733 protein-coding genes, 8 tRNA genes, 28 pseudogenes, 2 CRISPR repeat arrays and 3 riboswitches (2 of these 774 cut by a window edge) are annotated in these 922,746 nt (G+C 72.1%); of the genes and pseudogenes, 296 read left to right on the top strand and 473 right to left on the bottom strand.

The genetic code is table 11. The features are described 5' to 3' along the window. Together QFZ71_RS23535 and QFZ71_RS23530 are read right to left on the bottom strand one after the other, a co-directional pair. Window positions 1–90, bottom strand: the beginning of a protein-coding gene (locus tag QFZ71_RS23535) for a PucR family transcriptional regulator (RefSeq protein ID WP_307670146.1). It extends 1,485 nt beyond the left edge of the window; the window shows 90 of its 1,575 coding nt (coding positions 1–90); its start codon is at window positions 88–90; its stop codon lies off the left edge, out of view. Between the two features lie 211 nt (window positions 91–301). After that, window positions 302–2,737 carry an ATP/GTP-binding protein gene (locus QFZ71_RS23530; RefSeq protein ID WP_307670145.1) on the bottom strand — a complete coding sequence of 812 codons (2,436 nt, stop codon included), beginning with the start codon at window positions 2,735–2,737 and terminating at the stop codon, window positions 302–304. Between the two features lie 265 nt (window positions 2,738–3,002). Here QFZ71_RS23530 and gabT point away from each other — a divergent pair, with 265 nt between their 5' ends. Both gabT and QFZ71_RS23520 read left to right on the top strand, forming a co-directional pair. After that, a complete protein-coding gene (gabT, locus tag QFZ71_RS23525) occupies window positions 3,003–4,343 on the top strand; it encodes a 4-aminobutyrate--2-oxoglutarate transaminase (protein ID WP_307670144.1) in 1,341 nt (446 codons plus the stop codon). 169 nt (window positions 4,344–4,512) lie between these two features. Beyond that, complete coding sequence (locus QFZ71_RS23520) at window positions 4,513–5,346, top strand: phosphatase PAP2 family protein (protein ID WP_307670143.1); 834 nt, start codon at window positions 4,513–4,515, stop codon at window positions 5,344–5,346. Here the strand turns inward: QFZ71_RS23520 and QFZ71_RS23515 are convergent. From QFZ71_RS23515 to QFZ71_RS23480, 8 genes are all read right to left on the bottom strand, one after another. Then, window positions 5,312–7,135, bottom strand: coding sequence for a chitinase (locus tag QFZ71_RS23515; protein ID WP_307670142.1), 1,824 nt, complete (start codon window positions 7,133–7,135; stop codon window positions 5,312–5,314). The two genes, QFZ71_RS23520 and QFZ71_RS23515, sit on opposite strands and share 35 nt — an antisense overlap. Before the next feature lie 90 nt (window positions 7,136–7,225). Further along, window positions 7,226–7,699: a bifunctional DNA primase/polymerase gene (locus tag QFZ71_RS23510; RefSeq protein ID WP_307670141.1), complete on the bottom strand. Its 474-nt coding sequence runs from the start codon at window positions 7,697–7,699 to the stop codon at window positions 7,226–7,228. 145 nt (window positions 7,700–7,844) lie between these two features. Further along, on the bottom strand, window positions 7,845–9,260 hold the full coding sequence (locus tag QFZ71_RS23505) for an FAD-binding oxidoreductase (protein WP_307670140.1): 1,416 nt from the start codon (window positions 9,258–9,260) through the stop codon (window positions 7,845–7,847). 23 nt (window positions 9,261–9,283) lie between these two features. Further along, a complete protein-coding gene (locus QFZ71_RS23500; protein ID WP_307670139.1) occupies window positions 9,284–10,087 on the bottom strand; it encodes an ABC transporter permease in 804 nt (267 codons plus the stop codon). After that, window positions 10,087–11,028, bottom strand: coding sequence for an ABC transporter permease (locus QFZ71_RS23495; protein ID WP_307670138.1), 942 nt, complete (start codon window positions 11,026–11,028; stop codon window positions 10,087–10,089). Before QFZ71_RS23495 ends, QFZ71_RS23500 begins: the two co-directional genes overlap by 1 nt. Beyond that, the gene (locus QFZ71_RS23490; RefSeq protein ID WP_307670137.1) at window positions 11,025–12,176 is read right to left on the bottom strand and encodes an ABC transporter ATP-binding protein; all 1,152 of its coding nucleotides are present in this window, start codon (window positions 12,174–12,176) and stop codon (window positions 11,025–11,027) included. The genes QFZ71_RS23495 and QFZ71_RS23490 overlap by 4 nt, the downstream gene beginning before the upstream one ends. 74 nt (window positions 12,177–12,250) lie before the next feature. Then, the gene (locus QFZ71_RS23485; RefSeq protein WP_307670136.1) at window positions 12,251–13,498 is read right to left on the bottom strand and encodes a PotD/PotF family extracellular solute-binding protein; all 1,248 of its coding nucleotides are present in this window, start codon (window positions 13,496–13,498) and stop codon (window positions 12,251–12,253) included. A 73-nt stretch (window positions 13,499–13,571) separates the two neighbouring features. Further along, window positions 13,572–15,086 (bottom strand): gamma-aminobutyraldehyde dehydrogenase, encoded by a 1,515-nt coding sequence (locus QFZ71_RS23480; protein WP_307670135.1) that lies wholly within the window; start codon window positions 15,084–15,086, stop codon window positions 13,572–13,574. Between the two features lie 212 nt (window positions 15,087–15,298). On the opposite strand from QFZ71_RS23480, the gene QFZ71_RS23475 reads away from it, so the two are divergent. Next, window positions 15,299–15,856: an NADAR family protein gene (locus QFZ71_RS23475; RefSeq protein ID WP_307670134.1), complete on the top strand. Its 558-nt coding sequence runs from the start codon at window positions 15,299–15,301 to the stop codon at window positions 15,854–15,856. A 100-nt stretch (window positions 15,857–15,956) separates the two neighbouring features. Here the strand turns inward: QFZ71_RS23475 and QFZ71_RS23470 are convergent, their stop codons facing one another. After that, complete coding sequence (locus QFZ71_RS23470; RefSeq protein WP_307670133.1) at window positions 15,957–16,673, bottom strand: DUF4190 domain-containing protein; 717 nt, start codon at window positions 16,671–16,673, stop codon at window positions 15,957–15,959. Between the two features lie 121 nt (window positions 16,674–16,794). On the opposite strand from QFZ71_RS23470, the gene QFZ71_RS23465 reads away from it, so the two are divergent. The 3 genes from QFZ71_RS23465 to QFZ71_RS23455 all read left to right on the top strand — a co-directional run bounded on the left by QFZ71_RS23465 (window position 16,795) and on the right by QFZ71_RS23455 (window position 19,463). After that, window positions 16,795–17,829, top strand: a complete 1,035-nt coding sequence (locus tag QFZ71_RS23465; protein WP_307670132.1) for an adenosine deaminase — start codon at window positions 16,795–16,797, stop codon at window positions 17,827–17,829. 22 nt (window positions 17,830–17,851) lie between these two features. After that, a complete protein-coding gene (locus QFZ71_RS23460) occupies window positions 17,852–18,574 on the top strand; it encodes a glycerophosphodiester phosphodiesterase (RefSeq protein WP_307670131.1) in 723 nt (240 codons plus the stop codon). Window positions 18,575–18,665: 91 nt separating this feature from the next. Then, window positions 18,666–19,463 carry an SAM-dependent methyltransferase gene (locus tag QFZ71_RS23455; protein WP_307670130.1) on the top strand — a complete coding sequence of 266 codons (798 nt, stop codon included), beginning with the start codon at window positions 18,666–18,668 and terminating at the stop codon, window positions 19,461–19,463. A gap of 140 nt (window positions 19,464–19,603) precedes the next feature. Here QFZ71_RS23455 and QFZ71_RS23450 read toward each other — a convergent pair whose 3' ends face one another. The 3 genes from QFZ71_RS23450 to QFZ71_RS23440 all read right to left on the bottom strand — a co-directional run bounded on the left by QFZ71_RS23450 (window position 19,604) and on the right by QFZ71_RS23440 (window position 23,005). Next, a complete protein-coding gene (locus QFZ71_RS23450) occupies window positions 19,604–20,146 on the bottom strand; it encodes a hypothetical protein (RefSeq protein WP_307670129.1) in 543 nt (180 codons plus the stop codon). A gap of 54 nt (window positions 20,147–20,200) precedes the next feature. Then, complete coding sequence (locus QFZ71_RS23445) at window positions 20,201–21,364, bottom strand: spermidine/putrescine ABC transporter substrate-binding protein (protein ID WP_307670128.1); 1,164 nt, start codon at window positions 21,362–21,364, stop codon at window positions 20,201–20,203. A gap of 201 nt (window positions 21,365–21,565) precedes the next feature. Next, window positions 21,566–23,005 carry a gamma-aminobutyraldehyde dehydrogenase gene (locus QFZ71_RS23440; RefSeq protein ID WP_307670127.1) on the bottom strand — a complete coding sequence of 480 codons (1,440 nt, stop codon included), beginning with the start codon at window positions 23,003–23,005 and terminating at the stop codon, window positions 21,566–21,568. A 176-nt stretch (window positions 23,006–23,181) separates the two neighbouring features. Here QFZ71_RS23440 and QFZ71_RS23435 point away from each other — a divergent pair, with 176 nt between their 5' ends. From QFZ71_RS23435 to QFZ71_RS23420, 4 genes are all read left to right on the top strand, one after another. Further along, entirely contained in the window at window positions 23,182–23,673 is a 492-nt protein-coding gene (locus QFZ71_RS23435) for an Lrp/AsnC family transcriptional regulator (RefSeq protein ID WP_307670126.1), read from the top strand. Beyond that, entirely contained in the window at window positions 23,658–25,037 is a 1,380-nt protein-coding gene (locus tag QFZ71_RS23430; protein WP_307670125.1) for an aspartate aminotransferase family protein, read from the top strand. Before QFZ71_RS23435 ends, QFZ71_RS23430 begins: the two co-directional genes overlap by 16 nt. 215 nt (window positions 25,038–25,252) lie before the next feature. Continuing rightward, window positions 25,253–25,990, top strand: coding sequence for an ABC transporter ATP-binding protein (locus QFZ71_RS23425; protein ID WP_307670124.1), 738 nt, complete (start codon window positions 25,253–25,255; stop codon window positions 25,988–25,990). Continuing rightward, window positions 25,972–27,132, top strand: coding sequence for a hypothetical protein (locus QFZ71_RS23420; protein ID WP_307670123.1), 1,161 nt, complete (start codon window positions 25,972–25,974; stop codon window positions 27,130–27,132). Before QFZ71_RS23425 ends, QFZ71_RS23420 begins: the two co-directional genes overlap by 19 nt. A 150-nt stretch (window positions 27,133–27,282) precedes the next feature. Here QFZ71_RS23420 and QFZ71_RS23415 read toward each other — a convergent pair whose 3' ends face one another. The 10 genes from QFZ71_RS23415 to rpsB form a co-directional block, all read right to left on the bottom strand. Beyond that, complete coding sequence (locus tag QFZ71_RS23415) at window positions 27,283–27,777, bottom strand: SRPBCC domain-containing protein (RefSeq protein ID WP_307670122.1); 495 nt, start codon at window positions 27,775–27,777, stop codon at window positions 27,283–27,285. Between the two features lie 188 nt (window positions 27,778–27,965). Continuing rightward, window positions 27,966–28,994 (bottom strand): ABC transporter ATP-binding protein, encoded by a 1,029-nt coding sequence (locus QFZ71_RS23410; protein ID WP_307670121.1) that lies wholly within the window; start codon window positions 28,992–28,994, stop codon window positions 27,966–27,968. Between the two features lie 5 nt (window positions 28,995–28,999). Further along, the gene (locus QFZ71_RS23405; protein WP_307671558.1) at window positions 29,000–30,625 is read right to left on the bottom strand and encodes an iron ABC transporter permease; all 1,626 of its coding nucleotides are present in this window, start codon (window positions 30,623–30,625) and stop codon (window positions 29,000–29,002) included. Window positions 30,626–30,705: 80 nt separating this feature from the next. Continuing rightward, window positions 30,706–31,803, bottom strand: coding sequence for a thiamine ABC transporter substrate binding subunit (locus tag QFZ71_RS23400; RefSeq protein WP_307670120.1), 1,098 nt, complete (start codon window positions 31,801–31,803; stop codon window positions 30,706–30,708). An 81-nt stretch (window positions 31,804–31,884) separates the two neighbouring features. After that, window positions 31,885–32,001, bottom strand: a riboswitch (TPP riboswitch). Window positions 32,002–32,123: 122 nt separating this feature from the next. Beyond that, complete coding sequence (gene rlmN / locus QFZ71_RS23395; protein ID WP_307670119.1) at window positions 32,124–33,230, bottom strand: 23S rRNA (adenine(2503)-C(2))-methyltransferase RlmN; 1,107 nt, start codon at window positions 33,228–33,230, stop codon at window positions 32,124–32,126. A gap of 109 nt (window positions 33,231–33,339) precedes the next feature. Beyond that, the gene (locus tag QFZ71_RS23390) at window positions 33,340–34,437 is read right to left on the bottom strand and encodes a phosphatidate cytidylyltransferase (protein WP_307670118.1); all 1,098 of its coding nucleotides are present in this window, start codon (window positions 34,435–34,437) and stop codon (window positions 33,340–33,342) included. Further along, entirely contained in the window at window positions 34,437–34,994 is a 558-nt protein-coding gene (frr, locus tag QFZ71_RS23385) for a ribosome recycling factor (protein WP_307670117.1), read from the bottom strand. The genes QFZ71_RS23390 and frr overlap by 1 nt, the downstream gene beginning before the upstream one ends. Window positions 34,995–35,117: 123 nt before the next feature. Continuing rightward, window positions 35,118–35,894, bottom strand: coding sequence for a UMP kinase (gene pyrH, locus QFZ71_RS23380; RefSeq protein ID WP_307670116.1), 777 nt, complete (start codon window positions 35,892–35,894; stop codon window positions 35,118–35,120). Window positions 35,895–36,055: 161 nt separating this feature from the next. Then, a complete protein-coding gene (gene tsf / locus QFZ71_RS23375; RefSeq protein ID WP_307670115.1) occupies window positions 36,056–36,892 on the bottom strand; it encodes a translation elongation factor Ts in 837 nt (278 codons plus the stop codon). A gap of 99 nt (window positions 36,893–36,991) precedes the next feature. After that, window positions 36,992–37,939 carry a 30S ribosomal protein S2 gene (gene rpsB, locus QFZ71_RS23370; protein WP_307670114.1) on the bottom strand — a complete coding sequence of 316 codons (948 nt, stop codon included), beginning with the start codon at window positions 37,937–37,939 and terminating at the stop codon, window positions 36,992–36,994. A gap of 410 nt (window positions 37,940–38,349) precedes the next feature. Here rpsB and QFZ71_RS23365 point away from each other — a divergent pair, with 410 nt between their 5' ends. Beyond that, window positions 38,350–39,276, top strand: a complete 927-nt coding sequence (locus QFZ71_RS23365; protein ID WP_307670113.1) for a M23 family metallopeptidase — start codon at window positions 38,350–38,352, stop codon at window positions 39,274–39,276. Here the strand turns inward: QFZ71_RS23365 and QFZ71_RS23360 are convergent. The 17 genes from QFZ71_RS23360 to QFZ71_RS23280 all read right to left on the bottom strand — a co-directional run bounded on the left by QFZ71_RS23360 (window position 39,227) and on the right by QFZ71_RS23280 (window position 52,543). Beyond that, window positions 39,227–39,784, bottom strand: coding sequence for a TetR/AcrR family transcriptional regulator (locus tag QFZ71_RS23360; protein WP_307671557.1), 558 nt, complete (start codon window positions 39,782–39,784; stop codon window positions 39,227–39,229). The genes QFZ71_RS23365 and QFZ71_RS23360 overlap by 50 nt on opposite strands. Before the next feature lie 156 nt (window positions 39,785–39,940). Continuing rightward, the gene (gene whiG / locus QFZ71_RS23355; RefSeq protein WP_307670112.1) at window positions 39,941–40,777 is read right to left on the bottom strand and encodes an RNA polymerase sigma factor WhiG; all 837 of its coding nucleotides are present in this window, start codon (window positions 40,775–40,777) and stop codon (window positions 39,941–39,943) included. A gap of 254 nt (window positions 40,778–41,031) precedes the next feature. Then, window positions 41,032–42,144, bottom strand: coding sequence for a DNA-processing protein DprA (dprA, locus tag QFZ71_RS23350; RefSeq protein WP_373465206.1), 1,113 nt, complete (start codon window positions 42,142–42,144; stop codon window positions 41,032–41,034). A 407-nt stretch (window positions 42,145–42,551) separates the two neighbouring features. Next, window positions 42,552–44,165, bottom strand: a complete 1,614-nt coding sequence (locus QFZ71_RS23345) for a YifB family Mg chelatase-like AAA ATPase (RefSeq protein ID WP_307670111.1) — start codon at window positions 44,163–44,165, stop codon at window positions 42,552–42,554. Next, a complete protein-coding gene (locus QFZ71_RS23340; protein ID WP_307670110.1) occupies window positions 44,165–44,524 on the bottom strand; it encodes a YraN family protein in 360 nt (119 codons plus the stop codon). The genes QFZ71_RS23345 and QFZ71_RS23340 overlap by 1 nt, the downstream gene beginning before the upstream one ends. A 175-nt stretch (window positions 44,525–44,699) precedes the next feature. After that, entirely contained in the window at window positions 44,700–45,008 is a 309-nt protein-coding gene (locus QFZ71_RS23335) for a DUF2469 domain-containing protein (protein ID WP_003965949.1), read from the bottom strand. A 64-nt stretch (window positions 45,009–45,072) separates the two neighbouring features. Continuing rightward, a complete protein-coding gene (locus QFZ71_RS23330; RefSeq protein ID WP_307670109.1) occupies window positions 45,073–45,567 on the bottom strand; it encodes an NUDIX hydrolase in 495 nt (164 codons plus the stop codon). Continuing rightward, the gene (gene lepB / locus QFZ71_RS23325; protein WP_307670108.1) at window positions 45,564–46,322 is read right to left on the bottom strand and encodes a signal peptidase I; all 759 of its coding nucleotides are present in this window, start codon (window positions 46,320–46,322) and stop codon (window positions 45,564–45,566) included. The genes QFZ71_RS23330 and lepB (QFZ71_RS23325) overlap by 4 nt, the downstream gene beginning before the upstream one ends. 50 nt (window positions 46,323–46,372) lie before the next feature. Continuing rightward, complete coding sequence (gene lepB, locus QFZ71_RS23320; protein ID WP_307671555.1) at window positions 46,373–47,263, bottom strand: signal peptidase I; 891 nt, start codon at window positions 47,261–47,263, stop codon at window positions 46,373–46,375. Then, entirely contained in the window at window positions 47,166–48,242 is a 1,077-nt protein-coding gene (gene lepB, locus QFZ71_RS23315; RefSeq protein WP_307670107.1) for a signal peptidase I, read from the bottom strand. The genes lepB (QFZ71_RS23320) and lepB (QFZ71_RS23315) overlap by 98 nt, the downstream gene beginning before the upstream one ends. Then, window positions 48,235–49,005 (bottom strand): signal peptidase I, encoded by a 771-nt coding sequence (lepB, locus tag QFZ71_RS23310; protein ID WP_307670106.1) that lies wholly within the window; start codon window positions 49,003–49,005, stop codon window positions 48,235–48,237. Before lepB (QFZ71_RS23310) ends, lepB (QFZ71_RS23315) begins: the two co-directional genes overlap by 8 nt. 66 nt (window positions 49,006–49,071) lie before the next feature. After that, window positions 49,072–49,422: a 50S ribosomal protein L19 gene (rplS, locus tag QFZ71_RS23305; RefSeq protein WP_307670105.1), complete on the bottom strand. Its 351-nt coding sequence runs from the start codon at window positions 49,420–49,422 to the stop codon at window positions 49,072–49,074. A 129-nt stretch (window positions 49,423–49,551) separates the two neighbouring features. Continuing rightward, the gene (gene trmD, locus QFZ71_RS23300) at window positions 49,552–50,373 is read right to left on the bottom strand and encodes a tRNA (guanosine(37)-N1)-methyltransferase TrmD (protein WP_307670104.1); all 822 of its coding nucleotides are present in this window, start codon (window positions 50,371–50,373) and stop codon (window positions 49,552–49,554) included. Further along, window positions 50,373–50,984, bottom strand: a complete 612-nt coding sequence (gene rimM, locus QFZ71_RS23295) for a ribosome maturation factor RimM (RefSeq protein WP_307670103.1) — start codon at window positions 50,982–50,984, stop codon at window positions 50,373–50,375. The genes trmD and rimM overlap by 1 nt, the downstream gene beginning before the upstream one ends. 125 nt (window positions 50,985–51,109) lie before the next feature. Next, on the bottom strand, window positions 51,110–51,349 hold the full coding sequence (locus QFZ71_RS23290; RefSeq protein ID WP_003965959.1) for an RNA-binding protein: 240 nt from the start codon (window positions 51,347–51,349) through the stop codon (window positions 51,110–51,112). Between the two features lie 2 nt (window positions 51,350–51,351). Next, window positions 51,352–51,792 (bottom strand): 30S ribosomal protein S16, encoded by a 441-nt coding sequence (rpsP, locus tag QFZ71_RS23285; protein ID WP_018488710.1) that lies wholly within the window; start codon window positions 51,790–51,792, stop codon window positions 51,352–51,354. Between the two features lie 157 nt (window positions 51,793–51,949). Beyond that, a complete protein-coding gene (locus QFZ71_RS23280) occupies window positions 51,950–52,543 on the bottom strand; it encodes a hypothetical protein (protein WP_030197522.1) in 594 nt (197 codons plus the stop codon). A gap of 450 nt (window positions 52,544–52,993) precedes the next feature. Between QFZ71_RS23280 and QFZ71_RS23275 the strand changes: the two genes are divergently transcribed. After that, the gene (locus QFZ71_RS23275; protein WP_307670102.1) at window positions 52,994–53,872 is read left to right on the top strand and encodes a methyltransferase domain-containing protein; all 879 of its coding nucleotides are present in this window, start codon (window positions 52,994–52,996) and stop codon (window positions 53,870–53,872) included. A 132-nt stretch (window positions 53,873–54,004) separates the two neighbouring features. Here the strand turns inward: QFZ71_RS23275 and ffh are convergent, their stop codons facing one another. The 5 genes from ffh to QFZ71_RS23250 all read right to left on the bottom strand — a co-directional run bounded on the left by ffh (window position 54,005) and on the right by QFZ71_RS23250 (window position 61,749). Further along, window positions 54,005–55,558, bottom strand: coding sequence for a signal recognition particle protein (gene ffh, locus QFZ71_RS23270; protein ID WP_307670101.1), 1,554 nt, complete (start codon window positions 55,556–55,558; stop codon window positions 54,005–54,007). 122 nt (window positions 55,559–55,680) lie between these two features. Continuing rightward, window positions 55,681–58,140: a [protein-PII] uridylyltransferase gene (locus tag QFZ71_RS23265; RefSeq protein WP_307670100.1), complete on the bottom strand. Its 2,460-nt coding sequence runs from the start codon at window positions 58,138–58,140 to the stop codon at window positions 55,681–55,683. Between the two features lie 29 nt (window positions 58,141–58,169). Next, window positions 58,170–58,508 (bottom strand): P-II family nitrogen regulator, encoded by a 339-nt coding sequence (locus QFZ71_RS23260; protein WP_006127894.1) that lies wholly within the window; start codon window positions 58,506–58,508, stop codon window positions 58,170–58,172. Continuing rightward, on the bottom strand, window positions 58,505–59,857 hold the full coding sequence (locus tag QFZ71_RS23255) for an ammonium transporter (RefSeq protein ID WP_307670099.1): 1,353 nt from the start codon (window positions 59,855–59,857) through the stop codon (window positions 58,505–58,507). The genes QFZ71_RS23260 and QFZ71_RS23255 overlap by 4 nt, the downstream gene beginning before the upstream one ends. Window positions 59,858–60,273: 416 nt before the next feature. Continuing rightward, complete coding sequence (locus QFZ71_RS23250; RefSeq protein WP_307670098.1) at window positions 60,274–61,749, bottom strand: hypothetical protein; 1,476 nt, start codon at window positions 61,747–61,749, stop codon at window positions 60,274–60,276. Between the two features lie 426 nt (window positions 61,750–62,175). On the opposite strand from QFZ71_RS23250, the gene QFZ71_RS23245 reads away from it, so the two are divergent. Next, a complete protein-coding gene (locus QFZ71_RS23245) occupies window positions 62,176–62,823 on the top strand; it encodes a bifunctional DNA primase/polymerase (RefSeq protein WP_307670097.1) in 648 nt (215 codons plus the stop codon). Window positions 62,824–62,991: 168 nt separating this feature from the next. Here QFZ71_RS23245 and ftsY read toward each other — a convergent pair whose 3' ends face one another. The 5 genes from ftsY to QFZ71_RS23220 all read right to left on the bottom strand — a co-directional run bounded on the left by ftsY (window position 62,992) and on the right by QFZ71_RS23220 (window position 71,088). Continuing rightward, window positions 62,992–64,194, bottom strand: coding sequence for a signal recognition particle-docking protein FtsY (gene ftsY, locus QFZ71_RS23240; protein WP_307670096.1), 1,203 nt, complete (start codon window positions 64,192–64,194; stop codon window positions 62,992–62,994). A 301-nt stretch (window positions 64,195–64,495) separates the two neighbouring features. Next, the gene (locus tag QFZ71_RS23235) at window positions 64,496–65,914 is read right to left on the bottom strand and encodes a sugar porter family MFS transporter (protein WP_307670095.1); all 1,419 of its coding nucleotides are present in this window, start codon (window positions 65,912–65,914) and stop codon (window positions 64,496–64,498) included. 237 nt (window positions 65,915–66,151) lie between these two features. After that, window positions 66,152–69,835, bottom strand: a complete 3,684-nt coding sequence (locus tag QFZ71_RS23230; protein WP_307670094.1) for an AAA family ATPase — start codon at window positions 69,833–69,835, stop codon at window positions 66,152–66,154. A 321-nt stretch (window positions 69,836–70,156) separates the two neighbouring features. Beyond that, entirely contained in the window at window positions 70,157–70,369 is a 213-nt protein-coding gene (locus tag QFZ71_RS23225) for a hypothetical protein (protein WP_030117724.1), read from the bottom strand. Window positions 70,370–70,806: 437 nt separating this feature from the next. Further along, the gene (locus tag QFZ71_RS23220) at window positions 70,807–71,088 is read right to left on the bottom strand and encodes an acylphosphatase (protein WP_307670093.1); all 282 of its coding nucleotides are present in this window, start codon (window positions 71,086–71,088) and stop codon (window positions 70,807–70,809) included. Between the two features lie 230 nt (window positions 71,089–71,318). Between QFZ71_RS23220 and QFZ71_RS23215 the strand changes: the two genes are divergently transcribed. Continuing rightward, window positions 71,319–72,272 carry a CAP domain-containing protein gene (locus tag QFZ71_RS23215; protein ID WP_307670092.1) on the top strand — a complete coding sequence of 318 codons (954 nt, stop codon included), beginning with the start codon at window positions 71,319–71,321 and terminating at the stop codon, window positions 72,270–72,272. Between the two features lie 64 nt (window positions 72,273–72,336). On the opposite strand, the gene mutM is transcribed toward QFZ71_RS23215, so the two are convergent. The 9 genes from mutM to QFZ71_RS23170 all read right to left on the bottom strand — a co-directional run bounded on the left by mutM (window position 72,337) and on the right by QFZ71_RS23170 (window position 81,646). Further along, the gene (gene mutM / locus QFZ71_RS23210; protein WP_307670091.1) at window positions 72,337–73,197 is read right to left on the bottom strand and encodes a bifunctional DNA-formamidopyrimidine glycosylase/DNA-(apurinic or apyrimidinic site) lyase; all 861 of its coding nucleotides are present in this window, start codon (window positions 73,195–73,197) and stop codon (window positions 72,337–72,339) included. Between the two features lie 131 nt (window positions 73,198–73,328). Then, complete coding sequence (rnc, locus tag QFZ71_RS23205; RefSeq protein WP_307670090.1) at window positions 73,329–74,153, bottom strand: ribonuclease III; 825 nt, start codon at window positions 74,151–74,153, stop codon at window positions 73,329–73,331. A 19-nt stretch (window positions 74,154–74,172) separates the two neighbouring features. After that, the gene (rpmF, locus tag QFZ71_RS23200) at window positions 74,173–74,346 is read right to left on the bottom strand and encodes a 50S ribosomal protein L32 (RefSeq protein WP_003965982.1); all 174 of its coding nucleotides are present in this window, start codon (window positions 74,344–74,346) and stop codon (window positions 74,173–74,175) included. Between the two features lie 2 nt (window positions 74,347–74,348). Continuing rightward, window positions 74,349–74,921 carry a DUF177 domain-containing protein gene (locus QFZ71_RS23195; protein WP_307670089.1) on the bottom strand — a complete coding sequence of 191 codons (573 nt, stop codon included), beginning with the start codon at window positions 74,919–74,921 and terminating at the stop codon, window positions 74,349–74,351. A gap of 256 nt (window positions 74,922–75,177) precedes the next feature. Further along, the gene (locus tag QFZ71_RS23190) at window positions 75,178–76,290 is read right to left on the bottom strand and encodes an ATP synthase F0 subunit B (protein WP_307670088.1); all 1,113 of its coding nucleotides are present in this window, start codon (window positions 76,288–76,290) and stop codon (window positions 75,178–75,180) included. 116 nt (window positions 76,291–76,406) lie between these two features. Further along, window positions 76,407–76,886, bottom strand: a complete 480-nt coding sequence (gene coaD, locus QFZ71_RS23185; protein ID WP_176968165.1) for a pantetheine-phosphate adenylyltransferase — start codon at window positions 76,884–76,886, stop codon at window positions 76,407–76,409. Between the two features lie 26 nt (window positions 76,887–76,912). Next, the gene (gene rsmD, locus QFZ71_RS23180) at window positions 76,913–77,497 is read right to left on the bottom strand and encodes a 16S rRNA (guanine(966)-N(2))-methyltransferase RsmD (RefSeq protein WP_307670087.1); all 585 of its coding nucleotides are present in this window, start codon (window positions 77,495–77,497) and stop codon (window positions 76,913–76,915) included. A 130-nt stretch (window positions 77,498–77,627) separates the two neighbouring features. Beyond that, window positions 77,628–79,850 carry an ATP-dependent DNA helicase RecG gene (gene recG, locus QFZ71_RS23175; RefSeq protein WP_307670086.1) on the bottom strand — a complete coding sequence of 741 codons (2,223 nt, stop codon included), beginning with the start codon at window positions 79,848–79,850 and terminating at the stop codon, window positions 77,628–77,630. A gap of 86 nt (window positions 79,851–79,936) precedes the next feature. Beyond that, window positions 79,937–81,646: a DAK2 domain-containing protein gene (locus tag QFZ71_RS23170; protein WP_307670085.1), complete on the bottom strand. Its 1,710-nt coding sequence runs from the start codon at window positions 81,644–81,646 to the stop codon at window positions 79,937–79,939. Window positions 81,647–81,900: 254 nt separating this feature from the next. On the opposite strand from QFZ71_RS23170, the gene rpmB reads away from it, so the two are divergent. Next, window positions 81,901–82,086, top strand: coding sequence for a 50S ribosomal protein L28 (rpmB, locus tag QFZ71_RS23165; protein WP_003965989.1), 186 nt, complete (start codon window positions 81,901–81,903; stop codon window positions 82,084–82,086). 97 nt (window positions 82,087–82,183) lie between these two features. On the opposite strand, the gene thiD is transcribed toward rpmB, so the two are convergent. Together thiD and QFZ71_RS23155 are read right to left on the bottom strand one after the other, a co-directional pair. Further along, the gene (gene thiD, locus QFZ71_RS23160) at window positions 82,184–82,993 is read right to left on the bottom strand and encodes a bifunctional hydroxymethylpyrimidine kinase/phosphomethylpyrimidine kinase (RefSeq protein ID WP_307670084.1); all 810 of its coding nucleotides are present in this window, start codon (window positions 82,991–82,993) and stop codon (window positions 82,184–82,186) included. Window positions 82,994–83,035: 42 nt separating this feature from the next. Beyond that, the gene (locus QFZ71_RS23155) at window positions 83,036–84,016 is read right to left on the bottom strand and encodes a thiamine-phosphate kinase (RefSeq protein ID WP_307670083.1); all 981 of its coding nucleotides are present in this window, start codon (window positions 84,014–84,016) and stop codon (window positions 83,036–83,038) included. A gap of 219 nt (window positions 84,017–84,235) precedes the next feature. On the opposite strand from QFZ71_RS23155, the gene QFZ71_RS23150 reads away from it, so the two are divergent. Both QFZ71_RS23150 and QFZ71_RS23145 read left to right on the top strand, forming a co-directional pair. Continuing rightward, window positions 84,236–84,469, top strand: coding sequence for an Lrp/AsnC family transcriptional regulator (locus QFZ71_RS23150; RefSeq protein WP_307670082.1), 234 nt, complete (start codon window positions 84,236–84,238; stop codon window positions 84,467–84,469). A gap of 20 nt (window positions 84,470–84,489) precedes the next feature. Further along, the gene (locus QFZ71_RS23145) at window positions 84,490–84,978 is read left to right on the top strand and encodes a DUF3515 domain-containing protein (protein ID WP_307670081.1); all 489 of its coding nucleotides are present in this window, start codon (window positions 84,490–84,492) and stop codon (window positions 84,976–84,978) included. 31 nt (window positions 84,979–85,009) lie between these two features. Here QFZ71_RS23145 and QFZ71_RS23140 read toward each other — a convergent pair whose 3' ends face one another. Genes QFZ71_RS23140 through QFZ71_RS23130 form a run of 3 tightly spaced genes read right to left on the bottom strand, consistent with a single transcriptional unit; the run spans window position 85,010 to window position 87,979 of the window. After that, complete coding sequence (locus tag QFZ71_RS23140) at window positions 85,010–86,185, bottom strand: D-alanine--D-alanine ligase family protein (RefSeq protein ID WP_307670080.1); 1,176 nt, start codon at window positions 86,183–86,185, stop codon at window positions 85,010–85,012. A 34-nt stretch (window positions 86,186–86,219) separates the two neighbouring features. After that, a complete protein-coding gene (locus tag QFZ71_RS23135) occupies window positions 86,220–87,230 on the bottom strand; it encodes an NAD(P)H-dependent glycerol-3-phosphate dehydrogenase (protein WP_307670079.1) in 1,011 nt (336 codons plus the stop codon). Continuing rightward, a complete protein-coding gene (locus QFZ71_RS23130) occupies window positions 87,227–87,979 on the bottom strand; it encodes a 1-acyl-sn-glycerol-3-phosphate acyltransferase (RefSeq protein ID WP_307670078.1) in 753 nt (250 codons plus the stop codon). Before QFZ71_RS23130 ends, QFZ71_RS23135 begins: the two co-directional genes overlap by 4 nt. 150 nt (window positions 87,980–88,129) lie before the next feature. Here QFZ71_RS23130 and cofC point away from each other — a divergent pair, with 150 nt between their 5' ends. Together cofC and QFZ71_RS23120 are read left to right on the top strand one after the other, a co-directional pair. Continuing rightward, a complete protein-coding gene (gene cofC / locus QFZ71_RS23125; protein ID WP_307670077.1) occupies window positions 88,130–88,813 on the top strand; it encodes a 2-phospho-L-lactate guanylyltransferase in 684 nt (227 codons plus the stop codon). A 10-nt stretch (window positions 88,814–88,823) separates the two neighbouring features. Beyond that, entirely contained in the window at window positions 88,824–89,027 is a 204-nt protein-coding gene (locus QFZ71_RS23120; RefSeq protein ID WP_307670076.1) for a hypothetical protein, read from the top strand. Between the two features lie 123 nt (window positions 89,028–89,150). Here QFZ71_RS23120 and QFZ71_RS23115 read toward each other — a convergent pair whose 3' ends face one another. The 4 genes from QFZ71_RS23115 to leuC all read right to left on the bottom strand — a co-directional run bounded on the left by QFZ71_RS23115 (window position 89,151) and on the right by leuC (window position 92,308). After that, on the bottom strand, window positions 89,151–89,810 hold the full coding sequence (locus QFZ71_RS23115) for an HU family DNA-binding protein (RefSeq protein ID WP_307670075.1): 660 nt from the start codon (window positions 89,808–89,810) through the stop codon (window positions 89,151–89,153). 142 nt (window positions 89,811–89,952) lie between these two features. Next, the gene (locus QFZ71_RS23110) at window positions 89,953–90,180 is read right to left on the bottom strand and encodes a hypothetical protein (protein WP_307670074.1); all 228 of its coding nucleotides are present in this window, start codon (window positions 90,178–90,180) and stop codon (window positions 89,953–89,955) included. A gap of 104 nt (window positions 90,181–90,284) precedes the next feature. Further along, the gene (gene leuD, locus QFZ71_RS23105; protein WP_307670073.1) at window positions 90,285–90,878 is read right to left on the bottom strand and encodes a 3-isopropylmalate dehydratase small subunit; all 594 of its coding nucleotides are present in this window, start codon (window positions 90,876–90,878) and stop codon (window positions 90,285–90,287) included. Window positions 90,879–90,880: 2 nt separating this feature from the next. Next, a complete protein-coding gene (gene leuC, locus QFZ71_RS23100; RefSeq protein WP_307670072.1) occupies window positions 90,881–92,308 on the bottom strand; it encodes a 3-isopropylmalate dehydratase large subunit in 1,428 nt (475 codons plus the stop codon). A 174-nt stretch (window positions 92,309–92,482) separates the two neighbouring features. Here leuC and ndgR point away from each other — a divergent pair, with 174 nt between their 5' ends. Both ndgR and QFZ71_RS23090 read left to right on the top strand, forming a co-directional pair. Then, a complete protein-coding gene (gene ndgR, locus QFZ71_RS23095) occupies window positions 92,483–93,199 on the top strand; it encodes an IclR family transcriptional regulator NdgR (RefSeq protein WP_026237628.1) in 717 nt (238 codons plus the stop codon). 287 nt (window positions 93,200–93,486) lie between these two features. Then, complete coding sequence (locus QFZ71_RS23090) at window positions 93,487–93,615, top strand: hypothetical protein (RefSeq protein WP_307670071.1); 129 nt, start codon at window positions 93,487–93,489, stop codon at window positions 93,613–93,615. Window positions 93,616–93,738: 123 nt separating this feature from the next. Here the strand turns inward: QFZ71_RS23090 and QFZ71_RS23085 are convergent. The 9 genes from QFZ71_RS23085 to QFZ71_RS23045 form a co-directional block, all read right to left on the bottom strand. Beyond that, window positions 93,739–93,811, bottom strand: a tRNA-Glu gene (locus QFZ71_RS23085). Between the two features lie 20 nt (window positions 93,812–93,831). After that, window positions 93,832–93,903: transfer RNA gene (locus tag QFZ71_RS23080), tRNA-Gln, on the bottom strand. A gap of 12 nt (window positions 93,904–93,915) precedes the next feature. Continuing rightward, window positions 93,916–93,988, bottom strand: a tRNA-Glu gene (locus QFZ71_RS23075). Window positions 93,989–94,048: 60 nt separating this feature from the next. Continuing rightward, window positions 94,049–94,121: transfer RNA gene (locus QFZ71_RS23070), tRNA-Glu, on the bottom strand. 28 nt (window positions 94,122–94,149) lie between these two features. After that, window positions 94,150–94,221: transfer RNA gene (locus QFZ71_RS23065), tRNA-Gln, on the bottom strand. Window positions 94,222–94,309: 88 nt separating this feature from the next. After that, on the bottom strand, window positions 94,310–95,029 hold the full coding sequence (locus tag QFZ71_RS23060; RefSeq protein WP_307670070.1) for an HAD family hydrolase: 720 nt from the start codon (window positions 95,027–95,029) through the stop codon (window positions 94,310–94,312). Between the two features lie 98 nt (window positions 95,030–95,127). Then, a complete protein-coding gene (gene gltX, locus QFZ71_RS23055) occupies window positions 95,128–96,597 on the bottom strand; it encodes a glutamate--tRNA ligase (RefSeq protein ID WP_307671554.1) in 1,470 nt (489 codons plus the stop codon). A 7-nt stretch (window positions 96,598–96,604) separates the two neighbouring features. Beyond that, window positions 96,605–97,390 carry a fumarylacetoacetate hydrolase family protein gene (locus QFZ71_RS23050; protein ID WP_307670069.1) on the bottom strand — a complete coding sequence of 262 codons (786 nt, stop codon included), beginning with the start codon at window positions 97,388–97,390 and terminating at the stop codon, window positions 96,605–96,607. Between the two features lie 90 nt (window positions 97,391–97,480). Then, window positions 97,481–97,663, bottom strand: a complete 183-nt coding sequence (locus tag QFZ71_RS23045) for a hypothetical protein (protein WP_307670068.1) — start codon at window positions 97,661–97,663, stop codon at window positions 97,481–97,483. 585 nt (window positions 97,664–98,248) lie between these two features. On the opposite strand from QFZ71_RS23045, the gene QFZ71_RS23040 reads away from it, so the two are divergent. From QFZ71_RS23040 to QFZ71_RS23005, 8 genes are all read left to right on the top strand, one after another. Beyond that, the gene (locus tag QFZ71_RS23040) at window positions 98,249–102,025 is read left to right on the top strand and encodes a nitrate- and nitrite sensing domain-containing protein (RefSeq protein ID WP_307670067.1); all 3,777 of its coding nucleotides are present in this window, start codon (window positions 98,249–98,251) and stop codon (window positions 102,023–102,025) included. Between the two features lie 9 nt (window positions 102,026–102,034). Continuing rightward, window positions 102,035–102,448, top strand: coding sequence for a roadblock/LC7 domain-containing protein (locus QFZ71_RS23035; protein WP_006127850.1), 414 nt, complete (start codon window positions 102,035–102,037; stop codon window positions 102,446–102,448). A 134-nt stretch (window positions 102,449–102,582) separates the two neighbouring features. Next, a complete protein-coding gene (locus tag QFZ71_RS23030; protein ID WP_003966010.1) occupies window positions 102,583–102,990 on the top strand; it encodes a DUF742 domain-containing protein in 408 nt (135 codons plus the stop codon). Then, window positions 102,971–103,552: an ATP/GTP-binding protein gene (locus tag QFZ71_RS23025; protein ID WP_307670066.1), complete on the top strand. Its 582-nt coding sequence runs from the start codon at window positions 102,971–102,973 to the stop codon at window positions 103,550–103,552. Before QFZ71_RS23030 ends, QFZ71_RS23025 begins: the two co-directional genes overlap by 20 nt. Window positions 103,553–103,913: 361 nt before the next feature. Next, on the top strand, window positions 103,914–107,141 hold the full coding sequence (locus tag QFZ71_RS23020) for a nitrate- and nitrite sensing domain-containing protein (RefSeq protein WP_307670065.1): 3,228 nt from the start codon (window positions 103,914–103,916) through the stop codon (window positions 107,139–107,141). Window positions 107,142–107,151: 10 nt separating this feature from the next. Further along, entirely contained in the window at window positions 107,152–107,565 is a 414-nt protein-coding gene (locus QFZ71_RS23015; protein WP_006127847.1) for a roadblock/LC7 domain-containing protein, read from the top strand. 90 nt (window positions 107,566–107,655) lie between these two features. After that, complete coding sequence (locus QFZ71_RS23010) at window positions 107,656–108,282, top strand: DUF742 domain-containing protein (RefSeq protein ID WP_307670064.1); 627 nt, start codon at window positions 107,656–107,658, stop codon at window positions 108,280–108,282. Further along, a complete protein-coding gene (locus QFZ71_RS23005; RefSeq protein WP_014048542.1) occupies window positions 108,263–108,844 on the top strand; it encodes an ATP/GTP-binding protein in 582 nt (193 codons plus the stop codon). Before QFZ71_RS23010 ends, QFZ71_RS23005 begins: the two co-directional genes overlap by 20 nt. Window positions 108,845–108,935: 91 nt before the next feature. Here QFZ71_RS23005 and QFZ71_RS23000 read toward each other — a convergent pair whose 3' ends face one another. The 3 genes from QFZ71_RS23000 to QFZ71_RS22990 all read right to left on the bottom strand — a co-directional run bounded on the left by QFZ71_RS23000 (window position 108,936) and on the right by QFZ71_RS22990 (window position 114,982). Beyond that, complete coding sequence (locus QFZ71_RS23000; RefSeq protein ID WP_307670063.1) at window positions 108,936–109,139, bottom strand: acyl-CoA carboxylase subunit epsilon; 204 nt, start codon at window positions 109,137–109,139, stop codon at window positions 108,936–108,938. A gap of 68 nt (window positions 109,140–109,207) precedes the next feature. After that, window positions 109,208–110,791, bottom strand: a complete 1,584-nt coding sequence (locus tag QFZ71_RS22995; protein WP_307670062.1) for an acyl-CoA carboxylase subunit beta — start codon at window positions 110,789–110,791, stop codon at window positions 109,208–109,210. Between the two features lie 321 nt (window positions 110,792–111,112). After that, window positions 111,113–114,982 carry an endo-alpha-N-acetylgalactosaminidase family protein gene (locus QFZ71_RS22990; RefSeq protein ID WP_307670061.1) on the bottom strand — a complete coding sequence of 1,290 codons (3,870 nt, stop codon included), beginning with the start codon at window positions 114,980–114,982 and terminating at the stop codon, window positions 111,113–111,115. A gap of 417 nt (window positions 114,983–115,399) precedes the next feature. Between QFZ71_RS22990 and QFZ71_RS22985 the strand changes: the two genes are divergently transcribed. Together QFZ71_RS22985 and QFZ71_RS22980 are read left to right on the top strand one after the other, a co-directional pair. Continuing rightward, complete coding sequence (locus tag QFZ71_RS22985; protein ID WP_307670060.1) at window positions 115,400–116,626, top strand: glycoside hydrolase family 64 protein; 1,227 nt, start codon at window positions 115,400–115,402, stop codon at window positions 116,624–116,626. Window positions 116,627–116,794: 168 nt separating this feature from the next. Then, window positions 116,795–117,505 carry a peptidoglycan-binding domain-containing protein gene (locus tag QFZ71_RS22980; protein WP_307670059.1) on the top strand — a complete coding sequence of 237 codons (711 nt, stop codon included), beginning with the start codon at window positions 116,795–116,797 and terminating at the stop codon, window positions 117,503–117,505. A 70-nt stretch (window positions 117,506–117,575) separates the two neighbouring features. Here the strand turns inward: QFZ71_RS22980 and QFZ71_RS22975 are convergent, their stop codons facing one another. Further along, window positions 117,576–118,100, bottom strand: a complete 525-nt coding sequence (locus QFZ71_RS22975) for a hypothetical protein (RefSeq protein ID WP_307670058.1) — start codon at window positions 118,098–118,100, stop codon at window positions 117,576–117,578. 315 nt (window positions 118,101–118,415) lie between these two features. On the opposite strand from QFZ71_RS22975, the gene QFZ71_RS22970 reads away from it, so the two are divergent. From QFZ71_RS22970 to QFZ71_RS22960, 3 genes are all read left to right on the top strand, one after another. Further along, window positions 118,416–119,030: a YceI family protein gene (locus QFZ71_RS22970; RefSeq protein WP_307670057.1), complete on the top strand. Its 615-nt coding sequence runs from the start codon at window positions 118,416–118,418 to the stop codon at window positions 119,028–119,030. Window positions 119,031–119,188: 158 nt separating this feature from the next. Further along, a complete protein-coding gene (locus QFZ71_RS22965) occupies window positions 119,189–119,374 on the top strand; it encodes a hypothetical protein (RefSeq protein WP_307670056.1) in 186 nt (61 codons plus the stop codon). Further along, window positions 119,364–120,104, top strand: a complete 741-nt coding sequence (locus tag QFZ71_RS22960; protein ID WP_307670055.1) for a hypothetical protein — start codon at window positions 119,364–119,366, stop codon at window positions 120,102–120,104. The genes QFZ71_RS22965 and QFZ71_RS22960 overlap by 11 nt, the downstream gene beginning before the upstream one ends. 122 nt (window positions 120,105–120,226) lie before the next feature. Here the strand turns inward: QFZ71_RS22960 and QFZ71_RS22955 are convergent, their stop codons facing one another. From QFZ71_RS22955 to QFZ71_RS22940, 4 genes are all read right to left on the bottom strand, one after another. Continuing rightward, on the bottom strand, window positions 120,227–121,255 hold the full coding sequence (locus QFZ71_RS22955; protein ID WP_307670054.1) for an iron-siderophore ABC transporter substrate-binding protein: 1,029 nt from the start codon (window positions 121,253–121,255) through the stop codon (window positions 120,227–120,229). Window positions 121,256–121,332: 77 nt separating this feature from the next. Continuing rightward, entirely contained in the window at window positions 121,333–122,142 is an 810-nt protein-coding gene (locus tag QFZ71_RS22950; RefSeq protein WP_307670053.1) for an ABC transporter ATP-binding protein, read from the bottom strand. A gap of 49 nt (window positions 122,143–122,191) precedes the next feature. Then, window positions 122,192–123,280, bottom strand: a complete 1,089-nt coding sequence (locus tag QFZ71_RS22945; RefSeq protein WP_307670052.1) for an iron chelate uptake ABC transporter family permease subunit — start codon at window positions 123,278–123,280, stop codon at window positions 122,192–122,194. Next, window positions 123,277–124,341 (bottom strand): iron ABC transporter permease, encoded by a 1,065-nt coding sequence (locus QFZ71_RS22940; RefSeq protein WP_307670051.1) that lies wholly within the window; start codon window positions 124,339–124,341, stop codon window positions 123,277–123,279. Before QFZ71_RS22940 ends, QFZ71_RS22945 begins: the two co-directional genes overlap by 4 nt. A 234-nt stretch (window positions 124,342–124,575) precedes the next feature. On the opposite strand from QFZ71_RS22940, the gene QFZ71_RS22935 reads away from it, so the two are divergent. Both QFZ71_RS22935 and QFZ71_RS22930 read left to right on the top strand, forming a co-directional pair. Beyond that, window positions 124,576–125,181 (top strand): MSMEG_1061 family FMN-dependent PPOX-type flavoprotein, encoded by a 606-nt coding sequence (locus tag QFZ71_RS22935; protein WP_307670050.1) that lies wholly within the window; start codon window positions 124,576–124,578, stop codon window positions 125,179–125,181. 846 nt (window positions 125,182–126,027) lie between these two features. After that, window positions 126,028–126,840, top strand: coding sequence for a hypothetical protein (locus QFZ71_RS22930; protein ID WP_307670049.1), 813 nt, complete (start codon window positions 126,028–126,030; stop codon window positions 126,838–126,840). Between the two features lie 178 nt (window positions 126,841–127,018). Here QFZ71_RS22930 and QFZ71_RS22925 read toward each other — a convergent pair whose 3' ends face one another. After that, a complete protein-coding gene (locus QFZ71_RS22925) occupies window positions 127,019–127,579 on the bottom strand; it encodes a transposase (RefSeq protein WP_307670048.1) in 561 nt (186 codons plus the stop codon). Between the two features lie 369 nt (window positions 127,580–127,948). On the opposite strand from QFZ71_RS22925, the gene QFZ71_RS22920 reads away from it, so the two are divergent. Next, on the top strand, window positions 127,949–129,424 hold the full coding sequence (locus QFZ71_RS22920; protein ID WP_373465141.1) for an NF041680 family putative transposase: 1,476 nt from the start codon (window positions 127,949–127,951) through the stop codon (window positions 129,422–129,424). Between the two features lie 58 nt (window positions 129,425–129,482). Continuing rightward, on the top strand, window positions 129,483–129,959 hold the full coding sequence (locus QFZ71_RS22915; protein WP_307670046.1) for a hypothetical protein: 477 nt from the start codon (window positions 129,483–129,485) through the stop codon (window positions 129,957–129,959). A 590-nt stretch (window positions 129,960–130,549) separates the two neighbouring features. Here the strand turns inward: QFZ71_RS22915 and QFZ71_RS22910 are convergent. From QFZ71_RS22910 to QFZ71_RS22900, 3 genes are all read right to left on the bottom strand, one after another. Beyond that, window positions 130,550–130,966, bottom strand: coding sequence for a VOC family protein (locus QFZ71_RS22910; RefSeq protein ID WP_307670045.1), 417 nt, complete (start codon window positions 130,964–130,966; stop codon window positions 130,550–130,552). A gap of 343 nt (window positions 130,967–131,309) precedes the next feature. Further along, window positions 131,310–131,924 (bottom strand): GNAT family N-acetyltransferase, encoded by a 615-nt coding sequence (locus QFZ71_RS22905; RefSeq protein WP_307670044.1) that lies wholly within the window; start codon window positions 131,922–131,924, stop codon window positions 131,310–131,312. 91 nt (window positions 131,925–132,015) lie between these two features. Next, entirely contained in the window at window positions 132,016–132,510 is a 495-nt protein-coding gene (locus tag QFZ71_RS22900) for a hypothetical protein (protein WP_307670043.1), read from the bottom strand. A gap of 143 nt (window positions 132,511–132,653) precedes the next feature. Between QFZ71_RS22900 and QFZ71_RS22895 the strand changes: the two genes are divergently transcribed. Next, the gene (locus QFZ71_RS22895; RefSeq protein ID WP_307670042.1) at window positions 132,654–133,127 is read left to right on the top strand and encodes an NUDIX hydrolase; all 474 of its coding nucleotides are present in this window, start codon (window positions 132,654–132,656) and stop codon (window positions 133,125–133,127) included. Between the two features lie 324 nt (window positions 133,128–133,451). Here the strand turns inward: QFZ71_RS22895 and QFZ71_RS22890 are convergent, their stop codons facing one another. Beyond that, complete coding sequence (locus QFZ71_RS22890) at window positions 133,452–136,139, bottom strand: VCBS repeat-containing protein (protein WP_307670041.1); 2,688 nt, start codon at window positions 136,137–136,139, stop codon at window positions 133,452–133,454. A 537-nt stretch (window positions 136,140–136,676) separates the two neighbouring features. Here QFZ71_RS22890 and QFZ71_RS22885 point away from each other — a divergent pair. From QFZ71_RS22885 to QFZ71_RS22865, 5 genes are all read left to right on the top strand, one after another. Continuing rightward, on the top strand, window positions 136,677–143,519 hold the full coding sequence (locus QFZ71_RS22885) for an RHS repeat-associated core domain-containing protein (protein WP_307670040.1): 6,843 nt from the start codon (window positions 136,677–136,679) through the stop codon (window positions 143,517–143,519). Next, window positions 143,492–143,935 (top strand): Imm10 family immunity protein, encoded by a 444-nt coding sequence (locus QFZ71_RS22880; protein ID WP_307670039.1) that lies wholly within the window; start codon window positions 143,492–143,494, stop codon window positions 143,933–143,935. The genes QFZ71_RS22885 and QFZ71_RS22880 overlap by 28 nt, the downstream gene beginning before the upstream one ends. Window positions 143,936–144,091: 156 nt before the next feature. Further along, complete coding sequence (locus tag QFZ71_RS22875) at window positions 144,092–144,568, top strand: hypothetical protein (protein ID WP_307670038.1); 477 nt, start codon at window positions 144,092–144,094, stop codon at window positions 144,566–144,568. Window positions 144,569–144,762: 194 nt separating this feature from the next. Beyond that, the gene (locus QFZ71_RS22870) at window positions 144,763–145,467 is read left to right on the top strand and encodes a hypothetical protein (protein ID WP_307670037.1); all 705 of its coding nucleotides are present in this window, start codon (window positions 144,763–144,765) and stop codon (window positions 145,465–145,467) included. Between the two features lie 383 nt (window positions 145,468–145,850). Further along, window positions 145,851–146,039, top strand: a complete 189-nt coding sequence (locus QFZ71_RS22865; RefSeq protein WP_307670036.1) for a DUF6191 domain-containing protein — start codon at window positions 145,851–145,853, stop codon at window positions 146,037–146,039. Window positions 146,040–146,121: 82 nt separating this feature from the next. On the opposite strand, the gene QFZ71_RS22860 is transcribed toward QFZ71_RS22865, so the two are convergent. From QFZ71_RS22860 to QFZ71_RS22845, 4 genes are all read right to left on the bottom strand, one after another. After that, window positions 146,122–147,645 (bottom strand): catalase, encoded by a 1,524-nt coding sequence (locus tag QFZ71_RS22860; protein ID WP_307670035.1) that lies wholly within the window; start codon window positions 147,643–147,645, stop codon window positions 146,122–146,124. Window positions 147,646–147,815: 170 nt separating this feature from the next. Then, window positions 147,816–148,082 (bottom strand): GlsB/YeaQ/YmgE family stress response membrane protein, encoded by a 267-nt coding sequence (locus tag QFZ71_RS22855; RefSeq protein ID WP_307670034.1) that lies wholly within the window; start codon window positions 148,080–148,082, stop codon window positions 147,816–147,818. Window positions 148,083–148,293: 211 nt separating this feature from the next. Next, a complete protein-coding gene (locus QFZ71_RS22850) occupies window positions 148,294–149,259 on the bottom strand; it encodes an NAD(P)/FAD-dependent oxidoreductase (protein WP_307670033.1) in 966 nt (321 codons plus the stop codon). A 122-nt stretch (window positions 149,260–149,381) separates the two neighbouring features. Beyond that, the gene (locus QFZ71_RS22845; protein ID WP_307670032.1) at window positions 149,382–149,795 is read right to left on the bottom strand and encodes an ATP-binding protein; all 414 of its coding nucleotides are present in this window, start codon (window positions 149,793–149,795) and stop codon (window positions 149,382–149,384) included. Here QFZ71_RS22845 and QFZ71_RS22840 point away from each other — a divergent pair. Both QFZ71_RS22840 and QFZ71_RS22835 read left to right on the top strand, forming a co-directional pair. Next, window positions 149,794–150,702, top strand: a pseudogene (locus QFZ71_RS22840) (helix-turn-helix domain-containing protein); the annotation flags it as partial. The gene QFZ71_RS22845 and the pseudogene QFZ71_RS22840 overlap by 2 nt on opposite strands. Window positions 150,703–150,743: 41 nt before the next feature. Further along, window positions 150,744–151,016, top strand: a complete 273-nt coding sequence (locus QFZ71_RS22835) for a DUF397 domain-containing protein (RefSeq protein ID WP_307670031.1) — start codon at window positions 150,744–150,746, stop codon at window positions 151,014–151,016. 72 nt (window positions 151,017–151,088) lie between these two features. Here QFZ71_RS22835 and QFZ71_RS22830 read toward each other — a convergent pair whose 3' ends face one another. From QFZ71_RS22830 to QFZ71_RS22820, 3 genes are all read right to left on the bottom strand, one after another. Next, a complete protein-coding gene (locus QFZ71_RS22830) occupies window positions 151,089–151,331 on the bottom strand; it encodes a hypothetical protein (RefSeq protein ID WP_307670030.1) in 243 nt (80 codons plus the stop codon). Between the two features lie 212 nt (window positions 151,332–151,543). After that, window positions 151,544–152,416 (bottom strand): AraC family transcriptional regulator, encoded by an 873-nt coding sequence (locus QFZ71_RS22825; protein WP_307670029.1) that lies wholly within the window; start codon window positions 152,414–152,416, stop codon window positions 151,544–151,546. Window positions 152,417–152,537: 121 nt separating this feature from the next. Continuing rightward, on the bottom strand, window positions 152,538–153,299 hold the full coding sequence (locus tag QFZ71_RS22820) for an isocitrate lyase/phosphoenolpyruvate mutase family protein (protein ID WP_307670028.1): 762 nt from the start codon (window positions 153,297–153,299) through the stop codon (window positions 152,538–152,540). Between the two features lie 186 nt (window positions 153,300–153,485). Between QFZ71_RS22820 and QFZ71_RS22815 the strand changes: the two genes are divergently transcribed. Then, window positions 153,486–154,442 (top strand): ornithine cyclodeaminase family protein, encoded by a 957-nt coding sequence (locus tag QFZ71_RS22815; RefSeq protein WP_307670027.1) that lies wholly within the window; start codon window positions 153,486–153,488, stop codon window positions 154,440–154,442. An 84-nt stretch (window positions 154,443–154,526) separates the two neighbouring features. Here the strand turns inward: QFZ71_RS22815 and QFZ71_RS22810 are convergent, their stop codons facing one another. Next, complete coding sequence (locus QFZ71_RS22810; RefSeq protein WP_307670026.1) at window positions 154,527–154,760, bottom strand: hypothetical protein; 234 nt, start codon at window positions 154,758–154,760, stop codon at window positions 154,527–154,529. Window positions 154,761–154,916: 156 nt separating this feature from the next. Here QFZ71_RS22810 and QFZ71_RS22805 point away from each other — a divergent pair, with 156 nt between their 5' ends. Together QFZ71_RS22805 and QFZ71_RS22800 are read left to right on the top strand one after the other, a co-directional pair. Further along, complete coding sequence (locus QFZ71_RS22805; RefSeq protein ID WP_307670025.1) at window positions 154,917–155,927, top strand: YdcF family protein; 1,011 nt, start codon at window positions 154,917–154,919, stop codon at window positions 155,925–155,927. A gap of 120 nt (window positions 155,928–156,047) precedes the next feature. Further along, window positions 156,048–158,351, top strand: a complete 2,304-nt coding sequence (locus QFZ71_RS22800; protein WP_307670024.1) for a FlgD immunoglobulin-like domain containing protein — start codon at window positions 156,048–156,050, stop codon at window positions 158,349–158,351. A 172-nt stretch (window positions 158,352–158,523) separates the two neighbouring features. Here QFZ71_RS22800 and QFZ71_RS22795 read toward each other — a convergent pair whose 3' ends face one another. The 8 genes and pseudogenes from QFZ71_RS22795 to QFZ71_RS22760 all read right to left on the bottom strand — a co-directional run bounded on the left by QFZ71_RS22795 (window position 158,524) and on the right by QFZ71_RS22760 (window position 170,549). Continuing rightward, window positions 158,524–159,972 carry a hypothetical protein gene (locus tag QFZ71_RS22795; protein ID WP_307670023.1) on the bottom strand — a complete coding sequence of 483 codons (1,449 nt, stop codon included), beginning with the start codon at window positions 159,970–159,972 and terminating at the stop codon, window positions 158,524–158,526. Between the two features lie 65 nt (window positions 159,973–160,037). Next, window positions 160,038–163,154, bottom strand: a complete 3,117-nt coding sequence (locus QFZ71_RS22790) for a glycoside hydrolase family 3 N-terminal domain-containing protein (RefSeq protein WP_307670022.1) — start codon at window positions 163,152–163,154, stop codon at window positions 160,038–160,040. 477 nt (window positions 163,155–163,631) lie between these two features. After that, window positions 163,632–165,239 carry a citramalate synthase gene (cimA, locus tag QFZ71_RS22785; RefSeq protein ID WP_307670021.1) on the bottom strand — a complete coding sequence of 536 codons (1,608 nt, stop codon included), beginning with the start codon at window positions 165,237–165,239 and terminating at the stop codon, window positions 163,632–163,634. A 405-nt stretch (window positions 165,240–165,644) separates the two neighbouring features. Further along, a pseudogene (locus QFZ71_RS22780) lies at window positions 165,645–166,749 on the bottom strand (branched-chain amino acid aminotransferase). 255 nt (window positions 166,750–167,004) lie between these two features. Continuing rightward, window positions 167,005–168,048, bottom strand: a complete 1,044-nt coding sequence (locus QFZ71_RS22775; protein ID WP_307670020.1) for a 3-isopropylmalate dehydrogenase — start codon at window positions 168,046–168,048, stop codon at window positions 167,005–167,007. Between the two features lie 224 nt (window positions 168,049–168,272). Further along, the gene (locus QFZ71_RS22770) at window positions 168,273–168,401 is read right to left on the bottom strand and encodes a hypothetical protein (RefSeq protein WP_307670019.1); all 129 of its coding nucleotides are present in this window, start codon (window positions 168,399–168,401) and stop codon (window positions 168,273–168,275) included. Window positions 168,402–168,774: 373 nt separating this feature from the next. Then, a complete protein-coding gene (locus QFZ71_RS22765) occupies window positions 168,775–169,326 on the bottom strand; it encodes a GNAT family N-acetyltransferase (RefSeq protein WP_307670018.1) in 552 nt (183 codons plus the stop codon). A 140-nt stretch (window positions 169,327–169,466) separates the two neighbouring features. Next, window positions 169,467–170,549, bottom strand: coding sequence for a S1 family peptidase (locus QFZ71_RS22760; RefSeq protein WP_307670017.1), 1,083 nt, complete (start codon window positions 170,547–170,549; stop codon window positions 169,467–169,469). Between the two features lie 355 nt (window positions 170,550–170,904). Between QFZ71_RS22760 and QFZ71_RS22755 the strand changes: the two genes are divergently transcribed. Next, window positions 170,905–171,648, top strand: coding sequence for a nitroreductase family protein (locus tag QFZ71_RS22755; protein WP_307670016.1), 744 nt, complete (start codon window positions 170,905–170,907; stop codon window positions 171,646–171,648). Between the two features lie 264 nt (window positions 171,649–171,912). Here the strand turns inward: QFZ71_RS22755 and pruA are convergent, their stop codons facing one another. Both pruA and QFZ71_RS22745 read right to left on the bottom strand, forming a co-directional pair. After that, complete coding sequence (pruA, locus tag QFZ71_RS22750; RefSeq protein ID WP_307670015.1) at window positions 171,913–173,544, bottom strand: L-glutamate gamma-semialdehyde dehydrogenase; 1,632 nt, start codon at window positions 173,542–173,544, stop codon at window positions 171,913–171,915. 54 nt (window positions 173,545–173,598) lie between these two features. Then, window positions 173,599–174,525: a proline dehydrogenase family protein gene (locus QFZ71_RS22745; protein ID WP_307670014.1), complete on the bottom strand. Its 927-nt coding sequence runs from the start codon at window positions 174,523–174,525 to the stop codon at window positions 173,599–173,601. 191 nt (window positions 174,526–174,716) lie between these two features. On the opposite strand from QFZ71_RS22745, the pseudogene QFZ71_RS22740 reads away from it, so the two are divergent. Beyond that, window positions 174,717–175,863 (top strand): annotated as a pseudogene (locus QFZ71_RS22740) (PucR family transcriptional regulator). 72 nt (window positions 175,864–175,935) lie between these two features. On the opposite strand, the gene QFZ71_RS22735 reads toward QFZ71_RS22740, so the two are convergent. The 9 genes from QFZ71_RS22735 to QFZ71_RS22695 form a co-directional block, all read right to left on the bottom strand. After that, on the bottom strand, window positions 175,936–176,466 hold the full coding sequence (locus QFZ71_RS22735) for a hypothetical protein (protein ID WP_307670013.1): 531 nt from the start codon (window positions 176,464–176,466) through the stop codon (window positions 175,936–175,938). Then, window positions 176,463–177,161 carry a hypothetical protein gene (locus tag QFZ71_RS22730; RefSeq protein WP_307670012.1) on the bottom strand — a complete coding sequence of 233 codons (699 nt, stop codon included), beginning with the start codon at window positions 177,159–177,161 and terminating at the stop codon, window positions 176,463–176,465. Before QFZ71_RS22730 ends, QFZ71_RS22735 begins: the two co-directional genes overlap by 4 nt. 114 nt (window positions 177,162–177,275) lie before the next feature. Then, complete coding sequence (locus QFZ71_RS22725) at window positions 177,276–179,774, bottom strand: Tox-REase-5 domain-containing protein (RefSeq protein WP_307670011.1); 2,499 nt, start codon at window positions 179,772–179,774, stop codon at window positions 177,276–177,278. A 253-nt stretch (window positions 179,775–180,027) separates the two neighbouring features. Beyond that, the gene (gene serA, locus QFZ71_RS22720) at window positions 180,028–181,620 is read right to left on the bottom strand and encodes a phosphoglycerate dehydrogenase (RefSeq protein WP_307670010.1); all 1,593 of its coding nucleotides are present in this window, start codon (window positions 181,618–181,620) and stop codon (window positions 180,028–180,030) included. A gap of 294 nt (window positions 181,621–181,914) precedes the next feature. Further along, window positions 181,915–182,913 (bottom strand): ketol-acid reductoisomerase, encoded by a 999-nt coding sequence (ilvC, locus tag QFZ71_RS22715; protein ID WP_307670009.1) that lies wholly within the window; start codon window positions 182,911–182,913, stop codon window positions 181,915–181,917. Window positions 182,914–183,029: 116 nt separating this feature from the next. Next, a complete protein-coding gene (gene ilvN, locus QFZ71_RS22710) occupies window positions 183,030–183,557 on the bottom strand; it encodes an acetolactate synthase small subunit (RefSeq protein WP_006127785.1) in 528 nt (175 codons plus the stop codon). A 23-nt stretch (window positions 183,558–183,580) separates the two neighbouring features. After that, on the bottom strand, window positions 183,581–185,431 hold the full coding sequence (locus QFZ71_RS22705; RefSeq protein WP_307670008.1) for an acetolactate synthase large subunit: 1,851 nt from the start codon (window positions 185,429–185,431) through the stop codon (window positions 183,581–183,583). A gap of 224 nt (window positions 185,432–185,655) precedes the next feature. Further along, window positions 185,656–188,478: a bifunctional diguanylate cyclase/phosphodiesterase gene (locus tag QFZ71_RS22700; protein ID WP_307670007.1), complete on the bottom strand. Its 2,823-nt coding sequence runs from the start codon at window positions 188,476–188,478 to the stop codon at window positions 185,656–185,658. A gap of 410 nt (window positions 188,479–188,888) precedes the next feature. Beyond that, on the bottom strand, window positions 188,889–189,836 hold the full coding sequence (locus QFZ71_RS22695) for a 2-hydroxyacid dehydrogenase (RefSeq protein WP_307670006.1): 948 nt from the start codon (window positions 189,834–189,836) through the stop codon (window positions 188,889–188,891). A gap of 163 nt (window positions 189,837–189,999) precedes the next feature. Here QFZ71_RS22695 and QFZ71_RS22690 point away from each other — a divergent pair, with 163 nt between their 5' ends. The 3 genes from QFZ71_RS22690 (at window position 190,000) to QFZ71_RS22680 (ending at window position 192,726) form a co-directional block, all read left to right on the top strand. Further along, a complete protein-coding gene (locus QFZ71_RS22690; protein WP_307671553.1) occupies window positions 190,000–190,968 on the top strand; it encodes an aldo/keto reductase in 969 nt (322 codons plus the stop codon). Between the two features lie 199 nt (window positions 190,969–191,167). Continuing rightward, entirely contained in the window at window positions 191,168–192,379 is a 1,212-nt protein-coding gene (locus QFZ71_RS22685) for a sorbosone dehydrogenase family protein (protein ID WP_307670005.1), read from the top strand. Between the two features lie 38 nt (window positions 192,380–192,417). After that, window positions 192,418–192,726, top strand: a complete 309-nt coding sequence (locus tag QFZ71_RS22680) for a DUF6191 domain-containing protein (protein ID WP_307670004.1) — start codon at window positions 192,418–192,420, stop codon at window positions 192,724–192,726. 93 nt (window positions 192,727–192,819) lie between these two features. Here the strand turns inward: QFZ71_RS22680 and QFZ71_RS22675 are convergent, their stop codons facing one another. The 15 genes and pseudogenes from QFZ71_RS22675 to QFZ71_RS22605 form a co-directional block, all read right to left on the bottom strand. Next, on the bottom strand, window positions 192,820–195,966 hold the full coding sequence (locus tag QFZ71_RS22675) for a helix-turn-helix transcriptional regulator (RefSeq protein ID WP_307670003.1): 3,147 nt from the start codon (window positions 195,964–195,966) through the stop codon (window positions 192,820–192,822). 155 nt (window positions 195,967–196,121) lie between these two features. Further along, window positions 196,122–196,298 carry a hypothetical protein gene (locus QFZ71_RS22670; protein ID WP_307670002.1) on the bottom strand — a complete coding sequence of 59 codons (177 nt, stop codon included), beginning with the start codon at window positions 196,296–196,298 and terminating at the stop codon, window positions 196,122–196,124. 265 nt (window positions 196,299–196,563) lie between these two features. Next, a complete protein-coding gene (locus tag QFZ71_RS22665; protein ID WP_307670001.1) occupies window positions 196,564–197,145 on the bottom strand; it encodes a GNAT family N-acetyltransferase in 582 nt (193 codons plus the stop codon). Then, window positions 197,123–199,363 carry an MMPL family transporter gene (locus tag QFZ71_RS22660; RefSeq protein ID WP_307670000.1) on the bottom strand — a complete coding sequence of 747 codons (2,241 nt, stop codon included), beginning with the start codon at window positions 199,361–199,363 and terminating at the stop codon, window positions 197,123–197,125. Before QFZ71_RS22660 ends, QFZ71_RS22665 begins: the two co-directional genes overlap by 23 nt. A 208-nt stretch (window positions 199,364–199,571) precedes the next feature. Beyond that, a complete protein-coding gene (locus QFZ71_RS22655; protein WP_307669999.1) occupies window positions 199,572–201,674 on the bottom strand; it encodes a phosphocholine-specific phospholipase C in 2,103 nt (700 codons plus the stop codon). 147 nt (window positions 201,675–201,821) lie between these two features. Further along, the gene (locus QFZ71_RS22650; RefSeq protein ID WP_307671552.1) at window positions 201,822–203,081 is read right to left on the bottom strand and encodes an SLC13 family permease; all 1,260 of its coding nucleotides are present in this window, start codon (window positions 203,079–203,081) and stop codon (window positions 201,822–201,824) included. A 162-nt stretch (window positions 203,082–203,243) separates the two neighbouring features. Continuing rightward, window positions 203,244–204,753 (bottom strand): annotated as a pseudogene (gatB, locus tag QFZ71_RS22645) (Asp-tRNA(Asn)/Glu-tRNA(Gln) amidotransferase subunit GatB). A gap of 16 nt (window positions 204,754–204,769) precedes the next feature. Beyond that, a complete protein-coding gene (locus QFZ71_RS22640; RefSeq protein WP_018492329.1) occupies window positions 204,770–205,003 on the bottom strand; it encodes a hypothetical protein in 234 nt (77 codons plus the stop codon). A 5-nt stretch (window positions 205,004–205,008) separates the two neighbouring features. Beyond that, window positions 205,009–206,502, bottom strand: a complete 1,494-nt coding sequence (gene gatA / locus QFZ71_RS22635) for an Asp-tRNA(Asn)/Glu-tRNA(Gln) amidotransferase subunit GatA (protein ID WP_307669998.1) — start codon at window positions 206,500–206,502, stop codon at window positions 205,009–205,011. Window positions 206,503–206,507: 5 nt separating this feature from the next. Further along, a complete protein-coding gene (gene gatC / locus QFZ71_RS22630) occupies window positions 206,508–206,804 on the bottom strand; it encodes an Asp-tRNA(Asn)/Glu-tRNA(Gln) amidotransferase subunit GatC (RefSeq protein ID WP_003966094.1) in 297 nt (98 codons plus the stop codon). 114 nt (window positions 206,805–206,918) lie between these two features. Further along, a complete protein-coding gene (locus QFZ71_RS22625; RefSeq protein WP_307669997.1) occupies window positions 206,919–209,138 on the bottom strand; it encodes a bifunctional diguanylate cyclase/phosphodiesterase in 2,220 nt (739 codons plus the stop codon). Window positions 209,139–209,534: 396 nt separating this feature from the next. Next, a complete protein-coding gene (gene ligA, locus QFZ71_RS22620; RefSeq protein WP_307669996.1) occupies window positions 209,535–211,754 on the bottom strand; it encodes an NAD-dependent DNA ligase LigA in 2,220 nt (739 codons plus the stop codon). Window positions 211,755–211,786: 32 nt separating this feature from the next. Beyond that, the gene (locus tag QFZ71_RS22615) at window positions 211,787–212,815 is read right to left on the bottom strand and encodes a methionine synthase (RefSeq protein ID WP_307669995.1); all 1,029 of its coding nucleotides are present in this window, start codon (window positions 212,813–212,815) and stop codon (window positions 211,787–211,789) included. A 97-nt stretch (window positions 212,816–212,912) separates the two neighbouring features. Next, complete coding sequence (locus QFZ71_RS22610; RefSeq protein ID WP_307669994.1) at window positions 212,913–213,602, bottom strand: SDR family oxidoreductase; 690 nt, start codon at window positions 213,600–213,602, stop codon at window positions 212,913–212,915. 84 nt (window positions 213,603–213,686) lie between these two features. Next, on the bottom strand, window positions 213,687–214,226 hold the full coding sequence (locus QFZ71_RS22605) for a TIGR00730 family Rossman fold protein (RefSeq protein WP_307669993.1): 540 nt from the start codon (window positions 214,224–214,226) through the stop codon (window positions 213,687–213,689). A 103-nt stretch (window positions 214,227–214,329) separates the two neighbouring features. On the opposite strand from QFZ71_RS22605, the gene QFZ71_RS22600 reads away from it, so the two are divergent. Both QFZ71_RS22600 and QFZ71_RS22595 read left to right on the top strand, forming a co-directional pair. Continuing rightward, window positions 214,330–214,665: a DUF427 domain-containing protein gene (locus tag QFZ71_RS22600; RefSeq protein WP_307669992.1), complete on the top strand. Its 336-nt coding sequence runs from the start codon at window positions 214,330–214,332 to the stop codon at window positions 214,663–214,665. 73 nt (window positions 214,666–214,738) lie between these two features. After that, the gene (locus QFZ71_RS22595) at window positions 214,739–215,539 is read left to right on the top strand and encodes an alpha/beta fold hydrolase (protein ID WP_307669991.1); all 801 of its coding nucleotides are present in this window, start codon (window positions 214,739–214,741) and stop codon (window positions 215,537–215,539) included. 122 nt (window positions 215,540–215,661) lie between these two features. On the opposite strand, the gene mnmA is transcribed toward QFZ71_RS22595, so the two are convergent. Further along, window positions 215,662–216,798, bottom strand: coding sequence for a tRNA 2-thiouridine(34) synthase MnmA (gene mnmA / locus QFZ71_RS22590; protein ID WP_307669990.1), 1,137 nt, complete (start codon window positions 216,796–216,798; stop codon window positions 215,662–215,664). Window positions 216,799–216,859: 61 nt separating this feature from the next. On the opposite strand from mnmA, the gene QFZ71_RS22585 reads away from it, so the two are divergent. Continuing rightward, on the top strand, window positions 216,860–217,597 hold the full coding sequence (locus QFZ71_RS22585; protein ID WP_307669989.1) for an N-acetylmuramoyl-L-alanine amidase: 738 nt from the start codon (window positions 216,860–216,862) through the stop codon (window positions 217,595–217,597). A gap of 12 nt (window positions 217,598–217,609) precedes the next feature. On the opposite strand, the gene QFZ71_RS22580 is transcribed toward QFZ71_RS22585, so the two are convergent. The 3 genes from QFZ71_RS22580 to QFZ71_RS22570 form a co-directional block, all read right to left on the bottom strand. After that, window positions 217,610–218,779, bottom strand: a complete 1,170-nt coding sequence (locus QFZ71_RS22580; RefSeq protein ID WP_307669988.1) for a cysteine desulfurase family protein — start codon at window positions 218,777–218,779, stop codon at window positions 217,610–217,612. A 174-nt stretch (window positions 218,780–218,953) separates the two neighbouring features. Continuing rightward, on the bottom strand, window positions 218,954–219,391 hold the full coding sequence (locus tag QFZ71_RS22575) for a hypothetical protein (RefSeq protein WP_307669987.1): 438 nt from the start codon (window positions 219,389–219,391) through the stop codon (window positions 218,954–218,956). A 69-nt stretch (window positions 219,392–219,460) separates the two neighbouring features. Beyond that, window positions 219,461–219,616, bottom strand: coding sequence for a hypothetical protein (locus QFZ71_RS22570; RefSeq protein ID WP_307669986.1), 156 nt, complete (start codon window positions 219,614–219,616; stop codon window positions 219,461–219,463). A 116-nt stretch (window positions 219,617–219,732) separates the two neighbouring features. Between QFZ71_RS22570 and QFZ71_RS22565 the strand changes: the two genes are divergently transcribed. After that, window positions 219,733–220,356 carry a TetR family transcriptional regulator gene (locus QFZ71_RS22565; protein ID WP_307669985.1) on the top strand — a complete coding sequence of 208 codons (624 nt, stop codon included), beginning with the start codon at window positions 219,733–219,735 and terminating at the stop codon, window positions 220,354–220,356. Between the two features lie 41 nt (window positions 220,357–220,397). Here the strand turns inward: QFZ71_RS22565 and QFZ71_RS22560 are convergent, their stop codons facing one another. The 11 genes from QFZ71_RS22560 to QFZ71_RS22510 form a co-directional block, all read right to left on the bottom strand. Further along, window positions 220,398–221,393 carry a YafY family protein gene (locus QFZ71_RS22560; protein ID WP_307669984.1) on the bottom strand — a complete coding sequence of 332 codons (996 nt, stop codon included), beginning with the start codon at window positions 221,391–221,393 and terminating at the stop codon, window positions 220,398–220,400. A 61-nt stretch (window positions 221,394–221,454) separates the two neighbouring features. After that, the gene (locus QFZ71_RS22555; RefSeq protein WP_307669983.1) at window positions 221,455–222,336 is read right to left on the bottom strand and encodes a thioesterase family protein; all 882 of its coding nucleotides are present in this window, start codon (window positions 222,334–222,336) and stop codon (window positions 221,455–221,457) included. A gap of 53 nt (window positions 222,337–222,389) precedes the next feature. Then, on the bottom strand, window positions 222,390–223,058 hold the full coding sequence (locus tag QFZ71_RS22550; protein WP_307669982.1) for a trimeric intracellular cation channel family protein: 669 nt from the start codon (window positions 223,056–223,058) through the stop codon (window positions 222,390–222,392). Window positions 223,059–223,087: 29 nt separating this feature from the next. Further along, window positions 223,088–224,368, bottom strand: a complete 1,281-nt coding sequence (locus QFZ71_RS22545; RefSeq protein WP_307669981.1) for an ABC transporter ATP-binding protein — start codon at window positions 224,366–224,368, stop codon at window positions 223,088–223,090. Beyond that, window positions 224,365–225,357 (bottom strand): ABC transporter ATP-binding protein, encoded by a 993-nt coding sequence (locus QFZ71_RS22540; RefSeq protein ID WP_307669980.1) that lies wholly within the window; start codon window positions 225,355–225,357, stop codon window positions 224,365–224,367. Before QFZ71_RS22540 ends, QFZ71_RS22545 begins: the two co-directional genes overlap by 4 nt. Before the next feature lie 6 nt (window positions 225,358–225,363). After that, entirely contained in the window at window positions 225,364–226,326 is a 963-nt protein-coding gene (locus QFZ71_RS22535; protein ID WP_307669979.1) for an ABC transporter permease, read from the bottom strand. A 1-nt stretch (window position 226,327) separates the two neighbouring features. Then, the gene (locus tag QFZ71_RS22530; protein WP_307669978.1) at window positions 226,328–227,332 is read right to left on the bottom strand and encodes an ABC transporter permease; all 1,005 of its coding nucleotides are present in this window, start codon (window positions 227,330–227,332) and stop codon (window positions 226,328–226,330) included. A gap of 85 nt (window positions 227,333–227,417) precedes the next feature. After that, window positions 227,418–229,088, bottom strand: coding sequence for an ABC transporter substrate-binding protein (locus tag QFZ71_RS22525; RefSeq protein ID WP_307669977.1), 1,671 nt, complete (start codon window positions 229,086–229,088; stop codon window positions 227,418–227,420). 285 nt (window positions 229,089–229,373) lie between these two features. Then, entirely contained in the window at window positions 229,374–230,156 is a 783-nt protein-coding gene (locus QFZ71_RS22520) for an enhanced serine sensitivity protein SseB C-terminal domain-containing protein (protein ID WP_373465205.1), read from the bottom strand. Between the two features lie 199 nt (window positions 230,157–230,355). Next, window positions 230,356–231,126 carry an enhanced serine sensitivity protein SseB gene (locus tag QFZ71_RS22515; RefSeq protein WP_307669976.1) on the bottom strand — a complete coding sequence of 257 codons (771 nt, stop codon included), beginning with the start codon at window positions 231,124–231,126 and terminating at the stop codon, window positions 230,356–230,358. A 70-nt stretch (window positions 231,127–231,196) separates the two neighbouring features. Next, window positions 231,197–231,889, bottom strand: coding sequence for an AAA family ATPase (locus tag QFZ71_RS22510; RefSeq protein WP_307669975.1), 693 nt, complete (start codon window positions 231,887–231,889; stop codon window positions 231,197–231,199). Between the two features lie 163 nt (window positions 231,890–232,052). Further along, a riboswitch (glycine riboswitch) is annotated at window positions 232,053–232,150 on the top strand. Window positions 232,151–232,326: 176 nt separating this feature from the next. Between QFZ71_RS22510 and gcvT the strand changes: the two genes are divergently transcribed. The 4 genes from gcvT (at window position 232,327) to QFZ71_RS22490 (ending at window position 236,768) form a co-directional block, all read left to right on the top strand. Beyond that, the gene (gene gcvT / locus QFZ71_RS22505) at window positions 232,327–233,442 is read left to right on the top strand and encodes a glycine cleavage system aminomethyltransferase GcvT (RefSeq protein WP_307669974.1); all 1,116 of its coding nucleotides are present in this window, start codon (window positions 232,327–232,329) and stop codon (window positions 233,440–233,442) included. Window positions 233,443–233,564: 122 nt separating this feature from the next. Then, entirely contained in the window at window positions 233,565–233,942 is a 378-nt protein-coding gene (gene gcvH, locus QFZ71_RS22500; protein WP_006127740.1) for a glycine cleavage system protein GcvH, read from the top strand. An 18-nt stretch (window positions 233,943–233,960) separates the two neighbouring features. Further along, window positions 233,961–235,220 carry a serine hydroxymethyltransferase gene (gene glyA / locus QFZ71_RS22495; RefSeq protein ID WP_307669973.1) on the top strand — a complete coding sequence of 420 codons (1,260 nt, stop codon included), beginning with the start codon at window positions 233,961–233,963 and terminating at the stop codon, window positions 235,218–235,220. 162 nt (window positions 235,221–235,382) lie between these two features. Beyond that, on the top strand, window positions 235,383–236,768 hold the full coding sequence (locus QFZ71_RS22490) for an L-serine ammonia-lyase (protein ID WP_307669972.1): 1,386 nt from the start codon (window positions 235,383–235,385) through the stop codon (window positions 236,766–236,768). Between the two features lie 159 nt (window positions 236,769–236,927). On the opposite strand, the gene QFZ71_RS22485 is transcribed toward QFZ71_RS22490, so the two are convergent. The 3 genes from QFZ71_RS22485 to QFZ71_RS22475 form a co-directional block, all read right to left on the bottom strand. Continuing rightward, window positions 236,928–237,239 carry an SCO5918 family protein gene (locus QFZ71_RS22485; protein WP_307669971.1) on the bottom strand — a complete coding sequence of 104 codons (312 nt, stop codon included), beginning with the start codon at window positions 237,237–237,239 and terminating at the stop codon, window positions 236,928–236,930. Between the two features lie 237 nt (window positions 237,240–237,476). Beyond that, on the bottom strand, window positions 237,477–238,988 hold the full coding sequence (locus QFZ71_RS22480) for a DEAD/DEAH box helicase (protein ID WP_307669970.1): 1,512 nt from the start codon (window positions 238,986–238,988) through the stop codon (window positions 237,477–237,479). Between the two features lie 317 nt (window positions 238,989–239,305). After that, window positions 239,306–239,509 (bottom strand): cold-shock protein, encoded by a 204-nt coding sequence (locus QFZ71_RS22475; RefSeq protein ID WP_076967088.1) that lies wholly within the window; start codon window positions 239,507–239,509, stop codon window positions 239,306–239,308. A gap of 981 nt (window positions 239,510–240,490) precedes the next feature. On the opposite strand from QFZ71_RS22475, the gene katG reads away from it, so the two are divergent. From katG to QFZ71_RS22450, 5 genes are all read left to right on the top strand, one after another. Beyond that, a complete protein-coding gene (gene katG, locus QFZ71_RS22470) occupies window positions 240,491–242,713 on the top strand; it encodes a catalase/peroxidase HPI (protein WP_307671550.1) in 2,223 nt (740 codons plus the stop codon). A 692-nt stretch (window positions 242,714–243,405) separates the two neighbouring features. Then, window positions 243,406–244,383, top strand: coding sequence for a terpene synthase family protein (locus QFZ71_RS22465; protein WP_307669969.1), 978 nt, complete (start codon window positions 243,406–243,408; stop codon window positions 244,381–244,383). Between the two features lie 231 nt (window positions 244,384–244,614). Further along, window positions 244,615–246,915 carry an N-acetylmuramoyl-L-alanine amidase gene (locus QFZ71_RS22460; RefSeq protein WP_307669968.1) on the top strand — a complete coding sequence of 767 codons (2,301 nt, stop codon included), beginning with the start codon at window positions 244,615–244,617 and terminating at the stop codon, window positions 246,913–246,915. A gap of 240 nt (window positions 246,916–247,155) precedes the next feature. After that, on the top strand, window positions 247,156–248,349 hold the full coding sequence (locus QFZ71_RS22455) for a right-handed parallel beta-helix repeat-containing protein (protein WP_307669967.1): 1,194 nt from the start codon (window positions 247,156–247,158) through the stop codon (window positions 248,347–248,349). 92 nt (window positions 248,350–248,441) lie between these two features. Next, window positions 248,442–249,974, top strand: coding sequence for a glycoside hydrolase family 6 protein (locus QFZ71_RS22450; RefSeq protein ID WP_307669966.1), 1,533 nt, complete (start codon window positions 248,442–248,444; stop codon window positions 249,972–249,974). Window positions 249,975–250,133: 159 nt separating this feature from the next. Here QFZ71_RS22450 and QFZ71_RS22445 read toward each other — a convergent pair whose 3' ends face one another. The 7 genes from QFZ71_RS22445 to QFZ71_RS22415 form a co-directional block, all read right to left on the bottom strand. Beyond that, the gene (locus tag QFZ71_RS22445; RefSeq protein WP_307669965.1) at window positions 250,134–251,198 is read right to left on the bottom strand and encodes a CopD family protein; all 1,065 of its coding nucleotides are present in this window, start codon (window positions 251,196–251,198) and stop codon (window positions 250,134–250,136) included. Between the two features lie 147 nt (window positions 251,199–251,345). Then, entirely contained in the window at window positions 251,346–251,561 is a 216-nt protein-coding gene (locus QFZ71_RS22440) for an EF-hand domain-containing protein (RefSeq protein WP_307669964.1), read from the bottom strand. A gap of 39 nt (window positions 251,562–251,600) precedes the next feature. Further along, window positions 251,601–252,512, bottom strand: coding sequence for a polysaccharide deacetylase family protein (locus tag QFZ71_RS22435; protein WP_307669963.1), 912 nt, complete (start codon window positions 252,510–252,512; stop codon window positions 251,601–251,603). Between the two features lie 490 nt (window positions 252,513–253,002). Further along, complete coding sequence (locus tag QFZ71_RS22430; RefSeq protein ID WP_307669962.1) at window positions 253,003–253,518, bottom strand: ATP-binding protein; 516 nt, start codon at window positions 253,516–253,518, stop codon at window positions 253,003–253,005. 275 nt (window positions 253,519–253,793) lie between these two features. Further along, window positions 253,794–254,564, bottom strand: a complete 771-nt coding sequence (locus QFZ71_RS22425) for an enoyl-CoA hydratase/isomerase family protein (protein WP_307669961.1) — start codon at window positions 254,562–254,564, stop codon at window positions 253,794–253,796. Between the two features lie 91 nt (window positions 254,565–254,655). Further along, on the bottom strand, window positions 254,656–255,900 hold the full coding sequence (locus QFZ71_RS22420; RefSeq protein ID WP_307669960.1) for an Ig-like domain-containing protein: 1,245 nt from the start codon (window positions 255,898–255,900) through the stop codon (window positions 254,656–254,658). Between the two features lie 231 nt (window positions 255,901–256,131). Then, window positions 256,132–257,373 (bottom strand): Ig-like domain-containing protein, encoded by a 1,242-nt coding sequence (locus tag QFZ71_RS22415; protein WP_307669959.1) that lies wholly within the window; start codon window positions 257,371–257,373, stop codon window positions 256,132–256,134. A gap of 155 nt (window positions 257,374–257,528) precedes the next feature. On the opposite strand from QFZ71_RS22415, the gene glgX reads away from it, so the two are divergent. Continuing rightward, on the top strand, window positions 257,529–259,904 hold the full coding sequence (gene glgX, locus QFZ71_RS22410; RefSeq protein WP_307669958.1) for a glycogen debranching protein GlgX: 2,376 nt from the start codon (window positions 257,529–257,531) through the stop codon (window positions 259,902–259,904). Here the strand turns inward: glgX and QFZ71_RS22405 are convergent. Continuing rightward, a complete protein-coding gene (locus QFZ71_RS22405) occupies window positions 259,880–260,533 on the bottom strand; it encodes a response regulator transcription factor (RefSeq protein WP_307669957.1) in 654 nt (217 codons plus the stop codon). The two genes, glgX and QFZ71_RS22405, sit on opposite strands and share 25 nt — an antisense overlap. 293 nt (window positions 260,534–260,826) lie before the next feature. On the opposite strand from QFZ71_RS22405, the gene QFZ71_RS22400 reads away from it, so the two are divergent. Then, window positions 260,827–262,752 (top strand): ABC transporter ATP-binding protein, encoded by a 1,926-nt coding sequence (locus QFZ71_RS22400; RefSeq protein ID WP_307669956.1) that lies wholly within the window; start codon window positions 260,827–260,829, stop codon window positions 262,750–262,752. Next, window positions 262,749–264,647: an ABC transporter ATP-binding protein gene (locus QFZ71_RS22395; RefSeq protein WP_307669955.1), complete on the top strand. Its 1,899-nt coding sequence runs from the start codon at window positions 262,749–262,751 to the stop codon at window positions 264,645–264,647. The genes QFZ71_RS22400 and QFZ71_RS22395 overlap by 4 nt, the downstream gene beginning before the upstream one ends. A gap of 99 nt (window positions 264,648–264,746) precedes the next feature. Here the strand turns inward: QFZ71_RS22395 and QFZ71_RS22390 are convergent, their stop codons facing one another. The 5 genes from QFZ71_RS22390 to QFZ71_RS22370 form a co-directional block, all read right to left on the bottom strand. Beyond that, window positions 264,747–265,247, bottom strand: coding sequence for a GNAT family N-acetyltransferase (locus tag QFZ71_RS22390; RefSeq protein WP_307671549.1), 501 nt, complete (start codon window positions 265,245–265,247; stop codon window positions 264,747–264,749). A 266-nt stretch (window positions 265,248–265,513) separates the two neighbouring features. Beyond that, the gene (locus QFZ71_RS22385) at window positions 265,514–266,116 is read right to left on the bottom strand and encodes a hypothetical protein (RefSeq protein ID WP_307669954.1); all 603 of its coding nucleotides are present in this window, start codon (window positions 266,114–266,116) and stop codon (window positions 265,514–265,516) included. After that, complete coding sequence (locus QFZ71_RS22380; RefSeq protein WP_307669953.1) at window positions 266,113–267,054, bottom strand: serine/threonine-protein kinase; 942 nt, start codon at window positions 267,052–267,054, stop codon at window positions 266,113–266,115. The genes QFZ71_RS22385 and QFZ71_RS22380 overlap by 4 nt, the downstream gene beginning before the upstream one ends. Next, on the bottom strand, window positions 267,051–270,668 hold the full coding sequence (locus tag QFZ71_RS22375; RefSeq protein ID WP_307669952.1) for a WD40 repeat domain-containing serine/threonine protein kinase: 3,618 nt from the start codon (window positions 270,666–270,668) through the stop codon (window positions 267,051–267,053). Before QFZ71_RS22375 ends, QFZ71_RS22380 begins: the two co-directional genes overlap by 4 nt. Next, window positions 270,658–271,653, bottom strand: coding sequence for a hypothetical protein (locus QFZ71_RS22370; protein ID WP_307669951.1), 996 nt, complete (start codon window positions 271,651–271,653; stop codon window positions 270,658–270,660). Before QFZ71_RS22370 ends, QFZ71_RS22375 begins: the two co-directional genes overlap by 11 nt. A gap of 279 nt (window positions 271,654–271,932) precedes the next feature. On the opposite strand from QFZ71_RS22370, the pseudogene QFZ71_RS22365 reads away from it, so the two are divergent. Continuing rightward, a pseudogene (locus tag QFZ71_RS22365) lies at window positions 271,933–273,330 on the top strand (SMI1/KNR4 family protein); the annotation flags it as partial. A 205-nt stretch (window positions 273,331–273,535) separates the two neighbouring features. On the opposite strand, the gene QFZ71_RS22360 reads toward QFZ71_RS22365, so the two are convergent. Continuing rightward, window positions 273,536–274,648: an NAD(P)/FAD-dependent oxidoreductase gene (locus QFZ71_RS22360; RefSeq protein WP_307669950.1), complete on the bottom strand. Its 1,113-nt coding sequence runs from the start codon at window positions 274,646–274,648 to the stop codon at window positions 273,536–273,538. Window positions 274,649–274,796: 148 nt separating this feature from the next. Here QFZ71_RS22360 and QFZ71_RS22355 point away from each other — a divergent pair, with 148 nt between their 5' ends. Together QFZ71_RS22355 and QFZ71_RS22350 are read left to right on the top strand one after the other, a co-directional pair. After that, window positions 274,797–275,387 (top strand): TetR/AcrR family transcriptional regulator, encoded by a 591-nt coding sequence (locus tag QFZ71_RS22355; RefSeq protein WP_307669949.1) that lies wholly within the window; start codon window positions 274,797–274,799, stop codon window positions 275,385–275,387. Window positions 275,388–275,780: 393 nt separating this feature from the next. Further along, window positions 275,781–277,826, top strand: a complete 2,046-nt coding sequence (locus QFZ71_RS22350) for a M4 family metallopeptidase (RefSeq protein WP_307669948.1) — start codon at window positions 275,781–275,783, stop codon at window positions 277,824–277,826. A gap of 235 nt (window positions 277,827–278,061) precedes the next feature. Here QFZ71_RS22350 and glgP read toward each other — a convergent pair whose 3' ends face one another. After that, window positions 278,062–280,731, bottom strand: a complete 2,670-nt coding sequence (gene glgP / locus QFZ71_RS22345) for an alpha-glucan family phosphorylase (RefSeq protein WP_307669947.1) — start codon at window positions 280,729–280,731, stop codon at window positions 278,062–278,064. 741 nt (window positions 280,732–281,472) lie between these two features. Here glgP and QFZ71_RS22340 point away from each other — a divergent pair. The 4 genes from QFZ71_RS22340 to glgB all read left to right on the top strand — a co-directional run bounded on the left by QFZ71_RS22340 (window position 281,473) and on the right by glgB (window position 289,381). Further along, complete coding sequence (locus QFZ71_RS22340; protein ID WP_307669946.1) at window positions 281,473–283,491, top strand: alpha-1,4-glucan--maltose-1-phosphate maltosyltransferase; 2,019 nt, start codon at window positions 281,473–281,475, stop codon at window positions 283,489–283,491. Beyond that, window positions 283,488–285,194: a maltose alpha-D-glucosyltransferase gene (gene treS / locus QFZ71_RS22335; protein WP_307669945.1), complete on the top strand. Its 1,707-nt coding sequence runs from the start codon at window positions 283,488–283,490 to the stop codon at window positions 285,192–285,194. The genes QFZ71_RS22340 and treS overlap by 4 nt, the downstream gene beginning before the upstream one ends. A gap of 254 nt (window positions 285,195–285,448) precedes the next feature. Beyond that, entirely contained in the window at window positions 285,449–286,870 is a 1,422-nt protein-coding gene (locus QFZ71_RS22330) for a maltokinase (RefSeq protein ID WP_307669944.1), read from the top strand. Between the two features lie 72 nt (window positions 286,871–286,942). Further along, complete coding sequence (glgB, locus tag QFZ71_RS22325; RefSeq protein WP_307669943.1) at window positions 286,943–289,381, top strand: 1,4-alpha-glucan branching enzyme; 2,439 nt, start codon at window positions 286,943–286,945, stop codon at window positions 289,379–289,381. A 78-nt stretch (window positions 289,382–289,459) separates the two neighbouring features. Here glgB and QFZ71_RS22320 read toward each other — a convergent pair whose 3' ends face one another. From QFZ71_RS22320 to QFZ71_RS22310, 3 genes are all read right to left on the bottom strand, one after another. Continuing rightward, the gene (locus tag QFZ71_RS22320; protein WP_307669942.1) at window positions 289,460–290,353 is read right to left on the bottom strand and encodes an NAD(P)-dependent oxidoreductase; all 894 of its coding nucleotides are present in this window, start codon (window positions 290,351–290,353) and stop codon (window positions 289,460–289,462) included. A gap of 209 nt (window positions 290,354–290,562) precedes the next feature. After that, window positions 290,563–291,876, bottom strand: coding sequence for a peptidase (locus QFZ71_RS22315; RefSeq protein WP_307669941.1), 1,314 nt, complete (start codon window positions 291,874–291,876; stop codon window positions 290,563–290,565). A gap of 275 nt (window positions 291,877–292,151) precedes the next feature. Then, window positions 292,152–293,519 (bottom strand): cation:dicarboxylate symporter family transporter, encoded by a 1,368-nt coding sequence (locus QFZ71_RS22310; RefSeq protein WP_307669940.1) that lies wholly within the window; start codon window positions 293,517–293,519, stop codon window positions 292,152–292,154. A 155-nt stretch (window positions 293,520–293,674) separates the two neighbouring features. Between QFZ71_RS22310 and QFZ71_RS22305 the strand changes: the two genes are divergently transcribed. The 3 genes from QFZ71_RS22305 to QFZ71_RS22295 all read left to right on the top strand — a co-directional run bounded on the left by QFZ71_RS22305 (window position 293,675) and on the right by QFZ71_RS22295 (window position 296,980). Then, entirely contained in the window at window positions 293,675–295,411 is a 1,737-nt protein-coding gene (locus QFZ71_RS22305; RefSeq protein ID WP_307669939.1) for a sensor histidine kinase, read from the top strand. Next, on the top strand, window positions 295,408–296,082 hold the full coding sequence (locus QFZ71_RS22300; RefSeq protein WP_307669938.1) for a response regulator: 675 nt from the start codon (window positions 295,408–295,410) through the stop codon (window positions 296,080–296,082). Before QFZ71_RS22305 ends, QFZ71_RS22300 begins: the two co-directional genes overlap by 4 nt. A gap of 193 nt (window positions 296,083–296,275) precedes the next feature. Beyond that, the gene (locus tag QFZ71_RS22295; protein ID WP_307669937.1) at window positions 296,276–296,980 is read left to right on the top strand and encodes a helix-turn-helix transcriptional regulator; all 705 of its coding nucleotides are present in this window, start codon (window positions 296,276–296,278) and stop codon (window positions 296,978–296,980) included. Window positions 296,981–297,089: 109 nt separating this feature from the next. Here QFZ71_RS22295 and QFZ71_RS22290 read toward each other — a convergent pair whose 3' ends face one another. After that, a complete protein-coding gene (locus QFZ71_RS22290) occupies window positions 297,090–298,115 on the bottom strand; it encodes an ATP-dependent 6-phosphofructokinase (protein WP_307669936.1) in 1,026 nt (341 codons plus the stop codon). Window positions 298,116–298,467: 352 nt separating this feature from the next. On the opposite strand from QFZ71_RS22290, the gene pta reads away from it, so the two are divergent. From pta to pyk, 3 genes are all read left to right on the top strand, one after another. Continuing rightward, window positions 298,468–300,549, top strand: a complete 2,082-nt coding sequence (gene pta / locus QFZ71_RS22285) for a phosphate acetyltransferase (protein ID WP_307669935.1) — start codon at window positions 298,468–298,470, stop codon at window positions 300,547–300,549. Then, on the top strand, window positions 300,546–301,799 hold the full coding sequence (locus tag QFZ71_RS22280; protein WP_307669934.1) for an acetate kinase: 1,254 nt from the start codon (window positions 300,546–300,548) through the stop codon (window positions 301,797–301,799). Before pta ends, QFZ71_RS22280 begins: the two co-directional genes overlap by 4 nt. A 102-nt stretch (window positions 301,800–301,901) precedes the next feature. Beyond that, entirely contained in the window at window positions 301,902–303,332 is a 1,431-nt protein-coding gene (gene pyk, locus QFZ71_RS22275) for a pyruvate kinase (RefSeq protein WP_307669933.1), read from the top strand. A gap of 165 nt (window positions 303,333–303,497) precedes the next feature. Here pyk and QFZ71_RS22270 read toward each other — a convergent pair whose 3' ends face one another. The 4 genes from QFZ71_RS22270 to QFZ71_RS22255 form a co-directional block, all read right to left on the bottom strand. Further along, on the bottom strand, window positions 303,498–304,805 hold the full coding sequence (locus QFZ71_RS22270; RefSeq protein ID WP_307669932.1) for a hypothetical protein: 1,308 nt from the start codon (window positions 304,803–304,805) through the stop codon (window positions 303,498–303,500). Continuing rightward, the gene (locus QFZ71_RS22265; RefSeq protein ID WP_307669931.1) at window positions 304,795–305,382 is read right to left on the bottom strand and encodes a DUF6114 domain-containing protein; all 588 of its coding nucleotides are present in this window, start codon (window positions 305,380–305,382) and stop codon (window positions 304,795–304,797) included. Before QFZ71_RS22265 ends, QFZ71_RS22270 begins: the two co-directional genes overlap by 11 nt. Window positions 305,383–305,481: 99 nt before the next feature. Next, window positions 305,482–306,135, bottom strand: coding sequence for a DUF6230 family protein (locus tag QFZ71_RS22260; RefSeq protein ID WP_307669930.1), 654 nt, complete (start codon window positions 306,133–306,135; stop codon window positions 305,482–305,484). Window positions 306,136–306,788: 653 nt separating this feature from the next. After that, window positions 306,789–307,760, bottom strand: a complete 972-nt coding sequence (locus tag QFZ71_RS22255) for a tetratricopeptide repeat protein (RefSeq protein ID WP_307669929.1) — start codon at window positions 307,758–307,760, stop codon at window positions 306,789–306,791. A 450-nt stretch (window positions 307,761–308,210) separates the two neighbouring features. Between QFZ71_RS22255 and QFZ71_RS22250 the strand changes: the two genes are divergently transcribed. Next, complete coding sequence (locus QFZ71_RS22250) at window positions 308,211–308,852, top strand: TetR/AcrR family transcriptional regulator (protein ID WP_307669928.1); 642 nt, start codon at window positions 308,211–308,213, stop codon at window positions 308,850–308,852. Between the two features lie 45 nt (window positions 308,853–308,897). Here the strand turns inward: QFZ71_RS22250 and QFZ71_RS22245 are convergent, their stop codons facing one another. The 7 genes and pseudogenes from QFZ71_RS22245 to QFZ71_RS22215 all read right to left on the bottom strand — a co-directional run bounded on the left by QFZ71_RS22245 (window position 308,898) and on the right by QFZ71_RS22215 (window position 318,967). Next, the gene (locus QFZ71_RS22245) at window positions 308,898–309,563 is read right to left on the bottom strand and encodes a hypothetical protein (RefSeq protein ID WP_307669927.1); all 666 of its coding nucleotides are present in this window, start codon (window positions 309,561–309,563) and stop codon (window positions 308,898–308,900) included. Window positions 309,564–309,573: 10 nt separating this feature from the next. After that, on the bottom strand, window positions 309,574–309,936 hold the full coding sequence (locus QFZ71_RS22240) for an RNase A-like domain-containing protein (RefSeq protein WP_307669926.1): 363 nt from the start codon (window positions 309,934–309,936) through the stop codon (window positions 309,574–309,576). 196 nt (window positions 309,937–310,132) lie between these two features. Next, window positions 310,133–314,590, bottom strand: a pseudogene (locus QFZ71_RS22235) (LamG-like jellyroll fold domain-containing protein); the annotation flags it as partial. 235 nt (window positions 314,591–314,825) lie between these two features. Beyond that, a complete protein-coding gene (locus QFZ71_RS22230) occupies window positions 314,826–316,526 on the bottom strand; it encodes a methylmalonyl-CoA mutase (RefSeq protein ID WP_307669924.1) in 1,701 nt (566 codons plus the stop codon). Between the two features lie 94 nt (window positions 316,527–316,620). Beyond that, window positions 316,621–316,947, bottom strand: coding sequence for a DUF3817 domain-containing protein (locus QFZ71_RS22225; RefSeq protein ID WP_030118670.1), 327 nt, complete (start codon window positions 316,945–316,947; stop codon window positions 316,621–316,623). 147 nt (window positions 316,948–317,094) lie between these two features. Continuing rightward, window positions 317,095–317,604 (bottom strand): MarR family winged helix-turn-helix transcriptional regulator, encoded by a 510-nt coding sequence (locus QFZ71_RS22220; RefSeq protein WP_307669923.1) that lies wholly within the window; start codon window positions 317,602–317,604, stop codon window positions 317,095–317,097. 10 nt (window positions 317,605–317,614) lie between these two features. Then, the gene (locus QFZ71_RS22215; protein WP_307669922.1) at window positions 317,615–318,967 is read right to left on the bottom strand and encodes an MFS transporter; all 1,353 of its coding nucleotides are present in this window, start codon (window positions 318,965–318,967) and stop codon (window positions 317,615–317,617) included. An 80-nt stretch (window positions 318,968–319,047) separates the two neighbouring features. Between QFZ71_RS22215 and QFZ71_RS22210 the strand changes: the two genes are divergently transcribed. Together QFZ71_RS22210 and QFZ71_RS22205 are read left to right on the top strand one after the other, a co-directional pair. Beyond that, window positions 319,048–320,031, top strand: coding sequence for a DUF5937 family protein (locus QFZ71_RS22210; RefSeq protein ID WP_307669921.1), 984 nt, complete (start codon window positions 319,048–319,050; stop codon window positions 320,029–320,031). A gap of 148 nt (window positions 320,032–320,179) precedes the next feature. Continuing rightward, complete coding sequence (locus tag QFZ71_RS22205; protein WP_307669920.1) at window positions 320,180–321,232, top strand: glycoside hydrolase family 6 protein; 1,053 nt, start codon at window positions 320,180–320,182, stop codon at window positions 321,230–321,232. A 74-nt stretch (window positions 321,233–321,306) separates the two neighbouring features. Here QFZ71_RS22205 and QFZ71_RS22200 read toward each other — a convergent pair whose 3' ends face one another. The 4 genes from QFZ71_RS22200 to QFZ71_RS22185 form a co-directional block, all read right to left on the bottom strand. Continuing rightward, window positions 321,307–323,262: a galactose oxidase-like domain-containing protein gene (locus tag QFZ71_RS22200; protein ID WP_307669919.1), complete on the bottom strand. Its 1,956-nt coding sequence runs from the start codon at window positions 323,260–323,262 to the stop codon at window positions 321,307–321,309. A gap of 3 nt (window positions 323,263–323,265) precedes the next feature. Further along, window positions 323,266–325,077: a cellulose synthase catalytic subunit gene (locus QFZ71_RS22195; protein WP_307669918.1), complete on the bottom strand. Its 1,812-nt coding sequence runs from the start codon at window positions 325,075–325,077 to the stop codon at window positions 323,266–323,268. A 172-nt stretch (window positions 325,078–325,249) separates the two neighbouring features. Continuing rightward, window positions 325,250–325,543, bottom strand: coding sequence for an MTH1187 family thiamine-binding protein (locus QFZ71_RS22190; protein ID WP_307669917.1), 294 nt, complete (start codon window positions 325,541–325,543; stop codon window positions 325,250–325,252). Further along, entirely contained in the window at window positions 325,540–325,890 is a 351-nt protein-coding gene (locus QFZ71_RS22185) for a DUF3817 domain-containing protein (protein ID WP_307669916.1), read from the bottom strand. The genes QFZ71_RS22190 and QFZ71_RS22185 overlap by 4 nt, the downstream gene beginning before the upstream one ends. 236 nt (window positions 325,891–326,126) lie before the next feature. On the opposite strand from QFZ71_RS22185, the gene QFZ71_RS22180 reads away from it, so the two are divergent. The 4 genes from QFZ71_RS22180 (at window position 326,127) to QFZ71_RS22165 (ending at window position 328,794) form a co-directional block, all read left to right on the top strand. After that, window positions 326,127–326,759: an AIM24 family protein gene (locus tag QFZ71_RS22180; RefSeq protein WP_307671548.1), complete on the top strand. Its 633-nt coding sequence runs from the start codon at window positions 326,127–326,129 to the stop codon at window positions 326,757–326,759. After that, window positions 326,759–327,409 (top strand): AIM24 family protein, encoded by a 651-nt coding sequence (locus QFZ71_RS22175; RefSeq protein WP_307669915.1) that lies wholly within the window; start codon window positions 326,759–326,761, stop codon window positions 327,407–327,409. Before QFZ71_RS22180 ends, QFZ71_RS22175 begins: the two co-directional genes overlap by 1 nt. Then, complete coding sequence (locus QFZ71_RS22170) at window positions 327,406–328,170, top strand: AIM24 family protein (RefSeq protein WP_307669914.1); 765 nt, start codon at window positions 327,406–327,408, stop codon at window positions 328,168–328,170. The genes QFZ71_RS22175 and QFZ71_RS22170 overlap by 4 nt, the downstream gene beginning before the upstream one ends. A 147-nt stretch (window positions 328,171–328,317) precedes the next feature. Beyond that, on the top strand, window positions 328,318–328,794 hold the full coding sequence (locus tag QFZ71_RS22165; protein ID WP_307669913.1) for a MarR family winged helix-turn-helix transcriptional regulator: 477 nt from the start codon (window positions 328,318–328,320) through the stop codon (window positions 328,792–328,794). Window positions 328,795–328,901: 107 nt separating this feature from the next. Here QFZ71_RS22165 and QFZ71_RS22160 read toward each other — a convergent pair whose 3' ends face one another. Further along, window positions 328,902–330,347, bottom strand: coding sequence for a cell wall metabolism sensor histidine kinase WalK (locus QFZ71_RS22160; protein ID WP_307669912.1), 1,446 nt, complete (start codon window positions 330,345–330,347; stop codon window positions 328,902–328,904). After that, window positions 330,344–331,006: a response regulator transcription factor gene (locus QFZ71_RS22155; protein ID WP_307669911.1), complete on the bottom strand. Its 663-nt coding sequence runs from the start codon at window positions 331,004–331,006 to the stop codon at window positions 330,344–330,346. The genes QFZ71_RS22160 and QFZ71_RS22155 overlap by 4 nt, the downstream gene beginning before the upstream one ends. A gap of 117 nt (window positions 331,007–331,123) precedes the next feature. On the opposite strand from QFZ71_RS22155, the gene QFZ71_RS22150 reads away from it, so the two are divergent. Then, complete coding sequence (locus tag QFZ71_RS22150) at window positions 331,124–331,846, top strand: PepSY domain-containing protein (RefSeq protein WP_307669910.1); 723 nt, start codon at window positions 331,124–331,126, stop codon at window positions 331,844–331,846. Between the two features lie 91 nt (window positions 331,847–331,937). Here QFZ71_RS22150 and meaB read toward each other — a convergent pair whose 3' ends face one another. Together meaB and QFZ71_RS22140 are read right to left on the bottom strand one after the other, a co-directional pair. Then, window positions 331,938–332,906, bottom strand: a complete 969-nt coding sequence (meaB, locus tag QFZ71_RS22145; RefSeq protein WP_307669909.1) for a methylmalonyl Co-A mutase-associated GTPase MeaB — start codon at window positions 332,904–332,906, stop codon at window positions 331,938–331,940. A 58-nt stretch (window positions 332,907–332,964) separates the two neighbouring features. After that, entirely contained in the window at window positions 332,965–334,170 is a 1,206-nt protein-coding gene (locus QFZ71_RS22140) for an acetyl-CoA C-acetyltransferase (RefSeq protein WP_307669908.1), read from the bottom strand. Window positions 334,171–334,315: 145 nt separating this feature from the next. Between QFZ71_RS22140 and mce the strand changes: the two genes are divergently transcribed. The 7 genes from mce to QFZ71_RS22105 all read left to right on the top strand — a co-directional run bounded on the left by mce (window position 334,316) and on the right by QFZ71_RS22105 (window position 344,099). After that, a complete protein-coding gene (mce, locus tag QFZ71_RS22135; protein ID WP_307669907.1) occupies window positions 334,316–334,744 on the top strand; it encodes a methylmalonyl-CoA epimerase in 429 nt (142 codons plus the stop codon). A gap of 242 nt (window positions 334,745–334,986) precedes the next feature. Continuing rightward, complete coding sequence (scy, locus tag QFZ71_RS22130) at window positions 334,987–338,880, top strand: polarized growth protein Scy (RefSeq protein ID WP_307669906.1); 3,894 nt, start codon at window positions 334,987–334,989, stop codon at window positions 338,878–338,880. Between the two features lie 182 nt (window positions 338,881–339,062). Continuing rightward, on the top strand, window positions 339,063–340,001 hold the full coding sequence (locus QFZ71_RS22125) for a cellulose-binding protein (protein ID WP_307669905.1): 939 nt from the start codon (window positions 339,063–339,065) through the stop codon (window positions 339,999–340,001). Between the two features lie 83 nt (window positions 340,002–340,084). Continuing rightward, window positions 340,085–341,080, top strand: coding sequence for an ABC transporter ATP-binding protein (locus QFZ71_RS22120; RefSeq protein ID WP_307669904.1), 996 nt, complete (start codon window positions 340,085–340,087; stop codon window positions 341,078–341,080). A 5-nt stretch (window positions 341,081–341,085) separates the two neighbouring features. Beyond that, window positions 341,086–341,865, top strand: coding sequence for an ABC transporter permease (locus QFZ71_RS22115; RefSeq protein WP_307669903.1), 780 nt, complete (start codon window positions 341,086–341,088; stop codon window positions 341,863–341,865). 162 nt (window positions 341,866–342,027) lie between these two features. Continuing rightward, window positions 342,028–343,263 (top strand): ABC transporter ATP-binding protein, encoded by a 1,236-nt coding sequence (locus QFZ71_RS22110; RefSeq protein WP_307669902.1) that lies wholly within the window; start codon window positions 342,028–342,030, stop codon window positions 343,261–343,263. Continuing rightward, the gene (locus tag QFZ71_RS22105; protein WP_307669901.1) at window positions 343,260–344,099 is read left to right on the top strand and encodes an ABC transporter permease subunit; all 840 of its coding nucleotides are present in this window, start codon (window positions 343,260–343,262) and stop codon (window positions 344,097–344,099) included. The genes QFZ71_RS22110 and QFZ71_RS22105 overlap by 4 nt, the downstream gene beginning before the upstream one ends. Before the next feature lie 16 nt (window positions 344,100–344,115). On the opposite strand, the gene QFZ71_RS22100 is transcribed toward QFZ71_RS22105, so the two are convergent. Then, window positions 344,116–344,445 carry an ATP/GTP-binding protein gene (locus QFZ71_RS22100; protein ID WP_307669900.1) on the bottom strand — a complete coding sequence of 110 codons (330 nt, stop codon included), beginning with the start codon at window positions 344,443–344,445 and terminating at the stop codon, window positions 344,116–344,118. A 211-nt stretch (window positions 344,446–344,656) separates the two neighbouring features. Between QFZ71_RS22100 and QFZ71_RS22095 the strand changes: the two genes are divergently transcribed. Continuing rightward, window positions 344,657–345,730 (top strand): LLM class flavin-dependent oxidoreductase, encoded by a 1,074-nt coding sequence (locus QFZ71_RS22095; RefSeq protein ID WP_307669899.1) that lies wholly within the window; start codon window positions 344,657–344,659, stop codon window positions 345,728–345,730. Window positions 345,731–345,860: 130 nt separating this feature from the next. Here QFZ71_RS22095 and QFZ71_RS22090 read toward each other — a convergent pair whose 3' ends face one another. Continuing rightward, the gene (locus tag QFZ71_RS22090; protein WP_003966234.1) at window positions 345,861–346,253 is read right to left on the bottom strand and encodes an SCO5389 family protein; all 393 of its coding nucleotides are present in this window, start codon (window positions 346,251–346,253) and stop codon (window positions 345,861–345,863) included. A gap of 272 nt (window positions 346,254–346,525) precedes the next feature. On the opposite strand from QFZ71_RS22090, the gene nucS reads away from it, so the two are divergent. Further along, entirely contained in the window at window positions 346,526–347,197 is a 672-nt protein-coding gene (gene nucS, locus QFZ71_RS22085; RefSeq protein WP_307669898.1) for an endonuclease NucS, read from the top strand. A gap of 61 nt (window positions 347,198–347,258) precedes the next feature. Here the strand turns inward: nucS and QFZ71_RS22080 are convergent, their stop codons facing one another. From QFZ71_RS22080 to QFZ71_RS22070, 3 genes are all read right to left on the bottom strand, one after another. Further along, entirely contained in the window at window positions 347,259–349,772 is a 2,514-nt protein-coding gene (locus QFZ71_RS22080; protein ID WP_307669897.1) for an ATP-binding protein, read from the bottom strand. A 327-nt stretch (window positions 349,773–350,099) separates the two neighbouring features. Then, window positions 350,100–350,423: an STAS domain-containing protein gene (locus tag QFZ71_RS22075; protein ID WP_003966237.1), complete on the bottom strand. Its 324-nt coding sequence runs from the start codon at window positions 350,421–350,423 to the stop codon at window positions 350,100–350,102. Between the two features lie 284 nt (window positions 350,424–350,707). Further along, entirely contained in the window at window positions 350,708–351,556 is an 849-nt protein-coding gene (locus tag QFZ71_RS22070) for a 3-hydroxyacyl-CoA dehydrogenase family protein (protein WP_307669896.1), read from the bottom strand. A 332-nt stretch (window positions 351,557–351,888) separates the two neighbouring features. Here QFZ71_RS22070 and QFZ71_RS22065 point away from each other — a divergent pair, with 332 nt between their 5' ends. After that, the gene (locus QFZ71_RS22065; protein WP_307669895.1) at window positions 351,889–352,461 is read left to right on the top strand and encodes a cob(I)yrinic acid a,c-diamide adenosyltransferase; all 573 of its coding nucleotides are present in this window, start codon (window positions 351,889–351,891) and stop codon (window positions 352,459–352,461) included. Window positions 352,462–352,483: 22 nt separating this feature from the next. On the opposite strand, the gene QFZ71_RS22060 is transcribed toward QFZ71_RS22065, so the two are convergent. Then, window positions 352,484–353,083 carry a hypothetical protein gene (locus tag QFZ71_RS22060; RefSeq protein ID WP_307669894.1) on the bottom strand — a complete coding sequence of 200 codons (600 nt, stop codon included), beginning with the start codon at window positions 353,081–353,083 and terminating at the stop codon, window positions 352,484–352,486. A 151-nt stretch (window positions 353,084–353,234) separates the two neighbouring features. Between QFZ71_RS22060 and QFZ71_RS22055 the strand changes: the two genes are divergently transcribed. From QFZ71_RS22055 to QFZ71_RS22045, 3 genes are all read left to right on the top strand, one after another. Further along, window positions 353,235–354,431 (top strand): sensor histidine kinase, encoded by a 1,197-nt coding sequence (locus QFZ71_RS22055; protein ID WP_307669893.1) that lies wholly within the window; start codon window positions 353,235–353,237, stop codon window positions 354,429–354,431. Beyond that, window positions 354,428–355,132 (top strand): response regulator transcription factor, encoded by a 705-nt coding sequence (locus tag QFZ71_RS22050; protein ID WP_307669892.1) that lies wholly within the window; start codon window positions 354,428–354,430, stop codon window positions 355,130–355,132. The genes QFZ71_RS22055 and QFZ71_RS22050 overlap by 4 nt, the downstream gene beginning before the upstream one ends. 165 nt (window positions 355,133–355,297) lie before the next feature. Further along, window positions 355,298–357,172 carry a glycoside hydrolase family 18 chitinase gene (locus QFZ71_RS22045; protein WP_307669891.1) on the top strand — a complete coding sequence of 625 codons (1,875 nt, stop codon included), beginning with the start codon at window positions 355,298–355,300 and terminating at the stop codon, window positions 357,170–357,172. 300 nt (window positions 357,173–357,472) lie between these two features. On the opposite strand, the gene QFZ71_RS22040 is transcribed toward QFZ71_RS22045, so the two are convergent. From QFZ71_RS22040 to QFZ71_RS21915, 26 genes and pseudogenes are all read right to left on the bottom strand, one after another. After that, window positions 357,473–357,919, bottom strand: a complete 447-nt coding sequence (locus QFZ71_RS22040; protein WP_307669890.1) for a DUF2550 domain-containing protein — start codon at window positions 357,917–357,919, stop codon at window positions 357,473–357,475. 133 nt (window positions 357,920–358,052) lie between these two features. Further along, window positions 358,053–358,427, bottom strand: a complete 375-nt coding sequence (locus QFZ71_RS22035) for a F0F1 ATP synthase subunit epsilon (protein WP_073763772.1) — start codon at window positions 358,425–358,427, stop codon at window positions 358,053–358,055. A 109-nt stretch (window positions 358,428–358,536) separates the two neighbouring features. Next, window positions 358,537–359,979, bottom strand: a complete 1,443-nt coding sequence (gene atpD, locus QFZ71_RS22030) for a F0F1 ATP synthase subunit beta (RefSeq protein WP_307669889.1) — start codon at window positions 359,977–359,979, stop codon at window positions 358,537–358,539. Continuing rightward, entirely contained in the window at window positions 359,979–360,896 is a 918-nt protein-coding gene (locus QFZ71_RS22025; RefSeq protein WP_307669888.1) for a F0F1 ATP synthase subunit gamma, read from the bottom strand. The genes atpD and QFZ71_RS22025 overlap by 1 nt, the downstream gene beginning before the upstream one ends. A gap of 3 nt (window positions 360,897–360,899) precedes the next feature. After that, window positions 360,900–362,471, bottom strand: a complete 1,572-nt coding sequence (gene atpA / locus QFZ71_RS22020) for a F0F1 ATP synthase subunit alpha (RefSeq protein WP_030580920.1) — start codon at window positions 362,469–362,471, stop codon at window positions 360,900–360,902. Window positions 362,472–362,601: 130 nt separating this feature from the next. Further along, window positions 362,602–363,418: pseudogene (locus tag QFZ71_RS22015) on the bottom strand (F0F1 ATP synthase subunit delta). Then, window positions 363,415–363,951 (bottom strand): F0F1 ATP synthase subunit B, encoded by a 537-nt coding sequence (locus QFZ71_RS22010; protein WP_006127589.1) that lies wholly within the window; start codon window positions 363,949–363,951, stop codon window positions 363,415–363,417. Before QFZ71_RS22010 ends, QFZ71_RS22015 begins: the two are co-directional and overlap by 4 nt. A gap of 41 nt (window positions 363,952–363,992) precedes the next feature. Beyond that, window positions 363,993–364,223 carry an ATP synthase F0 subunit C gene (gene atpE, locus QFZ71_RS22005; RefSeq protein ID WP_006127588.1) on the bottom strand — a complete coding sequence of 77 codons (231 nt, stop codon included), beginning with the start codon at window positions 364,221–364,223 and terminating at the stop codon, window positions 363,993–363,995. A gap of 88 nt (window positions 364,224–364,311) precedes the next feature. Beyond that, complete coding sequence (atpB, locus tag QFZ71_RS22000) at window positions 364,312–365,145, bottom strand: F0F1 ATP synthase subunit A (protein ID WP_307669887.1); 834 nt, start codon at window positions 365,143–365,145, stop codon at window positions 364,312–364,314. A 200-nt stretch (window positions 365,146–365,345) separates the two neighbouring features. Next, window positions 365,346–365,786, bottom strand: coding sequence for a hypothetical protein (locus tag QFZ71_RS21995; RefSeq protein ID WP_307669886.1), 441 nt, complete (start codon window positions 365,784–365,786; stop codon window positions 365,346–365,348). Between the two features lie 265 nt (window positions 365,787–366,051). Then, entirely contained in the window at window positions 366,052–367,425 is a 1,374-nt protein-coding gene (locus QFZ71_RS21990; RefSeq protein WP_307669885.1) for an MraY family glycosyltransferase, read from the bottom strand. 169 nt (window positions 367,426–367,594) lie between these two features. After that, window positions 367,595–368,875, bottom strand: a complete 1,281-nt coding sequence (gene glyA / locus QFZ71_RS21985) for a serine hydroxymethyltransferase (RefSeq protein ID WP_307669884.1) — start codon at window positions 368,873–368,875, stop codon at window positions 367,595–367,597. 150 nt (window positions 368,876–369,025) lie between these two features. Next, complete coding sequence (locus QFZ71_RS21980) at window positions 369,026–369,667, bottom strand: protein-tyrosine-phosphatase (RefSeq protein ID WP_307669883.1); 642 nt, start codon at window positions 369,665–369,667, stop codon at window positions 369,026–369,028. Continuing rightward, the gene (locus tag QFZ71_RS21975; protein ID WP_307669882.1) at window positions 369,664–370,311 is read right to left on the bottom strand and encodes an L-threonylcarbamoyladenylate synthase; all 648 of its coding nucleotides are present in this window, start codon (window positions 370,309–370,311) and stop codon (window positions 369,664–369,666) included. Before QFZ71_RS21975 ends, QFZ71_RS21980 begins: the two co-directional genes overlap by 4 nt. A gap of 52 nt (window positions 370,312–370,363) precedes the next feature. Then, window positions 370,364–371,209 (bottom strand): peptide chain release factor N(5)-glutamine methyltransferase, encoded by an 846-nt coding sequence (gene prmC / locus QFZ71_RS21970; protein WP_307669881.1) that lies wholly within the window; start codon window positions 371,207–371,209, stop codon window positions 370,364–370,366. A gap of 45 nt (window positions 371,210–371,254) precedes the next feature. Next, complete coding sequence (gene prfA / locus QFZ71_RS21965) at window positions 371,255–372,331, bottom strand: peptide chain release factor 1 (protein WP_307669880.1); 1,077 nt, start codon at window positions 372,329–372,331, stop codon at window positions 371,255–371,257. A gap of 159 nt (window positions 372,332–372,490) precedes the next feature. Next, window positions 372,491–372,715 (bottom strand): 50S ribosomal protein L31, encoded by a 225-nt coding sequence (rpmE, locus tag QFZ71_RS21960; protein ID WP_003966263.1) that lies wholly within the window; start codon window positions 372,713–372,715, stop codon window positions 372,491–372,493. 163 nt (window positions 372,716–372,878) lie between these two features. Beyond that, entirely contained in the window at window positions 372,879–373,982 is a 1,104-nt protein-coding gene (locus QFZ71_RS21955; RefSeq protein WP_307669879.1) for an LCP family protein, read from the bottom strand. Between the two features lie 188 nt (window positions 373,983–374,170). After that, complete coding sequence (locus QFZ71_RS21950) at window positions 374,171–375,892, bottom strand: trypsin-like serine protease (RefSeq protein ID WP_307669878.1); 1,722 nt, start codon at window positions 375,890–375,892, stop codon at window positions 374,171–374,173. A gap of 151 nt (window positions 375,893–376,043) precedes the next feature. Further along, entirely contained in the window at window positions 376,044–378,059 is a 2,016-nt protein-coding gene (gene rho / locus QFZ71_RS21945) for a transcription termination factor Rho (RefSeq protein WP_307669877.1), read from the bottom strand. Between the two features lie 389 nt (window positions 378,060–378,448). Then, window positions 378,449–379,366, bottom strand: coding sequence for a homoserine kinase (gene thrB / locus QFZ71_RS21940; protein ID WP_307669876.1), 918 nt, complete (start codon window positions 379,364–379,366; stop codon window positions 378,449–378,451). Between the two features lie 360 nt (window positions 379,367–379,726). Then, window positions 379,727–380,797 carry a threonine synthase gene (thrC, locus tag QFZ71_RS21935; protein ID WP_307669875.1) on the bottom strand — a complete coding sequence of 357 codons (1,071 nt, stop codon included), beginning with the start codon at window positions 380,795–380,797 and terminating at the stop codon, window positions 379,727–379,729. A gap of 7 nt (window positions 380,798–380,804) precedes the next feature. Further along, window positions 380,805–382,106, bottom strand: a complete 1,302-nt coding sequence (locus tag QFZ71_RS21930; protein ID WP_307669874.1) for a homoserine dehydrogenase — start codon at window positions 382,104–382,106, stop codon at window positions 380,805–380,807. Between the two features lie 186 nt (window positions 382,107–382,292). Then, the gene (gene lysA / locus QFZ71_RS21925) at window positions 382,293–383,684 is read right to left on the bottom strand and encodes a diaminopimelate decarboxylase (RefSeq protein WP_307669873.1); all 1,392 of its coding nucleotides are present in this window, start codon (window positions 383,682–383,684) and stop codon (window positions 382,293–382,295) included. A 32-nt stretch (window positions 383,685–383,716) separates the two neighbouring features. Further along, window positions 383,717–384,817 carry an ArgS-related anticodon-binding protein NrtL gene (gene nrtL / locus QFZ71_RS21920; RefSeq protein WP_307669872.1) on the bottom strand — a complete coding sequence of 367 codons (1,101 nt, stop codon included), beginning with the start codon at window positions 384,815–384,817 and terminating at the stop codon, window positions 383,717–383,719. Window positions 384,818–384,996: 179 nt separating this feature from the next. Further along, the gene (locus QFZ71_RS21915; RefSeq protein ID WP_307669871.1) at window positions 384,997–385,410 is read right to left on the bottom strand and encodes a response regulator; all 414 of its coding nucleotides are present in this window, start codon (window positions 385,408–385,410) and stop codon (window positions 384,997–384,999) included. 211 nt (window positions 385,411–385,621) lie between these two features. Here QFZ71_RS21915 and QFZ71_RS21910 point away from each other — a divergent pair. After that, window positions 385,622–385,693 (top strand) — tRNA-Arg (locus tag QFZ71_RS21910). A 641-nt stretch (window positions 385,694–386,334) separates the two neighbouring features. Here QFZ71_RS21910 and QFZ71_RS21905 read toward each other — a convergent pair. From QFZ71_RS21905 to QFZ71_RS21895, 3 genes are all read right to left on the bottom strand, one after another. After that, window positions 386,335–387,363 carry an NlpC/P60 family protein gene (locus QFZ71_RS21905; RefSeq protein ID WP_307669870.1) on the bottom strand — a complete coding sequence of 343 codons (1,029 nt, stop codon included), beginning with the start codon at window positions 387,361–387,363 and terminating at the stop codon, window positions 386,335–386,337. 222 nt (window positions 387,364–387,585) lie between these two features. Continuing rightward, on the bottom strand, window positions 387,586–390,474 hold the full coding sequence (locus QFZ71_RS21900) for a BTAD domain-containing putative transcriptional regulator (RefSeq protein ID WP_307669869.1): 2,889 nt from the start codon (window positions 390,472–390,474) through the stop codon (window positions 387,586–387,588). Between the two features lie 221 nt (window positions 390,475–390,695). After that, a complete protein-coding gene (locus QFZ71_RS21895) occupies window positions 390,696–391,541 on the bottom strand; it encodes a hypothetical protein (RefSeq protein WP_307669868.1) in 846 nt (281 codons plus the stop codon). 214 nt (window positions 391,542–391,755) lie between these two features. Here QFZ71_RS21895 and QFZ71_RS21890 point away from each other — a divergent pair, with 214 nt between their 5' ends. Further along, window positions 391,756–392,262, top strand: coding sequence for a hypothetical protein (locus QFZ71_RS21890; protein ID WP_307669867.1), 507 nt, complete (start codon window positions 391,756–391,758; stop codon window positions 392,260–392,262). A 9-nt stretch (window positions 392,263–392,271) separates the two neighbouring features. Continuing rightward, complete coding sequence (locus QFZ71_RS21885; protein WP_307669866.1) at window positions 392,272–393,453, top strand: DUF418 domain-containing protein; 1,182 nt, start codon at window positions 392,272–392,274, stop codon at window positions 393,451–393,453. A gap of 11 nt (window positions 393,454–393,464) precedes the next feature. On the opposite strand, the gene QFZ71_RS21880 is transcribed toward QFZ71_RS21885, so the two are convergent. Beyond that, window positions 393,465–393,872, bottom strand: a complete 408-nt coding sequence (locus QFZ71_RS21880) for a DUF4913 domain-containing protein (protein ID WP_307669865.1) — start codon at window positions 393,870–393,872, stop codon at window positions 393,465–393,467. Window positions 393,873–394,140: 268 nt separating this feature from the next. Here QFZ71_RS21880 and QFZ71_RS21875 point away from each other — a divergent pair, with 268 nt between their 5' ends. Continuing rightward, window positions 394,141–395,145 carry a hypothetical protein gene (locus QFZ71_RS21875; RefSeq protein ID WP_307669864.1) on the top strand — a complete coding sequence of 335 codons (1,005 nt, stop codon included), beginning with the start codon at window positions 394,141–394,143 and terminating at the stop codon, window positions 395,143–395,145. Between the two features lie 77 nt (window positions 395,146–395,222). On the opposite strand, the gene QFZ71_RS21870 is transcribed toward QFZ71_RS21875, so the two are convergent. The 8 genes from QFZ71_RS21870 to QFZ71_RS21835 form a co-directional block, all read right to left on the bottom strand. Further along, a complete protein-coding gene (locus QFZ71_RS21870) occupies window positions 395,223–397,019 on the bottom strand; it encodes a type IV secretory system conjugative DNA transfer family protein (RefSeq protein WP_307669863.1) in 1,797 nt (598 codons plus the stop codon). Then, entirely contained in the window at window positions 397,016–398,593 is a 1,578-nt protein-coding gene (locus tag QFZ71_RS21865) for an ATP/GTP-binding protein (protein WP_307671547.1), read from the bottom strand. The genes QFZ71_RS21870 and QFZ71_RS21865 overlap by 4 nt, the downstream gene beginning before the upstream one ends. Before the next feature lie 272 nt (window positions 398,594–398,865). Continuing rightward, window positions 398,866–400,359, bottom strand: a complete 1,494-nt coding sequence (locus QFZ71_RS21860; protein ID WP_307669862.1) for an SCO6880 family protein — start codon at window positions 400,357–400,359, stop codon at window positions 398,866–398,868. Window positions 400,360–400,543: 184 nt separating this feature from the next. Further along, the gene (locus tag QFZ71_RS21855) at window positions 400,544–401,812 is read right to left on the bottom strand and encodes a hypothetical protein (protein WP_307669861.1); all 1,269 of its coding nucleotides are present in this window, start codon (window positions 401,810–401,812) and stop codon (window positions 400,544–400,546) included. A gap of 1 nt (window position 401,813) precedes the next feature. Continuing rightward, the gene (locus tag QFZ71_RS21850; RefSeq protein ID WP_307669860.1) at window positions 401,814–402,593 is read right to left on the bottom strand and encodes a hypothetical protein; all 780 of its coding nucleotides are present in this window, start codon (window positions 402,591–402,593) and stop codon (window positions 401,814–401,816) included. A gap of 22 nt (window positions 402,594–402,615) precedes the next feature. Beyond that, complete coding sequence (locus tag QFZ71_RS21845) at window positions 402,616–402,900, bottom strand: hypothetical protein (protein ID WP_307669859.1); 285 nt, start codon at window positions 402,898–402,900, stop codon at window positions 402,616–402,618. A gap of 152 nt (window positions 402,901–403,052) precedes the next feature. Beyond that, window positions 403,053–403,328 (bottom strand): hypothetical protein, encoded by a 276-nt coding sequence (locus QFZ71_RS21840; protein WP_307669858.1) that lies wholly within the window; start codon window positions 403,326–403,328, stop codon window positions 403,053–403,055. Further along, window positions 403,325–403,924 (bottom strand): DUF6668 family protein, encoded by a 600-nt coding sequence (locus QFZ71_RS21835; protein WP_307671546.1) that lies wholly within the window; start codon window positions 403,922–403,924, stop codon window positions 403,325–403,327. The genes QFZ71_RS21840 and QFZ71_RS21835 overlap by 4 nt, the downstream gene beginning before the upstream one ends. A gap of 241 nt (window positions 403,925–404,165) precedes the next feature. On the opposite strand from QFZ71_RS21835, the gene QFZ71_RS21830 reads away from it, so the two are divergent. Beyond that, entirely contained in the window at window positions 404,166–404,987 is an 822-nt protein-coding gene (locus tag QFZ71_RS21830) for a lytic transglycosylase domain-containing protein (RefSeq protein ID WP_307669857.1), read from the top strand. 111 nt (window positions 404,988–405,098) lie between these two features. Beyond that, complete coding sequence (locus QFZ71_RS21825) at window positions 405,099–405,686, top strand: sigma-70 family RNA polymerase sigma factor (RefSeq protein ID WP_307669856.1); 588 nt, start codon at window positions 405,099–405,101, stop codon at window positions 405,684–405,686. Window positions 405,687–407,053: 1,367 nt separating this feature from the next. On the opposite strand, the gene QFZ71_RS21820 is transcribed toward QFZ71_RS21825, so the two are convergent. Beyond that, window positions 407,054–407,635 (bottom strand): hypothetical protein, encoded by a 582-nt coding sequence (locus QFZ71_RS21820; RefSeq protein WP_307669855.1) that lies wholly within the window; start codon window positions 407,633–407,635, stop codon window positions 407,054–407,056. 265 nt (window positions 407,636–407,900) lie between these two features. Continuing rightward, window positions 407,901–408,221: a hypothetical protein gene (locus QFZ71_RS21815; protein ID WP_307669854.1), complete on the bottom strand. Its 321-nt coding sequence runs from the start codon at window positions 408,219–408,221 to the stop codon at window positions 407,901–407,903. A 496-nt stretch (window positions 408,222–408,717) separates the two neighbouring features. Here QFZ71_RS21815 and QFZ71_RS21810 point away from each other — a divergent pair, with 496 nt between their 5' ends. Then, window positions 408,718–410,958, top strand: coding sequence for an NB-ARC domain-containing protein (locus QFZ71_RS21810; protein WP_307669853.1), 2,241 nt, complete (start codon window positions 408,718–408,720; stop codon window positions 410,956–410,958). 538 nt (window positions 410,959–411,496) lie between these two features. Here QFZ71_RS21810 and QFZ71_RS21805 read toward each other — a convergent pair. Further along, window positions 411,497–412,744, bottom strand: coding sequence for a hypothetical protein (locus QFZ71_RS21805; RefSeq protein ID WP_307669852.1), 1,248 nt, complete (start codon window positions 412,742–412,744; stop codon window positions 411,497–411,499). Between the two features lie 278 nt (window positions 412,745–413,022). Here QFZ71_RS21805 and QFZ71_RS21800 point away from each other — a divergent pair, with 278 nt between their 5' ends. Both QFZ71_RS21800 and QFZ71_RS21795 read left to right on the top strand, forming a co-directional pair. Then, complete coding sequence (locus QFZ71_RS21800) at window positions 413,023–416,247, top strand: BTAD domain-containing putative transcriptional regulator (RefSeq protein WP_307669851.1); 3,225 nt, start codon at window positions 413,023–413,025, stop codon at window positions 416,245–416,247. Between the two features lie 400 nt (window positions 416,248–416,647). Beyond that, entirely contained in the window at window positions 416,648–418,336 is a 1,689-nt protein-coding gene (locus QFZ71_RS21795) for a hypothetical protein (protein WP_307669850.1), read from the top strand. On the opposite strand, the gene QFZ71_RS21790 is transcribed toward QFZ71_RS21795, so the two are convergent. Together QFZ71_RS21790 and QFZ71_RS21785 are read right to left on the bottom strand one after the other, a co-directional pair. Next, on the bottom strand, window positions 418,305–420,185 hold the full coding sequence (locus QFZ71_RS21790) for a serine/threonine-protein kinase (RefSeq protein ID WP_307669849.1): 1,881 nt from the start codon (window positions 420,183–420,185) through the stop codon (window positions 418,305–418,307). The two genes, QFZ71_RS21795 and QFZ71_RS21790, sit on opposite strands and share 32 nt — an antisense overlap. 230 nt (window positions 420,186–420,415) lie before the next feature. Beyond that, window positions 420,416–421,603 carry a Ku protein gene (locus QFZ71_RS21785; RefSeq protein WP_307669848.1) on the bottom strand — a complete coding sequence of 396 codons (1,188 nt, stop codon included), beginning with the start codon at window positions 421,601–421,603 and terminating at the stop codon, window positions 420,416–420,418. Window positions 421,604–421,662: 59 nt separating this feature from the next. Here QFZ71_RS21785 and ligD point away from each other — a divergent pair, with 59 nt between their 5' ends. The 9 genes from ligD (at window position 421,663) to QFZ71_RS21740 (ending at window position 432,819) form a co-directional block, all read left to right on the top strand. Next, complete coding sequence (ligD, locus tag QFZ71_RS21780; protein WP_307669847.1) at window positions 421,663–422,553, top strand: non-homologous end-joining DNA ligase; 891 nt, start codon at window positions 421,663–421,665, stop codon at window positions 422,551–422,553. 440 nt (window positions 422,554–422,993) lie between these two features. Further along, window positions 422,994–425,330: a HEAT repeat domain-containing protein gene (locus tag QFZ71_RS21775; protein WP_307669846.1), complete on the top strand. Its 2,337-nt coding sequence runs from the start codon at window positions 422,994–422,996 to the stop codon at window positions 425,328–425,330. Beyond that, complete coding sequence (locus tag QFZ71_RS21770; protein WP_307669845.1) at window positions 425,327–425,644, top strand: zinc-ribbon domain-containing protein; 318 nt, start codon at window positions 425,327–425,329, stop codon at window positions 425,642–425,644. The genes QFZ71_RS21775 and QFZ71_RS21770 overlap by 4 nt, the downstream gene beginning before the upstream one ends. A gap of 133 nt (window positions 425,645–425,777) precedes the next feature. Further along, window positions 425,778–426,554: a hypothetical protein gene (locus tag QFZ71_RS21765; RefSeq protein ID WP_307669844.1), complete on the top strand. Its 777-nt coding sequence runs from the start codon at window positions 425,778–425,780 to the stop codon at window positions 426,552–426,554. Then, a complete protein-coding gene (locus QFZ71_RS21760; protein ID WP_307669843.1) occupies window positions 426,551–427,930 on the top strand; it encodes a HAMP domain-containing sensor histidine kinase in 1,380 nt (459 codons plus the stop codon). The genes QFZ71_RS21765 and QFZ71_RS21760 overlap by 4 nt, the downstream gene beginning before the upstream one ends. Window positions 427,931–428,024: 94 nt before the next feature. Continuing rightward, window positions 428,025–428,525, top strand: a complete 501-nt coding sequence (locus tag QFZ71_RS21755; RefSeq protein ID WP_307669842.1) for an SH3 domain-containing protein — start codon at window positions 428,025–428,027, stop codon at window positions 428,523–428,525. A 227-nt stretch (window positions 428,526–428,752) separates the two neighbouring features. Continuing rightward, the gene (locus QFZ71_RS21750) at window positions 428,753–430,132 is read left to right on the top strand and encodes an FtsW/RodA/SpoVE family cell cycle protein (protein WP_307669841.1); all 1,380 of its coding nucleotides are present in this window, start codon (window positions 428,753–428,755) and stop codon (window positions 430,130–430,132) included. Continuing rightward, window positions 430,129–431,604, top strand: coding sequence for a penicillin-binding transpeptidase domain-containing protein (locus QFZ71_RS21745; protein WP_307669840.1), 1,476 nt, complete (start codon window positions 430,129–430,131; stop codon window positions 431,602–431,604). The genes QFZ71_RS21750 and QFZ71_RS21745 overlap by 4 nt, the downstream gene beginning before the upstream one ends. 72 nt (window positions 431,605–431,676) lie before the next feature. Then, window positions 431,677–432,819, top strand: coding sequence for an amidase family protein (locus QFZ71_RS21740; RefSeq protein WP_307669839.1), 1,143 nt, complete (start codon window positions 431,677–431,679; stop codon window positions 432,817–432,819). Between the two features lie 205 nt (window positions 432,820–433,024). Here QFZ71_RS21740 and QFZ71_RS21735 read toward each other — a convergent pair whose 3' ends face one another. From QFZ71_RS21735 to QFZ71_RS21725, 3 genes are all read right to left on the bottom strand, one after another. Next, window positions 433,025–433,867 carry a hypothetical protein gene (locus QFZ71_RS21735; protein WP_307669838.1) on the bottom strand — a complete coding sequence of 281 codons (843 nt, stop codon included), beginning with the start codon at window positions 433,865–433,867 and terminating at the stop codon, window positions 433,025–433,027. 136 nt (window positions 433,868–434,003) lie between these two features. Next, complete coding sequence (locus QFZ71_RS21730; RefSeq protein ID WP_307669837.1) at window positions 434,004–434,903, bottom strand: ADP-ribosylglycohydrolase family protein; 900 nt, start codon at window positions 434,901–434,903, stop codon at window positions 434,004–434,006. Between the two features lie 70 nt (window positions 434,904–434,973). Beyond that, on the bottom strand, window positions 434,974–436,086 hold the full coding sequence (locus QFZ71_RS21725; RefSeq protein ID WP_307669836.1) for a ferritin-like domain-containing protein: 1,113 nt from the start codon (window positions 436,084–436,086) through the stop codon (window positions 434,974–434,976). A gap of 236 nt (window positions 436,087–436,322) precedes the next feature. Here QFZ71_RS21725 and QFZ71_RS21720 point away from each other — a divergent pair, with 236 nt between their 5' ends. From QFZ71_RS21720 to QFZ71_RS21700, 5 genes are all read left to right on the top strand, one after another. Continuing rightward, window positions 436,323–437,261: a diiron oxygenase gene (locus QFZ71_RS21720; protein ID WP_307669835.1), complete on the top strand. Its 939-nt coding sequence runs from the start codon at window positions 436,323–436,325 to the stop codon at window positions 437,259–437,261. Window positions 437,262–437,311: 50 nt separating this feature from the next. Next, window positions 437,312–438,088: a TetR/AcrR family transcriptional regulator gene (locus tag QFZ71_RS21715; RefSeq protein ID WP_307669834.1), complete on the top strand. Its 777-nt coding sequence runs from the start codon at window positions 437,312–437,314 to the stop codon at window positions 438,086–438,088. 4 nt (window positions 438,089–438,092) lie between these two features. Then, window positions 438,093–438,368, top strand: coding sequence for a hypothetical protein (locus tag QFZ71_RS21710; protein WP_307669833.1), 276 nt, complete (start codon window positions 438,093–438,095; stop codon window positions 438,366–438,368). 103 nt (window positions 438,369–438,471) lie between these two features. Continuing rightward, window positions 438,472–441,261 (top strand): PQQ-binding-like beta-propeller repeat protein, encoded by a 2,790-nt coding sequence (locus QFZ71_RS21705; RefSeq protein ID WP_307669832.1) that lies wholly within the window; start codon window positions 438,472–438,474, stop codon window positions 441,259–441,261. 163 nt (window positions 441,262–441,424) lie between these two features. Next, the gene (locus tag QFZ71_RS21700) at window positions 441,425–442,681 is read left to right on the top strand and encodes a C40 family peptidase (protein ID WP_307669831.1); all 1,257 of its coding nucleotides are present in this window, start codon (window positions 441,425–441,427) and stop codon (window positions 442,679–442,681) included. A 145-nt stretch (window positions 442,682–442,826) separates the two neighbouring features. Here the strand turns inward: QFZ71_RS21700 and QFZ71_RS21695 are convergent, their stop codons facing one another. Genes QFZ71_RS21695 through QFZ71_RS21675 form a run of 5 tightly spaced genes read right to left on the bottom strand, consistent with a single transcriptional unit; the run spans window position 442,827 to window position 448,936 of the window. Continuing rightward, window positions 442,827–444,062: a styrene monooxygenase/indole monooxygenase family protein gene (locus QFZ71_RS21695; RefSeq protein ID WP_307669830.1), complete on the bottom strand. Its 1,236-nt coding sequence runs from the start codon at window positions 444,060–444,062 to the stop codon at window positions 442,827–442,829. Between the two features lie 39 nt (window positions 444,063–444,101). Beyond that, on the bottom strand, window positions 444,102–444,752 hold the full coding sequence (locus tag QFZ71_RS21690; protein WP_307669829.1) for an ATP/GTP-binding protein: 651 nt from the start codon (window positions 444,750–444,752) through the stop codon (window positions 444,102–444,104). After that, window positions 444,733–445,149 (bottom strand): DUF742 domain-containing protein, encoded by a 417-nt coding sequence (locus QFZ71_RS21685; RefSeq protein WP_307669828.1) that lies wholly within the window; start codon window positions 445,147–445,149, stop codon window positions 444,733–444,735. Before QFZ71_RS21685 ends, QFZ71_RS21690 begins: the two co-directional genes overlap by 20 nt. Then, complete coding sequence (locus QFZ71_RS21680; RefSeq protein ID WP_307669827.1) at window positions 445,146–445,631, bottom strand: roadblock/LC7 domain-containing protein; 486 nt, start codon at window positions 445,629–445,631, stop codon at window positions 445,146–445,148. Before QFZ71_RS21680 ends, QFZ71_RS21685 begins: the two co-directional genes overlap by 4 nt. Further along, window positions 445,628–448,936, bottom strand: coding sequence for a nitrate- and nitrite sensing domain-containing protein (locus tag QFZ71_RS21675; RefSeq protein WP_307671545.1), 3,309 nt, complete (start codon window positions 448,934–448,936; stop codon window positions 445,628–445,630). Before QFZ71_RS21675 ends, QFZ71_RS21680 begins: the two co-directional genes overlap by 4 nt. Before the next feature lie 363 nt (window positions 448,937–449,299). On the opposite strand from QFZ71_RS21675, the gene QFZ71_RS21670 reads away from it, so the two are divergent. Next, entirely contained in the window at window positions 449,300–450,094 is a 795-nt protein-coding gene (locus QFZ71_RS21670) for a hypothetical protein (RefSeq protein ID WP_307669826.1), read from the top strand. A gap of 97 nt (window positions 450,095–450,191) precedes the next feature. Here the strand turns inward: QFZ71_RS21670 and QFZ71_RS21665 are convergent. Further along, window positions 450,192–450,672 (bottom strand): annotated as a pseudogene (locus tag QFZ71_RS21665) (MarR family winged helix-turn-helix transcriptional regulator). Window positions 450,673–451,019: 347 nt separating this feature from the next. On the opposite strand from QFZ71_RS21665, the gene QFZ71_RS21660 reads away from it, so the two are divergent. Then, the gene (locus QFZ71_RS21660; RefSeq protein WP_373465204.1) at window positions 451,020–451,772 is read left to right on the top strand and encodes a polysaccharide deacetylase family protein; all 753 of its coding nucleotides are present in this window, start codon (window positions 451,020–451,022) and stop codon (window positions 451,770–451,772) included. An 89-nt stretch (window positions 451,773–451,861) separates the two neighbouring features. Here the strand turns inward: QFZ71_RS21660 and lon are convergent, their stop codons facing one another. Beyond that, a complete protein-coding gene (lon, locus tag QFZ71_RS21655) occupies window positions 451,862–454,282 on the bottom strand; it encodes an endopeptidase La (RefSeq protein ID WP_307669823.1) in 2,421 nt (806 codons plus the stop codon). Between the two features lie 311 nt (window positions 454,283–454,593). On the opposite strand from lon, the gene QFZ71_RS21650 reads away from it, so the two are divergent. The 5 genes from QFZ71_RS21650 to QFZ71_RS21630 all read left to right on the top strand — a co-directional run bounded on the left by QFZ71_RS21650 (window position 454,594) and on the right by QFZ71_RS21630 (window position 461,773). Continuing rightward, window positions 454,594–455,313, top strand: a complete 720-nt coding sequence (locus QFZ71_RS21650; protein WP_373465140.1) for a spermidine synthase — start codon at window positions 454,594–454,596, stop codon at window positions 455,311–455,313. 232 nt (window positions 455,314–455,545) lie between these two features. Further along, on the top strand, window positions 455,546–456,283 hold the full coding sequence (locus QFZ71_RS21645; protein ID WP_073763901.1) for a response regulator transcription factor: 738 nt from the start codon (window positions 455,546–455,548) through the stop codon (window positions 456,281–456,283). After that, window positions 456,280–457,356, top strand: coding sequence for a HAMP domain-containing sensor histidine kinase (locus QFZ71_RS21640; protein ID WP_307669822.1), 1,077 nt, complete (start codon window positions 456,280–456,282; stop codon window positions 457,354–457,356). Before QFZ71_RS21645 ends, QFZ71_RS21640 begins: the two co-directional genes overlap by 4 nt. Window positions 457,357–457,637: 281 nt before the next feature. Continuing rightward, the gene (locus tag QFZ71_RS21635; protein WP_307669821.1) at window positions 457,638–461,447 is read left to right on the top strand and encodes a multifunctional oxoglutarate decarboxylase/oxoglutarate dehydrogenase thiamine pyrophosphate-binding subunit/dihydrolipoyllysine-residue succinyltransferase subunit; all 3,810 of its coding nucleotides are present in this window, start codon (window positions 457,638–457,640) and stop codon (window positions 461,445–461,447) included. 140 nt (window positions 461,448–461,587) lie between these two features. Next, window positions 461,588–461,773: a DUF6104 family protein gene (locus tag QFZ71_RS21630; protein ID WP_003966321.1), complete on the top strand. Its 186-nt coding sequence runs from the start codon at window positions 461,588–461,590 to the stop codon at window positions 461,771–461,773. 167 nt (window positions 461,774–461,940) lie between these two features. On the opposite strand, the gene QFZ71_RS21625 is transcribed toward QFZ71_RS21630, so the two are convergent. Next, window positions 461,941–462,771, bottom strand: a complete 831-nt coding sequence (locus tag QFZ71_RS21625; RefSeq protein WP_307669820.1) for a hypothetical protein — start codon at window positions 462,769–462,771, stop codon at window positions 461,941–461,943. Between the two features lie 194 nt (window positions 462,772–462,965). On the opposite strand from QFZ71_RS21625, the gene QFZ71_RS21620 reads away from it, so the two are divergent. Continuing rightward, on the top strand, window positions 462,966–463,823 hold the full coding sequence (locus QFZ71_RS21620) for a DUF4097 family beta strand repeat-containing protein (RefSeq protein ID WP_307669819.1): 858 nt from the start codon (window positions 462,966–462,968) through the stop codon (window positions 463,821–463,823). 1 nt (window position 463,824) lies between these two features. Then, a complete protein-coding gene (locus QFZ71_RS21615) occupies window positions 463,825–464,901 on the top strand; it encodes a PadR family transcriptional regulator (protein WP_307669818.1) in 1,077 nt (358 codons plus the stop codon). A gap of 130 nt (window positions 464,902–465,031) precedes the next feature. Here the strand turns inward: QFZ71_RS21615 and QFZ71_RS21610 are convergent, their stop codons facing one another. The 5 genes and pseudogenes from QFZ71_RS21610 to QFZ71_RS21590 all read right to left on the bottom strand — a co-directional run bounded on the left by QFZ71_RS21610 (window position 465,032) and on the right by QFZ71_RS21590 (window position 470,384). Then, entirely contained in the window at window positions 465,032–465,610 is a 579-nt protein-coding gene (locus QFZ71_RS21610; RefSeq protein WP_307671543.1) for a Clp protease N-terminal domain-containing protein, read from the bottom strand. A 241-nt stretch (window positions 465,611–465,851) separates the two neighbouring features. Further along, a complete protein-coding gene (locus QFZ71_RS21605) occupies window positions 465,852–466,391 on the bottom strand; it encodes a GNAT family N-acetyltransferase (protein WP_307669817.1) in 540 nt (179 codons plus the stop codon). Continuing rightward, window positions 466,369–467,817, bottom strand: a complete 1,449-nt coding sequence (locus tag QFZ71_RS21600; protein ID WP_307669816.1) for a cellulase family glycosylhydrolase — start codon at window positions 467,815–467,817, stop codon at window positions 466,369–466,371. Before QFZ71_RS21600 ends, QFZ71_RS21605 begins: the two co-directional genes overlap by 23 nt. Before the next feature lie 163 nt (window positions 467,818–467,980). Beyond that, entirely contained in the window at window positions 467,981–468,949 is a 969-nt protein-coding gene (locus tag QFZ71_RS21595) for a zinc-binding dehydrogenase (RefSeq protein WP_307669815.1), read from the bottom strand. Between the two features lie 186 nt (window positions 468,950–469,135). Next, window positions 469,136–470,384 (bottom strand): annotated as a pseudogene (locus tag QFZ71_RS21590) (NADP-dependent malic enzyme). 524 nt (window positions 470,385–470,908) lie between these two features. On the opposite strand from QFZ71_RS21590, the gene QFZ71_RS21585 reads away from it, so the two are divergent. Genes QFZ71_RS21585 through QFZ71_RS21575 form a run of 3 tightly spaced genes read left to right on the top strand, consistent with a single transcriptional unit; the run spans window position 470,909 to window position 473,629 of the window. After that, entirely contained in the window at window positions 470,909–471,871 is a 963-nt protein-coding gene (locus QFZ71_RS21585) for an ABC transporter substrate-binding protein (protein ID WP_307669814.1), read from the top strand. Window positions 471,872–471,899: 28 nt separating this feature from the next. Continuing rightward, on the top strand, window positions 471,900–472,868 hold the full coding sequence (locus QFZ71_RS21580) for an amino acid ABC transporter permease (RefSeq protein ID WP_307669813.1): 969 nt from the start codon (window positions 471,900–471,902) through the stop codon (window positions 472,866–472,868). Further along, on the top strand, window positions 472,865–473,629 hold the full coding sequence (locus QFZ71_RS21575) for an amino acid ABC transporter ATP-binding protein (protein WP_073763927.1): 765 nt from the start codon (window positions 472,865–472,867) through the stop codon (window positions 473,627–473,629). The genes QFZ71_RS21580 and QFZ71_RS21575 overlap by 4 nt, the downstream gene beginning before the upstream one ends. 59 nt (window positions 473,630–473,688) lie before the next feature. Here the strand turns inward: QFZ71_RS21575 and QFZ71_RS21570 are convergent, their stop codons facing one another. The 3 genes from QFZ71_RS21570 to QFZ71_RS21560 form a co-directional block, all read right to left on the bottom strand. Then, window positions 473,689–474,453 carry a hypothetical protein gene (locus QFZ71_RS21570; protein ID WP_307669812.1) on the bottom strand — a complete coding sequence of 255 codons (765 nt, stop codon included), beginning with the start codon at window positions 474,451–474,453 and terminating at the stop codon, window positions 473,689–473,691. After that, window positions 474,450–474,935 carry a SigE family RNA polymerase sigma factor gene (locus QFZ71_RS21565; protein ID WP_307669811.1) on the bottom strand — a complete coding sequence of 162 codons (486 nt, stop codon included), beginning with the start codon at window positions 474,933–474,935 and terminating at the stop codon, window positions 474,450–474,452. The genes QFZ71_RS21570 and QFZ71_RS21565 overlap by 4 nt, the downstream gene beginning before the upstream one ends. 149 nt (window positions 474,936–475,084) lie before the next feature. Further along, entirely contained in the window at window positions 475,085–475,846 is a 762-nt protein-coding gene (locus QFZ71_RS21560; RefSeq protein ID WP_307669810.1) for a trans-aconitate 2-methyltransferase, read from the bottom strand. Window positions 475,847–475,934: 88 nt separating this feature from the next. Here QFZ71_RS21560 and QFZ71_RS21555 point away from each other — a divergent pair, with 88 nt between their 5' ends. After that, the gene (locus tag QFZ71_RS21555) at window positions 475,935–476,555 is read left to right on the top strand and encodes a CGNR zinc finger domain-containing protein (protein WP_307669809.1); all 621 of its coding nucleotides are present in this window, start codon (window positions 475,935–475,937) and stop codon (window positions 476,553–476,555) included. On the opposite strand, the gene sodX is transcribed toward QFZ71_RS21555, so the two are convergent. After that, a complete protein-coding gene (gene sodX, locus QFZ71_RS21550; RefSeq protein ID WP_307671542.1) occupies window positions 476,468–476,896 on the bottom strand; it encodes a nickel-type superoxide dismutase maturation protease in 429 nt (142 codons plus the stop codon). The genes QFZ71_RS21555 and sodX overlap by 88 nt on opposite strands. 212 nt (window positions 476,897–477,108) lie before the next feature. On the opposite strand from sodX, the gene sodN reads away from it, so the two are divergent. Next, complete coding sequence (gene sodN / locus QFZ71_RS21545; protein WP_307669807.1) at window positions 477,109–477,504, top strand: superoxide dismutase, Ni; 396 nt, start codon at window positions 477,109–477,111, stop codon at window positions 477,502–477,504. Here the strand turns inward: sodN and QFZ71_RS21540 are convergent. Next, window positions 477,458–477,882 (bottom strand): annotated as a pseudogene (locus QFZ71_RS21540) (hypothetical protein); the annotation flags it as partial. The gene sodN and the pseudogene QFZ71_RS21540 sit on opposite strands and share 47 nt — an antisense overlap. A 333-nt stretch (window positions 477,883–478,215) precedes the next feature. On the opposite strand from QFZ71_RS21540, the gene QFZ71_RS21535 reads away from it, so the two are divergent. Continuing rightward, window positions 478,216–478,755: an NUDIX hydrolase gene (locus QFZ71_RS21535; protein ID WP_307669806.1), complete on the top strand. Its 540-nt coding sequence runs from the start codon at window positions 478,216–478,218 to the stop codon at window positions 478,753–478,755. A 4-nt stretch (window positions 478,756–478,759) separates the two neighbouring features. Here QFZ71_RS21535 and QFZ71_RS21530 read toward each other — a convergent pair whose 3' ends face one another. Further along, window positions 478,760–480,070: a helix-turn-helix domain-containing protein gene (locus QFZ71_RS21530; protein WP_307669805.1), complete on the bottom strand. Its 1,311-nt coding sequence runs from the start codon at window positions 480,068–480,070 to the stop codon at window positions 478,760–478,762. A 149-nt stretch (window positions 480,071–480,219) separates the two neighbouring features. Between QFZ71_RS21530 and QFZ71_RS21525 the strand changes: the two are divergent. From QFZ71_RS21525 to QFZ71_RS21500, 6 genes and pseudogenes are all read left to right on the top strand, one after another. Beyond that, a pseudogene (locus QFZ71_RS21525) lies at window positions 480,220–480,453 on the top strand (ATP-binding protein); the annotation flags it as partial. 1 nt (window position 480,454) lies between these two features. Further along, a complete protein-coding gene (locus QFZ71_RS21520) occupies window positions 480,455–480,667 on the top strand; it encodes a hypothetical protein (protein WP_307671641.1) in 213 nt (70 codons plus the stop codon). Next, a complete protein-coding gene (locus tag QFZ71_RS21515; protein ID WP_307669804.1) occupies window positions 480,655–481,767 on the top strand; it encodes a radical SAM protein in 1,113 nt (370 codons plus the stop codon). Before QFZ71_RS21520 ends, QFZ71_RS21515 begins: the two co-directional genes overlap by 13 nt. Window positions 481,768–481,770: 3 nt before the next feature. Next, window positions 481,771–481,908: a hypothetical protein gene (locus tag QFZ71_RS21510; protein WP_266640844.1), complete on the top strand. Its 138-nt coding sequence runs from the start codon at window positions 481,771–481,773 to the stop codon at window positions 481,906–481,908. Between the two features lie 77 nt (window positions 481,909–481,985). Beyond that, the gene (locus QFZ71_RS21505) at window positions 481,986–482,795 is read left to right on the top strand and encodes an aminoglycoside phosphotransferase (RefSeq protein WP_307669803.1); all 810 of its coding nucleotides are present in this window, start codon (window positions 481,986–481,988) and stop codon (window positions 482,793–482,795) included. 171 nt (window positions 482,796–482,966) lie between these two features. After that, complete coding sequence (locus QFZ71_RS21500) at window positions 482,967–483,470, top strand: NUDIX domain-containing protein (RefSeq protein WP_307669802.1); 504 nt, start codon at window positions 482,967–482,969, stop codon at window positions 483,468–483,470. 84 nt (window positions 483,471–483,554) lie between these two features. Here QFZ71_RS21500 and QFZ71_RS21495 read toward each other — a convergent pair whose 3' ends face one another. After that, window positions 483,555–483,911, bottom strand: a complete 357-nt coding sequence (locus QFZ71_RS21495) for a hypothetical protein (protein ID WP_307669801.1) — start codon at window positions 483,909–483,911, stop codon at window positions 483,555–483,557. After that, a complete protein-coding gene (locus QFZ71_RS21490; protein WP_307669800.1) occupies window positions 483,908–486,430 on the bottom strand; it encodes an ATP-binding protein in 2,523 nt (840 codons plus the stop codon). The genes QFZ71_RS21495 and QFZ71_RS21490 overlap by 4 nt, the downstream gene beginning before the upstream one ends. 622 nt (window positions 486,431–487,052) lie before the next feature. On the opposite strand from QFZ71_RS21490, the gene QFZ71_RS21485 reads away from it, so the two are divergent. Together QFZ71_RS21485 and QFZ71_RS21480 are read left to right on the top strand one after the other, a co-directional pair. After that, window positions 487,053–487,616 carry a MarR family winged helix-turn-helix transcriptional regulator gene (locus QFZ71_RS21485; protein ID WP_307669799.1) on the top strand — a complete coding sequence of 188 codons (564 nt, stop codon included), beginning with the start codon at window positions 487,053–487,055 and terminating at the stop codon, window positions 487,614–487,616. Between the two features lie 192 nt (window positions 487,617–487,808). Continuing rightward, complete coding sequence (locus tag QFZ71_RS21480) at window positions 487,809–490,841, top strand: AfsR/SARP family transcriptional regulator (protein ID WP_307669798.1); 3,033 nt, start codon at window positions 487,809–487,811, stop codon at window positions 490,839–490,841. 125 nt (window positions 490,842–490,966) lie between these two features. Here QFZ71_RS21480 and QFZ71_RS21475 read toward each other — a convergent pair whose 3' ends face one another. Beyond that, on the bottom strand, window positions 490,967–491,143 hold the full coding sequence (locus tag QFZ71_RS21475) for a hypothetical protein (RefSeq protein WP_307669797.1): 177 nt from the start codon (window positions 491,141–491,143) through the stop codon (window positions 490,967–490,969). A 212-nt stretch (window positions 491,144–491,355) separates the two neighbouring features. Here QFZ71_RS21475 and QFZ71_RS21470 point away from each other — a divergent pair, with 212 nt between their 5' ends. From QFZ71_RS21470 to QFZ71_RS21445, 6 genes are all read left to right on the top strand, one after another. Beyond that, window positions 491,356–493,230: a BTAD domain-containing putative transcriptional regulator gene (locus tag QFZ71_RS21470; RefSeq protein ID WP_307669796.1), complete on the top strand. Its 1,875-nt coding sequence runs from the start codon at window positions 491,356–491,358 to the stop codon at window positions 493,228–493,230. 111 nt (window positions 493,231–493,341) lie between these two features. Beyond that, the gene (locus QFZ71_RS21465; RefSeq protein ID WP_307669795.1) at window positions 493,342–496,713 is read left to right on the top strand and encodes an amino acid adenylation domain-containing protein; all 3,372 of its coding nucleotides are present in this window, start codon (window positions 493,342–493,344) and stop codon (window positions 496,711–496,713) included. Further along, window positions 496,710–498,110, top strand: coding sequence for a serine hydroxymethyltransferase (gene glyA, locus QFZ71_RS21460; RefSeq protein WP_307669794.1), 1,401 nt, complete (start codon window positions 496,710–496,712; stop codon window positions 498,108–498,110). Before QFZ71_RS21465 ends, glyA (QFZ71_RS21460) begins: the two co-directional genes overlap by 4 nt. Further along, window positions 498,107–498,832 carry a DUF2461 family protein gene (locus tag QFZ71_RS21455; RefSeq protein WP_307669793.1) on the top strand — a complete coding sequence of 242 codons (726 nt, stop codon included), beginning with the start codon at window positions 498,107–498,109 and terminating at the stop codon, window positions 498,830–498,832. The genes glyA (QFZ71_RS21460) and QFZ71_RS21455 overlap by 4 nt, the downstream gene beginning before the upstream one ends. Further along, the gene (locus QFZ71_RS21450) at window positions 498,829–499,902 is read left to right on the top strand and encodes a low specificity L-threonine aldolase (protein WP_307669792.1); all 1,074 of its coding nucleotides are present in this window, start codon (window positions 498,829–498,831) and stop codon (window positions 499,900–499,902) included. The genes QFZ71_RS21455 and QFZ71_RS21450 overlap by 4 nt, the downstream gene beginning before the upstream one ends. Beyond that, window positions 499,899–500,480 (top strand): GNAT family N-acetyltransferase, encoded by a 582-nt coding sequence (locus tag QFZ71_RS21445; RefSeq protein WP_307669791.1) that lies wholly within the window; start codon window positions 499,899–499,901, stop codon window positions 500,478–500,480. Before QFZ71_RS21450 ends, QFZ71_RS21445 begins: the two co-directional genes overlap by 4 nt. Window positions 500,481–500,572: 92 nt before the next feature. On the opposite strand, the gene QFZ71_RS21440 is transcribed toward QFZ71_RS21445, so the two are convergent. From QFZ71_RS21440 to QFZ71_RS21375, 15 genes and pseudogenes are all read right to left on the bottom strand, one after another. Continuing rightward, window positions 500,573–501,712, bottom strand: a complete 1,140-nt coding sequence (locus QFZ71_RS21440) for an acyl-CoA dehydrogenase family protein (protein WP_307669790.1) — start codon at window positions 501,710–501,712, stop codon at window positions 500,573–500,575. A gap of 64 nt (window positions 501,713–501,776) precedes the next feature. Next, the gene (locus tag QFZ71_RS21435) at window positions 501,777–502,967 is read right to left on the bottom strand and encodes an acyl-CoA dehydrogenase family protein (RefSeq protein WP_307669789.1); all 1,191 of its coding nucleotides are present in this window, start codon (window positions 502,965–502,967) and stop codon (window positions 501,777–501,779) included. Window positions 502,968–503,050: 83 nt separating this feature from the next. After that, on the bottom strand, window positions 503,051–503,854 hold the full coding sequence (locus tag QFZ71_RS21430; protein ID WP_307669788.1) for a condensation domain-containing protein: 804 nt from the start codon (window positions 503,852–503,854) through the stop codon (window positions 503,051–503,053). Further along, a pseudogene (locus QFZ71_RS30500) lies at window positions 503,784–504,443 on the bottom strand (condensation domain-containing protein); the annotation flags it as partial. The pseudogene QFZ71_RS30500 and the gene QFZ71_RS21430, both read right to left, overlap by 71 nt. Continuing rightward, on the bottom strand, window positions 504,443–507,799 hold the full coding sequence (locus QFZ71_RS21425; protein WP_307669787.1) for an amino acid adenylation domain-containing protein: 3,357 nt from the start codon (window positions 507,797–507,799) through the stop codon (window positions 504,443–504,445). The pseudogene QFZ71_RS30500 and the gene QFZ71_RS21425, both read right to left, overlap by 1 nt. Next, window positions 507,792–511,877 carry an amino acid adenylation domain-containing protein gene (locus QFZ71_RS21420; protein ID WP_307669786.1) on the bottom strand — a complete coding sequence of 1,362 codons (4,086 nt, stop codon included), beginning with the start codon at window positions 511,875–511,877 and terminating at the stop codon, window positions 507,792–507,794. Before QFZ71_RS21420 ends, QFZ71_RS21425 begins: the two co-directional genes overlap by 8 nt. Before the next feature lie 315 nt (window positions 511,878–512,192). Next, window positions 512,193–513,497, bottom strand: coding sequence for an MFS transporter (locus QFZ71_RS21415; RefSeq protein WP_307669785.1), 1,305 nt, complete (start codon window positions 513,495–513,497; stop codon window positions 512,193–512,195). Window positions 513,498–513,596: 99 nt separating this feature from the next. Continuing rightward, complete coding sequence (locus tag QFZ71_RS21410; protein WP_307669784.1) at window positions 513,597–514,667, bottom strand: winged helix DNA-binding domain-containing protein; 1,071 nt, start codon at window positions 514,665–514,667, stop codon at window positions 513,597–513,599. Window positions 514,668–514,916: 249 nt separating this feature from the next. Beyond that, window positions 514,917–518,852, bottom strand: coding sequence for an amino acid adenylation domain-containing protein (locus QFZ71_RS21405; RefSeq protein ID WP_307669783.1), 3,936 nt, complete (start codon window positions 518,850–518,852; stop codon window positions 514,917–514,919). Between the two features lie 15 nt (window positions 518,853–518,867). Continuing rightward, window positions 518,868–520,082, bottom strand: coding sequence for a cytochrome P450 (locus tag QFZ71_RS21400; RefSeq protein ID WP_307669782.1), 1,215 nt, complete (start codon window positions 520,080–520,082; stop codon window positions 518,868–518,870). Window position 520,083: 1 nt separating this feature from the next. Further along, a pseudogene (locus QFZ71_RS21395) lies at window positions 520,084–520,266 on the bottom strand (MbtH family protein); the annotation flags it as partial. 81 nt (window positions 520,267–520,347) lie between these two features. Next, window positions 520,348–521,094 (bottom strand): thioesterase II family protein, encoded by a 747-nt coding sequence (locus tag QFZ71_RS21390; protein ID WP_307669781.1) that lies wholly within the window; start codon window positions 521,092–521,094, stop codon window positions 520,348–520,350. 2 nt (window positions 521,095–521,096) lie between these two features. Further along, the gene (locus tag QFZ71_RS21385) at window positions 521,097–522,917 is read right to left on the bottom strand and encodes a non-ribosomal peptide synthetase (protein WP_307669780.1); all 1,821 of its coding nucleotides are present in this window, start codon (window positions 522,915–522,917) and stop codon (window positions 521,097–521,099) included. Further along, a complete protein-coding gene (locus QFZ71_RS21380; RefSeq protein WP_307671541.1) occupies window positions 522,914–524,533 on the bottom strand; it encodes an aldehyde dehydrogenase family protein in 1,620 nt (539 codons plus the stop codon). The genes QFZ71_RS21385 and QFZ71_RS21380 overlap by 4 nt, the downstream gene beginning before the upstream one ends. Before the next feature lie 172 nt (window positions 524,534–524,705). Continuing rightward, a complete protein-coding gene (locus QFZ71_RS21375; RefSeq protein ID WP_307669779.1) occupies window positions 524,706–525,722 on the bottom strand; it encodes a BTAD domain-containing putative transcriptional regulator in 1,017 nt (338 codons plus the stop codon). A gap of 182 nt (window positions 525,723–525,904) precedes the next feature. Here QFZ71_RS21375 and QFZ71_RS21370 point away from each other — a divergent pair, with 182 nt between their 5' ends. The 10 genes and pseudogenes from QFZ71_RS21370 to QFZ71_RS21325 all read left to right on the top strand — a co-directional run bounded on the left by QFZ71_RS21370 (window position 525,905) and on the right by QFZ71_RS21325 (window position 537,868). Further along, window positions 525,905–527,506 (top strand): tryptophan halogenase family protein, encoded by a 1,602-nt coding sequence (locus QFZ71_RS21370; protein WP_307669778.1) that lies wholly within the window; start codon window positions 525,905–525,907, stop codon window positions 527,504–527,506. Window positions 527,507–527,644: 138 nt separating this feature from the next. After that, on the top strand, window positions 527,645–528,307 hold the full coding sequence (locus QFZ71_RS21365; protein WP_307669777.1) for a flavin reductase family protein: 663 nt from the start codon (window positions 527,645–527,647) through the stop codon (window positions 528,305–528,307). Then, entirely contained in the window at window positions 528,294–529,571 is a 1,278-nt protein-coding gene (locus QFZ71_RS21360) for a cation:proton antiporter (protein WP_307669776.1), read from the top strand. The genes QFZ71_RS21365 and QFZ71_RS21360 overlap by 14 nt, the downstream gene beginning before the upstream one ends. A gap of 351 nt (window positions 529,572–529,922) precedes the next feature. Beyond that, entirely contained in the window at window positions 529,923–530,795 is an 873-nt protein-coding gene (locus tag QFZ71_RS21355; protein WP_307669775.1) for an alpha/beta fold hydrolase, read from the top strand. 276 nt (window positions 530,796–531,071) lie between these two features. Continuing rightward, window positions 531,072–532,037 (top strand): alpha/beta hydrolase, encoded by a 966-nt coding sequence (locus QFZ71_RS21350; protein WP_307669774.1) that lies wholly within the window; start codon window positions 531,072–531,074, stop codon window positions 532,035–532,037. Next, window positions 532,034–533,285 (top strand): annotated as a pseudogene (locus tag QFZ71_RS21345) (acyltransferase). The gene QFZ71_RS21350 and the pseudogene QFZ71_RS21345 overlap by 4 nt, the downstream one beginning before the upstream one ends. A gap of 73 nt (window positions 533,286–533,358) precedes the next feature. Beyond that, window positions 533,359–534,685: pseudogene (locus tag QFZ71_RS21340) on the top strand (sensor histidine kinase). Continuing rightward, window positions 534,682–535,356 (top strand): response regulator transcription factor, encoded by a 675-nt coding sequence (locus tag QFZ71_RS21335; protein WP_307669773.1) that lies wholly within the window; start codon window positions 534,682–534,684, stop codon window positions 535,354–535,356. The pseudogene QFZ71_RS21340 and the gene QFZ71_RS21335 overlap by 4 nt, the downstream one beginning before the upstream one ends. A 41-nt stretch (window positions 535,357–535,397) precedes the next feature. Next, entirely contained in the window at window positions 535,398–536,669 is a 1,272-nt protein-coding gene (locus tag QFZ71_RS21330) for a DUF1266 domain-containing protein (RefSeq protein WP_307669772.1), read from the top strand. Further along, entirely contained in the window at window positions 536,666–537,868 is a 1,203-nt protein-coding gene (locus tag QFZ71_RS21325; protein WP_307669771.1) for a DUF1266 domain-containing protein, read from the top strand. The genes QFZ71_RS21330 and QFZ71_RS21325 overlap by 4 nt, the downstream gene beginning before the upstream one ends. A 66-nt stretch (window positions 537,869–537,934) precedes the next feature. On the opposite strand, the gene QFZ71_RS21320 is transcribed toward QFZ71_RS21325, so the two are convergent. The 5 genes from QFZ71_RS21320 to QFZ71_RS21300 all read right to left on the bottom strand — a co-directional run bounded on the left by QFZ71_RS21320 (window position 537,935) and on the right by QFZ71_RS21300 (window position 542,595). Then, complete coding sequence (locus tag QFZ71_RS21320) at window positions 537,935–538,816, bottom strand: SDR family oxidoreductase (RefSeq protein WP_307669770.1); 882 nt, start codon at window positions 538,814–538,816, stop codon at window positions 537,935–537,937. Beyond that, entirely contained in the window at window positions 538,813–539,190 is a 378-nt protein-coding gene (locus QFZ71_RS21315; protein WP_307669769.1) for a DUF952 domain-containing protein, read from the bottom strand. Before QFZ71_RS21315 ends, QFZ71_RS21320 begins: the two co-directional genes overlap by 4 nt. Next, entirely contained in the window at window positions 539,187–539,756 is a 570-nt protein-coding gene (locus tag QFZ71_RS21310) for a hypothetical protein (protein ID WP_307669768.1), read from the bottom strand. Before QFZ71_RS21310 ends, QFZ71_RS21315 begins: the two co-directional genes overlap by 4 nt. Window positions 539,757–540,533: 777 nt before the next feature. Then, window positions 540,534–541,520, bottom strand: coding sequence for an NAD-dependent epimerase/dehydratase family protein (locus QFZ71_RS21305; protein ID WP_307671540.1), 987 nt, complete (start codon window positions 541,518–541,520; stop codon window positions 540,534–540,536). 121 nt (window positions 541,521–541,641) lie between these two features. Then, window positions 541,642–542,595 carry a LysR family transcriptional regulator gene (locus tag QFZ71_RS21300; protein WP_307669767.1) on the bottom strand — a complete coding sequence of 318 codons (954 nt, stop codon included), beginning with the start codon at window positions 542,593–542,595 and terminating at the stop codon, window positions 541,642–541,644. Window positions 542,596–542,907: 312 nt separating this feature from the next. Between QFZ71_RS21300 and snpA the strand changes: the two genes are divergently transcribed. Continuing rightward, a complete protein-coding gene (gene snpA / locus QFZ71_RS21295) occupies window positions 542,908–543,564 on the top strand; it encodes a snapalysin (RefSeq protein ID WP_307669766.1) in 657 nt (218 codons plus the stop codon). Between the two features lie 228 nt (window positions 543,565–543,792). Here the strand turns inward: snpA and QFZ71_RS21290 are convergent. The 5 genes and pseudogenes from QFZ71_RS21290 to QFZ71_RS21265 all read right to left on the bottom strand — a co-directional run. Beyond that, window positions 543,793–544,139: pseudogene (locus QFZ71_RS21290) on the bottom strand (GntR family transcriptional regulator); the annotation flags it as partial. Window positions 544,140–544,615: 476 nt separating this feature from the next. Further along, a complete protein-coding gene (locus tag QFZ71_RS21280; protein ID WP_307669765.1) occupies window positions 544,616–545,287 on the bottom strand; it encodes a DUF6304 family protein in 672 nt (223 codons plus the stop codon). Window positions 545,288–545,375: 88 nt separating this feature from the next. After that, the gene (locus tag QFZ71_RS21275) at window positions 545,376–545,972 is read right to left on the bottom strand and encodes an N-acetyltransferase (protein ID WP_307671539.1); all 597 of its coding nucleotides are present in this window, start codon (window positions 545,970–545,972) and stop codon (window positions 545,376–545,378) included. Window positions 545,973–546,059: 87 nt separating this feature from the next. After that, window positions 546,060–546,980 (bottom strand): recombinase family protein, encoded by a 921-nt coding sequence (locus tag QFZ71_RS21270; RefSeq protein WP_307669764.1) that lies wholly within the window; start codon window positions 546,978–546,980, stop codon window positions 546,060–546,062. Window positions 546,981–547,404: 424 nt separating this feature from the next. After that, the gene (locus QFZ71_RS21265; RefSeq protein ID WP_307669763.1) at window positions 547,405–548,745 is read right to left on the bottom strand and encodes an erythromycin esterase family protein; all 1,341 of its coding nucleotides are present in this window, start codon (window positions 548,743–548,745) and stop codon (window positions 547,405–547,407) included. Window positions 548,746–548,867: 122 nt separating this feature from the next. Between QFZ71_RS21265 and QFZ71_RS21260 the strand changes: the two genes are divergently transcribed. Then, complete coding sequence (locus tag QFZ71_RS21260; protein ID WP_307669762.1) at window positions 548,868–549,458, top strand: TetR/AcrR family transcriptional regulator; 591 nt, start codon at window positions 548,868–548,870, stop codon at window positions 549,456–549,458. A gap of 166 nt (window positions 549,459–549,624) precedes the next feature. Here QFZ71_RS21260 and QFZ71_RS21255 read toward each other — a convergent pair. From QFZ71_RS21255 to QFZ71_RS21240, 4 genes and pseudogenes are all read right to left on the bottom strand, one after another. Next, a pseudogene (locus QFZ71_RS21255) lies at window positions 549,625–550,505 on the bottom strand (Tn3 family transposase). After that, entirely contained in the window at window positions 550,505–551,119 is a 615-nt protein-coding gene (locus QFZ71_RS21250) for a DUF4158 domain-containing protein (protein ID WP_307669761.1), read from the bottom strand. The pseudogene QFZ71_RS21255 and the gene QFZ71_RS21250 overlap by 1 nt, the downstream one beginning before the upstream one ends. Before the next feature lie 308 nt (window positions 551,120–551,427). Continuing rightward, a complete protein-coding gene (locus QFZ71_RS21245; protein WP_307669760.1) occupies window positions 551,428–552,471 on the bottom strand; it encodes a family 2 encapsulin nanocompartment cargo protein polyprenyl transferase in 1,044 nt (347 codons plus the stop codon). Window positions 552,472–552,564: 93 nt separating this feature from the next. Then, window positions 552,565–553,972, bottom strand: a pseudogene (locus tag QFZ71_RS21240) (family 2B encapsulin nanocompartment shell protein). Window positions 553,973–554,148: 176 nt separating this feature from the next. Here QFZ71_RS21240 and QFZ71_RS21235 point away from each other — a divergent pair. The 3 genes and pseudogenes from QFZ71_RS21235 to QFZ71_RS21225 form a co-directional block, all read left to right on the top strand. Then, window positions 554,149–554,592: pseudogene (locus tag QFZ71_RS21235) on the top strand (Rrf2 family transcriptional regulator); the annotation flags it as partial. Window positions 554,593–554,649: 57 nt separating this feature from the next. Further along, window positions 554,650–555,278 (top strand): annotated as a pseudogene (locus tag QFZ71_RS21230) (FAD-binding oxidoreductase); the annotation flags it as partial. Window positions 555,279–555,339: 61 nt separating this feature from the next. Then, window positions 555,340–556,266: a 1-aminocyclopropane-1-carboxylate deaminase/D-cysteine desulfhydrase gene (locus QFZ71_RS21225; RefSeq protein WP_307669759.1), complete on the top strand. Its 927-nt coding sequence runs from the start codon at window positions 555,340–555,342 to the stop codon at window positions 556,264–556,266. Between the two features lie 77 nt (window positions 556,267–556,343). Here the strand turns inward: QFZ71_RS21225 and QFZ71_RS21220 are convergent. After that, window positions 556,344–557,946, bottom strand: a pseudogene (locus QFZ71_RS21220) (Na+/H+ antiporter). A 35-nt stretch (window positions 557,947–557,981) separates the two neighbouring features. On the opposite strand from QFZ71_RS21220, the gene QFZ71_RS21215 reads away from it, so the two are divergent. The 3 genes from QFZ71_RS21215 to QFZ71_RS21205 all read left to right on the top strand — a co-directional run bounded on the left by QFZ71_RS21215 (window position 557,982) and on the right by QFZ71_RS21205 (window position 559,839). Continuing rightward, the gene (locus QFZ71_RS21215; protein WP_307669758.1) at window positions 557,982–558,242 is read left to right on the top strand and encodes a UBP-type zinc finger domain-containing protein; all 261 of its coding nucleotides are present in this window, start codon (window positions 557,982–557,984) and stop codon (window positions 558,240–558,242) included. A 230-nt stretch (window positions 558,243–558,472) separates the two neighbouring features. After that, a complete protein-coding gene (locus QFZ71_RS21210; RefSeq protein ID WP_030113604.1) occupies window positions 558,473–558,886 on the top strand; it encodes an anti-sigma regulatory factor in 414 nt (137 codons plus the stop codon). Window positions 558,887–558,909: 23 nt separating this feature from the next. Further along, window positions 558,910–559,839, top strand: coding sequence for an RNA polymerase sigma factor SigF (locus QFZ71_RS21205; RefSeq protein WP_307669757.1), 930 nt, complete (start codon window positions 558,910–558,912; stop codon window positions 559,837–559,839). A 12-nt stretch (window positions 559,840–559,851) separates the two neighbouring features. Here the strand turns inward: QFZ71_RS21205 and QFZ71_RS21200 are convergent, their stop codons facing one another. Continuing rightward, window positions 559,852–560,301 carry a hypothetical protein gene (locus QFZ71_RS21200; protein ID WP_307669756.1) on the bottom strand — a complete coding sequence of 150 codons (450 nt, stop codon included), beginning with the start codon at window positions 560,299–560,301 and terminating at the stop codon, window positions 559,852–559,854. A gap of 162 nt (window positions 560,302–560,463) precedes the next feature. Between QFZ71_RS21200 and QFZ71_RS21195 the strand changes: the two genes are divergently transcribed. Continuing rightward, window positions 560,464–561,432: a diacylglycerol kinase family protein gene (locus QFZ71_RS21195; RefSeq protein ID WP_307669755.1), complete on the top strand. Its 969-nt coding sequence runs from the start codon at window positions 560,464–560,466 to the stop codon at window positions 561,430–561,432. Window positions 561,433–561,753: 321 nt separating this feature from the next. Further along, window positions 561,754–562,011 carry a WhiB family transcriptional regulator gene (locus QFZ71_RS21190; protein WP_003953983.1) on the top strand — a complete coding sequence of 86 codons (258 nt, stop codon included), beginning with the start codon at window positions 561,754–561,756 and terminating at the stop codon, window positions 562,009–562,011. Window positions 562,012–562,205: 194 nt separating this feature from the next. On the opposite strand, the gene QFZ71_RS21185 is transcribed toward QFZ71_RS21190, so the two are convergent. Together QFZ71_RS21185 and QFZ71_RS21180 are read right to left on the bottom strand one after the other, a co-directional pair. After that, complete coding sequence (locus QFZ71_RS21185; protein WP_307671538.1) at window positions 562,206–563,672, bottom strand: sensor histidine kinase; 1,467 nt, start codon at window positions 563,670–563,672, stop codon at window positions 562,206–562,208. 404 nt (window positions 563,673–564,076) lie between these two features. Then, window positions 564,077–565,159 (bottom strand): SIS domain-containing protein, encoded by a 1,083-nt coding sequence (locus tag QFZ71_RS21180; RefSeq protein ID WP_307669754.1) that lies wholly within the window; start codon window positions 565,157–565,159, stop codon window positions 564,077–564,079. A 215-nt stretch (window positions 565,160–565,374) separates the two neighbouring features. Here QFZ71_RS21180 and nagB point away from each other — a divergent pair, with 215 nt between their 5' ends. Then, window positions 565,375–566,160, top strand: coding sequence for a glucosamine-6-phosphate deaminase (gene nagB, locus QFZ71_RS21175; RefSeq protein ID WP_307669753.1), 786 nt, complete (start codon window positions 565,375–565,377; stop codon window positions 566,158–566,160). A gap of 142 nt (window positions 566,161–566,302) precedes the next feature. Here the strand turns inward: nagB and QFZ71_RS21170 are convergent, their stop codons facing one another. The 4 genes from QFZ71_RS21170 to QFZ71_RS21155 all read right to left on the bottom strand — a co-directional run bounded on the left by QFZ71_RS21170 (window position 566,303) and on the right by QFZ71_RS21155 (window position 571,123). Continuing rightward, entirely contained in the window at window positions 566,303–567,832 is a 1,530-nt protein-coding gene (locus QFZ71_RS21170) for a glycoside hydrolase family 3 protein (protein WP_307669752.1), read from the bottom strand. Window positions 567,833–567,841: 9 nt separating this feature from the next. After that, complete coding sequence (locus QFZ71_RS21165; protein ID WP_228990243.1) at window positions 567,842–568,705, bottom strand: carbohydrate ABC transporter permease; 864 nt, start codon at window positions 568,703–568,705, stop codon at window positions 567,842–567,844. Then, window positions 568,702–569,709, bottom strand: coding sequence for a carbohydrate ABC transporter permease (locus QFZ71_RS21160; RefSeq protein WP_307669751.1), 1,008 nt, complete (start codon window positions 569,707–569,709; stop codon window positions 568,702–568,704). The genes QFZ71_RS21165 and QFZ71_RS21160 overlap by 4 nt, the downstream gene beginning before the upstream one ends. Window positions 569,710–569,824: 115 nt before the next feature. Further along, complete coding sequence (locus QFZ71_RS21155) at window positions 569,825–571,123, bottom strand: sugar ABC transporter substrate-binding protein (RefSeq protein WP_307669750.1); 1,299 nt, start codon at window positions 571,121–571,123, stop codon at window positions 569,825–569,827. Between the two features lie 279 nt (window positions 571,124–571,402). Between QFZ71_RS21155 and QFZ71_RS21150 the strand changes: the two genes are divergently transcribed. Beyond that, window positions 571,403–572,167 carry a GntR family transcriptional regulator gene (locus tag QFZ71_RS21150; protein WP_307669749.1) on the top strand — a complete coding sequence of 255 codons (765 nt, stop codon included), beginning with the start codon at window positions 571,403–571,405 and terminating at the stop codon, window positions 572,165–572,167. An 83-nt stretch (window positions 572,168–572,250) separates the two neighbouring features. Here the strand turns inward: QFZ71_RS21150 and QFZ71_RS21145 are convergent, their stop codons facing one another. The 11 genes from QFZ71_RS21145 to QFZ71_RS21095 all read right to left on the bottom strand — a co-directional run bounded on the left by QFZ71_RS21145 (window position 572,251) and on the right by QFZ71_RS21095 (window position 583,918). Beyond that, window positions 572,251–573,261, bottom strand: coding sequence for an aldo/keto reductase (locus QFZ71_RS21145; RefSeq protein WP_307669748.1), 1,011 nt, complete (start codon window positions 573,259–573,261; stop codon window positions 572,251–572,253). Further along, the gene (locus QFZ71_RS21140) at window positions 573,218–574,363 is read right to left on the bottom strand and encodes an endonuclease/exonuclease/phosphatase family protein (RefSeq protein ID WP_307669747.1); all 1,146 of its coding nucleotides are present in this window, start codon (window positions 574,361–574,363) and stop codon (window positions 573,218–573,220) included. The genes QFZ71_RS21145 and QFZ71_RS21140 overlap by 44 nt, the downstream gene beginning before the upstream one ends. Beyond that, the gene (locus QFZ71_RS21135; protein WP_307669746.1) at window positions 574,360–575,526 is read right to left on the bottom strand and encodes a glycosyltransferase family 4 protein; all 1,167 of its coding nucleotides are present in this window, start codon (window positions 575,524–575,526) and stop codon (window positions 574,360–574,362) included. The genes QFZ71_RS21140 and QFZ71_RS21135 overlap by 4 nt, the downstream gene beginning before the upstream one ends. Next, entirely contained in the window at window positions 575,523–576,689 is a 1,167-nt protein-coding gene (locus QFZ71_RS21130; protein ID WP_307669745.1) for an endonuclease/exonuclease/phosphatase family protein, read from the bottom strand. The genes QFZ71_RS21135 and QFZ71_RS21130 overlap by 4 nt, the downstream gene beginning before the upstream one ends. Continuing rightward, entirely contained in the window at window positions 576,686–577,717 is a 1,032-nt protein-coding gene (locus QFZ71_RS21125) for a glycosyltransferase family 2 protein (protein ID WP_307669744.1), read from the bottom strand. The genes QFZ71_RS21130 and QFZ71_RS21125 overlap by 4 nt, the downstream gene beginning before the upstream one ends. Window positions 577,718–577,836: 119 nt before the next feature. Continuing rightward, window positions 577,837–578,901: a UbiA family prenyltransferase gene (locus QFZ71_RS21120; protein ID WP_307669743.1), complete on the bottom strand. Its 1,065-nt coding sequence runs from the start codon at window positions 578,899–578,901 to the stop codon at window positions 577,837–577,839. A gap of 17 nt (window positions 578,902–578,918) precedes the next feature. Next, window positions 578,919–579,965 (bottom strand): NAD(P)-dependent oxidoreductase, encoded by a 1,047-nt coding sequence (locus QFZ71_RS21115; RefSeq protein WP_307669742.1) that lies wholly within the window; start codon window positions 579,963–579,965, stop codon window positions 578,919–578,921. After that, entirely contained in the window at window positions 579,953–581,401 is a 1,449-nt protein-coding gene (locus QFZ71_RS21110) for an aspartate aminotransferase family protein (RefSeq protein WP_307669741.1), read from the bottom strand. The genes QFZ71_RS21115 and QFZ71_RS21110 overlap by 13 nt, the downstream gene beginning before the upstream one ends. Beyond that, window positions 581,398–582,543, bottom strand: a complete 1,146-nt coding sequence (locus QFZ71_RS21105) for a lysylphosphatidylglycerol synthase domain-containing protein (RefSeq protein WP_307669740.1) — start codon at window positions 582,541–582,543, stop codon at window positions 581,398–581,400. Before QFZ71_RS21105 ends, QFZ71_RS21110 begins: the two co-directional genes overlap by 4 nt. Beyond that, the gene (locus tag QFZ71_RS21100) at window positions 582,540–583,541 is read right to left on the bottom strand and encodes a glycosyltransferase family A protein (RefSeq protein WP_307671537.1); all 1,002 of its coding nucleotides are present in this window, start codon (window positions 583,539–583,541) and stop codon (window positions 582,540–582,542) included. Before QFZ71_RS21100 ends, QFZ71_RS21105 begins: the two co-directional genes overlap by 4 nt. Then, window positions 583,538–583,918: a hypothetical protein gene (locus QFZ71_RS21095; RefSeq protein ID WP_307669739.1), complete on the bottom strand. Its 381-nt coding sequence runs from the start codon at window positions 583,916–583,918 to the stop codon at window positions 583,538–583,540. Before QFZ71_RS21095 ends, QFZ71_RS21100 begins: the two co-directional genes overlap by 4 nt. 529 nt (window positions 583,919–584,447) lie before the next feature. Here QFZ71_RS21095 and QFZ71_RS21090 point away from each other — a divergent pair. The 7 genes from QFZ71_RS21090 to QFZ71_RS21060 all read left to right on the top strand — a co-directional run bounded on the left by QFZ71_RS21090 (window position 584,448) and on the right by QFZ71_RS21060 (window position 593,340). Further along, entirely contained in the window at window positions 584,448–585,443 is a 996-nt protein-coding gene (locus QFZ71_RS21090) for a LuxR C-terminal-related transcriptional regulator (RefSeq protein ID WP_307669738.1), read from the top strand. A gap of 281 nt (window positions 585,444–585,724) precedes the next feature. Next, the gene (locus QFZ71_RS21085) at window positions 585,725–587,950 is read left to right on the top strand and encodes a carbon starvation CstA family protein (protein WP_307669737.1); all 2,226 of its coding nucleotides are present in this window, start codon (window positions 585,725–585,727) and stop codon (window positions 587,948–587,950) included. After that, entirely contained in the window at window positions 587,947–588,150 is a 204-nt protein-coding gene (locus QFZ71_RS21080; protein ID WP_307669736.1) for a YbdD/YjiX family protein, read from the top strand. Before QFZ71_RS21085 ends, QFZ71_RS21080 begins: the two co-directional genes overlap by 4 nt. Before the next feature lie 227 nt (window positions 588,151–588,377). Next, window positions 588,378–589,064: a hypothetical protein gene (locus QFZ71_RS21075; protein ID WP_307669735.1), complete on the top strand. Its 687-nt coding sequence runs from the start codon at window positions 588,378–588,380 to the stop codon at window positions 589,062–589,064. Next, window positions 589,064–589,573 (top strand): GNAT family N-acetyltransferase, encoded by a 510-nt coding sequence (locus tag QFZ71_RS21070; RefSeq protein WP_307669734.1) that lies wholly within the window; start codon window positions 589,064–589,066, stop codon window positions 589,571–589,573. Before QFZ71_RS21075 ends, QFZ71_RS21070 begins: the two co-directional genes overlap by 1 nt. 51 nt (window positions 589,574–589,624) lie before the next feature. Then, a riboswitch (cobalamin riboswitch) is annotated at window positions 589,625–589,761 on the top strand. A gap of 136 nt (window positions 589,762–589,897) precedes the next feature. Beyond that, complete coding sequence (locus tag QFZ71_RS21065; RefSeq protein ID WP_307669733.1) at window positions 589,898–592,321, top strand: ribonucleoside-diphosphate reductase subunit alpha; 2,424 nt, start codon at window positions 589,898–589,900, stop codon at window positions 592,319–592,321. Beyond that, entirely contained in the window at window positions 592,321–593,340 is a 1,020-nt protein-coding gene (locus tag QFZ71_RS21060) for a ribonucleotide-diphosphate reductase subunit beta (RefSeq protein WP_307669732.1), read from the top strand. Before QFZ71_RS21065 ends, QFZ71_RS21060 begins: the two co-directional genes overlap by 1 nt. Window positions 593,341–593,354: 14 nt before the next feature. Here QFZ71_RS21060 and QFZ71_RS21055 read toward each other — a convergent pair whose 3' ends face one another. Next, window positions 593,355–593,570, bottom strand: coding sequence for a hypothetical protein (locus QFZ71_RS21055; RefSeq protein ID WP_307669731.1), 216 nt, complete (start codon window positions 593,568–593,570; stop codon window positions 593,355–593,357). Between the two features lie 81 nt (window positions 593,571–593,651). Here QFZ71_RS21055 and QFZ71_RS21050 point away from each other — a divergent pair, with 81 nt between their 5' ends. Next, window positions 593,652–594,722, top strand: a complete 1,071-nt coding sequence (locus QFZ71_RS21050; RefSeq protein ID WP_373465139.1) for a helix-turn-helix domain-containing protein — start codon at window positions 593,652–593,654, stop codon at window positions 594,720–594,722. Here QFZ71_RS21050 and def read toward each other — a convergent pair. The 6 genes from def to QFZ71_RS21020 all read right to left on the bottom strand — a co-directional run bounded on the left by def (window position 594,698) and on the right by QFZ71_RS21020 (window position 599,912). After that, complete coding sequence (gene def, locus QFZ71_RS21045; RefSeq protein ID WP_307669730.1) at window positions 594,698–595,336, bottom strand: peptide deformylase; 639 nt, start codon at window positions 595,334–595,336, stop codon at window positions 594,698–594,700. The genes QFZ71_RS21050 and def overlap by 25 nt on opposite strands. Window positions 595,337–595,455: 119 nt before the next feature. Then, window positions 595,456–596,451: a hypothetical protein gene (locus tag QFZ71_RS21040; protein WP_307669729.1), complete on the bottom strand. Its 996-nt coding sequence runs from the start codon at window positions 596,449–596,451 to the stop codon at window positions 595,456–595,458. Window positions 596,452–597,095: 644 nt separating this feature from the next. After that, window positions 597,096–597,416 (bottom strand): mycothiol system anti-sigma-R factor, encoded by a 321-nt coding sequence (gene rsrA, locus QFZ71_RS21035; RefSeq protein WP_307669728.1) that lies wholly within the window; start codon window positions 597,414–597,416, stop codon window positions 597,096–597,098. After that, window positions 597,413–598,069, bottom strand: coding sequence for a sigma-70 family RNA polymerase sigma factor (locus QFZ71_RS21030; protein WP_201790463.1), 657 nt, complete (start codon window positions 598,067–598,069; stop codon window positions 597,413–597,415). The genes rsrA and QFZ71_RS21030 overlap by 4 nt, the downstream gene beginning before the upstream one ends. A gap of 302 nt (window positions 598,070–598,371) precedes the next feature. After that, window positions 598,372–599,013: an alpha/beta family hydrolase gene (locus tag QFZ71_RS21025; RefSeq protein WP_307669727.1), complete on the bottom strand. Its 642-nt coding sequence runs from the start codon at window positions 599,011–599,013 to the stop codon at window positions 598,372–598,374. Window positions 599,014–599,096: 83 nt separating this feature from the next. Then, window positions 599,097–599,912: an SOS response-associated peptidase gene (locus QFZ71_RS21020; protein ID WP_307669726.1), complete on the bottom strand. Its 816-nt coding sequence runs from the start codon at window positions 599,910–599,912 to the stop codon at window positions 599,097–599,099. 53 nt (window positions 599,913–599,965) lie between these two features. Here QFZ71_RS21020 and QFZ71_RS21015 point away from each other — a divergent pair, with 53 nt between their 5' ends. From QFZ71_RS21015 to QFZ71_RS21000, 4 genes are all read left to right on the top strand, one after another. Further along, window positions 599,966–600,679, top strand: a complete 714-nt coding sequence (locus QFZ71_RS21015) for a M50 family metallopeptidase (RefSeq protein WP_307669725.1) — start codon at window positions 599,966–599,968, stop codon at window positions 600,677–600,679. 92 nt (window positions 600,680–600,771) lie between these two features. Continuing rightward, a complete protein-coding gene (aroA, locus tag QFZ71_RS21010) occupies window positions 600,772–602,124 on the top strand; it encodes a 3-phosphoshikimate 1-carboxyvinyltransferase (protein WP_307669724.1) in 1,353 nt (450 codons plus the stop codon). A 3-nt stretch (window positions 602,125–602,127) separates the two neighbouring features. Further along, window positions 602,128–603,144, top strand: a complete 1,017-nt coding sequence (gene rsgA / locus QFZ71_RS21005) for a ribosome small subunit-dependent GTPase A (RefSeq protein ID WP_307669723.1) — start codon at window positions 602,128–602,130, stop codon at window positions 603,142–603,144. A 121-nt stretch (window positions 603,145–603,265) separates the two neighbouring features. Next, window positions 603,266–603,589, top strand: coding sequence for a multidrug efflux SMR transporter (locus QFZ71_RS21000; RefSeq protein ID WP_179181526.1), 324 nt, complete (start codon window positions 603,266–603,268; stop codon window positions 603,587–603,589). A gap of 85 nt (window positions 603,590–603,674) precedes the next feature. Here QFZ71_RS21000 and QFZ71_RS20995 read toward each other — a convergent pair whose 3' ends face one another. Next, window positions 603,675–604,241 carry a TetR/AcrR family transcriptional regulator gene (locus tag QFZ71_RS20995; protein ID WP_307669722.1) on the bottom strand — a complete coding sequence of 189 codons (567 nt, stop codon included), beginning with the start codon at window positions 604,239–604,241 and terminating at the stop codon, window positions 603,675–603,677. A 125-nt stretch (window positions 604,242–604,366) separates the two neighbouring features. Between QFZ71_RS20995 and hisN the strand changes: the two genes are divergently transcribed. Further along, window positions 604,367–605,167: a histidinol-phosphatase gene (gene hisN, locus QFZ71_RS20990; protein ID WP_307669721.1), complete on the top strand. Its 801-nt coding sequence runs from the start codon at window positions 604,367–604,369 to the stop codon at window positions 605,165–605,167. Between the two features lie 247 nt (window positions 605,168–605,414). Continuing rightward, window positions 605,415–605,819 (top strand): cyclic nucleotide-binding/CBS domain-containing protein, encoded by a 405-nt coding sequence (locus QFZ71_RS20985; RefSeq protein ID WP_307669720.1) that lies wholly within the window; start codon window positions 605,415–605,417, stop codon window positions 605,817–605,819. Window positions 605,820–605,906: 87 nt separating this feature from the next. Here the strand turns inward: QFZ71_RS20985 and QFZ71_RS20980 are convergent, their stop codons facing one another. Beyond that, window positions 605,907–607,358, bottom strand: coding sequence for a catalase (locus QFZ71_RS20980; RefSeq protein ID WP_307669719.1), 1,452 nt, complete (start codon window positions 607,356–607,358; stop codon window positions 605,907–605,909). Between the two features lie 256 nt (window positions 607,359–607,614). Here QFZ71_RS20980 and QFZ71_RS20975 point away from each other — a divergent pair, with 256 nt between their 5' ends. After that, window positions 607,615–608,034 (top strand): Fur family transcriptional regulator, encoded by a 420-nt coding sequence (locus tag QFZ71_RS20975; RefSeq protein WP_307669718.1) that lies wholly within the window; start codon window positions 607,615–607,617, stop codon window positions 608,032–608,034. Between the two features lie 171 nt (window positions 608,035–608,205). On the opposite strand, the gene QFZ71_RS20970 is transcribed toward QFZ71_RS20975, so the two are convergent. From QFZ71_RS20970 to QFZ71_RS20955, 3 genes are all read right to left on the bottom strand, one after another. Further along, a tRNA-Met gene (locus QFZ71_RS20970) sits at window positions 608,206–608,279 on the bottom strand. A 2,410-nt stretch (window positions 608,280–610,689) separates the two neighbouring features. Next, window positions 610,690–610,763, bottom strand: a tRNA-Met gene (locus QFZ71_RS20960). Window positions 610,764–610,805: 42 nt separating this feature from the next. Continuing rightward, complete coding sequence (locus tag QFZ71_RS20955; RefSeq protein WP_307671536.1) at window positions 610,806–613,817, bottom strand: UPF0182 family protein; 3,012 nt, start codon at window positions 613,815–613,817, stop codon at window positions 610,806–610,808. Window positions 613,818–613,953: 136 nt separating this feature from the next. On the opposite strand from QFZ71_RS20955, the gene QFZ71_RS20950 reads away from it, so the two are divergent. After that, window positions 613,954–614,514 (top strand): PPA1309 family protein, encoded by a 561-nt coding sequence (locus tag QFZ71_RS20950; protein ID WP_307669716.1) that lies wholly within the window; start codon window positions 613,954–613,956, stop codon window positions 614,512–614,514. Window positions 614,515–614,562: 48 nt separating this feature from the next. On the opposite strand, the gene QFZ71_RS20945 is transcribed toward QFZ71_RS20950, so the two are convergent. From QFZ71_RS20945 to QFZ71_RS20930, 4 genes are all read right to left on the bottom strand, one after another. After that, on the bottom strand, window positions 614,563–615,678 hold the full coding sequence (locus tag QFZ71_RS20945; protein ID WP_307669715.1) for a PDZ domain-containing protein: 1,116 nt from the start codon (window positions 615,676–615,678) through the stop codon (window positions 614,563–614,565). Between the two features lie 101 nt (window positions 615,679–615,779). Further along, a complete protein-coding gene (locus tag QFZ71_RS20940; protein WP_199876344.1) occupies window positions 615,780–615,950 on the bottom strand; it encodes a hypothetical protein in 171 nt (56 codons plus the stop codon). A 126-nt stretch (window positions 615,951–616,076) separates the two neighbouring features. After that, on the bottom strand, window positions 616,077–616,538 hold the full coding sequence (locus tag QFZ71_RS20935) for a molybdenum cofactor biosynthesis protein MoaE (protein ID WP_307669714.1): 462 nt from the start codon (window positions 616,536–616,538) through the stop codon (window positions 616,077–616,079). Between the two features lie 98 nt (window positions 616,539–616,636). Then, window positions 616,637–617,788, bottom strand: a complete 1,152-nt coding sequence (locus QFZ71_RS20930) for an SDR family oxidoreductase (protein ID WP_307669713.1) — start codon at window positions 617,786–617,788, stop codon at window positions 616,637–616,639. A 191-nt stretch (window positions 617,789–617,979) separates the two neighbouring features. Here QFZ71_RS20930 and QFZ71_RS20925 point away from each other — a divergent pair, with 191 nt between their 5' ends. Next, complete coding sequence (locus tag QFZ71_RS20925; RefSeq protein WP_307669712.1) at window positions 617,980–619,443, top strand: zinc-dependent metalloprotease; 1,464 nt, start codon at window positions 617,980–617,982, stop codon at window positions 619,441–619,443. Then, complete coding sequence (locus QFZ71_RS20920; RefSeq protein ID WP_307669711.1) at window positions 619,440–619,979, top strand: NUDIX hydrolase; 540 nt, start codon at window positions 619,440–619,442, stop codon at window positions 619,977–619,979. Before QFZ71_RS20925 ends, QFZ71_RS20920 begins: the two co-directional genes overlap by 4 nt. A gap of 77 nt (window positions 619,980–620,056) precedes the next feature. Here the strand turns inward: QFZ71_RS20920 and QFZ71_RS20915 are convergent, their stop codons facing one another. The 4 genes from QFZ71_RS20915 to QFZ71_RS20900 form a co-directional block, all read right to left on the bottom strand. Further along, a complete protein-coding gene (locus QFZ71_RS20915; protein WP_307669710.1) occupies window positions 620,057–620,812 on the bottom strand; it encodes an AIM24 family protein in 756 nt (251 codons plus the stop codon). 19 nt (window positions 620,813–620,831) lie between these two features. Then, window positions 620,832–621,512 (bottom strand): AIM24 family protein, encoded by a 681-nt coding sequence (locus tag QFZ71_RS20910; protein WP_073764092.1) that lies wholly within the window; start codon window positions 621,510–621,512, stop codon window positions 620,832–620,834. A gap of 11 nt (window positions 621,513–621,523) precedes the next feature. After that, on the bottom strand, window positions 621,524–623,182 hold the full coding sequence (locus QFZ71_RS20905) for a TerD family protein (protein WP_307669709.1): 1,659 nt from the start codon (window positions 623,180–623,182) through the stop codon (window positions 621,524–621,526). A 120-nt stretch (window positions 623,183–623,302) separates the two neighbouring features. After that, the gene (locus QFZ71_RS20900) at window positions 623,303–623,932 is read right to left on the bottom strand and encodes a M48 family metallopeptidase (RefSeq protein ID WP_307669708.1); all 630 of its coding nucleotides are present in this window, start codon (window positions 623,930–623,932) and stop codon (window positions 623,303–623,305) included. 300 nt (window positions 623,933–624,232) lie between these two features. Here QFZ71_RS20900 and QFZ71_RS20895 point away from each other — a divergent pair, with 300 nt between their 5' ends. Together QFZ71_RS20895 and QFZ71_RS20890 are read left to right on the top strand one after the other, a co-directional pair. Further along, on the top strand, window positions 624,233–625,585 hold the full coding sequence (locus tag QFZ71_RS20895; protein ID WP_307669707.1) for a ThiF family adenylyltransferase: 1,353 nt from the start codon (window positions 624,233–624,235) through the stop codon (window positions 625,583–625,585). A 65-nt stretch (window positions 625,586–625,650) separates the two neighbouring features. Beyond that, window positions 625,651–627,069, top strand: coding sequence for an AarF/ABC1/UbiB kinase family protein (locus QFZ71_RS20890; RefSeq protein ID WP_307669706.1), 1,419 nt, complete (start codon window positions 625,651–625,653; stop codon window positions 627,067–627,069). Window positions 627,070–627,180: 111 nt separating this feature from the next. Here QFZ71_RS20890 and QFZ71_RS20885 read toward each other — a convergent pair whose 3' ends face one another. From QFZ71_RS20885 to QFZ71_RS20865, 5 genes are all read right to left on the bottom strand, one after another. Beyond that, the gene (locus QFZ71_RS20885; RefSeq protein ID WP_307671640.1) at window positions 627,181–627,483 is read right to left on the bottom strand and encodes a hypothetical protein; all 303 of its coding nucleotides are present in this window, start codon (window positions 627,481–627,483) and stop codon (window positions 627,181–627,183) included. Between the two features lie 96 nt (window positions 627,484–627,579). Further along, complete coding sequence (locus tag QFZ71_RS20880; RefSeq protein WP_307669705.1) at window positions 627,580–627,939, bottom strand: hypothetical protein; 360 nt, start codon at window positions 627,937–627,939, stop codon at window positions 627,580–627,582. Next, window positions 627,936–628,304, bottom strand: a complete 369-nt coding sequence (locus QFZ71_RS20875; RefSeq protein WP_228990562.1) for a WhiB family transcriptional regulator — start codon at window positions 628,302–628,304, stop codon at window positions 627,936–627,938. The genes QFZ71_RS20880 and QFZ71_RS20875 overlap by 4 nt, the downstream gene beginning before the upstream one ends. Window positions 628,305–628,480: 176 nt before the next feature. Continuing rightward, window positions 628,481–628,810 carry a hypothetical protein gene (locus tag QFZ71_RS20870; protein ID WP_307669704.1) on the bottom strand — a complete coding sequence of 110 codons (330 nt, stop codon included), beginning with the start codon at window positions 628,808–628,810 and terminating at the stop codon, window positions 628,481–628,483. Between the two features lie 176 nt (window positions 628,811–628,986). Beyond that, window positions 628,987–631,263 carry an ATP-dependent DNA helicase UvrD2 gene (locus QFZ71_RS20865; protein ID WP_307669703.1) on the bottom strand — a complete coding sequence of 759 codons (2,277 nt, stop codon included), beginning with the start codon at window positions 631,261–631,263 and terminating at the stop codon, window positions 628,987–628,989. A 224-nt stretch (window positions 631,264–631,487) separates the two neighbouring features. Here QFZ71_RS20865 and QFZ71_RS20860 point away from each other — a divergent pair, with 224 nt between their 5' ends. Continuing rightward, window positions 631,488–631,742, top strand: a complete 255-nt coding sequence (locus tag QFZ71_RS20860) for a glutaredoxin domain-containing protein (RefSeq protein WP_030113660.1) — start codon at window positions 631,488–631,490, stop codon at window positions 631,740–631,742. Between the two features lie 132 nt (window positions 631,743–631,874). Here the strand turns inward: QFZ71_RS20860 and nudC are convergent, their stop codons facing one another. From nudC to QFZ71_RS20835, 5 genes are all read right to left on the bottom strand, one after another. Beyond that, complete coding sequence (gene nudC, locus QFZ71_RS20855) at window positions 631,875–632,831, bottom strand: NAD(+) diphosphatase (RefSeq protein WP_307669702.1); 957 nt, start codon at window positions 632,829–632,831, stop codon at window positions 631,875–631,877. 65 nt (window positions 632,832–632,896) lie between these two features. After that, window positions 632,897–634,291: a dipeptidase gene (locus QFZ71_RS20850; RefSeq protein ID WP_307669701.1), complete on the bottom strand. Its 1,395-nt coding sequence runs from the start codon at window positions 634,289–634,291 to the stop codon at window positions 632,897–632,899. 10 nt (window positions 634,292–634,301) lie between these two features. Further along, entirely contained in the window at window positions 634,302–637,733 is a 3,432-nt protein-coding gene (locus QFZ71_RS20845) for an ATP-dependent DNA helicase (RefSeq protein ID WP_307669700.1), read from the bottom strand. Between the two features lie 161 nt (window positions 637,734–637,894). Beyond that, entirely contained in the window at window positions 637,895–641,581 is a 3,687-nt protein-coding gene (locus tag QFZ71_RS20840) for an ATP-dependent DNA helicase (RefSeq protein WP_307669699.1), read from the bottom strand. 357 nt (window positions 641,582–641,938) lie between these two features. Next, window positions 641,939–642,433, bottom strand: a complete 495-nt coding sequence (locus tag QFZ71_RS20835; RefSeq protein WP_307669698.1) for an MGMT family protein — start codon at window positions 642,431–642,433, stop codon at window positions 641,939–641,941. A 221-nt stretch (window positions 642,434–642,654) separates the two neighbouring features. Here QFZ71_RS20835 and QFZ71_RS20830 point away from each other — a divergent pair, with 221 nt between their 5' ends. Both QFZ71_RS20830 and QFZ71_RS20825 read left to right on the top strand, forming a co-directional pair. Continuing rightward, window positions 642,655–645,606 (top strand): lysylphosphatidylglycerol synthase transmembrane domain-containing protein, encoded by a 2,952-nt coding sequence (locus QFZ71_RS20830; protein WP_307669697.1) that lies wholly within the window; start codon window positions 642,655–642,657, stop codon window positions 645,604–645,606. A 262-nt stretch (window positions 645,607–645,868) separates the two neighbouring features. Further along, a complete protein-coding gene (locus QFZ71_RS20825; protein WP_307669696.1) occupies window positions 645,869–647,461 on the top strand; it encodes an alpha/beta hydrolase in 1,593 nt (530 codons plus the stop codon). Window positions 647,462–647,555: 94 nt separating this feature from the next. Here the strand turns inward: QFZ71_RS20825 and moeZ are convergent, their stop codons facing one another. From moeZ to QFZ71_RS20770, 12 genes are all read right to left on the bottom strand, one after another. Then, window positions 647,556–648,734, bottom strand: coding sequence for an adenylyltransferase/sulfurtransferase MoeZ (moeZ, locus tag QFZ71_RS20820; protein ID WP_307669695.1), 1,179 nt, complete (start codon window positions 648,732–648,734; stop codon window positions 647,556–647,558). 99 nt (window positions 648,735–648,833) lie between these two features. After that, complete coding sequence (locus tag QFZ71_RS20815) at window positions 648,834–649,658, bottom strand: spherulation-specific family 4 protein (protein ID WP_307669694.1); 825 nt, start codon at window positions 649,656–649,658, stop codon at window positions 648,834–648,836. Beyond that, complete coding sequence (locus QFZ71_RS20810; RefSeq protein ID WP_030277704.1) at window positions 649,646–650,611, bottom strand: NAD(P)-dependent oxidoreductase; 966 nt, start codon at window positions 650,609–650,611, stop codon at window positions 649,646–649,648. The genes QFZ71_RS20815 and QFZ71_RS20810 overlap by 13 nt, the downstream gene beginning before the upstream one ends. A 237-nt stretch (window positions 650,612–650,848) precedes the next feature. Next, a complete protein-coding gene (locus QFZ71_RS20805; protein ID WP_307669693.1) occupies window positions 650,849–652,051 on the bottom strand; it encodes a hypothetical protein in 1,203 nt (400 codons plus the stop codon). Window positions 652,052–652,294: 243 nt separating this feature from the next. Beyond that, complete coding sequence (locus tag QFZ71_RS20800) at window positions 652,295–654,268, bottom strand: DUF3492 domain-containing protein (RefSeq protein WP_307669692.1); 1,974 nt, start codon at window positions 654,266–654,268, stop codon at window positions 652,295–652,297. Between the two features lie 190 nt (window positions 654,269–654,458). Beyond that, window positions 654,459–656,192: an ABC transporter ATP-binding protein gene (locus QFZ71_RS20795; protein WP_307669691.1), complete on the bottom strand. Its 1,734-nt coding sequence runs from the start codon at window positions 656,190–656,192 to the stop codon at window positions 654,459–654,461. Then, the gene (locus QFZ71_RS20790) at window positions 656,189–657,178 is read right to left on the bottom strand and encodes an ABC transporter permease (protein ID WP_307669690.1); all 990 of its coding nucleotides are present in this window, start codon (window positions 657,176–657,178) and stop codon (window positions 656,189–656,191) included. The genes QFZ71_RS20795 and QFZ71_RS20790 overlap by 4 nt, the downstream gene beginning before the upstream one ends. Next, window positions 657,175–658,167, bottom strand: coding sequence for an ABC transporter permease (locus QFZ71_RS20785; protein WP_307669689.1), 993 nt, complete (start codon window positions 658,165–658,167; stop codon window positions 657,175–657,177). Before QFZ71_RS20785 ends, QFZ71_RS20790 begins: the two co-directional genes overlap by 4 nt. A 2-nt stretch (window positions 658,168–658,169) precedes the next feature. Continuing rightward, window positions 658,170–659,894 (bottom strand): ABC transporter substrate-binding protein, encoded by a 1,725-nt coding sequence (locus QFZ71_RS20780; RefSeq protein ID WP_307669688.1) that lies wholly within the window; start codon window positions 659,892–659,894, stop codon window positions 658,170–658,172. Between the two features lie 252 nt (window positions 659,895–660,146). After that, window positions 660,147–660,242 (bottom strand): Ms4533A family Cys-rich leader peptide, encoded by a 96-nt coding sequence (locus QFZ71_RS30495; protein WP_317992276.1) that lies wholly within the window; start codon window positions 660,240–660,242, stop codon window positions 660,147–660,149. 79 nt (window positions 660,243–660,321) lie between these two features. After that, window positions 660,322–661,836 carry a DUF3152 domain-containing protein gene (locus QFZ71_RS20775; RefSeq protein WP_307669687.1) on the bottom strand — a complete coding sequence of 505 codons (1,515 nt, stop codon included), beginning with the start codon at window positions 661,834–661,836 and terminating at the stop codon, window positions 660,322–660,324. An 8-nt stretch (window positions 661,837–661,844) separates the two neighbouring features. Continuing rightward, window positions 661,845–662,810, bottom strand: coding sequence for an alpha/beta fold hydrolase (locus QFZ71_RS20770; RefSeq protein WP_307669686.1), 966 nt, complete (start codon window positions 662,808–662,810; stop codon window positions 661,845–661,847). Between the two features lie 118 nt (window positions 662,811–662,928). On the opposite strand from QFZ71_RS20770, the gene QFZ71_RS20765 reads away from it, so the two are divergent. The 4 genes from QFZ71_RS20765 (at window position 662,929) to QFZ71_RS20750 (ending at window position 664,864) form a co-directional block, all read left to right on the top strand. Further along, entirely contained in the window at window positions 662,929–663,144 is a 216-nt protein-coding gene (locus QFZ71_RS20765; RefSeq protein ID WP_307669685.1) for a hypothetical protein, read from the top strand. A gap of 168 nt (window positions 663,145–663,312) precedes the next feature. Then, window positions 663,313–663,954 carry a TetR/AcrR family transcriptional regulator gene (locus tag QFZ71_RS20760; protein ID WP_307669684.1) on the top strand — a complete coding sequence of 214 codons (642 nt, stop codon included), beginning with the start codon at window positions 663,313–663,315 and terminating at the stop codon, window positions 663,952–663,954. A 139-nt stretch (window positions 663,955–664,093) separates the two neighbouring features. Further along, window positions 664,094–664,321: a DUF3107 domain-containing protein gene (locus tag QFZ71_RS20755; RefSeq protein ID WP_307669683.1), complete on the top strand. Its 228-nt coding sequence runs from the start codon at window positions 664,094–664,096 to the stop codon at window positions 664,319–664,321. A gap of 270 nt (window positions 664,322–664,591) precedes the next feature. Next, on the top strand, window positions 664,592–664,864 hold the full coding sequence (locus QFZ71_RS20750) for a hypothetical protein (RefSeq protein WP_307669682.1): 273 nt from the start codon (window positions 664,592–664,594) through the stop codon (window positions 664,862–664,864). A 46-nt stretch (window positions 664,865–664,910) separates the two neighbouring features. On the opposite strand, the gene QFZ71_RS20745 is transcribed toward QFZ71_RS20750, so the two are convergent. Then, window positions 664,911–665,657, bottom strand: a complete 747-nt coding sequence (locus QFZ71_RS20745) for a ferritin-like fold-containing protein (RefSeq protein WP_307669681.1) — start codon at window positions 665,655–665,657, stop codon at window positions 664,911–664,913. Between the two features lie 314 nt (window positions 665,658–665,971). Here QFZ71_RS20745 and QFZ71_RS20740 point away from each other — a divergent pair, with 314 nt between their 5' ends. Beyond that, window positions 665,972–668,419, top strand: a complete 2,448-nt coding sequence (locus QFZ71_RS20740) for a DEAD/DEAH box helicase (RefSeq protein WP_307669680.1) — start codon at window positions 665,972–665,974, stop codon at window positions 668,417–668,419. Between the two features lie 183 nt (window positions 668,420–668,602). On the opposite strand, the gene QFZ71_RS20735 is transcribed toward QFZ71_RS20740, so the two are convergent. Continuing rightward, complete coding sequence (locus QFZ71_RS20735) at window positions 668,603–668,866, bottom strand: TM2 domain-containing protein (protein WP_307669679.1); 264 nt, start codon at window positions 668,864–668,866, stop codon at window positions 668,603–668,605. A 495-nt stretch (window positions 668,867–669,361) separates the two neighbouring features. Between QFZ71_RS20735 and QFZ71_RS20730 the strand changes: the two genes are divergently transcribed. Further along, a complete protein-coding gene (locus tag QFZ71_RS20730; protein ID WP_307669678.1) occupies window positions 669,362–670,219 on the top strand; it encodes an alpha/beta fold hydrolase in 858 nt (285 codons plus the stop codon). 52 nt (window positions 670,220–670,271) lie between these two features. Here QFZ71_RS20730 and QFZ71_RS20725 read toward each other — a convergent pair whose 3' ends face one another. Beyond that, window positions 670,272–671,183, bottom strand: coding sequence for an NYN domain-containing protein (locus QFZ71_RS20725; protein ID WP_307669677.1), 912 nt, complete (start codon window positions 671,181–671,183; stop codon window positions 670,272–670,274). Window positions 671,184–671,390: 207 nt separating this feature from the next. Between QFZ71_RS20725 and QFZ71_RS20720 the strand changes: the two genes are divergently transcribed. Then, entirely contained in the window at window positions 671,391–671,543 is a 153-nt protein-coding gene (locus tag QFZ71_RS20720; RefSeq protein WP_307669676.1) for a hypothetical protein, read from the top strand. Window positions 671,544–671,677: 134 nt separating this feature from the next. Here the strand turns inward: QFZ71_RS20720 and QFZ71_RS20715 are convergent, their stop codons facing one another. The 3 genes from QFZ71_RS20715 to QFZ71_RS20705 all read right to left on the bottom strand — a co-directional run bounded on the left by QFZ71_RS20715 (window position 671,678) and on the right by QFZ71_RS20705 (window position 674,124). Further along, entirely contained in the window at window positions 671,678–672,283 is a 606-nt protein-coding gene (locus QFZ71_RS20715) for a MarC family protein (protein ID WP_307669675.1), read from the bottom strand. Window positions 672,284–672,413: 130 nt separating this feature from the next. Beyond that, window positions 672,414–673,280 carry a PHP domain-containing protein gene (locus QFZ71_RS20710; RefSeq protein WP_307669674.1) on the bottom strand — a complete coding sequence of 289 codons (867 nt, stop codon included), beginning with the start codon at window positions 673,278–673,280 and terminating at the stop codon, window positions 672,414–672,416. Between the two features lie 166 nt (window positions 673,281–673,446). Then, complete coding sequence (locus tag QFZ71_RS20705; RefSeq protein ID WP_307669673.1) at window positions 673,447–674,124, bottom strand: DUF6758 family protein; 678 nt, start codon at window positions 674,122–674,124, stop codon at window positions 673,447–673,449. A gap of 166 nt (window positions 674,125–674,290) precedes the next feature. Here QFZ71_RS20705 and QFZ71_RS20700 point away from each other — a divergent pair, with 166 nt between their 5' ends. Beyond that, window positions 674,291–675,529 (top strand): MFS transporter, encoded by a 1,239-nt coding sequence (locus tag QFZ71_RS20700; RefSeq protein ID WP_307669672.1) that lies wholly within the window; start codon window positions 674,291–674,293, stop codon window positions 675,527–675,529. Between the two features lie 144 nt (window positions 675,530–675,673). On the opposite strand, the gene QFZ71_RS20695 is transcribed toward QFZ71_RS20700, so the two are convergent. Continuing rightward, window positions 675,674–676,258: a suppressor of fused domain protein gene (locus QFZ71_RS20695; protein ID WP_307669671.1), complete on the bottom strand. Its 585-nt coding sequence runs from the start codon at window positions 676,256–676,258 to the stop codon at window positions 675,674–675,676. A 465-nt stretch (window positions 676,259–676,723) separates the two neighbouring features. Between QFZ71_RS20695 and QFZ71_RS20690 the strand changes: the two genes are divergently transcribed. Next, the gene (locus QFZ71_RS20690) at window positions 676,724–677,854 is read left to right on the top strand and encodes a magnesium and cobalt transport protein CorA (RefSeq protein WP_307669670.1); all 1,131 of its coding nucleotides are present in this window, start codon (window positions 676,724–676,726) and stop codon (window positions 677,852–677,854) included. A gap of 83 nt (window positions 677,855–677,937) precedes the next feature. Continuing rightward, complete coding sequence (locus QFZ71_RS20685) at window positions 677,938–678,456, top strand: hypothetical protein (protein WP_307669669.1); 519 nt, start codon at window positions 677,938–677,940, stop codon at window positions 678,454–678,456. A gap of 107 nt (window positions 678,457–678,563) precedes the next feature. Here the strand turns inward: QFZ71_RS20685 and QFZ71_RS20680 are convergent, their stop codons facing one another. Continuing rightward, window positions 678,564–679,331, bottom strand: coding sequence for a hypothetical protein (locus QFZ71_RS20680; protein ID WP_307669668.1), 768 nt, complete (start codon window positions 679,329–679,331; stop codon window positions 678,564–678,566). 258 nt (window positions 679,332–679,589) lie between these two features. On the opposite strand from QFZ71_RS20680, the gene QFZ71_RS20675 reads away from it, so the two are divergent. From QFZ71_RS20675 to QFZ71_RS20665, 3 genes are read left to right on the top strand one after another with little or no spacing between them, the layout of a single operon-like run. Beyond that, complete coding sequence (locus QFZ71_RS20675; RefSeq protein WP_307669667.1) at window positions 679,590–680,879, top strand: magnesium transporter MgtE N-terminal domain-containing protein; 1,290 nt, start codon at window positions 679,590–679,592, stop codon at window positions 680,877–680,879. Continuing rightward, on the top strand, window positions 680,866–681,426 hold the full coding sequence (locus QFZ71_RS20670; protein WP_307669666.1) for a DUF1003 domain-containing protein: 561 nt from the start codon (window positions 680,866–680,868) through the stop codon (window positions 681,424–681,426). Before QFZ71_RS20675 ends, QFZ71_RS20670 begins: the two co-directional genes overlap by 14 nt. A 43-nt stretch (window positions 681,427–681,469) precedes the next feature. After that, window positions 681,470–682,603: an Mrp/NBP35 family ATP-binding protein gene (locus QFZ71_RS20665; protein WP_307669665.1), complete on the top strand. Its 1,134-nt coding sequence runs from the start codon at window positions 681,470–681,472 to the stop codon at window positions 682,601–682,603. A 146-nt stretch (window positions 682,604–682,749) separates the two neighbouring features. Here the strand turns inward: QFZ71_RS20665 and QFZ71_RS20660 are convergent, their stop codons facing one another. From QFZ71_RS20660 to sigE, 5 genes are all read right to left on the bottom strand, one after another. Continuing rightward, window positions 682,750–683,424: a hypothetical protein gene (locus QFZ71_RS20660; protein WP_307669664.1), complete on the bottom strand. Its 675-nt coding sequence runs from the start codon at window positions 683,422–683,424 to the stop codon at window positions 682,750–682,752. 125 nt (window positions 683,425–683,549) lie between these two features. Continuing rightward, window positions 683,550–684,041, bottom strand: a complete 492-nt coding sequence (locus QFZ71_RS20655; RefSeq protein WP_307669663.1) for a sec-independent translocase — start codon at window positions 684,039–684,041, stop codon at window positions 683,550–683,552. A gap of 205 nt (window positions 684,042–684,246) precedes the next feature. Continuing rightward, window positions 684,247–686,037 carry a trypsin-like peptidase domain-containing protein gene (locus QFZ71_RS20650; RefSeq protein ID WP_307669662.1) on the bottom strand — a complete coding sequence of 597 codons (1,791 nt, stop codon included), beginning with the start codon at window positions 686,035–686,037 and terminating at the stop codon, window positions 684,247–684,249. Window positions 686,038–686,125: 88 nt separating this feature from the next. After that, window positions 686,126–687,181, bottom strand: a complete 1,056-nt coding sequence (locus QFZ71_RS20645) for an anti-sigma factor (protein ID WP_307669661.1) — start codon at window positions 687,179–687,181, stop codon at window positions 686,126–686,128. Then, on the bottom strand, window positions 687,178–687,867 hold the full coding sequence (gene sigE, locus QFZ71_RS20640) for an RNA polymerase sigma factor SigE (RefSeq protein ID WP_228990526.1): 690 nt from the start codon (window positions 687,865–687,867) through the stop codon (window positions 687,178–687,180). The genes QFZ71_RS20645 and sigE overlap by 4 nt, the downstream gene beginning before the upstream one ends. Before the next feature lie 249 nt (window positions 687,868–688,116). On the opposite strand from sigE, the gene QFZ71_RS20635 reads away from it, so the two are divergent. After that, window positions 688,117–688,782: an O-methyltransferase gene (locus tag QFZ71_RS20635; RefSeq protein ID WP_307669660.1), complete on the top strand. Its 666-nt coding sequence runs from the start codon at window positions 688,117–688,119 to the stop codon at window positions 688,780–688,782. 136 nt (window positions 688,783–688,918) lie between these two features. Here QFZ71_RS20635 and QFZ71_RS20630 read toward each other — a convergent pair whose 3' ends face one another. Then, window positions 688,919–689,086, bottom strand: coding sequence for a DUF3117 domain-containing protein (locus QFZ71_RS20630; protein ID WP_003966491.1), 168 nt, complete (start codon window positions 689,084–689,086; stop codon window positions 688,919–688,921). Between the two features lie 316 nt (window positions 689,087–689,402). Here QFZ71_RS20630 and QFZ71_RS20625 point away from each other — a divergent pair, with 316 nt between their 5' ends. Beyond that, window positions 689,403–690,215: an enoyl-CoA hydratase/isomerase family protein gene (locus QFZ71_RS20625; protein ID WP_307669659.1), complete on the top strand. Its 813-nt coding sequence runs from the start codon at window positions 689,403–689,405 to the stop codon at window positions 690,213–690,215. A 4-nt stretch (window positions 690,216–690,219) separates the two neighbouring features. Here QFZ71_RS20625 and QFZ71_RS20620 read toward each other — a convergent pair whose 3' ends face one another. Together QFZ71_RS20620 and QFZ71_RS20615 are read right to left on the bottom strand one after the other, a co-directional pair. Then, on the bottom strand, window positions 690,220–690,816 hold the full coding sequence (locus tag QFZ71_RS20620) for a DNA-3-methyladenine glycosylase I (RefSeq protein WP_307669658.1): 597 nt from the start codon (window positions 690,814–690,816) through the stop codon (window positions 690,220–690,222). Next, window positions 690,813–691,355 carry a DivIVA domain-containing protein gene (locus QFZ71_RS20615; protein ID WP_373465138.1) on the bottom strand — a complete coding sequence of 181 codons (543 nt, stop codon included), beginning with the start codon at window positions 691,353–691,355 and terminating at the stop codon, window positions 690,813–690,815. The genes QFZ71_RS20620 and QFZ71_RS20615 overlap by 4 nt, the downstream gene beginning before the upstream one ends. Window positions 691,356–691,479: 124 nt before the next feature. Between QFZ71_RS20615 and folP the strand changes: the two genes are divergently transcribed. Further along, complete coding sequence (gene folP / locus QFZ71_RS20610; protein WP_307669656.1) at window positions 691,480–692,352, top strand: dihydropteroate synthase; 873 nt, start codon at window positions 691,480–691,482, stop codon at window positions 692,350–692,352. A gap of 54 nt (window positions 692,353–692,406) precedes the next feature. Here folP and QFZ71_RS20605 read toward each other — a convergent pair whose 3' ends face one another. Both QFZ71_RS20605 and dapE read right to left on the bottom strand, forming a co-directional pair. Beyond that, window positions 692,407–693,192: a TIGR00730 family Rossman fold protein gene (locus QFZ71_RS20605; protein ID WP_307669655.1), complete on the bottom strand. Its 786-nt coding sequence runs from the start codon at window positions 693,190–693,192 to the stop codon at window positions 692,407–692,409. A 103-nt stretch (window positions 693,193–693,295) separates the two neighbouring features. Then, window positions 693,296–694,375, bottom strand: a complete 1,080-nt coding sequence (dapE, locus tag QFZ71_RS20600) for a succinyl-diaminopimelate desuccinylase (protein WP_307669654.1) — start codon at window positions 694,373–694,375, stop codon at window positions 693,296–693,298. A 173-nt stretch (window positions 694,376–694,548) separates the two neighbouring features. Here dapE and QFZ71_RS20595 point away from each other — a divergent pair, with 173 nt between their 5' ends. Then, window positions 694,549–695,475, top strand: a complete 927-nt coding sequence (locus QFZ71_RS20595) for a hypothetical protein (RefSeq protein WP_307669653.1) — start codon at window positions 694,549–694,551, stop codon at window positions 695,473–695,475. A gap of 291 nt (window positions 695,476–695,766) precedes the next feature. Continuing rightward, on the top strand, window positions 695,767–696,207 hold the full coding sequence (locus QFZ71_RS20590; RefSeq protein WP_307669652.1) for an ATP-binding protein: 441 nt from the start codon (window positions 695,767–695,769) through the stop codon (window positions 696,205–696,207). A 95-nt stretch (window positions 696,208–696,302) separates the two neighbouring features. Here the strand turns inward: QFZ71_RS20590 and dapC are convergent, their stop codons facing one another. Then, window positions 696,303–697,397 carry a succinyldiaminopimelate transaminase gene (dapC, locus tag QFZ71_RS20585; RefSeq protein WP_307669651.1) on the bottom strand — a complete coding sequence of 365 codons (1,095 nt, stop codon included), beginning with the start codon at window positions 697,395–697,397 and terminating at the stop codon, window positions 696,303–696,305. 149 nt (window positions 697,398–697,546) lie between these two features. Then, window positions 697,547–697,867 carry a ferredoxin gene (gene fdxA, locus QFZ71_RS20580; RefSeq protein WP_307669650.1) on the bottom strand — a complete coding sequence of 107 codons (321 nt, stop codon included), beginning with the start codon at window positions 697,865–697,867 and terminating at the stop codon, window positions 697,547–697,549. Between the two features lie 117 nt (window positions 697,868–697,984). Here fdxA and QFZ71_RS20575 point away from each other — a divergent pair, with 117 nt between their 5' ends. The 3 genes from QFZ71_RS20575 (at window position 697,985) to QFZ71_RS20565 (ending at window position 700,896) form a co-directional block, all read left to right on the top strand. Beyond that, a complete protein-coding gene (locus tag QFZ71_RS20575) occupies window positions 697,985–698,980 on the top strand; it encodes a GNAT family N-acetyltransferase (RefSeq protein WP_307669649.1) in 996 nt (331 codons plus the stop codon). A gap of 138 nt (window positions 698,981–699,118) precedes the next feature. Next, window positions 699,119–700,000 carry a transglutaminase-like domain-containing protein gene (locus tag QFZ71_RS20570; protein ID WP_307669648.1) on the top strand — a complete coding sequence of 294 codons (882 nt, stop codon included), beginning with the start codon at window positions 699,119–699,121 and terminating at the stop codon, window positions 699,998–700,000. A gap of 290 nt (window positions 700,001–700,290) precedes the next feature. Continuing rightward, the gene (locus tag QFZ71_RS20565; RefSeq protein ID WP_307669647.1) at window positions 700,291–700,896 is read left to right on the top strand and encodes a response regulator transcription factor; all 606 of its coding nucleotides are present in this window, start codon (window positions 700,291–700,293) and stop codon (window positions 700,894–700,896) included. On the opposite strand, the pseudogene QFZ71_RS30490 reads toward QFZ71_RS20565, so the two are convergent. From QFZ71_RS30490 to QFZ71_RS20540, 4 genes and pseudogenes are all read right to left on the bottom strand, one after another. Next, window positions 700,865–704,706 (bottom strand): annotated as a pseudogene (locus QFZ71_RS30490) (ATP-binding cassette domain-containing protein); the annotation flags it as partial. The gene QFZ71_RS20565 and the pseudogene QFZ71_RS30490 sit on opposite strands and share 32 nt — an antisense overlap. Window positions 704,707–704,911: 205 nt before the next feature. Beyond that, window positions 704,912–705,043, bottom strand: a complete 132-nt coding sequence (locus QFZ71_RS20550; protein WP_003966507.1) for a SapB/AmfS family lanthipeptide — start codon at window positions 705,041–705,043, stop codon at window positions 704,912–704,914. A gap of 43 nt (window positions 705,044–705,086) precedes the next feature. Then, window positions 705,087–707,807 carry a class III lanthionine synthetase LanKC gene (gene lanKC, locus QFZ71_RS20545; RefSeq protein ID WP_307669645.1) on the bottom strand — a complete coding sequence of 907 codons (2,721 nt, stop codon included), beginning with the start codon at window positions 707,805–707,807 and terminating at the stop codon, window positions 705,087–705,089. A gap of 218 nt (window positions 707,808–708,025) precedes the next feature. Next, window positions 708,026–709,003 carry a helix-turn-helix transcriptional regulator gene (locus QFZ71_RS20540; RefSeq protein WP_307669644.1) on the bottom strand — a complete coding sequence of 326 codons (978 nt, stop codon included), beginning with the start codon at window positions 709,001–709,003 and terminating at the stop codon, window positions 708,026–708,028. Between the two features lie 225 nt (window positions 709,004–709,228). Here QFZ71_RS20540 and QFZ71_RS20535 point away from each other — a divergent pair, with 225 nt between their 5' ends. Together QFZ71_RS20535 and QFZ71_RS20530 are read left to right on the top strand one after the other, a co-directional pair. Further along, entirely contained in the window at window positions 709,229–710,566 is a 1,338-nt protein-coding gene (locus tag QFZ71_RS20535; protein WP_307669643.1) for an MFS transporter, read from the top strand. Between the two features lie 53 nt (window positions 710,567–710,619). Continuing rightward, window positions 710,620–711,174 (top strand): sugar O-acetyltransferase, encoded by a 555-nt coding sequence (locus tag QFZ71_RS20530; RefSeq protein ID WP_307671534.1) that lies wholly within the window; start codon window positions 710,620–710,622, stop codon window positions 711,172–711,174. A gap of 203 nt (window positions 711,175–711,377) precedes the next feature. Here QFZ71_RS20530 and QFZ71_RS20525 read toward each other — a convergent pair whose 3' ends face one another. The 4 genes from QFZ71_RS20525 to QFZ71_RS20510 form a co-directional block, all read right to left on the bottom strand. Continuing rightward, entirely contained in the window at window positions 711,378–713,564 is a 2,187-nt protein-coding gene (locus tag QFZ71_RS20525) for a hypothetical protein (protein ID WP_307669642.1), read from the bottom strand. 175 nt (window positions 713,565–713,739) lie between these two features. Further along, window positions 713,740–714,339: a DUF6113 family protein gene (locus QFZ71_RS20520; RefSeq protein ID WP_373465136.1), complete on the bottom strand. Its 600-nt coding sequence runs from the start codon at window positions 714,337–714,339 to the stop codon at window positions 713,740–713,742. Beyond that, window positions 714,336–715,247 carry an N-acetyl-1-D-myo-inositol-2-amino-2-deoxy-alpha-D-glucopyranoside deacetylase gene (gene mshB / locus QFZ71_RS20515; protein WP_307669641.1) on the bottom strand — a complete coding sequence of 304 codons (912 nt, stop codon included), beginning with the start codon at window positions 715,245–715,247 and terminating at the stop codon, window positions 714,336–714,338. The genes QFZ71_RS20520 and mshB overlap by 4 nt, the downstream gene beginning before the upstream one ends. A gap of 129 nt (window positions 715,248–715,376) precedes the next feature. Then, window positions 715,377–715,571, bottom strand: a complete 195-nt coding sequence (locus tag QFZ71_RS20510) for a hypothetical protein (RefSeq protein ID WP_026290246.1) — start codon at window positions 715,569–715,571, stop codon at window positions 715,377–715,379. 171 nt (window positions 715,572–715,742) lie between these two features. On the opposite strand from QFZ71_RS20510, the pseudogene QFZ71_RS20505 reads away from it, so the two are divergent. Further along, window positions 715,743–717,870: pseudogene (locus tag QFZ71_RS20505) on the top strand (prolyl oligopeptidase family serine peptidase). 65 nt (window positions 717,871–717,935) lie between these two features. On the opposite strand, the gene QFZ71_RS20500 reads toward QFZ71_RS20505, so the two are convergent. The 19 genes from QFZ71_RS20500 to QFZ71_RS20410 all read right to left on the bottom strand — a co-directional run bounded on the left by QFZ71_RS20500 (window position 717,936) and on the right by QFZ71_RS20410 (window position 742,704). Further along, complete coding sequence (locus QFZ71_RS20500; protein WP_307669640.1) at window positions 717,936–719,018, bottom strand: hypothetical protein; 1,083 nt, start codon at window positions 719,016–719,018, stop codon at window positions 717,936–717,938. Between the two features lie 238 nt (window positions 719,019–719,256). Then, a complete protein-coding gene (locus QFZ71_RS20495; protein WP_307669639.1) occupies window positions 719,257–720,519 on the bottom strand; it encodes an ABC transporter ATP-binding protein in 1,263 nt (420 codons plus the stop codon). Next, entirely contained in the window at window positions 720,509–721,486 is a 978-nt protein-coding gene (locus QFZ71_RS20490; protein WP_307669638.1) for an ABC transporter ATP-binding protein, read from the bottom strand. Before QFZ71_RS20490 ends, QFZ71_RS20495 begins: the two co-directional genes overlap by 11 nt. A gap of 13 nt (window positions 721,487–721,499) precedes the next feature. Continuing rightward, the gene (locus QFZ71_RS20485; protein WP_307669637.1) at window positions 721,500–722,477 is read right to left on the bottom strand and encodes an ABC transporter permease; all 978 of its coding nucleotides are present in this window, start codon (window positions 722,475–722,477) and stop codon (window positions 721,500–721,502) included. Then, window positions 722,470–723,393, bottom strand: coding sequence for an ABC transporter permease (locus QFZ71_RS20480; RefSeq protein WP_307669636.1), 924 nt, complete (start codon window positions 723,391–723,393; stop codon window positions 722,470–722,472). Before QFZ71_RS20480 ends, QFZ71_RS20485 begins: the two co-directional genes overlap by 8 nt. A gap of 104 nt (window positions 723,394–723,497) precedes the next feature. Then, the gene (locus tag QFZ71_RS20475; RefSeq protein WP_307669635.1) at window positions 723,498–725,129 is read right to left on the bottom strand and encodes an ABC transporter substrate-binding protein; all 1,632 of its coding nucleotides are present in this window, start codon (window positions 725,127–725,129) and stop codon (window positions 723,498–723,500) included. Between the two features lie 164 nt (window positions 725,130–725,293). Then, window positions 725,294–726,436 carry an ABC transporter ATP-binding protein gene (locus QFZ71_RS20470; protein ID WP_307669634.1) on the bottom strand — a complete coding sequence of 381 codons (1,143 nt, stop codon included), beginning with the start codon at window positions 726,434–726,436 and terminating at the stop codon, window positions 725,294–725,296. After that, window positions 726,429–727,487, bottom strand: coding sequence for an ABC transporter ATP-binding protein (locus QFZ71_RS20465; RefSeq protein ID WP_307669633.1), 1,059 nt, complete (start codon window positions 727,485–727,487; stop codon window positions 726,429–726,431). The genes QFZ71_RS20470 and QFZ71_RS20465 overlap by 8 nt, the downstream gene beginning before the upstream one ends. An 11-nt stretch (window positions 727,488–727,498) precedes the next feature. Then, window positions 727,499–728,452 (bottom strand): ABC transporter permease, encoded by a 954-nt coding sequence (locus QFZ71_RS20460; RefSeq protein WP_307669632.1) that lies wholly within the window; start codon window positions 728,450–728,452, stop codon window positions 727,499–727,501. Next, window positions 728,445–729,374: an ABC transporter permease gene (locus QFZ71_RS20455; protein WP_307669631.1), complete on the bottom strand. Its 930-nt coding sequence runs from the start codon at window positions 729,372–729,374 to the stop codon at window positions 728,445–728,447. Before QFZ71_RS20455 ends, QFZ71_RS20460 begins: the two co-directional genes overlap by 8 nt. A 128-nt stretch (window positions 729,375–729,502) precedes the next feature. Then, window positions 729,503–731,119 (bottom strand): ABC transporter substrate-binding protein, encoded by a 1,617-nt coding sequence (locus QFZ71_RS20450; RefSeq protein ID WP_307669630.1) that lies wholly within the window; start codon window positions 731,117–731,119, stop codon window positions 729,503–729,505. 658 nt (window positions 731,120–731,777) lie between these two features. Then, entirely contained in the window at window positions 731,778–733,652 is a 1,875-nt protein-coding gene (gene typA / locus QFZ71_RS20445; protein ID WP_307669629.1) for a translational GTPase TypA, read from the bottom strand. Between the two features lie 387 nt (window positions 733,653–734,039). Continuing rightward, window positions 734,040–736,502: an ABC transporter family substrate-binding protein gene (locus tag QFZ71_RS20440; RefSeq protein ID WP_307669628.1), complete on the bottom strand. Its 2,463-nt coding sequence runs from the start codon at window positions 736,500–736,502 to the stop codon at window positions 734,040–734,042. A gap of 261 nt (window positions 736,503–736,763) precedes the next feature. Continuing rightward, entirely contained in the window at window positions 736,764–737,927 is a 1,164-nt protein-coding gene (locus QFZ71_RS20435; RefSeq protein WP_307669627.1) for an oxygenase MpaB family protein, read from the bottom strand. Between the two features lie 148 nt (window positions 737,928–738,075). Beyond that, window positions 738,076–739,131: a polyprenyl synthetase family protein gene (locus tag QFZ71_RS20430; protein ID WP_307669626.1), complete on the bottom strand. Its 1,056-nt coding sequence runs from the start codon at window positions 739,129–739,131 to the stop codon at window positions 738,076–738,078. Further along, window positions 739,121–739,399: a polyprenyl synthetase gene (locus tag QFZ71_RS20425; protein WP_307669625.1), complete on the bottom strand. Its 279-nt coding sequence runs from the start codon at window positions 739,397–739,399 to the stop codon at window positions 739,121–739,123. The genes QFZ71_RS20430 and QFZ71_RS20425 overlap by 11 nt, the downstream gene beginning before the upstream one ends. 215 nt (window positions 739,400–739,614) lie before the next feature. Beyond that, the gene (locus tag QFZ71_RS20420) at window positions 739,615–740,436 is read right to left on the bottom strand and encodes a trypsin-like serine protease (protein WP_373465135.1); all 822 of its coding nucleotides are present in this window, start codon (window positions 740,434–740,436) and stop codon (window positions 739,615–739,617) included. 238 nt (window positions 740,437–740,674) lie between these two features. Beyond that, complete coding sequence (locus QFZ71_RS20415) at window positions 740,675–741,505, bottom strand: response regulator transcription factor (RefSeq protein WP_307669624.1); 831 nt, start codon at window positions 741,503–741,505, stop codon at window positions 740,675–740,677. After that, the gene (locus QFZ71_RS20410) at window positions 741,502–742,704 is read right to left on the bottom strand and encodes a sensor histidine kinase (RefSeq protein ID WP_307669623.1); all 1,203 of its coding nucleotides are present in this window, start codon (window positions 742,702–742,704) and stop codon (window positions 741,502–741,504) included. Before QFZ71_RS20410 ends, QFZ71_RS20415 begins: the two co-directional genes overlap by 4 nt. Window positions 742,705–742,950: 246 nt before the next feature. Between QFZ71_RS20410 and QFZ71_RS20405 the strand changes: the two genes are divergently transcribed. Continuing rightward, on the top strand, window positions 742,951–745,290 hold the full coding sequence (locus tag QFZ71_RS20405) for an MMPL family transporter (protein WP_307669622.1): 2,340 nt from the start codon (window positions 742,951–742,953) through the stop codon (window positions 745,288–745,290). A gap of 187 nt (window positions 745,291–745,477) precedes the next feature. Further along, window positions 745,478–746,641: a serine hydrolase gene (locus tag QFZ71_RS20400; protein WP_307669621.1), complete on the top strand. Its 1,164-nt coding sequence runs from the start codon at window positions 745,478–745,480 to the stop codon at window positions 746,639–746,641. An 84-nt stretch (window positions 746,642–746,725) separates the two neighbouring features. On the opposite strand, the gene QFZ71_RS20395 is transcribed toward QFZ71_RS20400, so the two are convergent. Further along, a complete protein-coding gene (locus tag QFZ71_RS20395) occupies window positions 746,726–747,202 on the bottom strand; it encodes an RICIN domain-containing protein (RefSeq protein ID WP_307669620.1) in 477 nt (158 codons plus the stop codon). Window positions 747,203–747,792: 590 nt separating this feature from the next. Between QFZ71_RS20395 and QFZ71_RS20390 the strand changes: the two genes are divergently transcribed. Further along, entirely contained in the window at window positions 747,793–748,983 is a 1,191-nt protein-coding gene (locus tag QFZ71_RS20390; protein ID WP_373465134.1) for a PP2C family protein-serine/threonine phosphatase, read from the top strand. A 99-nt stretch (window positions 748,984–749,082) separates the two neighbouring features. Here QFZ71_RS20390 and QFZ71_RS20385 read toward each other — a convergent pair. Next, window positions 749,083–749,403, bottom strand: a pseudogene (locus QFZ71_RS20385) (hypothetical protein); the annotation flags it as partial. A gap of 120 nt (window positions 749,404–749,523) precedes the next feature. On the opposite strand from QFZ71_RS20385, the gene QFZ71_RS20380 reads away from it, so the two are divergent. Continuing rightward, window positions 749,524–750,048 (top strand): DUF6879 family protein, encoded by a 525-nt coding sequence (locus QFZ71_RS20380; protein ID WP_307669618.1) that lies wholly within the window; start codon window positions 749,524–749,526, stop codon window positions 750,046–750,048. An 869-nt stretch (window positions 750,049–750,917) separates the two neighbouring features. On the opposite strand, the gene QFZ71_RS20370 is transcribed toward QFZ71_RS20380, so the two are convergent. The 4 genes from QFZ71_RS20370 to QFZ71_RS20350 all read right to left on the bottom strand — a co-directional run bounded on the left by QFZ71_RS20370 (window position 750,918) and on the right by QFZ71_RS20350 (window position 753,705). Continuing rightward, the gene (locus tag QFZ71_RS20370; RefSeq protein ID WP_373465133.1) at window positions 750,918–751,694 is read right to left on the bottom strand and encodes a Scr1 family TA system antitoxin-like transcriptional regulator; all 777 of its coding nucleotides are present in this window, start codon (window positions 751,692–751,694) and stop codon (window positions 750,918–750,920) included. A gap of 765 nt (window positions 751,695–752,459) precedes the next feature. Continuing rightward, window positions 752,460–752,837: a hypothetical protein gene (locus QFZ71_RS20360; RefSeq protein WP_307669615.1), complete on the bottom strand. Its 378-nt coding sequence runs from the start codon at window positions 752,835–752,837 to the stop codon at window positions 752,460–752,462. Window positions 752,838–752,860: 23 nt separating this feature from the next. Next, on the bottom strand, window positions 752,861–753,295 hold the full coding sequence (locus QFZ71_RS20355) for a hypothetical protein (RefSeq protein WP_307669614.1): 435 nt from the start codon (window positions 753,293–753,295) through the stop codon (window positions 752,861–752,863). Between the two features lie 86 nt (window positions 753,296–753,381). Continuing rightward, a complete protein-coding gene (locus QFZ71_RS20350; RefSeq protein ID WP_307669613.1) occupies window positions 753,382–753,705 on the bottom strand; it encodes a hypothetical protein in 324 nt (107 codons plus the stop codon). 94 nt (window positions 753,706–753,799) lie between these two features. On the opposite strand from QFZ71_RS20350, the gene QFZ71_RS20345 reads away from it, so the two are divergent. The 3 genes from QFZ71_RS20345 (at window position 753,800) to QFZ71_RS20335 (ending at window position 755,284) form a co-directional block, all read left to right on the top strand. Next, entirely contained in the window at window positions 753,800–754,639 is an 840-nt protein-coding gene (locus QFZ71_RS20345) for a Scr1 family TA system antitoxin-like transcriptional regulator (protein ID WP_307671531.1), read from the top strand. Further along, on the top strand, window positions 754,636–754,854 hold the full coding sequence (locus tag QFZ71_RS20340; RefSeq protein WP_307669612.1) for a DUF397 domain-containing protein: 219 nt from the start codon (window positions 754,636–754,638) through the stop codon (window positions 754,852–754,854). Before QFZ71_RS20345 ends, QFZ71_RS20340 begins: the two co-directional genes overlap by 4 nt. 109 nt (window positions 754,855–754,963) lie before the next feature. After that, complete coding sequence (locus tag QFZ71_RS20335) at window positions 754,964–755,284, top strand: hypothetical protein (protein ID WP_307669611.1); 321 nt, start codon at window positions 754,964–754,966, stop codon at window positions 755,282–755,284. A 70-nt stretch (window positions 755,285–755,354) separates the two neighbouring features. Here QFZ71_RS20335 and QFZ71_RS20330 read toward each other — a convergent pair whose 3' ends face one another. After that, window positions 755,355–757,526 carry an alpha/beta fold hydrolase gene (locus QFZ71_RS20330; protein WP_307669610.1) on the bottom strand — a complete coding sequence of 724 codons (2,172 nt, stop codon included), beginning with the start codon at window positions 757,524–757,526 and terminating at the stop codon, window positions 755,355–755,357. 216 nt (window positions 757,527–757,742) lie between these two features. Between QFZ71_RS20330 and QFZ71_RS20325 the strand changes: the two are divergent. Further along, a pseudogene (locus QFZ71_RS20325) lies at window positions 757,743–757,928 on the top strand (hypothetical protein); the annotation flags it as partial. A gap of 112 nt (window positions 757,929–758,040) precedes the next feature. Here the strand turns inward: QFZ71_RS20325 and QFZ71_RS20320 are convergent. From QFZ71_RS20320 to QFZ71_RS20310, 3 genes are all read right to left on the bottom strand, one after another. Next, on the bottom strand, window positions 758,041–758,856 hold the full coding sequence (locus QFZ71_RS20320) for a MerR family transcriptional regulator (protein ID WP_307669609.1): 816 nt from the start codon (window positions 758,854–758,856) through the stop codon (window positions 758,041–758,043). After that, the gene (locus QFZ71_RS20315) at window positions 758,849–759,385 is read right to left on the bottom strand and encodes a VOC family protein (RefSeq protein ID WP_307669608.1); all 537 of its coding nucleotides are present in this window, start codon (window positions 759,383–759,385) and stop codon (window positions 758,849–758,851) included. Before QFZ71_RS20315 ends, QFZ71_RS20320 begins: the two co-directional genes overlap by 8 nt. 179 nt (window positions 759,386–759,564) lie before the next feature. Beyond that, window positions 759,565–760,416 (bottom strand): alpha/beta fold hydrolase, encoded by an 852-nt coding sequence (locus QFZ71_RS20310; RefSeq protein ID WP_307669607.1) that lies wholly within the window; start codon window positions 760,414–760,416, stop codon window positions 759,565–759,567. Between the two features lie 277 nt (window positions 760,417–760,693). On the opposite strand from QFZ71_RS20310, the gene QFZ71_RS20305 reads away from it, so the two are divergent. Continuing rightward, window positions 760,694–761,482, top strand: coding sequence for a D-Ala-D-Ala carboxypeptidase family metallohydrolase (locus tag QFZ71_RS20305; protein ID WP_307669606.1), 789 nt, complete (start codon window positions 760,694–760,696; stop codon window positions 761,480–761,482). A 122-nt stretch (window positions 761,483–761,604) separates the two neighbouring features. Then, window positions 761,605–762,651, top strand: coding sequence for a hypothetical protein (locus QFZ71_RS20300; RefSeq protein ID WP_307669605.1), 1,047 nt, complete (start codon window positions 761,605–761,607; stop codon window positions 762,649–762,651). A 41-nt stretch (window positions 762,652–762,692) separates the two neighbouring features. Here the strand turns inward: QFZ71_RS20300 and QFZ71_RS20295 are convergent, their stop codons facing one another. The 3 genes from QFZ71_RS20295 to QFZ71_RS20285 all read right to left on the bottom strand — a co-directional run bounded on the left by QFZ71_RS20295 (window position 762,693) and on the right by QFZ71_RS20285 (window position 766,330). Continuing rightward, window positions 762,693–763,133 (bottom strand): hypothetical protein, encoded by a 441-nt coding sequence (locus QFZ71_RS20295; protein ID WP_307669604.1) that lies wholly within the window; start codon window positions 763,131–763,133, stop codon window positions 762,693–762,695. Window positions 763,134–763,250: 117 nt separating this feature from the next. Then, window positions 763,251–764,795: a DUF6056 family protein gene (locus tag QFZ71_RS20290; protein WP_307669603.1), complete on the bottom strand. Its 1,545-nt coding sequence runs from the start codon at window positions 764,793–764,795 to the stop codon at window positions 763,251–763,253. 8 nt (window positions 764,796–764,803) lie between these two features. Then, window positions 764,804–766,330 carry a glycosyltransferase gene (locus tag QFZ71_RS20285; RefSeq protein WP_307669602.1) on the bottom strand — a complete coding sequence of 509 codons (1,527 nt, stop codon included), beginning with the start codon at window positions 766,328–766,330 and terminating at the stop codon, window positions 764,804–764,806. A 352-nt stretch (window positions 766,331–766,682) separates the two neighbouring features. Between QFZ71_RS20285 and QFZ71_RS20280 the strand changes: the two genes are divergently transcribed. Together QFZ71_RS20280 and QFZ71_RS20275 are read left to right on the top strand one after the other, a co-directional pair. Continuing rightward, window positions 766,683–768,737 carry a TPM domain-containing protein gene (locus tag QFZ71_RS20280; RefSeq protein ID WP_307671530.1) on the top strand — a complete coding sequence of 685 codons (2,055 nt, stop codon included), beginning with the start codon at window positions 766,683–766,685 and terminating at the stop codon, window positions 768,735–768,737. A 116-nt stretch (window positions 768,738–768,853) separates the two neighbouring features. Then, a complete protein-coding gene (locus QFZ71_RS20275) occupies window positions 768,854–769,567 on the top strand; it encodes a PspA/IM30 family protein (protein WP_307669601.1) in 714 nt (237 codons plus the stop codon). Between the two features lie 43 nt (window positions 769,568–769,610). On the opposite strand, the gene QFZ71_RS20270 is transcribed toward QFZ71_RS20275, so the two are convergent. The 5 genes from QFZ71_RS20270 to QFZ71_RS20250 all read right to left on the bottom strand — a co-directional run bounded on the left by QFZ71_RS20270 (window position 769,611) and on the right by QFZ71_RS20250 (window position 774,985). Next, a complete protein-coding gene (locus tag QFZ71_RS20270; RefSeq protein WP_307671529.1) occupies window positions 769,611–772,178 on the bottom strand; it encodes a SpoIIE family protein phosphatase in 2,568 nt (855 codons plus the stop codon). Between the two features lie 214 nt (window positions 772,179–772,392). Continuing rightward, window positions 772,393–772,992, bottom strand: coding sequence for an ATP-binding protein (locus QFZ71_RS20265; RefSeq protein WP_307669600.1), 600 nt, complete (start codon window positions 772,990–772,992; stop codon window positions 772,393–772,395). A gap of 181 nt (window positions 772,993–773,173) precedes the next feature. Next, window positions 773,174–773,578, bottom strand: coding sequence for an NUDIX domain-containing protein (locus QFZ71_RS20260; RefSeq protein ID WP_307671528.1), 405 nt, complete (start codon window positions 773,576–773,578; stop codon window positions 773,174–773,176). A 211-nt stretch (window positions 773,579–773,789) separates the two neighbouring features. Beyond that, window positions 773,790–773,990 (bottom strand): SPOR domain-containing protein, encoded by a 201-nt coding sequence (locus tag QFZ71_RS20255; protein ID WP_307669599.1) that lies wholly within the window; start codon window positions 773,988–773,990, stop codon window positions 773,790–773,792. A 242-nt stretch (window positions 773,991–774,232) separates the two neighbouring features. Then, the gene (locus QFZ71_RS20250) at window positions 774,233–774,985 is read right to left on the bottom strand and encodes a GntR family transcriptional regulator (RefSeq protein ID WP_307669598.1); all 753 of its coding nucleotides are present in this window, start codon (window positions 774,983–774,985) and stop codon (window positions 774,233–774,235) included. Window positions 774,986–775,382: 397 nt separating this feature from the next. Between QFZ71_RS20250 and QFZ71_RS20245 the strand changes: the two genes are divergently transcribed. After that, on the top strand, window positions 775,383–776,786 hold the full coding sequence (locus QFZ71_RS20245; RefSeq protein ID WP_307669597.1) for a glycoside hydrolase family 18 protein: 1,404 nt from the start codon (window positions 775,383–775,385) through the stop codon (window positions 776,784–776,786). A gap of 95 nt (window positions 776,787–776,881) precedes the next feature. Here QFZ71_RS20245 and QFZ71_RS20240 read toward each other — a convergent pair whose 3' ends face one another. Continuing rightward, window positions 776,882–778,465 (bottom strand): S8 family peptidase, encoded by a 1,584-nt coding sequence (locus tag QFZ71_RS20240; protein WP_307669596.1) that lies wholly within the window; start codon window positions 778,463–778,465, stop codon window positions 776,882–776,884. Window positions 778,466–778,713: 248 nt separating this feature from the next. Between QFZ71_RS20240 and QFZ71_RS20235 the strand changes: the two genes are divergently transcribed. After that, window positions 778,714–779,838: a threonine synthase gene (locus QFZ71_RS20235; protein WP_307669595.1), complete on the top strand. Its 1,125-nt coding sequence runs from the start codon at window positions 778,714–778,716 to the stop codon at window positions 779,836–779,838. Window positions 779,839–780,250: 412 nt separating this feature from the next. Beyond that, on the top strand, window positions 780,251–782,896 hold the full coding sequence (locus QFZ71_RS20230) for a glycosyl hydrolase family 65 protein (protein ID WP_307669594.1): 2,646 nt from the start codon (window positions 780,251–780,253) through the stop codon (window positions 782,894–782,896). Between the two features lie 125 nt (window positions 782,897–783,021). Here the strand turns inward: QFZ71_RS20230 and QFZ71_RS20225 are convergent, their stop codons facing one another. The 6 genes and pseudogenes from QFZ71_RS20225 to QFZ71_RS20200 all read right to left on the bottom strand — a co-directional run bounded on the left by QFZ71_RS20225 (window position 783,022) and on the right by QFZ71_RS20200 (window position 788,802). Continuing rightward, window positions 783,022–784,011, bottom strand: a complete 990-nt coding sequence (locus QFZ71_RS20225) for a hypothetical protein (protein ID WP_307669593.1) — start codon at window positions 784,009–784,011, stop codon at window positions 783,022–783,024. Then, window positions 784,001–785,536 (bottom strand): hypothetical protein, encoded by a 1,536-nt coding sequence (locus QFZ71_RS20220; protein WP_307669592.1) that lies wholly within the window; start codon window positions 785,534–785,536, stop codon window positions 784,001–784,003. The genes QFZ71_RS20225 and QFZ71_RS20220 overlap by 11 nt, the downstream gene beginning before the upstream one ends. A 166-nt stretch (window positions 785,537–785,702) precedes the next feature. Continuing rightward, on the bottom strand, window positions 785,703–786,842 hold the full coding sequence (locus QFZ71_RS20215) for an SPFH domain-containing protein (protein ID WP_307669591.1): 1,140 nt from the start codon (window positions 786,840–786,842) through the stop codon (window positions 785,703–785,705). Window positions 786,843–786,989: 147 nt separating this feature from the next. Then, window positions 786,990–787,427 carry an NfeD family protein gene (locus tag QFZ71_RS20210; protein WP_307669590.1) on the bottom strand — a complete coding sequence of 146 codons (438 nt, stop codon included), beginning with the start codon at window positions 787,425–787,427 and terminating at the stop codon, window positions 786,990–786,992. 109 nt (window positions 787,428–787,536) lie between these two features. Further along, window positions 787,537–787,860: pseudogene (locus tag QFZ71_RS20205) on the bottom strand (transposase); the annotation flags it as partial. A 39-nt stretch (window positions 787,861–787,899) separates the two neighbouring features. Then, a complete protein-coding gene (locus tag QFZ71_RS20200; protein WP_307669589.1) occupies window positions 787,900–788,802 on the bottom strand; it encodes a DUF3626 domain-containing protein in 903 nt (300 codons plus the stop codon). 194 nt (window positions 788,803–788,996) lie between these two features. Between QFZ71_RS20200 and QFZ71_RS20195 the strand changes: the two genes are divergently transcribed. Further along, on the top strand, window positions 788,997–789,449 hold the full coding sequence (locus QFZ71_RS20195) for a carboxymuconolactone decarboxylase family protein (RefSeq protein WP_307669588.1): 453 nt from the start codon (window positions 788,997–788,999) through the stop codon (window positions 789,447–789,449). 103 nt (window positions 789,450–789,552) lie between these two features. Here the strand turns inward: QFZ71_RS20195 and QFZ71_RS20190 are convergent, their stop codons facing one another. Further along, window positions 789,553–791,202, bottom strand: coding sequence for a DHA2 family efflux MFS transporter permease subunit (locus QFZ71_RS20190; RefSeq protein ID WP_307669587.1), 1,650 nt, complete (start codon window positions 791,200–791,202; stop codon window positions 789,553–789,555). A 120-nt stretch (window positions 791,203–791,322) separates the two neighbouring features. Between QFZ71_RS20190 and QFZ71_RS20185 the strand changes: the two genes are divergently transcribed. Beyond that, window positions 791,323–791,814: a MarR family winged helix-turn-helix transcriptional regulator gene (locus tag QFZ71_RS20185; protein WP_307669586.1), complete on the top strand. Its 492-nt coding sequence runs from the start codon at window positions 791,323–791,325 to the stop codon at window positions 791,812–791,814. Window positions 791,815–791,890: 76 nt separating this feature from the next. On the opposite strand, the gene QFZ71_RS20180 is transcribed toward QFZ71_RS20185, so the two are convergent. After that, window positions 791,891–792,769: an alpha/beta fold hydrolase gene (locus QFZ71_RS20180; RefSeq protein WP_307669585.1), complete on the bottom strand. Its 879-nt coding sequence runs from the start codon at window positions 792,767–792,769 to the stop codon at window positions 791,891–791,893. 228 nt (window positions 792,770–792,997) lie between these two features. On the opposite strand from QFZ71_RS20180, the gene QFZ71_RS20175 reads away from it, so the two are divergent. Continuing rightward, on the top strand, window positions 792,998–794,221 hold the full coding sequence (locus QFZ71_RS20175; RefSeq protein ID WP_307669584.1) for a CdaR family transcriptional regulator: 1,224 nt from the start codon (window positions 792,998–793,000) through the stop codon (window positions 794,219–794,221). Between the two features lie 521 nt (window positions 794,222–794,742). On the opposite strand, the gene QFZ71_RS20170 is transcribed toward QFZ71_RS20175, so the two are convergent. From QFZ71_RS20170 to ychF, 6 genes and pseudogenes are all read right to left on the bottom strand, one after another. Further along, window positions 794,743–795,759 carry a hypothetical protein gene (locus tag QFZ71_RS20170; RefSeq protein ID WP_307669583.1) on the bottom strand — a complete coding sequence of 339 codons (1,017 nt, stop codon included), beginning with the start codon at window positions 795,757–795,759 and terminating at the stop codon, window positions 794,743–794,745. Window positions 795,760–796,071: 312 nt separating this feature from the next. Next, window positions 796,072–796,488 carry a PIN domain nuclease gene (locus QFZ71_RS20165; protein WP_307669582.1) on the bottom strand — a complete coding sequence of 139 codons (417 nt, stop codon included), beginning with the start codon at window positions 796,486–796,488 and terminating at the stop codon, window positions 796,072–796,074. Continuing rightward, entirely contained in the window at window positions 796,439–796,597 is a 159-nt protein-coding gene (locus QFZ71_RS30485) for a hypothetical protein (RefSeq protein WP_373465132.1), read from the bottom strand. The genes QFZ71_RS20165 and QFZ71_RS30485 overlap by 50 nt, the downstream gene beginning before the upstream one ends. Window positions 796,598–796,649: 52 nt before the next feature. Next, window positions 796,650–796,742: pseudogene (locus QFZ71_RS30480) on the bottom strand (type II toxin-antitoxin system VapB family antitoxin); the annotation flags it as partial. A 92-nt stretch (window positions 796,743–796,834) separates the two neighbouring features. After that, complete coding sequence (locus QFZ71_RS20155; protein WP_307669580.1) at window positions 796,835–796,978, bottom strand: hypothetical protein; 144 nt, start codon at window positions 796,976–796,978, stop codon at window positions 796,835–796,837. A gap of 270 nt (window positions 796,979–797,248) precedes the next feature. Continuing rightward, a complete protein-coding gene (gene ychF / locus QFZ71_RS20150) occupies window positions 797,249–798,337 on the bottom strand; it encodes a redox-regulated ATPase YchF (RefSeq protein ID WP_307669579.1) in 1,089 nt (362 codons plus the stop codon). A 592-nt stretch (window positions 798,338–798,929) separates the two neighbouring features. Here ychF and QFZ71_RS20145 point away from each other — a divergent pair. Continuing rightward, complete coding sequence (locus tag QFZ71_RS20145) at window positions 798,930–799,499, top strand: DUF6542 domain-containing protein (protein ID WP_307671527.1); 570 nt, start codon at window positions 798,930–798,932, stop codon at window positions 799,497–799,499. Window positions 799,500–799,689: 190 nt separating this feature from the next. Here the strand turns inward: QFZ71_RS20145 and ppgK are convergent, their stop codons facing one another. Together ppgK and QFZ71_RS20135 are read right to left on the bottom strand one after the other, a co-directional pair. After that, window positions 799,690–800,439 (bottom strand): polyphosphate--glucose phosphotransferase, encoded by a 750-nt coding sequence (gene ppgK / locus QFZ71_RS20140; protein WP_307669578.1) that lies wholly within the window; start codon window positions 800,437–800,439, stop codon window positions 799,690–799,692. 61 nt (window positions 800,440–800,500) lie between these two features. After that, window positions 800,501–801,490 carry a 4-hydroxy-3-methylbut-2-enyl diphosphate reductase gene (locus QFZ71_RS20135; RefSeq protein WP_307669577.1) on the bottom strand — a complete coding sequence of 330 codons (990 nt, stop codon included), beginning with the start codon at window positions 801,488–801,490 and terminating at the stop codon, window positions 800,501–800,503. Between the two features lie 93 nt (window positions 801,491–801,583). Here QFZ71_RS20135 and QFZ71_RS20130 point away from each other — a divergent pair, with 93 nt between their 5' ends. From QFZ71_RS20130 to QFZ71_RS20115, 4 genes are all read left to right on the top strand, one after another. After that, entirely contained in the window at window positions 801,584–803,134 is a 1,551-nt protein-coding gene (locus QFZ71_RS20130) for an APC family permease (RefSeq protein WP_373465131.1), read from the top strand. Window positions 803,135–803,436: 302 nt separating this feature from the next. Further along, on the top strand, window positions 803,437–804,648 hold the full coding sequence (gene xseA, locus QFZ71_RS20125) for an exodeoxyribonuclease VII large subunit (protein ID WP_307669576.1): 1,212 nt from the start codon (window positions 803,437–803,439) through the stop codon (window positions 804,646–804,648). Window positions 804,649–804,842: 194 nt separating this feature from the next. Then, window positions 804,843–805,088: an exodeoxyribonuclease VII small subunit gene (locus QFZ71_RS20120; protein ID WP_307669575.1), complete on the top strand. Its 246-nt coding sequence runs from the start codon at window positions 804,843–804,845 to the stop codon at window positions 805,086–805,088. 279 nt (window positions 805,089–805,367) lie between these two features. Further along, a complete protein-coding gene (locus tag QFZ71_RS20115; RefSeq protein ID WP_307669574.1) occupies window positions 805,368–805,958 on the top strand; it encodes a malonic semialdehyde reductase in 591 nt (196 codons plus the stop codon). Between the two features lie 79 nt (window positions 805,959–806,037). Here the strand turns inward: QFZ71_RS20115 and QFZ71_RS20110 are convergent, their stop codons facing one another. Continuing rightward, window positions 806,038–806,541: a DUF4245 domain-containing protein gene (locus QFZ71_RS20110; RefSeq protein ID WP_307671525.1), complete on the bottom strand. Its 504-nt coding sequence runs from the start codon at window positions 806,539–806,541 to the stop codon at window positions 806,038–806,040. Between the two features lie 225 nt (window positions 806,542–806,766). Here QFZ71_RS20110 and glpX point away from each other — a divergent pair, with 225 nt between their 5' ends. Beyond that, the gene (glpX, locus tag QFZ71_RS20105; RefSeq protein WP_307669573.1) at window positions 806,767–807,798 is read left to right on the top strand and encodes a class II fructose-bisphosphatase; all 1,032 of its coding nucleotides are present in this window, start codon (window positions 806,767–806,769) and stop codon (window positions 807,796–807,798) included. Between the two features lie 142 nt (window positions 807,799–807,940). Here the strand turns inward: glpX and QFZ71_RS20100 are convergent, their stop codons facing one another. Together QFZ71_RS20100 and QFZ71_RS20095 are read right to left on the bottom strand one after the other, a co-directional pair. Continuing rightward, a complete protein-coding gene (locus tag QFZ71_RS20100) occupies window positions 807,941–808,312 on the bottom strand; it encodes a WhiB family transcriptional regulator (protein WP_307669572.1) in 372 nt (123 codons plus the stop codon). Window positions 808,313–808,477: 165 nt separating this feature from the next. Then, complete coding sequence (locus tag QFZ71_RS20095) at window positions 808,478–809,173, bottom strand: DUF1707 domain-containing protein (protein WP_307669571.1); 696 nt, start codon at window positions 809,171–809,173, stop codon at window positions 808,478–808,480. Between the two features lie 217 nt (window positions 809,174–809,390). Between QFZ71_RS20095 and QFZ71_RS20090 the strand changes: the two genes are divergently transcribed. Next, complete coding sequence (locus QFZ71_RS20090) at window positions 809,391–811,058, top strand: fumarate hydratase (protein ID WP_307669570.1); 1,668 nt, start codon at window positions 809,391–809,393, stop codon at window positions 811,056–811,058. Between the two features lie 59 nt (window positions 811,059–811,117). Here QFZ71_RS20090 and QFZ71_RS20085 read toward each other — a convergent pair whose 3' ends face one another. Further along, window positions 811,118–812,119 carry a LuxR C-terminal-related transcriptional regulator gene (locus tag QFZ71_RS20085; RefSeq protein WP_307669569.1) on the bottom strand — a complete coding sequence of 334 codons (1,002 nt, stop codon included), beginning with the start codon at window positions 812,117–812,119 and terminating at the stop codon, window positions 811,118–811,120. A 220-nt stretch (window positions 812,120–812,339) separates the two neighbouring features. Between QFZ71_RS20085 and QFZ71_RS20080 the strand changes: the two genes are divergently transcribed. The 7 genes from QFZ71_RS20080 to QFZ71_RS20050 all read left to right on the top strand — a co-directional run bounded on the left by QFZ71_RS20080 (window position 812,340) and on the right by QFZ71_RS20050 (window position 828,613). Next, window positions 812,340–813,635: an MFS transporter gene (locus QFZ71_RS20080; RefSeq protein ID WP_373465203.1), complete on the top strand. Its 1,296-nt coding sequence runs from the start codon at window positions 812,340–812,342 to the stop codon at window positions 813,633–813,635. Then, window positions 813,580–817,026, top strand: a complete 3,447-nt coding sequence (locus QFZ71_RS20075) for a type I polyketide synthase (RefSeq protein WP_307669568.1) — start codon at window positions 813,580–813,582, stop codon at window positions 817,024–817,026. The genes QFZ71_RS20080 and QFZ71_RS20075 overlap by 56 nt, the downstream gene beginning before the upstream one ends. Next, a complete protein-coding gene (locus QFZ71_RS20070) occupies window positions 817,023–822,758 on the top strand; it encodes a MupA/Atu3671 family FMN-dependent luciferase-like monooxygenase (protein WP_307669567.1) in 5,736 nt (1,911 codons plus the stop codon). Before QFZ71_RS20075 ends, QFZ71_RS20070 begins: the two co-directional genes overlap by 4 nt. Then, window positions 822,755–824,056: a M18 family aminopeptidase gene (locus tag QFZ71_RS20065; RefSeq protein WP_307669566.1), complete on the top strand. Its 1,302-nt coding sequence runs from the start codon at window positions 822,755–822,757 to the stop codon at window positions 824,054–824,056. The genes QFZ71_RS20070 and QFZ71_RS20065 overlap by 4 nt, the downstream gene beginning before the upstream one ends. 200 nt (window positions 824,057–824,256) lie before the next feature. Then, complete coding sequence (locus QFZ71_RS20060) at window positions 824,257–824,991, top strand: thioesterase II family protein (RefSeq protein ID WP_307669565.1); 735 nt, start codon at window positions 824,257–824,259, stop codon at window positions 824,989–824,991. Continuing rightward, window positions 824,988–825,863 (top strand): SDR family oxidoreductase, encoded by an 876-nt coding sequence (locus QFZ71_RS20055; RefSeq protein ID WP_307669564.1) that lies wholly within the window; start codon window positions 824,988–824,990, stop codon window positions 825,861–825,863. The genes QFZ71_RS20060 and QFZ71_RS20055 overlap by 4 nt, the downstream gene beginning before the upstream one ends. Before the next feature lie 101 nt (window positions 825,864–825,964). Next, the gene (locus QFZ71_RS20050) at window positions 825,965–828,613 is read left to right on the top strand and encodes an amino acid adenylation domain-containing protein (protein ID WP_307669562.1); all 2,649 of its coding nucleotides are present in this window, start codon (window positions 825,965–825,967) and stop codon (window positions 828,611–828,613) included. Between the two features lie 97 nt (window positions 828,614–828,710). Here the strand turns inward: QFZ71_RS20050 and QFZ71_RS20045 are convergent, their stop codons facing one another. Then, window positions 828,711–830,264: a ricin-type beta-trefoil lectin domain protein gene (locus tag QFZ71_RS20045; RefSeq protein ID WP_307669561.1), complete on the bottom strand. Its 1,554-nt coding sequence runs from the start codon at window positions 830,262–830,264 to the stop codon at window positions 828,711–828,713. A gap of 139 nt (window positions 830,265–830,403) precedes the next feature. Between QFZ71_RS20045 and QFZ71_RS20040 the strand changes: the two genes are divergently transcribed. The 3 genes from QFZ71_RS20040 to QFZ71_RS20030 all read left to right on the top strand — a co-directional run bounded on the left by QFZ71_RS20040 (window position 830,404) and on the right by QFZ71_RS20030 (window position 834,938). Then, entirely contained in the window at window positions 830,404–831,810 is a 1,407-nt protein-coding gene (locus QFZ71_RS20040) for an aspartate ammonia-lyase (RefSeq protein ID WP_307671523.1), read from the top strand. Window positions 831,811–831,956: 146 nt separating this feature from the next. Further along, the gene (locus tag QFZ71_RS20035) at window positions 831,957–832,643 is read left to right on the top strand and encodes a DUF402 domain-containing protein (RefSeq protein WP_307669560.1); all 687 of its coding nucleotides are present in this window, start codon (window positions 831,957–831,959) and stop codon (window positions 832,641–832,643) included. A 384-nt stretch (window positions 832,644–833,027) separates the two neighbouring features. Further along, the gene (locus QFZ71_RS20030; RefSeq protein ID WP_307669559.1) at window positions 833,028–834,938 is read left to right on the top strand and encodes an ATP-binding SpoIIE family protein phosphatase; all 1,911 of its coding nucleotides are present in this window, start codon (window positions 833,028–833,030) and stop codon (window positions 834,936–834,938) included. A gap of 66 nt (window positions 834,939–835,004) precedes the next feature. Here the strand turns inward: QFZ71_RS20030 and QFZ71_RS20025 are convergent, their stop codons facing one another. Further along, the gene (locus tag QFZ71_RS20025; protein WP_307669558.1) at window positions 835,005–837,236 is read right to left on the bottom strand and encodes a transglycosylase domain-containing protein; all 2,232 of its coding nucleotides are present in this window, start codon (window positions 837,234–837,236) and stop codon (window positions 835,005–835,007) included. 240 nt (window positions 837,237–837,476) lie between these two features. On the opposite strand from QFZ71_RS20025, the gene QFZ71_RS20020 reads away from it, so the two are divergent. The 5 genes from QFZ71_RS20020 (at window position 837,477) to QFZ71_RS20000 (ending at window position 842,460) form a co-directional block, all read left to right on the top strand. Beyond that, window positions 837,477–838,448, top strand: a complete 972-nt coding sequence (locus QFZ71_RS20020; RefSeq protein ID WP_307669557.1) for an SPFH domain-containing protein — start codon at window positions 837,477–837,479, stop codon at window positions 838,446–838,448. Then, window positions 838,445–838,741, top strand: a complete 297-nt coding sequence (locus QFZ71_RS20015; protein WP_307669556.1) for a hypothetical protein — start codon at window positions 838,445–838,447, stop codon at window positions 838,739–838,741. Before QFZ71_RS20020 ends, QFZ71_RS20015 begins: the two co-directional genes overlap by 4 nt. A gap of 121 nt (window positions 838,742–838,862) precedes the next feature. Continuing rightward, a complete protein-coding gene (locus QFZ71_RS20010; RefSeq protein WP_307669555.1) occupies window positions 838,863–839,387 on the top strand; it encodes a PadR family transcriptional regulator in 525 nt (174 codons plus the stop codon). Next, window positions 839,384–840,070 (top strand): ABC transporter ATP-binding protein, encoded by a 687-nt coding sequence (locus QFZ71_RS20005; protein ID WP_307669554.1) that lies wholly within the window; start codon window positions 839,384–839,386, stop codon window positions 840,068–840,070. The genes QFZ71_RS20010 and QFZ71_RS20005 overlap by 4 nt, the downstream gene beginning before the upstream one ends. Further along, a complete protein-coding gene (locus QFZ71_RS20000; RefSeq protein WP_307669553.1) occupies window positions 840,067–842,460 on the top strand; it encodes an ABC transporter permease in 2,394 nt (797 codons plus the stop codon). The genes QFZ71_RS20005 and QFZ71_RS20000 overlap by 4 nt, the downstream gene beginning before the upstream one ends. A gap of 139 nt (window positions 842,461–842,599) precedes the next feature. Here the strand turns inward: QFZ71_RS20000 and QFZ71_RS19995 are convergent, their stop codons facing one another. After that, window positions 842,600–843,574 carry a hydrogen peroxide-inducible genes activator gene (locus QFZ71_RS19995; protein WP_307669552.1) on the bottom strand — a complete coding sequence of 325 codons (975 nt, stop codon included), beginning with the start codon at window positions 843,572–843,574 and terminating at the stop codon, window positions 842,600–842,602. Window positions 843,575–843,707: 133 nt separating this feature from the next. Between QFZ71_RS19995 and QFZ71_RS19990 the strand changes: the two genes are divergently transcribed. Together QFZ71_RS19990 and QFZ71_RS19985 are read left to right on the top strand one after the other, a co-directional pair. Beyond that, a complete protein-coding gene (locus QFZ71_RS19990; protein ID WP_003966619.1) occupies window positions 843,708–844,262 on the top strand; it encodes a peroxiredoxin in 555 nt (184 codons plus the stop codon). A 12-nt stretch (window positions 844,263–844,274) separates the two neighbouring features. Continuing rightward, the gene (locus tag QFZ71_RS19985; protein WP_228990416.1) at window positions 844,275–844,811 is read left to right on the top strand and encodes an alkyl hydroperoxide reductase; all 537 of its coding nucleotides are present in this window, start codon (window positions 844,275–844,277) and stop codon (window positions 844,809–844,811) included. A gap of 87 nt (window positions 844,812–844,898) precedes the next feature. On the opposite strand, the gene QFZ71_RS19980 is transcribed toward QFZ71_RS19985, so the two are convergent. The 4 genes from QFZ71_RS19980 to QFZ71_RS19965 all read right to left on the bottom strand — a co-directional run bounded on the left by QFZ71_RS19980 (window position 844,899) and on the right by QFZ71_RS19965 (window position 850,156). Continuing rightward, complete coding sequence (locus tag QFZ71_RS19980; RefSeq protein ID WP_307669551.1) at window positions 844,899–846,368, bottom strand: AI-2E family transporter; 1,470 nt, start codon at window positions 846,366–846,368, stop codon at window positions 844,899–844,901. A 186-nt stretch (window positions 846,369–846,554) separates the two neighbouring features. After that, window positions 846,555–847,268 carry a transglycosylase SLT domain-containing protein gene (locus QFZ71_RS19975; RefSeq protein ID WP_307669550.1) on the bottom strand — a complete coding sequence of 238 codons (714 nt, stop codon included), beginning with the start codon at window positions 847,266–847,268 and terminating at the stop codon, window positions 846,555–846,557. A 389-nt stretch (window positions 847,269–847,657) separates the two neighbouring features. After that, the gene (locus tag QFZ71_RS19970) at window positions 847,658–848,980 is read right to left on the bottom strand and encodes a PhoH family protein (RefSeq protein WP_307669549.1); all 1,323 of its coding nucleotides are present in this window, start codon (window positions 848,978–848,980) and stop codon (window positions 847,658–847,660) included. A gap of 414 nt (window positions 848,981–849,394) precedes the next feature. After that, window positions 849,395–850,156, bottom strand: coding sequence for an isoprenyl transferase (locus QFZ71_RS19965; protein WP_307671522.1), 762 nt, complete (start codon window positions 850,154–850,156; stop codon window positions 849,395–849,397). Window positions 850,157–850,418: 262 nt separating this feature from the next. On the opposite strand from QFZ71_RS19965, the pseudogene mgrA reads away from it, so the two are divergent. Continuing rightward, window positions 850,419–851,469: pseudogene (mgrA, locus tag QFZ71_RS19960) on the top strand (L-glyceraldehyde 3-phosphate reductase). 363 nt (window positions 851,470–851,832) lie between these two features. Then, window positions 851,833–853,032, top strand: a complete 1,200-nt coding sequence (locus tag QFZ71_RS19955) for a winged helix DNA-binding domain-containing protein (protein ID WP_307669548.1) — start codon at window positions 851,833–851,835, stop codon at window positions 853,030–853,032. Between the two features lie 168 nt (window positions 853,033–853,200). Here QFZ71_RS19955 and QFZ71_RS19950 read toward each other — a convergent pair whose 3' ends face one another. From QFZ71_RS19950 to QFZ71_RS19940, 3 genes are all read right to left on the bottom strand, one after another. Then, window positions 853,201–853,665, bottom strand: coding sequence for a hypothetical protein (locus QFZ71_RS19950; protein WP_307669547.1), 465 nt, complete (start codon window positions 853,663–853,665; stop codon window positions 853,201–853,203). 137 nt (window positions 853,666–853,802) lie between these two features. After that, window positions 853,803–854,693, bottom strand: coding sequence for a class I SAM-dependent methyltransferase (locus QFZ71_RS19945; protein ID WP_307669546.1), 891 nt, complete (start codon window positions 854,691–854,693; stop codon window positions 853,803–853,805). Between the two features lie 224 nt (window positions 854,694–854,917). Next, window positions 854,918–855,892 carry an A24 family peptidase gene (locus tag QFZ71_RS19940; RefSeq protein WP_307669545.1) on the bottom strand — a complete coding sequence of 325 codons (975 nt, stop codon included), beginning with the start codon at window positions 855,890–855,892 and terminating at the stop codon, window positions 854,918–854,920. Window positions 855,893–856,016: 124 nt separating this feature from the next. Here QFZ71_RS19940 and QFZ71_RS19935 point away from each other — a divergent pair, with 124 nt between their 5' ends. Further along, window positions 856,017–856,409: a DUF192 domain-containing protein gene (locus QFZ71_RS19935; RefSeq protein WP_307669544.1), complete on the top strand. Its 393-nt coding sequence runs from the start codon at window positions 856,017–856,019 to the stop codon at window positions 856,407–856,409. 285 nt (window positions 856,410–856,694) lie between these two features. Here QFZ71_RS19935 and QFZ71_RS19930 read toward each other — a convergent pair whose 3' ends face one another. Both QFZ71_RS19930 and QFZ71_RS19925 read right to left on the bottom strand, forming a co-directional pair. After that, window positions 856,695–857,984: a glycosyltransferase family 39 protein gene (locus tag QFZ71_RS19930; RefSeq protein ID WP_307669543.1), complete on the bottom strand. Its 1,290-nt coding sequence runs from the start codon at window positions 857,982–857,984 to the stop codon at window positions 856,695–856,697. 289 nt (window positions 857,985–858,273) lie between these two features. Next, window positions 858,274–858,867 carry a hypothetical protein gene (locus QFZ71_RS19925; protein ID WP_307669542.1) on the bottom strand — a complete coding sequence of 198 codons (594 nt, stop codon included), beginning with the start codon at window positions 858,865–858,867 and terminating at the stop codon, window positions 858,274–858,276. Window positions 858,868–859,142: 275 nt separating this feature from the next. Between QFZ71_RS19925 and QFZ71_RS19920 the strand changes: the two genes are divergently transcribed. The 11 genes from QFZ71_RS19920 to QFZ71_RS19870 all read left to right on the top strand — a co-directional run bounded on the left by QFZ71_RS19920 (window position 859,143) and on the right by QFZ71_RS19870 (window position 879,606). Continuing rightward, window positions 859,143–861,164: a hypothetical protein gene (locus QFZ71_RS19920; RefSeq protein ID WP_307669541.1), complete on the top strand. Its 2,022-nt coding sequence runs from the start codon at window positions 859,143–859,145 to the stop codon at window positions 861,162–861,164. Window positions 861,165–861,199: 35 nt separating this feature from the next. Then, window positions 861,200–861,835, top strand: coding sequence for a hypothetical protein (locus tag QFZ71_RS19915; RefSeq protein ID WP_307669540.1), 636 nt, complete (start codon window positions 861,200–861,202; stop codon window positions 861,833–861,835). A 139-nt stretch (window positions 861,836–861,974) separates the two neighbouring features. Further along, window positions 861,975–865,175: direct repeats of the CRISPR family, unit length 29 nt; unit sequence CGGCTCACCTCCGCTCGCGCGGAGAGCAC. 171 nt (window positions 865,176–865,346) lie between these two features. After that, entirely contained in the window at window positions 865,347–868,214 is a 2,868-nt protein-coding gene (gene cas3 / locus QFZ71_RS19910) for a CRISPR-associated helicase Cas3' (protein WP_307671521.1), read from the top strand. A 154-nt stretch (window positions 868,215–868,368) separates the two neighbouring features. Further along, window positions 868,369–869,982, top strand: coding sequence for a type I-E CRISPR-associated protein Cse1/CasA (gene casA / locus QFZ71_RS19905; RefSeq protein WP_307669539.1), 1,614 nt, complete (start codon window positions 868,369–868,371; stop codon window positions 869,980–869,982). Then, window positions 869,979–870,731: a type I-E CRISPR-associated protein Cse2/CasB gene (casB, locus tag QFZ71_RS19900; RefSeq protein WP_307669538.1), complete on the top strand. Its 753-nt coding sequence runs from the start codon at window positions 869,979–869,981 to the stop codon at window positions 870,729–870,731. The genes casA and casB overlap by 4 nt, the downstream gene beginning before the upstream one ends. Window positions 870,732–870,869: 138 nt before the next feature. Then, window positions 870,870–872,045 carry a type I-E CRISPR-associated protein Cas7/Cse4/CasC gene (gene cas7e / locus QFZ71_RS19895; protein WP_307669537.1) on the top strand — a complete coding sequence of 392 codons (1,176 nt, stop codon included), beginning with the start codon at window positions 870,870–870,872 and terminating at the stop codon, window positions 872,043–872,045. Then, a complete protein-coding gene (cas5e, locus tag QFZ71_RS19890; RefSeq protein WP_307669536.1) occupies window positions 872,042–872,905 on the top strand; it encodes a type I-E CRISPR-associated protein Cas5/CasD in 864 nt (287 codons plus the stop codon). Before cas7e ends, cas5e begins: the two co-directional genes overlap by 4 nt. Next, the gene (gene cas6e / locus QFZ71_RS19885; protein ID WP_307669535.1) at window positions 872,902–873,564 is read left to right on the top strand and encodes a type I-E CRISPR-associated protein Cas6/Cse3/CasE; all 663 of its coding nucleotides are present in this window, start codon (window positions 872,902–872,904) and stop codon (window positions 873,562–873,564) included. The genes cas5e and cas6e overlap by 4 nt, the downstream gene beginning before the upstream one ends. Beyond that, window positions 873,561–874,553: a type I-E CRISPR-associated endonuclease Cas1e gene (cas1e, locus tag QFZ71_RS19880; RefSeq protein ID WP_307669534.1), complete on the top strand. Its 993-nt coding sequence runs from the start codon at window positions 873,561–873,563 to the stop codon at window positions 874,551–874,553. The genes cas6e and cas1e overlap by 4 nt, the downstream gene beginning before the upstream one ends. A gap of 25 nt (window positions 874,554–874,578) precedes the next feature. Further along, on the top strand, window positions 874,579–874,890 hold the full coding sequence (gene cas2e / locus QFZ71_RS19875) for a type I-E CRISPR-associated endoribonuclease Cas2e (RefSeq protein WP_307669533.1): 312 nt from the start codon (window positions 874,579–874,581) through the stop codon (window positions 874,888–874,890). Between the two features lie 17 nt (window positions 874,891–874,907). Further along, window positions 874,908–878,928: direct repeats of the CRISPR family, unit length 29 nt; unit sequence GTGCTCTCCGCGCGAGCGGAGGTGAGCCG. A gap of 144 nt (window positions 878,929–879,072) precedes the next feature. Continuing rightward, window positions 879,073–879,606 (top strand): SMI1/KNR4 family protein, encoded by a 534-nt coding sequence (locus QFZ71_RS19870; RefSeq protein WP_307669532.1) that lies wholly within the window; start codon window positions 879,073–879,075, stop codon window positions 879,604–879,606. A gap of 537 nt (window positions 879,607–880,143) precedes the next feature. Here the strand turns inward: QFZ71_RS19870 and QFZ71_RS19865 are convergent. After that, entirely contained in the window at window positions 880,144–881,793 is a 1,650-nt protein-coding gene (locus QFZ71_RS19865) for a hypothetical protein (RefSeq protein WP_307669531.1), read from the bottom strand. A 592-nt stretch (window positions 881,794–882,385) separates the two neighbouring features. On the opposite strand from QFZ71_RS19865, the gene QFZ71_RS19860 reads away from it, so the two are divergent. Together QFZ71_RS19860 and QFZ71_RS19855 are read left to right on the top strand one after the other, a co-directional pair. Beyond that, complete coding sequence (locus QFZ71_RS19860; RefSeq protein ID WP_307669530.1) at window positions 882,386–883,114, top strand: DUF4232 domain-containing protein; 729 nt, start codon at window positions 882,386–882,388, stop codon at window positions 883,112–883,114. 572 nt (window positions 883,115–883,686) lie between these two features. Further along, window positions 883,687–885,045, top strand: coding sequence for a MarR family transcriptional regulator (locus tag QFZ71_RS19855; RefSeq protein ID WP_307669529.1), 1,359 nt, complete (start codon window positions 883,687–883,689; stop codon window positions 885,043–885,045). Between the two features lie 108 nt (window positions 885,046–885,153). Here the strand turns inward: QFZ71_RS19855 and QFZ71_RS19850 are convergent, their stop codons facing one another. The 14 genes from QFZ71_RS19850 to QFZ71_RS19785 form a co-directional block, all read right to left on the bottom strand. Then, window positions 885,154–885,768 carry an OmpA family protein gene (locus QFZ71_RS19850; protein WP_373465202.1) on the bottom strand — a complete coding sequence of 205 codons (615 nt, stop codon included), beginning with the start codon at window positions 885,766–885,768 and terminating at the stop codon, window positions 885,154–885,156. 22 nt (window positions 885,769–885,790) lie between these two features. Beyond that, window positions 885,791–886,408 carry a hypothetical protein gene (locus QFZ71_RS19845; protein ID WP_307669527.1) on the bottom strand — a complete coding sequence of 206 codons (618 nt, stop codon included), beginning with the start codon at window positions 886,406–886,408 and terminating at the stop codon, window positions 885,791–885,793. Window positions 886,409–886,437: 29 nt separating this feature from the next. Further along, the gene (locus tag QFZ71_RS19840; RefSeq protein WP_307669526.1) at window positions 886,438–887,046 is read right to left on the bottom strand and encodes a pilus assembly protein TadG-related protein; all 609 of its coding nucleotides are present in this window, start codon (window positions 887,044–887,046) and stop codon (window positions 886,438–886,440) included. Next, window positions 887,046–887,276, bottom strand: coding sequence for a hypothetical protein (locus QFZ71_RS19835; RefSeq protein ID WP_307669525.1), 231 nt, complete (start codon window positions 887,274–887,276; stop codon window positions 887,046–887,048). Before QFZ71_RS19835 ends, QFZ71_RS19840 begins: the two co-directional genes overlap by 1 nt. 204 nt (window positions 887,277–887,480) lie before the next feature. Beyond that, window positions 887,481–888,563: a response regulator transcription factor gene (locus QFZ71_RS19830; protein WP_307669524.1), complete on the bottom strand. Its 1,083-nt coding sequence runs from the start codon at window positions 888,561–888,563 to the stop codon at window positions 887,481–887,483. A 14-nt stretch (window positions 888,564–888,577) separates the two neighbouring features. Beyond that, on the bottom strand, window positions 888,578–890,119 hold the full coding sequence (locus QFZ71_RS19825) for a sensor histidine kinase (protein WP_307669523.1): 1,542 nt from the start codon (window positions 890,117–890,119) through the stop codon (window positions 888,578–888,580). A gap of 104 nt (window positions 890,120–890,223) precedes the next feature. Continuing rightward, window positions 890,224–891,111 carry a DUF5936 domain-containing protein gene (locus QFZ71_RS19820; protein WP_307669522.1) on the bottom strand — a complete coding sequence of 296 codons (888 nt, stop codon included), beginning with the start codon at window positions 891,109–891,111 and terminating at the stop codon, window positions 890,224–890,226. Between the two features lie 21 nt (window positions 891,112–891,132). Further along, complete coding sequence (locus QFZ71_RS19815; RefSeq protein WP_307669521.1) at window positions 891,133–892,077, bottom strand: type II secretion system F family protein; 945 nt, start codon at window positions 892,075–892,077, stop codon at window positions 891,133–891,135. Window positions 892,078–892,087: 10 nt separating this feature from the next. Beyond that, window positions 892,088–893,425: a CpaF family protein gene (locus QFZ71_RS19810; RefSeq protein WP_307669520.1), complete on the bottom strand. Its 1,338-nt coding sequence runs from the start codon at window positions 893,423–893,425 to the stop codon at window positions 892,088–892,090. Window positions 893,426–893,524: 99 nt separating this feature from the next. Next, entirely contained in the window at window positions 893,525–893,932 is a 408-nt protein-coding gene (locus QFZ71_RS19805; protein WP_307669519.1) for a TadE/TadG family type IV pilus assembly protein, read from the bottom strand. After that, on the bottom strand, window positions 893,926–894,360 hold the full coding sequence (locus QFZ71_RS19800) for a TadE family protein (protein ID WP_307669518.1): 435 nt from the start codon (window positions 894,358–894,360) through the stop codon (window positions 893,926–893,928). The genes QFZ71_RS19805 and QFZ71_RS19800 overlap by 7 nt, the downstream gene beginning before the upstream one ends. 3 nt (window positions 894,361–894,363) lie before the next feature. Continuing rightward, window positions 894,364–895,677 (bottom strand): AAA family ATPase, encoded by a 1,314-nt coding sequence (locus QFZ71_RS19795; protein ID WP_307669517.1) that lies wholly within the window; start codon window positions 895,675–895,677, stop codon window positions 894,364–894,366. Between the two features lie 7 nt (window positions 895,678–895,684). After that, a complete protein-coding gene (locus QFZ71_RS19790; protein ID WP_307669516.1) occupies window positions 895,685–896,392 on the bottom strand; it encodes a Flp pilus assembly protein CpaB in 708 nt (235 codons plus the stop codon). Between the two features lie 273 nt (window positions 896,393–896,665). After that, window positions 896,666–897,532 (bottom strand): hypothetical protein, encoded by an 867-nt coding sequence (locus QFZ71_RS19785; protein ID WP_307669515.1) that lies wholly within the window; start codon window positions 897,530–897,532, stop codon window positions 896,666–896,668. Between the two features lie 837 nt (window positions 897,533–898,369). Here QFZ71_RS19785 and QFZ71_RS19780 point away from each other — a divergent pair. Then, window positions 898,370–900,094, top strand: a complete 1,725-nt coding sequence (locus tag QFZ71_RS19780) for a chitinase (protein ID WP_307669514.1) — start codon at window positions 898,370–898,372, stop codon at window positions 900,092–900,094. A gap of 104 nt (window positions 900,095–900,198) precedes the next feature. Here the strand turns inward: QFZ71_RS19780 and QFZ71_RS19775 are convergent, their stop codons facing one another. The 4 genes from QFZ71_RS19775 to QFZ71_RS19760 all read right to left on the bottom strand — a co-directional run bounded on the left by QFZ71_RS19775 (window position 900,199) and on the right by QFZ71_RS19760 (window position 904,012). Further along, entirely contained in the window at window positions 900,199–901,500 is a 1,302-nt protein-coding gene (locus tag QFZ71_RS19775) for an Nramp family divalent metal transporter (protein ID WP_307669513.1), read from the bottom strand. A 254-nt stretch (window positions 901,501–901,754) separates the two neighbouring features. Further along, window positions 901,755–902,165 carry a RidA family protein gene (locus QFZ71_RS19770; RefSeq protein ID WP_307669512.1) on the bottom strand — a complete coding sequence of 137 codons (411 nt, stop codon included), beginning with the start codon at window positions 902,163–902,165 and terminating at the stop codon, window positions 901,755–901,757. A gap of 6 nt (window positions 902,166–902,171) precedes the next feature. After that, on the bottom strand, window positions 902,172–902,930 hold the full coding sequence (locus QFZ71_RS19765; RefSeq protein ID WP_307669511.1) for an IclR family transcriptional regulator: 759 nt from the start codon (window positions 902,928–902,930) through the stop codon (window positions 902,172–902,174). Continuing rightward, window positions 902,927–904,012 (bottom strand): sugar kinase, encoded by a 1,086-nt coding sequence (locus tag QFZ71_RS19760; protein ID WP_307669510.1) that lies wholly within the window; start codon window positions 904,010–904,012, stop codon window positions 902,927–902,929. Before QFZ71_RS19760 ends, QFZ71_RS19765 begins: the two co-directional genes overlap by 4 nt. A 134-nt stretch (window positions 904,013–904,146) precedes the next feature. Between QFZ71_RS19760 and QFZ71_RS19755 the strand changes: the two genes are divergently transcribed. Together QFZ71_RS19755 and QFZ71_RS19750 are read left to right on the top strand one after the other, a co-directional pair. Next, the gene (locus QFZ71_RS19755; protein ID WP_307669509.1) at window positions 904,147–905,463 is read left to right on the top strand and encodes an alanine racemase; all 1,317 of its coding nucleotides are present in this window, start codon (window positions 904,147–904,149) and stop codon (window positions 905,461–905,463) included. A gap of 67 nt (window positions 905,464–905,530) precedes the next feature. After that, window positions 905,531–907,171, top strand: a complete 1,641-nt coding sequence (locus QFZ71_RS19750) for an amidohydrolase family protein (protein WP_307669508.1) — start codon at window positions 905,531–905,533, stop codon at window positions 907,169–907,171. 169 nt (window positions 907,172–907,340) lie between these two features. Here QFZ71_RS19750 and QFZ71_RS19745 read toward each other — a convergent pair whose 3' ends face one another. Beyond that, window positions 907,341–907,745 carry a helix-turn-helix domain-containing protein gene (locus QFZ71_RS19745; RefSeq protein WP_307671520.1) on the bottom strand — a complete coding sequence of 135 codons (405 nt, stop codon included), beginning with the start codon at window positions 907,743–907,745 and terminating at the stop codon, window positions 907,341–907,343. Window positions 907,746–907,840: 95 nt separating this feature from the next. Here QFZ71_RS19745 and QFZ71_RS19740 point away from each other — a divergent pair, with 95 nt between their 5' ends. The 8 genes from QFZ71_RS19740 (at window position 907,841) to QFZ71_RS19705 (ending at window position 917,091) form a co-directional block, all read left to right on the top strand. After that, complete coding sequence (locus QFZ71_RS19740; protein WP_307669507.1) at window positions 907,841–908,659, top strand: NAD(P)-dependent oxidoreductase; 819 nt, start codon at window positions 907,841–907,843, stop codon at window positions 908,657–908,659. A gap of 187 nt (window positions 908,660–908,846) precedes the next feature. Then, the gene (locus QFZ71_RS19735; protein WP_307669506.1) at window positions 908,847–909,659 is read left to right on the top strand and encodes an arylamine N-acetyltransferase; all 813 of its coding nucleotides are present in this window, start codon (window positions 908,847–908,849) and stop codon (window positions 909,657–909,659) included. A gap of 286 nt (window positions 909,660–909,945) precedes the next feature. After that, window positions 909,946–911,157, top strand: coding sequence for a pyridoxal phosphate-dependent aminotransferase (locus QFZ71_RS19730; RefSeq protein WP_307669505.1), 1,212 nt, complete (start codon window positions 909,946–909,948; stop codon window positions 911,155–911,157). A 128-nt stretch (window positions 911,158–911,285) separates the two neighbouring features. After that, complete coding sequence (locus QFZ71_RS19725; protein WP_307669504.1) at window positions 911,286–911,684, top strand: hypothetical protein; 399 nt, start codon at window positions 911,286–911,288, stop codon at window positions 911,682–911,684. A 318-nt stretch (window positions 911,685–912,002) separates the two neighbouring features. Further along, window positions 912,003–913,094: a hypothetical protein gene (locus tag QFZ71_RS19720; RefSeq protein ID WP_373465201.1), complete on the top strand. Its 1,092-nt coding sequence runs from the start codon at window positions 912,003–912,005 to the stop codon at window positions 913,092–913,094. Window positions 913,095–913,335: 241 nt separating this feature from the next. Then, window positions 913,336–914,616, top strand: coding sequence for a toxic anion resistance protein (locus QFZ71_RS19715; protein WP_307669502.1), 1,281 nt, complete (start codon window positions 913,336–913,338; stop codon window positions 914,614–914,616). Next, complete coding sequence (locus QFZ71_RS19710) at window positions 914,613–916,379, top strand: VWA domain-containing protein (protein ID WP_307669501.1); 1,767 nt, start codon at window positions 914,613–914,615, stop codon at window positions 916,377–916,379. Before QFZ71_RS19715 ends, QFZ71_RS19710 begins: the two co-directional genes overlap by 4 nt. 37 nt (window positions 916,380–916,416) lie before the next feature. Then, complete coding sequence (locus QFZ71_RS19705) at window positions 916,417–917,091, top strand: hypothetical protein (RefSeq protein WP_307671519.1); 675 nt, start codon at window positions 916,417–916,419, stop codon at window positions 917,089–917,091. 237 nt (window positions 917,092–917,328) lie between these two features. Here QFZ71_RS19705 and QFZ71_RS19700 read toward each other — a convergent pair whose 3' ends face one another. Further along, a complete protein-coding gene (locus tag QFZ71_RS19700) occupies window positions 917,329–919,152 on the bottom strand; it encodes a phosphoenolpyruvate carboxykinase (GTP) (RefSeq protein WP_307669500.1) in 1,824 nt (607 codons plus the stop codon). A gap of 221 nt (window positions 919,153–919,373) precedes the next feature. Between QFZ71_RS19700 and QFZ71_RS19695 the strand changes: the two genes are divergently transcribed. Further along, on the top strand, window positions 919,374–920,066 hold the full coding sequence (locus tag QFZ71_RS19695; RefSeq protein ID WP_307669499.1) for a hemolysin III family protein: 693 nt from the start codon (window positions 919,374–919,376) through the stop codon (window positions 920,064–920,066). A gap of 107 nt (window positions 920,067–920,173) precedes the next feature. Here QFZ71_RS19695 and QFZ71_RS19690 read toward each other — a convergent pair whose 3' ends face one another. Continuing rightward, a complete protein-coding gene (locus QFZ71_RS19690) occupies window positions 920,174–922,192 on the bottom strand; it encodes a thioredoxin domain-containing protein (protein WP_307669498.1) in 2,019 nt (672 codons plus the stop codon). 196 nt (window positions 922,193–922,388) lie between these two features. Here QFZ71_RS19690 and QFZ71_RS19685 point away from each other — a divergent pair, with 196 nt between their 5' ends. Continuing rightward, window positions 922,389–922,746 carry the 5' portion of a Uma2 family endonuclease gene (locus QFZ71_RS19685; RefSeq protein WP_307669497.1) on the top strand. Its footprint extends 209 nt past the window's final position, so only the first 358 of its 567 coding nucleotides appear in the window; it begins with the start codon at window positions 922,389–922,391; its stop codon lies beyond the right edge, outside the window.

The following is a 922,746-nucleotide window of genomic DNA, read 5'->3' as shown; positions in this document are numbered from 1 at the left end:
CCGCACGGGCGTACCGAGCCGGTCAGCACCCGCCCGCACGACGAGCTTGAGTGCCGGGTGCTGGACGAGCGAGGCGAGCGTGGGGGGCATGGGCGGGGAACCCTCGGGGTCGGGGACGGGAGCGCCGCGATCCGGCCGCCCGGATCACCGGCCGGTCGCGGGCGGGTGATCCGGGCGAGCGGATCGGTGACACCGGATTTCGCCGTCGCGTATGAACGGCCGCCTCCGATTCTGCCAGGGCGGCAGAGTGCCGGAAACCGCGCCCGGCGGACCGCCCCGCCGCCCTCCGGTACGCCGCCGCTCAGCCGTCGAGGTGGACGAGGAGCGGGGGGGCGTGTTCGCCGTGGACGGTGGCCACCCGGATGACGGCATGCCCCGCCGGGACCGCGTAGGCGAGTTCGGACGCCGACCACCGCTCCTTCTCCACCTGCCGCACGGTCACCGCGTCCGTGGTCACGGCCTTCCCGGTGACGAGCTTGCGCAGGGCGTGCAGGGCGCGGGTGAACGGCTGGTCGGCGAAGACGGTGTGCTGGGCGACCTCGCGGGTCTCGACCCACTCCTTGCCCCAGGCTTCGGCGAAACGCTTGCCGTCCCAGGTGGTGATGCCGGAGAAGGCCGCCGTGCAGCCGACCGCGCCGAGCAGCGGGGTGTGCAGGTTCTCCGGGACGTCGTCGACGGTACGGAGGGCGAGAACGGCCCCCGCGTTGACCGAGCGCAGACGGCGGATGCCCCGGACGGTCTCGGCGGTCACCGCATGGGTGGCGTCGTCCAGGACGAGGCAGGCGAAGAGCGTGGTGTCGGCGCGGGCGGCGGTGATCGCGGTGAACTGGGCGAGGAGCAGCCGGGTGAGCAGCCGGGACGCCTCCGCGTGGCCGCGCTCCGGCAGGTCCACGCGGACCCTCAGCGGGTACTGGCCGAGGGCCCGCAGTGCGAAGGGGCGGGCGTCCGGGCCGGTGGCGAAGAAGTCGGCGAACGCGGGCCGGTCGAGCAGGGCGACCCGGTCGGCGAGGACGGGTGCGGGGTCGCCGGGGCCGCCCGCCTGCCGGGCCCGCGCGTCCAGCTCGCGGAGCATCGCCTGATGGCCGCCGGCTTCGAGGGTGGCGCGGAGGCCGGTGAGCGCGGCCGGGGTGCCGTCGAGGAGTTCGCGTAGTTCGGGCACGGAGGGGAAGTAGCCGTGGGCGGCGCGGTACGGGCCGAGCAACTGGGCCAGGACCGTGGCGGCGCGGCGGCTGTCGAGGCTGCCCACGTCGCCGACGAGCCCTTCGGCGAGGACGGCCGCCGCCTCGTCGGGGTCGGTGGTGCCGCCGTACAGGTCGATGTCGTGGGCCGAGCCCGGGTGGCCGACGCGGACGACGACGTCGAAGGCATCGTCCGGGCCGAGCGGGGTGCCCGCACCGCCGACGGCGAGGACCGCCGCCTGTCCGGCCAGCGCCCTCAGCGTGAGGGCCTCGACGACGGGGCGGATCAGCCGGGCCGACTTCCCTGCTCCGGGCGGCCCGACCGCGAGAAGGGAGGTACCGAGCAGGGCGGGATCCAGCGCGAGGCCCGTGCCCCGGCGGACGTAGGGGTTGTGCGGGTCGTCGGCGCACCGGCCGATCCTGACCTGGCCGGTGAGCACGTCGTGGCGGGCGGTGCGGCGGGAGAGGTCGCGGCGGCCGGAGGGGTGCGGGGCGGCGGCACCGCCGGTGCGCAGTACGGCCTCCGCGAGGGGGGCGAGCCGGTCGGGCCGCTGGGCGGCGAGCGTCCACGCGTGGCGCAGCCGGGCCACGTCCACGTCGTTCATGCGTCCGGTGCGGACCTCGGCGGTGAGCGTGTCGGCAGCGTCGCTCCAGCCCGCGGCGCGCAGCTCGGGCCACTGGTCGGCGAAGGCCGCGGTGGCGGGGGTCGCGGTGGCGGCAGGCGGCGGGGAGCCGCCCCGGCTACGGGCGGCGATCAGTTCGCGCCAGCGGCCGAGCCGGGCGAAGGGCCAGAGGACGAGGGCGGCGATCAGGGCGTAGACCACATTGACGACGGTCTGGCTCTGGTAGATCTCGCCGCCCGCGACGGAGGCGACGAGGACGAGGATCGGGCGGACGACCGGAATCGTCTCCTTCCAGACGAGCAGCTGGGTCAGCCCCGCGGCGGCGGCAGCGGCGAGGGCGAGGAAGGGCTGCCCGCGCTCGGCGACATGGCGTCGGAACAGCTCGGAGAAGTTGCCGATCCGGCCGCACCCGTAGGCCAGCAGGCCGAAGAGGATCGCCTCGTACACGGTGAGCGCGTCACTGCCCTCGATGGTGCGGGGGCCGCCGGAGGTGCCTGGATTCCACCACTCCCCCGGAGTGAAGAGCTTGAGGGGAACGAGCCGGTAGGGAAGGTAGCCGTTGCGCCACAGGGACCACAGCAGCAGAGCCGAGAGCAGCGAGATCAGCGCGCCGACCAGCAGCGACCGGTCCGAGACGGCCTCGGATTCCTCGGGTGGGGGCGGGGTGTACCCGTACCGCCAGACGCCGGGCTCCTGGGCGGGACGGGGTGTGCGCAGCCAGGCGTCGACCGGGGCGCCGCCGAGCGGCTGCCCGGCCGGCGAGGGGGTCGTGGTCCGGGTCGGCCGGTCTTCGGCCGGTGCGTCCCGGTGGCGGGGCGCCTCGTGCGCGGCGGTGGGCGGAGGTACCCGCGGCCGGGTCGTGGGCGGTGGCGGAACGGCAGGTCCGGGGACCTTGTCCGCGTTCGATCCCCGTACGCCCCGTGTTCCGTCGTCCATGAACCACTGCCCCCTGACCTGCCGGTCCGTATCGCTGCCCCGGTCAATCTAGTGCGCGCGCACGGGCAGTTCGGCGAAGCGCCGGAATGATGACCCGCCGGGCGGTGCGCCGACTCGTGTCACCCCGGAAGTCCACCGCCTAGGCCACCTGTCCGCCAAGGACAAGGACACGCCCCCACCACTCCCGATCGGAGCATGCCCGCACCCCTCCCCCGCCCCTAGCCTGCAGAAAGAACAGCGTCCGAAACACCCCCAGGAGCCCCTCATGACCGCAATCCCGCAGGAGCGCCGCGTCGTCACCGCCATCCCCGGACCGAAGTCCGTCGAGCTGCAGGCTCGTCGTACGGCGGCCGTCGCCGCAGGTGTGGGCTCCACGCTGCCGGTGTTCACCGCCCGTGCGGGCGGCGGGATCATCGAGGACGTGGACGGCAACCGCCTGATCGACTTCGGGTCCGGGATCGCCGTGACCTCGGTGGGCGCGTCCGCCGAGGCCGTCGTGCGGCGGGCCTCCGCGCAGCTCGCGGACTTCACCCACACCTGTTTCATGGTCACGCCGTACGAGGGGTACGTCGAGGTCTGCGAGCAGCTCGCGGAGCTGACACCGGGCGACCACGCGAAGAAGTCCGCGCTGTTCAACTCGGGTGCCGAGGCCGTCGAGAACGCCGTGAAGATCGCCCGCGCCTACACCGGGCGCACCGCCGTCGTCGTCTTCGACCACGGCTACCACGGCCGCACCAACCTCACCATGGGCATGACGGCGAAGAACATGCCGTACAAGCAGGGCTTCGGTCCGTTCGCGCCCGAGGTGTACCGCGTCCCGGTCGCCTACGGCTACCGCTGGCCGACCGGTGCCGAGAACGCCGGGGCCGAGGCGTCCGCGCAGGCCATCGACGAGATCACCAAGCAGATCGGGGCGGAGAACGTCGCCGCGATCGTCATCGAGCCGCTGCTCGGCGAGGGCGGCTTCATCGAGCCCGCCAAGGGCTTCCTCCCGGCGATCGCGCAGTTCGCCAAGGACCACGGCATCGTGTTCGTCGCGGACGAGATCCAGTCCGGCTTCTGCCGTACCGGCCAGTGGTTCGCCTGCGAGGACGAGGGCATCGTCCCGGACCTGATCACCACCGCCAAGGGCATCGCGGGCGGTCTGCCGCTCTCCGCCGTCACCGGCCGCGCCGAGATCATGGACGCCGCGCACGCGGGCGGCCTGGGCGGCACCTACGGCGGCAACCCGGTCGCCTGCGCCGGCGCCCTCGGGGCCATCGAGACGATGCGTGAGCTGGACCTGAACGCGAAGGCCAGGCGGATCGAGGAGGTCATGAAGGGCCGCCTCGCCGAGATGCGGGCCAAGCTGCCCAACGGCGACATCATCGGCGACATCCGCGGGCGCGGCGCGATGATCGCGATCGAGTTGGTGAAGTCCGGCACGAAGGACCCGAACCCGGAGGCGGCGGGCGCGCTCGCGAAGGCCTGCCACGCCGAGGGGCTGCTCGTCCTGACCTGCGGCACGTACGGCAACGTCCTGCGTTTCCTGCCGCCGCTGGTGATCGGCGAGGACCTGCTGAACGAGGGCCTGGACCTGATCGAGCAGGCGTTCGGCCAGCTCTGATCACCCGCACACACGGTCGACAATTCTGTCGAACGATGGGCGGGCGGAGCGGTCTTCCGCCGCTTCCGCCCGCCGTCCGGGTGAGCCCTGTGAAGAACGTGTGCGGGGGCGATGGCGGGTCGCGGTGGCGACTGTCGGCCGCTTGCTCACTGCCGTACGGTTTCTGCAGATGAGAGAAACACCTCGGCCGGGGGAGACCTCGGCCGACTCCGGGACGGGGCTTCCCCGGCACCGCCCGGAGCATGCGTTCGCGCATGCCGGAGCCGACGGCTCCGGGACTCCTCACCGATCGGACGGCCGCCCGCCCCACACCCCCCGGGGCGCGCGGCGAACCGATCCCGCCGGCCATCCCGGAACAACCCCCCCTGTTCCCGGGTGGCCGGCCCCTCTCGTTTCCGGCGTCCTCGGCCTGCTCGCCGTCCTCTTCGCGCTGATCACCTGGCAGGTCGCCGTCGGGGGCCCGCTCCTGCGGCTGGACGAACGTGTGGGCGCGAGGCTGTTCGAGCACGGGCCCGCCGCCCTGACCCAGCTCCTCTCCGACCTCGGCGGGATGCCGGTGGCGCTCCCCGTGCTGGCCTGTGTGCTCGGGTACGCCCTGTGGCGCCGCGCCCTCGGCCTCGCCGTCTGCGCGGCCCTGACCATGGCGGCGGTGCCCGCGCTGGTGATCCCGCTGAAGGTGGCGACCGCCCGGCAGGGGCCGCTGACCGAGGCGGTGAACTACTACCCGTCCGGTCATACGGCGACGGCGGCGGTGGCGTACGGGGCTTCGGCCCTGGTGCTGCTGGCCCTCCCCCGCCCGGCGTGGCTGCGCGACGCCTCCTGGCCCCGGACGTGGATGATGCCCGTCGCCGCGATCCTGCTGACCACGGCGACGGGCATCGGTCTGGTGCTGCACGGCTACCACTGGCCGCTGGACGTGCTGGCCAGTTGGTGCCTGGGGCCGTTGGTGCTGGCGCCCCTGGGGTGGGTCAGTTGCCGAAGTAGGCGTCGAAGTTCCGGCTGAACTCCCCGTTGTTGAAGCGGTCCCAGTTGATGGACCAGGTCATCAGGCCGCGCAGGTCCGACCAGGTCCCGTGAGTCCGGTAGGAACCGCAATTCGTCTTCTTGATCAGGCAGTCGAGCGCCTTGTCGACCTCGGCCGGAGCGGTGTGGCCGTTGCCCGCCTGGGGGGAGGCCGGCAGGCCGATGGCGACCTGGCCGGGGCGCAGGCCGGGGAAGACCTTGGTGGTGTCGCCCGCCACCGGGAAGCCCGCCAGCAGCATGTCGGTCATCGCTATGTGGAAGTCCGCGCCGCCCATGGTGTGGTACTGGTTGTCCAGCCCCATGATCGGACCCGAGTTGTAGTCCTGTACGTGCAGCAGGGTCAGGTCGTCGCGCAGCGCGTGGATGACCGGCAGATACGCCCCGGCGCGCGGATCCTGGCCGCCCCAGGGGCCCGAGCCGTAGAACTGGTAGCCGAGCTGGACGAAGAAGGTCTCCGGCGCCATCGTGAGGACGAAGTCGGAGCCGTACTTCGCCTTGAGTGTCTTCAGCGCGGAGATCAGGTTGACGATCACCGGCGAGGTCGGGTTGCGGAAGTCGGTGTCGCCGGTGTTCAGCGAGAGGGAGTGGCCCTCGAAGTCGATGTCGAGGCCGTCGAGCCCGTAGGTGTCGATGATCTTCGATACCGAGGCGACGAAGGCGTCGCGGGCGGCGGTGGAGTTGAGCTGGACCTGGCCGTTCTGGCCGCCGATCGAGATCAGCACCTTCTTGCCCGCGGCCTGCTTGGCCTTGATCGCGGCCTTGAACTCGGCCTCGGACTCCACGTTCGGGCACTCGGCGGCCGGGCAGAGTGAGAAGCGGATGTCGCCGGAGGTGACGGAAGTGGGTTCGCCGAAGGCGAGGTTGATGACGTCCCAGGAGTCGGGCACGTCCGCCATCCGCGTGTAGCCGGAGCCGTTGGCGAAGCTGGCGTGCAGGTAGCCCACGAGCGCGCGGGCCGGGAGCTCGGCCCCGCCGCCTCCGCCGCCCGCGCCGGTGGTCACGCTGAGCGCCGCCGACTTCGCGGACTCGCCGGCCGCGTTGGCGGCGGTGACCTGGAAGCTGTACGCGGTGGAGGGCGTCAGGCCCGTCACGGTGGCGGAGGGCCCGGTGACCGAGGCGACCTTCGTACCGCCGCGGTAGACGTGGTAGCCGCTCGCGCCGGAGACCGCGTTCCAGGAGAGGGCGACGGAGGTGGACGTGGTCGCGGTCTGCTTGAGGCCGGCGGGGACGGCCGGGACCACCACGGGGTCGCCGCCGGGGCCGACGAGGGTGAGGTCGTCGGCGTAGTACGCGGGGGTGCCGTACCAGCCGTGGGTGTACACGCTCACGGAGGTGGTGGACGGGCCGGTCCTGAACGTGGTGGTGAGCTGTTTCCACGCGCCCGGCGACTGGGTCCAGGTGGAGACGTCGGTGGTGCCGGTGCCGGACGCGCCGAGGTAGACGTAGCCGCCCTGGACCCAGGCGCTCAGCGTGTACGTGGAGTTGGGCTTCACGGTGACGCTCTGGGAGCACTTGGCGTGGTCGTTGCCGGCCGGGGTGGCCTGGAGTGCGGAAGCTCCGGTGCGCTTGGGTGTGGTGACCGCAGTCCCGCTGGAGTTGGCGCAGGTCCAGCCGTCCAGGCCCGCCTCGAAGCCGCCGTTGCGTGCCAGGTCGGTGTCGGCGGCGCCGGCCGCCGGGGCCGTGGCGACCAGGGCGCCGGCGGCGATCAGGCCGGCCGAGCAGGCGGCCAGGAGTCCGGAAAATCTCACGGTTGGTCCGGTGCGTTCCACAACAGCCTCCGCGCGGGGGGAATTTCGGGGTGTGGCGTGCGCACAACATGGTCCAGACCAATGAGGTTGTCAAGACCTCTGGCAGCCGGCTCAGCTCTCCGGCCGCCACTCACGGGCGGCCTGGGCGGCGGCGCCCGCCGCCTCGTGCATCGCGCGTTCGAGGAGTGCCGCGTCGGTGAGCGTCCCCGAACCGTCCGGCCGGATCAGCCAGCGCACACCTCCGGTGGCCCGGCCCGGATACGGGACGACGATCCAGGAACCCCGGCCGCAGCCCCGGACGCCGCCGCCGATCCAGCGGGAGGCGGTGCCCGGCGGGACGAAGAAACCCATGCGCCCGCCTCCGGAGTCGGCGAGCACCGGGCCGGGGCGGTCGACGAGGCGGGTGAGGACATCGAGCGTCGGACAGCCCAACTCCCCCGGCAGGATCAGGACGTCCCAGCGCCTGCCGGCGGGAAGGAGCACGGTCCCGTGCGGATTGCGCTCCCATTCCCACCGGCAGGCGCCGGGGTCCGGTGCCACCGATGCGAGCCACGCGACCGCGGCTTTCGTTTCCGGCCCTGCCATGGCCTGCCTCCCGTGAACGCGGGCACCGGCGGGGTTCCGCCGGTGCGTCTACGTACGAGAGAGGGCTCGGGGTCGGCTATGACGCGGATCGGGGCTACGCATGAACGTGATGTAGGTCACAGTGCTCGGTCGAGGTGGGGACGGGTCAGCTGTCGAAACCGAGGCCCAGCTTGTCCATGGCCCTCAGCCACAGGTCGCGGCGCCCGCCGTTGTCGTCGGCGCGGGCGAGGGACCGCCGGGTCATCTCGATGCCGGCCCAGGCGAACGGTTCCGGCGGGAACGGCATCGGCTTGGAGCGGACCATCTCCAGCCGGGTCCGCTCGGTCTCCTCGCCGGAGAGCAGATCGAGCATCACCTCGGCCCCGAACCGGGTGGAACCGACGCCGAGACCGGTGAATCCGGCGGCGTAGGCGACCCGCCCCCGGTGCGCCGTGCCGAAGAACGCGGTGAAGCGCGAACAGGTGTCGATCGCTCCTCCCCAGGCGTGCGAGAAACGCACTCCGGAAAGCTGCGGAAAACACGTGAAGAACTGTTCCGCGAGTTTCAGGAACGTCTCGGGGCGCTGATCGAGATCGGCGTTCAGCTTTCCCCCGTACGGATAGATCGCGTCGTATCCGCCCCACAGGATCCGGTGGTCCGCGGAGAGCCGGAAGTAATGGAATTGATTGGCACTGTCACCGAGTCCCTGGCGCCCCTTCCAGCCGATGGATTCCCGCTGCTGCGGGGTGAGCGGTTCGGTCATCAGCGCGTAGTCGTAGACCGGCACGGTGTACGGCCTCACGCGCTTCACCAGCGAGGGGAAGATGTTGGTGCCGAGCGCGACGCGCCGGGCGAAGACCCGGCCGTACGGGGTGCGGACCGCCATCCCGGCGCCGGAGCGGACGAGGTCCAGGCCGCGGGTGTGCTCGTAGATCCGTACGCCCAGTTCCCGGCAGGCCCGCTTCAGACCCCAGGCGAGCTTCGCCGGGTGCAGCAGCGCGACCCCGCGACGGTCCCAGAGGCCGCCGAGGAAGGTCGGCGAGTCGACCTCGGCACGCAGGGCGTCGCGGTCCAGGAAGTCCACGCCCGTGATGCCGAGGCTCACGATCTTCTCGTGCCATTCCCGCAGCTCCTGGAGCTGGTGGGGCTCGGTGGCGACGTCGATCTCGCCGGTGCGTTCGAACTCGCAGTCGATGCCGTAACGGGCGACGGCGGCCTCGATGGCGTCGAGGTTCCGCTCCCCCAGCTCCTCCAGCTTCCCGATCTCCCCGGGCCACCGCTCCACACCGTTGGCCAGCCCGTGGGTGAGGGACGCGGCGCAGAAGCCGCCGTTGCGGCCCGAGGCGGCCCAGCCCACCTCGTGCCCCTCGATGAGGACGACGTCCCGGTCCGGGTCGCGCTCCTTGGCGATGAGCGCGGTCCACAGGCCGCTGTAGCCGCCGCCGACGACCAGCAGGTCGGTGCGCTCGTCGCCGGTGAGGGCGGGGAGCGCGTCGGGCTTGTCCGGATCGTCGAGCCAGTACGGGACCGGCTTGGCGCCGGAAAGGGATGATGCAGCGGTACGCATGGCAGCTGGGGCCATGGTTTCCAACTCCTTCGGGAATTTCAGTTTCGTGCGGTGCTCTTACGACGACTCGTGATGAGCTGGCCGATGAGCACCATCAGTACCGCAAGGACGAACATCGCGGTGCCGATGACATTGATCTGCACGGGCGTGCCGCGCTGTGCCGAGCCCCAGACGAACATGGGGAACGTGACGGTGGAGCCCGCGTTGAAATTCGTGATGATGAAATCGTCGAACGAGAGCGCGAAAGCGAGCAGCGCTCCCGCCGCGATGCCGGGGGCGGCGATGGGGAGGGTCACCCGTACGAAGGTCTGCACGGGGCCCGCGTACAGGTCGCGGGCGGCTTCCTCCAGTCGCGGGTCCATCGACATCACGCGCGCCTTGACGGCGGTCACCACGAAGCTGAGGCAGAACATGATGTGCGCGATCAGCACGGTCCAGAAGCCGAGCGGGGCGCCCATGTTCAGGAAGAGGGTGAGCAGGGAAGCGGCCATGACGACCTCGGGCATCGCCATCGGCAGGAAGATCAGCGAGTTGATCGCGCCGCGCGCCCGGAAGCGGTAGCGGACCAGGGCGAAGGCGATCATCGTGCCGAGCGCGGTCGCCCCGAGCGTCGCCCAGAAGGCGATCCGGAGCGAGAGGGAGAGCGAGCCGCACAGGTCGGCGACGCCGCACGGGTCCTTCCAGGCGTCCAGGGAGAACTCCTGCCAGGCGTAGTTGAACCGCCCCTTGGGCTTGTTGAGCGAGAACACCATCACGACGATGTTCGGCAGGATCATGTACGCGAGGGTCAGCAGACCCGCGATGACGACCAGGTTCCGGCGTATCCAGCGCAGTGCGGGCATCAGACCAGGTCCTCCGTCCCGGAGCGGCGGATGTAGACGGTGACCGCCAGCAGGACGATCGCCATGAGGATGAACGAGAGCGCGGCGGCCGTCGGGTAGTCCAGGACCCGCAGGAACTGGCTCTGGATGACGCTGCCGACCATCTTGGTGTCGGTGGAGCCGAGCAGTTCGGCGTTGACGTAGTCACCGCTGGCCGGGATGAAGGTCAGCAGGGTGCCGGAGACGACGCCGGGCATGGAGAGCGGGAAGGTCACCTTGCGGAAGGTGGTGGCGGGGGTGGCGTAGAGGTCGCCCGCCGCCTCGTGCAGCCGGCCGTCGATCCGCTCCAGCGAGGTGTAGAGCGGCAGGATCATGAACGGCAGGAAGTTGTACGTGAGGCCGCAGACGACGGCCATCGGGGTGGCCAGGACCCGGCCGGGCTCGGTCCAGCCGAGCCAGCTGGTGACGTCCAGGACGTGCAGCGTGTCGAGCACGTCCACGACCGCGCCGCCGTCGGCGAGGATCGTCTTCCACGCCAGGGTGCGGATGAGGAAGCTGGTGAAGAACGGGGCGATGACCAGCACCAGGACGAGGTTGCGCCAGCGGCCCGCCTTGAAGGCGATGAGGTAGGCGAGCGGGTAGCCCAGGAGCAGGCACAGGAGCGTGGCGGTGCCCGCGTACAGCAGGGACCGGATGAACTGCGGCCAGTACTCGCGCAGCGCGTCCACGTACGTCTGGAAGTGCCAGGTGACCTCGAAGCCCTGCTCCAGCGATCCGGTCTGGACGGAGGTGGACGCCTGGTAGACGAGCGGCAGGGCGAAGAAGACGAGCAGCCAGAGGATGCCGGGGAGCAGCAGCCAGTAGGGGACGAGCCGTTTGCGGGTGGAGGGCTTGCGGAGCACGGGCTCCCGTGGCTCCTGCGGTTCGGCGGGGGGCGCGGGCGGCGCCGCGGTGGCGCTCATTCCCCGTCCTCCACGCTGGTCGCGCCCGCGTCGATGTCCTGGGCGGCGTCGAGCCCGAAGGTGTGGTCCGGGTTCCAGTGCAGGACGACCTCGGCGCCGGGGACCAGGCGCGTGTCGCGTTCGATGTTCTGCTCGTACACCTGGAGGGCCGTACCGGCCGGGCTCTCGACGACGTACTGCGTCGAGACGCCGATGAAGCTGGAGTCGGTGATGCGTCCGGTGACGCGGTTGCGGCCGGCCGCGAGGGTGTCCGCGTCGTCCGCGTGGGCCAGGGATATCTTCTCGGGCCTGATGCCGAGGAGGAGGCGGCCGCCGCTCGCGGTGGGGGCCGAACATCGCGTGCGGGGCAGGGTGAGCTTCCCGCCGCCGGCGCTCACCGTCAGCTGCTCGCCGGTGGAGACGATCTCGCCCTCGATGAGGTTGGAGGTGCCGAGGAAGTTGGCGACGAAGGTGGTGCGCGGGTTCTCGTAGAGGTCGGCGGGGGCGCCGAGCTGCTCGACGCGGCCGCCGTTCATCACCGCGACGGTGTCGGCCATGGTCATGGCCTCCTCCTGGTCGTGGGTGACGTGCACGAAGGTGATGCCGACCTCGGTCTGGATGCGCTTGAGCTCCAGCTGCATCTGGCGGCGGAGCTTGAGGTCGAGCGCGCCGAGGGGTTCGTCGAGCAGCAGGACCTGCGGGTGGTTGATGAGCGCGCGGGCGACGGCGACGCGCTGCTGCTGGCCGCCGGAGAGCTGGTGGGGCTTGCGGCGGGCGAAGTCGCCGAGCTGGACCAGCTCCAGCATGTCCTCGACCTGCTTCTTCACCGACTTGATGCCGCGCCGCCGCAGCCCGAAGGCGATGTTCTCGGTGATGTCGAGGTGCGGGAAGAGCGCGTAGCTCTGGAAGACGGTGTTGACGGGGCGCTTGTACGGGGGCAGGTCGGTGATGTCCCGGTCCCCGAGGAAGACCGTGCCGGTGGTGGCCTCCTCCAGGCCGGCAATCATCCGCAGCGTGGTGGTCTTGCCGCAGCCGGACGCGCCGAGCAGGGCGAAGAAGGAGCCCCGGGGCACGGTCAGGTCGAGCGGGTGCACGGCGGTGAAGGAGCCGTAGGTCTTGCTGATCCCGGAGAGGCGGACATCGCCGCCCGTGGTCTGCTGCTGTGTCATGGGTCGCGGTCCCAGTGTGTTCGGGGGAGTGACGGGGAGGGGGCGGCCCCGGCCGGGGGCGCGCCGGGGCCGGGTCAGGCGCCGATGAGCTTGGCGAACTTCTCCTCGTACGCCGTCTCTTCCTTCGAGCTCAGGGAGCGGAAGGAACGGGACTTCACCGCCATCTCCCGGTCGGGGAGGATGAGGGTGTTGGAGGCCATCGACGGGTCGATCTTCGCGAGTTCTTCGCGTACGCCGTCGACCGGGCAGACGTAGTTGATGTACGCGGCGAGCTGGGCGGCGACCGGCGGCTCGAAGTAGTGGTCGATGAGCTTCTCGGCGTTGGTCTTGTGCCGGGCCCGGGCGGGGACCAGGAGGTTGTCGCTGGAGGTGATGTAACCGGCGGCCGGGATCGCGAACTTGATGTCCGGGTTGTCGGCCTGGAGCTGGATGATGTCCCCGGCCCAGCCGACGCAGGCGGCGATGTCGCCCTTGCTCAGGTCGGCGGTGTAGTCGTTGCCGGTGAAGCGGCGTATCTGCTTCTTGTCGACGGCCTTCTGGAGCCGGCCGATCGCCTCGTCGTAGTCGGCGTCGGTGAACTTCCCCGGATCCTTGCCCAGGTCGAGCAGGGTCATGCCGACGGTGTCGCGCATCTCGGAGAGGAAGGAGACGCGGCCCTTGAGCTTCGGGTCGTCGAGGAGCTGGGTGACGGAGTCGACCTTGCGTCCGCCGGTCGCCTTCGCGTTGTAGGCGATGACGGCCGGGATGCCGGTCCAGGGGTAGGAGTAGGCACGTCCGGGGTCCCAGTCGGGGGTGCGGAACTGGGCCGAGACGTTGGCGAAGGCGTGCGGGAGGTTCGAGGCGTCGAGCTTCTGCGCCCAGCCGAGCCGGATGATGCGGGCGGCGAGCCAGTCGGTGACGCAGATGAGGTCGCGCCCGGTGTCCTGGCCGGCCGCGAGCTGCGGTTTGATCTTCCCGAAGAACTCGACGTTGTCGTTGATGTCCTCGGTGTACTTGACCCTGATCCCGGTGCGCTCGGTGAAGGCCTCCAGGGTGGGGCGGCTCTTCTCGTCCTCGGAGACGTCCATGTACTCGGTCCAGTTGGAGAAGTTCACCACCTTCTCCTTCGCCGAGTGGTCGTCGGAGGCGGCGCTGCCCTCGGCGCGTCCGGCGGGCGGGATGCCGCACGCGCCGAGGGTGGCCGCACCGCCCAGCGCGAGCGCGCCCATGCCGGAGGCGCGCAGCAGCGACCTGCGGGTGAGCGCACCCCGGCCGCTGCTCAACGATCGCCTCATCGCCGCCAGTTGCGCGGACGAGAGGGTCTCGGTCTCGTAACTCTCCATACGCTGTTGCCCTTTCGGGTGGGAGGCCGCCGGGGCCCGCCGCCGTGGGCGGGTCCCGATCGTGCGGCAGCTGCTATCGGTCCCCGAAGATCGTGCGGTGCCAGTCCTTGCGGGCGACCGCCGTGTTGTCGTACATGACGTGCTTGACCTGCGTGTACTCCTCGAAGGAGTACGCCGACATGTCCTTGCCGAAGCCGCTGGCCTTGTATCCGCCGTGCGGCATCTCGGAAAGGATCGGGATGTGGTCGTTCACCCACACGCAGCCCGCCTGGATCTCGCGGGTGGCGCGGTTCGCGCGGTACAGGTCGCGGGTCCAGGCGGAGGCGGCCAGTCCGTACGGGGTGTCGTTGGCGAGCGCGATGCCCTCGTCGTCGGTGTCGAAGGGCAGCACGACCAGGACCGGGCCGAAGATCTCCGCCTGGACCACCTCGCTGTCCTGGGCGGCGTCCGCGATGAGGGTCGGCCGGTAGTACGCGCCGGCCGCCAGGTCGCCGCCGGGGGCCTCGCCGCCGGTGACGATCCGGGCGTAGCCGCGGGCCCGCTCGACGAAGGCGGCGACCCGGTCGCGCTGGGCGTGGCTGATCAGCGGGCCGAGGTCGGTGGAGGCGTCGAAGGGGTCGCCGAGCCGGACGGTCTCCATGAGCGCGGCGACGTCCCGGACGAAGGCGTCGTAGAGGGGGCGCTGGACGTAGGCGCGGGTGGCGGCGGTGCAGTCCTGGCCGGTGTTGATGAGGGAGCCGGCGACCGCGCCGTGCACGGCGGCCTCCAGGTCGGCGTCGTCGAAGACCACGAAGGGGGCCTTGCCGCCCAGCTCCAGGTGGAGGCGCTTGACGGTGGCGGTGGCGATCTCCGCGACCCGCTTGCCGACGGCGGTGGAGCCGGTGAAGGAGGTCATCACCACGTCCGGGTGGCCGACGAGGTGTTCGCCGGCGTCCTTGCCCGCGCCGGTGACGATGTTGATGACGCCGTCGGGGATGCCGGCCTCGGTGGCCGCCCGGGCGAACATCAGCGAGGTGAGCGGCGTCAGCTCGGCGGGCTTGAGGACGATGGTGTTGCCCGCGGCGACGGCCGGGAGGATCTTCCAGGCGGCCATCTGGAGCGGGTAGTTCCAGGGGGCGATGGAGCCGACGACACCGATCGCCTCGCGGCGTACGTAGGAGGTGTGGTCGCCGTCGTACTCGGCGGCGGCCTTGCCCTCCAGGTGGCGGGCCGCGCCCGCGAAGAAGGCCGCGTTGTCGACGGTGCCGGGGACGTCGAACTCGGTGGAGAGCTTGACCGGCTTGCCGCACTGGAGCGATTCGGCGTACGCGAAGTCGTCGGCCTGCTCGGCGAGGACGGCGGCGAAGCGGTGCATCAGGTCGGAGCGTTCGCCGGGTGTCGCCCCGGACCAGCCGGGGAAGGCGGCGCGGGCCGCGGCGACGGCCGCGTCCACGTCGTCGGCACCGGCCAGCTCGTAGCGGAGCACGCTTTCGCCGGTCGCGGGGTTGACGATGTCGTGGTGGTCGCCGGACGTGCCGGGGAGCAGCCTGCCGCCGATGTACTGCGCACCGTCCGCGAAGCGGTCCTGGACGTGGAAGCCGTTGCTCATGACGCTCTCCTGAGCCGCGGTGCCCGCGCTGTGCGGCGGGGGCGGCGTAGCTTCTTCCTGAATTGAGTGCCGATCCTGACAGAGGGGTTCACGACCAACAAGTGATTCCGTTGTTTCCTTTTGGTTACGCGACGGAATCTGTCGACCATCTGTCGTGTCGGTGCGGAAATCCCCGTACGGAGTGTCAGTGGCGGATGCCACACTCACATGCCATGGGACCGATCGATGAGCTTCTGGCGGCCGTGGCGCGGGGCACGCGGGTGAAGTATCTGCCGTTCTGGGGGCACCGCCCGCGCCCGGACGGCCGGCTGGGGGCCGGTTGTCTGAGCCAGTGGTGGCCGTCGCCGTTCACGGTGGAGGGGGTGGTGTACGCGAGCGCCGAGCACTGGATGATGGCCGGCAAGGCGCGGCTCTTCGGCGATCCGGAGGCGGAGCGGGCGGCGGTGTCGGCGAAGAGCCCGGCGGCGGCGAAGAAGGCGGGGCGGCTGGTGCGCGGCTTCGACGAGGACGTGTGGATACGGGAGCGGTTCGCCCTGGTGGTGGAGGGCAGCGTCCACAAGTTCGGGCAGGATCCGGAGCTGGCCGGCTATCTGCTGTCCACCGGTGACCGGGTGCTGGTGGAGGCGTCCCCGCTGGACCGGATCTGGGGCATCGGGCTCGCGCCGGACGACGAGCGGGTGGAGCGGCCGCAGGAGTGGCGGGGGCTGAACCTGCTGGGCTTCGCGCTGATGGAGGCACGGGAGAAGCTGCGGGCGGGCGCGGCCGGCTGACGGGCGGCGGCGCGCACGGCCGTGCCGGCGGTGCCCCGCAGGAGGCCGGCCGGGCGGGGAGTGCCCCCTGCCCGGCCGGCCCTGATCCGCCGGACGCTTCCTAGCGGCGGTCCTCGACGACCAGCGACGTCGGGAACGGGTCGTCGTAGGGGTCGTTGTAGTCCGAGTCGCGGTCCGCGGTCGTGGCGGCCCAGATGATCAGGCCGAGGATCGTCGCGCCGACGACGATGCCGACGGAGCCGAGGATGACGCCGGCCAGCGCCATGCCCCGGTTGGTGGCCTCGCCGCGCTTCGCCCGGCCGAGGCCGATGATGCCGAAGATCAGCGCCAGGATGCCGAGGATGATGTTGAGGCCGTAGAGGCAGAACCCGACCACCGAGACGATACCGATCACCATCGCGGCCGTGCCGAGGCCGTTGTTGGGCGCGGGGGCCCAGCCGGCCGGGCCGACACCGTAGGCGCCGTAGCCCGGATAGCCGCCGTACGGCTGCGCGGGCGGGGCCGGGTAGCCGTAGTGCGCGGCGGGGGGCGGGGCCGCGTGGCCGGGGCCGTTCGGACCCACCGGCGGCGGCGGTACGTCCGAGGGTGCGGGCCCGAAGGCTCCGGGTCCGGGCTGGGGTATCGGCCCGGTGCCGCTTCCCGGCCCCGCGCTCGGCATCGACGTCACGGTCGGCTGGTCGTGGACGGCGGGCGGCGTGTGCGCGGCGGGCGGCGGGGTCTGCGCACCCGACTTGCCCAGGTCCACCCTGCTGTCCGGCGGTGCCCACGGATCGCGCGGCGCTGCCCCGCCCCCGGGCTGCTGTGTGTTGTCTGACATGGGCCTCCCCCATCGTGGTCCCGTCATGCTACGGCCAAGGCTGACGGCGCCGGACCCCGCCTGCGATGATCGGTGCGGCCGGTGCGCCCGGCCGCTGTCACGCCGAACCGGGAGATTTCCGATGACCGACCCGCATCCCTTCATCGCCGGGCTGCCCAAGGCCGAGCTGCACGTCCACCACGTCGGGTCGGCCTCGCCCCGGATCGTCGCGGAGCTGGCCGCCCGCCACCCGGACTCCCGGGTCCCCACGGATCCGGAGGCCCTGGCCGACTACTTCACCTTCACCGACTTCGCCCACTTCATCGAGGTCTACCTCTCGGTGGTGGACCTGGTCCGCACCCCCGAGGACGTCCGGCTGCTCACCTTCGAGGTGGCGCGGGACATGGCCCGGCAGAACATCCGGTACGCGGAACTGACCGTGACCCCGTACAGCTCGACCCGCCGGGGCATCCCCGAGGCGGGGTTCATGGAGGCCATCGAGGACGCGCGCAAGGCCGCCGAGGCCGAGCTGGGCGTCGTCCTGCGCTGGTGCTTCGACATTCCGGGCGAGGCCGGGCTCCAGGCGGCCGAGGAGACCGCCCGGCTCGCGGTGGAGCGGCGGCCCGACGGGCTGGTCTCCTTCGGTCTCGGCGGGCCCGAGATCGGGGTGGAGCGGCCGCAGTTCAAGCCCTACTTCGACCGGGCCATCGCCGAGGGCCTGCACTCGGTGCCGCACGCCGGGGAGACCACCGGGCCGCAGACGGTCTGGGACGCGCTGACCGCGCTGCGCGCCGAGCGCATCGGCCACGGCACCAGTTCCGTACGGGACCCGAAGCTGCTGGAGCACCTCGCCGAGCACCGGATCGCCCTGGAGGTGTGCCCGACGTCGAACATCGCCACCCGCGCGGTCACCGACATCGAGCAGCACCCCATCCGGGAGATGGTCCGGGCCGGCGTGCAGGTCACGGTCAACAGCGACGACCCGCCGATGTTCGGCACCGACCTCAACAACGAGTACGCGGTGGCGGCCCGGCTGCTGGAGCTGGACGAGCGGGGCATCGCGGACCTCGCGAAGAACGCCGTGGAGGCGTCGTTCCTCGACCCGGCGGGCAAGCGGAAGCTGGCCGAGGAGATCGACACGTACACGGCGAACTGGCTCCGGGCGCCCGGCCGCTGACCCGGTCGTCGACAATGGCCCCATGGCCGACACCGTCACCCCGCTCCCCCGCGTCACCGCCGTAGCCCATCGCGGCGACCCGTACCTCGCCCGCGAGAACACCCTGCCCTCGATCCGCTCCGCCCTCGAACGGGGGGCGGACGCGGTCGAGATCGACGTACGGGTGACCCGCGACGGGGTGCCCGTGCTGCTGCACGACGCGACGCTGGAACGACTGTGGGGCCACGACCGGCGCCTCGACCGCATCGACCACGCGGAGCTGGAGGAACTGACCGGCGGCGGGGTGCCCACGCTCCGCGAGGCGCTCCTCACGGCCGGGGCACACCGGGTGATGGTGGACCTGCCCGGCTCCACGGACGCCTCGGTGCGAAAGATCGTCGGGGCGGTCCGGGAGTGCGGGGCGGACGACCGGGTGTACTACTGCGCGAACGCCGGGGCGATGCTGCGGGTGCGCGCCGCCGACCCGTCCGCCGAGATCGCCCTGACCTGGAGCACGCCGGCCCCGCCGCGCCCGGAACTGCTGGCGGCGGTCAGGCCGCGCTGGCTGAACTACCGCTTCGGCCTGGTGAGCCGGGAGCTGACGGACCGGGCGCACCGGGACGGCCTGCTCGTCTCCGCGTGGACGGCCGACACGAAGCGCACGATGCGCAGGCTGATCGGCCGGGGGGTCGACTCGATCACCACCAACCGGATCGACGCGCTCCGCCAGGTGCTGGCCAACTCGCCCGGACACGGGGCTTCTTGATCGATCCGGCATGATGGAGGGACCCGTATCGGCCCGCCGCCGCGCCACCCTCGCGGCAGGCGGAGCCCTCCGTCGCCGAGGAGCAGATGCCATGGACCCCCGCCCGCAGACAGCCGCCGCCCGGATACGCTCCGACGTCGCGCACAACGCCCGTGTGTGGAACTACTGGCTGGGCGGCAAGGACAACTACCCGGTGGACCGGGCGGTGGGCGACCAGGTGACCGGGATGTACCCGAGCATCGGCGAAGTGGCCCGTGCGGACCGGGCGTTCCTCGGACGGGTGGTGCGTCATCTGGCCGGGGACGTGGGCGTGGACCAGTTCCTCGACATCGGCACCGGGCTGCCGACCGTGAACAACACCCATGAGATCGCCCAGCACACCGCGCCGCACGCGCGGATCGTGTACGTGGACAACGACCCGATCGTGCTGGCCCACGCCCGCGCCCTGCTGAGCAGTTCGCTGGAGGGCGCGACCGAGTACATCGACGCCGACGCGCACCGCCCGGAGGAGATCCTGCGGGCCGCCGAGCCCACCCTGGACCTGGGGCGGCCGGTCGCGGTGATGATGCTCGGCATTCTGAACTTCGTGCTGGACACGGACGAGGCCCGGTCGATCGTGCGGACGCTGATGGCGGCGGTGCCCTCGGGCAGCCACCTGGTGCTGACCCACCCGACGCTGGAGCTCGGCGGCGAGGGCAACGAGGCGGCGATGCGCTTCTGGAACGAGAACGCCACCCCGCCGATCACCGCCCGCAGCCGGGAGGAGGTCGCCTCGTTCCTGGACGGGCTGGAGATCCTGGAGCCGGGGATCGTCTCCTGCTCCCGCTGGCGGACGAACCCGCGGGAGCCGGAGGTCGCCCAGTTCGGCGTGGTGGCCCGGAAGCCCTGACGCCCTCACGAGCCGGGGCGCGGGCCCGGAGGCTCCGGTCCGGAAGCCCTGACGCCTCACGAGCCGGGGCCCGCGCCCGGAGGCTCCGGTCCGGAAGCCCTGGCCCGGAATCGCGGGCCCGTACGTTCGCCGGACGGGCCTCAGGCGCTCGCCGGAACGGGCACGGGACGCTCGGTGGCCGCCCGCTCCAGCGCCTCCAGGCGCTTGATCATGCGGCGGACGATCAGCAGCGGGATGATGCCGAAGACGCCGAACGACATGTCGATGACGCTCCACCAGAACGGGATGCCGCGGATCGGCCCGCAGATCAGGGCGAGCGGGATGATCCCGGCGCAGGCGATCATGCCGAACTCGACGACCCAGATGTTGCGGACCGGGTCGCGGTAGGGGCCGTGGAAGGCGACCGCGATGACCAGGTGGGCGAAGGCCAGCCAGTCGGTGCCGTACAGCATGAAGGGCTGCTCGCGGTCGACGGTGTCGAGCCCATCGCGGACCCGGCTGATCCACTCCATCAGACCGGGAAGATGCTCGGGGACCGGAGAGGCGGAGGCGCCCAGCAGCTCCTCGGCCCAGCGGAGCTCGGTGACGAGCGGGAAGGCCGTGAGCCCGCTCAGCACCAGACAGACGATGAAGAAGACCAGCCACCTGCGGATGCGCCGGGTGAGGGCGTGTCTCTCGCTCATATCCGCAGCGTACGCCCGTGTTTACCGCCCCTTTACGGCACCCCGGTCAGCACTTCACAGGCCGACGATGGAGTTCCACTTCTTGGCGAAGCCCATGCGTTCCTCGGAGGTGATGTCGCGCGCGATGGCGAGCCGTTCGCGCATCGTGTCGTCGGGGAAGATGAGCGGGTCCTCGGCGAGCGCGGCCGTCTCCTCGTCCTTGGAGGAGGCCAGGACGTCGCGGGCGGCGGGCACGGGGCAGACGTAGTTGACCCAGGCGGCGAGTTCGGCGGCGACCTCGGGATCGTAGTAGTGGTCCACCAGGCGCTCCGCGTTGCGCTTGTGCCGGGCGAGGTTGGGGATCATCAGCGACTCGGCCCACAGCTCGGCGCCCTCCTCCGGGACCACGAAGGCGATGTCGGGGTTGTCGGCCTGGAGTTGGATGACGTCGCCGGAGTACGCCTGGCAGGCGAGCACGTCGCCGGTGGCGAGGTCCTTGATGTAGTCGTTGCCGGTGAAGCGGCGGATGTGCTTCGAGCGGACCCGCTTCTCGACCTGCTCGCACATCGTGTGGAAGTCGTCGGCCGTCCAGCGGGTGATGTCGACCCCGTCGCCCTGCATCAGCAGCGCGAACGACTCGTCGAGCCCGGAGAGCAGGGTGACCCGCCCGCGCAGGTCGTCGGCCCACAGTTCTCCCGTGGAGCGGATCTCGCGGCCGAGCTTCCTGCGGTTGTAGGCGATGCCGGTGATCCCGGACTGCCACGGGACGCTGTGGCGCCGTCCCTCGTCGAAGGCGGGGGTGCGCAGCTGGGGGTCGAGGTGCTTGGCGACGTTGGGCTGCTTCGCGCGGTCCATCTCCTGGACCCAGCCGAGCCGGACGAAGCGGGCGGCCATCCAGTCGCTGATGACGATCAGGTCCCGGCCGGTCTGCCGGCGGTTCATCAGCGCGGGGCTGATCTTGCCGAAGAATTCGTCGTTGTCGTTGATCTCCTCGGTGTACGTGACGGAGATCCCGGTCCGCTCGGTGAAGGCGTCCAGCGTGGGGCGCTTCGACTCGTCGTCGTCATCGGTGTCGATGTAGAGCGGCCAGTTGGCGAAGTGGAGCGTGCGGTCGGCGGCGGAGCTGTCGTGTCCGGCCCGCTCGCCGGGCTCGACGAAGGCCGCCGGCACCCCGCAGCCGGCCAGGGCGGCGCCGGCCGCTCCCGCCCCGAGGGCGCGCAGCAGGGAACGGCGGGACATGGGGTTCTTCCTGATCGCTCGCACCAGCGCAGGATGCCGGTCGGCGACGGCACGGGCAATGGACCAAGCGTCCAGCGGCGCGGGCCAGCCCCGCACACGTTGTCCAGCCGGGGGGATGTGTGCGGGGCGGACTCGCCGGAGGGCCGCACGTGAACGGCCCCGGACCGAAGTCCGGGGCCGTTCAGGGTCGTTGGGGGCGCGTCAGTCCTCGATGGACGTCATGACGTGCTTGATGCGGGTGTAGTCCTCGAAGCCGTAGGCGGAGAGGTCCTTGCCGTAGCCGGACTTCTTGAACCCGCCGTGCGGCATCTCGGCGACCAGCGGGATGTGGGTGTTGATCCACACGCAGCCGAAGTCGAGGTTCTTGGACATGCGCATGGCGCGGGAGTGGTTCTGCGTCCACACCGAGGAGGCCAGCGCGTACTCGACGCCGTTGGCGTACTCGACGGCCTGCTTCTCGTCGCTGAAGGACTGGACGGTGATGACGGGGCCGAAGACCTCGTTCTGGATGATCTCGTCGTCCTGCTTCAGGCCGGAGACGACGGTCGGGGCGTAGAAGTAGCCCTTGTCACCGACCCGGTGGCCGCCCGCCTCGACCTTGGCGTGGGCGGGGAGCCGCTCGATGAAGCCGCTGACCTGCTTGAGCTGGTTGGCGTTGTTGAGCGGGCCGTACGCCACGTCCTCGTCGTCCGGCTGCCCGGTCTTCGTGTCGGCGGCGGCCTTGGCGAGCGCCGTGACGAAGTCGTCGTGGATCGACTCGTGGACCAGGACGCGGGTGGCGGCCGTACAGTCCTGGCCGGCGTTGAAGAAGCCCGCCTCGGAGACGCCCGCGACCGTCTTGGCGATGTCGGCGTCCTCGAAGACCACGACGGGCGCCTTGCCGCCCAGCTCCAGGTGGACGCGCTTGACGTCCTTGGCGGCGGACTCGGCGACCTGCATGCCGGCCCGGACCGAACCGGTGATGGAGGCCATCGCGGGGGTCGGGTGCTCGACCATGGCGCGGCCGGTGTCCCGGTCGCCGCACAGGACGTTGAAGACGCCCTTGGGGAGGATCTGGCCCATGATCTCGGCCATCAGCACGGTCGACGCCGGGGTGGTGTCGGACGGCTTGATGACGACCGTGTTGCCCGCGGCGAGGGCCGGGGCGAACTTCCAGACGGCCATCATCAGCGGATAGTTCCACGGCGCGACCTGGGCGCAGACGCCGACCGGCTCGCGGCGGACGATGGAGGTCAGGCCCTCCATGTACTCGCCGGCCGAACGGCCCTCCAGCAGCCGGGCGGCCCCCGCGAAGAAGCGGATCTGGTCCACCGCCGGCGGGATCTCCTCGCTGCGGGTCAGCCCGATCGGCTTGCCGGTGTTCTCCGACTCGGCGGCGATCAGGTCCTCGGCCCGCTCCTCGAAGGCGTCCGCGATCTTCAGCAGAGCCTTCTGGCGCTCGGCGGGCGTGGTGTCGCGCCAGGCGGGGAAGGCCGCGGCGGCGGCCTCCATGGCGGCGTCGACGTCGGCCTGGCCGGAGAGCGGCGAGGTCGCGTAGACCTCTTCCGTCACCGGGTTGACCACGTCGATGGTCCGCCCGTCCGCGGCGTCCCGGAACTCTCCGTTGATGTAGTTGCGCAGACGGCGCACCTCGGTGGTCACAACCACCCCTCCTGTCGGCTGTCCGATGGGTGAGACGCCCACCTTAATCGGTCCGGTGACGCTTTCGACATACCCACCCGCCGCCACCTTCGGATTCAGTCAGATCGAAGCGTCTGGACAACGAATTTCATCGATCTGGGGTTGCGAGACAGACGAGGGCGGTGCATGGTGGGTGCGTGGCCAGTCGCAGCGCAGACTCCAGGACCGGGAACGGATCGCCGCAGGCGGTCGATGCCGTCTCCCTCGCCATCATCGAACAGCTCCAGGAGGACGGCCGGCGGCCTTACGCCGCGATCGGCAAGGCCGTCGGCCTCTCCGAAGCGGCCGTGCGCCAGCGCGTCCAGAAGCTGCTCGACCAGGGCGTGATGCAGATCGTCGCCGTCACGGACCCGCTCACCGTCGGGTTCCGACGCCAGGCGATGGTCGGCATCAACGTCGAGGGCGACCTCGACCCGGTGGCCGAGGCCCTGTCGGCCATGGACGAGTGCGAGTACGTGGTCATGACCGCGGGCTCCTTCGACCTGATGGTGGAGATCGTCTGCGAGGACGACGACCACCTGCTGGAGATGATCAACAAACGCATCCGGACCCTTCCCGGCGTGCGCTCCACCGAGAGCTTTGTTTACCTCAAGCTCAAGAAGCAGACCTATATGTGGGGAACCCGATAGCCGTGAGCAAGGACCTCAGCCGAACCGCGTACGACCACCTGTGGATGCACTTCACCCGCATGTCGGACTACGAGAACGCGCCCGTTCCCACCATCGTGCGCGGCGAGGGGACGTACATCTTCGACGACAAGGGCAAGCGGTACCTGGACGGCCTCTCCGGCCTGTTCGTGGTCAACGCCGGTCACGGTCGTCACGAGCTCGCCGAGACGGCGTACAAGCAGGCTCAGGAACTGGCCTTCTTCCCGGTCTGGTCCTACGCCCACCCGAAGGCCGTCGAGCTGGCCGAGCGGCTCGCCGACTACGCTCCGGGCGACCTCAACAAGGTCTTCTTCACCACCGGTGGCGGCGAGGCCGTCGAGACCGCCTGGAAGCTGGCCAAGCAGTACTTCAAGCTCCAGGGCAAGCCGACCAAGTACAAGGTCATCTCGCGTGCGGTCGCCTATCACGGCACCCCGCAGGGCGCACTCTCCATCACCGGCCTCCCGGCCCTGAAGGCCCCCTTCGAACCGCTGGTCCCCGGTGCGCACAAGGTGCCGAACACCAACATCTACCGCGCCCCGCTCTTCGGCGACGACCCGGAGGCCTTCGGCCGCTGGGCCGCCGACCAGATCGAGCAGGAGATCCTCTTCGAGGGTCCCGAGACCGTCGCGGCCGTCTTCCTGGAGCCCGTGCAGAACGCGGGCGGCTGCTTCCCGCCGCCGCCCGGCTACTTCCAGCGGGTCCGCGAGATCTGCGACCGGTACGACGTGCTGCTCGTCTCCGACGAGGTCATCTGCGCCTTCGGCCGGCTCGGCACGATCTTCGCCTGCGACAAGTTCGGCTACGTACCGGACATGATCACCTGCGCGAAGGGCATGACCTCGGGCTACTCCCCGATCGGCGCCTGCATCGTCTCGGACAGGGTCGCCGAACCGTTCTACCAGGGCGGCAACACCTTCCTGCACGGCTACACCTTCGGCGGTCACCCGGTCTCCGCCGCAGTGGGCCTCGCCAACCTCGACATCTTCGAGCGCGAGAACCTCACCCAGCACGTCCTCGACAACGAGAACGCCTTCCTGACCACGCTCCAGAAGCTGCACGACCTGCCGATCGTCGGCGACGTCCGCGGCAACGGGTACTTCTACGGCATCGAGCTGGTGAAGGACAAGGCCACCAAGGAGACGTTCACCGAGGAGGAGACCGAGCGCGTCCTGTACGGCTTCCTCTCCAAGGCGCTGTACGAGAACGGCCTGTACTGCCGGGCCGACGACCGCGGCGACCCGGTCGTCCAGCTGGCACCGCCGCTGATCTCCGACCAGTCCACGTTCGATGAGATCGAGGGCATCCTGCGGAACGTCCTCACGGAGGCGTGGGCCAAGCTCTGACCTCCACCAGGTCCCCCGGCCGATAGCCGCCGGGCGGTCATTTCATCGGTCCACGCGGCCCGGATACGCCCCTTCGAGTGAGAAGGGGGTATCCGGGCCGCGTGCTGTACGCCTGCCCCGCTCCGACTCCCTACGGTGCCCAGTGACCGATCGGCCGCGTCTTCGTTCCCCCGTACGGGGGAACGGGAAATCTGACCTGAACCGAGGTGTACGCCATGGTGGCCCCGCCGGACAACGACGTGATCTGGGCGCGCTCCCTGCACCACTCCCACAACGGATCGCCCGGTCTCGGCGGTGTCTCCATCGGCGTCCGGGACGCCGAGATCCTCGCCGTGACCGGGCCGCGCGGAAGCGGCAAGACGACGCTGCTGCACTGCCTCTCGGGCCGCCTGGTGCCCCAGGAGGGCGAGGTCTGGTTCAACAGCGTGCCCGTCCACACCATGGCCCCACGGGTCCGCGAACAGCTGCGCCGCGAGCGTTTCGGCTGGATCGGCGCGGACCCGGAGCTGGTCCCCGAGCTGACCGTCCGGGAGAACGTCGCGCTGCCGCTGCTGCTGCGCGGCGTCTCGCACCGGGCCGCCCGGAAGGCGGCCGCGGAGTGGATGGAGCGCCTGGACATCGCCGCCTTCGCCAAGAAGCGGCCGTACGCCCTGCTCCAGGCGCAGCGCCAGCGGATCTCGGTGGCCCGCGCCCTGTGCGGCTCGCCGACGGTGATCTTCGCGGACGAGCCCACGGCCACCCTGCACCGCACCGACCGCACGCAGGTGCTGCGCACGCTGACCACGGCGGCCCGCTCGCACGGCATCACCATCGTGCTGGCCACGCACGACGCGGAGGTCGCCGCGCTCGCCGACCGGGCGGTCCCGATGCTGGACGGCCGCTGCGTCGCCACCGTCACCCTGCCCGCGAAACCGGAAGCGGAGGGCCGCGCGGCGTGCTCGCTCTCCGTCTAGCCCGCGGTTCCCACCCTCTCGTCCTGGTCCGGCGGCTGCTGGTCGCCGCCGCCTCGGCCGGCGTCGGGTTCCTCCTCCTGTGCGCCCTCGGGTACGCCGTGGCGCACCCCGCCTCCGCCGGTTCCGTGCTGCGGCTGCTCTGGTGCTTCGTCCCGTTGGCCGCCACGGTGCAGTTCGCCGTGGCGGTGGCCCGCGCGGACCCGAGCACCCGGCCCCGGCCGGGCCTCTCCGCCCTGGGCCTGGGCCCGGTACGGCTCTCGGTGCTGGCCGCGGTCTCCACGGCGGTCTCCACCACCCTCGGCTCGCTGGTGGCGCTGCTCTTCTTCCTGCACCTGCGCGGCGATCTGACCGGGATGCCGTTCGACGGCGGCGCGGCGGAGTTCCTCGGCGCGGGCACCCCGCTGCCGCTCGCCGCCGCGCTGACGCTGCTGGCGCTGGTGCCGGTGGCCGCCTCGACGGCGAGCGCGCTGGCGCTGCGGTCGCGGCCCGACCCCGCACGGGACGCCTTCGGCTCCGAGGAGCTCGTGGAGCCCGCCCCGGCCCCGGCCGGGCTCCCCTGGGGCGTGGCCCTGGTGGCCGCCGGGCTGGCGGTCGAGGCGATCGCCTCCCGCGGGTCGGGCGGCAACGCGTTCCCGCTGCCCGGACGGTACGACTCCACCCCGGTCGCGGTCCTGATCGGGTGGACGCTCACCGCGGTCGGCCTGGCGACGGCGGGCCCGAGCCTGACGTATCTGTGCGGGCGGGCACTGCAGGCGGTGCGCCCCGGTGCCGTACGGCTGCTGGCGGGCCGGGTCCTGATGGACGAGGCCCGCCGGATCGGCCGCCCGCTCGGCGTCGTCTGCGCGGTGGTGTCCGCCGCGATCGCCGCGTCCGCGCTCTACGGAGGCGGTGAGCGCCCCTACGGCCCGCTCACCGCACTCGGCGCGGTGCTGGTCATCGGCTGTACGACGGCGACGCTGCTGACCTCGGCACTGGAAGCCAAGCACGCCCGCGCCCACACGGTCGGGGTGCTGCTGAGGATGGGCACCCCGGCCACCGCCCTGCGTCGCGCGACGGCGCTGCGGGCGGTCGCGCTGCTGACCCTGTTCGCCCCGCTGACCTGGTTGATCGCGCAGCTGGCGGCGCTCCCGCTGACGAAGTGACGCGCAGGGGGCTCCCGCGGCACGAGGCCCGCCGGGAGCCCCTTTCGCATGCCCCGGCGTACGAGGGCCGGCGGGAGCTCCGGCGCGGGACAACAGGGGTACGGCGGCCGCCGGGGGCTCCCGGGGGTACGGCGGGAGCCCCCGGCGGGCTCAGGGGTGGGTGGCGAGACGTGCGGCCAGGGCGTCGAAGAACGCCTCCCAGCCGTCCTCGGCCGCCGCGTACTGCTCGGGGGTGAGGTTGCCGCCGCGCTGCTGGAAGGCCAGCTCCGTGGTGCCGTCACCCAGGTCGCTGAAGGTGACGGTGACGGTCTCGCCCTCGGTGACCTCGGAACCCCCGGAACCTTCAGAACCATCGGGTGCGCCCTCGGGCGCGGAGGAGTCCAGCAGCGTGAACACCAGCCCGTCGGGCTCGCTCTCCTCCCGGTAGACCCCGCGGAAGGGCAGCTCCACCCCCGGCATCACGATGACCAGACTCCACCCGCCACCAGGACGTACGTCCATCGCCACCCGGTCCAGCGGAACCTCCGCCTCGCCCCCGTACCAGGCGGCGAAGTCCTCCGGCGAGGTCCAGGCGGCGAAGACACGCTGCTGCGGGGCGTGCAGGACGCGGGTGAGGTCGATGCCCTCGCGGGTGCCACCGGTCATGGTCACGGTCCTTGTCGGTTCGGCCGTCCCCGCCGGGGCGGGTGCGCGGCCGGCGGGGTCTCCCCCTCCAGCTTGCCCGGCCCCGCACCCCCTTGTCGCGTCGATGGGGGACGCGACGGCCCCACCCGGTCGCTCGGGACGGTCCTCCCGGCCGCGCGACGGCCCCACCCGGTCGCTCGGGGGCCTTGTCAGCGGCCCTCGCCCGCCAGCACCACCGTCTCCGCCGCGTCGAACCGGACGCCCACGACGGCGCCCTCGTCCGGGGTGTCCCGCAGAGCGCACTCGGCCTCCAGCACGGGCGCGTTCTCGGGCACCAGGCGTACGGTCACGTGGTTGCCCCGGAAGGTGCGGACGCCCACCGTGCAGCGCAGGCCCTCCTCGGGAGCGCCGATCAGGACCCCGGCGGGCCGGACCAGCAGAGCGGCGTCGCCCTGCGGGGAGCCCTCGGGCACAGGGACCTTCCCCCAGGCGGTGGCGGCGGCCCGCCCGGTCACGGTCGCCCCGGTGACGTTGTCGAAGCCCAGGAACCGGGCGACGAACGCGGAGGTCGGCCGCTGCCAGACCTCCAGCGGGCTGCCCTCCTGCGCGATCCGGCCGTCCCGCATCACGACGACCCGGTCGGCGAGCGCGAACGCCTCGCCCTGGTCATGGGTGACGGCCAGCACAGTGGTGCCCAACTCCCGGAAGAGCGTGCGCAGTTCGATGACGATCCGCTCACGCAGACTCCGGTCGAGCTGGCCGAGCGGTTCGTCCAGCATCAGCAGCTTCGGGCGCGGGGCCAGCGCGCGGGCCAGGGCGACGCGCTGCTGCTCACCGCCGGAGAGCGCGGCGACCGCACGCCGTTCGGCCCCCGGCAGCCCCACCAGTTCCAGCAGCTCCCGCACCCGGTTCCCGGCCTCGGCCCGCCCGACGCCGTGCATCCGCAGCCCGAAGGCGATGTTCGCGCCGACGTCCCGGTGCGGGAAGAGCTGGTGGTCCTGGAACATCAGGCCGAGGCCGCGCCGGTGCACCGGGACGCCCGCCTGGTCCCGGCCGTCCAGCACGACCCGGCCGCCGTCCATCGGCTGGAGTCCGGCGACAGCCCTCAGCAGGGTGGACTTGCCGCTGCCGCTGGGGCCGAGCAGGCAGACGACCCGGTGGTCGGCGACCTCCAGGTCCACCGCGTCCAGCGCCGTCCGCTTCCCGAACCGTACGGTGGCTTCCCGCAAGCTCAGCATGTCGTTCAGAACTCCCCTGATCGGTCGGTGCGGATGCGTTCCAGGAGCAGCAGCGACACCGCGCACACCAGCATGAGGATCGTGCTCAGGGCCATCGCCTGCCCGTAGTTGAGCTCCCCGGAGCGGCCGAGCAGCCGGGCCACGGCGACCGGCAGGGTCGGGTTGTCGGGCCGCGCGATGAAGACCGTGGCGCCGAACTCCCCGAGCGAGACGGCGAAGGCGAAGCCCGCCGCCACCAGCACCGCCCGCCGTACCAGCGGCAGATCGACCTCCCGCCAGGCCCGCCACGGGGAGGCCCCGAGCACGGCGGCGGCCTCCCGCAGCCGCTCGTCGACCGCGCGCAGCACCGGCAGCATGGTCCGGACGACGAAGGGGACGCCGACCAGTGCCTGCGCGAGCGGGACCAGGATCCAGGAGGTCCGCAGATCGAGCGGCGGCTCGTCCAGGGTGATCAGGAAGCCGAAGCCCACGGTCACGGCGGAGACCCCGAGCGGCAGCATCAGCAGCGCGTCGAAGCCCCGGACCAGCCGCCCGGCCCTGCGGGTCAGGGCCGCCGCCGCGAGCCCGCCGACGACGAGGGCGATCAGCGTCGCGGCGAGCGCGTACCGCAGGGAGTTGCCGACGGCCTCCAGCGGAGGCACCAGGAAGGTGGAGGAGGCGCCGGACCCGGCGGACCGGAGGGCCCGGTAGTAGCCGAACCCGTAACCGCCCGGCCCGTCGGCTCCCCCGAAGGATCGCTCCACCAGCACCCCGAGCGGCAGCAGGATCAGCAGCAGGGCGGTGAGCAGGACGCCGCCGAGCAGCGCCCACTGCCCCGCGCCGCGCGGCCGGCGGGAGGTCCGGGCCGGATCGACCAGTTTCAGCGCCCGTTCCCGGCGGCGCACGGTCACGGCGTGCACGGCGAGGATCGCGCCGACCGCCGTGAACTGCACCAGGGTCAGCACGGCGGCGGTCGGCAGGTCCAGCAGCTGGGCGGTCTGCCGGTAGACCTCCACCTCCAGGGTGGAGTACGCCGGTCCGCCGAGGATCTGCACGACGCCGAAGGAGGTGAAGGTGAAGAGGAAGACCATCAGCGCGGCGGCGGCGACGGCCGGGGCGAGCGCGGGCAGCGTCACCCGGCGGAAGGCGGCGAACCTCCCGGCCCCCAGCACCCTGGCGGCCTCCTCCTGGCGCGGGTCGAGCTGGGACCAGAGTCCGCCCACCGTCCGGACGACGACGGCGTAGTTGAAGAAGACGTGGGCCAGCAGGATCGCCCACACGGTGGTGTCGAGGCGGACGCCCCCCAGCTCGTCCAGGAGCCCGCCGCGCCCCAGCACCGCCAGGAACGCGGTGCCGACGACGACGGTCGGCAGCACGAACGGCACGGTGACGACGGCCCGCAGCACCTGTTTGCCGGGAAAGGCGAAGCGTGCGAAGACGTACGCTCCGGGCAGGGCGATCAGCAGGGTGAGCGCGGTCGAGGCGAGGGCCTGCCAGGTGGTGAACCAGAGGACGTCGAGGATGTCCGGGCGGCCCAGCACCTCGCCGATCCGCCCGAACTGCCAGCCGTCCTCCGTCTTGATCCCGCGGCCGACGATCGCGGTCACGGGGTAGGCGAAGAAGACGACGAAGAAGGCGGCGGGCACGGCCATCAGGCCGAGCCGCAGCGCCGCCCCACGCCGGCCTGCACCGCGCACGGGCGGCGCAGGCCGGGCGGTCCGCTTCGCGGGCTCTACTTCAGGACCAGCGACTGCCACGACTGGATCCACTGCTCGCGGTTGGCGGTGATCTTCTCGGGCGCGACGGTGGGCGGCGTGGCGATCTGCTCGCCGAACTTCGTGAACAGCTCCGGGAGTTCGGCGTCCTTCACGACCGGGTTCACGAACATGTTCAGCGGCATGTCCTCCTGGAAGGTCTTGCTGATCAGGAAGTCCAGCAGCGCCTTGCCGCCCGCCTCGTTCTTCGCCCCGGTCAGCAGCCCGGCGTACTCGGTCTGCCGGAAGCAGGTCCCCGTGGCGACCCCGGTGGGGGCCTCCTTCGGCTGCGGGTCGGCGTACAGTACCTCGACGGGCGGGCTGGAGGCGTAGGAGACGACGAGCGGCCGGTCGGCGCCCGTCTTCTTCCCGCCGGCGGAGCCGGAGAACTCCTCGTTGTAGGCCTGCTCCCAGCCGTCGACGACCTTGACCCCATTGGCCTCGAGCTTCTTCCAGTACGCCTCGTAGCCGTCCTCGCCCTCGGAGGCGATGGTGCCGAGGAGGAAGCCGAGACCGGGCGAGGAGCTGGCGGCGTTCTCGGTGACGAGGAGGTTCTTGTACGCGGGCTTCAGCAGGTCCTCGAAGGTCTTCGGCGGCGCGAGCTTCTTGTCGGCGAAGAACTTCTTGTCGTAGTTGACGCAGATGTCACCGGTGTCGACGGGAGTGACGCGGTGCTTCTCGTCCTGCTGGGTGTCCCGGGCGACCCGGTCGAGACCCTTGGCCTCGTACGGGGTGAACAGGCCGTTGTCGAGGGCGCGGGAGAGCAGGGTGTTGTCGACGCCGAAGAAGACGTCGCCGCGCGGGGAGCCCTTGGTCAGGATCTCCTGGTTGAGCGCGGCTCCGGCGTCACCGCTCTTGAGCGTCTTGACCCGGTAGCCGGTCTCCTTCGTGAACGCCTTCAGCACCTTGTCCGAGACGTTGAAGGAGTCGTGGCTGACCAGGGTGACGGTCTTGGAGCCGCTGCCCTTGGACGCCCCGGAGCCGGCCGGGTCCCCGTCGCTCCCGCAGCCCGCGAGCACGGTGACGCCGAGCGTCGCGGCGAGCGCGGCCGCCGCGTACTTCGTGGTGGTGTTCATGTGATTCCTCCTGGAGGTGACCAGGAAGAGACGCGGCCCTGCCCGCTCTCCGGCGAACCGGAAGCGGGCAGGGCGCAACAGCTTGAGTACTGTCCGAACTTCCTACCCGGAATGACCCGGGCGAGGTTCAGAGGGTCTGCGGCCAACCTGTCGTCGGTGCCGCACTCTCAGCGCTGTGGCGCTCCCCTGTCGGAATATGAAGTTGGTTTCGGCCCAGGCTACACGGGCGGTTTCCGGCCGGTCCGGGAGGTCGCGTGGGACCACGGGCCTCCGCCCCCGGCCTGACCCCGGCGCCGGTCCGGGCCTCGCATTCCCCGGCCTCAGCGCTCGGAGGCCGCGAGCTGCCCGCAGGCCCCGTCGATCTCCTGCCCCCGGGTGTCCCGGACGGTGACGGGCACGCCGTGGGCCGCGATGGCCTCGACGAACGCCTTCTCGTCCTCGGGCCGCGAGGCGGTCCACCGGGAGCCGGGCGTGGGGTTCAGCGGGATCAGATTGACGTGGACCCGCTTGCCCTTGAGCATCCGGCCGAGCAGGTCACCGCGCCATGCCTGGTCGTTGATGTCCCGGATCAGGGCGTACTCGATGGAGATCCGGCGGCCGGACTTCTCGGCGTACTCCCAGGCGGCGTCCAGGACCTCGCGGACCTTCCACCGGGTGTTGACGGGGACGAGGGTGTCGCGCAGCTCGTCGTCCGGGGCGTGCAGCGAGACGGCGAGGCGGCACTTGAAGCCCTCGTCGGCGAAGCGCAGCATGGCCGGGACCAGGCCCACGGTGGAGACGGTGATCCCGCGCTGCGAGAGACCGAGGCCGTCCGGCTCCGGGTCGGTGAGCCGGCGGATCGCGCCGACCACGCGCTTGTAGTTGGCGAGCGGCTCACCCATGCCCATGAAGACGATGTTGGACAGCCGCGCCGGACCGCCGGGCACCTCGCCGTCGCGCAGGGCGCGCATGCCGTCGACGATCTGGTGCACGATCTCGGCGGTCGACAGATTGCGGTCGAGGCCGGCCTGGCCGGTGGCGCAGAACGGGCAGTTCATGCCGCAGCCGGCCTGCGAGGAGATGCACATGGTGACGCGGTCCGGGTAGCGCATCAGGACGGACTCGACGAGCGTCCCGTCGTGCAGCTTCCACAGGGTCTTACGGGTGGTGTCGTCGTCGCAGCTGATGTGCCGGACCACCGACATCAGCTCGGGGAACAGCGCCTCGGCCAGCTTCTCGCGCGACCCGGCCGGGACGTTCGTCCACTGGGCGGGGTCGTGCGCGTACCGCGAGAAGTAGTGCTGCGAGAGCTGCTGGGCGCGGAACGGCTTCTCACCGGTAGCGGCGACCGCTTCCTTGCGCTCGGCGGGCGTGAGGTCGGCGAGGTGCCGCGGGGGCTGCTTGGCTCCGCGGGGCGCGACGAAAGTGAGTTCTCCGGGCTTAGGCATGGTTCATCCAGTGTCGCAGACATACGAGTAAGGGCCCGCCGCCCTGTGGACAACGGACCCTCATTCGTGAAACGTGCAGGTGGGGAGGGGTACCGGGGTGCGAGGAGGCTCAGGTGGAGCCCACGAACAGCACCAGCAGCAACCAGACGACCGGCGCGGTCGGCAGGAGCGAGTCGAGCCGGTCCATGATGCCGCCGTGGCCCGGAAGCAGGGTGCCCATGTCCTTGATCCCGAGGTCCCGCTTGATCATGGATTCGCCGAGGTCGCCCAGGGTGGCGCTGACGGCCACCCCGAGACCCAGGAGGAGCCCCTGCCACCAGGCGCCGCCGTCGATCAGGAACTCCATGCACAGCGCGCCGGCGGCCATCGCGAAGCCGACCGCGCCGAGCAGTCCCTCACGGGTCTTGCCGGGGCTGATGCGCGGGGCGAGCTTGTGCGTGCCGAACCGCCAGCCGACCGCGTACGCCCCCGTGTCGCTGACCACCGTGAGGACGAGGAAGGCCAGGACCCGCCACTCTCCGTCGTCCGCCGTCAGCATCAGGGCCACGAAGGTGGCCAGGAAGGGGACGTAGAACGCCGCGAAGACCCCGGCGGTGACGTCCTTGAGGTATCCCTCCGGCGGTTGGGTCATCCGCCGGACCAGCACCGCCAGGGCGGTCAGCGCCATCGCGATCCAGGCCCCCTCGGGGCCCCGGGCGTACCCGGCGATGACCATGGCGGCACCGCCGACGGCCAGCGGGATCAGGGGCGCGTTGATGCCCTTGCGCTCCTTGAGGCGGGAGGTGAGCTCCCAGAGGCCGACGACGACGGCGACCACGATGACGCCGACGAAGGCGGCCTTCACGACGAACAGCGAAAGGACGATGACGGCGCCGAGTCCCACGCCGACCCCTATGGCGGCGCGCAGATCACGCCCCGCGCGCTTCTTCTGCTGCGGGGGCGGCAGCGGAGTGGACATGGGCTCCTGCGGCATCTCGTCACGGAACAGGGGGCCGCCGATGTGGGCGGCGTCCCTGTCCCGGTCGTCGCGGTTGTCGGCTTCTCCGCCTACGTCTCTACCTGCGTCGGGGCTGTCCGGCACGATGGGCATGGGCCGAGTCTGCTGGGCGCCATGCACATCGTGGACAAGACCCGCCGGGGCAGCCCTCATCTCGGGCGTGCCCCGGTATCCGGCTCCTTGCGGGGCGCCCCAGGAAGAGTCGTTCATCAGACTTCGAGCAGCTCGGCTTCCTTGTGCTTCAGCAGCTCGTCCACCTGCGCGACGTACTTCGCGGTGGTGTCGTCGAGCTCCTTCTCGGCGCGGCGCACCTCGTCCTCGCCGGACTCCTTGTCCTTGACGAGCTTGTCGAGCGTTTCCTTCGCCTTGCGGCGGATGGAGCGGATCGAGATCTTGGAGTCCTCGGCCTTGGCCTTGGCGACCTTGATGTACTCCTTGCGGCGGTCCTGCGTCAGCTCGGGGAAGGTCACCCGGATGATATTGCCGTCGTTGCTCGGGTTGACGCCGAGGTCGGAGTCGCGGATCGCCTGCTCGATGTTGCGCAGCGCGGTCTTGTCGAACGGCGTCACGACGGCCATCCGCGGCTCGGGCACCGAGAACGAGGCCAGCTGGTTGATCGGGGTCAGCGCGCCGTAGTAGTCGGCGACGATCTTGTTGAACATCGCCGGGTGCGCACGGCCGGTACGGATCGCGGCGAAGTCCTCTTTCGCGACGACAACGGCCTTCTCCATCTTCTCCTCGGCTTCGAGGAGGATTTCTTCGATCACCACGTGCTCCTGCGTGTCTTGAGTGGGCCCGGCGTCGTCATCGCCTGGCCCTGCGGGTCCTGCGTCGCGTCCTTGAACCTGCACGGTGTCCCACCGGCAGGCCGTTGTCCATCCTGGGGGCCGTCAGGCCCGGGTGCTCTCGTCACTCACGAGCGTGCCGATCTTCTCACCCTTGACCGCGCGAGCGATATTGCCCAGGGCGGTCAGCTCGAAGACGAGGATCGGCAGCTTGTTGTCACGGCAGAGCGTGATGGCGGTGGCATCCGCGACCTTCAGATCGCGGGCGATCACCTCGCCGTACTCCAGCGCGTCGAACTTGACCGCTCCAGGGTTGGTCTTCGGGTCGGAGTCGTAGACCCCGTCCACCCCGTTCTTCCCCATGAGCAGCGCCTCGGCGTCGATCTCCAGGGCGCGCTGCGCGGCGGTGGTGTCGGTGGAGAAGTACGGCATGCCCATACCGGCGCCGAAGATCACCACGCGGCCCTTCTCCAGGTGCCGGACGGCGCGGAGCGGGATGTACGGCTCCGCGACCTGGCCCATGGTGATGGCGGTCTGGACGCGCGAGTCGATGCCCTCCTTCTCCAGGAAGTCCTGGAGTGCCAGGCAGTTCATGACGGTGCCGAGCATGCCCATGTAGTCGGACCGGGCCCGGTCCATGCCGCGCTGCTGCAGCTCGGCACCGCGGAAGAAGTTGCCTCCGCCGATGACCACCGCGATCTGGGCACCGTCGCGGACGACGGCGGCGATCTCGCGGGCGATGGTGTGCACGACGTCGGGATCGACGCCGAGCCCGCCGCCACCGGCGAAAGCCTCGCCGGAGAGCTTCAGCATGAAACGCCCGGAGCCCTTGTCGTCGTCGCCCTTGCCGTCGGCCTGAATGGCGTCCGCGCCCTTGTCCATGGAAATTCTCCTCGTGCACATACGAAGAAGGCCATTGCCGGTGGGTCTGGTGTCCCTACAGCGGCAATGGCCTCCTCGTCAGATCTGCGGTCGTCCGGCGTGAGTACGGCCGTCGACTGCACCCGACCCTATCGGGTCCGGTGCTGTTCGCCCGGACGGACTCAGATGCCGACCTTGATGCGCGAGAAGCGCTTCAGGGTGACACCGGCCTCGTCCAGAACCTTCTGGACCGACTTCTTGGCGTCCAGCGCGTACGGCTGGCCCAGGAGGGTGGCCTCCTTGAAGAAGCCGTTGACCCGACCCTCGACGATCTTCGGGAGGGCGGCCTCGGGCTTGCCCTCGGCGCGGGTGGTCTCCTCGGCGACGCGGCGCTCGGCCTCGACGACCTCGGCCGGGACGTCCTCGCGGGAGAGGTACTTCGGGGCGAAGGCGGCGATGTGCTGCGCGATGCCCTTGGCCAGCTCGGCGTCGGCCTTGTCCAGCTCGACCAGAACACCGATCTGCGGGGGCAGGTCGGGCATGGTGCGGTGCATGTACACGGCGACGAAGGCACCGGTGAACTGCGCGAAGCGGTCCAGGACGATCTTCTCGCCGAGGTTGGCGTTGGCCTCGTCGACGTACGCCTGGACGGTCTTGCCGGCCTCGATCTCGGAGGCGAGCAGCGCCTCGATGTCGGCCGGGGAGGTGGCGGCGACGTGCGCGGCGAGCGTGTTGGCGACGTTCTGGAACTTCTCGCCCTTGGCGACGAAGTCCGTCTCGCACTTCAGCTCGAGCAGAACGCCGGACGTCTGGTCCTCGGAGATGAGGGAGACGACGGCGCCGTTCTCGGCGGAACGGCCCTCGCGCTTGGCGACGCCCTTCTGGCCCTTGATGCGGAGCGCCTCGACGGCCTTGTCGACGTTGCCGTCGGCCTCGTCGAGCGCCTTCTTGCAGTCCATCATGCCGGCGCCGGTGAGCTCGCGGAGCTTCTTGACGTCAGCGGCGGTGTAGTTCGCCATGAGTCTGTATGTCTCTCTCGAAGTCTGAAAGATCTACGGGTGAACGGCGGGGGCGACGCTCGTGGCGTCGGCCCCCGCCGTCAGCAGCCGTGACGGGTGTCAGGCCTGCTCGGCGTCCGCGTCGGCGGCAGCGGCCTGGTCGGGGGTCTCGACCACGGGAACGGAGTCGCCCACGGCCTCGGCGGCGGCGTTGCGCTCGGCCGGGTCCTCGGACTCGGCGACGACGTCACGCTCGTTCTCGACCGAGGACTCGACCTCGACGTTCTTCTTGTCGCCCTCGAGCAGGTCGCGCTCCCACTCGGCGAGGGGCTCGCCGGCGGCCTTCTCGCCCGGCTTCGAGTCGCCGGTGGCGGCACCGGAGCGGGCGATGAGGCCCTCGGCGACGGCGTCGGCGATCACGCGGGTGAGCAGGGTGACGGAGCGGATCGCGTCGTCGTTGCCCGGAATCTTGTAGTCGACCTCGTCGGGGTCGCAGTTGGTGTCGAGGATCGCGACGACCGGGATGTGGAGCTTGCGCGCCTCACCGACGGCGATGTGCTCCTTCTTGGTGTCGACGATCCAGACGGCGCTGGGCACCTTCTGCATCTCGCGGATACCACCGAGGGTCTTCTCCAGCTTGGCCTTCTCGCGCGAGAGGACCAGGAGCTCCTTCTTGGTGAGGCCGGAGGCGGCCACGTCCTCGAAGTCGATGAGCTCCAGCTCCTTCAGGCGCTGGAGGCGCTTGTAGACGGTGGAGAAGTTGGTGAGCATGCCACCGAGCCAACGCTGGTTGACGTACGGCATGCCGACGCGCGTCGCCTGCTCGGCGATGGCCTCCTGGGCCTGCTTCTTCGTACCCACGAACATGATGGAGCCGCCGTGGGCGACGGTCTCCTTGACGAACTCGTAGGCGCGGTCGATGTACGACAGCGACTGGAGCAGGTCGATGATGTAGATGCCGTTGCGCTCGGTGAAGATGAAGCGCTTCATCTTCGGGTTCCAGCGACGGGTCTGGTGACCGAAGTGGACGCCGCTTTCCAGCAGCTCCCGCATCGTGACGACGGCCATGGCCGTACTCCTTGAGGTGCTCGGTTATCGCGGCCGCAGGTTTGCGTCCGCGCCTGACGCCCCGACGCGCCGTGCCACGAGGGACCGAGGAGCGCGGCCACCTCCGCGAAGATGGAGGTGGCGGGGCGTGCGAAGTCGACCCGGTGACCCGGATCGCCGTAAGAAGTGTACGGGACCGGCCGGGTGCCGGATGACGGCGACCGCCACGGCCGGACGACGATCCGGTTCACGGGTGGGTGGCGGGGTCGCCACGGACGGGTGACGGGGCCGAATCGGGCGGGTGACGGTGAGGTGCGCAACCGGGTGGGGACCGTTCACGAAGCGGTGACGGAGATGTCCACAACCGGCGAGTGGTCCACAGGAACGGCCGCCGATCCCCGGAATCCCGGCGTCCGGGACAGGGTGGCGGCATGCGCTCTCAGCCCGGCGGCCTGCGCCGCTCCCCCGCCCCTCGCTGCCTGCCCCGGCTCGCGCCGTTCCTGCTGCCCGTGCTGCTCCTGACCCTCACGCTGTCCGCCCGGTTCCCGGCGGCCGGGCCTCCCCCTGCGGCCGGTTCCTCGGTGCCGGGCGCGGACGTCCTGCCCGTCGGGGCCAGGGCCGCTCCACCGCATCAGGACGCCGGTGCGGGGGCAGGGACGGGCGGGGACCCGGACCTGGGCATGAACGAGGACGCGAAGGCGGGCTCGGAAGCGGAGACAGGCTCGGCCTCCGGTTCGGACTCCGGTTCGAGCTCGGCCTCCGGTTCCGGCTCCGGCTCCGGCTCCGGCTCCGGCTCCGGCTCCGGCTCCGGCCATGGTGGGGGTGGGGGCGGCCGGAGCTGGCCTCTGGCGGGGCGGCCCGCGGTGGTACGGGGGTGGGAGCCGCCCGCAGGACCGTACGGGCCCGGCCATCGCGGCGTGGACCTCGCGGCGGGGCCGGGCGCACAGGTGCTGGCGGCCGTCGACGGCCGGGTGTCGTTCTCGGGACGGGTGGCGGGACGCGGGGTGCTCGCCGTCGAGGTGGCCGGCAGCGGCTCACCGCCGCTGCGCACCACGTACGAACCGGTGCGGGCCCTGGTCGAGGAGGGCGCGGACGTCCGCGCGGGGCAGCCGGTCGCGGTGCTGGAGGAGGGGCCGTTCCACTGCGCGGCGGCCTGTCTGCACTGGGGACTGCGGCGCGAGGACGCCTACCTGGACCCGCTCTCGCTGCTGCCGCCCTCGCTGCTGCGCAGGGGCCCCTCGCGGCTGCTGCCGGTGTTCGGGGTGCCGGAGCCGGGCGCGGCGCCGGGCGCCCCCACGGCCGCCGGGGTCAGCCGCTCACCCCGCGCAGGACCATCGCGACGGCGGTGTCCGCGATGACCCCGGGCTCCTCGGCGACGCCCAGCTCGATCCGGCGCACGGCGGCGTCCACCGAGCCCTGGAGGAGCATGGCGGCCAGCCGCGGCTGGGTGTGGCCCAGGTCGCCGAGCGCTTCGACGATCATGGCGATCAGTCCGCCGTGCGCGGCGCGGATCTTCTCCCGCGCGCCCGCGTCCAGCTCGCTCGCGGAGATGGCGACGACCGCGCGGTGACGGCGGTCCCCGACGAGGTCGAGCTGTCGGCGCACGTACGCCTCGATCTTCGCCTCGGGCGTCTCGGCGCGCCGCATGGCGTTCTCCACCTCGGCGGCCCAGACGGGGAAGTCGACGGCGCACAGCTCCTCGACGACGGCGGCTCGGGAGCGGAAGTACTCGTACACGGAGGACCTGGCGAGGCCCGTGCGCTCGGCAAGTGCGGGGAAGGTCAGCGCCTCCGTACCGCCCTCGGACAACAGGGAGCGCGCGGCGTCCAGGAGGGCGCCGCGCTGCATGGTCCGGTGCTCGGCCACGGAGGCCGCTCGAATCCTGGGCACGCGTCCACTCTACGGCGGCACGCCTGCGGAGGAAGGGTACGGCCGCCGATCGGACGGCCGGAGGGACCGCGGATCCCGATCGGCGGACACCGCCGGAACGACGGCGGGGACGGGGCGCGGTCGGCCGGGGCGTCAGCGGCCCGCGTCCGCCAGCTTCGCCCGGAGCTGGAGCACGGACTTGGTGTGGATCTGGCTGACCCGGCTCTCGGTCACGCCGAGGACGTTGCCGATCTCCGCGAGGGTCAGACCCTCGTAGTAGTAGAGGGTCACGACGGTCTTCTCGCGGTCGGGGAGGGTGTTGATCGCCCGTGCCAGAAGTCTTCGAAGCTCGCGGTCCTCGGCGACCTCCACCGGATTGTCCGCGGCGGTGTCCTCCAGCGTGTCCATCAGACTCAGCCGGTCGCCGCCCTCTCCGCCGACGTGCAGCAGCTCCTCCAGGGCCACCACGTTCGCCAGCGACAACTGGCTGAAGACCGCGTGCAGTTCCTCCAGCGAGATGCCCATCTCCGCTGCGACCTCGGCCTCCGACGGCGTGCGCCGGAATCGCGCCTCCAGCGTGGCGTACGCGCGCTCCACGTTGCGTGCCTTCTGCCGGACGGACCGCGGGATCCAGTCCAGGGCGCGGAGTTCGTCGATCATCGCGCCGCGGATCCTGGTGATCGCGTACGTCTCGAATTTGATGGCCCGTTCGAGGTCGAACTTCTCGATGGCGTCGATCAGTCCGAAGACCCCGGACGAGACGAAGTCGGCCTGCTCGACGTTGGACGGCAGCCCCACGCTCACCCGGCCCGCGACGTACTTGACGAGCGGCGAGTAGTGCAGGATCAGCTGCTCCCGCAGCCGCTCGTCACCGGTGGCCTTGTAGGAACGCCACAACTCGTCGAGGGAGGAGGGGGCGGGAGGGCGCACAGTGCCACGCGCAAGCGGTGGTGCTGCCGCGCGGTCAGACCCGGAGGTGTGCTGGGGCATGTGGTGCCTTGAGCCGTTCTGCCGTGAAGTGCTGGGGGACTTGTGTCTGGGGCGTAGTCCTTGTGAGCGTAGCGTGACTACGACGTCGCGGTCCGCGCAGGACGGGAGATCCCTGGCGTGTGACGGCGCGTCGCCCGTCCCGCCGTCCGGGCCCGCCGGGGGCCGCGGCCGTAGCCGTGGTCGCGGCCCCGTGACAGGTCACCGATCGATCGTGCGAGGTCATCGGCCTTACCTTTTCACCCGAATGCTCCAGGTCAAGTACCGCCCCGCCGCGCGTCGTCGTTGCCTACGGAAGGGGGCGTCAACCGCCAGCCGTCGCCTTCCCGTTCGACGAACCCCAGTGAGTGAAGTTCGTACAGTCGACCGAGGGCTTCGTCGGTGGACGTCCCCGCCGTGCGGGCGAGGTCACGGGGGTGGGCGACCCCGTGGCAGGGGAGTGCGTCGAGGACTCTCGCGGCGGCCGCGTCCAGGAGGTCCCTGGGCAGCACCGGCCCCCGGCGGGCCGGCGCGAGGTCGCCGATGTCCCCCACCAGTTCGACGACTTCGTCCGCGCCGGTCACGAGCACGCCCTCGCCGCGCAGGAGTTCGTGAACCCCCGCCGAGAGCCCGCTGGTGGCCGGGCCGGGCACTCCCATGGCGAAGCGGCCGAGCCGTTGCGCGTGGCGGGCGGTGGCCAGCGAACCGCTGCGGAGGGCCGCTTCGACCACGACCGTTCCTCTGGTCAACGCGGCGATGACGCGGTTGCGCAGGATGAACCGGCTACGGGTGGGGTGCGCCGAAGGCGGCAACTCGGCGACGACGAGGCCCTGTTGAGCCATCCTCCCGAGCAACTCGGCGTGCCCGCGCGGGTAGGGGACGTCGACTCCGCAGGCCAGCACCGCGGTCGTCGCTCCACCCGCTGCCAGCGCGCCCCGGTGGGCGGCCCCGTCCACCCCGAACGCCGCCCCCGACACCACCACCCAGCCGCGCTCGGCGAGTCCGGACCCGAGGGTCGCCGCCATGTGCGCCCCGTACGGCGTGCAGGCTCTCGCGCCGACCACCGCGACCGAGCGCAGGGACCAGAGCCGCAGGTCGGGCAGGCCCCGTACCCAGAGCCCGACGGGGCGGGCGTCGCCCAGGTCGTCCAGCTGGCTCGGCCACTCCCGGTCCCCCGGGCAGACGAAGCGCCCGCCGGCCGCCGCGATCGCGGCCAGGTCCCGCTCCGGGTCCGCGCCGGCCGCACGCAGCCGGTATCCCCCGAGCCGGGCGGCGGTCATCCCCAGCAGCTTCTCGGCGGAACCGTCCTCGACCGTGAACCGCCGCAGCAACTCGTCCGGGCCGACCTGCCGGAGCCACCGCCCGGCCCGCTCGTCCCCCGGCTCCAGCACCCGCGTCAACGCGGCCCTGGCCGACCGCGCGGGCTCCCCCTCCGGGTGCCCGTCCGCGCCCCGATCCGGGTCCCGGCCCCGGTCACCGGAACCGGCACGGACCGGTTCGCGGCAGCCCTTCCGGCCCCGCTCGCCGACACCGCCCCTGTCACCGTCCGGGCCCGGCCCCCCGTCGCCGCCCCGGAGCGGTTCGCGGCCGCCCTTCCCGCAGCCGTCCCGCCCCGGTTCGCCGTAGCCCTCCCCCGGCCCGCGCGGGTCCTGGCACCGGTCATGCCGCAGGTCCAGGCCCGGCCCGCCGTCCTCCTGCGTGTCGTGCCCGCCCTCCTCCTCCCGGTCCGCCCCCGGCGCGGAGCCGGTGGCGGTCCACCGCACCTCCGCCCGCCCGCGCTCCCCCGACCCCCCGGCGCTCACCGCTGCCCCGCCGCCACCGGCACCCCGCGCTGGACGCCCGTCCGCAGTTCCAGGGCGACCGCCACATCGCAGGCGGCCGGGCGGTCCGCGCCGCGCAGGTCCGCCACGGTCCACGCGACCCGCAGCACCCGGTCCAGGCCACGGGCCGTCAGAGCTCCGCGCTCCAGGTCGCGCTCCGCCGCCGCCAGTGCCCCCGGAGCCGCCGGCAGCCGGGTACGCAGTTCGTGGCCGGGCACCTCGCTGTTGGTGGTCCACGGGGTGCCGGCCAGCCGCTCGGCCGCCCGCGCCCTGGCCTCCCGCACCCGTGCGGCGACGACGGCCGTCGGCTCGCCCCGGCCGCCCTGCCCCAGGAGGTCGGCGCGGCCCACCGGCTCCACCTCGACGCGCAGGTCCACCCGGTCCAGCAACGGCCCGGACAGACGGGCCTGATAGCGGCGGACCACCGAGGGCGGGCACTCGCAGCCCGCCCCGGTGAGGGTGTGCCGGCCGCAGGGACACGGATTGGCGGCCAGGACCATCAGGAAGCGGGCGGGAAGACGCACCACGCCCGCCGCCCGTGCGACCACCACGTGCCCGGACTCCAGGGGCTGGCGCAACGCGTCCAGCGCCTTCCCCGAGAACTCCGGGGCCTCGTCGAGAAAGAGCACTCCCCGGTGGGCCAGGGACACCGCTCCGGGTCTCGGGATCCCGTTGCCCCCGCCGATCAGGGACTGCATGGTCGCCGAGTGGTGCGGGGCGCAGTAGGGCGCGCGGGAGACGAGCGGTTCACCAGGGTGGAGGATGCCCGCCACCGAGTGGACCGCCGTCACTTCGAGGGACTCCTGCCGGGTCAGCGGCGGCAGGACCGCCGACAGCCGCTCGGCCAGCATGGTCTTGCCCGCGCCCGGCGGGCCCGTGAACAGCAGATGGTGTCCGCCGGCCGCCGCCACCTCCAGCGCCTGCCGCGGCCGTGGCTGGCCCGCGACGTCCGCCAGGTCCGGTCGGTGCCCGTCACCCCCCACGGCGAGTCCGGTCCCCACTCCCGTACCGGGGAGCATCAGCCCGGCCGAGAGGGTGTCGGGGCGCCCCTGGGCGTCCGCGGCCTCGTCGGGCACCGGTTCGTCGCACAGGACGGCGATGAGCTGGCGCAGGCTGCGGACCCCGAGGACCGAGACGCCCGGCACCAGCGCCGCCTCCCCGGCCGACTGCTCGGGGACGACGACCTGCTCGTACCCTGCCTCGGCGGCGGCCAGGACGGCGGGCAGCACACCCCGCACCGGACGGACCCGGCCGTCCAGGCCCAGTTCGCCGATCATCACCACATCGGCGATCACAGCGGGATCGACCCGCCCCGCCGCCCCGAGCGCGGCGCACGCGACGGCGAGGTCGAACCCCGACCCGCTCTTCGGCACGGAGGCCGGGGAGAGCCCGACCGTGAGCTTCTTCTGCGGCCACTCGGCCCCGGAATTGACCACGGCGGCCCGGACCCGGTCCCTGCTCTCGACCAGGCTCTTGTCCGGCAGGCCCACCAGGGTGAAGGCCGCCACACCCGGTTCCAGGTCCGCCTGGACCTCCACCACCACCCCCTCGACGCCGACCAGCGCCACGGAACACGCACGAGCGAAGCCCATCAGGACACCCCCCGCGCGTGCTCCGTGACCGGTGCTCCGTGCCGGGGCACGATCACTCCGATCAGGTCGATGCGGGCCCCTCCGGGCGGCGGCCCCTCGTGCTGGTCGAGCCAGATCTCGGCCAGTCGGCGCAGCCGGTCCGCCTTGGCCGGGCCGACCGCCGCCATGGGGTGTTCGAACCCGCCCGACCGGCGGGTCTTCACCTCGCAGAAGACCAGGGCGTCGCCGTCCCTGGCCACGATGTCGATCTCTCCGGCACGACAGCGCCAGTTGCGCTCGACCACCGTCATTCCGGCTCCGGCCAGCAGCCGCGCCGCCAGATCCTCGCCGTACCGCCCGAGTGCCCCCCGTGCGTTCATATCGGCACCACCTCCGGCACCGACTGTGACCCGGCCCGCAGAAAGATGTGGATCTTGGTGGACAACCCGGCGGATGGGGAAAACCCGGCCACCCTCACGGGTGACCGGGTCTCCACTGCAACGCTCGTATCGGCGGCCCGCTCGGCCACGGTGGCCGGCCGGGGACCGCGTGGGGTCAGCCTCCCGGAAGTTCCAGATCGCTCTTGTTGAGCTCTTCGATGTTGACGTCCTTGAAGGTCAGCACGCGGACCTGCTTGACGAACCTCGCGGGTCGGTACATGTCCCAGACCCAGGCGTCCGCCATGGACACCTCGAAGAAGACCTCACCCTGGACGGAGTGCACCTGCATCTCGTAGTCGTTGGTGAGGTAGAAGCGCCGTTCGGTCTCGATCACATATTTGAACAGACCGACGACATCGCGGTACTCCCGGTAGAGCTTCAGCTCCATCTCGGTCTCGTACTTCTCGAGGTCCTCGGCGCTCATGGCATGTTTCCCCTTCAGCCGTGCGTGCCCCCATTGTGCGTCAGCCTCGGGCGTCCCCGAACGATTAGACGATTTCGGGGGCCAGAACCAGCGGATCGCGCGGGGGACCCTCGTCGAGGAGCGTGCGCAGCAGCTCGGCGAGTCTGGTCGGGTACACCGTCTCACGCGTCGAGAGCAGTTCGGCGGAGGTCCACCACCTGAGGCCGGCGATACTGCGCCGCTCCAGGTCGGTGAGGCCCAGCGGGGCCGTGTCGGTATGCGTCGTACGGGCCAGGTAGTACCACTCGTCCTGGTTCCAGCGCCGCCCGTCGAAGGGGAAGGAACAGATCCGGGTCCAGAGCGGTGGACCCAGCTCGATGTCCGTGATGCCGGTCTCCTCGGCCAGTTCACGGCGGGCCGCCTGTTCACGGCTCTCGTCGCCCTCCAGGCCGCCGCCCGGGGTGAACCACCAGGCGTCGGCCGGATCGTCCGGCTCGTGGCCGTGGAGCAGCAGGACGCGGTCGTCGGGGTCCAGCAGGACCACGCGGGCGACCTTGCGGGCCTCGGCCCCGGAGGTCACCGGGCCCCGCCGGCGGTCGTCCTGCGACGGCCCGGGCGCGCCGCCACGGGCCCGTACAACGCGCCGCAGAAGATCAGGACCGCGCCCACCACGATCGCGCCCAGCTGGAGCGGCAGGGGCCCGGCGGCGGACACCCCGCCCGGCAGCGCGGCGAACGAGGAGGGCCGGTCGATCATGCCGTCCATCGGCCAGGCCACCGCGTCCACCCGTGCCCGCACCGCGCTCAGGGGTACGGAACCCTGACCGGGGTCCTGGAGGTGGACCCGCGAGTCCAGGGAGGTGGCCCGCTCGTCGCCGAGCAGGAAGATCTTGCCGCGCGGAACGGTGGCGGAGAAGTCCTCCGGCGCGGCGGGAGCCTGCTTGCCGCCCGTCGCGGCCGGGCCCCTGCCGAGGTACGGCTCGTCGACGGGGGTGCCGTCGACGGTGAGGCGGCCGCTCTTGTCACAGCAGGCCACCTTGTCGCCGCCGACGCCGACGACGCGCTTCACCATCGGTGTGGCGCCCCAGACCTCGTCGGTGAAGACCACCACGTCACCGCGGCGGACCTCGGCGCCGTCGATCCGTTCGGCGAGCACCCGGTCGCCCGGCTGCACCGTCGGGGCCATGGAGTCGGTCGGGATCGTGTACGGCTGGTAGACCACCGCCGCCCAGGCGAAACCGCCGAGGAAGAGCACACAGCCGACGGCCACGGCCAGACCCGACACCATGGCGCCGAACCGGCCGCGGCCGTCCTGCTCGCTACGCGTACCGCTCATCCCAGCGCTCCCCCGTCGGAGATCGACAATCGCTGATCCGAGTCGGCACCCTACCCGGCGGTACGCCCGGCGGTCAGCCTCCGGCGGCGCCACAACACGAGGGGGAGCGCTCCGGCTACACCGAGTGCCGCCGGGGCCATCACGGCGGCCGCGTTCAGACCCGGCTGGTCGAAGGTGTCGGGGACCGGGAGGGTGGCCCAGCGGCCCACCGGCCAGGCGACGACGACCGCGCGGCCGACGACCTCGTCGTTGGAGACCGTGCCCTGCCCCGGAAGCTCCTGGTGGTAGCGCGAGTCCAGGGAGTTCTGCCGGTGGTCGCCCATGACGAAGATCCGGCCGTCCGGCACCGTGATCGGGCCGAAGGGCTTGTCGTTGCAGGGGGTGTTGCCCGGGAAGATGAACGACTTCTCGTCCAGGCTCTTCCCGTTGACCTTCACCGGCCCGTTCTCCTTGCACTCCACGGTATCGCCGCCGACCGCGACGACCCGCTTGATCAGGTCCTTCTCCTCGGAGGACGGCATGAGGCCGATGAAGCTCAGGAACTTCTGCACCGCGTTGGGCTCCGGGGTCGCGGTGTCCTCCAGCCAGCCGCCTGGGTCGTGGAAGACCACGACCTCGCCGCGCTCCGGCTCCGAGCCGAACCACGGGGTCAGCTTGTCCACCAGCACCCGGTCGCCCCGCTGCAGCGTGTTCTGCATCGAGTCCGAGGGAATCGAGAACGCCTGGACCAGGAACGTCTTGATCAGCAGCGCCAACACCAGCGCGATGCCGACGAGCAGCGGCAGCTCCACCCAGAAGGACCTCTGCTTCTTGGGCGGCCTGCCGACGCCCGGGGCCGCCCCGTCATCCTCCGGCGGGACCGCCGTCCCGCCCGCGGGAGACTCGTCGCGCTCCGGCCGGTCCTCGGGTTCGTCGTGTCCGGATCGTGCGCCGACCGCCAAATCCCCCACATCCACTCCTCAGTACGTACCACTGCCCGCGCCCGATCCGGTGCAGGCCCACCACTCCCATAACGAGCGGGAGTTCCGCAGGGGTCGGGAGCCGGACCATTCCGTCGCGATCCGGAGGTGCCACACTATGCGACGGGACCGGACCGGCCGCTTCCGATGCCCGCACTCCGGGGATCGCGGAGAAGGCGTCGCGCTCCTCCAGGGTGCTCCAGTGGCCGAACGGCCAGGCGATCACGACGGCCCGCCCCACGACCTCCCGCTCGGAGACCGTGCCCCGGTCGGGTTCGTCGAGGTGGAAGCGGGAATCGGCCGAGTCGGACCGGTGGTCGCCCATCACGAACAGCCGGCCCTCGGGGACCTTCACCTCGAAGGGGATGGTCGACGGCCGGTCGTCGGGGTGGAGGTACGTCTCGGCCGGCGGTACGCCGTTGACGGTGACCCGGCCGTCCTCGCCGCAGCACTTCACCGTGTCGCCGCCGACCGCGATGACCCGCTTGATCAGGTCCTGTTCGTCGTCGGAGGGCAGCAGCCCGACGAAGGTCAGCGCCTCGGTGACCTGCTTGACGCCGATCGGCGGGTCGTCCCTGTCCCCCGCGTTCTCCTGCCGCAGCCAGCCGCCGGGGTCCTTGAACACCACGACGTCGCCGCGCTGCGGTTTCGAGCCGAACCACGGGGTCAGCTTGTCCACCAGCACCCGGTCGCCGATCCGGATGGTCTGCTCCATCGATCCGGACGGGATGACGAACGCCTGGACCAGGAACGTCTTCAGGACGAGCGCGATCAGGAGCGCCACGGTGACGAGGACGGGTATCTCCTTCACCGCCGACCTGCGGCGCTTGCGGCGGACCTTCCGGGCCAGCTTGCGACGCTCCGCCCGCGTGGGCAGCGAGCGCGGCCGGGTGGGCCTGGTCCCGGTCGGCAGGGACGCGTCCGGGTCGGACGCGCCGCGCGGACGCCCCCGGTTACCCATGCGCCGCGCCGGGAGCCGGTACGCCGGCGAACGCGTCGGTCCCCGCCGGCGAACCCGTCCGGCCCGGCGGCCAGCCCAGCCAGTCCACCCGGCCCGACACCCGCTCCACCGGAACCATTCCACCGCCGGGCGATCCGAGGTGGTCCCGCGAGTCGCTGGAGCGGCTGCGGTGGTCGCCCATCATCCACAGCGCGCCGCCGGGCACCACGATGTCGAAGGGCACGCGGGAGGCGGTGTCACCCGGATACAGATACGGCTCGTCCACCACCGTCCCGTTGACCGCGAGCCTCCCCCGCGCGTCGCAGCAGACGACGCGGTCGCCGCCCACGCCCACCACCCGCTTCACGAAGTCGGTGTCGGCCGGCTCGGCCAGCCCCAGGGAGGCAGCCGCTCCGCGTGCCGCCCCGGTCAGGGAATCGGCGTCGGGGTCCTCCCGTACGAACGAGCCGGTGCCGTCGAAGACCACCACGTCTCCGCGCTCGGGCTCGGCGCCGAAGCGGTACGCCAGCTTGTTCACCAGGAGCCGGTCGCCCACCTTCAGCGTCGGCTCCATCGAGCCGCTGGGGATCAGGAAGGGCTGGACCACGTAGGAGCTGCACAGCAGCAGGGCCGCGGTGGCCAGGACGGCCCCGGCGAGCACCCGCCGCCAGGGCAGGGCGGCCACCAGGCGGGCCCGCGTACGCGAGAAGCGCGACCCCTCCCCGGACCCCGCGTCGGGTTCCGAGGAGCGATCGCGCTCCGTGTGCTGTGCTGGGGTGTCCATAGCGGCCGAAGCTTATCCGGCCGGGCTGTGGACGGGTCACCCCCGGGGGGATGGCCGGGCGACAGCTCAGTTGTCGCGCTTCTCCTTGATCTTCGCGGCCTTGCCGCGCAGCTCACGGAGGAAGTACAGCTTGGCGCGGCGGACGTCACCGCGGGTGACGAGCTCGATCTTCTCGAAGATCGGGCTGTGCACCGGGAAGGTGCGCTCGACGCCGACGCTGAAGGAGACCTTGCGGACCGTGAAGGTCTCGCTGACGCCCGCGCCCTGGCGGCGGATGACAACACCCTTGAACTGCTGGATACGGGAGCGGTTGCCCTCGATCACGCGGACGTGGACGTTGACGGTGTCACCCGCGCGGAACGCCGGGACGTCCGAACGGAGGGTCGCGGCATTGACGCCATCGAGCAGGGAAGCCATGGTTTCTGCTTTCTTCGCCGATGCCACAGGTCATCGACGGAATGTCGTGGAGAGTCAGGAGAGCTGATCACATCGGGAGGGCGTCTTTCCCCCTGTGGCAGGGGCGCCCACCGGACGTACAGCAGCGGCCTATTCTTCCACGGCGGTGGGCCTGCGCCAAAATCGGCCGCCGGGCTCGGGGGCGAAACCGAGGATGGACAGGATCTCGCGGTCCTTCTTGTCGAAGGCGCTCGCCTCGCACCGCTCGATCAGATCGGGCCGGTTGAGGGCGGTACGGGCGAAGGCCTGGTCCCGCCGCCAGCGCGCGATCTTCCCGTGGTGCCCGCTGAGCAGGACGTCCGGGATGGAGCGGCCGCGCCACTCGGGCGGCTTGGTGTAGACGGGGCCCTCCAGGAGGTTGGCCATCGCGCCGGGGGCGAAGGAGTCGTCCCGGTGGGACTCGGCGTTTCCGAGGACGCCGGGCAGCAGCCGGGCCACCGCCTCCGTGATCACCAGCACGGCCGCTTCCCCGCCGGCCAGCACGTAGTCCCCGATGGAGACCTCGACGACCCGCAGCCGGGTGGCGTACTCGTCGATCACCCGGCGGTCGATGCCCTCGTACCGAGCCGGGGTGAAGACGAGCCACGGCTCGGCGGAGAGTTCGACGGCGAGCTCCTGGGTGAACGGCCGCCCGCTGGGCGTGGGCACGACGAGGACCGGGGAGTGCGCCCCGGCCTCGTAGCCGTCGGCCAGGGCCTCGTCCAGGGCGTCACCCCAGGGCTCGGTCTTCATGACCATGCCGGGGCCGCCGCCGTAGGGGGTGTCGTCGACCGTGTTGTGCCGGTCGTACGTCCACTCCCGCAGATCGTGGACATGGACGTCCAGCACGCCCCGCGCGCGGGCCTTGCCGACCAGGGAGACGTTCAGCGGTTCCAGGTACTCGGGGAAGATCGTGACGACGTCGAGCCGCATCAGGCGTCGCCCCTCGACGCCTCGCCCGCGTCCCCGGACGCCTTCTCCGTGTCCCCGGCGAGGGCCTCCTCCTCGTCGCGGGCGGAGGCGATCACGGCCTCGCTCTCGTCGATCAGGCCGGGCGGCGGGGTGATGACCGCTCGCTGCTCCTCCAGGTCGATCTCGGTGACGATCTCCTCGACGAAGGGAATCATCACCTCGCTGCCGTCGGGGCGCTCCACGATGAACAGGTCCTGCGAGGGCAGGTGGGAGATCTCGGTGATCCGGCCGATCCCGGTGCCGTCGGCGAGCACGACGTCGAGGTCGATCAGCTGGTGGTCGTAGAACTCGTCCTCCTCCTCGGGCAGTTCCTCCGGGTCCACCTCGGCGATCAGCAGGGTGTTGCGCAGGGCCTCGGCCGCGGTGCGGTCGCGCACGCCCTCGAAGCGCAGCAGGAGCCTGCCGCTGTGGACCCGGCCCGCCTCGATCGTCAGCGGGCCCGTCGCCGCCGGTTCCGTGGCCAGGACGGCGCCGGGGCCGAGCCGCAGCTCCGGCTCGTCCGTTCGTACCTCGACGGTGACCTCGCCCTTGATGCCGTGGGCGCGGCCGATCCGCGCGACTACCAACTGCACGCTGTTCTCCGATGGGTGGGGTGGGGACGTCCGTCCGTCGCGCGGAGACGTCCCGGTGGCCGACGACAAAGGCCGGGGACGGCCCGAAGGCCCTCCCCGGCCCTGGCCGGTGTTCAACTCGCTGATCAGCGAACCTGGTCCACATCGACGAGGTCGACACGGATACCGCGTCCGCCGATGGCACCCACGACCGTACGCAGGGCGCGAGCGGTGCGGCCGTTACGGCCGATCACCTTGCCGAGGTCGTCGGGGTGGACCCGGACCTCCAGCACGCGCCCGCGCCGCAGGGTGCGCTCGGCAACCTGCACGTCGTCGGGGTTGTCGACGATGCCCTTCACGAGGTGCTCGAGAGCCTCCTCGAGCATGCTCAGGCCTCGGTCGACTCGGTGGACGCGGCAGCGTCGGCCGCCTCGTCCGCCTTCTTGTCGGACTTCTTGGCCTTGGGCGTGATGGCCTCGCCCTTGGCCTCGTCGCCGTCCGCGGACAGCGCCTCGAACAGGGCACGCTTGTCAGCCTTGGGCTCCGGCTGCAGCAGCGGCGCGGGGGCCGGGAGACCCTTGTGGGCCTGCCAGTCACCGGTGAGCTTCAGGATCGCGAGAACCGGCTCGGTCGGCTGGGCGCCGACGGACAGCCAGTACTGCGCACGCTCCGAGTTGACCTCGATGCGCGAGGGGTTCTGCACCGGGTGGTACAGGCCGATCTCCTCGATGGCCCGGCCGTCACGGCGGGTACGGGAGTCGGCGACGACGATGCGGTAGTGAGGCGAACGGATCTTGCCCAGACGCTTCAGCTTGATCTTGACTGCCACGGAAGTGGTGTCTCCTGGTCTATGACGTGGTTGGGCACAACAAGATGCCACGTGGGGTTGCGGTACTCGGAGTGCCCGATGGACGCGTCAGCCGGAGGAGAGAGGGGTCCTGTGCGGCTGTCGAGTACAGCTAGCCATTGTGCCACACCACATCGCCTCACCCCACCGCGACCGCCGCTTCCGGGATACGGAACGGCTTGCCGCAGCCGCCGCAGACGATCGGCGCCTGCGCCAGGACCGACGGGACGACACGGACGTTGCGTCCGCACTCGCAGACGGCCTTGACCCGCACACCGCCCCCGGAGGAACCGTGCCGGGCGGCAGGTCCGCGGAAGGAGCGCTTGGTGTCGGCGGCGGTGGCGACGGTGTGCGCCTTGAGGGCGCGCTGCAGCCGTTCGGTGGTCGGACGGTACCGGCGCTTGGCTTCCGGATTCAGCGTGACCAGCGAGAATCCGCTGCTGGGGTGGGGTTCCTCGGCGTGGTCGAGGCCCAGCTCCTCGGCGATGGCGAGGAAGCGTCGGTTGTGGTAGCGGCCGGCGCGGGACGTGTCTCGGACTCCTCTCGCTGCGGCGATGCCGTGGACTGCCTCGTGGAGCAGTCGCTCGAAGGAGAGCTCGGCGCCACAGGCGGACGAGGACTCTCCGATCAGGGACTCTGGGGCGGCGAGATCGGGCAGCTCGGGGTGGTACCGCTGAATGTCGGCCCACGCCTGCGCCAGCTCTGCGGCAAGTACAGGTGGTGTCGTGCTCACGTCGTGACAACGAGCCCGAGTGCTCCGGTGTTCCTATTCCGGGGCATCCCAAATAATTTGCACGTACCAGTCAGTCGCCCTTGATGCGTCCGGACGAGGGCGGGTACGCAGAACTGCGGAGAAGACGCACAGCTCGCACCAAGGTGGTGCACAGCGTGCGGTACGCCGGGAGGCTCGCGCCCACGGCGCACGGGCGACCGGCGCCCCTGCCGGATCCGCCCGGAAGACTACCCGCGCGGCCCCTCGACGTGCCCGGTACCGGGTGTCGGGTAAGACTGGTCGGAGAGCAACGCGGGACGGGGCGCACGACCGGGGCACGCAAGCACTGCTCCACGACCCCTGGACGGGACGGCGGATGCGCAGTTCTCTGACTACGGGGTGCGGAACACACGCACACGGGGGACGTCCACTCGGGCACGACCGACCTCTTGGCGGATTGGGGCACTTTCCATGACACCAACGCTCGTCCGGAACCAGCCGTACGCGGACGTCTCCGCGCCGGCGGACGCCGGTACCCGCGCACGCGACTGGGCCGAGATCCAGGAACGCATGCTCGCTCCCCTGCACGGAGCCGTCTACGACCGGCTGGAGGTCGGGGCCGCCACCCGGATGCTCGCCCTCGGCTGCGGCTCGGGCCTCGCGATGCTCGTCGCGGCGGCCCGCGGGGCGCAGGTCACGGGTGTGGACTCCGACCGGGAACGCCTGGCCCTGGCCCGTGCGAGGCTGCTGCCCGGCGCCGACTGGGACGACGCGCACGCCCGGCACCCGGCCGGGGGCCGGGCCCGGCTGCTGGAGGACGGGCGGCCGGCGCCCGCCGGCGCGGACGGGGCTCCGTACAACCTGATCACGGTGTTCGAGCCGATCGGCTGCGCGGCCGGGGACTCCGAGGGGCTGGTGCCGGCGCTGCGGTCGGCCGTCCCGCTGGCCGTCCGGGGCGCCTCGGTGGTGCTGACCGGCTGGGGCCCGCCGGAGCGCTGCGCCACGGCGGACGTGCTGCGGGTGGCCGCCCGGCTGACGGATTCGGCGCCGCCGACGCGTACGGAACCGGGCAGGTGGCGGCCCACCCTCCGGGACGACCTGGAGGACGTGGCGGCGCGGGCCGGGCTGCGGCCGGACGGTTCGGGGCGGGTGTCCTGCCCGTTCGGCTACGCGGACGTGGGCAGCGCGGTGCGCGGGCTGCTGTCCACCGGCCTCTTCGACGCCGCCGTACGGGCCACGGACCGTTCTCAGGTGGAGAAGGAGGTCGCGGAGGCGCTTCACCCGCATCGGCGGCCGGACGGCACGGTGTGGATGCCGAACGTCTTCCGCTATCTGATCTGTGTGACGTGAGCGTCTCCGTGAGCCGGGGACCCGCACGCGTGACCTGAACCTCCGTACGACCCGGCCGGGAGCGTGCGCCGGACACGCGTAAGGGGCGCCCTCTCTCAAGGGCGCCCCATACGCACGGGTGCGTCGTGGCGGCTACATGAACTTCTTGAACTCGTCCGGCAGCTCGAAGTTCTTGCCGTCCTGGGGGGCGGGCAGTCCGAGGGCGCCACCGTTCTGGGCCGCCTGCTCGCGGCGGGCCGCCGCCGCCTGCTCCTCGGCCTTGCGCTTCATGGGGTTGCCGCTCTTGCGCTTGCCCTTGGCCTGCTTGACCTGCTTCTTCTGCCGTCCGGGACCACCACCCATGCCCGGCATGCCCGGCATACCGGGCATGCCGCCGCCCTGGGCCATCTTCGACATCATCTTGCGGGCCTCGAAGAAGCGCTCCACCAGGCTCTTGACGACGGAGACCTCGACGCCGGCGCCCTTGGCGATACGGGCCCGGCGGGAGCCGTTGATGATCGTCGGCTCGGCGCGCTCCTTGGGCGTCATCGACTTGATGATCGCGGCGGTGCGGTCGATGTCGCGCTCGTCGATGTTGTTGATCTGGTCCTTGATCTGCCCCATGCCGGGCAGCATCCCGAGCAGCTTGGAGATGGAGCCCATCTTGCGGACCTGCTCCATCTGGGCCAGGAAGTCGTCGAGGGTGAAGTCCTTCCCACCCTTGCTCGACTGGAGCTTGGAGGCCATCTTGGCGGCCTCTTCCTGGCTGAACGTCTTCTCCGCCTGCTCGATCAGCGTGAGCAGGTCACCCATGTCGAGGATGCGGGAGGCCATCCGGTCCGGGTGGAACGCGTCGAAGTCCTCCAGCTTCTCGCCGTTCGACGCGAACATGATCTGCTTGCCCGTGACGTGGGCGATCGACAGGGCCGCACCACCGCGGGCGTCACCGTCGAGCTTGGAGAGCACCACGCCGTCGAAGCCGACGCCGTCGCGGAAGGCCTCGGCGGTGTTGACCGCGTCCTGGCCGATCATCGCGTCGACGACGAAGAGGATCTCGTCGGGGCTGACGGCGTCGCGGATGTCCGCGGCCTGCCGCATCAGCTCCTGGTCGATGCCGAGGCGGCCGGCGGTGTCGACGATGACGATGTCGTGCACCTTGGCCTTGGCGAACTCGATGGAGTCCTTGGCGACCTGGACCGGGTCGCCGACACCGTTGCCCGGCTCGGGGGCGTACACCGCGACGCCGGCGCGCTCGGCGACGACGCTCAGCTGGTTGACGGCGTTGGGGCGCTGGAGGTCGCAGGCGACGAGCAGCGGGGAGTGGCCCTGGCCCTTGAGCCAGAGGCCGAGCTTTCCGGCCAGCGTCGTCTTACCGGCGCCCTGGAGGCCGGCGAGCATGATCACGGTGGGGGCGGTCTTGGCGAACCGCAGCCGCCGGGTCTCGCCGCCGAGGATGGAGACGAGCTCCTCGTTGACGATCTTGACGACCTGCTGGGCGGGGTTCAGCGCCTGGGAGACCTCGGCGCCGCGCGCCCGCTCCTTCACGTTGGCGATGAAGGTCCGGACCACGGGCAGGGCGACGTCGGCTTCCAGCAGGGCGATACGGATCTCGCGTGCCGTGGCGTCGATGTCCGCCTCGGACAAGCGGCCCTTGCCCCTGAGGTTCTTGAAGGTCGCGCTAAGGCGGTCGGAGAGAGTATCGAACACGGCGCTCGTCGGTCCTCAGGGTCGGGGTCAGGGGCAGGTCGATCGCCCTCCAGGGTATCCGCCCCCCGGACAACCCCGGGCCCTCGCCCGGGACCTTCCGGGCGAGGGCGGTTGCCGTGCGGTCAGTTGAGGGCCTTCTCGACCTCGCGGGCCACCTCGGCGGCCCGTTCCGGAGGCAGCGGTTCCCCGTCCGCGCCGGTCACGTAGAAGGCGTCCACGGCGTTGGCGCCGAGGGTGGAGACATGGGCGCTCCGCACCCGTACCGCACTGCCCTCCAGGGCCCGGCCGATCCGGTGCAGCAGGCCCGGAGCGTCCTGGGCGCGGACCTCGATGACGGTGGCCCGGCGGGAGCCCGCGGCGGCCACGGAGACCCGTGGCGGCGGGGCCTTGACCCCGCGCCTGCGGGGGTAGGCGGCCTCCCGTTCGGCGAGCCGCGCCCGGATGTCCAGGGAGCCGTCCAGGGCGCGTACGAGGTCGGCGCGGAGGCGGGCGGCCTGCGGGAGGGACCCGTAAGCGGCGGACACCCGCCAGCTGAGCAGCAGCAGGTCCGCCCGCTCCCCCACGTCGTCGGGCAGTTCCAGCGCGCGCAGATCCGCGGAGCGCACGGTGAGGCGGTGCAGGGCGAGGACGCCCGCCGCGGCGGGCAGGACGCCGGGACGGTCCGGCAGGGCGATGAGGAGTTCGACGCCGACCGGCGCCACCTCGCCGTCCCCGTGGGGTTCCTCGGTGCGGGTGCGCAGGGTGAGGACGGGGCCGCCGGTGCGCAGTGCCTCGACGGCGAGGCGTTCGTGCTCGGTGCTGGGGGCGCCCTCGGCGGGCTCCTCGGGAAGCTCCCCGGCGAGAACGGCCGCCACGCGTCCGACGAGGTCCGCGACGAGGGAGGCCCGCCAGGAGCTCCAGGCGGCGGGCCCGGTGGCCAGCGCGTCGGCCTCGGTGAGGGCGTGCAGCAGCTCCAGGGTGGAGGCGTCGCCCACGGCCGTGGCGACCGCCCGCACGGTGGCGGGGTCGTCGAGGTCGCGCCGGGTGGCGGTCTCGACGAGCAGGAGGTGGTGGCGGACGAGGGTGGCGATGACGCCGGTGTCCTGCTGGTCGAAGCCGATGCGGGTGGCCATGTCGCGGGCGATGACCTCGCCCGCCACGGAGTGGTCGCCGGGCCAGCCCTTGCCGATGTCGTGGAGGAGGGCGGCGACCAGGAGGAGGTCGGGGCGGTGGACGCGGCGGGTGAGGGAGGCCGCGCGGACGGCCGTCTCCACGAGGTGCCGGTCGACGGTCCAGGTGTGGACGGGGTTGCGCTGGGGGCGGCAGTGCACGCGTTCCCAGTCGGGCAGCAGCCGGGTGACGATCCCCTCCGCCTCCAGCGCCTCCCAGACGGGGACGGTGGCCTCGCCCGCGCCGAGCAGGGTGACCAGTTCCTCGCGGGCCTCGGGGGGCCAGGGCACCGGCAGCGGCCGGGCGGTGGCCGCCAGGTGGCGTACGAGGTGGCGGGAGAGCGGGAGCCCGGCCTCGGCGGCGGCCGCGGCGGCGCGCAGGGTGAGGACCGGGTCGCGTTCGGGGCGGGCGGCGCGGGCGAGGACCACTTCGCCGTCCGCGTCCACCACGCCGTCGGCGAGCGGGGTGCGTTCGGGGGCGGTCCTGGAGCCGAGGCCGCCGCCGAGCAGGGCGCGGAGCTTGGGGCGGGCGGAGCGGGCGCGCAGGACGCGTTCGACCTCGCGCCAGGTGACGTCGGTGGCGTACGAGACCGTCCGCGCGGCCTCGTAGACCTGGCGCAGCAGGGTGTCGGCGTCGAGCAGGCCGAGCGCTCCGGCGACCTGGTCCTGTTCCTGGAGGGCGAGGCGGTCGGTGGCGCGCCCGGTGGTGAGGTGGAGGGCGTCGCGGGTGTCGAGGAGGGTCCGGCGGGCCCGGTCGAGCCCTTCGCGCGGGGCGTCCGCGACCCAGGAGGCGGCCACCGCGCGCAGGGCGGTGGCGTCGCGGAGACCGCCGCGGGCCTCCTTGAGGTCGGGTTCCAGGAGGAACTGCAACTCGCCCGCCCGCTCGGCGCGTTCCCGGCCGAGTTCCAGGAGGGCGGGGAGGCGCTTGGGGGCCTGGTTGCGCCAGTCGGCGAGGATCGCGGTGCGCAGGGAGGCGACGAGGCCGAGGTCGCCGGCGACCGGGCGGGCGTCGAGCAGGCCGAGCTGGACCTTGAGGTCCTCGCCCGCCGTCCTGCGGGCCTCGCCGGGGGTGCGTACGGAGTGGTCGAGGGCGAGGCCCAGGTCCCAGACCGGGTACCAGACGGCGTCGGCGAGGGCCGCGAGGGCCGCCCGGTCGGCGTGGCCGTCGTGCAGGAGGAGCAGGTCGAGGTCGCTGCGCGGGGAGAGCTCACCGCGCCCGTAGCCGCCGACCGCGACCAGGGCGGCACCGCGCACCCCGGTGCGGACGGCCGCGGCGGTGAACAGGCCGGTGAGCCAGTCGTCGGTGAGGCGGGCGAGGGCCGCACGGCGCGGCGGCCCGGACCGCGCCTCCTGCTGGAGGAGGCGCAGCCGGGCCGCCGCGTAGCCGCTGGGTCCCTGGTCTTCGGTCTCGGTGGTCACTTCGGTACGCGTCACCCGGCTGCCTTCCGTTCGTGGACCGTCGGTCAGAGGGCGTCCGGGCCGCGCTCGCCGGTCCGCACGCGGACGGCGGTGTCGACCGGGACGCTCCAGACCTTCCCGTCGCCGATCTTGCCGGTGCGGGCGGCCTTGACGACGACCTCGATGAGCTGTTCGGCGTCCTCGTCCTCGACGAGGACCTCGATGCGGATCTTGGGGACCAGGTCCACGGTGTACTCGGCACCCCGGTAGACCTCGGTGTGGCCGCGCTGCCGCCCGTAGCCGCTGGCCTCGGTGACGGTGAGCCCCTGGACGCCGAAGGCCTGGAGGGCCTCCTTGATCTCGTCCAGCCGGTGGGGCTTCACGACCGCGGTGATGAGCTTCATGCGTCCACCTTCTTTGCCTTCGGTGCTGCCGTCGGGGCGGGTGCGGGGGCGGTGGTGCGGGAGACCGAGCCGCCGCCCGCGCCGCTGAAGTCGTAGGCCGTCTCGGCGTGCTCGACCTGGTCGATGCCGGAGACCTCGTCGTCCTCGGAGACCCGCATGCCGATGGTCCGGTGGATCACCAGGGCGATCAGCGCGGAGACGACGAGAGAGTACGCGAGGACCGCGACGACGCCGACGACCTGCTTGCCGAGCTGTTCGAGGCCGCCGCCGTAGAAGAGGCCCTTGGCGTCGGACTGGACGCCTCCGGTGGCGAAGAAGCCGACCAGGACCGAGCCGATGACGCCGCCGACGAGGTGGACGCCGATGACGTCGAGGGAGTCGTCGTAGCCGAACCGGTACTTCAGGCCGACCGCCATGGCGCACAGGACTCCGGCGATGACGCCGATCGCGAGGGCGCCGAGCGGGCTGACCGAGCCGCCGGCCGGGGTGATGGCGACGAGGCCGGCGACCGCGCCGGAGGCGGCGCCGAGGGTGGTGAAGGTGCCGTGGCGCAGCTTCTCGTAGATCAGCCACCCGAGGACGGCGGCCGCGGCGGCGACCTGGGTGTTGAGGAACATGACCGCGCCGACGCCGTCGTCGTTGCCGAGCCAGGACCCGGCGTTGAAGCCGAACCAGCCGAACCACAGGAGGGCCACGCCGAGCATGACGAGCGGCAGGCTGTGCGGCCGCATCGGGTCCTTCTTGAAGCCGACGCGCTTGCCGATGACCAGGATGACGCCGAGGGCGGCCGCACCCGCGTTGATGTGGACGGCCGTGCCGCCGGCGAAGTCGATGACTCCCATCTCGAAGAGCCAGCCGCCGGTGCCCCAGACCCAGTGGGCGACGGGGAAGTAGACGACGGTGACCCACAGGACCACGAAGAGCGCCCAGGCGGTGAACTTCACCCGGTCGGCGAGCGCACCGCTGATCAGGGCCGGGGTGAGGACGGCGAACATCAGCTGGAAGGCGGCGAAGACGTACACCGGGATGGTGTAGCCGTCCCAGAGTTCGGTGACGCCGATGTCGCCGAGGCCGACGTAGCCGGAGCTCCAGCCGATGACCGAGCCGACGTCGGAGCCGAAGGCGAGGCTGAATCCGTAGAGCACCCACAGGACCGTGACGATCCCGAGGCTGATGAAGCTCATCATCAGCATGTTGAGGGTGCTCTTGACGCGGACCATGCCTCCGTAGAAGAAGGCCAGGCCGGGGGTCATGAGCATCACCAGGGCCGAGCAGATGAGCATGAACCCGGTGTTGGCGGCAGACAGCTCGGGGGCGTCTGCGGCAAGCGTCGTGATGCCTGGGGGCATCGGCGTCTCCTCGTCGTCGGAGCGGCCGCGGCGTGCGGGGGAAGGCTGCGGGACCACTGGGATACGGTGCGGGCCGTTATGAGCCACGAGATTGGCTCAGAGCCGTTTCGTGGGATGCCGCACGATGTTTCCTGGGCGTGACGAAGAGGGATCGCGTGTTACGGGCGGATGAATCCCGGATGGCGTGCCCGGTCGCCGCCTACCATGCGGCGTACGTCGTCCTGGCGCTTCCGGCCCGTGGCCCGCCGCGCGGCACACGCCGCACACCGCGCGGCACACGCCGTACACACCGTGGCGGCGCCGCGCCGGGGCGGCGGAGACGAAGCCGGCCGCGGCGCTCCTCCGTGTGACCGGGCGATGGGGGAGCCGGGTCGGGGTGTACGGGAGGGGGCGCCGCGGCCGGGGCCGGGGGCCGGTCAGACCGCTTCGGCGGTCTCCGGGAGCTGTTCGTGGAGCAGTTCGGTGAGCCGGGCTACGTCGGCGACGTCGCCGAAGTCGCGGGCGGCGGTGTCGACGGTCTTGCGCAGGCGGGTGTTGACGCGTTCGGAGCGGACCTTCTTGGCGATCCTCAGGGCGCGGGTGGCCAGCACGGTGGACCGTTCCGGCTCGCGCTGGAGGAGGTGGACGGTGGCCATGCCGATGAGGTTGAGCGCGTAGGAGCGCTGGTGCTCGTCGTCGTCGCCGAACAGCTCGACCGCCCGCTCCATGACGGGTTCGGCGAGCGAGGCGTAGGTGGGGCTGCGGCCGGCGACGTAGGCCAGGTCGCGGTAGGAGTGGGCGTTCTCGCCGTTCAGCTCGGCCTCGGAGAAGAAGCGGATCCAGTCGGGCTCGGGCTCACCGTCGAGGCCGGCGTCCAGGAAGGTGTCCTCGGCCATCCGGACGGCCCGCTTGCACTTGCTGGGCTGGCCCATGTTGGCGTAGGCGCGGGCCTCCATCGCATACAGCATCGCCTGGGTACGGGAGGTGGCGCAGTCACGACTGCCGTACTGGGCGAGGTGGATCAGTTCCAGGGCGTCGTCGGGGCGGCCGAGGTGGATCATCTGGCGGCTCATGCTGGAGAGGATGTAGCTGCCGAGCGGTTTGTCACCGGCCTCCTTGGCCGCGTGCAGCGCGAGCACGAAGTACTTCTGGGCGGTGGGCTGGAGGCCGACGTCGTAGCTCATCCACCCGGCCAGCTCGGCCAGTTCGGCGGCGCAGCGGAAGAGCCGCTGGGCGGTGGGGCCGGGTTGGGGCTCCTGGAGCAGGTCGGTCACCTCGTGCAGCTGCCCGACGACGGCCTTGCGGCGCAGTCCGCCTCCGCACTGCGCGTCCCACTGGCGGAACATCGCGGTGGTCGACTCCAGCAGGTCCAGTTCGGGCGGGGAGAGCCGGGAGGGGCGGGGCTCGGCGGCCGGGGCCTCGGGCTCGCCGGAACTCTGGGCGGGGGCGGGGACCAGCCAGCGCTGCATGGGCTCGATGAGGGCGGGCCCGGCGGCCAGCGCCAGCGATGAGCCGAGGAAGCCGCGCCGGGCGAGCATCAGGTCGCTGCGGGAGAACTCGCTGAGGAGGGCGACGGTCTGCGGCCCCGCCCAGGGCAGATCGACCCCGGCCACCGAAGGCGACTGGTGGGCGGTGCGCAGCCCGAGCTGTTCGACGGCGACGACGGCGCCGAACCGTTCGGAGAACAGCTCGGAGAGGATGCGCGGGATCGGCTCGCGCGGCTGTTCCCCGTCGAGCCAGCGCCGCACGCGGGAGGTGTCGGTGCTGATGTGGAGGGCGCCCATCTGCCGTGCGCGCCGGTTGACCTGGCGGGCCAGCTCGCCCTTGGACCAGCCACTGCGCACGAACCACGACCCCAACTGCGTGTTGGGCCGCTTTCCGGCATCCGTGCCGTCTGCGCCGCTGCCACTCACTGGAACGCCCCCATCCCGCCGAAACCTCATCGCGCGAACCACTATCAGAATGCCGTGCATCGGAGCTGCCCGTACGAGAGTTCACCACCCTCGAACAGGAAATCGGATTGCCTGCGGCATACCCGCAGGCCCCATCTTTCCAGGGTTCGCGTACCGACGGTAATCCTACGATCACCGGTTCCGCGACGGGAGTTGAGGAAACGCCACCATTCGCCACCCCTTCTGATGAACCCGATCGCCGCTGAGCGCGCTTGACTTGAGCGAACAGGGCCGAGGGCGAGCAGGAAGAAGCATTCAGGGGCGCGCGCACCGTGTCGCACTCCCTTTCACGCTCCCGCGTACGCCACTCGATCGAGTTCAGCGACGGAGGGTTGCCCGAGCGGCGCGGGTCGTAACCAGCGGCGAGGCGGACCCGTTGGAGGGGGCATGGGCTTCACTATCGGCGGCATCCGGGAGATGCGATCCGGTGCGCGGCGACGCCACCGCGGCACCGCGGGCACAGCGGTGGCCGAGTACACGGGTCTGTGGGGCTGGGCGGTGCGGCCCGGAGCGCGGGCCGCGGCCGGCGCCTGCTCGTGCGGCGACGCGGACTGCCCGGCTCCGGGGGCCCATCCCCTGGACTTCGCCGCCGAGGTCCCGGCGGGCACCGGCCTGGACCGTGCGGCGGACGCCTGGGCCGGGACGCCGGGCGCGGCGATGCTGCTGCCGGTGGGCCGCGCCTTCGACGTCCTGGAGGTCGCGGAGCAGGCCGGGCGGCGCGCGGTGGTGCGGATGGAGCGGATGGGGTTGCCGCCGGGGCCGGTCGCGGTGACGCCGACCGGGCGGGCGCAGTTCTTCGTCGCCCCCGGAGCCGCCGCCGAGCTGCCGGCACTGCTCTACCGGATGGGCTGGGACGACGCGCGACTCGACCTGCGCGCCCTCGGACCCGGTGCGTACGTCACCGCTCCGCCCTCCGATCTCGGCGGCCTCGGCCCGGTCCGCTGGCTGCGGACCCCGGCGCTGGACACGGCGGCCGCTCCCCCGCAGGCGCGGCTGCTGCTGGGGACGCTGGCGTACGTCTGCCACCGCTCGTAAGCCGTACGGCAACGGGCCGCGCGGCCGGTACGGAAACCCGTCGCAGCGGCACGGAGGCCGGACGCGGGCGGCACGGGGACCACTCCCGCGGCGGCACGGAAACGGCGGACGGGCGGCGGCTCCCACGAGGAGCGCGCCGCCCGTCCGCCGTTCGCGGTGCGGAGCGGGTCAGTCGCCGATCAGGGCGTCCACGAAGGCGCCCGGCTCGAAGGGAGCGAGATCGTCCGGGCCCTCGCCGAGGCCGATCAGCTTCACCGGCACGCCCAGCTCACGCTGGACGGCGATGACGATGCCGCCCTTTGCGGTGCCGTCGAGCTTGGTGAGGACGATGCCGGTGATGTCCACGACCTCCGCGAACACGCGGGCCTGGACGAGGCCGTTCTGTCCGGTGGTGGCGTCCAGGACGAGGAGCACCTCGTCCAGCGGGCCGTGCTTCTCCACGACGCGCTTGACCTTGCCGAGCTCGTCCATGAGGCCGGTCTTGGTGTGGAGCCGGCCCGCAGTGTCGATGAGGACGACGTCCGCGCCCTCCGCGATGCCCTCCTTGACGGCGTCGTAGGCGATCGAGGCGGGGTCACCGCCCTCGGGCCCGCGGACCGTACGGGCTCCGACGCGCTCGCCCCAGGTCTGGAGCTGGTCGGCGGCGGCGGCGCGGAAGGTGTCGGCCGCGCCGAGGACCACGCTGCGGCCGTCCGCGACGAGCACCCGCGCCAGCTTGCCGGTGGTGGTGGTCTTCCCGGTGCCGTTGACGCCGACGACCATGACGACGCCGGGGGTCTCCGCGCCGCCCTCGGTCCTGACCTCGCGGTCGAAGTCCGGGCCGAGCAGGGTGATGAGCTCCTCGCGGAGCAGGGCGCGCAGTTCGTCCGGGGTACGGGTGCCGAGCACGCGGACGCGCTCGCGCAGCCGCTCGACCAGCTCCTGGGTGGGGGCGACGCCTACGTCGGCGGTGAGGAGGGTGTCCTCGATCTCCTCCCAGGTGTCCTCGTCGAGGTTGTCGCGGGAGAGCAGGGTGAGGAGGCCCTTGCCGAGCGAGTTCTGCGAGCGGGCGAGCCGGGCACGGAGCCGGACGAGCCGGCCGGCGGTGGGCTCGGGGACGTCCAGTGCGGGGGCTTCGGGGGCCTCGGCGACCGGGGCCTCCTCCACGGGCGCCGTGGCGTCCGGGAGACCGACTTCGTCGATGGTGCGCCGCGCTTCGTCGCGCGGCGTCTCGGCCTCCTCGCCGACCTGCGGTTCGACGGGAGGAGTGATGGTCGGTGTGCTCGGCGGCGGGGGCGGCAGCTTCTTCTTCTTGCGGCTGCCGACCACGAGCCCGCCGACCAGGCCGACAGCGACCAGGGCGATGACTACAGCGAGGATGACGATTTCCATAATCTGTCCAGTATCGGCCACGGCCGCCCCGCGGGCGCTGCCCCGGCTGCCCTCCGGCGATCCGGCGGTCTCATATGCACCTTTTGGCGGCAATGCGAGCACCGGCGCGGATGCACAGGCCGTCGCCGTGCAGACCGATGAGCGCCACCGGGCGGCGAACCCATGGGCGGAGCCTGCGGCACTCCCGCGAGGCTGCGGCCCCGGACCGCCGGGCGGCCCCGGCTCGGTGAGCCGGGGCCGCCCGGCCGAGGAGAGGAGCAGCGGGGACAGGGGTGCCCGGTACGGTCGGCCGGGCGCTCCCTCAGCCCATCTCCTCCAGCGCCTTGCCCTTGGTCTCCTTCACGAACTTGAGCACGAAGGGGATCGAGAGCACCGCGAAACAGGCGTAGATGATGTACGTCCCCGAGAGATTCCAGTCGGCGAGGCTGGGGAAGCTGGCGGTGATCGCCCAGTTGGCCATCCACTGGGCGAAGACGGCGACACCGAGGGCGGCTGCGCGCAGGCGGTTGGGGAACATCTCGCCCAGGAAGACCCAGACGACGACACCCCACGACAGGGCGAAGAAGAGCACGAAGACGTGGGCGGCGACCAGCGCGGTGGCGCCCTGGGCGGTGGGCAGCTTGCCGTCGACCAGGTCGGCGGAGAAGGCCCACGCCTCGACGGCCAGTGCGACCGCCATGCCGATGGAGCCGACGAGGGCCAGCGGACGACGGCCCACCCGGTCCACCAGCACCATCGCGATCACCGTGCCGATGATGTTGATGATCGAGGTGGTGAAGGAGTAGAAGAACGAGTCGGTCGGGTCGATGCCGACGGACTGCCACAGCGTCGCCGAGTAGTAGAACGCGACGTTGATGCCGACGAGCTGCTGGAACATCGACAGGCCGATGCCGACCCAGACGATCGGCAGGAAGATGAACCGGCTGCCGAGCAGGTCCTTGAAGGAGGACTTGTGCTCGCGGTGCATGGCCGTCTCGATCTCGGTCACGCGGGCGTCGAGGTCGATGTCCTTGCCCTCGACCTCTTCCAGGATCTTGCGGGCCTCGGCCTTCTTGCCGACCGAGATGAGGAAGCGGGGGGACTCGGGGATCGCGAAGGAGAGCAGCCCGTACAGAACGGCCGGGACGACCATCACCCCGAGCATCCACTGCCAGGCTTCCAGGCCCAGGATCTCGCCGCGCTGGTCGCCGTCCGCGACCTGGAGGACGGCGTAGTTCACCAGTTGGGAGATGGCGATGCCGATGACGATCGCGGCCTGCTGGAAGGAGCCGAGCCGGCCGCGGTAGGCGGGCGGGGAGACCTCGGCGATGTAGGCCGGGCCGATCACGGAGGCCATGCCGATGGCGAAGCCGCCGATGATGCGCCACACCGCCAGGTCCCAGAGCGCGAACGGCAGTGCCGATCCGATGGCACTGGCGGTGAAGAGCACCGAGGCGATCTGCATGCAGCGGATGCGGCCGATCCGGTCCGCGATGCGCCCGGCGGTGGCGGCGCCGATCGCGCAGCCGATCAGTGCGATGGCGATGACCTGGGCGAGCGTGCCGGAGCCGATGTCGTACCGGTCGCGGATGGCCTCGACGGCTCCGTTGATGACGGAGCTGTCGTAGCCGAAGAGGAAGCCGCCCATCGCCGCCGCCGCGGTGATGAAGATGACATGGCCGAGGTGGTCCGGGTGGGCCGACCGGGCCCCGGACTCCGGTCCGTTCGCTGCGCTGGTCACATGAACTCCTGATGCCTGGCCGGGGTCAGACGTGGGGGTGAGCCTTCCCAGTGGCGCACACCAACCGGCTCACCACCACTTGAAGGCTGATACGACTTCACAGAGGCTATGTGTTCAAAAATCGAAGTTGAACTGCGGGTCTCCGCCCTTGTACCCAGGAGACGGCGATGTGTTCCTTGAACTTCTGATGGTCCGGTGGAAGGTCAGCGCAACCGCCGGTGCTCCGGCGACGAGACGTCAGCGCAACCGCTGGCCGATGACCTTCGAGACCCCGTCGCCCTGCATGGAGACGCCGTACAGCGCGTCGGCGACCTCCATCGTCCGCTTCTGGTGGGTGATCACGATCAGCTGGGAACTCTCCTGGAGCTCCTCCATGATCCGGATCAGCCGCTGCAGGTTCGTGTCGTCGAGGGCGGCCTCGACCTCATCCATCACGTAGAACGGGCTGGGCCGGGCCTTGAAGATCGAGACCAGCAGCGCCACCGCCGTCAGGGACCGCTCGCCGCCCGACAACAGGGAGAGCCGCTTCACCTTCTTGCCCGGCGGACGCGCCTCGACGTCCACGCCGGTGGTGAGCATGTTGTCCGGGTCGGTCAGGACGAGCCGCCCCTCGCCGCCGGGGAAGAGGCGCGAGAAGACGCCCTCGAACTGCCGGGCGGTGTCGTGGTACGCCTCCGTGAAGACCTGCTCGACCCGATCGTCGACCTCCTTGATCACCTGGAGCAGATCGGCCCGCGTCTTCTTCAGGTCTTCAAGCTGCTCGGACAGGAACTGGTGCCTCTCCTCCAGCGCCGAGAACTCCTCCAGGGCGAGCGGATTCACCTTCCCGAGTTGCTGGTACGCCCGTTCGGCCGACCGCAGCCGCTTCTCCTGCTCGGCCCGCCGGTACGGCCCCGGCCGGTTGCGCGGGTGCTCCGGGTCCTCCGGCAGCTCCTCGCCCTCCGCGGCGGGAGACGGCGGCACGAGCTGGTCGGGGCCGTACTCCAGGACCAGCCCCGCGGGCTCCACCCCCAGTTCCTCCAGGGCCTTGGTCTCCAGCTGCTCGATCCGCAGCCGCTTCTCGGCCCCCAGGACCTCGCCCCGGTGGACCGAGTCGGTGAGCTTGTCCAGCTCGCCCTTGAGCCCCCGCCCCCGGTCGCGCTCGACGGCCAGCTCGCGTTCGCGCTCGCCCTTCGCCGCCTCGGCCGACGTCCGCTCCTGATCGGCCCGCACGAGGGACACCTCCACGTGCGCCAGCAGTTGGCGGGCGCCCGAGGCCACCGCGGAGGCGACCTCGGCCTCGTGCCGCAGCCGGGCCCGGCGCTGTTCGGCGCGGGCGCGCGCCTCCCGTTCGGCGCGGGCGGCGCGGTCCAGCGAGTCGGCCCGCCCGGCCAGCGCCTTGACCCGCTCCTCGTGCGTACGGGCCTGGAGCCGGGCCTCCATCTCGGTCTGCCGGGCGTTGGCACCGTCGGCGGCGAGCCGGTCCCGTACGGAGGTGTCGGGCTCCTCCTCCGCGGGGGCCTCCTCGGCCACCAGCAACCGGGCGGCCAGCTCCTCGGCCTCCTCGGTCGCCCGCTCCAGAGCCTCCTGGGCGCGGGCGGCCGAGGCGGTCATGCGCTCGGCCTCGCCCGCGGCGCCCCTGGCCTGCCCGGCGAGCCGTCCGAGCTGCTGGGCGAAGCCGGACTTCTCCCGCTCGGCCGCCCGGCGGCGCTTCCCCAGCTCCTCGACGAGGGCGGTCTGCTCCGTACGCCGCTGCCCCGCCAGCCGCTGGGCCTCCGCCAGTTCCTCGCACCGTACGGCGAGGGCGTCCAGCTCGGCGGCGGCCTCGTCCACGGACGCCTGCACCTCCAGAAGGCTGGGCGCCCCGGCCGACCCGCCGTGCGCGAAGTGGGCGGAGAGCACGTCCCCGTCCCCCGTCACGGCGGTCAGGGCGGGGTGCGCGGCGATCAGGGCCTCGGCATCCTCCAGCGTCCCGACGACCACCGTGTCCGGTACGAGGCGGCGTACGGCCCCGACGAGCGCGGCGGGCCCGCGCACCAGGTCGGCGACGGCGGGGAGGGCGGCGGTCGTCCCGGCACGGCTGGACGGGACCACGGCGGCGTCCGGGACGGCGGTCCGCACGCGGGGCTCGGGCTCCGTGCCGTTCCGCGCGGGCAGCGCGGGCACAGGCGTCGCCGCCTCCTCCCGTACGTGCGCCTGCTCCGGTAGATGGCCGGGCCGGGCCTCCCCGCCCAGCAGCATCGCCGCGCGCCCCGCGTCCCGTTCGCGCAGCAGCCGGATCGCGGCGGCCGCCGTGGCCGGGTCGGTGACGGCGACCGCGTCCGCCGCCGCGCCGAGGGCGGCCGCGACCGGCACTTCGTAACCGGGCTCGACGGTGAGCAGTTCGGCGGCCGGACCGAGGAGCCCGGTGAGCCGGTCGCGGGCGCCGAGCAGCGCACCTGTGCCGTCCTTGCGGCGCAGCCCGAGGGCGAGCGCCTCGTGCCGGGCCGCGACCGCCGCCCGCCTGCGCTCGGCCGCGGTGGCCTCCTCACGGGCGGCGCTGTGGGCCGAACGCGCCTCGGTCAGCGCCTTCTCGGCGGCCTCGTGGCGGGCGGCCAGCTCCTCGTCGTCCGCGTCGAGCCCGTCCACCTCGGCCTTCAGCTGCTCGTACTCCTCCTGGGCGACCGCCGCGCGCTCCCGCGCCTCGTCACGGGCGGCGGCCAGCCGGTCGATCTCCGCCTGCGCCGAACCGGCCCGGCTGCGGGCCGCGTTGACCTGGCCGTTCAGCCGGGCGAGCCCTTCGCGCCGGTCCGCGATGGCGCGGGCCGCGTCCTTGAGACGGCGTTCCTCGGCGGCCAGTTCGCGTTCGAGGTCGGCGCGGTGGGCGACGGTGTCCTCCAGCGCGTGTTCGGCCGCCTCCAGGGCCGCCGTCAGCTCAGCCTCCTGTTCGCGGATCCGGGCGGCCTCCCGTTCCAGCTCCTCGGGGTCTCGGCCCCGGCGCTCCTCGTCGGGGGCCTCGGAGGCGCTGCGGATGCGGGCGTCGGCCAGCGAGACCGTGCCCCGTACCCGCTCGGCCAGCTGCGACAGCTCGTACCAGGTCTGCTGGGCGCGCTGGAGCCGGGGGACGAGGCGGCGCACCTCACCCTCCAGCTCGGCCTCACGGGTGAGGGCCGTCCGCAGCTCGGCCTCGGCCGCGTCCTTGCGCTTCTTCAGCTCCGCCTCGTCGGCGATCTCCTCGCGCAGCGCGTCCCGCAGGGTCACCAGGTCGTCCGCGAGGAGACGGAGCCGGGCGTCGCGCAGATCGGCCTGGATGACGGCGGCCCGGCGGGCGACGGCGGCCTGCCGGCCGAGCGGCTTGAGCTGGCGGCGCAGCTCGTCGGTGAGGTCCTGGACCCTGGCCAGGTTGGCGCCCATCGCGTCCAGCTTCCGCAGCGCCTTCTCCTTGCGCTTACGGTGCTTGAGCACGCCCGCGGCCTCCTCGATGAAGGCGCGGCGGCCCATCGGGTCGGCGTGCAGCACGGAGTCCAGCTGGCCCTGTCCGACGATGACGTGCATCTCGCGGCCGATACCGGAGTCGGAGAGGAGTTCCTGGATGTCCAGCAGCCGGCAGGTGTCGCCGTTGATCTGGTATTCGCTGCCGCCATTGCGGAACATGATCCGCGTGATCGTCACTTCGGCGTACTCGATCGGCAATGCGCCGTCGGAATTGTCGATGGTCAGCGATACTTCGGCGCGGCCGAGCGGGGGCCGCCCGGTCGTCCCGGCGAAGATCACGTCTTCCATCTTGCCGCCGCGCAGGGATTTCGCGCCCTGCTCCCCCATGACCCAGGAGAGCGCGTCCACCACGTTGGACTTTCCCGATCCATTGGGGCCGACGACGCAGGTGATCCCCGGTTCGAACCGCAGGGTGGTGGCGGACGCGAACGATTTGAAACCACGCAGGGTCAGGGCCTTGAGGTGCACGCCGCCGGACTCTACCTTTCGCTCTCGGTTTCGCTGATGAAGGTGCAGGGCACATCAGACGGTAAGCGAAAGCCGGTACGTCCGGGTGGGGGGCCGGGCAAAGAAAAAGGGACGCCGAAGCGTCCCTGTGACTCTTGCTGGAGTTCACGCGCATCCAGGCGCGGTCCTGCGCGGCGCATCACCGTGCAACCGGACGACGGCATCCCCGGCGCTGCGGGGACCCGGTGTTCGGGGGCGGCGATCCGTGACGCAGAACGGATCAGAGGTGTTCCGAGGCTGTTGAGCATGCCCGGCCGGACCGGCCCGATGGGGCCTTCGTGGTCAGGTCAGCGCAGGCTCGCCCTGGGGTACGTCGATGTCGATGCTGTCGAGCAGCGACTCCTGGTGCTGAGCGGCGGCGTTGAGCGCGTCGTTCTCGCTCTGGATCCGGGTGAGCTCGGATTCCAGGTCCTGGACGCGCTGCTGGAGCCGTCGCATCTCGGCGAGGAGTCGCGGGTCGGAACCGCCGACGTAACCGAGAAGCGCCTTTGCCATGATGGATGGTCCTCCACAATGAGTGACCGACCGATGCGGTGTGGGTCGTCAGGGGATCGCACCCGCGATGCTCGGCAGGGCTCTGTCACCACTGCGGTTCTGCTGCTGAACAGCTCTACCGAACAGCTAAGGTGCGCGGGGTTTTCAGCGTCTCACCAAAAAGTTTGACGGTCAACACGATCACACCCTGTGTGCCCGGGTGTCCCGGGGGCGCGCGGCCGGACGATCATGCGGCGCGACTCTCCTGCGGGACCCCGAGGGGTGTCCGGATCTTCGTCAATGGCGCAGCCTTGCACGACATGCGGGATCTGGCAACCGTCCGCCGCCGCGCATCACGCCGCAGGTCACTTCGGGTGCGGGGCCCGGACCGGCGCTCCCGTGACGGTTCGGGGCGGGGTGCCCGCCGAACGGATCGGGAGGGGCGCGGTCCGGCGGCATCAGCGGATGGCGAATCCGTCGTAGCCGCCGCGCGGGGTGTCCCAGATCTCAGTGACGCCGTCCACGCGTCCGGGAGTGTCGTCGGACCGCAGCCAGTCCAGCAGACGGTGGCAATTGTCACGTGGCCCCTCGGCCACGATCTGCACCCTGCCGTCGTCGAGATTGAGGGCGAACCCGGTGAGCCCGCCGATCTCCAAAGCGTTTTTCCTGGTGAACCAGCGAAACCCTACTTGCTGTACCCGGCCGCGTACCCACGCGACGAGACGCGCGTCTTCATTCATGCCCGAACGCTAACCAACCCATTGCTCTCGAAGCACGTCGCCCCCTTTCACCCATGGGCTACAGTCCGGTCGCAACAGCCTCACTCGATCGGGTGAGTATCGGACGGGGATCGGCGGAAAGTCGATCAAGCGGAACGTGATCCGCGACCACCGAATTCGATCAATGGGGCGGCAACGGGGTAGTCGAGCGACGTCGTCAGGGCGTCCGGAGCATGAGGAAGGCACAGCGCATGGGACGCCACCGACGATCCGCCGCAGGCCCCGCCGCTGAAGAACCCGCGGCCGGCTCCGCCGCGCGGTCTCGGGGTGCACGCCGCAAGAAGTCCGCCGTGCCGCTCCGCACGGGGCTCCTCGGTGTCTCGGCCGCCGTGGCCGTCGGCGCGGTGGCGGTCGCCTCGGGGCTGGTCCCCGGCGGCGACACCTCCCCCTCCGGCACCACCGCCGCCTCCGATCAGGTGCGCTCCGGCGGCGCCGCCCCCGACCTGCTGACGCAGGGCGGCAGCTCGACGGAGCCGGCCGGCCGGTCCTCCTCCCCCACCGGTCGGGGCAGCGAACGCCCGGAGGCACCGGCGTCACCGTCCACGAGCGACTCGCCCTCCACGAGCCCGTCGAAGACGCCTTCGAGGGCGGCGTCGCCCACGGAGGCGGCGTCCGAGAAGCCGGCTGTCCCCCAGCCCCGGAAGTCCGGCGGAGCGAAGGCGCCCACGGCCCCGAGGACGAGCACACCGCCGGCGAGCAAGACCCCGGCCCCGCCGAAGGTCTCCGCCGCCCCCACGCCGTCCAGGAAGCCGTCCGCTACCCCGACCGACGCCTCCGCACGCTCCGAGGTGCTCGCCCTGGTGAACCAGGAACGCGCGAAGGCCGGCTGCTCCCCGCTGTCCACCAGCGCCCCGCTGACGTCGCTCGCCCAGAACTTCAGCGAGGACATGGCGGCCCGCGGCTTCTTCGACCACACGAACCCGGACGGCGACACCCCGTGGGACCGGGCCGCGCGGGCGGGCGTCCAGGGGCTCGGCGCGGAGAACATCGCCCGCGGACAGGCCGACGCCCGAGCGGTGATGGACGCCTGGATGGACAGCGACGGCCACCGCGCGAACATCCTCAACTGCGACTACAAGACCATCGGCATCGGCATCCACCAGGGCTCGGGCGGCCCCTGGTGGGTGCAGAACTTCGGCTTCTGACCCCTGCGCGGACCTCGCCCCCGCCCCGAGGCGTCCGGGCGGGGTCCTGGTCCGCCCGGACGCGTCACGAGGACGCGCGCGGGGGCCGCTGGCAGCGCGGGCAGAAGTAGCTGGAGCGGTTCATCCAGGCGCGGCGGCGCATCGGGGTGTCGCAGCGGTGGCAGGGCTCGCCCTCGCGGCCGTACGCGTCGAGCGACCGGTCGAAGTAGCCGGACTCGCCGTTCACGTTGACATACAGGCTGTCGAAGCTCGTGCCGCCCTGGGCGAGTGCCGCGTTCATGACGTCACGGGCGTGGCCGAGCAGTTCGGCGGACTTGGGGCGGGTCAGCGTCGCGGTCGGCCGGTCGTAGTGGAGTCCGGCCCGCCAGAGCGCCTCGTCCGCGTAGATGTTGCCGACGCCGCTGATCAGTGACTGGTCGAGCAGCGCGCGCTTGACCGTCGTGCGGCGCAGGCGCAGCGCGGTGTGGAACGCGGCGTCGTCGAAGAGCGGGTCGAGCGGGTCCCGCGCGATGTGCGCGATGGTGTCGGGCAGCCCGTCGGGGGTGTTGTCGTGCAGGGACAGTCCGCCGAAGGTCCGCTGGTCGACGAAGCGCAGCTCGGTGCCGAGCGTGTCGTCGAACCGCATCCGGACGCGCAGGTGCTTCTCGTCCGGCGCGTCGGCCGGCTGCACCAGGAGTTGGCCGCTCATGCCGAGATGGCCGAGCAGCGAGGCGGACGCCTCCTCGATCGGTACCCAGAGGTACTTGCCGCGCCGCATCGCCGTCCCGAAGCGGGCGCCCCGGAGCCGGGCGGCGAAATCCGGGCCGCCCGCGAGGTGCCGGCGGACCGAGCGCGGGTGCAGGACCTCGACCTCGGTGACGGTACGGCCGCTGACCCAGCGCTCCAGGCCCCGGCGGACGACTTCGACCTCGGGCAGCTCGGGCACGGTGGACCACTCCAGACATGGCGACGGCAGCAGGGGAACGGGGCGGACAGCACCCGCGGAAACCACGGGATGCCCTCCCCGGAACAGGGGAGCCCCCCGGTGCACGCGGCACCGGGGGGCTTCCCTCTCGCTCAGGCAGGAGCGGCGTCCGTGTTCGGCGACGGTACGGCAGGGGTGTCGGCGGCCCCTCCGTCGGCCGCGGACTTCTCCGCGGCCAGCCGTGCCTCAGCGGCGGCGCTGATCTCACGCCAGGCGGACTCGGCCGCCTGCTGCTCCGCTTCCTTCTTGCTACGGCCGGTGCCGGTGCCGTACGAGACACCACCGACGCGGGCGGCAGCAGTGAAGGTCTTCTCGTGATCCGGGCCGGTCTCCGTGACGATGTACTCGGGGACTCCGAGACTCTCGCTCGCGGTGAGCTCCTGGAGGCTGGTCTTCCAGTCCAGGCCGGCACCGAGGTTCGAGGACCTGTCGATCAGCGGGTCGAAGAGCCGGTGGACCAGCTCCGAGGCCGCGTCGAGGCCCTGGTCGAGATAGACCGCGCCGATCACTGCTTCCAGTGTGTCGGCGAGGATGGAAGCCTTGTCCCGGCCCCCCGTGCCCTCTTCACCGCGGCCGAGCCGGATGAAGGAGCCGAGTTCGAGGCCGCGGCCCACTTCCGCAAGCGCACGCGAGTTGACCACCGCGGCCCGCAACTTGGCCAGCTGGCCTTCGGGCAGGTCGGGGTGGGTGCGGTACAGCGTGTCCGTGACCACCAGGCCGAGCACCGAGTCCCCGAGGAACTCGAGCCGCTCGTTGGTGGGCAGGCCGCCGTTCTCGTACGCGTACGAACGGTGGGTCAGCGCACGCACCAGAAGGGCGGACTCGAGGTGATACCCGAGCCGCCCTTCCAGAAGCGTGTGGGACGAGGCTGTGTTGATGTTGTCTGCCTGCTTCTTGGCGCTGGACAACTCAGACATCGGGCCTCTCACCAGCCGCTCAGACCTCGAGGACCTGGCGCTTGTTGTAGGTGCCGCAGCTCGGGCACGCAATGTGCTGGAGCTTGGGCTCCTGGCAACGCTCGCACGAAACCAGGGTGGGGACCGCAGCCTTCCACTGCGACCGGCGGTGGCGCGTGTTGCTGCGCGACATCTTCCGCTTCGGAACAGCCACGGCTACTTCTCCTGCTTCTCGTCGACGCCCGGTTCGGCGCCGCCCATGTTGTCCTTCTCGCCGTCCTGAACGGTCTCGGCGAGTCCTTGCAGTGCCGCCCAACGAATGTCGACGGCGTCGTGGTGGTGATCCGGATTCTCGTCCAGCCTGATTCCGCATTCGGAACACAGACCGGCGCAGGTCTCCTTGCACACCGGCTGCATGGGCAGTGCGAGCACTACCGCGTCACGCAGCACCGACTCGAGGTCGAACAGGCCGTCCTCGAGGAAGAACATGTCCTCGTCGTCCTCGGCGTCGTCGACCGGTTCCGCGGTGGGGCGGCCCCGGTCATCGGCGTCAGGGTACGAGAACATCTCCTGGAAGTCCGCGTCGACCTTGACGGTCAGCGGCTCCAGACACCTTACGCACTCCCCCTCGGCGGTCGCACGGGCGGTGCCTGTGACAAGCACCCCTTCCATGACCGATTCGAGGCGGAGGTCCAGCTCCACGGGCGCGCCTTCCGGTACGCCGATGACGCCGTCGATGCCCAGGACCGGTGAACCGGGTGCGTCCACCGTGCGGGTCAGCCGCTTCATGGCACCGGGACGCCGACCCAGCTCGTGCGTATCGAACACGAGGGGGTTGCGGTGGTCGAGGTGGCCGTTCAGGGCTTCTCCTGCTTTCGAATCATGGGTGTCGCGCTGCGATGGGGAGGGCCGGTCGTCTGCGGTCCGGAGAGGCCGTCTTTCACCGAGGTGAAACGGGCAGCCGTGATCGCGGACCTCTGTGCGACCGAGGATTCAGGATACTGGACGGACCGCTCAGCACCCAATCGGGGCGGCCCGCCCGAGGTCAGCGGCCCTGTTCGTACCGGCGCAGCTGCTCCAGGTCGATCATGCTGGTGTCGAAGAGGCTGGTCTCGTCCAGCGCGCCGCCGCCCTGCCGGCCCACCGGCCGGGGCTGCTGGGGCGGCGGGGACTGCTGAGGCTGCTGCCAGCCGTAGTCGGGCTGTCCGGTGGGCTGGGGCGGATAACCGTTCGGGTCGTAGCCCCCCTGCTGCGGGTACGCCGCGTACGGGTCGGGCTGGGGGTAGCCGTACGCGTCCTGGACGTCCTGGTGGCCCGGCTGCTCCTGGTAGCCGTACGCCGCCTGCGCGTAGCTCGGCTCGGCCTGCGGCGCCGGATAGGCGGGCTGAGCGGGCTGCCGGGGCGCCTGCGGCGGTTCCGGGGCGGCCAGCTCGGCGAGACCGGCCAGGTAGTCGGCGTCGCTGGTGTGCCCCTGGTCGCCCGCGGCGTCCTGTGCCGCCATGTGCGCGCCGAGGTCGTCACCCGCGGTCCGGCCGTGCAGCTTCTGCCGGCCCCGGCCGACCGCCTCCAGGGTCCCGGCGAGAACGGCCTCGAAGGCGCCGAACTTGGCGTCGACGTACGCGTCGGCCCGCTGCCGCAGGGTCTCCGGGTCGGCGCTGCGCTCGGGGGCCTCGGTGAAATCGGGGTCCTCGTAGCCCTGCTCGTCCAGACCCCGGCCCCGGCCGAGGAGCTTCTCGCGGCCCCTGTCCACGGACCCGATGGTCTTGGTGAGGACGACCTCGAAGTTGGCGAGCTTGCTGTCGACGTAGTCGTCGGCCTCGGCCCGGACCTCCTCGGCCTCGCGGCGGGCCTCGGACAGGATCCGGTCGGCCTCGGCCTGCGACTGGCGGGCCACCTCGGTCTCGGAGATCAGCGTGGCGCGCTGGGCGTGGGCGGACTCGATGATCCGCTCGGCCTCCTGCCGGGCCTGCTCGGCGAACTGCTCCTGGCCGCCGAGGAGCTCCTGGGCCCGCGCGAGGGAGCCGGGCAGGGCCTGGCGCACCTCTTCCAGCATGGCGAGCAGCTCGGCGCGGTTGACCACGCACGAGGCCGACATGGGCATCGATCGGGCGGTCCCGACCGCTTCGACGATCTCGTCGAGCTTCTTCTGCACGTCCACCGTGTGCTCGCCACTCTCTGCTGCTCTGTTGAAGCTGCTGCTCCGTTGGAGACGGACGGGACGACTGTAAGGCCAGTCGGCCGCGGGCCGACACCTGGTGACGGCCCGTCAGCGGCTCAGCGCTCGCCCAGCCTCTTCACCAGTGCGGCGTGGACGGTCGGAGGCAGCAGGTGCGAGACATCGCCACCCCAGGTCGCCACCTCCTTGACCAGCGAGGACGACAGGAAGCTGTACGTGGGGTTGGTCGGCACGAAGAGCGTCTCGACGCCGGAGAGGCCGTTGTTCATCTGGGCCATCTGCAGCTCGTAGTCGAAGTCGCTGACGGCCCGCAGGCCCTTCACGATCGCCGGGATCTCCCGCTGCTTGCAGAAGTCGACCAGCAGGCCGTGGAAGGACTCCACCTCGACGTTGCCGAAGTCGGCGGTGACCTCGCGGATCAGCTCGATCCGCTCGTCCACGGTGAACAGTCCCTTCTTGGACTGGTTGATCATCACCGCGACGTGCACCACGTCGTACAGCTTCGAGGCTCGTCCGATGATGTCGAGATGTCCGTTGGTGATGGGGTCGAACGACCCCGGACAGACGGCGCGGCGCACAGTGATTCCCTCGCTCTCCGGTCCGGTCATCGTGCGTCTTCGCACGTGGCGGCGGCGCGACCGTACCAAAGCGTCCCCTCGCCGTAGCGACGGGAGCGCAGTGGCTCGAATCCGGCGGGCCAGCCGAATTCTCCGCCTCGCGTGCCGCGTTCCACGGTGACGAGCACATCGTCGCTGAGCCACCCCTGAGCACGGAGTGTGATCAGGATCTCGCGAAGATCGTCATCGGTGACGGCGTACGGCGGATCCAGGAAGACGATGTCGTACGGGTCGGCGGGGGCCGGACCTGTCACGATCTGCTCCGCTTTGCCTGCCCGGACCTCGGCACCGGGGAGGCCCAGCGTGCGGACGTTGTCGCGGACGGTCCGGACCGCCTTCGGGTCGGCCTCGACGAGGAGGGCGTGGACGGCTCCGCGGGAGAGCGCTTCGAGGCCGACGGCCCCGGAACCGGCGTACAGGTCGGCGACGCGGGTCCCTTCCAGGGTGCCGAGGAGCGCCTGCCAGGTGGAGAAGAGGCCCTCCCGCGCACGGTCGGACGTGGGGCGGGTGCCGGTGCCGGGCGGGACGGCCAGGCGGCGTCCGCCGGCCGAGCCGGCGATCACGCGGGTCATGGGTGTGAGGTCCTCGGGGTCGGTGGCGGGCGCACGGGCCGTGCGCCGGACGACGGCCCCGCACGGGCTGTGCGCGGGCCGTGCGTCCACGATATGGCGTACGGCCCGCACCGGCGGGACGGCACCGGGCTCACCCCTTGTCGAGATACTCCTCGCGCTCCTTGTCCAGGAGGGCGGCCAGCACCGTGCGCAGCTCCGGCAGGTGTTCCAGCTCCGGGTCGGCGGCGACGATCGCCACGGCCTCCTCGCGCGCGGCGGCGATGACCTCCTCGTCGTCGATGACGGTGAGCATCCGCAGCGAGGAGCGCACTCCGGACTGGGCCTGGCCCAGCACATCGCCCTCGCGGCGCTGTTCGAGGTCGATGCGGGAGAGCTCGAAGCCGTCGAGGGTGGCGGCGACGGCGGAGAGCCGGGCGCGGGCGGGGCTCGCCTCGTGGGCCTCGCTGACCAGCAGGCAGAGGCCGGGGGCGGAGCCCCGGCCGACGCGGCCGCGGAGCTGGTGGAGCTGGGAGACGCCGAAGCGGTCGGCGTCCATGATCACCATGGCGGTGGCGTTGGGGACGTTGACCCCGACCTCGATGACGGTGGTGGCGACCAGGACGTCGACCTCTCCGGCGGCGAACCGGCGCATGACGTCGTCCTTCTCGTCGGGGTGCATCCTGCCGTGCAGCACCTCGACGCGGAGCCCCGCCAGCGGGCCCTTGCGCAGTTCGTCGGCGATCTCCAGGACGGCGAGCGGAGGCCGCTTCTCGGCGTCCTCCTCGGAGGCCGCCTTTTTCGCCTTCGCCTTCGCGCCTTCCTTGCCCCCGGCCTCCTCCGCGTCGTCCCCGATGCGGGGGCAGACGACGTACGCCTGGTGGCCGTTCCCGACCTCCTCGCGGACGCGTTCCCAGGCGCGGGCGAGGAAGTGCGGCTTGTCCTTGGCGGGGACGACGTGGCTGGCGATCGGGGAGCGGCCGGCCGGAAGCTGGTCCAGGACCGAGGTCTCCAGGTCGCCGAAGACGGTCATCGCGACCGTACGGGGGATGGGGGTGGCGGTCATGACGAGGAGGTGGGGCGGCTGCTTCCCCTTCGAGCGCAGGGCGTCGCGCTGTTCCACGCCGAAGCGGTGCTGTTCGTCCACGACGACCAGGCCGAGGTCGTGGAACCGGACCTTGTCCTCGATGAGGGCGTGGGTGCCGATGACGATCCCGGCCTCACCGGTGACCAGGTCGAGGAGGGCCTGCCGGCGGGCCGCCATCCCCATGGAGCCGGTGAGGAGGACGACCTTGGTGCCCCGGTCCGAGCCGCCCAGCATGCCGCCCTCGGCCAGCTCGCCCATCATCTCGGTGATCGAGCGGTGGTGCTGCTGGGCGAGGACCTCGGTGGGGGCGAGCATCGCGGCCTGGCCGCCCGCGTCGACCACGGCGAGCATGGCGCGCAGGGCCACCATCGTCTTCCCGCTGCCCACCTCTCCCTGGAGGAGGCGGTGCATCGGGTGCTCGGTGGCCAGGTCGTCGAAGATCTCCTTGCTGACCTTCTCCTGGCCCTCGGTGAGGGTGAAGGGCAGCGTGGCGTCGAAGGCGTCCAGCAGGCCGTCCGCGACGGGGCGGCGGGCCGCGGCGGGGAGCTGGGTGTCCGCGTACCGGCGGCGGGCCAGGGCGACCTGGAGGACGAACGCCTCGTCCCATTTGAGCCGGGCCCTGGCGTCCTCGATGTCCGCCCTGGTCTGCGGCCGGTGCACCTTGAGCAGGGCCTCGGGCAGCGGGGTGAAGCCGCGCCCCTCGCGCAGGGAGGCGGGGAGCGGGTCCACCGCGTCCCTGGCGCTGGGCAGCACGGCGTCGACGGCCTTGGCGATCCGCCAGGAGTCGAGCTGCTTGCAGGCGGGGTAGATCGGCAGCAGCCGGCCCGCGAAGGCGTCCACTGCCTCGGTGGCCTCGTCGGCGTCGGAGGCGTCGAGCAGTTGGTACGTGGGGTGGGCCAGCTGCATCTTGCGGTTGAAGACGGAGACCTTGCCCGCGAACATCGCCTGGCGGCCCGGCAGCAGCTCCTTGTGCGGCTTGTGGACGCCGTGGCCGAAGAAGACCAGCTGGAGGCGGCCGGTGCCGTCGGTCAGGGTGACCTCCAGGCGTTTGCCCCGGCCGTTGTTGAACGTCAGGACGCGGGCGTCGGCGACCTGGGCGACGACCGTGACGTGCTCGTCCAGCGGGAGGTCGGTCAGCGCGGTCAGCTTGCCGCGCTCCTCGTACCGCCGCGGGTAGTGGTGCAGCAGGTCCCCGACCGTGTGCAGGTCGAGGTGTTCCGCCATCACCTTCGCGGTGGCTCCGCCGAGCAGCTTCTTGAGGGGTTCATCGAGCGAGGACACGCCCTCCATTGCACACCACGCCACCGACAGCCGTCCGGTGGGCGGGCCGGGACACGGGTACGGACCGCCCGGCGTGCCCGGACCGCCCGCCGCGGCTACTCGACGCCGATCAGCAGGGGCGCCCGCTGGTGTCCGCCCCGGTAGACCACCGTGTCCACGGCGAGGTGGCCCTCCCGTACGTACTCCTCCAGGGCGTCGGCGAGCGTGTCGGGGACGTCCTCGCCGAGGACGAGGGTGACCAGTTCGCCGCCGGCCGCCAGCATCCGGTCGAGCACGGTGCGGGCGGTGGCCGGGACGTCGGAGCCGATCACCGCCACGTCGCCGTCGATCAGGCCGAGGATGTCCCCGGCCTGGCAGATCCCGGCCATGGTCCACGACTGGCGCTCCGCGACGGCCAGTTCGGCGTAGCGGGTGGCGCCGGCGGCGGCGGTCATGGCGACCACGTCCTCGTCGAAGCCCCGGTCGGGCTCGTGGACGGCGAGGGCGGCGATGCCCTGGACGGCGGCGCGGGTGGGGACGAGGGCGACCCGGACCCCCTCGGTCCTGGCCTGTTCGGCGGCGGCGGCAGCGGTGTGGCGCAGGGCCGCGTCGTTGGGCAGCAGCACCACCTCGCGGGCGTGGGCGCGGCGGATGGCGTCGACGAGTTCGCCGCTGGCGGGCGGTTCGCCGGGGCGGGCGATCACCGTGGTGGCCCCGGCCTCCGTGCACAGTCCGGCCAGTCCGTCGCCGGGGACCACCACGACGACGGCACGCTGGGCGGGTTCGGCCTGGACGCGGAGGTCGTGGCCGCTCTCGGTGGCGAAGTGGGTGATCCGGATCCGGTACGGACGCCCGGCCTCGACGCCCGCCTCCACGGCCGCCCCCGCGTCATCGACGTGTACGTGGACGTGCCAGAGCCCGTCGCCGCCCACCACGACCAGCGAGTCGCCGAGGGCGTCGAGCCGGGTGCGCAGCCGGGCGACCTGCTCGTCGCCGGCCTCCAGGAGGTAGATCACCTCGAACGCGGGCCCGGCTCCCCCGCCCTCGGGGCAGTCGAGCGCGTCCCCGGCCGCGGGCCCGCCCTCCGTGACGCCCCGTACCGGCGTGCCGCCCACCGGCAGTCCCACCACGGATCCCCCGTCCACGGGCGCGGGCGTCCCGCCGGGGCCGGTGCGGGGTCCGCGGGCGGGAGCCTGCCCGGTCACGGTCTCCACCAGTGCGCCCAGGACCGCCACCAGGCCCCGGCCCCCGGCGTCGACCACGCCCGCCCTGCCGAGGACGGCGAGCTGCTCCGGGGTGCGCACGAGGGCGGCGAGCGCCCCCTCGTAGGCGGCGGTGACGACGGCCCGCAGGCCGGGGCCCGCGTTCCGGGCGGTGTCGGCGGCGGCCGCGGCGACGGTGAGCACGGTCCCCTCGACGGGGTGGGCGACGGCCTGCCGGGCGGCGTCCGAGGCGGCGGCGAGGGCGCGGCGCAGCCGGTCCGCGTCGCCGCCGTCGGCCAGCACCCCGGCCATGCCGCGCAGCAGCTGGGCCAGGATCGTGCCGGAGTTGCCGCGCGCGCCGATCAGGGCTCCGTGCGCCATGGCGCGTACGGCGTCGGCGGGGGCGGGCGCGGTGGCCCCGGTCTCGTGGGCGGCGAAGACCGCTTCGACGGCGGCGGCGGCGGACTCGAAGGTCAGATAGAGGTTGGTGCCGGTGTCCCCGTCGGCCACCGGGTAGACGTTGATCGCGTCGATCTCCGCGCGCTCCCGCCCCAGGGCCTCCAGGGCCAGTGAGCACCACGTGCGTACCGCGACGGCGTCCAGGTCCTCGGGGGGCTGCGGCACCGATGGTCCTCCTGGTCGGCCTGGGCGACGGGCTGCACCGCAGGTTAGCCCGCTCGTCGGGGTCCCGGCCCGGACCGGGGGCGGGAGAGCGGGGGTCCGTCCCATGGTAGTTTCGTATCTCCGAAGCAGGCGTTGTATGCTGCTCCGGTTGCCCGATGAAAGTCGGGCCAATCCTCCGGTACCGCCACTTCAGTCCTCTGATTCCGGCGTGCCGGAATTCACTGTAAGTGCACCTGAAGTCTTTGGAGTGACCCGTGGCTGCCAACTGCGACGTTTGCGGCAAGGGGCCGAGCTTCGGCAACAGCATTTCGCACTCGCACCGCCGTACGTCCCGTCGCTGGAACCCCAACATCCAGCGCGTGCGTGCCGTGGTCGGTCGGACGCCGAAGCGGCTCAACGTCTGCACCTCGTGCATCAAGGCCGGCAAGGTCGCGCGCTGACGTCCCCGTCGTAGCGCAGCCTTCCGGTTTTGCCCAAAAAGCCGGTCCACCTCGGTGGACCGGCTTTTTGCTGTGTTCAGGGGGTGCCCGGGGCCGGTCAGCCGGCCGGGCGGGACAGCCAGCCGTGGTCGACCGGGCCGATGCCGCCGCCGAGCGGGAAGCCGGCCTCGATCGCGCCGGTGACGTACGCCTTCGCGCCCCGTACCGCCGTGGGCACGTCCTGCCCCAGCGCCAGTCCGGAGGCGATGGCGGAGGCCAGCGTGCAGCCGGTGCCGTGGGTGTGGCGGTTGTCGTGGCGGGGGGCGCGCAGCCAGTGTTCCTCGCTCCCGTCGGTGAGCAGGTCCACCGCCTCGCCCGGCAGATGACCGCCCTTGATCACCACCCAGCGCGGTCCGAAGGCGAGGATCTTCTCGGCGGCCCGGCGCATTCCGCTCTCCTCGGTGACCACGACGCCGGTGAGCTGCGCCACCTCGTCGAGGTTCGGGGTGGCCACGGTGGCGGCGGGCAGCAGCTCGGTGCGCACCGAGTCGAGGGCCTCGGCGGCGAGCAGGGCGTCGCCGTGCTTGGAGACGCCGACCGGGTCGACGACGACGGGGGCGTCGGTGGCGGCGAGGAGTGTGGCGACGGTCTCCACGAGGGCGGCCGAGGCGAGCATGCCGGTCTTGACGGCCTGGACGCCGATGTCGTCGACGACGCTGCGGTACTGGGCGCGCACGGCTTCCACCGGAAGCTCCCACGCGCCCTGGACGCCGAGGGAGTTCTGTGCGGTGACGGCGGTGAGCACGCTCATGCCGTGCACGCCGAGGGCGAGCATCGTCTTCAGGTCGGCCTGGATCCCCGCACCGCCGCCGGAGTCGGAGCCGGCGACGGTGAGCACGCGGGGAGGTACAGCGGTACGTAGGGGCATACGCAGCAATCTAGTGCTCACGCGCGCGTCCCCCGCTCCTGCTCACGCGCGGGGCTGGGTGTCCTCGATGGCGCCGAAGTGGTCCCAGCCGCCCTTGCTGGTCCAGGGCGCGCCGTCGACGGTGACCTGGGGCAGGGCGGAGGGGTTGAGGACCTCGCCGATCACCTTCCAGCGAGCGGGGAGCTTCGCGTCGGGCGGGAAGGTGGCGACGATCGCGTGGTCCTCTCCCCCGGTCAGCACCCACTGGAGCGGATCGACGCCGACCGCCTGGCCGATGTCGGACATCTGCGAGGGGATGTCGATGAGGCCGGAGCGCAGGTCGATGCGGACCTTGCTGGCCTCCGCGATGTGCCCGAGGTCCGCGACGAGGCCGTCGCTGACGTCGGTCATCGCGGTCGCGCCGAGTCCGGCGGCCGCGGGGCCCGCGTGGTACGGCGGTTCGGGGCGGCGGTGGGCCTCGACGAAGGCGCGGGGCGAGCGGAAGCCGCGGGAGAGCACGGCGTATCCGGCGGCGGACCAGCCGAGCCAGCCGGTGACCGCGACGACATCGCCGGGGCGGGCGCCGCCGCGGGTGACCGGTTCGTGGTTGCGCAGGTCGCCGAGGGCGGTGATCGCCACGGTGATCGTGTCGCCGCCCACCACATCGCCGCCGACCACGGCCGCGCCCGCCACCTGGCATTCGTCGCGGAGCCCGTCCATCAGCTCGGCGGCCCAGGTGACGGGCAGGTCGGCGGGGACGACCAGGCCGAGGAGCAGTGCGGTGGGCACGGCCCCCATCGCCGCGATGTCGGCGAGGTTCTGGGCGGCGGCCTTGCGGCCCACGTCGTACGCCGTCGACCAGTCGCGGCGGAAGTGCCGCCCTTCCAGCAGGATGTCCGTACTGGCCACGACTCTGCGGTCGGGGGCTGCCACGACCGCGGCGTCGTCGCCGGGCCCCAGCCGTACCGCCGGAGTGGTGGTGAGCCGGGACGTGAGCTCTCTGATGAGCCCGAACTCCCCCAACTCGCCCACGGTTCCCTTCACCGAGTCTCACCTCTCCTTTATCGCCCCGGACACCCGTCCGGGCCCCCGGTCGCGAGCCGTCTGTGCTGTCGGTACCGTCAAGAGATACGTCAACTTCTGCGCCCTGTACGCCACGCTGGGGACGTCATCCGGCCCGTAGGTCTCCCCGTGGCCCTCGGCGACGCGATAACGTGGCGTCCCTTTCCCCCACATGATCCTCGTGGCCGCCCTGGAGGTTCCGTGGTACAGGCGTACATCCTCATTCAGACCGAGGTGGGCAAGGCGTCGATCGTCGCCGAGACCATTTCCAGGATTCCGGGAGTCATCCAGGCAGAGGACGTCACCGGTCCGTACGACGTGATCGTGCGCGCCCGCGCGGACACGGTCGACGAACTCGGCCGCATGGTGGTCGCCAAGGTGCAGCAGGTGGAGGGCATCACACGGACGCTGACCTGCCCGGTCGTCCACCTCTGACCCCCGTCTAGGCTGGGCCGGTGACGTCATCCGCCCGCCGGTCCCCCCGCTCGATATTCCTCGGTCCGTCCGCTGCCGTGCTCGTCCTGGCCGCGGCGGGCTGTTCCCTCAGCGACGCCCAGCCCCCGGTCCCGGTTCCCACCCCGTCGTCGGAGGCCGCCGCGTACTGCGAGGCCCTGGACGAGGTGCTGCCCGCGACCGTCCTCGAACAGGAACGCAGCGATCCCTCCCCGGACTCGGAGCTGACCGCCGGCTGGGGGGACGGGGCGATCGTACTGCGCTGCGGGGTCCCCCGGCCCGCGAAGATGGACGACCCCCAGGCGCAGGGGGTCGAGGCGGACGGGGTGCGGTGGATGCTGGAGGAGCCCGAGGGCTCCGGTCCGCGGTTCACCACCACGTACCGCAAGGCGTACGTCGAGCTCACGCTCTCCTCGGCGTACGCCCACGACATCACGCCGCTGGCCGCGTTCGCCGGTCCCGTCTCGAAGACGGTCCCCGGCAAGTTCTGAGACGGCCGGCGGTTTCTTCGGTACGGACGCGTCAGCGCAGTCCGGTGGAGCGGGTCAACGCCGCCTGGATGAGCCGGTCGACCAGTTCCGGGTAGCTGACGCCGCTCTCCTGCCACATGCGCGGGTACATGGAGATCGGGGTGAAGCCCGGCAGCGTGTTGATCTCGTTGATGACGAACTCGCCGTCCTCGGTGAGGAAGAAGTCGGCGCGCACCAGCCCCTCGCAGGAGACGGCGTCGAACGCGGCGACGGCGAGGCGCTGGACCTCGGCGGTCTGCTCCTCGGTGAGCGGCGCGGGCACCAGACCCGCGGCCGAGTCGATGTACTTGGCCTCGAAGTCGTAGAAGTCGTGGGCGGTGACCGGGGGGATCTCGGCGGGCACGCTGGCGCGCGGACCGTCCTCGAACTCCAGCACCCCGCACTCGATCTCACGGCCGCGCAGCAGCGCCTCGACGAGGAACTTCGGGTCGTGGCGCCGGGCCTCCTCGATCGCCGCGTCGAGACCTTCGACGCCGTCGATCTTGGTGATGCCCATGGAGGAGCCGCCGCGGGCGGGCTTCACGAACAGCGGCCAGCCGTGCTCGGCGGCGAAGTCCACGATCCGCCGGCGGGCGGCGGCCGGGTCCTCGTCCCACTCGCGGGGGCGGACGACCTCGTACGGTCCGACGGGCAGCCCGAAGGAGACGAAGACGCGCTTCATGTACTCCTTGTCCTGGCCGACGGCGGAGGCGAGGACGCCCGCGCCGACGTAGGGCACACCGGAGAGTTCGAGCAGCCCCTGGAGCGTGCCGTCCTCCCCGTAGGGACCGTGCAGCACGGGGAAGACGACGTCGACCTCGCCCAGCGCCTTGGGCACCGAGCCGGGCTCGGTGTGGACGACCTCGCGGCTGCCCGGGTCCACGGAGAGCACGACGCTGCCCTCGGCGGACTCGGCGAGCCGGTCCACGTCGGGGACCTGGCGGTCGGTGATGGCCATGCGTTCGGGCTCGTCGGCGGTGAGCGCCCAGCGGCCGTCCGTCGTGATGCCGATCGGCAGGACGTCGTACTTCGTCCGGTCGATGGCCTTCATGACGGCGCCGGCCGTGACGACCGAGATGCCGTGTTCGGAGCTGCGGCCGCCGAACACGACAGCCACACGGGGCTTGGGGCGCTGCGGCTCAGGGCTCTCGGCGCGCTCAGGGCTCTGGGGGAGGTTCTCGCTGCTCATATCGCGATGAGCGTACCTGCTGGTAGGAGCGGCGTCAGCGTCGCTCGGCCTTGGCGCTCCGCGACATCAGCTCCTTGACCGCGACGACCGGGGACTTGCCCTCGTGGACGATGGAGACGACGGTTTCCGTGATGGGCATGTCGACACCGTGCCGCCGCGCCAGGGCGAGGACCGATTCGCAGGACTTGACGCCTTCGGCGGTCTGCTTGGTGACGGCGATCGTCTCCTGGAGCGTCATCCCGCGTCCGAGGTTGGTCCCGAACGTGTGGTTCCGCGAGAGCGGCGAGGAGCAGGTGGCCACCAGGTCGCCCAGGCCCGCGAGTCCGGAGAACGTCAACGGGTCCGCGCCCATGGCCACGCCCAGTCGGGTGGTCTCGGCCAGTCCGCGGGTGATGAGGGAGCCCTTGGTGTTGTCCCCGAGCCCCATGCCGTCCGCGATGCCGACGGCGAGGCCGATGACGTTCTTCACGGCGCCGCCGAGCTCGCAGCCGACCACGTCGGTGTTGGTGTACGGGCGGAAGTACGCGGTGTGGCAGACGGCCTGGAGGCGCTGGGCGACGGACTCGTCGGCACAGGCGGCGACGGCGGCGGCGGGGCGGCGCTCGGCGATCTCCTTGGCGAGGTTGGGTCCGGAGACGACGGCGATACGGTCGGCGGACACCCCGGTGACGTCCGCGATCACCTCGCTCATCAGCTCGGCGGTGCCCAGCTCGACGCCCTTCATCAGGGAGACCAGGACGGTGTCCGGCTCCAGGTGCGGGGCCCAGTCGGCGAGGTTGGCGCGCAGCGTCTGGGAGGGCACGACGAGGAAGGCGAACTCCGCGCCGCGCAGGGCCTCGGCGGCGTCGGTGGTGGCGCGGATCGAGTCGGGGAGCGCGATGCCCGGGAGGTAGTCCGGGTTGGTGTGCGTGGTGTTGACGGCCTCGGCGAGCTCGGCGCGGCGGCCCCAGAGGGTGACCTCGCAGCCCGCGTCGGCGAGGATCACGGCGAACGCCGTACCCCATGAGCCGGTTCCGAAGACGGCCACGCGTGCGGGGTGCGTCACATGGATCCCTTTCCCTGGGCCCTGCGCCGTTGTTCAGCACGGGCTTTGCGGTGATCGTAGAGCTCGGCGGGCGCCTTCTCGCCGCGCAGGTCCTCCAGCTGGCGGGTGACCGCCGCCATGATGGCCTCGGTCGCCTCGCGCAGCACCTCGGGGGTGGGCTCCCGCTCGTAGAAGCGGCTGAGGTCGACGGGCGGCCCGGCCTGCACCCGCAGCGTCTTGCGGGGGAACAGCCGAAGCTTGTTCTCCTTGGCGTACGGCGGCATCGCGTGGTTCGCGCCCCACTGCGCGACGGGCACGACGGGCACCCTGGTCATCAACGCCACGCGCGCGGCCCCGGTCTTGCCGGCCATCGGCCACATGTCCGGGTCGCGGGTGAGGGTGCCCTCGGGGTAGAAGGCGACGCACTCGCCGCGGTCGATGGCGTCCACGGCGGCCCGGAAGGCGTCCAGGGCGTTGGTGGTCTCGCGGTAGACGGGGATCTGGCCGGTGCCGCGCAGCATCATCCCGACGAACGGGGTGCGGAAGAGGCCGGCCTTCGCCAGGAACCTGGGCACCCGCCCGGTGTTGTACTGGAAGTGGCCGTAGGCGAGCGGGTCCAGATAGGAGTTGTGATTGACGACGGTGATGAATCCGCCGTCGGCCGGAATGTGTTCCGCCCCCCGCCAGTCGCGCTTGAACAGAACCACCAGCGGCGGCTTGGCGATGACCGCCGCCAGGCGGTACCAGAAGCCGATTCTGCGGCGGGACACTCGGACACCTTCCTGAAGGATTTCGGCTTGCCGGCCGGCTGCGGACGGTCGTCTCCCGCCCCGGCCCCCTGCTCTGTCGAGAACACCGTACGCCTCACGTTCGGTAGCGGTCCTCCGGGTTGTCGTACCGGCAGGCGAGAATAGGTCCTCATGTGCACGGAGGGGGAGATCGCCACGAACACCGATCCGGCCGGGCCCTGGTCCCTGGTCGTTCCGCTGAAGCCGCTCGCACGGGCCAAGAGCCGCCTGGGACGGGCGGCCGGCGAGGACGCGCGACCCCGGCTGGCGCTGGCGTTCGCCCAGGACACGGTGGCCGCGGCGCTGGACTGTTCGCGGGTGCGGGATGTGGTGGTCGTCACGGACGACGTGGTGGCCGGGGCGGCGCTCTCGGCGCTCGGGGCGCGGATCGTGCCGGACGCTCCGGATGCCGGGCTCAACGCCGCGCTCGCGCACGGGGCGCGCGTCGCGCGGACCCTGCGGCCCGCCGCGGCGGTGGCCTCGCTCAACGCGGATCTGCCGGCGCTGCGCACCGGTGAATTGGCGCGGGTGCTCGATTTTGCCTCCGCTTTTCCCCGTGCTTTTCTCCGGGACGCGGCCGGAATCGGTACGACATTTCTGTCCGCCGCGGGCGGCGCGGAATTCCGTCCGGCTTTCGGTGGTCCGTCCGGGGCCCGGCACCTGGCGTCGGGAGCGGTCGACATGGCGCTGTCCGGTGTCGACTCGGTGCGCCGGGATGTGGACACGGGAGAGGATCTGCGGGTCGCTCTGACCCTGGGGGTGGGGCCGCACACGGCACGGATCGCGTCCGCTGCGGCCTCGGTGTGCGACCGATAGGCTGCCGCCCATGCAGGCGACTTCGTACACGTACGACCCCGAGACGCGTTGTGGCAGTGTGCTGCTGGACGACGGCACGCCGGTGGAGTTCGGCGCCGCCGCCTTCGACGCGGGTGGCCTGTTGCTGCTGCGTCCGGGGCAGCGGGTGCGGATCGAGGGCGTGGGCGAGGGTGCGGCCCTGCGGATCTCGCTGGTGACGCTGCAGACCTTCTGATCCGGCTTCCGGCCGTCCGGCCGGCGCCACTGGGCCGAACGGGGCCGGACAGCCCGCGGGCCGGGCTCCCCCTCAGGGGAGCCCGGCCCGGCGCGTCGTGAGGAGCGAGCGGGTGCCCGCGTCTCACTTCTTGCGTGCGGTGGCCTTCTTGGCCGTGGTCTTGCGCGCGGTGGTCTTCTTCGCGGGCGCCTTCTTCGCCGTGGCCTTCTTGGCGGGCGCGGTCTTGCTGGCGACGGTCTTCGTCGCGGTCTTCTTGGCCGGGGTCGCCTTCTTCGCGGCCGCGGACGCCTTCTTCGCCGTCGCGGTCGTCTTCTTGGCGGTGGTCTTCTTGGCTGCGGCGGACTTCGCCGGAGCCGTCTTCTTGGCGGTGGTCTTCTTCGCCGTGGCCTTCTTGGCCGCCGACTTCTTGGCGGCGGCGGCCTTCACCGTCGTACGGGCGGCGGAAGATCCGCCCGAGAGGCTGCCCTTGGGGGCCTTCTTGACGGCCACGTCGTTCTTGGGGAGCTTCTTCGAGCCGCTCACCAGGTCCTTGAAGCCCTGACCCGCGCGGAAGCGGGGCACCGAGGTCTTCTTGACCCGGACGCGCTCACCCGTCTGCGGGTTGCGGGCGTACCGGGCGGGGCGGTCGACCTTCTCGAACGAGCCGAAGCCGGTGACCGAGACACGGTCCCCGGCGACAACGGCACGCACGATCGCGTCGAGTACCGCATCGACCGCGTCCGCGGCCTGCTGACGGCCGCCGACCTTGTCGGCAATCGCTTCTACGAGCTGCGCCTTGTTCACGTCTTCCCCTTCGGAGACATTGCCAGAACGAAAGTGTTCAAGCTTTTTCGCACGTTAGGCAGATATATACCGCAAATCAAACACGAAACGGGCTAATCACCCTAGTGCCGCAACGAAGTCGACCGATGCGCAGTTCCACGTGTCAGTCACCTTCGGGGAATCGGCCCTCGTCGAGGTCCATCATCAACCGGTCCAGACGCCTTGCCGCGTCCGGGAGATCGTGCTTCGCCGCGGCCGTGACGACCAGCAGCTTCCGGGCCAGCGCCATCCGTACGCTCTCCGGGACTTGCAGTGCACGCACCTTCGCGTGCGCTTCCTTCAATCGGTCGGCGACTTGGCCATAGAGCTTGAGTTGGCTGTCGCGTTCCATGCACCGATTGTGCCATCTGGGGCGAGTTGTCGCCCGACGGGGTCTCAACAAGCGACTGCGCCCCCTGCCGGGAGGCAGGGGGCGCAGTCCTGGAAAAGCGCTGCTCAGGCGGCAATGGTACGCGGCTTGAAGGCCGGCCGGGCCGCCTCGTAGGCGGCGATGTCCGCTTCGTTCTGAAGGGTGAGGCTGATGTCGTCGAGGCCGTTGAGCAGCCGCCAGCGGGCGTTCTCGTCGAGCTCGAAGTCGGCGGTGACGCCTCCGGCACGGACTTGGCGCGCCTCCAGGTCGACGGTCACCTCGGCGGTCGGGTCGGCCTCCGTCAGCTCCCAGAGGGCGTCGACGACCGACTGCTCCAGAACCACGGTGAGCAGGCCGTTCTTCAGCGAGTTGCCGCGGAAGATGTCGGCGAAGCGGGAGGAGACGACGGCCTTGAAGCCGAAGTTCTGCAGGGCCCAGACCGCGTGCTCGCGGGAGGAACCCGTACCGAAGTCGGGGCCCGCGACCAGGACCGAGGCTCCCTGGCGTTCGGGGCGGTTGAGGACGAAGTTCTCGTCCTTGCGCCAGGCTTCGAAGAGGCCGTCCTCGAACCCGTCGCGGGTGACCTTCTTCAGCCAGTGGGCGGGGATGATCTGGTCGGTGTCGACGTTGCTGCGGCGCAGCGGAACGGCCCGGCCGGTGTGGGTGGTGAATGCTTCCATGGCTATCGGACTCCGGCGGGGGTACGGGCGTCGGACAGGTCGGCGGGCGAGGCCAGATGGCCCAGCACCGCGGTGGCGGCGGCGACCTGGGGCGAGACCAGGTGGGTGCGGCCGCCCTTGCCCTGCCGCCCCTCGAAGTTGCGGTTCGAGGTGGAGGCGGAGCGCTCGCCGGGAGCCAGTTGGTCGGGGTTCATGCCGAGGCACATCGAGCAACCGGCGTGCCGCCATTCGGCTCCGGCCTCGGTGAAGACCTTGTCCAGGCCCTCGGAGACGGCCTGGAGGGCGACCCGGACGGAGCCGGGGACGACCAGCATCCGTACGCCGTCGGCGACTTTGCGCCCGTCCAGGATCGAGGCCGCGTTGCGCAGGTCCTCGATGCGGCCGTTGGTGCACGAACCTACGAAGACGGTGTCGACACTGATCTCGCGCAGCGGCTGTCCGGCGGTCAACCCCATGTACTCCAGGGCCTTTTCTGCGGCGTGGCGCTCCGAGGCGTCCTCGTACGAAGCGGGGTCGGGGACGCTGGCGGAGAGCGGGGCGCCCTGGCCCGGATTGGTGCCCCAGGTGACGAACGGGGCGAGTTCGGTTGCGTCGATGACGACCTCGGCGTCGAACACCGCGTCGTCGTCGGAGCGCAGGGTCTTCCAGTACGCGACGGCGGCGTCCCAGTCCTCACCCTCGGGGGCGTGGTCGCGGCCCTTGAGGTAGTCGAAGGTGGTGGCGTCGGGAGCGATCATGCCCGCGCGGGCGCCGGCCTCGATCGACATGTTGCAGATGGTCATCCGGGCCTCCATCGAGAGCTTCTCGATGGCGGGACCGCGGTATTCGAGGATGTAACCCTGGCCGCCGCCGGTGCCGATCCGGGCGATGATCGCCAGGATCAGGTCCTTGGCGGTGACCTCCTCGGGCAGCTCGCCCTCGACGGTGATCGCCATGGTCTTCGGGCGGGCCAGCGGCAGCGTCTGGGTGGCCAGGACGTGCTCCACCTGGCTGGTGCCGATGCCGAACGCCAGCGCGCCGAACGCGCCGTGGGTGGAGGTGTGGGAGTCGCCGCAGACCACGGTGGTGCCGGGCTGGGTCAGCCCCAGCTGCGGGCCGACCACGTGCACCACGCCCTGCTCGACGTCGCCGAGCGGGTGCAGCCGGACGCCGAAGTCCGCGCAGTTCTTGCGCAGAGTCTCCAGCTGGGCGCGGGAGACCGGGTCGGCGATCGGCTTGTCGATGTCGAGGGTCGGGGTGTTGTGGTCCTCGGTGGCGATGGTGAGGTCGAGGCGTCGAACGGGACGGCCGGCCTGGCGCAGGCCGTCGAAGGCCTGCGGGCTGGTCACCTCGTGCAGGAGGTGCAGATCGATGAAGAGGAGGTCGGGCTCGCCCTCCGCCCGCCGGACCACATGGTCGTCCCAGACCTTCTCCGCGAGTGTCCTACCCATCGCTTTCCCTCCGGCCGGCGTCGTCGCCGGCCCAACTAGAGATTCGGTGCGCCTCCGTCCGTACCCCCGTGCGGGGCGGTGGCTACGAGCCGTTGTGCGGCCGCCGGTACAGGTTCGCAACTTCCTCGGAAAATTGAACTTGCGTTTCACAGAGTGAGACGGGAGTATCGTCGTATGGACAACTCTAGCGGCGTCGGCGTTCTCGACAAGGCGGCTCTGGTATTGAGCGCCCTGGAGTCCGGTCCGGCCACCCTCGCCGGGCTGGTCGCGGCGACCGGGCTCGCACGGCCCACGGCCCATCGACTGGCCGTGGCACTGGAACACCACCGGATGGTGGCGAGGGACATGCAGGGCCGGTTCATCCTCGGCCCGCGGCTGTCGGAACTGGCCGCCGCGGCGGGCGAGGACCGCCTGCTGGCCACGGCCGGACCGGTGCTCACCCACCTGCGCGACATCACCGGCGAGAGCGCGCAGCTCTACCGCCGGCAGGGCGACATGCGCATCTGCGTGGCGGCGGCGGAACGGCTGTCCGGACTCCGGGACACGGTGCCGGTCGGCTCCACGCTCACGATGAAGGCGGGCTCCTCCGCGCAGATCCTGATGGCCTGGGAGGAGCCGGAGCGCCTGCACCGGGGCCTCCAGGGCGCCCGGTTCACGGCGACGGCGCTCTCCGGCGTACGGCGGCGGGGCTGGGCCCAGTCGATCGGCGAGCGCGAGCCGGGCGTCGCCTCGGTCTCCGCGCCAGTGCGCGGCCCCTCGAACCGGGTGGTCGCGGCGGTCTCGGTCTCCGGACCGATCGAGCGGCTGACGCGCCACCCGGGCCGGATGCACGCCCAGGCGGTCATCGACTCGGCGGCCCGGCTGAGCGAGGCACTGCGCCGCAGCGGCTGACCTCCTCGTCGTACGGCACGGAAGCACCGCCCCCGCACGGGGTGGACGGGCCGCTCGCCTGCGCTCCCCCGCTGCTCCCCCTCCCCCCTTTCCGTCTTTCCGTCCTTCCGTAAGGCCGCCCCGACGTCGTGGCGGCCCTTTTCTCGTGCCCCGGCCCCCGCGGGCGACTGCCCCGGCCCCCACCCTGAGGATCGGCGGGCGAGCCGGTCCGCATCCCGGCGTCGCCGCGCCGCGAGAGGCGGCACGCCGGGGCCGCCCGGCCCGGATTCCCGTGTGACATCGGCTGCTTGAGCCGCCGGGCCCGGATCATGGAGCAGGCCGCGACGCACGACCTGGACGCGATGGAGGCGCACGAGTCGGAGGCCGAACAGGTCGAGAAGGCCTCGCGTCTGCGGCGCTGTACGAGCCGCCGTTGATGCCGCTGCGGCGACTCGCGCGGGGCGAGGAGCCGGCCTGCCGGTACGGCCTGTGACAGGGTCTGCCGGAACAGCGGGAAGGCCCTCCACCGGGGTGAAGGGCCTTCCCGTACTGCTGTGTTGTACCCCCGACCGGATTCGAACCGGCGCTACTGCCGTGAGAGGGCAGCGTGCTAGGCCGCTACACAACGGGGGCGTGGTTACTGCTGACTTGCGCTGGGCTACCAGGACTCGAACCTAGAATGACGGTACCAGAAACCGTAGTGTTGCCAATTACACCATAGCCCATGGTGTGACAAGTACCCCCGACCGGATTCGAACCGGCGCTACTGCCGTGAGAGGGCAGCGTGCTAGGCCGCTACACAACGGGGGCCCTAGCGATCCTGCATCGAGAGCGTGGGTGCGACCCAGATGTTCTCGCGGGAAGGATCTGTACCCCCGACCGGATTCGAACCGGCGCTACTGCCGTGAGAGGGCAGCGTGCTAGGCCGCTACACAACGGGGGCTTGTCCTGCTGATCTTGCTCGTACTGCGCTGGGCTACCAGGACTCGAACCTAGAATGACGGTACCAGAAACCGTAGTGTTGCCAATTACACCATAGCCCACTGAAATGCAACCCCTGGTGGGGGTTTCACTTCTGTCTGCGCTTCCCGGCCGGATCTTTCGGCCCGCTCGGGCGGCGCAGAAAGAACATTACCTGAAGGTGTCCGGCGCTCCAAAACGGGTATCGCCGGCCAGCAGGCCGGGGAGCTGGTCGAGCCCGGTGATCGTCACCAGATCGGGTCGCCCGCCCCGGCCCCGCCGGTCGAGCCAGATGCCGGTGAGGCCGGCGGCGACGGCCCCGCTCGCGTCGATGTCCGGCTCGTCGCCCACGTACGCCACCTCGTGCGGTTCCAGCGCGAGCGCCTCGCAGGCCGCGTGGAAGGCGCCGGCCTCCGGTTTGGAGATCCCGAGCTCCACGGCGCAGACCAGCGTCTCGAACCGGTCGCGGACGCCGAGCGTGGTCAGCTTGTGGTGCTGGTGATGGGTGGCGGCGTTGGACAGCAGTCCGTGGCGGTAGTCGCCGGCCAGCAGGTCGAGGGCGGGCAGGACGTCCGGGAAGAGCGTCCACGCGGCCTCGTAGTGGGCGGCGTGGCGTCCGAACCACGCCTCCGCCTCGGCGTCCTCCAGGTCCCGCGAGAGGAACTCCCGCACCCGGTCGCGCCGCTGACCGAGGAAGTCCGTCTCACCGGCGATCACCCGCGCCCAGTGCCGGTCGCTCAGCGCCCGCCAGGCGTCGAGCGCCACGTCCACCGAGGCGTACGCCTCCGGCAGCCCCTCGCGCTCCAGGTGCTGCCGCATACCGGTGCGGTCCGCGCCGGTGTGGTCGAAGAGTGTGTCGTCGATGTCCCAGAGCACGGCACGGATCGGCATGGATCTCACGCTAGCCTCCCGGCCGGGCCCGAGGAGGGTGAACGGCGAGAAGGGCCGCAGCCGGTCGGCCGCGGCCCTTCTCGGGGCGTCCTGCGCGCTTACGCCGCCAGCTTGGCGAGCGCGGCGTCGATGCGGGCCAGGCTCTTCTCGCGGCCCAGGATCTCCAGGGACTCGAAGAGCGGCAGACCGACGGTGCGGCCGGTGACGGCGACGCGGACCGGGGCCTGGGCCTTGCCGAGCTTGAGGCCATGGGCCTCGCCGGCGGTGAGGACGGCGTTCTTCAGCGACTCCGGGTCGCTCCAGTCGGCCGTCTCCAGGTGGGCGCGGGCGGTGGTGAGCAGGGCCACCGGGTCGCCCTTCATCGCCTTGGCCCAGGACGCCTCGTCCTCCACCGGCTCGTCGAGGAAGAGGAAGTCGACGTTGTCGGTGATGTCGGAGAGGACCGTGACGCGGGTCTGGGCGTACGGGGCGATGCGGGTCCACTTCTCCGCGTCGAACGCCTCGGGGGCCCAGGGGGCGAAGGGGGCCTTCAGCCAGGGGCCGCACGCCTCGGTGAAGGTCTTCACGTCGAGCATGCGGATGTGCTCGGCGTTGATGTGCTCGCACTTCTTGAGGTCGAAGCGGGCCGGGTTGGCGTTGACGTCCTTGATGTCGAACGCGGCGACCAGCTCGTCCATCGAGAAGATGTCGCGGTCCTCGGCGATCGACCAGCCGAGCAGCGAGAGGTAGTTCAGCAGGCCCTCGGGGAGGAAACCGCGCTCCCGGTAGAGGTTGAGGGAGGCCTGCGGGTCGCGCTTGGAGAGCTTCTTGTTGCCCTCGCCCATGACGTACGGCAGGTGGCCGAAGGCCGGGATGTCCTTGGCGACGCCCAGTTCGATGAGCGCCCGGTACAGGGCGATCTGGCGCGGGGTGGAGGAGAGCAGGTCCTCGCCGCGCAGGACGTGGGTGATCTCCATCAGGGCGTCGTCGACCGGGTTGACCAGCGTGTAGAGCGGGGCTCCGTTGGCGCGGACGATGCCGTAGTCCGGGACGTTCTCCGGCTGGACGGTGATCTCGCCGCGGACCAGGTCGGTGAAGGTGATGGCCTCGTCGGGCATCCGGAAGCGGACGATCGAGGTGCGGCCCTCCGCCTCGTACGCGCTCCTCTGCTCGGCGGTGAGGTCGCGGCAGTGGCCGTCGTAGCCCGACGGCTTCCCGGCGGCGCGGGCGGCGTCGCGGCGGGTGTCCAGCTCCTCGGTGGTGCAGTAGCAGGGGTAGGCGTACCCGGCGGCGAGCAGCTTCCCGGCGACGTCCTTGTAGAGGTCCATCCGCTGCGACTGGCGGTAGGGGGCGTGCGGACCGCCGACCTCGGGGCCCTCGTCCCAGTCCAGGCCCAGCCAGCGCATCGAGTCGAGCAGCTGCTGGTAGGACTCCTCCGAGTCGCGCGCCGCGTCGGTGTCCTCGATCCGGAAGACCAGGGTGCCCTGGTGGTGCCGGGCGAAGGCCCAGTTGAACAGGGCCGTGCGGACCAGGCCCACGTGGGGGTTGCCGGTCGGGGAGGGGCAGAAACGGACGCGGACAGGTGCCACTGGTGCGTTAACCACGCTTGATCACCTTGTTGGTGAGAGTGCCGATGCCTTCGATGGTGACGGCGACCTCGTCGCCGACGTGCAGGGGCCCGACCCCTGCGGGGGTGCCGGTGAGGATGACGTCGCCGGGGAGCAGCGTCATGGCCTCCGAGATGTGGACGACCAGGTCCTCGACGGAGCGGATCATGTCGCTCGTGCGGCCGAGCTGGCGCTGTTCGCCGTTGACCGTCGCCTGGATGGTCAGGTCGTGCGGGTCCACGTCGGTCTCCACCCAGGGGCCCAGCGGGCAGGCGGTGTCGAACCCCTTGGCGCGGGCCCACTGCTGCTCACGGCGCTGCACGTCGCGGGCGGTGACGTCGTTGGCGCAGGTGTAGCCGAGGACGACGTCCTTGACGCGCTCGCGGGGGACCTCGCGGCACATGCGGCCGATGACCACGGCCAGCTCGGCCTCGTGGTGCAGCTCCTCGGAGAAGGAGGGGTACTCGATCGCGTCTCCGGAGCCGATCACCGAGGTGGTGGGCTTGAAGAAGGTGATCGGCGCTTCGGGGACCTCGTGGCCGAGTTCCGCGGCGTGTTCCGCGTAGTTGCGGCCGACGGCCACGACCTTGTTGGGGAGCACGGGGGGCAGCAGCCGGACCTTGTTCAGCGGGACCTTGGTGCCCGAGAGCTCGAAGTCGGCGTACGGGATGCCCTTGATGATGTCGAGGACGAGGTCACCGGATTCCACGGTGCCCTGCCCCTCGACGACGCCGAAGGCGACATTGCCGTCGATGGAGAACCTGGCGATGCGCACGGGATGCTGTCGCCCCTCACTTGCTGGCTGGCTGAAGACTGACGCTCCAGGCTAACGCCGATGAGGGGGACAGCCGCGCGCTGCGGGGCGCTACCGGGCGGCCGCGACCGGGGCTTCCATGAGGATGGTGCGGCGCGGGTTGGCGGTGACGTTCGGCAGCTCGGCGGCGTGCTCCGGCAGCGGCGGCGCCTGCAGCTCCGCGGCGTCCTCGAGGTGCGCCAGCGTGGTGCGCCGGGGGTTGGCAATGTTGCGGAACATCGTCGTCGTCTTCATCTGCCGTCAGGACCCTGTCGGTGAGGGCGCCGCTCGTCGCGGCGCCGGCTTGTCGGATACGCCATCCCTGTAAAGCGTCAGGCTAAACATCCGATTCCCCTCCGAAGGGGGGAAGAGCCGACGATCATCATGTGAGTTTGCTCACGAACTATTCGACAATTGCCCCATAGCGGACACCCGACCTTGATCCAGAAAGCGGACATTGCACCACTGAATCCACCATTCCGCTCCCGACCATGGCGACTGGGACACCCCTGACACCCAAGTAAATGATCCATGATGGCCCGGTTTGCCCCTGGTCGCGCTGTACTGCTTGTCACCTGTTCATCACAACGTGTCACGCAGATCACGGCCCGGTACATGGCCCTTGTTGGAGATCCTTCACTGTGCTGGAATTCCACGCACCGCCGCGGTTTTGAGGCCGGCGCGCAGGGGCGCAATGCAGCGCCGAGTGGCGGCGGGAGGGGGAAGTACGCCGGTCACTCACACGACCACACAGGGGGCGCGTCCAGCGCCCCACTACGCCGACACCGTTCTGGTCCGCTGTACGCGGACGGAACGCCTGGTCCAGAGGTTGCGACGCTAGTGCAGGGACGTTTCAAGAGGGATGGCAGCGCTCCGGCGGAACAGGAGCCGCGCGGCGGGACCGACCGCGGTTCCTCGCCCCAGCACGCCCAGAACCCCGGGCCGGCCGCCGCCGGCGACAACGGCGACCGTGCGCAGCGCCCGGGCCCCACGACGGCCGAAGGAGCGGAGCCGAGCACTCCGGCACCGGCCCGCGGCCCGGTCGACACGGGTTCGCGCGTAGCGCTCCGTAACTGGCGCATCAGCACGCGTCTGGTCTCGCTCCTCGCCCTCCCCGTGGTCGCCGCGACCACCCTGGGCGGTCTGCGGATCAACGAGTCCATGAACGACATGCAGCAGCTGGAGCACATGCAGCTGCTGACGAAGATGACCAAGCAGGCGACCTCGCTCGCCCAGCAGCTCCAGGTGGAGCGCGACCAGTCGGCCGGTCCGCTGTCGAACAAGACCAAGGCCACCGACTACAAGGTCACCGGGCCCAGGGACAAGACCGACCGGGCCAAGGACGCCTTCCTCAACGAGACCGACACGATCGGCGACTCCGAGGGCGACGAGGCGCTGGAGAGCATCCACGCGAGCATCTCGTCGATCGCCTCCCAGCTCGGCACCATCCGTACGATCCGCAAGACGGCGTACGAGGAGGGCTCCCCGAGCCTCAACACGATCGACCAGTACAACCAGCTGATCACCTCGCTGCTGAGCCTCTCGCAGGACATGGCGCAGGCGACCAACAACCCGGACATGATCAAGCGCACCCGCGCCCTGGCGGCGTTCTCCTCCGCCAAGGAGTACGCCTCGGTCCAGCGGGCGATCATCGCCGCGGCGCTGCCCGGCGGTTCGGTCAAGGAGCCGCACCTCAACCCGAACGACCGGCAGTTCGGCTCCAACGCGCTCGCCAAGGAGTCCCGCGCCCTCACCTCGTTCAAGCAGATCTACGCGACGACCGGGGAGAGCGCCGAGGAGCTCATGGCGCCCCTGGACAACGGCAACCCGGAGATCAACGCCGGGAACATGTACGCCAAGCGCATCCTGGACACCACGAACGGGATCGAGGGCAAGCAGGTCCGGTCGTACCTGGACTGGTACGACCAGAGCAGCATCAAGATCAAGGCCATGGAGACGATCGAGGCCACCCTCCTCAGCGACATGGAGGCCAAGGCCCGCGAGCTGCGCCAGGCGTCCCAGCGCGAGGCGATCGTCAACGGTGTCGTCATCCTCATCGTGCTCGGCGTCTCGCTCGTCGGCGCCTTCGTGGTGGCCCGCTCCATGATCCGGTCGCTGCGCCGCCTCCAGGACACCGCCACCCGCGTCGCCCAGGACCGGCTGCCCGAGCTCGTCAAGCAGCTCTCCGAGACCGACCCGCAGGACGTCGACACCTCCGTCGAGTCGGTCGGCGTGCACTCGCGCGACGAGATCGGCCAGGTGGCCGCGGCCTTCGACGACGTGCACCGCGAGGCCGTCCGCCTCGCCGCCGAGCAGGCCCTCCTCCGGGGCAACGTCAACGCGATGTTCACCAACCTCTCGCGCCGGTCCCAGGGCCTCATCCAGCGCCAGCTCTCGCTCATCTCCGAGCTGGAGTCCCGCGAGGCCGACCCGGACCAGCTGTCCTCGCTCTTCAAGCTCGACCACCTGGCGACCCGTATGCGCCGGAACGGCGAGAACCTCCTCGTCCTCGCGGGCGAGGAGCCGGGACGCCGGTGGACCCGGCCCGTCCCGCTGGTCGACGTGCTCCGCGCCGCGGCCTCCGAGGTGGAGCAGTACGAGCGCATCGAGCTGTCCGCGGTGCCCGCCACCGAGGTGGCCGGCCGGGTCGTCAACGACCTCGTACACCTGCTCGCCGAGCTGCTGGAGAACGCCACGTCGTTCTCCTCGCCGCAGACGAAGGTCAAGGTCACCGGTCACGCGCTGCCCGACGGCCGCGTCCTCGTCGAGATCCACGACACCGGCATCGGCCTCTCCCCCGAGGACCTCGCCGCGATCAACGAGCGGCTCGCGCAGCCGCCGACGGTGGACGTCTCCGTCTCCCGCCGCATGGGCCTCTTCGTGGTCGGCCGCCTCTCGCTGCGCCACGGCATCCGCATCCAGCTGCGCCCCTCGGACTCCGGTGGTACGACCGCGCTGGTCATGCTGCCCGTCGACGTCGCGCACGGCGGCAAGCAGCCCCCGTCCAAGCAGGGCCCCGGCCAGCAGCCCGGCGGCGCTCCCGGCGGCCTCCTCGCGGGGAACGGAAACGGGAACGGCGCGGGCAACGGCCAGCGCGCGGGTCTGGGCGGCGGTCCGGGCGGTCCGGGCGCCAAGAGCCTCGGCGGCGGCCCCGGCGCCCAGCGCGGCCAGGTCGGCGCCGGTTCCGGCCCGCGGGCGGCGCTGCCGTCCCGCGACGGCGGAACGGGCCGTCCGCAGGGTGGCGGCCGACCGGACAGCGGCGGCCCGGCCCAGGACTTCCCGGCCCAGGGTCCGGCTCCCCAGCGTCAGGGCGGCGGTCTCGCCGGCGCCTTCGGCAACGGTGCCCGGCTCGGCGCCCGCGGCGGCCAGGACGACGGGTCCGGCCAGCCCAACCTGTTCGGCCACGGCGCGTCGCCCTCCGCGGGGCAGAACGGCCGCACCGGCCCGTTCGCCCCGCAGGGCCAGCAGGGTCCGTCCGGCTGGCAGAACCAGCAGGGCCCCGCGGCGCAGCAGCCTCAGGGCCGGCCGGAGCAGGGCGGCCCCGCGCAGGGCGGTTTCCCACAGAACGGCGGCCCCGGCCGTCAGCTGCCGCCGTCCGGCGGTCCCCGTGCCGAACTGCCCGGCGGCAACCCGCAGCCTCAGCGCCCCGCGACCCCGAGCTGGGGCGGCGACACGCCGCGCGGCCACGAGGAGCACGACGCGACCGGGCAGTTCGCCCGCCCGGCGGGCCCCGGCCAGGACCCGTCGTACCACGCCCCGCAGAACCAGCGGCCGGTCGACGACTGGCCGATCGACGACCGGCAGGGCCCGGGTGCGACCTCCGAGTTCGCCCGACCCGACTTCTCGGCCCCGCAGGCACCGCAGGACCGGTCGTACCAGCAGGGCCCCGGCCAGGGTCAGGACCCGGCGAGCACCGCGCAGTTCGCCCGCCCGGACTTCGGCGTCCCGCAGCAGCAGAACCAGCACCAGCACCAGCAGGGCTCGTACGACCAGGGCCAGCAGCTTCCCTCGCCGCGTCCGCGCGGCCTGGAGGGCGACGACTTCGGTGCGCCGCGCCCGTCCGCCTCCCCGGCGGGCGAGGCCCCGTACCGGCCCGCGCTGCCGCAGCAGCACCAGCAGCCGGAGGCCCTGCCGCCGGCCGGACCCGGGGACGGCCGTACGCCGCTGTACGACACCCTGGAGACGAACTGGTTCCACGGTCCGGGCCAGGGCGGCCAGCAGCAGCCCGCCGAACCGCAGGCGCCGGTCGCTCCGGAGGCCCCGGGTACGCCGGTTCCCCCCATGCCCCAGCGTGGCGCGAACGACCCCTCGGTCACCAGTTCGTGGCGGGCCTCGCCCAACGACGAACTCGTACGCCAGGCCGAACGGGTCAAGAAGCCGGCCGCCGGCGGGGTCACCACTTCCGGGCTGCCCCGCCGTGTCCCCCGCGCCAATTTGGTTCCGGGGACCGCTCAGCAGCAGAATCACCAGTCCGGACCTCAGGTATCGCGTGCGCCCGATGACGTGCGCGGTCGTCTGACCAATCTCCGCCGGGGCATCCAGCAGGGTCGGCAGGCCAACAACGGCTCGCAGACCGGCAGTTTCCAACTCGGCCCCACTCACCAGCAGGAGCGTTAGTTGAGCCCCATGAGTCAGGCCGCGCAGAATCTGAACTGGCTGATCACCAACTTCGTGGACAACACCCCAGGGGTGTCCCACACCGTGGTGGTCTCCGCGGATGGCCTGCTGCTGGCGATGTCCGAAGGATTCCCGCGCGACCGCGCCGACCAGCTCGCCGCCGTGGCGTCGGGTCTGACGTCGCTGACCGCCGGAGCGTCCCGGATCTTCGAGGGCGGCGCCGTCAGTCAGACGGTTGTGGAGATGGAGCGGGGATTCCTCTTCCTCATGTCCATCTCCGACGGGTCCTCGCTGGCCGTTCTCGCCCACCCGGACGCCGACATCGGTCTGGTCGGATACGAGATGGCCCTCCTCGTCGACCGTGCGGGCACCGTCCTCACGCCCGACCTCCGCGCCGAACTCCAAGGCAGTCTGCTCCACTAGACGGCCTTACAGCGGATTCACGACACGATCCCCCCAGGTAATGCCCACAACCCTCACCCGACAGGCCGCTTCAGCCCCTCACCGGCCCCTTGCAGACGGCAAGCCGAGAACCTGCTGTCACGCCCGGAGGATTCATGACCCCGCCACCCGCCTCACCCGATCCGTACGGCGCTCTGCACCACGCGTCGTACGACGGTGAAGGCGACCAGCCGCTGGTACGCCCCTATGCCATGACCGGCGGCCGGACCCGGCCGCGCTACCAGCTCGCGATAGAGGCTCTGGTCAGCACCACGGCAGACCCCGCCCATCTGGGGACCCTGCTCCCCGAGCATCAGCGGATCTGCCACCTCTGCCGTGAGGTCAAGTCGGTGGCGGAGGTCTCGGCGCTGCTGTCGATGCCGCTCGGCGTCGCCCGGATCCTGGTGGCGGACCTGGCGGAAGCCGGCATGGTGGCCATCCACCAGCCGGGCAACGGAGAGGCCGGCGGCGCGCCGGATGTGACACTGCTCGAAAGGGTGCTCAGTGGACTTCGCAAGCTCTAACGGCGGTTCGACCCGCTCCACCACCTCCGCGAAGATCGTGGTGGCGGGCGGCTTCGGCGTGGGTAAGACCACGTTCGTCGGAGCGGTGTCGGAGATCAACCCGCTGCGCACCGAAGCCGTGATGACGTCCGCCTCGGCGGGCATCGACGACCTGACCCACACCGGGGACAAGACCACCACCACGGTGGCCATGGACTTCGGCCGCATCACCCTGGACCAGGACCTGATCCTGTACCTCTTCGGTACGCCGGGCCAGGACCGCTTCTGGTTCATGTGGGACGACCTGGTCCGCGGCGCCATCGGCGCCGTCGTCCTCGTCGACACCCGCCGCCTCGCCGACTGCTTCCCCGCCGTCGACTACTTCGAGAACAGCGGACTCCCCTTCGTCATCGCCCTCAACGGCTTCGACGGACACCAGCCCTACACCCCCGACGAGGTCCGCGAAGCGCTCCAGATCGGGCCCGACGCGCCCATCATCACGACGGACGCCCGCCACCGCGCGGACGCCAAGAGCGGCCTGATCACCCTGGTCGAGCACGCCCTGATGGCACGCCTGAAGTAGTTCCCCTACCAGGTGCAAGTCGATAGCGGCATACGGAAGTTGCCGTAGTCACACGGGGGCGGCCTGTGTCGTTTGACACGATCCGCCCCCGTGTTCATAACGTTTCGACAGAGAATTGACCGCGTTCCACCACCCGACGCATCCATTCGATGCCACTGCGCTCACATGAGCCCCGCCTTTTGACGGGGCTCGTTCTTTATGCCCGTTTTATCTGAGGTCTGGGCCACTCGGAATCCTGGATTCCGAGTGTTTGGAACGGGACCGGTCCCCGTGCTGCAATGCGACGAACTCCCCAGTAGTACGGCCCTGAACGAATGAACCGGCACAGCGTAGGTGCCGACGCCGAGAGGTTGTTGGTCGAGTGAGGCGAAGCAACGAGGGCTCCGCGGCGCAGCCCGAGCGGGGCAACTTCACCCCGCCGTCGCGCGCCGAGGCGTCCCCTGCGGAGGTGCCCGGCACCCGGCCGGCCGATGATGGCGGGTCCCACCGGCTGTCCCCGCGCAACTGGCGCGTGGCCACCCGGCTGAACGCGATCCTCCTGATCCCGGTGCTGGTCGGCCTCATCATGGGCGGCTTCCAGGTGAAGGGGTCCATCGACACCTGGAGCGAAGCCCAGGAGGCCGAGAAGATCGCGGTCGTCGTGCGCGCCGCGTCCGACTACGGCCAGGCGCTGCTGAACGAGCGCGACCTCACCGCCGAGCCGCTGCTGTCGGGCGACCGGGACGCCGATGTGGTCGAGCAGACCCGCGCCACCACCGACGAGGCGGCGGAGAAGTTCGCCACCGCGGTGAAGGACCTGCCGTCCAAGCCGGGCCTGGAGCGCCGGCTGAAGCTGTTCCGGAGCGAGGAGCCCAAGCTCCCCGAGCTGCGCAAGGCCGCCTATTCGCAGGCCCTGGACCCGGTGAAGACCGAAGAGGGCTACGTCCAGGTCCAGCACTCGCTGATGGAGTTCTCCAACGAGCTCGGTCTCGGCACCGGCAACATCACCAGCTACGGCCGTACCGTCTACGCGCTGGAGCTGTCCAAAGCAGCAGAATCGCTTCAGCGCTCGATCGGGACGCACCTGCTGGTACGCCCGAGCAAGAAGCCGGGGACCTACGCCGACCAGGTCAAGGCCTTCGGTTCGTACAACTACCTGGAGCAGATCGCCCTCGGCGAGTTCAATTCCGGCGGCACCCAGGCCGACGTCGACCGCCTCAGGCAGGTCATGGCGGGCAAGGCGGCCGAGGGCGCCAAGCAGATCAAGGCCGCCGAGCAGCAGGCCGAGGCCGCGGGAGAGCCCTTCGTGGCGCCGCCCAGCATCGACGGCTCGGTCTTCGACGGCATGGCGCGGGAGATCGGCAAGGGCCAGGACCCCGAGGAGCTGGCGAAGAAGGGCATCACGCCCGAGACCTGGATGGCCGCGGCGACCGCGAAGTTCGAGGGGTACTCCACCGTCGAGGACGAGCTGGTCACCAAGGCGGTGGACGAGGCCGCGAGCATCTCCGCCGACGCCAGGAACGACGCCGTCGTCAACGGGGTCGCCGTCCTCATCGCGCTGCTGGCCGCCTTCGTCCTGGCCGGGCTCATGGCCCGCCAGATGAGCCGCTCGATGCGCCAGCTGCGTACCGCCGCCTTCGGTATCGCCGAACAGCGGCTGCCCACCCTCGTCGACCAGCTCTCGCGCACCGATCCGGGCCGGGTCGACACGCGGGTGCAGCCGATCCCGATCACCTCCCGCGACGAGATCGGCGAGGTCGCCCGCGCCTTCGACCAGGTGCACCGCGAAGCCGTCCGGCTCGCCGCCGAGCAGGCCATGCTGCGGGGCAACGTCAACGCGATCTTCACCAACCTCTCGCGCCGCAACCAGTCGCTCATCGAGGGCCAGCTCACCCTCATCACCGGCCTGGAGAACAACGAGGCCGACCCGGACCAGCTGGAGAGCCTCTTCAAGCTGGACCACCTGGCGACCCGTATGCGCCGCAACGGCGAGAACCTCCTCATCCTCGCCGGCGAGGAGCCCGGCCGCCGCTGGGACCAGCCGGTGCCCCTGGTCGACGTGCTGCGCGCCGCCTCCTCCGAGGTGGAGTCGTACGAGCGCGTCGAGCTGTCCGGGGTCCCCGAGGCCGAGATCCACGGCCTGGCCGTCACCGACCTCGTGCACCTGCTGGCCGAGCTGCTGGAGAACGCCACCACGTTCTCCTCGCCGCAGACCAAGGTCAGGGTGACCGCGACGCGGCTGCCCGACGGCCGCGTGATGATCGAGATCCACGACAAGGGCATCGGCCTCACCGCCGAGGACTTCGCCGACATCAACCACAAGCTGGCCAACCCGCCGACCGTGGACGCCGCGGTGTCGCAGCGCATGGGCCTCTTCGTGGTCGGCCGGCTGGCCGACCGGCACGGCATCCGGGTCCAGCTGCGCCCCTCGGGCGAGCAGGCCGGAACCACCTCACTGGTCATGCTCCCCGACGCCATCACGCACGGCGGCGGCGGCGAACAGCACGGCGGTCAGGACGACTTCACCGTCTCCTCGATCATCCCCGAGCAGCAGACCTTCGAGCAGGCGCCGCAGCAGGCCGCGATGCGCACGGCGGCGGAGCTCGGCTTCGACGACTCGCGCTACGAGGCCACGGCGGACCCGGCCGAGCTGGACCCGGTCGGACGCTCCCTGATGCGCGAGGAGCGCCGGGCGGCCCTGGAGGCCCAGACGGGCGCGAACGGCCCGTTCGGCGGCGACGGAGGGGACCAGCAGGGCTACGCACCGGAGGCGTACGCGGGCGACCCGTACGCCGGCCGGCAGCAGCCGCAGCAGGGCTACGCCGACGAGCAGTACGGCCAGGACCCGTTCGGGCAGCAGCAGCCGCAGCAGTACCAGGGGTCGTACGAGCAGCAGCAGTACGGCACCGAGAACGGCTACCCGCAGCAGGCGCAGGAGTCCCCACAGCAGGACGCCGGCTACGCGGAATCGGCATATGCCGCTCCGGACGGCCGACAGGGGCAGTACGCCGAGGCGTACGCGACGCCGGAGGACCCGTCCCACCAGGACGACTGGCCGGTTCAGAGCGGTTTCCCGACCGGTTATGAGCCGAGTGCCCCCGCGGAAGCGGAATCTGTCCCGAGCACGCCCGCGGAGCCCGCGGAGCACGTAGGCTTCGACCGTCCGGGGCCCACCCCGAACGTCGGCCACGAGTTGACCGAAGCCGGTCTGCCGCGCCGCGGCGGTCAGCAGCACTGGCAGCCCAGCGGCCGTGGGAACGACCGGCCCGCTCCCGCTCCGGCACCCCGCCAGGAGCAGGAACAGCGGCAGGACCCGCAGACCGACGGGGACGGCTCCGACGACTGGCGCTCGACGAACGACGAGCGCTGGGAGCGGGCCGAGAAGCTCCGTGAACCGAAGGCGGGTGGGATAACCCCCTCCGGTCTTCCCCGGCGCGTGCCCAAGGCCAACCTGATCGAGGGCACGGCGGAGCAGACCCAGCAGGGCGGCCCACAGGTCTCCCGCGCACCCGAGGACGTCCGCGGCAGGTTGAGCAACCTGCGGCGGGGGATCCAGCGGGGACGCAGTGCGGGGTCGGACACCAGTACCACCTACAACCAGGAGCGTTAGTGTGAGCCCGATGAGCCAGGCGGCGCAGAATCTCAACTGGTTGATCACCAACTTCGTGGACAACACCCCCGGGGTGTCGCACACGGTGGTGGTCTCCGCCGACGGACTCCTGCTGGCGATGTCCGAGGGGTTCCCGCGCGACCGCGCCGACCAGTTGGCGGCCGTCGCCTCCGGTCTGACGTCGCTGACCGCGGGCGCCTCCCGGATCTTCGAGGGCGGCGCCGTGAATCAGACCGTTGTGGAGATGGAGCGCGGATTTCTCTTCATCATGTCCATCTCCGACGGGTCCTCGCTCGCCGTTCTCGCACACCCGGACGCCGACATCGGTCTGGTCGGGTACGAAATGGCCCTTCTGGTGGACCGCGCGGGGAGTGTCCTGACTCCGGACCTCCGCGCCGAACTTCAGGGAAGTCTTCTTAACTAATAGACAGACAGTGCGTTTCTCGCCACCGCGCCATACAGTGCGGTGGCGCGGCCCCACTGGGATCGGCGACCGGCAGTCGGAGGAGGAAACGTGGCAACACCCACAGGCGGGCACCCCTACAACGGTGACCAGAACGTTCCGGGTGAGCACGGCGACAACCGTTTCGGCTTCCCTGCCGCGCCCAGTGGTCAGGGCTCCGGGCAGTATCAGCCATATCAGCGTCCGCATCAGCAGGCGCCGGGCGCCCACGGGTCCGAGTGGCCTCCGCAGCAGCCGGGGGCGGGATGGCCGCAGCAGCGGCACGACGCACCCCGGCAGCCGCGCATCCAGCCGGTGCAGCAGCGACAGGCTCCCGAGCCCGCCAAGCCCGCGGCACACAATCCGCTGGTCCGTCCGTACGCCATGACCGGCGGCCGGACCCGGCCGCGTTACCAGCTCGCCATCGAGGCACTGGTCAGCACCACGGCCGATCCGTCCCGGCTGCAAGGGCAGTTGCCCGAGCACCAGCGGATCTGCCGGCTCTGCATCGAGATCAAGTCGGTCGCCGAGATCTCGGCCCTTCTCTCGATCCCCCTCGGCGTTGCCCGGATCCTCGTCGCCGACCTGGCCGAGGCCGGACTCGTCGCCATCCATCAGCCCGGCGGTGACGAGACCGCCGGCGGCCAGCCAGATGTGACACTGCTCGAAAGGGTGCTCAGTGGACTTCGCAAGCTCTAGCGGCGGAGCGGCCCGCTCCACTACCTCGGCGAAGATCGTGGTGGCAGGGGGCTTCGGCGTGGGTAAGACCACGTTTGTCGGTGCCGTGTCGGAGATCAACCCGCTGCGCACCGAAGCCGTGATGACGTCCGCCTCGGCGGGCATCGACGACCTGACCCACACCGGGGACAAGACCACCACCACGGTGGCCATGGACTTCGGCCGCATCACCCTGGACCAGGACCTGATCCTGTACCTCTTCGGTACGCCGGGCCAGGACCGCTTCTGGTTCATGTGGGACGACCTGGTCCGCGGCGCCATCGGCGCCGTCGTCCTCGTCGACACCCGCCGCCTCGCCGACTGCTTCCCCGCCGTCGACTACTTCGAGAACAGCGGACTCCCCTTCGTCATCGCCCTCAACGGCTTCGACGGACACCAGCCCTACACCCCCGACGAGGTCCGCGAAGCGCTCCAGATCGGACCGGACACCCCGATCCTGACGACGGACGCCCGCCACCGCGCGGACGCCAAGAGCGCGCTCATCACGCTGGTCGAGCACGCCCTGATGGCACGCCTGCGCTAGGAACGTCTCCGGACCGCCGGTCCCCCGTACCGGGAAGGGCCCCGCACTCCTCGTGAGTGCGGGGCCCTTCCCGGTACGGCCTGCGAGGGGGTCAGCCCTGCCAGCTGTGCGGGGCGCGGAAGCCCGGCGTGCGCTCCAGGCGGCGCCAGCCGGCGGTGTTCCGGCCGCGGCGGGCGGGAGCGGCGGGCTGGGCGGCGGCGCGGGCCATCAGGACGGCGGTGATGGCCGCAAGCTCCTCGGGGGCGGCGTGGCCCTTCTCGACGCGCAGGACGGACTCGGCGGACGTCAGGCTCATGGCGGGGTGTCTCCGTCTTCTCGGCAGGATGTCGTGGACCGTGCGGCGGATCGCGCCGCGGCGGGTGACTACTGCGGGGGGTTGCCGTGCTTGCGGGACGGCAGGTCGGCGTGCTTGGTGCGGAGCATGGCGAGCGAGGCGATGAGCACCTCGCGGGTCTCGGCGGGGTCGATGACGTCGTCGACGAGACCGCGCTCGGCCGCGTAGTAGGGGTGCATCAGCTCGGCCTTGTACTCCTTGACCATGCGGGTGCGCATGGCCTCGGGGTCCTCGGCCTCGGCGATCTGGCGGCGGAAGATGACGTTGGCCGCGCCCTCGGCGCCCATCACGGCGATCTCGTTGGTGGGCCAGGCGTAGGTGAGGTCGGCCCCGATGGACTGGCTGTCCATGACGATGTACGCGCCTCCGTAGGCCTTCCGCAGGATCAGCGAGATCCGCGGCACGGTGGCGTTGCAGTAGGCGTACAGGAGCTTGGCGCCGTGGCGGATGATCCCACCGTGCTCCTGGTCGACGCCCGGAAGGAAGCCGGGGACGTCCAGAAGGGTGATGATCGGGATGTTGAAGGCGTCGCACATCTGGACGAAGCGGGCGGCCTTCTCGGACGCCTCGATGTCCAGCACGCCCGCCAGCGCCTGCGGCTGGTTGGCGACGATGCCGACGACCTGGCCGTCGAGGCGGGCCAGCGCGCAGATGATGTTGCGGGCCCAGCGCTCGTGGATCTCCAGGTAGTCGCCGTCGTCGACGAGCTCCTCGATCACCTTGTGCATGTCGTACGGGCGGTTGCCGTCGGCCGGGACCAGGTCGAGCAGGACGTCGCCGCGCCGGTCGGCGGGGTCGTCGCTCTCGACCGTCGGCGGGTTCTCGCGGTTGTTGGAGGGCAGCATCCCGATGAGGTAGCGGACCTCGGCGATGCAGGTCTCCTCGTCGTCGTACGCGAAGTGCGCGACGCCGGAGGTCTCGGCGTGGACGTCCGCGCCGCCGAGGCCGTTCTGGGTGATCTCCTCGCCGGTGACCGCCTTCACGACGTCCGGTCCGGTGATGAACATCTGCGAGGTCTCGCGGACCATGAAGACGAAGTCGGTGAGGGCGGGGCTGTAGGCCGCGCCGCCCGCGCAGGGGCCGAGCATCACGCTGATCTGGGGGATGACACCGGAGGCGCGCGTGTTGCGCTGGAAGATGCCGCCGTAGCCGGCGAGCGCGGAGACGCCCTCCTGGATACGGGCGCCGGCGCCGTCGTTCAGCGAGACCAGCGGGGCACCGGCCGAGATGGCCATGTCCATGATCTTGTGGATCTTCGTGGCGTGGGCCTCGCCCAGCGCCCCGCCGAAGATCCGGAAGTCGTGCGCGTAGACGAAGACGGTGCGGCCCTCGACCGTGCCCCAGCCGGTGATGACGCCGTCGGTGTACGGCTTCTTCGCCTCCAGGCCGAAGCCGGTCGCCCGGTGCCGGCGCAGCTGCTCGACCTCCTTGAACGAACCCGGGTCCAGGAGGAGCTCGATCCGCTCCCGCGCGGTCAGCTTGCCCTTGGCGTGCTGCGCCTCGGTCGCCCGCTCGCTCGGTCCGCGCCGCGCCTGCTCGCGCAGGGCCAGCAGTTCGGCCACCCGGCCTCGGGCGTCGCTCGACTCACCCTGGGTTTCGTCCACAACGGTCATGCATCGACCCTACGAAGCCCGACCCAGAAACCGCGCCGTCGGTTCCGTACAGTCTCCTGCCCCGTTTCGTGGTGGGAGTGAACAGAACCGCGACGCCGTGCAGGCGATCCACCAGCGAAACGCCGCTCCGCGTTATGAGGTTCCCACAAAGCGAGCTGTGCCGTGGGCCACAGGTCGCGGAGGGGGCGGCCGACCACCCCCAGTATGGCCCGGCACCCCCGTGGCGGACCACGCCGGGGGCGGCCCCGTCTCCGGGGCCGCCCCTGGCGCGTCACCGGCCGCGCTGCCGGACCGGGTCGGCGGCACCATCGCCGTTCCGGCTCAACTTCCGCAGTGGAAGAGGGCGTTGCCCCAGTCGGCGTGGTCGTTGCCGTTGCCGTCGCCGCCGTCCTGGACGATCAGCTCGACGTACTTCGCGCCGCTGACGTCGGCGGTGAGCTTCCAGGCGGCGTCGGCCGCGCCGAGCACGGGCGAGGCCACCTTCTCCGCACCGTCCGCCATGACCGAGAAGCGGACGGTGCCGCGGCTCGTCTGGACGTCGTCCACACCCACCTCGGCGGTGAAGGAGGCGCACTTCCCGCCCAGGTAGTAGCGGACCTTCGCCGGGGCGTGCGTGCCCAGGCCCTTGTCGTAGGCGACGCCGCCGATCTTCAGCGGGCCGCCGTCGCCGGAGCCGGCCTCCCCGTTGGACCGGTCGCGCTCGACCGGTCCCCAGCCGTTCTCCGAGGCGGCCCAGTCCAGGTCACTGGCCCAGCTGTCCCGGGTGGGCGGCGGCGGAAGGGTGCGGACCGAGGTCCGCGCGCCGAGCGTGCGCGCGGCTCCCTGGACGGCGTACGTGGCCTTCGCCTCCAGCGCGTACGTCTCGTAGGGGGCGTCCACCGGCGGGGTGACCCGCCAGCTGCCGGTGACCTTCGTGCCCGGAGCGACCGAGTCGAAGGCGACCGGGCTCGCCGGTTCGGCCTGCCAGCCCTCGGGCACGGTCAGCGCGAGCTTCACCCCGGTGGCGGGGCTCGCCTCGTCGTTGCCGAAGGTCGCCTTCACGGTGTTCGCGGTGCCCGGCTCCAGGGTCTCGGCCCCGGCGGTCACGTCGAGCGTGCCGCAGACGGCCTCCTCTCCGGCGGGGGCCGGGCCGAGGTCGGTGACGGTGAAGCCGTCGAGCACGAAGTCCGCGCCCTCGGGTGCGCCGGACAGCTTGCGCAGCCCGGTCCAGGTGTCGCCGCAGCCCGCGGTGAGCGTCCGGCTGAAGTGGCCGGTGGTGCGCTGCTGCCCGATGGGGGTGGTCCGGGCCTCGGTGGAGACGGCCTTGCCGCCGGTGACCCGGTCGTAGCCCTCGACCCAGCTGTAGGCCCCGGCGTGGCTGGACTGGTAGTCGAACTCGACCTGGTAGCGGTGGCCGTCCTTCATCGGGACGGTCCAGGGCGCGGTGCGGTAGACGAGGCCGGTGTTCTCCTCGTGGGACTTCAGGGACTCCTTGCCGCCGAGCACGTCGTCGATCAGCTTCCCGTTCCAGCCGGCCTGGGTGTACGGGGCGTGGAGCTGGGAGACGCTGGTGCGGGGGTCGGTGGAGCCGCCCGCGTCGCCCTTGAGGAAGGGGCCCCAGCCCTGGTCGACGGCCTCGAAGTCCTCGTACACCATGGTGCCGGCGCGGGTCGCGGGGGCGTTCTCGACGATGCGCACGTCATCGGCGCGGACCTTCGCGGCGGAGCCGGGGGCCGCCTCGATGCGCAGGGTGGTGCGGCCGTCGGCGGGGGCCGTGAAGTTCACCTTGGCGCGCTGGAAGGAAGTGCCGTGCCAGTCGGACGCGGCGACGTAGTCCTTCGCCGTGGAGCGCTCGACGGCGACCGACGCCCCACCGGCGCTGAGGGTGGTGCGCCGGCTCGCGCCGGGCGAGACCTCGATGAGCGCGGAGGCGGTGTACCGCTTGCCGGGTTCGAGTCCGGTGACGGTCTGGGACAGGGCCGCCGTGGAGGTGCCGGAGAGCGCGGCGCTGTTGCGGCCCCGGTCGTCGGTGTCGCGGACGGCGGTGCCGGTCTTCGTCCAGCCCTTCAGGTCACGGTCGTTGAAGCCGGGGTCCGTGAGGCCGGTCCCCGTCCCCCAGTCGGCCGGTGTCTCCGCGGGCGCGCGGTCGGGGTAGAGGACGTAGGCCTGTCCGGCGGTGGCGTTCAGCGTGATCTTCCCGCCGGAGGGGCGGACGGTGGTGACCTTCTCACGGCCGTTGTCGGTCAGCTTGTAGACGGTGTACGCACCGCTGCCGGGCACGTCCCATCTGCTGCTGCCGCCGGTCCCGCTGTAGTGGTAGAGCTTCTTCCCCCCGTCCCACGGCAGCAGGTAGCTGGTGCCGCTGAGCACCTTGCGGCCCTGGTCGTAGAAGGTCCGCTTGCCGTTCTCGACCGTGCCGCGGACCCCGCCGGTGAAGGTGATGTCGTTGCCGTTCCAGCGGGTGATCTTCTGCTGCTGGAGGTACTTGGCGGGGAGGTTCTTCTGCCAGATGTTGGCGGTGAAGGCGTTGAAGTCGGTCTCGCCGGTCCAGCCCTCGAAGTCTTCCAGGGCGGTCTGGCCGAGGACCGGGTGGTTGTTCCAGACGTCCTTCTCGCCGTTGCGGATGAACCGGATGATCTGCGAGTTCAGACCCTTGTTGGTGGCCCCGCCGTAGTTGAGGTCGTTGGCCCAGTGCGACCAGAGCGAGGCGCGCTCGAACTTGTCGGCCCACTCGGTGCCGACGGTCCAGCCCTGCTTCTGCACGGCCTGGATCGTCTTGTCGGCGATCCAGCCGTGGGTGTAGTAGACGTCGATGTAGAGGAAGTCGAGGTTCTCGTCGGTCTCGTCGCGCAGCTGCTGGAAGCGCTTCTCCAGATCGCCGCTGTTGATGTCGCGGCGCTGGTCGATGTAGTAGCTCTGGTTGAGCCAGTTCCAGCCGGGCTTGGTCTTGTCGACGAGCTGCTCGGAGAAGGCGTTGGCCTCCGGGTAGGACTCGGTGGCGTTGACGTGGACGCCGAAGTCGGCGCCCCACTTCTCCCCCTGCTCCAGCAGGGTGTTGAGGTCCTTCAGCCCGCCGGCCCGTTTGTTGTAGTTGCCGCCGTAGTCGGGGTGGGCGGAGTCGTGGCCCTCGGAGCCGTACCCCTTGAGGACGGCGAGCTGGCCGAGGCCGTCGGTGGCCTTCGAGACGCGCTTGACGTCGTCCAGGGTGCGCAGGAAGGGGTGGGTGGCCTGGCTGGCGAAGTTGAACGGGATGTGGGTGACGACCCGGTCGGCGGTGGCCTCGCTGCCGGGCGCGGTGACGCCGATCGAGCGGAAGGCGACGGCACCGTCCTGCCAGTCGACGGCCTTGTCGCCGTTGGCGTCGGGGGTGACGACGACCTTGGCCCACGGCAGGTCCTCGCCGCTCTCCGGCTTCGGCGCGCCCTCGCCCCGGTAGGTCCACTGGCCGGACCAGACGCCGACCCGGACGCCGCCGTCCTCGGTGCGCGCCTGGTGCCAGAAGCGGGCGTCGTCGCCGCCGGTGGCCCCGGAGGGCTTGTCGTACGAGGAGTTGGACTCGATCGCGGCGGCGAGGGAGCCGGTGTTGAGGATCGCGTAACTGGCTCCGACGGGCGCGGAGTCGGGCTTGGTCTCGCCGGTGACCTTTGCGAAGACGTCGGCGGTGCGGGTGGAGTCCGGGTCGAGCTTCGTGAATGCGGTGGCGGCCCCGGCCTCGGCGGAACCGATGGAGATCAGATCGTGCCCGGGGATGTCGATGGTGCCGACCCGGAACGTCTCGGTGTCGCGGACGGCGGTCACCTTGAACGTGGTGGCCCACCCGGAGACGGTGAGCGAGGCGTCGATCTCGACGCCCGGCAGGGAGTCGAAGACGAGGGTGTAGCGGGCGGCGGCGGAGGTGATCTCCGGCGCGCCCTTGAGCTTCACCGTGTGGGCGGTCCCGTTGAGGGTGACGGCGGTGACCGGCCGGACGCTGCCGAGCAGCCGAGCGCCGCTCGCCCGGTCGGTGTACGACAGGACGCGCGGGAAGTCCTCGGCGACGGCGACGGCGATCCGGTCGGAGCCGATGACGGCCGACGCGGCGGCCTGCGCCGTCCCGGCCGGTGCGGGGGGCGACGGGTCTGCGGCTGCGGCGGGGAGCGCGGCCCCCACGAGCGCCAGGACGGCTGCGGAGGCCGCGGCGACCAGGCCGGGGCGAGGGAATCTTGACGACATGGCCCCTTGAGTAGTCGCCGTGTCCGGACACCGTCAACGAACATCGGCGCCATGGGCCGACTCCGTCCAACAACCCCGGTGCGTTAGTCCAAGTGGGAGCGGTACGGGTGGTGGGGCGGTCGGCGCCGTGGCCCACGGGTGGTGGGGCGGGCGGCGCCGTGGCCTCGTTCACCTCTTGACCGACACCACCCCGGCACATGCACGCTTCGCACCCGCTCGCATCCGGCAAGTACCGCTTCGAGGCGTCGAGTTGTGAAGACTCGGAGATGATGAGAGCGCTCTCAGTCGCACCTCTTGACGCTCTCGTCGGGCCTGGCGAGAGTGGTGCGCACCGCAGGCACCCCCACGGCCCCCGCACCTCTCCGCGCACCCCCACCGCCCGCCTGCGGCCCCCCACACCACCTCGGGAGTTTCTTCGTGATTTCACGCCGAACGTTCCTGACCGGCGCCGCCGCATCGGCCGCTGCGCTCACGTACCCCGCCTGGGGCACCGCCCTGGGCCCGCACGCCTCGGCGGCCCCCGTCACCTGCGAACTCGCCCTGGAGAACACGTCGTTGCCGGGTACGGTGCACGCGTATGTGACCGGCCACGAGCTGGGCACCGGACGCTGGGTGCTGCTCAAGCCGGACGGCGGCGTCTACCGCCCCGACTCCCCCGGCGCCCCGCAGACCCCGCTGCCCGTCGACTGCGCGATCCCGCTCAAGGGCGCGGGCGCCGGCCCGGTCGTGCTGCCCCTGCCGCAGATGTACGGGGCGCGGGTCTACTTCGTCCGCGACGCCAAGCTGGACTTCTACCTGAATCCGGGCCCTTCGCTGGTGGAGCCCGCCTTCGCGACGCCCGCCGACCCGAACTACGCCCGCACGTGGTCGTTCTGCGAGTTCACCTTCAACACCGAGCAGCTGTACGCCAACATCAGCTACGTGGACCTGGTTACCGCCCTCCCGATCGGCATCACGCTGGAGGGCGACGCGACGCACACCGTGGCCCCGCTGCCGGACGGCGCGGTGCAGCGGATCGCGGACGGCCTCGCCGCCCAGGCGGCCGCCGACGGACAGCCGTGGGACAAGCTGATCACCCGGGGCGGCGACGGCGGCGTACTGCGGGTCGTCTCGCCGCAGAACATCATGGCCCCGTACTTCGACCGTCCCGCCGAGATGCCGTTCCGGGACCTGTTCACCGCGCAGATCGACGAGGTGTGGGAGAAGTACCGCTCCGAGGACCTGCGCATCGACCTCCAGGGCGGCCGGGGCACCCTGGCCGGCCGGGTCAGCGGCGACACGCTGACCTTCGACGGCGGCCACACGTTCACCAAGCCGGCGTCCAAGGACGTCTTCACCTGCAACCACGGCCCGTTCACGAACAACCCCGGGGACAGCGACGACAAGAAGGCGATCCTGGCCCGGCTGGCGGCGGGCTTCAACCGCTCGATCATGCTGAGCCACCCGAGTCAGCCGAACGGCACGTCCACGGCGGACTACTACCGGACGGCGGTGACCAACCACTGGTCGCGGGTGGTCCACGCGAACAGCCCGATCGGCTACGCGTTCCCGTACGACGACGTCCGCCCGGACGGCGAGCCGGACGTCTCGGGCGCGGCCCACGACGGGAACCCACGGCGCTTCACGGTGAGCGTGGGGTCCTGACACCCGGCCGGTGCGCGGTGTGCCCCCACCCGTGGGGGCACCCGTGCGTCCGGCCGCGGGGCACCGTGCGTCCGGCCGCCACCGGGACGATCCGGCATCCGATACCTCATCAATTGACATCGTGTGTGGCGTTCTTGACTTCGCCCCACCGCCCCGCGACGGTGCCGTATGCGAATGAACCGTCTTCCCCGCCGGCTGCTCACCGCCGTCGCCACCGGGCTCCTGCTGACCGCCGCGCCGCCGGCCCACGCGGCTCCCGCCCATGCGGCCCCCACCCCGCCGGGCTCCCCCGTCCCGCCGGGCTCCTCCGCACCGCAGTCCCCCGGTGCGCACGGGCTGCGCGCCTTCCAGCAGAGCTACGGACTGCCTCCGACCGGCCGCGTGGACCTCGCCACCGCGCAGCTGCTGAAGACGGCCCCGGACAGCGCGCTGCGCACCTTCTTCGCCGCACCGGCCGACCTCGGCCCCGAGCAGCTCGCCCACGCCCGTACGGTCATCGGCGTCGGCAAGGGGGCGGAGCTCTCCGAGGAGGCCCAGGTCATCGCCCTGATGACGGCCATGCAGGAGTCGAAATTCGTCAACTACACGTCCCCGGTGGACCGCGACTCGCTCGGCGTCTTCCAGCAGCGCCCGAGCATGGGCTGGGGCACGGCGGCCCAGATCACCCATGTGCCGACCGCGTCCAAGTCCTTCTACGGGCTGCCCTCGCCGAGCGCCAATCCGGGGCTGCTCCAGATCGACGGCTGGGAGTCGATGGAGCCGGGCAGGGCCTGCCAGGCGGTCCAGCGGTCGGCGCACCCGGACCGGTACGCGCAGTGGGAGGACTTCGCCAAGGAGCTGCTGGAGCAGGAGGGGCCGGACGCGGACCCGGTCCCGTAGGGCGTGGGCCGGTGACCCGGGGCCGTCGCGGCACGCGGTGTGCGGGACGGCCTCCGGGTCCCGGCGGTGGTCAGCAGCCGCCGCAGTTGTAGTACGTCACGTCCCAGTGGTTGCCCTCGTTCGCGTAGATGTTGCCGGACCCGGACCGGTACTGGCGCGCGCCGTCACCTCGGGGGCCGATGTAGGTGAAGGTGCCGGTGACGTAGTTGTTGAGGCAGGTGCTCTTGGCGAAGTCGAGCTTGTAGCCGTTCCAGTGGGAATACGTGCCGCCGGCGTGCCCGGTCTCCGTGCCGCCGGTGATCCTGAGCGCACAGCCGGTGGCGCTCTTGAGGGTCTGCGCACCCTGGGCGCTCGACAGATTGAGCTGCTCGAACGACGTACAGGTGGGGTTGTTCCGGTCGGAGCAGCCGCCGGAGGACGACCAGGTGATCCCGGACGAGCTGAAGCGGGAGGTCGCCTGGGCGTGGGTCAGTTTGGTCACGGCGTGCGCCTCGGTGGCGCCGCCGCCGAGGATGCCGACGCCGGGCGCGAAGAGCGCGCCGAGGACGAGGGCGAGGGCGGTGAGGGCGGAGCGGAGTCGTGGACGGGTCACCATGGGGCGATTCCTCCTGCTCATGACAATCCAGTGGGTGCACGGGCGGACATGGACCCCGCACACCGGTCAGGGCGATGGTGCCCGAGCTCTCCACGCGCCCACCAGAGGGCAGACCCTGCGGACGCGCCGACCGGGGCCGGCCGGCCCGAACCGGGAGCCGAGCACCGCGTCTCGCGGCAACCGGTCAAGCACCCGACACCAGATGTTGAAGGTTGAACTAGATCGCGCTACAGTCAATCTTGTTGAAGGTTGAACGAATGCGAACCTTCGGCACCGCTGACCCCCGTCCCCGCAGCGCATCCCCGAGGAGGAGCCATGGCTCTGTTCAACCGCAAGCCGACCACCGCCACCATCACCGAGACCCCCGCCGTGGACCCCGCGCTCGCCGCCCTGACCGGTACGTACACCGTGGACCCGGCGCACAGCAGCATCGGCTTCACCGTGCGCCACGCGATGGTCACCAACGTGCGCGGCTCCTTCGGCGAGCACGAGGGCACCCTGGTACTGGACGGCACGAACCCGGCGAACTCCTCCGCCTCCATCGACGTGAAGATCGCCAGCATCGACACCGGCATCGCCGACCGCGACGGGCACCTGGTCAGCGGCGACTTCTTCGACGCGGAGAAGTTCCCCCTCATGACGTTCCGCTCCACGCAGGCCGAGCAGCTGGGCGGCGAGGCGTACCGGATCACCGGCGACCTGACCATCAAGGACGTCACGCGCCCGCTCTCCATCGACCTGGAGTTCAACGGCTCCGCCACCGACGTCTACGGCAACGAGCGCGTGGGCTTCGAGGGCAGCGCCGACATTCTGCGCTCCGACTGGGGCCTGACCTGGAACGCGGCACTGGAGACCGGCGGCGTGATGGTCAGCGACAAGGTGAAGCTGACCTTCGACATCTCCGCGATCAAGGCCGCTCCGGGGGCCTGACCCTCGCCGGGTCCAGGGAAGCACTCACCGCTCCGCTCCACTCCAGTGGCTACGGACAGCGACGAGAACCCACCCTGAGGGTGACAAACCCGGGGGTTGGCATCATCGTTGTCAGTGGCTGGTGTTTCACTAAGGCCATCGACACTGGGGAGCGAGTTATGCCGACTGTGATCCACAAGACGCGCAGCCAGCTCGAGGAACAGCGCGAGCAGTTGTTGGCCGATGTGCACATGAGCTACGACGAGCTGGCAGAGCGCGCCTCGACCTACAGCCTGAGCCTTCAGGAGCTGGACGTTTGGCACACCATCGAAGGTCTCGACTACCTTCTGGACGGTGACAGCTGATGAGGCCAAGGCCCTCGACGCGTTGGCGGCAGGTTTCGCCGATCAACTGACCTCGTTGACGCGGGGTGTCCTCGGCGAGGACACCCCTCGTTTTCATGCGCTCAACATGGGTTCCCGGATCAGGATCTCCCCCATAGCCGAGAACGAGGTCGTTCGGCGCATTCCGATCCGCATCAGCGGCGAGACCCGACTGAGCCTGGGGGTGCGCTACTTCTGCTGCTGGGACGGCTCCAGCACCTTCATGGCGACAGATCAGGCCGACCTGCATCTGTTCTACGAGGGTGTGCCTGATCCTCTTCTCCGTTACGAGTACGTACGGAAGAGCAAAGAACCGCCGGGGGCCCATCTCCAGGTACACGCACACCGGGACGAGATGGCGTACCTGTTGCGACTGGCCGAGCGAGGCCGCCCCCAACAGGGTTTGCGGCGCGACAGACTGCCGCGGCTGTCCGAGATGCATTTGCCGGTCGGCGGGCACCGCATGCGGCCGGCGCTGGAAGACATCCTGCTCTTCCTGCAACGGGAGTTCGCGATCGATACCACGCCGGGCTGGAAGGCTGTCGTGGATCAGCACCTGATGGACTGGCGCCTGATGCAGCTCAAGACCGCCGTGCGAGATGCCCCTGAATCCGCCGCCCAGGTGCTGAGGAGCCTCGGCTATTCGGTGATCGAACCTACGGTTCCGGCTGCACGTCAAGCTGCTGCCGAGAACAAGCTCTTCTGGCCTTGACCTGCGCGCCGACGGCACGGTCCACAAAGACGCCGCACGCACCCAGCGCCCCGCACCCGGTTCCCCCGGGGACGGGGCGCTGCGCGTGTGCGTGCGGCGGTCGCCGTGGGCGTAAGGGCGCGCTACTTCGCGACCTTCTCCGCGAAGAGCGGGACGACCTTCTCCAGTGCGTACGAGACGGACAGGATCGAGTCCGTCGCGAACGCCTGCGAGATGTCCTTGTCGTCGAGGACGATGGCGTTGCCTGCCTTCACCGAGGGGACCGCCTTGTACAGCGGGTCGCCGCTGATATCCGTGGCCGGGATGCCGATCGGGGTCATCACGGTCAGGTCGGCGTCCAGCAGGTCCAGGTTCTCCTTGGAGACGGAGACCGAGAACCCCTCGCCGGCCCGGGCCTCGGCCTTCGGGTTGTTCGTGAAGCCGAGCCGCTCGACGAAGTCGATGCGCCCGGTGCCACCGACGTAGGCGCCGAAGCCCTCGGACGTACGCGAGCCGACGGTGATGGTCTTGTCCTTGAACTCGGGGTGGGCCTTCGCCGCGGCCTCGAACTTCTTCTCCGTCTCCGCGATCAGCTCCTCGCCCTTCTCCGGCACGCCCATGGCGACGGCGATCATCGTGGTCTGCTGCTCCCACGAGATCTTGTACTGGTCGCCGCCCTTCGGCACGCCCACGGTCGGGGCGATCTTCTTCAGGGTGTCGTACCGCGTCCGGTCGCCGCTGGACTTGGTGTCCAGGATCAGGTCGGGCTGGAGGGCGGCGATCTTCTCGAACTCCGGCTCCATCGTGCCGATGAGCTCCGGCTTCTTGTCGTACATGCCCTTGGCCCACGGGCCGACGCCCTCGCCGCCGAACGGCAGCCAGTCGCTGGCCCCGACCGGCTGGCCGCCGAGCGCGAGGACGGTCTCGGCGTCGCCCCAGCCGAGCGCGACGATGCGCTTCGGCTGCTTGTCGACGGTGACCTCGCCGAACTTCGTCCCGACCTTGGCGGGGAAGGCACCCGCCGAGGCCCCGTCCGAGGCGGCGGAGGCGGAGCTGTCGGAGTCGTCCGACGAGCCGCAGGCCGAGAGGCCGAGGAGGAGGGCGGCCACGGCCCCGGCCGCGAGAACGGGGGCGCGGCGGGGCCGCCGGGTACGGGAAGCGGAAGCGTTCATACCCATTAGGTTAGCCTCACCTAATGACAACGGTGCCAGCGGGTTGACCTGGAGGACCCCCTCGTACGTACGGGGGCTCAGGCACCCGGCCCCTGCACGTGGTGGCGACCCAGCGGCACCACCATCGGGGTGGCGGAGGCCGGGTCCTCGATGACCGAGCAGCGCATCCCGAAGACCTCGCCGACCAGTTCCTCCGTCACGATGTCGACCGGACGCCCCTCCGCGACGATCCGCCCCTCCCGCATCGCGATCATGTGGTCCGCGTACCGGCAGGCGAGGTTGAGGTCATGGAGCACGGCGACCATGGTGACGCCCTGCTCGCGGTTGAGGTCGGTGAGGAGGTCGAGGAGGTCGAGCTGGTGGCTGGCGTCCAGGAAGGTGGTCGGCTCGTCGAGCAGCAGGATGTCGGTGCGCTGGGCCAGCGCCATCGCGATCCACACCCGTTGGCGCTGACCGCCCGACAGCTCGTCCACCGACCGGTCGGCCAGTTCGAGGACGTCGGTCGACAGCAGCGCCCGCGCCACCGCCTCGTCGTCCTCGGCGCTCCAGCGGCGGAACCAGCCCTGGTGCGGGTACCGGCCGCGCCCGACCAGGTCGGCGACGGCGATGCCCTCGGGGGCGGTGGGGCTCTGCGGGAGGATGCCGAGCACGGAGGCGACCTCCTTGGTCGGCATCTCCTGGATGGACCGGCCGTCCAGGAGCACCGCCCCGGCGGAGGGGGCGAGCAGCCGGGCCATCGCGCGCAGCAGGGTGGACTTCCCGCAGGCGTTGGGGCCGACGATGACGGTGATCTTCCCGGGCGGCACGGACACGCTCAGACCGGGGACGATCTCGCGTTCGCCGTAGCCGAGCCGGACGTCACGGGCTTCCAGAGTGTGTTCGGCCACGTCAGGGCCATGCCTTTCGTCGTCGTCGACTTGTCGATACGCCACCGTCTCAGCCCCCGCTGCCCACGCGGTTGGCGCGGGCCAGGAGCAGGAGCAGGTACGGGGCTCCGATGATGCTGGTGGCCACGCCCACCGGCAGTTGGACCGAGGGCAGGGCGTGCTGCGCCGCGAAGTCCGCGACCAGGACGATGAGCGCCCCGGTCAGGGCCGCCTGCGGCAGGGCCGCACCCCGGCCCGGAACCAGCCGCCGGGCGATCGGGGCGGCGACGAACGCCACGAACCCGACGGGTCCGGCGGCGGCGGTCGCGGCCCCGGCGAGCGCGGTCGCGCAGGCCAGCAGGGCGAGCCGGCCGCGCTCGACCTTCGCGCCGAGCCCAGCGGCGGCGTCGTCCCCGAGCTGGAGGGGGCGCAGCGCGTGGGCGGCGAGGACGGTCAGCGGTACGAGGAGGCCGAGGGCGATGAGCAGCGGCCACACCTGGCTCCAGGAGCGGCCGTTGAGGCTGCCCGCGAGCCAGCGGAACGCCTCCTGCGCGTCGGTCACCTCGGAGCGCGCCATCACGTACCAGACGATGCTGGACAGGCCCATGCCGACGCCGATCCCGACGAGGACCAGGCGCTGTCCGGTGACGCCCTGCCGCCAGGCGAGCAGGTAGATGGCCGCCCCGGCGACCAGCGAGCCGGTGAGGGCGCTCGCGGAGAGGGCAAGTCCGCTGACCTGGAAGAGCAGGGCGGCGGTGACGGCGACCGCACTGGCTCCGGCGCTGATGCCGATGAGGTCGGGGCTGGCGAGCGGGTTGCGCAGCACGCTCTGGAAGACGGCTCCGGAGAGCCCGAAGGCGGTACCGACGAGGACGGCCAGGAGGGCGCGGGGCAGCCGCAGTTCCAGGACGACGAACCGCGATCCGCCGTCGCCGCCCCCGAACAGGGTCTCCACGACCTTCCCGATCGGCATGACCATGTCGCCGACGCTGAGCGAGACGCCGAACACGACGACCACGGCGGCCAGCAGTCCGGCCCCGACGAGCAGGGAGCTCCGCAGCCCCCGGCCGCGTACGGCGGAGATCTGGCGTACGGCGTCGGCGAGCCGCTCCGTGTCCGCGTGCGGGGCGTTCTCGGCGACGACGGGTGCGCGGCTCACAGTTCCACCAGCTTCCTGCGCCGGACGAGCCAGATGAAGGGGATGCAGCCGATGGCGGCCGTGACCACGCCGACCTGCACCTCGCCGGGCCGGGCGACGACCCGGCCGACGATGTCCGCGAGGAGCAGCATGATCGGGGCGAGCACCATGCTGTACGGGAGCACCCAGCGGTAGTCGGGTCCGGTGATGAGGCGGGCGGCGTGCGGCACGGCGAGCCCCACGAAGCCGATGGGCCCGGCGACGACGGTGGCCGCGCCGCAGAGGATCACCACGGCGAGGGCGGCGGCCATGCGGATGGCCCCGACGCGCTGGCCGAGGCCGCGGGCGAGGTCGTCGCCGAGGGAGAGGGCGTTGAGCTGCGGTCCGAGGGCCAGCGCGAGCACGGCCCCGACCGCGATGAACGGCGATGCCTGCCACAGCGCTTCAGGGCCTCGGGCGGTCAGCGCGCCGAGCTGCCAGAACCGGAACTGGTCGTAGCTGCCCCGGTCCTGGAGCAGGATGGCGCTGGTGATCGAGGTGAGGACGGCGGCGGTCGCGGCCCCGGCGAGGGCCAGCTTCACCGGCGTCGCGCCCTCGCGGCCGAGCGAGCCGACCCCGTACACGAGGAGGGCGGCGAGCAGCGCGCCGAGGAAGCCGAACCAGATGAAGTGGGTGGCGGCCGTGAACCCGAGCAGGGTGATCGAGCAGACGACGGCGACGGACGCACCCGCGTTGATGCCGAGGAGCTGGGGGTCGGCCAGGGGGTTGCGGGCGACGCCCTGCATCACCGTGCCCGCGAGGCCGAGCGCGACCCCCGCCAGGAGCCCGGCGACGGTGCGCGGGATGCGGACCTCCTGGACGATGAGCTGACCCTTGACGGCGGTGTCCGGGTCGAGCACCCCGTCGACGACGTCGCGGAAGGGCACGTCGCCGGAGCCGATGGCGAGGCTGGCGACGACGGTGAGGAGGAGTACGGCGAGGGCGGCGAGCAGCCCGAGGGCGAGGACGGACCGGCTGCGTTTGCGCCGAGTCTCCTTGCTGCCGGACGGCTTCCCCTTCACCAGGAGGGCCGAGCGGCTCACGACCCGGCCGCCGGGGCAGCCGGAATGCGGTGGTGCACTGTTCGTTCCTCACGCTTGCCGGTCGCCGCCGCGACCTCTCGGGCACGGGAGACGCCCTCGTCGGCCGGCCCTCCCGGAGGGTGAGCACGACCGGTCCACCCCGGACGGGGAACACAAGGGGACCCGAAGTAAGGTCACCCTAACAGCGCCTGTTCGACCGTGCGCTGCCGCACCCACCAGCTCCGGAGCACTCCCTTGCCGTACGCCGCCGCCTCCACCGCCCCCGCCGCCGCCTCGGCCGATCCGCTGGCAGGGACCGTGCCCCTCGGCTCGGCGGAAGAACTGCGCGAACTCCTGGGGACCCCGCACCCGATCGTCATCGACAAGGTCCACGACCGGCTCACCGACGACGACCTGGACCTGCTGGCCCGCTCCCCGTTCTGCACGATGGCCACGTCCGACGCGAACGGCGACTGCGACGCCACCCCGCGCGGCGGCACTCCTGGCTTCACCCATGTCCTGGACCGGTCCACGATCGCCCTGCCCGACCGCCCGGGAAACCGCCGCGCTGACAGCTTCCACAACATCCTGGCGAACCCGCGCGTGGGCCTGCTCTACCTGATACCGGGCGCGATGGACGTCCTGCGGGTCAACGGCCGCGCCCGCATCGTCACGGACGGGCCGTTCTTCGACGCGATGGCGGTGAAGGGCCAACGCCCTTCGCTCGCCCTGGTCGTGGAGATCGACGAGATCTTCCGCCACTGCCCGGCGTCGCTGAAGCGGTCGGGGGTGTGGGCGCCGGAGACGTGGCGGGGGGGCGGAAGCGACGGGGTGACGTGTCGGCGCCTGCAGTCATCGTGAGCAAGCCCCGAGCCCGCGAAACCGCTCATCTCTGAAGACCGTGTGTTCGAGATCTGCCGTAGCCGGGGCTCGGGCGGTCGTTGAGCACTGCGTGAGTGGTTCCGGGGGCGGGTATCCGTCGGAGCTGACGGACGAGTAGTGGGCGTTGGTGGAGCTGGTGCTGCCGCCGGCGCGGGTGGGGCCGAAGGGCGGGCGGCGGGAGGGGCGTCCCCGGTGGCGGGTCGTGGACGCGATCTTCCGCGTGGTGCGGACCGGCTGTTCGTGACGGCAGTTGCCGAAGGGCTTCCCTTGTTGGCCCACCGTCTATGGGTACCTCACCTGGTGGCACGACGACGGCACGGTTGAACGCGTCCACGATGCGCTGCGTGAGCGGGTCCGCGAGGCTGAAGGCCACGACCCTGAACCGAGCGCCGGACCGATCGACTCGCAGCCCACGCGCACAGCTTGCCGTCGTCCAGCATGCGGCCGGGCACGACCAAGGCGACGGGCTGGCCGTTACGGCGGTGAGCGTGCAGGCCAGGGCGCGGAGGAGTGATCGGCTCATTCCCGGTCCACGAACAGCCCGGCCGGGGTAGCGCGATTCGGGATTCCACCCGGCCGGCAGCCGATGCATTCAGGTCACGGCCGCCCAGCGCGCATTGAGCCCTGGCCGCTCCAGTGCCGGCCACCGCCCGGCCCGTCCGGAGGGCCATCGCCACCGCTGAGGCCACGCCCTGGCGACCTGGCCCGCTTTGACCCTTGTCCGACGCCGGGACCGGCCAGTCCGACATCGCGTGAACCGGAGACAGGTCCGCACGCGTTGAGGGGGTGATCAGCACAGAGACCCGAAGGCGAAGGAAGATCAGCGTGGCGACATTTACGGCATATCACGGCTACAAGCATCCCGATCACGCCGAAGCGATGTTGAGCGGCCTCTCGAGAGCCGGGGGAAACGGCGGAAACTTCGATCCGAACTGGAAAGGTTTTTACGTAGCGAGCACTCCTCGGGACGCGGCTGGATACAGCGTTTCGGAGCCGTATGAGGATAACGATTCGCTGGTCCGGGACCTGACCTGGCTTTCAGTGAGCGACCGGGAAGAAACTGCCGCAAGACTGATGAGCAAATACCCCGGGTCGGTCATGATAGCTGGGGGTGTTATGCGCGTTGACGTTGCGGACGTGGAAATTGTTGACGTGAGCAAGGCTGCGGTGGATGGTAAGGTTCAGGACCTGAAGGCACAGCTGCAACTTCCCGCCGATCAGCCCCTTATGAAATCTCTTGCCGCACGGAACACAGTGCTGCGGGTAGGGGCCACCGACAATGGATTCGAAGAAGTTATCATCCCTTGGGGAATAGCGGAAAACACGAGAAAAGTACAGGTCCAGGAGTACGCCCGATTCATCGCGCCGGAGATGCTTCCCCACACGTCAGTGATGGTCGGCGTGGATGCGGCCCGCGAATACGCAAAAGGCTCCGCTGACGCCGAGCTCCCCAGAGCGATGATGATGATGCCCGAAAGCCCGGTCACCCTGCCGAACGCGGCACCATCGAATTCCGCGGCTGCGGCTGCGGCCCTGCTCAGCCCAGGAGCCACGCAGGCGATCGGAACTCCAACGCACACACCACCCCCGGTCGCCCCGCCCGCCACCCCCAACAACAGGAGCCTGAGCCAGACCTAAGGTGGCGTACCTGTCGCGCAGGCTAATTGATCTTGGTTGCGAGCTGCTGTTGTTCAGCTGTACTGAGACCGTACTCGAGATCTCACCGGTTAGGGCGTGGGAGCCGTCGGGGGCCGGCGAGTTGCCGGTCGGCCGCGGTTGAATCGACGGACCATGATGCCGATCACCGCCCAGCGGATCATGGTTTCGGAGTGCGGGCTGCTGCTCGCAGTCCCGGGCGGGACAGCGACGACAGGGTCCGCTCCACCGCCCAGCGCTTTGGCTGGACCTGGAATCCCTTCTGGCCGGGGTCCTTGCGGACGATCTTCAGCTCGCGGCCCAGGATCCGTGCGGTCCGGTCGACCAGGCGTCCGGCGAACCCCTGGTCCGCCCAGGTCTTCTTCACGCCTGGGTGGTCCAGGCAGGTCCACAGCAGCGGATGCCGCGCGCCGTCACGGTCCTGGACGCTCGCGGCGACGACATGGACGGCCAGGAGCAGACCAAGGGTGTCGGTGACGATGAACCGCTTGTCGCCCTTGACCTTCTTGCCCGCGTCGAAGCCCCTGGTCGCGGCGGGAACGCTGTCAACTGTGCGCGTGGGCTGCGAGTCGATCGGTCCGGCGCTCGGTTCAGGGTCGTGGCCTTCAGCCTCGCGGACCCGCTCACGCAGCGCATCGTGGACGCGTTCAACCGTGCCGTCGTCGTGCCACCAGGTGAGGTACCCATAGACGGTGGGCCAACAAGGGAAGCCCTTCGGCAACTGCCGTCACGAACAGCCGGTCCGCACCACGCGGAAGATCGCGTCCACGACCCGCCACCGGGGACGCCCCTCCCGCCGCCCGCCCTTCGGCCCCACCCGCGCCGGCGGCAGCACCAGCTCCACCAACGCCCACTACTCGTCCGTCAGCTCCGACGGATACCCGCCCCCGGAACCACTCACGCAGTGCTCAACGACCGCCCGAGCCCCGGCTACGGCAGATCTCGAACACGTTCTGAACTTGTCATTTATGGTCCGGCGTCGAACGCGGCTCGAACTTGATCGGCGTTTTCGCAGTTCAGCGGACGCGAAGGCGGCCTTCGTCTGATCCTGTGCTCCGTCACAGAGTGGATCAGTGCGAAGGCCGTGGTCGTGAGTTTGGTGCATCAGAGCGTCCTGCGGGATGCGTTCATGGAAGTGTCACTCTTCCGGTCGGAGCTGTACGCGTGCATGACGGCGCGGGGCGACGCCTTGTTCGAGTTGTGTGATGCGCTGCTGTGCACGGACGGGCCGGTGCGGACGCTGGTTGATCTCGCGCTCGCGCCCGAGCACCGTCGTGGGCACGGGGCTCTGTACGGCGGACTCAACCAGGGCCGGATCGACGTCGCCCGGCTGCGCCGGGCGCTCGCCGGGGTGCCGCTGCCGAGGGCGGCGGACGGTCGGCTTGTACTGGCGGTGGATGTCTCGCCGTGGCTGCGGCCGGATGCCAACACGTGTGCTGACCGGTCCTTTTGCCACACGTTCGGGCGGGGTGAGGGCAAGCACCAGATGGTGCCCGGCTGGCCGTACTCGGTGGTGGCCGCGCTGGAAACTGGCCGCACGTCCTGGACGGCGGTGCTGGACGCGGTCCGCCTGGAGCCCGGCGCCGACGTCGCAGCGGTGACCACCGTGCAGATCCGCGAGGTCGTCGAGCGGCTCGTCGCCGCCGGCCAGTGGCGACCGGGTGACCCGGAAGTCCTGATCGTGCTGGACGCGGGATACGACGCTCCGCGCATCGCCCACCTGCTGGGTGACCTGCCCGTCGAGGTCCTCGGTCGGCTCCGTTCGGACCGTGTGATGCGCCGTCCGACGCCCTCCCGCAAGGAGTTCCACCTGGCCAACCCCAAGGGCGGTCGGCCGCCCAAGCACGGCGGCGAGTTCGTCTTCGGCGACCCCGCAACCTGGGGTGTCGAGCAGGCCGTGACGGTCACCGACACCCGGCTCTATGGGAAGGCGACGGCGCAGGCGTGGGACCGGCTGCACCCGCGGCTGACCCGCCGGGCCGCATGGCTCGACCACGACGGGCCGCTGCCCGTCATCGAGGGCACCGTCATCCGCCTGGTCGTGGAGAAGCTGCCCAGCGGAGGGGTCAACAAGCCGGTCTGGCTGTGGTGGTCGCGCAACGGCGCCACCGAAGCCGACGTCGACCGCTGCTGGCAGTCCTTCCTCCGCCGTTTCGACATCGAGCACACGTTCCGCCTGTTCAAGCAGACTCTCGGGTGGACCAAACCCCGGCTCCGCAGCTCGGAGGCGGCCGACCGGTGGACCTGGATAGTGATCGCTGCCTATGCCCAGCTCCGGCTCGCCCGACCGCTGGCCGTCGACCTCCGCAGGCCCTGGGAGAAGCCGACCGAGCCGAACAGACTGACGCCCGCCCGCGTCCGCAGAGGGTTCAGGAACCTGTGCACGAAGGCCGGCTCACCGGCCAGTGCACCGAAACCCTCCCGCCCCGGCCCTGGTCGGCCACCGGGTTCGAAAAACCATCGCCCCGCCACCCGTTACGACGTGGGTAAAGTCCTCGCCACCGGCGAGGCGTATAGCCGCCCCGCGCACCACAAGGTCGGCACCAAGCCGCGACGCGCAGCATGAACTGGCAGCTCAAGACCCTGATCACTGGATGTGCCTCGCACCAGGCAGAATGAGCGGCATGGTCAACGAGGGGAAGGGCGGTTTCACGCTGCCGCGAGGGGCGACAGGTTTCTACCGGCCGAACGACGGCCCTCTTCCCGAGACTGACCTGTCGGCATTCCGCGCCGCTCTATATGCCGCTGCCCGCCTCGCTGGAGGCGAAGTAGGTGAGGTGAAGGAACGGGCATACCCCCGGACCTTCCACACCGCAACGGTCGTCGGACGCAAAGGCGAAAACATCGTCCTGTGCCACGCTCACTACCCCTGGGTCGCCTTCGCCAAGGCACGGCAGGACTCATACGGGGAGGGCTTCCTCGCGCCGCCGCCGTGGGCCCACGCCTTCGCCAACGCAGGCTTCACGGTCCTGAGCAGCGAACAACTCGCCACACCGCTCTCCGACGTAGACACCTCAGTGCTCACGCAGGGCGAATGGAGTGAGATCCGCTTCTACGGCATCACCGCATTGGGCGGAGTCCTCTTCAACGCGTGGGACTGACATACCGGCAGGAAGCGCCGTTGGACGCCAACCCGTTAAACGACAAGCTGAAATCGAGTTGGCTGTTTCACACATACTCGGCTTTCACGCAATGACCGATTTGAACTCCTGGTTGTGATCGGATTACTCAACCACGACCACTCGAACGTAATCCCCGGGAGACGGTACCTAGCGCACTTCTCGGCCAATCCTGCCTTCTTGGCGAAATACGCCTTGCCATCCGCGTACGGCCCGTCCTCCGGGGAGCCCTCTTCGAGGAAGCCCTGCTTCTTCATGCGCTTACCGGTTCCCCCCTGAGGAGCCTCGCGGTCAGCACTGCCGTCACGCACACTCCGTGACGCGCTCGACGCCACTCTCCACCGGCCACAGATCCGCCCCGCTTTCCACATGACCTTCACAAATTCAGCCAGATATCGAGGGCGCGGCAAGCTCGTCAAGTGCGATACGTCTCCGCCGCTCCGGTATGCGGTGAGACCTCGATACGGACACGTTGCCGAACACCGAAGGGCGGGAGCTTCAGTGGCAGTTGACGGGCCTCCGGACTTTGATCCGGCCGAAGGGCTGTGTTCCGTCGCGGAACGCCGCACCCCTCAGTCAGCAGCCGAGGACCACGTCCGGGTGGAGAGCACCAGCAGATAGCCGTCCGGGTCCTGAACGGTGACGCCCCAGGTGTCCCAGTAAGGATTGTGGGCGGGCACCCGTGTGCCGCCGTGCTCTTCGAGCCGCCGCACCAGGGCGTCCGGCACCTCTTCGCCGAGGTAGACCACGAGCAGGTCTTCGGGCGTCGGGCGCGGTTCGACGGGGCCCGCCGGGTCGTGGACGAGTTCCAGGTGCCAGGCGGCGTCGGGCCAGCCGACCATGAGCAGGGAGTGGCGGCCGGGGGTGCCGTCCGCGTCGTGGCGGTACTGGACGGCGAGACCGAGCCCGGCGACCCAGAAGCGTTCGGCCGCTCGAAGGTCGCGGGACGGGCGGGCGATACGCACATGGGCCGAGGCGTCTGCCGGCATCGGGAACCTCCTGGTGGGCGCGGCCCCGGTGCTCGGTCGGGGGCCGCTCGTCCCGGAACCCTACGGAGCGGCAGGCCCCCGCACCTCGGCCCCGAGGCCCTTCGCGCCTCGGTCTCCGGTCCTGGTCACACCGCTGCGCGAACCTCGCCCGGTCCACGGGTCGGCGGCATCATCAGCCCGACCCCTGGCCGCCACCTCGAAGGTTTTCGCATGGTCGAGCGGCACGTCCGCACCGGGCGCGGACGGATGCGCGGGCAGAAGCGGGCGCCGGGGTACGGGTGTTGACGCGGGAGGGGCCCCGGGGCGCGCACGTGAACCCGGCGCCTCTCCCGCCGCCGTCCCGCTACCGCCCGGCGGACACCGGTTCGCGTCGCATGACCCACAGCACCGGGCCGCCGCCCGGCAGGGCCGCCTCGCCCAGCACCGTGAAGCCGAAGTGCTCGTAGAAGGGGAGGTTGTCCGGCTTGGAGGACTCCAGGTAGACCGGCAGCTCCGCCGCGTCGGCCTTGGCCAGTCCGGACCGCAGCAGCGTCGCCCCGTGGCCCTGGCCCCGGGCGGCCGGGTCCGCGCCGACGACCGCGAGGTACCAGTGCGGTTCCTTCGGTCCGTGCTCGGCGGCGGCCGCGACCGCCTCCCGGAACAGCGGCGCCCGGTCGCCCAGGATCTCCTCCAGCTCCGCGATCGTCTCCGCGTCCGGGACCGCCTTCTCCTGCCCCTCCGGCGTCACCCAGAACGCGGCCGCCGACGCGGTGCGCTCGCACAGCCCGTGGCGGCCGTACTGCCGGGTGAAGATCGTGGTGAAGTAGCGGATCAGATCGGGCTCGCGCGAGGCTCCGCCGGGGAAGAACCAGTCCATCATCGGGTCGTCGGCGAAGGCACGGGCCAGGGTGCGGCTGATCTCCGGGGCATCGTCGAGCGTGGCTGCCTGCGGAGTGTTCGTTATCGACATACGGGTCATTCTGCACGGTGGTGATCTTGAGCGATCAGGGGCCCCGACCGGGCGCGACCCGACCGCTCCTGTCCGGCAGCCGCCGACCCCGCGCCCCGCGTCAATCCGCCTGCTCCCGGACGTACCTGGCGAGCGACCACGCCGTCGCGGCCCACAGATGTATCCGTACGACCCCGCCCACCGGTCCGTCCGCGTCGCCCGCCACGGTGTCCCGGTACGCGTAGTACACCGGGTCGTCCCCAGGCGACACGGCGGCGGCTTCGCCCCACGTACCCCCGAGGGCGGTCATCGCCTCCCGCAGCGCGCCGAGCGGATCACCGGTCCCCCGCCGCAGCGGCCCCACCACTGCGTCCTCGCCGCCCTCCGCCACCTGGACCCGGCAGTCCGGCTCCCCGACGCCGCTCCGGATACGCCCGGCCACGCGCTCGGCCGCACCGCACGCAGGTCCGTCCGTCTCGACCTTCACCGAGACCATCAGCGAGCCGAGGTCCCCGACGAGGTCGGCCAGCGCATCGGCCTGTTCGGGCGGCAGCCCGCCGTCACCCGTCAGGTCGTCGTCCTCGTACGCGGACGCCTCGATGTCCTGGTTCTCCATGGGAGGACACTCTTCGGGGCGGTCCCCGCCCCGTCAAAGCGATTACCCGCCCGCCTGACCGCCCGCCCGTCCGTCCGCCCCTGCCGCCCTGCCGCCCTGCCGCCCTGCCGCCCTGCCGCCCTGCCGCCCGATAGCCTCCCCGGATGGACCGACGACTGGCCGCGTACGCGGTGTGCATCGAGGACGGCCGCGTCCTGCTCGCGCTGGCCGTGGGCCCGGACGGCGACCGCGTCTGGACGCTTCCGGGCGGCGGGGTCGAGCACGCGGAGGACCCGTACGACACGGTGGTGCGGGAGGTCGCCGAGGAGACCGGTCTGTCGGCCGAGGTGGAGCGCCTGCTCGGGGTGGACTCACGAGTGGTCCCGGCGGGTGAGCGCCGCAGGCACGGTGCGCCCGAGCTGCAGAACGTCGGCGTCTTCTATCGCGTACGCGTCACCGGCGGCACGCTCCGCCCCGAGCCGAACGGCGACACCGCCGCGTCCGTGTGGACGCCGCTGCCCGAGGTCGCCCGCCTGCGCCGGTCCTCCCTGGTGGACGTCGGCCTCGCCCTGGCGGACACCCTCCCGCCCTCCGGCCACGTGAACCCGGTGCCGGTCGGCGGACCGGTCCAGCACTGATCCCGGCGTGGCCGGTCATCAGGCGTCTCCCCCGCCTGCTCTCGCCGGCCGCACGGCCGCCGTACCCATCGTGTCGCCGCCTCACCACCCGGCAACGCGCGAGGCCCGGCCCGGCCCACAGCGTGGATCCGCGGGCCGGGCCGGTCGAGGAACGACGCCTCGGTGAATGCGGCTTACGAGATGGCCTTCATAGGCTGCCATCCGCCGGTACCGACAACGGCCGGCGCACCGACAAGGCCGTTTCTGCGGCCCGGAATGAACTCCAGACCCGCCGTGGTGTTGGCGGTGGTGGTCCACAGGTCGGGAACGCCGTCGCCGTCGGAGTCACCGGAAGCCGTCATCAGAGGCCGGGCCGCGACGGTCCATCCGGTGGCGTAGGCGGTGCGGTCGGCGTCGGAGGCCAGCGAGGCCGGGTCGGTGCCGCCGTCCGGAACCCCGTCGCCGTCGCCGTCGCCGTTGCTCCGTCCGTGGTACAGCCACACCGCGCCGTTTGGCGGTGTCACGGACGACCAGATCGACGAAGCCATCGCCGTCGACGTCACCCGGGGAGGCCAACTGCCTGGTGCTCCAGCCCGCGGACCCGATCGGGTAGCCCGGCTGCATCGTGCCCCCGGTGTATCCCGGCAGGAACCAGAGCTGGTCGCCGATGACCGCGACGAAGTCCGGGTTCGACGACTCCTCACCGGCAGACACGTCCCCGATCGACACGATCTGCTTGATGGTGCGGGGGTCGAGGGACACGTCGGTCTCCGGGTCCGCGAAGAAGTAGACCTCCTGCCGGGTGTCGTCGGTGAACTCCCCCAGCCCATCGTTGGGGTAGAGCCAGAGCTTGCCGTCGGGCATCCGGGTGACCAGGTCCTCGTAGTAGTCCTCGGTCCAGTCCCCCCGGTGGGTGAGCAGCGCAGCGCTCCAGTCGGCCGTGGTGTTCTGCGCCAGCATGGGCGCGACCTGCCCATTGCCGGTGCCGGGGTAGAACCTCAGCTTGCCCCCGCCGTCGACGGCGAACAGGTCGGGCATGCCGTCGCCGTTGACGTCGCCGGGCTTGTCCACGATCCCCGGGCTCTTCGCATAGAACTTGTAGGGAAGGACCGGGCCGGCGTTCTTGCCCGCGTCGAACGCCTGGACGTACAACGTGTGCGGGCCGGGGGTCAGCGGAGTCACCTTGACCGACACGCTTCCACCGGCGGTCGCGGGCTTCACGGAGTTGTTCGGGGGCGTGCGGTCCAAGGCCCACCGGTACTCCACGATGTCCTTCTCACCGCCCGCTCCGAGAATGAACTCGCCTTCGGTACGCGCGAGAGCGCCCTCGGCACCCTCCGGGAACAGTCCGTCCGCAGAGGTCACGGTCGGCATGGTGGATGGGGCGGTGGGGTCGAACCCGAAGCGGCAACCGCTGGCCCCCTTGGTGGGCGTCCAGTCGGAGGCGAAAGCGGCGTCGGCGACGTCCTCCACCTGGGCTTTCCAGGAGAACTGGCCGTTGCTCGCGCCCTTGTGCTGGTCCAGCAGGGTTTTGGGGACGGTGATCCTGGCCTGAACACCCTTGGGGTCCTTCGCCAGGACGGTCTTGCGGACCTTCTTGTCGAAGATGATTCCCGGAGCCACATCGTGCTTGCCGGTGGCCCACAGGTGAAACTGCACGTTGACGTCACCGCCGTCCGGATCCCAGACCTGGGCGGTCAGGGTGACGTCAGTGTTGCCGAGGGTCACGTACGTACTGCCGTTGCCGCATTCGTTCGCACCGACCTTGGTGCTGGGCGAGGTGTCCAGTGCCCAGGCCGCCTTGGGCGGGCGGTTGAACTCGACGATCAGCTTGGCGTCCGGCTTGAACTTCTTCCAGCTGTACGGGTCCTTGGCGTCCTCCGCGCTCTGGGGCGCCCGCAGCCCGAAGGTGATGTTCGTCCACTTGCCCGCCGCGGCCTTGACCGCCGCGTCCTTGGCCGTGAAGTCCACGGCCTTGTCGGGGCACCCGACTCCTTCGTTGCCGTGGGCGTAGTCACGCCGGTCCTGGCGGGTGGACTCGGCCGGCTGCTTGTTCCAGGTGGTGGCGGAGCTGATGCCGCCGGTCAGGTACAGCTCGACCGGCTTGGGGGTACAGGACCAGCTGTGGGTCTCGGTGATCTGGAACTGCGCGTCCACGACCTTCACACCGGCCAGGAACTTGGAATCGACACGGAAGTACGAGCGGGCTGTGCCGTTGGTCGAGGATTCGTAACCGACGCGCGCCTCGCTGGTGGTTCCGCCGCTCCAGCCGGTTCCGTTCCAGTAACTGTCGTTGGGGTGCGGCTTGTAGGCGATGGTCCATGCCTGACGCGTGCCGGTGACCCGGGGGTCGATGTAGACCGGGAACGTGGTCTCCGGAGAGCCCAGCAGCGCTTGGTCGGGCTTCAGGGTCAAACGCGCCGGGGACACCTCGACCTCGACGGTGCTGCTGTTCGTGCCGGGCGTCAGGTCGGTCGGGGTCTCGGCCTGAGCGGTGCCATTCGCCGTGCTCCTGGTTCCCGTCCGGGGAGCGACCGCGGCCTGCGCGCCGGAGGAGTCCCACATCCGGGCGGTGGAGGTGGCGAATACCGTCTGGCCGGCCGGATTCACCGCGGTGAGCGAACCCGCTTCGGCGTCCTGCTTCATGGTGAGGCCGTCCGCCTTCAGCCCGAAATCGAGCTGGGCGAGCTCCGGGTTGTCAGCGGCCTCGGCGGTCTTGACGATGAGGGCCTGGCTGAAGCCGTCGACGCTCGCGGCGATGGCGAGGTCGACGCCCGGCAGGACCTCCGGGTAGGTCGCGGTGGATCCATCGAGCACGGGGGTCGGCAGCGGCTTCGGCCAGGTCAGGGAGAGTTCGCGTCCCTGGTCGGTCAGCGTGACCAGGGGGGCGCTACCGCCTGGGGAGAAGGTCACTCTCCCGGCGGCCGCCTTCGGCGCGATACGCCCGGCGACCCGGGCCAGCGTGGTGTCGATCGGCGTCCAGACGCCCTCGCGCTTGACCCGGACCGGAACGGTGTGCTGGGTGCGGCGCACATTTCCGTTGGGCAGAGCGTGCGTTTCGCTGGTACTGGAGCGCTCGGCCGTCAACTCGACCGGCTCCCCTGTCAGCCTTGCTTCCGCGAAGGCCTTTTCCTCAGCGGTCAGAGGTGAGTGAGCCGGTCTTCGCCCAGTCTCCTCCGCAGCGGAGGCGGTGGCGGGGCCGATCTGCGCCAGCCCCAGCGAACTGCCCGCGACCACCGTCGCAAGGATCATTCGGGCGGCACGGCGCGCCGGTCTCTTTCTCACCGTGGATATATGTGGCATGAGTAAAGCCCCCAGGACTTCCTGATCAACTGCAATGTCGGGCGAACAGTACACGCCGGGGCGTCTGAAGCTTTGCACAATGTTGACCAGCGACGACCCCGTCCATGGTTGCCTCTTGACTTGCCGTCAACCTGACCATCCACCTAATGTCACCCCGTTCGCGTGAACTGTGACGCAAGGTAAGGAAGATCGGTGCAGGAACTACTGCAACATTTGCGCTATTTGGGGCACTGGCACAGATCCGTTTCTCTGGTCACCGCTCTGGTGATGCTGGTTACGTTCGTCCCCAACGACCCCGCCGCGGCAGGCACAGGTAAGGCCCGGCTGGCCGACCTGGAGCGGGAACGCTCCGTTCCGGGCCGTGATTTCACCGCTGAGCGGCGGCCCGTCAAAAACGACGCCGCCAAGAACTGGATACCCTCCGCCGACAAGCTGCCCGTGGGCGACTTCACCGTCCAGGTGACGCCCCGGAACGGTGCGGCCGGCTCTCCGGCCGCTCGCGGCTCGCTTCGCGCCGCGCCCGGGGGCTCGCTCGGGTCGAACACCCCGGCCCTCGACAAGCTGCCCGTAAAACTCCGGCAGGTCTCCACGAAGCAAGCGTCCGAGTCCCGCACCACTGCCGCTGTGACAGAAGCACCGGCGTCGGTGGGCATGGCCGCCGAGATCGAGATCAAGGACCGTGCCACCGCCCGCAAGGCGGGCGTCGAGGGACTCCTGTTCACCACCGCCCCGTCGAAGACCGCAACGGCCCCTGCGGTGTCAGGATCGGTCGAGGTCGAACTGGATTACACGGCGATCAAGGATGCGTACGGCGGCGACTGGGGCTCACGCCTCCGGCTCGTACGGCTTCCCGCCTGTGCGCTGACCACGCCGGAGAAGTCCGAGTGCCGTACCCGGACCGAACTGGGCGGCTCCAACGACGCCTCCGAGCAAACCGTCAGCGCCACGGTCGACCTTACCCAGGCGAAGGCCGCTCACACTGCGGCGCCCATGGTGCTGGCGGCCTCCGCCGCCGCCTCGGGCCCCGGTGGCAGCCATGAGGCCACGTCGCTGTCTCCGACCGGCTCCTGGATGGCGGGCAGCTCCTCCGGGGGCTTCGCCTGGTCCTACCCGGTGGAGGCCCCGGAAGTTCCGGGCGGTCCACAGCCCGAGATCGAGCTGTCGTACTCCTCGCAGAGCGTCGACGGCCGTACGGCCTCCACCAACAGCCAGTCCTCCTGGATCGCCGAGGGCTGGGACTACGAGCCCGGTTTCATCGAGCGGCGCTTCAGGTCCTGCGCCGACGACAAGGGCAAAGTCGATGACAAGGCCCCGAACAACAGCGGCGAGACCGCGGACCTGTGCTGGGGTTCCGACCATGTCGTGATGTCGCTCGGCGGTTCCTCCACCGAACTCGTCAAGAACGACGGTGCGGAAAACGGCAAGGAGGAGTGGCGTCCGGCCGACGACGACGGCAGCAGGCTGGAGCGCAAGACCGGTGCGGACAACGGCGCCAAGGACGGTGAGTACTGGATTCTCACCGGCACCGACGGGGTGCGGTACCACTTCGGCCTCAACAAGCTGCCCGGCGCGACCACCCAGCGCACCAACTCCGCGCTGACCGTCCCGGTGTTCGGCAACCACCCCGATGAGCCCTGCCACGCCTCCACCTTCGCGGCCTCCGACTGCGCGCAGGCGTACCGGTGGAACCTGGACTACGTCACCGACCCCCTGGGTGACGCCATGACCCTGTGGTGGGACAAGGAGGAGAACTACTACGGCCAGCACATGAAGGCCGACCAGCAGATCTCCTACACTCGCGCCGCCCATCTGTCCAGGATCGACTACGGGCAGCGCGCGAGCGACCTGTTCGGGCGGCTCCCGGCCGGGCGGGTCGACTTCACCACGGCGGAACGCTGCATACCCTCCTCGGGCTTCGACTGCGCGGTGAGCAAGCGGACGCCCGCCAACGCCAAGTACTGGCCCGACACCCCTCTCGACCAGGAGTGCGCCTCCGGGGCGAAGTGCACGGACAAGTACGCGCCGACATTCTGGTCGACCAAGCGCCTCGTCAAGATCAGCACACAGGTCCTGACCGGCTCGGCCCTCACCGACGTCGACTCCTGGGAGCTGGAACAGAAGTTCCCGCCCACCGGCGACGGTTCGTCCCCGGCCCTGTGGCTGGAGTCCATCACCCGAACCGGCCACGGCGCCGGCTCCAGTGCCGCCATGCCGAAGGTGACGTTCGCCGGAACCCAGATGGACAACCGTGTCGACGGGATCGAGGGCCTGCCGCCCTACTCCCGGCTGCGGATCCATGCCATCGACACCGAAACCGGCGGACGCATCGGCGTCACCTACTCGCCCCGCGAGTGCAAGGCGCTGGAACCGCGGAAGATGCCCGCCTCCCCCGAGACCAACACGCTGCGCTGCTACCCGCAGTACTGGATGCCCAAGGGCGCCCTGAAGCCGGTGGAGGACTGGTTCCACAAGTACGTCGTCACCGAGGTCCGCGAGGACGACCTGGTCACCGACGCACCCGACAAGGTCACCTCGTACGAGTACCTCGGTTCGCCTGCCTGGGCCTACGACGACGGGGAATTCACCGAGAACAAGCAGCGCACGTGGTCGCAGTACCGCGGCTACGAGCGGGTCCGCACCCGCCTCGGGTCCGGCACGGACGTCAAGCAGCTCACCGAGGACCGCTATTTCCGCGGCATGCACGGTGACAAGCTGCCGACCGGCACCCGCACCGCGGCGGTCGAGGACTCCCGCGGCGGCAGCGCCCCCGACCTGGGGCACCTCCAGGGTCAGCCGCGTGAGCACATCGAGTACGCGTCCGACGGCGGGCCCGTCGACTCGTCGGTCCTGACCACCGCCTGGGCCGTCCGGACGGCCACCCGGGCCAGGCCGGGCACCACGGCACTGGAAGCCTGGATGGCGCGCCCCCAGACCGTCTCGACCCGTGAGCGGGTCAAGGGCGAGACCTGGCGCACCTCCACCGAGACCACCACGTACGACGTCTACGGTCTGCCGAGCCAGGTGGACGAGACCACACCCGGAGGCAAACGCAGGTGCGCGGTCACCTCCTATGCCCGCAACACCGGGCTGCACCTGCTGGAGCCCGTCTCCCGCGAGCTGACCACCCTGGGCGCCTGCGGCACCACCGGCGGCAAGGTCGTCGAGGACTCCCGGACTCTCTACGACAACCTCCCCTTCGGCGGAAGTCCGGTCAAGGGCCTGCCGACCGAGGTACAGGAACTCAACGCGGAGGGCAACGGCTACATAACCGTCGACCGGACCGCGTACGACATCCACGGCCGTGAGACGGAGACCTGGGACGCGGAGAACCGCAGGACCTCGGTCGTCAACACGCCGCTCACCCATGCCCGCCCCGTCAAGACCGTCACGACCGACCCGCTCGGCCACACGGAGACCACGGAGTTCGACCCCGTCCGCGGCCTGCCGGTCAAGGAGACGGACGCCAACGACAAGTCGGCGACCATGCAGTACGACCCGCTGGGCCGGCTGCTGAAGGTCTGGGAGATCGACCGGGATCCGGCCACGAAGACGCCCTCGGCCACCTACGACTACACCATCCGACGCGACGGCCCCACGATCGTCACCAACCGGACGCTCAAGGACAACGGCGAGTACGCGGTCTCCTACGAGATCATGGACGGCCTCCTGCGTGAGCGGCAGACCCAGGACGAGGCGGTCGACGGACCGGGGCGCATCGTCAACGACACGTTCTACGACTCGGTCGGCCGCGAGTGGAAGTCCAACGACGGCTACTTCCACTCCGCCGAGCCGGAACCGAAGCTGCTGGAGGTGGGGGACAACGAGGTCCCTTCGCAGAACCGCACCACGTTCGACGGCATGGGCGACCCCGTCGCGGAGATCACCTACCACCGCGGCAACGAGAAGTTCCGCACCAGCACCGAACGCGACGGCGACGTCGCCACCGCCATCCCGCCCAAGGGTGACACCGTCACCGCGACCTTCACCGATGCGGAGGGCCGCACCGAGCGGATCAGGGAGTACACCGACACCGCCCGCACCACGTGGCGCGACACCGTCTACGAGTACGACGACTTCGACAACGTCGTGAAGATCACCGCCCCCGGCGGTGCGGCGACCCGCTTCGAATACGACGGACGGGGACGGCAGATCTCTCTGACCGATCCCGACGGCGGTACGACCCGGCTCGCCTACGACGATTCGGACAACGTCACCTCGACCACCGACCCTCGTGGCAACACGTTGGTGACGACACTCGATGAGGGCGGTCGCCCGACCTCCCTGAGAGAAGGCAGCGACAAGGGCCCGAAGCGGATCGAGTGGACCTACGACACGCTCCTCAAGGGCCTTCCGACCTCAGCGATCCGCTTCGAGAACGGGCGCGAATACCGCGAGGAGGTCACGGCCTACGACAGCGCGTACCGCGTCAAGGCGACGAAGACCGTCATTCCTGCGGAAGAGACCGGCCTGGGCGGCGCCTACGAGTACAAGTACGGCTACACCCCCACCGGTAATCTGGCCTTCGTCCAGCCGCCGGGCGTGGGCGGGCTCGTCGGCGAGACCATCGTCTTCCGGTACAACTCGGACGGGCTCCCCATCTCGATCGGAGGCACGGCGTCGTACCTCAACGACGTCAAGTACTCGGCATTCGGCGAGGTCCTGCGCACGGACGCGGGGGTCGCGGGCCGGAAGGTCCACGGCACCTACCTGTACGACGAGTTCACCCGCCGCCTCACCGATGCCAGCTTCGACCGCTCCGTCAGCCCGGGCCACATCGGCGCCACCCGGTACACGTACGACGATGCCGGAAACGTCACCCGGATCAAGGACACGCCGGGTGAGGCCGCACCGGACAGCGGCAAGACGGACACCCAGTGCTTCGTCTACAACCAGCTCCGGCAGATGACGTCGGCCTGGACGGCGACGGACGACTGCCAGGCTCCCGCGTCCAAGGACACCGTCGGCGGACCGGACGCCTACTGGCAGACGTACGCCTTCGACGAGGCGGGCAACCGCACGCAACTCGTCGAGAAGGACACCGCCGGTGACACCGCCAAGGACGTCACCCGGACGTACACCTACGGAAAGCCCGGCGTCGGAGGCCCCAACGCGCTCGCCGAAATCAAGTCCGCAGGACCCGGCGGCGAAAGACTCAACACCTTCGGCTACGACGATGCGGGGAACACGACCACCCGACAGCACAACGGGGCCACCCAGACTCTGGAATGGAACGTCGAGGGCGAGCTCGCCTCGGTGTCCCAGCCTGTGGAGGGCGGCGGCGTCAAGAAGACGTCGTACCTCTACGGGGCGGACGGCGACCGCCTGATCCGCGCAGCGGCCGACGGCAGCAAGACGCTGTACCTCGGCGAAGCGGAACTGACCGTCAGCCCTGACGGCACGACCAAGACGGCCGAGCGCTTCTACGCCCACCCCGACGGCTCGATGACGGTCCGGGCCACCGGCGGCGGCCGACAGCTCGTTCTGTCGGATCACCACGGTTCATCGACCACCACGGTCGACCTGGTCGCCGCCGGCATGGGCGTCACCCGACGCAAAATGATGCCGTTCGGTGAGCAGCGCGGGCTGCAGCCTTCCGCCTGGCCGGGAGCGCTCGGATTTGTGGGCGGCACCGTTGACGCGGACACGGGGCTCACCCGGCTCGGCGCCCGCGACTACGACCCCGCCACCGGGCGGTTCCTCTCCGTGGACCCGATGGTCGACTACGGCGAGCCCGCCACCATCAATCCCTACGCCTACAGCAACAACGCCCCTGCCACCTTCTCGGACCCGAGCGGGCTGTTCTGGCCCATCGTGATCGTCATCGGGCTCCGCGCAGGCCAGATCGCCGCGCGCAAGGCCGCCCAGCGGCGGCTGGCCCGGGAGGCGCTCCAGCGGAAGCTGAGGGAGCAGGCGCGGAAGAAGGCAGCGGCGAAGAAAAGGGCCCAGGAGGAAGCGAAGAAGCGCGCCAAGGCGAAGGCGGCGCGTGAGGCCGCCAGGAAGCGCATCGCAGCCCAACGCGCCGCGGCCAAGAAGGCGGCTCAGAAGCGGGCAGCCGAAAAGCGTGCTTCGCAGCGCCGGGCGGCAGCCCAGGCGAAGATCAGGGCGCAGCGCGCCGCAGCGAAACGTGAGGCGGCGAAGCGGGCAACGGCACGCAAGGCGGCAGCACGTCCCAAGCCGAGTCCGCGGCCCAGGAGCCAGCCCCGGCCCAGGCCGAAGCCGTCCCGGGCGAAGAAGCCGTCCCAGTCGAAGGGTCCGACGCGGCAGACCAACAGGTGCGAGAGCAACAGCTTCACCGCCGCCACCCTGGTGGTGATGGCCGACGGCTCGAAGAAGCCGATCAGCAAGGTGAAAACCGGCGAAAAGGTGATCGCCACCGACCCGAAGACCGGCCGGACAACGGTCCAAACCGTCGCGGCCACCATCATCGGCAAGGGCGACAAGAAACTGGTGAAGGTCGGCCTGACCGAACACGGCCAGGCCAATGCGTCCACCAGCCTCACGGCCACGGACGGGCACCCGTTCTGGGTGCCTTCCGTAAGAGCCTGGCTGCCCGCGGCCGATCTCAAGTACGGCACCTGGCTGCAGACCCGGTCGAAGACGTGGGCGCAGGTCGAGTCCGTCCGCCGCTGGAACGAGCGCACGACGGTCTACAACCTCACCGTCACCGACACCCACACGTACTATGTGCTGGCAGGAGCCACTCCGGTCCTGGTGCACAACACTGGTGGCAACGGGCACATGTGCGATATCTCTGTGACATCGCCAGATGGGAAAACGAAAAATATCTCGCTTGAGAGCGGCGATATGACGCCTGAAGAGGCTTCGCTCGGGTATCCCAACAACTCGGCCTTCACGCACACGGAGCACCGATTCTCGCGCATGGCGGGTGCTTCCACAGGGCCGAAGGTTTCACTCCCGAGCGACCCGTTCGCCGGCAAGTTCCCTCTGAGTGCTGGTGATGCGGTTAGGATGCAAGGCCAACTCCCCCCTTGCTCGCGATGCAAAGGGGCGATGAATCGCATGGTCAGGGAGCTGGGAGTGTCGGTCACGTATGGATGGTCCGGCGCCAAGGGGTCTGGGTCATGGACAGCTGGAAGAAGGAGGCGCTGACAATGAGATTGGCCGCCACAGAGGTTGGGTTCTTCGAGGACTACGAGGACGAAGAGACCCTTGAGGTGGGCATTTCCGGGGTGGAGGATTCCGGCGTCCCGAGATCGTTCTCGATTCAGCGATCCACGTACGAACCAGATGAGCAGGAAATCCAGTCTGGAATGGATTCCTACAACGTCTCCACCGAGCAAGGCTTCACCGTATACGGGTGCCTTCGAAGCGTGCGACTCTCCCATATGGTTCTCACTCTGGAATTCACCGCTGAGGACGCAGAGGCTCTTGAAATCTCGACGATCGTTGAGGTGAACCTCAACGAAGCGCAGGTCGATGCGGAAAACTTCTCTCGGAAACTTCGTGAGATTGTGGACTGGGGCTCTCCTGCGAAGCGGCCGGATTTGGTGGGGTTGGACGTTTAAGATCCGCCCGCCGGTACGTGGTCTGCGCTTATCGATGGGGCTCCGCCTCATCATTACCGCATCGGGGATCCAGTAGTCCTGTACAGGGAGGGCCCCCTCCACGCTTCTGCGTGGAGGGGGCCCTCGGGTGGTTTGACGGTACCCTGCACCGAGCGGATGACGCAGCTTTTCACAGGTCTGCGAGGTGGAGATGACGCCCGCGCCGAAGACGTGGATCTCTATCTCCAGATCCTGGACGAGCTTTGGGCCCCGAGCACGACGGGCAACGTATTCGCTGCCCGCATGGAGGCGTTGGAGGAGTTTCCCGAGCTCCAGCCATTCGAAGAGGGACTCGTGGATGCAGCCGATATCTACGCCTTCTATGCGGTTCTGTGTATGCGCTATGCGGTCCTGTGTCGCGCTAACGGAGATCCAGAGGATGTCGTACGTTGCGCTCATGCATGCCTCACCGCAATGGGTCAGCTGGATCGGAATATTCCGCTGGGCGCCTTCTCTGAAGACGAGGACAGAAGCCAGCATCAAATATTGCTCGGCGATCCCACCTCTGGCGAATCGCTCTTGCGGCTTCGCAAAATCGATCGAGACGCAAGTCGCGAACGACTGCTCGCGGTGAAATCGAGGCTTCGGAAATAACGCCGCGAAAACAATTACGAGCCCCGCCGGAGCAGTATTCCGATGGGGCTTCTCATATCTTGACGGCAGTAGCTGACGACAACGCCAGCGGGCGGGGACATTCCAGTGGTTTCGCTTTTTACTGCCGTCCGGAGGGACGAACATGGGGGTGCGCAGTCGGGGTGGAAAAATCCTCTGGCGTACACTTCGGCGTCGTGGATGAACTTCTCTCTCTCGATTCGGATAGCATCGGACGTTTCCTCCGGCGGTGGTACGGCACCGCGCGGAGCGTGAGCGATGTGCGCCTCGAAGCCATCCCTTATGCGCCTGCCGAACTGGTGGAGTGGCATACAGCAGCAGTTCTCGCCAACGGCCCTGTGACGTTTCAGGACCGGCCCGTTACGCCTCAGGACCTCGCACCGGACTCCTGCGGCATGCTCGAATTCTGGGCCGAAAACCAGAACGGCCACTTCTGGGCCGTCGACCTCACCGACGACACGCTCCAGGTTTTCTCCAGGGAGGCAGGGGGAAGCGACTGGACGGGAACGGGAGAGAGTCTCCGCGACTTCCTTCTCCATTGCACCGTGCGGGAAGCCGTCATCGGAAGCACGTCCAAGTTCACCGCCTTTGTTGACGAGGCAGGCATCACCAAGGCTCTGGAGCTTTTTGAGCCTCTGAAGTTCGTGGCGCTTGCCAGTGAAGAGCCTCATGTCAAACTGTGGTGCAGCAAGGATGCACTGGTCCGCATGGCACCGCCGCCGACGGGATATGACAGCCCCGGCGAACAGCTGTGGATGCTGACCTTTGCGGCTCCGTCTGATTCACTCATCAAGCGGTACGCCTCTCGGTTCGGCCTTGAGATCTCGACGGAGGCCGAATCCGCTCCTGCGGAACTTCCGTATGAGCCGCCACCGTTCTGAACACCTCTGATAACGCCGGAGCGAAATGAGATCGCCTACCTTTGGCTCATCTCGGCCTTCATCGAAGAGGCGGAGTCCGCTGCGACCGGGGTGCATCCTGGCCCCTTCGGTCCGGGGCAGTACCTGGGGTGAACGGGATCTCGGTCCGGCCGCCCTGCCCCGAAGCGTCCGAGACCATCACTCCGGCACTCTGGACTCCAACGGCACCCCCTGGCCCCACCGCGGTAACACGGTGGGCCGAGATACGGTGTCATAGGCGTCCTCACCAGATGCGGTGACAACAGCCTCTGGGGACCGCCTCGTCGACGGTCTTCAGAGGCTGTTGTCACCTATCGGAATTCCGTTGGGCATCAGGCCGCTGCGGCAGACAGAGAGAAGTCCGTATGTTCGGCACCTTCGACCAGTTCTTCGCGCCGGGTCGGCGTCATGCCGAGGAGGAACGCCGTCGCCAGGAACTCACCGTCGAAGACGTCGGCGATACCGACCCTGGGAAGGGCCCGATAGACCTGACCAGAGGCGTCGTCCTGATACGCCGGCCACCGGACCGCCCGGACAGCGCCGCCCACGGCTGACCACGCCCTCAGCACTCCACCGGCCCGTTGCTCCGCCGGGGCGGCGGAGCAACGGGCCGGTGTCGTACGTCCGACCGGGCCGCTACGCCTTGCGCTGCATGGAGCTGCGCGCCGGGTTGGCCTGTTCGGCGGCCTTCGGGTCCTTCTCGCCGGCCTTCGCGCGGACGCCCTGTTCGATGCGCTTGCCGATCGTGGCGTCGATGTTCGTCCAGTACTGGAACGCCCGCTTGAGGACCGGCTCGGTCACCCCGTTGAGGAGGTGGCCGACCACGTTGTCCACCAGCCGGTCGCGCGCCGCGTCGTCCAGGACCTCGCGGACCATCGTGCCCGCCTGGCCCCAGTCGTCGTCCTCCGCGTGGTCCACGTAGGCCGCCCGGATGATGTCGCCGTCCGCGTACCAGCTCGGATGGGGCCCGAAGAGCGCCGGGTCCGCCGCCGGGCCGCCCTTGGAGTTCGGGGCGTAGACCGGGTCGGTGGTCTTGCGGTACGCCATTGCCCCGTCCTTGGAGTACGTGTGCACCGGGACGACGGGGGCGTTGACGGGCAGCTGCTGGTAGTTGCCGCCGATGCGGTAGCGGTGCGAGTCCGCGTAGCTGAACAGCCGCGCCAGCAGCATTCGGTCCGGGCTCGGGCCGATGCCGGGGACCAGGTTGTTCGGCTGGAACGCCGCCTGCTCGATCTCGGCGTGGTTGTCCGTGGGGTTGCGGTCCAGCGTCATCCGGCCGACCTCGATCAGCGGGTAGTCGCCGTGCGGCCACACCTTGGTCAGGTCGAACGGGTTGAACCGGTAGTCCTTGGCGTCCTCGTACGGCATGATCTGGACCTTCAGCGTCCAGCTCGGGAAGTCACCGTCCCGGATGTGCTCGAACAGGTCCCGCGTGTGGTAATCCGTGTCCGCGGCGGCCATCTGGTCGGCCTCGTGCTGCGTGAACGTCTCGATGCCCTGGTCGGTCTTGAAGTGGTACTTGACCCAGAACTTCTTGCCCTCGGCGTTGAGCCACATGTACGTGTGCGAGGTGTAGCCGTTCATGTGGCGCCAGGTGCGCGGGATGCCCCGGTCGCCCATCAGCCAGGTGACCTGGTGGGCCGACTCCGGCGAGAGCGTCCAGAAGTCCCACTGCATGTCGTGGTCGCGGAGGTTGTTGTCCGCGCGGCGCTTCTGGGACCGGATGAAGTGCTGGAACTTCATCGGGTCCTTCACGAAGAACACGGGGGTGTTGTTGCCCACCATGTCGTAGTTGCCTTCGCTGGTGTAGAACTTCAGCGCGAAGCCGCGCGGGTCGCGCCAGGTGTCCGGGCTGCCCCGCTCCCCCGCCACGGTGGAGAACCGGGCGACCAGGTCGGTCGTGACGCCCGGCTGGAAGAGCGCCGCCTTCGTGTACGCGGACACGTCCGCGGTCACCTCGAACGTCCCGAACGCCCCGCTTCCCTTGGCATGCGGCTGGCGTTCGGGGATGCGTTCGCGGTTGAACTGGGCCATCTGCTCGATCAGGTACGAGTCCTGGAGCAGGATCGGCCCGCCCGGGCCGACGGTGAGTGAATGCTCGTCGCTCTCCACCGGGGCACCGGAGTCGGAGGTGGTCGGCTTGCGCGAGGTGTCGGTCATGTCGTCGCTTCCTCTGGTTCGTCTTCCGCGGACGTGTCGGCGTCGGCCCCTGCTGCGGCTGCTCTACTGACCTCTGCCAATGTAGGCAGAACCGGATGAATCGACCCGTCGAATCTTCGGTGCCCCGGCCCATCGGCCGCGCGGTCCCGGAGCCCGGCGGGAAGGCCGGGTCAGCGGACGCGCCGGCCCGCGATCATCCGGTAGATGAGCAGGACGATCACCGAGCCCACGATGGCGGCGATCCACGTGGACAGGCTGAAGAAGCCGTCGATCGAGTCGACGCCGAAGATCACCTTGCCGAGCCAGCCGCCCAGCAGACCGCCCACGATGCCGATGATGATCGTGATGATGCAGCCCCCGGGGTCCTTGCCGGGCATCAGCGCCTTGGCGATGAGCCCCGCGAACAGGCCGATGAGGATCCAGGCGATGATGCCCACGGAAGTCTCCCTTTGCGTTGCTGGGGCCCGGCGCCCTCGTGACGCCGGGGACCTTCCGCGTATCCCCTCAACCGGAACTCACACATCCGCCGGGCTACGGCCCTCACCCCTGCGGCCCCTCCTTCACCGGTCCGCGTTACGCCGTACGGGCCCTCGCCGGCCACGCCGCACAACCCGCCCACCGAGCCGGACGGCTCCCGGCCGAGCGGGTTCACGCCCGCCGTGCCGCCACCGCCAATCGGGTGTCCTCGGCGATCAGGTCGCCGTTGACCGCGCCCGCCGCCATGAGTCCGGCCGCCGCCGCGCCGATCACCTGTTCGGTGAGGCGGGTGACGTTGCCGGCCGCCCAGACGCCGGGGGCCTCCGTCGCACCGGTCGGGTCGGTCGGGATGTACGTGCCGATCACCGTCCCGGCCATCTCCTGCGCCACCGGCTTCAGCCCCAGCGACTCCAGCACCGCCGACCGGGCGGTGAACCGGGCCTGCACAACCAGCGCCTCGCGCGGGACCACCCGCCCGGACGCCAGCCGTACGCCGGTGAACCGGTCGTCCGCGACCTCCAGCCCGGCCACCTCGCCGTCCACGACCGCCACGCCCCGCGCCGCCAGCTCCTCGTACTCTGCGGCCGAGAGCGCGGGGGCCCTGTGGAGGAAGAGCGTCACGTCGTCGCTCCACTGCCGCCACATCAGTGCCTGGTGCACGGCGAGCGGCCCGGTGGCGAGCACCCCGATCGGGCGGTCCGCCACCTCGTGGCCGTGGCAGTACGGGCAGTGCAGCACCTCGCGCCCCCACCGCTCCGCCAACCCCGGCACGGGTGGCAGCTCGTCCACGAGGCCCGTCGTGACCAGCAGCCGCCGCGCCTCGACGCTCCGACCGGCCTCCGTCACCACCCGGAAGCCCCGCTCCCCGTCCCCGGACAGCCGCTCGGCCGACGCCACCCGGCCCTCGACGATCTCCGCCCCGTACCCGGCGGCCTCGGCCCGGCCGATCGCCAGCAGCTCGCCGGGCGGGGTGGACTCGCGGCCCAGGTAGTTGTGCACGTGGGAGGCGGGGGCGTTACGGGGTTCACCCGCGTCGATCACCAGGACGGAGCGCCGGGCCCGCGCCAGGGCCAGCGCCCCGCTCAGACCGGCCGCGCCGCCGCCCACGATCACCACGTCGTACCGCTGCCGCTTCATGTCGTTCCTCCTTCGCCACCGGGCCGCGGAGCGCCTACGCCCGCCTCCGCCCGCCTTCGCTCGATGACGGAAGAGTGCGCCCAGGAGGCCGAAACGACAAAGATCCTTGCTGGAACAGCAACTCACACGATGCTGAACTCGCACCACACGATCTTGCCGGGGTTCCGCTCCCCGACCCCCCACCGGTCCGCCAGCGCCTCGACCAGCAGCAGCCCGCGCCCGCCCTCGTCCTCCGGCCCCGGCGGGACCTCCACCGCACACACCTCGCCGTCACCGCTGTCGTGCAGTTCCAGACGGATGGTGCCCTCCACCCGCTCCAGATGGATGTGGACCTTGAAGCCGCGCCCCGGCGGCACCCCGTGCCGGAGCGCATTGGTCGCCAGCTCGGTCACACAGAGCAGCACATCGTCGGCCCGCTGCTCGCACTCCCACTCGACCAGCGCCTTGCGCGCGAACTTGCGTACGACAGGGATCGACCTGCGCTCACGGCAGTAGAAGGCGGCCCGGAAGTAGGAGAGTTGGGTTGTCTCGTTCATGCCCCCACGCTCACACGGTGTAACTAAGCTCCAGCAGAGCGTCGGGGCGTACAAACGCGTTTGTACGAGCTCTGACGGGTGGACAGCGGCGTCGATCGGGGATAGCCAGACCATGCAACCGGGAAAGCAGAGCGGCACCAGGCGAGTTACCTCATGGCAGTTGGTCGGGGCGCAGCTCCGTCACTTCCGCAGGCTCGCCGGACTGACACAGGCCGTCCTCGCCGAACAGGCCAGGGTGGGCGAGGACACCATCTCCTCGATCGAGCAGGGACGGCGGGCCCTTCAACCGGACCTGGCGACCACGCTCGACGAACTGCTCGACACCAAGGGCGCGTTGAGGGTCGCGGTGGAGGGCATTCCACGGAAGGAGCGGTACCAGGCGCTGGTCAAGGACTTCGTGCAGTACGAGCAGGAGGCGGTGAGCCTGCTCTGGTACGAGTCCCAGCTCATTCCGGGACTGCTCCAGACCGAGGCGTATGCGCGCTTCATCTTCGGCTGTAACTACCCACCGCTGGGTGAGGAGGAGATCGAGCAGCGGGTGACGGACCGTCTGGACCGTCAGAAGATCCTGGAGCGCAAGCCCCGACCCCTCCTCCACTTCATCCTGGAGGAGAGCATCCTGCACGCCCAGATGGGGGACCCCGTGGTGATGCTGGAGCAGCTCCTGCATCTGCGGCGCTGCATGGATCTGCCCTTCGTCACCATCCAGTTCATGCCCCGGAAGACCGCTCAGCACGCCGGTCTCGCAGGGCCTCTCGTTCTACTGGAAACGCCCGACCACGACGGACTCGCCTACGTGGACGGACAGCTACGTGGAGAGCTGTACGACGAGGCCGCCGACGTCAGCGCACTGATGCAGAGGTATGGGATGCTGCGTACCCAGGCGCTCACCATCGAGAAGAGCACCCGGCTACTGGACGCACTGCTTGACGCACTGCTTGGAGAAACATGTCCCGCGCAGCACACCCCGGCCCCGGTCCCGTCGCCCTCCACTGGTTCAAGTCGAGCTACAGCAACGGTGACGGCGGGGACTGCATCGAAGTCGCCTACCACTGGCGCAAGTCCAGCTACAGCAACGGTGACGGCGGAGCCTGCGTCGAGGTCGCCGCGCACCCCGCCGCCGTCCACGTCCGCGACTCCAAGGTGACCGAGGGCCCTGTCCTCACCGTGGAGCCCGCCACCTGGAGCGCCTTCGTCCGGGGCAGCAGCGCCGCCCTCTGAGCAACCGGCACCGCCCCGCTTCCGGCCACCGCCGCGGCCGGAAGCGGGGCGGTGCGCCGTCCGCCCGCTACCTCAGTAGCGCACCCACAGCTCGTACACGCCCGGCTTGCCCGCATACGGGTTGCAGATGAAGACGCGGCTCCAGAGGGCGTTGTCCGCACCGGCGTTCCCGACCGCCTGGCATTCCGCCAGGCTGCTGTGGTGGCTGCGGAGATAGAAGCCTGGGCCCGTCGCGGAGGCCGTCGAAGCGGTGCCGAGCAGCATCGCGCCGGCCGTCGCCACCGTCACCGCGAGCGCGGCAATACGTCTGTGCATGTCGGTAACTCCCTCTTCCGTCAACGCAGATGACTGAGCATCAGTGAATGGTCAGAGCCGAACCGGACAGCGCGCGCCGCCAGGAGAAAGCTAGCGAGCGGAACACGCCCGCACAATAGGTCTGGACCAATAGGGCATCGCATATGCCCCGTGGCCGTAAACCTCTGTCGTGCCGCGTATGTCGGCGTAACGCCCATGCCACCGCCGCACCGTCAGCTCTCGGGCGACCGTTCCACCGGAATCCACAGCTCCGCCTCCGCCCGCTTCCCCTCCTCCGTCAGCCGCACCCGCAGGATCTCGGGGCCGGGCCGGGAGGCGTACGGGTTCGACGGGAACCACTGGGTGAAGACGTCCCGCCAGAGGTACTGGAGGGCCTGCGGGAACTCCCCTTCGCTCTGGAAGACCGCCCACGTCCCCGCCGGTACGGCGAGGGCGTCCAGGTCGTCCGGGGGCTCCGCGCCGCTCACCACGCCGTGGTAGTAGTCGAGTTCGGTGCCCTCCGCGCGGCTCGGGTCGAGCTGGTCGCTCACCCCGACGAGACCCGACGGTTCCTGGTCCGAGAGGGCCGCGATGCGGTCCAGCTCCTCCCGGCCGATCCCCCGGATGAACTCCGCGATGGCCGGATTCGGCCCTTCGTGGATGAGCGGGACGCGGGCCCGCTTCCCCACCACGTGGAACGCGTCCTTCTCCACCAGCCTGTACCGCATGGCCGTACTCCCTTCGACGACGAGTCGGAAGGTCAGCCGTTGCTGGGACCGCAGAACCGCGCCCGTGCGCCGCGCCTCGCCGGGGCCGATGCCGTGCACGGCCCGGAAGGCGCGGGCGAAGCCCTCCCCCGTGTCGTACCCGTACCGCACCGCCACCTCCAGCAGCGTGCGGTCGGGGGCGGCGAGGACCTCGGCACCCGCGACCGTCATGCGGCGGCGTCGGATGTACTCCGCCGGCGGGAGGCCCGCGAGGGCGGAGAACATCCGGCGGAAGTGGTGCTCCGAGGTCCGCGCGATGCGGGCGAGGTCCGCCGCGTCGATGCGCTCACCGAGATGGGCCTCGATGTGGTCCATCGCGTCGTTCAGCCGTTCCAGCAACTCCTGGTCCCTTCCCTTGCCCGTTCACCGTAGGAAGGGACCAGGGTGCCGGACCCGACCGTTCCGGACCCGGATCGGTCGGGTCCGGTCGGGAACGCGCCGCGCGGAGGCGCGGACCCGCTTACGGGGCCCAGGGGCCGAGCATGTCCTTCATCGTGTCGGTCAGCGCCATCTGGAGCAGCGGGCCGTAGGTGATCCGGCCGACGCCGAGACGGCGGAACCGCTCCAGGTCGTGCTTGACCGGGTGGGCCGTGGAGTTGACGGGTACGGAGACGGCGGCCGTGACCGCCGTGAGCAGCTCGTCGTTGTCCTGGATCTTCACCGGGTAGACGCTGTCCGCGCCGGCCTGCTCCAGGGCCCGCAGGCGTTCGATCGCCTCGTCGAGGACGGCGGCGGGGTCCTGGGCGTGCGCGAAGAGGTCGGTGCGTCCGTTGATCCAGACCGGGACACCCGCGTCGTCGGCCGCCGCGCGCAGACCCGCGATGTAGGCGGCGTGCTCCTGGGTGGTGCGTACGCGTCCGCCTTCGGAGTGGACGGTGTCCTCGACGTTGAGGCCGACACCGCCGGCCTCGATGAGACCGGCGATCAGGTCGGCGGGCTTCTGCCCGTAACCGGCCTCCAGGTCCACGGATACGGGGACGTCGACGGCGGCGATGATCGGCCGGACGGCGGCCAGCACCTCCTCGAAGGTCTGGCCCTCCTGGTCCTCGGCTCCCCGCGAGTCCGCGAGGGGGTGGCTGCCGATCGTCAGCGCGGGGAACCCGGCGGCGACCGCCGTGCGCGCGGACCAGGCGTCCCAGACGGTGGGGAGCACGAGCGGCTTGTGGTCGGCGTGCAGCTTCTTGAGGCGCTGAGCGCGCTCGACAGTGGTACGAGAGTCCATGCCCAGGACGCTACCCCCGGATCGGCCGGGACAACGCGACGGCTGCGGCTGCCGCTGCCGCGACGGCTGCGGCTGCGGCTGCGGCTGGAAACGCGCCCGGTTCCGGTCGCTGGGACGTGGGCGGGTGACCGAGGAGACCCCGGCGGGCGTTTGCCCACGTCAGCGCCCTACCGGCAGAGTGGCCGGGTGACCCTGCTGCTGACGCGTTCCCAGATCACCGGGCTGCTCGACCCCGACGCCGTGATGGCCGGGCTGCGCTCGGGCTTCCTCGCGCCGGGTGCGGACGGTGTCCGGGCGCTGCGGGTGCGCACGGACCTTCCCGGACCGGGTACCGCGACGGCGCTGCTGCCCGGAGCGATCGACGGGGTTCCGGCCTACACGGTGAAGGTCAACGCGAAGTTCCCCGGCGCGGCTCCCGCGCTGCGCGGGCTCGTCTGCCTGCACGGCCTGGCGGACGGGGAGCTGCTGGCCGTCCTCGACTCGGCGACGGTCACGGCGTGGCGTACCGGGCTGGCGGCGGCGGTGGCGACGCACGAACTCGCCGCCGACCGGGCCGGTTCCGTGAGTGTCGTCGGGGCGGGCGCGCAGGCCCGGATGGTCCTGCGCGGGCTCGCCCGGCTCCGCGAGCTGACCGCGCTGACGGTGTGCGACACCGACCCGGAGCGGGCTGCCGCGTTCGCCGCGGAGCACGCACGCCTGCTGGGCGTCCCGGTCGGGACGGACGCCGATCCGCGCGACGCCGCCGCGCGCGGGGACATCGTCGTCCTGGCCACCTGGGCGCGGAACCCGTTGCTCGACGCGTCCGACCTGCGGCCCGGCATGCACATCACCACGCTCGGCGCCGACGAGCCCGGCAAGGCCGAACTCACCGCCGATGCCCTGCGGAGCGCCCTCACCGTGGTGGACGACGTCGAACTCGCCGTCGCCATGGGGGCGCTCGGCAACACCGGGCTGGGCGCGGACGCCGCGCACGGCACGCTCGGACAGGTGCTGCGCGGCGAGCGGGCCGGACGCGGGAGCAGTGACCAGGTCACCGTCTACGCCCCCGTGGGGCTGCCCTGGCAGGACCTGGCGCTGGCCTGGCCGGTGTACCGGGCCGCCGCCGGAACGGACACCTGTCCGCGGATCGATTTCCTGGCCTGATCGCCGACCGGAGCCGGTGCGGGAACGCGGACAGGGGCGGCCTTGCGGCCGCCCCCGTCGCTTCCCAACCGCTTCCCAGCCGCTTCAGCTGAGCTTGGCGCCTTCCACGGTGCTGGTGACCGTGCCGGCGGTGGAGGTGGTGGCCCCCGCCGCGCCCTCGACCAGCTTGCCGAGGTCGCCGACGTCGTCCAGCGCCCCCAGCGAGACGGCCGGTTCGGCGGCGTGGGCGGTGTCGCCGCCGCCCGGGTGCGGGGCGATGGCGGCGATGACCGCTCCGGTGGCGAGGGTGACGGCGGCGAGTACGCTTCGCTTCTTCATGCCGGGTTCAACGGGTGGAACCCGCAAAGGGCACGCTCCGCTCGCGCATCGCCGTGGCGGCTTCCCGTCGCGGGCCCCGGCCACGGGGCTCCGCCGCAGGTCACCGTAGGGGGAGGCGGCGTCGGGACGGGGCGGCGCGCTGCCTAGTCTGGGCCCATGGTGGTCTACGTCCCGGCGGCGCTCCTCTTCCTCGTCTTCTGCGTGAGCGTGCTGCGTGAGCGCCGCAAGTTCAGCAACGCCGTCGTCCTCGGGCTGGCCGTGCTCTGCGCGGCGGCCGGTCTGCTGTACCGCCTGGTCGCCTCCGACTCCGTCTCCACGCCCCTCGTGCTCTGGTCGCTGTTCGGCCCGGGGGCGGTGGCCGTGCTCGTGCTGACGTGCTTCCTGTTCCTCAACGGCGTACGCATGCTGCGCAAGGAGGGCAGGAGCCCGTCCAACCTGCTCTCCCTGCTGGCGGCACTGGCGATCATCGCCGTCATCGCGCTGCTGGCCACCGCCGCCACCGTGCGGACGCCGCTCCTGATCGGTGCGGCGACGGCGGCGGGCGGGCTGGCGGTGTACTTCTCGTTCCTGTTCCTGTGCTTCGTCTGCTACGCGTTCCTGTACGGGCGGCTGCGGGTGCGCCGCAAGGCCGACTTCGTGGTGGTACTGGGGTCGGGGCTGATCAACGGCTCCACCGTGCCGCCGCTGCTGGCGAGCCGGCTGGAGCGGGGGCGCGAGGTCCACGCGCGGCTCTCCCGGCGCGGCGGGTCCCCCGTGCTCATCGCCTCCGGCGGGCAGGGGCCCGACGAGGATCTGCCGGAGTCCCACGCCATGGCCGACCACCTGATCGCGCAGGGCTTTCCGGCCCACCTCGTCGAGCGGGAGGACCGGTCGCGGAACACCGAGGAGAACCTGCGGTTCAGCAAGGCGATCATGGAGGAGGCCGAGCCCGACTACCGGTGCGTCGTCGTCACGAACAACTACCACGCCTTCCGCGCCGCGCTCACCGCCCGGCGGGTCCGCATCCGGGGGCAGGTGGTGGGTTCGCCCACGGCCGCGTACTTCTGGCCCAACGCGACGCTCCGCGAGTTCACCGCGGTCCTCGTGGACTACCGGCGCAGCAACGCGGTGATGTGCGCGCTGATCGTCCTCGGCGGGGTGGCCGCCTGGTGGGCCGCCTGGAGGTAGCCATCCCGCCCCACCTCACCGCTTGCGCATTTTCCGGCCACAACTCCCTCACATACGAATAAGGTTGATCACGTTCGCATCGCAGATGTGCGACATCGGTCAACTGACAAGGGGGGTCAGGTGTCCCGACACCTGTACACGAACAGCCGCGTCCACCACCGGCGCAGCGGACGGGCCACGGGAGCGGCGGCGGTCGCGGTGGTGCTCGCGGCGGGACTCGCCACGGCGCTGCCCACCACCGCGCACGCCGCCGGGAAGGCGGAGGCGGCGGAGGTGCTGATCCCCGCGCCCGACGCCTTCGGCGAGGGGCCCGAGAAGATCCTGGCCACCGGCAGGTACGGGGCGCTGCACCGCGAGGGCGGCGGCGACTACCTCTGGACGAACTCGTACAACAGCCGGACCAAGGTCGTCCCCGAGCTGGCGGACGTGCCGGAGGAGCAGCTCGTGGGGGGCCACGACGAGCACAACCGGGCGATCTACACCCGGCCGCGGGCGGACGGCGGGACCGACATCGTCCGGATCGGCATCGAGGACCCGGCCTTCACCAGCACTTCCACGGTGCCCGCCCAGTACCTCAACCTCCGCTTCGCGGGCGGCTGGACGATCGCCACCGTCGACAAGGGCGACGGGACGTACGAGATGCGGGTGCCCCGGGGCGGGGACGTGTCGGCGGACCCCGTCGTGCGGCTGCCCGCCGGGGCCACCACCGACGCCCGGCCCGTGGTGCTCGGCGCGCAGGGCAGCGAGGTCCTCATCGGCTACCGCCTCGCGGACGGCTCGCCGGGCTACGGCATCCTGACCGCGTACGACGGCCGGGTGAAGCCGCTGCCCGTGACCGGCGACGCGAGCAGCTTCCGCATCACCCAGATGACCGTCAGCTGGTTCTCGCGCAACGGCAGCGGCGGTCAGGGGGTCCGGGTCCTGCCGCGCAGCGGCACGGGCACGCCGCAGGTCGTCCCGCTGGCCACCCAGTCCCCGGACAGCGAGGTCACCACGTTCGTGGTGGAGGACAACATCGTCTGGCACGAGGGGCTGGGCGGCCCGCTGCGCCTCACGCCCATCACCGGGGCGGACACCGAGCGCACGCTCCTGCCCACGGTGGAGTTCGCCCAGCTCCGGGCCGAGGGCTACGGGGGCGTCCTGGCGCTGGGCAAGGACGCCGAGGGCAAGCGGGCCATCCACTCGTTCCACCAGGACGGCAGCGGAACCGTCTTCGACCTGGTGATGCGCGAGGTCCCGAAGGTCAAGACGGCGGACGGCGCGATCGGCGCGCTGAGCCTGGACCGGGGGCGGCTGCGGTACGTCAACTCCCTGGTCGGCAAGGACACGTTGCACGGCACGGGCGTCGGGACCGGCCTAGACCCGGCGGAGGGCACGCGGCTCGCCGACTTCCCCGGTCTCGCGGCGGGCCGGTTCGCCGACGGTACGGACGAGGGGCTGGCCCGGCTGGTCACCGACCCCGCCACCGGCAAGGACGCCCTGGTCACCGGTGACGACCCGGACCGGCCGTCCGAGGCCCTGGTCCTGCCGGGCACGGGAGGCCGTATCCTCGGCGCCGCGCCGGAGTTCGTGCTGTACGAGGCGGGCGGCCGGCAGTACGTCGTGGACACCGCCCGCGACGTCGTCGTCCGCGACCAGCCGGCGCAGGGCGCGGTGCTGGACGGCGACCGGCTGATCAAGTCGGCCCCGAGCAAGCCGGGTGTGGTCAACGTGGTCAACCCGCGCACCGGCACGGTGACCGGGACCCACGACATCGGCACCGACTGCGTTCCGCGTGAACTCCAGCGCAGCGGCACCCTGCTGTACTGGAGCTGCCCCTCCGTGGACGCGGCGGGCGTGTACGACACGGCGACCCACCGCGACTACCCCGCCCCGGTCTCGGGCGTCCTGCTGGGCGACCGGTTCCTCGCCGCGCGCGAGGCGTCCGGCGAGCTGCGTCTGACCGCGCTCCGGCCCGACGGCTCGACCGGCGACCTGGGCACCGTGACGGGTCTGAAGACGCCCGCACAGGGCGACGGGCGCGGCACCACCTGGACCCTGGACGCGGACGCGGGCAAGCTCGCGTGGGTCGGGGCCGACGACACGGTCCACGCCACCGCCCCGCAGCAGGCCGTCTCCCCGCTGGGCGTCACCCACTCCGCCGTCCCCGCCACCTCCACGGGCACATGGGACGCCGCGTGGTGGCTGTCCAAGCCGGCCGCCTCCTGGAAGGTGACGCTGGTGCGCCGCTCGACCGGGGAGACCGTCCGCACCTGGACGGGCGAGGACACGCGCGGCACGGTACGGGTCGCGTGGGACGGCACGAACGCCTCGGGCGATCCGGCCCCGGCGGGCGGGTACACCTGGCGGCTGACCGCCGCACCGGCGGACGGCTCGGGCGCGGACACCACCGCGTCGGGCACGCTGCGGGTCACCACCGGCTGAGCGGGCCGCCCCGCCGTGCGGGCCCGGTCGGGCGCGCACGGCGGGGCGGCTCCGGGCGCGCACGGCGGAGCGGCTTCCGCTGATCACGGCGGGGGCGGCTGCCGGTGCTGCCGGACGTCCGGGCCGAAACCGCTCGACCGGACGCTGTGGGCGGACCCGGGCACCGGGGTGCTCAGAATCCCCCGCCGTCGAAGCCGCCGCCGCCCCCGAACCCTCCGCCGTCGCCGAAGCCGCCTCCGCCGAAGCCGGAGGAGTCGAAGTCGGAGCCGGAGAAGTCGCCGCCGCTCCAGTCGCCGCCCGCGCCGTCGCCTCCGCCGAAGTCGCCGCCGCCGTACTCGGAGGCGTACGCCGGGGTGGCGAGCATCGAGCCGAGCATGGTGCCGACCAGGAGGCCGGGGAGCAGGCCGCCGCCGAAGTAGCCGCCGGCCCAGGGGCCGTACGCCGGGCCCGCCTCCCAGTAGGGGCGGCGGCGGCCGTCGCCCACGTCGACCGTGCGGCTCATGGGGTCCTCGCCGCGGGCCAGGCGGGCTTCGTCCGCGGTACAGACCGGCACCTCGCGGGGCGCGCCGCCCGGCGGGGTCCAGCGGACGTCCGCGACCGAGGGGCCGTGCCGGGGGTCGAAGAAGCAGGGCGGGCGGCGGGCCGGGATCTCGCCGCCGGTACGGCGGGCCTCCAGGACCGCGAGGGAGTAGCGGCCGTCCTCCAGGGACTGGGTGACGCCCCGCACGTCCGAGGGGTGCGCGGCCCGGTCCATCTTCGTCCTGGCGCTCTCGTAGGAGTCCAGGGCCCGTTCGTAGTCGGCGCGCATGGCGTCGTCCGCGCCCTTCTCGGCGGGGTGGAAGTCGAGGCGTTCCAGCGTCTCGCCGTACGCGGTGATGTCCTCGTCCACGACGACCCGGAGCTTGTCGAGGGCGGCGCGCTCCTCTTCCTCCTTGCGGCGCTTGTTCCGGCGGGAGATCGCGTACGCGCCGGCGCCGCCCGCCGCGACGAGGGCGCCGAGGGTGATGAGGCCGCCGACCGGTGCGCCGGACCCGTCGCCCGCGCCGGAGCCGCCCGACCAGGAGGCGGGGGCGGAGCCGCGGGCCTGCTCGACGGCGCGGTCGACGAAGGCGTTCAGCTGGGCGTCGGTGTTCCGGGCGGTGGCCGGGTCCTTCACGGCGGCGGTGAGGTTGTCGACGGCCCGGACGGGCATGACCTGCGGGTCCGCGCCCGCGTCGAAGCCGTCGCCCAGGCGGACCGCGTAGACGCCGGTGATCCCGGTGTCGTTGCGCAGGGTCCGCAGCAGGGTGTCCTCGGGGAAGGCGGGGGTGTCGGGGAGGACGGCGACGAACACCGGTTTACCGGCGTCCGTGATCTTCTTCTCCAGGGCCTTCTCGTCGGCGGTGGAGAGCTGGTCGCGGGCCGCGGGGTCCACGTACACCGGATCGTCGCGCAGGGCGCGGGCGGCGTCCTGGACGGTCCCGGCGGGTGCGGGGGCGGCCGAGACCGACACCGGGGAGGTCGCCGAGGCCGACGCCGGGGAGGTCGCCGAGGCCGACGCCGGGGAGGTCAGGGCGAGAGCCGCCGCTGCGATGATGAGCAGCAGGCCCGCCAGCAGCGCGGGAAAGAGCCTTTTCCTCATACTTCACGCTACTCCAGGCGGGCGACGAACGCCGTCGCCCGCCCGGAGAGCGCCTGGACCAGCGGCTACGCGGCGCGGTACGCCGTCCGCAGCTTGGCCACCGCTCCGGTCAGGTCACCGGTGAGCAGCAGGTGGTCCGCCTCCGCGAACGGCTGGGAGACCGCCTGCGTGAAGGTGCCGCCGATCTTCTGCTGGACCAGCAGCCTGGCCCGGTCCACGATCGCCTTCCCCGCCGGGGTCTTCCCCAGCCCGGCCATCTCCGCGACCCCGGCAGCCACGGCGAGGGAGGCGAGCGTGAGCTCACCGCCGGCCGGAGGCTTCCTCAGGGTGGTCAGGCCCCAGCCGTAGGGGAACTGCGGGTCGTAGACCTTGTCCCCGACGTTGATCGGGAGCTGGGCCTCCGTCCTCGGCCAGGTCACCGGGGACTGACCGGTGAAGGGCCGCTTTCCGTAGAGCACGTCGGCCACGCCGTCGCCCTCGGAGCCGGGCAGCCAGGACGCCACGAGCGCGTCCATCTCCCCGAGCCGGTCGCCGATGAGCTGCGGGCGGCCGGAGACGACGAGGACGGCGCACGTCATGGCCGCGCAGACCGTGTCGATCGCCTTCTTGTCGGCGGCCGTCAGCTCCAGGTCGTGGCCGTTGCCGACGTCCCCGATGCCCTCGGCGTACGGGGTCTCGCCCACGACGACCACGCCGACGTCGTGGCCGTCCGTGGCGGCGGAGGCGTCCTTGGAGTAGGTGACGGCCTCGGGGCTCTCTGCCGCCTTCCTCATGCCCTCCAGGATCGTGGTGCCGGTGGTGGTCTTCCCGGAGGAACCCTGCCAGCTGATGGTCCAGCCGCCCGCCTGGTTGCCGATGTCGTCGGCGTTGGACCCGGCGACATACACCTTCCGGTCCGGCGTCAGCGGCAGTACCGGCTCCCCGTTCCGGTCGCCGTTCTTCAGCAGCACCTGCGACTTGGCGACCGCTTCGCGGGCCACCGCCCGGTGTGCGGCCGAGCCGACCTCGCCGAGGTGGGTGGTGTCCGCGTACGGCTTCTCGAAGAGGCCGAGGCGGAACTTCTGGGTGAGGATGCGGGCGACCGCGTCATCGATCCTGGCCCGGCTGATCCGGCCGGCCGCGACCTCGTCCTTGAGCGTCTTCGTGAAGTCCTGGTACGCGGTCGGGACCATGATCATGTCGAGTCCGGCGTTGACCGACGTGCGCACGTCGCTCGCGTAGTCGCCGGGGATCTGGTCGATGGCCTGCCAGTCGCTGATGACGAAGCCTTCGAAGCCCATCCGGTCCTTGAGGACACCGTTGATCATCTCGCCGTGGCCGTGCATCTTCACCGGGCCCTGGTCGTCACCGATGACGTCGAGCGAGGAGTACGACGGCATGACCGTGCCGACACCCCGCTTCACCGACTCCGCGAACGGGGAGAGGTGGACGGCCTCCAGCTCCTTCCGGGTCACCTTGGTGACGCCCTGGTCGATGGTGTACGAGCCGGTGGTGGAGGAGCCGTATGCGGTGCCGCCGTCCCCGACGAAGTGCTTGGCGCTGCCGAGCACCTTGTCGTTGCGGTGCAGGTCCTTGCCGGAGGGGCTGCCCTGCATGCCCTGGATGACCGTCTCCATGGCCTCGACCAGCGCCGGGTCCTCGCCGAACGCCTCGTAGGAGCGGCCCCAGCGTTCGTCGCGGGTGACGCAGACGCAGGGGGCGAAGTCCCACGGGACGCCGGTGGCGCGGACCTCCTTGGCGGTGACCGCGCCGGTCCTCTCGGCGCTCCTCGGGTCGCGGCCCGCTCCGATGCCGATGTTGTGCGGCATGATCGTCGCGCCGACGACGTTGTTGTGGCCGTGCACCGCGTCCACGCCGTAGATCAGCGGGATCTGGAAGCGGGTGGCCCGGGTGCGCAACTGGTAGGCATCGACCATCCTGGCCCAGGCGGCGGCCGTGTTCGGGGTGGGGACCGAGCCGCCGCCGGAGAGCAGCGAGCCGAGGTCGTAGGCGGCGATGTCACCGGGGGCGCGCAGCGCGTTGCGCTCGGCCTGGGTCATCTGACCGGCCTTCTCCGCCGGGGACATCCGACCCAGCAGATCCGCCACGCGCCGTTTCACGGGCAGTTCGGCGTTCTGGTACGGGAGTCCGTGGGCGTCGATGACGACCTGCGGGTTCTCCCTCGGGGCCTTCGCGCCGGTGACGGTCAGCTCCAGCGGGATGGTCCGCGCCTCGGACGGCTTCGCCGCTCTCGCCGTGCGGACGGTGACCTTGTGGCTGGTCCCGGAGGGGGTGCCGGCGGGGAAGGTGTGGCTGCCGGTGACCGGGGTGTAGTCCGTGCCCGCCTCGGCCGTGCCGCCCTTCGTGGCGTATGTGACGGTGACGGGCTCCTCGATGGGGGCGGACCCGGTGGTGGCGACGGAGAGTGCGAGGTCGGCGCTGTCGCCGTTCTTCACCGTGCGAACCGCCGTGTCGGTGACGAGGCTCGCGGTGAGCGCCGGGTCCGCCTTGCCGTAGAGCTCGACGGCGTCCATGGCGAACGCGCCGGGGGCGCCGCCGGGCAGGGTGACGGCGTAGCCCCACATCTCGTTCAGGCCGAGGACCTGGTCGATGCCGCCGACGGGCTGGTAGTCGGCCCGGTAGACGAAGTCCGCGAAGGGGATCTCGACGAGGTGCCACCCCTCCCAGTCGTCGGTGAACGAGGTGGTCCACAGCTCGGACGCGCCGCCGTTCGCGCCGCCGTCCTTGATCTCGAAGTTGACCCGCTTGCCGGAACCGGGCGGCAGGGGCGCGGTGTTCCGGCCGTACCACCAGAAGCGGATGCCCTGGTGGGCGGTCCAGTTCCGCGGCGGGGTGTCCACGGCGAACTCGTGGCTGAACCCGCCGTACGCGCTGATGTCGTAGGAACCTTCGAGGACCCGCTCGCCCTCGGGGGCGTCGGCGCGTTCGGTCAGCTTCAGCTTCGGGTGGTCGTCCGCGTCGCCGCCCCAGGTGAAGATCGCGTCGGCGGGCGGCTGTGCGCCGAGCGGGACCTCACCCTCGAAGCGGTCGACCAGGACGGGGGCGGGTTCGTCGGCGGCCGCCGCGGCGGGTCCGGTGGCCGATCCGGCGAGCAGGGTGGCCAGGACGGCAGCGGCGGCGATGGCGGCGGTCGCGGGTCTGCTTCTGCCCTTGCGGGGGCGGAGGTGCGGGGTGCGGAGCATCGTTGAGAGCGCTCTCTTCTCGGGGTCGGCGGGTCGGACGGTGCGACGGGGCTGGAGTGGTGGCGCATCACGTGAGGGAGCGGGGCGGACCGTGTCACGGCACCGCCGCGCGCCGCCCTCGGGCGGGCGGGTCCGGGGGTCGGCCGCGGCGGCATCCGACCGCTCACCGTAGCCGGACGCGTACGCGACGCCGCCCCTCGGCGGTCCGGCGGAGCGGCCCCGACGGCAGCCCTGCGCGCACGCCGCCCGTGGACCGCGCGGCGGCCGGGGACGGCCTTCGGCACCGGCTCCGGAACCGGTGCCGACGTTGCGGCTGGAGTCAACCGCGCCGATTCGGTGCCGTCAATACTTCACACCGAGATTGACTCCACCTCATCTCCCGTGCAGGCGACGGGCGTTGCGCGTTCACCTCTTGAACGCGCGCGAGCCGCCACCCGAGGCGGGGCGGCGGCTCGCGGAACGTCGGTCCCGGCGGGGCTACTCGGTGGGCTCGACGCCCGCGCGCAGCAGTCCGTAGGTGTACGCGTCCTCCAGCGCCTGCCAGGAGGCGGCGATGACGTTCTCGGCGACGCCCACGGTCGCCCAGTCGCCGGTTCCGTCGCCCGTGGTGATGAGGACGCGGGTGGTGGACTCGGTGCCGGTACGCCCTTCCAGGATGCGGACCTTGTAGTCGATCAGCTCCAACTTGGCGAGCTGCGGGTAGATCCGCTCCAGGGCGACCCGCAGGGCGCGGTCCAGGGCGTTGACCGGGCCGTTGCCCTCGGCGGTAGCGACGATCCGTTCGCCCTTGGCCCAGAGCTTCACGGTGGCCTCGTTGGCGTGGGTGCCGTCCGGGCGGTCCTCGACGATCGCCCGCCAGGACTCGGTACGGAAGTAGCGGCGGGCCCGGCCCTCGACCTCGCCGCGCAGCAGCAGTTCGAAGGAGGCGTCCGCGGCCTCGTAGGTGTAGCCCTGGAGTTCGCGCTCCTTGACCCGCTCCACGACCCGGCCGACCAGGGCGCGGTCGTCGCCGAGGTCGATGCCGAGCTCCTTGCCCTTCAGCTCGATGGAGGCGCGGCCCGCCATGTCGGAGACCAGCATCCGCATGGTGTTGCCGACCAGCTCCGGGTCGATGTGCTGGTAGAGGTCGGGGTCGATCTTGATCGCGGAGGCGTGCAGCCCGGCCTTGTGCGCGAAGGCCGAGACGCCCACGTACGGCTGGTGCGTGGAGGGCGTGAGGTTGACGACCTCGGCGATGGCGTGCGAGATGCGGGTCATCTCGGCCAGCGCGCCCTCGGGCAGCACCTTCATGCCGTACTTCAGTTCCAGGGCGGCGACGACGGGGAAGAGGTTGGCGTTGCCGACCCGCTCTCCGTACCCGTTGGCGGTGCACTGCACGTGGGTGGCGCCCGCGTCCACGGCGGCCAGGGTGTTGGCGACGGCGCACCCGGTGTCGTCCTGGGCGTGGATGCCGAGCCGGGCGCCGGTGGCCGCGATGACGGTGGAGACGACGGCCTGGATGCGCGCGGGGAGCATGCCGCCGTTGGTGTCGCAGAGGATGACGACCTCGGCGCCGGCCTCGTGGGCGGTGCGGACCACGGCCTCGGCGTACTCGGCGTTGGCGTGGTGTCCGTCGAAGAAGTGCTCGCAGTCCACGAAGACCCGGCGACCCTGCTCGCGCAGGTGGGAGACGGTGTCGCGGACCATCTCCAGGTTCTCCTCCAGCGTGGTGCGCAGAGCCAGCTCCACATGACGGTCGTGGGACTTGGCCACCAGGGTGATCACCGGGGCGCCGGAGGTCAGGAGCGCCTGCACCTGGGGGTCGTCGGCCGCGCTGCCGCCGGCCCTGCGGGTCGCGCCGAACGCCACGAGCTGGGCGTTCTCGAACGTGATCTCCTGCTGGGCGCGGGCGAAGAACTCGGTGTCGCGCGGGTTGGCCCCCGGCCAGCCGCCCTCGATGTACCCCACACCGAAGTCGTCCAGATGACGGGCGATGGTCAGCTTGTCGGCGACCGTCAGGTTGATGCCCTCACGCTGAGCACCGTCGCGCAGTGTGGTGTCGAAGACATGGAAACCGTCGTCGGTGGCCGTGGCCTTGGTGGTCATGCTGGTCTGACTCCTGTCGGATGAGTGGATCCGGACGATCGAGCTCCACTTGCCCCCGATCATCCCGCGCGCGCCGTCCCGGCCCGGATGGGGACCGGAAAACAAAAAACCCCTCGCGGGTGCGAGAGGTCTGCGCGCGGGTCTGGGGCACGGTGGCCGCACCGTACGGGGTGGTACGGGGCGGTCACTGCGGACCGGCGCGCCTGCTGCCAATAATCATGACGAACGAGGACACGGCAGAAGTCTGGCACAGCGTGCGCTCCGTGACGGCGGTGTCTCAGGATGCGGTCGTGACGCTGGTCGCATCCACGGCGGACGGCCCCTCCGCAACGGCCGCCGGACGCCGTCGGGGCCCGCGTGCCGGAGCAGGCGGGCCCTGACGGACGGGCGGGGGACGCGGACCCGCTAGCCGAGCGGGTGCATCCAGCCGTGGGTGTCCTCGACGACGCCGCGCTGGATGTCGAGGAGGCGCTCCCGCAGCTTCATGGTGACCTCGCCGGGCTCGCCACCGCTCTGGGTCCACTCGCCGCCCTCGGACTTCACCAGGCCGACGGGGGTGATGACGGCGGCGGTGCCGCAGGCGAACACCTCGACGAGGCTGCCGTTCGCCGTGTCCTCGCGCCACTGGTCGATGGAGACCCGGCCCTCCTCGGAGCCGTAACCCAGGTCGCGGGCGACCTTGAGGAGGGAGTCGCGGGTGACGCCGGCGAGCAGCGAGCCCGTGAGGGACGGGGTGACGATCTTCTTCGAGCCGTCCTCCCGGGCGTACACGAAGTAGAGGTTCATGCCGCCGAGCTCCTCGACCCACTTGTGCTCGACCGCGTCGAGGTAGGCGACCTGGGCGCAGCCGTGTTCGGCGGCCTCGGCCTGCGCGAGGAGGGGACGCGGCGTAGTTGCCGCCGGTCTTGGCGTCGCCCATGCCGCCGGGGACGGCGCGGACGCGGTTCTCCGAGAGCCAGATGGAGACCGGCTTCACGCCGCCGGGGAAGTAGGCGCCGGCGGGCGAGGCGATGACCAGGAAGAGGTACTCGTTGGCCGGCTTCACGCCGAGGCCGACCTCGGCCGCGATCATGAAGGGGCGCAGGTAGAGGGACTCCTCGCCCCCGTGGGCCGGGACCCACGCCTTGTCCTGCTGCACCAGCGCGTCGCACGCCGCGATGAACGTCTCGACGGGCAGCTCCGGCATGGCGAGCCGGGCGGCCGAGCGCTGGAAGCGGCGGGCGTTGGCGTCGGGGCGGAAGGAGGCGACCGAACCGTCGGGCTGGCGGTACGCCTTCAGTCCTTCGAAGATCTCCTGCGCGTAGTGCAGGGTCATGTTGGCCGGGTCCAGCGACAGCGGGCCGTAGGGGACGAGCTGGGCGTCGTGCCAGCCGCGTCCCTCGGTCCAGCGGATGGTCACCATGTGGTCGGTGAAGTACCGGCCGAATCCCGGATTGGCCAGGATCGCCTCGCGCTCCGCGTCGGACAGCGGGTTCGAGGAGGGCTTGAGCTCGATCGTGGGCGTCGTCATGAGTGCGTGTCCTTCACCGGTCTTGTGTGTGATGGACCGCGCTCACACCGTCTCGGCCCGACGCTTTCCGGTCAGGTCCTAGGACGTCCGAGCTTCACCGCGAGCCACGGCCCCGCGTTCGATTATCGCTTGCGGGGGGCCGTGCACGAAATGGTGTGAATGCGGTCCGGAGGTCGATGGTGGCACCCGGGGGCCGCACAGGTGAAGCCGCCGGGCGCTGATGCGACCCGGCGGCTTCGAAGGGGAGTCGTCGGGTCAGCTCGCTACGCGTACCGCGAGGGCGTCGCCGATCTCGTCGGTCGTCCGCGTGGCGGCCCCGTCGCGCTCCGCGAGGTCGGCGGAGACGGCGTCCTCGATGCGCGCGGCCTCGGTCTCGTAGCCGAGGTGGCGCAGCAGGAGGGCGACGGAGAGGACCGTGGCGGTCGGGTCGGCCTTGCCCTGCCCCGCGATGTCGGGGGCGGAGCCGTGGACCGGCTCGAACATCGACGGGAACGCGCCCGTCGGATTGATGTTGCCGGACGCCGCCAGGCCGATACCACCGGTGACGGCGGCGGCCAGGTCGGTGAGGATGTCGCCGAAGAGGTTGTCGGTGACGATGACGTCGAAGCGCTCCGGCTGGGTGACGAAGAAGATCGTCGCGGCGTCGACGTGCAGGTAGTCGGTGCTGACCTGCGGGTACTCGGCGGCAACCCGGTCGAAGGTGTTCTTCCACAGGTGGCCGGCGTAGACGAGGACGTTGTTCTTGTGGACCAGCGTCAGCTTCTTGCGCGGGCGGGCGGCCGCGCGCTCGAAGGCGTCCCGGACCACACGCTCGACGCCGTACGCCGTGTTGACGCTGACCTCGGTGGCGACCTCGGCGGGGGTGCCGGTGCGCAGCGAGCCGCCGTTGCCGGTGTAGGGGCCTTCGGTGCCCTCGCGGACGACGACGAAATCGATGTCGGGGCGGCCGGCGAGCGGGGTCGCGGTGTTCGGGAAGAGCTTGGAGGGCCGCAGGTTGATGAAGTGGTCGAAGGCGAAACGCAGCTTCAGCAGCAGCCCGCGCTCCAGGACGCCGGACGGCACGGACGGGTCGCCGATCGCGCCGAGCAGGATGGCGTCGTGGCCCTTGAGGGCCTCCAGTTCCGCGTCCGGGAGGGTGTCGCCGGTGCGGTGCCAGCGCTGGGCGCCGAGGTCGTACTCCTTGGTCTCCAGCTTCACATCCTGCGGGAGGACAGCGTTGAGGACCTTGAGGCCCTGGGCCACGACTTCCTGGCCGATTCCGTCACCGGGGATCACTGCGAGATCGATGCTGCGAGACATGCCGGAAGCCTAACGGTGCGTCCCACCCCATGACATCCGATGTCCACCATGCGGACGAACGCATGCGTGTTCGGGGTACGGGTGGGCAGTGTGCGGGAGGGAGCGGGTGAGCGGGTCCGGGTGCGCGGGTGATCGGCCGGCCGGGTACGCGGATGGCCGGGCGCGGGCAGGGGACACGCGGCGAGGTGCGTCGGACCCTGCCCGTCCGGGGGACGGTGCTCGGCTCAGTGGCCGGTCGAGCCGCCGTTGTCACGGCGGTCCAGGGCGCGCTGGAGGGCGGCGGCGGCGTTCTTGCGCTCGGCCTCGGCCTGACGGGAGGCGTGACGGACGCGGCGGGCGGTGACGTTGGCCATGATGGATCGACTCCCTGAGATCGCGGATCGCGTGGATGCCGGAGGACGGGCCGCACATCGCGGTGCGGTGCCGGGGCCGGGATCGGATTTCGAGGCGCCGGAAGGGGCGGGGAGCGTACGCGGCAGGGGTTGCCTGCTTCAGGGCGTGCGCCCGCATCCACCCATCGCTCGATCGAGCGATGCGTTCGGCTCCTACCACGGTAGGACAGTCGGGCCGTCCTGTCTCCACAGTTAGTCGGACTTCCTACTATCTGAGACGAGTGCCACGTCGTAGCAGGTCACAGGGGTGGAAGGAAAACCTCCCCGGAGGGCCCCACGGGTCACGGGCCCGGATGGGGCGCTCGTTCCGGGGGCCCGTGCCGCCCGGACGGCGTCACAGCAGGTCGCCGTCCCGCCAGTCGAAGTGGAGCGGGTGGCCGGGGGCGGGCAGGGGCCGGCCGGCCGTCGGGCGGACATAGGTGCTGCCTTCCTCCTCGGGCAGCGCGACGGGTCCTGCGGGGCCGAGGGCCCCCAGCCGGCCCGGCCACACCTGCCAGCCGCGCGCGGTGTAGAGCGCCGCCCCGGCGTCGGACGCGGACAGGGCCCCGAAGTCGTAGGCCGTGTCGATGACGCGCTCCAGCGCCTCCATCACCCGGTGGCCCAGTCCCTCCCGGCGGCGGTCCGCGCGGACGGCGACGGCTTCGACGTAGCCGGCCCGGTAGGAGCGGTCCGCGTGCCGGACCCGGCGCTGGACGACGCAGCCGTGGGCGACCGGGCGGCCGTACTCGTCGCGGATCAGGGCGTGCACGCCGCCGAGGGAGTGGTCCCAGTCGTCGTCGACGAAGTCCCCCTCGAAGGCGGCGTCGAGCAGGTCGCGGATGCGGGCGAGTTCGGCGGGGGTGAGATCGGAGGTGTGTGCGACCTGTACGGCGGGAGTCGAATCCATGGCGTCAGCCTTCCAGGCCGCTCCCCCGCCCGACAGCCGATTACGCCCCGCACCGCAGGGGCGCGCCCCCGCACACGCGAGCCCGCCCGGACCGGGTGCGGGGGTCCGGGCGGGCGGGGTGCGAGCGGCGGCGGGGCGGTTCAGTACACCGTCACGCCGTACGCCGACAGCGCCTCGGCGACCGGCTGGTGGATGGCCGAGCCCGCCGTGCCCGAGCAGCCGGAGCTGCCCGAGTGGATGCCGAGGGCGACGGAGCCGGCGAAGTGCGCGCCGCCGCTGTCCCCGCCTGCCGAGCAGGCGGTGGTGCGGACCATGTTGTGGACGGGCCCGTCGCCGTAGTTGACAGTGACGTTGACGGCGGTGACCGTGCCGGAGGTCACCTTGGTGGTGGACCCGCTCTTCCTGATCGCCTGGCCGACGACGGCGTTGGCGGCCGAGGAGATGTCCTGGGTGGAGCCGTTGTAGAGGTCCACGGTCCCGGCGGGCGACGAGCCGTCGGTGTAGCGGACGATGCCGTAGTCGTTGGTCGGGAAGCTGGTGCCCTCCCGGACGCCGATGACCGAACCGCCGGAGCTGGCCGACCAGTTGGCGGAGATGTTGGTGCAGTGCCCGGCGGTCACGAAGTAACGGGCTCCCCCCTTGGTGACGTTGAAGGCGGCCGAGCAGCGGCTGCCGCCGCCGTAGATCGCGCCGCCGCCGAGCACCTCGCGCCGGAAGACGCCGGGGACCCGCTTGATGTCGACCGCGCCGCCGAGCCGTTCGGCGACGGCTTCGAGGCGGGCCATGTCCCGCGCGGAGACGGAGGAGTCGGCCTCGACGGCGATGCGGTTGGTGCGCGGATCGACGCCCCAGGAGGTGCCGGTGATCTTCGCCTCGGCCTCCAGGGTGTCCATCGCGGCGTCGAGCTGTGCGGCGCTGCGAGCCACCCGGCGGACGGTGGCCCCGGCGGCGCGGGCCTGCTCCTCGGCCCGGTCGGTGGTGACGGTCACGACCAGCTTCCCGGTCTTCGCGTCGAGGTAGGTTCCGGCGGTCGCGGCCCCGAGCCGTCGTTCGACAGCGGCGTCGAGCGCGTACGTGGACGGGGCGGGGGTCGCCGAGGGCGCGGCGGCCGGGGTGTCGGAGGCGGAGGGGGTACCGGCGGCGGAGGGGGTGGCTCCGAGGCCGAGGGCGCCGACGACGAGCAGCAGGGAAACGCCCAGGCGCGCACGGGAGTTGCGTCTCATGGGGGGCTCCTTCCGGGGTGGCGTGGGGGGACGTACCGGGAAGGAATTTGACATGCTCATTACCTAATCCACAAGACCGCGTGCTCCGGCGGGCGGTGGCCCACGCGCCGTCGGCGCGGCGGTCGGCGGCGCGGCGGTCGGCGGCGCGGCGGTCGGCGGCGCGGCGGTCTCCCGTCCGGCGACCCGCGCCCCGGCCGCCCCGGCCACCCCGGCCACCCCGGCCACCCCGGCCACCCCGGCCACCCGTGAACGGCGGACACCCCGTCCCGGTCACCGGACACTGACCGGGACCGGCGCCCCCGCCTGTCCGAAGTCCCGCTTCCGCCGCCCCTCCCCCGCCGCGCACACTGCGGCCATGCCCGACACGACACCCACGCCCTCCGCCGCCCCCACGCCGGGACCCGCCGCGCCCGGCCCCTGGTCACCCACCCACGGCGCTCCGTACCGCCCCGCGCCCTACCGCCCCGAGCGGATCGCCGCCGAGGAGTCCCTGGAACGTGCCGCCCGGCTGCGGCGGCGGATGGACGAGCGCAGGACCGTCCGCGCGTTCTCCTCCGACCCGGTCCCCGAGCAGGTGCTGCGCGACGCCATCGCCTGCGCGGCCACCGCCCCCTCCGGCGCCCATCAGCAACCGTGGACCTTCGTCCTGGTCAAGGACCCCGAGGTGCGCCGCCGCATCCGGGAGGCGGCCGAGCACGAGGAGAAGGTGAGCTACGACGGGCGACTCGGCGAGGAGTGGCTCGCCGCGCTGCGCCCGCTGGGCACGGACGCGGTGAAGGCGCACATGACGGACGCGCCGGCCCTGATCGTGGTGTTCCAGCAGCGCTACTGGCTCGGCGAGGACGGCACGAAGCGCAAGCACTACTACGTGGACGAGTCGGTCGGGATCGCGGTGGGCATGCTGCTCACCGCCCTGCACCTGTCCGGGCTCGCCGCGCTGATCCACACCCCGAGCCCGATGCGCTTCCTGGCCGAGGTCCTGGAGCGGCCCGAGAACGAGAAGGCGTTCGCCGTGATCCCGGTCGGCCATCCGGCCGAGGACTGCGAGGTCCCCGACCTGGTGCGCAAGTCGCTGGACCAGGTGCTGGTGGAGATCTGACCGCACGCCGGGGCCCGTACGCGAGGGGCCCGTACGCGAGGGACCGCCCACACCTCGGCCCGTACACGGCGACCCGCCGCACGTCGGGATCCGTACGCGAGGAGCCGTCCGCCCACCGGGACCCGTCCACGGGAAAGACCCGTACAGGGGAAAACCGCCCCCCGGCCGGCAGGGGGGCCGGTCGGGGGGCGGGGCTGAGGAGGGTGCTCCGTGGCGGGGCACCCGGGGCCGGGGCGTCGTGCTGCGGCGCCCCCGCGGTGGGCGTCAGCCCTGGTGGGGGTAGGTGTAGTCGGTCGGCGGGACCAGCGTCTCCTTGATGGCACGGGTCAGGGTCCAGCGCTGGAGGTTCTGCGGGGCGCCCGCCTTGTCGTTGGTACCGGAGGCACGGCCGCCGCCGAAGGGCTGCTGGCCGACGACGGCGCCGGTCGACTTGTCGTTGATGTAGAAATTGCCCGCGGCGTAGCGGAGCTTGTCCATCGTGTACGCGGCGGCCGCGCGGTCGCCGGCGATGACCGAGCCGGTCAGCGCGTAGTCGGAGACCGACTCCATCTGCTCCAGCATCGCGTCGTACTTCTCGTCCTCGTACACGTGCACCGCGAGGATCGGGCCGAAGTACTCCGTCGTGAAGACCTCGTTCTCGGCGTCGGTGCACTCGATGACGGTCGGGCGGACGAAGTAGCCCACCGAGTCGTCGTAGGTGCCGCCCGCGACGATCGTGCACGACGGGTCGGACTTCGCGCGGTCGATCGCGGCCTTGTTCTTGGCGAACGAGCGCTCGTCGATGACGGCCCCGATGAAGTTGCTCAGGTCGGTGACGTCGCCCATCTTGATCGACTCGACCTCGGCCGCGAACTCCTCCTTGAAACCGGAGTTCCAGATGGAGGCCGGGATGTACGCCCGCGAGGAGGCGGAGCACTTCTGGCCCTGGAACTCGAAGGAGCCACGGGTGAGCGCGGTCTTCAGGATCGCGCGGTCGGCGCTGGGGTGGGCGACGACGAAGTCCTTGCCGCCGGTCTCGCCGACGAGCCGCGGGTAGGTGCGGTAGGTGGCGATGTTGTTGCCGACCGTCTTCCACAGGTGCTGGAAGGTGGGGGTCGAGCCGGTGAAGTGGATACCGGCCAGGTCGCGGTGGTTCAGCGCCACCTCGGAGACGGCCTTGCCGTCGCCGGTGACCAGGTTGATGACGCCCTTGGGCAGACCGGCCTCCTCCAGGAGCTGCATCAGCAGCACGGCGGCGTGGGTCTGCGTCGGGGACGGCTTCCACACCACGACGTTGCCCATGAGGGCGGGGGCGGTGGGGAGGTTGCCCGCGATGGCCGTGAAGTTGAACGGCGTGATCGCGTAGACGAAGCCCTCCAGCGGGCGGTGGTCCATGCGGTTCCACACGCCCGGGGAGTTGGCCGGGGGCTGCTCGGCGAGGATCTGGCGCGCGTAGTGCACGTTGAAGCGCCAGAAGTCGATCAGCTCGCAGGGGGTGTCGATCTCGGCCTGCTGGGCGGTCTTGGACTGGCCGAGCATCGTCGAGGCGGCCAGGGTCTCGCGCCAGGGGCCGGACAGCAGCTCGGCGGCGCGCAGGATGATCGCGGCGCGGTCGTCGAAGGACATCGCGCGCCAGCCCGGTGCGGCGGCGAGGGCCGCGTCGATGGCATCCTTCGCGTCCTGCTCGGTGGCGCCGGCGAAGGTGCCGATGACGGCCTGGTGGTTGTGCGGCTGCACGACGTCGACCCGCTCGCCGCCGCCCATGCGCTTCTCGCCACCGATGGTCATCGGCAGGTCGATCGGGTTCTGGCTCAGCTCCTTGAGCTTCTTCTCCAGACGGGCGCGCTCCGGGGAGCCCGGGGCGTAGGAGTGGACCGGCTCGTTGACCGGCGCGGGGACCTGGGTGACGGCGTCCATGAGTGCCTTGTCTCCTTGATGTCGGCGGGAATGTGGGTCAGCCCGGCGGGCCGATCAGCCCTTGGTGAGGATCGAGCGGCCGAAGAACAGCAGGTTGGCCGGCTTCTCCGCGAGGCGGCGCATGAAGTATCCGTACCAGTCGGTGCCGTACGCCGTGTAGACGCGCATCCGGTGGCCCTCGGCCGCGAGCCGGACGTGCTCCTCGCTGCGGATGCCGTACAGCATCTGGAACTCGTACTCGTCCAGTTTGCGCCCGGCCTTGCGGCCCAGCTCCTGGGCGATGGCGATGAGACGGGGATCGTGCGACCCGATCATCGGGTAGCCCTCGCCCTCCATCAGGATGCGGGTGATGCGGACGTATGCCTTGTCGATCTCCGCCTTGTCCTGGTACGCGACGGAGGCGGGCTCCTTGTAGGCGCCCTTCACGATGCGTACGCGGCTGCCGGCGGCGGCCAGGCGGCGGGCGTCGTCCTCGGTGCGGAACAGGTACGACTGGATGACACAGCCGGTCTGCGGGAAGTCCTTCCGCAGCTCCTCGTGGATGGCGAACATCGAGTCGAGGGTGGTGTGGTCCTCGGCGTCCAGGGTGACCGTGGTGCCGATGGCGGCGGCGGCCTCGACGACCGGGCGGACATTGGCGAGGGCCAGCTCGTGGCCGCCCTCCAGCGCCTGTCCGAACATGGAGAGCTTGACGGACATCTCGGCGCGGGGGCCCAGGTCCAGGCCCTTCAGCCGCTCGATGAGCTCCAGGTAGGCGTCGCGGGCGGCCTCGGCCTGCGCGGGGGTGGTGATGTCCTCGCCGACGACGTCGAGCGTGACCTCCAGCCCCTTCTCCGCGGCGTCCTCGACGATCGGGACGACCTGGTCGACGGTCTCCCCGGCGATGAAGCGGTCGACGACCTGCTTGGTGCCGGGCGCGGCCGAGACGAACCGGCGCATCTTGTCGCTGCGCGATGCGGCGAGAATCACGGGACCCAGCACGGGGCACCTCCACGAATGTACGGACGGGAGGCCGCATCGGTACGAACATGAACGAACCGGTACGGCACGGATAACCACTGTGAAATCTAGGCACCCCGTGCGGGCCGTGCCATCGACACCTGTCACGCATCCGTGGCCGCCATCTCATACATCTGTCTGAAGAAGTGCGGTCACGGGTGCAGAATGGCGGAGTGACAGGCGACTACCAGGAACTGGTCGACGAGATCTCGGCCCTCCTCGACGCCCCGGCGACCCTGGAGAACCGCGACTTCGGCCTGGTCGCCTTCGGAGCCCACGACAGCGACGACGACACGGCGATGGACCCGGTCCGCACCCGGTCGATCCTGACCCGCCGCTCCACGCCGGCCGTGCGCGCCTGGTTCGAGGGGTTCGGCATCACCCGTGCCACCGGGCCCGTCCGCATCCCCGCCGCCCCGGAGGCCGGGGTGTTCCGGGACCGCATCTGTCTTCCGGTACGCCATCGGGGTGTCGTTCTCGGCTACGTCTGGCTGCTCGACGCCGTACCGGGCCCGACCGACGAGCGGCTGGCGGCCGCCATGGAGGTCGCCGCGCGGATCGGGGCGCTGCTCTCCGACGAGGCGCGGGCGGGCGCGGACCTCTCGCGGGAGTTCGGCGCGGTCCTCACGGCGGGGCCCGGCCCCCGGCACGACGCCGCCGTCCTTGCCCTCGGCGAGGCCCTGGGGCGGGACGCCGAGGGGCTGCACACGGTGGTGTGCGTGACCCCGTGGACGGACGACACCCCGTCGGTACGGGCCGTGGCCTCGGCCGCGGCGCTGGCGGCGGTCCCCGCGGTGGCGGCGGGGCCGCCTTCGCTGGCCGCGCTGGTGCGGCTCCGCTCGCCCGACCGGCTCGACCCGGCCCTGAGCGCCGGGGACCGGCTGCGGTCCGACGCAGGGCCCGCCGCCGCCGCAGGCGTCGCCATGCCCCGCCGGGGCCTGGCAGAGCTGGCCGCCTCCTGGCGCGAGGCGAGGGCGGCGGCCCGCGCGGCCCGCGCCGAGCCCCGGCTCGGCCCGGTCGCCCGGTGGTCGTCGATCGGCCCGTACCGCCTGCTGACCGCCCTCCCGGAGGCCGGGGGGCGAAGCCGGGGACCCGGCGGTCGCCCCGCTCCTGGCCCCGTCACACCGGGAGCTGGCCCACACCGCGGAGGTGTTCCTGGACCACGCGGGCCAGGCGGGCCGGGCCGCCGCCGCCCTGGGCGTCCACCGCCAGACGCTGTACTACCGGCTCACCCGCATCCAGCAGATCACCGGCCTGGACCTGAACGACGGCGAGGACCGGCTCCTGCTGCACATGGCGGTGAAGCGGTCACGGCTGTGACCGGGCCGGAGCGGTGGATCCCGCTCCGGTCCCCGGATCTCCGCGCGGGGCTCCCGGATCTCCGCGCGGGGCTCACAGCCGCCCGTCGAAATCCGCCGGTTCGGGGATCGGACGGTCGCCGACCAGGGCAGCGAGCACGAACGGAGCGTCCCCGTCGCTGTGGCCGCGGATCAGGGCGATCCACCGCCCGCCGGGATCGACGGGGTCCCAGACCTCCAGGTCCCCGTACAGATCCTCGGCGAACAGCGCCTCGAACAGCGGATCCACCGGCGAGCCGCCCTGGCTGCGCATCATCGGACCGTCCAGCCGCACGGTTCGGTGCGGTCCCCACAACCCGTCCAACACCCGTGCCAGACCGGTCAGATGAGCTTCGGCGGCCTCCTCGGCCCCGTTCCACTCGGGGGCGTACACCCCGGTCAGCGGGGCGCCCTCCCACAGCGGCACGATCCGGAAGCCCTCCCCCGCGGTGGCCGTCCACTCGCCGGTGACCGGGTCGCCCTCGGCGGTGGTGGGGCCGCCGGCCGGTACGGGGGCGGCGAGAAGGCCGGTCACCTCCGCCGCCGCGCGCTCCACGTCGAAGGGCTCACCCGCACGGGAGGTCACAGAGTGGCCCGGCCCATCGGGCGGGGCAGCGGGGCCAGCGCCCCCGCCTCGCGCAGCCGCTCGTACACCCGCACCACCGTCGCGCTGTCGCCCGGTGCGGCGATGCTCAGCAACTCCCCGCCGCCGGGGAGGGGTTCGCGGACCACCTCCAGGTCGTCGGGGACCAGGGCCGCGCGGGCCGGGGAGAGATAGCCGGCGCGGCCGACGACGGGATCGCTGACGGAGTACCCGGCCTCGTCCTCCAGCGCGTCCAGGACGTCGTCGTCGCTCACGTCGCCGAAGTCCGGCTCCCACACCCGCGCGACGAGGGACAGCAGCCCCTCCTCCGGCACCACGGCCCCGTCCGGGGCGTGCAGGATGACCGCGAGCGACTGGAGCAGGAACTCCGGTCGCCCGCCCGCCAGTCCACTGACCTCGGCCTGCCAGCCGGGCGCCCCGGTGCCGACGAGCCGCAGCCCGGTTCCGGTGAGGTCGGACCAGTCGGCGGCACTCTGCGCGGTGCGGAGCGCGCCGCGCAGCGCGTCCTCGTCTGCGTCGAAGGCGGTGGCGGGGCCGTTGCCGTGGACCTGGCTCCAGACGTCGGCCGCCTGCGGAACCAGCTCGGCGATCCCGTCGAGGGTCCGCCGCCACCGCTCGGCCAGCGCCTCGACCGGCTCCGGCCGGGGACCCCAGAAGCCCCGCACTACACGTCGCATGCTCGTCTCTCCTCCGTCGGCCGACCCGTCTGCGTACGGCTTCCCGGCCGCTCGGCGGCCGGGAACGCCCCGCATCGCAGGCTACTCGGCGCGCCGCCCCCACCGGGGCAGGGACTACTCGTCGAACGCCCCCGGTTTCCTGGTGCTGTCGTTGGGCTTCGTCGGGCTGTGCACGACCTTGATCGGCAGCCCTTCGTCACGGAACGCCTTGCGTGCCGCCTTGGCCACGTCCGGGTCGGAGAAGTGCCACTCCACGGTCCGGCCGCCGGACGCCTCCACCTGCGCACGGGCCTCGGTGACGAACTTGTCCTTGCCCGATGGGGTGAGCGTGCCCTTGTCGGTCTTGGACAGATAGCTGCCGTAGCCGTTCTTTGCCTCCAGGTACGTCTGCCGGGAGGAGTCCCAACCGTCGTACTCCACGGCCGGCTTGCCCTCCCGAGGGTGCGGGACGACGTACTCCTGACCCCGGTTCGTCCCCGTGATCTGCTCCTGGTAGCGGAGCCAGGACTCGTTCTTCCAGTTGGGCGCGGGGTTGCGGTCCCGGCTCGCCCAGTAGCCGTCGCCCGCGTCCGCGTCGCCGAGGGTGCGGTCCTTGAGGTCGTCGGCCCAGGACGGCGGGTTGTAGTTGCGCGGGTCGGAGGTGTCGTTGCGCTGCGGATCCGGGTACTGCTTCTTGTCCGCCGCCGCCTTGCGCGCCCGCTCCGGCTCCTCCAGCCGCTTCTGCTCCAGGTGCGCCTGCCGCTCCGCGGCCCGCGCCTCCTCGGCCGCCTTCTTGGCCGTCTCGTCGCAGCCGCCCTCCGCGAGGACGACCCGGCCCGGAGAGCCGCCCGCCAGCACACCGGTGCCCGAGCCCGGCACCCCGCCGCCGGGGCCGCTGCCGCCCGGTCCGTACGGCACTCTCGGCGGTCCGCCCGCGATCGCGCAGCCGGTCCGGCGCGCCGCGTCCTCGGCGCTGTCCGCCGCCTCGTCGGCCTCCTTCGCCGCCTTCCGTACGCCGTCGAGGTCGCCGGCGTCCGCGGCCTTGCGGGCCCGGCGGGCGGCGGCGCTCGCGTCACCCGCGGCCTCCGCGACCTCGGAGGCGATCTTGCCCAGTTTGCCGAGCTTCCCGACCTTGCCGACGACCTTCGCGACGTTGTAGCCGGGGATGAAGATCGATCCGACGTTCCAGATCACATCGGTGACGGCACGGGTCTTCTCGCCGTTGTTCCAGCGCTCGCGGACCTCGTCCCCGACGAAGATGTCGTCGCCGACCGTGATCACGGTGTTGACGGAGGCACCGCCCCAGTCCAGGAGCGCGCCGAGGTAGTCGCCGTCGGCCCACTTGTCGCCCGCGCCGGAGGAGTCCTGGACCCACTGGTCGCCGAGCTGTTTGCCGTAGTCGACCAGACCCGACCAGGTCTCCGGCTTGAACAGGTCGATGATGCCGGAGATGTCGCCCCAGAGCCCGTCGACCACGAGGCCCTTGAAGACCTGCGTCGTACGGTCCCAGGCGCAGCCGAAGAAGCCCCAGCCGCCGCAGTCCTCCTGCTCCTCGGCCTGCTCGCCGCCGTCTCCCTCGCCGTCGCCGTCGTCGACCGGCTGGACGTCGTAGCCGGCCTCGGGCTCCTCGCCGTCCTCGGGGAAGGTGTCCTCCCCGGTGCCGGGCCGCCCCTCGTCGTCGGGGCCCCCGGTCCCGCCGCCGGTCGTCGTGGAACCCCCGGACGCGCCGGACCCTTCGGTGCCGCCGGACCCTCCTGTGCCGCCGGACCCTCCGGAGCCGCCCGGGCCGCCGCTTCCGCCGGAGCCGCCCGTGCCGCCGGTCGCGTCGCCTCCGGTGGTACCCCCGGTGGTGCCGCCCGTGATCGTCGTACCGCCGTCGGCGCCCCCGTCCGCGCTCCCCGCCGTCTCCCCGGAGGCGCCCCCGTCCGCTCCCCCGCCCGAACCGCCGTCCGTGCTGCCGTCCGGGCCCTCGCCCGCCTCGACCGAACCGCCCGGAGAGACCGGGCAGGAGCTGCCGGTCAGCGAGCAGATCGCGGACTGGAGGCCCGCGGTGATCCGGCCGCCGAGACCGCCCACGGTCAGGGCCGCGATCAGCGCCACGACGATCAGGACCAGGCCCAGGTACTCCAGGGCGGTCTGCCCCCGGTCCCGCTTCCAGGTGATCATGTGCGGGAGCGAGAACTTCGGCGGCTGCCCCCGCTCGGCGGCCGGCATCCGGAACCACGCCCGGCTGCCGGCGCGGTTGATCAGGACGAGGATCAGGATCGGCAGGACCAGCTGGGTGACCCCGTCCGGGGACCCGTCGCCCAGGTTGGCGAGGCCGCCGAGGATCAGCCATCCCTGGACCGCGACGACACCCCACCGCACCCCGGGGCCGCCGGTCCTCACATGCCGGGCCAGCAGTGCCGCGAGGACGCCGGGAGCGGAGGCGTACAGCAGGATGCCGAGCACCTCGGCGCCCATCGCCCCCGCCGCGAAGGCGGAGCCGGACAGGCCGACCGCCCCCAGCACCGTCGCGCCGAACAGCACGAGGAGCAGCACGCGCACCAGGACCAGCGGGGCCGGGAGTTCACGCCGCGGGGCGGCGGCCGGAGCCGGACCTCCCGCTACGGGTATGCCACCGACAGCAGACATACGTGACCGACCCCCGGAGTGCCCATGAGTGACATGACAACCGGTCACCCTAGGGTCGCGGGCCCGCTCACGTCGTGGGCCCCCGGACCCAACTCCGGGCCCATACGGGCGGTTCGATCACCCTCCTCCGGCCGTCGTCCCGGCCCCCGACGCGACGTACCCGGTGGCGGGACCACTCGTACGGAACGAGCGGACCTGCCACCGGGTACGGGGCGGGGTCCTGAGGCCGGCTGTGCGCGCCGGCCCGGCGGCGTCAGTCGGTGAGGTCCACCGAGCGGGCCGAGGACGCGCCGATCTCGTCCGCGATCTCGGTCAGCACCGGCTGCGGGACCGTCTCGTCGACGGTGAGGACGACCAGCGCCTCACCGCCCTCCGCGGCCCGCGAGACCTGCATGCCCGCGATGTTCAGCCCGGCCTCACCGAGGATCTTGCCGACCGCACCCACCACGCCGGGTCGGTCCTGGTAGCGCAGGACGACCATGTGGTCGGCGAGCGCCAGATCGACGTCGTGCTCACCGATGGCGACGATCTTCTGGAGGTGCTTCGGGCCCGCCAGCGTGCCGGAGACGGCGACCTCCTGGCCGTCGGAGAGCGTGCCGCGCACGGTGACCACGTTGCGGTGGTCGGGCGACTCGGAGCTGGTGGTGAGACGGACCTCGACGCCGCGCTCCTGCGCGAACAGCGGGGCGTTGACGTAACTCACGGTCTCGTCGACGACGTCCTCGAAAACGCCCTTGAGCGCGGACAGCTCCAGCACCTTGACGTCGTGCTGGGTGATCTCGCCGTACACCTCGACGTCGAGCCGGGCGGCGACCTCGCCCGCGAGCGCGGTGAAGATCCGGCCGAGCTTCTCCGCGAGCGGCAGACCGGGGCGCACGTCCTCGGCGATGACGCCGCCCTGGACGTTGACCGCGTCGGGGACCAGCTCGCCGGCGAGCGCGAGGCGGACGGACTTGGCGACCGCGATGCCCGCCTTCTCCTGCGCCTCGTCGGTGGAGGCTCCGAGGTGCGGGGTGCAGACGACCTGGTCGAACTGGAACAGCGGGGAGTCCGTGCAGGGCTCCTTCGCGTACACGTCGAGGCCGGCGCCGGCGACGCGGCCCTCCTTGAGCGCGGAGGCCAGCGCCTCCTCGTCGACGATCCCGCCGCGCGCGGCGTTGACGATGCGCACCGAGGGCTTGACCTTGTGCAGCGCCTCGTCACCGATGAGACCGAGGGTCTCCGGCGTCTTGGGCAGGTGCACCGTGATGAAGTCCGCGACCTCCAGCAGCTCGTCCAGGCTGAGGAGCTTGACGCCCATCTGCGCGGCGCGGGCCGGCTGGACGTAGGGGTCGTAGGCGACGATCTTCATGCCGAAGGCCGACATGCGCTGGGCGACCAGGACGCCGATGCGACCGAGGCCGACGACGCCGAGGACCTTCTCGCTGAGCTCGACCCCGGTGTACTTGGAGCGCTTCCACTCGCCGTTCTTGAGCGCGGTGTTGGCCTGCGGGATGTTGCGCGCGGTGGCCACCAGCAGACCGCAGGCGAGCTCGGCCGCGGTGACGATGTTGGAGGTCGGGGCGTTGACGACCATCACGCCGGCCTTGGTGGCGGCGGAGACGTCGACGTTGTCCAGGCCGACGCCGGCGCGGGCCACGACCCGGAGCTTCTTGGCGGCGGCGATCGCCTCGGCGTCGACCTTGGTGGCGGAACGCACCAGGATGGCGTCGACGTCGGCGATGGCGGGGAGCAGTTCGGCGCGGTCCGCGCCGTTGCAGTGCCGGATCTCGAAGTCCGGACCCAGGGCGTCGACGGTGGCGGGCGACAGCTCTTCAGCGATGAGTACGACAGGTTTCGAGCTCACGTGAGTCCTCACAAGTCCAGTGCGGACGGCCGTCCCGACGGCCGCAGGCGGTGGAGGGGCTAGCCGCGTGGTAGACGCACGACACTGTGGGCCCTGACGCGTAGATGTGTTCCGAAGTGTAGTCCCGCGACGGGCTCGGTCACGCGCCCCGGTGGAAGGATCACCCGCACGAGGGTGGGCGTCGTGCACACCCGTACGGAACGGCCCCTCCGGCGTCCCCGTGCGGAGCGACTCCTCCGGTGGTACGGAGCGGGGCGGGTCCCGTGACCGGGACCCGCCCCGCTCCCCCGAGGGCTACGCCTCGTCGTTCACCCAGCTCATGAGCTTGCGCAGCTCACGGCCGGTGGTCTCCAGCAGGTGGTCGCTGTCGGCCTTCTTGTACTCGTTGTACTTGGGCAGGCCGTTGTGGTACTCGGCCATCCAGTTCTTGGCGAAGGTGCCGTCCTGGATCTCGGTGAGGACCTTCTTCATCTCGGCCTTGGTGGCGTCGGTGATGATGCGGGGGCCGGTGACGTAGTCGCCCCACTCGGCGGTCTCGGAGATGGACCAGCGCATCTTCTCCAGGCCGCCCTCGTACATGAGGTCGACGATGAGCTTCAGCTCGTGCAGGCACTCGAAGTACGCGATCTCGGGCTGGTAGCCGGCCTCGGTCAGCGTCTCGAACCCGGCCTTGACCAGGGCGGCGGTGCCACCGCAGAGGACGGCCTGCTCACCGAACAGGTCGGTCTCGGTCTCCTCGGTGAAGGTGGTCTTGATGACGCCGGCGCGGGTGCCGCCGATGGCCTTGGCGTACGAGAGGGCGAGCTCCAGGCCCTTGCCCGAGGCGTCCTGTTCGACGGCCACGATGCAGGGGACGCCGCGCCCCTCCTCGTACTGGCGGCGGACCAGGTGGCCGGGGCCCTTGGGGGCGACCATGCAGACGTCGACGTCGGCCGGCGGCTCGATGAAGCCGAAGCGGATGTTCAGTCCGTGGCCGAAGAACAGGGCGTCGCCGTCCTTGAGGTTGTCCTTGACGGACTCCTCGTAGACCCGGGCCTGGATCGGGTCCGGGACGAGGATCATGATGACGTCGGCCTCGGCGGCAGCCTCGGAGGGGGTCACCACGCGCAGCCCCTGCTCCTCGGCCTTGGCCTTGGACTTCGAGCCCTCGTGGAGACCGACGCGGACGTCGACGCCGGAGTCGCGGAGCGACAGCGCGTGGGCGTGGCCCTGACTGCCGTACCCGAGAACCGCGACCTTGCGGCCCTGGATGATGGACAGGTCGGCATCGTCGTCGTAGAACAGCTCGGCCACTGGGTCTTCTCCTTGGTGTGCAGGTGTTGCGTCCCACCGTACGGCGGGGTGCGTCGTGTGCGTTGTCGGGTCTCGCCATGCGAGCGGAGCCGGGAGCTCCGCCGGGTTCCGTCCGCTCAGGCGGAACGGTCGAGGGCGCGCAGGGACCGGTCGGTGATCGAGCGCGCGCCGCGCCCTATGGCGATGGTGCCGGACTGGACGAGCTCCTTGATGCCGTACTGCTCCAGCATCTTGAGCATCGCCTCCAGCTTGTCGGCCCCTCCGGTCGCCTCGATCGTGACGGCCTCCGGGGAGACGTCGACGGTCTTGGCGCGGAACAGCTGGACGATCTCGACGATCTGGGAGCGGGTCTCGCTGTCGGCGCGGACCTTCACCAGGACGAGTTCCCGCTGGATCGCAGCGGAGGGCTCGAGTTCGACGATCTTCAGGACGTTGACCAGCTTGTTGAGCTGCTTGGTCACCTGCTCCAGGGGCAGGCCCTCGACATTCACGACGATGGTGATGCGGGAGATGTCGGGGTGCTCGGTGGTACCGACCGCGAGCGAGTCGATGTTGAAGCCGCGTCGGGAGAACAGGGCGGTGATCCGGGCGAGGACACCGGGCTTGTTCTCGACCAGGACGGAGAGCGTGTGCTTTTCGGACATGGGAGTCGTTCTCTCTCTGTCTCTCAGTCGTCTTCGTTGTCGCCGAAGTCGGGGCGGACGCCGCGCGCGGCCTGGACCTCGTCGTTGGAGGTGCCGGCGGCGACCATCGGCCAGACCATGGCGTCCTCGTGGACGATGAAGTCGATCACGACGGGGCGGTCGTTGATGGAGTTGGCCTCTTCGATGACCTTGTCCAGGTCGGCCGGGTCCTCGCAGCGGATGGAGTGGCAGCCCATGGCCTCGGACAGCTTGACGAAGTCCGGGACGCGGGTGCCGCGGGCCGGGGTGCCGTCCGCGTCGGGGCCGGAGTGCAGCACGGTGTTGGAGTAGCGCTGGTTGTAGAAGAGGGTCTGCCACTGGCGGACCATCCCGAGGGCGCCGTTGTTGATGACGGCGACCTTGATCGGGATGTTGTTGAGCGCGCAGGTGGTCAGTTCCTGGTTGGTCATCTGGAAGCAGCCGTCGCCGTCGATGGCCCACACGGTGCGGTCGGGCGCGCCGGCCTTGGCGCCCATCGCGGCCGGGACCGCGTAGCCCATCGTCCCGGCGCCGCCGCTGTTGAGCCAGGTGGCGGGCTGCTCGTAGTCGATGAAGTGGGCGGCCCACATCTGGTGCTGGCCGACGCCCGCGGTGAAGATCGTGCCCTCGGGGGCGAGCTCGCCGATGCGCTGGATGACCTGCTGCGGGGAGAGGCTGCCGTCGTCGGGCAGGTCGTAGCCGAGCGGGTAGGTCTCGCGCCAGCGGTCGAGGTCCTTCCACCAGGCGCTGTAGTCGCCGGTGTTGCCCTCCGTGTGCTCGGCCTGGACCGCCTGCACGAGGTCGGCCAGGACCTCGCGGGCGTCGCCGACGATCGGGACGTCGGCGGTGCGGTTCTTGCCGATCTCCGCGGGGTCGATGTCGGCGTGGACGATCTTGGCGTACGGGGCGAAGCTGTCCAGCTTGCCGGTGACACGGTCGTCGAAGCGGGCCCCGAGGGCGACGATCAGGTCGGCCTTCTGCAGCGCGGTGACGGCGGTGACCGAACCGTGCATGCCCGGCATCCCCACGTGCAGCGGGTGGCTGTCGGGGAAGGCGCCGAGCGCCATCAGGGTGGTGGTGACGGGTGCCCCGGTCAGCTCCGCGAGGACCTTCAGCTCGGCGGTGGCCCCGGCCTTCAGGACGCCGCCGCCGACGTACAGCACGGGGCGCTTGGACTGGGTGATCAGCTTGGCGGCCTCGCGGATCTGCTTGGCGTGCGGCTTGGTCACGGGGCGGTAGCCGGGCAGGTCCATCGTGGGCGGCCAGCTGAAGGTCGTCCGCGCCTGGAGCGCGTCCTTGGCGATGTCGACGAGGACCGGTCCGGGGCGGCCGGTGGAGGCGATGTGGAACGCCTCGGCGATGGTGTGCGCGATGTCCTCGGCGCGGGTGACCAGGAAGTTGTGCTTCGTGATCGGCATCGTGATGCCGCAGATGTCGGCTTCCTGGAAGGCGTCGGTGCCGATGGCGGAGGAGGCGACCTGACCGGTGATCGCGACCATCGGGACCGAGTCCATGGCGGCGTCGGCGATCGGGGTGACCAGGTTGGTGGCGCCGGGGCCCGAGGTGACCATGCAGACGCCGACCTTGCCGGTGGCCTGCGCGTAGCCGGTGGCCGCGTGGCCCGCTCCCTGCTCGTGGCGGACCAGGATGTGGCGGACCCGGGTGGAGTCCATCAGCGGGTCGTAGGCGGGGAGAATGCAGCCGCCCGGGAGGCCGAACACGGTGTCGGCGCCGACCTCTTCGAGCGAGCGGATGAGGGACTGCGCGCCCGTGACGTGCTCAACGGTGACGGACGGCTGTCCGCCGGTACGGGCGCGCGGCTGCGGGTGATGGGCCCCGGTGGCCTGCTCGGTCATCTGCGTTCTCTTCTCGAGGCTGAGGGTTTTCGCGGGTGTTTTGCAGCGTTTTGAGAGGTGTCAGTGCAACAAAAAACCCCTCGTGCCGTGAGGCAAGCGAGGGGAGCGCGCCGGGTGCGGTCCGCAGAGTGTCATGGAGTGACCCTGCTTCAGCCGACGCGCTTTCCAAGTACGAGAATTCGGGTGCGCATGGCATTGACCCTCTCTCCGGCACGCATCACGTGTCAAGTGGGTGGGACGGGCGTCTCAGTATGTGATCCGGTGAGCAGCGGGATCGAGCCGCCCGCCATCACGGGCCGGGGGCTCGGGACGCCGGGCACGGGGAACTCGCCCCGGACCAGGGCGCGTCGCAGCCGGTACTCGTCGAGCGGGCCGGAGAAGGCCATCCCCTGGCCGTGGGTACACCCCATGGCGCGCAGCGCGAGCACCTGCTCGGGGACGTCGACGCCGTCCGCGACGGACTGGAGGCCGAGGTCGCAGGCGATGCGCAGCAGGCCACTGGTGATCTTGTGCAGCCTGGCCGATTCGACCACCCCCTCCACCAGGTTCCGGTCGAGTTTCAGTACGTCGATGGGGAGCCGGCGCAGCGCGTTGATCGCCGCGAAGCCGCTGCCGAAGCCGTCGAGCGCGATCCGCACACCGAGCCTGCGCAGGGCCACGAGGCGCTGCTCCAGGGCGTCGAAGGAGACCCGCGGGTCGCTGTCGGCCACTTCGATCATCAACGCGCCCGAGGGCAGGCCGTGGCGGGTCAGGAGCGCCTCGATGGAGCCGAGGGGCGGGCCGGTCTCCAGCAGCCGGGCGGCGGAGAGCCGGACGGAGACGGTCACGGGGTGGCCGGCCCTGGCCCGTTCGGCGGCCTGGGCCACCGCCTCCTCCAGGAGCCAGCGGCCGAGCTCGGCGGTGCGGTCGTCGTCGCCGGAGACCCGCAGGAACTCGGCCGGGGTGAACAGGATGCCCTGCGCGGAGCGCCAGCGGGCCTGCGCGGCGACGGCCGCGACGGACCCGCTGGCGAGGTGGACGACGGGCTGGTGCAGCAGGGCGAACTCACCGTCGCGCAGGGCGGAGCGCAGCCGGGTGGCCAGCTCGGAGCGGCGTACGACGTCGGCCTGCATCTGCGGGGCGTACAGCTCGACCCGGTCCTTGCCGCCGGCCTTGGCGCGGTACATCGCAAGGTCGGCGTTGCGCATGAGGTCGGTGGGACTGATGGCGGGCTCGGCGAAGGCGACGCCGATGGAGGCGGCCACCCGGACCTCGTGGGGGCCGATCCGGTAGGGCTGGGAGAGGGTGAGGCGCAGCCGCTCGGCGATCTCGTGGACCTGGTACTCACGGGCGCCCTGGTCGCGGGTGCCGTCCCCGACGATGAGTGCGGCGAACTCGTCGCCGCCCAGCCGCGCGGCGGTGTCGCCGGCCCGGACGGAGTCCTGGAGCCGGCGGCCGGCCTGGATGAGCAGTTCGTCGCCCGCCTGGTGGCCGATGGTGTCGTTGACCTGTTTGAAGCCGTCGAGGTCGATGAAGAGCACGGCGGTGCCCGGGTCGCTCGCCCGCCGGCCGCCGAGCGCCTGGCGGACGCGGGCGGTGAACAGGGCCCGGTTGGGCAGGTCGGTGAGCGGGTCGTGCTCGGCGTTGTGCTGCAACTGGGCCTGGAGCCGGACCCGTTCGGTGACGTCCCGGCTGTTGAGCAGGAGACCGCCCTGGTGGCGGTTGACGGTGGACTCGACGTTGAGCCAGTCGCCCGTGCCCGAGCGGAAGCGGCACTCGACGCGGGTGGTGGGCTCCTCGTGCGGCGGGGCGGCGAGGAAGCGCCGCACCTCGTGGACGAACCGGCCGAGGTCCTCGGGGTGGATGATCGAGGACAGCTGGGCGCCGACGAGGTCCTCCGCGTCCCGTCCGTAGACCCCGGCCGCCGCGGGGCTGACGTAGCGCAGGGTGCCGTCGGGCGCGGCGATCATGATGACGTCGCTGGAGCCCTGCACCAGGGAGCGGAAGTGGTTCTCCTTCTGGGCCAGTTCCTGGGTGAGGGAGATGTTGTCGAGGAGCATGATGCCCTGCCGGACGACGAGCGCCAGGACGACGGTGCAGGCGGTGAAGATGACGACGCGGTCCACCCGGCGGCCGTCGACCACGTTGTACAGGATGCCCAGCGTGCAGACGGCGGCGGCGAGATACGGGGTCAGGGCGGCCAGCGAACCGGCGATGGGGCGGCTGGCGGAGGTCCGCGGCGAACCGGGCCGGACGGGCGGGCGGGCCGCCCGGCGGGCGCCCCAGGGGGCGTAGGCGAGGAGCAGCGACCCCGCGAACCAGCCGGCGTCGAGGAGTTGGCCCGAGTGGTAGGTCGACCGCAGGAGCGGTGAGGTGAACACCGCGTCGCTCAGGACCGTGAGCGCGAGGGCGGCGATGGCGGTGTTCACCGCGGAGCGGTTCGCCCCGGAGCGGCGGAAGTGCAGGGCGAGCACCATCGAGACGAGCACGATGTCGAGCAGCGGGTAGGCCAGCGAGAGGGCGGCGGGCGCGACGCTGGTGTCCGGTGCGCCCGCCAGGTGCGCGGTGTGGGCGAGGGCGAGGCTCCAGGCGAGCGTCAGCAGGGACCCGCCGATCAGCCAGGCGTCCAGCCCCAGGCAGACCCAGCCGGCGCGCGTGACGGGGCGCTTGGCGAGCACCAGCAGGCCGACGATGGCGGGCGGTGCGAAGCAGAGGAAGAAGACGTCCGCGAGGGAGGGGGCCGGGACGGGGACGCCGAGGATCACCTCGTACCAGCCCCAGACGGCGTTGCCGCAGGCTGCCATGAGGGACGAGAGCGAGAACAGCGTCCAGGCGGGGCGGAGCCGGCCGCCGACCGCCCGTGCGTAGAGGAAGCAGGAGAAGGCGGCGATCAGCGCGGCGGCGGCGAGGCCGAAGTCCCCCATGAAGACGGCGGCCTGCGGCGACCCCCAGCCCACGGCGGCGCCCACCGAATACCCCGCGCAGACGAGGCCGAGCAGGATCCGGGAGCGCATCCCGGTGGAACCGGCGGCGGACCTCGGGGAGAGCAGGGCCCCCAGCGCGTTCACCGGAGGGCTCCCCGGCCCGGACCGGCCGGGCAGTCGGCCCCCGGCGCCCGGCTGCCGCCCGGACCGCTGTGGCGCCGCCCGTTCCGGACCGGGCGCAGACGGGTCGTCGCTGCCTGTCCGGGGCAAGGATCCGGCCATCGGCGGGCACCGCGCTCCGTCGGCGCGGACGGCCTCGGCCGCTCCCTCGTCCACGTCGGATCGTCTCTCCATGGCCAGCACATCGCCCGTCGCCCCCTCGCGTTCCGGTGCTCCCCCCGCGCCGTCCCTTTTCACGGCGCAGCCCCCCGGATCGGACGATACACCAGATCCGTCACACAGGGCCATACCTTCTCTACTCTGCGTGACGAAAGGGGAGGTGAGCGGCACTGTGCGCATCCGGACTGCCCCGTAGCGTGGTCGTCCGGAGGGGCTCAGCCGGTGGTGCGGACGACATGGCGCACCGGCTCCCCGGCGGCGAACCGGGTGAGCTGTGCGGCCAGCAGACGCTTGGCGCGCGGTTCGAACGCCGAGGTGCTGCCGCCCACATGAGGCGTGATCAAGACATTCGGAGCATGCCAGAGAGGATGGCCCGCCGGCAGGGGTTCCGGGTCGGTCACGTCGAGAGCCGCCCGCAGACGTCCGGACTCCAGTTCGGCCAACAGGGCTTTGGTGTCGACGACTCCACCGCGCGCGACGTTGACGAGGAGGGCGCCGTCGGGCATCACGGCGAGGAAGTCGGCGTCCACCAGGCCGCGCGTGGACGGGTTCAGCGGGGTGGAGAGGATCACCACGTCGGACGCGGGCAGCAGGACGGGCAGTTCGTCGAGCGTGCGTACGGGGCCGTGTGGGGAGACTCGTGCGGAGCGCGCGACGCGTGTGACCCGCGCGCACTCGAACGGGACGAGCCGGTCCTCGATGGCCGAGCCGATGGAGCCGTACCCCACGATCAGAACGGACTTGTCGGCGAGCGCCGGGTAGAAGCCGGACCGCCACTCCTCCGCGTCCTGGCCGTGGACGAAACCGGGAAGTCCGCGCAGGGAGGCCAGGATCAGCGCGAGCGCCAGCTCGGCGGTGGACGCCTCGTGGACCCCCTTGGCGTTGCAGAGCCGCACCCCGGCCGCCAGCAGCCCGAGGCCGGGCTCCACGTGGTCGATGCCGGCGGAGAGCGTCTGCACCACCTGGACGCCGCCCATCTCCGCGAGCGGACGCACCGCGATCTCGGGGCCCTTCATGTAGGGCACGACGTAGTAGACGCAGTCGGCCGGGTCCCCCGGATAGTCCGGTTCGCCGTTCCAGTAGCGGTAGTCGAGGCCCGCGGGGAGCCCGTCGATCTCCTCGGCCGGGAAGGGCAGCCATACGGCGGAAGGCGTCGCAGTCATGCCAGGAGGCTATGCGACCGGTGTGCGGGCGTTCCAGGGGCGGCTGGGCGGAGAGCCGGCGAGGTCAGAGGTTACTTTTGGGTTGCGGTGCGGCCCCGTGACCGCACACGAGGAAGGGTTCGGGGAGTTGGAGTGCAGGACTATCGGGGCGGCGGGGCTGGCCGTGGGTGCGGTCGGGCTGGGCTGCATGCCGATGAGCTGGGGTTACAGCGCGTCGCAGCAGCTCGGCGACCGCTCGGTGCGGACGGTGCACGCGGCGCTGGACGCGGGCGTACGGCTCCTCGACACCGCCGACATGTACGGCCCGTTCACCAATGAGCTGCTGGTGGGACGGGCGTTGAAGGGCCGCCGCGAGGAGGCGTTCGTCTCCACGAAGTGCGGGCTGCTGGTGGGCGACGGGCACATCGTCGCCAACGGCAGGCCGGGGTACGTCCGTCGGGCCTGCGACGCCTCGCTGCGGCGGCTCCAGACCGACGTGATCGACCTGTACCAGCTCCACCGGGCCGACCCCGAGGTTCCCGTGGAGGAGACCTGGGGCGCGATGGCGGAGCTCGTCACGGCGGGCAAGGTGCGTTCGCTCGGGCTGTGCGCGGTGGGGGCGCGGGCCTCGCGCCGGTCGGGGGCGGGTCCGCACGCCGGAACGATCCGGCAGTTGGAGCGGATTCAGCAGATCTTCCCGGTCAGCGCCGTCGAGGCGGAGCTGTCGGTGTGGTCGCGGGAGGCGCTGGCCGAACTGCTGCCGTGGTGCGTGGCGCGCGGGGTCGGGCTGCTGGCCGCGATGCCGCTGGGCAGCGGATATCTGACCGGGACGCTCAAGCCCGGCCAGGGGTTCGAGCCGGAGGACCTGCGGGCCCGGCACCCCCGGTTCACGGCGGAGGTGATGGCGGCGAACCAGCCGGTGGTGGCCGGTCTTCGGCGGATCGCTGAGCGCCGCGGGGCGACCGTGGCCCAGGTGGCGCTGGCCTGGGTGCTGCGCCAGGGCCCGCACGTGGTGCCGGTGCCGGGGGCGAAGCGGGAACAGTGGGCGGTGGAGAACGCCGGGGCGTCCCGTGTGGTCCTGGAGGACCGGGACCTGGCGGAGATCGACGGCCTGCCGGCCGCGCGGGAGTCGTGGGACCAGCCGTGGGCGTGAGGGCGGAGCGTCGCGCCGGCGGTCTTCGCCGTCCGGGGCGTCGTGGCGCCGGTCCTCCTCGCCGGCGCGCCTCGTCGTACCGGGGCGTCGCGGCCCGTACGGCGGGAGAATGGGCGGATCGGGAACTCCTGCGCCGGGTGAGCGGTACGTACACGGTGGAGGAGCGGGTAGTCGGGCAACCGTCGAAAGGATCGGTTCCGTGCGTGGTGCTCTGTTCGGACCTGTGCAGTCCCCGGCCGTACGCAGAGGGGCGGTGGCCGTGCTCGCCTCGGCCGCCCTGCTGCTGACCGCCGCGTGTTCCGGCGGCGGGGGCGGGGGCGCGTCCGGGCAGCCCGCCGGTTCCCCCACCGCCTCGGAGGGCTCCGCTCCCCCGGCCTCCCCGAGCCCTTCGGCCGAGCTGCCGCCCGCCAGGGGTTCGGCGAAGGTCGTCTCCACCCTGACGGAGAAGCTGAAGTCTCCCTGGGGGCTGGCCGCGCTGCCCGGCGGCGATCTGCTGGTCTCCTCGCGCGACGAGGGCACGGTCCACCGGATCGACGGCGAGAGCGGGAAGCAGACGCTGCTCGGCTCGGTGCCCGGCGTGTCGTCGTCCGGCGAGGGCGGGCTGCTGGGGCTCGCCGTCTCCTCCACGTTCGGCGCGGACCAGCTGGTCTACGCCTACTTCACCACCGCGTCCGACAACCGGATCGTACGGATGAGCTACGACGAGAAGCGCCCGGCGGGGCAGCAGCTCGGCGCCCCGGACACCGTGCTGCGCGGCATCCCCAAGGGCAGCATCCACAACGGCGGCCGGATCGCGTTCGGCCCGGACAAGATGCTGTACGCGGGCACGGGCGAGACCGGGGACACCGGGCTGGCCCAGGACAAGGAGTCCCTGGCGGGCAAGATCCTGCGGATGACCCCGGACGGCGAGCCCGTGCACGGCAACCCGGAGGCGGACTCGGTGGTGTACTCGTACGGGCACCGCAATGTGCAGGGGCTCGCCTGGGACGAGGACAAGCGGCTGTGGGCCGCCGAGTTCGGGCAGAACACGTGGGACGAGCTGAACCTGATCGAGCCCGGCGGGAACTACGGCTGGCCCGAGGTCGAGGGTGAGGAGGGCCGGGCCGGGTTCATCGACCCGGTGGCCCAGTGGAAGACCTCGGAGGCGTCCCCCAGCGGTATCGCGTACGCGGAGGGCTCGATCTGGATGGCCGGGCTGCGCGGCGAGCGGCTGTGGCGGATTCCGCTCTCCGGTGACGGGGCGAAGGAACCTCATGCCGCCCCTCAGGCGTTCCTGGAGGAGAAGCACGGCCGCCTGCGCACCGTGGTGGGTGCGGGGAGCGACCGCCTGTGGCTGGTCACCAGCAACACGGACGGACGGGGCACGCCGAAGCCCGGGGACGACAGGGTCCTCCAGGTGGAGGTGGAGTAGCCGGCCGCCCGCGCGGCATGTCGGAGGGAGCACGGCCGGTGTTCAATTTCTTCGAGGAGCTGTTCGCTCCGGGGCGCAAGCACACGTCGGACGAGCGGAAGCGGCTGGAGCTGAGCCGGGTGGATCTCGGGGTCGGCGATCCGGACCGGGGGCCGATAGACCTCACCTCGGGCAAGGTGACCGTCCGCGCCCCGGCACGCGAGGAGCCTCCCGAGTCCGGGGAGCGGTCCGGGGAGCACCGCCTGCGGCCGGGGCCGCCCGAGCAGGACGCCGTGCCCGGCCGGCCCCGGCCCGGAAAGCCGGCGGGCGGGCCGGAGCACCGGGCCGAGGAGGAACCGGAGGGGTGAAGGGCGCCCACCGGATCCTGTCCGGGGCGGGCTGGGCCTGTCGTCGCACCGCCGTGGCCGCCCGCCGGACCGCGGTTCAGGGGCAGGCACCGGTCACACCGCCGGGTAGAGCCTCAACCGGTGGGCGAGGGCGGCGGCCTCGCCCCGGCTGGAGACGCCGAGCTTGGCCAGGATGTTGGAGACGTGCACGCTGGCGGTCTTCGGTGAGATGAACAGCTCCTCCGCGATCCGGCGGTTGGTGTGTCCCGCCGCGACCAGTCGGTGCACGTCCTGCTCGCGCGGGGTCAGCCCGAAGGACGCCACGGCCGCGATCGCCGGGTCCTCCCCGCCCCTCTCCGCCCGGTCGGGGCCGCCTCCGGCAGGCACTGCCAGGACGGCCGGGTGGACGGCCGCGCCGGGGCGGAGCGCCGCGCCCGGCCCGTCGAGCGGGATGCGGGCGCGGGCCGCCAGCTGTTCGACCGCCTCGGCCAGCGGGCGCGCGCCGAGCCGCCGGGCGCTCTCCAGCGCACGGTGCAGCAGGGTCGTGGCGGTGGACCGGTCACCGGGGGCGATCAGCAGGGACTCGGCCCAGCGGCGGTGGATCTGGGCCAGTGGGTACGGACGGCTGAGCGGGTCGAACGCCTCGGCGGCGCGCGCCCAGTGGGCGGGGGTGTCGACGCCCTCCGCACGCGCGAGCTCCGCCTCGATGAGGACGCCGTGGGCGGCCCATACGGGGACGAGCATGGGGAGGTTCTTCACGCACCGGCGGATCAGGGCGAGGACGCCGGGGCGGCCCGCCTCGGCGGCGGGCAGCCCGCGGGCGTCGGCCTCGATCATGGCGGCGGTCCCCAGCAGCGGCAGGGCGTAGCGCTGGGTGCCGGGCGGGAAGCCGGGCCGGGCCAGCTCCTCGAACGCGGCCCGCGCCTCGGCGAGCCTGCCGCGGGAGGCGGCCAGCTCCATGCCGTGCCGGACCGGGTCGATCAGGTACTGGTGCTGCGGGTCGCGGTGCCCGAAGTGCCTGCGGACCAGGGCGAGCAGGTCCTCCGCCTCGGCCGCCTCCCCGCGGGCGACGGCCAGTTCGGCGTGGCGGAGGGCGGCGAGCCCCTTTCCCTTGGGGCCGAGCGCCAGACGGGTGGCGGACGCGGCCGCGGCCTCGCTCTGGGGCCAGTGCCCGAGCGAGAACAGGGACTGGGACTGGTTGGCGTAGACCCAGGCCTCCGAGTCGGCCAGGCCGTGGCTGTGGCAGATCTCGATACCGTGGTCGGCGGCGGCGACGGCCTCCAGCGAACGGCCCATCGCCTCCAGCGAGGAGGGCAGGTTGACGCTGACCCGGCCGAGCAGGTTCATCAGGTGCAGCTTCTCGGCACGGTCCCGGACGGCGTACATCTCGGCGAGACCGTCCTCGACGCCGCCCGCGTCCGCGGTGAGCCAGCCGCGGGTGAGGCGGGCGTGCAGCTCGATGTACTCGTCGCCGACGAGCCGGGCGTACGCCACCGCGCGGTCGCTGTCCGCGAGCGCCTCCGGGCCCGGCTGGTGCAGCGCCTTCCAACTGGCCACGTTGGTCAGGATGTCGGCCTGCACGGGGGACGGCGGCAGTCCGCGCACCAGCTCCTGCGCGGTGGCCAGCTCCTCCCACCCGTCCCCCTTGTCGAGCACCTGCACCAGCCGGCTGCGCTGCACCAGGAACCACGCCTCGCGCAGCGGGTCGGGTTCGGCTGCCAGGACCCGCATGGCCTTCTTGGTGATGGCCAGGGCGCGTTTGCGGTCGCCGCCGAAGTGGGCGGCGACGGTGGCCTCGGCCATCACGTCCAGGTAGCGCAGCGGCGTGTTCCCGGGGTCGCGGCCGGAGCCCGGATAGACCTCCGCGTAGTCGAGGGGGCGCAGGGAGGCGCGTACCGCGTCGGGCACGTCGTCCCACAGCTCCATCGCCCGTTCCAGGAGCCGCAGTTGCTCGGAGTAGGCGTAGCGGCGGCGGGCCTCGACGGCGGCCCGCAGGACGGCGGGCAGGGCCTTGGCGGCGTCGTGGGCGGCGTACCAGTAGCTGGCGAGCCGGGTGGCCCGTTCGTCGTCCCGGACGAGGGAGGGGTCGGCCTCCAGGGCTTCGGCGTACCGGCGGTTGACGCGGGTCCGCTCGCCGGGCAGCAGATCGTCGCTGACGGCCTCGCGGACCAGGGAGTGCCGGAAGCGGTAGCCGTCGTTGTCGGGCGCGGGTTGCAGGAGGTTGGCCCCGACGGCCGCGCGCAGGGCCTCGTCGAGTTCGAGCTCGCCCAGTCCGGCGACGGCGGCCAGCAGCTCGTGTTCGACGGAGGAGCCGCCCTCGGCGGCGATCCGGGCGATTCGCTGGGCGTGTTCGGGCAGCGCCTCGACGCGGACGAGCAGGAGGTCGCGGAGGGATTCGGTCAGACCGGAACTGTCGCCGCAGCACTCCAGGGAACGGGCCAGCTCCTCGACGAAGAAGGCGTTGCCGTCGGAGCGTTCGAAGATCTCGTCGACGAGTGCGGCCTCGGGGGTCTCCGCGAGGATGCCGGCGAGCTGGCGGCCGACCTCGTCGTGGCTGAAGCGGGCGAGTTCGACGCGGGTGACGGTGCGCAGCCGGTCCAGTTCGGCGAGGAGGGGGCGCAGCGGGTGGCGGCGGTGGAGGTCGTCGGCGCGGTAGGTGCCGACGACCATGAGGCGGCCGGAGCCCAGGGTGCGGAAGAGGTAGGCGAGCAGGTGCCGGGTCGAGGCGTCCGCCCAGTGCAGGTCCTCCAGGACGAGGACGACCGCCCGGTCGGCGGAGATCCGCTCCAACAGCCGGGCGGTGAGTTCGAAGAGGCGGGCGATGCTGTGCTCGTGGGTGGCGTCCTGGTGGACCTCGCCCAGTTCGGGCAGGAGCCGGGCCAGCTCGCCCTCCTGGCCGGCGCAGGCGGCGGCCATCTCCTCGGGCAGGGCCCGGCGCAGGGCGCGCAGTGCGGTCGGGAAGGGGGCGAACGGCAGTCCGTCGGCCCCGATCTCGACGCAGGACCCGACGGCGACCACGGCGCCGCGCCGCTCGGCGGTCGTGACGAACTGTTCGACCAGCCGGGTCTTGCCGACGCCTGCCTCGCCGCCGATCAGCAGGGCCTGCGGGTCGCCGGACGCGGCCCGCCCGAGCGCCTCGGTGAGTGAGGCGAGCTCCGCTGCGCGGCCCACGAACACGGGGCTGACTGACCTGGTCTCCACGCGGCCGAGCATCGCATACGCGTACGAGGCGGGGGGAACCTTTTCGCGCACGGTGATCATGCTCTCCCCCGCGACCGCCGCTGCCGCCGTCGCGGGGTTCCCACCGGGCGTCCCGGAGACCGCACCCGACGGCGCCGGCCCCGCCGCGCCCGGTACGGAGGGGGCGTCGGCGGGGCCGGAGTCGGGCGCGGCGGTCGTCCCGTGCCCGGACACCGTCAGGCGGCCGGTGCGAAGCGTGCGCGGTCCTCTTCCCTCACCCGCCCCTCCGGATCATGGCGTCCGATGCGGCGGGCGGTCCGGCGGGCGGTGCGGGCCCGGCCGAGCGCGCGCTCGGCGTCGGCCCGGCGGATCAGTTCGGCGGAGGCGGTGCGGTAGATCTCGTACTCGTACACGGGGTTTCTCCCTGGCTGTCGGCCGTGGCAGCGGACCGGTGGGGCGGTCCGGCCGGTCGGCCGGGGCCCTGTGTCCGCTGTAGGTCCACTGTCGTCCGCCGGGAGGGGGCACCGCATCGGGCGAGTTCCGCATCTTGGCGGGGGCGCGGGCCTTAGGAGCGCCCCGCGGTTCCGGAAGCTTCTGAGGCAGGGGCGCCGGAGAGCCGGGGAATCCCGGATTCCGTGCCGTAGGGAACCCCGTGGCCGCAGGAGCTCCGGGGCGGGGTCAGCCGGTGGCCGGGGCGTCCGGTCCGGCGGTGCGACGTGCCTTCCACTCCGGGGCGAGGACGGACCAGACCTCGGTGTCGTGACGCTCCCCCCGGTAGAGGTAGCTCTGCCGGAGCACCCCGTCCCGTGTCATCCCGAGCCGCTGGGCGACGGCGATCGACCGGGTGTTCTCCGGAGAGGCGCGCCACTCCACGCGGTGCATACCGCGCTCGTACACCGCCCAGTCGATCAGCCGCTCGGCCGCGCGGGTGATCAGGCCGCGGCCCTGCGCGGCGGGCTCCAGCCAGACGCCGATCTCGCAGTTGCCGCTTCCGGCGTCGAAGGACGGGAAGAGGACACCGCCGACGAGGGTGCCCTCCAGCCGGATCCCGTACAGCCGGCCGGTGTCCGCCGCCTGCTTCTCCGCGTACCGCCGGAGCAGCGCGCGGGCCGACTCCCGGTCGCTGGCGAAGGAGGCGAAGGGGATCCAGGGGTCGACCAGTTCGCGGGCCCGGTCCATGTGGGCGAGGAACTCCTCGTCCTGCCAGACCTCCAGCGGGCGCAGTTCCGCCCGGTCGTCACCCAGCGATATGGCGAACATCGTGCTCCTCCTCGGACCGCGCGGCGCCCTCCTCCGGGGCGCGCGCCTCCGGGATCTTCGCATGGAGCGGTACGCAGTCGGGCGGCTCGATGCTGATCCGGGGCAACCGCTTCTCCAGCCAGCCCGGCAGCCACCAGTTCGCCCCGCCGAGCATGTGCATGAGGGCGGGTACCAGCAGGGTGCGCAGGACGAAGGCGTCCAGGGCGACGGCGGTGGCCAGGGCGATGCCGAACATGGCGATGACCCGGTCGCCGCTGAGCACGAAGGCGAGGAAGACGGAGATCATGATCACGGCGGCGGAGTTGATGACCCGGCCGGTCTCGGCGAGGCCGACCCGGACGGACCGCCGGTTGTCGCCGGTCTCCAGCCACTCCTCGTACATCCGGCCGACCAGGAAGACCTGGTAGTCCATGGAGAGGCCGAAGAGGACGGAAACCATGATCACGGGGAGGAAGGGCTCGATGGGCCCGGCGCTGCCGAGGCCGAGCAGTTCGCTGCCCCAGCCCCACTGGAAGACGGCGACGACGACGCCGAAGGAGGAGGCGACGGCGGCCACGTTCATCACGGCGGCCTTGACCGGGATGCCGATGGAGCGGAAGGCCAGGAGCAGCAGCAGGCAGCCGAGTCCGATGACGACCCCGACGAAGAGGGGCAGCTTGCCGACGATGATCTCGGCGAAGTCGTCGTAGCTCGCCGTCACCCCGCCGACGTGGGCCTCCAGCGAGGTGTCGGCCCGGACCGGCGGCAGGACGTCGTCCCGGATGCGATCGACCAGCTCGCTGGTGTCCTGCGACTGGGGCGAGGAGTCGGGGACGACGGTGAGGAAGGCGGTGTCGCCGGAGCTGTTGTACGTGACCGGGCTGACGGAGGCGACGCCTTCGGTGGTCCGCAGCTTCTCGGGCAGCGAGTCCAGGGCGAGCCGGTCGTCCGCGCCGTCGAGCCGGCCGGCGATGGTGAGGGGGCCGTTGACGCCGGGCCCGAAGCCGTCCGCGAGAAGGTCGTACGCCTGCCGGGTGGTGGCGGTGGCCGGGTTGTTGCCCTGGTCGGAGGTGCCGAGGTGGAGGCCGAGGGCGGGCAGCGCGAGCACGAGCATGACGACGGCCGCGACCCCGCCGAGGAGCTTGGGGTGGCGCTCGACGAAGGCGGACCAGCGGGCGGCGAAGCCGGTGGGCAGTTCGGGGCGCGGCCCGTGTTCGGCGAGCTGCCGGCGTTCGCGGCGGCTGAGCGCCCGCATCCCGATGAGGGAGAGGAGGGCGGGCAGCAGGGTGACGGAGGCCAGCACGGTGAGGACGACGGTGAGCGAGGCGGCGATGGCGACGCCGTTGAGGAAGTCGAGCCGCAGGATCAGCATGCCGAGCAGGGCGATGCAGACGGTGGCCCCGGCGAAGACGACGGCGCGGCCGGTGGTCGTGACGGCGTTCTGGGCCGCTTCGGGCACGGACATGCCGCGCCGGAGCCCTCTGCGGTGCCGGGTGACGATGAACAGGGCGTAGTCGATTCCCACGCCGAGCCCGATGAGCATGCCCAGCATCGGGGCGAAGTCGGCCACGGTCATCAGATGGCCGAGCAGCACGGTGCCCGCGTAGGCGGTGCCCACGGAGACGAGGGCGGTGGCGATGGGCAGCAGGCTGGCGGCGAGCGAGCCGAAGGCGAGGAAGAGGACGACGGCCGCGACGAGGACGCCGACGCCCTCGGCGAGGTGGACGGAGGGCGCTTCGGTGAGGGCGACGGCGGTGCCGCCCAGTTCGACCCGGAGCCCGTCGCTCTCGGCGGCCTTCGCGGTGTCCACGAGGGCCTGCGCCCGGGAGGCGGGGATCTCGTCGGCGGGGCGGTCGAAGGTGACCGTGGCGTAGGCGGTGTGGCCGTCCTCGCTGACCTGGCCGGGCCCCGCGGCTCCGTACGGGCCGGTCACCGCGCCGACGCCCGGCAGGTCCTCGATCGCGTGGAGCGTGCGGGTCATGGTCTGTTCGACGTCGGCGGCCCGGACCGTGGAGCCGGTGGTGTGCCAGACGACGGTGTCCGTGTCGCCGCCGAGGTCGGTGAAGCCGCGCGAGAGGAGTTCCGCGGCCCGGCCGGACTCGGTGCCGGGGACCTCGTAGTCGTTGGAGTACGCGGAACCCGCGAACCCCGCCGCGGCGGCGGTCCCGCCGAGGGCGGCGAGCCAGATGAGGACGGCGACGAGGCGGTGCCTGATGCACCAGCGGGCGATGGCAGCCAACGGACGAGCTCCCTGCGGGTTCGCGGACCTTTACCCGCAGATGATGCGATCTGCCCGTAAACGTCTCATGACCTGAGAACGCCACTCTGACAGCAGTAGATGATCCTTTGTCCGTTTCGTGGCCATGGTCACAGGGCCTGATCCGCCCCTGGTACGGGACGGATCGGGCCCTGCCGACCGGCGAGGGGACCGGGGCGGCCGTACCGGGTCAGCCGGAGACGCTGGCGCGGCCGTTCTCGATGTGGCCCATGAGCCGCCGCCGGAAGCCGTCCTCGCCCTCGGCGGTGACGGCGAGGTCGTACCAGCCGTGGGCGTCGGCCGCCGAGTGCACCAGCGACCGGCTGCGGCCCGGCTTGACGGTGACGCGACGGGTCCAGTCCCGTACGTCGTCCTCGTCGACGTAACCGAGCGGCCGCACCAGGAAGGTCAGGGTCCGGCGGCCGGTGTTGCGCAGGGTGAGGTGGACGTCGCGGTCGCGGGGGTCGATGCGGCTGGCGACCTCCGCTCCCCCGTCGGCCGGTCCGGCGAACTCGCGCCGGAAGCCGTTCGGCCCGGTGACCGTGAAGCGGTACGCGTCCCCGGTCACCGGCACGGTCCAGTGCGCGCGGCCCCGGACGTCCCGGTGCTGCGGTGCCGGGAACTCGCCCGCGTACGGGTAGAGCGTGAAGTGCGCCGAGGACCGTCCGGTGTTGTCCAGCTCGACGCGCAGCCCGCCGGGCGTCCTGCGCGCCTCCGCGTCCGGCTGGTACGGGAGCGGGCGCGCCGGGCGTACGCCGGGCTCCTGCTCGGGCAGGTGCTGGACGGCGGGCGGCTTGGGCTGCCAGCGTCCGCTGAACGGCGGGATGGCGGCCGGCCGCTCGACGGCGGGCCGGCGGCGGGCCCGGCCGAAGTCGAAGGCGGAGGTGAGGTCGCCGGTGACGCGGCGCCGCCACTCGCCGATGTTGGGCTCCTCCACCCCGGTCCAGCGCTCCAGGAAGCGGATGACGGAGGTGTGGTCGAAGACCTCGGAGCAGACGTATCCGCCGACGGTCCACGGCGAGACGACCAGCATGGGCACCCGGATGCCGAGTCCGGTGGGGCGGCCCTCCCACTGCTCGTCGGTCACCTCGGGGGGTGCGACGGGCGGCGGGACGTGGTCGAAGAAGCCGTCGTTCTCGTCGTAGTTGATCAGCACGGCGGTGTGCCGCCACACGTCGGGGTGGTTGCCGAGCGCGTCGAGGATCTTGTAGACGACCGTGGCGCTGTGCACGGGCGAGGAGACGCTCGGGTGCTCGGAGTCGATCGCCGAGGGCACCAGGTAGGAGACCTCCGGGAGCGTCCCGGCCGCCACGTCCTTGGCGAACTCGTCGGCCAGCGTGCCGGTCGGGACCCGGCGCAGTCCCCGCTCGAACAGGCTGCGCTCGCGCCGGGTGAGCGTGGCGACCCCCTCGTCCAGCAGGCCCAGGAGCCGGGTCCGCTCGGCCTCGGACGCGCCGCGGACCTTGGCGTAGAAGGACTCCATGTAGGTGTGGCCGCCGGTCCTGGACAGCGCCTTGCGGGCGATGGCCTTGAAGGTGGCGAAGAACTCGATCTGGTTGTCGGTGAAGTTCTCCCACTCGGTGTACGTCCGCCAGCTGCGCCCGGCCTCCTCCAGCCGCTCGGCGTAGGTGGACCAGTCGTAGCCGGGGTGGGTGCCCTCGTTGTAGGCGTCGTTGCCGACGGCCCGCTTCCCGTTCGCCTCGAAGCCGGTCTTGCCGCTCCACAGGTGGTTGCGGTTGGGGCTGGTGGAGGTGTGGACCGAGGAGTGGTAGGCGTCGCAGACGGTGAAGGTGTCGGCCAGCTCATAGTGGAGCGGGATGTCGCGGCGGTCGTAGTACGCCATCGTCGCGGCCGTCTTGGCGCTGATCCAGCCGTTCATCCAGCCGCCGCCCCAGGCTTTCGCTCCGCCGTTCCAGGAGTGGTCGAGGGCGCCGATGTACTGGAGGTCCTTCTTCTGCTTCTCGGCCGCCTCGCGCACCGGGAAGGGCAGCACGGTGGTGCCGGCCGCGCCGGGCTGCTCGAACACCGTCCCGCCGGTGGGCAGCTCGACGGCGTTGCGGTCCCCGAAGCCGCGCACACCGCGCAGGGTGCCGAAGTAGTGGTCGAAGGACCGGTTCTCCTGCATGAGGATCACCACGTGCTTGATCGACCCGAGCCCGCCGGACCCCGCGTGAGCGGGCTGCGCGGCGATGGCGGCCTGGAGCGAGGGCGGCAGGAACGATCCGGCCGCAGCGGCGCCGAGGGCGCCGCCGCCCAGCGCGAAGAGCCGTCGCCGTGACATGTCCGTGGTCAAAGGAGCCTCCTGGTTCCGGGGGTTACAGCCGGGAAGCTAGTCACGTCAGATGGCCCCGGGAAGGACTGCGTACGGCCCCGTGGTGAACGTCCAAGAGGTCGGACCAGAAGTCCAACCGCCCTCCCGCACCCCGACGCACCCTCCGGTTCACACCCCGATGAGGTGCAGCGATGCCCAGAGCGCGACGGTGGCCGCCAGGAGCGTCGCCGGTACGGTCGCCAGCCCGAGCCGGGTGAAGCGGCCCAGCTCGGGGGCGTCGCCGTGGGCGTGCAGGATGCGCCGCCACAGGAGGGTGGCCAGCGATCCGACGTAGGTCAGGTTCGGCCCGATGTTGACCCCGATGAGGGCGGCGAGCAGCGGTCCGGGTCCGGCGGCCGCGACGATCGGCAGCAGGGCGAGGATCGCGGGCAGATTGTTGATCAGGTTGGCGAGCAGCGCGGCGACCGCGGCGACACCGAGCAGGGCGGGCAGGGTGTCGCCGTCGGGCAGCAGGGCGGCGATCCCGTCGCTGAGCCCGTTGTCGACGACGGCCTTGACGACGACGCCGAGCGCGAGGACGAAGAGGCAGAACAGCGGGTTGGCCGCACGGACGACGGCCAGGGGCGTGGTCTCCCGCTTGACGAGCGCCCGGACGCCGAGCACCAGGGCCCCGGCCAGCGCCGCCCACAGCGGTTCCGCCCCCGCGAACGAGGTGACGACGAACCCGGCCAGCGTCAGCGCCAGCACGACGAGCGTGAAGACCGGCACGGGCGTGCGCTCCGCCTCGGGGTCCGGCGGGTGCGCCCCGGCGGCCAGGTCGGCCCGGAACGCCCGGCGGAACACGGCGTACTCGACGGCGACGGCGGCGAGCCACGGCAGCGCCATCAGCGCGGCGAACCGGGTGAAGGAAAGGCCGCTCGCGGTGAACGCCAGCAGGTTGGTGAGGTTGGAGACGGGGAGCAGGAGGGAGGCGGAGTTGGCGAGGTGCGCGCAGGCGTAGACGTACGGGCGGGGCCGCGCGCCGACCCGGGCGGCGGTGGCGAGGACGACCGGGGTGAGCAGGACGACGGTGGCGTCCAGGCTGAGGACGGCGGTGATGAGCGAGGCGACGGCGAAGACGCCGCCGAGGAGGGGCCGGGTCCGGCCCCGGCAGGCGCGGGCGACCAGCTCACCGGCGGCCCGGAACAGCCCCTCGTCCGCGCAGAGCCGGGCGAGCACGAGGATCGCGGCGAGGAACCCGACGACGGGCAGCAGCTCTCCGGCCTGCTCCCGCGCCTCGGACCAGGACACCGCCCCCACGGCCACCACGAGGATCGCGGCGGGCACGGCGGCGGCCGCCTCCGGCAGCCCGCGGGGACGCAGCACGGCGAAGGCGAGGACGCCCAGGAGCAGGGCGAAGGAGACGAACTCGGCGGTGAGGGTGTTCAGCGGATGCTCCCGGGTTCTGCGCGACAGCGCCGGGGGCGGCCCGGTGCGGGGCGGGGCGGGGCGTGGGGCGGGACGAGGCAGGGCGGGACGGTTGAAGGGGCGGTGCACCGGTACGTACAGGAGTACGTACCGGTGCACCGCCCCTTCGGGACGGTCGGGCGGTCAGCCCTCGACGCCGAGCTTCTCCAGGATCAGCTCGCGCACGCGCGCCGCGTCCGCCTGGCCCCGGGTGGCCTTCATGACCGCGCCGACGAGCGCGCCCGCCGCCGCGACCTTGCCGCCGCGGATCTTGTCCGCGATGGCCGCGTTGCCCGCGATGGCCTCGTCCACGGCCGTGGACAGCGCGCCCTCGTCCGAGACGACCTTCAGGCCGCGCTTCTCGACGACGGTGTCCGGGTCGCCCTCGCCCGCGAGGACGCCCTCGATGACCTGGCGGGCCAGCTTGTCGTTGAGGTCGCCCGCGGCGACGAGCGCGGCCACCCGGGCGACCTGCGCCGGGGTGATCGGCAGCTCGTCCAGACCGCGGCCGGTCTCGTTGGGCGTTGCGGGCCAGCTCGCCCATCCACCACTTGCGGGCCTGGTCCGCGGGGGCGCCCGCCTCGATCGTGGCGACGATCAGGTCGACGGCGCCCGCGTTGAGGATGGACTGCATGTCGTGGTCGGAGACGCCCCACTCCTCCTTGAGCCGCGCCCGGCGCAGCCGGGGCAGCTCGGGGAGGCCCTTGCGCAGCTCCTCGACCCAGTCGCGCGCGGGCGCGACGGGGACCAGGTCCGGCTCGGGGAAGTAGCGGTAGTCCTCGGCGTTGTCCTTGATGCGGCCGGCCGTGGTGGAGCCGTCCTCCTCGTGGAAGTGCCGGGTCTCCTGCACGATCGTGCCGCCCGAGGACAGCACGGCGGCGTGCCGCTGGATCTCGAAGCGCGCGGCCCGCTCGACGGAGCGCAGCGAGTTCACGTTCTTCGTCTCGGAGCGGGTGCCGAAGGTCTCGGTGCCGTTGGGGCGCAGCGACAGGTTGACGTCGCAGCGCATCTGGCCCATCTCCATGCGGGCCTCGGAGACCCCGAGGGCCTTGATCAGCTCGCGCAGCTCGGCGACGTACGCCTTGGCGACCTCGGGGGCACGGGCCCCGGCTCCCTCGATCGGCTTGGTGACGATCTCGATGAGCGGGATGCCGGCCCGGTTGTAGTCGAGCAGGGAGTGGGACGCGCCGTGGATGCGGCCGGTGGCTCCGCCGACGTGCGTCGACTTGCCGGTGTCCTCCTCCATGTGGGCGCGCTCGATCTCCACGCGGAAGATCTCGCCGTCCTCCAGCTGGACGTCCAGATAGCCGTTGAAGGCGATCGGCTCGTCGTACTGCGAGGTCTGGAAGTTCTTCGGCATGTCCGGATAGAAGTAGTTCTTCCGGGCGAAACGGCACCATTCGGCGATCTCGCAGTGGAGCGCGAGACCGATCTTGATGGCCGATTCCACGCCGATCTCGTTGACGACCGGCAACGCGCCGGGCAGTCCGAGGCAGACCGGGCAGGTCTGGGAGTTGGCGTCCTGCTTCAGCTCCGTGGAGCAGCCGCAGAACATCTTGGTCTTGGTGCCGAGCTCGACATGGACTTCGAGGCCCATGACGGGGTCGTAGGACGCGAGCGCGTCCTCGTACGACACCAGGTCGGTGACAGTCACGGTGAAACTTTCCCTCTCAGCCCAGCAGAACGTCGTCGTCGCCGAGACGCTTCAGTTCGCGATAGAGGATCGCGAGTCCGGTGACGATGGCGGCCGCGGAGACCGCCGCGTCGACGAGCCGCAGCACGTCGTTGTCCTGGCGGGCGAGCTTCGCCTGCTTGGCGATGCTGATCGCGCCGAACGCGGTACTGCCGAGCGAGACGTACAGCCCGGTCTTGGACTTCTTGAAGTTACTGGCCTTCTTTGCCATGGCACTCACAGCGACGGAGCCTCCTCAAGCAGCGGGTGCCCCCACTTTTCCACGAAGGCGGCCTCGACGGCCGCTCCGACCTTGTAGAGCCGGTCGTCCTTCATGGCGGGGGCGATGATCTGCAGTCCGACCGGCAGGCCGTCCTCCGGGGCCAGGCCGCAGGGCAGCGACATGGCGGAGTTGCCGGCCAGGTTGGTGGGGATGGTGCACAGGTCCGCGAGGTACATCGCCATCGGGTCGTCGGCGCGCTCGCCGATCGGGAAGGCGGTGGTCGGGGTCGTCGGGGAGACGATCACGTCGACCTGCTCGAACGCCTTCTCGAAGTCCTGGGTGATGAGGGTGCGGACCTTCTGGGCCGAGCCGTAGTACGCGTCGTAGTAGCCGGAGCTGAGCGCGTACGTGCCCAGGATGACGCGGCGCTTGACCTCGTCGCCGAAACCGGCCTCGCGGGTGAGCGCGGTGACGTCCTCGGCCGAGCGGGTGCCGTCGTCGCCGACCCGCAGCCCGTAGCGCATGGCGTCGAAGCGGGCCAGGTTGGAGGAGCACTCGGACGGGGCGATCAGGTAGTACGCGGAGAGCGCCAGGTCGAACGACGGGCAGTCCAGCTCGATGACCGTGGCGCCGAGCGACTTCAGCAGCTCGACCGACTCATCGAACCGCTGGAGCACGCCCGCCTGGTAGCCCTCGCCGCGGAACTGCTTGACGACGCCGACGCGCATGCCCTCGACGGAGCCGTTGCGGGCGGCCTCGACGACCGGCGGGACCGGGGCGTCGATGGAGGTCGAGTCCATCGGGTCGTGTCCGGCGATGGCCTCGTGCAGCAGCGCCGCGTCCAGGACCGTACGGGCGCAGGGCCCGCCCTGGTCCAGGGAGGACGAGAAGGCGACCATGCCGTAGCGGGAGACGCCGCCGTAGGTGGGCTTGACGCCGACGGTGCCGGTGACGGCGGCGGGCTGGCGGATCGAGCCGCCGGTGTCCGTGCCGATGGCGAGCGGGGCCTCGTAGGAGGCGAGGGCGGCGGAGGAGCCGCCGCCGGAGCCGCCGGGGATGCGGGTGAGGTCCCAGGGGTTGCCGGTGGGGCCGTAGGCGCTGTTCTCGGTGGAGGACCCCATGGCGAACTCGTCCATGTTGGTCTTGCCGAGAATGACGACGTCGGCGGCGCGCAGCTTCTGCGTGAGCGTCGCGTCGTACGGCGGGACCCAGCCTTCGAGGATCTTGGAGCCGACGGTGGTCGGCATGTCCTTGGTGGTGAAGATGTCCTTGAGGGCGAGCGGGACGCCGGCCAGCGGGCCGAGCTTCTCGCCCGCCTCGCGCTTGGCGTCCACGGCGCGTGCCTGGGCGAGCGCGCCCTCGCGATCGATGTGCAGGAAGGCGTGGACCTTCTCGTCGACGGCGTCGATCCGGGCCAGGTGGGCCTCGGTGACCTCGACGGCGGTCAGCTCGCCGGAGGCGATCTTCGCGGCGATCTCGGCCGCGGTGAGCTTGATGATGTCCGACATGGTGATCAGTCCTCCCCCAGGATCTGCGGCACCTTGAAACGCTGCTGCTCCTGGGCCGGGGCGCCGGAGAGTGCCTGCGCGGGGGTGAGCGACGGACGGACCTCGTCCGCGCGCATGACGTTGGTCAGCGGCAGCGGGTGGGAGGTCGGCGGTACGTCTTGGTCGGCGACCTCGGAGACGCGGGCGACCGCGCCGATGATGTCGTCGAGCTGACCGGCGAAGTGATCGAGCTCTTCGCCCTTCAGCTCCAGACGCGCCAGCCGGGCGAGGTGGGCGACCTCCTCGCGCGTGATGCCAGGCATGCAGCGATCCTCAGGGGTTGGTGTGTGGTTTTGGCCCAATCCTATGGGGTCTCCCGAGGGCGGGTGCCCCACCCCGATCGGGCTGCGCCTTCACGGGCCGCGTCCCCGTGGTCCTCAGGGGGTGTCGGTCTCCGCCGGGCCGTCCGCCGCCCGGTTCGCCGAGCCGTTCACGGCGCCGTTGACCGCACCGTTCACGGCGCCGTTGACCACGCCGTTGAGCGACGCGTTCATCGAGCCCGTCGCCGAGCCGGTGGCGGCGGCCGCGGCCTGCGCCTTCAGCTCCGCGGGCCGCCGCCAGCCGTGCTCGCCGCGCGCCCGCAGCCAGGCCGTCGTCTCCTGCGGCGGCATGGCGGCCGCCACCAGCCACCCCTGCACCGCGTCGCACCGCAGATCCCGCAGCCGCTCCCACGTCTCGTCGTCCTCGACGCCCTCCGCGACGACGACCAGGCCGAGCGAGTGGGCCAGGTCGATGGTGCAGCGGACGATCTCGGCGTCCTCGTGGTCGACCGCCAGGCGGGCCACGAAGGAGCGGTCGATCTTCAGCTCGCTGACCGGGAGCCTGCGCAGGTGGACCAGGGAGGAATAGCCGGTCCCGAAGTCGTCGAGGGACATCTTCACGCCGTGCGCGGTGAGACCTGCCAGGGTGTCGGCGGCGCGCTGCGGGTCCTCCAGCAGCACGTGCTCGGTGATCTCCAGTTGGAGCGCTCCCGCGGGCACGCCGTGGCGGGCGAGCCGGGCGGCGACGCTCCCGGCGAAGCCGGGGGTGTGCACGTCGCGCGGGGAGACGTTGACCGCCACCGGGACGAACAGGCCCTGCGCCCGCCAGCGGGCGACCTGGGCGAGCGCCGTCTCCAGCACGTACTCGGTGAGGTGCGGCATCAAACCGGAGGACTCCGCGATGGCGATGAACTCGTCCGGGGGGACCCGGCCGCGCTCCGGGTGCACCCAGCGCACCAGCGCCTCCAGGCCTGCGACCTGCCCGTCGAAGCGGACCTTGGGCTGGTAGTGCAGCTCGACCTCGCCCGCGTCCAGCGCCCGGCGGAGATCACCGAGGAGCCCGAGCCGGTCGGGGGTGTTGCTGTCCCGCTTGGACTCGTAGACCTCCACGCCCGTGCGGTCCCGCTTGGCCTGGTACATCGCGACGTCCGCCCGGCGCAGCAGCCCCTCGGCGTCCAGGGCGTGGTCCGGGTGGACCGCGACCCCGGCGCTGGCCTCCAGGACGAGGATCAGCCCGTCGAGGTCGAGCGGCGAGGACAGTTCGGCGACCAGGTGGCGGGCGACCTGCTGGGCACTGGTGGTGGAGTCGGTGTGCGGCAGCAGCACGGCGAACTCGTCGCCGCCCAGCCGGGCCACCTCCGCGCCGCGCGGCAGGGCCAGCCGCAGACGCTCCGCTATCTGGAGCAGCAGCCGGTCGCCGGCCAGGTGCCCCAGGGTGTCGTTGACCGCGCGGAAACGGTCGAGGTCGATGAGGACCAGGGCGGAGCGGGTGCCGAGGGACTCCGCGTCCTCCAGCGCCGACCAGGTCCGCTCCAGCAGCCACTGGCGGTTGGGGAGCCCGGTCAGCGGGTCGCGCAACTGCTCCTCGGCACGGGCGCGGGCGATCCACAGCGTGGAGTCCAGGGCGATGAGCGGCACCGCGAAGAGCGGCAGCAGGACGGGCATGGACATCGCCACGGCGCAGATCAGCGGGGCGAGCCCCAGCAGCGCCACGGCGACGAGCCCCTGCCGCAGCATCGCCGTACGGGCGATGGTGGGCAGTCCGCCGCTGTGCGGGGCCTGGGCGTACCAGAGCAGGACGCGGGTGACGAGCAGATACGTGGACGCCGTCAGGAGCAGTTCCGGGACGGCCGCGATGCCCCAGTCGAGTGGCCGCCAGGGCTCCTCGACGGTGGGGACCTCGCCGAAGGCGGCCAGCACGAGGGCGGCGGCGGCGATACCGAGCATGTCGACCCCGCCGTGCAGCAGCCCCTGCCACCAGCGGTGCCGGCGGGCGGTCCCGACGAGCACCACGACGGCGAGGGAGACCAGGACGGCCGGGAGCCAGCCGTACAGCAGGAGCACCGCGAGGGTGAGGGCGGCGCCGGAGCCGGTGCCGCCCCACCACCGGTCACGGCCGAGGGCGACCAGATGGCCGACGATGATCCCGGTGAGCACGGCGAGCGACCAGCCGACCGCCCCGTCCGGAAAGAGTGCGTGGCCCTGCTGGACGGTCCGGTACGACCCGACCGCCAGCAGTAAGGCGGCGATCGCCACGACGACCGCGCCCACGGGGGCCGTGAGGCCGGCGAAACCTTGCAGCCGCGACACCGGGGCGGCGCTCTCGGTCGGTTTCATTCCGTCCCTCTCACAGCCGGCGGTGCCGATGTCCCTCGGTGGCGTGTCCCTCGGTGGCGCCCGCTTCCGTGGGGCCACGGCCCGGTCGAGGGCCCGTGGACGGCGGGCGTACGTCTCAACAGTAGGCCGCGAAAGGCTTCCAGGGGCAGCGCTCTACAGCTCTTGCCCGAATGCGAACCGACCACCCGTCACCATCTGCTATTGACCCGAACGGGTGGCGCGACAGGGTCATTCGGGGAACGCGTGACCCATCTTCACCCCTCTGCCCCGTTTCCTTCCCCATGGGAGCCGCGCCACGCCGGGAGAGCGTCTCGAAGGCATTGCGATCCGGAGAACGGTGGGCGAACGACGGCCCGGCGGCGGCTGCTCCCCCGTCGCTCCGCCGCCGCCCCGCAGCTACTCCCCGCCGGCCTCGGGCGCGGCCTCCGGGACGGGCAGGGCCGCCTCGCGGGCGCGGTCGGGGCCGTGTTCGAGCAGGACCGCGAAGCCGTCCTCGTCGAGCACGGGGACCTTGAGCTGCATCGCCTTGTCGTACTTGGAGCCGGGGTTGTCGCCGACGACCACGAAGGCGGTCTTCTTCGACACCGATCCGGTGACCTTCGCGCCGAGGGCCTGGAGCGCCTCCTTGGCGCCGTCGCGGGTGTGGCCCGCGAGGGTGCCGGTGACGACGACGGTGAGCCCTTCGAGCGGGCGGGGGCCCTCGTCCTCGTCGGAGCCCTCGTCGGCCATCCGCACCCCGGCCTCGCGCCACTTGCGCAGGATCTCGCGGTGCCAGTCCTCGGCGAACCACTGCTTGACGGAGGCGGCGATGATCGGGCCCACCCCGTCGGCGTCGGCCAGCTCCTGCTCGCTCGCCTCGTCGATCCGGTCGATGGAGCGGAACTGACGGGCCAGCTCCTGGGCGGCGACCGGCCCGACGTGGCGGATGGAGAGCCCGGTGAGGATCCGGGCGAGCGGGGCCTCCTTGGCGGCGGCGATGCCCTCCAGCATGGCCACCGCGTTCTTCTTCGGCTCGCCCTGCTGGTTGGCGAAGACGGTGGCGATCTTCTCCTCGCCGGTCTTCGGGTCGCGCTTGGGCAGCCCGCTGTCCTGGTCCAGCACGTACGCCCGGATCGGCAGCAGCTGCTCGACGGTGAGGGAGAACAGGTCGCTCTCGTCCCTCAGGACCGGCTCGGCGGGCTCCAGCGGCCGGGTCAGGGCGGCGGCCGCCACATAGCCGAAGTGGTCGATGTCGAGGCTCTTGCGTCCGGCGAGGTAGAAGACCCGCTCGCGCAACTGGGCCGGGCAGGTGCGGGCGTTGGGGCAGCGGAGGTCGATGTCGCCCTCCTTCATCGGGCGCAGCTCCGTCCCGCACTCGGGGCAGTGCGTAGGCATCTCGAACGCCTTCTCGGTGCCGTCGCGCAGATCGACGACGGGGCCGAGGATCTCCGGGATGACGTCGCCCGCCTTGCGGATGACCACGGTGTCGCCGATGAGGACGCCCTTGGCCTTGACCACGTTCTGGTTGTGCAGGGTGGCGAACTCGACCTCGGAACCGGCCACTTCGACCGGCTCGACCTGGGCGTACGGGGTGACGCGACCGGTGCGGCCGACGCCGACGCGGATGTTGACCAGCTTGGTGTTGACCTCTTCGGGGGCGTACTTCCAGGCGATGGCCCAGCGCGGGGCGCGCGAGGTGGAGCCCAGCCGCCCCTGGAGCGGGATCTCGTCGAGCTTGACGACGACGCCGTCGATCTCGTGCTCCACGGAGTGCCGGTGCTCGCCGTAGTACGTGATGAACTCCCGCACTCCCGCGAGGGAGTCGACGACCCTGTTGTGCCGGGCGGTGGGCAGGCCCCAGGCGTGCAGCAGCTCGTACGCCTGCGAGAGCCGGTCGATGCTCAGGCCCTCGTGGGCGCCGATGCCGTGCACCACCATGTGCAGCGGGCGGCCGGCGGTGACCTTGGGGTCCTTCTGCCGCAGCGATCCGGCCGCCGCGTTGCGCGGGTTGGCGAAGGGCTTGTCGTCGGCGGCGACCAGGCGGGCGTTCAGCTCCTCGAAGTCCTCCATGGGGAAGAAGACCTCGCCGCGGATCTCGACGAGCGCCGGGATGTCCTCGCCCTTCAGCCGGTGCGGGATCTCGGCGATCGTGCGGACGTTGGGGGTGATGTCCTCGCCGGTACGCCCGTCGCCGCGGGTCGCCGCGCGGGTGAGGCGGCCGTTCTCGTAGGTGAGGTTGACCGCGAGCCCGTCGATCTTGAGCTCGCACAGGAAGTGGTGGTCGGGGGTGCCGACGTCCTTGGCGACCCGGTCCGCCCAGGCGGCCAGCTCCTCGTCGTCGAAGGCGTTGTCCAGGGACAGCATGCGCTCGCGGTGGGCCACGGAGGTGAACTCCGTCCGGTAGGGCCCGGCGACCTTCTGGGTCGGGGAGTCCGGGGTGCGCAGCGCCGGGTGCTCCTCCTCCAGGGCCTCCAGCGAGCGCAGCAGCCGGTCGAACTCACCGTCGCTGACGACCGGCTGGTCCTTCACGTAGTAGCGGAAGCGGTGCTCCTCGATCTGCTCGGCCAGCAGCGCGTGCTTCTCCCGCACGTCCGCCGGAACCGAGCTCTCCTGCTCCACCCGCTGTTCGCCGGCCATCGATCCGTCCTCCCGTTCGCCCGTCGTCCCCGTCACTCAGGGTTGTCCGCGAGCGACTTCGCCGCTCTGGCGCTGTGGGCGAGCGCGGTACGGGCGTACGCGGGCGACGCGCCCGCGAGACCGCACGACGGGGTGACCGCGACGGACCCGGCGAGAGTCCCCGGATGCAGCCCCAGCCTGCTCCACAGCTTCCTGACTCCCATGACGCTACCGCCCGGGTCCGACAATGCCGTCGTTGCCGCGTCGGTGGAGGGCACCACGCCCGGGAAGAGGTGGGTGCCGCCCTCGACGGCTTCCCCGATCGCCTCCTCCTCACGCTCGGTGAGCAGCGAGAAGTCGAACGAGATTCCGTCCGCCCCGGCCCGGCGCAGCAGCGCGAACGGCACCTCGGGGGCGCAGGAGTGGACGACCGTCGTCCCGTCCTCCCCCGCCGCCGCGAGCACGTCGCGCAGGGTCCCCTCGACGATCTGGCGGTCGACGGCCCGGTAGGTGCGGTAGCCGCTGGCGGAGCGGATCCGGCCCAGCAGGACGGCGGTCAGGGAAGGTTCGTCGAGCTGGAGGACCACCTCGGCACCGGGCATCCGGCGGCGGACCTCCGCGAGATGGGCGCGGATTCCCTCGGTCAGGGAGCCGGCGAGGTCCCGGCAGGCCCCGGCGTCGGCCAGCATGGCTTCGCCGCCGCGCAGTTCGAGGGCGGCGGCGAGCGTCCAGGGGCCGACCGCCTGCACCTTGAGCAGCCCCTCGTAGCCCTGGGTGAACTCCTCCAGGGCGTCGAGGTCCTCCCCCAGCCAGGAGCGGGCGCGGCGGGTGTCGCGGCCGGGCCGGTCGCTGATCCGCCAGCCGCTGGGCTCGACGTGCCCGTACATCTCGACGAGCATGCCGATGGTCCGGCCGATCATGTCGGCGCCGGGCCCGCGCGCGGGCAGCTCCGCCAGGTGCGGCATGCCCTGGCCGTCGGCGAAGGAGCCGGTGACGGTCTTCGCCGCCTCCCTCGCGTCTCCCCCGGGCATCGATCCGATGCCGGTCGCCGGACACCCGCTGAACTTGCTCTTCTCGCTCACGCGGGAAGCCTACGGTCCCCCGCGCCCGCCCGGAGTACGCGGGGCTGCGGCACGGCGCACGCGGGTTGCGGCCCGGCGTCGGCGTCCGGCGTCGGGGTCAGCGGCCGGGGCGGACGGTGAGGTCGTTGACCTCGGCGTCGCGCGGCAGGTCGAGCGCCATCAGGATGGTGGTGGCCACCGACTCGGGGTCGATCCAGCGCCCCGCGTCGTACTCCTTGCCCTCCTGCTGGTGCACCTTGGCCTGCATGGGGCTGGCGGTACGGCCCGGGTAGACGCTGGTGACGCGTACGCCGTTGCCGTGCTCCTCGTGGCGCAGCGAGTCCGCGAGCGCCTTGAGGCCGTGCTTGCTCGCGGCGTACGCGCTCCACCCGGCGTGGGCGTTGAGCCCCGCCCCGGAGTTCACGAACAGGACGTGGCCGCGGGCGACGCGCAGCTGCGGGAGCAGGAGGCGGGTGATCTCGGCGGGGGCGATCAGGTTGGCGTCGAGCTGGAAGTGCCAGGCCTTGGGGGTGAGTTCCCCGACCTCGCCCAGCTCGACGACGCCCGCGATGTGCAGCAGGGTGTCGATCCGCTCGGGCATGGCCTGCTGGCCGAAGGCCCAGGACAGCCGGTCCGGGTTGCCGAGGTCGCCGACGAGGGTGCGCGCGCCCGGATAGCGGTCGGCGAACTCCTTGGCGCGGCCGGCGTCGCGGGCGAGCAGGACGAGGTCGTCGCCGCGCTCCAGGAGACGGCGGGCGACGGCGGCCCCGATGCCGGAACCGGCGCCGGTGATGAGGTGGGTAGGCATGGGGCGATCCTAGGCGGCGGGGCGCCTCCCGGCGTCCGGCGGATCCCTCGGGGCGGGCGGGCGGCGCTCCTGGACACGGGCCGCTCACTGGAGTCCGGCGGACTCCTCCAGGTAGGCGAGCGCGCCGACGCCGTCCTTGGCGAAGAAGACCAGGTCGGTCAGGGGCACGGGCAGGAAGCCCTCGTCCTCCATGCGCTGGAACTGCCGGCGCAGCCCGTCGTAGAAGCCCGCCGTGTTCAGCAGGACGACGGGTTTGGTGTGCCTGCCGTGCTTCTTCAGCTCCAGGATCTCGGTGGCCTCGTCGAGCGTCCCGGTCCCACCTACCATGATCACGATCGCGTCGGCCTTCTCCAGGAGGAGCGCCTTGCGCTCGGCGAGGTCGCGGGCGATGACCATCTCGTCGGCGTTCGTCCGGGCCTTCGCGGCGAGGAAGTCGACGGACACCCCCACCAGCCGGCCGCCCGCCGACTGGACGCCGTCCGCGACGACCTTCATGAGCCCGCTCTCCGAGCCGCCCCAGACCAGGGTGTGGCCGCCCCGGCCGAGCAGCTCGGCGAACTCGCGGGCGGGCACGGTGTAGCGGTCGTCGAGGTCGGCGGCGGAGAGGAAGACGCAGATGTTCATGGGGCCACCGTACGACCCGCTCCGGACGCCTCCTCGCCCACCCGTCGCGGGGAACGCGGGCCGTACGGGGAAGAAGACGGCCCCCCGCGTCGCTGAACCGGACATGACTGCCACCCGAGGACACCGCATCACCGTCGAGCAGGGCACCGAGCACGTCCGGGCGGTGCACGACGGGCAGGTGCTGGCCGAGAGCCGCCGCCCGCTCGTGCTGCGCGAGACCGGCTGTCCGGTCCGCTACTACCTGCCGCCCGAGGACGTCCGCACCGACCTGCTCTCCGTCTCGGACACCTCCACCCACTGCCCGTTCAAGGGGGACGCCTCCTACTGGTCGCGGCCCGGCGCCGCCGATCTCGTCTGGGCCTACCCGGACCCGAAGCCGGAAGTCGCCGCGATCAGGGACCACTTCTGCTTCTACGACACGGAGACGGTGGCCGGCTGACCGGAGGAGGCGCTCCGAAAAAACTTCTCCGCCGGAGCGATGAGTTTCCGGGCCCGCCCCGGTCTCCTCACGCATGGACAGGATTCTCTCCGCCGACGGCACGCCGATCGCCTACCTCCGCCAGGGCGAGGGCCCGCCGCTGGTGCTGGTCGGCGGGGCGCTGAGCACCGCGGCGACCGAAGCGCCGCTGGCCGCCCTGCTCGCGCCGCGGTTCACCGTGATCACCTACGACCGCCGGGGCCGGGGCGCCAGCGGGGACGGCGGCTGGGCGGCCGGGCGGGAGGTCGAGGACCTGGCCGCCGTCGTCGGCGCGGCCGGGGCGGGCGCGTCGCTCTTCGGGATGTCGTCCGGCGGGGCGCTGGCTCTGGAGGCGGCGGCGGCCGGGCTGCCGGTGGAGCTGTGCGCCGTGTACGAGCCGCCCTACACGCCGGGCGCCTCCGGCCTCCTGTTCAAGGCCCGCTGCACGACCCGGCTGTACCGGCTGCTGGCCGCCGGGGACCGGGCCGGGGCGGTGGAGCTGTTCCTGTCCATGACGGGGGTGGCCGAGGGGACCGCCGCCCGGATGCGGCGTACGCCGAGGTGGGCGGAGCTGGAGGCGATGGCCCACACCCTGGCGTACGACGACGGGCTGCTGGGCGACGGGGCGATTCCGGCGGAGCGGTTCGCCACCGTCGCCGCCAGGACGCTGGTGATCTGCGGCGGCTTCAGCAGCGCCCCGGCGCGCGCGACGTCCCGGATGCTGGCCGACGCCCTGCCGCGGGGCAGGCACCGCACGCTGACGGGCCAGATGCGCGAGGTGGCGCCCCAGGTGCTCGCCCCGGTGCTGGCGGAGTTCTTCACCCAGGACGTGTACGCGTACGGGCGGGTGCCGTGACGGGGCTCCCGCACGCACACGTCCGGGGCCGGGCGTCGTGACGGGGCCCCCGCGCGGATACACGTACGGGCGGGCGTCCCACGTCCTGACCGGCCCGCACCCGGCCCCGGGCGGGGCCCGGCTCAGCCGGCCGTCGGCACCCGTTCGCGGCGCACGGTCGTGGCGATGGTGGCCGAGCCGACCACGCGCGTGCCGTCGTACAGGACGACCGCCTGGCCGGGGGCCACGCCCCGGACCGGCTCGGCGAAGGTGACGTGGAGCTCGGAGCCGTCCACCAGCTCGGCGGTGACCTCGGTCTCGCCGCCGTGGGCGCGGAGCTGGGCGGTGTACGCACCGGGCCCGGTGGGGGGCGTTCCGCACCAGCGGGGCTTGATGGCGGTCAGCGCGGTCACGTCCAGGGCCTCGACGGGGCCGACGGTGACGGTGTTGTTCACCGGGGAGATGTCGAGGACGTAGCGCGGCTTGCCGTCGGGGGCCGGGTGGCCGATCTTCAGGCCCTTGCGCTGGCCGATGGTGAAGCCGAACGCGCCCTCGTGGGTGCCCAGCTTCGTACCGGACTCGTCGACGATGTCGCCCTCGGCCGGTCCGCCCAGGCGGTTCGCCAGGAAGCCCCGGGTGTCGCCGTCCGCGATGAAGCAGATGTCGTGGCTGTCGGGCTTCCTGGCGACGGCCAGGCCCCGGCGCTCGGCCTCGGCGCGGATCTCGTCCTTGGTGGTGAGGGTGTCGCCGAGCGGGAACATGGCGTGGGCGAGCTGCTTCTCGTCCAGGACGCCGAGGACGTAGCTCTGGTCCTTGGCCATGTCGGAGGCGCGGTGCAGCTCCCGGCCGCCGTCCTCGGTGAGGACGACGGTGGCGTAGTGGCCGGTGCACACGGCGTCGAAGCCGAGGGCGAGGGCCTTGTCGAGCAGCGCGGCGAACTTGATCTTCTCGTTGCAGCGCAGGCAGGGGTTGGGCGTGCGCCCGGCCTCGTACTCCGCGACGAAGTCCTCGACGACGTCCTCGCGGAAGCGTTCCGCCAGGTCCCAGACGTAGAACGGGATGCCGATGACGTCGGCCGCTCGGCGGGCGTCCCGCGAGTCCTCGATGGTGCAACAGCCGCGCGCCCCGGTCCGGAAGGACTGGGGGTTCGCGGACAGGGCGAGGTGGACACCGGTCACGTCGTGGCCCGCCTCGACGGCACGGGCCGCGGCGACGGCGGAGTCCACGCCGCCCGACATCGCGGCGAGGACACGCAGGGGGCGCTGGGAAGTCTGAGTCATAGCCCCTCCAGGGTACGGGTCGCCGGGAACCGAACGCTCGCGGATATGCGTTGACGATCACATGAGCAACAACGGGAGCACCGGGGCGTCACGCAAGCCGTCCGGTTCGTCGTCGCGGAAGAAGTCCGGCGACGGCGTCAGCCGGCGCGCGCTGCTGATCGGCGGGGGCGCGGTGGCGGCCGGCGCCGCCGCCCTGCTCGCCCGCGACACGGTGAAGCGGCTGTGGTGGCAGGTGCCCGGCGTCGAGAAGCCCCGCAAGCCGGGCGAGCTGGACTATCCGGGGGCGACCTGGGTGGCGGCGTCGGACGCGAACTGGCGGCGCGCGGACCGCCCGGCCGACTTCCCCGTCGACCGGGTGATCATCCACGTCACCCAGGGCAGCTTCGCCAGCGCGGTGAAGGTGTTCCAGGACCCCGCCCACCAGGCCGCGACGCACTACATCGTGGGGCAGGACGGGCGGGTGGTCCAGATGATCCGCGAGCTGGACGTGGCGTACCAGGCGGGCAACCGCGCCTACAACGAGCGGGCGGTGGGCATCGAGCACGAGGGGTTCGTGGACCGGCCGAAGGACCTCACGAAGGAGATGTACGCGTCATCGGCGCGGCTCACGGCCTCCATCTGCGCCCGGCACGGGATACCCGTCGACCGGGAGCACATCATCGGGCACGTGGAGGTGCCGGGCACCGACCACACCGATCCGGGGCCGCACTGGGACTGGGACCGGTACATGGAGCTGGTCCGGCGGGCTGCGGCGGCGCCCACCGCCGCACCCTCGCCCTCGCCGTCGGCGAAGGCGTAGCGCGGCGTCCCGTCAGCTCAGTCCGGCGGTCCTGGCCCGTTCGACCGCCGGGCCGATCGCCTCGGCGAGCGCCTTCACATCCTCCTCGGTCGAGGTGTGGCCGAGCGAGAAGCGCAGGGTGCCGCGTGCCAGGTCCGGGTCGGTGCCGGTGGCGAGCAGGACATGGCTGGGCTGGGCGATGCCGGCGGTGCAGGCCGAACCGGTGGAGCAGGCGATGCCCCGGGCGTCCAGCAGGAGGAGCAGCGAGTCGCCCTCGCATCCGGGGAAGCTGAAGTGGGCGTTGGCGGGGAGGCGTCCGGCCGGGTCGGGGTCGCCTCCGAGCACGGCGTCCGGCACGGCCCGGCGCACGGCGGCCACGAGGTCGTCGCGCAGGGAGCCCACCCGCCGGGCGAACTGCTCGCGCCGCTCGGCGGCCAGCCGCCCGGCGACCGCGAAGGAGGCGACGGCGGGCGCGTCCAGCGTTCCGGAGCGTACGTGGCGTTCCTGGCCGCCGCCGTGCAGCACGGGTACGGGGGTGTGGTCGCGGCCCAGCAGCAGCGCGCCGATCCCGAAGGGGCCGCCGATCTTGTGGCCGCTGACCGTCATCGCGGCCAGCCCGGAGCGGGCGAAGTCGACCTCCAGCTGCCCGTACGCCTGGACCGCGTCGGCGTGCATGGGAATCCCGAACTCCGCCGCGACCGCCGCCAGTTCGTGTACCGGCATGATGGTGCCGATCTCGTTGTTGGCCCACATCACGGTGATCATCGCAACGTCGTCGGGGTTGCGGAGGACCGCCTCGCGCAGGTCTTGCGGGTGCACCCTGCCGTGGCGGTCGACCGGGAGGTGCTCGACGGTCGCGCCCTCGTGCTCGGCGAGCCAGTCGACGGCGTCGAGGACCGCGTGGTGTTCGACCGGACCGGTCAGGACGCGGGTGCGGCGGGGGTCGGCGTCGCGGCGGGACCAGTAGAGGCCCTTCACGGCGAGGTTGTCGGCCTCCGTGCCGCCGGAGGTGAACACCACCTCGCTGGGGCGGGCGCCGAGGGAGTCGGCGAGGGCTTCTCTGGACTCCTCGACGGTACGGCGGGCCCGGCGTCCGGCGGCGTGCAGCGAGGACGCGTTGCCGGTGACGGAGAGCTGGGCGGTCATCGCCTCGATCGCTTCGGGAAGCATCGGCGTGGTCGCGGCGTGGTCGAGGTATGCCATGGTGGGGCCGATTCTACGAGCCCGGGGCGGGGCGCACGCCGGGCGCGTCACGGCCGGGGCCGGCGCAGGGCCGCGCGGACGGCGGTGACCAGGACGGAGACCCGGTCCGGAGTCCGGCCGGAGCCCCTCCGCGCCGGGGAGCGGCGGCCCGCGGACCCCCGAGGGGGACGGGTGTCAGCCGCCGATGTTCCAGGCGACCGCGCCGTCGGCGGTGACCAGGACGGCGAGCACGACGAGGTCCGCGACGCCCAGCGCGAGACCCAGGAAGGCGCGTCCACGGCGGCGGGTGCGGCGGGCCAGGGACAGCAGCGCCATCACGACAGCGGTGGGCCCGAGCACGATGTTGAAGATCAGCAGCCCGACGAGGCCGAGGACGAAGGAGGCGACGGCGAGGGAGTCCGCCTCACGCCCCGCGGGCCGGGACGCGGCGGCGTCCGGACGTACGGCGGCATTCGTACGCGCGTCCGCGTCCGTCGTCGCGGGTTCGGCCTCGGGGACGGCCTGGCCGGGCGCGTCCGCGGCGGGGGCCGGGCCGGCGCCGGGAACGGCGGTCCCGGCCGAGGCGTCGGCGGGGCTCCCCGTGGCGCGGCGGGCGAGGTCGGTGAGGGTCATGGTGCGAGCTCCTTCGGATCGGCGGGGGAAACGACAGGCTCGGCGGGTGCGGGCCGCGGGGCCTGCGGGTCAGCGCGGACGGCGCGATGTGCGCTCGCGGACGGCGAAGATCAGCAGCCAGCAGCCGATGACGGTCGTGGCGGCCAGGGAGATCGCGAGCGGGAGGTGGGCGACCGCCCCGAGGAGGATTCCCAGCAGGAGCAGCGCGGCGACGAGGGCGAGCACGGCGGAACCTCTCTGTGCGACGACGAAAGCCGTTCGGAGTACGAGTGTTCACTGACTCCCCAGCCTAAACCTCTCGCCTCTTCCTCGACTCGGAGAACAGCTGTTTACTGAATGGCATGAGTCACACCGCCGGGATCCGGCAGACCCAGAAGCTGAGGACGCGCCGGGCCCTCCTGGATGCCGCCCTCGTCCTGCTGGAGCACCAGAGCCTGAGCAGCCTGGGCCTGCGGGAGGTCACCCGCGCCGCCGGCCTCACCCCGACCGCCTTCTACCGGCACTTCGAGGATGTCGCCGCGCTCGGCGTCGCCCTGGTCGAAGAGGCGCTGGGCAGCCTGCACGGGCTGATCGGCGCGGTGCTCGCGGAGACGGGCGACAGCGAGGAGCGGCTGGACCGCAGCGTGGCGGTGATAGCGCGTCATGTCGGCGCGCAGCCCGCCCACTTCCGGTTCATCTCCCGTGAGCAGCACGGCGGGGTGCGTCCGGTGCGGGAGGCCATCGCCGCCCAACTGCTGCGGTTCGCACGGGAGGTGGCGTGCGCGCTCGGCCAGGAGCCGGGGTCCGCCGGATGGACCGAGGAGGACCTGCTGATGCTCGGCGGCCTCTACGTGGACCACATGGTGATCACCACGTCGGCCCTGCTGGAGGCCGGGCCGGAGGGCGAGGCGGAGGTCGTGCGGGTGGCCCGGCGGAGGCTGCGTCTGGTCACCATCGGCCGGGCGCACTGGCTGGACGAGGGCTGAGGCGGCGCCCGGCCCCTCCCCCGCCACCGCGGCAGGAGGCACTACGGTCCCGGCCGGCCGCCGTCCGCGTACAGGGCGACCACCCCGGCGGCGGCCTCGGCCGGCAGGGCGCGGGCCTCGGGCGGGTCGAGGACCTCCACGGTCGGCCCGAACGCCAGCAGGGAGCGCGCCCAGCCGACCTCCGATACGGCCAGCTCCGCCAGCAGCCACTGTCCCGGCTCCTCCCCCGGCCGGGGCTCGTCCGGTCGGGGCTCCCCGGTCAGCGCACCCGCGTTCAGCCGCCGGAACAGCTCCAGCCGGGGCCGGTGCACCCGGACCCGCAGCCGCACCGCCGACGGGCGGCGCTCCACCTCGGCGCGCAGCGTCTCCCACACGTCCGCCAACTCCGCGCCCGCGCGCCGCCGTACGGGGTCCCCGGTGGGTTCGGCGGTGTGCACGCGGTCGGCGCGGAAGAGGCGGGGGCCGCCGTCGAGGTCCGCGACCAGGTACCAGACGCCGGCCTTCACGACGAGGCCGTACGGATCGACGGTGTAGTCGCGCGGGGCGTCCTCGCCGCTGTGCCGGTAGCGCAGGCGCAGTCGCACGTCGGCGAGGACGGCGTCCTGGAGTTCGGCGATGTCCACGGCGGTCCGGGGGCCGCTCATCCAGCGGGCCGGGTCCACGAGGACGCGGCGGCTGGTCCGCTCGGCGGCCGGGCGGTGCGGGGCGGGCAGGGCGGCCATGACCTTGCGCAGGGCGGAGCGGAGCGCGGCGTCCAGGCCGAGGGCGGCGTGCGCGTCGTCGGCGGTGAACACGAACAGGGCGCGCGCCTCGTCGGCGGTGAGGCCGGTGACGTCGGTGCGGTAGCCGGGGAGCAGGGCGATACCGCCGTACCGCCCGCGTTCGGCGTAGACGGGTACCCCGGCGGCGGAGAGCGCCTCGACGTCCCGGTAGACGGTGCGTACGGAGACGTCGAGGCGCTCGCCCAGCTCGGCGGCGGGGACCGTGCCCCGCGTCTGGAGCAGCAGGAGGACGGCGAGCAGCCGGTCGGCTTTCACCGGTCCATGATGACGGGCTCCGTACCGCCCGTGTCCACCGCGGCCCGGGGCCCTCCCCCGGCTACGCCGTGCGCGGGGCCTTGGCGAGCTGGCGGGACTGGGCCACCAGGCGGTCGGCGCTGTCCCAGACCTCGGCGTCCTCCTCCAGGAAGCCGCCCGCGAGGTTGCGGGTGGTGATCGAGACGCGCAGCGGGCCCGGCGCGGGGCGGCAGCGGATGTGGGTGGTCAGTTCGACGGTGGGGGTCCAGCCGGTGAGGCCCAGCTCGAACGAGGTCGGCGGCAGGGCGTCCACGGTGAGCAGCAGCGACAGCGCGTCCGGGTCACGGCCGTCGGCCAGGCCGAACCAGCCGCGCATCTCGCCCTTGCCGGAGGGCGCGCCGATCGCCCAGCCCACGGTCGCCGGGTCGAGCTTGATGTCGAGGCGCTCGGTGATGGCGGAGCTGCCGGGGATCGGGGCGTCGCCGTCGCTCGGGCCGAGGCAGTGGTCCCGGTCGGGCATGGCGGGCGGCAGGGCGGTCGTGCGGACGTCGTCGGGGAGCGCGTCCAGGTCGCCGTAGGTGGCCAGGACCCGGATGCGCTCGACCTCGTTGCCGTCCCCGTCGTACTGGAGGAGGGACGCCTGTCCGGTGGAGAGCGTACGGCCGGTGCGGACGACCTCGGTGCGGATCACGGCGGGGCCGGGCACGGAGGCGGTGAGGTAGTGCGCCGAGACCGAGAACGGGTCGGGGTGCGGCAGGGCCTCGCCCAGGGCGCGGCCGAGCAGGGCCAGCAGGTAGCCGCCGTTGACGGCGTGGATGATGGTCCAGCCCGCGGAGAGTTCGGCGTCGTAGACGCCCTCTTCCCGCAGGGTGACCGCGGTGTCCCGGTCGAACTCGCTGTCGCCGATGGTCGCCCGTGCGGTCCGCGCCGCTCCGGTCACTGCCTCAGTCGCTGCCTGTGCCATGGCACGCACGGTACATCGACCACCCTACTGAGCGGTAGCTTTTGTGGGCCGCATTACCCGCCCAGGAGCTCGTCGGCCCGCGCCGACGACCGGTTGTAGGCGCGCGGCGCCCGCCAGTGGAAGCGCAGCGCCAGCAGCCGCAGGACGAACGCGGCGATCACCGCGAGGCCGCTGGTCAGGGCGTTGAGGGTGTCGAAGCGGATGCACAGGACCACCATGGTCGCGCCGACGATCGCGGGCACCGCGTACAGGTCGCGGTCCCAGCGCAGCAGCGAGGGCACCTCGTTGGCCAGCACGTCGCGCAGCACACCGCCGCCGACCGCCGTGGCCAGCCCCAGCGCCGCCGACGCCGTGAGCCCGAGGCCGTACTCGTACGCCTTGACGGTGCCGGTCACGCAGAACAGCCCGAGCCCCGCCGCGTCGAAGACGTTGACGCCGGCCTGGATGCGCTCCACGTGCGGGTGGAGGAAGAAGACCAGTCCGGCGGCGAACAGCGGGGTGATGAAGTAGCCGAGGTCGGTGAAGGCGGCGGGCGGGATCGCGCCGATCATCACGTCACGGAACAGCCCTCCGCCCAGCGCTGTCACCTCCGCGAGGACCGCGATGCCGAAGACATCGAAGTTCTTGCGGACGGCGAGCAGGGCGCCCGAGATCGCGAAGACGAAGATCCCGACGAGGTCGAGCGCATGCTGGACGGAGGGCGTGAACAGTTCGGTGAGCACCGGCCAATTGTGCCGGGCCCGGGCGCTCCCTAGGCCTTGGGGCTCTCCTCCGCCTTCTCGGAGGCGTCCGCGTCGGGCTGCGCCGGCACGGTCGCGGACTCCGGCTCCGTGCCTGCGGACTCCTCGTCCGGGGCGTCCGCCGCCTGCTCGGAGGCGTCCGCGCCGGCCGGTGCCGGGACGGTCGCGGGCTCCTGCTCCTGCTCCGGGGCGCCGCCCGCGGTCTCGGGCGTTTCGCCCTCGGAGGTCTCCACCGCCTCGGCCGCCACCGCCGCCGTGGCGGTGACCGCCTCGATGCCGGTGGCCAGGGTCTGCTTCACCGTCCCGGCCTCGATCCCGGCCGTGAAGTGGCAGGCCACCTTGTGCCCGTCGCCGGTGTCCAGCAGCGGCGGGCGCTCCGTGGCGCACTTGGTCTCCTGCACCCACGGGCAGCGGGTGTGGAAGCGGCAGCCGGCCGGCGGGTTCGCCGGGGAGGGCAGGTCGCCGTGGAGCAGGATGCGCTCGCGGCGGTCCTCGACCTCGGGGTCGGGCACCGGGACCGCCGACATCAGCGCCTTGGTGTACGGGTGCCGGGGCCCCGCGTACAGCGCGTCGCTCGGGGCCTCCTCGACGAGCCCGCCGAGGTACATCACGCCGATGACGTCCGAGATGTGCCGGACCACCGCGAGGTCGTGCGCGATGACCAGGTAGGTCAGGCCGAGGGACTCCTGGAGCTCCTCCAGCAGGTTGATCACCTGCGCCTGGACCGAGACGTCCAGCGCCGAGACCGGCTCGTCGCAGATGATCACGTCCGGCTCCAGGACCAGCGCGCGGGCGATCCCGATGCGCTGGCGCTGGCCGCCGGAGAACTCGTGCGGGTAGCGGGACATCGCGTTGGACGGCAGACCGACCTTGGCGAGGATGTCCTTGATCTTCTCCCGGCGCTCCGCCCGGTCCTTGCCGATGCCGTGGGCGGCCATGCCCTCGGACAGGATCGACTCGATGTTCTGCCGGGGGTTGAGGCTGCCCAGCGGGTCCTGGAAGACCATCTGGAGGCGGCGGCGGAAGGCGCGCATCTCCTCGGAGGGCAGCTTCGCCAGGTCGGTGCCGTCGAAGACGACCCCGCCGTCGGTGATGTCGTTCAGCCGCAGGACCGCCCGGCCGAGCGTCGTCTTGCCGCAGCCCGACTCGCCGACCAGGCCGTACGTCTGGCCGGCCTCGATGGTCAGCGAGACGCCGTCGACCGCGTAGACGTGGCCCACCGTACGGTCGAAGAAGAGGCCCTTCTTGACCGGGAAGTGGACTTTGACGTCGTCCAGTTCGAGAAGGCTCATGCCGGGACCTCCGCCTTGGGCAGGACCGGGTTGACGCAGCGCACCTGGTGGCCGGCCGTGCGTGGTTCGGTCAGTTCGGGGGTGCCGGTCAGGCACTCCATCGTGTAGTGGTCGCACCGGGGTGCGAACGCGCAGCCGTCGGCCCAGGCGATCTTGTCGTTGATGGACCCGCGGATCGGGTTGAGCGGCTCGCCGCGCGGTGCGTCCAGGCGCGGGATGGAGCCGAGCAGCCCGTGCGCGTACGGGTGGGTGGGGTGCGCGAACAGCTCGCGGCGGCCCGCCGACTCCACCGCCCGTCCGGCGTACAGGACGTTGACCTCGTCGCAGAGGCCGGCGACGACCCCGAGGTCGTGCGTGATCATCAGCAGGGCGGTGCCCTGCTGGTCGACCAGCTCCTTCAGGAGCTCCAGGATCTGCGCCTGGATGGTCACGTCCAGGGCCGTCGTCGGCTCGTCGGCGATCAGCAGCCGGGGCGCGCAGGCGACCGCCATGGCGATCAGCGCGCGCTGGCGCATACCGCCGGAGAGCTGGTGCGGGTACTCCTTGAGCCGCCGCGCCGGGTCGGGGATGCCGACCCGGTCGAGCAGCGAGGCCGCTTCCTTGCGGGCCTTCTCGCCCTTCAGCCCGCGGTGGCGCTGGAGGATCTCGGTGACCTGGACGCCGATCGGGACGACCGGGTTCAGCGAGGAGAGCGGGTCCTGGAAGATCATCGCGAGCTGGCTGCCGCGCAGGTCGCGCAGCTTGCGCTCGTTCAGCGTCAGCAGGTCCCGGCCGTCGAACTCGGCGCGGCCGCCGATCCGCACGCCTTTGCGGGGCAGCAGCCCCATCAGGGCGAGCGAGGTGACGGACTTACCGCAGCCCGACTCGCCGACCAGGCCCACGACCTGACCCTGGTCGACGGTGAAGGAGACGCCGTCCACGGCCGTGGCGTCCTTGCGGCCGCGGGCGGTGAAGGTGACGCTGAGTTCCTCAACGGAGAGCAGTGACATGGGACTTCAGCCTCGCAACTTCGGGTCGAGGGCTTCGCGCATGGCCTCGCCGAGCAGGGTGAAGCCGAGGGCGGTGATGATGATCCCGATGGCCGGATAGGCGGCCATCATCGGCTCGTTGTCGAAGAAGCGCTGCGCCTGGGAGAGCATCACGCCCCACTCGGGAACGGCCGGGTCGGGGTTGCCGAGGCCCAGGTACGACAGGGCCGCGGCCTCGATGATCGCGGTCGCCAGGCTCAGCGTGGCCTGGACGATCACGGGGCTCAGCGAGTTCGGCAGGATCTGCGTGAGCACGATCCGCTTGCGCCGGATGCCGACCGCCTTCGCGGCGAGCACGTAATCGGCGCCGCCCTGCACCAGCATCGAACCGCGCAGCAGGCGGGCGAAGATGGGGATCTGGACGACACCCACGGCGATCATCACGGTGGTCAGCGACTGGCCGAGCACGGCGGCGATGGAGACGGCGAGCAGCAGCGAGGGCAGCGACAGCATGATGTCGGTGCAGCGCATGATCACGGTGTCGACGCGCTGTCCGGCCTTGCCGCCGAGGGTGGCGGCGGCTCCGGAGAGCACGCCGACCAGGGCGCCGACGATCAGGCCGATGAGCATGGAGACGACGCCGACGAGCAGCGTCTGCCGGGCCCCGACGAGCCAGCGGGAGAACATGTCGCGGCCCAGGTGGTCCAGGCCGAACCAGTTCTCGCCGCGCATGCCGACGAACTTGCCCTGGTTGGGAAAGACCTCGCTGCGCCAGTTCTGGGCGGTGGGGCCGTGCGGGGCGAGCATGGGCCCGACGATGGCGACGAGGACGAACGCGCCGATGATGACCGCGCCGATGATCGCCATCTTGCTGGAGCGCATCCGGCGGAACGCCTCGCGCCACAGGCTGTTGCCGGTGACGGCCTCGGAGCTCTGCGTCAGCTCGGCGAGACGGTCGATCTTGTCTGCTTTGTTGGTCAGGATCGTCACGTCAGTGCACCCGCACTCTGGGGTCGATGATGCTGTACGCGAGGTCGACCAGCAGGTTGATCAGCACGTACACCATCGCGATGAAGAGGATGAACCCGACGAGGACCGGGTAGTCCCGGCCGTCGATCGCGGTACGGATGAAGGAGCCGATGCCGCCGAAGTCGAAGACGGACTCGGTGAGCACCGCACCGGAGAGCAGGCTGCCGGTCAGCAGGCCGACCGCGGTGATCACGGGCAGCAGGGCGTTGCGCAGTACGTGGCGTCCGCGCACGGTCCTCTTGTCGAGGCCCTTGGACTCGGCGGTACGGATGTAGTCCTCGCCGAGCACCTCCAGGACGCTGGCGCGGGTCATCCGGACGATGACGGCGAGCGGGATCGAGGCCAGCGCGACGGCGGGCAGGATCAGGTGCATGATCGCGTTCCAGCTCGCGTCGAACTCGCCGGTCAACAGGCCGTCCAGGACGGCGAATCCGGTGACGTCGGTGGCGTTGATGTCGGAGTCGAGCCGTCCCTGGCTCGGGAACCACTGCAGCTGGACGGAGAAGATCCCGCGCAGCAGCACGGCCAGGAAGAAGACCGGGATGCAGATGCCGAGCAGCGATCCGGAGACCGAGGCGACGTCCAGCCAGCCGCCGCGGTGCTTGGCCGCGAGGTAGCCCATCGGGATGCCCACGACGACGGCGATCAGGATCGCCGCGAGGCTCAGCTCCACGGTGGCGGGGAAGGCGCGGGTGAATTCGTCCCACACCGGCTGCCCGGTCTGGGTGGAGGTTCCGAGATCGAGCTCGAAGATGCGCTTGAGGAAGCGCCAGTACTGGACGTGCACCGGCTCGTCGAGCCCGAGTGCACGGTTGATTCTCGCCACTTCGGCTTCGGTGGCCCGCTCGCCCAGGATCGCTGTGGCGGGTCCGCCGGGCAGTCGGTTCAGCCAGAGGAACAGCAGGACCGACAGGCCGAGCAGGGTGGGAATGAGCTGGAGAAGTCTTCTGACGACGAGTCGCAGCACCCCGCATGCCCCTTTCTCACGTGCGTCGATGCGGGTCCGCCCGGCCACCTGGTTGCTGTGGCCGGGCGGACCCGCTGGTGTGCGATTACTTGAAGGAGACCTCGGCGAAGTTCTCCTGCGTCAGCGGGGAGACCTTCGGCGGGTTGACGTTCTTGGCGAACGCGATGGCCGGGGGCGACGACGAGATCGGCACGCCCGGGACGTACTCCATGATCGCCTCGTTGGCCTTCTTGTAGGCCTCGGTGCGGGCGGCCGGGTCGGTGACCTCGGAAGCGGCGTTCACGGCGTCGAAGACCTTCTGGTCCTTGAAGCCCCACTGCTTGTCCGGTCCGGCGAACCAGGTGCCGATGAAGTTGTAGCCGTCGTTGAAGTCACCGGTCCAGCCGAGCATGTGCAGGGCGCAGGAGCCCGCCTCGGTGGCGTCCAGGTAGTCCGGGGCCCACTTCATGGCCTTCGGCTTGACGGTGATGCCGGCCTTCTCCAGGTCGGCCTTCATCAGCTCGAACATGTCCTGCGGAGCGGGCATGTACGGGCGGGTGACCTCGGTCGGGTAGCAGAAGTCGATGCTCAGCTTCTCCTCGCCGGCCTGCTTGAGGAGGCTCTTCGCCTTGGCGGTGTCGAACGGGTACGTCTTCACCTTGTCCGAGAAGCCGGCGACCGTGTCGGGCATGAACTGGGTCGCGACCTTGCCGCCCTCGGGCAGCTGGGTGTTGACGAGGTTCTCGCGGTCGATGGCGTGCGTGATCGCCTGACGGACCTCGGGCTTCTTCAGCGCCGGGTTCGACGACTGGCTCATGCCGATGTAGAAGATGTTGAAGACGTCACGGGTCGGAACCTCGTAACCCTGCTTCTCCAGCGTCGTCACATCGGCCGGCGCGACCAGGTCGTAGCCGTCGATGTCACCCGCCTGGAGCGCCTGGCGGCGGGTCTCCTCGGTGGAGATGGTGCGGAAGACCAGGTTCTTCACCTTGGCCTTGGCGCCCCAGTAGTCGTCGAAGCGGGTGAGGGAGACTTCCTTGTTCCCCTTGTTCCACTTCGTGATCTTGTACGGGCCGGTACCGGCGACCGTGCCGGCCTCCTGGCTGTACTTGGGGTACGTGATCGCGTCGCCCTTGGCGCTCGCGTCCTGCTTCTCGTACTCCTTGATGGCCTTCGGCGAGTGGATCGCCAGCGCCTGGAGGGAGAATCCGCCCGGCAGGTTCGCCGACGGCTCGTTCACCTCGATGACGGCGGTGTTCTCGTCCTTGGCGGTGCAGGACTTGTAGTTCGCCTTGGGCGCCTCGGCGTCCTCGTTCTTCGCGAACCCGCCCATGATGGACTGCCAGTAGTAGGAGACCGCGCTGGACTGGTACGTGCCCTTCCAGTTGAACCAGTGGTCGTAGTTCGCGCAGACCGCGGCGGCGTTGAACGCCTCGCCGTCGTGGAACTTGACGTTCTGGCGCAGGTTGAACGTCCAGACCTTGCCGGCCTCGTCGCTCGACCACTTCTCGGCGAGACCGCCGACGAGCTTGCTGCCGCCGGGCTCGTGCTCCAGGAGCGCCTCGAAGGCCTGACGGGTGACGCGGAACGTCTCGCCGTCGCTGGCGAGGGCCGGGTCGAGGGAACCGGGGTCACCGGCTCCGGCGAAGACGAAGGTGTCCTTGTCGCCCCCCTTGGAGCCGCCCTCGTCCCGCTCGCTGGAACAGCCCGTGGCGACCAGACCGACAGCGACCGCTGTCGTGATCGCCCGGACGGCCCGGGACTTGAATATGCGCATGGGTCCACCCCTGGTTCGCCATGTGGTGAGGTTTGATGGCCGCACACTACAGACGGGGTACATCGCAAGAGAACAGTCCGGATAGCGGTGATACCTAGTCGAGACCCGGACAGTTAACAAACCGTCCAGTTCCGGGACATCCTCCCGAGGGAAGTTAACAAGCCGGACATCAGCGGGCGTTCGTCGCCCGATGGCCGGATCTGTCGCCCGTCGCAGCTCAGCGAGGGCGGCCGACGCGGCGCAGCGCCCCGCCGCGCGGGGTCCGGCGGCGCGGGGCCTCCGGGCTCAGCGGGCCTGCGGCGGGTAGCCGTAGCCGGGGGCGGGGGGCGCGACGGCCGGGCCGTGGGCCTCACGGTCGTAGAACGGGCGGGCGTTGGCGCGCAGCCACATGCCGACCGGGTCGTACTCGTCGGACAGCGCGACGGTGGAGACCGGCAGCCCCTCGGGGACCGCCGCGACCGACTGGCTCATCATCGCGCGCACCGCTTCCACGGAGGCGCGGCCGGTGTCGTAGAGGTCGAGGCCGATCGCGAGGTACGGGACGCCGACCGCGGGGTGCACCCAGGCCCGGCGCAGGGAGCGGATGGCGGGGGTGCGGTGGGCGTTCTGGGTGAGCAGGGCGTAGAACTGCGGGAGTTCGATCGCGGGGTCGGAGATCCGGAGCGGCCCGGCGGGCAGCCGGTCCAGGCCGGTGGCGATCCGCCGCAGATCGAGCCAGGGGATGCCGACGCCGCCGCCGGGGGCGTGGGGGTTCAGCCAGATGCCCCAGCGGTCGGGGAACAGGGCGCGGGCGATGTCGCGTCCGGTGACCAGCTCGTGGGCCCGGCTCCAGCCACTGGCGGAGAGCTCCTGGGCGGAGGTGACACAGGGGGCGTACCCCAGGCCCTCGACCTCCATGTTGCCGTACTGGGCGTCCGGCGACCCCGCCGTGCCGTGCCAGAGCAGCATCCAGACCCGGCCGTCGGCGAGGGCGGCGAGCAGCGCCTCGTAACTGTCGTACCGGCCGGGGGTCACCTGGCGCAGCATGTGCTCGACCTGCCCTGCCGCCGCAGTGCCCGACGCGCTCACTCTGGGTTCCGCCCCTCGTCGTTCCATCGGTTTCACGCCGCTCCGGGCCCACGGGAGCGGCTTCGCCATCCAACCAGCTTATGCGCCGACGGGGGCACCGGCTTGACGTCGCGGTCCGGCGAGGTCAGGCCGACCGAGGCGGCCCGCCGGCCGGTGCCGTGGCGCGGGTCCGCGGTTCAGCCGCCCGCGCGCCGGTGGTTCAGTGGCCCGCGCGCCGGTAGAACGGGCGTACTTTCTCCCGCATCCAGTCACCCACCAGGTCCTGGGCCACGTCGAGCAGGACCAGGTTGACCGGCCAGGGGACCTGGACCCGGCCGAGCGCCCGGCCGATGGCGTCCATGGGGACGCTCTGGCCCGCCCCGTCCCAGCCGGCGAACTCGACGCCGACGAAGAGGACCGGGTCGCCGCCCTCGATGCTGGCCAGCGTCCGGCGGGCGGTGCTGACCACCCCGGTGGCCTCGAACTCCTCGGACACGGCGGAGAGGAAGTCGACCGGGTCCTGCTGCCAGTCCGGCTCGAACAGCCGCACGCGGCCGCCGGAGGCCGGCCCGTCCAGCGCGGTACGGCCGGTCCGGCACAGTTCGGCGACGGCGGGCGGCGGAAGCGGTATGCCGACGGCGCCGCCGGGGTTGACGGCGATGCCGACCTGCGGGGGCAGGCCGCGGGCGAAGTCGCGGGCGGGCGCGACGGCGAAGGACATATGGCTTCCGACGCAGCTGAGGAACTGCGCCTCGGAGCTGAAGACGGGGACGAACGCCGCGCCGTCGATCTCCATCATCGGCAGGTCGAGGTCGGCGCCGGCGGGGCTGCCGCCGTTCGGCAGCGGTACCCAGACGGAACTGCGGCCGAGCACCTCGACGAGGCGGCCGCCCGCGTCCGGGACGCCGAGCGAGGCGCTGAGCACCTCTTCGAGCTCGTTGGCGGGCCACCCCTGCTGGGGGTGTGCCGGTGCGGGTGCCGGAATGTCCACTGCCTCTGCGCCTCTCTCCACCGCCGGGGCCGCCGCGCACGGTGGCCCTGCTCCGGCCAGCACCTTAACCTCAGCGGGCGGCGGAAGCCCCGGCCTCCGTGAAGGCGATCCGGGCGAGCGCCCCCGCCGCCGGGCGGTCCAGCAGCACGGCGGAGGCGCAGCCGGCGGGCAGCAGCCCCTGCTCGGTGTCGCGGAGCAGCCGGGCCACCGCGTGCCGGTGGCGGGCGAAGGCGTAGCCGGAGACGCCGCGCCCGCGCTCGCGCTGCCCCTGCCGCGCGACGTCGGGCGTCACGTCGAGCAGGACGAGGTGGAGGGTGCGGCCCCGGCGCGCGGCGTGCCGGGCGAGCCAGCGGCGTACCCAGGTCTGGGTCCCGCAGTCGTGCACGACGACCGATTCACCGGCGCGCAGGGCACGGCGGAGGCCGAGGTAGTGCGCGGCGCGGACCAGGGGGCGGTAGAGGGCGTAGGGCAGCGCCGCGGGCAGGGCGTCGGCCCAGCTGTCGCGGGTGTTCTGCGAGTCGACGGCGCGGCCCTGCGCGGCCTGGCGGATGAGGGTGGACTTCCCGCTGCCGGGCAGGCCGGAGACCACCACGATGTCGCCAGGCGGGAAATCGAGGGTGTAGGGGACCAGGCCCGCGCGCCCGCGCAGATCCCGTACCACCGGCGCGCCGTCCGGCGGAAGCTCCCGTACGGGTGCGCCGGACTGTGCGGGCAGCGCGCCGTGCGCGACCCCCGCTGTCGGTGCCGACCGCTGTAACGTCATCGCCCATCCCCCTGCCGTCGGGCCGCCCACACCTGTTCCTGAAGTGTAAAGAACTGGCAAGGCGGCACAACCGTCCTCGCCGTCCGGGCAGGCGTCGAGGACCGGCCTCCCGCTCCGCCGGAATGCGTGCGATGATGGCCGCGCCAACTGCATACCGGCCGTTCGAATCCGCGCGGGAGAGTTCCGGCCCCACCGTGGGCCGGGCGCCGAAGGAGCAAGATCCTCCCTTGAATCTCTCAGGCCCCGTACCGCGCGGATGAGGCAGATCTGAAAAGCGGGCCGCTCAGGCGGCTCCACCCAAGGTGCAAGCCGAGCCCCCTGAACAAGGGCGCCCTCCGGGGCACACCCCGTCAGGGGCTGTCGGCGAACCTCTCAGGTTCCGATGACAGATGGGGAGGATTTCCGTCCTGACGTCGTCATGCCCTGGAGCCATGCCCATGAGCACCGCCCCCCGTCTCACCGCCCTCGACGCGCTGCACCGCTCGCTGGGCGCCACCATGACCGACTTCGCGGGCTGGGACATGCCGCTGCGGTACGCGAGCGAGCGCGACGAGCACAACGCCGTCCGCACCCGCGCCGGTCTCTTCGACCTGTCGCACATGGGCGAGATCACCGTCTCCGGGCCGGAGGCCGCCGCCTTCCTGAGCTACGCGCTGGTGGGCAACATCGCCACCATCGGCAGCGGCCGGGCCCGCTACACGATGATCGTCCAGGAGGACGGCGGGATCGTGGACGATTTGATCGTCTACCGCCTGGGCGAAGCCGAGTACATGGTGGTCGCCAACGCGGGCAACGCGCAGATCGTGCTGGACGCGCTGACCGCCCGCGCCGAGGGCTTCGACGCCGAGGTGCGCGACGACCGGGACGCGTACGCGCTGCTCGCGGTGCAGGGCCCCGAGTCGCCCGCCATCATGAAGGCCGTCACCGACGCCGACCTGGACGGGCTGAAGTACTACGCGGGTCTGCCGGGCACGGTCGCCGGGGTCCCGGCCCTCATCGCCCGTACCGGCTACACCGGCGAGGACGGCTTCGAGCTGTTCGTCGCCCCCGAGCACGCCGAGCAGCTGTGGCGGGCGCTGACCGAGGCCGGCGCCCCGCACGGGCTGATCCCCTGCGGCCTCTCCTGCCGGGACACGCTGCGCCTGGAGGCGGGCATGCCGCTGTACGGGCACGAGCTGACGACGGCGCTCACCCCGTTCGACGCGGGCCTGGGCCGGGTCGTGAAGTTCGAGAAGGAGGGCGATTTCGTCGGCCGCGAGGCGCTGAAGGCCGCCGCCGAGCGCGCCGAGACCGCCCCGCCGCGCAAGCTCGTCGGCCTGGTCGCCGAGGGCCGCCGGGTCCCGCGCGCCGGTTTCTCCGTGGTCGCCGACGGCAAGGTGATCGGCGAGGTCACCTCCGGCGCCCCGTCCCCGACCCTGGGCAAGCCGATCGCCATGGCCTATGTGGACGCCGCCTTCGCCGCCCCCGGCACCGGGGGCGTGGGCGTGGACATCCGCGGCACGCACGAGCCGTACGAGGTCGTCGCGCTGCCGTTCTACAAGCGCCAGAAGTGATATCCCGGAGGGGCGGGCGCGTTCTCGGCCGCCCGAGCCCGTCACGGAAGTGACGTACCTCCGTCTCACCCCGTAAGACCACCGTTCATCAGCACTCCCCCGCGTACAGGAGAATTCAGGTCATGAGCAACCCCCAGCAGCTGCGGTACAGCAAGGAGCACGAGTGGCTGTCGGCCGTCGAGGACGGCGTGGCCACCATCGGCATCACGGAGTACGCGGCCAACGCCCTCGGTGACGTCGTCTACGCCCAGCTCCCGGAGGTCGGTGACACGGTGACCGCGGGCGAGACCTGCGGGGAGCTGGAGTCGACCAAGTCCGTCAGCGACCTGTACTCGCCGGTGACCGGCGAGGTGACGGCGGCCAACCAGGACGTCGTGGACGACCCCTCGCTGGTGAACTCCGCTCCCTTCGAGGGCGGCTGGCTGTTCAAGGTGCGCGTCGCGGAGGAGCCGGCCGATCTGCTCTCCGCCGACGAGTACACCGCGTTCTCCGGCAACTGAGACCCAAGGGACCCCCTGATGTCGCTTCTGAACTCCTCCCTCCACGAGCTGGACCCGGACGTCGCCGCCGCCGTCGACGCCGAGCTCCACCGTCAGCAGTCCACCCTCGAAATGATCGCCTCGGAGAACTTCGCTCCGGTCGCCGTCATGGAGGCACAGGGCTCCGTCCTCACCAACAAGTACGCCGAGGGCTACCCGGGCCGCCGCTACTACGGTGGTTGTGAGCACGTCGACGTCGTCGAGCAGATCGCGATCGACCGGATCAAGGCGCTGTTCGGCGCCGAGGCCGCGAACGTGCAGCCGCACTCCGGCGCGCAGGCGAACGCCGCCGCGATGTTCGCGCTGCTGAAGCCGGGCGACACGATCATGGGCCTGAACCTGGCCCACGGTGGTCACCTGACCCACGGCATGAAGATCAACTTCTCCGGCAAGCTCTACAACGTGGTCCCCTACCACGTCGACGAGACCGGTGTCGTGGACATGGAGGAGGTCGAGCGCCTCGCCAAGGAGTCCCAGCCGAAGCTGATCGTGGCCGGCTGGTCCGCCTACCCGCGCCAGCTGGACTTCGCCGCCTTCCGCCGCATCGCGGACGAGGTCGGCGCGTACCTGATGGTCGACATGGCGCACTTCGCGGGTCTGGTCGCGGCCGGGCTGCACCCCAACCCGGTGCCGCACGCCCACGTCGTCACCACCACCACGCACAAGACCCTCGGCGGTCCGCGCGGCGGAGTGATCCTCTCCACCCAGGAGCTGGCCAAGAAGATCAACTCCGCGGTCTTCCCGGGACAGCAGGGCGGTCCGCTGGAGCACGTGATCGCGGCCAAGGCGGTCTCGTTCAAGGTCGCGGCGGGCGAGGAGTTCAAGGAGCGCCAGCAGCGCACCCTGGACGGCGCGCGCATCCTGGCCGAGCGCCTGGTCCAGCCGGACGTCACCGAGGTCGGCGTCTCCGTCCTCTCCGGCGGCACCGACGTCCACCTGGTCCTGGTCGACCTGCGCAACTCCGAGCTGGACGGCCAGCAGGCCGAGGACCGGCTCCACGAGCTGGGCATCACGGTCAACCGGAACGCCATCCCGAACGACCCGCGTCCCCCGATGATCACCTCGGGCCTGCGGATCGGCACCCCGGCGCTGGCCACCCGCGGCTTCGGCGCCGAGGAGTTCACGGAGGTGGCGGAGATCATCGCCGCCGCCCTCAAGCCGTCGTACGACGCGGACGACCTCAAGGCCCGCGTGGTCGCGCTGGCCGAGAAGTTCCCGCTGTACCCCGGCCTGAAGTAGCACCTGGCCTGCGGTTCCGCGCATCTCGACGGGGCACCGCGCACACTGGACGAGTGAGCGCGGTGCCCCGACCCTTGTCCTCCGTCACCCCACTTGCCCCCGATTGTCCCCGCACCACCCCGGCAGACAACGGCGTCTTCCCACCCCCCAAGGAGTTCCCCCGTGGCCATCTCGGTCTTCGACCTGTTCTCGATCGGCATCGGCCCGTCCAGCTCCCACACGGTGGGGCCGATGCGCGCCGCCAGGATGTTCGCGCGCCGCCTGAAGAACGAGGGGCTGCTCGCGCACACCGCCTCGATACGGGCCGAGCTGTACGGTTCCCTCGGCGCGACCGGCCACGGGCACGGCACGCCCAAGGCGGTCCTGCTCGGGCTGGAGGGCGAATCGCCCCAGACCGTGGACGTGGAGTCCGCCGACGGCCGGGTGGAGGAGATCCGCGCCACCGGCCGGATCAATCTGCTGGGCATGCACGAGATCCCGTTCGCCTTCGACGACGACCTGGTCCTGCACCGCCGCAAGGCGCTCCCGTACCACGCCAACGGCATGACGATCCTCGCGCACGACGCCGAGGGCGCGCCGCTCCTGGAGAAGACGTACTACTCGGTCGGCGGCGGCTTCGTCGTCGACGAGGACGCGGTGGCCGGCGAGAACCCGATCGTCCCGGACGACACGGTCCTCAAGCACCCGTTCCGTACCGGCGACGAGCTGCTGCGGCTCTCGCGGGAGACCGGCCTGTCCATCTCCTCGATGATGCTGGAGAACGAGCTGGCCTGGCGCACCGAGGCGGAGATCCGCTCCGGGCTGCTGGACATCTGGCGCGTCATGCAGGCGTGCGTCTCGCGCGGCATGTCCCGCGAGGGCATCCTCCCCGGCGGCCTGAAGGTCCGCCGCCGCGCCGCGAACTCGGCCCGCCAGCTGCGTGCCGAGGGCGACCCGCAGGCCCACGCGATGGAGTGGATCACCCTCTACGCGATGGCCGTCAACGAGGAGAACGCGGCGGGCGGGCGCGTCGTCACCGCCCCCACCAACGGTGCGGCGGGCATCATCCCGGCCGTGCTGCACTACTACATGAACTTCGCGGCGGGCGGCTGCACCGAGGCGGAGAAGGAGGACAGCGTCGTGCGCTTCCTCCTCGCGGCGGGCGCGATCGGCATGCTCTTCAAGGAGAACGCCTCCATCTCCGGCGCTGAGGTCGGCTGCCAGGGCGAGGTCGGCTCCGCCTGCTCCATGGCGGCCGGCGCCCTGGCCGAGGTCCTCGGCGGCTCCCCCGAGCAGGTGGAGAACGCCGCCGAGATCGGCATGGAGCACAACCTGGGCCTGACCTGCGACCCGGTCGGCGGCCTCGTCCAGATCCCCTGCATCGAGCGCAACGGCATGGCGGCGGTGAAGGCGGTCACGGCGGCGCGGATGGCGCTGCGCGGCGACGGCAGCCACAAGGTCTCCCTCGACAAGGTCATCAAGACCATGAAGGAGACCGGGGCGGACATGAGCGTGAAGTACAAGGAGACGGCGCGGGGCGGGCTCGCGGTGAACATCATCGAGTGCTGAGGTTCTAGGCCCTGATCAGGTCTTTTGCCTCACTCAGCTGCTCAGCGCCGCCCTGGTCCTCCCGCGCGTACGGCACGGCAGGGGCCTCCCGCTCGCACAGCGGGAAGGCCCGGCCCGTCGGCGCTGTCCGACTGCGGCCGCCTCACGCCTGCCCGTCGCTCAGGCGGCCACAGGGGTGCCGAGCAGCGCGGAAGCCCGCTGCACCGGGGTGAGGACCCGAGGGGGCGCGGCGGCCGGGGCCACGTCCCGGCAGGTGAAGCCGAGCTGGGCCATGGCCCGCAGGACTTCTCCCGCGCTGAAGTCGCGGCGGTCCTGGCGTGTGATGACCTGTCCGACCTGTTTGACGGGGTAGGTGCGTCGGCCGATGATCACGGACCCGCCGGCGGCGTGCTCGGGTTTGACGCCCTTCATCGTCTCCAGGACGCCGCTCCTGGTCAGCTCGAACGGGAAGCGGGCGATGACACAGCGCATGGTGCCTCACAGGGAGAGGAACGGAGAGGGAGTGGTTCCGCCGGGGCGGGGCGGCTCGGCGGGCGAGGGCGAGGAAGCCCACGGCACCGCCTTGTTCGTCGACCACGGGCAGGGCATCGAGGGCGCAGCGGGTGCCCGACCTCGGCCGGGGTGGCGGGCGTCGTTCGGGATCGCGTCCGGATCGGCGTCACAGGGTGCCTCCTGCGGCGGCGGGCATGTTTCCGGATCGCGGAGTTCTCAGGCGACCGCGTCGAAGGAGGACTGGTGCGCGGTCACGCGCCGGGCCGCGGAGGCGGGGCTGCGCCGGCCGCGGGCGGACGTACCGCGCCTGCGCCGTTCGACCACCGGCGCGGTGATCGTCACCGGAACACCGGAAGGGGTCCGGGCTCCGGTGATGCGGCCGAGCGCCTCGTCGCCGGAGCTGACCCGCGTGGTCCGGGGCACGATGCCGGCGGCGGTCATGAGGCGGGTCATGTCCCGGCGCTGGCCGGGGGTGACCAGGGTGACGACGCTGCCGGACTCCCCTGCCCGCGCGGTACGGCCGCCGCGGTGGAGGTAATCCTTGTGGTCGGTCGGCGGGTCCACGTTGACGACGAGGTCGAGGTTGTCGACGTGGATACCGCGTGCGGCGACGTTCGTGGCCACGAGCACGGTGACGTGTCCGCTCCTGAACTGGGACAGGGTCCGGGTGCGCTGCGACTGCGCCTTCCCCCCGTGCAGGGCCGCGGCCCTCACACCGCTGGCCAGCAGGTGGTCGGTGAGCTTGTCCACCGCGCGCTTGGTGTCCAGGAACATGATCACCCGGCCGTCGCGCGCCGCGATCTCGGTCGTCGTCCGGTGCTTGTCGGTGCCGTGGACGTGCAGGACGTGGTGCTCCATCGTCGTGACCGCACCGGCGGAGGGGTCGACGGAGTGGACGACCGGGTCGCTGAGGTAGCGGCGGACCAGGCGGTCGACGTTACGGTCCAGGGTGGCGGAGAACAGCATGCGCTGGCCCTCGGGCCGCACCTGGTCCAGAAGCTCGGTGACCTGGGGCATGAAGCCCATGTCGGCCATCTGGTCGGCCTCGTCCAGAACGGTGATCGTGACCTGGTCGAGCCGGCAGTCACCACGTTCGATGAGGTCCTTGAGCCGGCCCGGCGTCGCCACGACGACCTCGGCACCGCCACGCAGCGCACCGGCCTGCCTGCCGATCGACATACCGCCGACGACGGTGGCCATGCGCAGCCTCACCGAACGGGCGTAGGGAGCCAGGGCGTCGGTCACCTGCTGGGCCAGCTCACGCGTCGGCACGAGGACCAGGGCCAGCGGCCGGCGGGGCTCCGCACGCCGGCCGGCGGTACGGGCCAGCAGGGCCAGGCCGAAAGCGAGGGTCTTGCCGGAGCCGGTGCGCCCGCGTCCCAGGGCGTCGCGGCCCGCGAGGGTGTTGGGCAGCGTCGCCCCCTGGATCGGGAACGGAACGCTCACCCCCTGCGCGGTCAGCGCCGCCAGCAGCGGCGCCGGCATGTCGAGGCCGGCGAACGTCTCGACGGCGGGCAGCGCGGGGGTGACCGTGACCGGCAGAGCGAACTCGCCCTGGACGGCGGCGGGCCGCCGCCCACGGGCAGCCGCGCGGCCCGAACCGCCGGAGCGGGCCGGAGCGGCGGAACGGGCGGAGGCGGTCGAGCTGAAGCGGCTGCCGCCCCGGCCGGATTCTGCGGTACGGCCGGCGGTGCGGGAAGAGCGGTTGCTCGTACGTGTGGGGTTCATGCGGAACCTTCCTTGATGCGGCACGTATCAAGGAATTCCCGCTGCGGAGAAACAGCGCGGGGAATCACAGGAACGGGCCGAGCGAAATAAGAAATCACATGGGAACTGCGACTTTTCCCGGAACGGGATGCAGGCCATGGAATGAGTGACGCCGCAGGGGCGGGAAATCCAGCGCCATCGACGGGCGGGACCGGGAAGGAGTGGGTATCGAAAAGACACCGGGCGGAGGTTCTGCCACTGATGGCATCACTCCGGAAGAATGCCCGGAGCTGGGGCCCGCACCCCGAAGGATGCGGGCCCCAGCTCCGAAGTACGCGTCAGGCGGGAACGATGTTCTCGGCCGTCGGGCCCTTCTGGCCCGGAGCGATGTCGAACGTGACCTTCTGGCCTTCGAGCAGCTCGCGGAAGCCCTGGGCGGCTATGTTCGAGAAGTGGGCGAACACGTCGGCGCCGCCACCGTCCTGCTCGATGAAACCGAAACCTTTGGCCGCGTTGAACCACTTCACAGTGCCTGACGCCATGTCATATCTCCTTCGGGGGGCAGGTACGCCGGAATCCGCCATGCACGGATGCCGCGTCGCCGTGATGATGCCCCGCCCGGAAGGAAACCGGAAATATCAGGAAGCTTCCACCGGCCGGACCATGTCCCGCCAGAAGCTTGAAGTGTGGGAACCACAACTGCAACTGGGATCGACAGTAGCACGCCGAAATGATCCGCGTACGGTGAATAATTCCGTTCGCCCCGCTGCGGCAAAAACACTTCCGGCGCGGCGCGTTGAATTCTGATGCCACGGCCACAGATATCGACCTGCCCAGAGGACAGCGTTTCCGGAAGGACTCCCGCCCTTCACGGCGCGAGGACGCCGACCACCCGGATGCGCGGCGGCTCCACCGGCGCCTCGCCCGTCATGACGGAGGGTCAGGACACGAGGAGTGGAGTCGGCGGTGGACGGTGCGGCACACGGAGCTCTGCCCCCCCCTGGCGTTCAGCCCCGACGCCAGGACGCTCGAGACAAGGCCGTGCGGCTGCGGAAGCTCCCCTGAGACAGGGGCGACACAGCCTGCTGTCCTTCGCCGCCTGACCTCCGGACCTCGCCTCGCGTACCCCTCCGGGCCGGGCACGCGAGGCGTGGTCCGGCACGGGACCGCCCGGAGCCCGACACCCCGCTGGGGCGGGTCCGCGGTGAACCCTCGGGGGCTGGGCGGGGCGGCCGACCAGCATGCTTCCCGCGGCGGTCCTGCGGCGGCACCGCCCGGACGGGCCAGTCCGGGCGGCCTGCGGTGGTCGACCGGCATCCGGCGTGTTTGCGTGGTCATGCGCGACCGCCGTTCCGTCGGCCGGCGGCGCGAACCGCCCCTCCAGCGGCCCGCCCCCGGTCGGACCACACGATCCCGACCGGGCGCGCCCGCCGTGAGGACGGGGCACGCTCGTACGGCGGTCCGTCCTGCTCCCGCCCCACGCGAAAGGCATGCCCGTGCCCGACAGCCGCGACCAAGCCGAGATGAACGCGCTGCCCACGAACACCGAACCGACGGCGGGCGGCTGCCCCGTCACGGGGGCGCGGCAGCCGGGCCCGCTCATGGGCGACGGCATCCAGCAGTGGTGGCCGGACAGGCTCGACCTCGGGGTCCTGCGCCGCCACGCCGACTGCGCCGACCCCAACGGCAAGGGCTTCGACTACGCCGCGGCGTTCGACGCGCTCGACCTGCCGGCCGTCAAGCGGGACATCCTGCAGGTGCTGACCACCTCCCGGGACTGGTGGCCCGCCGACTTCGGCCACTACGGGCCGTTCATCATCCGCATGGCCTGGCACCTGTCCGGGACCTACCGCGTCACCGACGGCCGGGGCGGCAACGGCGCCGGCCTCCAGCGCTTCGCCCCGGTCAACTCCTGGCCCGACAACGTCAACCTGGACAAGGCCCGCCGCCTGCTGTGGACGGTGAAGCAGAAGTACGGGCGCGCGCTGTCCTGGGCGGACCTCATGGTGCTGTCGGGCAACGTGGCACTGGAGTCGATGGGCTTCACGCCCCTGGGATTCGGCGGCGGCCGCGAAGAGGTCTGGGGCCCGGACGAGGCCGTCTACTGGGGCCCCGAGAAGGTCTGGCTCACCGATGAACGGCACGAGGACGACGGCGAGCTCGAAACACCGCTCGCCGCCGACACGATGGGCCTGATCTACGTCAACCCCGAAGGCCCCAAGGGCAACCCCGACCCCATGGCGTCGGCGACCGACATCCGCGAGACCTTCACCCGGATGGCGATGAACGACGAGGAGACCGTCGCCCTGTGCGCCGGCGGCCACACCTTCGGCAAGACCCACGGCGCCGCGCCTTCCGACACGCTCGGCCCCGAGCCGGAGGCCGCGCCGATCGAGGAGCAGGGCCTGGGCTGGAAAGGCACGTACGGGTCCGGCAAGGGCAACGACACCGTCACCAGCGGCCTCGAGGTCATCTGGACCGACACCCCCACCTCCTGGGACAACCGCTACTTCGAGATCCTCCTCGGCTACGCATGGGAGCGGACGAAGAGTCCGGGCGGGGCCCACCAGTGGAAGCCGAAGAACGGCGAGGGCAAGGACATCGTCCCGGACCCGCACGACCCGTCCGCACGGCGTACCCCTTCGATGCTCACCACCGACATCGCGATGCGGGTCGACCCCGACTACGCACGGATCTGCCGGCGGTTCCTCGAACACCCCGAGGAGTTCACCGAGGCGTTCGCCCAAGCCTGGTACAAACTGACCCACCGCGACATGGGCCCCATCACCCGCTACCTCGGCTCCGACGTCCCCGCGCAGGAGCACATCTGGCAGGACCCGCTGCCCCGGCCCACCGAAGCCGTCCTCGACCACGATGCCGTCGAGCTGCTCAGGTCCCGCCTCCTGGACTCCGGGATCCCGGTGACCGACCTCGTGTGGATCGCCTGGTCCTCGGCGTCCACCTTCCGCGGAAGCGACAAGCGCGGCGGCGCCAACGGCGCCCGTATCCGCCTCGAACCCCAGAACGGCTGGGCCGTCAACGAACCGCACCGGCTGTCCGCCCTCCTGCACCGGCTGGAGGACATCCGCACGGACTTCAACTCCTCCCGCCCCCCGGGCCACGGCGTCTCCATGGCCGACCTCATCGTCCTGGCCGGCACCGTCGCTGTCGAGAAGGCCGCCGCCGACGCCGGCCACGACGTCGAGGTGGCCTTCACCCCGGGCCGGGTGGACGCCGGCCAGGAGCACACCGACATCGACGGCTTCTCCTACCTGGAGCCCGCGGCCGACTGGTTCCGCAACTACGCGGGCAAGGACACCGTCCCCGCCGAGAACCGCCTCGTCGACCGGGCCGACCTGCTCAATCTGAGCGCCCAGCAGATGACCGCCCTGGTCGGCGGGCTGCGGGTCCTCGGCGTGACCTACCAGGGCACCTCCCTGGGCGTGCTCACCTCGAACCCCGGCGTGCTGACCAACGACTACTTCGTCAACCTCCTCGACCAGGACACCTCGTGGAGTCCCGCCGCACACGACCCCACGGTCTTCGAGGGACGCGACGCCGCCACCGGCACGGCTCGCTGGACCGCGAGCCGGGCAGACCTGGCCTTCGGCTCCCACGCCGAACTCCGGGCCCTCGCCGAGGTCTACGCCAGCACGGACGGGGCCGTGAAGTTCGTCGAGGACTTCGCGGCATCCTGGACCCACGTCATGAACCTGGACCGGTTCGACCTGCGCACCCGCGCATAGGGCCTGCCGAGGCCGTCCGGAGACGTAGGCCCCTGTTGCCGCCGAGGTGACGGGCCGGCCCCGGAGGCCTTCTGCCCCGGTACCGTCCAGCCCCTCGCCGGGGCGGCGGTGCCGGGGCTTCGTCCTTGTGCCGGGGCCCTTCCCGCCGACGTGCGGACCGCACACATCCCGTGCGGGGCCGACCGTCCACCACCGGGAGACGGCCCTCCCCCGCCGGGTCAGGAGCCGCCGCTCCTCACGATGCCACCGGGGCACCGCCCCTCGGAGGCCGGAAACATGCTCAGGGGCCATCACCCTCGGAGGGCGGACGACACGCCGGAGCATCGCCCCAGGAGTACACAGATGGCTCAGTACCGATCAGAGAATTATTGACGATCAAACATTTTCGGTCACACCTGCTTCCCTCCGGCCCCCCACTCGGGGTTGACTGAGCATCACCCATGGTGACGCGTTCGCCCACCGGCCGGCCGACCTGCCCCGGCGATCCCGGCTTCCGGCGGAGGAAGGAGGAGGACAGCAATGGCCCTCCCACCTCGCACGGCCGCTCCGCCGTCCGGCCTCCGGGCTCCCGGCCAACCGTTCCGGGCGGGCCCGTCCCCTGCGCGGACACCCGGAACGCTCCGTGGATGTCATCCGCCGTATTCATTTGACGAGGGGCAGCAATGAGCCAGATCACGTTACCCGCGTTTCACATGCCGTTCGAGAGTGCCGGCTGTCACCCCGGCTTGGCCGCCACGCGTGAGGCCGCCTGGGAATGGGCCGAATCCGAGGGTCTGGACCTTTCCGTCCCGGCACGCCGGAAAATGATCCGCACCCGCCCGGAGCTGTGGATCTCCCTCATCTTCCCGAAGGCCACCCAGGAACATCTCGACCTGTTCTGTCAATGGCTCTTCTGGGCTTTCCTCGTGGACGACGAGTTCGACGACGGCCCGGCCGGACGCGATCCCCTCCTGTGCGAGGCCGCGATCGCCCGCCTGGTGGACGTCTTCGACGGGGCGGCGCCGAACGGGCCGATGGAGCGGGCCCTGGCCGGTCTGCGGGACCGGACCTGCACCGGCCGGTCGCCGCAGTGGAACCGGCAGTTCCGGCGGGACACCGCCGCCTGGCTGTGGACGTACTACGCCGAGGCCGTGGAGCGTGCCGCCGGACAGGTGCCCAGCCGGGCCGACTTCATCAAGCACCGCCGCGATTCGGTCGCCATGCAGCCCTTTCTCTGCCTGCACGAGATCACCGCCGGAATCGACCTCCCGGATTCCGCCCGGAGCCTGCCCGCCTATATCGCCCTGCGGAACGCGGTCACCGATCATTCGGGGCTCTGCAACGACATCTGCTCCTTCGAGAAGGAAGCGGCGCTCGGTTACGAGCACAACGCCGTGCGGCTGATTCAGCACGACCGGGGATGCACCCTCCAGGAAGCCGTCGACGAGGCCGGAATTCAACTGGCACGGGTGGCCGAACGGGTGCGCAGGGCGGAAAAGGAACTGCTCGAGGAAATCGAGGCGGCGGGTATCGAGGGCCCGACCCGGAAGGCTCTGGAGCGCTGCGTCCAGGACTACCGGGGGCTCGTCCGGGGCGACTTCGACTACCACGCGCGCGCCGAGCGCTACACGCGCCCGGACCTGGTGGAGCGGGACGAACGGGACTCCCTGTCCCGCCACTTCGCCGCCTGAGCCGTCCGCGGCACCCGCGTTGCCGGCAGCACGGCTCGCACCACCCGCAGCAACGCGCCAGGGCCCGGGGGCTCCCGTACCGCTCCCCGGGCCTCATGAAAGTATGTGCACCGCAAGCATGTCCCGGGTCGCCCCACCGGCCGGGCCGACGGCGACGTCGTGCCCCCGGTCGGCGACCGACCGGTCGGAACGGCCTGCCTTCCAGTCAGCGACGTCCCCGGGGAAACACGTATGCGAGTGCAGCGAAGAGTCTGGACCACGGCCGCCGTCACCACGGCGGCCGTGACGGGTGTCCTGGTGTTCCAGGGCGTGACCGGCGCCTCCGACGCCGACCGCGACGGGCGGGCGGCGGACTCCAAGTCCGCCCCGGTCGAGTCCGAGGTGCACCGGGCCTCGTTGAAGACCTCCGCCGACGGCAGCTCCGCCTCGCTCGCGCGCCGCGACACCGCGCCGTTCAGCCTGCTCGGCGTCACCTGGACCGACCCGGCCGCGAAGGTGACGGGCCGGGTCGAGGCCCGTACCCGCTCCGCCGCCACGGGTGAGTGGACCGGCTGGCTGCCGCTCGACACCGAGATCGACGGGCGCACCGAGGCCGGCCGGTCCGGTGTGCGCGGCACCACCGAACCCCGCTGGGTCGGCCCCTCCAACGGCGTCGAGGTCCGCGTGACCACCGCCGGCGGTGCGCGGAACGGACTGCCCGACGGGTTGCGCCTGGACACCGTGGATCCGGGCGGCGCCCCGGCCCCCCTCGCCGCCGAACCTGCCGCGTTCGCCGTCGACGAGACCCCCGGCGAGGAGCCGACGCCCGGCGAGGAACCGACGGCCACCCCGCCCACCCAGGAGCCGGGAGAGACGCCCACGGAGGAGCCGGCACCCACCCCGACCACCGAGTCGCCCGCCCCGCCGAGCCCCGACCCCGGCCCGAGCACCGAGTCTCCCACCCCGTCCGCGTCGCCGACGACGCCCAGCGCCTCCCCGACGCCGGCACCGACGTCCACGCCCGGGCCGCCGTCCACCGTTCCGCAGCCGCCGATCGTCTCCCGCGCCGGCTGGCAGGCGGACGAGTCGCTGAGCACCGAGGCGCCCGACTACCTGGACCAGGTCAAGGCCGTCTTCGTCCACCACACCGCGCAGACCAACGCGTACTCCTGCGCCGACTCGGCGGCCATCGTGCGCGGCCTGCACACGTACCACGTGAAGTCGAACGGCTGGAAGGACCTCGGCTACAACTTCATCGTCGACAAGTGCGGCACGGTCTTCGAGGGCCGCAAGGGCGGCGTGGACCGGCCCGTGATGGGCGCGCACACCTACGGCTTCAACCGGGACACCGCCGGGATCGCCGTGATCGGCATGTACACCGACACCAAGGCCGCGACCGCCGCCACCACCGCCGTCGCCCGCGTCGCCGCGTGGAAGCTCGGGCAGTACAAGGCGGACCCGGCCGGCACGGTCCAGCTCACCGCCGGGGCCAACGGCAACAACATGGACCACAAGCAGTTCGTCGCCGGGCAGCAGTACGGCTTCCAGCGGATCTCCGGGCACCGCGACGGGTTCGCCACCGAGTGCCCCGGCCTCTCGCTGTACCAGCAGCTCCCCGCCATCCGGACGCTGGCCGCCGGTCCCGTCGCCGGGCTCACCATCTCCTCGGTGACCGGGGCGAACGCTTCCGGCTCCACGTACTACACCCAGTCGAAGGTCACCGTGGGCTGGAAGGCGACCACGCCCGCCGCCCTCGTGAAGAGTTACGAACTCCTCGTCGGCGGGCAGCCCGTGGCCACCGTCAAGGGCGACGTCACCTCGGCCGCCGCCACCCTCGCCGTGGGCAAGCACGCCGTCCAGGTCCGGGCCACCCACCAGTCGGGGAAGACCTCCCTGTCCCCGGTGGCGACCGTCGTCGCCGACCGCACCGCGCCGGTCTTCTCCACCAAGCCGTCCCTCGCCCTGCGCACCGGCACGGTGAACGCCACCGCCGTCCCGCTGACCCTGAAGTGGAAGGCCGCCGACGCCGCCTCCCTCAAGGAGGTCCGGCTCACCGCGCCCGCCGCCAGGACGTACGGCCCCACCACCGTCAGCGCCTCGCACACCGCGAAGCCCGGCACGGCCACCGCCTGGAAGATGACGGCGTACGACCGCGCGGGCAACACGGCCGCGGCCTCGGTCTCCGGCACCCCGGTGATCCTCCAGGAGTCCGCCGCCAGGAGGAGCGGGATGTGGACCACCAGGTCCTCCAGCAGCTACCTGGGCGGCAAGTCGTACTCGAGCAGCGCCAAGGGCGCCAGCCTGACCTGGACGTTCACCGGCCGGTCGGTCGCCTGGGTGGTGTCGCGGGCCGCCACATCGGGGCAGGCATACGTCTACGTCGACGGGAAGAAGGCCGCCACGGTGGACCTGAAGTCCTCGACCACGCAGTACCGGCAGGCGATCTGGACGCAGTCGTGGTCCTCCAGCTCCCAGCACACGGTCAAGATCGTCGTCGTCGGCACGACGGGCCGCCCGGCCCTGACCACGGACGGACTGGTCCACCTGAAGTAACCGCGCACCACCGCACCGCGGAAGGGGCCGCACCGGCCGCATGCGGCCGGTGCGGGACCGAGGCCGGGACGGGGGCGGGGGCGGGGGCGGGCACCAGACGGTCCGCGGACCGGAACACCGGGGTTCGTCCCCTCGCGCAGCCGGATGGGCCGCCGGTGGGGGTGGACACGCCCCCCGTGTCTCGGATTGGATGATCACCGCTCACACCGAGCACGTGTTCGAATAGCAGGGGGTGGCGGTATGGACCGCACACGAAGACTTCTTCTCGGCGGGGTGACGGCGGGCGCCGTGTCGGTGGCGACCATGGCGCCGAACGCCGCGGCGGCGGAGCCCGTCGCGGCGGCCACGCCGGGCTGGCACGACGTCAGGACGTACGGGGCCAAGGGGGACGGCCGGACCGATGACACGGCCGCGATCCAGGCGGCGCTGGACGCCTGCGAACCGGGCAACAGCGTGTACCTCCCGGTCGGCCAGTACCGTACGAGCGCGCCCGTGCGGATCGGCCCCTACGTGACCCTGCGGGGCTCGCACGGCTCCGGCGAGAACGAACACGATGTGGCCGACCCGCCGTTCGGCCTGAAGCCCCTGCCGCACTTCGCCGGCGAGGCCGTCGTGCTCATCCTCGACCAACTGCGGGGCGGCCACACACTCCGGGCCGTCGAGCCCCGCGTCTTCGACCTCACGATCGACGGCAGCGACCTCCCGCGCGACGGGGCGGAGATCGACGGCATCCGCGCCGTCGGCCAGATCCAGCACCTCCAACTGCGGGACGTGCAGATCCGCAAGGTCACCGGCATCGGGATCAACACCGTCTACAACACCAGCGTTCCCAAGGGCCCGCAGGCGCCCTTCTGCCTCCACTTCGACCGGGTCTCCGTGCAGTGGACCGGCAGCTACGGCATCGCGTTGAACAACTGCACCGACTCCGTCTTCCACGACGTGTACGCGCTCGGCTGCAACGGGACCGGCTGGTGGATCGCCGGCACGGGCAACTCCACGTTCACCAGTTGCCGGGCGGAGTGGTCGGGCGGCGACGGCTTCATGCTGCACGGCTGGGAGGGCGTCATCCAGTTCGTCGGCTGCTCCACCGACCGCAGCATGTTCGACGGCGTCAAGGTCGTGGCCAAGAACGCCCGCGCCATCCTCCAGCTCACCGGCTGCCGACTGGACCGGGACGGGCGCAACAACGACCTGGGCGGCGGCGGGTACGCCGGGCTGAAGGTCCAGGACTCGGCCGCCAAGGTACTCGCGGACGGCCTGATCGTCACGCCCGGAAGCAACGACGACGGCCGCAGCAAGGCGTCCCCCGCACGCGGCGTCTCCGTGACCGGCTCCGCCTACACCGTCGTCAACTCCGGCTACATCGACGGTGTCGAGATCGACTGGCACGACGGCGGCGGCAACACCGTGCTCCGCAAGGGCCCCTTCCTCTGAGGAACCCCCGTCGTCTCCCGCGGGGGCGACGCCGAAGTGCCTGTACCCGTTTCTCCCATCCTCACGAGCAAAGGACACCGACACCGGTGCGCATGAGATCCCTGCTGTACTCCGTCACCGCGATACCCCTGCTGGCAGCGTCCGTGATGCTGCCGGCCTCCACCGCCCACGCCGCGCCCGAACCGCTGCTCTACGGCGAGCTCACCCCGGAAGGCGACTTCAGCACCGCCCCGCCGAACACCACCTGGTGGTCCTCCACGGGCACCGGCGCCGACTACACGGGCGGCACGCTGAAGACCTCCGTGGGCACCGAAAAGCTCGAGCCCTACCACGCAATGCTGGGGCGCAACGGCGTCCGGCTGCGCGAGGGCGCGCTGTACACCCTCTCCTTCGACGCCCGCTCCTCGGCTCCAGCGGATATCGTGGCGTCCGTCCAGCAGCCCAGCGGGGACTTCACCGCCCCCCTGAGCCGGAAAATCACCCTGGACGCCACGAACAGGCGCTTCCAGTGGACCTTCCGCTCCACGATCGACACGACGGCCGGCGAGGGCGGCCAGATCACCTTCCAGCTCGGCGCGCAGACGGAGCCCCGCAGCTTCACTTTCGACAACGTCTCGCTGACGACGTCGACGCCGCGCGAGGGCTTCTTCGTCGACCCGAAGTCCAACGCCCAGAATTGGCTGGACGCACCCCCTGACCCCGCCGTCCCCGTCGGCACCCTCGACCGCGAGAAGATCCGCACCGGGGTGGCCGGCCGGATGACCGTCAAGTGGTTCGGCGGCTGGAACACCGATGTGCGCGCGGCCGTCGACCAGTACGTCACCTGGGCCGCGGACGCCGGCCAGGTGCCCACGCTCGTCGCCTACAACATCCCCGGCCGCGACTGCGGCGGCGCATCCGGCGGCGGCGCGGAGGACGCGAAGCGCTACAAGGAGTGGATGGACGGCTTCATCGCCGGCATCGGCAAGCGGCCGGCGATCGTCATCCTGGAGCCGGACGCGGTGGCCCAGGCCGACGTGGAGCAGAACTGCCTCACGCCCGAGCAGCGCGAGGCCCGCTTCGACATGCTCTGGTACGCCAACCAGCACCTCGACGCGCAGGGCCCGTACGTCAAGACGTACCTCGACGCCGGCAACGCGACCTGGACGCTGGGCGCACGCCGCCTGGACGACCCGGCGGACAAGGGGATCGGCCTGAACGACATGACCGACCTGCTGGGCCGCTCCGGCATCTACCTGGCCGACGGCGTGGCGCTGAACGTGGCCAACTACCACTCCACCGACATCTCCAACGACTACGGCCGCCGGCTCGCCGCCCGCGTCAAGGAGCGGCTGGGCGTGGACACGACCTGGGTCGTGGACACCTCTCGCAACGGAAACGGCGCGTACCGCATCCCCGGCGACGAGACCAGCGGGGAGGTCGGGTTCTGCAACCCGCCGCTGCGCAAGCTGGGATCGCCCGCCCGGATCGGTGAGGGCGGCGCCGCCTTCTACCTGTGGATCAAGAACCCCGGCGACTCCGACGGCCGGTACGAAGACGACCGCCGCTGCTCGTCCACCGGCCCGCAGGTCCAGGCCGGCCACTTCTCGCCGGAGTTCGCGCTGCGGCTCATCGACGGCAGGTGAGGGAGGCCGGTGGGGTTCCGCCTCCCCGGTGGGGTCCCACCGGGGAGGCGGAACCCCACCGGTGACGGTCTTCGGGCCGGGGGCTCCGTCCCTGGTCCTGGCCCCGCGCGACGACGAGTTGCGCGGCTGGAAGCCGTACCGGGGCGGTACCTGAGGGCTTCAGGGCCGCAGCGAGATCCAGTGCGGGTCCGGGACCACGGTGAGGATCGCCGAGACCACCACGACCAGTCCCAGCACCCCCTGTTCCCGGCGGGCCAGCCGGTGCGCGGTGGACGGGTCGGTGTCCTGGAGCATCCGCCGCCGGGCCGCCACCGCCAGCACGCTGACCACGGCCATGAGTGTCAGCTTGACCAGCAGGGTGCGCCCGTAGGCGGAGGTGAACACCACGTCCAGCGGCAGGCGGCGCAGTGTCGAGGCCGTGCCGGTGGCGGCGAGGGCGACGTACAGCCAGATCGCCAGGCGCGCGTACCTGCCGAGCAGCGCGCGGGCCGCGACGGGCGAGCCGCGCCAGAGCCACATCGTGCGCAGGACGTACAGCAGCCCGCCGGTCCAGAGCGAGGCGGCGGTCAGGTGGACGACGGTGAGGGCGGCGCCGATCTCGGGGCTGTACGCCTCCGGGTGGGCGCGCAGGGCCTCCGCGCCGATGACGAGGGCGAGCGGGGCGAGCGCGAGGGCCGGGCGCCTGCTCGCGGCGCAGAGGGCGGCGAGGACCAGGCCGTTGGCGACGAGGAGGAGCAGTCCGCCTTCGCGGGTGCCGTAGGTCTCGGAGATGCCGAGGCCGCTGACGGCGGCGAGAAGGACGATCTGCCCGGCCGCGGCGGCGGCCCCGGCGAGCGAGGCGATCACCGCCCGGCTCCGGACGGCGGTGCGCGGGCGGCCCCGCACCGGCCGGATGAGCTGCGGGGCGAGGAGTTCGCCCAGGTGGAGGGCGAGAGCGGCGAACAGGACGGCGCGGAGCACGGTGGTGGGCCCCGCTCCGGGTATCCGCAGTTCGCCGGTTCCCCTGGCCGCGATGCCGGGGCCGAGCAGGGCCACGAGGAGCGCGAGGCCGCCCGCGGCGCAGACCAGCAGCGGACCGGCCCAGGGGCGTGCGGCCGGCGGCCCGGACGGTCCCGCGGGTGTCCCGCCCGCCGGGGGCGCTTCGTCCACGGGTCCCGGTGCGGCGGCCGGGAACAGGCCGGGCCCGGTCGGCGCGGTCGGTTCGGAGGGGGGTCCGGAGAACATCACGGCCCGATCCTCGCCCGAGGACAAAGACACAGCAAGCCGCGCACGGCGGACGGTCCGGCCGGAGACGCCCGGAAGGGGGCGCCTCCGGGCGTACCCGGCGTCACCTGTGCGGACCGTGGCCCGCGCGGGCTGTCGCCCGCCGGATCAGGCCTTGTTCTGCGCGGCCCAGAACTCGTCGAAGGTGAGCAGGCCGTCGCCGTTGCCGTCATGGGCGTTGATGATCGCCTGCGCCACCGTCTCGGTGACGAAGGGGTCGCCCAGCTGGGCCATGGCGCTCTTGTACTCGCCTGCCGTGATGAGCCCGTCGCCGTTCGCGTCGAACTTCTCGAAAACCGTCCGCGCCGACTCGATGTCCGCCACAGTTCCGCCCCTTCGTGATGCCGAATGTCAGGGACCAGATTATCGGGCCGCCCGCGCGGCACCGGCGGCCGGTCGGTCCATCAGCTCCGTGGCCGTCACGGCGTGCAGCCCGCGCCGGCCGATCTCGGCGAGGAGCAGCGGCAGCGCGGCGACGGTGACGGGGCGTCCGAGGCTCAGCTCCACCACCGATCCGTTGCGCAACTCCCCGGCGACCTTGCGGGTCACGGCGGCGACGCGGGTGGCCGCGTGGTCGAGCGATTCCACGTCGCAGCCGAGGACATGGGGGTAGCCGGCCCGCCGCGCGAGCCGCTCGACGAGCGGGGAGGCGTACGGGGTGGGCGAGGGGCGGAACCAGGCGCCGACGGAGCCGGTGAGCCGTCGCAGCCGCCGGGCGCAGGCGGCGATCTCCTCGTACGCGGCGCGCTCGTCGAGGGCGGCGAGGTCGAGGTGGTGCTCGGTGTGGTTGCCGAGCTCGTGGCCGCCGTCGAGGATGCGGCGGGCCAGGCCGGGATGCCGGGCGAGCCAGGTCCCCACGGCGAGCACGGTGACGCGCGCCCCGGCCCGTTCGCACCGGGCGAGCGCGGCGAGGGCGAGGTCCGGGTCGCCCCGCCCGTCGAAGGTGAGGGCGACCCGCGGCCGGTCGCGGGGACCGTGCGTGATCCGTACGGGCAGTCCGGGGAAGCGGCGCGGAGCGGGGGCCGGGGCCCCGCCGAAGGTGGGTGCCGAGCGGCCGGAGGGCCGGGGGTCCGGGGCGGCGGAGGTTCGGGGGTCCGGGCGGCCGGGGGCTCGGAGGTCCGGGCGGCCGGAAGCCGTGGGAGCGGCCGCGTCCGGGCCGGCGGCTCCGCCCGGTCCCCCGCCACGGGCGCATCCCGCGACGAGGGCCGCGGCCAGCGCACCGGCCCCGGCGCCGAGCGCGCCGCGGCGGCCCACCGAGCCCCTGTAACCGTCCATGCCCGACCACCTCGCACTCTGCGGCTGCCACCGGTTTCCCTCGATTCCGGGGACACAGTAGAGGCGGAACGGGCGAAATGCGGCGATTGAGCAGTTCATCGAATGATCTATGAATCATTCAAGGTGTGCCATAGTGATGCATGAAATGCCAGGCACGTGACGGAGCACACCTACGATTCACACGGGCAATGCCCGATTGGCCCTGGAATATACCGACAAGTCGCTTTGGCACCGAGGTCGCCCGTCTGCCATAGTCGGAGCCACGACCTCCATTGACCCGGGCAAGGTCGCCAAGAGCGGCCGTGAACACACCCCCCATTTCACGGCCCCCGTCAGAAGCCCCCGCAGCGCCCCACCACGGCCGACCGGGGGCTTCTGCGTATCCGGCGAGCGGCAGCGGGCACCCGAGCCGGCGGACCGGCCGACGGCAGCGCAAGCCCGGCGGACCCGCGGACGGCCGCAGGCGTGCGGCGGACCGACGAAGCGGCGGTCAGCGGTCGGCGATGCGCATCTCGAACCAGGTGGTCTTGCCGCGTGGCAGCAGGTCCACGCCCCACCGGTCGGAGAGCTTGTCGACCAGGAAGAGGCCCCGGCCGCTGACGTCCATCTCGCGCACCGGCATCAGACACGGCAGTCCGCGCGAGGGATCACGCACCTCGACGCGGATCCAGCCGCGGCGGCGCACCATACGCAGCCCGAAGACGCGGGCCCCGGTGTGACGCACGGCGTTACCGACCAGCTCCGAGACGAGGAGCACCGCGTACTCGGCGGTCTGCGGCGACAGGGCCCACTGGCGGAGCACGACACAGGAGGTGAGCCGGCGAGCCGTCGCCGCCGACTCCGGACGCGACGGCAGCCGGACCTCCTCCTCGGTCGGATCTCCGAACAACTCGAGCGCCTTGAGCCCCTGTTCGTCATCCATGGTCGACGTCCACCGCGCCGCGGTCGCGCTGCTGCGCGGTCGCGGCTGCTCCACACCCTCCAGGCCCGCCATGCCCACCATCATGGCCGCACGTTTCGCCCTCCGGGGTGGTTCCGCGGGAATCCACACCCCTCGAACAGGCCCTCCGAGGAGGGCATTTGGCATATGCCTCCGGCAGAACATCATCCCGAACGGCCCGGCTGAGCTGCGGCGATGCGCCGCTCCCCGCGGCCCGTGCGGCCGGAGGCGACTCCGGGCCTTAAGGTTGCCTTAAGGCCCGGATAAACCGCTCTGACGGATGAACTCCCCGCGCGAGACCGTCCGACCCGACTAACCGGGGCACCCGTTCCGACTACGGATCAGCGGAAGGTCGCCTTGCCCGGCCCCTCCTCGACGAAGCTGCGCATGCCCCGCTCACGGTCCTCGGTGGCGAACAGGCCGGAGAACCAGTTCCGTTCGATCGTGAGCCCGGTGTCGATGTCCGTCTCCAGTCCGGCGTCGATCGACTCCTTGGCCGCGCGCAGCGCCAGCGCGGGCCCCTTGGCCAGCCGGGCGGCCCAGGCGTACGCCTGCTCGTAGACCTCGGCCGCCGGGACCACCCGGTCGACCAGGCCGAGCGCCAGGGCCTCCTCCGCCTTGACCATGCGGCCGGTGAAGATGAGGTCCTTGGCGCGGGAGGGGCCGATCAGCCGGGCCAGCCGCTGCGTGCCGCCCGCGCCCGGGATCAGCCCGAGGAGGATCTCCGGCTGGCCGAGCTTGGCGTTGTCGGCGGCGATCCGGAAGTCGGCGCAGAGCGTCAGTTCGCAGCCGCCGCCGAGCGCGTAGCCGGTGACGGCGGCGACGACCGGCTTCGGGATGCGGGCGACGGCGGTGAAGGCGTCCTGGAGGTCCTTGGACCGGAGCACCATCGCGGTGTGGTCCATCGCCTGCATCTCCTTGATGTCCGCGCCCGCCGCGAACACCTTCTCGCCGCCGTAGAGGATCACGGCCCGCACGTCCTCGCGCCGGGTCGCCTCCTCGGCCAGCTCCCGCAGCCGGTCCTGCACCGCCACGTCCAGGGCGTTCATGGGCGGCCGGTCGAGCCGGATGGTGCCGACGCCGTCGTCGCTCACTTCGAGAGTCACAGTCATACGAAGAGGTTAACCACCGCTAACGACGGCGGGCCCGGTGCCGTTGGTCACAGCACCGGGCCCGCCGGGGTCGCTCAGGAGGGGAAGAGGTCTACTTCTTCCACTCCTCCCAGTCCATGTTCCAGCCGTTGAGGCCGTTGTCCGGCTGGATCTGCTTGTCCTCGGAGTTCTTCACGATGACCACGTCGCCGATCAGCGACTTGTTGTAGAACCAGGCCGCCGGCGTCTGGTCGTCGTAACCGCCGCGCACGTCGCGCAGACCGACGCAGCCGTGGCTGGTGTTGGTGGTGCCGAAGATCGAGGACGCGCCCCAGTAGTTGCCGTGCAGGAAGGTGCCCGAGGTCGAGAGCCGCATGGCGTGCGGGACGTCCTTGATGTCGTACTCGCCGCCGAAGCCGACGGTGTCGCCGTTCATGCGGGTCACCTTGAGCTTCTCGCTGATGACCATCTGACCGTTGTACGTGGTCGTCGCCGGGGCGCCGGCGGAGATCGGGATGTCCTTGATCTGCTTGCCGTCGCGGACCACCTTCATCCGCTTGGTGCTCGCGTCCACGGTGGAGACCTGGCTGCGGCCGATGGTGAACTTCACCGTCTTGGCCTGCTTGCCGTAGACGCCCGGCCGGCCTTCGACGCCGTCGAGGTTGAGCTCGACGGTCACCTTGGTGCCCGGCGCCCAGTACTTCTCCGGGCGGAAGTCGAGGCGGTCGTTGCCGAACCAGTGGCCCTCGACCTCGACGGCCGGCTCGGCCGTCACCTTGATCGCGCGCTCCACCGCGTCCGGGTCGGTGATGCCCCGCGTGAAGTTGATGGAGACCGGCATGCCGACGCCGACGGTGGAACCGTCCTCGGGCGTGTACTGCCCGATGAAGGTGTTCGCCGGGACGAGCGTGGTGAAGGTGATGTCCTTCGCCGACTCACGGCCCTCGGAGTCCTTGGCGACCGCGTGGACCGAGTACTTGGTGGCGGAGGCGAGGTGCCGCTCGGGCGTCCAGCTCGCGCCGTCGGCCGAGATCTCGCCCTTGACCTCGTTGCCCTTGGGGTCCGCGACCTTCACCGTGGTCAGCTTGCCCTGCTCGGCACCGATCTTCAGGGCGCCGCTGGTCGCCACGGACTCCGCCCCGTCCTTGGGCGCGATGGTCACCACCGCCTGCGAGGCGGTCGTGTCCTTCCCCTTCGCACCGCCCGCGGCGCCCTTCCCGTCCTTCGCGTCGGCACTGCCGCCGCACGCCGTCACCAGCAACAGCATCGCTCCCAGGACCAGGGCCAGAAGTCCCGTCCCGCCGCGCCGCTTCCCGCTCGCCCCGGCCGATGCCCCCGATATCGGCTGCCCGTTCACTGTGGTCGTCTCCCCTCGCACGGCCCGGCTCCCGCCATGGCCTGCACCCCCGCGCGCTACACCTGCACGCCCATCGCAAGATAATCACATGACAAGCGGGGTGAACTCCCCCCGGAATGTCACCGTTCCGTCCCAACCGGTCCGGCGGTTCCACGGGGAGCTGTGCAGGTGGCGCGGGGTGCCGGGGGCGGGTTCCTCCCCACGGGGCGGGACGTGGCGCGGAGGACCGCCTCAGCGCAGGGCGGAGCCCGCCTTCCACTTCTTCCAGCCCATGTTCCAGCCGCTGAGTCCGTTGTCCGGGGCGACCGTCCGGTCCGGGGAGTTGACCACCTCGACCACGTCGCCGATCAGGGTCCGGTCGAAGAACCAGCCGCCGGGCGAGGAGGCGTCCCCGCCCTTGGCGTCGCGCAGCCCGATGCAGCCGTGGCTGACGTTCTCCTCGCCGAAGACGGACTCGTCGGCCCAGTAGTTGCCGTGCAGGAAGGTTCCGGACTCGGTGAGCCGGATCGCGTGCGGCACGTCCTTGATGTCGTACTCGCCCTTCCCCTCCTTGTCCGTGAAGCCGACGGTCGCCCCGTTCATCCGGGTCACCTCGTGCATCTCGGTGACCACCATCCGGCCGTTGTACGTGGTGGTCTTCGGGGCCCCGGCGGTGATCGGGACCGTCTCGACGAGTTCGCCGTCCCGGCGCACCTCCATCGTCTTGGCCTCCGCGTCGACCCGTGAGATCTGGTGGCGGCCGACCGTGAAGACGACGGTCTTGTCCTGGCTGCCGTAGACGCCCTCGGCGCCCTCGACGTCCCGCAGGCCGACGTCGACGGTGACCTCGGTTCCGGGCTTCCAGTACGTCCTGGGCCGGAAGTCGAGCCGGTCCTTCCCGAACCAGTGGCCGGCGACCTCGACCACCGGATCGGACGTCACCCGGATGGCCTTCTCCACCGCCGCCCGGTCCTCGATCGGACGGTTGAAGGAGAAGGAGACGATCATGCCGGTGCCCACGGTGGAGCGGTTCTCGGGTTTGAAGTAGCCGATGAAGCGGTGCTCGGGGACGAGCGTGGTGAAGGTGGAGTGCCGGGCGGAGCGGCGTCCCCGGCCGTCCACGGCGACCGCGTCGATGCTGTACTTCGCGGCGAGGGCGAGCCGGCCCGCCTCCGGCTCCGATGCCCAGGAGCGCCCGTCGCCGGAGACGCGCCCCGCCACCGTCTGCTGCTGCGCGTCCTCGATCCGCCTGACCTCGACGCTCTCCAGCCGCCCGTCCGGGACCTTCACGGCGATCCGGGTCTCCTCGTCGACATCCTTCGCGCCGTTCTCCGGGAAGACGCTGATCGCGTCGCCGGGGGATCTCGCCTTGCCGTTGAGCAGGGCCTCACGGGTGTCGGTGCAGCCGGTCAGGAGGGCCAGCACGGTCAGCAGTCCTGCCCATGTCAGCACGGCGGCCGAGCCGGGCCGTGCGCTCTTCACTGTGTCGTTCACGCTCCCCCAACGACCAGGGCCGGTCGGGGGAAACGTGAGTGCGGGGCCACTGGTGGGCAGAACAGGGGGGAGGACTACTGCGACGGGGGGACGCGCGGCCGGGACGCCGCGCCCCCTCTCCGGTGCCCGTCCTACGAGCCGCGGGAGGCTACACGGTGTCGAGCGCAGCCGAGCAGAAGGCAGTACAGGACCCCGACCGGAAGGCGGAGGCGGCGGCCTCGGGAGCGGCGGACGCCCGGCCGGTGGCGGCCCACGAAGCGGTGGCCGCCGTCCGCGCGGAAATCGTGGAGGTCCACCGTACGGAGCGGGCCGGGGCCCGGCGCGCCGCGAGCGGGTCGCCCGCCGTGTGGCCCGGCGCCCCGATGCCGCTGGGGGCCCGCTTCCGGGTCGGCCCGGACGGGGTGGCCGGGACCAATTTCGCGCTGTGGGCGGGCGGTGCCGAGGCGGTGGAGGTGTGCCTCTTCGACGAGCGGGGCGTCGAGACGCGGTGCCCGCTGACCGAGCTGACCCACGAGATCTGGCACGGCTTCGTCCCCGGTGTGCGGCCGGGACAGCGCTACGGCTACCGGGTGCACGGCCGCTGGGACCCGTGGACGGGGGCCCGCTGGAACGCGGCGAAGCTGCTCCTCGACCCGTACGCCCGTGCGGTCGACGGGACCTTCACGCTGCCGCCGGAGGTCTACGGGCACGTCCGGGACTGGCCGGACCAGCAGGTCGCCGACACCGTGCGCGACGACCGGGACTCGGCCCCGCACGTCCCCAAGGGGGTGGTCGTCCACGATGACGACGACTGGGTGGAGGACCGCCGCCCCAAGACCCCCTGGGCCGACTCCGTCATCTACGAGCTGCACGTACGCGGCTTCACCCGGCTCCACCCGGACATCCCGCCCGAGCTGCGCGGCACCTACGCGGGCCTCGCGCACCCGGCCGCGATCGAGCACCTGACCCGGCTCGGGGTGACGGCGGTTGAGCTGCTGCCGGTCCACCAGTTCGCGCACGAGGACCATCTGCTGCGGCGCGGGCTGCGCAACTACTGGGGCTACAACTCCATCGGCTACTTCGCGCCGCACGCCGACTACTCGGCCTCCGGCACCGCCGGCCAGCAGGTCGGGGAGTTCAAGCGGATGGTGCGCGCGCTGCACGACGCCGGGATCGAGGTCATCCTCGACGTCGTCTACAACCACACCGCCGAGGCGGGCGAGCGGGGCCCGATGCTCTCGCTGCGCGGCATCGACAACCGGGGCTACTACCGCCTCCAGCCCGATCCGCGCCGCTACGCCGACTACACCGGCTGCGGCAACACCCTGCACGTCGTGCAGCCCCAGGTGCTGCGGCTCATCACCGACTCCCTGCGCTACTGGGTCACCGAGATGGGCGTCGACGGCTTCCGCTTCGACCTGGCGGCGGCGCTGGCCCGCTCGATGCACGACGTGGACATGCTCTCCCCGTTCCTCGCGGTGATCGCCCAGGACCCGGTGCTGCGCCGGGTCAAACTCATCGCGGAGCCGTGGGACGTCGGCAGCGGCGGCTACCAGGTGGGGGCCTTCCCACCGCTGTGGACCGAGTGGAACGACCACTACCGGGACGCCGTACGGGACTTCTGGCGCGGGGCGCTCCCCGACGTACGGGATCTCGGCTACCGGCTGACCGGCTCCAGCGACCTGTACGCCTGGGGCGGCCGCCGCCCGTACGCCTCGGTCAACTTCGTCACCGCGCACGACGGCTTCACGCTGCGCGACCTGGTCAGCTACGAGCACAAGCACAACGAGGCCAACGGGGAGGGCAACCGCGACGGGACGCACGACAACCGGGCCTGGAACTGCGGTGCGGAGGGCGAGAGCGACGACCCGGCCGTCAACGCGCTGCGCCGCCGCCAGCTCCGCAACCTGCTGACCACCCTGCTGCTCTCCACGGGGGTGCCGATGCTGGTGGCGGGCGACGAGATGGGCCGTACCCAGGGCGGCAACAACAACGCCTACTGCCAGGACAACGCGACCGGCTGGCTCGACTGGTCGCTGCTGGAACAGCCGGAGTGGCGGGAGCTGACCGCGCTGACGGCACGGGTGCTGACGCTGCGCCGGACCCATCCGGTGCTGCGGCGGCGCGCGTTCTTCTCCGGGCGGGCGCAGGCCCCGGACGGGCTGCGGGACCTGGCGTGGTTCACACGGGACGGCCGGGAGATGACGGAGGCCGACTGGTACGCCCCGGCCGCCACGCTCGGCCTCTACCTCTCGGGCCGGGACATTCCGGGGCGGGACGCGCGAGGCGAGCCGGTGACCGACGACAGCTTCCTGGCGGTCCTGCACGCGGGTGCGGAGCCGACGGTCCTCACCCTGCCGGGAACGCCGTGGGCGAGCGCCTACGAACTGGTCCTGGACACCTCGCGGGAGGAGCAGGCCGAGGCCCCCGGCACGGTGGTGGACGGCGGTACGGAACTGCCGGTGCCGGCCCGCTCGGTGCTGCTGCTGCGGGTGGTGGAGCAGCCGGCGGCGGGCGGGGCCGGACGTCAGCCGAGGATGCCGCGGTCGTAGCCGACGGCGACGGCCGCGGCCCGGTCCTTGGCGCCCAGTTTGGCGAAGACGTGGGTGAGGTGGGTCTTCACGGTGGCCTCGCTGATGAACAGTTCGGCGGCGATCTCCCGGTTGGTGGTGCCCCGCGCCACCAGGATCAGCACCTCGCGCTCACGGGCCGACAGCATGGTCCCTGCGGGATCGGCGGCGGGGGCGCGGACCCGCGTCATCAGCCGGGAGGCGACGGCGGGCGACAGGACGCTGTGCCCGTCGGCGGCGGCCCGGACGGCGGCGAACAGCTCCTCGCGCGGCGCGTCCTTCAGCAGGTAGCCGGTCGCGCCCGCCTCGACCGCGGGGAGGGTGTCGGAGTCGGTGTCGTACGTGGTCAGCACCAGGACCTTCGAGCGGGCGCCGCGCCGGGTCAGCTCCGCGATGGCCGCCACTCCCCCGCCGCCGGGCATGCGCAGGTCCATCAGGACGACGTCGGGGTCGAGCCGCTCGACGACGGCGAGCGCGTCCACGCCGTTCGCCGCCTCGCCGAGGACCTCGAATCCGGGGGCTGCGGTGAACATCCCGCGCAGCCCGTCCCGGACGACCGGGTGGTCGTCGACGACGACGAGGCTGACGGTGCGGGCGGCGGTCTCGCTCATGACGGCACCGTACGGCGGACCGGGGGTGTCTGGCCAGGCGCCGCCCGCCGGGGTGTTCCGGTGCCGCTCGCGGGAGTTCATCGGGAGCCGGGCGGGGGACGAGCGGGGGGCGTCCGGGGCGGCGGTGTCGGCGGCGGCGAGGCGGAGGTGCCTTCGGTGGCGGGCGGGCCGGAGGTGTCTTCGGTGGCGGCGAGGTGCCGTCGGTGGCGGCCGGGGGGGGCGGGGTGCGGGGTGCGGGGTGCGGCCGAAATTGGCAGGACCGATGTCAGTGGTGAAACGTAAGGTCGGCCCTGATGCCCGAAAAGCCTGCAGAGCGCACGGACCGGTCCGCCGTGCGCTCCCTCCTGCGCCTGTGGCCCTATGTCCGACCCGTGCGGGTGCGCCTGTTCACCGCCGCTTTCGTGGCGATCCTGGCGTCCTGTCTGAGCCTGGTGATACCGCTGGTCCTGAAGTGGATGGTGGACGGCCCCGTCGCCGACCGTGATCCGGACGGGGTGTGGCTGGGGGCGCTGTACCTGCTGCTCCTCGGCATCGCGGAGGCCCTGCTGTTCGGGTTCCGGCGGTGGCTGGTGGCGCGTCCGCTGGCCGGGGTCGAGGCGTCGATGCGGGCGGACCTCTACCGCCATCTGCAACGGCTGCCGGTCGCGTTCCACGACCGCTGGGCCTCGGGCCAGCTGCTCTCGCGCGGGACGACGGATCTGATGCTCCTGCGGATGTTCCTGGCGTTCCCGCTCACCTTCCTGGTCGTCAACACGGCCACGATCCTCGTCGGGTTCGTCCTCCTGTTCGCCCAGGACTGGACGCTCGGCCTGGTGCTGCTGGCTCCTGCCGTGCCGCTGATGATCCTGTGCTCGCTGTTCGAGACGAAGTACTCGGTCGTCGCGCGGCGGGCCCAGGACCAGGTCGGCGACCTGACCACGGTCGTCGAGGAGAGCGTGCTCGGCATCCGCATCGTCAAGGGCTTCGGCCGACACCGCAGCCAGGCGCGGGCGTTCCGGGCGCTGTCGCACCGGTTGCGCACCACGGAGCTGGGGAAGGCCCGGCTGCTCGCCGGGATCTGGGGGTTGATCACCTCGATCCCGGAGCTGGCGATCGGCGCCGCGCTGGTGCTCGGCACGATCCAGGTGGCGGACGGCTCGCTGTCGGCGGGCACGCTGGTGGCGTTCCTCTCCACGGCGCTCGCGCTGCGCTGGCCCGTGGAGTCGATCGGCTTCCTGCTGGCGATGAGCCAGGAGTCCGCGACCGCCACCGACCGGTACTTCGAGGTGATGGACGTGGCGGAGGAGCCGGGGGCCGTGACGGGGCGCGAGGGCGCGCCGGCCACGGCCGCCGGGATGGTGTTCGAGGGCGTCGAGTTCCGCTACCCGGACGCCGGCCCGGTCTCTCCGCCGGTCCTGGCCGGGATCGATCTGCACATCCGGCCCGGCGAGACCGTGGCCCTCGTCGGGGGTACGGGGTCGGGCAAGACGACGCTGACCGCCCTGGTGCCCCGGCTGCACGAGGTGACCGGCGGGCGGATCACGCTGGACGGCGAGGACATCGCCACGATGGAACGGTCACGGCTGCGGGAGCTGGTGTCGGTGGCGTTCGAGGAGCCGACGCTGTTCTCCGCGACGGTCGGTGCGAACGTGATGATGGGCGCGGCCGACGCGGACGAGCGGCAGGTGCGCCGGGCGCTGTCGGTGGCTCAGGCCGACTTCGTGCACGACCTGCCGCAGGGCCTGGACACCGAGGTCGGCGAGCAGGGGCTGAGCCTCTCCGGCGGCCAGCGCCAGCGCCTGGCTCTGGCGCGCGCGGTGGTCGGTGAGCCGCGCTTCCTGGTGCTGGACGACCCGCTGTCCGCGCTGGACGTGCACACGGAGGCGCTGGTGGAGGCCGCGCTGCGGCAGGTCCTGGAGCGGACGACGGCGCTGGTCGTGGCGCACCGCCCCTCCACGGTGATGCTGGCGGACCGGGTGGCGCTGCTGTCCGGCGGCCGGATCGCCGCGGTCGGCACCCACCAGGAGCTGCTGCGGGACAACGCTGAGTACGCCTGGCTGATGTCGGGCGCGGGGGACGGCGGCCCGGAGCACGGGGAACGGATGCGCGCGGACGCCGGGCCCACCGGCCGCCGGCCGGAAGACGCCGAAGGCGCACGATCCACCGGCCGGCGGCCGGACGACGAGGACGAGCGGGGCGCCGTAGGGCAGGTTCCCGCCGAGGAGGGCAGCGCCCGATGACCACGACCACCGACGACGCCTCGCTCCCGGCCGCCGACGACGACCGCCTGCGGAAGGACGACCGCCTGCGGAAGGGGAAGCCCGCGCCCGGACCGCAGCCCTCCGGCGACCCGTTCGACCGGGACGAGCTGCCCGCCCCGCCCGGGGCCACCCTGGCGCTGCTGTTCTCGCTGCTGGCCCCGATGCGCGGCCGGGTCGCGGTGACGGCTCTGCTCCTGCTGGTGCAGCAGGCCGCCATGCAGGCGGGCCCGCTGCTGGTGGCGTACGCGATCGACCGGGGGGTTCCGGCGTTCCGGGACCACGACTACGGGCCGCTCATCGCGGTCGCGGTCGGCTACGCGCTGTGTTCCGTGGGCGCGGGGGCCCTCCAGTACGCCTTCATCCGGGCCGCCGCCCGGATCAACCAGGACGTGCTGCTCGACCTGCGCGGCCGGATCTTCCGGCACGCGCAGGCGCTGAGCATCGACTTCCACGAGCGCTACACCTCGGGCCGGCTGATCTCGCGCTCCACGACGGACGTGGAGTCGCTGCGGGAGCTGCTGAACGAGGGGCTCCAGGAACTGATCGGCGTGGTCCTCTCGTTCGTGTCGATCGCCCTGGTGCTGCTCTGGCTGGACCTCGGCATCGGCGCGATCGCCACGCTCTCGTTCGTACCGCTGTACCTGATGGTCCGCCTGTACCGGCGGCGGGCGTCCGTCGCGTTCGCGGCGCGGTCCACGGCGATCGCGGCGGTGATCGTGAAGTTCGCGGAGACGATGAACGGCATTCGCCCGGTCCAGGCGTTCCGCCGGGAGCGGAGCAACGACGCCGCCTTCACCGTGCTCAACACCCGCCACGAGCGGGCGAACGGCGACGCCATACTGGAGATGGCCCGCTACGTCACCGGCTCCCGGCTGATCGCCAACACGGCGGTGGCCGGCATGGTGCTGTGGGGCGCCTGGCGGGTGGCGGACGGCACGCTGGCGCTCGGGGTGCTGGCGGCGGCGGTGCTCTACATCCGGCGGCTGTACGACCCGATCGACCGGCTCGGGATGTTCCTCAACTCCTACGAGTCGGCGGCGGCCTCGCTGGCGAAGATCGCCGGCCTGCTGGCCCAGACTCCGAACGTCCCGGAGACCGACAGCCCCGGGAAGCTGCCCCCGCGCTCCGGCGATCTGCCGGGCCGGGAGGTCGTCTTCGACGGGGTGCGGTTCGCCTACCGTACGGGCGGCGAGGTGCTGCCCGCCTTCGACCTGCGCATCCCGGCGGGCCGTACGGTGGCGGTCGTCGGCTCGACGGGCGCGGGCAAGTCCACGCTGGCCAAGCTGCTGGCCCGGTTCTACGACCCGACCGAGGGCCGGGTGCTGCTGGACGGCACGGACCTGCGCGACCTGGACACGGCGGAGCTGCGCCGGGGCGTGGTGATGGTGACGCAGGAGGCGTTCCTGTTCTCCGGGACGGTCGCGGAGAACATCGCGATCGGCCGCCCGGACGCCACCCGCGAGGAGATCGAGGAGGCCGCGAAGGCGATCGGCGCGCACGACTTCATCGCGGCGCTGCCGGAGGGCTACGACACCGACGTACGGAAGCGGGGCGGCCGGATCTCGGCGGGCCAGCGCCAGTTGGTGGCCTTCGCCCGTGCCCTGCTGGCGAACCCGGCGGTGCTGATCCTGGACGAGGCGACCAGCTCGCTGGACATCCCCGGCGAGCGGGCGGTGCAGCGGGCGATGGACACGGTGCTGCACGGCCGCACAGCGGTGGTGATCGCCCACCGGCTCTCCACGGTGGAGATCGCGGACCGGGTGCTGGTGATGGAACACGGCCGGATCGTGGAGGACGGCACGCCCGCCGAACTGATCGCCGGGACGGGCCGGTTCGCGGGGCTGCACCGGACGTGGAGGGAGAGCCTGAGCTGAGGGGCGGACGTGCGGGTTCCGCTTCGTGGTGGGGTCTCTACCCGGCACCGGCCCGTCGCCGCAGCCGTCGTGCGAGGGGCCGGCCCCGTGCCGGGCCCGTCAGACCCCGAAGGGCGCCGGGTAGTGGATGGTTCCCCGTGGAGCGGGAGCGGTGGGATCCAGGGCGAGGACCATCATGGCCTCGTCGGGCACCTCGAAGGCGGGGCGGATGCCGTGCCCCGAGGCCGGGGTGAACCCGAAGCGCGGGTAGTAGCCGGGGTGTCCGAGGCAGGTGACGAGGTTCTCGCCCCGCGAGCGGGCGGCGTCGAGGGCGGCGCGGATCGCGGCGGCTCCGGCTCCCGTCCCCTGGTGGGCGGGGAGCACCGCGCACGGGCCCAGCACGAGGGCGGGGCTGTCGTCGATGTGACAGCGGGTCAGCAGCGCGAAGCCCGCGACGGTGCCGTCCGGGGTCTGCGCGACCAGTGAGAGGCCGTCGATCCAGGCGGGGTCGGTGCGCAGGGCCTCGACCAGGTCGGCTTCCAGCGGGGTCGGGAACGCGGCGAGGTTGACCGCGCGGATCGCCGCGATGTCGGCGGCGGTCTCGGGGCGGGTGGTCCAGATGACGGTAGTGCCTCCTCACGCGAGGAACGGTCGGTTCCGCAGCATACGACGTCGCTACGGCGCGGCAGCAGGGCCACCCGTTGTCGACCGGAGCCGGGGCGCAGAGGCACCCGGTCGCCGGTGCACGGGGAAAGAACGAGGGATCGCCGAGGAGCCCGCCCGTACCGGTCCGGACTCGGTGACGACGTCGCACTGACCACGGTCCACCCGCACGATCCGGGCCGGCATCAGACCGGCGGTACGGTGCCCGGCGAAGCTGATCGAGATCACGGGCGCCTCCTGCGGCGGGAAGAGGCCCCGCGGACAGCAGACGGCTGAAGCCCTCCGACCACCCGGACACCCTCTTCGGTACAGCCTTCGATCAGGTCCATCAGCAGCGTCGAGAGCTCGGCGCGTTCCAGCTGCACGTGTCCGAGGATCTCAAGGACCTCGGCCTCGGTGTCGCCCCATGACGGCGGACCGGGTGCGAGTGAGTCCTTGAGACGGCGGGTCGCGGAGGCCAACAGCTCGTGGATTCCCTCGGGTTCGCCGTCCGCGCCTGCCGTGTAGCGCCCCTGCCGGAACCAGATGCCGTCCCGGGCGAGGGCGTCGAGGGCCTCCTGGACCTCGGAGGCGAGCCTGCGGGCCGTCTCGTCGAAGGCGACCTCGTCGACGGGGCGCTCCAGCCTGAGGTCCTGAGCCGTGTGGTCGAGAAACGCGTACCAGGCTCGCACCGTCGTCCTGATCCGCACGATGCGGGCGGTCGCCGCCTCCGCTCTGGCCAGCCGTGCGGTGTGGAGCTGTCCGCGCCGCTGAGTGACGTAGGTGAGGACCCCGGTGACAAGGGCCCCGCCGACAGCCCCGATGAGTCCGTAGAGTTCCCCGCTCACGGCCTGTCCCCCCTGATTCCTTCGCCGTCTCGGGCCTGGGGCGCCCATCCGTCGCAGTGTGACAGCAGCTCGCGCAGTTCGGCCACGGTGGCCACGGTGGCGCCCGGTCCCTCGTGCAGCGCCCGGTCGATCGCCTTCGCCAGCTCACACGGAACCTGCGGGTTGTGGAACCGGACCGGCGTCGGCGGGCTGTCGAGCACGATCTGCCAGGGGTCGGCACCGGGCCGAAAGGGCCGAGGGCTGGTGAGCGTGAGCATCCAGTACAGGCAGGCCGCCAGCGACCACACATCCACCTCGGGACCGCTGTACTTGAAGTCGACGACTTGCGCGCGTGACATGAACTGGGGGCGGCCGGCCGTGGTGCCGGTCAGGGTGAACCCGCTCAGACCGGCCTCATCGAAGGCTTTGGCGAGACCGAAGTCGCCAACCTTGACATCGAAGGTCTCGCCGGACGTTCCGTTCGGCCTGCTGACCCCGCTGACCAGGAGGTTCTGTGGAGTGACGTCGCGGTGGACGACCCCTTGTGCGTGTGCGTGCGCCAGGCCGTCCATGGCCTGGTCGGCGACGCGCAGGACCTCTTCCGGAGTGAAGGGGGAGCCGTGTCGCCGCGCGGCCCACTGGTCGAGGCTGCCGCCGGGGCAGAACTCCCCGTACAGAACGAGGGTCTCGTCGATCTCGTCGACGCGGTGGAGGGCTGCGATCCGGGGATGCCTCAGCCTGCCGGTGATCTCGGCCTCGCGTCGGAAGCGTGCCAGGGAGTGCGGTCCCGGCACGACGCGCGGGAGCATGACCTTCAATGCGAAGTCCTGACTGGTCGCCGTCTCGCGGGCCAGGAACACGCTGCCCATGGCTCCCTTCCCCAGCTCGCGCAGGATACGGACACCGCGCTCGGCGAGAGCTGCGCGAACGGCGGGCTTCAGCCAGGCCGCGCTGGTCATGGGGCTTCCTCCGCTGCGCACTCGGCGGACCTCGGTGCCAGGTCCCAGTCGCACTCCCAGACACCAGGCGCGCCATCAGAGCGGGATGTCACCAGGTGCCGCCCGTTCTCCGTCATGTATATGCCGTCGAACTGCCCATCCTGCATGACGAGTTCACCCACCTGCTCACCCGTCCCCCATTTCCACACACGGACGCGGCCGTCGATGGCGGCCGCGAAGACGTAACGACCGTCCGGAGACAGACACATACCGCGGACATGACCCGCGGTCGGGGCCTCCATGCGCTGCACGAGGCGTCCCGAGTGCAGCGCACGTACCTCGATGACGGGATGCAGGAGCATCGCCGAGACGACGTGGCGTCCGTCCGGAGTCACTTCGAGGAAGTCGTGCCCTCCGGTGGCCGAGCGGGCATGGAAGCGCAGGAAGCGCCCTGTTCCCACCTCCCACACCCGTACCGCGTATTCGGTCGGCCCGGTGGCCAGGACCTGTTGTCCGTCCGGGGTGACCCTGAGCGCCGTCACCGGCGCCCTGTGTCCTTTCAGGACCCGCACGCAACGACCGCTGGATACGTCCCACACGAGGATCAGGCGGTCACGCCCCCCGGACAGGAGAAGGCGGCCGTCGGGGCTGAAGCACAGCGCGGACACCGCGCCTGTGTGTCCTGTGCGCCGGTGCGAACACTCTGCGCTCACGTGCCCACTTCTGTCGCGCTCTTTGCTTGCCAGGCGCCAGAAGCGCAAGGATCCGTCTTCCTCACCCGTGGCGGCGAACCTGCCGTCGGGGCTCACGGCGCCCACGGTGACCGCCGTGCCATGGCCGTCGAGGACTGTGCGCCGTGCACCCGTGGCGAGATCGACCAGCCCTACTTGCCCGCCGTCGCCCGCTCCTTCGCCGGTACGCCAGGTCACCAGCACATGGGACTCGCCCGAAACGTCACACACGGCCAGCGGAAGCGTGTCGGGGTCGCCCAGGATGTGGCTGAACCAGCCTCCGCGGAAGGCGGTGCGGGAGGACACCAGGGCCAGCCGGCCCCATAGCTCCAGAGCTTTGTCGTCCCGCTCGTGCCCCTTCTGTTCGCGGGCCTGCTTCAGCAGCTGGTGAGCGCGCTCCCACTCCTCGGCGGTGAGGGCCTGTGCTGCTCGGGTGAGGTGGTCGTCGACATGCGCCCTGACTGCGTACTGGACCGCGACCGATCGCGGTCGGGAGATCTGCAGAGGGCTCTCGGGCCCCGTGGCAAGAGGCCGGGGCCGCAGCTTCCCGTCCCGTTCATGGACCGCGTATCGGCCATCGGCGCTCAGAACGGCTCGACGGTCGTAGGCCGAGCCGACGGCCAGAGTGAAGAGGCAGCGACCCGATTCCAGATCCCATGCCCGGGCCGCGTCGTCCAGGCAGTGCGTCAGTGCCCAGCGCGCGCTCTGCTTCTGGGCTGCCGGCGCCACCTCCACGTGTGTCACCACCGTGGGATGAGCGGCCAGTTCCCGCACCGGAGTGCCGGACGGCAGCTCCCAGAGGCGGACAGCTCCGCCGCCGTGCCCCGTCACGAGCCGTCCATCCGAGGTGACACACAGGGAGGCGCACTTGTCCGCCGCGAAATCAAGGCATGCGGTACGGCGGCCGGTCGCCAGCTCCCACACGCTCACCTGAGCGCCTCCGGCCGAACCGACCACCCAGTGGCCGTCCGGTGTGGTGTGCAGTGCGTCCACCGGACCGGCGTCAGCGGCGGCGTGTCCAGCCAGGGCTCCGACGTAACGCCCGTCACGCAGATCCCAGACCTGGACCGTGCCCTGCTCGCAGGCGACCAGCGCGTGCCGCCCGTCCGGGGTGAGTGCGACCGCCTCTACGCGGTCACGCGCCTTGACGAGTAGGGGTCTACGGCCACTGCCCACATCCCAGTACCGCACCGTGCCGGTGCGATGGAGCGCTTCGGCCGCCACGGCCCGCCGGGAGTGCTGGGCCGTGGCGACGAGGTACATGGGCATCCGGCGGCCCTGCACGACACGTGCGAAGTGCCCGGGTATCCGGGGGTCCGGCACGACACGTGTGAAGCCCCCGGTCCTCACTTCGCACTCCCACAGGCCGTCGGCCCCGTCGATGACGACCCGACTGCCGTCTCCCGCAGGAAACACCGGACGACCGCCCCTGGCAGCGCGCCACATGTCGGGACCAGGGCGCTCCCACAGGACTTCTCCTGTGGCGACGTCACGCAGAGAATAACGGGGGGCCCGGCCCGGTGCGGCGAAGGCGAGAACGCGGGAGCTGTGCGGGATCGCAACCAGCGTCAGCTCTCCGCGCGCCGCGAATTCCTCAACCGGCTCGTGCACGTCCGGCGTGGTGGCCGCACCGCTGTCGCCCCGCTCGCGACGGACCAGCCGCAGCAGTGGATCGATGCGCTGCGGGTCCCCGCCGCCCGCGCGCGCGGCTCGCAGCGCGTGCAGGACTGCCCCGTCCGTCGTCGTCCCCTCGCGCCATCTCAACACGCCCCTGTTGTAGGTCGCTTCAGGGTGACACGGGTCCGCGGCGAGCGCTTGGTCCAGAAGCTGATCGGCTTCGGTGGCACGGCCGAGGTCGAACAACGACAAGGCACGGTTGTTGAGTTCGTCGGCGCGCAGTTGCCCCGGGGCCGGTCGTGGTCGGGGGTAGGTGTCCCCCGACACCTCCCGGTAGATCGCGGTCAGCGCTTCGGCGCACTCGCCCATGCTCGCGGGTCTCTCCCGAGGAAGCCGACGCAGACACCGGGCGAGGAGGTCACCCAGCGCGTCGGGCATCGCCAGTGCGGGCCCGGGCCTTCGGAGGCCGCCTTCGTCAGCTTCGCGGCTCCCGGTGCCCCCCGCGCGGTGGGCGCGCCGGCGCAGGGCATCGAGTGCCTCGCCGGCTGCAGTACCGGTGTACCAGGTCACCTCTCCGGAGAACATCTCGAGCACTGTCGCGGCGAAGCTCCACATGTCGCTGGCGGGACCGAGCCGTTGTCCCGCGAGCTGCTCGGGCGAGGCGTAGGGGCGGGTCATGCCCCGCGCGGTCACCGAAAAGTCGGCAGCCTCCTCATGCTCCTCCCCTACCCCGTCCTCCGGAGGTCTCGTCCCTGCTCGGGCGAACGCCCGCGCCAGTCCGAAGTCCGTGAGCTTCACGCCGCCTTGGGCGTCGAGAAGGACATTGCCCGGCTTGACGTCCTGGTGGACGAGGCTCCGCCCGTGCGCGTGTGCGAGTCCCCACGCCATCTGGATGGCGATGTCGAGCACTCGCAGCAGCGCGATGTCGGGCCCGCCCTCGTACAGCCGTCCGTCGTCGAGCCAGCCCCGCAGGCTGCCGCCTTCCACGTACTCGGTGAAGACCAGCGGCACCCCGCTGACGACGCGGACGTAGTGACAGAAGCACACATGCGGATGCAGCCCGATCGACATCCATGTCTCGGCCTCTTCGACGAAGCGCTCCACGCCGTCGGCCTTGGCGAGAAGTTCGGGGCGAGGCTGCTTCGCCGCGAGGTCGAGGCCCCACTGTGTGTGCCGCACACGGTAGACGAGGCCCATGCCCCCGGCCCTGTGCACATCGGACACCTCGTACTGCTCCAGGATCTTGTCGCCGACGTCCCAGGAAGCAGTCTCGGACTCAGCTGACATTCTGCGCCGCCAGCGTGCACGCGAGTGGCAGAAGGGAAGGGATGAACAACTCCTCTTCGGGCGGGCTCAGCCAGCCGCCGGGACCGATGTGCTGAGCGAAGAGCACCGCCAACGGGTAGGCCGTCTTGCGGAGTTCGGGATCCGTGTCCCACCGGCTGTCTCCGGGCCCCGAACGCAGCAAAGAATCCACCAGCGTCAAGGAGCGCACCAGCCGGGCACGTTCGCGTACGTGCCGCTTGCCCACTTCCTGCTCTGCCAGACGGTGCCGGGCCAGCCTGATCGCCTGCTTGGCCTGGCCGAGGCGACCAGGCCGATCCTCGGCGAGGCCGGTTTCCTCGGCGCCGGCGAACAGGAAGTCCAGAAGAGCCTGTTCCTCGGGCATCAGCGGCCGAGGATCGGCGACGTCGGGGTTGCGCGTCGCCATGATGGCGTTCTCGTTGACGCCTGGCCCGCCGAAGTGGAACCACACATGTCCGCGCAGCGCGAGCCAGGCCAGTTCGGCGGCGAAGACCTTGCCGATCCGCACATCGGTGCCGCCGGTGATGTAGGTGCTTTCGGGCAGGCCCGCGTAGATCGCGATTCCGAGCTGCAGAGGACTGAAGTGGTCCAAGAGGTAGGACAGTTCATTTCTCAGTCGTTGCGTTGTGCTCTCGGGCGGGCTGCGCAGCTCCTCCAGTGTCCGGCTCATCGCTGCTCGCCAGCTCAGATAGTGTTCGATCAGTGTTTCGGTGCGGTGCGCCGACGACTCGCCGTCCGCCAGACGTATCCCGGTCAGCGCGACGGCACCCGCGAAGAACTGCTTGCTGCGCTCCTCGGCGCGGTTTGCCACCTCGCGCCGTCGGGCCCGCTCGCCGAGCGTGCGCGCCCGGCTCACCGCAAGTTCGCAGTCGGTGTGCAGGGACTCGGCCACCGCCTGGAAGGTGTCCAGATGCACTTGGCCCCGCAGGATCGCGCCGTGCTGGGCACGCTGCCATCTGCGGCGCATGGGTGTGGTCAGCGTACTCAACACCGGTGACTGCCCTCCGGTCTCTGGATGCGTCGTTCCGCCCGATCCTTGCCGCCCTGCTGCCTCGTGACGAACACGCGCCTCATACCCTCTGCGGTTGCGGCACACACGCCACGGAGATCGGTACTCGCCGGTTCCGCTGCGCTCATGACGCGCCGTCATGACAGGGGCGTGCGTGCTCTGCACGGCGGTGCGGGAGGCCGAGCGGGCACGGGGCGTCACCGGCCGCTGCCGGTGGCGGGTGGCAGCATCGGGCGCATGACGCATACGACGCCGCTCGACTGGGGACCGTTCCTCCGTGCCTGGAGCGGGGAGTGGCCGGATGCCCTGCCCGATGACGAGGCGGGCGGGGAGGAGGACGAGACCGCCCGGCGGGATCGGCGGCTGGGGTTTCCGTTCCGAGGAGCGGATCGTCGCCATGGAGCAGCGCCTCGGCCGGCGGATGCCCCCGTCGTACCGGGCGTTCCTCGCGGTCAGCGACGGGTGGCGGCACGCCGGCGGGTTCGTCGGCCTGCCGGCGGGAACCGCGGACGCCCGCCGGCACGACGACGCGTCCGGGCTCGCCGATATGTTCAAGGAATACCTGGACGACGACGCCGGGCCCGAGGAGCGGCGGGATGTGGAGATCTGGCGCCGCGGGCTCCAGCTCGACGTCGAGTCCGACATGACCCACGTCCTGCTGGACCCCGAGGACGTGGACGAGGACGGCGAGTGGGCCGTGTACACGTGGGCGGGCCGGCGGGCCGCGCCACCCGAGCGGATCACGGACCTCGCCGCGTTCATGCGGAACATGCACCGGGAGTTCCACAGCCTGCGGGCCCACCCGGCCGATGGGCGGCCGGAGTTCGTCGACGACACGACGCGGCGGCTGGACGCCCCGGGGGGAGCGGGCCCGGCTCCAGGCGCTGAGCGGCGACTGGGAGCGGGACCGGTCGGCGCCGGACGAGGCGAAGGGGTACGGCAGGCCACGGGCCGCCGGGCTGGGTGACCAGATGAGTCTGCTGCTCGGACAGACGCACACGGTGTCCTTCGACAGCCTGGTGACGGACCCCCGGTACGTCACCGCCCTGCTTCCGCCGCTGATCGCCGAGCACGCTGCGCACACGTACCGGGCCGGCTCCACGCTGCCGTTCCCTCTGCGGGGAGCCGGTGGCGACGTGGTGGCACCGGCTCGCACGCTGCTGGAGCAGGTGCGCGCGGGCACCTACCGGTACACGGCGGCCGGAGCATTCGGGGAAGCGGTCGAGCGGGCCCGCGGGTCGGCGCGGTGAGGCGACACCGACGGGGCCTGGCGCACGATGATGGAGGCGCCGCCACTGTGGCAGCCGCTGGGTCCCGACCACCTGGCGCCGCTGGGCTGGGTGGCCGATCCCCTGCTCGGTCCGCTGCTGGCCCCGGAGCGCGGCCGGGCCCTGCTGTCCGCCCCCAGAGGCGGACGGACGGGCGAGGCGCGGAGCCCGGCGATCCGTCTCGACCCCGAGGGCCCTGATGTGGCTCGCGTACCCAAACGCCCCCGGCACCCCCACGTCCTATCGGTTCGTCCTGGCCGAAGGGGTGGAACCGCAGGACCTGCCCGGACGCCTCGCGGACGGGGAGGAGGCCGCGCTGGGCGCGTCCATGACCTCCTGCACAGCACGCGAGCGGCCACTCCGCGGGGGGTGCAGCCGCCCCCGCGTGATCGCGTGGCGCGGCAGCCCCGCCCCTGCCTCATCGAGTCGCCGCGAGGGGGGGCATCCCCCGTGGCGATCACCCGGGAACGCTCGGCCACGGCATCGCACCCTGCGGGACCGGGACCGCGCGGTCCCGGTCCCGCCGATCGCAGGGGTACGGCCCTCCCCCAGCGGACGTACGCGCCGCACACTCACCCCGGCAGCAGTCGCAGCGCCGCGTTCCGCAGGCGGGTGTGCTCCGTGCTCATGAAACGGTGCAGGGCGCGGGAGCCGAAGGCGGTCCGCTGGGCGCTGCTGCGGCGTTCGCGGTCGTAGGCGCGCAAGGCGGCGGTGAGCCCGGTACGCCCCGGCGGCGCGGCGGCGACCGCCCGGCTCAGGGCGTCCGCGTCCAGGATCGCGGTGCAGGCGCCCTGGCCCGGGTTGGGCGTCATGGCGTGCGCCGCGTCGCCGACCAGGGCGACGGGTACGGCGGAGCCCGGCCCGGCCGCCGTCGATGCGACGGATCCGGCCGAGCCCGTCGGCCCGGCACCGGCCGAGACGAAGGAGGGCAGCGCCGGGTACAGGTGGCGCATCTCGTACCGGATCCAGGTCGCCGGGTCGGTGGCGTCCAGGATGCGCGGGATCGGGTCGTGCCAGCCGGCGAAGAGGCCGCGCAGGTCGTCGGCGGTGGCGGCCTCGGGCACGGCCGCGTACCAGTTGGTGCGGCCCGGCTCGACGGGGGTCAGCCCGAAGAAGCGACCGCTCCCCCAGGTCTCGCCGTGCACCGGACTCTCGACGTCGGCGATGCCGATCCAGGCGACCGTGCCGACCTCGCGCGGGCCGCCGCGGGCCCCGAACCGGGCGGTGCGCACGGCGCTGCGGATGCCGTCCGCGCCGATCATCAGGTCCGCTCCGGCGGCGAGCGCGTCGATGCCGGTGACCCGCTCGCCGAGCATGAGCGGTACGTCCCCGAAGGCGTCCAGACCCGCGAGCAGGGCGTCGAGCAGGTACGGCCGGGAGATGAGGAGTTCGGGTCGCCCCGCCCGGCGTTCGACGCGCTCCAGCGGGATACGGGCCAGGGGCGTGCCGTCCGGGGTGCGGATGTGCGCGTCGCGGTACGGGACGGCGTGGTCGCGCAGGGCGTCGCCGACGCCGAGCCGGTCGAGCGCCGCCTGCGCGACGGGGTGGATACCGAAGGCCGCGCCGTACCGCTCCGGTCCGGTACGGCGCTCCAGCACCGTCACGCTCCAGCCCGCGCGGCGCAGGCCGATCGCCGTCGCCAGTCCGCCGATGCCCGCGCCGACCACGATCGCCGTTCCCGTCATGCCGCACCCCCCGAATGTCCACCCGGTCGTACGGTCCGCCCGCCGGCGCCGATGAAGAACCACCCCAGTCGTGGTACCACGACTGGGGTACCATCGGCAAGGGCGGGCCGCGCGCGGGCCGCAGCGATACGGGAGCGAGGGAGCGGGCGTGAATCCGGACCGGCGGGACCGGCTGCGGGACGCGGCGATCGAGGTACTGGCGCGGGACGGCGGGCGCGGGCTGACCCACCGGGCCGTGGACCGGGCCGCCGAGGTGCCGCCGGGCACCACGAAGAACTACTTCCCGACCCGCGACGCGGTGCTGCGCGCGGTGGCGGAGCGCTGCCTGGAGCAGTACCTCGCGCTCACCGCACGGCCGCCGGCCGGTCCGGGGCCGGTGGACCGCGAGGGCCTGGTCGCCCTCTTCCGCTCGCTGCTGGAGAACGTCGCGGGGCCGGGCCGCGCGCGCCTGCTGGCGGTGCTGGAGCTCCAGGCCGAGGCGACCCGGCGCCCCTGGCTGTCCGGCATCCTCGACCCGATGGCGAGCGGCGACTTCGCCGGCTTCGAGCAGGCGCAGCGCGCCGCCGGACTGCCCGTCACACCGCCGCGGGCCGCCGTCGTCACGCTCGCCCTGCACGCCGCGGTCCCGCACCTGCTGACGAACGGTCCCGGCACCCTCGCGGCGGCCGGGCTCGACGACCCGGACCGCTTCGTGCGCGACCTCCTGGACACGGTGTACCCGCCGGACGCGACCACCTGAGCCCACACCCGCGCCCACCCCGCCCTGACCGCACACCGACGGACCGGCGCATTCCGGTGCGGGAATCTGGCCAGAACCCGTCGCCGTCTCACCAGGCGGTCATCACACCGCTTCCCACCCGCGGAGCCACGGCGGCCGCCGCGCGCGAAACCTGTGACCACCCTGTGAATGCCGGGTTCCCCAACCCCCGGTAACACTGCGGCAATGATCGGCGAAACGTCCGCTTAACGAACATGACCTTTCCGGCAACGAACGAAAACCGGCCAACTTATTGACGCGCTCCTGACAGGTGCGGTCATCTGCTGACACTCTTCACCCCGTTCTGCGCACCGCCTGCACCGTCCGGACAGCCCGTCCAGGCCGTCCGGTACCCCCCTCGCAGAAGGAGTCCGCGTGAGATCCACGCCCAGCCGTCGCGCCACCGCGACCGGCGCTCTGATAGCCGCAGCAGCCCTCATAGCCGTCGCCGTCCCGTCCGGCGCCGCGACCGCCACCTCCGGCCCCGCCTCGGCCCCGCGCGGCGGCATCACCGCCGGCACGAAGGCCGATCCGGGCGCCCTGCCCGCCAAGCTCACGCCCGCCCAGCGCGCGGAGCTGCTCAGCGAGGCGAACGCCACGAAGGCCGCCACCGCCAAGGAGCTCGGTCTCGGGTCCACCGAGAAGCTCGTCGTCCGCGACGTCGCCCAGGACCGCGACGGCACGACGCACACCCGCTACGAGCGCACCCTGGACGGCCTCCCCGTCCTCGGTGGCGACCTCGTGGTCAAGGAGTCCCCGGCCGGGAGGACCGAGGGCGTCAGCAAGGCGTCGAAGGCGACCAGCGCGCAGCTGAAGGCCGTCGGCCTCAGCGCCGACGTGGCCCCGGCCGCCGCCGAGAAGCAGGCGCTCGGCGCGGCGAAGGCCGAGGGTTCGACGGCGAAGAAGGCGAGCCAGGCCCCGCGCAAGGTGGTGTGGCTGGGCGGCGGCTCCCCGCAGCTCGCGTACGAGACCGTGGTCGGCGGACTCCAGCACGACGGCACCCCGAACGAGCTGCACGTGCTCACCGACGCCACCTCGGGCGAGAAGCTCTACGAGTGGCAGGCCGTCCACAACGGCACGGGCAACACGCAGTACAACGGCCAGGTCACCCTGGGCACCGCGCCCTCGTACACCCTGACCGACACGACGCGCGGCAACCACAAGACGTACAACCTGAACCGGGGCACCTCCGGGACCGGCACGCTGTTCTCCGGCCCGGACGACGTCTGGGGCGACGGCACTCCGCAGAACGCCGAGACGGCCGGCGCGGACGCCCACTACGGCGCTGCCGAGACATGGGACTACTACAAGAACGTGCACGGCCGCTCCGGCATCCGCGGTGACGGCGTCGGCGCGTACTCCCGCGTCCACTACGGCAACAACTACGTCAACGCGTTCTGGCAGGACACCTGCTTCTGCATGACGTACGGCGACGGCGACGGCAACGTCAAGCCGCTGACCTCCCTGGACGTGGCCGCGCACGAGATGACGCACGGTCTGACCTCGGTCACGGCCAAGCTGGTCTACAGCGGCGAGTCCGGCGGTCTCAACGAGGCCACCTCCGACATCTTCGCCGCGGGCGTGGAGTTCCACTCCGACACCGCCCAGGATCCGGGCGACTACCTGGTCGGCGAGAAGATCGACATCCGCGGCAACGGCACCCCGCTGCGCTACATGGACAAGCCCTCCAAGGACGGCTCGTCCAAGGACTACTGGTACTCGGGCATCGGCAACGTCGACGTCCACTACTCCTCGGGCCCGGCGAACCACTGGTTCTACCTGCTCTCCGAGGGCAGCGGCGCCAAGACCGTCAACGGCGTCAGCTACGACTCGCCGACCTCCGACGGGCTCCCGGTGACCGGCATCGGCCGGGACAAGGCGCTGCAGATCTGGTTCAAGGCGCTCACCACGAAGTTCACCTCGACGACCAACTACGCCGCCGCCCGCACCGGCACGCTCGCGGTCGCCGGTGAACTGTACGGGGCGACCAGCCCCGAGTACGCGGCCGTGGCCCACGCCTGGGCCGGCATCAACGTGGGCGCCCGCCCCGGCGGCGGCAACCCGGACCCGGGCGGCAAGGTGTTCGAGAACAACACCCCCGTGGACATCCCGGACGCCGGTGCGGCCGTCACCAGCGCGGTCACCGTCTCCGGCGTCACCGGCAACGCGCCGAGCACGCTCAAGGCGGACGTCAACATCACCCACACCTGGCGCGGTGACCTGGTCATCGACCTGGTGGCCCCGGACGGCACCGCCTACCGGCTGAAGAACTCCTCCTCCAGCGACTCCGCGGACAACGTGGTGGCGACCTACACGGTCAACGCCTCGTCCGAGGTGGCCAACGGGGTCTGGAAGCTGAGGGTCCAGGACATCGCACGCCAGGACACCGGACGCATCAACAGCTTCAAGCTCACCTTCTGATCCCACCGGCCGGCCGGTCCGGGAGGGTTCGGTTCCCCTCCCGGACCGGTCGGCCCGGACGGGAGCCCGACCCTCCGGGCCCACCGGCCCGGAGGGAGCACAGACGGAACGGTCCGGGAGGAGTTCACCCCCTCCCGGACCGTTCGCCATGCCGCGCCCCGCGAGCGCCGGGTGAGGCGGGCCGCCGCGGACGCCGGAACCGGCCGCACGGGTCCCGTCACCCGCAGGCGCCCGCTCAGCGCATCAGCACGCCCGCGCCCTCCCCCACCGCCTCGGCCGGCAGCGCGACCAGGCCCAGTTCGGCGCCGGAGGCCAGCAGCGGATGGGCGGGCAGGACGCGCACCGTGTAGCCGTACGGCCCCGTCCGGTCCAGCGCGAGCGGCCCCTCGAACAGCCAGCGGTCCTCCAGGTCCTGGCCGCCCGCCGGCTTCAGCGGGAAGACCTGGGCGTCCGCGATGGCGTCGCCGGAGTCGACCCGGCCGGCGACCACCTGCACCTCCACGTCGTCCGGGCCGAGCCCGCCGAGCGCGATCCGCGCCCGCAGCGCGAGGGTGGACCCGAGCTCCGCCGAGCCGCCCTCGGCGGTGTCCGTCACCGATTCCACGTGGTCGACCGAGACACCCTGCCAGGCCGCCCGGACCCTGGCCTTCCAGGCGGCGAGGTCCCGCGCGGCGGCGGGCTCCAGGGCGCGCCGGGACCGGGCTGCGGGGGCGTAGAGCCGTTCCACGTACTCGCGGACCATCCGCCCCGCCAGCACCTTCGGCCCCAGGTTGACCAGGGTCGAGCGGACCATCTCGATCCACCGGTCCGGCAGCCCCTCCGCACCCCGGTCGTAGAAGCGCGGGGCGACCCGGTCCTCGATCAGGGCGTACAGGGCGTTCGCCTCCAGCTCGTCCCGGCGGTCCTCGTCGACCGACGAACCGTCGGCGGTCGGGATCTCCCAGCCGAAGTCCGGGTCGAACCACTCGTCCCACCAGCCGTCGCGCACGGACAGGTTGAGGCACCCGTTGAGCGCCGCCTTCATCCCGCTCGTGCCGCACGCCTCCAGTGGGCGCAGCGGGTTGTTGAGCCAGACGTCGCAGCCCGGATAGAGCTTCTGCGCCATGCCCATGCCGTAGTCGGGGAGGAAGACGATGCGGTGGCGTACGCGCGGGTCGTCCGCGAACCGCACCAGCTCCTGCACCAGCCGCTTCCCTCCGTCGTCGGCGGGGTGGGCCTTGCCCGCGACGACGATCTGGATCGGGTGCGTGGGGTGCAGCAGCAGCGCGCGCAGCCGGTCGCGGTCGCGCAGCATGAGCGTGAGCCGCTTGTACGACGGGACGCGCCGGGCGAAGCCGATGGTCAGGACGTCCGGGTCGAGGACGCCGTCGATCCAGCCCAGCTCGGCGGTGCCCGCGCCGCGCCGCCGCCAGGAGGCGTAGAGGCGGCGGCGGACCTCGGTGACCAGTTGGCCGCGCAGGTCCCGGCGCAGGTCCCAGATCTCCTGGTCGCCGATGCCGGTCACCGCGCCCCAGCGGCGGGGCGTGGAGCCGGACGCGGTCGCCCCGTCGGCCACCGGACCGCCGGACAGCACCCGGTGGGCGCGGTCCTCACCGACCTGGCCCGCGCCGAGCCGGAACACCTCGGGGGCGACCCAGGTGGGGGCGTGGACGCCGTTCGTGACGGAGGTGATCGGCACCTCGGCGGGGTCGAAGCCCGGCCACAGCCCGGAGAACATCTCCCGGCTGACCGCCCCGTGGAGGGTGGAGACGCCGTTGGCGCGCTGGGCGAGCCTCAGGCCCATCACGGCCATGTTGAACAGGTCGGGCTCGCCGCCGGGGTAGGTCTCGGTGCCGAGCGCGAGCACCTTCTCCACGGGTACGTTGGGCAGTTCACCGTCGTCGCCGAAGTGGCGGGCGACGAGCCCCCGGTCGAAACGGTCTATCCCGGCGGGCACCGGGGTGTGGGTGGTGAAGACGGTTCCGGCCCGAACGGTTTCGAGTGCGGCCTCGAAGTCGAGCCCGTCGGAGGCCAGTTCGCGGATGCGCTCCAGGCCGAGGAAGCCGGCGTGGCCCTCGTTGGTGTGGAACACCTCCGGTTCGGGGGTGCCGGTGATCCGACACCAGATGCGGACCGCGCGCACGCCGCCGATGCCGAGCAGCATCTCCTGGAGCAGGCGGTGGTCGCTGCCGCCGCCGTACAGCCGGTCGGTGACGTCGCGTTCGCCGGGGGCGTTCTCCTCGACGTCGGAGTCCAGGAGGAGGAGCGGCACCCGGCCGACGCGGGCGAGCCGGATACAGGCGTGCAGCGAGCGTCCGCCGGGGAGGGCGAGGACGACGCGCGCCGGGGTGCCGTCCGCTTCGCGGACGAGGTCGAGCGGGAGTTCGTCGGGGTCGAGAACGGGATAGTGCTCCTGCTGCCAGCCGTCGCGCGAGAGGGTCTGGCGGAAGTAGCCGTGGCGGTAGAGGAGTCCGACGCCGATGAGCGGGACGCCGAGGTCGCTGGCGGCCTTGAGGTGGTCGCCGGCCAGGATGCCGAGGCCCCCGCTGTACTGGGGCAGTGCGGCGGTGACGCCGAACTCCGGCGAGAAGTAGGCGATGGCGGACGGGAGTTCGGCTCCGGCGGCCCGCTGCTCCTGGTACCAGCGGGGGCCGTCCAGATACTCCGCGAGGTCGGCGGAGGCCGCGGCGAGGCGGCCGAGGTACTCCTCGTCCCCGGCCAGTTCGGCGAGCCGCCCGGCGGACAGCGAACCGAGCAGGCGTACGGGGTCGGCGTCCGCGGGCCGCCACCCCTCGGGGTCGGCGGACCGGAAGAGCTCACGGGTCTCGGTGTGCCACGACCAGCGCAGGTTGCGCGCGAGGTCGTGGAGGGGTCGGAGGGGTTCGGGGAGGACAGGACGCACGGTGAGTCGACGAATGGCCTTCACGTACTCCACCTTTACAGGGGACTTGCGCATCCGAGGGGACGCACCACGGTGAGCGCCCCTTCCGTCACCCCTGACGGTAGCGACCGTCCGTGGCGGCCTGCCACGGCGCGCGGACGGCTCACCGGGTCCGGGCCCACCCGCTCGCGCGCCTCCTCGCGGGCCCGCGCGGAAGCCGTCCGGGGCTGATGCCGATACCCCCACCGGCGTTCCCCGGCCGTCGCTCCCGCCCCGGCCGTGCTCCTCCGCCACTTCTCTCACCTGCGGGTTTGGCCGATTTACCCCCGTACGCAGCCTTGTGGACCTCCCGGTCACAGGGAAGGCTGCCGTGTGGCGCCACAGAGCGGGTACCCGGAACCCGTGGGGGCGCTTCGGGGTCCCCGCACCCACCGGGGGCGTACGCGCCGCGCGCGGTGGGTCCCGAACCTTCGGTGACGACCGAAGAGTTGACACAGCGCCGGATTTCCCACCCGGGGACGCGGGGAAGGCTTCCCCGGTACGCGGAACGACCCGGCCGGCACACGTTCTCCGCGCGTCCCGAAACATGCGCGAAACCCCCGCGACCCACCCATTCGAGTGCCATTCGAGTGAATGCGGACAGGAGCGGCCATGCCCAGAGCCCATCAGCGGACAGCTGAGCAGCTACAAAGGACAGATCCCCGTCTTCGCGGCACACGCGGTCGGCCCTCCGCCCGCGTGCCGTCCCCCATGCACGCAGAGCTCCTCCAGCCCTCAGGTGATTCCATGATCGGTCGTATTCCCGTCCTGGACGTCCGTCCTCTCGTCGACTGCGGCAGACGGGCGGTGAAGGCCGTCGTCGGTGAGACCTTCCAGGTCAGTGCCACCGTCTTCCGCGAAGGCCATGACGCGGTGGCCGCCAACGTCGTGCTGCGCGATCCGGGCGGGCGGGTCGGTCCGTGGACCCCGATGCGCGAGCTGGCCCCGGGCACGGACCGGTGGGGGACGGACATCACCCCGGACTCCGAGGGCCGCTGGACGTACACGGTGGAGGCGTGGAGCGATCCGGTCACCACCTGGCGCCACCACGCCGCGATCAAGATCCCGGCGGGCATCGACACGGACCTGGTGCTGGCGGAAGGCGCCGCGCTGCTGGAGCGGGCCGCCGCGGGCGTGCCCAAGAAGCACGGCCGCGAGGCCGTGCTCGCGGCGGTGGACGCGCTGCGCGACACCGCCCACCCGGCCGGGGCCCGGCTCGCCGCGGCGCTGACCCCGGCGGCCGAGGCGGTCCTCGCCCGGTATCCGCTGCGCGAACTGGTCACCCGGTCCAAGCCGCTGGCGGTCCGGGTGGAGCGCGAGCGGGCGCTGTTCGGGTCGTGGTACGAGCTGTTCCCCCGCTCGGAGGGGGCGAAGCGGGTGCCGGTGGACCCGGCCGACACCTCGCCCGACGCCCCGACCCGGCTGGTCAGCGGCACGTTCCGGACGGCGGCCGAGCGGCTGCCCGCGGTCGCCGCCATGGGGTTCGACGTGGTCTATCTGCCGCCGGTCCACCCCATCGGGACGACCCACCGCAAGGGGCCGAACAACAGCCTGACGCCCGGTGAGCACGATCCGGGGGTGCCGTGGGCGATCGGTTCGGCGGACGGCGGGCACGACGCGGTCCACCCGGAGCTGGGCACGCTGGAGGACTTCGACCACTTCGTGTCGGTGGCCCGCAACCTGCGGATGGAGATCGCGCTGGACTTCGCACTCCAGTGCTCGCCGGACCACCCGTGGGTCAAGGAGCACCCGGACTGGTTCCACCACCGCCTCGACGGGTCGATCGCGTACGCCGAGAACCCGCCGAAGAAGTACCAGGACATCTACCCGATCGCCTTCGACAAGGACATGCGCGGTCTGGTGGCGGAGACGGTGCGCATCCTGCGCTTCTGGATGGACCGCGGGGTGCGGATCTTCCGGGTCGACAATCCGCACACCAAGCCGGTGGTGTTCTGGGAGAAGGTGATCGAGGAGATCAACGGCGCCGACCCCGACGTCATCTTCCTGGCGGAGGCGTTCACCCGACCCGCGATGATGCGCACGCTCGGCGCGATCGGCTTCCAGCAGTCGTACACGTACTTCACCTGGCGCAACACCCGGCAGGAGCTGACGGAGTACGTCACGGAGCTGGCCGGGGACGCCGCCTCGTACATGCGGCCCAACTTCTTCGTGAACACCCCCGACATCCTTCCCGGCTACCTCCAGGAGGGCGGCCGTCCGGCCTTCGAGGCGCGGGCGGTGCTGGCCGCGACACTGTCCCCCTCGTGGGGCGTTTACGCGGGGTTCGAGCTGTGCGAGAACACCCCGGCCAAGCCGGGGAGCGAGGAGTACCTGAACTCGGAGAAGTACGAACTGCGCCCGAGGGACTGGGAGTCGGCGGAACGCGAAGGCCGGACGCTGACGCCCCTGATCACCTCGCTGAACCGGATCCGCCGGCGTAACCCCGCTCTGCGGCAGCTGCGCGACGTCCACTTCCACCACGCCGACAACGACGCGCTGCTCGTCTACAGCAAGCGCTCCGGATCGAACACCGTTCTGGTGGTCGTGAACCTCGACCCGCACCACACCCAGGAGGCCACGGTCTCGTTGGACATGGAGCGGCTCGGCCTTTCCCGGCACGAGCGCGTACCGGTGCGCGACGAGCTCACCGGCGATACCTACCACTGGGGCAGGACCTTCTATGTGCGCCTGGAGCCGGGCGTCACGCCTGCGCACATCGCGGTCCTGCGACCGTCCCCGCCGACCGGAGGGTCACCCACACCATGATCGTCAATGAGCCTGTCCCCGACACGTTCGAGGACACCCCAGCCAAGGACCGCGATCCCGACTGGTTCAAGCGCGCCGTCTTCTACGAGGTCCTCGTCCGGTCCTTCCAGGACTCCAACGGCGACGGAATCGGCGACCTCAAGGGCATCACCGCCAAGCTGGACTACCTCCAGTGGCTCGGCGTCGACTGCCTCTGGCTGCCGCCGTTCTTCAAGTCGCCGCTGCGCGACGGGGGCTACGACGTCTCCGACTACACGGCCGTCCTGCCGGAGTTCGGCGATCTCGCCGACTTCGTGGAATTCGTGGACGCCGCGCACCAGCGCGGTATGCGCGTCATCATCGACTTCGTCATGAACCACACGAGCGATCAGCACGAGTGGTTCCAGCAGTCCCGCACGGACCCCGACGGCCCGTACGGCGATTACTACGTCTGGGCCGACGACGACAAGCAGTTCCAGGACGCCCGGATCATCTTCGTGGACACGGAGACGTCCAACTGGACCTTCGACCCGGTCCGCAAGCAGTACTACTGGCACCGCTTCTTCTCGCACCAGCCGGACCTCAACTACGAGAACCCGGCGGTCCAGGAGGAGATCCTGGCGGCCCTGCGGTTCTGGCTGGACCTGGGCATCGACGGCTTCCGGGTCGACGCGGTGCCGTACCTCTACCAGCGCGAGGGCACCAACTGCGAGAACCTGCCCGAGACCCACAACTTCCTCAAGCGGGTCCGCAAGGAGATCGACGCCAACTACCCGGACACCGTGCTCCTCGCCGAGGCCAACCAGTGGCCGGAGGACGTCGTCGACTACTTCGGCGACTACGCGTCCGGCGGGGACGAGTGCCACATGGCGTTCCACTTCCCCGTCATGCCGCGCATCTTCATGGCGGTGCGCCGCGAGAGCCGCTACCCGGTCTCCGAGATCCTGGCGAAGACCCCGGCGATCCCGAAGAACTGCCAGTGGGGCATCTTCCTGCGCAACCACGACGAGTTGACGCTCGAAATGGTGACGGACGAAGAGCGCGACTACATGTACGCGGAGTACGCCAAGGACCCGCGGATGCGCGCCAACATCGGCATCCGCCGGCGGCTCGCCCCTCTGCTGGACAACGACCGCAACCAGATCGAGCTGTTCACCGCGCTGCTGCTGTCGCTGCCCGGTTCCCCGATCCTCTACTACGGGGACGAGATCGGGATGGGCGACAACATCTGGCTGGGCGACCGGGACGCGGTGCGCACCCCGATGCAGTGGACGCCGGACCGCAACGCCGGTTTCTCCTCCAGCGATCCGGGGCGGCTCTACCTCCCCACGATCATGGACCCGGTCTACGGCTACCAGGTCACCAACGTCGAGGCGTCGATGGCGTCGCCGTCCTCGCTGCTGCACTGGACCCGCCGCATGATCGAGATCCGGAAGCAGAATCCGGCCTTCGGTCTCGGCGAGTACACCGAACTGCCCTCGTCCAACCCGGCGGTGCTGGCGTTCACCCGCGAGTACCAGGACGACCTCGTGCTGTGCGTGCACAACTTCTCGCGGTTCGCGCAGCCGACCGAGCTGGACCTGCGGTCGTTCGACGGACGCCACCCGGTGGAGCTGATCGGCGGGGTGCGCTTCCCGGCCATCGGCCAGTGGCCGTACCTGCTGACCCTTGCGGGACACGGCTTCTACTGGTTCCGGCTGCGCAAGGACGCGCCCCCGGCGTAGGGCGTGAGGCGCTGATCCGCCGGAGGCGCCCCATGCTCCACCCGCCCGTGCGGGACGGTTTCCGCCGTCCCGCACGGGGCACTCTGAGCGAAACGAAGGACCTGCCGAAGGACCTTCGGAGTCCGCACGGTTCCGCCGTTCGAGTCCGTAAGGACCCTCCTCTCCCGACACGTCCCGCACAGCCGGACAGCCATTGCCGCAATCCGGGACACTCTTCGCATCCTGTGGTGTGCCCGGGGAAAGGACGCGATGCCATGTCGGAGGCTGCATCCAGTCACGTCGCCCTGGCGAAGATCACGAGGAACAGCGCAACGACCGGCAGTACGGGGGAAGGAGAACTCCTCCCGTCCCTCGCCCCCCTGCTCCACTCCTGGCTGCCCCGGCAGCGGTGGTTCGCCGGCAAGGGCCGGCCGGTCACCGGCTTCTCGCTGGTCTCGGCCACCGAGATGCTGCCGCTGCACGGCACGGCGGGACCGGGGCTCCTGCATCTGCTGCTGCGCGCCGAACAGCCCTCGCGGGACAGCCGCCCCGACGAGGACTGCTACCAACTCCTGCTGGGCGTGCGGACGTCGCTGCCCCCCACGCTCGCGGGGGCGCTGATCGGCCAGGTCGAGCGGGGTCCGCTCGCCGGACGGACCGTCTACGACGCGCTGCACGATCCGCGGCTGGCCGATCTCCTGCTGGAACGTCTCCGCAGACCCGGCAGGCTCGGCGCGCTGCGCTTCGAGCGGACCGCCCCGATCCCGGACGGCCTCCCGCCGCGGGTCCTGGACGCCGAGCAGTCCAACTCCTCGCTGGTCTACGGGGACGCGTACATCCTCAAGATCTTCCGACGCGTCTTCCCGGGCGACAACCCGGACCTGGAGCTGCCGCTCGCGCTGGCCCGCGAGAAGTGCGAGCGGGTGCCGGCCCCGGTCGCCTGGTTCGAGGCGCCGGGACCCGAACCGCTCACCCTCGGCGTCCTCCAGCCCTTCCTGCGCGGGGCCCGCGACGGGTGGCAGCTCGCCCTGTCCGCGCTCGCGGCGGGACGCGACTTCCTGCCCGAGGCGCGGGCGCTCGGCCGGGCCACCGCCGAGGTGCACACGGCGCTCGCCGCCGCGCTGCCCACCCCGGCGCTGCGCGGGACCCAGACCCGGCAGCTCGTCGCGGAGATGACCCGGCGACTGGAGTCGGCCGCGCGGGCGGTCCCGGCACTGGCGCCGTACGTCCCGGGGCTCCGCGCCGCCTTCGACGCGGTGACCGACCTCGGGGTACGGGGCAGCGGCTGGGCCCAGCAGCGCGTGCACGGCGATCTCCACCTCGGGCAGACGCTGCGCTCCGCCGACGGCTTCTGGTCGCTGATCGACTTCGAGGGCGAACCGGCCCGGCCGCTGGCCGAGCGCCGCAGCCCCGCGCCCCCGGTGCGCGATGTGGCGGGCATGCTGCGGTCGTTCGACTACGCGGCCCGCTCGCACCGCCCGTGGAATCCGGAGTGGGCGGCCCGCTGCCGTGCCGCCTACTGCGAGGGCTACGCGCAGGCGTCGGGCACCGATCCGCGCGGCGAGCCGGAGCTGCTGCGTGCCCACGAGACGGACAAGGCCGTGTACGAGGTGCTGTACGAGGCCCGGCACCGCCCCGACTGGCTGCCGGTCCCCATGGCGGCCATCCAACGGCTGGCCCGGTCCGCCGCCGCCTGAGCGGGCCCGGCCTCCCGCCCCTCCCCCTACCCCCGTGGTTCTCTCCCTTCACTCCCCGAGGAGGCAGTCCCTGTGACCGCCCGCAAGCCGTCCCGCAAGGCATCCCGCAAGCAGACCGCCGAGATCCCGGTCGAGGTCCGGGCGGAATCGCCCGCCGGGCCCCCGGCCGCGGCCCCGGCCGGGGTCTCCGCCGCAGCGTCCGCCGAGGCGTCGGCGGCCCCGTCGCCCGCGGCCACCACGACCGCCACGGAGCCCGTCCCCGCGAAGCGCACCCGGACCGCGGGGGCGGAGGCGGGCCCGCCGCGCCCCCGGCAGGCCGCCGACGGCCAGGGCGCCCGCCCCGCACCGGCCCTGGACCCCGCGGACCGGGGCCGCCTGCTGGCCGGCGACCACCACGCGCCGCACGACGTGCTGGGCGCGCACCCGATCCCCGGCGGCGTGCTGGTACGCGCGCTGCGGCCGTTCGCCCGTTCCGTCACCGTGCTGGCGACCGGTCTGCGGGCCGAACTGCACGACGACGGCGACGGGTTCTTCTCCGGCGTGCTGCCGGTGCCGGAGATCCCCGCGTACCGGCTGGAGGTGGCCTATGACGACAACACCGTCGAGGTGGAGGACCCCTACCGCTTCTGGCCCGCCCTCGGGGAGCTGGATCTGCACCTGATCGGCGAGGGCCGCCACGAGGAGTTGTGGCGGGCGCTCGGCGCGGAGCCGATGGTCCACCAGGGGGTGGCCGGGACCCGGTTCACCGTCTGGGCGCCGAACGCGCGCGGCGTGCGGGTCACCGGTGACTTCGCCTACTGGGACGGCACGGCCTTCCCGATGCGTTCGCTGGGCTCGACCGGGGTGTGGGAGCTGTTCCTGCCGGGGGTCGGGGAGGGTGCGCTGTACAAGTACGACATCTGCCGTCCGGACGGTTCGCACACGGTCCGGGCCGACCCGATGGCCCGCCGCACCGAGGTGCCGCCGGCGACCGCGTCCGTCGTCACCGCCTCGCACCACGAGTGGCAGGACGCGGACTGGATGGCGCACCGGGGCGACCGCCCCGTCCACGAGGCCCCGTTCTCGGTGTACGAGGTCCACCTGGCTTCGTGGCGGCCCGGACTGACGTACCGTCAACTCGCCGAACAGCTCCCGGCGTACGTCAAGGATCTGGGCTTCACGCATGTCGAGCTGATGCCGGTCTCGGAGCACCCCTTCGGCGGTTCCTGGGGCTACCAGGTCACCGGGTTCTACGCCCCGACCTCCCGGATGGGCACCCCGGACGACTTCCGCTTCCTCGTCGACGCCCTGCACCGGGCCGGGATCGGCGTCATCATGGACTGGGTCCCGGCCCACTTCCCGCGCGACGACTGGGCGCTGGCCGAGTTCGACGGCCGGCCGCTGTACGAGCACTCCGACCCGCAGCGTGCCGCGCACCCGGACTGGGGAACGCTGGAGTTCGACTACGGCCGCACCGAGGTCCGCAACTTCCTGGTCGCCAACGCCACGTACTGGTGCGAGGAGTTCCACATCGACGGGCTCCGGGTGGACGCGGTGGCCTCCATGCTCTACCTCGACTACTCGCGCGAGGACGGCCAGTGGTCGCCCAACGAGTTCGGCGGGCGGGAGAACCTGGACGCGGTCGCCTTCCTCCAGGAGATGAACGCGACCGTCTACCGGCGCAATCCGGGCGTCGTCACCATCGCGGAGGAGTCCACCGCCTGGGACGGCGTCACCCGGCCCACCGACAGCGGGGGCCTCGGCTTCGGGCTGAAGTGGAACATGGGCTGGATGCACGACTCCCTCCAGTACATGGCGAAGGAGCCGGTCCACCGCAAGTACCACCACAACGAGATGACGTTCTCGATGGTGTACGCCTACAGCGAGAACTACGTGCTGCCGATCTCGCACGACGAGGTGGTGCACGGCAAGCAGGCGCTGGTGACGAAGATGCCCGGCGACTGGTGGCAGCGGCGGGCGAACCACCGCGCGTACCTGGGTTTCATGTGGGCCCACCCCGGCAAGCAACTGCTGTTCATGGGGCAGGAGTTCGCGCAGGGCGCGGAGTGGTCCGAGGGGCACGGCCCGGACTGGTGGCTGCTCGACCCCTCGTACGAGGCGTCCGCCGACCACCGCGGTGTGCGGACCCTGGTCGGCGACCTGAACGCGGTGTACGGGGCGGTGCCCGCGCTGTGGCAGCGCGACACCGTGCCGGAGGGGTTCAGCTGGGTGGACGGCGGCGCGGCCGAGGACAACGTGTTCGCGTTCCTGCGGTACGACGCGGACGGCTCGCCGCTCCTGGCGGTCTCGCACTTCTCCCCGGCGGTCCGCACCGACTACCGTCTCGGGGTGCCGGAGACCGGTGCGGAGGGCTGGGTCGAGGTGCTGAACACCGACGCGGCCCGTTACGGCGGCGGCGACGTGCGCAACGAGGAGCCGGTGAAGGCGGAGGCGGTGCCCGCGCACGGACGGCCGTCGAGCATCTCGCTGACGCTGCCGCCGCTGGCGACGGTGTGGCTGCGCCCGGCGTAGCCGGGGGGAGGTGGACGGACCGGGGCCCGGTCCGCGTCGGTGACGACACGGTCCGGGCCCCTCCCCCGTCGCGGCGGGTCAGTGATCGGCGGCGATCACCTCGACGATGCTCGACCAGGACTCGGGGCCGTGGCCCCGCGCGATCGCCCGGTCGGTGACGCCCTTGAGGGCGGCGAGCTGGGAGACGTCCAGGCCCCGGTCCTTCGCGGCGTGCAGGATGTGGTCGACGCTGGCCGCCATCATCGCCAGGTTCGCGCCCTCGCCCGTGTACGCGCGGGAGTCGATGTCGGTGGCGGTGTAGGCCGCGATCGGCGGCAGGATGTTCGCGATCGTGGTGAGGTACGGGGCGAGGGACGCGCCGTCGATGCCCTCCGCGCGGGCCAGCGCGAAGGCGTGGACGAGGCCGCCCATGGCCCCGTAGAAGAAGTCCAGCATCGCCATGTCGTAGGCGGCGGCGAGGCCGTGGTCCTCGCCGAGGAAGGTGGCGGGCGCGCCGAGCGCCTTGAGGGTGGCCTCGTGGGCGGTGAAGGCGGCGCGGTCGCCGGAGTGGAAGATCAGCGCCTCCGGCGAACCGATCATGTCGACCGGCACCATGATCGCCCCGTCGAGGTAGGACAGGGAGTGCTTCTCGGCCCAGACGGCGGCCTGCCGCGAACGGGCCGGGGTGTCCGAGGTGAGGTTGACCAGGACCCGCCCCTGAAGGGCCCCGGCCAGCGGTTCCAGGACCGCGTCGGAGGCGTCGTAGTCGACGAGGCAGACCACCACGAGTCCGCTCGCCCGGACGGCCTCCTCGGCGGACGCGGCCCGCACCGCGCCCCGTGCGACGACGTCCTCGCCCTTCTCGGGCGAACGGTTCCAGACAGTGGTGGGGTGGCCGGCGGCCAGGAAGGCGCGGGCCAGGGAGCGGCCCATGTCACCGAGGCCGAGAACGGTGACGGGGGTGGATTCGGCGGTCGTGTTCGCTTGCGTCATGGACACCATGCTGGGCGCGCGAACAGGGCCTGACCAGAACCCACTTGACTGTCAGCTACGCACTTTCGGGAAAGGATGCAGGTCAGCGGCTCAGTGGGCTGGAAACGTCCGGCCGGTTCCCCGGTGCGCGGGGGTGGGGACGGGTCCCGACGAGGGCCGACGTGTCCGCCGGGGGGGGGGCGGGCCCGTCGGCGTCGGAGTGCGGGGTGTCAGCTCCGCCGGATCGTGGACCGGCGGCGCACCGCCCAGACGACGCCGCCGCCGGCGGCCACCGCCGCGGCTGCCATGCCGACCAGCGGGAGGGTGGAACCGGAACCGGTCGCCGCGAGGTTTCCGCCGTTCCCCGTCCGCGAGGTCGCGCCGCCGGCCGTCGCGTCGCCCGTACCGCCGGAGGAGCCGGAGCCCCCGGTGCTCGTACCGCCGGTGGAGACCGAGCCGCCGGAGGAGGAAGGACCGCCGGAGGAGGTGGAAGCGCCGTTCGACGACGAGCCGCCCGTACCTCCGGAGGAACCGGTCGAGCCGGAGGCGCCCGCGTCCTTGCCCGTCTCGATCACGATCCGCGCGGTGTCGTTGGCCGCGTTCCGGTCGAAGGGGCGCTCCTGGCCGGTGAAGGAGACCTCGCCCGTGGCGCGGCCGACCGCCTTGTCGATCCGCAGGACGAAGGGGTAGCTCTCGCCGCCGTCCACGTCGGCCCGGGACCCGGAGGTGCCGCAGCGGTAGTGGGTCCTGGTGACGGCGTCGCAGAATCCGTGCGCCTCGACGACGGACGTGCCGTTCGGGATGCGGACGTCGACGGTGGTGACGCTCCGGTCGCGGTCGCCCTGCACGCGGGCGGGGCCCTTGTTGGCGAACGTCACCGTCGCGGTGACCTTGTCGCCCACCGCACCCTTCACCTCCGCGCCGGTGAGGGCGAAGTCGGCGGTGTTGGCGGCGTTCACCTCGGTCTCGGCGACCGGCTCGGGGTGGTCGCGCCGGTCGGTCTCGGTGGCCGGAGCCTCCACCTCCTCCAGGGTGAGCGGGTCGCCGGTGCCCGGCACGGACTCGCCGGAACCGGCGTCGCCCGGATCGGGCTCGCCGACGCCGATCGTCACCCGCAGGTGGTCGCGGAACGCGGAGTCGAGCGCCCCGACCGATACGGGCTTCGCCGTGCCGTAGACGACATTCGGCTTCAGCGGCTGCTCGATCCTGCACGAGGCGACGTTCGACGCGGGCATCTCGTCGTAGGACGGGACGGTGTAGTAGGTGCAGTTCCGGTGCGTCTCGTCCGCCTTCAGCCCCGGCGACACGGCGTACGTCACCCAGACCGCGGGCACCTCCGCCGTCCCCTTGTTCAGGAACGTGAGCGGGGTGGAGAACGAGCTTCCGGGCCGGACCCCCTCGACCCGCGCGATCGTCCCGACGCCGAGCTGCGGCTCCGGTTCGCCGGCGAGCGCCGGTACGGCGCCCAGCGCCACCAGTGCGGCGACGGCTACGGCGGCGGTCCCGCCGCGCAGGGTACGGCTGCGGGAAGGGGGGATGCGCATGGAAGTCCTTCGGTCGTGGGGCGCGGTGGCGGGCTGCGGTCCTTCACCTCTCAGGACCGGTGCTGGAGCACGAGGGTTGTCCCTGCCGGGTTCCCCGTGACAGAACACGGACACAGGTGGCCGGTACCGGCCACCGACACAAGGACACCCGTACCGGGGGATACGGGTGTCCTTGGTGGGGGCCGCAGGGGCTGGGGGGCCGCTGCGGCCGGGGGTGCCGCAGGGCTGGGGGGTGCCGCTGCGGCTGTCCGGTGGGGTGGCGCGACGGGACCCGGTCAGACCTTGGCGGGCTGTTCGGCGGCGGCCTCCCGCTGGGCGGGCACCTCGTCGGAGGGGGCGGGGCCGTGGCCGTCGTCCACCAGGGTCTTCTCGTCGAACGGGATCCGGCCGGCCAGCACCTCGCCGACCCGCTCCTTGTCGATCTCCTTGGTCCAGTGGCCCACCAGGACCGTGGCGACCGCGTTGCCCGCGAAGTTGGTCAGGGCGCGGGCCTCGCTCATGAAGCGGTCGATGCCGACGATCAGGCCGACGCCGTCGACCAGTTCGGGGCGGTGCGACTGGAGGCCGCCGGCGAGGGTCGCCAGCCCCGCGCCGGTCACACCGGCCGCGCCCTTCGAGGCGATGACCATGAAGACCAGCAGCGAGATCTGCTCGCCCGCGCTCAGCGGGTCGCCCATGGCGTTGGCGATGAACAGCGAGGACATCGTGAGGTAGATCGCGGTGCCGTCGAGGTTGAAGGAGTAGCCGGTCGGCACGGTGATGCCGACGACGGGCTTGCTGACGCCCATGTGCTCCATCTTCGCGATCAGCCGGGGCAGCGCCGACTCGGACGAGGAGGTGGAGAGGATCAGCAGGAACTCGCGCCCCAGGTACTTCAGCAGCGCGAACAGGTTCACCCCGGCGACCAGGCGCAGGAGGGCGCCGAGCACCACGAAGACGAACAGCGCGCAGGTGACGTAGAAGCCGATCATGATGATCGCCAGCGACTTCAGGGCGTCGAGGCCGGTCTCGCCGACCACCGCGGCGATCGCGCCGAACGCGCCGACCGGGGCGGCCCACATGATCATCGCCAGGATGCGGAAGACGAGGCGCTGGATGTGGGTGATGCCGCGGAGGACCGGCTCACCGGTCCTGCCCATCGCCTGGAGCGCGAAGCCCGCGAGGAGCGCGATGAGGAGGGTCTGGAGGACCTCGCCCTCGGTGAACGCGGAGACCATCGTGGTCGGGATGATGCCGAGCAGGAAGTCCACGGTGGACTCGCTCGCGCCCGACGCCTGCGCCTCTCCGGCGGCTCGCGCCTGCTCGGTGATGTGGAGGCTGGAGCCGGGCTCCAGGACGTTGCCGACGAGCAGGCCGATGGCGAGCGCGACGGTCGACATGACCAGGAAGTAGCCCAGCGCCAGCCCGCCGACCGCGCCGACCTTCGCCGCCTTGCGGACCGAGCCGACGCCGAGGACGATCGTGCAGAAGATGATCGGCGAGATCATCATCTTGATCAGGTTCACGAAGCCGGCCCCGATGGGCTTCAGCTCGACGGCCACGCCGGGGGCCACGAAGCCCACCAGGATGCCGAGCGCCACGGCGGCGATCACGGCGATGTACAGGTAGTGGGTGCGGTCCCGTTTTTCGGCTGCCACAGCCATGGTGGGGCTCCTCGGCTCGGTCACGTCGCCCCCGTCCCTGGGGGCTTCGGTGACTATCCACCCCCCTGTGACCCCGGTCACCGTTGCGTTCATATCGTTCACGGTCGTTTTCCGGCCAGGCAGGGAGCTCCGGCCGGTCCAGGCAGACTGGGGGCATGCGCTTCCCCCGTACCCGCCCCCGGAGCCTGGCGGGCCAGCTCTTCGCCATGCAGGTCGTGCTGATCGCCGCCGTGGTGGCCGGGTGCGCCGTCTTCGCGTACGCCTCCGGCAGCGCGCTGGCGGAGGAGACGGCCGAGCGCCAGGTGCGGGTGGCGGCCCTCGCGGTGGCCGATTCCCCCTCCGTACGGGAGGCGATCCGTACCCCGGACCCGTCCGCCGTACTCCAGCCGTACGCGGAGCGGGTGCGCGAGGACACCGGGATCGCCTTCGTCACGATCATGGACCCGCGGCGGGTGCGCTGGACGCACCCGGACACCGCGCGGATCGGGGACACCTTCCTCGGCAACACCGCGCAGGCGCTGCGCGGGGAGACCTTCACCGAGACGTACACCGGAACGCTCGGCCCCTCGATACGGGTGGTGACCCCGATCTTCGACCGGGGGCGGATCGTCGGCCTCGTCAGCGCGGGCATCACCGTGGACCGGGTCTCCTCGCAGGTACGGGAGCAGTTGGGCGCCCTCGCGCTGGCGGCGGGCGGGGCGCTGGCGCTCGGCGGGATCGGCACGTACGTGATCAACGCCCGGCTGCGGCGGCACACCCACGGGATGAACGCGGCGGAGCTGAGCCGGCTGCACGACTACCACCAGGCCACCCTGCACGCGGTGCGCGAGGGGCTGCTGATGCTGGACGGGCGGCGTCGGGTCGCGCTGATCAACGACGCCGGGCGGGAGCTGCTGGGTCTGGAGCCGGACGCCGAGGCGGTCGGCCGCACGGTCGACGAAATGGCCCTGCCCGCACCGCTGACCGGGGCGCTGCTGGCGTCGGAGGCGCGGGTGGACGAGCTGCATCTGACGGCGGAGCGGGTGATCGTGGTCAACACCCGCCCGGTGGTGGGCGGTGAGCGGCGGGGCACGGTGGTGACGCTGCGCGACCACACCGAGTTGCAGGCGCTCTCCGGGGAGCTGGACTCGGAGCGCGGGTTCACGCAGGCACTGCGCTCGCAGGCCCACGAGGCGGCGAACCGGCTCCACACCGTGGTGTCGCTGATCGAACTGGGCCGGGTGGCGGAGGCCGTGGACTTCGCGACGGCCGAACTGGAGCTGGCGCAGGTGCTGACCGACCGGGTGGTGGGGGCGGTGGAGGAGCCGGTGCTCGCCGCGCTGCTGCTCGGCAAGGCGGCCCAGGCGAACGAGCGGGGGGTGGAGCTGGTGCTCGCGGAGGACAGCCTGATCGACGACGGGGCGCTGCCGCCGTCGCCGCCCCACCGGGATCTGGTGACGATCCTGGGCAATCTGATCGACAACGCGGTGGAGGCGGCGTCGGAGGGGTCCGAGGGCGCGGACGAGGGCGGGGCGGTGCCCGCGCCGCGGGCCGCCGGAGGGTCTGCGGGGCGGCCTCGGGTGACGGTGACCGCGCTCGCGGACGAGCGGGAGCTGCTGCTGCGGGTGGCGGACACCGGGGCGGGCATCGACCCGGCGGCGGCGGACGAGGTGTTCCGGCGCGGCTGGTCGACGCACGGGGCGGGGCGCGGGCTCGGCCTGGCGCTGGTGCGGCAGGCGGCGCACCGCAACGGGGGCACGGTGGAGCTGGACGCGGGTCCGGACGGCGGAGCGCGCTTCACCGTACGGCTGCCGCTCGGCGACCGGACGGCGGGATCGCGGCCGGGGGCCGGGCACGGGCCCGGGTCGGACGCGTCCGGCTCCGTAGCGGCGTCCGAGGAGGTCACGCCGTGATCCGGGTGCTGGTGGTGGAGGACGATCCGGTGGCGGCCGACGCCCACCAGATGTACGTGGAGCGGGTGGAGGGCTTCACGGTGACGGCGGTGGCGCACACCAGGGCGGCGGCGGTGCGGGCGCTGGAGCGGACCCCGGTGGACCTGCTGCTGCTCGACCTCTACCTTCCCGACGGGCACGGGCTCGGGCTGCTGCGCTCGCTGCGGGCGTCCGGCCACGGGGCGGATGTGATCGCGGTGACCTCGGCGCGGGACCTGGCGGTGGTGCGGGAGGGGGTGTCGCTGGGCGTCGTGCAGTACGTGCTGAAGCCGTTCACGTACCCCACGCTGCGGGACCGGCTGGTGCGGTACGCGGAGTTCCGGGGGGCCGCCGGGGAGGCGAGCGGGCAGGAGGAGGTGGACCGGGCCCTGGGCGCGCTGCGGGTCGCGCAGCCCGCCGCGCTGCCCAAGGGGCTCAGCGGGCCGACGCTGGAAGCGGTGACGCGGGTGCTGAAGGAGGCCCCGGAAGGGGTGACGGCGGCCGCCGCCGGGGAGTCGGTGGGCATCTCCCGGATCACGGCCCGGCGGTATCTGGAGCATCTGGTGGCCGTCGGCAGCGCGGCGAGGCGTCCGCATTACGGGCAGGTCGGCAGACCGGAGCTGCACTACCGCTGGCTGGTCGCCGGGCGCTGACCGGCCGGTGGCCGAGGGACCGGCAAGCGCTTGCCGGTCGGTTTCGCCCCCGTGCCGAGCCGCTGTGAAGGTTCTGCGGAGGGGAGAAAGAAAGCGCTGGTGGGGACTGGTTTCCCATACCGCCCGCGCGGTTCGTACTAGGAGGTTCCTACGAAGCGTGAACTGTGCGGAACGTACCGTAGCCAGGACGGGGATGGACTTCTACGGTGGGCCCGTGCACCCCACCCCGCCCTTCAACGCCCCCGCCGCGCGCCGTCTCCGCGAGGCTCTGGGGATGGCCCCCGGCCATGTCGCCTACGGGCTCGCCGCCCAGTACGGACTCCGGATCAGCGCCGAGACGGTCATCGCCTGGGAGCGCGGCGCCGCGCTCCCGGCGGAGCGCGAGCTGACGGCCCTGGCCGGCGTCCTGTGGTGCGCTCCGGGCGAACTCCTGGCCGCCGCCGCCACGCTGCGCGAACACCGCGTGAGCCGGGACCTGACGGTGGACGACCTGGCCCGGCAGCTGGGGATGACCGGCTCCGCGTACCAGCGGATGGAGGAGTCGGGGCGCTGGCGGGGCAACGAGAAGCAGTCGGCCGCGCTGTGCCGGGCGCTGGGCCTGACGGCGGCGCAGTTCCTGACGGCGACCGGCCGCGACGCGGAGCTGGCGGACCTGCTGACCAGCGCGGTCACCACGCGCTGGCAGGCCTACGTCCGCCCGGTCTCCAAGATCGTCCCGATGGACCGGGCGCACGTGCAGGACGTGCTGGAGCAGTTGCACACCGACTACCAGGCCCTGATGGTCTCCACGCTGAGCTGGAGCAGCACCGGCCAGGAACGCTCCGGTGCGTCGGGCGACGCGGGCCGGGCGTTCCTGGCGCGGGTGGTGGAGCAGTTCTGGCGGACGGCCGGGGTGTGACTCCGCACGGGCCGCCCGTGCGGCCCGTGCGGTTCCGGACCGGCCGCCTGTGCGGTTCCGGCGCGAGGAAGCGCGGCGGGCCCTGGAAGCGCGACGAGGTCCGGCGGTCCTAGAAGACCGACTCCGCCTCGTACATCCGCTCGGCGGGCACCCGCTTCAGCTGGGTGATGGCCTCGGCGAGCGGGACCATGGCGATGTCGTTGCCGCGCAGGGCGGTCATCCGGCCGAACTCGCCGCGGTGCACGGCCTCCACCGCGTGCCAGCCGAAGCGGGTGGCGAGCACCCGGTCGTACGCGGTCGGCGTGCCGCCGCGCTGGACATGGCCGAGAATGACCGGCCGGGCCTCCTTGCCCAGCCGGGTCTCCAGCTCGATGGCGAGGCGGTTGCCGATGCCCTGGAAGCGCTCGTGGCCGTACTGGTCGATCTCGCCCTTGGCGTACGGCATGGAGCCCTCGGCCGGGTGCGCGCCCTCGGCGACGCAGATGACGGCGAACTTCTTGCCGCGCGCGAACCGTTCCTCGACCATCTTGACCAGGTCGTCGACCTGGAAGGGGCGCTCCGGCAGGCAGATCCCGTGGGCGCCGCCGGCCATTCCGGACTCCAGCGCGATCCACCCGGCGTGCCGGCCCATGACCTCGACGACCATCACGCGCTGGTGGGACTCGGCGGTGGTCTTCAGACGGTCTATGGCCTCGGTCGCAACGCCCACCGCCGTGTCGAATCCGAACGTGCGGTCGGTGGAGGAGATGTCGTTGTCGATGGTCTTCGGGACGCCGACGACGGGCATGCCGGCGTCCGCGAGCATCCGGGCAGCGGTGAGCGTGCCCTCCCCGCCGATCGGGATGAGCGCGTCGATGCCGTAACGGCGGGACAGCTCCGCGCAGTTCTCGGCGGCCTCGCGGAGCCGGTCGCGCTCCAGCCGGGCCGAGCCGAGGATGGTGCCGCCACGGGCGAGGATGCCGCTGACCGCGTTGAGGTCGAGGGGCCGGTAGTGGCCGTCGAGCAGCCCCTTGAAGCCGTCCTCGAAGCCGATGACCTCGTCGCCGTGACCCACGACGGCACGGTGGACGACCGACCGGATCACTGCGTTCAGGCCGGGGCAGTCGCCGCCCGCGGTGAGAATTCCGATGCGCATCGAGGTGTGTCTCCTGCTCGCTAGTCGCGCTTTTCCGGGAGACCGACCGTGGCGGCCTCCGTGCCCTGAACCAGGACGATTGTCCCACGCCCGGCACGACGACCGCGCTTTCGGCCGTACGGGGGGGGGCGACGGGGCAGGAGGTGCACGGGGCCGGTGAGCGCGTCGTCCCGGCCGGGGTGGAGTGCTTCTCCGGCGGGCGGCCTAGCGGCACCCGCAGGTATCGTCAAGAGCCGATGCAGGCCAATGCCGTACCCGGCGGAACACCGGGCGGGCACGGGGGCGCCACTCCCGTTCGGACGCCCGGTGTTCCGCCGGGGTACGGCACCGAGACAGGGACGGGAGAGCACGCGTGGCGCGGAGCGTGTATGTGACCGGGATCGACCGGGGGGACGGCCGGCAGGTCGTCGAGCTGGGAGTCATGGAGCTTCTGACGCGTCAGGTGGACCGGGTCGGGGTCTTCCGCCCGCTGGTCCACGACGGGCCCGACCGGCTCTACGAGCTGCTGCGGGCCCGCTACCGGCTCTCCCAGAGCCCGGCCTCGGTCTACGGCCTGGACTACCACGAGGCGTCCGCCGTACAGGCGGAGAAGGGCACCGACGAGCTGGTCTCGCAGCTGGTCGAGCGCTTCCACCGGGTGGCCAGGGAGTACGAGGCGGTCCTCGTCCTCGGCAGCGACTTCGCCGCCACCCAGCTCCCCGACGAGCTGGCGCTCAACGCCCGGCTGGCCAACGAGTTCGGGGCCTCGGTGATCGCGGTGGTCGGCGGCAAGGGCCAGACCGCGGAGTCGGTCCGGGCCGAGACCCGCAACGCCTACCGCGCCTACGCGGGGCTGGGCTGCGACGTGCTGGCCATGGTGGTCAACCGGGTCGCCGCCGAGGACCGCACGGCGATAGCGGAGCGGCTCGCGGCCCGGCTGCCGGTCCCCGTCTCCGTGCTGCCGGACGATCCGGCGCTCTCGGCGCCCACGGTCGCCCAGATCACCGCGGCGCTGGACGGCACGGTGCTGCTCGGCGACGACTCGGGGCTGGCGCGCGACGCGCTGGACTTCGTGTTCGGCGGGGCGATGCTGCCGAACCTGCTGAACGCCCTGACGCCCGGCTGCCTGGTGGTCACCCCCGGGGACCGGGCGGACCTGGTGGTGGGTTCGCTGGCCGCGCACAGCGCGGGCACCCCGCCCATCGCGGGCGTGCTGCTGACCCTGGACGAGCGGCCCGGCGAGGAGATACTCACGCTGGCCGCGCGGCTCGCACCGGGGACCCCGGTCGTGTCGGTGGCCGGCGGCTCCTTCCCCACGGCGGCCGAACTCTTCACGCTCGAAGGCAAGTTGAACGCGGCGACCCCGCGCAAGGCGGAGACCGCCCTCGGCCTGTTCGAGCGCCATGTGGACACCGGCGCCCTGCTGGAGCGGATCTCGGTGGCCCGCAGCGAGCGCGTCACGCCGATGATGTTCGAACACGAGCTGCTGGAGCAGGCCCGCTCCGACCGCAAACGCGTGGTGCTGCCGGAAGGCACGGAGGAGCGGGTGCTGCGCGCCGCCGACGTGCTGACGCGCCGCGACGTCTGCGATCTCACCCTCCTCGGCGACGTGGACGTGATCCGCAAGAAGGCCGCCGACCTCGGGATCGACCTCGCGCGGGCTCAGCTGATCGACCCGCACACCTCGGAGCTGCGGCAGACGTTCGCCGAGCGGTACGCCGAGCTGCGCGCGCACCGCGGGGTGACGGTGGAGCTGGCGTACGACGTGGTGGCGGACGTGAACTACTTCGGCACGCTGATGGTGCGGGAGGGGCTGGCCGACGGGATGGTGTCGGGGTCGGTGCACTCCACGGCCGCCACGATCCGCCCGGCGTTCGAGATCATCAAGACCAAGCCGGACGCGTCGATCGTCTCGTCCGTCTTCTTCATGTGCCTGGCCGACAAGGTCCTCGTGTACGGCGACTGCGCGGTGAACCCGGACCCGGACGCCGAGCAGCTCGCGGACATCGCGGTGCAGTCGGCGGCGACGGCGGCCCGCTTCGGCGTGGAGCCCCGGGTGGCGATGCTGTCGTACTCGACCGGGACCTCGGGCTCCGGCGCGGACGTCGACAAGGTGCGCGAGGCCACCGAGCGGGTGCGGGCCGAGCGTCCGGACCTGCGGGTGGAGGGGCCGATCCAGTACGACGCGGCGGTCGAGCCGACCGTCGCGGCGACGAAACTGCCGGACTCGGAGGTGGCGGGCCGGGCGAGCGTGCTGATCTTCCCGGACCTGAACACCGGCAACAACACCTACAAGGCCGTGCAGCGCTCGGCGGGAGCGGTGGCGGTCGGTCCGGTGCTCCAGGGCCTGCGCAAGCCGGTCAACGACCTCTCGCGCGGCGCGCTCGTCCAGGACATCGTCAACACCGTGGCCATCACGGCGATCCAGGCCCAGGGCGAGGAGCGCCCCGCATGACGGACACCGCCCCCGCCCCCGATCACGAAAGCACGGCTGCCCCTGTGGAACCGCATCGCGTCCTCGTCCTCAACTCCGGCTCCTCGTCGGTGAAGTACCAGCTCCTCGACATGCGGGACCGCTCCCGGCTCGCCTCGGGCCTGGTCGAGCGGATCGGCGAGGAGACCTCGCGGCTGGTGCACACGCCGTCGGGCGGGACGGAGACCAGGGAGCGTACGGGCCGGATCGCCGACCACGACGAGGCGCTGAAGGCGGCGGCCGAGGAGCTGGCGGCGGACGGACTCGGCCTGGACTCCCCCGAACTCGCCGCGATCGGGCACCGGGTGGTGCACGGCGGGCTGCGGTTCAGCGAGCCGACGCTGATCACCGACGAGGTGCTGAAGGAGATCGAGCGCCTGGTACCGGTCGCGCCGCTGCACAACCCGGCCAACATCACCGGCATCCGTACGGCGCGGGCGCTGCGGCCGGACCTGCCGCAGGTCGCGGTGTTCGACACGGCGTTCCACCGGACGATGCCGGAGTCGGCCGCGCGGTACGCGATCGACGTGGAGACCGCCGACGCGCACCGCATCCGCCGCTACGGCTTCCACGGCACCTCGCACGCGTACGTCTCGCGGAAGACGGCCGAGCTGCTGGGCAGGGCGCCGGAGGAGGTGAACGTGATCGTGCTGCACCTGGGCAACGGGGCGTCCGTCTCGGCGGTCGCGGGCGGCCGGTGCGTGGACACCTCCATGGGGCTGACCCCCTTGGAGGGGCTCGTGATGGGTACGCGCTCGGGGGACATCGATCCGGCGGTCACCTTCCACCTGATGCGGGTGGCGGGCATGTCGGCCGACGAGGTCGACGTCCTGCTGAACAAGAGGAGCGGGCTGGTCGGCCTGTGCGGCGACAACGACATGCGGGTGATCCGCCGCCGGATCGACGAGGGCGACGAGCGGGCGGCGCTGGCCTTCGACATCTACGTGCACCGGCTGAAGAAGTACATCGGCGCCTATACGGCGGTGCTCGGCCGGGTGGACGCGGTGGCGTTCACGGCGGGGGTCGGTGAGAACGCGGCCCCGGTGCGGGAAGCTGCCATCGCGGGCCTGGAGGAGCTGGGCATGGCGGTGGACGCCGGGCTCAACGCCGTACGGTCCGGGGAGCCGCGGCTGATCTCGCCGGAGTACGCGCGGGTGGCGGTGGCCGTGGTGCCGACGGACGAGGAGCTGGAGATCGCCGACCAGACGTACGCGCTCGTCGAGGGGTCGTGACGCACGGCTCGGACGGGTCGACAACTGAGCACCCCCGCGCCCTTTTGTATCTTCCACCAGACGGAATATTCCGCAGCGAAACAAACCGATAGGATCCGCCTCATGCGCCGTTCCAAAATCGTCTGCACCCTCGGTCCCGCCGTCGACTCCCACGAGCAGCTCGTCGCTCTGATCGAGGCGGGCATGAGCGTGGCCCGTTTCAACTTCAGCCACGGCTCCCACGAGGAACACCAGGGCCGTTACGACCGCGTCCGCAAGGCCGCCGCCGAGACCGGCCGCGCGGTGGGCGTGCTCGCCGACCTCCAGGGCCCGAAGATCCGGCTGGCCAAGTTCGCCGAGGGCCCGGTCGAACTGGTCCGCGGTGACGAGTTCACCATCACCTCCGAGGACGTCCCCGGCGACAAGTCGATCTGCGGCACCACCTACAAGGGCCTGCCGGGCGATGTCGTCAAGGGCGACCCGATCCTGATCAACGACGGCAACGTCGAGCTGAAGGTCGTCGCGGTCGAGGGCCCCCGGGTACGGACCATCGTCATCGAGGGCGGTGTCATCTCCGACCACAAGGGCATCAACCTGCCCGGCGCGGCGGTCAACGTCCCGGCCCTGTCCGGGAAGGACGTCGAGGACCTGCGCTTCGCGCTGCGGATGGGCTGCGACCTGGTCGCCCTCTCCTTCGTCCGGGACGCCGACGACGTCAAGGACGTGCACAAGGTGATGGACGAGGAGGGCCGCCGGGTCCCCGTCATCGCCAAGGTGGAGAAGCCGCAGGCGGTCGAGCACATGGAGGGCGTCGTCGCGGCGTTCGACGGGGTGATGGTGGCCCGTGGCGACCTGGCGGTCGAGTACCCGCTGGAGAAGGTCCCGATGGTGCAGAAGCGCCTGGTGGAGCTGTGCCGCCGCAACGCCAAGCCGGTGATCGTGGCGACCCAGATGATGGAGTCGATGATCACCAACTCGCGGCCGACCCGCGCCGAGGCGTCCGACGTCGCCAACGCGATCCTGGACGGCGCGGACGCGGTCATGCTGTCGGCCGAGTCGTCGGTGGGCGCGTACCCGATCGAGACGGTCAAGACGATGGCGAAGATCGTCACCGCCGCCGAGGAGGAGCTGCTCTCCAAGGGCCTCCAGCCGCTGGTCCCCGGCAAGAAGCCCCGCACGCAGGGCGGTTCGGTGGCCCGCGCGGCCTGCGAGATCGCGGACTTCCTCAACGGCAAGGCCCTCGTCGCGTTCACCCAGTCCGGCGACACGGCCCGCCGCCTCTCGCGCTACCGCACGGCCCAGCCGATCCTGGCGTTCACCACCGACGAGAACACCCGCAACCAGCTCGCGCTGAGCTGGGGCGTCGAGTCGTACGTCGTCCCGCACGTGGACAACACCGACGCGATGGTCGACCTGGTCGACGCGGAGCTGCTGAAGCTGAACCGCTACAACGACGGCGACACGATGGTCATCACCGCCGGCTCGCCCCCCGGCGTCCCCGGCACCACCAACATGGTCCGGGTCCACCACCTGGGCGGCGGCGAGCGGGACTGACCCGCACGCACACCTGAGGGGTGCCCCCGGACCTCCCGTCCGGGGGCACCCCTCGTTCCGTCGCCGGGACCCCGCGGCAGGTCGCCGTACCCGCGCCGGACGAACCGGGGGTCCGCGCCACCCTCCCGGCGTGCGGACCCCGGCTCGCCGACGACCGCCGGACGATCAGTTCCCGGCCTTGCCGCCTTCCAGGTAGTTCTTCAGTCCGGGCACGGTGAGCGTGCCGCCGAACTGGCCGGCCTGGACGACCTTCACGTTGGTGAACACGGCGATGGGGACGTTCAGCGGCGGCGGGGTCTGCGGGCTGAACGTGACCGGGATGAGGCCGAAGAGGTTGCCCTTCAGCTCCTCCGTGTACATCGTGACCTCGCCGTCGCGGATCTCCGAGGTCGAGCCGGGACGGGACTTCACGTGCCCCGTCGTGCCCGCCGGGCCCTCGGTGAGCTGGTGCAGGTCCTTGATGTCGATGGAGGTCGCGGTGAACTTCAGCACCTTCTTGATGCTGCCGTCCGCCTTCTTCACCTCGACGATGCCGTGGTAGTCGAGGCCCCGCAGGGTGAGACGCGTGGACTCCAGGGTCCACGGCGCGCTCGGCAGCAGCGGGATGCCGGGCTCCAGTTCGGCCGCGGCGAGCGCGTCCGGGTCGGCCTCGGGGCACGGGAAGCGGGGCTTCGCGCCGTCCGGGATGTCCTCGTCCTTCTTGGGGTCGAGTCCCTTGACGTCCTCGTCGAGCTCCTCGACCTTCTCGCCGGCCTTCTCGGCGGCTTCGCGGATGGCGTCGGCCGCCTCGTCGGACGTCTCGTCCGCCTTGTCGCCCGCTCCCCCGGCCGGGGCCTCCGGCTTCTCCGACTCCCCGGGCGCCTCGGGCGTGGGGCTCGGGGACGGGGCCGCCGGCTCCTCCGGCTTCTCGTCGTCCGGGCCGTCGAAGAGGTCCTTGAGCGCGTCGCCGATGCCGAGCGGGTCGAGCGGGTTCTTCGACGCGGTGGGCGTCGGGGTCGCGGAGGGCGTCCCGGCGGACCCGCCGTCGGCGGAGCGCGCCGGCGTGTCCGTACCGGGCTTCTCGCCGGCCGCCGGGTCCTTCTCCGTGCCGGGGGCGGGACCCTCGGCCGAGGGCGTGGGGGTCGCGGCGCCGTCCTGGCCGGAGGGGTCGTCCTTCCCGTCCTGCGCCGTGGCCGACGGGGACGGGGTGGGCTCGGGCGAGGCGGACTCGCTCGGCTCGTCGGACCGGGTGACGCAGGGGCCGGGCGCGAACGGGTTCTCGATGCGCTCGTCGGCCAGGGCCAGCTTGGGCGTCAGTCCCATGCCCACGAAGACCGCTGTCGGCATCGCCGCGAGCGCCAGCGCCTTCTTCCCGCTGGGCAGGTGGAGCTTGGTGAGCAGCGACTTCCTGGGGGCCGCGTGGCGGGGACCCGTGCGCTCGCGGATCTCGTCGCCGCCGCGGACGTCCGTCCGCTGTCCGTCGTCACCCCGCACGGTGCCCCCCGGTTTCGGAGCCGACCGCCGTGTCGAAGGCGGCGCCCTGCTGCTGCGGGACGGCCGTGGGCAGGAGTTCGCCCTCGGGACGCTCCTCGTACGAGAAGTCCTTCGCCAGCGGGTCCCGCTCGCCGACCGGCGACTGACCGGCCTGCGCCGACGCCTCGCCGTCCTGCTGCGGCACACCGGGCACCCAGGAAACGGACAGGGCTCCGCCGAAGAGGGAGAGCAGGAACCCGATCACGAAGCCGCCGATGTTGGCGACGGGTATGGAGATCAGCGCCAGCAGGATGGCCGCGACGCCCGCGAACACCCGGACGATGTGGTGGAACCACATGGTGAAACCGAGGGTGATCAGCAGGATTCCGATGATCAGGGACCCGGCGCCGGCGGTCGTGGACATCGCCAGCGTCATATTGCCGAGGTGCAGATCGGCGTACGGGAAGTAGGCGATGGGAAGGCCACCGACCATGGTGAACAGACCGGCCCAGAACGGGCGGTCGCCCCGCCAGGCGCGGAAGCGTCGCCGGTAGACGCTGATGAAGTGCTCGTTCTGCCCTGTGGACTCGGGGCTCATGGAAAACAGCTCCCTGGAACCGGTACTGCGGTGAGAAGGGAAGGAGGGGAGGGTGGCCGGAACGTCCCGGAAAGACGTTCCGGCCACCCGGGCCGAGTGCTAGAAGCACTCCTTGACGCCCGTGTGCAGCCTCAGCTTCAGGTCACTGAGCTTGAAGGTGCCGGCGGTGGTCGCCCATGCCGTCTGCTTCACGTCGGTCAGCACGGCCTTGTCGGCCCGCTGCGCGAAGCCCGCACCGTTCGCCTGCGTACCGGGCTGGATGCCGATGCTGCCCGGCTTGTTCTTCTTCGCCAGCGAGCCGGCCGCGACACCGATGTCGATGTTGCGGAAGGAGGCGTCGGCGTCCAGCTCGGAGACGTCCAGGTAGAGGTTGGTCGCCCTCACCGGCTTCTTCGGGTTGGTACCGGCATTCAGCTCCAGGCTGACGCTCTTGTTGATGAACGGGACCTTCGGCGTGACCACCGACTGGCACATGTTGGTGATCTTCGCGCGGCTGAAACCCGACACCGCGACAGCGTGCGCCGCTTCCTTGCCTTCGAGGTCCTTACCGACCGCGACACTGCCGTACTGGACGAAGTCGTCGCCCTCGAGCCTGTCGGTGCTGACCTTAAAGCTCTGGCCGGAGACCGCGAAGGACGCGGCGAGCGCGCCCTGCGCGAGGCCGACGCCCACCGCCGCCGTGGCGACGACGCTCGGCACCATGACCAGAGCGAACCGCTTCCATCTCGTCCCACCGCGAACCTGGGAACTCATACTTGCTCCTTCTTCTCGGACGTACATCTCCGGGCGGGCTTCGTGCCCGGACCGGGATGGGAGAAGTGCTACGTCCTCGGGAAGGAGAGCACCCGCGGTCGGAGACGTGTCCCGTATCCGATCCACCGGCGTTCACCCCCGAGCGACAACCACGGGCCGCGCGCTCCGCACGGCCGGCCGGACAGGCCCCGCCACCGGGCGGGAACCCCCCTGTCCGCGGTCGGCGCCACTGCCGCCGACCCACTCGGTGGGGACCCAACGGACCCTCGGGCACCGGCTGGAGGCCGGGCGGAAGGTGGTGGACCGAGCGTGGCCGATCGTGGTGCATTCACGCGCCCGACACAAGAGGGATCGTTACTCGCTAGTAACGGCCCGATAACCACAGGACGACAGCGCGGCATCGAGCGGCGACGCAGGGTGGCACGAAAGGGACACCAAAATGGCGGGAAACTCCCTGGAAACCAGACAGAACCGCCCTCCCGCTTTACTGCGAGTAACAGGCCGCATCTTTGTCAAGTTTTGGTAAAGCAGGGGCTTCTCGGGCCGTTCTTTGGCGTCGGAACGGCAAAACGGCCGCGCTGCCGGGTGGGCGGCGCGGCCGTCTTGTCACATCGGAACAATCGGGCTCGTCCGGAGCGGACGGCGGGCCGGTGTCAGAACAGGACGCGGGCGAGCGCGGTGCGCGCGGCGGTCACGCGGGGGTCCTCGGGGCCGATCACCTCGAACAGCTCCAGCAGCCGCAGCCGGGCGGTGTTCCGGTCGTCGCCCGCAGTGCGGCGGACCGCCTCGACGAGCCGGCCGAAGGCGTCCTCGACGTGACCGCCGACCAGGTCGAGGTCGGCGGCGGCGATCTGGGCGTCCACATCGGCCGGATCGTCCGCGGCCGCCTTGCGGACCGCCTGCGGGTCCATGCTCTGGACCCGGCCGAGCAGCTCCGCCTGGGCGAGGCCCAGCTTGGCCTCCGGGTTGGCCGGATCGTCGGTGAGGACGTTCTTGTACGCCTGGATCGCGCCGCCGAAGTCGTTGGCGTCCAGCGCGGAGGCGGCGGCCTCCAGCAGGGAGTCGTACGGGCCGGCCGGCGCCTCGGCCGGTGCGGCGCCCGCCGCACCGGCGTCCGGGTCGACCGTGATCCCGGTCAGCCCGAAGCGCTCCTCGCCGACCTGGATCAGCTGGTCCAGCGTCTCGCGGATCTGGGCCTCGGGGGCCACCCCCTGGAAGAGCGGGAGGACCTGCCCGGCGACGACGGCGAAAACGGCCGGAATGCCCTGGATGCCGAACTGCTGCATCAGCATCTGGTTGGCGTCGACATCGACCTTGGCCAGCAGGAAGCGGCCGTTGTACTCGACGGCCAGGCGCTCCAGCAGGGGGCCGAGCTGCTTGCACGGCTCACACCACTCGGCCCAGAAGTCGAGGACGACGGGGACCTCGGCGGAGCGCTGGAGGACATCGCGCTCGAAACCGGCTTCATCGACGTCGATCACCAGGGCGGAGGGCGCGACGGCGCCGGAGCCACCGGTGCGGGCGGCCTCCGCGCGGGCCTGCTCCGCCTTGGCCTTGGCCTCACCGGCCGCCTTGACGGCGGCGAGGTCGACAACGCCGCTCATGGACATGTTCCTAGGCTGCATACGTACATCCTCCCCCCTGGGCGCACCGTTCCGGAAAGCGGGCGCGAGATCCGGCCCGGCCGAAGGCCCCCACCGGCGTGCGGGAGCGGACGGACCAGGACGGGCCCGGACCCCGAAGGTTCCGGTGAGGCCCCCCGGGGCCTCGGTGAAGCCGGCCGGGCCCCTGAGGTCCCGGTCGTGACGCGGGGGCCGGTGAAGGCCCCGGTGAACCCTCCGGATCCCCATCCGGCAGGTTCTGCGGCGCCGGGTCCCCACCCGGCGCCAGGGGCCTGGTGAGGGCCCCGGTGGCTGTCGTTCGTCGCGGCGCACGGGACGGGCGAGCCGCCTTCCTTACGCTACGACCCGTAGCGTAACTGCCGATGCCTTCGCGGGAACAGACGGTCCCGGTGATCTGCCTCACGGTTACCGGGGCGTAGCGACTTTCCTACCGGCCGGTATGGTCGCCGCATCATGAGCGACAGCGACCCCCGAGCCACCCGAACAGGCCGACCGCGGAGCCCTGCGGCCGACGCCGCGATCCTTGAGGCCACGCGGGCGTCCCTGGTCGATCTGGGCTGGTCGAAGCTGACGATGGGGGATGTGGCGGCCCGCGCCGGCGTCGCCAAGACGACTCTCTACCGGCGCTGGGCGGGCAAGAACGAGCTGGTCGTGGACGCGGTCGCGGTCCTGTTCGACGAGCTGGAGCTGCCGGACCTGGGCAGCCTGGCCGACGACGTCCAGGGCGTGGTGCTCCAGTTCGCCGCCCTGCTGGAACGGCCGGAGACCCGCACCGCCCTGATGGCGGTGGTCGCGGAGTCCACGCGGGACGAATCGCTGCGGATGCGCATCCGGGACTCGATCGTGGAACGGCAGAAGCGGCTGGTGCTCGAAGGACGGCGGCGGGCGCAGCGGCGTGGCGAACTGCCGGTCGAGACCGACGCGGTGGCGGCGGACCGGACCGCCGACCTGATCTTCGACGTGATCGCGGGTGCGGTGGTGCACCGGATGCTGGTGAGCGCCGGGCCCGTCGACGCCGACTGGGCCCGGCAGTTCACCCTGCTGCTGCTGTCAGGGCTGGGGCCGGGAGCGAGGGAACGGCGCCCCGGGAGCTGATGCCCCGGGGCGCCGTGCCCCTCTTCACGCGGTGCGCGGCACCGGTCACCAGCGCGTCTGATGCTCCACGTCGGACACATGGAAGCGCCCGTAGCCGAACGTCTCGCCGAGAGCCTCGTATTGGGCGTACTGGGCCTCGGAGATCGGCACCCGGCAGGTGCTCAGCACCCGCAGGAGGAGCCGGAAGCCGAGGTCGGGATCGACCTGGGCGGCGACCAGTTCCAGGGCCCGGACCACCTCGCCCGGCGCATGGCCGAAGAGCGTCCCACCCTTCGCCGCCGCCCTCGCCGCCAGCGCGGGCTTCACCTCCGCGACGGCCGCCAGGACGGCCCGGACCGATTCCTCGGACGCCGTGACCGGCTCGACCGCCGACGCTTCTGCCGGATCGGCCCGCCGCGCCGGTTCGGAGCAGACGGCCGCGATCCGGCGCAGCCAGTCCCGTCCGTCGACGCCGAAGTAGGCGAGGTTGTACCCGTCCTCCGAGGCGACCGTCCACACGGTGGTGATGACCTCGGTGGGCAGGGAGCTCTGTTCGAGGCGGACCGCATCCGCCAGGATCGCCGAGGCCGCCTCTCCCGCCGGCTCGTCCACGTGCCCCAGGGCAGCGGCCTCGATGGTCTCGTCGACGGTCCGCTCGTGGGACCACGGCCCGGCGAAGAACTTGGTCAGCCGACTGAGACCGAAATCCCACTCGGTGTGGCGCGGTGTCATGGTTCCTCTCTCAGATCGGGTAGGCCGTGTAGACGACGAAGCCACCGCGTCCCTTGTGGGACCACTTCTTGAAGAGGACCGTCACCTCGTTGCCGGCCGTCGTGATGGTGCTGCCGTCGGGATGGTATGCCTTGCCCAGCGAAGGATATGCGTCCCATTTCCCCGAGATGGTGAAGTAGTCGCCCGGCCCCGCCGAACGCCGCCAGCTCTCCAGCCGGGCGAAGGCGGCGTTGTTCCTGACCCCTCTCGGGTAGAAGTAGTCGGACACGACCCGGTCCACCGCCTGCTGGGCGATGTCCGCGTTCGTCCAAACGCCGTTGGGCTTCCCCTTCGTCTTGGCGAGGCGAAACGCCTCGTTCGCGTCAACGTTCACATGCTCCCTGAGCGTGTGCGCTCCGCTGGCGGGCATCACCGTCTCGTCGGCGAGGTTCATGCAGTTGTGGACCAGGACGTCCCTGCTGCTGGAGCCCCGCGTGCTCACGTAGAACGTGTGCAGGTTGTCCACGGTCAGGTCGAACACCAGGCGGGGCGTCAACCCTGAGCGGTCCTGCAACCCCGCTCACCGTGCGTTGCGCCCCGTCGGGGCCGCGCAGCCGGTCGCCCGTGCTCAGGTCCGCGGCGAGCGTCCAGCCCTCTCCGATGACGTAGACCTTGTGTCCGGCGGTGCTGGTGAGGGTCTCCCCGCTCCTGAACGAGACGATGACGAGGCGGTCGGTGTCGTGGCGGAAGGTCGCCGTCACCGACTGAGCCCGCCGGTCCCCCGTCGCGGGATCGGTCGCGAGGACACGGTCACCGACCTGGACGGAGCGGATCTCCCGATGCGATCCGTCGGCCATCAGCACCCGGGTGTCACCGGGGAAGCTGTTCCTGGCGCAGGACGTGAACAGGTCCTCCGCCGTGTTGGCCTGACGCTCCAGGTTGGCGAGGACCGCCGGGTCGAGATCGAGGTTCTTCAGGGCCCGGAACGCATCGGCGACGCCCACCCCGGTCTTCATTGCGGCGTCGAGGGCACGTACGGCGTCCACCGCGTCGGCGATCTTCTTGCCGGGGATGAAGTTGCTGGCGGCCCAGAGGCAACCGCTGACGCTGCCCTTCGAGCACTGGACGAAGTCGTCGACGAGCACGTGCCACAGTGCCTGGAGCACCATCTTGTCGAAGATCAACGCGATCTCCAGACGGCTGAAGTACCTGTCGATGTAAGCCGTCTGGTTCGTGTGCTTCTCGCTGCCGAGCCAGACGATCGAGTCCACCGGGCACGTCGCGGCGCTGACGTCGTCGCCCGCGGCCTCGTCAGCGCACAGGTAGAAGTCGACGGTGATGTTGAAGAGGAGCTTGTACTTCACGGTGCAGCCGTCGAAGCCGATGTCCAGAACACAGTCGTTCTGCGGCGTGGGCTCTCCCAGTTGGTCGACCTTCTGCTTGGTGAACATCTGGCCGATGCCGGTGACACCGCCCTTGGTGACGGTCTCCCTTTCCTTGGCGTTCTCCGTGCGGACGGCGGCTTCCTGGGCTTCCCTGGCCAGGTCCTGCGCCCGGGCGGCGGACGCCTCGGCGGCCGTGGCGTCGCGTTCGGCCTTGTCGGCCACTCCGCGCGCCGCCGCGGCGTCGCTCTCGGCGGCGGTGGCCGCTCCGCGTGCCGAGGACGCGTCCAGTTCGGCGGCGTCGGCCGAGTTGCGGGCGTCGGTCGCGTATCCGGTGGCCGTGGACGCCGCGGCGGCTGCCGCCGCCGCGTCGCCGATGGCCTGCCGGTTGTACTCGATGGTGTTGGCCTCGGCCTTGAGGGTCGCCTTGACGGCGGCTGCCGCCTCGGCCGCGGAGGCACGCGCCTTGGTGACGGAAGCGGCGGCCTTCACGGCGGAGTCCGCGGCCTGGGAGGCGGCGGTCGCGGCGGCCTTGTCGTCGGCGGATGCCTTGGCGGCGAGTGCCTTGGCGGTCGCGGCGGCCTTCGCCGCCTCGTCCGCGCGCGCCTTGGCGACCGCCGCCTGCTGCTCGGCCAGCGTCTTAGCGGTCTGCCCGAGGAGTACGGCCAGGGCCGCCGACGCGTCGGTCTCGCGGAACGGGGTGCCCAGCGAGATGGCGGTCTTGGCCGCCGCCACGGCGGCCACGGCCGCGTCACGGGCGGCGTCCGCCGCCTGCGAGGCGGCGTAGGCGTAGCCGGCGGTACGTACGGCCGCCGCCGCAGTGGCGACGGCCTCGATGTGCGCCAGGTCGGCGTTCGCCTTGGCTTCGGCGGCCTTGGCCTTCGCCGTGTCGGCGAGGGCCTTGGCCGCGCGGACGTTCTGCGCCGCGGCTTCGGACGAGGCGATGGCGTCGGCCGCTGCCGAGTGGGCCTTCGCCACGGCGGCCGTGGTGATCGCCACATCGCGCTGGGCGGCGTCGGAGGCCGCCTGGGAGCGTGCGGCGGCGGCTTCCGCCTTCGTCGCGGCCTCGCGGGCGTTGGCCGCCGCCGTGGTCGCGGTGTCGGCGGCGGCACGGGCGTTGGACGCTGCCGTGGTGGCCTCGTTCGCCGCCGCCCGCGCCTGGGTCGCGGCGGCCCGGGACTCGGCCGCGGCGGCCGTGCCCTCGTCCGCGTCCGCCTTGGCCTCCAGCGCCCACTGCTTCGCCAGGGCGACATCGCGGTCGCTCTCGGCCCGCAGAGCTCCGTCCCGGGCGTTCTTGGCCCGGCCCTCGGCTGCCAGGGCCTCGTTCTTCTTCGTCGCGGCGGTGGCTCCCGCCGTCTGGGCGGCGCTCAACGCCCGGCCCGCGGCCTCCCGCTGGGTCCGCGCCTCCTGGTCGGCCGCGGCCGCCTTGCCACGCTCGTTGGCGGCGATGTCCTTCTGGACCTTGGCCTTGTCCCGCTCGCTCTCGGCGACGGCCCGCTTGGCCTTGGCGTCGGCGGCGGCCAGTTTGGCGGTCTGCTCGGCCCCTTCGGCCTTGGCCTGGGCCGCCTTGGCCTTGGTGGCGTTCGCGGCGGCCTGGACGGCCTGCTGCTCGGCGCCGGCGGCGGCTGCCTTCGCCTGGGCGGCGGCCTCTTCCGCCGCCGCGCGCCGGAAGGCGGTCTGTGCCGCGTGGGACTGGGTGTCGCCCAGCGCGTAGAGGGCCTTGCTGTCGGCGGCCGTGGCCGACGCCGCGTTCAGCGTGGCCTCGATCGCCTTGGCCGAGGACTGCGCGGCGGAGGCGGATGCCTTGGTCACCTGGGCCGACTGGCGTGCGTAGGTGAGCCCGCGGCCGTACGGCGTGCCGTTGGCGAGGGCGATGGTTCCGGCGTCCGTCTGCGCGGTGGCCGCCTTGTCCGCCTGCGTCTGCGCCGAGGCCGCCGCGCTCTTCGCGATCGTCAGCTGTGTGGAAATCGCCTTCTTGGCGTTGCTGATAGCGGTCGTGGCGTTGGTGAACACCGCGGCCTTGGGGTACCCGGGATCCGTCTTCGGCTTGCCCTGCCAGTACTTCTGGAAGACCAGCATCCGGCTGACGATGTAAGCCTGGCCCTGCGCCTCGATCATGGCGTCGGAGGACTTGCGCAGGTCCTTGTACGCCTGGATCTCGGCGGCCACGAGGTCGCCGCGCTGCTTGGCCTGGCTCGCCTGCTCCGCCTGCCACTCGGCGTCCGCGGTCTCCACCACGTCGCCGAACTTCTTGAACGGGTCGTAGGGGTCGTCCGTCGCGCAGCCCGCCCACTGGGTCTTGAGCTCCTCGGCCTCCATACGGAATTCGAGGGAGGAGGTGTCCGGGCTCACCGAGGGCAGTCCGCCCAGCCGGATGAAGCGGGCGATCTCGTAGGCCGACAGCTCCCGGAGGTCGGCCTCGGAGGTGAAGGCGTAGACCCCGCCGTACATGTCGTCCTTCGACTCCTCCTGCCGCTGCTTGAGGATGGCGATCGCGTTGTCGAGCGCCGCCTTGGAGGGCTTGGTCGGCGGCGGCCCGTCGAAGCTCGTCCCGACCAGGAACTGCGACATCGTCCGCGCGTAGTCCGGTGCCTGCAGGAACGTCATGTAGTCGTCGCCGCTGACGGCGAACGGCGTCGTGATCTTGGCCCAGCCCGTCCGGCGGGTCTGCTCCGCGGCATCGGCCGTCCGCCAGAGGTCCTCGTCCGCTCGGCGGGCGTTGCCGAGCGTGCCGGCTCCCCACGTGTAGACGGCCAGCCGGGCGTTGACGGCGGGGCCCGTGAGGCCCTGCGCGGCGGCTGCCTTCACATTCGGCCCGCCGGCGTGCAGCCAGTTGCCGGTGGTGCAGTAGTCGGCGCGGGCGATGCGCTGCGGGATGGCCGCACCCGATGCCTGGAGGTCGTTCAGAGCGCGGCTCCAGACCCGTACGTCATCCATCCGGCCGGGGAAGTGGTCGGCCGGCTTTCCGGCGGCCAGGCCCCGGCCGACCTCGATGTCGCCGGTGGCTCGCCAGCCCTTGGCATGGGCGGCGACGGCCACTCGGGCGCCGTTCACGTAGAGCCGGATCTGGCCGGCAGCCGCGTCGAAGACCCCGGTGAGGTGGGTCCACTCGCCGGTGTTCGTCACGGGGACGGTGCCGGTGGCAGCGGACCAGGCCGTCGTGGCGGTGTCCTCCTTCGGCATGGCGAAGGAGGGCTTGCCGTCGGCATTGATCTTCAGCGCGAAGCCGGACACCTGGTTGCCCGGTTGGGAAATGACCGTGTAGGGCTTTCCGGACTGCTCGGCCTCCAGCCACGCGGAGACGGTGAAGGACTGGTCCGTCGGCAACGGCACCGGGACGGTGAGGTGGTCGTCCACACCGTCGAGCCGCAGCGTACGGCCGCCGGACCCGCCGCCCCAGATGCTCTCGTTGTCGCTTCTCGGTCCGGCGTAGATGCCGTTGTGGTGGGTGGCCTGCGGCCCGCCTTCCAGATCCTGTCCGGTCGGGGTGTACTCCGGCTCGCTCCACTCGAAGTCGTAGTGGGCGACTTCACCCTTGAGCGGGTAGACCGGCGTCGGCTGCTCGTCCCCTGCGGTCACGCTCCGCGGTTCGGGAGGTGGTTGCGGCACTGCGTGCGCGAGCGTCGCCACAGTCGACAGCGCGGTGACGAACGCGGTGACGGCCATGAGCCGGGCCGCACCGCGACGGCTGCGGCATCTTCGTATCGGAACTTTGACGCGCATGGTCTGCTGCTCCTGATCGCTGGAAGTGCTCCAGGATCGGGCAAGCGGGCAGAACCCACCTGCGTTGACGCAGGTGGGTTCAACTCCCCCCGGAGCTCGCGATCATGATGACATTGACGATGCCCCTTCATAAGGTCTTCACGGAAAATACTGATCGCACCACTGTGGTGACGGCACCTCAGAAGCCGGGCGGCTCCGTGTAGACGCCCCACTCATCACGCAGGACCCCGCAGATCTCGCCGAGCGTGGCCTCGGCCCGTACCGCGTCGAGCATGGGCGCGATCATGTTGGAGCCGTCGCGGGCGGCGGCGAGCATCGCGTCGAGGGCGGCGGTGACCGCGGCGTCGTCGCGGGCGGCCCTGCGGTCGGCGAGCTGGCTGACCTGGTCGCGCTCGACCTCGTGGCTGACGCGCAGGATCTCCAGGTCGCCGGTGACCGAGCCGTGGTGGACGTTGACGCCGACGACCCGCTTGTCGCCCTTCTCCAGGGCCCGCTGGTACTGGAAGGCGGACTCCGCGATCTCGCCGGTGAACCAGCCGTCCTCGATCCCGCGCAGGATGCCGGAGGTGATCGGCCCGATGGGGTGCTGCCCGTCCGGGTGGGCGCGGGTGCCGCGCTCCTTGATCTGGTCGAAGATCTTCTCGGCCTCGGCCTCGATCCGGTCGGTGAGCTGCTCGACGTACCAGGAACCGCCCAGCGGGTCGGCCACGTTGGCGACGCCGGTCTCCTCCATCAGCACCTGCTGGGTGCGCAGGGCGATCTCGGCGGCCTGCTCGGAGGGGAGCGCGAGGGTCTCGTCGAGGGCGTTGGTGTGCAGCGAGTTGGTGCCGCCGAGGACGGCGGAGAGCGCCTCGACGGCGGTGCGCACGACGTTGTTGTACGGCTGCTGCGCGGTGAGCGAGACGCCGGCGGTCTGGGTGTGGAACCGCAGCCACTGCGCCTTGTCGGTCTTCGCGCCGTACGTCTCCTTCATCCAGCGGGCCCAGATGCGGCGGGCGGCGCGGAACTTGGCGATCTCCTCGAAGAAGTCGAGGTGCGCGTCGAAGAAGAAGGAGAGTCCGGGGGCGAAGGTGTCGACGTCCAGGCCGCGGGAGAGGCCCAGTTCCACGTAGCCGAAGCCGTCCGCGAGGGTGTACGCCAGCTCCTGCGCGGCCGTCGCCCCGGCCTCGCGGATGTGGTAGCCGGAGACGGAGAGCGGCTTGTAGGCGGGGATGGAGGCGGCGCAGTGCTCCATCAGGTCGCCGATGAGGCGCAGATGGGGCTCGGGCTGGAAGAGCCACTCCTTCTGCGCGATGTACTCCTTGAAGATGTCGGTCTGGAGCGTGCCGTTGAGCACGGCCGGATCGACGCCCTGGCGCTCGGCGGCGACCAGGTACATGCAGAAGACGGGGACGGCCGGTCCGCTGATCGTCATCGAGGTGGTGACGTCCCCGAGGGGGATGCCGCCGAAGAGGATCTCCATGTCGGCGGCGGAGTCGATGGCGACCCCGCAGTGGCCGACCTCGCCGAGAGCGCGCGGGTCGTCGGAGTCGCGGCCCATCAGCGTCGGCATGTCGAAGGCGACGCTGAGCCCGCCGCCGCCGGCCGCGAGGATCATCTTGTAGCGCTCGTTGGTCTGCTCGGCGTTGCCGAAGCCGGCGAACTGGCGGATCGTCCAGGTGCGGCCCCGGTAGCCGGTGGCGTGCAGCCCGCGGGTGAAGGGGTACTCCCCCGGCCAGCCGATCCGCTCGAATCCCTCGTACGTGTCACCGGGGCGGGGCCCGTAGACCGGCTCGACCGGGTCACCGGAGAGCGTGGTGAAGTCCGCGTCGCGCTTGCGGGCCTTGTCGTAACGGGCCTGCCAGCGGAGGCGGCCTTCCTCGATCGCGTCAGCGTCCATACCCTCGAATTTACTAGGACGTCCTACTAAATGTCGATGGCAAACCGCCCGGCGCTTCGCGCGGGGCGGTGCGGGTGTGCCGGACGCGCCGGGGTCAGACCTTGGCGGGGGCCGGCGCCGGGTCGGTGACCAGGGCCCGGGCCTCGCGGCTGACCTTCGGCTCGACGAAGAACGAGGCGAAGGGGATGCAGCCGGCGGCCAGCACCCACAGGAGCTTGCCGAAGGGCCACTTCGCCTTGGAGCCCAGATCGAAGGCGAAGACGACGTAGACGATGAACAGCACGCCGTGGATCTGCGAGATCAGCATGGTGTCGCCGGTCTGGAAGCCGTACTTCGCGATGATCGCCACGGTGAAGACGAGCAGCCAGATGGCGGTGACGTAGGCCATCACCCGGTAGCGGGTGAGCACGTTCTGTTTCATGGCATCGAGCGTAACGGGACGACCGGGGCGATCTTCGCGCGGCCCCCTTGACCGGACCGCCCCCGCGTACGGCGTACGCTCGCGCCCCCGGACGCACGCGCCCACCACCGGACCGGCGTACGCCCCCGCCTCACCGGGGACGCGCGGTCACTTCTCCTCGAAGTCCCGGGCCGCCACCCGCAGCGGGCGCAGCATGGCGAAGATCTCGGCGCACTCCTCGGCGTCGTACACCCCGAGCCCGAAGTCGACCGCGACCAGATCGCGGGTGGCCGCCTCGACGACGTCCCGGCCCTTGTCGGTGATGGACGCGAGCGTGCCCCGGCCGTCGTTCGGGTTGGGCCGCTTGGCGACGAGACCGGACCGGACCAGCCGGTCCACCGTGTTGGTGACCGACGTGGGGTGCACCATCAGCCGCTCCCCGATCTTGGACATCGGCAGCTCACCGGCCTTGGAGAAGGCGAGCAGCACCAGCGCCTCGTACCGTGCGAAGGTCAGCCCGTAGGGCTTGACCACGGCGTCGACCTCGGCGAGCAGGATCTGCTGCGCCCGCATGATCGAGGTGATCGCCCCCATCGAGGGCACGGGTCCCCAACGCTGCCGCCAGAGCTCGTCGGCGCGGGCGATGGGGTCGAAGGGAAGGCTGAGCGGCTTCGGCACGGCACCGACCTTACCCACTGGTCACATGCCGGTCAGCCCCGTCTCGCTCCTCGGTATCGGACATCCGTCCGGGGGCTGTCCTGCGGACCTCGGCGACGAGCAGCAGCGTGCAGACGGTACCGATGATTCCGGATCCGGCGACCACCTGGTGCACCGGGAAGAACTCGGCAGCGAGCCCGGCCAGCGCCATCCCGAGCCCCTGGAGGGTCATCAGGCCGGCGGTGAGCAGGGTCATGGCCCGGCCGCGCAGCTCCTGGGGCACGGCGTCGACGAACCACTGGTCGAGCCCGATCACGTACGCGGCGCCCGCACCGGCCAGCGCGAGGGCCGCGACGGCGAGCGGCAGTCCGGGGCGGACCACATAGACCAGGAGCGGCAGCAGACCGGCGGCGGCGACCGGCAGGACGATCCGGGAGCGGTTGCGGGGGCTGAGCGCGGACCCCACGAACAGCTCGGCCCCGATGTGCCCGACGGCCATGGCGCAGAGCAGCAGCCCGAGCGCGGCGGGCGAGGCCACGATCGCGTCGGCGTACGGGGCGGCCAGCGCCTCCGGGGCGACGACGAACATCGCCGGCACCCAGAACAGCAGCATCAGTGCCCGGACGCGGCGGTCGCCCAGGATCAGACGGGCCCCGGAGAGCGACTCCCTCAGCAGGGTGCCGCCGGCCTGCCCGCCGCCGCTGCGGGCGGGGCGGTCGCGGGTGCCGAAGCGGAGCAGGGCGGCCGAGCAGAGGAAGGTCACCACGGTGACGGTGATCGCGCCGCGCGGGGAGAGCACGGTGAGCAGCATCCCTCCCGCTCCGAACCCGATGAGCATCGCGCTCTGCGAGACGATCCGCAGCAGCGAACGGCCCAGTACATAGAGGTCGCCCTCGCCGAGGATGTCGGTGAGCGCCGCCATCCTCGTCCCGGTGAAGACGGGCGCGACGGCGGCGACCAGGCAGCGCAGGGCGAGGAGTCCGGCGACGGGGGTGGCGGGCACCAGCATCACGGCGACGCAGGCCGCACAGACCAGATCGCAGACCACCAGGACGCGGCGGGCCGGGTAGCGGTCGGCGACGCCCGCGAAGAGGGTCCCGCCGATCAGGTACGGGAGCAGCCCCAGCGCGAACGTCAGTGCGCTGAGCAGCGGCGAGCCGGTGAGGTCGTAGACGAGCACGGTGAGCGCGAGTTCGCTGACGACGACGCCGAGGAGCGAGAGCAGGTGCGCGGCGAAGACGGCCCGGAACTCGGCGACGGCGAAGACGGCCCGGTAGCCGCGCGGGGCGGCGGCAGCCGGCGGATCGGCCGGGACCCGGGCGCGGGAGGCCGGGGCGGGCGGGGTACGGGGGGTGTCCGCAGGGGCGGGGTGGTCGGTCGGCATGGGACGAGCCTGGGGCCGGGGTGCTCCCCGACCGTAGACTTTCGGCTGAGGACGAATCTCCGATGCCGGGAGGGTGAGGCGTGCCGTTCCAGCTGCACTTCGGCGAGAGCGATCTGCTGCGCTGCCGGTTCGCGCTGTCCCCGCTGTTCGAGACCCAGGAGGCGGTGCGCACACTGTCGCGCCCCTCCCGGCACGGCTACCACCTGCCGTGGCTCCGCCGCATCCGGGAGTCCGCCGCGGCCCTGGATCTGGAGCCGCTGTGGCTGTTGATGCCGGACGGCGGCCACAACCCGGACTTCATCTGCCCGCCGCCGATCGGACCGCTGGCCACCTTCGAGGAGGAGCTCGCGGCCGTACGGGCGACCGATCCCGAGGTGGCGCGGGAGGACATGGAACTGGCCCTGGCGGACCGGCCGGGCGGGCGGCGGTCGGCGGCCGGGCGGAGGCTGCTGGCCGATCCGGCGCGGGCCGTGCGGGAGCTGGCCGGCCTGCTGGAGCGGGCCTGGGAGGCGTTGATCGAGCCGTACTGGCCGCGGCTGAGGGCACTGCTGGAGGCGGACATCGCCTACCACTCCCGGCGGCTCGCGGACAGCGGCCTGGAAGGGGTGCTCGGCGAGGTGAGCCCCCGGCTCAGCTGGAACGGCTCGACGCTCACCGTGGCCGGGACGCGGGGCGACCACCGGCGGGTGCTGGGCGGCCAGGGGCTGGTGCTGATGCCGAGCGTCTTCGTCTGGCCGGAGGTGGTGGGCGGCCATGAGGAGCCGTGGCAGCCGGGGCTGATCTACCCGGCGCGCGGCATCGGCGGGCTCTGGTCCGGGGCGGGCGGCCGGACCCCGGAGACCCTCGCCCGGCTGCTCGGCCGGGTCCGGGCCGACGTGCTGTGCGCGCTGGACGAACCGGCCGGGACGAGCACGCTGGCGCACCGGCTGGGCCTCGCCCCCTCCTCCGTCTCGGCCCATCTGTCCGTGCTGCGCGGGGCGGGGCTGCTGACCTCGCGGCGCTACGGGCACCAGGTGCTGTACGAGCGCACCCCGCTGGGGATCGCGCTGGCCGCCTCGGACTGAGCACGCCGGGGCACGGGAACGCCGGGGCCGCACGGGCGTACGGGTCACGGACAGTGTCGCACCACCACCCTCGGTGACCGATATGTCACGATGGCGCCCGCTTCCCCGTGTTCCGAATCCGTGCGTCACCGCCGCCCGAGGGGTCTGGATGTCCGGCCGCAGCACCGTCTCCCGCGCTCTCCCCCGTACCGGTCCCGTCGTCCTGGCCGCCCTCACCCTGGTGACCGCGCTCACCGCGGGCTGCTCGACGCCGGAGCCGCGTGTCACCCGCACCGCCGAGGAGGCGGGGGAGAACGTCCGGGGCGAGCCCGCCCCGAGCGCGGCCTCCCCGTTCTGGGTCGATCCGGACAGCGACGCCGCCCGGCAGGTGCGCACCTGGGAGAAGGAGGGGCGCGAGGCGGAGGCGAAGATCCTGCGGCGGATCTCCGAGCGGCCGGTGGCCGACTGGCCCGCGTGGGACGACCCGGCACCGGAGATCCGGGCCGCCGCGCGTGCCGCCGCCCGTACGGAGAAGACCGTCCTGCTGGTGGCGTACAACATCCCGCACCGCGATTGCGGGCTCTACTCCGCGGGCGGTGCCAAGGACGCCGACGCCTACCGTTCCTGGATCGGCGCGTTCGCCGACGCCATCGGGGACGCGTCGGCGACCGTGATCCTGGAGCCGGACGCCCTCCCCCACATCGCGGACGGCTGCACCCCGCCCGAGCACCACGCCGAGCGCTACCAACTCCTCTCCGAGGCGGTGGACACACTCAAGGCACGGCCGCACACCACGGTCTATCTGGACGCGGGCAACCCGGACTGGATCGACGAACCGTCCAAGATGGCTCAGCCGCTGCGGCGGGCCGGCATCGACCGGGCCGACGGCTTCTCGCTGAACGTCTCCAACTTCCAGTCGAACGAGAGCGTGAAGGCGTACGCGGGCCGGCTCTCCGACGCCGTGGGCGGCTCGCACTTCGTGATCGACACCAGCCGCAACGGCAAGGGCCCCCTGTCCGGGGGCCGTGCGGAAGCCTGGTGCAATCCGCCGGGCCGGGGGCTCGGCACGCCGCCGACCACCGACACCGGCGACGACCGCCTCGACGCCTACCTGTGGATCAAGCGGCCGGGCGACTCGGACGGCACCTGCCGGGGCGGCCCGCCGGCCGGCGACTGGTGGCCGGAGTACGCACTCGGCCTGGCCCGGCGCGCCGCCTCCTGACCGGGCCGCCGGGCCGGGCCGCCGGGCCGGGCCGCCGGGACCCGCGGGCGCGGGCGGTCGCGCCTCCGGAGGCGTCAGGCGACCTTGACCCACTTCGCCTCGGACGGGATGCCGTCCGCGTCCGTGACGAAGAGCATGTACCAGCCGGGCGGCACCAGCGTGGGGTCGTCCGGCACGGTCACGCTCACCTTGCCCTTGCCCTTCTCCAGCCCCAGTTCGATGGAGCGCTGCTCCACGTCGGTGGTGTGGGTGACGGCGCTCGGCCGCATCAGCCGGGCGGTGGCGATGCGGTCCGCGTCGGCGCTCTCGTACGTGACCGTCGTGCCGCGCTCGGCGTCCTCGGGGCCGTTCCCGATCACCGGGCGCTTGTCCTTGCCGCGGTGCAGGGCGGGCGGGGTGTAGACCTCCATCCGCTGTTCGAACTTGCCCAGCTTGGTGTTGTCCTTGTCGCCGTAGAGCGAGTCGGAGCCGAAGGTCGCCACCCGCCCGTCGGGCAGCAGCAGCGCCTCGGAGTGGTAGTTGCGCCCCACGGTCGGCGCGGCCGCCTCCTCGAAGGTGTTGGTCTTCGGGTCGTAGGACTGCGCCTTCAGGATGTTGCTGGCCCCGCGGCCCCGGTAGTCCTCGGAACCGCCGCTGGTGAAGACGGTGTCGTCGGGCATGATCACGCTGTTCAGGTAGCGCGTGCCCTGCGGCAGGTCGGGGCCCGCCTCGAAGGCCGGGTTCTTCTTCTTGAGGTCGATGACGGCCGTGCGGGCCGTGGACTTCTTCGACTCGCCGACCCCGCCGCCGCCGAGCACCATCACCTTCTGGTCCTGCACGGGCGGCAGCAGCAGGGAGGCCGCGGTCTCCAGCTGGTCGGTGTCGGTCAGTCCGGGGACCTTGGCGAAGGTGTTCTTCTCGATGTCCCAGATCCCCGGCTCGCGCCCCTTGTCCGCCGGGCCGTAGCCGGCGTTGGCGCCCGGGTAGAACAGCTTGCCGCCCTTGGTGAGGAACAGCGCCGGGTAGGTCGGGAAGTAGTGGAAGGGGCCCTTGGACCACTTCTTGGTCTTCGGGTCGTAGATCTCGTTGTCGCCCGGCAGGATCGCGCCGACGTCGTCGAGACCGGAGACGGAGAGCACCCGGCCGTCCTCCAGGCCGACGAGCGTCGGGTACCAGCGGGCCTCCTTCATGGGGTCGACCGGGATGTACTTCTCGGCCGTCGGGTCGAACTCGTAGGCGGCCCGGATCCCCTGGAAGTCCTGCTTGTCCATGGTGATCTTCTCGGCCAGCCCGTAGGCGTTGTCGGCTTCCTTGCCCTTCAGCCCGACGATCTCGTACTGGGCGGCGTCGGTCGCCACCGCGTCCGGGCCGTCGTCCACCGCCTCGACGAAGACCCGCTGCTCGGCGGCGGTCACCTTGGTCTTCCACGGCTTCATCTGGCCGCTCTCGAAGTAGTCGACCTCGAACTCGCGCTTGGCCCTGGGGACGGTGACGTCGAACTTGGCGACGTACTCGGCGCCGGAGGGCGAGCGGAAGACCGTGCCCTTCTTCAGCTTCAGGGGCTTGTCCGGGTTCTCGTTCTTGACCCGCATGCCGCCGCCGGCCCGCTTCACCTTGTCGTCGAGCACCTCGTAACGGGCGGTGCCGCCCGCGATCAGGAGGCGGCCGTCGGGGAGCTGGGCGTGGCCGCCGCAGAAGAAGTCCTCCGGGGTGGGGATCTTCTGGAAGGTGTTCTCGGCCGGGTCCCACAGCACGGTGTCGAAGGTGCCCTCGTCGAAGTGCTTCTGGTCGTTGCCGGAGCCCGCGACGATCAGGACCTTGCCGGTGTGCAGGAGCGCCGCGTGGATGGCGTTGGTGCGGTACTCCTTCGGAATGTTCACGCGCTCCCAGGACCCGTACTCGGCCTTGTAGGCGGGCTGGTCGATCTTGTACGCGTGGTACCGGTCCTCGGCGAAGGACAGCGCGGCGGGCGCGTTCAGTCCGGCGAGCAGCACCACCGCGCCGCCGCCCAGAAGGGTCTTCTTCATCTTCTTCGAAGGCCGGTAGGCCATGGCTCAGTTCCCTCCTGCGGTGGTGGTGGCGGTGGTGCCCGCCGTCGCGGTGGTGGTGGACGGTGACGGGGCGGTGGGGACGTACGCCGCCGCCTCGGGCGAGGGGGGCGCGGGGACGGGGACGGCGCGCGCGGCCCCGGCCCGCCGGTCCTGCCGGACGGTCCACGCCCATACGGCGACCGGGGCGAGGGAGATCGCCAGGCCGAGCGCCGCCCAGGTCCGCATCGCGGCATGCGTGTGGTCCAGGACGACGGACGCGGCCAGCGAGGAGAGCAGGACCGCCGCCCAGAAGAGGTGGATACGGAAGGTGAGCAGCCGGTCCGGGGACGCCTGGCCGCCTTTGGGCGTGACGACGAACCGGCCGTCGCGGCGCAGCACGGCCGAGCCCAGCGACTTCAGGTAGACCGGGGCGGAGATCGCGGACATGGCCATGCCGGCGAGGCCGCCGGAGCCCTCGGGCTCGTGCGGCGAGACGTTGTGCCGGCGGTTCCAGAGGTAGAGGCCGATCTGGAGCGCGGCGGCGTCGCTGTAGAGCATCAGCCAGATGGAGGCGGCGACCTGGGTGCCGGAGGCCCCGAGCCAGAGGAACAGCACGCAGCTGAGGACGCCGAGCAGCCAGTTGACGGCGGTCATCGGGTAGTAGACGAGCATCAGCGTGTAGCTGAGGAGGCGGCCCGGCGGCACCCGGAACAGCGCCTTGCCGTACTGCCGGAACAGCGTCTCGTAGGTGCCCCGTGACCAGCGCAGCTGCTGGGTGAAGAAGTCCGTCCAGGAGGCGGGGCCCTCGCCCACGGCGAGCACGTCGGGGGTGTAGACGGACCGCCAGAAGCGTCCGGTGCGCGGGTTGCGGCGGCGGTGGATCTCGAAGCCCGTGGCCATGTCCTCGGTGATCGAGTCGTACAGGCCGCCGACCTGCCGCAGGGCGGCGATGCGCACGACGTTGTTGGTGCCGACGAACATCGGGGCGCCGTAGCGGTTGCCCGCGCGCTGGATCAGGGCGTGGAAGAGGAACTGCTGCGACTCGGCGGCCTTGGTGACGGCCGAGTCGTAGTTGCCGTAGACCTGCGGTCCGACGACGAAGGCGACGTCCGGGTCGCGGAAGTAGCCCATCATCCGCTCCAGGAAGTTGGGCATGGGCACGTGGTCGGTGTCGACGGAGGCGAAGAAGTCGTAGTCGTCGCCGTGCAGGGCGATCCAGGCGTTGTAGTTGCCGTGCTTGGTCTTCGCCTTGTGGGCGCCCTTCTCGCGGTTCCACTCGGGGACCCCGCGCCGGGTGAAGTGGTGGACGCCCAGTTCGGCGCAGAGCATCCGGGCTCCGGGGTCGTCGCCCTCGTCGAGCAGCCAGACGTCCAGCGGCCCGTCGTGCGCGAGCCGCACGGCTCCCTTGAGGGTGGCGCGGACCATGGAGAGCGGTTCCTTGCCGGGGACGTACGTGGTCAGGAAGGCGACGCGGGTGCCGGGCTCGGGCGTCACGGGGACCGGGTCCCGCGCGACGAGCGTGGCGTGCGCGATGGAGACCACGTTGACCAGCATGAACAGTTCGATCAGCGCGATCGACACCAGCATCACGGTGTCGGCGGCGACCAGCCAGCGTTCCCCGTTCTCCCGCTCGGTCCAGTGCGTGGGCCAGACCAGGTACAGCAGGAGGGCGCCGGTGAGGAGCGGCGCGAGGGTCATCAGCAGGACGGCTCTTATTCGGTGCTTCTCCGTCGAGAGCAGGCTCCTGTACCGCACCCGGTACCCGGTCGGGTCCGGCTCCGTGAGCGGTCCCGCGAGCCGGCTGTAGGTGTCGTAGTCGTAGCCCTCCGACCGCACCGTGCCTCCCACTGTCGAACGGGTTGATATCCCTACAGAAGGGGACAGCTAACGGCGTGTCGACTCGGCAGGTCCGAGTGAGCGGTTTTCGGCCCGGCGCCGCGAAAGCCCCCGGCCGTGTGGCGCCGGGGGCTTTTCGGGTGAACGCGGGAGGGCCCGCGCGGACGGGCCGTCAGGTGGCGAGATACCGCTCCACGGTCTCGACCTTCGAGGTCAGTCCGTCGGTGACGCCGGGCCGGATGTCGGCCTTGAGCACCAGGGAGACACGCCCGGCGCGGGCCTCGACGGCGGCCACGGCGCGCTTGACGACGTCCATGACCTCGTCCCACTCGCCCTCGACGGAGGTGAACATGGCGTCGGTGCGATTCGGGAGCCCGGACTCGCGGACGACCCGCACGGCGTCGGCGACGTACTCCCCGACGTCCTCGCCGACGCCGAGCGGCGAGACGGAGAACGCGACGATCATGCGCTGACCGTGCCCTCGCGGCGGGCGCGGGCGGCGATGACGCCGTCGGCCTCGTACTTCTTGAGGAGCTTGTCGCCGTAGAGCCCGCCGAAGGGGATGACCGCGAGGACGAAGAACAGCGCGACGCGCCCCAGCGGCCACTTCGCCTTCACCCAGACGTCCAGCAGGAACACCGCGTAGATCACGAAGAGCGCACCGTGGATCATGCCGAGCGGCATCATCAGGAAGTCGATGTCCGAGACGCGGCTGAGGACCGAGCCGAAGAGGATCAGGGCGGGGAAGGACAGCGCCTCGGGAATCGAGATGAGGCGCAGCCGGTGCAGGGCGGAGGCGGTCTTGATGTCCACAGGGGCACCTTCGGTGAGAGGGGTCGCGTGGGCTTGTGAACGCACGCACAAGCCGTCCCCCATTGTGGCATCGCGCCGGGAGGCTTCCGGAGCCGGGGGCCTCCGGGAGGGGCGCCCGTCCGCGGCGGCGCATATCAGGGCCGGTCCGGGTGCGCATCAGGGGAGCGTGAGGGGCGTACCCGTTCGGTGGGATCTGGCCCGGAGGCCGGGCGGAGGGCTACCGTCGTGGCGTGGCGATGTTCCGACTCCAAGGCAGCAAGACGCTCGCCGTCGATCTGACCGGCGACGCCGTCAAGGCGAAGAACGGCTCGATGGTCGCGTACGACGGCCGGATGGCCTTCAAGAAGTTGTCCGGCGGCGGTGAGGGCCTGCGCGGCATGGTGACCCGCCGGCTGACCGGCGAGCAGATGACGGTGATGGAGGTGTCCGGGCAGGGCACCTGCTATTTCGCGGACCGGGCGAGCGAGATCAATCTGGTGTCGCTGCACGGCGACACGCTGTACGTGGAGGCGAGCAATCTGCTGGCCACCGACGCCGGGCTGCGCACGGGCACCACGTTCACCGGGCTGCGCGGCGGGGCGAGCGGCAACGGCCTGTTCACGACCACGGTGGAGGGCACCGGGCAGGCGGCGATCATGTCGGACGGCGCGGCGGTGCTGCTGCGGGTGTCGCCGCAGTATCCGCTGACGGTGGACCCCGGCGCGTACATCGCCCACCAGGGGCGGCTCCAGCAGCACTTCCAGGCGGGCGTGACCTTCCGGACGCTGATGGGCGAGGGTTCGGGCGAGGCGTTCCAGATCCGCTTCGAGGGCGACGGCCTGGTCTACGTCCAGCCCAGCGAGCGCAACACGGTCGGGGGCGATGTCTGATGCCGTTCCGGGAGATCAACTCCAAGATGGTCGAGGCCACCGTGGCGCCGGGCCAGAAGCTGTTCAGCCAGCGCGGGGCGATGCTGGCGTACCGGGGCGAGGTGTCGTTCACGCCGAACATCCAGGGCGGCCAGGGCGGTCTCGCGTCGATGATCGGCCGCCGGGTGGCGGGCGAGGCGACACCGCTGATGACGGTCGAGGGGTCGGGCACGGTGATGTTCGGCCACGGCGGCCACCACATCCAGGTGATCAACCTGTCCGGCGACACCCTGTACGTCGAGGCCGACCGCCTTCTCGCCTTCGACGGGACGCTCCAGCAGGGCACCATGTTCATGGGCTCGCAGGGCGGGGTGATGGGCATGGTGCGCGGCCAGGTCACCGGCCAGGGCCTGTTCACCACGACGCTCAAGGGGCATGGCGCGGTCGCGGTGATGGCGCACGGCGGGGTGATCGAGCTGCCGATCACCCCGGGCCGGGAGGTCCATGTGGACCCGCAGGCGTACGTGGCCCACCACGGAGAGGTCCGCAACAAGCTGTCCACGGCGGTCGGCTGGCGGGACATGGTGGGGCGGGGCTCCGGCGAGGCGTTCCAGCTGGAGCTGAGCGGGAGCGGTGCGGTGTACGTCCAGGCGTCGGAGGAGAAGCTGTGAGCGCGCCCGTGGTCTTCGATCCGATGACGCTGCCGTCGGACGACAACGTCAACGCCTACACCTTCTGCGTGGAGCTCAAGGGGAGCCGGTGGTTCCTGCAGAAGGGAAAGATGATCGCCTACTACGGGCAGATCCGGTTCGACGGGATCGGGCACGGCCGGTTCGAGCGGCTGGTGCGCTCCAGCTTCCATTCGCCGCTGCACGCGAGCGACTGGGTGGTGGCCGAGGGCAGCGGGAAGATGCTGCTGGCGGACCGGGCGTTCGACGTGAACTCCTTCGACCTGGAGGACGGCAACCTCACCATCCGGTCCGGGAACCTGCTGGCCTACCAGCCGACGATGGCGCTGAAGCAGTCGATCGTGCCGGGGTTCGTGACGCTGATCGGCACGGGGAAGTTCGTGGCCGCGTCGAACGGCCCGGTGGTGTTCATGGAGCCGCCGCTGCGGGTGGACCCCCAGGCACTGGTGGGCTGGGCCGACTGCCCCTCCCCCTGCCACCACTACGACCACGGCTACATGACGGGCGTGATGGGCGGTATCCGGTCATTGACGGGGATCGGCGGGACGTCGGGCGAGGAGCACCAGTTCGAGTTCGTCGGGGCGGGCACGGTGCTGCTCCAGTCGTCCGAGGTGCTGATGGCGGAGCAGGCGGCGGGCGTCGTCCCGAACGAGCCGGGCGTTCCGGGCGGCGGAGGTCAACACGGCGCCACACCGCGCATGCCCGGCCAGCTGGGGGACCTCCAGCGTCGCTTCGGGTTGTGAGCGGTAGTCTGCGGAGTGTGACGTCGAACGTCTGCGCCCCGGCGTCGGTGCTTGCCCACGGGCCTGTCGCCACTCCGGCGGGCCGGAGATGCGGGGCGTCACACCCCCATTTCGTCCGGCTTTCAACTTCTTAGGTAGAATCCATATATGGAGACCGAGACGGCCACCCGCTGGCTGAGCGACGCGGAGCAGTGCGCCTGGCGCACCCACCTGGACGTCAGCAGGCTGCTGATGCACCAGCTGGAGAAGGACCTCCAGCCGTTCGGCCTGACCATGAACGACTACGAGATCCTGGTCAACCTCTCCGAGTCGGACGAGCAGCGGATGCGGATGAGCGACCTCGCCGCCGCCACCCTCCAGTCCAAGAGCCGGCTCTCGCACCAGATCACCCGTATGGAAACCGCCGGGCTGGTCCGCCGTACGCACTGCGAGTCCGACCGGCGCGGACTGTTCGCGGTCCTCACCGAGCACGGCGCGGAGACCATGCGGAAGGTCGCCCCGCACCACGTCGCCTCGGTGCGGCAGCACTTCATGGACCTGCTCTCCCCCGAGGCGCTGGCCGGGCTGCACGCGGCGCTGACCCCGATCGCGGACCACCTGCGCGGCAAGCGCGGCAAGCTGTAGGACCGAGCGCCGGATCTGCCGTGCGCGGCGGGTTCCGGGGCCGCGTACGTCGGTGCCGGGCGCGGCGGGCCCCCGCCACCGTGCGCCGCCCCACCACCGCACGTACGTCAGGCCGGGTGCGGCAGCCGGAGGCGGAAGGCGGCGCCGCCCTCGTCCGCCCGGTGCACCGTCAGCGTCCCGCCGTGACGGGCCGCGACGTCACGGGCGATGGCGAGGCCGAGGCCGGCGCCGCCGTCGTCCCGGCTGCGGGCGTCGTCGAGCCGGACGAACCGCTCGAAGATCCGCTCGCGCTCGTCCTCGGGCACGCCCGCTCCGTCGTCCCGGACCTCCACCCGTACGCCGCGCCCGTCGGCGGCCACCGACACCGCGACGCGCGCCTCCGCGTGCCGCTGGGCGTTGTCCAGCAGGTTGCCGACCACGCGGGCGAGCTGCCCGCGCGACCCGGTCACCTCGAACGCACCGCCCTCCGGGATCTCGACCGCCACCGCGATCCGGTCCCCGGTGCGCTGCGAGACCTCCTCCCGCACCAGCGCGCCCAGCTCCACCGTCCCACCACCGGGCTTCTCCCCCGCGTCCAGCCGGGCCAGCAGCAGCAGATCCGCCGCCAGCACCTGGAGCCGTACGGTGTCGGCGACCGCGCCCGGAAGGTCCAGCAGCTCCGGATGGGCCTCGGCCACCTCCAGCTGGGTGCGGAGCGAGGCGATCGGGGAGCGCAGTTCGTGCGAGGCGTCCGCGACGAACCGCCGCTGCCGCTCCACGGACGCCTCCAGGGCGGTGAGCGTCTCGTTCGTCGTCCGGGCGAGCCGGGCGACCTCGTCGCGGGAGTCCGGCTCCGGCACCCGGCGGGTCAGATCCTCGGAGGCGGTGATCGCCGCCATCTCGCGGCGGATGCCCTCGACCGGGCGCAGCGCGCGGCGGGTCACCAGCCAGGTCACCCCGGCGACGACCAGCAGGAGCACCGGGAGCCCGGTGAGCATGGCCCCGCGCACCGTGTCCACGGCCTCCTGCTCGGCGGCGAGGGGCGCTCCCGCGTACACGGTGAGGGTGACCCCGTCGGGGGTGGTGGCCTCGACGGCGGCGAAGCGGTAGTCGGCGGTGGTGCGGTCGACGGTGGCGGTGCCGTCGGAGAAGTCCGGGTCGTCGTGGGAGACCTGGCCCCGGCCGGGGCGGGACCCGTCGTCGTCGCCGTCGCCGTCGTCATCGTCGTCGCCGGGTGACGGGGAGGGGCCGGCGGAGGCGGCGGGAGCCGGGGTGACGCCGCTCGCGCCGGTGCCCGTGACCGCCCGCAGGTCCTTCGAGACGAGGACGACGCGGTCCTCCTCGTCGGTCACCTGGACCGGGTGGTCCTCCTCGTCGTCCAGCTCCACCTCGCCGTACGGGGTTCCCGTGGCCAGCTCCCCGGCGACCTCGCGGGCCGCCACCTCGGCCTGGAGGTCCGCCTGGTCGATCAGGTTGGTCCGCAGGACGAGGAGGACGGCGAGGCCGGCCGCGACCAGGGCGACGGCGACGACCAGGGTGGCCCCGAGGGCGGCCCTGGCCCGGACGGACCTCACCGCGCCTCCAGTCGGTAGCCCGCGCCGCGTATCGTACGGATGGCGGTGGCGCCCAACTTGCGGCGCAGGGTGGAGATGTAGACCTCGACGATGTTCGGGTCGCCGTCGTAGGCGAAGTCCCAGACGTGCTCCAGGATCTCGGCCTTGCCGACCACCTGCCCGGCGCGCAGGGCGAGTTGCTCCAGCACGGCGAACTCCTTGGCGGTGAGCGTGACTTCGTCGTCGTCGCGGATCACCCGGCGGGCTGCGGTGTCGATGCGCAGGGGGCCGACGGTGAGGACGGGCGCGGCGGTGCCGGCCCCCCGGCGGCGGAGCAGGGCGCGGACCCGGGCGACGAGCACGACGTAGCTGAAGGGCTTGGTCAGGTAGTCGTCGGCCCCGGTGTCCAGGCCCTCGGCCTCGTCGTACTCGCCGTCCTTGGCGGTCAGCATGAGGATCGGCACCTCGTGCCCGGCGGCGCGCAGGGCGCCGCAGACCCGGTAGCCGTTCATGCCGGGCAGCATGATGTCGAGGATCACCAGGTCGTAGCCGCCCTCGCTCGCGCGGTGCAGCCCTTCGAGCCCGTCGTGCACGACGTCCACGGCGAAACCCTCGGCGGTGAGTCCCCTGGCCAGGGACACCGCGAGTCGCTTCTCGTCCTCCACGATCAACAGGCGCATGCGCACAGCCTCGCAAACTCCGCCTGAAGACGCCTTCAGGTGGCTTCAGGCTGCGTTCAGCATCGGGTCGGCAATGTGGGACCCGTCGAACAGCACAGCAGCCCTCGGGAGGAACCCATGAAGCGCAACGTCACCATCGCGGCGATCACCGCGGCCGTTCTGATCGGCGGCGCCACCGCCGGCACCGTGGCCTTCGCGGACAGCGACGACGACGGCGACCGCGCGCCCTCCAGGAGCGCGAGCAGCGTCGGCCCGGCCGACGACAAGGACGCCGACGACCGTACGGACGACGCTTCCGACGAGCGGGACGACGACCGGGCCGCCGCCGCGAAGGACGTCCGGGTCTCTCTCGACCGGGCCGTCGCCGCCGCGCTGAAGAGCGCTCCGGGCACGGTCACCGGGGCCGAGCTGGACGCGGACGACGACGACCACGACGGCCGGACCGTCTGGGAGCTGGACGTACGCGGCACCGACAAGAAGTGGCACGACGTCACGGTGGACGCCACGAGTGGCACGGTCCTGAAGACCCGCGACGACGACAGCGACGACCGCGACCGCCACGCGCCCCGCTCCTCCGCCGTCACCCTGGACCGGGCGGCGGCCGCGGCGCTGAAGACCGCGCCGGGCACGATCACGTCGATCGACCTGGACGACGATGACGACGGGCGTCGGGGCGAGGTCCTGCGCTGGGACGTCGACATCGAGGGCAAGGACGGCAAGCAGCACGAACTGCGCGTGGACGCGAAGACCGGCAAGGTGACGGCGGACCGCGACGACGACGGCGACAGCGACCGTGACGACGAGGGCGGGAGCGACGACCGGGACGGCGACGACGGCTGACCTCCGCCGGGGAACGGGCCCCGTGCGCGCGAAGGCCCTCGGAGCGGCTGTGAGCGCCGCTCCGAGGGCCTTCGCGCGCACGCTCAGGTGGTCAGGAGCCTTCTGTCAGCCCCGCCACCAGTTCGTCCGCCGCCGCGTACGGGTCCAGGCTTCCCGCCACGATGCGTTGGGCCAGGGCGTTCAGGCGGCGGTCGCCGCGGAGGTCCGCGATCTTCTCGCGCAGGGCGGTCACGGCGATCGTCTCGACCTCGCGGGCCGCGCGAGCGGTCCGGCGCTCGGTCAGGACGCCGTGCTCCTCCATCCAGGCTCGGTGCTTCTCCAGGGCCTCGACGACCTCGTCCGTGCCCTCGCTCCGGGCCGCGACCGTCTTCACGATCGGGGGACGCCAGTCTCCGGGGCCGCGGGCCTCGCCCAGGCCGAGCATGTGGTTCAGCTCGCGGGCGGTGGCGTCGGCGCCGTCGCGGTCGGCCTTGTTGACCACGTACACGTCGCCGATCTCCAGGATTCCGGCCTTCGCCGCCTGGATGCCGTCGCCCATGCCGGGCGCGAGCAGGACGACCGAGGTGTCGGCCTGGGAGGCGATCTCCACCTCGGACTGGCCGACGCCGACCGTCTCGACGAGGACCACGTCGCAGCCGGCCGCGTCCAGCACCCGGATGGCCTGCGGGGCCGACCGGGCGAGGCCGCCGAGGTGGCCCCGGGTCGCCATCGAACGGATGTAGACGCCCGGATCCGAGGCGTGGTCCGACATCCGGACCCGGTCGCCCAGCAGCGCCCCGCCGGAGAACGGCGAGGACGGGTCGACGGCGAGGACGCCGACCCGCTTGCCCGCCCGGCGGTACGCGGAGACCAGGGCCGAGGTGGAGGTGGACTTGCCGACGCCCGGCGAGCCGGTGAGCCCGACGACGTAGGCGTGGCCCGCCAGCGGCGCCAGCGCGGCCATCACCTCGCGCAGGTGCGGGGACGCCCCCTCCACCAGCGAGATCAGCCGGGCCACCGCACGCGGCCTGCCTGCTCGCGCCTGCTCGACCAGCGTGGGGACGTCCACGTCCACGTTCACCGCTCCGTTCGCCTTGCCCCGTCCCGGACCCCGTACGGGCCCGGCGTCGTCACGCGTACTACTTGCCCGGAACGCGCAGGATCAGCGCGTCGCCCTGACCGCCGCCGCCGCACAGCGCCGCCGCGCCCGTACCGCCGCCGCGCCGCTTCAGCTCCAGGGCCAGGTGCAGGACGACCCGCGCGCCGGACATCCCGATGGGGTGACCGAGCGCGATCGCGCCGCCGTTGACGTTGACCTTGTCCGAGGTGACGCCCAGGTCCTTCATGGACTGGACGGCGACGGCGGCGAACGCCTCGTTGATCTCGATGAGGTCGAGGTCGTCGACGGTCAGGCCGTCCTTCTTCAGGGCGTGCCGGATGGCGTTGGAGGGCTGCGACTGGAGGGAGTTGTCGGGACCGGCCACGTTGCCGTGGGCGCCGATCTCGGCGATCCAGTCGAGGCCCAGCTCCTCGGCCTTGGCCTTGCTCATCACGACGACCGCGGCCGCGCCGTCGGAGATCTGCGAGGAGGTGCCGGCGGTGATGGTGCCGTCCTTGGCGAAGGCGGGGCGCAGCTTGCCGAGGGTCTCGGCGGTGGTCTCGGCGCGGATGCCCTCGTCCTGGGAGAAGAGGACGGCGTCACCCTTGCGCTGCGGGATCTCCACCGGGGTGATCTCGGCGTCGAAGAGGCCGTTCTTCCGCGCGGCGGCGGCCCGCTGGTGGGAGAGCGCGCCGATCTCGTCCTGGGCGGCGCGGTCGAGACCGAGGCGGCGGTTGTGCTTCTCGGTGGACTCGCCCATGGGGATGTTCTCGTACGCGTCGGTGAGACCGTCGTGCGCCATCGAGTCCAGCATCTCGATCGCGCCGTACTTGTAGCCCTCGCGGGACTTGGGGAGCAGGTGCGGGGCATTGGTCATGGACTCCTGGCCACCCGCGACCACGACGTCGAACTCCCCGGCGCGGATGAGCTGGTCGGCCAGCGCGATGGCGTCGAGCCCGGACAGGCACACCTTGTTGACGGTGAGCGCGGGGACGTTCATCGGGATGCCGGCCTTGATCGCGGCCTGCCGGGCGGGGATCTGGCCCGCGCCCGCCTGGAGCACCTGCCCCATGATCACGTACTGGACCTGGTCGCCGCCGATGCCCGCCCGGTCCAGCGCGGCCTTGATCGCGAACCCGCCGAGGTCGGCCGCGGAGAAGCTCTTGAGGGAGCCGAGGAGACGGCCCATGGGCGTCCGGGCGCCCGCGACGATCACTGAGGTGGTGGTACCGGTCGTTGCTGGCATGGGCACGGCCCCTTGGGATCGGATGTGAACGAGGGTTTACCTGAATGTACTGAGCGCTCCCCCGCCCGTCATCCGGCTGCCGGTGTGACGGCGCGCACGTTGTGTAACCATGGCGGGAGCGCGGGAGCCGATCCATGCTGAATCCATGCTGACGCGCATCGATCACATCGGAATCGCCTGTTTCGACCTGGACAGGACCGTCGAGTTCTACCGTGCCACGTACGGCTTCGAGGTGTTCCACTCCGAGATCAACGAGGAGCAGGGCGTCCGGGAGGCCATGCTCAAGATCAACGGGACCTCGGACGGCGGGGCCTCCTACCTCCAGCTCCTGGAACCCACCCGCGAGGACTCGGCCGTGGGCAAGTGGCTGGCCAAGAACGGGGAGGGCGTGCACCACATCGCCTTCGGGACCGAGGACGTGGACGGGGACGCCGCGGACATCCGCGAGAAGGGCGTCCGGGTGCTGTACGACGAGCCCAGGACGGGTTCGATGGGGTCCCGGATCACGTTCCTGCACCCCAAGGACTGCCACGGTGTCCTCACCGAACTGGTCACGAGCCGGACGGAGCACTGACCTCCGCATATCCGGCCCGGTAGAGTGGGCGGCTCCGGGCCGGGGCCGGGTCGGGGCCGTACCGCGTCCTCGTCGTTTGTCTGTCACCATTCCCCGGGAGACGACTCGCCGCCGAGCAGTGCTCGTGCGGAGGGTTTCGACCAGGGTTGGGGTCTCCCCTGCTCAGTGGTGTCTCCCCTGCTCGAACGAAGTTGAGAGCTCGGGGAAGAAGTTGAGAGCTCGGGGAAGGATGGGACCGCGCAGTGCGGGGCTACGAACGCCAGGAGAGCCACCGAGCTGAAGACGACCATCTCTCGCGGTTCGAAGCCGAGATGGACCGGCTGAAGACCGACCGGGAGAAGGCCGTCCAGCACGCCGAGGACCTCGGCTACCAGGTCGAGGTCTTGCGTGCCAAGCTGCACGAGGCCCGGCGCAATCTCGCGAACCGTCCCGCGTACGACAGCGCGGACATCGGCTACCAGGCCGAGCAGATGCTGCGGAACGCGCAGATCCAGGCCGAGCAGATGCGCAGCGACGCCGAGCGCGAACTGCGCGAGGCACGGGCCCAGACGCAGCGGATCCTCCAGGAGCACGCCGAGCACCAGGCGCGCCTGCAGGCCGAGTTGCACACCGAGGCCGTGCAGCGCAGGCAGCGGCTCGACCAGGAGCTGGCGGAGCGCCGCCAGACCGTCGAGTCGCACGTCAACGAGAACGTCGCCTGGGCCGAACAGCTGCGCGCCCGCACCGAGTCGCAGGCCCGCCGGCTGCTGGAGGAGTCCCGCGCCGAGGCCGAGCAGGCGCTGGCCGCCGCGCGGGAGGAGGCCGCCCGGCTGGCGGAGGAGACGCGGCGGCGGACCGGTTCCGAGGCCGAGGCGGCCCGAGCCGAAGCCGAAGCGATCCTGCTGCGCGCCCGCAAGGACGCCGAGCGGCTCCTGGTGAACGCCTCCGCCCAGGCGCAGGAGGCCACCAGCCACGCGGAGCAGCTGCGCTCCACGACGACGGCGGAGACCGACCAGGCCCGCCAGCAGACCGCCGAGCTCAACCGCACCGCCGAGCAGCGGCTGTCGGAGGCCGAGACCCGGCTGCGCGAGGCCCGGCTGGAGGCCGAGAAGGTCCTCTCCGAGGCGAAGGAGACGGCGGCCAAGCAGGTCGCCGCCGCCGAGTCGCAGAACGAGCAGCGCACCCGTACGGCCAAGTCGGAGATCGCCCGGCTGGTCGGGGAGGCCACCAAGAGCACCGAGGCGCTGAAGGAGGAGGCCGAGCAGGCCCTCGCCGACGCCCGTGCCGAGGCGGAGCGGCTGGTCGCGGAGGCGGCCGAGAAGGCCGGTACGGCGGCGGCCGAGGACGCCGCCGCCCAGCTCGCCAAGGCCGCCCGCAGCGCCGAGGAGGTGCTGACCAAGGCGTCCGAGGACGCGGAGTCGACCACGAAGGCGGCCCGCGAGGAGGCCGAGCGGATCCGGCGCGAGGCCCAGGCCGAGGCGGACCGGCTGCGCGGCGAGGCCGAGGAGCAGGCCGACGAGCTCAAGGGCGCGGCCAAGGACGACACCAAGGAGTACCGGGCCAAGACGGTCGAGCTCCAGGAGGAGGCCCGCCGGCTGCGCGGCGAGGCCGAGGAGCTGCGCTCCCAGGCGGTCGCCGAGGGCGAGCGCATCCGGGGCGAGGCCCGCCGCGAGGCGGTCCAGCAGCTGGAGGAGGGCGCCCGTACCGCCGAGGAGCTGCTGACCCGGGCCCGCTCCGACGCGGACGAGCTGCGCACCAAGGCGAACGGCGAGAGCGAGCGCATCCGCGCCGAGGCCGCCGAGCGGGCCGCGACCCTGCGCAAGCAGGCCGAGGAGACGCTGGAGCGCACCCGGTCCGAGGCCGACCGGATGCGGGCCGAGGCCGAGGAGCAGGCCGCCGCCCTCACGGAGGCGGCCGAGGCGGCCGCGACCGAGCTGCGCGAGGAGACCGAGCGGGGCGTCGCCGCCCGGCAGGCCGAGGCCGCCGAGGAGCTGGCCCGGCTGCACGCCGAGGCGGAGTCCCGGCTCGCCGCCGCCGAGGAGGCGCTGGGCGAGGCCAGGACCGAGGCCGAGCGGCTCCGCCGCGAGACGGCCGAGGAGACCGAGCGGCTGCGCACCGAGTCCGCCGAGCGGCTGCGGGCGCTGGCCGAGCAGGCCGAGGCGGAGGCCGAGCGACTGCGCGACGAGGCGGCGGCGGACGCCGCGCAGTCGCGCGCCGAGGGCGAGAACATCGCCGTACGGCTGCGGAGCGAGGCGGCCGCGGAGGCGGAGCGGCTCAAGTCGGAGGCGCAGGAGAGCGCCGGGCGGGTGCGCGCGGAGGCCGCGGCCGCCGCCGAGCGGGTCGCCGCCGAGGCGGCCGAGGCGCTGGAGGCCGCCCGCGAGGAGGCCACGCGCCGTCGGCGGGAGGCCGACGAGATCCTCGGCGCGGCCCGGACCGAGGCCGAACAGGAGCGCGAGCGGGCCCGCGAGCAGAGCGAGGAGCTGCTCGCCGCAGCCCGCAAGCGGGTCGAGGAGGCCGAGGCGGAGGCGGCCCGGCTGGTCGAGGAGGCGGACACGCGGGCGGCCGAGCTGGTCGCGGCGGCCGAGCAGACCGCCCAGCAGGTCCGGGATTCCGTCGCGGGTCTGCAGGAGCAGGCCGAGGAGGAGATCACCGGGCTGCGTTCGGCGGCGGAGCACGCGGCGGAGCGCACCCGCACCGAGGCGCAGGAGGAGGCGGACCGGGTCCGCTCCGACGCGCACGCGGAGCGGGAGCGGGCCTCGGAGGACGCCGTACGGCTGCGGAGCGAGGCGAACGAGGACGCGGCGCGGTCGCGCCGCGAGGCCGAGGAGGAGGCCGCGGCGGCGAAGGCGCTGGCCGAGCGGACCGTCTCCGAGGCGATCGGCGAGTCGGAGCGGCTGCGCGCGGACGCCTCCGAGTACAGCCAGCGGATGCGGACCGAGGCGTCCGACGCCCTGGCGTCGGCGGAACAGGACGCCTCGCGCGCCCGTGCCGAGGCCCGTCAGGACGCCAACCGGATCCGTTCCGAGGCGGCGGCCCAGTCGGACCGGCTGATCGGCGAGGCCACCGGCGAGAGCGAGCGCCTGCGGACCGAGGCGGCCCGCGCGTCCGAGCAGTTGGTCGTCGAGGCCACCACGGAGGCCAACCGCCGCCGGGCGGACTCCACCGAGCAGGCGGACCGGATGCTGGCCGAGGCGACGGCCGAGGCCGAGCGGCTGCGCGCCGAGGCGGCCGAGCGGCTGGGCGCGGCGCAGGAGCACGCGGCCCGCACCCACGAGGAGGCCGAACGGCTGCGCGCGGAGGCGGAGTCGGCGGCGGAGGAGCTGCGTTCGCAGGCCCGCGAGGAGGCGGACCGGGTGCTGGACGAGGCGCGCGAGGCGGCGGCCAAGCGCCGGGCGGACGCGGCCGAGCAGGCGGACCAGCTCATCAACAAGGCGCGGGAGGAAGCGCTGCGGACGGCCACCGAGGCCGAGGGCCAGGCCGACACGATGGTCGGCGCGGCCCGCAAGGAGGCCGTGCGCATCACCTCCGAGGCGACCGTCGAGGGCAACACCCTGGTGGAGCGCGCCCGTGCGGACGCCGACGAGCTGCTGGTGGGCGCGCGGCGCGACGCGACCCAGATCCGGGAGCGGGCCGAGGCCCAGCGGGCCCGGCTGGAGAGCGAGATCGAGGAGCTGCACGAGCGGGCCCGCCGGGAGACCTCCGAGCAGATGAAGACCGCCGGGGAGCGCGTCGACCATCTGATGAAGGCGGCGACCGAGCAGCGCGACGAGGCCGAGGCGAAGGCCAAGGAGCTGCTGGCGGAGGCCAACGCGGAGGCGAGCAAGGTCCGGATCGCCGCGGTGAAGCGGGCCGAGTCGCTGCTGAAGGAGGCCGAGACCAAGAAGGCCGGGCTGGTCCGCGAGGCGGAGAAGCTGCGGGCCGACGCCGAGGCCGAGGCGAAGGCGACGATCGAGGAGGGCAAGCGCGAACTGGACGTCCTGGTGCGCAGGCGCGAGGACATCAATGCGGAGATCTCCCGTGTCCAGGACGTGTTGGAAGCGTTGGAGTCTTTCGAGACTCCGACCGGGGGAGGAAAGCCGGCGGCCGGTGCCGGGGGAGGCTCCAAGGCTCCGGCGGCGGCGGGCACGCGATCGGGGGGCAAGGCGTCCGAGCGGTAGCGGTCCGCGGCGCACCGGGCTTCGTCATGGACATTCAACCCCGCAGTGGCAAGCGCTCCGGGGGTCAGCCACTCAAAAGGGGTGTCATTCTCCAGATCAAACCGGCATCTTCACGCTGACACGCCGCGATGGCCCCTAGGATTCCCTCTATCACCTCACCGGTCTCATTCGACAGGAACCCCATGAGTGACCCTTCCTCCCCCTTCGGCTTCGAGCTCGTGCGACGAGGCTACGACCGCGGTCAGGTGGACGACCGCATCAACAAGCTCGTCGCCGACCGTGACAGTGCTCTGGCCCGAATCACCTCTCTGGAAAAGCGCATCGAGGAGCTGCACCTCGAAACGCAGAACGCCCAGGCCCAGGTAAACGACGCCGAGCCGTCGTACGCCGGGCTCGGCGCCCGTGTCGAGAAGATTCTCCGCCTCGCCGAGGAGGAGGCGAAGGACCTGCGCGAGGAGGCCCGTCGCGCGGCCGAGCAGCACCGCGAGCTCGCCGAGTCGGCGGCCCAGCAGGTGCGCAACGACGCCGAGACCTTCGCCGCCGAGCGCAAGGCGAAGGCCGAGGACGAGGGCGTCCGGATCGTCGAGAAGGCCCAGGGCGAGGCGAACACCCTGCGCTCCGACGCCCAGAAGGACGCCCAGCAGAAGCGTGAGGAGGCCGACGCCCTCTTCGAGGAGACCCGCGCCAAGGCCGCCCAGGCCGCGGCCGACTTCGAGACCAACCTCGCCAAGCGCCGCGAGCAGTCGGAGCGCGACCTCGCGTCGCGTCAGGCCAAGGCGGAGAAGCGTCTCGCCGAGATCGAGCACCGCGCCGAGCAGCTCCGCCTGGAGGCCGAGAAGCTCCGCACGGACGCCGAGCGCCGGGCCCGCCAGACGGTGGAGACCGCGCAGCGCCAGGCGGAGGACATCGTCGCCGACGCCAACGCCAAGGCCGACCGCATCCGCAGCGAATCGGAGCGCGAGCTCGCGGCGCTCACCAACCGCCGCGACTCGATCAACGCGCAGCTGACCAACGTCCGCGAGATGCTGGCGACGCTGACCGGCGCAGCCGTGGCCGCCGCCGGCTCCCCGACGGACGACGAGCCCGCCAACCGCGGCGTCCCGGCCCAGCAGACCCGCTGAGCCCCGCCGCGCGAAGGACCCCGTGTGCGCCCGGTTCCGCCCGTGTGGTGGCGCCGGGCGCTCTCACGTTCTAGCGTGTGCGCATGATCGAGCTCGAGGGACTCACCAAACGGTTCGGCAGCAAGATCGCCGTCGATCATCTGTCGTTCCAGGTCAGGCCGGGCATCGTGACGGGTTTCCTCGGTCCGAACGGGGCGGGCAAGTCCACCACGATGCGGATGATGCTCGATCTCGACAATCCGACCAGCGGTACGGTGCGCATCGACGGCAAGCACTACCGCGATCTCCAGGAACCGCTGAAGTACATCGGGGCGCTCCTCGACGCCAAGGCGATGCACGGCGGCCGCAGCGCGTACAACAACCTGCTGTGCCTGGCGCAGAGCAACCGCATCCCGCGCGGCCGGGTGGACGAGGTGCTCGACATGGTCGGCCTCACGGCGGTGGCGAAGAAGAAGTCCAAGGGGTTCTCGCTCGGCATGGGCCAGCGGCTCGGCATCGCCTCCGCGCTGCTGGGCGACCCCGAGATCCTGATGTTCGACGAGCCGGTCAACGGACTGGACCCCGAGGGCATCCACTGGATCCGCAACCTGATGAAGGCGCTCGCCGCGGAGGGCCGGACCATCTTCGTCTCCTCGCATCTGATGAGCGAGATGGCGCTGACCGCCGACCACTTGATCGTGATCGGCCAGGGCAAGCTCCTCGCCGACACCTCGATGGCCGACTTCATCCAGGAGAACTCCCGCAGCTACACGCGGCTGCGCTCCCCGCAGTGGGAGCGGCTGCGCGACATCCTGCACCAGGAGGGGTTCACCGCCGTCGAGACGGCGGGCGGCGTCCTGGAGATCGACGGCGCCTCCACCGAGGAGCTGGGTGAGCTGGCGGCCCGTCACCAGCTGGTGCTGCACGAGCTGAGTTCCCAGCGGGCCTCGCTGGAGGAGGCGTTCATGCAGATGACCGCCGGTTCGGTGGAATACCACGCCCATACGGAACGGGACCCGGCGGCCGGACCACCAGCCGTGGGCGCGGGCTGGGGCGAGACCTGGAAGCAGCCCGGCTCCACCGACGGCAAGGGGGCGTGACGACCATGGCATCGGTACCCGCGGTTCTCACCTCGGAATGGACCAAGATCCGGTCGGTCTCCTCGACCACCTGGACCCTCATCTCGGCGTTCGTCGTCACGGTGGTGATGGGCGCGGCGCTGAGCGCGCTGCTGAACGCCCAGTTCGACGACCTGTCCGAGGCGGAGCAGGCCACGTTCGACCCGACCTTCGTCAGCTTCTCCGGGACCATTCTCGGCCAGCTCGCCATGGTCGTCTTCGGGGTGCTCGTGGTCGGTACGGAGTACAGCTCCGGCATGATCCGCACCTCGCTGGCGGCGGTCCCCCAGCGGGCGACCTTCCTGTTCAGCAAGATCACGGTCGCCGGTGCGCTGGCCCTGGTCGTGGGGCTGCTCACCAGCTTCGTCTCGTTCCTGCTGAGTCAGGCGATGCTCGGCGACCGGGGCACCGACCTCGGCGCGGACAACGTGCTGCGCGCGGTCGTCGGCGGCGGGCTCTACATGGGGCTGATCGCGGTCTTCTCCATGGGGGTGGCGGCGATGCTGCGCAGTTCCATGCTGTCGCTCGGCATCCTGATGCCGTTCTTCTTCCTGGTGTCGCAGATCCTCGCGGCGGTGCCGGGCGCCAAGACCGTCGCCCGGTACTTCCCCGACCAGGCCGGGTCGAAGATCATGCAGGTCGTGCCGGACGCGATGAACAGCGATCCGGCCCCGTACGGCCCCTGGGGCGGGCTCGGGATCATGGCTCTGTGGGTGCTGGCGGCGGTGCTCGGCGGTTTCCTGGTCCTGAAGAAGCGGGACGCCTGAGCACGCCGTCCCGGCCGTCCGGGAGCGGGTGACGGCCCGGTCGCGGGCTGTGCGCAACTTGGCCGGAACCGTCAGCGCCTGGTTATCCTCCTAACTCTTACGGGGGTGTGCGGCCGGGCGGCCCGTGCCCCGCACGACAGAGTGAGTCGATGGGGCTGGAGCATGATCGAGGCAGTCGGCCTGACCAAGCGCTACGGCGCGAAGACGGCCGTGGACGACCTTTCCTTCCAGGTGCGGCCGGGGGCCGTCACCGGCTTCCTCGGTCCCAACGGGTCGGGGAAGTCCACGACCATGCGCATGATCCTCGGCCTGGACCGCCCCACCGCGGGTCACGTCACCGTCAACGGCCACCCCTACCGCAGCCTCCCGAACGCTCCGCGTCTGGTGGGCGCGCTGCTGGACGCCAAGGGCGTGCACGGCGGCCGCACCGCCCGCAACCACCTGCTCTCCCTGGCCCAGCTGGCCGGCATCCCGGCGGCGCGGGTGGACGAGGTGCTGGGCGTCGTGGGCCTCCGGGACGTCGCCAAGCGGCGTACGAGCGGCTTCTCACTCGGCATGGGGCAGCGGCTCGGGATCGCGGCGGCGCTGCTCGGCGATCCCCGGGTGCTGCTGTTCGACGAGCCGGTCAACGGTCTCGACCCGGAGGGCATCCACTGGGTCCGCAACCTGATGAAGATGCTGGCCGCCGAGGGCCGGACCGTCTTCGTCTCGTCCCATCTGATGAGCGAGATGGCGCTGACCGCGGACCATCTGATCGTGATCGGGCGCGGCCGGCTGCTCTCCGACATGAGCGTCACGGACTTCATCTCGGCCAACTCCGCCGACTTCGCCCGCGTCCGGGTGCCCGAGGACGGACCCGAGGAGCGCCGGAGGCTGACGGCCGCGCTCATCGAGGCGGGCGGCCGGGTCCTCTCGGAGCCGGGCGGGACCCTGCGGGTCACCGGACTGCCGCTGCCGAGGATCAGCGAGCTGGCCCACGGCTGCGACGTACGGCTGTGGGAGCTGTCGCCGCACCAGGCGTCCCTGGAGGAGGCGTACATGCGGCTGACGCAGGGCCTGGTGGACTACCGCTCGACGGACGACGCCAAGGCGGGCCTCGCGGAGCCGCAGCCCCTGGACGCGTACGGGTATCCCGTCGGCGGGACCGTCGACGCGGTCCCCGAGCCGGTGGAGGTGGCGCAGGAGGGCTGGTTCGCCCCGCCGCCGCCCGTACCGGGCCGGTCCCCCGCGCCGTCCGGCCCCGCCCCCGGCGCGGCTCCGGTGACCGTCCCCTCCCCTGCCGCCGTTCCGGTCTCCTCCGCCGGGGCCCCCGGCACCCCGGCCTCCGCCGAGAGCACCGCCGTCGAGACCTCTTCCGCCACCCCGGCCGGAGAGCAGACCAGCAAGGACCTCAGATGACCACCCCGGCCACCCCGCAGGCGCCGGACGCCGGCCTGCCGGGCTCCTACGAGTCGCCGATCCCGATCCGGGCCGCCACCCTGGGCGACGCGATCGCCTCGGAGTGGACCAAGATCCGTTCCGTGCGGGCCACGGCCTGGACGCTCGGCGTGATGATCGCGCTGATGCTGACGGTCGGGCCCGGCGTCGCGGTGCTGCTCGCGGCGGACCGGGGAAGCGGCATGCAGAGCGAGCCGGTCCTGACGCTGGGCCTCTTCGGAGTGCTGCTGGGCTCGATCTGCGTGATCACGCTCGGAGTGCTGACCATCGGCTCCGAGTACAGCACCGGCATGATCCGCACGACGCTGACCGCCTGCCCGAGCCGGGTCCGGGTGCTCGCGGCCAAGGCGATCGTCTTCGCCTCGCTGATCTTCGCCGTCACGACGGTGACGACCGCGGTCGTGGCGGTCGCCCAGACCGCGATCCTCCCCGGAGCCGGGGCCTCGGCCGGCGAGTGGACGCTCGCCACGGTCGGCGTCGGGCTCTACGTCGCGGCTCTCGGACTGCTGGCGCTCGGGGTCGGCGCGATCGTGCGGCACTCGGCGGGCGCGATCACGATCATGATCGGTGTGGTGCTGCTGCCGCTGGTCCTCGCGCTGTTCATGTTCGCCGAGGACCTGCGGGGCCTCCAGCGTTTCCTGATCGACTACTCGATCCCCAACCAGCTCGGCGGCCTGTACGGCACGACGATGACCGGCACCGGCCCGACCGGCTGGGAACCGGTGCTGCTGATGCTCGGCCTGGCGGCGGTGGTCCTGGCCGGGGCCGTCGCCGTACTGAACCGGCGCGACGTCTGAGAGGCGGCCCCCGCCCTCAGTGGCGCGGGGCGTTGCGGGACCGCTGCACCCTGGTGGTGCGGCGGTCCTTCGCGTTCCAGCACGCCTTGTGCCAGTGCCGGCGGTCGTCGATGCCGCCGTACTCGGGCCAGGTCACCACGTGCGGGACCCCGGAGGGGATCTCCTGGTCGCAGCCGGGGCAGCGGTACCGCTTGCCGAGGGTGCTCGCGCCGCTGACCGGGCGCACCGACCACTCCTCGCCCCGCCAGCTCTCGGTGGCCCCGCCGCCGCCGTATCTGCCGGGCGCCGCACCGGGATGCTCGTCGGGCTTCTCTCCGCCACGGGGACGGTTGCGGCGCGGGGACACAGGACACCTCACGGGGCGGATCGGGCACGGGTGGTCCCAGCCTAGAGCCTGGCGTCGGCGGCGGATGTCGGACGGCGTGGGGGCCGGCCCGGCAGCGGGGTGAGTTAGCGGAAAATCGCAAGAACTTCGCGCGGGACCGTGCCTTTGGCACGTGTCAGACGTTGTTGCCCGTGGGGGGATCAACGCGTCGGCCGCGAGGAGGCAATAGGCGATGCGCATCGGAACGTTCGTTCTGGCAGCCCAGTTTCCGGGGCAGGGGCCCGCCGAGGCCCTGCACCGGGCCGTCCGGTCCACCGAGGCCGCGGAGGAGAGCGGGCTCGACTCGGTCTGGCTGGCCGAGCACCACTTCGTGCCGTACGGGGTCTGCCCGTCCGCGACGACGCTGGCCGCGCTGCTGCTCGGCCGCACCCGCAGGATCCGGGTCGGCACGGCGGTCAGTGTGCTGCCCAACCACCACCCGGTCGCCCTCGCCGAGCAGGCGGCGCTGCTGCATCTGACCAGCGGCGGACGCTTCTCGCTCGGGGTGGGCCGGGGCGGTCCGTGGGTGGACCTGGAGGTGTTCGGCGGCGGACTCGACGCGTACGAGAACGGCTTCCCCGAGGCGCTGGGCCTGGTGCTCGACTGGCTGCGGAAGCCGCGCGTCGCGGGGCGCGGCGAGCGGTTCGGCTTCCGCGAGGTGGCGGTGGTGCCGCGCGCGGACGAACTGCTGGAGGGTCCGGGGCCCGCCCCGGCGCGGGGCTCGGCGGGGTCGGGCGCCCTGGCTCCGGGGCCCGAGGTCGTGGTGGCGTGCACCTCGCCCGGGACCGTGCGGCTCGCGGCCGAGCAGGCGCTCCCGATGCTGCTGGGCATGCACTGCGGGGACGAGGAGAAGGCGGAGATGGTCGCCCTGTGGCGTACGGCGGCGCGCGAGGCGGGCCATGCGCCCGAGGTGGTGACGGGAGCCGCTCATGTGTCCGCCGGGGTGGCCCAGATCGCGGACGACACGGCGGCGGCCACCGAGACGCTGGTGAAGGCGATGCCCGGCTGGCTGCGGCAGGGGCTGGACGCCCATGTCACGGTGGACGGCAGGCACCGCGTGATGCGGGACCCGGTCGCGTACACGGAACTGCTGTGCGGACTGCACCCGGTGGGCCCGCCGCAGCTGGCCGCCGACCGGCTCGCGGCCACGGCCGAGCGGACCGGGATCACGCGCTTCGCCCTTCTCGTGGAGGGATCGGGGGATCTCGCGGCGACCGAGGAGAACGTCCGGCGGCTGGGCGCCGATGTGCTGCCGCTGCTCACGTGAGCAGCGGAGGCCGGTCCGCTCGTGGGGATGCCCGTGGGTCGCCCGTGGGACTCGTGGTGCGGTGGTGCAGGAGCTGCCGCCCCGAAGCCGGTTGCACCTCCCGCACGGTCCGGGGCGGCAGCGAAAGCGTTCAGCAGTCCCGTAGTTCGGGCGACTGGTTGAGCAACTGACCCCTCACCGAGGTGAATTTGGCCAGCCGGTCGTCGACCGAGGCGTCCAGCGGGAACACCGCGACGCGGTGGCAGTTCTGGAAGGCGATACGCACTCCGAAGTGCCGCTGCAGCGCGCCGCGTATCGCATCACTCGCGAGCGCGCGCAGCAGCTGACCACGAGCCTGCTCGTCCGGGGGCGGCGTCTGGTTGTCGGCGAACTGTCCGCCGTCGACCTTCAGCTGAGCCACCAGCGAGCTGATCATCTCCCATGCGAAGGGCAGGGAGGTCCGGACGCAGTCGACGAAGTCGGCTTCGTCGACCTCGCCTCGCTCGGCCTGTTCCAACAGAGCCGGTGAGACGTCGAGCGACATGGGTTCTCCTCTCGCGGCCCCGGACGGTGACCGGGGCCCTACGGGCAGGGAAAGGGGGGCGACGACGCAGCGTGCACGGGCGGCGACCTCCAGCTTCCACGGTAAGCGCGCAGTCGGGGCCGCACCAGGAGAACGGGAACACAACCGGCCAATAACGAAGGGGCGCAAAGAGGGGCAAGCCCGATCCGCCGTGGCGCACCGAGGCCCGAGTGACGGGGGCGACGGATGGGGAAATCGCGCTCGGCCCCCGGCGTCGAGTAGCGTTGCCGACCATGCGTCTCGTCATCGCCCGTTGCTCCGTGGACTACGCGGGCCGGCTCACAGCACACCTGCCCTCCGCGCCCCGCCTGATCCTCGTGAAGGCGGACGGAAGCGTCTCCATCCACGCCGACGACCGGGCGTACAAACCGCTCAACTGGATGTCTCCGCCGTGCACCCTGAAGGAGGGCGCCGACGGCGATGAGAGCGTCTGGACCGTGGTGAACAAGGCGGGCGAAAAACTGATCATCACGATGGAGGAAGTCCTCCACGACTCCTCGTACGAGCTGGGCGTGGACCCGGGGCTCATCAAGGACGGGGTGGAAGCGCACCTCCAGGAGCTGCTCGCGGACCGGATCGAGATCCTCGGTGAGGGTCACACCCTGATCCGCCGCGAGTACCCCACCGCGATCGGTCCGGTGGACATCCTGTGCCGGGACGCCGAGGGGCGGACGGTGGCCGTGGAGCTGAAGCGGCGCGGCGACATCGACGGCGTGGAGCAGCTGACGCGCTATCTGGAGCTGCTGAACCGCGACCCGCACCTCGCGCCGGTGCGGGGCGTCTTCGCCGCCCAGGAGATCAAGCCGCAGGCGCGGGTGCTGGCCACGGACCGCGGGATCGGCTGCCTGGTCCTGGACTACGACGCGATGCGCGGCATCGAGGACGACAAGCTGCGCCTGTTCTGACCCACCGTCCCCCGCCGGACGGCCGGAGCCGGGCACCCCACGGGTGCCCGGCTCCGCTGCGTCAGACGGCCGCCTCGGTGGGGTCGCCGGTCTCCGCCGGGGCGTCGGCGGACTCCACAGGGCCGGCGGACTCCACGGGTCCGGCAGCGGACGAGGAGTTCTGGGGCGGCGGCGGGGCCGGGGTGTCGTCGGTCGGCGTCGGGTCCGGGGTCTCGCTCTCCGACTCGGACGGCGTGGGGCTCGGGCTCCCGGTCGCCGTCTCGGTCGGCCGGGGCGAGGTCCTGGTCGGCGTGGGCTCGCCCGGTGAGCTGCTCCCGCCGTCCGTCGGCTCGTCCGTCCCCGGTGTCGCGCCGTCCGACGCGGAGGCGCTCGGGGACGGGGAACCGGAGGCGCCGGGGCTCGCGGAGTCCGAAGCGCTCGGGGTCGCGGACGTCTCACCGCCGGCGGTCTCCCCCGCCGGGACCGAGCCGCCCTCGCTCTCCCGGGAGGTCGGCCCCTCGTCGGTCGGGTCGTCCGTGGCCGTCTGCTCGGTGGTGACGTTGCGGCTGTCCGGCGCGTCGCCGTCGCCGGCGGTGACGCCGAGCGTGACGACGGTGCCGAGCACCGCGATCAGCAGCGCGCCCGCGCCCGCGGCGGCCAGGTTCCGCCGGGCGCCGCCCGCGACGGCTCCGCCGGACCGCCCGCGCCCGGCGGGTCCCGGCGGCTGCGGGGAGATGACGGTGGGCTGCTCCTCGGTGGCGTTGCGGAGGAACAGCGGCGCCCCCGCGACCCCGGCGGGCGGCGTGCCCGCCACGTCCTGGCGTACGACGGTGGCCTCGTCGGCCGGGGCGGTGCGGAGCGGCGGGCCGAAGTCGCCGGAGCGGTCCGCGACCAGGGCGAGCGCGCGGCGCCCCGCCACGGCACCGGACCTGTCGGCGAGCACGCCGCGCATCCCGATCGAGGTCTCCAGCTCGGTCCGGGCCCGGTCCGGGTTTCCGGTGCAGAGCGCGAGGACGCCCAACTCGTGGTGGAAGTACGCCTCCTCGGCGACCTCGCCGGCGATCCTGGCGGCCTCCTGGCCCATCCTGAGGGTCCGCTCCCAGGCTCCCCAGGCCAGGCCCGCGGCGAAGGCCGGGGCGGCGCTGCGGGCCAGCAGGACGGCCGCGCTGGCCGCTCCCGCCTCCGCGTCGGGGACCAGCCGGGCCAGCGCGGCCACGATCGCGTCGGCCTCGGCGACGACCCGCTGCGGGGTGACCGAGGGATGCGAGGTCCACCAGGCGTAGTGCTGGGCGGCGGTACGGGCGTGGGCGGCAGCGTCGTCCTCGTACCCGCCCGCCGCCAGTTGGGCGAGGATTCCGGCGGCGAGGCGGTGGCGGGGGCCGGCCGGGGAGAGCAGGCCGCAGCCCGCCAGTTCGCCGAGCGCGGCGTCCGCGTGGGTGTCGCCCACGAGGGCCGGCAGATGGGCCTGGTGGGGCACCTCGCCGCCGAGGGCGACGGCGAAGCGCAGGGTGGCGCGGGCCGCCCCGCTGAGCCGGGAGGCGAGCAGCAGCGCGGGCGCGGCGCCCTCGCCCAGACTCGGCAGGGGGACGTCGGCGCCTTCCTCGGTGGGCGCGAGGGGGGCCGGCGGCGCGTCGTCCGCGCGTGGCTGGAAGTAGTCGGCGTCGTCGAGGGCTTCGGGGGCGGCGCGCAGCCGGTCGCGCTGGACGAGGAGGGAGCCGGCCTGGACGAAGCGGAGCGGCAGACCCTCGGACTCGAACCAGAGGTCGCCCGCCCAGTTCCGCTCCTCCTCGGTGAGGGGGCGCTCGACGACCTTCTCCAGCAGGGCCAGCGAGGCTCCCCGGCCGAGTCCGGCGAGGAGCACCTCCTCCAGGTGGGCCTCGACGCCGGGGGTGGCGGCGTCGGAGGTGGCGGCGAGCAGGAAGGCGCACTCGGGGGTCGCGGCGAGGAGTTCGTCCAGGGCGGCTCCGCCGACCTCCAGGTCGTCGATGGTGACGACGGCGCCGATGGACCGGACGTGGGTGAGGAGTTCGTCGCGGTCGGGGCGGTGGCCGGGGGCCTTGTAGACGGTGTCGAAGAGGGCGTGCAGCAGGTCGGTGGCGGTGCGGCCGCGGCCGTTCAGGCGGACGACCCCGTCGGGGGCCAGCTCCGCGCAGTCGGCGGCGACGGCGTCCAGCAGCGCGGTGCGGCCGGAGCCGGGCTGGCCGGTGAGGCGGACGCTGCGGCCGCGGGCCAGCAGGCGGACCAGGCGCTCGCGCTCCTCCTCGCGCTCCAGCAGGGGCGGCTGCGGGGCGGGCGGACCGGCGGGCACAGGGGGTGCGCCGGCGCGTTCGTGGTCGGCGCGCTCGGCGGGGGTGCGGCGGACCGGGGCGGCGGGGCCGGAGCCCGGCGGGACCGCCTCGACCTCGCTGCCGTCGACGGGGTTGACCGTGAGCAGCAGGTCGCCGGCGGTCAGCTGGACGACGCGGGCCTGCTGCGGGGTCCCCGGACCGAAGTCGGGGCCGCCGGAGTCGCGGGGCGGCCGGCGGTGGCCGCCCTCGCCGCTCGGGCCGTCATGGCCCTGCCCGTACTCGTCGGCTTCCCGGTGTGTCGGGTCCATCGCAAAGTCCCCCAGACGCGTCGTGCGCGGTCGCCCCTCCCGGCCTCACACGCGCCCCGCTGTCGCTTCCGGTCCGGTGTCCGCCCATGGGTTCGATGTCATTCGGCGGACGGCCGAACCCTAGACCTCGGCCCAGTATCCCTGAGCCGCCGGGGTGCCACGCCGTCCAGGACGTCACGTTCCGGTGAGGATTGCGTGACTTCTGACGCCGCGTACGGTCCGCCCGGCCGTGCCCCGGTGCCCGGCGCGGTGCGCGCGGGCGGCCGCGGGCGCGGAGGTCGGCGGGCACTGCCGCCGCCCGCACCGGGGAGTGTCCGGCGGACGCCCTCAGACGCGCGGCAGCGACTCCGCGGCGATGCCGCCCTCGATGGCCAGGATGCGGTGCAGCCGGGTGGCCACCAGGAGGCGCTGCATCTGCGGGGGCACCCCGCGCAGCACGAGGCGGCGGCCGGCCCGTCCGGCCCGGCGGTGGGCCCCCATGATGACGCCGAGTCCGGTGGCGTCCCAGGAATCCAGCTCGGTCAGGTCCAGCACGAGGTCGCCGACGCCGTCGTCCACGGCCGAGTGGAGGACCGTACGGGCGTCCGCCGCGCTTCGGACGTCGAGGCGGCCCCCGACGACCAGCTCGGCGTGGTCGCCCCTGATGTGCATATGCGCTCCCCGGTGATGCTCCGTAGTAGGTCCGTCTGTCTGTCCGGTCCGGCTGTCCGGTCCGGCCGCCCGCTCGGTCCGCGCTGTTGTTCGGTCGTCCGGCTTTGCCTCTTCCCCCACTGACTGCCGCAACGACAGGGAAGTTGCCGTCTGTAAGCGAACCGATACCGAATTCACTCGGTGGGGTGACGTCGGCTGGTGGGCGACCGGTCGCCGCGGGGTAGAATCCCCGGCTCCCCGGCCCTGGGCCGCGGTGGGCCGGCGGGCCGGGGGGACGGGTCCGGTCAGTACGTGTAGAAGCCCTGCCCGCTCTTGCGGCCGATGTCACCTGCGTCGACCATTCGGCGCATCAGCTCCGGGGCGGCGAACTTCTCGTCCTGCGACTCCGTGTAGATGTTGCTCGTGGCGTGCAGCAGGATGTCGACGCCGGTCAGGTCCGCGGTGGCGAGCGGGCCCATGGCGTGGCCGAACCCCAGCTTGCAGGCGGTGTCGATGTCCTCGGCGGTCGCCACGCCCGACTCGTACAGCTTGGCGGCCTCGACGACGAGCGCCGAGATCAGCCGGGTGGTGACGAAGCCCGCCACGTCACGGTTGACGACGATGCAGGTCTTGCCGACCGACTCGGCGAACTCCCGTGCGGTGGCGAGGGTTTCGTCGCTCGTCTTGTAGCCGCGCACCAGCTCGCAGAGCTGCATCATCGGGACCGGCGAGAAGAAGTGCACGCCGACGACGCGCTCCGGACGCTCCGTCACGGCCGCGATCTTGGTGATCGGGATGGCGGAGGTGTTGGAGGCCAGGACCGTGTTCTCACCGACGACCTTGTCGAGGGCGCGGAAGATCTCGTGTTTGACCTCCAGCTTCTCGAACACGGCCTCCACGACGATGTCCGCGTCGGCCACCGCGTCGAGGTCGGTGGTCGTGGTGATGCGGGCGAGCGCGGCCTCGGCGTCGGCCGCCTCCATCTTGCCCTTGGAGACGAACTTGTCGTACGACGCCTCGATGCCGTCGCGGCCCCGGTTCAGCGCGGCGTCGGTGACGTCCCGCAGCACGACGTCCCAGCCCGCCCGGGCCGAGACCTGCGCGATCCCGGACCCCATGAGTCCGGCTCCGATGACGGCGAGCTTCCTGGCCACGTTGGCACCCCTTGGTCTCTGTTCCCGTGCGCTTGAGTTCACGGCGGTTCACATAACTCTCCGGCGGAGGTTAGTACCCGGCGGGCGCGCTGGGGCGGTGAAGAGATGCGCGTCACGTCTCAGATGACGGACATCACACCGGGACGCGCCACGCGGTCCCGCGCCGCGCGTAGTTGAGGGCCTGTCCGCCGGGCGCCCCCGGTCCCGTCGAGCACGCCGAGGGCGTCGGGGGGAGGCTCCGCAGGGCCCTGACGGACGCGGTGCCGCCCGTGCGGCCGTGACGGTGGGCACACGGGGCGTCCGGCGGGCCGGAGCGTAACTACGCTGGCCCCATGGTCAATCTGACGCGCATCTACACCCGGACCGGCGACCGGGGCACCACGGCCCTCGGCGACATGAGCCGCACCGCCAAGACCGATCTGCGGATCGCGGCGTACGCGGACGCCAACGAGGCCAACGCGGTGATCGGGACCGCCATCGCGCTGGGGCAGCTCCCCGACGCGCTGGTGAAGGTCCTCGTCCGTGTCCAGAACGACCTCTTCGACGTGGGCGCGGACCTGTCCACCCCGGTGGTCGAGGCCCCGAAGTACCCGCCGCTGCGGGTCGAGCAGTCCTACATCGACAAGCTGGAGGCGGACTGCGACCGCTTCCTGGAGGACCTGGAGAAGCTGCGCAGTTTCATCCTGCCGGGCGGCACTCCGGGCGCGGCCCTGCTGCACCAGGCCTGCACGGTGGTCCGGCGCGCCGAGCGGTCCACCTGGGCCGCGCTGGAGGTGCACGGGGAGGCGATGAACGCCCTCACCGCCACCTATCTCAACCGCCTCTCCGACCTCCTGTTCATCCTGGCGCGCAGCGCGAACAAAGAGGTCGGGGACGTGCTGTGGGTGCCGGGCGGCGAGCGCTGAGATCCGCGGACCGGGGCCGGCCCTACCGCTGGTAGGGCCCCCGCTCCCCAGCCCGGTGGCTCCGGTCCCCCGCCTCCCGGTCGCCCCGGTGCGGGTCCTGCTTCGGGAACACCGTGTAGCCGACGGCGATGATCAGGTTGAGGCCGATCACCCACCCCATCTTCTGCTGCCACATCCGCAGCGAACCGACGTCCCCGCCGGAGCCGACGTACCGGACGGCCGCCTCGAGCAGGCCCGCCGCGATCACCGCGGCCAGGATCCAGCGGGCGGCGGTGCGCCACTCGTGGGCGGCACGGGCCATGCCGTACTTCGGCGGCTTCACCGGCGGCGGGCCACCGAACCAGCGGTGCGCGACCCGCGCGTCCACCCACGCGATGGTGGAGCGGCCCAGGGCCACCGTGAAGCCGATGTAGACGGCGGCCAGGCCGTGCTTCCAGTCCGGGTCGGCCCCGTTCCTCAGGTCGATCGCCGTCACCACGAGCAGGACGACCTCCAGCAGCGGCTCGCACAGCAGCACCGCCGCGCCCAGCCTCGGCCGGCGCGCGACGTACCGCAGCGCCAGGCCGGCGGCCAGCAGCACCCAGAACGCGACCTCGCAGAACACGATCAGTAGCGCGATCACCGTCACTCTCCTCCCGTTCCCCTCCAGCATTCCGGCCGGCGGGCGGGGCGGCGTCGTCGTCAGTGACGAAACGGGACTGCATCCTTCGATGTAGTCGGGGATCGGCCCGCGACGGGAGGACCGGGGGCGGCCGTGCGTGTTGGATGGAGGGGTGTCCCCCTCCATCCGCCCCGACCGCGACGCGGTGGCCCTCGCCGCCGCCGGGCTGCTGGGCGGGCTGCTCCTGTGGCTGCTCGGCCTGCACACCCGGGGCGGCCACCCCTTCTCCGCACCCTGGGCGACCCTCGTACCGCTGAGTGCCATGGCCTCGGCCGAACTGATGCGCCGCACCGCACCGCGCACGGCCCTGACGGTCGGCGCGCTCGCGCTGGTCGCGGACCAGTTCACGCGCGGCAGCCTCGCCACCGCCCTGATGTTCACGGACGTCATGTACGCGGCCGTGCTGTACGGGCCCCCGCCCGCCGCCCGCCGCCTCCCGGTGGCCACGCTCCTGATCACCGTCGCGTCCACGATCGGCTTCCTGGCCTGGTTCCGCAGGCCCGAGGCGCTGCTGATCGGCCTGGTCGTCGGGCTGGTCACCTTCGTCCCCGCCCTCACCGGGGTCAGCGTGCGCAGCCACCGTACCGCCGCCGACGCCGCCCGGCTGGCCGCCGCCCAGACCGCGCGGCTCGCCGAGATGGACCGCACCCAGGCGGTGGCCGCCGAGCGGGCCCGGATGGCGCGGGAGCTCCACGACATGGTGGCGGGCCACCTCTCCGCCGTGGCCATCCACTCCACCGCGGCGCTGTCCATCGACGACCCGGAGACCTCCCGGAGCGCCCTGAAGGTCATCCGGGAGAACAGCGTCGAGGGACTCGCCGAGATGCGCCGGCTGATCGGCCTGCTGCGGGAGCGCGGCGAGGACGACGCCCCGGCGACGGCCCCGACCCTCGCGGCCCTGGACGCGCTGGTGGAGCAGACGAACGCCAACGGGGCCTCCGGCGGGCTGGTCTGCGTCCTGGAGGACGGCCGGGGTCCGCAGGCCGACCCGCTGCCCACGCCGGTCGAGCTGGCCGCGTACCGGATCGTGCAGGAGTCCCTGACCAACGCTCTCAAACACGCCGCGCCGGGTCCGGTGACGGTGCGGCTCGACCGGACCGAGGCACTGCTGACGGTCGAGGTGACCAGTGTGTTCGGCAGCCGCACCGGCCCCACGGCGCCCGGCTCGGGCGCGGGTCTCGTGGGCATGCGGGAGCGGGTGGCACTGCTCGGCGGGACGATCGGCGCGGGGCCCGAGCCGGACGGTGACGGGACGAGGACCTGGCGGGTGCGGGCCGAACTGCCCGTGGCGGAGAGGACGACGGAATGACGATCCGGGTGCTGGTCGCGGAGGACCAGGCGGCGGTCCGCGCGGGGCTGGTGCTGATCCTGTCCAGCGCGCCGGACATCGCGGTGGTCGGGGAGGCCGGGGACGGTGAGGCGGCGGTGCGGCTCGCCCGTGAACTCCGTCCGGACCTGGTGCTGATGGATGTGCGGATGCCGCGCCTGGACGGGGTGTCGGCGACCCGGCAGGTGGTCGCGGAGCAGCTCGCGGACGTCCTGGTGCTGACCACGTTCGATCTGGACGAGTACGTCTTCGGGGCGCTGCGCGCGGGCGCATCCGGCTTCCTGCTCAAGAACGCCGAAGCCCGCGACCTGCTGGAGGCCGTACGGACGGTGGCGCACGGGGAGGGGGTGATCGCCCCGGCCGTGACCCGCCGTCTGATCGCGGAGTTCGCCGGAGCCGGAGCCGGAGCCGGAGCCGGAGCCGGAGCCGGAGCCGGAGCCGGGACGGGAACGGGAGCCGGGCGCGAGCGGAGCACGGCCGATCCGGCGGTGCTGGAGGTGCTCACCCGGCGCGAGCGCGAGGTGCTGGGGTGCCTGGGCGAAGGGCTGTCCAACGCGGAGATCGCGGTGCGGCTCTCGATGGCGGAGGCCACGGTGAAGACGCACGTCAGCAGGTTGCTGGGCAAGCTGGAACTGCGCAGCCGGGTTCAGGCGGCGGTTCTGGCACAGGAGTTGGGGATCTGAACGGGCCCCCGATCCTTGGTCCAGACCTCTTGACGATTGGTCCAGACCTTCCTACTGTCCTCGTCACACACTGCGGTGAGTACGAGGGCACCCGTACTCAGGGCGGCGCAGGGTTTGCAGTCCACGAATCACCCCCGTTTGCTGGACCTCACCCGAGGAGCACCGTTGAGCACTGAATCCCCCCAACGCCGTTCCCGACTCAGATGGATACCTGTCCGCAGTGGCAGGTCCAAGGTCGTGGCGGGCCTGACCGCGCTGGTCGTGCCGCTGGCCGCGATGGTGGGCCTCGCCTCCCCCGCGTCGGCGGCCACCTCGGCCACCGCCACGTACACCAAGAAGTCCGACTGGGGCAGCGGCTTCGAGGGCCAGTGGACGGTGAAGAACACCGGCACCACCGCGCTCTCCTCCTGGACCATCGAGTGGGACTTCCCCTCCGGCACCGCGGCGGGCTCCGCCTGGGACGCCGGCCTCACCAGGAGCGGCGACCACTACACCGCCAAGAACCTCTCCTGGAACGGGACGGTGGCGCCCGGCGCCAGCGTCAGCTTCGGCTTCAACGGCACCGGCTCCGGCTCCCCCACCGGCTGCAAGCTGAACGGCGCCTCCTGCGACGGCGGGCCCAACGTCCCCGGTGACAACCCGCCCTCGGCCCCCGGCACCCCCACCACCAGCGACGTCACCGACACCTCGGTGAAGCTCAGCTGGAGCGCGGCCACCGACGACAAGGGCGTCAAGAACTACGACGTGCTGCGCGACGGCGCGAAGGTCGCCACGGTCACCGGTACCACCTACACCAACACCGGTCTGACCGCGGGCACCGACTACTCCTACGCCGTGCAGGCCAGGGACACCGCCGACCAGACCGGCCCGGTCTCCGGCTCCGTCTCCGTGCGCACCACCGGCGGTGGCGGCGAGCAGCCCGGCGGCGACAAGATCAACCTGGGCTACTTCACCAACTGGGGCGTCTACGGACGCAACTACCACGTGAAGAACCTGGTGACGTCCGGCTCGGCCGCGAAGATCACGCACATCAACTACGCCTTCGGCAACGTGCAGAACGGCAAGTGCACCATCGGCGACTCGTACGCCGACTACGACAAGGCGTACACCGCCGACCAGTCCGTCGACGGCGTCGCCGACACCTGGGACCAGCCGCTGCGCGGCAACTTCAACCAGCTGCGCAAGCTGAAGGCCAAGTACCCGCACATCAAGGTCCTCTGGTCGTTCGGCGGCTGGACCTGGTCCGGCGGCTTCCCCCAGGCCGCGCAGAACCCCGCCGCCTTCGCCCAGTCCTGCTACGACCTGGTGGAGGACCCCCGCTGGGCCGATGTCTTCGACGGCATCGACCTCGACTGGGAGTACCCCAACGCCTGCGGTCTGACCTGTGACACCAGCGGTCCGGGTGCGCTGAAGAAGCTCTCCGACGCCACCCGCGCGAAGTTCGGCTCGAAGAACCTGGTCACCGCCGCCATCACCGCGGACGCCTCGGCCGGCGGCAAGATCGACGCCACCGACTACGCGGGCGCCGCCCAGTCCATGGACTGGTACAACGTGATGACGTACGACTTCTTCGGCGCCTGGGCGGCCAAGGGCCCGACGGCCCCGCACTCGCCGCTGACCTCCTACGTCGGCATCCCGCAGCAGGGCTTCACCTCCGCCGACGCCATCGCCAAGCTCAAGGCCCAGGGCGTCCCGGCCAAGAAGCTGCTCCTCGGCATCGGCTTCTACGGCCGCGGCTGGACCGGCGTCACCCAGGCCGCCCCCGGCGGCACGGCGACCGGCGCGGCTCCGGGCACGTACGAGGCGGGCATCGAGGACTACAAGGTCCTCAAGAGCTCCTGCCCGACCACCGGCACCATCGCCGGCACCGCGTACGCCCACTGCGGCACCAACTGGTGGAGCTACGACACCCCGGCCACCATCGGCTCGAAGATGACCTGGGCGAAGAACCAGGGCCTGGGTGGCGCGTTCTTCTGGGAGTTCTCGGGGGACACCACCAACGGCGAACTGGTGACCGCGATCAACAACGGTCTGAAGTAATCCCCACGCCGTAGAGCAGTACCGCACCAACCCGGAAAAGCGCCGGGGAGACGGGTCCGCCCCCCGTCTCCCCGGCTTTTCGCTGTGCGCGCACGCGCACGTACCCGCACGCAGGGTCCCGCCCGGCGGGGGCGTACGGTCCGCGTACGGGCTCCACCACCGGCCCCTCGGTCCCGCCCCCGGAACGCCGTCCGGGGTACCGACCGCAGGCGTGGAGACCTGCTGGTTCCTCAGGCCACGTCGGCCCGCCCCCGGACGTGATCCCGGGGGGGGACCCCCTTCCAGCGGGCCCGTTTCTTCTCAGGCCACGTTGACCCGCTGGCCGGGCGGCGCCGCCTCCAGCCAGGCCAGGAAGCCGGTCAGGGCGTCCTCGCTCATCGCCAGCTCCAGGCGCGTCCCCCGGTGGAGGCAGCCGAGCACGACGGAGTCGGACAGGAGCGCCAGCTCCTCCTCGCCCTCGGGCAGCCGGCGGCCGACCACCTCGATAGCAGAACGCTCCAGGCCCCGGCGGGGGCGAGGAGCGTAGGAGAAGACGCGGAACCAGTCGACGCGGTCACCGCTGTAGCGCGCGACCCCGTACACCCAGCCTTTGCCGAGGGCGTCCGGTTCCTCGGACACATCCCAGCGCAGACTGCAGTCGAAGGTCCCGCCGGACCGCTGGATCAGCCGCCGGCGCAGGCCGAAGACGAACAGCCCCAGCAGGATCAGGACCACGACGGACAAGCCCACCCACAACGCGAGGACCATTTCCACCGACCTCCTCGCATCGTCGAGTAACCAACACCGAAACCGTAGTGCACCTGCATCGCCTCAGCCGCGACTCGGCTGGATCGCTCCAGCTCGGGCCGCGGCTGAGTAAAAACATCTGTCAGTGGGGGTGCTAGCGCACCGCCACCGCACGCAGTCGTACATCGGCGCGCCGCTGGGCGGCGGCGTCCGCGTCCGACTTCGCGAGCTCCAGCGCACGCTGGGCCCGCTCGACGTCGATCTCGTCGGCCAGCTCGGCGATCTCGGCCAGCAGCGACAGCTTGTCGTCCGCGAACGAGATGAATCCGCCGTGCACGGCGGCGATGACGGTGCCGCCCTCACTCGTGCGGATCGTCACCGGGCCCGATTCCAGCACACCCAGAAGCGGCTGGTGACCGGGCATGACGCCGATGTCGCCGGACGTGGTGCGCGCGACGACCAGGGTGGCCTCGCCGGACCAGACACTTCGGTCCGCGGCGACCAGCTCGACATGCAGCTCAGCAGCCAAGGGTGGCTCCTCGGGTCACCACCCGGCCGACCGGCCGGGTGTTGGGTCAATTCTACGGGGCGTGGTGAGGGGGGCGGGACACACCCACCCCCCTCGGTGAGCCGGAGGCTCAGGAGACGCCGAGCTCCTTGGCCTTGGCCTTGAGGTCTTCCAGGCCACCGCACATGAAGAACGCCTGCTCGGGGAAGTGGTCGTAGTCCCCGTCGCAGATCGCGTTGAACGCGGCGATCGACTCGTCGAGCGGAACGTCCGAACCGTCCAGGCCGGTGAACTGCTTGGCGGCGTGGGTGTTCTGCGACAGGAAGCGCTCGACGCGGCGGGCACGGTGGACGACGAGCTTGTCCTCCTCGCCCAGTTCGTCGATACCGAGGATCGCGATGATGTCCTGGAGGTCCTTGTACTTCTGCAGGATTCCCTTGACGCGGCTGGCCGCGGCGTAGTGGTCCTGGGAGATGTAGCGCGGGTCCAGGATGCGGGACGTGGAGTCCAGCGGGTCCACGGCCGGGTAGATGCCCTTCTCCGAGATCGGACGGGAGAGCACCGTCGTCGCGTCGAGGTGGGCGAACGTGGTGGCCGGGGCCGGGTCGGTCAGGTCGTCCGCGGGGACGTAGATCGCCTGCATCGAGGTGATCGAGTGACCACGCGTCGAGGTGATGCGCTCCTGGAGCACACCCATCTCGTCGGCCAGGGTCGGCTGGTAACCCACCGCGGACGGCATGCGGCCGAGCAGCGTGGAGACCTCGGACCCGGCCTGCGTGAAGCGGAAGATGTTGTCGATGAAGAGCAGCACGTCCTGCTTCTGCACATCGCGGAAGTACTCCGCCATGGTCAGGGCGGACAGGGCCACGCGCAGACGCGTCCCCGGCGGCTCGTCCATCTGGCCGAAGACGAGCGCGGTCTTGTCCAGAACGCCCGACTCGGTCATCTCGTCGATGAGGTCGTTGCCCTCACGGGTGCGCTCACCGACACCGGCGAACACCGACACACCGTCGTGCAGCTTCGCCACACGCATGATCATTTCCTGGATGAGGACCGTCTTGCCGACGCCCGCACCACCGAACAGACCGATCTTGCCGCCCTTGACGTACGGGGTCAGCAGGTCGACGACCTTCAGGCCGGTCTCGAACATCTCGGTCTTCGACTCGAGCTGGTCGAAGGCCGGAGCCTTGCGGTGGATCGGCCAGCGCTCGGTGATCTGCGCCTCGGCGGCCGGCTCGTTCAGGATCTGACCGAGGGTGTTGAACACCTTGCCCTTGGTGATGTCACCGACGGGGACGGTGATGCCCGCGCCCGTGTCGGTCACCGGGGCCTGGCGGACCAGGCCGTCGGTGGGCTGCATCGAGATCGCGCGGACCACACCGTCGCCCAGGTGCTGGGCCACTTCCAGGGTCAGCGTCTTGCGAGCGCCGTCCTCGGCCGGGTCGGCGACCTCGACGTGAAGGGCGTTGTAGATCTCCGGCATCGCGTCGACGGGGAATTCCACGTCGACGACCGGGCCGATGACCCGGGCGACGCGGCCCGTGGCAGCGGCCGTCTCAACTGTCGTCGTCATTACTTGTCACTCCCCGCGGTCGCGTCGGCCAGTGCGCTGGCGCCGCCGACGATCTCGCTGATTTCCTGGGTGATTTCGGCCTGGCGGGCCGCGTTGGCAAGCCGGGACAGGCTCTTGATGAGGTCCCCGGCGTTGTCGGTGGCCGACTTCATCGCGCGGCGGCGGGCGGCGTGCTCGGAGGCCGCCGCCTGCAGCAGTGCGTTGTAGATACGGCTCTCGACGTAGCGCGGCAGAAGGGCGTCGAGGACGTCCTCGGCCGACGGCTCGAAGTCGAACAGCGGAAGGATCTCACCCTTGCGGGTGCTCTCCTCGGCCACCTCGTCGAGCGAGAGCGGCAGCATCCGGGCGTCGACCGCGTTCTGCGTCATCATCGACACGAATTCCGTGAAGACGATGTGCAGCTCGTCGACGCCGCCCTCGGCCGCGTCCTGCTGGATGGCCGCGATCAACGGGGCGGCGATGCGCTTGGCATCGGAGTACGCCGGGTTGTCGGTGAAGCCGGTCCAGGACTCGACGACCTTGCGCTCGCGGAAGCCGTAGTACGCGACACCCTTGCGGCCGACGATGTACGTGTCGACCTCCTTGCCCTCGGAGGCAAGGCGCTCCCGCAGTCGCTCCGCGGCCTTGATGGCGTTGGAGGAGTAGCCGCCGGCCAGACCGCGGTCGCTCGTGATGAGCAGGACCGCGGCGCGGACGGGGTTCTCGACCTCGGTGGTGAGCGGGTGGTTGGCGTCGGATCCGGTCGCGACCGCGGTCACCGCACGGGTGAGCTCGGTCGCGTACGGCTGGGACGCCGCCACCTTGCGCTGCGCCTTGACGATGCGCGAGGCGGCGATCATCTCCATCGCCTTGGTGATCTTCTTGGTCGCGGTGACGGCTTGGATGCGGCGCTTGTAAACGCGAAGCTGAGCGCCCATCGATCAGCCCTCGCCCAGGAGCTTGCCGTCCGAGGTCTCGAACTGCTGCTTGAAGGCGGCGATCGCGTCGGCGATCGACTGCAGCGTGTCGTCGGACATCTTGCCGCCCTCGGCGATGCTGGTCAGGAGGTCCTTGCGCTCGCGGCGCAGGAACTCCAGCAGCTCGGCCTCGAAGCGACGGATGTCCTCGACCGGGACGTCGTCCATCTTGCCCGTGGTGCCGGCCCAGACCGAGACGACCTGCTCCTCCATCGGGAACGGGGCGTACTGCGGCTGCTTCAGCAGCTCGACCATGCGCTTGCCGCGCTCCAGCGAGGCCTTCGAGGCCGCGTCCAGGTCGGAACCGAAGGCGGCGAACGCCTCCAGCTCGCGGTACTGGGCGAGGTCCACGCGAAGCCGGCCGGAGACCTGCTTCATGGCCTTGTGCTGGGCGGAGCCACCGACACGGGAGACCGAGATACCGACGTTGAGCGCCGGACGCTGACCCGCGTTGAACAGGTCGGACTCCAGGAAGCACTGGCCGTCGGTGATGGAGATGACGTTGGTCGGGATGAACGCCGACACGTCGTTCGCCTTGGTCTCGACGATCGGGAGGCCCGTCATCGAACCGGCGCCCATCTCGTCGGAGAGCTTGGCGCAACGCTCCAGCAGACGCGAGTGCAGGTAGAAGACGTCACCCGGGTAGGCCTCGCGGCCCGGCGGGCGGCGCAGCAGCAGGGACACGGCGCGGTAGGCGTCGGCCTGCTTCGACAGGTCGTCGAAGATGATCAGGACGTGCTTGCCCTGGTACATCCAGTGCTGGCCGATGGCCGAACCGGTGTACGGCGCCAGGTACTTGAAGCCGGCCGGGTCGGACGCCGGGGCGGCGACGATGGTCGTGTACTCCAGCGCACCGGCCTCTTCGAGCGCACCACGCACGGAGGCGATGGTGGAACCCTTCTGACCGATGGCGACGTAGATGCAGCGCACCTGCTTGTTCACGTCGCCCGAGCGCCAGTTGTCGCGCTGGTTGATGATCGTGTCGACGGCCAGCGCGGTCTTACCCGTCTGACGGTCGCCGATGATCAGCTGACGCTGGCCGCGGCCGATCGGCACCATGGCGTCGACGGCCTTGTAGCCGGTCTGCATCGGCTCGTGCACCGACTTGCGGACCATGACGCCAGGGGCCTGCAGCTCGAGGGCGCGGCGGCTGTCGGTCGCGATCTCGCCGAGACCGTCGATCGGGTTGCCGAGCGGGTCGACGACGCGGCCGAGGTAACCCTCGCCGACGCCGACGGAGAGCACCTCACCGGTGCGCTGCACCGGCTGGCCCTCCTCGATACCGCTGAACTCGCCGAGGACGATCGCACCGATCTCGCGCTCCTCGAGGTTGAGGGCGAGACCGAGGGTGCCGTCCTCGAACTTCAGCAGCTCGTTCGCCATGGCGGAGGGAAGACCCTCCACCTTCGCGATGCCGTCGCCGGCAACGCTGACCGTACCGACCTCCTCGCGCGAGGCCGCGTCCGGCTGGTACGACTGGACAAAGTTATCCAGTGCGTCCCGGATCTCCTCCGGCCGGATCGTGAGCTCCGCCATCTGGGTTCCCTGCTCTCCTTGTTGGGCCCGAAGTTTCTTAAGGGGGTCTGGGGGCCGACCCCCAGGAATCTTCTGCAGTTTCTGCACGGCCCAACCGGGCCGCTGGTCTTGCTTGTTCTTCTGCGCCGGGTCAGCCGGCCATGCGCCGGGGTCGCCTCTTCGAGGCGCTCCGCGACGGTGCCGTTGATGACCTCGTCACCGACGCGCACCGAGACCCCGCCGAGGACCGAGGGGTCCACGTCCAGGTTCAGGTGCATCTCCCGGCCGTACAGCTTCGCCAGAGCGGCGCCGAGGCGCTGCTTCTGCCGGTCGCTGAGCGGCACCGCCGAGGTGACGACGGCGACCGTGCGGTTGCGGCGCTCGGCGGCGAGCTTGGACAGCGCGTCCAGCCCCGCCTCCAGGCTACGTCCACGCGGCTGGGTCACGAGGCGGACGATGATCCGCTCGGTGACCGGCTGGGCCTTGCCGCCGAGCAGGCTGCGCAGCAGCTCGCTCTTGGCCGAGGCCGTGGCCGTACGGCTGGTCAGCGCGGAGCGCAGCTCCATGTCGGAGCCGACGATCCGGCCGAACCGGAACAGCTCGTCCTCGACGTCGTCGAGGCGCCCGCCACGCTGGGCCGCGGTGAGGTCGGCCGTGTTCGCCAGCTCCTCGATCGAGTCCACCAGGTCGCGCGAGCGCGACCAGCGGGACCGGACGAGTCCGGAGACCAGGTCGACGGTCTCGCCGCCGACCTGTCCACCGAGCAGCCGTGCGGCCAGCTCGGCCTTGCTCTCGCCGCTCTGGGCCGGGTCGGTGAGAACCCGGCGCAGGGATACTTCGCGGTCGAGCAGCGCGGTGACCGAGGCCAGCTCCCCGGCGAGCTTCGCCGCGTCGACCGACGTGTTGTCGGTCAGCGCGTCGAGACGCTCGCGTGCGGCAGCCAGGGCTTCGCGGCTCGCGCCGTTCATCGGGCCGCCTCGGCCTTCGCCTCGAGCTCGTCGAGGAAACGGTCGACGGTGCCGCTCTGCCGGGCGTGGTCCTGGAGGGACTCGCCGACGAGCTTGCCGGCCAGGTCGGTGGCGAGCTTGCCCACGTCCTGACGCAGCGCCGAGGCAGCGGCCTTGCGGTCGGCCTCGATCTGGGTGTGGCCTGCGGCGATGATCTCCTCGCGCTGCCGCTGACCCTCCGCCTTCATCTCCTGGATGATGACGGCACCCTGCTCCTGCGCCTCCTGGCGCAGACGAGCGGCCTCGTGGCGGGCCTCCGCCAGCTGGGCCTTGTACTGCTCGAGAACGCTCTGCGCCTCGGTCTGAGCCGCTTCTGCCTTCTCGATACCACCTTCGATCGCCTCGCGACGCTCGTCCAGGGCCTTGTTGATGGCCGGGAGGAGCTTCTTGTAGAAGACGAAGAAGACAATGCTGAAGCAGATCAGGCCGATGACAATCTCGGGCCAGACCGGCAGCAGCGGTGACTGCGGCTCCTCAGCTGCCAAGTGCAACATGGTGGACCTTTCGTCGAAAACGTATCGTCAGGTCGCCTGGACTACTTCGGGTAGATGAAGGGGGCGACGAAGCCGATCAGGGCCAGGGCCTCGATGACCGCGAAGCCGAGAAGCATGTTCTGGCGGATCAGGCCGGCAGCCTCGGGCTGACGGGCGATGGCCTGCACACCGTTACCGAAGATGATGCCGATGCCGACGCCGGGGCCGATCGCCGCGAGGCCGTAACCGATGGTGCCGACGTTGCCCACAACGGCTGCGAGAGTCTCAGACATGGATCTGTGATTCCTTCTCTTGATTGGCCGGTGGAGATTGCGTCCACCGGACGTTCTAGGGGGTGTCCGGGTGGTGGCCCGGGTGTCCTCAGTGCGCTTCTTCGAGCGCCTGGGACAAGTACGTGGCGGTCAGCACGGTGAACACGTAGGCCTGGAGCGCCTGGATGAACATCTCGAAGACGGTCAGGGCCAGCGTCACGGCGAACGACGCGGTGGCGTAGACGGTGCCGAGCACGGTGCCGAGCATGTACCAGGTCGCAATGGTGAAGACCAGGATCAGGATGTGACCGGCGAACATGTTCGCGAAGAGTCGGACCGCCAGCGTGAAGGGGCGCACGAAGATGTTCGAGACGAACTCGATCGGCGTCAGGATCACGTAGATCGGCTTGGGCAGGCCGCTCGGTACGCACAGGTTGCGGATGCCGCCGACGAAGCCGTTGGTGCGGAAGGTCACCGTCATGTAGACGGCCCAGACGAGCAGCGCCAGTCCGACCGGATACGCGATGAGCGAGCTCACCGGGAACTGCGCGATCGGGATGATCGCCCAGAGGTTCAGCATCCAGACGAAGAAGAACAGCGACACCAGCAGCGGGACGAAGGGCTCGCCCTTCTTGCCGATGATCTCCTTGGCGATGCCCCGGTGGACGAAGTCGTAGAGCGTCTCGGCGATCATCTGCAGCTTGCCGGGAACGACCTTGGGCTTGGAGAAGCCGGCCCAGAACAGCGCCAGGATGGCGAACGTCCCGATGATCGCGAGCAGCATCGGCTTGTTGAACTCGACCGGACCGATCGAGAAGATCGGGTCGAAGATGAACGACCACGCGCTCGGGGCTGGGAATCCGCACGAGCCCTGGAACAGGTGGCAGTCAACCTCGAAGGCGAGCGTCTGGGCGTCAGCAGTCACCAGGAGCTCCTTCTGCATGGCGCATGGATACGGCTACCTCGTTGTATCGGAGCGGCTGGCAGCCGCAGGTCGGCACCGGACTGGTTCTTACGGTGAGGAGGCGGCGGCCGGGCCCGAAGCCTCGCGATGTATCAGGCGACAGCCGTGTTGTCCGCGCCCGCAGTACCGCAACCGAGACCGGACGATAGCAGCATGTCGAACAGGGCTTTATCCCGGCCCTACTGGTCATGCTTCCCCTCGGTTCCGCCCGGGGTGTTCCGGCTCTCCGCCTCGGGATCGACGTACAGGGTCTTGCTCCTGGCGTGCAGCACGGTCTGCGTGACGATCCACGTGATCACCGAGACGACCAGCGTGAGGGCGAAGACCTGGAGGTCGAAGAGAGAGGTGTTCCTGATGGCCATGATGAGGCCGAGCAGGAGCACCAGCTGGACCGAGTAGACCAGCAGCCCCATGCCCTGGAAGAGGTGCGGCATCGACTTGGCGACCCACTGCAACGCCAGCTGCCCGAGGGCCATGAAGAGAATGACCACCACGCAGCCCACGACGGCGCCGATCGCCCCCTTGCCGCCGACGACGAGCCCGCCGACGAGCGTGGCGATGGCTCCCACCGCGGCGGTGGGGGTGGCGATGCGCAGTACTTCGCGCATGTCGGACTGCATGGCGGCAGCTCCACTGGTCTGAGGGAGGAATGGGGCGTCGTCATGGACGAGCGTAGGCCCGGTCCGCGAGGCGGAGTTTCGAGCCGATGGACCGTCCTACCAGGGCCCTTCGGCTCTTCGCCGGGTCTCGTGAACGGTATCACAAACTATTTGATGAGGCCTTTACCTCAAAGGTGTGCCAACTGTCACACATGAGGGCTACCCCGCGCGTGTGTGCACGACAAGTCGGCACGATGTCTGGTAATGCACCGACAGTTCCGAAACGTCAACGTGAGGAGTCGGCGGAACGGCGATCGGAGAAGCGCGAACGGGAGCCGATCGCGGTAGCCCCGTTGACGCCGGACACCCCGACCGCCACAGGGGCCCGTTCGGCGCCCTCCTCGCCCATCTGAGCGCCCGGCGGGTCCTGTTGGGCCCCGGAGTCCGCGGCCGCCGGCTTCTCCTCGTACGCGGCGGCCGAAGCCTCCTCCGTCGGCCGGCGGTAGCGCGGCGGCACGAAGCGGTTGGCCCAGTGCGGGGCGCGCGGGGTGAACCGGGGCATCAGCAGCAGGATCAGGCCCGCAGCGCTGGCCGTCATGATCACGAACACGATCCACGAGGAGGCGGCGTGCACCGAGTAGCCGACGGTGCCGAAGGCGATCAGGGCCGACCAGAAGTACATGATCAGCACGGCCCGGCTGTGCGAGTGGCCGATCTCCAGCAGCCGGTGGTGCAGGTGGCCCCGGTCGGCGGCGAACGGCGACTGGCCGTTCCAGGTACGCCGGACGATGGCCAGCACCAGGTCGGCGGCCGGGATCGCGATGATCGTCAGCGGCAGCACCAGCGGGATGAAGACCGGGAGCATCGCGTGGGTGGCCCCGCGCTCGCTGCCCTCGAAGAGCTTCATGTTGTCCGGGTCGACCTGGCCCGTGATCGAGATCGCCCCCGCCGCCAGCACCAGGCCGATCAGCATCGAACCCGAGTCGCCCATGAAGATCCGCGCGGGGTGCATGTTGTGCGGCAGGAAGCCGAGGCACATGCCCATCAGGATCGCCGCGAACAGCGTCGCCGGGGCCGCCGCCTCGATGCCGTACCCCATCCAGAGCCGGTAGGCGTACAGGAAGAACGCGGCCGAGGCGATGCACACCATGCCCGCCGCCAGCCCGTCCAGGCCGTCGACGAAGTTGACCGCGTTGATCGTGATGACGACCAGCGCCACCGTGAGCAGCGTGCCCTGCCACTGGGTGAGCGCGACCGTGCCGACGCCGGGGATCGGCAGCCACAGGATCGTGAGCCCCTGGATCACCATGACGGCGGCGGCGATCATCTGGCCGCCGAGCTTGATCAGGGCGTCGATCTCGAACTTGTCGTCGAGGACGCCGATCAGCCAGATCAGGGCGGCGCCGGAGAGCAACGCCCTGGGTTCGTCGGAGAGTTCGAAGACGCCCTTCAGGTTGAAGAGGTGGTCCGCGACGATCAGCCCCGCGCACAGTCCGCCGAACATCGCGATCCCGCCGAGCCGAGGTGTCGGCTCCCGGTGGACGTCGCGCGCGCGGATCGCGGGCATCGCCCCGACCGCGATGGCGAACTTCCGCACCGGTCCGGTCAGCAGATAGGTCACCGCCGCCGTGACACAGAGCGTCAGCAGGTAATCACGCACAGGCTGCCCCACAGAACTCGCCGACCATCCAAAACCCACACCCTAGTCTCTGGAACAAGGACTCCAGGCTACGGGTGATGGTTGCACAGGCTTCGTGTGCCCCGGACACGGCGGAGCCCTCCGCTCCGGACGGCGCGGCCTCCGCCACCGAGGGGCCCGGAGGACTCCCCTACCCGCGGTACGGGGGATGGCGGGCGACCAGCTCCCGGACCTCGGCAGCGATCGCGCCCGCGTCGCCGGACCGCCGTACGGCCGCCCCCGACAGGGCCGCGATCCGGGCCATGTCCCCCTCGTCCATCCCCTGCGTGGTGACGGCCGCCGTGCCCAGCCGGATGCCCCGGCCCTCCCCGTACGGCAGGGCGCAGGTGTCCAGGACCACGCCGGCCGCCGCCAGCCGCTCGCGCGCGGTACGGCCGTCGACGCCGAGCGGGGCCGGGTCCGCGACCACGAGGTGGGTGTCCGTGCCGCCCGTGGTCACCTCGAACCCCTCCGCCTCCAGACCCGCGGCGAGGACCCGGGCGTGCGCGACGACCTGGTGGGCGTAGCCCGTGTACGCGGGGGTGGCCGCCTCCCCGAACGCGACGGCCTTCGCCGCCACCGTGTGCATCTGGGCGCCGCCCTGGGTGAACGGGAACACCGCCCGGTCGATCCGCTCGGCCAGCTCCGCGCCGCACAGGATCAGGCCGCCGCGCGGTCCGCGCAGCACCTTGTGCGTGGTGGCGCAGACCACGTCGGCGTACGGGACCGGGTTCGGCGCCGCTCCCCCGGCGATCAGCCCCATCGGGTGGGCCGCGTCCACGATCAGATACGCGCCGGCCTCGTCGGCGATCTCCCGGAAGAGGGCGTAGTCGGGGTGGCGGGGATAGGAGATGGAGCCGCAGACGATGGCCTTGGGCCGACGGGCGCGGGCCAGGGCGCGGAGCCGGGTGTAGTCGATCAGCCCGCTCGTGGGATCGGTCCCGTAGCCGGCGAAGTCGAACCAGCGGCCGGAGAAGTTGCCCGGCGCCCCGTGGGTGAGGTGTCCCCCGTACGGGAGCCCCATCGCCAGCACGGTGTCGCCGGGGCGCAGCAGAGCGGCGTAGGCGGCGAGGACGGCGGAGGATCCGGAGTGCGGCTGGACGTTGGCGTGTTCGGCGCCGAAGAGGGCCTTGGCCCGGCGGACGGCGACGCGTTCGGCGGCGTCCGCGTGCTCGCAGCCGCCGTGGTGGCGGGCGCCCGGATACCCCTCGGCGTACTTGTTGGCGAGCGGGGAGCCGAGGGCCGCGAGGACGGCGGGCGAGGCGAAGTTCTCGGCGGCGATCAGCTGGAGGGTGCCCGCCTGCCGGTCCCGCTCCGCGAGCAGCACCCCGGCGATCTCCGGGTCCTCGCGGAGCAGCGCGCCGAAGTCCTGGGGCAGGGCGTCGGGCGCGGACGGCGCGGAAGCGGGTGCGGCGGGAGAGGTGACCGGCATGGTGCGGCTCCGGGCCTGGAGGCGGGTGCGCCGGCGGGGGGACCGGCTCAGCTCCAATGTAGGCCGGGGCGGGACGGCGTGCCCGCTGTCCCGGGGCCCCGTACGCCGGTCGGCGCACCGGTGCGCACGCGGGCCCGGCGCGTACGCCGCTCAGTGCGGGGCGTGTACGCCGGTGAGCGCCGTGACGACCGGGTCGAGCGCCTGGTTGATCTCGTCGCCGATGGAGCGGAAGAACGTGATGGGGGCGCCGTAGGGGTCGTAGACCTCGTCCGCCTCGGCGGTCGGGGCCAGCAGCCAGCCGCGCAGCGCGGCGGCGGCGCGCACCAGGGCGCGGGCGCGTTCGACGACGCCCTCGTCACGCGGGTCGGGCAGGGTGGCCGGGTCTATCGCCCGGACCAGCCGGGTGAACTCCTTGAGGGTGAAGGTGCGCAGGCCCGCGGAGTGGCCCATGGAGATGACCTGGGCCCGGTGGTCGCGGGTGGCGGTGAGGACCAGGTCGGCGCGGATGACGTGCTCGTCCAGCAGCTCCCGGCCGACGAAGCCGGTGGCGTCCGCGCCGAAGTCGGCGAGGACGACCTCGGCGTTGGCCTCCATGGGCGCGCCCTCGTGGCCCCAGGTGCCCGCGCTCTCCACGATGAGGCCGCCGCTGAGGGGGTCGCCGAGGCGGCCCACCAGGGCATGGCGGGTCAACCGCTCGGTGATCGGTGAGCGGCAGACGTTGCCGGTGCTGACGTGGAGGATGCGGAAGGTGTCGGTCCGCCCCGCTATGCCACGCCCCTCGGGGGCGGTCAATTGGCCACCTCGAGGTCGGGGACCACCTTGCGCAGCTCCTCCGCGGAGAGGGCGCCGGCGCGCAGCAGGACCGGGACGGCACCGGTGACGTCGACGATCGAGGACGGCACGATGCCGGGCGTCGGGCCGCCGTCGAGGTAGACGGAGACGGAGTCGCCGAGCATGCCCTGGGCGGCGTCGCAGTCCTCCGGGGCGGGGTGTCCGGTGAGATTGGCGCTGGAGACCGCCATCGGGCCGACCTCGGTCAGCAGCTCGATGGCGACCGGGTGCAGCGGCATCCGGATGGCGACGGTGCCGCGGGTGTCGCCGAGGTCCCACTGGAGGGAGGGCTGGTGCCGGGCGACGAGGGTGAGGGCGCCGGGCCAGAAGGCGTCGACGAGCTCCCACGCCTCCTCGGAGAAGTCGGTGACCAGGCCGTGGAGGGTGTTCGGGGAGCCGATGAGGACGGGGGTGGGCATGGTGCGGCCACGGCCCTTGGCGTCCAGCAGGTCCGCCACGGCCTCCGCGGTGAAGGCGTCCGCACCGATCCCGTACACGGTGTCGGTGGGCAGCACGACCAGTTCGCCCCGGCGGACGGCCGACGCGGCCTCGCGCAGGCCCGTGGTCCGGTCGGTGGCGTCGTTGCAGTCGTATCGCCGAGCCATCAGCCGGCCTCCTGGAGCTGGTACGGGTGCGGGTGGTGGTGCCGGGGGCCGGTCACGGCATGGCCTTGCGGGCGGTGGCGAACCGGGGGCGGTTGTTGAGGTCGGGGTGGTCGGCGGCGTCCGCCCAGCCCCGCTCCTCGGTGAAGATCCACGGGACCTGGCCGCCCTGGGTGTCGGCGTGCTCGATGACGACGAGGCCGCCGGGCCGCAGCAGCCGGTGGGCGGTGCGTTCGATGCCGCGGATGGTGTCGAGGCCGTCCTCGCCGGAGAAGAGGGCCATCTCCGGGTCGTGGTCGCGGGCCTCGGGGGCGACGTACTCCCATTCGGTGAGGGGGATGTACGGCGGGTTGGAGATGACCAGGTCGACCTGGCCGTCGAGCTCCGGGAGGGCGCTCAGGGCGTCTCCCTTGTGGACGGTGACCCTGGACCCCTCGGCGTTCTTCCGCGTCCACCGCAGGGCGTCCTCGGAGAGCTCCACGGCGTGCACCCGCGACCGGGGGACCTCCTGCGCCATGGCGAGCGCGATGGCACCCGATCCGGTGCACAGGTCGACGACGACGGGCTCGACGACGTCCATCGCGCGCACCGCGTCTATGGCCCAGCCGACGACCGACTCGGTCTCGGGCCGGGGCACGAAGACACCGGGTCCGACCTGGAGCTCCAGGTACCGGAAGAAGGCGCGGCCGGTGATGTGCTGGAGGGGTTCGCGGGCCTCGCGGCGGGCGATCGTCTCCCAGTACCGGGCGTCGAAGTCGCTGTCGGGCACCGTGTGCAGCGCGCCCCGCTTCACCCCGTGGACGAAGGCCGCGAGTTCCTCGGCGTCGAATCGCGGTGAGGGGACACCGGCGTCGGCCAGCCGCTGGGTGGCCTGGGCCACCTCGGCGAGCAGCAGGTTCATCGCGGTTCTCCGTACGGGTTACGGGTGTGCGGGGCGGGCGGTCGCTTACGCGTTGGCGAGCTTGGCGGCCGAGTCGGCGTCGACGCAGGCCTGGATGACGGCGTCGAGCTCTCCGTCGAGCACCTGGTCCAAGTTGTACGCCTTGAAGCCGACGCGGTGGTCCGAGATGCGGTTTTCCGGGAAGTTGTACGTCCGGATCTTCTCGGAGCGGTCGACCGTGCGGACCTGGCTGCGGCGGGCGTCGGAGGCCTCCTGCTCGGCGGCTTCCTGGGCGGCGGCCAGCAGCCGGGAGCGCAGGATGCGCATGGCCTGCTCCTTGTTCTGGAGCTGACTCTTCTCGTTCTGGCAGGAGGCGACGACGCCGGTCGGCAGGTGCGTGATGCGGACGGCGGAGTCGGTCGTGTTGACGGACTGCCCGCCGGGGCCGGAGGAGCGGTAGACGTCGATGCGCAGGTCGTTGGCGTGGATCTCGACGTCGACCTCCTCGGCCTCGGGGGTGACGAGCACGCCCGCGGCGGAGGTGTGGATACGGCCCTGGGACTCGGTGGAGGGCACGCGCTGCACGCGGTGCACGCCTCCCTCGTACTTCATCCGGGCCCAGACGCCCTGGCCGGGCTCGGTGGCGCCGTTGCCGCCCTTGGTCTTCACGGCGACCTGGACGTCCTTGTAGCCGCCGAGCTCGGACTCGGTGGAGTCGATGATCTCGGTCTTCCAGCCGACGCGCTCGGCGTAGCGGAGGTACATGCGCAGCAGGTCGCCCGCGAACAGGGCGGACTCGTCGCCGCCGGCGCCCGCCTTGATCTCCAGGAGCACGTCCTTGTCGTCGCTGGGGTCGCGCGGGACGAGGAGGAGCCGGAGCTTCTCCGTGATCTCCTCGCGCTGCTTCTCCAGCACCTTGACCTCGGCGGCGAAGTCGGGGTCGTCCGCGGCGAACTCGCGGGCGGTCACGATGTCCTCGCCCGTCTGCTTCCAGGCCCGGTACGTGGAGACGATCGGGGTCAGCTCCGCGTAGCGCTTGTTCAGCTTGCGCGCGTTCGCCTGGTCGGCGTGGACCGACGGGTCGGCGAGCTTCTTCTCGAGATCGGCGTGCTCACCGATCAGTTCCTCGACCGCCTCGAACATGCGGGGGCTCCTGGTTTGTTTCGCGGCTGCGGGCCTGCTGTGGAGGGCGTACGGCCCGGTGGGGCGTCCCGGAGGGGCTCCCCTGGGCGCCCGACCGGCAAAAACGCCGGTTCCGACGCCCCCTGGGAAGAGGGCGCCGGGAACCGGCGCAGTGGCTCGCTACTTGCTGGCGGAGCCGGCAGCCTTGCCGAAGCGGGCCTCGAAGCGGGCCACGCGGCCGCCGGTGTCGAGGATCTTCTGCTTGCCCGTGTAGAACGGGTGGCACTCGGAGCAGACGTCGGCACGGATGGTGCCGTTGTCGATGGTGCTCCGGGTGGTGAACGACGCACCGCAGGTGCAGCTGACCTGCGTCTCGACGTACTCGGGGTGGATGTCGCGCTTCAAGGTGTCTCCTAGTTTCGGGAGGGCTCCGGGTCGTCCGCGCGGATTGCGCGGCCGTGAACCGGGGCCGACGTACCAGTCTGCCAGGACCGGCCGTATCTCCCAAAACCGGGGGCGGGCGCCAGGTATTCCCGGTACCGGCCGTGCACCCGCGGTGACGGGTGGGCTACCGGACGACCTTCGACGCGTCGCCCTTGTCGCCCGCGGAATCCTCGGTGGCGGAGGCGGGGATCGGCCGGTCCCGCTGGAGGGCGGCCCAGACCTGCCGGCCGGCCTTCTCCTGCGGCAGCACCCGGTTCGGATCGGCCGGGTCGTACTCGACGGGCAGGGTCACCATGTGGACGTTCTTCGCGTTCAGCCCCTTGAGGCCGTTGGCGAAGCCGGTGAGCTTCTTGACCGAGCCGAGCCCGGAGTCGGTGGTGACGGCCCTGGTCGCGGCGTCCGCGAGCCCGTAGAGCTTCTTGGGGCTGGAGAACACCCCGACGCTCTTCGTCCGGTCCATCAGCGCCTTGACGAACGCCTGCTGGAGCTGGATGCGTCCCAGGTCGCTGCCGTCGCCGACACTCTTGCGGGTCCGCACGAGGCCGAGGGACTCCTCGCCGTTCAGGGTGTGGGTGCCGGGCTCCAGGTTCAGGTGGCTCCTGGAGTCGGCGATCGCGGTCTTCGTGGTGACCTCGACGCCGCCGAGTTCGTCGATGAGCTTCGTGAATCCGGTGAAGTCGACTTCGAGGTAGTGGTCCATGCGGATGCCGGACATCGCCTCGACCGTCTTGACCGCGCAGGCGGGCCCGCCGACCTCGTAGGCGGTGTTGAACATCGCCCGGTGCGCGGCAGGGACCAGGGCGCCGGTGGTGTCGCTCTCGCAGGCGGGGCGCTCCATCAGGGTGTCGCGCGGTATGGAGACGACGCTCGCGGACCGGTGGCCCTTGGCGACGTGGAGGACCATCGCCGTGTCCGAGCGCGCCGCGCCTTCGTCCCGCCCGTACTTCCCGTTGTCGCCGGAGCGCGAGTCGGAGCCCAACACCAGGATGTCCTGCGAGCCGTCGTCCACGTCGTCGGGGCGGTCGGCGCCGAGCTTGGCGTCGATGTCGATGCTGGAGAGGTTGCCGTCGAGCGCGAGGTACGCGTATCCGAGCCCTGCGCCGCCGACCACCACGGCCCCGGCCGCCGCCCAGGCCGCGAGGGTCTTGGCGCGGTGCCGTCGGGACGGCTTCCTCCGTCGGGTGCCGGTACCGCGTATGCGGCCCGTGCTCCTGTTCTGCTCGCTCACGCGTCTCCCTCGTCACTGCTGCTGTGCCCGTCCGCCCCCTGCCGTGGTGGTCCACGCGCCTCGGCCTCGTGGGTGAGGACGGCCGAAGCACCATGAAGGGTTGCACACGCGCCTGTGGCCCCCGGCGGGTGCCGGGGGCCACAGGTTCTACGGGTGTGTGTGCCGTGAGAGGGCTTTCACCAGGGGCTTCAGCCGACGGTGTAGTAGCTCTTCCAGCCGGTGCCGAGCTTGATCTGTGTGGCGAAGATCTCCGAGGACGCCTGGCCGGTGCCCTTGAGGAGGTACAGGTCACCGGAGGTGGAGCGGGCCACGAGGTCGGCCTTCGCGTCCCCGTTCACGTCCCCCGGGGTGACCAGGAGGTCGTAGCCCGACCACGCGCTGCGGACCTTGACCGGCGCCTCGAAGGGGGCGGTGGATTTGCCGGTTCCCTTGATCAGGTAGAGGTCGTCGGTGCCGCCGCGGCGGACGAGCAGATCGTTCTTGCCGTCGTAGGTGAGGTCACCGTGGCCCCGCACCTGGTTGTAGACCTGGTACCCGGACCCGGACTTGACGGCGGTGTTGAACTTGCCGTTGCCGAAGCTCGGATAGGTCATGAGGTCGCCCGTGGCGGTGACGGCGAGGATGTCGCCCTTGCCGTCGTTGTTCACGTCACCGGGGGCGACGATCGCCCGGACCGTCTTCCAGTTGCTGAAGATCTTCGTCTTCGCGTAGGTCGTGGAGGTCGCCGAGCGGTGCAGCCAGTAGACGTCCCCGGTCGCCGCCTGCCGCGCGATCAGATCCTGGTGGCCGTCCCGGTCGAGGTCGGTCTGGATGAAGAGGTTGTACGCGCTGTAGGAGCCGGCGAACACCTTGCGCGCGGCGAGCTTCTCGCCGGCCGAGGGGAAGGTGTACGCGGTGGAGCCGGTCGAGCGGGCGAACAGGTCGGCCCGGTGGTCACCGCTGAAGCTGGTGTCGTCGATGCGGGGCTGGATCGACCGGTAGTAGGTCGAGACCTTCGTGTAGGCGTCGTACGTGCCCGCGAGGTTGCACGCGCGGGAGTCGTTGGCCGGACCCCAGGAGGTGATGCCGATGACGCGTCCGCTGACGAACATGGGGCTGCCGGAGTCACCGGGGCAGGTGGCCTGGCCGGTGGAGTCGTCGCCGGTCCCGCCGACGCCGGCACAGATCATGTGGCCCGGCTTGTAGGCGCCCGGGACGCCGATGGCCCCGTCGAGGTTCTCGGAGCACTCGGCGTCCGAACGCAGCGGCTGGTCCAACCGCAGCAGGGTCTCCGAGAGGGGGGAGGTGTCCCAGTCGGAACCGGTCATACCCCAGCCGTACGTGGTGGCGGTCGTGCCCGGGACATAGCGCGCGGTGTCACCGTACGAAGCGGGCTGCGCCGACTTGTAGGGCAACGGCTTGCTGAGCGTCAGCAGCGCGATGTCGTTGTCGATCTCGGCGGCGTTGTACGTACCCGCGAAATAGGAGCGGGAGATCCCGACGGCGGTGCCTTCGTCCTGCGGTCCGCCCGCCAGTTTCGCGGTTCCCGCGAGCACGAGCCCGCGGCCGACCATGTCGAGGGCCTTTCCGTTCTCGTCGGTGACGCAATGGGCCGCGGTCATCACCTTGTTGGGGGCGACCAGCGTTCCCCCGCACGAGAAGTAGAAGATGCCGTCGTTGTCGTACTCGAAGAGAAGCTGCACCATCCAGGGCGCGTCGGCGAAGGCGGTGTTCGTCCCCCCGATGATTCTCGGCGAGAGCTTCTGCGGGCTGACCACCGTGGCGCCCTTCGGCGGCAGGAATCGCTCACCGCCCTCGTCCGCCTGGGCTGCGGACGTCAGGCCCCCGCCCACCAGCGCCAGCGCGGCGGCGGCGACCGCCAGCAGACGACCGGCTATTCGTGCTGATCCGACATGGCGCGATATGCGCACGCAAGTCTCCCGTTATTCCAGAAAGCGTCGGGTGGTAGTGCCGCAAGTGGGGGGAGATTGTCGGCTGGTTGATATTACACGCGCAAATCCGCCCCGTCACATGAGTAACGGGGCGGATTCACCGGACAGTTGCCGAGCGGGGGAACAGCGGTCAGTCGTTGCCGTTTCCGCTGCCCGGCGTCGTCTTCTGGATCTGGAGCAGGAACTCCGCATTGGACTGGGTCTTCTTCATCCGGTCCAGGAGGAGTTCGATCGCCTGCTGCTGGTCGAGCGCGTGCAGCACCCGGCGCAGCTTCCACACGACCGCCAGCTCGTCGGTGCCGAGCAGGATCTCTTCCTTACGGGTGGAGGACGCGTCGACGTCCACCGCCGGGAAGATGCGCTTGTCCGAGAGCTTCCGGTCGAGCTTGAGCTCCATGTTGCCGGTGCCCTTGAACTCCTCGAAGATCACCTCGTCCATGCGCGAGCCGGTCTCGACGAGCGCGGTGGCCAGGATGGTCAGCGAGCCGCCGTCCTCGATGTTGCGCGCGGCGCCGAAGAAGCGCTTCGGGGGGTAGAGCGCGGTCGAGTCGACACCACCGGAGAGGATGCGGCCGGAGGCCGGCGCCGCGAGGTTGTACGCGCGGCCCAGGCGGGTGATCGAGTCGAGCAGGACGACCACGTCGTGACCCAGCTCGACGAGGCGCTTGGCGCGCTCGATGGCCAGCTCGGCGACGGTGGTGTGGTCCTCGGCGGGACGGTCGAAGGTCGAGGAGATGACCTCGCCCTTCACCGACCGCTGCATGTCGGTGACCTCTTCCGGACGCTCGTCGACCAGGACGACCATCAGGTGGCACTCGGGGCTGTTGACCGTGATCGCGTTGGCGATGGCCTGCAGGATCATCGTCTTGCCGGTCTTCGGCGGGGCCACGATGAGCCCGCGCTGGCCCTTGCCGATCGGGGCGACCAGGTCGATGATCCGCGTGGTCAGGATGTTGGAGTCGGTCTCCAGGCGGAGCCGGTCCTGCGGGTAGAGCGGGGTCAGCTTCTGGAACTCGGGGCGGCCGCGGCCGGACTCGGGGGCCATGCCGTTGACCGAGTCGAGGCGGACCAGCGCGTTGAACTTCTCGCGCCGCTCGCCGTCCTTGGGCTGGCGCACCGCGCCGGTGACGTGGTCGCCCTTGCGCAGGCCGTTCTTGCGGACCTGGGCGAGCGAGACGTACACGTCGTTCGGGCCCGGCAGGTAGCCGGAGGTCCGGATGAACGCGTAGTTGTCGAGGATGTCCAGGATGCCCGCGACGGGGATCAGGACGTCGTCGTCGGCCACCTGCACGTCGGAGGCGAAGTCGTCGCGCCCGCGACGGCCGCGGCGGTCACGGTAGCGTCCGCGACGGCCGCGTCGGCCGCCCGCCTCGTCGTCGAAGTCGTCCTGCGGACCGTTGTCCCGGTTCTGCTGGCCCTGGCGCTGCTGGCGCTGCCCGCCGCCGCCACCGCCCTGCTGGCCCTGGTCGTCGCCCTTGCCGCGGCGGTCGCGCTGACGCTCCCGGCGGCCCTCGCGGTCACCGCGGTCGCGGCCCTGGCGGTCGCCACGACGGCCCTCGGCCGTGTCGGCGCCGGCCTCGACCTTGGCGTCGCCCTTGGGCTCCGCGCGCTCCTCGGTCTTCTGCTCGGACCGGGGCTCCGCCTTCGCCGTGACCTCGGTCTTCGCCTCGGTCTTGGTGTCGGGGCTGCCCGCCTGGGCCGTCGCGCGGCGGCGACGGCGCTCGCCCGCGGGCTGGTCGTCGCTGGCCGGCTGGCCGGGGATGTCGATCTGCTGCTGGCCCGCGTCCTTCTCGGCGGCGGGCGCCTCGTCCCCGGTGCGCGCCTTCGAGGTCGCGCGGCGCTTGGGCTTGGACTCCGCCTCGGTGGGGGCCTCGGCGGCCTTGGAGGAGGTCTTGGGGGCGGCGGATCCGCCACCCGCCTGCGCCTCCTTGATGACCTCGATCAGCTGGCTCTTGCGCATCCGCGCGGTGCCCCTGATGCCGAGGCCGGACGCGACCTGCTGCAGCTCGGCCAGGACCATGCCGTCGAGGCCGGTGCCGGAGCGGCGGCGCCGTGCGGTGGTGCCAGAGGCAGCACCTTCGGCGGGCGCGGCGCTGTCGACGTTCTTGTCGGCAGTCACGCCCATCAGATCGGTGGTGTCGCTCACGAAGGGTCCTTCCCTGGAGCGGACGTCGGCCTTCTGGCTCGGCGACCGGTTGTGCTGTCCGACTGCGGTCTGTCGATCTTGCTGGATCGCGGACCTTGCCGGGGCGGTGGTCCGCCGGGTACGGCGGAGAGATGAACGTGCGGGGTCCGGCGCGAGATCCCCCTGCTCGGCCCACTCCTGGACGAGCGAGGGGTGTCGTGCCGGTTCCGGAGCGTGCTCGAAACTGCTCAGGCAGGCTGCTCAGGCAGTTGGGGAGGCTCCCGGAAGAATGGTGGTCCCGGAGGGGGACACGAAGCAACGCGCCGTGAAGACGTCGATTGCAGACTTGAGGTTAACACTACCGGCTCCAACAAACATTCCCCCTCTCGCTCACCGGTAATCACAGGCGTTTACGCGGCCAGCGGCAGCACACTGGCGCCCGTCGCGTCGAGGTCCAGCCGGTTCGCGGCCCAGCCCTCCCCCGCCAGTCGGGCGACCTTGTCGGCCGCGCCGTCCTCCGTCAGCGCGAGGACCGTGGGCCCCGCGCCGGAGATGACCGCGGGAACGCCCTCGGCGCGCAGCCGGTGCACCAGCTCCACGCTGTCCGGCATCGCCGGGCCCCGGTATTCCTGGTGGATCCGGTCCTCGGTGGCCGCGAGCAGCAGCTCGGGGCGGCGGGTCAGGGCCTCGACGAGCAGGGCCGCGCGGCCGGCGTTGAGGGCCGCGTCGACGTGCGGGACGGTACGCGGGAGCAGGCCGCGCGCCGTCTCGGTGAGCACCGGGCGCCCGGGGACGAAGACGACGGGGACGACGGATGCCGCGGGGTCCATCCGGATGGCCCGCGCGGCGCCGCCGTCCATCCAGGCGAGGGTGAATCCGCCGAGCAGACAGGCCGCGACGTTGTCGGGGTGTCCCTCGATCTCGGTCGCCAGCTCCAGCAGGGCCGTGTCGTCGAGGCGGGCGTCGCCGCCGGTCGTCACGGCACGGGCGGCGACGATCCCGGCGCAGATGGCGGCGGAGGAGGAGCCGAGGCCCCGGCCGTGCGGAATGCGGTTGGCGCAGACGATCTCCAGGCCGCGGGGCTGGCCGCCGAGCAGGTCGAACGCGGTGCGCAGGGAGCGTACGAGCAGGTGGCTCTCGTCGCGGGGCAGCGTCTCGCCGCCCTCGCCCGCGATGTCGATGTGCAGCCCGGAGTCGGCGACCCGGACGACGACGTCGTCGTACAGACCCAGCGAGAGGCCGAGGGCGTCGAAACCCGGACCCAGATTGGCGCTGGTGGCGGGGACGCGCACCCTGACGGCGGCGGCTCGGAACGCGGGACCGGCCATCGGTCGGACCACTCCTTGTAAGGCGGCGGGGATGCAGTGCGGTGGATCTGCGGCGGTGGGGTCTGCTGGGGCGGGGGCGGTACACGGTGCGCACCGGGGTGGACAGGGGATCCGGTGGTCCGACCCGTGTTCGCCCACGACGGCTGCCGTACCGCAGCGGGCCGTCGGGCGGGTGTCGGGCGGATGGGGTACAGCTTATCGAAGGAAGGTTCTGTCGCGACATAGGGCGCACAGGAGGCGCACGATGCGTGTCGCCCGCCTCCTATGCGCTCTCCGCCCCGGAAAGAGGGCGGTTGAGCTGGATTGTCGTGATGGGCGCGGGTGGGCCGCGGCGGCTTCCGCGGCCTGTCCGGGGCCGGGTCAGACGAGTCCGAGCCGCTCGGCCGCGGTGGCCGCGTCGACCGGGACCGTGACCGGCTGCGGGGCGCCCGCGACGGCCCAGTCGGGGTCCTTGAGGCCGTTGCCGGTGACCGTGCAGACGATGCGCTGGCCGGGGTCGACCTTGCCCTCCTCGGCGGCCTTGAGCAGTCCGGCGACCGAGGCGGCCGACGCGGGCTCCACGAAGACGCCCTCCCGGGAGGCCAACAGGCGGTAGGCGGACAGGATCTGCCGGTCCGTCACCTCGTCGATGAACCCGCCCGACTCGTCGCGCGCGGCGAGCGCGTAGTTCCAGGAGGCCGGGTTCCCGATGCGGATCGCGGTGGCGATGGTGGACGGGTCCTTGACGATCTCGCCGCGCACGATGGGCGCGGAGCCGGACGCCTGGAAGCCCCACATGCGCGGGGAACGGGACGAGACGCCGTCACCCGCGTACTCGGTGTACCCCTTCCAGTACGCGGTGATGTTGCCCGCGTTGCCGACCGGCAGGACGTGGATGTCGGGGGCGTCGCCGAGCGCGTCGACGATCTCGAACGCGGCGGTCTTCTGGCCCTCGATGCGGACCGGGTTGACCGAATTGACCAGTGCCACCGGGTAGTTGTCCGAGAGCGCGCGGGCCAGTGTCAGGCAGTCGTCGAAGTTGCCGTCGACCTGGAGGATCTTCGCCCCGTGCACGAGGGCCTGGCCCATCTTGCCCAGCGCGATCTTGCCCTGCGGGACGAGGACGGCGCAGACCATCCCCGCGCGCACCGCGTACGCGGCGGCGGAGGCCGAGGTGTTGCCGGTGGAGGCGCAGATGACGGCCTTCGCGCCCTCCTCCTTGGCGCGGGTGATGGCCATGGTCATGCCGCGGTCCTTGAACGAACCGGTGGGGTTGGCGCCCTCGACCTTGAGGTGCACCTCGCAGCCCGTGCGCTCGGAGAGGACCTGCGCCGGTACGAGCGGCGTGCCGCCCTCACGGAGTGTGACGACCGGCGTCGTCGCCGCGACCGGAAGGCGGTCCCGGTACTCCTCGATGATGCCGCGCCACTGGTGGGTGCCCTTGCTGGTCATGGGTCCTTTACTCCCCTTCAACACGCATGATGCTGGCGACACCGCGCACGGTGTCGAGCTTGCGCAGCGCTTCGACGGTCCCGGAGAGGGCGGCGTCGGGCGCGCGGTGGGTGACGACGACGAGGGACGCCTCGCCGTCGGAGTCCGGCCGGCCCTGCTGGCGGACCGTGTCGATGGACACGCCCTGCTCGGCGAAGACCGTCGCGACCTGGGCGAGCACGCCCGGCTTGTCGGCCACGTCGAGGCTGATGTGGTAGCGCGTGACGACCTCGCCCATGGGGCTGACCGGCAGGCGCGTGTAGGCGGACTCACCGGGTCCGGTGGCCTCGCCCAGTTTGTTGCGGCAGACCGCGACGAGGTCGCCGAGGACCGCGGAGGCGGTCGGGGAGCCGCCGGCGCCGGGGCCGTAGAACATCAGCTGCCCGGCGGCCTCGGCCTCGACGAACACCGCGTTGTACGCCTCGCGGACGGAGGCCAGGGGGTGGCTGAGCGGGATCATCGCGGGGTGCACGCGGGCGGTGACGGAGGCCCCGTCGGCGGCGCGCTCGCAGATGGCCAGCAGCTTGACGGTGCAGCCCATCCGGCGGGCGGAGGCGATGTCGGCGGCGGTGACCTCGGTGATGCCCTCGCGGTGCACGTCACCGATCCGCACGCGGGTGTGGAAGGCGATCCCGGCGAGGATCGCGGCCTTCGCGGCGGCGTCGAAGCCCTCGACGTCGGCGGTGGGGTCGGCCTCGGCGTACCCGAGCGCGGTGGCCTCGTCGAGCGCCTCGGAGTAGCCGGCGCCGCTGGTGTCCATCTTGTCGAGGATGAAGTTGGTGGTGCCGTTGACGATGCCGAGCACCCGGTTGACCTTGTCGCCCGCGAGCGACTCGCGCAGCGGCCTCACCAGCGGGATGGCCCCGGCGACGGCGGCCTCGTAGTAGAGGTCGCGGCCGTGCTTCTCGGCGGCGGCGTGCAGCGCGGCGCCGTCCTCGGCGAGCAGCGCCTTGTTGGCGGAGACGACGCTCGCGCCGTTCTCGAACGCGGTGGTGATGAGCGTCCGGGCGGGCTCGATGCCGCCGATGACCTCGACGACGACGTCGATGTCGCCCCGTCGCACGAGCGCGGTGGCGTCGGTGGTCACCAGGGCGGGGTCGATGCCCTCCCGCACCTTCGAGGGCCGGCGGACGGCCACGCCGGCGAGCTCGACGGGCGCGCCGATGCGCGCCGCGAGGTCGTCGGCGTGCGTCGTCATGAGGCGCGCCACCTCTGAGCCGACCACACCACAGCCCAGCAGCGCCACCTTCAGCGGACGCGTTCGCATCATCCGACCTCGTTTCTCATACCTGGACCCTCCGGCGATGGGGGGCGGCGGCGCGGAGCTGGGCACGCACCCAACTCCGCTGCCTCTCCCACCCCCCGATCGCCGGAGGGCCATGCTCATGTATGGACCAGTCTCACTCACCGGACGGGGGTTTCTGGCCCCCGTCCGGATCCTGAGACGACTATTTCATCAGCCGACATCGAGACGCAGGAGATCTTCCTCCGTCTCGCGCCGGACGATGACGCGGGCCTCTCCGTCGCGGACCGCGACGACGGGCGGACGCAGGGCGTGGTTGTAGTTGCTCGCCATGGAACGGCAGTACGCGCCGGTGGCGGGGACGGCGATCAGGTCGCCGGGGGCCAGGTCGGCGGGGAGGAACGCGTCCTTGACCACGATGTCGCCGCTCTCGCAGTGCTTGCCGACGACCCGGACGAGCATCGGCTCGGCGTCCGAGGTGCGCGAGACGAGGGCGACGCTGTACTCGGCGTCGTACAGCGCGGTGCGGATGTTGTCCGACATCCCGCCGTCGACGCTGACGTACGTCCGCAGCCCTTCCAGGGGCTTGATCGTGCCCACCTCGTACAGGGTGAAGGCGGTGGGTCCGACGATGGCGCGGCCCGGCTCGACGGAGATCCGGGGCGTCCGCAGCTTCGCGGCCTCGCACTCGCGGGTGACGATGTCGCTGAGCGCCTTGGCGATCTCGTGCGGCTCGCGGGGGTCGTCGTCGGAGGTGTACGCGATGCCGAGGCCGCCGCCGAGGTCGATCTCGGGCAGCTCGACGCCGTGCTCGTCGCGGACCTCGGCGAGGAGCTGCACGACGCGCCGGGCGGAGACCTCGAAGCCGGCCATGTCGAAGATCTGCGAGCCGATGTGCGAGTGGACGCCGATGAGGTCGAGCCCGTCGAGGGAGAGGGCCCGGCGCACCGCCTCGGCGGCCTGCCCGTCGGCGAGCGCGATGCCGAACTTCTGGTCCTCGTGCGCGGTGGCGATGAACTCGTGGGTGTGGGCCTCGACGCCTACGGTGACGCGGATCTGGACCCGCTGGCGGATGCCGTGGCGCTGGGCGATGTGGGCGACGCGGACGATCTCCTGGAAGGAGTCGAGGACGATCCGCCCGACGCCGGCCCCGACGGCCCGCTCGATCTCGGCGACGGTCTTGTTGTTGCCGTGGAAGGCGATGCGCTCGGCGGGCATGCCCGCGTCGAGTGCGGTGGTCAGCTCGCCGCCGGAGCAGACATCGAGATTCAGCCCCTCCTCCGTGAGCCAGCGCACGACGGCGCGGGAGAGGAACGCCTTCCCGGCGTAGAAGACGTCGGCGTCCGGTCCGAAGGCGTCCGCCCAGGCGCGGCAGCGGGCCCGGAAGTCGCTCTCGTCGAGGAAGTAGGCGGGGGTGCCGAACTCCTCCGCGAGCCGGGCGACGGCGATCCCGCCGACGGTGAGGGCGCCGTCCGCGTCGCGGGTGACGGTGCGCGACCAGACCTTTTCATCGAGGGCGTTGAGGTCGGCAGCGGGCGCGGAGTAGTGGCCCTCGGGGAGGACGTCGGCGTGGCGGGGGCCTGCGGGGTGTGCGGAGCGGCTCATCGTGATGCTCTCTCGGGTCTCTTCTGATCTCGTCAGAGATGTTCGGGCGCGCGGATGCCGAGCAGGGACAGGCCGCCTGCCAGCACCGTCCCGGCGGCTTCGGCGAGGGCCAGCCGGGCGCGGTGGGCGGCCGAGGGTTTCTCGTCACCGGCAGGAAGGGGCGGGCAGGAGTCGTGGAAGTCGAAGAACGCGTGCGCGACGGCTTCCAGCTGCCGGGCGACCCGGTCGGGCGCACGGTGACGGGCCCCGGCGAGCAGGACGCCGGGGTGGTCGGCGATGAGGTCGAGGAGGGGCCGGGCGGCGGCGTCGTACGCGGTCGTCGCAGCCGGGCCGGTGGGGCTTTTGCCGCACGGGGCGGGCGCGGAGGTGAAGCCGAGGAGGGCGGCCGCGCGGGTGAGGGCGCGGGCCCTGGCGTGGGCGTAACGGACCAGGAAGAGCGGATTGGCCTCCCCCTGGACGAGCAGTTCGGGGCCGAGGGCGGCACGGTCGTGTCCGGCGGCCCGCAGGAGCCCCCAGCGGGCCGCGTCGGGCCCGAGCCGCTCCAGCAGCTCCCCCGCGCCGGCCCCGGCGGGGACGGGCCGGATGCCGGTGAGCGGTGCGGGGGGTGTGCCGCCCGCGTCGACGGTGACGCCGAGGCGGGCCCAGTCCGGGTCGGGTGCTTCCTCGCAGCTGATCCGGACGCGGGCGCCCTGGGCGATGACGAGCCGGCGCACGGCGTGGGCGGTGACGGCGGCGCGGACCTCCCGCGCGTGGTGGAACTGGAGGTTGTCGTCCCGGAGCGCGTCCCCGTGTCCGTAGGCGAGGCCCTGTTCCCGTACGGCGGCGAGGACGGCCCGGTCGCCCTCCGCCGGGGCGGCCAGGGTGAAGCTCAGGAAGCCGGGGCCGGTGATCTCGACCCGCCCGACGCCGGGGTCGGCGGCGACGCGGTCCCGCAGGATGCGCGCGACCTCCAGGGCGGGCAGTCGCGCGGGCCCGGCGAGCTGGAGCGCGACGGCGCAGGCGTAGTCGCCGCTGCCGCCGGGCCGGGTCCGCTCCACCCGCACGCGCGCGGGCACGGGCGCGTGCAGCACGTCCTCGTCGACCGCGCGGCGCACGGCGTGCAGCACGGTCCGGGAGAGGTCGGCGGGGGTCACGGGTCAAGCCTAGGTGAGAGAGGGGGGCACTCCGCGACTCCGTTTCGCCATGCGGTCCGCGGGGCCGGGGGCGGCCGCCGGAAGCCGGCGGCCCGGCCGCACGCGGGCGTTCACCGAGGGCCGTCCGCACGCACGCTCACCGGAGCACCGGCCGGAGCACCGGTACGCGCCGACCGTGGTCAGCCGGCGGCGCTGCCCGCCCGCCCGGCCTCCCGCCGCCCGCCCGGCGCAGGTTCGTCCACCCCGGTCACCAGGCGGCGCACGATCCGCACCAGCTCGCTCGGCTCGAACGGCTTCGCCAGGAACGCGTCCACCCCGGCCGCGACGCCCGCGTCGACCTCGTAGGGCGTACAGCCGCTGACGACGGCGATGGGGAGAGCGCTGGTGCGGGGGTCGGAGCGCAGCCGGGTGGCGGTCTGCAGGCCGTCCAGCCGGGGCATCACGACGTCGAGGGTGATCGCGTCGGGGCGGACTCTTCCGACCAGTTCCAGGCATTCGACACCATCGGCCGCGGTCACGACCTCGAAGCCCTCCAGCTCGAGATTGACCCTGATCAGCTGCCGGATGACCTTGTTGTCGTCGACAACAAGCACGCGGCCGTACGCCCCTGACACCCTTCGAGGGTAGGTCGGCCCGAGGGGCGGCGTCCGGGTTTTGTCCACTTCCGCCCGGACGGGTCTCCCCCGCCGCCGCGGACCGCCCGGCCGGACGCCCGCGGCGCGCAGCCCCCTGCGGAATACCTGTTCACAGCCACCCCGTGGGAGCTGGTAGTGTTTCACCCGTCGCAGAGCAACACCGCGATTCGCCCCCGTAGCTCAGGGGATAGAGCATCGGCCTCCGGAGCCGGGTGCGCAGGTTCGAATCCTGCCGGGGGCACTTCGCAGGAAGTGCCGACAAGACCCCGCCACCAGCATGCACGCTGGCAGCGGGGTCTTCGTGCATCCGGTACCTCACCCACCGCCCTGAACCGCCGCACAAGCGCTTCAAGGGCGGGGCGGCGGCCCGGCGATCGTTCCCTGACGGCTACGACGCCGTGCGGACAGGACATTCGCGCTCGGCCGCACAGCCCACGGTGGTATGCGAGGTACTCCTGCTCGATGACATGATCGGCATGCCGCTTCAGCTGGTACTCGACGTTCCCGGTGGAGTTCCGCCGCACCCCCCGGTCCTCATCGATGTAGATGGCGAGCCTGTCGAACTCGGCAGGGTGGTCGGGGCCATCAGCTCTTCCGCCCCTCCCGCGGCGCATTCCTCCTCGTCGGACACGACCGGGGCCGGCTCCGCAGGCAAGCGCGCGGCCCTCTGAGCGGGGCCCCAATCGTCGCGGGCTCAACCGCCGTGACCTGCACTTTCGCGCAACGTGCGCCGTGTGGGCGCCCGGCCTCGGGGACCGCGTGCCGTCCCCCTGGCCGGATCACCGGTGGGTGCCGCTCCCGGTTGACGCGCGCGACCGGAACCGGTCGGGCGCGAACCGGGCCTCCCTCGATGGGCGGGCGCGGTGAGCCGCCGGCCGCGGTTCAGGGGCGTTGATCCGGGCGTACGACTCCGAGGACGAACATCGAGCCCACGTCGGCGACGGTGATGTTCCGCCCCGGACGCGGTGCGTGGATGATCGAGCCGCCTCCGACGTACATCCCGACGTGGCTGGCGTCCTTGTGGTAGATGATCAGGTCTCCGGGACGCATGTCCTTCAGTCCGACGCGCGGCAGCTGACGCCACTGCTCCTGGGACGTACGGGGAATGGTCCGCTTCGCCGCGGCCCACGCCTGCGAGGTGAGGCCGGAGCAGTCGTAGGTGTCGGGGCCCTCCGCCGCCCACTCGTAGGGTTTGCCGAGTTGCTCGGTCACGAAGGCGACGGCGATCGCGCCCTCCTCACTCGCCCCTCTCCCGGCCCCCTTGAGCTTGCCGGACCTCAGGAATTCCGCGTGCGCCTCGTCGGCCGACTCCTTCTGCATCTCCAGGAGGCGTCGGCGCTCCTTCTCCTCCAGTCGCGCTTCGAGTGCCTCGGCCGCGGCGATGCGCTTCTCGATGCGCTCGCGGGCGTCCGCTCCGGCCTTCCGGCTGCCCCGGAGCTTCCTCAACTGCGCGGTGGACACCTCGGACTTCGTGCGGAGCTCCTTCTGGACCCGGGTCAGCTCGCGCAGCAGTCCGTCGACGCCGTGCTGGGCCTGGCGCGCCCGGCCGACCTCGTCGAGGAGGTCCTCGGGGCCCGTGCTCAACAGCAGCTGGACGTCGAGGGGCAAGCCGCCGCTGCGGTACTGGGCGCGGGCCGCCGCCCCCATGCGGGAGGTCAGCCGCTTCAGCGCGGCCTTGCCCGACGCCATCTCCTCGGCGAGTGCGGCCACCCGGGCGGACTGCTCGGCGGCCCGTTCCTCCGCGGCGTTGTAGGTGTCCGTGGCGACCTCGGCGTCGTGGTACAGCCGGTCCAGCTCCTCGCGCACCTCGGCCAGAGTCGTGGGCCGGGCGGGGCCGGGCTCCGGAGAGGGCGCCGCCGACGCCGCCCCCTGTGCCGACGCGGTGACGGCACAGAGCGCGACGACTGCCACCGCCGCCCGGCCACCCCTTCCGATTGCTTTACGTATCACTGCGATGACGCTCCGTCGTGACTCGTGGGTGTGGGCGTCATGCCGCTGTGGGGCACGACGTACCGAACGGGGCGGTACGTGACCCGTTCGCCCCTACAACGTCACCGTGAGCGGCAGCGGTTCACGACGAGGGCAGGCAGCGGGGTGCCGGATCAAGACGAGGGCAGGCAGCGGGGTGCCGGATCAAGAAGTGTCGGCCGGCGGCGGTTCGAGCCGTCCACGGATGTACGTGGCCTCGTCGGCCATGCCGAGCCTCAGGCAGACGGCGAGCGACCGCTCCCAGCAGGCACGCGCCCACGAGACGTGCCCGACCGTGTCGAGGGCGTCGCCGAGTATCTGGGTGGCGAGGGCCTCGCCCCGCTCGAAGTCCATCTCGCGGGCGAGGACGATCGCCCGCTCGGCGTAGCGGGCGGCCGACTGCGGCTCGCCGAGGCTCAGGTACGACCCGGCGCACCCGATCAGGGACGCGCAGCGCACGAAGATGTGGCCGGTCGGGCCGAGGCGCTCCAGGCAGTCCTCGAACTGGCTCAACGCCTCCTCCGGCCGCCCCAGCGCCCGCAGCACCTGGCCGATGCGGTAGTGCGCGTAGGCCCGGCCGTGGTGGTCGCCCAGGGTCTCGTACAGGTCCAGCTGCCGGAGGGCCGTGTCGAGAAGCAGCTCGTGGACCTGCCCGAGGCGTACGCACGCCAGGATGACGTTGCCGAGAGCGAGCGCCTCCACGGATCTGTCCTGCCCCACGCGCGCCTCGGCGACGGCGCGCAGCCCGAGGTCCAGCCCCTCCTCCTCGACGCCCCGCTTCATGGCCAGGAGCCCCGCCACGTTCAGCACCATGGCGTGCACGGTGTGGTCCTCGGTCCCCTCCGAAAGTTCCATCGCGCGGCTCGTCACCTCGTGGGCGCTCTGCAACTCCTCCATCTGCATCAGCGCGCCTCCGAGCATGTAGCAGATCCGCTGCTCCGCCCGCCGGTCGCCCGCACGGCGCGCGGCGGCGGCCACGGCGCGGGCGACGGGGATCAGCTCGCTCCAGCGGTGCTCGGCCATGAACAGGGGGTCGAGCGCCAGCACCAGATCGGCGGCGCCCGCGGGGGCCGCCGGGGCGATCTGGGCCACGAACTCCAGGGCCGGGGAGAGCCGTCCGGCCCCCCAGGCACACGCCTCCGCCTCGTCGGCGAAGCTCACCCCCGGGTGCTCGGTGGGGAGCAGGGACAGGGGAACCCTGTGCCCCGGCCGGAGCAGTCCGTAGGCGTTGCGCGCGGTGGCCAGCAGCAGATCCAGCAGTCCGGTCAGAGCGCCCTGGCGCGCGTCGGCGGACTCCTCCTCCCGGGCGCGCTGGCGGGCGAACAGTCGCAGCAGATCGTGGAAGCGGTAGCGCCGGCGGGCCGTCGATTCCAGCATGCCGACGTCGACGAGCGATTCGAGCAGCGACTCGGTGACCTCCTGGGGCCGCCCGAGCACGGCCGCCGCCTCCACCAGGGTGAGGGGGCTGGGCGCGGGCAGCGACAGCAGGCGGAAGGCGCGCGCCTGCTCCGCGTCGAGCTCCCCGTAACCGAGCCGGAAGCAGGCCTCGACGCCCAGTCCTTGGATGCGCAGTTCGCCGATGCGCTGACGTTCGTCCTTGAGCTGGTCGATGGTGTCCGTCACCGTCCAGTCCGGGCGGACCGCGAGGCGGCTGGCGACGATGCGCACGGCCAGCGGATGCCCGCCGCAGAGGTCGGCCACCCGCAGGATCGCAAGGCGTTCGTGTGCGGTGCGGGGGCCGCCGAGGATGCGGGTGAAGAGTGCCGCCGCCACCTGGGGCCGGAACACGTCGACCACGACGCGCGTCACGCCGGACAGCGCGGCGAGCGCGGAACGGCTCGTCACGATGGCGGCGCACCCGCCGGAGCCGGGCAGGAGAGGACGCACCTGTTCCGCGTCACGGGCGTTGTCGAGCACGACCAGTACCCGGCGCCCGGCCAGGACCGAGCGGTAGAGCGCGGCGCGTTCCTCCGGGCTGTCCGGTATGCCCTGGTCCTTCTCGCCCAGGGCCCGGAGGAATGCGGCGAGTACGGCGGAGGGATCGGCGGACGAGCCGTCCGCTCCGCGCAGGTCCACGTAGAGCTGACCGTCGGGAAACTGCCCGCTCACGATGTGGGCGGCGTGCACGGCCAGCACCGTCTTGCCCGCCCCGCCCATGCCGGTGAGGACGGCGACCGGTACGGCCGTCCCCGCCGCCCCCGAGAGCGCCGCCGTCACGCGTGCGGTCTCCGCCTCGCGGCCGGTGAAGTCACTCAGGTCGCCGGGGAGCTGGGCCGGACGCACGGCGGCGCCCGGGGGTTCGTCGGCCCGGTGGGGAGCGGCGAGCGCGGGATCGGCCGTCAGGAGCCGGCGGTGCAGGTCGCGGACGGCCGGGCCCGGTTCGATGCCGAGTTCCGCGATCAGGATGCGGCGGGTGTCGTGGTAGACGGCCAGCGCCTCGGCCTGCCGGTCGGACCGGTACAGCGACAGCATCAGCAGCAGCCGCAGCCGTTCGCGCAACGGATGGGCCGCGGCCAGCGCGATGAGTTCGGGTACGGCATCGCTGTGGCCGCCCAGTTCCACGTCCAGCTCGATGCGGATCTCCGTCGCGGCGAGCCGCAGTTCGGTGAGCCGGGTCCGCTCCGCTTCGGCGAAGGCGCCGGGGACGCCCGCCAGCGGAGCCCCGTTCCAGGCGTCGAGCGCGCGGCGCAGCAGATCTCTGGCCCCCTGGTGGTCACCCTGGTCGCGGAGTCTCCTGGCCTCGTGCACCCGCGATTCGAAGACGGTGAGGTCGAGGGTTCCGTCGGGGACCTGGAGGGCGTACCCCCCGGCCACCGAGACCAGGACACCGGGCGGCTGGTTCTTCGACCGCCCCGGTTCGAGCACGGCGCGCAGACGGGAGACATAGGTCCGCAGCACGGAGACGGCGCCCGGGGGCGGCTCCTGGTCCCACACGGCGTCGACGAGTTCGTCGACGGAGGCCGGCCTGCCCTGCTTGAGCAGCAGCAGGGCCAGTACGGCCCGCTGCTGCGGCGAGCCGAGCGCTATCGACTGCTCGCCACGCCACGCCTGCAACGGCCCCAGAACCGTGAACCGGAGGCCGGTAACGCCCGTTGTGTGCATTGGTGCTCGCGCCCCCCACAGATGCGATCTTCTGGGGGGACGTTAGCGTTCCGGCGAACCGCTGCGCGGGGGACGTCTTCAGCAGGTTCGCCGCCGCGTGGGCACAGAATGCCCCTTCAGCCGTACATGTACGTACATTCCCTGCGGCTCGTCACTCCTGGTTGAGGTGTTCATCACAGCGCGCACGCGTCCTGCGGCACGGCCGTTCCCCTTCCCGCGTGCACGCGCGTCCCGGCGTCGGGGGCCGTGAAGTGCTGTTCGACCAGGCGCATCGCCTCGGCGTGTGCGGGGCCGAGCCGACACTGGTCGGCCACGTGCGTCCACAGGTGCAGCAGTTCGCGGCCGTGCGCCGAAGCCGCCCGCTCGTCGAGCAGCCGCTCCCACGCGGCTGTCGCGCGCAGGACGTCGTCGGCGGCGCGCGCGTCCCCGAGCCCGCAGCGAATCCGGGCGACCCCGATGGCCAGCGAGGTGGCCAGGGGGTGATCGCCCGCGAGGTGGGCGACGTAGGCCTCCATCGCCCGCGCCTCCAGTGCCTGGGGGTGCCCGGCCCCGTGGTCACCGGCGAGCCGCTCGCGCAACGCGGCGGCCAGGAGGCCCGCGTGCTCCGTGTCTCCGCCGTCGACGGCTTCCTTGATGTGTCGTACGCGTTCGGCGACGGCGGCCGGGGCCGGATGGCGGTCGCTCTCGGGCCCGTTCCCCTCCGCCGACGGGGCCGTGTTCCAGCTCCCTTCCTCATCGGGACCGGGGATGCGGCTGGAGCCGTCCGGCGCCACCTCGATGCACACGGTGCGGGCGTCCAGGCGGTCGAAGACCGTGGCCCGCACGGGGCCTTGGCGGTCACGGGCGTGCTGCTGGAGGAGGTCGAGGATCGCCTCGTGGACGGATTCCCCGTCGGCGACGCCGACGCGCTCCCCGTCGAGGAGGGCCTGGTGCTCGTCGGAGACGAACACGTCGAAGTGCGGGGGGGCGAGGGCGGGGGCCGACGGGCCGGAGCGGTCGAGGGCGGTGAGCTCTGGCATGCGGGAATCCCTTCGACGGATGGGACGGGAGGCTGGAACGCGCCTTTCAAGCTCATCGACGGATGTGCGGAGCTACCGGTTCAACGGGACCTCGGCGAGCTCGCGCAGCTTCTGACGCGGACCGTACGCGCGATTGAACCGGCTGCCGCGCGGGATGCGTGGTGGCTGTCCACAGCGGCCGTACGGCCCGGACACCGAGACGTGGAGGCAAGTCGTGGCTGACCTGGAACAGCACGAGAACCGTCCGTACGAGCGGGGCACCTCGGGGTTCGTCCCCCGGCTGATGCCCTTGATGTTCCTGGCTCCCACGGCTCTGGCCGCCGTCTGGCTGGGCGGCAGCCTGGGGGTCGCGCTCGTCGGGGGCGGCTGGAACCCACCGCCGGTCGCTCCGGATTCCCTGTACGACCTGGTGCGCGGCGGTACGCACGCGCTGTGGCCGGGAACTCCGACGGGTGCGGTGGTGGCCGGGATCGCGGCTCTGGCGGGAGTCCTGTTCGGCGTGGCCGCGCTGGGCTTCTTCGCGGCCGACCCGGTGCTCGCGTCCGTCTCCAGCCGCCGGGCGGCACGGGCCGCCGCGCCTGTGGACGGTGCCGACGGCCCCCGTCAGCCGGCTCCCGGCCGCGGGCCGCAGGACGCGTTCCGGCCGGCCGAGCAGGTGGCGCGGGTCCCCGGACCGGAGCGGACGCCGGGCAACCGGTCCCCGGTCGCGTCGGTCTCCTGAGCCCCGCCCGTGTCCGCACCCCGCGCGGCCACCGCCGTCCCGCCGGTGGCCAGGATCGGCGACATCGACGTGCTGCGCGGGGCCGCCCTGCTCGGCATCCTGCTGATCAACGCTCAGCTCATGGCCGGCCCCGACGTCGCGCTCGGCGGCGGGGCGGGCGCCGGCCTCGCGGACCGGGGCACGGCCCGGGCGACGACGGCTCTGGTCACCGGGAAGTTCTACCTGCTCTTCTCGTTCCTCTTCGGCTACGGCTTCACCGTGCAGCGGCGTTCCGCCGAGCGGGCGGGGGTCGCGTTCGCACCCCGTCATCTGCGCCGGACCGCCGCGCTGTTCCTGCTCGGTCTGGTCCACGCGGTACTGCTGTTCCCGGGTGACATCCTGATGACGTACGCGGCCCTGGGACTGATCCTGTTCGCCCTGCGCGACGTGCGGCCACGATGGCTGCTGCGGATCTCGGCCGTACTCCTCGCCTCGCTCGCCGCTCTGCTCCTGGCCTACGGTCTGCTCACCCTCGTGCTGGAGCGGACGCACGGGCTCGGCGTGGTGACGGCGGACACGGGGGCGGCGTACCGCGGCGGCCCCGGCTCCGTCGTGCGCACGAACATCGAGCTGCTGCCGCGCTTCCTCGGCGCGAACGTGCTCTACTCCGCCGATCTGCTGGCGGCCTTCCTCGCCGGACTCGCCGCCGGAGGACGGCGGATCCTCGCAGGCCCCGGGCCCCGACCCGTCCTGCTGCGGCGTGTCGTGGCCCTGGGGCTGCCCCTCGGTCTGGCGGGCGGGGCCTTCGTGGCGGTGTGCACTCACGGCCCGCTGGACGGCGGCTGGTTCTTCGTCGGCCAGGCGGTCGGAATCCTGACGGCTCCGGCCCTCACCGCGGCGTACGCCTGCGGGGTACTCCTCCTCGTCCGCACTCCGGCCGGGCGCGGGATCGGGGCGACGCTCGCCCCGGCCGGGCGGATGTCGCTCACCAACTACCTGGCGCAGTCGCTCGTGCTGGCCCTGGTCTTCACCGGATACGGCCTCGGCCTGTACGGGCGGGTGGGCGCCACGACGGTGCTGGGGGGCTGCCTGTTCCTGTACGCCGCCCAACTCGCTCTCAGCGCGCTGCTGTCGCGGCACCGCCGGAGCGGTCCCGCGGAATTCCTGCTGCGGGCGGCGACCCGGGGCGGCTTCCCCCGGCGAACGGGGTAGCCGCCCCGCACTCATCCCGCATAGAGGTCCGTCACCGGCACGTCCTTGGGACGGTGCGCACCGGGTTTGCAGCCGGCGAACGGCCCGGACGGGTCGCGCAGGGCGGCCATGACGTGGGCCAGGTAGTCCCGGTGCCAGATCGCGGGACCGGTCAGCCCGGCCGCCGGGTTGGTCAGTTCCTGCCAGGCCATCCAGAGCCCGTAGAGCTGCGCCACCGCCTCCTGGTGCTCCCACCACCTGGCGCACCAGGGGGCGGACGAGGTGGTCTCCCTGCCGTAGACCGGCATCAGGAGGTGCCTCACCCACAGGCTCAGCATCCCCAGCGCCTCGTCGTGCGCCGAGCCGTCCAGATACACGATGAACTGGGGTCCCTGCTGGGTGCTTTCAGCCGGTTCGGCACTTTCGACGGCTCGGGTCATCCGGGGTCGCCTCCCACGGGTCGATATGCGAATCGGACTTCGATACCGGCACTACGCACCGGAGCGCGTGGATGGTTCAGCCGGTGTCCTTGCCGACCCGGCCGGGCCGTTGAACCGGAGCATCCCGGTGTCCGTCGTGTGAAGGCACACCCGGCGTACGCACCCGCACGGAGGGAGGCGTGCCGGTTGTCATACGGCTGCCGCCACCGTCCCGGCGACGGCGGACACGCCTTCGCCTCCAGCCGACCCGACAGAAAGGGACACGGTCATGCCGCCCGAGAAGCAGGGGGCCGAAGCGCCCGACCCCGCGAAGACAGCGATGACCGCGCTCCTCCAGGACCTTCTGGACCTCCAGGAGGTCCTGGAGCGCCAGAAGCGCCGGAGCCGTCAGGAAACACGCGAACCGGTCAGGCCCGAGCCACCGGACCAGGGGCAGGGACATGGACAGGGGCAGGAGGACGCCGCGCCTGGCAGGCGGGACGCCTCGACGTCCACCGATACCGAGAAGCTGATCGCCTACCTCATCCAGAAACTCCTGGAGAGACTCACTCCTCCGGGGCAGCAGTCCGCACAGCAGCAGGCACCGGCTCAGCAGCAGCCGTGGGGCCAGCAGTCCCCCGGCTCTGCCCCGGACCGCTTCGACCAGCCTTCCAGGGACGGGCGCCAGGGCACTGCGCGGAGCGTCGCGGAGGCCGTCGAGACGATCCTGAGCGACCACCCTGAGCTGGTCGAGATGTTCCATGACGGCCAACTGCCCAGGACCAAGCAGCTCTTCGACGAAGCGCATCGGGCCGCGAGCGCGCAGGGGGCGATCGCACAGGCGGCCGCGCTGAGTCTGCCGGCTCAGGGCCCTGAGACGAGTGCCGTCAACGAGGACGAGCTGGTCGAAGAGGACGAGCTCCTGTTCCTGGACGTGGACCACAGAGACGACCCGCCGCGCAAGAAGGCCTCGACCGATGAATCCGTCGAGGACGAGGTGTACCACGACGCACGCGACGACCTCGAAACAACCGTCGAGGACGAGGTGTACCACGACGCACGCGACGACCTCGAAACAACCGTCGAGGACGAGGTGTACCACGACGCACGCGAGGAACCCGAAGCAACGGTCGAGAACGACGCGGGCCAATACCGTACATCGATCAGTTCCCTGGCCGCCCTCCCCGTCCCCGGGATCGAGTCGAGAAACCTCACCGACACGCCGACCAATACCGCGACCTCGGGCTTGCCCGTCATGACGACGAGCGACCAGCTCCATGGCCGCAACCGGTGAGCGTGCGGATGGGCGGGGCCCTCGCCAGGGTCCCCCGCCCATCCGCACGTGTGCGTGCCCGTCCGGCCACGCCCCTCTCAGGCCGACTCCAGCCCGCTTTCCGCCTTCGTCGGGTCCGGCTTCGACCAGGAGCGCGCGGCCCGGTCCGTGATGGCCGCCACCTCCGCCTTCGCCGCTGCCGAGATGTGACCGGCGTCCGGCTCCTTGTACCAGGGGCGGAGCCGGATCAGGGCCGGCCGCACGCCGGTCGCGAGCAGGAGTGCCGTGCCCTTCGGCAGCGCCCGGATGCGGTCGGGGGGCAGCACCTGCTCCTGGCGGTAGGAGGTGGAACGGGACGAGCCGTCTTTGCTCCTGGAGACGCTGACCGTGCTCACATCGTGCTGGCCCACCAGCTTGGAGATCTTCTCCACGAAGTCCGCGTCGTCCAGCCCCGCACCGAGCAGTTTCACCGTGGCCGCGCTCCACAGCGCGTCCATGCCGGCATCCCCCCATACACGGGCGCCCTGGCGGTAACTCTGCAACAGGGTCACGACGTTGATCCCGCGTGAACCGAAGTGGCTGTACAGGTCGGGGAGATCGGCGATGCGGCAGACGTTCGCCGCCTCGTCGAGCACCGCCGTCATCGGCGGGTCCAGCCGGCCTCCCATCCGCTCGGCGGCGACGACCCCCGCCCGCATGGTGGCGTCGGCGAGACCGGCGATCACCCCGGCCGCCGAACCGCCCCCGTCCTTGGACAGCAGATAGAGCGTGTCGCGCCCCAGCACGTGCTCTTCCGGCCGGAACTGCCGCACGTCGGGGTCGCGCGTCACCCATGCCAGGATGCCCGGGTCCAGAAGGCAGGAGACGCACTGCCGGGCCGTCTCGTAGATTCCGTCCCGCGTCTCCACCGCGCCGCGCACCGTGCCCTGCAACTGCTCGGCCATGGCCGCGAGTCCGGCCTCCCTCAACAGGTCGATCGGTGTGCGGTCGGCCGGATCGGCGAGCCAGCCGAGCAGATCGGTCACCGGCGCCCGGCCGCGTGCCGCCGCCAGGAACAGGGCGGTCAGCGTGTTCTGGGCCGCCGAGATCCAGAAGTCCTTCTGCGAGGCGTCGTCGTTGACCGAGGCCACGAAGTGGCCCGCCAGCCGGCGTGATCCCTCGATGGTGACGCACTCCGCGAGCATGTCCCACCACATCTCGCGCGGCGTGTGGGCGATGCCCTGGGGGTCGAACGTCCAGACGGTGCCGATCTTCTCGCGCTCGGCGCGGGTGACGGCGTACACGTCCGACTTGTTCGAGGTGAGGAGCACGGCCCCACGTGCGCGCAGCACCCGTGGGATGGCGATCCCGGTGGACTTCCCGGCGCGCGGGGCCATCAGGTCCAGCTCCACGTCCTCGTAGGAGGAGCGCAGTTCGGGCCCCGAGGGTTCCAGGTCACCGAGGAGGTTGCCGGTCTCGTCGGGGTGGAGCTCCTTCATTCCCTTGAGGGTCGGGCGCAGTTCGCGGGCGCGCGCCGCGATGCCCTTGGGGCACATCGACGCGAGTTCCTTCCGGCCGGCGAGGCCGGCGGAGTGCGCACCCGCGCCGCGTCCCCGCAGGGCGAGCCGGACGACCGGCACGGTCAGCGCGGCGAGCACCAGGAGAAGGGCGACGACGCCTGCGTACACCGCGTACGGAGAAGCACCCGGCCAGAGCCGGTCCGGGCCCTCGGTGACGAGTGTGCCGAACGTCGACATGACGAAGGGCGGTGGATGCCAGCCCGCTCCCGTCACAGCGGCGCCCAGGGTGCCGCCCAGCCAGGTCACCCCGAAGAGGACCAGGGCCACACCCGCGACACCCACGATCGCCCAGGGGGCGAGTTCGCTTCCCGGCCGGCCGCCGGGCCGCCCGCTCATGCGGGCCGGCCCGAGACCGGGGCGGACAGATCGGCCACCGGACGCGACAGGTCCACTGCGGGGCCGAGTTCCGCGAGGGCGCGGCCGGGTCCTTCGGCGAGGACCGCAGCGTGCGCCGCGGCCCGCTCGGCGGCCCGCGCCTCGGCGTAACCGTTCGAGGCCCAGCGGGTGTTGGTGTCGTGCAGCCCCCGCTCGGTGTCGGTGATCGCCACCTTGATGGGGATGCCGGGGCGTCCGCCCACCTTGATCAGGAACCGGCCGCGGCCCGGTGGTTCCTCATCGGCTCCGGTGCTCGCCCAGCCGGGCGGCGAGGACCAGGAGGAGACCAGCTCGATCTCCCGCCGGGAGAGGCCGACCACCCTGCCGAGGTCCTCCATCTCCGCTCGCGGCAGTCCGGCTACGACGACCATGCCCGCGCGTTCGACGAAGCCACGTGCCTTGGCCCGGTCGGAGTCGGTACCCAGCGCCTCGGCGTCCTTGAGGGTGTGGGTGATCTTGGCGTCGCCCAGACCGAGCGAGCGGTTGAGCCGGGTCAGCGCGTCGATACGGTCGACGATCCCGGACGCCGCACGCAGCGGACGCCACAGCTCGTCCAGGACGGTGAAGAACCAGCGCCGTGGTGCGAGCCCCGCGTCGGCGAGCGCGTGGGAAGCGGCGACCGTGCCGAGTCCGTCCGACCAGGCGGCGAGCATCGCCGCCGCCGTCAGCTGGGTGTCGGCCTCGCCGATACGCGAGATGTCGATGCACACCGCGGTGGCGTCCGGGTTGATGTGGGTGGAGGTCTCCGAGGCGAAGGTGCCACCCAGCGGTCCGTCCAGAATGCCGAGCAGCGAGCGGTGCAGGGGATCGACCGCGTCGCGGTACCTGGAGTCGTCCCCCCGGTCCAGCGTGACCGCGCGCACCCGGGCGGGCCCCTCGTCGAGCACCTTGAGCAGGTCCGGAAGGAGCAACGTGTGGCCCCGCGGCGTGCGTTCACGCAGGTGGTGCAGACATACGGAGAGCACCGACTGCTCGTGGTCGTCCATGGGACGGCCGCGCACGATCGTGATCAGCGCGGCCACCATGTTGAGGACCCGGCCATGGGTCTCGGCAGCGAGGGCCTGCCCCGCCTCCCCGCCGATGCGGTCGGCCGCGGCGCCCATCGCGCCCGGGTCCAGGACGTTGATGCCGCCGACGCCCCGCCCGATGGAGATCACCTGACCCCCGAGGGCCCGCACCGTGTCGGCGTAGTCCGGCTTGAGGTCACCCAGCACCAGCGGAACGACACCGGTCGCGGACAGTCCGATGAGCATCCGGTTGATCAGCGTCGACTTCCCCAGGCCCGGCATCCCGAGCATGAACAGCGAGGGGTTGGAGATGTACCGGGCGCGGGTGAACCAGGACAGCGGGTCCCCGCACACGGTCGCCCCGGTGAACATGTGCTGCCCGAGGGGTACCCCGCTCATGGGCGCCCCGGAACCGGCGGCGAACGGCCAGAGGCCGCACGCCTGCACGCTCGTGGCGCGCCACATGGTGGGCGGGTCCAGGTAGCCGACCCTCCCGCCACCGGGGCCGGCCCACCCCCGCGAGGGCACGTACGCCTCGCGGACGGGGCGGGCGGACCCGCCCCGGTTCCCGGCCTTGCCCTTCCCGGTGTTCTTCCCCGGCTTCCTCCCGGACTTCGTGGCCCCCGCGAAGGGCGCGGCGGCCGGCCCGTTGCCGCTGTCGCCGCCGGGAACGCCCTCGTCCGGCCCGGCGGTGTCCGCGTCCGCGAACGAGATCCGGCTGAGCGCGGTGTCGGCGCCCGACGAGCCGGCCGGCCAGTCGGCTCCCAGGTCGAGGACGCGCACCGAGGTGGGGATGCCGCTCACAGTGCCTCCTGCAGCTCGTGCGGGATCAATGTCTGCTCCCACGGAAGGATGCCGACGGGCAGGGTGCAGCTGAACGCGGCAGCCTGCATCCGGTCGGCGGGGCGCATGGAGATGCGGGACGACGCCAGGAGGTTGCGTACGGTGACGTCGGCCTCCTCCAGCTGGTCGGGGGAGTCGACCGTGGCGGTGAACATCAGCGAGAACTCCACCAGGCCCGCGCCGGAGGCCTCCTCCGCGGCCGTCTGCTCGGCCGCCCGCACCTCGGACGCGGCTCGCGCCTGCACCATCCCGCGCCCGGACGTGGCCATGAACTGGGCGCTGCGGCGGTCCGCCTCGACGATCCGCGCGGAGGTCGCCGGATCGATGGGCCGGTACAGCAGGGCGACCCGCTTGCGCCGGGTTCCCGGCGCCGCCTCCAGCATGTTGCGCAGCACGCCCGAGCGCACCGTGCCTCGCGGGGCGAGGGTGAGGAGCCAGCTGCGCGAGTAACCGGAGTCGTGCTGATAGGACTTGACCGACTCGACACAGGCGGACGGACCGGCGTCGTCCCACTCCAGTCCCGTACCGCCGTGCTCGGCGCGTGCGCTGAGCACGTCAGCCGCGACGGCGGGGTCGTAGGCGACCCGTACGACCTCGGCGATCCGCTCGGCGGAGAGCGCGTACGCCGCGCCTCCGCCCGCCCCGACGAGTCCGCTGAGCAGACCGGGGAGGCGGATGGCGAGGTCGTTGACGACGTCCTCGTGCTTGCGCTTCTGCCCCGCCGGGACGCCGTAGGTGAGGGTGATGTAGGTGTGCATCTCGGACGAGGCGGACGGGTAGCGCCGCACGACCTCTTCCATCACCGCACGCGCGGCCGGCGGCGCGTCCTCGGCGATGCGGGGCAGCACCTCGGCGGCCAGCCGGGTGCCCGGGTCGGGGGCGGTCTCCACGATGACCGAGGCGCCTCGCAGCCCCGGCTCGTGCGAGAGCCTGGCCAGCCACTCGCCCCACATCGCCACCCATACGTCGACCTGGTCCGGGTCGACCAGGGATCCACCGTCCGGCTCGCACCCGAGCACGATGGAGTAGAGATTGCGGGAGCGGTGGTGCAGCACTCCGAAGGGGCGGTCGTAGGCGTCCCGGCCCTCACTGGCGCTCACCCGGTTCAGCAGCCCGGGCGGCCTGAACCGGCCGCCCGGGCGCTGCGACAGCGGTCCGGACACGTAGATGTGCGCGCCCTTGGACTTGCGGCGGAACCAGCCGATGCGCAGGGCGAGCAACTGGTAGAGGTTGCGGCCGTCCTGGGTACGCAGAGCCAGCGGGGCGATGACGACGACCAGCGGGACGAGCACCACCACGGCGGCGGCCAGCGAGATCAGCGAGGCGAGCAGCACCACGACGAGTCCGCCGAAGACGCCGACCGTACCGATCAGGCCGAGTGGGCCGAGGCCCGGCCGCCGGGGGCGGCGCCAATTCCCGTAGGTGGGATGCGTAACGGCTTCCGTAGCCATGGTTCTGCTTCCTTTCTCAGTAGCTCGGCCGGGTCGATGCCCGAGGCCGTGTCAGGGGTCAGGGGTGCCGTGTCAGGGGTCAGGGGTGCCGTGTCAGGGGTCAGGGGTCAGGGGCGGCATTCGCCGGCGGGGCCCGGGGGTGCCGGGCCGGGTTCACCGGCCCGGCCCGGTCCGACGACCGGCCCTAGCGGTTGTGGCCCGCGTCCCCGTCGGCGCCGTCCAGGGCGCCGCTCGCGATCCGCCCCACGCCTTGCGCCGCGGACATCGCGGCGCTCAGCGCGAGTCCCGCCGGACCCGCGGCGGCAGCCGCACCCGCGCCGCCGGCCGTCCCGGCACCGGTCGCACCCGCACCACCCGCCGTCCCGGCACCGGCCGCACCCGTCCCGCCGGGCGTGCCCCCCGCGGGCGGCTGACCCTCCGCGCCGGAGCCGCCTGCGGCGCTCTGCCGGCCGGAGGCTCCCGACCCGCCCTCGCTCCCGGCCGCACCGGCGCCGCCGGCGGCGGCCGGTGCTCCCGAAGGCCCGGACTTCCCCGCCGCTCCGCCCCCGCTGCCGCCGCTTCCCGAGGCGAGGGACTTCGCTCCGGAGGCGACCGCGCCGCCCGCGGCCGTCACGCCGTCCCCGACGCCGTTGCCGCCACCGAGCGCCGCGGTCGCGGGCGCGATGAGCTTCAGCAGGGCGGGCAGCGCGACCGCGGAGAGGAGCATCACGCCGATACCGGCGATGCGTTCCTGGACGCCGTTCTGCTGGTCGTTCGAGATCATGGCGGCGCCCGCGTACATGACCAGCGCGGCCGCCGGTTTGTAGATCAGCCAGGCGATCATCCAGCCGATGTGCTTGCGCCACCAGCCGTTGCCCCAGTCCGTCATGGAGGCCGCGGCGGCCAGCGGGAGCGTGCCCAGCAGCACGAGCATCACGCCGAGGCGGATGTAGAGCAGGATCGTGTGCAGGATGGCGGCGATCAGCAGCAGGAAGGCAAGGATGAGCAGCAGGAACGCCTCGATGCCGCCGGAGTTCTGGCACCCGATGTTGTCCTGGAGCGTCTCGCTCGCCGCCTGCTTGAAGAGGTGGTCGGCGTACCGGTCGGAGAGTCTCGCCGTCGCCGTCACCACGGTGGTCGCCGCTCCGGCCACGAGTATCACCCGCAGCAGACCCTTGAGCGCGGTCGTCCCGGCCTCCCCCCGGCGTTCGAGGGCCATCCGGATCGCGGCGAAGAGCAGCGAGCCGACCGCGAGGTAGACCACCACCCATTGCGTCTGGCCGTTGATCTGCTGGGGGGTGGTGGAGGCCGTGGACAGGGTGGGAATGGACATGGTCAGCTCACCGAAGGCCGAGACGGCAGCGGCGAGAATGGCTTGGGCGATACCCGACACGATGGTGCCGATCGGGTCGTCCAGGAAGTCGAAGAAGCCGCTGATCGCGTCGACCAGCGGGTCACCCGTGGGACAGGCCACGTCACACCCCCCACATGGTGAATCCGTTGTTGCCCGCCACAGTCGTCAACGAGGAGTACAGCGTCCCGTTGGGGTTGGCCCGCACCTTCCAGTCACCGCCGTCCCAGGTCACGGTGACGAAGGTCGTCCCGTAACTGCCCGAACCGTGCTTGATGAGAAGTTGCACGACGGCGCTCTCCTCGGAGTACGAATCCAGGGCGAACCCGGCGTACGAGCCGGCCGCGCGTCCGTTGGCGGCCGACGGGGGGACGGTGCTCCGCTGCGCGACGAAGAGATCCCGCGCACGTCCGGGGACCACCTGCTGATCGGTGACCGTCTGCCAGTCCTCGCCGCTCATCCGGGCGGGAATCACGTGGGCGGCCAGCACCGCGCCCAGGGGTGTGCGGGCGAAGCACCACATCACCGCGCCACTGGTGCGCACCGGGCCCGCCGAGGGCGATACGGGGACCTTCGTCAGGCCCAGCTCCTGCCACCGCAGGTCCTGGGGCGACACGGATGGAGGAGTCTGGTCGCTGTCGTCCGTCAGGCAGTCGCCGGGTCGTGCGGTGGCGGCTCCCTCCTCCCCCGGGTCGGGCCGCCCGTCCTTCGGCGCGGAGGAGGACAACGGTCCCTTGCCCACGGGGTTCCCCTGCCGGGCGGCCGGGGCATCGTCGTCCGTCGACAGCCAGGCGGCCCCGGAGGCGACGAGAGCGACGACGAGGAAGGCCGCGGAGAAGAGCCACCCCCGCTGGTTCCAGAACGGCCGGTCCGTCCCGGCCTCCCGCTGGTTGCGTCCGAACATGGTGTCCGCCCCCCTTCCGGTTCTAGGCGAAGACGAAGGAGACGAGCGGGCCCGCGGTGGCCACCAGCACACAGCCGCCCAGCACCATGCCGAGACGGCTCATGTGCTCGGAACTCTCGCCCCGCTTCATGGAGATGGCCATCATGGTGCCGGTGATCAGAACCCCCGCCACCCCCGCCGCGGTGCCCGCCCAGGCGGCGATGCCGAGCACCACGTCGATCTTGCTGGTGAGCGCCTGCGGAGCGCGGCGGGTCGGAGTGGGTACCTTCGCGGCGGCGTGGAGGAGGAAGGGGAGGTGCGATGTCATGGCTGTCTCCTGCGAGGTCGTGCGCCACCGTGCGGTGGCGGTGTACGGGGTGGCCGGGGCGGCATCTGGTGCGTCGGGGTGAAAGGGGTGGCCACGGCGGCGTCCGGTGCGTCGGGCGGGCCGCGCGTGGGTCTCGGCGGGTGGCCGGCGGGTCAGAGCGCGAGTGACCCGAGGGCGGCCACGAGGGGGCCGGCCGTGGAGGCGAGGACGCTGGCGAGCATGACGAAGAAGAGGCCGCGGAAGTGCTGGCCGCCCTCCCCGGGCTCGCCGCCGCGCAACTGGAGCGCCATCAGGGTGCCCACCGTGATGACGCCGCCCACTCCGGCGGCGGAGGCGCACCAGGCGAGCAGACCGAGGAGCTGGCCGGCCTCCGGACCGGGCGAGAACGTGGCGGCGAGCGGGACGGCCGCCAGGGGCAGAACGGTCATCGTCGCTCCCCCGCCCCGTCGGGACGGGTACCGGCCAGCGCGCCCAGCCGGAACAGCTGCTTGGGAAGTCTTCTCGTCTCCTTGCCCATCCGCCAGGCGGCGATCCACGGGATCCGGCGCACCGGGGCGGCGGACCTCAGGATCCGGACCCGGTTGGCGAGTACGAGAGGGAGGCGGCCTGGTGCGTCGGCGACGAGCACCAGCGCCACCAGTTCCATTCCGGCGGGGTGACGGCCTTCCCGAAGGGCGTTGAGGGCGCGGGACGCCGCCCGCATGCCGTCCGCGTGGGTGCGGGCGACCAGCATGACCCGGGCGGGTTCTCCCCGGGCCGGGTCGGGCCACGCGCACCCGAGGTCGGTGCCTCCTAGCACCCGCGCCAGGGTGCTCGCACCGGCCCCGCCGTGTGCGCCGACCCAGCCGAGCCCTTCGGCGGACAGCGCCCCCCGCTGTTCCCTGCGCGGCCGTTGGGGCCGCCCGCTCGCGGCGGCAGTGCTCGTGACCCCCCGTGCGGCGGCCGGCCGCGGGACCGTGGCCACGTCCTGCGGAGCCACCGGGTCCCCGGTGGGCTGTGGACGCGTAGGCCCCCGTACCCACATCCGCGGACCGGCGGGCTCCGCTGAAGGGACAGTCATGCGTGCCCCACCCTCTCTTCCGGCGATTGATTTCTTCGTGTTTGAACTGGTTCGGTCCAGAACCCGTTCTGATCCTTCGAGACCGTCGAGCTCCGTCAGACAGCCACAACGCGAGCCCCTCGACACCGGTTCAAGGCTCCGACGACTCATTTCGAACAGACGGCCGCAACGGTCGCCGGCGACAGGGAGACAGCGTGATCAGCTCATGAGTTCCGGGGGCCCCAGCAGCTCCGCGAAGGCCGCCATGGGCGCGATGGGCGGCCTCGGCTGCCTGGCCTCGCCGGCCGTACTCCTCGGCACGGTGGTCGTCGTGATCATCCTCGGCGGGCTCGGCGTGCTTCTGTATCCGCTCATCGTCCTCATCCAGCTGTTCGGAGGCGGCGGCACGGAACCGGCCGTCGAGGCCAAGAAGGTCGTGGAGGTGTTCCAGGGGGACGGGAAGGGCGAACTCGACCCCGCTCAGGTGCCCGCCGACCTGCTGGAGTCCATCAAGGCGGCGGGCGCGCTCTGCGAGGCGATCGGTCCGGTGGTGGTCGCCGCCCAACTGGATCGCGAGTCCGGCTTCGATCCGAACAAGGTCGGCCCCGAGGGGGAGGAGGGAATCTCGCAGCTCTCCCCGGCGGTGTTCACGCAGTACGGCGAGGACGACGACGACAACGGCAAGGTCTCCGCGTTCGACGCGGCCGACTCGATCATGGCGCAGGGCCGCCACCTCTGCGCGCTGGCCGGAGAGGTCCAGGGCCTCGTGGACAGCGGTCAGGCCATCGGCTCCGTGCTGGACCTGACACTCGCGGCCTACAACACGGACGTGGAAGCCGTACGCCAGGCCGGCGGCATCCCCGCCGTCAACCGGACCACGGGCTACGTCGTGTCCATCCGGGCGATGTTCGCAAAGTACGAGGGAATCGGCGCCCCGCCCCCGTCCTTCGCCCCCACCTCCCCTCCCCGGACCCCGACACCGACACCGTCCTCACCGGACCCGACACCCCCACCGGATCCGACGCCCTCACCGAACGCTTCCCCGTGACCACCACCCTGACCGATGTACGAGCCGTCAATCGACCGTCAACGCCCCGTGGACACCACCCCGTGAGACTCCCGGCCCGGAGAACAGCGGTGCCGAGGCGGGGAGTACACGATGCAATGGTCTTTGATGGGGTCGAGCGAGTCGCGGGACACCGGGGGAGGTACCCTGCGCGTCCTGTACGAGGAGCAGGCCGGACCGCTCTACACCTACGTCCTGCGCCTGGTGGGCGGCGACCGCCACCGGGCCGAGGACATCATCCAGGAGACGCTGCTGCGCTGCTGGAGCAAGCAGGACCTGAGCGTGGGGGCGGCGACGCTGCGGCCATGGCTCTTCAGGGTGGCCCGCAACCTGGTCATCGACGGCCACCGCCGCCGCCTCGCCCGCCCGTGCGAGATCGACGGCAGCAACTGGCTGCGGGAGATGTCGGCGGACGCGGACGAGATCGAGAACGTCCTCCGGTCGGTCGTGGTCGGCGAGGCGTTCAAGGCGCTGTCCGAGGCGCACCGCGACGTGCTCTACGAGACGTACTTCGTCGGCAGGTCCACCCAGGAGGCCGCCACGGCCCTGGGCATCCCCCCCGGCACGGTCAAGTCCCGCGCCTACTACGCCCTGCGCGCCCTGCGCCTGGCCCTGGAGGAGCGCGGGGTCGTCACGGCGGCCGTGCCGCAGCCGGCCGCCTCGTCCGCGGCGAGCGTCTGACCGGGACGTGCGACGGCGCTTCGTGAACGATCCGGGCTGACGGAGCCCTCGGGTCCGAGCGTGGAGAGGGAACCGGGCCACCATGGGGCCATCCCGGTCGCGTGTACGTGCCGATGCCGGGGCCACGCCCTCGTGCGGGGAAGGGAGCGGGCGACCTGCCTCCATCGGTTCCGACGCTCCGTCGCCCTCTCCGGTTGAACCTCTGTGCCGTCCGCGTGCGTTGTACCGGACACAGACATCCAGCCAGGTCTTCGGGAAGAGGACCCCAGTGTTCAAGGCTCTCCTAAGCTTGAGAAATGCAACGGAATCGCCGGACGCAAACGACCGCGAGGGTCTCATCAAGGACATGACCGATCGTTACGGTGACACAAAGACACTCGGGAAAGTCGTCGCAAAATCCGCCGGGACCCTCAAAATTCTGTACGGAGAAAAAAGGATCCGAGGGGAACAGGAAGTTCTTCCAGCAGGAAGACGTCGTAGAGCTCTGCAACGTCCCTCTCGATAGTCCGGACTTCCGTGAGGCGTCCAAGAAACTTGCCGAAATGGAGTACGCACACTGGGTGGCCCTGAAGCAAGCGTATCCGGACGCCCTGGGGGCTAGAGCTGGTGCAGCATTCGACCCGTTCAGCCGAGACCTCATACAAAGAGCACTCGCTGTCGCAGTGCGGATGGAGAAGCCAGGCGGGGACCAGAGCGTCACCAGCGCCGTCGCCGGCCTGCAAGCGTTCTCCGGACCGAAACCCCCAGCGGCTACCGGCCAGGGCTCCACTCCCCCGTCCCTACCGAGTTCGACCCCAGGGACGAGTCGCGGCCTTTGACACCACGCCACCGCCACCGCCCGCCTCCAGGGGCGGGCGGTGGCCCCGCGTCCGTGGCAGCGGGCAGCCCCCGCCCCCGTGGCGACGGTCTCCGGCGCGAGCAGGTCGGCGCCGAAGAGTCGGTGGCGGACCAGGTGCCCGACCTCGGCCCCGGAGCCCCTTCACCAAAGATCGTCACCGAGTGTCAACGGAGCTGAGGCCGCTTGTTTCGGGGGAGCGCACGAGGGTCTCACCGAGCGGGCCGATCGAACCGACCGGGGAAATGGGCCGATCGAGAAGGCATTTCGGCGGGACACCTGCGGGACCGCACCTCTGACGAGACATCAGGTGGGTCGCCGCCCTGAACCGACCTTCGGGACGTCATCGGTCTCCGGAGCCGGGTGCGCAGGTTCGCATCCTGCCGGGGGCACTCCCGGATCGAAGAACCGGACCAGCACAGGCTGGTCCGGTTCTTTCGTGTTCCCCCCGCGCATGCCACGCCCCCGTGCGGGCGAGCGGAGCGCGTGGCCCGGCTCACCCCCCGGATGGGTGGTCGGAACTTCCCGCCGTTCAGAAATTCCCGTCGACCGGGATCCAACCCGACCAGGCCTCGGGCTGGTAGAACTTCCCGGTGTCGCCGTCGTAGCGCAGAACACGCAGGCGTACGTTGCCGTTCTCGCGGTAGTCCTTGTTGCAGGTCGCCCAGGTGTTCACACCGAGCTTGTTGACGCAGACCTCGGCCGCGCGCCCGTAGTCGGTGTAGACCCCGACCGCCGCGGACATGCCGTCCTTCTCGGTGTCGCCGGCCCAGACGATGTCGCCGTTGTGCTGGAAGCACCCCTTCGCCCCGTAGGCGGCGACGCCCCCGAGGCAGGTGTTCGACGGCGGGGCGGCCCGGGCGGACACCACCGCGTCCGCCTGCCGGGTCGTTCCCGTCTCGTCCTCGTCCGCGGGGAAGGGGACGGCCGCGCCCGGTTCGGTGCCGGGGTCCGCGGCGCTGCCTTCGACGATGGCCACGTCCGCGGGCATCCGCACCTCGACGGGGGCCCCGGACGTGTCGTCGGCGAGCGCCGGTGTCGCGGTGACGGCCGAGAGCGCGAGCGCCGACGCCCCGGCCATAACGCTCAGCTTCGAGCGCCAGTTTCCACGCATGCTTCGCTACCCCCGCGCTTGACCTCTAGGTCGAGATCATCCATGACCACATGTGAACAGGGTGTGAGACTAAGAGATCACTGTGACGGATGGAAGGGGCTTCTGTGACGCGTGTGCCACACGCGTGCCCCTGAAGGCGCTTCCGGTGATACGCGTCACCCGCACGACGTCGCACGGACACCGAGGCGCGGCGTCGCACGCACACCGAGGAGGGCGGACACACGGCCGTGTGTCCGCCCTCCTGTCGCTCCTGCCGCGGCGCTCCTCAGGGAAGGGTCGGCGGCCCGTCGGCCCGCTCGCCCTCGGTGAACTCGGCGAACGTGAGGTCGAGCGCGCAGTCCGCCGGGATCTCGGCGGCGGTCGTGGCGCACCGGGCGGGGCCCGCCACGCTCTGCTCGTTCATCTCGGGCAGTCCCTCGGCTCGTTCACCGGTCTCGATCTTCCCCTCCAGCCCCTCCGCGGGCGCCGGGGCGGTGGGGGCGGCAGGCCGGCCGGCGTCAGGGGCCGCCGGGGATGAACAGGCCGACGCACCCGCCACAGCACCCAGGACGAGTGCGGCCGAGGCCGCCGCGGTACGAAGTCGCATCAAGGTCCCCCCTCAGCGGATGCCCGGACGTCCCGACGTCCGGATCACCGGTCGATCCACGGTGCCACAAAGGGCGGTGGGCTAGGCGGAGAACCTGTGAAGGACGCGGAGCCGACTCCCGGCCGCGCTCCGGGGCCCCGCCACCCGCCTCGGCCGGACGGCCGGGCCCGGCGGCGACCGTTCGGACCCGGGCCCGGACCGGCGCGTGAGGGTTCTTGCCGCGCTCCGGTCCGAACAGCTGCGACGCAAGTCGAACTACGGTGCCACAACGAGTGGCTGCGGGGAGGAAGAACGCGCAAACGTCCCGGTGACGCGGCGAGGGCACGTACCGTCGCCGCAAACGGGCGCGCATGCCTATGACATATGCCAAGGCCGCGATCCACGCCGGTGGGGAATCGACCCGTCCGGGGCCGGTTGCCGTGAGTCCGGGTAGCGGCCACCCGTAGGGAAAGGATGTCTGGTGAAAGCCGGTACTCGGCTGTCCGGAGGGGGACGCATGCGGGGGCACGAGCACAGCACCAACGCCAACGACCTGAGCGGGACGGTGCACGGCTTCGTGGTGCAGACGGGGAGCGTGCACGGCGGCATCCACGTCTCCGGTCCCGCCCTCCGGGAGGAGGTGCCGCCGCCCTGGCAGTTACCGCCGTCGGTGCGGCTCACCGACCGCACGGAGGAACTTCGGGCCCTGGAGGCACACCGGCGCCGGGCCACCGAGGAGGGGCATCCCACGTTGGCCATGGTGAGCGGACTGGGCGGGGTGGGGAAGACGGCGGTCGCGCTGAGCTGGCTGCACACGCTGCGCCCGCACTTTCCCGGCGGTCAGCTGTACGCCGACCTGGGCGCGCAGGCACCGGGCGGTCCCGCCGATCCCGGCGAGGTGGTGGCGCGCTTCCTGCGGGCTCTTGGTGTCCCCGCCGCCCAAGTGCCGTCGGCGCTGGGCGAACGGGTCGCCCTCTACCGGTCGTTGACCACCGAACGAAGACTCGTCGTGCTGCTGGACGACGCGGCGACCGCCGCCCAGGTCCGGCCGCTGCTCCCCGCCGGGCGGTGTGTGACGGCGGTGACGAGTCGTCGGCGGATGCCGGGGCTCAGCCTCGACGGGGGACACGTGGTTCACCTGGGCCCCCTGTCCACCGAGGCTGCGGTCGAACTGCTCGACACGACCCTCGCCGACGGCCGGGTCACCGCCCAGCCCGACCAGGCGCGAGCACTCGTCGCGCTCTGCGCGGGGCTGCCGCTCGCGGTGCGCATCGCCGGAGCGCGATTGGCGGCCCGCCCCCGGCAGGGGCTCACCACCATGGTCCGGGCACTGTCCGAGGAGCACGAGCGACTGGAGGCACTGGCCATAGAGGGGGACCACGACGTGCGGGCGGCCCTGGACCTCTCCTACCAGGGCCTGCCCCCCGCGGCGGCCCGTCTCTACCGGCTGCTGGGGCTCCACCCCGGCCGGGAGTTCGGTGTCCCGCTGGCGCGGACGCTGCTGGGCGGGGAAGCGGTCGAAGCCCTTGAGGCGCTGCACGACGCGAATCTGCTCGTCGATGTCGCGGACGCGACGGGCCGCGAACGGTACCGGTTCCACGACCTGGTGCGGCTGCACGCCGCCGAGCGGGCAGCACAGGACGCCGGCGGCGAGGAACGGGCCGGTGCGCTCCTCCGCATCGGCTACCACTACCTCGCCAACGCGGACCGGGCCGAGCAGGTCGTCGAGCCCGGGCGCGCCGGCCTGGAGCGGGGCTTCACGCGGGACGTCGGGCCCGAACCGATCACGGCGGAGGAGTTCGGCCCCGTCGACGGGCGGACGGAGGCCGATACGGCGCTGGACTGGCTGGAGCGGGAGCTGCCCAACCTGATGGCGGTGATCCGTCGGGCGCGGGCGATGGGCGCTCCGGAGCTCGCCTGGCAGCTGACCGACGCGTTGTGGCCGCTGTTCCCGCGTCGCAAGGTGTACCGCGAGTGGATCGAGGCCCACGATGAGGGGCTGCTGGCCGCCGAGGAGGAGGGGGACGGCGAGGCGTTCTGCCGGATGCTGACGTCCGGCGCCCTGGGAAGGCTCGCCACCGGCGACCCCGCAGCGGGGCTGGCCATGTTCGAACGGGCCGCCGTCGCCTTCGAGGAGCGCGGTGACGCCCTCGGGTACGCGCGGACGCTGAACTACCGCGGGCTGGCCCACCAGCGGCTCGGGCGACTGGACGGCGCGGCCGGGTTGTTCGCCCGCGCAGCCGACGAGCTGCCCGCCCTCGGCGACCTCCGGGCCGGTGCGCTGGCACGGTTCAATCTCGCCGATGTCGCGCTGGCGCGGGGGCGGTTCGCGGACGCGGCCGACGACGCCGAGGCCTCCCGCCTCGCCCTGGAGGCGGCCGGCGACCCGTACAACGCGGCACGGGCCGCCGGACTGACCGGCCGGGCCTGCGTGGCCCTGGGCAGGCTCGACCGGGCGGAGAGGGAGTTGTCGGCGGCCCTGTCCGCGCTGCGGGCGCAGTCCGCCGGGTTCGAGGCGGCCCGCGTACTCGGAAGCCTGGCCCAGCTGTCCGAGCGGCGCGGGCAGCCACGACAGGCCCGGCAGTACTACCGGGAGGCGCTGTCCCTGTACGCGTCGGCCGGCCGGTCCGGAGCGGCGGAGGCGGTCGAAGCGGCGGCTCGGCTCGATGCGCTGGAGCCCGCGGACACGGAGCATCCGCCCCCCACGCCGCCGGGAACGGGGCCCTTGGCGGCGGACCCTGGCGGGGCGGGGGCGTAACAGGGCACGAGGCTGTCCGGGGCGGGGACGGGCCGGGTCGGCGCGCCCCCGTGAACGGACCCGTCCGGGAAGGGCGCCGAGAGGGCCGGGGCATGGCCGCGAACGGTCCTGACGACCCGTACGGCGGCCGGGTCGAACGCGGCCGGGTCCAGCCCGGCCACCAGCCAGACGTGTGCGACCGACGCCCACGCCGCCCAGGACTGCACCGGCCACCCCTCCTCGCCGACCAGCAGGCGGTGCCGGGAGCCGAATCGCAGCCAGCAGCGCGGCCCCCGGTACACGGCCACCACCAGGGCGCCGGGGTGGCAGTCGGCGAGTTCGGCCGCGTACAGGGCGGGATCCACCGGGGTCAGGTGGCCCGCAGCCTCCGCGACCAGGGCGTCCGCCAGGAGCGGCATCGGGTGCGGTGACGGGAGCCGGACGCGCAGGTGCTCGTCGACGACCGGCAGGGGGCGGTCCGGGTGCAGGAGAGTGGCTCGGGCCCGGCGGACTCCGCGCTGCGGGACGTCCTCGGCGAGCCGTACGGTCGGCGCGGTCATCAGATGGTTCCCCGTTCGTCGTGACGTACCGTCACCGGCAGTGGCGCGTGGTCCGTACCCGGCCGCGCGGCCGGGGCGCGCAGCCGGAGCTTGCGGTAGATCAGGGCCCGCATCCGGGTGGCGAACCGCCCCGGTTCCGAGGTGATCCGGGCCGCCACCTGTTCGTACCGTTCCGCACGGTAGGCCTCGGCGGCACGGGTGAACTGGCGCGCCAGGGGGCGGTCGGTGCGCAGTCGCGGCGCGAAGGAGGCCAGTTCCGCGGCGGGTGAGCCGGGGTCCAGATCCTCCTCGGGGACATCGCCCAGGAAGACCGGGGCTCCGGTCATCGCCCCGTACAGGGAGACGGAGCCGTGGTCGCCCACGACGTGGTCGGCGGCGACCAGCGCCCCCACCCAGTCGGCGTGCTGGCCGATCACCAGGAGCCCGGCGCGCGCGAGCCGCGCGAGCCAGCTGCGGACCTGCCATTCGCCGTGGGCGTTCCAGACATGCGGATGGAGCAGCAGAGCTGTCCGGAAGTCCTCCCGCGGCAGTTCGTCGACCAGCCGTTCGAGCAGCTCCCACTGCCGGCTCAGGAGGGAGCCCGGCCCCCAGGTGGAGCAGACGGTCACCAGCCGCTGCCGGGGCCCGACTCCCAGGGCGGCCCGGTAGAGGGCCCGTTGCGGCAGGCTCGCCGTGATCCGGTCGAAGCACGGGTCGCCGACCACCTCGGCGGCGGGCAACGCCTCGGGGCAGTCGCGGCCGAGGCGGTGCAGGTCCTCGTGGTGGGCGAGCACGATCGCCTCGGGGACCAGCCGGCCGTCGCGGATCAGCCATTGCCGGTCGAGTCCGTAGGTCCCCCGTGCGGCGACCCGCCGACCACGCTGCGCGGTGGAGACCAGTTTGTTGTGCCCGGCGCCGTGCGGCAGCACGATCACCGGGGCGTGCAGTTCCGGCAGTCCGCCGTGGGCTGCCGCGAGTGCCAGGTCGAAGGGCGTCTGGGTCGCCTGGTGCCACGGCAGCACCAGGCCGCCGAGCCGCTCCAGGAAGTGCTCCACCCCGTGGCTGAACACATCGGGCGCCTGAGTGAAGAACACCTGCACCCGGGTGTCGTCCTCCAGCAGCCGCACGGCGTCGAGCAGGCGTTGTCCCGCCGTGACGGTGTGCACCACGGCGAGGACCCTCCTGCGGGTCCGGCGGGTGGTCCAGCGTTCGACATCCAGGCGCACCGGTACAAGGAGCCGGTGCGTGTCCGGCATGGTCGGGCTCATCCGAATCAGTCCCCGTTTCGGTCGCCGCGGACCGGGGCCCGCGGGGGCCGCTGTGGACGGCGGCCCGGGGACTCGTCTGCCCACCGGTGTGGACAGGCGGGTTGCAGGAATCCTGCCTTCCGTCTGCGGGCGGAGATGCGCTGCCTCATGCGCCCCGCTCACGCCCCCCGTGCGCTCTGGTCGGGGCCGGTGGCTCAGGGAACAGTGGACGGTTCCGCGCAGACGTGCGGAGGCTGCCGGCGGCGGCAGGAAGTGGCGCACCTGTCCGGGGGAGCGATATGGACCTTCTTGCTCTGGGACCTCTGGAACTATGGCACGGAGACCAGCAGCACACGCTCGGTTCGGTGAAACACCGCTGTGTGCTCGCCGTCCTGGTCCACGCGCGCGGAGAACCGGTCGGCGTGGACACGCTGATGGAGCGGGTCTGGGGTGACGAGCCGCCTCCCAAAGGGCTTGCCACGCTCCAGACCTACCTCTCCAAACTGCGGCGGAATCTGGACGACGCCGTCGGCCCACTGGTCCGGGTGGACCTCGTGCAGCCCCGCTCGTACCGCTTGTGGATGCGCGATCGGAACGATCTGGATCTGAACCGTTTCCGGCGGTTCCGCTCCGAGGCTGCCGTGGCAGCGACGGAGGGCCGGACGGACTGGGCGGTCGGGCTGCTGCGAACCGCCGAGAGCATGTGGCGGGGCGAACCGTTGACGGAGAGTCCCGGCGAGTGGGCGGCTTCGGTGCGCGCCCGTCTCGTGGAGGACCACCGCCACGTCCGGGAGGAACGCATCCGGCTGGAGCTGGAGTTGGGACGGCACGCCGATCTCATCGGCGAGCTGCGGGAGCTGGTGGTGGAGAACCCCCTGTCGGAAGGGGTGGTCGGCTCCCTGATGCTGGCGCTCCACCGCAGCGGCCGGCACAGCGAGGCTCTGGAGCTCTACCGCATGACCCATGCCCGCCTGCGGAAAGGGCTGGGTCTGGAGCCGGGGCCCGGCCTGCGCGCGCTCCACCAGCGGATCCTGGAACAGGACCGGGGGCTGGCCGGGCCCCGGACGGAAGCCGTCACCCTCGGCTCCCCCTCCCCCGCCCCGCCCGCGCCCGCTCCTCCGATACCGAGTGCCGCCCCGCCCGCGCAGCCCCCGTCCGGCCCTGCGGGCCGCAACAACCTTCCCCGCGACACCCGCGACTTCACCGGCCGGAGTGAGGAGTTGGCGCTTCTGCGGCAGGCGGTCTCCGACGCCGACGGGTACGCGCTGCCGCTGGTCGTCCTGCACGGGATGCCCGGCATCGGCAAGACCGCGCTGGCGGTCCACGCCGCGCACCGGCTGGCCGGGGACTACCCGGCCGGTCATCTGTACGTCGATCTGCACGGGTTCAGCGGGCGGCGGCCCGTCGACCCGGCCGAGGCGCTGGCCCTCCTGCTGCGGGCCGCCGGGACCGGGGCCGCTCTGCCGGACACGCTCGACGGGCGAGCCGCCGCGTGGCGCGAGTGGACCGCGCACAACCGGGTGCTGGTGGTGCTCGACAACGTCCGGGACTCTGCCCAGGTGCGCCCGCTGCTGCCCGGATCGGCCGGATGCCTGGCGATCGTGACCAGCCGCAACCGGCTCTCCACGCTGGACGGAGCGGTTTCCGTGCCGGTGGGCCCGCTGTCGGCACGGGAGGCCGCGGCCCTGTTCAGCCGGATCGCCGGCCCCGCCCGGACCGCCCGCGATCCGGAGGCGCTGGAGCTGCTGGTGGACGCCTGCGGCCGACATCCGCTGGCCACGACGCTGCTCGCGGGGCGATTCCGGCACCGGGAGATCTGGGATCTGCGCCACCTTCTGGAACGCCTCGCGCAGTCGAGCGACCCCCTGGACGGGCTCGACGAGGAGGTGTTCGTCTCGGCGTTCCGCTTCTCGTACGCGGAGCTGACGGCCGACACCCGCCGCCTGCTGCGTCTGCTCGCGCTGCACCCCGGACCCGACGTCACGGCGGCGGCCGCGGCGGCCCTGTCGGGAAGCGAGCCGGGACACAGCGGCACCGGGGACGTACAGCGCGACATCGAAGAGCTCCTGGACGGCCATCTGCTGACCGAGCCGTCCCTCGGCCGCTACCAACTGCACGACCTCACACGGGCGTTCGCGCTCCGCATGTGCACCCTGGAAGAGCCGGAGGCCACCCGCCGCGATGCCGTCGGCAGGCTCCTGGGGTACTGCGTCGGCTCGGCGTACCGGGCCCACAGCCACACCCAGCCGCGCCGGAGGGCCTTGGAACCCGAGCCGATGTCGGCGTATGCCACCGAGTTCGGCGACGCGCGGGAGGCGACCGCCTGGCTGAGCGCCGAGCGGGCCAACCTGATGGCGGCCGCCCGCACCGCGGCGGCGGAGCATCCGGAGTACGCGGCGCTCTTCCCGCACGCACTCGCCCCCTCGCTCAGGATCTGGGGGAGCTGGGACATCACCAACGAGTTGTACGGGGAGGCGGTGGAGGCCCTGCGCCACCGGGGCGACCCCCTCCTGCTGGCGCAGACGCTGGTGGAGGCGGCGGAGGTGCTGGCGCAGTCCGGGCCGGGCGAGGCGCTGAGCTGCGCGGGCGAGGCGCTGGCGCTGTTCCAGGACCTCAAGGACCTCGCGGGGTGCGCCGACAGCTCGCTCCAGGCCAGCCGCGCTCACCTGGCCGCCGGTCATACCGGCCCGGCGCTGCGCATGGTGAGCCGGGCGCTGGCGCTCTACCGCGATCTGGGCGACCGGCACGGCGAGGCGGACTGCCTCAACGTCGAGGGGGCGGCGCTGTACTACGAGGGCCGGTACGACGAGGCGCTCGGCCGGGCACGTATGACGCTGCGCATCCACGAGGACACGGGGGACCTGCTGGGACAGATCCGCGCCCACAACAACATCGGCGACGTCTACCAGCTCCAGGGCCACATCGAGCGTGCCCGCGAGCATCTCGAACGGTCGAAGGTGCTGGCCCGCCTGCACAGCGGGGAGCGCGAAATGGCCATACTGGATACGAATCTGGGCGCTGTGTACCAGGCCATGGGGGACACGCCGCGGGCGCTGGCGGGGTTCCGGCGGGCGCTGGAGAGCCACCGCGCCCGAGGGGACGCGCTGGGTGAGGCGAACGCCCTGATCAGCCTGGGCGCAGCCCGGGCCGCGAACGGTGACGGCGAGGGCGCCCTGCTGCACTTCACGCGGGCGGCGGAGGTCGCGCGGAGGATCGACAGCGCCTATGAGCGCGCCCGGGCCCTGCTGGGCATGGCCGACGTGCACCGGTCGGCGGGGCGGCCGGCCCCGGCCACGGATGCCTACCGGCAGGCACTTCTGCTCTCCGAGCACACGGGCTCCCGCCCTGCGGCGGCTCGGGCACTGGAAGGGCTCGCGCGGCTGGCAGCGGCCGGGCAGCACGGCGAACCGGCCCAGCAGTACGCCAGGCGGGCGGAGGAGCTGTACCGAAGCCTGGGCAGCGACGCCGAGGCCGAGCAGATGCGACGCCTCCAGCCGGGGAGAACGAGAAGGACCGGCGCCTGAGGAACACCCCGGAGCCGGTCCATGCATCGGCGGTGTGGATCAGCCGCTGGTGACACGGCCCACGGGGCCGCGCGCGATCACCACATCCACTGAAGAATCTTCCACATGCGTATGACAACTTCCTTCTGGTGAGCCCGTGTTGCGGTTCGGAGCGCCGAACTTCCGGCTCTGCGATCATGACACAGAACACGGGCTCGAAGATCCGAACTTGTTCACTCGTTCGGGTTCATTCACGGCATCACCATCTGCCAACTACCGCTACATCACCGGTGTTTCGCCACATAGGCCGCTGGGCTACGTGGGCCACGGAGGCAGAATGCGTGCCCCCGCGACGCGTGGGGGGCCGCGCCGCCGGGCAGATTCCCGGTGACTTTTTCGGCTCGACGGTGGGGGGACCGTTATGGAGTCCGATGACCGGTACGCGACTGCGGGACAGGGAGCCGATGGGGCCGGGGGCGGCGGGGCCGTGCCGCCGCGTCCGGGCGGGACGCCCGGCTTCGGTCCGCCACCCCCTCCCTCCCACGCACCGTCCGTCGGGCCGCCGCCGCCCGGTGCGTCCCTCCGGTCGGCCGGGGCCGCGCTGCTCAATCTGACCGGACTCGGCCTCGGATACGCCCTGTTGGGGCGCTGGGGGCGGGCCGTGGTGTGCTGGGCGGCCTCGGGGGTGTTGGTGTGGGCGGCCTTGCCGGCCGATCCGGACGGGGTGGCCGGGGGCGTTCTCGCCGGATATCTGGTGGTGCTGGCGGTCGCCGCCGCCGACGGGGCGCGGATCGCCCGGCGTTCGGCGCTGGGCGGGGCGTGGCGTCCGGTGCTGGCGGTCGGCCTCGGTGCGGTGCTGCTGGCCGTGCCGGCGGGCGGGGCGCTGGTGTACGGCTCCGCTCGGGACGAGGCGCGGGAGCGGATGCTGCTGGAGAGGCTGGCGGACGGGGACGATCGGGTCGCGGCGGCCTCGGGGCAGCCGTACGACGCGGCGAAGGGTGAGTACGCGAAGGCGCTCGACGTCTATCGCGCGCTCGCCGAGGACCACCCCGGTTCCCGGGCCGCGAAGCTCGTGCCGGACCGGCTGGAGGCGTACTACGAGGCCGTCTCCGCCCCGTACGCGGAGAAGCGGCACTGCGAGGCCCTCGCGCCCCTGACGCATCTGCGGACACTGCCGGGATCGGTGGACCGGAAGCTGCTGGGTCATCTGGCCGCCTGGCCCGACGAACCGCTCGCCGTGTCGCTGTACGGGTGCGGGGTGTCGCGCCTGGGCGGGGTGGGCGGTGGTGGCGCGGAGTTGGGCGAGCTGTTGCGTACGTTCCCCGATTCCGCCTCCGCGCGGCAGGTCGCTCCCGCGATCGAGGAGCGGATCAGGGCCCGGGTGGCGGCGCTGAAGGGGGCCGATCCGTGCGCGGCCACCGAGGTCCTGCGCGGCCTCGGGGCCACCGCCTCGCAGCTTCCGGACGACGGTGTGAAGAAGCTGCGCGCCGCTGCCGACAGGGGCGTCGTGGACGGGGTGTACGCGTGCGGGGTCGACCAGTTCGAGGAGGGGAAGTTCGGTGCCGCCCGCACGACGCTGACCGGATTCGCGCGGACGTACCGGGGCGACGGGCGGGTGCGGCAGGCGCGGAACATCGCGATAGCCGCCGAGATCGCGGACGACCGGCCGGCCGCGGGCAAGCGGCTGCCGCCCTCGAAGCGGCCCGGCGGGGCCCGGATGGAGCTCGTCATCAGCAACGACGCGCCCAACACGGTCGAGGTGCTGTACACCGGCCCGGTCACCGGCACCGTCAGCCTGAAGGCGTGCGCGGGCTGCGAGCGGTACAGCGCCTCCGAAGGCTCGCGGCGGGCGTGCGGGGCGAGCGGCAGGAACTATCCGAAGGCACGTCTCAGGCTCCCCGCCGGGGAGTACCACTTCCTCTACAAGCACGGCACGGGCGCGACCGCACGCGTGGACAGCTACTCCTCCGGGACGAAGGTCCAGCCCGGCTACACGTACACCAGTTGCACGTACGTCATCGAACGGAACCCGTTCGAGCTGGACCTGCCGCAGCTCCCGGATCCGATCCGGCCGGCGCTCAGCCCCGGGGGCGCGGGTTCCTCTCGATGACCCGGCCGTCCAGCCCGGCGGTGAGGAAGGCGCCGCCGTGCGAGTCGGAGACGTACACGCGCAGCACCGGGCGGTCCTCGTGGAAGGGCGAGGCGGGGTCCACGATCACATAACGGCTCTCCGGCTTCTCGACGTTGAGGGTCTCCTCGGCCGTCTTCAGCAGGGCGGGCAGCACGTCCCAGTCGACGGTGTCGAGGTCGATCGTGGTGGAGCCGGACGTCAGGGTACCGCCCATGTCGTCGTTCTTCGCCCGGCCGTCGCGGTAGCTGAAGCGGTCGTAGAGCGCGGCGTTGGACTTCAACGGCGCCTCGGCGGAGGCGTGTTCGCCGAAGAGGGTGAAGCCGGTGACCTTCGTTCCTCCCATGAGCGGCTTCAGCGCCTCGATCGCGGTCCGCACCCCGTCCGGGGTCAGCAGGTCGACGGTCTCCGCGGCGTCCTCGCCCCCGGAGCCGCCTGCGCCCTCGGAGGGGGCGGCGGCGCCGGAGTCGTCGGCCGCCGGGTCCGGGGCGGGAGCGGAGACCTGCGGCGCGCTCGCCCGGTCGCGGGGGCGGTCGTCGCTGTCGGAGCTCCGGGAGGAGAACGGGTCGGTGGTCCAGAGGATCGTGCCCGCGACCACCACGGCCGAGACGACGGACGAGACCGCGCCGATCCTCCACGCCCGGCGCTCGACGCGGCGGCCGGGCTCGTGCGGGGCGGTGTACGGGTGACCGGGGGGCTGCTGGTACGGGTTGCCACCGGAGGCGGGCGCGGAGAAGGGGGACGCGGGCGGCGGAAAGCCGTAGCCCGTCGGGACGCGGTCCTCCGGCCCGGTGGGCGGGGCGGACGATCCGCCGGGCCGGGCGGGCGGCGGGTGGATCCGGTCGGACGCGGGTGACGAAGGCGGCTCGGACGCGGGACCCGGACCGGGCGGCGGTGCGGCGGGTGCCTGCGTCGGGGCGGCGTGCACGGAACCGGTGGACGCGGGCCGTTCCCGTACGGGCTCCGTGGGCGTCGGGGCGGTGTTCGGGCCGCCTCGGGCGGCCCCGGCGAGCAGCCGGTCGAGGGCTTCGGCGTCGGGGCGGGCCGGGACGTCCCGCGTGAGCAGGGCCTTCAGCACCGGGGCGAGGGCCCCGGCCCGTACCGGCGGCGGGATCTCCTCGTCGAGCACGGCGGCCAGCGTGGCCAGAGTGGTGGCCCGGCGCAGCGGGTGGTGGCCCTCGACGGCGACGTACAGCAGCATGCCGAGCGACCAGAGGTCGGAGGACGGATCGCCCTCGGTGCCCCGGATACGTTCGGGGGCTATGTAGTCGGGCGAGCCGATGAGGGCGCCCGTCATGGTGAGGCTGGTCGACTCGCGGATGGCGGCGATGCCGAAGTCGGTGAGGACGGGGCGGCCGTCGGGGCGCAGCAGGACGTTGGCGGGCTTGACGTCGCGGTGCTGGATGCCGCAGGCGTGGGCGGCGCGGAGGGCGGAGAGGATGCCGCGCCCCAGTTCGGCGGCGTCGGCGGGTTCCAGGGGGCCGGTGGCGAGCCGGTCGTGCAGGGAGGAGCCGGCCACCAGCTCCATGACGATCCACGGGTAGCCGTCCTCGCCGGGGTCCACGATGTGGTGGACGGTCACCACGTTGGGGTGGTCGACACGGGCCAGGGCTCGGGCCTCGCGCAGCACCCGCGCGCGCAGGGTGCGGGCGCCCTCGGGGTCGTACTCCGCGAGGGCAGGGTCCGGGGGCCGCACCTCCTTGAGCGCGACGTCGCGGTGGAGCGCCTCGTCGCGGGCCCGCCAGACCATGCCCATGCCACCGCTGCCGAGCCGCTCCACCAGCGTGAAGCGACCGTCGATCACCCGTCCTGTGGGGGCCTCTTCGCTCATGGGCCGTAGCGTACGGGGGACGTGGGGCAGCGGAGGGGCGGGCCGGAAGAGGGCGACGGGCGGGGTGGGACGGGCAGGTGGTGCACGTGGTGCGTCGCACTGTCCGCCCTGTCCGCACTGGCCGCGCTGTTCCCGTCGTTCGCGCGCCGCACAGTCCCACTCCGCGCACCCTCGCCCTTGCGCGGCCTCGTCCTTGCGCGGCCTCGTCCTTCTCGCCGTCGCGCCGCCGGTCAGGCCGAGGCGCGTTTACGGGAGGAGGCCGTCTTCTTCGCCGTGCCGCCGCTCGACGACGTGCTCTTCTTCGCCGCCGCCTTCTTCGTGCCCGACCGCCTCCCGCTCCCGCCGCTTGCGCCACTGCCTCCGCTTGTGGCGGACTTCTTCGCCGTCGACGTGGACTTCCTCGCCCCCGTGGACTTGGGCGCGGACTTCTTCGCCGTGGAGTCTCCGGAGCGGGTGACCGTCTTCCCGGTCGGGGTGCGGTGCGTGGTCTTCTTCGCGGCCTTCCCGGACGTCTTCCCCGACGACTTCCCGGAGGTCCTCGACGCGGTCTTCTTGATGGGGTGGACCTCCGCCATGTCCCCGTCGTCCGTGCCGTCTTCGTCCTCGCCGTCGTCGTCCGCCTCGGCCTCGCCGTCCTCGCCCCGGGACTTCTTGGCCGCCCGCACACTGTTCTCCAGGGCCGCGATCAGGTCGATGACCTTGCCGCCGCCGGTCTCACCGGACGCGGCCGGGCGCACGTCCTCGCCGGACGCCTTCGCGGCGACGAGCTCTTCCACCGCCTCCCGGTAGTCGTCGTGGAGGCTGTCCATGTCGACCTCGCCGAGGGTGTCCATCAGGGCGTCCGCCAGGTCGAGTTCGGCGTCGCGGACCGTGACGTCACCCTCCGGGGCCACACCCTCGGGGGCGCGGATCTCGTCCGGCCAGAGGAGGCCGTGCATGGCGATCACATCGTCCACCACGCGCAGCATGCCGAGCCGTTCGCGGCCGCGCAGGGCGTACTTGGCGACGGCGACCTTGTTGCTGCGCTTGAGGGCCTCGCGGAGCAGGGTGTACGGCTTGGCGGCGGGGACGCCGTCGGCGGAGAGGTAGTACGCCGCGTCCATCTGGAGCGGATCGATCTGGTCGGCGGGCACGAAGGCGACGATCTCGATCGTCTTCGCCGTGGGCAGCGGGAGCTGGGCCAGGTCCTCGTCGGTGATCGGGATCATCGTGCCGTCGGCGTCCTCGTACGCTTTGCCGATCTCGCCGCCGGAGACCTCTTCCTCGTCCAGTTCGCAGACCTTGCGGTACCGGATCCGGCCACCGTCGGCGAGGTGGATCTGCCGGAAGTGGATCGCGTGGTTCTCGGTGGCGTTGACCAGCTTGATCGGGATGCTGACCAGCCCGAAGGAGATCGCGCCGTTCCAGATGGACCTCACCGTTCACCCCTTTCGGCCGCGAAGAACGCTTTGGGCGGTTTTCATGTGATTCTTATCGTATGACGCCGATCACCGAGGTGGAGGGGCGACGCATCTCGCTCAGCAACCTCGACAAGGTGCTGTATCCGGCCACCGGGACGACCAAGGGCGAAGTCCTGCACTACTACGCGGCCATCGCGGGCGGTGTGATCCTGCCCCATCTGCGCGACCGCCCCGTCTCCTTCCTGCGCTATCCGGACGGGCCGGGCGGCCAGCTCTTCTTCACCAAGAATCCGCCGCCCGGTACGCCCGCCTGGGTGGCCACCACCCCGGTCCCCCGGAGCGAGGACCAGGCCGCCCGGCAGGTGGTCGTGGGAGATCTGGCCTCGCTGATGTGGGCGGCCAACCTGGTGGTGGAGTTCCACACCCCGCAGTGGCGCACCGCCGCGCCGGGCGTCGCCGACCGGCTGGTCCTCGACCTGGACCCCGGCTCCCCCGCGACCGTCGTCGAGTGCTGCGCGGTGGCGCTCTGGCTGCGGGAGCGCCTCGCGGCCGACGGGCTGACGGCGTACGGGAAGACGTCCGGGTCCAAGGGGCTGCACCTGCTGGCCCCGCTGGCGCCCACCCCGAGCGAGGAGGCGTCCGCGTACGCGAAACGGCTCGCCCGGGAGGTGGAGGAGGCCCTTCCGGAGCTGGCCCTGCACCGGATGAAGCGCGCCCTGCGGCCCGGCAAGGTGTTCGTCGACTTCAGCCAGAACGCCGCGTCGAAGACGACCGCCACGCCCTACACCCTGCGCGCCCGCCCCGAGCCCACCGTGTCCGCCCCGGTGACCTGGGACGAGATCGCGGCATGCCGCGAGGCCGGGACGCTGGAGTTCCGGGCCGAGGACATGGCCGGGCGGCTGGAGCGGTACGGCGATCTGCTCGCCCCGCTGAACGACCCGGAGCAGGCGCGTCCGCTGCCGGGGTGACGCGGCCTCTCCCCGACGGCTCGGAACATGCGCCCGGCTGTGCGGCTGTAGGGCCGTGCGGCTGCGGGGCTGCGGGGCTGCGGGGCTGCGGGGATGACGCTCCACGGCTCGCCCGGAGAGTGCCCCTCGGGCCCCGCGACTGCCCTGCGGCGTACGCGGACTTCTGGCCGGTCCCGCCGGGCCTCGCGGGGCTTCCCCTCCGTACCGCGCACCGTTCTCACAGGACCGCGCGGGGGTCGCGGAGGCGGATCGTCTTGACACGGTCATGACCTCGTCACGGCCCGAGGAAAGGCCACAAGTGGCGGGTGGATTGTCGGACCGGTGGTGCACACTCTGCGCAGGCGCTTTCTCCAGGGCGCGCCGGAAGGGGTGTGACGGACAGGTTGCCGCCACGGGGCGCGCCGGTCCGGGCGCTGCCGTGATCGTGGGGAGGGGATGGCGTGTTCTCGGGGATCGACGAGGTCGACTGGGCGTCGATGGAGCATGCCTACGGGCCTGCCGACGACGTGCCGCGTCTGCTGCGGGGGCTGGCGTCCGACGACCCGGCGGAGCGGGAGGCGGCGCTCGACGGCATGTACGGCGCGGTCCACCACCAGGGCGACGTGTACGCGTGCACTCTCGCGTGCATCCCGTTCCTGTTCGAGCTGGTCGCGGACCCGGAGATGCAGGACCGGGGCAGCGTGGTCGAACTGCTCACCAGCATCGGCGGCTTCGACCTCGACGAGGACGACGAGGCGGAGATCGACGAGGACGAGATCGAGGGCGCCGCGAACTACGCGATGGCGGCGGCCGCGGTCACCGCGGGCGCGGAGGTGTTCTTCGAGCTGATCGCCGACGAGGACCCCGGAGTGCGGCTCGCGGCCCCGCTGGCGCTCGCCACACTGCACCGGCACCCCGTGCGGGTGCTCGCGCTGCTGCGGGAGCGGTTGCCGGTGGAGCCGGACGAGGAGGTGCGGCTCGCCCTCGTGGAGGCGGCCGGGCGGATCGCTTTGCGGCACCGGCCGCTGGCGGACCGGGTCGGGCAGTGGCTGGGCCGGCTGGCGGCTCGGGCGGATTCGCCGGGGCTCCGGCTGGCGGCGCTGGCGCAGCTGGCGCGCTGTTCGCCCGACGGACTGCCCGGCGACGTGGTGCCGGTGGTCTCGGGGCTGCTGCGCGAGATGCGGGCCACGCAGGACGCAGAGGCCGGCCCCGGCCGGGGCGGGCCCGGTGGGCCGGGCTCCGATCGGGAGGCGGGAACGGAGAACGCGGCGGCGACGGGCGCGGAGGCGGGCGAGGCGGAGCCGCCGAGGGCCGTGGCGGAGCGGACGGCGGCGGACGGCGGGACGGTCGGCGCCGGCACCGTGACCACCGAGCCGGTGAACGCCGGCACGGCGGATGCCGGGACGGCCGACGCGGAGCCGGTCGAGGCCGGCCCGGCCGACGCGGAGGCGGTGGCGCACCGGGGCGAGCAGGTGGCGACGCCGACGCTCGTGGGGCAGGTGCGGGCCCTGTCCGCCCAGGAGGACGCCGGGCGCGGGGCCCCCTGGGCCGCGGATCTGCTGCGCACCCTGCACGTCGGCCTGGACGACCGGGTGGCCGACCGGACCGCGCTCCTCGCCGACCAGTTGCGCAGCCCCGACCGTCGCCAGCGGATCGACGCCGTACGGATGAGCGGCGGGCTGATACGGGCGTGGCGCGGCTCCTACGAGGAACTGGTGGCGCTCGTCGGCGATCAGCTGGCCGATCCCGAGCCGCGGCTGGCCGAGGCCGCGTCCCATGTGCTGGAGGAGCTGTTCTCCCTCGCCGCGCCCGCCGCCGACGCCCTGGCCGCCCGGCTGGCCGCCGCCCCCGAGGGCTGGGTGAGGACGTGGGCCAGTGGCCCGCCGGGCCTCGGCTCCACCGTGAAGGCCCTGGCCCGTCTCGGCGACGCCCGCGCGCTGCCCGCGCTCACGGCGGCGCTGGAGCTGCCGCGGGTGCCGCACGACGTGGGAGCCGCGGTGGTCCACCTCGGGGCGGCGGCCCGGCCGCTCGCCGGGGTGCTGCGCCGCCGGCTCGCGGAGGTGGAGCTGGACGAGGCGGCCTACGACCGGGCAAGCCCGCTGCTGGCCGGTCTGACCGGGCTGCGGGCGGGTGAGGCGGCCCCCGAGGTGCTGCGGGTGCTGCGCGGGGCGCCGGAGTACCGGGGCGAGTGGCTGCGTACGGCCGCGCTGCGAGCGCTGGCCTCGTTCGGACCCGCCGCGCGGGAGGCCGTCCCGGAGCTGCGGGCGCTGCTGCGCCGTCCGGGTACGGCGTCCGCGACGGAGGCCGCCGAGGCGCTGTGGGCCGTCTCCGGGGACGCCGACGCGGTGCTGCCGGTCCTGACCGAGGGCCTGATGTCGGACCAGGTGCACGACCGGCGGGCGGCGGCGGTGGCGCTGGGGGCGCTCGGCCCGTGGGCGGCGGTGGTCGCGCCCCGGCTGCGGGCGCTGCTGGGGCACGAGGAGCTGTGGCTGCGGGTGGACGCGGCGGTCGCCCTGTGGCGGGTGACCGGCCGGTCGCGGGAGACCACCGAGGCGCTGCTGGCCGACTGGGAACGCAGCCGTCATGTCCGGGTCCGGGTGGCAGAATGCGTGGCAGGGATGGGGCCGGTCCCTGAGGGGTCGGCCGCAGCACACGTCCTGCGGAGCGAACTCGCCTCCGCGCGCCGTCACAACGCGATGGACGGCGGGTACGGCAGTCATGACATCCACGAGGACGAGAAGCTCCTGGAACTGTGCCGTCGGGCACTCCGGGGGACGGGGAAAGGGACCACGACATGATCATTTTCGGTACCAAGGGCTACCTGTACCAGCTGGCCGTCCTGACGATGGTGTGCGGCTGGTGCGGCAATCCGGCGGCGCACACCCTGCGGAAGCGGGTCACGAAGTTCACGCTGTTCTTCGTGCCGCTGTTCCCGTTCTCGACGAAGTACGCCACCCAGTGCACGTTCTGCGGCGGGGAGCGGCAGATACCGCGGGAGGAGGCGGACCGGCTGCTCGCCCAGGCCGCGTCCGGGCAGGACGGCACCGCCTACGGCCAGGCCCCGCAGCAGCCCGGCTTCACGCCGCCCGGCCAGAACCCGTACCAGCGCTGACCCGGCGGCGCACCCGCAGGTGACGGCCGCTCCGCGCGCGGGGGCCCACCGGCGGAGCGGAGTCGGCCTTGTGCGCGATCGTCCGTCTAGGGTGTGAGACCCCGGTCGTCGTACAGGAGACGAGGAGCGAGCCGTGCGCCTCCACCGCGTCCCGGCGGCGAGCCGTACCGCTGTGCGCGCCGTCGCCGCGCTCGCTCTGCTGACCGGCTGCGGCGCGGCCGGCGAGCTGAGGAGTGCGGGGGACGCGCCGTCGGCGGTCGAACCCCGGAGCCTCTGGCCGGAGCTGCCGCCCGCCTCCGCCGCCCCGTACGACTACGGCGAGGGCGAGACGGCCCGTATCCCCGGAATCCGGGTGCCCGGCGGTGATGTGCGGCGGCTGGACCCGGTGGCCGTGGCGCAGGCGGAGCTGAAGGCCGAGACGGACCGGGACAGCGGCCTCGACGAGCTGCCGGACGCCACGGTCCGGAAGGTCGAGGCGTGCCGGACCGCGCCGGACGACTGCCCGGTCCTGGCCCCGTACCACCGCGACCTGACCGGTGACGGCAGGGACGACCTGGTGCTCGGCATCCGGATGCCCGACCGGCAGCTCGCCGTGCGCGTGTACATGCCGGACGGCGACCGGCTGATCCGGATCATGTCCACCTACGACGCGGTGATCAGCGTGGAGCTGGCGGGCCGCGACGTGATCATGCGGGCCCCGTCGGTGATGCCGGGGTACGAGTACCGCACCGCGTGGTCCTGGGACGGCCGGCAGCGCGCGATGCTGCCCACCCGCGACGAGATCCTGCGCACGCCCGAGCACCGCAAGGCCCCGGAGCCGAGGCGTACGCCGCACCCGAAGCCGAAGCCGACGCCCACGCCCACGCCCGCCCCCGGCGGCTCCGCCCGCCCCTCCGCGGGGCCGCGATGAGTCCGCGCCGCCTCCGCCCGCCCTCCTGGACCGCCGGTCTCACCTGGAAGGCTGCGGTCTTCCTGACCGCCATGTGCTGCACCCTCGCCGCCCTCCTGGGCTTCCTGGTGCACACGGCGGTCACCCGGCAGGTGGTCGAGCAGGCCCGCGAGAAGACGTTGAGCAAGCTGGAGGTGGTCACCGACGCGTACGAGGCGGGGGAACCGCTGCCTCCGGGGTCCGGCATCGACCCGCCGGGCCTCCCCGGATCGCTGCGCGCCCTGGCGGCGGGCGGTGAGCGGGGCACCGTCGTCGCGGACGGGCCGCATCCGCCGGGCGATCCGGACGGACGGCGGGGGCCCGCCATGTGGGCGGCGGGCCCGGCGGACGGGCGGGCGCTGGCGACCTGGACGGACTACGGCCACAGCGCCCGCACCATCGGTGGCCTCGACCGGGCGATCATCGGCTCCTCGCTGCTGGCCATCACCGCTACCCTGCTCGTCGGGCTGTTCGCGGTCGGCCGGGTGACCCGCCGACTCCACCAGAGCGCACGGGTGGCGCGCCGGATCAGCGCGGGCGACCTCGACGCGCGGGTGGCCGATCCCCGGACCGCGCGCCCGGTCCGCGCGCAGGACGAGGTGGCGATCGTGGCGGGCGCGCTCGACACCATGGCCTCGACGCTCCAGCGCAAGCTCCAGACCGAGCAGCGGTTCACCGCCGATGTGGCGCACGAACTGCGCACCCCGCTGACCGGCCTGACGGCCGCCACCGAGCTGCTGCCGCCGGGCCGACCGGCGGAGCTGGTGCGCGACCGGGTCCAGGCCATGCGGGCGCTGACGGAGGACCTGCTGGAGATCTCCCGCCTCGACGCGCGCACCGAGCAGGTCGACCTCGCCGTGCACGATCTGGCGCCGGTCGCGGAGCGGGTGGTCCGGGCCTCGGGCACGGAGACCGAGGTGCGGGTGAGCGGCGCGGCGCGGGTGGAGACCGACCGGCGGCGGCTGGAGCGGGTGATCGGCAACCTGGTCGCCAACGCCCACCGGCACGGGGCTCCTCCGGTGGTGCTGCACGTGGACGGCCCGGTGGTCTCCGTACGCGATCACGGCCGGGGGTTTCCGGCGTACCTGCTGGAGGGCGGGCCGCAGCGGTTCCGTACGGACGGGGCGGGCAAGGGGCACGGGCTCGGCCTGACCATCGCCCTCGGCCAGGCCGGGGTCATCGGCGCCCGGCTGGAGTTCGCCGACGCCCCGGACGGCGGGGCGCTCGCCCGGTTGACCCTGCCGGAGTACGTGGGCTTCGACCACGGCGGGCCCGGCGGGAATCCCCGTGGCGAACGGGGTCCGGAGGACGGGGACGACCCGGACGGCCCAACGCGGAGCACGCCTCACGCACCGTGACGCGTTGCGGACCGTGTGTGCCGAACCTAGCGTGACGATCACGAGCCCCGCTCGTACCCCCCCACGGTCCCTCTCCTCATCGCATGGAGGCAGCATGTCCCCCCTGTCCCGCTCCTCGCGGCTCCGCCGGCTCGGTCTCTGCGTCGCCACCGGCACGCTCGCGGCGCTCACCGCCGCCGCACCCGCCGCGATGGCGGCCGACCCCCAGCCCGTCGGCCAGCGCGCGGAGGCGTCCGCTCCGGACCCGGCGTCCGACGAGCTCTCCGCCTCGGCGATGCAGCGCGAGCACGAGGCGCAGCAGAAGGAGGCCCGCAAGGAGGCGCAGCAGCAGGGGCAGGCCAAGCCCGCGGCGCCCAAGCAGAGCTACAAGGGGCGGGTCATCGCCAAGCCGTACCTGCTGCTCCGCGACAAGCCGACCCGCAGCAGCCGCATCGTCGGCTCGGTCGACTACGGCACGGTCGTCAGCATCTTCTGCAAGACCCAGGGCGACAACGTCGACGGCAACAACCGCTGGTACCTGCTGAGCGACGGCACCTGGGCCTGGGGCTCGGCGCGTTACATCGAGAACATCGGTTCCGCCCCGCATTGGTGCTGACCCAGCGTCTCCCGCCCACCCGCCCGCCCGTGCAGCCCGGCCGCCCGCCGCGCCGCACGGGCGGGCGCATGCGTGGGGCTCCCACGGGCCGGAGGCGTATGCGCGGGGGCGTACGTACGGGGGCCCTGCGCCGAAGGCGCACGCCGAGGCAGGCGCGCCGGAGCGCCGACGTCGGCAAGGGTGTGACATAAGGGAAATACCGCCCGCCTCTTGCTACGTTGCGGGGCATGACCGCAACGACGGCGGACGCTCCCCCGCCCGAGCTACGCCTGCCCAAGCGGCGCGGGGTGGAGCTGGCCCTCCTCGTCGGGGCCGTGCTCATCTCCGTCTTCGGCTACGCGGCGGTCGGCCTGACCCACGACGGGGCGGTGCCGCCCGATGTCGCCGGGTACGGGGGCGGCCTCGGCGCCCTCGCCCTGCTCGCGCACGCCGCGGTCCGCTTCCGGGCCCCGTACGCCGATCCGCTGCTGCTGCCGATCGCCGTGCTGCTGAACGGGGTCGGTCTGGTGCTGATCTACCGGCTCGACCTGGAGACGCCGAGGGACCAGGCCGCACCGACCCAGCTCGTCTGGTCCACGCTCGGGGTGGCGCTGTTCACGGCGGTGGTGGTGCTGCTCCGCGACCACCGGGTCCTCCAGCGGTACGCGTACCTCTCGGTGGCCGCCGCGCTCGTGCTGCTGACCGTGCCGATCTTCTTCCCCGCGGTGAACGGGGCGAAGATCTGGATCCGGATCGGCGGACTGTCCTTCCAGCCCGGCGAGTTCGCCAAGATCCTGCTCGCGGTGTTCTTCGCCGCGTATCTGGCGGCCAACCGCAACGCGCTCGCGTACACCGGCCGCCGGGCGTGGAAGCTGCAACTGCCCTCGGGCCGGGTGCTGGGGCCGATCGTGGCGATCTGGCTGCTGAGCGTGGGAGTGCTGGTGCTGGAGCGCGACCTCGGCACCTCACTGCTGTTCTTCGGACTGTTCGTCATCCTGCTGTACGTGGCGACGGGCCGGACCGGCTGGATCGCGGTCGGTCTGCTCCTGGCCTCCGTCGGGGCGTTCGCCGTCGGCTCCTTCGAACCGCATGTGCACGGCCGGGTGCAGGACTGGCTGGACCCGTTCGCCTCGATCGACGCGGGGCGGGGCCCCGGCCAGCTGGCCCAGTCGCTGTTCGCGTTCGCGGCGGGCGGGATGCTGGGCACCGGGCTCGGGGCCGGCCACTCCATCCTGATCGGCTTCGCCGCCAAGTCCGACTTCATCCTGGCGACGGCGGGCGAGGAGCTGGGGCTGTCGGGGCTGACCGCGGTCCTGCTGCTGTACGCCCTGCTCGTGGCGCGCGGCTACCGGGCCGGGCTCGCGCTGCGCGACCCGTTCGGGCAGTTGCTGGCCATCGGCCTGGCGTCGATCCTGGCGCTCCAGGTGTTCGTGATCACCGGCGGGGTGATGGGGCTGATCCCGCTGACCGGGATGGCGATGCCGTTCCTGGCGCAGGGCGGCTCCTCCGTGGTCACCAACTGGATCATCGTGGCGCTGTTGATCCGGCTCAGCGACGTCGCGCGCCGCCCCCACCCGGAGCAGGTGGAGACCGGCGTCGTCGCGGCGGCCGGGGAGGCGGACCGGTGATCCGCCACATCCGGCGGGCCGCCGCCTTCTGTCTGCTGCTGCTCGTGGCGCTGCTCGTCAACGCGGCCCGCGTCCAGCTCTTCGAGGCCGGCGAGCTGGACGACAACCCGGCCAACCGCCGTGACGCGATCGCCCGTCACGACCAGCCGCGCGGCGACATCCTGGTCGGCGACCGGCCGGTGACCGGCAGCGAGGATACCGGCGAGCAGCTCGGTTTCGAGCGCACCTACCTGCACGGACCGCTGTACGCGCCGGTGACGGGCTACGCCTCGCAGACGTACGGGACCACGCTGCTGGAGAACGCCGAGGACGGGGTGCTCTCCGGGACCGATTCACTGCTGGCGCCGCTGCCCTTCTGGAACGAGTTCACCCGGAGCCGGCAGCCCGGCGGCGATGTCGTCACCACGGTCGAGGCGTCGATGCAGCGGGCCGCGTACGAGGGGCTGCGCGGGCGGCGGGGCGCGGTGGCGGCCCTGGACCCGTCGACGGGCGCGATCCTGGCGCTGGTCTCGACCCCGTCGTACGACCCCGAGCGGCTGTCCGGGACCGGGGCGGCGGTGACCGACGCCTGGACCCGGCTGAACGCGTCCACGACCATGCCGATGCTCAACCGGGCGATCCGGCAGACCTATCCTCCGGGCTCCACCTTCAAGATCGTGACGGCTGCGGCGGCGTTGGACTCCCGGACGGTGACGGACGCCGACGCGGCCACGGACACTCCGTCGCCGTACGTCCTGCCGGGGACGCGGACGACGCTTCCCAACGAGGCGAAGGGCTGTGAGGAGGCGTCCCTGGCGGACGCGATCCGGGTCTCCTGCAACACGGTGATGGCACACCTCGGCGTGGAGGTCGGCCTGGACGGGATGGTGGAGGCCGCGGAGAAGTTCGGCTTCAACGACGCGGGGCTGCGCATCCCGTCCGGGGTGGCGAGGAGCAACTTCGACACGGACATGAGCGACGACCAGCTCGCGCTGTCCTCGATCGGGCAGTTCAACACGACGGCGACCCCGCTCCAGATGGCGATGGTCGCCTCGGCGGTGGCCAACGGCGGCGATCTGCGCCGTCCGCATCTGGTGGACCGGGTGACCACGGACGACGGGGACACGGTCCGGCAGGAGGGGTCCGGCGCGTCCGCGTGGGCGATGAGCCCGTCGACGGCCGTGCAGCTCCAGCGGATGATGGTCGAGGTGGTGGAGAACGGCACCGGGTCGAACGCGGCGATCGACGGGGTGGAGGTCGGCGGCAAGACCGGCACCGCCCAGCACGGCGTCGACAACTCCGGTCTGCCGTACGCCTGGTTCATCTCCTGGGCCCGCGCGCCCGGCTCCGGCCGCCCCGCTGTGGCGGTGGCGGTGGTCGTGGAGGACGCCTCCGCCGACCGGGCCGACATCAGCGGCGGCGGCAGCGCGGCCCCGATCGCGCGGGCCGTGATGGAGGCGGCACTGGACGAGGCGGAGGCCGCGCGGCGCTGAGGAGGTGTCGGCGGAGCCGGTCGCGGGACGCCGTGCGGAAGCGGCCGGGCGGGGGCCGGGCAGACTGGCCCCATGACACGGACGACCTCCGCGGTGGCGCGGGCCCTGGAGCGGATCGAGCGGCTGGACCCGGCGCTGCACGCGTTCGTCGAGGTCTGGCCGGAGGAGGCGCTCGCGCGGGAGCGGGAGGCCGTGGCCCGCCGACTCCCGCTGGGCGGGCGGCCGTTCGCGGTGAAGGGCCCCTCCGGTATCCGGTCGTACGCGGCCCGCCGGCTGATCGCGGCGGGCGGCGTCCCGGTCGGCGCGACCTCGGTGCCCGGTCCGGGCACCTACTGGCAGACCTGGGGGCAGGGCGCGCGGGGCCGTACGGTCAACCCGTGGCGGGCGGACCGTACGCCGGGCGGCTCGTCGGCCGGGTCGGCGGTCGCGGTGGCGGCGGGCATGGTGGAGCTGGCGACGGGCAGCGACGGGGCGGGCTCGGTCCGCATCCCGGCCGCCTGGTGCGGGGTGTTCGGGCTGAAGACGACGAACGGGCTGCTGCCCTCCCCCGACCGGTCCGGGCTGGCCTCGGCGGGGGTCCTGGCCCGGTCGGCGGCACAGGCGGAGCGGTGGCTGCGCCATGTGCCGGAAGACGGCGGGCCGCCCGGCGCCGCCCCGGCCCCTGCTCCCCTCTTCCCGCTCCCGCCGGGGGCGTCGTCGCCGCTGCCCGCCGTGTACAGCGACGACCTCGGGTTCGCGGAGGTGGACCCGGAGGTGGCGGCGGTCGTCCGGGCGGCGGTGGACCGGCTCGTAGCGAGGGGGGCCGTACGCCTGCTGGAGCGGGACGCCGGGCTGCTGGACCCGGCTGACGCCTGGACGGCGGTACGGGGCGGGGCGCCGGACGACCCGGCGGCGGTACGGGTGCGGCGGGGCAACGACGAGCGGCTGGCGGCGCTGCTCGACGGCGGGGCCCTGCTGCTGACCCCGGCCACCCCGAACCGGCCGCACGGCCACGAGGGGCCGGGGGGCCTCTACTCGACGGCGCTCACCTGGGCGTTCAACCTGAGCGGACACCCTGCGGCGAGCCTGCCCGCAGGTTTCACCGGGGACGGCTGCCCGGTGGGGCTCCAGGTGGTCGCGCCGCACGGCGCGGACGTCCGGCTGCTCGCCGCGGCCCGCACGCTGGAGGACGCCCTGCCGCCCGCACGGAGGCCGCCCGCCGCCGGGGAGGAGTGACCGCCGGGGCCGGCCGGGCCCGACCGGCGCGTACGCGGAGAGGGCCGCGCCCGACCGGCACGGATACGGGCCGGGGGCCGACGGGCTCGACCGGCGCGCGCATGGGCGAGGGGGCCGCCGCACCCGGGAGGCGGGCGTACGGCGGTCGGCCTGTGCCCGGTCGGGCCTCGGGCCTCGGGCCGCCTCCCGCCTCCCGCCTCCCGCCTCAGCCGAGCGGTTTGCGGGCCTCCTCGCGGACCTCGGCCGTCTCCTCCGCCGCCGCCGCGAGGTCGATGGACTTCGCGTCCTCGGCCACGTCCCGCGTGCGGACCAGCGCGACCAGTGCGGCGGTGTTGTCGTCGGCCCAGGCGCACATGGGGACGTTGGCGAGGGTGCCGAGCTGGTCCGACTGCACGACCTGGCACTCGACCACGATGTCGTACCCCCGCGGCCTGAACTCCTTGGGGGGCACGACGACCTTCCCGCCCTCGGTGCCCGCAGCGCCCTCCATGATCGTGCCGCGCATGAAGTCGGGGCTCGCCAGCCGCCCGTACATCCCCGAGAGGATCAGGGCCCCGCCGTCGGCCGATACGTAGTGGGCGACGACCGCTTCGGCGTCCCGGACGCTGACGTCGGGGGTCTCCTCGATCTCCTTGCCCTCGGTCTCCGACAGGTCGTCGCCGAGGGTGAACTCGCCGTCCAGGAGCTGCTTCTGCACGACGAGCCGGTACTCCGCCTTCGGGTACACGAGGTCGCTGCCCCGGTCGGCGAACCGGGCGACGCCGAAGACGATGCCGCCCGCCACCACCATCGCGCCGAGCGCGATCCCGACGATCGGACCGGCCCGCCTCCTGCGCGGCGGGCGCGCGCCCGGGGACGGCCAGGTGCCCCCGCCCTGCGGGTCCGGCCCACCCCACGGGCCCTGCTGGGGCGGGGCCGGGGGCGGCTGCGGGTAGCCGTAGGGCTGCTGGTGCGGGACGGGCCCCGGCGCGGCTGTCGGCGGGCCGTAGGGGTGCTGCGGGTTCGGCGGCCCGTACGGGCCCTGCGGCGGATGCGGCGGGGTGGTCATGGGCTCACGGTACGACACGGGGGCGAACGGAATTTCGACGCGGACCGGATCGATATCGGGCCGAAAGCGGCGCGGACCGATGCGGTACCGGGCGAAGTGCCGCCGGTGCCGCCCACGGCCGCCGTTCCCCGTCCCCTCACCCCAGCGGCTCGCACCTGCGCAGCCATTCCTCCGGCACGCCGGCCGTCCCGGTCGCCGCCCCGACCACACCGCCCGTGATGGCGCACGTGGTGTCCACGTCCCCGAGGCCCTCCGCGGTCGCCCAGAGCGCCGCCTCCAGATCGTCCGGGTGGCGGGCCGCGGTCCACAGCGCGAAGGGCACGGTGTCGTCGGCCCGGATGCGCTGCCCGTTGCCGAGCAGGTCCGCGGCCTGCCACGGCGGCGTGGTGAACGGGGTCGCCGCCGCGCGCCGGACCCCGTCCCGCACCGGCCCCGCCGGCGTACGGTCCGCGACCGCGTCCAGGGCCGGTTCGCCGCGGGCCGAGAGCGCCGCCGCCACCGCGACGGCCACCGCGCCCGCGATGCCGTCCGGGTGGGCGTGGGTGACCTCCGCCGACAGCGCGGCCTGCGCCGCGACGTGGTCCAGGTCCTCGTGGAACCGGGCGCCGAGCGGTGCGACCCGCATGGCCGCGCCGTTGCCGAGGCTGCCGCCGTCGAACAGCTCGGGCGCCAGCCTCCGCCAGTCGGCCGGGGCGGCGAGCAGCCGGGGCAGCAGGAGGTGCATGCCGTGGCCGTAGCCGCGGGCCTGGTCGGCGTCGAAGGCGAGGGCGTAGCAGAGCGCCAGGTGGTCCTGGTCGACGTGGCCGTGCTCGTCGAGGGAGTGGTCGAGGGCACGGGCCAGGGCCGTGTCGTCGGTCCAGTGCCAGCGGAGCTCGGGCGGGGTGCGGCGGCCCCGGATCTCGTTCGCCGCCTGCCGGGGCTCGCGGAAGAGCGGGAACCAGCGCTCCCCGAACGCGTCGCCCAGCGCGAGCGCTTCGAGGCTGCGACGGGCCGCGGCACGTCCGGCGGCGGTGGCTGGGGGCGGGTTCGTCGTCATACCGGCATCGTGACCGCCGGGCCCCGTCACGTACACCGGATATCGGCACGCGGGCCGCCCCGCCGGCCCCTCAGGCGGCCTCGGCCGCGCCCTCCCCGATCGCCTCCGCGACCTCCGCCACGCGGGCCTTCTCCTCGGCGGCGAAGCGTTCGCGGTCCAGCGCCTCGGCTATCTCCTCGTCCTGGGACATCAGCAGGTCGAGGTTGGAGTCGCCGAGTTCGAGGACGCCCATGTCGACGTACGCCTGCTGGAGGCGCGGGCCCCAGAGGCCGATGTCCTTGACGCACGGGACGATCCGGCTGAACAGGAGCTTGCGGAAGAGCTGGAGGTACTCGGAGTGCTCCGAGAGGTCCTGCGCCTCCTGCTTGCCGATGCCGAAGTTCTCCAGGACCTCGACGCCGCTGAGCCGGTCGCGCATCAGGTAGCAGCCCTCGATGACGAACTCCTCGCGCTCCCGCAGTTCGGCGTCGCTCAGCTGTTTGTAGTAGTCGCGCAGCGCCATCCGTCCGAAGGCGACGTGGCGGGCCTCGTCCTGCATGACGTACGCGAGGATCTGTTTGGGCAGCGGCTCGGTGGTGGTGTCGCGGATCATCCCGAAGGCGGCCAGCGCCAGGCCCTCTATCAGGACCTGCATCCCGAGGTAGGGCATGTCCCAGCGGGAGTCGCGCAGGGTGTCGCCCAGCAGCCCCTGGAGGTTGTCGTTGACCGGGTAGAGCATGCCGATCTTCTCGTGCAGGAAGCGGCCGTAGATCTCGGCGTGCCGGGCCTCGTCCATGGTCTGGGTGGCGGAGTAGAACTTGGCGTCCAGGTCGGGGACGGACTCCACGATGCGCGCCGCGCACACCATCGCCCCCTGCTCGCCGTGGAGGAACTGGCTGAACTGCCAGGAGGTGTAGTGCTTGCGCAGCTCGCCCTTGTCCTTCTCCGTCATCTTCGCCCAGTGCGGGGTGCCGTACAGCGTGAGCGCCTCGTCGGGGGTGCCGAGCGGGTCGGTGGGGTCGACCTCCAGCGACCAGTCGATCCGCTTGGCGCCGTCCCACTGCTTGTCCTTGCCCTTCTGGTAGAGGGCGAGCAGGCGTTCGCGCCCGTCGTCGTAGTCCCAGCTGAAGCGGGCGGCCCCGGTGGCGGGGACCTGCCAGATCGGTTCGGCGGGCGGGCTGGCGTACAGGTCGTGGGTGGACACGGGCGGCTCCTTCGCCTCGAAAGCTCGACGTGATCGACAAGTTCCTTCACTCGGCGGGCAGTTGAGCGCACGCCTCGGCCGCCTCCCCGGCAGGTTCACACGCTGCTAGACGCCGGGTCAACAAGTCGTACGGAGTCCCGTCCAAGGGATTGACGGCCTTGCTGACAGGCAGTCTCATAAAGAGTGACCGCCGGTAACACCCGTGCCCGGCCCTTCCCGTGTGAGGTGCTCCCGCCATGACGCCGCCCGTCACCGCTCCCGACGTCACCCTGCTCCGCGACGCGCTCGGCCCGCTCCGCGACCGCGAACAGGTCGCCCTGCGCCTGCTCGAATCCTCGGCCAAGCACTCCTTCGACCCCGACACCGAGATCGACTGGGACTCGGCTGTCGAGGAGGGCAAGTGGTTCTGGCCGCCGGAGCTGCTGTCGCTGTACGGGACCCCCATGTGGGACCGCATGTCCGAGGAGCAGCGCCTGGACCTCTCCCGCCACGAGGCCGCAGCGCTGACCTCACTGGGCATCTGGTTCGAGATCATCCTCATGCAACTGCTCGTCCGGCACGTCTACGACAAACCCGCCACCAGCAACCACGTCCGCTACGCGCTCACCGAGATAGCCGACGAGTGCCGGCACTCGATGATGTTCGGCCGCGTGATCGACTGGAGCGGCGCCCCGGCGTACCAGGTTCCGCGGGTCTACCACAATCTGGCGCGCGTCCTGAAGACCTTCTCCACCACCCCCGGTTCGTTCGCCGCGACCCTGCTCGGCGAGGAGATCCTCGACTGGATGCAGCGCCTGATCTTCCCGGACGAGCGGGTGCAGACAGTGGTGCGCGGGGTGACCCGCATCCACGTGATCGAGGAGGCACGGCACGTCCGGTACGCGCGGGAGGAGCTGCGCCGCCAGATGGTGACCGCCCCGCGCTGGGAGCGGGAGCTCACCAAACTCAGCTGCGGCGAGGCGGCCCGCGTCTTCACGGTCTGCTTCGTGAACCCGCAGGTGTACGAGAACGTCGGCCTGGACCGCCGCGAGGCCGTCGCCCAGGTGAAGGCCAGCGGCCACCGCGCCGAGATCATGCAGACCGGCGCGAAGCGGCTCACCGACTTCTTCGAGGACATCGGGATGCTGAGCGGGCCCAGCCGCCGGCTGTGGCGGGCCTCCGGCCTGCTGGCCTGAAACCTGTGCTGCCGACAGGAGCGGGACCCGGGGGCCTTAGGGTCGGTGGCATGACCTCCACCGCCGCAGTCCCGCCGCCCCGGGCGACGTACCGCAGGCTCAGCGTCGAGGAGCGCCGCGCCCAGCTGCTGCTCGCCGCACTCGGCCTCTTCGCCCACCGGGCGCCCGACGAGGTCTCGCTCGACGAGGTGGCGGTGGCGGCCGGGGTCTCCCGGCCGCTGGTCTACCGCTACTTCCCCGGCGGGCGCCAGCAGTTGTACGAGGCCGCGCTGGGCTCGGCGGCCGACGAGCTGACGCAGTGCTTCACCGAACCGCCGGTCGGCCCGCCGACCGAGCGGGTCGCGCGGGTCCTCGACCGCTATCTGCGCTTCGTCGACGAGCACGACACCGGGTTCAGCGCGCTGCTGCGCGGCGGCAGCGTGGTGGAGACGTCCCGGACGACGACGATCGTGGACGGGGTGCGCCGGGCGGCGGCCGACGAGATCCTGCGCCACCTCGGGCGGATGGCCGGAACCGGGGAGGAGCCCGCCGGGCCGAGGCTGCGGATGATGGTGCGCAGCTGGATCGCCGCCGTCGAGGCGGCGTCGCTGATCTGGCTGGACGACGGGAAGCGGCCGGCCGCGGCCGAGCTGCGCGGCTGGCTGGTCGACCACCTGATCGCCCTGCTCACCGCGACCGCGGCGACCGACCCGGAGACCGCGACGGTCGTACGCGACCTGCTGGCCCTGGAACGGTCCGACGGCCCGGCCGGACAGCTGGCGGAACGGGTGATTCCGGTCGTGGTGGAGGCGGCGCACCTGCTGCCCGCCGCCCCTGCGTCAGACTGACCGGGTGAAGAGCGAGAACACCCCTTTCCGCGGCGGCCCCCTGGACGGCCGGGTCCTGCCGGTCCTGCTGGGCCCGACCGGCCACCCGCCGAAGTGGTACGAGGTCCCGGTGCCCTCCCCCGACGGCGGCCCCGCCACCGTGTACGCCTACCAGCGGGTCCCGGCCGGCTACACCAAACGGCTCGGCCTCCAGCGCGGCTGGGTGTACGAGTACGCCCCGGCCGGCCGCGAACGCCGCACCCTCAACTGGCCCTGGTCCAAGCCTTCGGGCCGCGACTGAGCGGCGGCGCGGTCCGCGCCGGGGGCACAGGCCCTAAGATCGGCGGTCAGGCGCCGGGGGACGGGCCATCCGGTCGCCGTGAACGGTCACAAGGGGGTGCGCCATGGAGGCGCTGCGTCAGGACGATCCACGCCGCTTCGGCCGCTTCACCGCGCTGGCCCGCTTCGACGAACGCGCGAGCGCCGTACGGTACGTGGCCCGCGACACCGCGACCGGCGAGACGGCCCTCGTCACCGCAGCCCGCCCCGAACTGGCCGCCGTACCGGTCTTCAGCCGCCGTTTCCGGGCCGAGGCGCGCACCGCCGAACGCCTCGCCGGCGGCTGGGTGAGCCCGCCCCTGGAGGCCGGGGACGCGCCCCGGACGCCCGGTGACGGCCCGGAACCCCTGTGGACGGCGGCACGCCACGTACCCGCGCTGCCGCTGGCCGAGGCGGTCGGGATCGCCGGGCCGCTGCCCGAGAAGGCCGTACGGATCCTGGGCGCGGGCCTCGCCGAGATCCTCTCCCGTGTGCACGCCACCGGCTCCGTGCTCCAGGGGCTGGCCCCCGGCACGGTGCTGCTGGCCGCCGACGGCCCCCGGCTCACCGCGTTCGGCCCGCTGGGCGCGGCCGCGTCGGCCCGGGCCCGGCCCGGCGGCCAGCTGTCGGTGCGGCTGGGCTATCTGACGCCCGAGCAGATCGAGGGCAAGGAGGTCTCCGCCGCCTCCGACCTGTTCGTGCTGGGGCTGTTGCTGGCGTACGCGGCGACCGGGACGACCCCGTTCACGGAGGGTCCGGCCGAGGAGGCGACCCGCCGGATCGCGGAGGACGAGCCCGAACTCGACGCCGTACCGGAGGCGTTGCGCGAGCTGATCGCGGGCTGCCTGGCGAAGGACCCGGCCGCGCGGCCGACCGCCGGCTCGGTCGCCGCCGACCTGGCCCTGGAGGGCGCGGCCGGCCTGGCCCGCGGCGGCTGGCTCCCCGAGCCCCTCGCGGCGGCGGTCGCGGACCAGGAGGCGCGGGTGCTGGCCCTGGAGGTACCGGAGGACGGCCCCGCGGAGAAGGGCGACCCGGAGGCGGCGTCGGGGGCCGGGGAGGCGGAGGGCGGCCCCGCCGGGGACGGGACCCCGCAGGACGCCCCGGAGCCCGCGACCGGCCGGGACGGCGTCCTCGGGCCCGAGGACGCCGTCCCGGTGGACGCTCCCGCCCCGGCCCCCGTGGACGTCCCCGCCCCGGCGGGCGCCCCGGAGCCGTCGCCGGGGGACGGGGAGGTGGAGGAGGACCGGGACACCACCCGGTTCCTCGACACCGGGCCCCGCCCGGCCCGCCATGACCGGCCGACGACCCAGCTCGCGCTCCCCCCGGAGCTGACCGCTCACCCGGCCCCCACCCTCGCCCCGGCGCCCACCGCCTCCGGTGCCGCGCAGCACGCCGACCACCTCGCCACCGCACCGGACGCCCCGCAGCGGCACGGCCATCCGGACGGCGGACCCGCCCCCTACCCGGCCGCCGCCCTTCCCGCCGGGTCCGGCGGGTCCGGCGGGAGCCCGATGGTCTCCCTGCCGCTGCCGCCCGCCCCGGCCCCCGCGCCCGATCCCGGCGCACGTCGGCGGACCCTGCTGACGATCGCGGCGGCCGCGGTCGGCGGGCTGGTCGTGGGCGGCGGCGCGGTCGCCGCGCTCGGGTCCGGGAACACCGCCGTGGCGACCGACGACAAGCCCGCGCCGGAGCCCCGCCGTACGCTCCCCGGCCAGGCGCCCGAACCGCGCTGGATCTACGCGCACCCGGCCTCCGAGGCGGCCCCGCTCGCCACCGCCGTATGGCGGGACAGGCTCCTCGTGGTGATCAGCGAGAGCCAGGCCAGCGCGGTCGACCTGCGGACCGGGAAGCGGCTGTGGCAGCGCGCGGACGCCGCGAAGGGGCAGGTGGCGGCGGCGACCGGGGCGGACCTGGTCTTCGTGGCGAGCCCGACGGAGTTCCTGTGGCTGGCGCCGGAGGACGGCAAGGTCGTGCACCGCGTGCGGTACACGGAAGCCTTCGCCGACCTGCCGGGCCTCGCTGTCGGTCCCCTGGCCGGCGCCTCCGGGCCGGTCATCTGGTTCACCGCGTCGCACACGGTCACGGTGAAGGCCCCGAAGCCGAAGAAGGGCAAGAAGAAGGGGAAGGACAAGCAGGTCGTCGAGGCGTTCTTCCTCGCGTACGACATCGTGCAGCGCAAGGAGCTGTGGCGGACCCCCGTGCCGGCGGGCCGCGCGCCGGGCACCCCCGTCTACCGGGTGGTCGCGGAGCGCTCGGCCGACCTCCTCGTGCGGCAGAGCGCGGCGACTCTGACCCCGGCCGAGGTCAAGGCGGCCAAGGGCAAGGGTTCGATCCGCTCGTTCGACCAGAAGACCGGCAAGCCGCTGTGGGTCAAGCAGTACGGCGCGGCCTCCCTCCGGGCCGCCGTCTCGGGCGACGAGGACGGGACGCTGTACGCGGCGGTCGGCACGGATCTGGAGGCGTTCGAGACGGACACCTCGAAGCCGCTGTGGCGTGTCGAGGGCAGCGCGGGCTCGGTCTTCGGCACCCCGCTGACCGCCGGGCCCCTGATCCACACCGCCGAACGCAGCCAACTGGTCGGCGCGGTGGAACGCGAGAGCGGCCGCCTCGTGTGGCGTCGCTCCACGGAGGTGCCGGGCATCGGGAACGCCCCGGCGCTCACGCTGAGCTACAGCGGAAAGACCCTGGTCGCCGCGGACGCCGTCCAGGTCACGGCGTTCTCGGCGGCCGACGGGGAACGGCTGTGGAAGTTCCAGGACATCGGGTCCGCCGACCCGAAGGGGGCGACGGTGAGCGCGCCGTACCGGGTGCTCGCCGTGGGGAAGATCGTCGTCGTCCAGCGCGACCGGAGCTTCTACTCCTTCCCGGTGACCTGATACCGGGCCCCGTCACTCCCTCTGCCGCCGCCGTCCGGGGGTTCCCCGGACGGCACGCCGCGCGGTGCTTGCGTCACCTGCCGTCGGATGACCGGATGATCGGATTCGCCGATCAATGGACGTGCCCGTGGTCGGGCCGCGTCTCCGTCATGGAGGTGATGTCGTGTCGGTCAGGCTCCTGCGCGCGGTCTGCACGACGGCGCTGGCCGCGGCACTCACGGTCTCCCCCGCCACCGCCGCTCCCCCCGAGCCCGGCCCCGTACCGTCCGGGGAGTCCGTACCGTCCGACGCCTCGGAGCCCGGCGCGGACGAGTCCGGCGCCGACGGGTCCGACGCGGCGGAGGTGGACGCCGGAACCGCCCTCGCCGCGCCCGAGGCTCCGAAGAGCGTCGTCGCCCTCCTGCGCGAGCTGCAGACCCGCTACCGGGAGGCGGAGGAGGCGAGCGAGACCTACAACGCCACCGCCGAGAAGCTGAAACGGCGAACCGCACAGCTGAAGAAGGTCGACGCGGACCTGGCGAAGGCGCGGGCGGCGCTGGAGACCAGCCGCCAGGACGCCGGGCGGCTGGCCCGCGAGCAGTACCAGGGGCATACCGAGTTCTCCGCGTACCTCCGGCTGCTGCTGGCCCGCGACCCCCAGCAGGCGCTGGACCGGAGCCACGTCGTGGGGCGGCTCGCCGCGAACCGCGCCGCGACGGTGGACCGGCTGACCGGCGCCGCCCGGCGGGCCGACCGGCTGGCCGCCGCCTCCCGCAGGGCCCTGGACCAGCAGAAGAAGCTGGCCGCACGGCAGAAGAAGGAGCGCGATGCCGTGAACGGCAGGCTGAGGGAGGTCGAGGGGCTGCTCTCCACGCTCTCCGAGGAACAGCTCGCCCAGCTCGCCGATCTCGAACAGCGCGGCGTGGACAAGGCCCAGCGCGACCTGGTGGCCTCCGGAGCCCTCTCCTCCACGCGGCGGTCCCCCACCCGGCAGGGCGGCGACGCCGTGGCGTACGCGGTCCGCCAGATCGGCAAGCCGTACGTGTGGGGAGCCGAGGGCCCCGATTCCTTCGACTGCTCCGGGCTGACCTCACAGGCGTGGTCGGCGGCCGGGCGGACGATCCCGCGCACCTCGCAGGAGCAGTGGAAGCGCCTGCCGAGGGTGCCCCTCTCCACGCTGCGCCCCGGCGACCTGGTCGTCTACTTCCCGAAGGCCACCCATGTGGCGCTGTACATCGGAGACGGCCTGGTGGTGCAGGCGCCCCGCCCCGGTACGAAGGTCAAGGTCTCGCCGCTGGCGTCGAACCCGCCGCTGGGGGCCGTGCGCCCCGACCCGGACGGCACCCCGCTGTCCGCGTACACGCGCCCGGACCTCCCCGAGGGCGCCCGCGACGGCGCGGACACCGGGTACAGCGCGGACACCGCACCCGGCACCCCGTAGAGCGCCGGGAAGCAGCCCCGTTCCCGGACCCGTTCGCGCCCGGCACCCGCACCCGCACCCGGTCCCGTTCCCGACAGAACTCGGCGGCCGGACCGGCGGTGCGGGTCCGGCCGCCGAAGCGGTGGTCGGGGCGCTCGGGCCCCGGTCAGCCGCCGGAGACCGAGGCCAGGTAGGCGTTCGTCTTCTCCGGGTCGTAGAAGAAGTTCTCGAAGTCCGCCGGGTTGTCGAACCCGTTGGCGAAGCGGTCTGCCACGGGCTGGAGCTGACCGGCCGCGCCGATCAGGTTCAGCACGTGCTCCGGCGGGACGCCGAGCATGGCGTTGGTCCACTTCGTGACGTGCTGCGCGGTCTCCCAGTACCGGTCGAAGGTGGACTGCATCCACGCCGCGTCGAACTCCTGGTCACCGTGCTCGACGATGGAGTCCAGGTAGGAGTTGGCGCACTTGGACGCCGAGTTGGAGCCCTGGCCGGTGATCGGGTCGTTGGCCACGACGACGTCCGCGACGCCGAGGACCAGGCCGCCGCCGGGCAGCCGCCCGACCGGCTTGCGGACCGTGGGGGCGTAGCGGCCGGCGAGGGTGCCGTTGGCGTCGGTCAGCTCGACCTTGGTGGCGCGGGCGTACTCCCACGGCGTGAACCGCTCCATGAGCTCCAGCGTCTTCGCCAGGTGCTCGGAGGGGTCCTTGATGCCCTGGAAGGCGTCCAGCGGGCCGCCCGGAACGCCCTCCCAGAAGAGGATGTCGGCGCGGCCGGAGGTGGTGAGGGTCGGCATCACGAACAGTTCGCCGACGCCCGGCACCAGGTTGCAGCGGACCGCGTCGAACGCCGGGTGCTCCGGCCGGGGGCCCATGCCGTGGACGTAGGCGACGGCCAGTGCGCGCTGCGGGGCGTCGAACGGCGAACGGGCCGCGTCCCGGCCGAACATGGAGACCAGCTCGCCCTTGCCGGCCGAGACCATCACGAGGTCGTAGGTGCGGGAGAAGTAGTCCAGGTCGGAGACGGCCGCGCCGTGGATGACGAGCTGGCCGCCGCGCTGGGCGAAGGTCTCCATCCAGCCGGCCATCTTCACGCGCTGGTCGACGGACTGGGCGAAGCCGTCCAGCCTGCCGACCCAGTCGACGGCGCGGGAGGAGTCGGGGGCGGCGACGGAGACGCCGAGCCCCTCGATCTTCGGGGCCTGGGACTCCCAGAAGTTCAGCTGGTAGTCCCGCTCGTGCTGGAGCGCGGTGTGGAACATGCACTGCGTGGACATGACCCGGCCGGTGCGGATCTCGTCGGCGGTGCGGTTGGACATCAGGGTGACTTCGTAGCCTCTGGACTGCAGTCCCAGGGCCAGCTGGAGCCCGGACTGGCCGGCTCCGACTATGAGTATCTTCCGCATCGCGGCTCTCCGTGCTCCGTCGTTTCTGATTCGGGGCGGTCAGGCGGGGGCGACGTCGAGTGCGTGGCCCACCAGGGCCAGCAGGGACTCGACGACCGTGATCCTGTTGCGCGCGTCCATGATCACTATCGGCACCCGCAGGGGTACGGTCAGGGCCTCCCTGACGTCCTCGGCGTCGTAGCCGGGCGTCCCCTCGAAGTGGTTGACGGCCACGATGTACGGCAGGCCGCAGCTCTCGAAGTAGTCGAGCGCGGGGAAGCAGTCCTCCAGCCGCCGGGTGTCGGCCAGGACGATCGCGCCGATCGCGCCCCGGACCAGGTCGTCCCACATGAACCAGAAGCGCTGCTGACCGGGGGTGCCGAAGACGTACAGCACGAGGTCGTCGTCGAGGGTCAGCCGGCCGAAGTCCATGGCCACCGTCGTGGTGGTCTTCTCGGGCGTCGCGGAGAGGTCGTCGGTCTCCTCGCCGGCCTGGGTCATCAGCGCTTCGGTCTGCAGCGGCGTGATCTCGGAGACCGAGCCGACGAACGTCGTCTTGCCGACGCCGAATCCGCCCGCCACCACGATCTTGGTGGCGATGGGCGCGCGGGTGTGGTCGAGCTGCCAGGCTTGCGGGGACTCCTCGGCCTGTGGACGGGACCCCTGCTGACGCGGGGCGAAGAGCGGCGCCTCAGAGACGGCGGAGGCCATTGAGCACCCTTTCGAGCAGTGCGCGGTCGGGCTGACCGGTGCCGTGACCGGTTCCGTACACGCGGATCTTTCCTTGGTCGGCCAGGTCGCTGAGCAGCACCCGGACGACTCCGAGCGGCATCTTCAGCAGGGCCGAGATCTCCGCGACCGTACGCATGCGGCGGCAGAGTTCGACGATGGCGCGCAGCTCCGGCATGACGCGGGTGGCGAGGTTGCCGTTGGTGAGCTCGCGGCGCTCGTCGGGTGCTTCGAGGGCGGCGACGAACGTCTCGACCAGCAGGACGTGCCCGAACCGGGTGCGTCCGCCGGTGAGGGAGTACGGGCGGACGCGGGCGGGACGTTTCCCGGCCCCTCGGACGGGGAGCCGGGGGGCGGGTTCTGCGGCGGCGGTCGTCACTGGGCGCTCTCCATCGATGTGCGCAGCTCACTGCGGAGTTCGGGGGTGAGGACGTGTCCGGCCCGGCCGACGAAGAGGGCCATGTGGTACGCGACGACGCTCATGTCGCAGTCCGGCGCGGCGTGGACGCCGAGGAGGGAGCCGTCGCTGATCGACATGACGAAGAGGCTGCCCTCGTCCATGGCGACCATCGTCTGTTTGACGCCGCCGCCGTCCATCAGTTTGGCCGCGCCGACCGTCAGGGAGCCGACGCCCGAGACGATCGTGGCCAGGTCGGCGCTGGAGCCCTTGGGCCCGTTCGCCGTCCCCGCCGCCTCCGGCCGCGGGTCGTGGTGGCCGGGGTCGGAGGAGAGCAGCATCAGGCCGTCGGACGAGACGACGGTGACCGAGTGGACCCCTGGCACCTCCTCCACGAGATTGCTCAGCAACCAGTGAAGGTTCCGGGCCTCGTTACTCAGCCCGAATGTGCTGGGCGCAGTCAACTGCGTGCCTCCTCGACTGTGTCCCCCGTCTCTTCGTTCCGGCCGTCCGCCCGGCCGCCGGTCGTGGCGTTCCGTGCGGTGCTTGCGTTCCGTGCGCCTGGTGCGGCGCCTGTGGAGTGTGCGGTGTTCTCGTGCCCCGTACGCCCGGCGGGTACGCCTCCGGGTTCGGCGACGGCGATGCCGCCGGTCCCGGCGATCTCCGCCTCGACGTCGCGGCGGCCCTCCTTCGCGGCCTGGTGGAAGCTGCCGAGCCGGCGGCGCAGGGCGTCCCGGTCGAGGCTTCCGGTCCGTCCGGGAGCCGGTGTCGCGTCGGGCCGGACCACCTTGGGCGTGCGCTTCGGCAGCCCCTTGTCGGTGACCGGGCGGCGGGGGGCGGGCACCGTTTCGGCGTGCGGTGCCGGGGCGGCGGCCTCCGCGTGGGGCGCGGGGCGGGCGGCGGGACCGTCGTCCGGGTCCTGGTCGCCGGGGGCGGTCTCGGCGGGCCGCTCGTGGCGGTCGGGGCCGATCGCGTACAAGCCGGGGGCGGCGGGGGCGTCCGCCACCGGGTCGGCGGTGCCGGGCCGTCCGGCCGAGGGCATGTGTCCGGCGGGCTCGGGCTCTCCGCCGGGGACCGCGTCGTCGGCGGGCGTTCCCTCGTCGGCCGGGGCGACCTCGTCCGACTGTGCTGCCTCGTCGGCCGGGGCTGTCTCGTCGGCCGGGGCCGCGGGAGGCTTCGGCAGACGGACCTGGAGGGTGATCTCGGAGTCCCGCTCGGGGGCGGCGTCGGCCGCGGCCTCCGCGTCGGCGGCCGGTTGCCGCGCTTCCTGCTCCTGCTTCTGCTCCGGTACGGCGGTGGCGTCCGGGCCCTCGCCGCCCGCGTCCGTGTCGGCCGCCTTCTCGGCTGCGGCGTTCTCGCGGAGCGCCCGCTCGGCCGCGGCGATCATGGGGTCGACGGCGGGCACGGGCTCGGGGGCGATCTGTGCGGCGGGGTCCTGTGCCGCCTCGGCGGTCGGCTCGGCCGCCACGGTCTCCGCCTCCGGCGCCGGTACGGCGTCGGCTTCCGTGCCGGTGTCCGCGTCGGGCGTCACGGGTGCGGGCGCCGCCGACGAGGTCTCCGAACGGCGCGGCAGGGCATTGGAGTTGGCCTCCGCCACCGAGCCCGGAAGGTTGAGCGCGGGCGCGTCGCCGGGCAACTGTACGGCGGGGGGCGGGCCGGCGGGGAGGGAGTTGGGCAGCAGCGTCTCGGGGAGGACGACGACAGCCGTCACACCGCTCCCCTTCTGCTCGCGCAGCTGGACCCGTACTCCGTGCCGGGCGGCCAGCAACGAGGTGACCTGGAGGCCGAGTCCGGCCCCGGTGACGTCGGCGTGCCGCTCCCCCGGCTCGAACGGGGCCGGATCCGCCAGCCTGGCATTGAGCTCGCCCATCCGGACCGCCGACATGCCGATGCCCTCGTCCGACACCGAGAGCATCACCTCACCGCTCTCCAGGAGCCAGCCGGACAGCTCGACCGGGGCGTCGGGCGGCGAGAAGGCGGTGGCGTTCTCCAGGAGTTCGGCCAGCAGGTGGCTGAGGTCGTCGGCGGCGAACCCGGCGATCTGGGCGTGCGGCGGCAGGGACTGGATGGTGACCCGCTCGTACCGCTCGATCTCGCTGACGGCGGCGCGCGCCACGTCCACCAGCGGGATCGGTCCGGCGTGGCCGTTGCTGTGTTCGGCACCGGCGAGGACGAGCATGTTCTCGCTGTACCGGCGCATGACCGTGGCCATGTGGTCCAGCTTGAACAGAGTGGCCAGGCGCTCCGGGTCCTGCTCCCGCTCCTCCAGGCTCTCGATGACGCCGAGCTGCCGCTCGACCAGTCCGAGGGTGCGCAGGGAGAGGTTGACGAAGGTGTGGTCGACCGTGCCGCGCAGCTGCTCCAGCTCGGTGGCCAGTTCGGTGACGTGCGCCTGGAGTTCGGTCCGCTGGGTGACCAGGGCCTGGCGGCCCTCGATCAGCTTGGCCCGTTCGCCGGAGAGGCTCTCGACCCGGCCGGCGACGTCCTGGTGCAGGGTGGCGAACCGGTCGTGCAGGGTGTTCATCGACCGGACGACCTGGGCGAACTCGTCGTTGCGGCCGGTGTAGCGGACCGGTTCGGCGCTCGAAGGGTCCTCGGCGAGACGGGCGGCCCCGATACGCAGGACGGCGAGCGGCTGGGTGAGGGTGCGGGCGACGGCGGTGGAGATGCCGACCGCGAGCAGGAAGCAGCCGCCGAGCAGGGCGATGCTCAGTTCGAGGGCGGTGACGTCGTCGTCGCGCAGCCCTTCCAGGTCGCGGACCTGGCCGGTGGCCAGGGCGGACTCGACGCCGCGCATCCGGTCGACCCGCGCGGAGAGCGCGGCCTCCAGCTTCTTCGGGCTGGTCCGGCGCTCCGCCTCCGACAGCTCGGGGCGGTCGGTGAGGCGGGCGAGGTACTTCTCCGCGTCGTTGACCTCGGAGCCGGTGACGGTGGCGGAGAGCTTGTCGCGGGCCTCCGGGTCCGCCGCCTGGTCGAAGTCGGCCAGCGCGGCCAGCTCCCGTACGCGGGCCTGCTGGGCGGCGGCGCTCAGCTCGTCGCGCTCCCGGTCGGCGCGGGCGCCGCCCTCGTCCCGGTTCTCGACGGGCAGCCCGGTGAAGGGGTCGGTCCGCGGGGCCGTCGGCTCGGGGCTCGGCACGGCGAGCGCGGCGAGGAGGAGCCCGCGGGTGGCGGCCGCCTGCTCGGAGGCACTGCCCAGGGTGAGCGGGGCGCGGGTGGCGTCGGCGCGCGGCGGGGTCTTCTCGGCCAGTTCGGCGGCGATGCCGTGCAGTTTGGCGATGACGTCGGAGTACGCCTGGTGCGCCTCCAGGGCCGAGCCCTTGCCGGTCAGGGCGTCGCGGCGCAGGGAGGCGACCGTCGAGAGATCGCGGCGCAGGGAGGCGGAGGCCGCCTCGTGGATCTCGTCGATCTGCTGATCGACGCGGGTGGCGCGGGCGGCCCGGTTCTTCGCGCTGTCGTCGGCGTTCTCGTCCCGGCCGTCCGCGATGTACGCGGTGACGGCGTCACGCTCGTCCGCGAGGGAGTGCCCGAGGGTGACCGCCTGCTGGTTCAGCTCGGCGAGGGTGACCAGGCGCTGGGACTCGGTCACGTCGGTGGAGGCGCCGAGCACGGCGGGGGCGCCCGCCGCCACGACGATGACGCCGACGACCGCCACTCCGGCGACCAGTCGGCTGCGGACCCGCACGGTCCGCTTGTCGGTGCCGGGTGCCGGAGGCGTCGCCCCGGAACCGTCGCGCGTCGTGCCCTTGCTCCGCGGCCGCTTCTTCTGCACCGGTGCTCGCAATCTTGACTCGTCCACCCTTGAAGCAGAGGTGACGCACGGTCACGTGGAAGGGCGCCCCGCTCCTGGTACGGCTTCCGACCATTCCAGCGCTTTTGAGAGGGGGGCGCGCATCAACCGCTCCGCCACTCGAAGGAGTGAACATCACTCCGGAGTTGGCGAACAAGTCTCCCCGGGCGCGCCTCTGACCATGCGTGGACCACCGGGTGGACCTTCCGCGCCGCCTTTGGCAGGATGCGCGCCCGCATCCGGTACGGAGCCTCTCCTTCCGCTCGGCGCGCCGCTTTGACCTGCTGCTACAGGCCATATTCAGCCGTGTGCGGGGATGGTGGAGGCCTCGTGCAGACTGGCGGTATGCGCATCGAACTCGCTTCCGCGCCCGGCAGCCCCGAACGCCCCAACGAGGACTGGGCGTGCGGGGCTCTTCCCGCGTCCGGCCAGGGTGGAGCGCTGGTCCTGCTCGACGGTGTCACGCCGCCGCCGGGGGACGACGGCTGCGTGCACTCGGTCCCGTGGTTCACCGCGCGGCTGGGCGGCGCGCTGGTGGAACTGTCCGGTTCCCGCCCCGATCTGACCCTGCCGGAGATCCTGGCCGAGGCCATCGCGCGTACAGCCGACGCCCATCGGGTCACCTGTGACCTTTCTCACGTGCGGACGCCTCAGGCGACCGTGGTCCTGGCGCGTTGGGGAGCGGACGCCGTCGAGCATCTGGTGCTCTCCGACTCGGCCCTGCTGCTGGAGTCGCGCGACGGGACGGTCCGGGCGGTCCTCGACGACCGGCTGGACCGCCTGCCGCCGGGCTCGCTCGCCTCGAACGAGATCGCCGATGCCACGGTGCGCAATCAGGAGGGCGGCTTCTTCACGGCCGCCGCCGATCCGTCGGTGGCCTCCCGCGCGGTGACGGGCAGCACCCCGGCGGCCGACGTGCGCGCCCTCGCCGCGCTCACGGACGGGGCGACCCGCTGGACGGAGGTGTTCGGCGAGGGCGACTGGGCGGACGCGCTGCGACTGCTGCGGAAGGCGGGCCCGCAGGCGCTGATCGACCGGGTACGGGACCTGGAGGCGGCCGACGCGGCGGCGGGACGCGTACGGCTGCGGCGCGGCAAGACGCACGACGACGCCACGGCGCTCCTGGTCGAGCTGGACTGACGGCGGCGGCCCGGCATGGGCGGACAGGCGGAAGCGGTCGGCTCCGGGACGCCCCCTCGGGCCGCCGGGGCGCGGGGCGGCCGCCCGATGGGCCGGGTCAGCCCTCCGCGGGGCTGTTCAGCTGGTGCAGGAGCCGGGCCAGCTCGGCGACCTCGGCCGGGTCCCAGCCGGCCAGCTTGCGCATGTAGCTCCCCCGGCGGGCGTCCCGGACGCCGCGGAAGCGGACCAGGCCCTCGTCGGTGAGGTGGACGAGCCAGGCGCGCCCGTCGGCCGGGTCCGGCTCGCGGGTCACCAGGCCGAGGTTCTCCAGGGAGTGCAGCTGACGGCTCATGGTGGCCTTGCCGACGCCGAAGTAGGCGGCCAGTTCCGTGGCCCGCTGCCGGCCCGTCTCCTCCAGCCGGACCAGCAGACCGTAGGCGGCGGGCTCCAGTTCGGGGTGGACCTCGCGGGCCATCTCACCCGACGTGGCCCGCGCCCGGCGGAGGAACACCGCCAGCTCCCGTTCGAGCGCCAGGAACCGGTCCGCCCCCCCTTCCGTCCGCCGCACCCGGCTCCGGCCCGCTGTCGCTCCCGCGCACGTCAGTACCCCTCGTACGGTTTCCTGCCGATGAAGACGCCTTCCGCGACCGGTCGACGCCGCGGTTCGGCCAGTATTTCGCAGGGGCGGCCCGGCGGCGGCGACCCGGCCCCCTCCCCCGCGCCGGAACCCCCTGCGGAGCACCGCGCGGCAGGACAGGGCCAGACCCTTACCGCCCCGGAGCGGCGCGGCCCGCCCCGACGGCCGCGACCCCCGACCCACCGGCTCTTCAGGGGCCCGCGACCCCACTATGCACCCCGCGTATACGCACTATGTATAGTCCTCGGCGTACCGCACACCTGTGCGGAATTTCCCCCCGCAGAGGAGCGCTACGCCGTGCCCAGAAAGATGCTGTCGTCCGGGATCGGGTTGACCGCCGCGCTGGTGACAGCGCTCACACTGACCCTGAGCGGCTGCTCGATGGAGACGACGGCCCCGGCCTCCGCGCGCGGGGAGGCGGCGTCGGACGCCAAGGGAACGTTCGGGCCGGTGGACTGCCGCAAGGCCAAGTGCATCGCCCTGACCTTCGACGCGGGGCCGGGCGAGGACACCCCCCGGCTGCTGGACATCCTCCAGGAGAAGAAGGTGCACGCCACCTTCTTCCTGCTCGGCAAGCACCACGTCCTCAAGTACCCCGACGTGGTGCGGCGCATCGAGGACGAGGGCCACGAGGTCGCCAACCACACCTGGACGCACGAGATCCTGACCGACCGGAAGCCGGACGAGATACGGGCCGAGCTGGAGAAGACCCAGCTCGCCATCGAGAAGATCACCGGCAAGAAGCCCCGTCTGATGCGTCCGCCGCAGGGCCGCACCGACGACACGGTCTCGGAGATCAGCAAGGACCTCGGGCTCTCCCAGGTGCTGTGGAGCGCCACCGCCAAGGACTACTCGACGAACGACTCCGCGCTGATCGAGAAGCGCATCCTGGACCAGGCGAGCAAGGACGGCATCATCCTGCTGCACGACATCTACCGGGGCACCGTCCCCGCCGTCCCCGGAATCATCGACGCGCTCCGGGAGGACGGCTACACCTTCGTGACGGTCCCCGAGCTGATGGCCCCGGCCGAGCCGCAGGCCGGCACGGTCTACCGCCCCTGAGCACGTCCGGGAACAGCGGAACGGCCCGCTCCCGCCGAAGCGGGAGCGGGCCGTCCGTGCCCTCGTGGCCGCGGGGCGGCGCAAGGCCGTCAGGCCGCGGCCGGAATCCTCTCCTCGGTCCGGGCCGAGGCCGGGGCGAGGGCGATCTCCAGCACCTGGCGGACGTCGGTGACCGGGTGGACGTCCAGCTTCTCCAGCACCTCGGCCGGGACGTCGTCCAGGTCGGCCTCGTTGCGCTGCGGGATCACCACGGTGGTGATGCCCGCCCGGTGCGCGGCCAGCAGCTTCTGCTTGAGGCCGCCGATCGGCAGGACCCGTCCGGTCAGCGACACCTCGCCGGTCATCGCCACATCCGTGCGGACGAGGCGTCCGGAGAGCAGCGAGGCCAGGGCCGTCGTCAGGGTGATGCCGGCGCTGGGGCCGTCCTTGGGGACCGCGCCCGCCGGGAAGTGGACGTGCACCCCCCGGTCCTTGAGGTCCGCCACCGGCAGCTCCAGTTCCGCGCCGTGCGACCGCAGGAAGCTGAGCGCGATCTGCGCCGACTCCTTCATGACGTCCCCGAGCTGGCCGGTCAGGGTCAGTCCGGACGCCCCGGTCTCCGGGTCGGCGAGCGACGCCTCGACGAAGAGGACGTCACCGCCCGCCCCGGTCACCGCGAGCCCGGTGGCCACGCCCGGCACCGCGGTACGGCGCTCGGCCGGGTCCTGGGCGGACTCGGGCACGTGGTGCGGGCGGCCGATCAGCCCGCGCAGCTCCACGTCGGTCACCGTGAACGGCAGCTCGCGGTCGCCCAGTTCGTGCTGGGCCGCGACCTTGCGGAGCAGCCGGGCGATGGACCGCTCCAGGTTCCGTACGCCCGCCTCGCGGGTGTACTCGCCTGCCAGCTTGCGCAGCGCCGACTCCTCCAGGACGACTTCGCCCGTCTCCAGTCCGGCCCGCTCCAGCTGGCGCGGGACCAGGTGGTCGCGGGCGATGACGACCTTCTCGTCCTCGGTGTAGCCGTCGAGGCGGACCAGCTCCATGCGGTCGAGCAGGGCCTCCGGGATGGCTTCGAGCACGTTGGCCGTGGCCAGGAAGACGACGTCGCTGAGGTCGAGGTCGACCTCCAGGTAGTGGTCGCGGAAGGTGTGGTTCTGCGCCGGGTCGAGCACTTCGAGGAGGGCGGCGGCCGGGTCGCCCCGGAAGTCGGAGCCGACCTTGTCGATCTCGTCGAGCAGGACGACCGGGTTCATCGAACCGGCCTCCTTGATGGCCCGCACGATGCGTCCGGGGAGCGCGCCGACGTACGTACGCCGGTGACCGCGGATCTCCGCCTCGTCCCGGACGCCGCCGAGCGCGACGCGGACGAACTCACGGCCCATGGCGTGCGCGACGGACTCCCCGAGCGAGGTCTTGCCGACGCCGGGCGGGCCGACCAGGGCGAGGACCGCGCCGCCGCGCCGTCCGCCGACGACGCCGAGGCCCCGGTCGGCCCGGCGCTTGCGCACCGCGAGGTACTCGGTGATGCGCTCCTTCACGTCGTCGAGCCCGGCGTGCTCGGCGTCCAGGACCTCCCGGGCGCCGCGGATGTCGTAGGCGTCCTCGGTCCGCACGGTCCAGGGCAGTTCGAGGACGGTGTCCAGCCAGGTCCGGATCCAGGAGCCCTCGGGCGACTGGTCGCTGGAGCGCTCCAGCTTCTCGACCTCCTTGAGCGCGGCCTCGCGGACGTGCTCGGGCAGATCGGCGGCCTCGACGCGGGCCCGGTAGTCGTCGGACTCGCCTTCCGGGTCGCCGTTGAGCTCGGACAGCTCCTTGCGCACGGCGTCGAGCTGGCGGCGCAGCAGGAACTCCCGCTGCTGCTTGTCCACGCCGTCCTGGACGTCCTTGGCGATGGACTCGGCCACGTCCTGCTCGGCGAGGTGTTCGCCCAGCCACTGGATGGCGAGCTTCAGCCGGGCGACCGGGTCCACGGTCTCCAGCAGCTGGACCTTCTGGGCGGTGGTGAGGAACGGCGAGTATCCGCTGTTGTCGGCGAGCGCGGAGACGTCGTCGATCTGCTGGATGCGGTCCACGACCTGCCAGGCGCCGCGCTTCTTCAGCCAGGAGGTGGCGAGCGCCTTGTACTCCTTGACCAGCTCGGCGGCGGAGCCGGGCAGCGGATCGGGGGCGGCGGTGCGGAGCACGGTCCCCTCGACCCAGAGCGCACGGCCGGGGCCGCTGGTCCCGGCGCCGATGCGGACGCGGTCGCGGGCCCGGATGAGGGCGCCCGGATCGCCGTCCGAGAGGCGTCCGACCTGCTCCACGGTGCCGAGGACACCGGTCCCCGTGTACGTCCCGTCGATCCGCGGGACCAGCAGCACCTCGGGCTTTCCGCCACCGGGACGGGCGGCGGCCTGCGCGGCCTCGACGGCGGCGCGCACCTCGGCGTCGGACAGGTCGAGCGGCACCACCATGCCGGGCAGGACGACCTCGTCGTCGAGCGGCAGCACGGGCAGGTCGATCGGTGTGAACGCCTCGGACTCGTGAGTCATGATCTCCCCTTCGGCAGGCAAGTTGAGCTATGTGGACTCAATGCTGGTGAGTCGCCGAATGTTCCCCGACGGGTGTTCGCTCTGAGCGATCAGGACTCACGCGCCCCACCGACCACCACGGAGGCACCCTCCGATTACGGCAGCGCGGCAGGACGGCCGGATGTTCCCCGCCACGGTTCCCCACCGCACCGTCGCCCGCCGGAGGGAAGGGCCGTCGCCCGTCGGAGGGAAACGGACTGGCCCCCTCGTCCGGCCGCAGGCCAGGATGGGCGGGCCCCGACCGTCACGACCGGAGACCGGAGAGCCCCAGCATGTCCGCGACGACCGCCCCCGAACCGATGACAGCGCCGCCGGCCCGTTCCGATGAGGCTCCCGCCGTCCTGGACCGCCGCGAGGGCCCCTTCGGCGAGGTGGTGCTGCGGGGGCGCGGGAAGCACTTCGAGATCATCGCCAACGGGTGCTTCCTGATGGACACCTCCGACGGACGCTCGGAGCGGCTGCTGATCGACGCCGCGCTGGCGGCCCTGCCCGCCGGACGCGCCGCCCCCTCGGTGCTGATCGGTGGCCTGGGCGTCGGGTTCTCCCTGGTCCGGGCCGCCGAGGAGGAACGCTGGGGCCGGATCACGGTCGTGGAGCGGGAGCAGGCGATCGTGGACTGGCACCGGGACGGGCCGCTGGACCGGATCTCCGGAGCGGCGCTGGCCGACCCCCGGACCGCGATCCTGCGCACGGATCTCGTCGATCACCTCCGTACCGGCACGGAGCGTTACGACGCGCTCTGCCTGGACATCGACAACGGCCCCGACTGGACCGTCACGGAGGACAACGGGAATCTCTACTCCCCCGCCGGGCTGGCGCACTGCCACGACCGGCTGACTCCGGGCGGCGTGCTCGCCGTCTGGTCCGCGCAGCCGTCGCCGGCCTTCGAACAGGCGCTGCGGAATGCCGGGTTCAGCGGGGTTCGGACCGAAGAGGTGGCCGTTGCCCGAGGTGTGCCCGACGTGGTCCATCTCGCACTCCGGACCGCGTGAACCCCCTCCCCGTATCCACGCCCCCGGAGAAGGCCGGGGCCGACCGGCACCAGGGCGGTGATCCAGCCGCCCGGACGGCCCCGGCGCGCACCCCTGGGACAACACCCTGCGTAGCCGAGAGCCCTCCGCTGCCTTTACGCTGCTGACCGGCACAAGGGATCACCGACGAAATCCACGAGCGAGAACCGTGCCTCCGGGGTTGTTCCCCGCGAGAACGGGCAGGGGCGGGGCGATGGAACAGACACACACCACCCACAACGGCGTCGCGGCCACCCCGGGGGCTCAACGCCGGGTGCTGGTGGTCGAGGACGACGCGACGATCGTCGACGCCATTTCCGCCCGGCTGCGGGCGGAGGGCTTCCTGGTGCAGACCGCGCTGGACGGGCCCGCGGCCGTGGACGCGGCCGAGGCGTGGCAGCCCGACCTGATGGTGCTCGACATCATGCTTCCCGGCTTCGACGGCCTGGAGGTGTGCCGCCGGGTGCAGGCGTCGCGCCCGGTTCCGGTGCTGATGCTCACCGCACGCGACGACGAGACCGACATGCTGGTCGGGCTCGGGGTCGGCGCCGACGACTACATGACCAAACCGTTCTCCATGCGCGAGCTGGCCGCCCGGGTGCACGTGCTGCTGCGCCGCGTCGAGCGGGCCGCGCTGGCGGCGGTCACCCCGCGCAGCGGGATACTGCGCCTCGGCGAGCTGGAGATCGACCACGCCCAGCGCCGCGTCCGGGTCCGCACCGAGGACGTCCACCTCACGCCGACCGAGTTCGACCTGCTGGTCTGCCTCGCCAACACCCCGCGCGCGGTGCTCTCCCGCGAGCAGCTGCTGGCCGAGGTCTGGGACTGGGCGGACGCCTCCGGCACGCGTACGGTCGACAGCCACATCAAGGCGCTGCGCCGGAAGATCGGCGCGGAGCGCATCCGCACCGTACACGGCGTGGGCTACGCCCTGGAGACCCCCGCGCCATGACCTGGCCAGGGTCCGGACTGCGGCCCTTCTCGATCAAGGCCAAGCTCGGCACGCTCGTCGTGGTGTCGGTCTTCATCACCACCGGGCTGCTGATCGTCGCGCTGCGGACCCGTACGGAGTTCCGCTTCATCACGGTGTTCTCGGTGATCGCCACGCTGCTGATCACCCAGTTCGTGGCGCACGGCCTCACCGCGCCGCTGGACGAGATGAGAGCGGTGGCCCGGTCCATCTCGCACGGCGACTACACGCGCCGGGTGAGCGGCGCCGGGCGGCGGGACGAGCTGGGCGACCTGGCGCAGACGATCAACCGCATGGCGGACGATCTGGAGGCGGAGGACCGGCACCGCAAGGAGCTGGTCGCCAACGTCAGCCATGAGCTGCGCACCCCCATCGCGGCGCTGAGAGCCGTGCTGGAGAACGTGGTGGACGGGGTGTCCGCCGCCGATCCGGAGACCATGCGCACGGCGCTGAAGCAGACCGAGCGGCTCGGCCGGCTGGTCGAGACGCTGCTGGACCTGTCCCGGCTGGACAACGGCGTGGTGGAGCTCAAGGCCCGCCGTTTCGAGGTGTGGCCGTATCTGTCCGGCGTACTCAAGGAGGCCAATCTCGCCGCCTCGCAGCGACGCCTGTCGTCGGGATCGGGCAACCACTCGCGTACGGACGTCCACCTGCACCTGGACGTCTCGCCGTCGGACCTCACCGCGCACGCGGACGCGGAGCGGCTGCACCAGGTGGTCGCCAACCTCATCGACAACGCGGTCAAGCACAGCCCGCCGCACGGCCGGGTGACGGTGCGGGCCCGGCGCGGGCCCTACCCGGAATCGCTGGAGCTGGAGGTCGTCGACGAGGGGGCGGGCATCCCGGAGGCGGAGCGCCACCGGGTGTTCGAGCGATTCAACCGGGGGCAGGCACCGTCCCCGCAGGGGCCGGGCAGCGACGGCGGCACCGGACTGGGGCTGGCCATCGCCCGGTGGGCGGTCGATCTGCACGGCGGCCGGATCGGGGTGGCCGAATCCGTTCGGGGCTGCCGCATCCAGGTCACCCTTCCGGGAATCTCCGCCCCGCGCAGTTGACGACCTTGTTGACATAGGGTCGAACCGGAGGGGCACATTCATCCGTGTCCAGCCAGTAGCGGATCTCCGGGGTGACGGTCGCAGGACCGTCACCCCCGGTCCGCGTCCCCGAAGTGCAGTGGAACCTCGCTTGTTTCCCGCCATTTCCTGCGCCGAAACCCGCCCTTCGATGTGATGTGCACGACGAAGCACCGGCCCGGTCTGCAAGGAACGGTTCAGGGGGCGTAGCCTTGATTTCCGCTGTCCATCACCTTGTGAAGCGGAAGAGGGCGGTTGCCGCCGTGTCGTCTCAGTCCCCCAGTAACTCGAGCATCTCGACCGACCAAGCCGGTCCGGGCACCAACCCGGCCGCCGCGTTCGGCGCCAATGAATGGCTCGTCGACGAGATCTACCAGCAGTACCTCCAGGATCCCAGTTCGGTCGATCGCGCCTGGTGGGACTTCTTCGCCGACTACAAGCCGGGTGGATCCGGCACGGCGGACAAGCCCGCGCCCGACGCCGGGGCCTCGGGGGCCCCGGCGACCGAGGCCGCGGCCGCACCGGCTCCGGCGAAGGCCGCGCCCGCCGCCGCTCCGGCGGCGCCCGCGCAGCCGGCCCCCGCCCCGGCCGCTCCGGCCCCGGTGAAGACCGCCCCCGCCCCGGCGAAGCCCGCGGCGGAGAAGAAGCCGGCCGCCGCGCCCGCCCCGGCGAAGGCCAAGGCCGACGGGTCCACCGAGGCCGCGGCCGGCCCGGAGTACGTGACGCTGCGCGGCCCCTCGGCCGCCGTCGCGAAGAACATGAACGCCTCGCTGGAGCTGCCGACGGCCACGTCCGTCCGCGCGGTCCCGGTGAAGCTGCTCTTCGACAACCGCATCGTCATCAACAACCACCTCAAGCGCGCCCGCGGCGGGAAGATCTCCTTCACGCACCTCATCGGGTACGCGATGGTGCAGGCCCTCAAGGCCATGCCGTCGATGAACTACTCCTTCGCGGAGAAGGACGGCAAGCCGACCCTGGTCAAGCCGGAGCACGTCAACCTGGGTCTGGCCATCGACCTGGTGAAGCCGAACGGCGACCGCCAGCTGGTCGTGGCGGCCATCAAGAAGGCCGAGACGCTCAACTTCTTCGAGTTCTGGCAGGCGTACGAGGACATCGTCCGGCGCGCCCGCATCGGCAAGCTCGGCATGGACGACTTCACCGGCGTCACCGCCTCGCTGACCAACCCCGGCGGCATCGGCACCGTCCACTCGGTGCCCCGCCTGATGCCCGGCCAGGGCCTCATCATGGGCGTCGGCGCGATGGACTACCCGGCGGAGTTCCAGGGAACCTCGCAGGACACCCTCAACAAGCTCGGCATCTCGAAGGTCATGACGCTCACGTCGACCTACGACCACCGGGTCATCCAGGGCGCCGCCTCCGGCGAGTTCCTGCGCGTCCTGTCCCAGCTGCTGCTCGGCGAGAACGACTTCTACGACGAGATCTTCAAGGCGCTGCGCATCCCCTACGAGCCGGTCCGCTGGCTCAAGGACATCGACGCCTCGCACGACGACGACGTCACCAAGGCCGCGCGGGTCTTCGAGCTGATCCACTCCTACCGGGTCCGCGGCCACGTCATGGCCGACACCGACCCGCTGGAGTACCACCAGCGCAAGCACCCCGACCTGGACATCACCGAGCACGGCCTCACCCTGTGGGACCTGGAGCGGGAGTTCGCGGTCGGCGGGTTCGCCGGCAAGACGATGATGAAGCTCCGGGACATCCTCGGCGTGCTCCGCGAGTCGTACTGCCGCACCACCGGCATCGAGTTCATGCACATCCAGGACCCGAAGCAGCGCAAGTGGCTCCAGGACCGGGTCGAGCGCCCGCGCCCCAAGCCCGAGCGCGAGGAGCAGCTGCGCATCCTGCGCCGGCTGAACGCGGCCGAGGCGTTCGAGACCTTCCTCCAGACGAAGTACGTCGGCCAGAAGCGGTTCTCCCTGGAGGGCGGCGAGTCCGTCATCCCGCTGCTCGACGCCGTCCTCGACTCCGCCGCCGAGGCCCGCCTCGACGAGGTCGTCATCGGCATGGCCCACCGCGGCCGCCTGAACGTGCTGGCGAACATCGTCGGCAAGTCGTACGCGCAGATCTTCCGCGAGTTCGAGGGCAACCTCGACCCGCGCTCGATGCACGGCTCCGGCGACGTCAAGTACCACCTGGGCGCCGAGGGCACCTTCACCGGTCTGGACGGCGAGCAGATCAAGGTCTCGCTGGCCGCCAACCCCTCGCACCTGGAGGCGGTGGACCCGGTCCTGGAGGGCATCGCCCGCGCCAAGCAGGACATCATCAACAAGGGCGGCACGGACTTCACGGTCCTGCCGGTCGCGCTCCACGGCGACGCGGCCTTCGCGGGCCAGGGCGTCGTCGCCGAGACGCTCAACATGTCGCAGCTGCGCGGCTACCGCACCGGCGGCACCGTGCACGTGGTGATCAACAACCAGGTCGGCTTCACCGCCGCACCGGAGTCCTCGCGCTCCTCGATGTACGCCACCGACGTGGCGCGCATGATCGAGGCGCCGATCATCCACGTCAACGGCGACGATCCGGAGGCCGTGGTCCGCGTCGCGCGGCTCGCCTTCGAGTTCCGGCAGGCGTTCAACAAGGACGTCGTGATCGACCTCATCTGCTACCGCCGCCGCGGTCACAACGAGGGCGACAACCCGGAGTTCACCAACCCGCAGATGTACACCCTGATCGACAAGAAGCGCTCGGTGCGCAAGCTCTACACCGAGTCCCTCATCGGTCGCGGCGACATCACCCTGGAAGAGGCGGAGCAGGCGCTCCAGGACTTCCAGGGTCAGCTGGAGAAGGTGTTCGCCGAGGTCCGCGAGGCCACCTCGCAGCCGGCCGCCCCGCACGTGCCGGAGCCCCAGGCCGCGTTCCCGGTGCCCGTGGAGACCGCCGTCTCGGCCGAGGTCGTCAAGCGGATCGCCGAGTCGCAGGTCAACATCCCCGAGTCGATCACCGTCCACCCCCGTCTGATGCCGCAGATGCAGCGTCGCGCGGCCTCGGTGGAGAACGGCACGATCGACTGGGGCATGGGCGAGACGCTGGCCATCGGCTCACTGCTGATGGAGGGCACCCCGGTCCGGCTCGCCGGCCAGGACAGCCGCCGCGGCACGTTCGGCCAGCGCCACGCGGTCCTGGTCGACCAGGTCACCGGCGAGGACTACACCCCGCTGCTGTACCTGACGGACGACCAGGCCCGGTACAACGTCTACGACTCGCTGCTCTCGGAGTACGCGGCGATGGGCTTCGAGTACGGCTACTCGCTGGCCCGCCCGGAGTCGCTGGTCATCTGGGAGGCCCAGTTCGGTGACTTCGTCAACGGCGCGCAGACCGTCGTGGACGAGTTCATCTCCTCGGCCGAGCAGAAGTGGGGCCAGACCTCCGGCGTCACGCTGCTGCTGCCGCACGGCTACGAGGGCCAGGGGCCGGACCACAGCTCCGCGCGTCCCGAGCGCTTCCTCCAGATGTGCGCGCAGGACAACATGACGGTCGCCATGCCGACCCTGCCGTCGAACTACTTCCACCTGCTGCGCTGGCAGGTGCACAACCCGCACCACAAGCCGCTCATCGTCTTCACCCCGAAGTCGATGCTGCGTCTCAAGGCGGCGGCGTCCTCGATCGAGGAGTTCACCTCCGGCGGCTTCCGCCCGGTGATCGGCGACTCGACGGTCAAGCCGGAGAACGTCCGCAAGGTCGTCTTCGTCTCGGGCAAGCTGTTCTACGACCTGGACGCCGAGCGGGAGAAGCGCGGCGACACGGAGACCGCGATCATCCGGCTGGAGCGCCTGTACCCGCTGCCGGGTGCGGAGATCCAGGCCGAGATCGCGAAGTACCCGAACGCCGAGAAGTACCTGTGGGCCCAGGAGGAGCCGGCCAACCAGGGTGCGTGGCCGTTCATCGCGCTCAACCTGATCGACCACCTGGACCTCGCGGTCGGCGCGGACGTGCCGCACGGCGAGCGACTGCGCCGCATCTCGCGGCCGCGCGGCTCGTCCCCGGCGGTCGGTTCGGCCAAGCGCCACCAGGCCGAGCAGACGCAGTTGGTGGAGGAGGTCTTCGAGGCGTAGTCCTCCAGGACCGCACGGCCGCACGAGCGGCCCGTACGTCACAGGGACCCGGTTCCGCGCTGGTCGCGGGGCCGGGTCCCTGGCGTCCGCCGCCGTGACCGGCGTTCCGGCAGGTGTACGGGCCCCGATATCCTGGCCGTATGTACTTCACGGACCGTGGCATCGAGGAACTGGAGAAGCGGCGCGGCGAGGAGGAGGTCACCTTCGAGTGGCTCGCCGAGCAGCTGCGGACGTTCGTCGATCTCAACCCCGACTTCGAGGTGCCGGTGGAGCGCCTCGCCACCTGGCTCGCCCGGCTGGACGACGAGGACGACGAGGACGCGTAGCCGGCTCCCGGCCTCCGGAAAGCTCCCGCGTCCCCCGGTCCCGGGGCCCCGGTCCGCCTCCCGGTCCCGGGGCCCCGGTCCGCCTCCCGGTCCCGGGGGCCCCGCCCGCGATCCCGGGGGCCCCGCCCGGCCGCCCGGCCGGGGCGAGGCATCCGCTCGGCTCCCGGTCAGGAGCCCTCCGCGCCGGACCTGGCCCGCTCGTAGAGGAACCCCAGCGCACCCTGCGCCAGCAGCACCGCTCCGGCCGCCGCCCAGCCTCCGCTGCGCCGCCGGGCGCCCCACAGCAGCAGCGGGAGTCCGGCGGCGAGCTGGACGGCGGCGACGGCCCGCGCGCGCGGGCCGCGTACCCACGGGCCGATCCGGCCGCTCTCGACCGCGTCCAGCTCCACGCGCACGGCGTCGCGCCAGCCGCCCCACTCCACGCGTTCCACCCCGCGCTGCACCGCCGCCACGGCGCGCAGCCGGTCGGCGCTCTCGCCCGGTGAGAGCCCGGCGGGCAGGGTCAGACCGGTCCGGGTGAGGACGGCGAGCAATCCGCGCAGCCGGGCCTCGGCGTCCGCTTCCGGGTCCGGACGGGTCAGCTCCTCCAGCGTCTGCACGTCGAGTACGGGGTCGAGGCCGAGCCGGGCCGCGAAGGTGCGCATGGCCTCGTCCTCGCCCGCCGGGGTGCCGTCGGCCAGCCAGACGTAGCCCACGGGCCTCCGGAAACCGGCGGCGAGGGTGTATCCGGCCCGGTCGGCGTCCCACCACAGGGCGAGCACCGGCCAGGGGGAGCCGACGGCGAGCGCGGTGGCCCAGCCGCCGAGGACGCGGTCCACCGGCTCGGCCTCCTGCCCCGGACCCGCGCTCCGCCAGGGCTTCCCCTCCGGGACGAGCACGCTCCACTCCTCGCCCGCACGGGCCAGGAACATCTGCTCGCGCAACAGGTGGGCGAGCGGCCGTACGGTCTCGGGGTCGGCACGGCACAGCAGGAGCGCCCCGGTCGGTGTCGCGTTCATGGCTCACACGCTAGGGCAATTCGTCCGCATGTGATGCGGTTGAAGCCGTTCGGCCCTCACCGACGTCACCCCCTTTCCCCGCCTGCGACCTCCCCCACCTTCTTGATTTCTTGACTTCCCCCATCCGCGATATATCGTGTTCTCATCAAGACGCGATATGTTGCGTCACCCTGCGCTTCCGGGAGGTCACATCCATGCCTGTGTCGACATGGACCATCGCCGAGCCGCGGAAGCTCGCCTTCGAGGACCCGGTGGAGGCGCTCCATGTACGCGTCGTCGACGGCACGGTGAACGTGGTCGGGTCCGACGAGCCGCACGCCCGGCTGGAGATCTCCGCGATCGAGGGGCCGCCGCTGATCGTGACCCGGGAGGACGGTCGGCTCACCGTGGCCTACGAGGATCTGCCCTGGCAGGACTTCCTGCGCGCGTTCGCCTCGCGCAGCCGCCGGCGCAGCGTGGTGGTCTCCCTGGTGGTGCCCGCCGCTTCGTCCGTGGAGGTCGGCGTGGTCGGTGCCGGGGCCGTCGTCTCCAACGTCGGCGGGCGCACGGAGATACGGAGTGTCACCGGCGACGCCACGCTCGTCGGGCTGACCGGCCCGGTGCGCGGGCACAGCGTCTCGGGCGCCCTGGAGGCCCAGGGCGTCACCGGGGACCTGCGCTTCCACTCCGTCTCGGGCGGCCTGACCGTGATCGACGGAGCGGGGGCCTCGGTGCGGGCGGACTCGGTCAGCGGCGACATGATGGTGGACCTGGCCCCCGCCGACAGGCCCGCGGACGTCTGGCTGACCACGGTCACCGGGGAGATCGCGGTCCGGCTGCCGCACCCGGCGGACGCCAGGGTCGAGGCGAACACCGCGACCGGGTCCGTCTCCAACGCCTTCGAGGAGCTGCGGGTCGGGGGACAGCTGAGCGCGAAGAAGATCACCGGCGCGCTGGGGGCCGGGAAGGGGGCCCTGCGGGTGACGACCGTATCCGGTTCGATCGCCCTGCTGCGCAGGCCACCCGCCGACGACGACGTGTACGCCGCCGAGCCGACCGGAAAGGTTCTCTGACATGCCCCCCGTTTTCGCCCACGGCCGTCTGCGGCTGTACCTCCTCAAACTCCTGGACGAGGCGCCCCGCCACGGTTACGAGATCATCCGCCTGCTGGAGGAGCGCTTCCAGGGCCTGTACGCCCCGTCCGCGGGCACGGTCTACCCGCGCCTGGCCAAGCTGGAGGCCGAGGGCCTGGTCACCCACGCCACCGAGGGCGGCCGCAAGGTCTACTCGATCACCGACGCCGGCCGCGAGGAGCTGGCGGGCCGCGGCGGTGAACTGGCCGATCTGGAGCTGGAGATCCGCGACTCCCTCTCCGAACTGGCCGCGGAGATCCGCGACGATGTGCGGGGGGCGGCAGGCCGGCTCCGCAGCGACATGCGGGCGGCGGCGTCGGAGTCCCGGCACGGCACGAAGACCGGAACCGGGGCCGGCGGGGCGAAGGAGGACGGCCGGAGCGACCCGTCGTCCCCCTTCGGCGACTTCGGTGACTTCGGTGACTTCGGGAAGCTGGGTGACCTCGGCGAGAACGAGACGTGGAACACGGCGAAGGAGGAGCTGCGCCGGGTCCGCCAGCAATGGAAGGAGCAGGCCCGCCGGGCGAAGGACGAGTCCCGGCGCGCCCGCGAGGACGCCGAGCAGGCCCGCCGCCAGGCCAAGGAGGCGCAGGAGAAGGCCCAGGAGAAGGCGCGCGAGCAGATGCAGGCCGCCGTCCGTCAGGTGCAGGAGCGCTTCGCGCGGGGCGACTGGCCCTCCGGCGTACGGGAGGGGATCGCGGAGATCACCGGGCACCTCGGCGGCTTCGCCCGCTCCGGCGCCTGGCCCCCGTTCGGCAAGCCCGAGCCGGACGCCGCCCCGCCCGTCCAGGACCCGGCCCCCGGTGCGGACTGGGGACAGGACGTGCCGCCGGCCGGGGACCCGGCGCGCGACCTGGACCGCTTGCTGGATCGTTTCCGCGACGGTGTCCGGGACGCCGCCCGCGATCACGGGGTGACGGAGGACCAGCTCGGGGAGGTCCGCCGCCACTTGGGCGCGGCGGCCGCCCGGATCGAGGCGCTGCTGACACCGGACCCGGAGGGCGGGCGGAAGCCCTGATCCGCCGGCCGGGACAGGGGCCTCCCCGGCTCCGGGGCCGGGAGGGGCCGCCCTTGCCGCCGGGTGCCCCTCCCCCGTACGGCGTGCGCGTGCCCGACCGGCCCGTGCGGCTCGGCCGTGCGGCAGGCGCTCACCCGGCCCGGGCCCGGCCCTCGTCCGGGTCGGGGCCGTACATCGCGCGCCGTACGGTCGCATAGGTCGCGCCGTGCTCGGTGAGGACGTCGGCGACGACGCCGGGCTTCGCGGTGAGGGCGAGCAGCAGGTGCTCCTCACCGATGAACCGGTCGCCGCGCCCCAGGGCGACCCGGAGCGCGCTCTCCAGGACGCCCTTCGCCCCCGAGGTGAAGGGGCGGTGCCCCGACCACCACCACCGGCGGCCACCGCGGCCGGCGGACAGCGCTCCTTCCCCGTGGGCGCCCTCGACCCGCGACACGATCGCGCCGACGTCGATCCCGATCCCGGCGAGGGCGTCGGTGTCGGCCTTGGTCAGGCCGCCGCGACGGCGGGCCTCGGTGAAGGCGGCGTCCAGGGAGGCGCGGCGGTCGCGGAGGCCGAGGGCGGCGAGGGCGAACGAGGCACGGCCGCCCTCCTGGTCCAGCAGGGCGAGCAGCAGGTGCTCCTCGGTGACCGCGTCGGCCCCGGCACGTTCGGCCTGGACGACGGCGCCCTTCACGGTGGCGCGGGCGCCACGGGTGAATCGCTCGAACATCAGCGCCTCCCCGTACTTCTTGTGCACGGCCTGCCGGCTGATGCCCAGCTCGGCGGCGATCTCCTGCCAGGACCAGCCCTGAACGCGGGCGCTGCGCACTTGTACGGCTTCGAGCTGCTCCAGCAGCCGCCGCAGTGCGGCCACCGCCCGCAGCCCGACGCGCGGGTCGCGGTCACCGGCGCGGGCGGCCAGATCCGTTGCTTCGGTCATGATGTCAATCTACGTTGACACGCCTCTCGCGTCAACCGACGTTGACATCGTCGTCGGCCAGGCGCGCGTGGCGCTCCACGTCGTAGCGGACGTCGCCGTACCGCAGCTTGCCCCGCTCGATGCCCTCGGGCGCGAAGCCGGACCGCTGGGCGACCCGGCAGGAGGCGGTGTTGTCGGTGCGGTGCCCCAGCTCCAGCCGGTACAGGCCGAGTTCGCCGAACGCCCAGCGCGCCAGCGTCCGCACCCCGGCCGGGGCGACACCCCGGCCGCGGGCCGATTCGGTGGTCCAGTAGGAGACCCAGCCGATCTCATGGACCGGGTTGACGACGGTGAGCGCCACGCAGCCGAGCGGTTCGTCGTCCTCCCCCACGACGGCCCAGGAGTAGCCGGTGCCCGCCCCCCGTTCGCGTACGCGTTCCGCGATCCAGGCCAGCGCCCCGAGCCGGTCGTCCACGGGCCGGTCCGTCTGGCGGTCCATCTCCTCGGGGGCGAAGGCGCGGAGCACCGCCGAGGCATCGTCGGGATGCCAGGGCCGCAGCAGGAATCCTTCAGGGGTGGTCAGTTCGTCCATGCGGGCCAGCTTCCCGCACGGTGACGACCACGTGCGACCCCGGCCGCGCCGCCACGAGGGGCCGCGCACCGGACGTGGTCCCCCCGATCAGCCGGGCCGGGCCGGTGACGGAGACCCGCCAGCCCCGCGCGGACCGCGGCAGGGACAGCTCCGTCACGCCGGGCCGCGCCGAGGCCCGGTAGGCGAGGCGCCAGGAACGGGTGTCCGCGTCGTACGTCTCGGAGCGGACGGTTCCGGCGACGGCCGGGGCGTACGGGGTGGCCGTCCGCTCCTTGTTCGTACGGAAGCGGCCGTGCTCGTCGACCGCGCAGTAGCCGCCGCCGTAGCACCAGACGTACCCCGCCCAGCCGGAGCTGTAGCGGTTCAGGGAGTCGACGGCCTCGCGGTAGAAACGGCCCATGTTCGGGAGGGAATTGTTCAGCGGCCCCCACTCGCCCACCACGACGGGCATCCGGTGGCGGGCCGGGTAGGCGGTGACGGCCGCCTCGTACGCCTCGATCCAGCCGGCCCCGGGGTCGTAGTCCGCGCCCGCCTCCATGGCGGTGTTGTAGAAGTGCGGGGCGTACACGGTGCGCCGGTCCTCGATACGGCCCAGCCCCGTCGGCACGCCCTCGCCGACGATGGGGGTGGGCTCGACGAAGATCCAGGTGTCGCGGTCCTTCGCCCGCACGGCGCGGGCGAGGCGGTTGTACATCGGGGTGAGGTGCCGGGCCTCGATGCGGCGGGCGGCGGTCGGCAGGTCCTCGCCCTCGCGCAGCTCCCCCATCGGCTCGTTGATCAGGTCGTAGCCGATGACGGCCGGGTGGCCGCCGAACCGCTGGGCGAGGACCTGCCACATGGCGGCCTGGGCGCGCTGGAGGTCCGGGTCCTCGTAGAGGTGGGTGAAGGCCCGCTGGACGGCCGGTTCGAAGTACTCGGAGAACCAGTCGTCGGGGTGCGGGGTGAACGGCAGCCCGTCCGTCCTGGTGGCCCATTCAGGGATGCCCCGGTGACCGAACGCGGGCCCGAAGACGTCCTGGTGGGCGTCGATGAGGACATGGACGCGGTGCTCGCGGGCCCAGTCCAGGACGCGTTCGATCCGCCGCAGGTAGCGCTCGCTGTACCGGCCGCGGGCGGGCTCCAGATCGTCCCAGAAGACCAGCAGCCGGGCGAAGTTGAAGCCGTTGGCCCGCAGGTCGCGGAAGTGCCGTTCGGTGATGGCGTCGAGGGCGTCCTCACCCCGGTTCACCTTGTCCTCGACGTTCCAGCCGCGCAGCGTGAGTGTGCGCCCCCGGTCGTCGGTGAGCGGCGGGATGGACCGTTCGTACGAGGCCGGGGCCGCGGTCGGCACGAGGCCGGAGACGGGACCGGGGCCAGGGGCGGGGCGTGCCGACGCGGCGGGGGCGAGGGCCCCCGCCGCGAGCACGGACGCGACGACAACTGCCATGAGTGCTCTGCCCATTCGCATGGGGCAGATCCCATCAGCAAAAGTGAACATCCCTCAAGTCTTCGTGCGCGACGATTTCCCGAGGGAGCCCGCCACGTCTCGGAAGGTCGGCCTCTCAGAAGGCCGGGATCTCAGAAGGCCGGGATCTCAGGAGGCCGGCATCTCAGGACGTCGGCGTGAACACGATCTTCCCGAAGAGATCGCCGGACTCCAGCCTGCGGAACCCCTCCCGCGCCCGGTCCAGCGGCATCACCTCGTCGATGACCGGGCGCACCCCGGTGGTCGCGCAGAACGCGAGCAGGTCCTCCAGCTCGTCCTTGGACCCCATCGTGGAACCGACGACCTTCAGCTCCAGGAAGAAGATCCGGGTCAGCTCGGCGTGCGAGGGGCGGTCACCGCTGGTGGCGCCGGAGATGACGAGGGTGCCGCCGGGGCGCAGCGACTTCACGGAGTGGGACCAGGTGGCGGCCCCCACGGTCTCGATGACGGCGTCCACCCGCTGCGGCAGCCGGGCGCCGGGCTCGTACGCCTCCAGCGCGCCGAGCTCGACCGCCCGCTCGCGCTTGGCCTGGTCCCGGCTGGTGGCGAAGACCCGCAGCCCGGCGGCCTTCCCGAGCACGATGGCCGCGGTGGCGACCCCGCCGCCCGCGCCCTGGACGAGCACCGAATCACCCGGCCGTACCCCGGCGTTGGTGAACAGCATCCGGTACGCGGTGAGCCAGGCGGTCGGCAGGCAGGCGGCCTCCGCGAAGGAGAGCTCCTTCGGTTTGGGCAGCACGTTCCAGGTGGGGACGGCGACCTGCTCGGCGAAGGTGCCCTGGTAGCGCTCGGTGAGGATGGAGCGCGGCTCCTTCGGTCCGACGCCGTGGCCGGACTGCCCGATCACGGAGTGCAGGACGACCTCGTTGCCGTCCTGGTCGACGCCTGCCGCGTCGCAGCCGAGGATCATCGGCAACCGGTCCTGCGGGAGCCCCACGCCCCGCAGGGACCAGAGGTCGTGGTGGTTGAGGGAGGCGGCCCGGACGGTGACCGTGGTCCAGCCGGGACGCGCCTCGGGGGCCGGACGGTCGCCCAGTTCCAGGCCGTCGAGGGGCTGGTCGGGGTCGATGCGGGCTGCGTAGGCGGCGAACATGGCTCGACGATAGGCGGGGCGCGGCGGGGGCGTAACCGCCTGCGTGTGTGACGCGCGCCAAGTGGCCCCGGCGGCTCCGTCCTGCGCTTCCGGAGGGTGGGCGTACGGAACACCGGGCGTACGCGGAAGGTGGGCGGGGCCCGTACAGGTACAGGCCCCGCCCACCGCACGACAGCCGGACGCGTCTCAGCGCCGGGCCACGCCCTCCGCCCGCGCCGCCGCCGCGACGGCCGCGGTGACCGCCGGAGCGACCCGCTCGTCGAACGGGGACGGGATCACGTAGTCGGCGGCCAGCTCGTCGCCGACCACGTCGGCCAGCGCGTTCGCCGCGGCGATCTTCATGCCCTCCGTGATCCGGGAGGCCCGGACCTGGAGCGCACCGGCGAAGATGCCGGGGAACGCCAGCACGTTGTTGATCTGGTTCGGGAAGTCGGACCGCCCGGTCGCCACGACGGCCGCGTACTTGTGCGCGACCTCCGGGTGGACCTCGGGGTTCGGGTTGGCCATGGCGAAGACGTACGCGCCGGGGGCCATCGAGGCCACCGCCGCCTCCGGGACCGTGCCGCCGGAGACGCCGATGAAGACGTCCGCGCCGGCGAGCGCCTGCTCCAGCGAGCCGGACAGGCCCGCCCGGTTGGTCAGCTCGGCCAGTTCGCGCTTGACCTCGGTGAGGGTCGTCGCGGTCCCTGCTGACGATGCCCTTGCGGTCGGCCACCGCGATGTCGCCGATCCCCGCCTCCAGCAGGAACTTGGCGATGGCCACGCCCGCCGCGCCGGCGCCGGAGATGACGCCGCGCAGGTCGCCCAGGGTCCGGCCGGAGAGCTTCGCGGCGTTGCGCAGGGCGGCGAGGGTGACGACCGCGGTGCCGTGCTGGTCGTCGTGGAAGACCGGGATGTCCAGCCGCTCCTGGAGCTTGCGCTCGATCTCGAAGCAGCGGGGTGCCGAGATGTCCTCCAGGTTGACGCCGCCGAAGGAGGGGGCGAGCCGGACGACGGTGTCGACGATCTCGTCGGCGTCGGTGGTGGCGAGCGCGATCGGCACCGCGTCGACGCCGCCGAACTGCTTGAAGAGGATGGCCTTGCCCTCCATCACGGGGAGGGACGCCTCGGGCCCGATGTCACCGAGGCCGAGCACGGCGGTGCCGTCCGTCACGACGGCCACGACCTGGGACTTCCAGGTGTAGTCGTGGACCAGCTCGGGATTGTCCGCGATGGCGCTGCACACCTTCGCCACTCCCGGCGTGTACGCCAGGGAGAGGTCGTCCTTGTCACGGATCGGGACGGTGGCCTGCACGGCCATCTTCCCGCCCCGGTGGAGGGCGAAGGCCGGGTCGAAGGGCTCCTCGGCCCCCGTGTCCCCGGTGCGCTGGACGCCACGGTCGGTGGCGCTGTCGATGGTGCTGTCGCTGCGAGGATTGACGATCTCCGCTGCCATGGTGTTGACCCCTTAAGTCTTCATCGTTTGAGGGTGGCCACTCCTGGTTGAGGAGGGGTGGGCGGGCACCGCGTACGCGCCCCGCACCGGACGGTTGGCCCGTCCCGGCGGGGAGAGGTACATACGCGCGGGCGCGCCGCACACGCGCCCTGAGCCCCGGATGAGGGGTGTAAACGTCTTTCTTACCGGACGGACGGGGTTACGGACGAGTCCATATCGACGCGGTGACGTGACTCATAGTCGAATATCTGGACAAGTCGGCAAACCGTCATAAATGCCGCCCACCGGCCCCAACATGCCGAAGATTCTCCGGCCGCGGGAATCGATCCCCACAGATGGTCCGGTCGCCGTGTACCGGCCGTTGATGTTCGGGGGTCTCCCGTTATCCGATTTTGACATGGCCGGACCCCTGAATGGGCCAGTCCCAATGGCAGGATGCCGTCATCACACAAGGTGGCGACACTCGAAGGTGCGTGCCAAGCCGCCCACCAGCACCTCTCCCTCACCTGCCGGAGGATCCCGACATGACCGCAAGCATCACGCGTCGTACGACCGCCAAGCACCGGATCGCGGCGATCGGCGCCATCGCGGTCGCCGGCTCCCTGCTGCTCACCGCCTGTGGAGACCAGACGGACAGCGCTTCCCAGGAGGGCGGCAGCGGCAAGGAGACCAAGAGCGGCGCTCCGCTGTTCTCCAAGCTGCCGGAGAAGTATCAGAAGTCCGGTGTGATCAAGGTCGGCACGAACGCCGAGTACGCGCCGATGGAGTCCGTGGAGAACGGGAAGATCGTGGGTGTCGACCCCGACATCGCGGAGGCCCTCGGTAAGCAGCTGGGCGTGAAGTTCGAGTTCACCTCGGGTTCCTTCGACGGTCTGATCACCGCCCTGAACTCCGGCCGCCACGACATCGCGATGTCGTCCATCACGGACAACAAGCAGCGCCAGGAGGGCCTGGACGACTCCGGCAAGAAGCTGGGCGAGGGCGTCGACTTCGTCGACTACTTCCTCGCCGGCACGGCCGTGTACACGAAGAAGGGCAACCCGCAGAACATCAAGTCCATCGAGGACCTGTGCGGGAAGCCTGCGGCGGTGCAGCGCGGCACCACGTACGAGGAAGCCCTCAAGAAGCAGTCGAAGGCCTGTACGGCCGGCGGCAAGAAGGCCATCAAGATCGAGTCGTTCGAGAACGACACCGAGGCCCAGACCCGCGTCAAGTCCGGTGGTTCGGTGGCCGGCGTCAACGACTACCCGGTCGCGGTCGACCTGGCCCGCAAGGCGGACGGCGGCAACGCGTTCGAGGTCGTGGGCGAGCAGGTCGACGCCGGCCCGTTCGGCATCGCCGTCAAGAAGTCCAACACCGGCCTGCGCGACGCCCTGAAGGAGGCCGTCGACGCGATCATCGCCGACGGTTCGTACCAGAAGGTCCTCGACAAGTGGGGCGCCGGAACGGGAGCGATCGACAAGGCCGCCATCAACGGCGGCAAGTGACCGGACGCTCCACTGAAGGGCAGTCACCATGACTGACAAGTTCGACAGGACACCGGCCGGTTCACCGGCCGGCCCGGTGTCGGTCTCCAAGGGCGCCACCCCGGCCCCGGAGAACATCAAGGCCATTCCGGTCCGCCACGTCGGCCGCTGGATCAGCGGCGTCGTGGTCATCGGCCTCCTCGCCGCCCTCGGGTACGCCTTCTCGCAGGGCAACATCCAGTGGCACGCCGTCGGCGACAAGCTGTTCGACAGCACCGTCGTCGCCGGCGCCGGCCGCACGCTGCTGATCAGCGTCCTGGCGATGGTGCTCGGCGTGATCCTCGGCGTCGTGCTCGCCGTGATGCGGCTGTCGAAGAACCCGGTCACCAGCTGGGTGGCCTGGCTGTACATCTGGTTCTTCCGGGGCACCCCGGTCTACGTGCAGCTGCTGCTCTGGTTCAACCTGGCGCTGATCTTCCCGGTCCTGAACATCCCGTTCATCTACAAGGACGAGATGACGGACGTCATGACCCCGTTCATGTGCGCCCTGCTGGGGCTCGCGCTGAACGAGGCCGCCTACATGGCGGAGATCTGCCGGGCCGGCATCCAGTCCGTCGACGAGGGCCAGACCGAGGCCTCGCACGCGCTGGGCATGACCCAGGGCAGGACCATGCGCCGCGTGGTCCTCCCGCAGGCGCTGCGGGTCATCATCCCGCCGACCGGCAACGAGTTCATCAACATGCTGAAGACCTCCTCGCTGGTGTACGCGGTCACGTACAACGAACTGCTCCGCTCCACCTCGCAGATCGGCTCCACGTCGTACGCGGTGATGGAGATGCTGTTCGTCGCGTCCATCTGGTACATCGTGATGACCAGCGTGTTCAGCGTCGGCCAGTACTACCTGGAGCGCCGCTTCGCCCGCGGCTCCCTGCGCTCGCTGCCGCTCACGCCGCTCCAGCGCATCAAGGTCAACCTCGCCGCGTTCAGCAACCGGCCCTCCGGAGGTGTCTCCGCATGACCACCCCCATGGTGAAGGCCGAGGGCGTCCACAAGTCCTTCGGCGCGGCCCACATCCTCAAGGGCATCGACCTGGAGGTCGCGCCGCGTGAGGTGTTCTGCCTGATCGGCCCGTCCGGCTCCGGCAAGTCGACCTTCCTGCGGTGCATCAACCACCTGGAGAAGATCAACGCCGGCCGGCTGTCGGTCGACGGCGAGCTGGTCGGCTACCGGCAGAAGGGCGACAAGCTCTACGAGCTGAAGGACAGCGAGGTCGCCCGCCAGCGCCGCGACATCGGCATGGTCTTCCAGCGCTTCAACCTGTTCCCCCACATGACGGCCCTGGAGAACGTCATGGAGGCCCCGGTCCAGGTCAAGGGCGAGGCCAAGGCGGTGGCGCGGGCCCGCGCCGAGAAGCTGCTGGACCGGGTCGGCCTCTCCGACAAGGCGGGGAACTACCCCTCGCAGCTCTCCGGCGGCCAGCAGCAGCGGGTCGCCATCGCCCGCGCGCTGGCGATGGAGCCGAAGCTGATGCTCTTCGACGAGCCGACCTCCGCGCTCGACCCGGAGCTGGTGGGTGACGTCCTGGACGTCATGCGCGGCCTGGCCGAGGACGGTATGACGATGATCGTCGTCACCCACGAGATGGGCTTCGCCCGCGAGGTGGGCGACGCGCTGGTCTTCATGGACGACGGCGTGGTGGTCGAGTCGGGCCACCCGCGCGAGGTCCTGACCAACCCGCGGCACGACCGGACGAAGTCCTTCCTGTCCAAGGTGCTGTAGACGGCCGGGAGGGCGGTACCGGCTCGTCGAACCGGTACCGCCCTCCCCCGCGCAGGGTGCTACCCCTGCTGCGGCAGCAGTTCCGGACTCAGCATCAGGGTCCGCAACTGCGCACGGGTCAGCGGCGGGTCCTTGAGCAGCGGACCCAGCGTGCTGTCCGCTTCGAAGCCGGTGCTGTTCCGCACGATCAGCTCCCTGCCGTCCTTGAGCGTGAGCCAGGCCGACAGCTCCGGACCCCACCGCGGGGTGCCGTTGCCCTCGTCCATCGAGTCGCTCCGGATCGTCAGTGCCCGGCCGTCGGGCAGCTCCTCGTGAACGCAGTCCGTCCGGTTCCGCTCCCCGGCACCGGGCTTGCACGGGTCCGCCTCTTCCGGAACGCCCCCGCTCTTCTCGGTGACCGCCTCCGCGTCCAGGAGGCTGACGATCAGGAAGCCGACCCCGCCGTCCCGGCGGACCGCGTACTGCCCGTCCAGCGGCCCTCGCGGACGTTCCCCGGCCTGTCCTTGCCCCAGGACGGCGGCCAGCGGCACCTGCTGGACCGAGCCGATGCCCTCGGGCAGCAGCCCGATCAGCTTCCGGGCCCGCTCGCCCGTGCCGTCGGACATGCTCGGAGCCGCCACCGAGGAGTTCCGCGGCGGCGGCTCCGCGGAAAGCCCCGAGACCGCGAACGCCCCCACCGCGAGCGCGCACACCGCGGCGGCCGACACGGCGGCACGACGGCGCCTGCGCACCCGGGCCGCCCTCGCATAGACCGCCTCGGCCCTGAGGGCCGGCTGTCCCGCATCCGCGACGGCATACTCCAGCAGTTCACGCACGTCGTTCATACCCGTTCCTCCGCCATCTCGGCACGCAGCGCCGTCAAGGCCCGAGCCGTGTGGCTCTTGACCGTGTTCTCCCGCATCCCCAGCAGTTCGGCCGTCGCCTCGACGCTCAGGTCCTCCCAGTAGCGCAGCACCAGTACGGCCCGCTGCTTGGCCGTGAGCCGGGCGAGCGCCGCGCGTACCGCGAGGCCGGTGTCCGCATCGGGTACGTGGCCCGCCCGGTCGGGCAGTTCGCCGTACGTCTGCTCGCGGCGCCACAAGCGACGGCGCGCCGCGATGAAGGTGTTGACCAGGACCTTGCGCGCATACGCCTCGATATTGTCGAGCCGCCCATGTCGCCGCCCTCCGAGCACCACCGTGACCAGGGTCGTCTGGACCAGGTCCTCGGCCTCGTGCCGGTCGCCGCAGAGCAGATACGCGCTGCGGAACAGTGCGGTGCGTCTGCTCTCGACGAAGGCGTGCAGCGCGGCGTCGTCGATCCGCATCGTCAGCGCCCCTCTCCGGGTCCGCGGGTGCGGACCGTCTCACCCTTCCAGTGCGGTGGGAGGGCGTTCAGGTTGCGACGGGAAGCCGAAAAAGACGGAGGGCGGCCCGGACCGTGGCCCGGACCGCCTCTCTTCACGGGGGTCGCCGCCTACTTCACCGCGAGGACGAGGGTGTCCGAGGGCGATGCCCAGACCGCGCGGGCCTCACCGAAGCCGGAGGCGAGGAGGGTGCGGGCGTGCCAGTCGGCGGAGGGCATGTCGCCGTCCGCGTGCTCGCCGTAGATCGCGAAGCGCTCCGCGGTGGGGGCGGCGAGGACCGGGTCCTTCGCGGCGACGGCCCACCACGCGGCCCAGTCCAGCGCCCCGTCGGCCTTGGCCCGGTCCATCGCGGCGTGCCGGTGGGCGCGTTCGGCGGCGTTGATACGGGGCGTGGCCGGGTCGATCATGTGGTCGGCGTTCATGAAGACCCCGCCGTCCCGGACCAGTCCGCCGAGCTGCCCGTACAGGGCGGCCAGCGGCTCGCTGTGCAGCCAGTGCAGAGCGGTGGCGGTGAGGACGGCGTCGTACGAGGCGTGGGGCAGCCGGGCCGTCCAGTCCGGGTCCTTGAGGTCGGCGGTGACGAAGGTGACCCTGTCGTCGCCGTCGAAGGTGCCGCGGGCGATGGCCAGGAGCGCGGGGTCGAGGTCCACCCCGGTGCTCGTGGCGTTCGGGAACCGCTTGAGGAGCCGGTCCGTAATACTTCCCGTACCGCACGCGAGGTCGAGCACCCGCGGTTGCGGCCCGACGACCGCCTCGACCATGTCCAGCATCACCCGGAACCGCTCCTCGCGGTCGGGCATGTACCACTCCTGCTGCCGGTCCCAGCTCTCCTGCCAGGACTGCCAGTCGGTACCCGCAGCCGTCTCCGTCACGTCAACCTCCACGTAAGACCCGTTTCCGTAGATCGACCATTACACTGGCCGATGCCCCGACTCTAGACCGACACCGTAAGGACTACAAGTGGAACTGGCCTATTACTCGGACTACGCCGTGCGCCTGGTCAACACCGAGGAGCCGGCCCGCAACAAGGACGCCCTGACCTCCGTCGAGGCGGTAAGGGAACTGTTCGGCGCGAACCAGCAGGCGGCACGCCGGACGACGGACGCGGACGTGACCCGGTTCCGTGCCGTACGGGCGCGGCTGCGCGCGGTCTTCGAGGCGGCGGACGGCGGTGACGAGACGCTCGCGGTCGACCTGCTGAACTCGCTGCTGCTGGAATTCCCGGTGAGCCCGCAGATCTCGGGGCACGACGCACGGGACGAGGACGGCCGGCCGGACTGGCACATGCACCTGGCCGACCACCCGTCGAACGCGACCGCCGGCTACGCGGCCATCGCGGCGATGGGCCTGGCCTTCCACCTCACCGAGCACGGCGTGGACCGGCTCGGCCTGTGCGAGGCGTCCCCGTGCCGCAACGCCTACCTGGACACCTCCACCAACCGCTCCCGGCGCTACTGCTCGGACCGCTGCGCGACCCGCGCGAACGTGGCCGCCTACCGGGCCCGCAAGCGCGAGGAGGCCGAACGCACCGGTCGCAGCGCGGAGGCCGCCCAGCCGAGCACCGCCGACACCGACCGCTGACCCTTCGCCAGGGGCCGGTAGCGGGCCAGCACGCGGGCGAGCACGAGTTCCTCGGGCACGACCCCGTAATCCGTGCTGTCGCCACCCGCGAAGGTGTTGTCGCCGCGCACCCACCACCCGCCGGGCCGCCGCTCGGTGGCCCGCTTCACCACCAGCAGGTCCTGCTGGAAGGGGTGCCGCAGGATCACCACGTCACCGGGGAGCACGGGCGCCCCGTACCGCACGAGCAGCAGGTCGCCGTGGTAGAGCGTGGGCACCATCGAGGGCCCGGTCACCTCCACCACCCGCAGCGGACGGCGCGTCACCCGCCCGCCTCCGGACACCTGTCCCCGCTCCGGCATCTTGGGCACCTCACGCTCCTCCTCCAGCACATCGTCAGTACATCGCGCCGTACCCCACTCCGCACCTCACCCCGCGTACGGCTCCGCGCATGCGGCCGACGGCCCGATTCCCACCCCGGACTTTTGGCCTAAGCCCCCGGGGCAGCCGCGGAAAGCGGCGCTCCACGGAGTAATGTCCCACCTGAGAAGACGATCACGAGGAGGACAGCTCCATGCTTTCCCGCCTGTTTGCCCCCAAGGTGAAGGTCAGCGCCCACTGCGACCTGCCCTGCGGCGTGTACGACCCGGCCCAGGCCCGTATCGAGGCCGAGTCGGTCAAGGCCGTCCAGGAGAAGTACCAGGCCAACGAGGACGCGGACTTCCGCACCCGCGCGATCCTGATCAAGGAGCAGCGCGCCGAGCTCGCGAAGCACCACATCTCGGTGCTCTGGAGCGACTACTTCAAGCCCCCGCACTTCGAGAAGTACCCGGAGCTGAACCAGCTGGTCAACGACACCCTGAAGGCGCTCTCGGCGGCCAAGGCCTCGAACGACCCGAAGACGGGCCAGAAGGCTCTGGACCTCATCGCCGAGGTCGACCGGATCTTCTGGGAGACGAAGAAGGCTTGATCTCCGGTTGGGCCGTTTGACCTGCTGTTTCGCTGGTCAGACGGCCTACCGGTCCGCGCCCGGTCCGCAGGCCGCCGAGAACGGCGTCCATCACGGACCGGGTGCGGTCTTCTTCGCCCGGCCACAGGTTCGCGTAGATCCGCAGCGTGATGACGGCGGACGCGTGGCCACCAGGTGCGGCAGCTCGACGGGTTTGCGGCCCTCACGCCCGGCCGTCTCGTTCTCCGCCGCCTGGAGCGGCTTGCGGGCACCGTTCCACTCGGTCTTCCACCGCCGGTAGTTGAACGGCTCGCCCTCCTCCATGGTGAACAGCCACTCCGTGGAGGGCTGCGCGGCGAGATGTCCGAGGAGCGCGTCGGCGGCCGCGCGGATGTATGGCCGAACTTGATCCGTCGCGCCCCGCCCGCCGAAACCGTCACGCGCTACAAAGGCATCCTGCGGGCGGCTCTCCCCGCCCAAGTCGACCGAATCCTGGCGACCCGCATCCTGCCTTGACCGCCGCCTCGCGCCGCGCAGAGTGTGGCAGCCACTCGCCAGCTTCCGCTCTTGCCGCAGCGCAATGACTACGGGGCCGAGCTCCTCAACGGTCATGCCTGCTGACTCCAAAACTCCTCCCTCTCGTCGGCGTGGGCGATGATGCGCCAACCTGGCGGACGGATTCTCGTCAAAGTGACATGCTGGATACTTCACTGAAGCAAGGGAGTTGGGCTCATGCAGTGGACCGTCCATGGCGAGCGGCAGATCTACAACAACCCGTGGGTGAATCTCTGGCTTGTGGACGTCCAGCAGCCTGACGGCCGGCGGTGGGAACACCATGTGGTCCGGATGCGGCACCTGGCCGTAGCGGCCGTGGTCGACGACCAGAAGCGCGTGCTGATGATGTGGCGGCACCGGTTCATCACCGATACCTGGGGCTGGGAGCTTCCGATGGGCCTCATCGAGGCCGACGAAACCCCGGAGCAGGCTGCTGCCCGCGAGGTCGAGGAGGAGACCGGCTGGCGTGTGAAGGGCGTCAAGCCGCTGGTGTACGCGCAACCGGCGAACGGCATCACGGATTCCGAGCACTTCGTCTTCCGTGCCGAGACAGCCTCGTATGCGGGCCCGCCGACCGAGTTGAACGAGTCCGACCGAATCGAGTGGATTCCGATCTCGGAGATCCGGGGCATGATCGACCGCCGCGAGGTCGTCAGCAGTGGCAGCCTGGTCGGTTTGCTGTATCTGCTGCTGGACGAAGCGACCGGCAGCTCGTAAGGGGTCAGCCGAGGGCTTCACGCATGCGTTGCTCGAAGGCGAGGACGGGGACTTCGCGTGCGTAGGGCAGCATTCGGCGGTGAAGTTCCTGGACGTGGCTGCTCACTCGTGGCGAGTCAATGGCTGCGGCGAGGTCGAGGGCGAGGCTGGCGCTGGTGCATGCCTCGTTGAGTTTGCCCAGCTGGAGCTGGGCGCTGGCCAGCCAGTAAGCGTGGAAGGCCCGGCCTCGCTGTTGGTCGGCATTTTCTCGACGTAAGCCCTCAGTGATGAGGGGTTCGGCGCGGGCTGGTTCGCCGAGGCGCGCGTAGGCGATGCCGGTGTCGACGAGGAGTTTCGTCTCGTCGAAGTACTGGACCCAGTCAGGCGCCTCGGCTTCGTGTCCGCGTGAGCGTTCGTACTGGTCACGGGAGCGATCCACGGCTTGGTGGCAAGCCTGGGCGTCTCGGAGGGCGGCATGGGCGAACGCTTCACGCAAGTGCAGCATCGACATGACGAGCGGCTGTTCGCCGACGGCGCGGGCCGCGTCCTGGGCACGGCATGCAAGGGCCACGGCATCGTTCGGGTTGCCGTCGTAGGTGGCCAGAAGGCTCATGCAGGACAGCACATTGGCCATGAAGAGGCTGTCGCCTTGCGTGTGGGAGAGCTTGAGCGCCTGGGTGAAGTAGGTGCGAGCGGTGCTGTACTGACGGGCGTCGAAGTAGGCCCAGCCGGATAGCCGTGCCAGCTCGGCCGCAACCCCTTGGAGGTCGTGCCGTAAGCCACCCTCGGCAGAGTCGAGGAGGCGGCCGACATAGCGCAGGTGCCCCACGACGGCCGGCCGCAGGGTCGCACCGCCGTGTGCGTTGTCTCGCCGCCAGTAGTCCTGGACCGAGGAGCGCAGGGCTGTGAGGGTGGAACGGGTGGCACGGCCGTCGACCAGAGCGAGAAGGTCGTCCAATTCCTCTGCCGGTTCGGTGCGCTGAGGTTCGCCCGGTACAGCAGGAGAGGGCTCGGGCGGCCTCTCCTCGGTGCGAGCTGGGGCAGGGATCTCCCAAGGTCGGTGGGCCAGGCCGAGCATCGCACCGGGGATGCGCAGGCCGTCGGCGACGCGCTCGATCACGTCGATGTGCGCCAAGCCGCGCCGCCCCGCCATGATCTCGCCGACTCTGCTCGGCGTCATGCCGCACAGCGCGGCGATCCGCGACGGGTAGATCCCGGCCTTGACTTTGACCAGCCGAAAGATGCGGGCGAAGTCCCGAGCGCGACAGGCTTCCTGCCATGCCGCGCTGGCCAGCAGGTCGGCCGGCAGGGCCCGGTGGGCCTGAGAGCGTGCCACCTATCCCCCTCACTTGCCCGTTCGGACGGACTGACATGGGACCGACTGCTGAGGAGATTACCCACGTTGGGTAACCACTGTGACCTGATTCTGTGATCGCCGCAGCGGTGAACTTGTGTCCCACAGCCCGCCCGCGACGAAGGGACGCGATGCACGCGATGACGACGCACAACCGACAGACCACCCCGTTGCGGTGGCAGATGCAGTTCAGCCCGGTACGCAAGTGCGTGCCCCTGGCCCGCGCCCTCGTCTCCGAGACGCTCGCGAGCTGGGGATACGGCCAGGAGGACATCGACCTGGTGGTCCTCGTCTGCGGAGAGCTCTCCGCGAATGCCGTCCAGCACGGCGGCAGACGAGGGCACCTCTTCGAAGTTCGGCTGACTGTTGACAATCCACACTGCCTGGTCGAAGTCTCCGATGCTGGCCGCACCCCTCCCCACCCAGGCCGGGGAGGACGACGAATGCGGCAGGGGCCTGCTTCTCGTCGCAGCGCTCTCTGAAGAAACCGGCCACCACGACCGCCACCCGATCGGCAAGACCGTCTGGGCCCGCCTGATCCTCAGCAGCCCGAGCAAGGAATCCGTATGCACGAGCTGATCGCTGCCCCGTACCTCGACCACCACCTCCTCGTACGGCCGGGCAACCTGAAGGCAGCGCGCCTTCCCACTCACCGGTACGACGAACTGCACACCGCATTGGGTACCTCAGCAGTGCCCGCGTGGCTGGCCGACGTAGCCCGTCAGGCTTGGAAGATCGATCTCAGCGACCGACGCCTCGATGAAACTGTGCTGGTTCGTTCCCGCTCTCCATATGCATACGGGCGCGCCTCGTACGAGCTGAACCTCGGCTGCAACTACGACTGCGAACACTGCTACCTCGGCCTGAAGCAATTCGCCGGCCTGGAGTGGCCTGAGCGTGAGCGCCTGCTGCACGCCATCAGGGACTCGGGGGTGCTTTGGCTCCAGCTCACAGGCGGTGAGCCGATGATCGACAAGCTGTTCCCCGAGACGTACCGGCTGGCGTACGAGCTGGGCATGATGGTCGAGATCCTCACCAATGGCTCGCGTCTCGCCGCACCGAAGAACCTCGCCCTGCTGACCCGCTTGAGGCCGAACCGGATCACACTCAGCCTGTACGGGGCCACCGCAGAGTCCTACGACGGGCTGACCCGGCGCCGGGGCGCGTACCGCATGTTCGTCAAAGGACTGGATGCAGCCCACGAAGCTGGGCTACCCCTCGATCTGGCCTTGATCATCACGCGGCACAACGCCCACGAGGCCGACCAGATGCGCGCCTTCGCCGGCCGCTACGACCTGCCGTACCGCGAATACACCCACATGTCGCCGACCATCTACGGCGGCGCGGAAACCCTCGCCACCCAGGCCCCGGACCACCTCGCAGATCGCGAACCCTTCAACGGCTGCAACGCCGGCCACACGTTCTTCCACGTCGACCCGCACGGCATGGCCTCCATCTGCAAGGTCGGCCGCGACGAAGCGATCCCCCTCATGACCACGGGAGTCGAGGGCTTGAGCCGCCTCGGCGGCATCGCCGACTCCCTGATGCTTCGCACCGGTGGCTGCACCGGCTGTCAGCTCTCCGGCACCTGCCGGGTCTGCCGGCCGCTGGCCAAGGTCTACCAGGAGGCGAAGGCACCACTGGACAGGTACTGCCAACACGCGACAACAAGGAGCTGAACCATGACCGCCGTAGCAGTCGAGATCGCCCCCATCCGCCCGCCGTCCGAGCCTGATGCGGAGATCATCCTCATCGACGACGTGGACGCCTTCGCGGCGGCCACCACGCCCGGCTGCGGGGACGACAACCCGTACAACTGACCATCCCTTCAGGGGCTTTCGGCGGCACCTCGCGCCGGAGGCCCCTGTTGGCGCGTATATCTGGAAACCTGACGGCCATGCCCGCACCCTCCATCACCTTCGCCGGTCTTCCCTCTGGCGCTCGTACCGCCATCGAAGCCGAGATCGGCTCGATTCTCAGGATCGAAGACGTCAGCACCGGTCTTAACAGCTCCCTCTCCGCGCTCGCACACACCGCCAGCGGAGTCGTCTTCCTCAAGGGCCTGCGCGCCGACCACCGCTGGGTCTGGACGCAGCAACGTGAGGCAGACATCAACCCGTACGTGACCCCCCTCGCCCCGCGCCTGCTCTTCCACGTCATCGCTGGCGGCTGGGATCTCCTCGGCTTTGAGGCCATCGACGGCCACCATGCCGACTACTCCCCAGGCTCTCCTGACTTGCCCAAAGTGACCGGGGCCCTCAGAGAGCTCGCCTCTCTCCCTTGCCCTGACATCGAGCTCCGGCACGCCGAACAACGCCTGGCCGGCTACGTCGCCGACCCCGCCGACGCGGAAGCTTTCGCAGGGAACGCGCTGCTCCACACCGACTGGAACAACCACAACGTTCTCATCACCCACGACCGCGCCCACCTCGTCGACTGGGGCTGGGCCACCCGCGGAGCCGCCTGGCTCGATCCGGCCCACTGGATCATCTGGCTCATCGCGGCGGGCCACACGCCATCAGCCGCAGAGGAGACGGTCGCGTTTCTTCCCGCCTGGGCATTGGCACCATCCCGAGCAGTGGACGCCTTCGCTGACGCCAGCGCGAACCTCTGGGAGGAGATCGCGGGCTCCGCTCCAGACGACTGGACAATGAACTTGCTCAACGCCGCACGGCTCTGGAAACAGCATCGAAGCAATCGCTCCTGACGGACGCAGCCTGCGGATGGATCAACCGTGGGGCGCAGCCTCCCGCACGTTGATCTCGTGCTCCTGAGCACAGACAGGTCGGCGAACCTTCCGAACTGATCTCTTCTACGGAAGTGCTACGGCGGCCCCGCAGAGCCCTCGCTCGACAATCAGTCCTATGAAGGGACCCTCATGCCCCAGCAGACCGGCGACCAGCCGAAGGCCCTCAAGCCGGCGCTCGAATCGATGACCCTGCTGGTCGCTGCGGTCATCGTCCACGACAAGGCCACCAACCGCGTCGTCCTACTCAAACGCAGCGAGAACGCCAAGTTCGCCCAAGGAAGGTGGGACCTGCCGGTCGGCAAGAGCGAACCCGGCGAGCCCATCACCGAGACTGCGGTCCGCGAACTCTATGAGGAGACCGGCCTCACCGTGAAGCCCGAGTCTCTCAAGGTCGCCCACATCATCCACGGCGCCTGGGGCGTCGAAGCCCCCAACGGCTTCCTCACCGTCGTCTTCACCGCCCACGAGTGGACCGGCGAACCCGAAAACCGCGAACCCCGTAAGCACTCTCAGGTCCGCTGGGTCCACGCCAACGCCATTCCCGAAGAGTTCGTGGACACCACCGCAAACGCCCTCCACCGATACTTCACGGAGGGCCTAGAGGTTTCGGTTTCCCTTAACGGCTGGCAGTAGAGATGCCTGACCCTTCTAACGAACGCTTATCGACCACGATGAACGCGCACATTGAGTCAGGGGAAACGCGGCATACAAATATCTTTAGCGCGAACTCGCATTTGACCGCACACCGGTTAGAGTCTCCAACCGCTCAACGATGCTCCGCCATTCATCAATTATCACGTCCGGAGCATCCAACATGCTCGACCTGCCGTGCAAAATATCCGATGCTTGACCATAGACATGCCTGACCAATCGCACCAGCCCGGCCGCTTCCGTAACTTCCTCTGGAGGCACTAGTCCGATGACGATAGAAATCCGGCCTGGCACGTTATTGATATACAAAAGCGGGCTTTCTGGTTGACAAACCCGATGGTAAGCCTCAATGGTGGCCAGCTCAATGCGCAGCCTCAGCTCAAACACTTCAATGCGACGCCGAGATGCAGTATCGAGTTTCATGAGAAATCCCAAGCAGTGATCACTGCGCAAGCCTCCCGAGCCTTCTCGACCTCCTGGGTTAGGTTCGCCTTGACGTCGCCAGATCCGTGAATTGCCTTGTTCCAGCCACGCAGGTAATGCCCACAAATTCTATTGAACTCATCGATCGGATTCCTGCCATCATGGGTCTGATTTATCACCCCTTCCACAAATGCCACCCTCTTGACGGTATTATCAAGCACATCAAGAGACGAAACGTTGTGCGTCACATCCTTCTTCTGTGCCAGCGAGTAGCGGACGACGCAGGAATGTAGAGCGTGATCGACAGCCTGCCGACACAGCCCCCTAACAACCTGAGATTCAGTCAAGTAAGCCGTAGGCGACGACCGGGGAGCCCACTGCACGATGTTATCTGCATCATCCAGCAAGACTCTCCACATCTCGTCCGTTGACTCGATGCTAATTTCCCCCTTCTCGACATCACGGCTTACCCGCCAGGCTTGACCGTTCGCTGCCCGGGCAAGGAGGTGTTGCTTCAACCGTTCATCGTGGGTGAATACAATAATCCGTCGCTCGGAACTGAGATCGACCAAAACGGAGGCCAGACGGTCAACTCGGATCTCATCAAACGCGTGAACCGGGTCATCCAGGATCAGGAACGAAAAGGGCCCCGACTCTGCAGTAGAGAGCAACGGAGCGAGCAGGAAAGCATTCCTCTGACCGGCACTCAGCATAGAGAGCGTCAATTCTTGACCACTCGAATTACTCACGCTCACATCAGCTCTGGCCGTCGTCAGATGAATTCTATCCAGGTAGATTCCAACGTCTTCGAGCAACTGCCTAACCCGCTTATCAGCCTTTTCTTTGAAATATTCAGTCCGCTCCTTTCTCAGCTTGTCGGCGAGTGAGGTTGAACACTTCTTGGTTTCTTGCCATAGGGCACTCTCCCTACCTTTCTCTTGCTCCATACGCCAGGTATGCAAGAAGCCCTCGAGGGCTCCCCTGCGCTCTCGAAGCCACTGCCGCGTGATCTCGCTTGCCTCGACTGCCGCGCTGCTCGCTTGGCGCCATCCGGAAGTGTTAACGGCGTTCCTCAAGGCCAGGAATCCCTCACGCACCTCCGGGGCGGGCCGGCTTCCGTGATAATTCATCACTGCGCGGAGGCGTTCTGCAACTGTCGCTGCAGACGCCGCAGCATCCCTGTCGCTATTTTCAGACGATTTAATCAGCGCGAGAACTTCCGCAACGTAATTCACTACGACGGAAGTATCCCTTAGGTCGGTCAACGAATGGCGCGCCTCTTCGTGGATCGGTGACAGCACAGCATGCCGCTCCACGTTTTCCTGCAAGGTTTCTACCCAGTTAGCAACTGACGAATTGCAAACTGGGCACATAGGGCTAACTGGAGCAATCTCCACGGCATCCCTATAAAGCGCATCCAAATGCTGGGCGATTCTCGGACTAGTCAGCTCAGGGGCGCTTTCCAGCTTCTGGAAGGCGGCGTCTACTGCCGACAATGCGCGCCACAGGCGGTCTACGTCGGAGTTCGTGACTTCAACTGTAGGGGATCCAACGTCCACAAGGTTATGCCGAGTCAGCCAGTCCTCGATATTTTCGCTAATGACTGGCCAGCAAATGTCCCCAATATCGACCGCCGGTTCGCCGAGACGGAAACGGCGGTCAACCTCGGCGACTCGTCCTTTGCCATCCTTAAGAGCAGCATCGATCTTCTTTTTACTCGCCGAAGCGGTTTCACTCAACTCCAAAACTAGTGCCTCTAGGTGCGTAAACGCCCCTCCCAACGCAAGGAGATTGGCGATATAGCGCTGCAGATCATTACTTTGCTGAACGCGCCGCTCTACCTCGGCGTACGAAAAGACTGGCGGATGCCCTTCGAGGGCATGACGCCATGTGCTTCCCATGTCAACACGGCAAACTTCGCCAGACGAGGTTGTCCATTCTCCATGGGCATCGCTAACGTCACCGTTGTCAGTGAGCACGCAACGCAGGATCAACTCTTCGCTGTTGCGCACAAGGGTGACTTCTGCCCAAGATTGCACACTGTCACGCGCTCTATTGATCTTTTCCCAGAGGGGATCAAATTTACTTCGCCCTGTCGGCGCGGCTACATCAGCCCACCACCCAGTTTTTCCTGAGAGGGCGGTTCGGATTCCATCAGAAATGGTGGACTTACCAGATCCATTCGGCCCGTGATAGATGCTGATACCAGGAGAGGGATCGATCTCCACGGAGATTTCGGATGCAGTTCCCTGAAACCCGCAGAGGCGAAGTCCTTTGATGCCCCACAAATCCCCCTGGGTGGGGTCTAGCGCACCTTCGTTCTCACCTTGGAGCCGAGCAATCAAAGCTCGCAGGTTCTCCCAGCCAGCTTTCGTCTTAGTTGCACCAGCTTGCATCTTCGTAGCAGCCTTGGCCAAGTCGGCGTAGGTCAGCAGAGAGAGCTTTTCCTCCGAATTTCGGCGCTCGCCCCCACTCTTCGGGAGTTCTGCATCGAAGGATTGGTCATCTGTGACGGTCATGCCGACTCCACTGCCATGGTGCTTGTGCCGCATGTAGGGGCGTAATGCTAGCCGTGGGACGGTGCGGACGTATGGGGTTTTTGGAGTTCCTCAGCCATTCGGGTACTTTTATCTACTTAGCGAATTACGTCCCGATTCGCGATGACAAGAGCCGCAGATGCTGGCAACGCCAGCCGTAGGGACATGACCAGGCGGCGCAGCAGCGGCACCGCTTGTCGGCACGGCTCGTGTCCGTCGATGTAATCAGGAGCGCTGCTAACTGCGAGCGGGCAGCAGTCCGCACACAGTCCGCAAGACACCCGATCAGGACTGTCGCATCCCATCGCTAACCAACGACAAAAGGCCAGGTCAGCGGCCCGCGGTGAAGGTCCTCGCAGGTCACCGACCTGGCCTATTACTAGGAGACCAAGAAGGCCTGACCCTGAGGGAACCGGCTGCCCCGGCCCGCACGTGCCGTTGAAGCCGCCCGTCGGACCGCACCCGGTCCGCCCGTCGCCGCTGGTGGTGACAGGGCGGGGCGGGTGCGGCGTTTCCTTCCCCGCCCCGGCCCCCGCCCCGCCCAGCCCCGCGGTGTCGCGGAGTGCGGAGTGGGTGCTCGGGTCGGCCGGCACGGGGCCGCTCCTTGCTCGAACTTTCGTTCCACTCGACCCTCGTCGGCGTGAACACGCGCTGTTATCGTGCAGCGACGCGCAAGGCATGGGGCGAGGGGGCGGCGTTGACGCGTGCGGGCGGGGGTGCGGAGAGCGAGGTGTTGAGCCGGGCCGCTGTGGCGGTCTTCCGGCTGAACCGGGGCTTCATCTCGGCCCTCGACCGGATGGCGCTGCCCTGCGGTCTCAGCGCCGCGCGCTGGCAGTTGCTCAGCACCGTGGCGGAGGTTCCGCTGTCGGTGTCCGAGGCGGCGCGGCGGGTGGGGAACACCCGGCAGAGCGTGCAGCGCATCGCGGACCAGCTGGTGCGGGAGGGGCTGGCCGTGTACCAGGAGAACCCCGCGCACCGGCGGGCGAAGCTGCTCGTCGCCACCGAGAAGGGCGTCCTCGCACGGCGCCGGGTGGATTCCTCCCTCGCCGAGCTGGCCCGGCAGGTGTCCGAGAGCCTCGGGGGCGGGCAGGAGATGGACCGTACGGTCACGGTGCTGCGCGCCCTCTCGCAGGCGCTCCCCTCCCTCACCGACGGTGAGGCTCCGTGACGGAGACCACGTAGGCCGCCGCGGGACGCCGCCGTGAGCGCGGCCGTGCGGGTGGCCGCCGAGCGCACCGCTGAACGAACGCGCATGGCTGGAAACCGGCCCTGCTTTCCTCATACTTGACTGCACCACCGAGGGTTCTGTGCGCTAGCGTTCACGCCACATCGGGGGCTTTTGAGACAGCAGGGGGAGCTGTTGAATCGATTTGTCTTCAGACTGCTGGGGCCACTTCTCGTCCAGACCGACGCGGGCCCGCTGCGTATCAACGGACGGCGTCAGGCATCGGTGCTCGCGATGCTGGTGCTCAACGCCGACCGGGTCGTCTCGGTGGACACCCTGGTGGACGCGGTGTGGCCCGACTCCCCGCCCGCGACGGCGCGCAACCAGATCGCCATCTGCGTGGCCACCCTGCGCAAGACCTTCAAACAGGCCGGGGTCTCCGACCTGCTGGTCACCTCGCCCCCCGGCTATCTGCTGGCGAAGCGGGAGCACCGCATCGACGTGCAGGAGTTCCTGGAGAGCGCCGAGCTGGGGCGGGAGGCGGCCCGGCAGGGCCGGGCCGAGGACGCCTGCTCCCTGTTCGCGGAGTCCCTGAGCATCTGGCGCGGTGCGGCGCTGGACGAGACACCGGGGCCCCGGCTGGAGGCCGAGGCGAGCCGGCTGGAGCAGATGCGGCTGACCCTGATCGAGGAACGCGCTGAGCTGATGCTCCAGTTGGGGCGACACCGGGTGCTCGTCGACGAGCTCACCGACCTGGTGGCGCGGCATCCGCTGCGCGAGCAGTGCCGTGAGCAGCTGATGCTCGCCCTGTACCGGTCCGGGCAGCGGGCGCGGGCGCTGGACGTCTTCCTCTGCGGGCGGCGGATCCTCGCCGACGAACTCGGCATCGAACCCGGTCCGGGGCTGCGGCAGTTGCACGACCTGATCCTGCGGGACTCACCGGAGCTGACCCGGCCGCCCACCACTCCGTCGCCGTCCGCCGACCCGCAGACCACTCCCGCGCAACTGCCGCCCGATGTAAGGGCGTTCACCGGGCGGCTGACGGAGATGGCCCAGCTCGACCGGCTACTCAAGGAGCCGTACGACCGGCACACCCCCGCCCTGGCGACGATCGCCGGAGTGGGCGGGGTGGGGAAGACCGCGCTGGCGGTGCACTGGGCGAGCCAGGTGGCCGACCAGTTCCCCGACGGGCAGTTATTCGCGGACCTGCGGGGGTACGACGAGGAGAACCCGCCGGTCTCCTCCACCGCCGTGCTCGACCGGTTCCTGCGCGCCCTCGGGATCGACGCACCGCAGATCCCCGCCGACCCCGACGAGCGGGCCTCGCTCTTCCGCAGCCTGCTGAGCACCCGTAAGACGCTGATCCTCCTGGACAACGTACGGTCCTTCCAGCAGCTCAGACCGCTGCTGCCGGGGAGCGGCCGCAGTGTGGTGCTGGCGACCAGCCGGGAGAGCCTGGAGGATCTGACGGGCGACTACACCACCCTGGGCATCCGGCTGCGGATGCTGGAATCGGCCGAGGCGACGGCGTTGCTCATCAAGCTCGCCGGGGCCGACCGGTTCGGCGGCGATCCGGTGGCGGTGGAGCAACTCAGCGCGCTGTGCGACCGGTTGCCGCTGGCGTTGCGGATCGCCGGGGCGAAACTGGCGGCCAAGCCGACGCTGAGCGTACGGCGTCTGGTGGAGCGGCTGCGCGACCACCGGTCCCGGCTCGACGTGCTGAGTCCCGGCGAGGGCGGGGTGCGCGCCGGGTTCCGGTTGAGCTACCGGGATCTGCCGCCGGAGGCGGCGCTCATGTACCGCCGCCTGGGGCTGCTGCGCACGGCGGACTTCGCCGCCTGGGCGGGGGCGGCCGTGCTGGACACCTCCGTGTGGCACGCGGAGGAGCTGATCGACCAGTTGGTCGACGCGCAGCTGCTGGAGGTGGCCGAGGAGGCGCAGGGGTCGGCGGCCCGCTACCGGTTCCAGGACCTGCTGCGGTTGTTCGCACGGGAGCAGACGGAGGCCGACGAGTCGGCGGCGGAGGCGGACGCGGCGCTGGACCGGGCGTTCGGCGCCTGGCTCTGGCTGGCCGAGGAGGCGCACCGCCGGATCGACGGCCGCCGGTTCCCGGTGGGCCGGGCGCCCGCGCCGCAGCCCGCCTTCCTCCAGCAGGTGGCCGACGAGCTGCTGGAGTCCCCCATGGACTGGTTCGAGTCGGAGCGGACCGCCGTGACGGACCTGGTGGCCCAGGCCGCGGAGGCCGGGCGGGCTCGGGACGCCTGGACGCTGACCGAGAGCGCCGTGCCGCACTTCGAAACGAAGCACTACCTGGAGGACTGGCAGTGCAGTGCCGAGCTGGCTCTGGCTTCGGCGCGGCGGGCCGGCGACGGGCCCGGTGAGGCGACGATGCTGCGGCTGCTGGGGTCGCTGGCGATCTACCAGCGCCGGTACGAGCTGGCCGAGGGGTGGAACATGGCCGCCCTGCGGCTCCTGCGCGGCAGCGGGGACGGGGCGGGGGCGGCGCTGGCACAGCGCAACCTGGCCATGTGCGCGCGGTTCCAGGGTGACTGGGAGCGGGCGCTGGAATTCTGCCGGGAGGCCCTGAGCGGGTTCCACGCGTCCGGGGACATCGGCAACGAGGCGCACCTGATGGGTTATCAGGCGCAGATCGAGCTGGACCGCGACAATGTGGTCGACGCGCTGCCGCTCGCGCGGGAGGCGGTGGCGCTCAGCCGCCGTACCGGTTCGGTGCGGGCGGAGGCCCAGAACGTGTACCGGCTGGCCGAGGTGCGGTTGCGTTCCGGGGAGTACGCCGAGGCGGCCGAAGCGTTCGAAACGGTGCTGCGGCTGACCCGTGGGGAGGGCGACCGGGTGGGCGAGGCCCACGCGCTGCGCGGGCTGGGCCAGACGCAGTGGAGCCAGGGCCTGCTGGCGGCGGCGGGAGGAACGCTGCGGCAGGCCCTGGAGATCACCGATGAACTGGCGGACCGCTTCCTGTACGCACGGGTGGAGATCGATCTGGGGTGCGTGGACGTGCTCGGCGGTCAGTACGACCGGGCTGCGGAAAGGTTCCGGCTGGCCTGTGCGGCGTTCGGTGACGTCGGGGCGCAGCCCTGGCGGGCGCAGGCGGCCCGGTTGCTGGCGGCCGTCCGGGGCGAGGGGGACGACGGGCCGGGCGGGGGGCAGCCGCTCCGTACGCTCACGACGTCCGAGCTGATGGCGTTGCTGGCCCACGCGCAGGGCTGAGCCGGGCGGTCGGCCGGCCCGCCGTGCGTCGCGGCGGGCGCGCGGCCGTACGCTCCCCGGAACGCGCCCGCGGTACGCGGGTGCCGAGGGGGCCTCCGGAGGGGTCAGCCCCAGGGCCGGGGGGGTCAGCCCCAGGGCATGTCGCCCCACGGGAAGTCACCGATGTACGAGGAGTGGCCGACGGCCCCCCAGGGCATGTCGTCGTCCGGGCCGGCGTGCGGTGCGGTCACTCCGCCCGTGGACATCGCTTCCCGTACGGCCGAGCAAGCGATCGTGTTCCGCGCCGTCCGCATGCTGCTCATGTCGGATTCCCCTCGTCAGTCTTCCGTGTCCGCCGCTCGCTGCGGCATGACCGGAACACTAGGAATGGCACCTTTCTTTTCCTTGTCCCACCGATTTCACGGGCCGGATCGACCGCGAAATCCCCACGAAATCGAGAAAAAAGCAGCTTCCATTAGTGTCGTCCTCAGGTTCTTCCCATGAATCACGAATGGGGCGATGGATGGAATTCCGAGTGCTCGGGTCGGTAGAGGTACGGCGGGGCGGCCAGCGGGTCGCACTCTCGGGGGCCAAGCTGCACACCGTGCTCGCCGCGCTCCTCGTCGCACACGAAGAGGTGGTCCCCGATGAGCGGCTGTGCCGGCTGCTGTGGGGCTGGGACCCCCCGGCAACCTTCAGCGCCCAGATCTACACGTATGTTTCCCGCCTGCGCAAGATACTCGGCGACGACGCCGCAATCGTCCGCAGGCCACCGGGATATGCCATGCGCGTAGGCGACGCGAAGCTCGACCTCCGGGAATTCGAGAGGCTGTCGTCCGACGGCCGCGACGCCCTGGTGGCGGAGGAATTCGAAAAGGCGGCCGATCTGCTGCGCGACGCCCTCGCGCAGTGGAACGGGCAGCCCTTCGCCAATGCCAGCGAATACCTCGCGGACATCGAGGCCCCCCGTCTGGTGGAGGCCCGCGCGGTGGCGCTGGAGCACCGCATCGAAGCGGACCTGGCGCTCGGGAGGCACCGGCGGATCACCGGCGAACTGACCGGACTCGTGGCGGAGTTCCCGCTGCGCGAGCGCATCCGGTGCCAGCTGATGACCGCCCTGTGCCGGTCCGGGAGGCAGGCGGACGCCATCCATCTCTACCACCACGGCCGGGCGGTGCTCGCCGAGGAGCTCGGGGTGTCGCCGGGCGAGGAGCTTCGTGCCGCCTACCAGGCCCTGCTGGACGGCACGCTGGACCGGAGGCCGCCCTCCGCCGCTTCGCCGGCCGCCGCCCCCGCCCGCCCGGCGACCCCTTCCGGCCCCGCGGGTCCGGCCGCCGGGGCTCCCGCCATGCTGCCCCCCGACACCGTCGACTTCACCGGGCGCGGCCCCGAACTGGAGCTGCTGTGCCGTGCTCTGGCCCCCGGACGGGAGAGCACGGTACGGCCCCGCCGGGTGCTGGTCACCGGTATGGCGGGGCTGGGCAAGACCACCCTGGCCGTGCACGCGGCCCACCGGTGCCGGCGGTACTTCCCCGACGGCCAGCTCTACGCCGACCTGCGCTCCGCCGACGGCACGCCGAGGCACCCCGCGCGGGTGCTGCGGCGGCTGCTGCGGGCGCTGGGCTGCCCGGCGGAGGGCGCCGCGGACGCCGAGGACCTGGACCGGCTGACGCACGTGTACCGGGAGCGGACCCGCGGCCGGCAGCTGCTGATCGTGCTGGACAACGCGTCGGGCGCCTCCCAGTTGGGGGCGCTGCTGCCCAACTCCCCGGAGCCCGCGGTGCTGGTCACCGGGCGCACCGCCCTGCCCACCGTGGCCGGGGCGCACACCGTGGCGCTGGCCCCGCTGGCGGCAGGGGACGCCATGAGGCTGCTCGCGGCGGCGGCCGGACCCGACCGGGTGGCGGCCGCGGGCGGTGCGGCGGCCGCGATCATCGAGCACTGCGCGGGGCTGCCGCTCGCCCTGCGGATCGCCGGGACGAGGATCGCCGCCCGCCCGCTCTCGCCCCCCGACCGGCTGGCCCGCAGACTGGCGGACCCCCGCACCCGGCTGCGCGAGCTGCACACGGGCGAGCTGGACGTCCACACCTCGCTGCTGCCCTCCTGGCGGGCGCTGGATCCCGAGGTGCGGACGGTGTTCCCCACCCTGGCGGCGCTCGGCCCCCGGCCGTTCCCGGCGGCCGACGCGGCAACGGCCCTGGAGCTGCCGGAGGCCGCCGCCGAACGGCTGCTGGAGGCGCTCGCGGACGCCGCGCTGCTGGAGGTCAGCGGCGCGGACGAGGCGGGCCAGCCCTGCTACCTCTTCCATCCCCTCGTCCGGCTCTTCGCGCTCTCCCTGGAGGAAGGCGCCCGGCCTCTGGAGGAAGGGGCCCGGCCCCTGGCGGCGGCCCCGAACATAACCGGCGGCTAACCCGCCGCCCCTAGCCTCACGCTGCTCCGCAGAGGGACGCCCCGGCCCGGACCCCGGGCACGTACACGCCACCGGCCGCCAGCGGCCCGTCACACCGAATGGAGTCCGACCATGACCGAGCTTCTCCCCGCCCCTCCGGGCAGCGTCGGGTCGTTCCCGATGACCGAGACGCAGCAGGCCCTGATGATCGGGCGCGGTGAGGCCGTCGAGCTGGGCGGCGTCGGCTGCTACGGCTACTTCGAGTGGGAGCGCCCCGGCCTCGACCCGGACCGGTTCGCCGCCGCCTGGCGGGCCGTGGTCGCCCGTCACGAGATGCTGCGCGCCATCGGCCGGACCGACGGCACCCAGTGGGTCCCCGCCGAGCCGCTGCCGTACGACATCCCGGTCGAGGATCTGCGCCATCGCTCCGCCGACGCCGTCGCGGAGCGGCTGGCCGCGTTGCGGGAGCAGATGAGTCATGTGGTCTTCCCGGTGGGCAGCTGGCCCCTCTTCGACCTGCGGATCCTCCGGCTGGGCGGGCCGGAGGACCTGGGCCGGGTCCATCTGGGGATCGACCTCCAGGTGCTGGACGCCTCCAGCGCCTTCCAGGTCCTGTTCCCCGAGCTGATCGACCTGTACGAGGACCCGGACGCCGAACTCCCCGAGCCCGGCATCGACTTCTCCGAGTACGCCCGCTGGCGCGCCGAGGCCCTGCCGCACACCGACGCCTTCCGTACCGCCCGCGACTACTGGACGGAACGGGTGCCGACCCTGCCGCCCGCCCCGTCGCTGCCCGCCGGGAGCGCGGGGAGGACCGGGGCGGCCGGGGAGCCCGGCGGCGAGGTCCGCTTCGGGCGCCGGGAGCACCGCCTCTCCCCCGCCGAGTGGCAGCGGTTCACCGAGCGCGCGCAGGGTGCGGGGCTGACCCCGTCCGTCCTGCTCACCGCCGCGTTCGCCGAGGTGGTGCGGTGCTGGGCCGAGGAGCGCGACTTCACGATCAACTACCCGGTCTTCCAGCGGCCGGCCGTGCACCCCGGCATCACCGGGGTGCTGGGCGACTTCACCAACGCGGTGATGCTCGTCGCCGACGGGTCGGGCGCGACCTTCCTGGACCGCGCGCACGCCCTGCGGGACCAGCTCGCCCGCGATGTGGCGCACGGCTCCTTCAACGGGGTCCGGGTGCTGCGGGAGCTGACCCGGCTGCACGGGGCGGGCACGCAGGCCGGCATGCCCGTCGTCGTCACGAGCCTGCTCGACTACCCGGTGCGCAGGCCCGTGACGGACCTGGGCCACGAGGTCTACTCGATCTCCCAGACGCCCCAGGTCTCGCTGGACGTGCAACTGCGCGAGCTGGCGGGCGAACTCCGGGTGATCTGGGACTTCGTGGAGGGGGCCTTCGCGCCGGGCTTCGTCGACGCCGCCTTCGGGGTCTACGTGGACCTGCTGAGGCGGCTCACCGACGACCCGGACGCCCTGCGCGCCGCACGGTTCGACCTGATCCCGCCGGCCGAGCGGGCGCTGCGCCGCGAGGTCAACGACACCGCCGGGCAGATCCCGTACGTCACCCTGCACGAGCTGTTCGCCCGGCAGGCGGAGCGGACCCCCGACGCGGAGGCGGTGGTGGACGCGCGGCGGCGGCTCAGCTACGCCGAACTGGCGGCGTACTCCTGGCGGATCGGGCACACGCTGCGCGAGCACGGGGCGAAGGCCGGTGAGCTGATCGCCGTCGTGATGGAGAAGGGCTGGGAGCAGTACGCCGCGGTGTACGGCATCCTCGCCTCCGGGGCCGCCTATCTGCCGCTGGACCCGTCCGTGCCGGCGGAGCGGCTGCGCCGGCTGCTGGCCGACGCGAAGGTGGACCGCATCCTCACGCAGTCCTCGCTGGACTCCCGGATCAGCTGGCCGCCCACCGCGCGCCGCTACCGGGTGGACCGGGACTTCGAGACCGGGCCCGCCACCCTGCCCGGCATCGCGCAGACCCCTGCCGACCTGGCGTACACCATCTTCACCTCGGGCTCCACCGGTGAGCCCAAGGGAGTGATGGTGGACCACATCGGCGTGGTCAACCTGATCAGCGATGTGGCCGAGCGCTTCGGGGTCGGGCCGCACGACCGGCTGCTGGCCATCTCGGGACTGCACTTCGACGCCTCGATCTACGACGTGTTCGGGGTGCTGACCCGGGGGGGCACCGTCGTGGTGCCCCCGCCGTTCGAGCACGCCGAGCCCGATGTCTGGGCCGAACTGGTGCGGGCCGAGCGGGTCACCCTGTGGAACTCCGTGCCCGTGCTGATGGAACTGCTGGTCGGAGAGGCCGAGGTGCGCGAGCGCCGGGGCGGGGGCCGCGCACTGGAGTCGCTGCGGCTGTCGGTGCTCTCGGGCGACTGGATACCGCTGACCCTGCCCGACCGGCTGCGGGCGCAGAGCCCGCGGATCGAGGTGGTGGGATCGGGCGGCCCGACCGAGACGATCTGCTGGTCGCTGTTCCAGCCGATCGGCGCGGTCGACCCGGAGTGGACGAGCATCCCGTACGGCAGGCCGATCACCAACCAGAGCTACTACATCGTCGACGCGACGGCGCACGAGCGTCCGCTGGGGGTCGTCGGCGAGATGGCGGTGGCCAGTGACGTCGGGCTCGCGCTCGGCTACTGGAACGACCCGGAGCGGACCGCCGCCCGGTTCGTGCACCTCCCGGAGACCGGCGAACGGGCCTACCTCACCGGCGACCTGGGCCGGTATCTGCCGGACGGCGCCATCGAGATCCTCGGCCGGGACGACTTCCAGGTGAAGATCCAGGGGCACCGGATCGAGCTGGGCGAGATCGAGGCGGAGCTGCGCCAGGACCCGGAGGTCGAGGCGGCGGTGGTCGTGGCCCCCGCCAGCGCGCACGGGGTGCGGCGACTGCACGCCTACGTCGTGGCCGTCGCGGACGCCGGGCCGGAGGCGGGCGACCGGGTCCTGACGCGGCTGGCCGGCCGGCTGCCGGGCCATCTGGTGCCGGCCGCGCTGACGGTGCTGGCCGAACTGCCGCTCACCCGCAACGGCAAGGTCGACCGGCTGCTGCTGGCATCGACCGCCGGGCAGCGGCGACCGGGCGACGACGCCGCACGGCCCGAGGGCGACGGCGCCGGGGCGGGCGGCGCGCTGGAGCTCGTCGTGTGCGCCGCGGTCGCGGACATCCTCGGCCTCGACGGAGCGCTGCCCGGCGACAACTTCTACACCCTGGGCGGCGATTCGCTCAGCGGGACCCGGCTCGCGGGGCTGCTCAAGGAGCTGCTCGGGGTGCCGGTCCCGGTCAAGACCGTGTTCCGGAGCCCGGTGATCTCCGAACTCGCCCGGCACATCGCCACGGACGAGACGTACGGCGCCGAGGCCGTCGCCGCCGCCGAGACGTTCGGCGAACTGGACGCCGAGGAGGACGGGGGCGCCGCCCCCGGCCCCCACGACGGACCGGCCACCGCCCCGGCCGAGCCCGGCACGGACCACTCCGAGAAGGGACAGTCATGAGTCTCACCCTGCCCGCGGCCCTCACCGGCCCTGTCGAGGAGGCCCCGTTCCCCGGCGCCGCCCCGCACCCGCCCCTGCCGGACCTGGCCGGCTTCGCCGCGCACGCGGGTACCCGCCTCCGGGAGAACGACCGCGCCCTGTACGACCTGCTGGCCCGCGAGACGGCACGCCAGCGCGACACCCTGATGATGGTCGCCGCGTCCAGCGTCGCCGACCCCTCCGTCCTGGCCTGCGAGGGCAGCGTCCTCGGCAATCTGACCGCCGAGGGGTATCCGGGCAACCGCTACCACGCGGGCTGCGGGGTGGCGGACGAGATCGAGCGCCTGGCGATCGAGCGGGCGTGCGCGGCCTTCGGGGCGCGGGACGCCATCGTGCAGCCGCACTCCGGCTCGTCCGCCAACCTCGCCGTGATCACGGCGCTGCTCGACCCCGGCGACACCCTGCTCGGCCTCGACCTGGACTGCGGCGGCCACCTCACCCACGGCTCCCCCGCTTCGGTCACCGGACGCCACTACCGCGCCCACGGCTACCGGGTGACCCCCGAGGGGCTGCTCGACTACGCGCAGATCCGTGAACTGGCCCTGGAACACCGGCCCAAGCTGATCGTGTGCGGGGCGAGCGCGTACCCGCGTTCCATCGACTTCGCCCGGTTCCGGGAGATCGCGGACGAGGCCGGCGCCTACCTCCTGGCCGACATCTCGCACATCGCGGGACTGGTCGCGGCCGGTCTCCACCCCAACCCCGTCGATCACGCCCATGTGACGACCACCAGCACCTACAAGCAGCTGTACGGGCCGCGCGGCGGCCTGATCCTGCTGGGCCGCGACGCCCGTACGCCGGGTCCCGAGCGCGGCACCCTGGCCGCGACGCTGCGCCGGGCCGTGTTCCCCTTCACGCAGGGCACCCCCGACCTGGCGTCCGTGGCGGCCAAGGCCCGTGCCCTGGACTTCGTGGCCGGGCCCGGTTTCGCGGAGGTCGCCAAGCGGCTCGCGGACGGTGCGCAGGCGATCGCCGAACGGCTCCTGGAGCGGGGCTTCGAGCTGGTCACCGGCGGGACCGACACCCATATGGTCCTCCTCGACCTGCGGGCCACCGGCGTCACCGGGGACGTGGCCGAGCAGGCCCTGGAGTCCTGCGGGATCGTCGTCAACCGCAACCGGGTCCCCGGCGACACCACGGCGGTGCGGGTGACGGGCGGACTGCGCCTGGGAACCAACACGCTGGCCGCGCGGGGCATGGACCGGACGGCCGTCGTCGAGTGCGCCGACCTGGTCGCGGACGTGCTCACCGCGCTGCGCGCACCGGGCGGCGTCCTGCCGGACCCGCTGCGCGAACGGGTGCGCGCCCGGGTCTCCCGGCTGTGCGCCGCCCACCCCCTGCCGGGGTACCCGCTGTGACGTTCAGCGGCTTCCCGCCGTCGGCACTGCGCCTGTACGCGGACCTCGCGGACGCCAACGACAAGGAGACCTGGAGGCTGCGCCTGCGCGAGCGGTACGAGCGGGACGTCCGGGCGCCGATGGACGAGCTGGCGGCCGAACTGACCGCGCTCTTCTCCCCGGCCGGCTCCCCGGAGCCGGCCGGGGAGGGCGGGCCCGCCGGAGTGCCGGCCGGGGTGCGGGTGCTGGGCCCGGTCCGGGACACCCGCATGTCGCACGACAAGTCCCCGTACAAGACCTACCAGGGCGCGTATCTGGACCTGCTGCCCTGTCTGGGGCTGTGGGTGCACGTGGACCGGGACGGCCTGTACGCCTCCGGCCGCTGGTACCCCTACGGCGGGGCCGAGGTCGCCCGCTTCCGCGCCGCCGTCCAGGACGAGGACGGCGGCGCGGAGCTGGCGGAGATCACCGGCCGGCTCCGCGACCGGGGCTTCACCCTGGGCGGGGACCGGCTCACGACCCGGCCGCGCGGCATTCCCGCCGACCACCCGCGGCTGGACCTGCTGCGCCACCGCAAGATCGACGCGGGCCGCCGCTACGGTCCGGCGGACGGACTGCACACCCCGCGCGCCCTGGACCTCGTGCGGGAGACCTGGGAGCTGGTGCGGCCCCTGCTGGACTGGATGGCGGCCCGCGACCTCACTCCACCCCCACGCCGAACGGAAGGTGACGCGACGTCATGAGCCACGAGGATCACCCGCCCGTCGATCTGCGCAGCGACACCGTGACCCGGCCGGGGCCCGGAATGCGGGCCGCGATGGCCGCCGCGGAGGTCGGCGACGACCTCTTCGGCGAGGACCCCACCGTCCGCGCCCTGGAGGAGCGGGCCGCCGCGCTCTTCGGTTTCTCCGGCGCCCTGTTCACCCCGTCCGGAGTGATGGCCAACCAGATCGCGCTCCAGCTCCTCGCCGGGCCCGGCGAGGAGCTGGTGTGCGAGGCCGAGGCACATGTGCTGGCACACGAGGAGGGCTCTCCCGCGCGCTACGGCGGGATACAGACCCGTACGGTGGCGGCTCCGCGCGGGGTGCTCACGGCGGAGCTGCTGGCCGGGGTGGTGCGGCGGGGGAACGCGTACACCCTCGGCAGCCGGGCCGTGGCGGTGGAGCAGACCCACACGCGGGCCGGCGGCACGGTCCAGCCGCTGGAGGACCTGCGCGGGATCAGGGAGCTGACGGCCGCGCTGGGCATCGCCGTGCACATGGACGGCGCCCGGATCTGGAACGCCATGGCGGCGAGCGGGACGCCGGCCGAACGGTACGGGGAGACCGCCGACTCCATCGCGGTGTGCCTGTCCAAGGGGCTGGGAGCGCCGGTCGGCTCGCTCCTGCTGCTGAGCGGCGGGATCCTGCCGAGAGCGCGGAAGCTCCGGCACGGCATGGGCGGAGGCATGCGGCAGTCGGGCATGCTGGCCGCCGCGGGACTGTACGCCCTGACCCACCATGTGGAGCGGATCGCCGAGGACCATGCCCATGCCCGGCTGCTGGCGCGGGGCCTGGGCGAAGCGGGCTTCGCGGTGCGTCCGCCGGAGACCAACATCGTCCTCGTCGAGGCCCCCCGTGCCGACGAGGTCGTGGCCCGCGCCGCACAGGAAGGAGTGCTGGTGACCGCCCCGGACCCCGGGACCGTCCGGCTGGTCACCCATCTGGACGCGGGAGAGAAGCAGTGCCGGCACGCCCTCGCGGTGCTGATCGCCGCGCTGACCGGGACCGGCGCCCGCCGGCCCCGTACACGAGAGAGTGAAGTAGCAGCATGAGTCTGGAAGTACGGCCCGCCACGGCGGATCTGTGGGACGACGTCCGCCAGGTGCTTCAGCCCAGGAAGAGCGCCCACACCTGCTGGTGCATGGCGTGGCGGCTGTCCACCGGGGACTACGGGCGGATGACCGCCGAGGAACGGGGCGAGCACCTGCGTGCCCTGGCGGAGAAGGCCGATCCGCCGCCCGGTGTGCTCGGTTTCGTGGACGGCGAGGTGGCCGGCTGGTGCAATGTGGCCCCGCGCCGCCAGCTGGACCGGCTGACCGCCTCCAGGACGATCACCCCGGTGGACGACCTGCCCGTGTGGTCCGTGACGTGTTTCGTCGTACGGAAGGAGTTCCGTGGCCGGGGCGTCGCCTCGGGGCTGCTGGAGGGGGCCGTCGAGCACGCGCGGGCACACGGTGCGCCGGCCGTCGAGGGGTATCCGGTGGATCCGGAGGGCGGCCGGGTCAATCCGACGCTCGCCTACGTCGGGACGATGGACATGTTCGAGCGGGCCGGGTTCCGGCGGGTACGGCGGACGGAGGCCAAGAGCGACAAGCGGCACCGCTGGGTGATGCGCCGCGATCTGTCCTGACGGCCCGCCGTCACGGCCCGCCGGTCGCGGCGGCCGGGCGGTCCGGGAAGGGGGCTCCCGCCGGTGCGGGAGCCCCCTTCCCATGTTCCGGCTCAGGAGGTGTGCGCCGCGATGTCCCACAGATGGGCCGGGCGTCCGCAGCGCAGCGCCTCCCACGCCGCACGCCGGTAGCAGCCCGCCACCAGACCGTCCCGTACCAGCCCGGAGGCGCCGTGCAGGTGCACCGCGTCCCGCGTCACGTCCAAGGTGGTCTCCGCCGTCAGGGCGACCAGTCCGGCGGCCTCCCCCGGAGTGAGCCGGCCCTCGTCGAGGTCGCGGGCCGCGTCCCCGACGGCCCAGCGCACGGCGTCCAGCCGGGCCAGCAGCCCCGCCACCCGCAGGCGGGGGCCCTGGTGCTTGACCACGGCCTGCCCGAACTGCTGCCGCCCCCGGATACGGGAGACGACCGCGGTCAGGGCGGCGGCGGTGAGGCCGGCCAGCAGGGACGCCTGGTGCACGGCGGCGCGCAGGCCGACCCGTGCGAGCGCCTGCTCGGCGGCCACCCCCCTCAGCAGCACCGAAGCGGCCGGGACCCGTGCCCCGTCGAGCACCACCCCCGCGACGGCCCCTCCCCCGTGGTCGCGCAGCGGTCGCACGGTGACGCCCGGTGCGGGCAGCTCCACCAGGGCCACGCACGGCCCGTCCGGTCCGCTCGCGAGGAGCAGCAGGGCGTCCGGGGCCACCCCGGCCGCGAACGGTCCGGCCGTTCCGGTGGCCACGATCGCGCCGCCGTCCCCGTCGGGCTTCCAGGTGAGGCCCGGCGGCACCACGCCTCGGGGGTCGGGCAGCCGGCCCGGCACGGCGAGGCGGACCTCGCCGGCCCGGACCGCGTCCAGGAGGCCGTCGGTGGCCTCGGTGGCGAGGGGGCCGAAGCCGGAGAGCAGGTCCAGGGCGAGGAGGGTGTCGGTGAGCGGGACGCACTGGAGGGCGTTGCCGGCCTCCTCGCACACCATGGCGAGCACCGCCTGCCCCAGGTCGAGCCCGTCCTTCTCGATGGGCAGGGCGAACTCCCAGGCGCCGACCTGGGTCAGCGCGTCCCAGGCGCCTGCGGGGGTGTCCCCGTCGACCTCCAGGCCCTGGCGTACGGTGAGCCGCAGCTGCCGGAAGAGGGAGTCCTCGCCCTCCCGCTCCCGCCACCGTTCGGCGGGCGTGCGGGCGTGCGTGCCGTCTGCCCTGACCGCCGGAGTTGTCACGGCTGTACCTCCTCGTCCGTACCGCCGGCGATGCCCGCGTCTCCCGTGCCGTCCGCCTGATGGGTCACGGCCGTACCTCCGCCCCTGAGTCGAGACGCAGCCGGGCCAGCGTCTCCAGCATCATTTCGGCGGTGCCGCCGGATATCCGCATCCCCGGAGCGTCGCGCATCGCCGAATCGAGTGGGTGTGGCACCCCGCCGACCTCGGGGTCGTCGAGGGTCATGCTGGTGTCGCCGTCCAGTTCCGCCGCCCACCAGGCCACTTCGGCGGCGAGTTCGGTGGTGTACCACTTGGCGGCGGCCGCCTCGTCCTCGGTGAGTTCGCCCCGGTCGAGGCGGGTGAGGACGCGGCGGACGAGGGTGCCGGCCGCGAGCAGCCGGGCGTTGAGCTTGGCCAGGCCGATCTGGTCGTGCTGCCCGGACTCCAGCCGTTCGGTGTGGGCCTCCAGGCGTTCCACCGCGGCCCGGTACCAGCGCAGCGCCTTCACGTAGTAGTCGAGTCCGGTGCGTTCGAAGGCGAGCGTCTTGACGACGATGGCCCAGCCCTGGCCGATCTCGCCGACGACGTCGTCGGCGGTGACGGCGGCGCCGTCGAGGACGACCTCGTGGAAGTCGTCGTCGCCGATGCCCGCGATCCGGCGGATCGTCACGCCCGGCTGGTCGAGCGGGACGAGGAAGAGGCTGAAGGCGTCGTCCTCGCCGCGGGCCAGGCAGAGGCCGTGGTCGGCGAGCCGTGCGAAGAGCGAGTGGACCTTGGTGCCGTACAGCTTGTAGCCGCCCCGGCCGTCGGGGACCGCGCGGGTGGAGAGGATGTTGAGGTCGGAGCCGGCCTGCGGCTCACTGAAGAGGACGCAGCCGAAGGCGGTGCCCGCGGCGAAGCCCGGCAGGTGGCGGGCCTTCATGGCCGGGCTGGCGACGTTGAGGAGCGTGGAGCCGACGATCTGCACGGTGAGGGTGTGGAGCAGGTCGGGTACGTCGTGCATGGCGAGTTCCTCGACCAGGACGGCGGCGGCGACCTGGCTGACGCCGCGCCCTCCGTACTCCTCGGGCCACTGCGGCGCGAGGAGTCCGTGGTCGCCCAGGGCCCGGTGGACGGGCCGGGGGTCCCTGGTGCGCCGGGCCTCGGCGACGGGGGCGGAGACCAGGATGTCGTGGATGTCCTCGCGCAGGGCCCGCATGGGGGTGCGGGCCACGCCGGCCCCGCTGCGCACGAGCCCGCAGTCCGCGGGCGCGCGGTAGAACTCGGTGGTGAGCACGGGCAACTCCCTAGGCGTATGGAGGTGTTTCGGGTGTCGGGGAGAGAAGAGGAGGAGAGGGGCGGGGAGAGGGGCGTGGGTGGTCAGAGCGCCCGGCCGGGGGCGGCCACGGCCTGTTCCAGCACCTCCTCGATACCGGTGAGCAGCCCCCGTACGCCCTCGGGGGTGATCGCGTGGCGGTTGTACTCGGCGGTGCCGCCGATCTCGCCGTCCCGTTCCACGAGGCCGACACAGGCGAGGGTCGCGGCCGGGTCGGGGCTGTAGAGCTCCAGGTGGCGGGCGGGCGGCCCCGGCACCTGGCCGACCTCGACGCCGGGCAGGTCCAGCGGGACGGCCGGGTAGTTGTGCAGGGCGAAGAGCACCTCGTACGGAGGGGGTGTGCCGTCGCCGAACAGGACGTCCACCGGCAGGCGCTGGTGGCCCAGCGCCTCGGCGACGGCGGTACGGGTGCGGTGCAGCAGCTCCGGGAAGCCGGGGCCGCCCGCGAGGTCGATCCGGATCGGGACGACGGTGGTGAACTGGCCCACGGCTCCTTCGAGCGGTGCCGCGAACCGGCCGGCCGCAGGGGCGCCGATGACGGCGGAGGTCCGCCCGGTCCGCCGGGCCAGTACCACCGCCAGCGCCGCCAGCAGGGTCATGAACGGGGTGGCTCCCGCCCGCCGCGCCCAGCTCGATCCCGGCCGCCACGGGCCCGCGCGCCAGCCGCACCGGCAGGTGGCCCCGGTCGAAGCCGTCGGGGCACCGGGGCGCTGGCGGGTCGGCGGCGAACACGGCCCGGCGGCGGGCGCGTTCGGCCGCCCCCTCCGGCCCGGCCAGCCAGCGGTGCTGCCAGTCCGCGTAGTCCGTGAACCGCGGTGCGGGCGGGGCGGGTTCCGCGGCGTCCTCACGGTAGGCGGTGGCCAGGTCCGCGAGGAACACCCCGGAGGACCAGCCGTCGAAGACCGCGAGGTGGGAGGCGAGGATCAGGACGTGTTCGCCGGGGGCGGTGCGCAGCAGCCGGAAGGCGCTGGTGTGCCCGCTCTCCAGGTCCAGGACGGTGGTGGCGCTCCCGGTGACCTCGCGGGCCACGCGTTCGGCCGCGGCCGGTGCGGGGAGGCCGGTGAGGTCGGTGCGGGTGAGCCGCAGGACCGGCTCGTCGTCCACGTGCAGCCGTGGCGGCTCGCTCGCGGCGGCCACCAGCCGGGTGCGCAGGGAGTCGTGGCGGCGCAGCACCGCCGTGAGCGCCCCGGTCAGCCGTCGCTCGTCCAGCCGGCCGGTGAGCCGCAGGGCGTGGGAGCCGGTGGCGGCGGCCGGGTGGGCGTGTTCCCGTCGCCACAGCCTGGTCTGGAGGGCGGTCGGCGGGACCGGCCCCGCGCCGGAGCGCGGGACCGGGTGGCCGGGGACCGGCTGCCGGGCGGCGAGCAGCAGCCGGGCCAGCTCGCGTTTGGCTTCGGGCAGTGCGGCCAGCACCCCGTCCGCGGCGGGTTGCCCGGCCATCAGGACCCGTCCGGCCGCTGGAGGCTGCCGAGGAGCGTGGCGGCCTCCTCGTCGCTCATGTTCTCGATCTGTTCGAAGACGGCGAGCAGCCGGTCCTGTTCGCCCGCGGCCTCGGCCCGGGCCCTGCGGACGAGGTCGGCGAGGCCGGCGACGGTCGGGCGGCCGAAGAAGTCGGCCAGGGCGATGTCGATGCCGAAGAGGGCCCGGACGCGGGAGACCACGATGGTGGCCTGGAGGGAGCTGCCGCCGAGGGCGAAGAAGTCGCCCTCCACGTCGGGGTTCCGCCACTCCAGCAGCGGGGTGAGGATGTCCCGGCAGATCTGTTCCTCGACGGCGTCGCGCGGCGGGGTGCCGCCCCGGGACGCCTCGTCCGCCGGGAGCGGCAGGGACCGGGTGTCGATCTTTCCGTGCGGGGTGAGCGGCAGGTCGTCCACGACCATGACGACCGGGACCATGTATCCGGGGAGCCGGGCGGCCGTGTAGGCGCGCAGCCCCTCCGCGTCGGCGACCTCGGAGGCGTAGGCGCCGACCTGTTCGACGGTGACGTAGGCGGTCAGCATGCGTTCGCCGCCCGCCGCGGGCTGGGCGAGCACGACGGCCTGCTGCACGGAGGGGTGCCCGGTGAGGACGGCCTCGACCTCGCCCGGCTCGATCCGGTGGCCGCGCACCTTGAGCTGGCGGTCGGTGCGGCCGAGGAAGTCCAGGTTGCCGCCGGGGAGCCAGCGGGCGAGGTCGCCGGTGCGGTAGAGGCGGGCGGTCTCGGGGCCGGCGGCGTACGGGTTGTCGGCGAAGCGTTCGGCGGTCAGCTCGGGGCGGCCGAGGTAGCCGCGGGCGACGCCGGGGCCGGCCACGCAGAGTTCGCCGGGCACTCCGGGCGGAACGGGGCGCAGCCGCTCGTCGAGGACGAACGCCTGGTGGCCGGGGATCGGGCGGCCGATGGGCGGGTTGCGGTCGTAGGCGCCGACGCAGTCCATCAGCGTGACCGCGACGGTCGCCTCGGTGGGCCCGTACCCGTTGACGAACCGGCGCTCCCCCGCGGTCCATTCGGCGACCAGCCGGCCGGGGAACGCCTCGCCGCCCACCGAGACCAGCCGCAGGGCGGGCAGCTCCGCAGGGTCGAGCAACGGCAGGAGCGCGGGCGGGAGTTCGGCGACGGAGACCTCCTCCTCGCGCATCCGCCGCTGGAGGAGGGCGGGGTCGCGGCGCTCGTCGTCGGTGGCGATGACGAGGGAGCCGCCGGCCAGGAGGGTGGTGAAGATCTCGAAGACGGAGACGTCGAAGGTGAGCGGGGCGAAGTGCAGGACCCGGTCGGCGGCCTTGATCTCGTACGCCGTGGCGATGGTGCGGGAGAAGTGGGTGACCGAGCGGTGCTCGATCATGACGCCCTTGGGGGTGCCGCCGCTGCCCGAGGTGTAGAGCACGTAGGCGAGGTCGCCGGGGGTGGCGGTGGGAGCGAGCGAGGGGACCTCGCGCACGGGGGCGGCACTGCCGGTGGTCACCAGCTCCAGGGGCAGGGGCAGTTCGGCGCTGTCGTCGACGAGGGCGTGGCGGACGCCGGCGTCGGTCAGCACGGTGCGGGTGCGCTCGGCGGGGGCGGCCGGGTCGACCGGTACGTAGTGGCCGCCCGCCTTGAGGACGCCGAGGACGCCCGCGACGGCGGCCGGTCCGCGTGCCACGCGGACCGCGACGGGGTCCCCGTGGCCGACGCCCCGGTCGCGCAGGCGGTGGGCGATGGCCTCGGACCAGCGGTCGAGTGCGGCGTAGTCGAGCCGGGTGGAGCCGTGCCGGACGGCGACGGCGTCGGGGTGGATCGAGGCGCGCTCGCGGAAGGCGCGGTCCAGGGTGGTCGTCCAGGCGGCCTCGTCGACCGGGCCGCCCCAGGAGAGTTCGCGGGCGTGCCGGGAGGCGGCCGGCTCCTCGACCAGGCTGATCTCGCCGACCGTGAGGTCGGGGTCGGCCGCGACCTGCTGGAGCACCTGGTGGAAGGCGGCGAGGAGGGCGCTCGCGGTGCCGTGCCGGTAGAGGGAGGTGTTGTATTCGAGGGAGAGTTCCAGGCCGTCGTTCTCCCCGACGAGGAAGCTCATGTCGAACTTGGCCGCGCCGTCGTGGAGCTGGTCCACGCCGAACTCGACGTCCCCGGCCCGCGACCGGTGGGTGCCCCAGCGGCCCAGCGAGGTGAACTCGATCTGGAACAGCGGGTGGCGCAGCGGGTCGCGGGCCGGCTGGACCGCCTCCACCACCTGCTCGAAGGGGAGTTCGCTGCTGGTGAAGGAGTCCATCACGGAGGCGGCGGTGCGGGTGACGAGTTCGCGGAAGGTGAGGGTGTCGGTGACCTCCGTCCGCAGGGTGATCATCTGGACGAAGCAGCCGATCACCCGCTCCAGGTCGGGGTGGGGGCGGGAGGCACTGGCCGTGCCGACGACGACGTCCTCGGTGCGCGTCCAGTGCCGCAGCAGCGCGTTGAAGGCGGCCAGCAGGGTGGTGAAGACCGTGGTGCTGTGGGCGTCGGCGAGTGCGGTGAGCCGGTCCAGGAGTTCCTGGTCGAGGACGAGCTTGAGGCCGCGGCCGTCGCCCTTGGTCTCGGGGCCGCGCGGGTGGTCGGGGCGGACCTCGGTGGCCACGGCGCCTGCCAGGAGCTGGCGCCATTTGGCGGCGAGCGCCCTGCCGTGCCCGTCGTTCTCCAGTTTGGCCCGCTGCCACGCGGCGAAGTCGGCGTACTCGACGGCCGGTTCGGGGGTCTCGGGGCGGTGTCCGGCAGCGGCGGCGGCGTAGGCGGCGGTCAGCTCCTCGGTGAAGATGCGGGTCGAGCCGGGGTCCCAGGCGATGTGGTGGACGACCCACAGCAGGACGTGCCGCTCGGGGGCCAGCCGGACCAGATGGGCGCGGAGGGGCGGTCCCGCGGCCAGGTCGAAGGGGGCGGCGGCGCAGGAGGCGGTGAGTTCGGCGAGCTCGCGGTCGCGGTCCTCGCTCTCCGAGAGGTCGGTGCTCTGGATGCCGAGGACGAAGGAGGGGACGGGTTCCTGCCAGGGGACGCCGTCGATCTCGACCAGCTTGCTGTGGAGCACCTGGTGGTGGGCGACGACGGCGTTGACCGCCTCGTGCAGGGCGGCGCGGTCGAGCGGGCCGCCCAGGGTGACGGCGAGGGCTATGTTGTTGCGGGCCTTGCCGGCGCCGAGCCGGTCCACGAACCACATCTGCTCCTGCTGGTAGGAGGAGCGGGAGCGCGGTCCGTGGTCGGCGCGGGCGAGCTGGACGCCCCGTCCCACACCGGCCGCCATCTGGTTGCGCATGCGGCCCAGCAGCCGGGAACGCTGTCCCTGGGGCAGTCGGCCGAGCCGTTCGGCGAGGTCAGACATGGGTTCCTCCGTTGCGGTGCAGATCGGCGAGCAGAGCGGCGAGCCGCTCGGGCAGGTGCTTGGCGAAGTAGTGGCGGCCACCGGGGAGCACGGCGAGGCGCACGTCCGCCGCGTAGGCGCCCCAGGCGCGGTAGCCCTCCTCGTACCCCTCGGTCGCCGCGTCGGCATCGCCGATGACACAGGTCAGAGGGGTGGTCAGGGGCTGTTCGAAGCCGTCGGGGTGGCGGGCGAAGAAGCGGGCGGCCTCGGTCATGTCGTGGCGGACCATCCGCAGGACGGCGCTCAGGTCCCGGTCGTCGAGGACGCCGTCGAAGCCGTCCATGGTGGTCAGATAGGCGACCAGGTCGTCGTCGCCGGAGACCCGTTCCATCTCCAGCGCGTACTGGGGGTCGTCCTCGGGAAGGGCGGCGGCGAGGTCCAGGGCGACGGGGCGGTGTCCCAGGCGTTCCAGGACGTGGGTGGTCTGGAGGGCGGTGACGACGCCGGCGCAGTGGCCGTACACGGCGTACGGGCCCCGCACGGTGCGGGCGATCTCGGCGGCGGCGAGTTCGGCGAAGTCGGGCACGGGCAGCATCGGGCCGGGGCGCAGCGGATCGTGGCCGGGCGGTGAGACGGCCAGCAGCTCGATGTGCGGGGGGAGGTGGGCGGCGAGCGGCTGGTAGGCGATGGCGTCGCCGCCGCCGTGCGGGAAGCAGACGAGGGTCAGGGTGGTGGTGCCGGGCGGGCGCCGGGGGGTGAGCCGGTGGAGCAGCCGGTGGTGGCCCTCGCCGGCACCGGCGAGTTCCGCACACCGGGCGGCGAGGCCGGCCGGGGTCGGGTTGCTGAAGAGGTCCACGACGCGCAGGGCCGGCGCTCCTCCGTCCGGCAGGGCCGTGGCGACGGCCCGGACCGCGCGGACGGCGGCGAAGGAGTCCCCGCCGATGGCGAAGAAGTCGTCCCCCGGAGCCACCTCGGGCAGGCCGAGCACCTCGGCCCAGACGGCGGCGATCCGCCGGGCGACGGGGTCGCCGTCCGCCGGGGCGTCGGGGGCGGCGGGCCGGGGACCGGTGGCCGGGGCCGGTCCGGGCAGGGCCGTGCGGTCGACCTTGCCGTTGGGGCTCAGCGGCAGGCTTTCCAGCAGGGTCACCTCGGCGGGCACGCAGTGCGGGGGCAGGACGGCGGCGAGCGCGGTCCGCAGGGCGGCCGGGTCGGGGGCCGCGCCCTCCTCGGGGACGGCGTGGGCGACGAGGCGGTCGGAGCCGGTGGCGGTCCGGCGGGCCGTGACGACGGCCTCGCGGATGCCGGGCAGGTCGCGCAGGGCGCTCTCCACCTCGCCGGGTTCGATGCGGAGCCCGTTCAGCTTGATCCGGAAGTCGGTGCGGCCGAGGAGTTCGACGGTGCCGTCGGGGTGGCGGCGGGCCAGGTCGCCGGTGCGGTAGAGGCGTTCGGTGCGGCCGGGCTCCAGTTCGACGTGGACGAACTTCTCGGCGGTGAGTTCGGGGCGGTTGAGGTAGCCGCGGGCCAGTCCGACGCCGCCGAGGTGGAGTTCGCCGGGTACGCCCACGGGGACGATGCGGTCCAGCGGGTCGAGGATGTGGGCGTGCTGGTTGGCCATGGGCCTGCCGTACGGGAGTTTCGTCCAGCGGGGCCCGACCCGGCCCACCCGGTACTCCAGGGAGTGGATGGAGGCTTCGGTGGCCCCGCCGAGGGCGACGAAGGACAGTCCGGGAGCGAAGGCGCGGATGCGGTCGGGCTGGGTGACGGGTATCCAGTCGCCGCCGAGGAACGCGGTGCGCAGCAGCGGCAGCCGGGGGCCGTCGGCGTGTTCGAGCTGGTCGACGAGGAGGCCGAGGAGGGCGGGGGCGGAGTTCCAGACGGTGACGCCGTGGCGCTCCAGCAGGTCCGCCCAGTGCGCCGGGTCCTTGGCGGCGGCCGGGTCGGGCAGGACGAGGGCGCCGCCGGCCGCCAGGATGCCGAGGGTCTCGTACACGCTCATGTCGAAGCTGGGCGAGGAGAGGCCGAGGACGCGGTCGGCGGGGCCGATGCCGTACGAACGGTTGAGGTCCAGCAGGTTGTTGACGACCCCCCGGTGTTCCAGGGCGATGCCCTTGGGGGCGCCCGTGGAGCCGGAGGTGAAGATGACGTAGGCGAGATCGCGGGAGGTGACGGGGACGGCCGGGCGGGTGGCGGGCAGTTCGGCGAGCGCGGCCCGGTCGGTGTCGAGCAGGACCCGCGCGGTGCCGTCGGGGACGGGCAGGCGGCCGATGAGCTCGGAGTCGGAGACGACGAGGGGCGGTGCGGCGTCCCGCAGCAGCAGGGCGAGGCGTTCGGCGGGGTAGTCGGGGTCCAGGGGGACGTAGGCGCCGCCCGCCTTGAGGACGGCGAGGATCGCGGTGACCAGGCCGGGCCCCCGGCGCAGGCACAGGGCCACGGTCCGGTCGGGGCCCGCTCCGGCCTCGACGAGCCGGTGCGCGAGCCGGTTGGCCCGCTCCTCCAGCTCCCGGTAGGTGACGCTCCAGCCGCCGAGTCCGCCCAGGAGCACGGCGGGCGCGTCGGGGGTGCGGTCGGCGTGCTGCTCGAAGAGCTGGTGCAGGCAGGCGTCCTGCGGGAACGGGGCGCGGGTGGCGTTCCAGTCGTCGAGGGCCGTACGCCGTTCGGCCTCGGTGAGCAGCGGCAGCGCGGACAGCGGGGTGCGGGGGTCGTCCACCGCGCCCTGGAGCGTGGTCAGGAAGTGGCCGAGCAGCCGGTCCACGGTCGACGCGTCGAACAGGTCGGTGGGGTACTCCACGAGGGCGCGGACCGCCTCGCCGGTGTCATGGACGCTGATCATGAGGTCGTACTTGGTCGCGTGCGAGGAGAAGTCGATCGCCCCGGTGTCCAGGCCGGCGAGGGCGGGGGCGCTGTCGGAGGTCTCGTCCAGCAGGAACATCACGGAGGTGAGCGGGGGCCTGCTGGGGTCCCGGGGAAGCCCGAGGGCGTCCACGATGAGGTCGAAGGGCATCTCCTGGTGCGCGTACGCCTGGAGGGTGGTGTGGCGGGTGGAGCGCACGAGGTCGGCGAAGCCGGGGTCGCCGCCGGTGCGGATGCGCAGCGGCAGCGTGTTGACGAAGAAGCCGATGAGATCGCCGAAGGCGGGGTGGTCGCGGCCGGAGACGGAGGTGCCGACGACGATGTCGTCCTGGCCGGTCCAGCGGCGCAGGGTGGCGGCGAAGCCGGCCAGCAGCGTCATGTAGAGGGTGGCGCCCTCCGACTTCCCGAACGCGCGCAGTCGCGCGACGAGTCCGGTCGGGAGGTCGATGTAGCGCGAGGCTCCGGCGTGCCCGAAGACGGGGGGCCGGGGCCGGTCGGTGGGCAGGTCCACCGGGGCGGCCCCGCCCAGCTCCTCCCGCCAGAAGGAGGTGAGGTTCTCCAGCCGGTCGCCGCTGACCCGCCGGCGCTGCCAGGCGGCGAAGTCGGCGTACTGGAGGGCGAGCGGGGCGAGCCGCTCGCCGCCGGCGCCGGTGCGCAGCGCGTAGGCGCGCTCCAGTTCGGTGGAGAGGATCCGCATCGACCAGCCGTCGGTCACGATGTGGTGGAGGTTGAGGACCAGGACGTGGTCCTCGTCGCCGATGCGCCCGAGCCGGGCCCGCACGGGGACGGCGTCGGCCAGGGCGAAGGGGGCGCCGGCGTCCGCGTCGTAGAACGGCCGCACGGCCTCCTCGCCGGGAAGTTCGGTCACCGGGAGCGGCAGGCGGAAGCCGTCCACCACCCGCGGCACGGCCTCGGCCGCGCCGTCCCGGTAGGTGTAGACGGTACGCAGCACCTCGTGGCGGTCCACGATCTCCTGGAGCGCCGCGTGCAGGGCCGGGACGTCGAGGGGGCCGCGGATGCGGGTGGCCACCGGCACGTTGTAGGCGGGGCTGCCGGGCTGGAGCTGGTCGATGAACCAGAGCCGGCGCTGCGCGAAGGAGAGCACCGGCGGGGCCGCGGGGTCGCGGGGCGCCGGTTCGGGGTCCTCCCGTGCGGCGTCGCGCGCGCCGTTGCGGCCCGCCAGTGCCTGGAACAGTGCCCGGCGGGACTTCGGCAGTGCGGCTATGCGTTCGGCGAGGGACTCGCTCACCTGGGGCCTCCGTGCGTCTTCGGGAGAGGGAGTACGGCAGCTCGCGCACCGCGGGGCGCGCGGCTGCGAGGGTGCGGCGGGGCGGGGCGGTATCGCGGCGGTACGGGCCGTGCGGGGGCCGGTTGCGCGGCGGTGCTGTTCGCTCGCGTATACGGCGGCGGGTGCGGCGGCGGGTGGAGCTGCCGCCCGCGCCGGCCGGGGCCGTGCCGTGGTGCGGAGGCCGCGTCCGGTGGTCGTTCGCCGGGAGCGGGTGCCGTGCGGACGACCGGTCCTGGAGGCACCCGCTCCCGTGGGGCGGGGCGGGGTGCGGACCGGTCAGATGCCCACCTTGGGCGCCTCGCCGGCCTCGGTCGCCACCGGCTCGGAGGCCGGGCCGTCCGCGTCCGCGGCTCCGGGCTCGCCTCCGGGCATCTCCTTGATCTTGGCCACCGGGCCGCCCAGCAGGGTCAGGCCGCCGATGATGGTGACCGCGCCGGCCGCCGCGAGAGCCGCCGTCAGGCCGATGCCCTCGCCGAGCGCGCCGCCCAGGAAGTAGCCGAGGGACAGCGCGCCGTACACCGCGGAGAGGGCGCTGCCGCTGACGCGGCCCATCTGCTCGTTCGGGGTGACGCCCTGGACGAGGCTGAGGACGTGGATGTCGAACATCGGGGAGACGAATCCGATGATCGCCTGGACGACGATCAGGCCCACGAAGCCGCCGATCGCACCGCCCGCCGGGACCACGATGTAGCCGGCGCCGAGCACGACCGCGGTGATGACCAGGAGGCGGCCGACGGAGAGGTTCTTGGCGACCGTCTCGGAGAGCACCGCGCCGACGATCACGAAGACCGACATGACGGCGAAGGCGGCGCCGACCTGGCCGGGGCTGAGGTCGAGGACCTTGTACGCGTACACGATCAGCAGGGCGTCACCCATCGCGGCGCCGAGGTTGACCACGACGTTCGCGGTGAACAGGCCCCGCAGCACCGGGTTGCCGAAGAGGGTCCGCAGCCCCTCCTTGAGCTCCGTCTTCGCGGACGCCTTCTGTCCCTCGGCCCGCTCGCGCACGTCCCGCTGCCGGATGAACAGCAGGGCGACGAAGGAGATGAGGAAGGTGACCGCGTCCGCGGTGATGGCGCGTGCCGCGCCCAGGACCTGGATGAGCGCGCCACCGGCGCCGGCTCCGACCGCTTCCGCGACGCTGCGGCTGATCTGGAGTTTGGTGTTGCCCTCGATGAGGTTCTCGGTGCCGATGAGCTGCGGCAGCCACGACTGGTACGAGACCTCGAAGAAGGTGGTCAGGCAGCCGGTGGCACCGGCCACGATGAAGAGATGGACCAGGGTGACGGAATCGAGGGCGAACGCCAGCGGAAGCGTCGCCAGGGCCAGGAAGCGCCCCAGGTCAGCGGCGATCATGATCGTACGCCGGGAGAACCGGTCCGCCACCAGCCCCGCGAACGGGGCGAGCAGCAGGAAGGGCAGGAAGCGCAGCGCGCCGAGCACGCCGACCTCCATGGCTCCACCGTCCAGCACCACGACCGCGAGGGTCGGCAGCGCGAGGAGCGAGATCTTGTCTCCGAAATTGCTGGCGGTCTGCCCGAACCACAGGCGGTTGAAATCGGAATGCCGACCCAAAGCCATGTCGACGCCCCTTTTCTGATTGGGGGAGGGATAGTCGGTCGGCTCCGACCCTAGGGACCGCGAGTTAGGGCCCGGTTATGAATGCGGGGAATGGAGAACTTATGTAGAGCGCTTATGAGATGCGTCGGAGAAGCGTTCGACGTCGGCGCTCTCACGCGCGATTCCCTCGGCCACCTCACCGGTCGCGGTTGCGGTTGCGGTCGCGGTTGCGGTTGCGGGAAAGAGGTCCACGGTCACCGGGGTGCCGCGCCGGCCGCCCGACCAGGTGCCCACGGCCAGGCCGTCGACGAGCACGGTGGGCCGGATCTGTCCGCCGCCGGGCCAGACCCGGCGGGCGTGCTCGGCGGGCACCGAGAGGTCCCTGTTCCGGTAGGCCACGAGGTAGTCGTCGTAGGCGGGCAGTAGCCGGACGTCGGGGCCGGCCGGTTCGTCCCGCGGGTCGGCGGGGGTGTCGGGCACCGCCGCCCAGGCCCTTCTCGCCGCCGTCGTGCGCAGCCCCGACCAGTGGGCGAAGTCCTCGGCGTCGCTGGGGCCGTGGGCCAGCCGGTAGCGCCGGGCGAGCTCCCGTTCGGCGGCCGCCCCGGTGAAGGACGGCGGGCCGGCGGCGGGCAGCCAGTCGTCGAGGAGGACGAAGGTGGCGTCGCCGCCCCGCTGCGGCCCGTGGCAGATCAGGCCGGCCAGCGCCGCCCGGCGGATCAGATGGAAGGCGGCCTGCCCCTTCGGGGGGACGCCGATCGTGGTGAGCCGGTCGGTGAGCTGCGCGCGGGTCAACGGGCCCTCTGCGGCGATCGCTTCGGTGATGATCCGCTCCGAGCGGGCGCAGACGGCGTCGTCCAGCTCCAGTTCGCGCAGGCGCCGGGCGGCCAGTGCCAGATGGACCGGGCCGAAGAGCGCCAGCAGCCAGCGGACGTCGGCGGCGGGCACGAGGTGCAGGGTGCCGCGCATGAACCAGCCCCGGACCGCGGTCCGTTCGGTGTCGGTGGCGCGGCGCACCGCCGGTGCGGTCAGCCCGTGCGCGCGCACGCGCAGGCCCAGCTCCGCCGCCGGGAGGTCCTGGGCCTGGACGGCGAACACCCGGTCGAGGACGGCGGCGGCCGACTCCTCCCGGACCCCGCCCCCGATCGCCTGTGCGCGCGCCCTGAGCAGCCGGTCGGTCGTCCGTCGTTCCACGTGTTCCCGTCTTTCAGCCGAGCGGCCGCGGCCGCGTGTCCTCACGGGCCGCCGCATGCCCGGCGGCCCGCGTTCCGCCCCGGCCGGGCGGCCGCGGCGCTTGGTTCCCGCACGCGGGAAGGCCGGGGCGGGCGGGCTCGTCCAGCATGCCCGCCCGGCCTCGGCCAGGGCCCTTCTTCCGTACCCGCCCACGCAAGGAGGCGTGGCGGTGGAGACCGTTCCGGCGGGGCCCGCCGGAACGGGTCCGGCTCAGCGCCTGCGGCGGAGCACCGCGTAGTAGCCGGGCAGCCGCAGGGCCTCGGTGTCCGAGCGGGGGTCGATGGCGTGCAGCTCCACCGCCTCGTCCTCGACGATCTCCCAGCCGTCCGCGCCGAACGCCTCGGCCAGTTCGGGCCGGGTGAAGCGGTGCGAGTGACGGACCCCGGCGGCCTCCAGCGGGCCGACCAGGTCCTCGGCCCGGCCGCGCTTGCCACCGACGAAGCCGAGGTAGCCGAAGGAGTTGCTGGAGTAGTCGGGCTCGTGCACGACGATCGTGCCCTCGTCGCCCAGCAGCCGCTCCGCGACGGCCGCCAGCCGGGCCCTGGCCCGGCTGTCCAGGACGTGGAAGACCCCGCGCACGAAGATGTTGTACGGGCCGTCGCCCAGGGCGGCGGCCTGCTCGGCGTCGGTCATGTCGAGCGCCAGGTAGTCGACGTTCGCCACTCCCTCCGCCTCGCGGACGGCGTGCTCGATGGCGCTCGCCGAGACGTCGACCCCGACCACCGAGGGGTAGTGGGGGGCGAATTCCCGGCTGTAGCGGCCGTTTCCGCAGCCCAGGTCGATGAGCGGCAGGTCGGGGCGGAAGTGGCGGCGTGCCTGGCCCAGCAGCCACTGGAACTCGTCGTCGCTGTCCGCGTCCCAGATGACCTCGCCGCCGCGCCCGGTGTGGCGGATGCCCGCCCAGTAGCGCTCCCAGGCGTCGCCGGTGTCGCGCTCCTCGGCCTCGGCCGGGGCGGCTTCGGGCTCGCCGGGCGGAGCGGAGGGGCGCTCCCAGGCCGCGTCCTCGCCGAGGGATTCCAGCAGTCCGGTGAACTCCTCGAACATCGCGTCGATGAGTCCGTCCGGGTGGACGGACGGCAGGAAGTCCCAGTTGAACGTGAGCCCTTCGGGCTTCTCGAAGACCTGGAAGTCGAGGGAGACCTGGGGGGTCTGGGAGATGCCGTAGACGGGCGCGCCCAGTTCGGTCTCCTCGTACTGCGGGGGGTGGCCGGCCAGGCTGGTCATCACGACGGGCATGGCGGGGGCCAGCGAGCCGCGCAGTTTGGTCAGTTCGCGCAGCACCTGGACCCCGCTGAAGTAGCGGTGCTCCAGGTCGGCCCAGAGGCGGCGCTGAACGGCCCGAGCGCGGCCCGCGAAGGTGTGGTCGCGCTGTTCGACGGCGAGCAGCAGGGTCGTGGTGGTGTCCGCGAGCAGGGAGTTGACCTGCGGGTGCAGCGGAAGCCGGTTGAAAAGGGGGAAGTTGATGGTGAAGCGCGCCTGTCCGGAGGCCCGGCCGAGGACTTCGGCGTAGGCCGCGGCCAGGACGCCGGAGGGGGTGACCTCGCGGGCGTACGCCCGCTCCTGCACGCGGGCCCACAGCTCCGGGGGCAGGACGTGGCTGCGCCGCTCGAAGCGGACGGGCAGTTCGGGGGCGTCGGCGGGGCGCTGCGGCAGCGCGGGGGCGGGCGGCAGGGTGGCGAGCCGGTCGCGCCAGTACCACTCGGAGCGGCGGTAGATCTCGCTGTCCCGCAGGGAGTTCCCGACCGCGAGCACGTAGTCGCGGAAGGTCAGCTCCAGCGGGGGAAGTTCGGCGGCGGGGTCCGTGTAGTAGGTGACCAGGTCCGGGATGAGCACCTGGAAGTAGCTCCAGGCGTCGGCGACCAGGAAGTCCAGGGAGAGGTGGATACGGGCCCGGCCGCCGCCGAGCAGGCTGACCCGCACGTCGAACAGCGGCCAGGCGTCGGCGTCCAGGACCTGGTGCGACAACCGCTCGCGCAGGGAGGCCAGTTCGGCCTGGCGGGCGGGCTCGTCCAGGCCGCCGAGGTCGGTGACGGGGATCTCGTACGCGGGGATCTCCTCGAAGACCTGCTGGGTGCCGTCGGGCAGCACGCGGGTGCGCAGGGCGTCGTGCCGTTCGACCAGGCGCCGCCAGGCGTTCTCGAAGCGGGGCAGGTCGAGCCGGGGGCTCTCCCACTCGAAGTATCCGTGGCAGCCGACGTTGCCGAGGTCGATCAGGCCGCCGCGGCCGATCCACAGGGCCTGCTGGCTCTCGGTGAGCGGGAAGGGCTCGAAGCGGTTGTCCGGGTCGGGGACGATGGCCGGGAGGCCGCCGAACGAGTGCCGCCCGCCGCTGCGTTCCCCGGTGAGGAGGGGGGCGAGTTCGGCGACGGTGGGGCAGGTGGAGAGGTCGGGGAGGCTCAGCTCGACCCCGTAGCGGCGGCGGATCTCGTCGATCAGTCTGAACGCGAGCAGCGAGTGGCCGCCCAGGTCGAAGAAGTTGTCGTGGATGCCGATGCCGTCGGTGCGGAACGCCTCGGCCCACAGGCGGATCAGGGCGTCCTCGACCTCGTTGCGCGGGGCCTCGTATCCGGCGGCTGCGCTGTCACCGCGCTCGGGCGGCTCGGGCAGGCTGCGCCGGTCGACCTTGCCGTTGGGCAGCCGCGGCAGTGCGGGCAGCACGACGACGGCGGAGGGGACCATGTAGTACGGGAGGGTGCGGGAGACCTCGGCCCGTACCGAGGCGGGGTCCGGGCCGGCTCCCTCGGCCGGGGAGAGGTAGGCGACCAGCCGGGTGTCGCCCGGCCCGTGGTCCCGCGTGACGACGACGGCCTCGGCGACGCCGTCGAGCCGCGCGATGTGGGTCTCCACCTCGCCGAGTTCCACGCGGAAGCCGCGGATCTTGACCTGGGAGTCGGAGCGGCCGAGGAGCTCGACCGCCCCGTCGGCGCGGCGGCGGGCCAGGTCCCCGGTGTCGTAGAGCACCGGGTGCGGGTCGCCGGGGACGTGGTTGGGGCGGAACTTCTCGGCGGTGAGCTCGGGGCGGCCGTGGTAGCCGGCCGCCAGGCCGGCGCCGGAGACGTGCAGCCGGCCCACCTCGCCGTCGGGCACCGGAAGGCCGTCCGCGTCCAGGAGGTGGGCGCGGAGGTTGGCGATGGGCACGCCCACCGGGACCTGCCGGGTGGCGCGGATCTCCTCGGGGGTGGCCCGGCTGGTGAGGTCGGTGCCCGCGCCCAGGTCGAGGCAGGAGAGCACGTTGGTGGTCTCGGTGGTGCCGTACGTCATCACCACGCGGAAGGGGGTGTCCACGGGCGGCCAGCTGTGGACGCGTTCGGCCGTGGTCACCAGCGTGCGCAGCGCGGTGTCGGCGGGCCAGGCGAGGCCCCAGGTGGGCTCGGCCAGGGCGGCGACCAGCATGGTGTGCGTGATGCCCTCGGATACCAGCCAGTCGCGGATCTGCTCGGGGGTCTGGGCCTGCCCGGCCTCGGGGATGTGGATCGCGGCTCCGGCGGGCAGATAGGCCAGCCACTCCATGATCTGGACGGCGAAGCCGGGGGTGGACATCCAGGAGGCGCGGTCCCCGGGGCGCACGTCGTAGGCGCGGGTGGTCCAGTGCACGAGGTTGGTGAGCGCGCCGTGCCGCTCCAGGACCGCCTTGGGCGTGCCGGTGGAGCCGGAGGTGTAGATGAGGTGGCTGATGGTGTCGGGGCCGGTGACCACGGCGGGCGGGGTGTCCGGCAGGCTCCGGTCCGCGGCGGCCTCGGTCCGGGGGACGCCCGCGGGCAGATGGTGGTCCAGGTCCGCCGGGACGAGCACCAGCAGCGGATCGGCGTCGGCGATCATGGCGGCGAGGCGGTCGTCGGGGTTGACCGGGTCGAGGGCGACGATCGCGGCGCCCGTCTTGAGGATGGCCAGGGCGCCGAGGACGTAGTCGGCGCTTCGCGGGTAGCAGAGCCCGATCCGGGTGCCGGGTGCCGCTCCGCGGGCGATGAGCGCGTGAGCCAGCCGGTTGGCCGCGGCCTCCAGTTCGGCGTACGTCCAGGAGCGCGCGCCCTGGACGAGTGCGGTGGCTCCCGGAGTGCGGGCGGCCTGCTCGGTCAGGAGCCGCGGGTACCCGGTGGTGGGGAACGCGGCGTCCGTACGGTTGAAGTCGACGAGTGCGGTGGTCACAGTGCGGGCCCTTTCTTACTTCGCGAAGGCTCGGCTGCGCAGCAGCCGCACGGGGAGACGGTTGATCCCCCAGGTGAAGTTGGAGGAGTTGAAGGTGGCCGGGCCGGTCGCCTCGAAGCCGTCCAGCACGGCGGCCATCTCGCTGAGCAGCGCCCCGAGTTCGAAGCGGGCGAGGCGGGCGCCGAGGCAGAGGTGGCGGCCGTGGCCGAAGGCGATGTGCCGGTTGGGGCGGCGGTCGACGCGGAACTCGTGCGGTGCGTCGAAGACGGCCTCGTCGCGGTTGGCGGAGACGTTCCACAGGGTGACGCGGGTGCCCGCGGCGATCGGGACGCCGCCGATCTCGGTGTCGCGGGCGGCGGTGCGCAGGGCGTGCACGCCGGGGGTCGTCCAGCGCAGGACCTCCTCGACGGCGGGGGCGATGCCGTCGGGGCCGCTCTCGCGCAGCAGCCGCCACTGGTCGGGCCGCTGGGCGAACATGTGGACGGCCCCGGCGGCGGAGTAGCGGGTGGTCTCGTTGGCCCCGGACAGGATGCCGTTGAGGTTGAAGACGATCTCCTGGTCGCTGAGCGGCCGTTCGACGCCGTCGCCCTCGTCCACGAGGGTGTCGTGGGCGATCTGGCTGACCAGGTCCTGGCCGGGGTGGGCCCGGCGTTCGGCGAGGAGTTCGATGAAGTAGAGGAAGATCTCCGAGTGGGCGCTGCCGCGCACCGTCTCGTCCGGGGAGTCGAAGGCGTCGGTGGTGAGGTCCCCGATCCAGGTCCAGTCGGCGCGCGGGATGCCGAGGACCGCGCAGACCACCCGGTTGGGCAGCTGCTTGGCGAGGTCGATGAAGTCCAGTTCGTCGCGTTCGGCCGCCTCCGCGACCAGTTCGCGGACGACCTCCTCGACGAGGGCTTCCAGCCGGGGCATCTGCTGCGGCCCGAAGGCCTGGCCGAGCGCCCGCTTGAGGCGGGTGTGATGGGGGGTGTCGGAGACGATGAGCATGCGCTGGGCGACGGCGGCGACGGCGACCGGGTCGCTGCCGAGCCGCATCCCGTGGGCGGAGAGGAAGGTCTCGCTGTCGGCGTAGACCTTCATGATGTCGCGGTGCCGGCTCAGCGCCCAGAAGCCGCCGTCCGCCCCGCCGGGCTCGGGGTGCCAGTGGACCGGCGCGTTGGCGCGCAGCCAGGTGAAGGCGTCCCAGAAGTCGTTGCGGCCGAAGGGCCCCGGGTCGAGCAGGTCGATGTCCATCTCAGGCGCCTCGCAGACTGAGGGGTCGGATGTCGGGCCAGTGGGCATCCACGAAGGCCGCGCACGCGTCCTCGGGGCCGGTGAAGCCGGCGGGCTCCCAGCCGTCGGGCACCTCGCGCGTGGCGGGGTAGAGCGCGTACTGCCCCTCGTGGTTCACAAGGACCTGGTGGGTGGTGGGCACGGTGTCCTCCGGGCTCGGGCGGGAAGGGTCGGGGCGTCGGCCGGTCCGGGGGCCGGGGCGTCGGCCGGTCCGGGTGAGAGGGCGTCAGCCGGCCTGGGTGAGGGGGGCGCCCTCGGCCCGCAGCAGGACGGCCAGGTGGTCCAGTACGGGCCGGGGGTGCCGCAGGACGGCGTGGTGGCCGCCGGTGACGGTGCGGCGGGTGAGGCCGGCGGAGGTGACCGCGGCCCAGCCGTCCAGGTCGGCGGAGCTGACGGTCTCGTCGCCGTCGGCGCCCCAGGCGTGCACGGGGACCGGGAGGAGGCCGTCCGGGCGGTGGACGTAACTCAGCGAGAGCTGGGCGTCCTTGCGGAGCATCCCCACCATCACGGTGCGGGTGTCCTCGTCGAGCAGGGCGGGGTCGAGCCCCGCCGTGTCGAAGAGCTTGTCCAGCTCCTCGCCGTCGTCCACGATGCCGCGCCCGGCGCCGTCCCAGTGGGTGGGCGCCCGGCAGCCGCTGACCAGCAGGGCGCGGGGGGTGACCCGGCGGGCGACCTCGTAGCCGATGAGGCCGCCGAAGCTGTGGCCGAAGACGACCAGGGGCCGGTCCCCGAGGGTGGCCTCCAGTTCGGCGGCGATGGCGGTGACGGCCTCGCCGAACGTGTCCGGCATCGCCTCCCCCCAGCGGTTCTCGCGGCCCGGCAGCTGTACCCCGTACACCTGCGCGATGCCGTTCAGCTCGGGCTGCCAGGAGCGGAACTGCTGGCAGCCCGCGCCCGCCGGGGGCAGGCAGAGCAGCGCCGGGAGGTCCCGGTCGGCGGGGTCCTGGCTCCAGGTGGAGATCCAACTGCCCATGTCTAGGCTCCTTCCGCGACGGTGGCCGTGGCCGGGGGCGTGCCCCGCTCGGCGGTGAGCCGGTCGATCTCGGCGGCGACGTCCGCGACCGTCGGCCGGTTGAGCAGGGTGCCGAGGCCCACGCGGAGTCCGGTCGCGCGGCGCAGTTCGGAGATCACGCGGGCGGCGGCCAGGGAGTGGCCGCCGAGCTCGAAGAAGTCCGCCTCGGGGCCGGGTATCCCGGTGCCGAGCACCCGCTCCCACACCTCCATCACCGTGCGCTCGGTCGCGGTCGCGGCCGGCTGCCGGTCGGCGTCCCGGCCCGGCAGGGGCTCCGCCAGCAGCCGGGCCAGCGCCTCCCGGTCGGCCTTGCCGGTGCTCAGGGTGGGGATGCGGTCGAGCACGCGTACGGCGGTGGGGACGGCGGCGGCGGGCAGCCGTTTGCGGCAGCGCTCCAGGACGCGGCCGCCGAGCGGGGCGGTGTCGGAACCGGCCGCAGCCACCACGGCGAGCCCCAGGGACCCGTCCGGGAGGAGCGGGCAGCAGGCCGCGGCCACGACCTCGGGCAGCTCGGCGGCGATCCGCTCCACCTCGCCCAGCTCGATGCGGTGGCCGCGCACCTTCACCTGGTCGTCGCGGCGTCCCCGGTACCGCAGTTCGCCGTCGGGCCGGCGGACCACCACGTCCCCGGTGCGGTACATGCGGCTGCCGCCGCCCTGGAAGGGGTCGGGCAGGAAGCGGCTCGCGGTGAGGCCTGGGCGGCCGCGGTAACCGCGGGCGACCGCGGGGCCGCCGAGGTAGAGCTCGCCCTCCGCGCCGTCGGCCACCGGGCGCAGCTCCTCGTCCAGGACGTACGCCCGGTAGCCGGGCAGCGGCCGTCCGATGCCGGTCACGTCGTCCCCCCGCCGGCTGTCGGCCCAGGTGGCGGCGATGCTGACCTCGGTGGGCCCGTACACGTTGAGCAGACGCCGTCCGCCGGCGAACCGTTCGGCGAGCGCGGCCGGGCAGGCCTCCCCCGCGACCACCATCACCTCGGCGGAGGCGAGCCGGTCCCCGTGGGCGGCGAGCAGCGACGGGGTGAGGGAGACCGTCCGGAGTCCGGTGGGCAGGGCCTCGCGCCCTTCCGCGGCGGCCTGCCGCAGCCCGTCCAGGGAGAGATCGGTGAGGGCCACGCCCTGGCCGTGCACCAGGTAGAGCAGGGTGCACCAGAGCCAGCCGTCGAAGGCGGGCGAGACGGCGTTGAGGCCGAGGCCCCCGGCGGGCAGCCCCAGGGTGGCCAGCGCGTCGACGAAGGTGTCCAGGCCCCGGTAGGTGACCTCGACGCCCTTGGGGCGGCCGGTGGTTCCCGAGGTGTAGATGAGGTACGCGCAGTTGTCGGGGGCGGGCGGGGAGACCACGAGGTCACCGGGGTGGCCCCGGCGCACCTCGCGCGGGGTGACCAGCCGGATGCCTCCGGCCTCCAGGCCCTCGGGGGTGCCGGTGGCGACCAGGACGGCGGCCCCGGCGTCGCGCAGGACGCCTCCCACTCGCTCCACGGGGTGTCCGGGGTCCAGGGGTACGGCGGTCGCGCCCAGGCTCCAGACCGCGAGCAGGGCGGGCACGCTCTCCCGCGAGCGGCCGAGCAGCAGCCCGACCGCGGTCTCCGGGCCGACGCCCGCGTCGGCGAGGGCGGCGGCGTAGCGGGCGGTACGGGCGGTGAGCGCCCCGTGGGTGAGGCTGCCGTCCACCGCCTCGACCGCGGTCCCGTCGGGCTGTTCGCGGCTCCATCGCTCCAGCCGGGCGAAGAGCGGCGGCAGCCCGCCGGGTGCGCTCGCGCCGGCCGGCGCGGTCTGCGGGCGGGTCATGCCTCGGTCCTCTCCGTGCGGGCGGGGCTCTCCGGGGCCGCGGGCCGCTGGGCCGTTCCGGCGGGCCGGGCGGCCTCGGTGGACCGGAGCCGGGGACCGACGACCTGGCCGCCGGGGCCCTGCGGGAGCTGTATCGACTTGGTCTCCAGGAACGCCTCCAGACCGGCCGTGCCGCACTCGCGCCCGATCCCGGACTGCTTGAAGCCGCCGAACGGGGCGGCCGGGTTGAACTGGCCGCCGTTGACGTCGACCAGACCGGAGCGGAAGCGGCGGGCCACCCGCTGCGCCCGCGCGTCGTCGCCGGACCAGACCGCACCGTGCAGCCCGTAGCGGGTGCCGTTGACGATCCGGACCGCCTGCTCCTCGTCGTCGTACGGGATGACGGACAGCACGGGCCCGAAGATCTCCTCCTGGGCGAGCGTGCTGAGCGGGTCGACGTCGGCGAAGATCGTCGGCCGGACGTAGTAGCCGGTGTCCAGGCCGTCGGGCCGGTCCGGGCCGCCGCGCACCAGGCGGGCCCCGCCCTCGGTGAGGCCGCGCCGGATGTACGCGGTCACGCGGGCGTGGGCGGCGGCGGAGACGAGCGGGCCGAGGTCGGTGGCCGGGTCGCGGGGATCGCCGGTCACATAGCCGTCCATGGCCCGGTCCGCGAGCTGGACGGCCTCTTCCTGCCGGTCGCGCGGCACGAGGAGCCGGCTCCACTGGAGGCAGGTCTGGCCGGTGTTGAAGAGCATCTGGTCGACGGTGGCGGCCACGGCGGAGGCCAGGTCCGCGTCGTCCAGGACGAGGGAGGCGTTCTTCCCGCCGAGTTCGAGGTGGACCCGCTTGATCCGGTCCGCGCCGAGCGCGGTGACCTCGCGGCCCGCGCGGGTGGAGCCGGTCAGCGAGACGACGTCGACGAGGGGGTGGGTGACCAGCGCGGTGCCCGCGGCGGCGCCGGTGCCGACCACCATGTTGAAGACGCCGGGCGGCAGGTCCGCCTCGGCGACGGCCTCCGCGAGCAGCCGGGCGTGCAGCGGGGTGATCTCGCTCGGTTTGTGCACGACGGTGCAGCCCGCCGCGAGCGCCGGAATGATCTTCTGCACGGTCAGCAGCAGCGGGGTGTTCCACGGGGTGACGCAGGCGGCGACGCCCGCCGGCTCGCGTACGACGAGCGAGTGGCCCACCCGCTCCTCGAAGGCGTAGGAGGCCGCGGTCTCCACGCAGCGCGCGGCCATGCCGAGGGAGAGGCCGACGTGGGTGCGGCGGGCCACCCCGGCGGGCGACCCGACCTCGGCGGTGATGATCTCGGCGAAGCGGTCGGCGCGCGCCTCCATGGCCTCGACGACCCGGCGCAGCAGGGCGACGCGCTCGCCCACGGGGGTGGTGGACCAGCGGACGAAGGCGTCGGATGCGGCACGGGCCGCCCGGTCGGCGTCGCGGGCGCCACCGGCCGGGACGGTGGCCAGGACGCGTTCGGTGGCGGGGTCGGTCACGGCGAGGCGGCCCTCGGCCTCGGAGGGGACCCAGGCGCCGCCGATCCACTGGTCGGTGTGGCGGGGCGGCAGCGGGGCCGGGTTGGCCCCGGACGGCCCGGTGTCGCGGGGTGCGAGAAGCACGGTGGGCTCGGTCAGCATGGTCACGGTGGTGGTCCTCACTCGGTCGCGGAATGCGCGGGTCCGCCGCATGCGCGGGCCCGCTGGACAGCTGGGTCGGGCACCCGCCCGCCGGACGGGCCGTGCGGACGCCGGACCGGTCGTGCGGTCGGCGTCGCCGGTGGTGCGGTCGGCGTCGTCGGCGGTCACCCGCTCACGGGGACGCCGTGCCGCTCGCACGGTCCGCGACGCGGTGGCGGGCGGGAGGCGCCGGCGCCCTGGTGTCGGGCCGGGTCGTCCGTACCGGTCCGGGGGTGAGCACGGCCGTACGGACGGCGGCGGCCGCTCCGGGGGCCGGCGCCGATGTACGGAACCCGGCGCTCCACACCGGCACCCCGGCGCGGCGGCCCGGCGGCCGCAGGGCCCGGACCGTCGCGGGAGCGCTCGGACGGGTGGCGGACGGGATCAGCGTGCGCAGCAGCTGCTGGGTCTCCCGGCCGGGCGGCAGGGCCAGTTCGTCGTTCATCCGCCGGGCGCACAGCTCGTACCAGCGCCGTACGCAGGCGAGTTCGCCCCGGCGGCCGTGGGCGGCCATCAGCGCGCGGTAGGTCTCCTCGTGGTGGCGGTCGATCTCCAGGACGCGGCGGCAGATCCCGATCAGCTCCACGGAGTCCTCCCGGTCCTCGGCGTCGGCGCGCAGCACGCCGAGCGCCCGCAGCGCGAGCGCCCGGAGGTACTCCCGCTGCTCGACCACCCAGTCGGCGCTCTCGCCCCGCAGGAAGTCGCCGCCGTACAGGTCGAGCGCCGCCCGCAGCCGGTTCCGCGCGAGCGGGAGGTCGCCCGCGGTGGCGGCCCGCAGGCCGCTGTGCACGTACTCCTGGAAGAGGTCGAGGTCGGACCAGAGGCCGGCGACGTGCAGGACGTAGCCGAAGTCCCGGTGGACGAGCGTGATCCCGGAGCTGCCGGGGCTCTCCGGATGCGCGTCCAGCACCTGGCGCAGCGCGTGGGCGGCCACCTTCAGCGAGCTGCCGGCGCAGCTGTCCGCACCGGGCCACAGGGACGCGTAGAGCCGTTCCCTGGTGAGCAGTTGACCGCGGTGGACCACCAGGTACTGGAAGAGGCCGCGGGCCTTGCCGGCCCGCCAGCGCCGCACGGGAGTCCCGTTGACGGTCAGTTCGAACCCGCCCAGGAAGCGCACCCGTACCGCCGGTTCCGCCGTCTCCGTAGCCACGGTGTCCATCGCGTCCCCCGCTCGTCGTCCGTCCTCCGCGCTGTGCCTGCGCCGAGTGTGCGCGGGGGGTCTACGACGCCCCTACAACGGGGCCGCGGCGGGGTGTAGGGCGGGGATAGGACCGTTTCCCAGACTGCTGTGCACAACCACCCGAACCGCCGATCCGAAAAGAGGGCTGCTCCATGACCAGCACCGACACCCGGCTCCAGAAGGTCGTCATCCTGGGCGGCGGCACGGCCGGCTGGATGACGGCCGCGTACCTCGGGAAGGCTCTCCAGGGCACGGTGGACATCACCGTCCTGGAGGCGCCCGCGATCCCGCGCATCGGGGTCGGCGAGGCCACGGTCCCCAACCTCCAGCGGTCCTTCTTCGACTACCTCGGCATCGCCGAGGACGAGTGGATGCGGGAGTGCAACGCCAGCTTCAAGATGGCCGTACGGTTCGTGAACTGGCGGACCGAGGGGCAGGGCGAGTCCACGGCCCGCGAGCTGCCGGAGGGCGGCCCGGACCACTTCTACCACCCGTTCGGGCTGCTCCCCGACTACGACCAGACTCCGCTGTCCCACTACTGGTACAAGCGCAAGTTCGAGGGCCGCACCACCGAGCCGTTCGACTACGCCTGCTTCCGCGAGCCGCCCGTCATGGACGCGATGAAGGCCCCGCGCTGGCTCGACGGCCGCCCGGCCACCCGGTACGCGTGGCACTTCGACGCCCAGCTGGTCGCCGACTTCCTGCGCCGGTTCGCCACCGAGAAGCAGGGCGTGAACCACGTCCAGGACGAGATGGTGCGGGTGGAGCAGGACTCCCGCGGCTACGTCACGGCCCTGCACACCAAGGGCGGTCTGGAGCTGGACGCCGACCTGTTCGTGGACTGCTCGGGCTTCCGCGGCCTGCTGATCAACAAGGCGCTGGAGGAGCCGTTCATCGACATGAGCGACCACCTGATGTGCGACAGCGCGGTGGCGACGGCCGTCCCGCACGACGACGAGGCGCACGGCGTCGAGCCGTACACGTCGTCGATCGCCATGTCGTCCGGGTGGGCGTGGAAGATCCCGATGCTGGGGCGCTTCGGCACCGGCTACGTGTACTCCAGCAAGTTCACCGACCAGGACACCGCCACCGCCGAGTTCGCGAACATGTGGGGCCTGGACCCGGAGGAGACGGAGTTCAACCACATCCGCTTCCGGGTCGGCCGCAACCGCCGCGCCTGGGTGAACAACGTGGTGAGCATCGGGCTGTCCTCCTGCTTCCTGGAGCCGCTGGAGTCGACCGGCATCTACTTCATCAGCGCGGCGATCTACCAGCTGGCCAAGCACTTCCCGGACAAGACCTTCAACGCGGGGCTGGTCGACAGCTTCAACCGCGAGATCGAGTTGATGTTCGACGACACCCGCGACTTCATCCAGGCGCACTTCTACTACGCGCCGCGCAACGACACCCCGTTCTGGCGGGCCCAGAAGGAGCTGGTGCTCCCGGAGAACATCCAGCAGAAGATCTCCGCCTACAAGGCCGGTCTGCCGATCAACTCGCCGATCACCGACGAGTCGACGTACTACGGAAACTTCGAGGCGGAGTTCCGCAACTTCTGGACCAACGGCAGCTACTACTGCATCTTCGCGGGGCTCGGTCTGGAGCCGGACACCCCGCTGCCCACCCTCGCCCACCGCCCCGACTCGGTGGCGGGAGCGGAGCCCCTGTTCGACACCGTCAAGCGCCAGCAGCAGAACCTGCTGGAGACGCTTCCCAGCGCCTACGACTACCTGCGTCAACTGCACGGCGCGTAGGTCCTGTTCGGCCTGCGCCCATCGGACGGCCGATGGGCGCGGGGCGAACAGGGTGCACGGCCATCCGCGGCCCGGCAGCACGGCTCTCCCGGCCGGTTGCCGGGCCGCGGCCGTTCCCCGTCACGACAGGAGTCAGACATGCCTCACCGCTCAGCACCCCGCGCCCTGCCACCGGACCAGCCGGAGGCGGACGCCATGGCGGACATCCGCCCCTTCATGGCCTCCTTCCCCACCGGGGTCTCCGTCGTCACCACTCTGGACGCCCACTCCGTCCCGCACGGTCTGACCTGCAGTTCCGTCACGAGCGTCGCCCTCAGACCGCCGACCGTGCTGGTGTGCGTGCGGACGGCGAGCCCCACGCTGGCCGTGGTGCTGGCCCAGAACTCCTTCGCCCTGAACCTGCTGCACGAGCGGGCGCGCGCCGCCTCCGATCTGTTCGCCTCCGGCGCTCCCGACCGCTTCGAGCGCGTCGAGTGGCGGCTGCCGCTGGGGGCCGGCGGCCCCCATCTGACGGCGGACGCGCATGCAGTGGCGGACTGCGCCGTGGTCCGGACCGTCCGCTTCGGGGACCACACGGCCGTCTTCGCCGAGGTCCGCCGCGTGACGGTACGGGAGGACCCGCGGCCCCTGCTGTACGGGCTGCGCCGGTACGCCGTCTGGTCGGACGCGGCAGCGGCCGCCCCGCCCCTCGCGCACCCGGCCGCCCCCGCCGCCCCGCCCCTCGCCCGCCCGGCGGCCTCCGGGATACCGGGCGCCCTGAGCCCGGACCCGAGCGAAGGAGGCACCCGTGTCAGCCGGTGACGCCCTGCCCGCGCTGCTCGTCGCCGTCCCCGTGGTGATCCTCGCCTGCCAGGCGGGGGCCGCCCTGTGCCGCCGGGCGGGCCAGCCGCCGGTGGTGGGCGAGATCGCCACCGGCATCCTGCTGGGACCCTCGCTCCTGGGCTGGCTGTGGCCGGAGGCCCAGCACGCCCTGTTCCCGGCCGCCGTCCTGCCGTACACCTCGGCACTCGGCCAGCTCGGGCTGCTGGCCTTCATGTTCCTGGTCGGTCTGGAGCTGGACCTGAAGAACCTGCGCGGCCACACCCGCGTCGCGGTGGCGGTGAGCCAGGCCGGAATGCTGCTGCCGCTCACCCTGGGCGCGCTCCTCGCCCTGGCGATGCACGAGGGGCTGGCGCCCGACGGGGTGGGGAGGTTGCCGTTCGTCATGTTCATCGCCGTGGCCATGGCCATCACGGCGTTCCCGGTACTGGCCCGCATCCTGACCGACCGTGATCTGTACGGGACACCGCTGGGCGCGCTCGCCCTGGCCTGCGCGGCCGTGGACGACGTCATCGCCTGGTGCCTGCTGGCCGTGGTGGTGGCGCTGGCCACGGCCGGCTCACCGATGGAGGCGGTGGTGACGGCCGGACTCGCGGTGGCCTTCACCGCGTTCCTGCTGTACGCGGTGCGGCCGCTGCTGGCCCGCCTGGCGGGGCGGGCCGGCCGGGTCGGGGACGCGGCGGTGATGGTGGTGCTCTTCAGCGGGCTGTGCCTGTCCGCCCTGGCCACCGACCGGATCGGGGTGCACGCGCTGTTCGGGGCCTTCCTGTTCGGGGTGGTGACACCGCGCGGAGTGCCGCGCATCGAGGTGTCGGCGGCCCGGCTGCGGGCCTTCGCCGTCCCCGTACTGCTGCCGCTGTTCTTCGTCCACACCGGGCTGCGCACGGACATCGGAGGTCTCACCGGCTCGCCCGGACTGTGGCTGTGGGCCGCCGCCGTCCTCGCCATCGCCTTCCTGGGCAAGTGGGGCGGCGCCGCGGGCGCGGCCCGCCTGTGCGGGATGCCCTGGCGGAGCGCCCTGTCGGTGGGCGCCCTGATGAACTGCCGAGGACTGACCGAGCTGGTGGTCCTCACTGTGGGTCTCGAACTCGGCGTCATCGGTCAGGAGTTGTTCACCATCCTGGTCATCATGGCCTTGACGACGACAGCGGTCACGAGCCCGGCGCTGTCCCTGCTGCGCGACCGGAGGACCCCCCGGCCGGACGCCCCGCGCCCCCGGACCGAGAACACGCTCTCCCACCGGTGAGGTCTCGACCCGGGGGTCCGCGAGGGCCCCGCGAGGGCCCCGCGAGGGTCAGCGAGGGGGCCCCGTGAGGGCCAGCGGGAAGGGGGCGGCGGCGTGCGCGCGACGATCCACGTGCCCACGGCCGCCCCCTTTCCCTGCCGTCGGCGTGCGCACACGCACCGAGCCATCCCCCGGACCCGACGCCCCCTCCTCGCTCCCACTCCCCACTCCCTGCCCCCTGACCCTCGCCCCTGCCCCCTGGCCCCCTGGCCCCCTGGCCCCCTGGCCCCGCGCCGGATCATGCGCTACGCTCACCCACCTAGCAAGACGAGACGTCTCGTCTAGCATCACCGACCGGACAGCGAGGTCCCCATGGAACGCTTCGTCGACGTCGCCCCCGGTGTACGGCTCTGGGCCCAGGAGCTCGGCGCTCCGGACGCGCCCGCTCTGCTGCTGGTCATGGGCGCTCAGGCGTCCGGGCTCGGCTGGCCCGACGAGCTCGTGGAGTCGTTGGCCGTACGGCACCGGGTGATCCGGTACGACCACCGGGACACCGGCCGCTCCACCGCCTCCTTCGACGAACATCCCTATCCGCTCACCGCGTTGGCGGAGGACGCCGTCGCCGTCCTGGACGCGTGCGGAGTGGAGCGCGCGCACGTCGTGGGGATGTCGTTGGGCGGCATGCTGACGCAGCTGCTCGTCGCCGACCGTCCCGACCGGGTGCTCAGCGCCGCCGTCATCGGGACCACCGCGCTCAGCTCCACCCCGTACGTCGCGCCGGACGGCCGCCGTGTGCCGCCGGAGGAGCTGCCCGGAGTCTCCCCGGAGCTGATGGAGCTGTGGTCGCGCCCCGTCGAGGACCTGGGACCGGAGGCCGAGCTGGAACGGCGTGTCGAGCACTGGCGGGTGCTGGGCGGCGGCCTGATCCCGTTCGACGCCGCCTACGCCCGTGAGCTGGAGCGCCGGATCATCGCCCACACCGGACACCACCGCGCCGGGACCGCACACGCCCGTGCCGGCCACTCCGGCATGGAACGCACCGAACAGCTCGCCACCACCGAGGTGCCCACGCTGATCGTCTCGGCCCCCGCCGATCCGGTCGCACCGGCCCCGCACGCCGAGCACCTGGCGCAGGTGATCCGTGGCGCCCGGCTCGTCGAGATCCCCGGCATGGGGCACGCCCTGCCCCGCGAGGTCCACGCCCCGCTGGCCGCCGCGATCCTCGACCGCACCGGGCAGAGCTGAAGCCGGCCCCCTCCGCCCGGCGCACCCCTCGGGCCGAAGCCGGCCGCCTCCGCCCGGCGCACCCCTCGGGCCGAGGCCGGCCGCAACCGGCCTCGCCCCCACCACGCCTCCCACCCACGGGCCCGCCCCCATCCGCCCGTACCACCGCGTACCCCGTGTCATACCTGAGAGCCACTCCCCGGGTGCGCTCCACGGAGGGACGTCAACTACCGCTCCCTGTCCATAGCTTCTGTACCGCAAGCACACAACAGCACCGGTACGGAAGGAACTCGCCCCATGGCGGACCGCCCCCGCAGACGTCGCATCCGTCGCACCCTGCTCGCGGCCCTCGTCACCTTCGCGGTGGCCGTTCCGGTGTCCGGCGCGGCCCGGCCCGCGGCCGTGCCCGCCCCCGCGCCGACCGCCCTCGGGCCGCTGCGCGACGCGAGCCCGGCGGCGCTCGCCCGGCGGTACGAGGCCGTCCGGCAGGACATCCGGGCGGCCGGACGGACAGCGGCGGACCACGGGGACCTGAAGCGGGCGGCCTCACTCGAGGAGTTCGCCGCGCCGGGACGGCGGTTCCTGTCCTTCGACGGGCGGGACGGCGGCCGGAGCACGGAGGTCGTCGGGGAGCTGGCCACCGCCCGGCGGATCGCGGTGCTGGTGCCCGGAGCGGGCGTCGGCCCGGACACCTACTGGCGGCTGAGGCGCGACGCGTCCGCGCTGCACCGGGAGTTGGGCACGGGCGGGGCCGTGGTGGTCTGGCTGGGCTACCGTTCACCGGCCACCGTCAGCCCCGCCGTCCTCACCACCGGGCGGGCCGACGAGGCCGCGCCGGGGCTGCGCGCGCTGGTGGACGGGTTGCGCGCGGTGCGGCCCGCCGCCCGCATCAGCCTGCTCTGCCACTCGTACGGTTCGGTGATCTGCGGCCGGTCCGCGCCGGGAACGGCGGCCGATGCCCTCGTGCTGTACGGCAGCCCCGGAGTCGGCGTGGCGGACACGGACGCGCTGCGCACGCGGGCGCGGGTGTGGGCGGGCCGGAGCGGCGGGGACTGGATCGCGCGGGTGCCCCATGTCCGGGTGCGGGTGCCGCTCGTCGCGGCCGTGGGGTTCGGTACCGATCCGGTGGCGGACCGCTTCGGGGCCGAGGTGTTCGACGCGGGGGACGGCGGTCACAGCGACTATCTGCTGCCCGGCTCCCGTCCGCTGGCGAACATCGCCCGGATCGTGGCGGGCGCCGAACCGGTGGGGGCGTCCCGATGACCGGCCCCCTGACCGGGATCGCGCCGGCCGCCGGGCCCCGGCGGCCTCCCCTGCGCAGGGCCGTGCGCGGCTCCGTACGCGAGGGTGTCGCGCGTATCGAGGCCGCCACCCCGCCCGGCCGCGACCGGGCCGTCGATGCCCTGCGGGCCCTGGCGATCCTGGGCGTGGTGGGCGGGCACTGGCTGGTCACCGCTCTGGTGGCCGACAGCGGCACGGTGCGCGGGGCGAGCCCGCTCACGGCCGTGCCCCGGCTGACCCCCGTCTCGTGGGTGTTCCAGACCCTCGCCGTGTTCTTCCTGGTGGGCGGGCTGGTGGCGTCCGGGAGTTGGGCCTCGGCGCAGAAGCGGGGCGTGCCGTACGGGCGGTGGGTGGGCGGCCGGCTGGCCCGCCTGTTCCGGCCGGTGGCGGCGGTGCTGCTGGTGTGGACGCTCGCCGCCGCGGCGATGGCGGCGGCCGGGGTGGGTGTGCCGACCGTCCGGGCGCTGGGAAAGCTGGTCTGGTCCCCGCTGTGGTTCCTGCTGGTCTTCGCCGCCCTGACCGCACTGACCCCGCTGGTGGCGCGGCTGCACCCGCTGTGGCCGCTCATGGCGGTGCTCCACGTCGACCTCGTACGCCTGGGGCTCGACGGCCCCCGTGAGCTGGGGTGGATCAACGTGATCGCGGGCTGGCTGGTGCCCTACTGCCTGGGCGCACTGGTGGCCCGCGGCGGGCTGTCCGGCCGGGCGGGCCGGTGGGCGCTGCTGCTCGGCGGGGCCTCGGCGGCGGCGGGTCTCGTGCTGTGGGCCGGATACCCGGCGTCCATGGTCGGCGTTCCGGGCGGCCGGATGTCGAATCTGGACCCGCCGTCCCTGGCCGCCGTGGCGTTCGGGCTGGCCCAGTGCGGGGCGGCGCTGCTGCTGCTCGGGCCCTTGCGGCGGGCGTTGCGCAGGCCCGCGCTGTGGGCGGCGGTGGCGCTGGTGAACCTGGCGGCGATGACCGTCTTCCTCTGGCACCAGACCGCGATGATCATCGTCACGGCGACCGCGCTCCTGTGCGCGGACGGCCCGCTGCCGGGGCTGCACACCGTGCCCGACGGCCCCGGCTGGGGTGGTGGCCCGGCTGCTGTGGCTGCCGGTGTTCGCCCTGGCGCTGGCGGGGTGCTGGGCGGCCTTCCGGGGCTATGAGCAGGGTGGACGGCGTACGGGAGGGGGCTCCCTCGTCGTCCGGGGGTCCGCCCCCGGACGAAAGGGTGACACGCGTCGTGCCTAGTCTGGGGAAGAGCGGAGCCGAGGGGGCGGTGGGGGCGGTGACGTCATCGGGGGCGGTACGTCTGCGGGCGGCGGTGCGCCGCGTGCCGCGTGCCCTGTACGAGGAGTTGTGGGCGGCTCCGGCGGACCGGGTGCCGCGCATGGAGGAGCCGAACGCGCCGGTGTGGCGGCCGGTGTTCCTGGTGCTGCTGGTGATCGCCTCGGCCGGTGTCGCGGTGGTCCGCACCGGGGAACTCACCCCGTACGGAGCACCGGTCAGCGGTCTCGCGGTACTGGTGGCCGTCGCCCAGTCCGCGGCGCTGGTGGCCGGGATGTCCCGGCCGGTGGGCGCCTGGTGGTCGATGACCGCGCTGACCGTCGTGGCGCTGCTGCTCACGGTGGCCGCCGCGCCCCGCGACCACGCGGACCGGTGGCCCGACGGTCTCCCCATGAGCCCCGACCTCCTGTATCCCACGCCGTTCGCGGGGACCGCGCTCCAGGCCGGCGCGCTGTTCCTGCTGGCACTGCGGGTCCCGCGCCGCCGCGCGGCACTCGCGCTGGCGCTGTCGCTGGCGCCGACGCTGTTCGCCGCCCTGCGCACACCGCCGCTGCCGCAGGTGAGCCTGCCCGTCGCCGGGCTCGTGCTCGCCACCGCCGTGGTCGTCGGCGCCGCTCTGCGCAGCCTGCGCCTGGCCCGTAAGGACCTCGTCGTCCAGGCCGAGCTGACCGCGGAGGAGCGGGCCCGGCGCACCCTGCTGGAGGAGCGCAACCGGATCGCCCGCGAGCTGCACGACGTGGTCGCCCACCACATGTCGGTGATCTCCATCCAGGCGCAGGTCGCCCCGCACCTGGTCGAGGCCCCCCTCCGACGCGCTGCGGGAGAATCTGGCCGGCATCCGCGAGAACGCCCTGGAAGCCCTCGCCGAGCTGCGCCGGGTGCTGGGCGTCCTGCGCTCGGAGGACGCCCCCGCGCGGGGCGATGACACCCGGCACGCGCCGCAGCCGGGGCTCGACGGGCTCGACGGGCTGCTCACCACCGTGCGCTCCGCAGGTCTCGCCGTCACCGCCTCCACCACCGGCGAGCCCCGCCCGCTGCCGCCGGGCGTCGAACTGTCCGCGTACCGCATCGTGCAGGAGGCGCTGAGCAACGTGATGCGCCACGCGCCCGGCGCGACCGCCGAGGTGACGGTCGCCCACCGGCCCGCCGGGCTGACCGTCCGGGTCGTCAACAGCGCGCCGGAGCACCCGGCCGACCCCTCCCCCGGCGTACGCCACGGTCTGCTCGGGATGCGCGAACGCGCGGCGATGCTCGGCGGCGAGCTGGCCACCGGGCCGACGCCCGAAGGAGGCTGGGAGGTCACCGCCCTGCTGCCCGCCACCGCCACCCATGCCACCACCACGACCACCGAGGAAGCCCGATGACCCCGCCCATCCGCGCCGTGATCGCCGACGACCAGATGATGGTCCGCCAGGGCTTCTCGGTCCTGCTGAACGCCGAGCCGGACATCGAGGTGGTCGGGCAGGCCGTCAACGGGCTCGACGCCATCGACAAGGTCGCCGAACTCGCCCCGGACGTCGTCCTGATGGACATCCGCATGCCCGAGCTGGGCGGCATCGAGGCCACCCGGCGGATCACCTCCCCCGAGGGCTCCACGGTGAAGGTGCTCGTGCTGACCACCTTCGACCTCGACGAGTACGTGTACGAGGCGCTGCGCGCGGGCGCCTCGGGCTTCCTGCTGAAGGACGCGTCGGCCGACGAACTCGCGCACGCGGTACGGGTGGTGGCGGCAGGCGACGCACTGCTCTCGCCGAACATCACCAAGCGGCTGATCGTCGAGTTCTCCCGGACGGCGGGTGCCCCGCGCCCACCGGTCAAGGAGCGGATCGGGGATCTGACCGAGCGCGAGACGGAGGTGCTGACGCTGATCGCGGGCGGTCTGTCGAACGCGGAGATCGCACGGGAGATCATCGTGGCGGAACAGACGGTGAAGACCCATGTGGGCCGCATCCTGGTCAAGTTGGGCGTACGCGACCGGACCCAGGCGGCGGTGTTCGCGTACGAGTCGGGGCTGGTGCGCCCCGCCGGGCTCTGACCGCCCGGCGCGGCCCGGCGGCCGTTCCGTAGGATCGGCCCGTGACGACGGGGATGACGGGGATGCCGGCGGGGGTGCCGCCAGGACGCGAAGGCGGCGCGGCGGCACGGAGCACAGCGGCAGGGAGCACAGCGGCACCGGGCGCGGCGGCACCGACGGGCGGAGCGCAGGGCCACCCCGCGCCCACCGAGGTCGAGCGTGAGCTGGCGGCCGCGCTGGCGGGCGGCGGCCAGGACGCGGTCCTCGATGTGCTCGCCCGCACCCGGCTGTACGTGCTCGTCCCCCGGCTGCACGCGGACGTCCCGGACTGGACGGCCCCGCTGCCCACGTTCCGGGACGCGGCGAGCCGGCGGATCTGCGTGCCGGTGCTGACTCCGGGCCTGCTGCCTCCCTGGCACCCGGAGTGGGTGTTCCGGGCGGTGGACCTCGGCGAACTCGCCCGGATCTGGCCGTACGACGCCCGCCGCCTCGCCGTGAACCATGGCACCCCGCTCGCCGCGCAGGTCGATGCCGGGCCCCGTCGGCTGAAGGCCTGGCGGAGCGCCGACGCCCGCTCCGGCGCGGCGCGCGAGGGGCGGCTGCTCACCGACGCCACCGGCCCCCTGCACGGGCCGCTCGCCCACGGTCTGGCGCTCGGAGCCCATCTCGCGGTCCACAACGGCCTCGCCTGGAACCGGCTGGGCGCGGTCTACCAGGACTACGCCACGGACCGGGCCCGGCTGCGCAGCCCCTGGGGCATCCAGCACCGGGCCGATCTCCGCCGCCGGCTGGACTCGCTGATGAAGTGCCGGCTGGTGGGTCGGGTGCAGGAGACCGTGCTGCGGTCGCGCCACACCCTGGCCCTCCGGCTGGGACGCACGCCGACGCCCGCGGAGTGGACCGAGGCGGTGGACCGTGCGTTCGCGGCGCGCGACGCCGAGGACCGGACGGAGGCGCACGGGGCGCTGCACCGTGTCACCCGGTACGAGGAGCGGTTCCGGGCCGACGGGGCCCTCGCTCCGGACGGCCGGATCGACACGCTCGCCGCGTTCGACCTGGGGCGGGCGGTCAACGTCGTACGCCTCGCGCTGGGCGCCCGGCTCACCGAACCGCACGAGGCCGAGCAGGACGTGCTGCGCCTGGGCGAACTCGCCCGGCAGGCGTACCCCTCCTGGGCCGCCTTCTCCCTCGGCTACGCCCTGGCCCGCCTGGTCCACGGCGACGACGCGGACGGCACGCCCGGCGAGGAGCTGCGGTACCAGCAGTCGCTGGCGCAGCACCGCATCCTCGCCCAGGCCCCCACCAGCCCCTACCGGAACATCCCCTGGTCATGAACCCGCACCTTCATCCCGCCACTCCTCCGGCCCCTGGCACTTCCGCCCCGTGGACGCCCGCACCCTGGGTTCCGCCGTCCGAGACCGAGCAGCTCCTCCACGAGGCCGCCCTGCGCGGCGACGTACGGGGCCAGCTGGCCGCGCTGGCCGGGGCCGAGCTGTACATCCCCGCCCCGCGCGCCGAGGCGGACGCCGACCCGGACACCCTGGTCTGGCGCAGGCACGTCGATCCGGCGGGCTTCGTCTGCCGGCCGCTCCTGACGCGGGGCATGCTGCCCGCCTGGCATCCGGACTGGGTCTTCCGCGGGGTGACGCTGCGGTGGGTCGCGGAGTTCGGCTGGTCCGATCCGCAGGTGTGGCTGGGCGTGAACGTGGGAACGCCCGGTCAACTGCTGCTGCCGGCCGCCCCGTCCGACCTGGCGCTGTGGCAGCGGGCCTACGCGGAGAACGACCGGCCCTCGGGGAACCGCCTCGTCGCGCTGCGCCACGGCGCGCTCCACGGCCCGCTGGCGTACGGGCTGGCGTGCGGGGTGCATCTGGCGATCGGGAACGCCGTGCCGTGGAACGAGATCGGCACGGTCTACCGCGAGTACGTGGAGGAGCGCGAGCAGCTCCGCGACTCCTGGGGCATCACCGGCCACGAGGGGTGGCGGCAGCAGCTGGACGCCCTGCTGGACGCGCGGAACAGTCCGCCGGAGCCGGACTTCGTGCTGCGCGTCCGCGAGCAGCTGGCGGCCCCGATCGGCGAGCTGCCCTCGGCCGATCTGTGGCGGGAGACGGCCGCCGGTCACGCCCAGGACCTCGGGGCGGACGCGGAGACGGTCAAGGGCATCGAGGAGCTGGTGCGCCGGGTCATGCGCTACGAGGCCCGGTTCCGCGCGGACGGACTGCTGCCGCCGGACGGCCGGGTGCGCACGACGGTCGCGTACGACTACGGACGGGCGGTGAACCTGGCCCGCTGGGGGCTGTCGGCACGGTTCTGCGGCCCGGCGGACGCGGAGGCGGCGATCGTGTACGCCGGGGCGCTGAGCAAGTCGGCCCACCGCTCATGGGAGGACTTCTCGGCGGGGTACGCGCTGGGGCGGGTGCTGCGGTTCGACGAGGAGGAGTACGGGACGTTCTACGAGCAGTGCGTCCTCGCCCACCGGCTGCTGACGGAGAGCGAGGGCAGCCCGTGGAAGCACATCCCGTGGCGGTGAACCGGGCGGCGGCCGGCCGTTCGCCGGGGAGCGGGTGACGGGCGGACCCGGACGGCCGCCCGCAGGTCAGCCGCCGGGGAGCAGGTGGCGGTAGCTGTCCGGGTTCGCCGCCAGGAACGCGGCGAAGCTCCGCGCGGGATGTCCGGTGAGCGTGGGCACCGCGTCCGAGACGGCGGCCAGCTCCCCGTTGGCGATGGCCTCGTACGAGGTGACCCAGCCGGCCACCTCCCACTCCGGGGCGCCGTAACCGGCCCGTGAGGCGTAGGCCTCCTCGCGGGTCTCGGGGACGTAGACGACGGGCCGTCCGGTGACCCGGCTCAGCTCCTCGGCCGCCTCGGCGAGGGTGAACGCCTCGGGGCCCGTGAGGTCGTAGGCCAGCCCGTCGTGGTCCGGGCCCTCGTCCAGCAGCACGGCGGCCGCCGCGTCGGCGACGTCCTCGTGGGTGACGGCCGCCACCCGCCCCTCGCCCGCCGGTCCGCGCAGCACGCCGTCGGTCCCGGTCATCGCGGGCAGCCCCGCCTGGTACCAGTTGTCCCGCAGGAAGGTGTGGCGGAGACCGGACGTACGGAGGTGGGCCTCGGTGTCCCAGTGGTCGCGGGCGAAGGTGAACGTGGCGTCGGGCGCGGCACCCTGGAAGGACACGTACACGATCCGCTCCACGCCCACGGCGACCGCCGCGTCGATCGCCGTGGTGTGTTCACGGACCCGGTCGGGGCTCTCGTGGGCGGAGACCAGGAACAGGGTGTGGGCCCCGTCCAGGGCACGGCGCATGGCCTCGCCGTCACCGTAGGGGGCGGCGGGCGCGTGGTCGGCGCCGGGTACGTCGGGCAGGCGGGCGGGGTCGCGGCCGAGGAGCCGTACGGGCACGCCGGTCCGGGCGAGCCGCCGGGCGACCCGGCCGCCGACCGCTCCGCTCGCACCGGTGACCGCGATGAGGGGGCCGTTCACGGGGATTCGTCTTCCTCTCGTCGTGCGGGGCCCCAGTGGTCCAGGGGCAGCACCTCGACGACCGCGTCCACGGGCAGCGGTCCGTACAGGTGCGGGAACTCCTCGCCGCCGGGCTTCAGCGCCTCGAACCGGACGGGGCCGGCGAGGCGGGCGGGGTCGACGACCAGGACCACCAGGTCCCGGCCACCGGCCTCCGGCGCCTCCCCGTACCCGTACAGCATCCGCGCCACACCGAGGAGTTGGTGCGGCAGCGAGAGGTGGATGAAGCCCTCCTCACGGAGGGTGCGGCCACGGGTGGACATCTCGTACGTCCCTGTCCCGCGGGCCGCCTCCCACAGCGGCGCTTCGGCGAGGTGCAGCAGCGGTTCGGTCATCGGACCACGCTAGCTCCTCGCCGGAGGAAGGTCAGTTGCCGCGTCGCCGGGCCCTGCGCGTGGCGACGAGGACCGTGCCGCCGGCGGCCGCCAGTGCTGCCGCCAGGGACCCGAGGATCCATTCGCCGCCCCGCGCCCCGGTGCCGGGCAGCTCCCCCGGGTGGCTCGGCGAGGGCGTGGGGTGCGGCGGGGTCGGGGTCGGGGTCGGATGCGGCGGCGTCGGTGTCGGGTGCGGCGGCGTCGGGGTGGGCGTGGGATGCGGTGGGGTGGGCGTGGGGTGCGGTGGCGTCGGGGTGGGGTGTGGTGGCGTCGGGGTCGGGGTCGGATGCGGCGGGGTCGGCGTGGGCGTCGGATGCGGCGGCGTCGGGGTCGGATGCGGCGGGGTCGGGGTCGGATGCGGCGGCGTCGGGGTCGGATGCGGCGGGGTCGGAGTGGGGTGCGGCGGCGTCGGGGTGGGCGTGGGCGTCGGATGCGGCGGAGTGGGGGTGGGGTGCGGCGGGGTCGGCGTGGGCGTCGGATGCGGCGGAGTCGGGGTCGGGTGCGGCGGAGTCGGCGTCGGGGTGCACGATGGCTCCTCGCCGGGGGAGGAGTATGCGTCGTCCGACTGGTCCCCCGAGGTGTCGGGGGGCGAACCAGCCGTGCGGGAAGGGGTGTCGCTATCGCCCGCGTCGAGCGTGGCGGCGCTGGGCGGCCGTCCGGTCGGCGCGCTTCCCTGGGACCGCGCCGGCCCCGTCGGGGTGCGGCCGGCGGCGTCCGGGACGTTCCCCAGCAGGCGCTCGCGGAACCCGGGGTCCGAAAGAGCCGGCATGGACGTGGCGGAGCCGCGCGGGGTGCCGTGGACGTCGCCCAGGGCCCTCGTCGCCCCGCCCGCGATGCCGGCGCCGGAGATCCGCGAGGCACCTTCCCGCTTGTTCACGTCGAACCGGCCGAGGATGCCGGCCTTGCCCTTCGCCTCGGCCGCCGCCTGCCGGACCAGGGAGTCCTCACCCCCGTGCACGTCGATGTCGCTGTCGTTGCCGGGCTCGTTCCCACTGCGCGGGCAGGAGCTGCCGGGGCAGGACCCCGGTCCGCCGGGCCGCGAATCGGCGCCCACGGCGGGGGCCAGCACGCCCACCATCGCGGCGGCCGTGGCCACTGTCATTGCTGCCCGGATTGCGTTACGGCGTCTGCGCGCCTTCTGTTCCATGCCGCGCAATATGCATGGTCATCACTTTGTCGTTTTGTATGACACGCCGCTCTTGTCCCGTTATGTAGATCTATAGGAGGCTTCTTCGGCGCGACACGCGCGGAGGCTCCTCCACCACGGCGCCTGTGCAGAGCGCCCACGGACGCGCACCGGCGCCTCAGAGCGCCAGCAGCTTCGCCTCCAATGCGGGGGCGAGACCGACGGCCGGACGGTCGGGCCGCCGGGGAGCCGTGCCGCCCAGCGCGCACAGCCAGCTCCAGGTGTCCGCGACGGTCTCCTCGACCGGGCGGCAGCGCAGACCCGCGGCGTACGCCTTGGTGTGGTCGCCCCGGTGCAGCGTGTCGTACAGCTCGCCCGGCGGCAGCCAGACCGGCAGGTCGCTCCAGGGTTCGGCCCCGGCGGCGAGCAGGGTCTCCGCGTCGGTCCAGCGCAGCTCCGCGTCGGACCCGGTGACCGCCACGCAGGCGGCCAGCAGCTCGCCCATGGTGGTGTGGCCGGGACGGCTGACGGTGTTGTACGCGCCGTGCAGCCCGCGCACGCCCGCGTCCAGCATCCAACGGGCCAGGTCACGGGCGTCGATGTACTGGAGCTCCGTCGCGGGGCTGCCGGGGGCGATCACCGGCCCGCCGCGGGCGATCCGGGACAGCCACCAGGGCAGCCGGCCGATGTTCTCGCCGGGGCCGATGATCAGTCCGGCCCGCGCCAGCAGGGCCCGGTCACCGAAGGCGTCGAGGGCGGCCAGCTCGCCGCCGCGCTTGGCCCGGCCGTACGGCACGTCATCACCGTCGTCGGGCGAGGCGTCGGCCACCGGCGGGCCGTTCTCATCGAGCCCGGCGGCGGCCGGAAAGGCGTACACCGAGCGGCTGGAGACGTAGCCGAAGTGTCCCGCCCGGTCGGAGAGCAGCCGGGCCGCGTCCCGGACGGCGGAGGGCGCCCCGCTCCAGGTGTCGACGACCAGGTCCCATTCCCGCCCGCTCCCCGCGAGCGCGGCGAGCCCCGGCGCGCCGGCGGTCCGGTCCCCGGTCAGCGCGGTCACACCGGGCGGGGGCGCGTGCCGGCCGCGGTGGAACACCGTGACCTCCCATCCCCGCTCCAGCGCCGCGTCGGTGACGGCCCGTCTGACGAATTCCGTACCGCCCAGCATCAAGAGCCTCATGGGAGGACCCTGCCCAACGGAGGACGGCGGGGGGAACCCGGCCACGCCGACAGCAGAACCGGGAACTCCCGCACGGGCACGGCGAAGGTTCCGGAACAGGGCCGGGGAATCAGGGCGTACGCGCCAGCGGGGAGCGGTGGCGCAGCAGCCACTCGTGGTAGCCGCTCGCCCGTCGCGCCGCGTCCCGGTAGGCGTCCTCCAACTGCGCGTAGACCACGCCGATATCGGTGCCGGGCCGGAAGGCCAGCAGGAGGCGGACCGCGAGCGGGTCGCCCAGCAGCGGCCGGATCACCATGTCGTCGCGCGGACCCGAGGTCGGCTGACAGGGGGCGACGGCTTCGCCGAGCACGACGAGGGAGGCGGCGGTGAGGTAGTCGCCGTGCAGGACCGGCGGGTTCAGTCCGGCCGCGCCGAGCACCCGGCGCACCCCGTCCCACTCGCCGTCCACCGTCGGATCGACCATCCACGGATCACCGGCCAGGTCCCCCAGTTCCACCACGCGGCGGCGGGCGGCCGGGTGGTCGCGCGAGAGCGAGATGAACTGCGGCTCCCGGTCCACCAGGACGCGCTGTTCCAGCCCCTCGGGCACGGCCAGCGGGGAGCCCTCCACCTCGTGGACGAAGGCGACGTCCAGCCGGCCCGCCTCCACCGAGCGCAGCAGGGCGTGAGCGGAGACGTCGACCCGCAGGGAAATGTCGGTGCTGGGCAGGGCGACGCGCAGCCGGCGCAGCCAGCCGCCGATGACCCGGCTCGCGGTGGAGCCGATGCGCAGCCGGGAGCCGCCTGGGCGCCCGGCCTCCGCCTCCGCGAGCGCGTCGGCGACCAGGTCGTTCATGCCCTGGACGAGGGGGCGGGCCCGGTCGAGGACGGCCCGCCCCAGGGAGGTCGGGCGGCAGCCGGTCCGTTCGCGGCGGAAGAGCTCGGCGCCCAGGACGTTCTCGATGCGTCGCAGCTGGGTGGTCAGCGAGGGCTGGCTCACGCCGAGCCGCCGGGCCGCCCGGTGCAGGCTGCCCGCGTCCGCGATGGCGCACAGCGCCCTGAGGTGTCTCACCTCCAGCTCCATGCAGCGGAGACTATGACCGCCGCCCACCGCGCACCAGATGCCGCAACCCGGCCAAAGCGCGGCAATTCAGGGGGTGTTGGGCTCGCACGGATGTGGTGATGCGGTGTACATGACGTGAGCATGGCATGAAGGTGGCGGCTGACGTGCGCGGGGAAGGAGGCGGGCCGGGGATAGGCCGGCACTATCGCCGTTCGGCATCATCCCGCGGACTGTGCGCTGCCCCACACTCTTCCCCGTACCGCCCCGCGCCTCGTCCGTTCAGCGGACACCCCCACGGCGCGGGTTCGATCGGACAGGTAGGAGAGATCCCCCATGAGACACCTCAGGACCGCCGTCGCCACCGCCGCCGTCGGCCTCGGCCTCCTCGCCGCACCGGGTACCGCTCCCGTCGTCGCCGCCTCCACGGCCCCCGCGGCGACGTCCGCCTCCACCACCGTCGCCGCGTACAACGGCTCGGGCGAGAACGCCGCCGCGAACCGCGCCTTCCTGGACGCGGTGATGAAGTCGGTCGCCGAGAAACGCGCCGCCGATCCGGGCACCCAGGCGGTCACCGTCACCTACAACGCGTCCAGGGCCCCGAGCTTCCGCAGCCAGATAGCCCGCAGCACCCAGATCTGGAACAGCTCGGTCACCAACGTCCGCCTCCAGGAGGGCTCCAGCGCGGACTTCACCTACCGCGAGGGCAACGACGCGCGGGGCTCGTACGCGAGCACCGACGGGCACGGCCGCGGTTACATCTTCCTGGACTACCGGCAGAACCAGCAGTACGACTCGGTCCGCGTCACCACGCACGAGACCGGGCACGTGCTGGGCCTTCCGGACACCTACTCCGGTCCGTGCAGCCAGCTGATGTCCGGCGGCGGCCCCGGCCCGTCCTGCACCAACGCCATCCCGGACGCCAACGAGCGGTCACGGGTGAACCAGCTGTGGCGCTACGGACTGGCGGCGCTCGCCCGCTCCGGTTCCTGACCCACCGGGGAACGCCGGAACCGCACCGGCACGGGCACCGGTGACGAGCGGTAACAACTCCGGCGGTCGCGTACGTACGGAAGAGGCTCCGGGCGGGCCCCGTTCCCCGGGGCCGCCCGGAGCCCTCCCCGCACCACGGAGGGCCGTTCCGCACACGGAACGGCCCTCCGACCGGCCGCCCGACGACTCCCCCCGCCGGGCGCCGGGTGCGCCACCCGTCGGGCGTGGAATCTGGTCGCGGACGGGGGCGAACGGTCCGCCCTCGGTCATGCCCGGGTCGCGGGCGTCCGCGACCGCTGCGCGGACCCGTTCCGGCAGCCGGGCCCGCTGCGGCGAGGACTGTGCGGTGATCACCGCACCCCGTCCGCGCCGGAGCTCGATGAGCCCCTCCTCGCGCAGCAGCTGGTAACCGCGCTGCACGGCAAGGCCGTTGACACCAAGGGATGCGGCGGGCACCCGTGCGGCGGGCAGCCGCTCGCCGGGGGCCACCGCACCCTCGGCCACCGCGCGGCGCCCCGCGGCGGCGATCCGGCCCCGAGGGGAACGGTGGAGGCCGGATCGAACCGGAAGAGCAAGGTCAGCGCCCCGTCCGCTGCCGGTCGAGCAGTGTGCCGGTCAGGGCCGCACCGGTGGCCGAGTCGTCGACCGTGACGGCGAACTCGGGCCCGCCCGTCGGACCACCACGACGGCCTCTCCCGAGCCGATGACGGCACCGCTGCGGCCGGGACGGATGCCGTAGCCCCAACCGCCCTGCTCCGCGCGGGCGTTGACGCCAAGGCTGCCGCCCCCTCCCTCCGCTCCGGCGGCACCCGCACGCGGGCTTCGGCAGCGGACCGGAGACGGTGGGGCCGCGCCGCTCCACGGTGGCGTGGGAGCGACAGAAGGCACCGGTCACCAGCGTGAGGACGATCAGCGGGGCCCCGGCGAACCAGCTCAGCTCCCGGCCGACGACGACCGCAGCCGCCAGCGGGACCAGGACGGCGGACGGCGGACGCCCCGCACCGGTCTGCGGTGCGGGGCGGGCGTGGCGGCGGGGCGAGGCCCCGTGCCGTCAGGCGCGGTCCAGCGGGACGGCGTCCCGGTGTCCGGCGCCCACGGTCTCGGCCGGGCTCGCCTCGAACTCGTGGCAGCTCCATATCTCCTGGACCGTGCCGGACCGCCGGTCCCACAGCTCCAGGACCCCGCCCGCGTCCGCCGCCGAGATCCGGTAGGCGTCCTTGGCCCCCCGGAAGCAGGCGAGCGCGCCGGAGAGGCCGCGGCCGGGGGCCGGGAAAGAGCCGGAGAAGGCGCAGGCGATGCAGGTCTGGAGCCGGACATCGTCCGGGAGGGCTTGCCGGACGGTGGCCAGGGCCGCGGCGAAATCGCGTTCGGCGCGCTCCGATTCGTACACCGCGCCGTCGAGATGGAGGGCGAGATGGAGGTCGGGGTCGTCCCGGCGCAGCGAGAGCAGGCAGCTGAGCGTGGCGTGGCGGAGCGTGCCCGCGACGAGGACGGGCAGCGGCAGGTCCCACTCCAGTACGCAGTCGGTGAGCGCGCCGTCCGCGAGGCCGGGCACCCCGCACTCCGGGGGGACACCGGCGACCGGGCGCAGGGCGTCGAAGCTCTCGCCCTCGAAGTCGGCCCCGCGGACCCGGATCCGCAGCCGCTGCCCGTCCGTGGTGAGGACGACGGCCTCGGAACCCCTGGCGTCCCGGTACCAGCCGGACCACGACTCATCTGTCATGAGCAGGGACTGTAGCCCCTGCCCCGGACAGGTCCCGCACCCCCCTCCCCGAGCGGCCCACGGCCTCCTTCCGGGGCGGGGGCGAGGCTCAACTCGCGTGCGGTTCACGCCACATGGGAAACATCGGCGGGCCGTCCGGCAGGTCGACCGTACGGCCGATGAAGCGGAAGCCGAGGCGCTCGTACAGCCTCCGGCTCCGGGCGCTGCTCGCCTCCAGGTAGACCGGCAGCCCTTCCCGGTCGCACCGCTCCAACTCCGCCCGGATCAGCTCCGCCCCGATGCCCTCGCCCTGCCGGTCGGGGGCGACGCCGATCATCAACAGGTAGGCGTGCGACCGGTCGTGCGGGTGGACGGCCCCGGTGAGCCTGCCCACCAGTTCGCAGCGCTCGTTGTCCGGGTCGGCGGTCCGCCGCATCAGGGCGGGCGTGGGGTCCTCCTCCTCGGGCGCTCCGGCGGGCACCGTCAGCCACAGGGCCACGGCGGCTCCGTCCTCGGCGATGTCGATACGGCCTTCGGCGAGAGCGACGTCGACGAAGACGCCGAGGAACCTGCCGTGCACCGCGCCCCGGTGGGCCTCGTCCGGGAACACCCAGCTGCTGACCGGGTCGTGGTGGAACGCCTCCTCCATGACCGCGACGACCCGCTCCCGGTCACGCCGCTCCGCCCGCTCGATCCGTACGCCCATGACCGACCCCGCCGCCTCTCCGTCTTCCCCGTCCACACTTCTCCGTCAACCAACCCCCGGAATACTAGGGTTGAGAAAGGAAACCGGTCACACGAGGGCGTGGCCGACCACGCGAGGCGGCCCTGTTCTCCCGAAGCTGCCGCGAAGCGACAAGTAGCTCAGCGTGTAGTCAGGGCCTTGGTTTCTGTGCGGGTTCAGGTACTTCGCCGCCGGTGAGGGCGGCGAAGTCGGCGTGGGCCTGCTCGACGACTTCGGGGTATGCCTCGCGCTTGGCGTGTTCGGCGAGCGCCCGGTAGATGCCGGCGATGGACGGGCTCTGCCCCTTGCGCTTGCCGGTGGGGAGATCAGGTCGGGCTGGACCTGCTCGACGGACTCACCGAGTGCCCGGCGCCTCAGCACTGTGTGGAGCATGTCGTCGGTGATGACCGGCGGCCGGCCCCCGCGCTTGCCCTTGCGGGCCGCGGTGTCGAGCCCTTCGAGCGTGGACTCGCGGATGTTCTCCCGCTCGGCCTCCGCCATCGCGGCGAAGAACGCGAACAACAGCTTCCCCGGGCCGGTGGGGGCGTAGATGCCGGGGAGGGGGCCTGCGAGCATCTCCAGGATGAGGCCGTGGGCGGTGAGGTGGTCGGCGAGCGCGGTGAGCTCAGCGGCGTCGCGGCCGAGCCGCTTCATCTCGTACACGGTGAAGATGACCCGGCAGTGCGGGGCGTGCGCCTTGACCTCCCACGCGGTCCGAGGGGCCTCCTCGAACTTGGGCCGCACGCGGATGCGGGTGCTGATCCTCTCGGCGAAGATCTTGTCCCTCGGGATGCCGTGCCCCGCGAGCGCGTCGAGCTGGGAGTCGAGTTCCTGCCCGAGAGTCGAGCAGCGGGCGTAGCCGATGCGGATGTCCGCACTCGGCAGGTCCGGGTCGATGGGCGCCGGGGGCGGGGTGCCCGGCCGCCACGGCCGGCCCGGGCCACGGTCGGCCGGGGTCGGCACCCGCAGCGCCTTCTTCAGCCGGGGCACCAGGGTGAAGCGGCGGGCGTGGTAGGCAGAGGCGACCGCGCCGCCGCGCGAGCGGCACGGCGATCCGGGCCGTGCGTCACACTTCGGACAGGCGTGCTGTTCGACGTCGTCAGCGTCCGACCGGTCGGCTGGCGAGGGCTGGCGAGGGCTGGCGAGGGCTGCCGAGGGACCGTCATGGGCCCGGATCTTCGCATCATGCAGGTCTCGGAAGAGGGCCCGCCCCGCTTTCTAGTGAGAACGGGCTCTGAGAACGAATCCGGGATCGGTGGGGGTCTGGCGGCCGATTGTTGATCTTGCTCGCGCAAAGGACCGTTCGTGAGAGGCGCACTCTGCCGGAGCGCGCCCCCTTTCCGTCCGGCCAGGGGCGGTCGGTGGTCAATCGTCGCTGACCGCTTTCGGAGCCCGACCCCCGCCACCTGTTGAGTCACCGGAGGATGTGGGCGGCTTCGACCTGGTGGAGGTGGATGAGGATGTCGTAGGAGCGGCCGAGGGCGGTTGCCGGGTCGTCGCTCGACCAGTACAGGCCGTACGAGCGGGTGGGGCGGGCTTCGGCGAGCCAGGTGCGGGCCGCTGGGGGCGCGGTGCGCAGGTCGATGCTGAAGTCGCGGTAGCGGAGCCTGTCGAGGGTGTACTCGTTGTGGCCCTTCGGGGCGGGTGCGACGGTGTACGCCTTGGGCTGCTGGGCGGTGAAGTCGGGCAGGGCGTTGACGGTGCCCTGGTTGAAGGTCAGGCCGATGCTGACGTAGTCCGGGCCGAGTTGTGCGCGCAGGAAGGCACCGGTGGGTTCCGGGAATTCAGCCGGGTTGTCGCTGGTGTAGGCGACGTGACCGTTGTTGGAGGCGAGCAGGATGCGGCCGCCCTCGTGTCGCTGCCACCAGGCGGTGTTGGCGGCCATGGCGCGGTCGCGGTAGCGCATGCGCTCGGGGAACTGCTCATCGGGGAAGGCGTAGCCGGTGAAGCTCTGGGCGATGGCGGTGGCGTTCTGCAGGGCCCAGGCGTACGCCCGCTCGGTGTCGCGGCCCGTGGCGCGGGGGCGGCCGTGGTCGCGGAGCAGCGCCACGGCGGCGTCGGCCCGGTCGGCCTCGGCGCGGCGTGCCGGAAGGTCCTTGGTCAGCTGGCCGGCCATCCACGGTCCCGCTTGCGTTCCGGCCGCCGGCTTCAGTGCCGCGTAGAGGTCGCCGATGCGCTTGGCCACGTCGGGGCGATGCGCGGCAAGGTAGTCGGTGACGTGGCCGAAGGCGTCGGGTCCGGCATAGCCGAGGTCGTTGCCCACGAACCGCAACTGCGGCCGGTCGGGGTGGGTGATGTTGTAACGGCGCATCCACTGAATCAGGTCGAGGTACTCCTGGGTGTTCCAGAAGGCGTACTGGCCTTGGAACTCGTCCCGCATGGTCTGCGCAGGATCGCCGATGCCGCGCGTGACGTAGGCGTCCAGTCGCAGGCCGGTGCTCCAACTCGCCTCCAGGGCGAAGGTGGTGAAGCCCTTGGTGGCGACAAGATGGCGGAAGACCCGCTGCTTGAGCGTGAAGAACTCGTGGGCGCTGTGGCTGGCCTCTCCCAGGCCCACGATGCGGGCGCCGCCGATCATACGGCCGAGCCCATTCAGGTCGCTCAGGGGCTGTGCGCTGCGGTTCAGGACGTTGACCGGCTCGGCGGCCGAGGGGGTCGACGCTGCGGCAGTGCCGGTGCCGAGGGTCCCTGCGGCGAGGACGGCGGTGGTGGCCAGGCTGAGCAAGCGGCGAATGACGGGGTGCGCGCGACTCATGGCATCTCCCTCGACTGGTGGGTGCGGCACGACCGTACTCAGAATTTGGGCGCTTGCACAAGACATACGTCTCATACATGCGTCTCATGCATGCGCGCAATGCATCGGGTAGCGTTCTCGGTATGGGAAATCGCGAGGATCTACTGGCGGGAGCCAGGCGCTGCCTGGAGGAGAAGGGCTGGGCCCGGACCACGGTGCGCGACATCGTGACGGCGGCCGGCGGCGTGAGCATGGCGGCCATCGGCTACCACTTCGGCTCCCGTGAGGCGCTCTTGAACGCCGCGCTCATCGAGGCGATCGACGAATGGGGCACACGGATCGGTCGCACACTGGCCTCCTTCGGCAAAGCCGGAAGCAGCCCGGCCGTGCGCTACGAGGCGATGTGGGCGGAGATCATCAAGTCCTTCCAGGACGACCGGACGCTGTGGCTGGCCACGCTCGAAGCCCTGCTCCAGGCGGAACACTCCGACGATCTGCGCCGCTACCTGGCCGGAAGTCAGGCCCAGGGCCGCCAGGGTCTGGCCGCGCTGTTGCTCGGCACACCCGAGGACGAGGTCAGCGACACCGCCGCCCGCACCCTGGGCGCCGCGCAGATGGCCCTGTTCACCGGTCTGATGACGCAGTGGCTCACCGACCCCGCCCAGGCTCCTGACGCCTCTGAAATCGTCGCGGGTCTACGCGCCCTCACCGGCATCGTCGACGCACACGAGTAGCCGAGGCATCGACAGGGCCACCCGATCGCCGGACGAGACGGGCAGCCTGCTGCATCACGGTGTGCGGCCGCTTCCCTGCTGCGCCTCGCCGAGGGCGCCGCCGGTCCGGGGCCCTCCCGCCCGGAAACCTGTACGCCGCCCCTGCCCTCACGACGCCGCTTCACAGTCAGCTGCCGAGTGCAACCCGTGCATCGGGCGCGGTGCGGGGCTCGGAAACCGTGGCCGGCGCAGCGAGGGCGAGGTGGGAGTTCATGTCCAGCTCGAACCGGCCGTAGGGGTTCACGTGTGTCCAGAACAGCGAGGACAGGGCCCGCCGGTCGGCGTCGGTGAGCCGTTTCTGCCACTCCTCCTCGCTCAGGATGTCCTGGAGGAGCAGCGTGTCGACGTGCACCAACGCCGACCGGAGCAGGTGCAGGGCGAGCATGGAGACCTCCTGGGACTCCTTGTCGGAGCCGGTCAGGTCGCCGTCCTTGCCGGAGAACAGGTCGTGGTTGGCGCTGTTCCCGTTCTTCACGACCTGGAGACCGTCGTTGATCTCGCGCCGCAGCTCCGCGTCGGAGAGGTGGTCGCAGATGAACGTCGTACGTACCGCGCGGCCCAGCTCCTCGATCGCCCGGTACGTCGGATGCTTCGGCCCGCCGCGGGTGAAGCGCCGCAGGACCTGCTCAGCCTCGGCGGTGCACGGGCGCAGGGCGGTGGTGTACTTCACGATCTGGTCGTTCTGCTGGCGGATCAGGTCCCAGTCGATCGTCTTGGTCGACAGCACCGGCGCCAGGTGCGGCCACTTCTCGTCCTCCCCGGCCGCCGCCCGGTACAGCCGCGCGGAGCCGACGTTCTTCAGCCTGGGCAGCAGGTTGAAGCCGAGCATGTGAGCGAAGGTGAACCCGACGATGGAGGCGCCGTGCGTATCGGTGTACTGCCGGTCGATCTCACGTCCGTGCAGTGCCGCAGCACGCCCTGGATCATCGCGGCGACCTCGGAAGCCGAGCAGCACTTGAGCTGGCTGTAGACGCATAGCGACTTCTTCTCGACGTGCCAGTAGATCATCACGCCGGGCCCGCCTTCAGCTCGGTGAAGAACGTGCCCCCGCCGCCCGCGCTCTCCGCGTCCGTGCCGGCGTCCTCGGCGATCAGGTCGTCCAGCCGGGAGCGGGTCGCCGCCGACAGCCGGCCCACGGTGGCCGCGCAGAGCCGCTCCTCGAAGGTGCTGACCGCCGAGCCCACCAGCCGGGTGATACGCCCGGGCGTCGGCGGCTCCAGCCGGTCGTTGCGGCAGCGGGCCACCACCGCCTCCGCGAGCCGGTCCCGGTTCAGTTCCACCCCGCACAGCTCGACCGCCAGCCACTCGGCGAGCTGGGCCTGGTCCTCCTTGGTGCACTCACGGAAGCCGAACGCGGCCCGGATCTCCGTCCGGTGCCGCTTGATCGCCCGCCCCGACCAGTCATACGCGGCCCACTCCTCCGTGGACACCTTCACCTGCTGGGCGACGTACGACACTGCCGGCACCGGGATCTCCCCGGCGTCCTCCGGGAACCGGGCCTCCCCCTCGAAGAACTTCAGCAACAGCGCGAACCCCAACCGGTTCGCCCCCGACTTGTTCCGCAGCCGATCCTGGTCCTCCTCCAGCAGCGTCCAGACCTCGATCAGGTCTCCGGCTCCCACTCCTGCCGCACCCCGGGCTCCTTCCGGTCGTCATGACCGGACCAACCTCGTTGAGCACGGCTCTCGATGAGCCCAGAAGATCTAAAACTCTGACAAGCAGACCCCAGATCCGCTACAGAGAGCTACTTTTCACTTCGTAGCAGCTTCGGGAGAACAGGGCCGAGGCGGGGGCGGCCGGCCACGCGAGGGCGGCAGGGGTGGCGGGCGGGCACGCGGCGGACGACCGGCCACGCGAGGCAGGGCGACCGGCCACACGACGTGCGGGCGACCGGCCACGCGCCGCTGCGCGGCCGGTCACCCGCCGCGGCTCAGCTGGTGCGCCGGGTCACGAATTCGGCCAGGGCGAGCAGGTCGCCCGCCGCGCTCGGGTCGGGGACCGCCCGCGAGAGGTGGTGGACCGCGCGGGCCATCCGGTCGGCGGCTCCGGCCTGGGCCCAGTCACGGCCGCCGGCCCGGTCCACCGCCTCGGCCGCCCGGCTCACCTCTGCGGCGGTGTTCATCGGGCCCCGGTAGAGCGCGGCGAGTTCGGCGGCGGCCGGGGTGCCGGAGGTCAGGGCGGCGACCACGGGCAAGGACTTCTTGTGGGCGGACAGGTCGGCACCGACGGGTTTGCCGGTGCGCTCCGGGTCGCCCCAGATGCCGATCAGGTCGTCGATGAGCTGGAACGAGAGCCCGGCCTCCCGTCCGAAGCCGTCCATCGCGCGGACCGCCCGGTCCTCCGCGCCCGCGTAGAGCGCTCCGAGCGCACAGGCGCAGCCGAGCAGGGCGCCGGTCTTCGCGGCCGCCATGGTGAGGCATTCGTCGAGCGTGACCTCGTCGGGCCCGCGCTCCTCGAAGGCGCAGTCCGCCTGCTGGCCCGCGCACAGCTCGATGACACAGGCGGAGAGGCGGGCCACGGCGCGCGCGGCGGCCGGGTGCGGGTCCTCGGCCAGCAGCCGCTGGGCGAGGGCGAGCAGGGCGTCGCCGGTGATGATGGCATCCGGGATGCCGAAGACCGCCCAGGCGGTGGGCCGGTGCCGGCGGGTGGTGTCCTCGTCGATGACGTCGTCGTGGAGCAGGGTGAAGTTGTGGGCGAGCTCGACGGCGACGGCGGCCCGCACGGCCCGGTCCGGATCGCCGCCCAGCGCTCGGGCGGCGGCCAGCACGAGGGCGGGTCTGATGGCCTTCCCGGCCTGGCCGGCGGCCGGGGTCCCGTCGGCGTTCTGCCAGCCGAAGTGGTACATCGCGATCCGGCGTATGCCGCCCGGCAGCGACTCGACGGCCGCTCGCAGGTGCGGGTCCACGACGGCGCGGGTGCGCTCCAGGAGCGCCGCGGCCTCGTGCCCTTCCGTCGCTGCGTCCGTACTGGTCATGGTCACGGTCACTCCCTGGGGCGAGGCGATGGGTGCGGGGGCCCGGGGGCCCGGACGGCAGCTGCCGTCCGGGCCCCCGGAGGTGACGCGGGGTCAGCTCCAGCGGCTGACCTCGACGTTCTCCAGCACTCCGAGGGCGTCCGGTACCAGGATGGGCGGCGGAGTAGTACGCCGTCACCAGGTAGGAGATGATCGCCTGTTCGTCGATGCCCATGAAGCGGACCGAGAGGCTCGGCTCGATCTCGTCGGGGATGCCGGTCTGCTGGAGGCCGATGACGCCCTGTTCGGCCTCGCCGGTCCTCATGCAGATGATGGAGGTGGTGCGGGCGTCGGAGATGGGGATCTTGTTGGACGGGAAGATCGGCACCCCGCGCCAGGCGGGCACGTGGTGGCCGCCGACGTCGACGCTCTCGGGGACGAGCCCGCGGCGGTTGCACTCGCGGCCGAAGGCGGCGATGGCCTTGGGGTGGGCGAGGAACAGCTTCGAGCCGCGGCGGCGCGAGAGCAGTTCGTCCAGGTCGTCGGGGCTGGGCGCGCCGTCGTGCGGCTGGATCCGCTGCCCGTAGTCGCAGTTGTTGAGCAGGCCGAACTCCTTGTTGTTGATGAGTTCGTGCTCCTGGCGCTCGCGCAGCGCCTCGACCGTGAGCCGCAACTGCTGCTCGGTCTGGTTCATCGGCTGGTTGTAGAGGTCGGCGACCCGGCTGTGCACCTTCAGCACGGTCTGCGCGACGCTCAGTTCGTACTCGCGGGGCGCGGCGTCGTAGTCGACGAAGGTGTGCGGGACGACCGCTTCGCCGACATGGCCGGCGGAGAGGTCGATCGCCGCCTCGCCGTAGCGGTTGGTGCGCTGCTGCGGGATGGAGAGCAGGCCGGTGAGGTGGCCCTGCAGGGATGCGGCGCGCTCCGCGAGGTTGTACACGTCGGCGCGGCTCAGGGTCAGGAGCGTGCACGGGGTGACGGCGCGGGCGGTGTACTCCCAGACGGCCTCGCCGTCGACCAGGCTCTGGTCACCGAAATACGCGCCGTCCGCGAGGACTCCGAGGTCGGTCTCGTCCCCGTAGGGGCCGGTGCCGATCTTCGCGACCTTGCCGTGCGCCAGCAGGAAGACCCGGTCCGCCGCGTCGCCGGATGCGGCGAGCACCTCCCCCGCGGCCACGTCGCGCTGCTCGCAGCGGCGGGCGAGCTCGGCGAGGACCTCCTCGTCGCCGAAGTCCCTCAGGGCGGGCAGCTCTCCGAGTTCCGCGGGGATCACGGAGACCCGGTCCCCGGTCTGAACGAAGGTCACCCGGCCGTCGCCGACCGCATAGCTGAGCCGACGGTTCACCCGGTACGTGCCGCCCTGCACCTGCACCCAGGGCAGCATCTTCAGCAGCCACCGGGAGGAGATCTCCTGCATCTGCGGCGCGGACTTGGTGGTCGTCGCGAGGTTCCGCGCAGCCGCCGTCCCCAGACTCTGCTGCGGCGGCGCCTGCGTGTCGCGAACCTCTTCACCAACGGACATCTGACGTCCTCTCGATCATGGGCTGACCTGCGTCCACGAGCCTTTCAGCGCGGAGCCCACGCCGCCATTACACAAAAGAGTGCGACTAATCCCCCTCCGTGCGGGGCACGTTGGCCCCTGTCACCGCACGACCCCCTTAATTCGCATCCGGCATACCACTTATCTACGCTGAGCCCATGCGGCTGACGAGATTCACCGACGTGGCCCTCCGCGTCCTCATGCGGCTGGCGGTCGCCGATGGCGGGGAAGCGCCGACCACGCGCGAGGTGGCGGCCTCCATGCGGGTCCCGTACACGCATGCCGCGAAGGTCGTCGCCCGCCTCCAGCACCTCGGCCTCCTCGACGCCCGGCGCGGCCGGGGCGGCGGGCTCACCCTGACCTCCGCCGGGCACTGCGCATCGATCGGCTCGCTGGTGCGGGAGCTGGAGGGGCCGGTGGAGGAGGTCGTCGAGTGCGAGGGCGACACCCCCTGCCCCCTCCGCTCGGGCTGCCGGCTGCGCGGAGCCCTGCACCGGGCGCGGGACGCGTTCTACGCGACCCTGGAGCCGATCACCGTCGCGGACCTCGTCGCCTCACCCACCGGCCCCCTGCTCCTGGGCATCGGCAGCGGCCCGCCCCCCCGAGCGCCCCGCCTGATCGCGCCCGCCGCACCGGCGGGCCGTTCTCGGACCGACAACAAGCACCAGGTGGTGCACACCCGTCTGTTCGCGGCCATCGCCGAGGTCCTGGGCGACGCCGTCACCCCCGAGGTCGCCGCAGCCCGGGACGAGGTCTACTGGCTGATGGCGCACGCCCTCATCGCCATCGAGGCGCGGCTCCATGCCCAGCAGGGCGTGACCGCGGCGACGTGTGGCGCACCTGGGAGGTGGCCGCCCGGGTCGAGGAGACCGAGGACGTCGCCGCCTTCGTGCTGCGTCCCGCCGACGACGCGCCCGCGCCCGCCTTCCGGCCCGGCCAGTACGTCTCCGTCCAGGTGGAACTCCCGGACGGAGCCCGCCGGATACGCCAGTACAGCATCGTGGGCGCCCCCTCCGACCGGCTGCGGTCGATCGCCGTGAAGCGGGTGCGCGGGCAGGGGACGCCGGACGGCGAGGTCCCCCGCCCCCTGCACGAGCACACCCGCGCGGGCGACCTGCTGCGCGTCTCCGCCCCCTGCGGGGACCTGGTGCTCGACGACCTGGACGCGCGCCTGCTGCTGGCCTCGGCGGGCATCGGCCGCACCTCCGTGGTGGCGATGCTGGACCACCTCGCGCAGGAGGGCCACCAGGGTCCGGTCACCGCCGTGCACGGCGACCGCTCCCCGGCCGGCCTCCTCCTGGGCCGACGCCGGTACGGCGCCGGCCCGGCGGGCGGGCGACAATGGGCGGATGACCTGCCGGCCCCGCCTCGACGCCCTGCTGCGGCCACGGGTGCCCTCCCCCCTGCGGGAGGCCCACGACCAGCGCTTCGCGCGCCACGGGGTGCGGCTGTTCCTCAAGCGGGACGACCTGATCCACCCCGACCTGCCCGGCAACAAGTGGCGCAAGCTCGCGCCCAACCTGGAGGCGGCCGCCGGGCGGACCGTGCTCACGTTCGGCGGCGCGTACTCCAACCACCTCCGCGCCACCGCGGCGGCCGGACGGCTGCTGGGCTTCCCCACGATCGGCGTCGTCCGCGGCGACGAGCTGGCCCACCGTCCGCTCAACCCCTCGCTGGCCCGGTGCGCGGCCGACGGGATGCGGCTGCACTTCGTGGACCGTACGACGTACCGGGCGAAGGGCTCCCCCGAGGTCCTCACGGGGCTGCTGAGCCTGTTCGGGGACGCCATGGTGATCCCGGAGGGCGGCAGCAACGCCCTGGCCGCACAGGGCTGTACGGCGCTGGGGCGCGAGCTGAGCGGTGCGGTGGACGTGGCGGCGGTGGCCTGCGGGACGGGTGGCACCCTGGCCGGGCTCGCCGCGGGTCTGGACCCCGGACAGCGGGCGCTGGGCGTGCCGGTGGTCGGCGGCGGCTTCCTGGCGGGGGAGGTGGCGCGGCTCCAGCGCGAGGCGTTCGGCTCCCCGGCGGGGAACTGGACGCTGGAGGAGCACTTCACCTTCGGCGGCTACGCCCGTACGACCCCGGAGCTGGACGCCTTCGCCGCGGACTTCGAGGACCGGCACGGGCTGCCCGTGGAGCGCGTCTACGTCGCCAAGCTGCTGTTCGCGCTGACCGCGTTGGCCGGGGAGGGGGCGTTCGCGCCGGGCACCCGCGTGGCCGCCGTGGTCACCGGCGCCCCGGACGGGCCGCATCGGGGACCGTCCGCCTCCCGGTAGACCACCGCATCAGGAACCGCCCGCCTCCCGGAAGGCGGCCGCTCGAAGGACCGCCCGCCTCCCCGTAGGCAGCCGAATCAGGAACCGTCCGTCTCCCGGTAGGCGGCCGCCTCCTCCAGATCCAGCCGGCGCAGCAGCGTCCGCAGCATCTCGTCGTCGATCCGCCGCTCGTCGCGGAGCCGGACGAAGACCTCGCGCTCGGCCCCGATCATCTCCCGCGCCAGCCGCCGGTAGGTGTCGTCCGCCGACTCGCCGGTGACCGGGTCGGCGGCGCCGAGGCGCTCCCACACGGAGTTGCGGCGACGCTCCAGCACGCTGCGCAGCCGGTCCGCCAGGGGTGGCGGGAGGCTGTTGCGCGGGTCGTCGAGCAGTTCCCGCAGCCGGGCCTCGGCCGCCTCGGACGCGTCGTTCTGGGCCTGCGCCTCGATGAGCGTGACGGTCCGGGCGTCGGGTCCGGGGATCTTCAGGGCGCGGACGAGGACGGGGAGGGTCAGGCCCTGGACCACCAGGGTGCCGATGACGGTGGTGAAGGTGAGGAACAGCACCAGGTTGCGGGCGGGGAACGGCGCGCCGTCGTGCGTGAGCAGCGGGATGGAGAAGGCGACGGCGAGCGAGACGACCCCGCGCATCCCGGCCCAGCCCACGATGAGCGGCGCGGTCCGGTCGATGGCCGGTTCGCGTTCCCGTACGCGCCGCGAGAGCCACCGGGGCAGGTAGGTGGCCGGGTAGACCCAGACGAAGCGGACCACGACGACGGCCAGGAGGACGACGGCCGCGTACCCGAGTGCCTCCCCCAAGCCGACCGGGCCGAGCTCCTTGAGGACGAAGGGCAGTTGCAGTCCGATCAGGGCGAAGACCGCGGACTCCAGGATGAAGGCCACCATCTTCCACACGGCCGCTTCCTGGAGCCGGGTGGCGAAGTCGACCTGCCAGGAGCGGTGGCCCAGGTAGAGGGCGACGACGACCACGGCGAGGACGCCGGAGGCGTGCACCCGTTCGGCGGCCGCGTACGCCACGAAGGGGATCAGCAGGGAGAGCGTGTTCTGGAGGAGCGCTTCCTTGAGGCGGGTGCGCAGCCAGTGCAGCGGCACCATCAGCAGGAGTCCGACGCCGACCCCGCCGATCGCGGCGAGCAGGAACTCGCCGATGCCCTCGCCCCAGCTCATCCCCTCCCCCACGGCGGCGGCCAGCGCCACCTTGAAGGCGGTGATCGCGGTGGCGTCGTTCACCAGGGACTCGCCCTGGAGGATCGTGGTCACCCGCGCGGGCAGCCCCACCCGGCGGGCGATGGCGGCGGCCGTCACGGCGTCGGGCGGGGCGACGACCGCGCCGAGGACGAGCGCGGCGGTCAGCGGCAGCTGGGGGGATCGCCCGGTACGCCAGCCAGCCGACGGCCACGGTGGCGAAGAGGGTGTAGCCCACGGAGAGCAGGGCGACCGGCCGGATGTTGGCCCGCAGGTCCAGGTAGGAGCTGTCGACGGCCGCCGTGTAGAGGAGCGGCGGGAGCAGCAGCGGGAGCACGACGTGGGCGTCCAGGTGGTACGTCGGAACGCCCGGCAGACAGCCGGCCACCAGCCCTGCGGCGACCAGCACGAGCGGAGCGGGCACGGGCGTGCGGCGGGCGGCCCCGGCCACCGCCGCGCTGACCGCGACCAGGGCGATCAGCGGCAGCGCGTCCATCACACCATCCTCGGTTCCGTCGTAACCTGCCCATCATGAGCGAGTGTGCGCATACAGCGGAACTGCCACGCCCCGAGCCCGTGCCGCTCGGCGCGACGTGTCCCGAGTGCCTGGAGGCCGGCACCCACCCCGTGCAACTGCGGCTCTGTCTGACCTGCGGGCACGTCGGCTGCTGCGATTCGTCGCCGCTGCGGCACGCCACCGGACACTTCCGGGCGACCGGACACCCCGTGATGCGGAGCTTCGAACCGGGCGAGAACTGGCGCTGGTGCTTCGAGGACGGTTCGATCGTCTGACGCCCGGGTACGTCAATGCGGCGCTGGTTCTTCGCAATTGGCCGCCGCAGACCCCTAGCCACTGTCCGTACGCATGGGCTTACCATGAGTGACGGGCGGGGTGTGGGGTCCGTACGACACGGCATCATGGATCCGATAACGTCGCCGGGCCAAGAACCGTCGACGGACCGCATGGCTCCGGGCACCCTTCCCGGAACCTCGAAAGAGTTTGTGCCACCTTGGAGGTGAGGGTGTCCCAGATCGCAGGCGAGCCCGGGAGTCAGGACTTCGTGGAAGTCCGGCTGCCCGCTGCGGGTGCCTACCTGTCGGTGCTGCGAACGGCCACGGCCGGTCTCGCAGCGCGTTTGGACTTCACTCTCGACGAGATCGAGGATCTCCGCATCGCGGTCGACGAGGCCTGCGCGATCCTGCTCCAGCAGGCCGTGCCCGGCTCGGTCCTCAGCTGCGTCTTCCGCCTGGTCGACGACTCGCTCGAAGTGACGGTGTCGGCGCCCACCACGGACGGCCGGGCGCCCGAGCGCGACACCTTCGCCTGGACGGTGCTCTCCGCACTGGCGGGCAAGGTCGATTCCACGGTCGCGGACGACCGTACGGTCAGCATCAGCCTCTACAAACAGCGCGGCGCGGGCCCCGGGCCGGCGTGAGCGACGGAAACGGGGACGGTCCTGTGCGGGACGAGACTTTCCGGTCCGGGGCGGTGCGGCCGGCGGGCATTCCGGAGCAGCAGGCCCGGCCGCATCCGGAGGACGGAGCGGAGGGGCCCGAGCGCCCCGACGTCGCGGCGGAGGAGCAGGCGCAGGCAGAGCGGGCGGGCCAGATGAGCGAGCACGGGCACCACGATCCCCACGACCGCAGCGGGGCGCGCGCCCTGTTCTACGAGCTGCGGGCGCTGCCGGACGGTTCGGCGGAGAAGGCCGAGCTGCGGAACCGGCTGGTGCGCATGCATCTGCCGCTGGTGGAGCACCTGGCCCGCCGCTTCCGCAACCGGGGCGAGCCGCTGGACGATCTGACCCAGGTCGCCACGATCGGGCTGATCAAGTCCGTGGACCGGTTCGATCCGGACCGGGGCGTGGAGTTCTCCACGTACGCCACCCCCACGGTGGTCGGGGAGATCAAGCGCCACTTCCGGGACAAGGGCTGGGCGGTACGGGTGCCGCGCCGCCTCCAGGAGCTACGGCTGTCGCTGACCACCGCCACCGCGGAGCTCTCCCAGCAGCACGGGCGCTCGCCCACGGTGCACGAGCTGGCCGAGCGGCTCGGCATCTCCGAGGAGGAGGTGCTGGAGGGCCTGGAGTCGGCCAACGCGTACAGCACGCTCTCGCTGGACGTGCCGGACACGGACGACGAGTCGCCGGCGGTCGCGGACACGCTGGGCTCGGAGGACGAGGCGCTGGAGGGCGTGGAGTACCGGGAGTCGCTCAAGCCGCTCCTGGAGGACCTGCCGCCGCGCGAGAAGCGCATCCTGCTGCTGCGCTTCTTCGGGAACATGACGCAGTCACAGATCGCGCAGGAGGTCGGCATCTCGCAGATGCACGTCTCGCGGCTGCTGGCCCGCACGCTCGCGCAACTGCGCGAGCGGCTGCTCGTCGAGGAGTAGGGGCCGTACGGGTCAGGCGTCGGGGGTCGTGCTCGACCCCCGGCGGATGCCCAGGTCACGGGTGGTCGCCGGGTTCAGCGCGAGCACGAGGCCGGTGACGGCGACCACGGCGACCACGATGCCGAGGGGGATCAGCGCGCCCTGCGACCGCAGCAGCGTCCAGGCCACCGGCAGGGCCATGATCTGGGTGATCAGTGCGGGCCCCCGGCTCCAGCCGCGCAGCAGCAGCAGTCCGCGGGCGGCGATCAGCGGGATCGCGCCGAGGGCGACCAGGGTGATCCCGACCGTCTCCGCCTGCTGCGTGCTCTCCAGCTTCCCGAGCAGCCCCATGACCAGCAGGTAGAGGCCGCCGAGTGCGAGCGCCACGCCTTCGAGGGCGTTGATGCCCGCGAGGGCCGTGATCCGGGTCGGCCGCTCCGCAGCGGAGGGCGCCGGGCTGGACGGGGTCGCTTGAGTGCTCACGCCCTTCAGGTTGGCATCTTCGGGGCCCGGAAGTGAAGCCGGGGTGGGCGGGACGCACACCCGTCCGGCGACCACCGGGCAGACCATCACCCTGTGTGACCACTCAGGGGCGCTGCGAACCGTGACTTCGGCACGAACCGCCCGGTGGGTAGGCTGGCGGTCATGCGCGCACTCCTCGTGGTCAACCCAGCTGCCACCACCACCAGTGCCCGCACCCGCGATGTGCTCATCCACGCGCTGGCCAGCGAGATGAAGCTGGAGGCGGTGACCACGGAGTACCGGGGCCACGCACGGGACCTGGGCCGGCGGGCCGCGGACAGCGACGACATCGACCTGGTGGTCGCCCTGGGCGGCGACGGCACGGTGAACGAGGTCGTGAACGGGCTGCTGCACCGGGGCCCCGATCCGGAGGGCCTGCCGAAGCTCGCCGTGGTGCCGGGCGGGTCCACCAATGTGTTCGCGCGGGCCCTGGGGCTGCCGAACGACGCGGTGGAGGCGACCGGCGCGATTCTCGACGCCCTGGAGAACCGGACCGAACGCACGGTCGGTCTCGGCCTGGCGGCCGGAACTCCGGGAACCGAGGACGAGGCCGTACCCGAACGCTGGTTCACTTTCTGCGCCGGTCTCGGATTCGACGCCGGAGTCGTCGGCCGGGTCGAACAGAAACGCGAGACGGGAAAGCGTTCGACACACGCCCTGTACGTGCGCCAGGTGGTGCGGCAGTTCCTGAACGAGGCTCACCGCAGACACGGGACGATCACGCTGGAGCAGCCCGGCAGGGAGCCCGTGACCGACCTCGCGCTCTCCATAGTCTGCAACACCGCACCCTGGACCTACCTGGGCAATCGTCCGGTCTACGCCTCACCGAAGGCGTCCTTCGACACCGCCCTGGACGTGCTCGGACTGAAGCGCCTGTCCACCCCGGCGGTGGCCCGCTACGGCACCCAGCTGCTCACGTCGAGCCCCGAGCGGGGCCCCCGCGGGAAGCACGCCGTTTCACGTCATGACCTCACGGACTTCACCTTGCATTCAAAGGTCCCACTGCCCTTCCAGATGGACGGCGACCACCTGGGACTGCGTACGAGCGTGACGTTCACAGGCGTACGCCGTGCACTGCGTGTGATTGTGTGAGTGGAAGGGGCGAAAGTCCTTTAACTCGAACGTTTGGCCAGGGTCCCACCCCTAAGAAGTGCGCCTGTGACCTAGTCGACACCGAGGAATCAAAAAAAACTTTCCAGAAGGGGTTGTATCCGCCGCCGAGGTTTGCGAATCTCTACATGGCGATCGGGACGGCCCGCAACATCGGCCTCCACTGAGAGCCAGAACCCCTCCTCACCATCACGAGACCACACCCAGTCTTCCTGGGGGTCGGCCCGTCATCCACGGGGGGATTCGTGAAAGCGTTCACATTCACAAGCAACAAACGTGTAATACCAAGGAGAGGTAGCAGCCATGGACTGGCGTCACAACGCCGTTTGTCGTGAGGAAGACCCCGAGCTGTTCTTCCCCATCGGCAACACCGGTCCCGCGCTGCTGCAGATCGAGGAAGCCAAGGCTGTCTGCCGCCGCTGCCCCGTCATGGAGCAGTGCCTGCAGTGGGCGCTCGAGTCCGGCCAGGACTCCGGCGTCTGGGGTGGCCTCAGCGAGGACGAGCGCCGCGCGATGAAGCGCCGCGCCGCTCGCAACCGGGCGCGCAACGCAAGCGCCTGAGCGAGGACCGCACCAAGCCTCAGCCCGGCGGCGCGTACAGAGCGTACGCACAGCCCCGCCTTCGAGTCGCAGCGCGCAGTACCCCGGAGCGCATCGCAACGTGAGCATCACGGAGCGGGCCCGGACCGTCACCACGGTCCGGGCCCGCTTCGCTGTGTGCGCCCCCGTTCCGTGGGGCGCCACCGGCAGGTGCGCTACTTGTCGGCGCGGACCGGGAGGTCCAGCACCACCTGGGTGCCGCGCCCGGGGGCCGGCACCATGCCGAACGTGCCGCCCAACTCCCCCTCCACCAGCGTCCGTACGATCTGGAGGCCGAGGTTGCCCGCCTGCTGCGGGTCGAACCCCTCGGGCAGACCGCGCCCGTCGTCGGTGACGGTGATCAGCAGCCGGCCCTCGGCGGGCGACCCTCCCCGCACGGCGGAGACCTCGACCGTGCCGCGGTCGGCCACGGCGAAGGCGTGCTCCAGGGCGTTCTGCAGGACTTCGGTCAGCACCATGGAGAGCGGGGTGGCGACTTCGGCGTCGAGGATGCCGAAGCGTCCGGTGCGCCGGCAGGTCACCTTGCCCGGCGAGATCTCCGACACCATGGCGATGACCCGGTCGGCGATCTCGTCGAACTCGACCCGCTCGTCCAGGTTCTGGGACAGCGTCTCATGGACGATGGCGATCGAACCGACGCGCCGGACCGCCTCGTTGAGCGCCTCGCGGCCCTGCTCGGAGTCCATCCGGCGGGCCTGGAGCCGCAACAGGGCCGCCACCGTCTGGAGGTTGTTCTTCACCCGGTGGTGGATCTCCCGGATGGTGGCGTCCTTGGTGATCAACTCGCGTTCGCGGCGGCGCAGTTCGGTGACGTCCCGGAGCAGGACGAGGGAGCCGATACGGACGCCCTTGGGCTTGAGCGGGATGGCCCGCAGCTGGATCACTCCGCCCGCGCACTCCACCTCGAACTCGCGGGGCGCGTAACCGCTGGCCACCTTGACCAGGGCCTCGTCCACCGGCCCGCGGGACGGGGCCAGTTCGGCGGTGGTGGTGCCGAGGTGGTGGCCTACCAGGTCGGAGGCGAGGCCGAGACGGTGGTAGGCGGAGAGGCCGTTGGGGCTGGCGTACTGGACGATCCCGTCGGCGTCGAGCCGGATCAGGCCGTCGCCCACGCGCGGGGAGGCGTCCATGTCGACCTGCTGACCCGGAAAGGGGAAGGCCCCCGCGGCGATCATCTGGGCCAGGTCGGAAGCGGACTGGAGGTAGGTGAGCTCCAGCCGGGACGGGGTGCGCACGGTGAGCAGGTTGGTGTTGCGGGCGATGACGCCGAGCACCCGGCCGTCACGGCGTACGGGGATGGACTCGACCCGTACGGGCACCTCCTCGCGCCACTCGGGGTCGCCCTCGCGCACGATCCGGCCCTCGTCCAGGGCCGCGTCCAGCAACGGGCGGCGGCCGCGCGGCACGAGGTGGCCGACCATGTCGTCCTGGTAGGACGTGGGCCCGGTGTTGGGGCGCATCTGGGCGACGGAGACGTACCGCGTGCCGTCGCGGGTCGGGACCCAGAGCACGAGGTCGGCGAAGGAGAGGTCGGAGAGCAGCTGCCACTCCGAGACCAGCAGGTGGAGCCATTCGAGGTCGGTGTCGCTCAGGGCGGTGTGCTGGCGGACGAGGTCGTTCATGGAGGGCACGTGTGGAGCGTACCCGCGGTGACCGAAAGTGTTCGAACCGATCGGCCCGGCGGGCCGTGCCGCAGGGCAACGGCACGGCACGGGCATGGACAGGCCCGGAAGCCGGCCGGAGAATGTCGTGCACACGGATGGACACGGCCAATTGGTCTAGTCCACAATGATGCACACGATCTCCGCCCTCCCCGCACAGGAGGGCGGAACGAGGCACCCGGCGCTCTCTGCCCTGACCGCGCCGGCGCCTCCACTGGCCGGGGGCACCGCACACCGCCGGCCAGGTCCGGCCTGCCGCGAAAGGCAGGCCCGCAGCTCCGGGCTGCGGTGCCGGGTGGGCTGAGGGTCCCGCTCCGGTGCCGCGGCCCGCGGGTGTTTCCGGGGCCGTGGCGGACGGGGCGCGTTCAGTGGGTCTCGGTGACCTTGGCCAGCGCGCGCGGGGCGTCGGGGTCCTGGCCTCGGGCGATCGTCACCTCGTACGCGAGCATCTGCAGCGGCAGGATCTCCAGGATCGGCTGCACCTCCTCCGGGACCCCCGCCGTGGGCAGCGAGAACCCGGCCGAAGCGGCCTCCACCTGCGCCTTGGGGCCGACCACGAAGAGGTCCGCGCCGCGTCCGCGCAGCCGGTCCAGCACCGGCTGGAGGGCCTCGCCGCCCCGGCCGTCGGTGACCACGGCGATCACCGGCGAGATGTTGTCGACCATCGCCAGCGGGCCGTGCAGCAGATCCGCGCCGGAGTAGGAGAGCGCCGGGATGTAGCTGGTCTCCATCAGCTTCAGGGCGGCCTCCTTGGCGGTGGGGTAGCCGTAGCCGCGCGAGGTGATCACCATGCGTTCGGCGAAGCGGTAGCGGGAGGCCAGCGCCTTGACCTCGGCGCGGCGGCCCAGGATCGCGCCCGCGAGGTCGGGCAGCCCCGCGGCGGCCGTGGTGCCGTCGCGGCCGCCCAGGCCCTCCACGAAGAGGTACAGGGAGAGCAGGGTGGCCGTGTACGTCTTGGTGGCCGGGAGCGCCCTCTCCGGGCCCGCCAGGATGTCGATGTGGTACTCGGAGACGGCGGCCAGCGCGGAGTCCGGGTTGTTGGTGACGGCGAGGGTGACGGCTCCGGCCTCGCGGGCGGCCCGCGTGGAGGCCACCAGGTCCGGCGAGCCGCCCGACTGGCTGACGGTGACCACCAGGACGTCCCGCAGGTCCGGCCGGGCCCCGTAGGCCGTCGTGGTGGACATGGAGGCCAGTCCGCAGGGCAGCCCGAGGCGGATCTCCAGCAGGTACTTCGCGTACAGCGCCGCGTTGTCCGACGTACCGCGGGCGGTGAGCAGGACGAACCGGGGCTTGCGGGCGGCGATCTCGGCGGCCACCTCGCGGATGCGGGGCGCGCCCTGTTCGAGGATGCGCCGCAGCGTGGCGGGCTGCTCGGCCATCTCGCCGGACATGATGCGGCCGGGCCGGTCGCCCTGACCGCTCGGTCCGGCCTGAGGAGTGGCGGACATGGGGCCTCCCTGCGCTGTCGGCATCGGCGTACGGGGCGGCGCGGGCGCGGGTGCGCGATCGGCGTCGTACCGGACCAGTCGACCAGGCATTGCCGTGGCCCGCCAGCGGGCCGCCGATGGGTGGACCGTTCACCGTACGGCAGCCCGATTCTGCTAAATTGGGAGATTGATTGGTCTATACCACCTCCTCCCCTAGTCAGATCGGCAGGAACAGCGTGGAAGTTGTCATCGTCCCGGACGCCACGGCAGGCGGCGAACTGATCGCGGAGGCCATCGCCGCACTGCTCGACCGCAAGCCCGACGCCCTGCTCGGCGTTGCCACCGGCTCGACCCCGCTGCCCGTCTACCGCGCGCTCGCCGCGAAGGTCGCCTCCGGCGCGGTGGACGCCTCGCGCGCCCGGATCTGCCAGCTCGACGAGTACGTCGGGCTGCCCTCGGGCCATCCGGAGTCGTACCGCTCCGTGGTGCTGCGCGAGGTGATCGAACCGCTCGGGCTCTCCGAGACGTCCTTCATGGGCCCCGACGGCGCGGCCGAGGACGTCCAGGCGGCCTGCGAGGCGTACGACCGGGCGCTGGCCGAGGCGGGCGGCGTCGACCTCCAGCTGCTGGGCATCGGCACCGACGGGCACATCGGCTTCAACGAGCCGTGCTCCTCGCTGGCCTCGCGCACCCGGATCAAGACGCTCACCGAGCAGACCCGGATCGACAACGCGCGCTTCTTCGACGACGACATCGAGCAGGTGCCCCACCACGTGATCACGCAGGGCATCGGGACCATCCTGGACGCCCGCCACCCGATCCTGCTGGCCACCGGCGAGGGCAAGGCGGAGGCCGTCGCCCAGACGGTGGAGGGCCCGGTCGCCTCGATCGTGCCGGCCTCGGCGCTCCAGCTGCACCCGCACGCGACCGTGGTGGTGGACGAGGCGGCGGCGTCGAAGCTCAAGCTCGCGGACTACTTCCGCGCCACGTACGCGGCCAAGCCGGGGTGGCAGGGGCTGTAGGGGTTCGCCCCTCCCCCGTCACGGCGAAGGGCCGGGACACCGTCGCGGTGTCCCGGCCCTTCGCCGTGCGGTGAGGCGCGGCCCATCCGGCGCGAGGCGCTCCGTCCCCGATCGCCGGACGGGCTTGTTCCCGGCCCTCGCGTCAGCCCTTCGTGCCCGTCAGCGCTTCCGCCGCCGCCAGGCCGCAGACGCGGGCGGCGCCGTGGGTGGCGATGTGCAGCGAGCCCCGCGGGGCCGCCTGGGGCAGGCCCATCTCGACCACGACCGTGTCCGGGCGGGCCGCCAGCAGGGTGTCGAGCGTGGCGCCCATCCAGGCGTGCCGGTGCTCGTCGCGGACGACGGCGACGATGCGCCGCTCCCCCGCCGCCGCCAGGATCGCCTCCGCCGGATCAGGGGTCCCCTCGGTGCAGATGTCCGCGCCGGTGCCGGGCAGGAGCCTCTCCAGCTCGGCGGCGACGCCCCAGGGGGTCTCCGCGCCGACCGCGATGTTGGCCTCGGCGCCGAACGAGGCGACGTACGCCGACCCGGTCAGCGGCTCGCCGGAACCGGTCACCCGGAGTGCGCGGCGGGCGGCGATCAGACCGATGTCGGAGCTGACTCCGGTGCCGGGCGCGGTCCCCTCCTGCACTTCCGCGCCCGGCTCCGGGACATCCCCCCGCGCCCTCTGCGTCCAGGACGCGAGGGCTCGTACACGGGCGGCCGCGTCGGCGAGCCGCTCCTCGGTCAGTTCCCCGGTGCGCACGGCCGCGACGAGGGCGTCGCGCAGCCGCAGCACCGTCGCCTCGTCGGCCAGGCCGCCGCCCACACAGATGGCGTCGGCGCCCGCCGCGAGCGCGAGGACGGACCCGCGCTCGATGCCGTACGTACCGGCGATGGCGTCCATCTCCACCGCGTCGGTGACGATCAGGCCCTCGTAACCCAGCTCCTGGCGCAGCAGACCGGTGAGGATCTGCGGGCTCAGGGTCGCCGGGCGGTCCGGGTCGAGCGCGGGAAGAAGGATATGCGCGCTCATCACCGATTTGGAACCCGCGGCGATGGCCGCCCGGAAAGGCACCAGCTCACGGGCGTGCAGCGTGTCCAGGTCCACATCGATGCGGGGCAGTGCGAGGTGCGAGTCGACCGCGGTGTCGCCGTGGCCGGGGAAGTGCTTGGTGCAGGCGGCGACACCGGCGGCCTGGAGCCCCTCGATGTACGCGGCGGTGTGCCGGGCGGCCAGCCCGGTGTCGGCGCCGAAGGAGCGTACGCCGATGACCGGGTTGCCCGGATTGGAGTTGACGTCGGCGGAGGGCGCCCAGTTGAGGTTGACGCCGCACTCGGCGAGCCGGCGGCCGAGTTCCCGCGCGACGGCCCGCGTGAGGTGGACGTCGTCCACCGAACCGAGGGCGAGGTTGCCGGGGAACGAGGAGCCGTGCGTGACCTCCAGCCGGGTCACGTCGCCGCCCTCCTCGTCGATGGCGACGAGGACGTCCTCCCGCTCGGAGCGCAGGCGCGCGGTGAGGGCGGTGAGCTGCTCGGGCGAGGTGATGTTGCGGCCGAACAGCCCGACGGAGGCCAGCCCTTCACCGACCCGGCGCAGCAGCCAGTCCGGTGCGGTGGTGCCGGTGAAACCGGGCTGGAGCACCGCGAGCGCGTCGCGCGTCAGGGTGTCCGTGGTGGAGACGAGGGTGGTCATGGGCCCGCACTATCCCTTCACGGCGCCGGAAGTGAGGCCAGCGGCCATCTTCTTCTGGATGATCATGAAGAACACGACGACGGGGAGGGCGATCATGGTCGATGCGGCCATGAGGGCTCCGTAGTCCGTTCCGCGCTCGGTCGTGAACGTCATCAGCCAGACGTTCAGCGTGTACTTGGAGTTGTCGTTGATCAGGATGTACGCGAAGAGGTACTCGTTCCACGCGTTGACCAGGGCGAAGATCGACGCGGCGGCGAGGCCGGGGGCCAGCAGCGGGAAGATCACCCGGCGGAACGCCTGGAAGCGGGTGCAGCCGTCCACCATCGCGGACTCCTCCAGCTCCACCGGGATGTTCACGACGAAGCCGCGGATCATGATGGTGGCGAAGGGCAGGGTGGAGACGAGGTAGACGACGATCAGGCCCCAGTACTCGTCGATCCCGCCCATCGCGTTGAGCTGGGCGTAGATCGGGATGAGCATCGCCGTCGGGGGCAGCATCTGGACCAGGATCATGATCAGGACCAGGGCCTTGCGGCCGAAGAACCGGAACCGGCCGATGGCCAGGGCCGCCAGGGTCGCAATGATCATGCCGCCGACCACCGCGGTGACGGCGACGATCAGGCTGGACTGGATGGCGGTGGCGAAGTTCGGCTGCTCGGTGGCCCGGACGAAGTTGTCGAAGGTGATCGACGTGGGCCACAGGGTCTGGTCGTAGCTGCGGATCTCGCGGTTGGGCCGCAGGGCGCTGATGACCAGCCAGTAGACCGGGAAGACCATGACCAGGGCGATGCCGAGGCCGAGGATGTCGAGGTGGAGCCGGCTCTTCTTGCGGTCGGGCCGCAGCGCCTGTGTCGTCTGGGTCGAGCTGCTCATTCGACCTCTCCCGTCTTCATGAGCTGGCGCAGGTAGTACACGGCCACGCCGGACAGCAGCAGCACCGTGATCAGGGCGATCGCGGTGCCCTGGCTGAAGGAGGTGGACTCGAACGCCTTGGAGTAGGAGTAGAGGCCGAGGGTCTCGTACTCCGGCTCGGGCTTGTTGCCGCGCAGCAGCCAGATCTGGCCGAAGACGTTGAAGTCCCAGATCACCGAGAGGGTGGCGACCATGGTGAAGACCGGCTTGATGACCGGCCAGGTGACGAACTTGTAGATGCCGAAGGCGCTGGCGCCGTCGAGAGCGGCGGCCTCCTCCAGCTCCTGGGGGACCTGGGTGAGTGCGGCGTACAGGGTGACGACGACGAACGGGATGGCGCCCCAGACGACCAGCAGCGTGATGATGCCGAATCCCTGGACCGGGTCGAGGTACCAGTTGTGTCCGAGCCAGTCCTCGCCGACGACCTTGGCGATCAGGGTGTTGATCAGGCCGTAGTCGGAGTCGGCCATGAACCGGAAGATCGAGGCGGCCACCATCAGCGGCATCGACCAGGCGGCGATGAGGCAGGCGGTGAGCACCAGCCGGACCCAGGTGGAGAGCCTGCGCATCAGCAGGGCGATCAGCAGGCCGAGGCCCATGGTCAGCACCACGCAGATGGCCATGAAGACGACCGTGCGGAAGGTGACCCACCAGAACTCGGGATCCCCGAGGATGTTGGTGAACTGCTCGAAACCGACCCACGGCGCCGGCTCTCCGGACCACAGCTCACGGCGGCCCATGTCCTGGAAGGACATGATGACCGTCTTGCCGAGGGGGTAGAGGTAGACGGCGGCGATCGCCACGATCGCCGGGAGGATCAGGAAGTAGGGGAGCAGTTCCCCCTTCTTCCGCTTCCTCTTCTGGACCCGGGGCGCGTCGTCGTCCGAGGACGACTTGCCGATCGTCTGCGGGTCGGGTGGTACGGGGACCGGCGGCCCGGCGGCCTTGGTATCAGCGGCAGACACGTGGCTGACCTTCCATCGCGGGTCCGGGGCGGGCCCCGGAATTCACGGCGTTCTCTTGCGGGAAAGGCGCGGGGGCCCGGCACTGGTGCCGGGCCCCCGCCTGGCGATCGGAAGGTCAGGATTCCTTGTTGATCAGCGCGTCGATCTTCTCGTCGGCCTTCTTCGAGGCGTCGGCGACGGAGGCGCCCTTGACGATCTCCAGGAGCATGTTCTGGAGGACCTCCTCCTTCTCCACGGAGGCCCAGCCCGGCGCGATCGGCGTGAACCAGGCGTCCGGCACCGCGTTGGCGATGGCGGCGGTCTCCGGCTTCTGCTTCAGCGGTTCGAGCTGCTTCTCGTTGTTGGGGAGGATGTTCTTCGACGCGAGGACCTCCATGGACTTCGCGTTGGTGAAGAGGGAGATCCACTCCTCGCCGAGGTCCTGGACCTTGGACTTGGAGATGGTAGCGAGGTCCGAGCCGCCGATGAAGGACGGGAGGGCCTTGCCCTCGGGGCCGGGCATACCGGCCGTGGCGATCTTGCCCTCGAGCTTCGGGTTGCCGTTCTCGCCGGTGGTGACGCTGCCGGCCTCCCACGCCTGGCCGTAGATGACCGCGGCCTTCTCGTTGGCCATGACGTTGGCGTGGTCCTGCTCGTCCTTCGTCACGTCGGCCTTGTTGTACTTCTTGACCAGGTCGACGAAGTGCTGGATGCCCTTCTGGGCCTCCGGGGTGGAGAGCGCGGCCTTCCACTCCTTGCTGCCCTCGTCGTACGTGGCTATCTGGCCACCGTAGGCGGCGACGTAGGACATCGCGGCGTACCAGTAGCGGCCCGGGAAGTAGAGGGAGGAGGCGCGCTTGTCCTTCTTGCCCAGCTCGGCGGCGACCTTGTCCATCGCGGCGAGGAACTCGTCCTCGGTCTGCGGGAGGGCGTCGCTGCCGGTGCCGGCCTTCAGCATGTCCTTGTTGTAGACCGCCAGACGGGCGCTCGCGTAATAAGGAACGCAGTAGGTCTTGCCCTCGAAGGAGCACGTGTCCTTCAGACCCTTGATCCAGGTGTCCGAGTTCTCGTACTTCTTGGGGTCGATTTCTCCGAGCGCACCATTGAGGATGTACTGCATGGTCTCGGTGTTGCCGAGTTCGACGACGTCCGGGAATTTGTCGCCACCGAGGGAGGTGTCCAGCTTCTTGACCTTGTCGGCCCACTGCTGGTACTGAACCTTCACCGTGACGCCCGGGTACTTCTTGTTGAACTCGGCGTTGACGTCCTTGACCAGTTCCGGCCAGGTGGACTGGGCCTCGCCCATGAGCCAGACGGTCAGGGTTTCCTTGCGGTCCTTGGGGTCCGCGGACGACTTCTTGTCGTCGGAACCACACGCCGCGACCGAAACCAACATGCCCGCGACACCGATCGCCGCGATGAGCTTGCGCTTCACGTCAAACCCTCCTCAGGGATGCTGCAACCCCACCCACCGCGAAGACATTCGACGAGTTCTGCTGGGGCTGGACCTGGTCTTTAATGGTTTAGACCAGTACCGGGAGCTTGGCCTAGACCTTTAGGGGTGTCAAGGGTGTATAAGAAGTGCACTCGCGTCCGTTATAGGACCGACACCTAAGGGAGGGCGACGACCCGTGACCGGACCGTGCCACCATGTGAGCCGCGACAGACGGAGGAGCCGGTGACGGCAGTAACGCAAGCGTCGGGAAGGCGGGCCATGAGTGCCGACGGGGGCAGTACGGGGAGCGAGACCGGTGCCGGTACGCGCACAGCGCGCGTACCGAAGTACTACCGGCTCAAGCGGCATCTCCTCGACATGACCGACACCATGCCGCCGGGCACCCCGGTGCCGCCCGAGCGCACCCTGGCCGCCGAGTTCGACACCTCGCGGACCACCGTGCGCCAGGCCCTCCAGGAACTGGTCGTCGAGGGCCGCCTCGAACGCATCCAGGGCAAGGGCACCTTCGTCGCCAAGCCGAAGGTCTCCCAGGCGCTCCAGCTCACCTCGTACACCGAGGACATGCGCGCCCAGGGCCTGGAGCCGACGTCCCAGCTCCTGGACATCGGCTACGTCACGGCGGACGACACCCTCGCCGGACTGCTGGACATCTCGGCGGGCGGCCGGGTGCTGCGCATCGAGCGGCTGCGGCTCGCCAGCGGGGAGCCGATGGCGATCGAGACCACGCACCTTTCGGCCAAACGCTTCCCGGCGCTGCGCCGCTCTCTGGTGAAGTACACCTCGCTCTACACCGCGCTCGCCGAGGTGTACGACGTCCGTCTCGCCGAGGCGGAGGAGACCATCGAGACCTCGCTCGCCACCCCGCGCGAGGCGGGACTGCTGGGCACCGACGTGGGGCTGCCGATGCTCATGCTGTCCCGGCATTCGGTGGACGGCCAGGGCGAACCCGTGGAGTGGGTGCGCTCGGTCTACCGCGGTGACCGCTACAAGTTCGTGGCCCGTCTCAAGCGGCCGGCGGACTGAGGGACGGCGACGCGCGAAGAGCCGGTGGCCCGGGGGGAACCCTCCCTCCGGGCCACCGCCCGTTTCCGGTCACGCAAGGGGCGTCAGCGCAACTCGGGGTCCGTCTCGATCACGGAGTACGGGTACGGGAGCACCTGGTCGCTCGCGGCGGTGAGCAGGGCCGCGTCGGCCGGGTCGAGGTCCAGGTCCGCGGCGCCCAGGTTGGTCTCCAGTTGCTCCGGGGTGCGCGCGCCCACGATGGGGGCGGTGACGCCGGGGCGGCCGAGCAGCCAGGCGAGGGCCACCACCGGCACCGCGAGGCCCGTGCGTCCGGCGACGCCGTGCAGGGCGTCCAGCACCCGCCAGGTGCGCTCGTCGCCCTCGTACGCGCTCCACGACTCGCCCCAGCCGAGCCGTTCGGCGGTCTCCACGCGGGTGCCCGCGGGCGGCCGTCCCGTACCGCGCCGGATCGCGCCGCTCAGCCAGCCGCCGCGCAGCGGGCTCCACGGGATGACGCCGAGGCCCTCGTTGCGGCTGACCTCCAGCAGCTCCCATTCGGCGGAGCGGTCCAGCAGGTTGTAGAGCGGCTGGAGGGCGGTGAAGGGCTCCCAGCCGTGTTCCCGGCTGAGGTCGACGGCCTTCTGGAGCTGCCAGCCGGAGAAGTTGCTGGCCCCGATGTAGCGCACCTTGCCGGAGGTGACCAGGGCGTCCAGGGTGGCGAGGGTCTCCTCCAGCGGGGTGCCGGGGTCCCAGGCGTGCACCTGGTAGAGGTCGATGTGGTCGGTGCCCAGCCGGCGCAGGCTCGCCTCGACCCCGGCGATCAGGTGGTTGCGGCCCAGTCCGCGGTCGTTGGGGCCCTCACCCGTGCCGTACCGCACCTTGGTGGCGATCACCACGTCGTCGCGGCGCTGTCTCTTCAGCCAGCGGCCGAGGATCTCCTCGGAGGCTCCGGCGGAGTAGATGTCGGCGGTGTCCACGAAGGTGCCGCCCACCTCGGTGAAGCGGTCCAGCAGGGCGTGGCTGGTGGTTTCGTCGGCCTCCCGGCCGAACGTCATGGCGCCCAGGCAGAGTTCACTGACCCGCAGGCCGGTCTTGCCGAGGTAGCGGTAACGCATGGTGGGTTCCTTCGTCGTGGTGGTGGGCACGGAGGCCGGCCGGTGGCCGGGGGCCCGGTTCGGCGAGCGACACGGACACCTCCTGGACGCAGTGGTCGGACAGTCCGCGCGGATCGCGGAAGCGGTAGCTGTGGACCCGGACGCCCGGTGTGCTGAGCACCCAGTCCAGCCGCCACCAGCGCAGACCGGGGCGGGGCTGCCAGGAGACGGGCCACACTTTCCCGGTCAGGGCGACGGCATCGGCGCCCAGGCGGGCGATGCGGCGGGAGTCCCCGATGGCGGCGGTGGTGTTGAAGTCCCCCGCGATCAGGGCCGGATGGGGGCAGTCGGCGACGTCCGCGAGGAGTCCCCGGTACTCCTGCTCCCGGTCGGCGGCCCGTGAGCGGACCGCGCGGTAGAAGTCTGCACGCAACGGGCTGATCAACCGCAGCTGTACCGGGATGTGGACATTGAACGTGGCGAGAATGCGGCCGTCGCCCGGCATCTCCAGGTCGACCCGCAGGGTCCGGCGGGCTGCCGTCCCGACGGCCGCGGCGACCGGCAGCCGGGACAGGGTGATCAGCCCGCGGGCGATGACGGCCTCGTGGCCGGGGAAGTTCGCGCGCAGCCGCCGGTCGTCGTCGATCAGCCGGTAGGTGCCGTCGAACCGGTCGTGGTGGTACTCCTGGAGGAGGTAGACGTCGGCGTCGAGCCCGCGCAGGAAGGCGTAGAACGGCTCCGGGTCGGTGGTCTGGCACCAGTGCTGGGTGTTCCAGGAGACGATGCGCACCGCCCCGCCGGGCGGTGGCCTCCGCGCTCCGCGGGCCGGCGCGCGGACCACCGCGCCGGACTGCCGGACCCCGAGCAGCAGCGACGCCCCCGCCACCGCTCCGGCCGCGAGGTCCCCCGTCGCTCCGGCGGCCACCAGGAGCAGGGCGGGCACCGCGACGAACAGGGGCGGCGGCAGCAGCGACGGCAGCAGCCAGAACCACCAGCGGCCGTTGAGGGCGAGATGGGCGGCGAGGAACACGGCCCAGGCCGCCGCCGCCCACAGCGGCGGGCCTCCCGCGTTCACGGCCGCACCGGCCCACACCGCCCCGGCCGGGCTCTCCGGGTTCGTCACGCGGCGGCTCCCCGGACTCCCCGCGGTGCCCCGACGTCCCGGAACAGGGCGTCGTAGGCGTCCAGGCAGTGGTCCGGCCCGTACCGGGCACGGGCGTCGCGGCCGCCCTCGGCACGGCGTTCCGGCGGGTACGCGGCCACCTCGCGCAGGGCCGCGGCCAGGGCGTGGGCGTCGCCGGGCGGGAAGAGACGGCCGAAACCCGTCTCCGCCACCGGGACGCGCATCCCCGGTGCGTCGCTGGCGACGGAGGGGACGCCGAGCATCATCGCCTCGGCCTGGGAGATGCCGAAGGACTCCTCGGCGACGGACGGCAGGGCGAACGCGTCCAACGAGGCGTAGAAGCCCGCCACCTGGTCGTCCCGGAGGAAACCGGTGAACCGGATGCGGGGGTCGTCCCCGGCGCGGGTGCGCAGCGCCCCGACGACGCTGCCGCCGGCGACCTTGGAGTAGTCGCCCGCGATCAGCAGCCGGGCATCGGGGTCCGGGATGGTCCGGAAGGCGTCGACCAGGTGGTGCAGTCCCTTCTCGGGGGCGATCCGGCCGAGGAAGCCGACGTGCGGGCCCGCCGTCTCGCGGAAGGCGGCGGGCGCGGGCTCGCGCTCCCGGCAGGGCGGGGCGATGGCCAGGAGGCGGCGCTCGCGCATCAGCGGCCAGTGGCGCGAATGCTCCGCGTGGTCCGCGTTGTTGACGACGACGGCGACCGAGCGGCGCAGCGCCCCGGCCACCGAGGCGTCGACGGCCTTCACCTGGAGCGGGGCGAGCGCGCCGCCGGCCAGCCAGACGTCGTCGTGGTGGGTGGCGACGACCGGGGTGTCCCCGGCGAGCCGGGCGACGAGTCCGGCCTCCAGCATCGGCAGATGGACGTTGACGACCCGCGAGGCGCGGGCGATCCGTCCGGCGAGCGGGGCGAATCCGGGGCTGATGACGCCGCGCCCGAGACGGGCGGCGACCGGGGCGCGGAACACCTCGACGCCGTTCACGGTCTCGCGCGCGGGGCGGTCGGGGTCGTGGCGGCAGGCGACGACGGCGACCCGGCGGCCCCGCGCGGCCAGCCCTTCGGCGACCGTGCGGGCCACTTCGGTGAGGCCGCTGGTGTACGGGAGGTAGTAGGTGAGCACGATCGTCACGTCGAAGCGGGGCGAGCGCGTGGAGCGGCGGGTCATGACCGGTCCTTCTCGGTGGCCGGGGCGGCGGCCCCGGGGGCGGGCGGGGAGAGGAGCAGCTCGATCAGCCGGTGGGTGGAGAGCACGGCGGGCGGGTCCTGGACGGACTGCCGGTGCAGGTCGAGGCGGGGCGAGACGAACGCCCAGTCGAGCCGCCAGAGCGCCGGGCCGCTCACCGGGAACGTCGCCGGGTGGACCGAGTCCCCGGCCTCGGCGGCGTCCCGCAGCCCGTCGAACCAGCGCAGGTCGCCGGTGCCCGGCAGCACGTTGAGGTCCCCGGCGAGCACCACCGGGTGGTCGTTGGCGTCGAGGTCGTCGCGCAGGGCCCGGAAGTGGCGGTCGCGGCGGTCGGAGAGCTGCCGTACGGATCGGTGGTAGGCGGCGTTCAGGGGGTTGCGGTCGACGTTCAGCAGGTCGGGCAGGTGCGTGTTGTAGAGGGAGAGGGTCTCGCCGTCCACGTCGATGTCGGTGCGCAGGACGCGGATGTTCCAGTAGTCGGCCCAGGAGGTGTCGGGCGGGGCCAGCCCGTCGGGGCGCAGTGCCCGCACGGAGGTGACCGGGAAACGGGACAGGGTGAGGAACTCCCCCTCGGTGGCGATGTGGAAGCCGGGGAACTCCCTGCGGAGCCGGGGCAGGTCGTCGATCGGGGCGGGTTCGTCGCCCCGTGCGTTCTGGTACTCCTGGAGGAGGTAGACGTCGGCGGAGTGGGACTTCAGGTAGGCGTAGAAGGCGTCGGTGTCGCTGTCCTGGTCCCAGAAGAAGGTGTTCCAGCTGACCACCTTCAGGGCGCCCGGCGGCACGGCGGGCTGTCCGCGCAGCAGCGCGCCGGGGTGCAGCCCGGTCTGCCAGGAGCCCAGCAGCAGCGAGGCCAGGACGACGCCGACGGCCGCCCGCCGCCCGTGCCGGACCAGTGCGGCCGGGATCAACAGGGCGAGCGGGAGGAGGAGATGGAGGACGGGCGGGGCGAGTCCGAGGCCGTTCCACACCCACCACCGGCCGCTGAGGAGCGCGCGGGCGGCGACGAAGAGGGCCCACAGGACGGCGACGGCGAGCAGCAGCCGGCCGGGCCACCGGCGGTCCCCTTCCCGCGCGGGCGGTGGGTACGCGTCGGGCGCCTCCGGGTCGGCGGGGGCGGCGCTGTCGGCCGCCAGGGTCCCCGTCACGGTGTGGCCCGTACCGGGGCGAGGTGCGCGCCGGGCTCGTACAGCCGGCGGAAGCGGCGGGAGGCCAGCCACTGGAGGGCACCGACGCCCGCGCCCGCCGCGATGACCGCGTTGACCACGGTGTGCGCGAAGGCGAAGTAGGCGGCGAACAGGGGGCCCCGGCGGCGCAGGACGAAGCGGTACAGGGCGGAGTCCGCGAGCAGGGTGAGGGCGAGCAGGGCGGCCGGGACGAGCAGCCAGGGCGCGGCGATCAGGCCGAGCGGCAGGGTGGCCAGGGCGAGCAGGGCCGCGACGCTGGCCCCGGCGCGGGGTCCGGTGGCGATGCCGCCGGGGAGGTCGCCGCGTCGGACGTAGAGCGGGATGTGCAGCCGGGTGCGGTGGAAGACCTTGCGCAGCACGACGCGCCAGGTGTCGTCGTGGTCGTGCCGGCCCCGGACGGCGGTGGAGCTGTGGACCTCGTAGCTCCGGCAGATGCGGGCGGCGTAGTCGCCGTCCTCGGTGTGGCGCAGCCGGGGGTTGAAGGGGCCGATCTCGGCGAAGACGCGGGCGGGCATGGCGCAGATCGCGGTGTGCAGGGTGCCGATGCGGCCTTCGGTCTCGGCCAGCCAGTAGAACTGGTGCAGGCAGCGGTACTCCTCGATCAGGCTGTCCCGGATGAGGGGTTCGGCGTCGTAGGTGCCGCAGACCGCGCCGATGCGGGGGTCGGAGTCGAGCAGGGCGACGGCGTTGGCGATCGCGTCCGGTTCCATCGCCACGTCGGAGTCGACGAACACGACGATCTCACCGCGTGCGTGGGCGGCCCCGGTGTTGCGGGTGGTGGCGACCCCGCTGTTGACGCCGGTGCTGATCACCCGGACGCCGCAGGCCTCGGCGACGGCGACCGAGTCGTCGGTGGAGCAGTCGTCGATGAGCAGCACCTCCAGGGGCTGGTAGGTCTGGGCGAGGGCGGCACGCAGGCAGAGTTCCAGGGCGCGGCCGTAGTTGTAGTTGGGGATGACGACGGAGACGAGGGGGTGCTTCCGGTTCATGGGGCGCCTTCGGGCGGTCGGAGGGCGGATGGCGGATGGCGGACGGATGGCGTCCGGGGCCGTGGGTGGGGCGGGCGGACGGCGTACGGGGCCGTGGGCGGAGCGAGCGGCCGGGAAGGTCAGCCGGACGGGTGCGGGAGGAGGAGCGCGAGGGCGACGAGGAGCGCCCACAGCGCCGCGTTGACGAGGGTCGAACGGTCCCGGAAGAGGACGTGGACGGGGTTGCCGCCGCCCTCCTCGACCAGGAGGAGCTGGAGGTAGCGGGCGAGGCCGAAGACGGCGCAGGGGGCGGAGAGCAGGGTGACGAAGGAGGCCCCGGCGGTGAGGGCCGCGTCGTCGCGGAGGTAGAGCACGTAGCTGACGGCCGTCAGCACGGCGACCAGGACGACCAGGTGGTCGAGGAAGGCGAGCGTGTAGCCGCGCAGGGCGGGGCGGTGGGCGCGGCCCGCCGCCGTCATCTCGTGCCGGCGTTTGCCGAGCGCCAGCATCAGGCAGAGCGAGAAGACGCAGAGCGCCAGCCACTCGGAGGGACGGGTGCCGATGAGCAGCGCCCCCTGGAGGAGCCGGAGGACGAAGCCGGTCGCCACGATGAACGCGTCCACCAGAGGTACGTGTTTGAGCCCCTGGGAGTACGCGAGGCTCAGCGCCAGGTAGAGGGCGGTGGGCCACCACTGCCAGGCGGGTCCGGCCACCGCCCAGCCGGTCAGCGCCAGGGCGAGAAGACCGGTCAGGACGGTCGCGGCGGCCGGGGAGACCCGGCCGGAGGCGATCGGGCGGTGCCGTTTGACCGGGTGCAGCCGGTCCCGCTCCCGGTCGGCGAGGTCGTTGACGACGTAGACGACGGCGGAGGCGAGGGTGAAGCCGAGAATCGCCCAGCCGGTGCGCAGGAGGACGGCGGTCCCCCACGCGGGGGTGTCGAGGAGGGCGAGCGGGACGACGGCCAGGTTCTTGACCCACTGGCCGGGGCGCAGCAGTGCCAGGAGGTCGCGCGGCCGGTTGCGGCGGGTCTGCCGTACGCCGGCCGGGGGCGGGTGCCCCAGCGGCCCGGCGTAGGAGGGTTCGGGCAGCGGGGCGAGGCCGGTGGGGGCGGCTGCCTCGGGCAGGGGGGTGAGGTCGGCGGGTTCGGGTCCGGGCGGGACTGCCACCACGCGCACGGGCGCGGGGGACGGCCGGGTGATGTCCACGGCAGGGCTCCAGGGGATCAGAAGAAGACCTTGGCCAGGCCGAGCGCCCCTTGGCGCCACGGGTCCCGGCTGGTCCGGCCGGCTCCGGGAGCGGGGGCGCCGCCCCGCCGCTGGGTGCGCCACCACGCGTAGGTGCCGAGGATGGCGTCCTGGTTGGAGAGCGCGGGACGGAAGCCGAGCCGTTCGGTGGCACGGGTGATGTCCACGTAGCTGTCGTCGAGGAGCTTGAACAGCAGCCGCCCGTAGACCGGGGAGAGCTTGGTGCGCTCCAGCGTGCGCAGGACCGCGAGCGCCGGTGCTGCCGGCAGCGGGACCACGCGTCTGCCGTGTCCGGCCGCGTCCAGCACCGCCTGGAAGTCCTCCCGCAGGGTGCCGAACTCGGCGGCGCCCAGGTTGTAGACGTCGTCGGCGATCTCGGGCGGGGCGTGGAGGGCGAGCACCACGGCGTCGACCAGGTCGGCCATGCCGAACATCTGGATGCGGACGTCGCCCCGGCCCAGGACGGGGAAGTTGCGCCGCTCCTCGGCCCATTCGAAGAGCATCGAGAACAGGCCCATCCGGCCGGGTCCGAGGAAGGTCTTGGGCCGCAGGACCGGCAGGCACATCCCGCGCCCCCGGAACTCCTCGCAGACCTCCTCGGCCTCGGCCTTGGCCCTGCTGTACGGGTCGACGGGCTCGCGGGGGTGCTCCTCCGGGGTGGGGACCCGCTTCGGCAACCCGTAGACGGCGGTGGAGGAGATGTGCACGACCCGTTCGACGCGGGCCCGGCGGGCGGCGGTGAGGACGGCGCGGGTGCCGTCGACGGTGATGGAGCGGATCTGGTCGACGGGGTAGCTGGGCAGGGCGGCGGCGCAGTGCACCAGCGCGTGGGCCCCGTCGAAGGCGCGGGCGAGCGCGGCCCCGTCCCGGATGTCGGCGACGATGTGCCGGGCCCCGGCGGGCGGGCGGGGGTCGTCGCGCAGGTCGATCCCGACGACGTCGTGGCCGTCGGCCGCGAGCCGGGCGACCAGGTGGGAGCCGAGCATGCCGGCGGCGCCGGTGACGGCGATGGTCAGGCCGCCCATCGGGACACCGCCTTGTCCTTGAAGAAGGCGGTGAGCAGCCGGTTCATGCCCTTGGCCAGGGTCCGGTCGAAGGCGTCGAGGAAGATCTCCACCTCGTCCGGCCCGGCGACCAGGCAGGGAGCGGCCACCAGGGGGCTGCGGCCGTTGAGCGTGTAGTACAGGTACACGTCGTGGTCGTGGTACATCGCGTTGACGACCGCGCAGGTGATGACCTTGGTCCGCAGCAGCGGGTCGCGGGCGAGGCCGCCGGGGGCGATCTTCGCGGCGAGATCCAGGAGGCGGGGCCCGCCGTCGAGGAAGATCCCGTACAGCGCACCGGCTCCCCGGACGTCGGCGATGAGGTCGGGGTACTGCTTGCGCAGTCTCTCCAGGCCGGGCTTCAGGACGCGTTCGATGGCGCGGGCGCGGGCCGGGTAGTCGTCCTCGACCGCGATGTTGACGGCCTCCAGCGCGGTGGCGGTCTCCTCGCCGAAACCGTAGTACGTGGTGCTGGTGGACTGGAGCATGGCGTCGCCGAGGCTGTCGTACGCCGCGCGGAAGACGGGCTCGCGGGCGACGAAGGCGGAGACGGACGACTTGCCGCCGCCGAAGGACTTCGAGGTGGTCACCACATCCGGGACCAGTCCCGGATAGCGCATGAAGTGGAAGAGGCTGCCGGTCTTGCCCCAGCCGGTGTAGATCTCGTCGAAGATCAGCACGATCTTCTCCTCGGTGCACAACTCCCGCAGCCCGCGCAGGAATTCCTCGGAGCACTCCGTCATCGTGGAGGCGGAGAACGGTTCGATGAGGATCGCGTAGACATCGCAGCGCCCCTGGGCGTCCCGCGCTCCGGCGACCGCCCGCCGTACGGAGTCGAGGTCGCCGTAGCGGAAGGCGGAGACGCCGGGGATGCCGGGGAAGGCGAAGGCGTTCTGGGCGCTGCCGGTGAGGCTGCCGGAGCCGAGCAGCTTGCCGTGGAAGCTGATGTCGGCGTGCAGTATCTGCTTCCGGCGGCCGCCGTGGTACTTGTACGCGAGTTTCACCGCGCCCTCGACGGCCTCCGCCCCGGAGTTGGGGAAGAAGGAGAGGTTCAGGTCACCCGGCAGCAACCGGGCGAGGTTGTGGCCGAGGGCCGCGATGTAGGGCGAGAAGTAGGTCTTGTGGACCTCCATCCGGCGCTGCTCCTGGAAGCGGCGGCGGGCGGCGAGGATACGCGGGTGGTTGTGGCCGTGGTTGAGGACGCCGACGCCGCCGGTGAAGTCGAGGACGCGGCGTCCGTCGCGGGTGTGGATCCAGGATCCCTCGGCGTGGTCGACGAGTTCACGGCCGAAGCCGAAGGAGGTCATCAGGGAGACCTGGCTCTTGTTGACGTGGGACCGGTACAGGTCGTGCACCTGGCGCGTCGACAGTCGTTCGCAGTCGTCCACGGTGAGCAGCGGGGGTGCGTCGGGGGTCATGCGGTTCCTTCCCGGAGCGCGGGTCGAGGGACGGGCAGGGGTCCGGCGGCGCGGGCCCAGGCGAGGGCCGCGCCGGTGGCGGCGACCTCGCTGAGCACGCAGACGAGCCGGCTGGCGATGACGGCGGCGGTGGCGGCGGAGAGCGGCATCACCGCGGCGAGGGGGGCGAGGAGGACGAGCTCGCGCGCTCCCCAGCCGTCGGGCAGGACGAAGGCGAGGCTTCCGGCGACGGTGGCCAGGGCGAAGCCGCCGACGCAGACGGGCAGGGAGAGCAGCGGTGGGGCGCCGAGCAGCACGGCGATGGCCCACAGGTGGAGTCCGGAGCCCGCCCACGAGGCGCAGGCCCAGCCGATGGAGAGCCGCAGGGCGCGGGGGGAGCTGTCGGCGGCTCCGGCGGGGCGGCGGGCCAGCCGCATCGTCCACGCGACGAGCCGGCCCACCCAGCCGGGCCGGGCCACGCCGGCCGCCGCGAGCAGCACGAGCGGGGCGAACACCCAGGCGCCCGCGCCGAACACGGCCGGGGCGACGAGGAGTCCGGCGGCGGCCCCGGTGGTCGTCCCGATGACGAGGCCGAGGCCGAAGGCGGCGATCATCCGCTCGGGGGCGATGCCGACGGCCTTGCCGAGCTGGACGTGGGCGAGGACGCCCCAGATCCGGCCGGGGACGAACTTGCTGATGACACCGATGAAGAAGATACGCGCGGTGTCGCTGGTGCGGGCCGGGGAGCCGCCGTCCACGACGAGGACGCGCCAGGAGAGCATCGACAGGACGAGTCCGGCCGCGTTGGCGGCCAGGGCAGCGCCGAGCAGGAGCACCCCTCCGGGCCGGCCGGCGGCGTCGGCCAGCTCCGTACCGGCCGCGCGCAGCGATCCGCCCACGGCGAAGCAGGTCGCCGCGATGAGGACGGCAACGGCGGCGGGGCGCAGCGCGCGGGCCCACCGGGAGGGGCGTCGGTCGGCCCCGGCCGGGGCGGTGTCCGGCGCCGGCTTCGGTTCCGGTTCCGGCTTCGGTTCCGGTTCCGGCGACGTAGCCGTGGACCGTACGGCCTCCGGACGCGCGGCACCGGCACCTACGGCTTCCGGTTCCGGTGACGCAGCCGCGGGCCGTAGGGCCTCCGCCTCTCCGTCCGTCCCGGTGCTCACGGTGCCGCCGCCGGGGCCGGGCGGTCGCGGCGGCCCCGGACCGAGGGGCCGAAACGCGGGTCCACCAGCCAGCGGACGCCGCCGGTCACCGCGCCGAGGACGAGAGCGAGGTGGACCGCGAAGTGCAGCGCGGAGAAGCGGAGCAGGAAGAGCCGTCCCTTGCGGCGGGCCACGAAATGGGACAGCTCCACGTCCGCGAGCGCGAAGGCCACGGCGCAGACGAGCGGCGCCGCGAGCAGCCAGGGGGTGAGCAGGGCGAGCGGGAGCGTGAGCGGGACCAGGCCGGCGGCGAGGACGCCCGCCGTGCGGTTGGCGCGCAGCCCGCCGCCGCGCCGGCGTTCCACGGCGGCGACGGGGACGAGCAGTTGGGAGCGCCGGTACTGCTCGGCGAGCATCGGCAGCAGCCGGTCCACGTCGTCGTGGCGGCCGGTCACCCGCTCACTGAGCCGAATGCGGTGGGTGGCGGCGAGGCGGTCGCTGTACTCGACGTCCTCGGAGTCGCGGAGGTTCTCGTCGAAGGGTCCGGTCGCCTCGAAGACGGAGCGCTCGATCGCGGCCAGCGCGAAGAAGGCGGTGCCGACGACCCCGGCGCTGCGGCGTCGCCAGAAGTGCGCGTGCAGGCAGTGGTAGACCTCCACCGGGCCGTCGTCGAAGAGCGGTTCGGGGTCCAGGACGCCGTGGACGCAGCCGGTCCCCGGATCGTCCATGAGCAGGTCGACGGCGTTCTCGATCGCGTCGGGCGCCAGGGCGATGTCGGAGTCGAGGAAGAACAGCACCTGCCCGGCGGACGCGGAGACGCCGAGGTTGCGGGCGGCGGAGACCCCGCCGTTCCGGGGACGGGCCACCAGGACGCAGGGGAACGCGCGGGCGATGTCGCGGGAGCCGTCGGTGCTGGCGTCGTCCACGACGACCACGTCCAGCGGGCGCAGGGTCTGGGCGTAGACCGATTCGAGGCAGGCCCGCAGGGTCTTCTCGTAGTTGTGGTTGGGGATGATCACTGACACGGAGGGGCGCTCCCGTGGCATGGCGGATCCGGTCCTTTCGGTTCGGGGAGGCGGTGCGGGGGCGGGCAGCCCGTGACGCCGCCGAGAGCGGCGGGCCGCCAGTCCAGCGAGGCGGGCCGGGCGGCGCTCAGGGCGGCCAGGAGGTGCTCCAGCGCGGCCAGTTCGGCGTGCACGGGGTCGGGGCTCTCCATGTAGAGCGCGGCGCGGACCGTGCCGTCCGGGCCCTCGACGACGTGCACGTGGACCGGTCCGACCGCGTGCGGGCCGGCCCTGACGGGGCGGGAGCCCAGCCAGCGGGCCAGCTCGCCGGCCGTCCACCGGTCGGGGCGCGGGGGTTCGGCGCGCACGAGGAGGGCGATCACCAGGAACACGGGGGCGTCCCGTTCTCCGGGGTCACCCCCAGGAGAAGCCGGCCCGTGCCGAGACCGCGCACAGGGCCGCCGGGAGTGCGGAAGAGGCGGCGGCCGACGAGTGGCGAGGGCCGGGGGAAGGGAACGCCCACATACGGAACTCCTGAGAAATAGCGGTGTGTGAATGCCTTGTGACGGCCAGATCCTGTCGCCATCGCCGCCCGCGGAGCCACGGTTGGCGGGTGGCCGAAAGCTGCGGGGCAGCGGAGTGCCAGCCGCAGCGAGGGCCGTACGGGGGCGGCTGCCTGGGACGATGCGGTGGTGGCAGGAGGCTGCCAGACATCTTGCGGCCATCCCTCCCCACCACCGGGAGCCCCTCCGGCCGCCGTCGGGCCCCGGCTTTTCCGGCCACGCGCGGCACTTCGGAGCCCATCCGCCCCGTGGACCTGGTCTATACCTTCACAACGTGCCGCCCTACACTCACGCCCGGTGCTGAAGGGCCGTCCCGCACCGCCTGCGGGACGGCGTGACATCTGCGGGGGAGCCAGGGATGTTAGAGGTGCTGGGGCTGGACGCGCGGACGGAGCTGGTCTACCGGCTCGTCCTGGACGAGCCGGAGCTGCGGCTCGACGAGATCGTGGCGCGTCTGGGGCGGAGCGAGGACGATGTGCGCCGCGCACTGGACCAGTTGGCCGAGCTGTGCCTGCTGGACGACGGCGGCACGCACGGTACGGAGCAGGGCCCGCCGGTCTTCCGGGCCCTGGACCCGGCGGCCAGCCTGCCGTTCCTCCTCTCCCGTCGGGAGGCCGAGCTGGCCCGGCAGCAGCGGGGGCTCGAAGTGGCGCGGGACGCGATGTCGGCCCTCACCACGGACCGGGGGCGGCGGGCGGGTGGCGGATTCGACGTCGTCAAACGGCTGGAAGGGCTCGACGCGGTGCGTGAGCGGCTGACCGAACTGGCCGAACTGGCCGCCCGGGAGTGCCTCTCGCTGCTGCCCGGCGGCGCGCAGTCCCCCGACACGCTGGAGGCCAGCTGGCCGCTGGACCGGCGGGCGCTGGAGCGAGGGGTGCGGCTGCGCAGCATCTACCAGGACAGCTTCCGCAACGACCCGCCGACGCTGCGCTATGTGAACCGGCTGGGGGCGCTCGGCGCGGAGAGCCGTACGCTGCCGACGCTGCCGCTGATCATGGTGGTGGTCGACGGTGAGGTCGCGCTGGTGCCGCTGGACCCCGACGACGGGCGGGCGGGCGCACTGGAGTTGCGCAGCAAGGGGGCCGTGGCGGTGGCCCGGATGCTGTTCGAGCAGTTGTGGGCGACCGCCAGCCCGTTCAGCTCCCCTCCCGCCCGCGACGGCAACGGACTGACGCCCCAGGAGGACGAGTTGCTGTCCGTGCTGGCGAAGGGGCACACGGACGCGACCGCCGCACGCCGCCTGGGGGTGTCCCTGCGCACCGTGCGCCGGATGAACGCGGAGCTGACGGCCCGGATGCAGGCCCGCAGCAGATTCCAGGCGGGCGCCGAGGCGGCCCGCCGGGGCTGGGTCTGACCGGCGGCGGGAGGAGGTCTCCCCGGCCGAAGGCGGTGCCGCCGCTCGCCGGCCGGCCCGCCCGGACAGCCGCCCCTTCCACGCCGGACACCCCCCGGGTGAACCGACGCGCCGCGCTGCCCGTGCCTGAGGTGAACCGACTCGCCGCCCTGCCCGTGCCCCGTTGCGAAACATCACCGTAGCCGGACCGCAATGCGGACAGGGGGTGACGCTGGCCGGACGCGTCCCATAGATTTCCTGCCCACGCAACCGGTGATCAGCGAGGGGACGGAGTCACCCACATGGCGGAAGCGCCCACATCAGCACCATCTTCCCCACAGGTACCGGGGAAGCGGGGCATCTCCCCGAAGTCCGTGGTCGTCTGGAGTCTGGTCGCTCTGGCCGGCGCCGTCGGCTGGGCCACCCTCGCGCTCTCACGGGGCGAGGAGGTCTCCGCCGCCTGGATGCTGGCGGCGGCCCTCGGTTCGTACGCCATCGCGTACCGCTTCTACTCCCGGTTCATCGCCAACCGGGTCCTGAAGGCCGACAAGAACCGCGCGACCCCCGCCGAACGGCTGGACAACGGCGTCGACTTCCATCCCACCGACCGCCGCGTCCTGTTCGGCCACCACTTCGCCGCCATCGCCGGGGCGGGGCCGCTGGTCGGCCCGGTGCTCGCCGCGCAGATGGGCTATCTGCCCGGCACGATCTGGCTCGTCGTCGGCGTCATCTTCGCCGGGGCCGTCCAGGACATGGTGACGCTCTTCTTCTCCACCCGCCGCAACGGCCGTTCGCTCGGTCAGATGGCGCGCGACGAGATAGGGCCGGTCGGCGGGATCGCCGCCCTGGTCGCGGTCTTCATCATCATGATCATCCTGCTCGCGGTCCTCGCGCTGGTCATCGTGAACGCGCTCGCGCACTCGCCGTGGGGCGTCTTCTCCATCGGCATGACGATCCCGATCGCCCTCTTCATGGGCGTCTACCTGCGCATCCTGCGGCCCGGCAAGGTCAGCGAGGTCTCCCTCATCGGCGTCGCGCTGCTGCTCCTCGCGATCGTCTCGGGCGGCTGGGTCGCCGAGTCGTCGTGGGCGGACTTCTTCACGCTGGAGCCGGGCACGCTGGTCATCTGGATGATCGTGTACGGGTTCCTCGCCTCCGTGCTCCCCGTCTGGCTGCTGCTGGCCCCGCGCGACTACCTCTCCACCTTCATGAAGGTCGGCACGATCGGGCTGCTGGCCCTGGGCGTGGTCGTCGCCCTGCCGACCCTGAAGATGCCCGCGGTCACCGACTTCGCCTCCAGCGGCTCGGGCCCGGTCTTCGCCGGTTCGATGTTCCCCTTCGTCTTCATCACCATCGCCTGCGGCGCGCTCTCCGGCTTCCACTCCCTGGTCTCCTCCGGCACCACGCCGAAGATGGTCCAGAAGGAGACGCAGATCCGGATGATCGGCTACGGCGCCATGCTGGTCGAGTCGTTCGTGGCGATCATGGCGATGATCGCCGCCTGCATCATCGACCCCGGTCTCTACTTCGCCATCAACGCGCCCGCCGGCGTGATCGGCGACAGCGTCCAGTCCGCCTCCCAGGCCGTGGCGAACTTCGGGTTCACGATCTCCCCGGACGCCCTGGCGCAGGCCGCCAAGGACGTCGAGGAGGCGAGCCTGCTCTCCCGGACCGGGGGCGCGCCGACGTTCGCGCTCGGCATGGCGGAGATCTTCTCCGCGGTGGTCGGCGGGACCGCGATGAAGGCGTTCTGGTACCACTTCGCCATCATGTTCGAGGCGCTCTTCATCCTCACCACCGTGGACGCCGGCACCCGGGTGGGGCGCTTCATGCTCCAGGACATGCTGGGCAACGTCTACAAGCCGTTCCGCGAGGTCAGCTGGAAGCCGGGGGTCTGGTTCGCCAGCGCCGTCGTGGTCGGCGGCTGGGGCTACTTCCTCTGGGTCGGCGTGCACGACCCGCTGGGCGGCATCAACCAGCTCTTCCCGCTCTTCGGCATCGCCAACCAGCTGCTGGCGGCCGTCGCGCTCGCCGTCTGCACCACCCTGCTCGTCAAGTCCGGCCGCCTGAAGTGGGCGTGGGTCACCGCGGTCCCGCTCGCCTGGGACGTGGCGGTCACGCTCACCGCGAGCTGGCAGAAGATCTTCTCCGACGACGTGAAGATCGGGTTCTTCGCCCAGCGTGACAAGTATCAGGCGGGCATCGACGCGGGCGAGGTGCTGCCCCCGGCGAAGACCATGGACGACATGCGGACCGTCGTCACCAACTCCACCGTCGACGGGGTGCTGAGCGCGCTCTTCGCGCTCCTCATCATCGTGGTGCTCGTGGACGCCGCGAGGGTCTGCTACCAGGCCATCCGCGATCCGGAGAGCGTCAAGCTCCACGAGACGCCGTTCGTCGAGTCCCGGCTCGTCGCCCCCGCCTCGCTCTTCGCGACCAAGGAGGAGAAGGCCGAACTGGCCGCCGCCGGTGTCGGCCCCGAGGGCGGCCTGCGCAAGGAGGCGGCGGGAACGGGGAGCCGGACATGACGGTCGCGGATGTACGACGGCTGGCCGGGCGGATCCGCTGGTACGTCCGCGAGGTGACCGGCGAGTCGGTCTACGACCGGTACGTGGCGCACGCCCGCGCACACGATCCGGACGCGCCCGTCCTGTCCCGCCGCGCCTTCGAGCGCGCACGCATGGACGCCCGCGAGGCGGACCCCCGCGAGGGCTTCCGCTGCTGCTGAGCCCGACGGCCGGTCACCAGGCCCTCGCTCACGGGCCGTCGCCCCTCCCCCGATGGGGCGGGCGGCGGCCCGGCGGCCTTTCAGTCGCCCGCCGGCCTTCCGGTCGCCCGGCGGTCCGCTGCCCGCCGGCCTTTCCACTGCCCGCCGGGCCCGGCCGTCCTTCCGGTGCCTTCCCGTCGTTCGCCTTCCCGGCACACGGAGCCCTCACCGTACGCAAGGATGTGCGCATGACCTCGCGTTCCCGGCGGCCCCGGTTCCGGCTCGTCCGCACCATCACCCCGGCGGCGCCGGCAGTGGCCCTGGCCGCCTCGGCGGGCTGCGGCACCGAGCCGCCGCCCGACGCGCGGGCGGCGGACCCGAGCGGTTCGGCCGTCCCGGCGCCCGACCGGGCGGAGCTGGAGGCGCGGGCGCGGGCCGCGCGGACCGTCCCGGAGCATGTGTGGGTGACCGAGGCCGACGGCTTCGCCCTGGCCCGCCGGTCGGTCGGGGTGCTCGGCGACGACGGGTTCGGCAGCGCCTACACCTCGCCGGACGGCGGCCGCATCCAGCTGTCGGTGGAGCGCCGCCCGCACGCCGTGGCCGACTGCACGGACGCCGCCGCCCACCCGGCCGGCCGGAAGCCCCCCGCGACCTGCGAGCGGGACGGCGGACAGTGGTACAGCGCCACGGAGTCGGGGCACGCGTACGCGCGCGAACAGGGCGGCCTCGTGGTGACGTTGAGCGGAACACGCCAGGAGGTGGACCGGGCGACGCTGCGGGCGGCGGCCCTGGCCGCCCACCGGGCCGACGACCGCGAACTCGACGAGGTCCTGCCGCCCGCCGGCCCGGACTCCGCCGAGCGGCCGGTCGAGCGCGGCGACCTGCCGCCGGTGGGGGACGGCGCCCCCGACAACGACGTGGGAACGAGTGGTTGATGAAGGTGACGGTCAGGGTGGCCGACCCCGCCGAACACGCCGTTCTCGGCGAGATCATCGCCGAGGCGTATCTGGGCGACGGCCTGCTGGACGGTCCGCGGGACCCGTACCTGCTGAAGCTGCGGGCGGTGGAGCAGCGGGCGGCCGAGGCGGAGGTCCTCGTCGCGGTGGCCCCGGAGGGGGCGGTGCTCGGCGGGGTGACGTACGTCCCGCCGGGTGCTCCGTGGTGCGACATCGCCGGTCCGGACGAGGCCGAGTTCCGGATGCTGGCGGTGGCCCGCGCGGGGCGCGGGCGGGGCGCGGGCGAGGCGCTGGTGCGGGCCTGCATCGAGCGGGCCCGGTCCGCCGACGGGGTCCGGGCGCTGGTGCTGTCGACGCAGCCGGCCATGTTCCCGGCCCGGAGGATCTACCGCCGGCTGGGCTTTCTGCGGACCCCCGAGCGGGACTGGGAGCCGGTGCCGGGCCTACGGCTCATGACGTTCCGGCTGGACCTGGAGGCGTCTTCCTAGGCGCGAAGGACATCGCCGCGACACAACATGTGGGGGCCACATCATCCGGCTGCCCCCACATGTATGCTCGACCTCGCTGTCGCCGCAGGGGAATCCGGTGCGAATCCGGAACTGTCCCGCAACGGTGTGATCAGTGCGCTTCTGCGCACCCGCAAGTCCGAAGACCTGTCGACAGCGCGTCCGGCTCGACCGAACCGGGCGCCAGACGTCCGGGCCTCGCGGATGGGCCGGTGGACGCCGTCAGCTGCGCTGCCCCGACCCCGGGTTTCGCGCTGCCCGGCTTCTCCGCCCTCCGCAGGCCCCTGCCGAGCGAGGGAAAGCCCTGTGACCATCGCGCCCGCCGATCCGGTTTCAGCCACCGAATCCGCAGTGCCCCCGGTGTCGGCCACGGCCGGGAACACCCCGAACGACGGACCCGGTACCGCGCTGCTGCGGACCCTGACCGATCTCACCGTCGATCTTCCCGACACCGACCCCGGCCGGGTCGCCGCCGCCGCGCTGCGCGGGCGCAACGCCCGCTCCGACGAGGCCGAGCTGCGCTCGCTGGCCACCGAGGCCGCCGCGGGGCTGATCTCCGAGGACCCGGCGTACTCCCGGCTCGCCGCCCGGCTGCTGACCCGTACGATCGCGGACGAGGCCGCGGGCCAGGGCGCGACGTCCTTCTCCGCCTCGGTCGTCGTCGGGCACCGCGAGGGCCTGATCGCGGACCGCACCGCCGCCTTCGTCGAGCTGCACGCGAAGGCGCTGGACGAGCTGGTCGAGCGGGCGCTGGCCGAGGGCGCGGACGACCGCTTCGGCTACTTCGGTCTCCGTACGCTGCACAGCCGCTATCTGCTGCGCCACCCGCACACCCGCCAGGTGATCGAGGTCCCGCAGCACTTCATGCTGCGGGTGGCGGCGGGCCTCGCCGAGGACGAGTCGGCGCGGGCGCTGGACGAGGTCGCCGCGCTCTACGGGCTGATGAGCAAGCTGGACTACCTCCCCTCCTCCCCCACGCTCTTCAACTCCGGCACCCGGCACCCGCAGATGTCCTCCTGCTATCTGCTGGACTCGCCCAAGGACGAGCTGGACTCGATCTACGACCGCTACCACCAGGTGGCACGGCTCTCGAAGCACGCGGGCGGCATCGGTCTGTCGTACTCCCGCATCCGCGCCAGGGGTTCGCTGATCCGGGGCACCAACGGGCACTCCAACGGCATCGTGCCGTTCCTCAAGACGCTGGACGCCTCGGTGGCCGCGGTGAACCAGGGGGGCCGGCGCAAGGGCGCCGCGGCCGTCTACCTGGAGACCTGGCACGCGGACATCGAGGAGTTCCTGGAGCTGCGCGACAACACCGGCGAGGACCAGCGGCGTACGCACAACCTGAACCTGGCGCACTGGATCCCGGACGAGTTCATGCGCCGGGTCGAGGCGGACACCGAGTGGTCGCTGTTCTCCCCGGCGGACGTGCCCGAGCTGGTCGATCTGTGGGGCGACGCGTTCGACGCCGCCTACCGGGCGGCCGAGGCCGCGGGGCTGGCCCGCAAGGCGATGCCGGCGCGTGAGCTGTACGGCCGGATGATGCGGACCCTCGCGCAGACCGGGCAGGGGTGGATGACGTTCAAGGACGCCTCCAACCGGACCGCGAACCAGACCGCCGAGCCGGGCCGGGTCGTGCACTCCTCGAACCTGTGCACGGAGATCCTGGAGGTCACGAACGACGGCGAGACGGCCGTCTGCAACCTGGGCTCGGTCAACCTGGGCGCGTTCGTGGCGGACGGCTCGATCGACTGGGAGCGCCTGGACTCCACGGTCCGCACCGCCGTGACCTTCCTGGACCGGGTCGTCGACATCAACTTCTACCCGACCGAGCAGGCGGGGAACTCCAACTCCCGCTGGCGGCCGGTCGGTCTGGGCGCGATGGGCCTCCAGGACGTCTTCTTCCAGCTGCGCCTGCCCTTCGACTCCCCCGAGGCCCGCGCGCTCTCCACGAAGATCTCCGAGCGCATCATGCTCGCCGCGTACGAGGCGTCCTGCGACCTCGCGGAGCGGTCGGGCCCGTTGCCGGCCTGGGCCGAGACGCGGGCGGCGCGCGGGGTGCTGCACCCCGACCACTACGCCACCGAGCTGAACTGGCCGGAGCGCTGGGACGCCCTGCGCTCCCGGATCGCGAAGACCGGTATGCGCAACTCGCTGCTGCTGGCCATCGCGCCGACCGCGACGATCGCCTCGATCGCGGGCGTGTACGAGTGCATCGAGCCGCAGGTCTCCAACCTGTTCAAGCGCGAGACGCTCAGCGGTGAGTTCCTCCAGGTCAACGCCTACCTGGTGGACGAACTGAAGAAGCTCGGCGTGTGGGACGCCCGCACCCGCGAGGCGCTGCGCGAGGCCAGCGGCTCCGTGCAGGGCTTCGCGTGGATCCCCGAGGACGTGCGGGCGCTGTACCGCACGGCGTGGGAGATCCCGCAGCGCGGCCTGATCGACATGGCGGCGGCCCGTACGCCGTTCCTCGACCAGAGCCAGTCGCTCAACCTGTTCCTGGAGACGCCGACGATCGGCAAGCTCTCCTCGATGTACGCGTACGCCTGGAAGCAGGGGCTGAAGACGACGTACTACCTGCGTTCGCGCCCGGCGACCCGGATCGCCCGTGCCGCGTCCGGCCAGGCGTCGGCCGCCGCCCCCATCCCCGTACAGCAGGCTTCGGCGCCCGACGCGGACGCCATCGCCTGCTCCCTCGAAAACCCCGAGTCCTGCGAGGCCTGCCAGTGATGAGCACCACGAACGAAGAGAAGAACCTGCTCGATCCGGGATTCGAGCTGACCCTGCGTCCCATGCGCTACCCGGACTTCTACGAGCGCTACCGGGACGCGATCAAGAACACCTGGACCGTGGAGGAGGTGGACCTCCACTCGGACGTCGCCGACCTCGCCAAGCTGTCGCCGGGCGAGCAGCACATGATCGGCCGGCTGGTGGCGTTCTTCGCCACCGGCGACTCGATCGTGTCGAACAACCTCGTGCTGACGCTGTACAAGCACATCAACTCCCCCGAGGCGCGGCTGTACCTGTCGCGGCAGCTCTTCGAGGAGGCCGTGCACGTCCAGTTCTATCTGACGCTGCTGGACACCTATCTGCCCGACCCGGACGACCGGGCGGCGGCGTTCGACGCGGTCGAGGAGATCCCCTCGATCCGGGAGAAGGCCCAGTTCTGCTTCCGGTGGATGGACTCGGTCGAGAAGATCGAACGGCTGGAGACGAAGGCGGACCGCCGCCGCTTCCTGCTGAACCTGATCTGCTTCGCGGCCTGCATCGAGGGACTGTTCTTCTACGGGGCGTTCGCCTACGTGTACTGGTTCCGCTCACGCGGCCTGCTGCACGGTCTCGCCACGGGCACCAACTGGGTGTTCCGTGACGAGACGATGCACATGAACTTCGCGTTCGAGGTCGTGGACACCGTCCGCAAGGAGGAGCCGGACCTCTTCGACGACGCGCTCCAGCAGCAGGTCACCGACATGCTCAGGGAGGCCGTGGAGGCGGAGCTGCAGTTCGGCCGTGACCTGTGCGGCGAGGGCCTGCCGGGCATGAACACCGAGTCGATGCGCCAGTACCTGGAGTGCGTCGCCGACCAGCGGCTCGCCCGCCTGGGCTTCCCGACGGTGTACGGCTCGGAGAACCCGTTCTCCTTCATGGAGCTCCAGGGGGTCCAGGAGCTGACGAACTTCTTCGAGCGCCGCCCGTCCGCCTACCAGGTGGCCGTCGAGGGCTCGGTCGGGTTCGACGACGACTTCTAGACCGCAGGGGTTCCTCAGACCCTGGCCCAGCTTCCGGGCCGGGGGCGCCGCGCGGCCGTGACCGGCCGCGCGGCGCTCCGCGTTCGCGGGGGTGCGGGCTCCCGCCGCCCCCGTTCCGCCTCCCGCAGCTGGCGGGCGATGCGGCGCTCGCGGGCGACGCCGACCGCGACAGGCGCGAGGACGAGGGCGAAAAGGGCGGCCACGACCAGGTAGTTCAGGAATGTGTTCATGCCTCCACTCTGGCCCGCCGGGGCGAAAATCATCAGTGGCAGGACTGCCATAGGACCCCAAATAACTGCCACACTCGTTCCATGCTGACCAACGTCGCCGTCCTGCTGCTGGACGAGGTCCATCCCTTCGAACTCGGCGTTCTGTGCGAGGTGTTCGGGCTCGACCGGAGCGAAGAGGGCCTGCCGGTCCACGAGTTCGCGGTGGTCTCCGCCGAGGGGCCCGAACTGCGCACCCACGCGGGCTTCACCATCAGCACGCCGTACGGCCTGGAGCGGCTGGAGGAGGCCGACCTCATCGCCGTCCCGGCGAGCGGGCACGTCATGGACCGGGAGTATCCCGAGGAGGCCCTGGACGCGCTGAGGCGGGCCGTGGAACGGGGTTCACGGGTGCTGAGCGTCTGCTCGGGTGCGTACGTCCTCGGCGCGGCCGGCCTGCTGGACGGCCGCCGCTGCACCACGCACTGGCGGCACGCGGCGGAGCTGGCCCGCCGCTACCCGAAGGCGATCGTGCAGCCGGACGTCCTGTACGTGGACGAGGGCCCGGTGATCACGTCGGCCGGGACCGCCGCCGGGATCGACGCCTGTCTGCACCTGGTCCGCCAGGCTTACGGGCAGCGGACGGCCAACACCATCGCCCGGCGGATGGTGGTCCCGCCGCACCGGGACGGCGGCCAGGCGCAGTACATCGACCGCCCGCTGCCCCGGAACGCGTGCGACACGGTCGGCTCCACCCTCGCGTGGATGGAGCACCACCTCGACCAGGAGATGACCGTGGAGCAGTTGGCCGCGCAGGCGCACATGTCACCGCGCACCTTCGCCCGCCGGTTCCAGCAGGAGACCGGGACGACGCCCTACCGGTGGCTCCTGCGGCAGCGGGTGCTGCTGGCCCAGCATCTGCTGGAGAGCTCCGACCGGACGATCGACACGATCGCGGGACAGACGGGGTTCGGCACGGCGGCGACGCTGCGGCACCAGTTCGTCCGGTCGCTGGGCACCACGCCGAACGCCTACCGCCGCACCTTCCGGGGCCCGTCGGCCGCGGCGGGGGGCGACGTCGCCCGGGCGGCGCCGCACACGGCGGCGGGGCCCGGCGCCGATGACCGGCTCCGGGCCCCGCGCACGCGTGCTCAGGCGTTCGGGACGACCTCGTAGCGCGGCGTGCCCTCTTCCATCTGCCGCAGCGCGTCCTTGCGCTCCCGCTTGGAGAGCCGGTCGATGTACAGGTAGCCGTACAGGTGGTCCGTCTCGTGCTGGAGGCAGCGGGCGAAGTAGCCGGTGCCCTTGACCCGGATCGGGTTGCCCTGCGCGTCCTGCCCGCGCACCACCGCGTAGTCCGGGCGGGCGAGCGAGGCGTAGGCGGTCGGGACCGAGAGGCAGCCCTCGTTGGAGTCGTCCAGCACCCGCAGCTCGGGGGCCAGCTCCTCCAGGACCGGGTTGCAGACGACGCCGGTGTGGCGCACGCCGTCGTCGTCCGGGCAGTCGTAGACGAAGACCTTCAGGTCCACGCCGATCTGGTTGGCCGCGAGACCGACGCCCTCGGCCGTCTTCTGGCTGGCGAACATGTCGTCGATGAGCTGCGCCAGCTCGTCGTCGAACGCGGTGACGTCCTTGCACTCCTTGTGCAGGACCGGGTTGCCCACGACCGTGATCGGACGGGAGGTGCCGCGCGCGCGGTGGGCCGCCTCGCGCTCCTCGCAGTCCTCGGTGTCGACGACGAACCCCTCGTCGTCCACGTCGATCCGCCCGTCCGTCTCCTGCTGCGACATGTCCGCCGTACGCCTTCCTGCAAAACCTGAACCCGGTACCCCGCCGCATCCCGTCCGGAACCGGGAAGCGCGGGAGGAGCAGCACCGCGATCGGTGCGCGTACAGCCTACGGGCAGAGGTCAGCAGACTTCTTCGAGATCCCGCCACTCACGGCTGTCCGGGCTGTCGGCCACCCAGCCGTCCAGCAGTCCGCGCACCAGCCCGGCGGGGGCCGCGAGGCCGCACTCCCGCTCCGGCACCCAGAGGTCGCCGGCCCCGGCGGTGCGGTGGCCCAGCGGGCCGGGGTGGCCGGGCTCACTGTGGTCGTGGGGGTCCAGGTGCTCCCCGTCGCCCTCGTCGCTCTCCATCCGGCTCTCCGAACACGCCCGGCACAGCAGACGTACGGAGGAGGACCAGTCCTCGGCGGCGAACCCGGCGTCCGACGCCAGCTTCTCCAGCGCGTCCCGGTCCTCCTCGGTGGCCGCCTCCAGCAGCACCACCCAGGTCGGCACGGGGGACGGGGCCCACAGCTCGATCTCGTCGAACACCGGATACGCGGGCCCGGCCGCGGTGACCCGTTCGCCGTTGGGCACCCCGTCGTGCAGGACGACCTCGCCCCAGCGCCGCCCGGAGGACGGCAGCGGGATGGAGAGCACCTCGATCCGGGCCGGGTCGAGCCGGCGGCCCCAGACCACCTCGGCCTCACCCTCGGGCGAGAGCCGCACGGCGGCGCTGCCCAGCTCCATGCCGGACGGCTCGGTGGTGGCCGCGCTGTGCTGGCCGCCGCCGGGGACCTTCAGTCCGTACGCCTGCCAGGCCCGCCGCGCCAGCGGCCAGTCCTGGAGCGCGGTGGCCGCGATCCCCACGTTCCACCAGTCCGGGGCGCCCGACTCGCGGTCGAGCAGCGCGACGGCCCGCAGGCCGGCCGCCCTCGCCTGTTCCCAGTCGTGCCGGAACTTGTGCAGCAGCGCCAGATTGAACCAGGACTCCGAGAGCCAGGGCTCCAGATCCGCCGCGCGCGTCAGCAGCGCCCCCGCGTCCTCGTACCGGCCGTCGCCGATCAGCGTGAACGCGCGGTCCGTGGCCTGCCGCCAAGAGGCGGACGGCCGATGCCGTACCTTCCCGAAGATCCTCACGATTCCCGCCTGTCCCGACTGGACGCCCTCGTCATCCGCTCTGCTTTCGCATCCAACCATGCCCGGCCGGACGCCCGCTCATTACCCATGGGTTACCCAGCTCCGGCCGGGGTCAGACCGCCTCGTACGAGGACGCCTCCCAGCGCGCCACCACCTGCGGCCGGTGGCCCTGCCCGGCACCGAGCCCGAGCCGCTCCAGCACGCCGGGCGGTCCGCCCACGCCTTCCCCGCACAGCTCGGCGTACGCGTCGACCGTCCTGACGATCCCGGGGGCAGTTGATCCCGGTGCGGACCGGTACGGGGCGGCCTGCTACCACGGGTACGGATGCGGTTGGGCGGCACGGGTACGGGGCGGTCGCGGTTCCCCTCCGGGAGGTCGCGGCGGGGACAGGCAGCCGGGCGGCCGGGGCGGGAGGGGAGTGCCTGCCGATGTCGCGCGACGGGGCAGCGGCGCAGGCGGGGGCGGGCCGAGCGGGGGCCGGATCGCGGCACGCCTGGTCGTCGGGGACGAGGAAGGAGCGCGACACGCGCCTCCGGGGTGCCCCTCGCGCCCGCCCCGGCACGGTCGACGGACGCGCCACGCCGCCGGGTTGGCGGCTCACCGAGTCACTACGGAGACCCGAAGAGCCCCTGCGGGCGGCCGGCTATTCGGCGGCGGTCGCCGACCGGTCCGCGTCCGGCGCGGCGACGTCCTGCTCGGGCACGGCCTCGCCTGCCCGGATGAGCTCGATCCGGCCCATCACCTTGGAGCGCAGGTCGGTCGGGACGTCGTCCTGTCCGCAGCAGCGCTTGACCAGCTTCTTCACGGCCTGTTCGAGGCCGTACTTCTCCAGGCACGGGGAGCACTCCTCGAAGTGCACCTCGAACTTGGTGCAGTCGCCCTCGGGCATCTCCCGGTCGAGAAACTCGTAGAGATGGTCGAGGACCTCCGAGCAATCCGTCTCGTGCGGCTCTCCGCAGCTCATGAGGCCGAGCCCTTCCGATCGTCCGCGTCACCGGCACCGGCCGCGACGAGCCCGCGCTCGCGGGCGTAGTCCTCCAGCATGCCGCGCAGCTGGCGACGGCCGCGGTGCAGCCGGGACATCACCGTACCGATGGGTGTCCCCATGATGTCCGCGATCTCCTTGTAGGCAAAGCCCTCGACATCGGCGAGGTACACGGCGATGCGGAACTCCTCGGGGATCGCCTGGAGCGCCGACTTCACGTCGGAGTCCGGGAGATGGTCGAGGGCCTGGGACTCGGCCGAGCGCAGACCGGTCGACATGTGCGACTCGGCCCGCGCGAGCTGCCAGTCCTCGATCTCCTCGGCGGCGCTGCGCTGGGGCTCCCGCTGCTTCTTGCGGTAGGAGTTGATGAAGGTGTTGGTGAGGATGCGGTACATCCACGCCTTGAGGTTGGTGCCCTCACGGAACTGGTGGAAGGAGCCGTACGCCTTGGCATAGGTCTCCTGGACCAGGTCCTCGGCGTCGGCGGGGTTGCGCGTCATGCGCAGCGCGGCCGAGTACATCTGGTCGAGAAAGCCCAGGGCGTCGCGCTCGAAGCGCGCGTTGCGCTCCGCGGGCGTCTCCGGTGCACGGCCGTCGTCGGTCCCTGTGTCGGTCCCAGTGACCGGACCCACCTCCTCCAACGATGTGGCGGAACCGAGACCGGATCCGCTCGTATCGGAGAATAGTCGACCTTGCTGACGGACGGCCTGCCGATTACCCCCGCCCAGGGGCCGCTCGGAGGTGGTCCTCGCCGCGGGCAACACGGTCCACTCCAGGTCAGCGGCGTTCGAGCGGCTGGGGCAGATGGTTGAACCCATGCGACGGACTCCCTCTCCACGTACGACGTTGTTGTACCGACGTCCCGAACAACAGCGCCCCCGCGCGGGGCATTCCCGGTGCCGGAGGGCGGCGGTTCCCGGCGGGGCCCGCGGGGTCACCGGAGTGACGTGAGCCACCCGGTGACCGCGTCGGTGAGGACGCCCATCGTCTGCGCCTCCGTCACCCCGGACCTCTTCGGCACCGCGAACCCGTGGTCGCCGTGGGGTACTTCGGTCAGCCCGTACGGGCCGGGCGGGAACTCGCCGGGCCGGCCGAACGGGTCGTTGCCGCCCTGCACCACCAGGGTGGGCACGCCCGTGCCGAGCAGTTCGTCGGCGCGGGACCTCTCGGGCCTGCCCGGCGGATGGAGCGGGAAGCTCAGCGCGAGCACGGCCGCCGCGCCCAGTTCGACCGCGGTCCGGCAGGCGACGCGGGCCCCGGCGCTGCGACCGCCGGAGACGACGGGGAGCCCGGCCGCGGTGAGGGAGGGCCAGAGCCCGCGCCAGCCGGTGTCCAGGGTCTTCGGGGCGGGGGCCACCTTCTTGCCGGCCACCCGCCAGGGCTGCTCCACCAGGGCGACGGTGACGCCGCGTGCGGGCAGGGCGGCGGCGAGGGCCTTCAGGTCGCGGGCCTCGATGCCGCCGCCGGCCCCGTGGCTCACGGCGAGCACGAGGCGGGGCTCGGCCGCGGTGACCCAGGTGATCCGGGCCTCACCGGCGTCGGTGGTGACGTTCTGCGTACGTGGTTGACGGCTCACCGCGCCATCCTCCCCCGTCCACGACGGGCCCGGAACGGCGCGACAGCCCGCGGGCCCCTCGGAGGCGACAGCCCGCGGGCCCCTCAGAACAGCGTGGCCTCCTCCGGTGCGGCCAGTTCCTCCAGCAGTTCCGGACCGTTGTTGCGGACGTTGCTGACGGCGGTGGCGACCGGGTAGGCGCGCATCAGTCCGGCGGGCGGGGGCTCCAGCAGCGCGCGCAGTTCCTCGACGCCGGTGTGCGTGGGGTCCAGCCAGGTGTCCCAGCGGTCGGGGGTGAGCATCAGCGGCATCCGGGGGTGGATGTCGGCGAGCGTGCCGGGCCCCTCGGCGGGGGCGACGGCCAGCGGGGTGGTCTCCGCCTCGGTGGTGATCACCGAGCACGTCACCCACCAGGCGTTCTCGTGGTCGCCGGGGAGGGTCGCGTCGCGCCAGAACTCGTACAGCCCGGCCATGGCGAAGACCGAGCCGTCGGCGGGGGTGACGAAGTAGGGCTGCTTGCGGGCGCGCTTCCTGCCCTTCTTCTCCTCCAGCTGCCGCTCCTCGGCGCCGGTGACCCACTCGTAGTAGCCGTCGGCGGGCAGGATGCAGCGGCGCTGGGCGAAGGCGCGGCGGAAGGAGGGCTTCTCGTGCACGGTCTCCGCGCGGGCGTTGATCATGCGGGCGGCTCCCTCGGGGGTCTTCGACCAGGAGGGTACGAGTCCCCATGTCAGGGCACGCAGCTGGCGAACCGGACGCTGGTCGTCGGCGTCCTTCACAGGGCGCTCCAGAATCGCGTACACCTCCTTGGTCGGTGCCACGTTCCAGTCCGGCTCCAGGGCCTCGGTGGGTTCCCACTTCTCGACGCCGAAGAGTCCGGTCAGGTCCTCGGGCTTCCGACTCGCTGCAAACCGTCCGCACATAAGTGCCAGACTGCCACGACCGCCCGCCCCGACCGCAAGGAGTCGCCCGGCCGATGAACAGCACCGAATTGGGCGATCTGTGGGATCGCGTCACCGGCACCCAGCCCGCCCCCGAGCAGTGGCTGGTGGTGGTGACGGCCACGCTCGCGCTGATCGCCGTCGTGCCCAACCCGATATGGCGGCTCACCCGCAACACGATCACCATCGCGCACGAGGGCGGCCATGGCCTGGTGGCCCTGCTCACCGGGCGTCAGCTCTCCGGCATCCGGCTGCACTCGGACACCAGCGGCCTGACCGTGAGCCGCGGCAAGCCGACCGGGATCGGCATGATCCTGACAGCGGCGGCGGGTTACACGGCTCCGTCCCTGCTGGGTCTGGGCGGTGCCTGGCTGCTCACGAACGGCCGGATCACCCTCCTGCTGTGGGTGGCGACCGCGCTGCTCGCGGTGATGCTGGTGATGATCCGCAACGTGTACGGGGCGCTCACCGTCATCCTGACCGGCACCACGTTCCTGCTGGTGTCCTGGCTGGCCTCGTCCGACGTGCAGTCGGCGTTCGCGTACGTGGTGGTGTGGTTCCTGCTGCTGGGCGGGGTCCGGCCACCGTTCGAGCTCCAGTCCAAGCGGCGCCACGGCGGGGCCCCGGACTCGGACGCGGACCAGCTGGCCCGGCTGACGCACGCCCCCGCGGTGCTGTGGCTGTTCCTCTTCCACGCGGTGTCGCTGTGCTCGCTGATCGGCGGCGGACGGTGGCTGCTGGGCTGGTGAGGGCAGGGCGGCCGGTACCGCGCACCGAGTAAGGGGCGTTTTCGCCTATTTCGCCAGGAACCGGGCCGGTGCGGAGCCACTAAAGTAAAGCCATGACCGAGAGTTCCGTGCACCCCGCCCTCTGGCCCGCCCCCCACGCGAGCGGCGCCGTCGACGCGACCGTCACCGTGCCCGGATCGAAATCGGTCACCAACCGCGCGCTCGTACTGGCCTCACTGGCCTCCGAGCCGGGCTGGCTGCGCCGCCCGCTGCGCTCCCGCGACACCCTGCTGATGGCCGACGCGCTGCGCGCCATGGGCGTCGGCATCGAGGAGACGGTCTCCTCCTCGTCCGCGAGCAGCCCGTCCGCCGCGGCCTCCCCGGACGCCCGGGGCGAGGCATGGCGGGTCATCCCGGCCGGGCTGCACGGCCCGGCGACGGTGGACGTCGGCAACGCCGGCACGGTCATGCGCTTCCTGCCGCCGGTCGCCACGCTCGCCGACGGCCCGGTCCGCTTCGACGGCGACCCCCGCTCGTACGAACGTCCGCTGACCGGCGTGATCGAGGGCCTGCGGGCGCTCGGCGCACGGATCGACGACGACGGACGCGGGGCGCTGCCGCTGACCGTGCACGGCAGCGGGGCGCTGGTGGGCGGCCCGGTGTCGATCGACGCCTCGTCCTCCTCGCAGTTCGTCTCGGCACTGCTGCTGTCGGCCCCGCGCTTCAACCACGGCGTGGAGGTCCGGCACACCGGGACCACGCTTCCCTCGATGCCGCACATCCGGATGACCGTCGACATGCTGCGCGCGGTCGGCGCGCAGGTGGACGAGCCGGAGACGGGCGGCGAACCGAACGTATGGCGGGTCTCCCCCTCCGCCCTGCTCGGCCGGGACCTGACGATCGAGCCGGACCTCTCCAACGCCCAGCCGTTCCTGGCGGCGGCCCTGGTGACCGGCGGCCGGGTCACCATCCCCGACTGGCCCGAGCGCACCACCCAGCCGGGCGACGCGCTGCGCGAGATCTTCACCGCGATGGGCGGCAGCTGCGAGCTGACCGAGCGCGGACTGACCTTCACCGGTACGGGCCGGATCCACGGCATCGACGTGGACCTCGGCGAGGTCGGCGAGCTGACCCCGGGCATCGCTGCGGTCGCGGCGCTGGCCGACTCCCCCTCCACGCTGAGCGGGGTGGCCCACCTGCGGCTGCACGAGACGGACCGGCTGGCCGCGCTGACCAAGGAGATCAACGAGCTGGGCGGCGACGTCACCGAGACGGCGGACGGGCTGCACATCCGCCCGCGCCCGCTGCGCGGCGGCGTCTTCCACACGTACGACGACCACCGCATGGCCACCGCCGGGGCGGTCATCGGCCTGGCGGTGAAGGGCGTGGAGATCGAGAACGTGGGTACGACCGCCAAGACCCTGCCGGACTTCCCGGACATGTGGACCGGAATGCTCGGGGCCTAGACGATGCGCCGCTACGGGAAGAACCCCGACGAGGACGACATCCGCGTCCGCCCCAACCGCAAGGGCAACCGCCCGCGTACGCACATCCGGCCCAAGCACGAGGACGCCGAGGACGGCATGGTCCTCACCGTCGACCGGGGCCGGCTCACCTGCCTCGTCGACGGCCGGACCGTGGTGGCGATGAAGGCCCGCGAGCTGGGGCGCAAGGCCGCCGTGGTGGGCGACACCGTCTCCATCGTCGGCGACCTGTCCGGCGAGAAGGACACCCTGGCCCGGATCGTGCGGATCGCCCCGCGCCGCACGGTGCTGCGCCGCACGGCGGACGACGACGATCCGTACGAGCGCGTGGTCGTCGCCAACGCGGACCAGCTGGCGATCGTCACCGCCCTGGCCGACCCGGAGCCCCGCCCGCGCATGATCGACCGCTGTCTGGTCGCGGCGTACGACGGCGGGCTCACCCCGCTCCTGGTGCTGACCAAGTCCGACCTGGCCTCGCCGGACGCCCTGCTGGAGGCGTACACCCCGCTCGGCGTCCCGTACATCGTGACCAACCGTGAGGAGCTGGAGAACGGGGACGCGGCGGAGCGGGTGCGCGAACAGCTGGAGGGGAAGATCACCGCCTTCGTCGGGCACTCCGGGGTGGGCAAGACGACCCTGGTCAACGCCCTGGTGCCGGAGGACCGGCGGCGGACCACGGGCATCGTCAACGCGGTCACCGGCCGGGGGCGGCATACCACCACGTCCGCCCTCGCCCTGCCGCTGCCCGGTGACCGGGGCTGGGTGGTCGACACTCCGGGCGTGCGCTCCTTCGGGCTGCACCACGTCGACCCGTCGCGGGTCATCAACGCCTTCCCGGATCTGCAACCCGGCACCGAGGAGTGCCCGCGCGGCTGCACGCACGACGAGAACCAGCCCGAGTGCGCCCTGGACGCCTGGGTGGCCGAGGGGCACGCCGATCCGGCCCGGCTGGACTCCCTGCGCCGGCTCCTCGCGACCCGCGAGCGGCGCGAGGGCGACTGACGGTCCGCCCGCCCGGAATCGGCTGCGGCCCTCCGGGCATGTTTGCGAGCTTCAACGATCGGTGAAGGCATAATCGCACCGTGCGGGACGAAGCCGTCACCTATGTGGGAGGCAACTGACGATGGCGTGGCTGCTGGTCGTGGTCGCAGGTCTCCTGGAGACCGGCTTCGCCGTGTGTCTGAAGCTCTCCCACGGATTCACCCGGCTCTGGCCGACGATCGCGTTCGCCACGTTCGCGCTGGGCAGCTTCGGTCTGCTGACCCTGGCGCTGAAGAAGCTGGACGTCGGCCCGGCGTACGCGGTGTGGACCGGGATCGGAGCGGCCGGGACCGCGATCTACGGCATGATCTTCCTCGGCGACGTGGTGTCCACCCTGAAGCTCGTCTCGATCTCGCTGGTGATCGTCGGCGTGATCGGCCTCCAGCTCTCCGGCTCGGCGCACTGAGCCCCGGCCGGCTCCTCACCACCGACCGCTCCTTCCCCCGCGGGGTCTTGCTGAACCACCCCCGCCCGCGTGTCGCCGGCCGCTCCTACACCAAGGGCCGGGTCGCCGCACGGACCAGGCCCAGCGCACCGCTGTCCGTCGCGTCGTCGCCCGGCACCGGGACGATCGCACAGGACAGCGCGAGCCGTAACGCGATCTCGCAGCGCCCGTCCGGGGCTCCGGCCGAGGCGGCGGCCATCCGCTCCCGTACCAGCGCGAGCAGTTCGTCGGGCGTCGGCGGCGGCTTCCCGCCGGTACGCCCCCGCGAGCCCGGCCCGCGGTCCGGGCGGGGCAGCCCGTCCGCCCAGTGCCCGGTCAGCAGCGCCTTGATCAGGGCGTCCTGCCGGGCGGCCCGTACGGTCCAGAGCGCGACGGCGGCCGGGCGGTCGGGGCCGGGGGCGGTCAGCGCGCGGTCCACCCCGGCGAGGTAGGCGTCCGAGGCCCGCCGCAGCAGGGCTCCGGCCAGACCTTCCTTGGTACCGAACGCGTTGTAGAGGGTCTGCCGGGACACCCCGGCCAGAGCAGCCACGTCGGCCATGCGCACGGAGCGCCAGGGCCGGTCCTCCAGCGCCCGGTGGGCTGCCTCCAGCAGGGCCTGCCGCGCTCTCGGCATCACCGTCACCCCCTGTCCTGCGGTTCAGCGTTGACGCGCTCGCCGGGAGCTGTCAAGGGTGCGGGTCGAAGCGGTGGCCGGGGGCACGGTGGCCCGCGCACGACGGCGCTGGATACTGTGACGGCATGCCCGACTACCACGATGATCTGCGCCTCGCCCATGTGCTGGCGGACGCCGCCGACGCCGCGACCATGGACCGGTTCAAGGCTCTCGACCTGAAGGTGGAGACCAAGCCGGACATGACGCCGGTCAGCGAGGCCGACAAGGCCGCCGAGGAGCTGATCCGGGGGCATCTGCACCGGGCCCGCCCGAGGGACGCGATCCTGGGCGAGGAGTACGGGCTGGAGGGCAGCGGTCCGCGCCGCTGGGTGATCGACCCCATCGACGGCACCAAGAACTACGTGCGCGGTGTGCCGGTGTGGGCGACGCTGATCTCACTGATGGAGGCGGGTGAGGACGGGTTTCGGCCGGTCATGGGCGTGGTGTCCGCGCCGGCGCTGAACCGGCGCTGGTGGGCGGCGAAGGGCGCGGGCGCGTTCACCGGTCGCAGCCTCACCTCCGCGACCCGGATGCAGGTGTCGGGGGTGGGCCGGATCTCCGACGCCTCCTTCGCGTACTCCTCGTTGTCCGGGTGGGAGGAGCAGGGCCGCCTCGACGGCTTCCTCGACCTCACCCGCGCCTGCTGGCGGACGCGCGGGTACGGGGACTTCTGGCCGTACATGATGGTGGCGGAGGGTTCCGTGGACATCTGCGCCGAGCCGGAGCTGTCGCTGTGGGACATGGCGGCGAACGCGATCATCGTGCAGGAGGCGGGCGGCCGGTTCACCTCGCTGGACGGGGTGGACGGCGTGGACGGCGGAAACGCGGCGGCCTCCAACGGGACGCTCCACGACGAGCTGCTGGGCTACCTCGACCCGCGCTCCTGACCTCGCCCCCTCCGGCACCCGTGGTTCCCCGTGGGGGCCCGGTCCGGAACCGTACGCTTCCCGGCCCTGTCCGGAAGCGTACGGTCCGCACGGCGTGCGGGGGCGTGACGGATGCCTGCCGCACGCCCTCCGCGCACGTCACCCACCCCTTGTCGGCCCGCCCCGAGGGTGCCACTCTGAGAGTCCCCCCACTTGTGAACTTGTGAATCGACTCACAGAGTCATTCACCGAGGAGGTGGCTCGTTTCATGCTCGTCCGTGACGCCATGAGCACGGTGGTCCTCACCATCGGCCCCACCCACACGCTCCGCCAGGCGGCCCGGCTGATGTCGGCCCGCCGGATCGGGGCGGCTGTCGTCCACGATCCGGACACCTTCGGGCTGGGCATCATCACCGAGCGCGACATCCTCGACGCGGTCGGGGCGGGGCTGGACCCCGACCGGGAGACCGCGTCCGCCCACACCACCACCGACGTCGTGTTCGCGGCGCCGGCCTGGACCCTGGAGGAGGCGGCGGAAGCCATGACGCACGGCGGGTTCCGGCACCTGATCGTGCTGGACGGCCACGGCGCGGTGGGCGTGGTGTCGGTGCGCGACATCATCCGCTGCTGGTCGCCCGCCCGCCGCCGGCGCCCCGTGGCGGCCACCGGCTGAGGCCCCGAAGGCCCTGCCCCGGGACCGACGACCGGTGGGCCGGACCCCGCGAGGGAGTCCGGCCCACCGTCGACGGCAAGCGCCCGGTCAGCCGCGAAGGGCCTGGACCGCGGCCTCCAGCCGCTTGCCGAAGTCGGCGTCCGCCTGACGGAAGTTGTTGATCGCGCGCTCGGCGATGTCGTCGCGCGAGACCTTGGCGATGAACCCGGCGAGGTTGTCGACCAGGCGGCCCTTCTCGTCCTCCGCCATCAGCCGGTAGAGGTCGCCGGCCTGCACGAAGTCGTTGTCCTCGGCATGGACGGGAGCCTCGGTGTTGCCGGTGACGCCCGTGACCGGGGCCGGCTGCCACAGCGGGCGGCCGGTCTGGGCGGGGCCGCCGAAGCTGTTCGGCTCGTAGTTCTTGGCCCCCTGGTGGCGGCCGTCGTAGAGGAAGCCGTCCCGGCTGTTGGTGCGCGCCTCGGTTGCGTGCGGGCGGTTCACCGGCAGGTGGTCGGCGTTGATGCCGACGCGGTAGCGGTGGGCGTCGCCGTACGCGAAGAGGCGGCCCTGGAGCATCTTGTCCGGGGACGGGCCGATGCCGGGCACGAAGTGCGCGGGGCTGAAGATCGACTGCTCGACCTCGGCGAAGACGTTCTCCGGGTTGCGGTTGAGCTCCAGCTTGCCGATCTCGATCGGCGGGTAGTCCGCGTGCGGCCACACCTTGGTGAGGTCGAACGGGTTGAAGCGGTACGTCGCCGCGTCCGCTGCGGGCATGATCTGGACCTGCACGGTCCAGGACGGGAAGTCGCCGCGCTCGATCGACTCGCGCAGATCGCGCTGGTGGCTGTCGGGGTCCTCGCCGGCGAGCTTGTCGGCCTCGGCCCGGGTGAGGTTCTTGATGCCCTGGTCGGTCTTGAAGTGGTACTTGACCCAGAAGACCTCGCCGGCCTCGTTGTTCCACTGGTAGGTGTGCGAGCCGTACCCGTTCATGTGGCGCAGCGTGGCCGGGATGCCCCGGTCACCGAAGAGCCAGGTCACCTGGTGCGTCGACTCGGGCGACAGACCCCAGAAGTCCCAGACGTTGTCCGCCTCCTGCGAGCCGGTGTACGGGTCGCGCTTCTGGGTGTGGATGAAGTCGGGGAACTTGATGGCGTCCTTGATGAAGAACACCGGGGTGTTGTTGCCGACGAGGTCGTAGTTGCCCTCCTCGGTGTAGAACTTCAGCGCGAAGCCGCGGGGGTCGCGCACGGCGTCGGCGGAGCCGAGGTTGCCGGCGACGGTCGAGAAGCGCAGGAAGGTCTCGGTCCGCTTGCCGACCTCGGAGAGGAACTTCGCGCGGGTCCACCGCGAGACGTCACGGGTCAGCGTGAAGGTGCCGTACGCGCCGGCGCCGCGGGCGTGCACGACGCGCTCGGGGATGCGCTCGCGGTTGAAGTGGGCGAGCTTCTCCAGCAGCGCCTGGTCCTGGACGAGAACCGGACCGCCGGGGCCCGCGGTCTCGCTGTTCTGGTTGTCGGCGACCGGCGCCCCGGCCTCCGTGGTGAGCGGTCCCTGCGTCACGCGCGCCTCCTGCGTCATGTCCTGCACTTCGGTGATCGGTCCGGCGTCTGTCAGCGGGCCGATGTTCCGCACAGCCTGTCCCCTGGCGTATGCCGAACTCGATCCTACAATGGACAATGTCTAAGTCAAGTGAACATCCAGAGTCATGAGACATCCAAGATCCATACATATCCAGAAGCACCGAAGATCCAGAGCCACCCCCCGTCCAAAGTCACACCTGATCGGGATTCCGCCCCTCCACTGTTAGGCTGGGCCCATGAGCGACCTGTTGGAACGACTTCGCGGACGCGGCTGGCGCATGACGGCGCAGCGGCGTGTCGTGGCCGAGGTCCTCGACGGGGACCACGTGCACCTGACGGCGGACGAGGTCCACGCGAGGGCCGTCTCCCGACTGCCCGAGATCTCCCGCGCCACCGTCTACAACACCCTCGGCGAGATGGTGTCCCTCGGTGAGGTGCTGGAGGTGTCCACCGACCGCCGGGCCAAGCGCTACGACCCGAACGCCCACCGCCCCCACCACCACCTGGTGTGCGGCCGGTGCGGCGCGATCCGGGACGTGCACCCCGCGGGCAACCCGCTGGCGGACCTGCCGGCGGACGAGCGCTACGGCTTCATGGTCTCCGACGTCGAGGTGACGTACCGCGGCCTCTGCCCGGACTGCGCCCCCACCGCCTGAAGCGACCCTGCCGGGCCCGCCCGTTCGAACGGCCGGGCCCGGCTTCCGCGTACCCACCGCCTTTCCCGGCCGTTAGCCGTAGGCCTACCCGGCACCCGGAGCCACGGCCCTACCCAGCTCCGGGCATGACGAAGGCCCGGATCTCGATGAGATCCGGGCCTTCGCCTTCAGTAGCGGGGACAGGATTTGAACCTGCGACCTCTGGGTTATGAGCCCAGCGAGCTACCGAGCTGCTCCACCCCGCGTCGGTGAATGCAACGTTACGTCAGCGGGTCGGGCGAAGCAAATCCCTTCACGGCGCCCCCGGCCGGGGGCGCCGCCTGCGGCCGGTCACGGCCCGAGCGGTCCCGCCGTCACGCGGTCAGCTCCTGGTGCAGAGCCTCGCGCAGCCGCGCCGCCCGCTCGGCCACCTCGGCCGGTCCCAGCTCCACGGCCCGCGCACACCAGCGCTGCCCCTCGGTCAGCTCGCCCCGGCGGGCGGCGAGCAGCGCCAGGCGCAGCGCGGCCCGGCCGTGGCCGGCTGCCGCCGCCCGCGTCCACCACAGGGCGGCCTCGCGCTCGCTTCCCTCGCGGGCCAGCAGCAGCCCGAGGTTGAAAGCCCCGTTGCGGCTGCCCGCCTCGGCGGCCTCCCGGTACCAGTGGGCCGCGCTCTCCACGTCCCCGCGGGCGGCGGCGAGCATGCCGACCCGGACCTGGGCGCGGCGGTGCCCCTGCTGGGCGGCGCGCTCGTACCACTCCTCGCACTCGGTCTTCTCCGGCATCGGCTCGCCGAGCGCGGGCGGCCCCGGCGGCGGCTGGCGGGCGTCCAGCACCCCGGCCAGCCGGAACGCCGCCTCGGCGCTGCCGCCGCCCGCCGCGCAGCGCAGGTGCCGCTCGGCCTCCTGGTCCTCGCCGTCGCGCAGGAGGGCGATGCCGACCTGGAGTGCGGCGTCGGTGTGCCCGGCCGCCGCGGCCCGCTCGTACCAGCCGAACGCCGTACGGTCCTCGTCGCGTCCGGCGTGCAGGATGCCGAGGTTGAAGGCGGCGTCCACGCTGCCCGCCTCGGCCGCCTTGGAGAACCAGGGCTCGGCCCCGGTGTGGTCGCCGGCCTGGAGAAGGAGCACCGCGAGCGCGTTGGCGGCCTCGCGGTGTCCGGCGTACGCGGCGCGGCGGTACCACTGCTCGGCCTGCGGGATGCGGTCCTGGGCGGCACAGAGCAGCCCGAGGTTGTACGCCCCGTTGACGTCCCCGGCATCCATGGCGGCCCGGTACCAGCGCTCGGCGGTCTGCTGCTCCCCGCGTGCGGCGTGCAGCGCGCCGAGTGCGTTGGCGGCGTTGCCGTCGCCGTCCTGAGCGGCGCGCAGCCACCACACGGCGGCGCTCTCCTCGTCGCCGGCATCGCGCAGCAGGAAGCCCAGCGCGCAGGCGGCGCGCGCTTCACCGTCCTTGGCGGACGTGAGGTACCAGCGTCCGGCCTCCTTGAGTTCGCCGCGCTGCTCCAGGATCGCGCCGAGATGGAGGGCGGCGCGCCGGTGCCCACGGGCGGCGGCCTGGCGGTACCACTGCTCGGCCTCGCCGACCCGGCCCGTGGCGGGCCCCGCCACCGGGCTGTCGCCGCGGGCCGCGCCCGTGCCCGCCGTGCCGTCCGCGGTGGACGCGGCTGCGACGTCGGGGAGCCTCAGACCCGTCCCGGTCCGCACCGGGCTCCGGCCGAGGCCGAAAGCCTCGTGCGGGTCCTCGACGGCCTTGCGCTCCAGGGAGCGGGCCAGCCGGTAGGCGGCCTCGCGGTGCCCCTGTTCGGCGGCGGCGCGGAGCCAGCGTTCGGCGCCGACGTCGCTGCGGTGCTCCAGAAGGTCGGCGAGCGCGTACGCGCCGAGGGCATGGCCCTGCTCGGCGGACTGGCGCAGCCAGTACTCGGCGCCGGGCTCGTCGCCGCGCTCGCGGAGGTGGCGGCCGAGGGCGTGCGCGGCGGCGGCGGAACCGGCGACGGCGGCGATGCGCCACCATCCGGCGGCCTCGTCCGGGTAGCCGCGCTGGTGCAGCAGGACGCCCAGGTTGTTCGCGGCGGCCCGGTCGCCGTCGGCGGTGGCGGCGCGCAGATAGCGCTCGGCGCCGTCCAGATCGCCCCTGCGCAGCAGCAGGGCGCCCAGGACGCTCATGGACGCGGTGTCCCCCGCGTCGGCGGCGCGCCGGTGGCGCGCCTCGCTCTCGGCGTGGTCCGCGGCGTCGACGGCGTCGGTGGTGTCGTCACCCGGCGCGGCGTCCTCGGCCGCGGGATCGTCCTCGAACGAGGCCACGCCAAGGCCGCCGGTCGTCCGCTGGACCGGTGCGCCCGTCCCGGCGATGGCAGCGGCGAAAGCCGCGTCTACCGCGCTTTCCGTATCTTGGCCGCGCTGCTGCACATACCGCCCTGTCTCCAACAGAGTTGCCCTGTCCCCCATAAATACCATCGTCGCACCACCTGTAACCCGCGTACACCCGGTATATCGCGGACAGTGAGGTCACTACAGCGTTTTGTCGACATGCCCACAGAGAGACAAGTCAAACACGTCCGAACCCAACTGGTGCCCAGCGAACCGCGCTTCACGCGCACAGCTTGGAATCGACACGTCACGATCACGACAGGCATGACGAAGGCCCGGATCCCCTGGGAGATCCGGGCCTTCGTCTTTTCAGTAGCGGGGACAGGATTTGAACCTGCGACCTCTGGGTTATGAGCCCAGCGAGCTACCGAGCTGCTCCACCCCGCGTCGTTGTGTTCAAACCGTACCACGACGCGGGGTGGGCTCTGCTCAGCTGCCCTGGTCGGAGCCCTTCTCGGCCCCGTCGGGCTCGGTCGCCGGGTCCGACGGCTTCTCGGCGCTCGCGGGCGAGGCCGAACTCTCCGGCTTGGCGTCGTCCGCCGGCTTCTCGGAGCCGTCGGCCTTGTCCCCCTCGCCGCCCGCCTTGGGCTGCGCGGCGGCGGCCCGCTCCAGAGCCTCCTGAAGAGCGTCCTGCGCCTTGCCGTAGGCCGGCCAGTCCTGCTCCTCCAGCGCTTTCTCGCCGTCCGTGTACGCCTTCTGGGCGTCCGCGATGGCCTTCTTGAGCGCCGCTTCACCGGTGGCCGGGGGCTCGTCGGTCTCCCCCGGCGGCTCACTCGGGTCGGTCGGGGGCGTGTCCGCGTCGCCCTCGACCCCGAAGACCGCGTTGAGCGCCTCTCCCAGGCTGTTCTCGAACACGATCTTCGATCCGTACGAGGCGGCGACCTTGCGCAGCAGCGGGTAGTTCTGGTTGCCACCGCGCGTGTAGACCGGCTCGATGTAGAGGAAGCCGCCCTCCAGCGGAACCGTCAGCAGGTTGCCGTACTCGATGTCCGAGTCGGTGCCCTTCAGGTTCCTCACGAACTCGGCGACGTCGTCGTTGCCGTTGAGCTCACTCTGCACCTGACCGGGGCCCTTCACCGTGGAGGTGACCCGCAGCAGCCGCATGGTGCCGTAGTCCTTGCTGGCCGCGTCCGCGTTCACCGCCATGAAGGCCCCCAGGTTGGGACGGCCTCGGGGGGTGAACGTCGTGGTCAGCGAGAACTCCTGGGCCTCCTGACCCGGCATCTTCATGCTCAGGTAGTACGGAGGGACGGAGCCCGGCTCCTTGTTGGTCGGGTCGTCCGGCACCTGCCACGCGTCGGAACCGCTGTAGAACTGCGCGGGGTCCTCCACGTGATAGCGGGTCAGCAGCTCGCGCTGGACCTTGAAGAGGTCCTGCGGGTACCGCAGGTGGTCCATCAACGCCTTCGGGATGTCGCTCCGGGACTCGACCGTGCCGGGAAACGCCTTGCGCCAGGTCTTCAGGACCGGGTCCTCGGTGTCCCACTCGTACAGCTTGACCTTGCCGTCGTACGCGTCGACGGTGGCCTTCACCGAGTTGCGGATGTAGTTGACCTGGTTCTGCTGGGCGACGACCGCACGCTGGTTGGTGGTCAGCGAGTCGGCCGTGGTGTCGCCGAGCGTCGTCCGGGACGCGTACGGGTAGCCGTTGCTCGTGGTGTACGCGTCGACGATCCACTGGATCCGGCCGTCCACGACCGCCGGGTAGGCGTCGCCGTCGATGGTCAGCCACGGGGCGACCGCCTCGACGCGCTCCTTGGGCGTGCGGTTGTACAGGATGCGCGAGCCCTCACCGATGGCTCCCGAGTACATGATCTGCGGCTCGCTGAACGAGACCGCGTACGCGGCGCGGTTGAAGCCGTTGGAGAGGCTGACCCCGCTGTCGCCCTTGTAGCTGGTGGTCTTCTCGCCGTCCTCCTCGTAGTCGAGCTCCTTCTGGGGCCCGCCGACGATGGAGTACTGCTCGGTCTTCTCGCCGTAGTAGATCCGCTGCTCGTACGCGCCGAACTCACCGGTGGAGGGCAAGCCCGACTCGGTGAAGTCCGGGGACCCCGTCGGGTTGGAGCCGGTGGTGGTGCCGCGGGCCGCGATGGCGCCGTAGCCATGGGTGTACGTGAAGTGGTCGTTGATCCAGTTCCGCTTGGGGATGCCCTGGATGTTCAGCTCCCGCAGGCCGATGACGGTGTCCTGCTCCTTGCCGTCCTCGTCCTTGTAGCGGTCGACGTCGAGCGTCCTGGGGAACTGGTAGTAGTTCCTCCGCTGCTGGAGCTGCTGGAAGGCCGGGGAGACGACGTTGGGGTCCATCACGCGGTAGCTGGCGGCGGTGTTGGCCGCGGCCCGCAGCTTGGTGTCGTCCTCGGTGGCCGCCTGTCCTTCGTAGTCGTCCACCTTGGCGTCATCGATGTCGTACGCGTCGCGCGTGGCGTCGATGTTCTTCTGGATGAACGGCGCTTCCTTGGCCTGCTCGTTCGGCTGGACCTGGAACTTCTGCACGATCGCCGGGTAGAGCCCGCCGATCAGGATCGCCGAGAGCACCATCAGGCCGAAGCCGATGACCGGGAGCTGCCACGTGCGTCGCCACAGCGTCGCGAAGAACAGCACCGCGCAGATCGCGGCGATGCAGAAGAGGATGGTCTTCGCCGGAAGATAGGCGTTGGCGTCGACGTACCGCAGGCCTGTCCAGTTGTCGGTGGCCTTGAAGTCACTGGACTTCACGGCCAGTCCGTACCGGTCGAGCCAGTACGCCACGGCCTTCAGCGAGACGAAGATGCCGAGCAGCACCGAGAGGTGGCCGGTGGCCGCCCCGGTGGCGCGGGCGCCGGGGCTGGTGATGCGCAGCCCGCCGTACAGGTAGTGGGTCAGCGCGGCGGCGATCAGCGAGAGCACGGTCGCCGCGAAGCCGAAGCCCAGCAGGAAGCGGTACCACGGCAGGTCGAACGCGTAGAAGGCGACGTCCAGCTTGAACTGGGGGTCCTTCTGGTTGAACGGCACGCCGTTGATGTACATCAGCCAGGTGCGCCACTGACCGGAGGCGGAAGCTCCGGCGATCAGTCCGACGAGCGCCGTGACGGCGACCAGCACCCACTTCTTGTAGGGGGCGATGCTCATGCGGTAGCGGTCCAGGCTCTGCTGCTCCAGTGACATCGCGCTCAGCGGCGGCCGGAGCCGGTGCGCGAGCCAGACGTTCACACCGATGGCGAGGGCCATCAGCAGTCCGAAGACGAGGAACAGCCCGATCTTGGTCCACAGGGTGGTGGTGAAGACGGATGAATACGCGACCGACCTGTACCAGAGCCAGTCCGTCCAGAACCCCGCGAACATGACGAAGGCCATGGCGAGGACCGCCAGGACACCCAAAGTCATGAGCAGGGTTCGGGCACGCCGGGACGGGCGGCCGACTCTGATCCGTGGCCCGGTCGGGCCTCCGCCGCGGTCCGGCATCTGGAAAGCCAACGTGCGCACCTCGAAGTTCGCGGTCGTGTGGAGCAGGCCCAGGGATCGTAGAGCCCACCTATGCAACTTACTGAGGCTTTACCTAGTTCCCGTTCCCGGGGCGGAAGGAGGCAGGATATTGCCCATGCCCAATGTTTCCCCCGCAGGACCTCCGATGGCCGCGAGTCCGCTCACCGTCGCCGTCCTCGAAATCGACGCCTACGCCTCCACCCTCGGCTGGGACCAGCCGGCCCGGCTGTTCGCCCTGGTCGACACCGCGCAACTGCGGGTCCAGGAGCCCGGTCTCGCCGCCCAGCTGGGCCTTGAGGACCCCAACTCATCCGTTGCCGCGCTCACCCCGATCGAGCAGGACGAGCTGCCGCCGGGCACCGCGCTCGACGACTTCCTCGCCACCATCGCCTGGCCCGACGCGGTGGTCGGCTGCGCCATGACGGTGGAGCGGCTGATGCTGCCGCCGTCCGCCGAGGCGTCCGTGCCGGAGGACCTCAGCGACGAACAGCTGACGAAGTGGGTGGCCAGGCACCCCGACCGGCAGGAGGTGCGGATGACGGTGGCCGTGCTGCGGGACGGGGCCCGCGAGTCCGCCGTTCGGCTGCGCGAGAAGGACTCCCCCACCGAGGTGCTGACCGGCGCCGGTCTGGTGCCCGGTCTCGCCGAGGCGCTCGCGGCGACGTTCGAGTCCTGATCCGGCGGCTGCCCGGGAGCCCTCCGCGGGCCCCGGGCGGCGCGTCCGTCAGCCGGTCGAACAGCTCGGCAGCCCGGCGGGCTTCCCCGTGCGGATCCGCTCCATCGACTTCGTGGCGTCCTCGATGGTCCTGACCCGGACGAGGGTGAGCCCGTCCGGCGTGTCGGCCGCGGCCGAGGCGCAGTTCTCGTCGGGGGTGAGGAAGTAGCGGGCCCCGGCCTCGCGGGCGCCGACCAGCTTCATGTTGATACCGCCGATCGGGCCGACCTTGCCCGCGTCGTCGATGGTGCCGGTGCCCGCGACGAACCTGCCGCCGGTCAGGTCGCCCGGAGTGAGCTTGTCGATGATGCCCAGCGAGAACATCAGTCCGGCGCTCGGGCCCCCGACGTCGGCGAGCTTGATGTCGATCTCGAACGGGAACGTGTGGTCGGTTCCGGCCCTGATGCCGACGATCGCCCGGTCCTTGCCGCCCTCCTCGCCGTCGCCCTCGGCGGCCGGGGCCTTCACCGTCCTGACGGTGATCTTCTCGCCGCCCTCGGGGGCGCGGCCGGCCTTCTCGGCGGCGGCGGCCTCCTTCGCCGGAACGATGGTGAAGGTGACGTTCTCACCGGGACGGTGCTCGGTGACGAGCTTCGCCACGTCGCCGGGCTCCTCGACCGCGGTGCCGTCGACGGCCTTGATCACGTCACCCGCGTGCAGCTTGCCCTCGGAGGGGCTGCCCTTGACCACGGTGGAGACCACGACCTGGGTGGCGACCGGGATGTCCAGCTGCTTCAGGGCCGCCACCTTGGCGCTCTCCTGGGACTGGCTGAACTCCTCGGCATTCTCCTGGGTGGACTGCTCCTCGGTCTTGCCGTCCGGGTAGAGCGTGTCGTGCGGCACCACGACGCTGTCGTGGGTCAGCCAGCCGTAGACGGCCTCGGCGATGTTCATCCGGTACTCCGCGCCGGTGACGCGGACGGTCGTCATGTTGAGATGCCCGGAAGCCGGGTACGTCTTGCGACCGGAGATCTGCAGGACGGGCTCGCCGCGCGCGTCGCCCAGGGTGTTCACCGTCGGTCCGGGAGACATCTCCGAGTACGGCACGGTGATCAGCACGCCTGCGCAGAGCAGCGCGATGAGGACGAGAGTGGAGGCGAGCATCGTCGCGGTGCGGCGTGGCATGGAACGACAGTACGGGAAGGGCCTGTCAGTGCACCGCCGGGGCCGGTCCGTACGGGGCGACCGGAACGCTGCGGAAGGCGGTCACGCGGCGTGCGCCGGTCTCAGGCGGCCTCGGAACCGGAGTGCGATTTCGCCATCGCGTCACGGAAACGGGCGTAGCCGGCGAGTTCGGTGACATCGCCGGTCGTGCGGTTGCGGGCAGCCCAACCCGCCCATATCGCGCCGCCGACCGCGGCGATAACGGGAATCAACAGCCAAGCGAGTGCCGCCATCACGACCTCCCTACCCATGAGCGACCGGGTACCCCGATCAGCAGATTAACGATCCGGAAGACCAACGCTCATGGCGGGGGTGCGGTTACGCAAATCGGGGCTGATGCGCCTCCGTACGGTTTGCGATCAGCAGGCTCCGACCCACTCCTCCGTCCCGTCCGAGAACCGCTGGTGCTTCCAGATCGGAACCTCGTGCTTGAGGTCGTCGATGAGCTTGCGGCAGGCGTCGAACGCCTCGGCGCGGTGCGGGCAGGCGACGGCGACGACGACGGCCAGGTCGCCCACCTCCAGTTCACCCACTCGGTGGACGGCCGCCAGTGCGCGGACGGGGAAGTCGGCGACGACCTTCTCCGCCACCCGGCGCAGCTCGGCCTCGGCGGAGGGGTGGCAGGAGTAGCCGAGGGCGCCGACGTCCTGCCCGCCGTCGTGGTTGCGCACGGTGCCGACGAAGAGCGCGATGCCGCCCGCCGCGTCGTCGCCGACGGCGCGGAACACCTCGTCGACGGAGAGCGGGGTGTCCCGGATCGCCAGCAGCCGGAGGGGGTCGGCCGCCGCGTGCTCGCCGGGGTGGTCGTGGGTGGGTGCCATGCTCCCATCGTGCCGTACGGCTCCGACAACCTGGAATTGCCTCTTCCACCGGCGGCGGGTCGACCCGTTTGGAGTCTTCTACAGGGTCGCGGGAGCGTTCAGATGCGGCGGCGGGCCTTGCGGGCACGGCGGACGACGGCGGCGGCGCCGAGCAGGGCGACCGTGGCTCCGGCGGCTCCGGCCGCGGTGGCGTCCTTGCGGCCGAGGCGGCGTCCGGCGACCGTGTGCCGACCCTCGACCTCTTCGAGGAGGGCTCCGAGCACGTCCTCGTTCGTCCACTTCGGGCGCCATCCCGCGTCGTGCAGCCGGCTGACGCTGACGACCCAGGGGTGCATCGTGTACGCCAGGTCGCCCGCCGGGGACGGGGTGAGGCCGATCCGGTGGAGCCGGGCCGCGGCGCCGAGCGCGACGGCGGAGGGCAGCTCCATCCGGCGCACGCCGCTGAGTTCCTCGACCTCGTCCTGCTCCAGCCAGCCGTCGCAGCCGACCGCGAACTCGCCGTCGATCTTCTCCAGGGCGGCGTACTCCAGTGCCGTCACCAGGTCCTCGACGTGGCAGAACTGCCAGGTGGGGCGTGATCCGGCGACGACCAGGAGGCGCGGGGACTCGAAGTAGCGGGTCAGCGCGGTGTCGGTGCCGCCGACCAGGACGGTGGGGCGCACGACGGTGACGTTGAGGCCGGGGTGGGCACGCGGGGCACGTCGGCCGAGCCGCTCGATCTCCAGGAGGTCGCCGACGCCGGTGGCCTCCGCGGTGGCGCGCAGTTCCGCGTCCTCGGAGAGCGGAACATCGTTGTCCGGGAGGGCCCCGTAGACCATCGCCGAGGTGCACAGCACGACCCGGTGGACCCCGGCGGCGGCCGCCGCGGTGAGCACGGTCTGCGTGCCGCGTACGTTGTACGCGGTGCGGGCGGCCGGGTCGGTCTCCAGGTCGAGATCGAGGGCGAGGTGCACGACGACGTCCGCACCGCGCAGCTTCTCGGCGATGGCCGGGTCGCGGACGTCCAGGATGTGCCAGGTGGCCTCGGAGACCTCGCCCCGGCGCTCGTCGATGGCGATGACCTGCTTGATCTCGTCGGAGGCCGCGAGGTGGGCGGTCAGCAGTTCGCCGATGCCCGTGGCGGCGCCGGTCACCGCGACGACGGGGCCCCGGTGTCTGCGGTTCCCGGGGCGCTTCTCTTCGGGTGTGCTCGCGGGCGAGGGGTCGGTCAGGTTTCGCGCTGCGCGAACCTGCGGATCTGGGGAACTCACCGGGCGTCTCCAGCGGTTGTCTTCAGTACGTACCCGACGTGACGCGTACGTACCAGGTGGCGTCCATCCTGCCGCAGGCCGGGAGCCGGCGGAGCACTGAGGCCCGAAGCGGGCGTGGTGTCTACGCTGGGTGGTGATGTCGGGCAGTCGCCGCCGGTTCGAGCCGGCGGCCCTACGAGCCGAGGAAACCCGTGAGTGACACCCCATTCGGATTCGGCCTTCCGCCGGAGGAGCCGGAGAACGGCGACGAGGGCAAGAAGAAGGACCCCACCGAAGGTGGGCAGAGCGCGGGCGGGCCCGGAAACCCGTTCGGATTCGGGCCGGGAGCGGGCGGGGACAACCCGTTCGCCGCGATGTTCGGCTCGATGAACCCGAACGATCTCGGCGCCGCCTTCCAGCAGCTCGGTCAGATGCTGAGCTACGAGGGCGGTCCCGTGAACTGGGACATGGCCAAGCAGATCGCCCGCCAGACGGTCTCGCAGGGCACGCCGGACGGTTCCAAGGACGCCAGTGTCGGCCCGTCCGAGCGCACGGCGGTCGACGAGGCGCTGCGGCTGGCGGACCTCTGGCTGGACGGCGTCACCTCGATGCCCTCCGGTTCGGTCTCCACCGTGGCGTGGAGCCGCGCGGAGTGGGTGGAGGCATCACTGCCCGCCTGGCGGCAGCTGGTCGACCCGGTGGCCGAGCGGGTGGGCCTGGCGATGGGCGATGTGCTGCCCGAGGAGATGCAGGCCATGGCGGGCCCGCTGATCGGCATGATGCGGTCCATGGGCGGCGCCATGTTCGGCCAGCAGATCGGGCAGGCCGTGGGCACGCTGGCCGGTGAGGTGGTCGGTTCCACCGACATCGGGCTGCCCCTGGGCCCCGCGGGCAAGGCCGCGCTCCTCCCGCTGAACGTGGAGAAGTTCGGCAAGGACCTCAGCGTCCCGCAGGACGAGGTCCGGCTGTATCTGGCCCTGCGCGAGGCCGCCCACCAGCGGCTCTTCGCCCATGTGCCGTGGCTGCGGTCGCATCTGTTCGGCGCGGTCGAGGCGTACGCCCGCGGGATCAAGGTCGACACCAGCAAGCTGGAGGACGTCGTCGGCCAGTTCGACCCCTCGCAGCCGGAGCAGTTGCAGGACGCCCTTCAGCAGGGCATGTTCCAGCCCGAGGACACGCCCGAGCAGAAGGCGTCCCTGGCGCGGCTGGAGACGGCCCTCGCGCTGGTGGAGGGCTGGGTGGACGCGGTGGTCCACGAGGCCGCGAAGTCCCGGCTGACCTCGTCGGACGCGCTGCGCGAGACGATGCGCAGGCGTCGCGCCTCCGGCGGTCCGGCCGAGCAGACGTTCGCCACGCTCATCGGGCTCCAGCTGCGCCCGCGCCGGCTGCGGGACGCGTCGCGCCTGTGGGCCTCGCTCACGGACGCGCGGGGTCTGGAGGGCCGGGACGCGCTCTGGGCCCACCCGGACATGCTGCCGACCGCGGGCGACCTGGACGACCCGGACGGCTTCGTCCACCACGAGCAGGCCGACTTCTCCGAGCTGGACAAGATGCTCGGCGAGGCGGCTCAGGGCTCGGCCACGTCCGCGCCGGAGAAGCCGAAGCCCGCCGAGGGCGAGGACGAGGACGGCGGCGGGGAGGCCGCGGACGAGGGCAAGGACGGCCGCGACCGGTGACCCTGCACGACGACGCCGTCCTCGTACTGAAGGGGTACGCCCCCGCGGACGCGGCCGGTGACCAGGCGGAGCTGCGCCGGGTCTACCTGGATCATCTGGCCGCGCACGACGACGGCATGTGGAAGGCGTGCGGGGCCGGGCATGTGACGGCCAGCGCCCTGGTGATCGACCCGTCGCGGGAGAAGGTGCTGCTGACGCTGCACCGGAAGCTGCGGATGTGGCTCCAGATGGGCGGCCACTGCGAGCCGGAGGACACCTCCCTGGAGGCGGCGGCGCTCCGCGAGGCCACCGAGGAGTCCGGGGTGACAGGGCTGGCCCTGCTGCCCGGCGGGCCCGTCCGGCTGGACCGGCATCCGATCCCGTCCCCGTGCAACTGGCACCTGGACGTCCAGTACGCGGCGCTGGCCCCGGCCGGAGCGGCCGAGCGGATCAGCGAGGAGTCGCTGGAGCTGCGCTGGTTCGCGTACGAGGACGTGCCCGGCGTGGCCGACGCCTCCGTCGTACGGCTGCTGGAGGCGACGCGGGCCCGGCTGTAGCGACGGCCAGGACGGACATGCGTAAGGGGCGGCCTCAAAAGAGGCCGCCCCTTACCGCTGCGTTCTGCTGGTGCCGGTCAGTTCCAGGCGTTGTTCTGGTTCTGACCGTGGGAGCCCTGCTGGCCCATGCCGAACTGGGCGCGGGCGCCCTGGCCGATCTGGGCGTTCTGCGGGGGCATGACCTCACTCGGCTGGACCAGCGCGAAGCCCTGGCCGAGGAAGCTCAGCTCCCAGCCCTCCCCCGTGTTGCCGCGACGCCGGAAGACGCCCGAGGAGTGCGTCTGGGCCTGCATCTGCACGCGCAGGGAGCTGGACCAGGCGACGATCGCGTCCGCGTCCACATTGACGTATTTGTCGGGCGTGACCTGCATCATCAGCGGCTGGCCCGAGGTCATCAGGGCGACCTTGCCCGTGCCGGAGATGTTGAGCTGGTACTTGCCGCTGCCGGAGATCCCGTACTGGCTGTCCACCGCGATGACCTCGGTGTGCAGCGAGGAGTCGAGCGCGAGGACGTAGGAGCTGTCCACCGTCATCCCCTCGCGGTCGACGTCCACGACGTGGATGTACTGGGCGAGGTTGGCGAGGTAGACGGTGCCCTGCCCGGACACGCGCATCAGGTCGAGGCCCTCGCCGGTGCGCGCGCGAGCGCGTCGCTGTCCCTGGGACTGGTATTCGCCGTCGAAGTCCATCAGGCCCTGGTAGGCGACCATTGCGCCCTTGCGGGCGAGGACGTCGTCATGACCGGTCAGCGCCACCCGCAGGAGCTGCGGGTTCTGGATCGCGTACCGGTCCTGGCTCTGCTGCTCGGTGTAGCTGAAAAGCGGACTCTGCATGATGTGGACTCCCTCCCCGTCAGTTCCGGATCCGCAGGCGGTCCGTGCTGTCCTCGCTCGGCTGGACGACGACGATGCCCTGGCCGGAGAAGGCCATCTGGTACGCCTCGCCGCTGCCACGGCCGATCAGCGAGCCGGCCTTGAAGCTGCGCTTGCCCTTCACCTTGAGGTTCGGGGACCAGGCGACGAGCGCGTCCGGGTCGACGTACGTCTCGTCCTCGCCGCGTCCGCAGTCGACGACGATCGGGGTGCCCCGCGAGGTGATGGCGACCCATCCGGTGCCCTGGACGACGACGTTCCACAGGCCCTGTCCGGCGAACTTGGCCATCCCCTTGACCTTCTCGACGCCCCAGGTGAGGTGGGCGTCGAAGGCGAGGAGGTTGGTGCCGTTGACCGAGATGGAGTCGTTGTCGAGGTTGATGACGACCACGTCGGCGCCGTAGTCGGCGAGGTAGAGCAGCCCGTCCCCGGAGCACTTCATGACGGGGGCGCCCTCGCCGGTGATCCACTGGGAGGCGATCTGCCGGACGGCGGGCGGGTTGGGCTCGTACTGGATGAAGCCCTCGTACGCGACCATCGAGCCGGTGCGCGCGAACAGGTCCTGCCCGGAGGCCATGGCGACCTTGAGCATGGTCTTGCCGTGGTTCTCCATCCGGGCCGTGACGGGGGTCGGGGCGTAGCCCGCGAGTTGCTGGTTCATGACGGGCTCCCTCAGACCTCGTAGGGCTGGACGACGATGAAGTTGCCGGGGGCTCCCCGGAACTGGAGGTTCACGGTCTCCCCGCTGTGGCCGGGGTAGGCGTTGCGGCGCAGCCGGACCTGGCTGGAGACGATCACCTGGGAGGCGGCCGACCAGGCGACGACGGCGTTGCAGTCGGCGAACGTGGTGGGCGTGACCGGCAGGACGACCGGGGTGCCGTGCGTCTTCACGACCACCGTGCCGGTGCCGTGGAACTGCATGGTGAACAGCGCGCCGCCGGGGATGCCGTGTCCCTCGACCCGGCGGACCTCGTACTGGAGGGACTCGTCGAAGGCGAGGACGCTCTCGGCGGAGACGCAGATGGCGTCGCCCTGCAGCTCGATCGGGTGCAGATGCGAACCCTCCTCGGCGAGGAAGACCTGGCCACGGCCGGTACAGCGCATCAGCTGCATCTCCTGGCCGGTGGCGTTCCCCACGGCCCGGCCGACGAAACCGGCGCTCTTGTAGCCGAAGTCCACCTTGCCCTGGTACATCACCATGCTGCCCTGGCGGGCCAGCACCCCAGCTCCGCCCATGGTCAGGTCGACCCGCATGAGCTGCTGGTTCTGCGGGGTCCACCGCTGGCCGGTCGCGGTCTCCTTGTACGGCTGCAAGGCCGCCAGGAGCCCGGCGCCCGCAGCCGGCACGCCCTGGGGAACACCCTGCGGAGCGCCCGGGGGCTGCTGACCGTACGGGGACGGGGCGGGCTGACCGTAGGCGGCGGGGGGCTGCTGGCCGAAGGCGGGGGGCTGCTGACCGAAGGGCGCGGCGGGCGGGGCGCCCTGGCCGGGGGCCTGGCCGAACTGCGGCTGCTGCGGCTGCCCGTACGGTGACGGGGTCACGGGAGGCTGCGGCGCCTGGGGAGCCGTCGGGGCCGCGAGCGTCGGCGCCGCGTGGACCGGCTGCTGAGGCGCGGGCGGCGGCGTGGGTGCGGCCGGGGCGCCGAAGGACGGGGCGGGCTGCTGGGCCTGGGGCGCGGACGGGGCACCGAAGGACGGGGCGGGCTGCTGGGCGGCCGGCGCACCGAAGGTCGGGGGCGCGTCGGCCTGGGCCGGCGGGGCGAAGCCCGGTGCGGCGGCGGGGGCCGCGGCGGAAGGCGCCTCCTCGGCGACCTCGCCGCCGAAGTTCTTCAGGAGCGCTTCGAGACCGCCGTCGAAACCCTGGCCGACGGCGGCGAAACGCCAGACGTCCTTCAGGTAGAAGTCGCCGAGCATCACCGCGCGCTCGGTGGTGAACTCCGATCCGGTGAAGGAGTACCGCACCACCTCCTCGCCGCCCGCGACGATCCGGATGTACCCCGGACCGATCTGGGACATCTGCCCCGCGCCGTCGAGCGTCGCGGTGAAGGAGAGCTTCTGGATGGTCGCCGGAACGCGGTCGAGCGTGACGCGGAAGGACTCGGTGTCACCGGACTGCGCACCAAGGAGCTGGATGGACTCCTCGGGCGATTTCGGCTGGTTGAAGAAGATGAAATACCGGTCGTCGGAGAGCTGCTCGTTGGCGTCGAGGCCGAAGCAGCTGATGTCGAAAGTCAGCCCCGGAGCCGCGATCTGCACACCTACGTACAGATCCGTCCCTGCCGTGAGATCACTGATCTTGGCCTTGTGGCCGCGTTGAAATTCCCTGGCCATGCGTAACGACCGTCCCCCATCCCGAAGGTAAATGCGTCGCGTCAGGCTAACCGCAAACAACGACATCGGACCAAGTCGGTACACACCCGGTACAGAATCGGCGAACGCGAAGGGGCTCGGTCACTCCTCGCGGGCGGCGGGCGGGTGGGGCAGCCGGCCGGCCGCCACCACACCCTCCAGATAGCCCCGAGCGCGCTCGGTGCGCGGGTACGCCTCCAGCAGCCGCCAGAACTCCGGACCGTGCCCCGGAACGAGCAGATGGGCCAGTTCGTGGAGGAGCACGTAGTCGATGACGTACTCCGGCATGCCGTGCAGCCGGTGCGAGAGCCTGATGCTGCCCTCGGCCGGGGTGCACGAGCCCCAGCGGGTGTTCTGGTTGGTCACCCAGCGCACCGATACGGGCCGGGCGCGGCCCTCGAAATACTGGGCGGACAACCGCGCGGCACGCTCCGACAGCTCGGTGTCGCCCGGCACGCGCCTGCTTTCCCGGGCGGCCAGCTTGTCCAGCATCACGCCCACCCAGCGCCGTTCCTCCGCCTGCGACATCCGGGCGGGGATGAGCACGATCGTGCGGTCACCCTCCCGGTAGGCGGAGACGGATTTCCTGCGCCGGGTGCTCCTGCGGACCTCGACCGCGCTCGTGGCGGCGCCACGGGGCGGGTAGCCCTCCGCACCCGCACCGCGCGCGGAGCCTCCGGGGCCGCGGGTGGGGATCTCTCCGGCGAGGCCGGGCAACGGGTCGGCAGGCACGCCTCGACGGTACCCGCTGTCCACGGAAGAAGTCCCGCCTCGCAACGGCTCCACGGCGCTCGGCGGTGGAGCCCTTATGGGGCGAGTCACGGTGGAGCCATTCCGTGACTTTCCGTGGTGGAGCCATTCCGGGTCGGTCCACCGATTGCGCGATAAAAGCGATAAGCAGACCGCGCCTGTGGACAACTCCGAGCACGGTTCGGCACGGGCCCTCATTCTGGCAGTGGTCCCGCGGAATGCCGTGTGGATCACCGGACCTGCGGGTGCGCCCGTGGCCATGACACCACTCGGGGGAGAGTCATGTATCCGATGCTGAAGCCCGCGCTGCGTCGCGCCTGGCGTGGACGGAACACCGTGCAGTTCGGTGTGACGCCCGCGCATGCCGTGGCACTGGGTCCGGTGGACCTTGCCACGGGGAGCTTCCTGGAACTGCTCGACGGTACGCGCGGCCTGCCGCTGCTGCACGAGGAGGCTCGCGCACTGGACCTGTCGGAGCATCACGTCGATGTACTGCTCCGCCGGTTGACGGAGGCCGGGCTCCTCGACGATCCGAGGGCGGCGGGCCCGGAAGCCGATGTGCTGCGCCGTCGGGCCGAGGTGATGGACCGCCAGCGCCCCGACGTGGCCTCCCTGTCGGTGGTACGGCCCGAGCCCGGTGGCGGGCTGCGCCGGATGGCGGCCCGGCGGCAGATGCGGGTCCAGGTCAGGGGGGCGGGACGGGTCGGGGCGTCCATCGCCTCGGTGCTGTCCGGTGCGGGGGTGGGGCGGGTGGACGTGCTCGACGGGGGCCGGACGGAGCTCTGGGACGTGGCGCCCGGGGGCCTTCCCCCGGCGGCCGTGGGGGAACGGCGCGATGTGGCGGCCCGCCGCCTCGTCCGCCGTTCGGCACCCGGACCCGGACCCCGCCGGAGGACGGGCGAGGCCGGGGTGGTCCGGGAGGAGAAGCCCGACGTGGAGACGGTGATGCCAGGGGTGCCGGGGATGTCGGAGGTGGGGGCGTCGCGGTCGTGGAGGATGGGCGCGTCCGGGTCGGGAGCGCCGGGGTCAGGAGTGGCGGGTACGGCCGCGTCAGGGGTGGGCGTGTCGGGCTCGGGCGCGCCGGGGGCGCGGACCGGGATGGGGCTCGGCCGGGCGGCGGGCGCCGGGGAGCCCGCCGTGTCTCTGATCGTCGTCGCGCCACGGGACGGGCTGGCGGTGTACGCGCCCGCCGCCGATACGGCCGCCCCCTGGATCGCGTCGGGTACACCTCATCTCTACGCGGGGGTGATCGAGGCCACCGGGGTGGTCGGCCCGCTCGTCCTGCCCGGAGGCACCGGCTGCGCGGGGTGCCTGGAACTGCACCGTGCGGACCGGGATCCGCAGTGGCCCCGGATGCTGGCGCAGTGGCGTTCCGGGAGGCGGGGCGCGGTGCCCGCATGCGACCTGGCGCTCGCGGCGGCGGTCGCCGGGCTGGCCTCGGCCCATGCCCTGGCGTTTCTGGATGGGGACCTCCCTGCCAGCACCGGGGCGCGGTGGGAGGCTGCTCTGCCGCTGCTGGACTGGCGTTCCGAGCCCATCGGCCCGCACGCGGACTGCTCCTGCGGGGCGGCCGGAGCGACTGAGCGGGATCGGCCCTCCACCGCTGTTCGGGCGCAGGACACAATGGCGGGGTGACCGCCATCGACGGAGTGACTCCGAAGGCCGGAGCGGCACGGCAGTCTGGGAACTGGAGGGGCACCATGTCTGATCTTCCCCGGAAGGCGGTAACGCGTACGGCCAAGCTGGCCGCGCTTCCGCTCGGCTTCGCCGGCCGTGCTACCTGGGGTCTGGGCAAGCGCATCGGCGGGAAGTCGGCCGAGCTGGTCGCCCGTGAGGTGCAGCAGCGCACGGCGGACCAATTGTTCAAGACCCTGGGCGAGCTGAAGGGCGGGGCCATGAAGTTGGGCCAGGCCCTGTCGGTCTTCGAATCGGCCCTGCCCGAGGAGGTCGCCGGCCCCTACCGCGCCGCGCTGACCAAGCTCCAGGAGGCGGCGCCGCCGCTGCCCGCGCGCACGGTCCACGGGGTGCTCGCCGAGCGGATCGGCGAGGACTGGCGGGACTGCTTCCTGGAGTTCGAGGACACACCGGCGGCGGCCGCCTCGATCGGGCAGGTGCACCGGGCGGTGTGGCACGACGGCCGTGAGGTCGCCGTGAAGGTGCAGTATCCGGGCGCGGGCGAGGCCCTGCTCTCCGACCTCGCCCAGCTCAGCCGTTTCGCCCGGCTGCTCGGACCCCTGGTTCCGGGGATGGACATCAAGCCGCTGATCAAGGAGCTTCGTGAGCGGGTCTCGGAGGAGCTGGACTACGCACTGGAGGCACAGGCGCAGCAGGAGCACGCGGCGGAGTTCGCGGACGACCCGGATGTGGTGATCCCCCGGGTGGTGCACCAGTCCGACCAGGTGCTGGTGACGGAGTGGATCGACGGGATTCCGCTCTCCGAGGTGATCGCGGAGGGGACGGAGGAACAGCGCAACCGTGCCGGTCAGTTGCTCGCCCGCTTCCTCTTCTCCGGACCGGCGCGCACCGGACTGCTCCATGCCGACCCGCACCCGGGCAACTTCCGGCTGCTGCCGGCGAAGGAGGGTGATCCGGCGGATGCGTGGCGGCTCGGGGTGCTGGACTTCGGCACGGTCGACAGGCTTCCGGGTGGGCTGCCGCGGAACATCGGCGACTCCTTGCGGCTGACGCTGGAGGGTGACGCGGCAGGGGTGTACCGGCTGTTGCGCGAAGAGGGCTTCGTGAAGGAGTCGATCGACCTGGACCCGGACGCGGTGCTCGACTACCTGCTCCCGATCATCGAGCCGACGCGGGTGGAGGAGTTCACCTTCACCCGTGGCTGGCTCCGCGAACAGGCGGCCCAGATAGCCGACCTGCGTTCCCCCGCCCATCAGCTCGGCAGGCAGCTGAACCTTCCTCCGTCCTACGTCCTGATACACCGGGTGACGCTGAGCACGATCGGGGTGCTGTGCCAGCTCGGCGCGACGGTCCGGATGCGCGACGAACTCGAAGCGTGGCTGCCAGGGTTCCTCGTGGAGGAGGAGGCCCTGGACGCGGTGGACGCGGGGTACGCCGATGAGGAGGGCGATCCGGAGCGGGCGGGCGACGCCGTCGAGGCGTAGGAAGTTCTGAGGGACAGCTTGAGAACCGGCCCGCAGCTCGAAGACCGGCCCGATCGGGAGGGGGGATCGGGCCGGTCACCAGGGCGGCGGCCACCGTCGGCGTCCGGGCGGTCACCACCAGAGGGAGTCGAGGCGGCTCTCGATCGCGCGGATGTGAAGGCGCGCGCAGCTCTCGCAGAAGTCGAGGCGGCGTCCGTCCTCCCTGGAGCAGAGCCAGGTGGGCGGGGCGGTGTCTCCGGCGGCGACGGTGCCGCAGCGGGCGCACACCACGCTTCCCGCGGCGGGCTGTTCGGGGGAAGCGGAGTGTTCGGACCTGCCGGACCCCTCGGAGAGGCCGGGCCTACCGGGCCGCTCGGAGGGAGCGGGCTGTTCGGCCCGGTCGGGCTGTTCGGGGTGATCGGTCTCCTCGTCCACCCGGCGACGATAACGCCGTGACCGGGCGGCCGGGGGCAGAACGCAGCGCGGGGCCGCCCGTGTCCGGGCGGCCCCGCGGTGGGGTTGGGCGGGCGGTCAGTTCATGACCGCCATGGCCAGCGCGCGGCGGGCGCGCAGCGAGGCGCGCTCCGCCCGGCGCTGCATCCGGCGGGCGGTGACCAGGCGGGCCGACCGGCGGTCGTCCTGGGCCTCCCGCAAGCGCTCGTGCATATGCGCACGGGCCAGGGCTTCGGGGATGAGTTGCATTTCGCGGGTCCTGTTCTGACGCGAGTCGTTCGCGCCGATGATGCTGACGTCGGGGGTGGCGGAGCCGACCGGCTCCTTCGTGGGGGTGCTCATTGGTGCCTGATTCCGAGGGTCATGGGTGTGGGGGTGGTCGATCGTTCCGATGCGCAGCCGGCGTGTGGGGGCGGGGACCCCACAGGTCGCGGTCACGCTGCGACCGGGTTCTTGCGCGGACGGCCACGGGGCCGCTTGCGGGCGACGACGACACCCTGGACGAAGAGCTCACCGCCCCAGACACCCCACGGCTCGCGGCGGTCCTTCGCCCCGGCGAGGCAGGCCTCGACGAGCGGGCAGGTGCGGCAGAGGGACTTGGCGTACTCGACGTCGGCGGGCGACTCGGCGAAGAAGACCTCCGGGTCGTAGGAGCGGCAGGGAACCGGAACGCCGAGGTTCTCGATGGCGTCGTCGAGCGCGGTGAGCGTGGTGAGCGGGGTCAAGGTGGAGTCCTCCGTGGAGCCGGGCGGCGAGATCGGGGCGGTGAGCGGTACTGACGGGGCGTGCGTCTCGATGGGCACGGTGGGTGGTGTCCTCGTCTGGTCGTGCCGGCCTGTTGGCCGGTTGGCGGCTGCTGGTACCAGGTCCTGCTTGTCCCGAGGCTCCTTCGTTCCGTCTCATCCGTTCGGACAAAACAAAAGGGCCGCGGATCCCGAGTGGGGTTCCGCGGCCCTGAAGGCGCCGGCCTGATGCTGGATCAGGCTGGATCGCTCCAGGGTTCAGGCCCACGGAAGGCCCACATCGTGTGGTGCTGCTGCGTCTGCTTCGTGAATCCGGCACCGGCTGCCGCAAAGGCATAGGCCTGAGCCTGCGCTGCCTTCACTCCTACTGCCGCCGGTGCCTGGATCGGTCGCTCATTACGCTCCCGCGTCACGGGGAGGCTCGCGGGGGCCGACGGACGGACGGCGGAGACGCCGGACAGACCGGTGGCGTGAAGCGAGGCAGCCGAGGAGCGGGTGAGGCCGAGCGAGCAGGCGGAGACGACCGAGAGATCGGTCATTTTCTGGGTTTCGATGATGCTGATCACTTCAATCGCCTCCTCTCGGCGTCTAGGGGGACCGACCGGGGCCGGTCCTGCGTATTCGGATGAGTACAGCTAAGTACAGCACGGGCCCAGGGCTTCAGAGAAGCCGCTGTTTCCGTGGTTAAGAACCTATGGTGACGACTGGTGCGGGCGCAAACTATTTTCTGGACGAGTTTTCCTCAGGTCTCGCCGGAGCCTTCCTCGGTCCCGTCACCAACCGCCTCACCTGCGCAGATGGCCAGGACATCGGTGCCGAAACGGCTCAACTTACGGTTGCCGACGCCCGCGATGACGACGAGCTCGCCCGCGGTGGACGGGACGGTCTCGGCGATCGCCATGAGCGTCTTCTCGGTGAACACGCAGTAGTCGGGCTGGCCCAGCAGCGCCGCCTGGGCGGCGCGCCAGTCGTGCAGCCGCTCGTACAGCGCCTCGTCCATGTCCGAGGGGCAGTCCTCGCAGCGCATCAGCTTCATCTCGCCGGCGTCGGTGAGCGTCCGCCCGCAGACCCGGCACCGCACCGGGCTCCTGGGCTTGCGCTCGACCGCCGGCGCCCGGTTCGCCCCGGCCCGGCCGGTGCCCCGGTCGATGCCTCCGCCGCCCCCGGCCCCGCCCCGCGCGCCCGCCGCCCCCGAGCCGGGACGCAGCCCGTTCAGGAAGCGGGTGGGCCGACGGCTCGCCCGGCCGCCCGGGGACCGGGAGAGCGCCCAGGACAGCGAGAGGTGGACGCGGGCGCGGGTGATGCCGACGTACAGCAGGCGGCGTTCCTCCTCGACCTGCTCGTCGGTCCTGGCGTAGGCGATCGGCATCATGCCCTCGGTCAGGCCGACCAGGAACACGGCGTCCCACTCCAGGCCCTTCGCGGCGTGCAGGGAGGCCAGCGTGACGCCCTGGACGGTGGGCGCGTGCTGGGCAGCCGCCCGCTCGTCCAGCTCCCGGACCAGTTCGGTGAGGGTCGCTCCCGGCCTGGCCGCCTCGAAGTCCTCCGCCAGGCGGACCAGCGCGGCCAGCGACTCCCAGCGGTCGCGCACGGCGCCCGAACCGGCAGGGGGCCGGGTGGTCCAGCCTTTCGTGGACAGCACCGCCCGGACCTGGGAGGCCAGGTCCTCGGCCCCGTCGAGCAGGGAGTCGTTGCCCCCGGCGCGGGCCGCGCCGCGCAGCGCGGTGCCGGCCTCGCGGACCTCGGCCCGCTCGAAGAACCGCTCGGCGCCGCGCAGCTGGTAGGGCACCCCGGCGTCGGCGAGGGCCTGCTCGTAGACCTCGGACTGGGAGTTGACCCGGTAGAGCACGGCGATCTCTCCGGCCGGAACGCCCGCGGCGATGAGGTCGCGGATGCGGCGGGCGGTGGACTCGGCCTCGGTGGGCTCGTCGCCGTACTCCGTGTAGACCGGCTCGGGGCCCTTGTCGCGCTGCGAGACCAGCTCCAGGCGGTGGTCGGCGGCCCGGCCGCTGGCCTGGCTCAGCAGACCGTTGGCCAGGTGGACGACCTGGGGGGTGGAGCGGTAGTCGCGGACCAGCTTGACGACGGTCGCGCCGGGGTGGCGGGTGCGGAAGTTCAGCAGGTGGTCGGGGGTGGCCCCGGTGAAGGAGTAGATCGTCTGGCTGGCGTCGCCGACGACGCAGAGGTCGTCCCGGTCCCCGACCCAGAGGTCGAGCAGCCGCTGCTGGAGCGGGCTCACGTCCTGGTACTCGTCGACCACGAAGTGCTGGTACTGGCCGCGCACATGGTCCGCGATGTCGGCCCGGTCCTGGAGGATGCCGACCAGGAGCAGCAGCACGTCCTCGAAGTCGATCACCGAACGGTCGCGCTTGAGCTGCTCGTACGTGGAGTAGATCTGGGAGAGCTCCGCCGGGTCGCGGGGCGCGTCCCGCAGGGCCTTGGCGACGGCGGCCGGATAGTCGGCCGGGACGGTCTGGGTGACCTTGGCCCACTCGATCTCGCTGGTGGCGTCCCGCAGCTCGTTCCGGTCGAGCCGGATCTGGCAGCGGGCGGCCGCCTCGGAGACCAGCTGCACCTTCCGCTCCAGCAGCCGGGGCAGTTCCCCACCGACTGCTTTCGGCCAGAAATACTGGAGCTGCCGGAGCGCGGCGGAGTGGAAGGTCCGCGCCTGGACACCGGTCGCGCCGAGCTGGCGGAGGCGGCCCCGCATCTCGCCGGCGGCCCGGTTGGTGAAGGTGACGGCGAGCACGGTGGCCGGCTGGAGGATGCCGGCGCGCACCCCGTACGCGATGCGGTGGGTGATCGCGCGGGTCTTGCCCGTACCGGCTCCGGCCAGCACGCACACCGGTCCGTGCAGGGCGAGGGCCACCTCGCGCTGCTCGGGGTCGAGCCCGTCGAGCACGGCGTCCGGGGTCTCGGGAACCTGCGGGAAGAGGGTGGAGTGCGTTGCTGCTGTCACCCTGCCATGCTGCCAGGTCCGCGGGGGCGGAAGCGGCGGTTGTCCACAGGGGTGAGGCATTCGTCGTACCGGGACGGGCCTGTGCGGGAGGTCGGCGCGGGCGGTACGGGAAGGTCCACGACCGGCCAGGATCCGTGCGCGGGCGCCGCTGCCCCCGTCGGGGGAATGGGAGCCTCGTCCCGTACGTTCCCCAACCGTGCGGGAAGGCCGTGGACAGCGGCCGTACCGCGAGTGACGCTGCCGGCCGCGCAGCGGTACGGACGAGACGAAGGAGCGCCAGCGACATGGCGGGCACTGTGACGATGTACAGCACCACCTGGTGCGGCTACTGCCGCCGGCTGAAGAGCCAGATGGACCGTGAGGGCATCGCGTACAACGAGGTCAACATCGAGCACGACCCGGAGTCGGCCGCTTTCGTCGAGAAGGCGAATGGCGGAAACCAGACGGTCCCGACGCTGCTGATCGTGTCCCCCTCGGGCACCGAGTCGGTCATGACGAACCCGTCGCTGGCCCAGGTGAAGCAGGCGCTGGCCGCCTGATCCGGCCGCCCGGCCCCCGCTGCCCCCGGCACCGCCGGGGGCAGCCGTGCGTCCGGGGGGCGCGCAGGACCCCGCGCTCGGGGCCCGCGCTCCCGGCGGGAAGCCCGCGCTCGGACGGCGAAGGGGCCGCGCTCAGGCGGTCCGCTTCACGCTGCCGGGCTTCGGGAGCGGCTTGCCGTACCAGAGTTCGATCAGGCGGGCCGCGATCGAGATGCCGAACGGGGGCATGACCTCGCCGGAGTCGAAGGCAGCGGTGAGGTCCTCGCGGGAGAACCAGCGGGCCTCCTCGATCTCCTCTCCGTCGACCTGGATGTCGAAGGAGGTCGCCCGCGCCATGAAGCCGAGCATGAGGCTGGAGGGGAACGGCCACGGCTGGCTGGCGATGTACTCGACCTCGCCGACCGTGATCCCGGCCTCCTCGTACACCTCGCGGGCCACGGACTGCTCGATCGACTCCCCCGGCTCGACGAACCCGGCGAGCGTGGAGAACCGCCCCTCCGGCCAGTGCACCTGCCGGCCCAGCAGGGCCCGGTCCTGGTCGTCGGTGACCAGCATGATGACCGCCGGGTCGGTACGGGGGTAGTGCTCGGCCCCGCATGCCTGGCAGCGGCGGATGTGCCCGGCCGCCGCGATGACGGTGCGCTCGCCGCAGCGCGAGCAGAAGCGGTGCAGGCGCTGCCAGTTCTCCAGGGCGACGGCGTGCACCATGAGCCCCGCGTCGCGGGGGCCGAGCAGGAGGCCGGCCTCGCGCAGTCCGGCCGGGCGGGCCGACTGGTCCATGCGGCCGGGCAGCGAGTCCTTCTGGAGGGCGAAGTAGCTGACGCCCGTCTCGTCGGTGCCGAGGAAGTACCGGTGGGTCTCGGTGACCGGGGCCTCGAAGGCCGGGGTCATGACGATCTCGGTGCCCCCGTCGGGGGTGTCGTCGATCAGCACCTGGCCGCCGGAGACGACGAAGACGCGGGTCGTCGGGTGGCTCCACGCCACGGACAGCCACGCCTCGTCGAGGCGGTGGTGGGCCGCGCGGTCGATGCCGCTCGGCGCGGTGAGGCCGATCGGGCGGTCTGCGGTGGCGTTGTCGAAGGTGCTCACAGGTGCTTCCTACTCCCCCTGGGTGGATCGGGTGTGCACAGGTACGTGGAGGGTGTGCGGAGGACTCAGCTCAGTGCGGTGGCCAGCTCGTCCCAGAGGTACGCCGCCGTCTCCACGCCCTTCAGCAGGAGGTCCAGCTCGACCTTCTCGTCGGGCGCGTGCCAGCCGTCGGAGGGTACGGAGATGCCGAGGAAGAGGACGGGGGCGCCGAGCACGTCCCGGAGGTCGGCGGCGGGGCCCGATCCTCCCTCGCGGGTGAAGAGGATCTTCCGGCCGAAGGCGCGGCCCATCGCGCGGGCCACGGCCTGGAGGGCGGGGTGGTCCAGCGGGGTCAGGCAGGGGCGGGTGGCGGGCTGGAAGGCGATGGTGTGCCGGACGCCCGCCGGGACGCGGGAGGCGACCCAGGCGGTGACCGCCTCCTGGACGCGCTCGGGGTCCTGGCCGTCGACCAGCCGGAAGCTGATCTTCGCCAGGGCGGAGGAGGGGATGATCGTCTTGCTTCCGGCGCCCTGGTATCCGCCGCCGATGCCGTTGACCTCGGCGGTGGGGCGGGCCCAGACGCGTTCCAGCGTGGAGTACCCGGCCTCGCCGGACGCGGCCCCCGACCTGGCGGTGCGCAGCCAGGTCGCCTCGTCGAAGGGCAGCTCGGCGAAGAGGGCCCGTTCGGTGGCGGTGAGCTCGGTGACCCCGTCGTAGAAGCCGGGGACCGCGACCCGGCCGTCCTCGTCGTGGAGGGCGGCGACGAGGCGGGCGATCTCGGTGGCGGGGTTGGGGACGGCTCCGCCGAACGATCCGGAGTGGATGTCCTGGGCCGGTCCGAACAGCTGGATCTCGCACTCCGCGAGACCGCGCATGCCCGTGCAGACGGTCGGGGTGTCCTCGTCCCACATGCCGGTGTCGGAGACGATCACCGCGTCGGCGGCGAGCCGGGCGGCGTGCTGCTCGGCCAGGGCGCGGAAGTGCGGGGAGCCCGACTCCTCCTCCCCCTCGATCAGCAGCTTGAGGGTGACGGCGGGGGTGGTGCGGCCGGTCGCGGCGAGGTGGGCGCGGACCCCGAGGGTGTGGAAGAACACCTGGCCCTTGTCGTCGGCCGCGCCGCGTCCGTACATCCGGCCGTCGCGGACCACCGGCTCGAACGGCTCGGTGGCCCAGCCGTCCGCGCGGGCGGCGGGCTGGACGTCGTGGTGGCCGTAGACCAGGACCGTCGGGGCGTCCGGGTCCTCGCTGGGCCACTCGGCGAAGACCGCCGGGGCGCCGGGGGTCTCCCAGATCTCGGTGACCGGGAAGCCGGTCTCCCGGAGCTTGGCGCTCAGCCACTCGGCGCTGCGCCGTACGTCCCCGGCGTGCTCCGGCTGCGCGGAGACGGACGGGATGCGCAGCCACTCCGCGAGGTCGTCGAGGAAGGCCGCGCGGTGCTGTTCGGTGTACGTACGGACGGCGCTGTCCGGGGTCTCGCTCATGCTCCTGAGCCTAACCGTCCTCGGGGGCCGGTTCGTCCAGCAGGATGCGCTCCAGCTCGGCCCGGCCGGGCAGCCCGCGCGGCTGGACGGTCTCCCCGGTGCGTACGTAGAGGAAGGTGGCGGTGACCGCGTCCAGCGGCAGATCGTGCAGCTCCGCCCAGGCCACCCGGTAGACGGCGAGCTGGAGCGGGTCGGCGGTGCGGTGGCGGGTGGTCTTCCAGTCGACGATCTCGTAGCGGTCGCCCGTGCGGTAGACGGCGTCGATCCGGCCCCGGATCACCCGGCCCGCCAGGGTGATCTGGAACGGGGTCTCCACGCGGTACGGCGTGCGCCGGGCGTACACGGTGCGTTCGAACGCCTCCTTCAGCTCGGCGAGGTCGCGCTCGTCGGCGATCTCGGCGTCGCTGCCGTCGCCTCCGGGCAGGTCGTCGGGGCCGAGCATGGGCAGCGGCACCTCCTCGTACCGGGACTCCACCCAGGCGTGGAACCGGGTGCCCCGGCGGGCGGCGGGCTGCGGCGGGCGGGGCATCGGCCGGGCCAGCTCGCGGGCGAAGGCGTCGGGGTCCTCGGCCAGCCGCAGCAGCTGGGTGGCGGAGAGCGAGGCGGGGACGACGACCTCGCGCACGGTGGCGCGGGAGCGGCGCAGCTCCCCGGCGAGGGAATCCAGGTCCCGGTCCCAGGAGGCGAGGGTGCGGGCCTCCTCGGGGGTGAGCCGGTCCGCCGGCTCCTCCTGCGGGTGGCGGGCGGCGGGGATGTGCGGGGCCGGGTCCGCCGGTTCCGGGGGGGCCGGGGGGCGTTCGGTGGGGAGCTCGTCCCAGTCCTCCCAGAGCTCGTCGGCCGGCGGCTCGTCCTCGTACGCCGGTACGTCGTCCTCTTCGTGGGGTCCGGTGGCCTGCCGCTCCAGGTGGGCCAGGACCGTGTCGCGGGCGGCGCGGCGGCGGGCGAGGGCGTCGGCGTCGAGCGGGAGCGGCCAGGCGAGGTCGGCGTCGCGCTCCGCGAGGGCCGGGTTCTCCTCGTCCTCGGCGGGCTCGTCCGCCCACGCCTCGATCTCGCCGTACCCCGCCGCGCAGTGCTCGTACAGCGCCTCCAGGAAGGCGGACGGGCCGCGCGTCCGCTTCTGGGAGGGGCCCCACCAGTGGCCGGAGCCGAAGAGCAGGGAGCGGGGGCGGGTGAAGGTGACGTAGCCGAGGCGCAACTCCTCCGTGTGCTGGTGCTCCTTCATCTCGGCCTTGAACGCCTTGACCCCCCGGGCGTCGTACGTGTCCAGGGCCGGGAGCGTCGCCGCGTCGCCGCGCAGGGCGTGCGGGAGCACCTTGGCCCCGGCGGTCCAGGCGTCGCGGGACCGGCCGCTGGGGAACTGGCCGGTGACCAGTCCGGGGACGGCGACGACGTCCCATTCCAGCCCCTTGGACTTGTGGGCGGTGAGCACCTTGACGGTGTTCTCGCCGCCGGGCAGCGCGTTGTCGAGGCCCTTCTCGTACTGCGCGGCGGTCCGCAGGAAGCCGAGGAAGGCGAGCAGCGACGCCTCGCCGTCCAGGGAGGCGAACCGGGCGGCGGTGTCGAGGAAGTTCCCGAGCGTCTCGCGGCGGCGGGCGGCCAGCGCCTGCGGGGAGGCGGACAGCTCGACCTCCAGGCCGGTGGTGGCCAGGACCCGGTGCAGGACGTCCATCAGGGGGTCGGCCAGTGAGCGGCGCAGGTCGCGCAGCTCACGGGCGAGGCGGGCGAAGCGCACCCGCGCCTCGGCGGAGAACGGCAGCCCGTCGTCGGCGGTCTCCCCGGTGCCCAGGAAGGTGTCCAGCGCGTCCGCGAGCGATATCACCTCGGCCGGGTCCGTCCCCTCGACCGCGTCCGCGAGCCGCTGGTCCGCGTCGGCGTCGTCGTCGGTCCGGCCGGCCCGGTGCACCAGGAGGCGGGCCCGGCGGCCGAGGAGTGCGAGGTCACGGGGACCGATGCGCCAGCGCGGTCCGGTGAGGAGGCGGACCAGGGACGCGTTGGCCCCGGGGTCCTGGAGGACCTCGCAGACGGCCACCAGGTCCGCGACCTCGGGCAGGTGGAGCAGTCCGGCGAGGCCGACGACCTCGACCGGGATGTCCCGCGCGACCAGGGCCGCCTGGATCGCGGGGAAGTCCCCGGCGGTACGGCACAGGACGGCGATCTCGCCGGGCGGGGTGCCGGTGCGCACGAGGTGGGCGAGGGAGTCGGCGAGCCAGTCGATCTCCTCGGCGTGGGTGTTCAGCAGGGCGCAGCGGACCAGTCCGTCGCGCTCGGCGCCGGGGGCGGGACGCAGCGCCTCGACGCCCTCGTGCATCGCGCGCAGCGGTTCGGCGAGGCCGTTGGCGAGCTGGAGGAGGCGGCCGCCGCTGCGCCGGTTCTCGCTGAGGCTGTAGCGGGTGGCGGGGGCGCCGTCCGCGTGCGGGAAGTGCTCGGGGAAGTCGTCGAGGTTGGCGACGGACGCGCCGCGCCAGCCGTAGATCGCCTGGCAGGGGTCGCCCACGGCGGTCACCGCGTGTCCGGTGGGCGCGGCCTCCGGACCGGTGCCGTTGCCGGAGCCGCCGCTGCCTCCGCCGCCTCCGCCGCCGAACAGCGCCGAGAGCAGCAGCCGCTGGGCGACCGAGGTGTCCTGGTACTCGTCGAGCAGGACGACCCGGAACTCGTCCCGCAGGATCGCCCCGACCTCGGGCCGGGTCAGCGCCAGCTCGGCGGAGAGGGCGATCTGGTCACCGAAGTCCAGGAGGTCGCGGCTGCGCTTGGCGGCCCGGTAGCGCTCGGTGAGGCCGAGGAGGGAGCGGCGGGCCTCGGCGGTCTCGGGAATCTTGCGCAGGTCGGCGTTGCTGAGCTTCGCGCCTTCCAGGGCGTGCAGCAGCTCGGTGTCGTACGTGTGCAGCGCGCCGGGGCGTACGAGGTGTTCGGACAGCTCCGCGTCGAGCGCCAGGAGATCGCTGACCAGGGTGGGAAAGGACCGGGTGAGCGCCGGGTACGAGCCGGGGGCCTCGCGCAGCACCTTGGCCGCGAGCTGGTAGCGGGTGGCGTCGGCCAGCAGGCGGGTGGACGGCTCCAGGCCGATGCGCAGGCCGTGCTCGGTGAGGAGGCGGCCGGCGAAGGCGTGGTACGTGGAGATGGTGGGCTCACCCGGAGGGTTGTCCGGGTCGATGACGTCGGGGTCGGTGACCCCGGCGGCGATCAGCGCCTTGCGGACGCGTTCGGCCAGCTCGCCCGCCGCCTTGTTGGTGAAGGTGAGGCCGAGGACCTGCTCGGGGGCGACCTGTCCGGTGCCCACCAGCCAGACCACGCGGGCGGCCATCACCGTGGTCTTGCCGGACCCGGCTCCGGCCACGATCACCTGCGGGGCGGGCGGCGCGGTGATGCAGGCCGTCTGCTCCGGGGTGAACGGGATCCCGAGGAGCTCCTTGAGCTGCTCGGGATCGGTGAGGCGCGGGGACACCCGGACAACGGTAACCGGGCCCGCCGACATCCGGCCCCCGCGCTCGGACCCGGACGCTGCCGGGTCGGCGCGGCGGCCGGGCCGCCCGAGGTCGTCCGGGCGGCCGGGGCGGCTGAGGCAGTCGGACAGCCGGTCGGCCGGGGCAGCCCGGTCGGCCGGGGCTACTCCACCACCTGCCGCCCTTCCGGCTGCGCGCTGCACGAGGCGCGGAAGGCGCAGTGGGCGCAGTGGGTGCCGGTGGTGGGCGTGAACCGTTCGTCCAGGACCTTCCCGGCGGCAGTGGCGAGGAGGTCGGACACCCACTCCCCGGCCAGTGGTTCCTGGGCCTGGACCTTGGGGAAGGCGTCGCCGCCCTCCTTCTTGGGGGCGGGCTGCCGGAGCTGGACCAGTTCGGCGCCGCCCGGTTCGGGGCGCCGGCCGTCGAAGACCTCGTCGACCGCGCCCTCGCGGACCGCGAGCTGGTAGACGGCGAGCTGGGGGTGGGCGGCGACCTCTTCCTTGGTGGGCGCGCCCTTGCCGGTCTTGAAGTCGACGACGTACGCCCGGCCGTCGGCGTCCTGTTCGACCCGGTCCATGGAGCCCCGGATGCGCACGGCGTACTCCCCCGCCTCCAGCGTCACGTCGAAGTCGTGCTCACTGGCGGCAGGGATGCGTCCGCCCCGGTCCAGGACGTGCCAGTGCAGGAAGCGTTCCAGGGCGGCGCGGGCCTGGCCCTTCTCCTGCTCGGACTTCCAGGGGGCGTCGAAGGCGAGGCCGTTCCAGACGGAGTCCAGCCGCTCCATGAGGACGTCCAGGTCGGCGGGGGTCCGGCCGGAGGCGACCTCGTCGGCGAGGACGTGGACGACGTTGCCGAACCCCTGGGCGGCGGTGGCCGGGGCATCGGCCTTCACCTCGCGGCCCAGGAACCACTGGAGGGCGCAGGTGTTGGCGAGCTGGTCCAGCGCGCTGCCGGAGAGCGTGACGGGCTGGTCGCGGTCGCGCAGCGGGACGGCGGACCGGGTCGGCTCGTCCAGACCCCACCAGCGGTACGGGTGGGCCGCGGGCACCAGCGGCTGCCCCTCGTCATCGGTGAGCGCGGCGAGCCGGGCCAGCCGCTGGGCCGCGGCCTCGCGCAGCGCGTCGGAGGCGGCCGGGTCCACGGTGGTGGCGCGCAGTTCGGCGACGAGCGCGGCGACCGCGAGGGGGCGGCGGGGGCGGCCGGTGACGTCGCGGGGTTCGACGCCCAGCTCGGTGAGGAAGCGGGAGGGCTGGTCGCCGTCGTCGGCGGGGGCCTTCACCGCGGTGACGACCAGGCGGTCGCGGGCGCGGGTGGCGGCGACGTAGAAGAGGCGGCGCTCCTCGGCGAGGAGGGCGCCGGGGGTGAGGGGTTCGGCGAGTCCGTCGCGGCCGATCCGGTCCGCCTCCAGGAGCGAGCCCCGGCGGCGCAGGTCGGGCCAGACGCCTTCCTGGACCCCGGCGACGACGACGAGCCGCCACTCCAGGCCCTTGGAGCGGTGGGCGGTCATCAGGCGTACGGCGTCGGGGCGGGCGGTCCGCCGGGAGAGCGTGTCGGCGGCGATGTCCTGGGCGTCGACCTCTTCGAGGAAGTTGAGCGCCCCGCGTCCGCCGGTGCGCTCCTCGGCGCGGGCGGCCGTGTCGAACAGGGCGCACACCGCGTCGAGGTCGCGGTCGGCGTTGCGCCCGCCCGCGCCGCCGCGCAGAGCGGCCCGTTCCAGGCGGCCGGGCCACGGGGTGCCGTTCCACAGGGTCCACAGGGCCTCCTCGGCGGTACCGCCGCCTTCGAGGAGTTCGCGGGCCTTGCGCAGGAGCGCGCCGAGGCGCTGCGCTCCGTGGGCGTACGCCGGGTCGTGGGTGACGAGGCGTTCGGGCTCGGCCAGGGCGCGGGCCAGCAGCGCGTCGGAGGGGGCGGGAACCCGGATTCCGGCGGCGCGTTCCTCGTCGCGCAGGGCCCGGCCGAGGCGGCGCAGGTCGGCGGCGTCCATGGAGCCGAGCGGCGAGGTGAGGAGGGTGAGGGCGGTCTCGGTGTCGAGCCAGGGCGGGGTCACGGGACGGGTCCCTTCGTCGCCCGGCCGCGCCGCATCGGCCCGGGGCTCCGTCTCGTGCGTCTCCGGTTCCACCGCCTCGGCCGCCGGGCCCGTCCCGTCGGCCTCGGGTGCGGCCTCGTCGGCCGCCGTTCCCGCCGTACCGGCCTCGGACACCGGCTCGTCGGCCGCCGGTTTCGCCGCATCGGCGTAGGGGACTGCCTCGTCGGCAGCCGGGCCCTGCGTACCGGTCTCCGGCTCCGCTCCGAGGGCGTCCCGCGGGTCCGGCTCGTCGGCGCGGGAGGTGTGCAGGGCTGCCTCGGCCACCGTGCGCAGGGCCGTCAGCAGGGGGGCGACGGCCGGTTCGTGGCGCAGCGCGACATCGTCGCCGTCGACCTCCAGCGGGACCCCGGCGGAGGTGAGGGCACGACGGACGGCGGGCAGCGAGCGGCCCCCGGCCCGCACCAGCACGGCCATCTCCTGCCACGGCACCCCGTCCTCCAGGTGGGCGCGGCGCAGCAGGTCCGCGATGTTCTCCAGCTCCGTGGAGGCGGTCGGGTAGGTGTACGCCTCCACGGAGCCCCCCTCCCGGACGGCGGCCGGCTCGCGGTGGGCGCGGACCGTGTCGGCGGGCAGCCGGCTCAGCGGCATCCGGCGGGTGAGCAGCCGGGTCGCGGCGAGCAGCCCGGCCCCGGAGCGGCGCGAGGTGGTGAGGACGGCCACGGGCGCGGGGTCGCCGTCCACCCGGCGGAAGGCGTCCGGGAAGTCGAGGATGCCGTTCACGTCGGCGCCCCGGAACGTGTAGATCGACTGGTCGGGGTCGCCGAAGGCGATCAGCGTCCGCCCGCCGCGCGCGCCCTCTCCGCGCCCCCGGCCCCCGGCCCACGCGCCCTCCCCGCGCGCCCGGCTCCCGGTGGACGTGTCCCTTCCACGCCCCTGGTTCCCGGCCCGCACGCGCCGTTCGCGCCCCCGGTTCCCGGCCAGCGCGTGCAGCAGGCGCACCTGGGCGGGGTCGGTGTCCTGGTACTCGTCCACGTACACCGCGTCGTAGCGGTCGGCCAGCTCCGCAGCCACCTCGGGGCGCTCCGCGAGCAGCACCGCGCGGTGCACCAGTTCGGCGTAGTCCAGGACCCCCTGGGCGTCCAGGACGTCGAGGTACTCCGCGAGGAACTGGGCCGCCGCCGTCCAGTCCGGGCGGCCCGTGCGGCGGGCGAAGGCGGCCAGCGCGTCCGGGCCGAGCCCCAGCTCACGGCTGCGGGCCAGCACGGCGCGCACCTCGTCCGCGAAGCCGCGGGTGGTCAGGCAGGCGCGCAGCTCGTCCGGCCAGCGGACATGGGCCAGGCCCTCCTTCTCCAGGTCGACCTGGCCCGCGAGCAGTTCGCGGACGGTGACGTCCTGCTCCGGCCCGGAGAGCAGCCGCAGGGGATCCGCGAAGAGGTCGGCGTCCTGGTGGGCCCGGACCAGGGCGTAGCAGTACGAGTGGAACGTGGTGGCCTGCGGGCCGCGGGCCGCCCCGAGCCGGGCGGCCATCCGGTCGCGCAGTTCGACGGCGGCCTTGCGGCTGAAGGTGAGGACGAGGATGCGGGCCGGGTCACCGCCGCGGTCCACCCGTGCGGCGACGGATTCCACGAGGGTGGTGGTCTTGCCGGTGCCGGGCCCGGCGAGGACCAGCAGCGGCCCGTCGGTGTGATCAACCACCGCGCGCTGGCCTGCGTCCAGGAGGGGGGGTTCCACGGAGCCCGGCGGCGTGCGCAGCAGACGGTACGCACCGGTGGTCCGCGGCCGTGACTCACGGTGCGGACTGTGCCGGGTGGTGGAGGAACTCACGTGGATCGCCGGTCCTGGTGGGTGTTACGCGGGTGTACTGGTGAGGAACAAGGGGTTCGAGTCGGCCGAGGACGAGGAGAGGAGGGGCGGAGCATGCCGCGCGATGACGACGCTACGCGAGCGGGGGCGCGGGGGGCGGCGACCGCACTGCGTCTCTCGTCACGTCCGCCGTCCCCCTCACCGCTCTCCCCCTGGTCGCCGCCCCCGTCGCCCTCGCCGCTGTCCCACGGGGCGCCGCTCCCTTCGCCGCTGTCTCCCTGGTCGCCGCCCCTGTCCCTCTCGGGCCCCGCGCCCGGTTCGCCGCCGGATTCCGTGCCGCGTCGGGCCGCTGCCGCCGGGGGCCGATGGCGGAAGCTGTCAGATGTGAGCTTCCCCGCCCCGACCGCCCCGTCCGGCCGGCTGATCCGTATCGGGTCCGCCGCCGCCCGACGGCGTACCGGGTCCGCCAAGGGCCGGATCCATGCCGCTTCCGTCCCAGCGGGCGCGCCGCATGTCGAGCCGCAGGAGGTGTCCTTCCGCGTGGCGCGACGCCTCGCGGAGCGGGGTGCCCTCGGCGCGGTAGTGCTCCAGCGCCCGCAGTTCGTGGGCGGGGAGCAGGGTCCCGTCGGCACGGACGACACGCCACCACGGCACCGCCGATCCGTGCAGCGCCATGACCCGGCCCACCTGGCGGGGACCGCCCTCGCCCAGCCACTCCGCGACGTCGCCGTACGTCATCACCCGGCCGGGCGGGATGAGGTCGGCCACGTCGAGGACGCGCTCCGCGTAGGCGGGCAGCTCCGCGTACTCCGGCGGCGCGGCACCGGCCGGGGCGGTGCCGGAGCCGCCCCCGTCCGTCTGGTCCTGGCTCATCCGTCCCATCCTGCCGTACGCCACCGACAGCCCGGCCGGAACGGTGCCCGTCCCGGCACACAGGGTGCGCGCGGGGGCAAAGGAGCGTATGTTGCGCATCCCGCGCGCGTGCGAAGCACCCTGATGCCTCCCTCCGGCCACCGGCCGTGCCACCATCGTGCGGGCGGTGACCGGTGATACCAGAACACGAAGACGAACCAGAGGCGACGAAGGAGCAGGGCGTGCAGCCACCGAAGGCGGCGGACGCCTCCGATGCCGGGGAGCGCCCCCGGGGCGCTTCCGATCGCTCCGGGTCCTCCGGGGGTCCCGGACCCTCCGGGGCTCCCGATGCCGAGGCCGCCCCGTCCCCCGGTCCTCCCCGCTCCGCCGGCCCTCCGTCCGCCGGGACACCCCGTGACGACGGGCCCACCGCGTCCACCACCGGGCTCCTGACGGGTTCGACGCTCTCCTCGGCCGACGCCGCGCTGTCCGACCGCGTCTCGGGGGACGAGCCGTTGCTCCCCGCGCGGGTGCACCGTCCCTCCGACCTGATGCGGCTGCTCATCGGGGTGCTCGCGATCGCGGTCCTGTTCACGATCGCGGCGTTCGCGCAGGGCACCACCACCGGCCTCGAGGACGACATCTCCAAGGGCACCGAGCAGGCGCCCGATCTGCTGATCAAGATCGCCGGCCTGGTGTCCAGCATCGCGGTGCTGCTGGTGCCGGTCGCCTTCGCCATCGAACGCCTCATCAAACGCGACGGACTGCGCATCGCGGACGGAGTCCTCGCCGCCGTGCTCGCCCACGGGGTGACGCTCGCCACCGACCTGTGGGTCTCGCGCACCGCGCCCGGCTCCATCCAGGACGCGCTGACCCAGCAGCAGGTGTCCGGCGGGCTGACCGACCCGGTGCACGGCTATCTCGCGCCGGTCATCGCGTACATGACGGCGGTCGGAATGGCGCGGCGGCCGCGCTGGCGCGTGGTGCTGTGGGTGGTGCTGCTGCTCGACGCGTTCGCCATGCTGGTCGGCGGGTACACCACACCGTTCTCGATCATCCTCACCGTGCTGATCGGCTGGACGGTGGCCTACGGCACGCTGTACGCGGTCGGCTCGCCGAACGTCCGGCCCACCGGCCAGCACCTGATGGCGGGGCTGCGGCACGTGGGCTTCCGCCCGGTCGCGGCGATGCGCGCCGAGGACGTACCGGACAAGGACAACGCCGACCAGGGCGACCGGGGGCGGCGCTACCTGGTCACGCTGGAGGACGGGCCGCCGCTGGACGTCACCGTCGTCGACCGGGAACAGCAGGCCCAGGGGTTCTTCTACCGGGCCTGGCGACGGCTCACCCTGCGCACGCTCACCCAGCGGCGCTCCATCCAGTCGCTGCGCCAGGCGCTGGAGCAGGAGGCGCTGCTCGCGTACGCGGCCATCGCCGCCGGAGCCAACGCCCCCAAGCTGATCGCCACCTCGGAACTGGGTCCGGACGCGGTGATGCTGGTCTACGAGCACATCGGCGGCCGGTCGCTGGACCAGCTGGAGGACGAGGAGATCACCGACGACCTGGTGCGCAGCGCCTGGCGTCAGGTGAAGGCCCTCCAGTCGCGCCGGATCGCGCACCGCAGACTCACCGGTGACGCCATCCTGGTGGACCGTTCCGGCAGGGCGTTCGTGACGGATCTGCGCGGCGGCGAGATCGCCGCCGGCGATCTGGTGCTGCGGATGGACGTGGCCCAGCTGCTGACGACGCTGGGGCTGCGGGTGGGCGCCGAGCGCTCGGTCGCCGGGGCACTGGCCGTGCTCGGGCCGGACGCGGTGGCGGACTGCCTGCCGCTGCTCCAGCCGATCGCGCTGAGCCGCTCCACCCGTGCCACGCTGCGCCGGATCGCCCGCGAGCGTTCGCAGCGCGAGCGGGAAGCGGCGCTGGAGGCGTCCCGGACCGCCAAGCAGGACAAGGCGCTGGACGAGGTGGAAGCCGCTGCGGGGGCGTCCGCCGGGCAGGGCGCGGACGCCGGGGCCGACAGCCGCCGGGCGGGCGGTGAGGCAGGGACCGGTGCCGGGTCCAGGGCGGTGTCCAAGGCGGACGCGAAGGCGGAGGCCAAGGCGGAGCGCAAGACGCTGCGGAACGAGAAGCAGGCCGAGAAGCGCGCCCTCGACGAGGCGCTGGACGAAGCCCGCGAGGAGGACCTGCTCGCCCAGATCCGCCGTCAGGTGCTGCTGATCCGCCCGCAGGCCCCGGTCGAACCGGTCCGCCTGGAGCGGATCAAGCCGCGCACCCTGTTCAGTTTCATCGCCGGGGCCATCGCCGCGTACTTCCTGATCTCGCAGGTCACCCAGGCCGACTTCGGGACGGTCGTGGAGCAGGCCGAATGGGGCTGGGTGGCGGCCGCCCTCGGCTTCTCGGCCCTCAGTTACGTGGCGGCGGCGATGAGCCTGCTGGGCTTCGTGCCGGAGCGGGTGTCGTTCCTGAAGACCGTGCAGGCGCAGGTGGCCGGCTCGTTCGTGAAGATCGTGGCGCCCGCCGCGGTCGGGGGCGTGGCGCTGAACACCCGCTTCCTCCAGCGCGCCGGGGTGCGCCCCGGTCTGGCGGTGGCGAGCGTCGGGGCCTCGCAGCTGTTCGGGCTCGGTGCCCACATCATGCTGCTGGCGCTGTTCGGCTATCTCACGGGGACGGAGAAGACCCCGGACTCGCTGACCCCGTCCCGTACCGTCATCGCCGGTCTGCTCACGGTCGCGGTGCTGGTGCTGGTGGTGACGGCGATCCCGTTCCTGCGGAAGTTCGTGGTGACGCGGGTGCGGTCGCTGTTCGCCGGGGTCGTGCCGCGCATGCTGGACGTGGTGCAGCGGCCGCAGAAGCTGCTCACCGGCATCGGCGGCATGCTGCTGCTGACCGGCTTGTTCGTGCTCTGCCTGGACGCGTCGATCCGGGCGTTCAGCGGTCCGGACGTCCCCCAGCTGAGCTACGCGAGCATCGCGGTGGTCTTCCTCGCCGGGAACGCGCTCGGCTCGGCCGCCCCGACACCCGGCGGCATGGGCGCGGTCGAGGGGGCTCTGACGCTGGGCCTGATCGCGGTCGGGCTCCCGAAGGAGGTCGCGGCGCCGGCGGTGCTGCTGTACCGCGTGATGACGCTGTGGCTGCCGGTGCTGCCGGGGTGGCTCGCCTTCAACCAGCTCACCCGTAAGGGCGAACTGTGATCCGGGCGGGGGTACGGGGCCGGTAGCCGCGCCGCCCGCGTGAAGGCGGTGGCACCGGCGCGTCCGCGAAGGCGGCACGGCTCGGGCGAGGGGCGGTGGCTCCGGGTCCGCGCGCGAGCACGGTGGTCGGGGCCCGCGTTCGAGCAGGGCGGTCCGGGCCCGCGTGCGAACACGGTGGCTCCGAGCGCGCGGACGCGGGGGGTGCCACCCGCATGGACCGCGCCCGGCCGCGCTCCCCGGCGGCCCGCCCCACGATGGGGGCATGAGGACTTCCCCCGTGCTGCGTGCCGCTGCCCTCGCCGCCACCGCCACCGTGCTGCTGCCGCTGGCCGCCTGTTCGGACGAGGGCGACGGGGACGGCGGCTCGACACCGACCGGGGCCTCGACCGCCTCGCCGTCCTCGACCGCCGACGAGCTGGCCTCGCAGAAGCTCGACTGGTCGCCGTGTCCGCCACCGAACACCTCCCAGGGCGGCGGCGAGTCGCCGTCCCCGCTGCCCGGCGGCGTGGTCTGGGAGTGCTCCTTCATGGACGTGCCCCTCGACTACGCGAAGCCGGACGGCCGCACGATCGAGCTGGCGCTGGTCCGGGCGAAGGCCAAGGACCGGAAGCGGCGGATCGGCTCGCTGGTGTTCAACTTCGGCGGGCCCGGCGCGTCCGGCGTCGCAACGCTGCCCGCGTTCGGCACCGAGTACGACAAGCTCCGCACCCGGTACGACCTGGTCAGCTTCGACCCGCGCGGGGTGGGTCGCAGCGAGGGCGTGGAGTGTGCGGACGACGCCCAGCTGGACGCCTTCTACCAGGAGGACTCCACCCCGGACGACGCGGCCGAGGAGAAGCAGTTCGTCCAGGGCCAGAAGGACTACATCGCGGACTGCGAGGACAACTCCGGGAAGGAACTCCCCTTCGTGGGCACGACGAACGCCGCCCGCGACATGGACCTGATGCGCACGGTGCTGGGTGACGAGAAGCTGCACTACTTCGGCATCTCGTACGGCACCGAGCTGGGCGGCGTGTACGCCCACCTCTTCCCGGACAAGGTCGGCCGGGCCGTCTTCGACGCGGTGGTCGATCCCACGAAGAACACCGAACAGTCCGCACTCGGGCAGGCCGAGGGGTTCCAGCTCGCCCTGGACAACTTCACGAAGGACTGCGCGGAACGCGACGACTGCGCCCTGCCGGGAGCCACCCAGCAGGAGGTCGAGCAGGGCATCGCCGATCTGCTGGACGCGTTGGAGGAGCAGCCCGTCGACGGGCTCGGCGACCGGGCGCTGACGCAGACGCTGGCCACCACCGGCATCGCGTCCGCGCTCTACTCCAAGGAGACCTGGCCGCTGCTGGAGCAGGGTCTGGACGAGGCGGGCGGCGATGACGGCGGGCTGCTGCTGGCACTGGCCGACTCGCTCAACGGCCGCTCCGAGGACGGACGGTACGACAACTCCAACGCCGCCAACATCGCCATCAACTGCGCCGACAGCAAGGAGCGCTTCTCCCTGGAGCAGACGAAGGCGGCGCTGCCCGCCTTCCGGAAGGCGTCCCCGCTGTTCGGGGAGTACCTGGGCTGGGGCCTGATGGGCTGCACCGGCTGGCCGGTCGCGGGCGCCTGGCAGACCCCGGACGTCAGCGCCGCGGGCTCCGCCCCGATCCTGGTCATCGGCAACACCGGCGACCCGGCGACCCCGTACGCGGGCGCGAAGGCGATGGTGGAGAAGCTGGGCAAGGGCGTCGGCGTCGAGCTGACCTACAAGGGCGAGGGACACGGGGCGTACAACAGCAAGGACGCGTGTGTGCAACGCGCGGTGGACGACTACCTGGTGGACGGGAAGACGCCCGGGTCCGGTACGGTCTGCGGCTGACCCGCGCGGCGGCATCGTCCGCGGCCGCCACGCGGAAGGGGCCCGGACCGCACTGTGCGGTCCGGGCCCCTTCCGTACGTACTGCCGGGCGCGCCTAGTACACCGGCTTCTCGGGCTCGATCTGGTTGACCCAGCCGATCACGCCGCCGCCCACGTGCACCGCGTCGGCGAAGCCCGCGGACTTGAGGACCGCGAGGACCTCGGCGCTGCGGACGCCCGTCTTGCAGTGCAGGACGATGCGCTTGTCCTGCGGGAGGTCCTGGAGGGCGGTGCCCATGAGGAACTCGTTCTTCGGGATCAGCTTGGCGCCGGGGATCGAGACGATCTCGTACTCGTTCGGCTCGCGGACGTCGATGATCTCGATCTTCTCGTCGCCGTCGATCCACTCCTTGAGCTGCTTGGGGGTGATCGTGGCTCCGGCCGCCGCCTCCTGGGCCTCCTCGGAGACGACGCCGCAGAAGGCCTCGTAGTCGATGAGTTCGGTGACGGTGGGGTTCTCGCCGCAGACCGCGCAGTCGGGGTCCTTGCGCACCTTGACCTGGCGGTACTGCATCTCCAGGGCGTCGTAGATCATCAGCCGGCCGACCAGGGGGTCGCCCACGCCGGCGAGCAGCTTGATGGCCTCGGTGACCTGGATGGAGCCGACCGACGCGCAGAGCACGCCGAGCACGCCGCCCTCGGCGCAGGAGGGGACCATGCCCGGCGGCGGGGGCTCCGGGTAGAGGCAGCGGTAGCAGGGCCCGTGCTCGGACCAGAACACGGACGCCTGGCCGTCGAACCGGTAGATCGACCCCCACACGTACGGCTTGTTCAGCAGCACCGCGGCGTCGTTGACGAGATAGCGGGTGGCGAAGTTGTCCGTGCCGTCCACGATCAGGTCGTACTGCGCGAAGATCTCCAGCACGTTCTCGGCCTCGAGCCGCGTCTCGTGGAGGATCACGTTCACGTACGGGTTGATCCCCAGCACCGAGTCCCTGGCCGACTGCGCCTTGGAGCGGCCGATGTCGGCCTGGCTGTGGATGATCTGACGCTGCAGGTTCGACTCGTCGACCTCGTCGAACTCGATGATGCCCAGCGTGCCGACACCGGCCGCGGCCAGGTACATCAGAGCCGGCGAACCGAGGCCGCCGGCGCCGACGCACAGCACCTTGGCGTTCTTCAGACGCTTCTGTCCGTCCATCCCGACATCCGGGATGATCAGGTGGCGGGAGTACCTGCGGACCTCGTCGACGGTGAGCTCAGCAGCTGGCTCGACCAGGGGTGGCAGCGACACAGGAACCTCAACAATGCAGGTGGTCGGAGTTTACGCGGACCGGCCTCTTACGGTCGGCTACGTACGGTTGTTCTCCCCGTAACACTGCCACGCCCCTTCTCATTCCGAGATACCAGGTCCGATCCGCGAGACGATTTCGTCCCAGTACCTGGGCAGGGTCGCGTATGGGTCGCTTTGCCCGTTCCGGTCGTCCCGGTCCGTGAAGAAGATCGTCCCGGCCCCCTGCCAGCGGGCGATGCGCATGGCCTCCTCCAGATGGGTGCGCGGGACCCCGTGCACGAAGTGGGCGAACCGCTCCGGCGGGTAGTCGGCCGTCCACTCGGCCACCTGCGACCAGCGGTAGTCGGTCCAGTGCCCCTGGAAGGTGACCAGTTGATCGGCCGCCTCCGCGTATCCGGGGTACGGCTGGAAGCCGTGGCCCAGCACCAGCCGGCCCCCGTCGTCCGCGCTGTCGCTCTCCGCGAGCAGCGCGTGGAGCGTGCCGGTGAGCCGGCGGACGGCGGGCAGCCCGGCCCGCTCGCCGGGGCAGCGGGCGAGGTAGAAGCCGCCGATCCGGTACCAGTCGATGAACGACCGGGCGTCCGCGACCAGTTCGTCGAAGGGCCGCTCGCCGTGGGCCAGGTCGAGATGGCCCAGCAGCCTGCCGCCTGAGGCCCGGACGCTGTCGTCCGGGGCCTCACCGTGCAGGGCCCGCTCACGGGCGTTGCGCAGCCGGCCGGCCGCCTCCAGGCAGTGCGGGTCGGGCCGGGAGCCGGGACCGTCGGCGATGTTGAGGACGGCCCAGTGGAGCGGCGTGCCGGGGCGGGCCAGCTCGGCCCATTCGGCGGGGGCGAGCAGCGGGTGGGCGTAGCCCGGAACACCGAAGCCGAGCTGTTCGCCCCCCGCGGTGCGGCGGGCGTCGGCGGGGGCGGTCAGATACGGCACGCCGCCTCCATCCAGATGTCCGCGAGGGACTCCTCCAGGTTGATCCGGGGCCGCCAGCCGAGCCGGTCCCGCGCGGTGCGGACGTCGGCCTGCTGCCAGGCGCCGCAGCCGTCGGGGTACGGGGACGGGGTGGCGGAGAGGTGTTCCATGACGGACTCGGCGGAGGTGCGCGGTGCCCCGATGGGCAGGCGCGGGGGCGGCCCGTCCAGTTCGTGGAGCGCGCCCGCGTAACCGGCGACCCGCGCCAGGACGGCGGCCGCGTCGCGGAGCCGGACGGCGCGCCCGGTGCCGATGTTGACGACGCCCTGCGCGGCGGAGAGCGAGGCGGCGTGCACGGCCCGCGCCACGTCCCGTACGTCGACGAAGTCCCGCTGCACGCCGAGCCCGCTGAGCTTCAGCTCGCCGTCGCCCGCCTGCATGGCGCGACGCATCGCCTCGGCGAGCCGGCCGAGCGGGGAGCCGGCCGGGGTGCCGGGGCCGACCGGGGAGAAGACCCGCAGCACGACGGCGTCGAGGCCGGAGCCGAGGACGAGTTCGGTGGCGGCGAGTTTGCTGACGCCGTACGGGCCGCCGGGGCGCGGGACCGCGTCCTCGGCGGTGGAGGAGCCGGGCTGTGAGGGCCCGTACTCGGAGGCGCAGCCGACCTGGACGAGCCGGGCGCCGCAGCCGCTGCGGCGCAGGGCCTCGCAGACGGTGGCGACGGCGACGGTGTTGTGGCGGGTGAGGTCACGGGCGCCGCCGCGGGTGGCGCCCGCGCAGTTGACGACGACTCCGGGGTGGACGGCGTCCAGGAAGCGGGTGAGCGCTCCGGGGCTGCCGCCCGCGAGGTCGAACCGGACGTCGGCGTCGTCGCCGCGTCCGAGGGCCGTGAGGTGGACGGCGGGGTCGGCGAGCAGCCGGTCGGCGACGAAGCGGCCGAGGAATCCGTTGGCTCCGAGCAGCAGCACCCTCATCGCGCACCGCCTCGGTGCCGACGGCTCACTGCCGGTGCGGGGGATTGGGGGGTCATGGCGGGTTTCTCCTAGGTCGGTCAGCAGGTCGTACGGAGGGGGAAGGCCCGCGGCGTCGGCTCCGCGGGAGTGAAGCGGGTGGAACGGGTGGAGCGGCTCGTGGGTGGGGGGCGGTGGTGCGTGTCGGGCGGGCTCCGGGGAGGGCGAGCCGGGACGTCGGTACGTCGGTGTGTCGGCGGCTCAGGTCCCGGTGTGGGTGTGCGCGGAGGCCCGTGAGAGCGCGAGGGAGGCGTACAGCAGCAGGCCGAGGGCGGCCGCGCCGCAGGCGAGGGCGGCCACGGCCCCGGTCCCGCCCGCCGAGACGACGGCGTTCACCGGTTGGGCAAGGGGTTCGAGTCCGGGCAGCCGGGCGGAGAGGACGAGGGAAGGGGCGGCGGCCTCGACGGCGCAGGCCGCGGCGAGCGCGACCGTGCCGGGCTCCGGCAGCCCGTGCGCGGCGAGCAGCCGGGCCACGAAGAACAGGACCCCGAGGGCGACCGCCGCGACGGTCGTGCCGCCTCCGCCGAGGCCCAGGTCGGCCAGGTACAGCAGGGGCAGCAGGGCGCCGAGGAACAGGGTCACGGCGGCGAGCAGCAGCGGGCGCACGCCCGCGCCGAACTCCTCCAGGGCGCGGCTGCCGGCCAGTTTGCGGTGCGCGCGGACGGTGAAGAGGTGAGCACACCAGGCTGCCGGGGCCACCGCGGCGGCGAGGCCGAGCAGGGGGGCGGGGGTACCGCCCCACGGACCGTCCGGCCCACCCGTCATGACCTGGGCGAGCAGTCCCTCGCCGTACACCGCGTAGCTCAGCAGCCAGCAGCCGTACAGCCCGGCGCGTCCCGCTCCTTCAGGGGCGCGCAGGGGCCCGCGCCCCAGGCAGGCGCGGAGCGCCAGGCAGGCCAGCAGGGCGCCGACGGCGGTGACGAGGGCCCGCGTACCGTCCCCGAGGACGCCCTCGGTGACCCGGAGCGCCCCGGCGGTCGCCAGGCAGGCGGCTCCGGGGAGCAGCGCGAGCAGCGTCCAGGCGGCCCACGCCTCGGTGCCGGGACCGGGTCCGGGCGGGCCGGGCGGCGGCCCGTCCGGCGCGGGCCGGTGGGCTCGGGGCGGTATGCGGGCGTACAGCTCCTCGGCGAGGGCGAAGACGTCCCGGTGGCGGTAGCGGGCGGCGGTGCGGTCGGTCAGGCCGTGCGCCTCCAGACCGGCGGCGATCTCCAGCGGGTCCACGGCCCGTTTGCACAGGTCGCGGTGGTGGCGCAGCAGGGACGTCACCGGGTCGGCCGGACCGCGGCGGGCGGTGGCGGAGTTCCGCCGCGCCGTGCCGCGCGGCACGATCTCCGCGGGCCGCTCCGGCGCGGACACGGGCCGCTCAGCGCCGGCGGGGGTCGCCGGGTCGTCCGGACGGGTCATCGAACGTCTCCGTGATCGGGGCGGGCCGCGGGGCCGCGGGGGGTTACGTGGTCGGGACGGGGGCGGGGTGCGGGACGGGGCCCGCCTTCGGGACGGCTACGGGCTGCGGGGCCGAGGTCGGAGGCGGCGTCGGAGCCGAAGGCGGTCGCCCGGCCGGGGCGGCCGGGGCCGGAGTCGGAGCCGGTTGCCCGGCCGGGGCCGCTTCCGGGACCGGGGCGGCCGGGACGGTCGCTCGGTGGCCGGTCACGCATCGCCGCTCCCCGCCGGTCCCACCGCGACCGCGCAGACGCCCTCGGGCTCCGGCCCCCGTGTGTGCTGCGGCTCGGGCTCGCCGGACCGGTCCGGCAGCCGGATGCCGCCGGCGGCCGGGACCGGCCCCGTGGCCGGGCCCCGGAGCCGGTCCCGGTCCGAGCGCTTCCCCGCCCCGGACTCCGTTCCCTCCCCGGTCGCTCCGGCCGCTGCCGCCCCGAGGCACGCCCCCGTCCGGGCCCACGGTCCGGGGAGGTGCGCCTCCGGAGGGGTGGCGAACGGCAGGGGGTCGCCGTGGGCGTCCAGCGTGTCCGCCTCGCGGCGTACCGGGGTGCGCGACATCAGCTCCAGGTAGATGGCGCGAAAGGCCGCGAGGTTCTGTTCGACGGTGAAGAGTTCGAGTGCGCGGGCGCGCGCCGCCGCGCCCAGGCGCGCACGGCGCTCGGGGTCGCGCAGCAGCGCCACGCAGGCGTCCGCGAGCGCTCCGGGGTTGCGCGGGGGCACCACCAGACCGGTGCCGCCGATGACCTCGACGACCGCGCCCACGTCGGTGGAGACGGTGGCCCGGCCGCAGAACATGGCTTCGACGAGACCGACCGGGAAGCCCTCGACCGTGCTCGACAGCACGATCACCCCGCCCGCGCCGTACGCCTCCGCGAGGTCGGGCCCGTCCGGCCCGCCGACCTCCTCGAAGGTGACCGCCCCGACGTCCCCGGCGCCGGACCTCCCGCTCCCGTCCGTGCCGGTGCCCCCGCCCGTGCCCCCGCCCGGAAAGAGCCGGGCGGCCAGGGCCTTGCAGCGGGCGAGGTGGGCGGCGGCCGCCTCGTCGCCCTCCACCGGGGCCCCGAAGACGCGCAGCCGGGCGTCCGGCTCGGCGCGGCGGACCTCCGCGAAGGCGTGCAGGAGGGTGCTCAGGTCCTTGGCGGGCTCGATCCGGCCGACCCAGACCAGGGTGTCCGGGCCGCCCGCACCGTCGCGCCCGCCCGTGGCGTCGAGGCGCTCCGCGTCCTCACCGAGCGGGCCGAACCGTTCGGCGGCCATGCCCGGATGGACCGTGCGCTGCCTGGCGGGGTCGGCTCCGCACCGCCGCTGCCAGCGGCGGACGTGGATGTTGCCGGGGGTGATGAGTGCGGCCTGCCGGTAGACCTCGGTGGCGAGGCGGCCGTGGAACCCGGCGAGAAGGGCGCGCACGGGGGCTCCGTACGCGGTGTCGGAGGACGTCAGATAGTGCGCGCGCAGCGGGACGCCGTGCTCGGTGACCAGCAGCGGCACCCCGAAGAAGCGTTTGGCCAGGAGGCCCGGCAGGGCGGCCGCACCGCCGGAGGCGGCGTGGCAGAGATCGACCGCGCCCAGGCTCTCCCGGTCGTACCAGTCCAGCGAGAGCGGGCGCAGCGCGCGCTCCAGCTCGGCGGCGAAGGCGAGCAGGTCGGGGACGGTGGCGCTCTGCACGGTGCGGCCGGTGCCGCGGGCTCGGGAGGCGGCCTCCAGGATGCGTACGGCGGCCTCGGAACGCAGGGCGAGGTGGAGTCCGCCGCGTTCGCGGGTCAGCTCGGCGAGTCCGTACAGCCCTTCGGCGAACAGCTCGGCGCCGGGGCCCGTGCCCGCTGCGGTGCCGGGCTCGTCGGGGGTGCAGACCGCGGCGGCCAGGGCGGCGAGGTGGTCGGCGAAGCGCCGTCGGTCGCGCCGTCCGTAGGACTGCTCGCCCCCGGTCACCAGCCGGGCCAGCAGGCCGCGTTCGCCGCTGCCGCGCAGGGTGCCGTCGTCGGGGGTCCACAGGGGGGCGGTGCGCACGCGGCTGACATGGTGCGGCAGCCGGACCCAGCCCTGGTCCTCCTGGTGGGCGGAGCGGCTCAGGGCGAACAGGTCGAACTCGTGCTGCGGCAGCCCGTGCACCAGTCGGTCGCACCAGAGTCCGGACTCACCGGTCGCATACGGATAACCACCGTCGGTGAGCAGTCCGATCCGCACGAATACACCCCCGATCTCCCGTGTGGGCGGCCACCGTTGAAATGGCGACTCGCAGCGGGAAGACCGTAAGCGGATACATCGGTGGCGCGACGGACGGTTGTCCGTCGCGCCACCGAAAGGGGTGAACCGGCGTAACTTTCCCGGCCCGGTCGCGTTCTGTCGCGGTAGGGCGGCCGGATGTTACGGAGGGTCAGGCTCGGGCCAGCTCCCTCCGGGCCGCCCGGCGGGCCGCCGCGAGGCCGGGGTCGAGGGCGGGCACGGCCGCCAGGAGCTGCCGTGTGTACGGGTCGCGGGGGTCCGCGTACACCTCGTCGGCCTCGCCCTGCTCGACGATCACGCCCCGGCGCATCACGGCGACCCGGTCACTGACCTGCCGGACCACGGCGAGGTCGTGGGCGATGAAGACCAGGCCGATGCCCAGCTCCCGCTGGAGCTCGGCGAGCAGGGCGACGACCTGGGCCTGGGTGGTGACGTCCAGGGCGGAGACCGGTTCGTCGCAGACGATCAGCCTCGGCTCCGCGGCCAGGGCGCGGGCGATCCCGACGCGCTGGCGCTGTCCGCCGCTGAACTCGTGCGGGTAGCGCTCGAAGTGCGCCGGTTCCAGCCCGACGCGTTCCAGGAGCGCGCCCACCCGGGCCCGGACCCGCCCCTCGTCGCGCTCCCCGGCGGCCCGGAGCGGATCGGCCACGGACTCCCCCACCGAGCGGCGGGGGTTGAGGGAGGCCACGGGGTCCTGGAAGACCATCTGGAGCTCGCGGCGGAAGGGCCTCAGCTCCTTCTCCGACAGCGCGCCGATCTCCCTGCCCCGGTAGCGGAGGCGGCCCGCCGTGGGGTCGAGCAGCCGGACCAGCATCCGCCCGAGGGTGGTCTTGCCGCTGCCGCTCTCGCCCACGATGCCGAGCGTCTCCCCGGCGCGCACGGTGAGCGAGACCCCGTCCACGGCCGCGACCCGCCCGCTCCCCCGCCCGAACGCGCGCCGCAGGTCCACGGCTTCGAGCAGCGGCGCCGCGTCCCGCGCTCCGGCCACGGGCGGCGCGTCCCCGGCGGCACGGGCCACCGGCACCGGCACGGCCCGGCGCGCCTCCACGCGCGGCACGGCCGCCAGCAGTTCCTTCGTGTACGGGGCACGCGGCGTGGACAGCACGCGGGCGACGGGGCCGCGTTCCACCTCCGTACCGCGCCGCATCACGAGGACGTCGTCCACGCTCTCCGCCGCCACGCCCACGTCATGGGTGACCAGCAGCAGACCCATGCCCGTCTCGTGGCGCAGATCGTGCAGCAGGTCCAGGATCTGGGCCTGGACGGTGACGTCGAGGGCGGTGGTCGGCTCGTCCGCGATGAGCAGGCGCGGTTCGCAGGCGAGCGCCATCGCGATGAGGGCGCGTTGCCGCATGCCGCCGGAGAACTCGTGCGGGCGCAGCCGGGAGCGGCGGGCGGCGTGCGGGATGCCGACCCGGTCCAGCACCTCCACCGCGCGGGCGCGGGCGGCCTTGCGGGAGACGGGGCGGTGGACCCGGTACACCTCGGCGATCTGGTCGCCGACGGGGTGGTACGGGTCGAGCGAGGACAGCGGGTCCTGGAAGACCACGGCGGCCTTCGCGCCCCGCAGCGCCCGCAGCGCCCGGTCGTCGGCCGCGTTCACGTCCGTACCGGCGACGCGGACGCTTCCGCCGACGCGGGCGCCGGTGTTCCGGTGGAGGCCGAGCAGGGCGTGGGCGGCGGCGCTCTTGCCGGAACCGGACTCCCCCACCACGCCCAGCGCGCCGCCCGCCTCCAGGGTGAAGGAGAGCCGGTCGACGGCCTTCACCGGCCCGAACTCGACGGTGAGATCGGTGACGTCGACCAGGGGGGTGGGCCCGTCGGCCTCGGCCGGGCGGCCGGTGACGCCGGGGGACCCGGCCGGGGGCTCGGGGTGTGGGGTCATGACAGGACCACCCGTCGGTCGGCCAGCGCGTACAGGAGGTCCGCGACGGCGTTGGCGAGGACGACGAAGAACCCGGTCACCAGCACCATCCCGACCACGACGGGCAGGTCGACGACCTTGACCGCGTGGACGAGTTCGCGCCCGATGCCGGGAATGCCGAAGAGGGATTCGGTGAGCACCGCGCCGCCGAACATCGTGCCGAGGTCCAGGGCGCTCAGCGCGATGACGGGAGCCACCGCGCCCCGCAGCGCGTGGCGGCCGAGGACGGCCCGTTCCCCGACCCCGTACGCGCGGAACGTGCGCACATGGTCTTCGGCGAGGGTCTCCAGCATGGCGCTGCGGGTGAGGCGGGCGTACTTGGCGGACTCGATGAGCGCCAGGGACGTCCAGGGCAGCAGCAGCCCCCAGGCCCACTGTTCGGGGTCCTCGGTGAAGGGGACGTAGGAGGGGGCGGGCAGCCATTGGAGGGTGGAGCAGAACAGGATGATGAGCAGCAGTCCGACGACGAAGACCGGGGTGGCGGAGCCGGCCAGGGTCAGCCAGGTCAGCACGCGTTCGGTGAGCCGGCCGCGCCGCAGGACGGAGAGCACGCCGGTGCCGACGCCGAGCAGCAGCCAGCCCGCGAACGCGCCGATCACCAGGGAGCCGGTCACCGGGAGCTTGGCCAGGATGAGCCGGGTGACCTGCTGGTCGGACTGGTAGCTGACGCCGAGGCAGGGCATCGCGCAGTGCTCGGTGCCGGTGCCGGTGGAGAAGTCCCGTCCGGCGACGATGCCCTGGAGGAAGTGGGCGTACTGCACGTACACCGGGTCGTCCAGCCGCAGTTGCTCGGTGACCTGGGCGACCTGGGCGGGCGAGCAGCGCGGTCCGCAGGCGATCTGGGCGACGTCGCCGGGGGCCACGTAGAAGACCGCGTAGAGGACGACGGTGAGGGCGAGCAGGACGAGGACGGCCCCGCCGAGCCGCCGGAGCAGGAAGCCGGTCACGTGGTCTCCCCCTTCCCGGTGGCGCCGGTGCCCACCCGGAGCCGGGAGGCGGCGCGCGGGTCGAGTGCGGTGCGCACGCCCTCGCCGAGGACGGTGAGCGCGAGGACGGTGACGAAGAGGAGCCCGGCGGGGATCAGAAGATACGTGGGGGCGGCCTGGTACCAGGTGTCGGCCTCGGTGAGCATCTGCCCCCAGGACGGGGTGGGCGGTTGGATGCCGACGCCGAGGAAGGACAGGGCCGCCTCGACGGTGATGTTGGCCGGGAAGGCGAGGGCCGCGTACGTGATGACGGGCGCGGCGAGCGAGGGCAGCAGTTCGCGGCGGGCGACGGACCAGGTGCCGCGACCGCTGAGCCGGGCCGCCGCGACGAAGTCGAGGGACTTCAGGGTGAGCGCCTGGGCGCGCACGATCTTCGACGTGCCGGACCAGCCGATGCCTCCGATGACCAGGGCGATGAGCACGGGCCGGGGGAAGGTCTCGGGGACGATCGCCAGGAGCGCCAGGGCGATGACCATGACCGGCAGGGCGACGTTGATGTCGGTGATCCGGCCGAGGAGCTGGTCGAGCCGGCGGTTGCCGAGGGCGGCGGCGAGCCCGATGACCGTGCCGAGGGCGACCTGGAGGAGGGTGGCCACGAGGGCGACGCCGAGCGAGACCCGCGCCCCGTACACCACGCGGGCGAACAGGTCGCGGCCGGTCTGCGGTTCGACGCCGAGCCAGTGCTCACCGCTGATGCCGCCGAAGGAGCCGAGGGGGACGCCGCCGGCCGCCGAGTCGACGAGGTCGGGGTGGTAGGTGTTCGGGTCCTGGCCCGCCAGGGCGGTGAGCAGCGGCGCGGCGAGGGCGACCAGGACGAGCAGGAGGACGACGAGGGCCGCGGCGGAGGCGGCGCGCTGGGCGCGCAGCCTCCGCCGGAACGACCGGGCCCCGGTGGCGGGGGCGGCGGCCGGCGCCGCTCCCGCCTTCTGGACCGACAGGGCTTCGGACATGGTTACTTGACCGCGACCTGGGAGACGTCGAGGACACCGGTCCAGTCGCTGATGACGACGTTCTTCACGTCCTCGCCGTACAGCCGCTTGTAGACCGGGTGGAAGAGCGGGACGGTCAGGGCCTGTGCGCCGATCTTCTTGTCGAGCGCGCCCCAGCGGGCGGCGGCGGCCTCGAGGTCGGTGAGCTGGTTGATCGCGTCGATCTCCCGGTTGACCTCGGGGTCGTTCAGGAAGCCGGTGTTGAAGTTGGCGCCGTCCTTCACGATCTGCCGGCCGTCGAAGATCGGGGCGAGGAAGGGGCCGCCGGAGGGCCAGTCGGCTCCCCAGTGGGCGAGGAAGAAGCCGGGCTCCTTCTTCGCGCTGTGGATGGTGTCGGAGTAGTCGTTGCTCTCCAGGCCCCGGAGCTCGACGGTGATGCCGGCCTTCTTCAGCGCTGCCTGGATCGCGGTGGCGATCTCCGGGCTGGTCTCGAAGTCCTTGTCGTTGGAGTGGGTGAGCGTGACGGTCAGGCCCTTCCCGTATCCGGCCTCTTTCAGCAGTTCCTTCGCCCGGGCGGCGTCGCCCGTCTTCCCGGCCGGGAAGTGGTCGTAGGGGACGTGCCCGAAGGAGTCCCGCTCGGGCAGGAAGGTGGTCGCGGGTTCGGCGAGGGAGGAGCCGCCCGCCGCGTTGACGACCGAGGTGCGGTCGATGGCGTACGAGATCGCCCGGCGCACCTTCGGGTCGTCGAAGGGCTTCACCTTCGGGTTGAAGGCGAGGTAGTTGGTGTAGCCGAAGTGGCCGGTGCCGACGCGGGCGGCGAGCTTCTTGTCGCTGCCGGTCCTGGCGAGTTCGGCGGGGCCGAGGTTGGTGTCGGTGGTGACGGCCGCGGCGTCCGCGCCCCGGGAGGCGGAGAGGCGCTGGTTGATGACGGCGGAGTCGAGCCCGGAGCGCACGTCGATCCGGTCGGGGTAGGCCTTGCGCTCCTCGTCGGTCGTGGCCGACCAGTGCGGGTTGCGCTCCAGGACGAGGCGTTCGCCGTCGTTCTCGTTGGAGACGACCTTGTACGGCCCCGAGGAGACCGGGTGCTCCTCGTACTTCGTTCCGGTGTCCTTGGCCTGCGGGACCGGGGTGGTCTGGGTCTGGGTGGCGAGGTAGGGAAACTCGCCCTCGGGCTTGTTCAGCCGGAAGACGATCGTCCTCTCGTCGGGCGTCTCGATGGAGTCGAGCCCCTTCCTGTCCTTGTACGGGCCCTGGTAGTCGGCCCCGCCGATCAGCCAGTCCCGCAGGTAGGGGGCTCCGCCGGAGAGTTCGGCGGCGAAGGAGCGTTCGATGCCGTACTTGATGTCGGCCGAGGTGATCGGGGTGCCGTCCTCGTACTTCAGCCCCTCCTTGAGGGTGTACGTCCACACCGTGGCGTTCTCGCTGGGCGTGCCGAGGTCGGTGGCGAGGTCGGGGACGACCTTCGCGCCCTCGGCCCCGTCCTCGCGGTTGCGGGTGGTGAGGGTGCGGAAGACGAGGGAGGGGACGTTGCCACCGCCGGAGGTGTAGAGCCGGGCGGGGTCGAAGTCCTGCTGCGGGTTGCTGTTGAGGACGGTGAGGGTGCCACCCTTGCGGGGTGTGCCCTCGGCCCCGGAGCCGGCGGCGGCGCTGCCGGTGTCCTCGGGGCCGCAGGCCGCGACGCCCGCGGCCAGGACGAGGACCGCGGCGGAGGCTGCCACGCGGCGGGATATGACGGACGGTTGACGCATCGGAAGATGACCTCTCGGAGTACGGCGTGCGAAGAATGCGGAGGAAGCGATGTCCGCGCAGGCGTCGGCCGACCAGGGCACGGAACCCGTTCCCGGAGAACGGAAAGGGAGCCGGAAAAGGAGCTGGAAAGGGAAAAGCCGCGCCTGCGGACGGAATACGTCCGGGCGCGGCAGTCAGGGGCCCGCCGGAGCCGGAAAAGGACTCACGGAGAAAGAAGGAAGAAAAGGGGCCGACGCGCGCTCGGACAGGCGTCAGCTACAGAGAACGTCGGCGACGCAGTGCCCGGTCACGCCGAAAAGCGCCAGCTCAAGGGCGGCGATCTCGGAAGGTGCGGGGCTGCGCGACATGCCGAGAAATATGAACGACCGCCCCGACCGCTGTCAAAGCGGAAGTGGACGGTCGTCTCAGCATCCGGACCGGCTCGCCTCAACTCTTGGGGTACACCCAGGGGTTGGGCTTGCACTTGATGCCTTCCAGCTCCAGGCTCTTGGTCTGCTGCTGCATCACCGGAGCGAGCGCGCCCGGAGTGCGGCAGCTCACATGGTTGTGACCGAGGCGATGGCCGACCTCGTGGTTGATGAGCATCTGGCGGTACGACAGCATCTTGTCCGGACCGAAGGTGACCGCGCCCCGGGCCCAGCGGTAGGCGTTGATCATGACGCGGTCGGTCGCGGCGGAATCGCACGAGACGTTGTCGATCGTGGTGTCCAGACCGGATTTGGCACACCAGTCGCCGGTGGTGCCGGGGCTGGCGAGCGTGATCACGAATTCCGGTTGGCCCGACGAGATCCGCTCGAAGGTCATCGCACCGTTGTGCGCCCAACTCCGGTCGTCGTTCAGCGTCTTCTGCACGGCCTCGGCGAACAGTCCGGCGTCGAGGCCGAGCCCCTTCTCCACGTCGATCCGGTAGGTGCGCTTGTGCCCCTTCCCCGGAGCCTTCGCCATTCCGGGCACCGCCTCGAACTCGCCGCTCCCCCGGAGATCGGCGGCGAGCGGGAACGGCTGCGCCATCTTGGCCGCGTACGAGAGGGGCTTGACCTCGGGCTTGCGCGAGGCGTGGTTGGGGGTCGGGCGGTTGTCGGAGCGGGACGCCTCCTCGGTCAGGCCCTTGCGCTCCATACCGGCGGCGCGCGCGGCGGCCGCACGGTCGCCGGAGTCCTCGGCGACCTGCCCGGCCACCACGACGGCGAGCACGGTGGTCACCGCCGCGGCGGCGATCCCGGTACACGTCCGGCCCCGGCCGCTCCGGGGCGCCGGGCGCTCGTCGGACTCCGGCGCCTCCGCCCCGGCCTCGTCGGCCCCGTCCGGGACCGTGGGCGGCGGCGCGGCGGGCGCACTCTCCGGGGCGTCGGCGTCGAAGGCTTCCAGGAACTCCCGGCGCGGGCCGGGCACCGGGGGGCCGTCGGGCGCCGGCCGCTGCCGCGCCGCCCGGCCGTCCGCGACGCGCTGGGCCGCGCGCTGCGCGGAGACCTGACGGGCCACGGCCTGCCGCCGGGTGTCGCCGTCCCGGACCCCGGAACCGGAATACGGCCGGCCGTCGGCGTCCTGGACACCGGGACCGCCGGAGGGCGGCCGGCCACCGCCGGAACGGTGGTCGCCGCTCCCGGAGCGGTGGTCCTGACCGGGGTACGGGCGGGGCGGATACGCGTGCGGCGCGGGGGCGGCGTGCCCCTGGCCGGGACGGGAGACCGGACCGGCTCCCCAGCCGCCGCCCTGCTCGCGCTGTTCGGGGTGGCCGCCGCGCACCTGCGGGGCGTCGGCGGCGAACGGGCCCTGCCCGTCACCGGTCAGCGGGGAGAACACGTCCCGCCGGTCGCCGGCCGGCGCGGTCCGCCGGCGTCGGCCGGTGCCGGACGCCGGAGGCGCCGCGGCCCGCTCGGCGGCCGGTTCCGCCGCGTCCGGGCCGATCGCCCCGGATCCCTTTCGACTGTGTCGTCCCACGCCCCGGATCAGCTCCCGCCGCTCTCGTCCAGCAGTTCCCGGAACGCCTGGGCGACCGCCTCCGGGTACTCCATCATCGCCACGTGCCCGGCGTCGGGCAGCGTCAGCAGCCGGGCGTCACGGAAAGCCGTGGACGCCCTGCGCGCCATCCGGTACGAGACGAGCCGGTCCCGCCTGCCGTACACGAGCAGGGTCGGTGCGAGCACCCGCTCGGCCTGGCGCCACAGCCCCTGCTGGCCGCCCAGCGTGTACGCGTCCACGATGCCCCGCGCCGAACGCGTCATCGCGTCCCAGAAGTACGGCAGTCCCAGCCGGCGCTCCATCTCGGCCACCGCGTGGCGGAAGGCTTCCTCGGAGACCCGTGCCGGATCGCCGTAACAGAGTGCCATGACTCCACGGGTGCGCTGTTCCGCCGTCCAGTCCTTCGTCAGCCGGGAGAACAGGGAGGCGACCCCCGGCACCGCCAGCAGGCCGGTCGGCACGGCCGGGCGCTGGACCCGCCACTCGGGCAGGGCGGGCGAGACCAGGGTGAGGGTGCGCACCAGGTCGGGGCGGACGGCGGCGACCCGCGTGGCGACCGCGCCGCCCAGCGAGTTGCCGAAGAGGTGGACGGGGCCGCGGTCCTCCGCGTCCAGCAGCCGGATCACCGCGCGAGCGTGTCCGGTCACCGAGTAGTTGCCGTCGTCCGGCGGCGGCGAGTCCCCGAATCCGGGCAGGTCGACGGCTTCCCCGTCGACCACACCGGACAGCAGCGGCATCAGCGCGGACCAGTTCTGGGACGAGCCGCCGAGCCCGTGCACGTACAGCGCGGGGGGCAGCCCGGTCCGGTCGCCCGGCCGGCAGCGGACGTTCAGACCGAGCCCCGGCAGGGAAACGGTGCGCAGCCGTTCGCCGTCGGCGACCCGGACGGCACTGACCGCAGGGGCCACCGCTGCGGCGGCGGCCCGGGCACCCGGCAGCTCGGTCGAAGACATGCGCCAATGTTACGAGACGATCACGCCATGAATCATGTGTTCGCCGTCACAAGCCCGTATCGCGGGGTAGACGGGTAACTCCTAGGCTTCATGGGGAACGACAGGAAGGGAGCGGCACATGACGGTCGACCCGAGCGACCCGGACACCTTCGAGGACGTCGAGCCGGACGAGCCGGGGCCCGAGGCTCCGGAGGCGGACGCCGCCGAGCAGCGCGCGGATGTCCGGCCCGAGGACGACGAGCGGGCCGGAGACGTCGACCCCGCGGTCGCCGATGAGGCGGACATGGCGGAACAGCGCCGGGTGATCCCGCTGGATGAGGACGATTACCGGTAATACGCCCCGCTTTGCCCCCCGACCAGGGAGAACTGTGGCTTCCGCAGCCGTCCGGTCCGTGAAATTCTGCGTCCGCGCCACGCGCAGCCCGGTTACCCAAAAGTACGATGGCTGTACGGCGCAGCGTGCACGGACCGGCTGTGCTGGAACACATATTTGGGAGGCGGCGTGACAGCCATCGAGCAGACAGAGGCGGCGCGCCCGCGGGGCACCCGCCTGCCCCGCCGCGCCCGACGCAATCAGCTGCTGGGCGCCGCGCAGGAGGTCTTCGTCGCGCAGGGTTACCACTCCGCCGCGATGGACGACATCGCCGAGCGGGCCGGAGTCAGCAAGCCGGTGCTCTACCAGCACTTCCCCGGAAAGCTGGAGCTGTACCTGGCCCTGCTCGACCAGCACTGCGAATCGCTCCTCCAGGCCGTGCGCACGGCGCTGGCCTCGACGACCGACAACAAGCTGCGCGTCGAGGCGACGATGGACGCCTACTTCGCGTACGTGGAGGACGAGGGCGGCGCGTTCCGGCTGGTCTTCGAGTCCGACCTGACCAACGAGCCCGCCGTGCGCGAGCGGGTGGACCGGGTCTCGCTCCAGTGCGCCGAGGCCATCTCCGACGTGATCGCCGGGGACACGGGCCTCTCCAAGGACGAGTCCATGCTGCTGGCGGTGGGGCTCGGCGGCGTCTCCCAGGTGGTGGCGCGCTACTGGCTCTCCAGCCGGTCCCCCATCCCGCGCGACACGGCGGTCCAGCTCCTCACCTCGCTGGCCTGGCGGGGCATCGCGGGCTTCCCGCTGCACGGCGTCGAGCAGCACTGACCCCCGCCGGGGCGACACCCGGACCCGTGTTCGCTGCGGGCGTTGCCGGTCGGGCCCTGAGCGTCCCTCCCGCCGGGCTAATGTGGCTGCGTACGGCGCGGTTCGCCGCGCGAGGACTGACCGTCGGAGGGACATAGCCGTGGAGGTCAAGATCGGGGTGCAGCACTCGCCCCGCGAGATCGTTCTGGAGAGCGGGCTTTCCGCCGAGGACGTCGAGAGCGCGGTCACCGCTGCACTGGGCGGCAAGGCGGAGCTGCTCAGCCTCACGGACGACAAGGGCCGCAAGGTCCTGGTGCCGGCCGACCGCATCGCGTATGTGGAGATCGGTGAGCCGACCACCCGGCGGGTGGGGTTCGGGGCGCTGTAGTCCACCGGACGCGTCGACCATGGGAGCGGCCCGGCGGGAATCTTCCCGCCGGGCCGCTCCTGTGCTGTTCCGCGCCGTGCCGTGTGCGGCTCCTCCGCCGTCCCGGCGCACGGGCTCCTCGCAGCGGGTGGCGCGGGTGTCCCGCAGCAGGTCGGGGCGGGATCCCGTACGAGTTGCGGAGGCCGCCGGAGGGTTGCCCGGCGCGGGCGGGGGGTAGGACGCCCTACGACCGATTTGCCCGCCCCGCACACCCCCGCGAGGTGATCCTCTGTGATCTGGGAATCCTTCGGCGCCGCCGTACTCGGACTGGCCCTGTCCTGGGTGGCGCTGCGATCACTGTCCGACCGGCTGCCCTCCGCCCGTGCGGTGTATCTCACCGGCACGCTGGGCGCCCTGTTCGGCGCCTACCTGACGCATGCGGCCCTGGGACCCGGCCACGCCCTGGCGACGCTGATCGGCGCCGTGCCGGTGGGGGCGGTGACGCTGTCGCTCCTGATCAGGCCCCGCGGCCGCCGCCTCACCCGGTCGGCGGCGGCCCAGTAGCACGGGGGTCGTGCGGGCACAGCGCTGGGGTCATGCGGGCACGGGGTTACGCGGCCAGCCCCAGCGCGGCCATCCGCTTGGTGTGGGCCTCGGTGATCCGGGAGAACATCCGGCCCACCTCGGCCAGGTCGAAGCCGTCCGCGACGCCGCCGACCAGCATCGTCGAGAGGGCGTCGCGGTCGGCGACCACCCGCTGGGCCTGCGAGAGCGCCTCGCCCATCAGGCGGCGCGCCCACAGCGCGAGGCGTCCGCCGACCCGCGGGTCGGCCTCGATGGCGGCGCGCACCTTCTCCACGGCGAAGTTCCCGTGGCCCGTGTCGTCGAGCACCGACAGCACGAGAGCACGGGTGTCGGTGTCCAGCCGGGCCGCGACCTCGCGGTAGAAGTCGCTAGCGATCGAGTCGCCGACGTACGCCTTGACCAGGCCCTCCAGCCAGTCGGACGGAGCGGTCTGGCGGTGGAAGTCGTCGAGCGCCTTGGCGAACGGCTCCATCGCGGCGGTCGGGTCCTCCTCCACGGCGGCCAGCCGGCGGCTGAGCTGCTCGAAGTGGTGGAACTCGGCGGTGGCCATCTTCGCCAGCTCCGCCTTGTCCGCGAGGGTCGGGGCGAGCTTCGCGTCCTCCGCCAGCCGCTCGAAGGCCGCCAGCTCTCCGTAGGCGAGGGCGCCGAGCAGGTCCACGACGGCTGCGCGGTACTGCGGGTCGGCGGCCGCGGTGGCCCAGTCCCGGGCGGCGATCCCGGTGGCTTCGGACAGGTCTGCGGGGGCTTCGGTGGCGTGGTCTGGCGTCTCCATGAACGGAACGATAGCCCTCTCCGCGCAGGGCGGAAGGGCCTGGTCAGCCAGGGACCCCATACCGTTCCGATGAATTCGTCCGACACACATGCGCGAATCCGGGGTACAGTGGTATTGCGCTTACTGAGCACTGTGCTGTGCCAGAGGCGCGCCCTTGAATGAGGATGCCCGGTCGGTGGCCCGATCGGCTCCGACCCGACAGCCCTCCACGCGGTGCGTACGACATGTACGGCGGCAGATGAGGGGCCCCCTCAGCGGCACGAGCGCTCGAGCGACGGCAGTGGTCCCGCGCCACCCGGCCCATCCACGGCCGGATGACCAACCCGGCACGGTACGACCCCCAGCGTTCGCCTCGGACCGCGTCTCACAGAAGAGGCAGCACCCTGACTACGTTCCGAGACCTCGGTATTCTTTCCGAGACGGCCGAAGCCCTTGAGGCGGTCGGCATCACGTCCCCCTTCCCCATCCAGGAGCTGACGCTCCCCGTAGCCCTCTCCGGCTCCGACGTCATCGGCCAGGCCAAGACCGGCACCGGCAAGACGCTCGGCTTCGGTCTTCCGCTCCTGGAGCGGGTGACCGTCCCCGCCGACGTCGAGGCCGGGCGCGCCAAGCCCGAGCAGCTGACCGACGCCCCGCAGGCGCTCGTCGTCGTCCCCACCCGTGAGCTGTGCCAGCAGGTCACCAACGACCTGCTCACCGCCGGCAAGGTCCGCAACGTCCGCGTTCTCGCGATCTACGGCGGCCGGGCCTACGAGCCCCAGGTCGAGGCGCTCAAGAAGGGCGTCGACGTGATCGTCGGCACGCCGGGCCGCCTCCTGGACCTGGCGGGCCAGCGCAAGCTCGACCTCTCCCACATCCGCGGGCTCGTCCTCGACGAGGCCGACGAGATGCTGGACCTGGGCTTCCTGCCCGACGTCGAGCGCATCATCACGATGCTGCCGCCCAAGCGCCAGACCATGCTGTTCTCGGCCACCATGCCCGGCGCGGTCATCAGCCTGGCCCGCCGCTACATGTCGCAGCCGACGCACATCAACGCCACGTCGCCCGACGACGAGGGCACGACCGTCAAGAACACGGTCCAGCACGTCTACCGCGCGCACAACATGGACAAGCCCGAGATGCTCGCGCGCATCCTCCAGGCGGACGGCCGCGGGCTCGCGATGATCTTCTGCCGGACGAAGCGCACGGCCGCCGACATCGCCGAGCAGCTGGAGAAGCGCGGCTTCGCCTCCGGCGCGGTCCACGGCGACCTCGGCCAGGGCGCCCGCGAGCAGGCGCTGCGCGCCTTCCGCAACGGCAAGGTCGACGTCCTGGTCTGCACCGACGTCGCCGCGCGCGGCATCGACGTCGAGGGCGTGACCCACGTCGTCAACTACCAGTCGCCGGAGGACGAGAAGACCTACCTCCACCGCATCGGCCGCACCGGCCGCGCGGGCGCCAAGGGCATCGCGATCACGCTGGTCGACTGGGACGACATCCCGCGCTGGCAGCTGATCAACAAGGCCCTGGACCTGAAGTTCCCGGACCCGCCCGAGACGTACTCCACCTCGCCGCACCTCTTCGAGGAGCTGGGCATCCCGGCGGGCACCAAGGGCGTGCTGCCGCGCGCCGAGCGGACCCGCGCCGGCCTGCGCGCCGAGGAGGTCGAGGACCTCGGTGAGACCGGCGGCCGCGGCCGCAAGTCCGCCGCCCCCGCTCCGGCGCGCGAGGAGCATGAGGAGCGCGAGCCCCGCACCCGTACACCGCGCCAGCGCCGCCGCACCCGCGGCGGATCCGGCGTCGAGGCGGAGGCGGCCACGGTGCCCGCACCCGCCAAGGAGGCCACTCCGGCCGCCCCGGCCGGTGAGGACGACGCGCCCGAGGCTCCGCGTACCCCGCGCCGTCGCCGCCGTACCCGCGTCAGCGCCGCCGAGGCAGCCGTGGCCGTCGCCGAGGCCCCGGTGGTACCCGCCCCGGTGGCCGAGGCAGCGCCGGCCGCGAAGCCGGTGGCCGAGGCCGCGCCCGTCGCCGAGCCGGTCGTGAAGCCGGTGGTTGAGGCCCCCGCGGCCGAGCCGGTGGCCGAGGCCGTCGCGGAGACGAAGCCGCGCCGCCGTCGCAGCCGCGCCGCGAAGCCGGTGGCGGAGGAGGCGGCCGCGCCCGCCACCGCTCCGGCCGCGTCGGCCCCGGCCGAGTTCCAGACCGTGGCGGTCGCCGCGGGCATCACGGAGCCGGCCCCCGAGGCGAAGGCCCGGCCTCGCCGCCGCGCCCGGATCGTGAAGCCGGCCGACGAGGTCGACTTCCAGATCGCCCCGGCCGCCGAGCCGGAGCCCGAGGCCAAGACGCGCCGCCGCCCGGCTCGCGCCACGTCGAAGACGGAGCCGAAGGCAAAGACGGAGTCGAAGGCGAAGGCCGAGTCGAAGGCCAAGGCGAAGGCCGAGGCCAAGAGCGCCGAGTCCGAGGCCGTGGTGAGCGAGCCGAAGGCACGGGCGACCAGGACGACGAAGTCGCGCGCCAAGGCGGAGACGGCTTCGGAGCCCGTGGAGAAGGCCACCGCCAAGAGTTCCTCGGCGGTCGCCGCCGAGGCCCCGGCCGCCGAGGCGGAGGCCAAGCCGCGCCGCCGCCGGGCGACCCGCCCGGCGGGCGCCGCGACCGCGACCGCGACCCCGGAGGCCGCCGTGGTCTCCGCCGCCGAGGCCGTGGTGAGCGAGGCCGCCGCCGCGCCGAAGACGCGACGTCGTCGGGCCACCCGCCCGGCGGGCGCCGCGACGACGACCGAGAGCTGACGCTTCCGGCGACACCGCTCCAGGGACGGCCTCGCATCCGCGGACACAGTTCGCCGGTGCGGGGCCGTACCCGAACCGGCTGGTCCACAGCACTCCGCCCCGTCGATCCGATGATCGACGGGGCGGAGTCGTGGCGGGCCGCCCGGCAGGGTCGGCTCGGTGGCCGCGCGGAGCGGTGGCGGATCAGGGGCGGAGGACCCGGCCCTGCTTGTCGGTGCGGTCATTGCTGGTGAGGTAGAGGATGCCGTCGATCAGCGCCCAGACGCCGAGACCACCGAAGGTGAGGAGCTGGGCGATGCCCACACCGATGGACCCGACGTAGAAGCGTCCGATGCCGAGACCTCCCAGAAGAATCTGGAGGACGCCGGCGACGACCTTCGACTTGTCGGAGTAGGGGCGGCCCTGCGGATCGAAGCCGTAAGGGGCGTCCGGAGCGGGGGTGGTCATGGGGATATCTCCTGGGTGAGCGGAAGAGCAACCGGAAGAGAACATTCCGGCCTGAGCCAGGAGGAAGCCGCGCCCGAACAGCGCAGACTCAAGCCCCCTGTGTCATGACAGGGTAAAGAAGATCGCGGCCCCACCGAGAGGGGCGACCGGCGATCGTGCCCGCTTCGTGATCAATCACGGCAATTGCGCACTCCGACCACCGGATCAACCGGGGCACCCGGTCCTGTGCCTGATCACGCCACGCCGCGGACCACGGGCGAGGAGGACCGGACCGTCACGGTTCAGGCACCCGGCGGGCGGAGGGGGACGGAACAGGTCCGACCGCCGTTCTGCGGGACGGGTGAGCGGGGAAGCTCTCCGGTGCGGGCCGAGGGCGCGGTGGCGGGCCCGGGTGGCACGGCACCCGGCCGGAGCGGGCGCGGGCGGAGACCACTGCCGCCATGCCACCTCCCGCCCGGGGCGGCGGCTGCCGGGTGGCGGCGATAGCCTCGCCGTATGAGCCGTCCGCCCACCTTCACCCCGCCGCCCTGCGCCCGCTCACGCGCCCTGTCCACCGAGCGCGGCGACTTCGCCGTCCTGGACGCCGTACCGGCTGCCCCGGCACGGGCGACCGCCCTGCTGCTGCCCGGCTACACCGGCAGCAAGGAGGACTTCGTCGCCCTGCTCGAACCGCTGTGCGCGGCGGGCTACCGGGTGGTCGCCGTGGACGGCCGGGGGCAGTTCGAGTCGCGGGGGACGGGGCGCCAGGAGAGTTACGTCCAGGCCGAGTTGGCCCGCGACGTGCTCGCCCAGGCGGCGGCCCTGGAGGGGGACACAGGGAAGCTGCACCTGCTCGGGCACTCGCTCGGCGGTCAGATCGCCCGCGCCGCCGTCCTGTGGGACGCCACCCCGTTCCGGTCGCTGACGCTGATGTCCTCGGGCCCCGCCGAGGTGGTCGCCGCCCAGCGGGACAAGGTGAAGATGCTGAGCGACGCGCTGGCCGTGCTGTCCATGGACGAGGTGTGGGAGGCGATGCGGGCGCTGGACCCCCCGCAGGACGCGGACACCGGCGACGGCGCGGACCTGCGCCGCCGCTGGCTCGCCCACGACCCGGCCCAGCTGATCGCCACCGGGGCCCAGCTGGCGGCCGAGCCCGACCGGGTGGACGAGCTGGCCGCCGTGGGGCTGCCCGTCCACGTGCTGTCCGGGGAGCGCGACGACGTCTGGCCGGTGGAGCTGTTCGACTCCATGGCGCACCGCCTCGGCGCCCGCCGCACCACGATCACCGGCGCCGAGCACTCCCCCAACACCGCCCGCCCGCAGGAGACGGCCGAGGCGCTGACCGCGTTCTGGGACGGCGTGAACGGGTCCTGACACCCGCCTGACGGACGTCTGCCCGTGCCCTGGCACGGTTCGGCGGCACGCGTCAGTACTGCGCCTGCAGGTGCTGCCAGAAGCCGTCGCGGAGCGCCCGCCGCAGGTGGGCGTGGCCGCGCAGCGAGCACTGGAGCAGGCGTTCCGCCTCGACGAGGAGGTCCTGGTCGACGGAGCCCGGCAGATAGGGCTGGCCGGGCAGCAGATCGGCGAGGGATTCCCGGCCCCGTGCCGCGAGCCAGGCCGCGGCGATCTGCGCGCCGACGAAGCGGACGTCCTCGCGTGAGGGGGTCGGGGTGTCGTCCTCGTACGTGGTGACGGGCCGCCGGGTGACGTAGGGGCGGCAGAAGTCGAGGTCGAAGGTGCGCTGGCTGTCGACCTCCCACAGCAGCGGCTCGGCCTGGTTGCGCCCTTCGGCGGCCTCGATGCCCCAGAGGTGCACGCGCGCCCCGTACCCCTGGGCCGCCTCGACCGCCGAGACCAGGTCCTCGTCGCCGCCGACCAGGGCCGCGTCGCTGATGGCGCGGTGGCGGGCGAGGGATTCGAGGTCGGTGCGGATGAGCGAGTCGACGCCCTTCTGCTGGTTGTTGGCGTTGAGGTTGCCGAGCCGCACCTTGACGTCGGGCAGCTCGGCGATGGCCTGCTGCTCGGTGGTGTGGATGCGGCGCCGGGCGCCGTCGTACCAGTAGACGCGCAGCAGCCTGCTGTCCGCGAAGATCGTGCGCGCCTTGTCGATGAAGGCGTCGATCAGCCCTTCGGCGTCGAGGTCGAAGGAGCGCCGGTCCTCGGTGCCGGTGACGAGCAGTCCGGCCGCGGCGTACACGTAGCCGGCGTCCACGAAGATCGCGTGCGTCGACGGGGTCTTGGCGACCTCCACGAGCATGCGCTGGAGCAGCTCGTTGGTGCGGTCCAGACGGGCGGCGAGATCGGCTCCCGCGCCGAGCCGGGGGTCCCCCTCGTTCATGCGGACCTCAAGGTCTGTGGCGCTGCGGTTACCACCGGGTACTTAGACATCCAAAAAATTTCCTTAGCGTAGGGAATGTTTGCAGGAGGCAACTCGTTGTCACCCATGTGGAACGCGAGGGAAACCTCGCGTTCCTAGTCTTGCCGGTGGGACGCCCCACCGGCGCCAGCAGTTCTCCAGCAGGAGGATCAGACGAAGGGAAGCCCTATGCGCTTCGAGATCATGCGCCTCGACGACGTCGACGGTACCGCCGTGGACAGCACCGTCGTGGACGCCGCCTCCGTCAACCGGATCGTGCGGCAGGCCGCGGCAACGGGCCAGCGCCTCTACATCCGGCCGGCCGACAGTCCGGCTTCGTAACGCCCGACGGGCCGATGCCCCCCGGTGAGGCCCGAAGGCCCGCCGCGTCGCGCCACTGAAGACGAAGCGCCCCCGTACGGAACGTCCGTGCGGGGGCGCAGTGCTGTGCGGGGGACCGCTTCCGTCCCGCCGGGTCAGGAGTCCTGGATGACCTGGGTGACGCCGTTGATGATCTGCTGGACGGCGATGGCGGAGAGCATCATGCCCGCGAGCCGGGTCACCAGCACCACACCGCCGTCCTTGATCACACGGATGATGACGAGCGAGTAGCGCATGGCCAGCCAGAGCACCACGTGCATGGCGACGATCGCGGACCACACCGAGAGCTGACCGCCCAGGCCGTCCGCGTGCTGCACCGCGAGGATGACCGAGACGATGGCGCCGGGCCCGGCGAGCAGCGGCATGCCCAGCGGTACGAGCGCCACGTTGACGTCCTTGGTCTGCGTCGGCTCGTCCGTCTTGCCGGTCAGCAGGTCGAGCGCGATGAGCAGCAGCAGGAGCCCGCCCGCGATCATCAGGGCGGGTACGGAGACGTGCAGGTAGTCGAGGATCTGCTGGCCCAGCACGCCGAACACGGCGATCACGCCGAACGCGACCATGACCGCCTGGAGCGCCATCCTGCGCTGCACCTTGGCGGGGCGGCCCGCGGTGAGCGCGAGGAAGATCGGTGTGATCCCGGGCGGGTCCATGATCACAAATAGGGTGAGAAAAAGGGATCCGAAGACAGCGACGTCGAACACAGTGAGCCTTGCGAGAGAAGAGTGGGCGGTACGGGGGCGGCGCGGGTCCGGGCGGCGGGCGCCGTCGTGCGTCGGGCACGCGACGGTACGCGCGGGCGCGCGGGGAAAAGGGTGGTGCGGTGGGTGAGAGCTAGCGGCGGACGGCTCCGCCGGCGCCCGGCACGGGGAAGGCTCCCGTGGCGCGCCGGGTGATCTCGCCGTAGATCTCGGGGTCGGTGGTGCAGGCGCCGAGCTCGACGGCCTTCCGGCTGCCGTGGTAGTCGCTGGAGCCGGTCGTCAGCAGGTCCAGTTCGCGGGCGAGGCCGCGCAGCCGGGCACGGGTGGGCCCGTCGTGGTCCATGTGGTCGACCTCGACGCCGTCGAGACCGGCGTCGGCGAGCGCGGCGATGGTGGACTCGGGAACCACCGCACCGCGTTTCACGGCCGCCGGATGGGCGAAGACGGTGACCCCGCCCGCGGCCTTCACCAGGCGGACGGCCTCGAAGGGGTCGAACTCGTGCTTCTCCGCGTACGCCCGACCGCCGTTGCCCAGCCAGTCCGGTGTGAAGGCGTCGGAGACGGTGGGGACGACGCCGAGGTCGACGAGGGCGGCGGCGACGTGCGGACGGCCGACCGAGCCGTCCCCGGCTATGCGGGCGACCTGCTCCCAGGTGATGGGGACGTCGAGGGCGCGCAGCTTGCGGACCATCTCCCGGGCGCGCGGCACCCGGTCGTCGCGGACGCGCTCGCGGGCCTGCGCCAGCTCGGCGTCGGCGGGGTCGAAGAGGTACGCCAGCAGGTGCATGCCCACGCCGTCGACGCGGCAGGACAGCTCTGCCCCGGTGACGAGGGTGAGCCCCTCGGGCAGGGCGTCGGCCGCCTCGCGGTGGCCGCCGACCGTGTCGTGGTCGGTGAGGGCGACGACGTCCAGACCCGCTGCGGCGGCGTTGGCGACCAGCTCGGCGGGGGTGTCCGTGCCGTCCGAGGCGGTGGAGTGGGTGTGCAGATCGATGCGCACGACGCGTGACTCCGGGGCTCGCGGGCGGACGGGGGACCGCTCAAGGATAACCGCCGCGCGCCCGGCCCCCGGCCGCGCTCAGCCCCGTGTGGGCCCGCCCCCGCCGCGCACATCGCCCCACCGCCCGCGTACGCCCCACCGCGTGCGTCCCCATCGCGCACTGCCCCTACCGCTCCCCCGTCGCCTGTCGCGGCGGCGCCTCCGGGGCGGTGAGCAGGCGGGGGGTGAGCGCGCCGCAGGGGACCAGGTCCACCTCTCCCCCGGCGTCCCGCAGGTCGGTCAGGACCAGTTCGTCGTACATCAGGAGCCCCGACTGCTCCGGCCACAGGATCGCCCAGAGCCACAGCCCCCGCGCCTCGCCGGCGAAGACGGCCCGGTCCTCCGGGGCGTTCCTGACGTGCCAGAGCGGGGTGGGGCGGCCGGCGGCGTGGACCTTGGCATCCGGAGCGGAGTCGATGTTCAGGTGGGGGCCGGGGTCCAGGCCCTCGATCCCGGCGTACCGGGCGCCGAGTCCGACGCCCAACTCCTCGGCCACGAGCAGCAGTTCACCCATGCCGCCCAGCGGGCCGGGTCCGGAGCAGGCCACGGCGGTCGCGCGACCGCCGCTGCGGTCGTCGCCCGCGCTGGCGACGCCGGTGAACAGCCAGCCCACCGGGAGCGGCCAGGGCATCCAGACGGGCACCCTGGCGCGGTGCACCACGACGCCGAGCGCCTCGACGCTCGGCGGGATGACCGGCTGCAGCGGGTGGACCTGGCCGTGCGCGGAGCACTGCCAGGCGTCGGCGAAGAGACCGGGCGCCCTGACCCGGCCACCGCACTTCGGGCAACTGGGTTCGCCCCTCATAACCACCAACCGTCCTCCCCGCCGGACGTCCCGTCAAGGACGATCACCCGTCCGCAGCGTGGCCTTGACCGGGGAAAGTAGATGTAGTTTGCATTTATTAGATTGTCTAACTTATTCTGTGCATAACGCATCGATCAGATGAGGCCGGAGGAGAAGGAGAGAGCCCATGCGGGGAGAAGATCCGTTCGACGAGGGAGCGACGGGAGCCAGGCTCCTGCGCCAGCCGAAGGCCGTCTGGGCGACGGCGGGCGCATCGGTGGTGGCCTTCATGGGGATCGGCCTGGTGGACCCGATCCTGCCGTCCATCGCCGAGGGACTGGAGGCGTCGCCGAGCCAGGTGTCGCTGCTGTTCACCTCGTACTTCCTGATCACCGCCTTCGCCATGCTGATCACCGGCTTCGTCTCCAGCCGCATCGGCGGGCGCAGGACCCTGCTGGCCGGCCTCGCGCTCGTCGTCGTCTTCGCCGCGCTCTCCGGCACCTCGTCCTCCGTCGGAGAGCTGGTCGGCTTCCGGGCCGGCTGGGGTCTGGGCAACGCCCTCTTCGTCTCGACCGCCCTCGCGGTGATCGTCGGAGCGGCGGCGGGCGGCAGCGCGGCGGCGATCCTGCTGTACGAGTCGGCGCTCGGCCTCGGCATGGCGTGCGGGCCGCTGCTCGGCGCGCTGCTGGGCGACGCGAGCTGGCGCTACCCGTTCTTCGGGACGGCGGCGCTGATGGCGATCGGCTTCCTCTGCATCGCGGCCTTCCTGAAGGAACAGCCGAAGCCCGCCCGCAAGACCTCCTTGCTCGACCCGGTGAAGGCGCTGGGCCACGGCGGTCTCGCCTCGGTGGCGGCCTCGGCCTTCTTCTACAACTACGCCTTCTTCACGATCCTGGCCTTCACGCCGTTCGTGCTGGACATGACCCCGTACAAGTCGGGGGCGGTCTTCTTCGCCTGGGGCCTGCTGCTCGCCGTCTTCTCCGTGCTGGTCGCCCCGCCCCTCCAGCGCCGATTCGGCTCGCTCAGGGTGCTCGGCGTCTCGCTCATCCTGCTCGCCGCCGACCTGCTCGTCCTCGGGTACGGGAGCCACACCACGGCGATCGTCGCCACGATCGTCTCCGGCGCGTTCATCGGCATGAACAACACCGTCTACACCGAGCTGGCCCTCGGGGTCTCGGACGCGCCGCGCCCCGTGGCGAGCGCCGGGTACAACTTCGTCCGCTGGTTCGCCGCGGCCGCCGCCCCCTTCCTCGCCCCGAAGATCGAGGAGTGGACCGACGTCCACATCCCGTTCGTGGTGGCCGCGCTCGCCGCCACCGTCGGAGCGGTCGTCGTGGGCGTCCGGCGTACGGCGCTGACCCATGAGGCGGAGGAGCTGGAACCCGTCCACGCCAGGGAGGACGGCGTCACGGCGCTCGCCGACTGACGGCCCGTGACCCGGTCGGGCCGGGGGCGGCGGCACCGCGGTCGCCCCCGGCCCGACCGGACTCGGCACGGCGGCACGGCCGCCGCCCCCGGACCGGCCCGCCCCGGTCGGCGGCGCGTCCCCCGCGCCGCGCCCCCGCCGGACTCAGTCGAGCGGTACGGACGCGCGGAACGGGTCGCGCAGGTCCGCACCGTGCGTCAGCCAGCGCTCCTGGAGTTCCTGCGCCCCGCGCACCCGCTTCCAGGCGGCCTCGTTGTGCGTCATCGGCAGCAGCGGCAGGAAGCGCACCGGGTCCATCGGCTCGTCCAGCTCCAGGTCCTCCACCAGGCCGCCGGACTCCGCGACCAGGACGGACGTGAACGGCGCCTCGGGCCACAGCGGTTCACCCAGGTCCAGCGAGGCGCCGGGGGCCACGATCACCCCCTCGACCTGCGGGGAGGCGGCCAGCACGGCGAGCGGGCGCAGCACCTGATCGGTGTCGGCGAGCCCGCCCCGTACGGAGAGGACCAGCTCGGCGCGCGGGCCCTTCACCGGGTCGGCGAGCGGGGAGGTCGGGTCGGCCATCGGCGCTCCCGACATGCCGAGCGTCGCGTACCGCACGATGTCGCCGTCGAGGAAGCGCAGCACCTGGATACGGTCCGTGCCGAGGAACGTCACATCGGCGCGGGCGTCCGGCTCACCGAGCGCGGAGACGAGCCGGGCCTCGACCAGCGCGAGAATTTCTGCCATGCCGCGAGCATAGATCGCGTAGCGAATGGGCAAAGTACGGGATTGGGCCCGGGACGGCTGATAGCCTGGCCGCCGGTCGGGACAGCACGCAGAAGCGTCGCTCTTCTTCGTCCCGACGACACGTCGTCCCTCACGGGGGACCGGCCGGAGGAGGTGGGGACTGCCATGGATCCAAGTCGACCGTGCAGTACCGACCACTCTTCCGCGCCCCGCATGTCCCGTTGATCCGACACCTCGCCGGTCGCCCGGAGCCGACATCGCCGTCGCCGCCGGACGACTCCCCGACAGCGGTTCGCGTGACGGAAGAGCCCCTCGTTTCTGCCTGCCTGCAACGCATTTTGCCTGTCTGTAGCGAACGCCGTCATCGCGCCCGCGCGGTGCCGCCCGCTTTGCGGACGTGAGCGCACGTCCCCATTCCGGGCTGTTCCACGCCCTCGCCGACGGCCCTCCGTGAAGGAGCCAGCCATGTCGATGATCCGTGACCTGCGCGCCGCCGTGCGCCCGTCCCTGCGTCCGTCCTTCCGTAAGAACAGCGGCGCCCCGTACAGCGCGTACGACGCCACCCGCGACCCGTCCGCCTCCAGCGCCGTCGTCGACTGCGCGGTCTACCGCGACGGCCGCCGGCTGGCCGCGCCCGCGGCCCCGACGCCGCACGAGGCCATGCTCCAGGTGCGGGAGGAGGGCGGCTTCGCGTGGATCGGTCTGCACGAGCCGACCGATGCCGAATTCGCGGGCATCGCCAGGGAGTTCGGGCTGCACCCGCTGGCGGTCGAGGATGCCGTCCACGCCCACCAGCGGCCCAAGCTGGAGCGGTACGACGACACCCTCTTCACCGTCTTCAAGACGATCCACTACGTGGAGCACGCCGAACTGACCGCGACCAGCGAGGTCGTGGAGACCGGCGAGGTGATGTGCTTCACCGGCCGGGACTTCGTCATCACCGTCCGGCACGGGGGCCAGGGCTCCCTGCGGGCCCTGCGCCACCGCCTCCAGGACGACCCGGAGCTGCTGACCAAGGGCCCTTCCGCCGTGCTGCACGCGATCGCCGACCACGTGGTCGACGGGTACATCGCCGTGGCCGAGGCGGTGCAGGACGACATCGACGAGGTGGAGATCGATGTCTTCTCCACACCGGCCAAGGGCTCCGCACGCGGCGCGGACGCGGGACGGATCTACCAACTCAAGCGCGAGGTACTGGAGTTCAAGCGGGCCGTCTCCCCGCTGCTGCGGCCCATGCAGCTGCTGAGCGAGCGCCCGATGCGGCTGATCGACCCCGACATCCAGAAGTACTTCCGCGACGTCGCCGACCATCTCGCGCGGGTCCAGGAAGAGGTCATCGGCTTCGACGAACTGCTGAACTCGATCCTCCAGGCGAATCTGGCGCAGGCGACCGTCACGCAGAACGAGGACATGCGCAAGATCACCTCCTGGGCGGCGATCATCGCCGTGCCGACGATGATCTGCGGCGTCTACGGCATGAACTTCGACCACATGCCGGAGCTGGAGTGGAAGTACGGCTATCCGCTGGTGCTCGGCGTCATCGGGGTGGTCTGTTTCTCCATCCACCGCATCCTCAAGCGCAACGGCTGGCTCTGAGCGCAGGTGCCCGGTCCCTGGCGTCGCGCCACCGTCGTCGCCCGGCAGGCGGCGATGCGACGCCAGGCCCTAAGCTCGCGCCCATGACTGACGCCGCCGATCTGCTGGAGAGGGCCCTCGCCGAGGAGGCCACGAAGAAGTCCGGTCTGGTCTGGGTGCGGGCCTCCGGGCCCGCCCGTGCCGTCTGGCACGTCTGGCACGAGGGGGCCGCGCTCCTGGTCGGCGGCGGCCCCGGTGAACAGCCGCTGCCGGAGGGCCTGGCCGACGGGGGCCGCGCCGAGGTGACCGTACGCAGCAAGGACAAGGGCGGCCGGATCGCCGCCTGGACCGCGACGGTACGTTTCCTGGCACCGCGCTCCGAGGAGTGGGAGGCGGCGGTCGCCGAGCTGAAGGGCAAGCGGCTGAACGCGCCGGACGCCGAGGCGATGCCCGAGCGGTGGGCGCGCACGTGCACGGTGGCGCGGCTGACGCCCGAGACGGTCGGTACCGCCCTCCCGGACACCTCCCTGGCTGCCGCCCCGCTGCCGACCCCGGCCACCACCCGGAACGCCGTCCCGCCGGCGCTCCCCCGGCTGCTGCTGAAGCGTCGCCGGAAGGGCTGAACCGCTGTCCGGCGCGACGGGCACGACGGGCCGGGACGCGGGCCGCGCGCTGGGGTCCGGACCCGGCCGGCCGAACCGGCCCCCGCGGCCCGCCGCCGGACGTCGCGTCAGCCGGCGGACTTGGGGAGCTGGCCGCCGTAGTCGACCGTGTCGCTCTCGTCGGGGGCCTCCAGGGGGAACGCCCGGCCCCAGTCGGCCAGCGAGACCGTACCCCCGCCGCCGCCGCGGGCCACCCGTACGGGATACGGCCGGTCCTCCAGCGAGACGTCGAAGGCCCCGCCCTCGCCCTTGCCGCCCAGGAGCTGGATGGTGCGGTGCCCGGCGACGGTGTCCCGGTCGCCCTTGTTGACCTTGCCGTGCAGCGCCAGGAGTCCGTCGAGCAGGATCTTCTTGTCGGTGAAGCCGCGCAGCCGCTGGTAACTGGGGTCGTCCTCGGGGACCTTCACGTACTTGCCGCCCAGCTTGTCGGCGGCGGCCACGTCGGCGGGCCCGCCCTCGTCGCCGCCGTCCTCGTGGGACCAGAACTCGGCAGGCGCCTTGAGGAACAGCTCGTCGCCGATCCGCAGCAGCGCGAAGCTCAGCTTCTTCGAGGACACCGAGCCCATCCCGCCCTGCGCGTTGAGCTTCATGTCCAGCCGGTAGGTGCCGCCCTTGCTGACCAGCGTGCCCGACAGCCGTACGGCGCTCGCCGCGTCCGCCGCCGCTCTGGCCTTCTCGTCGATCTCGGCGGCGGAGAGTTTCGCCACGCCGTTGGTCCCCTTGTCCGGGTCCTCCTCCGTGCCGCAGGCGGCCAGGGCCACGGTGAGCCCTCCGCACAGCACCAGAGCGAGAGCGGTCCGGCGATGGTTCCGCACGGCCGGGGCAAAAGAGGTCACGGGCGCACTGCCTCTCCACTGCGATCGGGGGTAGCAGACGGCAGCGTACCTGGGGAGCGCGCACCGTCCGGCAGCCAGCCGTACGGACGGGTCCGCCGGGGCGCGGTGCGATGGTACGGGCTAGCCTGATCCCGGCGTACCGGCGAAACACGCTGGTCGGCGCGGTCCGGCTCACGCCGATCGGCGCGGACCCGGCCACACCGGCGGCGCGGCCGGGTGCGGACGCACATCGACACGGACGGACGAAGGAGGCGGCGGATGGCTGCGGTCACACACAGGGTCTTCGTCTCCCACCTGTCCGGGGTGCCCGTGTTCGACCCGAACGGGGACCAGGTCGGCCGGGTCCGCGACCTGGTGGCGATGTTGCGGGTCGGCGGACGCCCGCCGCGCATCCTGGGCCTGGTGGTCGAGGTGATCAGCCGGCGGCGGATCTTCCTGCCGATGACCCGCGTGACGGGCGTCGAGTCCGGCCAGGTCATCACCACCGGCGTCGTCAACATGCGGCGCTTCGAACAGCGGCCCACCGAACGCCTCGTCCTCGGCGAGTTCCTGGACCGCCGGGTGCGGCTGGTGGACGGCCATGGCGAGGAAGGTGAGGAGGTCACCGTCCTGGACGTGGCCATCCAGCAGCTGCCCGCCCGCCGCGACTGGGAGATCGACAAGTACTTCGTCCGCAAGGGGCGCGGCGGGGCGCTGCGCCGGAAGGGCGAGACGCTGACGGTGGAGTGGTCGGCGGTCAGCGGCTTCTCGCTGGACGAGCACGGCCAGGGCGCGGAGAGCCTGGTCGCCACGTTCGAACGGCTGCGCCCCACCGATGTGGCCAACGCCCTGCACCACCTCTCGCCCAAGCGCCGGGCGGAGGTCGCGGCCGCCCTGGACGACGACCGGCTCGCCGACGTCCTGGAGGAGCTGCCCGAGGACGACCAGGTGGAGATCATCGGCAAGCTCGCCGAGGAGCGGGCCGCCGACGTCCTGGAGGCGATGGACCCCGACGACGCGGCCGACCTGCTCTCCGAGCTGCCCGAGGAGGACAAGGAGCGGCTGCTGGAGCTGATGCGCCCCGACGACGCGGCCGACGTGCGGCGGCTGCTGTCGTACGAGGAACGGACGGCGGGCGGTCTGATGACGACCGAGCCGATCGTGCTGCGGCCGGACGCCACGGTGGCCGACGCGCTGGCGCGGGTGCGCCAGCAGGACCTGTCGCCGGCGCTGGCCGCTCAGGTGTACGTCTGCCGCTCCCCCGACGAGACCCCGACCGGCAAGTACCTGGGCACGGTGCACTTCCAGCGGCTGCTGCGCGATCCGCCGTTCACCCTGATCAGCTCGATCGTCGACAGCGATCTGGTGCCGCTGTCGCCGGACACCCCGCTGCCGACCGTCACCAGCTATCTGGCGGCGTACAACATGGTCTCGGCGCCCGTGGTGGACGAGAGCGGTTCGCTGCTGGGCGCGGTGACCGTGGACGACGTGCTGGACCACCTGCTGCCCGACGACTGGCGCGAGACGGATCTGCACGGGGAGGAGGGGATCGGGCATGGCGGGCGATGAGCGGGCGAAGGCGGCCTCGACCGGCTCCTCGGGCCTGGTGCGGCCCCCGCGCACCCGGCTGGACCAGCCGAAGGACCCGCGCCGGCGGCTGCTGCCGGAGTACGACCCGGAGGCGTTCGGCCGGTTCTCGGAGCGGATCGCCCGCTTCCTGGGGACCGGGCGGTTCATCGTCTGGATGACCCTGACGATCATCGTCTGGGTGGTGTGGAACATCTTCGCCCCGGAGCATCTGCGCTTCGACGAGTACCCGTTCATCTTCCTGACCCTGGCGCTCTCGCTCCAGGCGTCCTACGCCGCGCCGCTGATCCTCCTCGCGCAGAACCGGCAGGACGACCGCGACCGGGTCACCCACGAGCAGGACCGCAAGCAGAACGAGCGCTCCATCGCCGACACCGAGTACCTGACGCGGGAGATCGCGGCACTGCGCATGGGCCTGGGCGAGGTCGCCACCCGCGACTGGATCCGCTCGGAACTCCAGGACATGGTGAAGGACATGGAGGAGCGCCGGTGGGCGTTCCCGGCCGAGAGTGACGAAGGCGACCGCTGACGGGCTACCCGCGCGTAGGCCCTCGCGCCGTAACATCGTCGGTATGGCTACGGAAGACGCGGTGCTTGAGGCACTGGCGACAGTGAACGACCCGGAGATCCACCGCCCGATCACCGAGCTGGGCATGGTGAAATCGGTCGAGATCGATCCTGACGGTGTAGTCGCTGTCACGGTGTATCTCACGGTCTCCGGCTGCCCGATGCGCGAGACGATCACCCGGAACGTGACCGAGGCGGTCGCCCGCGTCGAGGGCGTCTCGCGGGTCGAGGTGACCCTCGACGTGATGAGCGACGAGCAGCGCAAGGAGCTGGCGAGCTCGCTGCGCGGCTCCAGCGCCGAGCGGGAGGTGCCCTTCGCCCAGCCCGGTTCGCTGACCCGCGTGTACGCGGTCGCCTCCGGCAAGGGCGGCGTCGGCAAGTCCTCGGTGACGGTGAACCTCGCCGCGGCGATGGCGGCGGACGGGCTGAAGGTCGGCGTCGTGGACGCGGACATCTACGGGCACAGCGTGCCCCGGATGCTCGGCGCCGACGGCAAGCCCACCCAGGTCGAGAACATGATCATGCCGCCGTCCTCGCACGGCGTGAAGGTCATCTCCATCGGCATGTTCACGCCGGGCAACGCACCCGTGGTGTGGCGCGGGCCGATGCTGCACCGGGCGCTCCAGCAGTTCCTCGCCGACGTGTACTGGGGTGACCTGGACGTCCTGCTGCTGGACCTGCCTCCGGGCACCGGCGACATCGCGATCTCGGTGGCGCAGCTCGTGCCGAACGCGGAGATCCTGGTCGTCACGACCCCGCAGCAGGCGGCGGCCGAGGTGGCCGAGCGGGCCGGTTCGATCGCCGTGCAGACCCACCAGAAGATCGTCGGCGTGGTGGAGAACATGTCGGGCATGCCGTGTCCGCACTGCGACGAGATGGTCGACGTGTTCGGCTCGGGCGGCGGTGCGCGGGTGGCCGAGGGGCTGACGCGCACGGTCGGCGCCGAGGTGCCGGTGCTCGGCTCGATCCCGATCGACGTACGGCTGCGCGAGGGCGGCGACGAGGGCAAGCCGGTCGTCCTCTCCGACCCGGACTCCCCGGCCGGCAGCGCGCTGCGGGCGATCGCACGGAAGCTGGGCGGCCGTCAGCGCGGCCTGTCGGGCATGTCGCTGGGGATCACCCCCCGCAACAAGTTCTGACGCCCGGCGCCTCCACGGCGCACGGCACACGACAGGGCGGGCCGGTGGTCATCCGGCCCGCCCTGTCGTTCCGTGTCGCCGGTACGCGCGAACGCCGCCCCGCGGCACGTGACCGCCGTCCGCGCGTCGTCGCGCGTACGTCGTCGTCACACGTAGGTCTCGATGTCCTTGATGGCCGCGAAGCCGAGACCGTACGCGCTCATCCCCCGCCCGTACGCCCCGATGTGGACGCCCTCGTGGGCGGAGCCGGCGAGGACCCACCCGAACTCGGACTCCCGGTAGTGGAACTGCACCGGCACCCCGTCCACCGGCAGCGACAGCGTCGTCCAGGGCGCGCTGCCGAGGTCGTCGGCGAGGGTGAACGCCGTCTCGGTCTGCTGGTCCAGCCAGTCGTCGCGCAGGGTGTGGTCCATCTGGGCCGGCCAGGTGTACGCCAGCAGTCCGGAGCCCGCGAGCCAGGCGGCCGAGGACACCGTGGTGGCGTCCAGCACGCCCGTACCGTCACCGCTGCGGCGCACCGGGCTCGCGGCCACGGTGATCACCGCGGCGAACCGCTCCTTGTCGGCCGAGGCCCCGTCCGTCTTCACGGACGGCTCGTCGCCGTGCCCCGTCGCCCCGTGCTGGACGGTGCCGTCCGCCGCGGTGCCGACCTGCATCAGCCAGCGCGGACCGGTGAACGCCTCGTCCAGCCCGTACCAGGGGAAGGTCGCCTTCAGATAGCCGTCGACGCCCCGCCGGGCGGCGCGGGCCTTCCGCGGGGTCTCCTCCGCCATGGCCGTGCCCGGAACACCGTCCGTATCAATCCGACTCGTCGTCTCCATCTGCGCGGCCGCCTCCTCGATCAGTCATGATCCGGAGCGGCCCGCCCCCCGCGGGCTCGGGCGTCCTCGCAACCGGACAGATGGAGAATAGCCATACTGTCCGGACCAGCCGGGATTGACCGGGGTCAGGTGGCGTCTGCGTCGAACGGCGGGCGCTCGGGCCGGTCCTGCCGCGGGGTCTTCTTCAGCAGGTCAGGAGCGGTGTCGTCGGTCTTGGTCAGACGGGTGGAGCCACCGCCGCCGACCGCACCGTCCGCCGCACTGTTGGCGGTATCGGAGGCGGCCGGGGTGCGGCCGTTGACCGCGTCGGTGACGTCGGCCAGGTCCTTGCGCAGGTCGAAGCTCTCGCGGATCTCCTTCAGCCCCAGGTCGTCGTTGCCGTCCATGAGCTGCTTGCGGACGAACGTCTTGGGGTTGAGGTCCTCGAACTCGAAGTCCTTGAACTGCGGGCCGAGCTCGGAGCGGATGTCTTCCTTGGCGCTGTCCGAGAACTCGCGGATCTTGCGGATGGTGCGGGTGACGTCCTGGATCAGCTTGGGCAGCTTGTCGGGGCCGAAGACCAGCACGGCCAGCACCCCGAGCGTCAGCAGCTCCAGTGCGCCGATGTCATTGAACACCTTGTTGCTCCTCGTGTTCTCCGCGTGTTCTCCGTGCGATCCCGGCCGGGCTCCCCGACGCCCGGACCGCTCAAAGGTACCTGTCGAAGGTGTCCGGGCGGTACCTCGCGGTGGACGTCAGGGGCTGGGACGCCGTACGCGTGCCAGGGCTTCTCGGGCGGATCGTGCCGGGCGCACCGCCCCGGCACGACCCGAGCGAGAGGTCCTAGCTTCCGCTCGCGGAGCCCAGGGTCAGGGTCACGGTCCGTTCGCTGCCGCCGCGGGTCAGCTCGAGGTCGAGCTCGTCGCCGGGACGGCGGGCGCGGATCTTCACGATCAGCTCCTCGCCGCTGTGCACCCGCTGGCCCTCGACGTGGGTGATGACGTCGCCGGACCTGATGCCCGCCTCGGCCGCCGGACCGTCCTCGGCGACGGCGGGTCCGCCGTCGGCGTCCTTCGTGCCGACCTTGGCCCCGTCGCCGGTGTACTTCATGTCCAGCGTGACGCCGATCACCGGGTGGGTGGCCTTGCCGGTGCTGATCAGCTCCTCGGCAACGCGTTTGCCCTGGTTGATCGGGATGGCGAAGCCGAGGCCGATGGAGCCGGACTGACCGCCGGACTCGGGTCCGCCACCGCTGTCGGCCGCCCGGATCGCGCTGTTGATGCCGATGACATGGGCGCGGGTGTCGACCAGGGGGCCGCCGGAGTTGCCGGGGTTGATCGGGGCATCGGTCTGGAGGGCGTCGACGTAGCTGATGTCGCTGCCGTCGCCCTTCTCGCCGCCCGCGGTGATCGGCCGCTGCTTGGCGCTGATGATGCCCGAGGTCACGGTGTTGGACAGGTCGAAGGGCGCGCCGATGGCCACCACCGGGTCGCCCACCTGAACGTTGTCGGAGTTGCCCAGGGGCAGGGGCTTGAGCCCGGACACCCCGCGCACCTTGACGACGGCCAGGTCGTAACCGCTGTCCTTGCCGACGAGTTCGGCGGAGGCCGTTTCTCCGGTGCTGAACGTCACGGTGATGTCCCCGCCGGTCCCGGCCGGGGCGACGACGTGGTTGTTGGTGAGGATGTGGCCCTGGCCGTCCAGGACGAACCCGGTGCCCGTGCCGGACTCGGCGGCGCCGCTGACGTGCAGGGTGACCACGCTGGGCAGGGCGCTGGCGGCGATCCCCGCGACGCTCTCGGGGGCCCGGTCACCGTGGTCGCGGCCCGCCTGCGGCAGCTCGACGGTGGTCAGGCCGCCGTTGCGCTCGACGTACGCGCCGACCCCGCCGCCGATGCCGCCCGCGACCAGGGCCAGCAGGAGCGCCCCCGCGAGCGTCCCGCCCCGCCGCTTCTTCCGCCGGCCGGGCTCTCCGCCCTCGGGACCGGTCCGGCTCAGCGGCCCCGGGGCACCCCACGGGTCGTACTGGAGCCACTGCGTCTGCTGCTGCGCCGGGGGCGGAGCCGGGGCCGGATGAGCCGCGGGTACGGGATGTGCCGCCGACGCCGGGTGCGGCCCCTGGTGCTCGGGAGCGCCGGGGGGCGGCTGCGCCGCGTGGGGAGCGGCGTACTGCGGGGCGGGCCCCCCGGCCCCCGGCGGTACGACGGTGCCGTGCGCCGGGGTCGGCCGCTGCACCGGCGGGGCGGGCGCCCACGGTCCGGGGCCGCCGTAGGGCGGGGTGCGGTACTCGTCGGGCTCGTGCAGCGGCGGCCCGGACGGTCTCGGGTGCGGAACCTCCTGGCCGGGCGCGTCCGCCGGGACCGGGGCGGCGTCCTGCTGATCCGGAACGGCCGGAGCCGGGACCTCCGGGACGGGGGCCTGTACCGGGGCCTCCGGTGCCGGGGTCTGCGCCGGGACGGTCGGAGCAGGGGCCGCCGCGACGGCACGGGCGGCCGGGGCCGCCTCTGCGGGGTCCTCCACCACCGGGGGCTCCACGGGGGCGGTCCCGGTGTCCGATTCGATGCGGTCGGCGCGGCGCGCCGTGGGGCGGCTCCACCACTTCGCCTGCGGCCCGGTGGGCTTCCCGTCGTCCATGCTCTCCCCGCAACTGGCCTCTGTACGCCCCCGGAGGCGTTCCTGAACGGAATTCAACCAGGTCGTCGAAGCTCCGTGCAGGGTCCGGTCAGGGCCGGGGGGAAAGCGGGCTCGCCAGATCGTTGGCGGGCACGCGCGGGAGCGACGCCGAGGAGGCCGTCTTCGGCTTCGTCCCGCTGCCGAGCGCCGTCAACGGGGCGCCGGAGGCGGCCGGCCGTACCAACGGCGGCACGGACACATTGAGCACGGGGAGCACGAAGGGGTGTCCGCCCGAGGCCGGGCCGCCGAACAGCAGCGGCGCGGCCGGCGGAACCTGCCGGTTCACGGGAGGGGTGGCGGCCGGGGCCGCCGGGGCCTTCCCGGTGAGCGCGGGATGCACGCTGTCCGTGCCGGCCGGGGCGGTGCCGGAGGGACGTCCCGTCCGCAAGGGCTCGACGCCGCCGGCCGGGGCGAGCGCACCGCCGCTCCGGCGGCTGACCGCCTTGGCGCCCTTCTCCGCGCGGGTCTCCGCGTCGAGTGGGGAAACGTTGTTCCCGGTGCCCTCGGCCCGCAGTGAGGGCTCGGGTCCGGAGTCGAGCGGCAGGGAGCCGCCGAGCGCGATGGCCGCGAGGGAGACGGCGCCGGCCGCCGCGAACGCGAAGCGCCGCCCGCGCCACGCGGAGCGGTCCGCGTCGCGGGCCACCTCGTGTATGCGGAAGACGGATCCGGAGACGGGCCGCCCCGGCAGCACGGCACCGGCGCCGTGCGCGGCGGGAACGTACCCGAAGCCGTCGAGCGGGGAGGGCGCGGAGTCGGCGCGGGTGCTGCCTCCGGAGGGCCGCAGTGCGGGAAAGAACTCCTCCGCGAAGGGGCTCCGGCCGCCGAACGGCGCGCCGGAGCCGGCCCCGTCGCCTCCAGGACCGCCGGGAAGGCCCTGGAGGCGGGCCAGGAACCCCTCGGAGGGCGAGGGTGAGGCGGACATGGCGAAGGCGCTCTTCAGGCGGCGCTGGGCGTCGGCCTCGGCCTTGCACTTGGCGCAGGTCGCCAGGTGGGCCAGGACCCGCTCGCGGGCGTCGTGTTTCAACTCGCCGTCGACCAGTGCGGCGAGCCGGTCCCCCAGGTGCGCTTCGGCAGGGGTGGGACCGGTCGGACCTGTGCCGCTCACGCCAGTCCGCCCTCCCCCGCCAGGATCGCGTCCGCCAGGGAGCGCTGCTCGGCGCGGGCCTCGGGCGAACGGTGCTTGAGCGCCTTGCGCAGGTGCGAGCGCCCGCGGTGGATACGGCTGCGGACGGTGCCGAGCTTCACCCCGAGGGTCGCGGCGATCTCCTCGTAACTGAGGCCCTCGATGTCGCAGAGGACGACGGCCGCACGGAACTCGGGCGCGAGGGTGTCCAGCGCCTGCTGCACGTCGGCGTCGAAGTGGGTGTCATTGAAGACCTGCTGCGGGGACGGCTCCCGGCTGGGCAGCCGCTCGGCCGCGTCGTCGCCGAGCGAGTCGAAACGGATGCGCTGCTTGCGCCGGACCATGTCCAGGAAGAGATTGGTCGTGATGCGGTGCAGCCAGCCCTCGAAGGTGCCCGGCGTGTACGTCGACAGCGAGCGGAACACCCGGACGAAGACCTCCTGGGTCAGGTCCTCGGCGTCGTGCTGGTTTCCCGTCAGCCGGTAGGCGAGGCGGTACACGCGACCGCTGTGCGTGCTGACGATCTCTTCCCATGAGGGCGGGGTCCACGCCTGAGAATCCGCATCAGAGGCGAAGGTCGCGGTCGGTGCGGAGTCTTCGGAAGAACGGTCAGCGATGTCGGTCACGGATTTCGGCTCACCGGCCGACCTGAGAAGGCGCCGCAGCATCCCTCCCCGGTCCACAGGCGCAGCCGCACCTCCCCTATCGGCTCTGGTGGTGTCCAGTGGAGCCCCTACCATAGCCACCTCGCCCGTTAGCTCCGGATAAGCCTTTTCCCTGATGGGGCCGGGCGTCGCCCGGGTCTTCGGCTCAGCTCGGCGGCCCGCTCCGCGGTCCCGGTCGCTGCGCTTTCCCCACGCCTTGCACAACGCCCGGTCCCATCTGCGGGTTCCCGCGTCCAGCGGATACAGTCACCGTTGCGCCAACTACGGGGACAGGAGAGGGTCATTACCGCCAACCGGCAGACGAGCTGGGCGTTCGCCGACGCCTTTGTCGCCGAGGACGAAGCACTGCACGTGGCCCGGGAGCGGGCTCACGAGCTGGGACTTCGCCCGGTGACACCGGGCACCGGCGCCGCGCTGCGCCTGCTGGCGGCCGCCGCGGACGCCAAAGCGGTGGCGGAGATCGGTACGGGCACGGGCGTGTCCGGCATGTATCTCCTGCACGGAATGCGGCCGGACGGGGTGCTGACCACCGTGGACCCCGAGCCCGAGCGCCAGCAGTTCGCCCGGGAGGCGTTCCGTGCGGCGGGCTTCGCCACCAACCGGGCCCGGTTCATCCCCGGCCGTGCCCTGGACGTCCTGCCCCGGCTGGCGGACGGCGGCTACGACCTCGTCTTCTGCGACGGCGACCGGCTGGAGAGCCTCGACGTGCTCGCTGAATCGTTGCGCCTGCTGCGCCCCGGCGGGCTGGTCTGCTTCGAGGGGGTCTTCGCGGACGGCCGTACGGTCGACTCCGCGGCCCAGCCGGCCGAGGTGCTGCGGCTGCGGGAGCTGCTGCGCGCGGTGCGCGAGAGCCAGGAGCTGATGTCGACCCTGCTGCCGGTGGGCGACGGTCTGCTCTGCGCGGTCCGGCGCGGCTGAGCCCGCCCGGCGGGCGGAAGCGCGTACGCCCGCGGGGCACGTGGGGTCTCCCCCGGCCGCACGACGCCCGGACGCACCTCTGCCCCGGTACGGAGTTCCGTACCGGGGCAGAGGTGCAGGTGATGGGCGTTCCGCGTCAGCCGACGACCTTCTTCAGCGCGTCGCCGAGGGCATCGGCCTCGTCCGGAGTCAGCTCGACAACAAGCCGACCGCCGCCTTCGAGCGGAACGCGCATGACGATGCCCCGCCCCTCCTTTGTCACCTCGAGCGGGCCGTCGCCCGTCCGCGGCTTCATGGCCGCCATGCTCGTTCCCCTTCCTGAAACCAGCTCAATCGCAACCGGCGGCCCCATGACAGGCGCTGCCTCACCGGCATCGAACACATTGCTTCTTCGCCATTATCCCGCATCAACGACCCCGATGACCAACATCGGTCTGCATCGCTTGCGCAACGCGCTCTCGCAAAACCACCCAATTCGGCAATCCAGCTGCGATACTGCGCGGCTCCGGACCCCCTGGCGGGAGCCGATCGTTAGACACAGGTCACATATCTGCCCAGCTCCTGATCGGCCATGCTTGCCTCTTGTGGCAACGATGCCCGAGCAGCGAGGGGATACCGGAATGGCCGACGAGCCGGCGAACACCGTCCTGTACGACGTGAGCGAGGGGCTCGCGACGATCACGATCAACCGACCGGACGCGATGAACGCGATGAACACCGCGGCGAAGGTCGCGCTCCGGGACGCGCTGCTCGCGGCGTCGGCGGACGCGGGGGTGCGGGCCGTTCTGCTCACGGCCACCGGGCGCGCGTTCTGCGTCGGGCAGGACCTCAGGGAGCACGTCGCCACGCTCGCCGCCACCCGCGAGTCGGGCGGCGGGAACGCGCTGAGCACGGTCCGGGAGCACTACAACCCGATCGTGCGGGCGATCACCGAGATGGCGAAGCCGGTCGTCGCCGGGGTGAACGGCGTCGCGGCCGGGGCCGGGTTCGGGTTCGCGCTGGCGGCCGACTACCGGGTCGCCGCCGACAGCGCCTCCTTCAACACCTCCTTCGCGGGCGTCGCCCTCACCGCCGACTCGGGCGTGTCCTGGACCCTGCCCCGGCTCATCGGGCAGAGCCGCGCCGCCGACCTGCTGTTCTTCCCGCGCTCGATCTCCGCACAGGACGCGCTGGAGCTGGGCATCGTCAACCGGGTCGTCCCGGCGGCCGAGCTGGCCGAGCAGGCGGCGGCGGTGGCCCGCACCCTGGCCGCCGGCCCCACGGTGGCGTACGCGGCGCTGAAGGAGTCGATGGCGTACGGCGCGGGGCACACGCTCGCCGAGACGCTGGAGAAGGAGGACGAACTCCAGACGCGGGCGGGCGCGTCGCAGGACCACACCATCGCGGTGGAGGCGTTCCTCGCCAAGGAGAAGCCGGTCTACCTCGGGAGGTAGCCGTTCAGCGTGGCGCGCTGCCTCCGGCGCGCGCCACGCAGTCCGCGAGATGGTCGTCGACCAGTCCGCAGGCCTGCATCAGCGCGTAGGCGGTGGTGGGGCCGACGAAGCGGATCGAGCGCCTCTTCAGCTCCTTGGCGAGCGCGGTGGACTCGGGTGTGACCGCCGGGACGTCCGCCAGGGTGCGCGGGGCGGGCCGGGCGGCCGGGTCGGGGGCGTAGGACCAGATCAGCTCGTCCAGCTGCCCGGCCGGCCACGCGGCGAGCACCTTCGCGTTGGCGAGGGTGGCGTCGACCTTGGCCCGGTTGCGGATGATGCCGGGATCGGCCAGGAGCCGTTCCCGGTCGGCGTCGGTGAACTTCGCCACGGCCTCGATCCGGAATCCCTCGAAGGCGGTACGGAAGGTCTCGCGGCGGCGCAGGATCGTGATCCAGGAGAGCCCGGACTGGAAGGCTTCCAGGCAGAGACGTTCGAACAGGGCGTCGTCCCCGTGGACCGCCCGGCTCCACTCCGTGTCGTGGTAGGCGAGGTAGTCCTCGGCGGACAGGCCCCACGGGCAGCGCAGCCCCCCGTCCGGGGCGGGCACGGCTCCGCCGCTCATCGGCCGTCCTCCCCGGTGCGGTCGCGGCCGTCGGACTCCGTGCGGTCGCGGCCGTCCGTCCCGGTGCGGTCGCCCGGCTCGGGGTGCCGGCCGCCCTGCTCGGTGGGGCGGTCCTCCGCCGACTCGACGGGCCGGTCACCGGGAGCGGCCGGCTCGGCCGACCGCTCGTAGGGGGGCCGTTCCGCCGCCGCGGAACGGTCGCCCGGCTTCTCGAAGAGGCCGGTGCCCGTCGTCACGGCCGCCGCCCGGTCCCCGGCCAGGGCGGATTCCAGCTCCGCGATCCGGGCGTCGCGCTCGGCCAGCTCCGCGCCGAGCCGGGTCAGCGCCTCGTCGACGTCGGCCATCCGGTAGCCGCGCAGGGCCATCGGCAGGCGCAGCGCGTCGATGTCCGCCCGGCCGACCGGGCGGGCCGCGGGCAGCGGATCGGTGAACCGCTCGGGCGCTACGTCCTGGAGCACCGCGCTCCCGCCACCGCCGACCACCGCGAGGGTGACCGCGGTGACGACCACGACCATCGTGAGCAGCAAGAACCAGAACACGCGCATCTCCCCGGGGGCGGCAAACCTCGTCCGGCTCCGATCGTGCCATGCGGCACCGACAAGTCGGGCCCGCCCACGAAAGGCCGTAGGGTCGCAGCCGGACTATCTGAGGAGGAGAGACGGGATGCCGAGCGGTGCACTCAGGCTGGGGCGGCGGGAATTCGGTCCGCACGAACCGGTGATCATGGCGATCGTGAACCGGACCCCGGACTCCTTCTACGACCAGGGCGCCACCTTCCGCGACGAGCCGGCGCTCGCGCGGGTCGAGCAGGCGGTGGCCGAGGGCGCCGCGATCATCGACATCGGCGGGGTGAAGGCCGGACCCGGCGAGGAGGTGACCGCCGAGGAGGAGGCGCGCCGCACGGTCGGCTTCGTGGCCGAGGTCCGCCGCCGCCACCCGGACGTGGTGATCAGCGTGGACACCTGGCGGCACGAGGTGGGCGAGGCGGTCTGCGAGGCCGGGGCGGACCTGCTGAACGACGCGTGGGGCGGGGTCGATCCGAAGCTGGCGGAGGTCGCCGCGCGGTACGGGGCGGGTCTGGTGTGCACGCACGCGGGCGGCGCGGAGCCGCGGACCCGGCCGCACCGGATCGCGTACGAGGACGTGATGGCGGACATCCTGCGGGTCACACTCGGGCTGGCGGAGCGGGCGGTGGAACTCGGGGTGCGGCCGGACGGGATCATGATCGATCCGGGCCACGACTTCGGGAAGAACACCCGGCACTCGCTGGAGGCGACGCGGCGGCTGGAGGAGATGGCGGAGACCGGGTGGCCGGTGCTGGTGTCCCTGTCCAACAAGGACTTCGTCGGGGAGACGCTGGACCGGCCCGTGAAGGAACGGGTCATCGGCACCCTGGCGACGACGGCCGTCTCGGCATGGCTGGGGGCGCGGGTGTACCGGGTGCACGAGGTCGCGGAGACGCGCCAGGTGCTGGACATGGTGGCGTCGATCGCCGGGCACCGGCCGCCGGCGGTGGCGCGGCGCGGGCTGGCGTAGCCCGGCCGGCCGAGGGGCCCGGCGGCCCGGAAGGGCCGGCCGGGCTCGGCGTGCCTACCGTCCGACCTCCTTCGTCACCAGTCTCACCGCTTCCTCCACGTCGTCCGTCACGTGGAACAGCAGCAGGTCCTTCTCCGACGCCTTGCCCTGCGCCACCACCGTGTCGCGGAGCCAGTCGACCAGGCCGCCCCAGTAGGCCGTGCCGAACAGGACGATCGGGAAGCGGGTGACCTTGCCGGTCTGGACGAGGGTCAGCGCCTCGAAGAGTTCGTCGAGGGTGCCGAGGCCGCCGGGCAGGACCACGAAGCCCTGGGCGTACTTCACGAACATCGTCTTGCGGACGAAGAAGTAGCGGAAGTTGACGCCGATGTCGACGTGCGGGTTGAGGCCCGACTCGAAGGGCAGCTCGATGCCGAGGCCCACCGAGACGCCCTTGGCCTCGCGGGCGCCCTTGTTGGCGGCCTCCATCGCGCCCGGCCCACCGCCGGTGATCACCGCGAAGCCCGCGTCGACCAGGGCCTTGCCGATCTCCACGCCGGCCTCGTACTCAGGTGATCCGGCCGGGGTGCGTGCCGAGCCGAAGACGCTGATCGCGCTCGGCAGTTCGGCGAGCGCGCCGAAGCCCTCGACGAACTCCGACTGGATGCGCATCACCCGCCAGGGGTCGGTGTGCACCCACTCGGAGTCGCCCTCGGAGTCCAGCAGCCGCTGGTCGGTCGTGCCGGGCTGGACCTGCTCCCTGCGGCGCAGGACCGGGCCCAGCCACTGTTCCTCGGGGCTGACCGCGCCCTCGGGGACCTCCGCGCCGTCGGGAATCCGTGCGTCCTCGGCGTTGCCCATGTTGCGCTCCCTCCACCGACCTGCGTCGTGCTGGGTCGTACGTGTCGTGCTGCGTACGGCCAGCGTAGATCGGCGGAGGTTACGTACGGGGGAATGCCGTGCGTCAGCTGGTCAGCCAGGAGCGCAGCCGGTCCTCGCAGTGGGTGATGCGCTCGACGACCACGTGTTCGTCGCGCTTGTGCGCGTACATGGGGTCGCCGGGTCCGTAGTTCACGGCCGGGACGCCGAGCGCGCCGAAGCGGGAGACGTCGGTCCACCCGAACTTGGGCCGGGCGGTGCCGCCGACGGCGGTCATGAACGCTTGGGCGGCGGGGTGCGAGAGGCCCGGCATGGCGGCGCCGGAGTGGTCGTCGATGACCATCTCGTCGATCCCGCAGTCCGCGAAGACCTCGCGGACGTGGGCGATCGCCTCCTCCTCGGTGCGATCGGGGGCGTAGCGGTAGTTGACGACGACGGTGCAGGCGTCCGGGATGACGTTGGTGGCGACGCCGCCCTCGATGCCCACCGCGTTGAGGCCCTCGTGGTATTCGAGGCCGTCGATGACGGGGCGGCGCGGTTCGTACGCGGCGAGCCTCGCCAGGATCGGGGCGGCGGCGTGGACGGCGTTGGACCCCATCCAGCTGCGCGCCGAGTGGGCCCGTTCGCCGGTCGTGCGGAGGTGGACCCGGAGCGTGCCCTGGCAGCCGCCCTCGACCTCGCCGTCGGAGGGCTCCAGGAGGACGGCGAAGTCCCCGGCGAGCCAGTCGGGGTGGGCCTCGGCGATGTGACCGAGGCCGTTGAGGTGTGCGGCGACCTCTTCGTTGTCGTAGAAGACGAAGGTCAGGTCGCGGTTGGGAACGGGGACCGTGGCGGCGATCCGCAGCTGGACGGCGACGCCGGACTTCATGTCGGAGGTGCCGCAGCCCCAGAGGACGCCGTTCCCGTCGAGGCGGGAGGGGACGTTGTCCGCGACCGGCACGGTGTCGATGTGCCCGGCGAGGACGACGCGCTCGGCGCGGCCCAGGTTCGTACGGGCGACGACGTTGTTGCCGTGGCGGTCGACGGTGAGGTGGGGCAGGGCGCGCAGGGCCGATTCGATCGCGTCGGCGAGGGACTCCTCCTCCCCGCTGACGGAGGGGAGGTCGACGAGCCGGGCGGTGAGCGCGGGTCCGTCCAGGGTGAGGTCAAGCGTGCTGTCGGCCATGGCCCCGACCCTAGAGGACAGGGGTCGGCACCCGTGAGGGGCTGGGCTCCGCACCGGTGGGGGACAGGGGCCGTCCCCCTGCGACGACGCGGGTGCCGCCCCGGAACACAGGGGAATCGGTCCCGGAACGCCGAGGTATCGGTCCCGGCCATACCCTCCAGTACGGTGGGCCCGTGCCCAGGACAGCCAGCCCTCGCCGACGACGCCTCCTCCGCTACGGGGCCGCCCTCGCCGTGCTCGCGGCGCTCGGCGGTTATCTGGCCGTGCAGTACGACTCCTCCGGTTCGAAGAACCCGCCGCGCTGCGTGGTGGAGGCGAAGGACGGGGACGAGGGCGGGACGCAGCGGTACGAGATGAGCCTCGCCCAGGCCGTCAACGCGGCGACGATCTCCGCCGTGGGCACCACGCGGGGCATGCCGGAGCGGGCGGTGACGATCGCGCTGGCCACCGCGCTCCAGGAGTCCGCGCTCCACAACATCGACCACGGCGACCGGGACTCGATGGGCCTGTTCCAGCAGCGGCCCTCGCAGGGCTGGGGCAGCGCGGAGCAGATCATGGACCCGGTCTACTCGTCCGGGAAGTTCTACGAGGGCCTGGCCGAGGTCCCCGGCTATTCGCGGCTCCCGCTGACCGTGGCCGCGCAGCGCGTGCAGCGCAGCGGGTTCCCGCAGGCGTACGCGAAGCACGAGCCGGACGCCGCGCTGCTGGCCGCCGCGCTGACCGGGCGCAGGCCCGCCGCGCTGAACTGCACCCCGTCCACCGCCACGGCGGACGGTCCGGGCGACGCCGGACAGGTGCGGGCCGAGTTGGTGCGCGCCTTCGGCAAGGAGGTGCTGCCCGCCGCGAAGGCCGCGGGGCCCTCCGCCGCCTCGACCGTCTCCGTCCCCGTACCGGCGGCACCGGCGAAGGCCGGGGACGAGAGGGCGCCCCGGCGCGGCTGGGAGCTGGCGCACTGGGCGGTGGCGCAGTCCGAGGCGCTGCGGATCGAGCGCGTGAGCTACGCGGACCGGGTCTGGGAAGCCGGCCGGGGCTGGCGGACAGAAGACCCGAAGGGTACGGAAACGGGTGTGGCGACGGTCGGCATCCGGGTCGCTCAGTAGTACGCCCCATCCCCCGTACGGACCCCGGCGGCCCCGGCCCCGGACGTTTCCCGCCCTTCCCTCACAGGCTCGGCGAGCCTGCCCCGATCCCCTTGCCGCGCAAGAGGAGTGACGGTTCACCGGGGCGCGGCGGTATGGATCGTTTGCCCGGTTTCCGGCGCTGCGGATAATCGGACGCATTACTCAGTCTTTACCTTTGCGCACCGCAACCTCCCCCGCCCCCGCAGCGGTTGTCAGGGCGTCCGGATCACCGGACGGACGCATCCGTGCACAACCCGCTGAAGGAGCATCATGTCCCTCCCCCTGGCCCGTCGGATCGCTCGTGCCGCGCTGCTGATCGCCGCAGGCGCAGCCCCCGTGGTCGGTGCGGCCGGCGCCGCGAGCGCCGCAGAGCTCCCGCAGACCACGGACCTGGGCGGTCTGACCTCGCTGGACGGCGCGAGCGTCGGCGACACCCTCGACAGCACCGCCCGGCAGGGCACCGAGGCGGCCGGTCAGACCGGCGGCCGGCTCGTGGGCACCGCGCTCCCGGCCGCGGGCGAGGCCGTCGGCGGCTCCGCCAAGGTGGCCGTCCCGGCCGCCCAGGAGACCGCCGGCCGGACCGCGGGCAGCGCGGGCGAGGCCGTGGGCGGGGTGGCCGAGGCCGCCGGCGGCGGTCTGCCCACCGACTCCCTCACCCGGGGCGGCCTGCCCACCGACGCCCTGCCGCTGAGCGGGCTGCCGATCGGCTGACCCGAGCCCGGCACCAGCGGGAGGGCCCGGGAAGTGCGGAGTGCGCACTTCCCGGGCCCTGCCGCGTCTCCGGGCCCCGCGCTTCCGGGTCCCTATCAGGACAGGCGCTTGACCGCCGCCGCCACCCGCTCGTCGGTCGCGGTGAACGCCACCCGGACGAAGCTCGCGCCCGCGGGGCCGTAGAAGTCGCCGGGCGCGACCAGGATGCCCCGCTCCGCGAGGTGGGCCACGGTGTCCCAGCACGGCTCGTCGCGGGTCGCCCACAGGTAGAGACTGGCCTCGCTGTGCTCGATCCGGAAGCCGTGCGCCTCCAGGGCCGCGCGCAGGGCGAGGCGCCGGTCGGCGTACCGGGCGCGCTGCTCGGAGACGTGCACGTCGTCGCCGAGGGCGGCGACGGTGGCCGCCTGGACGGGGGCGGCCGTCATCATCCCGCCGTGCTTGCGGATCAGCAGCAGCTCACCGAGGACGGCAGCGTCGCCCGCGATGAACGCGGCCCGGTACCCGGCCAGGTTGGAGCGCTTGGAGAGCGAGTGGACCGCGACGATGCCGTCGTAGTGGCCGCCGCAGACGTCCGGGTGGAGCACCGAGACCGGCTCGGCGTCCCAGCCCAGCTCCAGGTAGCACTCGTCGCTGAAGACCAGGACGCCGTGCTCGCGCGCCCAGGCGACGATCCGGGTCAGCTCCTCCTTGGGCAGCACCTTGCCGGTCGGGTTGGAGGGCGAGTTGAGCCAGAGCAGCTTCAGCCCGGCCGGGTCCAGCTCGGTCGGGTCGTCGTAGACGACGGGCTCCGCGCCGCAGAGTCGCGCGCCGACCTCGTACGTCGGGTAGGCGAGCCGGGGGTAGGCCACCCGGTCGCCCGCGCCGAGTCCGAGCTGGGTGGGGAGCCAGGCCACCAGCTCCTTGGAGCCGACGACCGGCAGCACGTTCGCGTGCGTGACGCCGACCGCGCCGAGGCAGCGACCGACCCAGCCGGTGAGCGCGTCCCGCAGCTCCTCGGTGCCCCACACCGTCGGATAGCCGGGGCTGTCCGCCGCGGCCACCAGCGCCCGCTGGATCAGGTCGGGGACCGGGTCGACCGGAGTGCCGACCGACAGGTCCACGATGCCGTCCGGGTGGGCGAGCGCCGTCGACTTGTAGGGCGCGAGCTTGTCCCAGGGGAAGACGGGGAGGCGGGAGGAGACTGCGGACACGGGATTCTGCTTTCTCGGGTTTCTCGTGCTGATCTCGTACGGGGCGTTCTCGCACGGCCTGTGCGCGTGGTGTTTCCCGCGCGGGAAACACCACGGTCCCGCACGGGGACGAGCCGTACGGGACCGGGCTGCGCGCGTGGTGCCGCCGCCTACTGGTTCTGCGGGGGCAGTGCGGCGATGAACGCGTGGTCGCGCTCGATGAGACCGAGCTTGGAAGCACCACCCGGCGAGCCGAGGTCGTCGAAGAACTCGACGTTCGCCTTGTAGTAGTCCTTCCACTCCTCCGGAGTGTCGTCCTCGTAGAAGATGGCCTCGACCGGGCAGACCGGCTCACACGCTCCACAGTCGACGCACTCGTCCGGGTGGATGTACAAGGACCGCCGGCCCTCGTAGATGCAGTCGACGGGGCACTCTTCGATGCAGGCCTTGTCCTTCACGTCGACACAAGGCTGCGCGATGACGTAGGTCACGCTGTCGTTCCTCCTCGGTAGGGCGTTGGCTCTCGCGCGGGAGCGCGGCGTCGTCGATGCCCACCCCTAGTATCTCCGTTCTCGGGCACGATCCGAACAGGAGGGGCGGACAGACCTGTGGAATTCACGATCGGCGGACGGATGGACGTTCGCATCACCCGCGCTGACGTGGGCAAACGCGTCTCCGTGCGGTGCCGGACGGAGAACGGCGGCGCGGGCGCGGAGTTCACCGACACGGTCGGGGTGCTCACATCATGGACCGACGGTGTGCTCTCGATCACACGAAAGAGCGGGGAGTCCGCGCACATCGGGGAATCCTCCCTCGTCGCCGGAAAGGTCGTGCCCGCCGCGCCGGCCCGTCGGCGCGGTCCCGCCGCCTCCTTCGAGGAACTGGCCGCCGTCACGGCGCGCGCCTGGCAGCCCGTGGAGAGCGAGGCACTGGGCGACTGGCGGCTGCGCGCCGCCGCCGGTTTCACCCGGCGCGCCAACTCCGTGCTGCCGCTCGGCGATCCGGGGCTCCCGGTCGGTGAGGCGCTGGGGCGGGTGCGCGCCTGGTACGGGGAGCGGGGGCTCCCCCCGTACGTCCAGACGGCGACCGGGGCCGCGGGCACGCAGGAGGTCCTGTGCGCGGAGCTGGAGCGGCACGGGTGGCGGCGCGAGGTCTCGGCCCAGGTGCGGATCGCCGCGCTGGCGCCGGTCGGTGACGGGGCGGCGGCGGGTACGGCGGTCCGGCTGACCCGCGAGCCGGACGCGGCCTGGCTCTCCCGCTACCAGCGGTTCTCCACCCCCGGACCGCAGGTGCTGCCCGTGCTGAGGAGCGGCCCTTCGGTCTGGTTCGCCACGGTCGCGGGGGACGGTGACGCGCCGGACGCGATCGGGCGGTGCGTGGTGGACGGCCGGTGGGCCGGGTTCCTGGCCGTCGAGGTCGCCCCGGAGCGGCGGCGGCGCGGGCTCGCGACCGCCGTGATGACCGCGCTGGCACGACGGGCCCTGGACGAGGGCGCGTCGGCCGCCTGGCTCCAGGTCGAGGAGGACAACGAGGGGGCGCGGGCGCTGTACGACGGCATGGGCTTCGCACTCCACCACCGCTACCACCACTACCGCCCGGCGTGACGGAACGCGCCGGGGCTCCCGGCACCGGCTCCGGGACGGGCCCTCGGGCAGGCACCGGTGACGGCCCCTCGGGTGTACGGCGGGCGGATCTGCGCACATGAACGGGGACAGGGGCGGGGACAAGGGCAGGGGTCGGAGATGAGCACGCTGGATTCCGGGGCGGACGAGCGTCGGCGGCAGTTCGCCGAGGAGGCCCGGTCCGAGCGGCCGGACCTCGCCCTGCTGTGCCTGCTGCTGGGCGCCGAGGCCGGACCGGTCGGCCCGGCCGAGGTCCGCCCGGTGGTGCCCGGGGAGACCGACCCCGACCCGTACGGCATCGACGCCGCGCAGATCGAGCTGGACCGGCTGGCGGGGATGCTGCCGTACGGCTCCCGCTCGCCCGCCGGCTGGGCCTCGGCCCTGGCCGAACTGCTCGGCGGGCGCTACGGGTTCGGCGGATCGTCGGCCGACTACCAGCGGCTGGACTCCTCCCTGCTCCAGCGGGTGCTGCGCCGCCGCCGGGGCCTGCCGATCCTGCTGTCCGTCGTCTGGATCGAGGTCGCCAGGCGGGCCGGCGCGCCCGTGTACGGCGTGGCGCTGCCCGGCCACTTCGTGGTCGGCTTCGGCGACCGCGAACACCCGGTACTGGCCGACCCGTTCGCCGGGGGCGCGCCGTTGACCGGCCAGGATGCCGCGTTGCTGGTGGCAGGGGCGACCGGGGCGGCCCTCGACCCGTCGATGACGACGCCCGCGCGCCCGCTGGAGATCGTGCTGCGCATCCTGAACAACATCCGGGCGTGGGCGGCGGCCCGGCCCGAGCGCACCGATGTGGCGCTGTGGGCGGTGGAGTTGTCGCTGCTGCTGCCCTCGCGTCCCGCGCGGCTCCGCTACGAGCACGCCCAGCTCCTGGTCCAGCGCGGCGAGTTCCTGCGCGGGGCGGCGGAGATGGAGGAGTACGCGGAACTCCTCGACGGCATCGAGCCGACGACGGCCGAGAACATCCGGCGCAAGGCCCGTGCGGCGCGCGCCCTCCTCAACTGAACCACCCCCCGAACCGGCCATCCGGCGGGAATGACGCGGGGCCCGGCCCACTGACGGATGCCCACGGGTTCCCGAATACCCAGGAAATAGCGAGACAGATGGATCGGTGAGCGCTGTGCGCTCCCGATTTACATCCGAACGCCCCCTTCCGCGCCCAACGGGGGCACTATTCGGCCCGTTTGTCGGCGTACGTGAAGGCCCATGCGCTCAACTGGAACCGTCACCGGACGCACACGATCCATCGCATTCCGCGTTGGTCGGGCCGCAAGAGAAAGACTGAGGGCAGATCTATGACAACCGTGCTGCTGGTCCACACCGTGCCGTTGTGGCGCGCTTCGCTGGCCTCGCTGCTCTGCGCGGGGCCGGGCATAGAGGTCCGGACCGCCGAGCACGGTGCGATACGCGACGCCCTGGGCGGATCGAGTGCGGACGTGCTCCTCACGGACCTCGACTGTCCGGGCGTCCTGGAGGTCCTCGACGAGGTGAAGACGGTGACCGCGCCGCACGGCGGCCCGTACCCGCTCGCCGTGCTCACCCGCAGCGACCGGCCGCGCGGCCTGCGGCGGGCGTACGAGGCGGGGGTGCTCGGCTACATCGACAAGTACCGTCCGGTGGACGACCTGTCCGAGGTGATGCACAAGCTGGCGGACGGCGGGCGGCACATCGACGAGTCGCTGGCGTTCAGTCTGCTCCAGGTGGCCGACATGCCCTTGTCTCCGCGCGAGTTGAGCGTGCTCTCGCTGGCCGAAGGGGGTGACACCGTGGCCGGGATCGCCGCCGAACTCCACCTGACGCCGGGGACGGTGCGCAACTACCTGGCCGCCGCCATCCGCAAGTCCGGGGCCCGCAACCGGCTCGACGCGATCAGACGGGCGAAGGAGGCGGGCTGGATCTGACGCCGGGCTCCCCGCCCGGTGCGCGGTCCTCGCCCGGCGTGCCCCGACCGGAGCCGAGCGACGAGCCCCGACCGGTACCGACCGTCCCGTGCCGACCGGCGACGGCCACCGCGTCCTCCTCGTCCGGTACGCGGGCCTCCCCCGGCGCACCCGCGTCCTCCGGCGTGTCCACGTCCTCCGGGCCCCAGAGTCCGGCCAGGTCGCGGTAGAGGGGGCTGGAGAGCAGGAGTTCGTCCGGCGTGCCGCACCGGGTGTGCGGGCCGTCCATCACCAGGGTCCGCCCGGCGCGGCGGGCCGAGCTGAGCCGGTGGGCGACGACGACCAGCGCGCCCGGCAGCGCGGCGCAGGCCAGCTCGGCCCGCGTCTCGGCGGCCGGGTCGAGGCGGCTGGTGGCCTCGTCGAGGATCAACAGGGGTGGTGCGGCGAGGTAGGCCCGGCCCAGGGCGACGAGCTGGCGCTCGCCCTGGGAGAGCCGGCCCGGTTCGACGTACGCGTCGAGGGAGCCGAGCCGGGAGAGCAGCGATTCCAAGCCGATCGCGTCCCCCATGGCCGCGATCTCCCGGTCGTGGGCGTCGGGACGGAGGTAGCGGAGGTTGTCCCGCAGGGAGCCGCTGAACACATAGGCGTGCTGGGGCAGCAGAACCCGTACGGCGGTGGCGTCGGCCGGCCGCACCGGCCGCCCCCGCCACCGCACCGCTCCCCCGGTGGGGCGCTCGACCCCGGCGAGTACGGCGGCCAGGGTGGACTTGCCGCTGCCGCTCGGGCCGACCACCGCCAGGTGCTCCCCCGCTGCGATCGTCAGGGAGAGCCGGTCCAGGACGGGCCGGGCACGGGGCCCGTACGCGAAGGTGACCTCGTGGAGTTCGGCGACCGGGGTCCCGCGCGGCGTGGGGACGGCGTCGCCGACGGGTGCCGTCGTGGTGTCGCCCGGGGGAGCTGGTGCGGTGTCGCGTGGGGCGGCCCCGGTGGTGTCGCGTCCGGGGGGCGGGTGGTCGTCCCCGGGCGGGGGCGGGGCGTCCGTGAAGCGGTCCAGGACCACGACGAGGCGGCCCCCGGCCGTGCCCAGCATGGTCATCAGCGCCTGGACGGCGGGGGCGAGCGCCTGGGTGAGGTAGGTCAGCGCGCCGACCAGCGCACCCGGCGTCAGCCCGTTCCGCAGCAGCCAGGGCGCCCCCAGGAGGAGGAGCAGCGGGGGGAACCGGCCGCAGACGGCGAGGGCCAGCACCCGTACGGCCGACCAGCGGGCCAGCGACCGGGAAGCGGAGAGCTGCGCGGCGGCCAGGGCTCCGGACTCCTCCACCGTCCGCCCGGCGGCCCCGGCGGCGGCGATGTCGCGTACGGATGCGGCGAGTTCACCCGCGTGCGCGGCGTACGCCTCGTCGGCGGCGAGGTAGGCCCGCTGGCGGGCGGCCATCGGCGGCAGGGTCCCGAGGAACAGGGCGGACCCCACGACCAGCGGCGGCAGGACGATCAGGAGGAGGGCGGGCGAGAGGGCGAGCAGACCGGTGACGGCCCCGGCGGCGGTGAACGCGAACGAGCGCAGCGTCAGGACGAGTCCGGCCCAGCCGTCCCGCGCGATCTCACTCTGATGGGTGAGCTGGGACAGGGAGCGGGTGCTGACGTCGCCGGAGCGGCCGAGCGCGCCGGACAGCGCTCGGGACACCGCCCGCCGGACCAGTCCGTCGCGCAGCGGCTCCACCAGGTCCGCGAGTCGGCCGAACATACCGCGCGCGGCGAACACGGAGGGCAGCACGGCGACCGCGGCGACGGCCAGCCAGAGCAGGCCGGTCGCCGGGCGTCCGGCGAGGAATCCGTCGTCGAGGGCGCGAGCGACCCCGTACCCGCTGAGGAAGGTCTGCGCGAACTCCAGCAGGGACCAGCCGGACAGCCGCAGGATCACCCCGGTACGCGCCCGCAGGAAGGGCCGGGCCTCCCGGCTGACGCGACGCAGCGCGGTGTCGCGCCGGGGGCGCGGCGGCGCGTCGTCCACGTCCTCGGCCCCCGTGTGCGGTGCCGGGTCGTTCACGTCCTCGGCCCCGCCCGGCGGCGGCGCGTCGTTCCGCTTCACCGGGCCGCCTCCGCTCCGGTCCGCTCCCGGTGTACGTCCGGTGGGTCGCCGCGGAAGACCGCCCGGTAGTCCGGGTCCGTCCACAGCTCGTCGTGGCGGCCCGTCGCGCGGAGACGGCCGCCCTCCAGCCAGGCGACCCGGTCCGCCCGCGCGGCCGAGGACAGCCGGTGGGCGACGATGATCCGGGTGCAGCTGCCGGCCCGCGCGTCGAGCGCGCGGCGGACGTGGTGCTCGGTCACGGTGTCGAGGCTGGACAGCGCGTCGTCGAGGATCAGCAGTCGGCCCGGATGGGCGAACGCGCGGGCCAGGCCCAGGCGTTGGCGCTCGCCGCCGGAGAGCGGGGCGTCGGCGACCGGGGTGGCGTAACCGTCCGGCAGCAGGGCGACGAACCCGTCGGCGCGGGCGGCGCGGGCGGCTTCGCGTACGGCGTCGGGCGCGGCGGTCCAGGGCCCGTAGGCGATCGTGTCCTCGACGGTGGTTCCGGGGAGGGCGGGCCGGGCGAAGGCGTACGCCACTTCGCGGCGGAGCCGGGCCGGTTCCATGCCGTCCATCGGGACGCCGTCCAGCAGCACCCTGCCGGTGTCCGGGTCGAGCAGCCGCCCGGCGACCGCGGCGAGCTGCGACTTGCCGGAGCCGGAGCGTCCGACGACGGCCAGGGACGTGCCGCCGGGGACGGTCAGGTGGATTCCGGTCAGCAGCGGTGTGCCGTCCTGTTCGACGCCGACGTCCCGGAGTTCGAGGTGTCCGGGGGCGTCCGGGGCCGGTCCGAGGCCGCGGTGCGGGAGCGGAGCGAGGGTGAGGAGGGGTTCGAGGGTGTCGGCGGCGGCGCGGCTGCGGGCCAGCGAGCCGAGCGCGCCGGTCAGTGAGCCGATGCCGACGGCGAGGCTCGCGTAGCGGGAGGCGGCGACCAGGTCCCCGACGCCGATCGCGCCCGTGCCGAGCCGGAGTCCGGCGACCGCGAGGACGAGCAGCATGAGCAGGGGCAGCAGGAGTCCGCTGCGGCCGACCGCCCGCCCGTACACCTCCCAGGTGCGCCTGCCGTGTCCGGCGAGGGTGGCCAGGGGTTCCAGGATGCGGCGGTGTTCGCGGGCGGCGGTGCGGGCGGCGCGGATGGTGTCGGCGCCTTCCAGGGCCTCGGTGAGCCGGTGGGCGATGAGCGACTGGGCGCGCTGGTAGTCGGCGCCTGCGTCGGCGGTCCCGCGGGTGAAGGCGCGCAGCAGGAGGACGAGGAGGGGCGCGCCGACGAGGAGCGCGGCGGCGGTCCACACGTCGATGAGGAGGAGGCCGGCGAGCGCGCCGAGCGGGAGCAGGACGCCCGCGACGGCTCCGGCGGCGGTGGCGGGCGCGGACGCGGCGTCGGCGGTCCGCGCGGTGAGCCGGGCGGTGAGGTCGCCGGTGGGCAGGGCGAGGGCACGACGGGGTTCGGCGGCCAGGACGCGGGCGGCGGTGCGGGTACGCAGGGACGCGGTGAGCTTGGCGGTGGTGGTCGTGCCGGTCACGGCGGCCGCCGCGTCGAACCCGGTCTCGGCGAGGGTCAGGGCGGCGCAGAGCAGCAGTCCGGACCAGGGCACGGGCCCGCCGGTGACGAGCCGGTCGACGGTGTGGCCGAGGGCGGCGGGCAGGGCGAGGGCGGCGAGCGCGCCTCCGGTGGAGCAGAGGAAGAGCCAGGCGAGGGCGGCCGGATGCCGCCGGGCGAGCCGCCGTGCGCCGGACGCGCGGGCCGGGCGGGGGTGCAGCGGCACGGGTCGCCTTTCCGGTCGGCAGGACGGTTGCCCGAGGGAGCCCGGAGTCGTCCTCGGGGTGGCGGGACAGCCCCGGCGCGGGTTCCGGAGCCGCCGGCCCGGTCGGTCGGACGGCCTGCGGTGCACGTGGTTCGGGTGCACGTGGCGTGGGAACGTGGCCGGTCGGCCCGTCGGTGGTGTCCACCGACGGGCCGACCGGGGTGGGTCACGGGGTGCAGAGGACCACGCTGAGCGAGCTGTACTCACAGACCAGCAGCGAGACCTGGCTGCCCGTGGCGAGCTCGCCGAACGAGTCCTCGGCCGGGGTGTCCATCGCCTGAAGGTCGAGAAGCGCCATGATGATGTCCTTTCGGGGACGGTTGTCGTACAGAACGGTGTTGCTACGACCCCTGGAGGGGCCGGTCCGTGGGGCCGCTGACGCGGCCGGGGTGCGCCGCCGGGGTGGCGGGCAGGAAGGGAAGTCCGATGGGGGCGCCGTGCGCGGCGCCCAGGGCGAGGAGCGCGCCGGCGGTCCCGGTGGCCAGGTCCATCGACAGGCGCATCAACTGCTCGCCGGGGAAGGCGAGTCCGCCGCCGTACGCCAGCACGTGGCTGCCCAGCAGGTCGAGGTGGCGGTCGATCGCCCGCTGCCGGTCGGCTCCCTCGCAGAGCGGGGTGGCCGCGAGGTGTGCCAGGAGTCCGGCGGAGCCCCGGAACAGTCCCGGCTGTACGTAGAAGGCGGAGCGCGCGGCCGGCAGGAGGGCGCGGCCCGCCTCTTCGAGCGCGGGGTCCGGGCGCTGGGCCAGGTAGGCGTCGATGACCGCAGCGATGCCCGCGCTGCCCGAACCGAGGTACGGCATCAGCCGCCTGCCCTCGACGACGAGGAGTTCGCCGTCGTCGCCGGCCCGGCACCGCTCCAGGTCGCGGTGGAGCGCGGCGGCGGCCAGGTCGAGGAGGGCGGTGTCGCCGGTGGTCGCGTACCGGCGGACCAGCAGCAGGGCGATGCCGCTCGCGCCGTGCAGCAGTCCGGTGCGGGGCGAGGGCGGGCCCTCGGTGAGCGCGCGGACGGCGAGGGCGGTACAGCGGGCGGCCGCGGCGGAGAGCGCCGGGGCGTCGGTGGCGGAGGCGGTGCGGGCCAGGTCGTCGAGGGCGAGGCCGATGCCCGCGTACCCGTTGTGCAGGCCGGGGGCCAGGCCCTCCAGCGGCTGGTCGAGGATGATCCGGAGGAGGTCGGCGGCCTCGGCGGTACGGCCGATCCGGTGCAGGGTCCAGGCGATGCCGGTGAGCCCGTCGTAGAAGCCGAGGGGGCTGCCGGACGCCGGGGACTTGGCGTGCCGCAGGAGCCAGTCCTCGGCCGCCGGGCAGGGCGGGGCGCCGGTCTCGTGGAGGGCGTAGAGCACCCCGGCCGCCCCGTACGCGAGGGACTGGCCGCCGGTGGCCGTGGCGAACTGGGCGATGTCTCCGGGGAAGACGCGGTCCTCGCGCTCCGGTGTGCAGGAGGCGGTGATCGCCCGGACCAGCGCGTCCCGGCTGCGCGGCCAGTCACGGAGGTCGGCGGGGTCAGGGGGGCGGGGAGCGTCACGGCGGTCGGGGAGGTCCCGGCTCTCGGGGAGGTCCGGGAGGCCGGAGGCCGGGGCCGCCGCGTTCCGGGGCTCCGCGCCGGGCGTGCCCGCCTCTCCTGCCTCCCCCGCCTCGCGCAGGATCTCCGTGACCGCCGGGCGCAGCGCCTCCTCCGTGACCGGGAAGACACGGACGATGTCACGGGCGAGCCCGGCCGCCTTGGTGCGGTCGATGCCGAACAGGGTGGTGAGCGGCAGGTACAGCGCGAGCCGCAGACAGGCCAGCGCGTACCGGTCGATGTCGGTGCCGCGCCGGTCGGCCGGGGCGACGAAGGCCGGGTTGGCGACGATCTGGCGGCGGCGGTCGGCCGCTGGGAAGGCCGCCTCGAAGTCGAGCAGGGCGATCCGGGAGTTCTCCTCGTCGACCATGACGTTGCTCATGTGCAGGTCGCTGATGACGATGCCCCGGGCGTGCACCGCCTCGACGGCGCGCTCGACCTGCCCGTACACCTCCTCGGCCCACGCCGCGTGTTCGGCGAGCAGTTCGGGCGAGGGGTGCTGCCGGGCGAGTGGGAAGCGTCGGGCGAAGACGGTGTTGAGGGTGGCGCCGGGCATGTACCGGAGGACCAGGAAGTGGTGGTCCCCGACCTCGAACACGTCCCGGACCGCCGGTACGCAGTCCAGCCCGGCCAGGTGCTCCAGGGCGGTCCGCTCGCGGTCCAGCCGGGCGACGGCGTCCGCCCCGTCGGCGGCCAGTCCGGCGTACGGGCGGGCCTCCTTGAGGACGACCTGTTCGTCGGTGCGGGTGTCACGGCCGAGGTAGACCCCGCCGCCGTTGGAGAAGTGCAGCGCCTTCTCCACGGTGTACGGGAGGCCGGCGAGGCCCACGGCGGCACGGGCTTCGAGGTGCGGTGCCAGGAAGCCGGGCGGGGTCACCCAGGAGGGGACGCGGAAGGCGGGGCCCCGGTCGTCCGGGACGAGCCTGCCGAGCGGGTCGGCGACGGCGGGTACGGGCCGCCCGTCCGGGCCGGAGCAGAAGCGGGCGGCGAACGCCCCGTACCGGGTGTGGACCGGGCCGTTCCCGCACCGCAGGTCGCTCAGGATGTACGGTCCGTGCTCGCCCTCCAGCAGGCCCATGAGGGCGGTGCACACCTCGGGGAACGCCTCGTCGGAGGGCGGGTACACGGTGATGAACTTCCCGCTGCCGGCCCGGTCCGCGTACTTGGCGTTCCGCAGGGCGAGCAGCCCCGCGTTCGGGACGCACTTGAAGGCCAGCCGGTGCGCCAGACAGTGGGCCACGACCCGCTCCAGCACGGAGTCCGCGTTGTCGAGGGCGGCGGATATGTGGAGCTTCCAGCCCTGCGGCGGCAGGCGCAGCCCGTCGGGGCTGTAGGAGAGCCAGTCACCGCGCCGGGAGCGGGTCCACCCCTGGGGGGCGGCGGCACGGACGGCGGCGTAGAACGTGTGATCCTCGTCGGCGCTCCCGGCCGGCTGGAGGGCACGGTGGGGTGCGTCGTAGAAGCGGCGGTCCGCCTGGCAGTACGCGGCGTACTCCGGATTCACGCACGTTCCCCTCGCTCGGTTCGGTCGCGGCGAGAGAGAAGTTGTCACAACGATGAGTGGTGTCCCTAGTCACGGTTGTCACGACTCGTACATGCACGCCAACCGTCACCGGCCGTGCGAAGTGCATCGTCGGCCGGTGCGTTTCCCTTCCCGCGCAGGTACGGACCGGTGCCACCGGGGGGCGTGCGGGGGCGTGCGCGGGGCGCTTCCGGAGCCGTTCAGCCCGCGCTGCGCACCAGGACGTCGCCCGCTTCCGTACGGATGTAGAGCACCGAGCGGCCCGCGCGGTGTCGGCGGACCAGCCCGGCGTCGCGCAGGACGCGCAGATGGCGGCCGACCGACCCCAGCCCCTGGCCGGTCAGTGCGACGAGTTGCGTCGTGCTGAGCGGTGAGGCCAGCAGCACCAGGACGCCCGCCCGCGCCGGGCCGAGCAGTGCCCCCAGAGCCGTCGGTGCGGGGCTGCGCCCGGCCTCGGCGAGCGTGCCGGAGCAGGGGTAGACCAGCGCGTACCGGCGCGGGATGTCCCAGCCCACCCAGCACTGGTGCGGGGTGACGGGGACGAACAGCAGCTGGGCGCTGCCCAGTTCGCGGGGCGGGTTGTCGTAGGCGTTGATCTGGAGGCGGCTCCCGCCGAGCCAGCGGATACCGGGGCGCATCCCGTTCAGCGCCTCGGCCCAACCGCCCCGGCCCAGTTGGGCGGTACGCGCGACCACATCGGCTTCGAGCACGCGCCGCCGCCTCGGCCAGTCGGGCCGCACGGTGTGGGTCCAGACCCACTCCACGGCGTCGGCCGCGCGCTCGGCCAGGTCGTCCCTGTCCAGCGCGGCGGGCAGGGGCCCGCCCAGCGTCACCGCCAGGTCGGCGCGGGCCTGTCCGGGCGGGGTGGCCCGCATCCGCGCCAGCTCCTCGGCGAAGGAGGGCGGGGCCTGGCGGGGCGGGGCGGGGACCGGGGCGGCGGCGAGGAAGTCGGCGGTCCAGCGGGGCCCGAGGGCCGACCGGATCACCAGCGCGGAGACCGGGTCGCCGGCCATCCGCCGCCGGTACGCGGGCAGATGGGCCTCCAGCCAGGCGCGCTCCCCCGGATGTGCGGCGTTGGTCCGTTCCAGGAGCAGCAGGCTCGCGACGGCCTCCGCGAGCGGCGAGACGACGAACCGGCTGCCCGCGAGCGTGTCGGCGCTCACCTGCCACCAGCCCATGCGTGCCCCACCCTGTCCGCCGCGTACACCGTGTTCACTGCTTACGCCGTGTTCGCCGTGTTCACCGGAGCTGCCTCCTCCACCCGCGCGCTGCGGATCGGTGGCACCCCCGGCCCCGGCCCCGGCCCCGGCCTCATGAGACCCCGGCCCCGCCGCCCGGCCCCGGACTTTCGCGTCCGCGCGAAACAGTAACGGCCCCGGCGGCGGCTTCCGGAGACTCCGCTCATGCGCACCTACCGCGAACTGTTCCGGACCCCGGAGTTCACCCCCTTCTTCGCGGCCGTCTCCGTCCAGACGGCCGCCCAGACCGCGACCGGCCTGGCGCTGGGCACTCTCGTGTACACGCGCACCGGCTCGCCCCTGCTGTCGGCGCTGGCGATGTTCGGTCCCTCGCTGGCCCAGCTGGCCGGGGCGCTCACCCTGCTCTCGGCGGCGGACCGGCTGCCGCCCCGTGCCGCGCTGACCGCGCTGGCCCTGCTGTCGGCGGCGGCCGCCTGCGTGCAGGCCGTGCCCGGACTGCCGCTGTGGGCGGCGTTCGCCGTGCTGCTGGTGGTCGGGGCCACCGCCTCGCCGGGCGGGGGTGTGCGGTACGGACTGCTCAACGAGATCGTGCCGCGTGAGGGGTTCCTGATCGGCCGTTCGGTGCTCAACATGACGGGCGGCGCGATGCAGATCTGCGGGTTCGCGGTGGGCGGGGTGCTGGTGGCGGTGTTCTCGGCGCGCGGCACCCTGCTGGTCGGGGCGGCCCTGTACGTCGTCGCGGCGGCCGTGACCCGGCTCGGGCTCTCGCCCCGGCCGCCCCGCGCCACCGGCCGCCCCTCGGTCCGCGAGACCCGCCGGACGAACGCGCTGCTCTGGTCGTCCCGGCCGCGCCGGTACGTGTTCCTGGCGCTGTGGGTGCCCAACGGGCTCGTCGTCGGCTGCGAGTCCCTGTACGTGGCGTACGCGCCGGCACACGCCGGGCTCCTCTTCGCCGGCGGGGCCCTGGGGATGCTGGCCGGGGACACGCTGGTGGGGCGGTTCGTCACGGCCCGGTGGCGGGCCCGGCTCGGAGCTCCGCTGCGACTGCTGCTGGCCGCCCCGTACCTGCTCTTCGCCCTGCGGCCGGGGCTGCCGCTCGCGCTGGCGGCGGTCGTCCTGGCGAGCGCGGGCTTCGCCGCGAGCCTGCTGCTCCAGGAACGGCTCCTGGCCCTCACCCCGCCCGAGCTGAGCGGCCAGGCGCTCGGGCTCAGCTCGTCGGGCATGCTGGCGATGCAGGGGGTGGGGGCGGCCGTGGCGGGCGGCATCGCCCAGCTGACCTCGCCCGCGACGGGCATGGCGGTGGTCGCGGGGCTCTCGGTGGCGGTGACGCTGGCGCTGGCTCCGGGCCTGGGTGATCGTTACCGGGACGGACGGGGCAGGCTCCCCGGAGCGGACGGGGCGTCCCCGGAACCCGGAGTCCCCGCCACGCCCGGCACGGCCGACACCCCCGGCACGGCCGACGCCCCCGGTGCGGCCGACGAGCCCGGCGCACCCGGTGTGCCCCGCACGCCCCGTACCCCCCGGACGAAGGAGACGAGTTGAGCGACGAGACCTGGCCCGGCCAGGACGGAACCGGGCGCAGCCAGAAGGAAGCCATGCTCGCCGGCGAGCTGTACATCGCGGACGACCCCGAGCTGGCGGCGGAGGCGCGGCACGCGGCCGTGCTGAACGAGCGGTACAACGCCACGTCGGCCGCCGACCCCGAGGCCCGGCGCGCGGCCCTGGCCGAACTCCTCGGCGCGGTGGGCGAGGGCGTGGAGGTACGGCCGCCGCTCCGCGTCGACTACGGCTACCGGACCACCATCGGCCCCCGGACGTTCGTCAACTTCGGCGCGGTCTTCCTGGACGTCGCCCGCATCACCATCGGCGCGGACGTCCAGCTGGGCCCGAACGTCCAGTTGCTCACCCCGACCCATCCGATCGCCCCCGAGCCGCGCCGCGCCAAGTGGGAGGCCGCGCAGCCGATCACCATCGGGGACAACGTGTGGCTGGGCGGTGGGGCGATCGTCTGCCCCGGAGTGACCATCGGCGAGAACACGGTGGTCGGCGCGGGCGCGGTGGTCACCAAGGACCTCCCGGCGGACGTGGTGGCGGTCGGCAACCCGGCACGGGTGATCCGCACGATCGGCGAGGAGGCGGCCGAGGCGTGACGCGCCTGCGGTCCGCGCTCCGGCACGGCCCGCAACCGCACGCCGCACGCCGCCCCCGGCGACAGCGGGCGGAGGCTTCACACCGCACCGCTCACCCCCCGCCGGTCAGGCACCGGCCCCCACGCCTCCGCCCCCGGCCGGAGACTTCCCGGCCGGGGGCGGAGGCGTGGAGCGGGTGGAGTGGCGGTTCGCGCCGGGCGGGGTCAGCCCTGGCCGGTCAGGTCGATGGTGACCGTGCGCTCGGCCTCCGTCTTCCCGGTCAGGGCGGTCTTCATCGCCTGGGCCACGTCGTCCGGGCCGACCTGGTGCTTCTTGCCGTCGGCCTTGACCGCCATGATGCCGTCGAAGACACCGTCCAGAAGCTCGTCGATCGCCTTCTTGTCGTAGACGTCGACGAGCCGGCCGTCGATCGGCTTCATGGAGAGGATCTGCGGCAGCGACCGGGCCGGGCCGAACTGGATCTGCTTGGGACCGGCCTTGATGGTGATCAGGCCGGACATCGCGGGCTCGGCGAACTCCTTCATCGCCCGGTCCAGTTCGGCCCGGGTGATGGTGGGTTCGCTGGTGGTCACGGGGAGTTCGACCAGCCGGGCCTTCCCCGTCTGCACCTGGGCGCGGTAGGCGTCCCGGACGGAGATCAGGGACTGCGCGGCGTCCAGCCGCTTGCCCGGCTTGCCCGGCACCGCCACGGCCTTGTTCGGCTCGAAGCGGATGGTGCCGTCGTTGGCCGAACCGGACGTGCCCGCGAGGTCGTTCAGGGCCACGCCGAGCTTCTCCTCGTCGACCGGGATCACCGGGTCGGCGGGACGCTCCCCGCCGAACAGCGAACCGATCACCGAGACGGGGTTGTAGTCGCTGCCCGCCGCGCCGCGCACGGTCTCCTGGCTGTCCAGGGTGAGCCCGGCCTTCTCCGGGTCGAGCTTCTCCTCCTTGCCGTCCACCGACAGCCGCAGCGGCGTCTTGGCCCGCTCGCCGAGGGCGGCGTCGAGCTTGGCGACCGCCTCCTCCTTCGTGCCGCCGCCGATGTCGACCCCGAGCACCGTGGTGCCCTTGGGGACCTCGGCGTGGTTCAGCAGGAGGCCGGCCCCGTACGCGATGCCGAGCAGCACGACCGCGACCACGCCGAGGAGGACCAGCTTGGAGCGGCCCTTCTTCGCGGCGGCGGGAGCCGGTTCGGGCGCGGGGTCCTGCGCCGCCGGACGCGGTGCGGCCGGGCCGGGCGCCGGAACACCGGGGCCGCCCGGGCCGCTCGCGCCCGGTCCGCCGGGGGTGCGCGGAGCGCCGGGGAACGGAGGGCGGGGTTCGCCGGACACCACGGGGATACCGCTCGTCAGCGTGTCGCCCGAGACGTGTCCGCCGGGACCGGGCTCGGGCGCCGGGGCCTGCGGGGTGAGGATCGCGGTGTCGTCGGACATCCGGGGCGGGGTGGCGGCGGGACCGCCCGGAGCCATCGGGCCGGGACCGGCGAGGTCCGGGACGTCGTCGAGGTTCGGGGTCAGCGAGGACGTACCGGTGACCGGTCCCGTGGTGGGTCCGGACGGTCCGGGCGTACGCGGTCCGGGGCCGGAGGCGGAGCGCGGGCCGCCGCCGGGGAGGCCGGTGCCGTAGCCGTCGAGCGCGCTGCGGCCGGGACCGGGCGTGCCCGGCCCGCCGCCGGGCTGCGGGGCGTCCGAGAAGTACGGCAGGTCGGGACGCGGCCGGCCGCCGTCGTCGGACAGGCCGCCCGGACCGGACGGGCCGCCGGGGCCCCCCGAACCGCCGGGGCCGCCGAGACCGCCCGAACCGCCGGGGCCGGAGGGTCCGCCCGGACCGGAGGGCGCGCCCGCGCCCGGACCACCGGGGCCGGTGGACGCGCCGCCCGCGCCGGGGGTCGCCGTTCCCGACGCGGGGGTCGGGGCCTTGCGCGGGGCGAACCAGTCGCTGCCGCCCTTGTCACGGGCCGGCTTCTCCGCGGCCGCCGGTTCCCCGGCGGCCGGGCCGCCGTCCCGCGTCCGGTCCGCGGGCGCCCCGCCGTCCGGACCCGCCGAACGGTCCGGGGCGCCGGGCGGGGGCGCGGTCGGCGGGGTGCCGGGTCGCGGCGTCGCCGCGGTGCGCTCCGGATCGGGGCGGTCGCCGGAGATGTCGCTCTCCGCCATCGGTGTGCGCATCACGACCGGCGGGATGGGACGCGAGCCGGGGATGTTGATCCGGATGCGCGTCGTCAGCGTCGTCTCGGTCTTCGGCTCCTCGGGCCGGGGCGGATCCATGGATGCCGGGTTCTCGTCAGAGCCGTCCTGCGACGGGTGCGGCGACGGATACTGGCCGGATCCGTACGGCTGCGTACCCGGCGGGTACGCGGCTCCGCCGCGGCCCTGGGGCCCGGAGGACGAACTGTCAGTTTCACGACTCAAAGCAGGTTCTCCCGATTGGCTCCGCCGCCCGTACTTCCCCCATGCCGCAGGCCAGGGGACGGCTCGGCGCGCGCACCACCATACTGGCCGTCGCCGTCGGACACTCCGCGACCGGGGGAAACCTCCACCCGCGCATCACACCTGTGGGGGGCGCTCGCGGCCCGGACGTGGCACTTCACGGACCGGACCGGACGCCGCGCATGGCTGATTGCGGCACTCTGCGCGTGGTGGCGCAGATCACAGCGACGGCGGTTCCGCCGAGCATGAAGAGCACCAGGCCGAGTTCGTCACCGAAGACGTAGTCGCCCTCGGACCGGCCGCTCAGCAGCAGGAACACCGTGATGAACCAGCCCGCCGCCGGGGCCAGCGCGCCGATCTGTGTACGGGTCAGGATCCGGCCGCCGTGGAAGAGGCCCGCCGCGCCCGCCAGGGCGATGGCCAACCCTCCGGGGAACCACGCGGCTTGGACGAGCGTGCCGGCGAGTCCGACGAGCACGCCGAGCACCGCGAGGCCCGCGTGGGCCGCGATCCGGGCCGGGTTCGGGCGGGCGGCGAAACCGACGGGCTCGGGCTCCCTGGGCGGGGCGTTCCGTCGCGGCGCGTGCGAGGACGACGAGGACGAACGCGCGCGGACGCGAGCCTTCCCGGAGGTCGCCCGCGCCGTGCCCGGCGCGCCTTCCCGAGCAGGACCCACACCGGCCCGGTCGCCCCTGCCGCGGCCCTTCCCGGTGCCGCCACCGGCCTGGTCCGCGCCCTTCTCGGGGTTCCCGCTCATGCCGCGCCTCCCTCGGCGTCCAGGACGGCCGGCACGCCCGCGAACAGGTCGCTCTCGCGCTCCGGTGCGGCCACCCCGCTTTCGCCGCGCACCAGTTGGTAGCACTCGGTCGTCAGCAGCGGCTGGCCGAGGTCGTTGGAGAGGGCGAAGAAGGGGCCCTCGACCACGATCTGGGTGGCGTGGGCGCGCATCGCCGCCGACTTCGCCCCGGCGTACGCCGAGCCGTCGATCTCGGCGGTGATGCTCCCCCGGTCGGTCACGCCGGGGACGTCGTCCACGGCGGCGATGCCCGCGAAGGCGTCCGGCGCGGTCGTGCGGAGCCGGTCGAAGGCGGCCTCGACCACCTCGCGTTCCGCCCGGTTCCAGTAGATCTTCGCCACGGTGTGCGGTGCTCCGGCGCCGTACGCCGGGTCGGCGGCCAGGTCGGCGGCGCGCATCGCGACCCGGTGGGCCTGGATGTGGTCGGGGTGGCCGTAGCCGCCGTCCGGGTCGTAGGTGACCAGGACCTGGGGACGGACCTCGCGGATCACCTCGACGAGGTGGGCCGCCGCCTCGTCCACCGGGGTGGACCAGAAGGAGCCGGGGCGGTCGTTCTGTTCGACGCCCGTCATGCCGGAGTCCCGGTAGCGTCCCGCCCCGCCGAGGAAGCGGTGGTCGGTGACGCCGAGCTCCCGCATCGCCGCGGCGAGCTCGCCGACCCGGTGCGGGCCCAGCGCGTCGTCCCGGTCGGCGGTGAGGTGGGCGAGGGCGGGCGGGATGACCTCGCCCTCCTCGCCGAGCGTGCACGTCACCAGGGTGACGTGGGCGCCCTCGGCCGCGTACCTGGCCATCGTGGCGCCGTTGTTGATCGACTCGTCGTCGGGGTGCGCGTGCACCAGCAGCAGGCGGCGGGCGGGGAGGTCCTTCATGAGGACCACCCTACGAGCCCCGGAGGCCGCCCGTTGACCTCCGCCCCCGCGCCCGCCGGAGGGGCGCGGCGGCGCCCGGCGCCCGCGGTGCCCCGCGCTGCCCGGGGGCCTCGCCCCCGGAACGGCCGGTCAGAACTTGATGCTGCTGATCATCCCCGCCACGTTGCTCGTCAGATCGGAGATGGTCGGTGCGACGGACGAGCTCGCGATGTAGAACCCGAGCAGCATGCAGACCACCGCGTGCCCTCCCTTCAACCCGGATTTCCGGATCAGCAGGAAGACGATGATCGCCAGCAGCACTACCGCCGAAATCGAGAGCGCCACGGCGGTTCACCTCCATCGGTACGTTCGGACGGTCGGAACGGGGGTACACGGAGCCAGCAGGTTTCCTACCCACCGAGCGCTACGGATCATAACTATCCGTGCCAACGCATTGATCGGGGCACAGCAGCACGAGGGGCGCACGAACCGTGCCACGCGGCTAAGTTCGGTGCCATGACCTCGCAGAAGCTGTCCTTTCCCCGCCAGCAGGCACGCACCCAGCGCTTCACACTCGGCGCACCTCGCGCCTTCACCGTCTCACCGGATGAGACGCGGGTGATCTTCCTGCGGTCCACCTCCGGGACGGACCGGACCAACCGGCTCTGGGTGCTCGACCCGGCGACCGGCGAGGAGCGGATCGCCGCCAATCCCGAAGCCCTGCTGGGCGGTTCGGCCGAGAAGCTCTCGGCGCAGGAGCGGGCCCGGCGGGAGCGGACCCGCGAGGGTTCGTCGGGGATCGTCTCCTACGCGGTGGACGCGGCGGCCGAGTTGGCCGCCTTCGCCCTGTCCGGAAAGGTGTACGTGGCCGAACTGCGGGCCGGGACCGCGCGGGCGCTGCCGGTGCCGGGCCCGGTGATCGACCCCCGCCCGTCCCCCGACGGCCGGCACGTCGCGTACGTGTCCTGCGGCGCGCTGCGGGTCGTCGGCGCGGACGGGGAGGGCGACCGGGCGCTGGCCGAGCCGGAGGACCCGCGGGTCACCTATGGTCTGGCCGAGTTCATCGCGGCCGAGGAGATGCACCGGTACCGGGGATTCTGGTGGTCGCCGGAGTCGGACCGGCTGCTGGTGGCACGGGCCGACGAGAGCCCCGTACAGCGCTGGTACATCGCCGATCCGGCGCACCCCGAGCGCAAGCCGGCCGAGGTCGCCTACCCGGCGGCGGGAACGCCCAACGCCGAAGTGCGGCTCTACGTCGTGGACCTGGCGGGAGCCCGTACCGAAGTGGCGTGGGACCGGGCCGCGTTCCCGTACCTGGCCCAGGTGCACTGGTCGGCCGCGGGCGCCCCGCTGCTGCTGGTGCAGGCCCGTGACCAGCGCAGTCAGCGGTATCTGGCGGTGGACCCGGAGACCGGTGCGACCCGGGCCGTCCATGTGGACGAGGACCCGGTGTGGCTGGATCTCTTCCCCGGCGTGCCCGCGTGGGCGCCGGACGGGCGGCTGGTGCGAATCGTCGACGAGGGCGGCGCGCGGGTGCTGGCGGTCGGGGACCGGCTGCTCACCGGCTCGCAGCTGCACGTCCAGTCGGTGCTGGACGTCGGGGAGTCGGACATCCTCGTCTCGGCGGTGGCCGGTGAGGACGCGGTCGAGCCGGAGATCGGGCAGATCCATGTGTACCGGGTGAACGAGCTGGGAATCGAGAGGATTTCCGAAGGGGTGGGTGTGCACTCCGCGGTCCGCTCGGGCGCCCTGTCGGTGGTGGTCTCGGCCGTTCCCGAGGAGCCCGGAGCCACCGCGTGGGTGGTGCGGGACGGCAAGCGGCTGTCCCGGATCGTGAGTCACGCGCAGGCTCCGGTGGTCTCCGCGCGGGTGACCCTCACCGAGGGGGGCGCACGGCGGGATTCCGTGCGCCGTGCTGCTTCCGTCGGACTACCGGGAGGGGGACGGTCCCCTTCCGGTCCTGATGGACCCGTACGGCGGTCCGCACGGCCGCCGGGTGGTCGCCGCCCACAACGCGCACCTGACCTCGCAGTGGTTCGCGGATCAGGGGTTCGCGGTGGTCGTGGCGGACGGGCGGGGCGCGCCGGGCCGTTCGCCCGCCTGGGAGAAGGCCGTACGGGACAACCTCGTGCTGACCATGGAGGACCAGGTCGAGGCGTTGCACGGGCTGGCGGACCGCTTCCCGCTCGACCTGTCCCGGGTGGCGATCCGGGGCTGGTCCTTCGGCGGATACCTGGCCGGGCTCGCGGTGCTGCGGCGGCCCGACGTCTTCCACGCGGCGGTCGTGGGCGCCCCGGTGACGGACCAGCGGCTGTACGACACCCACTACACCGAGCGCTACCTCGGGGACCCGGCCGTCCAGCCGGAGGTGTACGCGTACAACTCGCTGCTCACCGACGACGGGCTCTCCGAACCGGCCTCCGAGGTCCGGCCGATGATGATCGTGCACGGGCTGGCCGACGACAACGTGGTGGTCGCCCATGCCCTGCGGCTCTCCTCGGCGCTGCTGGCGGCGGGGCGTCCGCACGAGGTGCTGCCGCTGAGCGGGGTGACGCACATGACGCCGCAGGAGCAGGTCGCGGAGAACCTCCTCCTGCTCCAGGTGGACTTCCTCAAGCGGTCGCTGGGGATGACGGGGGCCTGAGCCGCCCCGCCCCGCCGCGAACCGCCCCGGCCCGCCGGGCGCTCGCCGTCAGCCCCGCTCCCGGCTCACCAGCGGGGCGGCGGGGAGGAGGGCGGCGGACCGAAGCCACCGCCCTGCGGGGGGCCGAAGCCGCCCGGCGGAGCTCCGAAGCCGGGGGCGGCGGACTGTCCGGGGGCGGGCGGCTGTCCGGGGATTCCGGGTGCCGGGTGGCCGCCCCAGGGCCCCGCACCGCCCCACGGGCCGGATGGACCGCCGGCGGCCCGGTGGACGCCCTTGCGGGCGAGCAGGACGATCACCACGGGTCCGACGAGGAGCGAGCTGACGAAGCTCAGCAGGTTCAGCTGCTCCTCGAGCCCCAGGTCGGGGAAGCGCTCGTACATCTCGAAGTGGATGGCGCGGGCCACGCCCAGCACGCCGGAGCAGAGCACGAACCCGCCCGCGAACAGGCCGAGCGGACGCGCGTGGACCGCCCCGGCGACCGCGCCCACGGCCGCCACCAGGAAGACCAGGACGGTGGCGGCGGTGACCCAGCCGGGCGGCCCCTCGGTCACCGGGAGGTTCAGGGGCCTCCCGCCGATGAACCACGCGGGGTACAGGTCGGACGGGTAGACGAACGTCTGCCGGATCTCCCAGGCGGCGAACAACGCCCCCTGAAAGCCGAGCAGCAGGAAGACGGCCACCCCCGCGCCGCGCCCCGGACCGGCGGGGCGCTCCGCACCCTCCGGCACCGGACGGCGGCCCGCCACCCCCACCACGATCAGGGCGATCCCGACCGCCAGGACGGCGTACGTGGTGAGCAGCGCCCGGTCGCGCAGTTCCTCCGGAGCCGCGGCGTCGGCGATGGTCCAGACGCCGGGAAGCCGCAGGGCGACGGTGACGACGCCGGTGACCACCAGGACCGACGAGGCGGCGGTGGAACGGAGCGCGGCCACCACGGCGGCGGCGTAGGCGACCAGCAGGACGGCACTGGTGGCCGCGGTGGTGGGCTGCGCCATGTCCTGGAAGTTCGCGGTGCCCGACCAGAAGTGCCAGACCGGCTCCAGGCCGTCGGCGGCCCGGACGTCCCGGACGATCCAGGCGATGATGAGTAGGGCCGACAGCGCGCACAGGGCGGCGCCGGTGATTCTTGCTCCCCGTGTAAGTGTCACCCGGTGATACTCCACGGCCCCGAACGGATGGACAAGGCGTTCGGCGGCGGGCCGAGGACGGCGGAGCCGGGACGGACGCGGCCGAGCCGCGAGACCGCGGGCGAACGGCCGGAGCGACAGGACGACGCTCCGGCCGGACCACGGCACCCGCACGGCCGTACACCGTCGAGCATGGAGCGTCCGTATATCGGTGCCGCGACGGCCGCATTGCCTGCGTGTTAACGCTCCTGACGGCAGCTCAGGGGGTGTGGTCCTCCCCCCGTTCCGGCTCCTCGGGGCCGGGCACGTCCTCCACCGGCCGGCCGCGGGTCGTCGTGCCCGGAGCCTCCACGTCGGGGCCCGGCCCCCGCCCCGGCGCCTCCAGCTCACCCTCCGGCGGCACCACCCGCTTCTCCTCGGCGAAGTGGCACGCGGAGTCGTGGCGGGCCGGGGTGTCGACGAGCCGGAACTCCGCGGGGACCGCCAGCAGCGGGACCTCCAGCTCGCACCGCTCCTGCGCCTTCCAGCACCGGGTGCGGAACCGGCAGCCCGAGGGGATGTTGGCGGGCGAGGGCACGTCGCCGTGCAGGATGATCCGCTCCCGGTACTCACGGGCCGACGGATCGGGCACGGGGACGGCGGACAGCAGCGCCTGGGTGTACGGGTGGGTGGGGTGGTCGTAGATCTCCGCGTCGGAGCCGATCTCCACGATCCGGCCCAGGTACATCACGCCGACCCGGTCGGAGATGTGCCGGACGATCGAGAGGTCGTGCGCGATGAAGACGTAGCTGAGGTTGAACTCGGCCTGGAGCCGGTCCAGCAGGTTGACCACCTGGGCCTGCACCGACACGTCGAGGGCGGAGACCGGTTCGTCGGCGACGATGATCTCCGGGTTGAGCGCGAGGCCGCGGGCGATGCCGATGCGCTGGCGCTGGCCGCCGGAGAACTGGTGCGGATAGCGGTTGATGTACTCCGGGTTGAGCCCGACGACGTCCAGCAGGTCCTGCACCTTCTGCCGCCGGCTGCCCTTCGGAGCGACCTCGGGGTGGATCTCGTACGGCTCCCCGATGATGTCCCCGACCGTCATCCGCGGGTTCAGCGAGGTGTACGGGTCCTGGAACACCATCTGGATGTTGCGGCGCACCGCCTTGAGCGCGCGGCCGGAGAGCTGGGAGATGTCCTCGCCCTTGTAGCGGATCGCCCCGGCGGTGGGGCGCTCCAGGTGGACGAGCATCTTGGCGACGGTCGACTTGCCGCAGCCGGACTCCCCCACGATGCCCAGCGTCTCGCCCGCGTGCAGGTCGAAGTCGACGCCGTCGACCGCCTTGACCGCGCCGATCTGCCGTTTGAAGAGGATGCCCCGGGTGAGCGGGTAGTGCTTGGTGAGGCCGCGCACCTGGAGGATCGGGTCGCCCTCGGCGTACGGGGCCGCGGCCTCCTTCCCGACCTCGGACAGCAGGGTCGAGCCGGCCGCGCCGCTCCCGCCGCCGGCGTTCTCGCTCCCGTCGCGGTCAGCGTGCATCGAGCGTCTCCTTCCAGAAGTGGCAGGCGCTCCGGCGCCGCTCGTCGACCTCGTAGAGCGGGGGCACATCCTCCCGGCACACGTCCCGCGCGATCGGGCAGCGGGGGTTGAAGGCGCAGCCGGGCGGGATGCGGGTCAGGTTGGGCGGCAGGCCCTTGATCGCGTACAGCTCCCGGCCCTTCTGGTCCAGGCGCGGGATCGATTTCAGGAGGCCCTTGGTGTACGGGTGGGCGGGGGCCCGGTAGATCTCGTGCACGGGGGCCGTCTCGACGATGCGGCCCGCGTACATGACGGCGATCTTGTCCGCCACGTCGGCGACCACGCCGAGGTCGTGGGTGATCAGGATCAGGCCCATGTTGAACTCGCGCTGGAGCTCGGCCAGCAGGTCCATGACCTGGGCCTGCACGGTGACGTCGAGGGCGGTGGTCGGCTCGTCCGCGATGATCAGGGACGGTTCCAGGGCCATCGCCATGGCGATCATGATGCGCTGGCGCATCCCCCCGGAGAACTGGTGCGGGTACTGGCCGACCCGCTCCTTGGCGGCCGGGATGCGGACCCGGTCCATCAGCTCGATGGACTTGGCCCTGGCGTCCTTGCGGGACATCCCCCGGTGCACGACGAACATCTCGCCGAGCTGCTGGCCGACGGTGAGGACCGGGTTCAGCGAGGAGAGGGCGTCCTGGAAGATCATGGCCATCTCCTGGCCCCGGATCTTCCGCCGCTCCTCCGGCTTGAGCTTCAGCAGGTCCTGACCCTTGAAGAGGATCTCCCCGCCGGCGATCTTCCCCGGCGGCATGTCGAGGATGCCCATGATCGCCTGGGCGGTGACGGACTTGCCGGAGCCGGACTCCCCGAGGACGGCCAGGGTCTCGCCCTCGGCCACCGAGTAGTCGACGCCGTTGACGGCCTTGGCGACGCCTTCGCGGGTGTGGAACTCCACGTGCAGATCGCGCACTTCGAGCAACATGGCAACCGGCTCCTCAGCGCAGCTTGGGGTCGAGGGCGTCGCGCACCGCGTCGCCGAGCATGATGAACGCGAGCACGGTGATCGCCAGCGCCCCGGCGGGCCACAGCAGCATGTGCGGGGCGTTGCGGATGTAGTTGGCGGCCGCGGAGATGTCGATGCCCCAGGAGACGGCCGGGTCCTTCAGGCCGACGCCGAGGAAGGACAGGGTCGCCTCCAGGGAGATGTACGTGCCGAGCGCGATGGTCGCCACGACGATGACGGGTGCGATGGCGTTCGGGGTGATGTGGCGCAGCATCATCCGGGAGTTGGAGGCGCCGAGCGCGCGGGCCGCCTGGACGTAGTCGTTCTGTTTGGCGGTGATGACCGAGCCGCGGGCGATGCGGGCGATCTGGGGCCAGCCGAGCAGGACGATGAAGCCGACGACGGGCCAGACGGTGGAGCTGGTGACGACGGAGAGGAAGACCAGGCCGCCGAGGACGACGGGGATGCCGAAGAAGACGTCGGTGAGGCGGGAGAGGATCGAGTCCCACCAGCCGCCGAAGAAGCCCGCGAGTCCGCCGAGCACACTGCCGAAGAGGGCGACGCCGAGGGTGGCGCAGACGCCGACGGTCACCGAGGTGCGGGTGCCGTACACGACCCGGGTGTAGACGTCGCGGCCCTGCGGGTCGAAGCCGAAGGGGTGGCCGGGTTCGGAGCCCTTCTGGGCGTCGTCCAGGTCGGCCTGGAGGGGGTCGCCGCTCGCGATGAGCGAGGGCCAGATCGAGATGATCACCAGGAAGAGGATGACCAGCGCGGAGATGATGAAGACCGGGTTGCGCCGCAGGTCGCGCCAGGCGTCCGACCAGAGGCTGCGGGGCTTTCCGGTGGGCCCGGTGCCGTCGGGGCCGCCCGGGTTCTTCTCCAGGCTGGCGCCCTCCTCCAGGGCGAGGTCCATCGGGCCACCGGTGCCCGCCGGGGAGATCGCTCCGTCCGATGACTGGGGCTCAGGCATAGCGGATCCTCGGGTCGAGTACGGCGTACAGGAGGTCGACGATCAGGTTGGCGGCCAGGAAGACCAGGACGAGGATCGTGACGAACCCGACGACGGTCTGGGAGTTCTGGCGCAGGATGCCCTGGTAGAGCTGGTAGCCGACGCCGTGGATGTTGAAGATGCGCTCGGTGACGATGGCCCCTCCCATGAGGGCTCCCACGTCGGTGCCGATGAAGGTGATGACGGGGATCAGCGAGTTGCGCAGCAGGTGGCGGACGACGACCCGGCGGCGGGGCAGTCCCTTGGCGACGGCGGTGCGTACGTAGTCGGCGCGGGCGTTCTCGGCGATCGAGGTGCGGGTGAGCCGGGTGACGTAGGCGAGCGAGACCGAGGCGAGGACCAGTCCGGGGACGAGCAGTTCGTCGAAGGTGGGGTCGGCGGAGACCGACGGCTTGATGATGCCCCACTCGACGCCCAGGAGGAGCTGGAGCAGCAGGCCGGTGACGAAGGTCGGGATGGCGATGACGACGAGCGTCAGGATGAGGACGGTGGTGTCGATGGGGCGTCCGCGCCGCAGGCCGGTGACGACGCCGAGGCTGATGCCGATGACGATCTCGAAGACGATGGCGACGATGGTGAGCCGGATCGTGATCGGGAAGGCGGTGGCCATCAGCTCGGTGACCTTCTGCCCGTTGAACGCGGTGCCGAAGTCGCCGGTGAACACGTTGCCCATGTAGGTGAGGTATTGCTGCCACACCGGCTTGTCGAGGCCGAACTCGGAGCGCAGCTGGGCGGCGGTGGCAGGATCGCACTGGCGGTCGCCGCAGAGACCGGCGATGGGGTCGCCCATCACGTTCACCATGAGGAAGATCAACAGCGTGGTGCCGAAGAAGACGGGGATCATCTGCAGCAGCCGCCGGATCACATAACGTCCCATGAGGGGCTCCGGGGGTCGGGGGGTGCGGTGGCGGGCGTGGATGCGGGTGCGCGGACGGCCGGGGCGCGTGTCGGGCGTCCCGGCCGTCCGCGTCGCTCAGCGCGTCACTTGACGGTGATCTCTTGGTAGACCGGGACGCTGAACGGGTTGAGCGAGACGTTCTCCACCCGGTCCGAGTAGCCGGCGCTGCCGTTCTGGTACCAGAGCGGGATGACCGGCATCTGCTCGACGAGGACCTTCTCCGCGTCCTGGAAGGTGGTGACGGCCTTCGCCTTGTCGCTCTCGGCGTTCGCCTTGTCGATCAGGTCGTCGAACTTCTTGTCGCTCCACTTGCCGTCGTTGGACGGGGCGTTGGTGTAGTAGAGCGGCTGGAGGAAGTTCTGGATGAGCGGGTAGTCCATCTGCCAGCCCGCACGCCAGGCGCTCGAGAGCTTCTGGGTGGAGACCTGGGCGCGGAAGTCGGCGAAGGTGCCGACCGGGCCGCCGACGCACGCCTTGTTGTTGCCCATCACGTTGTTGATGCTGTTGCAGACGGCGTCTACCCATTCCTTGTGGGAGCCGGTGTCCGCGTTGTACGAGATCTTGAGCTGGCCGCCGGGGATGCCGCCGCCCTCGTCGATCAGCTTCTTGGCCGCGGCCTTGTCGTACGTGCACTCCTTGCCGCACAGCCCCTTCTTGAAGCCGCCGTCCTCGCCGAGGACCGGGGAGGTCCAGTCGGAGGCTGGGGTGCGGGTCTTCTGGAAGATCTGGTCGGTGATCTGCGCCCGGTTGATCGCCATCGACAGGCCCTGGCGGACCTTGCGCGCGTCGTCGGTGTCCCACTCCTTGTCGTAGAAGGGGAAGGCCAGGGTCTGGATGATGCCGGCGGGGGTGTTGATGTACCGGTCGCCGAGGTCGGCCTCGACGTTGCGGAGCTGGGAGGCGGGCACGTCGTCGACGAGGTCGAGGTTGCCCGAGGTCAGGTCGGTGTAGGCGGTGTTGTTGTCGGTGAAGACCTTGAGGTCGACGCCGCCGTTCTTCGCCTTGTCGTCGCCCGGATAGTCGGCCCACTTGCGGAGCTTCATCGAGGAGCCCTTGGCGTACGAGTCGATCGTGTACGGGCCGTTCCCGACGGGCTTGGAGAGCCAGGCGTCGTGGTCGTCGTAGAACGCCTTGGGCAGCGGGACGAAGGCGCTGTAGCCGAGGGTGTCGGGCCACAGGGAGAACTTCTGGGTGAGCTTGGCGGTGAAGGTCAGGTCGTCGACGACCTTCAGCCCGGACATGGTCTCGGCGGAGGCGGAGCCGGACTCCGGGTGGACCTTGTCGTAGCCCTCGATGTACTGGAAGAAGTAGGCGTTCTTCTGGTTGTTCTTCAGCGCCGCGCCGTAGTTCCAGGCGTCCACGAAGGACTTGGCGGTGACCTTCTCGCCGTTGGAGAACGTCCAGCCGTCCTTGAGCTTGATCGTGAAGTTCTGGGAGTCCTTCGTGTCGATGGACTCGGCGACCATGTTCTTGGCCTCGCCGGTCTTGGGGTCGTAGCGGATCAGTCCGCGGAAGACCATGTCGAGGACCTTGCCGCCCTGGACCTCGTTGGTGTTGGCCGGCTCCAGCGGGTTCTGCGGGTCCCCCCAGGAGGAGCTGACGATGCCTTCGGGGCCGTCGCTGCCACCGCCGTCGTCACCGCCGCCGCAGGCCGTCGCTGCCAGGGCGACGGCCACCGCACATGCGGCCCACCTGACCTGTGTGGCTCCGCGCATGAAGTGCCTCCTAGAGTCATCGAGTAGCTCAATGCCTCATATCACCCCATAACGCCACCCATCGCATGCGGGCTTACCCCGGACGGGCGTCGACGGCGGGCGGACGCGGCGATGCCCGGCCCCCACGGAGGGGGCCGGGCATCGTCGTCGGAGAGCGGAAGTGGTTACGCCGCGTTCACGACGTCCTTCTCCTCGGCGAAGTGGCACGCCGACTCGTGCGCGGCCGGGGTCTTCCCCGCCACGAAGCGCTCGGGGATCGCCAGCAGGGGCTCCTCCGTCGCGCAGCGGTCCTCCGCCTTCCAGCACCGGGTGCGGAAGCGGCAGCCCGAGGGCGGGTTCGCCGGTGACGGGACGTCACCGGAGAGGATGATCCGCTCGCGCCCCTCGCGGGCCGTCGGGTCGGGGACCGGGACCGCCGACAGCAGCGCCTGGGTGTAGGGGTGCGTCGGGTGGTCGTAGATCTGGGTGTCCGTGCCGATCTCGGCCATCTTGCCGAGGTACATCACGCCGACCCGGTCGGAGATGTGCCGGACGATCGAGAGGTCGTGCGCGATGAAGACGTAGGACAGGTTGAACTCGTCCTGGAGCTTCTCCATCAGGTTGATGACCTGCGCCTGCACCGACACGTCGAGCGCGGAGACCGGCTCGTCGCAGATGATGATCTCCGGGTTGAGCGCGAGGCCGCGGGCGATGCCGATGCGCTGGCGCTGACCGCCGGAGAACTGGTGCGGGTAGCGGTTGATGTACTCCGGGTTCAGACCCACGACGTCCAGGAGCTCCTGGACGCGGCGGCGCCGGTCGCCCTTCGGGGCCACCTCGGGGTGGATCTCGAAGGTCTCCCCGATGATGTCGCCGACCGTCATGCGCGGGTTCAGCGACGTGTACGGGTCCTGGAACACCATCTGGATGTTGCGGCGCACGGCCTTCAGCGCCCGGCCGGACAGCTTGGTGATGTCCTGGCCCTTGTAGAAGACCTCGCCGGCGGTGGCCCGCTCCAGCGTCATCAGGAGCTTGGCGACCGTGGACTTGCCGCAGCCGGACTCGCCCACGATGCCGAGGGTCTCCCCGGCGTACAGGTCGAAGGAGATCCCGTCGACGGCCTTGACCGCGCCGATCTGCTTCTTGAAGAGGATGCCCTGGGTCAGCGGGAAGTGCTTGACCAGGTTGCGCACCTGGAGGATCGGCTCACCCTGGCTGATGGGCGCGTCGATGGCGGCTACGGCCTCCGCCTCGGTCGCGGCGTCCACGGTCTCCACCTCGGAGACGTTGGGGGTGGCGTCCAGGGGCTCCTTGTCGAGCTCAGCCATGGATCGTCTCCTTCCAGAAGTGGCACGCGCTGCCGCGGCCGACCAGCTCGAGGCCGTCCTGCTCGGTCACCGGGACGAGCGGCGGAACCTCGGTACGGCAGATGTCCTGTGCCTTGGGGCAGCGCGGGCTGAAGGCACAGCCCGCGGGGATACGCGTGAGGTTGGGCGGCAACCCCTTGATCGCGTACAGCTCCTGGCCCTTCTGGTCCAGGCGCGGGATGGAGTCCAGCAGACCCTTGGTGTACGGGTGGGCCGGACGGCTGTACAGCTCGCCGACCGGGGCCGTCTCCACGATCCGCCCCGCGTACATCACGGCGATCTTGTCCGCGACGTCGGCGACCACGCCGAGGTCGTGGGTGATCAGGATCAGACCCATGTTGTACTCGCGCTGGAGCTCGGCCAGCAGGTCCATGACCTGGGCCTGCACCGTCACGTCGAGCGCGGTGGTCGGCTCGTCCGCGATGATCAGGTCCGGCTCCAGGGCCAGCGCCATGGCGATCATGATGCGCTGGCGCATACCGCCGGAGAACTGGTGCGGGAAGTCCGAGACACGGGCCGCGGCGGCCGGGATCTTGACCTGGTCCATCAGCTCGATGGACCTGGCCTTGGCCTCCTTCTTGGAGAGGCCCTGGTGGACCCGGAACATCTCGCCGAGCTGGTAGCCGACGGTGAGGACCGGGTTCAGCGAGGACAGCGCGTCCTGGAAGATCATCGCGATCTTGCGGCCGCGGATCTTCCGGCGCTCCTCGTTGGACATCTTCAGCATGTCCTGGCCGCGGAAGAGGATCTCGCCCTGCGTGATCTTCCCGGGCGGCATGTCGAGGATGCCCATGATGGTCTGCGCGGTCACGGACTTGCCGGAGCCGGACTCGCCCAGCACGGCGAGCGTCTCGCCGGCACTGACGGTGTAGTTCACACCGTTGACCGCCTTGGCCACACCGTCACGGGTGTGGAACTCCACGTGCAGGTCACGGACGTCGAGCAGTGGACCGTCGCCACTCACGGACTCCCGCGGTGCGGGGACGTGAGCCGTTTTGTCGATGGTGGTCACGAACGCCTCCCTCAGCGCATCTTGGGGTCGAGGGCGTTGCGGACCGCATCGCCGAACATCAGGAAGGACAGCACCGTGATCGAGACCATCACCGAGGGGATGACCAGGACGAACGGCGCGTTGCGGAGCTGGTCCTTCGCAGCGGACACGTCGATGCCCCACGAGACCGTCGGCTCGGCGAGGCCGATACCGAGGAAGGACAGGGTGGCCTCGGCGGCGATGTAACCGCCGAGCGCGATGGTGGCGACCACGATCACCGGAGCGATGGCGTTCGGCAGGATGTGCCGCGTCAGGATCCGGGTGGTGGAGGCGCCGAGCGCCTTGGCGGCGACCACGTAGTCGGCCTGCTTGATCGTGATGACCGAGCCGCGGGCGACACGGGCGATCTGCGTCCAGCCGAGGAAGGCCATCGACAGGATGACGACCCAGACGGAGCGCTCCTCGAAGCTGGTCAGGATGACCATGGCGCCGACGATGAAGGGGACGCCGAAGAAGACGTCGGTGATCCGGGACAGGATCGTGTCGATCCAGCCGCCGAAGTAGCCCGCGATCATGCCGATCACCAGTCCGGTGACGGTGACCGCGATGGTGACGATCACGCCGACCATGATCGAGGCGCGGGCGCCGTAGATCAGACGCGCGTAGATCGAGCGGCCCTGGACGTCGTACCCGAGCCAGTCGGGGGCGAAGAAGTGTCCCCAGTTCGGGTGCTGGAGGTAGTGCTCGGCCAGGTTGGCGTCCCGCGGCGAGGCGCTGGTGAACAGGCTCGGGAAGATCGCCATGACGGCGAGCAGCACGATCAGCACCATCGAGATGAGGAAGAGCGGGTTGCGGCGCAGGTCGTGCCAGGCGTCCGACCAGAGGCTGCGCGGCTTGCCGGGCGCGGGGCCCGTGTCCGTGGCGGGCGCCGCGTCGACGGCCGTGGCCGGAGCGTCGGTGCTCTTGAGTGCGGTGGTGTCAGGCATACCGGATCCTCGGGTCCAGGACCGCGTAGAGCAGGTCGACGAGCAGGCTGCAGACGAGGTAGACGATGACGAGCAGCGTCACGACGCCGACGACGGTGGCGCCTTCGCGCTTGGCGAGCGCCTCGAAGACGAGCTGTCCGACGCCCTTGATGTTGAAGATGCCCTCGGTCACGATCGCGCCGCCCATGAGGGCGCCGATGTCGGTGCCGAGGAAGGTGACGACCGGGATGAGCGAGTTGCGCATCAGGTGCACGCCGATGACCCGCCGCCGCGGCAGGCCCTTGGCGACGGCCGTACGCATGTAGTCGGCGCGCAGGTTCTCGGCGACCGAGGTACGGGTGAGGCGGGCGACGTACGCGAGTGACAGCGACGCCAGCACGATGGCCGGCATGATCAACTCGCCGTTGGTCGGATCGAGGCTCACGTTCGGCTTGGCGATGCCGAGCTGGAACGCGAAGAAGTACTGAACGAGGAAGCCCAGCACGAAGGACGGCATGGAGATCAGCACCAGCGTCAGGCCGAGCAGACCGCGGTCCCGGATGGAGTCGGCCTTGAGGCCGGCGACGATGCCGAGCGAGATACCGGCGACGACCGTGAAGACGAAGGCGAAGATCGCCAGTCTGATGGTGATCGGGTAGGCGTCGGCGATGACTTCGGCGACCGGACGCTGCGTTCCGATCTGGTTGCCGAGGTCGCCCTGGAACAGATTGCCGAGGTAATTCAGGTACTGCTGCCAGATCGGCTGGTCCAGTCCGAGGTCTGCCTTGATCTGCGCGATCTGCGTCGCGTCTACGTGCTGTTCTCCGGCAAGTGCTCTGACGGGGTCGCCGGGCAGTGCGTACATCATCAGGAAGACCAGCAGGGTCGACCCGATGAAGACCGGGATCATCTGGAGCAGTCGTCGTGCGACATAGCGCCCCATGGGTGCCTCCGTGTGGGGATAACTGCGGCGCGGGGGCCGTCTCTTCGCAGAGACGACCCCCGCGCCTCCGGCCGTGCTGAGGGGCAGCACGGGCGGATGACGGCCAGTTGGGGAATGACCCGCAGGCGTTACTTGGTGGTGACGCCGGTCAGTTCGAGGTCACCGTGGAAGTCGACCTTGACGTTGTCGACGTTCTTGCCGTGGCCGCCGTTGATGGCGTAGTACCAGAGCGGGATGGCCGGCATCTTGTCGACCAGCTTCTTCTCGACCTCCTGGTAGGCGGCGACGGAGGCCTCGAGCGAGTCGGCCTTGTCACCCTTCGCCATCAGGTCGTCGATCTCCTTGTCGCTGAAGCGACCGTTGTTCGACTCCGCCTTGGAGTGGTAGAGCTCCTTGAGGAAGTTCACGTTGACGGGGTAGTCGGCCACCCAGCCACCGCGGTAGAAGCCCTTGACCTCGTTGTTGTCACGCGCTTCGAGGTCGGTCGGGAAGTCCGGCTTGGCGTCGCCCACGCAGTCGACCCCGGTGGCGTTGCGGATGGACTCGCAGACAGCGGTCACCCACTCCTTGTGCCCACCGTCGGCGTTGTACTGGATGGAGAACTTGTTCTCCGGGACGCCGCCGCCGGCCTTGATGAGCTCCTTGGCCTTGGCCGGGTTGAACTTCAGGACGTCCGAGTCGAGCGTCTGGTTGCCCTTGACCTGCGGGGGCGTGAAGCTCGTCGCCGGGATGCGGGTGCCGTTCAGGACGGTCTTCGTGATGGTCTCACGGTCGATCGCCATGGACAGACCCTGGAGGACCTTGGGGTCGATGTCCTTGAACGTCTTCGAGTAGAACGCCGGGGTCAGCGTCTGGATCGCGGCGTACGGCTGGTCGATCGCGCCGTCACCGAGGTCCGCCTTGTACTTCGGGAGGTCACGCGGGCCGACCTGGCGGATCATGTCCAGGTTGCCGGAGATGACGTCCGAGTACGCGGCCTCGACGGTCGAGTAGTTCTTGAACTGGATGCCCTTGTTGGCAGCCTTGTTCGGACCCTGGTACTCGGGCCAGGCCTTGACCTGGATGAGCTTCTTGTGGGTCCACTTCTCGAACGTGTACGGGCCGTTGCCGATCGGCTTCTGGCCGAACGCCTTCGGGTCGTCGTAGAAGACCTTGGGCAGCGGCGCGAAGGTCGCGTAGCCGAGCTTGTAGTTGAAGTACGGGACCTTGTCGGTCAGCTCGATCGTGAACGTGGTGTCGTCCACGGCCTTCAGACCCGACATCTTGTCGGACTTCGGCGCACCCTTCTCGGGGTGGACGTCCGCGTAGCCCTTGATGTCGGAGAACCAGAACGCGTTCTGCTGCTTGTTCTCGACGTTGGCGTACCAGTTCCACGCGTCGATGTACGACTGCGCGGTCACGGCCTCGCCGTTGTGGAACTTCCAGCCGGCCTTGAGCTTGACCGTCCAGGTCTTGGAGTCCTCGGTCTCGACGGACTCGGCGTTCGTGAGAACGATCTCGCCCTTGTCGTCGAAGTCCAGCAGCTGCGTGAACAGCGACTGGATGACGTAGGAGCCGTTGCTCTCGTTCGTGTCGGCCGGCATCAGAGGCTTCTGGGGCTCACCGACGTCGATCGAGACGTACCCGGCGGGCTGACCCGACGTGTTCTTCTTGTCGCTACCACTGTCGCCGCCGCCACAGGCAGTCGCGGCCAGGGCGATGACGGCCGCTCCCGCGACCCACTTGGCGCTCTTGGCACCGCGCATGGGTTTCCTCCTCATGAGTCCACTTTTGACTACAAGAAGGGCACTGGAGAGATTCACCGACACCCCTGACGGTGATCGTTCAGTGCCCCGAGTGTGCTCGTGAGTCGGCACTCCCCACAGTGCGTGACCCATTGACCCGAGCTCAATGGAGCCAACTATTGAGTACGACCGGGCTGTAAACCACACTTAAAGGGTCTCGGTTTGACAACATCAGACCCGCCCGTGTGCCCGAAATCCGGACAAAGTGATCCCAGACAGACACGCCCGAAACGGACTGTTAACACATGTTCCGGAGAGCGACCCCCGATATCCGGACAGCACGGTCAGGAAAAGCGATTGACGAAGGCCCGGCCCACCACAGTGTCCGTGGTGGGCCGGGCCTTCTGTCAACGGCTGTGCTGACGCACCGTCCGACGAGCGGCCGGGGTGCGCGGAGACCTCCGCATGCGGAGCGTACGGCTCCGAGGCTCGGGAACCCGCCGGCGGACCTCCCCGGCGGGGTCTCCGGCCCTGATGCCCCCGGGCCCTGACGGGACCGCCCGGAGGCCCTCACGGGCGTCCGGGCGGTCCTCGGGTGCGTCGGGGCCGTACGGCGGCGTGTCGGCCCGTACGGCTCCCGGCGGCCCGGACATCGGGCCGCCGGGTCCCGTGAGAGGGATCAGCCGTGCTTGGCGCGGGAGGCGGCGCGGCTGCGCTCGCGCTGGTCGAGGACGACCTTGCGGATACGCACGGTCTCCGGGGTCACCTCGATGCACTCGTCCTCGCGGCAGAACTCCAGGGACTGCTCCAGCGACAGCTTGCGGGCCGGGACCACGTTCTCCGTGTTGTCCGCGGAGGCCGCACGCATGTTGGTGAGCTTCTTCTCCTTGGTGATGTTCACGTCCATGTCGTCGGCGCGCGAGTTCTCGCCGACGATCATGCCCTCGTACACCTCGGTGCCGGCCTCGGTGAAGATGGTGCCGCGCTCCTGGAGGTTGACCATGGCGAACGGCGTGACCGAGCCCGAACGGTCCGCCACCAGCGAGCCGTTGTGACGGGTGCGCAGCTCGCCGAACCACGGCTCGTGGCCCTCGAAGATGGAGTGCGCGATGCCGGTGCCGCGGGTCTGGGTCAGGAACTCCGTACGGAAGCCGATGAGGCCGCGGGACGGGACGATCCACTCCATGCGGACCCAGCCGGAGCCGTGGTTCGTCATGGTCTCCATGCGGCCCTTGCGGGTCGCCATGAGCTGGGTGATGGCGCCGAGGTGCTCCTCGGGCGAGTCGATCGTCATGCGCTCGATCGGCTCGTGCGTCTTGCCGTCGATCTGCTTGGTGACGACCTCGGGCTTGCCGACGGTCAGCTCGAAGCCCTCGCGGCGCATCTGCTCGACCAGGATGGCGAGCGCCAGCTCACCGCGGCCCTGGACCTCCCAGGCGTCGGGGCGCTCGGTGTCCAGGACGCGGAGCGAGACGTTACCGATCAGCTCGCGGTCGAGGCGGTCCTTCACCTGGCGGGCGGTGACCTTGTGGCCCTTGCCGCCCTTGCCGACGAGCGGCGAGGTGTTGGTGCCGATGGTCATGGAGATGGCGGGCTCGTCGACCGTGATCAGCGGGAGCGCGATCGGGTTCTCGGGGTCGGCCAGGGTCTCGCCGATCATGATGTCCGGGAATCCGGCCACGGCGCAGATGTCGCCGGGGCCCGCCACCTCGGCGGGCTTGCGGGTGAGCGCCTCGGTCATCAGCAGCTCGGTGACGCGCACGTTGGACATGGTGCCGTCGCGCTTGATCCAGGTGACGGTCTGGCCCTTGCGCAGCTCGCCCTGCTCGACGCGGCAGAGCGCGATACGGCCGAGGAAGTTGTCGGCGTCCAGGTTGGTGACGTGGGCCTGGAGCGGCGCGTCCGCGTCGAACTCGGGGGCCGGGACGTGCGCCAGGATCGTGTTGAAGAACGGCTCCAGGCTGTCGCTGTCCTGCGGGACGGTGCCGTCCTCGGGCTTGGTCAGCGAGGCCACGCCGTCACGGGCGCAGGCGTAGACGATCGGGAACTCGATCTGGTCCTCGTCCGCGTCCAGGTCCAGGAACAGGTCGTACGTCTCGTCGACGACCTCGGCGATCCGGGAGTCGGGGCGGTCCGTCTTGTTGATGCAGAGGATGACCGGCATCTTCGCGGAGAGCGCCTTGCGCAGCACGAAGCGGGTCTGGGGCAGCGGGCCCTCGGAGGCGTCGACGAGCAGCACGACGGCGTCCACCATCGACAGGCCCCGCTCGACCTCGCCACCGAAGTCGGCGTGGCCGGGGGTGTCGATGATGTTGATCGTGATCGGGTCCCCGCCGTCCTTGGGGTGATACTTCACCGCCGTGTTCTTGGCGAGGATCGTGATGCCCTTCTCACGCTCCAGGTCGTTCGAGTCCATCATGCGGTCGTCGAGCGACTCGGCAGCGTGGGCGGCGAAGGAGCCGGCCTGCTTGAGCATGGCGTCGACCAGCGTGGTCTTGCCGTGGTCGACGTGGGCGACGATGGCTACGTTACGGATGTCGTGGCGCGTGGGCATGGGTGGCTTGCGCTTCTCTCGGATCGTGGGATCAGGCGTCTCAGTCGGTCTTCGAGTCCTCGTACGCCCGCCGGGCGGCACGCCACGGCTCGTCCCATCGTACGGGCCCTGGGCCCGCCGGGCTTCCCGGACCGATCCGCGGAGACGGTCTTCCCGTGTGATTCAGGCGATATTCAGCCGGTGTCAAGGGCCTCGAACCGGGCCCTCGGGTACTGCCGGGCCGTCGATGCGGCCGGAACGCGGGCGGAGCTGTGGGGGGTGAGGAGCGGTGAAGCGATGAACGGCCCGGGTCAAGGGCAGGCACCACCTTGCCCGCCGGCGGAACCGGCGGGCAAGGGTTTTGAGATGCATCTGAGCTTGGCGGCCTGCGGGTGTGGTACTTGACCGCTACTTCTTGCGGTCTGCGGGGGAACCTGCGGCTTGCCGGTTCTTGAACCCGATGTCCTGGTACCGGGGGGCCGCGAACCCGAACGCCCCGACGTTCGCGAGCTTCTTGTCGACGGCGACGAGCTGCGGGCGCTGGTAGAGCGGAATCGATCCGGCGGCAGCCCAGATCCGGGCGTCCGCCTGCTTCATCAGCTCGCGTGCGGCCTTCTCGTCCAGCTCGGCGGCGGCCCGGTCGAAGAGCTGGTCGATGTGGTCGGTGCCGACGCGGGTGTAGTTCTGCTCCACCAGGAGCGACCCGTCGGTGGCGGGCTCCGGCTTGGCGTAGATGGGGCGTCCGTCGGTGGCCGGGTAGGCGGTGGCGGGCCACGAGTAGAGCGCCAGGTCGTACGCGCCGGAGGCGATGTGGTCCTGGAAGTAGCTCTCGTCGGAGACCTTGGTGATCTCGGTGCCGATGCCGATCTTCTCCAGCATCGCCGCGATCTTGTCCCCGACGCTGCGCAGCGACTGGGAGCCCGGTCCGGAGGGGAGGACGAAGCGCAGGGTCAGCGTCTTGCCGTCCTTGCCGAGCTGCCCCTTGGCCGCGGCGGGCGCGGGGGCGGCGGTGCCGACGGGGGCGTACGCTCCGGCGGCCCCGCCGGGCCGCTTGTCCCGCGCGGCGACCGTGCCGTCCTCACCCGTGGCCGCGGCGGCCTGGCGGCGCAGCGCGGCGCTCTGGACGGCCGCGTGCCGGGCGGGGGCGAGGACATGGACGGCGGACGTGCCGCTGGTGGCGTGCGCGGGGGCGTGGGCGCCGGGCTTGTTGTCCTCGCCGACGATGTAGAGCCCCTCGTCGCGGGAGGCGGCGGAGTCCTCCCCGCCCCGGCCGGCCCGGTCGGCCTCGTCCGTTCCGGCCTTCCTTTCGGCTTCCTTCTCGGCCTTCTCGGCCTTCTCGGCCTTCTCGGCTTCCTTCTCGCTCGTGGCGTCCTTGGCCTGGTCCTTGTCCTGTGCGGCGCCCTTCTCCTTCTCGGCGCCCCCGGTGGACTTCTCCTCCGCGTCGGTGCCCTGGTCGCCCTTCTTCTCCGCCTCGCTGCCGGCCTTGGTGTCCTTGGGCGGCCGGGCCGCGCCGCCGCGGGTCCAGCCCGCGTCCGCCAGCAGGGCGCGGGCCTCCCGGGTGTTCTGCTCGCCGAGCGCCCCGCTGCCGTCCTGGTAACCGGGCTGCCCCTCAAGGGCGAGGTGGCTGCCGAGCGGCTTGGCCGGAAGCCCCAGCGGCCCCAGCACCGTCTGCGCCAGCTCCTGGCGGTCCAGGGCGCGGGCCACCGCGCGGCGGACCCGGTCGTCGGCGAGCGGCCCGGACTCACCGTTCAGCGCGAGCTGGGTGTAGGCGGGCTCCAGGGACTTGCGTACGGCGAAGGCGCGCAGGGCCTTCTGCTCCGCGGCGTACGCGAGGGCGGCCTTGCGGTTCTTCGCCCGTGCGGCCTTCTCGATCCCGGCGGCCTTCTCGTCACTGCCGTGTGCCACGGCGTAGGAGCGCAGGGCGGCGGCGGGCGAGACGTCGGCGCCCGGACCGTGGGTCAGCGGCTGGCCGTTGCCGCCCCGGTCGCGGCGGGCGAGCGTGATGCGGTCGGCGGTGGACGGGTCGATATCGGCGACGTCCACCGCGCCGTCCGCGAGGGCCTTCGTACGGTCCTTGGGGGCGACCGCCCGGAAGACGAGTGTGTCGAGCTTGGCCTTGTCGCCCCACCAGCGCGCACTGCGGGCGAGGGTCACGGTGCCCTCGGCCTTGTCGACACCGCGCAGGACGAAGGGCCCGGCGGTGTTCTTGAGGGTGGTGCGCGCACCGTCGTTGAAGGCCTCCGGCGAGCCGGTGATCTCCTTCGGGTAGAGCGGCGAGAACAGCGAGCGCCAGTCGGCGTACGGCTTGGAGAAGGTGACCCGTACCTGGAGGTCGTCCGCGCCGCGCTCGATCTTCTCGATCCGCTCGTAGCCGGAGTTGCGGGCGGTCCAGAACGCGGAGTCCTTGCCCCTGAGGGCCCGCCACTGGGCGACGAAGTCGGGGGCACCGATCTCGCGCCCGTCGCTCCACACCGCCCGCTGGTTGAGCTTGTAGAGCACGACCTGCTTCGGCTCGCGCTCGATGACCTTCGCGGACTCCAGGTAGTCCGGGTTGAGCTTCGGCTGCCCGGTCCGGTCCATCGGGAAGAGCGTGGGGAGCACGGCCTCGGTGATCCGGGCGGTGGCGCCGTCCGCGTCCGCCTGGAAGGCGTTGAAGGTGGCGGGCAGCGCGTCGATCGCCCACGTCACGGTGGAGCCGTCGGCGACCGCCTGGCGGGCGGTGGGCGCGATGTCCTGCGGCACGCCCCGTGGGGCCTCCTCACCGCCGGAGCTGCACCCCGCCAGCACCGGGATCGTGAGCACCCCCGTCGTGAGGAGCGCGAGCGTGCGGCGCTTTCGAACCGTCCCGCGCGGGACGCCGACGTGGGACATGGCTGATACCTCCGGGGCCGGCCCGGACCACCCCGTACCGGAAGGGTCCGGATAGTGCTTATTGGTGGCATTTGCAGTTGATCACACTGATTCCTTCCCCCCACTGAAAACGCCCCCTCGCGCGAGGGGGCGCCGACACGGCGGGAGGAGGCCGCAAGCTCACCCGGCCGGTGGAACGTTCAGGAACGTCCCGCCCCGGTTTCCGGCCGCGCGGGGCGGCCGGAACCGGGGCGGACGCGCTTTCCCGCCGCTCGTCGGCCGTCAGAGGCGCACGGTGGCCGTGGGCGGTTGCCAGCGGCGGGCGCGGAGCGACGCAGGGGGGACGTCGTACTCCTTCTTGAGCTGCTCCGGGATGGCGTAGTGCATCACGCGTCCACGGGTGAGCGAGGACAGTTCGAGGAGGGTGGTGAGGTGGCCGAGGCGGTCCAGCGCCCGGGCTCCCAGGGGGGAGCGGTCCTCGATCGTCTCCAGGACACCGAGGAGATGTGGTACGGCCTTGACGACGGTGTCCCAGGAGGAGCGGGGCACCCGTAGCCAGTCGGCACAGGTGTCGCCGGTGAGGTGGCGGATGAGCGCGGAGACGATCGGGTCGAAGAAGGTTCCGGGCACGACCTCCTCGTAGAGGTCGATGAGCTGCCGGGTGAGCGACGCACCCTCCTCGGAAGGGCCCATGTGCCGAATCATGTACAGGTCGAGGAAGGCGCGGGCGTCGTCCAGGGACCGGGGGGCGGCTTCCTGGCTGACGCCCAGCATCGCGCCGACCACCCGCCAGGCGTAGTAGTACGCCTCGGCGCCCTCCTCGGACATGTGGATGCCCAGCCGGTGCAGGCTGTCGAGGACGAGGAGCGAGAAGAACATCTGCCCGCCGATCATGTCCTCCTGGCAGATCGGCGTCCCCAGCGCGCCGGTGTCCCAGCGGTTCTCGCGCCGGAGGTGGTGGCGGATGGACGCGTGCAGGAGCCGGACCTTCTGGGCGGCGGGGATGAAGCGGCCTCCGGCCTCGAAGGCGTCGGGCCGCATCAGGTGGACGGTGAACTGGCCGGTCTCCGCCATCCGTTTGGAGGGGTACTTCAGTCCATGGGTCGCCGACAGCAGCTTCGCCACGTGCGGGACCACGTAGCAGGCGGGCATGGAGGCGAACGACAGAGCGGTGGAGATGTGCACGTTGTTGTCGATGAAGAACAACCGGGCCTTCTCCATCTCCTCCCAGTCGACCCAGTCCGGCGGGGCGCTCGTCGCCCGCAGGTACTCGCGGGCGACATCGGGCAGTCCGTCGGGAAGGGGGGCGCCCGCGGTGGAGACGTACCGCATCAGGGTGTTGAACTTGCCCACCTCCCCGCGTTCGAAGAGCGCCGCCACGGTCGCGTCGGCCAGTTCGTCGCCGCCCTCCCGCAGGGCGTTCATCGAAACCTCGGTGTAGGTCATGGCGTGGTTCCTTGTCCTCGGGACGTGAGCGGCGGGCGGGACTCGGGGCCCCGGGAGTCGGGTCTCCGCGAGTCGGAGCCCCGGGGATCGGGGCCCCGGGGATCGGAGCCCTGTGAGTCGGAGCCCCGGGGGCGGGAAAGCGGGCGGGTCAGGACAGCCGGACGGTCGCCGAGTTCGCCAGCGCGCCCAGGGCATCGGCGGCGCCGGCCGGCACGTCCAGCTCGTGGAGGGCGCCGAGGGCCTCCTCGACACGTGCCGTGATCATGTCCTCGACGAGGGCGGGGGCCCTGTGCCGCCGCATCACTTCGCGCACCGCGTGCAGCCCTCCCTGGTCGAGGTGACGTCGGCCCAGGTGGGCCCGGAGCCGGCCCCGGTCCTCGTCACCGGCGAGGCGCCAGGTCTCCGCCAGCAGCGCCGTGGGCCGCTGCCCGCACACATCGTCCGCGTTGGCCTTGCCGGTGCGCTCGGGATCTCCGAACAGCCCGAGCAGGTCGTCCCTGAGCTGGAACGCCTCGCCGAGGGGCAGGCCGAAGGCGGAGTAGCCCTCGCGGAGCGCCCGGCCGGCCCCGGCCAGCGCTCCACCGATCAACAAGGGCTGCTCCACGGTGTACTTGGCGGTCTTGTACCGGATCACCCGCAAGGAGGCTCCGGTGTCCGGCTCGGCCCCGGTGCACAGGATCTCCAGGCACTCGCCCGCGATCAGCTCCCGGCCCAGCACCGACCACAGCGGGCGGGCCCGGCCCAGATAGGCGGCGGGCAGACCGCTGGTGGCGAACAGCTGCCCGGCCAGCCCCATCAGCAGGTCCCCGACCAGCATCGCCAGCGACCTGGCGGCGGCAGCGGAACGGGGGCGGCGGCGCACGGCCCCCCGCAGAGCGATGTGCGCGGTGGGACGGCCGTGCCGCAGAGCGCTGTCGTCGATGAGGTCGTCGTGGACGACCGCGGCTGCGTGGACCAGCTCCAGGGACGCGGCCGCCCGCAGCAGCGCGGCGCTGTCCGGCTGCCCCGCCGCCCGCCAGCCCCAGTAGCAGAACGCGGCCCGCAGCCGTTTGCCGTCCGCGACGGCCGCCTCCACCTGGGCGGCCACCGGGGCGAGGGAGGGGTCGATCTCCGTGAACAGATCGGCTTCGCGGGCGACGAACGGGTGCAGCACCTCGTCGACCCGGCTCTTGAACAGGGCCGCGTCCCACCGGTCAGACCTCATCGGCGGCCCGCCGCGCGACGGCGTGCCGGGCGAGGAGCTCCAGATGGGCGGGGGGCGGGGCCGTGTACCGGTCCAGCACCAGCCGTCCTCGCGCCATCAGCTCGTGCTCGGCCTCCGCCGCCAGCTCGGCGGCGTCCGAGCGGCGCAGCAGCCCCCGCACCGCGCCCAGGGCCGACCCGATCGCGCTCACCGCCAGATCGGCCGCTCCCGCCACGAGCAGGACCGCCCGCTCTTCGGGAGTTCCGCCCCGTCCCGCTTCTCGCGTCATACCGCTCCCCACCCCACCACGTCGGCGGCGCGGGTCACGCGCCCTGCTCACAGCATCCCGACACACCGGGCATCCGAGAGAGGAAACCCACCTTCGAGTGAGGTGGACGCTCGCCTGTACGAGAGATGCCGGTCAGGGTGAAGCGGCGGGGCGGGGCGGGGGCTCACTTCCTCCTCCGCTCGCGTGGCAACGGCCCCGCGCGGCGGTGTCCCGGATCAGCTGGGGCGGCGTATCGCCTGCTGGATCCAGTCCGCGTAGGCGGGCGCGCTGGAGTAGAGCCCCGGCCCTTCGCTGCAGCGCACGCCCGGAGCGCCGGGACCCGAGGTGACGCCGATGAGTTCCCAGCGCCCCGCCCGATTCCGCTGGAGCTGCGGGCCGCCCGAGTCGCCGTGGCACGCCATGGCACCGGGCACCTGGCTGGTGGTGCACAGGCGGGTGCTGTCCTCGTAGCCCGGTGCGCAGTCGGAGACCGCGCACCGGCGGGTGTCGAGCTGCTGGAGTCGGTCGGGGAAGGCCCAGGGGGCGTCGGGGGCGTCGTCGGTCCTGCCGAAGCCCAGGATCCGTGTCGGGGTGCCGGGCCGGGCGGGGCGGTCGGCGATGCGGACGGGCTTCTCCGCGACCGGCCGGTCGAGGCGGATCAGAGCGATGTCGTTGCGGTTGGGTCCGGTGTCCTCACCGTTCGCGTAGCCGGTGTGGGAGACCGTCCTCACGATGGACCGGACCGTGCCTCCGGAGTCCTTCCACGCGCTGCCGACCCGGACGGTGCCGTCCAGGGTGACCAGCGCCGGGTCCACGCAGTGGGCGGCGGTGAGCACCCATCGACGGTCGATCAGCGCTCCCCCGCAGACACCCTTGAACGTGGCGTCGTCCACACCCGTCACGGGGATCGACACCATGGACGGGTAACGCTGGGTGGAATCCTCTCCGTTGACGATGGCTTCCGCGGTCCCGGTCATCATGGCGGCGCAGGCCGCTGCGGCCAGGACGCCTGCGGTGGTGCGCGCCCACGTGCGGCGTGAGGGATGCGAGCTGAGCACTGGTTCTCCGATCGGTGAGCATGTGCGACCTACTCAGCCTCCGCGATCAGGAGGGCCGGGACCATCCGGCCCGCACGCCTCTCCGAGGTCCGGCCAGCGGGACGCGCGAGGTGGGGAGAACCCCACCACGAGTGTTCGGAGCCGGCGTCCCCGCCGGGTACCGCGCTGAGCCCGCCGTCGCCCGCCCCCGTGAGGAAGAGGAACCACCCCCGTCAGCCGCCGCCTTCAGCCACCGGCGTCAGCCGCGCTCGCCCGCCGTGATCAGGCCCGCCTCGTACGCGGCGATCACCGCCTGGGCCCGGTCGCGGACCTGGAGCTTCGCGAAGAGCGCGGTGATGTGGTTCTTCACCGTCGACGGGCTGATGAACATCTCCGCGGCGATCCCCGCGTTGTCCAGGCCCGTGGCGATCAGCCGCCACACCTCGCGCTCGCGCGGCGTCAGCTCGTCCAGGACACCCGTGGGCCCGGTCCCGGCGGCGGGCCGGGCCGGGCGCTGCGGGGCCCTCACGTACGAGGAGATGAGGCGGGTCAGCAGGCGCGGGGCGACCACCGCCTCGCCGGTGTGGACCACGCGCAGCGCTGTGACCAGTTCCTCGGGCGAGATGTCCTTGGGCAGGAAGCCGCAGGCGCCCGCGCGCAGGGCACCGACCACATGCTCGTCCATGTCGAAGGTGCTCAGCGCGAGCACCCGGCAGTCCGGCACCTGCTGGGTCAGCTGTCCGGTGGCGGCGATACCGTCCAGCACCGGCATGCGGATGTCCATGACGACGACATCGGGCCGCAGTTGCCGCGCGAGTTCCACGGCCTGCGCGCCGTCGGCGGCCTCCCCGACGATCTCGACGCCGGGTTCGGGTCCGAGCATGAGCACCAGGCCGCGGCGTACGAGGAGTTGGTCATCGGCGATCAGTACCCGGATGGGAGCGGGACCCTCCGCGCCCACCACATCGGCCGTACCCTCCGCACCCACCACGTCCGGCGCATCCGCCGTGCCTGTCACGTCCGCCCCGCCCGTCTCCCCCGCCGTTCCCGCCATGTCCGCCCCGCCCGTACCGTCTGTCGTCCCGCTCACCGCAGTGCTCCTTCTTCCTTCGGCAGCGGCAGCGGCAGCGGCAGCCGGGCCGTGACCCGGTAACCCGGCCCTTCGCCCCGTCCCGTCCGCAGGGTCCCGCCGTGCAGCGCGACGCGTTCGCGCATGCCGATCAGGCCGTATCCGGAGCCGGGCGCGGACGCGAACCCGCGGGCCGTCCCTTCTCCGTCGTCCCTGACGTCCACCACCGTCTCGTGGTCGCCGTACGTGAGGCGTACGCGCGCGCGGGCACCGCTTCCCGCGTGCTTGCGGGCGTTGGTCAGCGCCTCCTGCACGATGCGGAAGACCGTCAGCTGCATGCCCTCCGGCAGCTGACGGGGGGTTCCCCGCACGTCGAACTCCGTGGGCAGACCGGCGGAGTTCGACTCGGCGACGATCCGGCCCAGGTCCGCGATCCCCGGCTGGGGAGCGGTCGACGCCTCCCGCGTGTCACCGTCGGCCCGCAGGACGTCGAGGAGTTGCCGCATCTCGTGCAGTGCCGTGCGGCCCAGGCCCTCCAGGGTGACGAGGGCGTCCCGCGCGATCTCGGGGTTCCGGTCGAGGTTGGCGCGGGCACCGCCCGCCATCAGCTGCATCGTCGTGACGTGGTGGGCGACGATGTCGTGCATCTCGCGGGCGATGCGGCGGCGCTCGTCGGCCACGGCCCGCTCGGCGAGCAGCCTGCGGTGCGTCTCGACCTCCTGCTGCCAGCGGTTCATCACGAGCGCGGCGACGACCACGAACAGCACGGCCGCACCGTTCCCCGCCAGCGTGAGGAACGAGTCCTGCGACCAGGACGCCCACGCGGACAGGGGCAGCACCGCGCTCGCCAGAACCGCCGGTACGTACACGGCGGCGCCCCGGACGCGTACGACGGAGTAGAGGGCGACGATCATGGAGGCGTTGAGGCCCTGACCCACCGGCCAGCTCAGGTGGACGGCGAGTCCGATGGCCAGGACGGCGCCGAACGTGAGCAGCGGGGCGCGCCGCCGGGCCAGGAGCGCCAGGCCGGACACCGTCATCAGCAGACAGCCGGCCACGGGGACGAAGCCCTGGACGTCCTGGCTGCTGAGGGTGAAGCCGATCAGGTCGAGGGCGGCCGCGCCGACGGCGACGAGCGCGTCGTTGCGGGTCCAGGGCGCGGCCTCGCCGCGCGACGAGGTGGGGCGTTTCGCGGCGGCCTCGGTAGGGGCGGTGGGCATCGTGTTCCTTCCTCGGCCCCGTCTCGGCCGCCTCACCGCCATTCTCCCCGAGCTCCTGCCGTGGTCGTGGGGCCCCGGGACGACACCGGTCCAGGAGCAGGGTCCTGGACCGGGGCCGGGCGGCCCCCCGCTCCCAGCCCGCATCTCGTTCCCCGCTCGGACGATCCGGCACGTCTCCGCTGATGTGCTGGAGGCAGGCCGGAATCCCCGGCGCACCCCCTCTCCCCTCTCTGCCGGAGGCACGCTGTGATCCGCGCCCTGACCGGGTTCTCGACCCGTCATCCCTGGAAGGTCATCGCCCTGTGGTCGGTGATCGGCATCTTTCTCGCCCTGGTCGCCGGAGCGTTGATGCCCGGCGCGATGCAGGCGCAGACCGGCGACTTCCTGCCGAAGGACTACGACTCGGCCGCCGCGCTCCGGACCGCTGAGGAGAGATTCGGCGTCACGTCCGACGCCGGCATGCTCACCGTCCTGGTCGGCAGACCCGACGGCGAGCCGCTGACCGGCGCCGACCGGAAGACCATCGCGTCCGTGGCGAAGGATCTCGGCAGCCGCCGCGTGCCGATGCCGGACCCGCAGGACACGCCGAGCACGAGCGACGACCAGATCCCGTTCCTCGTCGAGGACTACTCGCAGACACCCGAGGTCAGCGTGGGCATGACCGCCCCGGACCGCACCTTCACGCTGCTGTCCGTACGCCTTGAGGGCAACACCGTCGACACCGGCATGCACAACCTGTTCCGGGAGTTCCGCGAGCAGACCGAGGACGCCTTCGCCGAGGTGGGCCTGCGGACCGGCTTCACCGGCGGCCTCGCCGACCAGGTCGACACCGGCGACGCCGAGGAGTCCACCCAGCGCGTCGTCGGCATGCTGATGCCGGGCCTGATCGTGCTGGTGAACGTGCTGGTGTTCCGCAGCCTGTGCGCCGCGCTCATTCCGCTGCTCGCGGTCACCGTCGTGGGCGGCGCGGCGACCGGCGTCATCGTCGGTGGCGCGCTGCTCACCGGCACCTCGCTCGACACATCGACGCCGAGCATGATCAGCGTCGTTCTCATCGGCATCGGCGTCGACTACTTCCTGTTCCTGCTCTTCCGCTTCCGCGAACTCCTGCGGGAACGCCCCGACGCGCCCCCGCGCGCCGTCGCCGCCGAGGTCGGGGCCCGCGTCGGCACCGCCATCACCTCCGCCGCCCTCACCATCGTGGCCGCTTTCGCCACCCTGGGCATCGCGACCTACGGAGGGTTCCAGGTACTCGGTCCCTCCGTCGCCGTGGCCGTACTGGTCATGCTGCTGGCCGGCCTCACCCTGATGCCCGCCCTCCTCGCCGTCACGGGCCGCCGCATGTTCTGGCCCTCCCGCGCCCTGGAGCGCACCCCGCGCCCCGGACTCGCCGGGCGCACCGGAGACTTCGTGTCCCGCAGGCCGCTGGCCGCACTCCTCGCCGGCACCGCTCTGCTGGGGGCGCTCGCGGCGGGCATGACCGGCATCCGCATGGACTTCGGCCAGGGGGACACCCCTCACGAGACGCGGGCCGCCGCCACCGCCGCCGAGATCGCCCGCGCCCTCCCGGCCGGTGTGTCCGACCCGGCCACCGTCTACCTCACGGCACCCGAGGGCGACCGCGTCACCCCCCGGTCCCTGGGCACGCTCTCCGGTGAACTGGCCCGGATCGAAGGTGTCGGCGAGGTGGGCGCGCCCCTCCTCAACGAGCGGGGCGACGCCGCCCGCATCGACCTCTACCTGACGTCCGGGTCCCAGACGCAGGCGGCCCGCGACCTGGTCTCGGGGCCGGTACGCGACACCGTCGCGGCCCACACCCCGGAGGGCCTCGACGCCCATGTCGGCGGCACAGCGGCGATCTTCGCGGACCTCTCCACCGCCGTCGACAAGGACCTGAGGACCGTCTTCCCGGTGGCCGCGGGCCTGATCGCGCTGATCCTGCTCGTCCTGTTGCGCAGCGTGCTCGCGCCGGTCGTCCTGCTGCTCTCCGTGGGGCTGTGCTTCGCCGCGACACTCGGCGCCTCGACCCTCGTCTTCCAGCACGCCCTGGACAAGCCCGGCGTCAACTTCGTCCTGCCACTCGTCCTGTTCCTGTTCGTCGTCGCGATCGGCACCGACTACAACATCCTGATCAGCGACCGCCTCCGCGAGGAGATGGAAGGCCCGCGCACGGCCCGCGACGCCGTCGCCCGCGCCGTACGGCACACCGCACCGGCCATCGCCACGGCCGGCATCGTCCTCGCCGCGTCCTTCGGCAGCCTCGCCGTCGGCTCGAACGCCTCCACCCAGCAGATCGGCTTCGCCACGGGGCTCGGCATCCTGCTCTCGGCGTTCGTCCTGTCGGTCGTGCTCGTGCCGGCCGCGGCGGCGCTGCTGGGCCGCGGCATCTGGTGGCCGGTGCGTCCGGGCGGACGCCGCGCCCACGGCAAGCACACGGAGCCCGCCGCACCCGTACGTGCCCCGTACGCGCACGACCCCCACTCCGTCACACCCGTCCGTGCCACGTACGAGGACGAGCCAGGCTCCGCCGCACCCGCACCCGCCCCGGCCGAGCACGCCCCGCGCCCCTTCCCGCCCACCGGCTGACCCGCTCCTCGTCCACCCCCCGACCCCGGCCTGTCCGAACCGCAAGCTCCAGGCCGACCCGACACGGCCGACCCGATACAGCCGACCCGCACGGCCGATCCGCACGGCCGATCCGATACGGCCGACCCGACACGGCCCATCCGACACAACTGGTCCGCCCCGGCCGACCCGAAACCAGGGAGCGCCCATGCCGGTATCCACCTCCTCATCCCCCTCCACCCGGACCGCGTTCCGTGCGGCCGCGCTGACCGTGCTCGCCGCCCTCGGCGCGGGTCTCGTCACCGCCCCCGCGGCGGCCGCGGCTCCCCCGGCCCGCACCTCCGACCCCGTGCAGCGGCAGTTGGACGCCCTGGTCCGCGACGGCGTCGCTCCCGGCGCGCTCGCCCAGGTCGTGAGGGCCGACGGCGAGGCGCGGCACTACACCTCGGGCGTGGGCAATCCGGCGACCGGCTCCGCCGTGCCCCGCGACGGCTCCGTCCGCATCGGCAGCAACACCAAGGCGTTCACCGCGACGGTCGTGCTCCACCTGGTCGGCGAAGGCGCGGTGGCCCTCGACGAGCCGGTGGACACGTATCTGCCGGGGTTGCTGCGCGGCGACGGCATCGACGGCCGGGCCATCACGGTCCGCCAGATCCTCCAGCACACCAGCGGGCTGCCCGAGTACCTGGACCGCCAGGCGGTGCTCACCGATCCGCACCGCTACTACGAGCCACGGGAACTCCTCGACCGCGCCCTCGACCGCCCGGCCGACTTCGCTCCGGGGGCGAGGTGGGCCTACAGCAACACCAACTACGTCGTCGCCGGGCTGCTCGTGCAGAAGGTCACCGGACGCCCGCTGGGCGAGGAGATCACGAGGCGGATCACGGACCGCGTCGGTCTGCGGCACACCTATCTCCCGGCCCCCGGCGACATGACCGTACGAGGCAGGCATCCGCACGGCTACCACCGGCTCACCGCCGACGGCCCCTGGCGCGACTACACCGAGCTGGCCCCTTCGTGGGGGTGGGCGGCGGGCGGCATGGTCTCCACCGACAGCGACCTCAACCGCTTCTACCGCGCACTCTTCTCCGGCCGTCTCCTCGCCCCGGCCCAGCTCGCCGAGATGCGCCGGACGGTCCCCGTCGACGCCGAGGGCGCACTCCCCGGCACCCGCTACGGCCTGGGCGTCCAGAGCACCCCGCTGAGCTGCGGCGGCCGCTACTGGGGCCACGGCGGTTCCATCCCCGGCTTCAGCACGTACGGCGGCGTCACGGCGGACGGACGGGCGGTGAACGTCACGGTCACCGCCGTGCCGGACGGCAGGGGCGGCGCGCGGGCGGCAGCGGCGGTGGACACGGCGATGTGCCGCTGACGGGAGCACTCCGGAACAAGCGGTGACCACAAGTCGGCTCCCCCGCGGCTCGTCAGCCGCGGGGGAGCCGATGGGGGGCCGCGATCAGAACCAGCTCTGGTACTCCAGGTTGTTGCACGCGAAGGCGCGGAGACCCAAGGAGCTGTCGTCGATGCACCGCAGCGTCGCCTGGTTCTGGAAGCGGACGCTCCCGTCGTCCCAGACCTTGATCCACCAGCTCTGCTCAGCGGCGGAGCTGCACGAGCCGACCGTGCGGAGGCCGTGGGCGTGGCTGTCCTCGATGCAGCGCTGCGTGTTGACGTTGCGCAACTGGCGCGTTCCGTCGCCCCAGACCTTCACGTCCCACAACTGCGGGTTGGTGCCGTTGCAGCCCCACGTCCGGAACCCGTTGTTGGTGTCGTCCAGGCACTTGCCCGTGGCCTGATTACGGAAGGTCTGGGTGGCGACGGCCGTTCGGGGGGTGACCCGGGAGTCGCTCTCGGCGGCCACAGCGCCGGGCGGTGCGACCAGGGACGCGAGGGTGATGACTCCACCGAGCAGGAGTGCGTGCGTGCCGCGCATGGGTGTCTCTCTTCCTTCGGGCAGCTTTCGGGCGAATCGGATACGGCCGCGCGGTGAGCGTGCGAGGTGGGGCGGCCCGTCGTCCAACGGTCGGCACCGTAGTCCGCCGGGTCACCGGGAGGGCATCCGGAAGGATCGGGAGTGACAAGCCGAGGAACGGCCCCGGATCGCTCGCGGGTCGGGGGCTTCACCGCGCCACGACGGGCCTTCGACCCGCGGACGCCCGCCCGCCCGCGACGCACCCGGCGGGGGAAGGGCCCGCACGAGGAAGCCGTTCGCCGCGCCCGCCCCCGACCTCTGTGACCCCGGTCCGGGCGCGGTCGGGCCCGACCGCGCCCCGGCGTTCCGTACCTCCGGCGTTCCGTACCTCCGGCGTTCCGTACCTCCGGCGTTCCGTACCTCCGGCGTTCCGTGGCATCCGCCGCCGCCGGCCACCTCGGTACGCGCCCCTTGGACCCGCCCCTCATCACATGACGCGCCCCGTTATCAGACGCTGTGTACGGATACATCCGCCCAGTTCTCCGAGCGATGCGGTGAGCGCGGCCCGAGAGGGCACAAGCACTTCCTACCCGAGCGAGGAGGCTGTGGTGATGAGTGATCGGATGGGACTGGCCGCAGTGCTGGCGGCCGCGGAGGATGCCGCGCCGGTGGACTCTCTGGACGTCGTGGCGCGCAACCTGCGCACCCGCTTCGGCGCGCGGTACGTGTCGTTCCTCTTCGTGGACGTGGTCGGCAGACGCCTGCTACGCGTCAACGACATGTCCGGAGGCTCCCGGGGGGACCGGACCGAGAGAGTCCCCCTCGCCGGCAGCGTCCTCTACGACAAGGTTCTGCGTGCGCAGAGCCTCGTGCAGGTGGAGGAGTACGGGCAGGGGCAGCGCGTGCTCGCCCCCGTGACCAACCGCGGTGACACCATCGGCGTCCTGGAACTGTTCCTCGACGCCGTCACCGAGGACGTGCTGGCACAGGTCGAGGAGGCCGCGCACGCGCTGGCGTACATCATCGTCACCGACCGCCGCTTCACCGACCTCTACCACTGGGGCAACCGCACGACACCGGTCAGCCTGGCGGCGGAGATCCAGCGCCAGCTGCTCCCGTCCGCCCCCTCCTGCGACGCGGCCGAGTTCGCCCTCGCCGGGGCCCTGGTCCCGGCCTCCGACATCGCGGGTGACACCTACGACTACAGCCTCGACACCAACGCCCTCCACCTGTCCGTCACCGACGCCATGGGCCACGACGTCAACGCCTCCCTCATCGCCACCCTCGTCGTGAACGCCTCACGCGGCGCGCGCCGTGCCGGAGCGGATCTCGTCGAGCAGGCCCGCCAGATGCATCAGGCCCTCCTCGAACACGGGAGCAGCACCTTCGCCACCGGCCAGTTGCTCCGCATCGCCCTGGACGGGAGCCGCGCCCTCCTCGTCAACGCCGGCCACCCCGGTCCGCTCCGGATGCGCGGCGGCTCGGTCGAGGAGATCGGCCTGCGGGTCGACATGCCGTTCGGCTTCCCCCGTCAGGGTTCCTACCAGGTACAGGAACTCGATCTGCGCCCCGGTGACCGTCTCCTGCTGTACACGGACGGCGTGCAGGAACGCGAAGCGGAGGCGGTCGATCTGCCCGGGCTCCTGCTCCGGACCGCCGCCGAGCACCCGCGCGAGGTCGTCCGCACGATGGTCACAGCGGTCGCCGACGCGTATCAGGGCCTTCCGCCCAAGGATGACGCCACCGTCCTGTGCCTGGACTGGAAGGGCCCCCGCACCGGGGCCGGCCGCCCGGACGCCTGAGCCCGCGGCGATCCGCAGCCCGTAGCAGAACCAGGGCGACTCCCACGGTACGAGGACCGTCCCGCCCGGCCGGGTCTGCGCGATCCACGCCGGGGGCACGGCCCGTACGGAACAGGTAGCGATGACCCGGTCGTCCGGGGCACCGGCCTCCACGCCCCGCGCCCCGTCGCCCTGGAGCGCCCGTACGTCGAGCCCCGCGCCCGCAAGACGGCCCGCCGCCCCGGCCGCCAGCTCCCGTGACGCCTCCCGCAACTGGCTGTTGTGCCGGGGGCCTTCCGCACAACTCGCCTCCGTTCCCGGCTCGGACGGGACGAATCCAAAGAAGGGGTATGGGCCGCATCCAGGTTGTTGCACACGGTTGCAGCCACGACGGAGCCGCCTTGACGCTCCCTCGGAACGGCCGTGAAGCTGCGCGCGCATCCGTAGGTGTAACCGCTCGCCCCGAGGAGAAGCCATGCGTTCACGGTTCGTCGGAAGGACCCTGAGTCCGGAGCCCATGGCTGCCCCGCCGCATGATTCCGCTGCTGAGGGAGGCCATGAATGGCGCAGAGTCTCAGTAGTTTCGCCGCGGTGATCCGCTCGGCCGAACGGACCGCCGTACATCTGGAGATGCGTGACGTCTACGCCATCCCGGACGAGGACGAGGGGTTCACGGCGTGGCGGCGAGGCCGCCGGCTCGACCCGGACGACCCCGCGTCCTGGTGGAACCCGTGGCTGGACCTCGTCCAGGAGGTCACCGCCAAGGGTGTCCGTCTGCGCCGCGCCCGCGTCGTGAGCGAACCGCACAGCGAGTACATCCGCTACGAGCACTCGTTCACCTTCACCGACATCGCGGCGGGCGAGGAGGTCCGCCGGCTCCCCCGCAGTGCGGCCTCCGGTCTCGCGCTGCCCGGCAACGACTTCTGGTTGTTCGACGGCCGGCTCGTCCAGTTCAACGTGTTCGACGGTGACGGACGGTGGGTCCACACCGACCGGACCGACGCCACGGGCACGGCCGGACTCTGTTCCGACGCCTTCGAAGCTGTCTGGGCCCGGGCCGTCCCGCACGACATGTACACCGTCTGAGAAGTTCCGCGCATGCCTGGGTACTCCCCTCGCGACCGCCCACGCCGCCCGGAAGGCCATCGCTTCCCGCCTTGACGGATTGCGGCGGGACGCCGGGCTCACCGGTCAGGAACTGGCCGAGGTGAACATCACGGAACCGGGCGAAGTGCACACCTACCTGCGGGCGTTCGTGGAGCTGTCCCGTACAGCCGTCCACGGGGCGCCCGCGCGGGCCCTCCTGACCAAGGCCATCGACGCCGCGCTCTCCTGGCTCGGCTGCGTGGCGTCGCTCGGGCGAGGCGTGGGCCGAGTGACCGCCCAGGAAGCCCCTGACGTGTTGGTGCCGACGTGTATATGGACTGCCTGGAGTGTGCCGTCGTTGGTGAAGTACGTGAGTGCTGTCCGGCCGCACGCGATGCTTCGGGCGTCAGCAGCTCCATCCGTGGACAGCCTGGTGATGCGGAGCTTTCCGTGGCCGTGGCATCGAACCGCGACGCTTTCACCGAGTCGTAAGCCGTCGATGCGCGTGGTGCCGGTCGACCGGGTACGGGCGGAGCGGAGCACGCTGTCACCAGCGCTGAGGTCGCCGAGGAACATGCGGTGGAGTTCCTCCCGGACGGCTTCATCGACAGCGGCACGCTCGGCACCGACGTCAGGTTGAGCGGGGCTGCGTGTGAGGGCGAAGACACCCACGGCTGCGGCCAGCAGCGCGACAGCGACCAGGGGGCCGCTTCCCCGTGGCGAGTGCGGTTCGTCGAACAGGCGGGTGCGCGGGTACAGAGTGTCGTGAGGGTGCTTCGGCCGGCGAAGGGCATGCATGGCGTAGTGCGTTCCGATCCGGGAGGGGGCCTGTCGGCGGGCCCCGCGGACCGGAAGGCGCACGGGGTCAGCTATAGGCGGCGATGGCGTCGAGGATGAGGGGGACCGAGGCTGTGGCGAGCTGGCTCAGACGCTGGAAGTCTTCGACGTAGCAGCGCACCTCGTGTGCTTGGGTGAGCGTGAGGAAAGAGGAAAGCGGAGGCGATCTCGACCTGGACGGTTCTGTCGTCGAAGATCCAGAAGTCCTGTGCCTTGTGGGCCGCGCCCCGGTAGACGTTGCGCGGGATGATGCCGAGGCTGACCTTGGAGTAGTCGGCGATCTGAATGAGCCGTGCGAGCTGATCCCGCATGACTGCCGGTTCGGCGTAGCGGGTGTAGAGGACGTCCTCTTCCATCACGATGCGGAAGGTCGCCTTCTTGAAGTACCTCTGCTTCGCGGCCCGCGTCCGGACTGCCTGGTCCAAGTCGTCCGGACGCCTGCCTCGGCGGGCCCGGATGCCTTCGAGGACGGCGCGGGTGTAGTCCTCGGTCTGCAGGGGGCCGGGTATGTAGTCGATGGCGTACGCCTTGAAGCGGTTGGTGTCGTCCCAGAGAGGGATGACGTGTTCCTGCGCCTTGGCGAGGCCGTCACGTTCCATTTCTCGCCATTCGAGGTACATGTGCTTGATGCCCTCGGCGATGGCGATCAGTTCCTGTGCCGCTTCCGGCTGACCGCACGCTGCGGTCCACGCCTTGATGCCGGTGGCATTGATGCCGCTGAAACCAGTTTCTATACGGCTGACCTTGGAGGGGCTCCACCCGCAAGCGGCCGCCAGGGCCTCACCCGTAAGGCCCTGGCTGTTGCGCATCGAGCGGAGCCTGGCTCCGAGGTCACGTTGGGCGCGCTGAACGCTGTCGGAAGGAGGCATACGCCACAGTGTGCCGCGCGTAAGCCCAAGCAAACCAACCGTGTTCAGAGCGCCATTTGACGGTTAATCAATCATTCTTGACGGTTCATCCGGAGAAGTCGGTGCAGTGGCTTGCGCCCCGCCGACAGCCGAGGGAAAGAGCTGAAGCAGCCGCGAAGGGAACTCCACCACCGTCTCGTGCTCGGGGATAGCGATCCCCGAGAGGCGGCTTCCCGGGTCCGGGACACGCCACCCCTGGAGCAGGAAGCTCTGACTCTCGTCGTCGTAGTACAAGGTGGGCGAACCGTTGTTCGGACTCGCAGGGTCTTTACACAGCAGATACAAGGCCACAACGTCCTCCGTAGGCCGAGCCGGAAGCTGACTCCCTGAGGTTGATCGAAAGGCGTGGCACAGCGGAAGCAACTTGCAGTTCCTTGCAGCGAGACTTCACGGAAGGAAGATCAAACTGCATACGCATGCAGTATGTGATCTTCATCGCCCGGGAAACGCCGGCGGCGGCATCTCCGACAGATGCGACGAAGGCACCGTGCGCAATCTGCAGCAGCGGTGCAGTCCACCATCAACAGCCGCCCAGCGACACCTGGTTCGGTCACTCCGACGAAAACCTTCGCCGCCCCCCTGACCGGTGACGGAGCAGCCGACGCCCTGACGAGCTCGTGCACGGTTGGTTCGCCCGAATCCTTCACGGTGCCGAGGCAAGGCGCATCACACCCCGTCGCGCGGGGCCAGGTGCGGGTGCTGCCGTGCGAGTACGGCGTCCACCGCCGCGAGCGTCGCATCGGCGATGTCCCAGTCGTGGGCGGAGGGGTGCCCCGCGAACAGCCCGCACGCGTCCTCACCTCCGGGATCGGTCGCGCCGCACCAGGCGAGTTCCGCCAGCGTCGCCCGGTCGCCGCTCCAGCGGGCCCAGACGGCCAGGTGTCTCGCGTCGTCCTCCCACAGCACCGTCGCGTGGTCCCCCTCGTGGTCGGCGGCCAGCTCGCACAGGAGGTGTCCGGCCTCCGGGCGGCCGCCACCGGGCGCGGCGAGCCGGACGACGAACTCCGGTGGCGGCAGCAGCGTTACGGCGGTGCAGGGGTTCATGGGCGGAGTACCTCCGGTGGCCGTCACGGCGCGTCGCTGTCGGGGTCGTCGGGGAGGCCGGGCGGACCGGGTGCGTGGTCCGCGATCAGGTCGCCGAGCGGGTCGGTCACGGAGAAGGAGTGCGGGCCGGGGTGATGGTCGAAGAACGCGCACGGCGTGACCGCCCCGGTCGCCAGCACGTGGAGCATGGCGGGGCACACGGGCAGCACGTCGAGCCGGTGGACGCGGTGGGCCCCGTCCCCCGACCAGCGGAACCACAGCTCCTGGTCGTCCGGGGTGTCCACCACCCACAGATGCGCGGCGTGCTCGACCGACTCGCCGTGATCGCCCAGCTCGCACAGGACGAAGTCGTCCTGCTCCACGAAGTCGGACGGACGCGCCGGCCCTCCCTCCATGGTGGCGAGCCTCAACAGGGCCTCGGCGTAGGGAATTTCGGTTACGGCGGTGCATTGCAGCACGGCTCAGCCACCTTCCGTACGGACCGAGGGCGGGCGCACCGCGCGGTGCACGGCAAGGGGCGCAGGGAACCCGGAGTCCGGCCCGTTCACAGAACCTCTCCCCGGCTGCGGGCGTTGAGCCACGCGGTACGGGCCCGAAGCTGCTCCATGAGCAACGCGGGCCGTACGAACCGGGGCTCGACCTCCCACTCGCGCCCGCCGCCAACCGGCCGGAGCGACCAGTAGGGGCCGGCGATCCCCCGGAACTCTCCGACCCGGTCGTCACGACTCGTGTCCGCCAGGAGGTCCCCGCGCGCCGGGACGGCCGGGGCGGTCGGAGCGACCGGAAGGGGCGGCGGCTGGCACGGAGGCTCGCATAAGGGCTGGTCCGGAGGGTGCTCCGCATTCGGGCTGACGTTCTCGCCGTACACCGTTCGCTCCTCTCTGTAGCCGATCGGCTACCGGGGCGACACAGAGTGGCCTAGCGTGAGCCTCGCCATCAACGTTTCAAACCTGGGGGGTACGTTGGTCAACCGGAGGGAACTCAACCCCGACGCGAGCCCGGAGGCCGCGTACGGTGCGCGACTGCGCAGTGCGCGAGAGGCCCGAGGCTGGAAGCAGGACGACCTCGGCTTACGTTCCGGGTACTCGGGACGCCACATTTCCGGGGTGGAAACCTGTACCAAGTCGCCAACCCGCCCCTTCTCGATCGCCATCGATGTCGCCTTCGGTTTCACCGAGACCGTCGATTCGTTCGAGCGGGAATGGCTCAAGATCAAACAAGGCGTGCTCGTGCAGGGCTTCCCGGAATACGTGGCTCTGGAGGGCGGGGCGGCGGAGATCAGGCTCTTCGAGGTCGGCGTGATCCCAGGGCTGCTGCAGACCCGCGCGTACGCGCAGGCACTGGACAACGCGGCCGTCGCCCGGGGTGTCATCACCCCCGAACAGGCCGAGCAGCGCCTGGCGTTGTTGATGGAGCGCCAGAAGGCTCTGATCCACCCCACGCCGCCGATGATCATCGCGGTGCTGGACGAAAGCTGCATCCTTCGGCCGGTCGGCGGGCCCGCCGTGATGGAAGCCCAGTTGCAACATCTGATCGACTTCGCCGCGCAGCCTCACACCATGTTGCAGATCGCCCCGTTCAGCATCGGCGAACACCGGCCCTTCAACCGGCTGGTGAATCTGCTGACGCTCCCGGACCGGTCCCTGGTCTCCTATGTCGAGTCCGAGACGCAGGGCCATTTGGACCGTGAACTCAGCCCCGTCCTACCGGTGATGAGGGGCTACCATCAATTGCAGGCCGTGTCTCTGTCCCAGGCAGAGACCGTGGACATGGTCCGCCAGCATCGAAAGGGCACCCCGTGACGAGCGAATCCACGACCCAGCAGTGGGTCAAGTCCTCCTACAGCGGCAACGGCGGTTCGTGCGTCGAGTGGGCCCCGCGTAACGCCTCCCTCACCGGCACCGTCCCCGTACGCGACTCGAAGAACCCGAACGGCCCCGCGCTCACCATCGCCGCCACCGCGTTCACCTCCTTCGTGACCGGCGTCAAGACCGGCGGATTCACCCCCACCGTCTGACCGACGCCGTCGCAACGACGCCCCACCGTGCGGTGCACGGTGGGGCGTCCTGCTGGTCCGGCCGAGGGACGGTGCGCGACCACGGGGCCCCGGCTGGCACCCTGGACCGATGCGAACAGGAAGAGACAACGCCGAGAAGGGCCTGCGGGATCTGCTCAACGCGTGGGACCCGATCGGCGTGGCCGACGAGGTGCCGGACGAGTACGACTGCATGATCCTCCCGCTGCTCCAGCGGCTCCGGAACGGTGCCGGTCGGACGGAGATCGCCGGCTACCTGCACCACGAGCTGGTGGACCACTTCGGCATGGACCCCTCGGGCTCCCGGCCGGAGACGATGGCCACCCGGGTGGTCGCGTGGTGGACGGCGACGAACCGGACCACCGACACAGGCGCAAGAGCCGGTACCGGCGAAGGGCAGCCGCCTTCCTGACCGCGCGTCTGCCCCACGGTCGTCCGGGAGAGGACCGTGGGGCAGACGCGCGGAAGGAGACCGGACCGGGTCAGGGCTTGGGCAGGGTGCACTCCTGGCGCGTGAGGTCGATGGTGTTGCCGGCGCCGACGCATGCGGCGATCGCCGCGGTCTGGGTGGCATATCCACGTCCCTGGCGGACCGTGGTGCCCGTCTCGTCGATCTCGCACGGGTTGTTCAGTTCGCACTGCTTGCCGTCACGGTTGCTGGTGCTGTTCACCGCGACGAGCTCCCCGGTCGCGGCATCGACGACGGCTGAACCCGAGCTTCCGGGCTGGGTAGTGCATTCCTTCGCGTACCGGATCGCCTGGGACGACGTGTAGTCGCCTTCCTTGAGCGTCGGAATCACAGCCTCGGCCTGGCAGGACCAGACACTCTCCAGAAGACTCGATGCCACCTTGATCTTCTGCCCGGCGACAGGACCGGCCGAAGCCAACGGGAACGCCTCGATCTTGTACTTCTGCCGGATGTCTGCGTACGTGGAATCCAGCTGTGCCAGCGTGATGTCGGTTCCGGTCATCGTCGCGTAGAGAACCCGTCCCGTCACCGGGCCGAGTTCACGGCCCGCCGGGCTCAGCACGCTGCCTTCGATCGGGGCGCCCTGTCCGGTGATCACTTCACCCGGCTTCGGCCGTCCCTCGGGGTGGCAGTGCCCGTTCGTGAGCAGCAGCGCCTTGTCCTCGTCGCGGGCGGTGCGGGGGCGGACCAGTGAAGCGGAGCAGTTCGGGAGCTTCACGGTCCCCGCCAGATCGCCGGCAGGTCCCGGGGGACCGGTCTGCTCGGCGGGGAAACCGGGGCAGCTGCCCTTCGCCGGCGTGCCGTCCCGGAAGAAGTCCACCACCTTGGAGCCGCATGCGAGTTCTTTGGACTTCATGGTGGAATGCGTCGCATCCGTGACGGTCAGCAGCGATCCGCCGATCTTCTTGTGCATCATCTTTGCCCACACGTAAGGCGTGACGATCTCGAACTTGTGGCCGGACAGCTGCAACTGGCTCTTGCCGGGCTTCAGGTCCCACGGCTTGCCCGCCGGCCAGCCGGCGCAGTACGTGATGGATTGGTCGTTGAAGTCCGCAGAAAACGGGTACTTCGCCTGCCGCTCTTTCCTCATTCTGACGAGATCGGAATAGGTACGGCCATCGGCGCTCGCGTTGCACATGAAGGCATCATGGGTGAACCCATAATTGCGCCCCATCTCCCCCAAGCCAAAGGACTTCCGTTTCCTATCCTTCTGCTGGGGGACGACCTTGCCTGTCCCCTCATCCTGTAGCTCCAGCAGCTTTGCGGCAGATCGCTCCCACCGGTCCGGTATGGCTTCCAGGTTGGGATCGAGGAAGGTGGCGAACTTGTCCCGTCCCACCTTCGCCTGCAATGTCTTCAGCGCAGATTCGACCTTCTTGGGCGAGTTCCCGAAGTGGTACGTCGAATCCTTGCCGGCCAGCCATTCGAAGAACCGCCGGTACCCGGCATGGTATTGCGCGACTTCTGCGGTGATCGCTGCGTTCTGGCCGACCGGGGACATGATCGAGTCCAGCCACATCCGGTCGACACGGCTGTCGAACATGGAGCGGTAGACCGCGCCCAGCGCCGATCCGCCGGAATTTCCATAGAAGTTCAGCTTGCGGAAGCCCAGCACCTGCCGGATGTGGTCCATGTCTCGGGACGCGTTTTCCATGCTGATGGAGAGCGCCAGCTCCCGGTCCTTGGCGATGCATGTGCGCTTCGCCTCCGCCTGACGCTCGAAGGCCTCCCTCTCGCTCTCCCCCTCCTGCTCCTGGAATTCGGGTGTATCGCAGGAGATCTGGGCGCTGTAGCCCGTACCCCGCGTATCGATACCGATGAAGTCCAGTTCCTTGTTCATCGGTGCCAGCTGGCTGCTGAGCAGGCCGTACGGGGACGGGGTACCGGCCAGGCCGGGCCCCCCGGGGTTGCCGAACAGGGCCCCCGTGCGCTTTCCGGTGGCCTTGACCCTGCTCACAGCGATGTTGATTTTTCTGCCCGCAGGCTTGGCGTAATCCACCGGAACGGGAATGAGCGCGCATTCGCTGCGGCTGTCGTTGCGATTCCAGTCCGCCGCCGCATCCCGGCAGAGTTCCCACTTCACGCGGTCCGGGGTGACACGTGAAGCTGCATCGGCGGGAACGGCTGCCAGGGAAATCAGCGAGGCGGCGACGCTGATTCCGGCTGCAATCGATGGGATGGTCACATACCGCAAGATGATCTACACCTCTTCGGCGGGAAACGGCACATTTGTCTGTCCTTGAAGCGATGCAGCAGCCATCTGGTCGTGCCGGCACCTCCTCACACAGGCGGCCGAGCGGAGGCAAATCCCCCTGCTCCGCCGCTGAACAAGACTCGCCGCCGAACGTCGCAGCCGTACGTCGAGAATGTTTCAGCCAGCACTCGGTTTCACGGGGTGGTAATCGATGGGACTGCGGTTGCGGCGCGTAGGCAACTCACGCACGCTCAGCGGAATTTCATCGATCCATGTCTGCCGATCGGTAGATACGACTCGTACCCGGAGCGGTTGGGAGAGCAGTGCGCAGATGGGATCTGGCGGTGCCGCTCCAGTGGTCAGCAGCGGGAGATGCCGGCCGACCGAGGCCCCCCGCCCGGAGTCGGCCGATCTCCGTGCCTGGCCGCGGAGTTGATGCATCGTGCTGCATGCACCCCTACGGGCTGCCCCGCGCTGCCCGGTGGATCAGCACGCGGCGAGCCCGTCAGGCTGCTCCCCCGTCCCAGGTCGCGGTGTCCGGGTCGAGGCCGTGGGCGCGGGCGTCGGCGTCGACGAGGTGGCGGAACCAGGTGGCGAGGCCGGGGCGGATGCCGTCGTAGTGGGCGGCGAACCCCGGATCGTCCTCGTACATGCGGGCGAGGCAGACCTGCATCTCCCTGGTGAGGGGGAAGTTCGCAGCGAAGACGTCGCGGTGCCGCTCGACGAGGCGATGGGCTTCCGGGCTGCCGGGGGCCACACCGGCGTCCATCGCCTCCCCGAGGGCCCGGTCGAGAGCGCCGACGGCGTCGGCGACGGCCTGCCACTCCTCCGGGGTGCGGGAGGCCGAACGTTCGGCGTACTGCCGCCATTGCGTCGTGTCCCCGTAGAGCCGGCGGGCCTTGACCGGCCCCTCCGGGTCCCACTGCGGGCCGAAGATCGCGGCCTGCTGCTCGACGGTCAGCAGCAGGCCGCGCTCCTGGGCGTCGATCATCCGGTCCAGTCCGCCGATGAGCTGCTGGAGGCGGTCGATCCGTTCGACGACCCGGGCGCGTTGCGCGCGCAGTGCACCCGGCACGTCCGTGGCCGAGTCGTCCAGGACGGCCCGGATCTTGTCCAGCCCGAGGCCCAGCTCGCGGTAGACCACCACGCGGTGCAGGCGTTCCAGGTCACCGGCCGTGTAGAGCCGGTATCCGGCGGCCGTACGCAGCGACGGCCGTGCCAGGCCGATCTCGTCCCAGTGGTGCAGCGCGCGGACCGTCACGGGCAGACGCGCCGAGACCTGGCCGACGGTCAGGCCCTCGGCTTCCGGTGTCTCAGGCATGCTCCTCATTGTCGTCGTCCTCGTCGCCGGGCGGGGTGATTCCCATGGCTTCCAGGTTCCGTGCCTCCTGACCGGCCGGGTCGAAGGGCTTCGCCGCGGTGAAGACGATCCGGGCGTTCTCCGGCGTGATCACCTCCACGTCTCGGGTGTTCCAGGGCGTGTCACGCGGGCCGTCCACCGCGTCCGGACGCAGCGCGCGGCAGTCCCGGGCGAGGGATTCGACCTGGCTGAGCACGCCCGAGAAGCTGAAACTCATCGCCGGAGGCTCCTCCGGAACGCTCTCCGCCGCGACGAGGAGGACGTCCTGGAACGCCCACCGGCGCAGGTGCACCAGCGTGCCGGGGACGCCGAACAGCTCGAAGAACCCGAGGCCACGGGTCCAGAAGTCCACGGACTCCGCCAGATCGGCCGTGGGGATCGATACGAAGGAGGGCATTCCGTAGATGCCGTGGAACGGCTCCGGCGGAACCGCGTCCGGGCCGGGGGCGGGTACGGGGCTCATCTCGAACGCGTTGTAGTAGTCGCTCATGGGCCCCACTGTTCAGCCTCACGCAACGTGAGGGTCAAGCCGGAACCGTGCGGGATTCCCCGACGCCCTGGCAACGCCGGCCCGGCCCCGGCCCACGGCACCCATCAGGCCGGCCAGGTCCGGTCCGGCAGGGGTCGCGGTCGGGGGCGGGGTCGGACCGACGACGGGCCGGGGCGTGGTCAGCCCTTCATGAACCGGATGATCTCCGGTGCGACCTTCTTCGGGGCCATGACGACGGCCCCGTGGTTGAGTCCGGGCAGGGTCCGGTGGTCGCCCTTCGGCAGAATCCCGGCGAGGTCTCCGGCCGCACGCCGGAAGGCCGCCGGGCTCTTGCCGCCGGTCAGGACCAACGTGGGTACGTCCACGCCCTTCCACTCCCCCTCGTCGAGCGGCCGGCCCTGCTGGGTGTCGCCCATGACCGCGATGTCGTACGGGAGGGTGCGGGCCAGGCCCACGAGGTTCTTCCAGATCTTCGGCATGAGCTTCATGAAGGACACGGCGATGCCCGGCATCCCCTGCACCTTCGTCATGAAGTACCTGACCGCGTCGCCGTCCCGGCCCTGTGCCAGCAGCCCGCCGACCTGCTCCGCGAGGTCCAGGGGCGGCCCGGCGTCGCCCCTCGCCACCACGAACGGCGGTTCGTACAGGGCGAGTCGGTCCACCTTCACCCCGGAGGCGGCCGCGCGCAGGGCGAGCACCGCACCGGAGGAGGATCCGAACAGCGCTGCCGAGCCGCCGAGCTGGTCGACGAGCGCGGCGATGTCCTCGATCTCACGGTCGACGGCGTAGACGTCGGCATCACCGCTGGCGCCCCGGCCGCGCCGGTCGTAGTTGACCACGGTGAAGTGTTCGGCGAGCAGCGCGGCGAGCTTCACCGTGTCGGAGCGGTCGGCCAGCGCCGACGCCACCAGGACGACGGCGGGACCGCTGCCCGACCGTTCATAGGCGATCTCGGTGCCATCGGCGGACACGACGGCGGCCGCACCCCCTCCGTCGGCGCCGGACTGCGCACGGTTGTGGTCTGCGGTCATGGGTAACTCCCGTTCTGCGTACAGGACATGACGACCGGACCGGTCGCCCCGGGGTGCAGACCTCCGAGCCGTGGAGAACTCATCGGCGCTCCGGCGAGATCCTCCGCGCGCGCTTCCGCCGCCCGCACCGGCGCGTACCGCACCGGGAGAGCCCGGACAGGCGCGGGGCGCACCCGTGGCAGCATGTTGACATGTGCTTGACACTCACAGGCCCGCCCCCGAGGCTCGGAATCCCCCAAGGACCACGGACAACTCGATGACACTGAGGTGGAGCCCCATGCGATCACGCCCCATCGGATTCCTCGTCTCGGCCGTCGCCGGCGCGGCCCTCGCGTTCGGCGGCACGACCACCGCCTCCGCGGGCCCGTCATCCGCCCCGACCCCGGCCCCCGGCTCCGCGTCGGCCACGGACGTCGGTACGGCCGACGCCTGTTACACCTGGAGCGGCACCCTCCGCGAGGGCTCCAGCGGTGAAGCCGTACGCCAGCTCCAGATCCGGGTCGCCGGCTATCCGGGCTACGGCAACCAGATCGCCATCGACGGACAGTTCGGCCCGGCCACCAAGGCGGCGGTCGCGCGCTTCCAGGCCGCGTACGGGCTGGCCTCCGACGGCATCGCCGGCACCCAGACGTTCAGCAAGATCTACCAGCTCCAGGACGACGACTGCACCCCGGTCAACTTCACCTACGCCGAGCTGAACCGCTGCAACTCCGACTGGTCCGGGGGCAAGGTCAGCGCCGGCACCGCCCGCGCCAACGCCCTGGTGACCATGTGGAAGCTCCAGGCCATGCGGCACGCGATGGGCGACCGGCCCATCACGGTCAACGGCGGCTTCCGCAGCGTGTCCTGCAACAGCGCGGTCGGCGGCGCGACCAACAGCCGCCACATGTACGGCCACGCGGCGGACCTCGGGGCGGGCTCCCAGGGCTTCTGCGCCCTCGCCAAGGCCGCGCGCAACCACGGCTTCAGCGAGATCCTCGGTCCGGGCTATCCGGGCCACAACGACCACACCCACATCGCCGGGGGCAGCGGCCGCTTCTGGTCCGCGCCGAGCTGCGGCATCTGAGAACCGGGCGGGGTGGCATCCGTGACCGGGGCGGGGCGGTCGGTCCGACCGCCCCGCCCCGGTCATGTCGGGCGGACCGCCCCGCCCCTCCAGGGCCGGATCGGACGGCTACTGTCTGCCGCATGGAGAAGAACACGATCCCGCGCGGACGGTGGCTCGACGACGACGACTTCCGCACGCTGGTGAAGGAAGTCGCGCCGCTCCGGCCGGGCTCGTGGAGCCTGGCGGACGTCGAGCGGGCCACCTCCGCACTGGGCTGGGAACTCGGGAAGCCGAGGAAGGTCGGGGACCAGGTGTGGCGCGTGTTCGCCCCGAGGAACGGGCCTTCGTGCGGATACGGCACCGTGATGGCGGACGTCTCGGCGCCCGAACAGGTGCGCAGGGTGAACTTCGGCCTCGTCGACCTGCCCGACGACAACGACATCTTCACCACAGCCGGTCACGCCCGCGCCGCCTGGTGGGTCGCGGAGGAGGAGCTGGGCCGGCCCACGATGTGGGGCGGCTCCTCGGGCCCGTGGATGCTGTGGCAGCGCCCCGGAGCCGACGCCCCCGACCTCCTCGTCCACGCGCATGACGACGGCCGGCTGAGCCTCGGTCTTCTGCCGCCCGGCTCGGACGCCGCCACCGTCGGGGAGCCGGGCGTACGCGGCAGTTGGTACGGCGCGGAGCCGTCCGCCCTGCCGCCCGCCTCCGTCTCCGCCGCACCCGCTCGGCCCGCCGCCACCCGGGAGGACGTGGAGCAGCGCCTGGCCGAGGCCCTGCGGTCCCTCGACCGCTGCACGCCGTTCTTCCCCGGCAGGTTCATCCTGCACCTGGGGGCGGCCCATGACCCGCAGCTTTTCGTCCAGTGCTGGAGCCAGGACCTGGGCCTCGTCATCGAGGCCACCGGATACCTCCACCAGCCCGACGCGGCCACCCCCGCCCGGCTGGCGCGGAACGGCTGGGAGTTCTCCCGCTCGATCTGGCAACGCCGCTTCCCCGACGCCATGGAGGATCACGAACAGGCGGCGGCCGTCGCCTCACGGATGCTCATCGAGGAACTGCGGCACCTGGGCGTCGAGTTGGCCGACCTCTCCTACGACGGCACGATCAGCGGTCGCGGCCAGGGCTTCCACCTCGACCTGCCGGACCTGGGCATCCCCCGCGTCCACCAGCCCCCTGCCGACTGAGGCGAGCACGCATCCCGGGAACACGATCCCCGGCCGGGTTTCTACAGCGTCATACGGCAGTAGAGTCCGTGGCCGTGCGACCGGGCCGCTGTGGCCAGGGCCGCGAGCTCGTCGAGGAAATCCGCGAGGTCGCGCGCATCCGCGGCACCGTAGAACTCCTCCGCCCGCGACCACGGTACGGATATCTCGGCCAGGAGCTCGCGGGGGGCGTCCGCCAGGGCGTCGCGCACCTCGTCGGGCAGGGTGACGATCCAGGTGCTCTCCGCCTCCGGACTCGTCACCAGGTGAGCGAACCGGGGATGCCGGGTGACGGCTTCGACGGGTTCACGCATCAGCAGCGCCACCGCCTTGCCGAGGAGGACAGCGGGATCGATCGTCTTCACGCAGACCGCGGCGAACCCTGCGTCATCAGGCCCCTCCGCGAAGGCCGAGGCCGCTTCCTGATCACCTGGAGCACGGAAATAGTCGAAGAAGATGCCCATGCAGAGGAGTCTTGCAGGGGGCTCTGACAGTCGGTGAACGGCCGCAGCCGTCGGCACGGGCGGAGGGCGTCGCCGGCAGCGGCTTCGGTCACCTCCGTGCCGCCCCCGGTGGCGGGATCACGGTCCGGGGCCGCCGTGCCGGCGAGAGAGCTCCGCGCGACCGTCCGTGACCCGGTCGATCCGGTAGAAGTCCGCGACGCAGCCGCCGGGCCAGTAGTGGCGGCCGCCCCCGCTGAACGGTTCCAGCATCCGGCTGATCACCAGGCGCTCGTACGGCAGGACCCGTTCGCCGTCCGCCGCCCCCTCGCGCAGCCGGCGGTCCTGCGCGTCCCACTTCCCGGCCCGGTCCCGCAGAGCCGTGTCCAGGTGGTCCAGGGCGATGGCCGGGCCGACGCAGACCAGGACGCAGAGCGCGGCGCACACCGCCTTCGCCGGGGTCGCGGCGCGGGGGGCGTACCGGCGCAGGGCCAGGCCCAGCAGGGTTCCCGCGCCGACGAGGAGGATCACGTACAGCAGGAGGTAGTCGTTCCACAGCCGGTTCGCACTCGCATCGCTCACGCGCGCGCCGAAGACCGGGTAGGCGATGACCGTGCAGAGATAGCCGGAGACCAGGAGCTCGAGCGCCCCGGCCGTGGCGAGCAGCGGCCCGTGCGCGGGCGGGCCGGGCACCGTGCCGTCCGCCCTCCGGCACAGCAGCCCCAGCAGCACGCCCGCCGCGACCGCGCCCGCGTACTGCCAGGTGGTGACCACGCCGACGGTGATCTCCGCGAACGCCCGCAGCGACGCGGCGAGCGAGTCCGAGGCGAGCAGGGAGGCGGTCTCCGCGCCGAAGCGTTCCCTGCGGTTCCGGGAGCCGGGCGAGGTGAGGAGGACGAGCGCCCCCGCTGCCGTCCCGGCGATGCCCGCCGCGCACCACAGCCGGACGAACCCCCGGTGCGCCGTGGCGACGACGCGGCCGGAGACGGACAGCGTGGCCAGGAGCACCGTCACCACCACGATCGCCGTCTCCTCGGACAGCGTGGCGAGGAAGGCCGCGGCGAGCAGGGCGACGGCCGCCGCGAACGCCCGTCCCGTGGCCGAGCGGGCGAGCAGGAGCGGGATCAGGGCGGCGCAGGCCAGGACGGGCGGCAGGGTGTGGGAGACGGCCGCGGCGGGCCAGTAGAACGTCTTGTACGTGTTCGGCGTGGCGAACAGGAAGAGCGCGGTGGTCATCGCCGCGAGCAGGAGCGGCAGGCCGCGCGGGGTGCGCAGGCGGGAGCGGCGCAGCGCGAGGACGGCCACCGCCCACAGCACCGCGATCACCAGAACCCCGCTGACCAGGGGGAACCACTGGTGTCCTGCGACCTGGAACGTCGCGTACGCCCCGACCAGCAGCGCGTTGCCGATCCGCCCGTTGTCGTCGAGGTAGAACGTCCCGACGAGGCCGCCGACGCCCTCGTCCCGGACGAGCGGCAGGAAGCACCAGTCGTCCGCGCCGGGCCTCACCCACCGCCCGGCCCAGGACGCGGCGGCGAGCAGGGCGAGGGGCGGGAGCGCCAGGGCGCTCACCCAGAGGGCGGTCCAGGGGCGGTCCGAGGGGGGCCGCTCCCGCCCGGTCCGGTATGTCACGGTCGCGCACCGCTGATCTGCGGGGGCGGCGGTCACCGGCACGTCGTCGGGCATCGCGGCCCTCACCGGTCCCGGGGCGAGCGGGTGGGCAGCGACGCGGGGGCGGGACGGCCGGACGGCGCTCCCGCCGGGCCCGACGCCCCTTCCCCCTGGTCCTCCGGGCCTTGCCCCCGGCCGTCCGGCCCGGTGGCCGCCGCGGTCCGGCCCGAGGTGATCGCCCAGCGCGCGAGCAGGAACGAGACCGGGGTGACCAGGACGCCCGCCGCCAGCGCGGCGAGGTTCTTGTCCATCCCGAGGCCGCTGACCGCCCCGTGGAGCAGCGCCCCGGACGCCACCAGGTTCACCAGGCTGGAGAGCGGATAGCGGACGAAGGCGTGCCAGGTCGGCCGCGTCCGGCAGGTGACGCAGGAGTTGAGCAGGAAGGAGCACACGATACTGACGGCGTAGCCGATGACGTGGGCGGTCAGGTACGGGAGCCAGCGGTTGAGCGAGGCGTAGACGGCGAGGTAGACGGCGGTGTTCACGCAGCCGATGAGGACGAAGCTGGTGAACTGGCGGGTGGTGCGGGCCCGGCCGGGCCGGGCGGTGGCCCGCGCGGAGTGCTCCACCGTCCCGCCGCCGGGGGCCGAGGGCCGCGGCGGTCCGTCCGGCAGCACGCGGCGGGTCGCGTCGGTCTCCCGCACCACGTACGGCGGCCGGTGCTTCGCCTCGTGGTAGATGCGGCCCACGTACTCCCCGATCACCCCGAGCGTCACCAGCTGGATGCCGCTGAGGGCGACGACGGCGGTGAGCAGGGTGGCGTACCCCGGAGTGTCCGAGCCGTGCAGGACGACGCCCACGACCGTCCACAGGGCGTAGGCCAGGGCCGAGACGAAGACCCAGAAGCCGGTGTAGATGGCGAGGCGGAGCGGCCGGTTGTTGAAGGAGAGCAGGCCGTCGATGCCGTAGTTCAGCAGCCGCTTGCTTCCCCATTTGGAGCGGCCTGCCACCCGTTCGCTGTTGCGGTAGCGGAAGGTGACCGTGTCGAAGCCGATCCAGGAGAAGATCCCTTTGGAGAAGCGGTTGCTCTCGGGGAGGGACAGGACGCTCTCCACCGCCCGCCTCGACAGCAGCCGGAAGTCTCCGGATCCGTCGATCAGCTCCACGTCCATGCAGCGGCGGACCAGCGCGTAGTAGGTGTGGCTGAGGGTGCTGCGGAGCACTCCTTCGCCCGTGCGGTCGCGGCGCGGGATGACCTGGTCGTAACCATGCCGGTGCAGTTCCAGCATGCGGGGGATCAGTTCGGGCGGGTGCTGGAGGTCGGCGTCCATGATGACCACGGCCGTGCCCCGCGCCATGCGGAGGCCGGCGAGCATGGCGGCCTCCTTGCCGAAGTTGCGGCTGAAGGCGGTGTAGTGGACGCGCGGGTCGCGGGCGGCGAGGGTGCCGAGGAGCGGGCGGGTGCGGTCCCGGCTGCCGTCGTCCACATAACAGATCTCGAAGCTGTCCCCGAGGGGGTCCAGGACGCCGACCAGGGTGGCGTGGAAGGACTCGATGACCTCGGCCTCGTCGAAGCACGGCACGACGACCGACAGCTGAAGGTCCGCCACACGCCACCTCCGGACTCGGGTCCTCAGCACCTGCGGGGCCTCGGACACGGGGGCCCGGAGCGCGCCACGTTCGGCCCCATCTGACGACGGGCGGCGTGCTCCGCCTCTGCGCACACGCAGGGGCGGTCCCCTTTGCCGTGCTCCTTTCATGCGAACAGCCGACGTGGTTCCGAGGACCGTTCACGCGGTCGGCGGCGTGGGCCCGAGGACCGTTCGCACGGGCGGCGGCGTGGGCCCGAGGAACGCCGGGTCGCGGGGGCACAGAAGCACACATAGCCTCGCAAAGGTGATATCCCCGCCCCTGCCACGGATCGCCGCCCCGCTGGCTCTGCTGCTCGCGGTGTGCTGGCCGATGCTCCCCGCCACCGGGACCGCCCGCGCCGACGACCCCGTCGAGCTGTCCCGCGACGGGCAGATCACCGATCGGGTCGGGGCCCTCGGGGACCGTGCGGGGCAGGTGGAGGACGCCCTCGACCGGTTGTACGCCGAGCAGCGCGTCCAGCTCTTCGTGGTGTACGTACGCGACTTCTCCGGGCGGTCCGGGCAGACCTGGAGCGACGGGACCGCCGACCGCAACGGCCTCGGCCAGGACGACGTGCTCCTCTCCGTCGCCACCCACGACCGGCGGTACGGCTACTCCGTCGCCGCGGACGCCCGGCTCACCGACGCGCAGCTGCGGGACGTGGCCCGCACCGCGATCGAACCCGCGCTGCGGGAGAACGACTGGGCGGGAGCGGCGATCGGCGCGGCCGACGGATACGCCTCGTCCCTGGCCGGCCGCCCCGTGACCGCGCCCGCCGTCACGCCGGGGCCCGCCGACCCCGGAGCGGGCGACACCGGCTCCGTCGGGGCGCGCGACTACATCCTGCCGGGGGCGGTCGTCGCGGGCGCGGGCGCGGTCGGCGTGTACGCGTACGCCCGGCGCCGACGGCGTGCGGCGAGCCGTACCACCCCGGCGGCCACCGGCTGGGGGCGCGCCGCCGGGGCGCCGGAGCCGCCGCCGACGCCGCTGCCGGAGCTGGACGCGCGGGCCCCGCAGGTCCTGGTGGACACCGACGACGCGGTGCGCACCAGTGAGGAGGAACTCGGCTTCGCCACCGCCCAGTTCGGCGAGGAGGCGGCGAAGCCGTTCACGGCGGCCGTCGTGCGGGCGAAGGAGGAGCTGACGGAGTCGTTCCGGCTGCGTCAGCAGCTCGACGACGCGTTCCCGGAGGACGATCCGAGCCGCCGCCGGATGCTGGAGGAGATCCTGCGGCGGTGCGCGACCGCGAACGAGGTCCTGGACACCGTCTCCGAGGACTTCGACCGGTTGCGCTCCCTGGAACGGGACGCTCCGGAGATCCTGACCACCGTGACGGCCGCCCACCGGGACCTCACCGGCCGGATCGCCGTGGCCAGGTCGGGCGTCGCCGGGCTGCGCGAACGGTACGGGGAACAGGTCGCCGCGCCCGTGGCCGCCGACGTCGGGCAGGCGGAGGACCGGCTCGCCTTCGCGGGTTCGGCCGTGGAGCAGGCCCGTACGGCGGTCGGGGACGGCGAGAACGCGCGGGCCGCCGTGTCCATCCGGGGGGCCGAGGGCGCGGTGGACCAGGCGGCCACGCTGCTGGACTCGGTGGACCGGCGGGCGGCGGAGCTGGACGAGGCCGTGCGGAAGCTGGATGCCGCGCTGACCGGGACGGAGGTGGACCTCGCGGACGCGGGCGGGCTGCTCGAAGGGGTCACCGAGGGCGCGTCGACCGCCGATCTGCGCGGCCGGACCGCCCGCGCCGAGGCCGTACTCGCCGATCTGCGGGCGGCGATGGCGGCGGGGCCGTACGACCCGATCGACGCGCTGCGCCGGGTGGAGGAGGCGGACGCGGCCCTGGACGAGGCGCTGGCGGGGGCCCGGAACCAGGAACGGGGCGAGGCGAAGGCCCGCGCCCTCCTCGACCGGGCGATGCTCACCGCCCGGTCCTCGGTCGGGGCCGCGGCGGACTACGTGGCGACCCATCGGGGCGCGGTCGGCAGCCAGGCCCGTACCCGGCTCGCGGAGGCGCAGCGGCGGTGGGAGCGGGCCCGCGAGCTGTCGGCCGCGGACGCGCGGGGGGCGCTGGCCGAGGTCCGGCAGGCGGACGCGCTGGCCGGGCAGGCGCTGGCCCTGGCCGAGCAGGACGTCCGCGGCTTCCACTCCCCGCAGGGCCCCGGCCGGCCGGGCGGCACGGGCAGTGGCGGCGGGACGGGCGGGGCGGTCCTCGGCGGCATCATCCTCGGCGGCCTGTTCGGAGGCGGCCGGGGAGGGGGGTTCGGCGGGGGCGGGTGGTCCGGTGGCCCGGGCGGCGGGCCGGGCAGCTTCGGCGGTGGCGGAACCCGCGGTCGCCGGGGCGGCGGCGGGACCGGGGGCCGCCGGGGCGGCGGCGGCCGCTTCTGATCCCACCGTGGCCCGTGCTCCGTAGCCGTAGCCCTCGCCCCGGATCGCTCCGCAGACCTCACCCGACCCTTCCGTACCCCTCCACCGGAGACCCCGACACCCCCAGGAGCCGTGCCATGACCAAGCAGACCGTCCTCGGCCGCGTCACCCAGCTCGCCAAGGCCAACCTCAACGCCCTGCTCGATCAGGCCGAGGACCCGCAGAAGATGCTGGACCAGCTGGTCCGGGACTACACGAACAACATCGCGGAGGCCGAGCAGGCCGTCGCGGCCACCATCGGCAACCTCCGGCTGATGGAGCAGGACCACCAGGAGGACGTCGAGGCGGCGGCCGAGTGGGGCGGCAAGGCACTGGCGGCCAGCCGGAAGGCCGACGAACTGCGCGGGGCCGGGTCGTCGGCGGAGGCGGACAGGTTCGACAACCTGGCGAAGGTCGCGCTCGGGCGCCAGCTCCAGTCGGAGCGGGAGGCGCGGACGGCCGAGCCGACGATCGCCGCGCAGACCGAGGTCGTCGACAAGCTCAGGACCGGACTCGACCGGATGAGGGTCAAGCTCTCCGAGCTGACGGCCAGGCGCGACGCGTTGGTCGCGCGGGCGGCGTCGGCCCGCGCGCAGAACCGGATGATGGACGCCGTGAAGAGTGTCGACGTCCTCGACCCGACGAGCGAGCTGGGCCGTTTCGAGGACAAGGTGCGGCGCGAGGAGGCGAAGGCCCTGGGCCGGCAGGAGCTGGCGGCCTCCTCGCTGGACGCCCAGTTCGAGGAGCTGGACAGCCTGGGCGACAGCGCGGAGGTCGAGGCCCGGCTGGCGGCCCTGAAGACGGGCGCGTAGCCGGCGTCCCGGTCCGGCTCGCGCGGGCCGGCGGCCGACCGGGTCAGTACATGCTCAGCAACTGCTCCACGGACAGTTCGGCGGCCGGTTCCCCGTCCGGAAGGGCCAGCTCGAACCAGACCGTCTTGCCGCGCGGGGTGCGGCGCGTGCCCCAGGCCGCGCTGAGCAGCCCGACGAGCTGGAGGCCCCGGCCGCCCTCGTCGGTGTCGCGGGCGCGGCGGCGGCGCGGCTGGACGAGACCGGCGTCCCACACCTCGCAGACCAGGGTGCGGTCCCGCAGCAGCCGCAGCCGGATCTCGCCCTCGCCGTAGCGCAGGGCGTTGGTGACCAGCTCGCTGACGAGGAGTTCGGTCGTGTCTACCAGGTCGTCGAGGTCCCAGGCGAGGAGCTGGGCACGGGCCAGCTCGCGGGCGCGCCCCACCGAACGGGGTTCGCGCGGCAGCGTCCAGTCCCCCACCGCCTCGGCGGGAAGCCCCTGGATACGGGCCATCAGGAGCGCGATGTCGTCCTCGCCGTGCCGGGTTTCGAGGGTGGAGAGGACGAAGTCGCAGGCGTCCTCCAGCTCCATCTGCGGGCCGGTCAGGACGGACCGGAGCGCCTCCAGCCCCTCGTCCAGCGCCTGGTCCCGCGATTCGACCAGGCCGTCGGTGTACAGGGTGAGCAGGGCGTTCTCGGCCAGTTCGACCTCGACCTCCTCGAACGGCTCCCCGCCGACGCCCAGCGGCATGCCCGGCGGTACGTCGATGAGCCGGGCGGGCTTGCCCGGTTCGACGACGGCCGGCGGCATGTGCCCGGCGTTGGCGATGGTGCACCGTCGGGTGACCGGGTCGTAGACCGCGTAGACGCAGGTGGCGAGGTACACCTCGGAGAGGTCCGCCTCGCGGGACTTCTGCGCGGCGCGGGAGGGCCACTGCGCTCCCCCGCTGCCGCCGAGTCCCTCGCTGCGCTCGCCGCACCCCGGAGAGCCGAGCCCGCGGGCGACCTCGTCGAGGGCGTACAGCACTTCGGCGGGTTCCAGGTCCAGGAGGGCCAGGGTCCGTACGGCGGTGCGCAGTTCGCCCATGGCGACGGCGGCGCGCAGCCCGCGCCCCATGACGTCGCCGACGACGAGGGCGGTGCGGTGGCCCGGCAGCTCGATCACGTCGAACCAGTCGCCGCCGACCTCGGTGGCGGCGTTGCCCGGCAGATAGCGGCAGGCGATGTCGAGCCCGGCGGCCTCGGGGTCGCCGGGGGGCAGCAGACTGCGCTGGAGGATCAGGGCGCGTTCGTGCTCGCGGCGGTAGAGGCGGGCGTTGTCGATGCAGACGGCGGCGCGGGCGGCCAGTTCGGTGGCGAGGGCCCGGTCGCGCTCCCCGAACGGCTCGCTGCCCTTCGTCCGGGAGAACTGGACGAGACCGACGACGGTGTCGTGGGCGACCATCGGCACGGCGAGCGTCGACTGGACGAAGCCCATCTCGTCGCCGGGGACGTCCTCGGCCCGGCCGGAGCGCAGAGCCATGGCGCAGGGCGAGCCGAAGGGGAAGCGGTGGACGGAGCCGAGCGGTGGCGGCAGGTCGTCCGGGCCGGGGGCGCCGCTGCCCGCCACTGCGGTGGGCAGGGCGTCGGCGACCGCGCTGGCGTGGGCCACCCGGCGCAGCTCGGCCGAGCCGCCGGCGGACTCGCGGTGTACGGAGGCCCAGCTTCCGGGCGCGGCTTCCTCGCCGGTGAGGAGGCCCTGGTAGAGGTCGACGGAGGCGAGGTCGCAGAAGCCGGGGACGGCCACGTCGAGGAGTTCGCGGGCGGTGGTCTCCAGATCCAGGGAGTTGCCGATGCGGGCGCTGGCCTCGTTGAGGAGGGCGAGGTTGCGGCGGGCGCTGGCCGCCTCGCGGGCGGCGATGTGGCGGCGGGTGACGTCGGTGGCCAGACCGGCGATGCCGACGGGGCGGCCGGCCCCGCTGTGCACCCGGTAGAGGTTCATGGACCAGTGGCGGCGCTCGGTGGTGTTGGGTGCCGGACCGACGAGCTGGAGGTCGGTGACGGACTCCCCGGTCTCCAGGACGCGCTTCAGGGTGGCGGTCAGCCGGTCGGCCTCGGCGCGCGGCAGATAGTCCTCCACCGTGCGGCCCCGGTGGTCCTCGGCCGCGCCGCCGAAGACGGTGGCGAAGCGCTGGTTCGCCCGGACGACGGCGAGATCGGTGCCGAACAGCACGAAGCCGAAAGGAGATTGGCCGAATATGGCCTGGGAGGCGGCGAGGTCCGTCTCGATGCGGCGCAGGGCCCGGACGTCCACGACGATACAGAGCGCGGCCCGCTCCCCCTGAGCCGTCAGGCTGGGCATCACATAGACCTCGGCGACGCCGTGCGTCCCGTCCTCGCCCGGCATCCGGAACGGGACGAGGCCCGTCCACTCCTTGCCGTCCAGGATCTCGCCGACCCGGCGGCGGCCACCGGAGCGCAGCTCGGCGGGCATGAACGCCTCCACCGGGTCACGGCCGATCGCCTCGGTCGAGGGCATGCCGAACAGATCGGCGGCCCGGCTGCTCCACTGCTCGATCAGACCGTCCGGCCCGATCGAGAAGGAGGCGACCTTGATGTGGTCGTAGATCGAGCCGGGCGGGCTGCTCTGCCACACGACATCGCCGGCCGTCCCGCCGACATCGCCCGTTGTCCCAGGTATTTCGCTCACGCGACCGTCCCCTCCAGCTCACGCACCGGACCGGTCCTGCCCGCAGTATTCAGCACTACGGCCCCGACCGACACGGCGTTCACGATCACAGCAAGGTCTCAGTCCCTTTCAGCCAGGTTCTGCCCGACCCCAGGTGATCGCTGTGCTTCCCTCCACTCTCCTAACCAGGGAGAGCCAGCTCGAACCACACGGTCTTGCCGGTCTTTCCGCGACGGGTCCCCCAGCGACGTGCGGAACAGGCCACGAGCTGGAGTCCCCGGCCGCCTTCGTCGTCGGGTCCCGCACGGCGTTCGGTAGGCGGATCCGGAAGCGGATCGGAGACTTCCACCAGCAGTCCCGGACCGGCGGGAGGCCGGTCGGCGAGCGGAACGCCGGCGAGCGGGCCACCGCCCCCGAGCGGGCCGACCCCGCTCGGAGCACCCGTGAGCGAACCGGCGCCGCCCGGACCTGCCGGGCGCGAACCGCCTCCGCCCGGACCGTTGGCGAGCGAACCGCCCGATGGGGCCGGGCCGCCCGCGAGCGCGAGATCCCCCTCGGGGTGCGAGCGGACCAGGCGTACGCCGATGGGGCCGGAGGCGTACCGGAGGGAGTTGGTCACCAGTTCGCTGACGAGCAGCACGGCCAGATCACCCACCGCCGCGTCGAGTCCCCAGGCGTCGAGTGCGCCCCGGACGGCGTGCCGGGCGCCGCGCACGGAACCGGGCTCGGCGTCGAAGGTCCACGCGGCACAGTCGCCTTCGGTATCGATCACGCCGATCACTTCCCCAGGACGACCGTGGGCGCACCTTTGCGCAAACAGGGACAATCAGCCCATACCCACCATTTATGCCCCGCTACCGCCCGCCACGGCGTTTGGTACGGACGGCCGTACGACCCCGGCCCCGCCCGGCGCACGCGGCCCGCCGCCCCGGCACCGGAGCGGCGCGCTCCGCCACCCGGATTCAGCGCAGAGCGCCCGCCGCCCGGAGATCGTCGAAGAGAAGGCGGTCCACGGGCGGCACGAGGGCCCGGTCGGCGAAGGAGAACCAGGCCGTCTCCTCGATCTCGCTGCTCGGGGCGAGCGTGCCGCGATAGTCGCCGTAATAGCAGCTCATCCGGACGACGGCGGCGTCGGGACGGTCATCCACGGGAGCCTCGTACGTGCCGGCGTGGACGACGGTCTCCCGGATCAGGCCGACCGTCAGCTCCTCCTCGACCTCCCTCAGGAGGGTCTCCAGGTCGGTCTCCGCGCCCTCGCGCTTACCGCCCGGAATGTAGAAGACGTCCTTGCCCCGTGGCCGCGCGCAGAGGATTCTGCCGCTCTCGATCCGCACCCACGCCACCGTGTCGATCAGCATCGCCACCACTCCGCCCCTCTCGCCGCGCTCCGGCGGCTTCCGCACCCCCGGTCGGGCCGGACCCTACCGCCCGCGCCTCCGCCGCACCGCCCCTGCACGGCGGGGCGGCGGAGGACGGGGGACGCGGCCGGGCGCACGGCGGCGCGGGCGGAAGGCGATGCAGGGGCGCGCGCGGGCGCACAGCTCGAACGCCACGCGTCAGGGGCCGGGCGCCCGGGTGTCAGGGCCGGGGCGACTGACCCACCCGCTCCACCCGATAGACCTGGTGGCGGTGGCGGTCGTCGAGGCCGTCCGCGACCTTCTGGGCCTCCGCCTGTGTGGCGTACCGGCCCACGCGGTAGCGGCCTCCTCCGTCGTCCTGCCGTATCACCTGCCAGGGGAGCACGGCGCCGCTGTCGCTCATCGTGTCGCTCCCCCGCATGCCGCCCCTCTCCCCACCGGTGTGCACGTCTCCAAGAATCCCCGGGTAACCCCTGTGCGCATATGCCCGAGCGTACGCCTGACCTTCACTCAGTGCAGGCGGCTTTGCACGAAGAGATACACATCCGGCCATCGCGAAAGGGGCGCATCCACAGAATGCGCCCCCTCGCGTCCTCTCAGCCCCGGCCGGTCACCCGCGCCCCGCCCGGCCGGCCACCCCTATCCCGCCCGGTCGGCAGCGCCTCACCGGACCGGCAGGTGGTAGGCGATCCGGTACCGGTCGGCCGGCACCACCACGTCGGCCGTCTCCACGGCCCGGCCCGAGGCGTAGTACGTACGCCCGATGACGATGACCACATGGCCGGGCACGCCGCCGAGCGCCAGGAGCTCCTCCGCCAGCCCCGGCCGCGCGCCGACCTCCTCGGCGACGTTGTCCACGACGACATCGATCGCGGCCATCCGGTCGACCACCCCGCAGCCGCCCAACGGGCCCTCCTCCGGCAGCATCACGGGCGTCCGGCCGGTGACGGCGAGCGGCTCCCAGGAGGTGGAGAGCATGATCGGCTCGCCCGCCTCCCGGAAGACGTAGTGCGTGCGCATCACCCGGTCGCCGGGCTCGATGCCCAGCCGCTGCGCGATCTCGGGGCCGGCGCCCTCCTGCTCGCTGCGGGACTCCCAGGTCCCGCGCGCCCCCTCGGCCGTCTGTTCCTGGCGGAACGGGCTGGCCCCCCCGTCCGGCCGGTAGCCGGAGCGGGCGATCATGCGGGGGACGGGGCGCTCGCGCACATACGTCCCGGAGCCGGAGCGCCCCTCGACCAGCCCCTCCGCCATCAGCACCTTCCGCGCCTCCAGGGCGACGGTGTCCGAGACTCCGTACTCCTCCCGGATACGGGCCTGCGACGGCAGGCGGGTATGGGGCGGCAGCGCGCCGTTGACGATCTTCTCCCTGAGATCGCTCGCCACGCGCAGATAGGCGGGCTGCTCACCGAAAGTCACAGGCCACTCCCAACAGGTTGACAGTCTGCGACAGCCTGACAACCGTGGGTTGTACGCCGCAAGCATGGGCCAGAGTTTCACTCAATGTGATGATCCCGAGGTGGCGGACGCATATCCAGGGCGCGACCACCAGGGCAGAACCGGCCGATCCTCCCTCCCCGGACCGCCGCGAACCGGCCGCGCGTCGCCGCACGGCCGCTCCGAGACCCCCCGAAGTCGTCCGGAATCCGCCCCGCGCCCCGGCGTCCGACACGGGGCCGGAGGGCGACAACTCCCGCCCCCTTGACCATTTTTGGTCCAGACCAATACCTTCCTGTCCACAGCACGGCTCCCGACCTTCCTCCCGCTCCCCTTCCGCCCTGCCTCCCGCACCGGATCACGCACAGGAACGAGCCCCATGCGCCGTAGAAACCTGTCCCGAACGACCATCGCCGGGGTCTCCCTGGCCCTGCTGGCGGGCGTCGCCCCGGCCGCCACCGCCGACCCCGGCCGCGGAGCCGGCGGCGACCGCGGCTCGGGCCACCACCGCCCCGCGTACAAGAGCGTCGGCTACTTCACCCAGTGGGGCGTCTACGGACGCGACTTCCAGGTCAAGGACCTGGACACCAGCGGGGCCGCGGCCAAGCTGACCCACATCAACTACGCCTTCGGCAACGTCAGCGCCGAGGGGAAGTGCTTCACCGGCAACATCCCCGGCCAGGCCGACGCCTGGGCGGACTACGCCCGTCCGCTCGACGCGGCGGGATCGGTGGACGGCGTCGCGGACACCGACACCCAGCCGCTCGCGGGCAACTTCAACCAGCTGCGCGAGCTGAAGGCCAAGCACCCCGGCCTCAAGGTGATGATCTCGCTGGGCGGCTGGAGCTGGTCCACCCACTTCTCCGACGCGGTCCGCACCGCGGCCTCCCGCAAGGCGCTCGTCTCCTCCTGCATCGACCTGTACATCAAGGGCAACCTCCCCCGGGACGGGGCGCGCGGCGGCGACGGCGCGGCCGCCGGACTCTTCGACGGCATCGACGTCGACTGGGAGTGGCCCGGCTCGGCCGCCAACGAGGGCACGGTCTTCCGCCCGGAGGACAAGAAGAACTTCACCGCCCTGATCCACGAGTTCCGCACCCAGCTCGACGCCCACGCGAAGAGCGAGGCGAAGGCCGCGGAGAAGGGGGGCAAGGGGCACGGACAGGGGCACCACAAGCCGAAGCCCAAGCACTACGACCTGTCCGCGTACGTCCCCGCCAACCCCAAGGCGATCGACGCCGGATTCGAGGTGAAGCGCCTCATGAAGGACTTCGACTTCGTCAACATCCAGGGGTACGACCACCACGTGTCGGGTGAGAAGAAGACGGCCCAGCAGTCGGCCCTGTACGCGCGGGACGACTTCAGCGTCGACCGGACCGTGCGCGACTGGGTGCGGCGCGGCGCCCCCAAGCACAAGATCGTGATGGGCATGCCGACCTACGGCCAGGGCTGGACCGGCGTGAGCGGCGGCGGTACGGGGATGGGGCAGCCGGCGACGGGCCCGGCCCCGGCCACCTGGGCGGCGGGCTACGAGGACTACAAGGTCCTGAAGAAACTGGCCGCTTCGGGGACGTACAAGATCCACCGCGACGTGAGGAACGGCCACGCCTGGCTGTTCGACGGCACCACCCTGTGGACGTACGACGACCCGCAGGTGCTGCGCACGAAGGCCGCGTACATCCGCGAGGAGGGCCTCGGCGGGGCGATGTTCTGGTCGCTGGACGGGGACACGGAGAACGGTGAGCTGATCACCGCGGTCGACCGCGGGCTCAACCGCCGCTGACCGGGCCCCCGGACGACGGAGGGGCCGGGGCGGTCGCGTGACGCGACCGCCCCGGCCCTTCTCACGGGGTTCGGTGGTTCACCGCCGGGGCGGGATCAGAACTGGAGCGCCCAGCTGTTGATCCGGCCCGTGTCGGCGCTGGCGTTGTCGCTGACCCGGAGCTTCCAGGTGCCGTTGGCGACGACGGAGGAGGCGTTGACGGTGTACGTGGTGACCACGTTGTCGCTGCTGCCGCCGGAGCCGTACGCCTTCAGGTTGAAGACCGTGCCGTTCGGGGCGACCAGGTCGATCTTCAGGTCACCGATGTAGGTGTGGGAGATGTTGACCGGGACGCTCAGCGCGGCGGGGGCGTTGCCGGTGATGCCGGAGACGGTGATCGGGGACTCGACGGTGGCGTTGTCGTTGATCGCGTACCCGGTGGTGTTCTCGAACTTCTTGCCCGGCGGGTTGGTGCTGCCCGCGCCGACGTACAGCAGGCGGTTCGGCGAACCGGTGCCGGGGTTGGTGACCACGTTCGGGGTGGCGGCCGCGACGAGCCCGGCGGACACCTGGGCGGGGGTCGAGCCCGGGTTGTCGGCGAGGTAGATCGCGGCGGCGCCGGCCACGTGCGGGCTGGCCATCGACGTACCGGAGATGTTGTTCGTCGCGGTGTCGCTCGTGTTCCACGCCGAGGTGATCGAGGAACCGGGCGCGAAGATGTCCACGACCGCGCCGTAGTTGGAGAAGCTGGAGCGGGCGTCGGTGTTGGTCGTCGAGCCCACCGTGATGGCCTCGGCGACGCGCGCCGGGGACTTGGTGTTGGCGTTGGTCGACTCGTTGCCCGCCGCGACGGCGTAGGTGATGCCGGCGGCGATGGACCGCTGCACGGCCGCGTCGAGGACCGCGTCCGCGCCGCCGCCGAGGCTCATGTTGGCGACGGCGGGCTTGACGGCGTTGGCCGTCACCCAGTCGATGCCCGCGACGACCTGGGCGGTGGTGCCGGAGCCCTGGTTGTTGAGCACCCGGACGCCGACGATCTTCGCCTTCTTGGCGACGCCGTAGGCGGTGCCCCCGACGGTGCCCGCCACGTGCGTGCCGTGGCCGTGGCCGTCCTGCGCGACGTTGTCGTTGTCGATGGCGTCGTAGCCGTTGAAGGCCCGGCCGCCGAAGTCGCTGTGGCTGATGCGCACCCCGGTGTCGATGACGTACGCGGTGACGCCCTCGCCGGCCTTGTCGGGGTAGGTGTAGCGCTGGTCCAGCGGGAGGCCCCGCTGGTCGATCCGGTCGAGCCCCCAGGACGGCGGGTTGGTCTGGGTGGCGGAGACCGTGAAGGTGCGGTTCTGCGAGACGGACGCGACGGCCGGGTCGGCGGCGAACTTCTTCGCCTCCGCCTCCGATGCCTCGACCGCGTAGCCGTTGAGGGCCGCGCGGTAGGTGCGCTCGATGCTCGCGCCGTACTTCTTCGCGAGGGCCCTGCCCCGGGCGGAGTCCGACTTGGCGGCCGAGTCCTTCAGCGTCACGATGTAGCTGTCGCTGATGGTGCCCGGTGCGTCCGCGTTCAGGATCACGCCTTCGGGGGCACGCTCGGCCGCGGTCGCCGGAAGGGCGGCGGTGGCGAGGGCGACGGCGGCTGCGGTGGCTATGACGGTCGCCGCGGCGAGTCTTCGACGGGCCTGGGGAGTGTGACGCGTCACTGACATCTGAGGGGTCCTCCTCATCGGCGGTGCTCTGGTGGGGGGTTGTGCGGTGGTGCCGGGGCCGCAGGAGCAAGTCGCTTCATGGGCATGACAAAGCGCGCGTCGGAGCACTGGTGTTCCGCGTCGTCCGGCGAGCGGCCCGCCCTGCTGCCGTCGAAAGATTGACCGATCCATGGCCAACCCACAAGGGTGCCTTCGGACTCTCCATACGCACGCCATTCATCTGCCATACGCCTGACATGCTGGCGGACATGACGAGCTATCACTGTCCGGTGGACGGGACGCGGTCCGTGATCACGGCTCTGACCTGGTGCTGCCCGGTCTGCCGGGGCCCCTGGGACCTCGACTTCACCCCCGCGCGGGGCGTCGGGGTGAACGCGCTTTCCGGGCGAAGCGATTCCTTGTGGCGTTACAAGGAATTCCTCCCGCTCGACACCCCGGCGATCTCCCTGGGCGAGGGCCGCACCCCGCTCGTCCCCCTCACGGACACCGTCTCGGCCAAGCTCGACTTCCTCATGCCGACGCTCTCCTTCAAGGACCGCGGCGCGGTGATGCTCGTGGAGCTGGCGCGGCGGCTGGGCCCGGACCGGGTCGTGGCGGACAGCTCCGGCAACGCGGGCACGTCCGTCGCCGCGTACTGCGCGCGGACCGGGCTCCCGTGCACGGTGTACGTCCCCGAGGGCACGCCGGCCGGGAAGACCGGGCAGATCCGGGCGCACGGCGCGCGGCTGGTCCCGGTGCCCGGCGGCCGGGAGGCGACCGCGCGGGCCGCCCGCGCGGCGGCGGACGAGCCGGGGGCCTTCTACGCCTCGCACGTCTTCAACCCGTACTTCCTGCACGGCACGAAGACGTACGTGTACGAGCTCTGGGAGGACCTCGGCGGCCGGCTCCCGGACGCGCTGGCGGTCCCGGTCGGCAACGGCACGCTGCTGCTGGGCGCGGCCCTCGCCGTCACCGAGTTGCACGCCCTGGGCCTGATCACGGCCCGCCCCCGGCTGATCGCGGTCCAGGCGCGGGCGGTCGCCCCGCTGGCGACCGCCTTCCGGGCGGGCGCGGACGACCTGCTTCCGGACGACGCGGAGGCCGGGGGCGGCCGGCGGCCCGCCTCCCTCCTCGCGGAGGGCATCGCGATCCCCCGGCCGCCCCGCGCCCGCCAGATCCTGGCGGCGGTACGGGAGTCGGGTGGCACGTTCCTGACCGTCCCGGAGGACGCCGTCCGCGACGCACAGCGGGACCTGGCGGCGCGCGGCCTCTACGTCGAGTCGACGGGGGTGGCCTGCTGGGCGGCGGTACGGAACGGGGGCGACGCGGTCGGCGGCGAAGTGGTGGTACCGCTGTGCGGGGCGGGGCTGAAGACGGGGATGGCCGCCGGGTAGGGGCGGTCCGCGCGGCGGCGAAGGGCGGCTCCGAGCGAGGGAGCCGCCCCGTCCCGGGGCGGCGCGGCATCCACGGTGGCGCGATTCCACTGCTCCGCCCAGCTGCTGCGAAGGGGGCTCGGTCGCGGGAACGGCGCCACGCCGCTGTGCCGGTAAAGCCTCCACGGTGGCGCGATTCCGCTGCTCCACGCCGCCACCGCGAGAGGCGCCCGACGGCGGGAACGGCTCCACGCCGCCGCTGCGCGAGGGGCCGGTGGCCGGAACGGCTCCACCCCGCCGCTGCGGCACAGGGCGACCCGGTGGCGTGATCTGCTCCATCCGGCGGGCAGGCGGATGCCCGGTGCGGGGTCGGTGCCGGGAGGCCCTGCGCGCCGTGACGGCCGACCGCACGGGCCCTCCCTACCGTCGTCCCGTGAGCCTCCCGCGCATCTCCGCCCTCGCCCTCGCCCCCCTGGTCGCCGCAGCCCTGATCGCGCCGCCGCCACCCGCCGCACGGGCCACCGCTTCCCCGCACCCACCACCCCCCGGCGACCGCCCTCCCGCCTGCGCGGACGCCTCCGATCCGGCGTGGGCGCGGGCGTCCTCCCGCTTCGGGGAGGCCGGGGGCTACGACCCGTACGTCGGGAACGGCTATCTCGGCCACCGGGTCCCCGCCACCGGCGCGGGCTACGCGGCCACCGGCGAGAAGACCGGCTGGCCGCTCTACACCCCCCGCTACGACGGCGCGTTCGTCTCCGGGCTCTACGCCCGCGACCAGGCCGTCTCCGAAGGCCGCGAGGTCATCGCCGCGCTGCCGAGCTGGACCACGTTGGACGTGGGCGTGGGCGGGGAGACCCTCGGCGCCGGCACCCCGGCGGGCCGGATCTCGCACTACCGGCAGACGGTCTTCCTCTCCTGCGGTCTGGTGCGCACCTCCCTGCGGTGGACGACGGCGGACGGCCGGGCCACCGACCTGGTGTACGACGTGCTGGCCGACCGCTCCGACATCCACACCGGTGCCGTACGCCTGCGGATGACCCCGCGCTGGAGCGGCACCGCGACCGTCACCGGGCGGCTCGACGGGCGGGGAGCACGCCGGATCACGCTGCGCGGGGACGGCACGTTCCGCACCCTCGGCACGGGGATCGAGGGGGCCGTCGCCCAGACGATGCGGAGCGGTTCGGGCGTGGTCGAGACCCTGCGGAACGGTGCGTCCGCGCACACCACCCCGGTCCGCGCGGGCCGGACGTACACCTTCGAGAAGTACGTCGGCGTCGACACCGCCCTCACCTCCCGCTCCCCGGCCGAGGACGCCCACGAGGCGGCGCACCGGGCGGCGCGGCGCGGCTGGGACCGGGTCTTCGCGGCGAACGAGGCGGCCTGGCGCGAAGCCTGGTCCGCCGATGTGCTGGTCCCCGGCGACCGCGCGTTGCAGGGATGGCTGCGCTCCGCCCGGTACGGGCTGCTGGCGAACACCCGGCGCGGCTCCGCCGACAGCATCGCCCCGACCGGGCTGACCAGCGACAACTACGCGGGGATGGTCTTCTGGGACGCGGAGACGTGGATGTTCCCGGGGCTGCTCGCCACCCGCCCGGAACTGGCGCGTTCGGTCGTCGAGTACCGCTACCGCACCCGGCACGCGGCCCGCGCGAACGCCGAGAAGCTGGGGCACGACGGGCTGTTCTACCCGTGGACCAGCGCGAGCCGGGGCCGTCTCGACTCCGAGTGCCAGAGCTGGGACCCGCCGCACTGCCTGACGCAGAACCACCTCCAGGGAGACGTGTCGCTCGCGGTCTGGCAGTACTACCTGGCCACCGGCGACCGGGGCTGGCTGGCGGCGAGGGGCTGGCCGCTGCTGAAGGGCGTCGCGGACTTCTGGCGCTCCCGCGCCACGGCGAACGCGGACGGCAGCTACTCCGTCAGGAACGTGGCCGGGCCCGACGAGTACAGCAACGGTGTGGACGACGCCGTCTTCACCAACGCGGTCGCCGCCACCGCCCTGCGCCACGCGACCCGCGCGGCCCGCCTCCTCGGCCACCGCCCGCCCGCCGCCTGGAACCGGGTCGCGGACGGGCTCCGCATCCCGTACGACGCGAAGCGGAAGGTCTTCCTCCAGTACGCCGGGTACAACGGCTCCACGATCAAGCAGGCGGACACGGTCCTGCTGGCCTATCCCCTGGAGTGGCCGATGGAGCCGGGCGCGGCGGCGGCCACCCTGGACTACTACGCGGCCCGCACCGACCCGGACGGCCCGGCGATGACGGACTCGGTGCACGCGATCGTCGCGGCGGAGACGGGGGAGCCGGGCTGCTCGGCGTACACGTATCTCCAGCGCGCGGTACGCCCCTTCCTGCGGGGCCCGTACGACCTGTTCTCCGAGGCGCGCGGCGAGAAGGCGGGGGCGCAGGACCCGCTGTCGGGCTTCCCGGCGGAGGACTTCCTGACCGGGAAGGGCGGCTTCCTCCAGGTGTTCACGCACGGGCTGACGGGGCTGAGGCTGCGCGAGGACGGCGTCCGCCTGGCCCCGGTGCTGCCGCCCCAGCTGCGCGAGGGTGTGACGCTGAGGGGCCTGCGGTTCCGGGACGCCACGTACGACGTCGGGATCGGGCCCCGGACGACCGAGGTCCGCCTGGTCTCGGGCACCCCGTTCACGGTCCACACGGCCGAGGGCCCGCGCCGGCTGACCACCACGCTGACCCTGCCGACCCGCCGCCCCGACCTGACCCCGACGGCCGACGCGGCGCGGTGCCGCCCGGTGACGGCGACCTCCGAGGCGCCGGGGCTCTACGCGGAAGCGGCGGTGGACGGCAGCCCGGCGACGTCCTGGTCCCCGGACGGCACGGGGGGTTCCCTGACCGTGGACGTGGGCCCGCGCCCGGTGCGGATCATGGCGGTGACCCCGCGCTGGAGCGACGTACCGCCGGCGTCCTCCACGGTGGAGACGTCCGTCGACGGCCGCTTCTGGCGCCCCTTCCTGGCGGGCGACACGGCCAGGAAGGTCCGGGTGACGGTCCGCTCGGAGGACCCGGAGAAGCCGGCGGGACTGGCGGAACTGCGGGTGGAGGCGGACGCCCGGTAGCGGTCCGGGGAGACGGACGGGCGGGCGTGCGGCGGTCCGGGGAGAAGCGGGCGGACGGGCCGCGGTCCGGGGAGACGAGCGGGCGGGCGGCGGGCTCAGCTCTTGCTGGAGCCCTGACCGTGTCCTCAGTCCTCGGGGCAGCGCGGCACCCGGTCACCGCTGTGGGCGCGGGCGTACTCCGGGCCGGTCTGCTCGTACCAGACGTCCTGCGGCCCGGAACCCGAGGACGCGCAGGCGAGGGCGGGGAAGTAGACCTTCCGGTACGCGGACGGGTCGGACAGCCTCGCGGTCAGCTCGAAGGGCTTGCCGCCGGGCCCGCTGATCGTCGTCTCCGCCGTGCTGCCGCCGACCTCGTAGTGCACGCGGTACCGCCAGCGGCAGTAGCCGGTCTCGGAGGTCGCGTGGACGATGAACGCCTCGGTCTCGTTCTGGTTCAGCGTGATGTGCTTGGCCTCGGGACCGGTGAAGAACGGCCTGGCTTCCTTGCCGCTCTTGCCGTAGGTCTCCAGCCGAGGGCGCGGGGCGTCCACCTCCAGTTCCAGGGGGATGACGTCCATGACGCCCTGGGAGGGGAAGTGCGCGAGGCTGCCGCCGAGCGGTTTCCCGCACTTCCCTCCCTCCACCACGGGCACGATGTCGGTGATGCGGACCTGCTGGGAGGCCCTGCCCTGCACGGTGATCATCCAGTGCGCGTCCCCGGCGTCGACGACCTTGCGGCCCTCGCGCCAGGGCCCGCCGGAGGCGATGTCGGCGCGGAGCTTCCCGTCCTCGGCGCCCCCGCCGTCGCGCACCACGTAGTACCCGATGTCCTTGACGTCCTTGACCTCGACGACGTCGATGGCGTTCTGCGGGGAGAGCCGGTCCGGCACCCGGTCCAGCGGCAGGATCGCCTTCACCGACGCGGTCAGGACGTCCTGGAACGTCACCGTCACCACGGCCAGCAGGATGCCCAGCAGCCAGGTGGCCGGGCTCGTCACGAACCACAGCCGGCCTCTGGCCTCCGTCTCCTCCTCCGCCTCCGGGCGCGGCGGGCGCTGCCCGCTCCCCCGGCGTACGCTCGCGCGGGTCAGCGCGTCCGTCCTGCGGACCCCTGCCCCCCGCCGGTTATTCGCCATGGGCCGACTGCTCCTCGCACTCACGGACCGGCTGCTTCCCGACCCCACGGTCCGGCTGTTCCCCGACCTCTCGGTCCGGCTGTTCCTCGTCCCCACCGGCCTGCGGGACCACGGGGGTCGCGCGCCGCATCATCACCAGAACCACCGCCAGGCACGCGAGCCCGGTCGCCCACCCCCAGGCCGCACCGAACCGGACCGCGTCGCCGAGCGCCACGCCCAGGTGGTCGGTGGCCGCCGGACCGCTCTCCCTGCGCGGGGCGAACCATCGCAGCAGCCGGCCCTCCACGAACGCGGCGACGGCGGCGGCCAGGAGGGTCGCGTACCACCCCTTCATGACGATCCCGAGGTACGCGGCCGGGCCGCCGGAGGCGGGGGCACGCCCGGCCTCCGCCGGGGCGCGCCGCAGGAGCCCGGCCGAACGCGTGGCGACCGCGCGCAGCGCGAGCGCCAGGGCCCCGAGAAAGACGAGGCAGACCACCAGCGTGACGGACCAGCCGACGTCCAACTCGGTCCTGAGCGGGCGGAGGCGCAACGCCGGGTAGAGCACGCCGCTCCATTCCTCGACAAGCTGCGGCGGAGTGTAGGAATCCCACAGGTCCGGGTCGAAGGTGACCGAGGCGTCCGGGGAGCCGGGCGCGCCCTGCGAAAGATGCCGCACCCGGATGTGGCGGAGGACCGGTCCCCCGGCCACGGCCAGCAGGACGGCCGGAATCAGCCCGGCGCACACGATGTGCCGCCGCTCCCTGGCGGAGACGGCCCGTGGGCCGGGCCGCTCGGGGCTGCCGGGGCGTACAGGGCGGTCGGGGTCTGCGTGGTCGTCGGGGTCTGCGGGGCTGTCGGGGTCGGCGAGGTTCACCGGGCGCGCAGGGCCCGTGGAACCCACGGGTCCCACGGGTCCCACGGGTTCCACGGAATTCGCGAGACCCGTGGGACCCGTGGGACTCACGGGACCTGTAGGACGCTCAGGACTCGCGGCGTCCTCCACGGCGTCTTCCGCGTTCCGGAGGTAGGTCCGTACGGGCTGCCAGTTCCGGTACCGCCACAGCAGGAGCCAGGGGACGAGCGGCCACCACAGGGTGAGCAGCGCGAACTGGGCCGCCGCCGCGGGCACCTCGCCGAGCTGGGCCCGCAGGACCCACTCACCGTACGCGGGCAGGAGGGAGGAGTCCGGGTCCAGAGCCGGAGCGACCAGCAGGGCCGTCCCCGCGGCGAGCAGCGAGGCTCCGGCGAGAGCGAGGACGGACCTGAACCTCGGCCTGATGCCCGCGCTTCCGCGGAGTACGCCGTAGGTGAGCAGACCGCTGACCACCAGAAAGACGACCTGCGGCAACCACCCCGCGGCGTGCGCCGTGTCGCGTACCGCGAACCCTTCGAGCGAGAGGCCGAGCAGCCGGACCTCGCCCACGGTCATGCCGGGCGGGAGGACGTCGGAGACCCGTTCCTTCAGCGGTTCGAGCGCCCAGAGGAGGAACGCCTGGTTCCCCACCCCATAGGCGGTCAGCGCCATCGACAGGCGACGGTTCACCGTTGCATTCCCCCGAGTCGCCCGCACTCTCATATGAACTGCGGCGGCAAGTCTGCCGTACGGGCGCGGCGGCACCAAGGGCTTTACGTAACGGAGCCGTCACCAAGGGCTTCACGCGCCGAAGCCCGCCCTGCCGCCCTCCCGGTCAGCGCTCAGAACTCAGCACTCAGCGGTCGTCGGCTTCGGCTCCGGTGGCGGTGCCGGTCCCACGTCTCGGCAGCCGGGTCTCCCCGGCGGCGTCCGCCTCCGCCCTCGCGTCGCTCACCGCGACGGCGGCCTGCTTGGCCGCCTCGTCGGCGGCGGCGACGGCGTCCAGGGCGAGCGTGGAGTTCGGCTCGATCTCCGGAGCCCCGACGTGGTCCTTACCGGTGCCGTCGGAGGCGTCGCCGCCGGCCGCGCCCTCGCGCCGCGCGCCCGGCGGCGGTCCCGTACCGGTCGCCTGATCGCCGAACGCACTGGTCACCGTACGGATCGCCTCGGTCAGCTCGCCGGGGATCACCCAGAAGGTGTTGTTGTCGCTCTGGGCAAGGTGCGGAAGGGTCTCCAGGTACTTGTAGGCGAGGACCTTCGCGTCGGCGTTGTTGCGGTGGACGGCCTGGAAGACGAGCTCCACGGCCTTCGACTCGCCGTCGGCGCGCAGGATGGTGGCCTGCTGGGTGCCCTGGGCCTCCAGGATGTCCTTCTGTTTGGTGCCTTCGGCGGTGAGGATCTTGGCCTGTCGCTCACCTTCGGCGTGCAGGATGGCGGCGCGCTTGTCGCGCTCGGCGCGCATCTGCTTCTCCATCGCCTCCTTGATGGTGTTCGGCGGGTCGATGGCCTTGATCTCGACGCGGTTGACGCGGATGCCCCACTTGCCGGTGGCGTCGTCGAGGACGGCGCGCAGCCGGGCGTTGATCTCCTCGCGGCTGGTGAGCGTGCCCTCCAGGTCCATGCTGCCGATGACGTTGCGGAGAGTGGTCACGGTGAGCTGGTCGATGGCCTGCAGATAGTCGGCGACCTCGTAGGCGGCCGCCCGTGGGTCGGTGATCTGGTAGTAGAGGACGGTGTCGATGTTGACCACGAGATTGTCCTCGGTGATCACCGGCTTGGGGTCGGAGGAGTACACCTGCTCGCGCACGTCGAGCTTGGTGTTGATCCGGTCCGCCACCGGCAGGACGAAGTTCAGGCCGGGTTGCAGCGTCCGGCGGTAGCGGCCGAACCGTTCGACGTTGTAACGGCGCGCCTGCGGGACGATGCGTACGGTGGCGGCCACGAGAAAGACGGCGACGAGCGCCGCCACGAGTATCGGAATGACGACCGGATCCATACGTCACGTCCTCCTTCGCCACGAGCGCTCCGTGTCCCAGGCGCTCGGGCGGTCAGGGATCAGGGATCAGGGATCAGGGATCAGGGATCAGGGATCAGGGATCAGGGATCAGGGATCAGGGATCAGGGATCAGGGATCAATCAAGGGTCAGGGGAAAAGCTCGCGGGGGTACACCACGGCTGTCGCGCCGTCGATCTCCATGACGTCCACCAGGGCGCCCACGGGAATCACCTGAGCTTCGTCGAAGGCGCGGGCGGACCATTCCTCACCGGAGAGCTTGATCAGCCCATGTGTCGCGGTGACCTCCTGCACGACTTCGGCCCGCTTGCCGATCAGCGCGTCGCTGCCCTCGACGGTCAGCGGCGCCTGGGCGATCTGCCGCAGGGCGACGGGCCGTACGAGGGCGAGCCCCGCCACCGCCGCCAACCCGAGCGCGATGAGCTGCCCGAGCAGTCCGACGCCCACACCGGCCACGACGGCGGCCACCAGCGCCGCGCCGGCCAGCAGCCCGAAGACCAGGGTGAGCGTGAAGAACTCCGCGACTCCGAGCGCCGCCGCGGCCAGCAACCAGGCGAACCACGGCATCGAATCAGCCTCCCCAAGGGGATCTCTCCCGACTCCTACCCGCCGACCCCCGCCCGGAACCACCCATTCCGTCCGATTAACTGCCGAATGACCGTAGCCCCTGCCTCCGTACAGAGACAGGCAGACCCGGCCGTTCTGTGATCAAGTGGGTCTTCGAGCCTCTCTTGCCACGATCGACAGGATTCGGTCCTGTCAGCTCCCCGCGGGCACCGAGCTCGTCCCGCACCAGGGGGTGGAGCTTCGCCCACACCCGTGGCGCAGTCCACTCGGAGGAGCGGCGGTGGACTGTCTGTCGTGAGGCGTCGAAAACCGGCGGCATCTGCCGCCGGGTGCACCCTGGCGTGACGGCGGAGATGATCGCGGCGAGAACCGTTCGATCGTCGCACGTCCGACGGCCCCCGCCTTGCGGTCTCGTGGGGATCTGCGGCCGCACGGCCCGGAACGCATTCCCGGAACCTCTGGCACCAGCCCCTCAACGAAGGCCATCGAGTACGGCCCCCTCCATCGGTGCCGGAGCCACCGATCCGTCCGCGGCCTTCCGAGGGGCCCCGAATCGCGCCAGGTAGTGCCACACCTTCTTGACCGCCTGGGGGTCATGGAGGCCGGCACGTGCGGAGTCTCCGATGATCCGAGGGTCGAGCATGCCGTCGACCGCGATCCGCGTGCCCAGGTCGACGTACTCCTGGCCGCGGTAGTCAGGGTGACGTCGGAGTTCTTCGACGCAGAGTCGGAAGCCGGGGTGCCACTCCACCGGGCAGCCAAGCCGCAGAGCCGCCTCCCCGACTGCCGTGTCCTGGTAGCAGGGGTCCAGCACCAGCGCCTCCACATCGCATCGCAGCTGGACCGACCCGTGCACCTGCGCCTCGATGTAGTCGTCGAGCTCGTCCTGCTGATCGGCGCAGGCAAGCTCGATGAGCCCCATCCGGGCCGCGACACCGAAATCCGATGGTTCAAGGAAGCTGTCCGGGTAACAGAACGTGCTCCGCGTCAGCGTCTCGGCCGTCAGCCGGAAATAAGCCGAGCCGAACCGCGGCGCCCCGCCGACCGGCTTGCGGCGGAAGTTCAACGCCCCGTAGACGGGCCGCTCATGAGCGGTCGCTTCGTCGTACGCACCGCCGAAGATCCGGCTCTCCCAGCGCCACCGGTCGCCACCCGGATGGGCGGTCAGGCCGCCGTTGCTGGTCCCCGTGACGAACTGCGAGTGGTAGACGCCGCCCTCGGCCATAGCCTCCAGGATCGGCGTGCCGTGCAGCAGACGGTCCGGGTGGAAGTTGAGGGTCACCCGCAACGCCGGGTCCATCGGCGGGCCCGACGCCCGTTCCGCGACATGCCGAAGTGCCCGTTCCCGCGCTGTCCGGGAGGCTGCAGAGCTCATCGGCGCAGTGTTCCCCATCCTGAGCACCCGGTGCACGCGGATTGTCCGCCGCCGTCCCGTTCCCACGTGATGGGAGCAGGGATCGATCACCGATCGAGACGCTCTCCGAGGCCACCCCGGCGCAACAATTGACCCACTATTTCACTGCGGGAATGCACCCCGACCCCGGTCGCTTCCCGGCCTACGGTCCTTGCATGACCACGTTCCAGGTACCTCAGCGCATGAATTTCTCCGCCGTCTCCCCCCGCGTGTTCACGGCGGTTCTCGCCCTCGACGCAGCCGCTCGTGAAGGGCTCGACCCCGCCCTGATCGAGTTGGTGCAGATCCGTGCGTCGCAGGTCAACCGCTGCACGTACTGCATCGATTACCACGCCGCCGACGCCCGCAAGGCCGGGGAGTCGGAGCAGCGGATCTACCAGCTCTCCGCGTGGGAGGAGTCGAGCCTGTTCACCGAGAGGGAGCGGGCGGCCCTCGCGCTGACCGAGGCCGTGACCCTGCTGCCCGCGGGTGTCTCGGACGCGGTGTACGAGCGGGCGGCGGAGCACTTCGAGGAGAAGGAGCTCGCCCAGCTCGTCGCGCTCGTCTTCACCGTCAACGCGTGGAACCGGATGAACGTCACCACGCGCAAGACACCCGGTACCGCGTAACCGCCTGCCTCACCGCTGCCCCCAGCGCCGCCACCCCGGCCGCCCGGCGGGGGGCAGCCGTCCGGCGGGGGCGGCCGTCCGGCTGTCCGGCCAGGGGCAGCCGTCAGTGGCGCGGGGCCGGCTCGACCTCCGGCTCGGCCTCCTCCCCTTCTTCGTCCTCCCCGGCAGCGGCCTGCGCCCGGGGCGGCATGGCGGGAATGAGCAGGGAGGCGAGCAGGCCCAGAACCACGAACCCCGCCGCCACGTAACCGCCGATGGCGACACCGTCGGACATCGCCGAACGGGCGGCGTCGGCGACCGGGACGGTCTGCGGGTTCCCGGCCAGCGGGCCGATCGCCGCACCCGCGCTGTCGGTGACGGCGTGGCTGAACTTGTCGGCGGCGGCTCCCGACAGACCGGAGGAGACCAGGCTGTCGTGCAGCCGGGAACTGAGGGTCGTGAAGAACACCGTGGTGAGCGCGGCGATGCCGAGCGCGGAGCCGAGCTGGCGGAACGCGCTCTGGATGCCGGAGCCCTGCCCACTGCTGTCGTCCGGGATGTCGGCGAGGACCACGTTGGTGACCTGGGCCGTGGCGAAGCCGACGCCGATGCCGTACAGGAAGAGCATCGCCGAGACGGCCCACCAGGAGGTGTCCGGGGCGGCCACCCGGGCGATTCCGGCCAGGCCGACGACTTCGAGCGCGAGGCCCATGCGCAGCTGGATCAGCGGCGAGACCTTGGCCGCCATTCCGAAGCTGGCCCCGCTGGCGACGAAGCTGCCGATGGCCACCGGCACCAGGGCGAGCCCGGCCTGCAGCGCGCTGTAACCGAGGGTGAACTGCAGCCACAGCGGGAGTACCGCGACGATGCCGAACTCCCCGACGCCGATGATCAGGGTGGCGATGTTGCCGTTGCGGAACGAGGTGATGGAGAACAGCCGCACGTCCATCATCGCCCTGGACGCGTCGCCGCCCCGCGTCAGCTTCGCCTGGCGGCGTACGAACAGGCCCAGCGCGAGACCGGCGAGGATCAGCGCGACCAGGACGGGCGAAGGCCCGCCGCCCCAGGTGAAGCCGGGGAGGTCGAGCGGGTGGACGGTGGCCACCCAGCCGTAGATGCGGCCCTCGACGAGCCCGAAGGCGAGCAGGCCGAGCCCGACGACGGAGAGGACGGCGCCGACCACGTCGATGCGCCCCTCGGTCCGGGGCGATCGGGCCAGGTAGCGGACCACACCGAACGCGACCAGCACGGACAGCGGCACGTTGATGCCGAATGCCCAGCGCCAGGAGACGTGCTCGGACAGCCAGCCGCCGAGCAGCGGGCCGAGTGCGGCGGCCGCTCCGATGGTCGAACCCCAGACGGCGAACGCCTGACCGCGGGCCTTGCCGGTGAAGTTGGCCTTCAGCAGGGCCAGAGAGGTCGGCAGGATCATCGCCGCGCCCGCGCCCTGGAGGAAGCGGGCCAGGATCAGGAGCCCGCCGTTCGGCGCCAGCCCGGCGAGCACGCTGGTGGCGCCGAAGACGACGACGCCCCAGGTGAAGACCCGGCGGGCGCCGAGCATGTCGGAGAGCCGGCCGGTGAGCAGCAGCAGCGCGGCGAAGACGATCGCGTACGACTCCTGGATCCACTGCGCCTGCGAGGAGTTGACGCCCAGGTCCTCGACGACCGATGGCGTGATCACGTTGACGATCGTCGTGTCCACGACGATCAGCGCCACGCCCAGGGCGATGGCGATCAGTCCGAGCCACCGTTTGGTGGCCACCGCGTCCCGCATGCCAATACCTCCATGATGAAGTAATTCCACCATGAAGGTAATGAGAGGGTGGGTAGATTGTCAAAAGCGATCTGCGGGTGCGGGTCAGGCGATGTTCGCGCAGGGGAAGGACGGCCACGGGTGACGGAGGAACCGACGTCGGAGGATGCTGCGGCGCGGCGCGAGCTGCTGGTGGAAGCCCTGCGGGTCTACGGCGGGCGCTACGCCGAACTCAGCCGCAGCTTCGCCGCCCATCTCGGTCTGTACGCCACGGACGCGACCGCACTGCTGGAGATCATCGCGGCCGAGGAGCAGGGCGCCCCGATCTCCCCGGCCCGCCTCAGCAAGCGCATCCTGCTCTCCTCGGGCGCCACGACGTCGCTGCTCAACCGGCTCGAAAGCGCCGGGCACATCGTCCGCAGCCGCGAGCACAGCGACCGGCGCGTCGTCACCCTGCGCAGCAGCCCGCACATCCATGAGCGGGCCGACGCGTTCTTCCATCCGCTCGCGGCGCCCATGGACGCCGCCGTCGGCCGCTACCCGCCCGCGGTCCTCGACCAGTTCAGGGCCTTGCTGGAAGAGATGTGCGCTGCCATGGACACCCATCTCGCCCACGTGAACCAGGACGCGTAGCGGCGCGATCCGACCACCGGTGCCGTGCGGGCGACGGCTCCGGCGACGCGGCTCGGAGCGCGGCCGGCGGCCCGGATCAGCCGGTGACGGTACCGGTACCGGTACCGGTACTCGTGACGGTGTCGAGCCAGGTGATCAGGTCCGCGACCACCTCGTCACGGTTGGTCTCGTTGAACAGCTCGTGCCGGGCTCCCTGGTAGGCCCGGTGGGTCAGACGGGTCAGTCCCGTCGCACGGTAGCGCTCGACGAGGAGGTCGCTGAGCGTCAGGCGCTGGTTGAGGGGGTCGTCGCCCCCGACCAGTACGTGGAGCGGCAGCTCGGCCGGGATTCCCTTCGGCTCGGCGAGGCGGGTGACCGCGGCGGCGGCGAGACCGGCCATCGACGGACCGTCGAGGGTGAAGCCGCACAGCGGATCCGCGATGTACGCGTCCACCTGGGCCTCGTCGCGGCTCAGCCAGTCCGCCTCCGTGCGCGCCGGCTGGAAGGCGGCGTTGAAGGCGCCCATGACGTCACCGCCGGCTTCGGCGAGGAAGGCGAAGAGGCGATCCACTGCGGTGGTGCCGCACAGTGCCACGGCGTCGACGAGGTCGGCGTGGTCCAGAAGGTACTGCTGCGCGGCGAAGGAGCCGAGACTGTGGCCGAGCAGGACCACGGGCACAGCCGGGTGCTGCTCGCGGATGATGCGGGTGAGCGCGGCAAGGTCCTCGACCAGGAGGTTCCAGCCGTCCTCACCGAGTTCGCCGGGGCGGCCGGGACGCATCGTGAGCCCGTGACCGCGGTGGTCGTCGGCGTACACGGCGTACCCGTGCGCCACGAGCGCCCGCGCGAGCGGTTCGTAGCGGGCGCCGTGCTCCCCCATGCCGTGGGCGATCTGCACGACGGCGCGCGGCGGCGCGGCGGGAAGCCAGCGGCGGACGTGGATGGTGAGGCCGTCGGTGCTGGGGAAGGTGAACATGGCTGCTCCTGGCGGGTCTGTCCGGTGTATCGGCGGTGCGGGCGACGGGGTGCGGCCGCATCGCGGAGGACCGCCACGAGGCCGGGCAGGCCGGCCACCCGCCACCATGCCGTTGACGACCAGGCCATCGTCGGGCCTCCGGCCGCCCGATCCCATGGGGCGGCGGACAACGTCTCCCGGCCCGCTTTGTGCGCGGGCACAACCGGCCTACGGCGTTAGGCTCGGGAAATGGCTCGTTCGCTTCCGCCCCCCGGAGTCGTCGAGGTGGCTTCCGCGCTCCTCACCAGGACGCCTGACCTGGGGAATCGTCTCGCCCTGCGGATGAGGTCGGACATCGAGTCGTACGGCAACGAGAAGCAGATCTCCTTCGCGTCGATCCGTACGTCGTGCACCCGGAATCTCCGGCTCATGCTCCAGCACTTCACGACCACCGATCCGGTCGATGTCGGCCCGCCGACGGAGACCGGGCGCCTGAGGGCCGAGCAGGGGGTGCCCCTGGCCGAGACCCTGCATGCGTACCGCATCGGTTTCGAGTTCCTGTGGTCCGAGCTGGTGGAGGAGGCCGGCCGGCACACGGAGGTCACCGACGCCATGCTGGTCTCCCTGGCCGCCGAGGTGTGGCGGTTGGCCGGCGAGTACTCCGTCGCGGTGGCGAGCGCGTACCGCGAGACCTCTTCCGAGCTGATGCTGCAACGGGAACACGAACGGTCCGTGCTGGTCGAGGCGCTGTTCACCGGCCTGATCGCCGACCACGCACGCCTCGGCGAAACCGCGCGCACCCTGGGACTCCCCGCGACCGGGCCGTTCGTCGTCGTGGCCGCCGCGGTGTCCGCACCGGGCCGGGAGGCGCTGCCCGCCGTCGAGTCCACCCTCCGGGCGGCGCATATCGCCTCCGCCTGGCGCCTGCTGCCGGACGAGCAGATCGGCGTGGTCGCCCTGCCCTCGGGGCAGACGGAGGAGGCCGCCATCTCCGTGTTCCGCGCGCACCCGGCCCACGTCGGCATCAGTCCCCCCTACGCATCCCTGCGCGACACGCCCCAAGGACTGCACTTCGCCCGCCTGGCACTGGCGGGCCTCAGAAACCGCCCGCCGGGCGTGGCCCGCTATGACGACCATCCGCTGACGATGCTGGTGGCGGCCGCCCCTGCGGAGGCGGCGCGGATGGTGCGGAACACGCTCGGGCCCCTGCTCGAACTCCAGGAACAGGACCGCGTACGGCTGCTGCGGACCCTGGAAGCATGGTTCGAGGCCCACGGCTCGGCCCGCGAGACGAGCCGCGACCTGTACGTCCACCCCAACACGGTGCGCTACCGCCTGCGGCACATCGAAGAACTCACGGGGCGCTCACTCCAGGACCCACAGGCCGTCATGGAGATCGGAGCAGCACTGACGGCCCTGCGCCTGCTGCCGGACAATAACCGGGAGGTCGTATTCCTCCCTCTCCCTGAATGAATCCGAAAGCGGACGGCGGCGCACAATAGGCGAACCCTCGACTCCGAAGAACCGAACCCTGCCGAGCGGCTTTCAGATAGCCAGAAGGCCCGCGGCAAAGTGTCTGCTAGGCGTTGAAGCGGAATCTGCAGTGCAGGAATCCCGCCTTGGAAACGCTGATTCTGCAGAAGCCATCCCAGTATGGGCGTTATAATCGCGGCGCCACACAGGCCGGTCACCCCTCATGCACTCCCACGCAACTTGCGTGCCACCGTTCCGGCTCCCACCCCTTGAGAGAGTTCCGGCTCCCATCATTTGAGGGATAAGTCCTTACGTCGAGGGGGCGGCCGCATGGCGTGATGCACCTTCCTGCGACGGCCCCATACATTGAGCAGCAAGTACCCCTCGATGGACCCGGAAGCAAGAAGCACCCGCCCAACCTTGAAGTCAGAAATCGACCGCTCGCGAATGCCCCGGCGCCCAAGCCCGTCACGAGAGGTTCAGCTTCCCTCAGATAAAGGACTGGCAGCACCTTTGTGAGATCAATCCAGCTTTTCGAACGACGGTCTCGGCGCGATGACAGGCGTGCGCTTTTCATTGATATTGAGCCACGTAGGCGCTTCCACCGACATGAGCTTTCGATCGATGGAAATCAGGTTCTGCTGCGCAGCTTCGTTTAGGGAGTCAAGAATGTCGACCACTTTCACTTTCCCATACTTCTCCAGTTGCACTTGAATCCTCTGCGCCTTGGCGCTTGGCTTATAGTAATAGGGTGCCCGATCGTGCCTACCAACAGTCAGGACTGCTTCGGCAACCGCCTCGTATGCATCGTTAAACAAACCCATAAAACCATCCGGGTCTGGCAGCGCGACCAAGTGGAGGCTCTGCCATCTCTGGTATCCCGCTGGGAGATCTATCGCCTGGGGGACAATCGCCACCCTGAGTCCCTTACCGTCTTCAAGTTGATGCCAATTACTCTTGATAGTAGCGGCAGCAAACCGCGCCTTCTCGGCACTACTCAAGAACAGATCAGTCTTCCACACCTTCTTGATGCGTTCCCGAAGCTGACTCTCGGCAGCGACGCCACGTGCAGCGATCGGCACCCAGGATCCAAAGGCAAATGGACGACCTGAGCCGTCAGGCAGCAACACCGCGTCACCACTCGCGTTGTTGACAACAGCATCAGTGAAGCCGAGATGGCGTGCACGCTCATGCCCGAACATCAGGGACGTTGGCCTGTCCAAATCGGCGAATGACCTAGGGCTAACCTTCCTGAGTGCTTCGCTGACCAGATCGACAACGCGTGGCTCACCCCCGACAATCGCCTCGTGAACGGCCCACTCAAACCCATCTCCGCGCGATCCCTTGTCGCGGTGGAGGCGAGCGAGCTTAGCAAGCTGCCGAAACGTGACATCCACCCGATCACAATTGAGATCTTCGAGATCCGCCTGCGACAACTCATCGAAGTGGGCCCTCAGAATAGATCGCGATACCGCATAAAGAGCACGACCATACTCATCGACTGGTTCAGCCTGACTCAGAAAGGTAACATTAGCCATTCAGTAGCTCCTCATCCCTTCGCACCAAATACTAGATTGAAAATCGGCACACATCGACGTGGAATTCCGCAACAACCCGTCCTGCCTGCGAAAATGCTGAATAATTCTCAGCACGGGATTCACGACAAGATGCAAGGCGACTCGAACCGGAGAATCTGCCGCGCCGCTGCGAGCAACGGTGTACGGGTACTCGCATGTCGCATCACCACCCGCACACGTCGTTGAGCAGATCCGCGATGACCCGGTCAATGGCGCACCGACCCCACCCTCGCCCATCGAGGCACGCACCGACACGGCATGCGGCATTCCCCATCAGTCGGCGGTGCCGTGCTCCACGACCCACTCGGCTTGCGACCCACTCACCGAGGCGATCATGTCGAAGTCGCCGTCATAGTGCAGAATCGTGGCCCCGTGCCGTTCTGCGGTTGCCGCGATGAGGACATCGGCCAGCGACAGCGCCCGGTGAAAGGCGGTGTTCACCGCCAGCGCCTGAATCGCGAGCGCCCGCTCGAACGCCTCGTCATTGCAGGGCAAGTAGTCGAAACCACGGAGCAAGGTACGCAGGCGCAGGGCCTCGAGCTTTCCTCCCGCCGAGTACAGAACGTCATACTCTGTCGGGGCGCACACTGCCAGGAATCCATCGCGGTCCAGCGCATCAAGCCGCGCCCGCACTGCCGGTTTACCCCGGCGGGCCAGCGCGGACTTGTCGATGAGGTAGCGCCCTTTCACCCCGCCGAAGCCCCGTTTTCGCGCTTGAGTGAGCCGTCCGGATTCCGCGGCCTCGTCTGCGACCGAATCTCCACGAAAACATCATCGAACTCACCGTCGCCCATGGCATCGAATAGTTCCCGGCGCAGCCACAGCCGCAGCCTCATCCCCTCCTCCATGGCTGCCCGCACTGCGGCTGCCTTCGTCTTCACGCCGTAAACCCGCACCGCCTGCTCAACGATCTCCTCATCCAGATCGATCACAGTCCTGGCCATCGGCGGTCCCTCCACAGCTCGACACCCCCTGATAATATCAATTGGGCCTCAGAAATGGCATCAAAAGTCGAAGTACATCGAAGGTGCGTCGATCAGAGTCGGGAGCACGACCTGGGCGGGCTGGTCAGCTTCGGATCGGCGAGCAACCGCTGGACGAGCCCCTGCGCGGACTCCCTGATCCGGGACTCGGCGAACGAACCGGCTCGGCCTTGCCAGAGCGACCACCCCGCAGTCATGGGAAGCAGCAGAAACGAGCCCAGGGGCGTCAGACTCCACGACTACCGGCTCGTGGTCCCCGCTAGGACTCATCGAAGTGGAACCTGGCACCACCAGCTCATCCACGCCCCACGACGGTACGGATGACCAGGGATGACGACAGGTGACGAGGGATCAGCTATCCCAGCACCATCCCAGCACGGGAAAAAACAAAGGGCCCGACCCCCAAGAGTCGGACCCCATCTGACCTGTACGTTTGCCAGATCAGCGACGTGGTGTTATGTCACCCGTCACACATTGAACCTGAACTCCACCACGTCCCCGTCCTGCATGACGTAGTCCTTGCCCTCCATGCGGGCCTTGCCCTTGGCGCGGGCCTCGGCCACCGAGCCGGTTTCGACCAGGTCGTCGAAGGAGATGATCTCCGCCTTGATGAAGCCCTTCTGGAAGTCGGTGTGGATCACACCGGCCGCCTCGGGGGCCGTCGCGCCCTTCTTGATGGTCCAGGCGCGGGCTTCCTTCGGGCCGGCCGTCAGGTAGGTCTGAAGGCCCAGGGTCTCGAAGCCGACGCGGCCGAGGGTGGCGAGGCCGGGCTCCTCCTGGCCCATGGACTGGAGGAGTTCGAGGGCCTCCTCGTCGTCCAGCTCGATCAGCTCGGACTCGATCTTGGCGTTCAGGAAGATCGCCTCGGCCGGGGCGACCAGGGCGCGCTGCTCGTTCTTGAAGTCCTCGTCGACCAGCTCGTCCTCGTCGACGTTGAACACGTACAGGAACGGCTTGGTGGTGAGCAGGTGCAGCTCGTGCAGGAGCCTGCCCTTCTCGGTGCCCGCCGTGATGCCCGCGGCGAACAGCGTCTGGCCGGACTCCAGGATCTTCTGCGCCTCCTCGACCGCGGCGAGCACCGCGACCTTCTCCTTCTGGAGGCGGGATTCCTTCGTCAGGCGCGGGACGGCCTTCTCGACGGACTGGAGGTCGGCGAGGATCAGTTCCGTGTTGATCGTCTCGATGTCGTCCTTGGGCGAGACCTTGCCGTCGACGTGCACGACGTTCTCGTCCTTGAAGGCCCGGATGACCTGGCAGATCGCGTCGGACTCGCGGATGTTCGCCAGGAACTTGTTGCCCAGTCCCTCGCCCTCCGACGCGCCCCGGACGATGCCGGCGATGTCGACGAAGTCCACCGTCGCCGGGAGGAGCCGCTGCGAGTTGAAGATCTCCGCGAGCTTGTTCAGGCGCGGGTCCGGGACGCCGACGACGCCGACGTTCGGCTCGATCGTGGCGAACGGGTAGTTGGCCGCCAGCACGTCGTTCTTGGTCAGGGCGTTGAACAGGGTCGACTTGCCGACATTCGGCAGACCGACGATTCCGATCGTGAGCGACACTTTGGCGACTTCCTGGAGTGAGGAGGGGGTCAGGGGCGTCCGGGTCCGGCCCGGCTTTTCCGGCCGGGTCAGCCGGGTCCCGGAGTGGACCGATTCTCCAGTTTACGGGCCGCCTCCCCGGGCCAGAACAGGGCGGCTCGCGGGGCTGGCCCATGGGGCCCCGGCGCCAGGTGGGGCCAGTGTGATCCGTGGGTCGGTCCGTGAGTCGGTCCGTGGGTCGGTCCGTGCGTCTCCGGGGCCGGAGGGAGTTGTGTGAACCGCTTGCCCCTCGCGCGCGACCCGTGTGACGGGCCGGCTCGCGCCGCCCAGGGGCACCCCCCGCCTCGTACAGCCGTGCGGTCCGGTCCGGCCTCCACTTCCGGCCGTGTACGGCTGCTTTCGGCCGTGTGACATCGAACGCAACGCCAAGCTCCGTCAAAGCGCGTGTCCCGCGCCTGATTCACCGCCCCCCGCGACCTACGTTGGTCAGGTGGAGCAGCCCAGGACACGTCCCCCGCAGCGCAGGCAGACGCCGCAGCCCGCGCCCGTACCGCCCGCGCCGGGTGGTTCCCCCGGTGAGAGTTCCGCCGTCTACCGGGTACGGGTGCGCAGCATGCCGCCCGTGGTGCTCGCGCTGCGCCGCTTTCCCAACCCCCGGCTCACCGGGCTCGGCGCCGGGCTGTTCGCCTGCCTCACCATGTTCGTGCTGGCCTGTCTGGACCGGCTGCTGTTCGACAGTTCGGAGTTCGTCTACGGGCTCCTCTTCCTCCCCGTCAGTGCGCTGACGGCCCTCTGGGTCCGCCCCGCGGACCTGGTCACCGCCCCGATCAGCGTGCCGATCGCCTTCGCCGTCGGCGTGCTCCCGATCTCCGGGGGGTCCGACGGCTTCGGCGGGCAGCTGATGGGCCTGGTCACCGCCCTCGCCGTGCACGCCGGCTGGCTGTACGGCGGCACGCTCGTCGCGGGGCTCATCAGCTCCGTACGCAAGGTGCGTCTGATGCGGGCCCGGCGGCAGTACGTGCTGGCCCAGGAGCGGAGTGCCGGGGTGCCGGAGCGCTCTCCTCGGCCCGCCGCCGCGGCTGCCGCCCGGTCCGCGGCCTCCGGCGCGCCCCCGGTGGAGGTCGTCAAGCCCGTACGGGCCGGTGCGGGGGCCGCGGCCATCCGTCGGCCTCAGCGTCCCTGACCGGGGTCCGCGGCGGACGACCCGTACTGCCCGAGGCGGCCGCACGCCCTGCCCGAGGCGGCCGCACGCCGCGCCCATCCCGGCACAGCGTTCACCGGCGGGTGACGAATCCGCTCAGCTCTCGGGCCGCGCCGCGCGTCGGCTCCGAGTCCGCGGTGCGCGTCAGCTCTGGGCCGCGTCGCGCCGCGCGTCAGCTTGTGGCCTGGGCCGCCCGTGCCGCCATCGCCGCTCCCACGATGCCCGCGTTGTTCTGCAGCTGGGCGGGGACGATCTCGGCCCGGACCTTCTCGATCAGCGGCAGGAACTTCTCCGCCTTCCGGCTCACGCCGCCGCCGATGATGAACAGCTCCGGCGAGAACAGCATCTCCACGTGGAGCAGGTACTTCTGGACCCGGTGCGCCCAGTGCTGCCAGCTGAGGTCCCCGTCGTCCTTGGCCTTCGTCGAGGCGTGCTTCTCCGCCTCGTGGCCGTGCAGCTCCAGGTGGCCCAGCTCGGTGTTGGGCACCAGCGCGCCATCGGTGAAGACCGCACTGCCGATGCCCGTACCGAACGTCAGCAGGATGACCGTGCCCGTGCGGCCCTTGCCCGCGCCGAACGTCATCTCGGCCACCCCGGCCGCGTCCGCGTCGTTCAGGATGGTGACCGGCTGACCGATCCGATCGCCCAACAGCGCGCGGGCGTCGGTGTCGATCCAGCCCTTGTCGACATTGGCGGCGGTACGGGTGATCCCGTCGGTGACGACCCCGGGGAACGTGACGCCGACCGGCCCCGACCAGTCGAAGTGGCCCACGACCTCCGCCACGCAGTCGGCCACGCCCTGGGGCGTGGCCGGGTGCGGTGTCAGCACTTTGTGGCGCTCCTGCGCCAGGTCCCCGCGATCGAGGTCCACAGGGGCGCCCTTGATCCCGGATCCGCCGATGTCCACGCCGAAGATCTCCATGGCATCCACCGTACGGGCAGGCCGGGCCCCGTGCGCGACTACTCGGCGGAAAGGCCGGGCGCTATTCGGCGGACAGGGCGGCGGCCTCGGCGCGGAGGTCGCGGCGGAGCTCCTTGGGGAGGGAGAAGGTGATCGACTCGTCGGCCGTCTTCACCGTCTCCACGTCCGCGTAGCCCCGCTCCGCGAGCCATTCCAGGACACCGTCGACCAGGACGTCCGGCACCGAGGCCCCGGAGGTCAGGCCGACCGTCGTCACGCCCTCCAGCCAGGCCTCGTCGATCTCGCTCGCGAAGTCGACCAGGTGGGCGGCGGGGGCCCCGGCGTCGAGCGCGACCTCGACCATCCGGATGGAGTTCGAGGAGTTCTTGGAGCCGACCACGATGACCAGCTCGGCGTCCTCGGCCAGCTTCTTCACCGCGATCTGGCGGTTCTGCGTGGCGTAGCAGATGTCGTCGCTGGGCGGCGAGAGGAGGTTGGGGAACTTCGACTTGAGGGCGTCGACCGTCTCCATCGTCTCGTCGACGGACAGGGTGGTCTGGGAGAGCCAGACGACCTTCGACTCGTCGCGCACCTCGACGTTCGCCACGTCCTCGGGGCCGTCGACCAGCTGGATGTGGTCGGGGGCCTCGCCGGAGGTCCCGATGACCTCCTCGTGGCCTTCGTGGCCGATCAGGAGGATGTCGTAGTCCTCCTTGGCGTACCGGACGGCCTCCTTGTGGACCTTGGTGACCAGGGGGCAGGTCGCGTCGATGGTGGCCAGCTTGCGCTCGGCGGCCTCCGCGTGGACGGTGGGCGCGACTCCGTGCGCGGAGAACATCACGATGGAGCCCTCGGGCACCTCCGCGGTGACGTCCACGAAGATCGCGCCCTTCTTCTCCAGGGTCTGCACGACGTACTTGTTGTGCACGATCTCGTGGCGGACGTAGATCGGGGCCCCGTACTGCTCCAGGGCCTTCTCGACGGCGATCACGGCGCGGTCCACGCCCGCGCAGTAGCCACGAGGAGCGGCGAGCAGGACACGGCGGGCAGGCGTTGCAGTCATGGGTCCCATCGTAAGGCCGTGGCGAACAGGCGCGCGGGCGGCCGGATCGGGACACTGGTCGCGGTGTGTGCGCAGTTGTTCGCGGATGGTGATGGAGGGGCGATGACGTCGGTGCCCGAGAGCGGTTCGGGAAGCGGTACGGGGAGCGGGGCCGGAAGCGGTACGGGGGGTGGAGCGAACGGAGGTACGGGCGGGGGGCCGCCGGAAGGCGGTTCGGGGCCGGGCTCCGGGAGCGGCTCCGGGAGCGGTGTCGCGCAGGGCGGGCTGCGGCGGACGCTCGGATTCCGGGACCTGGTCGTCTACGGTCTCCTCTTCATCGCCCCGATGGCCCCCGTCGGCGTGTTCGGCACCCTCGACGCGAAGTCCGACGGAGCGGTCGCGCTCGTCTACGTGGTGGCCACGGTCGTCATGGGCTTCACGGCCTTCAGCTACGCCCAGATGGTGCGCGTCGCCCCCTTCGCCGGTTCGGTCTTCACGTATGCCCGCAAGGGTCTCGGGGAAGGGCCGGGGTTCATCGCCGGGTGGATGGCCATGCTCGACTACCTCCTCATCCCCGCCGTCGCCTACCTCTTCTCCGGCATCGCGATGAACGCCCTGGTCCCGGAGGTCTCGCGCTGGGTGTGGACCGCCCTCGCGGTACTCGTGACGACCCTGCTCAACCTGTGGGGCGTGCGGGCCGCCGCCCGTGTCGGCTTCGCGGTGCTGGCCATGGAGATCGTCGTGCTGCTGGTCTTCGTGGTCTCGGCCGTCGTCGTCCTCGTCCGGGACGGGGCGCAGCGCGACTGGCTGTCGCCGCTGACCGGGGACACCGGGTTCTCCATGGCCGCCGTGCTGGGGGCCGTGTCGATCGCCGTGCTGTCGTACCTCGGTTTCGACGCCATCGCCTCGTTCGCCGAGGAGGTGACGGGCGGTTCGCAGAAGGTGGCGCGGGCGGTGCTGTTCTGCCTGGTGCTGGCCGGCACCCTGTTCGTGGCGCAGTCGTACCTGGCGGCCCTCCTGGAACCGGTCAGCTCGGCGGAGCTGGCGGCGGACCCGGCGGCGCAGGGGTCGGCGTTCTACGACGCGGTGGACGCCTCGGTGGGGACCTGGCTGCACGATCTGGTGGCGGTCAGCAAGGCGATCGGCGCCGCCTTCGCCGCGCTGGCGGGGCAGGCCGCCGCCGGCCGGCTCGTCTTCGCGATGGCCCGTGAGCGGCGGCTGCCGTCCCTGCTCGCGAAGGTCAGCCCGACCTCGGGCGTGCCGCGGGTGGCGATCCTGGGCGCGGCGGTCGTGACGCTGGTGGCCGCCGTGTGGGCGGCCCGCCGCGACGACGGCCTGGACCACCTGGTCTCGGTGGTGGACATCGGCGCGCTGACGGCGTTCATCCTGCTGCACGCGTCGGTGGTCGGCTGGTTCGCCGTGCGCCGGATGGCGGGGCCGCCCGTGTGGTGGCGGCACGTCCTCGTGCCGGTGGTCGGCGCGGGCGTCCTCGTCGCGGTCATCGTCGAGGCGACGACGACCTCCCAGGTGGTGGGCCTCTGCTGGCTCGGCGTGGGGCTCGTGGTGCTGGCGGTACAGGGGACGGGACGCCGGGGCGGGGCGGAGGGTCCGCCGGGAGGTCCGGGGGGTCCGGGTCCGGGGGATCCGGGGGGTGTGCGCGGCACGGAGGGGTGAGGTTCCCGAGGCGGGTGTGCGCGGCACGGAGAGGTGAGCTCCCGAAAGGGCGTGCGGCGGCGCGACGCCGCGGGGGTGAGACCCCCAGGGCGTGCGGCGAGCGTGCGGCGTACGCCCGGCCCGCGCGCCGTACGCCCGGCCCGCGTCCCGTACCGCCGCGCCGCCGGGCGTTCCCCCGCCCGCGCCTCCGGGCTTGTCCCACGCCTCCGGGCCCGGCCCGTGTCCCGTGCCTCCGGGCGCGGCGGGGCCTGTCCGGGCGCGGGGCGGGGGGCCTGTCGGTGGGTGCCGATACGCTCGCCCGTATGGCTCTCAACACGTCCGCGGAAGCGCCGCTGCCCGTCGGTGAGGTCTCCCGGCTCATCGGGGGGTGGATCGACCGGCTGGGCGCCATCTGGGTGGAGGGGCAGATCACCCAGTTGTCGCGGCGGCCCGGAGCCGGTGTCGTCTTCCTGACGTTGCGCGACCCGTCGCACGACATCTCGGTGAGCGTGACCTGTTTCCGGCAGGTCTTCGACCGGATCGCCGACGTGGTGAGCGAGGGCGCGCGCGTCGTCGTGCTCGCCAAGCCCGAGTGGTACGCGCCCCGCGGCCAGCTGTCGCTGCGGGCCACCGACATACGGCCGGTCGGGATCGGCGAGTTGCTGGTGCGGCTGGAGCAGCTGAAGAAGTCGCTCGCCTCCGAAGGGCTCTTCGCGCTGGACCGGAAGAAGCCGCTCCCCTTCCTGCCGCAGCTCATCGGCCTGGTCTGCGGGCGGGCCTCCGCCGCCGAGCGCGACGTCCTGGAGAACGCCCGCCGCCGGTGGCCCGCCGTCCGCTTCGAGGTCCGCAACACCGCCGTCCAGGGGGTGAACGCGGTCGCCCAGGTCGTGCAGGCGGTCGAGGAGCTGGACGCGCTGCCCGAGGTCGACGTGATCGTGGTCGCCCGCGGCGGCGGCAGCGTCGAGGACCTGCTGCCGTTCTCCGACGAGCAGCTGGTCCGGACCGTGGCCGCCTGCCGTACGCCGGTGGTCTCCGCGATCGGCCACGAGCCCGACTCGCCCCTGCTGGACCTGGTCGCCGATCTGCGCGCCTCCACACCCACGGACGCGGCCAAGAAGGTCGTCCCCGATGTGGGCGAGGAGTTGGAGCGGGTGCAGCAGTTGCGGGACCGGGCACTGCGGACCGTACGAGGGGTGCTGGACCGCGAGGAGCGGGGGCTCGCGCACGCGCTGGGCCGGCCGGCGATGGAGCGGCCCCAGCGTCTGGTGGACGAGCGCGAGGCCGAGGTGGACGCGCTCCTCGGGCGCAGCCGCCGGGTGCTGGGCCACCTCCTGGACCGTGCCGATTCCGAGCTGGCGCACACGCTCGCGCGGGTCGTCTCGCTGTCCCCCGCCGCCACGCTGGAGCGCGGGTACGCGGTGCTCCAGCGGCCCGACGGGCACGTGGTGCGCTCCCCCGACGAGGCCGGTGCGCCCGGTGAACCCCTGCGGGCACGGGTGGCGGAGGGCGACTTCACCGTACGGGTGGACGGATGAACCGGCGGGCGGCGGGCGATGCTCCGTCCCGCCGTTCCGGACCGGTGACCGTCACGCCGTACCGGGGCAGGGGCCCGACCACGCACCGGACCGGTGCGCGCGACGACCTACCGGGCCGGTGCCCGCGATGACGTACCCGGGGAGCTCCCCCAGCGCCCCCGATGACCTGGCAGCACACACTTAGGGTGGATCACATGACGGACGACGACGGTACGGAGGCGAGCCCCGCCGCCACGGGCACGCTCGGGTACGAGCAGGCGCGCGACGAGCTCATCGAGGTCGTGCGCCGGCTGGAGGCGGGCGGCACGACCTTGGAGGAGTCGCTGGCCCTGTGGGAGCGGGGCGAGGAGCTGGCGAAGGTCTGCCGCCACTGGCTGGAGGGCGCCCGGGCCCGGCTGGACGCGGTCCTCGCCCGCCCGCAGGACGCCGACGAGGGCTGAGCCGGGCCGCAGGCGTCGGCGGTCGGCGCTGCGGGCTCGCAGGCGTCGGCGAATCGGTGCCACGGGGGTCTCGGAGATCGTGCCACGGGGGTCTCGGAGATCGGTGCCGCCGTGGGCCCGCGCCCGGTCCTCGTACGGCCGGGGGGCGGTCGGGCTCCGGGGTCGGGTGAATACCTGTGCAATGGATCACTCACCCCTCGCTTTAGTTGAAAGTTAACCTACTTCAGGCGTACCTTCGGACCTTCTCCCCCACTGTGCACATCGGAAGGTCAGCACCCCATGTCCCTCGTTCTCGACGCCGCCGCCCAGGACCTCCTCTTCCGCGAGGCCCGCACCGCCAACACGTTCACCGACGAGCCGGTGACCGACGAGCAGGTGCAGGCGATCTACGACCTCGTCAAGTTCGGCCCCACCGCCTTCAACCAGTCGCCGCTGCGCGTCGTCCTGGTCCGTTCCGCCGAGGGTCGCGAGCGTCTGGTGCAGCACATGTCCGAGGGCAACCGCCCGAAGACCGCGAAGGCCCCGCTGGTCGCGATCCTGGCCGCCGACAACGAGTTCCACGAGGAGCTCCCGGCGTTGTTCCCGCACTTCCCGCAGGCCAAGGACGTGTTCTTCTCGGAGCGTCCGGTCCGCGAGTCGGTCGCCGGCCTCAACGCCGCGCTGCAGGCCGCCTACTTCATCATCGGCGTCCGCGCCGCCGGTCTGGCCGCCGGCCCGATGACCGGGTTCGACGCCGCGGGCATCCAGAAGGAGTTCCTGGACGGCGACCACACCCCGCTGATGGTGGTCAACATCGGCAAGCCGGGCGAGGACGCGTGGTTCCCGCGCAGCCCCCGCCTCTCCTACGACGAGGTCGTCACGACCGTCTGAGGCCCCCCGCGTACGGGAAGACCCCGGAACACCTGGTGTTCCGGGGTCTTCCCGTACGCGGATGCGGCGCGGCCGTGCGTCAGCCCGCCGGGGCCGCGGGCGGCGTCGTCTTCAGGGCCTCGGCCATCTCGACCAGGCTCTCCTTCGGAGCCGAGCCGGTCACCACCGTGGTGTGGCCCTTCCCCGGCAGGACGAGGGCGTTGTACTTCTCCCCCTCCCAGACCTGCCACTCCTTGCCGCCCACCGTCTCGGTCCGCCCGGTGTCCTCCGCCTTCTGGCTGACCTCGGGGACGTACGTGCGCGCGGCGGCGGTGGACTGCTCGACCGCGACGTACTTGCGGTCCGGGTCGAGGAAACCGAGGTGCCAGGACTTGTCCGCGGCCTCCTCGTACCGGACGGAGGTCGCCTTCCACTTCCCCGGCAGCCCCTCCGGCGCGGCCACCGGATAGGGCGCGGCGGTACGTACCGTCGCCAGCTCCACGGTGAAGTCGACCGCCTTGACCGGGTCGGCGTGCTCGCCCTTCGGGATGAAGAGATACATGACCCCCGCGCAGGCGGCGATCACCAAAGTCGACAGGAACATGTCCCGGACCGTCTGCTTGCCTCGCTTGCTTGCCACGCCACCATGGTGGCACGGGGCCGGACACGCCCGGCCGCAGGGTGCCGGTCCCCGGCCGCGGCGGACTCCGGGCGCACGGCGCGACGCACGAGCGCTCATGCGTGACCCGCCCTGCTCATTTTATCGACCTACCGATAGAGTCACAGCACCCTCATATCCGGTCGTCGCCGTACAGAAAGGTGCGCTCCGATGTCCGAGCATCATCTGCCGTCCCAACTGGAGGTCTCCCCGGAGGCCCCGGACCGCAACCTGGCCCTGGAGCTGGTCCGGGTCACCGAGGCCGCCGCCATGGCGGCCGGGCGCTGGGTGGGCCGCGGCGACAAGATCGGCGCCGACGGCGCCGCCGTGAAGGCCATGCGCACCCTCGTCTCGACCGTCTCGATGAACGGCGTCGTCGTCATCGGAGAGGGCGAGAAGGACGAGGCCCCGATGCTGTTCAACGGCGAACGGGTCGGCGACGGCACCGGCGCCGAGGTCGACATCGCGGTCGACCCGATCGACGGCACCACGCTCAACGCCAAGGGCATGCCCAACGCCATCGCCGTGCTGGCGGCGGCCGACCGCGGTGCGATGTTCGACCCGTCGGCGGTCTTCTACATGGACAAGCTGGTCACGGGTCCCGAGGCGGCGGACTTCGTCGACATCGACGCCCCCGTGGCGGTGAACATCCGGCGCGTGGCCAGGGCGAAGAACTCCACGCCCGAGGACGTCACCGTCGTCATCCTGGACCGCCCCCGGCACGAGGGCATCGTCAAGGAGATCCGGGAGACCGGCGCGCGGATCAAGTTCATCTCGGACGGCGACGTCGCGGGCTCGATCATGGCCGCCCGCGAGGGCACCGGCGTCGATCTGCTGATGGGCATCGGCGGAACGCCCGAAGGCATCATCTCGGCCTGCGCCATAAAGTGCCTCGGCGGCGTCATCCAGGGCAAGCTCTGGCCCAAGGACGAGGCGGAGCGGCAGAAGGCGCTCGACGCGGGCCACGACCTGGACCGGGTGCTGTCCACCGACGACCTGGTCAGCGGCGACAACGTGTTCTTCGTGGCGACGGGGATCACGGACGGTGAGCTGATGCGCGGTGTGCGGTACCGCGCGGAGACGGCGACCACCGAGTCGATCGTGATGCGGTCGAAGTCCGGCACGATCCGGACGATCTCCTCGACCCACCGGCTGTCGAAGCTGCGTGCCTACAGCGCCATCGACTTCGACCGCGCGCAGTAGATCCGACACCGGAGTTCGACACCGCGGTCCGTCACCGCGCCCAGCAGTGGGCGCGGTGACGGGCGTGCGGGAGGGGGGTGCGGGAGCGGCCAAGCGCTCCCGCACCCCCCTCCCGCACGCCCGTACCGCCGCGCCGTGCCGTTCAGCCCGCCGCGGCTATGCGCTCGGCCGTCGCCGCGGTGGTCAGCTCGATGTCGCGCCGTCGCCGCCGGGCCAGCGCCACCCGGCGCTCCGCGGCGGTGAGCCCGCCCCAGACCCCGTACGGCTCGGGCTGCACCAGCGCGTGCTCCCGGCACTCCACCATGACCGGGCACCGGGCGCAGACCCGCTTGGCGGCCTCCTCGCGGGCCAGCCGCGCGGCGGTCGGCTCCTTGGAGGGGGCGAAGAACAGGCCGGCCTCGTCGCTGCGACACGCCGCGTCCGAATGCCAGGGGCCCGCATCGTCCTCCCGAGCGGGGGTCCGCTGGGCCGGAACGGCGGCGACCTGCAGGGGCTGATGCGGCGGTTGCAGCACGGTCTACTCCTGACGACGGCTACGGCTTCGCGAACGAGAGTCGATGCAGCACTCCCTACCCGCCGTGCGTACGCCTATGCACTGAGTGGCACCGGTGTACGACGCACCGTCATGCGCCCTCGCGGCATTCTGGCTGATTACCGAAGGGTGTCCGCCGCCTCTCGTTCAGTGGCCGAGATGTTTGCGCAGCCGGTGCTGAAGGTCCGCGACGAACTTGCCGCGCTTCGGCCGCGCCTCGACGGACCCGAACAGGGAATAGCCGTTGACCACGACGACCGGCGCTTCCGGGTCCGCCGATTCGAGGGTCTGCACGTCGAACGTGCCGAAAACACCGGTGCCGTTGCCGCGGAGGGAAATGTTCTCCGGCACCCTCACATCGACACTGCCGAAGATGGACGTCGCATTGATGACGGTGAGTCGTTGGCCGAAAAGCGCCTCGGTCAGATCGATCTCGACACTGCCGAAGAGCGAGAAGGCGTTCGTCCGGCCGCCGACCCGCCAACGCCCCTTGCGGGAGGCGCCGCTGAAGACCGCGACCAGGTTCTCCGCCGGTCCGTCGGAGCCCGCGGGGCCGTAGGTGTACGGCTGCTGCGCATCCGGGCGGGCGGGGGCGTCGTGGGAGGCGGGCAGGTCCCTGACCAGCGGCTGGAGTTCGCCGACGGTCTTGGCCCGGTAGACCAGGTCCACCCGCTCGGCGTGCTCGTCGGCCGTCAGGCGACCCTCGGCCACCGCCTCGCGCAGGATGTCCGCGATCCGGTCACGATCGGCGTCGGAGGCGCGCAGGCCATCGCCCGCCGGGGCTTCGGCGGGCGGCGGGGCGGCCGGGGCGTGGGGCTGCTGAGGCTGCTTCTCTAGGTCCACCAGCCCAGCGTACCCAAACGCGATAGATCGCGACTACCCCTCGATCGGCGCGCCCCCGTCCGAGCCACGGGTCCGGGCGACCGCCCGGAGCCCGCGGATCCGGCGCCCGTCCAGGTGAGCCTTACCTCACAGGATGCTCCCGCGTGCGGCGTTCTACCCTGGTGGACGCGCTGCCCGAGGGAGGTCAGCCGCTGTCGCCGAGTGAGGAATGGCCGTCATGGCAGAGTTTGCGTACTCCGATCTGCTCCCCCTGGGGGAGGACACCACGCCGTACCGTCTGGTGACCGCCGAGGGTGTCTCCACCTTCGAGGCCGACGGGCGTACGTTCCTCAAGGTCGAGCCGGAGGCGCTGCGCACGCTCGCCGCCGAGGCGATGCACGACATCTCGCACTATCTGCGCCCGGCCCACCTGGCGCAGCTGCGGCGGATCATCGACGACCCGGAGGCGTCCTCCAACGACAAGTTCGTCGCGCTGGACCTCCTGAAGAACGCGAACATCGCCGCCGCGGGCGTGCTGCCGATGTGCCAGGACACCGGCACGGCGATCGTCATGGGCAAGCGCGGGCAGAACGTGCTGACCGAGGGCGGTGACGAGGAGGCCCTGTCGCACGGGATCTACGACGCGTACACCAAGCTCAACCTGCGCTACTCGCAGATGGCCCCGCTGACCATGTGGGACGAGAAGAACACCGGCTCCAACCTCCCGGCCCAGATCGAGCTGTACGCCACCGACGGCGGCGCGTACAAGTTCCTCTTCATGGCGAAGGGCGGCGGCTCGGCCAACAAGTCGTTCCTCTACCAGGAGACGAAGGCCGTCCTGAACGAGACCTCCATGATGACGTTCCTGGAGGAGAAGATCCGTTCGCTGGGCACCGCGGCCTGTCCGCCGTACCACCTGGCGATCGTGGTCGGCGGCACGTCGGCGGAGTTCGCGCTGAAGACCGCGAAGTACGCCTCCGCGCACTACCTGGACGAGCTGCCCGCCGAGGGCTCCCCCACCGGGCACGGCTTCCGGGACAAGGAGCTGGAGCAGAAGGTCTTCGAGCTGACGCAGAAGATCGGGATCGGTGCGCAGTTCGGCGGCAAGTACTTCTGCCACGACGTGCGCGTGGTGCGTCTGCCCCGGCACGGCGCCTCGCTGCCCGTCGCCATCGCCGTCTCCTGCTCGGCGGACCGCCAGGCCACCGCGAAGATCACCGCCGAGGGCGTCTTCCTGGAGCAGCTGGAGAAGGACCCGGCCCGTTTCCTCCCGGACACCACCGACGCGCACCTGGACGAGTCCGGGGAGGTCGTGGAGATCGACCTCAACCGGCCGATGGACGAGGTGCTGGCCGAGCTGACCAAGTACCCGGTCAAGACCCGGCTCTCCCTGACCGGCCCGCTGGTCGTTGCCCGCGACATCGCGCACGCCAAGATCAAGGAGCGGCTGGACGCCGGCGAGGAGATGCCGCAGTACCTGAAGGACCACCCGGTGTACTACGCGGGCCCGGCGAAGACGCCCGAGGGGTACGCCTCCGGTTCGTTCGGTCCGACGACGGCCGGCCGGATGGACTCGTACGTGGAGCAGTTCCAGGCGGCGGGCGGCTCGAAGGTGATGCTCGCCAAGGGCAACCGCAGCAAGCAGGTCACCGACGCCTGCGACGCGCACGGCGGCTTCTACCTCGGCTCGATCGGCGGCCCGGCGGCCCGCCTCGCGCAGGACTGCATCAAGAAGGTCGAGGTCGTCGAGTACGAGGAGCTCGGCATGGAAGCGGTCTGGAAGATCGAGGTCGAGGACTTCCCCGCGTTCATCGTCGTCGACGACAAGGGCAACGACTTCTTCACCGAGCCGGCTCCGGCACCGACGTTCACCAGCATTCCGGTACGGGGGCCGGGCCTCGCCTGACCCGTACCCGTACGCACGCGTGGAGGGCCCGTCCGTGCGGACGGGCCCTCCATGCGTGGTCAGTCGTCCAGCAGGCCCGACGTCGCGACCAGGTAGCCGAGTTGGGCCCGGCTGTTGCTGCCCAGTTGCTCGGAGACCTTGCGCATGTGCTCGGCCACGCTGCGGCGGCTCATGCCGATCCGGCGGGCGATGGCGGCGTCCGTCTCTCCGTTGACGACGGCCTGGAGGATGGCGCGCTGGAGGTCGGAGGTGACCACGGGCGTGCGCAGCGGCGCGCGTTCGGGGCGTACGGGGACCGCGCGTGACCATGCCTCGTCGAAGTGGCGGACCAGGAAGCGGACGAGCGAGGGGTGGCGGACGCGCAGCGCCGTGTGCGGATCGTCGGAGAACGGGATGAGGGCGAGGTCCCGGTCGAAGACGATGAACCGGTCCATGACCTCGGGCAGCGTCCGGATCTCGGCCCCTTCGGCGGTCACCTGCTCGATGTACGCGAGCGTGGTGCGGTCCGAACGAACGGTGTGCTGGTAGAGGGTGCGCTGGCGGATGCCGCGCCGCAGGTTGTCCAGGTCGCGCGGGAGGGACTCCTCCAGGATGTGGGCGGGACGTCCGCCGCCGGGGTGGGCGGTGCGGACCTCGGCACGGCAGCCGGCGGCACCGGCGACCAGAGCCTTGGCGATGACGGCCTGCCCGGAGAGCCGGGTGAGGGCGGGGCGTTCCTGGCGGTTCATCTCGGCGTAGAGGCCCTCGAAGGCGGCGAGTGTGGCGCGGGTGGAGCGCAGGGTGCGCCGCTGCTCGGCGATCGCCTCCTCGATCGGGGCGAGGGCGGCGAACGAGGCGGTCTCCGGTGGTACGGGGATGAGGCGGCCGGGGGCCTCCCGGTCGGCCACCATCAGGTGCAGGGACCGCAGGCAGGGCGGTGCGGCGTCGGCCGGGAGGCCGCCCTCCGTCAGCGCACGGCGATAGGTCGCGAGCGCCGCCTCGCAGGGTTGTTCCGGTATCGACCGGTCCGAGGGTGATTCACGGCAATCACATACCGGTGAGGGGGAATGATCGTCCTTCACAAGGATGCAGATTACCTTTGTGCAATCGGGAGCCGCCTGCCCCGCGTCCGTACTCGGCGAGTATGTCCGGGTGACATCTGGAATCGACGGCGCGGACGGGCCGAAGGCGAACGAACCGCTGGGCGAGGCCGGGAAGAACCGGGACAGGGCGGTCTCCGAACGCCGTTTCCGATTCCTCGTCGCCGGATACGCGGTGTCTTCCTACGGCACATTCCTGAATATGGTGGCGCTCAATCTCTTCGTCTACGAGACGACGGGCCGGGCGTTGGCCATGGGACTGTTCATGGCGGTGCGGCTGGCGTCGGGATTCGTCGCCGGGCTGGTGGTGGGCGGCCTTCTCGCCCGGTTCAGCGCGAAAAGCGTGATGCTGTGGGCAAATATCGGGCAGGGCGCCGTGATGCTGCTGCTCGTCCTGGCGCCGGACGGTCTGCTGACCGGGGCGCTGATGGCCGTCTCGGTGGTGATCGGGGCGTGCGGCACGCTGTTCATGGTGGCGCTGCGCAGCTCGATCCCGGAGATGGTCGGCGAGGACCGCAGGGCCTGGGCCAACTCGCTCTCGATCACCGGGCGTTCGCTGGCGATGGTGGCGGGGTTCGCCTCGGCGGGCGTGGTGGTCACCCTCGTCGGGTACACCGCCGCCTTCCTGGTCGACATGGCGACGTTCGTGATCTGCGCGGTGACAGTGGCGCTGCTGCCGATCGCGGGCGGCAGGGGAGCGGGTGGCACGGCGGCGGACGACGGGGCGGCGGCTGACGGGGCGATGGGCGGCACGGCCGGTGAGGGAGCCGGGGCCGAGGAGGTCCGGGGCGGCCGCCGGTGGCGGCCGGTGGCCTTCCTGGCGCTCGCCGCGGCCCCCGGACTCGGCCTGATGGTGGCGTTGCGCGGGGTGGACGCGTTCGGCTCCTCGTCCCACAACGCGGCCCTGCCGATCTACTCGGCCTCGCTGGACGCGTCGGACCCGGCCGTGTTCGTCAGCGCGTTCTGGTGTGTGTGGGCGCTCGGCAACATCGGGGCCCAGCAGGTGATCCAGCGGTACGCGCAGCGCACCGGCCGCTCGGTGGGGGCGCTCGGTTTCGGCTACGGCACGGTGGTGATGTCGGCCGCGTTCATCGCGGTGTTCGCCGGGTTCCCGTTGGCGGTGACGGCGGTGATCGCGCTGGTCGCGGGGGCCGCGGACGGCCTCACGGAGGTCTCGTACACCTCGCACCTGCAGACACTTCCGGCCGGTTTGCGCGCGCACGCCTTCGGGCTTTCGGCCACCTTGGAGAATCTCGGCTTCGGCGTCGGCATGATCCTCGTGGCGGCGGCCCTCGACCGGTTCTCCCCGCTGGTCGTGGTGGGCTGGTCCCATGGCGCCGCCATCGTCGTCGCCGCCGTGTTCCTGCTGAGGGTGGCGGCGCTGCGGCGGGCGGGGCGTACCGAGGGGGCTGGGCGTGCTGGGCTGCGAAAGGGAGAGGCCGTTGAGGGACGACCGGATCGCGGTGATCGGGACGGCGCTGAGGTTTCCGGGGGCTGACACCCCCGAGGCGTACTGGCGCGACATCCGGGCGGGGGTCAGCCACGTACGCCGGTTCGGCCGGGCCGAGTTCGCGGCGGCGGGGCTGCCCGCGGAGCGGTACGGACAGCGCGGGTTCACCGGGGCGAGCGCGCTCCTGGCGGAGGTGGACGGCTTCGACGCCGGCTTCTTCGGGATGAGCGGGCGGGAGGCCGAACTCACCGATCCCCAGCACCGGTTGTTCCTGGAGTGCTGCTTCCACGCGCTGGAGGACGGCGGTTACGCGGGTGGGCGCCGGGACGGGGGGCCGGGGCCGGACGGCGGGCCCCTACGGATCGGGGTGTACGGCAGTTCCGGCTACCGCCTGTACTCGCTGCACAGCTATCTGGCGGAGAACCTGGCGGCGGAGGCCGCCTCGGGCGACTGGATGACCGCCAAGCAGGTGCAGGTCGGCACCTACCCGGACTTCATCGCCACCCGGACCGCCTTCCGGCTCGGGCTGACCGGGCCCGCGCTCACGGTGTCGACGGCCTGTTCCAGCTCCCTGGTCTCGGTGCACCTGGCCTGCCAGGCGCTGCGCGCCGGGGACGCGGACCTGATGCTGGTGGGCTCGGCCGCCCTCCATCTGCCGCAGGTCGGCGGCCAGGTCCCGGTGAAGGGCTCCACCCTCTCCCCCACCGGCACCGTGCGGGCCTTCGACGCGGAGGCGGACGGCACGGTCGGAGGCAACGGGGCCGCCGCCGTCCTCCTCAAGCCGCTGGCGCGGGCGCTGGCCGACGGCGACACCGTGCACGCGGTGATCCTGGGCTCGGCGGTCACCAACGACGGCGCGGAGAAGGGCTTCGGCGGCGACGCGGGCGCGGGGCCCGGCGGATCGGGCCGAGGGGGGTTCGCCGCTCCCGGAGTCGCCGGACAGCGGGACGCGGTGCTCGGGGCGCTGCGCGCGGCGGGGGTGGACGCGGCGTCGATCGGCTATGTGGAGGCGCACGGCACGGGCACCCTGAAGGGCGACCCGATCGAGTTCGCCGCCCTGACCGAGGCGTTCCGCGTCCACACCGACCGGTCCGGGTACTGCGCGCTCGGCTCGACGAAGCCCGCCATCGGCCATCTGGACAGCGCCGCCGGACTGGCCGGTCTGATCAAGGCCGTCGAGGTGCTGCGCCACGGGGTGGTCCCCCCGCTGGTGAACTTCGCCCGCCCCAACCCGGCGCTGGCGGTGGACGACAGTCCGTTCCTGCTGCCGGTACGGGAGCGGGGCTGGCCGCTGCCGGGGGTGCGGCGAGCCGGTGTGCACGCGATCGGCATGGGCGGTACGAACGCTCATGTGATCCTGGAACAGGCGCCGGAGGCCGTGCCCGTCGTACCTGCCCCGCCGTCGGCCCCCGTGCCCGCGCTGCTGCCGCTCTCGGCCGCGGACGGGGACGCCCTGCGGGCGTACGCCGGTGCGCTGCGGGACCGTCTGGCGGGCGACGCTCCCCCGGCCCCCGCCGATCTCCTGACCACCACCGCGCTCGGCCGGCGGCTCCTGCCGCACCGGCTGGTGGTGACCACCGCGGACCCGGTCCTCGGCCTCGACGCGTTCCTCTCCGGGGCCCCGGCGGGCGAGGCGTACGCGACCGGGGTCGTGGGCGGCGTCCGCCGGCCCGTGTTCCTCTTCAGCGGGCAGGGCGGCGGGCATCCGGGCATGGGCGCCGAACTCGCCGCGCGCTTCCCGGCGGTGGCCGAGGCGCTGGAGCGGTGCGCCCGTGTGTACGCCGAGGAGAGCGGACGGGGCGACTTCCTCGACCGGATCGTCGGCGGGCGGGGCCCCGGCCGGTGGGACACGGCCTTCGCGCAGCCCGCCCTGTTCGCCCTCCACCTCGCCCAGGCCCGGCTGTGGCAGTCGCTCGGGGTCGTCCCGGTCCGGGTCGCCGGGCACAGCGTCGGCGCGTACGCGGCGCTCTGCGTGGCCGGGGCGCTGGAGGCCGAGGACGCGATGCGGCTGGTGTGCGGGCGCGGGCGGCTGATGGAGGAACGGTCCGCTCCGGGGGCGATGGTCGCCGTGTTCGTCCGCCGGAACCGGGTGCGGGAGCTGCTGGCGGCCGTCCCCGGACTGGAGCTCGCCGTGGTCAACGGGGCGGCCCACCACGTGCTGGGCGGCCCGCCGGAGGCGGTGGACGCGGTCCGGGAGCTGCTGGCGGCGCGGGGGGAGGCCGCTGAGGTGCTGGCGGTGGACCGGGCGTTCCACACGGCGTTGCTCGACCCGCTGCTGGAGGAGTTCCGGGCGCTGGCCGAGAAGGTCGGAATCAGCGCGCTGCACACGGAGTTCATCGACGGCATCGACGGCACGGTCCGCCCCGCCGGGTGGCGGCCGGACGCCGCGTACCTGGTCGCGCAGGCCCGTCGCACGGCCGACTTCGCCGCCGTCCTGGAGCGGCTGGGCCGGAGCGCCGGGGCCGGGGGTCCCGAGGACGGTCCTCCGCTGCTGGTCGAGCTGGGGCCGTCGGCCGTGCTGACGGGAATGGTCCGCCGGTCGTTGCCGGACGCGGTCTGCGTACCGACACGGGACGGGGAGCGGGCGGTGGCCGCGCTGCACTGCGCCGGGGCCCCGGTGGACTGGGCCGCGCTGCTCGACGGCTGCGGCGGCCGGCGCGTCCGGCTGCCCACGTATCCCTTCCGGCGCCGGTCGTACTGGAGGGGCCCGGCTCCGTACACACCCCCGGCGTCCGCCGCGCCGCACAGTCCGCCCGCACCGCCCGCACCGCGTGGTCCGCTCGGGCCGCCGCGGGAAGCGCCCGGTCGCGGGGCCGCTCGTCCGTCCCCACGCTTCCCGGAGGATCGCATGCTCGAACAGGACGTTCTGGAAAGGGTGTTGGCGCTGGCCGCGCACCATCTCGGCCACCGGCCCGACGAGGTCGAGGCGGACCGCACGTTCGTCGGGCTCGGCGCGGACTCGCTCCAGCTCATCGGGATGGTGCGGCAGTTGGAGGCGGAGTTCGGCGCGGAGATCAGCATGCGGGAGATCCTGGAGGAGGCGGGGACACCCCGTCTGACGGCCGCGCTGATAGCGGGGCGGGCGGCCCCCGCGACGACGGCGCACGTTGCTCCGACACCCCTGCCGTCCCCCCTCCTCGCCCCCTCTCCGTCTCCGTCTCCGGCCCCGTCCCCGTCCCCGCCGCCGTCCGCAGCCGAGGCACGGGACGCCCGGGCGGCTGCCGCCGTCGCGTCCGGCGGCGGCGCACCCGGCACGGACACGTCCGCCACCAGGACCACGGCCCCCGAGCCGCCCGCGCCCGTCTACGCCACCCGCGCCGAGGTCGCCGCGTTGTCCGAGCAGATACGCCGCGTGGCCGAGACGCAGGCCGCGATGATCACCCAGCTCTCCGAGGCCGTCGCGCTGCTGACCGCCCGCACCGGCTCGGACGTCCGATGAGCGCGGGGACGGCCCCGTCCGCCGGCAGTGCCGCCGCCGTGGCCAGGGCGGCGGAGCTGTCGCGTGCGCTCACCGCCCAGCTCGCGGCGGCGCGGGAGGCCGGAGCGGAGTCGGTGCCACGGGCCAGGCCGGAGGCCGTACCGGGAGCGGCACGGGACGCGGCCCGCGCGACGGGGACGCCCGCCTCGGCGGGACCGACCGCCTCGCCCGACGGGACCGGGCGCCCGGAGGCCACCGCCGCGGCCGGCCACGGCCCCCGCCTCGTCGTGGACCCGGCGGGCGGGATGGCGGGGGCAGGGTCCGACGCGGCCCAGCGGGCCCACACCGCGTCCCTGATCCGGCGGTTCACCGAGCGCACCCGCACCTCCAAGGAGCTGGCTCAGCGGCACCGTTCGGTGCTGGCCGACAGCCGGGCCGTCGTGGGGTTCCGGGACGCCACCAAGGAGATGCTCTACCCGATCGCCGCCCGCTCGGCGCACGGCTCCCGCCTCACGGACGTGGACGGCAACGACTACACCGACATCACCATGGGGTTCGGCGCGCTGCTCCTCGGCCATGAGGCGGAGCCGGTCACCGAGGCCGTGCGCCGCCATCTCGCCGACGGGCTGCGCTTCGGCCCCCGGTCCCCCGACACCGGGGAGGCCGCCGCCCTGCTCGCCGCGCTGACCGGCATGGAGCGGGTCGCCTTCGCCTCGTCCGGCACGGAGGCGAACTCGGCGGCGATCCGGCTGGCCCGTGCCGCGACCGGGCGCGACAAGGTCGTCATGTTCCGGGGCTCGTACCACGGCCACATCGACTCCGTCCTCGGCCGCCCCGGCGCCCCGGGGCAGCACGCCGTACCCGTCTCGCGGGGCATTCCGGCCAGCGCGGTGGCGGAACTGATCGTGCTGGAGTACGGGGCCCAGGAGGCGCTGGAGACGATCGACGCCCTCAGGGACACGATCGCGGCCGTGCTCGTCGAGCCGGTGCAGTGCCGCAACCCCGGTCTGCGGCCGGTGGAGTTCGTGCGGTCGCTGCGCGAACTCACCGCCCGGCGCGGCATCGTGCTCCTCTTCGACGAGATGCTGACCGGCCTGCGTCCCCACCCGCGCGGCGCGCAGGCCCACTTCGGTGTGGTGCCGGACCTCGCCACGTACGGCAAGGCGCTCGGGGCGGGGTTCCCGATCGGCGCGGTGGCCGGGCGGGCGGACCTGCTCGACGGGGTGGACGGCGGGTTCTGGCGGTACGGGGAGCCGGGCGGGCCCTCGCGCGAGACCACGTTCATCGGCGGGACGTACATGCAGCACCCGCTGTCGATGGCGGCGGCCCGTGCGGTCCTCACCCACCTCACCGAGCGGGGGCCCGGACTCCAGAGCGGGCTGAACGCCCGTACCGGGGCGCTCGCCGACCGGCTCAACTCCTTCTTCCGCGACGAGGAATTCCCTCTGGAACTGGCCCACTTCGGGTCGATGTTCCGCTTCCGGCACCGGGCGGACCTGGAGTTGCTCTACCACCACCTCCAACTGCGCGGCGTGTACGTATGGGAGTGGCGCAGCTTCTACCTGTCCACCGCCCATACGGAGGACGACGTGCACCGGGTCGCGGAGGCGGTGGAGGGGTCGTTGCGCGAGCTGCGCGACGGCGGGTTCTTCCCCCGTCCGGTCCGCGCGACGGCCACGAGGCGGGACGGAGTACCGCGGCCCGCACCCGACTTCGGGATCTACTTCTTCGGCGGCCACCCGGAGGCCGAAGAGCGGGCCGCGTCCGACAGGACCGCTGCCCCGGAGGCGTACGACAGCCTCCTGGAGACCGCGCGCTTCGCCGACGAGCACGGATTCTCGTCGGTCTGGCTGCCGGAGCGGCACTTCGACTCCTTCGGCGGGCTCTTCCCCAACCCCTCCGTGCTCGCCGCCGCCGTGGCCCGCGAGACCGGGCGCATCCGGATCAACGCGGGCTCGGTCGTCCTGCCGCTGCACGATCCGGTGCGGATCGCGGAGGAGTGGTCGGTGGTCGACAACCTCTCCGGCGGACGGGTCGGCATCGGCTGCGCCACCGGCTGGCACGCGCGGGACTTCGCCCTGCACCCGGACCGGTACGCGGACCGGCGGCGGATCGCCTTCGACCACCTGGACGAGGTGCGGCGGCTGTGGCGGGGCGAGGCGGTGCGGCGGCGCACGGGCGAGGGCGTGGAGGCGGAGATCCGGGTAAGGCCGCGCCCGGTGCAGGGGGAGCCGCCGTTCTTCCTGGCCACCTCCGGGCGGCGGGGCTCGTACGAGGAGGCGGCCCGGCGCGGTCTCGGGGTCGTCACCAACCTGATGGGCCAGACCGTGGAGGAACTGGCCGCGAACATCGGGCACTACCGGCGTACGCGGGCGGAGTGCGGGCTCGACCCGGCGGCCGGGCGGGTGACGGTGCTGGTGCACACGTATCTCGGCGACGACCACGCCACCGCGCGGGCCGAGGCGCTGGAGCCGATGGTGCGCTACCTGCGGTCCTCGCTGCTGATGCGCTCGGCGGCGACGGCGGCGGGGCAGCGGCGCGAGGACGTGGCGGCGGCGAGCGAGGAGGACCTGGACTACCTGTTCCGCCGCGCCTACGACCGCTACTGCGACCGGCGGGCGCTGATCGGCACCCCCGCGACCGTCGCCCCGTTCGTCGACGCGCTGCGCGGGGCGGGGGTGGACGAGATCGCCGCGCTGGTCGACTTCGGGATGGACCGCGAGCGGCTGAGGGCGGGGCTGGCGCACCTGGACGTCCTGCGCCGCCGGACGCGGGAGCGGGCGGCGAACCCGGTGGAGCCCGCCGTGCGGGAGACCGTCGCGCCCGCCACCTCCGCGCAGCGTCGGCTCTGGCTGGCCGCGCAGGTGCTGGAGAACCCGGCGGCGTACAACGAGACGCAGGCCGTGAGGCTGCGCGGGCCGCTGGACGTGGACGCGCTGCGGGCGGCGGTGGACGGGCTGGTCGAACGGCACGCGGGGCTCCGGACCGTGTTCCGGGGCGACGGACGGGCCGGTGTCGTCCAGGTCGTGCGCGAGGGGCTGCGCATCCCGTTGGCGCTGTCCGATGCCCGGGGGACGGACCCGGAGGGCGCGATCGGGGCGCTGCTCTCCGAGGAGAGCGGCCGGGCCTACGACCTGGCGGAGGGGCCGCTGTTCACGCCCCGGCTGCTGAGGCTGGCCGACGACGACCACGTCCTGGTCCTCGGTATGCACCACATCATCACGGACGCGCACTCGGCCGCGTTGGTCGCCGGGGACCTCCAGGAGCTGTACACGGCGGCCCGCGCCGGGCGTGCGCCGGTCTTCGCGCGGCCCGCCGGGACGACCGTCGGGGCCCCCGAGCCCACCCGCGACCCGGCCGACCTGGCCTGGTGGCGGGAGCTGCTGGGCGAGAAGCCCCCGGTGCTGGTCCTGCCGACGGACCGGCCGCGCGGCCGCCGGGTGGCGGGCCACGGCGGGTCGGTGGCCCGGACCGTGGGCCGGGCGGCGGCGGACCGGCTGCGGGAGTGGAGCGGGCGGCAGGGGGTGACCCTGTTCGCCACGCTGTGCACGGCCTGGCAGGGGGTGCTGCGGCGGAGGTCGGGCCAGGACGCGTTCCTGCTCGGCACGACGTTCGGGCGGCGGAGTCCGGAGACGGCGGACACGGTGGGCTTCCATGTGGCGCTGCTGCCGCTGTCGCTTTCCGCCACCGACGCCACGCCTCTGCCGGAGGCCGTACGGGCGACGAGCCGGGCTCTGTTCGCGGCGGAGGAGCACAGCGGGGTGGACCTGGACGCGCTGCTGGCAGCCGTGCACCCGGATCCGGGGAATCCGCGCCCGCTGGTGACCGTTTCGGTCGATCTGGACCGCGCGGCGCTGGCCGGAATCGAGCTGCCGGGTCTGCGCGCGGAAGCGGTGCCGGCCGGGACGGAGTCGGCCCCCCTGGAGCTGGCGCTGATGGCCACCCACGCCCCGGACGGGGGTCTGCGGCTGCGGCTGCGCTACGACGCGGACCTGTTCGACGCGGGCACGGCGGACGCGTATCTCGCGGATCTCGCGGAGCGGTTGGAGGCGATGGACGAGCCGCGGGCAGAGCCCGGCGCACGGCCGGACCAGGACACCGCCGCCCGCCTCCGCGGGGTCTGGGAGTCCGTCCTCGATCTGCGCGGCTTCCCCGACGACGCCAACTTCTTCGATCTGGGCGGCAATTCGATCGCCGCGATCCGGCTGGTGAACCGGGTGCGCGACACCCTCGGGGTCGCCTATCCCCTGACGGACTTCTTCGCCGAGGCCACCCTCCGGGCCATGACGGCGCAACTCGCGGACGGCACACCGCCGGTGGCGGGGCCCGGCCCGTCGGCCGTCGTCGACCGCGCCCCCGTCAGCGACCAGCAGGCCCGGATGATCGCCGGGCACCACGGCGTGCCCGACCCCGCCGTGTGGAACGTACCGACGCGGATCACGTTCACCGGCGCGCTGGACCCGGCGGCCCTGCGGTCCGCCGTGTCCGAGGTGGTCGCCCGGCACGACGCGCTGCGCACCCGGTACGTCCAGGAGGACGCCCCGGACGGGCCGTGGTGGCAGGAGGTGGTGGCGGCCGAACCGGTGACGCTGCCGGTGGAGGACCTGACCGGGCTGCCGGCCGGCGAGCGGCGGCCCCGCGCGGACGCCCTGTGCCGGGCGGACGCGGCAGCCCCCTTCCAGCTGGGGCGGCCCCTGGTGCCCCGGACCCGGCTGCTGCGGGTCGAGGAGGACCGCTGGGAGCTGATGTTCGTCCTGCACCACGTGTGCGCGGACGGCTGGGCGTTGTCCCTGCTGCTCTCGGAGATCGCGGCGCTGTACACGGCCGCCGCCACGGGCGTCCCGCACGGCCTGCCCGCCCCGGCGATGCAGGCCCCCGGATACGCCCGGTGGCAGCGTGAGCACCACGATCCGGGCGTCGAGGCGGAGCGGGCCGCGTTCTGCGCGCGCTACCTGGACGGGGTGCCGCCCGCCGTCCCCGTCCCCACCGACCGGCCGCGCCCGCAGAAGCTGAGCGGGCGCGGGGACACCGTGCGCGGGGTCGCGCCGGGTGCGGTACGGGCGGCGGTGGAGGAGCTGGCGACCGCGCGGGGCACCACTCCGTTCGCGGTCGCGGCGGCGGCCCTCGGGGTGTTCCTGACCCGGCTCTCGGGGGAAACGGACACCTTGCTGAGCGTGCCGTACGCCAACCGCGAGTCCATCGCGTCGGAGTCGCTCGTCGCGATGACATCCACCGCGGTGATGGTCCGCGTGCGACTGGATTCGGCCAATCTTGAGGAGACCTGCGCGGAGTTCGCGGTCCGTACGGGTGCGGGCGCGCTCGGCGCCATGGCCCATGTCCTGCCCACCGCGCGCATCATGCGGGCGATGCGGGACGCGGGCGCTGTCGGCGTCCCCGACCGGGTGCCGCACGTCCTGGCGTTCCAGAACTCCGTGGACACGGACATCGAGATCCCCGGTCTCCGGGTCGAGGTGGCCGATCTGGCACCGCCGCTTTCCCGCAGCGAACTGTGCTTCGGGCTTGCGCCGCGCCGGGACCCCGCGAAGGGTTATCGAACGTTCCTGGAATTCTCCACCGACCTGTGGGACCACCCGACCGCCCACGCCCTGCTCTCCTCGTACACCGACCTGCTCGCGGAGTTCTGCGCCCGGCCCGACCGGCCGGTGCGGGAACTCCTCGGGGATCGCCCCTCGACCGGGCGCTCCGCACCCTCGCACCCACTGCCCGACACCGGAAAGGCGGACGCCGTATGACTCCGGCCCCCCACCGCAGCCACACCGACGACCTGCTCGCCTTCATCACCGCCAGCCCCTCCCCGTACCACGTGGTGGCGAGCGCGGCCCAGCGCCTGGAGAAGGCCGGTTTCCGCGAACTGCGCGGTACGGACGACTGGACGGGGGCGACGGGAGGCTGCTTCGTCAGCCGCGCCGGCGCGCTGATCGCCTGGTACGTCCCCGAGGACGCGCCCGCCCACGCCCCGTTCCGGATCGTCGGCACCCACACCGACTCCCCGAACCTGCGGGTCAAGCCCGCACCGGACACCGGGACCGCGGGCTGGCGGCAGATCGGCGTGGAGATCTACGGCGGGGTCCCCCTGAACACCTGGCTCGACCGGGACCTCGGCATCTCCGGCCGGCTCGCCCTGCGCGGCCCCCACGGCACCCCGCGCAGCCGACTGGTCCGGATCGACGAACCCCTGCTGCGGGTCCCCCAGTTGGCCATCCATCTGGACCGTTCGGTGAACGAGGGCGTGGCGCTGGACCGGCAGCGGCACATCGCGCCGGTCTGGGCGCTGGGCGAGCCGCGTGAGGGCGAGCTGCTGCGGCGGGTCGCGGCGTCCGCCGGGGAGGACCCGGCGGACGTGCTGGCCTGGGACCTGATGCTGCACGACGTGCAGCCGCCCGGATACCTGGGCGCGGACCGGGAGTTCGTGGTGGCGTCCCGGCTGGACAACCAGGTCTCGGTGCACGCCGGGGTGACCGCGCTGGTGAACGCGGCGACGGGGGCCGCGCGGCCCTCCGTCGTACCGGTACTGGCGGCCTTCGACCACGAGGAGGTCGGCAGCGGTTCCGAGACGGGGGCGCAGAGCCCGCTGCTGGAGCGCGTCCTGTCGCGGTCCGTCTCGGCGCGCGGCGGCAGCGGGGAGGACTGGTCACGGGCGCTGGCGGGCGCGTTCTGCGTCTCCGCCGACATGGCGCACGCCGTGCACCCCAACTACGCGGACCGGCACGACCCCGACCACTGCCCGCTCCCCAACGGCGGCCCGACGGTCAAGGTGAACGTCAACCAGCGGTACGCCACCGACTCCACCGGCATCGCGGTGTTCACGGCGGCGGCGGAACGCGCCGGGGCCCCCTGGCAGCCGTTCGTCTCCAACAACGCGATGCCCTGCGGCACGTCGATCGGCCCGCTCACGGCGGCCCGGCTCGGCGTGACGACGGTGGACGTCGGGGTGCCCGGCCTGTCGATGCACTCGGCGCGCGAGATGTGCGGGGTCGACGATCCGGGCCACCTCGCCGCGATCCTCACCACGATCATGACCGGGGAGTGACCACGGTCCGGGCCGACGGCCGCCGGAGGAAGCGGACGCCGGAAGCCCGGACCCGGTGAGCCGGGCCCCCCGTATGGCCGGACCCCCCGTAAGGGCGTAGGGCCGGACCCCCGTAAGGCCGGAGACCGGGTGGGCCCGGACACCGTGGGCCGGACTCCGTGAACAGAGCGAAAGAGAAGCGAAAGAGAACAGGATCGACCGTGGCCGACGAAGACACCGTCCTCATCTGCCTGCCCTTCGCCGGGGCCGGCCCCTCCTTCTTCACACCCTGGCAGCACCTGGCACCGGAGGGTCTGCGGATTCTCCCCGTCTCCCTGCCGGGCCGCGAGAAGCGGTTCGCGGAGCCCGCGTACACCTCGGCGGCTCCGGCCGCCGACGACGCGTACGCGCAGGTGGCGGCGGCGCTCGGCAGCGGGGCGGGGGGCGGCGGCCGGGCCGTGCTGTTCGGGCACAGCATGGGTGCCGTGCTCGCGTACGAGGTGGCGCACCGGATCGAGCGGTCGGGCGGGGCGATCCGCCTGGACGCGCTGGTGGTCAGCGGTGCGCCCGGCCCGTGGACGCCGCGTACGGACCGGGCGGACGGGCTGCCGGACGAGGAGTTCGCGGCCCGCGTCCGGACCTTCGCCGGGTACGACCACCCGGCGCTCGCGCACCCGGAGATGCGGGAGCTGCTGCTGCCGACGCTCCGGGCGGACGTCCGGCTCCACGAGACGTATGTCCCCTCCTTCGAGGGGCCGTTGAGCGTTCCGGTGCTGTCGGTCCGGGGGCGGGACGACGCCCTGGTCGGCGCGGCGGAGGCGGCCGGGTGGGGCCGGGCGACGACGGGGAAGCTGACGGTGGCCGAACCGGCCGGCGGGCACATGTACCTCGCCGAGCGTCCGGGCGACCTGCTGGACCTGGTGGCGGCCGGGGTACGCGCGGCGGGGGACCGGTGACGGGCGAGGGCGGCGGGAAGCCGGTGACCGGGGACGGTCGCGGTCCGGGGCGGCTCGCGGGGCGGACGGCGCTGATCACCGGGGCGGCGCGGGGTCTCGGCCGGGCCTGTGCGCTGGCGTTCGCCCGTGAGGGGGCGGACCTGCTGTTGCTGGATGTGCCGGGCGAGCTGCCCGGCGTGCCGTACCCGCTCGGTTCGGCGTCCCAACTCGCCCACACCGCCGCCCTCTGCGGGGAGTTCGGGTCCGCCGTGCTGACCCGGCAGGCGGACGTCCGGGACCTGGCGGCGCTGGAGTCGGCGGCTCGGGCGGCCGAGGAGCGGTTCGGGCGGATCGACGTGCTGGTCAACAACGCGGGGATCGCCGCCCCTTCGGGCCGTCCGGCACACGAGATCACCGAGGCCGAGTGGCAGCTGATGATCGACGTGGACCTGGGCGGCGCGTGGCGGGCGATCCGTGCGGTGGGGGCCCGGATGGTGGCGCGGGGGTCCGGGTCGATCGTCAACGTCGCCTCGACGGCCGGGCTGGTGGGCTACCGGCACTTCGCGGGGTACGTCGCGGCCAAGCACGGGCTGGTGGGCCTGACGAAGGCGGTGGCCCTGGACTACGCGCCCCGCAAGGTCCGGGTCAACGCGGTGTGTCCGGGCTCGGTACGGGACGACGGGGCGATGGAGGGCCGGATGCTGGCGGAGATCGCCCGCTCGCTGGAGGTGCCGGTCGCGGAGCACGAGGCGGCCTTCGTCCGGGACCAGCCGATGAACGCGCTGGTGGAGCCGGACGAGGTGGCGAGCGCGGTGCTCTGGCTGGCCTCGGACGAGTCCCGGCAGGTGACGGGCAGCGTGGTCACCGTGGACGGCGGGTTCACCGCCCGCTGACGCCGGGCACCGCCGTGTTCGGCCCCGTTCCCCGTTCTTCCGCCTGTTCCGCCGTGTTCCGCGAGGACCCGGTCCGCCCTCTTCCGCGAGGAGTCGCGCTCGTGCCGCCCGTCCAGCACACCCTGACGCTCCGGCTGCCGCCGGGCACCGATGAAGCCGCGCTCGCCGCCGTCCTCGCGGCGGCGGCGGAACGGTGGTGGCCCGGTGAGGGCCGCCCCCGGCTGTGGACGGAGACCGTCCCCGCCCCGGCCGCCTCGGACCGGGCCGTCCGCCGCCGCGCGGCCGAGGCCCGCCGTCCGCTCGCGCCGGGCCACCGGCTGCGCGCGGTGCTGCTGCTCTACCGGGACGGGGACGGACAGGGCGCACCCGGCCCCGACCTCGTGCTCACCGCCGACGCCGCCGCGCTGGACGCCCGCTCGGTGCGGCTCATCGGCCGGGTGCTGCGGGGCGACGCGGCCCCCGGGGCGGTGACCCCGGTCGACGGCCCGTACGCCCTGGACCTGCGTCTGGACGAGGCGACCCGCCGCCTGGCCGGGGCCCTCGCGGTGACCGCCGGACGGTACACGGGCGCGGCCTCGGTGCGCGTCGCCGTCCCCGTACCGGCCCGTGACCGGCCGCCGTACGCACTGGGGGCGCTCGACGGGTACGCGGTGTTCACGGCTGACCTCTCGCCCGGCCGTACGGTCGCGGAGCTGCTCGCCGCCGAGCCGGTCGCCCCGGCCGGGGGCGAGGACCCGCCCGCACTGGAACTGGTGGCGGGAGACGGGACGGGGGTGACGGCGGGAGACGGGACGGGGCTCCCCGCCCTGCCGGCCGGCGCGGACGCCCTCCCGGTACCGGCTCACCACGTGCACCGCGTCTGCCGGGCGCTGGCCGAGGCTCCGCCCGGCACGCCGCTCGCACGGCTCGATCCGCTGAGCGAGCAGGAGTCCGCCGCCCAACTGGCGCTCGGGGCGACGCGCACGGCCCCGCCCTCCCCCCGCATCGACGAGGCGTTCGCCGTCCGGGTCGCCGCCCACCCGGACGCGCCCGCCCTCACCTGCGGCTCCACCACCCTCTCGTACGCCGAACTCGAGGCCCGAGCCGAGGCGTTGGCCGACGGCCTGTACGCCCACGGCGTCCGTCCCGGTGATCTCGTCGGGCTCTGCCTGGACCGCTCGGCCGACCTGGTGGCGGCGATGCTCGCCGTCCTGAAGGCGGACGCGGGGTACGTACCGCTGGACCCGGAGCATCCGGCGGACCGGCGGGCGCGCACCGCGCGGGACGCGGGCGTCCGGCTGACGGTCGAGGACCCGGCGGACCTCACGGGCCACGCGCCCCGGCCCGCCGCGCCGCGCGGAACGCCCAGCTCCTCCGCGTACGTCATCCACACCTCGGGCTCCACCGGCCGCCCCAAGGGGGTCCTCGTCCCGCACGCCAACGTCACGGCCCTGGTGGACGCCGTGCGGGAGGATTTCGGCCTCTCCCCCGACGACACCTGGACGTGCTTCCACTCGGCGGCGTTCGACTTCTCGGTGTGGGAGATCTGGGGCGCGCTCCTGACGGGCGGGCGGCTGGTGGTCGTGGACCACTGGACCACGCGCTCGCCGGAGGACTTCCACGCCCTGCTGGTCCGGGAGAAGGTCACCGTGGTGAGCCAGACCCCCTCGGCGTTCACCCAGCTCGCGGCGGCCGACCGGAGCGCGGCGGAGGCGGCCGCCCCGCGCCTGGTGGTGCTGGGCGGCGAGCCGCTGGACGCCCGTCCGCTGGTGGACTGGTTCGACCGGCACCCGGAGGACCGCTGCCGGGTCGTCAACATGTACGGGATCACCGAGACCACCGTCCATGTCACGGCGGCCACGGTGACCCGCCGCGAGGCCCTCGCCGGTTCCCGGTCGGTGGGGCGGCCGCTGCCCGGCTGGTCGGTCCGGGTCCTGGACGCGTACGGGCGGCCGGTGCCGCCGGGTGCGCCCGGAGAGATCCACGTGGGCGGCGCGGGGGTGGCCCTCGGCTACCTGGACCGGCCCGCCCTGACCGCCGAACGCTTCGTCCCGGACCCCCTGGACCCGGCGGGACGACGGCTCTACCGCAGCGGCGATCTCGGACGGCTGCTGCCCGACGGGAGGGTGGAACACCTGGGCCGGATCGACGACCAGGTGAAGGTGCGGGGGTTCCGGATCGAGCCGGGCGAGATCCGGCACGTCCTGCTGGAGGACCCGGCGGTGTCGGCGGCGGCGGTCACCGTGACCGGCGGCGGGACGGGGGACGCTGCGGCCGTGCGGATCGACGCGTACGTGGTCCCCGCCCCGGACGCGGACGGGGACCCCGGACCCGTACGGGAGCGGGCCGCCCGGCTGCTGCCCGCGCACATGGTGCCCGCCACGGTGACCGTGCTGGCGGCCCTCCCGCTCACCGCCCACGGCAAGCTGGACCGGGCCCGGCTGCCCGCGCCGGGGTCCGGGCCTCGCCGTCCCCCTGCCCCGGCGCCCGCACGGACCGGAGCCGGAGCCGGGCCCGCCGCCGGAGCCGGGCCCGCGTCCCCGGACGCCGTCCTCGCCGCCGTCTGGCGGGACGTGCTCGGTGTCCAGGAGGTCGGACCGGACGACGACTTCTGGGACCTGGGCGGCAACTCCCTGTACGCGATCCGGATCGGCGCCCTCGCCCGCGAGCGCGGGCTGCCCGGCATACCGCTGCGCCAGCTGTACCTGACCCCGACCCTGGGCGCGCTGTCCGAGGCCCTGGCCGAGGAGGCTCCGGCCGAGGAGGCGTGACGCGGTCGCCCCCGGCCGGGAAGGCAGGACATCGGGGGCGTGGGGCGGGGGCACGACACGGGGGCGGCCGCACCGTCACGGCCGCCCCCGTTCCCGGTTACGCGAAGCGCTGCTTCGCGCTGCCGTCGCACGTCTGGAGCCTGAGCGGGTCCTTCGCCCCCGCCAGCGTCAGACACAGGCCCGTCGCGGCGGCCGGGCGGATCGTGCCCGCCTGCCGGACGAACTTCTGGTTGGCCGCGCCCGAGCAGTCCCAGACGACGAGCGTGGCGCCGGCGTCGTACTTCGCGCCGGGCACGTCGAGGCAGCGGTCGTGGCTGAGCGCGGTGCGGGCGGTCTGCGTACCGCTGTCGTACCACCAGTTCTGGTTGCGCCCGCCGTGGCAGTCCCAGCCGCCGATGGCCGTGCCGTTACGGGTGACCGACGCCGGCACGTCCACACAGCTGCCGGTGGCCTCGTTCTTCAGCGGGGTGAACACGTCGTCCCAGGCCGCCCGCGTCAGGACCGGGTTCCCCGTGCTCGCCGGGTCGGCGCAGCTCGCCTCGCGCAGCCCGGAGCCGTACATCTGGGTCAGGCAGGACGCGAAGGCCCGGTGGCCGGCCGCGTTGGGGTGGAAGGACTGCCGGACCGAGTTCTCGTCGGGCAGGCCGGGCTTGGTCAGGTCGATGTAGAGGCCGCGCGCCCAGGGGCTCTCGCTGCACACCTCGTGACCGTGGAAGAGCCGGGAGTTGTCGAGGTAGGCGGCCCCGGTGCTCGCGGCGGCCTTGCGCATGCCGACCTGGAAGGCGGGCACGGCGGTGTTGCGGCCCCAGACGGTGTCGGAGTCGTAGCCGAGTCCGCCGCAGGCCAGCTTGCCGGGGAACCTCGGGTTGTCGTGGAAGTCCGGGCCGATGGGGCTCGGGTAGCCCATCAGGACGAGCTTGTAGTCGTTGTTCGCGTATCCGGCGTCCGTCATGACGGTGCGCAGGTCGCGGACGGTCTGCTCGACCTTGGGGACCAGCGCGTCCACACGGGCCTGCCAGCCGCCCGCGTACTTGGGCTCGCACGGGCCCTGGAGGCTGATGTAGCGCACCACGCAGTCGGTCATGACGGGACCGAACTGGAGGTCGTCGTTGGCCCCGGCGACCAGCACGATCATCTTGATCCGGGTGTTGCGGGCCTTGATCGCGAGGCTGTCGCTCTGCACGAGCTCGTCGGCGTACTGCTTGTTCCCGCCGATTTTGATGTTCCCGGTATAGGCCCCGGAGCAGGAGACGTTGTACGTGACGTCCGCCGCGATGCCCGTGCGGTGGATGGCGGCCTCCGGCGAGCGGTGGCACCAGTTGTCCGGCCCGTTGGTGCCGGGGTCGTAGGTGCCGACGCCCTCGCCGGAGATCTCGCTGTCGCCGAGCGAGATCAGCCCGGTCTTGCGGTCGCCGAGCGGCCGCTCGGCGGGGCTCCCGTACAGCTGGGTGGCCTCGGCCGCGCGGACGGCTTCCAGGGCGGGCGGGAGAGGAGTGGATGCGATAGAGCTGGTACCCGACTCCGTCGCGCCCGCGGGTCCGGCGGCGGCCATACCGCCGACGGCAGCCGCGAGAGCGACGGCGGCGGCGATCGTACAGCGGAGCCGGCGAAGGCTTCGGTGCCCTCGAACTCTGGTGCTGGTGCGCCTCATTGCGCCTCCCGGTAAGTGGTTACCCCCGGTATTTACTGGGCGGTAGGCCGCTTGGGAATACATAGAACAAGACACGTGCTCATCTTTTTCAGGAGGTTTAAACACCATGGTCGACAGGTCAGTCCCCACATCGGCCGATATGCCGGGCCCCGCCCCCGACGGCGACGGGTTCCGGATCGAGCACGACTCGATGGGTGAGGTGCGGGTTCCCGCGGACGCCAAGTGGCGGGCCCAGACCCAGCGGGCGGTGGAGAACTTCCCGATCTCCGGGCAGCGCCTGGAGCGGGCGCACATCGAGGCGCTGGCCCGGATCAAGGGCGCGGCCGCCCGGGTCAACGCCGAGCTGAAGGTGCTGGATCCGGACATCGCCGCCGCCATCCAGGAAGCGGCGGAGGAGGTCGCCTCGGGCCGCTGGGACGACCACTTCCCGGTGGACGTCTTCCAGACCGGGTCGGGTACCTCCTCGAACATGAACGCCAACGAGGTGATCGCCACCCTCGCCACCGAGCGCCTGGGCCGCGAGGTCCACCCCAACGACCATGTGAACGCCTCCCAGTCGTCCAACGACGTCTTCCCGTCCTCCATCCACATCGCGGCCACCACCGCCGTCACCGCCGACCTGATCCCGGCGCTCGATCATCTGGCCGACTCCCTGGGGCGGAAATCGGCCGAATTCGCGGAGGTCGTGAAGTCCGGCCGTACCCACCTCATGGACGCCACCCCGGTCACCCTCGGCCAGGAGTTCGGCGGGTACGCGGCGCAGGTCCGCCACGGCGTGGAGCGGCTGCGCGCCTCCCTGCCCCGGCTGGCCGAACTGCCCCTGGGCGGCACGGCGGTGGGCACCGGCATCAACACCCCGCCCGGCTTCTCCGCCGCCGTGATCGCGGAAGTCGCGGCGGCCACCGGGCTGCCGCTCACCGAGGCCCGCGACCACTTCGAGGCGCAGGGTGCGCGGGACGGGCTGGTGGAGACGTCCGGCCAGCTCAGGACCATCGCCGTCTCACTGACGAAGATCTGCAACGACCTGCGGTGGATGGCGTCGGGGCCGCGCACCGGCCTCGCGGAGATCGCGCTGCCCGACCTGCAGCCCGGCTCGTCGATCATGCCGGGCAAGGTCAACCCGGTGATCCCCGAGGCGGTCCTGATGGTGGCGGCCCAGGTCACCGGCAACGACGCGACGGTGGCCGCTGCGGGCGCGGCCGGCAACTTCGAGCTGAACGTGATGCTCCCGGTGATGGCGAAGAACCTGCTGGAGTCCGTACGGCTGCTCGCCAACGCCTCCCGGCTGCTGGCCGACCGCACGGTCGACGGCATCACCGCCGACGTGGAGCGGGCCCGCGCCTACGCCGAGTCCTCGCCGTCCGTGGTGACCCCGCTCAACAAGTACATCGGCTACGAGGAGGCGGCGAATGTCGCCAAGAAGTCGCTCGCGGACGGGACGACGATCCGCGAGACGGTCCTGGCCCTGGGCTACGTGGAGCGGGGCGATCTGACGACGGAGCAGCTCGACGAGGCGCTGGACGTGCTGCGGATGACCCGCCCGTGACCGGCGGTTCCGGGGCCCGGCACGGCTCTTTCGCGGGCCGGGCCGGTCTCCGGACCGGGCCCGCGGCGGCCCGGCCGGCCCCCGGTCCCGGCCTCGGGTGAGCTGAGTCGCAGCGGGACGGAGGGAGCGCTCCGTAAGATCTCTCCATGACAGGTACGGGAGAGAGCACACGCTGGGCGCCGGGGGACCAGATCCTCTGGCGCTACCGCGACAACGGCCGGGCCCACGGGACGGCCGGGGTCCCGCCCGTGCACATCTGCCGCCCGGTGACCGTCGTCCAGGACACCGACGACCTGCTCGCCGTCTGGATGGCGCCCGGCACCGAGTGCGTACGGCCGGTGCTGGCGGACGGCACCCAGGTGCACGCCGAGCCGCTGGCCACCCGCTACACCGCGCCGCGCACCACGGCCCGTTCGACCTGGTTCGGCTCCGGCGTGCTGAAGCTGGCCCGGCCCGGCGAGCCGTGGTCGGTATGGCTGTTCTGGGACCGCGGCTGGATGTTCCGCAACTGGTACGTGAACCTGGAGGAGCCCCGCAGCCGATGGTCCGGAGGGGTGGATTCCGAGGATCACTTTCTCGACATCTCCGTGAACCCCGACCGGAGCTGGAGATGGCTGGACGAGGACGAGTTCGCGCAGGCGCAGCAGGTCGGCCTGATGAACCGGAGGACCGCCCTGCGGGTCCGGCAGGCGGGCCTGGCGGCGGTGGAGGTGATCACCGGGTGGGGGTCGCCGTTCCGGGACGGCTGGGAGCACTGGCGGCCCGATCCGGCGTGGCCGGTGCCGCCGCTGCCGGATGACTGGGACCGCACCCCTGCCCGTATGCCGTCGTGAGACCCTGGAAGAACCCTTCGGGTGGTCCGGTCGGCAGGCCCGGACGCACGGAGGGCCGATCGCCGCAACCAGCGGACGCCACACCGGGACTGACCGCACGTCATCGCGCCGGCCGCGCGGAGGTTCGGGCCACGGGCCCGGACGTTCCGCTCGGACGCGGGAGCCACTACGAGGGGGTGGAGACATGCACGCTGTCCGCCGCGCGCTCGCCACGCCCGCCGTCGGAGGGGTCGCCCGTCGGCCATGTCCGCAGCGTTCGGTTTCGGCCCCTTCATCGGGGGCATCCGGTGACAGCCGTTGTTCTTCCCGCGCTTGCCGGGGCACAGTAGCGCCCCACGAGGTGACTGCCTCATACAACCGGCCCGGACGGACGGAATCCCACGCGTGACGGAGCACCCCACCTCCCACGAAGGCCGGCAGCCGCTCGCGGCCCGGCAGCAGGAGCGCACCCGGCCCCGGCAGCAGGACGCCGCTGCCGCAGCCGCGGCGGCCGCGGTGCCCGCTCCGGCCGCCGCGCCCGGCCCGGTTCCCGGAGCGGCCGCCGTCGCCGAAGCACAGGCGGCCACCCGCCGCGAGGGCGACCGGCTGCGCTTCGTCGGCGCGGCGACCCGGCGGATCGCCCGCGGCATCGATCTCGACGAGATCGTGCTCGGGCTGTGCCGGGCCAGCGTCCCGACCTTCTCCGACGCGATCCTCGTCTATCTGCGCGATCCGCTCCCGGTGGGCGACGAGCGCCCGGTGAGCCCGTTCGTGCTGCGGCTGCGCCGCAGCGACCGGCTGCGCGTCAGCGACGAGGAGGGCGCCGAGGCGGTCGGCTCCGAGACGGAGCGGCTGCGCCCGCTGATCCTCGATCCGCAGGCCGATCTGATGCCCGCCGCCGAGCTGTGCGAGGTGCGGCCGGGCGGTGCGCTGGCCGAGGTGCTGCGCGGGGTGCGGCCGGTCTTCGGGGACTCGGCGGCGGCGCGGGCCGCGCTGCCGGAGCTGCTGGGTCCGGGCCGGTCCGTCCCCACCGGCCACCGGGCGATCCTCGCCCCGCTGCGCGGACGCCGCCGGGTCATCGGCGCGGCGGTCTTCGTACGCGGCACCGAGCGGCCGGCTTTCGAGGCCAGTGACCTGCTGGTCGCCGCCCAGTTGGCGACGCACACGGCGCTCGGCATCGACAAGGCCGTGCTGTACGGGCGCGAGGCCTACATCGCCGACGAGCTCCAGCGCACGATGCTGCCCGACTCGCTCCCCCAGCCCACCGGTGTGCGGCTCGCCTCGCGCTACCTCCCGGCGGCCGAGACGGCGCGGGTGGGCGGCGACTGGTACGACGCGATCCCGCTGCCCGGCAGCCGGGTCGCGCTGGTCGTCGGCGATGTGATGGGCCATTCGATGACGTCGGCGGCGATCATGGGCCAGCTGCGGACGACGGCGCAGACCCTGGCCCAGCTCGACCTGCCGCCGCAGGAGGTGCTGCACCACCTGGACGAGCAGGCGCAGCGCCTCGGCAGCGACCGCATGGCGACCTGCCTGTACGCGGTGTACGACCCGGTCGCGCACCGGATCACCGTGGCCAACGCCGGACATCCGCCGCCCGTGCTGCTGCACCTGGGCGGGCGGGCCGAGGTGCTGCGGGTGCCGGCGGGCGCCCCGATCGGGGTGGGCGGCGTCGACTTCGAGGCGGTCGAGCTGGACGCGCCGGCCGGGGCCACGCTGCTGCTCTACACCGACGGACTGGTGGAGTCGCGGCTGCGGGACGTGTGGACGGGCATCGAGCAGCTGCGGGAGCGCCTCGCGGCGACCGCCCAGCTCACCGGGCAGGACCACGCGCCGCCGCTGGAAGCGCTCTGCGACGACGTGCTGGACATGCTCGGGCCCGGCGACCGGGACGACGACATCGCGCTGCTCGCCGCCCGCTTCGACGGTATCGCGCCGAGCGACGTGGCGTACTGGCACCTGGAGCCGGAGGACGCCGCACCGGGCCGGGCGCGCCGGCTGGCCCGCCGGGCGCTGAGCCGGTGGGGTCTGGACGACCTGGCCGACGAGGTGGAGCTGCTGGTCAGCGAGGTGGTCACCAACGCCGTGCGCTATGCGGAGCGGCCGGTGACGCTGCGGCTGCTGCGGACGGACGTGCTGCGCTGCGAGGTCGGCGACGACTCCCCGCAGCTGCCCCGGCAGCGCAAGGCGCGGGAGACGGACGAGGGCGGGCGCGGCCTGTTCCTGGTCAACCGGCTGGCCCGGCGGTGGGGCGCGACGCGGCTCTCGACGGGCAAGGTCATCTGGTTCGAGATGGCGGCGCGGGCGGCTCAGTAGAGGTCCCGGCACGGCAGGAGGGGGCGGGCCCTGCCGGGCCCGCCCCCTCCTGCCGTCGTCACGGCCTCACCGCGGGGCCGCTCCGTTGCCGCCGGGCCGCTCGCCCGGCTGGCCGTCGCTCTCCCCGGGCAGCGGCGGGAACTCCGGGTCCGTGGGCGGCGTGCTGGTCGGCGGGCTGCTGCTGGTCGGCGGGGCGGGGGTGGTCGGGGTCTCGCTGGGCGTCTCGCTCGGCTTCTCGGAGGGGGTGTCCGACGGGGTCGGCTCCCGGGACTCGCTGGGTTCCTCGGAGGGCGTGTCGGACGGGGTCGGCGGCGCGGGCACCTCGCCGCGCTCCACGTCCTGCAGGTCGAAGGTCCGGTCCGAGCCGCCGCCGAGGGCGCCGAGGGTGTAGTCGGCCCAGATGCGGGCCGGGAAGCCGCCGCCGTTGGCGCGGCCGGAGTTGGCCGTACCGGTGAGGGAGACCTGCTTGCGGCCGCCGTCGCCCTCGCCGAAGAGGGCGACGACCGTGGTCAGCTCCGGGGTGTACCCGGCGAACCAGGCCGACTTGTTGTCCTCGGAGGTGCCGGTCTTGCCCGCCGCGTCGTAGGCGGAGGTGTTGGCCTCGCGGCCGGAGCCCGCGTCGACGACCCCGGTGAGCGCCTTGGTGACGGTGTCGGCCGAGGCGCGGCTGATGGCCTGCTCCCGCTTGGGCTTCTGCGGCGTCACCGTGCGGTCGCGGTGCTCGGCGGACTGGAGGATGTGCGGGGTGACCTTCCGGCCGTGGTTGTCGAGCGTGGCGTACGCCCCGGCCATGTCCCAGGTCGAGGCGTTCATGGTGCCGAGGCTGACGGCGGGGCGCTCGGGGAAGTTCTTGTCCGGTACGCCGAGGGCGAGCGCGGTCGCCTTGGCCTTGGCCGGCGACACGTCGACGATCATCTGCGCGAAGACGGAGTTGACCGAGTTGTTCATCGCCTGCTGGACGGAGATCCGACCGTAGCTGCGGTCGTCCTCGTTCTGCGGGGCGAACGGGGTGTCGCTGCCGACGACGGGCCGCTTGCTGGTGCCGTCGTAGACGGTGTTGAGCCCGATCAGGCTGCCGTCCTGGGTCGTCGACTCGTTCTCCAGGGCGGAGGCGAGCACCAGCGGCTTGAAGGTGGAGGCGGGCTGGTAGTCCTGGCGGGTGGCGTTGCTGATGTAGTGCTTGACGTAGTCCTCGCCGCCGTACAGCGCGACGACCTTGCCGGTCCTGGGGTCGACGGAGGTCGCACCGGCCTGGACGGTGGCGTCGACCTTGTTGCCCTCGCGGTCGAGCTTGGACTCCAGCTGGTCGTCCACCGACTTCTCCAGCGCCTTCTGGCGCTTCTTGTCGACGGTGAGCGTGAAGGTCCAGCCGCCGGCCAGACGGTCCTCCTCGGTGACGCCCTGCTTCTCCAGCTCCTTGTTGGCGGCCTCGACGAGGTAGCCGGCCTGGCCCTCCATGCCGGGGGCGGCCTTGGGCTTCTGCGGGACGGGGAACTCCAGGCCGGCCTTCTCGGACTCGCTCAGCCACTTCATCTCGACCATGTTGCGCAGGGTGTAGGCCCAGCGTTCCTTGACGAGCTTCTTGCCGGTGGGGGTCGCGGAGTTCCAGTCGTACTGGCTGGGGGCCTGGAGGAGGGCGGCGAGGTAGGCGCCCTGCGCGACGTTCAGGTCCTCGGCGTCCACGCCGTAGTACGCCTGGGCGGCGGCCTGGACCCCGCTCGCGCCGCGTCCGTAGTAGGCGGTGTTGATGTACCCGGCGAGGATCTGTTCCTTGGACTGCTTCTGGTCCACCTTGAGCGAGATCACCAGCTCCTTGAGCTTGCGGCTCACGGTGGGGTCCTGCGTCAGGTAGTAGTTCTTCACGTACTGCTGGGTGATGGTCGAACCACCCTGCTTGCCCTTGCCGCTGAGGGTGTTGAAGAGAGCGCGGGTGGTGCCCTTCAGGTCGACGCCCTGGTCCTTGTAGAAGGTCTTGTTCTCGGCGGCGACGAAGGCGTGCTGGACCTTCTCGGGCACCTGCTCCAGGTCGACTATCTGGCGGTTGACGCCCTTGCCGGTCCGGGCGAGGACGGTGCCGTCGCTGTACTTGTAGACGTTGCTCTGCCGCTCCGCCATGGCGTTGGCGGCCGGGACGTCGACATACAGGTAGAGCGCGCCGAAGGCGCCCATGCCCAGCAGGACGATCCCGAAGAACGTGCCCAGCAGCTTCTTCCATGTGAAGAGTCCGCGTATGCCGCCGCTCTTCCGGTCCCCGCGCGTCTCCCGCGCCCGGGCTCGTCGCGCATCCGCTCGACCCATTGGTGTGTAGCTCCCGCTTCTCTGCTCGACCGGCTAGCTCGGTCTCGTCAGTTCGCTCAGACCTGCCAGCTAACACCGACGACAGGGACAAAAGACAAGCGATCCAGCCTTTTACGGACGTGAGAATCAGCACCCGCTCTCGTAGGAACCGACTCCTCAGAGGTGGACAAGGTTGCGAGATCCGATAATGTGTCATCACATTGATAGCGTGGTGCGATACCACGCGGAACGGGGGACCCCATGACCGCCCAGCCCGACGGCCACCGCCCGGACGCCCTGGCGGCCGATCTCACGATCGACGCGCCCGACATGCCCGCGCCGCAGGTCAGGGAAGTCACCGCACACTCCATACCGGGCGGCCTCGGACTGCTCCTGACCGTGCTCGGCGTCTTCGCCGGGGCCGGCCTCGCCATCGCCGGCGGGGCGATCGGCGCGAACGGCAGCAACGCGGTCGGGGTCCCGCTCCTCATCCTCGGCGTGCTCCTCGTGATCACCTCGTTCTTCTGCATGAGCGGCGTGAAGATGGTCGCTCCGGGCGAGGCGCGGGTGATCCAGCTCTTCGGCCGGTACGTCGGAACGATCCGCGCCGACGGACTGCGCTGGGTGAACCCGCTGACCTCCAGCCGCAGGATCTCCACCCGCGTCCGCAACCACGAGACCGCCGTCCTGAAGGTCAACGACGCCTACGGCAACCCGATCGAACTGGCCGCGATCGTCGTGTGGAAGGTCGAGGACACCGCCCAGGCGCTCTTCGAGGTCGACGACTTCCTGGAGTTCGTCGCCACCCAGACCGAGTCGGCCGTCCGGCACATCGCCATCGAGTACCCGTACGACGCCCACGAGGAGGACGGCCTCTCGCTGCGCGGCAACGCCGAGGAGATCACCGAGAAGCTGGCCGCCGAGCTGACCGCACGGGTGCAGGCCGCGGGCGTCCGGATCATCGAGTCGCGCTTCAGCCACCTCGCGTACGCCCCCGAGATCGCCTCCGCCATGCTCCAGCGCCAGCAGGCCGGCGCGGTCGTCGCGGCCCGTCAGCAGATCGTGGAGGGTGCGGTGGGCATGGTCGAGATGGCACTGGACCGGATCGGCGAGCGGGACATCGTGGAGCTGGATTCCGAGCGGAAGGCCGCCATGGTCAGCAATCTGATGGTGGTGCTGTGCGGTGACCGTTCGGCTCAGCCGGTCCTCAACACGGGCACCCTCTACCAGTGACCGACGAGACACCTCCCCCCCGGCCCCCGGCGTCCCGGCCGCCGCAGCGCAAGCAGACGCTCCTGCGGCTGGACCCCGCGGTGCACGACGCGCTCGCCCGCTGGGCCGCCGACGAGCTGCGCAGCACCAACGCGCAGATCGAGTTCCTGCTGCGGCGGGCGCTCGCGGAGGCGGGCCGGCTGCCGGCGGCCGTACGGCCGATCGCGCGGCGGGGGCGGCCGCCCAAACAGCCGCCGGAGGGGCCGGAGCCCCCGGAGGACCCGCCCGCGACCGGTGACCGGGGCGGACCGTGACCCCGGCGCTCCCCGGCCCGTACGACGCCCCCCGCACCGCGCCCCCGGCCCGCTCGATGGGTCGGGGGCGCCTTCCGGACGCGTATACATCGCAGGTATACACACCATGTACAGTGCTCTCATGTCTATCGGTCACACCCTCCTCGGGCTCCTGGAGTCCGGCCCACGGCACGGCTACGACCTGAAGCGGACCTTCGACGAGAAGTTCGGCCAGGACCGCCCGCTGCACTACGGCCAGGTCTACTCCACGATGTCCCGGCTCCTGAAGAACGGACTCGTCGAGGTCGACGGCGTCGAGAGCGAAGGAGGCCCGGAGCGCAAGCGGTACGCCATCACCGACGCCGGGATCACCGATGTCTCGCAGTGGCTGGCCACGCCCGAGAAGCCCGAGCCGTACCTCCAGTCGACGCTGTACACCAAGGTCGTCCTCGCACTGCTCACCGACCGCAGCGCGGCCGGCCTGCTGGACACCCAGCGCTCGGAGCACCTGCGGATGATGCGGATCCTCACCGACCGCAAGCGCACGGGCGACCTCGCCGACCAGCTCATCTGCGACCACGCCCTGTTCCACCTCGAAGCCGATCTGCGCTGGCTGGAACTGACCGCAGCCCGTCTCGATCAGCTCGCCAAGGTGGTGGCTCCGTGATTCCCGAAGGCTCCCTGCTCGCCGCGCGCGATCTGCGCAAGACCTACGGCGCGACGCCCGCCCTGGACGGCGCGTCGTTCTCCGTCCACCCCGGCGAGGTCGTCGCCGTGATGGGCCCCTCCGGCTCCGGCAAGTCCACCCTGCTGCACTGCCTGGCCGGGATCATCACCCCCGACTCCGGCACCATCACCTACGCGGGCCGCGAGCTGTCCGCGATGTCCGACGCCGAGCGCAGCGCCCTGCGGCGCAGCGACTTCGGTTTCGTCTTCCAGTTCGGCCAGCTCGTCCCGGAGCTGACCTGTGTGGAGAACGTCGCCCTGCCGCTGCGGCTCAACGGCGTGAAGCGCAAGGCCGCCGAGCGCACCGCCCTGGAGTGGATGGAGCGCCTGGAGGTCGACACCCTCGGGGACAAGCGCCCCGGCGAGGTCTCCGGCGGACAGGGCCAGCGGGTCGCCGTGGCCCGTGCCCTGGCCGGTTCGCCGAAGGTGATCTTCGCGGACGAGCCGACCGGTGCGCTGGACTCCCTCAACGGCGAGCGGGTGATGGAGCTGCTCACCGAGGCGGCCCGGTCCGCCAACGTGGCGGTGGTTCTGGTGACCCACGAGGCGAGGGTCGCCGCCTACTCCGACCGTGACGTCACCGTGCGCGACGGACGGGCCCGCGATCTGGAGCACTCCGCATGACCCTGCTCGACAAGCCCGGCACGACCGGGGCCGGGGCGCCTCCGCGACCGTCGCCCCCCTCACGCGGCGCGACACTCCTCCGCGACCTCGGCCTCGGCATCCGGTTCGCCGCCGGCGGCGGCCGCGAGGGCTGGACCCGTACGCTGCTGACCGCCGTCGGCGTCGGCCTCGGCGTCGCCCTGCTGCTGCTCGCCTCCTCCGTACCGCACCTGCTGGACGAGCGCAGCGCCCGCGACCAGGCGCGCAAGGAGACCACGGCCTCCGCGTCGTCCGATGCGAAGACGGACGGCTCGGTGCTGCGGATCAACGGTTCCTCCGAGTACCGCGACCGGACGGTCGAGGGCTACCTGATGCGCCCGGAGGGCACGAACCCCGTCCTGCCGCCGGGCGTCGGCCGCTTCCCCGCCGCGGACACGATGGTGGTCTCCCCCGCGCTGGAGGAGCTGCTCACCTCCCCGGAGAACGAGCTGCTGCGCGAGCGGCTGCCGTACAGGATCACCGGAACGATCGGGGACGCCGGACTGCGTTCGCCGGGCGAGCTCCTCTACTACGCGGGCAGCGACACCCTGACGACCGCCAAGGGCGGCCACCGCGTCACCGGGTACGGCGTCGCCCGCGAGGCCGAACCGCTGCCGCCGCTGCTCATCGTGCTCGTCGTGATGGTCTGCGTGGTCCTGCTGGTGCCGGTCGCGATCTTCATCGCCACCGCCGTGCGGTTCGGCGGCGACCGCCGCGACCGCCGGCTCGCCGCGCTGCGCCTGGTCGGCGCGGACATCCGGACGACCCGGCGGATCGCCGCGGGGGAGGCGATGTTCGGCGCGCTGCTCGGGCTGCTGATCGGACTCGTGTTCTTCCTGGTGGGCCGGTTGTTCGCCGGCTCGGTGGAGGTCTGGGACGTCAGCGCGTTCCCCGCCGACCTGGCCCCCGACCCCCGGCTGGCCCTGCTCATCGTCGTGGCGGTGCCGCTGACCGCCGTCCTCGTCACGCTGATGGCGATGCGGTCCGTGGCGATCGAGCCGCTCGGGGTCGTACGCCGGGCCCGCGAGCGCGGGCGCAGGCTCTGGTGGCGGCTGCTGATGCCGGCGGGCGGTCTCGCGGTGCTCGGCGTGACGGGCCGGACCAACGGTTACGAGCCCGTCAACCCGTTCGCCATAGCCTCCGGCGCCGTCCTGGTGCTGGTCGGTCTCGCCCTGCTGCTGCCGTGGCTGGTCGAGGCGTGCGTGAACCGGCTGCGCGGCGGCCCGGTGCCCTGGCAGCTCGCCACCCGCCGGCTCCAGCTGAGCAGCGGGGCCGCGTCCCGCGCGGTCAGCGGCGTGACGGTCGCGGTGGCGGGGGCGATCGCCCTCCAGATGCTGTTCGCCTCGATGAACGCCGACTTCCACCACGTCACCGGCCAGGACCCCTCGCGGGCCCAGTTCGCCGGGTACTCCGAGGACGTCACGGGCGAGGCCGCCACCTCCGCCATCGAACAGTTCCGCGCCACCGACGGCGTCGAGCGGGTGATCGGCTCGGTGGAGGCGTTCGCGACCAAGCCCGGCACGTACAAGGACGAGGACATCCAGCCCACCACCTCGCTGACCATCGGCACCTGCGCGACCCTGCGCGAACTGGCCCGCATCGACCGCTGCGAGGACGGTGACGCCTTCGTCGTCCACCCCCCGGACGACAAGGACCAGGCGGGCTGGGTGGACCGGACCGCGCGCAAGGGCAAGACCGTCCTGATCGGCGAGGGGATGGGCGCGAAGCCGTTCCGGTGGACACTGCCCGCCGACACCGCGACCGTGACCGGGCGCAAGGACCCGATGGGCGAGACCCATTTCGGGATCATGGCGACCACCGGCGCACTGGACGCGAGCAAGCTGCCCGGCGCCACGATCGTCGCGCAGATCCGGGTCGACGAGAGCGCGCCGGACGTCGCGGAGCGCGTACGCAACACGGCGTTCCGGATCGACCCCGGAATGCGCTTCGTCGAGCTGAACCCGGTGGCGCGCGACCGCCAGTACGACAGCGTGCGGACCGGCCTCCAGGTCGGGGCGACCGTGGTGCTGCTGCTGATCGCCGCCTCGATGCTGGTCTCCCAGCTGGAGCAGTTGCGCGAGCGCAAGCGGCTGCTGTCGGTGCTGGTGGCCTTCGGCACCCGGCGCGCCACGCTCGGCTGGTCGGTGCTGTGGCAGACCGCCGTACCGGTACTGCTCGGCCTCGCGGTCGCGGTCGCCGGCGGCCTGGGCCTCGGCGCGACGCTGACCTGGATGATCAGCAAGCCGGTGGCCGACTGGTGGCTGTTCCTGCCGATGGTCGGTGCCGGGGGCGGACTCATCGCCCTGGTGACCCTGGCATCGCTGCCGTCGCTGTGGCGCCTGATGCGCCCGGAGGGTCTGCGCACCGAGTGACACCCGCCTGATCCGCGTACGGCCGGGGCCTCCGGAAACGGGGGCCCCGGCCGTACGCGCGCACCCGGCCGACGGCTCCCGGCCGTACGCGTGCGTACCCCGCCGGAGGGTTTCCGGCCGTGCGCGAGGAGGCGGCCCCTCAGCCGTCCTCCGCCACCGGCCGCACCGGCAGCGGGCGCATCGCCTCGCGCAGGGCGGCGGCCAGCTCCTCGAACTCGCCGCCGCGCGCCGATCCGGTCCGCATCGCCAGCGCGACCCGGCGGGTGGGCGCCGGGTCCGCGAAGTACCCGGTGGCCAGGGCCTCGTTGCGGCCGGTCTCCACGGTCACCGCGGTCCGCGGCAGCAGCGTCACCCCGAGCCCGCCGGCGACCAGCTGGACCAGGGTGGAGAGCCCGGCGGCGGTCGTGGTCACCGGCGCGCCCTCGGTACGGCCGGCCTCGCGGCAGATGTCGAGGGCCTGGTCGCGCAGGCAGTGCCCCTCGTCCAGAAGCAGCAGCGGCAGCTCGCGCAGCGCGTCGCGCGGAATGTCCGACCGGCCGCCGAGCCGGTGGTCCTGCTCCATGACCAGCACGAAGTCCTCGTCGAACAGCGGGATCTCGGTGACGCCCGGCACCCCCAGCGGGACGGCGAGCAGCAGCAGGTCGAGCCGTCCGGCGGCCAGCCCCTCCAACAGCGAGGAGGTCTGCTCCTCGTGGACCTGGAGGTCGAGGTCCGGGTAGCGCTGGTGGACGAGACGGAGCACGGTGGGCAGCAGGTACGGGGCGACGGTCGGGATCACGCCGAGCCTGAGCACCCCGGTGAACGGGGCACGGACCGCCTCCGCCTCCTCCATCAGCGCGGCGACGGCGTCCAGCACCGCCCCGGCCCGCACCGCGAGCCGTTCCCCGGCGGGAGAGAGCAGCACTCTGCGCGTCGTACGCTCGATGAGCTGGACACCCAGTGCCTCCTCCAGGGTGGACACCGCCCCGGAGAGCGCGGGCTGACTCATCCCGATTGCTGCCGCCGCGTCCCGGAAGTGCAGATGCTCCGCCACGGCTGTGAAGGCACGCAACTGCGACAGGCTGGGCTGCTTGCCGTACTGCTTGGGGCGTATGCCCTGATTGCCCTGGCTCACTGATAGGTACCTCCGATCATCTCGACCGAGTGTAGCTATTTCCGTGATCAATGCACTCTGTGCCAAGGTGGGAACCGTCCAACCCTCAGGAAGACCCTCAAAAAGGGAATTCCAGACGTTGCAAGGAGAGCGCGTGCTCACTGTCGGTGACAAGTTCCCCGAGTTCGACCTGACTGCTTGTGTCTCGCTGGAGAGCGGCAAGGAGTTCGAGCAGATCAACCACAAGACCTACGAGGGCAAGTGGAAGATCGTCTTCGCGTGGCCGAAGGACTTCACCTTCGTGTGCCCCACCGAGATCGCCGCCTTCGGCAAGCTGAACGAGGAGTTCGCCGACCGCGACGCGCAGATCCTCGGCTTCTCCGGTGACTCCGAGTTCGTGCACCACGCCTGGCGCAAGGACCACCCGGACCTGACCGACCTGCCCTTCCCGATGCTGGCCGACTCGAAGCACGAGCTCATGCGTGACCTCGGCATCGAGGGCGAGGACGGCTTCGCCCAGCGCGCCGTCTTCATCGTCGACCAGAACAACGAGATCCAGTTCACGATGGTGACCGCCGGTTCCGTGGGCCGTAACCCCAAGGAGGTCCTGCGGGTCCTCGACGCCCTGCAGACCGACGAGCTGTGCCCGTGCAACTGGACCAAGGGCGAGAACACCCTGGACCCGGTCGCGCTCCTCTCGGGCGAGTGAGCTGATACGGACATGGCACTCGACGAACTGAAGTCCGCCATACCGGACTTCGCCAAGGACCTGAAGCTCAACCTGGGTTCGGTCATCGGCAACAGCGACCTCCCGCAGCAGCAGCTGTGGGGCACCGTGCTGGCCTGCGCGATCGCCTCGCGTTCGCCGAAGGTGCTGCGCGAGCTGGAGCCCGAGGCGAAGGCCAACCTCTCCGCCGAGGCGTACAGCGCGGCGAAGTCGGCGGCCGCGATCATGGCGATGAACAACGTCTTCTACCGGACCCGGCACCTGCTGTCGGACCCGGAGTACGGCACGCTCCGCGCGGGCCTGCGGATGAACGTCATCGGCAATCCGGGTGTGGAGAAGGTCGACTTCGAGCTGTGGTCGCTCGCCGTCTCCGCGATCAACGGCTGCGGCCAGTGCCTGGACTCCCACGAGCAGGTGCTCCGCAAGGCCGGCGTGGACCGCGAGACCATCCAGGAAGCCGTCAAGGTCGCTTCGGTGATCCAGGCGGTCGGTGTGACCCTCGACGCCGAGGCCGTACTCGCCGAGCAGTGACACCGCACCACCCCTGACGCACGGAAAGAGCCCCGAGGACGACCGACCGTCCTCGGGGCTCTTTCCGTGCCGCGCTCCGCCGCCCCGCTACTCCTGCGGCGGCCGGTTCTCCCGCGGGTGCTCGTCCGCCGCCGGCCCGTCCTCGGCCCCCGCCGCCGGGGCGGGCGGCGCGGACGGCTGCGCGGGCGCGGACGGAAGCGCGGGTGGGGACGGAGGCGCGGGCGCGGACGGAGGCGCGGGTGGGGGCGCGGGCGCGGGACCGGCGTGCGCCGGGCTCATGGACAGCGCGGTGGCCCCGTGCTGTCCGCCGTGTTCGCCCGGTTCCCCGTACGAGCGCAGATAGCCGACCACCGTGTTGGTGACGGCGACCAGCGGTACGGCGACCACCGCGCCGCCGATGCCGGCCACCAGGCCGCCGGTCGCCACCGCGAGGACCACCGCGAGCGGATGGACCCGGACCGCCCGGCCGAGGATGAACGGCTGGAGGATGTGGCCCTCGATCTGCTGCACCGCCAGGACCACCACCAGCGCCCACAGCGCGGTCCACACCCCCTCGGTGACCAGCGCGACGACCACCGCGAGCGCCCCGGAGACCACGGCGCCGACCAGCGGGATGAAGGCGAACAGGAAGATGAAGACGGCCAGCGGCACCGCGAGCGGCACGTTGAGGACGTAGAGGCCGAGGCCGATGAAGATGGCGTCGATCAGGGCGACGAGCACCGTGCCGCGCACGTACGCGGTCAGCGTGCGCCAGGCGCGCGGCCCCGCCCCGGCGACCCCCGGGCGGGCGGCGGCGGGCACGAGCTTGAGCGACCACTCCCAGATGCGCCGGCCGTCGTAGAGCAGGAACAGCGTGGAGAACATCGCCAGCAGCAGCCCGGTGAGGAACTCCACCATCACGGTGACGCCCTGGAGACCCGCGGAGGTGATCTCCTCGGTGTTGGTGCCGATGGTGTCGCTGAGGTTCTTGGCGATGTCGTTGATCTGCGACTCGGTGACGTGGAAGGGGCTGTCGAGCGCCCAGCGCTTCAACTCGTCGATACCGTCGCGGACGCGGTCGGAGAGCGTGTCCAGGTTGTCCATCACCTGCCACACCACGAACCAGCCGACCAGGCCGATGACGACGAACCCGAGGACGGCGGTCACGGCGGTGGCGAAGCCGTGCGGCAGCCCGATCCGCTTGAGCCGCACCACGGTCGGCTGGAGCATCGCGGTGATGAGCAGGGCCGCGGCGAAGGCCAGCACGACGAGCTGGACCGCGCTGATGACCCGCATCAGGACCCAGAGCGTCCCGGCGAGGACGAGCAGGCGCCACCCGGCCTCGGCGGCGACCCGCATCCCCCAGGGGAGCGCGGCCACCGGATCGGGCTTGGCGGCGACCGAGGGGGCGTACGACGGAGGCGCGGGCACCTGCCCGACCTCGTCCTCCGGGACGGCCCCCTTCACGGTGAAGGGCTCGTCATCGGCGGCGGCCCGTGCGCGGCGTTCGTCCAGCCGCGCTCCCAGCTCCGTCAGTTCGGACCCGAAGCGGCCCAGCCAGCCCGGTAGTTTCGACATGCCTGCTTTCCTTCCCCCATCTCCGCCGCTCAGCGCTCCGGAACGCGACTCGGCGCTGTTCGCGGCCTTTCGCCTGTTTCCCGGACTCGCCAGGATGCGACGGTACACGCGCGAGGCCCCTCACCGTACGGACGGTGAAGGGCCTCGGAAGGTTGAGCGGGCGGGTCCGGGGACTCGCCGGACCGGCTAGTACCAGTTGTTGGCCTGCCAGAAGGACCAGGCGCCGCACGGGGAGCCGTAGCGGCCGTCCATGTAGCTGAGGCCCCACTTGATCTGGGTGGCCGGGTTGGTCTGCCAGTCGGCGCCGGCGGAGGCCATCTTGTGGCCGGGGAGCGCCTGCATCAGACCGTACGCCCCGGAGGACGGGTTGGTCGCGCGGTAGTTCCAGGTCGACTCGTGGTTCACGATGTTGCTGAAGCACTGGAACTGGTCGGCGGGCACCATCTGACGGGCCATGGCCTGGACCTCGGCGACGCTGTAGGAGCCCTGCACGGCGAACGTGGAGGCGTCGCGGGCGGAGGAACGGCTGGCGCGCTCGGCCGCTTCCTTCTTCTCCTTCTCCGCCTTGCGCTCGGCCTCGAGCCGGTCCTTGGCCGCCTGCTTCTTGGACTGGGCGTCCTTGGCTGCCTGGATGCGGGCGGACTCCTCGGCCGACTTCTTCGCGGCGGCGTCGGCCGCGGATGCCTGGGCATCGGCCTGCTGCATCAGCGAAGCGGTCTGTACCTGGGCCTGCTGGCCCGCGGGGATGTCTGCGAGCAGCGTGGTGTCGGCTGCGGCTGCCTCGAAGTTGTTGTCGTCGGCGGCAGGTGCGCCGCCCGCAGCAACGCCTACGACGGCGCCTACGGTGGTGACCGCGGTGGCGGATGCCACGGCGAACCCCCGGACCGAGATCCGGCTCACATGGTGTCCTTCCAGCATCGCCCGCTTAGGTGACCTCGCGGGCGCGTTCGTGCCCCTGGCACTGGCCTCCGTACTGCGTGGGTCACGGGAGGCACGGGCCCGGTGCGCAACCCCGGCGAGGGGGCTGCCGCGTGGTGCTCGCGGGCGGCATACGGACGTCTCGTGTTGAGTTGTGTGGTGCGTGGCGCCTCTGGAGGTGCCCAAGTGCCGTATGCGGGGCCTGACGGAAGCAAGACTCTGCCGGACGGTGACGCTCGGAGGCAATTCTGTGCCGCGTGGGAAAGGTCACACCCCGTTTGGCCCTCCGGTTTCGCGGAAATGACGGCACAGCAGCATGCCGCCCGGCTAAGCTCCTTGGCTCGCCGGGCGGCATCAACGGGACATGCAGGTCAGATGTGCCCTTCCTCCAGCATTTCGGTCACCAGCGCGGCGATCTGCGAACGCTCCGACCGCGTCAGCGTGACGTGCGCGAACAGCGGATGGCCCTTCAGTTTCTCGACGACGGCGACGACTCCGTCGTACCGGCCGACCCGGAGGTTGTCCCGCTGGGCCACGTCGTGGGTGAGCACGACACGCGAATTCGCCCCGATCCGGGACAACACGGTCAGCAGGACGTTCCGTTCGAGCGACTGGGCCTCGTCGACGATCACGAACGCGTCGTGCAGCGAGCGGCCGCGGATGTGGGTGAGCGGCAGGACCTCCAGCATCCCGCGCCCGAGGACCTCCTCGATGACCTCGCGCCCGGCGACCGCCGAGAGCGTGTCGAAGACCGCCTGCGCCCAGGGGCTCATCTTCTCGGCCTCGCTGCCGGGGAGATAGCCGAGTTCCTGGCCGCCCACCGCGTACAGCGGCCGGAAGACCATCACCTTCTTGTGCTGCTGCCGCTCCAGCACCGCCTCCAGGCCGGCGCAGAGGGCCAGGGCCGACTTGCCGGTGCCCGCGCGTCCGCCCAGCGACACGATGCCGACCTCGTTGTCGAGGAGGAGGTCGAGCGCGATCCGCTGCTCCGCGCTGCGGCCGTGGATGCCGAACGCCTCCCGGTCGCCGCGCACGAGCCGCACGTTGCCCTCGGCCGTCACCCGGCCGAGCGCCTTGCCGCGCTCGGACTGGAGGACCAGACCGGTGTGCACGGGCAGCTCGGCGGCCTCGGGAACGTACAGCGTCTCCTCGCCGAACAGCAGGTCGATCTGCTCCCCGGCGAGCGACAGTTCGCTCATGCCGGTCCAGCCGGACTCCGTGATGGCGAGCTCCGCGCGGTACTCCTCGGCGAGGAGGCCGACGGAGGACGCCTTGATGCGGAGCGGCAGGTCCTTGGAGACGACCGTGACGTCGTACCCCTCTGCCTGGAGGTTGCGTGCGACCGCGAGGATCCGTGCGTCGTTGTCGCCCAGCCGGTAGCCGGCGGGCAGGACGGCGGGATCGGAGTGGTTCAGCTCGACGCGGAGCGTTCCGCCCAGGTCCCCGAGCGGGATCGGGGCGTCCAGCCGGCCGTACCGGACCCGGAAGTCGTCCAGGAGGCGCAGGGCCTGCCGGGCGAAGTAGCCGAGCTCGGGATGGTGCCGTTTGGCCTCCAGTTCCGTGACCACCACGATCGGCAGCACGACTTCGTGCTCGTCGAAGCGGGACATGGCGCCGGGATCGGCGAGCAGGACGCTGGTGTCGAGAACATAGGTGCGCCGGTCGGACATGCGGCGCTTGCTGCTGGTCACCACGGAAGGACGTACCCCCTCGGACGAGGTCGGGGAGTGCGACGAACGGTCGCGGAACTCCCCGAGAGGAGAGGACGGACCGGGAACGGGCTCCTGTGCGCGAACCGGACCACGGCCACCGAATCGGCCGCGGACTCTCTACGGTCCTCCGTGCGCAAAGGGCCTCCCGGGCGAGCGGGCTGGGTGCCGCTCACTTGGACGCGACATCCGCCTGGTTGATGACCGGACGTCGACCTGACAGGGGTATTCCCTGTTCCGTCCGAAGCCATGCCGCCGCATATGACACGGTGTGGAGAAGCCCCGGTGGACACGCGATGACCCCCGGCAGACGCGACGGCTCCCCTGTACCGGATGACAGGGGAGCCGTCGGGCGGGATGTGCGGCGGGGGCCTTCAGGCCCCGTAGCGGCGGTGGCCTTCAGGCCCCGTAGCGGCGGTGGCGGGCGGAGTAGTCGCGCAGGGCCCGCAGGAAGTCGACCTTGCGGAAGGCCGGCCAGAAGACCTCGCAGAAGTAGTACTCGGAGTGGGCGCTCTGCCAGAGCATGAACCCCGACAGCCGCTGTTCGCCGCTGGTCCGGATCACCAGGTCGGGGTCGGGCTGGCCACGGGTGTAGAGGTGCTCGGAGATCAGGTCGGTGGAGACGATCTCGGCCAGCTCCTCGAAGGTCGTCCCCTTCGCGGAGTGCTCCTGGAGCAGCGAGCGCACCGCGTCCGCGATCTCCTGGCGGCCGCCGTAGCCGACCGCGACATTGACGATTATCCCGTCGATGCCGGACGTCGCCTCCTCCGCCTCCTTGAGGACCGTCTGCGTCTCCACCGGGAGCAGGTCGAGCGTGCCCACGTGGTGGACGCGCCAGCGGCCGTCCGCGGCGAGGTTGCGCACGGTGTTCTCGATGATGCCGAGCAGCGGCTTCAGCTCGTGTTCGGGGCGGTCGAAGTTGTCCGTGGAGAGCATCCAGAGGGTGACGACCTCGACGTCGGTCTCGTCGCACCAGCCGAGCAGCTCGGAGATCTTGTCCGCGCCGGCCTGGTGGCCCTGCACGGCCGACCCACCGGACGCCTTGGCCCAGCGCCGGTTGCCGTCGAGGATGACTCCGATGTGCTTGGGCACCTGATCGTGGTCCAGGCGGCCTTCCACCCGGCGCGCGTAGAGCCTGTACACCAGGTCGCGGAAGTTCACTGCTTTCACCCTCTCGGTTCCGTACGGGCCGGGGCCCGCCCTCCCCGTCGCCGGGGGTCCGGGGGCCGTCCCCCGCAGGGGATCGCTGCACGGCCCGCGCCGCGCGGGCGCTCGGCGGCGGTTCGCGCCCCCTGCCACTGGGCACGGCCACGCGGGCCTGCACCGCGCCGCACATCGGCATTCCCCGAAGCCGCCACATTACTGCGACCGGGTCACAGGGGCCCAACCCGGTGTGTCACAACTCCGTGATAAGGAGTGAAACGTGACTGATTACCTCTCCCCCGACCTGTACTACCGCGCCGCCGACACGCGGTACGACGCCATGGAGTACCGCCGCACCGGGCGCAGCGGCCTCAAGCTCCCCGCCCTCTCGCTGGGCCTGTGGCACAACTTCGGCGACGACCGCGCCCTGGACTCCCAGCGGGCGATCCTCCGGCGCGCGTTCGACCTCGGCGTCACCCACTTCGACCTGGCCAACAACTACGGCCCGCCGCCCGGCTCGGCCGAGCTGAACTTCGGCAAGCTCTTCGCCCAGGACTTCGCCCCCTACCGGGACGAGCTGGTCATTTCCACCAAGGCCGGCTATCTGATGCACCCCGGCCCGTACGGCGAGTGGGGCTCCCGGAAGTACCTGCTGTCCTCGCTCGACGCCTCCCTGAAGCGAATGGGCCTCGACCACGTCGACATCTTCTACTCGCACCGCTTCGACCCGGACACCCCGCTGGAGGAGACGATGGGCGCCCTGGCGTCCGCCGTCCAGCAGGGCAAGGCGCTGTACGTGGGCGTCTCCTCGTACACGGCGGCGCAGACCGCCGAGGCGGCCCGGCTGCTCCGGGAGATGGGCGTTCCGGCGCTGATCCACCAGCCGTCCTACTCCATGATCAACCGCTGGATCGAGGACGACGGGCTGCTGGACACCCTGGAGGCGGCCGGGATGGGCTGCATCTCCTTCGTGCCGCTCGCCCAGGGGCCTGCTCACGGGCAAGTACCTGAACGGCATTCCGGAGGGCTCGCGCGCCACCCAGGGCAAGTCCCTCGACCCGGCGCTGCTCTCCGACGAGGTGGTCCGCCGCCTCAACGGGCTCGACGCCATCGCGCGCGGCCGCGGCCAGTCGCTGGCCCAGCTCGCCATCGCGTGGGTGCTGCGGGACAGCCGCATGACGTCGGCGCTGATCGGGGCGTCGAACGTGAAGCAGCTGGAGGAGAACGTGGCGGCCCTCGCGGCCCCGGCGCTCACCGCCGAGGAACTGCGGGAGATCGACGCCTTCGCGGTGGACACGGCGGGCGCCAACATCTGGGCGGGCCGGAGCTGACGCCTTCCGGGCGGACCACGACCGACGTGCCCCGGAGAGCGGCCGGGGCGGGCCCATGAGTGAACGGACCGGCCCGGAAGCGGGCCCATGAAAAAACGGGCCGGTCCGTGGGGGGGGATACGGACCGGCCCGAGGGGGGGTTTCCACCATAACCCTTCGTAAGTCCCGCCGGGTGCCACGCCACTCCGTCACTACTCTCCGGAATCGCCGGACCGCGTTCCGGGCGGGCCGCACCCCGCTCCGGCCGAGGCGGCGGCCCCGTTATCGGCCTCCGTGTCGAGGGGTCGCCCGGTGTCACCGCCTTGACGCCGCCGGGGCGGGAAAAGGACAGAACCTGACCTGAAGGGGCTCTAGGTTCGAGGTATGACGAACCGATCCCGTGGGACGACCACTCCGGCCCCGCCCTCGCGTACGACCGTGACCTGGGCGGGGGCGAACGCCCGGCGGCTCGCCCGCCAGCACCTCCTCCCCGGCACCGCCTCCTCTCCCTCCGCGTCTCCGGCCGATGCGGTGTCCGCGATGCTCGGCGCGCACGCCCAGGTGCTGTCGGCCGCCGAGCTGTCGGTGGGGCTGCGCGGCGACGGACTGACCCGCACGGACGTCCGTACGGCCCTGTGGACCGACCGGAGCCTGGTCAAGACGTTCGGCCCGCGCGGCACGGTGCACCTGCTGCCCGCGGCGGAGCTGCCGCTGTGGACCGGGGCCCTCTCCTCCGTACCGACGGGCGCGAGCCCCTTCCCCCGGGACGCCCGGATGACCCCGGACCAGGTGGAGGAGGTCGTCGCGGGGATCGCGGCCGCGCTGACCGGGGCCGAGCTGACGATCGACGAGCTCTCCGACGAGGTCGTCGCGCGGACCGGACCGTGGGCCGGGGACCTGGTGATGCCCGGCTTCCAGTCGATGTGGCCGCGCTGGCGGCAGGTCCTGCACCTGGCGGGCCACCGGGGCGTCCTCGCCTACGCCCCGAACCGGGGCCGGAAGGCGACGTACACGAACCCCGGATGCACCCCGCTGCCCGGGCCCGGTGCGGTGGCGGCCCTGATCGAGCGGTACCTGTACGCGTACGGGCCCGCCACCCCCGCCCACCTGGCCCGGTGGCTCGCCGCGCCGAAGCCCTGGGTGGCCGGGCAGTTCGCGGCGCTGGCCGACGCGGGGGCCATCGAGGAGGTGGCGTTCGAGGGCGAGGGCCCCGCCTGGGTGGTCGCGGGCGACACGGAGTTCCCGGCGGACCGGGCGCGCGGCGTGCGGCTGCTCCCGTACTTCGACGCCTTCGCCATCGCCTCCTGGCCCCGTACGGAGCTGTTCCCGGGGGCCGCGTACGAACGGGCCCTAGCGGGCGGGCAGGCGGGGAACTACCCGGTGCTGCTGGTGGACGGCACGGTGGCCGGCGTCTGGCACCCGCGCCGCTCGGGCCGCCGGATCGCGGTGACGGTGGAGCCGCTGGAACCGCTGCCCGCGCCCCGGCTGCGGGAGCTGGAGGAGCAGGTGGAACGGGTCGCCGCGATCATGGAGGGGACGGCGGAACTGACGGTCGGCCCGGTGACGGTGGGCGCGCACGCGTAGGGAGTTGGGGGCGCGCCGGGGCTGCGGGCCGGTGGAAGGTCAGGGGCGGTGTCCGGGTCAGGGGCAGTGTCCGGAGGCAGGGGCCGTGTCCGGGTCAGGGGCCGTATCCGGGTCAGGGGCAGTGTCCGGGGACAGGTGCGGTGTCCGGGGGCAGGGGCCGTGTCCGGGTCAGGGGCGGTGTCCGGGGCAGGTGCGGGGGTCGAAGCGAATCGCCATCGTGTCTCCGGCGACCACCACGAAGTCCCCTTCCTCGCACCGGATCACCGCCTGGAGCACCTCTCCGTCGGCGTTCCTCAGCTCCTGGGTGCCCACGACCGTCCACGCGCCCCCGTACGGCACCGCCGGCAGCTGTGCGGGCGGGGCGTGCTGCCAACGGCTCGCCGGTACGCACCAGTCGGGCAGCCGCGGCCAAGCGCCCGGCGTCACGCGCAGCGTACGGTCGGAGGCGCAGGTCAACAGGACGGACTGGCCGTCCGCGAGGACGAACTCGACGGCCTCCGGCTCGCCCACCCGCCCCTCCGGCAGGTAGTACACCCCGAGGACGGCGGTGACCCTGGCCCCCGTGAGCCAGTCGCCCTTGCCGTGCCGGGCGCGTCCGGCGGACACCGCGCAGTCCTCCCGCTCCACGGTCATGGCCGCCTCTCCTTCGCTGTGCGCGGGTGCGTCACTCCGGGGAGTAGGACGGTTGTCCGCACCATCCCGTTGCGTCCCGGCGTGGTGAACTGACGTACGGGGCGGGCGGGTTGACCGGCGGCGCGATCCGGGAGCCGTCAGCCGGGCTTGTGGGCCTCGATGAGGAAACGGGTGGTGTGCGCGAGGAACGGTCCTTCCTCCTCGATCCGCCGGTGCAGGGCGGCCAGCTGCGGCCGGTACCGCTCGACGGTGAATCCGGGCACCATCCAGATCACTTTGCGCAGGAAGTAGACGACCGCGCCGATGTCGTGGAATTCGGTGCGCAGCTTCTCGGAGCGCAGGTCCACCACGTCGAGTCCGGCCGCCGTCGCGGCGGAGCGCGCGTCGTCGGGGTGCCGGGCACGGCGGACCTCGGGCGGCTGCGGGCCGAGGAAGTACTCGACGAGTTCGAAGACGCTGGCCGGACCGACCTGCTGGGAGAAGTACGTACCGCCGGGGGTGAGGACGCGCGCGATCTCCTCCCACCACGTGGTGACCGGGTGCCGGCTGACCACGAGGTCGAAGGCGGCGTCCCCGAAGGGCAGCGGCGGCTCGTCCTCGTCGGCGACGACGACCGCGCCGAGCGGGTGCAGCAGGGCGGTGGCACGGGCGACGTTGGGCGGCCACGCCTCCGTGGCCACGGTGACCGGCGGGAGCTTCGGCGCGGAGGCCAGCACCTCGCCGCCGCCGGTCTGGAGGTCGAGCGCGGCGTGGGCCCGGCCGAGGCGGTCGGCCATCGCACGGGCGTACCCCCAGGAGGGGCGCTGCTCGGTGGCCCGTCCGTCGAGCCAGGAGAAGTCCCAGCCGTCCACGGATACGGCGTCGGCTTCGGCGACGAGGGCCTCGAACCGGTCGCGGGAGGCGGCGGAGGCGAAGGGGACGGGCACCTCGGGAACGTCCTCCGGCGCTGGGGCGGGTGCGGGCTCGGGGGCGGGCTCCGGTGCGGGGGCGGGGTCGTAGGCAGAGGCGGAGGCGGATCGTTCGGGCATGGGGCAATCGTGTCAGGCGGGCCCGGAGGGGGCGAACGGATTCGGTACGGGTGGGGGCGAGGCACCGGGCACGGCGGGAGGGTGGCTGAAGGGGGTGGGCAGGAGGGTGGCTGAAGGGGGTGGGCAGGAGGGTGGGGTGTGGCTCACGGAGGTGTGGCTCACGGGGGTGTGGCTCACGGGTGTGGCTCACGGGAGGAGCGGGCGGAAGCCTTTTCGCGTGGCTCTCACACAGCCAGGGCCCCCAGCAGCAGGCCGGTCAGCGTCCCGGCGATCATGAACGGGCCGAAGGGGATGCCTGTCCTGCGCCCCGCCCGGCGCAGGAGCACCAGGCCGAGTCCGTACACCGCCCCGAACAGGAACCCGGCGAACCCGCCGAGGAACAGCACGGCCCAGCCGTACCAGCCGAGGGCCACGCCCAGGGCGAGGGCCAGCTTCACGTCGCCGAAGCCCATGCCGTTCGGGTTGATCAGGAAGAGCAGGAAGTAGAAGCCGCCGAGGGCCAGGCCGCCGAGCAGGCCGGAGGTCCAGGATCCGCCGTGACCGGGAAGCAGCGCGGCGGCCCCGAGCAGCAGGACGGCCGCGCCCGCCAGGGGCAGGGTCAGCGGGTCGGGCAGCCGGTGCACCCTCCGGTCCACCACGGCGAGGAGCACCGCGACGGGCGTCAGCGCCAGCCACACGATCAGCTCGGGCCGGGCCCCGGTGGCGGCGGCGAGCGCGACGCAGACGAACACGGTGACGACGGAGGTGAGGAGGCGGGGCGCGTAGACGGCGGGGTGGCGGACGGGTCCGCCGGGTGCCGGGGCTGGGCTGGGGACCGGGGCTGCGGCCGGGGAGGTGCCGGGGTCCGGGGCGGGGGGCGTCCCCGGAGCGGACGGGGCTCCCGGAGCGGGGGCCGAGGTGCCGGCGGCGTCGCGGTCCGGCGCCGCAGGTGTGCCCGAAGTGGCGGGCATCCCCGAAGGGGCCGGCGTTCCCGGAGTGGCGGGCATTCCCGGAGCGGACGGGGCTCCCGGAGTGGCGCAGGGGGTGCAGCGGGCCGGGCCGAGCCAGCCCCGTACCGGGCCGGTGAGCGGGTGGCCCGCCGGGCACGCCGTACGCCACGGCTCCTCCGGCTCGACGGCGAACCGGTAGGCGGCACGCGGGATCAGCGGTCCGGTGACGGCACCCCAGACCGCGGCGACGACGAGCAGCACGGCGTCCACGGGACGACCCTAACGGGCTTCGGACGCAGGGGTCTTGGGTCCGAGGGCCCAGAGCGGCCGGCCAGGACCCAAGCGCCGCCGTTCGGGAGCCGTACGCCTCCGCCGGGGGCTACGGTCGGTGCCCATGAGGACATGGCGCGATGGCGACGGGACGCTCACGGTCGGCACGGATTCCGGGGCGCGGGAGGTGCCGCTGCGTATCGCGGCCTCGTACCGGGCCCGTACGCGGGGACTGCTCGGGCGGGACGGGATCGAGGGGGCGTTGATGCTCACCCCGTGCGGGAGCGTGCACACCTTCAGGATGCGGTTCGCCATCGACGTGGCGTACCTGGACCGGAAGTTCCGGGTCCTGGCGGTCACCACGATGAAGCCCGGCCGCCTCGGGCTGCCCCGGCCACGGGCCCGGCACGTGGTGGAGGCGGAGGCCGGGGCGATGGAGCGGTGGGGGGTGCGGCCGGGGGTACGGGTGGAGCTGACGGCGGCGGCCCCCGCACCGGAGACGTCCGGACCCGCGTGAACGACCGGGCGCCGGAACCCGAACCAGGAGCATCCGGGACCTCATGAGCGTCCAGGCCCCGCAGCCCGAACCAGGAACATCCGGGACCCCGTGAGCGTCCGGGCGCCGCAGCCCGAACCAGGAACATCCGGGACCCCCTGAGCGTCCGGGCGCCGCAGCCCGAACCAGGAACATCCGGGACCCCCTGAGCGTCCAGGCCCCGGACCCCGTGGAAGGCCGGTGCCTGTCAGGGTCAGCAGAAGCCGACGCCGGAGCCCGTAGCCACCCGCACCCGGCGCGGGTTCTCTACGGCGGGCCCGCGCCCAGGAGGGTCCAGGCCCCGTAGGCCGCCGACGCGCAGGCGAGGACGGTGAGCGTGGCGGCCGTGCGCCCCGTCGTCCGCAGCCGCGTGAGAGCGGCTGCGGGCGGGAGCAGCAGCGGGAAGGCGGGCATCATCAGGCGCGGCCGGGAGCCGAAGTACCCGGCGCCGATCAGTGAGATGACGACGATCGCGATCGCGTAGACGAGGACCGGCAGCGGTTGCCGCTGCCGTACGCACAGGACGACCAGCCACCCGAGCAGCCCGAGCACCGCGCACAGGCCGAGGGTGGCGGGCCACGGCAGACCGGCGATGAAGGAGGCGAGCGCGACGCCGCCGTCGATGTTGTTGCCCCACTGCGCCTGGACTTCGAAGTACGCGAACGGGCTGCCCTCCCGTACGGCCACGAACACCACGTACGCCAGCCAGCCCAGCGGTGCGAGCACCACGCCCGCGAGCATCCGGCCGTGCCGGCGCGGCAGAGGGCCCGCGCGGCGCTCCTCCCTCCGCTCCCCTGCCTCGCGCTTCCGCTCCCCCGCCTCGCGCTTCCGCTCCCCCGCCTCGCGCCTCGTGCGGTACTCCCGTACGAGGGTGGTGGCGGCGGTGATCGCCAGCGCGGCGATGAGCGCGGCCGCCGTGGGGCGGGTCAGCCCGGCCAGGACGCAGAGTGCGCCCGCCACGATCCAGCGGCCGGTGAGGACCGCGTACAGCGCCCAGGCGGCGAGCGCGGTGAACAGGGTCTCGGTGTACGCCATCGACTGGACGAACGCCGTCGGGTAGACGCCCCAGAGCGCGGCCAGCACCACCCCCGTACGCCGTCCGCGCAGCCGCGCCCCCACGGCGTAGATGCCCCACGCGGCGAGCAGCCCGGCCGTCCAGGCGACCAGGAGGCCCGCGCCGCCGAGGGTGAGCGGGGTCACGGCGGAGACGGCGCGTTCCAGCACGGGGAGGAGGGGGAAGAACGCCAGATCGGGGTGGACGGCGCCGTCCGGGAGGGTGACGGTGTAGCCGTATCCGTTCTCGGCGATGCGCTGGTACCAGACGGAGTCCCAGCGTCCGCTGAGCGGCCCGAGCGGGTCCTTCCCGGCGACCGAGGCGGCCACCCAGAAGACCAGGAGCCCCAGGGCCCGCACGGCGGCGTAGACCGCGAGCGCGGGCGCGGCGGCGCGGAACGCGGCGGCGGCCCGGTGGCCGAGGACGCGCGGGCCGGGGGCCGGAGCGGCGGGCGTCGGAGCGGCGGGCGTCGGCGTCCGGGGGCGGAGCTGGTGATCGGACATATGGCCGATTATGGCGTCGATGACGGGCCCGCTCCGCCACGGCGCCCCGATGGGTCGGACCGCACGGTCGAGGAGCCGGGACCCTGGACCGGTGGGCAGAGACCTGGCCCGGTGGGCAGAGACCTGGCCCGGTAGCGAAGAAGCTGGACCTGGTGGGCAAGAAGCTGGACCTGGTGGGCTGGGGTCCGCCACGGCGCCCCGATGACCGGAACCCCCGGCCCGGCGCGCTCCCCCGCTCAGACTCCCCGTGGCCCGCTCCCCCGGCTCCCCAGTCCTCCGGCTCTCCGGCTCAGACCCCCAGCACCTCGTTCCCGAACACCTTCCACGGGGCCATGTCCACCGCGTCCACGGCGGCGAGCTGCGGGTGGCGGGCGGCGGTCCCGTCCCGTACGGCGACGGTGTCCGGCCAGGCGTCGAGGTGGGCGGCACCCTCGATGACGACACCGTCCCAGTCGGTGGCGGCCGTCGCTCCGCTCCGGTCCACGACGAAGCCGATGCAGAGGACGGAGGCCCGGCCGACGGTCCGCCGGATGGCGCTCACCGCGTGCTCCCGTTCCGGGCCGGGCAGCTCCCCCACGGAGAACTCGACGGCGACGACGCCGGCTCGGGCCCGCCGGATGCGCACCAGGAGGTCGGGACCCGCGTCGGCCCACAGCCGGAACCCGACCTCGTGCAGCCGCTGGAGGCCGGCGAGGGACAGCAGCTGCTCGCGGGTGACGGGTGAACGGGCCCCCAGGGACGCGGAGTCGAGGCTGACGAGCACCGTGCGGCCGGTCACCGGGTGCACCGGGCGCAGCCCTTCGGCCTCCAGGTCGCCCAGCAGGGTCCGGGCGTCCAACCGGGACCAGCCCAGGTGGTACGAGTAGAAGAATCCGGCACCCATCACACCCGCCCCACCCCATCACTCGGCATCGCGGCGGCGTCGCGGTCGGCGGCCACCGGCACATCCGAGCGTACTGAGCGGTGGTGGAGGCGGCGTGGGCCCACGGACCCATGGGCGGTCCCGGCGGAACGCCCGCCCCAACCTCGCTCACCTCCCCTGCACGTGGGCCCGCACGTGGGTCCGCCTTTGGGGCCGGGGACCCGAGCCGGGGCGGTCGTCCGGCCGTACGCTCACAGCCGTCGGGCAACACGCGCGGGGTCGAGGAGAGGTGCGCCGTGAACGGTGGCGGGGGCTGGGGAGACCGGAGCGCGGGCCACCTACGGCAGGGGCGCCACGTCGTCCCCGGCGCCGGCGCCCCTGACCGGAGCCGCCGAGGCAGCCGGTTCTTCGCGCTGACCCGGAGCTGGGTGGTCGGCGGTCTCGTCTATCTCGCCCTCGGCTTCGTCACGAGCAGGGTCCTGGTCGATCTGCTGGGCACCGAGGCGCGGTGGGAGACCTTCGGCTGGCGACTGGCCCTGATCCATCTGCCCGCACTCGTCGTGACGCTCCTGACGGTCCTGGCCGCCGCCCGCGTCATGCCCGAGGAGCACCGCGAGTCCTCGCGCACCCTGTATCTGCTGGCGGTCCTGGCCGTACCGATGGGCGGGTTGCTGTACGGCTTCGCCCTCACCGGGGACGTCGTCGGGATCGAGGGCGTCCTCATGCCCGCCGTGTCGCTGGCGGCCGGCGCGGCGTCGGGGGTGGCCGTCGACCGCCTCGTGGAGGAGCGCGCCACACGGGACCCGGAGCCGCCCCGGTATGCGTACAACTGGCGGGACGGCGGCGCTACGGCGACGGAGTACCTGGGCGTCGTCGTCCTCGTCACCCTGCTGATCGGTGCGATGGCGATGGCCGGGGTCGGCGGGAAGATCGGGGACCGCCTGCGGTGCGCGATCAGCTCGCTGGCCGGGGGCGGCGGCTCCTGCGCCTCCGGCGGCCCCTCCCCCGAGGCGAAGCCGAAGACCGACGCGGACTACGAGCCGAAGATGTGCCAGGTCTCCAGCATCTCGGACACGGCCGGGGGCAAGGTCAAGGTCGGCTGGTTCGAGTGGGGCGAGGAGTACGGCTTCCAGCAGAAGGTCTCCCAGGCCAACACCGATGTGAACGGCGACGGCACGGTCGACGGGAAGGACAAGATCGTCTCCATGACGTTCACCGACGCCGCCTCCGCCGGGGCCACCGCCAGCACACCGGGCGTGAAGCTCGGCAACCTCGGCAAGGCGGACGTCGACATCGGCGGCGGCATCAAGATCACCAACGGTGACACCTGGATCTTCACGAGCGAGGAAGAAGCTCGGCGGATGCGGGACGACATCGAGGAGATGAAGCTGTGGGAGACCTCCACCAAGCACAGCGGCGGCTACGGCGGCGGCTGGTACTCCGCGATGAAGTGGGCGGAGAAGAAGGAGGCCATCGAGAAGAAGATCGGTGACAAGAAGATCTCCTACTCGACGGTCGGCCTCAACGCGTACGCGGACGGCGGACTCGCCGTCAAGGGCGGCGACGAGGACGAACTCGGCGTCAAACTGGGCGGCAAGGCGACCTTCTCGCCCGAGGTGACGATCACGCGGGACGACGTGAACGGCAACGAGTCGTCCACGTACACCGCCAAGCTCGAACTGGACGGCAAGGCCAGCGGGAGCGCGGGCCCCCTCAAGGGGACCGTGGGCGCCAAGCAGAGCCGCACCGGCGCCATCACCGTGACCCGCGACCAGAAGACCGGGAAGATCGTCCGCATCGACATGACGCAGACGGTGGAGAGCGGCTCGACGTCCGGCAAGGTCGAGGCCGGTGGCGACAACGGCGAGAACGGCAAGGACAAGCGCGGCGGCAAGGGCGGCGTGTCCGACTCCTCCGGGGAGACCGGCATCGACGTGGTGACGAACTCGATCGTCTTCGGCAAGGACACGGACGCGGGAACGGAGGCGAAGCGGGCCGTCGCCGAACAGTGGCTGGACGGCTCCGGCAACAACACCGCCCCCTTCGAGTACCTCTTCGGCGACCACGGCATGGAGAACCGCCCGGACGGCACCGACCCGTTCCAGCAGCTGATGTTCGAGGACGGCCTGTCGAGCACGCTGCGGTACACCGGTGAGAGCGACGCCCAGGAGTTCGGCTTCGAGATCTCGCTCGGCATGAGCCTCGGACTCTCCCTGTCCACGGAGGAGAAGAAGGAGACGCTGACGGACGCACGGTTCCTCGGGGCCCCGCGGGGCGACGCGCGCACGTATCTTCCGTACAGCTACTGCGCGAAGTGACGATCCGGAGAGGCGGAAGGACGGTGAACCGAGCGATGCGGGCCAGAGCGTCCAGGCCGTGGGGAACACGGGGGACACGGGGAGCGCGGGCAGGCAGGGCGGCCGTCGCGGCGGCGGTCGTGGGAGCAGCCCTGCTCCTGTCCGGGTGCGGCGGCGATTCCGGGAGCGGGGCCACCGTGCCGGAGGGCTGGGGAACGTTGGACACGAAGAGCCTGAGCGTCGGCTACCCGAAGGACGAGGGGTACGCGGAACAGCCGGCGGGCGAACGGGCCAAGGCCAACGCGGCCGTCGCGCTCAAGGAGGAGGACGGCATCCGCACCGGCATGGTCTCGGTCCAGCTGAACTTCGCCACGGGCGTGCGCGACGCGGCCGGCGCGGCCGCGGCGGCGGGGGCGGGCATCGGCCTGAACTCCACCCGCAAGGCGACGGAGGACGTACGCCTGGCGGGCCCGGCGGACGCCCGCGAAGCCCGCGAAGCCCGCCGGATCGACTACGACTTCACGGCGGACGGCCAGGAGAACACCCCGTCCAGGGGGACGCCGATGACCGGGGTCCTGGTCGCGGGCGTGGACACGAAGGGCGTGCCGTTCGTGGTACGCCTGAACGCGGTGAAGGACGCGGTCGACGCGGAGGACCTGGACGCGTTCGTGGAATCGATCACGGTCAAGTAGAGCTGCACAAACTGCGGTTGTGACTCTGCCGCCCACGAGATGGGCAGATCAGGTTGTGCGGCTACGACGGGGGCCCTGGGCGACCAAGTCTCGGGACCAGTTCTCGGAGGCGGGGTCGACTACGAGAACGGCAACCGAAACGCCCGCCTCCGCTCACGCGGAGAGCACGCGCAGGGTCCGCAGCATCACCGTCATGCCTGCGGCTCACCTCCGCTCGCGCGGAGAGCACAGTGTCGCGGCGCAAGTGCGCTGGGGGCGGCGCGGCTCACCTCCGCTCGCGCGGAGAGCACCAGGCGTCCAGGGCGTCCAGGGCGTCGTTGGCCGGCTCACCTCCGCTCGCGCGGAGAGCACGCCTGGCGGAGGGTGCGCCCGGTGGTGCAGAGCGGCTCACCTCCGCTCGCGCGGAGAGCACCTGCGCGGTCTTCAAGATGAGGGGGGTGCTCACGGCTCACCTCCGCTCGCGCGGAGAGCACTCCTGAGAGGGCGCGGGGGTTGTACGGCGGCGCGGCTCACCTCCGCTCGCGCGGAGAGCACGGCAGGTGCCCTGTGAGCGCCTTCACCGCCACCGGCTCACCTCCGCTCGCGCGGAGAGCACGTTCAAGATGGTTGACGCAGGGCGTGGCGGGGCGGCTCACCTCCGCTCGCGCGGAGAGCACGTCCACGGCTGTCGCCTCTCTTTGAACAGATCCGGCTCACCTCCGCTCGCGCGGAGAGCACCCGGTCTTCCGTCACCGCATTGCGGGGCAACTCGGCTCACCTCCGCTCGCGCGGAGAGCACCTCTCCGGGCTGACGACCTGCTGCGTGGACGGCGGCTCACCTCCGCTCGCGCGGAGAGCACTCCACCGAGGAGGCGGAGGGGAAGCCGTCGGGCGGCTCACCTCCGCTCGCGCGGAGAGCACAACTCAGCGCCCCGCGTGGGTGCCGCTGATGGCGGCTCACCTCCGCTCGCGCGGAGAGCACTCGCTCGGCCTCCTGGCCGTGCTCCGCAAGGGCGGCTCACCTCCGCTCGCGCGGAGAGCACGTCCAGTCCACCCGCCTCGAACTCTCCGGGACCGGCTCACCTCCGCTCGCGCGGAGAGCACGGAGTCTCGGCCAGCCGCCTGCTCAAGCTGATCGGCTCACCTCCGCTCGCGCGGAGAGCACCGCTCGTCTCGGGCGGTCTCCGCCGCCTCGACCGGCTCACCTCCGCTCGCGCGGAGAGCACTACGCCGCGAACGTCGCGGGCGCTGCTGATGACGGCTCACCTCCGCTCGCGCGGAGAGCACCCACTTTCTCGGCGGTTCCCATGTCCCTACTCCGGCTCACCTCCGCTCGCGCGGAGAGCACGCGGCGACCGGGGCGTCGACCGGGGTGAGCAGCGGCTCACCTCCGCTCGCGCGGAGAGCACGCCCTGTCGTGGCTGGAGCAGTACGGCGACGACGGCTCACCTCCGCTCGCGCGGAGAGCACGCCGACCGGCGTGCCGCTGATCGACGCTTGATCGGCTCACCTCCGCTCGCGCGGAGAGCACGGACTCGACCGCGCCCCAGTTGGTCAGGACCGCGGCTCACCTCCGCTCGCGCGGAGAGCACGTGGGTACCCCGCAACAGAAGCCCCCCGACAACGGCTCACCTCCGCTCGCGCGGAGAGCACGTGGTCACCGATGCGGAGGTTGGAGTACCCGGCGGCTCACCTCCGCTCGCGCGGAGAGCACTGTTCCTTTGCGGTGCGGCGGGTCTGGTCCGCCGGCTCACCTCCGCTCGCGCGGAGAGCACGTCGCACGGCTCACCGAGACCGGGCCGGAGACCGGCTCACCTCCGCTCGCGCGGAGAGCACGCGAGAAGGGCACGCACACCAACCTCACGATGCGGCTCACCTCCGCTCGCGCGGAGAGCACCTCGTGCCACGTTGGCGAACCTCCCCGCCTTGCGGCTCACCTCCGCTCGCGCGGAGAGCACCGCGGCAGGCGCTCCGCCCAGCTCGGCGCCGCCGGCTCACCTCCGCTCGCGCGGAGAGCACGGACGACCGCGACAAGAACGCCCTGGAGAAGCCGGCTCACCTCCGCTCGCGCGGAGAGCACGTCCCGCACATTCGGCGCGGCGGTCAACACGACGGCTCACCTCCGCTCGCGCGGAGAGCACCCAGTCGGCCACGTCGTCCGGCGCGGCCGGCACGGCTCACCTCCGCTCGCGCGGAGAGCACTCCTCCTCGTCCACCAGCCAGTTGAAGAACGTCGGCTCACCTCCGCTCGCGCGGAGAGCACGAGGTGTCTTGGGAGGATCACTCTCTACTGACCGGCTCACCTCCGCTCGCGCGGAGAGCACACCGGCCAGAAAGCGAGACAGGATCTTCACGGCGGCTCACCTCCGCTCGCGCGGAGAGCACACCTGTGTCACACGCTGAAACTCACGAAGCTTCGGCTCACCTCCGCTCGCGCGGAGAGCACCTGGACGACGCCGCCGAGGATGCGTTGACGTGCGGCTCACCTCCGCTCGCGCGGAGAGCACGTGAAAGGAACGAGGATCGTCGGAGCCGCCTGCGGCTCACCTCCGCTCGCGCGGAGAGCACGCGTCCCCGGCGCGAGGCTTGATCTCGGGGAGCGGCTCACCTCCGCTCGCGCGGAGAGCACCGGGACGCCTCGGAGACGTCGTCCAGCGTCCCCGGCTCACCTCCGCTCGCGCGGAGAGCACCGGTCCACCGCGGCCGGCCCCTCCTCACCCACCGGCTCACCTCCGCTCGCGCGGAGAGCACCCATCGCAGATTTCGCCGGGGTGTGGAACCGCCGGCTCACCTCCGCTCGCGCGGAGAGCACGTGTCGCGCGTTCGCGCGGGTTTCTCTGCGGGCGGCTCACCTCCGCTCGCGCGGAGAGCACCCGGTCGTCTCGCGCCACTTCGTGAGGTCAGTCGGCTCACCTCCGCTCGCGCGGAGAGCACTGATCGCGGGTGTAGTACGAGCGCATGGGCTACGGCTCACCTCCGCTCGCGCGGAGAGCACTCTGCGGACGACGTCTTCTCGCCTCGCAGTACCGGCTCACCTCCGCTCGCGCGGAGAGCACGACAGACCGTCACGGACCTCGTTCCGGCCTGACGGCTCACCTCCGCTCGCGCGGAGAGCACGGCGGCCTGATCCCCCTGCGCGCCCGCCGGGTCGGCTCACCTCCGCTCGCGCGGAGAGCACGAGTTGACCCCGGCAGTCTCCTGTGAGTCCCCAGGCTCACCTCCGCTCGCGCGGAGAGCACGAGCGGCGAGCCATCTGGGACTGCCAGAGATCCGGCTCACCTCCGCTCGCGCGGAGAGCACTACTTGTCCACCCGGAGGAGCGACGACATCGTCGGCTCACCTCCGCTCGCGCGGAGAGCACCCTTCGCGACCTGGCCTTACTCGACCCCTTTGCCGTTTCTTTGCACAAGGCGGTCACGCATGGGTCTCCCTTCCCTGCCGTCGCGCAGTGAGTGTAGGACCACGCCCTCATCTCCGGGCCGTCTTGGGCCTTTTGGCGCCGCTGTCAGTGGGAGGTGCTATCTCTGTGCACATGCTGAAGCGCGCCGAGTCGGAGCCCTCCTGCAACTGCGTTCTGGATGCCCGCCTGTGGGGGAAGGAGAGCGGGCTGCCGAGGCCGTATCCCGTGGTGTGCCACCTCCTCGACACCAGTGCGGTGTTCCAGCAGCTCTGGGATGTCGTCATGAGCGGGGAGACCAGGTCGGCGATCGCGGGTGCGCTCGGCCTGAGCGTCGCAGAGTCACGCTCCGTGGTTTCGTTCTGGGCCGGATTGCATGACATCGGCAAGATCACTCCGCCCTTCCAGGCTCAGGTTCCCTCGCTCTACGGCCCAGTTCGGAACGATCCGGCGTACGTCAACGCACCAGGCGCCGAGGGCGAGAAGGGCTTCCGTCACGAGATCGCCTCCCACTGGTCCCTCTACAGCCTCTTCGCACAGATCGGGTATCCCGACCACGAGCGTCTGATGCACAGGTCGGTGAGTCATCAGATCGCCCAGTTGCTGGGCGGCCACCATGGGGTTTTCGGAGCGACCCTGAAGGCCAAGCAGGCCAAGCAGGCCGCCGCATACAACCCGGGGCTCGGCTCGGGCGGTTGGGCAGAACAGCGGCAGGTGCACTTCGAGGAGGTGCGGCGGGCCACGGGGGCGTCGGCCGTCCCTCGGGGGGAGTTGCCTGCGGGGCTGGCCGTAGTGGTGTCCGGGTTGGTCGTGGTGGCGGACTGGCTGGCGAGTCGGACGTCGGTGATCGCGGCGCGCATTCCCGGTCCCGGATGGTCGGGGACCACCGCCGAGATCGATGCCCACTGGCGGGATGCGGTGAAGGCGGCCCCGGACGTGGTCCGGGCGGCGCGACTCGGCCGGGCCGAGTTCTCCACCGGGGATTTCGGGGCGATGTTCCCGTTCCCGCCCAACAGCCTGCAACAGGACCTCGTGGAGCACCTGCCGGCGATGATCGAAGAGCACGGTCCGGGTCTGGTGCTGGTGACGGCCCCGACGGGGGACGGCAAGACGGAGGCGGCACTGTTCGCGGCCTCACTGCTGGGACGCGCGGCGGGCTCCAGGGGGATGTACTTCGCACTGCCGACGATGGGGACCGCGGACGCGATGCTGCCGCGGGTGGAGGCGTTCGCCACCCGGGCGCTGTCCGGGGAGCGGGCGCTCATGCTGCTGCACTCGATGGCGTGGCTGAGTTCGCCGGGCGGTGACCATCATGCCGACACGCCCGGCGACCGGACCGGTGGGGAAGCCATCAGCGCCGGGAGAGAGACCGCGGTCGAGGCGGACGGATGGCTGCGGGGTGCGAAGCGTGGACTGCTCGCTCCGCTGGGTGTGGGGACGATCGACCAGGCTCTGAGTGGGGTCCTCCCGCTGCGGTACAACGTGTTGAGGCTGTTGGGGCTGTCGGACAAAGTGTTCGTCGTCGATGAAGCGCACGCATACGGACCGTGGATGCATCAGCTGCTGGTGCGCCTGCTGGAGTGGCTGGGCGAGATGCGTGCCCCGGTGGTGTTGCTGTCGGCCACGCTGACGGGACGTACGGCCGGGTCGCTCGTGGACGCGTACCGGCGTGGTGCCGGGGTTCGCCTGTCGTCGGCCGTGGTGCCGCGCTACCCCGGTTGGCTGTTCGCGGGTACCGCCTCGGGGGTGGTGTCACCGGCGCGCGGTACGAAGAGCAATCGTGCCCGGACGTTGAAGGTGTCCCGTCGGCCGGTGGTATGGGACACCTCGGAGCCGGCCGGTACGCCGGTGCTGGAGGGAGGCCGGCGTGCGGCGCTGCGGGAGGTGCTGGCACCCGTGGCAGCGGACGGCGGCACCGCGCTGGTGTGCTGCACGACGGTGGCGGAAGCCCAGCAGACGTACCGGGACGTGTGTGCGGCCTTCCCTCACCTTGCGGCGGCCCCTGGCGGGGTCCGGTTGCTGCATTCCCGCTACCCGGCTGACGTACGGGCGGCGATCACAGCCGAGTGCGAGGCCGCGTACGGGAAGCCGGGAGACGGGCCGGTTGCGGTTCGGGCGGCGTCGGTCCTCGTGGCGACGCAGGTGGTGGAACAGTCCCTGGATTTCGACTTCGACCTGGTCGTGAGCGATCTGGCACCGCTCGCCCAGTTGTTGCAGCGTGCCGGGCGCGGGCGGCGGCACCGGCGTGGACCGCTCGGCCGGCCGGCGTGGGCGGCCGCCGAGGACGAGCCCGCCCTGGTGGTCCTTGACCCGCTCACGGAGGCTGGGGAATCGAAGCCGCCCCGTTCGTGGGGGACGGTCTACGACGCCGGGTTGCTCCTGCGTACGTCACGGTTGTTGCAGGAGCGCGCGCCGGACGGCATCGCGGTGCCCGACGACGTGCAGCGGTTGGTCGACGAGGTGTACGAGGAGGAATTCGTCGACCGGCTGGAGGGGGCCGCCCGTGAGGAGTTGGTGCGGTTGGACGAGGAGCGGCTGGCGGGCGAGGCGGCCGAACGGCATCTCGCGGCTTGGACCAGCATCTGTTCCCCTGCGGACATGAAGGGCGACCTCAGCGAGTTGTCCACGCGGGAGGCGGGAGTGACGCAGGATCTGCTGACCACCCGCCTGGGTGCGGACACGGGCCGCGTGCTGTGTCTGTACGAGCAGGCGGACGGGACCACGACGCTCGACCCGTACGGCAAGGTGCCCATGCCCGCTGGGGGCCGGTACGGCCTCCGGCAGGCGGAGCTGGCCGATGTCGCGCGACGGGTGGCCCCGGTACCGGGCCGATGGCTGCGCGGCGATGACTCCGGCACCGAGGCGCCCCGGGCATGGGGGACGCATCCCTCTCTCCGCGACCTCGCACTGCTGCACATGACCCCTGCCACGGACGGCAGTTGGACGTGCCGCCACGGGCGCCACACGATGTCGATATCGGACGTCGGCCTCGAAGCCCAGTGATCTTCACGATCGGATCACACATCGAGCACGTATCCGCTACGTTTCAAGTGTGGTGCTGCGTAGCCGAGTTGCCGCTGAGCGCCGCCCATCGGCGTGCCCCCGGTCCGCCCCCTCCTCACCCGCAGTGCGGCCCGAACGACGACAGGACACCTCCATGCCGACCGGCACCTACAACCTGATCCACCAGCCATGTGTCCCCGTCCGGTGGAGGCCCGGTCTCACGGCGCCCGACGCCGGAGGGCTTCCGGACCTCGTCGGGCTACGTGAGCTGTTGCTGCGCAGCCACGACATCGAGTCCCTGGCGATCGCCGACGCCCCCGCGCACGCAGCCCTGCTCCGCATTCTGTACGCGCTCACCGCCAGGGTGGCGGAGCTGACCGAGCAGGGTCCCGAAGGTGACTGGGACGTACGCCGGCTGGACGTTCGCGACGCCGGTCGGCTTTCGCCCGAGAGGGTGGAGGCGTACTTCCGGGAGTTCGAGGACCGGTTCTTCCTGTTCGCTCCCGGCGGCCGGCCCTGGATGCAGGACCCCCGGCTGGCGGAGCAGTGCGACGGGTCGAACACCGCCGGCGTCAACAAACTCATCGTCACCCGCCCCTCGGGCAACAACCACTCCTGGTTCCGGCACGACACGGACACCGCGCCCGAGCTGCCGACCGCCCCCGAAGCCTTCCTCAGCCTGCTGGTGTGGCACTACTACGGGCCGTCGGGCCGGTGTTCGTCCCGTGAGGTGAACGGGGTGAAGCACGCGAGCGCCACCGCCGGCCCGCTCCGGACGGCGCTGTCGTACCACCCCGAGGGCGATTCCCTCTTCGAAACGCTGCTCGCCGGCCTCGTCCCCCCGGAGGACGAGGTGGTCGGCAAGGAGGACCTGTGCCCGTGGGAACAGGAGGACCTGCCCGACCCCGAACACCCGAGGAGGCGATCGCGGGGCCCCCGCTCGCGGCACACCGCCCGCTCCCAGCACGCCCTTCTGCTGCTGCCGGACAAGGACGGCATGAGGGTGCGGGATGCCTACATCACCTGGGCCTACCGGGGTGAGCGGATGCCGCGCGAGGACGACTACCTCATCTGGCAGACCAGCCAGCAGGGCAACCGCTACCCGCGCCCCGCGGACGCCGGGCGCGCGTTGTGGCGGGACCTGGACGCACTGCTGCTGCAGAACCCGCCGGAAGGCAGCGCACACCCTCAGCAGCCCCGCGTCTTCCGCACGGCGGTCCAGGTCTCCGAGGACCTGCGGGTGCGGGCGCTCGGGTTCGACCAGGAGGGCCAGGCCAAGGACACCCAGTTCATCGACGCGAGCACCCCGGTGGTTCTGGGATATGCGGAGGACAACGACCCCCGCACCGTTCCCGCCGTCGGTCGGCTGCGGCAGCTCGGAGAGCTGTACGGCCGGAACCTCGACCGGGCCGTCAAACGCGCCTGGGCCGCCTACGTCAGGGACGCCAAGGCGGACGGTGCCGCCTGGGCGGCGGAGGCCGGCGCCCGCTACTGGCCCCGCGCGGAGGCGGAGTTCTGGGCACGGTTCCGCCTCCTGGATCGCACCGGTGACGCGGCCGACGGTGGTTTCGACCCGGCAGCCACCCGCCGGGCATTCCTCCGCCTGGCCGAAACGGCGTACGACGCCGTGACCGAGCCCGTCACCCGCACCGTCCGCGGCGCGAAGGCAGTCTCCCAGGCCCGCCTCGACCTCTACGGCCAGCGTCGGAAATCCCGGTCGTCGGCCTCGCCCAGTTCTCGCGCGAAGACCAAGGAGCCCACCGGATGACCGCCACTCCCCCGCCCATCACCCATGACGCACCGCCTGCCCCGCCGGCCGGGGTGACCACGATCGTCCCCCAGCAGAGCGGCACAGCGCGCCGCAGCCACGAGAGGGCGTTCACCACCCGGGTCGAGCAGGTCTGCAGCACTGATCCGGGCGCCCGCAGCGCCCTGCGCAGCGGTCTGCGCAAGGACCTCGACTCCGTGCGCCGCATGCACCGCCTGATCGCCCGGTGGCTCCCCGAGCGGCGCTCCCCTGATGTGGAGCGGGCCTACTACGCGGTCGCGGCGATGATCGCGGCCCAGCCCCGCAGCGCACTGGCGTCCGCCGGGCACGCGGACGACGGGCCGGTCCAGCCCGGCGGGCAGGAGCTCACCGGCAGCGCACCTCGGCGGCACCGCACCAGCCTCGGGACAGCGTTCGCCACCGCGGTCACCGAGGGGCCGGGCCGCGAGAAGGAGATGCGGGCCGGCACGGCTGAGAGCCGCCTCAACCTCCTCACCCGTCAGAGCGTCAACGGCCTGCACCGGCACCTTCCCTCGTCTGTCGGCTATCTGCGGTCGCTGGGCGTGGAAATCGACTGGGCCCAGCTCCTGGACGACCTCGGCAGCTGGCGCACCCGCTCCGGGCGGATCTCCCGGACCTGGCTCCAGGACTTCTACCGCCTGCGCAACGAAGAGGCCGCGCACCAGGCCGATGAGGCCGACGAACAGGAACAGGTGGCCGGCCCGACGGAAGCCCCCGACTCTCCCTGACCTCTACGACCCAGCCCCTCCGAACCGTCCCCCGGACGCCTTCCCTCCCCTCAGGACCTCCCCGCCCCGAGCCGGGACCTCCCATCTCCCAGCCGCGCGGCACAGCGCGCGCATTCCGCACGAAGGAGTCACATCCACATGCCCATGACCGCCCGTTTCGTCGACATTCACGTCGTCCAGAGCGTCCCGTTCGCCAACCTGAACCGCGACGACACGAACTCCGTCAAGACGGTCCAGTACGGCAACGTGCTGCGGACCCGGGTCAGCAGCCAGTCCTGGAAGCGGGCCATCCGCGAAGAGTTCGAGGACCGCATCGGCCAGGTGGCGCTGCGCACGCGCCGTATCGGGGAGCGGGTGGCCCTCGTCCTCTCGTCGGAGCGCGGCTGGCCGCAGGATCTCGCCGAGAAGGCCGGGGCTCACACGGCCGCGGCCAGCAGCATCAAGTTCGAACCGGCGAAGGACCCCCAGGACCCCAAGCAGGACGTGGCGAACAAGGTGCTCACCAACGCGATGGTCTACGTCCCCGATACAGCCGTGACCGAACTCGCGGACCTGGCCGAGGAGTTCCGCGAAGCTCTGCAGGGCGCGAAGGACATCAGGAAGAAGACGGACAAGAGCATCCTGCCCTCCGACCGCGTCGAGGCCATCCTGCGCTCCCGCAACGGCGTCATCAATCTCTTCGGACGCATGCTCGCCGAGATCGACAACGCCGGTGTCGACGGTGCGGTCCAGGTCGCCCACGCCCTCACGACCCACGAGACCGACGTCGAACTCGACTACTTCTCCGCCGTCGACGACGTCTCCGCCCTCTGGGGCGACCAGAGCGGCAGCGGCCACATGGGCCACGCCGAATTCAGTGCCGGCACCTTCTACCGGTTCGCCACCGTCGACCTGCGGGATCTCGCCCGCAACATCGGCGACCGCCCCGACGAAGTGCGCGAACTCACCGCCGCCTTCCTCAACGCGTTCATCCGGTCGCTGCCGCAGGCGAAGAAGAACTCCACGGCCCCCCACACCATCCCCGACCTCGTCCACATCTCCGTACGCGCCGACCGGCCCCTGTCCTACGCCGCCGCGTTCGAGAGCCCGGTCATCGCTGCCGCCCAGGGCGGGTACGCGGCCCCCTCCCGCACCACCCTGTCCGGCTACGCCGAGGACGCCAACCGTCTCCTGGGCACCGGCGGTGTCGTCGACGCGGGCTGGGCCGGCGTCGACGCCAAGGGCCTCGACGGCCTCGGCACCCGCCACACCAGCTTCGACGCGCTCATCGACTCCGCCCTCACCAGCGCCCTGCCCTCCGGCGGCGCGGTATGACGTCCCCGCTCCCCGAACCCGAACCGGGCCTTCTGCTCCGCCTGGCCGGGCCCCTGCAGTCCTGGGGCCTGCACAGCCACTTCAACGAACGCGACACCTCCGCCTTCCCGACCCGCTCCGGCGTCATCGGCATGCTCGCGTCCGCCCTCGGCCGCCGGCGCGACCAGCCCATCGACGACCTCACCGCCCTGCACATGACCGTGCGCACCGACCGGCCCGGTGTCCTGCTGCGCGACCTGCACACCGTCGGCGGCGGCCTCCCCGGCAAAGCCACCGTGACCACCGCCGAGGGCAAGAAGCGCACCGGCGACACCGGCACCCTCCTCACCCACCGCGTCTACCTCGCCGACGCCGCTTTCACCGTCGCCCTCACCACCCCCCGGCCCACCCCCGCCACCCAACCGCTCCTCGACCGCTGTGCGAACGCCCTGCGCGCCCCTCGGTGGCCGCTGCATCTCGGCCGCCGTTCCTGCCCGCCGGAAGGTCCCGTACTGCTCGGGCAGAGCGACGACGCCCTGCACCACCTCATCCATCTGCCCCTCGCCGCACCACCGGCAAGAAGCCGCGCATCGGAGCACAGGCCGGTGGAGTTCCTGGCCGACCGTCCGCTGGACTTCCTGCCCGCGCCGGCCCACACGGTCAGCGAAACCCACGAGGACGGCACGCACTCCTCGGGTCGACTCAACGACCAGCCGGTCAGCTACCACCCGAGCCGACGGGCCTACCGCGCCCGGCCCCTGTACCGGCGCAGCCTGCTCCTGCCCGACTCCCAGTTCGCCGGACTCGGAACCCAGCAGCTCACCGCACTGGGCCACTACCTCGACACCCGGCTGCACACCACCGAAGGGAGCCGACGATGACTCTCTGGCTCACTCGCATCGTCCCCGACACCCGCTCCCCGGAGGCACGCCGCGACCTGAACGACCCGATCGGCACCCACCGCCGCATCATGAGCCTCTTCCCGTCCGAAGCGGGCCCCGACCCCCGCGCCCGCTTCGGCGTCCTCTTCCGCACCGAAGACACCCCCGCCGGACCGCACCTGCTCGTCCAGTCCACCTACGAGCCCGACACCAGCGGCCTCCCGGACGGCTACGGCACCATCCTCGCCCGCCCCCTCGACGCACTCCTCGACGCCGTCCGCCCCGGCCTGACCATCCGCTACCGCTGCGTCGCCAGCCCCGTACGCAAGCCCGGCGCCACCACCCGCGCCCTGTACGGCCTCCCGCCCGTCGTCGCGCTCACCGGTGCCGCGGCCGACGAATGGTGGCTCCGACAAGCCGACAACAGCGGCATCAAACCCCTCACTCACCACTCCCACCCCCTGGACGCCGTCCGCGGACAACGCCGCCGAGACGGAGCCCCACCCCAGAACATCCGACACGCCCGCACCCAGTTCGACGGCACGGCAGCCATCATCGACACCGACCTCCTGCGCAAGGCCGTACTCAGCGGCGTCGGCCGGGGCAAGGCGTACGGCTGCGGCCTCCTCAGCATCGCCCCCGCGAGGCAGACCCCATGACCCCACCGCCGGCCACCAAGCCCCTCACCAACGGCAACGCGCGGCGCAGACTCGCCGCCCCCACCGTCGCCATGCTCCCCCGCATCGCCGACTCCCTGTCCTTCCTCTACCTCGACATCGTCCGCATCCACCAGGACGACACCGGGGTCTGCGCGGAAGTCACCAGCGAACAACGGGGAACCGAAACCGTCTACCTCCCCACCGCAGCCCTCAGCTGCGTCCTCCTCGGCCCCGGCACCTCCATCACCGCGCGCGCCCTCACCACCTTCGCCAGAAACGGCACCACCGTCATCACCGCGGGATCAGGTGGCGTCCGCTGCTACTCCGCCGCCGTCCCCGAATCCCTCACCACGCTCTGGCTCGAACGTCAGACCCGCGCCTGGACCGACGACACCCGCCGCCTCGCCATCGCCCAGACCATGTACGAAATGCGCTTCGGAGACGGCACCGCCACCAACGGCACCAGCCTCGACAAACTCCGTGGCATGGAGGGCCAACGCGTCAAAGCCCACTACCAACTCCTCGCCCGCCAGTACAAGATCGGCCGCTTCCGCCGCTCCTACGACCCCTCCTCCTGGGACACCCAGGACCCCGTCAACCTCGCCCTCTCCTCGGCCAACACCTGCCTCTACGGCATCGTGCACGCAGCGATCACCGCGCTCGGCTGCTCCCCCGCCCTCGGATTCGTCCACAGCGGCAACCAGCAAGCCTTCGTCTACGACATCGCCGACCTCTACAAAGCAGAACTCACCATCCCCCTCGCCTTCTCCCTCCACGCATCCTCCAACCCCGAAGGCGAAGCGCGCCGTTCCTTCCGCCACGAACTACGCCTCTTCCAGCTCCTCCCGCGCATCGTCACCGACATCCAGCAGCTCCTCGACCCCGACCACACCTACGAAGCCCCCGATCCCGCAGAACAGATGGTCGATCTCTGGGACCCCGTCAGCGGCTCCGTACCCGCCGGCATCAACCACGGAAAGCAACCGTGACCCTCCCCACGGAAGACCACCGACCATGTCCTCGATGATCGTCATCTCCGCCACCGCCGTACCCGACCACCTCCGCGGAGCCCTCACCCGCTGGCTCCTCGAAGTCACACCCGAGCTCTACGTCGGAACCGTCTCCGCCAAGGTCCGCGACGAACTCTGGGCAGCGGTGACCGCCTGCACCCACGACGGCCTCGCGGTCCTCGCCCACCCCGCCGACAACGAACAAGGCTTCCAACTCCGCACAGCAGGCGCCCGCCGCCGCGAACCGATCGACTTCGACGGCCTCACGCTCATCGCCTTCCACCGGGAGAGTCAAGAAATGGCAAACCCTCTCTAACGGCCCAGGTCACGAAGGGTGCTCTCCGCGCGAGCGGAGGTGAGCCGGCGTCCGGCCGCTTCATCACGGCCATGGGCCGGTGCTCTCCGCGCGAGCGGAGGTGAGCCGTCTAGGGGAAGCCGGCTCGTCCCGCTGAACTGGTGCTCTCCGCGCGAGCGGAGGTGAGCCGTCGGTCCCGGCCCCGTCGCAGACGCAGGCCCTACAGGGCCGGTCCGTCTCGGAGGCCAGTGCTCTCCGCGCGAGCGGAGGTGAGCCGACCCTGGCGGAGACGGACGCCGAGCACCAGCGGTGCTCTCCGCGCGAGCGGAGGTGAGCCGAGGAGCGGTACAACACCGTGGACGCCCGGCGCGTGCTCTCCGCGCGAGCGGAGGTGAGCCGTCCGGATACACCACGCAGGTCCTGGTCACCCGGTGCTCTCCGCGCGAGCGGAGGTGAGCCGCCGCCGGGACTAGGTCCGTGATGGTCTGCCCGGTGCTCTCCGCGCGAGCGGAGGTGAGCCGGAGGTGGAGGCTGTGAGCGACGTCGAAGGCGCGTGCTCTCCGCGCGAGCGGAGGTGAGCCGTGGGTGGCGCTGCCGAGTGGCAGACCGTCGCCGTGCTCTCCGCGCGAGCGGAGGTGAGCCGTCGCGGAGTCGGCGGCGGCCGATGCGGCGGAGGTGCTCTCCGCGCGAGCGGAGGTGAGCCGACCTGCCACGCGCTGGCCCGGTCCTCCTCGCTGTGCTCTCCGCGCGAGCGGAGGTGAGCCGCTCCAGCACGCGCGACGGTAACGGACTCCACTGTGCTCTCCGCGCGAGCGGAGGTGAGCCGTATGCGGGTGTCCGACCCTCGTGTCACTAAATGTGCTCTCCGCGCGAGCGGAGGTGAGCCGCGGCTGCGGCGGCGGCCGTCGCCGCAGAGGTAGTGCTCTCCGCGCGAGCGGAGGTGAGCCGGTGAAGGGGTGTTGAGGTCTACCGTCGGCGCGGTGCTCTCCGCGCGAGCGGAGGTGAGCCGGATATCGCCGCCCTCAACCCGGACATTCCGCAGTGCTCTCCGCGCGAGCGGAGGTGAGCCGGTCGAGGAGTACAAGAAGGACCGGGCGCAGCAGTGCTCTCCGCGCGAGCGGAGGTGAGCCGGTGTGTTGAGAATGCGATTTTGGCCTACCCCCGTGCTCTCCGCGCGAGCGGAGGTGAGCCGTCCCCAGGAGGGAGATGCCCGTGTCCGACGACGTGCTCTCCGCGCGAGCGGAGGTGAGCCGTGGCGGCAGGGCAGCCCGTCCGTAGCACTACTGTGCTCTCCGCGCGAGCGGAGGTGAGCCGCCGCCTTTGTCGCCAAGCGGTTCCCCGGCATCGTGCTCTCCGCGCGAGCGGAGGTGAGCCGACGGTCCACGTGAGGCGGGGATGGCTGGCGCTGTGCTCTCCGCGCGAGCGGAGGTGAGCCGACGGTCCACGTGAGGCGGGGATGGCTGGCGCTGTGCTCTCCGCGCGAGCGGAGGTGAGCCGGTGCCGACCCTGCTACCGACCCCGTCGGGTGCGTGCTCTCCGCGCGAGCGGAGGTGAGCCGTCACCCACTCCCTTACCTGTATGCGAAGGCCCGTGCTCTCCGCGCGAGCGGAGGTGAGCCGCCTTCGCCCCGGCATCCATTGCGATCTTGCTGGTGCTCTCCGCGCGAGCGGAGGAGAGCCGCCCTCCCCCGACTGCGGGCACCGCTACAACGCGTGCTCTCCGCGCGAGCGGAGGTGAGCCGCCTTCGCCCCGGCATCCATTGCGATCTTGCTGGTGCTCTCCGCGCGAGCGGAGGTGAGCCGGTCAGCGGGCGGGTCATCAGGAGCACCGGCTGGTGCTCTCCGCGCGAGCGGAGGTGAGCCGCGGGACGGGATCGCGATCTACCGGCGCGGCCGGTGCTCTCCGCGCGAGCGGAGGTGAGCCGACGTCCATGTTCCCGGTGGCGATCAACAGGCCGTGCTCTCCGCGCGAGCGGAGGTGAGCCGAAGCAGCAGCAGCGGGCGACGGCCCCGAAGGCGTGCTCTCCGCGCGAGCGGAGGTGAGCCGTTGTCGGAGTTCTCGCTGGAGACGGTGACGGAGTGCTCTCCGCGCGAGCGGAGGTGAGCCGGATTTCGGTGAGGCCGCATGCACGGTGCCGTCGTGCTCTCCGCGCGAGCGGAGGTGAGCCGTGCTTTACGGTTGCGGTTATGGAAATCGCATAGTGCTCTCCGCGCGAGCGGAGGTGAGCCGCAGCGGGACGTGCTGGGCGACCAGCACCGGGAGTGCTCTCCGCGCGAGCGGAGGTGAGCCGGAGAGCGGCGGTGGTCGCGTGGAACCTGTCGGGTGCTCTCCGCGCGAGCGGAGGTGAGCCGTCCCGCGGCGGGACCGGGAACTTCGGGGTCTCGTGCTCTCCGCGCGAGCGGAGGTGAGCCGAACATGGGGTGAGCGTACCGACCCGACGACTGGTGCTCTCCGCGCGAGCGGAGGTGAGCCGACGCGATCCACAGCCCAGAGCCTCTACCGGCGGTGCTCTCCGCGCGAGCGGAGGTGAGCCGCCCGTCACCCAGGGCGAACCAGTCACCAAGACGTGCTCTCCGCGCGAGCGGAGGTGAGCCGGCAGGTCCCTCGGTCTCTCTCTTGTGGGCGGCGTGCTCTCCGCGCGAGCGGAGGTGAGCCGCTGATGCGGGAATGCGACGGCTCCCTCACGACGTGCTCTCCGCGCGAGCGGAGGTGAGCCGCAGTACGTCATCGCGGGCGTGGGCGCCCTCGGGTGCTCTCCGCGCGAGCGGAGGTGAGCCGATGGCCTCGTTGACGATCGCCCGCTGGATCGTGTGCTCTCCGCGCGAGCGGAGGTGAGCCGGCATGATGGCACCGCATCCGAGTAACCGCCTCGTGCTCTCCGCGCGAGCGGAGGTGAGCCGCGGATGGCGTACCAGGGGGCGGTGACGCAGGGGTGCTCTCCGCGCGAGCGGAGGTGAGCCGGTGTGCAGGCGGCCCTTGAGCGGGCCGGAGTCGTGCTCTCCGCGCGAGCGGAGGTGAGCCGCAGTTGACCGGTGGCGACCCGGTGACGTGCCGGTGCTCTCCGCGCGAGCGGAGGTGAGCCGCTCGAAGCCATCGTGCGGATCCTCGACTCCCTGTGCTCTCCGCGCGAGCGGAGGTGAGCCGTGGCGCACGAGCTACGCGGAGGCGATGCTCCGGTGCTCTCCGCGCGAGCGGAGGTGAGCCGCGCGGCGTGTTCCCGTACGGGGCCCGCGCGGTGTGCTCTCCGCGCGAGCGGAGGTGAGCCGTCGCGGCCGGAGGACTGCCCGGCGTCGATCTTGTGCTCTCCGCGCGAGCGGAGGTGAGCCGTCCGCTGCGGGTCGCAGGACTGGACGTGGGAGGTGCTCTCCGCGCGAGCGGAGGTGAGCCGCCGCAGCGCCCGGAGCCGATGCGCCGGCCAGGGTGCTCTCCGCGCGAGCGGAGGTGAGCCGACCGCCGCGTCGACCGAGGGGTCCGGGCTGCAGTGCTCTCCGCGCGAGCGGAGGTGAGCCGCGGCCCTCCGCTGGCTCTCATCCTTCGGAGGCGTGCTCTCCGCGCGAGCGGAGGTGAGCCGTCCACCGCATCCGAGGCCCCACCTGTGTCCACGTGCTCTCCGCGCGAGCGGAGGTGAGCCGCCAGCCGAGATCTTCGATGATGTGCCTCTCGGGTGCTCTCCGCGCGAGCGGAGGTGAGCCGCCCCGTACTGACTGCCACTCCGGCGGTTGGTAGTGCTCTCCGCGCGAGCGGAGGTGAGCCGACCGCCGCCGCCACCCGCCGCACGTCCAGCGCGTGCTCTCCGCGCGAGCGGAGGTGAGCCGATGCGGGTGGCCTCCGCCGAGCCGTTGACGTCGTGCTCTCCGCGCGAGCGGAGGTGAGCCCGCCTTCGTGTTGCCGCCGGCCCTCGACCCGCCGTGCTCTCCGCGCGAGCGGAGGTGAGCCGCTCGACTCGAACGGACCGGCGTCACCGTGTGCGTGCTCTCCGCGCGAGCGGAGGTGAGCCGATGGCCGGCGCGAACGACCGGATCCGGTCGGCGTGCTCTCCGCACGAGCGGAGGTCAGTCGATGGGTGTCGGCCCCTTCATCAGGGCCGACACGACTCCGGCCGCCCCGTCTGCGTCCTCCTCGGGGTGCAGGCGGGCGGGGACCGGCCGTTGCCGGTCTCGATGGAGGCCGGTGTTGCAAGATGGCCGTATGTGGGTTCAGCGCGTGATCGACGTGACCGGGTGGGAGCCGCTCGGGCTCTCCGTCGACTGGGCGGCGGTCGAGGGCGAGTTGGGGGTTCCGCTGCCGGCGGACTACAAGGAGCTCTGCGAGGCGTTCGGCGGCGGTGTCTTCAGTGATTCCGTCAGCTTTCTGGGGCGTAGCGAGGGCGCTTCGTTCGACTTCCTGACGCAGTGGCGGGCCTCCCTGTCGTTCGACCAGGGCAGGGTCGGAGACGTCTCTGCCTTCGATCCCTATGCGGTGTACGCGCCTGGAGGCAAGGGCCTGTTGAGCTGGGGCTCCACCGAATGGGCCGACGAGTATGTCTGGCTGGTCGATGCCGAGCGGCCGGGCGAGTACCCCATCCTCGCGCGGTCCCATGACCCCGGCCCGTGGGTCCGGTACGACATGTCCACCTCTGAGTTCCTGTACCGCGTTCTCACCGATGCCGATTTTCGCCCCTTCGGGATCGCGCAGTACGAGCTCGGCACGACCTTCCAGCCTGGGCCCGGGGGTCACGTCGATGGCCCGCCGCTCTGACAAGCGGCCCGAACGACCGTGTTCGTGGCCGCCCCCAGGGCCATTGTTCCCTGGGCCAGCCCCTGTGAGACCTATGGCCTTCGGCTGCCTGCGAACCGGCCCCGCCGCCGCCCGTAGTTCGACGCGATCGCCGCAGCCGGCCAGACGCCCGGCCCGGCGGCGGCGTACAGACGTGGACGCGCACGGAGTCGTCGTCGGTCATCACGCGTCCCCGGTCCCGCGCGTCACTGCTGTGTGCCAGGGCCGCCCGTACATGCTCGTACATGCCCATACATGCCCATACATGCCCCTACGTGCAGACAGCCGAGATGTCGTTCCGGCTCACTCGCCAACAGGTCCGGCCCACCCGGCGGTTCGGCAGGGCGGGGCATCGCCGAAGTGCCAGGCCCGACACTCACGTAGCGAGCCCCTATCCACGTCCACGCACACCGTCCCGGCCCGACCGCGCCGCCTCGGGCTGACGGTGCCCGTCGCCGGCAGGGGCAGCCCCCGGGGAGCCGGCTCCCCGGCACCCGAGGTCCGGCCCTCTTCCGTTGTTCAGGTCAGCGGGCAGGTGAAAGGGAGGACCCGCTCGGCCAGGATGCCGGTGAGGAGGCCGTCGGACATCTCCGGTTCCTCCAGCCAGCCCGTCGTCGTCAGCCGGTCCACGAGGTCGGGCAGGGCGTCGGGGGCGATGGCGCACCAGGAGACGAGGGATTCCAGGTCGATGCCGTCGCCCTCGGGCCCCAGGTATCCGTCCACGTAGACCTGGGTGGCCAGGGCGAGGGCGAGCAGCCGCGCGTCGGCGCCGGTCTTGGCCTTGCGCAGCTTCTTCTCCCCGACGACACGCTGGGCCCAGCCGCTGAGCCGGGGGCGCAGCTTCCGGCCGAAGGTGAACGGGCCCGGATCGTCCTCGCGGGGCGTCAGGGACGGCACGCTGATCCGGGTGGGGCTCTCCGGTCGGGACGCCATCAGTTCATCGACGCTTCCGGGGAGTTCCAGCCAGCCGCACTCCACCAGCTGGCCCACCACGTGCTCGGGGTCCGACAGGGGCAGTCCTTTGACGTCCTGCCCGACGAGGTTGCCGACGCCGGACTGCGCGGTACGCAGGGTCAGCATGAGCACCAGCAGGCGCGCCTCCGGGCCCGGCAGCGGTGCGTGATCGGCCACGTGTGCGAGGACGGCCCGTGCCTGGTCCCACTGTGCCTGGGCGGTCAACAGCCGTGCCACGGCCGGCCCTTCGCCGTCCGGGGCCTGGCCGCTGCGGTGCAGGTGTTGGAGTCGGGCGGCGGCCGCGGCCTGCTCGGCGCGCTGGGCGTCGAGGCGCAGTCCCGGATCGAAGGTGATCTCGGCCCAGGCGGCGAAGGCTTCCGCCTTACGTTCGTGAAGTTCGGCGAGAAGCGCGAGGTCGGGCTCGTCGCGCTGCTGGTAGGCGCGGAAGAGTTCGCCGAGTTCGGTGAGTTCGTCCCGTAGCGAGATGGGCCGGAGGTCGTGCGGGACGAAGCGCTGCGCGATTCGCCCGCACGCGGGCCGCCTGCGTACCGGCCTCGCCGACCTTGCGGTCCTCGCCGGCCGGGGGGCCGGCACTTCGCGCGAGGCCGCGGCGGGCGCGGGGGTGCTGTGCGAGAAGTGCGGGGCGAAGGCCGGGCCGTTCGGGACGGGGCCGGCGGCGACCTGGAAGGGGTCTGCCGCCGGTACGGGCCTGCCGGGGGCGGCCCCGTCGAGGGCCGGCCCCTCGGGGGCCGACCTGCCAGGGGCGGGCCTGTCGGAAACGGTCCGGTCGGGGGGCGGTGCGGTGGCGACGACCTTCGCGGTGGGGTGGGCGGCGGCGCAGCGTGAGCAGCACTCCATGACCTGCCACCAGCGGCCTTCCCGGTCCGCCACGACGGCCAGGACCACCGCGCCCCCGCACCGCCACGGCGCGGGACGTTCACGTGGTCCGGCGGGGCGGATGTGGGTGTGGCACTCCGCGGCCCGGCAGGCGCAGTACGCCTCCGAGCGGGGAGCCGGACCCGTGCGCAGGTGGGCCTTGAGATGCTCGACCGCCGCCGTACGACCGGCGGCCGCGGAGGGCAGCGTCTGCGCGGCGCAGGCCGGCCGGCTGCACGAGACGCGTACGTCCGCACGCCCGCGACCGGCGGGGTCCAGCCGCACCGTCCACGTGCGCCCCGTCACCCGCTCGTTCGTCGCCTGGGCCTCCACACCCATCACATCCTCCTCGACAACTGTTCGTACGTGCGCATCGGCGTCCCGGCCGATGAATGGGGCAGCGGCGCGCGGCGTACCCCGGTCTCCTGCGGGAGACAGCGCGGACTCCGGCCCGAACGGGTGATCTCACCCGTCGGCCTTCCGCCTGCCGTCCTCATTCCGCCGACCTCGTTGCCGACCCGGACCGCTCACGACGGACGAGGCCGAGGAGAGCCGAATCCGGTCCCGGCAGGCAGTGCGCACTCCGGACCCCGCGCCGTCTGCGCCGGAACCGCTCGATCACGCACGACGGGCCCACCGTGTCTCCTCCTCATGCGATGTGCTGATCCACAACGCAAACGAGGTCCCGCCGTTCGGGTGACGGGCACGAAGAGCATGTGGCCGATTTCCTGTCATGGCGGCGGAGCGTCCCGCAGCTTCGGCTGCATCCTGCGCGGGCGGGGAGCCAAGGTCACGCCACGGCTGCCTCTTCGTGCGAGCCCTGTAACAAACGTGAGATACCGGTGAGGAGGCTCCCTCGCGTGGCAAGAATATCCCGGTCGCTTACACATCGGCCGGCTCCGAGCCGGCCACGGGGGGAAGAGGAAACAGCATGAACTCCAAGGTGACCAGAAGTGGTTCATCGCGTCGGGGTCTGCGCGGCGCGGTCCTGGGCGCGGCCGTGGTCGCGGCTCTGCTGACGACCACCGCCTGCCAGCCCTCCGAGAGCGACGAGAAGGCAGCCGCGCCGTCGGCCGTCGCTTCCTCGGGTGACTCCGGGACCGGTAGCGGCAGCCCGAAGGACGGGGAGACGAAGGACGGCGGGGAGACCGGGGTGACGGGGGAGACCGGTGGCGGCAACGGCACCGCGCACGCCGACTGCGAGGCCGACGGACTGACCACCGCGGTCGAGCTCCAGGACGGTCCCTCGGAGACGCCCCGCCACTTCCTGCTGACCGTCACCAACAACGCCAACACCCCGTGTGTCCTCAACGACGCACCGACGGTACGGCTCGTGGCCGGTAACGATGCCCCGATCGTCGAATCGCTCGGATCGCCCGAGGAGGAGGAGCAGGACACCGAACCCCTCGTCGTCGAGGGGGGCGGCAAGGCGTACGCCGGCCTGTACGTGTTCGGCAACGACGAGGGCGGCGAGGCCGAGTACGACCAGTCCGACCGGTTCACCGCCACGCTGACCGCGGGTGAGGGCACCGAACTGAGCGGCACGCTCATCTTCGACCTGCCCGAGGGCCTCGACACCGTCTCCGTCGACGACGCGGCGCGGGTGAACGGCTGGGCCGGCACCGAGGGACTGGCGATGCGCGCGATCACCCAGCTCTGATCAGAGGCACGGGGACCGTCGCGGGCCCGCCCTCCGCCCGCAGCCCGGAGCCCGCAGCCCAGCGCCCGGTGCCCAGCGCCCGAAGCCCTCGCTTCGGGCCAGGCTCCCGGAGCCCCGTGCTCGGAACTCGGGACTCGGCGACCGGCGCTCGACGTCCAGGGTTCGACGCCCGACGCCCGACGCCCGACGTCCGGCGCTCGGGTCTCGGGGCTCGGTTCTCGGGGTACGAGCGGCGGAAGAGGGCGTTCACTCGTTCGGGGACGAGAACAGGGCTCCCTCCCGAAGCTCGGCTCCTGGGACCCGAGCTTCGGGACACGAGACCCGAGATTCGAGCGCCTTCTTTTCCACCGGCAGGGAAAGACAGGGGGGTTGGACTCCCCCCGCCCTCCCTCCCGACCCCGTCACGACCAGCAAATATGACTAATCGTGACGGCTTGCGGCGCGACGCCGCGACTGCTTACGGTGCGAGAACCAAACGACCCCGACGCGGTGTTACAGCACCATGCCGGGGTCTCACCGCACGATCGAGAACTGAGGTCGATCCCTTGGCTACGCAGCACCCTAGTCCTGACATGCACGCCCCCGCACCCTCACCCGCGTACCCCAGGGCGTCCCCCGGCTACGGCAAGCGGTCCGCGCCCGGCCAACTTCCCCGGCGTGCGGACGACTTCGCCTTACTGCCGGCCCGCGAGCGGTACATCGCCGGGTTCATCGACCACCTTCCCGACGGCGCGGCGATGAGCGTCAAGACGCTCGCCAAGCAGCTCCCGCTCTACGGGCAGCAGGCCATCGGCACCTCCCTCAACAGCCTCTCCGTCGCCGGGCACATGCGCCGCGCACGGTGGGCCGTCGGCAGGGGTGAGACGACGCGCTGGGCCTACCGCACGTTCTGGTCCCGCACCGCGCGCGACAACGAGTGGTGGAACACCTTCCTCGCCGCCGAGAAGCGCCGGTTCAGCGGCGCTGCCACCTTCGCCCCGCTCCCCCGGGCCCCGGCCACCGCGCCCACAGTCACCTCCACCGCGTCCACATCGTGCCCGTCGGCCGCACCGCCCGCGCCCTCGGCGGAGCAGGCGGAGGAGCCCCGGGGCCTTGCAGAGGAACCCTGGTTCCCCGCAGCAGAGCACACGACCGAGTCCGAGCCCGAGCCCCCCGTGCCTCACGCGCCGACGGAGCTGACCTCCGCGTGCCTGCCCGCGCAGGCACCGCCACCCACCCCGGTACCGCCATCCATCCCAGTGCCATCGCCCACGCCGGTACCGCCGTTCCAGCGGGTACTTGAGCCCGGCCGGTCTCCCCGGCCCGCCGCCACGCCTCCGACCGGACCCGCCAGGCCCGTACCCGCGTCCGTACAGCGGCCGACCGAACCCGGCAGTCCCGTGCCCGTACGTCCGCAGACCGCACCCGCCGGGCCCGTACGCACACAGCCGCCGACCGCCCCGGAGCCCGGCCGTCGCCCCTCCGCCGCCTATCTCGCCCTCGCCCAACTCGGTCGCACGGACGGACGCGTCGCCCTCTCCGCCGCCGACTGCACCGCCCTCGAACCCCTGGCCGCCGCCTGGCTCGACCGGGGCGTCTCCACCGACTACCTCATCCACGCCCTCACGGCCGGGCTCCCCCACCCCGTCGGCTCCCCGGTCGGCCTCGTCCGCCGCCGTCTCACGGACAAGATCCCGCCCCACCTCCCCACCGAGGACGCCGCTTCCCCGCGCGAAGCCCCCGTGCGCCGCTTGATGATGGAGTGCACCAACTGCCGCGCCCCCGGCCGCCCCGAAGCTCTGCCCGACGGGCTCTGCCGCCCCTGCCGCACCGCCCACGCGTCGGGCGCCACCGGGGAGCCCGCCGATGCCCGCGAGGCCCCCGGCACACCTGGTGCACGTGACATCGGCGCGTACGTCGCCGAACTCCGCGGCCTCCTCAAAATGCCCTGAGCGTCGGTCTTCGGCCGGCTACGAACTTTCCCGCTGTGACGACGAGCGGCCCGGCGCACGAGGTCGTCGCGCGCCGGGCCGGGCCGTCTCCCGTGGAGACGTACGAGGTCAGGAACCCGCACCGCGCGGGAAGGAGACTTCCACGCGGCGGTTCTTCTTCCGGCCCTCTTCGTTGCTGTTGCTGGCGATCGGGTACTGCTCGCCGTAACCCCGGATCTCGTACGTGATCGTGGGGCCGAGCTCCTTCGACAGCACCCCGTGCACGGCGTCGGCCCGCTTCTTGGAGAGGACGTCTCCGTGGGCCGAGGAGCCGAGGTCGTCGGTGAAGCCGAAGACGCGGACCTTGGTCGCGTTCTGCTTCTTGATCTCCTCGGCAATGGCGGCGATACGGGCGTTGGCCGCCGAGCTGAGCTTCGCGCTGTCCTTGCCGAAGAGGACTTCGGCCTGGAGCGCGAACTTGATGTCGGCGTTGCTGTCCTCGCGGCGCTCCTCGCCGCCGAGGTCTTCGACGACCTGGACGATGTCGAGGACCCGCCCCGGAGCGAGCGTGCCGCCCTCCGGCATCTTCAGATCGGGGTCGCTCGGGTCGACGCGAACGGGCGGCTCCGACGTCGCCTCGGTACCGGGCGGGACGCTGGGGCCGTCGTCAGCGTACGAGGGCGAGGCTCCGAACAGGGCTGTCGCAGCCACGAACAGGGCCGTGGCGATGGGGACTCCCACCATGCGCATGGAGGTCACGCTGCCATCACCCGGAGATCTTGAGCGACGTGGTCGCGAACGTAGGAACGGAGAAGTCGACCTCCGTTGTTGTGCTCGGCGGCGCCGGGAACTGCATGAACACCGCAGTGGAGTCACCAGGCTGGAGTGGCTTGATCTTCGTGGTGCACAGGCATCGACCGTCGGTGTCCCGAAGGACGTAATAGCGCTTCTTGCCGAGCTTGTCCACCAGGGTGGCGCCACCGACGGACGACAGGTTCTGACGCACGATCACGCTCTCGCTGCCTGCCCATTGAGCTGGGTTGGCCGGCTTGTCGCCTTCGTTCTTTACTTCAGCCTGGACGGTGACAAACCCACCCGAATCTCGCTGTACCTGATTGATGACCATGACAACACCGGATTGCCCGCGGATCTCGGCAAGCTTCACGCTGGGGTCCACGTTCTCCCCCGCAGCCGTGTCCTCCTGCTGCGACTCGCCCTTGTCCTCCGCGGACGGGCTGGCAGGGGCGGACGGAGCGGTGGAGCCTTCCTTTCCGGGCTCGTCGCCTCCGTCGTCGCCACAGCCGGCGAGCGTGAGGGCCAGGGCAGCCGTCATGCTGACAGCCGCCATAGCCCTTCTGGTCGTCGTGGTCCGCCGCATACTCATGGTCCGTTTCCTCTACTCGTCGTTCGCTGTCACTGGTCGACCAACCGCACATCGAAGAGGGTCCTGCTCACGCTCTCCCACGGTGGGGGGCTGGCGGGCACGATCTCGATAATTTCGCCGCTCCGACACGTGAAGATGAAGAGGTCCTGGACGCCATTGCTGTCGGCGTCCACAGCCTTCGGGTTGGGGCAGCGGAACTCGATGAGCGCGGTGGCCTTCGCCTCAGCCTTCTTGTTCTCCGACCCGGGGAGCACCGGCGAATCCACCGGTTTGCGGCCCTCGACCTCGACCGTGATCCGGTCGCGCAGGTATCCGGGGGTCGGGTAGCAGAGCTTTTTGTCCGCGTCATTGGCGGAGGCAAGGCGCTGGGCCTCGGAGCACGGCGCGACGAAGGGCGCGGCAAGGAAGACATCCAGCATGTTGCCGGGCAGCGAGGCGTAGAACCCGGTACCGAAGTTGCTCCGCGCCTGTTGGGCGGCGGCCAGGGCGGCGGCGTCCGCCGCGCCTTGGGACCCGTTGCGCAGAGCCGAGGCTTTGCCGACAGCGAAGAACGCCAACGCGAGGAAGAGCAGGCCCGCCACCATCATGATGTAGATGGGGAAGGCCTGCCCTTGATCTCGACGAGATCGGACAGTCATTAGCCTGCGGTGATCTGATCGACCAGCCCGCTGATCCGTGCCGAGATCGCACCGCCGATGCCCGTGGCCACGATCGCCCCGATGATCGCCACGACCACCAGAATGATGCCCAGGTACTCGAACGCCGTCTGACCCCGGTCCTTCGTCTCGTAGCGCTTCTGGATGGCGCTGACGGCGGTGTTGGCCCAGCCGTTGACGCGGACGGCGGCCTTCAGGGTGATGTCCGACATGGTGTTCCCCTCCTGGTTCGGCCGACCGGGTGCCGGCCGACTCGCACGTTTCTGTGGTGCCGCCTCCGGAACCGGCTTCCTCCCGGCCGGTGCCGTTGGCGACGTGAGAAACATAGAGGGATTCCACCGCTGCGCCAGAGGGCCCGTGGGCCCATTCCTGGGCCCAAAGCTCCTTCTGGGTCCCCTCGTCGCGTGCCTGCCCGCTCATGGCTGCCACCCTTCGTTCCGGGGCGCGGTGCCGAGCCAGTGGGCGATGGCCTCGCTGCGCGTGGCGCTGTGGAGCTTCGTGAAGATGCGGTTGATGTGGTTCTTGACCGTCTTCTCACTGATGAAGCAGGTAGCGGCGATCTGCTGATTACTCATTCCGGACGCAATCAGGTCCATGACCTCCACCTCCCGCGAACTCAGCTTGTGCTGCTGCCTGTTGGGAGCGTCCACCGGCCCCCCGGACTGAGAAGACTGTCCCACAGAGGGTTGCAGGTGCGAAAGGCCTTCCGAATGTTCGAAGGAGCGGGGCACCGCGTTCATGGGCGCCGGAGCGGGTGCCGGAGCTGCTGTCAGCGCCGACCCGAGGCCCTCCGGCAGGGGGCCTCGCCGGGGTACCGCGCCCTGCCGCATGTGGGCGAGCAGGGCGTCCGCCGCCGTGGCCGTGAAGTGGGCGCGTCCGTCCTTCGTGTCGCGTACCGCCTGGACCAGTTGGTCCGCCGTGAACTCGCCGTGCACCAGATAGCCGCCCGCGCCCAGGCGCAGCGCCTCGTGGACGATCTCGCTCTCGCGGCTGTACGTCAGCATCAGCACGGGCGCGATGCCGACCAGGTGCGGCAGGGCCGAGATGCCGTCCACGCCGGGCATCCGGACGTCGAGCAGGACCACGTCGGGGCGGTGCTGGAGCGTCTTGTCGTACGCCTCGCGGCCGTCCGCCGCCTCCGCCACCACCTGGATGTCGGCACGGCCCGAGAGCAGGACACCCAGACCCGCCCGGACCACCGGGTTGTCGTCCGCGACCACCACCCGCAACCGGGCCGGAGCGGGGGCCGGCGGAGCCGGAGGGAAGGGGGACGCGGACGTCGTGGGGCTGCCGGGTGCCCGGCCCGGCCCGTGCGGGGGCGGGAGCGGGGGCTGGGGCGGGGACGCAGGGTGCTGGAGTCCGGCGGGCTCGGGACGCCCGGAGTGTTCGGCGGAACCGGGGGCCTGCGTGAACGGTGCGGGCGGCGACGGGTGCCGGGGGGCGGGATGGCGTACTGCCGCCCCCCAACGGTGCTGCGCGGGGAAGACGTCGTCCGGCATGCTGCGACCTCCTCTCAGGGTCGGGTGTTACGGGTGGGGGTGGTCGTGACGGTCCGGGGGCCGGGGCCGAGTGCGGAACCGAGGTCGGATGCGGGGCCGAGGTCGGATGCGGAGCCGGGGCCGACGCCGGGGCCTCCGCCGGGGCCGGGGCCGGCTGCGGCTGCGTATCCGGGGCCGGGCGCAGGCCCCGGCCGCCCCGTCTCCGGCGGAGGCCCCGACCACCCGGCCTCCCCCGTGCTCACGCCACCCGCCCCGCCCGTCTTCCCCGCCAGCGCGGCCAGCGGGAGTTCCACCCGGACCTCCGTGCCCTTCTCCGCCTTGCCCCGGCCGATCCGGATGCGGGCTCCGATGGAGGCGGCCCGTTCCACCATGCCGACCAGGCCGAAGTGGCCTGCCCGGCGCAGCCCTTCCAGGGTCGTGCCGGCGGGCAGGCCACGGCCGTCGTCGTACACGCTGACGCGGAGCATGTCGCCCTTCACGCCCGCGAGGACGATCAGGTATGTCGGGTCGGCGTGGCGGTGGGCGTTCTCCAGGGCCTCGGAGGCGACGGTCACGAGCTGGCGGGCCACCGCCTGCGGGACCGGGGGGACCGGGGTCTCCTCGGCGAGGCGGCGGAAGGTGGCCGTGACCGGGTGGCGGGCGGTGAAGTCCTCTGCCTGTGCGTGGAGTTCGGCGAGCAGGTCGACGCCGCCCTCCAGGCCCTGTTCCCGCCGCAGGTCGCTGAGCAGTTCGCGGGACTCGGCGGCGGCCCGGCGGGCGGCGCGGGCGACCAGTTCCGCCTGGAGTCGGACGGCCGGGGGGTCCATCCGGTCCGCCGAGCCTGCCAGTCCGTCCGCGGCCAGGGCCAGGCCGTGCAGGGTCTTGGCCACCGAATCGTGCATCTCCCGTGCCAGGCGCGTGCGTTCGCCCTCCACCGCCTCGCTCACCGCCAGCCGCGCGCGGGTCTCGGTGAGCGCCTGGGTGGCGGTGCCGAAGCGCAGGAGGAGGTTGCGCAGGGTGACCCCGACCGCGCCCGCGATCACGCAGAAGCCGGGGAGCAGGAGGGCCGTCGCCCCGCCCGCCTCCAGTTTCGGCACGGTGGCGTACACGCCGACGACGATGACCACCTGGAGGGCGGCGAAGACCGCCGCGCCGCGCCAGCCGTGGACCAGGCCCGCCAGCAGGGGCGTGCAGACGGTGACGTACGCGAGGGTCGACTCGGGTGTCGCCGTGATCAGCAGCAGGGCGCCGAACGACGCGTCGACGGCCAGGAGCCAGGGGTGGCGCAGGAGGACCGGGCCGAAGCGTTCCCAGTCCCGGAACAGGACGTACGAGCCCATGAAGGTGACCAGGATCGCCGAGCCGATGAACCAGGTGGGCAGACCGGGGGCGGTGTGGCTGATGGCGGTCGGGGTCGCTATGGCGATCATCGCCAGGCGGAAGCCGAAGACCTGGCGGCACATCGCCTGGAGCGCGTTGACCTGGATGGCGAGCGCCGGGCGTGCGGGGGTGCCGGTGTGGGCGCGGGTCAGGTCCGCGGCCGCCGCGGGATGGGCCCCGCTGAGCTGGTATGCCATGTGCCTGTCACCTCCGTCTCGCGCCCCGACGTCCTGTACGCCTTCGTGGCTCCGCGCGTCCTCCCTCGTACCCGTCGTCGTCCCCATCGCGCCCCTCGTTCATGTCATCCCCCGGTGAGGAACGCGAAGTCCACGTTCGCGCCGTACACGAAGCCGACGGTGAGGAGAACGAGCGTGCCCGGCAGGAGGAACGTGGTCACCGCGAACGTGGCCTTCGGGACCGCCCTGGCCGCCTTGCGGCGGGCGTTCTGGGCGTCGGTGCGGCGCATGTCGTTGGCGATCTGGATGAGCGTCTCGACGATCGGCGCGCCCAGTTCCTCGCCCTGCTGAAGGGTGGTGACGAACATGGCGACCTGTTCGGAGTCGTTGCGTCTGCGCAGTTCCTCGAACGCCTGGCGGCGGCTGACGCCCATGTCCATCTGGCGGAGGGTGATGCGCAGTTCGTCGGACCAGGGGCCCTCGTACTTGTCCGCGACGCGGTCCAGTGCCTGCCGGAAGCCGAGTCCGGCGGAGACCACGACGGCCAGGACGTCCAGGAAGTCCGGGAGCGTGCGTTCGATGTGCTCCCGGCGGACGCGGATGGCCGACCAGATGCCCGCCTCCACCCAGAACAGGCCGAAGGCGACCATGAGGAGGGCCAGGAAGAGCTGGCCGCGGAGGAGCATCGAGAACGCGCCGAGCAGACCCAGCGCCCCGTAGACCGCGCGGCGGGCGGCGTAGCGGTCGATGGTGAGGCCGCCGGGGTTGCCCGCCAGGTCGATCTGGCGGCGCTTCTTGTTGACGGCCTTGGGGCCCATCATCCGCAGGACCATGGGGGCCCACCGGATGCCGAGGCGGTCGATGCCGGAGCCGACGGCGCTGGTGCGGGTGGCGCCGGACTCCAGGGCGACGGCGAGGTCGCCGGGGAGTTCGGCGTCGGCCCGGTACATCCGGATGCCGTGGACGGCGCCGTACACGGCGAGGCCGGCGACCAGGGCGAGCAGCAGGTCCATGATGGTTCTTCTCCCAGCTCGTCAGACGTCGATACGGGACATGCGGCGGATGACGATGAACCCGATCGCGTAGAGGACGATGGACACCACCACCGCGGCCTGGCCGATGAACGCGCCCGTCATCCGGTCCAGCGCGCCGGGCATGACGGCGTTCATCAGGAGCATCGCGCCGATGCCGAAGACGGGTACGGCGTAGGCGGTGACGGTGACCTGGGAGAGCTGGGTCTTGACCTCGCGGCGGGTCTCCTTGCGCTCCTCCAGCGTCTCGGTGAGGTTGCGCAGCGAGCTGACGACCGTACCGCCGGCCCGGTTGGAGAGCACCAGCGTCGTCACCAGGACCACGAGTTCGCGTGAGGGCAGCCGGTCGGTCAATTCGCTCAGCGCGTCCTCCAGGGACTCCCCGACCGCCAGCCTGCGGGCGACCCGCGACAGTTCCTCGCCCGCCGGGTTCTCCAACTCCTCGGCCGCCATGGACAGCGAGGTGCGCAGGGCCAGGCCGGCCTGGGTGGCGTTGGCGAGGATGCGGGAGAGTTCGGGGAGCTGGTTGATGAAGCGCTCGGTGCGCTTGATCCGCTGCCAGTTGAGGAACGCGTTGGTGCCCCAGAGGCCGATCAGGGCGGCGACCGGCCCGAAGAACGCGGCGAGCATGGAGGAGGCGATCATCCAGAGACCGGCCATCGCGACGACCGCGTAGACGAAGAACTCGCCGGGCGTGATGTCCATGCCGGTCGCGGCGAGCTTCAGCTCCAGCTTCCGGCCGAGCGCGGTGGCGCGCAGCCGGCGGTCGAGCCCCTTGAAGCGGCGTACGCGGCCCGTCTCCGGGATCTGTCCCACGTGGGAGAGCCGGTCGACGAGGGCGTCGCGGTCGGCCTTGCCTCCGGAGTACGAGTACAGGCCCATCACGCCGAGCACGCAGCACAGCAGCGTGACGCCGACGGTGACCAGGGGGAGGTTGACGTTGTCCATGGCGCGGTACCTAGTTGGCCTCTCGGGTGGCGAGCTGTTCGGCGGACTGGGCCACGCCGAACGCCTGGGGAATGGGCTGGCTGGCCAGGTAGAGACGTTCGGCGAGCCTCCGGGGCAGCGGGAGGTACTGGAAGTCGCCGTAGATCCGGCCGTCGGGGGCCATCGGCCGCGCGTCGAACCGGGCCACCGTGACGATGCGGTACGGGTCGCGGCCGTGGCTGTCCAGGACGGCGATCTCGGTGATCTTCCTGGCCCCGTCGGCGTGCCGGGTGAGCTGGACGATCACGTCGACGGCGCTGTTGATCTGGTCGTGCAGCGCCTCGAAGGGGATCTCGACCTCGGACATCGAGGCGAGGGTCTGGAGACGCATCAGCGCGTCCTCGGCGCTGTTGGCGTGGACGGTGGCGAGCGAGCCGTCGTGGCCGGTGGACATCGCCTGGAGCATGTCGAGGGACTCGCCGCCGCGGACCTCACCGACGACGATGCGGTCCGGGCGCATACGCAGCGAGTTGCGGACCAGGTCGCGGATGGTGATCTGGCCCTTGCCCTCGACGTTCGCCGGTCGGGACTCCAGCCGGATCACATGGCTCTGCTGGAGCTGGAGTTCGGCGGAGTCCTCGATGGTGACGATGCGTTCGGCGTTCGGGATGAGCCCGGAGAGGGCGTTGAGCAGGGTCGTCTTGCCGGTACCGGTGGCCCCCGAGACGATGATGTTGAGCTTGGCCTGGACGAGACCGGCGAGCAGGACCAGCATCTGCTCGTCCAGCGAGCCGAAGCCGATCATCTCGTGGAGCGTGAAGGAGCGCGGGAAGCGGCGGATGGTGAGTGTCGCGCCGGTCAGCGAGAGCGGCGGGATGATCACGTTGACGCGTTCGCCGCTGGGCAGGCGGGCGTCGACCATCGGGTTCGACTCGTCGACCCGGCGGTTGACGGTCGACACGATGCGCTCGATGGTCTGCATCAGCTGCTCGTGGGAGCCGAAGCGCATCGGGAGCTGTTCGACCCGGCCGTTGCGTTCGACGAAGATCTGGTCGGGGCCGTTGACCATGATCTCGGTGATGGACGCGTCCTCCAGGAGCGGTTCCAGGATGCCGAGGCCGAGCGCCTCGTCGACGACGCGGCGGATCAGCTGCGAGCGCTCCACGGTGGAGAGGACCGGGCCCTCACGGCTGATGATGTGGCCGAGGACGCGCTCCAGCCGGGCCCGCCGGTCGGCGGCGGCCAGCGAGGACATCTCCGCGAGGTCGATCTCCTCCAGCAGCTTGGCCCGGTAGGTGGCCACCAGGTGGCTGTCCTCCCGTGCCCCGCCGTGCTCCTCCGGAGCGGTCATGCGTGCCCGCAGGCTCATCTGCGTAACTCTCCTCGGTGTCGCGTCGGTTCGGTCGGGGGCGTCCGCGGGCGCCCCCCCCCGGGGGTCATGGGCCGTCCGTGGGCTTCCGGGACGGGGTCAGAAGCCCCCGGCCCTCTCGTCGGCCATGGTGGTGCTGCGCTCGGCCCACCAGCCCTTCAGCCCCGGCACGACGGAGGGCACCTTGACCCGGACCGTGACCGTGATGTCCTGGCCGCCGCTGTGGCGGTAGCGGAATCCGCCGTCCTCCACCCAGTCGCTCACGGCGTCGCGCGCGTTGCTCTCGCCACTGCCGCGCGCGTCCACGCTGGCTTCCGTACGGGCCCCGGCGCGGGCCGCGGTGCCCGCCTGGTTCGCGGCGTACGCGGCCAGGCCGAGCTGGATGGCCGCCATGGCGACGAGGAGCAGCAGGGGGAGGAAGCCGAGGTACTCCATGGCGACCTGCCCCCGGTCGCCGCCCGGCCGTGCGGGACGCGTGCGCCCGCCGTACGAAGGTGTCGTCACCATGACTGCTCCTCCCTCGGTGATCCGGCCTCGCCCTCGATCGGGACGTCGAGGTCGAACAGCCCCGGTACCAGGACCGGGACCTTCAGCTTCACGGTGGCCTCGTAGAGGGCGCCGCCGCTGCGGCAGGTGACGACCGCGTTCTCCGCCCATGCGTCGGGGAGGTCCTTCTTGGCACCCTCCTGGCACGCGGCCCAGGACGCGAACTCCGCCCCGCTGCCCTTGCGCGCGCCCACGTCGGCGGCGTTGCCCGCGAGGCTGAAGGTGTAGCCGATCAGCGCGCACTCCCAGAGCACGAGCATGATCAGGATGATGAAGGGGGTCATGCCCAGGAACTCGACGGCCGTCTGGCCGCGGTCCCGCCCCCGGCGGTCACGCAGGGCGGTGACCCGCCCCCGTATGCCGCCGCGTGCCGTCCTTGTGGTGGTCATCGCTCAACGTGTCCCCTCGGAGTCTCCGGGCCCGCGGCCGGAGCCGTCGCGCCGGCGGCGCGGGCGTCCGATCGAGCCCCGGTCGTTCTTGAAGGCGCCGCTGTTCCGCTTGACCAGGGCGCTGCCGCTCTTCTTCGCCGTCGCGCTCTCCTTGACGATGCCCAGCTCGCCGGCCAGGCCCCAGAGCGCTTGCTTGACCGTGCTCTTGGCGTCCAGTTCGTGGAGGCGGCCGGAGTCGATGGACGCCTGGAGTTCCTTGAAGTTCGCGGGGACCGCCGCGGAGGCGACCCGCGTACCGGTGATCTTCTGGATCAGCGGTGGCTGGATCTCGGTGTTGCGGGTGAAGCGGTTGACCAGGGTCACCGTCTCCTCCGCTTTGCGGATCTGGAGCCGTTCCCACATCCGTACGACGCGTTTCGCGCCGCGCACCGCGATGACGTCGGGGGTCGTGACCAGCAGCGCGACGTCGGCCATCTCGACGGCCGCCGCGTTGGCCCCGTTCATCTGGCTGCCGCAGTCGACGACGACGATCTCGTAGCGGGTGCGGAGCGCGCTGACGATCTGGCGGGCCGAGCGGTCGCTGACCTCCTCGCCGCGTTCGCCCTCGCCGGGGGCGAGCAGGAGGGCGAGGCCGGTGGAGTGGGAGAAGACGGCGTCGGCCAGCACGCGCGGCGAGATGTCGGTGATCAGGGCGAGGTCGACGAGGGAGCGCCGGAACTGGACGTCGAGGAAGGAGGCGATGTCCCCGGTCTGGAGGTCCATGTCCACCAGCGCCACCGTGTTGCCGGACGCCTGGGCGGCCAGCGCGAGCTGGATGGCGGTGACGGTCGCGCCGACGCCGCCCTTGGCGCCGGTGACCGTGACGACCGTGCCGCCTGGGCCGGTGAAGACCTCGTTCCCGGCGGTGAGGTGGCGGCGGACGCCGGCGGACCACTGGGCCGCCGCCTGGACGCGGTTGGCCAGCTCCTCGTAGCTCAGGGGGAGGGTGACCAGGCCGCGCGCCCCGGAGTCCATGGCGTCGGCGAAGAGGTTCGGGCTGGCGTCCGCGGTGATCAGGACGACCCCGACGGACGGGAACCGCAGCGATACCTCCCGGATCAGCTCCAGGGCCGGCACCGGGCCGATCCGCTCGTGGACCAGCACCACCTCGGGCAGTTCGTCGAGCGCCTCGCCGGCGAACCGGGCCAGCGCGTCGATGAGCTGGGTGGAGTCGCCGACCGGGGTGGCCGGTTCGGCGTCGGGCAACTGGCTGAGCAGGGTGGTGACGGAGCGGGCCGCGTCGATGTCACCGACGGCGGGGAGGATTCTGGTGGTCATCCCAGCCTCACTTGTCCTTGTCGAGCGTGTAGGTGCGGTCGCCCGGGCGGATGGTGCCGTCGCTGCCGGGGGCCACGAGCGCGAGGCGGACGTGCTCGGCGAACGACTCGGCGTAGGCGACGCGCTGGGTGTCCAGCGTGTTCAGGGCGAAGGTGATCGGCACGGCCTCGGTCGCCCCGGTGCCCCGGTCGTCCGGGCGCGGGTTCAGGGCGGTCAGCTCACCGACGTCCAGCACCTTGGCGTTGGCGACGATGACTTTGGACTGCGCGGGGTCGCCCTGCTGCTCGCCGGCGAACGTGGCGTAGATGTTGACCGTCGCGCCCGGCGTGATCTTGCCGGCGACGCCGGTGGAGGCGTCGATCATGATGGCGATCTCCTGCTCACCGGCGCGGAGTTCGGGCTTGCGGACCATCATGTCCGACTGGAGGAGGGAGCCCGAGCGCAGCTCGGTGACCGCGATCTTCGACTCGACCTCCCGCAGGTCGGTCACGGCGTTCTCCGAGAGCCACCGTTTGGGCATCGTGATCTTCTCGAACTGGCCGCTGTTCAGGGCGGTGTACGGAGCCACGTTGGTCTTCAGCCGGTACGCCGTCACCTCGGGGCCGACCTTCGAGTTGACGTCGCTGATCACCGAGAGCACCCCGGCGAAGGCCGCGAAGGCACACAGGACCGACAGGAGCAGGAGTATCACGCCGCGGCGCTGGCGGGAGTTCATGGTCCGGACAACCTCGTTCGAATCGGATGCGTGGGGTGGACAGCGGAGGAAGGGGCGGAGCTGGGGAGCGGTGGAGTTCTGGAGAGGTTCGGTGGGGCGGTGTGCGGTGACGCGTCCGCGGAGGTGCGGCGGCGTGCCGTGGGAGGAGACGGCGGTGCGCGGCCCGTGGGGCGGGGCCGGGCGGCAGAGGTGGTGCGGAACGTCGGGAGCGGTGGGGCCGGTGCGGGAGGAGCGACCGGGCGCGGGGACGGGGACGGGGAGAAGCGGTCGTGGCTACGGGCCCGGGGATTCGCCGGTCCCACGGTGGAGGACACCGGAGGGGAGCGCGCGGTTCTCCGGAGCCGCGAGAGGTGCGGAACAGAATGCGCAGCGGTCGCCGATGAGTTCCATGGCGCACCAGTGGCATTTCTCCCGGCGCACGGAGGCGACCAGCTGGTAGAGCACCGAGAGGTCCGGGAGGTGGGCGGCGAACTCCACGAGCTTTCCCGTACCCCACCAGCGCGGCGAGTCGGACGGGACAGCCGTGTCGTGAACGGCCTGGACCTTCCAGGCGGGCGCGAGGGTCTCCTGTACCCAGTCCGACTGAAGATTCCCCTTGGCCACCAGAAGATGCGTGGCGAAGTCCGGCCCCGTCAGCGGTTCCGCGGTCGGCCCCACCTTCACCAGTTGCGCCTCGGGGCCGGCGAGCACGGCGAACTGGCTGCCGGGGACCCAGGACTTGGCGTGGCTCTTGAGGCTGACCGGGACCCGGTCGAGCCGGGCGACGGAGTTGAGGAGGGCGCCGGCGTAGATGTAGTGCGAGAGCAGCCGGGCGGCGGCGGCGACCACGCCGGGGCTGAAGTCGCAGATGGACAACTGCCGTAGCTGGCGCACCAGTACGGCGACGCCCAGGGGCGGGAGATCGACCTTGACCAGGGCGATCCGGTCGCTCTCCAGCACCGAGCGGATGGAGTGGAGGCGGCGCTCGTGCTCGGGCCGGATGCCCGAGGGGTACAGGGCGATCACATACCCGTGCTGTTCGAGCAGCAGGTGCATGTCGCCGATGGCCAGCTCCAGCGCCTGGGCCTCGGGGGCTTGGAGCAGCGCGGCGGTCGGCGTCTGCTGGTCGGTCGGCGGCAGCACCAGGTCTGCGCTCGTCACTGCTATCGCGGTCGGCACGCTCTCCCCGTTTCGGCTCCGGCCGGCGTGGGGACGCCGGCCGCAATCGCTCCTGCTCCGTGCTCCTGACCCAGCACTGTAGCCACGTCTCACCAGGCAGAGAACAGTTATCGGAGACCAGTACGACAACATCCGAACGCTGTTCCTGCGGAACCCGAGGGCTAAACGGGATGAAATCGATTTCCCGCCTCCCGGCTTTCCTTGCGGAGCGTCACCTTCGAACACCGCCGGATTTCCCCCGCCTATCCGTTCGCGCACGTCAGAGTGGATTCCGGGGCACCCGACCGCCTTTCCGTACGGTCGTTTCCGTGACCATCCGGAGACGCCGCGCAAGATCACTCGTGCGGGGGGCGGGGAGCGCTCGCGCGGACGTTCCCGAGCGGGAGGAATCCGGTCCGGCACCCCCGTACGGGGGTGGTCGTGTCGGCCGTACCGGGGGAGGTCGCGTCGGCCGCTCGGAGGTGGCCGTGCGCCCGCCCGCGCACCCTCGTGAACAGGCCTCACTGCCAGAGGTCTTGACAACTCGAATGGTCTGGACCAGCTTTGTGCGCCAAGCGGTGGCCACCGCTCCCGGAACATCACCCCCTGTTCACCGTCCCGGTCCAGCACCTCCTGCTCCACCGCACCACGCGTCGCAGCCCCCGCGTCGCGGCACGACGTCACGCACCCGTGTTTCACCGACCCCCGCTTCACGAACACCAGCAGCGCGGCCAGCGGTCGCGCGATCCCCCGCCCCGCCCGCCGTGCGGCCCGGCCCCGACGTCCGCCCGGCATCCCCGCACGATCCGCCACCCCCCAACTCCCCCCCCGGAGGCATCAGTGGAACGCTCCGCAGGCAGCAGTCGCAGAAGCAGGCGCCGCTCCCGGCCCGTGCTCGGCTCCACCCTGGCCGTCGCCGCCGCAGCGGCCCTGACCGTCACCGGACTCGTCAGCACCGCCCAGGCCGCCGACGTCAACAACGCCAAGAACGCGGGCTTCGAAGCGGGCCTGGCGAACTGGACCTGTACCGGGGGCACCGGCGCCGCAGTCTCCACCCCCGTACGCAGCGGTACGTCCGCGCTGAAGGCCACCCCCGCCGGCCACGACAACGCCAAGTGCTCGCAGTCGGTCAAGGTGCAGCCCAACTCGACGTACACGCTCAGTTCCTGGGTGCAGGGCGGCTACGCCTACCTCGGAGCGAGCGGCACCGGCACCACCGACGTGTCCACCTGGACACCGGGCTCCTCCACCTGGACCAAGCTGTCCACGAGCTTCAAAACCGGCGCCAACACCACCTCGGTGACCGTGTACACCCACGGCTGGTACGGGCAGGCCGCCTACTTCGCCGACGACATCGAGGTGACCGGTCCCGACGGCGGAGGCGGCGAGGAGCCCGGCCCCGTCGTCCCGGCGACCCCGGCCGGCCTCACGGCGGGCGCGACCACCACGTCCTCCGTCGCCCTGTCGTGGAACGCGGTCTCCGGCGCCACCGGGTACACCGTGTACCGGGACGGCGCGAAGGCCACCACCTCCACCGGCACCTCGGCGACCGTCACCGGCCTGAGCGCCGACACCGCCTACCAGTTCTCGGTGAGCGCCACCAACGCGGCCGGCGAGTCGGTCAAGTCGGCGGCGATCACCGCCCGTACGGCCAAGAACGGCACCGGCCCGGTGACCTCCGTGCCCAAGCACGCGGTGACCGGTTACTGGCAGAACTTCAACAACGGCGCCACCGTCCAGAAGCTGAGCGACGTCCCGGCCGACTACGACATCATCGCGGTCTCCTTCGCGGACGCCACGGCGACGCAGGGCGCGGTCACCTTCAACCTGGACACCGCCGGACTGAACGGCTACACCGAGGCGCAGTTCCGCGCGGACATCAAGGCCAAGCAGGCGGCCGGCAAGAACGTCATCATCTCCATCGGCGGCGAGCTGGGCACGGTCCGCGTCGACAACGACGCCTCCGCCACCGCGTTCGCCAACTCGGTCCACGCGCTGATGCAGGACTGGGGCTTCAACGGGGTCGACATCGACCTGGAGAACGGCCTCAACGCCACGTACATGACCAAGGCGCTGCGCCAGCTCTCGGCGAAGGCGGGCCCCGGCCTGGTCCTCACCATGGCCCCGCAGACCATCGACATGCAGTCGACGTCGGGCGAGTACTTCAAGACCGCGCTGAACGTCAAGGACATCCTGACGGTCGTCAACATGCAGTACTACAACAGCGGTTCGATGCTCGGCTGTGACGGCAAGGTCTACTCGCAGGGCTCGGTGGACTTCCTCACCGCACTCGCCTGCATCCAGCTGGAGGGCGGCCTCGACCCGTCCCAGGTCGGCATCGGCGTCCCCGCCTCCACGCGCGGCGCGGGCAGCGGCTACGTCGCCCCGTCGGTCGTGAACGCGGCGCTGGACTGCCTGACCAAGGGCACCAACTGCGGTTCGTTCAAGCCGTCCAGGACCTACCCGTCGCTGCGCGGCGCGATGACCTGGTCGACGAACTGGGACGCGACGGCCGGGTTCGCCTGGTCGAAGGCGGTCGGCCCGCACGTCCGCAGCCTGCCGTAGCCCGTACCCGCCCCTCCCCCGCACCACCCCGGACCCGCAGCGCCGCCGCTCCCCCGGCGGCGCTGCTGCGTTCCGGCGTCACCGTCCGCACCGCGTCCCGGCGGTCACCAGGGCAGTTCACGCACCTGCTGGACGCACAGCACGACGAACAGCAGGCCGGACAGGGCGAGCATTCCGTTGCTGACCCACCCGTTGCGCCACTCACCGGGCGTACGGGAGGAGTTGAGCAGCCAGAGCAGGGTCAGGGCGAGGAACGGCATGAAGAACGCGCCGAGCACCCCGTACGCGATGACGAGGCCGAAGGGTTCGTCCAGCCAGAGCAGGGTCATGGGCGGGAAGGTCAGCCACAGCAGGTAGGCGCGGAAGGGCATCGAGCGCTGCTGCCGGTCGGCGACGGTGGGGCCGGCCTTCTCCCCGGTCTCGGCCGCGGGCGCCCGGAACCGTTCCACGAAGTCGGCGAACATCAGGCTCACCCCGTGCCAGACGCCGATCAGCGACGAGAACGAGGTGGCGAAGAAGCCGACCAGGAACAGCCTGGCGGTACCCGCGCCGAAACGGTCCTCCAGCACCGTGCCCAGGTCGATCAGCCCCCGGTCGCCGGAGGTGAGAGCGGTCTGCGAGGCGTGCAGCAGTTCGGCGCCGACGATGAGCATCGCCACGACGAAGATCCCGGTGGTGATGTAGGCGACCCGGTTGTCGAGCCGCATCACCTTCATCCAGGAGGAGTCGCTCCACCCCTTGGCGTTGACCCAGTACCCGTACGCGGCCATGGTGATCGTGCCGCCGACGCCGCCGATCAGGCCGAGCGTGTAGAGGAGCGAGCCGTCCGGGAGCACGGGCAGCAGCCCGGCGAACGAGGCCCCGACGTCCGGCACGACGCGGAGGGCCACGTACACGACCACCACGAACATGATGCCGATCAGGACCGTCATGACCTTCTCGAAGACGGCGTACCGGTTGAACCAGACGAAGACCAGCCCGATCAGGCCGGTCACGATCGCCCAGAACTTCAGACCCGGCCCGTCGGGGAAGAGCGCGACGATGGGCAGGGCGCTGGAGGACATGGCCGTCGCCCCGTAGATGAAGCCCCAGACGACGACGTAGACCGCGAAGTACACGGTGGTCCAGGGGCCCAGGCTGCGCCACCCGTCGAAGAGCGTACGGCCGGTCGCCAGGTGCCAGCGCCCGGCCGCCTCGGCGAGCGAGATCTTGACGACGCAGCCGATCACCGCCGCCCACATCAGGGTGTAGCCGAATGTGCTGCCCGCGATCAGCGTGGCGACGAGGTCGCCGGCCCCGACCCCGGTCGCCGCGACGACGATGCCGGGACCGATGTACCTCCAACTGGACCTGCGCGGTCGGGAGGCCGGCTCCCCTGTCCCTGTGGTTGCGCTTGTCTCCGCCATGCGGATCAAGGAAGCGCAATCGGCGGGGCGGCACAAGAGGGCGTGGATGGCCATCGTCACCCGCGACCCGTGGATCCCGAAGGACGACGTCCCGGCCATGGCCGCCCGAACAGCGGACGGCGGGCCGGGACGTTCGCGGGACACGGCGTTCGGCGGAGCAAGGCGGTCAGCGGGCCGGGGTGGGTCGGGTCCGGCCGGGGTGGGTCGGGTCCGGCCGGGGTGGGTCGGGTCCGGCCGGGGTGGGTCGGGGCGGGTCAGCTCAGGACCGCGAGCGCGTCGATCTCGATGAGCAGGCCCGCGGGAAGACCGACGTAGACCGTCGTGCGGGCCGAGGGGGCCTCCTTCAGGTTCTGCTCGGCGAAGTAGGCGTTGTAGATCTCGTTCATCTCCGCGAAGTGGTCCACGTCGGTCAGGTAGACGCGCATCATCATCACGTCGTCCCAGCTCGCGCCGCCCTCCTCCAGGATCGCCTTGACGTTGGCGAAGGTCTGGAGGGTCTGCTCGCGCAGGGTGGGGCCGGCCGGGGTGGGGGCCTGGCCCTCCACGGCGGGGAGGAAGCCGACCTGGCCGGCGACCTGGAGGATGTTCCCCTTCCTCACGCCGTGCGAGAACTTCGCCGGCGGCGTGGTGTGGGTGGAGGGGGTGAGGGCGGTCTTCTCGGTCATGGGTGATCAGACTTTCTTGGGTCGGGTGGTACCGGAGTACTCCCGGCTGATGGTCTCGGCCGTGCGCCGGACCAGCGGGAGCAGGGTGAGGAGTTCCTCGGCCGTGACGACCACGTTCGGTGCGGACACGGACATGGCCGCGACGACCCGCCCGTCCGCGCCGCGGATGGGGGCGCCGATGCAGTTGATGGACTCCTCGTGGCCGCCGAGGTCGGTGGCCCAGCCCTGTTCGCGGACGACGGCCAGCTCCTTGAGGAACGCGGCCGCGTCGGGCGTCGAACGGGACGTGTACAGGGGGTAGTCGAGCTTCTCGGCGATGGCGCGCCGCTCGGGCTCGGGGAGGTCGGCCAGCAGCAGCTTGGCGACGGCGGCGACGGTGATCGCCACGGGCTTGCCGATCCGGGAGTACATCCGGACCGGGTAGCGGCTCTCGACCTTGTCGATGTAGAGGACTTCCTGTTCCTCGTACACGGCGAGGTGGACGGTGTGCCCGCACCGGTCGTTCAGCGCGACCAGGTGGGAGTGGGCGATCTCGCGTACGTCCAGGTTCTCGACGGCCTCCTGCGCGAGGGCGAACAGCCGGGCGCCGAGGCGGTAGCGCTGGTCCTCCTGGCGGTAGACGAGGCCGTGCTCGTGGAGCGTACGCAGCAGGCGCAGCGCCGTGGACTTGTGGACGCCGAGCCGCTCGGCGACCTGGCCGAGGTCGGCGGGTCCCCGGGCGAGCAGCGGCAGGATGCTCAGCGCCCGGTCGACGGTCTGGCTCATGGTGTACGTACCTCCTCGGGGGCCCGGCCGGCCGAGGTCCAGCCGGGGGCGAGACGAAGTCTCCCCCAGGCGTCGTCGTCGAGGGCGACGAGGCGGTCGGCGTGGTCGCGGGCGGGCGGTGCGGTGAGGTCGCCGGGGACGGTGAGGACGGCGGCGGCCATGAGGTGCCCGTGCCGGCCCCGGTCCCGGACGGGCAGTCCGCGCAGGGTGGCGGAGAGGAACCCGGCGGCGAACGCGTCCCCGGCCCCGACGGCGGCGACGACGTCGACGTGGAGGCCGGGGACACGGGTGACGGTGTCGCCGCCTCCAGCCCCTCCGGTGCGGGAGGAGCGGGCTCCCGAGAACACCGTCGCGCCTCTGCTCCCCCGCTTCACGACCACCGCGGAAGGCTCCGGCAGCGCCGCCCGGATCGCCTCCGCGCCCACGATCCCCCACGCCTCCTCCGCCTCGTCCTCTCCGACGAAGACCAGGTCGGCCCGGCGGGCCAGCTCCAGCAGTACGGAGGCGTCCGCGTCGGACCCGTGCCACAGCCTCGGCCGGTGGTTCACGTCGAACGACACCAGCGGCCGGCCGGCGCGCGGAGCCGTCGCCTCCCGCAGCAGGGCGAGGCAGTCGGCCGACAGCGCGGCCGTGATCCCGGACAGGTGCAGGACGCGGCCCGCGAAGAGGTCGTCGCGCGGAACGTTCTCCGGGGACATCGCGGACGCCGCCGACCCCGCCCGGTAGTAGGCGACCTCGTGCGTGGCGGTGCCCCGGTCGGCGGCCGTGCGGAAGTAGATCCCGGTCGGGCGGGCCGGATCGCGGCGGACGGCCGAGGTGTCGACCCCGTAGGACGCGATGGTCTCGACGAGGTGGTCGCCGAAGCCGTCCGCGCCGACCCGGCCGACCCAGGCCGCCCGGTGCCCGGCGGCGGCCAGGGCGCAGGCCACGTTGGACTCGGCCCCGCCGATCCCGCGCCCGAAGGAGGGCACGTCGGCGAGGCGGCCGGGCTGCGAGGGCAGGAACGTCACCATGGACTCACCGAGACAGACGACGTCGGTGGTCGCGGCGGCTGAGACCGTCCCTGCTGCGGGTCCGGACACGGGAGGGCTCCTCGCTGATCGGTGTACGGGGCGGAGGTCACCATTGACCGGGCATCGGCTCGGATGTTAGACAGCCTTGAGCGATATACGCAATGGGTGTTGCATATGGTGCAACAAACTTCGAGGAGTCCCCCTTGGCAGCCGAACGCCCCACCGGCCACACCCCCGCCCCCTCCCCCGCCTCCCTGGCGGCCGGCCTGGCCGACGAACGGCTCGACCACCGCTTCAAGGCGCTGCCCCCGGACGCCGAGGGCCTGACCGTCGGCACCCTGGCGGCCGAGCGGCGCAACCTCTTCACCGGCGGGTTCACCACCCCCGTGCTCGCGCTCTCCGCCGAGTCGGTCGCACACAACCTCGACCTGCTGGAGACGTACGCCGAGCGCCACGGCCTCGCGTTCGCCCCGCACGGCAAGACGTCCATGTCCCCGCAGCTCTTCGCCGAGCAGCTCGGACGCGGCGCGTGGGGCATCACGGCCGCCGTGCCGCACCAGGCGCGGGTCTACCGGGCGTACGGCATCGGGCGGATCTTCCTCGCCAACGAGCTGGTCGACGCGGTGGCCCTGCGCTGGCTGGCCGGCGAGATGGCGGCCGACCCGTCGTTCCGCTTCGTCTGCTACGTCGACTCCGTGCGCGGCGTCGAGCTGATGGAGGCGGCCCTGGGCGCGGCGGGCGCCACCCGCCCGGTCGACGTGGTCGTGGAGCTGGGCGCGGGCGAGGGGGCGCGCACCGGGGTCCGCACCGAGACCGACTGCGCGGCGGTGGCCGACGCGGTGGCGGCGGCCGGATCGCTGCGGCTGGTGGGCGTCGCCGGGTACGAGGGCGAGGTGCCGGAGGCCGATCCCGACCGGGTACGGGCATGGCTGCGCCGCCTCGTCGCGCTGGCGGCCGGGTTCGACGCGGACGGGCGGTTCGCCGGGGCCGAGGAGATCGTGATCAGCGCGGGCGGCAGCGCCTGGTTCGACGCGGTCGCGGACGTCTTCGCGGAGATCCCCGAACTGAGCCTGCCTGTATGCAAGTTGCTGCGTTCCGGAGCGTACGTCTCGCACGACGACGGGCACTACAAGCACCTCACCCCGTTCAACCGGGTCCCGGAGGAGGGTGCGCTGGAGCCCGCCTTCCGCCTCTGGGCGCAGGTCGTCTCGCGCCCCTCCGGCGAGCAGGCGTTCCTGAACGCGGGCAAGCGCGACGCGGCGTACGACCTGCATCTGCCCGAGGCGCAGGTGATCCGCTCCGGCCGGGACGGCTCGGTGCGGCCGGCCGCCGGGGTCACGGTCACCGGCCTGTCCGACCAGCACACCTGGGTGCGTACGGAGGAAGGGGCGGAGCTGGAGGTGGGCGACTGGGTCGGCATGGGCCTCTCGCACCCCTGCACCAGCTTCGACAAGTGGCAGCTGATCCCGCGGGTCGAGGCGGACGGCACGGTCACCGACTACATCCGGACGTTCTTCTAGAACCGCCGGGCGGCACCGCCCCCGCCCCTGCTTCCTCCCTCCGCTTCCCCATCATGAAAGGCGGCCCATGGACCTCGTCCTGCGTGGCGCGCTCGTCGTCGACGGCACCGGGGGCCCCTCCTACCGCGCCGATGTGGCCCTCGACGGCGGACGTCTGGCCGAGGTCCACGCCGAGGGCTCCCCCGGCCCCCGCCCCACCGCCGCCCGGACCGTGGACGCGGACGGCCTCGCGCTCGCCCCCGGCTTCATCGACATGCACGCCCACAGCGATCTGGCACTGCTGCGCGACCCGGACCACAGCGCGAAGGCGGCGCAGGGCGTCACGCTCGAAGTCCTGGGCCAGGACGGGCTGTCGTACGCCCCGGTGGACGACCGCACGCTCGCCGAGGTCCGCCGCTCCATCTCCGGCTGGAACGGCGACGGCTCCGACATCGACTTCGACTGGCGTACGGTCGGCGGCTATCTGGACCGGCTCGACCGGAACTTCGGCGGCCAGGGCATCGCGGTCAACGCCGCCTATCTGATCCCGCAGGGCACGGTCCGGATGTACGCGCTCGGCTGGGAGGACCGGCCCGCCACCGACGCCGAACTGACCCGGATGCGGGAGCTGGTGGACCAGGGTATGCGCGAGGGCGCGGTCGGCATGTCCTCGGGCCTGACCTACACGCCGGGCATGTACGCGGACGACGCCGAACTCACCGAGTTGTGCCGGGTGGTGGCCCACCACGGCGGCTACTACTGCCCGCACCACCGCAGTTACGGGGCGGGGGCGCTGGAGGCGTACGCGGAGATGGTGCGGCTGACCCGGCGGGCCGGCTGCGCGCTCCATCTCGCCCACGCCACCATGAACTTCGGCGTGAACAGGGGCCGGGCGCCGGACCTCCTCGCGCTGCTCGACGACGCACTGGCGGCCGGGTCCGACATCTCGCTCGACACCTACCCGTACACGCCGGGCTGCACCACGCTGGTGGCCATGCTGCCGAGCTGGGCGAGCGAGGGCGGACCCGAATCGGTCCTGGCCCGGCTCGGGGAGCCTTCGAGCGCGGAGAAGATCCGGCACCACCTGGAGGTCCGGGGCTCGGACGGCTGCCACGGGGTGCCGATCGCGTGGGACACCATCGAGATCTCCGGCGTCGGCGCGCCCCATCTGGCCGCGTACGTGGGCCGTACGGTGGCCGAGTCGGCGGCGCTGCGGGGCGAGGAGCCATGGGTGACCGCGCGGCGGCTGCTGAGCGAGGACCGGCTCGGGACGACGATCCTCCAGCACGTGGGCCACGAGGAGAACGTCCGGCAGATCATGCGCCACCCCGCGCACACCGGCGGCAGCGACGGCATCCTCCGGGGCGACAAGCCGCACCCGCGCGCGTACGGCACGTTCCCGCACTATCTGGGCCGGTACGCACGGGAGTTGGGCATCCTCTCGCTGGAGGAGTGCGTGGCCCACCTGACCTCGCGCCCGGCCGCCCGGCTGCGGCTCGCGGACCGGGGGCTGGTGCGCGAGGGGTACCGCGCGGACCTGGTGCTGTTCGACCCGGAGACGGTGGCGGCGGGCTCCACGTTCGAGGAGCCGCGCACGCTGCCGGTGGGCATTCCGCACGTCCTGATCGACGGCCGCTTCGTCATCGAGGACGGGAAGCGGACATCGGTACTGGCGGGCCGGGCGATCCGGGGAGCGGGCGCGGCGAGGGCCGGGTCCGGGGCCGTCTGAGGACGCACCGGGGAGCGGGGCCGGGGCCGCAAGGGGGGACCGGCCGAGGTCGCATGACGGGTACCTCCGGTGATGCCGAGGCCGGAGGTCTTCCGGCTTCGGCCCGCGCGGGCCCGCGCGGGCCTGCGCAGCCGCCGGGCCGTCACAAGAATCCGTGACCGGCCGGGGGCTACGCCCGGCCGTACCCCAGGCCCACCACCGGCTCGGCGACCGGCTCGGCGGGCGGCTCCGTCACGGTGGAGTCCGCGCCCCGGTAGATGTGGTCACGCCCCCACCGCCCCAACGGCTCCAGCGCCGCGTTCAGCGAGAGGCCCAGCGGGGTGAGCGAATACTCCACGCGCGGCGGCACCTCGGCGTACACCTCCCGGTGCACGATGCCGTCGTCCTCCAACTCCCTGAGGTGGGAGCTGAGCACCTTCTCCGTCACGCCGGGCACGGCCCGGCGCAGCTCGCCGAAGCGGCAGACCCGCTCGTTGAGCGCCCACAAGATGAGCACCTTCCACTTGCCGCCGATCACGTCCATCGCCGCGTCGATCCCGCAGACGAAGGCCCCCGGCCGCCGTACGATCCGCATCGCCACCCCTCCCACCTGGTCGCTCACCGTGAGGTAACCACCCACTCCATAGTGGGTACTTGTCGCTCCCGGCGCCGTCGACCAGCCTAATCGCCATGCCTGATCACACCGTCGCTTCCTCCGCTCCCGCCCCTCTCACCCTGCTCGGCCTCGGCGCGATGGGCGCCGCGCTCGCCCGTACCTGGCTCGCCGCCGGGCACCCCCTGACCGTCTGGAACCGCAGCCCCGGCCGTACCGCCGAACTCGCCGCCGCGGGCGCGCGGGTGGCCTCCACCGCCGCGGAGGCGGTGGCCGCGAGCCCGCTCGTCGTCACCTGCCTCCTGGACGACGCCTCGGTCCGGGAGGCCCTGGCCGACGCCGACCTCACGGGCAAGGACCTCGTCGACCTCACCACCTCCACCCCGGCCGAGTCGCGCGCCCGCGCGGCCTGGGCGAACGAGCGCGGCGCGCGCTTCCTGGACGGCGGCATCATGGCCGTGCCGCCGATGATCGGGGCGCCGGAGGCCGGCGGTTACGTCTTCTACAGCGGCTCCCCCGAGGTCTTCGACGCCCACCGCGCGGTCCTGGCCGTGCCCGCTGCCACCCGGTACGTCGGTGCCGATCCGGGTCTCGCCGCGCTCCAGGACGTGGCGCTGCTCAGCGCGATGACCGCCATGTTCGCCGGGGCCCGGCACGCGGCGGCGCTGGTGGCGGACGCGGAGATCGACCGGAAGGCGTTCGGCGTGCTGGTGGCGGACTGGCTCGTGGCGATGGCCCCGGCGACGGCGGCGTACGCGGGCGGCCCGGCGCCCGAGGACCCCACCAGCGCGGCCGTGGCGGAGGCCGGTGACGCGGCGCTGCTCCGTACGGCCCGCGAGCAGGGCGTGGACACGGCGCTGCTGATCGCGTCGGCGGGGGCGGTGGAGGGCATGTAGCGGAGGGGGCGCGCCCGGCCGGGCAGGTCCCGACCCCGCGCGCCCTGCCCCGCGCGACGGACAGGTCCCGACCCCGCGCGGCCGGGCGGGTCCACCGGGCCTCGGTCCGGGGACCGAGGCCCTCCGGACGGCCAGGTCCGTCTCCGGCCGGAGGCACGCCGGCGCCCCGGCTGCGTACGGTCGGCGTATGACACTCGATCTCGACGCCTACTTCGCCCGCATCGGCTGGACCGGGGAGCCCCGTCCCACGCTGGAGGTGCTGCGGTCCGTGCACCGCGCCCATCTGCTCGGCATCCCGTTCGAGAACCTGGAACCCGTCCTCGGCTCCGCGCCGTCGCTGGCCCTCGACGACCTGGAGGCGAAACTCGTACGCGGGGGGCGCGGCGGGTACTGCTACGAGCAGAACACCCTCCTCTCCGCGGTGCTGCGGCAGATCGGCTTCACCGTGACGCCGCTGGCCGCTCGCGTGGTGCTGGGCGCCGCGCCGGGCGACGTCCGGCCGCGTACGCACATGCTCATGCGGGTCGACGTGGCCGGGGAGCCGCACCCGTACCTGGCGGACGTCGGCTTCGGCGCGGTCGGCTCGCTGCTGGAGCCGATCGAGCTGGTGGAGGGCGCCGAACTCTTCGACGCGCCGCGCCACCACCGCCTCGTCCACGCGCCGCACGACGGCCCGCTGCCGCTGTGGGAGCTCCAGCTGGAGAAGGGCGGGGCGTGGGAGCCGCAGTACACGTTCACCCTGGAGCCGTGGGAACAGCCGGACTACGAGGTGATCAACTGGTTCATCGCGACGCACCCGCGCTCCCCGTTCCGGCAGGCGGTGTACGCGCAGCGCACCCGCGCCGGCAGCCACCTCGCGCTGTCCGGGGCCGACCTGGTGGAGACGGCCGACGACGGCACGGTCACGGAACGGATGCTGAAGGACGGCGACGAGGTGCTCCGGGTCCTGGCGGACGACTTCGGCCTCCGCCTCCCGGAGGGCGCCCGCCTGCCGGAGTGACGGCGGCCCGGCGTCCAGGGCGTCACGGCCGCCGTGCGGCATCCGCAGCGCGCGGAAGCCGGGCCGAGGCCCTTCTTCCGGCCCCCGCGTGGCGCATCTCACCCCTGGGGGCCGTCCACGCGTCCAATCCAAGCCGCGACGCCGCCCCGACCGGGCGATCCCACGGTCCGGGGCGGCGGCGGGCATGGCGATGGAAGACGGGGCGGCCCTGGAGACGGGACCCGGAGGGGGTGCACCCGGAGCAACCCCCGCGCACCCCGCGAAACGCCGCCGTAAGCTCGCGGCCATGCAGGTCATCCAGTCCACGAAGCTCGCCAATGTCTGTTACGAGATCCGGGGTCCCGTGCTGGAGGAGGCGATGCGGCTGGAAGCGGCCGGTCAGCGCATCCTCAAGCTGAACACGGGCAATCCCGCCGCGTTCGGGTTCGAGTGCCCGCCGGAGATCCTGGAAGACATCCTGCGCAACGTGGCGGGCGCGCACGGCTACGGCGACGCGAAGGGCCTGCTGTCGGCGCGCCGCGCGGTGACGCAGCACTACCAGACCAAGGGGATCGACCTCGACGTCGAGGACGTCTACCTCGGCAACGGCGTCTCCGAGCTGATCCAGATGTCGATGCAGGCCCTGCTGAACGACGGCGACGAAGTGCTCGTACCCGCCCCCGACTATCCGCTGTGGACCGCCTCGGTCTCGCTGGCGGGCGGGACGGCCGTGCACTACCGGTGCGACGAGCGGTCCGACTGGATGCCGGACCTCGCGGACATCGAGCGGAAGATCACCGACCGCACCAAGGCCCTGGTGATCATCAACCCGAACAATCCGACCGGCGCGGTGTACGACGACGAGATGCTGCGCGGTCTCACCGAGATCGCCCGCCGGCACAACCTGATCGTCTGCTCCGACGAGATCTACGACCGCATCCTCTACGACGGCGCGACCCACACCCCGACGGCGGCGCTCGCCCCGGACCTCATGGTGCTGACGTTCAACGGGCTCTCCAAGAACTACCGGGTGGCCGGCTACCGCTCCGGCTGGATGGCCGTCTGCGGTCCCAAGGCGCACGCCACCTCGTACATCGAGGGTCTGACGATCCTGGCCAACATGCGGCTGTGCGCGAACATGCCCTCGCAGCACGCGGTGGCCACCGCGCTCGGCGGGCGGCAGTCGATCGAGGACCTGGTGCTGCCGGGCGGCCGGATCCTGGAGCAGCGGGACACGGCGTACGAGCTGCTGACCTCGATCCCCGGCGTGACCTGCGTGAAGCCGAAGGGGGCGCTGTACCTCTTCCCCCGGCTCGACCCGGCGGTCTACAAGATCAAGGACGACCGGCAGATGGTGCTGGACCTGCTGCGGGCCGAGAAGATCATGGTCGTGCAGGGCACCGGCTTCAACTGGCCGGAGCCCGATCACTTCCGGATCGTCACGCTGCCGACGGTCGAGGATCTGACGGACGCCGTGACCAGGATCGGGAACTTCCTGGACGGCTACGGACAGCCGTAGCCCCGCCGCCCCTCCTGCCCTGCTCCGCCACGGCCGGGCCCATCCCGCCCACACCCTCCTCCGGATGGCGCACAACTTTAGACTCATTCCAATGTAGGATGGGGCTACGCACCATCGGGAGGCCATCCATGTACGAGCCGATCCGCAGCCCCTCGGTCCACACGCCGGCCGACGACGCGGACTTTCCGCACCGCAGCCGTGAGGAGGAGCTGGACATCCAGCTCGCCGGGCGTCTGGCCGCGCTCCTCGCGGTCACCGACGAGCTGGGCCTCGGCACGGCGGGCGACCTCATCGCCGAGCAGGTGGCCCGGCTGCGCGGCGCCCCGCCCGCCCGGCACGCCGGGCTGACCGACGCCGCCCCCGCGGAGCTCCACCGCCGCGCCCACGCCCTCGCGGGCCGCGCGCTGGTGGTGGCCGCGTCCCGCGCCGACACCGCCGCGGCCATCCTCTCCGCCGAGCGGATGGACGCCCACGCGGCGGCCCTCGCCGACCCCGCCCCCTCCGGGCAGCTGGTCGGCGCCCACTGACGGCCCCGGTCCGCATGCCGCACAGGGCGTGCGGACCGGGCGCCACGGCTCGTGAGCGCACCGGCCGGGGCCGGTCGCGGGCTGCGCCGGCCCCGACCGGTCGAGAGCGCCCCGGACCACCGCGTACCGGCGCGCCCCGGCCACGTACACCGGGGCGGCCCCGCCCCGTACCCGCGTGACCCCACCCCGTACCCGCGTGACCCCGCCGCGTGCCGGAGTGACTCCGTTGCGTACTGGGATGGCCCCTTCATCTGCCGTCCACCCAACTCGGCCCGGAATGTGGGTTTCCGCGAGCACGCTGCGCGGGTGAGACGCATCCTGGGAATCGTCCTGGCGGTCCTGCTGGTCGCCGGTGTGGCCGCGGCCGTCGCGCTGGGCCGGGACAGCAAGGGCGGCAACGGCACGGCCACGACGACCGTGCGCGGGGTGATCGGGTCGGAGAAGGCGGAGTTCTTCTCCGACCCCGACACCGTGAAGGCCCTCGCGGCCAAGGGGTTCGCCGTCCACACGGAGACCTCCGGGTCCTGGGCGATGGACCGACTGCCGCTGGAGGGTTACGACTTCGCCTTCCCCGGCTCCGGGGCCCCGGCCGACGAGCTGAGCCGGAAAGCCGGGGCGCGGGGCGGCCCGCTGCGCCCGTTCTACTCACCGCTGGTCGTGGTGGCCCACCGCACCGCGGCCGAGGTCCTCGCGGCCAACGGGCTGGCCCGGCTGCGCGCCGAGGACGGATCGCCGTGGACCACGCAGGGGACGCTCCTCATGGGCCCGTATCTCGCGGCCGCCGAGGACGACCGCACCTGGCAGCAGCTCAAGGGGGCATCCGGGCATGCCGAGTTGAGCGGCACGGTGTTCATCACGAGCACCGACCCGGTCACGTCCAACTCGGGCGCCCTCTATCTCGCCGCCGCCTCGTACGTCGCCGAGGGCGGCCGGGTCGCCGCCGACGGGAAGGCCGTGGAGCGCACCGCGCCCCTGCTGCGCAAGCTCGTCCAGGTGCAGGGCGCTCAGCAGACGAGCACCGACGCGCCGTTCCGCGACTTCGTCAGCGGGGTCGGCAACCCCCTCGTCCTGGTCTACGAGTCGCAGGTGGCCTCACTCCTGATGGGTGGTCAGCGCCAGGAGGTGGGCGACCTGGTCGTGCTCTACCCGGACACCACGGTCTCCAGCGACCACACCCTCGTCCCCCTGACGGACCACGGCCGCGCGCTCGGTGAGCTGCTGTCCACCGATCCGCGGCTGCGGGAGCTGGCGGTACGGCACGGTTTCCGGCCCCAGGGCGCGGCGGCCGAGTTCATCGCGGCCACCGCCGACCACACCGCCTACATCGACCAGCGGCTGACCGGCGTACGCCAGGCGCCCGTGCCGACCGCGGAGGTACTGCGCTCGATGGCCCGCCGAGCCCGCGACTGAGACCGGTGCGGGGCCGGTGCGGGGCCGACCCGTCCCGCACACCCCTACCCCGCTCCACCCCGTCCCTTACCACCCCGTGCCGCTCCTGACCCGGCACCCGCCGCCACCCGGCCCGTGCACCGCCTCGGGCCCCTCTCGCGGTTTCCCCTCCGGCCCGCCCGCACCCCGACCCGTTTCCGTGGCCCCGACCGGCGCTTCTCCCGGCGGTGGGCCCGCCCTCGCAGCACAGGAGACCGTCACCATGAATCAGGACGCCGGCCCCCAGGACGCCAGGCCGCGGAACACCCCGCCGCCATGGGACCCCCGACTGCCGCTCGACTCTCCGCGCCCGCCGCTCGACCCGCCGACCACCCCGCTCGTGCTCACCCCGCCCGCCCCCGTCGCCCCGATCCGCGCCGAGCAGGCGGTCGGGCTCGTCCCGGTGGCGGAGGCCGTGCGCACCGACATGCTGCGGCGCGCCGAGGAGTACGTGGAGGGCCTCGCCGGACTCGACGCCCGTTCCCCCGAGTTCGGCGCGCGGGTGGGTGAGATCGCCGCGCTCGGGCAGGGCGACATCCGCGCCGCGGCCCAGCAGTCCAACCGGATGCTGGAGCGCACCGTCCGCTCGCTCGCCTCCGGTGAGGGCGACGCCCCGGCCCGTGTGGGCTCGTCGCTGGTCGAGCTGCGCCGCACCGTGGAGGAGCTCGACCCGCGCGACACACCGGGGCGCGGGGCGCGCCGGCTGCTCTCCCGGCTGCCGGGCGGGCGCAGACTGCGCGACCACGTGGCGACGTACGCGTCCGCCAAGGGGACGTTGGACCGGATCGTCGGCGCCCTCCGCAGCGGGCAGGACGAACTGCTGCGCGACAACGCCGCGTTGCACACCGAACGCTCCCGTCTGTGGGACACCCTGGGCAAGCTCCAGGAGTACGCGGTGCTCACGGAGGCCCTGGACGGCGTCGTGGAGCGGCGCGTCGCGGACGCCGAGGCGGCGGGCGACCCGGCACGGGCGGACGCCCTGCGGGCCGACGTGCTCTTCCCCGTACGGCAGAAGCACCAGGACCTGCTGACCCAGATCGCGGTCTGCGCCCAGGGATACCTGGCGATGGACGTCGTGCGGCGCAACAACGACGAGCTGGTCAAGGGTGTCGACCGGGCGGCCACCACGACCGTGTCCGCGCTGCGGATCGCGGTGATGCTGGCGTCGGCGCTGGAGCACCAGCGCCGGGTGACCGAACAGGTACAGGTGCTGCGCTCGACCACCGAGGGCCTGATCCGGGGCAACTCGGAGATGCTCGGCACACAGAGCGGCGAGATCCAGCGGATCGCGGCCGACCCGGCGGTCGACGTCGAGACCCTGCGCACCGCGTTCGGCCAGATCTACGCCACGCTCGACGCGATCGACACCTACAAGGCGCGGGCGACCGCGACCATGGCGGCCACGGTGGAATCGCTGTCCGCCGAACTCCGGCACGCCGGGGACCGGTTGGCACGCAGCCGTACGACGACGGACCAGGCGGCGGCCGGGGGGCTCCTCTCATGAGCGACCGACGCGGCCCCCGACGGCGACCGGCACCCACGAGCGGCCTTCCCCGTACGGGACGGCGGCCGGCACACCCGAGCGACCGTCCCGGCGGCGGCCCCACGAGCGACCGTCCCGGCGGCGGGCGGTGGCGGGCACGTACGAGCGACCGCCGGCCGGATCGCGCCCGCCGCCGCACCCTCGTCCCCCTGCTGGCTCTCGCCCTGCTGCTCCCGCTCGTCGCCTGCACGGCGGGCGACCGGGGCGGCGGCCGGGACTCCGCGAAGGACGGCTCCGGCGACGGGCGAGCGCGCGCGAACACCGTCCGGGTCCTGGCATCCAGCGAACTCGTCGACATGAAGCCCCTGTTCGAGCAGGCGCGGAAGGCGACCGGGATCACGGTGCGGCCCACCTGGGCGGGCACGCTGGACGCGGTCGAGCAGGTGGCGTCCGGCACGGCGGACCGGGCGTTCGACGCGGTGTGGCTGTCGTCCAACGACTATCTGCGGCTGGACCCGGAGGCCGCCCGCCGGATCGCCTCCGAGACCCCGCTGATGGCCTCCCCGGTCGCCCTCGGGGTACGGCCCGCCACAGTGCGGCGACTCGGCTGGGACCCGCGGGCGGTCAGCTGGGCGCAGGTCCACCGGGCGGTCGAAGCCGGGGACCTGACGTACGGGATGACCGACCCGAGCCGCTCCAACTCCGGCTTCGCCGCGCTCGTCTCGGTGGCCTCCGGGCTCTCCGGCGCTCAGGCGGCGCTCACCGACGCCGACGTCCGCAGGGCCTCGCCGAGACTGAAGGAGTTCTTCGCGGGGCAGCGGCTGACCTCCGGTTCCTCGGGCTGGCTTGCCTCCGCGTACACCCGGCGCCCCACCGTGGACGCGCTGATCAACTACGAGTCGGTGCTGCTGTCGCTGAACCGGGACGACGGGGCCGGGCTGACGGTGATCCGCCCGCGTGACGGGGTGGTGACCGCCGACTACCCGCTGAGCGCGCTCGCCTCGGCCACGCCGGAGGCCCGCGACGCCGTGCGGACGCTGACCGAGCACTTCCGGTCCACCGGGGTGCAGCGGGAGATCACGGCGCGGACGCTGCGCCGGCCGGTGGTCGCCGCCGCGCGCCCCGCCGATCCGCTCTCGCCCGAGCAGCGCCGCGAACTGCCCTTCCCCGGCTCGCGGTCCGTCGCGGACGGGCTGCTGTCCTCGTACGAGCACCGGCTGCGGCGCCCGTCGCGGACCGTGTACGTGCTGGACACCTCCGGATCGATGGAGGGCCGCCGGCTGGCGCAGCTGACGTCCGCGCTGACGGGGCTGACCGGAGACTTCCGGCAGCGTGAAGAGGTGACGCTGCTGCCGTTCGGGTCCACGGTCAAGCGGGTCCGCACGCACACCGTCGACCCGGCGGACCCGCAGGCGGCCCCGGCGGCGATCCGGGCGGACGCGGCGGCGCTGACCGCCGAGGGCGACACGGCGATCTACTCGTCGCTGGCGGCGGCCTACGACCGCCTGGGTCCGGACACCGAGTCCGCGTTCACCTCCATCGTGCTGATGACGGACGGCGAGAACACGGCGGGCCGGTCGGCGGCGGAGTTCGCGGCGTTCTACCGGGCGCTGCCCGAGGCGCGGCGGGCCACCCCGGTGTTCCCGGTCGTGTTCGGCGACTCGGACCGCTCGGAGCTGGAGTCGATCGCCGCGCTGACCGGCGGCCGGCTGTTCGACGGGACGAAGGAGGAGGGGCCCGGCTCCCTGGACGGGGCGTTCGAGGAGATCCGTGGCTACCAGTAGGGACACGGCGGGCGGGAGGGCCGGGGCGCCCCGAGGCGTGGTGGCCCGCGCGGTCGGCTATCTGGAGTCGGCCCGGAACCTGACCGGCAGCGTGGCGGCCCTCGGCGGCCTCGCCCTCACCTTCGCCGGGTTCGCCGGCGCGTACTGGCCGGTCGTGGTCGGCGGGCTGTACGGGGCGGGCGCACTGCTCGCCCCGCCGCGCCGGCCGCCCGCCCCGGCGTTCGACGACCCGTCGTCGCGGGTCGAGGAGGTGCGGGCCGATCTGGTGACACTGCGGGCGTACCTGGCCGGGGTGGACCTGCCGCCCGCCGCGACGGAACGGCTCGCCGCGCTGACCGCCCTGCTGGAAGGGCTGCTGGCCCCCGGCTGGGCGTCCGAGGCGCTGGCGGCCGACCCGGAGGGCCTGCACGTGGTGGCGCGGGCGGTGCGCCGCGACGTTCCGGAGTCCGTCGACACGTATCTGCGGACCCGGTGGTGGACGCGGCTCGCGCCGGGGGCGCGGTCGCCGGAGGAGGAGTTGGAGCGGCAGGTGGCGCTGTTGCACGGGGAGGCACAGGGTCAGGTGGACGGGCTGCGCGAGGCGGAGGAGTCGCGCCAGCGCTCCCACACGAGATACCTGGAGGACCGGGGCGCCGGCGCGGCGGCACCGGACGGGGAGGGGCCCCGGCAGGCCCGGCACCCTGAGGCACGCAAGGCGCCCCCGGAGCCGTGAGGCACGGAATCGGCCCCCGCGCCGTGAGGCACGGAAGGCGCCCCGGCACCGTGAGAGACGGACGCGGCCCCCGGAACCGTGAGGGGGTTCCGGGGGCCAGGAGGGTGTCCTTGGTCGGGGACGGCCCTCCGGGGCCGTCGGCGACGACAGGCCCCGTACCGCGGCGGGTCGTTCGGCCCCACAGGTCAGGGCGGATGTCCGATGGACCCGGCCGCGGGGTTCGGTGGGGTGCCGGGGTCAGCCCAGGCGCTCGACGAGCGCGTGGTACTCGTCCCACAGCTCCTTGGGCGTGTGGTCGCCGAAGGTGTTGAGGTGCTCGGGGACCAGGGCGGCCTCCTCGCGCCAGACCTCCTTGTCGACCGTCAGGAGGAAGTCGAGGTCGGCCTCGGCCAGGTCCAGGCCCTCGGTGTCGAGCGCGCCCTTGGCCGGCAGGATGCCGATCGGGGTCTCGACGCCCTCGGCCCTGCCCTCCAGGCGCTCCACGATCCACTTGAGGACGCGGCTGTTCTCACCGAAGCCGGGCCACACGAACTTGCCCGCGTCGTTCTTGCGGAACCAGTTCACGTAGTAGATCTTCGGCAGCTTCGCCTGGTCCTTGTCGGCGCCGACCTTGACCCAGTGGTTCATGTAGTCGCCCATGTTGTAGCCGCAGAAGGGCAGCATGGCGAACGGGTCGCGGCGCAGCTCGCCGACCTTGCCCTCGGCGGCGGCGGTCTTCTCGGAGGCGACGTTGGCCCCGAGGAAGACGCCGTGCTGCCAGTCGAAGGACTCGGTGACCAGCGGTACGGCGGAGGCGCGGCGGCCGCCGAAGAGGATCGCGGAGATCGGCACGCCCTTGGGGTCCTCCCACTCGGGCGCGATGATCGGGCACTGTCCGGCGGGGACGGTGAAGCGGGCGTTGGGGTGGGCGGCGGGAGTGCCGGACTCGGGGGTCCAGTCGTTGCCCTTCCAGTCCGTGAGGTGCGCGGGCTGCTCCTCGGTCATGCCCTCCCACCAGACATCGCCGTCGTCCGTCAGCGCGACGTTGGTGAAGACGGAGTTGCCCCACATGGTCTTCATGGCGTTGGCATTGGTGTGCTCGCCGGTGCCGGGCGCGACGCCGAAGAAGCCGGCCTCGGGGTTGATCGCGTAGAGGCGGCCGTCCTCACCGAACCGCATCCAGGCGATGTCGTCGCCGATGGTCTCCACGGTCCAGCCGGGGACGGTCGGCTCCAGCATGGCGAGGTTGGTCTTGCCGCAGGCCGAGGGGAAGGCGGCGGCGACGTACGTGGCCTCACCGCGCGGCGGGGTGAGCTTCAGGATGAGCATGTGCTCGGCGAGCCAGCCCTCGTCGCGGGCCATGACGGAGGCGATGCGCAGGGCGTAGCACTTCTTGCCGAGCAGGGCGTTGCCGCCGTAGCCGGAGCCGTAGGACCAGATCTCGCGGTCCTCGGGGAAGTGCGAGATGTACTTGGTGGTGTTGCACGGCCACGGGACGTCCTCCTGGCCCTCCTCCAGGGGGGCGCCGAGCGTGTGGACGGCCTTCACGAAGAAGCCGTCCTCGCCCAGCTCGTCCAGGACGGCCTGGCCCATACGGGTCATGGTGCGCATGGAGACGGCGACGTACGCGGAGTCGGTGATCTCGACGCCGATCGCGGAGAGCGGCGAGCCGACGGGGCCCATGCAGAAGGGCACGACGTACATGGTGCGGCCGCGCATGGAGCCGCGGAAGACGCCGTCCTCACCGGTGAAGATCTCCCGCATCTCGGCGGGGTCCTTCCAGTGGTTGGTGGGTCCGGCGTCCTTCTCCTCCCGCGAGCAGATGAACGTACGGTCCTCGACGCGGGCGACGTCGCTGGGGTCGGACGCGGCGTAGTACGAGTTGGGCCGCTTGATCTCGTCCAGCTTGGTGAACGTGCCCTTGGCGACGAGCTCCCCGCACAGGCGCTCGTACTCGGCCTCGGAACCGTCGCACCAGACCACCCGGTCCGGCTGGGTGATGGCTGCGATCTCGTCGACCCAGGAGATCAGCTCCTGGTGGTGGGTGGGGACAGTGAGGGGAGCCGCGATGTCGCGCGCCACGATCGCTCCTTGTTGAGGGTGTCAGTTGTTGGGCCCCGTGGGGGCTGCGACCCGGATGCTTCGTACCCTTCGAAATCCCCTGGCGCTCATCCGGTGCCGACTGCACTCATTTGATCATCCAGTTCTTCCGCCCATATGTCCAGGGGGCCGCACACGTGAGCATCGCCACTCATTTACGCCCCATATCCGCTACCTACGGTGGCGTAGGTAGCATGCGAGGCATGACTGACGCTGCCGCTGACGCCGCGACCCAGGGACCCGTCGTCCTCGACCCCACCCCCGTCAAACCGCGGATGCGCGGCTGGCTGCACGCCGGCATGTTCCCGGCGGTCCTGGTCGCCGGCATCACCCTGATCGCGCTGACCGACAGCACGAGGGGCCGCATCGCCTGCACCGTCTACGTCCTCAGCGCGTGCCTGCTGTTCGGGGTCAGCGCCGTGTACCACCGCGGCACGTGGGGGCCGCGCGGCGAGGCGGTGCTCCGCCGCCTGGACCACGCGAACATCTTCCTGATCATCGCGGGCACCTACACCCCGCTGACGCTGCTCCTGCTGCCCGAGTCCACCGGCCGCCCGCTGCTCTGGGCGGTCTGGGCGGCAGCGGCGGCGGGCATCGCGTTCCGGGTGTTCTGGGTCGGCGCGCCGCGCTGGCTCTACACCCCGTGCTACATCGCGATGGGCTGGGCGGCGGTCTTCTTCCTGCCGGACTTCATGCGCACGGGCGGCATCGCGGTGCTGGTGCTCGTCGTGGTGGGAGGACTGCTCTACAGCGTGGGCGGCGTGATCTACGGCCTCAAGAAGCCGAACCCGTCGCCGCGCTGGTTCGGCTTCCACGAGGTCTTCCACTCGCTGACGCTGGCGGCGTTCATAGCGCACTACGTGGGCATCTCGCTGGTGGCGTACCAGCACGGGTGACCCGCCCCACGGGTCACCGACCACCGGCGGGCGACCGCCCCACGGATTACGGATGAGGGGCCGGCCGCACGCGGCGACCGGCCCCTCACCGCTGTCCGCGACGGCGCTCAGCCCCCGAGCTTGGCCGCCAACTCCCCCGCGTCCGTGGTCGGCGCGTCGCACACGAAGTGCCGGCAGACGTACGCGGTCGGCTCCCCGCCCACCGGCGGCCGGTCCACCAGCAACGGGAACTCGGCCCCCGCCCCCGGCCCCTCACCGGCCGCGACCACCGCGCCGGGGGCCCGCCCGAGCAGCGCCGTACGGTGCAGCTCCCCGCCGACCGGCCCGGCCACGGCCACCTCGCGGGGCCCGTCCAGCAACGCCTCGGCCACCGCGAGCCCCCAGCCCACGAACCGGGGGACGCGCGGCCCCAGCGCCTTCACCACGCCGAGCGCGCCCTCGGCGGCGGTGCGGTGGGGCTCGGACCCGGTGTACGCGGCGTACGAGAGCAGCGCCCCCGCGGCGGCCGTCCACCCGGACGGGGTGGCGCTGTCGGTCGGATCCTGGGGCCGCCGGATGAGCTGCTCGGCGTCATGAGCGGTGTCGAACAACTGACCGCCCTCCCCCGTGAACTGCTCCAGCACGATGTCCAGCAGGAACCCGGCGAACTCCAGCCAGGCGCCCTCCCCCGTCACCGCCGCCAGCGCGAGGAAGCCCTCGGCGACATCGCCGTAGTCCTCCAGCACCCCGGCGTTGTCCCCGGCCCGCCCGTCCTTGGAGGTACGGGTCAGCCGGGCCACCTCGCCCAGGTGCACCCGGACCAGCAGATCGGCGGCCTCGGTGGCCCGCTCCACCAGGTCCGGCCGGCCGAAGTACGCCCCGGTCTCGGCCAGGGCCGCGATGGCGAGCCCGTTCCAGGCGGCGACGACCTTGTCGTCCCGTCCCGGCCGCGGCCGCTGCTCACGCGCCGCCAGCAGCCGGGCCTGTACGGCGGCGACCCGGTCGGCGTCCACGGGCCCCGCGTCCCCCGGCAGCCGCAGCACGGAGGAACCCTCCTCGAAGGTCCCCTCCTCGGTCACCCCGTAGTACGCGGCGGCGAAGGCGGCGTCGTCCTCGCCCAGCACCTCCCTCAACTGCGCGGGTGTCCACACGTAGTAGGCGCCCTCGACGTGCTTGCCGTCGGCGTCCTCGCTGTCGGCGTCCAGCGCGGAGGCGAACCCGCCCTCGGCGGTCCGCAGCTCCCGCACCAGGAAGTCGGCGGTCTCCAGGGCGATCCGCCGCGCCTCGTCCGACCCGGTGGCCCGCCACAGATGGGCGTACACACGGCACAGCAGGGCGTTGTCGTAGAGCATCTTCTCGAAGTGCGGAACGACCCACTCCCGGTCCACGGAATACCGCGCGAAACCCCCGCCGAGCTGGTCGTAGATCCCGCCGCGCGCCATCGCCGTACAGGTGTCGGCGGCCATCTGGAGCGCGCCCTCGGACCCCGTACGGGCGTAGTGCCGCAGCAGGAACTCGACGGCCATGGACGGCGGGAACTTGGGGGCGCCCCCGAACCCGCCGTACTGCTCGTCGTACTCCCGCGTCAGCCCGAGCAGCGCCTGAGCGGCCTCCGACTCCCCCGGCACCCCGTCACCACCGTGGACCAGCGACCGCCCCGCCAGATCCGCCACGATCCGCCCGGCCACCTCGGCGACCTCGTCCCGCCGGTCGTTCCAGGCGGCCGTCACCCCCTCCAACACCTGCCGGAAGGAGGGCGACCCGTGCCGCGCCTCGGGCGGGAAGTAGGTCCCGAAGTAGAACGGCTCCCCGTCCGCCGTGAGGAACACGGTCATCGGCCACCCCCCGTGCCCGGTGGCCGCCTGCACGGCCTCCATGTACACGGCATCGACGTCGGGTCGCTCCTCCCGGTCGACCTTGACGGACACGAAGTGCTCGTTCAGGTACGCGGCGGTCTCGTCGTCCTCGAAGGACTCGTGCGCCATGACGTGGCACCAGTGGCACGCGGAGTAGCCCACCGAAAGCAGAACGGGGACATCACGCCGCCGCGCCTCCTCGAACGCCTCCGGCGCCCACGGCCACCAGTCGACCGGGTTGTCGGCGTGCTGAAGTAGATAAGGCGAGGTCACACCAGCCAACCGGTTCATACGCCCCAGCCTCTCACAGCGTCTGCCGCGACCGGCGAAACACTGACGGGCCCACCCCACTTGGCCGAATTGCACTTATGCGCCATGACATGGTGGGCGGTTCCTTCCCCTCCGAGTCGGGCAGTCCGGCACCTCGGAACAGTAGGCTGACTCCGGCAGCGCCGGACCTGCCGAGGCATCTCGAAGGAGGCACACCATGACCGCCGAGATGGTGGCGCCCGCGTGGATGCATACGCAGATCAGCGCGGGGCAGTACGACTCCTGGTCCGAGGAGCAGTGCGCCGGCATCGAGATCGTGGACGGGATGGTCGTCGTGAGCCCGAGCGTCTCCAAGCGGCACACCCGGCTGGCGCGGATCCTGGCCAACGCCCTGGACGCCACCGCGGGCCCGGACTGGAACGCCGACACGGACGTCGACGTCCGCCTGCACGACGTTCCCCTCACCAACCGCCGCCCGGACGTCATCGTCTACCGGGCAGAAACCATCGACGTCACACCCACCCGCCCCGAGCACGTACTCCTGGTAGTCGAGGTGGTGTCGCCCGGTTCGGAGA

This window comes from Streptomyces sp. V2I9 (assembly GCF_030817475.1).
Classification (GTDB): Bacteria; Actinomycetota; Actinomycetes; order Streptomycetales; family Streptomycetaceae; genus Streptomyces.
Note: the sequence above shows the minus strand (reverse complement) of the source record. Positions and strands in the feature narration are given on the sequence as shown.

What these genes read in the sequence shown, in the direction of transcription:
- QFZ71_RS23530 (WP_307670145.1), bottom strand. Translation starts at nt 2,737, where the DNA reads ATGGACGACGGAACACGGGGCGTACGGGGATCGAACGCGGACAAGGTC.
- gabT (WP_307670144.1), top strand. Translation starts at nt 3,003, where the DNA reads ATGACCGCAATCCCGCAGGAGCGCCGCGTCGTCACCGCCATCCCCGGA.
- QFZ71_RS23520 (WP_307670143.1), top strand. Translation starts at nt 4,513, where the DNA reads ATGAGAGAAACACCTCGGCCGGGGGAGACCTCGGCCGACTCCGGGACG.
- QFZ71_RS23510 (WP_307670141.1), bottom strand. Translation starts at nt 7,699, where the DNA reads ATGGCAGGGCCGGAAACGAAAGCCGCGGTCGCGTGGCTCGCATCGGTG.
- QFZ71_RS23505 (WP_307670140.1), bottom strand. Translation starts at nt 9,260, where the DNA reads ATGGCCCCAGCTGCCATGCGTACCGCTGCATCATCCCTTTCCGGCGCC.
- QFZ71_RS23500 (WP_307670139.1), bottom strand. Translation starts at nt 10,087, where the DNA reads ATGCCCGCACTGCGCTGGATACGCCGGAACCTGGTCGTCATCGCGGGT.
- QFZ71_RS23495 (WP_307670138.1), bottom strand. Translation starts at nt 11,028, where the DNA reads ATGAGCGCCACCGCGGCGCCGCCCGCGCCCCCCGCCGAACCGCAGGAG.
- QFZ71_RS23490 (WP_307670137.1), bottom strand. Translation starts at nt 12,176, where the DNA reads ATGACACAGCAGCAGACCACGGGCGGCGATGTCCGCCTCTCCGGGATC.
- QFZ71_RS23485 (WP_307670136.1), bottom strand. Translation starts at nt 13,498, where the DNA reads ATGGAGAGTTACGAGACCGAGACCCTCTCGTCCGCGCAACTGGCGGCG.
- QFZ71_RS23480 (WP_307670135.1), bottom strand. Translation starts at nt 15,086, where the DNA reads ATGAGCAACGGCTTCCACGTCCAGGACCGCTTCGCGGACGGTGCGCAG.
- QFZ71_RS23475 (WP_307670134.1), top strand. Translation starts at nt 15,299, where the DNA reads ATGGGACCGATCGATGAGCTTCTGGCGGCCGTGGCGCGGGGCACGCGG.
- QFZ71_RS23470 (WP_307670133.1), bottom strand. Translation starts at nt 16,673, where the DNA reads ATGTCAGACAACACACAGCAGCCCGGGGGCGGGGCAGCGCCGCGCGAT.
- QFZ71_RS23465 (WP_307670132.1), top strand. Translation starts at nt 16,795, where the DNA reads ATGACCGACCCGCATCCCTTCATCGCCGGGCTGCCCAAGGCCGAGCTG.
- QFZ71_RS23460 (WP_307670131.1), top strand. Translation starts at nt 17,852, where the DNA reads ATGGCCGACACCGTCACCCCGCTCCCCCGCGTCACCGCCGTAGCCCAT.
- QFZ71_RS23455 (WP_307670130.1), top strand. Translation starts at nt 18,666, where the DNA reads ATGGACCCCCGCCCGCAGACAGCCGCCGCCCGGATACGCTCCGACGTC.
- QFZ71_RS23450 (WP_307670129.1), bottom strand. Translation starts at nt 20,146, where the DNA reads ATGAGCGAGAGACACGCCCTCACCCGGCGCATCCGCAGGTGGCTGGTC.
- QFZ71_RS23445 (WP_307670128.1), bottom strand. Translation starts at nt 21,364, where the DNA reads ATGTCCCGCCGTTCCCTGCTGCGCGCCCTCGGGGCGGGAGCGGCCGGC.
- QFZ71_RS23425 (WP_307670124.1), top strand. Translation starts at nt 25,253, where the DNA reads ATGGTGGCCCCGCCGGACAACGACGTGATCTGGGCGCGCTCCCTGCAC.
- QFZ71_RS23415 (WP_307670122.1), bottom strand. Translation starts at nt 27,777, where the DNA reads ATGACCGGTGGCACCCGCGAGGGCATCGACCTCACCCGCGTCCTGCAC.
- QFZ71_RS23410 (WP_307670121.1), bottom strand. Translation starts at nt 28,994, where the DNA reads ATGCTGAGCTTGCGGGAAGCCACCGTACGGTTCGGGAAGCGGACGGCG.
- QFZ71_RS23405 (WP_307671558.1), bottom strand. Translation starts at nt 30,625, where the DNA reads ATGGCCGTGCCCGCCGCCTTCTTCGTCGTCTTCTTCGCCTACCCCGTG.
- QFZ71_RS23400 (WP_307670120.1), bottom strand. Translation starts at nt 31,803, where the DNA reads ATGAACACCACCACGAAGTACGCGGCGGCCGCGCTCGCCGCGACGCTC.
- rlmN (WP_307670119.1), bottom strand. Translation starts at nt 33,230, where the DNA reads ATGCCTAAGCCCGGAGAACTCACTTTCGTCGCGCCCCGCGGAGCCAAG.
- QFZ71_RS23390 (WP_307670118.1), bottom strand. Translation starts at nt 34,437, where the DNA reads ATGAACGACTCTTCCTGGGGCGCCCCGCAAGGAGCCGGATACCGGGGC.
- pyrH (WP_307670116.1), bottom strand. Translation starts at nt 35,894, where the DNA reads ATGGACAAGGGCGCGGACGCCATTCAGGCCGACGGCAAGGGCGACGAC.
- tsf (WP_307670115.1), bottom strand. Translation starts at nt 36,892, where the DNA reads ATGGCGAACTACACCGCCGCTGACGTCAAGAAGCTCCGCGAGCTCACC.
- rpsB (WP_307670114.1), bottom strand. Translation starts at nt 37,939, where the DNA reads ATGGCCGTCGTCACGATGCGGGAGCTGCTGGAAAGCGGCGTCCACTTC.
- QFZ71_RS23365 (WP_307670113.1), top strand. Translation starts at nt 38,350, where the DNA reads ATGCGCTCTCAGCCCGGCGGCCTGCGCCGCTCCCCCGCCCCTCGCTGC.
- whiG (WP_307670112.1), bottom strand. Translation starts at nt 40,777, where the DNA reads ATGCCCCAGCACACCTCCGGGTCTGACCGCGCGGCAGCACCACCGCTT.
- QFZ71_RS23345 (WP_307670111.1), bottom strand. Translation starts at nt 44,165, where the DNA reads ATGGGCTTCGCTCGTGCGTGTTCCGTGGCGCTGGTCGGCGTCGAGGGG.
- QFZ71_RS23340 (WP_307670110.1), bottom strand. Translation starts at nt 44,524, where the DNA reads ATGAACGCACGGGGGGCACTCGGGCGGTACGGCGAGGATCTGGCGGCG.
- QFZ71_RS23335 (WP_003965949.1), bottom strand. Translation starts at nt 45,008, where the DNA reads ATGAGCGCCGAGGACCTCGAGAAGTACGAGACCGAGATGGAGCTGAAG.
- lepB (WP_307670108.1), bottom strand. Translation starts at nt 46,322, where the DNA reads ATGAGCGGTACGCGTAGCGAGCAGGACGGCCGCGGCCGGTTCGGCGCC.
- lepB (WP_307670107.1), bottom strand. Translation starts at nt 48,242, where the DNA reads ATGGGTAACCGGGGGCGTCCGCGCGGCGCGTCCGACCCGGACGCGTCC.
- lepB (WP_307670106.1), bottom strand. Translation starts at nt 49,005, where the DNA reads ATGGACACCCCAGCACAGCACACGGAGCGCGATCGCTCCTCGGAACCC.
- rplS (WP_307670105.1), bottom strand. Translation starts at nt 49,422, where the DNA reads ATGGCTTCCCTGCTCGATGGCGTCAATGCCGCGACCCTCCGTTCGGAC.
- trmD (WP_307670104.1), bottom strand. Translation starts at nt 50,373, where the DNA reads ATGCGGCTCGACGTCGTCACGATCTTCCCCGAGTACCTGGAACCGCTG.
- QFZ71_RS23290 (WP_003965959.1), bottom strand. Translation starts at nt 51,349, where the DNA reads ATGCTCGAGGAGGCTCTCGAGCACCTCGTGAAGGGCATCGTCGACAAC.
- QFZ71_RS23275 (WP_307670102.1), top strand. Translation starts at nt 52,994, where the DNA reads ATGACACCAACGCTCGTCCGGAACCAGCCGTACGCGGACGTCTCCGCG.
- QFZ71_RS23260 (WP_006127894.1), bottom strand. Translation starts at nt 58,508, where the DNA reads ATGAAGCTCATCACCGCGGTCGTGAAGCCCCACCGGCTGGACGAGATC.
- QFZ71_RS23255 (WP_307670099.1), bottom strand. Translation starts at nt 59,857, where the DNA reads ATGCCCCCAGGCATCACGACGCTTGCCGCAGACGCCCCCGAGCTGTCT.
- QFZ71_RS23245 (WP_307670097.1), top strand. Translation starts at nt 62,176, where the DNA reads ATGGGCTTCACTATCGGCGGCATCCGGGAGATGCGATCCGGTGCGCGG.
- ftsY (WP_307670096.1), bottom strand. Translation starts at nt 64,194, where the DNA reads ATGGAAATCGTCATCCTCGCTGTAGTCATCGCCCTGGTCGCTGTCGGC.
- QFZ71_RS23225 (WP_030117724.1), bottom strand. Translation starts at nt 70,369, where the DNA reads ATGGCAAAGGCGCTTCTCGGTTACGTCGGCGGTTCCGACCCGCGACTC.
- QFZ71_RS23220 (WP_307670093.1), bottom strand. Translation starts at nt 71,088, where the DNA reads ATGAATGAAGACGCGCGTCTCGTCGCGTGGGTACGCGGCCGGGTACAG.
- QFZ71_RS23215 (WP_307670092.1), top strand. Translation starts at nt 71,319, where the DNA reads ATGGGACGCCACCGACGATCCGCCGCAGGCCCCGCCGCTGAAGAACCC.
- rnc (WP_307670090.1), bottom strand. Translation starts at nt 74,153, where the DNA reads ATGTCTGAGTTGTCCAGCGCCAAGAAGCAGGCAGACAACATCAACACA.
- QFZ71_RS23195 (WP_307670089.1), bottom strand. Translation starts at nt 74,921, where the DNA reads ATGAAGCGGCTGACCCGCACGGTGGACGCACCCGGTTCACCGGTCCTG.
- rsmD (WP_307670087.1), bottom strand. Translation starts at nt 77,497, where the DNA reads ATGACCCGCGTGATCGCCGGCTCGGCCGGCGGACGCCGCCTGGCCGTC.
- recG (WP_307670086.1), bottom strand. Translation starts at nt 79,850, where the DNA reads ATGGAGGGCGTGTCCTCGCTCGATGAACCCCTCAAGAAGCTGCTCGGC.
- thiD (WP_307670084.1), bottom strand. Translation starts at nt 82,993, where the DNA reads ATGCCCCTACGTACCGCTGTACCTCCCCGCGTGCTCACCGTCGCCGGC.
- QFZ71_RS23140 (WP_307670080.1), bottom strand. Translation starts at nt 86,185, where the DNA reads ATGAGCAGCGAGAACCTCCCCCAGAGCCCTGAGCGCGCCGAGAGCCCT.
- cofC (WP_307670077.1), top strand. Translation starts at nt 88,130, where the DNA reads ATGTGCACGGAGGGGGAGATCGCCACGAACACCGATCCGGCCGGGCCC.
- QFZ71_RS23120 (WP_307670076.1), top strand. Translation starts at nt 88,824, where the DNA reads ATGCAGGCGACTTCGTACACGTACGACCCCGAGACGCGTTGTGGCAGT.
- QFZ71_RS23110 (WP_307670074.1), bottom strand. Translation starts at nt 90,180, where the DNA reads ATGGAACGCGACAGCCAACTCAAGCTCTATGGCCAAGTCGCCGACCGA.
- leuD (WP_307670073.1), bottom strand. Translation starts at nt 90,878, where the DNA reads ATGGAAGCATTCACCACCCACACCGGCCGGGCCGTTCCGCTGCGCCGC.
- leuC (WP_307670072.1), bottom strand. Translation starts at nt 92,308, where the DNA reads ATGGGTAGGACACTCGCGGAGAAGGTCTGGGACGACCATGTGGTCCGG.
- ndgR (WP_026237628.1), top strand. Translation starts at nt 92,483, where the DNA reads ATGGACAACTCTAGCGGCGTCGGCGTTCTCGACAAGGCGGCTCTGGTA.
- QFZ71_RS23060 (WP_307670070.1), bottom strand. Translation starts at nt 95,029, where the DNA reads ATGCCGATCCGTGCCGTGCTCTGGGACATCGACGACACACTCTTCGAC.
- QFZ71_RS23045 (WP_307670068.1), bottom strand. Translation starts at nt 97,663, where the DNA reads ATGAAGACGACGACGATGTTCCGCAACATTGCCAACCCCCGGCGCACC.
- QFZ71_RS23035 (WP_006127850.1), top strand. Translation starts at nt 102,035, where the DNA reads ATGAGTCAGGCCGCGCAGAATCTGAACTGGCTGATCACCAACTTCGTG.
- QFZ71_RS23030 (WP_003966010.1), top strand. Translation starts at nt 102,583, where the DNA reads ATGACCCCGCCACCCGCCTCACCCGATCCGTACGGCGCTCTGCACCAC.
- QFZ71_RS23015 (WP_006127847.1), top strand. Translation starts at nt 107,152, where the DNA reads ATGAGCCAGGCGGCGCAGAATCTCAACTGGTTGATCACCAACTTCGTG.
- QFZ71_RS23000 (WP_307670063.1), bottom strand. Translation starts at nt 109,139, where the DNA reads ATGAGCCTGACGTCCGCCGAGTCCGTCCTGCGCGTCGAGAAGGGCCAC.
- QFZ71_RS22995 (WP_307670062.1), bottom strand. Translation starts at nt 110,791, where the DNA reads ATGACCGTTGTGGACGAAACCCAGGGTGAGTCGAGCGACGCCCGAGGC.
- QFZ71_RS22990 (WP_307670061.1), bottom strand. Translation starts at nt 114,982, where the DNA reads ATGTCGTCAAGATTCCCTCGCCCCGGCCTGGTCGCCGCGGCCTCCGCA.
- QFZ71_RS22980 (WP_307670059.1), top strand. Translation starts at nt 116,795, where the DNA reads ATGCGAATGAACCGTCTTCCCCGCCGGCTGCTCACCGCCGTCGCCACC.
- QFZ71_RS22975 (WP_307670058.1), bottom strand. Translation starts at nt 118,100, where the DNA reads ATGGTGACCCGTCCACGACTCCGCTCCGCCCTCACCGCCCTCGCCCTC.
- QFZ71_RS22970 (WP_307670057.1), top strand. Translation starts at nt 118,416, where the DNA reads ATGGCTCTGTTCAACCGCAAGCCGACCACCGCCACCATCACCGAGACC.
- QFZ71_RS22965 (WP_307670056.1), top strand. Translation starts at nt 119,189, where the DNA reads ATGCCGACTGTGATCCACAAGACGCGCAGCCAGCTCGAGGAACAGCGC.
- QFZ71_RS22955 (WP_307670054.1), bottom strand. Translation starts at nt 121,255, where the DNA reads ATGAACGCTTCCGCTTCCCGTACCCGGCGGCCCCGCCGCGCCCCCGTT.
- QFZ71_RS22915 (WP_307670046.1), top strand. Translation starts at nt 129,483, where the DNA reads ATGGTCAACGAGGGGAAGGGCGGTTTCACGCTGCCGCGAGGGGCGACA.
- QFZ71_RS22910 (WP_307670045.1), bottom strand. Translation starts at nt 130,966, where the DNA reads ATGCCGGCAGACGCCTCGGCCCATGTGCGTATCGCCCGCCCGTCCCGC.
- QFZ71_RS22905 (WP_307670044.1), bottom strand. Translation starts at nt 131,924, where the DNA reads ATGACCCGTATGTCGATAACGAACACTCCGCAGGCAGCCACGCTCGAC.
- QFZ71_RS22900 (WP_307670043.1), bottom strand. Translation starts at nt 132,510, where the DNA reads ATGGAGAACCAGGACATCGAGGCGTCCGCGTACGAGGACGACGACCTG.
- QFZ71_RS22895 (WP_307670042.1), top strand. Translation starts at nt 132,654, where the DNA reads ATGGACCGACGACTGGCCGCGTACGCGGTGTGCATCGAGGACGGCCGC.
- QFZ71_RS22885 (WP_307670040.1), top strand. Translation starts at nt 136,677, where the DNA reads ATGCTGGTTACGTTCGTCCCCAACGACCCCGCCGCGGCAGGCACAGGT.
- QFZ71_RS22880 (WP_307670039.1), top strand. Translation starts at nt 143,492, where the DNA reads ATGGACAGCTGGAAGAAGGAGGCGCTGACAATGAGATTGGCCGCCACA.
- QFZ71_RS22875 (WP_307670038.1), top strand. Translation starts at nt 144,092, where the DNA reads ATGACGCAGCTTTTCACAGGTCTGCGAGGTGGAGATGACGCCCGCGCC.
- QFZ71_RS22865 (WP_307670036.1), top strand. Translation starts at nt 145,851, where the DNA reads ATGTTCGGCACCTTCGACCAGTTCTTCGCGCCGGGTCGGCGTCATGCC.
- QFZ71_RS22860 (WP_307670035.1), bottom strand. Translation starts at nt 147,645, where the DNA reads ATGACCGACACCTCGCGCAAGCCGACCACCTCCGACTCCGGTGCCCCG.
- QFZ71_RS22850 (WP_307670033.1), bottom strand. Translation starts at nt 149,259, where the DNA reads ATGAAGCGGCAGCGGTACGACGTGGTGATCGTGGGCGGCGGCGCGGCC.
- QFZ71_RS22845 (WP_307670032.1), bottom strand. Translation starts at nt 149,795, where the DNA reads ATGAACGAGACAACCCAACTCTCCTACTTCCGGGCCGCCTTCTACTGC.
- QFZ71_RS22835 (WP_307670031.1), top strand. Translation starts at nt 150,744, where the DNA reads ATGTCCCGCGCAGCACACCCCGGCCCCGGTCCCGTCGCCCTCCACTGG.
- QFZ71_RS22830 (WP_307670030.1), bottom strand. Translation starts at nt 151,331, where the DNA reads ATGCACAGACGTATTGCCGCGCTCGCGGTGACGGTGGCGACGGCCGGC.
- QFZ71_RS22820 (WP_307670028.1), bottom strand. Translation starts at nt 153,299, where the DNA reads ATGGACTCTCGTACCACTGTCGAGCGCGCTCAGCGCCTCAAGAAGCTG.
- QFZ71_RS22810 (WP_307670026.1), bottom strand. Translation starts at nt 154,760, where the DNA reads ATGAAGAAGCGAAGCGTACTCGCCGCCGTCACCCTCGCCACCGGAGCG.
- QFZ71_RS22805 (WP_307670025.1), top strand. Translation starts at nt 154,917, where the DNA reads ATGGTGGTCTACGTCCCGGCGGCGCTCCTCTTCCTCGTCTTCTGCGTG.
- QFZ71_RS22795 (WP_307670023.1), bottom strand. Translation starts at nt 159,972, where the DNA reads ATGAGGAAAAGGCTCTTTCCCGCGCTGCTGGCGGGCCTGCTGCTCATC.
- QFZ71_RS22790 (WP_307670022.1), bottom strand. Translation starts at nt 163,154, where the DNA reads ATGCTCCGCACCCCGCACCTCCGCCCCCGCAAGGGCAGAAGCAGACCC.
- cimA (WP_307670021.1), bottom strand. Translation starts at nt 165,239, where the DNA reads ATGACCACCAAGGCCACGGCCACCGACGACGGTTTCCATGTCTTCGAC.
- QFZ71_RS22775 (WP_307670020.1), bottom strand. Translation starts at nt 168,048, where the DNA reads ATGTCTCGCAGCATCGATCTCGCAGTGATCCCCGGTGACGGAATCGGC.
- QFZ71_RS22770 (WP_307670019.1), bottom strand. Translation starts at nt 168,401, where the DNA reads ATGGCCAACGTCACCGCCCGCCGCGTCCGTCACGCCTCCCGTCAGGCC.
- QFZ71_RS22765 (WP_307670018.1), bottom strand. Translation starts at nt 169,326, where the DNA reads ATGGATTCGACTCCCGCCGTACAGGTCGCACACACCTCCGATCTCACC.
- QFZ71_RS22760 (WP_307670017.1), bottom strand. Translation starts at nt 170,549, where the DNA reads ATGAGACGCAACTCCCGTGCGCGCCTGGGCGTTTCCCTGCTGCTCGTC.
- QFZ71_RS22755 (WP_307670016.1), top strand. Translation starts at nt 170,905, where the DNA reads ATGCCCGACACGACACCCACGCCCTCCGCCGCCCCCACGCCGGGACCC.
- pruA (WP_307670015.1), bottom strand. Translation starts at nt 173,544, where the DNA reads ATGGACGCCGTCACCCAGGTCCCCGCGCCGGTCAACGAGCCGGTCCAC.
- QFZ71_RS22730 (WP_307670012.1), bottom strand. Translation starts at nt 177,161, where the DNA reads ATGCGACGTGTAGTGCGGGGCTTCTGGGGTCCCCGGCCGGAGCCGGTC.
- QFZ71_RS22725 (WP_307670011.1), bottom strand. Translation starts at nt 179,774, where the DNA reads ATGTCTGCTGTCGGTGGCATACCCGTAGCGGGAGGTCCGGCTCCGGCC.
- ilvN (WP_006127785.1), bottom strand. Translation starts at nt 183,557, where the DNA reads ATGTCCGAAAAGCACACGCTCTCCGTCCTGGTCGAGAACAAGCCCGGT.
- QFZ71_RS22705 (WP_307670008.1), bottom strand. Translation starts at nt 185,431, where the DNA reads ATGACCGAGCAGGCCACCGGGGCCCATCACCCGCAGCCGCGCGCCCGT.
- QFZ71_RS22695 (WP_307670006.1), bottom strand. Translation starts at nt 189,836, where the DNA reads ATGACTGCGACGCCTTCCGCCGTATGGCTGCCCTTCCCGGCCGAGGAG.
- QFZ71_RS22675 (WP_307670003.1), bottom strand. Translation starts at nt 195,966, where the DNA reads ATGATCACCGTGCGCGAAAAGGTTCCCCCCGCCTCGTACGCGTATGCG.
- QFZ71_RS22665 (WP_307670001.1), bottom strand. Translation starts at nt 197,145, where the DNA reads ATGTTCGCCATATCGCTGGGTGACGACCGGGCGGAACTGCGCCCGCTG.
- QFZ71_RS22640 (WP_018492329.1), bottom strand. Translation starts at nt 205,003, where the DNA reads ATGGCAAAGAAGGCCAGTAACTTCAAGAAGTCCAAGACCGGGCTGTAC.
- gatA (WP_307669998.1), bottom strand. Translation starts at nt 206,502, where the DNA reads ATGTCGGACATCATCAAGCTCACCGCGGCCGAGATCGCCGCGAAGATC.
- gatC (WP_003966094.1), bottom strand. Translation starts at nt 206,804, where the DNA reads ATGCCTGGCATCACGCGCGAGGAGGTCGCCCACCTCGCCCGGCTGGCG.
- QFZ71_RS22625 (WP_307669997.1), bottom strand. Translation starts at nt 209,138, where the DNA reads ATGAAACCGACCGAGAGCGCCGCCCCGGTGTCGCGGCTGCAAGGTTTC.
- ligA (WP_307669996.1), bottom strand. Translation starts at nt 211,754, where the DNA reads ATGGCCGGCGAACAGCGGGTGGAGCAGGAGAGCTCGGTTCCGGCGGAC.
- QFZ71_RS22610 (WP_307669994.1), bottom strand. Translation starts at nt 213,602, where the DNA reads ATGCCTACCCACCTCATCACCGGCGCCGGTTCCGGCATCGGGGCCGCC.
- QFZ71_RS22605 (WP_307669993.1), bottom strand. Translation starts at nt 214,226, where the DNA reads ATGAACATCTGCGTCTTCCTCTCCGCCGCCGACCTCGACGACCGCTAC.
- QFZ71_RS22600 (WP_307669992.1), top strand. Translation starts at nt 214,330, where the DNA reads ATGACTGCCACCCGAGGACACCGCATCACCGTCGAGCAGGGCACCGAG.
- QFZ71_RS22595 (WP_307669991.1), top strand. Translation starts at nt 214,739, where the DNA reads ATGGACAGGATTCTCTCCGCCGACGGCACGCCGATCGCCTACCTCCGC.
- mnmA (WP_307669990.1), bottom strand. Translation starts at nt 216,798, where the DNA reads ATGACTCAGACTTCCCAGCGCCCCCTGCGTGTCCTCGCCGCGATGTCG.
- QFZ71_RS22585 (WP_307669989.1), top strand. Translation starts at nt 216,860, where the DNA reads ATGAGCAACAACGGGAGCACCGGGGCGTCACGCAAGCCGTCCGGTTCG.
- QFZ71_RS22580 (WP_307669988.1), bottom strand. Translation starts at nt 218,779, where the DNA reads ATGGCATACCTCGACCACGCCGCGACCACGCCGATGCTTCCCGAAGCG.
- QFZ71_RS22575 (WP_307669987.1), bottom strand. Translation starts at nt 219,391, where the DNA reads ATGACCCTCACCGACCTCGCCCGCCGCGCCACGGGGAGCCCCGCCGAC.
- QFZ71_RS22565 (WP_307669985.1), top strand. Translation starts at nt 219,733, where the DNA reads ATGAGTCACACCGCCGGGATCCGGCAGACCCAGAAGCTGAGGACGCGC.
- QFZ71_RS22555 (WP_307669983.1), bottom strand. Translation starts at nt 222,336, where the DNA reads ATGGCACAGGCAGCGACTGAGGCAGTGACCGGAGCGGCGCGGACCGCA.
- QFZ71_RS22545 (WP_307669981.1), bottom strand. Translation starts at nt 224,368, where the DNA reads ATGAGCCTTCTCGAACTGGACGACGTCAAAGTCCACTTCCCGGTCAAG.
- QFZ71_RS22540 (WP_307669980.1), bottom strand. Translation starts at nt 225,357, where the DNA reads ATGTCACTGCTCTCCGTTGAGGAACTCAGCGTCACCTTCACCGCCCGC.
- QFZ71_RS22525 (WP_307669977.1), bottom strand. Translation starts at nt 229,088, where the DNA reads ATGCGCATATTCAAGTCCCGGGCCGTCCGGGCGATCACGACAGCGGTC.
- QFZ71_RS22510 (WP_307669975.1), bottom strand. Translation starts at nt 231,889, where the DNA reads ATGACGTTACAGCGGTCGGCACCGACAGCGGGGGTCGCGCACGGCGCG.
- gcvT (WP_307669974.1), top strand. Translation starts at nt 232,327, where the DNA reads ATGAGCACCGCCCCCCGTCTCACCGCCCTCGACGCGCTGCACCGCTCG.
- gcvH (WP_006127740.1), top strand. Translation starts at nt 233,565, where the DNA reads ATGAGCAACCCCCAGCAGCTGCGGTACAGCAAGGAGCACGAGTGGCTG.
- glyA (WP_307669973.1), top strand. Translation starts at nt 233,961, where the DNA reads ATGTCGCTTCTGAACTCCTCCCTCCACGAGCTGGACCCGGACGTCGCC.
- QFZ71_RS22485 (WP_307669971.1), bottom strand. Translation starts at nt 237,239, where the DNA reads ATGCGCTGTGTCATCGCCCGCTTCCCGTTCGAGCTGACCAGGAGCGGC.
- QFZ71_RS22480 (WP_307669970.1), bottom strand. Translation starts at nt 238,988, where the DNA reads ATGAACCCCACACGTACGAGCAACCGCTCTTCCCGCACCGCCGGCCGT.
- QFZ71_RS22475 (WP_076967088.1), bottom strand. Translation starts at nt 239,509, where the DNA reads ATGGCGTCAGGCACTGTGAAGTGGTTCAACGCGGCCAAAGGTTTCGGT.
- katG (WP_307671550.1), top strand. Translation starts at nt 240,491, where the DNA reads ATGAACGCGCTGCCCACGAACACCGAACCGACGGCGGGCGGCTGCCCC.
- QFZ71_RS22465 (WP_307669969.1), top strand. Translation starts at nt 243,406, where the DNA reads ATGCCGTTCGAGAGTGCCGGCTGTCACCCCGGCTTGGCCGCCACGCGT.
- QFZ71_RS22460 (WP_307669968.1), top strand. Translation starts at nt 244,615, where the DNA reads ATGCGAGTGCAGCGAAGAGTCTGGACCACGGCCGCCGTCACCACGGCG.
- QFZ71_RS22455 (WP_307669967.1), top strand. Translation starts at nt 247,156, where the DNA reads ATGGACCGCACACGAAGACTTCTTCTCGGCGGGGTGACGGCGGGCGCC.
- QFZ71_RS22450 (WP_307669966.1), top strand. Translation starts at nt 248,442, where the DNA reads ATGAGATCCCTGCTGTACTCCGTCACCGCGATACCCCTGCTGGCAGCG.
- QFZ71_RS22445 (WP_307669965.1), bottom strand. Translation starts at nt 251,198, where the DNA reads ATGTTCTCCGGACCCCCCTCCGAACCGACCGCGCCGACCGGGCCCGGC.
- QFZ71_RS22435 (WP_307669963.1), bottom strand. Translation starts at nt 252,512, where the DNA reads ATGGACGGTTACAGGGGCTCGGTGGGCCGCCGCGGCGCGCTCGGCGCC.
- QFZ71_RS22430 (WP_307669962.1), bottom strand. Translation starts at nt 253,518, where the DNA reads ATGATGGTGGGCATGGCGGGCCTGGAGGGTGTGGAGCAGCCGCGACCG.
- QFZ71_RS22425 (WP_307669961.1), bottom strand. Translation starts at nt 254,564, where the DNA reads ATGACTGTGACTCTCGAAGTGAGCGACGACGGCGTCGGCACCATCCGG.
- QFZ71_RS22405 (WP_307669957.1), bottom strand. Translation starts at nt 260,533, where the DNA reads ATGAGCGAGACCGCCGCCCGCACCGTCAGCCTCGTCGTCGTCGACGAC.
- QFZ71_RS22400 (WP_307669956.1), top strand. Translation starts at nt 260,827, where the DNA reads ATGCCCGAAAAGCCTGCAGAGCGCACGGACCGGTCCGCCGTGCGCTCC.
- QFZ71_RS22395 (WP_307669955.1), top strand. Translation starts at nt 262,749, where the DNA reads ATGACCACGACCACCGACGACGCCTCGCTCCCGGCCGCCGACGACGAC.
- QFZ71_RS22380 (WP_307669953.1), bottom strand. Translation starts at nt 267,054, where the DNA reads ATGACCAGCGCGGCCTGGCTGAAGCCCGCCGTTCGCGCAGCTCTCGCC.
- QFZ71_RS22375 (WP_307669952.1), bottom strand. Translation starts at nt 270,668, where the DNA reads ATGTCAGCTGAGTCCGAGACTGCTTCCTGGGACGTCGGCGACAAGATC.
- QFZ71_RS22370 (WP_307669951.1), bottom strand. Translation starts at nt 271,653, where the DNA reads ATGCGCCGCAGATGGCAGCGTGCCCAGCACGGCGCGATCCTGCGGGGC.
- QFZ71_RS22360 (WP_307669950.1), bottom strand. Translation starts at nt 274,648, where the DNA reads ATGACGGGAACGGCGATCGTGGTCGGCGCGGGCATCGGCGGACTGGCG.
- QFZ71_RS22340 (WP_307669946.1), top strand. Translation starts at nt 281,473, where the DNA reads ATGATCGGTCGTATTCCCGTCCTGGACGTCCGTCCTCTCGTCGACTGC.
- treS (WP_307669945.1), top strand. Translation starts at nt 283,488, where the DNA reads ATGATCGTCAATGAGCCTGTCCCCGACACGTTCGAGGACACCCCAGCC.
- QFZ71_RS22330 (WP_307669944.1), top strand. Translation starts at nt 285,449, where the DNA reads ATGTCGGAGGCTGCATCCAGTCACGTCGCCCTGGCGAAGATCACGAGG.
- QFZ71_RS22320 (WP_307669942.1), bottom strand. Translation starts at nt 290,353, where the DNA reads ATGACGCAAGCGAACACGACCGCCGAATCCACCCCCGTCACCGTTCTC.
- QFZ71_RS22315 (WP_307669941.1), bottom strand. Translation starts at nt 291,876, where the DNA reads ATGCGCATCCCCCCTTCCCGCAGCCGTACCCTGCGCGGCGGGACCGCC.
- QFZ71_RS22310 (WP_307669940.1), bottom strand. Translation starts at nt 293,519, where the DNA reads ATGGCTGTGGCAGCCGAAAAACGGGACCGCACCCACTACCTGTACATC.
- QFZ71_RS22305 (WP_307669939.1), top strand. Translation starts at nt 293,675, where the DNA reads ATGCGCTTCCCCCGTACCCGCCCCCGGAGCCTGGCGGGCCAGCTCTTC.
- QFZ71_RS22295 (WP_307669937.1), top strand. Translation starts at nt 296,276, where the DNA reads ATGGACTTCTACGGTGGGCCCGTGCACCCCACCCCGCCCTTCAACGCC.
- QFZ71_RS22290 (WP_307669936.1), bottom strand. Translation starts at nt 298,115, where the DNA reads ATGCGCATCGGAATTCTCACCGCGGGCGGCGACTGCCCCGGCCTGAAC.
- QFZ71_RS22280 (WP_307669934.1), top strand. Translation starts at nt 300,546, where the DNA reads ATGACGGACACCGCCCCCGCCCCCGATCACGAAAGCACGGCTGCCCCT.
- pyk (WP_307669933.1), top strand. Translation starts at nt 301,902, where the DNA reads ATGCGCCGTTCCAAAATCGTCTGCACCCTCGGTCCCGCCGTCGACTCC.
- QFZ71_RS22265 (WP_307669931.1), bottom strand. Translation starts at nt 305,382, where the DNA reads ATGAGCCCCGAGTCCACAGGGCAGAACGAGCACTTCATCAGCGTCTAC.
- QFZ71_RS22260 (WP_307669930.1), bottom strand. Translation starts at nt 306,135, where the DNA reads ATGAGTTCCCAGGTTCGCGGTGGGACGAGATGGAAGCGGTTCGCTCTG.
- QFZ71_RS22255 (WP_307669929.1), bottom strand. Translation starts at nt 307,760, where the DNA reads ATGCAGCCTAGGAACATGTCCATGAGCGGCGTTGTCGACCTCGCCGCC.
- QFZ71_RS22250 (WP_307669928.1), top strand. Translation starts at nt 308,211, where the DNA reads ATGAGCGACAGCGACCCCCGAGCCACCCGAACAGGCCGACCGCGGAGC.
- QFZ71_RS22245 (WP_307669927.1), bottom strand. Translation starts at nt 309,563, where the DNA reads ATGACACCGCGCCACACCGAGTGGGATTTCGGTCTCAGTCGGCTGACC.
- QFZ71_RS22230 (WP_307669924.1), bottom strand. Translation starts at nt 316,526, where the DNA reads ATGGACGCTGACGCGATCGAGGAAGGCCGCCTCCGCTGGCAGGCCCGT.
- QFZ71_RS22225 (WP_030118670.1), bottom strand. Translation starts at nt 316,947, where the DNA reads ATGAAACAGAACGTGCTCACCCGCTACCGGGTGATGGCCTACGTCACC.
- QFZ71_RS22215 (WP_307669922.1), bottom strand. Translation starts at nt 318,967, where the DNA reads ATGCCGACCGACCACCCCGCCCCTGCGGACACCCCCCGTACCCCGCCC.
- QFZ71_RS22205 (WP_307669920.1), top strand. Translation starts at nt 320,180, where the DNA reads ATGTCCGGCCGCAGCACCGTCTCCCGCGCTCTCCCCCGTACCGGTCCC.
- QFZ71_RS22200 (WP_307669919.1), bottom strand. Translation starts at nt 323,262, where the DNA reads ATGGCCTACCGGCCTTCGAAGAAGATGAAGAAGACCCTTCTGGGCGGC.
- QFZ71_RS22190 (WP_307669917.1), bottom strand. Translation starts at nt 325,543, where the DNA reads ATGATCGTCGCGTTCTCCGTCTCGCCGCTCGGCGTCGGCGAGGACGTC.
- QFZ71_RS22180 (WP_307671548.1), top strand. Translation starts at nt 326,127, where the DNA reads ATGTTCCGACTCCAAGGCAGCAAGACGCTCGCCGTCGATCTGACCGGC.
- QFZ71_RS22175 (WP_307669915.1), top strand. Translation starts at nt 326,759, where the DNA reads ATGCCGTTCCGGGAGATCAACTCCAAGATGGTCGAGGCCACCGTGGCG.
- QFZ71_RS22165 (WP_307669913.1), top strand. Translation starts at nt 328,318, where the DNA reads ATGGAGACCGAGACGGCCACCCGCTGGCTGAGCGACGCGGAGCAGTGC.
- QFZ71_RS22155 (WP_307669911.1), bottom strand. Translation starts at nt 331,006, where the DNA reads ATGCGCCTGTTGATCGTGGAGGACGAGAAGCGACTCGCGGTGTCCCTG.
- QFZ71_RS22150 (WP_307669910.1), top strand. Translation starts at nt 331,124, where the DNA reads ATGAAGCGCAACGTCACCATCGCGGCGATCACCGCGGCCGTTCTGATC.
- QFZ71_RS22140 (WP_307669908.1), bottom strand. Translation starts at nt 334,170, where the DNA reads ATGCCAGCAACGACCGGTACCACCACCTCAGTGATCGTCGCGGGCGCC.
- mce (WP_307669907.1), top strand. Translation starts at nt 334,316, where the DNA reads ATGCTGACGCGCATCGATCACATCGGAATCGCCTGTTTCGACCTGGAC.
- QFZ71_RS22125 (WP_307669905.1), top strand. Translation starts at nt 339,063, where the DNA reads ATGAGTGACCCTTCCTCCCCCTTCGGCTTCGAGCTCGTGCGACGAGGC.
- QFZ71_RS22120 (WP_307669904.1), top strand. Translation starts at nt 340,085, where the DNA reads ATGATCGAGCTCGAGGGACTCACCAAACGGTTCGGCAGCAAGATCGCC.
- QFZ71_RS22115 (WP_307669903.1), top strand. Translation starts at nt 341,086, where the DNA reads ATGGCATCGGTACCCGCGGTTCTCACCTCGGAATGGACCAAGATCCGG.
- QFZ71_RS22110 (WP_307669902.1), top strand. Translation starts at nt 342,028, where the DNA reads ATGATCGAGGCAGTCGGCCTGACCAAGCGCTACGGCGCGAAGACGGCC.
- QFZ71_RS22105 (WP_307669901.1), top strand. Translation starts at nt 343,260, where the DNA reads ATGACCACCCCGGCCACCCCGCAGGCGCCGGACGCCGGCCTGCCGGGC.
- QFZ71_RS22095 (WP_307669899.1), top strand. Translation starts at nt 344,657, where the DNA reads ATGCGCATCGGAACGTTCGTTCTGGCAGCCCAGTTTCCGGGGCAGGGG.
- QFZ71_RS22090 (WP_003966234.1), bottom strand. Translation starts at nt 346,253, where the DNA reads ATGTCGCTCGACGTCTCACCGGCTCTGTTGGAACAGGCCGAGCGAGGC.
- nucS (WP_307669898.1), top strand. Translation starts at nt 346,526, where the DNA reads ATGCGTCTCGTCATCGCCCGTTGCTCCGTGGACTACGCGGGCCGGCTC.
- QFZ71_RS22080 (WP_307669897.1), bottom strand. Translation starts at nt 349,772, where the DNA reads ATGGACCCGACACACCGGGAAGCCGACGAGTACGGGCAGGGCCATGAC.
- QFZ71_RS22075 (WP_003966237.1), bottom strand. Translation starts at nt 350,423, where the DNA reads ATGCACATCAGGGGCGACCACGCCGAGCTGGTCGTCGGGGGCCGCCTC.
- QFZ71_RS22065 (WP_307669895.1), top strand. Translation starts at nt 351,889, where the DNA reads ATGGTCAATCTGACGCGCATCTACACCCGGACCGGCGACCGGGGCACC.
- QFZ71_RS22050 (WP_307669892.1), top strand. Translation starts at nt 354,428, where the DNA reads ATGACGATCCGGGTGCTGGTCGCGGAGGACCAGGCGGCGGTCCGCGCG.
- QFZ71_RS22040 (WP_307669890.1), bottom strand. Translation starts at nt 357,919, where the DNA reads ATGGTCCTCGCGTTGTGGGTGGGCTTGTCCGTCGTGGTCCTGATCCTG.
- atpD (WP_307669889.1), bottom strand. Translation starts at nt 359,979, where the DNA reads ATGACGACGACAGTTGAGACGGCCGCTGCCACGGGCCGCGTCGCCCGG.
- QFZ71_RS22025 (WP_307669888.1), bottom strand. Translation starts at nt 360,896, where the DNA reads ATGGGCGCTCAGCTTCGCGTTTACAAGCGCCGCATCCAAGCCGTCACC.
- atpA (WP_030580920.1), bottom strand. Translation starts at nt 362,471, where the DNA reads ATGGCGGAGCTCACGATCCGGCCGGAGGAGATCCGGGACGCACTGGAT.
- QFZ71_RS22010 (WP_006127589.1), bottom strand. Translation starts at nt 363,951, where the DNA reads ATGTTGCACTTGGCAGCTGAGGAGCCGCAGTCACCGCTGCTGCCGGTC.
- atpE (WP_006127588.1), bottom strand. Translation starts at nt 364,223, where the DNA reads ATGTCTGAGACTCTCGCAGCCGTTGTGGGCAACGTCGGCACCATCGGT.
- atpB (WP_307669887.1), bottom strand. Translation starts at nt 365,145, where the DNA reads ATGCAGAAGGAGCTCCTGGTGACTGCTGACGCCCAGACGCTCGCCTTC.
- QFZ71_RS21995 (WP_307669886.1), bottom strand. Translation starts at nt 365,786, where the DNA reads ATGCAGTCCGACATGCGCGAAGTACTGCGCATCGCCACCCCCACCGCC.
- glyA (WP_307669884.1), bottom strand. Translation starts at nt 368,875, where the DNA reads ATGCCGGTCACCTCTCCCGCCGCACCCGCTTCCGCGCCGTCCGCGCCC.
- QFZ71_RS21975 (WP_307669882.1), bottom strand. Translation starts at nt 370,311, where the DNA reads ATGGCTCGGCGATACGACTGCAACGACGCCACCGACCGGACCACGGGC.
- prmC (WP_307669881.1), bottom strand. Translation starts at nt 371,209, where the DNA reads ATGAACCTGCTGCTCGCCGAGGTGGCCCAGGCCACCCAGCGGCTGGCC.
- prfA (WP_307669880.1), bottom strand. Translation starts at nt 372,331, where the DNA reads ATGTTCGAGGCGGTCGAGGAACTGATCGGTGAGCACGCCGATCTCGAG.
- thrB (WP_307669876.1), bottom strand. Translation starts at nt 379,366, where the DNA reads ATGGCCGGTCCCGCGTTCCGAGCCGCCGCCGTCAGGGTGCGCGTCCCC.
- thrC (WP_307669875.1), bottom strand. Translation starts at nt 380,797, where the DNA reads ATGACCAGCAAGGGCACCCACCAGTGGCGCGGCATCATCGAGGAGTAC.
- QFZ71_RS21930 (WP_307669874.1), bottom strand. Translation starts at nt 382,106, where the DNA reads ATGATGCGAACGCGTCCGCTGAAGGTGGCGCTGCTGGGCTGTGGTGTG.
- lysA (WP_307669873.1), bottom strand. Translation starts at nt 383,684, where the DNA reads ATGAGCCGCTCCGCACACCCCGCAGGCCCCCGCCACGCCGACGTCCTC.
- QFZ71_RS21895 (WP_307669868.1), bottom strand. Translation starts at nt 391,541, where the DNA reads ATGCCAGAGCTCACCGCCCTCGACCGCTCCGGCCCGTCGGCCCCCGCC.
- QFZ71_RS21880 (WP_307669865.1), bottom strand. Translation starts at nt 393,872, where the DNA reads ATGACCCGAGCCGTCGAAAGTGCCGAACCGGCTGAAAGCACCCAGCAG.
- QFZ71_RS21875 (WP_307669864.1), top strand. Translation starts at nt 394,141, where the DNA reads ATGCCGCCCGAGAAGCAGGGGGCCGAAGCGCCCGACCCCGCGAAGACA.
- QFZ71_RS21870 (WP_307669863.1), bottom strand. Translation starts at nt 397,019, where the DNA reads ATGAGCGGGCGGCCCGGCGGCCGGCCGGGAAGCGAACTCGCCCCCTGG.
- QFZ71_RS21860 (WP_307669862.1), bottom strand. Translation starts at nt 400,359, where the DNA reads ATGGCTACGGAAGCCGTTACGCATCCCACCTACGGGAATTGGCGCCGC.
- QFZ71_RS21850 (WP_307669860.1), bottom strand. Translation starts at nt 402,593, where the DNA reads ATGTTCGGACGCAACCAGCGGGAGGCCGGGACGGACCGGCCGTTCTGG.
- QFZ71_RS21845 (WP_307669859.1), bottom strand. Translation starts at nt 402,900, where the DNA reads ATGACATCGCACCTCCCCTTCCTCCTCCACGCCGCCGCGAAGGTACCC.
- QFZ71_RS21840 (WP_307669858.1), bottom strand. Translation starts at nt 403,328, where the DNA reads ATGACCGTTCTGCCCCTGGCGGCCGTCCCGCTCGCCGCCACGTTCTCG.
- QFZ71_RS21835 (WP_307671546.1), bottom strand. Translation starts at nt 403,924, where the DNA reads ATGTGGGTACGGGGGCCTACGCGTCCACAGCCCACCGGGGACCCGGTG.
- QFZ71_RS21830 (WP_307669857.1), top strand. Translation starts at nt 404,166, where the DNA reads ATGAGTTCCGGGGGCCCCAGCAGCTCCGCGAAGGCCGCCATGGGCGCG.
- QFZ71_RS21825 (WP_307669856.1), top strand. Translation starts at nt 405,099, where the DNA reads ATGCAATGGTCTTTGATGGGGTCGAGCGAGTCGCGGGACACCGGGGGA.
- QFZ71_RS21820 (WP_307669855.1), bottom strand. Translation starts at nt 407,635, where the DNA reads ATGCGTGGAAACTGGCGCTCGAAGCTGAGCGTTATGGCCGGGGCGTCG.
- QFZ71_RS21815 (WP_307669854.1), bottom strand. Translation starts at nt 408,221, where the DNA reads ATGCGACTTCGTACCGCGGCGGCCTCGGCCGCACTCGTCCTGGGTGCT.
- QFZ71_RS21810 (WP_307669853.1), top strand. Translation starts at nt 408,718, where the DNA reads ATGCGGGGGCACGAGCACAGCACCAACGCCAACGACCTGAGCGGGACG.
- QFZ71_RS21805 (WP_307669852.1), bottom strand. Translation starts at nt 412,744, where the DNA reads ATGAGCCCGACCATGCCGGACACGCACCGGCTCCTTGTACCGGTGCGC.
- QFZ71_RS21800 (WP_307669851.1), top strand. Translation starts at nt 413,023, where the DNA reads ATGGACCTTCTTGCTCTGGGACCTCTGGAACTATGGCACGGAGACCAG.
- QFZ71_RS21795 (WP_307669850.1), top strand. Translation starts at nt 416,648, where the DNA reads ATGGAGTCCGATGACCGGTACGCGACTGCGGGACAGGGAGCCGATGGG.
- QFZ71_RS21790 (WP_307669849.1), bottom strand. Translation starts at nt 420,185, where the DNA reads ATGAGCGAAGAGGCCCCCACAGGACGGGTGATCGACGGTCGCTTCACG.
- ligD (WP_307669847.1), top strand. Translation starts at nt 421,663, where the DNA reads ATGACGCCGATCACCGAGGTGGAGGGGCGACGCATCTCGCTCAGCAAC.
- QFZ71_RS21770 (WP_307669845.1), top strand. Translation starts at nt 425,327, where the DNA reads ATGATCATTTTCGGTACCAAGGGCTACCTGTACCAGCTGGCCGTCCTG.
- QFZ71_RS21760 (WP_307669843.1), top strand. Translation starts at nt 426,551, where the DNA reads ATGAGTCCGCGCCGCCTCCGCCCGCCCTCCTGGACCGCCGGTCTCACC.
- QFZ71_RS21755 (WP_307669842.1), top strand. Translation starts at nt 428,025, where the DNA reads ATGTCCCCCCTGTCCCGCTCCTCGCGGCTCCGCCGGCTCGGTCTCTGC.
- QFZ71_RS21750 (WP_307669841.1), top strand. Translation starts at nt 428,753, where the DNA reads ATGACCGCAACGACGGCGGACGCTCCCCCGCCCGAGCTACGCCTGCCC.
- QFZ71_RS21740 (WP_307669839.1), top strand. Translation starts at nt 431,677, where the DNA reads ATGACACGGACGACCTCCGCGGTGGCGCGGGCCCTGGAGCGGATCGAG.
- QFZ71_RS21735 (WP_307669838.1), bottom strand. Translation starts at nt 433,867, where the DNA reads ATGACCACCCCGCCGCATCCGCCGCAGGGCCCGTACGGGCCGCCGAAC.
- QFZ71_RS21730 (WP_307669837.1), bottom strand. Translation starts at nt 434,903, where the DNA reads ATGACGACGAACCCGCCCCCAGCCACCGCCGCCGGACGTGCCGCGGCC.
- QFZ71_RS21720 (WP_307669835.1), top strand. Translation starts at nt 436,323, where the DNA reads ATGACGCCGCCCGTCACCGCTCCCGACGTCACCCTGCTCCGCGACGCG.
- QFZ71_RS21715 (WP_307669834.1), top strand. Translation starts at nt 437,312, where the DNA reads ATGACCTCCACCGCCGCAGTCCCGCCGCCCCGGGCGACGTACCGCAGG.
- QFZ71_RS21705 (WP_307669832.1), top strand. Translation starts at nt 438,472, where the DNA reads ATGGAGGCGCTGCGTCAGGACGATCCACGCCGCTTCGGCCGCTTCACC.
- QFZ71_RS21695 (WP_307669830.1), bottom strand. Translation starts at nt 444,062, where the DNA reads ATGCGGAAGATACTCATAGTCGGAGCCGGCCAGTCCGGGCTCCAGCTG.
- QFZ71_RS21690 (WP_307669829.1), bottom strand. Translation starts at nt 444,752, where the DNA reads ATGGCCTCCGCCGTCTCTGAGGCGCCGCTCTTCGCCCCGCGTCAGCAG.
- QFZ71_RS21670 (WP_307669826.1), top strand. Translation starts at nt 449,300, where the DNA reads ATGCGCATCGAACTCGCTTCCGCGCCCGGCAGCCCCGAACGCCCCAAC.
- QFZ71_RS21660 (WP_373465204.1), top strand. Translation starts at nt 451,020, where the DNA reads ATGCTGTCGTCCGGGATCGGGTTGACCGCCGCGCTGGTGACAGCGCTC.
- lon (WP_307669823.1), bottom strand. Translation starts at nt 454,282, where the DNA reads ATGACTCACGAGTCCGAGGCGTTCACACCGATCGACCTGCCCGTGCTG.
- QFZ71_RS21650 (WP_373465140.1), top strand. Translation starts at nt 454,594, where the DNA reads ATGTCCGCGACGACCGCCCCCGAACCGATGACAGCGCCGCCGGCCCGT.
- QFZ71_RS21645 (WP_073763901.1), top strand. Translation starts at nt 455,546, where the DNA reads ATGGAACAGACACACACCACCCACAACGGCGTCGCGGCCACCCCGGGG.
- QFZ71_RS21640 (WP_307669822.1), top strand. Translation starts at nt 456,280, where the DNA reads ATGACCTGGCCAGGGTCCGGACTGCGGCCCTTCTCGATCAAGGCCAAG.
- QFZ71_RS21630 (WP_003966321.1), top strand. Translation starts at nt 461,588, where the DNA reads ATGTACTTCACGGACCGTGGCATCGAGGAACTGGAGAAGCGGCGCGGC.
- QFZ71_RS21625 (WP_307669820.1), bottom strand. Translation starts at nt 462,771, where the DNA reads ATGAACGCGACACCGACCGGGGCGCTCCTGCTGTGCCGTGCCGACCCC.
- QFZ71_RS21620 (WP_307669819.1), top strand. Translation starts at nt 462,966, where the DNA reads ATGCCTGTGTCGACATGGACCATCGCCGAGCCGCGGAAGCTCGCCTTC.
- QFZ71_RS21615 (WP_307669818.1), top strand. Translation starts at nt 463,825, where the DNA reads ATGCCCCCCGTTTTCGCCCACGGCCGTCTGCGGCTGTACCTCCTCAAA.
- QFZ71_RS21610 (WP_307671543.1), bottom strand. Translation starts at nt 465,610, where the DNA reads ATGTTCGAGCGATTCACCCGTGGCGCCCGCGCCACCGTGAAGGGCGCC.
- QFZ71_RS21605 (WP_307669817.1), bottom strand. Translation starts at nt 466,391, where the DNA reads ATGGACGAACTGACCACCCCTGAAGGATTCCTGCTGCGGCCCTGGCAT.
- QFZ71_RS21600 (WP_307669816.1), bottom strand. Translation starts at nt 467,817, where the DNA reads ATGGCAGTTGTCGTCGCGTCCGTGCTCGCGGCGGGGGCCCTCGCCCCC.
- QFZ71_RS21595 (WP_307669815.1), bottom strand. Translation starts at nt 468,949, where the DNA reads ATGTTCGCCGCCTACGCAGCCCGCATCGACCCCGACCAGCCCCTCGAC.
- QFZ71_RS21585 (WP_307669814.1), top strand. Translation starts at nt 470,909, where the DNA reads ATGACCGCAAGCATCACGCGTCGTACGACCGCCAAGCACCGGATCGCG.
- QFZ71_RS21580 (WP_307669813.1), top strand. Translation starts at nt 471,900, where the DNA reads ATGACTGACAAGTTCGACAGGACACCGGCCGGTTCACCGGCCGGCCCG.
- QFZ71_RS21575 (WP_073763927.1), top strand. Translation starts at nt 472,865, where the DNA reads ATGACCACCCCCATGGTGAAGGCCGAGGGCGTCCACAAGTCCTTCGGC.
- QFZ71_RS21570 (WP_307669812.1), bottom strand. Translation starts at nt 474,453, where the DNA reads ATGAACGACGTGCGTGAACTGCTGGAGTATGCCGTCGCGGATGCGGGA.
- QFZ71_RS21565 (WP_307669811.1), bottom strand. Translation starts at nt 474,935, where the DNA reads ATGCGGATCGACGACGCCGCGCTGCACGCCTTCGTCGAGAGCAGACGC.
- sodX (WP_307671542.1), bottom strand. Translation starts at nt 476,896, where the DNA reads ATGCCGGAGCGGGGACAGGTGTCCGGAGGCGGGCGGGTGACGCGCCGT.
- sodN (WP_307669807.1), top strand. Translation starts at nt 477,109, where the DNA reads ATGCTTTCCCGCCTGTTTGCCCCCAAGGTGAAGGTCAGCGCCCACTGC.
- QFZ71_RS21535 (WP_307669806.1), top strand. Translation starts at nt 478,216, where the DNA reads ATGCAGTGGACCGTCCATGGCGAGCGGCAGATCTACAACAACCCGTGG.
- QFZ71_RS21515 (WP_307669804.1), top strand. Translation starts at nt 480,655, where the DNA reads ATGCACGAGCTGATCGCTGCCCCGTACCTCGACCACCACCTCCTCGTA.
- QFZ71_RS21510 (WP_266640844.1), top strand. Translation starts at nt 481,771, where the DNA reads ATGACCGCCGTAGCAGTCGAGATCGCCCCCATCCGCCCGCCGTCCGAG.
- QFZ71_RS21505 (WP_307669803.1), top strand. Translation starts at nt 481,986, where the DNA reads ATGCCCGCACCCTCCATCACCTTCGCCGGTCTTCCCTCTGGCGCTCGT.
- QFZ71_RS21500 (WP_307669802.1), top strand. Translation starts at nt 482,967, where the DNA reads ATGCCCCAGCAGACCGGCGACCAGCCGAAGGCCCTCAAGCCGGCGCTC.
- QFZ71_RS21495 (WP_307669801.1), bottom strand. Translation starts at nt 483,911, where the DNA reads ATGAAACTCGATACTGCATCTCGGCGTCGCATTGAAGTGTTTGAGCTG.
- QFZ71_RS21490 (WP_307669800.1), bottom strand. Translation starts at nt 486,430, where the DNA reads ATGACCGTCACAGATGACCAATCCTTCGATGCAGAACTCCCGAAGAGT.
- QFZ71_RS21475 (WP_307669797.1), bottom strand. Translation starts at nt 491,143, where the DNA reads ATGAGCAGCATGCGGACGGCGCGGAACACGATCGCTTGCTCGGCCGTA.
- QFZ71_RS21465 (WP_307669795.1), top strand. Translation starts at nt 493,342, where the DNA reads ATGACCGAGCTTCTCCCCGCCCCTCCGGGCAGCGTCGGGTCGTTCCCG.
- glyA (WP_307669794.1), top strand. Translation starts at nt 496,710, where the DNA reads ATGAGTCTCACCCTGCCCGCGGCCCTCACCGGCCCTGTCGAGGAGGCC.
- QFZ71_RS21450 (WP_307669792.1), top strand. Translation starts at nt 498,829, where the DNA reads ATGAGCCACGAGGATCACCCGCCCGTCGATCTGCGCAGCGACACCGTG.
- QFZ71_RS21445 (WP_307669791.1), top strand. Translation starts at nt 499,899, where the DNA reads ATGAGTCTGGAAGTACGGCCCGCCACGGCGGATCTGTGGGACGACGTC.
- QFZ71_RS21425 (WP_307669787.1), bottom strand. Translation starts at nt 507,799, where the DNA reads ATGTCTGACCTCGCCGAACGGCTCGGCCGACTGCCCCAGGGACAGCGT.
- QFZ71_RS21415 (WP_307669785.1), bottom strand. Translation starts at nt 513,497, where the DNA reads ATGGCTTTGGGTCGGCATTCCGATTTCAACCGCCTGTGGTTCGGGCAG.
- QFZ71_RS21400 (WP_307669782.1), bottom strand. Translation starts at nt 520,082, where the DNA reads ATGGACATCGACCTGCTCGACCCGGGGCCCTTCGGCCGCAACGACTTC.
- QFZ71_RS21390 (WP_307669781.1), bottom strand. Translation starts at nt 521,094, where the DNA reads ATGGGCAGTTGGATCTCCACCTGGAGCCAGGACCCCGCCGACCGGGAC.
- QFZ71_RS21385 (WP_307669780.1), bottom strand. Translation starts at nt 522,917, where the DNA reads ATGACCCGCCCGCAGACCGCGCCGGCCGGCGCGAGCGCACCCGGCGGG.
- QFZ71_RS21380 (WP_307671541.1), bottom strand. Translation starts at nt 524,533, where the DNA reads ATGCTGACCGAGCCCACCGTGCTTCTCGCACCCCGCGACACCGGGCCG.
- QFZ71_RS21370 (WP_307669778.1), top strand. Translation starts at nt 525,905, where the DNA reads ATGACCAGCACCGACACCCGGCTCCAGAAGGTCGTCATCCTGGGCGGC.
- QFZ71_RS21365 (WP_307669777.1), top strand. Translation starts at nt 527,645, where the DNA reads ATGCCTCACCGCTCAGCACCCCGCGCCCTGCCACCGGACCAGCCGGAG.
- QFZ71_RS21355 (WP_307669775.1), top strand. Translation starts at nt 529,923, where the DNA reads ATGGAACGCTTCGTCGACGTCGCCCCCGGTGTACGGCTCTGGGCCCAG.
- QFZ71_RS21350 (WP_307669774.1), top strand. Translation starts at nt 531,072, where the DNA reads ATGGCGGACCGCCCCCGCAGACGTCGCATCCGTCGCACCCTGCTCGCG.
- QFZ71_RS21335 (WP_307669773.1), top strand. Translation starts at nt 534,682, where the DNA reads ATGACCCCGCCCATCCGCGCCGTGATCGCCGACGACCAGATGATGGTC.
- QFZ71_RS21325 (WP_307669771.1), top strand. Translation starts at nt 536,666, where the DNA reads ATGAACCCGCACCTTCATCCCGCCACTCCTCCGGCCCCTGGCACTTCC.
- QFZ71_RS21315 (WP_307669769.1), bottom strand. Translation starts at nt 539,190, where the DNA reads ATGACCGAACCGCTGCTGCACCTCGCCGAAGCGCCGCTGTGGGAGGCG.
- QFZ71_RS21305 (WP_307671540.1), bottom strand. Translation starts at nt 541,520, where the DNA reads ATGCTGGGCGGTACGGAATTCGTCAGACGGGCCGTCACCGACGCGGCG.
- QFZ71_RS21300 (WP_307669767.1), bottom strand. Translation starts at nt 542,595, where the DNA reads ATGGAGCTGGAGGTGAGACACCTCAGGGCGCTGTGCGCCATCGCGGAC.
- snpA (WP_307669766.1), top strand. Translation starts at nt 542,908, where the DNA reads ATGAGACACCTCAGGACCGCCGTCGCCACCGCCGCCGTCGGCCTCGGC.
- QFZ71_RS21280 (WP_307669765.1), bottom strand. Translation starts at nt 545,287, where the DNA reads ATGACAGATGAGTCGTGGTCCGGCTGGTACCGGGACGCCAGGGGTTCC.
- QFZ71_RS21275 (WP_307671539.1), bottom strand. Translation starts at nt 545,972, where the DNA reads ATGGGCGTACGGATCGAGCGGGCGGAGCGGCGTGACCGGGAGCGGGTC.
- QFZ71_RS21265 (WP_307669763.1), bottom strand. Translation starts at nt 548,745, where the DNA reads ATGAGTCGCGCGCACCCCGTCATTCGCCGCTTGCTCAGCCTGGCCACC.
- QFZ71_RS21260 (WP_307669762.1), top strand. Translation starts at nt 548,868, where the DNA reads ATGGGAAATCGCGAGGATCTACTGGCGGGAGCCAGGCGCTGCCTGGAG.
- QFZ71_RS21245 (WP_307669760.1), bottom strand. Translation starts at nt 552,471, where the DNA reads ATGACCAGTACGGACGCAGCGACGGAAGGGCACGAGGCCGCGGCGCTC.
- QFZ71_RS21225 (WP_307669759.1), top strand. Translation starts at nt 555,340, where the DNA reads ATGACCTGCCGGCCCCGCCTCGACGCCCTGCTGCGGCCACGGGTGCCC.
- QFZ71_RS21215 (WP_307669758.1), top strand. Translation starts at nt 557,982, where the DNA reads ATGAGCGAGTGTGCGCATACAGCGGAACTGCCACGCCCCGAGCCCGTG.
- QFZ71_RS21195 (WP_307669755.1), top strand. Translation starts at nt 560,464, where the DNA reads ATGCGCGCACTCCTCGTGGTCAACCCAGCTGCCACCACCACCAGTGCC.
- QFZ71_RS21190 (WP_003953983.1), top strand. Translation starts at nt 561,754, where the DNA reads ATGGACTGGCGTCACAACGCCGTTTGTCGTGAGGAAGACCCCGAGCTG.
- QFZ71_RS21185 (WP_307671538.1), bottom strand. Translation starts at nt 563,672, where the DNA reads ATGAACGACCTCGTCCGCCAGCACACCGCCCTGAGCGACACCGACCTC.
- QFZ71_RS21180 (WP_307669754.1), bottom strand. Translation starts at nt 565,159, where the DNA reads ATGTCCGCCACTCCTCAGGCCGGACCGAGCGGTCAGGGCGACCGGCCC.
- QFZ71_RS21170 (WP_307669752.1), bottom strand. Translation starts at nt 567,832, where the DNA reads ATGACCACCCTCGTCTCCACCACGGACACCCTGACGCGCGACGCGCTC.
- QFZ71_RS21165 (WP_228990243.1), bottom strand. Translation starts at nt 568,705, where the DNA reads ATGAGCAGCTCGACCCAGACGACACAGGCGCTGCGGCCCGACCGCAAG.
- QFZ71_RS21150 (WP_307669749.1), top strand. Translation starts at nt 571,403, where the DNA reads ATGAGTGCCGACGGGGGCAGTACGGGGAGCGAGACCGGTGCCGGTACG.
- QFZ71_RS21145 (WP_307669748.1), bottom strand. Translation starts at nt 573,261, where the DNA reads ATGCGTTACCGCTACCTCGGCAAGACCGGCCTGCGGGTCAGTGAACTC.
- QFZ71_RS21135 (WP_307669746.1), bottom strand. Translation starts at nt 575,526, where the DNA reads ATGACCCGCCGCTCCACGCGCTCGCCCCGCTTCGACGTGACGATCGTG.
- QFZ71_RS21125 (WP_307669744.1), bottom strand. Translation starts at nt 577,717, where the DNA reads ATGAACCGGAAGCACCCCCTCGTCTCCGTCGTCATCCCCAACTACAAC.
- QFZ71_RS21115 (WP_307669742.1), bottom strand. Translation starts at nt 579,965, where the DNA reads ATGGGCGGCCTGACCATCGCCGTCACCGGCGCCGCCGGCATGCTCGGC.
- QFZ71_RS21110 (WP_307669741.1), bottom strand. Translation starts at nt 581,401, where the DNA reads ATGACCCCCGACGCACCCCCGCTGCTCACCGTGGACGACTGCGAACGA.
- QFZ71_RS21090 (WP_307669738.1), top strand. Translation starts at nt 584,448, where the DNA reads ATGTTAGAGGTGCTGGGGCTGGACGCGCGGACGGAGCTGGTCTACCGG.
- QFZ71_RS21085 (WP_307669737.1), top strand. Translation starts at nt 585,725, where the DNA reads ATGGCGGAAGCGCCCACATCAGCACCATCTTCCCCACAGGTACCGGGG.
- QFZ71_RS21080 (WP_307669736.1), top strand. Translation starts at nt 587,947, where the DNA reads ATGACGGTCGCGGATGTACGACGGCTGGCCGGGCGGATCCGCTGGTAC.
- QFZ71_RS21075 (WP_307669735.1), top strand. Translation starts at nt 588,378, where the DNA reads ATGACCTCGCGTTCCCGGCGGCCCCGGTTCCGGCTCGTCCGCACCATC.
- QFZ71_RS21070 (WP_307669734.1), top strand. Translation starts at nt 589,064, where the DNA reads ATGAAGGTGACGGTCAGGGTGGCCGACCCCGCCGAACACGCCGTTCTC.
- QFZ71_RS21060 (WP_307669732.1), top strand. Translation starts at nt 592,321, where the DNA reads ATGAGCACCACGAACGAAGAGAAGAACCTGCTCGATCCGGGATTCGAG.
- QFZ71_RS21055 (WP_307669731.1), bottom strand. Translation starts at nt 593,570, where the DNA reads ATGAACACATTCCTGAACTACCTGGTCGTGGCCGCCCTTTTCGCCCTC.
- QFZ71_RS21050 (WP_373465139.1), top strand. Translation starts at nt 593,652, where the DNA reads ATGCTGACCAACGTCGCCGTCCTGCTGCTGGACGAGGTCCATCCCTTC.
- def (WP_307669730.1), bottom strand. Translation starts at nt 595,336, where the DNA reads ATGTCGCAGCAGGAGACGGACGGGCGGATCGACGTGGACGACGAGGGG.
- rsrA (WP_307669728.1), bottom strand. Translation starts at nt 597,416, where the DNA reads ATGAGCTGCGGAGAGCCGCACGAGACGGATTGCTCGGAGGTCCTCGAC.
- QFZ71_RS21020 (WP_307669726.1), bottom strand. Translation starts at nt 599,912, where the DNA reads ATGTGCGGACGGTTTGCAGCGAGTCGGAAGCCCGAGGACCTGACCGGA.
- QFZ71_RS21015 (WP_307669725.1), top strand. Translation starts at nt 599,966, where the DNA reads ATGAACAGCACCGAATTGGGCGATCTGTGGGATCGCGTCACCGGCACC.
- aroA (WP_307669724.1), top strand. Translation starts at nt 600,772, where the DNA reads ATGACCGAGAGTTCCGTGCACCCCGCCCTCTGGCCCGCCCCCCACGCG.
- rsgA (WP_307669723.1), top strand. Translation starts at nt 602,128, where the DNA reads ATGCGCCGCTACGGGAAGAACCCCGACGAGGACGACATCCGCGTCCGC.
- QFZ71_RS21000 (WP_179181526.1), top strand. Translation starts at nt 603,266, where the DNA reads ATGGCGTGGCTGCTGGTCGTGGTCGCAGGTCTCCTGGAGACCGGCTTC.
- QFZ71_RS20995 (WP_307669722.1), bottom strand. Translation starts at nt 604,241, where the DNA reads ATGCCGAGAGCGCGGCAGGCCCTGCTGGAGGCAGCCCACCGGGCGCTG.
- hisN (WP_307669721.1), top strand. Translation starts at nt 604,367, where the DNA reads ATGCCCGACTACCACGATGATCTGCGCCTCGCCCATGTGCTGGCGGAC.
- QFZ71_RS20985 (WP_307669720.1), top strand. Translation starts at nt 605,415, where the DNA reads ATGCTCGTCCGTGACGCCATGAGCACGGTGGTCCTCACCATCGGCCCC.
- QFZ71_RS20975 (WP_307669718.1), top strand. Translation starts at nt 607,615, where the DNA reads ATGAGCGACCTGTTGGAACGACTTCGCGGACGCGGCTGGCGCATGACG.
- QFZ71_RS20955 (WP_307671536.1), bottom strand. Translation starts at nt 613,817, where the DNA reads ATGCCGGACCGCGGCGGAGGCCCGACCGGGCCACGGATCAGAGTCGGC.
- QFZ71_RS20950 (WP_307669716.1), top strand. Translation starts at nt 613,954, where the DNA reads ATGCCCAATGTTTCCCCCGCAGGACCTCCGATGGCCGCGAGTCCGCTC.
- QFZ71_RS20945 (WP_307669715.1), bottom strand. Translation starts at nt 615,678, where the DNA reads ATGCCACGCCGCACCGCGACGATGCTCGCCTCCACTCTCGTCCTCATC.
- QFZ71_RS20940 (WP_199876344.1), bottom strand. Translation starts at nt 615,950, where the DNA reads ATGGCGGCACTCGCTTGGCTGTTGATTCCCGTTATCGCCGCGGTCGGC.
- QFZ71_RS20935 (WP_307669714.1), bottom strand. Translation starts at nt 616,538, where the DNA reads ATGGCACCCACCCACGACCACCCCGGCGAGCACGCGGCGGCCGACCCC.
- QFZ71_RS20915 (WP_307669710.1), bottom strand. Translation starts at nt 620,812, where the DNA reads ATGCAGAGTCCGCTTTTCAGCTACACCGAGCAGCAGAGCCAGGACCGG.
- QFZ71_RS20910 (WP_073764092.1), bottom strand. Translation starts at nt 621,512, where the DNA reads ATGAACCAGCAACTCGCGGGCTACGCCCCGACCCCCGTCACGGCCCGG.
- QFZ71_RS20905 (WP_307669709.1), bottom strand. Translation starts at nt 623,182, where the DNA reads ATGGCCAGGGAATTTCAACGCGGCCACAAGGCCAAGATCAGTGATCTC.
- QFZ71_RS20895 (WP_307669707.1), top strand. Translation starts at nt 624,233, where the DNA reads ATGTATCCGATGCTGAAGCCCGCGCTGCGTCGCGCCTGGCGTGGACGG.
- QFZ71_RS20890 (WP_307669706.1), top strand. Translation starts at nt 625,651, where the DNA reads ATGTCTGATCTTCCCCGGAAGGCGGTAACGCGTACGGCCAAGCTGGCC.
- QFZ71_RS20865 (WP_307669703.1), bottom strand. Translation starts at nt 631,263, where the DNA reads ATGCCTCACCCCTGTGGACAACCGCCGCTTCCGCCCCCGCGGACCTGG.
- QFZ71_RS20860 (WP_030113660.1), top strand. Translation starts at nt 631,488, where the DNA reads ATGGCGGGCACTGTGACGATGTACAGCACCACCTGGTGCGGCTACTGC.
- QFZ71_RS20850 (WP_307669701.1), bottom strand. Translation starts at nt 634,291, where the DNA reads ATGAGCGAGACCCCGGACAGCGCCGTCCGTACGTACACCGAACAGCAC.
- QFZ71_RS20835 (WP_307669698.1), bottom strand. Translation starts at nt 642,433, where the DNA reads ATGAGCCAGGACCAGACGGACGGGGGCGGCTCCGGCACCGCCCCGGCC.
- QFZ71_RS20825 (WP_307669696.1), top strand. Translation starts at nt 645,869, where the DNA reads ATGAGGACTTCCCCCGTGCTGCGTGCCGCTGCCCTCGCCGCCACCGCC.
- QFZ71_RS20810 (WP_030277704.1), bottom strand. Translation starts at nt 650,611, where the DNA reads ATGAGGGTGCTGCTGCTCGGAGCCAACGGATTCCTCGGCCGCTTCGTC.
- QFZ71_RS20805 (WP_307669693.1), bottom strand. Translation starts at nt 652,051, where the DNA reads ATGACCCGTCCGGACGACCCGGCGACCCCCGCCGGCGCTGAGCGGCCC.
- QFZ71_RS20795 (WP_307669691.1), bottom strand. Translation starts at nt 656,192, where the DNA reads ATGACCCCACACCCCGAGCCCCCGGCCGGGTCCCCCGGCGTCACCGGC.
- QFZ71_RS20785 (WP_307669689.1), bottom strand. Translation starts at nt 658,167, where the DNA reads ATGTCCGAAGCCCTGTCGGTCCAGAAGGCGGGAGCGGCGCCGGCCGCC.
- QFZ71_RS20780 (WP_307669688.1), bottom strand. Translation starts at nt 659,894, where the DNA reads ATGCGTCAACCGTCCGTCATATCCCGCCGCGTGGCAGCCTCCGCCGCG.
- QFZ71_RS30495 (WP_317992276.1), bottom strand. Translation starts at nt 660,242, where the DNA reads ATGTCGCGCAGCCCCGCACCTTCCGAGATCGCCGCCCTTGAGCTGGCG.
- QFZ71_RS20770 (WP_307669686.1), bottom strand. Translation starts at nt 662,810, where the DNA reads ATGTCTTCGACCGAGCTGCCGGGTGCCCGGGCCGCCGCCGCAGCGGTG.
- QFZ71_RS20765 (WP_307669685.1), top strand. Translation starts at nt 662,929, where the DNA reads ATGACGGTCGACCCGAGCGACCCGGACACCTTCGAGGACGTCGAGCCG.
- QFZ71_RS20745 (WP_307669681.1), bottom strand. Translation starts at nt 665,657, where the DNA reads ATGGAGACGCCAGACCACGCCACCGAAGCCCCCGCAGACCTGTCCGAA.
- QFZ71_RS20740 (WP_307669680.1), top strand. Translation starts at nt 665,972, where the DNA reads ATGACCAACCCGGCACGGTACGACCCCCAGCGTTCGCCTCGGACCGCG.
- QFZ71_RS20735 (WP_307669679.1), bottom strand. Translation starts at nt 668,866, where the DNA reads ATGACCACCCCCGCTCCGGACGCCCCTTACGGCTTCGATCCGCAGGGC.
- QFZ71_RS20730 (WP_307669678.1), top strand. Translation starts at nt 669,362, where the DNA reads ATGAGCCGTCCGCCCACCTTCACCCCGCCGCCCTGCGCCCGCTCACGC.
- QFZ71_RS20725 (WP_307669677.1), bottom strand. Translation starts at nt 671,183, where the DNA reads ATGAACGAGGGGGACCCCCGGCTCGGCGCGGGAGCCGATCTCGCCGCC.
- QFZ71_RS20720 (WP_307669676.1), top strand. Translation starts at nt 671,391, where the DNA reads ATGCGCTTCGAGATCATGCGCCTCGACGACGTCGACGGTACCGCCGTG.
- QFZ71_RS20705 (WP_307669673.1), bottom strand. Translation starts at nt 674,124, where the DNA reads ATGAGGGGCGAACCCAGTTGCCCGAAGTGCGGTGGCCGGGTCAGGGCG.
- QFZ71_RS20700 (WP_307669672.1), top strand. Translation starts at nt 674,291, where the DNA reads ATGCGGGGAGAAGATCCGTTCGACGAGGGAGCGACGGGAGCCAGGCTC.
- QFZ71_RS20695 (WP_307669671.1), bottom strand. Translation starts at nt 676,258, where the DNA reads ATGGCAGAAATTCTCGCGCTGGTCGAGGCCCGGCTCGTCTCCGCGCTC.
- QFZ71_RS20690 (WP_307669670.1), top strand. Translation starts at nt 676,724, where the DNA reads ATGTCGATGATCCGTGACCTGCGCGCCGCCGTGCGCCCGTCCCTGCGT.
- QFZ71_RS20685 (WP_307669669.1), top strand. Translation starts at nt 677,938, where the DNA reads ATGACTGACGCCGCCGATCTGCTGGAGAGGGCCCTCGCCGAGGAGGCC.
- QFZ71_RS20675 (WP_307669667.1), top strand. Translation starts at nt 679,590, where the DNA reads ATGGCTGCGGTCACACACAGGGTCTTCGTCTCCCACCTGTCCGGGGTG.
- QFZ71_RS20670 (WP_307669666.1), top strand. Translation starts at nt 680,866, where the DNA reads ATGGCGGGCGATGAGCGGGCGAAGGCGGCCTCGACCGGCTCCTCGGGC.
- QFZ71_RS20665 (WP_307669665.1), top strand. Translation starts at nt 681,470, where the DNA reads ATGGCTACGGAAGACGCGGTGCTTGAGGCACTGGCGACAGTGAACGAC.
- QFZ71_RS20660 (WP_307669664.1), bottom strand. Translation starts at nt 683,424, where the DNA reads ATGGAGACGACGAGTCGGATTGATACGGACGGTGTTCCGGGCACGGCC.
- QFZ71_RS20650 (WP_307669662.1), bottom strand. Translation starts at nt 686,037, where the DNA reads ATGGACGACGGGAAGCCCACCGGGCCGCAGGCGAAGTGGTGGAGCCGC.
- sigE (WP_228990526.1), bottom strand. Translation starts at nt 687,867, where the DNA reads ATGCTGCGGCGCCTTCTCAGGTCGGCCGGTGAGCCGAAATCCGTGACC.
- QFZ71_RS20630 (WP_003966491.1), bottom strand. Translation starts at nt 689,086, where the DNA reads ATGGCGGCCATGAAGCCGCGGACGGGCGACGGCCCGCTCGAGGTGACA.
- QFZ71_RS20625 (WP_307669659.1), top strand. Translation starts at nt 689,403, where the DNA reads ATGGCCGACGAGCCGGCGAACACCGTCCTGTACGACGTGAGCGAGGGG.
- QFZ71_RS20620 (WP_307669658.1), bottom strand. Translation starts at nt 690,816, where the DNA reads ATGAGCGGCGGAGCCGTGCCCGCCCCGGACGGGGGGCTGCGCTGCCCG.
- folP (WP_307669656.1), top strand. Translation starts at nt 691,480, where the DNA reads ATGCCGAGCGGTGCACTCAGGCTGGGGCGGCGGGAATTCGGTCCGCAC.
- QFZ71_RS20605 (WP_307669655.1), bottom strand. Translation starts at nt 693,192, where the DNA reads ATGGGCAACGCCGAGGACGCACGGATTCCCGACGGCGCGGAGGTCCCC.
- dapE (WP_307669654.1), bottom strand. Translation starts at nt 694,375, where the DNA reads ATGGCCGACAGCACGCTTGACCTCACCCTGGACGGACCCGCGCTCACC.
- QFZ71_RS20590 (WP_307669652.1), top strand. Translation starts at nt 695,767, where the DNA reads ATGTCCCTCCCCCTGGCCCGTCGGATCGCTCGTGCCGCGCTGCTGATC.
- QFZ71_RS20570 (WP_307669648.1), top strand. Translation starts at nt 699,119, where the DNA reads ATGAGCACGCTGGATTCCGGGGCGGACGAGCGTCGGCGGCAGTTCGCC.
- QFZ71_RS20565 (WP_307669647.1), top strand. Translation starts at nt 700,291, where the DNA reads ATGACAACCGTGCTGCTGGTCCACACCGTGCCGTTGTGGCGCGCTTCG.
- QFZ71_RS20550 (WP_003966507.1), bottom strand. Translation starts at nt 705,043, where the DNA reads ATGGCGCTTCTCGACCTTCAGGCGATGGACACCCCGGCCGAGGACTCG.
- QFZ71_RS20540 (WP_307669644.1), bottom strand. Translation starts at nt 709,003, where the DNA reads ATGGGCTGGTGGCAGGTGAGCGCCGACACGCTCGCGGGCAGCCGGTTC.
- QFZ71_RS20535 (WP_307669643.1), top strand. Translation starts at nt 709,229, where the DNA reads ATGCGCACCTACCGCGAACTGTTCCGGACCCCGGAGTTCACCCCCTTC.
- QFZ71_RS20530 (WP_307671534.1), top strand. Translation starts at nt 710,620, where the DNA reads ATGCTCGCCGGCGAGCTGTACATCGCGGACGACCCCGAGCTGGCGGCG.
- QFZ71_RS20520 (WP_373465136.1), bottom strand. Translation starts at nt 714,339, where the DNA reads ATGAGCGGGAACCCCGAGAAGGGCGCGGACCAGGCCGGTGGCGGCACC.
- mshB (WP_307669641.1), bottom strand. Translation starts at nt 715,247, where the DNA reads ATGAAGGACCTCCCCGCCCGCCGCCTGCTGCTGGTGCACGCGCACCCC.
- QFZ71_RS20495 (WP_307669639.1), bottom strand. Translation starts at nt 720,519, where the DNA reads ATGCACGCTGACCGCGACGGGAGCGAGAACGCCGGCGGCGGGAGCGGC.
- QFZ71_RS20490 (WP_307669638.1), bottom strand. Translation starts at nt 721,486, where the DNA reads ATGTTGCTCGAAGTGCGCGATCTGCACGTGGAGTTCCACACCCGCGAA.
- QFZ71_RS20485 (WP_307669637.1), bottom strand. Translation starts at nt 722,477, where the DNA reads ATGCCTGAGCCCCAGTCATCGGACGGAGCGATCTCCCCGGCGGGCACC.
- QFZ71_RS20480 (WP_307669636.1), bottom strand. Translation starts at nt 723,393, where the DNA reads ATGGGACGTTATGTGATCCGGCGGCTGCTGCAGATGATCCCCGTCTTC.
- QFZ71_RS20475 (WP_307669635.1), bottom strand. Translation starts at nt 725,129, where the DNA reads ATGCGCGGAGCCACACAGGTCAGGTGGGCCGCATGTGCGGTGGCCGTC.
- QFZ71_RS20470 (WP_307669634.1), bottom strand. Translation starts at nt 726,436, where the DNA reads ATGGCTGAGCTCGACAAGGAGCCCCTGGACGCCACCCCCAACGTCTCC.
- QFZ71_RS20460 (WP_307669632.1), bottom strand. Translation starts at nt 728,452, where the DNA reads ATGCCTGACACCACCGCACTCAAGAGCACCGACGCTCCGGCCACGGCC.
- QFZ71_RS20455 (WP_307669631.1), bottom strand. Translation starts at nt 729,374, where the DNA reads ATGGGGCGCTATGTCGCACGACGACTGCTCCAGATGATCCCGGTCTTC.
- QFZ71_RS20450 (WP_307669630.1), bottom strand. Translation starts at nt 731,119, where the DNA reads ATGCGCGGTGCCAAGAGCGCCAAGTGGGTCGCGGGAGCGGCCGTCATC.
- typA (WP_307669629.1), bottom strand. Translation starts at nt 733,652, where the DNA reads ATGCCCACGCGCCACGACATCCGTAACGTAGCCATCGTCGCCCACGTC.
- QFZ71_RS20440 (WP_307669628.1), bottom strand. Translation starts at nt 736,502, where the DNA reads ATGTCCCACGTCGGCGTCCCGCGCGGGACGGTTCGAAAGCGCCGCACG.
- QFZ71_RS20435 (WP_307669627.1), bottom strand. Translation starts at nt 737,927, where the DNA reads ATGACCTACACCGAGGTTTCGATGAACGCCCTGCGGGAGGGCGGCGAC.
- QFZ71_RS20430 (WP_307669626.1), bottom strand. Translation starts at nt 739,131, where the DNA reads ATGAGGTCTGACCGGTGGGACGCGGCCCTGTTCAAGAGCCGGGTCGAC.
- QFZ71_RS20425 (WP_307669625.1), bottom strand. Translation starts at nt 739,399, where the DNA reads ATGACGCGAGAAGCGGGACGGGGCGGAACTCCCGAAGAGCGGGCGGTC.
- QFZ71_RS20410 (WP_307669623.1), bottom strand. Translation starts at nt 742,704, where the DNA reads ATGCCCACCGCCCCTACCGAGGCCGCCGCGAAACGCCCCACCTCGTCG.
- QFZ71_RS20400 (WP_307669621.1), top strand. Translation starts at nt 745,478, where the DNA reads ATGCCGGTATCCACCTCCTCATCCCCCTCCACCCGGACCGCGTTCCGT.
- QFZ71_RS20395 (WP_307669620.1), bottom strand. Translation starts at nt 747,202, where the DNA reads ATGCGCGGCACGCACGCACTCCTGCTCGGTGGAGTCATCACCCTCGCG.
- QFZ71_RS20390 (WP_373465134.1), top strand. Translation starts at nt 747,793, where the DNA reads ATGAGTGATCGGATGGGACTGGCCGCAGTGCTGGCGGCCGCGGAGGAT.
- QFZ71_RS20380 (WP_307669618.1), top strand. Translation starts at nt 749,524, where the DNA reads ATGGCGCAGAGTCTCAGTAGTTTCGCCGCGGTGATCCGCTCGGCCGAA.
- QFZ71_RS20370 (WP_373465133.1), bottom strand. Translation starts at nt 751,694, where the DNA reads ATGCGCAACAGCCAGGGCCTTACGGGTGAGGCCCTGGCGGCCGCTTGC.
- QFZ71_RS20360 (WP_307669615.1), bottom strand. Translation starts at nt 752,837, where the DNA reads ATGAACCCCTGCACCGCCGTAACGCTGCTGCCGCCACCGGAGTTCGTC.
- QFZ71_RS20335 (WP_307669611.1), top strand. Translation starts at nt 754,964, where the DNA reads ATGCGAACAGGAAGAGACAACGCCGAGAAGGGCCTGCGGGATCTGCTC.
- QFZ71_RS20320 (WP_307669609.1), bottom strand. Translation starts at nt 758,856, where the DNA reads ATGCCTGAGACACCGGAAGCCGAGGGCCTGACCGTCGGCCAGGTCTCG.
- QFZ71_RS20315 (WP_307669608.1), bottom strand. Translation starts at nt 759,385, where the DNA reads ATGAGCGACTACTACAACGCGTTCGAGATGAGCCCCGTACCCGCCCCC.
- QFZ71_RS20310 (WP_307669607.1), bottom strand. Translation starts at nt 760,416, where the DNA reads ATGACCGCAGACCACAACCGTGCGCAGTCCGGCGCCGACGGAGGGGGT.
- QFZ71_RS20305 (WP_307669606.1), top strand. Translation starts at nt 760,694, where the DNA reads ATGCGATCACGCCCCATCGGATTCCTCGTCTCGGCCGTCGCCGGCGCG.
- QFZ71_RS20300 (WP_307669605.1), top strand. Translation starts at nt 761,605, where the DNA reads ATGGAGAAGAACACGATCCCGCGCGGACGGTGGCTCGACGACGACGAC.
- QFZ71_RS20295 (WP_307669604.1), bottom strand. Translation starts at nt 763,133, where the DNA reads ATGGGCATCTTCTTCGACTATTTCCGTGCTCCAGGTGATCAGGAAGCG.
- QFZ71_RS20290 (WP_307669603.1), bottom strand. Translation starts at nt 764,795, where the DNA reads ATGCCCGACGACGTGCCGGTGACCGCCGCCCCCGCAGATCAGCGGTGC.
- QFZ71_RS20280 (WP_307671530.1), top strand. Translation starts at nt 766,683, where the DNA reads ATGCTCCCCGCCACCGGGACCGCCCGCGCCGACGACCCCGTCGAGCTG.
- QFZ71_RS20275 (WP_307669601.1), top strand. Translation starts at nt 768,854, where the DNA reads ATGACCAAGCAGACCGTCCTCGGCCGCGTCACCCAGCTCGCCAAGGCC.
- QFZ71_RS20255 (WP_307669599.1), bottom strand. Translation starts at nt 773,990, where the DNA reads ATGCGGGGGAGCGACACGATGAGCGACAGCGGCGCCGTGCTCCCCTGG.
- QFZ71_RS20245 (WP_307669597.1), top strand. Translation starts at nt 775,383, where the DNA reads ATGCGCCGTAGAAACCTGTCCCGAACGACCATCGCCGGGGTCTCCCTG.
- QFZ71_RS20240 (WP_307669596.1), bottom strand. Translation starts at nt 778,465, where the DNA reads ATGTCAGTGACGCGTCACACTCCCCAGGCCCGTCGAAGACTCGCCGCG.
- QFZ71_RS20235 (WP_307669595.1), top strand. Translation starts at nt 778,714, where the DNA reads ATGACGAGCTATCACTGTCCGGTGGACGGGACGCGGTCCGTGATCACG.
- QFZ71_RS20225 (WP_307669593.1), bottom strand. Translation starts at nt 784,011, where the DNA reads ATGGCGAATAACCGGCGGGGGGCAGGGGTCCGCAGGACGGACGCGCTG.
- QFZ71_RS20215 (WP_307669591.1), bottom strand. Translation starts at nt 786,842, where the DNA reads ATGGATCCGGTCGTCATTCCGATACTCGTGGCGGCGCTCGTCGCCGTC.
- QFZ71_RS20210 (WP_307669590.1), bottom strand. Translation starts at nt 787,427, where the DNA reads ATGCCGTGGTTCGCCTGGTTGCTGGCCGCGGCGGCGCTCGGAGTCGCG.
- QFZ71_RS20200 (WP_307669589.1), bottom strand. Translation starts at nt 788,802, where the DNA reads ATGAGCTCTGCAGCCTCCCGGACAGCGCGGGAACGGGCACTTCGGCAT.
- QFZ71_RS20195 (WP_307669588.1), top strand. Translation starts at nt 788,997, where the DNA reads ATGACCACGTTCCAGGTACCTCAGCGCATGAATTTCTCCGCCGTCTCC.
- QFZ71_RS20190 (WP_307669587.1), bottom strand. Translation starts at nt 791,202, where the DNA reads ATGCGGGACGCGGTGGCCACCAAACGGTGGCTCGGACTGATCGCCATC.
- QFZ71_RS20180 (WP_307669585.1), bottom strand. Translation starts at nt 792,769, where the DNA reads ATGTTCACCTTCCCCAGCACCGACGGCCTCACCATCCACGTCCGCCGC.
- QFZ71_RS20175 (WP_307669584.1), top strand. Translation starts at nt 792,998, where the DNA reads ATGGCTCGTTCGCTTCCGCCCCCCGGAGTCGTCGAGGTGGCTTCCGCG.
- QFZ71_RS20170 (WP_307669583.1), bottom strand. Translation starts at nt 795,759, where the DNA reads ATGGCTAATGTTACCTTTCTGAGTCAGGCTGAACCAGTCGATGAGTAT.
- QFZ71_RS30485 (WP_373465132.1), bottom strand. Translation starts at nt 796,597, where the DNA reads ATGCCATGGGCGACGGTGAGTTCGATGATGTTTTCGTGGAGATTCGGT.
- QFZ71_RS20155 (WP_307669580.1), bottom strand. Translation starts at nt 796,978, where the DNA reads ATGACTGCGGGGTGGTCGCTCTGGCAAGGCCGAGCCGGTTCGTTCGCC.
- QFZ71_RS20145 (WP_307671527.1), top strand. Translation starts at nt 798,930, where the DNA reads ATGCCGCCCGTGGTGCTCGCGCTGCGCCGCTTTCCCAACCCCCGGCTC.
- ppgK (WP_307669578.1), bottom strand. Translation starts at nt 800,439, where the DNA reads ATGGAGATCTTCGGCGTGGACATCGGCGGATCCGGGATCAAGGGCGCC.
- QFZ71_RS20135 (WP_307669577.1), bottom strand. Translation starts at nt 801,490, where the DNA reads ATGGGACCCATGACTGCAACGCCTGCCCGCCGTGTCCTGCTCGCCGCT.
- QFZ71_RS20130 (WP_373465131.1), top strand. Translation starts at nt 801,584, where the DNA reads ATGACGTCGGTGCCCGAGAGCGGTTCGGGAAGCGGTACGGGGAGCGGG.
- xseA (WP_307669576.1), top strand. Translation starts at nt 803,437, where the DNA reads ATGGCTCTCAACACGTCCGCGGAAGCGCCGCTGCCCGTCGGTGAGGTC.
- QFZ71_RS20120 (WP_307669575.1), top strand. Translation starts at nt 804,843, where the DNA reads ATGACGGACGACGACGGTACGGAGGCGAGCCCCGCCGCCACGGGCACG.
- QFZ71_RS20115 (WP_307669574.1), top strand. Translation starts at nt 805,368, where the DNA reads ATGTCCCTCGTTCTCGACGCCGCCGCCCAGGACCTCCTCTTCCGCGAG.
- QFZ71_RS20110 (WP_307671525.1), bottom strand. Translation starts at nt 806,541, where the DNA reads ATGTTCCTGTCGACTTTGGTGATCGCCGCCTGCGCGGGGGTCATGTAT.
- glpX (WP_307669573.1), top strand. Translation starts at nt 806,767, where the DNA reads ATGTCCGAGCATCATCTGCCGTCCCAACTGGAGGTCTCCCCGGAGGCC.
- QFZ71_RS20090 (WP_307669570.1), top strand. Translation starts at nt 809,391, where the DNA reads ATGGCAGAGTTTGCGTACTCCGATCTGCTCCCCCTGGGGGAGGACACC.
- QFZ71_RS20080 (WP_373465203.1), top strand. Translation starts at nt 812,340, where the DNA reads ATGGTGGCGCTCAATCTCTTCGTCTACGAGACGACGGGCCGGGCGTTG.
- QFZ71_RS20070 (WP_307669567.1), top strand. Translation starts at nt 817,023, where the DNA reads ATGAGCGCGGGGACGGCCCCGTCCGCCGGCAGTGCCGCCGCCGTGGCC.
- QFZ71_RS20065 (WP_307669566.1), top strand. Translation starts at nt 822,755, where the DNA reads ATGACTCCGGCCCCCCACCGCAGCCACACCGACGACCTGCTCGCCTTC.
- QFZ71_RS20045 (WP_307669561.1), bottom strand. Translation starts at nt 830,264, where the DNA reads ATGAGGCGCACCAGCACCAGAGTTCGAGGGCACCGAAGCCTTCGCCGG.
- QFZ71_RS20040 (WP_307671523.1), top strand. Translation starts at nt 830,404, where the DNA reads ATGCCGGGCCCCGCCCCCGACGGCGACGGGTTCCGGATCGAGCACGAC.
- QFZ71_RS20035 (WP_307669560.1), top strand. Translation starts at nt 831,957, where the DNA reads ATGACAGGTACGGGAGAGAGCACACGCTGGGCGCCGGGGGACCAGATC.
- QFZ71_RS20025 (WP_307669558.1), bottom strand. Translation starts at nt 837,236, where the DNA reads ATGGGTCGAGCGGATGCGCGACGAGCCCGGGCGCGGGAGACGCGCGGG.
- QFZ71_RS20020 (WP_307669557.1), top strand. Translation starts at nt 837,477, where the DNA reads ATGACCGCCCAGCCCGACGGCCACCGCCCGGACGCCCTGGCGGCCGAT.
- QFZ71_RS20010 (WP_307669555.1), top strand. Translation starts at nt 838,863, where the DNA reads ATGTCTATCGGTCACACCCTCCTCGGGCTCCTGGAGTCCGGCCCACGG.
- QFZ71_RS20000 (WP_307669553.1), top strand. Translation starts at nt 840,067, where the DNA reads ATGACCCTGCTCGACAAGCCCGGCACGACCGGGGCCGGGGCGCCTCCG.
- QFZ71_RS19985 (WP_228990416.1), top strand. Translation starts at nt 844,275, where the DNA reads ATGGCACTCGACGAACTGAAGTCCGCCATACCGGACTTCGCCAAGGAC.
- QFZ71_RS19980 (WP_307669551.1), bottom strand. Translation starts at nt 846,368, where the DNA reads ATGTCGAAACTACCGGGCTGGCTGGGCCGCTTCGGGTCCGAACTGACG.
- QFZ71_RS19955 (WP_307669548.1), top strand. Translation starts at nt 851,833, where the DNA reads ATGACGAACCGATCCCGTGGGACGACCACTCCGGCCCCGCCCTCGCGT.
- QFZ71_RS19950 (WP_307669547.1), bottom strand. Translation starts at nt 853,665, where the DNA reads ATGACCGTGGAGCGGGAGGACTGCGCGGTGTCCGCCGGACGCGCCCGG.
- QFZ71_RS19945 (WP_307669546.1), bottom strand. Translation starts at nt 854,693, where the DNA reads ATGCCCGAACGATCCGCCTCCGCCTCTGCCTACGACCCCGCCCCCGCA.
- QFZ71_RS19935 (WP_307669544.1), top strand. Translation starts at nt 856,017, where the DNA reads ATGAGGACATGGCGCGATGGCGACGGGACGCTCACGGTCGGCACGGAT.
- QFZ71_RS19930 (WP_307669543.1), bottom strand. Translation starts at nt 857,984, where the DNA reads ATGTCCGATCACCAGCTCCGCCCCCGGACGCCGACGCCCGCCGCTCCG.
- QFZ71_RS19925 (WP_307669542.1), bottom strand. Translation starts at nt 858,867, where the DNA reads ATGGGTGCCGGATTCTTCTACTCGTACCACCTGGGCTGGTCCCGGTTG.
- QFZ71_RS19915 (WP_307669540.1), top strand. Translation starts at nt 861,200, where the DNA reads ATGCGGGCCAGAGCGTCCAGGCCGTGGGGAACACGGGGGACACGGGGA.
- cas3 (WP_307671521.1), top strand. Translation starts at nt 865,347, where the DNA reads ATGCTGAAGCGCGCCGAGTCGGAGCCCTCCTGCAACTGCGTTCTGGAT.
- casA (WP_307669539.1), top strand. Translation starts at nt 868,369, where the DNA reads ATGCCGACCGGCACCTACAACCTGATCCACCAGCCATGTGTCCCCGTC.
- casB (WP_307669538.1), top strand. Translation starts at nt 869,979, where the DNA reads ATGACCGCCACTCCCCCGCCCATCACCCATGACGCACCGCCTGCCCCG.
- cas7e (WP_307669537.1), top strand. Translation starts at nt 870,870, where the DNA reads ATGCCCATGACCGCCCGTTTCGTCGACATTCACGTCGTCCAGAGCGTC.
- cas5e (WP_307669536.1), top strand. Translation starts at nt 872,042, where the DNA reads ATGACGTCCCCGCTCCCCGAACCCGAACCGGGCCTTCTGCTCCGCCTG.
- cas6e (WP_307669535.1), top strand. Translation starts at nt 872,902, where the DNA reads ATGACTCTCTGGCTCACTCGCATCGTCCCCGACACCCGCTCCCCGGAG.
- cas1e (WP_307669534.1), top strand. Translation starts at nt 873,561, where the DNA reads ATGACCCCACCGCCGGCCACCAAGCCCCTCACCAACGGCAACGCGCGG.
- cas2e (WP_307669533.1), top strand. Translation starts at nt 874,579, where the DNA reads ATGTCCTCGATGATCGTCATCTCCGCCACCGCCGTACCCGACCACCTC.
- QFZ71_RS19865 (WP_307669531.1), bottom strand. Translation starts at nt 881,793, where the DNA reads ATGGGTGTGGAGGCCCAGGCGACGAACGAGCGGGTGACGGGGCGCACG.
- QFZ71_RS19860 (WP_307669530.1), top strand. Translation starts at nt 882,386, where the DNA reads ATGAACTCCAAGGTGACCAGAAGTGGTTCATCGCGTCGGGGTCTGCGC.
- QFZ71_RS19855 (WP_307669529.1), top strand. Translation starts at nt 883,687, where the DNA reads ATGCACGCCCCCGCACCCTCACCCGCGTACCCCAGGGCGTCCCCCGGC.
- QFZ71_RS19850 (WP_373465202.1), bottom strand. Translation starts at nt 885,768, where the DNA reads ATGGTGGGAGTCCCCATCGCCACGGCCCTGTTCGTGGCTGCGACAGCC.
- QFZ71_RS19845 (WP_307669527.1), bottom strand. Translation starts at nt 886,408, where the DNA reads ATGAGTATGCGGCGGACCACGACGACCAGAAGGGCTATGGCGGCTGTC.
- QFZ71_RS19840 (WP_307669526.1), bottom strand. Translation starts at nt 887,046, where the DNA reads ATGACTGTCCGATCTCGTCGAGATCAAGGGCAGGCCTTCCCCATCTAC.
- QFZ71_RS19835 (WP_307669525.1), bottom strand. Translation starts at nt 887,276, where the DNA reads ATGTCGGACATCACCCTGAAGGCCGCCGTCCGCGTCAACGGCTGGGCC.
- QFZ71_RS19830 (WP_307669524.1), bottom strand. Translation starts at nt 888,563, where the DNA reads ATGCCGGACGACGTCTTCCCCGCGCAGCACCGTTGGGGGGCGGCAGTA.
- QFZ71_RS19825 (WP_307669523.1), bottom strand. Translation starts at nt 890,119, where the DNA reads ATGGCATACCAGCTCAGCGGGGCCCATCCCGCGGCGGCCGCGGACCTG.
- QFZ71_RS19820 (WP_307669522.1), bottom strand. Translation starts at nt 891,111, where the DNA reads ATGGACCTGCTGCTCGCCCTGGTCGCCGGCCTCGCCGTGTACGGCGCC.
- QFZ71_RS19815 (WP_307669521.1), bottom strand. Translation starts at nt 892,077, where the DNA reads ATGGACAACGTCAACCTCCCCCTGGTCACCGTCGGCGTCACGCTGCTG.
- QFZ71_RS19810 (WP_307669520.1), bottom strand. Translation starts at nt 893,425, where the DNA reads ATGAGCCTGCGGGCACGCATGACCGCTCCGGAGGAGCACGGCGGGGCA.
- QFZ71_RS19805 (WP_307669519.1), bottom strand. Translation starts at nt 893,932, where the DNA reads ATGGTGACGACACCTTCGTACGGCGGGCGCACGCGTCCCGCACGGCCG.
- QFZ71_RS19800 (WP_307669518.1), bottom strand. Translation starts at nt 894,360, where the DNA reads ATGACCACCACAAGGACGGCACGCGGCGGCATACGGGGGCGGGTCACC.
- QFZ71_RS19795 (WP_307669517.1), bottom strand. Translation starts at nt 895,677, where the DNA reads ATGACCACCAGAATCCTCCCCGCCGTCGGTGACATCGACGCGGCCCGC.
- QFZ71_RS19790 (WP_307669516.1), bottom strand. Translation starts at nt 896,392, where the DNA reads ATGAACTCCCGCCAGCGCCGCGGCGTGATACTCCTGCTCCTGTCGGTC.
- QFZ71_RS19775 (WP_307669513.1), bottom strand. Translation starts at nt 901,500, where the DNA reads ATGGCGGAGACAAGCGCAACCACAGGGACAGGGGAGCCGGCCTCCCGA.
- QFZ71_RS19770 (WP_307669512.1), bottom strand. Translation starts at nt 902,165, where the DNA reads ATGACCGAGAAGACCGCCCTCACCCCCTCCACCCACACCACGCCGCCG.
- QFZ71_RS19765 (WP_307669511.1), bottom strand. Translation starts at nt 902,930, where the DNA reads ATGAGCCAGACCGTCGACCGGGCGCTGAGCATCCTGCCGCTGCTCGCC.
- QFZ71_RS19750 (WP_307669508.1), top strand. Translation starts at nt 905,531, where the DNA reads ATGGACCTCGTCCTGCGTGGCGCGCTCGTCGTCGACGGCACCGGGGGC.
- QFZ71_RS19745 (WP_307671520.1), bottom strand. Translation starts at nt 907,745, where the DNA reads ATGCGGATCGTACGGCGGCCGGGGGCCTTCGTCTGCGGGATCGACGCG.
- QFZ71_RS19740 (WP_307669507.1), top strand. Translation starts at nt 907,841, where the DNA reads ATGCCTGATCACACCGTCGCTTCCTCCGCTCCCGCCCCTCTCACCCTG.
- QFZ71_RS19735 (WP_307669506.1), top strand. Translation starts at nt 908,847, where the DNA reads ATGACACTCGATCTCGACGCCTACTTCGCCCGCATCGGCTGGACCGGG.
- QFZ71_RS19730 (WP_307669505.1), top strand. Translation starts at nt 909,946, where the DNA reads ATGCAGGTCATCCAGTCCACGAAGCTCGCCAATGTCTGTTACGAGATC.
- QFZ71_RS19725 (WP_307669504.1), top strand. Translation starts at nt 911,286, where the DNA reads ATGTACGAGCCGATCCGCAGCCCCTCGGTCCACACGCCGGCCGACGAC.
- QFZ71_RS19715 (WP_307669502.1), top strand. Translation starts at nt 913,336, where the DNA reads ATGAATCAGGACGCCGGCCCCCAGGACGCCAGGCCGCGGAACACCCCG.
- QFZ71_RS19710 (WP_307669501.1), top strand. Translation starts at nt 914,613, where the DNA reads ATGAGCGACCGACGCGGCCCCCGACGGCGACCGGCACCCACGAGCGGC.
- QFZ71_RS19695 (WP_307669499.1), top strand. Translation starts at nt 919,374, where the DNA reads ATGACTGACGCTGCCGCTGACGCCGCGACCCAGGGACCCGTCGTCCTC.
- QFZ71_RS19690 (WP_307669498.1), bottom strand. Translation starts at nt 922,192, where the DNA reads ATGAACCGGTTGGCTGGTGTGACCTCGCCTTATCTACTTCAGCACGCC.